The following is a 916235-nucleotide window of genomic DNA, read 5'->3' on the forward strand; positions in this document are numbered from 1 at the left end:
GTGGGCAGTTGGCTGACGCACCTGATCGGCCGGCGCTTGATTGGCCTGAGCAACCAGCAACAACGCTTTGAGGCGGACCTGCGTTTTTCCATGGTGCGGGTGCGTGAGAATGCCGAAAGTATCGCCCTGTACAACGGCGAGCCGAATGAAAGGCAGCGCCTGAGCACGCGCTTCGGCAAAGTCTGGCAGAACTTCTGGGACATCATGAAGGTGTCCAAGCGCCTGACCTTTTTCACCGCTGGTTACAGCCAGATCGCGATCATCTTCCCGTTTATCGTCGCCGCGCCGCGCTACTTCACCGGCAAGATCGAGCTGGGCGAGCTGATGCAAATCAACTCGGCGTTCGGCAATGTGCAAGAGAACTTCAGCTGGTTTATCAACGCCTATTCGGAGCTGGCGACCTGGCGCGCCACCAGCGACCGTCTGCTGAGTTTCCAGCAAGCCATGAGCGACAACGAGCAACGCACGCCGGCGATCGACGTGCGCCCTGAAGGCGAGCGCCTGGTGATCCAAGACCTGGGCATGGACCTGGCCGATGGCCGCCATTTGCTCACCGACGCCGACATGACCGTGGAGCCTGGCCAGCGCGTCATGCTCAGCGGGCGTTCCGGCAGCGGCAAGAGCACCTTGTTGAGGGCGATGGGGCATCTGTGGCCCGCCGGGCATGGCAGCATTCGGCTGCCGGCGACGCGCTACCTGTTCCTGCCGCAAAAGCCTTACTTGCCGATTGGTACGCTCAAGGCCGTGTTGAGTTATCCACAGGACGACAGCGTCTATGCGCCAGAACGTTATGCACAGGTGCTGGAAACCTGTCGCCTGCCCCATCTGGTCAGCCGTTTGGATGAAGCCAACCACTGGCAACGCATGCTCTCGCCCGGCGAGCAACAGCGCCTGGCCTTTGCCCGTGCGTTGTTGTTTGCACCGCGATGGCTGTACATGGATGAGGCGACCTCGGCGATGGATGAAGAAGACGAGGCAACCTTGTACCAGGCGTTGATCGATGAGTTGCCGGGATTGAGCATCGTCAGCGTCGGCCACCGCAGCAGCCTCAAGCGTTTCCATGGGCGGCATGTGCGCATCGACGGTGGGCGGTTGCAGGAGCAAAAACTCACTTGAGTGCCTGCTCGCTCAATGTGGGAGCCGGGCTTGCCCGCGATGGCGGAGTGTCTGAGGCAGGTGTGTCAACGGGCACACCGCTATCGCAGGCAAGCCAGCTCCCACAGGGGACGGTGTTGTCTGGTGGTTCAGGCACCCAATAAAAAGCCCGGCTGATCATCGATCAGCCGGGCTTTTTTATTGCTTGAAGATGACTTACTTCTTCAAGCCGTAATGCTCATCCAACATGCCTGGGGCGTTCGGCGTTTTTGGCGCGTAGTCCCGTGGTGGCTCCTGGTTTTCCCGAGGCGGGGTCAGGCGTTCCCGTGGGGGTTGCGGTGCATCGGAATGCAGCGCGGCCAGCAGGCGCTGGCGGGTAATGTCGTCGAGGGCCAGGCGGTTAGCGCCATCGGCGAGGTGATCCTGTACTTCCTGGTAGCTCTGGGTGAGCTTCTTGACCAGGGTCGCGGTGCTGTTGAAGTGGGTAACAACCTCGTTCTGATAACTGTCAAAACGTTCCTGAATGTCATCCAGCTGACGCTGCGTGCGGTTAGGCGCGGCATTCGGCAGCAGGCGGGCAACCAGGAAACCAATGGCGACACCGGCAACCAGGGCAAGAGTCGGCAACAACCAAACTAAGAGCGAGTGTTCCACGAGTCCTTCCTCTATAAACGGCTTTGCTTTACGTTAACGGCTCAAACCTGCGCTGTATACCGCGATTAAGCTCGCAATGATGCCATGCACAGACTTTTAGCTAGACGAGTCGACCCCTTGAGAGGTCACGGAGTTCATCCTTGCTCATGCGTGAAACCCCCGTTTTGATCGATGGCCCGGTGGGCCAATTGGAAGCCTTGTACCTGGATCACCCCGAACCACGTGGCCTGGCGCTGGTTTGCCACCCTAACCCGGTGCAGGGTGGGACCATGCTCAATAAAGTCGTATCGACCTTGCAACGCACCGCCCGCGACGCGGGTTTGATTACTTTGCGTTTCAATTACCGGGGCGTCGGTGCCAGTGCCGGTACTCACGATATGGCCGCCGGTGAAGTCGACGATGCTGAAGCGGCCGCCACCTGGTTGCGGGAAAAGCACCCGGACCTGCCGATCACCTTGCTGGGTTTTTCCTTCGGCGGTTACGTGGCTGCCAGTCTCGGCGGGCGTTTGGAAGCCAAGGGCGAGAAGCTCGCGCACTTGTTCATGGTGGCTGCGGCGGTGATGCGCCTGGGCGAGTCGGACGTGCTGCCCCAAGGCTGCCCGTTGACCCTGATCCAACCGGAAAGCGACGAAGTGGTCGACCCGCAAGTGGTCTACGCCTGGTCCGCCGCTCTGAAACGCCCCCATGAGTTGCTGAAAGTGGCAGAATGCGGACACTTTTTTCACGGCAAGCTGACCGATCTCAAGGATCTGGTGCTGCCACGCCTTTCGAATTGATGACAAGCGATCACCCATGACGACCCGTACCCGTATCCTCACCGGCATCACCACCACCGGCACGCCGCACCTGGGCAACTACGCCGGTGCGATTCGCCCGGCGATCCTCGCCAGCGAAGACGCGAATGCCGACTCCTTCTACTTCCTGGCCGACTACCACGCCCTGATCAAATGCGATGACCCGCAGCGCATCCAGCGCTCGCGTATGGAAATCGCCGCGACCTGGCTGGCCGGTGGCCTGGATGTGAACCGGGTGACGTTCTACCGCCAGTCGGACATCCCGGAAATCCCCGAGCTGACCTGGCTGCTCACCTGCGTTGCCGCCAAGGGCCTGCTCAACCGCGCCCATGCCTACAAGGCCTCGGTGGACAAGAACGTCGAAAACGGTGAAGACCCGGATGCGGGCATCAGCATGGGCCTGTACAGCTACCCGGTGCTGATGGCGGCGGACATCCTGATGTTCAATGCGCACAAGGTGCCGGTGGGCCGCGACCAGATCCAGCACGTGGAAATGGCTCGCGACATCGGCCAGCGTTTCAACCACCTGTTCGGCAACGGTAAAGAATTCTTCACCATGCCCGAGGCACTGATCGAAGAAAGCGTGGCCACCTTGCCGGGCCTGGATGGCCGCAAGATGTCCAAGAGCTACGACAACACCATCCCGTTGTTCACCAGCGCCAAGGACATGAAGGATGCGATCTCGCGGATCGTCACCGACTCCCGCGCCCCTGGCGAAGCCAAGGACCCGGACAATTCGCACCTGTTCACCCTGTACCAGGCGTTCGCGACCAAGGCCCAGGAAGCCGAATTCCGTGGCCAGTTGTTAGAAGGCCTGGGCTGGGGCGAGGCGAAGAACCGTCTGTTCCAACTGCTCGACGGCCAGCTCGGCGAAGCGCGCGAGCGTTACCACCAACTGATGTCGCGCCCATCGGACATGGAAGACCTGCTGCAGGTCGGCGCCAAGAAGGCCCGCGCTGTGGCGGCACCGTTCCTGGCCGAGTTGCGTGAGGCGGTGGGCCTGCGTTCGTTCGTCAACCAGGCGGCGGCGCCGGTCACCACCAAGAAAAAAGCGGCAAAGGCTGCGCGGTTTGTGAGCTTCCGCGAGGCTGACGGCAGCTTCCGCTTCCGCCTGCTGGCCGCTGATGGTGAGCAACTGCTGCTGTCGCGCAACTTTGCCGATGGCAAAGCGGCCGGCGCGGTGACCAAGCAACTGCAAAGTGGTGATGCGTTGGACGTACGCGTCGAGGCTTTGAGCTTCAGCGTATGGCTGGACGGCGCCGCAGTCGCTGACAGCGCCGAGTACGCCGACCAAGCTTCGCGTGACGCGGCCATCGAAGCCTTGCGCGCTGCGTTAGCCCCAATTGAGGATTAACCCGACCAAGGGTTGATTGCCATTATCCAGGGCCGTCGTTACAGTGTCGGCCCGTTTTTGTTGCCTTGCTAACGAAATTATGACGCCCCTAGAACGATATCAAGCTGATCTGAAACGCCCCGAGTTCTTCCACGACGCGGCCCAGGAAAACGCCGTGCGTCATTTGCAGCGCCTGTACGAGGACCTCGTGGCCGCGTCGCAAAGCAAGCCAGGGATGTTCAGCAAGCTGTTTGGCAAGAAAGACCACACGCCGGTCAAGGGCCTGTATTTCTGGGGCGGCGTGGGCCGGGGCAAGACTTACCTGGTAGACACCTTCTTTGAAGCGCTGCCGTTCAAGGAAAAGGTACGTACGCACTTCCACCGCTTCATGAAGCGCGTGCATGAAGAGATGAAGACCCTGCCGGGCGAGAAAAACCCGCTGACCATCATTGCCAAGCGTTTCTCCCAAGAGGCCCGGGTGATCTGCTTCGATGAATTCTTCGTTTCCGACATCACCGACGCCATGATCCTCGGCACGCTGATGGAAGAGCTGTTCAAGAACGGTGTGACCCTGGTGGCCACGTCGAACATCGTGCCCGATGGCCTGTACAAGGATGGCCTGCAACGTGCGCGCTTCCTGCCGGCCATTGCGCTGATCAAGCAGAACACCGATATCGTCAACGTCGACAGCGGCGTCGACTACCGCTTGCGTCACCTGGAGCAAGCCGAGCTGTTCCACTTCCCGCTCAACGAAGCCGCACACGAAAGCCTGAAGAAAAGCTTCCGTGCGCTGACACCGGAATGCACCCAGGCGGTGGAAAACGACAAGCTGATGATCGAGAACCGCGAGATCATCGCGCTGCGCACCTGCGATGACGTGGCCTGGTTCGATTTCCGCCAGCTGTGCGATGGGCCGCGTAGCCAGAACGATTACATCGAGCTGGGCAAGATCTTCCACGCCGTGATCTTGAGTGGTGTGGAGCAGATGGGCGTGACCACCGACGATATCGCGCGACGGTTTATCAATATGGTCGATGAGTTCTACGACCGTAACGTCAAGCTGATCATCTCGGCAGAAGTCGAACTCAAGGACCTCTATACCGGCGGCCGCTTGAACTTCGAATTCCAGCGCACCCTGAGCCGCCTTCTGGAAATGCAGTCCCACGAGTTCTTGTCGCGCGGGCACAAGCCTTAATCAATCTCCAGCCCAATGGAGATCCAATGTGGGAGCCGGGCTTGCCCGCGATGGCGGTGTATCAGTCAACTATAGGCTGGCTGATACACCGCCATCGCGGGCAAGCCCGGCTCCCACAATGGTTTGTGTTGGCCTGAGGTCAGGCGGCTTGCTGGAATTGCTGCCTGTACTGGTTGGGCGACAACTCCGTGTGCTGCCTGAACAACCGCGCAAAGAAACTCGCATCGTCGTAGCCCACCTCATAACTGATGGTCTTGATGCTCTTGCGGCTGCCCGAGAGCAGGCCTTTGGCGGTCTCGATACGCAGGCGTTGCAGGTAATGCAGCGGCTTGTCACCGGTCGCGGTCTGGAAGCGGCGCATGAAGTTGCGGATGCTCATGCCGTGTTCGCGGGCGACGTCTTCAAAGCGGAACTTGTCGGCAAAGTGCTCTTCAAGCCAATGCTGGATTTGCAGGATGATCACGTCCTGATGCAGCTTCTGCCCGCCAAACCCGATACGCCCCGGTGAATAGTTGCGCTGCACCTCATAGAGAATGTCGCGGGCCACGGCCTGGGCGATGTTGGCGCCGCAGAAGCGTTCGATCAGGTAGATATAAAGGTCGCAGGCCGAGGTGGTGCCGCCGGCGCAGTACAGGTTGTCGGCGTCTGTGAGGTGCTTGTCCTGATTGAGCTGCACCTTGGGGAAGCGCTCGCTGAAGGCATTGAAGAAGCGCCAGTAGGTGGTCGCCTCCTTGCCATCGAGCAGCCCGGCTTCGGCCAGCCAGAACACCCCGGTGGCCTCGCCGCAGAGTACGGCGCCGCGGGCGTGTTGTTCGCGCAGCCACGGCAGCACTTGCGGGTAGCGGGTACACAGGGCATCGAAATCGTCCCAGAAGGCCGGCAGCACAATGATGTCGGCGTCTTCAAGGCCGCCGTCCACCGGCATGATCACATCGCTGAAGCTGCGCACGGACTGGCCGTCGGGGCTGACCAGGCGCGTTTCGAACCCTGGCGTCAGGCCCAGGCCTTGCTGTTTGCCATGGCGCAGGCTGGCGAGATGGAAGAAATCCTTGGCTTGCATGAGGGTGGAAGCGAATACCCGATCAATGGCCAAAATGCTGACGCGCCGCAACGGCGTGGAGATTTGGTTAGACATAATTTCATTTATTCTTATAGGGGAAAGTGGTCACCAGACGGCTGGATCGTCTTATTTTTTGTCGCATGTGTCCAGTGTCCCGTGACGCCTTCGGGGCATAGGCTCTGTGGTCTCGTCCTTGTCCGACAATCCACCCAGGTGACCCATGATCCCCAGAACCTTGTTCAGCTCGGAGCACGAACTCTTCCGTGAGAGCGTGCGCACCTTCCTCGAAAAGCACGCCGTGCCCTTCCATGGGCAATGGGAAAAGCAGGGCTATATCGACCGTAACCTGTGGAACCAGGCGGGGGAGGCGGGCATGTTGTGTTCCCACCTGCCAGAGGAATATGGCGGGCTGGGCGCGGATTTTCTCTACAGCGCGGTGGTGATCGAAGAAGTCAGCCGCCTGGGTTTGACCGGCATCGGCTTTTCCCTGCACTCGGATATCGTCGCGCCTTACATCCTGCATTACGGCAGTGAAGCACTGAAGCACAAGTACCTGCCCAAGTTGATCTCCGGAGAGATGGTCACGGCCATTGCCATGACCGAGCCGGGCGCTGGTTCCGACCTGCAGGGCGTCAAGACCACAGCGGTTTTGGAGGGTGATGAGTACGTGATCAACGGCTCCAAGACCTTTATCACCAACGGCTACCTGGCCGATCTGGTGATTGTCGTCGCCAAGACCGACCCCAAGGCTGGCGCCAAGGGCACCAGTCTGTTCCTGGTGGAAGCCGACACGCCGGGCTTCGACAAGGGCAAGCGCCTGGAGAAAGTCGGCATGAAGGCGCAGGACACCTCGGAGCTGTTCTTCCAGGATGTGCGCGTGCCCAAGGAAAATCTGCTGGGCCAGGCGGGCATGGGCTTTGCCTACCTGATGCAGGAACTGCCACAAGAACGCCTGACCGTGGCGATTGGCGCGCTGTCTTCAGCCGAAGCGGCGTTGCGATGGACCCTCGAGTACACGCGAGAGCGCAAGGCGTTCGGCAAGGCGATTGCCGATTTCCAGAACACCCGGTTCAAGCTGGCGGAGATGGCTACCGAGATTCAGATTGGCCGTGTGTTTGTCGACCAGTGCATGGCTTTGCACCTGGAAGGCAAGCTGGACGTGCCTACCGCAGCGATGGCCAAGTACTGGGCCACAGACCTGCAATGCAAGGTGCTCGATGAGTGCGTGCAGTTGCATGGCGGCTACGGCTTCATGTGGGAATACCCGATTGCCCGGGCCTGGGCGGATGCGCGGGTGCAGCGCATTTATGCGGGAACCAATGAGATCATGAAGGAGATCATTGCGCGGGCGCTTTGATGTTTTGGTGTGCTTGATGGCCTCATCGCAGGCAAGCCAGCTCCCACATTTGAATGTATTTACAAATCAAAGTGTGGGAGCTGGCTTGCCTGCGATAGCGGTCTAGGGATCAATCAAGGTGCCGGATTCGGATGATCCTTCTGAATCGCCTCAATCCCTTCCAACACCTCTTTGGACAATTTCAGATCGGCACTGGCGATGTTGCTGTCCAGTTGTTCCAGTGAAGTGGCCCCAATAATATTGCTGGTCACAAACGGCTGCTGCGTCACAAACGCCAGCGCCATCTGCGCCGGGTCCAGGCCATGTTCCCGCGCAAGAGCCACATACCGGCTGCAAGCCGCTTCCGACTGCGGGTTGAAGTAACGGCTGAAGCGGCTGTATTCAGTCAGGCGCGCCTTGGCCGGGCGAGCGCCATTTTCGTACTTGCCACTGAGCATGCCGAACGCCAGGGGCGAATAGGCCAACAAGCCGCACTGTTCACGAATGGCAACCTCCGCCAGGCCCACTTCAAAGCTGCGGTTGAGCAGGTTGTAGGGGTTCTGGATCGACACTGCACGCGGCCAGCCGCGGGCTTCGGCCAGGGCCAGGAACTTCATGGTGCCCCACGGCGTTTCGTTGGACAGGCCAATGTGGCGGATCTTGCCGGCCTTCACCTGTTCATCCAGGGCTTCGAGCGTTTCCTCCAGTGGGGTGAGGTCGTCTTCGTCCTTGTGCTTGTAGCTCAACTGGCCGAAGAAGTTGGTGCTGCGCTCCGGCCAATGCAGTTGGTAGAGGTCGATCCAGTCGGTCTGCAGGCGCTGGAGGCTGGCGTCGAGGGCTGCGCCGATGTGCTTGCGGTTGTGGCGCAGGTGGCCATCACGGATGTAGTCGATGGTGTTGCCGGGGCCGGCGATCTTGCTGGCAAGCACCCAGTCGGCGCGGTCGCCACGGCTTTTGAAGTAGTTGCCGATGTAGCGTTCGGTGGTGGCGTAGGTGTCGGCCTTGGGCGGCACCGGGTACATTTCTGCGGTGTCGAGGAAGTTGATCCCTGCGGCCTTGGCCCGTTCGATCTGCGCGAAGGCCTCTGCCTCGCTGTTCTGCTCGCCCCAGGTCATGGTGCCCAACGCGATCGCGCTGACATTCAGATCGGTGCGGCCCAGCTGTCGGTAATCCATCGGGTACTCCTTCGGGGAAAACAATCATAAAAGCAGGTTGAATTTTTTTTCGCAATCTGCATAATTGCCCACCTCTTTCTGCAGTGGAAGTGATGCGCCGCCTGCCGAAGAATCTTGCCGTTGAACGGACGCGCCGACCCGAGCCCCCGATAGCGTCTGTATCCGGCTGCCTTTGACCTTGTCAAAGTACGCACTATTCAGTAAGATCCGCCGTCTAAATTTACAGGCGGCCCCTGAGGCTATTAAAGAATGACAACTTTTACTGCAAAACCGGAAACAGTTCAGCGCGACTGGTTTGTCGTCGACGCCGCTGGTCAGACCCTGGGTCGTCTGGCCACTGAAGTCGCCAGCCGTCTGCGTGGCAAGCACAAGCCTGAATACACCCCGCACGTTGATACCGGCGACTACATCGTCATCATCAACGCTGAGCAGGTTCGTGTAACCGGCAACAAAGCAAGCGACAAAATGTACTACCGTCACTCCGGTTTCCCAGGCGGTATCAAGTCTTCCAACTTCGAAGGCCTGATTGCCAAGAAGCCTGAAGCCCCGATCGAAATCGCGGTCAAAGGCATGCTGCCTAAGGGCCCACTGGGTCGCGATATGTTTCGCAAGCTGAAAGTCTATGCGGGCGCTGTACACCCTCATGCTGCTCAGCAGCCCCAAGAACTGAAGTTTTAACGGAATAGTTCATTATGTCGGCGACTCAAAATTACGGCACTGGCCGTCGCAAAACCGCAACCGCACGCGTTTTCCTGCGTCCGGGCACTGGTAACATCTCGATCAACAACCGCTCCCTGGACAACTTCTTCGGTCGCGAAACTGCCCGCATGGTAGTTCGTCAGCCGCTGGAATTGACCGAGACCGTTGAAAAGTTCGACATCTACGTCACCGTTATCGGTGGCGGTGTAAGTGGTCAAGCTGGCGCAATCCGCCACGGTATCACTCGCGCTCTGATGCAGTACGACGAAACCCTGCGTGGCGCTCTGCGCAAAGCTGGCTTCGTGACTCGCGATGCTCGTGAAGTTGAACGTAAGAAAGTCGGTCTGCGTAAAGCGCGTAAGCGTCCGCAGTACTCGAAGCGTTAATTCGCTTTACGTTCCACAAAAACGCCCAGCCTCCTCACGGAGCTGGGCGTTTTTTATTGCCTGTGATTTATGCACATTTTTCGCCGTGACAACTTGCCACATCCGTAGACCCCCTATACTACAAGGCCTGGAGGCGGAGCCCCGGGCAATTCCCTTGTCATACGTGGGGCTTTTCATTACCATCCGTCAAAATTTTTATAAGTAAAGATTCAACACTTAGTAGACGCCTGATTTAACAGGCCAAAAAGCTGATGGGAGAGGACTGAATGAGCAATGACGGCGTGAATGCAGGCCGGCGTCGCTTCTTGGTAGCAGCCACATCCGTGGTGGGTGCTGCAGGAGCGGTGGGGGCTGCGGTCCCGTTCGTGGGGTCATGGTTTCCCAGTGCCAAGGCGAAAGCCGCAGGTGCACCGGTGAAGGTGAATGTCAGCAAGATCGAGCCAGGCCAGCAGATGATTGCTGAATGGCGCGGCCAGCCGGTTTTCATTGTTCGTCGTACCGAGGAAATCCTGGGGAATCTGAAGAAGATCGAAGGCCAGTTATCTGACCCGACATCCGAAAAGTCCGACCAGCCCGCCTACGCCAAAAACGAAGCGCGTTCGATCAAACCAGAGATTCTGCTGCTGGTTGGTCTGTGTACCCACCTGGGTTGCTCACCTACCTTCCGCCCGGAAGTGGCGCCTGTCGACTTGGGCAAAGACTGGGTTGGCGGTTATTTCTGCCCGTGCCACGGTTCCCACTATGACCTCGCTGGCCGCGTCTACAAGTCCCAGCCCGCGCCCCTGAACCTGCCGGTTCCTCCTCACAATTACGAATCTGACGACATCATTGTCATTGGCCTCGACAAGGAGAACGCGTGATGAGCAAGTTCATGGATTGGGTGGATGCGCGCTTCCCCGCCACTAAAATGTGGGAAGACCATCTCAGCAAATATTACGCGCCGAAAAACTTCAACTTCTTCTACTTCTTCGGCTCCCTGGCCCTGTTGGTGCTGGTCAACCAGATCGTCACCGGGGTGTGGTTGACGATGAGCTACACGCCGTCGGCGGAAGAGGCCTTTGCCTCTGTCGAATACATCATGCGTGACGTCGAGTACGGCTCGATCCTGCGCCTGCTGCACTCCACCGGCGCGTCGGCGTTCTTTATCGTCGTCTACCTGCACATGTTCCGCGGCCTGCTCTACGGCTCGTACCAGAAGCCTCGTGAGCTGGTGTGGGTCTTCGGCATGTTGATCTACCTGGCGCTGATGGCCGAAGCCTTCATGGGCTACCTGCTGCCTTGGGGCCAGATGTCGTACTGGGGCGCCCAGGTGATCATCTCGCTGTTCGGCGCAATCCCGGTGATCGGCAACGACCTGACCCAGTGGATTCGTGGTGACTACCTGATCTCCGGCATCACTCTGAACCGCTTCTTCGCCTTGCACGTGGTGGCCTTGCCGATCGTGATCCTGGGCCTGGTGGTACTGCACATCCTGGCGCTGCACGAAGTGGGTTCCAACAACCCGGATGGCGTGGACATCAAGAAGCACAAGGACGAGAACGGCATCCCGCTGGATGGCATTCCGTTCCACCCGTACTACACCGTGAAAGACATTGTCGGCGTAGTGGTGTTCCTGTTTGTGTTCTGCTCGATCGTGTTCTTTTTCCCGGAGATGGGTGGTTATTTCCTGGAGAAGCCTAACTTCGAACAAGCTAACGCCTTCAAGACACCTGAGCACATTGCCCCGGTCTGGTACTTCACGCCGTTCTACGCGATCTTGCGCGCAATCCCCGACAAACTCATGGGCGTGATCGCCATGGGCGCGGCCATCGCGGTGCTGTTCGTGCTGCCGTGGCTCGACCGCAGCCCGGTCAAGTCGATGCGCTACAAAGGCTGGCTGAGCAAGATCTGGCTGTGGGTGTTCTGCATTTCGTTCGTGATCCTGGGTGTGTTGGGCGTATTGGCGCCTACCCCTGAGCGGACGTTGCTGTCGCAGGTCTGCACCTTCCTGTACTTCGCCTACTTTATTCTGATGCCGTTCTATACCCGGCTCGAGAAGACCAAACCGGTTCCGGAAAGGGTGACTGGCTGATGAAAAAATTACTCGTTGCATTCGTGCTTGCGGCGCTGCCGCTACTGTCCTTCGCTGCCGAGCATGGCACGGAGTTGGAAAAAGTCGATATCGATGTGTCTGACAAAGCCGCCATGCAGGATGGGCTGCGTACATTCACCAACTACTGCATGGGGTGCCACAGCGCCAAGTTCCAACGCTACGAGCGCGTTGCCGATGACCTGGGCATTCCCCATGAAGTGATGCTCAGCCACGCGGTGTTCACGGGCGCCAAGATCGGCGACCACATGAACATCGGCATGCAACCGGCCGACGCCAAAACCTGGTTTGGCGCTGCACCGCCCGACCTGACCCTGGTGGCTCGTGTACGCGGTACCGACTGGCTCTACGGTTACCTCAAATCCTTCTACGAAGACCCTGCGCGCCCCTATGGCGTGAACAACAAAGTCTTCCCGAACGTCGGCATGCCGAACGTTCTGGTCGGCCTGCAGGGGCGCCAGGTGGTAGGATGCAAGCAGGTTCAGGTCGTTGAAGACGGCAAGAAGCAATATGATCCGCTGACCGGCACGCCGCTGACTCATGAAGCGTGCGATCAACTGACCATCGTGCCCAAGACCGGTACGCTGAACGAAGAGCAGTTCGACGAGAAGGTCAAGAACCTGGTGACCTTCCTGGCCTACTCGGCCAACCCGGTCAAACTGCAGCATCAGCGCATCGGTACCTACGTCTTGCTGTACCTGGCTTTCTTCTTCGTATTCGCTTATTTGCTCAAGCGTGAATACTGGAAGGATGTGCATTGATCCAACCGTAAGCAATTGCTGTTAATCTTGCGCGCCCAGCGGCATCTCTGAACACGTAGCGCCGGTTTGAACCGGTCGTTACAGGGATGCTTTCTGGGCGCGCTCGTTTTTGAGCTTTCGATAATTTCAACAAGCGAGGAGGACCGCCATGGGCGTGACCAACCGGTTGGCCTGTTACTCCGACCCCGCCGACCACTATTCCCACCGAGTACGCATCGTGCTCGCAGAGAAGGGTGTCAGCGCCGAGATCATCAGTGTGGAGGCGGGCCGTCAGCCGCCGAAGCTGATCGAAGTGAACCCTTACGGCAGCTTGCCCACCCTGGTCGACCGTGACCTGGCGTTGTGGGAGTCGACCGTGGTGATGGAATACCTGGATGAGCGTTACCCTCATCCGCCTTTGCTGCCGGTGTACCCGGTGGCGCGTGCCAACAGCCGCCTGCTGATCCATCGGATCCAGCGTGACTGGTGCGGGTTGGTGGATGTGATCCTGGATTCGCGTTCCAAAGAAGCCGCTCGTGTACAGGCGCGCAAGGAATTGCGCGAGAGCCTGACCGGCGTTTCGCCGTTGTTCGCCGATAAACCTTTTTTCCTCAGTGAGGAACAAAGCTTGGTGGATTGCTGCCTATTACCCATACTCTGGCGCTTGCCGATTCTGGGCATTGAACTGCCACGGCCGGCCAAGCCGTTGCTTGATTACATGGAGCGCCAGTTTGCGCGTGAGGCTTTCCAGGCAAGTCTGTCTGGCGCCGAACGCGATATGCGCTAAGGCTTAAGGAGCCGTTGATGAACTCCAGTCGACCTTACCTGGTCCGCGCGCTCTATGAGTGGATTGTGGACAACGATTGCACCCCGCACATGCTGGTCAATTCCGAATTTCCTGCGGTTCAGGTACCCCAGGGTTTTGCCAGTGACGGGCAAATTGTGCTGAACGTATCGCCCAGTGCCGTGCGCCACCTGCACATGGACAACGAAGCGGTGAGCTTCGAAGGGCGTTTCGGCGGTGTGCCCCATACGCTGTTTGTGCCCATCGGTGCCATTCTCGGGATCTACGCCCGGGAAAATGGCCAGGGCATGGTGTTCGATCTGGAGTCGCCTTTAGAGGATGACGAAACGATCGAAGGCGAAGACGGTGATGATGTACCGCCACCGGATGCCGAGCCGCCGCGCCCTAGCGGTCGGCCAAGCTTGAAAGTGGTGAAGTAAGCGGATTTCGCTTACAGACCCATCTAGAAAATGCCTCGACAGCTGTCGGGGCATTTTTTTTGCGTGAAGGATATGGATGAAAGTCGTGCCAGAACGGTGATCGTACAACCACCATGGGCTATGATGCGGTCTTTAGTTCGTCGAGAAAGATGGTTCATCATGGAAAACGCCAGCGCCGCCCCACGTCTTCCCCGCAAGCGCCGCAGCCTTGCCCAGGAATTGGTCACGGTGTTGTCCGAGCAGATCCGCGATGGCCAGCTCAAACGCGGCGACAAGTTGCCCACCGAGTCGGCGATCATGGACGCCCATGGCGTCAGCCGTACGGTGGTGCGTGAAGCCATCTCGCGGTTGCAGGCGGCAGGGCAGGTGGAGACTCGTCACGGCATCGGCACCTTCGTGCTGGACACGCCAAGCCCCAGCGGTTTTCGTATAGACCCGGCCACCGTGGTGACCTTGCGTGATGTGCTGGCGATTCTGGAGCTGCGTATCAGCCTGGAAGTGGAGTCTGCGGGCCTTGCGGCCTTGCGTCGCAGCGATGAGCAGTTGGCGGCCATGCGTGCGGCCCTCGATGCCTTGAATGAAAGTGCGGCCCACGCTGGCGATGCGGTGGCGTCGGATTTTGCCTTTCATCTGGAAATTGCCCTGTCTACCGGTAACCGCTACTTCACCGACATCATGACCCACCTGGGCACCAGCATCATTCCGCGTACTCGCCTGAATTCGGCCCGTTTGGCCCATGATGATCAACAGCATTACATGAGCCGCTTGAGCCGCGAACACGAAGAGATCTATGAGGCGATTGCCCGCCAGGATTCGGATGCGGCACGTGCGGCCATGCGCCTGCATTTGACCAACAGCCGTGAGCGGCTGCGCCATGCTCATGAAGAGGCAGAGGCGCAGCGCGGCTGAGGTTTGCCCAATGTGGGGGCTGGCTTGCCTGCGATGGCGGCCCGCCAGCCGACACTTCTCTAGCTGACACCCTGCGATCCAACTGTGGAAGCGGGCTTGCTCGCGAAGGCGGCCGGGCAGGCGACACAGTTGGATTGTGTACATATCCATTGCTGCGGTAACGGCCACTTAGGGTTCCGCCCTGACGGCGGCTCACTTTTGAAAAGCGCAAAAGTAAGCAAAACGCTCTTGCCCCACCACTCGGCACCTCGCTTAGGCTCGGTGTGCCCGAACGCAGGCTTGAATCCGTGGGCCGCCGCCACGCGCCATCCATGGCGCGGGGCGGCTAACCCGGCGTCCTGCCGGGTTACCCACGAATTCAAGCCTGCGTTCGGCCAGCGTGGTTTAACGGGGCGCCTAAGATCAAGATCAAAAGCAGATCAAGATCAAGAGCGGCTCGCTTCGTATCGTGGAGTGTGTGGCCCGGCGCGGTCACTGTGGGAGCTGGCTTGCCTGCGAAGGTATCGACTCGGTGTGCCTGAATCACCGAGTTGACTGGATCGCAGACAAGCCAGCCCCCACAGTTGATCTCCATTATCTGGAGTACCGCGTCTATTTAGCTGGCGGGTTGATTAGGCTTGTAGTCCTTAAGCAGCAAGTACGTGCTCCACCCCCACCAATCATTGGTCCAGTGCTTGTCGTTCAAATCGTTGACGTCCTTGCGCCGCAGTACCTTGTCCCCCTCCATCTTGAACAGCGGCGAGAAGTTATTTGCCGGGTTTTGCGCGGCGTTCAGGTCGGGCACATACAGCGGTGCCTTGAACTCAGCCGGGGAGGGCGCGATGCCGCTGATGAAGGTGTCGAAGATTTCATCTGCCGAGGCCTGTACGGCCCGTTTGACCTGCACGCGATTGTCGGCGTCGATGCTGTCGAAGTAGCGCTTGTCGCCGTAGGCATGCCACTGAGCGCCCATGGCATTGCGCACCTTCAGCCCGAACTTGCTGTCTTCATCGTGCATGAAGCGGCTGATCAGCGAGCCGAGTTCTCCTGGCGTCACCACTGCCGCCAGTTGTTTGCGCGGTACCCGCAGGTGGCCGGCGGAAAACAGGTCGGTCAAAAAGTGATCGGCAAAGCTGTTCATGGCGTAGGCCAATTCCAGGGCCTGGTCGGTGCCGGTCTGATGGGCCACCACGGCCTGTTGCAGCGCCGCCGTGTGGCCGGCCAAGTAGGCCGACAAGGCCCACTCACCGAAGTGGTCGGCGTTGTCCGCTGCCAGTTTCAGGTAGCGGCCCAGCGGCACGAGGGCCGAAACAGCGCTGCCGCCGCCGGTGATGCGGTTCCACTCCTCGGACAACGTATCACCCAGGGCGTCGTAGGCTTCGTGCGGCTGTTTGCCGTCCTTGATCGCCTGGTTGACGGCGTTGATCTCCTTTTGCATCACCGCCAGGATCTTCTGCGCTTCTTCCCGTGAAGCGGGCAGCACGGCCAGGGAGTTGAAGGCCGCGGTGAAGCGTTGCACGCGCTCGGCCGGGGAGTTGCCATCGCTGATCGGTTGGCCGGGGATGCCATAGAAGTCGCCGCCCAGGGCGATCACTTGGCCGTAGGTCAGTGCGAGCCCGTTGGGCAGGTGCAGTTCGACTTGGCGCGCAGGGATAGCCGGGGCGTCCTTGCTGAAGCGAAGCAGGGTGTCATCGCCGATGGCGGTGTGTTCACCGCCTTCGAAGCGCAGGGTAGGCGGTGTTTTTTCGGGTGCTGCGAGTTCAAGACCTGACATGTTAGCTCCTTGCTATGTCGTAGGAATCTTCCGTGATAACTGTATATACATACAGTTATCTGAATCATAGGTGAGAAATTTCCTACGTCAAGAGCCGCGTCTTAAGCCTTCGCAGGATGACGCCGGATGAATTGCAGTTGACGAATTTATTTATAGTTGTACGATGACGTACGACATCACCAAAACCAACAACAACCTTTCGTAAGAAAGTCTTCGCCCAGGGTGTTCGAATAATGAATCCACAAGAACTGAAGTCCATCCTCTCCCACGGTCTGCTGTCCTTCCCGGTGACCGATTTCAACGCCCAGGGTGATTTTCACCAGGCGGGTTACATCAAGCGCCTGGAATGGCTGGCCCCTTATGGCGCCAGCGCCTTGTTCGCCGCGGGCGGCACGGGTGAGTTTTTCTCCCTGGCGGCCAGCGAATATTCCCAGGTGGTGAAAACCGCCGTGGATACCTGTGCGTCCAGCGTGCCGATCCTGGCCGGTGTAGGCGGTGCCACCCGCCAGGCCATCGAGTACGCTCAAGAGGCCGAACGCCTCGGCGCCAAAGGGTTGTTGCTGCTGCCGCACTACCTCACCGAAGCCAGCCAGGACGGGGTTGCCGCCCACGTTGAGGCCGTGTGCAAGTCAGTCAAGATCGGCGTGGTGGTGTACAACCGCAATGTCTGCCGCCTGACCGCACCGCTGCTGGAGCAACTGGCCGAGCGCTGCCCGAACCTGATCGGCTACAAGGATGGCCTGGGCGATATCGAGTTGATGGTGTCGATCCGCCGTCGCCTGGGCGACCGTTTCAGCTACCTGGGTGGCTTGCCGACCGCAGAGGTTTACGCCGCAGCCTACAAGGCCCTTGGCGTGCCGGTGTACTCCTCGGCGGTGTTCAACTTCATTCCCAAGACCGCGATGGATTTCTACCACGCCATTGCCCGCGAAGATCACGCCACCGTTGGCAAGATCATCGACGACTTCTTCCTGCCGTACCTGGATATCCGTAACCGCAAGGCTGGTTACGCGGTGAGCATCGTCAAGGCCGGTGCGAAAATCGTCGGTTATGACGCAGGCCCCGTGCGTACGCCACTGACCGATCTGCTGCCGGAAGAGTACGAAGCCCTTGCTGCGCTGATCGACAAGCAAGGCGCGCAATAAATTATCCACAAGGCCGCTGAGCAATCAGCGGCCTTTTGCGTCAGGAGAAGATTCGTGTCCCAAGCAAAGCGTTTTGAGAACTACATCAATGGCGAATGGGTAACCGGCGCCGACTACTGCACCAACATCAACCCGTCGGATGTGTCCGACGCCATTGGCGAATATGCCAAAGCCGACGTGGCCCAAGTCAACGCGGCCATTGACGCCGCCCGCGCCGCGTTCCCGGCGTGGTCCACCTCCGGTATCCAGGCGCGTCACGATGCGCTGGATAAAGTCGGCAGCGAGATTCTCGCCCGTCGTGAAGAACTCGGCACCTTGCTGGCCCGCGAAGAGGGCAAGACCCTGCCCGAAGCCATTGGCGAGGTGACCCGCGCCGGCAATATTTTCAAATTCTTCGCCGGTGAATGCTTGCGCCTGTCGGGGGACTACGTGCCCTCGGTGCGTCCGGGCGTCAACGTTGAAGTGACCCGCGAAGCCCTCGGTGTGGTGGGCCTGATCACCCCGTGGAACTTCCCGATTGCCATCCCCGCGTGGAAAATCGCCCCGGCCCTGGCCTATGGCAACTGCGTGGTGATCAAGCCTGCCGAACTGGTGCCGGGCTGTGCCTGGGCCTTGGCGGAGATCATCTCCCGCGCCGGCTTCCCCGCCGGTGTGTTCAACCTGGTGATGGGCAGTGGCCGTGTGGTCGGCGACGTGCTGGTCAACAGCCCGAAAGTCGATGGCATCAGTTTTACTGGGTCTGTGGGCGTTGGGCGTCAGATCGCCGTCAGCTGTGTCTCGCGCCAGGCCAAGGTGCAGTTGGAAATGGGCGGCAAGAACCCGCAGATCATTCTCGACGATGCCGACCTCAAGCAGGCTGTCGAGCTGTCGGTTCAGAGTGCGTTTTACTCCACGGGCCAGCGTTGCACCGCCTCGAGCCGCCTGATTGTTACTGCCGGGATTCACGACCAGTTTGTCGCGGCGATGGCCGAGCGCATGAAGTCGATCAAGGTCGGCCACGCGTTGAATAGCGGCACCGACATTGGCCCGGTGGTGTCCCAGGCCCAATTGGATCAGGACCTTAAATACATCGACATCGGCCAGAGCGAAGGTGCCCGGCTGGTGAGCGGCGGCGGCCTGGTCACCTGCGACACCGAAGGCTATTACCTGGCGCCCACACTGTTTGCCGACAGTGAAGCGGCGATGCGCATCAGCCGTGAAGAGATCTTCGGCCCGGTGGCCAACGTGGTGCGCGTGGCGGACTACGAGGCGGCGCTGGCCATGGCCAACGACACCGAGTTCGGCTTGTCGGCGGGCATCGCCACCACCTCGCTCAAACATGCCAACCACTTCAAGCGCCACTCCCAGGCCGGAATGGTGATGGTCAACCTGCCGACGGCGGGGGTGGACTACCACGTTCCATTTGGTGGCCGTAAGGGTTCATCCTACGGTTCGCGTGAGCAGGGTCGCTATGCGCAAGAGTTCTACACCGTGGTGAAAACCAGCTACATCGGTTCGTAACACGCAGCACCCTCCCTGTAGGAGCGAGCTTGCTCGCGAAAAACTCAAATTCACCGCGTGCATCCTGAATGCCCGCGTAATCGTTGAAGTCTTTCGCGAGCAAGCTCGCTCCTACAGGGGGGGCACAACCAGGCAATACAAAATCATTACCCGCAAAAAAAATAATTAGTGGGAGTACTTCTACATGCAAGCGACCAAGCCGACCCATGTCCGCTATTTGATCCTGCTCATGCTGTTCCTGGTGACCACGATCAACTACGCCGACCGGGCCACCATCGCTATCGCCGGCTCCAGCCTGCAAAAAGACCTCGGCATCGACGCGGTCACCCTCGGTTATATCTTCTCTGCATTCGGTTGGGCCTACGTGGCCGGGCAAATTCCCGGTGGCTGGCTGCTCGATCGTTTCGGCTCGAAAAAAGTCTATGCCTTGAGCATCTTCACCTGGTCGCTGTTCACCGTGCTGCAAGGCTATGTCGGTGAGTTTGGCGTCTCCACTGCAGTAGTCGCGCTGTTTATGCTGCGCTTCATGGTGGGCTTGGCCGAGGCGCCGTCGTTTCCGGGAAATGCCCGTATTGTTGCGGCGTGGTTTCCTACGGCTGAACGCGGCACTGCGTCGGCCATCTTCAACTCGGCCCAGTACTTCGCCACGGTGTTGTTCGCGCCGTTGATGGGCTGGATCGTCTATCGCTTTGGCTGGCAGCACGTGTTTATAGTAATGGGCGTGATCGGCATTGTTTTCTCGCTGATCTGGCTGAAAGTTATCCACAGCCCGCGCCAGCATCCGTTGATCAATGAGGCTGAGTTCAATCACATTGCCGCCAATGGCGCGATGGTCGATATGGATCAGGACAAGGGCAAGGGTAAGAAAACCGACGGGCCGAAGTGGGATTACATCCGTCAACTCCTGACCAACCGCATGATGCTCGGCGTCTACCTGGGCCAGTACTGCATCAATGGCATCACCTACTTCTTCCTGACCTGGTTTCCGGTGTACCTGGTGCAGGAGCGTGGCATGACCATCCTCAAGGCTGGTTTCATTGCTTCGTTACCGGCGATCTGCGGCTTTATCGGCGGGGTGCTGGGCGGGGTGATTTCCGACTACCTGCTGCGCAAAGGCCACTCGCTGACCTTCGCGCGCAAGGCGCCGATCATCGGTGGCCTGCTGATTTCCAGCAGCATCGTGGCGTGCAATTACGTAGACATCGAATGGATGGTGGTGGGCTTCATGGCCTTGGCCTTCTTCGGCAAAGGCGTTGGCGCACTGGGTTGGGCGGTGGTGTCTGACACCTCGCCGAAACAAATCGCCGGGCTCAGTGGCGGCTTGTTCAACACCTTCGGTAACCTGGCCTCGATCACCACGCCGATTGTGATTGGCTACATCATCAGCACCACCGGCTCGTTCAAATGGGCGCTGGTGTTCGTCGGCGCCAACGCGCTGGTGGCGGTGTTCAGTTACCTGGTGATTGTCGGTCCGATCAAGCGCGTGGTGCTCAAGGAGCCGCCTACCCAGGGCCCTGAGTTGACCAACCTTTCTCAAGCGCATTCCTGAGGTTCGTGTGATGCAGTTGATTGAACATGCCGACTCGCCGCGCTCGATCCGTTTGCACGAGCGCGACAATGTGGTGATCGTGGTGAACGATCAAGGGGTACCCGCCGGTACCGAGTTTCCCGACGGCCTGGTCACCGTGGATTTCATCCCGCAGAGCCACAAGGTCACCCTGGAAGACATCCCCGAGGGCGGCCAGATTATTCGCTACGGCCAGACCATCGGTTATGCCCTGGCGCCGATTCCGCGCGGCAGTTGGGTGCAGGAGGACCAGTTGCGCATGCCCACCGCACCGCCGCTGGACAGCTTGCCGCTGTCCACCGAGGTGCCTGAAACCCAGGCACCCCTGGAGGGGTTTACCTTCGAGGGCTATCGCAATGCGGACGGCACCGTGGGCACGCGCAATATTCTCGGCATTACCACCACCGTGCAATGCGTTACCGGCGTGCTGGACCATGCGGTCAAGCGCATCAAGGACGAGTTGCTGCCTCAATACCCGCATGTCGATGATGTGGTGGCGCTGACCCACAGCTACGGCTGCGGTGTGGCAATTACGGCGACGGATGCCTACATCCCCATCCGCACCGTGCGCAACCTGGCGCGTAACCCCAACCTGGGCGGCGAAGCCTTGGTGATCAGCCTGGGCTGCGAAAAGCTCCAGGCCGGCCAGGTGATGCACGACAACGACAGCTCCGTGGACCTGAGCGAGCCTTGGCTGTATCGCCTGCAGGACTCCAGCCACGGCTTTACCGAAATGATCGAACAGATCATGGCCCTGGCCGAGGTGCGCTTGAAGAAACTCGACCAGCGCCGCCGCGAAACCGTGCCGGCCTCCGAGCTGATCCTGGGCATGCAGTGCGGCGGCAGCGATGCGTTTTCCGGCATCACCGCCAACCCGGCGCTGGGCTATGCCTCGGATCTGTTACTGCGCGCCGGCGCGACGGTGATGTTTTCCGAAGTGACTGAAGTGCGTGATGCGATTTACCTGCTGACCTCACGCGCGCAGAACGAGGACGTCGCCCGCGAGCTGGTCAGGGAGATGGACTGGTACGACCGTTACCTGGCCAAGGGGGAAGCAGACCGTAGCGCCAATACCACGCCGGGTAACAAGAAGGGCGGGCTGTCGAACATTGTCGAAAAATCCTTGGGCTCCATCGTCAAATCCGGCAGCAGTGCGATCAATGGCGTACTTGGCCCTGGCGAGCGCTTCAAGGAAAAGGGCCTGATCTTCTGCGCCACACCGGCCAGTGATTTTGTCTGCGGCACCTTGCAACTGGCGGCGGGGATGAACCTGCACGTGTTTACCACCGGGCGCGGCACGCCTTACGGGCTGGCGATGGCGCCGGTGGTGAAGGTTTCGACCCGCACCGAGCTGGCCCAGCGTTGGCCGGACCTGATCGATATCGACGCCGGGCGCATTGCCACGGGGCGCGCGAGTATCGAGGAGCTGGGCTGGGAGCTGTTCCACTTCTATCTGGATGTGGCCAGCGGCAAGAAGCAGACCTGGGCGGAGCGGCACAAGCTGCATAACGACATCACGCTGTTCAACCCGGCGCCCATTACCTGAGACCCGGCGCTAACCCTGTAGGAGCGAGCTTGCTCGCGAAAAACGCCAACGATAACGCGTGTTAACTGAATGAACGCGGCGCCTGGGAGTTTCTCGCGAGCAAGCTCGCTCCTACATTTGAAGTGCGTTGCCCACACGAACCCGCTCGTACTGGCTTATCATTAGCCAACTAACGACGCCCACCAAGGTTCTCCCCGGCATGCTGGCAATCTTCCTCACCACCCTCACGATCACCGCGCCGGTGTTTGCCATGCTGTTCCTGGGCGTGTTCTTAAAGCGCATCAACTGGATCAATGACAACTTTATCCACACCGCATCGTCCCTGGTGTTCAACGTGGCCATGCCGGCGCTGCTGTTCCTGGGCATTTTGCATGCCGACCTGCACTCGGCGCTCAAGCCGGGGCTGCTGATCTATTTTTGCGTTGCCACCCTGGTGAGCTTTGCCATGGCCTGGGGCTGGGCGATCTTTCGTTGCAAACGCGAAGACCGAGGCATCTACGCCCAGGGCGCGTTTCGTGGCAACAACGGGGTCATCGGCCTGGCGCTGGCAGCCAGTATGTACGGCGACTACGGCATCTCCCTGGGCGCGATCCTCGCCGCGCTGGTGATCCTCTTTTACAACACGCTGTCGACCATTGTGCTGGCGGTGTATAGCCCGGTGATCAAGTCCGACCCGTGGAGTATCTTCAAAAGCGTAATGGCCAACCCGCTGATTATCAGCGTGATCGTCGCCACGCCGTTCGCGTACTTCCAGATCGGCGTGCCCGGTTGGCTCGAGAAATCCTTGCAGTATCTGTCTGATACCACGCTGCCGTTGGCATTGATTTGCATCGGCGGCACCTTGTCCATGGCCGCGCTGCGCAAGAGCGGCAACATGGCCTTGAGCGCGAGCCTGATGAAGATGATCTGGCTGCCGGTGATCGCCACCCTGGGCGCGTGGTTGCTGGGGTTCCGAGGGCCGGAGCTGGGGATTCTGTTCCTGTATTTCGGTGCGCCGACTGCGGCCGCGAGCTTTGTGATGGCTCGGGCGGCGGAAGGGAATCATGAGTTGGCGGCGGCGATTATCGTAATCACCACGCTGATGGCGGCGGTGACCACGAATATCGGGATTTTTGTGTTGCAGGCGGGTGGCTGGATCTGAAATAGGTGGGGCAGCTTGAGGCCGCATCGCAGGCAAGCCAGCTCCCACATGTGGAAGTGTGAATACCTTCAAGTGTGGGAGCTGGCTTGCCTGCGATAGCTACAGGGCAGTCACTGCTGATCGGCCTGATACGCCTCAATCACTTCCTGCGCCGCCCGAAACGCATCAATCGCCGCCGGCACCCCGGCATACACGGCGCAATGCAGCAGCGCTTCGCGAATCTCCTCGACCGTACAGCCATTATTCAGCGCACCGCGCACATGGCCCTTGAGTTCCTGCGGGCACTTGAGAGCGGTGAGGGCGGCGAGGGTGATCAGGCTGCGGGTCTTGAGTGGCAAACCTTCGCGGTTCCAGACGCTGCCCCATGCGTGCTCATTGACGAAGTCCTGCAGCGGCTGGGTGAACGCTGTGGCATTACCCAGGGCGCGGTCGACGAACGCATCGCCCATGACCTGGCGACGCACTTCAACCCCGGGCTTTTTCTGATCGGTCATTGCGATTCCCTCTTGTGTTGGCGGTGCCAGGCGCGCAGTGAGGTGAACAACAGCAGAGCGCCTAACGCCGGCAGGACGTAATACAGCATCAATTGTTCAAGCTTGTTGGCCAGCGGCATGCCAGTGGTGAAGGCCATGACATGCAGTCCGTAGGCCAGGTACAGCCCCAGCAACACCAGCCCTTCGATGCGCGTTACCCGGTAGCCGGTATAAAACACCGGCAGGCACAGGATGATGGCGCCGAGCATCACCGGTAAATCGAAGTCCAGGGCGTTGGGCGAGACCGACAGCGGCGTCGGCGCCACCAGTGCGGTAAAGCCCAGCACTCCGAGCAGGTTGAACAGGTTGCTGCCGATCACGTTGCCCACGGCGATCTCCCGTTCGCCACGCAACGCGGCGATCAGCGACGTGGCAAGGCACGGCAGCGAGGTGCCGACGCCGATCAACGTGAGGCCGATGACGCGCTCCGACAATCCGAGATCGCCCGCTACATCCACCGCTGCGCCGAGCAACAAATGCCCGGCCAGCACCAGCACCAGCAAGCCGCCGAGCATCAGCAGCACACTGCTCAGCCATGGCGCTTTGGCAACGGTGTCGAGGGTGCGCGGGCGGCGGGAGTGGCGTGTCTGGTAATGCAATACGCCCAGGTAGGCCACCAGTGCCACCAGCAGCACGGCGCCATCGAAGGGCGTCAGCATTTCATTAGCTGCGAGGATAAACACCAGCAGGCCGGCGACGATCATCACCGGGATATCCACGCGCACCAGCTGCCGCGAGACCCGCAGCGGAATGATCAGTGCGGACAAGCCCAGGGTCACGAGAATATTGAAGATGCTGCTGCCGATGACGCTGCCTACGGCAATGTCCGTGTTGCCGGCCAGCGTGGCCTGCAGGCTGACGGTCATCTGTGGCGCACTGCTGCCGAAGGCGACGATGCTCAAGCCGATGATCAGTGGCCGCACCTTGAGGCTCGCCGCCAGGCGCACCGCAGCGCGTACCAGGATTTCAGCGCCGATGATCAGCAAGATCAGGCCGCCCACCAGTTCGAGCAGGCTCCAGGGCGAGAGGGCGTTTAATCCGAAAATGCTCAAGGCTGCCTCGGTCAGTTGTTTAGGGCTTGCACGCGAACCCGTGCGGTACCGCTGCGCAGCATGCGCAGTTGCTCGGCAGCCTTGCGTGAAAGGTCGATCAGGCGGCCACGGGTATGCGGGCCGCGATCATTGATACGCACCACGACAGACCGATTGTTGTCGAGGTTGGTCACCTTGACCTGGGTGCCGAAGGGCAGGCGCCGATGGGCGGCGGTCAAGGCGTTCTGGTTGAAAGGTTCACCGCTGGCGGTTTTCTTGCCATGGTGCTTGGCGCCGTAATAGGAGGCAGTGCCGGTTTCGTCGTAGCCGTTGGGGTCGATGAGGCCGCTGGCGCAACCGGCCAGCAGGGAGGACAGGGCCAGGAGGCCGAGTAGACGCTTCATTGTCAGGAAGTCCCAGATGTAAATGTGGGAGCTGGCTTGCCTGCGATAGCATCGGCTCGGTGTAACTGAAACACCGAGGTGCCTGAATCGCAGGCAAGCCAGCTCCCACAAAAGGTCGGGGTGTAGGTGAAACTCCACTCCAACCATTTCACCGCAATCAGCCTTCGAGCTTGCTTTTGAGCAGTTCGTTCACCTGTTGCGGGTTGGCTTTGCCCTTGGAGGCTTTCATCGCCTGGCCGACAAAGAAGCCGAACATCTTGCCGCGCTTGGCTTCGTCTGCCGCACGGTATTGCTCGACCTGCTCGGCATTGGCCGCGAGCATTTCATCGAGTACGGCCGAGATGGCGCCGCTGTCGGTGACTTGCTTGAGGCCACGCTTTTCGATGATCTCGTCGGCATTGCCTTCACCAGCTGCCATCGCTTCGAACACGGTCTTGGCGATTTTGCCGGAGATGGTGTTGTCCTTGATGCGCAGCAGCATGCCACCCAGTTGCTCGGCGGTGACCGGTGCTTCGTCGATCTCCAGGCCCTGTTTGTTCAACAGGCTGCCCAGCTCGACCATTACCCAGTTAGCCGCCAGCTTGGCGTCGCCGGCAATGCTCACGACCTTCTCGAAGTAGTTGGCTTGCTCACGGCTGGAGGCCAGAACGCTGGCATCGTAGACGGAAAGGCCGAACTGCTCCTGGAAGCGCTCGCGTTTTTGCTGCGGCAGTTCGGGCAGGGTGGCGCGGATGTCATTGAGGAACGAATCCTCCAGCACCACCGGCAACAGGTCCGGGTCGGGGAAGTAACGGTAGTCGTTGGCTTCCTCTTTGCTGCGCATGGCGCGGGTTTCGTCTTTGTTCGGGTCGTACAGGCGCGTTTGCTGGATCACCTTGCCGCCGTCTTCGATCAGCTCTATCTGGCGACGCACTTCGCTGTTGATCGCCTTCTCGATGAAGCGGAACGAGTTGACGTTCTTGATCTCGCAGCGGGTGCCGAACTCGACCTGGCCCTTGGGGCGGATCGACACGTTGCAGTCGCAACGCAGCGAGCCTTCGGCCATGTTGCCGTCGCAGATGCCCAGGTAGCGCACCAGCGCGTGGATGGTCTTGACGTAGGCCACGGCCTCCTTGGCGCTGCGCATGTCCGGCTCGGACACGATCTCCAGCAGCGGCGTGCCGGCACGGTTCAGGTCGATGCCGGTGGCACCCGGGAATTCTTCGTGCAGGCTTTTGCCGGCGTCTTCTTCCAGGTGCGCACGGGTGACGCCGACGCGCTTGATGGTGCCGTCTTCCAGGGGAATGTCCAGGTGGCCCTTGCCGACAATCGGCAGTTCCATCTGGCTGATCTGGTAGCCCTTGGGCAGGTCCGGGTAGAAGTAGTTCTTGCGCGCAAACACGTTGTGCTGGCCGATCTCGGCGTCAATCGCCAGGCCGAACATCACTGCCATGCGCACCGCTTCCTGGTTCAGCACCGGCAGCACGCCGGGCATGCCCAGGTCTACCAGGCTGGCCTGGGTATTGGGCTCGGAGCCGAACGTGGTGGCGCTACCGGAGAAAATCTTCGATTGGGTGGCGAGCTGGGTATGAATCTCCAGCCCGATCACAACTTCCCATTGCATAGTGTTCTCCTCAGAAGCCGGTAGGGGTGCGGGTGTGCCAGTCGGTGTTCAACTGGTACTGGTGCGCCACATTGAGCAGGCGGCCTTCCTGGAAATACGGGGCGAGCAATTGCACGCCCACCGGCAGGCCATCAAGGAAACCTGCGGGCATGGACAAGCCCGGCAAGCCCGCGAGGTTGGCGGTGATGGTGTAGAGGTCTTCCAGGTACTCGGCGATCGGGTCGCCGGTCTTGGCGCCGATCTTCCACGCCAGGTTCGGCGCGGTCGGGCCGAGGATCACATCGACTTCTTCAAAGGCGGCCATGAAGTCGTTCTTGATCAGGCGACGGATTTTTTGCGCCTTGAGGTAGTACGCGTCGTAGTAGCCGGCCGACAGGGCGTAGGCCCCGACCATGATCCGGCGCTGCACTTCACTGCCGAAGCCTTCGCCACGGGAGCGCTTGTACAGGTCGGTGAGGTCTTTCGGGTTCTCGCAGCGATAGCCGAAGCGCACGCCGTCGAAACGCGACAGGTTGGAAGACGCCTCTGCTGGCGCGATCACGTAGTAGGCGGGAATCGCGTGCTGGTTGTTCGGCAGGCTGATTTGCTTGATCACGGCGCCAAGCTTTTCCAGCTCTGTGATGCTGTTTTGTACCAAATCGGCGATACGCGGGTCGAGGCCGGCGCTGAAGTATTCCTTCGGCACGCCGATGCGCAGGCCCTTGATCGAGGTGTTCAGGCTGGCGCTGTAGTCCGGCACTGGCTCGTCGATGCTGGTGGAGTCCTGTTTATCAAAGCCTGCCATGCCTTGTAACAATATTGCGCAGTCTTCAGCCGTGCGTGCCAGAGGGCCGCCCTGATCCAGGCTCGACGCATAGGCAATCATGCCCCAGCGCGACACGCGACCGTAGGTCGGCTTCAGGCCGGTGAGGTTGGTGAAGGCGGCTGGCTGGCGGATCGAACCGCCGGTGTCGGTGGCGGTAGCGGCGGGCAGGAAGCGCGCGGCCACGGCCGCAGCCGAACCACCGGAGGAACCACCCGGTACGTGTTCCAGGTTCCACGGGTTTTTCACCGCGCCGTAATAGCTCGACTCGTTGGCCGAACCCATGGCGAATTCGTCCATGTTGGTCTTGCCCAAGGTCACGGCCCCGGCAGCGGCCAGCTTGGCGACCACAGTGGCGTCGTAGGGCGCCTTGAAGTTGTCGAGCATCTTCGAGCCGCAGCTGGTGCGAATGCCCTGGGTGCAGAACAGGTCCTTGTGGGCGATCGGTGCGCCAAGCAGCGCGCCGTTCTCACCGTTGGCGCGACGGGCGTCGGCGGCCTTGGCCTGGCTCAGGGCCAGCTCTTCGGTGAGGCTGATGAAGCTGTTGACCTTGGGATCGAGCGCGGCAATACGCGCAAGCAAAGCCTGGGTCAGCTCTTCGGAAGAAAACGATTTGTCGGCGAGACCGCGGGCGATCTCGGCCAGAGTCATGTGATGCATGAAAGGCTCTTTCCCTTTAGTCGATGACTTTCGGAACCAGGTACAGGCCGTTTTCGACCGCTGGCGCGATGGACTGGTAGGCCTCGCGATTATTGCGTTCGGTCACGACGTCTGCGCGCAGGCGCTGGCTGGCTTCCAGTGGGTGAGCCAGGGGCTCGATGCCGTCGGTATTCACGGCCTGCATTTGGTCGACCAGCCCGAGAATGCTGTTCAGGGCTGCGGTGGTCTGTGGAAGATCGGCATCATTAAGGCCAAGCGAGGCCAAATGTGCGATTTTTTCCACGTCGGAGCGTTCAAGCGCCATGGGATTCTCCAGTGGAAAACAGAACGGAGGGCGTCCGTGTGTTAGATTGTCGGAACACTACCGCATTTCTACGGTCATAAGGCCGCGATTGTGGGGGTTGGTGCACAGAAAGTCGGCCAATTTAGCACATTGGCGCCTTGCCCAAAATCCCTGTCGTTGTTAGAGTTTGCCGCACTTTTTTACCCACGCGTTGCCTAGGGTCCTTTCCCCATGTTCAAGAAACTGCGTGGCATGTTTTCCAGCGATCTCTCCATTGACCTGGGCACTGCCAACACCCTTATTTACGTGCGCGAGCGCGGTATCGTTCTGAATGAGCCATCGGTTGTGGCCATTCGGACCCATGGTAATCAGAAAAGTGTCGTTGCCGTTGGCACCGAGGCCAAGCGCATGCTCGGCCGTACACCAGGCAATATTGCTGCCATTCGTCCGATGAAGGATGGCGTGATCGCCGATTTCAGCGTCTGCGAAAAGATGCTGCAGTACTTCATCAACAAAGTTCACGAAAACAGTTTCCTGCAGCCCAGCCCTCGCGTGCTGATCTGCGTTCCGTGCAAGTCCACCCAGGTTGAGCGTCGCGCCATCCGTGAATCGGCCCTTGGCGCCGGTGCCCGTGAAGTCTTCCTGATCGAAGAGCCGATGGCCGCTGCGATCGGTGCCGGCCTGCCGGTTGAAGAAGCACGCGGTTCGATGGTGGTGGATATCGGTGGTGGTACGACCGAAATCGCCCTGATTTCCCTGAACGGTGTGGTGTATGCCGAATCCGTACGCGTGGGCGGCGACCGTTTCGACGAAGCGATCATCACGTATGTGCGTCGTAACTACGGCAGCCTGATCGGCGAATCCACCGCCGAGCGCATCAAGCAGGAAATCGGCACCGCTTACCCAGGCGGCGAAGTGCGCGAAGTCGATGTGCGCGGTCGCAACCTGGCCGAAGGCGTTCCACGTGCCTTCACCCTGAACTCCAATGAAGTGCTGGAGGCTCTGCAAGAGTCTCTGGCCACCATCGTTCAGGCCGTGAAAAGTGCACTGGAGCAATCGCCGCCGGAGCTGGCTTCCGATATCGCCGAGCGTGGCCTGGTACTGACCGGTGGTGGCGCCTTGCTGCGCGACCTCGACAAGTTGCTGGCCCAGGAAACCGGCCTGCCGGTGATCGTCGCCGAAGACCCGCTGACCTGTGTTGCCCGTGGCGGTGGTCGTGCGCTGGAAATGATGGATAAACACACCATGGACCTGCTCTCCAGCGAATAAGATTGCCTGGATGGTTCATGCTTCGTCGGCAGGCAGCACTTTGCAGTGCTGCCTGTTGGCGTTTATCTTCTTCAATCTGCATCCAGGCCGGTTTGATGCCGTATGAATAAAGAGAACATTTGCCTGGGAGGAGCGGCTTATTAAACCGCTTTTCGCCAAAGGCCCCTCATTGGGTGTGCGCTTATTGGTGCTGACCGTGCTTTCGGTCGCGCTGATGGTGGTCGATGCCCGCTTTGCACTGCTCAAGCCGGTGCGTAGCCAGATGTCGCTGGTGTTGATGCAGACCTACTGGATCACCGACCTGCCGCAACGTCTCTTCCAGGGCGTGTCCAGCCAATTTGGCAGCCGCACCGAACTGGTCGCCGAGAACGAAAAACTCAAGACTGAAAACCTGCTGTTGCAGGGGCGCATGCAAAAGCTGGCGGCCCTCACCGAGCAGAACGTTCGGCTGCGCGAGTTGCTCAATTCTTCCGCACTGGTCAACGAAAAGGTCGAAGTGGCCGAGCTGATCGGCATGGACCCCAACCCCTTTACCCATCGCATCATCATCAACAAGGGTGAGCGCGACGGTGTGGTGCTTGGCCAGCCAGTGCTCGACGCCCGTGGCCTGATGGGCCAGGTGGTGGAGTTGATGCCCTACACCTCGCGGGTGCTGTTGCTGACGGACACGACCCACAGCATTCCGGTACAGGTCAACCGTAACGGCCTGCGCGCAATCGCCAGCGGCACCGGTAACCCGGAACGCCTGGAGCTGCGCCATGTGGCCGACACTGCGGACATCAAGGAAGGCGACCTGTTGGTCAGTTCTGGCCTGGGCCAGCGCTTCCCGGCGGGTTATCCGGTGGCGACGGTCAAGGAAGTGATCCACGATTCCGGCCAGCCGTTCGCTATCGTTCGGGCGGTACCGACTGCCGCGCTGAACCGCAGCCGTTACCTGCTGTTGGTGTTCAGCGACAACCGTACCCCGGAAGAGCGCGCCAACGACGCCGCCCAGGCCCAGGAAGCGGAAGACCAGCAGAATGGCACCGCGCCCATCGTGCCGGCCACGGTGCCAAAACCGGCTTTTGTTGGTCCGCCTGCACCCGCGGCGACACCTGCACCAGCACCGGTGGCAACGCCCGCTCAACCGGCAGCGCACAACGCGCGCCCGGCTAAGCCGGCTGTAGCCAAACCCCCGGCCACTGCGCCGAGCACCGCTCCGACCACCACACGGCAGAGGGAGCAATAATGGCCGGTACTCATTCACGCAATGGCTGGATCGTCTGGCTGACCTTCGCTATCGGCTTGCTGCTCAGCGTTTCGCCGCTGCCGCAGTTCATGGAAATCCTGCGCCCGCTCTGGCTGGCCTTGTTGCTGGCGTTCTGGTCATTGAACCTGCCGCACAAGGTGGGCATGGTCACAGCGATGTGCCTGGGGTTGGCCGAAGATGTGCTGTATGGCACCTTGCTGGGCCAGAACGCGTTGATCCTGACCCTGATTACTTTCCTGGTGCTGTCGCTGCAGCAGCGCTTGCGCATGTTCCCGATGTGGCAGCAGTGTTTGGTGATCCTGGTGATCTTCGGCCTGGCGCAGTTGGTGCAACTGTGGCTCAGCGCGTTGACTGGCAACCGCCAGCCGACCCTGGCGCTGGTCTTGCCGGCGCTGGTCAGCGCCTTGTTGTGGCCCTGGATCAGTTTTGGTCTGCGTGGGCTGCGTCGCCGCTATAAAATCAATTGAATGGATTGCGAGGCTCTGCCTGGTTATCGAACCTCACAGGGAGAGGCTGCAATGAATTCGCTTTATCTGGCCTCGGGCTCCCCGCGGCGACGTGAACTGCTGGCCCAGATCGGTGTGCCCTTCACCCTGGTCAGCGCCGCTATTGATGAAACGCCTCTTAACAACGAACCTGCCGTTGCCTATGTCGAGCGCCTTGCGCGAGGCAAGGCGACGGCGGGTTTTGTTGCGCTTGGCCACACCTCGGGCACCTGCGTACTAGGGGCCGACACGGCGGTGATCGTGGATGGGCGGATCCTCGGCAAACCGGTTGATCAGGCCGATGCGCTGGCCATGCTGATGGCCCTTTCCGGCCGTGAGCATGAAGTGCTTACCGCCATTGCCCTGACCGACGGCCAGCAATGTGAAACCCGATGTGTCAGCAGCCGTGTACGTTTCCGCGAGGTTTCTGTGCAGGAGGCTACCACCTACTGGCACAGTGGCGAACCGCAGGACAAGGCTGGCGGCTATGCTATCCAAGGGCTGGGTTCGGTATTTGTGGCCGGGCTTAATGGCAGTTATTCCGCCGTGGTGGGCCTGCCAGTCTGCGAAACCGCGCAACTGCTCGCCCAATTCGGCATACCCTGTTGGCAAAACCTTACCGTGTGCTGAACGCCGTATTCCAGCGCCAAGCCTTAAGCGACCGGTCACTATTGTGAAAACGCCTGAACGAGACCCAGCCATGAGTGAAGAGATTCTGATCAATATCACGCCGATGGAATCGCGCGTGGCGGTGGTAGAGAACGGTGTTCTGCAAGAAGTGCATGTCGAGCGCACCCAAAAACGCGGGATCGTCGGCAATATCTACAAAGGCAAAGTGGTGCGCGTATTGCCGGGCATGCAGGCGGCCTTCGTCGACATCGGCCTGGACCGTGCAGCGTTTATCCATGCCTCGGAAATTTCCCTGCGCGAAGGCCCTGCGGTGGAAAGCATCAGCGCTCTGGTGCACGAGGGCCAGAGCCTGGTGGTGCAAGTCACCAAGGATCCTATCGGTTCCAAGGGCGCCCGCTTGACCACCCAGCTGTCGATTCCCTCGCGCTACCTGGTGTACATGCCGCGAACTGCCCATGTGGGCATTTCCCTGAAGATCGAAGATGAAGCCGAGCGCGAGCGCCTGAAGAAGGTGGTCAGCGACTGCGTCGCCGCCGAGGGCATCAAGGAAGCGGGCGGGTTTATCCTGCGCACCGCCGCAGAGGGCGCTGGCGCGGATGAAATTCTCATGGATATTCGCTACCTGCGGCGCCTGTGGGACCAGATCGACGCGCAGATCAAGACCATCGGCGCGCCCAGCGTCATTTATGAAGACCTTGGCCTGGCGTTGCGCACGCTGCGCGATCTGGTCAGCCCGAAGATCGAGAAAATTCGCATCGACTCGCGGGAAACCTTCCAACGCACCACGCAATTTGTCGCCGAGTTGATGCCAGAAATCGCTGATCGCCTGGAACACTACCCCGGCGAGCGGCCGATCTTCGACCTGTATGGCGTCGAAGACGAAATCCAGAAAGCCCTGGAGCGCAAGGTGCCACTCAAGTCCGGCGGCTACCTGGTGGTAGACCCGGCAGAAGCGATGACCACCATCGACGTCAACACCGGTGCATTCGTGGGCCATCGCAACCTTGAAGAGACCATCTTCAAGACCAATCTCGAAGCGGCCACGGCTATCGCCCGTCAACTGCGCCTGCGCAACCTGGGCGGCATCATCATCATTGACTTCATCGACATGGAAGATGAAGAGCACCAGCGCCAGGTGCTGCGCACGCTTGAGAAGCAACTGGAACGCGATCACGCCAAGACCAACATCATCGGCATCACCGAGCTGGGCCTGGTGCAGATGACCCGCAAGCGCACGCGCGAAAGCCTTGAACAGGTACTGTGCGAACCGTGCAGCAGCTGCCAGGGCCGCGGCAAATTGAAGACCCCGGAAACGGTTTGCTACGAGATTTTCCGCGAGATTTTGCGCGAGGCGCGCGCCTACCAGGCCGAAGGTTATAGAGTACTTGCCAATCAGAAGGTGGTGGATCGCCTGCTGGACGAAGAGTCCGGTAACGTCGCCGAACTGGAAAGTTTTATCGGTCGCACCATTCGCTTCCAGGTCGAAACCATGTATTCCCAGGAACAATACGACGTGGTGTTGCTCTGATCCCCAACTGTGCACTTTCTTCGAGACCGGCAGACCTTTATCTGCCGTCCGCTAACTGTTTTTTGAGGGTCGCCTGACATGGAGCGTCTGATACGCTTTTTTGCCGCTTTGACCCGTTGGGGCCTGGGCCTGTGCGCGTTGTTGCTGGTATTGGCGGCGGTGTACGTGAGCCTGGGGCGCGAACTCACCCCGCTGGTGGCCGAATACCGCGCCGAAGTCGAAGCCAAGGCCCAGGCTGCGCTGGAGACGCCGCTGCATATCGGTAGTCTTGAGGGACGCTGGAGCGGGTTTGCCCCGGTATTGCTGGCCCACGACGTCATGGTCGGCGAGGGCAGCAGTGCCGTGCGCCTGGACCAGGTGGAAGTGGTGCCCGATATGTGGGCCAGCCTGTTGGCCCGCGAAGTGCGCATCGCTCACCTGCAAGTCAGTGGCCTGCAACTGAGCGTCAAGGAAGACCAGGAAGGCCGCTGGACCCTGCAAGGCTTGCCAGTGCAGGACGACCAGCCGTTGGACCCGCAACAACTGCTGACGCGCATGCAAATGGTCAAGCGCGTGTCGGTGCTGGACAGCCAGGTGACCCTGCAACCCTTCGACCAGGCGCCGGTGACCGTGACCTATGTGGGCCTGAGCCTGCATACCGGCATGAGCCAGCAGCGTCTGGACGCTCGCCTGACATTGCCCGATGGCCAACCGTTGGCGGTCAGCCTGCGTAGCCGCATTCGCGCCAGCCAGTGGCAAGACGCTGAGGTCGATGCCTACCTGAGCCTGCCGCAAAGCGACTGGGCCAAGTGGATTCCCGCCAGGCTGACCCAGCAATGGAAGCTGACGCAATTGAAGGCCGGCGGCGAGTTTTGGCTCAGTTGGGCCAAAGGTACGGTGCAAAGCGCGGCGGTACGCCTCAATTCGCCCCAAGTGAAGGGCAGTTACGCCGACCGTAAGCCGGTGCACCTTGAAAACCTGGCCCTGACCGCCTACCTGCAGCGCAGTGACACTGGCCTCAAGGTGCTGTTTGATTCCCTGGCGATGAACATTGGCGAAACCCGCTGGGAATCGCGCCTGCAATTGCAGCAGAGCCTGGCCACCGACAAGGAACAGGAAGTGTGGAAGTTGCAGGCCGACCGTCTCGACCTCACTCCCATCACACCGCTGCTCAACGCCTTGGCGCCGCTGCCGGACGGTTTCGCCAAGGCCGTCGAACACCTCAAAGCCACTGGCCTGTTACGCAATGTGCTGGTGGACTTTCGGCCGCAAGACACCACCGACCGCAAGCTCAGTTTTGCCGCCAACCTGGAGCGTGTCGGCTTCGATGCCTACTTTGGCGCGCCGGCCGCACGCAATGTGTCCGGCAGCATCAGTGGCGACCTGGGCCAGGGCGAATTGCGCATGGACAGCAAGGACTTTTCCTTGCATCTGTATCCGATCTTCGCCAAGCCGTGGCAGTACATCCAGGCCAATGCGCGCCTGACCTGGAAGCTGGACAAGCAAGGTTTCACCCTGATCGCCCCGTATATCAAGGTACTGGGCGAGGAGGGCAAGGTGGCGGCGGATTTCCTGATTCGCCTGCATTTCGACCACAGCCAGGAAGACTACATGGACCTGCGGGTCGGTATGGTCGATGGTGATGGGCGTTTTACCCCCAAGTATCTACCGGCGGTGTTGAGCCCGGCGCTGGATGAATGGCTGCGCACGGCGATCCTCAAGGGCGCGGTGGACGAAGGCTTCTTCCAGTACCAGGGATCGCTCAGCCACAACGCGCTGCCGGCGTCGCGCAATATCAGCCTGTTCTTCAAGGTGCATGATGCCGAACTGGCCTTCCAGCCGGGCTGGCCTCATGTGAACAAGGTCAATGGTGAAGTGTTCGTCGAGGAAAGCGGCGTACGCATCCTGGCGAGCAAGGGCCAGTTGCTCGACACCCAGGTCAAGGATGTCTACGTCAATATTCCCCACGCGCCAGCGGGCGGCGACAGCCATCTGCTGCTCACGGGCGGGTTCTCGGGCGGTTTGGGCGACGGCCTGAAGATCCTTCAAGAAGCGCCGATCGGCACGGCGTCCACGTTCGCTGGCTGGAAAGGCGAGGGCGGCCTGCAAGGTAGCCTGGATTTGGACATTCCACTGGTCAAGGGCGCTGAGCCCAAGATCGTGGTGGACTTCAAGACCGACAAGGCGCGCCTGCAATTGGCGGAGCCGCCTTTGGAACTGACCCAGCTCAAGGGTGATTTTCGCTTCGACAGCGCCAAGGGCCTGAGCGGGCAGAAGATCTCGGCCCAGGCGTTCGACCGTCCCATCACGGCGCAGATCTTTGCCGAAGGCAAGCCGGGCAATATCAGCACGCGGGTGACCGCCAATGGCCAGGTCACCGTCAAGCGCCTCACGGACTGGTTGAAAGTCAGCCAGCCGTTGCCGGTCTCCGGCGATATTCCGTACCAATTGCAAGTAATCCTCGACGGCGCAGACAGCCAGTTGATGGTCAATTCCAACCTCAAGGGTGTCGCGGTGGACCTGCCGGCGCCGTTTGGCATGCCGGCCAGCCAGGGCCGTGACAGCACCTTTCGCATGACTTTGCAGGGTGCTGAGCGCCGTTATTGGTTTGATTACGGCGAGTTGGCGAATTTCACTTTTGCCGCGCCGCCGAACAACTTCAATGATGGCCGCGGCGAACTGTTCCTTGGCGATGGTGATGCGGTGCTGCCCGGTGCCAAGGGCCTGCGCATTCGTGGCGTGCTGTCGGAGCTGGATATCGACCCCTGGAAGAAACTCGTGGATCGCTACACGGGAAATGATCCCGGTGGCAATGCCAAGCAACTGCTCAGTGGCGCTGATTTCAAAGTAGGCAAACTGACCGGGTTTGGTACCCAGTTTGACCAGGTCAGCTTGCAGCTTGATCGCAAGGCGGCAGCCTGGGGCCTGCAACTCGATAGCCAGCAAGCCAAGGGCGCGGTGAACCTGCCGGACGCCAAAGGCGCGCCGATTGCGGTCAACCTCAAGTATGTGAAATTGCCTGCGCCAGACCCAACTGCACAGGCGGACGAAAACGCGCCGGACCCGCTGGCCGATATCGACCCAAAAAGCATTCCGGCGCTGGATATTGCCGTCGACCAATTGTTCCAGGGTTCGGACCTGATCGGGGCCTGGTCGCTGAGGATCCGCCCGACCGCCAAGGGCCTGGCCTTCAATAACCTCGACCTTGGCCTCAAGGGCATGCTGCTCAAGGGCGCCGGGGGGTGGGAAGGTGCGCCAGGCGCCAGCAGCAGTTGGTACAAAGGCCGCCTCGATGGCCGCAACATTGCCGACGTGCTCAAGGGTTGGGGGTTTGCGCCTACGGTCACCAGTGAAGACTTTCATCTGGACGTGGATGGCCGCTGGCCGGGTTCGCCGGCCTGGGTGGGGCCTAAGCGGTTTTCCGGCAGCCTGGATGCCGCGTTCCGTAAAGGTCAGTTCGTCGAGGTGGAGGGCGGGGCCCAGGCATTGCGCGTGTTTGGCCTGCTTAACTTCAACTCCATTGGCCGGCGTTTGCGTTTGGACTTTTCCGACTTGTTCGGCAAGGGCTTGAGCTACGACCGGGTCAAAGGCTTGTTGGCCGCCAGTAATGGCGTGTTCGTGACCCGCGAGCCCATCACCATGACCGGGCCTTCCACCAATCTTGAGCTTAACGGCACCCTGGATCTGGTTGCCGATCGCGTCGACGCCAAGTTGCTGGTCACGTTGCCTGTAACCAACAACCTGCCGATTGCAGCGCTGATTGTCGGCGCGCCGGCCATTGGTGGTGCGCTGTTTTTGATAGACAAGCTGATCGGTGACCGGGTTTCGCGCTTTGCCAGTGTGCAATACAAGGTGCAGGGCCCTTGGAAGGATCCGAAAATCACCTTCGACAAGCCATTTGAAAAGCCAAACTGAGAGCCTGTGGAGTAGCATGGCCCCATGCTTTGTATGGAGTGTCGGCCCATGTCCTTTGCGGTAATTCAAATGGTCAGCCAGAGTGACGTGCTGGCCAACCTCGCCCAGGCGCGTCGCCTGCTGGAACAGGCGGCGGCCGGTGGCGCGAAACTCGCGGTGCTGCCAGAAAATTTTGCCGCCATGGGGCGCCGTGACGTGGCCGACATTGGCCGCGCCGAGGCGTTGGGCCAAGGGCCTGTGCTGCCCTGGTTGAAACAGGCCGCCCGCGACCTCACCTTATGGATAGTGGCCGGCACATTGCCGTTGCCGCCCAAGGACCAACCCCACGCCAAGCCCAATGCTTGCTCGCTGCTGATCAACGATCAGGGTGAAATCGTCGCTCGCTACGACAAACTCCATCTGTTTGATGTGGACGTAGCGGATGCTCGCGGTCGTTATCGCGAATCTGACGACTATGCTTTCGGTAACCAGGTGGTAGTGGCGGATACGCCCGTGGGCCGTGTGGGGTTGACGGTGTGTTACGACCTGCGTTTCCCCGAGCTGTACAGCGAGTTGCGCGCGGCGGGGGCTGAACTGATTACCGCGCCCTCGGCCTTCACGGCGGTGACCGGGGCTGCGCACTGGGATGTGCTGATTCGTGCGCGAGCCATCGAAACCCAGTGCTACCTGCTGGCGGCCGCCCAGGGTGGTGTGCATCCAGGCCCTCGGGAAACCTTTGGCCACGCAGCGATTGTCGACCCTTGGGGGCGGGTGCTGGCGCAACAGGATCAAGGCGAAGCGGTGTTACTGGCCGAACGCGATAGCAGTGAACAGGCGTCGATACGGGCGCGCATGCCGGTGACCAATCACCGGCGCTTTTTCTCGCAGGGCGCGCAGCGGCCTGCTTCAGAACGATGAATTTAAGGCCAAACCTATGAGCGAGTTGTTGTCCTCAGTCAGTGATCACCTTCTGGCAGCCGGTGGCGTGACCATCGAAAGCCTGCAAACCGTGCTGGGCGATCTGGCCGGGCCGGGTATCGATGCGGCTGACCTGTATTTCCAGGGGCAGATTTCCGAGTCCTGGGCGCTGGAAGATGGGATCGTCAAGGAAGGCAGTTTCAACCTTGACCAAGGCGTAGGCGTTCGCGCCCAATCGGGCGAGAAAACCGGCTTTGCCTACAGCAATGCGATCACCTTGGAGGCCCTGGGCCTGGCGGCGCGTGCGGCCCGTTCGATTTCCCGTGCCGGCCAAAATGGCACGGTGCAGGCGTTCAGTACCCAGGACGTGGCCCAGTTGTATGCGCCGGATAACCCCTTGGAAGTGATCAGCCGTGCGGAAAAGGTCGAGCTGCTCAAGCGTATCGACGCAGCTACCCGCGCCCTGGACCCGCGTATCCAGCAAGTGACCGTGAGCATGGCCGGCGTGTGGGAGCGCATCCTCGTGGCGTCCACCGACGGTGGGCTGGCGGCGGATGTGCGGCCGCTGGTGCGTTTCAATGTGAGCGTGATCGTCGAACAGAACGGGCGCCGCGAGCGCGGTGGCCATGGCGGCGGCGGGCGCACCGACTACCGTTATTTCCTCGCTGACGACCGTGCCATGGGCTATGCCCGTGAGGCGCTTCGCCAGGCATTGGTCAACCTGGAAGCGATTCCGGCACCGGCCGGCACCTTGCCGGTGGTGCTGGGCTCGGGTTGGTCTGGGGTGTTGCTCCACGAAGCCGTGGGCCATGGCCTGGAAGGCGATTTCAATCGCAAGGGCAGTTCTGCCTACAGCGGGCGCATGGGCGAAATGGTTGCGTCCAAGCTGTGCACCATTGTCGATGACGGCACCCTGGCCGGCCGCCGTGGTTCGCTGAGTGTCGATGACGAAGGGACGCCGACCGAATGCACCACCCTGATCGAGAACGGCGTGCTCAAGGGCTACATGCAAGACAAGCTCAACGCCCGCCTGATGGGCGTGGCGCGCACCGGTAATGGTCGTCGCGAGTCTTACGCGCACCTGCCGATGCCACGCATGACCAACACCTACATGCTCGGTGGCCAAAGCGATCCGGCAGAAATCATTGCCTCGGTAAAACGCGGTATCTACTGCGCCAACCTCGGTGGCGGCCAGGTGGATATCACCAGCGGCAAGTTCGTGTTCTCCACCAGCGAGGCGTACCTGATCGAAGACGGCAAGATTACCGCGCCGGTCAAAGGGGCGACGTTGATTGGTAACGGGCCGGAAGCCATGAGCAAGGTGTCGATGGTCGGTAACGACCTGTCGCTGGACAGCGGCGTGGGTACGTGCGGCAAGGATGGGCAGTCGGTGCCGGTAGGTGTCGGCCAGCCAACCTTGAAAATTGATGCGATCACCGTGGGTGGTACGGGATCGTAGGAACCGGAGCTTCGGGTGGCGAAGACCGCCACCCGGGGAAGAGGATCAGCGCAGGCCGCGTTGAGTCTCGTCCAGCTCACGGATGTACTTGAAGATTTTACGGCTGGTGGCCGGCGCCTTGTTATGCGCCAGCTCGTGCTGGGCCTGACGGATCAGGGAGCGCAATTGCTGGCGGTCCGCGTCCGGGTAGTCCAGTACGAATTTCTCCAGCACCGCGTCATCGCCCGAGATCAGGCGGTCACGCCAACGTTCCAGGTTGTGGAAGCGTTCGTTGTACTGGCGAGTGGAGGCATCGGTTTGATCGAGCAAAGTAAGAATGGCGTCAATGTCTTGGTCGCGCATCAGTTTGCCGATAAACGAGATATGCCGTTTACGCGCGATATTCGCGGTGTGCTTGGGCGCATCGGCCAGGGCCCGACGCATTTCGTCGGTCAGTGGCAGTTTGGCAACCAAATCCTTTTTGAGCGTTGTAAGGCGCTCGCCAAGGTCAACCAGAGCATGCAGCTCACGTTTGACCTGGGTTTTGCTTTTCTCCCCATCGAGGGAGTCGTCGTAAGAATCAACCATGGTGGCAGTCCGCAAAGAAACGCCGCCATGATAACCAGTCGGGGGCCGCTTGTCCGGCCCGGTCGCTCGATGGCCTTAACCGAAAGCAGAATTTGAGTGGAGAGAACCATGAGTGCAGCCCAAAGCGTCGGTCCACAAGCGTTACCGGCACTGCAGGAACAAGTCGAGCAGATCCTTGCCGAAGCCAAGCGCCAGGGGGCCAGCGCCTGTGAAGTGGCGGTGTCGCTGGAACAAGGGTTGTCGACTTCGGTGCGCCAGCGGGAAGTGGAAACGGTTGAATTCAATCGTGACCAAGGGTTTGGCATTACCTTGTATGCCGGCCAGCGCAAAGGCTCGGCCAGCACTTCCGCCAGTGGCCCTGAGGCGATTCGCGAGACCGTCGCCGCGGCACTGGCGATTGCCAAGCACACCTCCGAGGATGAAAGCTCGGGCCTGGCCGACAAGGCACTGATGGCCAAGGATGTGCAGGATTTCGACCTGTTCCATGCCTGGGACATCACCCCTGAGCAAGCCATCGAACTGGCGCTGACCTGCGAAGCGGCAGCCTTCGATGCCGATACCCGCATCAAGAATGCGGACGGCACCACCTTGAGCACCCATCAGGGCTGCCGCGTCTACGGCAACAGCCATGGCTTTATCGGTGGTTATGCCTCCACGCGTCACAGCCTCAGTTGCGTGATGATTGCCGAAGCCAACGGGCAGATGCAGCGTGATTACTGGTACGACGTAAACCGCCAAGGCGAGTTACTGGCAGACCCTGCAAGCATTGGCCTGCGTGCAGCGCAACGGGCTGCGAGCCGCCTGGGCGCGCGCCCGGTGCCGACCTGCGAAGTGCCTGTGCTGTTTTCCGCTGAGCTGGCCGGTGGTTTGTTCGGTAGCTTCCTGGGCGCGATTTCCGGTGGCAACCTGTATCGCAAATCTTCGTTCCTGGAAGGCGCCATCGGCCAGAAGCTGTTCCCCGAGTGGCTGACCATCGACGAGCGCCCGCATCTGATGCGCGCGATGGGCAGTTCGTCGTTCGACGGCGATGGCCTGGCCACCTATGCCAAGCCGTTTGTCGAAAAGGGTGAGCTGGTGTCCTATGTGCTGGGCACTTATGCCGGTCGCAAGCTGGGCCTGCCAAGCACCGCCAACGCGGGCGGCGTGCATAACCTGTTCGTGACCCATGGCGATGAAGACCAGGCCGCGTTGTTGCAACGTATGGGGCGCGGGCTGCTGGTGACTGAATTGATGGGCCATGGCCTGAACATGGTTACTGGTGACTACTCGCGTGGTGCGGCGGGTTTCTGGGTGGAGAACGGCGAGATTCAGTTCGCCGTCCAGGAAGTGACCATCGCCGGCAATATGCGCGATATGTTCAAGCAAATCGTTGCCGTGGGTAACGACCTGGAACTGCGCAGCAATATCCGCACAGGTTCGGTGCTGATCGAACGCATGACAGTCGCTGGCAGCTAATCCTTCCAGCACGTCCCGAAAGGCGCGCCATCGCAAGATGGCGCGCCTTTTTTATTGCAGCTCTTTTCGCAGGATCAACGGGTCACTCTTGTTTTGATTCTCAATATCATTTAATAATAAATATCATTACCGAATGAGTGTGGCTCATGAGTTCTGTCCTGCATGAGGATCCCTATCTGGAAAGCTGGCGTTGGATGAGCCGCCAGATTCGCTGTGGCCTGGATCCCAATGAACCCCGCCTGATCGAGCATTACCTCAACGAAGGTCGGTACCTGGCGTGTTGCACCGCAACCCATCCGTGGACGATCGCTGAAACCTCATTTCGCTTGTTGATCGACACTGCCAGCGATATCGCCTTGCCCTGGCATTGGCGCTCCCTGTGCCTGGACCAGGCCTGGCGGCCGCTGCGCGACCTGGAAAAACTCTCCCACTGTGCCTGCCGCCTCAAGCGCTGGCAGACCTTTGCCTGGCAATTGGCGAGCTGCGAATTACTGCCTTCGATTTCCGTTTCTGACTTGGTGCAAGGATCTAATGATGAGTAACACCCGTATCGAACGCGACAGCATGGGCGAACTGCAGGTCCCTGCCGAAGCCTTGTACGGTGCGCAAACCCAGCGTGCCGTGAATAATTTTCCGATCAGTCATCAACCCATGCCGGCGCAATTCATCCGCGCCCTGATCCTGGCCAAGACAGCCGCGGCCAAGGTCAATGTCGACCTCAAGCAAATCAGCGAAGGGCAGGGCAAGGCCATTGTCGATGCCGCCCAAGGCTTGTTGGAAGGCGACTACATGCAGCACTTCCCGGTGGATATCTTCCAGACCGGCTCCGGCACCAGCTCCAACATGAACGCCAACGAAGTGATCGCGACCCTTGCCAGCCGTTTGCTCGGCGAGACGGTCAACCCCAATGACCACGTCAATTGTGGCCAGAGCAGCAACGACATCATCCCCACCACCATCCACGTCAGTGCCGCGTTGGTGCTGCATGAGCAAACACTGCCGGCCCTGTTGCATCTGGTGCAGGTCATCGAGCAAAAAGCCGAGGCGGTTCATCCGTTCATCAAGACCGGCCGTACGCATTTGATGGATGCCATGCCGGTGCGCATGAGCCAGGTGCTCAACGGCTGGGCGCAGCAGCTCAAGGCCAATATCGGCCACTTGCAGGACCTGCTGCCGGCGCTGCAAGCACTGGCCCAGGGCGGCACGGCGGTCGGTACCGGGATCAACGCGCACCCCGAGTTTGCCGGGCGTTTCAGCCAGCAACTGAGCCTGTTGACCGGCGTGAAGTTCACCCCCGGCAAGAACCTGTTTGCGCTGATTGGCTCCCAGGACACCGCCGTTGCAGTCTCTGGCCAGTTGAAAGCCACGGCGGTGTCACTGATGAAGATCGCCAATGACCTGCGCTGGATGAACTCCGGCCCATTGGCCGGCCTCGGTGAAATCGAACTGGAGGCGCTGCAGCCGGGCTCGTCGATCATGCCGGGCAAGGTCAACCCGGTCATCCCTGAAGCGACCGCCATGGTGGCCGCCCAGGTCATCGGCAATGACACAGTGATCACCGTGGCCGGCCAATCGGGCAACTTCGAGCTGAATGTGATGTTGCCGATCATTGCCCAGAACCTGCTCAGCAGCCTGGAGTTGCTGGCCAACTCCAGCCGATTGCTGGCGGACAAGGCCATTGCCAGCTTCAAGGTCAACGAACCCAAGCTCAAGGAAGCGCTGTCGCGCAATCCGATCCTGGTCACCGCACTTAACCCGATCATCGGCTACCAGAAAGCCGCTGAAATCGCCAAGAAGGCGTATCAGCAAGGCCGCCCGGTGATCGATGTCGCCCTCGAACACACGGACCTGCCTCGCAGCCAACTGGAAGTCCTGCTGGACCCGGAAAAGCTCACCGCCGGCGGCGTGTAATCAACGACCCTGCTTTGGAGGCTCACCATGGAGCACTGGAAACGCACGATCGAACGGGCCAATCGCTGCTTTATGGCGGGTGAGCTGGTTGACGCTCGCGAGGCCTATCTGCAAGCCCTGGCCCTGGCCCAAGTGTTGTTCGAACGCTGGGCGGATGCCGACGAAGCAGTGGCGGCTTGCGTCATTTCCCATCACAACCTGGCAGATCTGCACTTGCGTCTGAACCAGCCTGAGGAAAGTGCCGAATACCTCTGCGCTATTCATCAGCGCCTTTTGCAGACCATGCAGGACCCGCGCCTGAGCCCGTCATTGCGCGAGGCCGCGCTGCGCCAGAGCAGCAAGACCTACGTCGAGCTGCTGAATTTCATCAGCGATCACGGCGAATACCCACGCACTCATCGGCTGCTGGGCAATGCTGCGACGCCAACGTCCACGTCCCACTATGGAGCACATTGATATGACCTATACCTTGCCGGCCTTGCCTTACGCCTACGACGCCCTAGAGCCGCATATCGACGCGCAAACCATGGAAATTCACTACACCAAACACCATCAGACCTACATCAATAACCTCAATGCCGCGGTCGAGGGCACTGAGTTCGCTGGCTGGCCGGTGGAGAAGCTGGTGTCCAGCGTCCAAACATTGCCGGAGAAATTACGCGCTGCCGTGGTCAACCAAGGAGGCGGGCATGCAAACCACTCGTTGTTCTGGGCGGTCATGTCACCGACAGGGGGTGGCAAACCCGAGGGCGCGCTGGGCAAGGCCATCGACGAACAACTTGGCGGCTTCGACAGCTTCAAGGAAGCGTTTACCAAGGCGGCGTTGACGCGTTTCGGCAGTGGCTGGGCCTGGCTGAGCGTTACGCCACAGAAAACGCTGGTGGTGGAAAGCAGCGGCAACCAGGACAGCCCGCTGATGAGCGGCAATACACCGGTCCTGGGCCTGGACGTCTGGGAGCACGCTTACTACCTGCAATATCAAAACCGACGACCGGAGTACATCAATGCCTTCTATAGCGTCATCAACTGGCCGGAGGTTGCCGCGCGCTATCAGGCCGCTTTGGCCTGACATTCACTCCATAACAAGATCTAAGGCCGACTATGGGCACTCAAACACTGGCGATCGGTAGCGTACGAATGTTTCGTTATGCGTTTGGCACGCTGCTGCTATTGGCAGGTACTGCGTTATTGGTGGCCCATGGGCTGGCCTGGCTGAACCTGGAACCGCGCATCCTGCGTGCTTTGCAGGGCGGGGCGATCTGCGCGCTCGGCACCGCGCTGGGGGCGGTGCCGGTGTTGGTGATTCGGCGCATGCCGATGGCGCTGAGCGATACCCTGCTGGGCTTTGGGGCCGGTGTGATGCTGGCGGCGACCGCGTTTTCCCTGGTCGTGCCGGGTATCGCGGCTGCTGAAAGCCTGGGGCTGTCACCCTGGGGCGCCGGTGGGCTGATCAGCTTCGGCATCATGCTCGGCGCATTCGTCCTGTACCTTGTGGACCGCAAGGTCTCCGGCGCCAGCCCGGAACTGCTGGTGGGTACACCGGATAAACCGGTTATCCCGCCGCGTATCTGGTTATTCGTGTTTGCCATCATTGCGCACAACATTCCGGAAGGCATGGCTGTAGGTGTGTCTGCAGGCGGAGGCATGGCGGATGCCGACAGCCTTGCCATGGGCATTGCCTTGCAGGATGTCCCCGAAGGGCTGGTGATTGCGTTGGTATTGGTGGGAGCGGGAATGTCGCGGGTCAAGGCCTTCCTGATTGGCGCTGCCTCAGGCTTGGTTGAACCGGTATTCGCGGTGCTCTGCGCATGGCTGGTGAGCCTTGCCGAAGTGTTGTTGCCGTTGGGTCTAGCGCTGGCCGCCGGGGCAATGTTGCTGGTGGTGACTCACGAAGTCATCCCCGAGTCGCGCCGCAATGGTCATGAAAAGCTCGCCAGCCTCGGGCTGTGCCTCGGGTTTTGCTTGATGATGGTGATGGATACGGCGTTGGGCTGAGGATGGCTTTATCTATGTAGGAGCGAGCTTGCTCGCGAAAAACCTGAGAGCACTGCGTTAAACCAGGATGCCCGCGTTATCGTTGACGTTTTTCGCGAGCAAGCTCGCTCCTACAGTAGGGGTTATTCGCCTTCGTCGAAGTAGTTGTTGATCAACTCGACCAGTGCGGCCATTGCTTCGTCTTCTTGCTCGCCTTCGGTGCTCAGGTGGATCTTGGTGCCTTTGCCGGCCGCCAACATCATCATCGCCATGATGCTTTTGCCATCGACCATGCTTTGCGGCGTGCGCCCAGCACGGATCTGGCAGGGGAACCGCCCGGCCACTCCAACGAATTTAGCCGACGCCCGGGCGTGCAGGCCCAGCTTGTTGATGATTTCAATTTCCAGAGCAGGCATCGCGCAGGTGTTCCTTTCAGCTAAGGTCGCGGTGGCGAACCTGGACGTTCTTGAGGGTTTGTTGCAGCACCTGGCCCAGCCGTTCAGTCAAATAGACCGAGCGGTGGTGGCCGCCGGTGCAGCCAATGGCAATGGTGACATAGGCCCGATTGCTGGCGGCAAAGCGCGGCAACCATTTGAGCAGGTAGCTGGAGATGTCCTGGAACATCTCTTCTACGTCTGGTTGCGCGGCCAGGTAGTCGACCACAGGCTGGTCCAACCCCGACTGATCGCGCAGTTCCGGCTTCCAGTAAGGGTTGGGCAGGCAGCGCACATCGAACACCAGGTCGGCGTCTACCGGCATGCCGCGCTTGAAGCCAAAAGACTCGACCAAAAACGCCGTCCCCGGCTCAGGCTGGTTCAGCAGGCGCAGCTTGATCGCATCGCGCAACTGATAAAGGTTCAGGTTGGTGGTGTTGATCTTCAGGTCGGCCAGGTCAATGATCGGCCCGAGCAGTTTGGTCTCATCCTCGATGGCTTCGGCCAGAGAGCGGTTGGCACTGCTGAGGGGGTGACGTCGACGAGTTTCGGAGAACCGCTTGAGCAGGGTTTCTTCGTCGGCATCCAGGTACAGCACGTCGCAATGAATGTGCTTGGCACGCACTTCTTCCAACAGTTCCGGGAACCGCGAGAGGTGGCTGGGCAGGTTGCGGGCGTCAATCGAGACCGCAACCAGGGGCTGCGCCAATTCGGTATGGATCAATGCACGTTCCGCCAGCTCTGGCAGCAGGCCGGCCGGCAGGTTATCGATGCAATAGAAGCCGTTGTCCTCAAGCACATTGAGGGCGGTGCTCTTACCCGAGCCGGAGCGACCGCTGACGATGATCAAACGCATGATTACTGCCCGTTTTGTTCATCCAGGACAACTTGGTACAACGCTTCATTGCTGGAGGCGCTGCGCAGTTTGTCGCGTACATCCTTGCGGTCAAGCATGCTGGCGATCTGCCGGAGCAGTTCCAGGTGCGCATCGGTGGCCGCTTCCGGGACCAGCAGAACGAACAGCAGGTCAACCGGGGCACCGTCGATGGCGTCGAAATCAATCGGAGCGTCCAGGTGCATCAGCGCGCTCACAGGTGTCTCGCAACCTTTGAGGCGGCAGTGGGGAATAGCGATGCCGTTACCAAAACCGGTTGAGCCGAGTTTTTCACGGGCAATCAGAGCCTCGAAGACATCTTGCATCTCTAGATCCGGCACTTCGCGTGCGATCAGGTTGGCAATTTGTTCGAGGGCTTTTTTCTTGCTGCCGCCCGGCACGTTCACGAGTGAACGGCCGGGGGTCAGGATGGTTTCAAGTCGGATCATGGGGGGAGAGTTAACGACCTGTACCTTGCATCAGGTGCAGATTCTTTTCCTTATGCTTTATGAGTTGGCGGTCGAGCTTGTCGTAGAGCGAGTCGATTGCCGCGTACATGTCTTCATGTTCCGCATTGGCGACGAGCTTGGCATTCGGTACGTGCAGGGTGGCCTCGATTTTCTGCTTGAGCTTATCGACCTCCATGATGACCTGCACGTTGGTGATCTTGTCAAAATGCCCCGCAAGCTTGTTCAGTTTGCTCTCGGTGTACTCACGCAGGGGCTTGGTGACTTCCAGCTGGTGTCCACTGATGTTGACTTGCATACAGCTTCTCCTTCGTTGCCAGTGCATAAAGCGGTGGGCAGGAATACCCACCACTGGAACGCTGTGGCCCGCCCGTCACATCAACCGCTTACGCTCGCTGGAAGGCGCGATCCCAAGGGACTCGCGGTACTTGGCGACGGTTCGACGGGCGACCTGAATGCCTTGTGCCTCCAGTAAACCAGCGATCTTGCTGTCACTCAACGGCTTTTTCTGATTTTCCGCGGCAACCAGTTTTTTGATGATCGCGCGGATCGCCGTGGACGAGCATTCGCCGCCTTCGGAGGTGCTGACGTGGCTGGAGAAAAAGTATTTCAGCTCATAAATACCCCGTGGGGTATGCATGAATTTCTGCGTGGTGACCCGGGAAATCGTCGATTCGTGCATACCGACGGCTTCGGCGATGTCGTGCAGCACCAGAGGCTTCATGGCCTCGTCGCCGTATTCCAGGAAACCGCGCTGGTGCTCGACGATCTGGGTCGCGACTTTCATCAGGGTTTCGTTGCGGCTTTGCAGGCTCTTGATGAACCACCGCGCCTCCTGCAACTGGTTGCGCATGAAGGTGTTGTCGGCGCTGGTGTCAGCGCGGCGCACAAAGCCTGCATATTGCGGGTTGACCCGCAGGCGCGGTACCGACTCCTGGTTCAGCTCCACCAGCCAGCGTTCGTTGTCCTTGCGCACGATGACGTCGGGCACCACATATTCGGCTTCGCTGGATTCGATTTGCGAACCTGGGCGGGGGTTGAGGCTTTGCACCAGCTCGATGACCTGGCGCAAGTCATCTTCCTTGAGCTTCATGCGGCGCATCAGTTGGCTGTAGTCGCGACTGCCCAACAGGTCGATGTAATCACTGACCAGGCGTTGCGCTTCGGTGAGCCATGGCGTCTTGGCCGGCAGTTGGCGCAGTTGCAGCAACAGGCACTCGCTGAGGGTGCGTGCACCGATGCCGGCGGGTTCGAATTGCTGGATGCGGTGCAGGACGGCTTCGATTTCGTCCAGTTCGATGTCCAGTTCCGGGTCGAAGGCCTCGAGGATCTCGTCGAGGGTTTCGTCCAGGTAGCCCTGGTTATTGATGCAATCGATCAGGGTGACCGCGATCAGGCGATCGGTATCGGACATCGGCGCCAGGTTCAGTTGCCACAACAAGTGGCTCTGCAGGCTCTCGCCCACCGACGTACGGGTGGTGAAGTCCCACTCGTCATCATCGTTGCTTGGCAGGCTGCTGGCACTGGTCTGGTAGACGTCTTCCCACGCGGTGTCCACGGGAAGCTCGTTGGGAATGCGTTCGTTCCAGTCGCCTTCCTCCAGGTTATCCACCGTCGGGGCGGTTTCCTGATAGGAGGGTTCCTGCACGTCGGGATTGGGTTTTTGCTCGATGTTGTCGGCCAGCGGATCTGCATTGTCGAAGTCGTCGCCTTCTTCCTGGCGTTCGAGCATCGGATTGGACTCCAGGGCCTCCTGGATTTCCTGTTGCAGGTCCAGGGTCGACAATTGGAGCAGGCGGATGGCCTGTTGCAGCTGCGGTGTCATCGTCAGCTGCTGGCCCATTCTCAGGACTAGCGATGGTTTCATGGCAGGGGCTTAACACCTTATTCGCCGGCGCAATGCGCCATCCACGACAGGGCGCGTGAGCGCCAAACATAAGCAAATTATATGCCTGATCTCGGGGCCTTTGCCTAGAGCGCGGTAACAATAAAAAAACCGAGGTTTCTATTGACTCCCGCGCGCTCCAGGGAAAAGCGCGATACCCCTGTGTTTACAGGCGGAACTCGTGACCCAGGTACACTTCCTTCACCAGCTCGTTAGCCAGGATAGTCTCGGCATCGCCTTCGGCAATCAGCTGGCCATCGTTGACGATATAAGCGGTTTCGCAGATATCGAGGGTCTCGCGAACGTTGTGGTCCGTGATCAGCACCCCAATGCCTTTGGCCTTGAGGTGATGGATGATCTGCTTGATGTCGCCTACCGAAATCGGGTCGACACCGGCGAACGGTTCATCCAGCAGGATGAATTTCGGCGCGGTCGCCAGGGCGCGGGCGATTTCCACGCGACGACGTTCACCACCGGACAAGCTCATGCCGAGGTTGTCGCGAATGTGGTTGATGTGGAATTCCTGCAGCAGGCTTTCCAGCTCCTGGCGGCGGCCGTCGCGATCGAGTTCCTTGCGGGTCTCGAGGATCGCCATGATGTTGTCAGCTACCGACAGTTTGCGGAAGATCGACGCCTCCTGGGGGAGATAGCCGATACCTGCCCGTGCACGACCGTGCATGGGTTGGTGGCTGACGTCCAGGTCGTCGATCAGTACGCGACCCTGGTCTGCCTGGACCAGCCCGACGATCATATAGAAGCAGGTGGTTTTGCCGGCACCGTTAGGGCCGAGCAGGCCGACGATCTGGCCGCTCTCGATCGACAGGCTGACGTCGCGTACCACCTGGCGGCTTTTATAGGCCTTGGCCAGATGCTGGGCTTTCAGGGTTGCCATTACTCGGCCTTCTTCTTCGGCTGGATAACCATGTCGATGCGCGGGCGCGGTGCAGTGACCTTGGAGCCGTTGGCGCGACCGGCGTTGGCGATCTGCTTGACGGTGTCATAGGTGATCTTTTCACCTTCGGTCGAGTTGCCGTCGGGGCTCAGTACCTTGGCCTGGTCGATCAGTACGATACGATTCTGCTGGGCGTGATACTGGATGGTCTTGCCGTAACCCTTCATCGGGCCGGTGTCGGTGGCGGACTGCTTCTGCTCGAAATAAGCCAGGTTGCCCACCGACGTCACTACGTCAATGTCGCCTGCGGGGGTACGCGTCAGGGTCACCGTGTTGCCGGTGATCTTCATCGAGCCCTGGGTGATGATTACGCCACCGGTGTAGGTAGCAACACCTTTCTTGTCATCGAGCTGTGCATCGTCAGCCGAAATATGGATCGGTTGCTGGCTATCGTTCGGCAGAGCCCAGGCGCTCACGCTTCCCAGTGCTGCGCCCAGACCGAGCAAAATAGGGAGGGTTTTAACGAGCCTCATACTGTCCTCTTACGTTCGATAGCAGGTGTATCCTGCTTTCTTTCAAATACGCTTTCATTCCCTTGCCAGTCGATACACCGCCAGCGCCGTCGATTCTAACGTCTTGCTCGGTCTGCGCATATTGCTTCTGTGGGAATACGGTCATACGACTGCTGGTAATGATGGTGTCGCGGTTCTGCGCGTCTGTACGTGCGACGCGCACCGAGTCGATCAGTTCAACTTCGGTGCCGTCCGGGTTCACCTCGCCACGCTTGCTGGTGACGTGCCAGGGAAATTCGGTGCCGCGATACAGGTTCAGGTCCGGATTGGTCAGCAGGCTGACTTCGGAAGCCTTCAAGTGCTCGACCTTGTCCGATGTCATCTCATACTGCACCTTGCCGTCGGGCAGGTACTGAATGCTGTAGGCATTGGTGGCGTAATAGTCGATAAGGCCTTCGTCAACCTGCGCAACAGGCTTGTCGAGAAAGCGCTCCGGGCTGATATTCCAGTAGCCCACCGCCAGTAACAGCGCGGCGATGACCCCGAATAACAGGAAGTTGCGAATCTTTTTGCTCAGCATATAACGCTCTATAGGTAGGCGGCGTGGGCCGCTTCAAGACTGCCCTGGGCACGCAGGATCAACTCGCAGAACTCGCGGGCGGCACCTTCGCCGCCACGGGCGGTGGTGATGCCATGGGCGTGTTCGCGCACAAACGCCGCGGCATTCGCGACGGCCATGCCCAGGCCTACCCGGCGAATCACCGGCAGGTCTGGCAGGTCGTCGCCCAGATAGGCGACTTGTTCATAGCTTAGGTTGAGTTGGCCAAGAAGCTCGTCCAGCACCACCAGTTTATCCTCGCGGCCCTGATACAGGTGAGGAATACCGAGGTTTTGTGCGCGGCGTTCCACAACCGGTGTTTTTCGACCGCTGATAATTGCGGTTTGCACGCCCGCTGCCATCAGCATCTTGATGCCTTGGCCGTCGAGGGTGTTGAAGGTCTTGAATTCGCTGCCGTCTTCGAGGAAGTACAGGCGGCCATCGGTCAGCACGCCGTCGACGTCGAAAATCGCCAGTTTGATGTTTTTACCGCGTTGCATCAGGTCGCTGGTCATTTACATCACTCCTGCGCGCAGCAAGTCGCCAAGGTTAAGGGCGCCGATCGGCCGGTCATCGTCGTCGACCACGATAAGAGCACCTATGCGGTGATCTTCCATGATTTTCAACGCTTCAGCCGCGAGCATTTCGGCGCGGGCAGTCTTGCCGTGAGGGGTCATCACAGCGTCGATGGTCGCGGTATGGATATCAATGGTGCGGTCCAGGGTGCGACGCAGGTCGCCGTCTGTGAATATCCCGGCCAGCCGGCCGTCGGTCTCGACGATGGCGGTCATGCCCAAGCCCTTGCGGGTCATTTCCATCAGCGCATCCCGAAGCAGGGTGCCGCGTGGAACGCTCGGCAGTTCGGCGCCGCGATGCATGACATTTTCCACTTTAAGCAGCAGGCGACGGCCCAGCGCACCACCTGGATGGGAAAATGCGAAGTCTTCAGCGGTAAACCCGCGAGCCTCAAGCAGTGCCACTGCCAGTGCATCGCCCATCACCAGCGCGGCGGTGGTGGAGGAGGTGGGTGCCAGGTTCAGCGGGCAGGCCTCGTGGGCCACATGCACGTTCAGGTTGACGTCGGCGGCCTTGGCCAGCGTTGACTCAGGGTTGCCTGTGAGGCTGATCATCTGGATGCCCAGGCGCTTGATCAGCGGCAACAGGGTCACGATTTCGTTGGTGGTGCCGGAGTTGGACAGCGCCAGAATCACGTCATCCTTGGTGATCATCCCCATGTCGCCGTGGCTGGCTTCGGCCGGGTGCACGAAAAACGCGGTGGTCCCGGTGCTCGCCAAGGTCGCGGCGATCTTGTTGCCAATGTGCCCGGACTTGCCCATGCCGACCACCACAACGCGGCCCTTGCTGGCCAGAATCATCTCGCAGGCGCGCACGAAATCCGCGTCGATATGCGCCAGCAAGCCTTCTACGGCTTCAAGCTCAAGGCGTATGGTGCGTTGTGCGGATTGAATAAGGTCGCTGGATTGGCTCATGTCTGAAATCGTATAGCCTGACGAAAAGTCGGCGATTATAGCGGTAATGATCAATTCCCTCACACAAGTTCGTCAGGCTTTGTGCGCCGGATAACTGAAAACCACCCTCGGCAACATAGCGAGCAACGTTTTTTCCCTGTCTCAAATCTGAACCAGCGCTGTTCCGGCCTTGGGCGCTCTGTACCAGCAGTGATATAGTTCGCCGCCAGTTCGGTCCGCCCAACCCATGTGCTCAACTATTGCGCATCTGTTGAAAACCAAAGTCGCACACATGGTGTCTGAGTGAAAGGCTGCATCCCAAGGAGATTAGATGAGTGCCGATAACGCCTACGCGGTCGAGCTGAAGGGCCTTACCTTCAAGCGCGGTACGCGCAGCATCTTCAATAACGTCGATATTCGCATTCCTCGCGGCAAGGTCACGGGCATCATGGGGCCTTCCGGTTGCGGCAAGACCACCCTGTTGCGCCTGATGGGCATGCAATTGCGCCCCAGTGCCGGGGAAGTGTGGGTCAACGGCCAGAACCTGCCGACGCTGTCGCGCAGCGATCTGTTCGATGCGCGCAAGCATATGGGGGTGCTGTTCCAGAGCGGCGCGCTGTTCACCGACCTCGATGTGTTCGAGAACGTAGCCTTCCCGCTGCGGGTGCACACCCAGCTGTCCGATGAAATGATTCGTGACATCGTGTTGCTGAAACTGCAGGCCGTGGGCCTTCGCGGCGCCATCGACCTGATGCCAGACGAGTTGTCCGGCGGCATGAAGCGCCGTGTTGCCCTGGCGCGGGCCATTGCCCTCGACCCACAGATCCTCATGTACGACGAGCCATTCGTGGGTCAGGACCCGATCGCCATGGGCGTGTTGGTGCGCCTGATCCGCCTGCTCAACGATGCACTCGGGATCACCAGTATCGTGGTGTCCCACGACCTGGCCGAAACCGCGAGCATTGCCGACTACCTCTATGTAGTGGGTGATGGTCAGGTGCTGGGGCAGGGTACGCCTGAAGAATTGATGAACGCCGATAACCCGCGCATTCGCCAATTCATGACCGGCAACCCCGATGGCCCGGTGCCTTTTCACTTTCCGGCAGCGGACTACCGCTCAGATCTTCTGGGGAAGCGCTGATGCGCAAGACATCTCTTATCGAGAAGGTTCGCCTTTTCGGTCGCTCGGGCATCGACATCGTCGAAGTGCTGGGGCGTTCGACCATTTTCCTGTTCCACGCCTTGCTGGGGCGCGGCGGCATCGGCGGCGGCTTTGGCCTGCTGGTCAAGCAGCTGCACTCGGTGGGGGTGATGTCCCTGGTGATCATCGTGGTCTCCGGCGTGTTCATCGGCATGGTGCTGGCGCTGCAGGGTTTCAATATCCTGTCCAGCTACGGCTCGGAGCAGGCGGTAGGGCAGATGGTGGCCCTGACCCTGTTGCGTGAGCTAGGCCCGGTGGTCACCGCCTTGTTGTTCGCGGGGCGTGCGGGTTCGGCGCTGACCGCTGAAATCGGCAATATGAAGTCCACCGAGCAGCTGTCCAGCCTGGAAATGATCGGCGTGGACCCGCTCAAGTACATTGTTGCCCCGCGCCTGTGGGCCGGCTTCATTTCCCTGCCATTGCTGGCGATGATCTTCAGCGTGGTGGGTATCTGGGGCGGTTCGTGGGTGGCGGTTGACTGGCTGGGGGTCTACGACGGCTCCTACTGGGCCAACATGCAAAACAGCGTGACCTTCACCGGTGACGTGCTCAACGGCATTATAAAGAGCATCGTCTTTGCCTTTGTGGTGACCTGGATTGCCGTATTCCAAGGCTATGACTGTGAGCCCACTTCAGAGGGGATCAGCCGTGCCACTACCAAGACCGTTGTGTACGCCTCGCTGGCGGTACTGGGCCTTGACTTTATTTTGACCGCCTTGATGTTTGGAGATTTCTGATGCAAAACCGCACTGTGGAAATCGGTGTCGGCCTTTTCTTGCTGGCTGGCATCCTGGCTTTACTGTTGTTGGCCCTGCGAGTCAGCGGCCTTTCGGCCAGCCCTACCGCCGATACCTATAAACTTTACGCGTACTTCGACAATATCGCCGGTTTGACGGTCAGATCCAAAGTGACCATGGCCGGTGTCACCATCGGCAAGGTCACGGCAATCGATCTGGACCGCGACAGCTTTACCGGTCGGGTGACGATGCAACTGGACAAGAAGGTAGATAATCTGCCGACTGACTCCACAGCATCTATCCTCACTGCGGGGTTGCTGGGCGAGAAGTACATCGGTGTCAGCGTGGGCGGGGAAACAGCCCTGCTCAAGGATGGTTCGACCATCCACGACACACAGTCGTCGCTGGTGCTTGAAGACCTGATCGGAAAATTTTTGCTCAATACGGTCAATAAAGACGCCAAATGAGGAATCTGTTCATGATCTCTACCTTGCGACGTGGCCTGCTGGTACTGCTTGCAGCATTGCCGATGATGGCTAACGCGGCAGGTTCTGCCCACGATTTGGTGCAGGACACCACCAGCAGAATGCTGGCTGACCTCAAGGCTAACAAAGAACAGTACAAGCAAGACCCTTCCCAGTTCTACAAGGCGCTTGACGCCATCGTTGGCCCTGTGGTCGATGCTGAAGGTATTTCCAAAAGCATCATGACGGTCAAGTATTCGCGCAAGGCTACGCCTGCGCAGATGCAGACGTTCCAGGAGAACTTCAAGAAGGGCCTGTTCCAGTTCTACGGTAACGCCCTGCTGGAGTACAACAACCAGGGCATTATCGTTGACCCGGCCAAGGACGAGTCGGGCGACCGTGCCGAAGTCGGGATGAAAGTCTCCGGCAGCAATGGCGCCGTGTACCCAGTGTCCTACACCCTGACGAAGATCAACGGCGAGTGGAAACTGCGCAACGTGATCATCAACGGTATCAACATCGGCAAGCTGTTCCGTGACCAGTTCGCTGACGCGATGCAGCGCAATGGCAACGACCTGGACAAGACCATCAATGGTTGGGCCGGTGAAGTGGCCAAGGCCAAGGAAGAAACCGACAAAGCTGCCGGGAAGCCTGCGCAATGACCGAGTCGGCTGTTCGTATCGGCGATGCCGGCGAGCTGTTCCTCAGCGGCGTGCTGGATTACCGCACCGGGCCTGACCTGCGCAAGCAGGGCCAGGCGCTGATCAAGGCCAGCAAGGCGCCAGAGCTGGTGCTTGATTGTTCGGCAGTGACCAAGTCCAGCAGTGTCGGCCTGTCGTTGTTGCTGTGCTTCATGCGTGATGCCGAAGCGGCAAAAAAGCCGGTCAGCATCCGTGCGCTGCCGGAAGACATGCGCGAAATTGCCGAAGTTTCCGGTTTGACCGAGCTGCTGGCGCATCCTTAATACACATTATTAGAAAAGCCCCCCGTCAGAGTCCTGCTATGCGGGGTTCGCAGGCGCGGGGCTTTTTTGTATGATGTGCGACCCGTGCGCACTGGGCGCCGATAGAGGTTGAGCATGCAGGCCCTAGAAGTTAAGAGCTTCCTTGAAGGAAAGCTGCCGGAAACGACTGTAGAAGTTGAAGGCGAAGGCTGCAATTTCCAGCTGAACGTGATTAGCGATGAACTGGCGGCATTGAGCCCGGTCAAGCGTCAGCAGCAGATCTATGCCCATTTGAACCCATGGATCACCGATGGCAGCATCCATGCGGTCACTATGAAATTTTTCAGCCGCGCGGCCTGGGCCGAGCGCACCTGAGCCCCCAAGGCGTCGAGATTCTTATGGATAAATTGATTATTACCGGCGGTGCCCGCCTTGATGGCGAGATCCGCATTTCCGGTGCGAAAAACTCCGCCTTGCCGATCCTGGCAGCGACCCTGCTGTGCGATGGCCCAGTGACTGTGGCCAACCTGCCGCACTTGCACGACATCACCACCATGATCGAGCTGTTTGGTCGCATGGGCATTGAGCCGGTGATCGACGAGAAACTGGCCGTCGAAATCGACCCGCGCACCATCAAGACCCTGATCGCACCGTACGAACTGGTGAAAACCATGCGTGCGTCGATCCTGGTGCTGGGCCCGATGGTTGCCCGTTTCGGCGAAGCCGAAGTGGCCCTGCCTGGCGGTTGCGCCATTGGTTCGCGCCCGGTCGACCTGCACATCCGTGGCCTTGAGGCCATGGGCGCAGTCATCGACGTCGAAGGCGGCTACATCAAGGCCAAGGCACCAGAAGGCGGCCTGCGTGGCGCGAACTTCTTCTTTGATACCGTCAGTGTGACCGGTACCGAGAACATCATGATGGCTGCAGCCCTGGCCAACGGTCGCAGCGTGCTGCAGAACGCCGCGCGCGAGCCGGAAGTGGTCGACCTGGCCAACTTCCTCAACGCCATGGGCGCGAAGGTTTCCGGCGCTGGCACCGACACCATCACGATTGATGGCGTAGAGCGTCTGCACACCGCCACCTACAAAGTCATGCCTGACCGCATCGAGACCGGCACCTACCTGGTTGCCGCTGCCGTGACCGGTGGCCGTGTGAAGGTCAAGGACACCGATCCGACCATCCTTGAAGCCGTCCTGGAAAAACTCAAGGAAGCCGGCGCAGAGATCACCACCGGCGAAGACTGGATCGAGCTGAACATGCACGGCAAGCGGCCAAAAGCTGTCAACGTGCGTACCGCTCCGTACCCGGCGTTCCCGACCGACATGCAAGCGCAGTTCATCTCCTTGAACGCCATTGCCGAAGGCACCGGTGCCGTGATCGAGACCATCTTCGAAAACCGCTTCATGCACGTGTATGAACTGCACCGCATGGGCGCCAAGATCCAGGTCGAAGGCAACACCGCCATCGTCACCGGCATCGACAAGCTCAAGGGCGCGCCAGTCATGGCCACCGACCTGCGTGCTTCCGCCAGCCTGGTAATCTCGGCACTGTGCGCCGAAGGCGACACCCTGATCGACCGCATCTACCACATAGACCGTGGTTACGAGTGCATCGAAGAGAAACTGCAGATGCTCGGCGCAAAAATCCGCCGCGTACCGGGCTAACCCCCGCTGCCCTGTAGGAGCGAGCTTGCTCGCGAAGGCCTCATGTGCACCGCGTTTACTCTGAATAAACGCGTTATCGTTGACGTTCTTCGCGAGCAAGCTCGCTCCTACAAACACCGGTTTGTTTCAAGTCGAGGCTGTCATGGCCTCGATCTGTGTCTGGCGCCGTTTGCGACCGGACAGCAATAGCCTGATGAAGGACTGACATTTCCCATGTTGACCATCGCACTGTCCAAGGGCCGCATCCTTGACGACACGTTGCCGCTTCTGGCTGAAGCGGGCATCGTGCCGACCGAGAATCCGGACAAGAGCCGCAAGCTGATCATCCCCACGACCCAGGACGACGTGCGCCTGCTGATCGTGCGGGCTACCGACGTGCCGACCTACGTTGAACATGGCGCCGCCGACCTGGGGGTTGCCGGCAAGGACGTGCTGATGGAATACGGCGGCCAGGGCCTGTACGAGCCCCTGGACCTGCGCATCGCCCTGTGCAAGCTGATGACCGCCGGCCGTGTCGGTGATGTCGAGCCCAAGGGCCGCCTGCGGGTCGCCACCAAGTTCGTCAACGTCGCCAAGCGCTACTACGCCGAACAAGGCCGTCAGGTCGATATCATCAAGCTCTACGGCTCCATGGAGCTGGCGCCACTGATTGGCCTGGCCGACAAGATCATCGACGTGGTCGACACCGGCAACACCCTGCGTGCCAACGGTCTGGAACCCCAGGATTTCATCGCTGACATCAGCTCCCGCCTGATCGTCAACAAAGCATCGATGAAGATGCAGCACGCCCGTATCCAGGCGTTGATCGACACCCTGCGCAAGGCAGTGGAGTCGCGACACCGCGGTTGACTCACCCGCGTAGCTGAAAAGCTGCGCCCGTCTATCCGCCTCATAGCCAGAATTCTCAGGTGCCCAAGCGGAAACGACTGCTAGTTTAGGGCGCCTGAGTTTTTGCCAATTCTATTGAGGCCCTCGCTATGACCACGTCCACCGCAATTGCCCGACTCAACGCTGCCGACCCGGATTTCGCCCATCATCTGGATCATCTGCTGAGCTGGGAAAGCGTGTCCGACGACTCGGTCAACCAGCGAGTGCTCGACATCATCAAGGCCGTGCGCGAGCGCGGTGATGCGGCGCTGGTGGACTTTACCCGCCAGTTCGACGGGCTGGACGTGCAGTCCATGGCCGATCTGATCCTGCCGCGTGAACGCCTGGAGCTGGCGCTGACGCGCATCACCGCGCCACAGCGTGAAGCCCTGGAAGTGGCTGCGGCGCGGGTACGCAGCTATCACGAAAAGCAGAAGCAGGACTCCTGGAGCTACACCGAGGCCGACGGCACGGTGCTGGGCCAGAAGGTCACGCCACTGGACCGCGCCGGTCTGTACGTGCCGGGCGGTAAGGCGTCGTATCCATCCTCGGTGTTGATGAATGCGATCCCGGCCAAAGTCGCAGGTGTGACCGAAGTGGTCATGGTGGTGCCGACCCCGCGAGGCGAAATCAACGAGCTGGTGCTGGCTGCCGCCTGCATCGCCGGTGTGGACCGTGTGTTCACCATCGGTGGCGCCCAGGCTGTCGCAGCGCTGGCTTATGGCACCGAAAGCGTGCCGAAGGTCGACAAGGTGGTTGGCCCCGGCAATATCTACGTGGCGACGGCCAAGCGCCATGTGTTTGGCCAGGTCGGTATCGACATGATCGCCGGCCCCTCGGAAATTCTCGTGGTGTGCGACGGCCAGACCGACCCGGACTGGATCGCCATGGACCTGTTCTCCCAGGCGGAGCACGATGAAGACGCCCAGGCGATCCTGGTCAGCCCCGATGCCGAGTTCCTCGACAAGGTCGCCGCCAGCATCAATAAACTGCTGCCGACCATGGAGCGTGCCGAGATCATCGAAAAATCGATCAACGGCCGTGGTGCGTTGATTCTGGTGCGTGACATGGAGCAGGCCATCGAAGTGGCCAACCGCATCGCACCGGAGCACCTGGAACTGTCCGTAGCGGACCCACAGGCCTGGTTGCCATCGATCCGTCACGCTGGGGCGATCTTCATGGGCCGCCACACCAGCGAAGCCCTGGGCGACTACTGCGCCGGCCCCAACCACGTGTTGCCAACCTCCGGCACTGCGCGTTTCTCGTCGCCGCTGGGGGTGTACGACTTCCAGAAGCGCTCGTCGATTATCTTCTGCTCGCCACAAGGCGCTTCCGAGCTGGGCAAGACCGCCTCGGTGCTGGCCCGTGGTGAATCCCTCAGCGCTCACGCCCGTAGCGCTGAATACCGCATCGTCAAGGGAGAGTAAGGCATGAGCAAATTCTGGAGCCCTTTCGTCAAGGACCTGGTGCCCTACGTACCCGGTGAGCAACCGAAGCTGACCAAGTTGGTCAAGCTCAACACCAACGAAAACCCCTACGGCCCATCGCCCAAGGCGCTGGCGGCAATGCAGGCCGAGTTGAACGACAACTTGCGCCTGTACCCAGACCCCAACAGCGACCTGCTCAAGCAGGCCGTGGCCAGGTATTACGGGATCGACGCCGGCAAGGTGTTCCTCGGCAACGGTTCCGATGAAGTCCTGGCGCACATCTTCCATGGCCTGTTCCAGCACGATCTGCCGCTGCTGTTCCCGGACATCAGCTACAGCTTCTACCCGGTGTACTGCGGCCTGTATGGCATCACGTTCGACGCGGTGCCATTGGACGAGCAGTTCCAGATTCGCGCCGCTGACTACGCCAGGCCCAACGGCGGAATCATCTTCCCCAACCCTAACGCGCCCACCGGCTGCGTACTGGCGCTGGACGCGGTGGAGCAGATCCTCAAGGCCAGCCCGGATTCGGTGGTGGTGGTCGATGAAGCCTATATCGACTTCGGCGGCGAAACCGCCATCAGCCTGGTCGACCGTTACCCGAACCTGCTGGTAACCCAGACCCTGTCCAAATCGCGCTCACTGGCCGGTTTGCGTGTGGGCCTGGCCGTGGGCCACCCAGACCTGATCGAGGCGCTGGAGCGGGTCAAGAACAGCTTCAACTCCTACCCGTTGGATCGGTTGGCGGTTGTTGGCGCGGCGGCCGCGTTTGACGACCGTGAATACTTCGAGAAGACCACTCAGTGGGTGATCGACAGCCGCAACCAGGTCGTCGCGCAATTGCAAGGCAAGGGGTTTGAGGTGTTGCCGTCGGCGGCGAACTTCATCTTCGCGCGTCACCCGCAGCATGACGCTGCAGGGCTGGCCGCCAAGTTGCGTGAGCAAGGGGTGATTGTGCGGCACTTCAAGCAGGAGCGGATTGCCCAGTTCCTGCGGATCAGCATCGGGACGCCGGAGCAGAACCAGGCGCTGATCGACGGGCTCGGCGAGCTCTAATTTTTACAGGCTGTAAGGGCCTCATCGCGGGCAAGCCCGGCTCCCACAGGATGCTGCATTTCCCTGTGGGAGCCGGGCTTGCCCGCGATGAGGCCATCAGCTACACCAGAAAACTTAGATCAGCGGCTCATCATCCGGCTTCTTGTTCTTCCAGCCATCATTGCCCGGCAGCAGCAAGTTCAAACCAATCGCCACCACCGCACACAGGGCAATGCCCTTGAGGCCGAAATCATCCGGGCCGGTGCCGGTACCCACCAGCACACCGCCAATCCCGAACACCAACGTAACCGACACAATCACCAGATTGCGCGCCTCACCCAGGTCGATCTTGTGGCGAATCAGCGTGTTCATCCCCACCGCGGCAATCGAGCCGAACAGCAGGCATAGAATCCCGCCCATCACCGGTACCGGGATGCTCTGCAGCAGTGCGCCGAACTTGCCGATGAACGCCAGGCTGATAGCAAACACTGCCGCCCAGGTCATGATCTTCGGGTTGTAGTTCTTGGTCAGCATCACGGCGCCGGTCACCTCGGCGTAGGTGGTGTTCGGCGGTCCGCCAAACATGCCGGCAGCCGTGGTGGCAATACCGTCACCCAGCAGCGTGCGATGCAGGCCAGGCTTTTTCAGGTAATCGCGGCCGGTCACGCTGCCTACCGCAATCACGCCACCGATATGCTCGATCGCCGGGGCCAGGGCCACCGGGACGATAAACAGGATCGCCTGCCAGTTGAACTCCGGCGCGGTGAAGTGGGGCAGGGCGAACCACGGTGCGGCGGCGATTTTCGCCGTGTCGACCACACCAAAGTAGAACGACATGGCAAAGCCCACCAGCACACCGGAAATGATCGGCACCAGGCGGAAAATGCCCTTGCCGAACACGGCCACGATCAAGGTGGTGAGCAGCGCTGGCATCGAGATCAGCATCGCGGTCTGGTAATGGATCAACTCGGCACCGTCGCCGGACTTGCCCATGGCCATATTGGCGGCAATCGGCGCCATGGCCAGGCCGATCGAGATGATCACCGGGCCGATCACCACGGGCGGCAGCAGCCGGTCGATAAAACCGGTGCCCTTGACCTTCACGGCCAGGCCCAGGAACGTATAGACGAAACCCGCCGCCATCACCCCGCCCATGGTCGCCGCCAGGCCGAACTGGCCCTTGGCGAGAATGATCGGGGTGATGAACGCGAAGCTCGATGCCAGAAATACCGGCACCTGCCGCCCTGTCACCACCTGGAACAGCAACGTGCCCAGGCCTGCGGTGAACAGCGCGACGTTTGGATCAAGACCTGTGATCAGCGGCATCAACACCAACGCGCCAAATGCTACAAAGAGCATTTGTGCGCCAGACAGGATCTGGCGCCAAAGCGGGTCGTTGAATTCATCCTGCATGCTCACGCGTCCTTCTGCTTGGTGCCGAAGATCTTGTCACCGGCATCGCCAAGGCCCGGGATGATGTAGCCGTGTTCGTTCAGGCGCTCATCGATGGACGCGGTGTAGATCTGCACGTCCGGGTGGGCCTTCTCGACGGCGGCGATGCCTTCGGGCGCAGCCACCAGCACCATGGCGCGGATGTCCCGGCAACCGGCTTTTTTCAGCAGGTCGATGGTGGCGACCATGGAGCTGCCGGTGGCGAGCATCGGGTCGATGATCATGGCCAGGCGTTCGTTGATTTCCGGGACGAGTTTTTCCAGGTAGGTGTGGGCCTGCAGCGTTTCTTCATTGCGGGCCACGCCCACGGCGCTGACCTTGGCGCCCGGAATCAGGCTGAGTACACCTTCAAGCATGCCGATACCGGCGCGCAGGATCGGTACCACGGTAATTTTCTTACCGGCGATTTTCTCCACCTGTACGGGACCGGCCCAACCGGGGATCTCGTAGGTTTCCAGGGGCAAATCCTTGGTGGCTTCGTAAGTGAGCAGCGCTCCCACTTCCTGAGCAAGCTCACGGAAGTTCTTCGTGCTAATGTCGGCACGGCGCATAAGGCCGAGTTTGTGTCGGATCAGCGGGTGGCGGATCTCGCGAGTGGGCATAGGAAAGGCTCCGGCGGCGGGCAAAAAAACCGGCCTAGATTAATCTATCCGAGGGTGTTGTCCTATAGACATCAAGTACGTTAGTCCATAAAGGCTTGATTGGAGCGCACGAGAAGCGTACCTTCGCCCGCTTTTCTTGCCACAGCACCCCCTTGGAGAGCGCCATGTCTGCTGATCTCGAGCATATCCGTCAAATCATGCACGAGGCTGACTGCCTGTACACCGAAGCGCAAGTCGAAGCAGCGATCGCCAAGGTTGGCGCGCACATCACCCGCGAAATGGCCGACACCAACCCGGTGGTTTTCTGCGTGATGAACGGTGGCCTGATCTTCGCTGGCAAATTGCTGACTCACCTGCAGTTCCCGTTGGAAGCCTCTTACCTGCACGCCACCCGCTATCGCAATGAAACCAGCGGCGGCGACTTGTTCTGGAAGGCCAAGCCGGAAGTGTCGTTCATTGACCGCGATGTGCTGATCATCGATGACATCCTCGATGAAGGTCACACCTTGGGTGCGATCATCGACTTCTGCAAACATGCCGGCGCACGCAAAGTGCACACCGCCGTGCTGATCGACAAAGACCACGACCGTAAGGCGCGCCCAGAGCTCAAAGCCGATTTTGTCGGGTTGCCGTGCGTTGACCGTTATATCTTCGGGTATGGCATGGACTACAAGGGCTACTGGCGTAACGCTAATGGCATCTACGCCGTTAAAGGAATGTAATCGATGGCCCGCTTTCTTGATCAGACGCTGTTTGCCGAGTTGGCCGAGAAAGCGGCCGCCAATCCCCGTGGTCGTCAGAACGTTAACTTCCATGAGATGCAAGAGCCTTGTCATCGCATGGCGGTTGGTTTGCAGCCCAGCACCTATGTGCAGCCTCACCGCCACCTGAGCGCCGATAAAGCTGAGACCTTGCTGGTGCTCAAAGGGCGCCTGGGTATCCTGATTTTCAGCGAGACAGGTGAGGTGTTGAGCACGCGTGTATTGGAAGCCGGCGGGGAATGCCAGGGCGTCGACCTGTCGCCCGGCGTGTTCCATGGCCTGGTGGTGCTTGAACCGGACAGCATCATGTTTGAGTGCAAGGCTGGCCCTTACCGCGCTGTCGGTGAAGGTGAGCTGGCCGACTGGGCGCCCCGCGAAGGCGAAGAAGGGATGGCGGAGTATCACCGCTGGATGCTGGCCCAGTTCGACTAAAATCCAAATGTGCCCGTCTGTAGGAGCGAGCTTGCTCGCGAAAAACGTCAACGCTAACGCGTGCTTTCTGAATAAACGCGGCGCTTTTGAGTTTTTCGCGAGCAAGCTCGCTCCTACCGGTATTAGGGCAAGCCCCCTCCCACATCCGGCGTCGCGCAGGTAGACTTCAAGTCCCGTGTAAATGTCTGCAGGCTGGAGTCGGTAATGCGTAAAGATAAGAAACAGGTGATTGGCGACGAAATCGGTGACGACCAGATCAAGTTGTTCCTGGACTTCGAGCCGGTTGATGCGACGTCGCCGTCCCTGCACAAACTGATCAAGGCTTACCGTGGCCTGCGTATCGACGACTTCGAGCGGTTCCTGGGCTTTTTCAAAGCAGCAGGCCTGGACCTGGACGGCCAGGACGAGCATGGCCAGACCTTCGTTGACCTGATCAAAGACCAGCGTAACGCCGCTGAGTACATCGAGCTGATCGACAACGCCCGCGGCTGATTATCAAAGCCACAAAAAAACGCCCCGGCCTCATGAGAGACCGGGGCGTTTTGCTTTTAACGGTAGGAGCGAGCTTGCTCGCGAAGAGCCCGAGAGCGCTGCGTTAATCCACTTGCGCTGCGTTATCGTTGACGTTTTTCGCGAGCGAGCTGGCTCCTACAGGGTCCACCAGCTCAAGGCTGATGTTGTTCTGCGTGTTGATCTTGCGATACAGCTCGGCGTCCGTCTCCAGCACTTTCTCGCGTGCCGGGAAGATCTCGTGCAGCTTGGTAGCCCATTCACCGGCAGCTTTCTCCGGGAAGCAACGCTCGATCAGCTCGAGCATGATCGAGACGGTCACCGAGGCGCCTGGGGAGGCACCTAACAGCGCCGCAAGCGAACCGTCCTTGGCTGCGACCAACTCGGTGCCGAATTGCAGCACGCCGCCTTTTTTTGGGTCTTTCTTGATGATCTGCACGCGCTGGCCGGCCACTTCCAGGCGCCAGTCTTCGGCTTTCGCCTCGGGGTAGAAGCGGCGCAGGGATTCCAGGCGCTGTTCCATGGACTGGCGCACTTCGCTGACCAGGTACTTGGTCAGGTCCATGTTGTCGCGGGCCACGGCCAGCATCGGGCCGATGTTACCGGCGCGAATCGACATCGGCAGGTCAAGGAACGAGCCGTGCTTGAGGAACTTGGTGGTGAAGCCGGCGTATGGCCCGAACAGCAGGGATTTCTTGCCATCCACCACGCGGGTGTCCAGGTGCGGCACGGACATCGGTGGCGAGCCCACGGCTGCCTGGCTGTAGACCTTGGCCTGGTGCTGCTTGACCACTTCCGGGTTGTCGCAACGCAGCCACTGGCCGCTCACCGGGAAGCCGCCGAAGCCTTTGCTTTCTTCGATGCCCGAGGCCTGCAGCAGCGGCAGCGCCGCACCGCCAGCGCCTAGGAACACAAACTTGGCATCCACGTCGCGGCTGTTGCCGCTGTTGACGTCCTTGATGCTCACGGTCCAGCCCGCGCCGTTGCGCTTGAGGCCAGTCACGCGCTTGCAGTACTTGACCTGGGCGTCCGGCGAACTGGTCAGGTGGCTGAGCAGTTGATTGGTCAGGGCGCCAAAGTTGACGTCGGTGCCGTTCATTACGCGGGTGGCGGCGATTTTTTCGTCGAGCGGGCGGCCGGGCATCATCAGCGGCATCCACTCGGCCATTTCACTGCGGTCTTCGGTGTAGTGCATGTCCGAAAACGCGTGGTGCTGGCTGAGGGTTTCAAAGCGCTTCTTGAGGAAAGACACGCCTTTGTCGCCCTGCACGAAGCTCAGGTGCGGCACCGGGCTGATGAACGACTTGGACGAGCCAAAGGTGCCCTTCTTGGTCAGGTAAGCCCAGAACTGCTTCGACACCTCGAACTGGGTGTTGATGTGCACGGCTTTCTTGATGTCGATGGAACCATCGGCGGCCTGCGGCGTGTAGTTCAGCTCACACAGCCCCGCGTGGCCGGTACCGGCGTTGTTCCACGGGTTGGAACTCTCCGCGGCACCCGAATCCATCAGCTCAACGACTTCCAGCGTGAGGCCGGGGTCGAGCTCTTTGAGCAGTACGGCCAGGGTGGCACTCATGATGCCGGCCCCTACCAGTACTACGTCGACTGCTTCGTTATGCGCCATTTAACGCGTCTCCAAAATCTGCAGCACCAAATTGTCGGCATGGCTGCCAGGAGTGACGGGGCGGTTCACGTGTTGCCCCAGGTTACCCATGGCCAGGATCGCCATGTCCGATTCGCAATTCTTTGCAACTTCAGCACACGCTTCCTGCCGGGCTAATCTGCCTATGAACGCATTCATGGGCGCCTGTGGCAATTCGACTTATGGTCAAAGCGTGCGATTCGTGCAACCAATCCGTAGCGGACAGGCTCAAGCTCCGGTTTTTGAGGCGTGCTCGGTCCTGTGTAATTGGGCTGTTCCAGACGCTGATGGTGCTTGTACAAACGCCAAACTATTCATTTGCTCGCCACACTCTTGTGAAGTTGTGAAAACCCGTTTTTTCACGCTCTTTTGAAGACGTGAACCTCAAAAAAGGGCTGCCCCAGCCTGGCACCTGGCCCGCAAACCTCTGCCGACACGCGGCAAAACGGGCAAACAACTCAAGTGGCCGAGCGCAATGGCAGCTCTGGCAGATTCGATAAAAGACGGGGTGGTTTGCAAAGGAAACAGCAAGCACGCCAGCTTCACTCGATCTGTGTGGGCGGCTCTCTGTGGGCGATTTTGGGGGCTAATGCCTGGGCATTAACGATGCTGCGAGGCCCGATCAGGAGACGTCCTTATAATCGGGGGGAGATTGTAGCGAAGAACGCCAGGGAAATGGGCGTGTTTTATGACTTTTATTAGGGCGCCGGTCAGGAGGCCAACGCTTGCCGGTGCCGTGGGCGAAAAACCTGTGGGCTGACCCGGGCGCTGGCCGGCAGTGGGCGGTGCATCCAGCCCAGGTGAGTCTCGGTCACTTCCACCCAGCCTTCACCGACGGGCGGCAGGCTGCATTGCTTGAAGGCCTGGCAATGGCCGTGGGCATCGAGCAGGGCGAAGTGGCGATGACGGGCGTGTGACATGAACAGGGTCTTGAGAAGGCGCATGGCTGTGTACCTGGTGTGTTACATGCTTGAAGGTTGCCAGTGTGGCATGACACTGGGGTGACGAATTTATGCGAATTTGTAATTTGCACAGGGGCTTCAGCCGCCGTTCAGGATCGCTGGTGAGTGGCGCGCGTGCACCGTTATACTGGCGACCTGTCTGCACCTAGTCCTGGAGAAATGCGATGTTGCAACGCCTGTTGTTCGGTTTGATCACTGTGACCAGTTTGACCCTTGTCGGCTGCGCCAACAGCCCGCAACAACTCAGCCCGCAACCTAAAGTCACTGCGCCGTTGGCTGCGGTAGGCCATGGCCAGCCGGTGTCGGTACGCGTGGTCGACGGTCGTCCGTCGCCAACCCTGGGCTCGCGTGGCGGCCTGTACCCTGAGACCGCACTGATTTCGGTGACCGGCCAGGATGTGCTGCCCAAGTTGCAGGCCCAGGCTGAAGCCGCCGTGCGCTTGTTGGGCTTTACGCCGACCAACTCGCCAGGCGTGCCGCAACTGACCGTGACCCTGGCCGAGCTGAAATACCAGTCGCCCAAAGACGGCTTGTACGTGACCGAGGCTTCCATCGGCGCCACTTTCAAGTCTGACGTCAGCGCCGGTACCCGCCGCTACAGCGGCCGCTACGCTGCCTCGCTCAACCAGCGTTTCGGCATGTCGCCCAACCAGGAAACCAACACCAAGCTGGTCAGCGACGTGCTCAGCGATGCCTTGACCCGCCTGTTCAAGGACCCAAGCATCGGTCAACTGCTCAGCGCGCAATAAGCCGCACACAAAAAAACCGGGCTCATCACTGAGCCCGGTTTTTTTGTGCCTGTAGTTTGGTCATGCGGCCGTATCGACATAAAAGTCCAGCATGCTCACGCCGGTGAGCAGATCCAGCTCCGGCAGATCGGCATGCTGGTGGCCGCCGAGGGCGCAATACACCAGCCAGTGGCGGTCCTGGACGTTGAACGCGAGGCTGCCGATCAGCGCCTCCTGTTCCTCGCTCTGGGCGATCAGGTACAGCCGATCCTGGTTTTGCGCATGCAACATGACAAGCTCCAAAAGCGTCGAAGGGCAACAGAGTGGCTTGTTAAGGTGACGTTCAGGTGACGGCGTAAATTACTGGATACATTAGCCGTCCATGGGGTAGGAGCATTAAAGGCGCAGGAGGCGACGATCGTTCAGGTGTGTATCTGGACTGATACCCGAATACTGATTCACCGAGGTTTGCGATGGCGCTGCCCGCACTGCTCATTAATATTGTTGCCCTGTTGGTTGCCTGCTCGGGTGCCTGGGTGCTGTTCATCACCCGCCTGCATGCCCAGCGTGCGATGGCCGACCTGGCCCTGCGCAGCGAAGAGCGCGCTATCGACCAGCCGATGCTGTTTCTGGATACGCGCACCGAGCGGGCGCATCGCCTGGCGTACCGCGTCGGGTTCGCCTGCCTTGGCCTGGCCCTGGCCATCTCCTGGCTCAGCACCCACCTCTAATGCCACTGCAAAACCCAATGTGGGAGCGGACTTGCCCTAATGCCAGTCAGTTAAGCGTCATCGCCTTGTGTAGGAGCGAGCTTGCTCGCGAAAAACGTTAACGATAACGCGTGCTTGTTGAATGAACGCGGCGCCTTTGAGTTTTTCGCGAGCAAGCTCGCTCCTACAAAAAAGCCTTAACTGACTGGCATTAGGGCTTGCCCGCTCCCACACAAGCCCGGTCGCGTAGTTTGACTGGGTGTTTACAGAGGTATCCCAGCCTTGACTCGGTATTGGTTGCGTACCGGCGTCGCATACTGCACCACCAGGTAAGGCCGGTGCTCCGCCGGGCACTCGTTCAAGCGCCGCTCCCATTCCGCCTTGGCCTTGGCCAGCTCATCGGCCGGGAACACGTCCGCGACCTTGGGCACCTGCAATTGCGGGTCGGCATCACTCCACTGCGCATACGCCAGGTAGTGCACCGGGAATAAACGATAGCCGCCCAGGATCTGCCGGTCCATTTCCGCGGCCAGCAGCTTGGTGTCTTCAAAGCGCTCGGTGATCGGCGGCGCAAAGTTCACGTGCACCCGGCCTTTGTAGCCGGTAATGCCCAGAGCAATGCTCACATCATCCTCACCCGGTGCCTTGGTGTAGGTCCCAGTGGTGGCGCGGATATACAGCTCGCGGGCCTTGGCGGCATCGCAAGGGTCGTATTCGTAGCTGATGGACACCGGCGTGAGGTTCAACGACTGGATGACCTCGGCAAACGGCTCGTCCTTGCGGCTGACGTGGAACATCTTGAGGATCGCCGATTCGGTCCGGTCATCGCCATCCTTGGCCCGGCCTTCAGCCTGGGCGATCCAGATCGACTGGCAGTCGTTGCGGATCGAATGGTTGATGTAGGCCGACAGCAGGTTATAAGCCGCCATCTTCTCCTTTCGCCCGGTGATCGAACGGTGCACGATGAAGCTCTTGTTCAGGCGCATCAGGTCGCTGACAAACGGCTTTTGCAGCAGGTTGTCGCCGATGGCGATGCGCGGCGTCGGCAGGCCGGCGTGGTACACGGCGTAGTTGACGAAGGCCGGGTCCATCACGATGTCGCGGTGGTTGGCCAGGAACAGGTAGGCGGTGCCGGATTTCAGTTGCTCGACGCCGGTATAGGTCACGCCGTCGGTCGCCCGGTCAATGGTGTGGTCGACGTAGTACTCGACCTTGTCCTGCAGCGTGGCCACGGTGGTGACGCCGGCGAACTCGCGGCGCAGTTTGCGCGCGATCATCGGCTTGAGCAGCCAGCCCAGGGCGCCGGCAAAGCGCGGGAAGCGGAAGTGGGTCAGGATGTCCAGAAAGGCCTTGTCACTGAACAGACGCGCCAGCACTGCCGGGACTTCGCTGTCGTTGTAAGGTCGGATGGTATCGAATTCGCCCATCATGCTCTCTTGTTAGAAACGGCTAGGGTAAGTAAAGGAAATAGCAGGGGCGGCGTGAGTAAACTGGCTCTGCCGGAAATAGCCCTGTAAATAGACCGGCGATTATACGCACAAGTCACCTTGGAGACTGCGATGCTGGAAACTGCGATGTACGATTGTCCTTATTGTGGCGAAGCGGTCGAGACAACGGTGGATTTGTCTGGCGGGGACCAGATCTATATAGAAGACTGCCAAGTGTGTTGCCGGCCGATCACGTTCGACCTGCAAGTTCATGGTGAAGAGTGGATGCTTGAAACCCGCAGCGAAAATCAATAACAGGTACGCCCATGCAGCGAATCTACGAACCGGAAAACCTCATGGAGGGCGAGTTGCTGCAGCAGATGCTTGCCAGTGAAGGCATCGAGGCGCATCTGGTGGGGCGCCACCTGCTCGGCGGCACGGGCGAGTTGCCGATATTCGGCTTGCTGGGGCTGGAGGTCGACAACGACCAGGCCGCCTGCGCCCGCGAGCTGATTACCGCCTATATCGGCGCGCAACCGTTGCCCGGCGACGAACCCGACAGCTTCCCCGACGTATTGGTCTGTTAGGCTGTCGGTCGGTTTACCCCAAGAGTCGTGTTGCCCCATGTGTGGACGTTATGCCCTGTTTCGCTGGAACCCTGCCTTTGCTGCCTTGCCGGGCTTCCCCGCCGACCAGCAGGCCCAGTGGAATATCTCTCCCAATGATTCGGTGCTCATCCAGCGCCTGAGCGAAGGCCAGCTCACCCTGGCGCGTGCCCGCTGGGGCCTTACGCCGCCCTGGCTCACCGACCTGTCGCGCACCCCGGCCCACGCCCGCGCCGAAACCCTGGCCGAACAACCGATGTTCCGAGAAGCCTTCCGCCAGCGCCGATGCCTGCTGCCCGCCAATGGCTTTTATGAATGGCGCGGCACTCAACGTAAGCGCCCGTACTGGCTCACACCGGGGGAGGGTTCCACGTTGTTCTTTGCCGCGGTGTGGGAAGCGTATCCGGTGCAGGAGCAGGTGTGGCTGAGCACGGCGGTGGTTACCCAAGCGGCGCAGAGTCAGCGCCGGCCATTGATTCTGGACGCGGCAGGGCAGGCCGCCTGGCTCGACCCCGAGACACCGCTGCCTGTGTTGCAGGGCCTGTTGGCGGCTGAGCCTGCCGTGTTGCGCGAGCGGGTGCTGGCCAATATGGTCAACGATCCGAAGCTCAACGGGCCGGAGTGCCTGACCCCTGCGTGAGCTTTGTTCAGTCGTTCCACGTTCGGATGTATCTGAAATTCAGCGGTTAAACGTCTGGTGTATCTGGCGCAGATACAAATGACCGCCTACGATACGCGCCATGTTTTCAGGGAGCGTGTTCATGAAGAAGTCATTGGTGGTAAGCGGTTTGGTTGCAGCGATGCTGCTGGCGGGTTGTCAGTCGGTCAATACCACCAGCGGCGGCGCCGTTGGGGTAGAGCGCAAGCAGTACATGTTCAGCATGCTGTCGAGCCAGGAAGTCGACCAGATGTATGCCCAGTCTTATCAGCAGACCCTGGGTGAAGCCAGCAGCAAAGGAGTGCTGGACAAGACCAGCGCCAACGCCAAGCGTGTGCAGGCCATTGCCAAGCGCCTGATCGCCCAGGCTCCGAACTTCCGCGCGGATGCCGCCCAGTGGAACTGGGACGTAAACCTGATCAAAAGCGATGAGATGAACGCCAACTGCGGGCCTGGCGGCAAGATCCTGGTGTACAGCGGCTTGATCGACAACCTCAAGCTCACCGATGACGAACTGGCTGCGGTCATGGGCCATGAAATCGCCCACGCCTTGCGTGAACACGGCCGCGAAGCTATGTCCAAGGCCTACGGTATCCAGATGGCCAAGCAGGGCGCCGGGGCGATATTCGGTCTCGGCCAGGACAGCCTGGCACTGGCCGATACCGTGGCCAACTACGGCATGACCTTGCCCAACAGCCGCAGCAATGAAAACGAAGCCGACCTGATCGGCCTGGAACTGGCCGCCCGCGCTGGCTACAACCCCAACGCGGCCATCACGTTGTGGAACAAGATGGCCAAGGCTTCGGAAGGCGCACCGCCGGAGTTCATGAGCACGCACCCGGCTTCCGACAGCCGCATCGCGTCGTTGCAGGCGGCGATTCCGAAGGTAATGCCGCTGTACCAGCAGGCCAAAAAATCCTGATCCTGTAGGAGCGAGCTTGCTCGCGAAAAACTCACCGGCGCCGCGTTTATTCAGGCAGCACGCGTTATCGTTGACGTTTTTCGCGAGCAAGCTCGCTCCTACAGGCGGTGTTCGGCTTAGATCCAGCCGCTGCTTTGCATGGCCTTGTACACCGCAATAATCGCCAGCACGAAGAACGCCGTAGCCGCCAAGCGACGAATCAAGGTCAGCGGCAGTTTCTCCGCGGCAAAATTCCCCGCCAGCACCACCGGTACGTTGGCAATCAACATGCCCAGGGTGGTACCGATAATCACCAGCCACAGTTCCGGGTATTGCGCCGCCAGCATCACCGTGGCGATCTGGGTCTTGTCGCCGATTTCGGCGAGGAAGAACGCAATCAAGGTGGTCAGGAAGGGCCCGAACTTACGGGTAGTACTGGCTTCGTCATCATCGAGCTTGTCTGGCACCAGGGTCCACAGCGCCGTGGCGCAGAAGCTTGCGGCGAGGATCCAGTGCAGCACCGCATCCGAGAAGAAACTCCCGAACCAGGCGCCCACGGCACCGGCCGCCGCATGGTTGGCCAGAGTCGCGGCGACAATGCCGGCGATGATCGGCCAGGGCTTGCGAAAGCGGGCGGCAAGGATGAGTGCGAGCAGTTGCGTCTTGTCGCCGATTTCGGCCAAGGCAACGATTGCGGTAGGAACGAGTAGTGAATCCAGCATCAGGTAGTTTCCAGGGGCGGGTCGACACGGCTATGACACGTACAGCCTTCCCGCCCCGGGTAAGGTGTGCGTGTCATAGGTCTTGTCAAACCCCGGTCCGTCTGTGCGGACTCCTGGGTCGCATACGCCATGGTCTGCTGACCAAGTATGTTGACGTATGCCGGACGAGCATGGCGCTCGTGGGAGACTACTCCCCTAGGACGCTGCGGATTCTGCCTAGGCAAAACCCATTCGGCAAGCGTTCTTTTTCAAACGCCCATCAGGGGCGCTTGGCACGGTAGATGCGAAAACCATTGCCTTCGGCCTTGATTGCGCAGATGCCCAAATGCTCTTCGATCAGTGGCTGGTACTTCAGGAAGCTATTGGCAACCAGGCGAAGTTCGCCACCTTTTGCCAGGTGTTTCGCCGCTTTTCGCAGCAGGTTCTCTGTAGCGAAATAATCGGTGTGCACACCGACGTGAAACGGCGGGTTGCTCAAAATCGCGTTCAAACCCATGGGCGCCGCGTCGATACCGTCACCGGTCAACACCTCGGCTTCCAGGCCGTTCGCTGCCAGCGTCAGGCGACTGCTGGCGGCGGCGAAGGCATCCACATCCAGCATCGTCACCGTGTTATGCGGGTAGCGGCGTTTGACCGCAGCCCCCAATACGCCGGCGCCGCAACCGAAGTCGAGCAGGTTGCCGCTGGGCAGTTTGTCCAAGTGCTCCAGCAACAACTCGGTGCCGCGGTCCAGGCGGCCATGGCTGAACACACCTGGCAAGCTCACCACTTTCAGCGGGCCTTCGGCCAGCGGTACGTCGAAAACTTGCGCCAGGCTCTCAAGCGCCACGGCTTGCGGTGCGTTGGCGACGGTGACCTGCCACAACTGGCAATGCCGTGCGCTATCGAGCTTGCGCGGTTTGCCGAACGGAACCATTTGCTTGGCGGCGCTTTCGATACCGCCCTTTTTCTCGCCCACCAGAAACAGCTCGGCGCCCGGCAGGCGCGCGGCCACGGCGTTGAGCAGGTAGTCGGTGAGGTCTTTGGACTTGGGCAGGAAAATCACCGCCGCATCAAAGGCGCGCTCGGGGACATTCACGCCAAACTGGCTGCGTTCGGCGAAGCGCGCATCGAGCGCCGCCTGGTCACCGGCATGCCAGCACCAGCCGTGGGCATTGGGCAGGCGCCCAAGCAAATCGTCGGCAGGCAAACCTACGAGCAGCAGGTTGCCTTGAAAAAGTTCGGCCTGGCGAAGCAGTACTTCACTGCGCGGATCCATGGTCTGCTCCTTGAAAAGGGGCGCAGTTTATCAACTGACGACGCGCAGCGGGGCGCCGCTGAAAAAGCCCTGGGCGTTTTCCGTGAGTTGGCCGACGATGCGCTGGCGTGCTTCGCGACTGCCCCAGGCGTTGTGGGGGGTGACGATCAAGCGTGGAATGTCTCCAGCCAGCAGCGGGTTGCCATTGACTGGCGGCTCGACACTCAGCACGTCAGTCGCCGCGCCGCCAAGGTGACCACTGCGCAGCGCGTCGGCCAGGGCCTGTTCATTGATCAAACCACCGCGCGCAGTGTTGACGATAAACGCGCCGGGTTTGAGCAACGCCAGTTCACGAGCGCCGATAAAGTCGCGGGTGTGCTCGTTGAGTGGGCAATGCAGGGTCAGCGCATCGACCTGGGTCAGCAATTGGTCCAGCGGCACACGGTCGGCGCGGGCAGGGCGCCCAGGGATCGCGCCGAGCACCACGCGCATGCCGAACGCTTCGGCCAGGCGCGCCACGGCACTGCCCAGTTCACCGTGGCCGAGCAGGCCGAGGGTTTTGCCTTCCAGTTCGACGATGGGATGGTCCAGCAGGCAAAACTGTTTGGCCTGCTGCCATTTGCCCGCGGTTACATCCTGTTGGTAGTCCTTCAAGCGCGTGGCGAGGTTGAGCAACAGCATGATCGTGTGCTGGGCCACCGACGGCGTGCCATAGCCCTGGCAATTGCTCACGGTAATACCCTGGGCACGGGCAGCTTCAAGGTCGATATTGTTGGTGCCGGTGGCCGATACCAGGATCAGCTTGAGCTCCGGGCAGGCGGCCAGGGTTTGGGCCGTAAGCGGAATTTTATTGCTGATGGCGACGTGGGCGCCCTGCAAGCGCTCCAGCACATTTTCTGGCGTGGTCTGTTCAAACAACTGCAACTGGCTGAAGCAGTCATGCAAACCGCTGAGGTCGAGGTCACCCAGGTCCAGGGAAGGGTGGTCGAGGAAGACGGCGCGGCGATTGTTCATTCTCAACTGTACCTTTTGCGAGGAGGTTCGAAGGCGTAATCTGCCGAGCCTATCAGATGAAATAATCAGTTACTTAATGGAGTGAGCATGTACGTCGCCGAGTTTTTGACCGTAGCCTTGATTCACTTGTTGGCGGTGGCCAGCCCCGGCCCGGATTTTGCCGTGGTGGTGCGTGAGAGTGTGACCCATGGCCGCCGCGCCGGCACATGGACGGCACTGGGCGTCGGTTCGGCGATTTTCCTGCATGTGGGGTACTCGTTGCTGGGTATCGGCTTGATCGTGTCCCAGTCCATTGTGCTGTTCAATGCGTTGAAATGGGCGGCAGCGGCATACCTTTTGTACATCGGCTTCAAGGCCCTGCGTGCCCAGCCGGCCAAGCCTGCGGCCGAGGGCGAGTTGCACCGTGAAGCGGGTGAGCGCACCCCGCGTGGCGCGTTTACTGCGGGCTTTGTGACCAATGGCTTGAACCCCAAGGCCACGCTGTTTTTCCTGTCGTTGTTTACCGTGGTGATCAACCCGCACACGCCGCTGGCGGTGCAGGCCGGTTATGGGGTGTACCTGGCGATGGCGACGGCGTTGTGGTTTTGCCTGGTGGCCATGCTGTTCAGCCAGCAACGCGTTCGGGCCGGGTTTGCAAAGATGGGGCATTGGTTTGATCGGACCATGGGCGCGGTGTTGATTGCCATTGGGGTGAAGTTGGCCTTTACCAGCATGAAATAAGCGCGTTCACTCAAGCGGGCAGGGACAAAATGTGGGCTTGCCTGCGATGTCGGCCTGACAGCCGACACCTACCTACCTGACGCCCCACGATCCAACTGTGGGAGCGGGCTTGCTCGCGAAGGCGGCCTGATAATCAACACAGTTGGACTGTGTACATATCCATTCCCACGGTAACGGCCACTTAGGGTTCCGCCCCAACGGCGGGTCACTTTGGAAAAGCCCCAAAGTAACCAAAGGGCTCTTGCCCCACCACTCGGCACCTCGCTTGGGCTCGGTGTGCCCGAAATCCGCCAGTGATTTGGGGGGCCGCCGCCACGCGCCATCCATGGCGCGGGGCGGCTAAACCGGCATCCCTGCCGGTTTACCCCCCAAATCCCTGTCGAATTCCGGCCAGCGTGGTTTGACGGGGCGCTTGAGATCAAGATCAAAAGCAGATCAAAAGCAGAGCAAGAGCTACTCGCTTCGCATCGTGGTTACCGTCGATCGCTGGAGCGCAATGACGTCCGGATAATGGCGCAACGCTAGCATTTGCTGGCCCCTGCAAATCATTCCTTTGGCTGATTTGGCTGAAACATAAGCGCTCTACAGTGCAGGTCTTCAAGCCAAGACCGTGCAGTCATTAAAGGGATTCTTATGTTGCAGACCCGTGTTATCCCGCCCGCCGAAGGTGCGTACCAGTATCCGCTGTTGATCAAGCGCCTGTTGATGTCCGGGACTCGCTACGAGAAGACCCGGGAAATTATCTACCGCGACAAGCTGCGCTACAGCTACCCCACGCTGATCGAGCGCGTCGCGCGCCTGGCCAATGTGCTGACCGAAGCCGGGGTCAAGGCCGGTGACACGGTGGCGGTGATGGACTGGGACAGCCACCGTTACCTGGAGTGCATGTTCGCCATCCCGATGATTGGCGCGGTGATTCACACCATTAACGTGCGGCTGTCGCCGGAACAGATTCTGTACACCATGAACCACGCCGAAGACCGCTTTGTGCTGGTCAACAGTGAGTTCGTGGGGCTCTACCAGGCGATTGCCGGGCAGCTCACTACTGTCGACAAGACCTTGTTGATTACCGATGGTGACACCCACACCGCCGAGCTACCCAATCTTGTCGGTGAGTACGAAACCCTCCTGGCCGCCGCCAGCCCCAGCTATGACTTCGAGGATTTTGACGAAAACTCGGTCGCCACCACCTTCTACACCACCGGCACCACCGGCAACCCCAAGGGTGTGTACTTCACCCACCGGCAACTGGTGCTGCACACCATTGGCGTGGCGACCATCATGGGCAGCGTCGACAGCGTGCGGCTGCTGGGCACCAACGACGTGTACATGCCGATCACGCCGATGTTCCACGTACACGCCTGGGGCTTGCCGTATGTGGCGACCATGCTCGGGCTCAAGCAGGTGTACCCCGGCCGCTACGACCCGGAATACCTGGTGGAGCTGTGGCGCAAGGAGAAGGTGACGTTCTCCCACTGTGTGCCGACCATCCTGCAAATGGTGCTTAACGCCAAGGCTGCGCAGAACGTGGATTTCGGCGGTTGGAAAATCGTCATCGGCGGCAGCGCCCTCAACCGCTCGCTGTACGAAGCCGCCAAAGCCCGGGGCATTCAACTGACCGCCGCGTATGGCATGTCCGAGACCGGGCCGCTGGTGTCTTGCGCTCACCTCAATGATGAGCTGATGGCTGGCAGCGAAGATGAGCGCACCACCTACCGCATCAAGGCCGGTGTGCCGGGGCCGTTGGTTGAGGCGGCAATCATGGACACAGACGGTCATTTCCTGCCCGCCGATGGCGAAACCCAGGGCGAACTGGTGCTGCGCGCGCCGTGGCTCACCGAGGGTTACTACAAAGAGCCGCAAAAGGGCGCCGAACTCTGGGCCGGTGGCTGGTTGCACACCGGTGATGTGGCCACGCTGGATGCCTTCGGCGTGATTGATATCCGCGACCGCATCAAGGATGTGATCAAGACCGGCGGCGAATGGATCTCTTCCCTGGCTCTGGAAGACCTGGTCAGCCGTCATCCGGCGGTACGGGAAGTGGCGGTGGTGGGCATTGCCGATCCGCAATGGGGCGAGCGTCCCTTCGCGTTGTTGGTGGTGCGTGAAGGGCATGTGATCGATGCGCGGGAGCTCAAGGAGCACCTCAAGCCTTTTGTCGAGCTGGGGCATTTGAGCAAGTGGGCGATCCCGAGCCAGATCGCCGTTGTTACTGAAATTCCCAAGACCAGTGTCGGCAAGCTCGACAAGAAACGTATCCGTGTCGACATCATCGAGTGGCAGGCCAACAACAGCACGTTCCTGTCCACGCTCTAAACCCTCTCGCCGCGCCCGTTCGGGCGCGGCAATGCTCTATATCAAGCCTTTACTTGTGATTTGCCGAATTTCAGCCATCCTTCCCGCGTCGACCTTCGTCGGCGTGGCGAAAGGGTCGTGGCAGACAGGTTGGTGATGCAAATCACACTTTAGAGGGATCAAGCACTACCCCCCTCTGGCTATAGTCCCTTTCAGAGTTTTTCGCGGATGTTGCGCTTCGAGCCATGGAGGCTCGGTGGCGATGCGGCATTGGAATCGTTGTATCCCGGCCGTTACATCTGAAGAAAGGGCTCACTGCCATAACAATAAAATATGCACATGGAGTAGCGTCGATGACCTCAGTAAACCAGTTCTGGCGCCGGGCAAGACTGCCCTTGGCCGTCAGCCTCGCTTCTACGCTCGCCGGGCCGGCATTCGGCGTCAGTTTCAACATTGGTGAAATCGAAGGGAGCTTTGACTCGTCGCTTTCCGTGGGGGCGAGCTGGTCCACAGCCAAACCCAATCGTGACCTGATCGGTGCCAACAACGGCGGCACGGGCCTGTCCCAGACCTCCGATGACGGCCACCTGAACTTCAAGCGCGGCGAGACGTTCTCGAAGATCTTCAAGGGCATCCACGACCTGGAACTGAAGTACGGCGACACCGGTGTGTTTGTGCGGGGCAAGTACTGGTACGACTTCGAACTCAAGGACGAAAGCCGTCCGTTCAAGGACATCAGCGACAACAACCGCAAGGAAGGCGCCAAGTCTTCGGGCGGGCAGATTCTCGACGCCTTCGTCTACCACAACTACTCGATTGCCGATGCGCCGGGTTCCGTGCGTTTTGGTAAGCAGGTGGTGAGCTGGGGCGAAAGTACCTTCATCGGTGGCGGCATCAACTCCATCAACCCGATCGACGTGTCGGCGTTTCGTCGTCCGGGGGCCGAGATCAAGGAAGGCTTGATCCCGGTGAACATGTTCTACGTGTCCCAGTCGCTCACCGACAACCTGTCGGCCGAGGCGTTTTACCAGCTGGAATGGGACCAGACCGTGACCGATAACTGCGGCACGTTCTTCTCGCAGCCGGACGTGATCTCCGATGGTTGCAGCAATAACCTGCGCGTACTGAACAAGCGTTCCACCATTCCTGCTGCCGCCCTGCCGACCCTGGGTGCCTTGGGTGTGGACGTCAACAGCGAAGGTGTTCTCGTGCGCCGTGGGCCGGACCGTGACGCACGCGACAGCGGCCAGTTCGGCGTGGCCATGCGCTACAACTTCGAACCGCTGGATACGGAGTTCGGCGCCTACTTCATGAACTACCACAGCCGTGCGCCGATCTTCAGTGCGCAGGGCGCGCCATCGGCGGCCTACACGCGTCCGCTGGGGCCACTGGGAGCCTTGCGGCCGTTGATCGTGGCGGGCAGCTCGAATTACTTCGTCGAGTACCCGGAAGATATCCGCCTCTACGGCCTGAGCTTCTCCACCACCTTGCCTACCGGCACCGCCTGGAGCGGTGAGTTGAGCTACCGTCCGAATGCGCCGGTGCAGTTGAGCACCACTGACATTCTGTTCGCCGGTGTCACGCCGATCCCGGGCTTTGGCAATGCGTCCGTGCTCAAGGGCTCGCCGGGCCAGGACCTGCACGGCTACAACCGCAAGGAAGTCACCCAGTTCCAGACCACTTTCACGCACTTCTTCGACCAGGTCATGGGCGCCAGCCGCCTCACCACCGTCGGTGAAATCGGCGTGACCCACGTGGGTGGCCTGGAAAGCAAATCCCAGGCTCGTTACGGCCGCGACCCGGTGTTCGGCCCAGGCACGCTGCCAGGTGGGTTCTGCAACGCCCTCAACAACTCCACCGCCAACGGCGCCGGCTTGCCCAACGCTGCCGGCCTGAACACCAACTGCAATAACGACGGCTACACCACCGCAACATCCTGGGGCTACCGCGCCCGTGCCATCTGGGAATACCCGGACGTGTTCGCTGGCGTGAACCTCAAGCCCAACGTGGCCTGGTCCCATGACGTCAAAGGTTACTCGCCAGGCCCTGGCGGCAACTTTGAAGAAGGTCGCAAGGCGGTCAGCCTGGGCCTGGACGCCGAATACCAGAACACCTACACCGCGAGCCTGGCGTACACCAACTTCTTTGGTGGCAAGTTCAGCACCGTGGATGACCGCGACTTTGTCGCCTTGAGCTTCGGCGCCAACTTCTAAGCACACTCTTTTCAAGTGGCATGTATTCAGGAAGACCAGAGCATGAAAATAACAAAAAGTCTGTTGCACGTGGGTGTGCTTGGGCTGTCGATCCTGGCGAGTAACGTCATGGCGGCAGTCTCGGCAGATGAAGCCGCCAAGCTCGGCACCACCCTGACCCCGATGGGCGCCGAGATGGCCGGTAACGCGGCCGGCACCATTCCAAAATGGTCGCCATTACCCACCAATGCCGGCGCCGTGGATGCCAAGGGGTTCCTGGCCAACCCGTACGCCAGTGAGCAACCGCAGTTCACCATCACCGCGCAAAACGTCGAGCAGTACAAAGACAAGCTGGCCCCCGGGCAATACGCGATGTTCAAGCGTTACCCGGACAGCTTCAAGATGCCGGTGTACCCGACCCATCGCGGCGCTACCGTGCCGGCTGAGGTGTTTGCCTCGATCAAGAAAAACGCCACCACCACCAACCTGGTGTCCGGTGGCAACGGCCTGGAAAACTTCGAAACCGCCGTCCCGTTCCCGATTCCCAAGAGCGGCGTTGAAGTGATCTGGAACCACATCACCCGTTATCGCGGCGGCAGCGTCACCCGCCTGGTCACCCAGGCCACCCCGCAAACCAACGGTTCCTACAGCCTGGTGTATTTCCGCGACCAGTTCGTGTTCCGCGACAAGATGAAGGACTTCGATCCGAAAAACCCAGGCAACGTGCTGTTCTACTTCAAGCAGCAAGTGACTGCGCCAGCGCGCCTGGCCGGTGGTGTACTGCTGGTGCACGAAACCCTGGACCAGGTCAAAGAGCCGCGTTCGGCCTGGGTCTACAACGCCGGGCAGCGCCGCGTGCGTCGGGCGCCGCAAGTGTCCTATGACGGCCCGGGTACTGCCGCCGATGGCCTGCGCACCTCCGACAACCTCGACATGTACAACGGTGCGCCAGACCGCTACGACTGGAAGCTGGAAGGCAAGAAAGAAATCTACATCGCCTCCAACAGCTACAAGGTCGACGATCCCAAGCTCAAGTACGCCGACATCATCAAGGCTGGCCACATCAACCAGGACCTGGCTCGCTACGAGCTGCGCCGGGTCTGGCATGTGGTCGCCACCTTGAAGGAAGGCCAGCGCCACATCTACGCCAAGCGTGACTTCTACATCGACGAAGACACTTGGCAAGCCGCGGTGATCGACCACTACGACGGTCGTGGCCAACTGTGGCGTGTCGCCGAAGCCCATGCCGAGAACTACTACGACAAGCAAGTGCCGTGGTACGCCCTGGAAACCCTCTACGACCTGCAGTCCGGCCGTTACCTGGCACTGGGCATGAAGAACGAAGAGAAGCAGGCCTATGACTTTGGCTTCACCGCCAGCACCAGCGACTTCACCCCAGCGGCCCTGCGCCAGGACGGTGTTCGCTAACCTCTGCTAATGATCACCAGTAGGAGCGAGCTTGCTCGCGAAGGCCGCCAACGATAACGCGCCCATCCTGGATGGGCGCATTTTTTTTGAGTGCTTCGCGAGCAAGCTCGCTCCTACTTCTTTCCAGGAGTCTGGAAGAGATATTTCTTGTCGCAGTTCTTTTTCAGCCATTTGTTGCAAAGGTCTACAATCGCGCCGCTTTTACCGCTAGTCTGCGGACATCTGCAATGCCGACAACAGCCTTCTACAAGAGCCCGGCGATGACTGATCTGTCCCGAACCCATGGGCCTGCCAGTGTGGTGATGCCGACCCTGGAAGGCCGTTTCTACAGGCCCCCGCTGCCTGACGGCTACGTGCTGCGCCCGCGCCTGTGCGAACGGCTGAATGCGGGCCTTGAGGGGCGACTGTTGCTGGTCAGCGCGCCCGCAGGGTTTGGCAAGAGTTCGTTGGCGGTGGAGTTCTGCCAGGGCTTGCCGGCCCAGTGGCAAAGCCTGTGGTTGGGCCTGAGCCCACGGGACAGCGACCCCGGCCGTTTCCTGGAGCGGCTGCTCGACGGCTTGCAACAGTATTTCCCGCAACTCGGCGCCCAATCCATGGGCTTGCTGAAAATGCGCCAGCGTCACCAACCCTTTGCCTTTGAAGAATGGCTCGATGGCCTGCTCGACGAGTTGGCCGTGCACCTGTCTGCGCGCTCGCCGTTATTGCTGGTGCTGGATGACTATCACCTGGCCCAGGGCCCGGTGCTGGATCGCTGCCTGCAATTTTTCCTCAATCATTTGCCCTATGGCCTGGTGGTGCTGGTCACCAGTCGGCAGCGCCCGGACTGGCACCTGGCACGCCTGCGCCTGTCGCGGCACCTGCTGGAGTTGCATGAGCAAGACCTGCGCTTGACCCACGACGAGGCCTTGGCGGTGCTGGATGGGCACAGCAATGCGTTGCGCGGTGAGGCGTTGGAAAACCTGATCCGCCGTAGCGAGGGCTGGGTCGCCGGCTTGCGCTTCTGGCTGTTGGCGGCCTCCGAAGCCGGCAGTGAGGGTGCCTTGCCCCAAAGCCTGCACGGTGGCGAAGGGCTGATTCGCGATTACCTGCTCGAAGAGGTCATCGACTGCCTTCCCGCAGAAGTGCAAGCGTTCCTGTACGACACCGCACCGCAGGAGCGCTTTTGCAGCGAGCTATGCGACGCCGTCCGCGAGGCCCATGACAGCGCAGAAATCCTGCGCTATTTGCAGGCTCATCAAGTGTTCCTGGTGCCGTTGGATGAGCAAGGGCACTGGTACCGCTATCACCATTTGTTCTCCGACCTGCTGCGCACTCGCCGCGAGAAAAGCGCCACCTTGCCGCCGGCCAGCTTGCACTTGCGCGCTTGTCGCTGGTTTAACGCCCAGGGCTTGATCGACGAGGCGGTGGAGCAGGCGCTGCGGGCCGGGCACCTGAATGTGGCGGCGAACCTGGTGCAGAACCTGTCCGAAGAGCAACTGCTGGCAGAGCAGAACATCGGCATGCTGCTGCGCTGGAAGATGGACCTGCCCGACAGCCTGCTGATCAGCACGCCGCGTTTGATCGTGCTGTACAGCTGGGCGCTGGGGCTCGCATGCCAACTGGATGCGGCGCAGGAACTGTCCAGTTACCTTAGCCGCTTCCTGCCGGCGCCATCGGCCACCGCGCAAAAATCCATGCTCGCTCAGTGGTTGGCGTTGAGCGGGATCATTGCCCGTGGGCGCGGAGACCGTGAGCTGACCCAGCGCTATTGCCAAGAGGCGTTGGAAAGCCTGCCGCAAAAACGTTACGGCCAGCGCCTGGTATGCCTCTCGACCCTGTCCAACCTGGCAATCGCCGATGCCGACCTGTGGCGCGCCCGTGGCCTGAACCGCGAATCTCTGGAACTGGCGCAGCGCGTCGGTAACCCCTTGTTTGAAGCCTTGGCCCATTACGACCGGGCCCGGGTGTTGCAGTCGCGGGGTGAGATCCTGCGGTCTTTGGATGAAGTTCGCCAAGGCCTGGAGCGCCTGCATGGGCTGGCCCCCCAGCGCCTGTATGCCGTGCGCGCACGGTTGTCGCTGTACGAAGGTTACCTGCTGTTGGTGCGTTACCAGCCCGAAGCCGGCCTTGCGCGTTTGCGCGCCGGCCTGGCCGAGGCTCGCGCCTGCCGCGATATCAGTGTGCTGATCGGGCACTGTGTCATCGCCAGCTTCGAAGGGCGGCGCGGGGAGTTTGCCAATGCCTTTGCCGAACTGGCCGAGGCCGAGCGCTTGATGCACATCTGGGATGTACCGCCGATCTATTACCTGGCGATGATCACCCTGATCAAATGCGAGCTGTGGCTGGCCCAAGGACGCACTGACCTGGCCGACGCCTGGCTGGCCCGCCTGGGGCAGACCTACAACGGCGAGCACGCCGCGGCCGCCCCCGAGTTTCACCCGCACCTGCCGCAACATATCGAGCTGCAACAAGCCGCGCTCGATGCCACTCGCCATCAACCCGACAGCGCGCTGCAACGCCTGGAAGCGTTGGCCCAACAGGCCCATGACAGTGGGCGCCAGATGATTGCCCTGATGGCGCTGGTCCAGCAGGTGCAGTTGCTTCTGGAGCATGGCCAGGAAGCCAAGGCCAGGCCGATATTGGCCCGTGCCCTGCAAGCCGGCTCGGGCGGCGCGTTGCAGCCGTTTCAACGCTTGTTGGAGGGTTACCCGCAGTGGATGCGCGAGCAGTTGGGCAAAGACTCCCATGGGCTGCTCAACCAGAGCTTGCTGGCGTTGCTGCCCCAAGCCAGCGCAGTGGAAGCCTCACCTCAACAGGAAACCCTCAGCACCCGAGAGTTGGCGGTGCTGCAGCTGATTGCCCAAGGCTGTTCAAACCAGGAAATCAGCAACCAGCTGTTCATCTCCCTGCACACGGTGAAGACCCACGCCAGCCATATCAACAGCAAGCTCGGCGTGGAGCGTCGTACCCAGGCAGTCGCGCGGGCCAAGGCCATGGGCTTGCTGGCCTGAGCCCAGGGTTTATGGCGTGGCCGGGCAGCCTTTGAGTGAGGTGTCGACGGTCTGATTGATCAGCGCCGCGAAACGCTTGAGGTTGTTCTGATGCGCCACCACCAACTCGTCGATGCTCGGCCCGGCGGGTGATTGCAAGGTGGTGCGGCAGGTCAACGCTGGGCGGTCGCCATTGACTTGCCTCAGGCGCCAGCGCACATCGAGCAGCGCGTACTGCCCGGGTACCGAGTCAAAACGCTGCACGTCTACGCGCAAAGCCACGGCTTGCCGGGCATTGCTGTTGGCCAATTGATCCACCAACGCGCTCCTCAGCTCATCGGCGAGGGTGGCGGCCCACCACTGGGTTTCAAGAATCGCCAGGCCGCTGTCGCCCTGGCGAATCACTATTTGCGCACGGTCGACCTGAGGCGGCACGCTGATGCTCTCAATGCGTACACCACCGGCCTCTGCTCGCGTACTCGGGCTCAAGTGCGCCGGGGTCAGGGTGTGAAAGGCGATGGGTTCACTGCGACAGGCACCGAGCAGCAGCAGGGCGCTCAGCAACGTGATCTTCAACGGCAATGTCATGGCGGCTCCAATGGTCATTTGCGGGGTGGCCCTTGCAGGTCCGTCGGTGCGGCGTTATCGGGGCGGCCGCGAATCAGCGACTCCGGATGCCGGCCCAGGTAATCCGAAAGCTCGCGCAGGGAGCGCGACATGCGCCCCAACTCGTCGAGGGTCTGGGTCAGTTGTTCACGCTGCGGCGAGTCTTCGGCCAGGGTTGAACTGGCCGATTGCAGGGTCTTGCTCACGTCGGCCAAGGTCGTCTGCACACCCGGCAGCGTCTTGGCGTTGAATTGCGCCAGGCCCTTGCGCAGTTCGACCAGGCTGGCGTCGAGGTTGCCGGCAATGCGCTCGACAGGCAGTTGGCTGATCTTGTTGACGATGCCTTCGAACTTCTCTTGCAGTTGTTCCAGGTTGCCCGGGATCGTGGGGATGCCCACCGGGCGCTGGTTCGGGTCGAACGCGACTTTCTCGGCCTTGGGGTAGAAGTCCAGGGCGATGTACAGCTGGCCGGTCAGCAAGTTGCCGCTGCGGGCCTGGGCGCGCAGGCCGTTTTCGATGAAGGTGCCGATCAGGCGTACGCCGGCTGCCTCATCGTCAGGGTTATTGTTCATGGCCTTGAGTAGCTTGGTGTGGGCCTCGCCTAGCAGTTGCGGGTAGATCACGATGCCGACATTGACCGGGAAGGTGCGCTTTTTCGCATCGAAATCCAGGTTGATCGATACAACCCTGCCGAACTCCACGCCAAGGAACTCCACCGGTGCGTCGACTTTCAGCCCGCGCAGGGCCTGATCGAAGCGCAGGACCATGTATTGCCCCCGGCCATTGGGTGGGGCGAGGGCGCTTTGCTGGTCTTCGAACAACTCAAAGCTGCGACTTTCTTCAGCCGGTTTGTCATTGGGGTTGTAGGGCGGCGCCTGGAAGGCGATCCCGCCCATCAACATGGACGACAAGGATTCGGTTTTCAGCGCGAAGCCATTGGCGCCAACGCTCAAGTCGACGCCGCTGGCGTTCCAGAACCGCGTGTTTTCAGTGATGTACACGTCATTGGGCGCATGCACGAAGATTTCGACATTCACGCCCTTGCCCTCGTTGTCCAGCTCATAGGCCACCACCTGGCCTACCGGGATCTTGCGGTAATAGACCGGGGAGCCGATGTCCAGGGAGCCCAGGGCCTGGGTGTGCAGCGTGAAGCGCTTGCCCGGCTCGCCGTAAGTGATGGGCGGTGGGTTTTCCAAGCCGGTGAAGTGTTTGGCGCGGGTCTCGGACTGGCCGATGTCGGCGCCGATGTAGTCGCCGGACAATAACGTGTCGATGCCCGACACGCCGCCCGCGCCAATGCGCGGGCGCACCACCCAGAATTTCGAGTCTTCGCGGGTGAAGCTTTCGGCCTGTTTGACCAGCTCGACGGTGGCGTTGACGCTTTTCTGGTCATCGCTCAGGGCCACGGCGGTTACCTGGCCGATCACCACGTTGCGGTATTTGACCTCGGTTTTGTTGGCAACCAGCCCGCTGCCGGTCTTGAAGTTGAGGACGATGGTCGGGCCTTGTTGCATGACGCTGTGAATCACCAGCGAGATCCCCACCAGCACGGCGACAATCGGCACGATCCAGACCAGCGAGACACTGAAGCGACGTGTCTTGATCACAGGTTGCCCCGCAGGGGTATCAGCCTTGGATGAGCTCATCCGAGGTCTCCTCGTTATGTGGATTTTCCCAGATTAGCCGGGGATCAAAACTCATGGCCGCGAGCATCGTAAAGACCACCACCAAGCCAAAAAACAGAATGCCCAGGCGCGGTTCTATCGTGCCCAGGGCTTGAAACTTCACCAGCGCGGCCACCAGGGCGACCACGATGACGTCGAGCATCGACCAATAGCCGATCAGTTCGATAAACCTAAACAGCTTTGAGCGTTCCTTGCGCGCCCATTGGCTATTGCGCTGCACGGTGACCAGCAGCAGCCCCAGCGACAAGAACTTGATGCCCGGCACGGCGATGCTGGCGATGAAAATGATCAGCGCAATGTCCCAGGCGCCATGCTGCCAGAACTCCAGCACGCCACTCATGATAGTGCTGTCTGCGCCCGAGCCGAGCATGGTGGTGTTCATCACCGGCAGTAAGTTGGCCGGGACATAAAAGGCGAGGGCGGTGAGCATGTAGGCCCAGGTTCGGGTCAGGGACTGCACCTTGCGCCGATGCAGCGCGGCGCCACAGCGCTCGCACTCGGTGGGTTCAAGGCGCATGTCGCAGGGCTGGCCGCAGGTGTGGCACAGGCACAGGTTCAGCTCGCGGGCGGTAGGCGGTGAGTTCATAGGGTATCCCACAGGTCGCGCACATCGCGCCCGGCAATGCGGATCAGCAACAGGCTCAGGGCGGCCAAGGCGAACAGGCCGGTGCCAGGAATAACGTCCAGCATGCCGGCCAGCTTGAACACCGCAACCATCGCGCCCAGCAGGCACACCTCCAGCATGCTCCACGGCCGGAGGGCTTCGAGCCAGCGCATGCACAGCTTGAACGCCGGCGAGCGCCTGCCGGCCAAGGCGAAACTCAGCACCCAGATCAGCAACAGCAGTTGAAACACCGGCGCGATAATGATGGAAATCGCCGCCACCAGTGCAATGAACGTGATCGGCCCCAGGCTCAGCGCAACCACCGAGTCCCAGAGGGTCGCGCTGTTTTTCAAGCCTTGCAGGCTGATGCTCATCACCGGGTAAAAGTTGGCAAAGGTCCACAGCACTGCGGCAGTCACCGTCAGGGCCAGACGTTGCTGCACCGACAGGCCGTTGTAGCGCTGCAGCACGCCCGAGCAACGTACGCACAGGGCTTTTTGATGTTTGGCGAGCGTGACTTTCTCGTACACGCAGTCGCAGTGTTCGCAGATGATCTGTTGATTCGCCATGGGTGTTGCTCCAAATGCGACTGACTGCAGCGGGGGATTTCAATGGCGCTTGTGTAGCTTAGCAGCGGATAGGCCGCGCAATCGACTCCTTCCAGAGCAGGGGCTCGCTACACCATACTGCACTTGGAACGCGCCAGAGAGCTTGCAGGACACCCATGACTATTGAAAAACAACCGTTGATTCGCGAAACCTTCCCCGTTGGGCCGTTGCAGTGCAACTGCACCATTATTGGCGACCCGATCACTAAAAAAGCCATCGTAGTCGACCCCGGCGGCAATCACGAGTTGATCCTGGCGCGCCTTGACGCACTGGGCCTGAAGGTGGTGAGCATTATCCACACCCATGCTCACCTCGATCATTTCCTGGCCTCCGGGCAATTGAAAGAAAAGACTGGCGCCACGCTGCACCTGCACAAAGAGGATCAATTTCTATGGGACAACCTGGAAATGCAATGCCAGATGTTTCGCGTGCCCTACGTCCCGGTGCCGTCTCCGGATCGCTGGCTGGAGCATGACGAGGAACTCGCCTGCGGCTGCGGCGTAGCCTTGCATACTCCTGGGCATACACCGGGCTCGATGAGTTTCTGGTTTGCCGACGCCAAGCTGTTGATCGCCGGCGATACCTTGTTTCGTCGTGGGGTAGGGCGTACGGATTTATGGGGCGGCGACCAGGCGACGATCGTGCGATCGATCAAGCAGCGTTTGTATACGCTGGATGAAGGCGCGACGGTGGTCACTGGGCATGGGCCGGATACGTTGCTGGGCGATGAGATGCGGGAGAATCCTTTCGTGCGTGCGTGATGGGTTGTCGGCTCTGATACAAGCCGGTACAGACACACAGACACAGGCCCGAGCCAAAGACAGCTATGCTTTACACACCCCTTCACGGAATTTTTGCCGTTTGTCGCGTTCCAAACTCGGCACAGGTCCATTGCCAATGTCCTCTGCATCACAGAATGCAAAAGTAGGAGCTTCCTTCATGTTCACTCCGCGTCGTCTGCTTGTTGTCGCTACCGCCGTAGCCCTGTTGTCTGGCTGCGCCTCACCTAACCCTTATGACGGCAGCCAGGGACAGGCCAGCAATGGTTCCGAAAGCGGCATGAGCAAAACCGCCAAGTACGGCGGCCTCGGTGCGCTGGCTGGCGCATTGGCCGGTGCGGCCATCAACCATGACAACCGTGGCAAGGGCGCGCTGATTGGCGCAGTCGTTGCGGGTGCCGGTGCTGCAGGTTATGGCTACTACGCCGACCAGCAAGAGAAAAAATTGCGCGAAAGCATGGCCAATACCGGGGTTGAGGTGCAGCGCCAGGGTGACCAGATCAAGCTGATCATGCCGGGTAACATTACCTTCGCCACCAACTCGGACGCGATCTCCAGCAGCTTCTACCAGCCGCTGAACAACCTGGCCAACTCCCTCAAGCAGTTCAACCAGAACACCATCCAGATCGTTGGCTACACCGACAGCACCGGTAGCCGCCAACTGAACATGGACCTGTCCCAGCGCCGTGCGCAGAGCGTGGCCAACTACCTGACCTCCCAAGGCGTCAACGGTGCCAACCTGAGCGCACGCGGTGCCGGCCCGGATAACCCGATTGCCAGCAACGGCGATGTGAACGGCCGCGCCCAGAACCGTCGTGTCGAAGTCAACCTCGGCCCGATCCCTGGCCAGCAATACGGCCAGCCTGGCCAGCAGCAGGCGCCACAGCAGAACAACCAGTTCCAGGGCAACCCGTACCAGCAATACCAGTAAACCCTGGGCACTAAAAAGGGCGCCGTGCAGTCAATGCACGGCGCCCTTTTTTGTGGCCTCGATCTACATCAGTCGATGTATTCGAACACCTTCACAATCTTCTGTACGCCCGACACGCCCTGCACCAAATTGGCTGCACGGGTGGCTTCGGCCTGGGTCAGCAGGCCCATCATGTAGACGATGCCGTTATCGGTGACGATCTTGATCCGCGAACCTGGCACAGCACTGTCGGTCAGCATCTGAGCCTTGATCTTGGTGGTCAGCAGGGCATCGTTGCTGATGGCCAGCAGGGTGATCGGGTCCATGACCTGCAGTTCGTTGTGGACCTTCTTGACGCGTTGCACGCCAGCGGCGGCTTGCTCGGCCTGGGCCTTGAGATCGGCGCGGGGCGTTTGGCCTGCCAGCAGGACCACACCGTTGAAGCTGGTCACCACGATGCGCGAGGCACCGTTGCCCAAGTCGGTAGCGGCCTTGGCGACGTTGACCTTGACCTTGGTTTCGATCAGCGAATCATCAATGGTGCTGCCGAAGGTGCGCGTGCCCCGGTCGTCCTGGATAGGGGTGTCCCGTGTAGCGGTGATAGCCGAGCTGCAGCCGCTGATGGCGACGCACAGCGTGATGGCCAAAAGACTGAGGCGATTAACGGTCATTCTTCACTCCCGAACAGTTGGCTGTCGATCAGATCGCACAGGCAGTGGATCGCCAGCAGATGAACTTCTTGGATACGTGCAGTGACATTGGCCGGGACGCGAATCTCCACGTCCTCTGGCAGCAGCAGCGACGCCATGCCGCCGCCGTCGCGACCGGTCAAGGCTACGACAATCATTTCGCGATCATGTGCGGCCTGGATCGCTTGAATAATATTGGCCGAATTGCCGCTGGTGGAAATCGCCAGCAACACATCGCCGGGTTGGCCGAGGGCGCGGATCTGCTTGGAGAAGATTTCGTTGTAGCTGTAGTCGTTGGCAATCGAGGTGATCGTCGACGAGTCGGTGGTCAAGGCAATGGCCGGCAGGCTCGGGCGCTCACGTTCGAAGCGGTTGAGCAGCTCGGAGGAAAAATGCTGGGCATCGCCAGCCGAACCGCCATTGCCGCACGAAAGCATTTTGCCTTCGTTGAGCAAGGCATTGACCATCACCTGGCTGGCTTGCTCGATGTGCGGTGCAAGTACGTCCATCGCCTGTTGCTTGGTGTCGATGCTGGCCTGGAAAAGCTGGCGAATTCGGGATTGCATGTCCATCTGTGTGACCTTAAGTAGCGCGGCTGTTTGGCACAGGTAATGTGCAGCCCGCAAAGCAAAGAGCAAAAGTGAGTGGTGAAGGTGCCCGGCGAATCAGCTGTCGAAGGCATTTTGGAGCCAGGTCAGATCAGCTGTGCCTGACGGGGTGCTTTCCATGGCAACCACATCGAAACGGCAGGGGCAGTCAGCCCAGCGATGCTCTTTTTGCAGAAAAAACTGCGCAGCGAGTATCAGCTTTTGACGCTTGCGCCCGTCGATACTGGCGAGCGCGCCACCCCATTGTGCGTGTTTTCTGTAGCGGACTTCGACGAATACTACTGTATCGCCGTCAAGCATGACCAGATCAAGCTCGCCGCGTTTACATAACCAGTTCTGCGCCAGAAGGCGCAGACCCTGTTGTTTCAAGTAGTTGAGAGCATGCAGTTCGGCATCCTTGCCGCTTTGTGCACTGGACCGCTCGGGCATCAGCGAGGGGTATCGGGCAGGCGCTGAATGTCGCCGCCGACGAACTTGGCCCACGGCATCTGGCGATCGACGCGCTGGTTGGCGCTGATGCCCAGGTTGCCCGAGAGGCCGTCGACACGAGTGTCCGGCAGTGCCTTGAGCTGGCCCAGGCGTGGCGCCAGGCGGTAGGCATCCACGCCCATCGCGTACAGACGGCCCAGGCTGCCATTGGCTTGCGGCCATTGCGCGGCGACCTGGTTACGCAGTGGGTCGGTGGTGTTAAGCAGCCAAGGGGTTTCGCAGAACATCACGTTGGTCATGTCCAGGTACTGGTTGCGGTCACCACTGGCACTGAACACGTGAGAGGTCGCGTACACCGGCACATCGCCAGCGTATTGGAAGTTCAGGGTCGGCTTGATCTGCTGGGCCAGTTGCGGCGTGACAGCCAGGAAGATGAACTCAATGTCCTGGCGACGCGAAGGCTGGGCGGCAACGTCGGTGCCGACTGTGCTTTGCAGGCTCTTGGCGCGGCCTTCGCTCTTGCGCAGTTGGAACAGATCGGCGATCTGCTGGGCCAGGGCCACGGGCTGATCGACATACTCTACGCCCATGACAGTGCCGCCATTGGCTTCCCAATCCTGGCGGAACGCCTTGTACACGCGCTCACCCCATTCGCCACGGGGCACCATGGCGGCGGCGCGGTGCAGGCCGTCGGCACGGGCACGGCGCGACACTTCGCGGGCTTCGTCTTCAGCGGCCAGGCCGAACTGGAACAACTGCGCCGGGCCTTGATCGGTCTCGCTGTAGTTCAGGGCCAGGGTGGTGATCGGCAATTGCGGGCGTGCGCTGAGTTGCTTGACCAGCGGTTTTTCCAGCGGGCCGACCACCAGTTGCACGCCGGCGGCCTGGGCCTTGGCGTAGAAGTCGTCGAGGGAGGTCAGGCGCGAGCTGTCATAGAACTCGATGACCGGTGGCTTCTGCCCGGCTTGTTCCGCCTGGTAGTGAGCCGCCATGAAGCCTTCGCGCAGCGCTTTGCCCACAGCGGCCAGCGGGCCTTCCTGCGGTAGCAGCAGGGCGATCTTGTTCAGGGGCTGGCTGGCCAGTTCCTTGAGTTTGGTCAGCGGCGCTGGCAGTTGCACCGCCGCCGGGTGGCCCGGGTTCTGTGCGCGCCAGGTGTCGATGGCGGCTTGTTGTTGCTCCAGCGTACCGGCGCCCTTGACCGCCTGGGCCAGGGTGATCCAGCCATCGAGTGTCGGGTTGCCGGTGGCTTGCAGCTGTTCGGCTGGCAGCGCGGCAATCAATACCCAAATGGCTTCGTGGTTGCTGCTGGCAGCCTCACCCGTCAGCAGCGGCGCCATGGCCACGCGCTCGCGAGCGGCGGCGAGGGTCTGGCCGTCGGCTTCATAGGCGCGCGCATGTACGGTACCGGTGCGGATCTGCTGGTCGGTCGGCAGTTCCTTCAGGCTTTGCAGGCTGGGGTGGTTCAGCGCTGCCAGGGCCGCCTTGGGCTGGTTGCGGCCCATTGCCAGTTCTGCGGCCAGGGTGCTGGCAAATACTTGCGCGGCTGGCTTCAAGGCATCCAGGGGCACTTGCGCAAGGATCTGCGAGGAGCGGCCGGGATTGTTCTGCTGGTAGGCCAGGTCTGCCGCGCTCAGGCGCAGCAACGCGGCTTTTTCTGGCGTCTTGGCGTTCGTCGCCTGTTCGAGCAGTTGCTCGATACTGGCATCGGGCGTGCGTGGCAGTTCGCCAAGACTGGAGGAGGGCGAACTGGCGCAAGCAGCCAGCAAGGCAGCGAGGCAGAGGGCGGAGAGCAGCCGCAGGCAAGCGATCATGTAAGTGTTCCTGATACCGATCAAATTAGCGTGGAAGTGTACCCAAGCACTGGCCCAGGCGCGATGTTCATGGCGTTAAACCGTGGATTTAGGTCGTGCAAATGTTGCTAATAGCTGACGGTGGCTGAAACGGCATCGGCCGTGATGGCATATTTTCAAGGCGTCTACGCGCTACAATGTGGCTTTTGCCAACCATCGAGGTGTGCGCTTTGACTGCTCCAGGTCCTTTGAATTCCACTGCTGGCTCGCTTTTTGTGGTGGCGACGCCCATTGGCAACCTGGACGACATCAGTGCCCGGGCGCTGAAAGTGTTGCGCGAGGTGAAATTGATCGCGGCAGAAGACACGCGGCACTCCCAGCGGTTGATGCAGCATTTTGGTATCAGCACGCCATTAGCGGCCTGCCACGAACACAACGAACGTGAAGAGGGTAGCCGCTTTATCACGCGTCTTTTGGCCGGTGATGACGTCGCACTGATTTCCGACGCGGGCACGCCGCTGATTTCTGATCCGGGTTACCACCTGGTCCGCCAGGCGCGGGCCGCTGGTATCAATGTAGTGCCTGTTCCAGGAGCCTGCGCGCTGATTGCTGCATTATCGGCCGCCGGGTTGCCCTCGGACCGCTTTATCTTCGAAGGCTTCCTGCCCGCCAAGGCTGTAGGGCGTCGGGCGCGCCTGCAGGCACTTAAAGAAGAGCCGCGCACCTTGATCTTCTATGAGGCCCCACATCGCATCCTTGAATGCTTGCAGGACATGGAGCTGGTATTTGGCGGCGAGCGCCTGGCCTTGCTGGCCCGGGAGTTGACCAAGACCTTCGAAACCCTCAAGGGGTTGCCGTTGGAGGCGCTGCGAGCGTTTGTCGAGGGCGACAGCAATCAACAGCGCGGCGAATGCGTGGTGCTGGTAGCCGGCTGGACCGCGCCGGAGAATGAGGACGCAGTGGGCAGCGAGGCCATGCGCGTCCTCGATTTGTTGCTCAAGGAAATGCCGCTCAAGCGCGCCGCCGCCCTGGCTGCCGAAATTACCGGGGTGCGCAAGAATGTGTTGTATCAGGTCGCGCTCGATAAACAGAAGGCCGAATAGTTCCAGGGCCAAAACTGTATTTCGTCTGAACGTGATGGCAATGCTGCACTTTTAATACTTGTCCTCAAGCCGCCGTGCCGTTAACCTTCGCGGCGGAGAGTCGATTGGACAGTCGCTGCCCTCTATGAAAATTAGGGGGGGGAGGAAAGTCCGGGCTCCATAGGGCGAAGTGCCAGGTAATGCCTGGGAGGCGTGAGCCTACGGAAAGTGCCACAGAAAATAACCGCCTAAGCACTTCGGTGCCGGTAAGGGTGAAAAGGTGCGGTAAGAGCGCACCGCACGACTGGCAACAGTTCGTGGCTAGGTAAACCCCACTTGGAGCAAGACCAAATAGGGTCCCAAGGCGTGGCCCGCGCTGGGACCGGGTAGGTTGCTAAAGATGTCCAGTGATGGCCATCGTAGACGAATGACTGTTCAAGACAGAACCCGGCTTACAGATCGACTCTCCACCTTTTTTCCTTGCGTTCGAATCTCGTGCGCAAACCCGGTAGTAACGCAAGAATCCCTCCCTGCCAAATCATTGGCAGATGCATCTTCGTAATACCAAAAAAATCTTACTCTTAATAAATTACTTTAACTTTGCGCCCTAGCTCTTTGAGCTATTTGCTGTTGTTGAGTCAAAAACATCGCAAAACTCTCGTTTCTCCTCCCTTTACCTTCCTAAATCTCCGTTCTGTAAGGCTTTTCCTTGTATACGCGCCTTGACGGTGTGGTGGGCGCATTCCTATAGTGTGCGCAAGTGGCGGAAAGTGGCACAAAGTGGGTTTTTTGAACGTAAAACGCTAAAATTTGGAGAAACGCATCTGTGTTTCGCGGAGCTAACGCTATCAGTCTCGATGCAAAAGGCCGTCTCGCCATGCCGAGCCGGTATCGTGACGAGCTCATTTCGCGAAGTTCAGGGCAGTTAATCATCACGATTGACGCCGTTGACCCTTGTTTGTGTGTTTACCCCCTCGACGAGTGGGAGTTGATTGAAACCAAGTTGCGCGCGCTGCCTTCATTGCGTGAAGAAAACCGCCGCCTTCAGCGTTTGCTGATCGGTAATGCCGTCGACCTTGAACTCGATGGCAGCGGTCGTTTCCTGGTGCCTCCGCGGCTGCGCGAGTACGCCAAGCTGGACAAGCGCGCAATGCTGGTAGGCCAACTGAACAAGTTCCAATTGTGGGACGAAGATGCCTGGGATGCTGTGTCTGCAGCGGACCTGGCTGCTATTCAACAACCGGGCGCCATGCCTGATGAACTGCGTGATTTGATCCTGTGACTATTGATAGCGGCTTTAACCACATCACCGTACTGCTTGACGAAGCCGTTGAGGCTCTCGCCGTACGTGCCGATGGCTGCTATGTCGATGGCACATTCGGCAGGGGCGGGCATAGCCGGTTGATACTCAGCCAGCTCGGGTCCGACGGCAAACTCCTCGGGTTCGACAAAGACCCTCAAGCGATTGCCACCGGGCAAGCGCTAGCGGCCGAAGACGGCCGCTTTGTCGTTGTGCAGCGCAGCTTTGCCGAGCTGGGTGCCGAAGTTGCCGAACGCGGCATGGCGGGCAAGGTGGCCGGGGTTCTGCTCGACCTGGGCGTGTCTTCGCCGCAGCTCGATGACCCGGAGCGCGGCTTCAGCTTCATGAACGACGGCCCCCTCGACATGCGCATGGACCCTACCCGTGGGGTCAGTGCGGCACAGTTCATCGCCACCGCGCCGGTAGAAGAAATCGCCCGTGTGTTCAAAGAGTACGGTGAGGAGCGCTTCGCCGGTCGCATGGCGCGTGCCGTGGTTGAGCGCCGCGAAATCCAGCCGTTCGAACGCACCGCAGACCTGGCCGAAGTGCTGAAGGTCGCCAACCCGGCCTGGGAAAAGGGCAAGAACCCGGCGACCCGTGCGTTCCAGGGCCTGCGCATTCACGTCAACAACGAATTGGGCGATCTGGAAGCCGGCCTCGAAGCCGCTCTGGATGCTTTGGAAGTGGGCGGTCGCCTGGTGGTGATCAGCTTCCACTCCCTGGAAGACCGCATCGTCAAACTGTTCATGCGTCGTCTGGTCAAGGGCGAATCCGACAACCTGCCGCGTAACCTGCCGGTGCGTTTCGAAGCCTTTGTGCCGAAAATCAAAATCCATGGCAAAGCGCAGTTCGCTTCCGAAGCCGAACTCAAGGCCAACCCACGTTCCCGTAGCGCCGTCATGCGTGTTGCGGAGAAGTTGCGGTGAGCAAGCTTTTCGCCAAACCCCTCCCGGGCGGCAGCTTCTTTATGTTGCTGCTGTTTGTCGGCGTGCTGGTGTCCGCGATTGCGGTGTCCTACAGCGCCCACTGGAACCGTCAGTTGCTCAATACCCTGTACGGGGAATTGAGCGTGCGTGACAAAGCCCAGGCAGAGTGGGGCCGATTGATCCTTGAGCAAAGCACCTGGACGGCCCACAGCCGAATCGAAGTGCTGGCTACCGAACAGTTGAAGATGCACATCCCTGGCGCGGCTGAAGTTCGCATGGTGGCGCCATGATGAAACTCGAAGGGGCACTCTACCCATGGCGCTTCCGCCTGATGCTCGGCTTGCTGGCATTGATGGTGGGCGCGATTGTCTGGCGTATCTTCGACCTGCAGGTCGTCGACCGTGACTTCCTGATCGGCCAGGGTGACGCCCGCAGCCTGCGGCATATTCCAATTCCTGCACACCGCGGCCTGATCACCGACCGTAACGGCGAGCCCCTGGCCGTCAGTACCCCCGTGACCACCCTGTGGGCCAACGCCAAGGAACTGCAAGTTGCCAAGGACAAGTGGCCTGAGCTGGCCGCTGCCCTGGGGCAAGACCGCAAGGCCCTGACCGAGCGCCTGGAAGCCCAGGCCAATAAAGAGTTCATCTATCTGGTGCGCGGGCTTACCCCTGAGCAAGGCCAGCAAGTGCTCGATCTCAAAATCCCCGGTGTCTATGGCATCGAGGAATTTCGGCGTTTCTACCCGGCCGGTGAAACCACCGCGCACATGGTGGGTTTCACCGACATCGATGACCACGGCCGCGAAGGGGTCGAACTGGCCTATGACGAATGGCTGGCTGGGGTTCCGGGCAAACGCCAGGTCATCAAGGATCGGCGCGGCAGGCTGATCAAGGACGTCCAAGTCACCAAGAACGCCAAGGCTGGCAAGCCCTTGGCGTTGTCGATTGACCTGCGCCTGCAATACCTGGCCAACCGCGAGCTGCGTAACGCGATCATCGAGAACGGCGCCAAAGCCGGCAGCCTGGTGATCATGGACGTGAAGACCGGCGAGATCCTCGCCATGGTCAACCAGCCCACCTACAACCCGAACAACCGTCGCAACCTGCAGCCGGCGATGATGCGCAACCGCGCGATGATCGACGTGTTCGAGCCTGGTTCGACCATGAAAGCCATCTCCATGAGTGCTGCCCTGGAAACCGGCCGCTGGAAACCCAGCGACAAGGTCGAGGTTTACCCAGGCACCTTGCAGTTGGGCAAGTACACCATTCGCGACGTGTCCCGCAGCGAAGGCCCGGTGCTGGACCTGACCGGTATCCTGATCAACTCCAGTAACGTCGGCATGAGCAAGGTCGCCTTCGATATCGGCGGCGAAACCATCTATCACCTGGCGCAAAAGATCGGCCTGGGGCAACCCACCGGCCTCGATTTCCCAGGCGAGCGAGTCGGTAACCTGCCGAACTACCGCGAGTGGAGAAAAGCCGAGACCGCCACGCTGTCCTACGGCTATGGCCTGTCGGTGACCGCCATCCAGTTGGCCCACGCTTTCTCGGTATTGGCCAATAACGGGCGCATGGTTCCACTGAGCCTGATCCATGTCGACGAAGCGCCCAAAGCCACCCAAGTGATCCCGGAAAACGTCGCCAAGACCATCCAGGGCATGCTGCAACAAGTGATCGAAGCACCGCGTGGCGTATTCCGCGCCCAGGTGCCGGCGTACCACGTGGCAGGCAAGTCCGGTACGGCGCGTAAGACCTCGGTGGGCACCAAGGGCTATGCCGAAAACTCCTACCGTTCGCTGTTCGCCGGCTTCGGCCCGATGAGCGACCCGCGCTACGCCATCGTCGTGGTCATCGACGAGCCTAGTAAAGCCGGCTACTTCGGTGGCCTGGTTTCGGCGCCGGTGTTCAGCAAAGTGATGTCCGGCACCCTGCGCTTGATGAACATCACGCCGGACAATCTGCCGCCGACTCAACAAGCCAACGCCGGCCCACCGGCCGCCGCTGTCAAAGCCAATGGAGGGCGCGGCTGATGTCTCTTAGCCTGAACAAGATTTTTGCCCATGCCGGCCACGATCTGCTGATTCGTGAGCTGACCCTGGACAGCCGTAATGTGCGCGCCGGTGACCTGTTCCTGGCGGTGCCTGGCGGCAAGCTCGATGGCCGTGCGCATATCGCCGATGCCCTGCAACGCGGTGCGGCTGCGGTCGCCTATGAAGTGGAAGGCGCCACCGTGCTGCCGATCACCGATGTGCCGTTGATTCCGGTCAAGGGCCTGGCTGCGCAGCTTTCTGACATCGCCGGGCGTTTCTACGGTGACCCGAGCCGCCAACTCAACCTGGTGGGCGTGACGGGCACCAACGGCAAGACCAGCGTGACCCAATTGGTCGCCCAGGCGTTGGACCTGCTGGGTCAGCACTGTGGCATCGTCGGCACCCTGGGCACCGGTTTCTATGGCGCGCTGCAAAGCGGCCTGCACACCACGCCGAACCCGATTGCCGTGCAAGCGACCCTGGCCGACCTGAAAAAGGCCGGCGCCAAGGCGGTTGCCATGGAAGTGTCTTCCCATGGCCTGGACCAAGGGCGTGTCACTGCCCTGGCCTTTGACGTGGCAGTGATGACCAACCTGTCCCGCGATCACCTGGACTACCACGGCACCATGGAGGCGTACGCCGCCGCCAAGGCCAAGCTGTTTGCCTGGAATGACCTGAAGTGCCGGGTGGTCAACCTCGACGACGCCTTCGGCCGCCAACTGGCGGAGCAAGACAGCGACGCGCGCCTGATCAGCTATAGCCTGCAAGATGCCAGCGCCTACCTGTATTGCCGCGAAGCCCAATTCAATGACGAAGGCGTGCGCGCCACGTTGGTGACGCCGCAGGGCGAGCACCACCTGCGCAGCACCTTGCTGGGGCGGTTCAACCTGAGCAACGTGCTCGCCGCTATCGGCGCACTGCTGGGCCTGGACTACGCCCTGGATGAAATTCTGCGCGTACTGCCAAAGCTGGAAGGCCCGGCCGGTCGCATGCAGCGCCTGGGTGGCGGCACGCAACCGTTGGTGGTGGTCGATTACGCCCACACCCCGGATGCCCTGGAGAAAGTCCTCGAAGCCCTGCGCCCACATGCCAAGGGCAAACTGCTGTGCCTGTTCGGGTGTGGCGGTGATCGCGATCGCGGCAAGCGCCCATTGATGGCCGAGATTGTCGAGCGCTTGGCCGATGGCGTACTCGTCACCGACGACAACCCGCGCAGCGAAGACCCGAGCCAGATTTTCGATGACATCCGTGTCGGCTTCAAAGACGCCGCCAAGGTCACCTTCGTCGCGGGCCGTGGCGCTGCCATCGCGCAGTTGATCGCCAGTGCCGGCGCGGACGACGTAGTGGTGCTCGCGGGCAAAGGCCACGAGGACTATCAGGAAATCAACGGTGAGCGCCATGCCTTCTCCGATCTGGTCGAGGCGGATCACGCCTTGACCGCCTGGGAGGTCGCCCATGCTTAAAGCGATGACGTTCAGCGAACTGGCCCAGGCCCTGTCGGCCCGTGTGCTGTCGAGCGACTGCACATTCAACGGCGTGAGTATCGACAGCCGTAACATCCAGCCGGGGCAGCTGTTTGTCGCCCTGGCCGGCCCGCGTTTCGATGGCCACGACTACCTCAACGACGTTGCCGCCAAAGGCGCTGTCGGTGCCTTGGTACAACGTGAAGTGGCCGATTCTGCCTTGCCGCAATTGCTGGTAGCCGACACCCGCCTGGCCCTGGGCCAACTGGGTGCGCTTAACCGTGCCGCTTTTGATAAGCCGGTGGCGGCCATTACCGGTTCCAGCGGCAAGACCACGGTCAAGGAACTGCTTGCCGGCATCTTGCGTACGCGCGGGCCGGTACTCGCGACCCGTGGCAACCTGAACAATGATTTCGGCGCACCGCTGACCCTGCTCGAACTGGCCCCGGAACACACGGCGGCAGTGATCGAACTGGGCGCTTCGCGCATCGGCGAAATCGCCTACACCGTGGCGCTGACCCAGCCTCACGTGGCGATCATCAACAACGCCGGTACCGCCCATGTCGGTGAGTTCGGTGGCCCGGAAAAAATCGTCGAAGCCAAGGGCGAAATCCTTGAGGGCCTCGACGCCTCGGGCACTGCGGTACTGAACCTGGATGACAAGGCCTTCGAGATCTGGCGTGTACGCGCCGCCGGTCGCAAGGTTCTGACGTTTGCAGTGCTGAATGCCGCAGCCGATTTCCACGCCTCCAACATCAATGTCGATGCCCGTGGCTGCCCGTCCTTCACCTTGCACACCCCGCAAGGTGATGAGCACGTGCAGTTGAACCTGCTGGGCAACCACAACGTCGCCAACGCCTTGGCCGCCGCCGCTGCCGCTCATGCCCTGGGTGTGTCGCTGTTCGGTATTGCCACCGGCCTGGGCGCGGTGCAGCCGGTCAAGGGCCGCACCGTGGCGCAACTGGCTGGCAACGGCATGCGTGTGATTGATGACACTTACAACGCCAACCCGTCCTCCATCAACGCCGCTGTGGACCTGCTCAAAGGCTTTGATGGGCGCAAGGTCCTGGTGCTGGGCGATATCGGCGAATTGGGCGATTGGGCTGAACAAGGCCACCGTGAAGTCGGCGCCTATGCCGCCGGCAAAGTGGACGCGCTCTACGCCGTTGGCACGAACATGGCCCATGCGGTCAACGCTTTCGGCCCTGGCGCGCGGCATTTCGCCAGCCAGGCCGAGCTGATCCAGGCGTTGACGGCGGCTGAACATGACAAACACACAACCATTTTGATCAAGGGATCGCGCAGCGCGGTGATGGAAAACGTCGTCGCAGCCTTGTGTGGCTCAAGTACGGAGAAACATTAATGCTGCTGCTGCTGGCTGAGTATCTGCAACAGTTCCACAAAGGCTTCGCGGTCTTCCAGTACCTGACCCTGCGCGGGATCCTGGGTGTGCTGACCGCGCTGTCTTTGTCGCTGTTTTTAGGGCCGTGGATGATCCGCACCCTGCAGAACCTGCAAATTGGTCAATCGGTTCGTAACGACGGCCCGCAGTCGCACTTGTCCAAGTCCGGCACGCCCACCATGGGCGGCGCGCTGATCCTGTCATCCATTGGCGTCAGCACCTTGCTCTGGGCCGATCTGCACAACCGCTACGTGTGGGTGGTGTTGCTGGTGACCCTGCTGTTCGGCGCCATCGGCTGGGTGGATGACTACCGCAAAGTGATCGAGAAAAACTCCAAGGGGCTGCCAAGCCGCTGGAAGTATTTCTGGCAGTCGGTGTTCGGCCTGGCCGCCGCGATCTTCCTGTACACCACCGCGCCAAGTGCCGTGGAAACCACCTTGATCATCCCGATGCTCAAGGACGTGAGCATCCCGCTGGGTGTCGGATTTGTGGTGCTGACCTACTTCGTGATCGTCGGCTCCAGCAACGCGGTGAACCTGACCGACGGCCTCGACGGCCTGGCGATCATGCCGACGGTGATGGTGGGCGGCGCGCTCGGCATCTTCTGCTACCTGTCGGGTAACGTGAAATTCGCTGAATACCTGCTGATTCCGTATGTACCGGGCGCCGGCGAGCTGATCGTGTTCTGCGGCGCGCTGATCGGTGCCGGCCTGGGGTTCCTGTGGTTCAACACCTACCCGGCACAAGTCTTCATGGGCGACGTCGGCGCACTGGCGCTGGGCGCGGCCTTGGGCACCATCGCGGTGATCGTTCGCCAGGAAATCGTGCTGTTCATCATGGGCGGCGTGTTCGTGATGGAAACCCTGTCGGTGGTCATCCAGGTGGCGTCCTTCAAGTTGACCGGGCGCCGCGTGTTCCGCATGGCGCCGATTCACCACCATTTTGAACTCAAGGGCTGGCCCGAGCCACGCGTGATTGTCCGCTTCTGGATCATCACCGTGATTCTGGTACTGGTCGGCCTTGCCACCCTGAAACTGAGGTAGAAACGAGTGTCCCTGATCGCTTCAGACCACTTCCGCATCGTTGTCGGCCTCGGCAAGAGCGGCATGTCCCTGGTTCGCTTCCTGGCGAACCGGGGCACGTCGTTTGCCGTGGCCGATACGCGGGAAAATCCACCGGAGCTGGTCACGCTGCGCCGTGACTACCCGCACGTGGAAGTGCGTTGTGGCGAGCTGGATGTCGAGTTTCTGTGCCGTGCCGATGAGCTCTACGTGAGCCCGGGCCTGGCCCTGGCGACACCGGCCCTGCAAGCGGCGGCGGCCCGTGGCGTGAAGCTGTCTGGCGATATCGACCTGTTCGCACGTAACGCCAAGGCGCCGATCGTGGCCATCAGCGGTTCCAACGCCAAAAGCACCGTCACCACCCTGGTCGGCGAGATGGCAGCGGCGGCGGGCAAGCGTGTGGCCGTCGGCGGCAATCTTGGCGTGCCGGCCCTGGACCTGCTCAGCGACGACGTCGAGTTGTACGTGATGGAATTGTCGAGCTTCCAGCTGGAAACCACCCACGACCTGGGCGCTGAAGTGGCGACGGTATTGAACGTCAGCGAAGACCATATGGACCGCTACAGCGGCCTGCCGGCTTATCACCTGGCCAAGCACCGGATCTTCCGTGGCGCCAGGCAATTTGTCGTCAACCGCCAGGATGCCCTGAGCCGTCCGCTGATGGGCGAGGGCATGCCCTGCTGGACCTTCGGCCTGGGCAAACCGGACTTCAAAGGCTTCGGCATTCGTGAAGAGAGCGGCGAGAAGTACCTGGCGTTCGAATTCCAGAACCTGATGCCGGTACGCGAACTGAAAATCCGTGGCGCACACAACCAGTCCAATGCCCTGGCGGCCTTGGCGCTCGGTCATGCGGTTGGCCTGCCATTTGACGCTATGCTCGCCAGCCTGCGCACCTTTGCCGGGCTTGAGCATCGCTGCCAGTGGGTGCGCGACCTCAATGGCGTCAGCTATTACAACGACTCCAAAGCCACCAACGTCGGTGCGGCCCTGGCGGCCATCGAAGGCCTGGGTGCCGATATCGACGGCAAGCTGGTGCTGATCGCCGGTGGCGATGGCAAGGGCGCCGACTTCAAGGACCTCAAAGCGCCAGTAGCCGCCCATTGCCGCGCCGTGGTGCTGATGGGCCGCGATTCGGACCTGATCGCCGCCGCCCTCGGTGACGCTGTACCGCAAGTACGCGCAGCTTCCCTGGACGATGCGATTGCCCAGTGCAAAGCCCTGGCCCAGCCCGGCGATGCAGTGTTGCTGTCGCCCGCGTGCGCCAGCTTCGACATGTTCAAGAACTATGAAGAGCGCGGCCACCTGTTCGCCCGCGCCGTGGAGGCTTTGGCATGAGCCTCAACCTGAGAAACATCATCAAGCCATACCCGTCGCCGATCATTACCGGGCGCGGCATTGACCTTGATTTCCCTATGCTCGCCGGTTGCCTGGCGCTGCTCGGCCTGGGGCTGGTGATGATCACTTCGGCGTCCTCCGAAGTGGCTGCCGTGCAGTCGGGCAACACGCTGTACATGATGATCCGCCACCTGGTGTACCTGGTGATCGGTCTGGGCGCCTGCATCGTCACCATGATGATCCCGATTGCTACCTGGCAGCGTTTGGGTTGGCTGATGCTGATCGGTGCGTTCGGCTTGCTGGTCATGGTGATCGTGCCGGGCATTGGCCGCGAGGTGAACGGTTCGATGCGCTGGATCGGTTTCGGCGCGTTCAACGTGCAGCCTTCGGAAATCGCCAAAGTGTTCGTGGTGATCTACCTTGCCGGTTATCTGGTGCGCCGTCAGAAAGAAGTACGCGAAAGCTGGATGGGCTTCTTCAAGCCGTTCATCGTGCTGCTGCCCATGGCTGGCCTGTTGCTGATGGAGCCCGACTTCGGGGCCACGGTGGTAATGATGGGCGCCGCCGCCGCGATGCTGTTCCTGGGGGGGGTGGGGCTGTTCCGCTTCACCTTGATGGTGGTGCTGGCCGTCGCGGCCGTGACCATCCTGGTGCAGGCGCAACCCTACCGGATGGCGCGTTTGATCACCTTTACCGACCCCTGGTCCGACCAGTTCGGCTCCGGCTACCAGTTGACCCAGGCGCTGATTGCCTTCGGTCGCGGCGAGTGGCTGGGCGTGGGCCTGGGCAACAGTGTGCAGAAGCAGTTCTACCTGCCGGAAGCCCACACCGACTTCGTGTTCTCGGTATTGGCCGAGGAGTTGGGTGTGGTGGGTTCGCTGTGCACCGTTGCACTGTTTGTATTCGTCTGCGTGCGCGCCATGTACATCGGCTTGTGGGCCGAGAAGGCCAAGCAGTACTTCGCTGCCTACGTGGCTTATGGGTTGGCCTTCTTGTGGATCGGCCAGTTCCTGATCAACATCGGCGTGAACGTCGGCCTGCTGCCGACCAAGGGCCTGACCTTGCCGTTCCTCAGTTACGGCGGCAGTTCGTTGGTGATTTGCTGCGCCTGTCTTGGCTTGTTGCTGCGTATCGAGTGGGAGAGCCGTACCCACCTGGGCAGCGAAGAGATGGAGTTCAGCGAGAGCGACTTCGCCGAGGAGCCGACCCATGGGCGCTAACGTGCTGATCATGGCAGGCGGCACCGGGGGCCATGTGTTCCCGGCCCTGGCCTGCGCCCGTGAATTCCAGAACCGTGGCTACACCGTGCACTGGCTGGGTACGCCCCGTGGCATCGAAAACGAATTGGTGCCCAATGCCGGCTTGCCGCTGCATTTGATCAACGTCACCGGTTTGCGCGGCAAGAGCAAGTTGTCATTGCTCAAGGCGCCGTTTGTGTTGCTCAAGGCGGTTATGCAGGCGCGCAAGATCATTCGCGAGCTCAAGCCGGTGTGCGTGCTCGGCTTTGGCGGTTATGTGACCGGCCCTGGTGGCGTTGCGGCGAAACTCGCGGGCGTGCCGGTGATCGTTCACGAACAGAACGCCGTCGCTGGTACCGCCAACCGCCTGCTGGTGCCGTTGGCCGCGCGGGTGTGTGAAGCCTTCCCGCAAACCTTCGCCGCCTCCGACAAGCTTCGCACCACCGGCAACCCGGTGCGTACCGAACTGTTCATGGCCATTGCGCGTGACGCGCTGGCGGGGCGCAAGGCTCACCTGCTGATCCTGGGGGGAAGCCTGGGCGCCGAGCCACTGAATAAATTGCTGCCTGAAGCCGTTGCGCAACTTCCTGAGGATGTGCGCCCGGAGATCTTCCACCAGGCTGGCAAGAACCACGATGAAGTCACCGCCGCGCGTTATCGCGAGGCCGGTGTAGAGGCCAATGTACAGCCCTTCATCAAAGACATGGCCCAAGCCTATGGCTGGGCCGACCTGGTGGTCTGCCGCGCTGGTGCGCTGACCGTCAGTGAACTGGCGGCCGCCGGTCTGCCGTCCTTGCTGGTGCCTTTGCCCCACGCTATCGACGATCACCAGACCCGCAACGCCGAATATTTGGCCGGGGAGGGCGCTGCCTTCCTGCTGCCGCAAAGAACGACTGGCGCCGCCGATTTGGCCGCACGCCTGACCGAGGTTTTGATGCAACCGGAACGACTCAACAGTATGGCGAGCACCGCAAGCCGCCTGGCCAAACCTGACGCAACCCGCACCGTGGTCGATATCTGCCTGGAGGTGGCCCATGGTTGAGAATCAGAAAGCCATGCCGCAACCCGAGATGCGCCGCATCCGTCGTATTCACTTCGTCGGTATCGGTGGCGTGGGCATGTGCGGGATTGCCGAAGTGTTGCTGAACCTGGGCTACCAGGTGTCCGGCTCGGACTTGAAAGAGTCGCCGGTCACCGAGCGCCTGAAGTCCTTCGGCGCACAGATCTTTATCGGCCACCGTGCCGAGAACGCCGCCGAAGCCGACGTGCTGGTGGTGTCCAGCGCCGTGAACACCTCCAATCCGGAAGTGGCCACCGCCCTTGAGCGCCGTATCCCTGTGGTGCCGCGTGCCGAGATGCTTGCCGAGCTGATGCGCTATCGCCACGGCATCGCCGTCGCCGGTACCCATGGCAAGACCACCACCACCAGCCTGATCGCCTCGGTGTTCGCTGCCGGTGGCCTGGACCCGACCTTCGTCATCGGTGGCCGCCTGAATGCAGCTGGCACCAATGCCCAGCTCGGCACCAGCCGCTACCTGATCGCCGAAGCCGATGAAAGTGACGCGAGCTTCCTGCACCTGCAACCGCTGGTCGCCGTCGTCACCAACATCGACGAAGACCACATGGCGACCTACGACGGCGACTTCAACAAGTTGAAGAAAACCTTCGTCGACTTCCTGCACAACCTGCCGTTCTACGGGTTGGCGGTGGTGTGCCTGGACGACCCGGTGGTGCGTGAAATCCTGCCTCAGGTCAAGCGCCCGACCGTGACCTACGGCTTCAGCGAAGACGCCGACGTGCGCGCAATCAATGTGCGCCAGGAAGGCATGCAAACCTTCTTCACCGTGCTGCGCCCTGACCGCGAGCCGCTGGACGTGTCGGTGAACATGCCGGGCAACCACAACGTGCTGAACTCTTTGGCGACCATCTGCATTGCCACCGATGAAGGCGTCAGCGATGAAGCCATCGTCGAGGGCCTGTCGCGCTTTGCCGGTGTGGGCCGTCGCTTCCAGGTCTACGGCCAACTGCCGGTTGAAGGCGGTGACGTGATGCTGGTGGACGACTACGGTCACCACCCGACCGAAGTCGCGGCCGTGATCAAGGCCGTGCGCGGTGGCTGGCCGGAGCGCCGGCTGGTGATGGTGTACCAGCCGCACCGCTACAGCCGCACCCGCGACCTGTACGACGATTTCGTCAATGTACTGGCCGATGCCAACGTGCTGCTGCTGATGGAAGTCTACCCGGCTGGTGAAGAACCGATCCCGGGCGCTGACAGCCGCAAGCTGTGCAACAGCATCCGCCAGCGTGGCCAGTTGGACCCGATCTACATCGAGCGTGGCGTGGACCTGGCGCCAATCGTCAAGCCGCTGCTACGTGCCGGCGACATCCTGCTGTGCCAGGGCGCCGGTGATATCGGCGGCCTCGCGCCCAAGTTGCTGGCGAGCCCGCTGTTTGCAGCTGCCGCCAAGGGGAAGTCGAAATGACCACTGACTACGGCTCCCTGTTTTCCACCCTTGCGCCTGCCGACTTCGGCCGCGTGGCCGTGCTGTTCGGCGGCAAGAGCGCCGAGCGCGAAGTGTCGCTCAAGTCCGGCAATGCGGTGCTTGAAGCGCTGCAAAGTGCTGGCGTGAACGCCTTCGGTATTGATGTGGGCGATGACTTCCTTGCCCGCCTGCAGGCCGAAAAGATCGACCGCGCCTTTCTCATTCTTCACGGCCGTGGCGGTGAAGACGGCAGCATGCAGGGCCTGCTCGAATGCGCCGGCATCCCTTACACCGGCAGCGGCATCCTCGCCTCGGCTCTGGCGATGGACAAATTGCGCACCAAGCAGGTGTGGCACAGCCTGGGCATTCCGACCCCGCGTCACGCCGTATTGTGCAGCGAAGACGATTGTATTTCTGCGGCCAAGGAACTGGGCCTGCCTTTGATCGTCAAACCAGCCCATGAAGGCTCCAGTATCGGCATGGCCAAAGTGAACTCGGCCGCCGAATTGATCGACGCATGGAAAGCGGCAAGTACCTACGATTCGCAAGTGTTGGTGGAACAGTGGATTTCCGGTCCCGAGTACACCATCGCCACCCTGCGTGGCCAGGTATTGCCGCCCATCGCTTTGGGCACGCCCCACACCTTTTATGACTACGACGCCAAGTACCTGGCTTCCGATACTCAGTACCGGATCCCATGCGGCCTCGAAGCAACCAAGGAACAAGAATTGATGGACCTCACGGCGAAAGCCTGTGAGGCGCTGGGTATCGCCGGTTGGGCGCGGGCAGACGTGATGCAGGATGACCAAGGGAATTTCTGGTTCCTTGAAGTCAACACCGCACCGGGCATGACCGACCACAGCCTGGTTCCCATGGCAGCCCGTGCCGCCGGTCTGGATTTCCAGCAGTTAGTGCTGGCGATCCTGGCCGACAGCATTGAGCCAAGAGGCTAAACACATGAACGGCGCATCGCTTCGTCATCAGCCCCCACAAGCACCGAGCCGCAAGCCGGTGCCACGGGGTGCAAGCCGAATGGTGGCTAAAGAGCCGATGTCTTCGCGCCTGCCGAAAGCCAACTTTGGTTTTATCAAGGCGCTGTTCTGGCCGGTGCTGCTGGTGGTGTTGGGCTTTGGTACGTACGAAGGCGCGCAGCGCCTGTTGCCGTATGCCGACCGGCCGATCACCAAGATCAGCGTGCAGGGCGACTTGAGCTACATCAGCCAGCAAGCGGTACAGCAGCGCATCGGCCCATACCTGGCGGCGAGCTTCTTTACCATCGACCTGGCGGGCATGCGCTCGGAGCTCGAACAGATGCCGTGGATCGCCCACGCCGAAGTTCGCCGCGTATGGCCGGACCAGGTGACGATCCGCCTGGAAGAACAACTGCCCGTGGCCCGTTGGGGCGATGAAGCGCTGTTGAACAACCAGGGCCAGGCGTTCACCCCGCGTGAGCTGGCCAACTATGAACACCTGCCGCAGCTGTTCGGGCCGCAGCGGGCGCAGCAGCAAGTGATGCAGCAGTACCAGGCCTTGAGCCAGATGCTGCGGCCACTGGGCTTCTCCATTGCACGCTTGGAATTGCGTGAGCGGGGCAGCTGGTTTTTGACGACCGGGGCAGGCAGTTCCGGCCCGGGCATCGAGTTGTTGCTGGGACGCGACCGCTTGGTGGAAAAGATGCGCCGCTTTATTGCCATCTATGAAAAAACCTTGAAAGAACAGATTACGAACATTGCGAGCGTCGACCTGCGTTACGCCAACGGCCTGGCCGTCGGCTGGCGTACACCGGCTGCGCCCACGGCAGCACAACCCGCTGTCGCGAAGAATTAAGAAGAGGCAGGACCCATGGCAAACGTGCAAAGCGGCAAAATGATCGTCGGTCTCGATATCGGCACCTCCAAGGTGGTGGCGCTGGTGGGCGAGGTCGGGGAAGACGGCGCGATCGAAATCGTCGGTATTGGCACGCATCCGTCCCGGGGCCTGAAGAAGGGCGTGGTGGTGAACATCGAGTCCACCGTGCAATCGATCCAGCGCGCTATCGAAGAAGCGCAGTTGATGGCCGGTTGCCGGATTCACTCGGCGTTCGTCGGCGTGGCCGGCAACCACATCCGCAGCCTGAACTCCCACGGCATCGTGGCGATCCGCGACCGCGAAGTCAGCTCGGCCGACCTTGAGCGCGTCCTCGACGCTGCCCAGGCCGTGGCGATCCCGGCGGACCAGCGCGTGCTGCACACCCTGCCGCAGGACTACGTGATCGACAACCAGGAAGGCGTGCGCGAGCCCCTGGGCATGTCGGGCGTGCGTCTGGAAGCCAAGGTCCACGTGGTGACCTGCGCCGTCAACGCCGCACAGAACATTGAAAAATGCGTGCGTCGCTGCGGCCTGGAAATCGACGACATCATTCTCGAGCAGTTGGCCTCGGCCTACTCGGTACTCACCGACGACGAAAAAGAGCTGGGCGTGTGCCTGGTGGACATCGGCGGCGGCACCACCGACATCGCGATCTTCACCGAGGGTGCGATCCGTCACACCGCGGTGATCCCGATTGCCGGCGACCAGGTCACCAACGACATCGCCATGGCGCTGCGCACACCGACCCAGTACGCCGAAGAAATCAAGATCCGCTACGCCTGCGCCCTGGCCAAGCTGGCCGGTGCCGGCGAGACCATCAAGGTGCCAAGCGTGGGTGATCGTCCACCCCGCGAGCTGTCGCGCCAGGCCCTGGCCGAAGTGGTCGAGCCACGCTACGACGAGCTGTTCACCCTGATCCAGGCTGAACTGCGCCGCAGCGGCTACGAAGATTTGATCCCGGCCGGCATCGTGCTGACCGGTGGCACCTCGAAGATGGAAGGCGCGGTCGAGTTGGCCGAAGAGATCTTCCACATGCCGGTGCGCCTGGGCGTGCCCCATGGCGTGAAGGGCCTGGGCGACGTGGTGCGCAACCCGATTTATTCCACCGGTGTGGGCTTGCTGTTGTACGGGCTGCAAAAGCAGACCGACGGCATTTCCCTGTCGGGCCCGAGCATCCGTGACAGCTACCGCAGCGATGACGAAGCCAAAGCGCCGTTGTTCGAGCGGCTGCAGGCTTGGGTAAAAGGCAATTTCTAAAGATTTACCGCGACACCGCAACACCCGCAACAAGCAGTAGGCGAAAAAACTAGAGAAAATGAAAGGAGAGGGAACATGTTCGAACTCGTAGACAATATCCCCGCTAGCCCGGTTATCAAAGTAATCGGTGTCGGCGGTGGCGGCGGCAACGCTGTCAACCACATGGTCAAGAGCAACATTGAAGGCGTTGAGTTCATCTGCGCCAACACTGATGCCCAGGCGCTCAAAAGCATCGGCGCACGGACCATCCTGCAATTGGGCACCGCGGTGACCAAAGGCCTCGGCGCTGGTGCCAATCCGGAAGTCGGCCGTCAAGCCGCCCTGGAAGACCGCGAGCGTATTGCCGAAGTGCTGCAAGGCACCAACATGGTGTTCATCACCACCGGCATGGGCGGCGGTACCGGTACCGGTGCAGCGCCGATCATTGCCGAAGTGGCCAAGGAAATGGGGATTCTGACCGTTGCTGTCGTGACGCGTCCGTTCCCGTTCGAAGGCCGCAAGCGCATGCAGATCGCCGACGAAGGTATCCGTCTGCTGTCTGAAAGCGTCGACTCGTTGATCACCATCCCCAACGAGAAGCTGCTGACCATCCTGGGCAAGGATGCCAGCCTGCTGTCCGCCTTCGCCAAGGCTGACGATGTACTGGCCGGTGCCGTTCGCGGTATCTCCGACATCATCAAGCGCCCAGGCATGATCAACGTCGACTTTGCCGACGTACGTACGGTCATGAGCGAAATGGGCATGGCGATGATGGGCACTGGCTGCGCCAGCGGTCCGAACCGTGCACGCGAAGCCACCGAAGCGGCTATCCGCAACCCGTTGCTCGAAGACGTGAACCTGCAAGGTGCACGCGGCATCCTGGTGAACATCACCGCCGGTCCCGACCTGTCTTTGGGTGAGTACTCCGACGTGGGTAGCATCATCGAAGCCTTCGCTTCCGAGCACGCCATGGTCAAAGTCGGTACCGTTATCGACCCGGACATGCGTGATGAACTGCATGTAACCGTGGTTGCTACCGGCCTGGGTGCCAAAATCGAGAAGCCTGTGAAGGTCATCGACAACACCCTGCACACCAGCCAGGCCAGCCAGGCAGCTGCCGCTCCAGCCCCTGCTCGCCAGGAACTGCCGTCGGTGAACTACCGTGACCTGGACCGTCCGACCGTGATGCGCAACCAGGCTCAGGCCGGTGCTGCGGCGTCCCGTAGCCCGAATCCGCAAGATGACCTGGACTACCTGGACATCCCGGCATTCCTGCGTCGTCAGGCCGATTAATGGAATGTATCAGGGCTATGAAGGTGATTGGTGTTCAGCAAAGGTCTGGTCTGCTATTATCGCCAGCCTTTGTTGATACCAGTTCGCAATTTGCGCTGAAGCGGTCCAAGCCATGATTAAACAACGCACCCTGAAGAATATTATTCGTGCCACAGGTGTAGGTCTGCACTCCGGGGAGAAGGTATACCTGACCCTCAAGCCTGCACCTGTCGACACCGGCATCGTGTTTGTGCGTGCCGACCTGGACCCTGTGGTGCAGATTCCTGCTCGCGCGGAAAACGTTGGCGAAACCACTATGTCGACCACATTGGTCAACGGTGACGTCAAAGTGGACACGGTGGAGCACTTGCTCTCGGCCATGGCTGGCCTGGGCATCGATAACGCCTACGTCGAGCTCTCCGCGTCCGAAGTCCCGATCATGGATGGCAGCGCTGGCCCCTTCGTATTCTTGATTCAATCTGCCGGCCTGGAAGAACAGGACGCAGCCAAGAAGTTCATTCGCATTCTGCGGGAAGTGACAGTAGAAGACGGCGACAAGCGCGCCACCTTCGTCCCGTTCGAAGGCTTTAAAGTGAGCTTTGAGATCGATTTCGATCACCCGGTATTCCGTGACCGCACCCAAAGTGCAAGCGTGGATTTTTCCAGCACTTCGTTCGTAAAAGAAGTCAGCCGCGCCCGTACCTTTGGTTTCATGAGTGACATCGAGTACCTGCGCAAGCACAACCTCGCACTCGGCGGCAGCGTGGAAAACGCCATCGTGGTCGACGCGGATGGTGTACTGAACGAAGACGGCCTTCGCTATGAAGACGAATTCGTGAAGCACAAGATCCTCGATGCAATCGGTGACCTCTACCTGCTGGGCAATAGCCTGATAGGCGAGTTCAAAGGCTTCAAGTCGGGCCACGCCCTTAACAACCAGCTGCTGCGCAAGTTGATTGAGCAGACAGACGCTTGGGAAGTCGTGACCTTCGAAGATGCCAGCACCGCACCGATCTCTTACATGCGTCCCGTTGCGGCGGTGTAAGTAACAACTCTCTTTCTTTAGTTTTGAAAGGCTGCCTTCGGGTGGCCTTTTTTTATGCCCGACACTTTCCTACTGTAGGAGCGAGCTTGCTCGCGAAAAAATCGAGCGCGCCGCGTGCATTCAGGATGCCCGCGTCATCGTTAACGTTTTTCGCGAGCAAGCTCGCTCCTACCTGTATTCAGAACACGTTGATCGGGTAGTCCACGATCACGCGGTACTCATCCACATCGCGGTCCACCGCCGAGTAGCCATTGCTGCCGCGGTTGGTCGCCCATTGCAGGCGCACGGCCAAGTCCTTGGCCTTGCCGCCCTGCACCACATATTTCACGTCGATATCCCGCTCCCAATGCTTGGCATCCTTGCCATCGGCGCTGTACCAGTTGCTGTAGCCGCGGCTGTTGGGGTCGACCTTGGTCAGGTCGGTCTTGCCGCTGATGTAGGACACGGCGGACGTCAAGCCGGGCACGCCGAGGCCGGCGAAGTCGTAGGCGTACTTGAGCTTCCAGGAGCGCTCGTTGGGCCCGTTGAAATCCGAGTACTGCTGGGAGTTGTCCAGGTACACGCTGTCGCCCTGGGTGATGTAGTCGAACGGCGTGTTGCCATTGACCCGCTGATACGTCGCCGTGACGCTGTGGTTGCCCACGCCCACGGTGAAATGCAGGCTGTAGGTGTTGTTGTCGATATCCCCCAGCAGCGATTGGCCGGTGTCCTGGGTATGGTAGTAGTGCAGGCCGGGAGTCAGGCTGACCAGGTCGTTCAGGGCGTAGGTGTATTCCAGGTCGTAGTAATACTGGTGCCAGACGTCCTTGAGTTCGGAGGCGTACAGGTTGCTGGTCAGCCCCTCAATCGCGCTGAACGACACGCCGGCCCAGTCCAGGTGCTGGCTGTCGCTGTTGGCGGGCAGCGTGCCGTAGCTGGTGCCGATGCGCCGGTGGCCGCTCTGGTTGTAGAGCTTGGTGAAACTGGCCCGGCCACCTTCGAACATCCAGCCGTCGAAGCTGTGGTTGGTCAGGCTCACGCCACGGAAAGTCTGCGGCAACATTCGCGTCATGCCGCCGGCGATCACCGGGTTGTTGAGGAACAGGTCACCGGCCTTCAGTTCGGTGTCGAAGGCGCGCAGCTTCAAGGTGCCGCCGGCCGTCGAGAACGACCCCGGCGCTTTGCCGTTGCCGCTGCCATACGGAAGGATGCTGGAGCCATCCGTACCGCCACCGCCGTCGAGCTTGAGGCCGAGCATGGCATTGACGTCCAGGCCGAAGCCGACAGTGCCCTGGGTGTAGCCGGATTCGAAGGTGCCGATAAAACCCTGGCCCCATTCCTTGCTGTCATCGGTATGAATATCGCGCCGGTCGCGGTTCATGTAGTAGTTGCGGGTGTTGATCGTGAGGTGGGAGCCTTCGACGAAACCGTCGTTGGGGGGAGTGTCTGCCGCGTGGGCCAGCGGGGCGATCGTTGCTGCAATCGCGAGGAATAACGGGGTGAACGTCAGCGAGTTCTTCACCGGTAAAGCTCCTTTGGTCAATCCATAACGGCCAGTGTCGTGAGGGTGTGCCCGGCCTTTTTTTACGGCAAAAAAAAGCCGCTGAAAGTCAGCGGCTTTAAGACAGATTCCCAGTGTAGAGCCCTGGAAAAAAGTCGAGGGAAATTCGGGTAAGCGGGTCAGCTGTCTTTGCCACCGCGCTCATCGGTGCGTCAAAGTAACGCAGGCGAGCGCTGCGATACAGAGTGTAACAAGATAATAACTATTGCCCAAACCGCAACAGTGTGGGAGCTGGCTTGCCTGCGATGCAGACACCTCGGTATGTCAGGCGCACCGAGGTGATGCTATCGCAGGCAAGCCAGCTCCCACATTTTTGAACGAGTTGTTCAGACCGGCAGGGTGATACCAAACGTATTGCCACCGCCCTCACTGCGCACAAACACATCCCCCCCATGCATCAACGCAATCGCCTTGACGATGGCCAGCCCCAGCCCGTGATTGGCCCCGCTGTTGCTGCGCGAGGCATCCACGCGGTAGAAGCGTTCGAACAGGCGTGGCAAGTGTTCGCTGGCAATGGCCTCGCCGGGGTTGGTCACGCCGATCGTCACCTGGTGTGCCTGCACTTCAATGCGCACGTCGATGACTTGCCCCGGCGCGGTGTGTTGCACGGCATTGCTCAGCAGGTTGATCAGTGCGCGACGCAGGTGGGCCTTTTCGATCTGTACCACGGCATCGCCGTGCACGCGCACTTCGACCTGGGCGTCTTCGAGGATGAAGTCCAGGTAGTCGAGGGTGGTGGCCACTTCATCGGCCAGGGCGCTTTCGATCAGTTTGGTGGCCTTGCTGCCTTGGTCGGCGCTGGCGAGGAACAGCATGTCATTGATGATCGAGCGCAGCCGTTCCAGTTCTTCCAGGTTCGATTGCAGCACCTCGAAATATTGCTCTGCCGACCGACCGCGAGTGAGCGCCACCTGGGTCTGGCCGATCAGGTTGGTGAGCGGCGAACGCAGTTCATGGGCGACGTCGGCGTTGAACGACTCCAGGCGCGAATACGCCAGTTCGACCCGGTCGAGGGTGGCGTTGAACGAATTGACGAATTGGCTCAGCTCCGGCGGCAAGGGGGACAATTGCAGGCGCCCGGAGAGTTTCGGCGGCGCAAGCTTTTGCGCCTCATCCGAGAGTTTGCCCAGGGGCTTGAGGCCGATACGGGCGACCCAGAACCCCAACAGTGCCGCCAGTATTACACCCACCAGCGCCAGGCTGACCAATGCCACCAGCAAGTGATGCTGGGTGGCGCGGAAGTTCTCCGTGTCGATGGCAATCATGAAGCGCAGCGCCGGGCGCTGGTCCTTGGCGGCAAACTGGCTGACCAGCACCTTGAAGGGATAGTCGTGACCGGGCAGGCGCAGGTCGCGCTTACCCGTGGCGCCCTCGGCAAAGGCGCGAACTTGTGCGTCCGGCTCACCGTATTCGTAGCTCGGGTCGCTGCTGACCACCCAGAAACGGATGCGCTTGTCTTCTTCGCCCAACAGCTTGAGCTTGGACCTGATCTTGGCCCAATGCTCCGGCGTGCCGAAGCGATTGATCGACGACTCCAGCACGCTGTAGCGCGCATCCAACTCGGCCCCAGGTAACAACCCCAGGCCACGGTCGACCTGCTGGTACAGCGCGCCGCCGATCAACAGGAAGATCAGCAGCGCCACCAGGGTGAACATGCCGCTCAGGCGCAGGGCGATGGAGTTAGCGACCACTGTGGTTTTCCTGCATGCGGTTCTCCAGCACATAACCCATGCCGCGAATGGTGTGCAGCAGCTTGTGTTCGAACGGCCCATCGAGCTTGGCGCGCAGGCGCTTGATCGCCACTTCCACCACGTTGGCATCGCTGTCGAAATTGATGTCCCAGACCATCTCGGCAATCGCGGTCTTGGACAGGATCTCACCCTGGCGCCGCGCCAATACGCTGAGCAGCGAGAACTCCTTGGCGGTCAGGTCCAGGCGCAGGCCGTTGCGGCTGGCCTTGCGGCTGATCAGGTCGATCCACAGGTCGGCGACGGTGACCTGCACCGGTTCATGGCCGCCGCTGCGACGGGTCAGGGCTTGCAGGCGCGCCACCAGTTCCAGGAACGAAAACGGCTTGCCCAGATAGTCATCGGCGCCTTCGCGCAGGCCACGAATGCGGTCTTCCACGCGCTCACGCGCGGTGAGCATGATCACCGGCGTCTGCTTGCGGGCGCGTAAGGCACGCAACACACCGAAGCCATCCAGGCCGGGCAGCATCACGTCGAGCACGATCACCGCGTAATCGTTCTCCAGCGCCAAGTGCAGGCCCTCAATGCCTTCTCGGGCCACATCGACGGTGTAGCCTTGCTCTGTCAGGCCGCGGTGCAGGTAGTCTGCGGTTTTTTCTTCATCTTCAATAATCAGGACGCGCATGACCGCCTCAGTGTGTGGTCGCCAGCGCCAGCGCTGGTTTGGGCCTGTGGAAAAAACGTTCAAGGTACAAGTATATGACCGGCGTGGTGAACAGCGTCAGCGCCTGGCTCACCAGCAAGCCACCGACCACCGCGATGCCCAGCGGCTGGCGCAGTTCCGCCCCAGGGCCTGCGCCGAGCATCAACGGCACGGCGCCGAGCAACGCGGCAAGGGTGGTCATGATGATCGGCCGGAACCGCGTGACGCAGGCTTCATAGATCGCATCCTCCGGCGGCAACCCCCGCACACGTTGGGCCTCCAGGGCGAAGTCGATCATCAAGATACCGTTTTTCTTCACGATGCCGATCAGCAGCACCAGGCCGATCAAGGCCATGATCGAAAAGTCCTGGCCCAGCAGCCACAGCATGATCAGCGCACCGAGGCCCGCCGAGGGCAGGGTGGAAATGATCGTCAACGGGTGCACAAAGCTCTCATACAGCACGCCCAGGATAATGTAGACCGCCACCAGCGCCGCGAGGATCAGCCAGGGCTGGCTGGCCAAGGAACTCTGGAACGCCTGGGCCGCGCCCTGGAAGTTGCCGATGATCGTGCTCGGCATACCAATTTCGTTCTTGGCCTGGTCGAGCATAATCACCGCATCGCCCAGGGCCACGCCGGGCGCCAGGTTGAACGACAGGTTGGCAGCAGGGAACATGCCGTCATGGCTGATGGACAACGGCCCGACCGTGGGCGGGTCGACCCTGGCCAGTGCCGACAGCGGCACCATTTCGTTGGTCAGTGGCGAGCGCAGGTAAAAATAGTCGAGGCTTTCGGCCTTGCCGCGCTGTTGGCTGTCCAGTTCGAGTATCACTTGGTACTGGTTGATCTCGGTCTGGAACTCGTTGATCTGGCGCTGGCCGAAGGCGTCGTACAGCGCCTGGTCGACATCGGTGGCGGTCAGCCCGAAGCGGGCGGCGGCCTGGCGGTCGATGCTGATGTGAGTGATGCTGCCGCCCAGTTGCAGGTCGTTGGACAGGTCGCGAAACGCCGGGTTGGCGCGCAGTTTTTCGGTGAGGCGCTGGGTCCAGGTGTTCAGCGTCGGGCCGTCGTTGCTCTTGAGCACATATTGGTATTGGGCGCGGCTGGGGCCGGAGCTCAGGTTGATGTCCTGGCCGGCGCGCAGGTACAGCACGATGCCCGGCACCTTCGCCAGTTGTGGGCGGATGCGGTCGATGAACTGGCTGGCGGACACATCGCGCTCACTGCGGTCTTTCAAGGCGATCCAGAAGCGGCCATTGGCGATGGTCTGGTTGCTGCCGGTGACGCCGACCGAATGAGAAAACGCCTGCACCGCCGGGTCGGCCTTGACGATCTCGGCCAGGGCCTTGTGCTTGGCGACCATGTCCTTGTACGACACATCGGCCGCCGCTTCGCTGGTGCCGAGCACGAAACCGGTGTCTTGCACCGGGAAGAACCCCTTGGGGATGAACACATAGCCGACCACCGCCAGCGCCAGGGTTACCACGAAGATCGCGGCCATGCTGCGTTGGTGCGCCAGGGCACGGCGTAGGTTGCGCGCATAGCCGGCCAGCAGGCGTTCGCTGAAACTGGGCTTGGCGTGGGCACGGTGGGTAGGGGCACGCATGAACAAGGCGGCCAGCGTCGGTGCCAATGTCAGTGACACCACCACTGAAATCAGAATGGTCGCGGTGGCCGTCAATGCAAATTCCTTGAACAACCGCCCGACCACGCCGCCCATGAACAGCAGCGGAATAAACGCTGCCACCAGCGAGAAGCTGATGGACACCACGGTAAAGCCAATTTCGCCGGAGCCCTTGATCGCTGCTTCGCGCTTGCCCAGGCCAGCCTCCAAGTGCCGATGGATGTTCTCCACCACCACAATCGCATCGTCCACCACAAAGCCCACGGCGATCACGATGGCCACCAGGGTCAGGTTGTTCAGGCTGAACCCCATCACATACATCAGGGCGAAACTGGCCACCAGCGAGACACCCAGCACCGCAGACACAATCAGCGTCGCCGACAGTTGGCGCAGGAACAACGCCATCACCGCCACCACCAGCAGGATGGCGATCAGCAGGGTCATTTCCACTTCATGCAGTGAAGCGCGGATGGTCTTGGTGCGGTCGGTCAACACGCTGACCTGCACCGAGGCCGGCAACATGCCTTGCAGGCGCGGCAGCTCGGCCTGGATGCGGTCCACGGTGTCGACGATGTTGGCGCCGGGCTGGCGCGAAATCACCAGGTTCACCCCGGGGGTATCGCCGGACCAGGCTTGCACGTAGGCGTTTTCCGAACCGTTGATGACGTTGGCGATATCGCGCAGTTGAACCGGCGCACCGTCCTTGTAGGAAACGATCAGTTGGCCGTATTCCTCCGGGTGAAACAGCTGATCGTTGGTCGACAGGGTGGACACGCTGTTCTCGCCATAGATCGCGCCTTTGGCCAGGTTGAGGCTCGACTGCTGGATGGCCAGGCGTATATCGGCGAGGGTCAGGCCGATGGCCGCGAGCTTGTCAGGGGACGCCTGCACGCGAATCGCCGGGCGTTGCTGGCCGGTGATGTTGATCTGGCCGACGCCGTCGATCTGGCTGATCTGGCGCGCCAGCAGGGTTTCCACGTAGTCGCTCAGCTCGGTGCTGGGCATGCTGCTGGAACTGACGCTGAGGATCAGCACCGGGCTGTCTGCCGGGTTGACCTTCCTCCAGGTGGGCAAGCTCGGCATGTCGCTGGGCAACTTCCCGGACGCGGTGTTGATCGCGGCCTGGACTTCCTGGGCGGCGGTATCGATGCTTTTTTCCAGGGTGAACTGCAGGGTCAAGAGGCTGGAGCCCAAGGCGCTGCTGGAGGTCATCTGGGTCATGCCGGGGATGGCACTGAACTGCACCTCCAGAGGCGTGGCCACCGAGGAGGCCATGGTGTCCGGGCTGGCGCCAGGCAGTTGCGCGGTAACCTGGATGGTCGGGAATTCCGCTTCCGGCAGTGGCGCGACGGCCAGGTTCGGGAAGGCAATTATCCCCAGGAGTACCAGAGCGAAGGTCAGCAGCAGGGTGGCGACCGGGTGATCAACGCACCAGGCCGAGGGCGACCGGCTGACGCTCATGGTTGCACCTGGGCGTTGGCGGTGTGTATCACTTGCGGCGGTTCCTTGAGCACCTCCACCTGCGCACCGGCCTTGAGCCGCGATTGCCCATCGCTGACCAGCACATCGCCTGCCTGCACGCCTTTGATGATGTTGATAGCGCTGTTCTGGTAGGCGACCTGCACCGGCACCACCTCGACTTTGTCAGCGCTTACGCGGTACACGAAATGTGAGTCCAGGCCGCGCTGCACCACGGTCGGCGGTACCACCAGGGCGTTCTTGTCGAGGGCCGTCTGGATCTTGAGGGTCACCAGTTGCCCGGGCCATAGCTTATGCGTTGGGTTGCTGAACTCGGCCTTGGCCCGCAGGGTGCCGGTGGTGGAGCTGATCTGGTTGTCGATCAGGCTCAAGTGGCCTTCGCCGAGCAGGTCGCCGGTCTGGCCGTCGGTGTCGGCGCCCAGGTACGCATCGACGGTGGCCCGGGTGGGGGCGGCGATCAGGCCTTGCAAGGTTGGCAGCATTTGCTGAGGCAGGGAGAACTCAACGGCAATCGGGTCGAGCTGGGTGACGGTAAACAGCCCCTGGGTGTCGCTCATGCGCAGAAAATTGCCTTCGTCCACATTGCGGATGCCCACGCGGCCGCTGACCGGGGAGCGGATCTGGGTATAGGAAAGTTGTACTTGAGCCGCATCAATGGCCGCCTGATTGCCCTGCACCGTGGCCTTGAGCTGGTTGACCAGTGCCTGTTGCTGGTCATAGGTCTGTTTGGACACGCCGTCGTCGATGCTCAGCGCCTTGTAGCGTTTGAGATTGACCAATGCCACTTGCAACTGCGCCTGGCTTTCACCCAATTGCGCCCTGGCCTGGTCGAGGCTGGCGCGGATCGAGCGGTCGTCGATGGTGGCCAGCAAGTCGCCGGCCTTCACCGATTGGCCTTCCTTGACCAACAGCTGAGTGAGGATGCCGTCGATCTGCGGGCGAATCACCACGCTGTGCAACGACAACACCGAGCCGATGCCGCTGACAAACCGAGGCACATCCTGTTGCGTCACGCTCACCACCCGCACCGGAATAGCGGTAGGCGCTGCCAGGCGGGCTTTGGCTGGCCGGGTTAACGCCCAGGCTGCAACGGCCAATATCAGGAGAGCACCCAGCATCAGGGCCACGTTTCGTTTGATCTGCATAGGAGGACGCCGGCGCAAACTGCAAGTTGGAGTTCGGAACGTCCTTTATAGCGCTGTTCCGCCGTCAGCACGGTGACGGCAAACTGACAGCCGTGACAGTTAGGCCATGTGAGCTTGTCGCTTGAAGTTACTGCTGGCAGCTCAGGCCCCGTATACTCGCGCTTTTACACCTATTAGCTGTGCCGGAGCCCTTATGACTTCCCCAACCCAACCCGCTGTCGACGCGGCCGACCTCGTCGATCCGGCCACCGCCGACGGCGTTGAAAAAGCCGAGATCCCGGCGTTCAAGTTCCCTTTCAAACCGGGTGAGCTGACCGGCGCCAAGCATGCCAGCCAACCCTGGTACAAAGGCGGCGCCAAGAACGGCCATACCAAGACGCCAGGCATGGCGCCTCCGGGCACTCGCCGCTCCATGGGTAAACGCTAAGGTTAAAGCGTTGCGTGCGTTATAGGCAGTTGCCTACATCGCCCGTGGACATTTCTGCTTGTAGGTCCGCGACCGATTCTTGAAAGCTTGCACAGCGTTTGCTTCGTCCCGATGACGCTCATCGGGGCGTGGTGAGTCAGCTTTCCGGAAAAGGACATTCCCGTGGCCCTGATACATCTCTGTGCGGTGCTTGCCTTCTTGCTCTCGTCGACTGCCGTCGCCGCCGACGTGCAACCGCGGCGTGAAATCCGTTTCGCCGTTGCGGCGCATTTCCCGCCCTTTCAAAGCCGCAATGCCCAAGGGCAGTTGGTGGGGTTGAATATCGAACTGGGCAATGCCCTGTGCGAGCAACTCAACGTGCGCTGTACTTGGGTTGACCAAATCGTCATGGAAAACTTTCCGGCCCTCGAGGCCAGGCAGTTCGACGCGATCATGGGCATGGCGACCACCTGCCGTCGGCGGCAACGGGTGAGCTTCACCGATGACCTTTACCCGATCACTACCCGGCTGGTGGCGCGTAAAACCTCGGGCCTGCGCCCTGATCGGCGCTTGCTCAAGGGCAAGCGGGTTGGTGTGCTGGTGCGCAGTAATCGTGAAGCCTTTGCGCTGTCGCAGTGGGCGCCAGCGGGTGTGATCATCAGGAGTTTCTGGCTCAACGACCAACTGGTGCAGAGCCTGGTTTCGGGCGATATCGATGCGACCCTGCAAGGCGCGGTGGAGATCCGTGAAGCTCTGCTAGACACGGCCGACGGCCTGGACTTCGATTTCATGGGGCCGCCTGTGTCGTCGGGCCTGCTGGGTAATAGCGTGGCGATTGCGGTGCGAAAAACCGATACCGCGTTGCGTAATGAGCTTAATCATGCGCTTGAGCAGCTGATGCACAATGGCGAATACCAGCGCATTCTCCAGCCCTATCGCCTCGATGTATTGCCGCCCCATTCATGATCGCGGATGTGTGAGTGCCGCTCTGCACCCGTGAGGCGCCTATCTACCTGACCCCCCGTGATCCAACTGTGGGGGCTGGCTTGCCTGCGATAGCGGCCTGACAGACTGCGACTATCTACCTGACACCCCAACGATCCTACTGTGGGAGCGGGCTTGCTCGCGAAGGCGGCCTGGCAGGCAACACAGTTGGATTGTGTACATATCCATTGCTGCGGTAACGGCCACTTAGGGTTCCGCTTTTACAGCGGGTCACTTTTGGAAAAGAGCCCCAAAAGTAACCAAAAGGGCTCTTGCCCCACCACTCGGCACCTCGCTTGGGCTCGGTGTGCCCGTAATCCGCCAGTGATTTGGGGGGCCGCCGCCACGCGCCATCCATGGCGCGGGGCGGCTAAACCGGCATCCCTGCCGGTTTACCCCCCAAATCACTGTCGAATTCCGGCCAGCGTGGTTTGACGGGGCGCCTGAGATCAAAAGCAGATCAAGGGCGGCTCGCTTCGCATCGTGGTTAGCGTTGGTTGCTGCGAACTACAGTTGTGTCGTTATCTATGCCGCTCTCAACGAGATAAACGCGTAATTGGCCGGCACTTCGGTGGCAATTTGTGCCCCGGCATCCAGCACCTGTTCGGCGATGTCCATCCCGGACACATGAAACACCCATTCTTTGGCCACCGCCGGCTGTTCAATCGCCAGTTCAATCGCCTGGGCAAACGCCTGCATGTCCGGCAAGTACGCGGTAAACCCGTCGCCCTTGAGGGCGGTCGTGCGGATGCCGAGCAATGCGCATACCGCTTCTTTGGTCTGCACATCATCACGGTCGGCCTGGCGTGAACGGCGAATCAGTTCGGCCAGTTGCGCGTCCATCAACTCGCCACCGACGATCAGCGCAGGGCCTTGCTCCCAGGATTCCGGCGGGCAGTCTTTGGCGCTCGGGTTCAGTGGGATATGCGGGTTGATCTCCATCGGGTAGATGCGGCACACCAGCGGGCGCCGTTCGTAGATGCGGCAGCGGTTGTCTTCGTCAAGATTCCGGCAGCGTCCGGCGTTGTAGGCGGCAAAGGTGATTGCCACAAACGCCTCGGTAGTGCCGCTGGGCACGACCACCGAGCGGCGCTCGGCGTGTTCTCGTTGTTGCAGGGGCAGGCCCAGGCCGTTGCCAAGAAAGCCCTCCACCAGAACGATGACGTTGCCGCCGTCCGCCGCCCAGCTGCGGGCTTCTTCGAGGGTCAGGGGCACGTGATGGTCACTGCAGCATTTGCCGCAACCGACGCAGGAAAAGTGTGTGTTCATGGCGGATCTGTCACCAGGCAAGGTCAGAGGGAACGCTTGAGAGGTGACGGGTTTTTGCCTCTATCTACCGCTCAGGGGCTCTCGAAGCAAGTTATGCGCCAGTGAGGGTCAGCCCTTGGAGACGATGTCGCGCAGCACAAACCCCATGCCCGCACTTTCATACAGGTGCCGGGCGCGCAGGTTGCTCTCCAGCACCTTGAGGTCCACATAGGGTTCGCCGCGCTGCTTGAACACCTGGAAGCTGTGCAGCAGCAAGGCGCGGCCCAGCCCTTGGCCTTGGGCACAGGGGTGTACGGCCAGGTTCTTGATAAAGGCGCTGGTCCAGCATTGCGCCACGCCGAGAATACCGTCGCGGTTACTGGCCACCAGGCACAGCGTCGGGTCGTACTCGGCATCGGTGACGAACTGCCGGCGCCACTCATCCAGGTGGCCGACACGGCCGCCGCCCTGGTCCTGGGTCATGCGCAGCACGGCATGGATCGCCGGGGCCAGTTCATCGCGATAATGATCCAGCCGGGTATCCGCTGGCCACTGCGGGGCGGGCAGGCTCCCGGTGAGGTCGCGACGCAGCAGCTGGTAATACTCGGCCAAGGCTTACAGGCCCTTTTGCGCCACGGTTTGCGCGGCGATGACCAGGCATTTGGTCAATTCGGGGGATGAGAATTTGGTGAGTACCGAGTCGGCACCGGCCAGGCGTGCTTTTTCGCTGTTCATCGCGCTGTCCAGGGAGGTGTGCAACAGCACGTAGAGGTCTTTGAAATCCGGGGTTTCGCGCAGGGTGCGGGTGAGGGCGTAGCCGTCCATTTCAGACATCTCGATGTCCGACACCACCACGTTGATCTGTTCAACCGTGCCTTGCAGCTCCAGCAACACGTCGATGGCTTCCTTGGCGCTGCGGGCGGTGTGGCAGGTCAGGCCGAGGTTGCGCAGGGTGTGTACCGATTGCTGCAAAGCCACCTGGCTGTCGTCCACCACCAGGATGCGGGCGTTGCCCAGCACTTCGGCTTCTTCCATGGTCAGGTCGGTCGGCGCCGCTTCAACCGGTGCCGGGGCGATGCCATGGATGACTTTCTCGATATCCAGCACCTGCACCAGGCCACCTTCCACCTGGGTAACCCCGGTGATAAACGCCCGGTTGCCGCCGGAGCCGTAGGGCGGCGGGCGGATATCGGTGGTCAGGCAATGCACGATCTTGCTCACCGCCTGCACATGCAGGCCCTGCTTGGAACGGCTGACATCGGTGACGATCAGGCAGCCGCCGTCCGGGTCTTGCAAGGGCATTTCACCCAGGGCGCGGCTCAAGTCGATCACCGACAGTGAAGCCCCGCGCAAGGTGGCGATGCCTTTGACGTGCGGGTGTGACTCCGGCAGCTTGGTCAGCGGCGGGCAGGGGATGATCTCGCTGACTTTCAACAGGTTGATGGCCATCAGCTTGCCGCTGCGCAAGGTAAAGAGCAGAAGCGAGAGTGAGTCTGCGCGGGCTTTGGTGGTGGACATAAAAACCTTCTGTGGATCAGGGATGACGATCTGTACACCGTTATCGGCCCTGGCCCCGAAAACTGTAGGAGCGAGCTTGCTGGCGAAGAACTTGAAAGCGCCGCGTTAAAACAGATTTTCGGCGTTATCGTTGACGTTTTTCGCGAGCAAGCTCGCTCCTACAGTGGGACGGGGTATCAGCCCTTCCAGACCTGTGGGTTCACCAGGTCTTGCGGGCGCTGGCCCAGCAGGGCGCTGCGCAGGTTGTCCAACGCGCGATTGGCCATGGCTTCACGGGTTTCATCGGTGGCTGAACCGATATGCGGCAGGGTCACGGCATTGCTCAGTTGGAACAGCGGCGATTCAGCCAACGGTTCCTTTTCATACACGTCCAGCCCGGCACCACGAATGCGTTGGGTTTGCAGGGCTTCGACCAGCGCCGGCTCATCCACCACTGGCCCACGGGAGATATTGATCAGGATCGCGCTGGGCTTCATCAACGCCAGCTCCCGGGTGCTGATCAGGTGACGGGTCTTGTCGCTCAACGGTACCACCAGGCAGACGAAATCCGCCTCGGCCAGCAGCTGATCCAGGCTGCGAAACTGCGCGCCCAGTTCTTGCTCCAGCGCGGTCTTGCGGCTGTTGCCGCTGTAAAGGATCGGCATATTGAAGCCCAGGCGCCCACGCCGGGCCACGGCTGCGCCGATATTGCCCATGCCGACAATGCCCAGGGTCTTGCCGTGCACATCGCAACCAAACAGCGGCGCGCCCACGCTGGCTTTCCATTGGCCGGCCTTGGTCCAGGCGTCCAATTCGGCCACGCGGCGTGCGCTGCTCATCAGCAACGCAAAGGCCAGGTCGGCAGTGCTTTCGGTGAGCACATCGGGGGTGTTGGTGAGCATGATCCCGCGCTCGTTGAAGTACGGCACGTCGTAGTTGTCGTAGCCCACCGATACGCTGGACACCACCTCCAGCTTGCTCGCGCTTTCCAGTTGCTCGCGGCCCAGCTTGCGGCCCACGCCGATCAAACCGTGGACATGGGGCAGGGCTTCGTTGAACTGTGCGTTGATGTCACCCAGCTTAGGGTTAGGCGCAATCACCTCGAAATCCTGTTGCAGGCGTTCGATCATCGGTGGGGTGATACGGCTGAAGGCCAGGACAGTCTTTTTCATGGCAGGCGGGCTCATCGACTACGGAAGAATGCTGAGCACGCTAACATTTATCCCCTCAGCACAAAACCTGTAGGAGCGAGCTTGCTCGCGAAAAACGTCAACGATAACGCGTTGATCCAGATTGAATGCGTTGCCCTCAGGTTTTTCGCGAGCAAGCTCGCTCCTACAGGGGTTGTTAGGTCGCCATCCGCACGCCACCCACAGCACCGCTCAACTCATACGCCACCAACTCCGCCTGGTGCGCCGCCAGAATCTCCGGCAACGAACCGCGCAGGTATTCCACCCAGGTCTTGATCTTTGCATCCAGGTATTGGCGCGAGGGGTAGATGGCGTACAGGTTCAGCTCCTGGGAGCGATAGGTGGGCATCACCCGTACCAGCGTGCCGTTGCGCAGCCCTTCGATGGCGGCGTACACCGGCAGCAGGCCGACGCCCATGCCGCTGGTGATCGCGGTTTTCATCGCGTCGGCCGAATTCACCAGGAACGGTGAGCTATTGATCGCCACGCTTTCCTGGCCCTCAGGGCCGTTGAAGGTCCATTTGTCCAGCTGGACCACCGGGCTGACCAGGCGCAGGCACGCGTGGTTGAGCAAGTCCTGGGGGCGTTGCGCGCAGCCCTTGGCCTTGACGTAGTCCGGCGAGGCGCAGGCGATGCTGTAGGTGATGCCCAGGCGCTGGGACACGAAACCTGAGTCTGGCAGTTCGCTGGCCAGCACGATGGACACGTCGTAGCCCTCGTCGAGCAGGTCGGGCACGCGGTTGGCCAGGGTCAGGTCGAAGGTCACGTCGGGGTGGGTGCGGCGGTAGCGGGCAATCGCGTCAATGACGAAATGCTGGCCGATGCCGGTCATGGTGTGCACTTTCAACTGCCCGGCGGGCCGCGCGTGGGCGTCGCTGGCTTCGGCCTCGGCTTCCTCGACATAGGCGAGGATCTGCTCGCAGCGCAGCAAGTAGCGTTTGCCGGCTTCGGTCAACGCGATGCGCCGGGTGGTGCGGTTGAGCAAGCGGGTTTGCAGGTGGGCCTCAAGGTTGGAGACCGCGCGCGAGACGTTGGCCGTGGTGGTGTCCAGTTGCACGGCGGCGGCGGTGAAGCTGCCGGCCTCGGCCACACAACTGAAGGCGCGCATGTTTTGCAAAGTGTCCATGGAGTGTTCTCAAGGGAGATAGCAAATTGTGACAGAAAGTTACGCTTTGAGTGATCCCTACCAACGGATTATCGCCTGAACGGTAACAAAGATTCACAGGAATGCCAGCTTATCGTCCTCCCTGCCGCCGCCTAGAATTGCGCCACCTCTTGCGCAACACCCTCTCAGGAATTCGCTTGCCGTGCCGCGTCGCATCAGCAGAGAGCTGAAGACTCTCAGTGTTTGGGCTTTAACGTCAGTCATCAGCGGTTGCATCGGAACCGGAGGAATCGCCCCCCAAGGCCAGGCGATCAACGCCAATACCCTGGCCACCGACGCCGCGATCCAGAGCGCCGCCCGCGACGCCCACTGGCCCACCGCCCAATGGTGGCAGGCCTACGGCGACCCGCAGCTCAACCGTTGGGTCGAACTCGCCACCCGCAACAGCCCCAGCCTGGCCGTGGCCGCCGCCCGCGTGCGCCAAGCCCGGGCGCTGGCCGGGGTGGCCGAGTCGGCCGAGTCGCTGCAGATCAACAGCGACACCACCCTCAAGCGCCACAACTGGCCCAAGGATCAGTTCTACGGCCCCGGCGAATTAAGCGGTGCCACCACCTGGGACAATAATTCGTCCCTGGGCCTGAGCTACGCCCTGGACCTGTGGGGCCGGGAAAGCAACAGCACCGAACGCGCCGTCGACCTGGCACACATGAGCGCCGCCGAAGCGCGCCTGGCCCAGCTCGAACTGCAAAACAATGTGGTGCGCGCTTACATTCAGCTGTCGTTGCACTACGCCAACCGCGACATCGCGGCCGCCACCCTGGCCCAGCAACAGCAGATACTGGACCTGGCCAACAAACGCCTGAGCGCCGGGATCGGCACTCACTTTGACGTCAGCCAGGCCGAAACCCCGCTGCCGGAAACCCATCGCCAACTGGATGCCCTGGACGAGGAAATCGCCCTGAGCCGTAACCAACTGGCGGCGTTGGCCGGCAAAGGGCCGGGGGAGGGCGCGCAATTGCAACGCCCGACCCTGGCCCTCGCCGCGCCCTTGAAACTGCCCTCCAGCCTGCCCGCGCAGTTGCTTGGCCAACGCCCGGACGTGGTCGCCAGCCGCTGGCAGGTAGCAGCCCAGGCACGGGGCATTGATGTGGTTCACGCAGGCTTCTACCCCAACGTCGACCTGGTCGGCAGCCTCGGCTACATGGCCACCGGCGGCGGCATGCTGGAATTCCTCGCCGGCAAGAAATTCAACTACAACGTCGGCCCGGCGATCACCTTGCCGATCTTCGACGGCGGCCGTCTACGTGCGCAATTGGGCGAAGCCAGTGCCGGTTACGACATCGCGGTGGCCCAGTACAACCAGACCCTGGTCAATGCGCTCAAGGGCATCAGCGACCAGTTGATCCGCCGTGAGTCCATGGACAAGCAATCGGCCTTCGCCGCGCAGTCGGTGGCCTCGGCGCAGAAAACCTACGACATCGCCATGATCGCCTATCAGCGTGGCCTCACGGACTATCTCAACGTGCTCAACGCCCAAACCTTGTTGTTTCGCCAGCAGCAAATCGAACAACAGGTGCAGGCGGCGCGCCTGAGTGCCCATGCCGAACTGGTGACCGCCCTGGGCGGCGGCCTTGGTGCCGGCGACGATGTGCCCACGGCTGCCAAGACACGCCCAAGCAAGACCCCGGCGGCGCTCGCCGTGTTTGATCACTGAGTAGGATTCGATGACTCCCTTGCCTGCACCGCTGCGCTGGCTGCATTCCCTTGAGTGGCGCCGTGGTTTCTTCGACTGGGCACGCAGCGATGGCGTGACCTGGGTGTATATCTTCAAAGTGCTGGTCGCTGCGTTCCTGACGCTGTGGCTGGCCATGCGTCTGGAACTGCCGCAACCGCGCACGGCGATGATCACCGTATTTATCGTGATGCAGCCCCAGAGCGGCCAGGTGTTCGCCAAGAGTTTTTATCGCTTCCTCGGGACCTTGGCGGGCTCGGCGGTGATGGTGCTGTTGATCGCCCTGTTTGCGCAGAACACCGAACTGTTCCTCGGTGCGCTGGCGATCTGGGTCGGCATTTGTACCGCCGGTGCCACGCGCAACCGCAACTTTCGCGCCTATGGGTTCGTGCTCGCCGGCTACACCGCGGCGATGGTCGGCCTGCCGGCCCTGGCACACCCGGACGGCGCTTTCATGGCGGCGGTGTGGCGGGTGCTGGAAATTTCCCTGGGGATACTGTGCTCGACACTGGTCAGCGCCGCCATCCTGCCGCAGACCTCCAGCGCCGCCATGCGCAACGCGCTGTACCAGCGCTTTGGTGTGTTCGCCTTGTTCGTGACCGACGGCCTGCGCGGGCGCAGCCAGCGCGAAGGGTTCGAGGCCAGCAACGTGCGCTTTATTGCCGAAGCCGTGGGCCTGGAAGGCTTGCGCAGCGTCACCGTGTTCGAAGACCCGCACATGCGTCGGCGCAACGGGCGGCTCAGTCGCCTCAACAGCGAATTCATGAGCATCACCACACGCTTCAACGCCTTGCACCAATTGCTGGAACGCTTGCGCGCCGACGAGGCCGACCATGTGGTGGCAGCGATCAAACCCGGCCTGCAAGACCTGGCCGAAGTGCTCGACAGCTTCTCTGGCCGCGCCCTCACCAGCCCCGATGCCGCGCGCCTGGTCAACCAGCTGAGTGCCTACAAGGACGGCCTGCCCGCCAAGGTGCGCAGCCTGCGGGCGAGCTTCCAGGAAGACAACCCGACGGACGCCGAACAGTTGGATTTCCACACCGCCTACGAGCTGCTGTACCGCTTCGTCGACGACCTGCACAACTACGCGCAAACCCACGCGTCCCTGGCCGAGCATCGCCATGCGCGGGAGGATTGGCACGAAGCCTACACGCCAAAGACCAACTGGTTGGCCTGTGCCGCGGCCGGTGTGCGCGCCTCGTTTATCCTGGTTGTGCTGGGCAGTTACTGGGTGGCCACGGCCTGGCCCAGCGGCGCCACCATGACCTTGATCGCGGCGGCCACGGTGGGCCTGTCTGCCGCCACGCCCAACCCCAAGCGCATGGCGTTCCAGATGGCCTGCGGCACCTTGATCGGCGCCTTGGTCGGCTTTGTCGAAATGTTCTTCGTGTTCCCCTGGATCGACGGTTTCCCGCTGCTGTGCGTGATGCTCGCACCGGTGATCATCTTCGGGGCCTTTCTGTCTTCACGCCCCCGATACGCCGGTGTGGGCGTGGGCCTGCTGATCTTCTTCAGCACCGGTTCGGTGCCGGATAACCTCACGGTCTACAACCCTTACATCTTTATCAACGACTACATTGCCATGGTCATCGGCATGCTGGTGTGCGCGGCGGCAGGGGCGATTATTCTGCCGCCCAACAGCCGCTGGTTGTGGCGCCGTATGGAGCAAGACCTGCGTGAGCAAGTGGTGTATGCCATCAGCGGCAAGCTCAAGGGCCTGGCGTCGAGCTTTGAAAGCCGCACCCGCGACCTGCTGCACCAGGCTTACGGCCTTGCGGTTGGCCAGCCGCAGGTGCAGCGCGATCTGCTGCGCTGGATGTTCGTGGTGCTGGAGGTCGGCCACGCGATCATCGAGTTGCGCAAAGAGCAGGCGATTTTGCCGGTGCACCCGGCGTATGCCGAGTCCCAGCCGTGGCGCCAGGCGATCCGTGTGATGGGGCGCTCGTTGGTGCGGCTGTTCCTGCAACCCAGCGCCAGCAACCTGGAGCGCGGGTTGATTGCCGTCGACCATGCGATCAGCCGCGTACAGGCCACCGACGAACCCTTCGCCCCGCACTTCGACACCTCGGCCCTGCGCCGGGTGAAGAGCTACCTGCACTTTATTCGCACCTCGTTGCTCGACCCGCAATCGCCTTTAGCCGCCCTCAAAGGAGCCCCGAATGCCGCGTGAAATTGCATTCCACGGCATCTATATGCCGACCATGACCCTGATGTTCCTGATCGCAGCGGGGCTGGCCTGGGCGGTTGACCGCTTCCTGGCCGGGTTCGACCTGTATCGGTTTTTCTGGCACCCGGCGCTGCTGCGCCTGAGCCTGTTCGCTTGCCTGTTCGGCGCCCTGGCGCTGAGCGTCTACCGTTGAGAATGCCCCGATGAAAAAGTTTTTCAGCCTGCTCGCCACCTTGCTGGTTCTGGCCTTGGCGATCTGGATTGGCCGCACGTTGTGGGTGCACTACATGCAAACGCCGTGGACCCGCGATGGCCGGGTGCGCGCCGACATTATCAATGTGGCGGCTGACGTCACCGGCGAAGTGGTGGACGTGCCGGTACGTGATAACCAGTTGGTGAAAAAAGGCGACCTGCTGATGCAGATCGACCCCGAGCACTACCGCATTGCCGTCAAGCAAGCGCAATCGCTGGTGGCTTCACGCAAGGCCACCTGGGAAATGCGCAAGGTCAACGCCCACCGCCGCGCCGACCTGGACGCCCTGGTGATCTCCAAGGAAAACCGCGACGACGCCAGCAACATTGCCGACTCGGCCCTGGCCGATTATCAGCACGCCCTGGCGCAACTGGAGGCCGCCGAACTCAACTTGAAACGCACGCGAGTGCTGGCGGCGGTGGACGGTTATGTCACCAACCTCAATGTGCATCGCGGCGACTATGCGCGCATCGGCGAAGCCAAAATGGCGGTGGTGGATATGAATTCGTTCTGGGTCTATGGCTTCTTCGAAGAAACCAAACTGCCCCATGTGAAGGTGGGTGACACAGCCGATATGCAATTGATGAGCGGCGAGACCTTGAAGGGCCATGTGGAAAGCATCTCGCGCGGTATCTACGACCGTGATAACCCCGAGAGCCGTGAGCTGATCGCCGATGTGAACCCGACTTTCAACTGGGTTCGGTTGGCCCAGCGTGTGCCGGTGCGGATTCATATTGATGAAGTGCCGGAAGGCGTGTTGTTGGCGGCAGGCATTACCTGCACCGTCATCGTGAACCCAACACAAAACTAAAATGCCAGTCAGTTAAGGCTTTTGTAGGAGCGAGCTTGCTCGCGAAAAACTCATAGGCGCCGCGTTCATTCAGGAAGCACGCGTTATCGTTGAGGTTTTTCGCGAGCAAGCTCGCTCCTACAGAGCGCGATGTAAGCCCCTCACACCTTTAGACCCGCTTTAAGCTTTGATAAAGGTCTCGTGCAAGTGCCGCCAAAGCAGCGCGCCACTGGCCTGTTTCTCGAACACCACCGTGGCGCGGCGGTCGGTCTGGGTGCCACTGTCGTCAATCTGATGCTCGCGATACGTCACCGTAGCGCCGCGTGCATGGCGGTCGATGCCGGTCATTTCACTCAAGGTGATTTTCAACCCCGGACGCATCCCACCCAGGCGCGTAAACAACGCATTGACCCCGGCCCTGTTGACCCGCGTTCCGGTGGCCGGCGCGATCATGCTGAACTCGGGTGAGAAGCGCGCGAGCAAACTCTCCAACGTCCCGGGAGGCGCAACCCCGGCAAACCATTGTTCGATCTCGACGTGGGTCTGGATCACTTCTTCAAAAAAATCGCTGTAGTCAATCATGCTTGGGCTCGCTGCAAGGGTGAAGCAGCGCGCGTACTCTGGAAGCATCCAGGCGCAACACTGCGAAAAGCGGCAACAGGGTCAGAGCTGCCGCCATCGTGAAGGTTATGGCGAAGGAATCCAAGGCTGACAGGATTGCACTGAGCACGGCGGCGCCGACGCAGAAGCTTACTTGACGGTTCATGTTCCACAACGCACTGGCGTGGCCCATGCGCTCGGCGGCAATATCCAGAAAGGCCAGGGTTTGCGCGGTGCTGCTGCACAGGCTGCCGCCCAGGCCCATCAACACGTAGGCCGCAATAATCAGCGCGGGCTCGTTGAGCAACAGGATCCCCGCGCATTGCAGCGCCATGCCCGCCAGTAGCAAGGGTTTGGGGCCGCAGCGGTTGAAGAGTTTCTTGCTCAGGTAGATTGCCACTGCCGAGGCCAGCGCCCAGGGCAGCATCAGCGCGCCGGTTTGGGTGGCGTCATAGCCCAGGCTGCGCACATAAAGGATGGCGATCAGGCTGGTGCCGATAAACACGCCGGGTATGCACAGGTAGACCAGCATCGCCACGCGCAGCATCGGACTGGCAACCTGTTTGAAAATACTGCTCAGGTCCAGAGGCGGGCGAATGCGGGTGGGCGCGTCGGGTTTTATCCACAGCAAGGCCAGCAGCAGGGTGATCAGGGCCAGGGGCAGGTTGGCGTAGAAAATCCAGCGCCAGGACACACTGTCGACGATCACCCCACCCAACGTTGGCGACAGCGCTGGCACCAGCAACGCCACCGACATTACCCGTGCCGTCAGCTGGCTGCGCTCGGCGGCGGGAAAGTGCCGGTACGCCATGGCTTGCCCCACGGGAATCAGCAAGCCGCCGCCGAGCCCTTGCACCGCGCGCCAGCCTATCAACGCCTCGATGGAACCGGCCTGGCCCACCATCACCGAGGCGCCGGCGAACAGCAGCAGGCTGGTGGCGATCAGCGTGCGTTCGCCCATGATCGCCGCCAGCCAGACACTCAGGGGAATGATCAGGGTCAGCCCGAGCATGTAGGCGTTGCTGATCCACGCCAGTTGCGTGACCGAGGCGTGCAGCTCGCGGGCAATGTCCGGGTAGGCGACGGTGGCGACAAACATGTTCACCAGGTCCAGGGCAAAACCCAATAAAAAGATCCAGGCGACTTTCGAGCGGTAGGTCATGAACGTGTTCCTGCGAGTGAAGCCGGCAGGGTAGGCGGCACGCAGGGTTTGGGATACGTCGGTTTGCCTGCTAGTTTGTCAAAAATATTTTGACAAAGGAGGGCGTCCACCATGGTCAGCCTGGACCGTTTTGACACCTTCAAGGCCGTGGTCGAGTCCGGCTCGCTCACCGCCGCCGCGGATCTGCTCGGCCAGACCCGCGCCGTGGTCAGCTTCAACCTCAAGCGCCTGGAAGCGGAACTCGGCGTCACCCTGCTCACGCGCAACACCCGCCATCTGGCACTCACCGATGCCGGCGAACGCTTTTACCTGCGCTGCACGCGCATGCTTGAAGAGGCGCGCCTGGCGGTAGAAGAAGCCCGCAGTGAACATGCCCAACTCAAGGGCACCCTGCGCATCACCACCACTGTCGAATATGCCCTGGCCGTGGTCGCCCCGGCGGTAGAAGCGTTTCGCCGTTTGCACCCGGACCTGAACATCCACTTATCCACATCCTCCACCCACGCGGATCTGATCTCCGAGCGTTTTGACGTGGCGATACGGCTGGGGCGCTTGCTGGACTCCAATCATCGGGCGGTGCAGTTATCGACGTTCGAGGTGTTTGCCGTTGCGGCGCCGCAGTTTGCCGGGTTGCAGACCCTGGATGAGTTGGAACAGGTGCCCAGGCTGGGCCATGGCCGCTTAAGCGAATTGAGCGTGACCGACCCGGCGGGTCTCGACCACACTTATCGAGCCGGCCCGTCAGCCTTGGTGGCCGACAGCGCGGCGGTCCTGCAGGCGTTTGCCGTGCGGGGCCATGGTGTGACGGTTTTGCCGCAGTGGCTGGTGCAGGAGGATCTGGAGGCAGGACGCTTGGTGCGCGTGCTGGCGGACCATCGCTTTGCCCCGCAAGGGGTCTACGCGATGTATCCGGACACGCGGCATCTACCGCTGAAGGTGCGGGCGTTTATTGATTTCATGAAGCCTTAGAGCGTACCGCCCAAGCCAAAACGCTTCCTCAACACCTTCTCCAACAACCCCTTGGGCAACAGCGCCGCCATCCACGGCAACGCCCGGCTGCCGTTGCCCGAGCGCAGCAGGCGCGGTGGTTGTCCTTGCTGCACCGCCTTGAGCACGTCTGCGGCAAATTCACTGGCTGGAGTGGGTTTGTCCTGGGACGCCTGGCTGCGTGCACGAATGCCCTCGCGCAATGGCCACCATGGCGACTGTTCGTGGATCAGCAGTTCGGCCTGGGCGCCGGCGTTCTTTGCAAAGCTGGTATTGATCGCACCCGGCTGGACTTCCATCACGCGCACGCCAAACGGTGCCAGCTCCATGCGCAGGGCGTCGCTCAAGGCATGCACAGCGGCTTTGGACGCGCAGTAGGCACCGGCGAACGGCGTCACCAACACCCCGGAAACGCTGCCGATATTCACCACCAGGCCCTTACTGCGACGCAGGGCGGGGAACAGCGCCTGGGTTACGCCGACGATGGAAAATACATTGGTCTCGAATTGGCGCTGCATCGCCTCGGTGCCGCCGTCGAGCAATGGGCCCATGGCGCCGTAGCCAGCGTTGTTGATCAGTACATCCAGCTCGCTCCATTGCTCCGACAAGCGTTGCAGGGCAGCGCTGTCGTTGACGTCCAGTTGTAGGGCATTAAAGCCTGCGGCAGTAAGCGCGGCGACGTCATCGGGTTTGCGGGCGCTGGCCCATACCTCGAAGCCCGCGGCTTTGAATGCATCGGCGAGGGCGCGGCCGATGCCGCTGGAGCAACCGGTGATCAGTACATTGGGCATGGGTCCATCCTTTGTCAGTCCGAGAAACTGCCTTGCAGGTGCTCGGCACGAAATTCCAGGGTTTGTGGGCGATAACCAGGGCGCAGCGGCGGGGTGGGCAGGCAGTCATCCCAGGTGGCACCTGCCTGCAACTCGCCGGGGCCACGATAGCGCGGGGCGGCGTAGACATTGTCAGCCAGGTTGACCGTATCGCCCGGTGCATAGGCAGCGACGCGCCAGCGCAGTTCGGTGAGCGGTACGTCGTTGCCGTTGTTGAGGGTCAGCTTGAGCGGTCGGTCGGCGGGGCAGTCTTGCGGGGCGTAGGTGATGCGCAGCTCAAGGCGCGCCAGTTGCGACGCTTCGCGGTTGTCCAGCCATACCACCCACACTGCGACAAACCCCAGGCCGACGGCAGCGGCCAACGATACCGGCAGCGCCTTGGCCGGGTAGCGCAGCAGCAGGACCAGCCAGGTGATGATCAGGAGAACGCCGAAGAACATGGAGACCACCTCGAATAGGGAACCAGCATCCTAACTTAAGCGTAGGTGGGATTGGTTATCTTGAGCATTGTGCTGGCCGGGCGGACGCCATCGCAGGCAAGCCAGCTCCCACAGGTTGAATGTATTCCAGGGATGAACCCGGTCAACTGTGGGAGCTGGCTTGCCTGCGATGAGGCCTGTACAGGCACCACAAATCCCAAATAAAAAGCCCCCACCCAACCCACTGCGGATAGGGGACGCAATGGGCTGGGCGAGGGCTTCTTGTACGACTGTTTTACTGCGCGATAGTTTTCACCGATACGCCACGTTCAACCGGTGTCGAGCGCCCGTAGATATCTTCGAAACGCTCGATATCGTCCTCGCCCAGGTAGCTGCCCGATTGCACTTCGATGATCTCCAGCGGGATCTTGCCCGGGTTGCGCAGGCGGTGCACCGAGGCGATCGGGATGTAGGTGGACTGGTTTTCGCAGAGCAGGAACACGTTCTCGTCACAGGTGACTTCGGCGGTGCCGCTGACCACGATCCAGTGTTCGGCGCGGTGGTGGTGCATCTGCAGCGACAGGCACGCGCCCGGCTTGACCGAGATGTGCTTGACCTGGAAACGCCCGCCCATGTCCACCGAGTCGTAGGACCCCCACGGGCGATAGACTTCGCAGTGGTTCTGGGTTTCGCTGCGGCCTTGCTCGTTGAGGGTGTTGACCATCTGCTTGACGCCCTGGACCTTGTCCTTGTGGGCAATCATCATCGCGTCCTTGGTTTCCACCACCACGATGTTATCCAGGCCGATCACCGACACCAGTTTGCCGTTGCCATGCACCATGCAGTTGCGGCTGTCCTGGATCACCACGTCGCCTTTGCTCACGTTGCCGTTGGCGTCTTTATCGTTGACCGCCCACAGCGAGGCCCAGCAACCTACGTCGCTCCAACCAGCCGCCAATGGCACCACGCAGGCGCGTTGGGTTTTTTCCATCACGGCGTAGTCGATGGAATTGTCCGGGCAGCAGGCGAAGGTGGCGTCGTCGAAGGTCACGGTGTCGGCGGTCTGCTCGCTGCGTTCCAGGGTCAGCACGCAGGTGTCGTAGATGTCCGGATCATGCTTTTTCAGCTCTTCGAGGAAGCGGCTGGCACGGAACAGGAACATGCCGCTGTTCCAGAAGTAGCCGCCGCTTTTGACGAACTCGACCGCACGTTTTTCATCGGGTTTTTCCACGAACTGCTGCACGCGGCTCACGCCTTCAGGCAGCAGCGAGTCGTTGGTGGACTTGATGTAGCCGTAGCCGGTTTCCGGGCGGGTGGCCGGCACGCCAAACAACACCATCTCGCCACGCTCGGCGGCCACGGTGGCCAGGGCCAGTGCGCGTTGCAGGGCTTTCTGGTCGTCGATCACGTGGTCGGCGGGCAGCACCAGCATCAAGTCGTCACGGCCTTCGTTGACCAGCATCATCGCGGTCAGGGCCACGGCCGGCGCAGTGTTGCGGCCAAAGGGTTCCATCAGGATGCGCTGGCAGTCGAGCTTACGCGCGCTCAGTTGCTCGTTGACGATGAAGCGGTGGTCTTTGTTGCAGACCACGATGGGGGCGTCCATGCCTTCGAACACCAGGCGCTCCAGGGTTTGCTGGAACAAGGTGTGCTCGCCGGTCAGGGCCAGGAACTGCTTGGGGAACTGTTTGCGGGAAAGCGGCCAAAGACGTGAGCCGCTACCACCGGAAAGGATTACTGGGATCATGGGTGTGTCTCCTTGAATCGATATGGGTCAGAGCTACGAAGGTTTGTCGTTTCACTCTTGTTTTTGTCTCGGTCCGAACTGACAGCCCTGCCTCCTGTAGGAGCGAGCTTGCTCGCGAAGCACTTCCAGGCAACGCGTTCATCCAGAATGCCCGCGTCATCGTTGGCGATTTTCGCGAGCAAGCTCGCTCCTACAGTGGGGGGCGTTCAGTCCGGGAAATCGTTAGCGGGTCGACACTGGGCGTTTCACCCACACTGGCGACAGGCTTGAACCTGAGCCGGTGACATACAGCACCGCCGCTTCACCGCGTTCCAACGCAACCGGCTTCACATCGCCGACTTTCTTGTCACCGTCATACAACGCCAGGCTCACTTTCACCGGGTTGATCTCACGCTCGCCACGGCCCTTGGCGGCCACCGACTTGACCACATCGGTCTTGCCGTCGGCGGTTTTCAGGGTCAGGGCCTTGTCGCTGAGGTTCTGCACGCGCACCAGGGATTTCTGCTTGTTCTTGAACGGTGGCTCTTCGATCAACTGCGGCTGGCCGCTGCCGCTGTTGACCAGGGTGTAGTAGTGGTCGGCGGCCAGCTTGACCGGCAGGGTCTGGCTGCCGACCTTGGCGCTGTAGTCACCGCCGGGCATGAAGCTGAAGTCGCTGCTGGCCAGTGGCGCAACGTCGCTGAGGTTGGTGCTGCCAACGGTGGCGCTGACTTCCTGGTTGCTGGCGTTGTAGATACGCACGAAGCTGGAGCCTTTTGGCGCGGTCGGGCCGTACAGGGCGGCGTCACCGGCCGCGAAGGCCGACAGGGATACGACGCTCAGGCCCGCAGCGATTGCCAGGGTTTTAGCGAGACGACGAGGAGTAGTAGTGAAAGTCATTGTGAGTTACCTCTCTTTCAGTTTTGCGCCCGGTCGGGCGTCTCGGATTTAGGTGTGTTGATTGCCATGTTCTGTTGGCGCGAACCGGCTTGTTTAAGTTGCGCAACCCAGGCCGGGTCGGCATCACCGATTTCGTTGTTGATAGGCAGATAACGTTCAGGAAACTCCCAGATCAGCACCTGCGGCGGGCTGTTCTTGAAGTCGTCACTTTTGAGGTAGCTGAGCATCGGCAGGATCGGGCCGTGGCCGTCTTCGGCATAGCTGACCACGTCGCTGTGCAAGGCTTGCTTGAGCGCACCGACGAAGTTCCAGTTGGGGTTGGCGCTGTAGCTGGTGCCCACCAGTGCCACCGGGGTTTCGCTGTCGCTGAACAGCGCGTCATCACCTTTCTCTTCGGCCAGGTGGGTGACGCGTTTTTCCAGCGGCTCTTTAGGTGGCATCAGGTTTTCGAACAGCGGGTCCAGGGGCAGGAACAAACGCAAGTCGCCTTTATGCGGCTCGGTTTTTTCGGCCTCGGTGACAAAGCGCTGCGGCTCGCCGCTCAGTGGGGTCTTGTCGGCAATCGCCTTGGCCAATTGCTTGGCGGCGACTTCGGCACCGTCTGGGGTCCAGTGGGTGTCGGTGCGCAGGAACACTTGCTTGCCGGCGAGCTTGGCCTGTTGCAGCGGGCCGAGCAGATCTGGCGCTGGAATGTTGTCCGCTGCCACTCGGGCATGGAAGTCCTGGTACAGGTTGGCGTGCACGCTGGCCGGTTTCACTTCACCCAGATGCTCTGGATACAGGCGCACCTTGGCCGGCACGATGGCCATCACCAGTTGGATACCCTGGGCCTTGAGCTTTTGGCGTACGCCTTCGACCAGCGCGTAATTGCCTTGCAGGTTCTGGTCTTCGTTGACGGCGGGGTTGAATTCCTCGTCGCTGTACAACCAGTGATCACGGCCCAGCACCACGCCAGGGCGGCCTTCATTGAACAGCTTGTAGTCCAGCGCCGCCCACAGGTTGGTGCCCAGGCGCTTGATCGGGAACTCGTCGTCGTAGTGAGTCTCGACGGCTTTGGTCCAGCGACCGTTAAGCACGGTGGCATCGGCATTGGTGCTGAAGCCAAAGAAGCTGCGCAGCGACCAGGCGCCGAGTGCCAGCAACAGCACCATGAACAGGCTTATATAGAGGACGCGTAATGAACGGGTCATGGTCGGCTCCCTCAGAATTGGAAGTAAAGGAACGGCGAGAAACTCTGCGCCGATAGTTTGAGAATCGACGCCACGAACAGCAGCAGTACCGCGCCGCGCATGGCGTAGCGTGGCCAGTCAGCGGTCCAGTAGGCCGGTTGCACGGCAGCGTCACGGCCCACGCTGAAACCAGGCTCGTGGATGCTGCCAGGGTTGTCGCCGGGTACGGCCTTGATCAGGCTCGGGTCGGCGGGCTTGGTCTTGTCGGCAGGGCGGTTGGTGTAGAAGTCGCGCAGGCCGAAGAACGCCAGCGTTGCATAGGCCACCACCAGGGTTGCCACTTGCAGGCCGGTAAGGTTGGCGCGGTTGAGTTCCGACAATGACCATTCGCCAAAGCTGAACATCGCACCGTACATACGCCCGGCAACGTGCAGGTTTTCGGCGCGGAAGATCACCCAGCCCATCACCACCAGCAGGAAGGTGAAGGCCCAGCGCAACACATTGAAGCTGCGCGGCGCGGTGTTCAGGCCGATGGCTTTTTCAATCGCCAGCCACATGCCGTGCCAGGCGCCCCACACGATGTAGGTGATGTTCGCGCCGTGCCACAGGCCACCGAGCAGCATGGTCAGGAACAGGTTGCGGTAGGTGGTCAGCGTGCCTTTGCGGTTGCCGCCCAGGGTGATGTACAGGTAGTCACGCAGCCAGGTGGACAGGCTGATGTGCCAGCGCCGCCAGAACTCGGTGATCGACTGGCTGATGTAGGGCTGCTTGAAGTTTTCCATGAAGCGGAAACCCATCATCAAGCCCAAGCCAATGGCCATGTCGCTGTAACCGGAGAAGTCGAAGTACAGTTGCGCGGTGTAGGCCAGCGCGCCGAGCCAGGCATCCCCCGTGGTGGGGTTTTGCAGGGCGAAGCAATGGTCGGCCACCACCGCGAGGGTGTCGGCAATAAAGACCTTCTTGATAAAGCCCTGCATGAACCGCGTGCAGCCCTCGGAGAATTTATCCAGGGTATGGGTGCGGTTGTTGAACTGGTCGGCCAGGTCGCGAAAGCGCAGCACGGGACCGGCGATCAGGTGCGGGAAGATCGCCACGAACGCCGCAAAGTCGATGAGGTTGCGGGTCGCCGGGGTGTCGCCACGGTACACGTCGATGATGTAGCTGATGGACTCGAAGATGTAGAACGAGATCCCGATCGGCAACAGCACGTGGGTGAGGATGAACGGCTCCAGGCCGGCCGACTTCATCATTACGTTGATGCTGTCGACACCGAAGTTGGCGTACTTGAAGTAGCCGAGGATGCACAGGTCGACCGCCACGCCGAGCAATAGCCAGCGCTGCGCCGGTTTGGTGCGAACGCCCGCGGCACCGACCTTGAGGCCGATCCAGTAGTTCCACAGCGTGACGGCCGCGAACAGCGCCAGGAAGTCCACTCGCCACCAGGCGTAGAACACGTAGCTGGCAATCAGCAGCAGCAGATTGCGATAGCGTTGCCCGCTCAAATAGTACAAGCCGAGGAAGATCGGCAAGAACAGAAACAGGAACACATTGGACGAGAAAACCATCCCGATCTCTCCATGTTTAACCAACAGTCAAGGGCCAGAGCCCCCCCAAACCCCCCCACGATTTCGGGGGAGGCTGTATTGCATTCACACGCGACCCCTGTAGGAGCGAGCTTGCTCGCGAAGGTCGTTAACGATGACGCTGGGCACCTGAAAAATCTCGGTGCCTGTGGGTTCTTCGCGAGCAAGCTCGCTCCTACAGTTCAGGTGGTGTTTTGTCAGGAGCCTTTGTTGCCTTTTTCATGCGCCGGGTCGTAGACCTTGGTCAGGTCACCCCCCAGGCGGAAGGTCTTGAACGGTTGCATGCCATGCTTGCGTTCGATCACTTCCGGGGCGCAGGTGTAGAGGGTGCAGAAGGGCTCAAGCCAGGCAAATTTCATGTCTTCCTTGAGGTCCTTCATGTCCTGCTCTTTGCCGTTCTTCTGTTCGAAGATGTCCGGGTCTTTCACCCCGGCCAGCACCTTGTCACCCAGGCGCTTGAGCGCGCTGTTGTTTTCCTGGCGCAGGTCCACGCCGTTGACCAGGGCAAAACTGGCGATCATCGACAGCGGCGGCAGCGCGTAGTTGTGGTACGACAAGGCGCGTTGTTGACGCTTCAATTCGTTCGGCAGGAAGCCCTGGTCATCGACCTGGTTCACGCCGACCTTGTATTCCTTCACCGCCCAATCAAACAGGTCGCGGCGGTTGGTAGCGATGGACGTTGCCATCACCGACCAGGCGGCCCAGTAGGAGTGGTTGTTGGTTTTTTCAAGGGGCAGGTTGTCCCAGTCGCTCACCACCTGGTCGGCCAGCTTGTTGAACCAGGCTTCGATCTGCTGGGCTTCCTGCGGGTGCTTGGCCAGTGGCTGCGACTCGGAGAACTTCAGGCGCACATAGGCCGACGCCATGCTGCCCAACGCCCATTTACGCATCGACTTGCCGGTGTGGTTGAAGTCCTTGGACATCAACGCATCGGCCTTGGCCCACGACACCAGCCAGTTGAGCGTGCATTCAAGCTGCTGCGGGCGACCGTCACGCATGAACTGCATCACGCGCTTGCTGGTGTCTTTTTCCAGCTTGGTGATATCGGCGGTGCTGTCGCGAAAGGCTTTTTCCGACTGCACGTTCAGGGTCGAACGGGCCTTGTCGGAGCCTTCGTATTTGCTGCGAAACTGCAACGGCCCGGTGTAGGGCGTTGGCATGCTGTCGCAATCATTCTTGAAGTCGCCGGTCTTGAACGCTTCGATCGGTGCGAAGTAACCCTGGGGCGGACGCAGCGGCGCGGCGGCGTTGGCTGCCCCGGCGAAGATCGCCAGGCCCAGCAACGATGGAATCCATAACTTCTGCATAAGTAACCTCATTGCCCCGTTGACGCGGTCTGTTGACCACCGGCGGGGAATACGTTGCGTGTGCAAATTTTCGCTTCAACCTTCTGCGCTGCAGCGCCCGCTTCGGGGCCCTGCACTTCCACGGCCAGCAAGTTCTGCGAGGCCCAGTCTTCATCGGTGCGCAGTTCAAAGGCGAAACGCCCGTCTGTATCGGATGTTTCGGGTTTCTCGATCTTGATGTCCTCGTGGCGCCCGTTCATATACCAGAGGGTGGCTTGCAAGGTTTTCACCGACGGATCGGCGAAGCGGATATCAACTTGGTGGTTGGCGTTGCGCAGGTCTTTGTTGGCGCTGTTGACCATCAGTTCGTTTTTGCCGGGTTTGAGCGTGGTGCTGGCCGACATCTGCGCGGTCTTGCCTTCGCAGCCGTTGTCCAGCAGCGCCATCATCTGGCGGTAGATGGTTTCCTGGTCGAGGCGGTACAGCGGCGAGAATTCCCAGATCAGGATCTTCGGCGGGCTCTTCTGGAATTCATCGCTGCCCAGGTACTGCAGCATCGAACCTTCCAGGCCACCGCCGGGGAAGGCGACGTTGAGGATGTCGGCGCCGATTTCTTCTTCCAGGAAGCCGGCGAAGTTGTAGTTTTTGCCACTGTGGCTGGTGCCCACCAGGGTGATCTGCGGGTTGCCCGAATCGCCGAACAGGTCGCCGTCACCGGCTTCGCCCTTGGGCTCGGTGGTGAACTGGTCCATGTACTGGATCGCGTAGCTGGTGCCACACAGTTGCCCGGCCATGTTGTGCAGGGTGCCGGTCTTGCCCATGCGGCCCGAGCGTTTGGTCTCGAATTCACGCTTGGGAATCTCAGCGTATTCGGGCATTTGCTTGACCTTGGCCGCGACAATTTTTGCGGTGCGCTGGGCGCCGTATGGGGTCCAGTGCTGGTCGCCACGGAAGTAGAAGTCGTGGGCTGGCAATTCATCCGGCAGTTGCTCGTTGGTCAGCGGCGACAGGTCTGGCACCACGTAGCCCATCTTGGCGAAGCGGCCGAGCATGCTCTTGTAGTTGCCCAAGGCCTTGTCGAAATCGAACGAGGCTTTCTCCGCGGGGTTGAGCTTGTTGCGGTTCACCAGGCCACGGGTTGGCTGGTAGACCACCACCAGTTCCACGCCCTTGCTCTTGAACGCATCGTGCAACTGCTGCATGCGCTTGTAGCCGGCCGGGGTGGTGTCGAACTCGGTGCGCAGGTCTTCCTGGGTACGGAACAGCCAGTCGCCCTGGGCTTGAACCAGGGTGGTGAAGTTCTGCTGGTAGCGCGTGGTGTAGTTCTTCGCGTCATGGGCGGCCGGGCACAGGCTGCAGCACGGCTCGGCGGTGAAAGTCGGGGCTTTCACTTCATCGGCGCGTACGCCCTGGCTGGCCGCCAGCAGGCCGAGGGTCAGACCCGAAAGGCTCAGCAGTTTGATCATGTGTGGGTGCATAAGGGTCATCCTCAGTCCTGCATTTCGGTCTGGCGTTCGACGGGGTCGATCAGCACGGCTTTCTGCTGGCGTACCAGCAGGTCGAGAATTTCTTCCTGGCGGTCACCCAGGATGCCGGAGAAGCTGATGCCGCTGGATTTGGTCGGCGCCAGCATCGACACGCGATACAGCTCGATACTCAACGGCGAGTCGATGGACAGCGGCCCGCTGCCGTTACCCGCCAGTTCACCGCCGACCACGATCAGCGACACCTTGGCGTCGAACGGGTCGAGGGCGATGTCGCGGTCGGTGTCGGTCAAGTCCTTGATGTGGCCGTACACGCCGGTCAATCCGTTGGCCATCGAGGTGTTTTCGTAGAGCTTGATGTTCACGCTGTTACGCACGCGGATCCCGTGGCGACGGTTGCTGATCACCTTGTTGCCCCACAGCAGGTTGTCACCGCTCTCATAGAGGGTGATGCCGTCGGTGTGGTTGCGGTAGATCTCGTTGTCGGCGATCAGGTTGTTGACGCTGTTACGGTCGATCACCAGGCCCGACAGCTTGTTGTCATAGCTGCGGTTGTTGAAGATGAAGCTGTCGTTCACTTCCCGGGAAATGATGATGCCGTGCTTCTTCTTGGTGCCGTAGACGGTGTTGTCCGCGATGATCAGGCCGTGGGAACGGTCATGGGGGTCAATGCCGTAGACGATGTTGTCTTTGTAGGTATTGCCCTTGATCACAAAGCCTGTGGTCTCGTAGCAGTAGAAGCCGTACCACATGTCCGAGAACTCGGAGTCGATGATCCAGCCGGTCGGCTCGGAACGCTTGAGCACCTTGGCCATGTTCGGCGTGTATTGGGAAATACTCACCCCGTACGACTTACTGTTGGCGTAGCCGAAGCTGGCCATTTTGGTTTTGGAGATATAGGTCTCGGTGCCGCCCCAGGCCAGCAGGAACGGGCGGAACTCCTTGGCCGACTTGAACAGCGCCGGGCCGTTGGCTTTTTCATCCCAGCCGGTGACCTTGGTATCGCGCACGAACAGCTGGCCGTCGTTGATCAAAAACGAACCGGCTTGCTGGGACAGGCGCAGTTCCTGGGTATTCTTGTCGATATCGAGGATGCCCTTACGGCCCACTACGATCGGCAATTTGGCCAGGAACACCCCCGGCGACGTTTCGCTGAAGTACTGCTTGGGCACCTTGCCCAGCAGGTCCTTGAGGTTCATGTAGCCGTCGTCGACGAAGATCGCCTGGGGAATGCCGTGCTGGCGCACCACCCATTCGGCCATCTTGTTATCGCCGCCGATAAAGTCCTTGAGCGCGTCTTCCTGCATCATGCGGCGGATGCTGATTTTGCCGGCCTTGGTCTTGACGATTTTCTTTTCCATCGCCTGCGCGGTGTAGCCCGACAGATCGGGCAGCGCCGGCTTGGCCATTTCCAGCGGCGCGGTGGGCGGGCTGGAAATGGTGTAGGTCTTGGCCTGTTGCAGTTCCTTGGCGATGGTCGGCGCCTTGGCCGCCGTATCGGCGAACGCTGTGGCGCTGGCCATCAGCATTGCCGCGACGAGTAGGCTTTGAGCATTCATGGCGCAGGCTCCCATCAGAATTTCCAGACCACGTCGACGAACGCGCGGTGCATGTAGGAGTCGACCTGGCTGCCATAGGCATCGCCGGGCTTGAACACGCCGGCACGCAAACGCACCAGGGCTGAAGGCTCGTCGATCGACTGGCTCAGCGCCGCAGGCAGCAAGCCTTTCTTGAAGTACTTGGTGACCACCAGGTCCATCTCTTGGCCGAGGTCTTTCTTGCCGTCTTCAAGGGGCAGGGAGGTGCTGGAGAGAATTGCACCGGTGACGTCATCGGTGTTGTTCTGCACCGCGTCGATACCGTTGCTGCCCACCGGTTTGTTGCCGTCCACGCGCCAGAACTTGTGGTACACCAGGCTGGCGTCATAGTCCTCGCGCAGCTGCCAGGAGCCGAACAGGCTCATGGACTGCATGTTGTTCATCTCGCCGCGAAAGGCTTCACCGAAGCGATGCACGCGGGACTGGGTACCGGTCCAGTTCGAACGGTTGCTTTGCAGGCCGTTCTGCTCGTACTCGGCACTGGCGCGCGAATAGGCCGCGCCGACTTGCCACTGCGGGTCCAGGCGCAGGCGCACGCCGATGTCGGTGGCCCAGCCGCTCAGGTCATCGCTGCGCTTGGCGCTGGTGGGGCGCGTGCCGTCGGCGTTCAAGGCGTTGACCTTGTCGCGGTCGCCGCGCATGCCGGTGATGCTCGCCCAGTAGTTGACGGTGTTGGTGTTGCGCCAGTTATAGGCGTCGCTGTTGGCTTCGATGCCCAGCCAGGTCAGGTCGCCGTTTTCGCGCTTGTCCAACGGGTCGCTGGCCACACCCGGCTCGGCGTAGTCGAGCTTGCCGTCGTCATGGGTGTGGTGGCCGCGTACGCCGATCCACTGGCCCGGCGTCCACTGGTAGGCGGCGTCGGCGTAGAAGTGCTGGCGGTCTTTGTCGACCGGCGACAGTTCCTTGAGGTCGGTGCGGTATTCGCTGAAGCGTTCGGCGGCGCCGACATTGGCCTTGAGCAGGGTGGTGTCAAAGGTCCAGTTCAGTGCTTCGATGTTGGTGTCGCGCCATTGGCCGTCGTCGTTGCGCAGGCGCTGGCGGCCGAACTTGAGGATCTCGCCGGGGTAGGGCGTGAAGCCGCTGTAGCCGACCCAGAACTCACGCAGGGCCAGGTAGTTTTTCTTGGCCTTGCGGTCGTCGTTGCTCGACTGCTGCTCGGTGGTGTCATCGGTCGACTGTTGCAGGGTGTCGGTCTCGATGATGTCGCTGGACACCACTGCCTGGCCCATGGCGTAGGCGCTCCACGCGCCGCTTTCGCCGTAGATCCAGGGGCGCAGGTCGAGGCCGATGCCGTTGACGTCGCCGCCTTTCTGGGTGCCGAGGTCGCGGTCATCTTCAGACTGCGCGGTGGCTTTGACTTCCAGGCCGAAGTTCTTGGCTTCGGTGAGCGCGGCCAGGGTCGGGCACGACCACAGCAGGGCGAAGGTCAGGCCGATGCCGGCCTTCACGAATGGGTTGAGCTTCATAGGGATTCCTCGCCGTCTTCTTCTTGCAGGGCGTGCAGTTGCAGCGTGCTTTGGGCCAGGGTGCCGCGGGCGGCCAGCTCCTGTTGCACCAGGCGTTGGCCTTCGGCGCGTTGCGCAGGGGTCAGCGGCGCTTCGAGCTGGGTGGCCAGGTCATTGGCTTCTGGCGTGGCCTGGGCCTTGGCCAACTGGCTGAAGACATAGGCGTTCAATGGGTCGGGCTTGGTGCCCTTGCCTTGGGAAAACAGTTGGGCAATGGCGAAGTCGGCGCTGTTCTGGCCGTTGCGCGCGGCGGTCAGCAGGTGGTCCAGGGCTTTTTGCGGGTAAACCTTGCCCAGGTAGCCACGGCGGTAGATCTGGCCGAGGTAGTAATCGGCGGCCACTTCACGGCCCACGGCTTTCTCGAAATGCGCCTCGGCGGCCTTGGCATCGGCGGGCACCCACTTGCCTTCGTAGTAGAGCTTGCCCAGCAACAATTCGGCGCGTGGCTGGTCGGCGGCGCGGCCGTTGTCGAGGTACTTCATCATCTGCTCGACGTCGCCCAGTTCGGGGAAGTCGTAGAGCAGTTGCGCCAGGCTGACCCAGGACGCCGGGTAGCCGGGGGCGATTTTTTCCAGCAACGCCTGGGCGGTTTTCTCGTCCGGGGTGCCGAGAGTGGCATCGCCGAGTACGCGGGCGACGCTGTCGACGCGCTGGGCGGTAACGGTGCCACGGCTTACGCCTGCTTCCATCTGCTTGAGCAGTTCGGCCTGTTGTTCCGGCTGCTGTTTTTTCTGATAGACCGTGGCCAGTTCGACGTAGCAGATATCGGTGGTGTTCAGCGCGGCTTTGCAGATGCGCTCCACGTCATCCAGATGCTGGTCGTAGGTACCCTGGGTGCGATACAGCAGCACCTGGGCCAGGCCGGCTTCCGGGTAACCCGCCGCCTGCCATTGGCTGATCTGTTGTTGGGCATTCACGTTGGGGAAACTGTGCGGGTATTGCAGGTACAGCATCGCCAGCGGGATCAAGGTATTACCTTCGCCATTGGCAAAGGCTTTTTTCAGCAGGCTTTCGGCTTCATGGTGCTCGGCCTCGGTAGCGCCGGGCTTGGCCACCAGCAGACGGCCAAGGCGCGCCTGGGCGCGGGGCGATATGTCTGCCGCCGCACGGTAAGTGGCTTCGGCCTGCTTGATTTGCGCCGGGTCGCGGGTGCCGACCTGGATATCGGCCAGGCCCACCTGGGCCTCGCTGTAGCCCAGTTCTGCCAGTTGCTGGTAATTCTGCTGGGCGGTGACGGTGTCGCCGCGTTTCAGCGCCTCATTGGCCAGGCGTTGGTCGGGCAGGCCGGCGCAACCGGCCAGGCTCACGGCCAGTGCCAGCGCGCAGTACGCAGAGGCCAAGTGAAATCTGCTCTGGGTGGGAGCTGGCTTGCCTGCGATGGCATCGCTGCGGTGCAACTGATGCACCGAGTCGCCTGCATCGCGGGCAAGCCCGGCTCCCACATGGGGCAACGGTGTATTTGGAAGAGTCACAGGCATGTCCTCGCTTACAGACCGTGAGCCATGGCTTTGTCGATCAGCCAGTTCAGCGATGGGCCACGGTCGCTGGTGACTTCCACCGGGCGGCCGGCGTAGGTGCTGTCCAGCGGTGCATCAGGCTTGATCTGCACGCGGATGTCAGAAGACAAGTCGGCGCTGTTCAGGCTGGTGCTGCTGACGATGGTGCCGGTGCGCACTTGTTCTTCGTCGGCGACCTGGAAGTTCACCTGCGTACCTGGGCGCACATCACCGAACTGGCGATAGCTGAAGCGCGCTTCCACATTGGCCTCGCTGCCGCGTGGTACCAGTTGGAAGATCACATCACCCTTGCTGGCGTACTGGCCGTCGGCGACCAGTTGCTGGGCCACCACGCAATCGCAAGGCGAGGTGAGGGTGCCGGTCATTTGCTTGCCGAACAGTTCCTCGACCTTGGCCGGTTGCAACTGGTCTTCGTCCAAGTGGCCCTTGAGCACATCGAGCATGCTGGTGCTGAAGGTCGCCAGTGGCGCGCCTTTGGCCGCTACCGAATCACCTTTGAGCAGGCTTTGCACGGTGCCGTCACGGGGCATGGTCACGTTCATGCCCGGTACGCTGACAAGGCCGGCCTGGGCGTGGCTGACGAAGTACATGCCGTAGAGCGACTTGACCACAAAACCGAAGGCCGCCAGGCCCACCAAAAAGATCGCCAGGCTGAAGGTCACGGCGCGCAGGCGACCGAACGCGGTCATGCCGCTGCCGCCGTCCTTGACCTTGCGTGCCTTGGTGAAGTTGTCGCGTTGCAGGGTCGCGAGCACGTCGCCCATGGTCACGATGTCGCCGGACAGGTGCGAGGTGATCAGGTGGCGCAGGGTGGAAATATCCTGGGCATCGAGGTTCTGGAACTGGCAACCGGTGCGGCCGGTCTGGCGGTCGTAGGAGCGAATCTGCAGCTCCACATCCATGGCCAGGCCGAGGTTATCGATCACGAACTGCAGGCGGCCTTTGTGCACTTGGCCGATGGTGAGCGGCTGGGTGGCGGTGAAGGCCAGGCCGCCGGCGGACAGGTCGATAACCTTCGCCTCAGTCGGCGTGCGGTCGCTGTTGAAGAAGCGCAGCTTGGCCGGGATTTTCACCCGGGCGTGTTGGCGCTGGGCTTCGGATTCGTGGACAACGTTGGCGTTTACTTGGCTATTCATCGGGTGTAATTCCTAGGTTAATTCAGGCTTGGCAGGGTCAGACCATCATCAGCAACACGGCAACGAAGATGCTGCCGGCGGAGAAGGTCATGGTCCGAGACGACCAGGTGTTGAACCAACGTTGAAAGCTGGCCAAATCGCGGGTCAGTTTGGTGTCCTGGCGGGTCCAGGACTGTTGATCAAGGCGGAAGAACACGTAGATCTTCACCAGCGCGCCCATGATCTGGTTGTAATAGAGAATCAGCGGGTAGGCCGGGCCGATCTTGTGGCCGGAGCACGACAACAGCAGGGTGAGAATCAGGCGGGTGATGCCGATCCACAGCAGGTAGGCGAGGATGAACGCGCCGCCGTACTTGAAGGTGGCGATCATGGCCACGGTCAGGCCGAGCAGGGAGGTCCACATCGACACGCGCTGGTCGAACAACACCACGCTGGTGAACAGGCCGAGGCGACGCATGCCCAGGCCGAGCGCGCGGGAGTTCTGGCGCAGGTTGTTGCCGTACCAGCGGAACATCAGCTTGCGGCTGGCCTTGATGAAGCTCTTTTCCGGCGGGTGTTCCACGGTGTTGATCGCGGCATCCGGCACGTAGAAGGTGTCGTAGCCCAAGCGCATCAGGCTGAACCAGCTGGACTTGTCATCCCCGGTGAGGAACTTGAACCGGCCCAGGCGCCAGTGTTGCAGCGAGTCGCTTTCCACGTCGGCGATAAAGCCCGGGTCGGTGACAACGCTGGCACGGAACACCGACATGCGCCCGGTCATGGTCAGTACGCGCTTGGACAGGGCCATGGAGCACATATTGATGTGGCGTTGGGCGAAGCGCAGTTTGTGCCATTCGCTCATGATGTAGCCGCCGCGCACTTCGCAGAATTCGTTGGTGGTCAGGCCACCGACATTGCCGAACAGCTGGAACCACGGCACGGTCTTGCGCACCACGCCTTCGGCCAGCACGGTGTCGCCATCGATCACGGCGACCACGGCGCGGTCGTCGGGCAAGTGGCGGGAGATGGCGCGGAAACCAAACGCCAGGCCGTCACGCTTGCCGGTACCGGCGATGCGCACGAAGTCGAGCTTGACGTGAGCCGGCGGGTTGAGTTTTTCCCAGAGGCTTTTGACCAGCAGCTCATCGGACATTTCTACCAGCGAGCACACCACGGTGGTGGGGAAGCCACAGTCGATGGCTTCACGAATCACCGAGCTGTAGACCTGGGCGGTGGTCAGCGCGTCGATACGGAAACTGGTGACCATCAGGAACACATGGGACGGGTCGGCGGCTTTGCCCAGCTTGCGCACTTTGCGGCGCAGGTGCGGGTACACCACGTACAGGAACAGCATGCCGCGAAAGAAATGCGTCGCGCCCATCGAGTAGCGCCAGATACCCACGGCACCAATCAGGAAAATAAAATTCTTCGATTGCGAATCGAAGGTGCTCGCCGGCAACAGCAGGGCGAGACCCATCAGCAGGCTGAGAAAGAACAGCCAGCCGGCCGATTGCAGAAATACATGTTTTAACTTGGACATAAGCGTCATCCGCAAGGTGAGGAGGCTTCAGGCTGCAAGCGCTGGGGATAAAGCCACTTGCAGCCTGAAACTTGCCGTTGCTGTTACCAGCAAATACCTTCGGTACGGCCGCTCACGCTGGTGGCCTTGGACATGAAGCCCACCAGGTCGACCACTTGTTTGCCTTCCGGAGCGTTATGCGCCAGGGCACGGAACTTCTCGTCACGGTTACCGAGGATGATCACGTCGGAGTTGTTGATCACATCATCGAAATCCGAGTTGAGCAGGGACGACACGTGCGGGATCTTGCCCTCGATGTAGTCCTTGTTCGCGCCGTGTACACGGGCGTACTCGACGTTGCTGTCGTAGATGCTCAGGTCGTAGCCCTTGCCGATCAGCATTTCTGCCAGCTCTACCAACGGGCTTTCGCGCAGGTCGTCGGTGCCGGCCTTGAAGCTCAGGCCCAGCAGCGCAACTTTGCGTTTGTCGTGGCTGGAGACGATGTCGAAGGCGTTCTGTACCTGGGACTCGTTGCTGCGCATCAGCGAGTTGAGCAGCGGTGCTTCCACGTCCAGGGAGCCGGCGCGGTAGGTGAGGGCGCGCACGTCTTTTGGCAGGCACGAGCCACCGAAGGCGAAGCCTGGGCGCATGTAGTACTGGGACAGGTTGAGGGTCTTATCCTGGCAGACCACTTCCATCACTTCGCGACCGTCGACGCCGACAGCCTTGGCGATGTTGCCGATCTCGTTGGCGAAGGTGACTTTGGTGGCGTGCCACACGTTGCAGGTGTACTTGATCATTTCGGCGACGGCGATGTCCTTGCGGATGATCGGCGCATCGAGTTCTTCGTACAGCGACTGCAGGACATCGCCGGAGGCGGTGTCGAACTCACCGATGACGGTCATCGGCGGCAGGTCGTAGTCGGCGATGGCGGTGGATTCACGCAGGAACTCCGGGTTGACCGCAACGCCGAAATCAACGCCGGCTTTCTTGCCGGAGCAGTCTTCGAGGATCGGGATCACCACGTTGGCCACGGTGCCTGGCAGTACGGTGCTGCGCACCACGATGGTGTGGCGAGTGGTCTTGTCACGCAGTACAAAACCGATTTCGCGGCATACCGACTCGATGTAGTTCAGTTCCAGGTCGCCGTTTTTCTTGCTCGGCGTACCCACGCAGATCATCGACAGGTCGGTGTCGCGGATGGCGTCGGCGAAGTTGGTGGTACCGCGCAGTCGACCGGTTGCGATGCCTTGGCTCAACAGTTCGCCCAGACCTGGTTCAACGATGGGGGATTTACCCGCATTGATCAGGTCGATCTTTTCCTTGGAGATGTCTACGCCGACCACTTCATGGCCACGGGCAGACAGGCAACCGGCACACACGGCGCCAACGTAACCCAAACCAAATATGCTGATGCGCATCGCAATTACCTCTATGTTTAAATCATGCCATTAGATGGCCGGAGTTCATGTTTGCAAGCGTCACTGATGCCGCGAAAGTTAGGCGAATAGACGCCGACTTACCGCGTGCAGGCATGTTAAATAGCGAGTGACTAACTATTGCACTCAAGTTGTGCGCAACGTGGCCTTGTTATTGGGGCTTGCCCTGAAATGCAGCCGGTCTTCCGTGGCGGAAGGGGCCGGCGCCAGTGCCGCAGGGCTTTGATACAGGCAAGAAGCCTTTTGATATCAATGCCTTGGGTGTTAACACTGGCTCATTTAGGTCAGCGCTGCCTTGGCCTTTAGGGGGTTGGCAATGAGTCCTTATCGCCGCCCTCAACTCAATCAGTTGATGATATGACCCTCGAGCCAAAGTGCTATATGACAACTTGGCTACTTCCATTGGTCGGTATGTAAGTCATCTCTTACGTAAACAGAGAATTTCGTTACCGGTGGTATGAGCGGTGCTTCAGGACGAAGTTCCGGGCCGCTCATCCCCTTTCCGGAAATTTTTTGAAATATTAGAAAAGATGGCACTAGTACTATATTGATAGCACTTGCTATTTAGGCCAGTAGTTATGGGGAGTTGGTGCGAGAGGATAGTTTTGTGCCACTACCGTTAAAAAAAAGTGGTGCCACTACGAAAAAAACCGACGAGTGTCGAGTGAAGAAATTGTTAGGGATGTGTCGTAATATTTTTTGGCGCCAAATAAATGACGATCCCAGGGCTGAAATGCAGACAAAAATGTGGGAGCTGGCTTGCCTGCGATAGCGGTGTATCAGCAACATGTGAGTCGGCTGACCCACCGCTATCGCAGGCAAGCCAGCTCCCACAGTTGATGTTGGTGGCTGTACAGGCCTTATTCCGGTGCGTGATCGCGCAAAAACACCAGGTTGTCTGGCTTGGACTGCTCCGCATTGAAGCGGTAACCCTGCACATCGAACTGCTTGAGCTGTGCCGGGTCGTTGATGCGTTCTTCAATCACAAACCGGCTCATCATGCCTCGGGCTTTTTTCGCGTAGAAGCTGATGATCTTGTACTGACCGTTCTTCAGGTCCTTGAACTCAGTATTGATGATCCGCGCCTTCAAGGCCGTGCGCTTGACCGCCGAAAAATACTCATTGGACGCCAGGTTGAGCAGCACATCGTCGCCTTGCTCGGCCAGTGCCTCATTCAACCACTCGCTGATGCGCGTACCCCAGAAAGCATAGAGGTCCTTGCCACGGGCATTGGCCAGTTTGGTGCCCATCTCCAGGCGGTACGGCATCATCAAATCCAACGGGCGCAGCAAGCCGTAGAGCCCCGAGAGCATGCGCAGGTGGTCCTGGGCGTAGCTGAAATCGGCCTCGCTGAACGTCTCGGCATTCAGGCCGGTATACACATCGCCCTTGAACGCCAGCAGCGCCTGCTTGGCGTTGGCCGGAGTGAAGGCCGGCGTCCAGCTGCCGAAGCGCGCGGCGTTGAGGCCACCGATCTTGTCGGAGACGTGCATCAACTCACTGATTTGCGCCGGGCTCAGTTCGCGCAGTTGCTCGAGCAGTTCCTGGGAGTGGTCCAGGTACTGCGGCTGGGTGAAGCGCGCAGTGACCGGCTTGGACTCGAAGTCGAGGGTTTTGGCGGGGGAAATCACCATCAGCATGAAGTTGGCTCCTGGAATCGTGGCGTGTAGCGTGGGCGCGATTCTAGGGGGTTGGGCGTTTTGACTCCACCTATGATGGTGATAGGCACATGTTGGCGCTGATACGACAATTGGACGAGTGCTCTGGAAAACGGCTAGAGGCTGAGGATCCGCTCCAGAGACGCCAATACTTGCTGGGTGATGGTGTTCAAGCGAATCGAGTAGACCGTGTAGGCGACCGTCAGTACTACGGCAGCCATGGCCCACGGCGTCCACAATGGCCAGGCGCGTTTGATCCGGTAGTTGCGCGGCGCGACGTTGGTCAGCGGGTCGGTCAGGCGCTTGGGTGTTTCGCCGCGAAGAGGGCGCAGCAGACCGTGCAACTGGTCGATGATTTTGTGTATTTCGTCATCGCCCTTGCTATGAGCGCCGTATTTGCCTTTGAGGCCGGAGATCAGGCATTGGTACATGAACTCCAGCACATGCTGGTACTTGGCGGCTTCGGGAATCATGTTGTTCATGATGGTGAAGAATTTTTCGCCGCCTTGGGTCTCGCTGTGGAATTGGCTGAGCAATGAGCGGGCGCTCCAGGTAGAGAGCCTGCCCCAGGTGGTGCGCATGACCACTTCGTCCACCAACAGGCACAGGCTGTAGGAGTAGGCCTTGAGCATGCTGGCGTCGTAGTCGAGCTGGCGGACTTCTTCCATGATCGCGATGATCTGGTTGCTGACGCTTTGGTACAGCGCCGGTACGTCATCGTGGTGGTCCAGACGGCGCAGGCGGATGACCAGGCCGATCAGCGGCGTGGCGGCGTCGCACAGCGGGTTCCAGGCCACGCCGCGTATATCGTATTCAGGGTCTGCTAGCAGTATGGGCGGCTTCGGCTTGGCTTGCTCCACGCTGAGGGCGGCCTCTTCGTTACTGGCGTCCTGTGGCAAGTAGTTGAAGAGCTGATTGTTATGTCCTGTTGTAGGCATGTTTTTGCTGGGTGTGGGCTCACTCATTTTTTTCTCCAGTCGTGCACAACTGCTCCAAATCCGGCAATGATTCACTGAGGTCGACGCCGACCCCGTTGCCGATGCTCAGGCCTTGCCAGTGAAGGCGACAGAGCCTGTATTAGCTGAAGCCAGAAGGGGTTGATTACAGTTTGAATTTACCGTCAGGGGCTTGGCTGAAAAGGTCACCAAGCATCTGCCTGCTAGCGTTCAACTGTTGTTGCTCCGCTGCTGATATACGGCGATAAAGCGGTGAAGGCGGGTGCTTCGGCGAGTCGCTGGGAAGGTCAAAACGGCGCATCCATTGGTTGCTGGTGCGCTCGTTGAGGCGCACTTCACCGGCAATCGAGCCGTAGTGCAGCGAGCCAATATTGCTGACTCGCAAGGGTTTGAGCACTTCATTGACCATCACATACAGCTCGGGGCGAGGGTCGATATCCGCTTTGCCCAAGGCAGGCCAGTCTCCAGCACGAAAAATGGTGCCCCATTCGTAAGGCAAAATGCCTATACGTATGTCGTTGAGTTGTTCGAGCAAATCCTCGGTTGTCCCTAATTTGCTTACCCAATGGTGGGCAAGGTAGGTATACCAGTTGAGGTTGCTGTAGCCGGTGCGCCATTTCTTATTGCCGCTGGGAATGCACAGGTCTGCACCTCGGTACTCTTGTACCAGTTCATATTCAACATGCTGATAATTTTCCCATTCATAACTGTGTTGAATACCTAATCCTGCGGCCCCGTGCAATGGGCGTAAAATGTTGCACATTTTGAATGTCAGTTCTTCAAAATTCTTTTTACCTGAACCTTTGAGTTCTTCAATAGGAAGGTACAGTCTTACGGTTGTTATTGAGCTATGCACTTTTTCGTACCATCCGGCAGGCGAGTACGCGTCAAACATGTAGGTGCCAACGTTTTGAAAGCTTTTGTTAGAGGACCACATAAGTGCAGCTGACTCTGCAAAGCCATCCGATTGTATATATGAAATACAGTCCTGCATGGTTTGAGGGGTGAAATTTTGCTCAATCATATTTTCGCCTCCTGTGTAGCCCCATACCAACTTTTCACCAAAGTGCTTACAGAAGAGTTCAAAGGCTTCAGCAATATGCTTTCTGCGAACGGGGAGGTAAGCATCTATCAGGTAAAAAGTCGCTACCAGCCCCACTTGCAGAACTGGCTGCTCTTCATCTGTTTCATCGACAATGGTGAAGTCCCAGCGATGGGCATCGAAGTCTTTGAAAAACTGATCTTCATTCATGGTTTGCCTCCGGTATATCTTCCAAAAAAATACATAGTTTTGGAGGTGGGCATTAAATTTATAGGCGTGGTTAGTTGTCTATGTGGACGAACTCGTCCCAGCGAACCCCATCAAAACGCAGTAATTTTTCAGATGAAAGTGCCCACATGACACCGTCTTTTGATTCGATGGAGCTGACCTCTTTAGCGGTAATGTCGACCTTTTTGATTGTATTGTCGATGACTTTGTAAATGCCGTTATTGGCTCCGATGTAGATATTGTTTTGGAATTCAGTTGCTGAATAAAAGTCAGCATCTATTTTCTTTCGGGCGAGCACTTTAAAACCCAATCGTGCGCTCCCATTGATTATTGTCCCCTGTGAACCAACGATCCAGACAATTCCAGAGGATGAAATATATATACAATGAAGGTCAGCGGCTGTGAGGCGAGGTAATTTGTGCCATTGAACCCCATCGTGATTTGCAAGAAAGCCATCAGTTCCGACAACGTAGATATCGCCCGTTGAACCGTCTATATCAAACAAGTCAAGGGTTTCGTCTATGGAAAGCTTTACGCTCTCCATAAAGCTCATGTCAGTGTTTGCTATGATTAACTTATTTTTTTTAAGTATGCCATCATCAAAATGCTCCCAGGTGGACTCGTTTCTTCTATAAATCTGTCCTCTGTGGCCGCAGCTATACAACTGACCATCTATATGCTTTATCTTGTTGACGTATCCATACATTTTACTGGATGGATCGAGGCCAGCATCTTGTATCTTCTCAACGCTAATTGCATCTCTGCTAAAGCACTCAACGTAGCCTTCTTCGCTGAGTGCGTAGATTTTACGTGTTGCTCCTGAGGTTGGCGGAGGGAAGCAGGTTGAGACCACATGTAAGTCTGGCAGGTCATGATAGAACCACTTGTCCTTATTTTTGTCTTGGTAGAAAAAAAGTCGAGAATAAGGTTCGTCAAAAGTGCGGTCTGTGAATGAGCATGACATGTAGTACATGTCCCTGTTGATTGCTGATCCAGTATTCATAATCAGCGAAATGGATTGTTTTGAGGGCATTTTTCAACTTCCTTTAGAAATCACCAGCGCCGAATGTGCCAAGGGATCCTGGTGGGGTAGATCTTATAAGTTTTCCTGATTTATCAGCCCTGACTCTAAATTGTGAAGGTAAACCTTTGGTTTCATGGTATGTACGTAATTGAGCGGCCAACACGCCAGAGTTGCATCCGGTGACGCGTGCCGTTGCAAGTGCACCCATTATTTCAAGTTTTAGCAGGGTAGTGGTTCCGGGTGGGGTCTCAGATAATCCAAGTGCTGTTTCAAGAGGGTCATAAAACTTGTGTATTTTTCCATGTTGGTCCGTAAGTCCTTTTCCTCTTACACAGATCACTAATCCCTCTGACTCGGAAAGACCTCCAGGGATTTGTTTTCTGTTGGGCCCTTGGCGTGGACCTTGTCTGAACGCACGATCTGGTACGACATGGTGGCCTGTCAAACCTTGTGCTTTGCATGTGTCTGGTTTGTAAGGGCGCAATAAACACTTTTCATTACCTAAAAATTTTCCGCCATTTTTTCCTTTAGGCAAAGCCGGATCTACTGCCTTTGTTTCAACGGCACGTGCAGCTCTTTCGGATACCTCCCTGCCACCCTGAACTCCGGCTTTGTTGATGCCTTTTCCAATCAGTACACCGCCTTTTAGTGCATCGCCTGCAAAGGGAATCGCGGCAACTGCTGAGAGGCTAGCATTCACCGCATCGCCTTCAGCAGCATGGATGCCATGCGTTGATCAAGTCTGGGATTGCACCCAGTCCAGGTACGAAGCCTAGGACATCTAGGCCGCCGTGAACCCACGGGCTTGCACTAGTCCACCACCCTTTTTCTGCCTCTGTTTGCGTTTCTATGATTGGGTTTGCCTGCGAAGCCGAAACTGCCGCAGGCACCGTTTCACCCACCACCCGCCCGATGGTATTGCCACTCTTGAACGAACTGAACGGCGGCATCGTCGCCAATTCGGCGCGCAAGTAGCGTTTGCGCATTTCCTCGTATTCATACTCCTGCATTTCCCGGCTTTCGTGCAGTTCATTACCTTGTGCATCCCGCCCAAACAGGTCGACTTGCACGCCGCCGTTCTCGCCGAGCTGTAGCATCATTTCGTCCGGGCCGGCGATGCTGTCGGCAGGACGTCGGACGGGTACACTGACCGTATGCACCCGCACCGGTGCCAGGTTGATTGGTTCGGCCATGCGCTAAGCCCCATTCATCCAGAACTTGTCGTCATGGCGCACCACCAACTTGCCTTCGGCGCGTACGCTGCTGCTCTTCTCCAACGGGTAGCATTTGCCGCCGACTGTGTTGCTCTTGATACCTTTGGCGGCGCCAGCTCCATCCCCCTTGGTGGTCGGTACCAGGCTCTTGTCGAACACCACCACTGGCCTGCCGTTGGCACGTACCGATTTGGCCACGCCGGTAGCGGTTTTCAGCTCGGCAGTGACCGGGTAAGGCACCGGCGGGATGGCACTGCCCATCGGGGTCTTGCACACGTCGGGGACGATGCTGACCACCTTCCATTTGCCTTGTTTGCGAGCGATGACGTTATCGGCCATGTCAGAGCGCCTCCTTTGCTGCGCGTTTGATCAGCGGTGCATTCGGATCCGTCTCGAAGCGCGCTTCCAATACGCGAATGCCCAAGTGATTGGGCAGGCTGATGCGGTGGGTCAGCGCCAAGGTCATGGCTTCGGTGTCGATGCGCAGGGTGTCGGTGAGCATGGGCAATGGCAGCATGGCGCCGTTGTGCAGGCGCATTAGGACAAACGGGCGATGGCCGGGCAGTTCGACGCACAATGTGCCGTCGGGCGTAAGGCCTGGGGCGGTCAGGTTGAACAGTTCAAGACGAAACGCGGGCGGCGGAAATTCGATCTGTTGATCAACCGGCGCACCGTTCCAGTAGGCAAAGTCGAAATCCCGTGGCAAGCCCGGCCAGCGTTCCCGCTGCCAGACCTCGTCATAGCTCCCGGCCAAGGGCAGGCGAGGCGCCCAGGCACGCCCAACCACGCCGAATCCAGCCGGGTGGTTTTTGTAGCTGGCCGCGAGCTGCGCCATGCCACGGGCGTCCGGTTCATCCTCGGGGTGTTTGACCCGATCCAGACGCCACACCGGTTTGTCGATGGGCTCGATCTGTGGCGCGGGCAGTTCGCGCAGCGGCTTGTCCAGTTGATAGCCAAGGTCTTCTTGACGCTTGTCGATCCAGCCGCAGCCCAGTGGGTTGCTGTAGCAAACTTCGTTGAGCAGATAGGGCGGGGTGTTTTCATCAATCGCGTGCTCGGGATTAGGCACTACGCTGCTGCCACCGAAGGCATATTCCCAGCGCAGCGGAACACACGTTGCGGGCTGAGGTTCGGACAATTGCCAGCCGCCGAACAAGCTGTGACGGAATTGGCGAGGGCCGGTGAATTTGAGTTGCTTGTCCAGCAAGTAATGGCGCCTCGGCGCATCGGCCCGACGCTTAAAAGCTTCTTGCCGGGCGGCTTGCCATTCCATTAGCTGGTACTCGGTCAGGCGTTCGCCGGGACTCAGCGGCGTCGGCAGGGGCACCTCGATGTTGGGCGGTGGCGCCAGCGGCGCACTGATGCGCAGCCCGGCGGTCCACTGCGTTGCTGGTTGGCCTTGTGGCGCATGAGCATGGCCCGCAACGATCACATCACAGCGTGGTTTGAATGGCGCCAGGTCGCTTTCCTCGCAGACGCTGCTTGCTCCTTCCTCGCCGTAGTAGCGATCAGCGGTGCATAGGGCCAACGGATCCTCATCCAGTATCTCGGCCCGAAACTGCCCCGGTTGCTCGTCAATGGGTAACAACCGATAGCCCACCTTCAAAACCAGCACCGGGTACTCTTGGTCGTCCATGCCCAGGGCACTGAAACACAGCGCATCAAAAGGCGTCAGATTGCGAAATCCCATGACGCCTCCTAGTTGATATCCACGTCTTGGCCGTTGATCTGCACCGCGCCGCTGGCGCTGAAATCGAAGGTGCGGCCATTGATCAGTACGGTGCCGTCGGACTTCATCACCAAGGTGGATTTGCCCACCGTGACCTTGAATTCATCCCCGGCGTCGATGGTGAATTTCTTGCCCACCGCCACCGATTTGTGGATGCCGACCTGCTCGCTTTGGCTCAGGCCCACGGTGGTGTTCATGGCCGCGCCAACGCTGGTTTGGTAGGCCGCGCCAATGGTCAGCGCCTTGGCCAAACCGATGGTTTCGGCTTTGGCCAGCTTGATGGTCTCTGCCTTGTTGCCACCGATGGTTACGCTGCGGTTGGCACCGATGCTGATGGTTTCGTTCTGGCCAACGTCCTCGGTGCGGTGGTCGCCGATGGAGATGGTTTCGTTGTGCTCGACTCGCTCCTTGCGGTTATTGCCGACGAAGACGCCGTTGTTGTTTTTGATGTGGACGTTCTTGTCCTTTTCGGCATGGATAAACACTTCCTGATGCCCGAGTTCATCCTCAAAACGCAGCTCATTGAAGCCTTCGCCTTTATGAGTTCGGCTTTTGATGGTCATCCGTGTCTTGTGCTTGGGCAGCTCATACGGTGGCAGGTTGGTTTGCCGGTATGCCCGACCGATAGCGATAGGCTGATCGGCATCGCCATCAAGGTAGCCGATGATCAGTTCCTGACCCACACGTGGGATGGCCATGGCGCCCCAAAGCTCTCCCGCCCAGCCTTGAGCCACACGAATCCAGCATGAGCTGTGATCGTTGTTTTTGTCAGCGCGATCCCACGGAAACTGCACTTTCACCCGGCCCCATTCATCGCAGTAGATCTCTTCCCCTGGCGGCCCAACCACCGTGGCGATCTGCGGGCCGTCGATGCAGGGTTTGGCACGCAGCGGCGCCTTCCAATCCGAGGTCCAGCGGATGGCGCTGGCAGTCATTTCATATGAGGTGCCGTGGTCGCTGCCGAACGCCTCTTCCTCCAAGCTGGTGTGCTGTTTGCCTTCGTGGGTGATGGCGGTGGTGCGCCAACGGTCGTTGAAGTCTTCGCGGGGATGCTCATTGAGGTCGAACGCCAGCCCCGGTTGCAGGCGAGCGTCGTCACCGGCCAGGTGCGCCAGTTTGGCGTCATTGCGCAGGGCGGTGAGCCGAGTCTTGGTGAAGGGTTTGCCGGCGATGTCGCGTTTGTAGCGGCCGGGGTAGTCGTAGCGTTCGTAGTCCTTGTGCTGGTTTTTCAGGTCCTGGTCGCCGGTGGCGGTGTGCTGTTGGTCGTAGCGCGGGTGGGTGAAGGTGTAGTCGCGTTGTACCTGGCGGGCGGTACGTACTTGTTCGGTGTAGTGAAAACGGGTCAAGGCCGGTTCCGTGGCATCGCCGCCGGCCATGGGTTGGTAGATCACGGGGCAATGTTTGTGCGTGCCGATGGTGCCCAGGCTGCCGACGCGGTCGGTGAGGACGAGGGTGTGGCCGTCGTCGCGGTGTTCGAAGGTGTAGAGCAGGCCTTCTTCGGCGGCGAGGCGGGCGATGAAATCGAGGTCGGTTTCGCCGGCCTGTACGCAGTATTCGCGGCGCTGATGATCGAAGCAGATTTCGCGGCGGATGTCGGTTAGCCGATGCTCGGCAAGCACGTTGGTGATGATGTCGGGCACGGTCTGGCCCTGGAAGATGCGCCAGTTGGAACGCAGGTCGAAACGCGCCAGGGTCGGTTCGATGACGGCGGTGTAGCGGGTGCGATGGAAGCCGGTGTCTCCCTGGGTGAACAGGCTGACCAGGCCGTGTACGTAGCGCACCGGCATTTCGCCGCGCCAGATCGTGAACAGCCCTGCCAGGTCGAGCACGTTATTGAAGTCGATGGCGGCGTTGTGGCTGGCCAGTTCCAAATGCAGTTTGAACGGCTGGGACAGGCCTTCTTCAAGCGTGAAGGACACCACATCGAAGGCATCGCCTTTCAAGGGCTCGAACGTGAATCGCAGGTCGCTTTGGCGGGGCATGGAGCTTCCTTTTTTCCTGTTGCCCCGCCAATTGCAATTGCCGTCAGCCGGGACACGATGGGGAACATGCTGCTCGCAGAGCCGCAGGTAGGGGCCGATCTTAGGAAGCCGTAAGCGAGCCCTTCAATAGGGTGGAGGGAATCAAGAGGTCTCTTACTTATTGGAGGGGCAATAGCTGTAGGACTTATCCGTCATGGCCAGCCAGAGGCCCGTCGAACCTGGCCAATGCCATCTGGGCGGACGTGATCAGCTATAGTGGCCGACGACTCTGCAGAGGGAGACCCCGCGTGCGATTAGCGCTTTTATTGTCCGCTTGCCTGCTGTGCCTGAATGCCCAGGCCGCGCCGGTGGATGTCGCCAGCCTGGACCGTGGTACCTGGCCGGAAAAACTCGTCAGCCCGGCGCTGTTCGATGTGGCTTCGCGTGCGGAGATTCTGATGTTCGCCCACGGCCTGCTCGCCAGCGAAGCCCTGGACGACGCCGCGCTCAAGCAGCGCTTGGGGTTGAAGATCATCAACCTGGCTGCCATCGACGACCTGCGTCGCCAGCTCTGGCAACGGCTGTTGGAGAACTACACATTCGCCCAGCAGAGCTGCGAAGAAGATGCTTCGTTCTGCTACCTGGTGGAAAACATGGACGACCTGCGTGAGCAGGCCGGCAAGTTCGAGGTCGGTGACAACTCTTTCTATATAGGCTGGGCCGCCCCCAGCCGGCACTTCCACGCACGCTATCTGGACGAGTTGTTGCGCAAGGCCGCGCTGTTTCCGCAGATCAGCAGTGAAGTGGCGCGCTTTGGCGATCATGAGCGCAACGGTGATGAACTCAATGACCGGATGTTTTTGCTGACCTTCGACGGTGGCCCTGCAGCTGTCAGCGGCAATACCGACTGGCTCACCGATTACCTGCGTAAGCAAAAGATGAACGCCACGTTCTTTGTCCTTGGCAGCAGCTTGCAAACCCGCGTGGAGCGCAGTTCCGCCGCCGATGTGCAGGCGCTGTACCAAGGGCAGTGTGTGGGTCTGCAGGGCTGGCAGTACCGCTCCCACAGCCATTGGGTCGACTGGCAAAGCTCCATCACCCGCAGTGCCGGGCTGGTACAGAACCTGATGCCGGAAAATTATGTGCCCTTGTTCCGCCCACCGTATGGGCAACGCCGCGCAGACAGCCAGGGCTTCTTCCAGCAACAGGGCCTGCAAGTGGCGTTATGGGACATCGATTCCCAGGACGAGCCGGGCAAGCTCAAGGCCGATGAGTCGGCGCAACGGGTGCTGACGTTGATGCTGCTGTGGCGCAAAGGCGTGATCGTGTTTCACGACACTCAGGACAAGGCGCGGATGGCATTGCCGATGGTGTTGCAGGCGACGGCGCAGAGTGGCTTGGGTTGGCAGGAGTGTCGCGAGGCATTTCGATGAAGTGCCAGAATTTGCTGGGGATGGGGTGTTTTCGGGGCGATTTGCTGCGACATTTCGATGCAGGCGGACTTCCGACTTTAACGGGGTACATGGCACTCGGCTAGTGCTATTCGTCATCCTGAAAAATAAACTTCAAAAAAGCGTCAAAGTGCTTTTTCCTGTCATGGGTTTTGCGGTATTACGAAGTCAGATCGCCGAAACCTGCAGCACAGGTGGCGTCTTCCAAGACTCCTCCTGTGGGCACTGCACTTGACCTTACTCAAGGTGCAATCGGTGGTCGAATCGAGGCGCAGCACCGCCCAGGTATTGCGTCGAATGGCTCCCACAAAGGTGACCGAGTATGGATGATCATGGACGTAACCCTTCTTCCGACCAGCCAATCCTTTATGTGCTTGATACCAACGTATTGATCCACGATCCAAACGCACTGCTGAACTTCGAAGAACACCACGTCGCCATCCCGATGATCGTGCTTGAGGAGCTCGACAAACTCAAAAGCGGCCACCACAGCGTTGCCGCCGAATGCCGCCAGGCCATCCGCCTGATCGACAAGACCCTGGGTGAAGCCTCGCCCGAGGACGTTGAAGTTGGCGTACCGATCCAGCGTGGCAAGGGCGGGCCCAAGGGCTTGCTGTCGATTCTGATGAGCAAGCGCAGCGAGCCCAACAGCCTGCTGCCGGAAAACCTGAACGACAACAAAATCATCAACCAATTGATCGACCTGCACGCCCGCGACAAGGACCTGCGCGTGGTGCTGGTGACCAAAGACATCAATATGCGCCTCAAGGCACGAGCGTGTGGGATCGCTGCCGAGGACTACAGCACCGACCAACTGGTCGACGACGTGTCGATGCTCTCGCGTGGTTATCACATGATGACCGGCTCGTTCTGGGACCGTGTGAGCAAAGTCGAAACCCGTCAGGACCACGGCCGTACCTGGCACCAGGTACAGCTGATCGACAACCTGCCGGCCGTGCATATCAATGAGTTCATTGTCGATGAACAGGGCTTTGTGGGCTGGATCAAAGAGATCCAGGTCGACAAGCTGCTGATCCTCGACCTGCATCAGGAGCCCCTGTTGCACCAGGAAGCCTGGGGCCTGAAACCGCGTGATATCTACCAGAGCCTGGCGCTCTACGCGCTGCTCGACCCGGACATCCACCTGGTCAACCTGACCGGCGCCGCAGGCTCGGGCAAAACCATCCTGGCCCTGGCCGCCGCCATCGAACAGACCATGGTCACCAAACGCTATCGCCGCATCATCGCCACCCGCAGCGTGCAGGGCCTGGACCAGGAAATCGGCTTTCTGCCCGGTACCGAGGCGGAAAAAATGGAGCCGTGGCTGGGAGCGATTACCGACAACCTCGAAGCCTTGCACATGGATGACGAAAACACCCATGGCAGCGTCGACTACATCCTCAGCAAAGTGCCGTTGCAGTTCAAATCCCTCAACTACATCCGAGGTCGCAGCTTCCAGCAAAGCCTGATTCTGATCGATGAATGCCAGAACCTTACGCCGCACCAGATGAAAACCATCATCACCCGTGCCGGCGCCGGTTCCAAAGTGGTGTGCCTGGGCAACCTGGCGCAGATCGACACCCCTTACCTGTCCGCGACCAGCTCCGGGCTGACTTACCTGACGGAACGCTTCAAAGACTTCCCGAACGGCGTGCACATTGCGCTGCAAGGGGTACCGCGTTCGATTCTGGCTGAATACGCCGAGTCTCATCTGTAACTGCATTGAACCTGCTACGAAAAACCCCGGATTTTTCACGAAGTCCGGGGTTTTTGTTCTGTGCGACATTTGCCTGCGTTAACGCGTCCTGGGTGTCAGCACCTGGCACCGCCTGGACACTTCGCGGCGGGCGGCCGCCAATCAATCGGACCACGCTAAGGCCGACTACAACGCACGCACCGACCAGGTGTTTGCCGAGATCGGTTACACCCAGTGGACCGTGCTGGAACCCTTCGCCAACCTCTTATCCAACCGCGGTAACAACAACGGCATTAATGCCGGGTTTACTTTCCGGTTCTAACCTTGAATGTAGGAGCGAGCAAGCTCGCTCCTACAGGATGGGATAAACAGCCCTGCGCAAATTTTGACCCACAGGTTTACAATCGCTGCTCCTGATCAGGAGTATCCCTGTGCTGACTCATCTCGATTCCCAAGGTCGCGCCCATATGGTCGACGTCACCGACAAAGCCGTGACGTTCCGTGAGGCGGTGGCCGAAGCGCGGGTGCGCATGTTGCCCGACACCCTGCAAATGATTGTCGACGGCGCCCACCCCAAGGGCGACGTGTTTGCCGTGGCCCGCATTGCCGGGATCCAGGCAGCGAAAAAAACCAGTGACTTGATCCCCCTGTGCCACCCGTTGATGCTCACCGGCGTCAAGGTGGAACTGCGTGCCGACGGCACGGACGCTGTGCATATCCTTGCGCGCTGCAAGCTTTCCGGCCAGACCGGCGTTGAGATGGAAGCCCTGACCGCCGCCAGCGTCGCAGCACTGACGATCTACGACATGTGCAAGGCGGTGGACCGTGGCATGACCATTGAGAGTATTCGCCTGCTGGAAAAGCTTGGCGGCAAGAGCGGGCATTTCAAGGCGGATGAACAATGAGTATCAACGTACTGTTTTTTGCGCGCTACGCCGAAGCGGTGGGCTTGGATTCGTTGGAGATGGAAGGTGAGTTTGCCAGCGTTGATGCCGTACGCCTCGCGCTGGCTGCTGACCCGGAATTCGCCGTACTCAACGAAGCGAGCCTGATGTGTGCGCGCAACGAGGAGCTGTGCAGCCTCGACCAACCGGTGCAAGCCGGTGATGAGGTCGCCTTCTTCCCACCTGTGACCGGAGGCTGAGCATGGCCATTCGTGTGCAGGTCGAAGCCTTTGATCCCGGTGCCGAAGTCAACGCCATGCACGCGGCCAACGTGGGCGTGGGCGCGGTGGTGAGCTTTGTCGGCTATGTGCGCGACTTCAATGACGGGCGCGACGTGTCGGGGATGTTCCTGGAACACTACCCCGGCATGACCGAAAAGGCCCTGGGCAAGATCGCCGTGGAAGCCGAACAGCGCTGGCCGTTGCTCAAGCTGGAAGTGCTGCATCGTGTTGGCGCGCTGGAACCCGGTGAGCCGATTGTGTTCGTCGGCGCGGCCAGTGCGCACCGGCAGGCAGCGTTTGATGCCTGTGCGTTTGTGATGGATTACTTGAAGACGCGGGCGCCGTTTTGGAAGAAGGAAAACACCCCGGAGGGGCCGCGGTGGGTGGAAGGGCGTGATAGTGATCATGCGGCGGCTGATCGCTGGAAGCCCTGAGCAGATGCCAGTGCCGGCTTTCAATAGTTTGTCTTTGATCCATTGTTTTTTGACTGGGTATTGTTAGGTTTATTCGGAATTAATATATAAGACTGTCAGATCTGACAGTTGTTGCTGGCTACCGTTATAGGCTTTGATGGTGTTAGGGCACCAATGTGGTTTTCACGTGAGATAAATTCGCTGAGACATTGGCCACATCACCAACAAGCAATAGCGGAAGGTAGGGTATGGTCGCGCACGAGCATGCAAGCAGATTGTTGAGTTTCAATATCAGGCGCCCAAATAGAACGAATAGGGCCAATGGCTTGTATGCCAATGGTAATCATCAATGTGAAGTTATCATTGATATTGTCAAGCAGCTCCGCGCCGCAGATGGTACGTGGGTCGTTGCCCTCTTGACTGATGAAGAGCGTAGCAGTGTGGCCGTCGTTGAATGGTCTGAGCAGCATAATGAAAAACTTCCGCGCGGGTGGAGTTGTGATACGCAGAAAAATCGATATGACATTGGGCTCTGGGCGAAAGAGTCGGTCAATGAAAATTCAAAAAATACCGTAACTGAATTCGCTAGCCACCCACAGGCCGAGTCTGTAGTCCGTTATTTGCGTTGTGATTTAGATGTCGCGGTGGGGCCGGTGCGCTTTATGGCGCGGATAGTTATTGATGGGAAAATTTATACAACGCATTTTTCCCAAGGCGCAGCGGCCTTTGAGTCATCGGTTACCCTCGTGCCTGAGCAACCGTTTTATTTGGATGTTCGAGATCTTGAAGTCTATGAAGATAATGGCGCGTATTTCGCTTCTAGTTCGAATGCGGTAGTGATGGCTGCGGTCTACTATTGGCAACCTCCAGCAGGGGTGTTTTTTGTAGAAAATAGAGGTATTGCGGAACCGATTAATTTACCGGGTGATGGAGCTGCTTTCGACTCTTCATTGTCGCGAACGGTAGAGGGTTGGATTGGGTTGTCTTATAAAGCAGGAACGCTTACCAATAAAAATGAAATTGGACAAACGCTGGAGATAGGAGAACTCCATCAGGGTTTGGGTGTGCCTGATGAACATGCGCTTGTAAGGTTTAATGAGCGACCTACCATCATGCGTGCGATCAAAGTTATTAGTAATCTATTTGTTTTTCCTGAACATTATGAGCGTAGGCCTTGGCGGCTGCTGGATAACTTTGGAACAGAGCATACGTTTACGTTAGAGGGTGACACTCAAGGCAATCTCTACTTGCGGAACGCATCAGAAGTTGGGTCGTATTATTTGGAGCATTTCGAGATTATGCTTCCCAATGGTCAGGCGTTGACCGACGCTCTTTATTCCAATGGCCGTCATCAGTGCCAGGTGGAAGTGGAGGTCATCATGATGCAGCGTCGCCCTGATGGCAGTACGGTGCAAGCTAAATTGACGGATGCACAGCGCAACAGCCTGACGTTAACACGCTTTTCACTGAATAATAACGAGCCGCTTCCTAACGGTTGGAGCTGCGATAAAGAAAAAAATATCTACGACCTTGGTTTGAGGAACTTGGGAGCTGAAACTGGTGTAGGCCAGGGTCAAAATGTCGAACGTGAAACGGCAAATTCAAAACGACAAAACGCCATAGGCTCGCCAAAGGAGGTGGTCAATCGATACCTGCGGGTTGATGCAGGAACCCGTCATGAAAGGGTCCGCTTCATGGCTGTTATTGATGTGGATGGGGTTCGGTATACGACTAACTATAGCCATGATGATATTAGCTTTATTTCCTATGTGACGATCGGCTTCGTTCCTCCGTATAGGTTGTGGGTAAGCGATCTCATACAATACGATGATCAGAGTGCATATGATGATTTTTTTTGCGATATTGACGTTTATTATTGGACTCCAAGGTCGGGGGAGCGGTTTCTCGTTAATCGAGGTCTTGATTCGCCATTGTTTCTCCCTTTAGAAGGACGTAGTGCGACCTCGTCATACTGTTTGGCAGTTGGCCCTATTCGTACTTATAAGGGTGGAATTGTGTATGGTAAGGATGTTGCTAATCCCAAGGTGTTGGTGTCAGATATATCTAAAAGCCATCCTTTGGGAGGACACGGGGTTGTTAGGTTTAATGAGCGATCTACCATTATGCGTGCGGTAAGGTATCGTGAAAATCAAGATTGGGGCGTGCAATTAGATCATCAAAGCAGATGGCGCTTGTGGGATAATTATGGATGTGAGCAGGTTTATATTATTGTAGGGTCTGATGTTGGGAATCTGCTTGGATTAAAGGATGGTTGAGTCATTCGGGGCGGTCTTCGATACGTAATGATATTGGTCGGCGAGTGGTGGTTGATATGGATGTCTATTCCCAAGCTTTCAATTTTAGTGCTTATTTAAGTGGTGCGGTCGACACGCGTACGGGGCACTACAGCGTTCGCATTAACCTGATCACGCTATATCCGGTGGGCCCGCAGGCAGTAAGTCGTGATATCGGATTGTCGTTCTCCATGCTCAATACCGCGTCAAGCGTGTACGGTACAGGATGGCGGATAAGTAATACTGAGTTCGACAGTACACGCTTGCGACTAACGCTGCTTACCGGGGAGCAGTTCAAAACCCAAAGCCTGCCCGCTGTTGGCGGCACGTTAATTATTAAGGATAACAAGCTCAAAAACCTGGTGGTTCGGCGGCCTGATACGAGTACGCTGCATGTGATTTACAAAGACGGCACTGTTGAGGTGTTGCAGCGTACCAGCAGTTCCATGCCTTATCGAATCGTGGCGATTGAGTTTGAGAACGGCGAGCGCATGAAGTGGGAGTATACGCTGGGCGGATCGCTCGAGCGGGTTCTGGGGCACAATCAGGAAGTGTTGTTGCAGCTGTCCTATTCCAGCGGGCGCCTGGCAGCGGTTGACTCACGGGTAGACGGCGGTCGATATGCACGTACTCGTTTCACGTATACCAGTGATAAGTTGACCGCTATCACGGCCCCTTATGATCGGGATGAGCCGTTTCAGAGTGCGGGGTTCGTTTTTGGCTATACGCCCGCGTTTCGCAATGGATTGATTGGCATCAACCGTGTGAAGTCGCCGATGGGAGGCGAGGAGATAATCAGGTACGTCGAGAACGGTCATCAGTATGGCAATGGTCAATATATTCCACGGGTTTACAGTTGGGTTCAGACACCCGCGAGCAGTCAGTTGCCCATTACCCGAACTTACACCTACAGCACGGGCAGTAATTTTACGGGTTACCCCTATTCTGGCGGCTTTCGTGAAGGCGAGGACAACCTGTACGTGATTGGTGGGGACTATAACTATTGGGTTGAAGAGAGATATATCGACCCGCAAGACAGTACCGTACTGAGCAGTACCCGCAGCACGTTCAACAAATTCCACCTGCTGATTGAAGAACAAACCTTGCGTGAAGGCGCACAAGCCACCACGACCATTGCTTACAACACCGCCTCAGGTCTCTTTCCGGCGCAGCCCGCCAATCTCCAACTGCCCAGGCTTATCACCACTCGTTATGAGTTAGTGGCTGGCGGTACGACGAGAGAAGTGCAGGTTGCGATCGAAACCGATGAATACGGCAACGAGTTGAGTCGCACCGAGGCTTCCGGCGTTCGCACCGAGTTCAGCTATTACCCGATCAATGGTGAAAGCGGAAAATGTCCAGCCGACCCTCATGGGCTTTTTCAGCGTTACTTAAAGCAAGAGCGCTTGATCCCCGTAGCAGGCAACCCCACAGACCGCCTTACCGAGTACACCCACACTCGAATACCTGCGACAGGCAGCAGTTACTGTGTTCTTCTGGCGAGCTCTCAGGACGCCAGGGTCAGTCAGCAGCAAAGCTATTACGATGCCCCCTTGGAACTGCTTGGGCGATTGAAAAGCAGCACTTCTGCCATCGACGGACAATCGTTAGTCAGCCATTTCAGTTACACCATGAGCGGCGATACGCTCAGTGAAACTCATCGGCTGTTGGGCCGTGAAGGCCACTGGCTGGAATCGGTACGCACGCTCTCTCTGGTCAACCGGCGCCTGATGTCGATGAGCCGCGACGGGGAGGCAACGCTGGTCATGACGTATGATGTTGCGGGGCGTTTGACGGCGGAAACGGCTTCGCCAGGTAAACCGCAGGAAGCTGGGCGTCATTTTTTCTATCACTATGCAACGCCCACGAAACGCGCCCATTTGGTGACTACGGATGCGCAAGGCCGCAGCACCGTCACTTACTACGATGGGATGGGACGGCAGGTTGCACAAGCGTTGCTGCTGGAGGGCGGAACAAACGAACAGCCCCTCGGCACCTGGCGTTATGACGCGCTTGGGCAGACGGTGGAAAAGACGCGTATTGATTATCTGCCGGATGGCGAGCGCGTCTTGACCACGCGCTACGCCTATAACCCTTGGGGTAACGCCAGTCGTGTGACACGCGTCGATGGCAGCGTGACGATCGATGACTATGACCCACGGCTGCATGTGCGTGTAACTGGAGTCGAGGGCGGCGAGCGTCTGGAAACTCATCTGAATGCTCATCATCAGCCGTTCCAGGTGAACCGGGTGGACGCCCTCGGGCAGCTCACTGAGGTGGAGTCGCGAACCTATGACGGCCTTGGGCGTTGCCTGTCACGTCTGGACGTGGATAAGCATCGCACCGATTACTCTTATGACCTGTTCGACCGCGTGGTGACGACCGTCCAAACGCCATCGGATGGCAGCCCATCGCGGCAGCGCACCGTGGCCTACGCGCCAGGCAGCAGTGAGCCGCACACAAGTTCAATCAGCATGGATGGCAGGCTGGTGGGATCGCGCACCTACGACAGCCTGGGCCGATTGACAGCGCAGTCCAGGGGGACGGCGCCCGCCACGACCTGGGATTATGAGACCGGTTGGACTGAACCTGTGGCCGTGGTGTCCGGAGCCGGGAAGCGCCAGCAATGGGCTTATGACAAGGAGTTGGGCGTGCTGAGCACGGTCAAGATGGCGGGGCATCCGGACAGGCTGTACCGGCATGACCCGGTCAGTGCTCAACCCACCTATTCAGAAAATGGCGCGCTCAAACATGAGTTATTCCACGATGTGAACGGTTACCCGGAAAAAGAAGTGCAAACGGTGCTCGGCATGCCATTGACCGCCCACTATGGCCACTCACTGGGCGGGCGCCTGCTGCACCACACGTCCCCTGAGGGGCTGCGCAGCGACTTTGAATATGACGCCAACGGCAGGTTCCGCAAGATGGTGGCCGGGGAGGTGGCGGTTGAACAGCACTATGATCGGTTTGCGCGGCCTGAGGTGCTGACCACCCGCTATGCCAGTACCGAGGTGGTCACCCGCGTTGGCTATGACGCCCTGGGGCGCGAGGCTGAGCGGCGCTTTGAGCAAAACGGTGCGCTGCTGCAAGTGATGAGCAGCACTTATCATCCCAATAGCTTGCTGGCCAGTCGTTTTGTGCGTGATGCAGCCGCGCAGTTGGTGATTGGCGAGACGTTCACCTATGACGCCTTCTTGCGACTGACCACTTATCGTTGCGAGGGGCGTGAGTACCCCCAGGATTCCCTGGGACGAAACATCGCAGGGCAACAATTCAGTTTCGACAGCCTGGATAACATCACCCGCGTCGTGACGTCTTTCGCTGACGGTACGCAGGACATCAGTGAACGGTTTTTCACCGATGCCGACCCTACCCGCCTGACCCGTGTAACCCACTCCAACCCGGCGCAGGATGATGCCTTGGCCTATGATGCGGCGGGTAATTTGACCGGTGGGCCGGCAGGGCGAATCTACACCTACAATGGCTTTGACCAGTTGACCCACGTGCAGGAGGGCTCGCTGCAGTGCAGCTACCAGTACGATGCTCAATCTCGCCAAGTCGTGGCGGCTCGGGGTAACGAAACACCGGTGGTCATGGCCTACGCGGGGGATCGCCTGGATACGTTGGTGGAGGGCAGCAGGGCACTGCGTTACTTCAATGCAGCTGGCCACGTGCAGGCGCGCACTGGCGGGGTAGAGGGGCCACAACTGCATCTGAATGACGGGGCGGGCAGCGTGCGCGGCGTCGTGGCGCCGGGGCAGGCTATGGTACAACGCCATTACGCTCCGTATGGCGAGGGCAATGTGGTTGCGCGGGACGGTAATGTGCGCTCGATGGCGGATCTGCAATTGCCGGCATTTACTGGCGAGCGTCTGGATGCAGCGGTCGGTCTGTACCATTTTAAGTTCCGTACATACGAGCCGTGCCTGAAGGTGTTTCTTTCGGCTGATCCCCTGGCGCCGTTTGATGAGGGTGGGATCAACAGCTACGCCTACTGTGCCGGTAATCCGAGCAATCTCATCGACCCTAGCGGGCTGTTGCCGAAGTGGTTGGCATGGGTGCTCACCGGCGTTGCCCTGGCCTTATCGGTGGTGGCGTTCAAGGTTGCGGTGGTCGGGTTCGCGGCGGCGCTCGCTAAAGGGGCGGTGAAGGCGGCAAATATTTTTGGCGTCATCGCTACGGGCTCAAGCTCTGTAAGCGGTGTATTGGGAGTCACAGGACTAAGTGTCGAAGCGGTCGATAAGCAGATGGGCTGGGACCGTTCGCAGCACATCAAGAATCTGGGGTGGGCGTCTTTCGCATTTTCCACCGTTGGCGTGGCTGCCAGTGTCAGCCTTTCTGCCACGTTGGGAATCAACGCCTTTAGAAGCGCAGCGCTCAAGGCGTCTGAAAAAACCACCGGGTTCTTATCAAGTCCTCTTGGCAGCGGGCTCGTTGCGGCAGGCAAGAACGCGACAGGGCTGTCTTACTCGCTCGCCGTCCCAGCCAAGATAACCACTGCCAGTCAAGTATTCGGCGGTGCCCGCTCGGTGCTCAGATGGACCAACTTCAGCCGTGGCCTGGATGCCCGACTCAAAAGCGCACAAGCGCAGCCAGTGGCCGATGACGAGCAGCCACAGTCGCAGCAGCAACCACAGCCGCAACCCATGAGTCTGGGACTGGTGGACATGTCAGGGAGTAGTTTTCAGTTCTACGGGGAGTTTCGACGGGAGGTAACGCGTATTCGTCAGTCTGTTCTGAGTGACCTGGATCGCGATGACTGATCGACAATATTGGCCGAGGCCGTAAACATGCCAGTCAGGTTCGCTGACTGGCATTGACTCGCGCTTAAGGTCGCTTGCGTTCCACGGCCCGCAACAAATGCGTCGGCGGCGTCTCACAGCTGATCTTGCGCCCCAGCAACGCCTCGATGGACGGCAACTGGTACGAGTCATCTTCGCCTGCAAAGCTGATCGACACGCCCGCCGCACCCGCACGCCCGGTACGGCCGATGCGGTGCACGTAGTCGTCCGGCACTTCCGGCAGGGTGAAGTTGATCACGTGGCTGATGCCGTCGATGTGAATACCACGACCGGCCACGTCGGTGGCTACCAGCACGCGGATCTTGCCTTCACGAAAGCCCTCCAGGGTCTTGATGCGCTTGTGTTGCGGCACATCGCCCGACAGTTGCGCGGCATTGACGCCGTCGCGCACCAGGCGCTCTTCGATGCGGCGCACTTCGTCCTTGCGGTTGGCGAACACCATCACGCGTTCCCAGCCGTTGTCGTTGACCAGGTTGTAGAGCAGTTTGTACTTGTCGGCACCGGCGACGGCGTAGATATGCTGCTCGACGTTTTCGCTGGCGACGTTGAGTGCTTCGATCTCGACGATGGACGGGTCAGTGGTCCACTGCTTGGCGAGGTTCATCACGTCTTCGGTGAAGGTCGCGGAGAACAGCAGGGTCTGACGCTCGGTTTTCGGCGGGGTCTGGCGAATGATCTGGCGTACTTGTGGGATAAAGCCCATGTCGAGCATGCGGTCGGCTTCGTCCAGCACCATCACTTCGACCATGTCCAGGTGCACATCGCCGCGCTGGTTGAAGTCGAGCAGGCGGCCCGGGGTGGCGACGAGGATGTCGCAGTGACGGGCTTCAAGGTGCTTGAGCTGTTTGTCGAAGTCCATGCCGCCCACGAACGTCATGACGTTGAGGCCGGTGTACTTGGTCAGGTCGGCGGCGTCCTTGGCGATCTGCACCACCAGCTCACGGGTCGGGGCGATGATCAGCGCACGCGGTTCACCCATGTAGCGTTCTTTGGGCGGCGGCGTTTGCAGCAGTTGGGTGATGATCGAGATCAGGAACGCGGCGGTCTTGCCGGTACCGGTCTGGGCGCGGCCGATGGCGTCTTTGCCCGCGAGGGTGAAGCCCAGCACTTGCGCCTGGATCGGCGTGCAGTATGGGAAACCCAGGTCCTGGATGGCGTGCATCAGTTCCGGGGCCAGTTTGAAATCGTGGAAGCGGGTCTTGCCTTCCTGGGGTTCGACGACGAAGTCTTCGAGTTTCCAGGGTGTCACGGGCGGCTTGGGCGCACGTTCGCGACGGGGCTTGGCCACCGGCGCCGGGGCAGGCTCGGCAGGCTTTACCTGTTCAGGCGGCGTCACCGTGGTTGTGTTCGGTGAGGCGGCGGGCGCGTTCCGGCCGGGCTGTTGACCGTCATTGCGGTTGCCGGGCTTGGGGGCAGGTGCACTGGGAACAGGCGTGAGCGGCTCAGCCTCGCTTTTGCCGAACATCTTCTTGAGTGCTTTGAGCACGGTCATCTCATTAATTGATTAAGGAATGTACGCCGGCCAGTGTAATGCAAGAATCGGGCGCGGCGTAGTGCGTCTGTCATACGGCTACATAAACACGGGTTCAGCGCAGGCGTTCAGTCAGCCAGGTGCCGATATCGTGTATCTCTTGGGGTAACACTTCGTGGCCCATTGGGTATTCCTGCCATGTCACGGTGACACCACGGCTCTTCAGATGCTCGTAGGCGCTGCGGCCCATGGCGCTCTGCACCACTTCGTCGTGCTGGCCGTGCAGGCACAGCGTGGGGATGCGTTGCTGGCTGGCGGATAATTGCAGGTCATTGTCGAAGGTGGGTGCATAGGTGGAGAGGGCGATCACGCCGCCCAAGGGCCCCTCCCATTTCTTGAACGCGGTGTGGAAAACCACCGCGCCGCCTTGAGAAAAACCGGCGAGAAAAATCCGCGAAGTGTCTATTCCGGTTCTCTGTTGCGCCTCGATCAGGTCTGTGACCATTTTGGCCGACGCTTGCAGCTCTTCATGACTGATCGAACGGGCCGGGCTCATGGCCTTGATGTCGTACCAGCTTGGCATCTCGTAACCGCCGTTAATCGTCACCGGACGGGTGGGCGCTTGCGGCAAAACAAAGCGGGTGCTCAGCAAGGTTTCCTGCAGGGCTTCAGCCACCGGCAGAAAGTCATAGCGATCGGCGCCCAGGCCATGCAGCCAGATAACGCAGGCGTCTGCGGGCTTGGCAGGCTGAAGAATCAAGGGTTCGGTCATGTTTGCTCCATAGATGTGCGGGCGCTCCGATTAGGTGCGTCGGAACGGTGCGCGACAGGTTGATCTGTTAAGAGAATGTCGCAAGGTTGAATCTTTTGCCATTGAACCGCAGTTGCAGCCACTCGGCCAAGACTCTGGTACGCGCCTTGCTATGTGTATCTCGATGTCAGAACTCTCCTAGGACGGTAACACTATCAGTGACTGCCGCTCGTAGGAAAGCAACTGGAATTACCGCAAAAACCTCATGCTGCTTGGCCCCAAAAAAAACCAACACGGGTCGATATCGCCTCATAAGGGTGCGCTGAGGTTGGAGCTCCGACACAACAAGAGCAATTGGAGGTTTGTAATGAAGGTATTGAAATCCACCCTGGCCATCGTCACTGCGGCGGCTGTACTGGGTGTCAGTGGTTTTGCCCAGGCGGGCGCCACCCTGGACGCCGTGCAGAAGAAAGGCTTTGTGCAGTGCGGTGTGAGTGACGGCCTGCCGGGTTTCTCGGTGCCGGATGCCAGCGGCAAGATCCTCGGGATCGACGCTGACTATTGCCGAGCTGTGGCGGCTGCCGTGTTTGGCGATGCCACCAAGGTCAAGTTCAGCCAGTTGAACGCCAAGGAGCGTTTCACCGCGCTTCAATCAGGCGAAGTCGACATCCTGTCGCGCAACACCACCATGACCAGCTCGCGCGATGCGGGCATGGGCCTGAAATTCCCGGGCTTCATTACCTACTATGACGGCATCGGCTTTCTGGTGAACAACAAGCTGGGCGTCAAGAGCGCCAAGGAACTGGACGGTGCAACCATCTGCATCCAGGCCGGTACCACCACCGAGCTGAACGTTTCCGACTACTTCCGCGCCAACAACCTCAAATACACCCCGATCACCTTCGACACCTCCGATGAAAGCGCCAAGTCGCTGGAATCCGGGCGTTGCGACGTGCTGACCTCCGACAAATCCCAGCTGTTCGCCCAGCGCAGCAAGCTGGCCTCGCCGAAAGACTACGTGGTGCTGCCGGAAACCATTTCCAAGGAGCCACTGGGCCCGGTCGTGCGTAATGGCGACGACGAGTGGCTGGCCATCGTGCGCTGGGTGGGCTACGCCATGCTCAACGCGGAAGAGGCCGGTGTGACCTCCAAAAACGTCGAAGCTGAAGCCAAGGCCACCAAGAACCCGGACGTTGCGCGTCTGCTCGGTGCCGACGGCGAATACGGCAAAGACCTGAAAGTGAAGAAGGACTGGGTGGTTCAGATCGTCAAGCAAGTGGGTAACTACGGCGAGATGTTCGAGCGCAACCTGGGCAAGAGCACGCCGCTGGAAATCGACCGTGGCCTGAACGCCCTGTGGAACAACGGCGGCATTCAATACGCACCCCCTGTGCGCTGATCGCTGATGGTTCTGTCACCCGGTAGGCCAACTGCCGGGTGATGTTCTGTTCCATTATTTTCGGGGCACTTCATGCAAAATCAAATCGGCGCACCCAAGCAGAAGCTCAGCTTCAGCGACCCCAAAGTGCGTGCGTGGCTGTTCCAGATCATCACGATCGTGGCGGTGGTCTCGCTGGGCTGGTACCTGTTCCATAACACCCAGACCAACCTGCAACACCGGGGCATCACCTCGGGTTTCGACTTTCTTGAGCGCAGTGCCGGCTTCGGCATCGCGCAGCACTTGATCGACTACACCGAATCGGACAGCTATGCCCGGGTGTTTGTCATCGGCCTGCTCAACACTTTGCTGGTGACCGTCATCGGTGTGGTGCTGGCAACCCTGCTCGGCTTCATCATCGGCGTGGCGCGCTTGTCGCCCAACTGGATGATCAACAAGCTGGCGACGGTGTACGTGGAGGTATTTCGCAACATTCCGCCGCTGCTGCAAATCCTGTTCTGGTACTTCGCGGTGTTCCTGACCATGCCAGGGCCGCGCAACAGCCATAACTTCGGTGACACCTTCTTTGTCAGCAGCCGTGGCCTGAACATGCCGGCAGCGCTGGCGTCCGATGGGTTCTGGCCGTTTGTCGCCAGCCTGGCGGTCGCCATCGTTGCCATCGTGCTGATGACCCGCTGGGCCAACAAGCGCTTTGAGGCGACGGGGATTCCTTTCCATAAATTCTGGGCGGGCCTGGCGCTGCTGGTGGTGATCCCGACGCTGTGCGTGTTGATCTTCGGCACGCCGCTGCATTGGGAAATGCCCAAGCTTGCTGGCTTCAACTTCGTCGGCGGCTGGGTGCTCATCCCGGAACTGCTGGCGTTGACCTTGGCGCTGACGGTGTACACGGCAGCGTTTATTGCCGAGATCGTGCGCTCGGGCATCAAGTCCGTCAGCCATGGCCAGACCGAAGCGGCACGCTCACTGGGCCTGCGCCCGGGGCCGACGCTGCGCAAGGTCATCATCCCGCAAGCGTTGCGCGTGATCATTCCGCCGCTGACCAGCCAATACCTGAACCTGGCGAAAAACTCATCGTTGGCCGCCGGTATCGGCTATCCGGAAATGGTTTCGCTGTTTGCCGGCACGGTGCTCAACCAGACCGGCCAGGCCATTGAAGTCATTGCCATCACCATGAGCGTGTACCTGGCGATCAGCATCAGCATTTCCCTGCTGATGAACTGGTACAACAAGCGCATTGCGCTGATCGAGCGGTGAGGACACCCCCATGACTACGCATACGTTCAAACCTGACATGCCACCGCCGAGCAAAGTCTTCGGGCCGGTGGCCTGGATGCGCGCCAACTTGTTCTCGAGCTGGCTCAATACGCTGCTGACCTTGCTGGCGATCTACCTGGTGTACCTGGTGGTGCCGCCGATCCTGCACTGGGCCATCCTCGATGCCAACTGGGTGGGCACCACCCGCGCCGACTGCACTAAGGAGGGCGCCTGCTGGGTGTTTATCCAACAACGCTTCGGGCAGTTCATGTATGGCTATTACCCCGTCGACCTGCGCTGGCGCGTGGACATGACGGTATGGCTGGCCATCGTCGGCGTAGCGCCGTTGTTTATCTCGCGTTTCCCACGCAAGGCAATCTACGGCCTGGGCTTTCTGGTGCTGTACCCGATCATCGCCTACTGCTTGCTGCACGGCGGCGTGTTCGGCCTGAGCAATGTGGCGACCAGCCAATGGGGCGGCCTGATGCTGACCCTGGTGATCGCCACTGTCGGCATCGCTGGCGCCTTGCCGCTGGGCATTGTGCTGGCGCTGGGACGGCGTTCGAACATGCCGGCCATTCGGGTGGTCTGCGTGACCTTCATCGAGTTCTGGCGCGGCGTGCCGTTGATCACCGTGCTGTTCATGTCGTCGGTGATGCTGCCGCTGTTCCTGCCCGAGGGCATGAACTTCGACAAGCTGCTGCGGGCGCTGATCGGTGTGATCCTGTTCCAGTCGGCCTATGTGGCCGAAGTGGTGCGCGGTGGTCTGCAGGCGATTCCCAAGGGGCAATACGAAGCTGCTGCGGCGATGGGCCTGGGCTACTGGCGCAGCATGGGCCTGGTGATCTTGCCGCAGGCCTTGAAGATGGTGATCCCTGGGATCGTCAACACCTTCATTGCGCTGTTCAAGGACACCAGCCTTGTGATCATCATCGGCCTGTTCGACCTGCTCAACAGCGTCAAGCAAGCCGCCGCCGACCCCAAATGGCTGGGCATGGCCACTGAAGGCTACGTGTTCGCCGCCCTGGTGTTCTGGATTTTCTGTTTTGGTATGTCGCGCTATTCCATGCATCTGGAACGCAAGCTCGACACTGGCCACAAGCGTTAGGAGTTTTTTGATGAGCGAAGCAATCAAACAGCCTGTGAGCCCTGAAGGCATTATCCAGATGCAGGGCGTCAACAAGTGGTACGGCCAGTTTCACGTGTTGAAAGACATCAACCTCAACGTCAAGCAGGGCGAGCGTATCGTGCTGTGCGGCCCGTCGGGTTCGGGCAAGTCCACCACCATCCGCTGCCTCAACCGCCTGGAAGAGCACCAGCAAGGCCGCATTGTGGTCGATGGCGTGGAACTGACCAACGACCTCAAGCAGATCGAAGCGATCCGCCGTGAAGTCGGCATGGTGTTCCAGCACTTCAACCTGTTCCCGCATTTGACCATTTTGCAAAACTGTACGCTGGCGCCGATGTGGGTGCGCAAGATGCCCAAGCGCAAGGCCGAGGAAATCGCCATGCATTATCTGGAGCGCGTGCGCATTCCGGAGCAGGCGCACAAGTTTCCAGGTCAGCTTTCAGGTGGCCAGCAACAGCGCGTGGCGATCGCTCGCGCGCTGTGCATGAAGCCAAAAATCATGCTGTTCGATGAGCCGACGTCGGCGCTGGACCCGGAAATGGTGAAAGAGGTACTGGACACCATGATCGGCCTGGCCGAAGACGGCATGACCATGTTGTGCGTGACCCACGAAATGGGCTTTGCCCGCACCGTGGCCAACCGCGTGATCTTCATGGACAAGGGCGAGATCGTCGAGCAGGCGGCGCCGAATGACTTCTTTGATAACCCGCAGAATGAGCGGACCCGGTTGTTCTTGAGCCAGATACTGCATTGATGGAAGGTTAAAAAAACAAACCCGGCCTGGTGCCGGGTTTGTTTTTTGCCCTCAGTCAGGGCGTTGTCACGATCTCGTGTTCTTTGTGGGTTGTATGCGTGGTGTTACGCATATCTGCACCCTCACTCAAGGTTTTTGCATCAACGAGCAGATGCGGATGGCGATCAAGCAGGCGCATAAGCACGACGAGGGATTTTGGCGCCAGCAGCTCACCGCGTTCGTAACGTGAAAGTGCGTTATGTCCGCCGCCGGACAACAGTTGCACAGTGTCCTTTTGGGAAAGATGCAATTTGCGACGAATGCGCTTTATCTCGTTACCGATCATTCGTCTGAAGCTGTAGACCATCTCATCACAGTGATCTGAATAGCGGTCCGCGTCTTCAGGGTCAAAGATCACCTCACCACAGCTTTGGCACTCCCAGCCTGAAAGGTTGTCGATTCGGCGGTGCAATCCTTTGACTTCCGATGTTTCACTGCGACCCGAAAAATGCCGCATTCCGTCATGCTGGCCGCAGCTGAAGCACTGTTCTGTTTTCATAGGTTACTCTCCTTGAAGGAGATCACCGGCGGTTTACCGTCCGTGCGGTACGTCACCTTAGATGTAGATCTCCAGGCCATGTGAGTGAATGTGATAAACGTCTTGCCAGACGCGGTGGTCGCCATAACTTGTCATGGATTTAAACAGCATCTTGACCGTTAGCTTGTAAACAACCTCCTGCATTTGCGTGATGCTTAGATCGAGCTTTTCCCCGCAGTTGCGTGCTGTTTTGGTAAAAGCTTGCTTTCCAAGCCGCCTGACATCCGCCTTGATCAGGGCCAAATCGTAATGAGGTGTGTACTTTTCCATAAGACACCCGAGTCCAATAATTACCCTCTGAGGGTAATTTTACCAATCGAAAATACTGCTCCTTTTCCTGCCTAAGAACCCTAGTGCGTTGCCTTTGTAGGCAACTCCGAATAGCCTGTAGGAAAATTCATCCTATGATTGGACGAAAGCGCAAATCCCATGACAGACATCGCCCCTCTGATCAAACGTTCTCTGGTCGACCAGGCCCTGGAGCAACTGCGCCTGCGCATCTCCCAGGGCGTGTGGGCCATCGGCGAGCGCCTGCCCACCGAGCCCGAGTTGTCCGCCGAGCTGGGTATCAGCCGTAACACCGTGCGTGAAGCCATGCGGGTATTGGCCTTTTCCGGCTTGATCGACATTCGCCAGGGCGATGGCAGTTACCTGCGCTCAATGACCGACCCGCTGGGCACGATGCGGGCGCTGTCTCATTGCACGCTGGAGCAGGCGCAGGAGACGCGCCAGATTCTGGAAGTGGAGGCCATCGGCCTGGCGGCATTGCGTCGTACCGAAGCGGACCTTACGGCACTGCGCAAGGCGCTCGCTCTCAGCGCCGAGCGCTATCACGGTGACCTGGAGGCCTATATCTGCGCCGATCTTGTATTCCACCAGCACTTGGTAGACGCGGCGCACAACCCGGCCTTGAGCGAGCTGTACCACTACTTCTCGGCCATTGTCGGCGCGCAACTGCGCCAGACCCTGAACCGCTCACCGCGACGCCAGGCGGTGTTCGACCTGCATGGAGCGCTGCTCGATGCGGTGGAACAACAAGACCCGGACCGCGCCAAATCTCTCTGCCGGCAGTTGATCAATGAACCCTGAAGCCCCACGCAAGACCGAACTCGAAGAACTGCTGATCGACGCCGAAGCCGACGACGACAGCGTGCAGCAGGCGCCGCCGAGCGTGGTTCGGCCATGGCTGCTGTTGCTGGGCCTGGTGTTGGTGGCTTTGAACCTTCGCCCGGCCTTGTCGAGCCTGTCGCCGTTACTGGCAGAGGTTTCGAGCAGTTTGGGCTTGTCCGCCGCCCAGGCCGGTTTGCTGACCACCTTGCCGGTGCTGTGCCTGGGCCTGTTTGCACCCACCGCGCCGATGCTGGCACGACGTTTCGGCGCTGAGCGCGTGGTGCTCGGTATTCTGCTGACCCTGGCCGCCGGGATCATCCTGCGCAGTTCGTTCGGTGAGGTGGGGCTGTTCCTCGGTAGCCTGGTTGCAGGGGCGAGCATTGGCATCATCGGCGTGTTGCTGCCGGGTATCGTCAAGCGCGATTTTGCCAGGCAAGCCGGCGCCATGACCGGTGTCTACACCATGGCGTTGTGCTTGGGCGCCGCCATGGCGGCCGGTGCCTCGGTGCCACTGAGCCACGCCTTTGGCGACAGTTGGAAAATCGGCCTGGGCTTCTGGATCCTGCCGGCCCTGGTGGCGGCCCTGGTCTGGCTGCCGCAGGTTGGGCACAGGCACGGTGCCCACCGTGTGGCCTATCGCGTGAAGGGTTTATTGCGCGATCCGCTGGCCTGGCAGGTCACCCTGTACATGGGCCTGCAATCGTCCCTGGCCTACATCGTGTTCGGCTGGTTGCCATCGATCCTGATCGGCCGTGGCCTGAGCGCGACCGAAGCCGGTTTGGCGTTGTCGGGCTCGATCATCGTGCAACTGCTCAGCTCTCTGGCCGCGCCGTGGCTGGCAACGCGCGGCAAGGACCAGCGCCTGGCGATTGTGGTGGTGATGCTGCTGACCCTCGGCGGGCTGTTCGGTTGCCTGTATGCACCGCTGGAAGGCCTGTGGGGCTGGGCGATTTTGCTCGGCCTGGGGCAGGGCGGCACCTTCAGCCTGGCGCTGACCTTGATCGTGTTGCGCTCGCGCGATTCCCATGTGGCCGCCAACCTGTCGAGCATGGCCCAGGGCATCGGGTACACCCTGGCGTCGATGGGCCCGTTCGCGGTCGGCCTGGTGCATGACTGGACCGGCGGCTGGACCGCCATTGGCTGGATCTTCGCGGTGATCGGCCTGGGTGCCATCGTTGCCGGCCTGGGCGCCGGGCGTGCGCGCTATGTGCAGGTCACCAGCGAGAAAGTCTAGAGATACACCACTTCCAACGTGGCCGAGCCATCGAGCGGGGTTTCCACGCTCAGGTCCAGATTCTGGCGGGCATTGATCACGGTTTGTACCGTGACATTGCCCCCCAGGGTACCGATGGCCGTGGGCCCACTGACGCTGCCCTCCACGTCGGTAAAGCCCAGGTAGCTTCGCGAGCCAATATCGATGGGGTTGAGATTGGAAGTGCGCCACGCCAGGCCACCGGTGGTGGACTCGGTGCCATAGACCTGCGCGGTGTTGCTGGCCTGGGTTTGGCGTGGGTCGAAGGTCATGGAGTAAACCCCCAGGCGGTTGCCGCTGGTATCGAACCCCAGCCCGTAGTAAATCTCGCTGTTGACCATGGCCGAACCGTCACGGTTGTCGCGCATGCGAAGGGCGTAGCGGACGGGGCCATTGCAGGCGATGCCGACATGCAGCGTCTTCAAGGGCAGGCGCGTGGCGGTCTCCAGGTTAAGGTCTTGTTGGGCAATCTTGCCGTAGTCGATCAGGCCACCGCTGGAAAGCTGCGGCATGCAGGCGGCGGGAACGATCAGGCCGTGGACGCTCAGGTCTACCGTCGAGGCGGCCAGCACCGAGGGCGCGCAGGCCAGCGACAACAGGCTGGAAAGGATGCGGGTTTTCATGGGAGGGACTCCTTACAGGGGCTCAGGGGTAGACGATTTCGAGCGTGCCGGAACCGTTGATGTGCACCACGTCACGCAAGTCCAAGGTTTGCATCGGCGCCAGGTAAGTCTTGATGCGCATCGTGCCGGTCAGGGTCTGCAGGGCGACCGGCCCGGTGGTGACGCCGGTTTTGTCGGTAAAGCCCATGATGCTGTTGGCAGCCATGGGGATTTGCCGCGCGGTGGAACTGCTCCACGCCACGCCATTGCTGGTGGAGTCGGTGCGGTACAAGCTCGGGAAGGCATCGGCGCTGAATTCCGCCGGGTCGATGGTCAGGTAGAAACGCCCGATCTTGTTGCGGCTGGCATCCAGGTCCAGCCCATAGGCCGTTTCATCGGTGCCGCCCGTGGCAGAACCGTCGCGGTTATCCTTCATGCGCAGGGCGAAGCGGATGGGCGCGTCGCAGGTCACGCTCAGGCGCACGGTGCGGGTGGGCAGCGGTGTTTCAGTGCTGGCGTTGAGGTCTTTGGCGTACAGGGTGCCGTAGTCCACCACGCCTTGGTCGGACAAGCTCGGCAGGCAGGCGATAGGCGCGAAGTGCGCGCGCAGTGTCAGTTCCCGGTAGCGCCCATGGCGCGCGCCATACAACATGCCGGCGACTTCCCAGGTGGTCGCATCGCGTACTCGGGTGGCGGCAGGGTCGGCCCAGGCGCGCAGGGTCAATTGCAGCGCCAGGGTTTTTCCGCTGAGCACCACGCCCCGTTCCACCGGTGCAATGCCGTGGTCGGGTCGCCATTGCATGACGCTGCCGGTGGCTACGGGCGCCTGCCCCACGGCGGGCAGCACACCCAGCTCCACCGCGCGGCCGTCGAGCAGGGCATTACCGACTTCAATGGCGTAGCTGCCGTGCTCGGTAAACTGCCAACGCTGTGGGTTGGCAGCTTGCGCCCGGTAGAACAGGCTGAGGTCTTCGGCCTGGGGGCAACTGACGGTCACACTCAGTCGACGCTCGCCGAGCAGGCGTTGTGGTGCGCTGTCGTTCTGGGCCAGGCGGCTCATCAGGCCCAAATCCAGCAAGGGTTCACTGACGTTCAGTTGGCATTCTTCAAAAGCCTGGGCTGTGCCGGCGACGCCGACCAACAGCCCCAGGCACAGTTGACGCAAACAGCTTGCAAGGGACATGGCGGGAATCCTCAAGGTGCGTGACAGCGTGCGGGGGCGGTTTCGAAGTACACCGAGGGGTCGGCTTTTTCCGGCAGCGAATAACGCAATTGGCAACGACTGCCCTGGGGCGTAGTTATCCACAGCGTCGATTGGCCCAGCACATTGGGTAGAAACACCTGGCTGCCTTCCTGCACCAGGGTGATGAACTCGCCGTCGGCACTGCTGACCGAGGCGCCCGCTGGCAGCGGTGCGCCCTGGTCGTTGCTGACGGTGAGCAGCAGGCGGCGGGTCAGGCCGACACCGAACTCGACGCGGTCCACGGCGCCACGGCCGGCCGAAATCATGGCCAGGCCATTGTTGATATCGGCATTGCGCGGCAATGAACGCGTTTGCACTTCCACCGGGCTGCGCCCGTAGGCGGCGACCTGCGGCACCACTGCCTGGCCTTGCCAGTCGGTCCACGCCGGGCCGCTGGGGGTGCTGAGCTTGATGCCGCTCATGTCGCCGACCGACACCAGCGCGAAGGTGTCGCGCACCGGGTAGGGGGAAAAGGTCACGCCGTCGCCATGCAGCACCACACCGCCGCGCGCACCGCCTTGATAGCTGGAACGCTCGGCGTCGGAGCGGCTGTAGCTGACATCCAGCTGGCTGTAGAGTGGCAGCGCGGAGATGCCCAGGGTGGTTTCCACTTGATGGTCGCTGCTGTCGTGTTCGGCGCTGACGCGGTAGCTGAGTTGGTCGTCGATCTGTTCGGTGAGGCCCAGGCCGGTGCGGTTTTCGCCGCCGGAATTGCGCACCCAGCTGCGCAGCCGGCGACTCTCGCCCAGCGGTACGCTGATATTCAGGTACACCGCGTTGTCCTGCTGCTGGCGGCCGCCCATTTGCCACTCGGCACTGGCCGACAACGACACCGCACCGATGCTGGTGCCCCAGGAGGCCAGCGCCCGGCTGCTGCTGTCGCCGGCAAAATTGGCCGAGCGCGAAACCCCGGCGCTGAACGCACCCAGACGTGGATGGGACCAGCCCAGGTTGAGGCTTTGCTGGTCGCGGTAGCGCGAATCCCGGTTGTCGTCGTCGCGCGCGTAAGTGCTTTCTTCAAGTTCGCGATAGCCGATGCTGCGCCAGGAATTGGCGGCGCTGATCGACCACTGCTCACCCAGGCGCTGGGACCACGACAGATCGGTCTGCACGCCGGAAACTTTTTCTTGCGCCTGGCTGTTGGACACTTGCGTGGACAGTTGGATCTGGCTGTCCAGCCACGGCAACCAGCCCAGGCTGGCGCCCACCGAACGGTATTCACTGGCCGCCAGCACGCCCGTGCCGAGGGTCAATTGCGGGTGCAGGGCGCCGGTCCAGCCGCCACTGACTACCCACGGATCCTCGCCTTTGGCATCGCCCACATTACGCACTCGGCCCGCTGCCACGGAGTAACCCGGGGCTGGCAACCCGAGCCCGAGCATGGCCGCTGGCACGGTGAAGCGTCGTTCACCGCCGACGCTCTCCTTGACCGTGACTTCAACGTCCGAGCGCGTGTTCAAGCGACGCACATCGGTGAGGGTAAAGGGCCCGGCGGGCACCACGGTGGAATGAATCAGCGCGCCGTTCTGGCGAACCTCTACCTGGGCCGGGCTGTTGGCGATGCCCTGGATCAGTGCGCCCTGGCCCTGTTCTTGAAGGGCGTGCTCGGTGAGCACTTGCACGCCGGTAATCTGCGCGCCGGACAGCACCGGGTTGTACAGGTTGATTTGCCCGGCTTGCAGCACCGCCTGGTGGCTGGCGAAGGTGCGTTGGGCATACGCTTCCAAATGGGTACTGCGTGACAGGCCATCCTGCCAGGTCTGCACCTGGCGGCTGCGCACGATCCAGTCGCCGGCATTGAACCCCACCTCGGTATTGGCCGAGCCAAAGCGGCTGGCGTCATCGCCGAAGCGGTTGTAGAAGCCGCTGAGGTCGTAGTTGAGCAGCCCGGCAAACCCGCCGGTCTGGTAGCCGGAGATGTCCTGCTGCACGGGGCGCAGGGCGTCGGTGGGCACCACCAGCGACACCGTCAGTGTCGCCGGGTCTGGTTCCACCAGGGTTTGCGGGTACTGTGCGAGGAAATCCTGGCAGCCCGTCGTGTCATTGGGCGGCAGCAGATTGGCGGCGTCCAGCAAGGCGCGGTCGAAGCACAGATTGCCCTGCTGATCGAAGTTCACCGCCAACCGACCACGGCGCTGACCGTTGACGCGCAGGTTGACGGTGTGTTGCCCGGCCGCGTAACGCGGTGCGGCCAGCAACAGGCTGGCCAGCTGTGGGTCGATACCACGTTGTTGCAAGGTCTGGGCATCGAAGCCGGACGGGCTGGAATCTTCGGCGCACACCTGGGTTGGTATGAGCGCACACAGCAGCAACACCAGCGCCAGCGCAGGGCTGGCAGAGGGAGCGGGCACGGCTTCGCCGTCACGGTAACTCAATACTGTTTTCACGCAAGGTACTCGAGTAGTGAACGCACAGGCCTTGTGGGCCAGGCGTTCTGGTGACGATCAATAAGCCGTCACTTCGTTACTCAGGCGGCGCAGGGGCCTACGCCGCCTGGGGTGTTCTGTCAGAAGCTGATCGGTGCGTCGTAAGCCTTGACCGCAAACCCGTACACCGTGGCCGGCTGCAGCCTGACCGTCTTGGCCTGGCTGCTGCTGGCCGGCACGCTCAAGGCTTCGCCGGGCAGCACATAGGTGCGCGGTAACAACGCCTTGCCGTCACCGGGCAGCAGTTGCAGCTCCTGCGCCAGGCGCACCACGTACGGCGTGTCGTTACGCACCTGCAACTGGCCTTCGCGCAGTGTCCAGGTCAGGTCGGTCCAGGGCGTGCGGTTGGGCGCCAGGCCCTTGGGGTGCACGATCACCGGCAGGTTCTGGCGCACGGTCACGCCTACACGGGCATGCCCGGCGGCGGTGGCGGCGCGGCCCTGGGGCATGCCTTCGAACACTGCGCGTTTAAGCCGCTGGGTCAGTAACGGTTGCTGGTTTTGCAGAATGAAACGCACCAGCTGGGATTTGGACGCTTCCACCCGTGACAGCGGCGGTGTCACCACCAGCAGCGGCTCGGTGTCTTCAGGAATGTCCTGCAAGGTCACATGCAACAGGGCGAGTTGGCTGTCGGTGTTGGTCACCGACACGGACGCTTCGCCTTCGGCCTCGTGCACGATCACCACGGAGGTGTCCGGGACCATGCCATCGGCTTTCGCCTGATCGCCGAGTATCAGGAGCAAGGCAATCAGGCCGACAGCGGTGTTTGAGAATGTCGTCGTCATGACGGGTTTCCATTAGCCAAAAAAGGGGGCGGTCAGAGGTAACGCAGGTCCAGGACGATGGCGCCGTCGAGCGGGACTTCCTGGTCCAGGGTCAGGTACTGGGAAAAGTTGATGGCGGTGCTCACTTGAACCTGGACGGTCAGTTGGCCGATGAAGTCCGGTTGGCGGTCCCCGACTGGTGCAAAGGCCATGTAGGTGCTGGGGTAGGCATTGGGCTCCTGTGACCAGGTTTCACCGTTGTCGCTGGAAGCCATCACCTGCATGGGCTGCGCATCGCCCACCGCGTTGCGATAGGCCAGCGCCACAGAACCCAGGCGCTCTTCGGGGGCGTGGACATTCCTGCCCAGCCCGTAGAAAAAATCGGGGGCCGAGGAAGAGTCGGCGCGATTATCCAGGCCCACCAACGCAAACAGCATGGGCCTGGCGCACTGCACACGCAGGTCGAGTGTCTGGGTCGGCAGCACAGTGAACTCATCGGCATTGAGGCTGTGGGAAGGGATCTTGCCGTGATCGACGGTGCCATCATTGGTCAGCTCGATATGGCAGGCGTCCGGGGTTACCCGGCCGGTGACCGTGAGGTCGACGGCTGACGCCCCGTGGGCATCGGTCATCACGGCCAGGCCAAGCACGATGGCCAGGTTTCGCCCCCATGCCATCAACCTGGGCAACGCCAGACGCTGCCCATGCCTGCCAGTACTCAACGGATGGGCGGCCATGGGTCAGAGGTACTTCACTTCAAGGGTGGCGGAGCCGTCGATGGTGACTTCGTTGCTCAGGTCCAGGCCATCGGCGCGGTTGATGATGGTGAGCACTTCCAGATCGACGCTCAAATCCTTGATCGGCAGCGGCTGGGTGTCGTCATCCATCGAAGCTGCCGCCATGTACATGCTCGGCTCCCAGAATTTCTCGGGGTACCAGGAGTTGCCCTGGTCCATCGATGCAATGGGTTGCACCTCGACGCCGCCGTCGGCCAATGCTTTGCGCCAGGTGAGGGAAAAGTGGCCGAGTTTCTGGGTCTCGTTAATGAAGCCCAGGCCGAAGTCGCTCGAAGGGCCTGAGCCTGCGCGGTTATCGATGGGGTGCAGGGCGAATTGGATCGGCGCATCACAGTTAACGGTCAGCGACAGGGTATGTATGCCGATTGCCGTGCCATAGGTGGGGTTCAGGTCCTTGGCGGAGACCTTGCCATGGTCGATCACGCCACCACCGGACAGGCTCGGTGTGCAGGCGCTGGGCACGATCAGGCCTTTGACGGTCAGGTCCACGCTGGAGGCGGCGAAGGTGGTGGCCGAGTGGAGCAGCAGTGCGCTGGCGGCCAGGGTGGTCAATCGGGTTTTCATCGGGAGGCTCCTTAGAGGTAATTGACTTGCACAGTGGCGTGGCCGTCGATGGGCACTTCGTCGGTCAGCGTCAGGTTGCTGGCGGGGGCGATGTGGGTGATCAAGCGTATTTCTGCGTCCAGTTCCTGGATCGCAATCGGCGCCAGGCCGTCGCTGTCGGCGACGGCCGTCAACAAGGTGTGGCTGAGCATCACCGAGGGGATCCAGGTCACGCCGCCATCCCGGGAGGTGATGGTGCGTACCGGGACGCCATCGGCCACTGGGCTATACAGGCCAAGCCCGGCATCGCCGACTTTTTCATCGCTGGGCGTCATGCCCAGGCCGTGCCAGCTGAAGTGGCTGGCGGCAGTGCCCGCACGGTTGTCGATGGTGTTCAGGGTAAAAATGGTCGGCCCTTCGCAACGCACACTCAGCAGCATGGTTTCCCTGGGCAGGTCGGTGTAGGTGTCGGTATTGAGGTCTTTGACCGACACCTTGCCGAAGTCGACGGTGCCGCCGCCGGAGACCACGGGCGCGCAGGCGCTGGGCGTGATGACCCCTTTGACCGTCAGGTCCTGGCTACTGGCAGCCCATGCCGGGCCGGCGCCGATCAGCAACAATGTCGCGGTGAGGGTAGTGAGGGGGCTAACCATGGGTCACGTCCTGTGGGTGGGTTGGCGGTTACAGGTATTTCACTTCAAGGGTGGCGGAGCCGTTGATCGGCACCTCTGTGCTCAGGTCCATGCCGGCTGTTGGGGCGATGAGGGTTTGCACCATCAAGTCGGCCGTCACCTGCTGGACCGGGGAGGGTGCCCAACTGCCGGAGGAACGATCGCCAAACGAGGCGTGGTAGGTAATGGGCCAGATGTCGCCCGGGAAGGTTTCCCGCCAGGTGAGGCCGTTATCAGACGACTCGATCAAGGCGATTGCCGTGCCGTCAGCCACCGGATTGCCGAGCATCAAGCTGTACCCGCCCAGCTTTTTGCCACTGACCAGGCCCAGGCCATAGAAATTCATTGGATCATGGGCGTCACCCTTGTTGTCTGTGCCCTTGAGGGCCAGCAGGGTGGGCGCATCGCAACTGATCGCCAACTGCAGGGTGTGATTGCCCAGCAATGTCCAGTTGTTCGGCTCCAAATCTTTGGCTGCGACTTTGCCGTGGTCGACGAGGCCACCACTGGAAAGGCTGGGGGCACAGGCGCTGGGCGTGATCAGGCCCTTGACGGTCAGGTCTACGCTGCTGGCGGCGAACACGGCGTTGGACAGGGCGAGCAGCAGGGCACCGCCCAGCAGGGGCATGCAGGTTTTCATGTGGGAGGCGTCCATTTACAGGTACTTGACTTCAAAGGTCGCGGAACCATCAATTGCCACTTCGTCGGTCAATGTCAGGCCTTTTGCCGGGGCAATCGCTGTGTAGAGCGTGACGTCCATGATCGCGTCCTTTATCGGGTGCGGCGCCCAACCGCTGTCACCACGACTACCCAGTGCCACCAACTCGTTGGGCGCGATGCCGTCGTCAGGCAGCAGCGTTACCCAGCGCCCATCCGCGTTGTACATGGCCAGCAGCGTGGAGGGGGTTTCGGCGACGGGGTTGCTGAAGCCCAACTGATACATGCCCAGCTTCTGGTTTTCGTTGATCATGCCCAGGCCAAAGGAGGCGCTATACATGGCCGAGCCGGCACGATTGTCGATGGGTTGAATGGCGAACAGTGTCGCGGCGTCGCAGTTGACGCTCAGTTGCACGGTCTTGCGCTCGAGATAGGTGCTTTTGTCGGGGTCCAGGTCTTTTGCCGCGATTTTCCCAAAGTCGACATCACCCGGAAGGCTCGGTGTACAAGCACTGGGCGTGATCAACCCTTTGACGGTCAGGTCGACGCTGCTGGCGGCGAACACTGAAGATGACAGGGCGAGCAGCAGGGCACCGCTCAACAGGGATACAGGGGTCTTCATTTCCAATTGTTCCATTGCAGTCTGGCAGATAGAGACGCGTACAGGTCAGCGCTCGGCCCTGCGTGGGCGAGTGGTTGGCTTGGCGGCGTGCTCAATTTTTTTGCGTTGCCGAGAAGTGGCAAGCCGTCCCTCTTTTGGGGTGGACACAATTTAGCGAGGGGGCTGTGAGGGGGAAATACAACTAATACGACATTGGCGGGTTGTGGTGTAAGCGCAGGGCGGGACGGTAGATTTTTGCGGCGTTTTTCGTAGTTGTTGTATCGGCGTAAAGCCATTCAAAAGGTTATAGGTTGAAGGTCGATAACAATCAAAAGGGTGTGCCTGGCAGTGCTGTATCAGTGCCCCCGGATGGCTGCCGAACTAATAACCACAACGAGGTACTGATGGGTTCGCCAGGAGGTTCAACCGCAGGAGCGAGCCGGACAGTCAAACCGCCTTTTTCTCCCCCGCCTCATTGGCAGTACTTGAATGTTCTGGTCGTGGAGGATCATTCAGCCTATCGCCTGTTGCTGGGTTGGCTGCTGCAAAAACTGGGGCTCGGTCACGCGTTGGTCACCGATGGCTTCATGGGGTTGGACGCCTTTACCAGCCGGCCCTTCGACCTGGTGATCAGTGATTGCCGGATGCCCTTCATGGACGGTTACAGCATGACTCGCGCGATTCGCCAGCATGAGCGTGAGCAGGGATTGAAGCGCGTGCCCATCATTGCCTTGACCGCCAACCTGCAAAACGACAGCCCCCAGCGTTGCCGCAAAGCCGGCATGGATGCCTGGCTGCTCAAACCCCTGACCCTTGAACAACTGCACGCCGTGCTGGTGCGCTGGTTGCCGGGCGGCGAGGGCCGTTATGTCGAGCCATACGCTGCGGCGGCGGGGGCGAGTTGGCCCACCCGTGCCACGCTTGTGACCACGTTTGGCAGCGACATGGTCGTCGACCAGTTGCTGGAAACCCTGTTGATGGAGGCCTGGGAAGACCAGCGGGTGTTGCGTCATGCCCGTGTGACGTTGAACGCGCCATTGACCGCCGAGCGTCTGCATCGGCTGGTGGGCAGCCTGGTATTTCTGGGCGGCACGGGGTTGGAATCCAGTGCCGTGAGCTTGATCGAGCAGGTTCAGGCCGAGGGTGTCGCTACGCACAAGGCGCAACTGGAAGTCTTTGAAGCACGGCTGTGCGCTTATCTGGAGTATCTGTCTGAGTTGTGAAGAATGCTGTCGCAGAGCGTTTTACCTGGTTGTTGGTCTAAGTTTGGCTGTAGGTATTTTCCTATTGTGTTGTAGTCCAAAAATCAGCCACTACTGAACATTGGGTTCGGCCGCAAGCGCCTCTTTGTTAGCAGTTGTTGATGATCGCAGGCAGAGGTATTTTGCGCGGATTCAAGTTGCCATCATTCGTGGGTGCCTATGCTTCGAGTAATTATTGCTGACGATCACCCTATTGTCCGGGTCGGGCAAAAAGTCGTGATCGAGGCGAATGGCAAGTGCAAAGTGGTCGGTGAAGCCGACGGTCCCGATCAGTTACTCGGCGTGCTCGGTAGCACGCCGTGCGACGTACTGGTTACGGATTTCGCCATGCCAGGCGGCCAGCAGGCCGATGGCTACTGCTTGTTGGGCCTGTTGCAGCGCCAGTATCCGCAGTTGCCGGTGATACTGGTCACCATGTTCGCCAACGTCGCCACCTTACGCGCAGCCTTTGCCCACGGTGCCAGGGCAGTGGTCGCCAAGAGTGCTTCGGCCAAGGAGTTGCCCCTGGCGATCAAGGCGGTACAGGCCGGGCAGACCTTCGCCAGTGAGTGCCTGCGGGTGCAACTAATAGAGGCCGGCACGGGTGATCAGTCCCAGGAGCCGCAGTTGTCCGGCAAGGAGCGCGAAGTGGTGCGCATGCTGGCCAGCGGCATGACCGTCAGCCAGATTGCCGCCCAGGTCAACCGCAGCATCTCTACCATCAGCAAGCAGAAAAGCACGGCGATGCAGCGCTTGAGTATTTCCACCGACGTTGACTTGTTCGCCTACGCCCGCAGTACTGGGATAGCGCCGTAGCGCGGTTATTTGCGTGGCGAATGACAGTAGCCATGACGGCTTGGGCGGCTTATCGTGCGCCTACTCTTTTGACGCCCGCGGAGCCTGCCCATGAGTGATGCCCATAACGCCCTGATCAGCCAATTCTATAGCGCCTTCCAGCGCCTGGATGCCGAGGCCATGGTCGCCTGCTACAGCGATGACGTGGTGTTCAGCGACCCGGCCTTTGGCGAACTGCGAGGCCGTGACGCAGGGGATATGTGGCGCATGCTCACCACCCGGGCCAAGGATTTTTCGTTGACCTTCGACCAGGTGCGCAGCGACGAGCGCACCGGCAGTGCACATTGGGTGGCCACCTACCTGTTCAGCGCAACCGGCAATACGGTGGTCAACGATATCCAGGCGCGCTTTGTATTGCGCGACGGCAAGATCTGCGAGCACCACGACCACTTCGACCTGTGGCGCTGGTCGCGCCAGGCGTTGGGCACCAAGGGCCTGCTGTTGGGCTGGACGCCGCTGGTACGCAACGCCGTGCGCGCCCAGGCGAACAAAGGCTTGAAGGCATTCCAGGCCAGTCGTTGATAAACTGCGCGCCCCTTTGCCTTGCCGAATCCATCCGTGAGTACGCCTGAACCCAAGCCTTGGTATGTCTACCTGGTGCGCGCCGCCAATGGCGCGCTGTATTGCGGCATCAGCAACGACCCGGTGCGCCGGTTTGCCTCGCACCAAAGCGGCAAGGGCGCGCGTTTTTTTCTGTCCAGCCCCGCAGTGGCGCTGGTGTACACCGAGCAATGTGCGAGCAAGGGTGAGGCGCTGCGCCAGGAGCGCCTGATCAAGAAACTGAAGAAGAGTGCCAAGGAATGCCTGGCCGCAAATGGCTCATCACTCTGACTGATAGGTTCCCATCACGCAGCCAGGACCGTTTGCGCGGTAATCTGCTCGCTCACTCGCCAAGCGGAACCCCGTATGTCTGAGCTTATCCTGCACCATTACCCGACCTCACCCTTTGCGGAAAAAGCGCGGCTGTTGCTGGGCTTCAAAGGCCTGTCCTGGCAATCGGTGAACATTTCGCCGGTGATGCCCAAGCCCGACCTGACGGCCTTGACCGGCGGCTACCGCAAAACTCCGGTGCTGCAGGTGGGAGCGGATATCTATTGCGACACCGCCCTGATCGCTCGCCGCCTGGAGCAGGAAAAATCCTCGCCGGCCCTGTTTCCGCTGGGCCAGGAAATGATCACCCAGACCTTCGCCACCTGGGCCGACAGCGTGGTGTTCGCCCATGCCGTCAGCCTGGTGTTCCAACCCGAGTCGGTGGCGGTGCGCTTTGGCAAGTTGCCGCCGGAGGCGATCAAAGCCTTCATTGCTGACCGCGCCGCGCTGTTCAGTGGCGGCACGGCGAGCAAGCTCCCGGCTGAACTGGCCAAGCATCAATGGCCGGCGATCATGGCGCGGTTGGAGCAACAGTTGCAGCGAGAGTCTGGCGACTTCCTGTTCGGCGCGCCGTCGATTGCCGACTTTGCCCTGGCCCACTCGCTGTGGTTCCTCAAGGCTACGCCGGTCACTGCGCCTTTGGTGGATGCTTACCCCGCCGTGCTGGCCTGGCTGGGACGCGTGCTGGGCTTTGGTCATGGCACCGCCAGCCAGATGACCGCGGAGCAGGCTTTGGATATCGCCCGCAATGCTACGCCGGCACCTTTGCCGGATGAGGTGTTCGAGGACTTGAACGGCTTTAAGGCGGGGCAGCAGGTGACCATCGCGGCTATCGACTATGGTGTTGATCCGGTGGCCGGCGAGTTGCTGTTTGCCGGGCGTGAAGAGCTGATCCTGCGTCGCACGGATGAGCGTGGTGGTACGGTGCATGTGCATTTCCCGCGCTGGGGGTTTCGTATCCAGGGCATCGCTGCCTGAAGGGTGAACGAATCACCCCTGTAGGCACTCCGTGGCCAGTGTGGGAGCTGGCTTGCCTGCGATGGCGGCCTGACAGTCGACACCTATCTACCTGATACCCCACGATCCAACTGTGGGAGCGGGCTTGCTCGCGAAGGCGGCCTGGGAGTCAACACAGCTGGATTGTGTACATATCCATTGCTGCGGTAACGGCCACTTAGGGTTCCGCCCTGACGGCGGGTCACTTTGGAAAAGAGCCCCAAAGTAACCAAAGGGCTCTTGCCCCACCACTCGGCACCTCGCTTAGGCTCGGTGTGCCCGTAATCCGCCAGTGATTTGGGGGGCCGCCGCCACGCGCCATCCATGGCGCGGGGCGGCTAAACCGGCATCCCTGCCGGTTTACCCCCCAAATCCCTGTCGAATTCCGGCCAGCGTGGTTTAACGGGGCGCCTAAGATCAAGATCAAGAGCGGCTCGCTTCGCATCGTGGTTACCGTCTGCTGCTGTAGCCCAGAAAGTTGTGTAGACACCTATGCTGCGATAGCGGTGGCACCCAGACGCAGTAAATAAAAAATAATTGCCAGCAGAGGTGAGGTAAATCGCTGGCCCATCCGTGTAGTGCATGAAACTGCGATCAATTCGCATTAACAGCGTTTTCTACACGGGTGCTCACAGCATGAAATCGACGGCGGGCGGTTGGGTCAAACAGTGGCTGGGAGCCTCGGTATTCACGGTGTCTGGGTTGGCCTTATTGCCCCTGGCCATGGCGCAGGCGCAAGAGCAGCACAGCGCCCAGTTCAATTTTGCCCTGGCGGCCAAGCCGTTGCCCCAGGCGTTGAGCGATTTCAGCCGGGTTACCGGGCTCAGTGTGATCTACACCGATGAAGCGCCCTACGGCATCAACGCCCCGGCGGTCAGCGGGCAGATGAGCGCGACCCAGGCCCTGCAACGTTTGCTGGGCCGTTCCGGCTTCACCTTCCGCCAGATCGACGCCCGTACCCTGGCGCTGGAGCCCGTGCCCACCGATGGCGCGGTCAACCTCGGTGCCACCACCATCAGCGGCCTCGACCAGACCCCAGCCAGCACCAGCTACCAGCCACCGCCCACCAGTTCGGTGATGCGCTCCCGTGGCCTGCTGCTGGAAACCCCGCAAACCGTGAACGTGGTGCCCGCTCAAGTACTGCGCGATCAACAGCCGCGTAACCTGGATGACGCCCTGGGTAATATCAGCGGTATCACCCAGTCCAACACCCTCGGCAGCACCCAGGACGCGGTGATGCTGCGTGGCTTTGGCGATAACCGTAATGGCTCGATCATGAAGGACGGCATGCCGGTGGTGCAGGGCCGTGCATTGAACGCCACTGCTGATCGCGTCGAAGTGCTCAAGGGGCCATCATCGTTGCTGTATGGCATCCAGGACCCGGGTGGCGTGGTCAATATCGTCAGCAAAAAGCCTGAGCTGGTGCAGTCCACCGCGCTGACCGCGCGCGGTTCAACCTTCGGCAGCGGCAAGAACGGCAGCGGCGGTAACCTCGACACCACCGGCCCCATCGGTGACAGCGGCCTGGCCTATCGCCTGATCGTGGATCATGAAGACGAAGACTACTGGCGCAACTACGGTACCCACCGCGAGACACTGGTGGCGCCGTCCCTGGCCTGGTACGGCGATACCACCCAGGTGGTTGTCGCCTATGAACACCGCGAGTTTCTCTCGCCCTTTGACCGTGGCACCGCCATCGACCCCAAGACCCGCCACCCGTTGAACATCCCCGCGACCCGCCGCCTGGATGAGCCGTTCAACAATATGCAAGGGCGCTCCGACCTGTATCGCCTGACCGTCGACCACGACCTGAACGACGACTGGAAAGCCCACTTCGGCTACAGCTGGAACCGCGAAACCTACGACGCCAGCCAGGTGCGCGTGGTCAAGGTCAACCCCAACGGCACCTTGACCCGCAGCATGGACGGCACCCAGGGCGCGCTGACCACCGACCGTTTCGCAACCGCAAGCCTGGAAGGCAAAGTCGCGGTGGCCGGTATGCAACACGACCTGGTATTCGGCCTGGACGACGAGTACCGCAAGATCTACCGTGCCGACTTGATCCGCCAGGCACCACGCGGTGTCTTCAATTACAACGATCCGGTGTACGGCAACGAAGTGGCGGGCTCCAACGTCAGCGCGCCGGACAGTAACCAGACGGACCTGCTGCGCAGCGACTCGCTGTTCTTCCAGGACGCGATTCATCTCAACGACCAGTGGATTCTGATCGGTGGGGCGCGCTATCAAATGTACGATCAATACGCCGGCAAAGGCGTACCGTTCACCGCCAACACCGATGGCAACGGCCAGAAATGGGTACCACGGGCCGGGCTGGTGTATCGCTATACCGATGAACTGTCGTTCTACGGCAGCTACACCGAGTCGTTCAAACCCAACTCCACCATCGCGCCACTGGCCAACAAAACCGTGCTGGATGGCAGCCTCGACCCTGAAGAATCCAAGGCCTGGGAGCTGGGCACCAAGTTCGACCTGCCTGGGCGCATCACCGCCAGCGCAGCGTTGTTCACGATCGATAAGCGCAACGTGTTGGTGCAGGTGGGCGAGGGCCTGACCTCGGTCTACAGCGTGGCGGGCAAGGTGCGTTCCCGTGGCCTGGAGCTGGATGCCAGCGGCCAGTTGACCGACAAGTGGAGCCTGATCGGCAGCTATGCCTACACCGATGCCGAGGTCACCGACGACCCGACGCTCAAAGGCAACCGCCTGCAGAATGTGGCGAAAAACACCGGTTCGCTGTCGGCGGTGTATGACTTCGGCACTATCCTGGGCGGCGATCAACTGCGGGTCGGCGCCGGTGCGCGCTATGTGGGCGAGCGCGCTGGGGATGCGGCCAACAGTTTTGAGCTGCCGAGCTATACCGTGGCGGATGTATTTGCCAGCTACGACACCCAGCTCGACGGGCAGAAGGTCAAGTTCCAGCTCAACGTGAAGAACCTGTTCGACCGCACCTATTACACCTCATCGGTGAACACGCAGTTCGTGTCTATTGGCGATGCGCGGCAGGTGTCGGTCTCAAGCACGTTGACCTTCTGATTCCGGGTTGCTGGCATTCTTCTGTGGGAGCTTGCTTGCCTGCGATGGCCATAGGGATCTAACAACTCTGAAGCTATCGACGGTAACCACGATGCGAAGCGAGTCGCTCTTGATCTTGATCTGCTTTTGATCTCAGGCGCCCCGTTAAACCACGCTGGCCGGAATTCGACAGGGATTTGGGGGGTAAACCGGCAGGGATGCCGGTTTAGCCGCCCCGCGCCATGGATGGCGCGTGGCGGCGGCCCCCTAAATCACTGGCGAATTACGGGCACACCGAGCCTAAGCGAGGTGCCGAGTGGTGGGGCAAGAGCCCTTTGGTTACTTTGGGGCTCTTTTCCAAAGTGACCCGCTGTCAGAGCGGAACCCTAGGTGGCCGTTACCGCAGCAATGGATATGTACACAATCCAACTGTGTTGACTGCCAGGCCGCCTTCGCGAGCAAGCCCGCTCCCACATTGGGACCGAGCGGCGTCAGGTAGATAGCCGTCTGCTGGCAGGCGCCATCGCAGGCAAGCCAGCTCCCACAGGAAAGCGGATAGCATTCAGTGCCCTCGCCACATTGATAGCGAGCTGTTAGCGTTGCCGCCATTGCAGGCTTATGGAAAACGCTACTGATGCACTTTGGAAAATGGTTCCACACCAGCACCCTGCTGGTCGGCTTGAGTTTTTTACTGGGCGGCTGCGCCAGCGTCTCCCAGAACTCCACTCCGGCAACCCTGGATAAGCTGTTGAGTGACCCGGCGCTGCAAGGCGCCACCGTCTCGCTGATGGTGCGTGACGCCAGCACGGGCACCACGCTGTATCAGCACAACCCACGCACTCGGCTGGTGCCCGCGTCCAACCTCAAGCTGTTGACCACGGCGGCGGCCATGGATGTGTTGGGGCCGCACTACCGCTTCGCCACCCAACTGCTGAGCAATGGCATGCGCCAGGGCGACCGGCTGACGGGCAACCTGTACCTGCGTGGCCTGGGCGACCCGAGCATTCAGTTTGCTGACTACCAGGCGCTGGCCGCGCAATTGGCCAGCCAGGGCGTGCGCCAGGTGCAGGGTGACCTGGTGTTCGACGACACCTGGTTCGATGCCGAGCGCTTGGGCGTGGACTGGTCCCATGATGATGAAACCACCTACTACGGCGCGCAGATTTCGGCGCTCACCGTGGCACCCAATACGGATTTTGACGCCGGCAGCGTGCTGGTCACCGCCAAGGCGCCGTTGCGCGTCGGCTCGCCGGTCGGCGTGGAGATCTACCCGCCCACCGATTACCTGCAACTGAATAACCGCGCCGTCAGCGGGCCGGGCAACAGCTATGGGATCAACCGTCGCCATGGCACCAACCTGCTGCAGCTCAGCGGCGCGATGGCGCCGGGCCGGCAGAGCCAGCAATTGGTCAGCGTGTGGGAACCGACGCAACTGGTGGCCAACCTGTTTGAGCAAGCCTTGGCGCAACAGGGCATCAAGGTGTTGGGGCGTCGGGTGATGGGCGGGGCGAGTCCCGCTGGGGTGACGGTGCTGGCCGAGCACCAATCGGCGCCGTTGCAGGAGCTGATCGTGCCGCTGCTAAAGCTCTCGAACAACGCCATGTCCGAAGCCTTGCTCAAGGCCATGGGCCGTCAGACGGCCAACAGCGGCACGGCATCAGCAGGCGCTGTGGCGGTGGCTGGGTTCCTCAAGCGCCAGGGATTGGACACCAGCGCTGTGAGCCAAGTGGACGGCTCCGGTCTGTCGCGGCGTAACCTGGTGTCGTCGCAAACCCTCACCGACCTGCTGCTGGCGGCCAGCAAACAGCCGTGGTTCGAGGCCTGGTACAACGCGCTGCCGGTTGCCGGCAATGCCGACCGCATGACCGGCGGCAGCCTGGGTTACCGCCTGCGCGGCACGGCTGCGGAAAATAACCTGCATGCCAAGACCGGCTCCATGGCCGGCGTGTCGTCATTGAGCGGTTACCTCACCGATGCTCACGGGCGCAAGCTGGTGTTCGCGATGCTGACCAACAACTACGTGGTCGCCGGCGCCCAGGTAAAAGCCGTGGAAAACCGCGTCGCCGTGGCCCTGTCCCGCAGCGAAGACTGATTCAGGGCTGATAGCCCATGCGCCAACTCACGGCCCGGGTCGCCGCCAGCAAGCGCTGCGCCGCCGGGCCATCTTCATCGGCGTGGAACAGTGAGGTGGGGCCGACCACGGTCATCACCGCTGCGACTTGCCCGACCGCATTGAACACCGGCGCTGATAATGCATCCACGCCAGGCATCAACAGCCCATGCACAAAGTGCAGGCCGCGGCTGCGGATTTGCTCGCACACGCTGGCATACGCCTGATCGTCCGCCAAGGTGTGGGCGGTGCCGGCTTGAACCTCGCGCTCACGCAGCTCCACGGTTTCCCGCGACGGCAGGTACGCGCTGAATACCAGCCCGGTGGACGAGCTGAGCAGTGGTAGTACCGAGCCTAACTGCGTCACCACGGTGACGGCACGCACCGCCGGCTCGATGTGCACCACCGTCGCGCCCTGGTTGCCCCATACCGCCAGAAAGCAGGTTTCATTCAATTCATCGCGCAGCTCGGCCAGGGGCAGGGCGCCGACCTTCAACACATCCAGGCTGCCCAGCGCCGCCAACCCTACACGCAACGCTTCGCGGCCCAGGCCGTAATGGTTGGTGGCGCTGTTCTGTTCGGCAAAACCCGAAGCGATCAGGGCCTGCAAATAGCGGTGGACCTTGCTCGCCGGCATCTGCACATGTTCGGCCAGGCGTGACAACGAGGTGGCCGGCGACAGTTCGGCCAGGGCCTTGAGGATATCGGTGCCGACTTCCGCCGAGCGGACTTTCTGTTTACCGGTGTCGCGGGGCTTTTCCATGGAAGGGCGAGAATCCGAGAGATGAATGGGCGTCTTTATAGCTTGACGGTCGAGAGTGATCAAATTACGTTATGCGTAACTGGATTACGATAAATACAACTGACCCTCAGAGGACGATCCATGAACCTCGAATACCTGTCGGGTTTCGGCAATGAATTCGCCAGCGAAGCCTTGCCCGGCGCGCTGCCGGTCGGCCAGAACTCGCCGCAAAAAGCCCCGTACGGGCTCTACACCGAGCTGTTTTCCGGCACCGCCTTCACCATGGCCCGCAGCGAAGCCCGTCGCACCTGGCTGTACCGCATCCAGCCGTCGGCCAACCACCCGGCATTCGCCAAGCTTGCGCGGCAATTGGCCGGTGGCCCGTTGGGCGCAGTGACGCCGAACCGCTTGCGTTGGAACCCGCTGGATATCCCGAGTGAGCCGACGGACTTTATCGACGGCCTGGTGGGCATGGTTGCCAATGCGGGGGCGGAAAAACCTTCGGGCATCAGCATCTATAACTACCGCGCCAACCGCTCCATGGAGCGCGTGTTCTTCAATGCCGACGGCGAGCTGCTGATCGTCCCCGAGCAGGGCCGCCTGCGCATCGCCACCGAGTTGGGTGTGCTGGACGTCGAGCCGCTGGAAATCGTGGTGCTGCCCCGTGGTCTCAAGTTCCGTGTCGAACTGCTGGACGCGCAAGCACGCGGTTACGTCGCTGAAAACCATGGCGCCCCGCTGCGCCTGCCCGACCTGGGCCCTATCGGCAGCAACGGCCTGGCCAACCCGCGCGACTTTCTTACGCCGGTTGCCCACTACGAAGACCTCAAGCAACCGACCACGCTGGTACAGAAATTCCTCGGTGAACTGTGGGGCTGCGAGCTGGACCACTCACCGCTCAACGTGGTCGCCTGGCACGGCAATAACGTGCCGTACAAATATGACCTACGCCGTTTCAACACCATCGGCACCGTGAGTTTCGATCACCCGGACCCGTCGATCTTCACGGTATTGACCTCGCCTACCAGCGTGCACGGCCTGGCCAACCTCGACTTCGTGATTTTCCCGCCACGCTGGATGGTGGCCGAGAACACCTTCCGTCCGCCTTGGTTTCACCGCAACCTGATGAACGAATACATGGGCCTGATCCAGGGCGCCTACGACGCCAAGGCCGAAGGCTTCCTGCCGGGCGGCGCATCGCTGCACAGTTGCATGAGCGCCCACGGCCCGGATGGCGAGACCTGCACCAAGGCCATCAACGCCGACCTGGCGCCGCACAAGATCGATAACACCATGGCGTTCATGTTCGAGACCAGCCAGGTGCTGCGCCCGACCCAGTTCGCCCTGGAATGCCCGCAACTGCAACCTGCTTATGACGCGTGCTGGGCTGCGCTGCCTGCCACCTTCAACCCGAACCGGAGATAACCCATGACTCAACCAACGCAGACCCGCAGCTGGGTATCCTCGGCCAATGGTCACGCGGATTTCCCCCTGCAGAACTTGCCCCTGGGCGTGTTCAGTATCAACGGCTCGGCACCGCGCAGTGGCGTGGCGATTGGCGATGCGATTCTCGACCTGCATGCCGCGCTGGACGAATTTGACGGCGAAGCCCGGCGCGCTGTCGAAGCCACGGCGGGGGGGCAACTGAACGCCTTTTTCGAACTCGGTCGCGGCCCTCGCGTTGCCCTGCGCGAGCGCCTGTTGGAACTGCTGGCCGAAGGCAGCAAGCTGCAAACCCGCGAGGCGCACGTGCTGCACCGTGCGGCCGATTGCCAGATGCACTTGCCGGCCAAGATCAATGATTACACCGACTTCTACGTCGGCATCGAGCATGCGCAAAACGTCGGCAAATTGTTCCGCCCCGATAACCCGCTGCTGCCGAACTACAAGTACGTGCCCATTGGTTACCACGGCCGTGCCTCGACCATTCGCCCCTCGGGTACCGAGGTGCGACGCCCTAAAGGCCAGACCCTGCCGGCCGGCCAGACCGAGCCGACCTTTGGGCCATGCGCACGCCTGGACTATGAGTTGGAACTGGGCATCTGGATCGGCCAGGGCAATGCCATGGGCGATGCGATTGCCATTGGCGATGCCGCCGAGCATATCGCCGGTTTCTGCCTGCTCAACGACTGGTCGGCGCGGGACATCCAGGCTTGGGAATACCAGCCGCTGGGGCCGTTCTTGTCGAAAAGCTTTATCACCAGCATCTCGCCGTGGGTGGTGACTGCCGAAGCCCTGGAACCTTTCCGCAAGGCCCAGCCGCCGCGCCCCGAGGGTGATCCGCAACCGCTGCCTTACCTGCTGGACAAGCGCGATCAGAACGCGGGCGCCTTTGATATCGAACTGGAAGTGCTGCTCACCACGGCCTCGATGCGTGAGCAAAACCTGCCCGCCCATCGCCTGACCTTGAGCAACACCGAACATATGTACTGGACCGTGGCGCAAATGGTGGCGCACCACAGCGTCAACGGCTGCCAGTTGCAGGCCGGTGACCTGTTTGGCTCGGGCACCTTGTCTGGCCCGCAGCCGGGGCAGTTCGGCAGCCTGCTGGAGATTACCGAAGGTGGTAAAAAACCGATTGAATTGGCTTGCGGCGAGGTGCGTAAATTCCTCGAGGATGGCGACGAAATCATCCTGCGTGCCCGTTGCAGCCGCGAGGGCTTTGCCTCCATCGGCTTCGGCGAATGCCGCGGTACTGTGGTCGCGGCGCGCTGAGAGGACAGGGCCATGGAACTCTATACCTACTACCGCTCTACTGCGTCGTATCGAGTACGTATTGCCCTGGCCCTCAAAGGCCTGGATTTCACTGCGCTGCCGGTCAACCTGCTGGTGCCGACAGGTGGCGCCAACCGCCAGCCTGAATACCTGGCGATCAACCCCCAAGGGCGCGTACCGGCGTTGCGTACCGATGAAGGGGCGTTGTTGATCCAGTCACAGGCGATCATCGAGTACCTGGAAGAGCGTTATCCACAGGCGCCGCTGCTCTCCAAGGATTTGGTCGCCAGGGCTCACGAGCGGGCGGTGGCATCGATCATCGCCTGTGATATCCACCCGTTGCATAACTCCAGCACCCAGAACTTGCTGCGCAAGTGGGGGCACGACGAGGCGCAATTGCTGGAATGGATCGGGCATTGGATCAGCCAGGGCCTGGGCGCGGTGGAGCAGTTGATTGGCGACACCGGGTTTTGCTTTGGCGAACAACCGGGCCTGGCCGATGCGTTTCTGATCCCGCAGTTGTACGCGGCCGAGCGGTTCAAGGTGCCCTTGGCGGGATACCCACGCATCGGGCGGGTGGCAGCGTGGGCGGCCCAACATCCGGCCTTCATGCAGGCACACCCCGCCAATCAACCTGACACCCCCTAGGCCCCTGTGGGAGGGGGAAAAGCCCCAATGCCGTTCAGTTAAGCGAACGCAATGTTCACAGCCATGAAGATCAAATGTGGGAGCTGGCTTGCCTGCGAAAGCGTTGGTGCAGTGGCAGATGCGGTGACTGACACACCGCCTTCGCGGGCAAGCCCGCTCCCACAGGGGGTTCGCGCTTAACTGACTGGCATTAAGGTAAGCCCCCTCCCACATTTGATCGCGCCAACCTAATAAAAAATAAAGGTACCTTGCGATGCACAATCAGATTGCCAGCTTTCGCGCGGCACTCGACGCCCGTCCGGTGTCGCGCTACCAATGGTTGATTCTCCTGCTGCTGGCACTGCTACTGGTCACCGATGGCTATGACGCCCAGGTGCTGGGCTATGTAGTGCCGGCGCTGGCCCAGGATTGGGGCCTGGAAAAATCCGCGTTCGGGCCTGTGTTCAGCGCAAACCTGCTGGGCCTCACCCTCGGCTCGCTGTTGGTGACGCCGCTGGCGGATCGGTTTGGTGTGCGACGCATTCTGCTGGCGTGCGTGCTGATCTACGCCAGCCTCACGGTATTGATGGTGTTCGCCAATTCCCTGACCACGCTGATGGCGGCGCGGTTTATCTGCGGGATCGGCATGGGCGGTGCGATGCCCAGTGCCATGGCGTTGATGTCGGAGTATTCGCCACCGCGCCTGCGCACCTTGATGGTGACGCTGGCCGCCTGTGGCTTTTCGTTCGGCGGCGCGGCGGGTGGCTTTGTGGCGGCCGGGTTTATCGACAGTTTTGGCTGGCAGGCGGTGTTCCTGGCGGGCGGTGTGACGCCGTTGCTGTTGTTCCCGTTTCTGGTATGGCTGTTGCCCGAATCCCTGCCGCGGTTGCTGCGCGATGCGCCGCCGTACCTGCGTCTGCGCAAGGTCACGGCGCGGATGCTGCCCGACTGGCAGCCACCGTCCGCCAGCGAAGCCGAGAACCGCCAGGAGCAGGGCAGCAAGCTGACCGTGGTGGAGCTGTTTCGCAACGGCTACGCGCGCCCGACGCTGCTGATCTGGGCGACTTTTTTTGTCAGCCTGATCCTGCTGTATTTCATGATCAGCTGGTTGCCGTCGCTATTGCTCGAAAGCGGCCTGGCGTTGAACGAAGCCAACCTGGTCACCTCCATGTTCCTGTTCGCCGGCACCTTGGGCGCCATTCTCATGGCCTGGTTTGCCGACCGCTTGAAGAGCAAAGTGCGGTTGCTGTCCGGCGTGCTGGCGGCGGCAGCGCTGTGCACCATCCTGCTGGGCTTGAACCACGACAACCCACGCTACCTGGTGGCCTGTGTGTTCGCTGCCGGGTTCTGCATCATCGGCGGGCAACTGACCCTCAATGCCTTTGCGAGCAACTTCTACCCGGCGCACGTGCGCGCCACCGGCACGGGCTGGGCGTTGGGTGTGGGGCGATTCGGGTCGATTCTGGGGCCGCTGTTTGGCAGCCTGTTGCTGGCGATGCATATCCCGGTCGAGCAGATTTTCTTCTTCTGCGCGATTCCGGCGGTGATTGCGGCGCTGTTGATTATTCAAGTGCGGGCGCCGGGAGCTAACGCGCTGCACAGCGACGTTCTCAAACCCTCACTGTAGGAGCGAGCTTGCTCGCGAAGCACGTCAACGATAACGCGGGCATCCTGGTTTAACGCGGTGTCCTTGCGTTCTTCGCGAGCAAGCTCGCTCCTACAGTTGGCGTTGAGTCAGTGCACCACTGAGTTGGGCGGCAGGTGCCCCAGCCGCTCGGTCAGGCGCAGGCGTTGGATCGGGTCATCGCTGAGCATCAACGCGTGCTCCAGATCAAAGCGTTCGGCGCTCGGGCAGTCCAGGCGTTGATACAGGCTGGCACGCGCCAGGTAGTCGGAGGCGCTGGCGTTGCCCAGTTCCAGTACGCGCTCGGCGTCCACCAGGGCGGCCAACGGTTCGTCGTTGGCAAGGTAGAGTTGGCGCAGGTTGCGCGACAGCCGTTGCAGGATCGCCCGTGGCTCGGCGGTCAGCAGGTGGTCGGCCTGCAATTTCAGCTTCTCCCCGTATTGGCGCGCCAGCAACTCGCGACAGTCATTAGGGTACAGGCGCCGGCCGCCGCAAGGGTCCAGCAGGTGATCGGCACCCGGCACCCGCAGCAGGAAGTGCCCGGGGAAGTTCACGCCGACCATGGGGATATCCAGGCGCCGCGCCATCTCCAGTGCGATCAGGCCCATGGCCAAGGGTTGCCCGCGTTTGCGTTGCAGCACCTTGTCCAACAGCGCGGCGGCGGGGCGCAATGGCGTATGGTCATCCTGGGCAAACCCAAGGTCATTCAGGCGTCGCAGCAGCGGCTGGCCGAGTTCATCCGCCGGTAGCAGGGGCATGCCCAGGCTGACCTGTTGTTGCAGCGCGCCAAGGTCGTGCAGGATCAGCGCCGGCTGCACGCTGGCGTCATGCTCGGCAGCAATCCACAACGCGGCTTCAAACAGTGCGGGGGGTGAACGGTCCAGGCAGGCGAAAAAAGCTGTGCGGGGGTTCATCGAGTTCTCCGGCGTATGCCCCCGTTTTAGCCTTGCTGAGAATTTTCGTCCAGCATCTTGAGAGATATCCGACGCGCTTATGTCGTAGATCCCACGAAAACGCGCGGCTTATTCCAGCGCAATCCAGCAGTTTTCTGCCGCAAGCCTATACTTGGCCCACTACCAGAAGTGATTCGGGAGCTCATTGATGTTTGCGCTCATGCACAGCACCCGCCTTGAATCGCTGCACCTGAGCGTTGATCCGGTGACCGGCTTGAAGGCGATCATCGCCATCCACAACAGTCGCCTGGGCCCAGCGTTGGGTGGCTGTCGTTACCTGGCCTACCCTAATGATGAAACCGCCGTGGCCGATGCTGCGCGCCTGGCGCAAGGCATGAGCTACAAAGCCGCACTGGCCGGGCTGCCGGTGGGCGGTGGCACGGCGGTGATCATCCGCCCCGTGCACGTGGAAAGCCGTGCGGCGCTGTTCGAGGCGTTTGGCCGTTGTGTGGAAAAACTCGACGGCCGCTTCATCACCTCGATCGACAGCGGCACCTCGGTCGCCGACATGGACTGCATCGCCCAGAACACCCGCTTTGTCACCAGCACCACCGCCGCCGGCGACCCCGCGCCCCATGCTGCCATGGGAGTGTTCGCCGGTATCCGCACCACCGCCATGGCGCGCCTGGGCAGCGACAACCTTGAGGGCCTGCGCGTCGCGGTACAGGGCCTGGGCAATGTCGGTTATGCCCTGGCCGAGCAACTGCATGCCGCCGGTGCCGAGCTGCTGGTCAGCGACATCGACCACGGCAAGGTGCAACTGGCCATGGAGCAGCTGGGCGCCCACCCGATTGCCAACGACGCCTTGCTCAGCACCCCGTGCGACATTCTTGCGCCCTGCGGCGTCGGCGCCGTGTTCAACCGTAACAGCGTCGGTCAGCTACGTTGCGCCGCCGTGGCGGGTTCGGCCAGCGCGCAACTGACCAACCTGGACATCGCCGACCAATTGGAAGGCCGCGGCATCCTCTACGCACCGGACTATGTGATCAACTCTGGCGGGCTGATCTACGTCGCCCTCAAACACGCCGGCACCGACCTGCCCGGCATCACCGCGCATCTGTCGAATATCGGCAGCCGCTTGACCGAAATCTTCGCCCACGCCCAAGCCGAAAAACGCTCGCCCGCACGGGTGGCCGATGAGCTGGCCGAACGCCTGCTGTACAAATAGGCCAGGCATTAAAAAGGCCCTGAATCCATGATTCAGGGCCTGTTCAATTCGGGCTTTACTCCGCCGCCGGGTTCAGCAACTCGGACAACGCGTCCGGTTGGCTCTTGAACGCCTTGGCAAACACATCGCGGTTCTTCGCCATGTAGATCCCGGCTTCTTCCACCTGCTGCTCGCTCAACGACGGCACGGCTTTTTGCAACACCTCTGCCAGCAACTCAGCGAGTTCAAGCATCTTGTCATGACGGTCAGCTTCGGCTTTATCCATGAACAAACGCTCCAGATCTCGGCTGCTGCGGTATACCACTTCGACGGCCATTCACCACCTCACATGCCTTCACGATAGTTGTCTTTTGCGACTACTGTATTTATATACAGCGAAAAGGATAAGCCAAACGTCGGGGTTTGGGTAGTAGGTTTTTAATGTAGTTGGGAAATAGGGGGCTGAACCGGAAATTTCGCACGGCACGCTGAGGTCGATGGTTCCCACGCTCGATCGTTCCCACGCGGAGCGTGGGAATGCATCCCGTGACGCTCCGCGTCACCCACGAGCAGGTCGGGGGGTAATTTAAGTGCCTCGTGTCACACGGCCACCATCTTATGCTCCAGCCCTGGCCTTTTTTCTGCATGCAGAACAACCGTCACGTCCACCCCGCATTATCCGGTCGAGCCGACCTAAGGAAGCATCATCGTGAAAATCAATTGGGCCGAAAGGCTGCGTCAGCAAGTACATGGGCTGGCCGAGTCGCTGGGTAATCTGTTTGTCGAGTCGTTCCATTACCTGGCGCTGTTCGCCATTGGTGCGGTGACCGCCTGGGCGGCGGTGATGGAATTCCTGGGGATGCTGGAGAACGGGCACATCAAGATCGATGACATCTTGCTGCTGTTCATCTACCTGGAATTGGGTGCGATGGTCGGGATTTACTTCAAGACCAACCACATGCCCGTACGCTTTTTGATCTACGTGGCGATCACCGCGCTCACGCGTTTGCTGATCTCCAACGTGTCCCATCACAACCCGCCAGACCTGGGCATCATCTACCTGTGCGGCGGCATTTTGCTGTTGGCGTTTGCGATCCTGGTGGTGCGCTACGCCTCGTCGGCCTTCCCTTCGGTGAAGGTCGAAAGCCCGCGTCGCAAGGGCGAGGCGAGCCTGGAGACCGAGAAGGGCGAGCTTTAAAGCCCGACGCTGAAGGGCAGGGTACGGGCGGGCGGTCGCTGCAGGAGTTTGTGGCTGTCGCCGTCCGTCATCAGTTCCAGGATTTGCACGGCGCTGTGGCCCTGTTCGATGGCAATGCCGAACTGGATGCTTTGCACCAGGCGCTTGAGGCGTTGCGGGTCGTTGCGTTGTTCGGCGCTGATCATGCGCTTGGCCACTACACCGGTCTCGTTCGAGAGGGTGAGCATGATGCTGCCGTCCAGCCGTTGGATACTCAGGTTGACGCGGTATTGGGGGCTGAACGTGTCGGTGATGATCTGAAAAGGATTGTCCATGGTGCGTTACCGCCTGATAAGAACATGCAGTCATTGACGGCCGGTGTCGGGATTAGTTCGCATTGCCTGACCACCGGCCAAATTCCGTTTTCCTCAAAAGCTCTACAGCAAAGGCCGTGCCGTACAGCGATTTACCCGGCACAGAAATCCAAATGTGGGAGCGGGCTTGCTCGCGAAGGCGGTGTATCAGCCAACAAATACTTGGCTGAAGTACTGCATTCGCGAGCAAGCCCGCTCCCACATTATTTTGGGCTGTTTTTGAGATCAGTGAGCTAATTCAGGGCATCACGGAAAAAACGATCGCAGACAGCGCAATCAGCCCGATGACCACTACAAATACATTCGACACCTGGCCTGAATACTGGCGCAAAGATTGCACTCGGCGGATCGCGTACATCGGCATCAGGAACAGCAGGCACGCGATGATCGGCCCGCCCATGGTTTCGATCATGCCCAGGATGCTCGGATTGAAGGTGGCCACGGCCCAGCAGGTCAGCACCATGAACAACGCGGTGCAGCGTTCCAGCCATTTCGCCGACATCGAGCGATTGCGTCCACGCAGGGATTTGACGATCAAACCTTGGAAGCCTTCGCTGGCGCCGATGTAGTGGCCCAGGAAGGATTTGGTGATCGCCACCAGCGCGATCAACGGCGCGGCGTAGGCAATCACCGGCGTCTGGAAGTGGTTGGCCAGGTACGACAGGATCGAGATGTTCTGCGCCTTGGCCGCGGCCAGGTCAGCCGGTGACAGCGCCAGCACGCAGCTGAAGCAGAAGAACATCACGGTCAGCACCATCATGCCGTGGGCGGTGGCCAGGATGCCGCTGCTTTTGCGCTCGGCCTGGGCGCCGTAGACGCGCTTTTGGTCCACGGCAAAGGCGGAGATGATCGGCGAATGGTTGAACGAGAACACCATTACCGGGATCGCCAGCCATAACGTCTTGAAGAACAGCGGCAGCGGCATGCCCTCGCTGGCCGAAGCGAAGAACGCGCCGTTCCAGTTGGGGATCAGGCTGAATGCAAGCAGCAGCAAGGCGGCAACGAACGGGTACACCAGCACGCTCATGGCCTTGACGATCACGCCCTGGCCACACCGCACGATGGCCATCAGGCCAAGGATCAGCACCAGCGACAGAATCGCACGGGGCGGCGGCGCCATGTGCAATTGGTGCTCCATGAAACTGCCCAGGGTGTTGGTCAGCGCCACGCTGTACACCAGCAGGATCGGGAAGATCGCAAAGAAGTACAGCAGGGTGATCAACTTGCCCGCGCCGACACCGAAATGTTCCTCGACCACTTCGGTGATGTCGCCGGATTTGCCCGACAGCACAAAGCGCGTCAGCCCACGGTGGGCGAAGAAGGTCATCGGGAAGGCCAGCAGTGCCAGCACGATCAGCGGCCAGAAACCGCCGACGCCGGCATTGATCGGCAGGAACAGGGTGCCCGCGCCGATGGCGGTGCCATAGAGGCCGAGCATCCAGGTGGTGTCGTGTTTGGTCCAGCCGGTGGTTACTGTGTTTTCTCTGACATCGGGATTTTCGGCAGCAGGTGTACGTACATCAGTCATCGGTATTGCCTCGTTATTATTTTTGCGCGGGCTCACGTTGGGGCGGGTAGCAGTGCTCCGATCAGCACTCCACCCAGCTGACCGCCAGGCCGCCCCGTGAAGTTTCTTTGTATTTGTCATGCATATCGGCGCCGGTATCGCGCATGGTGCGGATCACCCGGTCGAGGGAAATGAAGTGCTTGCCGTCGCCGCGCAGGGCCATCTGCGTGGCGTTGATCGCCTTGACCGCCGCAATGGCATTGCGCTCGATGCACGGCACCTGCACCAGGCCGCCGACCGGGTCGCAGGTCAGGCCGAGGTTGTGTTCCAGGCCAATTTCGGCGGCGTTTTCCAGTTGTTCCGGGGTGGCGCCGAGGATATCGGCCAGGCCGGCAGCGGCCATGGCGCAGGCCGAGCCCACTTCGCCCTGGCAGCCGACTTCGGCGCCGGAGATGGAGGCGTTTTTCTTGCAGAGGATGCCGACGGCGGCGGCGGCGAGGAAGAAATTGACCACGTCGTCGTCAGACGCGTCGGCGTTGAACTTCATGTAGTAGTGCAGCACGGCGGGAATGATCCCGGCCGCGCCATTGGTCGGCGCGGTGACCATGCGCCCACCGGCGGCGTTTTCTTCGTTGACGGCGAGGGCGAACAGGTTGACCCATTCCATCGCCGACAAGGTCGAGGTGATCACGTTGGGCTTGCCGATTTCCAGCAGGCTGCGGTGCAATTTCGCGGCGCGACGCGGCACATCCAGGCCACCTGGCAGGATGCCTTCATCGCGCAGGCCCTGTTCCACGCATTCGCGCATCACCGACCAGATATGCAGCAGGCCGCTGCGGATCTCTTCATCGCTGCGCCACGCCCGTTCATTGGCCATCATCAGCTCGGATACCCGCAGGCCGTGCTTGTTGCACAAGGCCAGCAGTTCTACGGCGCTGGAAAAATCATAGGGCAATTGCACATCGCTGGACGGCGCAACGCCCGATGCGGCTTCGGCGGCTTCGATGATGAAACCACCGCCCACCGAATAATAGGTTTGTTCGCTCAGCAGGCCGCTGTCGCCATAGGCATGCAGGGACATGGCATTGGGGTGGTAGGGCAGGCTTTCGTCCAGCAGCAACAGGTCGGTGTGCCAGTTGAAGGCAATTTCCTGTTGGCCGGCCAGCAACAGCCGACCGGACTCGCGCAATTGCTGGATACGCCCGTTGATCGAGGTGGGGTCGACGCGGTCTGGCCATTCGCCCATCAAGCCCATGACACAGGCCCGGTCGGTGGCATGGCCGACACCGGTAGCTGACAGCGAGCCATACAGGCGCACTTCGACGCGACGGGTTTGACTGAGCACATGCTGGTCGGTCAGGGCTTGGGCGAACGTCGCGGCAGCGCGCATCGGGCCGACGGTGTGGGAGCTGGAAGGGCCGATACCCACCTTGAATAGATCGAAAACACTGATAGCCATGCTAAAGCCTTACAAGCAATGGAGTAGAAATCGCTGCCATGTTTTGTAGAGCAGGCGGAATTGGCGCGATACTGAGCCTCTGGCTCGGCACTGACCAACGAATTATCCTAAGACACCCTTTAGCAGGACTAAACGCTATGACTCGCCCCCTCCACGGCCAGACCTATGTCTGGTTGCATGTGTTTTCCTGCGCCGCACGGCATCTGTCGTTCACCCGCTGCGCCGAAGAACTGCACATCACGCCCGGAGCGGTGAGCCAGCAAATTCGCCAGTTGGAGGAGCGCCTGGGCTTTCGGCTGTTTCATCGGCGCGCGCGGGGGGTGGAACTCAGCGCCGAGGGGCAGCGCCTGGCGGCCGTGGTGGGGGAGGCTTACGGCAGCATTGATGCCGAATTGCAGCGCCTGGACGCCGGGATGATCAGCGGCACCTTGCGCCTGCGTTCGATCCCCTCGTTTCTGGGCAAGTGGCTGACCCCGCGTCTGCCGCGTTTTCAGCAGCGTTTTCCGGACATTCAACTGCGCATGGTCGCCGAAGACAGCAGCATCGCCCTGCATGAAGGCGACTTCGACCTGGCCATCGACCTCAACGACGGCAGCTACCCGGGGTTGTTATCCACCGCCCTGTTGGATGAACAGATATTCCCGGTGTGCGCCCCCAGCCTGCTGCGTGGCCGCCCGCCCTTGCATGGCCCGGCGGACCTGGCGCATTTCCCGCTGCTGCACGACATCACGGCCTGGCGTGGGAGTTATGAATATGCCGAGTGGGAGTTTTACCTCAATGCCATCGGCTATCACGGTGCTGACGTACGGCGCGGGCACACCTTCAACCGTAACCACCTGACCATCGAAGCCGCCATCGCCGGCATGGGCGTAGCGATTGCGCGGCGCACCTTGCTGAACGATGAACTGGAGCGCGGCACCTTGATCGTGCCGTTCGGCCTGGCGGTGCCCAACCATAAACGCTACGTGCTGCTGTATGCGCCGGGGGCGTTGAACCATCCGGGCGTGCGTGCGGTGCATGATTGGCTGGTGGAGGAAGCGGGGACTTTTCGCGGATTGCACCCGTTGGGAGAGGGGCAATTGTGAGTTTCACAGAGGGTAAGAAGATGTAACTAACTCCCCACCCTAACAGCGTTTTTGCTCGTCGTCAGGGTTAATTTGTAATGTAGGATTTATCTTTGCAAAGGACTTGAATTGTTTCAGCAGGTGCTCAATTGTGTAATCAAGAGGTCATGGTTTCACCACCCCGGTGTTGCAGTTTGTGACCTCTGGCGAGCTAGCTGAAATAAGGGAAGAACTATGCAAATCCAAGTCAATAGCGATAACCATATTGAAAGCAGCATCCGACTGGAGGAGTGGGTACGTACTACCATTGAGAGCACGCTCGAACGCTACGAAGAAGACCTGACCCGTGTAGAGGTCTACCTGCGGGACGAGAACGGCGACAAGCCCGGCCCCCACGATTTGAGTTGCCGTCTGGAAGCACGGCCAAAGGGCCATCAACCAGTTTCCGTGTGCCATAAAGCCGATACGCTTGAACAGGCGATCGATGGCGCCGCAGTCAAGCTCGACCACGCACTGGAACATCTGTTTGGCAAACTGCAAGGCAAGCCGCGCGCTGCCGGTAAAAACCAGCCAATCAACAAAGTGAACGAAGACGCGTTGGAAGAGGAATTCCTGGAAAACGAGAACGCTGCCATTAACGGCTGATTTTTTTCCATTCCCCACTGAAAACGGGCCTGCATTTGCAGGCCCGTTTTTCGTTCAGCGCTCGCGCCGGAAGAAATACCGGCTCAACAGCGCCAGCCCGCTAGCGCCCAAGCCCGCAAACAGCATCGCCCAGCCGGCGCCGCTGCGCAGTGCTGTTTGCGCATCCTGAACGGTCAGCCCCGGTGCATTCAATTTGCCGGCGGCAATATGCTGACTGAGGCTTGCCCATTCCAGCGCCGTGCTGGCAGGTAGCACATTGGCCAGGTTGTGGCTGATCCCCAACAACAGCACCAGGCCCATCAGCGCGATATTGAGCGCCAGGGTGATCAGCCGTGCGCTGAAGTCGATGCCCGAGGCCATGCCGGCGCGGTCAGGCGAGACGGCGCCAGTGGTGGTATTGGTGGTGGGGGAGTTCGTCAGCCCCAGTCCTATGCCTGCGATCACGCAACTGAGCAGCACCAGCGCGATGCTTGGTTGTTCGGCAACATTGACGATGGCCATTGCCACGAATCCCGCGCCCATCGTGCCCAGACCCAGGGGAATGATGCCTTCGGCGCCAAAGCGCAGGGCCAGGCGTTCGGCCAGCGGCGGCACCAGCAAAGTGGGCAAGGTGTATGCGAGCAAGGCGGCGCCGGTGGTCAGCGTGTCGTAACCCAGGCCCGCCTGGAAATACAACGGCAGATAGATCATGAACGGCCAGAAGCTGAAGTTCATGCCGATCGAGCCCATCAACGCGCCGTTGAAACGTTGGATGCGCAACACCGAGAAGTCGAACATCGGGTGGGCACTGCGCCGCTCAATCCAGATAAACAGCAGCAGCCCAAAGACCGACAGGCCGGCCCAGCCGAGCATCGCCGGGGCGCCAAAGCCGATTTCGCTGCCCTGGGTGATGAAATAAACCAGCGCAAACACTGTGAGTGTCATGGTCAGCATGCCGGCGATGTCGAGGCGATGGCTGGCCGGGTCGCGGGATTCCTGCACGCTGACGTGCAACAACGCCAAGGTGAACAGGGTCAGCGGTACGTGCACCAGGAACACCCAGCGCCAGTCCGCCACGGCCAGGATCAAGGCCCCCACCATCGGCCCGAAACCCAGGCCCACGCCAGCGATCACGCCCCATATCGCAAAGGCCCGCGCACGCGCCGCCGGTTCGCGGAACTGATGGGACAAGATGGCGAACTGGCAAATCATCATCGCCCCGGCGCCAATGCCCTGGACGAAACGCGCCGCGATCAATGTCGGCGCATCGTTGGCCAAGCCACAGGCCAGTGAGGCCAAGGCGAACAGCCACAGGCACAGCACCAGCACACGCCGACGACCAAAGCGATCCGCCAAGGTGCCCGCCGCCATCAGCACGCTGGTACAGGCCAGGGTGTAGGCATTCATGATCCATTGGGCGTCTTGAAAGCCGGTGCCCAGTTCCTGTTCCAGCGTAGGCAGGATCACCGGCACGCTGGAGATTTCCAGGCCGAACATCAGGGCCACCAGGCAGACGGCGGTGAGGGCCAGGCCGTTCCTGGCGGTACGCGGGGGAATGAGGGCCGAGAGTGCGGCGGCGCGGGGCATACGACATTCCTTTCGAGAGCGGGAGGGGCTATTCTCTCGGGAATAAGGTTCTTTATTGGCGACAACTTTTCCACTGATAAGGGAACAAAGGGCGACAATTAAGCATGGCTACCCCACGTTTTGATGGCGTCGAACTCTTTCTGCAGATTGTCGAAAGCGGCAATCTCACCGAAGCCGCCGAACGCCTGAACCTCACGCGCTCGGCGGTGGGCAAGGGCCTGGCGCGGCTGGAAGCGCGCTTGGGCACTTGCCTGTTACAGCGCTCCACTCGGCGCCAGCGGTTGACCGAGGACGGGCAGGCGTACTACGAGCATTGCTTGCGTGCCTTGGCGGAGCTGGAGGCGGCCGAGTCCGTGCTGGAAAGCGGCCGTCAGCAACCCCGCGGGCGTTTGCGAGTGAGCGTACCCCTGGCGTTTGGTCATCACTATGCCGCGCCGGCATTGTGGGCCCTGATGGACAGCTATCCGGAACTGGAAATCGACCTTTGTTTTTCCGACCGCATGATCGACCTGGTGCAGGAAGGCTTCGATATCGCTGTGCGCATCGGCCCGTTGCCCGACACCGACCGCCTGAGTGCGCGGCGCCTGGGGCAGCAGGTCATGGGGCTGGCGGCGTCACCGGTGTATTTGCAGCGCAAGGGCGCCATTGAAAGTATCGAAGACCTGGCCGTTCATCGTGGCATTGCTTACCGCAGCAACACCACGCAGCGTTCGCGCCTGGCTTCGCCCTTGATCGTGGACGACCTCCAGGCCGTGGCCGATGCCGCCATCGCGGGCGTGGGCCTGGCCTGGTTGCCGAGTTGGTTGATTGCCCACTATGCGCTGCGCGGGCAGTTGCAGGCCGTGCTGCCCAGCTACCGTGAGCAACCTGCGCCGATCCATGTGATCTGGCCGACGGCTGCGCATATGCCGGCCAAGACGCGGTGTGCCATTGACGCGTTGGTGGCCGCTACCCCCAGTTGCCTGGCGGGCAGTTAGATCCTGAACACACTGAAAACCATCTGTAGGAGCGAGCTTGCTCGCGAAAAACGTCAACGATAACGCGTGCTTGCTGTATGAACGCGGCGCCTGTGAGTTTTTCGCGAGCAAGCTCGCTCCTACAAAATGCGGTCAGAACGCGATAGAGGTTTGCACATACACCGTGCGCGGCTCACCCACGTACTTGCCCTTGTTGTTGTCGTCAAACGAGCGGGTGTAGTACTGCTTGTTGAAGATGTTTTTCACCCCCACCGCCACATTCAAATCCGACAACTGCGGGCCGAAGTCATAGGCTGCGCGGCTGCTGAACAGCATGTAGCCGGGGATGCGTCCATTGGCACCGTCGGCGCTTTCAGCCTGGGTGTTAGCGTTGTCGGCGAACTGGCTGCTCTGGTAGCTGCTGTCCACATTCAGCTTCCATGGGCCTTCGGTGTAACCCACGCCGAGCGTGCCTTTGTGCTTGGAGGAGAAGGGCACGCGGTTGCCTTTGTTCGGGCCGTCTTCGCGGATGGTTGCGTCCACATAGGCGTAGGTGGCGTACACATCAAACCCAGCCAGCGCCGGGCTCAAGCCGTCGAGGGCGTAGTTGATGCTCGACTCGATGCCTTGGTGGCGCGTTTCACCCCGGGCAATCACGGTGTCGTTGGTCTGGTTGCTGTCGTACTGGTTGTCGAAGTTGATCAGGAACGCACCGATTTCCGCGCGCAGGTTGCCGTTGTCATAGCGCGTGCCGAGTTCCCAGGTGCGGGCTTTTTCCGGTTTCACTTCGCCGCTGTTCACGCGGTTGGGCATCTGGCTGTATTGCACGCTGCCGAACGAGCCTTCGGTGTTGGCGTACAGGTTCCAGTCGTCGGTGAGGTGGTAGAGCACGTTCAGCGCGGGCAGCGCGGTGTTGTAGTCACCTTTGTATTTGACGTTGCTCAGGTTGTTGGTTTGCTGGGACTCGATCATCTCGTAGCGAATGCCTGGGGTGATGGTCCACTTGCCGATGTCGATGCGGTCGTCGATGAAGAACGCATTGGCTTCGGTGCCGCCCCGCGTGTCGCGGTCGTTGCGGCTGTTGGTGGTGGGGATCTGCTGGTTGGCGGCAATCGGCGTGCGGTAGCGCAGCTCATGGCCGGCTTCATTGATGTAGCGGTAGCCCACGCCGACTTCATGGCTGGTAGGGCCTAGGTCAAAGCCTTGGGCGAAGCGGGTTTCCAGGCCGCGTACCCAATATTCCCGTGGCGACAGTGACAGGAAACTGCCCTGGTCCAGGTAACCGCTGCGCAGGGTCTTGGTGAAGAAACTGTTGACCGTGAATTCGCGGCGGTCCTGCTCGTAGCGATAGCCGACGTTGAACATCGTACGGCGGCCCCAGAACTTGTCGTAAGGGCGAGTGGACTGGTACGGATCGGCTTTGTAGTCCTTGACGTTCAAACCGCCCGGCATGTCTGCCTGGCCTTCGTAGTACTGCGCCATGGCGTTGAAGCTGTTGGCGTCGTCCAGCTGGTATTTGCCCTTGAGGATCAGGTCGTCGATGCGCGTGTTGCTGTTTTCGCGCCAGTCGCCGCCGCGGGTGCCGGAGTACAGCAGCGCGCCACCCAAACCATTGTCGGCGGTGCCGCCGGCCAGCAGGTTGCCGGTGGTCTTGAAACCGTCGTGGCTGGAGGAAGGGCTGGTCTCGGTCTGCACGCCGCCCTTGACCGTCGGCGCATCCGGGATGGCCCGGGTGACGAAGTTGACGATGCCACCCACGTTTTGCGGGCCATAGCGCACCGCACCGCCGCCGCGCACCACATCCACTGCGTCCATGTTGCCCATGCTGATCGGCGCAAAGGACAGTTGTGGCTGGCCGTAAGGCGCGAAGGGCACCGGGATGCCATCCATCAGCACGGTGGAGCGCGACGCCAGGCGTGGGTTGAGCCCGCGAATACCGAAGTTCAGCGCCATGTCGTGGCTACCGGTGCCGTTGTTGTCCGGGGCGTTGACGCCGGGGATGCGGTTGAGCACATCGCGGGCCTGGGTGGCGCCCTGGCGTTCGAATTCTTCGCGGCGGATCACATCACGGGCGCCGGGGTGCTCGAACACGTTGGTTTGCGCCGCATCACCGAGCCAGTCGCCGACCACGTTGGAGGTCTGCAGCTCCAGGGTCGCAGGGGCGCCCGCCGGTTGCAGGCTGTAGGCGTTATCACCCTCGGCGCGGGCTTGCAGGCCGGTGCCTTCCAGCAGTTTTTGCAAGCCCTCGGCTGCGCTGTAATTGCCAGAAAGCCCTGGGCTTTGCATACCGGCCGTCACTGCTGAACCGAAGGACACCAGCACGCCGGCTTCACGCCCGAATTGATTCAGGGCCGCTTCCAGGGTGGTCGGCGCGATGTGGTACGCCTTGGCGTCGGCCGCCATCACCGCCGGCAGTGCGGTCAGGCTGAGGCTGGCGCCGAGTAGGAGTTGGCGCAGGGTACGGGCGAGAAGGGTCGGTTGCTGGGGCATGAAGGGCGGTCCTGAGAAGGAAGGATCAAGGGTGCTTTCCTTCTCTGTCACGCCAGGTGCGGAAAACGGCTCACATTTAAAAAATACTCACTGTAGGAGCGAGCTTGCTCGCGAAAATCGTCAACGATAACGCCGGTTGCCTGGTTTAACGCGGTGTGCTGGCGTTTTTCGCGAGCAAGCTCGCTCCTACAAAAAGCGCTATGCGTCAGGCACGTGCCTGCACGGTCACCCAATAACGCGTAAAGCGCCGCACTTTCACCGGCAGGCTGATCTCCAGCAGGTCGAGGATGCGTTCGCTGTCATCCAGCGGGTAGCTGCCGGACAGCAGCAGGTTGGCCACTTGCGGGTCGCAATGGAGCTGGCCGCGACGATAGCGCCCCAGTTCACCCAAGAAGTCTTCCAGGCGCATATGTGCCGCCACCAGCATGCCGTCGGCCCAGGCGCCGCTGTTGGCGTCGGTGGGGCGCGGGGTGTCCCAGCCTTTGCGGGTAAAATTGACTTGGTGCGCGGCGTCGACGCTCAGCGCCAAGCCGTTGTAGCGGTTGGGCATCACCTCGACCTGGCCGGCCAGCACCGCCAGTTGGGTGTGGTCGTTGAACTGGCGCACATTCATGCGCGCCGCCTGGCTGCTGAGCAGGCCCTGGCCGGTCAGCACGTGCAACGGCGCCTGGCCTGCACGGGCGGTGAGCAGGATTTCACCTTCAAGCAGGCGCACCAGGCGCTGCTGGCCATCGTAATGCACATCCACCGCGCTGCCGGTGTTGAGCTGCAACTGGCTGCCGTCGGCCAATTGCACCGTGCGGCGCTGGCCCACCGGGCTGCGATAGTCAGCCGTGAGCGGCGGCAGGATATGTTGCTGGCGCAGGCTCCAGGCGGCGGCCGAACCGGCACCCAGAATCAACAGCAATTTAAGCGCCTGACGCCGGCTGCTGGAGGTGGGCGCGTTCAACGCCGCATGGGCCAGGGGCGAGGGCACGCCGCGCAGGCGTTGGTTGACGCGCTGGATCTGCTCCCACGCGCGTTGGTGTTCGCTGTGGGCATTCAACCATTGCTGCCAGGCCGCCTGCTGGCGTGGGTTGAGCGCGCCTTGCTGCATTTCCAGCAACCAGTGCACGGCTTGTTCGGCGACTTGGCTGGAGACGTTCATAGGGCGAAGTAGCAGCGCATGGCCGCTTTGGTCAGGTGGCGTTTGACGGTGGCGATGGAGATGCCCAGTTGCGCGCCGATTTGCGCGTAGGTCAGGCCATCGAGTTGGGCCAGCAGGAAGGCGCGTTTGACCTGCTTGGGCAAGCCGTCGAGCAGTTGGTCCAGTTCGAGCAGGGTTTGCAGGATGATTGCGCGGTCTTCTTCCGACGGCGCCACGTGTTCGGGCATCTGCGCCAAGGCCTCGAGGTAGGCGCGTTCCAGGTCCTGGCGACGGTAGAAGTTGAACAGTACGCGCTTGGCCACGGTGGTGAGGAAGGCGCGCGGCTCGATCAGCGTTGGCGCTTCCCTGGCACTGAGCACGCGGATAAAGGTGTCCTGCGCCAGGTCGGCCGCGTTGTCCGGGCAGCCGAGCTTGCGTCGCAACCAGCCGGTGAGCCAGTGGTGATGGTCGTTGTACAACACTTCGACGGGATTGGACGGCTGCAACGCGATCACTCCGCAAGCATTCGATATGCTTTAGAGAACAAGAATTGTTCGCATTGTAGGGCCCGTGACCAGGTTCGGCAATCGGCCAAGGCAGGTGATTCATCCGTTCTCTTTTGCTTATGAGAATATTTATCATTAATATTGCGCGCTGATGAACCAGGCGCCTGCCGCATGAAAAGTAAAACCTCATTGCCCGCTTCCTACCGCCTCGCTGTCACCTCGCGCGTGCTGGCGGCGGTGATTGGCGGTTACCTGATGGCCTCCCTGGCCGCCATCTGCCTGGCGCTCTGGCTGCCCACTAGCCGTGCCGATGCGGTGGTCACCGGCATGATGAGTTCCTTTGTGTTCTACCTGCTGGCGGTGCTCTGGTGTTTTGCCTGCCGCACGGCATGGCGCGCCTGGGCAGGGGTGATGGTGCCGAGTGCGCTGTTTGCCACCCTGGCCGGCATTGGTTTCTGGATGGCTCGCACATGAAAGAGGGCTTTCGCCAGGCCATGGCCTGGCTGCACACATGGGCGGGCTTGATTTTCGGTTGGCTGCTGTTCGCGATTTTCCTGACCGGCACCCTGGCCTATTTCAAAGATGAAATAACCCACTGGATGCAGCCCGAAGTGCAGGCCCATCCCCTGGACGATGGGCGCAGCCTCGCCGTGGCGCAAAATTACCTGCAACAGCAGGCGCCCACCGCCGCGCGCTGGTTCATTACTTTGCCAACCCGCCGCGACCCCGGCCTATCGGTGATGTGGCAAGACAAGCTCGAGCCCGGCAAGCGCGGCACCTTCATCCAGAAAGTCCTCGACCCCGTCACCGGCCAACCGGTGCAGGCGCGCGAAAGCAAGGGCGGCGAGTTCTTCTATCGTTTCCACTTCCAGCTGCAAATGCCTTACCCCTGGGGCCGCTGGCTGTCGACCATCGCCGCGATGGTGATGTTCGTCGCGCTGATCACCGGCATCATTACCCACAAGAAAATCTTCAAGGACTTCTTCACCTTCCGCCCCCGCAAAGGCCAGCGCTCCTGGCTGGACGGGCACAACGCGGTGGGTGTGCTGGTATTGCCGTTTCACCTGATGATCACCTACAGCAGCCTGGTGATTTTCATGAGCATGGTCATGCCTGCGCCCATCGTGGCGTCCTATGGCGACGACAGCCGGGCGTTCTTCAGCGAGTTGTTCCCCGCTACCGACAATCCGCCAGCCCTCGGCCAGCCGGGCAAACTGCTGCCGTTGATGCCGATGTACCAGCAGGCGCGGGAACAGTGGGCGGGCGGGCATGTGGGGCGTCTGGCGGTCAACAACCCCGCCGATACCAACGCCTCGGTCAACGTGTCACGCGCTGGCTCCGACAGCGTGGTGCATGCCTCCGGCAGTACGCTGTCGTTTAACGGCACCACCGGCGAGCTGTTGCGAGGCAGTGCCGAGCCGTCTTTGGCGACGGCCATCGGTGGCAGTTTCTACGGTTTGCACATGGGCCATTTCGCCGGCCCGGTGCTGCGCTGGCTGTACTTTATCTGCGGCCTGGCGGGCACGGCGATGATCGGCACGGGCTTGGTGATCTGGCTGGGCAAGCGCCAGCTCAAGCACGCCAAGGCCTCGGTCATGCCCTTTGAACTGCGCCTGGTGGAGGTGTTGAATATCGCCAGCATGTCCGGATTGATGATCGCCATTGCGGCGTTTTTCTGGGCCAACCGCCTGTTGCCGGTGAGCTTCGCCGCGCGCTCCGACTGGGAAGTGCAGGCGTTCTTTATCGCCTGGGGCCTGAGCCTGTTGCACGCCTTGCTGCGGCGCGGTCGCCAGGGTTGGGTTGAGCAACTGAGCTTCGGCGCGCTGTTGTTTGCCGCCATTCCACTGCTTAACGCCATCACCACCTCGCAGCACTTGGGCGTCTCCGTGCCAAGCGGCGACTGGGCCATGGCCGGCTTCGACCTCACCTGCCTGGCCAGCGGCATGTTCCTGGCCTGGGCGGCGTGGAAGATGCACCACCGCACCGCGCCACAACCCAAGGCTGAACGTGCCCGCGGGTTGACACTCAAGCAGCAGGCCCACTGATGCTCCTCGCGCTATTGATGTGCTACGCCGGGTTTACCGCGCTGTGTTTGTCCACCGACCGTCACCACGGCGAATTGCTGCACAGCAAACCCACACCCACGCGGCGCCTGGGGCTGCGGGTGGGCGGCTGGTTGCTGTTGGCCGTGTCGATCTGGCCGGCGGTGCTGGGCGCCGGTTGGAGCCAGGGCCTGGTGGAGTGGTGCGCGGTGTTGATGCTCAGCGCCTTGCTGCTGGTGTTGCTGCTGCCGTATCGGCCAAAGCTGGCCTTGATCCTGGCGGGCCTCGGCCTGTTGGCCAGCCCTGTTGCGGCGTTCGCCCTATCTTGAGCCGGCCATGATCAGGATCAACCCACCGCCCAATCCCCAGGATAATCCGCACGCGGAGGCGGCCGGTGGGCGCGCGCATTTTTTGCAGGTGTTTTTGTCCCAGCGCTCGCAAATGGAGGCGTTGGTCAGCCGTCGCGTCGGGTGCCGCGCCACGGCAGCCGACCTCGTGCAGGATTTGTTCCTGCGCTTCTGGCGTCGCCCGCTGGTGCAGGTCGAAGAGCTGAGCACCTACCTGCTGCGCTGCGCTGGCAACATCGCCATCGACCACCTGCGCAGCGAAGGCGCACGGGCGCGCAGCAGCGAAGGCTGGTTGCCCGAACAGTCAGACAATCAAGGCTGCGAACCCCAGGCGGCGCTGGAGGCGGGCAATGATCTGCGCCATGTGGAAGCTGCCTTGCGCAGCTTGCCCGAGCGTACCCGCCAGATTTTCCTGCTTAACCGCATCCACGGCCGCAAGTACGCCGAAATCGCCAAGGCCATGGGCCTGTCCCAAAGCGCCGTGGAAAAACATATGATGCGCGCCCTCGAAGCCTGCAAGGCCAGCCTTCGCGAACCCTCGCCGCCACGCACGCCAGGGAAAGCCCCGTGAACGTCACGCCCACGCCCGCCCAGGAACAGGCCGCGCTCGATTGGCTGTGCCTGCTGCATGACCAGCCCAGCAGCGGCGACCAGGCCACGTTCAGCCGCTGGTTACGCGCAGATCCCGCACACGTCGAGGCCTACTCCCAAGCCCAGGTGCTCTGGGAGTTGAGCGAAGTGCCAGCGCGCCAACTAGCCGATGAGGACGCGCTCGCCTTGCAGGGCTACCTCAATACGATCAACGCCTCCAAACGCTCCCGGGTAGCGCGTTGGTCTGGTGCCTTGGCCGTCGCTGCCTGCCTGCTGCTGATGGTGTCGATGGGCGCCGGTTGGCAGCCGTCACGCTGGGTCGATGAGTGGGGCGCCGATTATGTGACGGCGCCGGGGCAGGTGAAGACCTTCACCCTGGCCGATCAATCCAAGGTCACCCTCGACGCCGACAGCGCCATCGCCGTGGATTTCAGCCAGGGCGAACGGCACATCCAACTGCGCCGTGGTGCAGGATTTTTCAGCGTGACCCACACCGGCGACCCCTTCGTGGTGGAGGCGAGCGGCGGTGAAACTCGGGTACTGGGAACGCAGTTTGAAGTGCGCCTGCAACCTGACGGCGCCGAGGTCACTGTGCTGTCCGGCCGTGTCGGCGTGACGCCCTCAAAACAGGGCCAGCAACAGGTGCTGACCGCTGGCCAGCAAGTGGCCTACGCCCATGGCATTGGCGCTCCCTTGCATGGCGTCGACAGCGCCTCACGCCTGGCCTGGCGCGAGGGTTGGCTGAACTACTACAAGGCCCCCCTGGCCGAGGTGGTCGAGGACCTGAGGCGTTATTACCCCGGCCGCATTCTTTTGCTGAACGAGGACATGGCCGCCAAACGCGTCAGCGGTAGCTTTCCGAGCCAGGACCCAGTCGCGGTCCTGAACGCCTTACAAGCGGTGCTGGATTTTGAACAGCACACCTTGTTGGGTCGCGTGATTGTGCTGCGCTAGGCCCGCAGCGCTTCATCGAACCTTCATCGCAATCACCAAAACCTGTCACCAAACGGTTACACGTGCCGTGGATCATCCCTGGTTCCTGAACAAGTGGTCAGGAAGCTCGCATCTGCCCCATACAACACAACAATGTCAGTAAGGGATCTACACGTGAACGACAACACTCTTTATGCCCTGCTTCTGGCATCGGGCCTGGGCGGCTTTGCGCCGCTGGTTTTGGCCGATGAAGCCCAGGATGTCGGCTCGGTGAACATCGCCGGCAAGCAAACCCTTGGCAGCGGCCACATGATTCTCGAAGAAAGCGCCAAGGCGCGCTCGACGGTGACCAAGCAAGCCATGGACGAAATGTCGGCCACCGCCAACGCCATCGACAAGCTCAAGTACACGCCGGGCATCAACGTTTCCAGCGATGACGCCAGCGGCACCAGTGGCACCAGCTTCACCATGCGCGGCATGAGTTCCGACCAGGTCGGTGTCTCGGTGGACGGCGTGCCGATCAACGACTCGGGCAACTACAGTGTGTACTCCAACCAGTTGGGCGACCCTGAAAACCTGGCTGAAGTGTTCGCCACCCAGGGTTCCTCCGAGGCCGACGGCCCGCACATCGGCTCCAGCGGCGGCAACATCGGCATGATCACCATTCGCCCGACCAAGGACGCCGGGGTGTTCGCCAAACAGATCGTGGGTGCCAACGCCCTGCGCAAGACCTTCGTGCGAGCGAACACCGGTGATCTGGGTGGCCTGAAAACCTGGGTATCGGCGTCGCACCTGGAAGGTGACAAGTGGCGTGGCAAGGGCACTCTGCGCAGCGACAAAATCGAGTGGAGCAGCCTGTTTGAAGGGGATAACGGCAACTCCACGCTGGCTACGATCAAGTACAACAAGCAGGAAAACTACAACTACAACAGCCTGAGCAAAGCGCAGTTCGACACCGAAGGGCGGCGCAAGGATTACGCGCAAAGCCCGGTGTATAAGGCCGGTTTGCTATCGGCGTCCTACAAGCTCAACCGTAACCCGTTCGAAAGCGTCAACGCCACGCTGACCCAGCGCTGGCAACTGCAGGACAACTTGTCACTGACGCTCACGCCGTATTACTACTGGGCCAACGGTGGCAGCTTCAGCGGCCAGACCGCCTCCAACCTGGGACCAAAGTCCGACAAGGCCGGCAATTACGACCTGAGTAACCTGCAATCGGCCAACTATTACCGCCCTTCGTGGACCGAAACCTGGCGCCCCGGCTTCACGGCGAAAATGAAATGGGACATCAACGAAGAACACAGCCTGGACTATGGCTACTGGTACGAACGCGCACGCCAACGTCAGACCCAGCCCTTTATCGGCATTAACAACGAGGGCGCACCCGATGATGTGTGGGGCGACTACAACAGCGGTGGCCAGGTGGTCGACAAAAACGGCGCTACGGTCCAGGGCCGTCATTACTACACCGTCACTCCGGCCCAGAAACTCTGGGTACAGGACAACTGGCAAGCCACACCGGACCTGAGTTTTGTTGGCGGCGTGGCCTACCAATATGTCGAGCGTGACGGCAACAACCTCGGCAGCCTGTACGACACGCCGGAAAAACGTAACACCCGTTACCACCAGTTCCTGCCCAACTTCAGCGCCAAGTACCAGGTCGATGAAAGCAACCAGGCGTTCTACAACGTCACCCGCAATATGCGCACGCCGCCCAACTACGTGCTGTACAACAAGGGCGACTCCGTGAGCCTCAAGTCCGAGCTGAGCTGGAACCAGGAGCTGGGCTGGCGCTACACCGCAGACGATATGGCGCTGAGCGCGACCCTGTTCTACATCAGCTTCAAGGATCGTCAGGTCTCGACCACCGACGCCAGCGGCGACTACATGGTGCTCAACGTCGGTACTGTCGATAACAAAGGCCTGGAGTTGGAATGGAGCGGCCTGTTGCCGCACAACTTCAACTACTACGCGTCCTATACCTACACCCAGTCCGAGCAGAAGGACGACTTGGTCAGCAAGAACGTGCTGTTGCCCACTTCAGGCAAGCAATTGGCCAACGTGCCGGAAAACATGTTCAACCTGGTGTTCGGGTATGACGATTCGCGGTTCTACGGCAACATTGCAGGCAAGTATGTCGGCAGCTTCTACGGCGATTTGACCAACAAGGAGAAGATCGAAGGCCGCACGGTGTTCGACCTGAACGCGGGTATTTATTTGCCGGTGGATAAGAAGGTCATCAAGTCGGCCGCGCTGCGGTTTTCGATGCTCAACGTGTTCGACAAGGAGTACTTGAGCTCGGCGCGTACCGTGGCGTTCAACTCGGCCCCGGTGAACGGGTTGGGGGCGAGCACGGCGTATTACAACGTGGGTGAAGAGCGTACGGCGATGGTGTCGCTGGAGGCCAGCTTCTAAGCCCATCCCAAAGCCCAATGTGCAGAGCTGACGTGTTTGGGAGTTGGCTTGCCTGCAATAGCCATAGGCATCTACACAATTTTGTAGGTTGCAGCAGCCAACGGTAACCACGATGCGAAGCGAGTCGCTCTTGATCTGCTTTTGATCTTAGGCGCCCCGTTAAACCACGCTGGCCGGAATTCGACAGGGATTTGGGGGGTAAACCGGCAGGGATGCCGGTTTAGCCGCCCCGCGCCATGGATGGCGCGTGGCGGCGGCCCCCCAAATCACTGGCGGATTACGGGCACACCGAGCCTGGGCGAGGTGCCGAGTGGTGGGGCAAGAGCCCTTTTGGTTACTTTTGGGGCTCTTTTCCAAAAGTGACCCGCTGTCAGAGCGGAACCCTAAGTGGCCGTTACCGCAGCAATGGATATGTACGCAATCCAACTGTGTTGACTGTCAGGCCGCCTTCGCGAGCAAGCCCGCTCCCACATTTGGATCGCGTTGTGTCATTTAGAGAGTCGCTGGCAGTCAGGTCGCCACGGGAGCAAGCTCCCTCGCCACAGGTTCGGCGCAATACTCGAAGTTGTGTAGATACCTATGCTGCGATAGCGGTGTGTCAGTCACAGGTATTGAACCTGTTACACCGCCATCGCAGGCAAGCCAGCTTCCACATTTGATTGTGTGTTACTTCAATGCAGCCATGATCGCTTCAGGGTTGTAGTCGCGAATCAAGGTGCCGTTTACATCCACAAACGGAATCCCACCACCGCCCAGCGCCTCATACGCCTTGCGCGCCTGGGCATCCTTCTCGATATCGACGGCCTGGTACGGGATACCCTTCTGGTCCAGAAAGCGCCGGATCTGCTTGCAGTACCCACACCACTCGGTGGCATAGAGCACCACCCGCGCAGAGGCGCGCACCTGCTCCGGTGCCACCTGGGACGGGTTGAACAGCCGCTCCACCTTGCCCCAGTTCTGGATCGCAACCACCACCAGCAACACCAGCAGGACTTTCTTTAATACCCCGCCCAGCATCAGTTACGGCGCTTGAGCTGGTCGGTCAGTTGGGTCGGCAGGCCCTTGATGATCAAGGTGCCGGCGGCTTCGTCGTACTCGATCTTGTCGCCCAACAAGTGCGCTTCAAAGCTGATGGACAAACCCTCGGCACGCCCGGTGAAGCGGCGGAACTGGTTGAGGGTGCGTTTGTCGGCCGGAATTTCCGGCGACAGGCCGTAATCCTTGTTACGGATGTGGTCGTAGAAGGCTTTTGGCCGATCTTCATCGATCAACCCGGAGAGCTCTTCCAGGCCCATCGGTTCGCCGAGCTTGGCCTGGCTGCTGGCGTAGTCCACCAGGGTCTTGGTTTTCTCGCGGGCGGACTCGTCGGGCAGGTCTTCGCTTTCGACGAAGTCACTGAACGCCTTGAGCAGGGTGCGGGTTTCGCCCGGGCCGTCGACGCCTTCCTGGCAGCCGATAAAGTCGCGGAAGTACTCCGAGACCTTCTTGCCGTTCTTGCCCTTGATAAAGGAGATGTATTGTTTGGACTGCTTGTTGTTCTGCCACTCGGAGACGTTGATACGCGCCGCCAGGTGCAACTGGCCCAGGTCCAGGTGGCGCGAGGGCGTCACGTCCAGCTCATCGGTCACCGCCACGCCTTCGCTGTGGTGCAGCAGGGCGATGGCCAGGTAGTCGGTCATGCCTTGCTGGTAGTGGGCAAACAGCACATGGCCGCCGGTGGAGAGGTTGGATTCCTCCATCAGCTTTTGCAGGTGCTCAACCGCCGTGCGGCTGAAGCTGGTGAAGTCCTGGCCTCCGTCAAAGTATTCCTTCAACCAGCCGCTGAACGGGTGCGCGCCGGACTCGGCATGGAAGAAACCCCAGGCCTTGCCTTGTTTGGCGTTGTAGCTCTCGTTGAGGTCGGCAAGCATGTTCTCGATGGCGGCGGACTCGGCCAGTTCCGTGTCGCGGGCGTGAAGAACTGCGGGTGTGCCGTCGGGTTTTTTGTCGATCAGGTGGACGATGCAATGACGGATCGGCATAGGCTTCTCGGCTGGTTGAAGGGGGAGCGGTTGGCCTCCCCGAAAAGTCGCCCAGTGTACCGCACCCATTGGTCAAGACGTGCCCCGAACGGCATTTTGCACGCCCTCCGACTGGCCATATGCCTTTTTTTCACGGTTTAGAGCGATAAAGCTGACCAAATGGGTATGTTGAGGCGGATATTTCCCCGTCTCTGTGCTAGTTTTGCCCCGTCTTACGCCAAGTCTCGGCGTTAAGCGTGCATTCAGCATTTGTCAGGTCGAACCAATCCCCGTTTCAAGCATCTATAACCCCGATCTCCGTGGTTATGGCCGGGGATGCCAGGCCATGACGGTCGGGCTCGACGGCTGACACTGCACTCTGCAATCCATATGAATTTGATAGGGAAGGAACACCACAATGGCTATTACTAAAGACCAACTGATCGCTGACCTGGCTGAAGCAGTAGACGCACCGAAAACTACCGTGCGTGCTCTGCTGGACCAACTGAGCCAAGTTGTTGCTGATCAGCTGGAAAATGGCGGCGAAATCACTCTGCCAGGCGTTGGCAAACTGAAAGTGACCGAGCGTCCTGCCCGTACTGGCCGTAACCCTTCGACTGGCGCTGCCATCGAAATCGCTGCCAAGAAAGTTATCAAGCTGGTTGTGGCTAAAGGCCTGACCGACGCTGTTAACAAGTAAGACGCAGCAAAAAAACCGTGCTTCGGAGTGATCCGGGCACGGTTTTTTATTGCCTGCGATTTTTAACTGTAGGAGCGAGCTCGCTCGCGAAAAACGTTAACGATAACGCGCCCGTCCCGGTTGAACGCGGCGCCTTGGCGCTTTTCGCGAGCAAGCTCGCTCCTACAGGTTGGCGTCAGCGTACCCAGCGTTCGCGCCAGATCTGCTGCTCGTTCTTGGTCTGGAACGTCCAGGCCACAAAGCGGCTCTGCTTCTGCCCCTGGGACATCTCCACCACCTGGCTTTCCAGCACGCCGGCTTTTTTAAGCGCCGTTTCGATCGCCGGCAAGTTGGAGGCTTTGGACACCAGGGTGCTGAACCACAGCACTTTATGCGCAAAGTGCGCGCTTTCGGCGATCAACTGCGTCACAAACCGCGCCTCGCCGCCCTCACACCACAGTTCGGCCGATTGACCACCGAAGTTGAGCACCGGCAATTTGCGTTTCGGGTCGGCCTTGCCCAGGGCGCGCCATTTGCGCTCGCTGCCTTTGGTGGCTTCGTCCATGGACGCATGGAAGGGCGGGTTGCACATTGTAAGGTCAAAGCGCTCACTCGGCTCCAGCAGGCCCAACAGGATCTGTTTGGGGTTAGGTTGCTGGCGCAGTTGGATGACCTTGCTCAGGTCGTTGGATTGCACGATGGCCTTGGCAGCGGACACGGCGATCGGGTCGACCTCCGAGCCGAGGAAGTTCCAGCGGTACTCCATATAGCCAATCAGCGGATACACGCAGTTGGCGCCCATGCCGATGTCCAGCACCTTGACGATCGAGCCCCGCGGGATCTTGCCGTCGTTGACGCTGGCCAGCAGGTCGGCGAGGAAATGCACGTAGTCAGCACGCCCCGGCACCGGCGGGCACAGGTAATCGGCCGGGATATCCCAATGCTGGATGCCATAGAAGGATTTGAGCAACGCCCGGTTGAACACCCGCACCGCATCCGGGCTGGCGAAGTCGATGCTCTCTTTGCCGTAGGGATTGATGATCACGAATTTGGCCAGTTCAGGCGTGGTCTTGATCAGCGCCGGGAAGTCGTAACGGCCCGTGTGGCGGTTGCGCGGGTGCAGGGTGGCCTCTTTGCGCGGCGCGACGGGTTTGGCCGTGGCGGCGGTTTTAGGCTTCTTGCGCGGTGGTTTGGGCGTAGTGGGGGCGGTCATGATGATTCTGGTGTTGGCTCAATGTGGTGGGCATTGTCACACATTCCCGAGGACAACTCGGTCAAATGTGGGAGCTGGCTTGCCTGCGATGCAGGCGACTGGGTGTATCAGGCAGATCGAGGTGATGCTATCGCCGGCAAGCCAGCTCCCACAGGGATAGGGTTCAGAGTCGGAAATGGTGTCGTTTTGCTGGACAAAAAAAAGAGACCCGAAGGTCTCTTTTTTCACACGGCGCAAGCCTTACAGGCTGGAAATCCGCGCATGTTGCTCCGCCAGTTTGCCCAAGGCCTGTTCAGCCTCGGCCAACTTGACGCGTTCTTTCTCGATCACTTCAGCCGGCGCCTTGTCGACGAACGCCGCGTTGGACAGCTTGCCGCCCACTCGTTGCACTTCGCCTTGCAGGCGCGCGATTTCCTTGTCGAGACGAGCCAGTTCCGCACCCTTGTCGATCAGGCCGGCCATTGGCACCAGCACTTCCATGTCGCCCACCAGCGCAGTGGCGGACAGCGGTGCTTCGGCACCGGCGGCCAATACGGTGATCGACTCCAGCTTGGCCAGCTTCTTGAGCAGCGCATCGTTCTCGCTGAGGCGACGCTGATCTTCGGCACTGGCGTTCTTGACGAACACGGCCAACGGCTTGCCCGGCCCGATGTTCATCTCGGCGCGGATGTTGCGCGTGCCGAGCATCAGGGTCTTGAGCCATTCGATATCGCTTTCGGCGGCCTCGTCGATGCGCGCTTCGTTGGCCACCGGCCAAGGTTGCAGCATGATGGTCTTGCCTTCGATACCGGCCAGCGGCGCCAGGCGCTGCCAGATTTCTTCGGTGATGAACGGCATGAACGGGTGCGCCAGGCGCAACGCCACTTCCAGCACGCGCACCAGGGTACGACGGGTGCCGCGCTGGCGCTCGACCGGCGCGTTTTCGTCCCACAGTACCGGCTTGGACAGTTCCAGGTACCAGTCGCAATACTGGTTCCAGATGAACTCGTACAGGGCCTGGGCGGCCAGGTCGAAACGGAACTGGTCGAGCTGGCGGGTCACTTCGGCTTCGGTGCGCTGCAACTGCGAGATGATCCAGCGATCCGCCAGGCTCAGCTCATAGGCTTCGCCGTTCTGGCCGCAGTCTTCGCCTTTGTCCAGCACGTAGCGCGCCGCGTTCCAGATCTTGTTGCAGAAGTTGCGATAGCCTTCGACGCGGCCCATGTCGAACTTGATGTCGCGACCGGTGGACGCCAGCGAGCAGAAGGTGAAGCGCAGGGCGTCGGTGCCGTAGCTGGCGATGCCGTCGGCGAACTCGTCGCGGGTCTGCTTCTCGATCTTTTTCGCCAGTTTCGGCTGCATCAGGCCCGAGGTGCGTTTCTGCACCAGGGTTTCCAGGTCGATGCCGTCGATGATGTCCAGCGGGTCCAGGACGTTGCCCTTGGACTTGGACATCTTCTGGCCCTGGCCGTCGCGTACCAGGCCGTGTACGTACACGGTCTTGAACGGTACCTGCGGGGTGCCGTCTTCGTTCTTCACCAAGTGCATGGTGAGCATGATCATCCGGGCAACCCAGAAGAAAATGATGTCGAAGCCGGTGACCAGCACGTCGGTGGAGTGGAATTTCTTCAGGAACTCGGTCTGCTGCGGCCAGCCCAGGGTCGAGAAGGTCCACAGGCCCGAACTGAACCAGGTGTCCAGTACGTCGTTGTCCTGTTGCAGCGCGATGTCCGCGCCGAGGTTGTGCTTGGCGCGCACTTCGGCTTCGTCGCGGCCTACATAGACCTTGCCCGATTCGTCGTACCAGGCCGGAATACGGTGGCCCCACCACAGCTGACGGCTGATGCACCAGTCCTGGATGTCGCGCATCCACGAGAAGTACATGTTTTCGTACTGTTTAGGCACGAACTGGATGCGGCCATCTTCGACGGCGGCAATCGCAGGCTCGGCCAGCGGCTTGGTGGACACGTACCACTGGTCGGTCAGCCACGGCTCGATCACGGTGCCGGAGCGGTCGCCCTTGGGCACTTTCAGGCCATGGTCGTCAACGCTGACCAGCAAGCCGGCGGCGTCGAAGGCCGCTACGATCTGCTTGCGCGCTTCAAAACGGTCGAGGCCTGCGTATTCAGCCGGGATCTTGCCGTCGATGCTGTCGTTGAGCGAGCCGTCCAGGTTGAACACCTGGCAGGCCGGCAGTACGGCGGCATTTTTGTCGAAGATGTTCAGCAGCGGCAGGTTGTGGCGCTTGCCGACTTCATAGTCGTTGAAATCGTGGGCCGGGGTGATCTTCACGCAGCCGGTGCCAAATTCAGGGTCGCAATAGTCGTCCGCGATGATCGGGATGCGGCGGCCAACCAACGGCAGTTCGACGAACTTGCCGATCAGCGCCTGGTAGCGTTCATCGTTCGGGTTAACGGCGACGGCGGCATCGCCGAGCATGGTTTCCGGACGGGTGGTGGCGACGATCAGGTAATCGTTGCCTTCAGCGGTCTTGGCGCCGTCGGCCAGCGGGTACTTGAGGTTCCACAGGAAGCCTTTCTCGTCGTGGTTTTCCACTTCGAGGTCGGAAATTGCCGTGTGCAACTTGGTGTCCCAGTTGACCAGGCGCTTGCCGCGGTAGATCAGGCCGTCTTCGTGCAGGCGCACGAAGGCTTCTTTTACGGCTTCGGACAGGCCGTCGTCCATGGTGAAGCGCTCGCGGCTCCAGTCTACGGACGAACCCAGGCGACGGATCTGACGGCTGATATTGCCGCCGGACTGGTCCTTCCATTCCCAGACTTTCTCCAGGAATTTCTCGCGACCCAGGTCGTGACGGTTCTGGCCGGTGGCTTCCAGTTGGCGTTCCACCAGCATCTGGGTGGCGATACCGGCGTGGTCGGTGCCCGGTTGCCACAGGGTGTCGCGACCCTGCATGCGGCGGAAGCGGATCAACGCATCCATGATCGCATTGTTGAAGCCATGGCCCATGTGCAGGCTGCCAGTGACGTTCGGTGGCGGAATCATGATGGTGTACGAGTCGCCCGCACCTTGTGGGGCGAAATAGTTCTCGGACTCCCAGGTGTTGTACCAGGAAGTTTCGATAGCGTGGGGCTGGTAGGTCTTATCCATGCGCGGCGGGACCCTAGTTGGCATTTATTCAGGAAAGCCGGCAAGTATAACGGGGGATAGGGGCGAGGGGTAGGAGCGAGCTTGCTCGCGAAGAACGAGAGGGCACTGCGTTTACTCAGGATGCCCGCGTTATCGTTGAGGATTTTCGCGAGCAAGCTCGCTCCTACAGAAAGGCTAGTTCTGGTATTGGCTGAGCAACCGCTCCATCCGCGCATCCATCCGACGCTTGATCTCAGCCTCGATATGCGGCGCAAAGTCATCGATCACATCCTGCATGATCAATTGCGCGGCGGCGCGCAGTTCGTTGTCCAGGTGCAGCAGCAGCGCGTCGGGCGCTTTTTCAGCGGCGGGAGCGGGTTCTGCAACCACAGGTTCCGGGGCGGCAGGCTTGCCGCCGACCATGTCGAACAACAGCGGAATCTGTACCTCGCCCTCGACCGTGTCGGTCAGCAGCGGCGGTTGCAGGTTGTCATCACCCAGCAACTGACGGATCGACTCCAGGTCATCCAGCAGGTGGTCGTCTTTTTTCAGCGGGTTGGGAGTGTCCATCATGTACTCAAAGTCGTTGTAGCCGGTGATCTTGCAGAGGATAGCCCTGTTCACGGTAGAAACGGAAACTCTCCCGCGCAGCCTGACGAATAGCCGGGTCTTCCACCACCACTTCCGCCACACGGGCGAACGCTTTGGCAAAGGCCGGTACTTTCAGGTCGAGGTTGACCAGCAAGTCATGGTGATCGCCGCAATTATCCCCCAAGCCCAGCACCACCAGGCTTTCGGGTTCGGATTCGGCGGGGCCGTGGGGCACGAAGCTTTCGCCCTTGAAGCGCCACAGGCGGGCATCGAGTTCGTCACGTTGGGCGGCATCGCTGCAGTGCAGGTAGATGCGATGGCCCATGCGCCAGGCTTTTTCGGTGAGTTTGCAGGCAAAGTCCAGGCGGGCGAGGGGATCGGCGCTGGGCAATATATAGAAGTCGACTTGGGGCATTGGAAATCCTGGGGGGGCGCCAGTCCTGTAGGAGCGAGCTTGCTCGCGAAAAACCAGAGGACACCGCGTTCATCCAGGATGTACGCGTTGTCAAAGGCGATCTTCGCGAGCAAGCTCGCTCCTACAGAAGGGCCGGGGCCGCTTAAGCTTTGGCGCGATCCAGCAGGTATTGGGTCAGCAGGGGTACCGGACGGCCAGTGGCGCCCTTGTCCTTGCCGCCGCTGGTCCAGGCCGTGCCGGCGATGTCCAGGTGAGCCCAGTTGAAGTTCTTGGCAAAGCGCGACAGGAAGCAGGCCGCGGTGATGGTGCCGGCTTTCGGGCCACCGATGTTGGCGATGTCGGCAAACGGGCTGTCGAGCTGTTCCTGGTACTCATCGAACAGCGGCAGTTGCCAGGCGCGGTCGTCGGCAGCCTTGCCAGCGCTGAGCAGTTGCTCGATCAGTTCGTCGTTGTTGCCCAGCAGGCCCGAGGTGTGGGACCCCAGGGCCACGATGCAGGCACCGGTCAGGGTCGCGATGTCGATCACAGCCTGGGGCTTGAAGCGTTCGGCGTAGGTCAGGGCGTCGCACAGCACCAGACGGCCTTCGGCGTCGGTGTTGAGGATCTCGACGGTCTGGCCGCTCATGGTGGTGACGATATCGCCCGGGCGCGCAGCACCGCCGCTCGGCATATTCTCGGCACAGGCCAGGATGCACACCAGGTTGATCGGCAGCTTGAGCTCAAGCACCGCACGCAAGGTACCGAACACGCTGGCGGCGCCGCCCATGTCGTACTTCATTTCGTCCATGCCGGCGCCCGGCTTGAGGCTGATGCCGCCGGTGTCGAAAGTGATGCCTTTACCCACCAGGGCGTAAGGCTTCTCGGACTTCTTGCCGCCGTTGTATTGCATCACGATCAGGCGAGGCGGCTGGTCGCTGCCCTGGCCCACGGCATAGAACGAGCCCATGCCCAGGTCCTTGATCTTCTTCTCGTCCAGCACTTCAACCTTCAAGCCCTTGAACTCTTTGCCCAATGCCTTGGCCTGTTCGCCCAGGAATGTCGGGTGGCAGATGTTCGGCGGCAGGTTGCCCAGGTCGCGAGTGAACGACATGCCGTTGGCGATGGCCTGGGCGTGGGTGACGGCGCGTTGGACTTCAGCCTGGGCGGCCTTGATGGTCAGCAGGGTGATTTTCTTCAGGGCGCGGGGTTCGGCTTTCTGGCTCTTGAACTGGTCGAAAATATAGCCGCCGTCTACCAGCGACTCGGCCAGCAGGCGGGTCTTGCCGTAGCTGTCGCGGCCCTTGACCACGATTTCATCGAGTGCCAGTACCGCATCGCTGCCGCCCAGGCCCTTGAGGGTGGTGAGGATGCCGCTGACGATCTTGCGAAACGGACGGTCGCCCAGTTCGGCGTCCTTGCCCACGCCCACCAGCAAAACGCGCTCGGCTTTAAGGTTGGGCAGGCTCTGCAGCAGCAGGCTCTGGCCGACTTTGCCGGCCAGGTCGCCGCGCTTGAGCACGGCGCTGATAGCGCCGCCGCTCAGTTCATCCAGTTGCTTGGCGGCGACGCCGAGTGTGCGGCCTTCGCCGACAGCGACCACGAGGGTGGCGGTTTTCAACGTTTCGGGGCTAACGCTTTTTACAACCAATTCCATTTTCGGGTCCCTTATCAAGGTCTGTGAGCCGGGAGCTTGTACTCCGGCTTTAAAGCTCGGCAGCGTTGTAAACCGCCAGCGACAAAGGCCGCAGTTTGAACCGCGCCAGCGGAGCCTGACAACCCTTGGCGCACGCTTTGTGCGTGCGCATGAGTAAGCTCCGTGACAGGCGCGGTCAATCACAGGATAATGCGCCATCTTTTTAGCCGGCCCGTGGTAAACGGGTCGACTCGGTATGCTTGCTTGTTTGGCCGCCTTAGCCTGACAACCCTGGAGTGTCTGGTTTGATTGTCTTCCGTTATCTGTCCCGCGAAGTCCTGTTGACCCTGAGTGCCGTGAGTGCGGTGTTGCTGGTCATCATCATGAGTGGTCGTTTCGTCAAGTTCCTGGCCCAAGCCGCCGCTGGCGCCCTGGATCCGGGCTCACTGTTCCTGATCATGGGCTACCGGATGCCCGGCATGCTCCAGTTGATCCTGCCGCTGGGCCTGTTTCTCGGCATATTGCTGGCCTATGGCCGGCTGTACCTGGAAAGCGAGATGACCGTGCTGTCGGCCACCGGCATGAGCCAGCAGCGCCTGCTGGCCATGACCATGGTGCCTGCCGCCGGTGTCGCCCTGGTGGTGGCCTGGTTGAGCATGAGCCTGGCGCCCCAGGGGGCCATGCAATTCCAGTTGCTGCTGAACAAGCAGGATGCGATGACGGAGTTCGACACCCTCGAGCCCGGTCGCTTCCAGGCGCTCAGCGACGGTTCACGGGTGACCTACACCGAAACCATGACCGACGACCGCTCCAACCTGGGCGGTGTGTTCATTTCCCAGAAGAACCTCGGCCAAAACCAGAAAGACCGTGGCATTACCATCCTGGTGGCCGACAGCGGGCGCCAGGAAATCCGTCCCGATGGCAACCGCTACCTGATCCTGGAAAACGGCTACCGCTACGACGGCAGCCCCGGCCTGGCGGATTATCGGGCGATCAAGTACGACACCTATGGCGTCATGCTGCCCAAGGCCGAGATCAGTGACGAGGTCACCGACCGCGACGCACTGCCTACCTCATCGCTGTTCGGCAGCCCGGAATTGCGCTCCATCGCCGAGTTGCAATGGCGCCTGTCCCTGCCGCTGCTGGTGTTTATCGTGACTCTGATGGCCGTGCCGCTTTCGCGCGTCAACCCGCGCCAGGGGCGTTTCCTCAAGTTGCTGCCGGCGATCCTGCTGTACATGGCCTACCTGACCATCCTGATTTCTGCCCGTGGTTCCCTGGAGAAGGGCAAGCTGCCGCCGGCCCTGGGCCTGTGGTGGGTACACGGGGTTTTCCTGATGATCGGCCTGGGGCTGCTCTACTGGGAACCTATCCGTTTGAAAATGAAGAGCCGTCGTGGCCTGAAGGAGTTGGCTCGTGGCTAAGCTTGATCGCTACATCGGCATTAGCGTACTGATCGCCATCCTGGCGGTACTGGGCATCATCCTCGGCTTGGCCTTGTTGTTCGCCTTCATTGATGAAGTGGGCAACGTCACCGACACCTACACGGTCACGGACGTGCTGAGCTACGTGGCACTGACCGCGCCGCGTCGTCTTTACGACATGATGCCCATGGCCGCGCTGATCGGCTGCCTGATCGGCCTGGGCACCCTGGCCAGCAACAGCGAGCTGACCATCATGCGCGCCGCCGGGGTGTCCATCGGCCGTATCGTCTGGGCGGTCATGAAACCGATGCTGCTGCTGATGGCGTGCAGCGTGCTGATCGGTGAATACGTTGCGCCACCGGCCGAAGCCACCGCCCAGGCCAACCGCGCCCTGGCCCAGGGTTCGGGCGATGCGCAAAGTGCCAAGCACGGCCTGTGGCACCGCCAGGGTGACGAGTTTATCCACATCAACGCCGTGCAACCGGGTGGCCTGTTGATCGGGGTGACCCGCTACACCTTCGACAAAGAGCGGCACATGCTGTCGTCCAGCTTCGCCAAGCGCGCGCAGTACAGTGGCGAGCAATGGGAACTGAGCGACGTCACCACCACGCACTTTCGTAACGTGGGCCAGGGCACCCAGTCCAGCACCGAAGTGGTGAATGTGCCGACCGAACAGTGGGATATCGCCCTCAAGCCGGAATTGCTCAACACCGTGGTGATGGTGCCGGAAGCCCTGCCGATCTCCGGGTTGTGGAGCTATATCCATTACCTGAAGGAGCAGGGTTTGAACAATGGCCGTTACTGGCTGGCGTTCTGGGTGAAAGTCTTGCAACCAGTGGTTACCGCCGCCTTGGTGTTGATGGCGATCTCCTTCATTTTCGGGCCATTGCGTTCCGTGACCCTGGGCCAGCGGGTATTTACCGGTGTGCTGGTGGGCTTCACCTTCCGCATCGCCCAGGACTTGCTCGGGCCGTCGAGCCTGGTATTCGGGTTCTCGCCGCTGTTTGCGGTGCTGGTGCCCACGGCCATTTGCGCCGTGGCCGGGTTCTGGCTGCTGCGCCGGGCCGGTTGAAGCCGCCCGCATAATGCCCCTCCCTGTAGGAGCGAGCTTGCTCGCGAAAATCTACGAAACGCCGCGTTTATCCAGGATAGGCGCGTTATCGTTGGCGATTTTCGCGAGCAAGCTCGCTCCTACAGTAATAAGCCCCGTGGAAACGGGGCTTTTTTGTATTGGTCAGCAAAGATGACGTCTGGCCTGAGCATCAGGTACAATTCCCGGCTATTTTTCAGCGGGCAATCTGCCTGCAGCCTTTTTGAGTGTTGATCCGTGAGTGATTTGAGTCATATCCGCAATTTCTCCATCATCGCCCACATTGACCATGGCAAGTCGACGCTGGCCGATCGATTTATCCAGATGTGCGGTGGCCTTGCCGAGCGTGAAATGGAAGCCCAGGTACTGGATTCCATGGACCTCGAACGCGAGCGCGGGATCACCATCAAGGCCCACAGCGTTACTCTGTATTACACCGCCAAAGACGGTATCAAGTACCAGCTGAACTTCATTGACACCCCGGGCCACGTTGACTTCACCTACGAAGTCAGCCGTTCGCTGGCAGCCTGCGAAGGCGCGTTGCTGGTAGTGGACGCAGGCCAGGGCGTTGAAGCCCAGTCCGTGGCCAACTGCTACACCGCCATCGAGCAAGGCCTGGAAGTGATGCCGGTGCTGAACAAAATCGACTTGCCACAAGCCGATCCGGACCGGGTGAAGGAAGAAATCGAAAAAATCATCGGTATTGACGCCACCGACGCCGTCGAGTGCAGCGCCAAGACCGGCCTGGGCGTCGACGAAGTGCTCGAGCGCCTGGTCAAGACCATTCCGGCCCCCACCGGCAACATCGAAGATCCGCTGCAAGCGTTGATCATCGACTCCTGGTTCGACAACTACCTGGGCGTTGTCTCCCTGGTACGTGTGCGCCATGGCCGGGTGAAGAAGGGCGACAAGATTTTGGTCAAGTCCACCGGCAAGATCCACCTGGTGGACAGCGTCGGTGTATTCAACCCGAAACACACCGCCACCGTTGACCTGAAAGCCGGTGAAGTAGGCTTCATCATCGCCGGTATCAAGGACATCCATGGTGCGCCGGTCGGTGACACCCTGACCTTGAGCTCCACCCCTGACGTCGATGTGCTGCCGGGTTTCAAGCGCATCCAGCCTCAGGTCTATGCCGGTCTGTTCCCGGTGAGCTCCGATGACTTCGAAGATTTCCGCGAAGCCCTGCAAAAACTGACCCTCAACGACTCGTCGTTGCAGTACACCCCGGAAAGCTCCGACGCCCTGGGCTTCGGCTTCCGCTGCGGGTTCCTGGGCATGCTGCACATGGAAATCATCCAGGAGCGCCTTGAGCGCGAATACGACCTGGACCTGATCACCACTGCACCGACCGTTATTTTTGAGCTGGCGCTGAAAACCGGTGAAACGATTTACGTCGACAACCCGTCCAAGCTCCCAGACCTGTCTTCCATTGAAGACATGCGCGAGCCCATCGTGCGCGCCAATATCCTTGTGCCGCAGGAACACCTGGGCAACGTGATTACCTTGTGTATCGAAAAGCGTGGCGTACAGCACGACATGCTGTTCCTCGGTACCCAGGTGCAAGTGACCTACGATTTGCCGATGAACGAAGTGGTCCTGGACTTCTTCGACCGTCTCAAGTCCACCAGTCGCGGCTATGCTTCGCTGGACTACCATTTCGATCGTTACCAATCGGCTAATCTGGTGAAACTGGATGTGCTGATCAACGGCGACAAGGTAGATGCCTTGGCACTGATCGTGCACAAGGACAACGCGCACTACAAAGGTCGCCAACTGACCGAGAAGATGAAGGAACTGATTCCGCGCCAGATGTTCGACGTCGCGATCCAGGCCGCCATTGGCGGGCAGATCATTGCGCGGACTTCCGTCAAGGCTCTCAGAAAGAACGTACTGGCCAAATGCTACGGCGGTGACGTAAGCCGTAAGCGCAAGCTGCTTGAGAAGCAAAAGGCCGGTAAAAAACGCATGAAGCAAGTAGGCAACGTGGAAATTCCACAAGAAGCCTTCCTTGCGGTGCTCAGGTTGGATAGTTAGGTCCTATGTCACTAAATTTCCCGCTGTTGCTGGTCATTGCCGTTGCCGTCTGTGGTCTCCTGGCGTTGCTCGATCTGGTGTTCTTCGCCCCGCGTCGTCGGGCGGCCATCGCTTCCTATCAGGGCAGCGTCAGCCAGCCCGATGCGGTGGTGGTCGAGAAGCTGAACAAAGAGCCCTTGCTGGTTGAGTACGGCAAGTCGTTCTTTCCGGTGTTGTTCATCGTGCTGGTACTGCGCTCGTTTCTGGTAGAGCCGTTCCAGATCCCTTCGGGGTCGATGAAACCGACCCTGGACGTGGGTGACTTCATCCTGGTGAACAAGTTTTCCTACGGCATTCGCCTGCCGGTGATCGACAAGAAAGTCATCCCCGTGGGTGACCCGCAGCGCGGCGATGTGATGGTGTTCCGCTACCCAAGCGACCCGAACGTCAACTACATCAAGCGTGTGGTCGGCCTGCCGGGCGACGTGGTGCGCTACACCAGCGACAAGCGCCTGTTGATCAACGGTGAGTCGGTGGCCGAGAAACTGTTGGGCGCCGAGCCGAATACCTTGGGCAGCGCCGAGCTGTACCAGGAAAAACTCGGCGCGGTGGAGCACCAGATCCGCAAGGAAATGAGCCGCTACCGTGCGATGCCGGATGGCCAGTGGAAAGTGCCTGCCGGGCACTACTTCATGATGGGCGACAACCGCGACAACTCCAACGACAGCCGCTATTGGGATGACCCCAACATTCCCAAAGACCTGCTGGGCATGGTGCCCGACGAGAACATTGTCGGCAAAGCCTTCGCGGTCTGGATGAGTTGGCCGGAACCCAAGCTCAGCCACCTGCCGAACTTCTCGCGGGTCGGGCTGATCAAGTAATACAAGCGGCGCTGTGAACACAGCGCCGAATGCTTTTCTGGGGCTTGGACATTTTCCGATGCCCGGTACCCATCAGGATTTGAATTTGAACACTGCGTCAATCGTCGATGGCCGCCGGTGCCATCAACTAGATATGGATAAACCGTGACCGTTTCTCTAAGTCGTCTCGAGCGCCAGCTCGGCTACACCTTCAAGGACCAGGAATTGATGGTCCTTGCCCTCACACACCGCAGCTTTGCAGGGCGCAATAACGAGCGCCTGGAATTTCTCGGTGACGCTATCCTCAATTTCGCCGCCGGCGAGGCGCTGTTCGAGCGTTTCCCCCAAGCGCGAGAAGGCCAGCTTTCGCGCCTGCGCGCACGCCTTGTAAAAGGCGAGACCCTGGCCGTGCTGGCCCGAGGCTTCGGCCTGGGCGAGTACCTGCGGCTGGGTTCCGGCGAGTTGAAAAGCGGCGGTTTCCGTCGCGAGTCAATCCTGGCTGATGCCCTGGAAGCCTTGATCGGTGCGATCTACCTCGATGCAGGCATGGAGACGGCCAAGGAGCGCGTTGTCGCCTGGCTGGCCTCGGAAATCGAAAGCCTGACGCTGGTAGATACCAACAAGGATCCCAAGACCCGCCTGCAAGAATACCTGCAGTCGCGCGGTTGCGAACTGCCACGCTACGAAGTGGTGGATATCCAGGGAGAGCCCCATTGCCGGGTGTTCTTCGTGGAATGTGAAATCACCTTATTGAACGAAAAAAGCCGAGGTCAGGGTGTGAGCCGTCGTATTGCCGAACAGGTAGCGGCCGCTGCAGCACTGATTGCCCTGGGCGTGGAGAATGGCCATGACTGATTCAACCGCAACACGCTGTGGCTATGTTGCCATCGTCGGCCGCCCGAACGTGGGCAAGTCCACGCTGCTCAACCACATCCTCGGCCAGAAGCTCGCGATCACCTCGCGCAAGCCCCAGACCACCCGCCACAACATGCTGGGCATCAAGACCGAAGGCAACGTGCAAGCGGTGTATGTCGATACCCCTGGCATGCACAAAGGCGGCGAGAAAGCCCTGAACCGCTACATGAACAAGACCGCCTCGGCGGCGTTGAAAGACGTCGACGTGGTGATCTTCGTGGTCGACCGCACCAAGTGGACCGACGAAGACCAGATGGTCCTCGAGCGTGTGCAGTACGTGACCGGCCCGTTGATCGTCGCGCTGAACAAGACCGACCGTATCGAAGACAAAGCCGAGCTGATGCCGCACCTGAGCTGGCTGCAGGAACAACTGCCGAACGCCCAGATCATCCCGATCTCGGCCCAGCACGGCCATAACCTGGAAGCCCTGGAGCGCGTGATTGCCGAGCACCTGCCGGAGAACGAGCACTTCTTCCCGGAAGACCAGATCACCGACCGCAGCAGCCGCTTCCTTGCCGCCGAGCTGGTGCGTGAGAAAATCATGCGCCAGATGGGCGCCGAGCTGCCGTACCAGATCACCGTCGAAATCGAAGAGTTCAAGCAGCAAGGCAAGACCTTGCATATCCATGCGCTGATCCTCGTTGAACGTGACGGCCAGAAGAAAATCATCATTGGCGACAAGGGCGAGCGCATCAAGCGCATCGGCACCGAAGCGCGCAAGGACATGGAGCTGCTGTTCGACTCCAAGATCATGCTCAACCTGTGGGTGAAGGTGAAGGGTGGCTGGTCCGATGATGAGCGTGCGCTGCGCTCCCTGGGCTACGGCGACCTCTAAGCTGCGGCGCGCCCACTGTAGGAGCGAGCTTGCTCGCGAAAAACGTCAACGATGATGTGTTTATTCTGAGTAAACGCGTTGTCCTCAAGTTCTTCGCGAGCAAGCTCGCTCCTACAGTGATTATCATCGCTTTGAAGACGGTGTTCCCTTAGCGAGCCTGCCATGTCCCAATCCCCACCCCCCAGCCAACTCGCCTACGTCCTGCACAGCCGCGCCTACCGCGAAACCAGCGCGCTGGTGGACTTCCTCACGCCCCAAGGCCGCCTGCGCGCCGTCTTGCGCAGCGCGCGCGGTAAGGCTGGCACCTTGGCGCGGCCGTTCGTGGCGCTGGACGTGGAGTTTCGCGGCAAGGGCGAGCTGAAGAACGTCGGCCGCCTGGAAAGCGTCGGCACCTCGGCCTGGCTGAATGGCGATGCGCTGTTCAGCGGCCTTTACCTCAATGAACTGCTGATCCGCCTGTTGCCCGCCGAAGACCCGCACCCGGCAGTCTTCGATCACTACGCTGCCACTTTGCTTGCCCTCGCTGAAGGCCGTCCGTTGGAACCGTTGCTGCGCGCTTTCGAATGGCGTTTGCTCGACGACCTTGGCTACGGCTTCGAACTGGCCAACGACTTGCACGGCGAGCCCATCGCCGCCGATGGCATGTATCGCCTGCAAGTCGATGCGGGGCTTGAGCGTGTGTACCTGCTGCAGCCCGGCCTGTTCCAGGGCACCGAGCTGCTGGCCATGAGTGAAGCCGACTGGCACGCTCCCGGCGCGCTGTCCGCGGCCAAGCGCTTGATGCGCCAGGCCCTGGCCGTGCATCTGGGCGGGCGGCCGCTGGTCAGTCGCGAGTTGTTTCGAAAGCCCTGACATCCCCGTGTATGCTGTGCACCGATTCTTTCCCTTTTCAGGAGCGCTTCCGTGACCACCAGCAATCGCATTCTTCTTGGCGTCAACATCGACCACGTCGCCACCCTGCGCCAGGCCCGGGGCACCCGTTACCCCGACCCGGTCAAGGCCGCGCTGGACGCCGAAGAAGCGGGCGCCGACGGCATCACCGTGCACCTGCGCGAAGACCGCCGCCACATCCAGGAGCGTGACGTGCTGTTGCTCAAGGACGTGCTGCAAACCCGCATGAACTTCGAAATGGGCGTCACTGAAGAAATGATGGCGTTCGCCGAGCGCATCCGCCCGGCGCATATCTGCCTGGTACCGGAAACCCGCCAGGAACTGACCACCGAAGGCGGCCTCGACGTCGCCGGCCAGGAAGCGCGGATCAAGGCGGCGGTGGAACGCCTGTCGCGGATCGGCAGTGAAGTCTCGCTGTTTATCGACGCCGACGAACGCCAGATCGAAGCCTCCCGCCGTGTCGGCGCCCCGGCCATCGAACTGCACACTGGCCGTTATGCCGATGCGACCACGCCGACCGAAGTGGCCGATGAGTTGCAACGCATCCTCGACGGCGTGAACTGCGGGCTCAACGAAGGCTTGATCGTCAACGCCGGCCATGGCCTGCACTATCACAACGTCGAAGCCGTAGCCGCAATCAAAGGTATCAACGAGCTGAACATCGGCCATGCGCTGGTCGCGCACGCGCTGTTCGTCGGTTTCAAAGGTGCTGTGGCCGAGATGAAAGCCCTGATTTTGGCTGCTGCCAAGGCCTGATCGCACATTAACCTGTAGGAGCGAGCTTGCTCGCGAAGGTCGTTAACGATGACGCGGGGAGTCTGGCTCCCCGCGCTGTTCTCAGGTCTTTCGCGAGCAAGCTCGCTCCTACAGGTTGTTTGAGCCATGTTTCATCTGTGCGGCAATGCGAACCCTTACTGTTTAGGCCCCGCAGGTGTATCGTATCTGCCCTTTGCAGGCCCTTGGCCTGCGGCAGATACGCGAGGTTGTTGTGTCCCGATCCTTTTCCCGTCGACAAATCCTGGGTGGTCTTGCTGGCCTGGCCGTAGTAGGCGTCGGTGCCGGCGGTGGCTACCGCTACTGGCTGGGGAAAGTCGCTGAGTCCGAGGCCGGGCACGATTACGAGCTGATCGCCGCGCCCCTGGACGTAGAGTTGGTGCCGGGGCACAAGACCCAGGCCTGGGCGTTCGGCCCATCGGCGCCGGGCACCGAGTTGCGGGTGCGCCAAGGCGAATGGCTGCGGGTGCGCTTTATCAACCATCTGCCGGTCGCCACCACCATCCACTGGCACGGCATCCGCCTGCCGCTGGAAATGGACGGCGTGCCCTACGTCTCGCAATTGCCGGTGCTGCCTGGCGAATACTTCGACTACAAATTCCGCGTGCCCGATGCCGGCAGTTACTGGTACCACCCCCATGTCAGCAGCAGTGAAGAACTCGGCCGTGGCCTGGTCGGCCCGTTGATCGTGGAAGAGCGCGAACCCACCGGTTTCCAGTACGAACGCACCTTGAGCCTGAAGAACTGGCACATCGACGAACAGGGCGAGTTTGTCGAATTCAGCATCCCCCGTGAAGCCGCGCGTGGCGGCACGGCCGGGCGCCTCTCGACTATCAACGGCGTGCCCCAGGCGGTCATCGAGCTGCCTGCCGGGCAAATCACCCGCGTGCGCCTGCTCAACCTCGACAACACCCTGACCTATCGCCTCAATATTCCCGGCGTCGAAGCGCAGATCTACGCCCTGGACGGCAACCCCATCGAGCCGCGCCCGCTGGGCAAGGAATATTGGTTGGGCCCGGGCATGCGCATTTGCCTGGCGATCAAGGCACCGCCGGCGGGCGAAGAACTGTCGCTGCGCAACGGTCCGGTGCGCCTTGGCACCTTCCGCTCGGTCGCCAATACCGACGCGCCTACCGCCTGGCCACCGGCATTGCCGGCCAACCCCGTCGCCGAGCCAGACCTGGCCAATGCCGAGAAACTCAACTTCAATTTCGAGTGGGTCGGCTCGGTGTCGGTCAATGTCGAGAACGGCAAGCCGCCGAGCCTGTGGCAGATCAACGGCCAGGCCTGGGACATCACCGACAAGACCTGCGCCGACCGCCCGATTGCCAAGCTGGAAAAGGGCAAAAGCTATATTTTCGAATTGAAGAACATGACCCAGTACCAGCACCCGATCCACCTGCACGGCATGAGCTTCAAGGTGCTCGCATCCAACCGCCACAAGGTGATCCCGTATTTCACCGACACCTACCTGCTGGGCAAGAACGAACGCGCCCGTGTGGCCTTGGTGGCGGATAACCCTGGGGTGTGGATGTTCCATTGCCATGTGATCGACCACATGGAAACCGGCCTGATGGCCGCCATCGAGGTGGCGTGATGCGCCAGATTCGCCCCGCCGCGATTATCGACCGCAGCCGCGACCAGGACTTTATGCGCGAAGCCCTGGCGCTCGCCGCCCAAGGCGCCGCATTGGGCGAGGTGCCGGTGGGCGCCGTGCTGGTGCAGGACGGTGAAATCATCGGCCGCGGCTTCAACTGCCCCATCAGCGGCAACGACCCCAGCGCCCATGCCGAAATGGTCGCGATCCGCGCCGCTGCGCAAGCGATCAGCAACTATCGGCTGGTGGGCAGCACGCTGTACGTGACGCTGGAACCGTGCAGCATGTGTGCGGGGCTGATCGTGCATTCACGGGTGGCGCGGGTAGTGTATGGCGCCCTGGAACCCAAGGCCGGGATTGTGCAGAGCCAGGGGCAGTTTTTCACCCAGGGTTTTCTTAACCATCGGGTGTTGTTTGAAGGTGGGGTGTTGGCCGAGGAGTGTGGGGCTGTCCTCAGCGAGTTCTTCAAAGCCCGCCGAGCCAAGCCTCCACTCTGAAGAACACTGAAGTATCAATGTGGGAGCTGGCTTGCCTGCGATAGCTATCTGTCAGTCAGCCCAATATTGACTGACCCACCGCTATCGCAGGCAAGCCAGCTCCCACAGTTGATCTCCATTTTTTCAGGAAAAGGGTGGTGTCATTTGCGCGCGATGATCACCGCCCGCATCGGCGCCGGCAGCCCTTCAATGGTCTTGCTGTGATCTTCAGGATCCAGGAAGTCGCTCAGAGACTGATATTTCATCCACTGCGTCCCACGCTGTTCCTCAACCGTGGTCACGCTCACATCCACACAACGCACATCACTGAAACCGGCGCGGCGCAGCCATAGCATCAACGCCGGCACCGACGGCAGGAACCACACGTTGCGCATCTGGGCGTAACGGTCTTCCGGCACCAGCACTTGCTGCTGATCGCCTTCCACTACCAGTGTTTCCAACACCAACTCGCCGCCCTTGACCAAGGTGTCCTTCAACGCCAGCAAATGCTCGATGGGCGAGCGGCGGTGATAGAACACGCCCATGGAAAACACCGTGTCAAAGCCTTCCAGGTTCGCCGGCAAGTCTTCGAACGGGAACGGCAGGTGCCAGGCCTTGGGCTCGGACAGGTAACGCTGCACCGCCTGGAACTGGCAGAAGAACAGCCAGTTGGGGTCTACGCCAATCACGCTGTCGGCCCCGGCGCCGAGCATGCGCCACATGTAGTAGCCGTTGCCGCAGCCCACATCGAGGATGCGCTTGCCTTTGAGGTTTAGGTGCGGCGCGACCCGCGACCACTTCCAGTCCGAACGCCACTCGGTGTCCACATGCACGCCGAACAGATGGAACGGGCCTTTGCGCCAGGGGCTCAGGCCCATCAAGGCGGTGTGCATTTGCTCACGGGTGGCGGCGTCGCAATCAGTGTCCAGCACCAGGCCGTTCAACAGGTCGACTTCACTGGGCTGGATCTTCGGCAGTGCATCCAAGGCGCTCTGCCAGCGCTCCAGGTCGCCATGACCCTTTTCCATCTTGCTATCGAGCTGCGCTTGCAGGCCCTGGGCCCAGACGGCCAGGGGGGTGCCGACCAAGTGGCGGGCGAGGGGGGACAAATCAATCATGGCAAGGCAATCAACGAGGCAAAGTTAAGACACTGGAACCACGGCACGACTTTCGAGAACCCGGCCGCCAGCAGGCGTTCGCGGTGTTCTTCGAGGCTGTCGGGCTTCATGACGTTTTCGATGGCGCTGCGCTTCTGGGCGATTTCCAGTTCGCTGTAGCCGTTGGCGCGCTTGAAGGCGATATGCAGGTCGGTCAGCAGTGCGTGTTCTTCAACATCGTTAAAGCGCAGCTTTTCCGAGAGGATCAACGCCCCGCCCGGCAGCAGCGCCTGGCGAATGCGCCCCAGCAACGCCAGGCGCTCCTGGGGGGCGATAAATTGCAGGGTGAAGTTCAGCGCCACCACCGAGGCGGGCTTGAATGGCAGGGCGAGGATATCGCCCTCGATCACCTCCACGGGCAGCAACTCCTGAAACATCGAGTCCTGGCCATTGAGGTATTCGCGGCAGCGCTCGACCATCGCAGCCGAGTTATCCACAGCGATCACGCGGCAACCCTCGGTGCGTACATGGCGACGCAGGGCTTGGGTCACGGCGCCCAGGGACGAGCCCAAGTCATACAGCACGCTGTGGGGCTGGGCAAATTGCGCGGCCAGCACGCCGAGGTTTTCGACGATTGTGGGGTAACCCGGCACCGAGCGCTTGATCATGTCCGGGAACACCCGCACCACATCCTCGTTAAAGGCGAAGTCCGGCACCTGGGACAGGGGCTGGGCGAATAGGCGATCGGGTTCTTTGCTCACGGCTGTTCCGGCGACGATGGGGGAAAGGCCGGCATTTTAGCCAAGTTGGTCCTCGGATGCGCGGGTTGTCTGATGGAAAGCCGAGGCGGTGATGCCCCACTGCCCGAGCCAGTACGTGGCGATCAGTAAATACGGCGCCGCCTCGAACGCCAGCACAAACCGGTTGATGCCGATCAGCGTGTCGGAAACCACAAACGACACCGCACCCGCCGCCGCCAGCCACGCCGAACGTTTGGGCACCTCGCTGCCCAGTCGCGCCAACGCCCGCCAGAGCATGGCGCTGATCACCAGCGCGTAAACCACTACAGGTATCAGCAATTCACCGAGGCCGTGGGAGATCAGGATGCTCAGCAAGATTGCGCCAACGCCGAGGGCCAGCACCAGCGGCAGCAGCGCCAAGCGCCGACAGTCACTGAAATAGGCTTTGAGATAGGCCAGATGCGCGAACAGAAACGCGCCCAGGCCAAAGATAAACAGGTCGCCTGGCCAGGCGAGCAACACGTCGCCCACCAGGGAAAAAATCAACCCCAGGCTGATCCAGCGTCGATACTCGGTGGGCGGCGCGTCATGCAGCCAACCCAGCAGCGCCAGCACCGGCAGTGGCTTGACCAGCAGGCACAGCAGCGTTGCATGGGTCGCCAGGCCGTAGACAAAGGTGCCGGCGCCCATCAAGGCAAGGATCAGCCAGGGCATATCAGTTCACCGTAATGGCGCAGTCAAAGGTTTCGACAGGTTCAGCCTCTGGCTCCCAGGGTTGCTGGGATGTCAGGCGCAAACGCCCTTGCCCGTGGGCAAACGCCTGGAAGCGCCAGGTGGACTGGCCGCCACCGCCGATCACGCCGGATTCAGTGCTGCTGTAGACCTCGGGGCTCAAGGCGCGCAACACGCCGCCGGCGGAGTCCTGGATGGCCCAGCGGTAACCGGTGGTGGGGTTGCTGGGCAGGGTGAGGATCAGGTTTTGCCCGTTTTTAAGCTGGAGCGGGCAGGCGCTCTGGTTGTCCACGCTGACGTTTTGCTTGGGGGCACTGGCGCATCCGGCCAGCAGGGCAAGGCTCAAGGGGAGAAACAGGCGGGCAGCGGTCATGAAGGCTCCGTTAATACACGACGAAGGGGGAGCATAACCGAAGATGAGACAAGGTGTTACAAGAGGGCGTGCGGTGTGGCGGCTGGCGCCATCGCGGGCAAGCCCGCTCCCACATTTGATCGCGTTGTGATAAACAACACCGATCCCTGTGGGAGCCGGGCTTGCCCGCGATAGGGCCCGTACAGGCACTAGAGCTGTATCAGAAGAGCACCTTCGCCACATCCGCAAACCGCTTGGCAAAGTGCACCGTCCGCCCTTCCTTCAAATACTCCGGCAAGGCCCCAAAGCTCCCACGGTTGGGGCTCTGCCAGAGCAGTTATCATTTATCGCGCAGAGAATTCGAATTTGCCTGTTGCCTGCAACTTGTTCAGCGCCCCCAGCACCACGTCAAAGGAGAGGGTGTAATCACCACTTTTATTCGTGATGATTTCGTAGGTGCCTTCAGTGATTTCTGCTGAGAAAACGGGGAGGGGGGAAAGCTCTGCGTAATTTAAACGGCTCAAGCCATTGTTTTCAGGAAACGAATACTTTCCCGGCGGGGTTTGACTATTGATCACCACATGGAAGGAGCTGTATTTGGGGGCGTCTGGCGAGCCGTACTCTTGAAGAGCGCTAAGTTGAACGGTGTGCGCGTGGTATGCCATCGACGCGTTGGCGACTTTCATCTGCACATTACCGACCGTGGCTGTGAAGTTACCGATTACAACCTGATCGACACGTGAACTGTTAGTCATCATTTTCCCCTTTTGCCGGACAGTGATCTTTCAGACCTTGTCCAGTATTGGGAAATGTCGGGTATTAACAACTGTTAGAGTTAACAGTCGTTAATACTCGATTTTCATTAGTGCCAGCTTATTTAGAAGGTTTTATTTAGGGAAAGATCAGAACAACACCTTCGCCACATCCGCAAACCGCTTGGCAAAGTGCACCGTCATGCCTTCTTTCAGATAATCCGGCAATTCCTCAAAGCTGCCACGGTTGGGCTCCGGCAGGATCAACTCGTGAATCTTCTGGCGCCGCGCTGCAATCACCTTCTCGCGCACCCCGCCAATCGGCAGTACATGCCCGGTCAAGGTCAGCTCGCCGGTCATCGCCACGCCTTTTTTCGGCGGTTGGTTGCGGGCCAGGGACAGCAACGCACTGGCCATGGTCACGCCGGCACTCGGGCCGTCTTTGGGCGTGGCGCCTTCCGGTACGTGCAAGTGTACGAACGCTTCGTCGAAGAACTTCGCATCGCCGCCAAACGACTTCAGGTTGGAACTGATGTAGCTGTAGGCGATTTCGGCGGACTCTTTCATTACTTCACCCAACTGCCCGGTGAGCTTGAAGCCGCGGTTGAGCGTGTGGATGCGCGTCGCTTCAATCGGCAAGGTGGCGCCGCCCATGCTGGTCCAGGCCAGGCCGGTAATCACGCCGGTGCCGGACAGCACTTGTTCATTACGGAACACGGGCATGCCCAGGGAGCTTTCCAGGTCTTTGTTGCCGATCTTGATCACCGAGTCCGGCTCATCCAGCAGCTTGACCACCGCCTTGCGCACCAGCTTGCCCAGTTGCTTCTCCAACTGACGCACGCCGGCCTCTCGCGCATAACCGTCGATCAAGGCGCGCAAGGCGCCGTCGCTGATGGTCAGGCTGTTTTTGGCCACGCCGGCTTTTTCCAACTGCTTGGGCCACAGGTGGCGCTTGGCGATGGCGACTTTTTCTTCGGTGATATAGCCCGACAGGCGAATCACTTCCATGCGGTCCAGCAACGGGCCCGGGATCGAGTCCAGGGTGTTGGCGGTGCACACGAACAGCACTTTGGACAGGTCCAGGCGCAGGTCCAGGTAATGGTCGAGGAATTCGACGTTCTGCTCCGGGTCCAGGGTTTCCAGCAGCGCCGACGCCGGGTCGCCCTGGAAGCTCTGGCCCATCTTGTCGATCTCGTCGAGCATGATCACCGGGTTCATCACTTCCACGTCTTTCAGCGCCTGCACCAGCTTGCCGGGCAGGGCGCCGATGTAGGTGCGGCGGTGGCCCTTGATCTCGGCCTCGTCGCGCATGCCGCCGACACTGAAGCGATAGAACGGCCGCCCCAGGGATTCGGCGATGGACTTGCCCACACTGGTCTTGCCCACACCCGGCGGGCCTACCAGCAATACGATGGAACCGGCGACTTCGCCTTTGTAGGCGCCCACGGCGAGGAATTCGAGGATGCGGCTCTTGATGTCATCCAGGCCCGCATGGTGCTTGTCCAGCACCTTGCGCGCGTGCTTGAGGTCGAGTTTGTCTGCGCCATACACGCCCCACGGCACCGAGGTGGCCCAGTCCAGGTAGTTGCGCGTGACGGCGTACTCCGGCGAACCGGTTTCCAGGATCGACAGTTTGTTCAGTTCTTCATCAATGCGTTTTTTCGCCTGGGCCGGCAGCACCTTGCCTTGCAGGCGCTGTTCGAACTGTTCGACGTCGGCGCTGCGGTCGTCCTTGGTCAGGCCCAGCTCCTGCTGGATGACCTTGAGTTGTTCCTTGAGGAAGAACTCACGCTGGTGCTCGCCGATCTTGCGGTTTACCTCGGCGGAGAGTTCTTTTTGCAGTCGCGCCACTTCCACCTCTTTGCGCAGCATCGGCAGCACTTTTTCCATGCGCTTGAGCATGGGCACGCAGTCCAGCACTTCCTGCAGCTCATTACCGGTCGCCGAGGTGAGGGCGGCGGCGAAGTCGGTGAGCGGCGACGGGTCGTTGGGGCTGAAGCGGTTGAGGTAGTTCTTCAACTCTTCGCTGTACAGCGGGTTGAGGGGCAGCAGTTCCTTGATCGCATTGATCAGCGCCATGCCGTAGGCCTTGACCTCATCGGTCGGCTCGCTGGGCTGGTGCGGGTATTCGACCTCCACCAGGTACGGTGGGCGGTGGTGCTTGAGCCAGGTCTTGATGCGCACGCGGGTCAGGCCCTGGGCCACGAACTGCAGCTTGCCGTTCTCACGGCTGGCGTGGTGCACCTTCACCAGGGTGCCGTACAGCGGCAGGGCGGAGGTGTCGAAGTGCCGTGGGTCTTCGGGCGGCGTGTCCATGAAAAACAGCGCAAGGGAATGGTGGTCGGATTTGCTCACCAACTCCAGGGTTTCGGCCCAGGGCTCTTCATTGACGATCACCGGCAACACTTGGGCCGGGAAAAACGGCCGATTGTGAATCGGGATGATGTAGACCTTGTCTGGCAGGTTTTGCCCAGGCAGGGCCAGGCCAGTATTGGACGAGGGGGTTTCAGCGTTTTCGGGGTCAGCGTAATCGTTGAGGTCGTAATCTGGAAATTCTTGCTGGTCGCTCATGGGGCACCTGCATCAGTAAGTATGCAGGTTAGATGGGGCGGGGTTGCGGTGGTTTCAATGGGGCGGCGTCGTTAGCAACAATTTGCATGAAATAACGGGAGGGTTGCGGTCAACGTACTTTACCCCTCCGCTTTTCGAACTGATCGTCAATAATGTGACGGCTAGACCCAGCTTTTATTGGGTTTACTTATCCCCAGTCCCAGCTAACCTGCTTTAATAAAATTCCTCATAAAAAAGGATATTTTTTTGACGCCGGTTAGCAGTCGGCAGGGACGCGTATGACACCAGGAAAGCACGGCACAGAGCGACGAGCACGGCCCGAGGGCGCGGCCATGCACTGGCGCCATACGTTTCAGACCCGTATTGCCGGGGTGTTGGCGCTGTTGTTGCTGGTGGTCGTGGCCGCCACCTATTTTGCCGTCAAGGCCGCCACCACTCGCGCGGTGGAGAACCAGGCCGACGTGCAACTGAACACGGGGCGGCAGGTGTTCGAGCGCCTGCTGGACCTGCGCGGGCGGCGCTTGCAGTACGGGTTGGACTGGCTCACCGCCGATGGGCCGTTCAAGCAGGCGGTGGCCGGTGGCCGCACGGTGCCGATCCTGGAGGCCCTGGGCACCCATGGCACTGGGCTCAGTTCCAGCGAAGTGGTGGTGCTGGGCCTGGATGACAAAGTCATGGTCAGTACCCTGCTGGTGCAGACGCGCGGCCAGTTGTTCCCCTATGCCGATGCCTTGCGCAAGGCGCGGCGCAGCGGCCAGCAAATGCTGATCGTCGCCATGGCCGGGCGCCCCTATCTGCTGGTGCAAAAGGATGTGCTCGGGCCTGTGCCCATCGCCCGCGTGGTCATGGGTTTCCCCATGGACACGCAATTTGCCCACGAGCTACGTTCCATGAGCAACCTGGAGGTGTCGTTCCTCAGCGTGCAGGACGGCCATCTGGGGCAACTGTTCACCACCCACCCAGGCAATTGGCGCCCGAGCATCATCAGCCTCTTGCATGGCACGCAGGTCGATCCTGAGGCGAAGATCCAGCTGTTCCATGGTCAGCGTGTGCTCAGCCAGGTATTGCCCTTGGCCAACAGCGGCGAAGGCGATGAAGTGCGCGTGTTGCTGCAAAGCCCGCTGGACCATGCGCTGGAGTCCTTCGCGCCGCTGGACCGGCAGTTCATGGGGATTGCCCTGGCGGTGCTGCTGGTGTCCCTGGCGGTGGCGTTATTCCTGGCGCGGCGTGTGTCACGCCCGCTCAATGCGCTGGTGCAAGCCGCTGAACGGATCGGGGCCGGTGACTACCGCACCCCGGTGCGGGTGCGTAGCCACGACGAGTTCGGCCTGCTGGCGCGTGCGTTCAATGCCATGCAAAGCGGCATTGCCCTGCGTGAGCGGCAACTGGCCCACAATGCCTTGCATGACCCGCTCACCGGCCTGCCCAACCGCGCCCTGGCCATGGAGCGCCTGGGCAGTGCGATCAGCGCGAGGCGGCCGGTGGTATTGCTGTACGTAGGCATTGAAAACTACCGGGTCATCAACGAAGGGTTTGGCCCCGAAGGTGTCGAGCACATGTTGTGCGAGGCCAGCCGCTGCTTGTCCAGCAGCCTGTTGGCCAGCGACACCGCGGCACGCATCGCCGGCAGTGAGTTTCTGTTGTTGCTGGAAAACACCGAGATCGACTGCGCCGTGGCCCGCGCCGATCAATTGCATGGCGCGCTGACCGAGCCCCTGCGCATCGGCAATGACGAAGTGCATCATGAGGTGAGCATTGGCATTGCCGCCTACCCTGCTGATGGGCAACTGGTGGAGGAGTTGATCAACCGCGCAGCCATCGCCCGGCATGACGCGGCCAACCTGCCGGGACATTTGCAGATCTACCAACCGGACCGCGATCTCGCCCACCAACGCCAGATCACCCTGATTCGCGACCTGCGCCGCGCGGTGATCGAAGGCGAGTTGTTCCTGTGCTACCAGCCCAAGCTCGACCTTCAACACGGGCACGTGAGCCAGGCCGAAGCCTTGCTGCGCTGGCAACACCCGACGCTGGGGCAAGTGTCCCCCTGTGAGTTCATCCCCCTGGCCGAACGCACCGGCAGCATGGGCGCGCTGACGCTGTGGGTGATCGAGGAAGCCATCCGCCAGATTGCCGAATGGGCGCAGCGTGGCCTGGTGATCCAGCTGTCGGTGAATATCTCGGTGAACGACTTGGCGGATGACGACTTGGCCATTCGCGTTACCGCGCTATTGGCCCAATACCACGTGGGCGCCGAGCATTTGATTTTTGAAATCACCGAGAGCGCCATCATGCACAACCCGCAGCAGGCCCTCAGCGTGCTGGAGCAGCTGCGCAACTGCGGGATCAGCCTGTCGGTGGATGACTTCGGCACCGGTTATTCCTCCCTCGCACAGTTGCAGCGCCTGCCGGTGCAAGAGCTGAAGATCGACCAGTCCTTTGTGCGCAACCTCGACAGCACCAGCGGCGACGGCGTGATCGTGCGTTCCACCATCGAGATGAGCCATAGCCTGGGACTCAAGGTGGTGGCCGAGGGCGTGGAGTTCGAACACAGCCTCACCCTGCTCAAACGCTGGAACTGCGACACGGCCCAGGGCTACCTGATCAGCCGCCCGCTCAATGCCATGGCGTTCGAGCGGTGGATGCGGCGTGAACGGGTGCCTACTTAGACAGTTAACTGTGGCGAGGGAGGTGTTTCAGCGACCAGGGTTTGCAATCGCGCCCACAACCGTTCGACATGCTGGCGTTCGGTGCCCAGTGCACCGATAGACACCCGCACCATCCAGCGCTCATCGAGGATCGCGGGGGTGACGTAGGCATCGCCTGACTGGTTGAGTTTTTCTGCCCAGGCTCGGGTGTGAGTATCCAGCGCCTGGCCTTCCAACCCCGGCGGTTCATGGCGAATGCACAGGGTTTGCAAGGCGGGCGTGGCCACCAGTGCCCAGTGCTCAGTGGCGTCGATCTGCTCTGCCAGCCAGCGCGCATTGGCCAGGTCTCGCCGCAGCCGCGCTTGCAGGCCGCTGACGCCTTGCTCGCGTATCAAAAACCACAACTTCAAGGCACGAAAGCGGCTGCCCAGGGAGATCCGCCAGTCACGGTAGTTTCGCACTTGGCCGTCTGCGCTGGACTGCAGGTAGCTCGGGTTGGTGGTCATGATCCGAATCAAATGCTCGGGGTCGCGCACGAAGTACACCGAGCAATCGAAGGCCGCGCCCAGCCATTTGTGCGGGTTGAGCACCAGCGAGTCCGCCTTTTCGATGCCATGCCACAGGGCCCGGCATTCCGGCAGGATCATTGCCGCGCCAGCCATGGCCGAGTCCACGTGCAGCCACAGGCCGTGGCGTTGGGTGAGGTCGCCAATCGCGTCCAGAGGGTCGATCGCCATGGCGGCCGTGGTGCCGGTGGTGGCAATCACCACGCAGGGCGTGTTGCCGGCGGCCAGGTCCTGTTCGATGGCGTGCGCCAGTGCCTGGGGCGACATTGCATTGTGTGCGTCGGTAGCGATGGTGCGGATATGGTTCTGGCCGAACCCGGCCAGGATCGCCGCCTTGTTGACCGAACTGTGGGCGTGGGCTGAGGTGTAGACGATCAGGGGCGCGCCGTTGTTTTGCAGGCCGTTGTGCATCAGCGCGTAATCGGAGCTGCGTTCCCGGGCGCTGATAAGCGCCACCAGCGTGGAGGTGGACGCCGAGTCCTGGATCACACCGCTCCATGTGCTGCCCAGGCCGAGCATGTCGCGCAGCCAGTCGGTGGTGACTTCCTCGATTTCGGTGAGCGCCGGGCTGGATTGCCAAGACAACCCAATCACACCCAGGCCGGTGCTCAGGCAATCGCCCAGCACTGAGGACAGTTCCACATTGGAAGGGAAGAACCCGAAGAAACTGGGATGCTGCCAATGCAGCAAGCCGGGCATGATCAGTTTTTCGACGTCGCCCATGATCTGTTCGAAAGGTTCGGCGGTTTCAGGCGGGCTGGCCGGCAGCGCGGCTTTGATCTCGCCAGGTTGGGTGGTGGGCTGCACGCCGCGTTGTTCGATGTTTTGTCGGTAGTCTGCAATCAGGTCGATCATGGCATAGCCATGTTGGCGGAATTCTTCGGGGGTCATAGATAAACGTCCATGTGTACGAGCAATAAAAGTATTAGCACCAGAAGTAAAACGGCTCACCGGGGGTATAACCGATAAACGACTGCATGCTGACGCGTTTTCCCGAGTCGAACCCGCAGATGGCGTGGGGGCGGCGGGTATTGATGAGCACCAGTTCGTTCTGGCGTGGGCGGATGCGCAGCGGTTTTTGTAAACACTGTTCGGGCAGTTGGGCACCCTCGAAGCGCTGGACCTGGTCATAGGTGAAGGCTTGGGTATCCCAGATGATCAACTCGCCTCCCGAAGGCGGCGTTTGAAGATAGATATTGGCACTGAATTGATGCTGCAACTCCGCGATTGAGCGAGGCAGGCAATCCACATGGGGCACCGTTTCCGAGAGGTGCGCCGTCTCCGGGAACATGACGCGGATGATCCCGCAAAACATCGGTTGGCCCTGGAACGCAGCGGCTGCTGCACCTTGCGGCCAGAGCGCCTGGAACTGTTCCATCAGCTGTTGAATGGGCGGCTTTTGCGGCGCACAGAGGCTGTTGATAAGGCCGCGCATACGGGCCGCGTCTGCATAGTATTTCTCTTGGGCATCACTGCCGGCGGCTTTGCCGTACGTGGAATTGAACGGGGTGCCCCAGCGATGCACACCATAAAAGTGCTGAACCACGCGCCCCTCTTCGTAGGTTTCATGGCCGTAGTGTTCCAGGGTGGCGGTGTCGTCGATGGCCTGAATCAACCGTGCGCTGGTGTTCGCGTTGGCAAATTCAGGTACCCGAATGGCGAGCACTTCGCCACTGATGAGTTTTTTCAAACTGGCAGTAGTGAGGTGTTCAAGTTCCAGGATTTTTGTGGGGGTGGAAAGAATCGGTTTTGTAGCGACATGGTCCGTCATGCAGTGAAGCTCCCTTTAAAGTGTTATCCGTACGCCTTTTTGTATTACGCAGGGCGTGCGCACTAAATTAGTTTTAAAGGGCTGAGGGGAAACCGCCGGGGCATTTTTGGCAGGCAAAAAAAAGCGGCTGCCCATCCGGGCAGCCGCCTTTGTTTTACCGCCAGTGCTACTTAATCCGGCAGTTTGAACGCCATTACATAATCACCCTGCTTGGTGCCCAGGGAACCGTGACCGCCCGCCATGACCAGCACGTATTGCTTGCCGTCCTTGCCGGTGTAGGTCATCGGGGTGGTTTGCGCGCCTGCAGGCAGGCGGCCTTCCCACAGTTGCTTACCGTTTTTCACGTCATAGGCACGCAGGTACTGGTCCAGGGTGCCGCTGAGGAAGGCAACGCCACCGGCGGTGGTGAACGTACCGCCCAGGCTAGGCACGCCCATGGTCAGCGGGATTGGAACCGGCGAGCTGTCACGCACGGTGCCGTTCTTGTGCATCCAGATGGTCTGGTGGTTGGTCAGGTCGACCGCCGCCACGTAGCCCCAGGCCGGTGCCTGGCATGGCAGGCCCATCGGCGACAGCAGCGCTTCAAGGATCACACCGTACGGCGCGCCTTTGTTCGGCTGCACGCCTTCGGTTTCGCTGACGCGTGGGCCTTGCTTGGCGATGTCGGCAGCCGGGATCAGCTTGGATTTGAACGCCATGTAGCTTGGGTTCACGAAGGCGATCTGGCGCACTGGGTCAACCGAGATGCCGCCCCAGTCGAACACGCCGAAGTTGCCTGGGTACACGATCGAACCTTGCAGGGACGGCGGCGTGAACGGGCCGTCGTAGCGCATGGATTTGAAGTCGATCCGGCACAGCATCTGGTCGAACGGTGTCACGCCCCACATGTCGCGTTCTTTCAACGGCGGCGGCATGAAGTTCAGGTCGGACTTGGGTTGGGTAGGGGAGGTGCGGTCGCCCGCGACTGCGCCCTGTGGCACCGGGATTTCATTGACCGGCACCACTGGCTGGCCAGTGGCGCGGTCGAGCACGTAGATGCTGCCTTGCTTGGTCGACGCCATCACGGCCTGCTTCACGCCCGCAGCGGTCTTGATGTCGATCAGCGAAGGCTGGCCGCCCACGTCCATGTCCCACAGGTCATGGTGGGTGAACTGGAAGGTCCACTTCACGTGGCCGGTGTCGATGTCCAGAGCGGTCAGGCCAGCGGCGTATTTCTCGGAATCATCGGTACGGTCGCCGCCGTACTGGTCGGGCATCTGGTTGCCCATCGGCAGGTAGAGCATGCCGAGTTTTTCATCCACGGCGAACATGGACCACATGTTCGGCGAGTTGCGGGTGTAGGTCTTGCCCTCGGCCAACGGGGTGGTGTCGTCCGGGTTGCCGCTGTCCCAGTTCCACACCAGCTTGCCGGTGTGCACGTCGAACGCGCGGATCACGCCGCTTGGCTCATCGATGGAAACGTTGTCGGTCACGTGACCGCCGATCACGACCAGGTTCTTGGTCACGGCCGGTGGCGAGGTGGAGTAGTAACCGCCTGGGGCGAAGCTGCCGATGTTGGCCCGCAGGTCGACCTGGCCTTTGTCACCGAAGTCTTCGCACATCTTGCCGGTGTCGGCGTTCAGGGCGATCAGACGGGTGTCGGCGGTCGGCACGAAGATGCGTTTCGGGCAGGCATTCGGTGCGGCGGCCGGGCTGGCGCTGCCAGTCGGGCTTTGCTCGGAAGCGTAGGCGGCGTCATCGTGGTACGACACGCCACGGCAGGTCATGTGCGCCCAACCCTTGAAGCTTTCAGCACCCTGGGTGGTGATCTTCGGGTCGAAACGCCAGATTTCCTTGCCGGTGTCCGGGTCCAGGGCAATCACTTGGCTGTGCGGTGTGCACACGTAGAGCATGCCGTTGACTTTCAGCGGGGTGTTTTCCGCGGTGGTTTCACCGGGGTCGCCTGGGCCAGGGATGTCGCCAGTGCGATAGGTCCACGCCGGCACCAGCTTGTGGGCGTTTTCCGGGGTGATCTGTGCCAGTGGCGAGTAACGGTCACCGAAGGCCGAACGGCCATAGGAATTCCAGTCGCCATCGGCTTGAGTCGGCGCAGCACTGGCCATGCCCGGTACCGCATCGCGGTCCAGTTGGCCGGTCTTGACCATTTCACCTGGGTTGGTGAATTGGCTGGCCAGGGCGGTAGCGCCCGCCAGCACCACGGCCACGCTCAGGGCGCCAGTGCCCAGCGGTGCGGCTTGGCCACGCAGCAACGGACGGCGAAACCACGGCAGCAGCATGACGATGCCCAAGGCGAACAACAGGGCCAGGCGCGGCACCAACTGCCACCAGTCCAGGCCGACTTCCCACAGTGCCCACACGGTGCTGGCGAACAACACCAGGGCGTACAAGCCCAGCGCAGCGCGGCGCGTGGCCAGCAGCAACACGCCGGTCAGGGTGATGCCGATACCGGCGAGCAGGTAGTACAGCGACCCGCCGAGCATGCTCAGCTTGACGCCGCCAGCCAGCAAGGCCAGCCCCATGATCAGCAGCAAGACGCCTAGCAGCCTGGGCAACAGGCGGCTTGGGCTTGAAGCACCATCAGTGCTCATAGTGTGTTTCTCCGTGACGTTGGAATAATTATGTAACCCCGTGCTTCACTGTAGATGACGATTCAGCACGGGCTTGGTTCATCGTTATTTTCGGGTTTTCTGTGGATAACCGGGTTATCCACAGGCGGGCAACAACTTCCCCGGCGCAGGTCGGTTTAAGACAGCGCTGTCTTTGCGTGCAGGGAAATTCGGCAAATGGGATCGACCCGGAGGTGAAGCGTTTCAGATTGTTGCGAAGGATAATGCGGCGGGGCGTTTTGAGAAAGGGTGAATCGCAAGATGCATCATTTCAGTTTTGGTAACAGTGACAGATAGTCGCTGCAAAAATAGGGGTTGGGCACGCCCCCCTGTAGGAGCGAGCTTGCTCGCGAAAAACACCCAGGCGCCGCGTTTATCCAGGAAGTACGCGTTATCGTTGACGTTTTTCGCGAGCAAGCTCGCTCCTACAGGGGGTTGAGGTGACGGTTAGAAGGTAGTGCGAACGCCGAACTGCACACTGCGCCCCGGTGCCGGTGCGATGTCGCGCAGGATCGAGCTGGCATAGCGCACGGTCTGGTTGGTCAGGTTTTCACCGTTGACGAAGGCCAGCCACTGGCTGCCGCCTACATTGAAGCGATACCCCGCGCTGGCGCCAAGGGTGGTGTAGCCGTCGGTGCCGCTTTCGTTATCTGGCACACGGCCTTGGCCAGCGGCATGTTCCACGTCGATACGCGCCTGCCAGCGGTCCAGTTCCCACAGCAGGCCGCTGCTCATGCGCAGGGGCGCAATGCGTGGCAAGGCTTCGCCGGTGTCCAGGTTGGTGGCGCGGGTGTAATCGCCCGACAGTTCCAGTGCAAACTTGCCGTAGGCGCCTTCGCCGAGCTTCCAGTGATCCTGGGCTTCGAAGCCAGCGAAACGTGCGCGCACGCCAGAATATCCGTACTCGGGAATACCTCCCGCGTCCTCTTCGCCTTCATCGTTCAAGGTGCGACCCGTGCCCAACAAACCGATGTAATTGGAGAAGCGGCTGTAGAACACGCCAAAGCTGCCCTTGTGGGTGCCGTTGTCAAAGCGCAGGGCCAGGTCGCTGGACACGGCCTTTTCCTTCTTCAGGTTGGCATCGCCCAACTCGTAGGTACCGGTGGCGACGTGGGCGCCGTTGGCGTACAGCTCGTAGAAGGTCGGCGCACGTTCGGTGTAGCCCAGGGTGGCGGCCAGGGACCAGATCGGCGTGAGGGTGTACACCGCGCCCGATGAGAGGCTGCCGGCGGTGAAATTACTGCTCTTGTCGGCATTGGCAAAACGCTCGTTGCCTTTGGCGTTCGGGTCGACGCTGGTGTGTTCCAGGCGTGCGCCGAGGCTGAGTTTGAGGCGCTCGGTGGCTTGCATTTCTTCGAGAATAAACAGCGCGCCGGCGTTGGTGTCGCTCTGTGGCACGAAGGCTTCTTCGCCCATTGCCGAGAACTCGTTGCGCGTCACTTGGGCCCCGACCACCCCATCGAACGGGCCAATCGGCTGGTGACGAGCTTCCACCCGCGCTTCATAGCCTTTGTTCTTGAAGGTGGTGCCGGTTTCGCCGCCTTCGATTTCGCGGTGCTCGTAGTCGGTGTAACCGGCGTCGAGTTTCACCGAGGTAAACGGCCCTTGCAGGTTGCGGATCTCGGACGCAAAGGCGTAGTGGTCCTGTTTCATGCGGATGCGTACATCCTGCTCGGCGGGCGAGCCGTAGTTACTGTCGTAATTGCTATAGGACAGCCCGGCATAACCATCGTCCCAGGTGTAGGAACCGCCCACCGCACCGCCGTCCTGGCGCCCATTGCTGTTGCCCAGGCGCCCGTTTTTGCCGGGGCCGTTCTCGCTCTGCGGCGCATGCCGGCTGCGCGCATAGCCTGGAATTTTCAGGTCGTTGAACTCGCGAGCATTGGCGTCCAGGTGCAAGGCGAAGGTGCCGTTGCCGGCTTCCAGCTTGCCTGCGCTGCTACGGGTGGTGTCGGCGCCGCCGTAGCGCAACTCGCCCGCACCGTGGATGCCTTCAATGGCTTCGGTGGGGATGCGGTTGTCGAAGGTATTGACCACCCCACCGATGGCACTGCCGCCGTACAGCAGGGCGGCCGGGCCCCGTACGATTTCAATGCGGTCAACGTTGATCGGGTCCAGCGGCACCGCGTGGTCGTAGGACAGCGACGAGGCATCCAGCGCCCCCACGCCGTTGCGCAGGATGCGAATGCGGTCGCCATCCTGGCCACGAATGATCGGGCGGCTGGCCCCCGGGCCAAAGTACGAAGACGACACGCCCGGCTGCTTGTTCAGGGTTTCACCGAGGCTGCCTTTTTGTTGCAGGGTCAGGTCATCGCCTTCCAGCACGGTGGTGGGTGAAGCCAGCTGTTCGCTGCCCAGCGGGTTGCCGGTGACCACTTGGGGTGGCAGTTCCAGGGCATGGGCCTGGGAGCCGATCAACAGGGCGGCGGCGAGGGGCGACAAACGCCAGAGAGAAGGCAGCGACATCGGATATTCCTAGGCAAAATGACAGATAATTTAAGTTACAATATAACATCTCTTTTTTTTGAAAAAGGGGAACTTTTCTTCACGGGCTATATTCAATGCGATGCTTCCACCTGCACGCCTCGTCGGCTAAGGTGCGCGGCTGTGTTTCCTCTTTTTGCAAAAGGCCCGGCATGACCGCGACAAGCAACGACCCGCTCCACGGTGTGACCCTGCAACACGTGCTCACCACCCTGGTGGAACATTACGAGTGGAGCGGCTTGGCCGAGCGCATTGATATCCGCTGCTTCAAGAGCGACCCGAGTATCAAATCGAGTCTGACCTTCTTGCGCAAAACCCCCTGGGCGCGGGAAAAAGTCGAAGGTTTGTACGTCAAGCTGATGCGTACCAAGCGCCCCCTGGATTGAAAGCATGAAGCGCTTTGTCGCGGCGGCAGCCTTGGCCGGTTGGGTGGGGTTGGCGATCCAGCAATACCTGATTCTCTATTCACGCTGGGCCAGCGGCGCGAGCTTGTTGGGCGGCTTGATCAGTTTCTTCAGCTTCTTCACCGTGCTGACCAATACCCTGGTGGTCGTGGTGCTCAGCTACGCGCTGGTCAAGCGCGACTCAGCCGCCAAGCGGTTTTTCCTCGCGCCCCGTATCAGTAGCGCGATAGCGGCGAGCATCGTGGTGGTGAGCCTGGCCTACAACCTGCTGCTGCGGCATTTGTGGAGCCCGCAAGGCTTTCAATTTATCGCCGATGAGTTGCTGCACGACGTCATGCCGTTGCTGTTTGTGGTGTATTGGTGGCGGTGTGTGCCCAAGGGCAGCTTGCGGCTCAAGCACATTGCCGGCTGGGTGATTTACCCATTGGTGTACTTCGGTTATGTGCTGCTGCGGGGGCATATGCTCGGGCAGTATCAATACCCGTTCATGGATGTGGACAGTCTTGGTTATCCACAGGTGTTCGTGAATGCCGCAGGGATTTTGGCAGGGTTTATCGTCATCGCGCTGGTTATCATTGGCCTGGACAAGCGCCTCAAATCCCCCTCGATTTAAAGTGGTCACCCTGTGGGAGCTGGCTTGCCTGCGATAGCATCACCTCGGTGTAACTGATACACCGAGGTGCCTGTATCGCAGGCAAGCCAGCTCCCACCTTATTTATTCTTCGTCGCTGCCCTCTGCACGCCAGTAACCCACGGCCTTGAGGTACTCCTCATTGACCTTGTGCGTGTCCAGCAGCACCCGCCGTATCTGGCGCGACAGCTTGGTTTCGGTGGCGACGAAGCTGTACAGCGTACCGCTGGGCAGTGTCAGGTTGCGTACCACATCGAGCAGGTCGTCCTGGCCGCGCAGCACCCAGATCACTTCCACGTCGGCTGCGCTGCTGAGCACCTGTTGCTCCGCCGCATCGGCGATTTCAATCACCGCCAGCACCTTGCGCCCCGCGGGCAGCTCTTCCAGGCGCCGAGCGATGGCCGGGATCGCCGTCTCATCGCCAATCAGCAGGTAGCTGTCAAAGATATCCGGCACGATCATCGAGCCACGTGGCCCACCGATATACAGGTGTTGGCCGACCTGAACCTGCTCGGCCCAGGTGGAGGCAGGGCCATCGCCGTGCAGCACAAAGTCGATGTCCAACTCGCCAATGCTCAGGTCGTAACGCCGTGGCGTGTAATCGCGCATCGCCGGTTGCGGGCCGTCGCCCTTGATGTTGAAGGTCGGGCTTTCCAGCGCTGCTTGCTCTTGGGCGTTCTGCGGGAACAACAGCTTGATGTGGTCGTCGCTGCCCAGGCTGATAAAGCCCGCGAGCTCAGGGCCGCCCAGGGTGACGCGACGCATGCGTGGGGTGATATCGACCACCCGCAGCACTTGCAGGCGGCGGCGTTTGATTTCGTGGGTTACGCGATGAATGGTTTGAGTGTTCATTGGTCTGTCCCGTCGGCAATGGCTTGGGCGGTGCGATTGAGCAGCGCCGCGACACGAATGATTTCTTCCGGGCTCCAGTGCCCGTTGTGCGAATGCAAGGCGTGGCGCAGGTTGTGCACCGCCTCATGAATCTCTGGTGGGCGGTCGTGGCCACGCAACGAGCGTTTGCTCACCTCCAGGCGCATGCGCACACCGTCCAGGGCAACGGCTTGCTCGCTTAAGAAGAGACGACCGGGGTCGGTGATTGTGTAGCGTTTTTTTCCGCCATCGGCGTCGCCGCTGATCAGCTCGCTTTCTTCAAGAAAGGTCAGGGTAGGGTAGATCACCCCAGGGCTGGGGCTGTAGGCGCCGTCGAACAGGCTCTCGATGCGCCGGATCAGGTCGTAGCCATGGCAAGGTTGCTCGGCGATCAGCGACAACAGCAGCAGCTTCAGATCGCCAGGGGCGAACACCCGGGGGCCGCGACCGCCGCGTTTTTCAAACTCGCCGCGATGTTCGTGTTTCATGGGCAGGTCCTCTGTGCAGGTTGAGATATAACGTAAGATATATCTTAATGCGAATGATAGTGCCTGGCGACCAACGGTCGTTGGCGGCTGCACAGGCTTGGTCCGCGAAGCAACTAACAACTATTGGACCTGATTGAATTTTAGAGCTATAACTTTAATTAGAGTTGTCGCTCGACTTTATATCTGGTCTTGTTATTTGCCAGGCGCTGCTTGGTCTTGTGGTACGCTTCTTACAGCAACTTCTTTAGCGTATTTTTAGCGTGTAGCTTATTTCCTACGGATACTTTTAAAGTTTTGGCTAAATGCCATCTTTTTCTCTCAAGCCCTGTTTACAAGGGCTACGTGCGTTTTCGAATGTGCCTGCATACCTGCTTTTAGTTTCGGTTGATCATTGTCTGGCAGTGCGTAGTTCAACTAACCACGCCTGTTAATTCGTTGTCAGGGAGTTCCTTGGCAATGAACCACTCAATGTTGTCAACTACAGGTATTGACCATGTTCAAGAAGTTTGCTGTCGCTGTCCCCCTGGCCGTTCTGGCGCTGTCTTCCTCGGTAACGGCTATCGCTGCCGGTGAAGCCAGCCACACCGTCAACCTCAAGGCAAACATCCCCACCACCGTGTTCCACGCCCAGCCGCGTGACCCGAATTGGGGCCGTGACGAAACCATGTCCTACAACTTGGTCAGCGGTGAGTTGGCTCCTCTGAGCGCCATCTACGACATCAAGAACACCAACGGTTCGGTTCACGCCTACATCGAAGGCGGCCCGGCTGTGCTGTTCAACGGTGATGCTGCGCAGAACATCGCGCTGACCACCACCCTCAATGGCGTGACCCTGACCGGCTCGCCGCAGGAAGTGGTCAACGAAGCCGACTCCACCCCAGGCGTGGGCGCTGAAATGCGCATCGTCGCGGCCAAGCCTTCGGCGACTCAACGCGGTTCCTACACCGCAGTGATGCCGGTGGTATTCGACGCGGTATTGCCAACGCCTTGATGCCAATGAATGCCCGTTGAATACGGGCATTTGCTTGCAGGTCGGCTGACTTTCCCTCCTCGGTCCGCCGGCCTGATTTTCTCTTCAGTCTTTTGGCATACAGAGTGTTCCGTTCATGTTTCCGATGACGCCTATCGCGGCTGCGCTTGCGCTGTTGATGTGTACGAGTGCCCTGGCCGCACCTGCTGCCTCGGGCGCTTTGACGACGGGCAGCCTGCTGAGCCAGGCCCAAGGCCTGCCGGCTGGTTTTACCGATCACTTTTTCGACGTGCCGCTGGCCGTGCGCATAGACCTTGACCAGCAGTTGCTGGGCGAGGCACTGATTGTGTTGACCCGGGATGATCGCGTCACCTTGCTTGAATTCACCGATACCGCTGACAGCAAAGTGCCGGCCGCTACCCGCGACACCTGGCAAGCGCTGTTGGAGAAAGGCGTGGCGCTGGGCACCTGTACCCAGTCCTGCCCGGAAAAAATGCTCTCGGCGTTCTACAACCTGGAAAACTCCCAGTTGGCGATCATCACCCAGAATGTCGAGCTCAATGACGATGCGCCGCGCTTCTACGCGCAACCGGAAGGCGGCAGCCTCGGGCTGATCGTCAACAACCAGCTCAACCTCAACGGTGGCCAGGACAACAAACTGGGCGGGCGCTACGGGTTGCAGGCCAGTTCCAGCGTCGGCAACTGGAGCCAGGTGTTCAACCTGCAACTGGCGCGACAGAGTGGCGATGACGAACAGGTGCGCCACGCGATCCATGAGCTGTACACCCAACGAGAAATGGAAGGGCAATTTTTCCGCCTGGGCCATTTCACCCCCAATTCCGATGGCCTGACCCGTCAACTGCGCAGCTTTGGTGCCAGCCCCGATACGGCGCTGGGCCTGATGTATGGCAGTTCCGACAGCCTGGCCATCCACAATGCCAAGCCCAGCGTGTACCCGATCTACGTCACCGCCAACCGCCAGGCGGCGGTGGAGATCTACCGCAATGGCCTGTTGATCAATACCCAAGCCGTGGCGGCCGGCCTGCAAACCCTCGATACCCGGCCATTGCCTGGCGGCATCTATGAAGTGGAAGTGCGCCTGGTAGAAGACGGCCTGACCACCAGCACCACCCAGGAACTGGTGTACAAACCCAGCAACTGGCGCAACGCCGAAGACCCGTGGCGCTACAACCTGTTTGCCGGGCGCGAGACCAAGCTGTTCAGTAACTGGGACGAACAAGCCTCAGGCGCGATGACCGCCGGCGCCTCCATCAACTACCTGCTGCACCCACGGGTGATCCTCGGCCTGTCGGCGCGCCAAGTGCGAGAACAACTGCAATACGGCGGTTCGGTGGACTGGACGGTGGCCAACAACACCAGCCTCTACACCAACCTGTATCAAACCCAGGACCACGGCACCGGCATGGACCTGCAAGCGCTCTACACCTTGGGCGCCACCAACCTGGTGTTCAGCCACAACCGCAGTTGGCTCGACACCCGCGACACCTACGAAACCCTGCCCGACGGCACCCGCCTGCGCCGCAATACCTTTGTCGGCCAAGCCAGCAATACGGCGCTGTCGGTCAACCACCGGCTCGATGCGAAAAACACCCTGAACATGCGCCTGTCCCACAGCGAAGGCAATGTCGAGGGCGCCGGTATCGACCTGGGCTGGAGCCGCCACGACAACCTGTTCGGCAGCGATGCCAACTGGCGCTTCTCGGTGTTCGACCGGCCCGGCAGCGCGGGCACCAACGATCGACGCAACCGGGGCGTGGATGTGAGCGTCAGCGTCAACTTGGGCCGCGATGGCCGGCAGATCTCCGGCAGCATCGGCACCCGCACCGCCCGCGATGGCGGGCGCGACAACAACGCCTCGGTGACTCTGCGCCAAGACCTCACCGACCACTTCCTGCAAAGCGTCTCGGCCACGGCGATCACCGACACCTATGGCGTCGGCCTGTCGGGCATGGCCAGCTTCAGTACGGACGCGGTCAGCGGTGACGGTTTTGTGCAGCGCAGTTCCTTCAACGGCGACCTCAGCGGCGGCTTGAACCTCAACAGCACCCTGGTTGCCGGGGCCGGCAAGGTATTGCTGAGCAGCCAGTACCAAGGCAACGGCGCCGGCATGATCATCGACGTGGAAACCGACCTCGACGAGATCGCCCTGCGCGCCGACGACATGGGCGGCGGCAGCACCCTGCTGAGGCCTGGGCGCAACTATGTGCCGGTCTCGGCCTACAAGAGCAGCAGCGTGGCGTTCGACTTTGAAGGCAACCACCCACCGGCGGCCAATATCCAGCCGGCACGTTCCAGCTACCACCTGAACAAGGGCGGCGTGGACTATCGCAAGGTCAGCGTGATGAAAACCGTCACCGTGCTGGGCCGATTGCTGGATGAACGCGGCGCACCCTTGCGCGGCCATCACGTGATCAACCATGCCAGCCGCGGCGTCAGCGAAGTGGACGGCTTCTTCTCCATGGAAATGAGTGCCAGCTCGCCCACCCTGCAAGTGCGCTACCAGAACCAGTTGCTGTGCCAGTTCCGTCTGGACCCGAGCAACGCACCGAGTGAAAGCGATGTGTTGATGATCGGTGATCTGCGCTGTACGCCGGATACCTTGGCCGAAGTCGCCCACGCGTCAGAGGCGGCCGGATGAATTTTTCACCCAGAACACCCTGTGTTCGCAGCGACGAGTTGATCAGCATGAGCAAGCCTGGCAACACAATGTGGCGCGCTGTCGTATTGGCCGCTTTGTTGTGTTCGTTCACCCCTTTGGGCCTTGCAGCCACGCAAGACATCACCGCTGAATTCCGACCGGATCCCAGCAATCCCATGGTGAACAGGTTCACCAACACCACCCCACAGAGCGGGGTATGCCCTGGGCATATGCCGGCACGCTGTGAGGCGTTGGGGATTTTCAGTATCCGCACCTGGGATATCAACTTTGTCGCCACCGGCCCGATAGAGGCCAACCATGCGGATCCGCGCCAAGGCCTGATGTTCAAGGTTCCCTCCGAGTGGCGCAGTTTCGAGGTGGTCTCACCCAAGGGCGACCGCAAAACCGTAGAGATGCGCATCTCGGGTATCGGCAGCCGTTTCAATACAACCAACCCTCCGGGTGTGCAGGCCTGGAGCCCATTACCTGCCAACTGGACGCATCCACCTTCCCCCTGCCAATACACCGGCATGTGGGCGGCGGCCCCCACGTTGCGGCTGTGGTTCTGGCTGGTACCGGAGGGCGCCGGTGCGTGCAATCTAGTGACGCCGTTCAATGTTCCCTCCTCCAGCTTCAGCATGCTTGAGTACACCTATGAACTGAGGACACCTAACCCCCTGGACATGGACGCTGGGCAATACAGAGGGTCGATTACTTACGGGGTCGGGCCGCACCAGGATTTCGATTTTGGTGACATTTACCGGCCAAACGATGATGTGCTGACCTTCAACTTCGACCTTCGAGTGGAACACAACCTCAAGGTGGACCTGCCACCTGGGGGCAATCGCGTCGAGCTGTTGCCCGAGGGGGGCTGGCAGGCGTGGCTCAATCGCGGGCGGCAACCCTCGCGGCTGTTTCGCGACCAGACCGTCGTCATCTCCGCCAGCACCCGCTTCAAGATGCAACTCGAATGCAGCCTGGCCATCGGCAACACCTGCGGCCTGCGCAATGAGGCCGGGGATGAGGTGCCATTGCAGGTCGGCGTGACCCTGCCTTTTGGCCTGCGCGATCAGTACGGCCAGGCCGTCGACAAGCTGCCCTTGCGCCTGGACGGCACGGGCACCGAGCTGTTCCAGCCGGGCCACTACGTCAACAACCGCCCCGCCAGCCTGCACTTTTCCGTGGAGCGCGACGACGTCAAGGAGATGCTCAAACACCCGGGCAGCACCTACAACGGCGTGGTCACCGTGATCTGGGATTCGGAAGTCTAGGCGGGCATTTACCGCATATCAGCCGTTTGGCTGGGTTCAACCAATGAGGCGTAATCAAACATGAAACATGCAGTGTTATCGGTCGGGCTGTTGCTGTTGTCGCTGACCGCCCAAGCGGGGCCGGCAATCAATGTCGGGGTGGTGTATGACTATCTGGAAGGTGATCGCAGTTCCTACCTCAAGCGTGTCTACAACGGCGGTACCAGCACCGCGTTTATCAAGGTCAATGTGCTGGAGATCATCTACAACGCCGATGGCACGTCCAGGGAAGTGCCCGTCGCCTCAATGACTGACGCCAAGGGTGCCGCCACCAACCGCGACGGCCTGATGGCCAGCCCGGCGCGGCTGATCGTGCCCGCGGGCGGGCGCCAGGGCACGCGTTTGCTGTACATGGGCCTGCGCGACAAGGAGCGGTATTTCCGCGTGCGCTTCATCCCGGTGGTGCCGGAAAAAGAAGACGACTTTGCCGTGACCGACGAAGAGCGGGCCGATTACAAAGACGCCTTGGCGGCCGGGGTCAACGTCATGGCCGGTTACGGCACAGTGTTCTTTGTACGCCCGCAGAACACCCGTTTCGATACACAGATCAGCCAGACCGACAGCCAGTACACCTTGCGCAATGCCGGCAACAGTGTGGTGGTGCTCGATGAATTCAGGGACTGTTCGGTGGCGAAAAAGTCCGACTGTGAAGCCACCACCAAGCACCACATCCTGCCCGGCCGCCAGCTGGTGTTCGAGAAAAAGCCCGAGCGTCAGTTCAGTTTCCAACTGATCGAAGGCCGTGACAAAAAACCGATGACGGTCAACAGCAACGGGTGATGACAATGTTCAAGCAACTGACAGCACTGGCGGTACTGATCACCCCTGTGATCCTGGGCGAGCCGGCGCAGGCGTTCCAGGAACGCCACAGCTTCGATGTGTCGGTGACCATCCCGATCGAGGAGGCCTATGTGCTGCCCTCCGAGCCGGACTGGATGGGGCATGACCAAGTGCTGGCGTGGGACCTGGCAACGGCGCGGCTTGGCCGCCTGCGCAAGAACTTCGACGTCAAAAATATCAATGGCGGCGTGACTGCACGCTTGGGCGACACGCCTTATTTGCTGAGCGGGCGCAACCGTATCGACTTGCAGGTGCTGTTCAATCGGGTGCCGTTGACGTTGGACCCGACGCAGGTACTCAGCGCCGAGGAGGCCCGCCCGGGCCGGCGCGCCGAACTGGAGATCTCAGCCATCGAGCCGCAGGACGGTTACCGGGGGGGTGAGTATTACGGCACGGTGCACTTGGTGTTCGACTTTCCGGCGCCTTGAGCCTGGCGCGTGAAAACCAATGGGTCGCTGAATCGGAGTCTCTATGCAGTTAGTTACCGCAATCAAAAAGTGGCTGGGGCCTTGCGCACTGGCAATGGGCCTGGGCTGGGCGAGCCTGCCTGTGCAGGCGTGGGAGCAAAATATCACGGCGGTGTTTCGTCCTGACCCCACCAACCCGATGGTCAACAAATTCCAGAACACGACCCCGCACAGTGGCATCTGCGCCTGGCACGTGCCGGCGCTGTGTGAGTCGTTCAACACCTTTAGCATTCGTAACGACTCAATGCGCTTTAACTCGATAGCACCTATTGAGGCGTTTCATGAAGACCCACGCAAAGGCGCGTATTTCAAGGTGCCCTCATCGTGGCGCGATGTTCAGGTGACCCATGTCGCCACGGGAGCGGTTGAAACGGTACAGATGCGTATCGCCGGTATCGGCGGCAGATGGGACGTGGGCGGCGGCGTCGGCGTGTCTGCGTGGAACGCACCTGGAAGGCCGTGGGACCATCCCTGGCGGTACGGCGTGGATTCTTGTCGAGGCGTTAACTACATCGCGGCATCCACCACTTACTTGCTGTACTTCTGGATAGTCCCGGAAAACGGAGGAGCCTGCAGTGTGATCCCCAGTACGACTATTCCGCGGATGTCGTATCAACCCGTGGAGTATGGCTACGAGCTCAAGACCCCGAACCCGCTGGGCATGGCCAGTGGTGAATATCGCGGCTCGCTCACCTACAGCATCGGGCCGGGCGCGGATTTTGACTTCGGTGACGTGATGATACCGACTGACAATGTGTTGACCTTCAACTTCGACCTTCGCGTCGATCACATCCTCAAGGTTGAACTGCCTCCAGGAGGTAACCGCGTCGAGCTGTTGCCTGAAGGTGGCTGGCAAGCCTGGCTCAATCGTGGCCGCCAACCGTCGCGCCTGTTTCGTGACCAGACCTTCCGCATCTATTCCAGCGGGCACTTCAAGATGCAGCTTGAGTGCAGCCTGGTCATCGGTAACACCTGCGGCCTGCGTAATGGAGGCGGGGACGAGGTGCCACTGCAGGTCAGCGTGACTCTGCCCTTCGGTCTACAAGACCAATATGGCCAAGCCGTGAACAAGCTGCCCTTGCGCCTGGACGGCAGCGGCAGCGAGCTGTTCCAATCCGGCCATTACGTCAACAACCGCCCCGGCAGCCTGCACTTTGCCGTAGAGCGAGATGACGTGAAGGAAATGCTCAAACAACCCGGCAGTACCTACACGGGGGTGGTGACGGTGATCTGGGATTCGGAGGTTTAGGTTTCAAATATTGCGGTGGCTGATCCATCGCTTTCGCGGGCAAGCCCGCTCCCACATTGGCCCTCCTGTAGGAGCGAGCTTGCTCGCGAAAAACGTCAACGATAACGCGTGCTTGCTGAATGAACGCGGCGCCTTTGAGTTTTTCGCGAGCAAGCTCGCTCCTACAAAAAAGCCTTAACTGACTGGCATTAGGGCTTGCTCGCGAAAGCGGTCGTGCGGCCAATCACTTACCCGACTGACGCACAAGCCAATCACGAGCCTCGACACATCATCCCTCCCGACCCTTGCAAATAAGGCATCAACATCGGCGCCATGCCTTTGAGCACTTGCACCGGCAACGCCGAGGTGAACTTGAAACCTTGCGCCGAACTGCCAGGCACAAAAGCGGTGAGCGTGCCGAAGTGATGGTCACCCATAAAAAATACAAACGTGGCGGTGCGGTTGATCGACTTGGAACTGATCAAGCGCCCGCCCGCGCCCATTGCCTGGATGCGGTTATCGCCCGTGCCGGTCTTGCCGCCCATGGCCATTGGCGTGCCGTCGGCCTGGGTGAAACTGCCCGACACGCGTTTGGCCGTACCCGCGTCCACCACCTGCGACAACGCCCCGCGCAAGGCACTGGCGACTTCGGACGGCATCACCCGTTTGCCGGGGTCGGGCGTGTTGACCACACGGGTGTCATACGGGGTGCCGGCGGCAAAGTGCAGGCTGTCGATGCGCAGCACTTTGCCGCGCACCCCGTCGTTGAGGATGATGCCCATCAGTTCCGCGAGCGCGGCGGGGCGGTCTCCCGAACTGCCGATGGCGGTGGCCAGCGACGGCACCAGGTGATCGAACGGATACCCCACCGCTTGCCAGCGCTGATGGATATCCAGGAATGCTTCGACTTCGAGCATGGTGCGGATACGGCTGTCGCGCGCGCCTTGATGACGGCTCTTGAACAGCCAGCTGTACACCTCCTGGCGCTCGAACTGGCTGGCCTTGACCACTTCGCTGAAGGTGGCCTGCGGGTGGTTGAGCAGGTAACCGAGCAACCACAAGTCCAGGGGGTGGACCTTGGCGATATAGCCTTGGTCGGGCAGGTCGTAGGTGCCGGGGCCGTAGTCCTTGTACAGGCGTTGCAGGCGCTCGTCGCTGAGGGCTGCGGTGGTTTTCACGCCGGTCAAATGGGAGCGCACGAAGCGGTTGAAAGTGTCCTGGTTCGCTTCGGGAAACAGGTAGCGATGTACCGCCGCCAAGCGAATCGCGGTGGGATGAAGGCTGTCGAGGAAGGTTTTCAGGCGCGCCTGGGTGTCTTTTTTCTGGTACTTCTTCCAGAACTTGAGCAGGAAGGTGGTGCCTTCGCGGTCGGCGAATCGAGCCAGGTATTCCTGGCGGCGTGGGTCGCCGTCATCCTTGAGCAATTGCGCACTGTTGTTGGCGCCCGCGTAGGTGACGTACCGCGTCAGGTCACGCATGAGGCGAATGAACGGCAGGTTGATCGACTCGCGCAGCGCGTCCCGCAATGTGGGGCTGCGGCCGTTGTCTTCGTTGCGAAAGTTATGAAAGTAATGCATCCCGCCACCCGTGAAAAACCCTTCGTTGGGGCTGGCTGAATAGGTGCGGTCCAAGGCCGCCTCAAGCATGGCTGCCAGGGATTTATCCGGGGCCTGCAGCAAGTAATCGATGGCCCATCGACTGAGCCGGTCCTGCTCGGCGATGTCGGCTTTTTTCAACGCCGCCGGGGTTTGTGTGGCGTAGCGATCATGCAGCTCGCTGATGATTTGCAAGTAAGTGGTGAGCACCCGCAACTTGGCGGTGGAGCCCAGTTCCAGCTTGCTGCCTTCGTTGATATCGAAGGGCTGGTCGGTGTTGTCGGTTTGCACCCGCACCCGTGAGCCGTCGGCGGTGCGTTCGAACAAGGTAAAGCTGTAGCGCACTTGCGGCGTGCTGGCGGGCGTCAGCAGGCGTTCGCCGAGCAGGCCGATCTTGCCCGCGAATGCCGGGTCGGCCAGTTGCTTGAGGTAAGCGGTGACCTGGGTTTGCAGCTCGGCCTGCAAGGTGCTGGTGGCCGCGAGGTCAAGGCGGTCGAGGTCGTACAGCGGCCGGTTGAGCAGGGCCGCCAGGCGGCTGCGGGCCACGCTCACGCCCTTGTTGCTGTCGATCGGTTGCAGTGTGGGCTGTTGCAGCCAGTCGCGATAAGTAACCCGCGCGGCGAGTGCGGCCTTGAGCAGGGGCGGGTCGATCACCGCGTTCTGCGCCAGCAGCCGCAGGTGGCTGTCGGTGAGTTGCTTGAGTTCGTCGCGACCGTTGGCCAGGTAATGGGACGGGCGGCGCTGGGCGATCATCAACGACAACACCTCACGCAATGCCAAGCCCCGCGCCGCCAGGCTGGCCGGTGTGGTGGCGGTATCCTGCAGAGCACGGTTGACCTGGGCGAAATCGGCGCCGTACCACACCCGCAACCCTTCGGCCATGCCATGCACTTCGCCATGGCCCGGCACGGCCGACAGGGGCACGCTGTTGAGGTAGTCGCGCACTATGTTGCGCCGCGCCGCAAGCGTATCGGGGCCATGCTGGTAAGCGCGCACGCTGGCGGAGAGCATCTGGCGGATTTTCTCGCTGCCCGACAGGGTCAGGCCGTCGGGCGAGTGGCGGTACTTTTCCAGCTGGGTGGCCAGGGTGCTGCCGCCCGCCGACTGCCCCGGCAAGTGCAACTGGCGCGCCACTTGAGACCACGCCGCCTTGGCAAAGCGTGGCCAGTCCACGGCGGGGTTGGCTTGCGCAGGGTCGGGATCAAGCAGTGCCCGGTTTTCGATAAACAGCAGGCTGTGGATCATCAGCGGCGGAATGTCATCGAAACGCGCGTACAGCTGGGTCGGGTAGTTGAATTGATACAGCGGCGCCGCGCGGCAATCGGTGATAGTCAAGCCGGCCTGGATCTTCTCGGCGTAGGGTATAAACAAGCCGTGACGGCTGTAGTTCATCAGCGCCTCGGAAAAGCGCGCCTGGGACTCGATCATGTAATTGCGCTTGAGCAAGCGCGGCAGAAACTCGCCCAGTGCGCTGTAGCCCAGGCGCTGATCGAAGGGGCCCGCGCCTGGGTACACCATTGCATCGCTGGCGCCTGGGGCCACCCGGTAGGTCAGCTTCGCCGCCCATTCGCTGAATACGCGGGCCTGCCAGCGTGAGGTCTGCACCTCCCGGTGCACGGCGAAAGCCAGGGCGATCAAGGCCATCAACACAATCAGCCAACCCACGCGACGCCAGGGTCTGTTTTTTTTCGGCAAAGGCGCTGGTGACGGGCTGTCGGGGTCGAGGTCAGCCTGGGTGGCATCGGTGTGCTGCAGAGCGCCCATAGTCGATTGATCCATTCTTACAGATTGATCGGACTTGTCTGAAGCGTAGACGCAGATTGCCTGTGCCATGAGATTTGTCGGCCAAAGGCGCTTCTGTGGGGGCGGGCTCGTTGCTGCGGTTAATGACACCTGCGCTCGGTGAGCCCCATGTTTTGGAAGTTATGCAATACTCTGCGCCGTTTTGCCCTGGCAGGGCCGGTCTAGACAGCGGGAAGCCGATCCGTCGAAGCCGGTTTTTCCGGGGCTTATCGCCAAATTTTGCCGTTTATTGAGTGAAAAGCCCTATCGGTAGCTTTTTATACTGCACGCCCCGCTGTCCTGGCCGCGCACTTGCGCCAGGCGGGTTTGCCCACGAGGCAGGCCCGGTCCGGCCGGTGTATGAGCCCACCGGCTGATACGCCTGAGACTCGGTGGCTAAATCCAATAACAAAATGAGGTTGTATCCCTATGCCTGTTGGCAAACCACTGCCCCCTGGCGAGACCGCTCAAGGCGGCCCGCTCAAACGTGAACTGGGCGAGCGCCACATTCGCTTGATGGCCCTGGGCGCCTGTATCGGTGTCGGCCTGTTTCTCGGCTCGGCCAAGGCAATCGAAATGGCCGGCCCGGCCATCATGCTCTCGTACATCATTGGCGGCCTGGCGATCCTGGTGATCATGCGCGCCCTCGGCGAAATGGCGGTGCACAACCCCGTAGCCGGTTCGTTCAGTCGTTATGCCCAGGACTACCTTGGCCCCTTGGCTGGCTTTCTCACCGGTTGGAACTACTGGTTCCTGTGGCTGGTGACCTGCGTCGCGGAAATCACCGCCGTGGCGGTGTACATGGGCGTGTGGTTCCCCGACACGCCGCGCTGGATCTGGGCCCTGGCGGCGCTGATCAGCATGGGCACCATCAACCTTATCGCGGTCAAGGCGTTCGGTGAGTTCGAGTTCTGGTTCGCGTTGATCAAGATCGTCACCATCATTGCGATGGTGATCGGCGGCGTGGGCATCATCGCCTTCGGCTTTGGCAATGACGGCGTGGCACTGGGCATTTCAAACCTGTGGACCCACGGCGGCTTCATGCCCAACGGCGTGCAGGGCGTGTTGATGTCGTTGCAGATGGTGATGTTCGCCTACCTGGGCGTGGAGATGATCGGCCTCACTGCCGGTGAAGCGCGCAACCCGCAGAAGACCATTCCCAGCGCCATCGGCTCGGTGTTCTGGCGCATCCTGCTGTTCTATGTGGGGGCGTTGTTCGTGATCCTGTCGATCTACCCGTGGAATGAAATCGGCACCCAGGGCAGCCCGTTCGTGATGACCTTCGAGCGCTTGGGTATCAAGACCGCTGCGGGCATTATCAATTTCGTGGTGATCACCGCCGCGTTGTCGTCCTGCAACGGCGGCATCTTCAGCACCGGGCGCATGCTCTACAGCCTGGCGCAGAACGGCCAGGCACCGGCGACGTTCGGCACCACCTCCAGTAACGGCGTGCCACGCAAGGCGTTGCTGTTGTCGATCTTTGCCTTGTTGCTGGGCGTACTGCTCAACTACCTGGTGCCAGACCAGGTGTTCGTGTGGGTGACCTCCATCGCTACTTTCGGCGCGATCTGGACCTGGCTGATGATCCTGCTGGCCCAGCTCAAATTCCGCAAAAGCCTGAGCCCGGCCGAGCAAGCGGGCCTCAAGTACCGTATGTGGCTGTACCCGGTCAGCTCCTACCTGGCATTGGCGTTCCTGGTGCTGGTGGTGGGCCTGATGGCGTACTTCCCGGAGACCCGTGTGGCGCTGTATGTAGGGCCTGCGTTCCTGGTGCTGTTGACCGTGTTGTACTACGTATTCAAGTTGCAGCCCGCCGTTACCAACAGCAGCGCGACCCGCTCCGTCTAAATGTAGGAGCGAGCTTGCTCGCGAAGAACTCACAGGCGCCGCGTTTATTCTGGATGGGCGCGTTATCGTTGACGTTTTTCGCGAGCAAGCTCGCTCCTACAGGGGGGTTGGTGTTGGGTGCTGATTCCGTGGGCAATACCCAACTGCGATAGCGGTGGCTCAGTTAAAGCTTCAGTGACAGACACACCGCATTTTTTGTAGGAGCGAGCTTGCTCGCGAAGAACTCACAGGCACCGCGTTTATTCTGGATGGGCGCGTTATCGTTGACGTTTTTCGCGAGCAAGCTCGCTCCTACAGCGGGCGGTGTCTGGCCTTCAGGAGGTTGTTTTTGTGGCCTGCACCGCCAGGGTCAATTGGCGTACCAGCAGCGCCAACTCGTCTTTTTCTTCATCGATTATGGCCTGGCGGCGCTCCAGATAAAGGTCTGAGCGCCGGTCCGATTCTTCCCGGTTCAGCCGCTCGATCTTATGGCGAGTGGTGGCGCTGATCGCCGCAAAGGGCTCGGGTAAATGGCGGGCTATGAACTCGATCCAGAACGGTTCGGTCATCAACACGTTGATTGCCGCGTCGCTGGCCTTGAACCTTTGCAGCCTTTGACGGGCGCTGCGTACGTCCTGTGGTTTGATCCAGCGTTCTGCTGAATACAGCATTTCTTCATGCCCGATCGGCAGGTTGAACTCTTCAGCCAGGGCGATGCGAAGGTGCAGTTTGATTTCCACATCGTCCGGGTTTTTTCTAGCAGCCTGCAGCGCGAGGATGTGCTCATCAGCGAACTGATCCAGCTCACGCAGGAAAAACACACGGATGGACAAGTCCATCAGGTCTCTGCTGGCCTGCAGGGTGGCGGGCTGCACCTTGGCGATATGGCGCTGGTGGGTGATTTCCATGTCGATGAAAATCAGCAACGCACCATCGCCGCAGGTGCCGGCCAGGTAGGTGGTGAGAAAGATCTCATTGCGTAACTCGGTGGAATTGCCCATCGCCTCCAGCAGCTTCCAGACTCTTGCCGTCAGGGCACGGCGCGCGGTTGCCTGAGTGTAGGCATAGGCCTGGGTCAAATCCCGCAGCACGCGAAACGCATCATCCGGGCTGGGTTCTTCGATGGACAACAGTTGGTCCCACAGAAGGCGGCGTTGGGCGTGTTGTTCGGCGGGTACGCCGCTCAGCCAATTGGCAAAGTCGGCCTCGCGGGGCGGTTGGTGGGCGATGCCTGGCAGCGGGCCGCCGAGGGCGGTTGCTGTGCGGTTTGCATGTGCTCTGATCCGGGCCAGGGTGTCGGCGTCCAGTGGGTTGTCATGTAACTGCAGATCAAGGTGTACCTGAGCGATGCGTCCGGGCTGGAACAGCGTGTGCGGCAAGGTGGTCAGGCGGTTTTCCTGGAGCAGCAGGCGGCTCAGCACTGGCCTGTCGTCGGCGCCCAATGGCCACTGATCAATCTGGGTGTTGCGCAGGTTCAGTATTCGCAAGTTGTCCATCGCGCTGACATCCGGTGCCAGGCGCAGTGGGTTGTCGTTCAGGTTCAACTCACTCAGCGAGGTCATTTGCGCCAGGCGTTGGCGGGCATCTGCGTCCAGGGTGATGCGGTTGCCGCCCAGGTTCAGCACTTCCAGGTGCTGCATCTGGGTAATTTGCGTCGGTAGTTCGTCGAGCTGGCAGTCGATGTCCAGTTGTCGCAGGTTGGAGAAGCGGCTGAGGAATGCGTGACCGGTCGCCGGGAATGCGTTCCCTGAGAGGCTCAGATATTCGATATGTTCAAAGCCCCTGGTGCCGAGGATGAAGTCGGCATCGGGCAGGTTGTTGTTCTCGAGCTGCAAGTGCAAGAAATGACGCTCAAAGAAATCGTACCGATGCGCTCGCGAAGTTTCGCGGCGCCAGGCTTGGCGAATGTGCTGGGCCAGGTAGCGTCGCCGTCCCAGGTTGAGCCCCATGGGGTCGGTGGCCGGGTCGTCGATGGGTTGCGGGGTTTCGGCCCATTGGGTCAGGCCGTGATCCAGCGTGGCGTATTCGGCTTCGCGGCGCTCCAGTTCCAGCAGGGTGGCGGGTGCTGACAGGTCCAGTGAGTCGATCAGTTGCTCGGCCTGCTCCACGCTGAAGCTGGGGTAGAGTTTTTGTACCTTGCGCACCAGGTCTGCGGTCCTTGGGCCACGGAACGGCCAGAGGTTTTGCAGCGAAAGTGGATAGGCCACAAATGAGCTGTCTACCTTCATCGGCGGCTGCAACCATGGCGGTATCGCGGGCAGGTCGAGCAACCGTTTGACTGCCACGCGTTGGTTCAGCGCCAGGTCTGCAACCCGTGATTGCAGAGTGGCCAGGTCGAACCGGTCGGCCATGCCCAACGCGGTGCATTCGCTGGGCGACAGCAGCAGGGCAATGGCGCTCAGCAGATCGCAGGTGCTGTCGGCCGGGTCGTTGAGCGTGCGGCCTTGCCTATCCCATGCGCGGTAACGACCCGCGACCCGGATAAGCGTGCGGCGGTCGCTGCCATTGAGGTGCCCGCCGCTTTCCAGCAGGCGGCCAATGTCGGTGTCCTCGTGGATGTCCACGCGCAACTCGCCAGGCCAACCGCTGAGTGACTTGAGCATATGCAGGGTAATGGTGTCGCTGTCGGGGTTCATCAGCGTGGTCAGGTACAAGCCTTCATAGGCGCGGTTCAAACGCAGGTCGTGGGCGGTCAGGTGCGCCTGTTCGGCCAGGCGCAGGCCTACCTGGTTTTTATCCAGCAGTTGGCGTTGCTCCTTGGCCGTGGCCTGGCCCAGGATCGCCCGCACAGCGCTGACCGGCAGTTGTGGGTGATGCTGTTTCAGGCGGGTTTCCAGCAGCGTGCCGGGTTGCTCGCTTTGCGCGTAGAACTGCTCGAACAGTTGGGCTCTTTCGCGGTAGGCGTATTCGGCGATGCGTTTGGCCAGCTTGAACTGGCGCTCTTCGACGGTAGCAGGCAGCTCGCCCAACAGCGCTTGAACCAAGGTGTCGTTGAGCGCCGCATCGTAAAGCGGCGTGGCGCCACGCGCATTGCCCTGGGATACGCGAATGATCTGTACAGGTGCCTTGACCTTGGCGGGGTACTGGATCAGCACCTGATTGTGTTTATCCACCACTTGCAGTGCATGACTGTCGGGCCAGCCGGGCAGCAAGCTCAACAGCATCAACTGCAGGGTGGGCCGCGCGTTGTGGCGCGCCGATGCAGTGCTCATCGCCTGGATAAAATGCAGTATCTGCCGCTCGATACCTACGCGCTTGGTGGTGTCCTCCAGCAGCGGTGGCGGGGGCAGGCCGGCACTGTGTACCTCGCGCAGGGCCCGGGCCGGTGTGTCGGTAATGGCGAGGATGCGCGCCGAGGTGGGCTGGTCGACATGGGCGTTTTCCGGCCCCAGGCGGTACAGCAAGCGGTGGTCATCCCAGCTCATCGGGTCTTCACTCGCCAAGCGCCAGGCGCCGTGCCGGTTGTGTTCGAGCAATGGCGTATCGACCCCCACTTTCTGCGGGTGCTTGAGTCGCCATTTGAGCAACTGCTCGTCAAACGTAATCGGATACAGCGAGCCGTACAGGCTGATCAGTTGTTGGTCCTGCCACGTGTAGATGCCCTCGGCATTGGCCGGGTGTTCGGCGGGCAATACCAGAGGTTGTTCGTATTGGCCCAGGGAGCCATTGAGCAGGCTGACATAACCCTCGGGGCTGCGTTGCGCGCTCATCAGATCCCCCAGGGTTTTGCGCAGGCCCTTTGCGTCGGTGTCGGCGCTCATGCCCAGGCGGGTGCGTTCGTGAGGTTGCAGCACCGAACCGATCGCCAGGTAGAAACTGTCGATGGCCGGAACTACCGGAATGGGGCCGGCATTGCGCATGTCGTACGCCTCGTAGCGGCCTTCGCCGTAATGCAGCAGTTCCACGGTGGTGTCGTCCGGCCCGGTGGGCACATAGCGATTGGTCGGCGCGCCGTTGGCCATTTCGGTGACCACGAAGTGGCGGTTGAACAACTTGCGCAGCAGGCTTGAGGCAAATTCCCTGGCCCATTGATCGTTGTCGGGGTTGAACGGGCGTGGGTGATACAGGCCGTCGATGGCGGCGTCGATGCGCAAGGCGGTGCGGTGTTGTTCCAGCAGTTGCCGGGTCGCGGTGGGCAGGCTGGCGTCGTGCAGGAAACGTGTCTGTTGCGATGGGCTGAGCGGTTGTTGCTCGAGCAGTTGCGCAAGGTTGGCCGGGGTGAGTGGTGGGTACAGCTCATGGAGTTTGTGCAGCAGTGGCGTGATGGCCACCAACGGCTGCGCCACCTTGATGGGCACCAAGTCGCGGGCCGCATGGGCCTGCGGCACTTCATGCCTGGCGTAACCGGCGTAACGGGTGAGGGCCTGGAACAGGTCCAGGCGCCGGGTCTGGGCCAAGGCGCTGATTTGCACGCGCAGGCGCGCAATGCGCTGGGCCTCGGTCAAATGCGGGCTGCCGGCTTTGCCCAGTACGGAGCCTGGCGGTTGCTGGCGCAGTATCAGTGCGAAGAGTTGCTCATCGACGCCAGGGCGCTCGTCGAGCCCGGTGTAGGTTCCGTCGTCACGGCGCTTGAGGCTGATGAGCGTGCTGGCCGCAGCACTCTGTTCAAGGGCGCCATAGGTTTCGCTGACGGCGCCGTCGGCGGTGTGCACATTGATCAAGGCACTCGCCGGCCATTCCGGCAATTGGGTCAGCAGGCACAACACCGCACCGTCGGCGTGGGGCGGCATGTGGCCTCGGCGATGGAACTGCGTGATGAGCTGCTCGATCACCCGGTCGGCTTGCAACCGGCGTACCCCTTCGACGAGGTTGACCGGCGTGGGTTGGCCCTGCCAGATGGCGTCCAGGGTACTGCGGGTGGTGGCTGTGCTGCGCAGCAAAGTCTCCATGGCTTGAGCGGGCACGGCGGTCGAGCCGTTGGGCAACATGCGTTCGGCCAACTGCACGTTGCTCAGGGTGTGCGCGTTTTTAAGGTCCAGCGTCCAGGCTTGCACGTGCGGGTCGTACACAATGGGCGGCGCGAAGCCGCCGCGATGATCGTTCTTGAGTACGAAGCGCATCAGGCTGGTGTCATAGCCGACCTCTACCACATGCTTTTGCTCAACATGCTGCAGCCAGGCGTAATGTTTCTCCCGCAGCGAATAGATGCCCTGGGCGTTGGCGACCTGCCCGTCGAGCAGGTGTTGATCGAGGATTGCATAGGGGCTGATATCCGGTTTCCACAAGGTGTGGGTGCCATCGCTGTGTGTCACTTTGCGTGGGTTGCCCAGTTGCTCTAACAGCCTGTTCATGCGCCTGCGATGCACGCTGCCAGCGGTGGAAATCAGCAGGCCGCTGACCGCCAGGTCGGCCACATCCCCCATGGCCGCGGCAAAATTGGCGGCCTCGCCCTTGAGGGCTTCGTTCACGCCCTGGAGGACGCTGTGGCCCAGGCTGCCGAACACCGCGACCTGCATGATCCGGTTCAGGCCGGTCACCCCTCCTGGCACGGGGGTGAGCAGCAGCTCCAACACCTCGGCGGCAATGGCTGCGGCGCCGTCGACGACAGCTTGCACGTCACGGTCGGTACGGCGGTTGGCCAGCGTCGCCAGGTTGGCCTGGAATTGCTGAACCAGCGACCCGGTCAAGGTCTCGACCAGGGACGCGGGTCGTGAGGGCCTGGGCAATGCGCTAAAGCGCAGGTCGGCCACGGTGCTTTCGGGGAACAGGTAGTGAAGGCTGTCGTACAGGAAACTGGCGGCGGCAGACAAGCCAGGCGGGCGCTGTTCCTCGTGGAGCAGGCGCTTGAATTCGTTGAGTTCAACCAGCGGTAGCTGGCGGGCAAACCATCCCAGGTCGTGCTTGCGATGACTGTCTTTGAGTTGCGCCACAAATTGCGCGTTGGCACTGCTCGCATCCGGGTGATAACGCAGGGCGCCGCCGGGTCGGAAGGGGAAATAGGAAATGACTCCGCGGCTGGCCACCGGGATCAGCAACAGGGGCAGCGGTACGGCGGTGGCGGGCGGTGCCAGGGTCACCTCGGGAAATACGCCTGAGGGTTTACTCATCGCCAATCGGTCGATGGCAGGGAGCGGCTCATCGCTGTCTATAACTTGGGTCAGCGTCTGGTAAAGGGTGAGGGTCAGGCCGCTGGCACTGCGGTTTCGATACGCTTCAAGCGCTTCGAAACGCAGGCAGGCGCGTGCGCTGGTGCGCAGCAAGGTGTACAGGCTGCCACCGCTGCCCAGTTGCGCGGTAAGCACGCCTTGCAGTTCACCCCCCAGGTCCAGTTCACGGGTGATCTGGATGAAGGCTTCGACGGTCAGGCTTGGGTCTTCGTTGCCGGAAAGATAGGTGGCATCGACGAAGGTCTGGCCGGATGCCTGGGGCGTCTGGGTGGTGTGGCTGAAGTTCAGGCAGGCCGCTTCCCACAGGGACATCGTCGACAGGTGTGGGCGGTACTTCCATTCGTCGTAGGCGCGGCGAAAGCGCCCCTGGCGTTGGTCGTTGACGTCACTGCTGCGGGGCTCCCACGGCAGCGGCGGGGTGACCGGCTCCAGGTAGCGGGTGTGCAGCAAGACTTTTTCCGGGTCTTGGCCACCGATTTTTTCGCGCAGGCGCACCAGGCCCTGGGTCTTGAAGGTGCTGATCAACGCGGCGTTTGCGTGCTCCACCGCCGTCAAGGCGGCGTGTGCCTCGCGTTGCAGTTTTACGTAGGTTTGCTGTTGGTCGGGTGTGAGGCTGGCCAGGCTTTGGGTAACGGTCTGGCTGATCATCTCCAGGGCTTGTTGTCGGTTCCAGGACTCGCTGTCTTGCAGGTTGCCGGATAAGCCGTTGAGGCGTAACTGAGTGGGCATGGCGCCATTTCCTTTGACTGTAGGGTGCAAAGGCAAATGGAACCATCCCGGCGTCCAGCGGCGTCGCTAACTATGTAGTCGCGACGACGGCGCGGCTGATGTAGCGTTGGTCCAGGCGCTTGTTCAGGTCCAGCCATGCCGCCAATACGCCCATCAGCACAGCGCCGGCCAAGGCCGTGGATAACTTGATCGCCACGCTGTCGCCGGCCATGGCATTGAGCATGTCGGCCAATGGCGCCAGCACCACACCCAGGCAAAATACCTCCAGGGAGTAACGCCCCATCCGCGCCAGTTGCAGGGCCAGCCACTGCTGTGTCCAGCCGACGTCGGGCAGTAATTTGGCGGTGACGTAGGCCAGGGCCAGGAAGTGCAGCAGGCGCACCGGCGACAGGTCGGTCTTGCTGATGGGGTACAGCCATTCGCCAATCACGCGCGGCATCCAGGCGTCATGCACCTCGGGCCAGCGCCACGACAGGGTAATCACGCAAGTAACCAGCACGTAGAGCGCAGCGGCCAGGAACACGGGCTGGCGCAGCAACGGGCGCGCTTGGGCGGGGCCAGGTGAGCGCAACGCGGCTGCGCCGCCGAGGATGAACAGGCATTGCCAGGTGATGGGGTTGAAGTACCACACCCCGCCGTTGCTCGCTGGCAAGTTCCAGCCTTGCCAGGGCGCCAGCAGGTACACCGCCACCGAGATCGCCACCATTACGTTGGGCACATACACCAGCAGCGGCAGGGTGAGCGGCAGGCTCAGAATCAGCACGATGTACAAGGGCAACGGGTCGGTGAGGTTGGGCTTGAAGCGCAGCAGCAGTTCATCCTGCAAGGCCTGCTGGGTATTGGTGAGGAAATATTCCAGGCCCATTTCCTGCACCAGGTCGCGGGTCTCGATATGGCTGTTGGCGAAAATCACGATGCCCATCAACAGCGCCAACAGGAAAATATGCGCCACGTAGAGCGTCCACACCCGACGCAGGATTTTCAGGCAGGCAATGAAATAGCCATCGCGCTGCAGAATCTTGCCGTAGGCCAGCACGGCTGCGTAGCCGGCCAGGAACACGAAGATTTCCGCGGCGTCACTGAACCCGAAGTTCTGCACGGTGACATTGGCCAGGGGGTTGTGGGGCACGTGATCCCAGAAAATGAAGATCAACGCCAGGCCCCGAAAAAAATCGATGCGCGGGTCGCGTCCGTTCAGCATGGCAGCGGGCTCTTGAACAAGTAGTTGAATGACGATAGGTGAGCGCGGGCGTCGCCGCACGTCGGGCGGGCGCAGGTTGGCGGTATTTGTAAGCAATTGCAAAGGCTGGGTATTGCTGAATGTCTCAATTGCGCTTGGGGCGTACCTGTCAAGGTTGACAGTAGACGGCGTTGGGCGGTCGTGGCTTGCTTGGCGTAGCCGCACAGGACTGAAACATGACTCGACTCTGGAAAGGATTCTCCAGCTACACGCTGATCGGTATCGCCAATACGGTGATCCATTGGCAGCTGTTTTTCATGTTCCGGGCAGGGTTTGAGTTGAATCAGGCGCTGAGTAATTTGCTGGCGTTCTGTGTGGCAGCCTCCTTCTCGTTTTACATCAATGCCCTCTTTACGTTTGATAGCCCCGTTTCCTGGGGCCGCTACTTGATGTTCATGACCTGCATGGGTGGCTTGAGCCTGGCTGTGGGATGGTTGGGCGACCATCTGCGTATGCCAGGGGTTATCACTGTGCTGGTGTTTTCGCTGGTCAGCCTGGTGTGCGGTTTTTTGCTGTCGCGCTGGGTGGTGTTTCGCGAGCGTGGACAATGAAAATCTCGCTGGTGGTGCCGCTGTTCAACGAGGAACAAACGGTGCGCGCGTTTTACCGCGCGATTCGGCATGAGCCCTTGTTGCGCGAGCATGCGGTCGAAATTGTGTTTATCAACGACGGCAGTACCGACCGCACCGCCGAACATGCCCAGGCGCTTGCCATGGCCGACAGCGACGTGATGCTTATTAATTTCTCACGTAATTTCGGCAAGGAAGCTGCCTTGTTCGCGGGGCTGGAATATGCCACGGGCGACGCGGTGGTGCCCATGGATGTGGACTTGCAAGACCCGGTCGAGGTAGTGCCCCAGCTGGTCGCCGAATGGCAAAAAGGGGCCGATGTGGTGTTGGCCAAGCGCAGGGATCGAACCAGCGACGGCTACCTCAAGCGCCACAGCGCATCCCTGTTTTATCGCCTGCTCAATCGTATCGCCTACACCCATATCGAGGAAAACGTCGGTGACTTCCGGTTGATGGACCGCAAGGTGGTCGACGTGATCAAGACCCTGCCCGAGCAGCAGTTATTCATGAAAGGCGTGTTGTCCTGGGCAGGGTTCACGGTTGCCATCGTTGAATACGACCGCGCGCCCAGAGCGGCGGGGCAGAGCAAGTTCAATGGTTGGAAACTGTGGAACCTGGCGCTGGATGGCATCACGTCGTTCAGCACGTTGCCGCTGCGGTTATGGAGCTATATAGGGGGATTTATTTCGCTGGTGGCGTTGATGTATGCGGGTTTTTTGATTGTTGACAAAGTGTTGTTTGGAAATGATGTGCCGGGGTATCCGTCGTTGATGACGGCTATTTTGTTTTTGGGAGGGGTACAACTGATTGGGATCGGGATATTGGGGGAGTACGTAGGACGGATTTATATGGAGGCGAAGCATCGGCCGCGGTATGTGATTGAAAACATAGTGAAGGTAAGTGAGGTATTTGATGAGCTCATCTGAAAGCAGCGGACGTAATATTTATAATAGCCTGATGAAAGGTGCGTTGTGGAAGAGTTCATTGGTTTGGTTTGTCGTTTTTTTTGTTGCGGCGATTGCTCGGTTCTATAATCTGACGACAACAGGTATATGGCTGGATGAAGCCTTTAGTGTATTGCTGAGCGTGAAGTCGGTTTCTGAGATTTTATTCCATACTGCACGAGATGTTCATCCGCCACTTTATTATTTGATACTGCATGGGTGGATCAATATTTTTGGTGAAGGTGTGTTTTCAGTTCGTAGTTTAAGTTTGTTTTTTGGTATGGCTTCGGTTGTGTTGGGTATATGGTTAGCTCGATTGTTGATGTCGCAGCGAGCTGTAATAGTGGCTGGTGTGCTTCTGGCGATTTTTCCGGGTGCCGTTCGTTACAGTCAGGAAGTTCGTATGTATTCACTCTTGGGTGCGCTGATGTTGGGCGCTACAATTGCGTTTGTTTATTGGCTAAGGCAGCCAGAAAATAAACGTATATTGCTGGTGTATACTGGTTTGATGGTTGCTGGACTCTATACTCATTATTTTGCGGTTTTGTGTATATTTTCTCATTGGATTTATTTGGTTTTGCAGTCCACGTGGCGTTCAGTGCGGTATAAATATATAAAGAACAGCGGTTGGTGGCTGGCCAATATTATGATTGTATTATGTTTTTTACCTTGGGTGCCAAGTCTTCTGAATCAAATGAGATACTCTGCGGTCGATTGGGTGCCAGAAGTGAGTGTCGATAAGGTCGTCGATTTAGTTGGGGTCTTTCTCCATTATAGCGAGGGTGCTTCACTACCTGATTGGATGATTTACGGTCTGGCGTTAATGGTGTGGGCGGGGTCGATAGCCATTTGGGTAATGGACAAAAGTGTTGGTAGAAATAGCGTGTTATTAGTTGTCTATGTGTGGTGTCCAGTGGTAGTCATTGCATTGGTGTCATTGATTCATCCTATGTTTTATCCGCGGTATTTGTTTTTTGCCATGCTTGCGCTGCCTCTTGTGATAGCTGTAATGCTTGATCGTCTGTTGGGGCGAAGCAATATGGCTTTTGGTGTTGGTGTTCTACTATTCGTGGTCGTTGAGTTGCTGGGCCTGGGGCATGTGTATAACAAGCTTTGCGAAGAGTGTTGGGAGAACAACCAACTTGGGGAGTCGGCTGAGTATGTCAATAGCACTGCGCAGCCGGGTGACGGTGTGTTGGTGTTGCAGTCTTTTATGTATTTATCGATGGTCTATTACAATCGTTTACAGCGCCTGCCCATGGAGTACACGCCGCCCCATACAGATGGAAGCTCTGGGCGCCCTAACGGATATCAAATTTCCACGTTGCTTCAAGACAAAGCCGACGAGGTTTATGTGGAAAATCTCGAGTCTTTAAGGACCGAGTCAGGTCGACTCTGGTTGGTTGATGAGCAGGGTGGTGGTACCTTGACACTTAAAATTCCCAAGCATTGGAAACTGCTCAGTACCCAACGGATAGGTAAAGATAAAGTGCAGCTTGTCGCCATCTGTCCTGTGGCCGATAGTTGTCTGTAACGTCTTTAATCCTGAAGTTGAGTATTAAGGGGAGTGGGTTTGAATGGTGCCGTTTCCGGCGCCTGTTCATGTTGACTAAAATTATCCGCCCGCGCCATCTGCCACATGAACGAATAGAACTTGCTGTTCACTTCACCCCGTGAGTAAGTCGCCGAGCTTTAAGAGCACAGGCGACTACGTGAACAGCTTGGTCTCCATCACCCACATCGGCACTTGTAGGTATATTCAGTGGGGCAACGCCCTTGAGACAGACTGCCCCGCAATAGGCAACCCGCGCGTATCGCTCACCTCGAAATGCGCCTGGTTGGTAGTCGTCGAATCCGGCCCAACGAAGACGGTAAAACTGCCGGCCTCGACCTTCGGCGAAAACTGCTCGTCGAGCAAGGCAAAGTCCTGTTGGCCCAGGGTAAAGCTGACGCTGCGGCTTTCGCCCGGTGCTAAATGAATTTTGCGAAAACCCCGTAACCGGCGCACTGGTCGAGTGACGCTGGCAATATCATCGCGCAGGTACAACTGGACGATTTCATCACCGGCGCGTTTACCGGTATTGGTGACGGTGACTTCAACCTCCAGCGTCTGGGTGGAGGTCAGTCGAGGGCTACTCAGGCGAGGAGAGGAGTAGACGAACGAGGTGTAGCTCAGGCCGAAGCCAAACGGATACAGGGGTGTCCAGGGCACATCAATGTAGGCGGAAGCGTAACTGCCATCACCGCTGGGTGGGCGCCCGGTATTTTTATGAGCGTAGTAAATCGGTATCTGGCCCACATGACGTGGGAACGTCATTGGCAGCTTGCCGCTGGGGTTAACGTCACCAAAGAGCACATCGGCCACGGCATTCCCGGTCTCGCTGCCCAGGAACCAGGTTTCGAGCAAGGCAGGCGCTTGTTGGACTGACTCATCGAGCACCAGCGGGCGGCCGTTCATCAGGACGATGACCAGCGGCTTTCCTGTGTTTAGCAACGTGCTTAGCAGCGCATTCTGCCCACCCGGCAGGCCGAGTTCGGCGCGACTATGGGCTTCGCCGCTCTGTTCTGCGGTTTCTCCGAGCACGGCGATGAGCAGGTCGCTTTCACGCGCCGTGCGTTCGACCTGCTTGATATCCTGCAGATGCGGGTTGCTGGGCGAGGCGCCGGGCAGATAAACAATCTCGCTGCCGGGTGCGACTGCATTGCGCAGTCCTTGCAGCACTGTGACGGACTCTTCGGCGCGTCCGGCTCCGGCCCATGGGCCGATCGTGGCGCTGGCGTCCGAAGCGAGGCTGCCGACAACCAAGACCTTGCCCGGTTGTTTGGAAAGCGGCAGCAATGGGCCGCTGTTCTTCAGTAAGACGATGGATTTCTGCGCCGCTTCTCTAGCCAGGGCGCGGTATTGGGGCGTGAGCTGGCTGGCCCGCTCGCGGGCTTCGTCGCTGTACCGATAGGGGTCATCGAACAGCCCTAGGCGTTGCTTCGTCTTGAGTACGCGACGCACGGCGTCGTCCACGCTTTTGCGCGACACATGACCGTTGCGCACCAGCGTCGGCAGGTGTTGGCGATAGGATTGACTGGCCATCTCGATATCCACCCCAGCAGTGAACGCCAGCCGTGCGGTGTCGGCCGCCGTGGCGGCAATGCCTTGTGGGCCCAGTTCCCAGACAGCATTGAAATCACTGACCAGCAAGCCGGTAAACCCCCATTGTTTGCGCAACAGACCGGTCAGCAGGGCGGTATGGCTGTGCATGGGAATGCCGGCCAACTCGTTGAAGGACGGCATGATTGCATCGACACCGGCCGCGACGGCGGCCTGGAAAGGAGGTAAGTACACTTCTCTCAAGGTACGTTCCGACAGGTCGGCAACGTTATAGTCTCGACCGCCTTCGGCAGCGCCGTAGGCCACGAAATGTTTTGCCGTCGCAAGCATCGAAGAGACATCAGGGGCACCTGCGCCCTGAAAGCCATGCACGAAGGCAGCAGCCAGTGCAGAACCCAGAAACGGATCTTCACCTGCGCCTTCCACCACGCGCCCCCAGCGCGGGTCACGGGTAACATCGACCATGGGCGCAAAGGTCCAATGCACGCCACTGGCGGTGGCTTCTACGGCTGCTGCGCGTGCGGTTCGTTGTGTCAGGTCCGGGTCCCAGGCCGAGGCTTGCGCCAATGGCACTGGAAACACCGTCCGAAAACCGTGCAGTACGTCATAGGCGAATAACAAGGGGATATGCAGGCGAGAGCCGTTGACCACTTGTTCTTGCAACTGGCGGGTCTGTTGCGCGGTACTCGCCCCCAGTACCGACCCCACCAGGGTGACGGGCATCTGTGTTTGCGTGCCTTGATCAATGACGGGGCCGGTGGGCGTAGCCTGGATGCCAAGTTGGCTGAGCTGGCCAATTTTTTCTTCAAGGGTCATTTGCGCCAGCAAGCGTTCAACCGGATCGTCTTGGGCTAGCGCCAGTAGCGGGAGGCAGGCGAGCAGCAATGAAGCAATATGTATAGGCATGGTTCACCCGTCCATGGGTAGGGTTGATGCCTTGAAGTGTTTTGCATCAGAGCAAAATCATCTACTGTCAGAATTGACAGTGCGTACCCGTTTCAGACAAGCGGGGCATTCTCAGAAAGCGTCCATCAGCAAGACCCTGCACGGTTTGGCCTGATACGCATTGATCTGCGGTACCAAACGGGTGAAGTGCTCGGTCTGGCAATGCGCGTCCAGCGCCGCCTGATCGGGCCACTGTTCGATAAAGACGAAGTGCCCGGGGGCCTTTTGATCGACGAACAGATCGTAGGCGATGCACAGCGGTTCCTGGCGAGTTTTTTCCACCAGTTCGGCGTACCACGGGCGCACGGTTTCCAGATGTTCGGGCTTGATAAAGTCTTCAGCGATGACTTTCAACATGCTAGGTGTCCTTTAGGCCGCAGCGATTTCATGGGGCTCAAAGCTATCCGCCCGCGCCATCTGCCACATCCGCGAATAAAACTCGCCGTTCACCTCCCCAGTGAGCAACTCGCCGGGCTTCAAGAACACATGCAGCTGCGAAAACAACTTGATCTCCGTCGCCGACATGCGCCGTACCAAGTGCTTGGCCGACAATTGCGACGGATGCTCCAGACCTGCGGCAGCGAGCATTTCTGCCAGGGCGTGCAGGGTGTTGCGGTGGAAGTTGAATACGCGCTGGGCCTTGTCCGGCACCACCAGGGCGCGTTGACGCAGCGGGTCTTGAGTCGCCACGCCGGTCGGGCATTTGTTGGTGTGGCATGACTGAGACTGAATACAGCCGATGGCGAACATAAAGCCGCGTGCCGAGTTGGCCCAGTCGGCGCCGATGGCCAGGACGCTGGCGATGTCGAAGGCGCTGACGATCTTGCCGCTGGCGCCGAGCTTGATCTTGTCGCGCAGGTTCAGGCCCACCAGGGTGTTGTGCACGAACAGCAGGCCCTCACGCAGCGGCACGCCGATATGGTCGGTGAACTCCACCGGCGCGGCGCCGGTGCCGCCTTCCTTGCCGTCGACCACGATAAAGTCCGGGAGGATGCCAGTTTCGAGCATGGCCTTGGCGATGCCCATGAATTCCCATGGGTGGCCCAAGCAGAACTTGAAGCCCACTGGTTTGCCACCGGACAGTTCACGCAACTGGGCGATGAATTGCATCAGCTCGATTGGCGTGGAAAACGCGCTGTGGCGCGACGGCGAGATGCAGTCTTCACCCATCATGATGCCGCGGGTGTCGGCGATTTCCTGGGTGACCTTGTGCTTGGGCAGAATTCCGCCATGGCCGGGCTTGGCGCCTTGGCTCATCTTGATTTCGATCATGCGCACTTGCGGGTTCTGGGCCTGCACGGCGAAGCGTTCGGGGTCGAAACGGCCGTCACTGGTGCGGCAGCCGAAGTAACCACTGCCCAGTTCCCAGGTGAGGTCGCCGCCGTTTTCGCGATGGTAGGGGCTGATGCTGCCTTCGCCGGTGTCGTGGGCAAAGTTGCCGAGCTTGGCGCCGTGGTTGAGTGCGCGGATCGCATTGGCGCTCAACGAGCCGAAGCTCATCGCCGAGATATTGAACACCGACGCCGAGTACGGCTGCGTGCACTGCGGGCCGCCGACCATCACGCGAAAGCTGCTGGGGTCGCTCAGTGGCGCAGGGCGCATGGAGTGGCCGATAAATTCGAAGCCTGACTGGTACACGTCGATCAGGGTGCCGAAGGGTTTGTCTGCTGTTTCGTTTTTAGCCCGCGAATACACCAGCGAGCGCTGGGCGCGAGAGAAGGGCAGGGCGTCGCTGTCGGACTCCAGCAGGTACTGGCGGATCTCCGGGCGGATGGTTTCCACCAAGTAGCGGATATTGCCCAGGATCGGGTAGTTACGGCGCACTGCGTGAGGCGTTTGCAGCAGGTCGAAAATGCCGATCAGGCTGAGTACACCGGTGACTATCGTAATAGGCCACAGCCATTCATGTTCGATAAAGGGGAGGCTGGCGAGGGTGAAAATGACGCACACAGCAAAGAAGGCGTAGCGGCTTAACAAGGACAGGCTCATACGGTTTCCTTGGGTTCGGACTCTTCAGGTCGATTGCCCATTCTGCACCTGTCGTTAAAGCACGGACAAGGATTGATCGCCCAGTCGCCTTTTTATACCTCGGCTTATTTGTACAGACAAAAATATCTATCAGCTTGATAGAGGAACGTATTACGCCCCCGACACCATTCATTGGGCGTCTGGTTATTACCGGGCATTGAGAAAGTAAGGACACTTTTATCAAGAGGGAATTTATAACGATATAAGCGAGTGACGTGCATATGACAATAACAGCATCGGTATCGAATGGTTTTTATAGTGCCTCGGCCTCTATCCCTTCCTACCCCCACTGGAGCAAAAGCCAGTTAACCAGCTCGCAACGGGAGCAAATCGCTCAAGAGCATAAACGCATGCAAGGCATTGAGAGGCCTGAGCAGGATGTGAGCCGAAAGCCGGAATTCGCCACAGGCCGTCCACCGGGTGATACCCGCACCGCCGAGCAAATTATCGAAGACAATCCGATCCTCAAAAACCTCGGTCATCAGAAAGACATCAATCGTTCATTGGCTTATCAACAGCTGGGTGATTGGACGAGCAATAACAAAGACCCTGAAGCACGAGCGGATGCCGCCTTCAACGTTGCACGGGTGCTCAACTATATCGATACGTCCTTATCGGCTGACGGCGAACATCGAGGCAAAGCCCATGGCAATGGCGACCTTGAAGGAATCACCCGTAGCGGCGATGCCCGGCGCGGAACTCCGGCTGGTATGTGGAAAGATTTTACGGAGCAGGGTTATTCCGCCTTGCGCGACGATCACCGCCTGGACAGTACCAGCGATACCCATGTCAAGGCCGACGGCACCAACAAAGATAATCTGCAGTGGGCTGCTAGCGCAGCTGGAAAGAGAACCTGGTTTATCCCGGGGCTCAGCAATATTCTTCTGGGGATCGGCGATTCAGACCCGGGGGTGGAGGGGGCCATCAAGGGGGCCAAGGCTGGTTTTGACAAAACCCGAGCCGATGGGTTTGATCAAGCACTCGACAGTGCTGTGAAGGGGGATATCTTGGGCGCCCTACAAGGGTATGCCAGTGCTGTGAACAAAAATGAGGCCACGCCGGAATTGGTCAAGACTGTGTTGAATAAGGCGGGCAGCTAAGATCGGAGGGGAGACAGGTTTGGTTCTTGGAAAGGGATTTCCAGCAAGCCCCATAAGGCCATAAATATCTATAGAAGATCTCGGCCCGGCAGGTAGGCATGAGTAGGCTGTCCGGCCGCCTTCGCGAGCAAGCCCGCTCCCACAGTTTGATCGCGGGGCGTGACGCAATACCTATGAGCAAAGAATGGCGCAAACTATTCTTATTGCAATAGGTTCTCGTTTGGCTGCTTGATCTTGTGTTACTGTATAACAAATCAACCGCACCCAGACGCCCCGGAGGCCTCATGAAAGCTGGTATCCACCCCGACTACCGCACCGTGCTGTTCCACGACACTGCCGCCGACGTGTTCTTCCTCATCGGCTCCACCGCCGACAGTGATCGCACTCATAAACACAGCGACGGTAACACCTACCCCTACATCCCGCTGGACGTCTCCAGCGCCTCGCACCCGGTCTACACCGGCCAGCAGCGCAAGACCCAGGCCGAAGGCCGGATTGCTGGGTTCAACAAGCGCTTTGCCTCGTTCGGGTCGAGCCCGAAAAAAGCGGATGAATGAGCATGATTCGGCGGCGTGTCCTACGCCGCCGTCTGCCGAATCGGCAGTACCACCCGAAACCTCGTACCCTTGCCCAGCTCACTGCTGACGCTGATATCGCCACGGTGTTTCTTGACGATCCCGTAGGACAACGACAACCCCAACCCCGTACCTTCGCCCACCGGCTTGGTGGTGAAGAACGGGTCGAAAATCTTCTGCACGGTGTCTGGGGCAATCCCACAGCCGTTGTCTGCGACTTCCAGCCACACGTTTTCGCCTTCCACCCCGTTGCTGATGGTAATGGTGCCGCGCTCAGGGCCCATGGCTTGTGCCGCGTTGATCACCAGGTTCATCACCACCTGGTTGAGTTGGGAGGCCAGGCATTCGATTTCCGGCAGCGGCGCGTAGTGCTTGACCACATCGGCCTTGTACTTGAGTTCGCTGGCGACGATGTTCAGCGTCGAATCGATGCCTTGCTGCAGGTTGGCGAATTGCCAGGTCTGGTCGTTATCCACCCGTGAGAAGTTCTTCAGGTCTTTGACGATCTGCACCACACGGCCGATGCCGTCCTTGGACTCGCGGATCAGGATCGGAATGTCGTCCTTGAGAAAGTCCAGGTCCAACTCGCTGCGCAATGCCGCGAGTGGGTCGCGATGTTCTGGCTCAGCAATATGCGCTTCGCTGCGCTGGTAAGCATCGAGCATCTGTTGCAGCTGTTTGAAGTAGCCGTCGAGGGTGCTGAGGTTGGAGGAAATAAAGCCCACCGGGTTGTTGATCTCATGGGCGACGCCGGCCGCGAGTTGCCCCAGTGAGGCGAGTTTTTCCGACTGCACCAGTTGGCTTTCCAGATGCTTGCGCTCTTCAATTTCCAGTTGCAGCGCTTGGGTGCGCTCTTCCACCAACTGCTCCAACTGTGAGGTTTGCAGGCAGGCGCGGCGGGCCATGTCCCATTTATTGGCCAGGGTGTTGGCCATTTGCTGGACTTCGATGTTGTCGAACGGTTTTTTCAGGATCAGCAGGCGGTCGTGGGCGTGCAGGCGAAACAGCAGGTCATCCCAGGAATAGTCCGAGTAGGCGGTGCACACCACCACTTGCAAGTCGGGGGCCACTTTCCACAGTTCTTCAATGGTCTTGGCGCCGTCCCAGCCCTGGGGCATGCGCATGTCGACGAAGGCCAACGCATAGGGGCGCTGTTGCGCCATGGCGGTGGTCAGCAAGGCCAGGCCTTCCTCGCCGCCGTAAGCGCCGTGCAGCTCGAACGCCTGGGCTTGAGGTTTGGCGGCGTCGCCAAACAGTGCCGACTCCATCTCATCCAGCGCTTCGGTCGAGGCTTCGTCGGGCATCAGGATCTTGCGAAAATCCTCATGAATGGACGGTGTGTCATCGATCAGCAGGATGCGCCGGTTGGGAGGTTGGTTCATGAGGGGCTTCCGGCAAGGGTCATGGGGATGGTCAAGGTGAAGACGGCGCCAAGGCCCGGCCCGTCGCTGTGGGCACTGAGCTGGCCGTTCATTTCTACGGCGGCCAGGGCGCAGCTGTGCAGGCCGAAGCCGTGGCCTTCCTTGCGGGTGGTAAAACCGTGGGTGAAGATGCGTGCCATGTTCTCGGGCGGTATGCCTTCGCCATCGTCCTTCACGCTGATCTTCAGGGTCTGGTCGCCTACCGATTCCACCGCCAGGGTGATCTGCCGTGGCCGCTCAGACAGTTTGTCCATGGCGTATTTGGCGTTGCTGATCAGGTTGACCATGATCAGTAGCAACCGGTGCTTGTCCCCCAGAATCTCCGGCACCGGCTCGTACGCCTTGACCACCGTGACATGGTGACGGCTCAGCGCGCCGGCGTTCATGCGCAGGGCGTCGTCCATCAAGGCGCTGATATTGACCGGCTCCAGCAAGGTAGACGCACCCGCATAGGATTGCTGGGTCGAGACGATGTCCTTGATGTGGTCCACGCTTTTGCTCAACTGCGCCAGCTCATCGCTCATGCCTTGCTGTTCGATGGCAATCGCTTCGACCAACTGGTTGAGATAGCCCGGCAGCAATTTGCCTTTTTCATCCTCGGTGAGGAAGGTGCCCAGGTCGCCTGGGTGGGCGTTGATCAACTGCATGGCCTTGCCCAGGCCGAGCGCCTTGCTGGCGCGCAGCTTGCGGCTGACCAGGTCGGCGGAGATATTCACACTGTTGAGCACGTTACCGACGTTGTGCAGCACGTTGGTGGCGATTTCCGCCATGCCGGCCTGGCGGGCACTGTCCATCAGCTCGCTCTGGGCGTCCTTGAGCTGTTGCGTGCGCCGTTCCACCCGTTGCTCCAGGGTTTCGTTGGCGGCCTGCAACGCGCGGTTGACGCGGTTGATCTCGGCAAAACTGCGCAGCAGGCGCACCGCCAGGTACAGCAACAGCAGCATCAGCAGTGTCGAGAAAATCAGCATATAGCGATGATATTGATGATCAACGAGGTCCGCGGCCTGCTGGTCCCGGTTGAGGTGCGTGGTCAGATCATCCAGACGCTCTGCCACCGGCACGGCGGCAATCCGTTCGAGCAGCCCATTGACCACCGGCTGTTCGCGCAGGATCAGTGAAATGTGATTGCTCAGAACCTCCACCGCGGCCTGAAACTCACTGGGCAGGCTCTCTTTGTTCACCGCCAGTTTGCCCAGGCCCACCAGGATGTCGGCGGCACGCTCGTCGCTGGTGACCTGGGCGAACTCCAGGCTGCTGAGCAGCAGGTCGTAGGTGTCGGTGGCCACGCTTTGCAGTTGCAGCCGGCCTTCATCGCCCATCAGGTTGAACTGGGCCTGGATGTCATCCTCAGCGGTCGGCAAGAAGGCCAGTGAGTTGCGTAGCACTGCATTATGGGATTTGAACTGGTCTACCAACCGGGCTTTATCCTGAATCGCCGCCTGGTAGGCTGCTCGAGCCGTCTGCCATTGGCTCAGGTCTTCGGGGCCGTGGTACGTAGCGCTGTTGTCCAGGCTGGCCCATAGCTGGGTCATTTCCGCGAGTGGCGTGACCAGCGGGTCGTAATTGTGGGTAATCGCGATGCGCGCCTTGAGCACCTCGCTGTCCCATTGGGCATTGAGCTGCTTGAGATGACGAATCAGGTCTCGTGACTGGGTATAGCTGGCGATCTGGTCCCGAGAAGATTTGAGGTATAGAAACACCAGTGTCGAGGCCAGGAACAAGGTCATGAGGCCTAGCAGTATCTGGCTGGTGCGCCGGCGTGAAATTCGTCTCATAGCGGCTTGCCCGCCCATTCGCCGGTCAGGGTCTTGAGAAACTGGATAATCAGGTCCTTGTCTTCCTGGGACGGGTTGCGCCCCAACTGGTACTTGAACATCACGTCAACCGCCTCTTCAAGGGTCCTGGCCGAGGCGTCGTGGAAGTACGGCGCCGTGACGGCCACATTGCGCAGGCTGGGCACCTTGAACACATGGCGGTCCTCTTCATCCTGGGTCAGCAGGTAGCGCCCCAGATCCGATTCCAGCGGGTTGCCGCGGGCCTTGAAGTAATCGCCCATCACGCCGAACTTCTGGAACATGTTGCCGCCAATGTTCACGCCCTGGTGACAGGCGATGCAGCCGTAATCCTTGAAGCGTTGGTAACCGTATTTTTCCTGGCGGGTCAGGATATCGGTGTTGCCCAGCAAGTATTGGTCAAACCGCGAGTTGGGTGTCAGCAGCGTGCGCTCGTAGGTGGCCAGGGCGTTTTGCACATTGGAAGCGGTGACGCCATCGGGGTAGGCCTGTTTGAACGCGTTCTGGTAAGCGGGCAGGGCGGAGAGGTTGCGCACCACGGTATTCCAGTCGCTGCCCATTTCCACCGGGCTGATCACCACCTGCTCGACCTGGGCCTCCAACGTGTCCACCCGACCGTTCCAGAACTGTTTGAAATTAAGGCTGGCGTTGAACACAGAAGGGGTATTGATCTGCACCGGCTTGCCGTCAAAGCCAATGGAGAACGGCTTGTTGTCGGCGCCGCCGCTGGTCAGTGGGTGACAGCTGGCGCAGGACAAGGTGTTGTTGACCGACAAGCGCGGCTCATTGAACAGCTGGCGACCCAACTCAACCTTGGCCGGGTCTAGTACGGGAACCGCCGGCAAGGGCTTGAGCGCTTCGTTCAGCGGCGCGGCTGCGAGCGGTGCGGTGCCCAGGCATAACGCGAACATCAGGCCAGAACGGTGGTTTACGACGTTGCTCAAGCGAGCACTCCTTGCAGGCCTAGGGCTATTTATTTTCTTGATCGGGCATCAGTGTCGCGCAATCCGTTTGCAGCAACTGCACAAAATCTTTCGAAGGCAGCGCCTTGCTGAATAGAAAGCCCTGGCCCTCTTCACACTGCTGGGCTTTGAGGAAATTCAGTTGGTCGATGGTTTCCACGCCTTCGGCAATGATGTTCAGCTCCAGGCTCTTGCCCATGCCGATGATAGCGCTGATCAGCTGTTCGTCCTGGCTATTGATGCGCAGGCCGCGCACGAAAGATTGGTCGATCTTCAGCACGTCGATGGGAAAGCGTCGCAGGTAGCTGAGGCTGGAATAGCCGGTGCCAAAATCATCCAAGGCCAGGCGGATGCCCATGGCCTTGATTTTTTGCAGGGTTTCCACGGTTTCGTCGACGTTCTGCATCAGCACGCTTTCGGTGATTTCCAGTTCCAGTTGGGTGGGCGGCAGGCCGGTGTCCTTGAGGATGGCGGCCAGGTTGTCGACGAAGTCTCGTTGGCGAAAGTCGATCGCCGAAATGTTCACCGACATGCGCAAGGGCGCCAGGCCCATCTCGCGCCAGGCTTGGGCTTGTGCGCAGGCTTGGCGCAGTACCCACTGAGTCAGGCGCACGATCAGGCCGCTGTCTTCGGCCACCGGAATAAACTCCGCCGGGCTGACCCAACCCGACTGCGGTTGAAACCAGCGAGTCAGCGCTTCCGCGCCGACGATGCGCCCGGACTCCAACGCCAGCTTGGGTTGGTAATGCAGCACAAACTCATCGCGGTCCAGCGCCTGGCGTATCGCGCTTTCCAGGTTTTGCTGGTGCTGGGCGCGCAGGTTCATGTCTTCGGTGTAAAAGCTGAAATCCCCCGGGCCGCGTTCTTTGCTGGTGCGCATCGCGGTTTCAGCGTGCTTGAGCAAGCCCACGGCGTTGTCGCTGTCATTGGGGTAAATACTGATGCCCAGGCTGGCGCTCACACTCAGGTCATGCCCCGCGACATGGCGAGTCGCGCTGACGGCATTGAGTACCTTTTGCGCAATGTGCTGGGTTTGCTGGGGATGCTGGATATCGTTGAGCAGCACCACGAACTCGTCGGAGCCATAACGAAACACCGAGTCCGAGGCCCGTATCGCCGCCACCAGGCTCAGGCTCACCTGCGCAAGCACCTCATCGCCTGCCGGATAGCCCAGGGCGTTGTTGATGCGCTTGAAGCGGTCAAGCCCCAGAAACATCACCGCCAGTTGCGTGTCGTGCCGCCGGCTCAAGGCGATCGCCTGGGTCAGTCGGTCGCCGAGCAAGGTGCTGTTGGGCAACTCGGTCAGTGCGTCGTATTGCAATAAATGCGAGACCTTGAGCAGCTCCTGCACGCGTTCCTCGATGGTGCGCTCCAGGCTGATCACCTTGAGGGCCGCATCCTGGGCCAGCTGCCATTTCCAGGTCAGCGCGCTGGCCATCTGGCGGATTTCCAGGTGGTCGAAGGGCTTTTTCAGGATCAGCAGTTGGTCGTTGTATTTCAGGCGCGCTTCGATGGCCTCGAAGGAATAATCGGAATAGGCCGTGCAGAGGGCGATTTGCAGGTTGGGGTCCACCTCCCACAGCTGTTCGATGGTGTGCAGGCCGTCCCAGCCAGGGGGCATGCGCATGTCGATAAACACCATGGCGTAGGGTGAGTGGGCGTCCAGGGCTTTCTTGACCAGTGCCAAGGCTTCCTGGCCCTGGTAGGCGGAATCCAGGTCAAACGCCTGGCGCACCGGCGCCGTGGTGCCGAACAGGGCGGACTCCAGAGTATCGAGGGAGGGCTCGCCGTGCTCGTCGGCACAGAGGATCTTGCGAAAATCCTGGTGGATCGAAGCGGTGTCGTCGACGATCAGGATGCGCCGGTTGGCCCGGCCCGATTCCGTCTTCATGGCGCACTCGGCACATGCAAAAGGCTTGATGGCATGACAATTCCTTCCCTGGTTCTACAACTGAACGGGGCGCGAGTATGCAATGCAGCATAGTTGAGTTCCCTTGATATCGACGGCCAGTTGGCGTCAAATCAATCGCGCTTTGTATTGCGCGGATTCAATTTAGCTTAACTTCGTTTAATTTGAAGGCAGAGTCGCCATGGATGAACAACTCGCTACGAAGTCCGCTGTTTTGCTGGTCGACGATGAAGAGTCGATCCTAAACAGCCTGCGCCGCCTGTTGCGCGGCCAGCCCTATGACGTGGTATTGGCCACCAGCGGCGCCCAGGCGCTGGAGATCATGGCGACCCGGCCCGTCGATCTGGTGATGAGCGATGCGCGCATGCCCGGCATGGACGGCGCCACGCTGCTGGCCGAGGTTCACCGCTTGTATCCCGCCACCAGCCGTATCCTGCTCACCGGTTACGCCGACCTCACCACCATCATCAAGGCGATCAACGACGGGCAGATCCACCGCTACATCAGCAAACCCTGGAATGACGAGGAGTTGCAGCTGGTGTTGCAGCAAACCCTCGAGCACCAACGGCTTGAACGCCTGGCCCGAGACCAGACCGAACAGCTCAAGCTGCTCAACGCCACCCTGGAAAAGCGCGTGGCGGCGCGTACCGCCGAATTACAACAAACCGCCGACATGCTCGACCTGGCCTACGACGAGCTCAAGCGCAGCTACGTGACCGGCACCGAAGTGTTTTCGCTGCTGGCCAACCTGCGCTTGCCCAAAGACAAACAGACCAACCGCGCGTTGATCGAGTTGATCCGCGTGTACTGCGCCGCCCAGTCCATGGACGAAGCCAGCACCCGCGACCTGACCATGGCCGCCGCGTTGTACAACATCGGCAAGTTGAGCTGGACCGACAGCATGATGGTTGCACCGTCGGACAAACTGCATAGCACCGACCGTGGCTTGTACCGTGAGTATCCGGGGCAGAGCGAGTCGCTGCTGATGACCCTGGAGCCGATGAAGGACGCGGCGCGGATCATTCGTCATCACCAGGAACGCTGGGACGGCACGGGATTTCCCGACCACCTCAAGGGCGATACCATCCCGCCCGGTTCACGGCTGCTGAAGCTGGCGGTGGACTTTATCGAATTGCAAAAAGGCCTGATCCTGGAGCGGCACCTCAACAGCGACGAAGCGCTGTTGTATATCCGCAAGTACGCCGGGCGCCTGTATGACCCGGCGTTGGTGGAAGATTTTGTGCAAGCCTGCGCAACCTTCCTCAGCGACGTGACCCTGGGCGATCCTACGGTCAAAGTCCTCACCACCCGTGAGCTTGAGGCCGGTATGGTGCTGGCCCGCAACCTCAACGCCGATAACGGCATGCTGCTGCTCAATGCCGGCAAGGTGCTGAACTTGCCGCTGGTGGACAAGTTGATCGCGTTCGAAGCGATGGAAGGCGCCAAGTACAGCGTATTTATCAAACAACCCGAAGAGACCTCGATTCTTTCATGAATGATTCAACCATCCGCATCGCCGCCGCCATCCTCATTGATCCAGCCGGCCAGACCCTGCTGGTGCGCAAGCGCGGTACCCAGGCGTTCATGCAACCTGGCGGCAAGATCGACGCGGGCGAACAACCTGTCCAGGCGTTGGCCCGTGAGCTGTATGAAGAGCTGAACCTGCACATCAAGGTAGAGGACGCCAGATACCTCGGCCAATTCTCGGCGCCTGCCGCCAACGAGCCAGGCTTCACCGTGCAGGCCGAGCTGTTCCAGGTGCAGATCGACGTTGCGGTGACGCCAGCGGCGGAAATCGAAGAAATCCGCTGGATCGACCCCACCGGCGATGGCGGCCTGCCATTGGCGCCGCTGACCCGCGATACGATCCTGCCGCTCTACCGCGCTTCGCTGATCGACGCATGATCATTCGCCCCCTGGAGGCTCACGACGCGCCTGCTTACCGGGCGTTGATGCTGCAGGCCTATGGCGCTTACCCCCAGGCGTTCACCTCCAGCGTGGCCGAGCGTGCTTTGATGCCCTTGAGCTGGTGGGAAAAACGCCTCGGCAGCCCGCTGGACCGGCTGTTTGGCGCCTTCGACGGCGATCAGCTGGCGGGTATTGTCGGGCTTGCATTCGAGCCGCGGGAAAAGGCCCGGCATAAGGTCACCTTGTTCGGCATGTACGTGACCGAGGCTTATCAACAGCAGGGGCTTGGGCGGCAACTGGTGCAAGCCGCACTGGAAGAAGCCCGCCGCCACCCGCGCCTCAAACTGATCCAACTGACCGTCACCGCCGGCAATGACGCCGCCTTTGCGCTCTACCAGCGCTGCGGTTTCATTCAATACGGCCTCGAGCCACTGGCCGTGCGGGTTGGCGTCGACTACTTCGACAAGATCCACATGTGGCGTGAATTGCAGATTGACTAATTGTCCGATCGCTCCTACGCGCGGGAACGATCGGGCACTGTAGGAGCGAGCTTGCTCGCGAAAAACGTCAACGATAACGCGTGCTTCCTGAGTAAACGCGGCGTCTGTGAGTTTTTCGCGAGCAAGCTCGCTCCTACGGCAAGGCGATGGCGTTATTTCAATGAAGCTGTTCCCCGCTCAACGCACCGCGCTGACGCCATCCAGCGTGGAAAACGAGGTGTCCTTGGCCGTCAGCAGGAAGTCGCGCATATAAGGCGCATCGAGCATGTCGGCACGAATGCCCGCATACAACGTTGCAAACAAGCCTTTCTCGCCCAACCGCTTGGCCTTCACATACCCCCGCGAGCTGTATTCATGCAGCGCCCAGTGGGGCATGCCGCACACCCCACGGCCGCTGGCCACCAGTTGCATCATCATCACCGTCAGCTCCGAAGTCCGCACCTGGGCCGGTTCAACGTCGGCCGGTTCCAGGAAGCGGGTGAAGATGTCCAGGCGATCACGTTCCACCGGGTAGGTGATCAGGGTTTCTGTCAGCAGGTCTTCGGGCACGATGTAAGACTTGTTCGCCAGCGCGTGCTGGTTGGCCACCGCCAGCATGGCTTCGTAGGTGAACAGCGGCACGTAGGTGATGCCCGGCAATTCCAGCGGGTCGGAAGTCACCACCAGGTCCAGGTCGCCACGGGCCAGGGCCGGCAGCGGCGCGAAGGCAAAGCCGGACGCCAGGTCCAGCTCGACTTCCGGCCAGGCATCGCGGAACTGGTCGATGGTCGGCATCAGCCACTGGAAACAGCTGTGGCATTCGATCGCCATGTGCAATCGCCCGGCGGTGCCGCCAGCCAGGCGCGCAATATCGCGCTCGGCACCGCGCAGCAACGGCAGGGTGGCGTCGGCCAATTGCAGCAGGCGCAGGCCGGCGCTGGTGAAGCGCACCGGTTTGGTCTTGCGCACGAACAACGGCATGCCCAAGCGCTCTTCCAGCTCTTTGAACTGGTGGGAGAGGGCGGACTGGGTCAAGTGCAGGCGTTCGGCGGCTTCTACCAGGCTGTCGGCTTCGCGCAAGGCGTGCAGGGTTTTCAAGTGACGGATTTCGAGCACAGGCGCTCCATGAAGAAAATTTGCGGCGAAAACGGATTGCGTGATTTTGTCTCATGTTGTGGGGCGTGTCGACCATGACCACTGGGCACTCTTCATCAAACTGTCATCGAACTGTGGCAGCGCGCTTGAACAAACTTCATCAGACTCGCGCTCTACTGGGGTTCTGCGTTTCGGTGTTTTTCATGCGTGTGTTGTTTTTAGTGGCCGCTCTCCTGTTCGGCCTGCCGTCTTTTGCGGCTTCTCGATGCGATGTCAATGTCCCGACCCAAACGGTCGACCTGGCTCAGGTGAGCATCGCCTATCAAAGTATCGGCCGTGCGTCCGACCCTGCGTTATTGCTGGTGATGGGCCTGGGCGGACAGTTGATTCACTGGCCGGATGAAGTGGTGGTGGCCCTGTGCGAGCAAGGCTTTCGGGTGATCCGCTATGACAATCGCGATGTCGGCCTGTCCACCTGGCGGCAGGCGCCGGCGAGCGCCAACCTGACTTTCGAAGTGCTGCGCTACAAGCTCGGCCTGCCGGTGGCGGCCCCTTATACCTTGACCGATATGGCCGACGACGCTCTGGGGTTGATGGATGCGTTGCAGGTGCAGCAATTTCACGTACTCGGCGCGAGCATGGGCGGCATGATCGCCCAACACCTGGCGGCCATGGCGCCACAGCGCGTGGAAAGCCTGACCCTGATCATGACCAGCTCCGGCGCCGAGGGCCTGCCTGCGCCGAACGCGGCGCTGGTGCAATTGCTGTCGCGGCGCAGCGCGCCCAACCGTGAGGTGGCGCTGGAGCAACAGGCGGATTTGCTCGCGGCGTTGGGCAGCCCGGATATCAAGGACGATCGCCAGGCGTTGCTGCACCAGGCGGCGCTGTCCTATGACCGCGCCTTCAACCCCGAGGGTGTGAAGCGCCAGATCATGGCGATCCTGGCCGAGCCAAGCCGCGTGCCCTTGCTCAACCAACTTCGGGTGCCTGCCCTGGTGGTGCATGGCACCGCCGACCCCTTGCTGCCGGTGATGCACGGCGTGCACCTGGCCGCGCATATCCAGGGTAGCCAGTTGAAATTGATTCCCGGCCTGGCCCACCGTTTTCAGGAAGCGTTCAAGGCGCCCTTGCTGGCGGCGGTGTTGCCTTACCTGCAAGCCCATCGCCAGGATACCGCGCACTGGGCGCAGATCGATTTGAGCGAGCCTTCGAAGGTGCTGTGAAGGTGGTGTATCGTGCAACCTTTATGCGCATGACTGCCTGCGAGGTTGCCCACCATGAGTACTCCCCTGAAAATCGATTTCGTCAGCGACGTGTCCTGCCCTTGGTGCATCATCGGCCTGCGCGGCTTGACCGAAGCCCTCGACCAGCTCGGCAGCGAAGTGCAGGCCGAGATTCATTTCCAGCCGTTTGAACTGAACCCGAACATGCCCGCCGAAGGTCAGAACATCGTCGAGCACATCACCGAAAAGTACGGCTCCACGGCTGAAGAGTCCCAGGCTAATCGTGCGCGCATCCGTGACATGGGCGCCGCTTTGGGCTTTGCTTTTCGCACTGACGGCCAGAGCCGTATCTACAACACCTTCGATGCGCACCGCCTGTTGCATTGGGCCGGGTTGGAAGGTTTGCAGTACAACCTCAAGGAAGCGCTGTTCAAGGCGTACTTCAGCGATGGCCAGGATCCTTCCGACCACGCGACCCTGGCGATCATCGCCGAGAGCGTCGGGCTGGACATTGCGCGCGCCGCCCAGATTCTGGCCAGCGATGAATACGCCGCCGAGGTCCGCGAGCAGGAGCAGCTGTGGGTTTCCCGTGGGGTGAGTTCGGTGCCGACCATTGTCTTCAATGACCAATATGCGGTGAGCGGTGGGCAACCGGCTGAAGCCTTCGTGGGCGCGATTCGCCAGATCATCAACGAATCGAAATCCTGAGGCCTAGCACGGAGCAAAATGTGGGAGCTGGCTTGCCTGCGAGGGCCATAGGTATTTAACAACTTTGTGGGTTGTAACAGCAGACGGTAACCACGATGCGAAGCGAGTCGCTCTTGATCTTGCTCTTGCTCTGCTTTTGATCTTAAGCGCCCCGTTAAACCACGCTGGCCGAACGCAGGCTTGAATTCGTGGGTAACCCGGCAGGACGCCGGGTTAGCCGCCCCGCGCCATGGATGGCGCGTGGCGGCGGCCCACGGATTCAAGCCTGTGTTCGGGCACACCGAGCCTAAGCGAGGTGCCGAGTGGTGGGGCAAGAGCGTTTTGCTTACTTTTGCGCTTTTCAAAAGTGAGCCGCCGTCAGGGCGGAACCCTAAGTGGCCGTTACCTAAATAACGGATATGTACCCGGCCCAACTGTGTTGACTGTTAGGCCGTCTTCGCAGGCAAGCCAGCTCCCACATTTGATCTGTGTCGGCATTAAGAGAAGCGCTGGCCCATCCCTTGCATTACCCCCCTAAAGCCCAACCGGCCTGCGGTTGGGCGCTGCCATTAGGGGTGTAACTTACCTTGAATATTCTTGACCTTGACCACAGCCTCACCGGCCAGGCGCCGATTGCCCGGCGGTTGGCCAGCGGTCGGGCCACGCGCCTGGACCTGCTGGACCTGGGCCCGAAATTGCGTTTGTGGTCCACCGAAAAAACATGGAAGCGTTTCGTCGAGCGCCTGGCCCAACGGCCACGGCCCCGTGACGCGCGCCCGGAAATCCTGTTTGTCGGCTCCGGCGATTATCACCACCTCACGCCGGCATTTTTGGCCGACCTCAAAGAGCCTGTCAGCCTGATCCACTTTGACAACCACCCCGACTGGGTGCGCTTTGCGCCCAAGCGGCACTGCGGTTCGTGGGTCAATCGGGCACTGAAGATGCCGGCGATCCAACGCATCGTCACCCTCGGCCCGTGCAGCGATGACCTGCATAACCCGCAACTGCGCGGCGGCAACCTCGGCGCCCTCAAGCGCGGGCGTTTGCAGCTGTTTCCCTGGCAGCATCCGCCGTCCAAGGTCTGGGGCCGGGTCGGTGACGGCGCCGGCCACCAGCAACAGGAAAACCACCTGCACTGGCGCAACCTGGCGGACCTGGATTGGGCCGCCTTCCTCGACCAGATGATTGCCAGCCTGCCCACCGAGGCGATCTGGATCACCATCGACAAAGATGTGCTCGCCAGTGAAGACGCTGCCACCAACTGGGACCAGGGCGGCATGCGCCTGACCCATTTGCTCCAGGCCCTGCGGGCGTTGGCGGCGCATAAACGCATCATTGGCATCGACGTTTGCGGGGAGTTCGCTACGCCGGCATTCAGCAACGCGTTCAAGCGCTGGGAAGCCAAGTCCGACCAGCCGCCACCGGAGCGCTGGAGCCCGCAAGACTTGCAGCGCAATGCTGCAACCAACGAAGCCTTGATCGACCTGTTTGAGGAGCTGTTCCCGTGACCCTGACCGTGGTGTTGTTACTGGCGTTTTCCATCGTTCTTGATGTGATTGGCCAGCTGTGTTTCAAACTGGGCGTGGACCGTTTGCCGCAACTTGATGGCGGTTTTCGCCTGCGCGCGTTCTGGGGCCAGGTGTTCAATGCGCCGCTGTTGTGGGCCGGCGTCGGGGCCTATGTGATTGAGTTTTTTGTCTGGCTCGAAGCATTGTCCCGCGCGCCCTTGAGTCTGCTGTTTCCGCTGGCGGCGTTGGCCTATTGCCTGGTGGTGCTGGCGGGCAGGGTGGTGCTCAAGGAAACCGTCAGCCGACGCCGTTGGCTGGGCACGTTAGTGATCACTTTGGGTGTGATGTTGGTAGCAATCGCGGGGAATCAGGCATGACAACGCAAACAATCAATACTGGCTGGCTGCATGGGCGGCTTGGCACCCTGGTGCTGTGGGCACTGCTGATCGCCACCGAAAGCGCCGGGCAGTTGTTCACCAAGGTGGCCGGCGATCAATTGGGGCCGATGGACTTCAGTTGGCAATGGCTGGCCGACGTGGCGCGCAACCCGGGAATTCTGGCGGCGATTGCCAGCTATCTCGGGGCGTTTTTTGTGTGGATGCTGATTCTGCGACGTAGCAGTTTGTCCCTGGCGTTTCCGCTGAGTTCGCTGGTGTTTGTGGCCGTATTGCTGGGTTCTTGGCTGGGGCTGGGCGAGCACATCAGCGTGCTGCATTGGGTGGGCGTGGTGGTGATTATCGGTGGTATCGCGCTGTTGGCTGAAGGCGAAGAACACTGAACGTAGTGCTATGAAACACAGGCCCAATGTGGGAGCGGGCTTGCTCGCGAATGCGGTGGGTCAGTGAAGTATCGGGTGACTGACACACTGCTTTCGCGAGCAAGCCCGCTCCCACATTTTGCTCCCGTGTAATTCAGTCGAAGGTGTAGCTGATCGCCGTCTGCACCTGGCCCTGATTCACCTGGCCAGCCTCCTTGACGATGCTGCTCTTGGCCGCCGACCCCACCAGGTGTACCCAGCTGGCGCTGGTCAGCAGTGACCAATGGGGCGCCAGGGGAAATGCGAAGCTCTGGCTCAGCGTCACGTTCTGGAAGCCCCCGCTCGCGTTATACGGCCGCAAGCCCGAGGCGACAGCTTCGTTGTTGTCCACGCCGAAGAAGGTATTGGTCTGGCGCGCATCGGCAAAATGCGCAACCAGGCCACTGCTGCCGATAATCCCGCCACCCACGGGGTAACCCAGTTCACCGCCGATTTTACCCAGGGCGCCGCTCTGGGAATGCCCGCCGCCCACGGCCTGGCCCAATTGCGCATAGACCCGCCAGAAATTGGCCGGGGCGTATTGGACGAAACCGCCCACTTCCGCCATGTCCGACACGTTGCGCAGGCCTTGCAACTCGCCGTTGGAGGTACGCCCCGCGAGGTAGTTGATATAGGGGCCAGCGGTAAGGCCGTGGGTATCCAGGGCGCTCCAGGTCAGGCCGTCATCGGTGCTCAGGCTGACGTTACCCCAATCCAGGTCCAGGTACGGCACAGGCCGGGTTTCGTAGCGGCTGCCAGTGGGGTCGTGGGGCTGATAGCTGAGGCCCGCGCCCACATCGCCCGTGATGCCCTCTGCCCATGCGGCCCCGCAAAGGCCCCACCCTCCAAGTAAACCGGTGAATACAGCAGCAGCGAGCTTGGACATGGGGACGTTTCCTGAAGGTGGGCAGGCGCGCATGAACGCGCAAACCGACGCGCCCGCGCAAGCACTCATGTTGTTTGTAGCAAGCTACAAAAATTGTAGCTCCTGCGACACCCATCGCTGCGCATTTCACGCCAACCCCCAGCCCTGCGGGGGTTTGGCCAGTTGGCACAGTCCCTGCTCTATCCCTTGGCAAGCGCAGACAGCGCGCTCCTCCAAGGCCCTTTACCTAAAGGAAAGGCAGATGATCAACTGGCATATCGTGTGTGACTTCGACGGGACCATTACCCCCACCGATGTCATCGACAACGTCCTCCAACGCTTCGCCGGCCCCGAGTGGGAAACCATTGAGCAGGAATGGCTGGATGGGCATATCGGTTCACGCGAATGCCTGAGCCGCCAACTGGCGCTGATCAAGGCCACCCCGGCTGAACTGCTGGCGTACTTTGACAGCGTCGAGATCGACCCGGACTTCCCGGACTTCGTCGATCACGTCATGGGCCTGGGTGCCTCCATCGAAGTGGTCAGCGACGGCATCGAGCAGGGCATTGCCCGCATCCTTTCGCGCAACTACGTGACCTTGTTGCCGATCCTCGCCAACCGCCTGCGCCAGGTCGACCAGGACAGCTGGCGCATCGACTTCCCGTATGCCAGCGATGCCTGCCGCGCCGCTTCGGGCAACTGCAAGTGCAAATCCACGCCGCGCAACAAGCGCGTGCTGGTGATCGGCGACGGCAAGTCCGACATGTGCGTGGCCTCCACCGCCGACTTCGTGTTTGCCAAGGGCAGCCTCGCCGACTACTGCGTCGCCCACCAGATCCCTCATGCGCGCTTCGACACCTTTGCGCAAGTGCCGGCGTTGCTGGCCAAGCTGCCACAAGGCCTCGCTGCCAACGCCACCCCCTTCAACACCTCTTCTGACCATCAGGAACTCTTCCATCATGTCTGATATCCGTATCGCTACCGCCGAAGACCAGGTGCTTCTGGATAAAGAAGCCAAGTACTGCTCCTACGGCGACACCGTTCACTACATCGAGCCACCGCGTATCTTCAGCCGCTGCGAAGGCTCGTATGTATGGGACACCGAAGACCAGGCCTACCTCGACCTGCAGATGTGGTACTCGGCCGTCAACTTCGGCTATGCCAACCCGCGCCTGAACAACGCGCTGAAAAAACAGATCGACACCCTGCCGCAAATCGCCAGCCAGTACCTGCACAAAGGCAAGATCGAGCTGTCGGAAATGATCGCGGTCGATGCCAAGAACAAGTTCGGCCTCGACGGCCGTGTGCACTTCAACGTCGGCGGTTCGCAGTCCATCGAGGACTCCCTGAAAGTGGTGCGCAACGCCAGCAACGGCAAAAGCCTGATGTTCGCCTTCGAAGGCGGCTATCACGGCCGCACCCTCGGCGCCTCGTCGATCACCTCCAGCTTCCGCTATCGTCGTCGCTACGGCCACTTTGGCGAGCGCGCCAATTTCATCCCATTCCCTTACCACTTCCGTGGCCCGAAGGGCATGACCAAGGAAGAGTACGGCAGCCATTGCGTGCAGCAGTTCGCCCGCTTGTTCGAGACCGAATACAACGGTGTCTGGGACCCTAAAACCAACCAGTGCGAATACGCAGCTTTCTATGTCGAGCCGATCCAGGGCACCGGTGGCTACGTGATCCCGCCGATGAATTTCTACCGCGAGCTCAAGCACGTCCTGGACCAGCACGGCATCCTGATGGTGTCCGACGAAATCCAGATGGGCTTCTACCGCACCGGCAAGCTCTGGTCGATCGAGCACTTCGACGTGCAGCCAGACGTGATCGTGTTCGGCAAGGCGCTGACCAACGGCCTCAACCCACTGGGCGGTATCTGGGCCCGTGAAGAGTTGATCAACCCGAAGGTGTTCCCGCCAGGTTCTACCCACTCCACCTTCGCCTCCAACCCCTTGGGTACCGCGGTGGGCCTGGAAATGTTCAAGATGACCAGCGAAGTCGACTACGGCGCCATGGTCATGGCCAAGGGCAAATACTTCCTGGAAGGCCTGCAAGACTTGCAAAAACGCTTCCCGATCATCGGCGATGTGGACGGCCTGGGCCTGGCGCTGCGCTGCGAGATCTGCGGCCCGGATGGCTTCACCCCGGACAAGGCGACCCTGGACTACATGGTCGAAGAAGGCATGAAAGGCGACATGCTGGTAGACGGCCAGAAGCTTGGGTTGATCCTCGACGTGGGCGGTTACTACAAGAACGTGATCACCCTGGCGCCGTCTCTGGAGATCAGCTACCCGGAAATCGACCTGGGCCTCAAGTTGCTGGAGCAACTGCTGGTGCGAGCGACCACGCGGTGAATGCTCAAGGGATCGACCTCGGTGAAGGCACTGCCGGTTTCGTTCTCGGTGATGGTCCGGTCGGGATCCTGTTGATCCACGGCCTGACCGGCACACCGACCGAGTTGCGCCAGGTCGCCAAGGGCCTGGCCAAGGCGGGTAACTGCACGGTGTATGTGCCCACGCTGGCCGGGCACTGCGGCGACAACAGCGACTTGCAGGCCACCGGCTGGCAGGACTGGTACGAAGGCGTGCGCAACACCTTCGTGCAGGTCAAGCAACGCCATGCCCAGGTGTTTGTCGGCGGCTTGTCCATGGGCGCGGTGATGTCGATGTATGTGGCGTCCGAACACCCAGGGCAAGTCGCCGGGTTGCTGATGTATTCCACCACCTTGAAGTACGACGGCTGGAGCATCAACAAACTGGCGTTTCTCACGCCCTTGCTGATGAAGATTCCATTCGGCGTGCACATGTGCAGCTTCGAAGAGAAGCCGCCCTACGGCATCAAGAACGAGCGCCTGCGGGCCATCGTCGAGCGGCAGATGAAGGAAGGCGAGAGCAGCGAGGCGGGGTTGCTGACCATGGAAGGCATCACCGTGCGCGAGCTGCACCGCATGAACGCCGTGGTCAAGAAACGCATGCCGCAGATCAAGGTGCCAGCGCTGGTGCTGCATTCCATCGAGGACGACATCACCAGCCGATGGAACGCCGATTACGTAGAGCGCCACCTCGGCGGGCCGGTGACCAAGATCCTGTTGGACAACTGCTACCACATGATCACCGTCGATTTGCAGTACCGGCGAGTGATCGAGTTGAGTGCCGGGTTTGTCGAGCAGCACGCAGTGCAACTCAATCGTGTGGCGTGATTAGTTACTTGTAGGAGCGAGCTTGCTCGCGAAGGTCGTTAACGATAACGCGTACTGCCAGGTTGAACGCGGTGGCTGTTCGATTTTCGCGAGCAAGCTCGCTCCTACAGTAGAGCGGTGTTCCGGCGGGTGATCGAGTTGAGTGCCGGGTTTATCGAGCAGCACGCAGTGCAACTCAATCGTGTGGCGTGATTAGTTACTTGTAGGAGCGAGCTTGCTCGCGAAGGTCGTTAACGATAACGCGTACTGCCAGTTTGAACGCGGTGGTTGTTCGATTTTCGCGAGCAAGCTCGCTCCTACAGTAGAGCGGTGTTGATAAGGAAAAACTGTGATAACCACCCAAGCCTACCCGACCATCCGGGCTATCCAGCGCGATGCCTGGAACGACTGTTTTCCAGGTGCCCTGGAGGATTGGGACTATTACCTGGCCGTGGAAAACGCCGTGATCGATGATTTTCAGTGGCGTTACCTGGCGGTCTTTGAAAACCAAACGCTGGTGGCCGTGGCTGCCGCGTTCATCACCCATTATCGCCTCGACACCACGGTGTCGGGCGCCGGCAAGCGCTTGGCCGAGCGCCTGGAGCGGCTGTGGCCGGGCGTTTTGCAACTGGCGTTGTACGCCATTGGTTCGCCGGTGGCTGAACGCTGTGATGCCGGTGTCGCCAGCCATGTGCCCGAATCCCGGCGCCCGTTGCTGTTGCAGCAATTACTGGCGGCTGCGCGCAGCGATGCCGATGCGCTCGGTATCGGCTTGCTGGCGGTCAAGGATGCGCCCACCAACGACCCGCATTGGGCCCAGAGCTGCCTTGCAGCAGGTTTTCAAAGCATGCCCAGCTTGCCCACCGGGGTGTTGCCGCTGCCTTATGGCTCGGTGGATGCCTACCTAGGTTCGCTGGGCAAATCCACGCGCAAGGACCTGCGCCGCAAACTGCGCGCACCGGGGCCGCGGGTCGAGTGGCGGCGTAATATCGACGACGTGCTGCCCGAGGTCATGCGCCTGTATGAAGCCACGCTCGCGCGCGCAGACTTGCAGTTCGAACGCCTGCCCGCCGGTTACTTCACGGGCGTGCTCGAACACCTGCACGAGCGGGCGGTCTGTGTTCTGTACTGGGTGGACGAGCGCCTGGTGGCGTTCAACCTTATCCTGCTGGACGAGCATCGGCTGGTGGACAAGTTCTTTGGTCATGACCTTGAGTTCAGCCGCGAATACAACCTGTACTTCCGTAGCTGGCTGACCAATGTCGACTACTGTATTGAACACCGTATCCCGCTGTACGAGTGCGGCCAGGCCGGGTATGCCAGTAAACTGCGCCTGGGGTGTGAGTTTAAGGGCAACAGCCTGTTCTTCCGCCACCGCAACCGGCTGGTCAACGGCCTGCTCACGCTTGTAAAACTGTTTATTCGACCGGATCGTTCCGACCCTGCCATGGCTGCTGCGATAAGCGAAACCTGATGATTACCAAGACCCGCCAGAAAGCCCGCCCCTTTGCCATCTCGCGTTGGAGCGTCCAGCGCAAGCTGGTGCTGGCGTTCTGGCTGGTCAGCGTGATTCCCACCATGATCGCGGCTGAACTGGCCGCCACCACGCTGTCGCAGATTTTCGACAGCAACGTGCGGATCTGGCTGCAAGAGTCGACCAAGATCGTCAAGGACGAAATCGGCGACATCCTTCACGACAACGCGCGCATGGCCAAGCTGTTCCTGCGCTACACCAGCCCGCCGTCGTCCAAAAATGCCGAGAAGCATGACCGTCTCACCGCTGACATTGCCGATGCCACCGATATCGACGTGGTTGCGCTGATTCGCACCAGCGACCGTAAAGTGATGTTCAGCACGGCCGCCGATGACATCGTCAGGCAGATCAACCTCACCAGCAACGCGGTGCTGCAGACCGTGCAAGTCGCCGGCGTGAGCACGGGCCTGGTGGTGTCTACCTTCGAAACCAGCCGTGATGGCGTCGATTACCTGTTGCTGGTTGCCACTTACCTGGACAGCAGTTTCCTCACCAGCGTGGCCGATGTGCATTCCCTCGACCTGCGTTTGTACCTGGCCAACCCTGCCGGTTTCTCCGAGATATTTTCCACCCAGCGCTTCGCCAATCACCCCTCGCGCATCCCCAAGAATGTCGAGGCCTACCTGCGCAGCACCAAGCAGCCCAGCGAGCAGTTCACTAATCAGTACAGCGGGTTGTATTGGCCGATTTTCAATGACGCCGGCGAGTTGCAAGGCGTGATCTTCAGCGGCCTGCTACGCCATACCAGCCTGGTGGGGCTGGTGAACCAGAGCAACCTGTTCGTGCTGATCTTCCTGGTCAGCTCGGCGCTGTCACTGGCGGCCGGGTTGTTGGTGTCGCGGCGCCTGACCAAGCCCCTGCGCGATTTGTCCCAGGGCGTGGATGCAGTGATCTCGGGCAGTTATGCGCACCGAGTGGTGGTCAGTGGTGGTGACGAACTGGCGCAACTGAGCAGCACCTTTAACCACATGACCGAACGCCTGGGCGAGTTGCATCACCTGGAAGCCCAGCTGCGTCGGCGTGACCGCTTGCATGCCCTGGGTGAAGTCGCCATGGGCCTGGCCCATGAAATTCGCAACCCGCTGGGCATCATCAAGACCGCCACCCAACTGTTGCATCGGCGCGCTGACCTGGCGGAAACCGACAAGCGTCACCTGGAATATGTCATCAGCGAAGTCAGCCGCATCAACGACCTGATTACCGAGTTCCTCGATTTCGCCAAGCCCAACCCGCCGATACGCGTGCAGCAACCGGCACGCGCCCTGGTGGAAGAAATCCTCGGTTTCTGCGGCCCGGAGCTCAGTAGCCATCGCATTGACGCGCAGATCGACGACCAGGCGCCTGGCGCGACGATCTACGCCGATGCCAAGCAGCTCAAGCAGGCGTGTCTCAACCTGATTCTCAACGCCATCGACGCGATGCCCGACGGCGGGCGCCTGACCCTGGGCATTCGCAGCGTGGGCGACAACACCGTGATCAGCATCGCCGATACCGGCGAGGGCATCCCGGCGGACATGGTGGAGCGCATTTTCACGCCATTCGTGACCACCAAGGCCTCGGGCACGGGCCTGGGCCTGGCCAAAGTCTATTCGATCATGGAAAGTCACGACGGCAGCATCGAATGCGCCAGCGAGAAAGATGCCGGCGCGACCTTCAGCCTGTACATTCCGGCTGACGGTGAAGACGACGGTGAAGATGAGGACGGGCATGACGCATAACGTATTGGTGGTCGACGACGAGCCCAAGCTCTGTGATCTGCTGACCCAGGCCCTGAGCCAGAACGGCATCCAGGTGTTCAGCGCAGGCAATGGCCTGCATGCGCTCAAGGTGTTGGGGGAGGAAGACATCGACCTGGTCATCAGCGACTGGCGCATGCCGGGCATGGACGGGCCGGCGTTGCTGGCCGAGATCAAGGTGCGTTATCCGACCTTGCCGGTAATTGTGATGACGGCCTACAGCACGGTAAAAAATGCCGTGCAGTCGATGCGTAACGGTGCCTATGACTACATTGCCAAGCCGTTCGACATCGACGAGCTGGACATCACCGTGGCCAAGGCCCTGCAATTTCGCGACATCATGCGCGACAACGCGCGCATGCGCGCCGAGCTGGACGAACATGCACAGTTCGACAGCCTGGTGGGCGACAGCCCGGCGTTTCGCCAGGTGCTCCAGGCGGTGGACTCCGTGCGCGACAGCAACGCCACCATCTTGCTGACCGGTGAAAGCGGCACCGGCAAGGAGATGGTCGCCCGCGCCATCCACAAGCATGGCAGCCGTGCCGACCAACCCTTCGTGGCGGTCAATTGTGCGGCCATTCCTGAAGGCCTGCTGGAAAGCGAGATGTTTGGCCATCGCAAAGGCGCGTTCACTGGCGCCGTGGCTGATCGGGTAGGGCGCTTCATGCAGGCCGACAAGGGCACGCTGTTTCTGGATGAGGTGGGTGATATGCCCTTGGCGTTGCAGGCCAAGATTCTGCGCGCCTTGCAGGAACGGGTTATTGAACCGGTAGGCGACCCCCGCGAGCGCAAGGTGGATGTACGGGTGATTGCCGCCACCAACAAGAACCTGCTGGACGCGGTGGCGGCCAAGGAGTTTCGCGAAGACCTGTATTACCGCCTGAATGTCTTCCCGATTCCGTTGCCGTCGTTGCGCGAACGCGTGGAAGACATCGCGCCCCTGGCGCGCCACTTCGCCCACACCCTGAGCGCCACCACGGGCAAGCGCATCACCGGTTTCAGCCCCGAGGCCTTGCAGGCCATGGCGGCGTATCACTGGCCGGGCAACATCCGCGAGCTGCAGAACTGCGTGGAGCGCGCGACCATCGTGGCGGCTTCATCGGTGATCGAAGATATTGATTTGCCGGGGTATCTGTTTGCTTCCAAACCGAGCGAGGGCGATGTGACCGCGATCCTCAGCGACGGGCCGGGCGTGCCGCGGGACCTGGATGCGGCGCTGGCCGAGGTGGAGAAAGCCTACATTCTTGCGGCGTTGCAGGAGAGTAATGGGGTGCAGGCCGCGGCGGCGCAGCGGATCGGGATTTCCGAGCGCAGCTTCTGGTATCGCCTGAAGAAGCTGGGCATTCAGGTCGACAAAATAGTCCGCTGACACACTGTGATTAAACATGTTGTAGGAGCGAGCTTGCTCGCGAAAAACGTTAACGATGACGCGTACTTCCTGAATAAACGCGGCGCCTATGAGTTTCTCGCGAGCAAGCTCGCTCCTACAAAGGGCGATCTCACATGTTTAATTATGGTGTGTCAGGTGTGCAGGCGAACCCACACGCTGACCAACACCGTCGCAGCCATCAGCCAGGCCACGGCGGCGACGGCCAGCGATGCCTCCAACCGCAGCCGATCCACCATCACATACAACGTCACCAAATACACAAAATACGGAATGATCGACCACATCCCGAACAGGATCGTAGTCTTCAAGTCTGCAACTGTTCGGCCTTTGCCGACGATGTAATGGGCGATCAGCGCAAAAGTGGGAAACAGCGGCACCAAGCCTGCGATGTAATAATTTTTGGTCTTGGCCAGCGCCGCCAGGATCAGCACCACGGCGGCGCCAAGTGCAGCCTTCAAGAACAGATCCATCAGTGACTCAACCCGTATTTCTTGACCTTGTCGAACAGCGTGGTCTTGGCCATCCCCAGTTCCTGGCTGGCCTGGGTCAGGTTGCCGCCGCTGCGTTGCAGGGCATCGTTGAGCAGGTTGCGCTCAAAGGCTTCCACCGCCTCGGTAAAGGCAACCCCTTGGTTGCCGCTGCCGGCGCCGCTTTTCTTGAAGGCGGGCAGGCCGAGGGCGAAACGTTCGGCGACGTTGCGCAGCTCACGCACATTGCCTGGCCAGTCGTGGCTCATCAGGCTGGACAGGGTCTGGTTGTCCAGCTCCGGCACCGCTCGGTCGAAGCGTAGCGACGATTGCTGCAGGAAATGTTCGAACAGTTGCAGGATGTCTTCACGCCGCTCGCGCAGGGGCGGCAGTTCCAGGGTGACCACGTTGAGGCGGTAGTACAGGTCGCTGCGGAACTGGCTGGCGCGGCTCAATTCGTCGAGGTCGGACTTGGTGGCAGCGATTACCCGGCAATCCACCGCCACGCTCTGGTTCGAACCCAGGCGTTCCAGCGTACGTTCTTGCAGCACCCGCAGTAATTTGATCTGCAGGTTGATCGGCATGCTCTCTACTTCATCGAGAAATAGCGTGCCTTGATGGGCATGCTCGATCTTGCCGATACGACGTTTGCCGGCGCCGGTGAAGGCGTTGGCCTCGTGGCCGAAAATCTCGCTTTCAAACAGGTTCTCCGGCAGGCCACCGCAGTTGAGGGCGACGAACTGGTGGGTATGGCGCCGGCTGAAATCATGCAGGCAACGCGCGACCAGTTCCTTGCCGGTGCCGGTTTCGCCTTCGATCAACACGTTGGCCGAGGTGTCGGCGACATTGGCAATCAGTTCGCGCAGGTTCTGCATGGCCGGCGAGCGGCCGATGATGCGGCCTTCCAGCGAGTCGCGTTCGGCCAGTTGCCGGCGTAGCGACCAGACTTCCCGCGCCAGCCCGCGTTGTTCCAGGGCGCGACGTGCCACCTCTACCAGGCGTTCGGGCGAGAAGGGTTTCTCCATGAAGTCGTAGGCGCCGTTACGCATGGCGCCCACCGCCATGGAGATATCGCCATGCCCGGTGATCAACACCACCGGCAGGCTTTTATCCAGGGCCTTGAGGCGGGTCAGCAGTTCCAGGCCATCGATGCCCGGCAAGCGGATGTCGCTGATGACGATGCCGGCGAAGTTTTCGCCGATGCGCTTGAGCGCTTCTTCGGCGCTGCCCACGCCGACGCTGGTAATGTCTTCGAGCGCCAGTGCTTGCTGGCAACCGAGCAGTACATGGGGGTCGTCCTCGACGATCAGGACGGTGAGGTCTTGGGCTTGTGTATTCATGTCGACTCAGCTCGTTGAGCGCCCACCAATGGCAGGTTCAGGACAAAGGCGGTACCACCATTGGCCGGATGTTCCACGGCCAGGCTGCCGCCGGTGGCGGCCGCGAGGCTCGCGGAAAGCGTCAGGCCCAGGCCCAGGCCTTGTTCGCCGGGCTTGGTGGTAAAAAAGGGTTCGAACAAATGCTTGCGCGCCTCGGGGTCGATGCCGTGGCCATTATCACGCACCAGCAGGCGGTATTTGCCGTCGCCGCTCTGGCCTTCCAGCCACAGCTGCGGCGCCGCTTGGGCCTGCATCGCATCGAGGGCGTTGCCGATCAGGTTGACCAGGATCTGCTCCAGGCGGGTCTGGTCGATCTGCAATTGGGCATTGGCAAAGTCACGGTGCACGGTCAATGGCAGGCTGTCCAGGCGCGCGCCGAGCACTTGGAACGCGGCGTCCACGGCTTTGCCGAGGCTGGCTTCGCCCTGGTCGTCACCGCGCCGGGCAAAGGAGCGCAGGCTGGCGGTGATGCGGCCCATGCGGTCGATCAGTTCGTTAATAGTCTTGAGGTTGGTGCTGGCGGTGTCCAGGGCGCCTCGCTCAAGGAAGCGGACGGTGTTGCCCGACAGCGTACGCAACGCCGCCAGCGGCTGGTTCAGTTCGTGGGCGATGCTGGTGGACATCTGGCCAATGGCTGCGAGTTTGCCGGCCTGCACCAGTTCGTCCTGGGCGTGGCGCAGGGTTTCTTCGGCCTGGCGTCGTTCGCGAATCTGGCCCTTGAGCCGTTCGTTGCTGGCGCGCAGGTCGGCGGTGCGTTCGGCAATCCGTCGCTCAAGCTGGCTGTTGGCTTCCTGCAAGGCTTCCCGTGCGGCGAGGCGGGTGGCGATGACCTTGCGCCGTTCGTTCCAGGCGATCAGCAGGAAGGCGACCAGGCCAAAGGCGACGGCCACCAGGATGCCCTGGTTGATCGCGGCGCGGCGCAGGTCGTTGAGCGGGGTGAGCAGGGTGAAGTTCCACGGCGTGTCGTTGAGCGGGCGGGTCTGGGCCAGGTAGCTGACGGCGTGCTGGTCGTTGACCACTTCAGTGTTGGCCGGGAAGGTCAGTTTCTCGGTGCCTTCGTTCAGGCGCTCACGGGCCAGGGGTTGCAGTTCATTGAGCGTCGCCCAGTAATATTGAAGGCTGTGGGCCAGGCGGTCCTTGGTGTCATCGCTCAGCGGGCGTACAGCCTTGAGGCGACGCGCCGGGTCGCTGGAAAGAATAATGATGCCGTTCTCATCGCTCACGAAAGCTTCGAGGCGCGCACGTTGCCAGCGTTCTTCAAGGGCTTCGAGGCGTACCTTGACCACGGCGACGCCGATGATCTTGCCGTGCTCTTCCAGGCCATGGGCCAGGTAATAGCCTGGTTCGCCGTTGGTGCTGCCGATGCCGTAGAAACGACCGGGCTGGCCGCGTACGGCGTTCTGGAAATAAGCACGAAAGGATAGGTCTTCGCCTTGGTAACTGTCGGCATCGCGCCAGTTACTGGTGGCCAGCACGCGGCCGGTGGTGTCCATCACATAGATGGCGCGGCTGCGACTGCGGCGGTTCAGGCCTTCGAGGTAGTCGTTGACCGTCTTGCGGGTTTCCTGGCTCGGCTCGGCGAGCAATTGGGAAACACTGGACTCCAATTCCAGCAGGCTGGGCAGGTAGGTGTACTTGCTCAGTTCGCTTTCGACGGTGCGGGCGTGCAGCTCCAACTGGCGTTCGCCGTTGTCGCTGAGGGTGCGGATGCCGTAGTAGTCACTGACCCAGAAGCCGATATAACCCAGGCCGACCATCAGGGCGATGATCAACGGCGGCAGGAACAGTTGGCGTATCAGACGAGGCTTCACGGCAAGTGATGGCGGCGCGGCGCGATATTGATTGGGGTCGCATTTCATCACAGATGCCTTGGGTCAGCTACTTCTCGCCTGCCAACTGTAGGAGCGAGTTGCTGTTAGTGCTGCAGGATTTTCTCAAGGAAGTGCTGCGCACGCTCGGAGCGGGCGCTGATGTCGCCGAAGAACTCTTCTTTGGGGCAGTCTTCGATGATCTTGCCGGCGTCCATGAAGATCACGCGGTCGGCCACTTTGCGCGCAAAGCCCATTTCGTGGGTCACGCACATCATGGTCATGCCTTCGTGGGCCAGTTGCACCATCACGTCGAGCACTTCGTTGACCATTTCCGGGTCCAGCGCCGAGGTCGGTTCGTCGAACAGCATGACGATCGGGTCCATGGCCAGGGCGCGGGCAATCGCCACACGTTGTTGCTGGCCGCCGGAGAGTTGGCCAGGGTGCTTGTGGGCGTGCGCCGACAAGCCCACGCGGTCGAGCAGTTGCAGGCCTTTCTTGGTGGCCTCTTCCTTGCTGCGGCCCAGCACCTTGATCTGCGCGATGGTCAGGTTTTCGGTGATGGTCAGGTGCGGGAACAGTTCGAAGTGCTGGAACACCATGCCCACGCGCGAACGCAGTTTTGGCAAGTTGGTCTTCGGGTCGGCGATGGAGGTGCCGTCGACCACGATGTCGCCCTTCTGGAACGGTTCCAGTGCGTTGACGCACTTGATCAGGGTGGATTTGCCCGAGCCGGATGGCCCGCACACCACGATCACTTCGCCTTTTTTAACCTCGGTGCTGCAATCGGTCAGCACCTGGAAGTCGCCATACCACTTGTTGATGTTCTTGATAGAGATCATACGGCAAACCTTTTTTGCAGACGCTTGACCAGCAGCGAGGCGGAAAAGCTGATGATGAAGTAGACGACACCGGCAAAGATCAGGAACTCATTGGAGCGGCCGATGATGTCGCCGTTGGAGCGGGCGGAGTTGAGGAAGTCCACCAGGCCCACGGTGTAGACCAGGGAAGTGTCCTGGAACAGGATGATCGACTGTTGCAGCAGCAACGGCGTCATCTTGCGAAACGCCTGGGGCAGGATGATCAGGCGCATGGTCTGGCCGTAGGTCATGCCCATGGCTTGTGCCGCCGCCATCTGGCCCTTGGGAATCGACTGCACGCCGGCTCGGACGATTTCGCAGAAGTACGCAGCCTCGAACATCATGAACGCTACGACGCAGGAGGTGAACGCACCGATGGGGGTGTCTTCACCGGTGATCCAGCGCAACACGAACGGCACCGCCAGGTAGAACCAGGTGATCACCAGCAGCAACGGGATCGAGCGGAAGTAGTTCACGTAGGCGCCGGCCACGCGGGACAGCAGTTTGTTGGACGACAAGCGCATCAGGGCCAGGATAGTCCCGATGATGATGCCGCCGACCACGCCCATGACCATCAGCTTCAAGGTCATGACCATGCCGTTCCACAGGCCTGGAATGGCGGGGATGATGCCGCTGAAATCGAATTCCATTATTTGCCCCCCACGGAGATCAGGCCGGGCACTGCGACTTTCTTCTCGACCACGCGCATCAGCAGCATCAGGCTCATGTTCAGGGTGAAGTAGATCAGCGTGGCCAGGGTGAAGGCTTCAAACAGGTTGGCCGAGAACTCGGCGGTCTGTTTGGTTTGCGCCAGCAGTTCCATCAAGCCGATCAAGGACGCCACGGAGGAGTTCTTGAACACGTTGAGAAATTCCGAGGTAAGCGGCGGAATGATGATGCGGTAAGCCTGGGGCAGCAGCACGTTCCAGTAGATCTGCGGCAGCTTGAAGCCCATGGCGCGCGCCGCGGATTCCTGGCCGCGTGGCAGCGCCTGGATACCGGTACGCACTTGCTCGCACACACGGGCGGCGGTGAACAGGCCCAGGCACACCACGACACTCAGGTAGGCCGAGGTGGTCGGGTTCAGGTCTTGTTTGTACCAGTCCTGCAGGTTCTGCGGCAGCATGTCCGGTACCAGAAAGTACCAGATGAACAGCTGAACCAGCAGCGGCACGTTACGAAACAGTTCCACGTAGCAGGTCGCGATGCCCGATACGAGGCGGTTTGGCACAGTGCGCATGACCCCCAGAATGGAGCCCAGCAGCAAGGCGATAATCCATGCCACGATAGCGATGGCGATGGTCCAGCCCAGCCCGGAGAGGTACCAGTCGAGATAAGTCTCGCTGCCCACGCCGGTGGACTTGAAGAACACGCCCCAGTCCCAGTTGTAATTCATTAGGGTCTCCCCTCGAGATCGATCGATGTACAAGCACCCGCTTGGGGAAGATCCGTTCCCGCCTGACGTTGAACGCCAGGCACACACGATCGGCTCGAAAACCGCCAGGTCGAGTGTTCCAAGTTAAAGCCAGCAGGTAATTACAGACGCCTGAGGGAGGGTTGGCTCCCTCAGGACATAAGCTTAGTCAGGTATCAGATTTTTACTTCTGGCGCTGGTTTGTCGCTTGGGTTAGCGATCAGCTCCTTGACCTTGTCGCTCATCGGGAAGTTCAGGTTCAGGCCCTTTGGTGGGATCGGGCTTTCGAACCATTTGGCGTAGATCTTGTTGATCTCGCCGGACTTGTACAGGGCGACGATGGCGTCATCCACGGCTTTCTTGAAGTCCGGGTCGCCTTTGCGAACCATGCACGCGTAGGCTTCGAAGGACTGCGGAGTACCGGTAATGACCCAGTCGTTCGGCTTCTTGGCCTTGGCTTCTTCACCGGCCAGCAGGGCGTCGTCCATCATGAACGCAACGGCGCGGCCGCTTTCGAGCATCTGGAAGGATTCGCCGTGGTCTTTGGCGGAGATGACGTTCATGCCCATCTGCTTGTCGGCGTTCATCGCCTTGATGATGCGCTCGGACGTGGTGCCGGCGGTGGTCACGACGTTTTTGCCTTTCAGGTCGGCAAAGTCAGCGTAGGACGGCTTGCCTTCCTTGTCTTTCTTGACCAGCAGACGGGTGCCGATTTCGAAGATGTTGACGGTGAAATCAACTTGCTGGGCGCGTTCGGCGTTATTGGTGGTGGAGCCGCACTCCAGATCCGCGGTGCCGTTCTGGATCAGCGGGATACGGGTTTGCGAGGTCACCAGGTTGTACTTGGCTTTGAGGTCGGGTTTGTTCAGGTCTTTTTTCAGCTGCTCGACGACGGCCAACTGGATGTCGTGGGAATAGCCCACGGGTTTGCCCGAACCATCCGCGATGTAGGAAAACGGAATGGAGCTGTCGCGGTGAGCGAGAGTGATGGTGCCGGAGTCGTTGATTTTCTTCAGTGTGCCGGTGAGTTCGGCGGCAAAAACTGGAGTGCTGATCAGAGCAGCAGCGATAGCTGCGCCCAGGATATGGGGAACGATGCGCATCAATACTTCCTCGACATTTGTTTTTTTTATGAAGCCAGCTGAACGGCTCTCTTGTACAGCGACTGCCCGTGACGGCTCCTAAGGCGCCCCAGGCAATCGTTGAAGAGTGTAGAGCATGAGTCGTGCCATACCGAAAACAAAAGGATAACTACATGATTTATATCGAAATTAACTTTTTGTTTCGGCGATATTTTTGGTCGCTGGTCCGGCAAACCGAATAGTCCAGAGGGGCGCGTTCGGAAAACCGAATAGCCTGTAGGAGCGAGCTTGCTCGCGAAAAACGCAAAAACGCCGCGTTTATGCTGAATAAACGCGGCGTTCTCAGGTTTTTCGCGAGCAAGCTCGCTCCTACAGTGTAGGGAGCGCGGTCAGGCGGCTTCGATCTTGCTGCGGCTCTGCTCGACCTTGGACAGGTAACGCTGCAGGTTTTCCTGCTCCTGCTCGGTGGTGAACAGGCCAAGCTTGGTACGGCGCCACAGCACGTCCTGCGGTTGTGTCACCCACTCTTCGGCGCACAGGTAGTCGACTTCGCGGGTATAGAGGCCGCCACCCAGGTGGTCACCCAGGTCGGCGAGCGATTGCACGCCCTCCAGCAGGCGCCAGGTGCGGCTGCCGTAAGTGGTGGACCAGCGGCGGGCGATCTCGCTCGGTACCCAGTCGAACTTGGCGCGGATGGCATCGGCCAGGGCTTCAGGGGTGCTCATGTTTTCGCCGCCGGGCAGGCTGGCCGTGGCTGTCCAGCTTGGGCGCATTTGGGTGAAGTACGGCGCCAGTTGGGCCATGGCCGACTCAGCCAGTTTGCGATAGGTGGTCAGCTTGCCGCCGAACACCGACAGGATCGGCGCTTCGCCGGTACCGCCGGACAAGGCCAGGGTGTAATCGCGAGTGATGGCCGATGGGTTATCCGACTCGTCGTTGCACAGCGGGCGCACGCCGGAGTAGGTGTGGACAATATCGTCACGGCTCAGTTGTTTCTTGAAGTGCGCGTTGACCACCTTGAGCATGTAGTCGGTTTCACCTTCGGTGATCGCCACTGCAGCCGGGTCGCCGGTGTATTCGCGGTCGGTGGTGCCGATGATGGTCAAGTGGTTCAGGTACGGAATGGTGAAGACGATGCGCTGGTCTTCGTTCTGCAGGATATGCGCGTGGGCGCCTTCGTACAGGCGCGGCACGATCAGGTGGCTGCCCTGAATCAGGCGGATGCCGTAGGGCGAATCCAGCTTCAGGTCGTCCTTGATGAATTTGGCCACCCACGGGCCGGCAGCATTCACCAGCGCGCGGGCGCGGATCGAGAACAGGCTGCCGTCGGCACGCTCCATGTTCATTTCCCACAGGCCGTTGCTGCGGCGGGCGCTCACGCAACGGGTCTGCGTATGGATGTGCGCGCCTTTCTCGCGGGCAGCCATGGCGTTGAGCACGACCAGGCGGGCGTCATCGACCCAGCAGTCGGAGTATTCGAAGCCTTGGGTGATTTCACTTTTCAGCGGGCTGTCGGCACCGAACTTGAGGCTTTTGGAGCCTGCCAGTTTTTCGCGCTTGCCCAAGTGGTCATACAGGAACAGGCCGGCGCGAATCATCCATGCCGGACGCAGGTGCGGGCGGTGCGGCAGTACAAAGCGCATTTGCTTGACGATGTGCGGGGCTTTGCCCAGCAGCACTTCACGTTCTGCCAAGGCTTCGCGCACCAGGCGGAATTCGTAGTGTTCCAGGTAACGCAGGCCACCGTGGATCAGCTTGCTGCTGGCCGATGAGGTGTGGCTGGCCAAGTCATCCTTTTCGCAAAGGAATACCGACAAACCGCGACCGGCTGCGTCTGCCGCAATCCCGACGCCATTGATCCCGCCACCAATTACGGCAACGTCATAGACTTCGGCAAGCGGTGGAGCAGGCAAGGTGGAAGGGTTCATCGGCTGGCCTCGCGATCTTTTCGTCTTGGAATTCGAACATTAATGTTCATTTGCGAAAATGGTAGCTGATAATTGCGGGCACAGCCACCCGACTTCGATTGAAAAAACTCATCGAAGGGTGGGGAAAGGAAGAATTATGAAAAAAGGTGAATGTGTTGGTGCGGGTGAGGCCGTTATCGCGGGCAAGCCCGGCTCCCACATTTGATCGAATTTCAATCTGTGGGAGCCGGGCTTGCCTGCGATGGCGTCTGAACAGGCGCTACACGACTTCCAGCCGCACCTTATGCTCATTCAACACCTGCACCAACGCCGGCACCGGCTGTTGGTCAGTCACCAGGCAATCCACCAGGCTGATCGGCCCCAGGCGAATCATGGCATTGCGCCCGAACTTGCTGGAGTCTGCCGCCAGAATCACTTGCCGCGCATTGGCGATGATTGCCTGGGAAACCCGCACTTCCTGGTAATCGAAGTCCAGCAGGCTGCCGTCCTCGTCGATACCGCTGATGCCCACCAGGGCAAAGTCGACCTTGAACTGGTTGATGAAGTCGACACTGGCCTGGCCCACCACACCACCGTCACGGCGCACATTGCCGCCGGTGAGCAACACATCGAAGTCGTCCTTGGCACTGAGCATGGTGGCGACGTTGAGGTTGTTGGTGATGATTTTCAGGTGGTTGTGATTGAGCAGCGCACGGGCGATGGATTCGGTGGTGGTACCGATGTTGATGAACAGCGAGGCGTGATCGGGAATCTGTGCGGCAATGGCTTCGCCGATGCGTTGCTTCTCGTCGCGCATCTGGTCGGCACGCATGGCGTACGCGGTGTTCTCGACACTGGAGTCATAGGCTGCGCCGCCGTGGTAGCGGCGCAACAGGTTGGCGTCCGCCAGCTGGTTGATATCGCGGCGGATGGTTTGCGGGGTGACAACGAATAGCTGCGCCATTTCCTCGATACTGACGTAGCCGCGCTCGCGGACCAGTTCGAGGATTTGTTGTTGGCGGGGAGGCAGATTCATGGGGCGTCCTTTGGGCTGCCATACAAAAGTGGCCCATGATGACGCAGGAATCCGCTCCCTGCCAGTTACAACCTTATTCAGCGCCTTCGTGCGGCTCCCAGTCACGGGTGCGGCTCACGGCTTTTTGCCAGCCGGCATAGAGTTTCTCTTTGGCCGCCTCATCCAGCTGTGGCTCGAACTCGCGTTCGATTACCGCCTTGCCGCGCAGCTCGTCCAGGCTGCCCCAGAAGCCACACGCCAGGCCGGCCAGGTAGGCCGCGCCGAGGGCCGTAGTTTCACGCATTTGCGGGCGTTCTACCTGGGTGCCGAGAATGTCGGCCTGGAACTGCATCAGGAAGTTGTTGGCAACCGCGCCGCCGTCCACGCGCAGGGCCTTGAGGCGTTCGCCCGAGTCCTGTTGCATGGCGTCGAGGACGTCGCGGGTTTGGTAGGCAATCGACTCCAGGGCTGCGCGAATAATGTGGTCGACGCGTACGCCACGGGTCAGGCCGAACAGTGCGCCACGGGCATACGGGTCCCAGTAGGGCGCGCCGAGGCCGGTGAAGGCGGGTACCAGGTACACGCCGTTGCTGCCCTTGACCTTGCCGGCAAAGTATTCGGTGTCGTGGGCATCGTTGATGATTTTCAGCTCGTCACGCAGCCATTGCACGGTGGAGCCGCCGTTGAAGACTGCGCCTTCCAAGGCGTAGGCCACCTCGCCGCGTGGGCCGCAGGCGATGGTGGTGAGCATGCCGTGCTTGGATTTCACCGCCTTGTCGCCGGTGTTCATCAGCAGGAAGCAGCCGGTGCCGTAGGTGTTCTTGGCCTGGCCCGCTTCCACGCACATCTGGCCGAACAGGGCGGCTTGCTGGTCACCGGCAATGCCGCCGATGGCGATGCCGCTCTTGGTGCGGCCGTAGATTTCCGATGACGACTTCACTTCCGGCAGCATTTCCCGCGGAATGTCGAGAATCTCCAGCATCTTCGCATCCCACTCCAGGGTGTGGATGTTGAAGAGCATGGTGCGCGACGCGTTGGTGTAGTCAGTGACGTGGGTCTTGCCGCCGGTAAATTTCCAGATCAGCCAGCTGTCGACGGTGCCAAACAGCAGTTCGCCATTGCGCGCACGTTCGCGGCTGCCTTCGACGTTGTCGAGGATCCACTTGAGTTTGGTGCCGGAAAAGTACGGGTCGGTCACAAGGCCAGTGGTGTCGCTGATGTATTGCTCATGGCCGTCGCGCTTGAGCTGCTGGCAGATCTCGGTGCTGCGGCGGCACTGCCAGACAATGGCGTTGTAGATCGGGCGGCCGGTGATCTTGTCCCAGACCACGGTGGTTTCACGCTGGTTGGTGATGCCGATGGCGGCCACCTGGTCATGGTGCAGGCCGGCCTGGGCCAGCGCTTCGACCATCACCGCGCTCTGGGTGGCGAAGATTTCCATCGGGTCATGTTCGACCCAGCCAGCCTGCGGGTAATGCTGGACGAATTCACGCTGGGCGGTACACACCACGTTGGCGTCACGATCGAAGATGATCGCCCGGGAACTGGTGGTGCCCTGATCAAGGGCAATGATGTAGTTCTTATTCTGAAGGTCGGTCATGTCAATTGCCTTGGACGAAATAAGGAAGTCAGAAATCAGCCTGGGCCGCGAAGGGCAGGGGACCAGGCTGGCGCTTTCAGGAAATACGAGTCTTGCCGTTGACAGCCGTGTCAGGTGTTTCTTCAGCGATAGCCGGTGCGGCGCTCGGCAGGTGGCGAGCAATCAGCCCGCGATAGGCCGCAGCACCGAGGCATGCGCCGACAATCGGGGCGAAAATCGGCACCAGGAAATAAGGAATATCGCGACCGCCAGTAAAGGCCATTTCACCCCAACCGGCGAAAAAGGTCATCAGCTTGGGCCCGAAATCCCGTGCCGGGTTCATCGCAAAGCCGGTCAGCGGGCCCATGGCGCTACCAATCACCGCGATCAGCAAGCCGATCAGCAGGGGCGCCAGGGGGCCGCGTGGCAGGCCGTTGTTGTCATCGGTAAGGGCCATGATCACGCCCATCAGAATGGCGGTGATGACCATTTCCACCAGAAACGCCTGGGCGGTGCTCAGCAGTGCATGGGGGTAGGTTGAGAACACCGAGGCCAATTCCAGGCTGGCTTGAGAGCCGCGGACCATGTGGTGGGTTTGTTCGTAATCGAAAAACAGATTGCTGTAGAGCGTGTACACCAAGGCGGCGGAGCAGAAGGCGCCGGCGACCTGGGCGAGAATATAGAAGGGCAGTTTGCGCTTTTCAAAATCGGCAAAGATGCACAGGGCGATACTGACCGCCGGGTTGAGGTGAGCCCCGGAAATACCGGCACTCAGGTAGATCGCCATGCTCACGCCGACCCCCCAGATGATACTGATTTCCCACAAGCCAAAGCTCGCACCCGCGACCTTGAGCGCGGCGACGCATCCTGTACCGAAGAAGATCAGCAGCGCGGTGCCCAGGAATTCGGCCATGCATTGGCTCGAAAGTGAAGGCTGTTGAAGAGCAGTTGTCATGGAAAACCTCAATTGTTGTTCTTGTCTTGCGCACGGCCTCAATGGGCAGTTGCGCGATATTCACCGCGACAAGGATCCCCATCCTGGGTCGCGGCTTATTGCAGGAGTACCAGAGGATTATTCCTACGGTATTCGGAAACGAAAAAATATAGACAAGAATGACCGCTGTCAAAGGTCGAAAGTGAACCATTGGTCATTTCCGAACTATTGGTGTGGTGAATGATCATGGTCAAGGTGCGCCGCTTTAGCGGTGATAGGACTGTGCTAGAGCGTTTCAGGCGGTCTTGGCCTAGAATTGGCCATCAGTTTGCCCGCCCGGAGCCGCTATGACCCCCGCATTGGACCTGTTGAAAAAAGTTCGCGCCGAACATCGTATTCACAGTTATGAACATGAGCCCAAGGCAGCATCCTATGGGCTGGAGGCCGCAGAGAAATTGAGCCTGGACCCGGCCCAGGTGTTCAAGACGCTGTTGGCGAGCAGCGAAAAGGGAGAATTGTTGGTGGCGGTGGTGCCGGTCGTCGGAAGTCTGGACTTGAAAGCCCTGGCTCAGGCGGCGGGTGTGAAGAAAGTCGAAATGGCTGACCCGGCAGCGGCGCAGCGCTCCACGGGTTATCTGCTGGGCGGCATCAGTCCGTTGGGGCAGAAAAAGCGGCTGCGCACGTTTATCGATGAAACGGCGCAACTCTTTGCAACGATTTTTGTCAGCGCGGGTAGGAGGGGGTTGGAAGTCGAATTGCCGGCGGCGGTGTTGGCGGAACACACCCAGGCCAAATTCGCACCGATCGGCCGGGCCTGATAAGCATTTTTTGAAGTCTATGAGGATCAAATGTGGGAGCTGGCTTGCCTGCGATAGCATCAACGCGGTGTAACAGATAATCCGAGTTGCATCGCAGGCAAGCCAGCTCCCACAGTTTGATCCGGTTTCGTCAGTGAGCGACGCTGTGGCGGCGCACGCCTGACTCAACAGCGGGAATCTGCGCCGCTGTGCTGCCGGATGCCTGGAACAACACCAGGTGCTCAGCCGCCACACGAATCCCCACCTCTGCGCCCACCTGGTGATCGGCATGGCTGGGGAAAATCGATTCCAATTGCGCGCCGGTCGGCAGTTGCAATCGGTACAAGGTCGAGGCGCCGAGGAAAGTCTTGCCGACGATCCGGGCTTTCAACGCGCTGTCCGGCGCATACACGATGTCGTCCGGGCGCAGCAGCACATCCACCGCAGCACCGGCTGGCAAGGTATAGGCTCGGTTGCCGCGCAGGTCGCCCAGTTCAGTGCTGACCGATTCCGGCGAGTTCAGCCGACCACGGATGAAATACCCCTGGCCGATGAAACTGGCGACGTAGGGCGTTTGCGGTTCGTGATAGAGGTTGTAGGGCGTGTCCCACTGCTCTAGGCGGCCTTCCTTGAAGACCCCCACGTGATCGCTGACGGCGAAGGCTTCTTCCTGGTCATGGGTCACCAGAATCGCACTGGTGCCGCGTGCCTTGAGGATGTCACGCACTTCATGGCTGAGCTTGCGGCGCAGTTCGCCATCGAGGTTGGAAAAGGGTTCATCCAGCAACAGCAGTTGCGGCTCCGGCGCCAGGGCCCGGGCGAGAGCGACGCGTTGTTGCTGACCACCGGAAAGCTCATGGGGGAAGCGCTTGCCCAGGTTCTTCAAGTTGACCAGTTCCAGTAACTCGGCAACTACGCGCTCTTTTTGCGGGTGTTTGCGAATGCCAAAGGCGATGTTGTCAGCCACGCTCAGGTGCGGGAACAACGCGTAGTCCTGGAACACCATGCCGATGCGACGTTTCTCCGGTGCCAGAGTGAAACCGGCACGGGAGATGACGTCGCCCGCCAGGCTGATTTCGCCTTCATGCACCGGCTCAAAGCCTGCAATGGCGCGCAGGGTGGTGGTCTTGCCGCAGCCCGAAGAGCCGAGCAGGCAACCGATATCGCCGGCGTTGAGGTGCAGGTTGAGGTTCTGCACCACGCGTTGGTCTTGATAGCCGCATGCCAGATTGCGCAGGTTCAGCAGTAATGGCTGGCTCATGCGTGGTGGTACGACGGTGGTACGAGGAATTCGAGCAAGGCTTTTTGCGCATGCAGGCGGTTCTCGGCCTGATCCCACGCGACTGAGCGCGGATCGTCGAGCAGGTCCTGGCTGATTTCTTCGCCACGGTGGGCGGGTAGGCAGTGCATGAACAGCACGTCCGGCGCGGCCAGGTCGAGCAATGCGCGGCTCACCTGGAACGGCGCGAACTGGGCCAGGCGCTTGGCGGTTTCGTCTTCCTGGCCCATGGAGGTCCAGACGTCGGTGCTCACCAGGTGCGCGCCGATCACTGCGTCTTTTGGATCGCGTAGCAGTTGCACACGACCGTCGGCCTTGGCCATGAACTCGGCGCTGGGCTCGTAGCCTTCAGGGCAGGCGATACGCAGGTGGAAGTCGAACTGGATCGCCGCTTCTATATAACTGTTGCACATGTTGTTGCCATCGCCGATCCAGGCCACGGTCTTGCCTTGGATCGAGCCACGATGTTCGAGGAAGGTTTGCATGTCGGCCAGCAACTGGCAGGGGTGCAGGTCATCGGACAGGCCGTTGATCACGGGCACACGGGAGTTGGCGGCAAATTCGGTCAAGGTGCTGTGGGCGAAGGTACGGATCATCACGGCGTCGAGCATGCGCGACATCACGATGGCGCAATCGCTGATCGGCTCGCCACGGCCCAATTGGGTGTCTCGCGGTGACAGGAAGATCGCTTGGCCACCCAGCTGGATCATGCCGGCTTCGAACGACAGGCGTGTGCGTGTCGAGGACTTTTCGAAAATCATCCCCAGTACACGGTTTTTCAATGGCTCAAACAGTACGCCGCGGTTACGCAGGTCTTTAAGCTCAATGCCTCGACGGATCACGCTGACCAGCTCTTCGGGCGTGCAATCCATCAGGGAGAGAAAGTGCCTTGCGCTCATCATTAACTACCTTTTGCAACAGACCGCAGATACTCAAAGCCTTGTTTATTGCGACAACGGGCGAGACCTGCGGCGAAAGCCGCACGGGGCGACGAAATAGGGGAAGACGCGATATTGACATTAAATGTCGCGTTTTACCAATAGGGCTACGGCTTAAGGGGTGTTCAAGCAGGGCGCTGGCGCGCGTTTGAAGACGATTTCCTGACAGCAGCGAGCCATTTGTACACTGGCGTCCAGGCCTTTTGCAATGCGCGGGGGCGGGCTTGGGCCAGGCCGCGTCGGTTTCAGCGCCTGTGGGCCGGGTTTCTGAAACATTTGCTCATGCTTAGCCATGCCCTGGCCTATGCCCGTCGATTCACAACGCGAAGGTTGCTGGCGCCCCACGGGCGTGCGGCCCATAGTTGAGCCAAAGCCCCTATAAAGAGACTGGCCATGACCAAGACTCTCCACCACCGTGCCTGCCACCTGTGCGAAGCCATCTGCGGCCTCACCCTGGAAACCACCCACGCCGAAGACGGTAGCCTGTCGATCACCTCGATCAAGGGCGACCCCCTGGACAGTTTCAGTCGCGGCCACATATGCCCCAAGGCCGTGGCCCTGCAGGACATCCAGAACGACCCGGACCGTCTGCACCAACCCATGCGGCGGGTGGGCAGCCAATGGCAGCCGATCGCCTGGGATGACGCCTTTGCCCTGGTGGCCGAGCGGCTGGCGGGCATTCAGGCGCGGCACGGCCAGAACGCGGTGGCGGTGTATCAGGGCAACCCCAGCGTGCATAACTATGGGTTGATGACCCACAGCAACTACTTTCTAGGGCTGTTGAAGACGCGCAATCGTTTCTCCGCGACCTCGGTAGACCAACTGCCTCATCACCTCACCAGCCACCTGATGTACGGCCACGGCCTGTTGTTGCCCATCCCCGACATCGACCAGACCGATTTCATGTTGATCCTCGGCGGCAACCCGCTGGCCTCCAATGGCAGCATCATGACCGTGCCCGATGTTGAGAAACGCCTCAAGGCCATTCAGGCGCGGGGCGGCAAAGTGGTGGTGGTCGACCCTCGGCGCAGCGAGACGGCGGCCATCGCCGACCAGCACTTGTTCGTACGCCCCGGCGGCGATGCGGCGTTGTTGTTTGGGGTGCTCAACACTTTGTTCACCGAGGGGCTGACACGCGACAGCCATTTGCCGGTGGAAGGCCTGGGCGAGGTGCGCAGGGCCATTGCCGGCTTCGATGCCGAGGCCATGAGCCGCCAGTGTGCGGTGCCTGCCGAACAGATTCGCCAGTTGGCCAGGGACTTCGCGGGCGCTGACAGGGCTGTCTGTTATGGCCGCATGGGCGTCTCGACCCAGGCGTTCGGTACGCTGTGCCATTGGCTGGTGCAACTGATCAACTTGGTGACCGGCAACCTGGACCGTGTCGGCGGCGCGCTCTGCACCAGCCCGGCGGTAGACCTGGTGGCCTCCACCAGCGGCGGCCATTTCAACCGCTGGCAGAGCCGCGTGTCCGGGCGCCCTGAGTATGGCGGAGAACTGCCAGTGTCGGCCCTGGCAGAAGAAATGCTCACCGAGGGGGAAGGCCAGATCCGCGCCCTGGTGACGGTGGCCGGCAACCCGGTACTGTCCACGCCTAACGGTCGCCAATTGGAGCAAGCCCTGGACGGGTTGGAGTTCATGGTCAGCATCGACCTGTATATCAACGAGACCACGCGTTATGCCGACCTGATCCTGCCTTCCACCTCGGCGCTGGAAAACGATCACTACGACACCACCTTTAATCTGTTCGCGGTGCGCAATGTCACACGCTTCAATCACGCCGTCCTGCCCAAGCCGGAAGGTGCGCTGCATGACTGGGAAATCTTTGTCGGCTTGGCCCAGGCGTTTGCGGCGCACACTGGCGCGGTGCTCAAGCCCACCCTGCCACCGGCACAGATGATCGACTTTGGCCTGCGTGCGGGTGCCTATGGTGACGCATCCAGTCATAAACTCTCGGTGGCGATGCTGGCGGATCATCCCCATGGCGTGGACCTGGGGCCGCTCAAGCCCAACCTCGCGGCACGTTTGAAAACCGCAGATGCCAAGGTGCAAGCGGCACCGGCCGTGATCCTGGCAGACCTGACGCGTTTCGCCGCGCAGCCGGTGCCGGTGGCCGACGAACTGCTATTGATTGGCAGGCGGCATGTGCGCAGCAATAATTCCTGGATGCATAACTATCACCGGCTGGTGAAGGGTAAGCCACGCCATCAACTGCTGATGCACCCCGATGATCTGGCTAGCCGTCAGTTGAGCGATGGCCAGCGGGTGCGGGTGAGTTCGCGTATCGGTATGGTCGAAGTGGAAGTAGCGGCCAGCACGGACATGATGCCGGGTGTGGTCAGCCTGCCTCACGGTTGGGGACATGGTCGTCCGGGCGTGCAGATGAGCATCGCAAGCGGCCAGCCGGGGGCGAGTGCGAATGACTTGACCGACGAGCGGCAATTGGATGAGTTGTCGGGGAATGCGGCGCTCAACGGCGTACCGGTGAAGGTGGCGGCGGCCTGAGCATCCTGCTGGATTTTTGCGTTACAATGCGCCACCGTGCCGACCCGTGAGTCGCAAAGTTCCTGCAGAGGTGTTCCATGGATATCATCGAAACGATCAAAGAGCAGATTGCCAACAACACCATTCTGCTTTACATGAAAGGCGCTCCAAACGCGCCTCAGTGCGGTTTCTCCGCGAAAGCGTCCCAGGCCGTCATGCAATGCGGCGAGAAGTTCGCTTACGTGGATATCCTGCAAAACCCTGAAATCCGCGCCAACCTGCCAAAGTACGCCAACTGGCCGACTTTCCCGCAGCTGTGGGTAGCCGGTGAGCTGGTTGGCGGTAGCGACATCATCACTGAAATGGCAGCTGATGGTTCGCTTCAAGCGCTGATCAAAGACGCGGCGGCCAAGACTGGCGCCTGATGCGTCTGTAAAGGCCACGCAATAAAAAGCCCCGCTTCTCACAAGAGAGCGGGGCTTTTTTGCTTTTCTGTAGGAGCGAGCTTGCTCGCGAAGGTCCCCCAGGCAACGCGTTAAATCAGATGCGCTGCGTTATCGTTGACGTTCTTCGCGAGCAAGCTCGCTCCTACAGTGATAACAAGCGCAGTTATTCGCCCATCTGCGATTGCAGGTAATTCTCCAGGCTGACCTTGTCGATCAGGCCCAACTGGGTTTCCAGCCAGTCGATATGCTCTTCCTGGTCTTCCAGGATATCTTCCAGCAGTTCACGGCTGCCGAAATCGCCCTTGGTTTCGCAGTGAGCGATAGCGGCCTTCAGGTCACTGTGGCTCTTGCGCTCAAAGCCCAGGTCGCTGCTGATCATTTCCTGAGTGTGCTCGCCGATGTTCAGCTTGCCCAGGTCCTGCACGTTCGGCAGGCCTTCCAGGAACAGGATACGCTTGATCAGCGCGTCGGCGTCCTTCATGGCTTTGATCGATTCTTTGTATTCTCGCTTGCCGAGCTTTTCCAGGCCCCAATCGTCGTACATGCGTGCATGCAGGAAGTACTGATTGATCGCGACCAGTTCATTGGCAAGGATTTTGTTGAGTTGCTGGATGACTGAGATGTCGCCTTTCATGACTGGGGTCCTGCCCTGTAATAGCTGTGTATAGGGCGGAGTCTGAGCGGTGAAAATCCTAGTGTCAAACCTAAGTTATTGAATAATAAATGAAAATTAATCGGAATAAGAATGTTTGTGTTCCGCGTCTTGGCGCTAACTAATTGAATTACAGGCATAAAAAAACCGGACACTAGGTCCGGTTCTTCAAAACATGCCAGTTCAGGCGTGTTTAAATTCTGCTGGGTAGGGGAGCGCGGCCTGGGCAGTCTGCAGCTGCGTCAGGGTTTCCCGTACCACTTGCTTGGCCAGGCAAGCACATTTGCCACACTGGCTGGCAACGCCGGTGGTTTCACGTACTTCTTTATAGCTGCAGCAACCTTCGTAGATTGCTTCGCGGATTTGTCCGTCGGTGACGCCAGTGCAGAGGCAGACATACATAAGTGAGAACCGTCGCGGGTTTGAGGCTTAAGTGCGATGGATCTTAATGTTAACGAGAATGATTGTCAAAATAGTTTCATCCCCAATCCAGTGCACATTGCCCATGCGCTGACGAACGGTTTTTTCGGTGTATGATGGTCGGTCTTTACGAAGCGTGATTGCGTCATGTTTCTGTCGATTTTCACCGGCAGACTCGACCTGTCCTTTTACTTCAATCGTCACCCCCTACATCAGGAGATATCCAATGAGCGTACTCGTCGGTAAACAAGCCCCGGATTTCGACGTACCAGCCGTGCTCGGCAATGGCGAAATCGTTGACAGCTTCAAACTGTCTGAAGCCATCAAAGGCAAATACGGCCTGGTGTTCTTCTACCCGCTGGACTTCACCTTCGTCTGCCCTTCGGAGCTGATCGCCCTGGACCACCGCATGGACGATTTCAAGGCGCGCAACGTTGAAGTGGTCGCGGTTTCCATCGACTCCCATTTCACGCACAACGCCTGGCGCAACACCGCCATCAATGACGGCGGCATCGGCAAAGTCAAATACACCATGGCTGCCGACATGAAGCACGACATCGCCAAGGCCTACGACGTTGAGTCCGAAGGCGGCGTGGCGTTCCGTGGCGCGTTCCTGATTGATGACAAGGGCGTTGTGCGCTCGCAGATCATCAACGACCTGCCGCTGGGTCGCAACATGGAAGAGCTGATCCGCCTGGTCGACGCGCTGCAATTCCACGAAGAGCACGGCGAAGTCTGCCCTGCCAACTGGAAAAAAGGCGACAAAGGCATGAACGCTTCGCCAGAAGGCGTTGCGGCATACTTGACCGAGAACGCTGGCAAGCTGTAAGCCAACTTCACGGTATAAAAAAACCGGCCTGAAAAGGCCGGTTTTTTTGTGGGTGGGGACTTGCTCCCGTGACGGCCTGACAGCCGACGCCTATCGACCTGACACCCCACAGTCCAAATGTGGGAGCTGGCTTGCCTGCGATGGCGGCCTGCCAGCCGACACTTCTCACCTGACACCCCACAGTCCAACTGTGGGAGCGGGCTTGCTCGCGAAGGCGGCCTGGCAGTCAACACAGTTGGATTGTGTGCATATCCATTGCTGCGGTAACGGCTACTTAGGGTTCCGCTCTGACAGCGGGTCACTTTTGGAAAAGAGCCCGGAATGCCGGCCCAGCCAAAAGTAACCAAAAGGGCTCTTGCCCCACCACTCGGCACCTCGCTTAGGCTCGGTGTGCCCGAACACAGGCTTGAATCCGTGGGCCGCCGCCACGCGCCATCCATGGCGCGGGGCGGCTAACCCGGCGTCCTGCCGGGTTACCCACGAATTCAAGCCTGCGTTCGGCCAGCGTGGTTTGACGGGGCGCTTAAGATCAAAAGCAGATCAAGAGCAAGAGCGGCTCGCTTCGCATCGTGGTTACCGTCGGCTGCGACAACCTACAAAATTGCGTAGATACCTATGCTCATCGGGGGCAAGCCCACACCCACATTGGAGCCTCAATCGTTGAAGTCTTCCCAGCCACCCATCTGTTTCCAGCGATTGACGATGCCGCAGAACAGCTCGGCAGTCTTCTCGGTGTCGTAGCGGGCCGAGTGGGCTTCACGCCCGTCAAAGTCGATACCGGCGGCCTGGCAGGCTTTGGCCAGGACGGTCTGACCGTAGGCCAAGCCGGCAAGGGTGGCGGTGTCGAAGCTGGAGAACGGGTGAAACGGATTGCGCTTCATGTCCAATCGCGCCACGGCGGCGTTCAGGAAGCCCAGGTCGAAACTGCTGTTGTGGCCGACCAGAATTGCGCGTTTGCAGCCATTGGCCTTCAACGCCTTGCGCACGCCACGGAAGATATCGGTCAGCGCCGCTTCTTCACTCACCGCCATGCGCAGTGGGTGATCGAGCTTGATCCCGGTGAATTCCAGGGCAGCGGCTTCGATATTGGCGCCTTCGAACGGCTCGACGCGAAAGAAATGCGTGTGCTCCGGGTACACAAAACCCTGTTCGTCCATGCCGATGGTGGTTGCGGCAATTTCCAGCAAGGCATCGGTGGCGCAGTTGAAACCACCGGTTTCTACGTCGATGACGACCGGCAGATAGCCGCGAAAGCGCTCGGCCATCGGATGGCGCGAGCCGCCACCGCCGTGCTCTTGTTCGTCGTCGTAATGGTCTTCACTCACTTGCTTTCCTCCAGCAGGCGCCAGCGCAGTGTTTCACCGGCGCGCAGCGGGATAACGGTCAGCTCGCCAAAGGGCAGGCTGGCAGGGGCGGTCCAGTCTTCACGAACCAGGGTAATGCGGTCGGTATTCGCCGGCAGGCCGTAGAAACGCGGGCCGTTGAGGCTGGCAAAACCTTCGAGTTTGTCCAGCGCGTTACGCTGTTCGAATGCTTCGGCGTACAACTCGATGGCGGCAAATGCCGTGTAGCAGCCGGCGCAGCCGCATGCAGCTTCCTTGGCGTGCTGGGCGTGGGGCGCCGAGTCGGTACCGAGGAAGAATTTCGGGCTGCCGCTGGTGGCGGCATCCAGCAGGGCTACCTGATGGGTGTTGCGCTTGAGGATCGGCAGGCAGTAGAAGTGCGGCCGAATCCCGCCCACCAGCATGTGGTTGCGGTTGTAGAGCAGGTGATGGGCGGTGATGGTCGCGCCAACGTTGGCCGACGCCTCGCTGACGAACTGCACGGCATCGGCGGTGGTGATGTGTTCAAACACCACTTTGAGCGTGGGGAACAGCTCGACCACACGACGCATGTGTTCATCGATGAAGATTTTTTCGCGATCGAACACGTCCACATCGCCACGGGTGACTTCCCCGTGGATCAGCAACGGCATGCCGACTTCCGCCATGGCTTCGATCGCCGGCAGGATCTTGTCGATACTGGTTACACCGGAATCGGAGTTGGTGGTCGCGCCTGCCGGGTACAGCTTGGCGGCGTGCACATAACCGCTGGCCTTGGCTTCACGGATTTCTTCAGGCTGGGTGCGGTCGGTGAGGTAGAGCACCATCAACGGTTCGAAGCGGCTGCCGGCCGGTCGTGCAGCGAGGATGCGCTGGCGATAGGCGTCGGCCTCTGCGGCATTGCGCACCGGAGGTACCAGGTTAGGCATGATGATGGCACGGCCAAACGTGCGGGCCACGTCGGCCACGGTTTGGGGTAACGCAGCACCATCGCGAAGATGAATATGCCAGTCGTCGGGACGCAGCAGGGTCAGGCGGTCGGACATTGGGGATTCCAGGCGGGTCAATCTGGTGGGAATGCTACCGGAAAAGACTCTTGCAGGCACTCGCTATCAAGTTTTGCCGGATGCTACCGATATCTCCGGGTATGCCTTAACGATGTATGACGCTGTGAAGTGTTGTAGAAACCCATGGAGCCTCCCGTGCGCCAGTATTATCTAGCCCTGCTCAGTGTGTTCGCCAGCCTGCCTGCGGCGGCCCTCACGTTCCAGACACGTCTGGAGAATATTGAGTGGAAGGTAGAGGGCGATCAGTTCGAGTGCCGCTTGACCCAGCCGATCACCGATTTCGGTTCTGGTGAATTCGTACGCCGGGCGGGCGAGCAGGCCACGTTTCGTCTGAAAACCTATGGCAGCAGCCTCGGCGCCGGCTCAGCAACCCTGCTGGCTGCTGCCGCGCCGTGGCAACCGGGCCGAGGTGATATCAACCTGGGGGCCGTGCGTGTCGGCAGCGGCGACGTGCTGTTCAATAGCTCCCAGGCCCAGGCCGGTCGCCTGTTCACGGGCTTGCTCGAAGGGCGCAGCCCGACGGTGCGGCATTACGGGCGTGAAGGTGGTTACTCGGAAATTCGCCTGCTGCCGGTAAAATTCAACAAGGCGTACAACGATTATCAGCTGTGCACCACCAAGCTGTTGCCCATGAATTACGACCAGGTCAAACAGACCGAAGTGGGCTTTCCCGGTGGCGGCATTGAGCTGGACGCGGCGGCCAAGAAGAAGTTGTCCGTGATCCTGGCCTTCATGAAGGCCGATCCCACGGTCAATCATGTCGAGTTGAACGGCCATTCCGACAACAGCGGCAACCGCCTGACCAACCGCGACGTATCGCGCCGCCGTGCCCTGGCGGTGATGGACTACTTCAAGGCCAACGGCATCCAGGAATCGCAGATCACGATGCGCTTCCATGGCGAAAGCTACCCCTTGGCGCCCAACACCAATGCCGCCAACCGTGCGCGTAACCGCCGTGTGAATATTCAGCTTGAGCGGGTGGCTGCCCCTGAGAAGCCGGCGCCCCAGGCCGCTGCGCCGAGCAACCCGGCGGCTACCTCATAAGCATGGGTAGCTGCACAACTTCGGTATGACGCCGAAACTGTGGCGAGGGAGCTTGCTCCCGTGACGACCGAATAGCCGACGCCTATCTATCTGACACCCCACGATCCAAATGTGGGAGCTGGCTTGCCTGCGAAGGCGGCCTGACAGTCAACACAGTTGGACCGGGTACATATCCGTTATTTAGGTAACGGCCACTTAGGGTTCCGCCCTGACGGCGGCTCACTTTCGAAAAGCGCGAAAGTAAGCAAAGCGCTCTTGCCCCACCACTCGGCACCTCGCCTAGGCTCGGTGTGCCCGAACACAGTCTTGAATCCGTGGGCCGCCGCCACGCGCCATCCATGGCGCGGGGCGGCTAACCCGGCGTCCTGCCGGGTTACCCACGAATTCAAACCTGCGTTCGGCCAGCGTGGTTTAACGGGGCGCCTGAGATCAAGATCACAAGCAGATCAAGAGCAAGATCAAGAGCGACTCGCTTCGCATCGTGGTTACCGTTGAACGCTACAAGGTTGTGCAAATACCTCTGCTCCATAGAGGCGACCATCGGTCGCCCACTCGACATAATCTGTCGCTTTATCTTCATTTGCTGTCGCGCCCCTGTAATTTCGCGGTTTTGATCGGTAGAATCGTCGCCTTTCCGTACAACCCCGTGGAGTGATGGCATGGCCGACGTAAACAAGGTCGTTCTCGCGTATTCCGGCGGCCTGGACACTTCGGTGATCCTCAAGTGGCTGCAGGATACGTATAACTGTGAAGTGGTGACCTTCACCGCTGACCTGGGTCAGGGTGAAGAGGTCGAACCTGCACGTGCCAAGGCGCAAGCCATGGGCGTGAAAGAGATCTACATTGACGACCTGCGCGAAGAGTTCGTCCGCGATTTCGTTTTCCCGATGTTTCGCGCCAACACTGTCTACGAAGGTGAGTACCTGCTGGGTACCTCCATCGCACGTCCACTGATCGCCAAGCGCCTGATCGAGATCGCCAACGAAACTGGCGCCGACGCCATTTCCCACGGCGCCACCGGCAAGGGCAACGACCAGGTCCGTTTCGAACTGGGTGCCTACGCACTCAAGCCAGGCGTGAAAGTCATTGCGCCGTGGCGTGAATGGGACCTGTTGTCCCGTGAAAAGCTGATGGATTACGCTGAAAAGCACGCCATCCCGATCGAGCGTCATGGCAAGAAGAAGTCGCCGTACTCGATGGACGCCAACCTGCTGCACATTTCCTATGAAGGCGGCGTGCTGGAAGACACCTGGACCGAGCACGAAGAAGACATGTGGAAATGGACCGTCTCCCCGGAGAACGCTCCAGACAAGGCCCAGTACCTGGAACTGACTTACCGCAACGGCGATATCGTCGCGCTGGACGGCGTTGAAATGACCCCGGCCACCGTATTGGCGACCCTGAACCGTATCGGTGGCCAGCATGGTATTGGCCGTCTCGACATCGTCGAGAACCGTTACGTGGGCATGAAGTCCCGTGGCTGCTACGAAACCCCAGGCGGCACCATCATGTTGCGCGCCCACCGCGCCATCGAATCCATCACCCTGGACCGCGAAGTCGCTCACCTCAAAGACGAGTTGATGCCCAAGTACGCCAGCCTGATCTACACCGGTTACTGGTGGAGCCCAGAGCGTCTGATGCTGCAGCAGATGATCGACGCCTCCCAGGCTCACGTGAACGGTGTCGTACGCCTGAAACTGTACAAGGGCAACGTGATCGTCACCGGCCGCAAGTCCGATGAGTCGCTGTTCGACTCCAACATCGCCACCTTCGAAGAAGACGGCGGTGCCTACAATCAGGCGGACGCGGCAGGCTTCATCAAGTTGAACGCACTGCGCATGCGCATTGCTGCCAACAAAGGCCGCTCGTTGTTCTGATCGTGCGCCTGTTGTGAAAAATGGCCCCTTGTGCAAGGGGCCATTTTTTTTGGCGCGGATTTTAGAGGCTGTGCTGTTTATTAGTGTTTAGCTTGTGTTTAAGGTTTTTTCCGTAACTTGCGCAATTATTTTCCGGTTTTATCTTTTTGTTTTTAAGGTTGAATGAATTTTTACATCTGGGGAGGAACTATGTCTGACAGAAAATTCACTCATGTAGCTGCAATGGATATGTGAACTGTTGAATTTTCTGTAGGAATTGTGGAAGTGTTGAAATATGTTAAATGGAACTAATGGGGACGGTTTTTCCGGGGCGGTTTGCGGGCATCATTGCGACAAGCAAGGGGCATTTCCTGAAAGTCTTGTGCGGCACGTTTACCTTCAGGGGCTTATGCTCAAGACATTTCACTCAAAATATGTGCGCGCCGAGAAAGGTCTGAAAGCAACCATAAAGCTCCAAGCATCTAAGTTGGCGATTTTTTGTAGGTTAATTCCTATCTTCTTGTGGGTTGGGTCTCTGCCTGCTCTTGCTCGGGGTGGAATGCTATGCCAACTAGTAATCGACTAGGCTATTGTGTTTGCTCTAAATAATTCGAACAGCGAAATTGGACTTTCTCATGAATAAAGTGCTGATCGTGGATGATCATCCCGTCATTCGTCTTGCTGTGCGCATGCTAATGGAGCGTCATGGTTATGAGGTCGTTGCCGAGACTGATAACGGTGTCGATGCGTTGCAACTTGCACGGGAACATATGCCGGATATTGTGATACTGGATATCGGAATCCCCAAGCTTGACGGCCTGGAAGTTATTTGTCGGCTGGCTTCAACCAAGCAAGCCGTCTCGTTCAAGGTGCTGGTACTGACGTCCCAGGCGCCTGGCCATTTTTCCATGCGCTGCATGCAGGCGGGCGCCGCCGGCTATGTGTGCAAGCAGCAGGATCTGACGGAGTTGCTCAGTGCCATCAAGGCGGTGCTTTCCGGCTATAGCTATTTCCCGAACCAGGCGCTCAATTCGGTGCGCTCAACCATGGGCAATGCCAGTGAAGCTGACATGGTCGAACGCTTATCGGGGCGGGAGATGATGGTGCTGCAGCAACTGGCGCGTGGCAAAACCAACAAGGAGATTGCCGATGGCATGTTCCTCAGCAACAAAACCGTCAGTACCTACAAGACGCGCTTGCTGCTCAAGCTCAATGCCCGGTCCCTTGTGGACCTGATAGAACTGGCCCAGCGCAACGGCCTGGTCTAGGAGGATATTGCACCCCTTGAATACCCGTGTAACCGGCAGAAAAAAGCCTCCGTCAGGGAGGCTTCCGGCCGTCAACGGCTCGATCAGAAATCGAAGTCGTAATCGGCCAGCTGTTTTTGCAAGCGTCGCTCTTCCAGAAGATTGTCGATAGTGCGGCGTTTGCTCAAATTGGTCTTGGCCACCTCTGGCACAGGTGTTTCTACCACCTCATCGTCATCCGACGCAACGAGGTCGTCTTCCAGGTCTTCTTTGCTGCCAGCGCTCATAAGGTCAACTCCAGGCTAAGACTGCCGTTGGGGCTCCTTATAGCGATAATCCGCGAACGGGTAAAAAAGATTTTTTCAATCGCCTGATCACAAAAAGCAATGATCGCTCAATCGTCGGAGGTCTTGTCCTTGTATTCGCACAAATCTTCGATACGGCAACTGCCACAGCGCGGCTTGCGGGCCTGGCAAACGTAGCGTCCGTGCAGGATCAGCCAATGGTGGGAGTCGAGCAAATAGGGCTTGGGCACGAACTTCATCAATTGTTTTTCCACCTCAACCACATTCTTGCCCCGGGCAATGCCGGTTCGGTTGCTCACGCGGAAAATGTGCGTGTCCACCGCCATGGTCAACTGCCGGAATGCCGTATTGAGTACCACGTTCGCGGTTTTGCGGCCCACACCTGGCAAGGCTTCCAGAGCTTCGCGGGTTTGCGGCACCTCACCCCCATGCAGCTCCAGCAGCAGGCGGCACGTCTCGATCACGTTCTTGGCCTTGCTGTTATATAAGCCGATGGTCTTGATGTATTCGGATAGGCCTTCCACACCCAGGGCGTAAATCGCGGCGGGTGTATTGGCTACGGGATACAGCTTGGCCGTGGCCTTGTTGACGCCAACGTCCGTGGATTGAGCCGAGAGGATCACCGCAATCAGCAATTCAAACGGTGAGGAGTAGGCCAGTTCGGTTTTCGGTTCCGGATTGTCTTCGTGAAACCTGCGGAAAATTTCCAAGCGTTTTGCGGCGTTCATAGGGGCAGGCGTTTCCTTGCAGGCGGTCGGCGTGATGTTAGCAATACAGGGCGCAGTGGGTCAGCCGTTGGCCTCGGCATCCTGCAGCGTTTGCTCGGCGGCGTTCAAGGCGGCTTTCAAGGTTGCCAATTGATGCTCGTCGGCATTGTGATCCTGAGCCTTCTTCCACGCTGCACGGTGCATGGCCAGTTGGATCTTTGCGCGCTTGAGCTCGGCGCTTTTAGTGGCCGCCTTGGGCGGCTGCGGTGCGCTGTTGGCCTCCAGCGCAGCAAGCGCCTGCTCGGATGCCTCGAACTGTCGTTGCAGCATAATCAATTGCGACTGTTGCTCAAAGGTCGGCGGATGCCCAAACGCTTTCAAGGATTTGTGCAGTTGAGCGCGGCTCATGGCGACGTTGGTTTTGGCCTGCTTGATCGCGGCGTCCAGAGCGGCCTGAGGGTTATCGACCGGTGCCACCGCCATCGGCGCTGTGCGCTTGGCTCGTGCCAGGCGCTCGGCGAGCTTGCGGGCCTCTTCACGTTGCAAGCGGGCGTTACGTTGCTCGAAGCGCCGCCGCGCCCGGTCGCGTTTGAGGTCGCGTGCACGCCGTTCATCATCGTTGCTGGCCAAGTCACCGACGATAGGCAAAACGTCAGCCAGCGGACGCATCTCGATGCAGTCGACAGGGCAGGGCGCAACACACAGGTCGCAACCGGTGCACTCGTCGACAATCACCGTGTGCATCAGCTTGGCGGCGCCCACAATGGCGTCCACCGGGCAAGCCTGGATGCATTTGGTGCAACCAATGCATTCGGCCTCACGGATATAGGCGACCTGGGCGGGCGCTTCTCCACGGCGGGTGTCCAGGTCCAGTACTGGCAGGCGCAGCAGTTGCGCAAGCCCGGCAATGGTTTCCTGCCCACCGGGCGGGCACTTGTTGATGGCTTCGCCTTTAGCGATGCCTTCTGCGTAGGGTTTGCAACCCGGGTGCCCGCACTTGCCGCATTGAGTCTGCGGCAGCAGCGCGTCGATACGTTGAATGAGGTTCATGCTGTGATCATAGCGTTGACGCCCGGCCCAGGGAGAAGGGCAAGCTGAGAGGCCCCGCCGTAGCGACAGCGGGGCATTTTGCAGGGGTTACTTGATGCGCTGACCCGGCTTGGCGCCGCTGTCCGGGCTCAGCAGGTAGATTTCTTCGCCGCCAGGGCCAGCCGCCATCACCATGCCTTCGGAAATGCCGAACTTCATTTTCCGTGGCTTGAGGTTGGCGATCATCATGGTCAGGCGGCCATCGAGCTTGGACGGGTCCGGGTAAGCGCTCTTGATGCCGGAGAACACGTTGCGCTGTTCGTCGCCGATATCCAACGTCAGGCGCAGCAGCTTGTCGGCGCCTTCCACGGCTTCGGCCTTGATGATCAGAGCCACGCGCAGGTCCACGGCGGCAAAGGCGTCGAAATCGATTTCCGGAGAAATCGGGTCCTTGGCCAGCTCGCCATTGCCCGCCGGTGCGGATTGGCCGGTATCGGTCTGGCTGGCCACCAGGTCTTCTTTCGAAGCGTCGGTCATGGCCTGGACTTTCACCGGGTCGATCCGGGTCATCAAGGGCTTGAACGCGTTCAACTGATGATTACCGAGCAAGGTGGTGTGATCGTTCCAGCTCAACGGCGCCACATTGAGGAACGCCTCAGCATCGGCGGCCAGCAACGGCAGCACCGGCTTGAGGAAGATCACCAACTGACGGAACAGGTTGACCCCGGTGGCGCAGATAGCCTGGACTTCGGCCTCCTTGCCTTCCTGCTTGTTCAGCGACCACGGCGCCTTGTCGGCGATCCAGGCGTTGGCACGGTCGGCCAGGCCCATGATCTCGCGCATGGCACGGGCAAAGTCGCGGGCTTCATAAGCGTCGGCGATGCTCGGTGCAGCGGCCAGGAAGGCGTCGGTCAGTTCCGGTGCGGCATTCTCGGCCACCAATACGCCGGCGTTGCCCTTGTGGATAAACCCGGCACAACGGCTGGCGATGTTGACGACTTTGCCGACCAGGTCCGAGTTGACCTTCTGTACGAAGTCTTCCAGGTTCAGGTCCAGGTCGTCGACGCCACGGCCGAGTTTGGAGGCGTAGTAATAGCGCAGGTATTCGGGCGACAGGTGGTCCAGGTAGGTGCGCGCCTTGATAAAGGTGCCACGGGACTTGGACATTTTCTGGCCGTTGACCGTCAGGTAGCCGTGCACGGCGATACCGGTCGGCTTGCGGTAGCCTGAGCCTTCAAGCATCGCCGGCCAGAACAGCGCGTGGAAGTTGACGATGTCCTTGCCGATGAAGTGGTACAGCTCGGCGGTGGAGTCCTTGCCCCAGAACGCGTCGAAGTCCAACTGCGGGGTGCGATCGCAAAGGTTCTTGAAGCTGGCCATGTAGCCGATCGGCGCGTCCAGCCATACATAGAAATACTTGCCCGGCTCGCCCGGAATCTCGAAGCCGAAGTACGGCGCGTCGCGGGAGATGTCCCACTGCTGCAGGCCACTGTCGAGCCATTCGGAGAGTTTGTTGGCCACGGCGTCCTGCAAGGTGCCGCTGCGCGTCCAGGTTTGCAGCATTTGCTGGAAATCCGGGAGCTTGAAGAAGAAGTGCTGCGAGTCCTTGAGTACCGGAGTCGCGCCGGAGATCGCCGACTTGGGATCCTTCAAATCGGTGGGTGCGTAGGTCGCGCCGCATTTCTCGCAGTTGTCGCCGTACTGGTCTTCGGTGCCGCATTTCGGGCAGGTGCCCTTGATGAAACGGTCGGCCAGGAACATTTTCTTTTCCGGGTCGAAATACTGGGTCACCGAACGTTGGTCGATGTGCCCGGCTTCTTTCAACCGCAGGTAGATCTGGCTCGACAGCTCGCGGTTTTCGTCGGAGTGGGTCGAGTGGAAGTTGTCGAAGTCCACCAGGAACTCGGCAAAGTCGGCGCTGTGTTCAGCCTGCACATTGGCGATCAGTTGTTCCGGGGTGATGCCTTCCTTTTCGGCGCGCAGCATGATGGCCGAACCGTGGGCGTCGTCCGCGCAGACATAAATGCATTGATTGCCGCGATGCTTCTGGAAGCGCACCCACATATCGGTCTGGATGTACTCAAGCATATGGCCAAGATGGATGGAACCATTGGCATAGGGCAGGGCGCTGGTGACGAGGATCTTGCGTGGCTCGGACATGGGGCTCGGCTACTTGATGAAACGGAGGTCGGCCACTATAAAGCGCCGGGAAATTTATTTCACCCCGTGACGCTGTTTCAGTATCTTGCGCGCCTTCGAAAGCATGCCGTTCGGCGGCTGGAACGGTTAGGATAGCCGCCTGTTTCAGTCAGTCTTTTTTCGGGAGTAGCCCATGAGCGCCGTCAATCGCGCAGCGGTGGAAGCCGTTCTTCGCCAGTACACCGACCCTTATTTGAACCAGGACCCGGTCAGTGCCGGCTGTGTGCGTGCCATCGAGGTCCAGGGCGACCAGGTGTCGGTGCAGTTGCAACTGGGCTATGCCGCAGGTCTGTTCAAAAGCGGTTGGGCACAGATGCTACAAATGGCCATCGAGGGACTCGACGGTGTGGGTTCGGCCAAGGTCGACATCCAATGCGTGATCGCGCCGCACAAGGCCCAGGCGCAGATCCCGGGCCTGGCCAACGTCAAGAATGTGGTGGCGGTGGCGTCCGGCAAGGGCGGCGTGGGTAAATCCACCACCGCGGCCAACCTGGCCCTGGCCCTGGCCCGGGAAGGCGCGCGCGTGGGCATTCTCGATGCCGACATCTACGGGCCGAGCCAGGGCGTGATGTTCGGCATCGCCGAAGGCACACGGCCGAAGGTCAAGGATCAGAAATGGTTTGTGCCCATCGAGTCGCTGGGTGTGGAAGTGATGTCCATGGCGTTTCTCACCGATGACAACACGCCGATGGTCTGGCGCGGGCCGATGGTCTCGGGTGCGTTGCTGCAACTGGTCACACAAACGGCGTGGGGCGACCTTGACTACCTGGTGATCGACATGCCGCCAGGCACCGGCGATATCCAACTGACCCTGGCGCAGAAAGTGCCGGTGGCCGGTGCGGTGATTGTCACCACGCCCCAGGACCTGGCGCTGCTGGATGCCCGCAAAGGTGTGGAGATGTTCCGCAAGGTCAACATCCCGGTGCTGGGCGTGGTGGAAAACATGGCGGTGCATATCTGTTCCAACTGCGGGCACGCCGAGCATCTGTTTGGTGAGGGCGGGGGCGAGAAGCTCGCTACCCAGTATGGCGTTGAACTGCTGGCATCGTTGCCATTGGCGATGGAGATTCGTGAGCAGGCCGATGGTGGCAAACCTACCGTAGCGGCAGAGGCTGATGGGCAGATCGCGATGATCTATCAGGAGTTGGCCCGTCATGTGGGGGCGCGGATTGTATTGCAGGAAGCGGCGGCGCCGGCGATGCCGACCATTACCGTGAGCGACGATTGATTAGGCTTTAACGGATACGCGAAAAGCCTGACGACCAGTGGTGCTCTTGGGTTTTTCGCGAGCAAGCTCGCTCCTACAGGTGGGGCGCCAATAGGGCTTGTTGCTATTTTGCGTAATGGGCGTGTAAGCATTCGCTTACTTTTTCGTAAGTGTTTGGGTTTTTTAGCGGTTGCGTACGTCTTGAATTGACGAAGCTATTGTCTATCTTGTTGAAATATAACGATTATTTTCATGCTGGCGAGCGGCGGAGTTTGTCAGCCTGCCGAGGGCATCGCGTTGAACTTCCCTCGGAACGCTCTAACATCAGCCCTGTGTCCACGGATTGGCACAGCCATCAAGGAACGATGGTTTGAAGGAACGTCGCAGGATGCGATTCATCAGGATGATGAAAAGGAATACAGGGACTAGGGAAAAAATGTGGGCGGGTCATACCGCCCCTTTTTTTGCCTGTAGAAAAGTGAGCGCAGGCACCCGAGCGCAAAAAAGGCCCTCAAGGGGCCTTTTTTTGTTGGGCAGCGGCGCTTTAGCGCTCTAGTTGCTCAATTTTGTTGGGCTTGCCATCCCATTCAGCGGCATCCGGCATCGGATCTTTGCGCTCGGTGATGTTTGGCCACACTTCGGCCAGCTCGACGTTCAATTGAATGAATTGCTCCATGCCCGCAGGCACTTCGTCCTCGGAGAAAATCGCGACGGCCGGGCATTCTGGTTCACACAGGGCGCAGTCGATGCACTCGTCCGGGTGGATAACCAGGAAATTCGGGCCTTCGTAGAAGCAGTCCACCGGACAGACTTCTACGCAGTCGGTGTACTTGCACTTGATGCAGTTGTCGGTGACGACGAAGGTCATTTCTAATTTTCTCCTCAGGCGGCGGCAGCGAAACCCCTTATGGTGGGGTTCGCGAGGTTTGAGAGCGATAGTCTGCGGACCAGGCTAAAAGCCCGCAGCATCCCAAACCGCGCGAGATTCTATCAGCTTGCAAGCGTCTGCGTTATATCCGAGTCTTCAGTGCATATAACATTTCGAGCGCTTTACGCGGCGTCAAGTCATCCAGGTCAAGCTTTGCCAACTCATCCAGCACCGGATGGGGCAGGCTGGCGAACATATCGCTCTGGTGCGGCGCGGCAGGTTTCTTGCTGGCCTTGGCCGGGCTGGCGACTACCGTTTCGTGTGGCAGCGCCGTGGTTTCCAGGCGGCTTAAGTGTTCACGGGCACGGGTGATCACCTCGTTCGGCACACCCGCCAATTGCGCTACGGCCAAGCCATAGCTCTGGCTTGCCGGCCCTGGCAGCACATGGTGCAAGAACACGATGCGCTCATTGTGCTCGGTGGCATTGAGATGCACGTTGGCCACCAGCGGCTCGCTTTCCGGCAACACCGTCAGCTCGAAGTAGTGCGTGGCGAACAGCGTGTACGCACGCAGATGCGCCAAGCGTTCGGCCGCGGCCCAGGCCAGGGACAGGCCGTCGAAGGTGCTGGTGCCGCGGCCCACTTCGTCCATCAGCACCAGGCTGCGTTCGGTGGCGTTGTGCAGAATGTTGGCGGTTTCGCTCATTTCCACCATAAAGGTCGAACGGCCACCGGCCAGGTCATCGCTGGAGCCGATCCGCGTGAAAATGCGGTCTACCAGAGACAATTCGCAACTGGCTGCCGGTACGAAGCTGCCGATATGCGCCAACAACACGATCAACGCGGTCTGACGCATGTAGGTGGATTTACCACCCATGTTCGGACCGGTGATCACCAGCATGCGGGTATCGTCGTCCAGCGACAGGTCATTGGCGACGAACGGCGTGGTCAGCACTTGCTCCACCACCGGGTGACGACCTTGCACGATGCGCATGCACGGTTCGCTGACAAACCGTGGGCAATTGAGGTCCAGGTTCAGCGCACGTTCGGCGAGGTTGCTCAACACATCCAGCTCCGCCAGGGCGGCGGCGGTGTCTTGCAACGGCGCCAGGCGGCTGATCAAGTCCTCGAGCAAGGCTTCGTAGAGCATCTTTTCCCGCGCCAGGGCGCGGCTTTTGGCCGACAGTGCCTTGTCTTCGAACGCTTTGAGCTCGGGGGTGATAAAACGCTCGGCGCCTTTGAGGGTCTGGCGACGTTGATAGTCGATAGGCGCCGACTCGGCCTGCTTGCTTGGCAGCTCAATAAAGTAGCCATGCACACGGTTGTAGCCGACTTTCAGATTAGCCAGGCCCGTGCGGGCTTTTTCGCGGGCTTCCAGGTCGATCAGGAACTGGCCGGCGTTTTCGCTCAGGGACTGCAGCTCATCCAGCTCGCTGTCGTAGCCAGTTTTCAACACGCCGCCGTCACGGATAATCGCCGGTGGGTTGTCGATGATGGCCTTTTCCAGCAGCGCTGCGAGGTCCGGGTAAGTGCCGGCGGTGACTGCAAGCTGTTGCAGGTGCGGCGTGTCCAGTTCGGTCATCGCGACTTGCAGCTGTGGCAGGGTGCTCAGCGCATCACGCAGGCGCGCCAGGTCTCGGGGCCGCGCGTTACGCAGGCCGATCCGCGCCAGGATGCGCTCGATATCGCCGATTTCTTTCAGTTGCGGTTGCAGCTTTTCAAAGCGATAGCCGTCGAGCAGGCAGGTAATAGAAGACTGACGTGCTTGCAGCACCGTCAAATCCCGCAGCGGACGGTTCAACCAACGGGTTAGCAAACGGCTGCCCATGGCAGTCTGGCAACGGTCCACCACCGATTGCAGGGTGTTATCACGCCCACCGGCCAGGTTGGTGTCCAGTTCCAGGTTGCGACGGCTGGCGCCATCGAGCACTACGGTATCGTCCAGACGCTCATGGCGCAGGCTGCGCAAGTGCGGCAGGGCGGTGCGCTGGGTTTCCTTGGCGTAGCTGAGCAGGCAACCGGCGGCACCGATGGCCAGGGTCAGCGTCTCGCAACCAAAGCCTTTAAGGTCCTGTACCGAGAACTGCTGGCAAAGACTTTTCAGCGCCGAATCACGCTCAAAATCCCACGGCGCACGGCGCTTGGTCCCACGACGTTTCTCCGCCGGCAAGTCCTTGGGCCAATCATCCGGAATCAACAACTCCACCGGATTGATGCGCTCCAGCTCCGCCAGCAGGTTCTCCCAGCCTTTGATCTCCAGCACGCTGAAATTGCCACTGGTGATATCCAGCACCGACAGGCCGAACAAACGCTCATCGCCCAACACCGCCGCAATCAGGTTATCGCGACGCTCATCCAGCAATGCCTCATCACTCACCGTACCTGGCGTAATAATGCGCACCACCTGGCGTTCCACCGGCCCTTTACTCGTGGCCGGGTCGCCGATCTGCTCACAAATCACCACCGACTCGCCCAGCTTCACCAGCTTGACCAGGTAGCCTTCCAGCGAATGGTAAGGAATCCCACACATCGGAATCGACTGCCCCGCCGACTGCCCGCGCGCGGTCAGGGTGATATCCAGCAGCTTGGCGGCCTTCTTCGCGTCTTCATAGAAGATCTCGTAGAAGTCGCCCATGCGATAGAACATCAACTGATCAGGGTGCTGGTTTTTCAGGCGCCAGTACTGCTGCATCATCGGGGTGTGGGAGGACAGATCGGAGGTGTTTTTACTCATTGGGTAATAGGCAAATTCGTTGAAAGTGATGGGGCAAAGGGGGCGCTTGGCCCAGCATTTTTTGCGATGGCGGCAAGGTTAACACGCGAGGTGGCGGGTTCGCAGGTTGCAAACGGCTAGGTAAAACGCAAATTAACCCAATAAAAAGCCCGGCACAGGGCCGGGCTTCGAAAGGCGGTGTGCAATCAAGCTCTTTTCGCTTCTGCCTTCATCATCACGAGATTCTGCTGCTTGGTGGCTTCAGTCAGAACCTCACTGTAGACGCGCTTTTTCTGCTCGGATTTTGCGTCACGGATAAAGTCGGCAAAGGAGCTTTTTGCGCCTTTGGACAAGCCCAGCTTGATCGATATCATCAACGCGCTCCTGATGGTGGCCCCAGCTTAGCCGCTAGATCGGCCCGTGTATGTTGCTCGGGAATATGGTAGTCAATTTTGTCGACACCTGCTTTGTAAAGTCGTCCAGAGTTGTCGATATGCTTGATGAGCAAATCCAGGTGAACGTCGCCCCTGACTAAGCGGCAAACTCGTTGCGAAGCTCATCGGGGTCGATTCGGAGGAGGTAGAGACTTTCATGCGATTCCAGCTCCTTTATTGGCCGAAACTTCACTTAATACATCCGTCTTATGTATAGATATGCAAATTAGCATTTGCCAACCCCAAAAACTCCCGTCACTATCCGCGCTATGCAAAAACGCAACGTTTCTATCGTCTTAAGAGAACTGCTGGACCGCGACCGGATCTCCCCCACGGAGCTTCACCGACGCACTGGCGTGCCTCAATCCACACTGTCCCGGATCCTCAGCGGCAAGATCGTTGATCCGTCGGATAAACACATCTCCCGTATCGCCGAGTATTTCCGCGTGAGCACTGATTACCTGCGCGGGCGCGCAGCAGTGGGCGCTTTGCGCGATGACGGGCGCGACCCGATGCATTCGGAACTCAAGGACATAAGCCTGTGGGACGACGATACCCCCGTTAATGATGACGAGGTGTCGATCCCCTTTCTGCGCGAGGTTGAATTGGCTGCTGGATCAGGAAGATTCGTCATCGAGGAAAGCGAGAAGGCCAGCCTGCGGTTCGGCAAGCGCAGCCTGCGGCATAACGGTGTGCAGTTCGACCAGGCCAAGTGCGTGACGGTACGCGGCAACAGTATGTTGCCGGTGTTGCGCGACGGCGCCACGGTAGGGGTGAATGCCGGCAAGAGCGGCATTGGCGATATCGTCGATGGTGACTTGTATGCCATCAATCACAACGGCCAGTTGCGGGTTAAACAGCTCTACCGCCTGCCTTCCGGCATTCGCCTGCGCAGCTTCAATCGTGATGAGCACCCCGATGAGGACTACAGCTTCCAGGAGATCCAGGATGAGCAGATCAGTATCCTCGGTCATGTTTTCTGGTGGGGCATGTACGCCCGCTAACCTCCACGCGTAAGAAGAAACCCGCCCATGTGCGGGTTTTTTTTCGCCCTTAGAAAACCGGCCAAGCCCAAGCCCGTAAGGCTTCCAATGCATTAGTGCATTTCCATAGTAAAAATAAATGCATCTGTGCATTGACTGTATATGCATACATGCATATTCTTCACCTCAAGCCAGCCAACAAGGCCTGGTGGAGGCGGCAAGGATGCTGCCAAGGAAGACAAGGAAGGCACGCAACATCGGCAAGGACGCCATCGAAGCGATGGCAGGGATGCCAGGCAACACCGGCAAGGATGCCGACGCTCTTTAGTTTCAACGCTTCAACAACAGGCAGCGATGAACCGGCCTTAACGGTTCAGAGGGTTGGCAACTGACCCGGGTGTGCAGCGTAAAGCACCAGAAGCAGTTATCCGGCAGACAGGGATCGTGGTCGGAAAAACATTGAGGAAAGGACCGTACCGCGCCAGTAGCGCCGAAAGTCCGAGGACAGCATTACTGAAAAGCCCGGGCGACCGGGCTTTTTGGAATGCCTACCTACCCAAGCATTTGTAAATGAAATACGGACTATTTATTGCTCAGCCAGGAGGCGTGACATGACAAATGAACAGCAAGCGTTAGCGGAAATGCCTATCTGGCTGGTGATCGTGTTGGCGGTGATCGGCGGGGTCTCAGGTGAAATGTGGCGCGCCGATAAAGAAGGCGCACGTGGCTGGTCGCTGATCCGCCGATTGGCCCTGCGTTCCGGGGCGTGCATGGTTTGCGGGGTGTCGGCCCTGATGCTGTGCTACGCCGCCGGCATGTCGATCTGGACCGCCGGCGCCATTGGTTGCCTGACCGCCATGGCCGGTGCCGACGTGGCCATCGGCCTTTATGAGCGATGGGCGGCCAAGCGCATCGGGATCAACCAAGGCTCCGGCCAGGACCCGCACTAATCGTTGCAAGGACGCGACTTAAAATGACGTTTATCGAAAAGCCATCCCAACTGCCCCAAGCCATCGGCGCGGTGCTGCATGCGGCCTTCCCGGACATCAAGGTTGGCAGTCACCAGGACTTTCAAGGCGATGCTGAACAAACCGGCGTAATGGTCACGGTCGAAGGCAATGGCCCGGGCATTCGCTCCCGTGAAGGGCGCAAGGCTCACGTTCTGGCCATTTCACTCAGGGCCATGGTCGCCCCCGGTGCATTGCCGTTCGACGCCTGCGACCTGGCCAGCCAACTGATGGACCTGGTGCTGGATAACCGTTGGAACCTGCCCCAGGCACAGTGCGATTTGCCGGCGAGTATCGTCGCGGCTCCCGCTGTGCGCACTTCCGCGCAAACGGACTACGACACCTGGACAGTTTCCTTCACGCAAACCCTCTATCTGGGGCCGACGCTACTCGACGATCCCACAGGCCAACCGCTATTTGCCTGCACCTGGGACGTCTCCAACATCGACGACCCGGCCCAATACAAGCCACTGGCGGAGTAGCCCATGTTCGACGCGCTGTTACGCATGCAATTGGGACCGATCGTCGAACGCCTGGCCGAGATGGAGTCCCAGCTCGAGGACCTCTACCGCCGCGCCGAGAGCTTCTGCCGGATCGGTATTTGCCAGCAGGTCGATGCGGCCAGCAACACCTGCAAGGTCAGCCACGGTGACCTGCTCACCCCGGCGATCCGTTTTTTCAACCCCAGTGCCGGTGCACAAACCGAAACCCGCATTCCCACGGTGGGTGAGCAATGCCTGCTGCTCAACTACGGCGGGGGGGAGGGTGGTGTGCAATCCGTGGCCCTGTTCGGCCTTAACAGTGATCGCTTCCCGCCGGTCTCCAGCGTGGCAACGCTGACTCGGCGCCGGCATCAAGATGGCACCCAAAGCGACTACGACGACGCCAGCCATACCTTCAACTGGGTCAACGGCCCGACCACCTTCAGCGGTTCCCGCGAACAAGTTGACGTCAAAGTCGGCGCCGCCAGCCTGAGCCTCAACGCCCAAGGCATCACCCTGCAAGTCGGCGGCACCAGCCTGTTGCTGGATGCCGGCGGCGCGCACTTCAGCGGCCCGGTGGTGGACCATCAAGGACGCGTCATCAGCCCCCGATAAGGACACCCCATGCTCGGAATCGATAGGAACACCGGGGCGGCCGTCGACGACTGGCTGCAATTTGTGCAGCGCGCCACCCGAGCGCTGACCACCCCCGTGGGTACTCGGCAAAAACGCCCATTGTACGGCTCGCTGATCCCGCAGTTGCTCGGCCAGAACCTCGGTGACGACCTGTTGATCCTCGCCCAGAGCCACGCCGCGCAAGCCTTTTACAACACCCACAACGGTATCGGCGACTTCGACCCCCAGGTCATCGTCGCCACTCGCCAAGGCGCCGGCCTGCTGTTGCGGTTTGCCGGCACCTGGAAAAACCGCCAACAATCCTTCGAGGTCGTGACATGAGCATGCTGATCCCCGGCCAGAACCAACTGGCGGAACCGGCCATCATTAAGGTCGATGAGTTCGAGCCGTTGCTGGCCGAATTCAAAGCGTTTGTCATCGACTACGTCGCCACCCGCGCGCCGCAAAGCGCAGCCAAACTCCAGGTCAGCCTCGACAACGAAAGCGAACTGCTGACCTTGGCCCTGGAAGCTTTTTGCGTGCGTCTGCAAACCCACGAGCGCAAGTACAACGCTCGCATCAAGCAGATGCTGGCGTGGTGGGCCACCGGTAGCAACCTGGATGCGCGCCTGGCCGATATGGGCCTGGAACGCCAAATGCTCGACCCTGGCGACCCGGCCGCGTTCCCGCCGGTGCCGCCTACTTTGGAAAGCGATGACGACGCTCGCCTGCGTTACTACCTGGCACCCCACGCTCCAGCAGCAGGCTCGCGGATGCAGTATCGCCGTGAAGTGTTCACCTTGGGCGAGCGCCCAGCAGTGAAAGTGCAAAGTGCGACGCCCGGTGTGGTCACGGTGACCTACACCTTCGACCCGGACGGTTACGCGGCCCAGGTCAAGGACGGCAACGCCCGACGCACCGCACCGGGTGAAGTCATGGTCACCGTGCTTTCCAGGGAGGGTGACGGCACGCCATCTGCCGACTTGCTTGACGGTGTACGTCGACATTTCGCACGGCCGGATGTAAGGCCCGAAACCGATCTGGTCAGCGTCCAAGGCGCGCAGATTCAACCCTACAAAATTCGCGTGGTGGCTAAGATCAACGCCGGCCCGGACTCGGGGCTGACCCAAGTGGCGGCGCAGAAACTGCTGCAAGACTACGCAGAGTCCTGTCACCGCCTGGAAGGGCGGGTGGACCCCAGCTGGATCGACTACGCCATCCACAGTGCCGGCGCTGCGCAACTGCACATCCTCGAACCGCTGGCGCCGATTGTCAGCACCGCGTTCCAGGCCCCGTATTGCACGGGTGTCGAGGTGGAGGTGCGCACGCTATGAGTGAACCCAACGCAAGTTTGCTACCGGCCAATAGCTCACCGCTGGAAAAGGCCCTGGACCTGGGTTTCGGCAGATTGCTTGAGCGCGTCACCCCGCCGTTTCCGGCACTGATGAATCCGCTGTACACGCCCAGCGAATTCCTGCCTTACCTGGCCGCCGACCGTGGCGTCAGCGAATGGGATGCCGAGGCCAGCGAGGCGGAAAAACGCCTGACCGTGGCCTTGTCCTGGCAGATCCAGCGCCAGGCCGGCACACCCAAGGCACTGAGCCATGCGGTGGAGTCATTGGGCTTCACGCCCAATATCAGCGCCTGGTACCAGCAACGTCCGCTCGGCGTGCCTTACACCTTCGACGTGCAGGCGATCATCGGGCGCAGTTGGTCCAGCGGCGACCACAACCGGCTGATCCGGCGTATCAATGCGGCCAAGAGTGAGCGCGATCAGGCGACGATCACCATCGTGCATGAGACCGAAGGCCAGCTCGCGCTCACGCAAGTGCTCGACGCGCCTTTAAGCGACGGCGAGTTCTATCTGAACGGCGCGTTGCCGGAATTGGCGCTGGTGGCTCGGCTCAACAGTGCCGGGGTTGCCCAGCACTACACCATTAACGATTACGACCTCAGGGCGCAGCCATGACAGATGAAATCACGCGCCTGGTGCGCTTCACCTCCAAAGGTTTGGATGAAGTGCTGCAGGCAAAGAACCAGGGCCTCAAAGGCGAAATCACCCACATCGGCGCCGGCACCGGCCGCTACAACCCCGACGGCACCGAAGTGGCCTTGCGTGACGAGCGCCAACGGGTGGCCATCGTCGACTACGAAGACCTGGGCGAGCGCCAACTCAGGATGGCCGCGCTGTTTGATGGCGACGGCGAGTATGAGATTGGCGAGTTCGGGTTTTACCTCGCCAGCGGCACCTTGCTGGCGGTGTATTCCGTGGCGGGGAAGTTGCTGACCTATAAAGCAGCGGCGGCGCGGGTGCTGCAGAAGTTTACGCTGGATGTTTCGCCGTTGCCGGCGGATAGCGTGACGATTGTGGTGGGGAGTGAGAACTTGAACCTGTTGTTGGCGGAGGAGATCGCGATTATGGCGGCGGCTTCGGTTGGCAATATGTCCCGCCACGTTGATTTGATGTTTCGGGTTATGCATCTCGAAGCGAAGTAGTAGCACTGACAAAAGTGCTGGAAAGATTAACTGACAGGGAGTTGATGATGGGACTTGAAGCGACTATCACGAAAGTTGTGGAAGCATGTAATAAGCTTACGGAAACGGTTACCAACCAAATTGGGAAGATTGATGCGCGGGTAGAGGCCGCTTCGGATCAGTTTACTGCTTGGCGTAATAGTGTGCAGGCTAAGGATATTAATGGTCGTGCCTCTTATACGCAAACAATTGATCTTACGGGACTTTCTACCAATATTTTTTATCCGGTCTGGTGGCGTATGCCAGGTAACGAAAGAGGTATGTCGGAGATCATAATTTCCAGAAACTATGGCTTGGACGCAGGCCTTAATCCATTCAACAACAATTTTGAGCCACATGTCGCCGGTCTAAATCTGCAAATGGAGGGCTGTGGGATCCCATGGAATGGGGACGCTAATTTTTTGACTATCAAGCGCATCTCTCAAACTTACCGAGAGACCGTCCGTCGTGCTCAATTCGGGATGTGGTCGTACGTCCGTCCGGTCACTGGCTTGAAGCCCATCTGGCTTAACCAGATACCAGGCACATTGGTCTCGTCCCCGCAGGAATCTGGCTGCTATTTGCGTGGCGGGCTGACGTATATCGTCACCAAGAGCTTTGAGGAGCCTGTGAAGTACAGTCGCTCAGATGCTGAAGTGGAATTGAGCCAAGCAGTGACCCCTGAATATGAAATTTGCTGGAAGGTGAAACCGTTTGCGATAACCGCCACCGAACTTGGAGAAACTTATCCGGAAAGCCGCTTGGCTTATACGTTGGATAACGATCTGCGTTACACAGCAAAAGGGGTATGAAGATGGTTGGATATATCAAAACACTACTGCTTCCCTCCGGTGAGACGCTGATCAATGTCCCTGCGGACCGCCCAACGTTGATGGCATTGGGACTTGACGAGGTTCGCGCAGATGAACTCGTCATGCAGGCGGAAAGCAATGCCAAGTTGGAGAGCGTTATCTCTGCGCGTCGTACGTTGTACGTAACTGAAGCTGATCCATTATTTCTGGAGTGGCAATACGACGAAACTCCAGAAAAAGAAAAGGCCTGGCGTGACAAAGTCGCCGAAATCAAGGCGCTCTATCCCTTGCCTGATCGCAACTGATCCCCACCGCGAAAGCGGTTTTTTTTCGCCTCCCCAAAGCCCCTCCCCGCAGGGGCTTTTGCATTTCCCACCCGGAGATTTCCACCCATGCCCACCCGCCAAACCTACACCGTCCTCATCCCATTCCCCATCGGCAACGGCCATTGGTCCACCGCCGGCGAGGAGCTGGAACTGCTCGACGTCGAAGCATCCGCCCTGCGCACCGCTGGCCGTCTGGAACTGACCAGCGTCCTCAACTCCACCCCCAAGAAGGCTGAATAACCATGGCAGAAGTCCTGAACTTCGAGCACAACGGCATCACTGTGAATGCCACTGAATCCCCCGAGGCCATGGGTGGCCTTGGCGATAACGTCATTGGCCTGGTCGGCACTGCGCCGAACGCCCATGCGTCGATCCCGAAAAACGCGCCGTTTCGCATCAACAGCTTCACCACCCAGGCGCTGCTGGACCCCACCGGCACCGAGTCGGGCACCTTGTTCCAGGCGGTGTACCAGATCCTCAAAGTGGTGAAGGTGCCGGTCTATGTAGTCATCGTCGAAGAGGGCGCTACCCCGGCCGACACGATCAACAATGTGATCGGCGGCAACGACCCGGTCACCGGTCGCAAGCTGGGCCTGGCTGCCCTGAGCAGCGTGCCTGAAGACCTGACCATCATCGGTGCTCCAGGCTTCACGGGCACCAAAGCCGTAGCCGGTGAGTTCGCCTCGTTCGGCAAGCGCATCAAGGCCCGTGTGGTGCTCGATGGCAAGGACGCTTCGGTGGCCGACCAAGTGACCTACAGCGGCGAACTGGGCGGTGCCGACCTGGGCTTCGACCGTTGCCTGCTGGTGCACAACATGCCGTCGGTGTACTCCAAGGCCGCGAAGAAAAACGTGTTCCTGTCGCCATCCTCGCTGGCCATCGCCGCACTGGCCAAGGTCAAGCAGTGGGAAAGCCCGGGTAATCAGGTGACCTTCGCCGAGGACGTTTCCCGCGTGGTCGAGTACAACATCCTCGACACCTCCACCGAAGGCGACCTGCTCAACCGCTATGGCGTGAGCTATTACGCCCGCACCATCCTCGGCGGCTTCTCGCTGCTGGGTAACCGCTCCATCACCGGCAAGTTCATCAGCTACGTCGGCCTGGAAGATGCCATCAGCCGCAAGCTGGTCAAGGCCGGCCAGAAAGCCATGGCCAAGAACCTCACCAAGTCCTTCATGGACCAGGAGGTCAAGCGCATCAATGACTGGCTGCAAACCCTGGTGGCCGACGAAACCATTCCCGGCGGCAGCGTGTACCTGCACCCGGAGCTGAACAGCGTCGAGAAGTACAAGAACGGCACCTGGTTCATCGTTATCGACTACGGCCGCTACGCGCCGAACGAACACATGGTTTATCAACTCAACGCCCGCGATGAAATCATCGAGCAGTTCCTGGAGGACGTTCTCTAATGTTTACCAACCGAGTCAGACAGGCCATTGCGGCCACCCTTCAAGGCCTGCCGTTGTCGGCAACCGTTGATTCCTTTACGCCGCCGAAGATCGAGTTCGAGATGGACCCGATGACCGGTGGGCGCTTCATCGCCGAGGAGGTCGCCAAAAGCGCCAAGGTGCTGAATGCAACCCTGGTACTGCAAGGAGTTGGCGCCCAAGTCCTGCTGGCGCTTGGCGTCACCCAGGGTGACGACATCCTGTTGAACGTGCGTGAAGCCGGTCAGGATCAGGACGGCAAGACCTATTTCACCTACCACACCGTGGGCGGCAAGCTGAAGTCCCTGGCCGAGACGGCGCTGACCATGAACGCCAAGCCGGTCACCACTCTGGAATTGTCCTGCCGTACCTACAACCGTCTGGAAAATGGCATTTCGGTGATCGACATCGACGTGCGCACCCAGAAGTTTGTGCTCAACGGCGTCGACATTCTTGGCGATGCCCGCCGCGCCGTGCTGATGCCTTAAGGGCCGGCGCAATCTGAAGCGAGCACGGTCAAGGTGGGAGCTGGCTTGCCTGCGATACAGGCGACTCGGTCTCCCTGGAGCATCGAGTGGATGCCATCGCAGGCAAGCCAGCTCCCACAGGGGCCCTGCTCAGGTTTAGATTTTTCGCACTTTTCCATACCGCTCAACAAGGAATTGCCCCATGGCCTGGATGCCTCCGTTGCACATCCTGCTGTCCCCGATCACCGCCGACACCGGCGCGACGATCGAGCAGGTTCAACTCAAACCGTTGTTCTACGCCGCGCAAAAAGATGCGCTGGCCCGGGCCGGTGATGACGAGGACGATCAGTTTTTTGAACTGGCCAAACTCGCCACCGGCCTGTCGGAAAAAGAGCTCGATCAACTCAAGCGCCCGGACTACGTGAGCATTGCTCAGTACGTACACGAAATGTCGACCCGGCCTGCATCGTTTTTTCTCGCGCAAACCGATAGCCCGCGCGAGTCGTTGACGTGCGAACAGGTTGCCCTGCTGCTGCCGCTGGACGCGAGCGGTCGCACTCTCACCAGCGTCACCCTGGAAATGCCCGCCTTGCGCGCTACCAAGGTGATGAAAAAACTCGCCACTAACAAAGACCGGGCCGAGTTCATCACCGCTCACTGCACCGGCCTGATGATTCCCGATCTTGCCGGCCTGACCGTGCCCGACTGGACCGAGCTGCAGGAGCGCATCGACGATTTTTTAAACAAACCGGCGGACTTCTTTCGGAACGCGACATCGAAGTGATCCTCGATGTAGTACCGCTGGTTTACTCGGTAAGCGAAGCGGAAATCCTCGACTGGGAAGCCGGAAAAGCAATGCGCCGCTACGACATCGCAATCAGTCGTCTTGGTGTTAAACAGGAGTAGAGCGCAATGGCAGACGGTAATCATGGAGCGGGGTCAGCCATTGCCAAGGAAGGCGTGATGACTCAGGGCTCACTTGCAATGGCAGGGGCACAAGCCAGCCTCAAGCCTATGGCGCAAACTCTGGCGAGCCCGCTGGAGGCACCGGGGAGTACGGCGAATTTGGCATTGGCATTGGCCGATGCCAGCTTGCAGATCAAGCATCTGGCGGACGGGCAGGTACGGTTGGTCGATACGCTGGAGCTGTTCAACGTCTCGTTGCTCAAGGTGATGGACGCCCGGCAAGCTCAAACTGCCGTGAACGCAGAGGGTACGAGGACCGTCGCGGCTACAGACAAGCGCACACCCTCGCAGGCGCTGGACGCCGCGATGACCGATATTGATCAACTGTTGATGTTTGCCCGGCATGAGCGCAAGGCATTGCGTGAAGCTAACCTTGCCATGGCGTCCGAGCCGGTGGTGGCTGCCAGTGGTGCCAGTGCCGTCGACCTCGCGAAGGTCGAGTATGCCGCCGCCCGTTCCGGTATCGGCAGTGATCGTAAGGACGCTTCGGGCAATATCGACCCCGTTGGGCGCCGGGCAGACCTGCAGCAGTTCGCTCGCGACGCTGCGATCATGGCGACGGCGTTCAAGATCGACGTCAAAAATGCCGGCGAAATCATGGGCGGCTGGCGCGAGTCCATGCACCTTGATCGCGCACAAGCGTTGGACCTTGCCGACGCAACAAACGTGCTGGGCACCGAGGTTTCGCTCAAGGCCGAATCGGCGGATATCGGCGCTATTGTGCAACTCCAGGGCGCTGCCGCGAAGGCTGCGGGCATGAGCCCCGAACAGGCTGCAGCGCTTTCGGCGGCGTTGTTGAGCGCAGGTAACAGCAAGGCTGTTGCTGGTGCCGGGCTGGAAAAAATCAGCGCCGTCCTGGCTAAAGGCGACAACGCCTCTGCAGGGCAACGCAGTGCCTGGGCAGAGCTCAAGCTTGATCCAAAAGTACTCGCGGCCGGCATGAAACAGGACGCCCCACAAGCCGTGCTTACGGTGCTGGAGGCGCTCAAGTCGCAACCAGCTGAAAGGCAAGCGGTGCTGGCGACGCAGTTGTTCGACGGCAACCAGACGATTCTGAGCCTGGTACCGGTGATCGACAGCGTGAAACAGGCCTTTTCGCTGGTCGCAGAAAAATCCACCTACGCCACTTCGACGCTGGGCGACCAAGGTTCGGTGCTGCGTTCGGCCGCGGTTCGTGCGGACTCTACTTACGCACGTCGGCAAGCCTACGAGGCCAGTACCACACGCTTGAGCACCGCCTCTGATACAGCGCTGGCCCCCGTTGTGGATGCCTCGCTGACCGCAATGAATGGCCTGGTCAGTGGCGTGGCTTGGCTCGCGGAAGGCCTGCCCAAGGCTGCCGCTACAGTCACCCTGGCGGGGGCGGTGCTGATCCCGGTGGTTTCCGGTGTTTTCGGTGCCGTGAAGGACAAGATTTTCGAAAAGGTCGCCGGGAAAGTGCTCGGAGAGGGGCCGGCAGCAGGGAATAAAACCACACCGCCGGACAGCCAGCGCAAAGCCCCGAGCAATGACGAGCACAGCGGTAATCGCCCGTCTGCTTCCGGCCCTGGCATCTCTGGCAAAGCGGCGAAGGTGAGCAAGCTGGCCAAAGGGGTCCCCCTGGGTTTGGTGGTGGCCCAGGCCGGTGTCGAGATGACGCAAGGCGCGATGACCGGAAACCTGGGTCAAGCGGTTGGCACTAGCGTGGGCTCGATCGGCGGCGGTGTTGCCGGCGGTGTCGTCGGTGATGTGGCCGGGATGGCGATTGGCCGAGCGGTCGGCACGCTGGCGGGAGCTGTTATCGGTTCGGTCGTTCCGGGTGCCGGCACAGTGTTGGGCGGTGTGATGGGCGGCGTCGCCGGGGGCGCAATCGGTAAGGTAGTCGGTGGTGCCGTGGGCACTTTCGTGGGCAGTGACGTCGGTGCGTGGCTGGCTGAAAAAGTGATGGGGACGGGTGATCGCCTGCCATCCCCCACAGAGGTCAGCAAAAACCTCAACGCCCCTCAAGCCGACAACCGCCAAATCAACTTCGCCCCGCAAATCACCATCACCGCGCCTGAGCAAGCCAGCCATCAACAACTGGCGGCGCTCGTGGTGCAACAGATCGAAGCGCAATTTACTCCGCTGTCGATGGACAACCTGCTGGCGACCCGACGCGGCGCAGCACTCACCGATGGAGCTGTGTGATGCGACAACAGATGGTCTTGGGTACTTTTATTTTCGGGCTGTCCCGTGGGTTCGCCTACGACACGCTTGATCGTGGGAGCAGCGGGGGCTGGGTCAGTCTCGACATCATTGCCGGCAAACCTAAATCCAGCCAGGTCGGCCAGGGGCTAGAAACGCTGGCATTGGGCGGCAAGGCTGCGCGTGCCAAGGGCATGGCGCGCCTGGATGAGTTGCGCACCTTGCAGGCCCTGCGGGCGCCGTTGCCGTTGGTGGACGGGTTAGGGCGTAACTGGGGGCTATGGACCATCCAGTCGATCAGTGAAAAACAAGCCAGCGTGATCGACGACGGGACGGCCATGGTGATCAATTGGACGTTGTTACTGGAGGAGTTCGTCAATGCGTAGGGTTCGAAGTATTGCCGGTGACTCGGTGAACCTGTTGCTCTACCGCCAACTGGGGCGCAGTGATGATGCCGCAGAAGAGGCGTTGTGGCGCTTGAACCCGGAGTTGGCCGAACAGGGCGCGGTACTGCCTGCGGGCGTCAGTGTGCTGGTGCCCGAATTGGATGCGCAACCGGTCGCAAGCCGGCCGGTTTCCGCCTGGGATTAAGGAGCCATCATGGCACTCGGATTTACACCTGTAGTGGAGCTATACGGAGCCAATGCCGCGTTATTCAACGAGCGGCTATTGGAGTGGGAGCATACCGACGCAGCGGGGTTTGTGTCTGATCAACTGAAGCTGACCCTTGATATCGAGGGGCTTGAAGGGCTGCCCGATCTGGGCGGCAAAATTGGCCTACGTATCGGCTACCTGGAATCGGGCCTGGTGGATAAGGGGGTGTTCAAGATTACCCAGCGCACGCCGTCGATGTTCCCATTGCGACTGGTGCTGGTGGCCACGGCGGCACCGTTCGACGAGCACGAATTCAAGCAGCGTCGCACGGCCAGCCATGGGCCGATAACCCTGGGGGCGCTGTTTCGCCAACTGACCACCCGTTACGGTTTTTCCCCGCGCGTGGCGCCTGAACTCGACGGTGAGATGATCGCGCACATCGATCAGACCAATGAAAGCGACATGGCTTTTCTGACGCGCCTGGCCAAGCGCTTCGATGCGGTGGCCAAACCTGTCGATGAGCTGTATGTACTGGGGCGCAAAGGCCAGATCAAGACGCTGTCGGGCAAGGCATTGCCGGATGTACGGTTGTCGATTACCCACGACAATCGTCCAGGTGAGCGCGCGTTCATCAGCGCCAGCTTCACCGACGCCAGCCGTGCCAAATACAACGGCGCGCAAACCTCATGGTGGGACGCCGCAGGCGGCAAACAGCATGTCATCCAGGTGGGCGTCGCTCCCTTCAAAGTGGTGACACAGCGCTACCAGAGCGAGGACGAAGCGCGCTCGGCGGCGCAGGGAGAGATGCGGCGGGTGGGGCGCGAAGGGTTGCAGATCGATGTGGTCTGCCCTGGTAATCCTTCGTTGGCTGCTGAAGGCCTGTTGCTGTTGGATGAGTCGTGGCCGGGGTTCATGCAAGGGCGCTGGTCGATTAAAACGGTGAAATCCAGGGGCGAGCGAAAAGGTGGCTATCGGAGTACGGTCCAGGCCAGCGGTTTGTCGGTGTAGAGGCTTCCTTAGAGTAAAACCCATGGTAATCACACATGCTCAGCTTCTGGGTGTAATGCCTGGAGCCCGCCTTCGCGCGGGCATTTTTTTAACCTTTCTAAATGCGGCCTTTGCGGGGCGCCAGATCAATACGGCCCGTCGCGTCGCCGCCTTCCTCGCCCAGATCGGCCATGAGTCCGCTCAGTTGCAGTACGTGCGCGAACTGGGCAGCGATCAATACCTGAGCAAGTACGACACCGGCAGCTTGGCCGCGCGCCTGGGCAACACCCCAGAGGCGGACGGAGATGGCCAAAAGTATCGCGGCAGAGGGCTGATCCAGATAACCGGTCGCCGCAATTATCTTGCGTGCAGCCAAGCGCTGTTCGGTGATGATCGTCTGCTGCTCCAGCCGCAATTACTGGAACAACCACAGTGGGCCTGCGAATCCGCCGCCTGGTTCTGGCAAAGCAACGGCCTCAACGAGCTCGCCGACAAAGACCAGTTCACCACCATCACCCGGCGCATCAACGGCGGCCTCAATGGCCTGGACGACCGTTTGCAGTTATGGGCCCGGGCGAAGGCGGTGCTATGCGTTTCCTAGGTGCGTTTCGCTTGGTCGGTGTGTGCATGCTCATGGCGCTTGTTTGGCAGGTGCAAGCGTGGCGATACGGGGCGCAGTTGGAGATGCAATCGGTGGTCCACGCGCAAGCGCTCAGCCAGCAAAACCAGGCAATCCTCCACCAGCAACAGGCTGAACAGGCCAAACGCCTGGCCCTTGAACAACAGCTCAACACCAGCGACCAGCACCACACCCAGGAATTGAACGATGCCCAACGCAACCAAGCTGCTCTGCGCGACCGCCTGGCCACTGCTGATGTGCGGCTGTCAGTCCTTCTCGACACCGTCGCCAGTGGCTGCACAGTGCCTGCCACCCCCACCGCCAGCGGCGTGGTTCATGCAGCCCCGCGAGCCCGACTTGACCCGGCGCATGCTCAGCGAATTATCCGCATCACCGACGACGGCGATAACGCCCTGATCGCCTTGCGTGCTTGCCAGGCCTACGTGCAGGCCGTCGCGCATTAGTCTCTTGATGCACTCTGTGTCTTGCATGGTCGATGGGCTCCTGTAGGGTAGGCAAACCCCCGCCCATTCCTGGAGACGACCGTGAAGGAAATCACTCAACTGGCTGCCGAACTGGGGCGCCGTTTGCAGGTGCTCAGTGCCCACGTCACCACTGCCGAGTCCTGTACCGGCGGCGGCATCGCCGAAGCCATCACGCGGATCCCGGGCAGTTCGGCCTGGTTCGAGGCGGGCTATGTCACTTATTCCAACCGACAGAAGACTCGGCAGTTGAATGTACCGGAAAAACTGTTCGCCAAAGTCGGGGCCGTCAGCCAGGAAGTGGTGGAAGCGATGGCCCGGGGCGCGCAGGAAAAAAGCCTGGCCCGATTTGCCGTGGCGGTCAGCGGTGTGGCCGGCCCTGATGGTGGGTCGCCGGACAAGCCGGTGGGCACCGTTTGGCTGGCCTTTGCCGTGGGCGACGAGGTGACGGCCGAGCTTGCGCACTTTCCTGGCAACCGCGACGAGGTCCGCCGACAAACGGTAAAAGCCGCGCTGGAGGGCTTGTTGCGACGAGCTGCAGCAGAAATAGACAATCAGGGGTAGGCGATCACCGATCTTTGTGGAACAATACTGTCTACTTATACAGGTGTTGGCCGTCAGGCCTTATTGATTACGTGAGGACTTTAATGGACGACAACAAGAAGAAAGCCTTGGCTGCGGCCCTGGGTCAGATCGAACGTCAATTCGGCAAGGGTGCCGTAATGCGTATGGGCGATCACGACCGTCAGGCGATCCCGGCTATTTCCACTGGCTCTCTGGGTCTGGACATCGCGCTCGGCATTGGCGGCCTGCCAAAAGGCCGTATCGTTGAAATCTACGGTCCTGAATCTTCCGGTAAAACCACCCTGACTCTGTCGGTGATTGCCCAGGCGCAAAAGATGGGCGCCACCTGCGCGTTCGTCGACGCCGAGCACGCCCTGGATCCTGAGTACGCCGGCAAGCTGGGCGTCAACGTTGATGACCTGCTGGTTTCACAGCCAGACACCGGTGAGCAAGCCCTGGAAATCACCGACATGCTGGTGCGTTCCAACGCCATCGACGTGATCGTGGTCGACTCCGTGGCTGCTCTGGTGCCCAAGGCTGAAATCGAAGGCGAAATGGGCGACATGCACGTGGGCCTGCAAGCCCGCCTGATGTCCCAGGCGCTGCGTAAAATCACCGGTAACATCAAGAACGCCAACTGCCTGGTGATCTTCATCAACCAGATCCGTATGAAGATCGGCGTGATGTTCGGTAGCCCGGAAACCACCACCGGTGGTAACGCGCTGAAGTTCTACGCTTCGGTCCGTCTGGATATCCGCCGTACCGGCGCGGTGAAGGAAGGCGACGAGGTTGTGGGTAGCGAAACCCGCGTCAAGGTTGTGAAGAACAAAGTGGCGCCTCCATTCCGTCAGGCTGAGTTCCAGATTCTCTACGGTAAGGGTATTTACCTGAACGGCGAGATGATCGACCTGGGCGTACTGCACGGTTTCGTCGAGAAGTCTGGTGCCTGGTATGCCTACAACGGCAGCAAGATCGGTCAGGGTAAGGCCAACTCGGCCAAGTTCCTGGCGGATAACCCGGATATCGCTGCCACGCTTGAGAAGCAGATCCGCGACAAGCTGCTGACCGCCGCGCCAGATGTAAAAGCGGCTGCCAACCGTGAGCCGGTTGAAGAAGTGGAAGAAGCCGACACTGACATCTGAAGCAAGCGATGACTGTTGTATTGGATACACTCGTCGCCGTTCGGCGCACTGCGATGGACCTGCTCGCTCGCCGCGAGCATGGTCGAGTCGAGCTGACGCGTAAGTTGCGCCAGCGTGGTGCAGAGCCTGAGATGATCGAAACAGCCCTCGACCGGTTGACGGAAGAAGGGCTGTTGTCGGAAGCCCGTTACCTTGAAAGTTTTGTGTCTTACCGCGCACGTTCCGGTTATGGCCCTGCGCGGATTCGCGAAGAGTTGAGCCAGCGTGGACTGCAACGTGCCGATATTGACCTCGCGCTACGTGAGTGCGGTATCAGTTGGCAGTCGCAGTTGGAGGAAACCTGGCGTCGCAAGTTTGCGGGGCACCTTCCAATTGATGCCAGGGAACGTGCGAAGCAAGGTCGCTTCTTGAGTTATCGCGGGTTTTCGATGGACATGATCAGCCGCTTGTTAAGCGGTCGGGATATGGACGACTGAACGCCAAAAAACAAAAGGCCCACTATGAAAATAGTGGGCCTTTTTTTTCGCCTGTAAAAAGTCACGCTGTCTCTGGCGTCATCCGTTGCTGCGCCTTGCCCTGAGCCTGCGCCCAGTTCTCCGGCAGGTTGATGTAATCCACCAACTCCCGCAATCGCCCTTGATCGCGACCGTTGAAATTGAACACAAGGCGCGTCAAATGGCTGAACCGCGGTTCGTCATGGTCTTCGCCCGTGTAGGCGAGTTGCTGAAACTCGCCACTGAGCCGCAGGCTGGCAAACGCTTGCTGCATATGGGCCAGGGCGCGATCACTCAGCGGATGATTCATGCGCACCACAAACTCACGTTTCAACCAACGGGTGGAGTGGAAGTTGGCGTAGAACTGGTTGATTTCGTCTACCGCCTCTTCAGCGCTGTAGACCAGGCGGACCAGTTTGAGGTCGGTGGGCAGGATATAGCGATTGGCTTCCAACTGACTGCGGATGAAGTCCAGGGCGCCTTGCCAGAACCCACCGCCCGGCGCATCCAGTAGCACTACCGGCACCAGCGGGCTTTTGCCGGTCTGGATCAGGGTCAGCACTTCCAATGCCTCGTCGAGGGTGCCGAAACCACCGGGGCACAACACCAGCGCGTCGGCTTCTTTGACGAAGAACAGCTTACGGGTGAAGAAAAAGTGGAATGACAGCAGGTTGTCGGTGCCATCAATGGTTGGGTTGGCGTGCTGTTCAAAGGGCAGGGTGATATTGAACCCCAGGCTGTGCTCCAGGCCCGCGCCTTCGTGGGCAGCAGCCATGATGCCGCCACCGCCACCGGTGATGACCATCAGGTCGGAACGTGCCAACGCCGCACCCACTTCTCGGGCCAGCGCATACAGGGGGCTTTCCACTGGCGTGCGCGCCGAGCCGAATACCGTGACTTTGCGCCGGCCCTTGAATTGTTCGAGCACCCGAAAGGCATGGTCCAGTTCACGGATGGCGCGCAGGGTGATCTTGGCGTTCCAGCGATCACGGTCGTCCTGGGCCATGCGCAGGACGGTGAGGATCATGTCTCGATAAAGAGGGATATTCGGGCTGTTGGGGGCGATCAACTGAATTTGTGCGTCGACCTGCTGGGTGAGTTCGGTCCCGTTTTCTTCAAAATGACGAAGCAGCAAATCATTCGATTCATAAGGCATTCAATTTCTCCTTCTTTACAGGGCCTGGGCAGTCGACGGGAACGTCGCCTGGGCCACGACACTGCTTGTGTCGCGGCATGCCGCAGGAGGGCAGGCCTTTTTTGCCCTGAAAATGTGACAGAACAGCATTAAAAACTGTGGTGGGCGGGCATCTGGGATGAACTGATCATGGGCCGAAAAACCCTTGGCTGGCAACCGCTTATTGGTGGCTTATTACGCAGTTTAGTCGTTGGCGGCAAACGCAGAGCAAGCGTGCGCGCCGCTGGGAAGCAGCGCGGGAGGATCAAGCAGGAGTTACTTTTTCTTCTTCGTCGGCGCCGGGCAATCGGCCTCTGCAAACTTGACCGAAGCCACCGGGCGATTGGTTTTGTTCTCGGTGATTTCATAGCGCATCACTGCGCCCTTGGCCATCAGCTCGCGATAGCCTGGGTTGGTGCACACACTGCGCCCCAGCTGGAAATACACAGCCTTGGGGTTGGCGCGCATCTGTTCGGCACGGTCAGGCAGCACGCTGAGGTGATCAATCAGCTGCATGCCTTCAACGGTGTAGGCGACTTCCAGGGTTTTTTCATCGATTTCCCGGGGCAGGTCTTTGTTGCTTTCAGCCGCGACGCTTTGCAGCTTCTTGTTCATTTGAGCCTCCAGCAGCGAGGCCGCATGGGCGCCCATAGGCAAGACCAGCGCAAGGGCGACGGATGGGGCAACAAGGCGCAGCATGGAACGCAGCATGAAACTCTCCTGATTCGGTTACTGGTGCATAGACCAGCCACTGGGCTGTGCGTTCAGTGGCGCGCAATTATAGGTGAGCCCTTGCCACTACAGCCAGGCGTATCGCTGGTAAACTGCGGGACTTCTGTTTTTCACGAGTTTGTTCCGTGTCGATTTCCTTTTCTTCGCCGCGTGCCCGATGAGCCACGCCGTCTCCCGTTTGCGTACCCAGCGTCTGGCGCGTGCCGTCAGGCCGTTTCTCAATCGGGGTTCGCGTGCTGAGCGCTGTCCCGGCTGTCGGGTCATTCCTGAATACTGCCTATGTGCCTGGCGGCCGCAGGTAGAAGCCAAGTCCGCCATGTGCCTGTTGATGCATGACGTAGAGCCGATGAAACCCAGCAACACGGGCTGGCTGATCGCCGATGTCATACACGACACCACCGCGTTCGCCTGGTCGCGCACCGAAGTCGACCCCGAACTGCTCAGGTTGCTGGCCGACCCGCAGTGGCAACCATACATCGTGTTCCCCGGTGAATTCGTGGTACCGCAGCGGGTGGTCAGTGAAGTGTGCGTGGAGGAGGGCAAGCGCCCGCTGTTCATTCTGCTGGACGGTACTTGGAGCGAAGCGCGCAAGATGTTTCGCAAAAGCCCCTATCTGGAACATTTACCCGTGCTGAGCCTGGCGCCCGAGCAGTTGTCGCGCTACAAGCTACGGCGCTCCAAGCGAGATGACCATTTCTGCACCGCCGAGGTGGCGGCACTGTGCCTGGAGCTGGCCGATGACCTGGCCGCCAGCGAAGTGCTGGATGCCTACCTTGATGTGTTCAGTACCCATTACCTGGCTGCCAAGTTTCAAATGCCACTGGATGCAGCGGATACCGTGCATACGCGCCTTGCACCCTACATCCCGGCGGTATAACCAGACGACGTTTGCATGATGGCACTGTAAGCCCGCAACCCGCTAAAATCCCCACGGGCGTAGTGCTTGACCCTCCAGGCTACGCTGGGCATGCTGTGCGCCGATTGGGCGCAACCGTGAATTATTGACGTCGTTTCAGGTGTTTTTGACGTTGAACGGGCCCTGTGGCGATCGCTGCCTGGCCGTCGCCTCGTGTATTGGTGAATCCTGAACCCATCAGGGCTCCCATAAAAAACAGGATCATTTAACCAATGGCCACATACGAAATCCTGATTGCCGATGACCACCCGCTGTTTCGCAGCGCACTGCATCAGGCCGTAACCCTGGGCCTTGGCCCCGATGTACGTCTGGTCGAAGTGGCCAGCATTGCCGAACTGGAAGCCCGCCTCACTGAAAAATCCGACTGGGACCTGGTGTTGCTCGATCTGAACATGCCGGGCGCCTACGGTTTCTCCGGGCTGGTGCTGCTGCGTGGCCAATACCCGCAGATCCCCGTGGTGATGGTGTCAGCCCAGGAAGAAGCCGACGTGGTGGTGCGCTCCAAGGAGTTTGGCGCCAGCGGTTTCATTCCCAAGTCCAGCGCGATGGAAGATATCCAGAAAGCCGTGCGTACGGTGTTGGACGGCGATGTGTCCTGGCCACCTCAGGCGTTTGAAGAAATCAATGTGTCCGATGAAGCCAAGGCCGCCCGCGATGGCCTGGCCAGCTTGACGCCCCAGCAGTTCCGGGTATTGACCATGGTCTGCGAAGGGTTGTTGAACAAGCAGATTGCCTACGAGTTGAGTGTGTCCGAAGCGACCATCAAGGCCCACGTTACGGCGATTTTCCGCAAGTTAGGCGTGCGTACGCGCACCCAGGCGGCGTTGCTATTGCAGCAACTTGAGTCTATTTCGCAACATTAAGTTACAGCCGCTTCACGCTTTTTTGACTTTGCGTGATCTAGCTTCCCCACTTCTTTGGTTCAGTTGCCTACATCTATGTCGCCTTTCAAGGGTCAAACCGGTATCAAACGTATCTTCAATGCAGGGGGCTATTCCCTGGATGGCCTGCGTGCGGCTTTCACTGGCGAGGCGGCGTTCCGTCAACTGGTGTTGCTGAACGTCATCCTGATCCCCCTGAGCTTTTTCCTGCAGGTCAGCCGGGTTGAACGGGCGCTGCTGATTGCAGTGTGCCTGTTGGCGCTGATCGTCGAGTTGCTCAACTCAGCGGTAGAAGCGGCCATTGACCGTATTTCCTTGGATCGCCACCCGCTGTCCAAGAACGCCAAGGACATGGGCAGCGCCGCCCAATTCGTGGCGCTGACCATGATCACCCTGGTATGGGCCGTGATCCTGATCTGAGGATCACGCGATACTCGGCAGCACGATCTCGTCGCTGCGCTGCACCCCAGCGGTGAAGGCGCGGCACAGTTCGAGAAACTCGCGCATCGCCGAGGTCTGGTACTTCTGTTTGTGCCAGATGAAGTAGAACTGCCGCGCCAGGTCCAGGTCCGGGGTTTCCACCGGCACCAGGCTGCCACGGCGGAAGGCATCGCGCAGCGCCAGCCGCGAAATGCAGCCAATGCCCAAACCCGACTCCACTGCCCGCTTGATCGCCTCGGTGTGTTCCAGCTCCAGGCGGATATTCAGTGCGCTACGGTGATGACGCATGGCCTGGTCGAAGGTCAGACGCGTGCCCGAGCCCTGTTCCCGCAGAATCCACGCTTCGTGGGTCAATTCGTCCATGGTGGCCACGCCACGCTTGGCCAAATGATGCTGGGGCGCACAGAACACCACCAGCTCATCTTCTACCCAGGTTTGCACCTCGATATCCGGATGGCTGCAGTCGCCTTCGATTAGACCCAGGTCAATTTCGTAATGAGCAACCTGGTGCACGATATGCGCAGTGTTCTGCACGTGCAGCTTTACCTGGCTCTCGGGGTGTTGCTGCATGAAGCTGCCAATCAACAGCGTCGCCAGGTAATTGCCAATGGTCAGCGTCGCGCCGACCGCCAGCGAGCCGAAGCCAGACTTGCCGTTGAGCAGGTCTTCGATCTCCTTGGCCTGGTCCAGCAATGCCACAGCCTGGGGCAATAGCTGATGACCAAGGGCGTTGAGGCTCAGGCGTTTACCGGCGCGGTCGAATAATTGGCAGCTGGATTGACGCTCCAGCTCGGTAATTGAGGTGCTGGCGGCGGATTGAGATAAGGCCAGAAGGCCAGCAGCGCGCGAGACGCTTTCTTGCTGGGCGACGGCGACGAAAACTTGCAGTTGACGGAGAGTAAATCGCATATCGATATAACCGATAACCCTTATCTTAATAATCCAGTTAACAGATATTGTCGCCGCCATTAGAATGCTGTGCAATTGCGCATCCTTACCTTTGGCGCAGACCCATTTCCAGGAGTCCCCCGTACATGAGCAACATGAACCACGAGCGTGTCCTCAGTGTTCATCACTGGAACGACACTCTGTTCAGCTTCAAGTGCACCCGCGATCCGGGCCTGCGCTTCGAGAACGGTCAGTTCGTGATGATCGGCCTGCAACAGCCCAACGGCCGCCCGCTCATGCGCGCTTACTCCATTGCCAGCCCGAACTGGGAAGAGCATCTGGAGTTCTTCAGCATCAAGGTGCCCGATGGCCCGCTGACTTCCCAGTTGCAGCATCTGAAGGAAGGCGACGAGATCATCATCAGCAAAAAACCGACAGGCACCCTGGTGCTTGACGATTTGAAGCCGGGCAAGCATCTGTATCTGCTCAGCACCGGTACTGGCCTCGCCCCATTCATGAGCGTGATCCAGGACCCTGAAACCTACGAGCGTTTCGAAAAAGTCATCCTGTGCCACGGCGTGCGCTACGTCAACGAAGTCGCCTACCGCGAGTTCATCACCGAGCACCTGCCGCAGAACGAGTTCTTCGGCGAGGCCCTGCGTGACAAGTTGATCTACTACCCAACCGTGACCCGCGAGCCGTTCGAAAACGAAGGCCGCCTGACCGACCTGATGCGCAGCGGCAAGCTGTTCAGCGACATCGGCCTGCCGCCAATCAACCCCGAGGATGACCGCGCCATGTTGTGCGGCAGCCCAAGCATGTTGGACGAGACCAGCGAAGTGTTGAACAGCTTCGGCTTGAAGGTTTCGCCACGGATGCGTGAGCCGGGTGACTACCTGATCGAACGTGCGTTTGTCGAAAAGTGACTTCGGGTCACTTGTAGGAGCGAGGGGGACGCCTAGTTCTTGCTCGCGAAGACCGTCAACGATAACGCTGGCATCTTGACTGAACGCGGTGCCTGCTCGTTTTTCGCGAGCAAGCTCGCTCCTACAGTTGAATGTGTTTGCAAAGAAAAGCCCGCGTTGCCTGTAAAGGCAGCGCGGGCTTTTGCGTTTGTGCGATTTACTGCGCCGGAACCACTTCCAGCACACAAATCATACCCGGCTCCGGGTAGTGCCAGCGCACATCCACATCCCAGAACCGCACACCGTACTCCCGTTCGGACGTAGGAACCTGGTACGCCGGCCGCGGATCTTGCGCCAAACACTGTTCAATCAGCTCCACCAACGGTTCACCCAGGCGCTGGGCATGGCCTTGCGCCTGTTGCAGTGCAGCCTTGAGCCATTGCACGCCGATCAGTTCGGGCGCATCGCTGGCGATGTGGTTGGTGGCCGCATCAACGCTATCGGCATACGGCACATACGGTTTGATATCCAGCACCGGCGTGCCATCGAGCAAATCTATACCGGATATCCACAGCCGCCCCGGCTCCACCTTGTCCAGCTTCACCACCGACTGGCCGATGCCATTGGGGCGATGGGTTGCACGGGTAGCAAACACGCCCATGGAGGTATTGCCCCCCAGGCGTGGCGGGCGCACTTTCAGGCGTGGCTTGTCTTCCAGGGCCTGATGGAACAGGAACAGCAGCCACACATGGCTGACCTGCTCCAGCCCCTGCACAGCCTCACCCTGGTCGAACGGCGCCACCAACTCCAGCACGCCGCGGGCAGCCGGTGCCAGTTGCGGTTGGCGCGGGATGGCGAACTTCTCCTTGAAGCAGGAACGCACGAAGCCGACCGGTGAGACTTGATAGCTCATGGCTTAAGCACGAACCCGCAGGGTCAAGCCCTTGAGGAAGTTGCGCAGCAACTGGTCGCCACAGGTGCGGTAGTTGGTGTGGCCGAACTTGCGGAACAGCGCGCTCAGCTCTGGCTTGGACACCGGGAACTCCGCCGCCTTGAGGATGGCATGCATGTCGTCTTCCTTCAGTTCGAAGGCCACGCGCAGTTTTTTAAGGATGATGTTGTTGGTTACCGGGGTTTCGATCGGTTGCGGCGGGCGGCTCTCGTCCTTGCCGCGTTTGAAAATCACCAGGCCATCGAGGAAGTGAGCCATGACGTCATCCGGGCAGAACACGAAGCCTTCTTCCTCGTCTTTCTTGAGGTAGGTCAGCAGGTCTTCCTTGGTCACGTCCATGCCGCCGAGCTTGATGATCTCGACCATCTTGTTGTCGCTGATGTCGAGCATGTAGCGCACGCTGCGCAGTACGTCGTTGTGAATCATGGTGGGCAATCCTGGTATTCAACGGATGACACCGCCGGAATCAGGCGGTGTCGGGAAAAGGGGAACGGCTTAAAACTTCTCTTTGCCGGACAGGTAACGCCATTGGCCCACTGGCACCTTGCCGATGGACACGCCGCCGATGCGGATGCGGCGGATGGCGATGACTTTCAGGCCAACGGCTTCGCAGAACAGCGCGATCACGCCGGGTTGCGGGTTTTTCATCGCAAAGCGCAGGCGGTTCTCGTTCTGCCAGCTGGCTTTGACGGCCGGCAGCTCTTTGCCTTTGTAGGTCAGGCCGTGGTTCAGGCGGTTGAGGCCGTGGGCAACCATGTCGCCTTCGACTTCCACCACGTATTCCTGCTCGATCTTGGCGGCATCGGCGGTCAACTTGCGCAGAATCTTCCAGTCCTGGGTGAACACCAGCAGGCCACTGGCCTTGGCTTGCAGGTCGGCGCTGGCGCTCAGGCGCAGAAAGTGCCCCTTGAGCGGGCGTTTGCCGAAGCGGTGTTCTTCAGAAAGGGTTTCGGCGCTGATCGAGGCCATGGCGGTTTCAGCGTCCAAGCCTGCGGGGGCGTGCAGCAGGATGGTCACCGGCTCTGGCGCGGTGGCTTTGGCTTCTGGGTCCAGCTCGACTTTTTCGTTAGTGACCTTGAACTGCGGCTCGTCGATCACTTCGCCGTCCACCGAGACCCAGCCGCCTTCGATAAACAGCTCAGCCTCCCGACGGGAGCAACCGACCAGTTCGATAAGGCGTTTGGAGAGGCGTATGGGGTCAGTCATGACAAGGGCCGTAACAAAAGGGGGCCACTATTGTACCTGCCTGGCGCCGGTTAATCCCGGCTCCATTTCAGCGCATGTGCCTTAACAATTATTAACTGACATGCCACGGGCCAAATGTGGGAGCTGGCTTGCCTGCGAAGGCGGCCTGGCAGTCAACACAGTTGGACCGGGTACATATCCGTTATTTAGGTAACGGCCACCTAGGGTTCCGCCCTGACGGCGGCTCACTTTTGAAAAGCGCAAAAGTAAGCAAATGTATGGTCAGCCCACCTCCTGCAACCACAGGCGATGAGCGGTAAAGCATGCTTGCGCTAATGTATCCGGGCTCATAGTTGGCAGTTTCACCGCTCGGCCCTTGATGAATAGTCGCTCCCGCCTGTCCTTGAAAAACGCTTCAGCTTCGAAAGCTGTTTTGCTTACCAGGTTTTCAAGCAGGATCTGAGCTGTTTATCGTCATCATCGTTGTCGTCGCAAAAGCCGGTAGTGTTTCGCTCAAGTCACCAACTGCGCGTTGTAGCTGCCTCCACGAGCTAAAACGGCCCATACGATTCTTGCCAATTTATTGGCTAAGGCGCAGGCAACCTTGTTTGGGTGCTTTCGTGCAAGGAGGTCTCTGCACCACCTTCCAAGAGCATCGTTGCGTTTGTCGATCCGCACCAACACTGCCCGCGAACCTTGGACCAGAAGCTTTCGAAGATACTTATCACCACGTTTGCTGATGTTCAAAAGGACGGTTTGGTCGCCTGTTGAGTATTGCCTCGGCACCAGTCCTAGCGAAGCGGCAAAGTCTCGAGCCGAATGAAAATTGGAAGCGTCCCCGATGTCGGCCAGCAGCGCGCTAGCGATGATCGGGCCGATGCCGGGGATGCTCATTAAGCGTGTTCCCGCATCATCAGCTGCCACTTGCTCTTTGATACTTCGGTCAATTGCCTTTATTTCCCCGGTGAGCCGTTTGATCTCTTCCAGCAGATATTCAATATCGCACTTCAGCTGTTGAGGCAGCTCTGCGGCAGGATCGTCCAGAATTTGGTGAATCTGATTCATCGCCGCTTTTGTCGCAGGCAACGCAATTCCAAACTCAAGCAAGAACCCATGAATGCGATTTATGGTTTGAGTTCGATGACCTACCAGCGCCTCTCGAAGGCGGTGCTGGGTCGAAAGCACTTGCTGCTCCACTGTCTTGATCGCGACGTAGCGCGTTCTGGGGCGGGACGCGGCTTCACAGATGGCAGCAGCATCGATGTAGTCGTTTTTATTGCCGGTAACGTAAGGTTTTACATGTTGCGGCGCGATCAACTTCACTTGATGCCCGAAAGATATAAGTTTTCTGGCAAGCCAGTGCGAACCGCCGCAAGACTCCATCACGATGGTGCAAGGCTTTAGTTTTGCAGCGAACTCAAGCAAGCGATTGCGATTGAATTTCTTGCGTAGTACTTCATGGCCTTTGCCGTTGTGCCCGATGAGATGAAAAGTGCTTTTTCCAATATCCAGGCCAAGCAGTTCCAAGGTGTCCATGAGAGGTCTCCTCAAGTAAGTGAGAACCCCGGTAAGTCTAGATTTACCGGGGTTCCCGTGCCGGGCTGACCATCTCATTAACGCTCTTGCCCCACCACTCGGCACCTCGCTTAGGCTCGGTGTGCCCGTAATCCGCCAGTGATTTGGGGGGCCGCCGCCACGCGCCATCCATGGCGCGGGGCGGCTAAACCGGCATCCCTGCCGGTTTACCCCCCAAATCCCTGTCGAATTCCGGCCAGCGTGGTTTAACGGGGCGCCTGAGATCAAAAGCAGATCAAGATCAAGATCAAGAGCGGCTCGCTTCGCATCGTGGTTACCGTCTGCTGCTACAGCCTACAAAGTTGTGTGGATACCTATGGCTATCACAGGCACGCCAGCTCCCACCGTTGCACGGGGTGACTTCAGGCATTACGGGCTTGTTGCTGTTGCTGCAAACGCAGGTGCAGCAACGGATAAGGCTGCCCAAGCCCATCATGTTCCGTGCGCCCGATCACCTCGAAGCCTTGCTTGAGGTAAAAACCCAGGGCCTGGGGGTTCTGTTCGTTGACGTCCAGTTCATCGGCATTCATGTGTTCGATCGCGTAACCCAGCAATTGCCGGCCCAGTCCCTGGCCACGGTAGTGCGGGTCGATAAACAGCATCTCCACCTTGCCCGCCGACACCCCGGCGAATCCGGTGATGCGTTGGCGCGAGTCCTTGGTGCAGATCAGCATCACCGCATCGAGGTAGCGGGTCAGCACCAGGTTTTTCAGCAACTCGATATAGCTGTCCGGGAGGAAGTCGTGGGTGGCGCGTACCGAGTCCTCCCAGATCTGCACCAGGCGCGCGTAGTCGCTGGTTTTAGGTGTGTGAATCACCGAATGCTGATGCATACCCGCTGTCCCTTGCTGTATTCGGGGTTGATGGGCAATACGATAGACCTAAAAAAGCCCCGCATCTTCTCAGAGGCGGGGCTTTTTTATCATCGGGCGATCAGTCGCGCTTTTCAGCCCACAAGTCGTACTCGTCGGCATCGGTCACGGTGCACCACACTTTGTCACCCGGCTTCAGGCCGCTGGCATCGTCGATGAATACGTTACCGTCGATTTCAGGGGCGTCGAAGAAGCAACGGCCTACCGCGCCTTGCTCGTCGACTTCATCGATGAGCACTTCGATTTCCTTGCCGATGCGCAGTTGCAGGCGCGCCGAGCTGATGGCCTGCTGGTGCGCCATGAAGCGCTCCCAACGGTCTTGCTTGACGTCGTCCGGCACCACGGCCAGGTCCAGCAGGTTGGCCGGCGCACCTTCCACCGGCGAGTACTGGAAGCACCCGACGCGGTCCAGCTGCGCTTCGGTCAGCCAGTCCAGCAGGTACTGGAAGTCTTCTTCGGTCTCGCCGGGGAAACCGACGATGAAGGTGGAACGGATGATCAGCTCCGGGCAGATCTCGCGCCAGTTCTTGATGCGTGCCAGGGTCTTGTCTTCGAACGCCGGGCGTTTCATCGCCTTGAGCACTTTCGGGCTGGCGTGCTGGAACGGGATGTCCAGGTACGGCAGGATCTTGCCGGCGGCCATCAACGGGATCAGCTCGTCCACGTGCGGGTACGGGTAAACATAATGCAGACGCACCCACACGCCCAGGCTGCTGAGGGCTTCGCACAGTTCGGTCATGCGGGTTTTCACCGGCGCGCCGTTCCAGAAACCGGTGCGGTATTTCACATCGACGCCGTAGGCGCTGGTGTCCTGGGAGATTACCAGCAGCTCCTTGACGCCAGACTTGACCAGGCGCTGGGCCTCGTCGAGCACGTCACCCACCGGGCGGCTCACCAGTTTGCCACGCATCGACGGGATGATGCAGAAGCTGCAACTATGGTTGCAGCCTTCGGAAATCTTCAGATACGCGTAGTGGCGTGGGGTCAGCTTGATGCCTTGAGGCGGCACCAGGTCGATCAGCGGGTTGTGATCCTGGCGTGGCGGCACCACCTCGTGCACAGCGTTGACCACCTGCTCGTACTGCTGCGGGCCGGTCACGGCCAGCACACTCGGGTGCACGTTGCGGATATTGCCTTCTTCCACCCCCATGCAGCCGGTCACGATGACCTTGCCGTTTTCCTTGATGGCTTCGCCGATCACTTCCAGGGATTCAGCTTTGGCCGAGTCGATGAAGCCGCAGGTGTTGACCACCACCACATCGGCGTCCTGGTACGTGGACACGACGTCATAGCCTTCCATACGCAATTGCGTGAGGATGCGCTCGGAGTCGACCAGCGCCTTCGGGCAACCCAGGGAAACAAAGCCAACCTTGGGGTTGGCTTTTGCGATGGTGGTGGACATGTCTAACCTCGGTATTGAATGACGCTGCCGGTCGTGCACGACAAGGCAACGGATGGGCGCTTGGTGCGCCTCTGATCAAAAAGTGCGCAATTCTATCGGTGGGCAACGCACTTGACCAGCTTTATGCAGGGAAATGCGACGAGTGCTGCGCTATGCTTCGCGCCGTTGCGCACGGGTAAAGCCCTTGGGTCAATAAAACGTCTGTTACGAGAAGTAAAACAGCGCATGCTAGGGTCAGCTTAGAAGCGCTGTTTATAAAAGACCTCAGGTCAAAGGGCAGGAGTGGTTGATGGGTCAGGCAAGTAGTCAGGCAGCAGGTGCCGAGCATTCAAAAGCCAAGCCGATTGGCATGCTGGTGGCGGCGGTCGGGGTGGTTTATGGCGATATCGGGACCAGCCCGCTCTACACCCTTAAAGAGGTGTTCAACGGCGGGTATGGCGTGCAGGTCAACCATGACGGTGTTCTGGGGATTCTGGCGCTGATTTTCTGGTCGCTGATCTGGGTGGTGTCGATCAAGTACGTGCTGTTCGTGCTGCGTGCCGATAACCAGGGCGAGGGCGGGATCATGGCGCTCACCGCGTTGGCGCGGCGAGCTGCCGGCACGCGGGCCAAATTGCGCGGTTTCCTGGTGGTGTGTGGCCTGTGTGGCGCGGCGCTGTTCTACGGCGACAGTATGATCACCCCGGCGATTTCAGTGTTGTCGGCCATCGAAGGCTTGGAACTGGCGTTCGACGGCCTGGAAAAATGGGTGGTGCCTATTGCCTTGGTGGTGCTGGTGGCGCTGTTCCTGATCCAGAAGCACGGCACCGACCGCATCGGCAAGCTGTTCGGCCCGGTGATGGTCACCTGGTTCTTGGTGTTGGGCGGCCTGGGGGTGTACGGCATTTTGCAGCAACCCGAAGTGCTCAATGCGCTGAACCCGGCGTGGGGCGTGCGCTTCTTTATGGTTCACCCCGGTATTGGCGTGGCGATCCTCGGCGCGGTGGTGCTGGCCTTGACCGGTGCCGAAGCGTTGTACGCCGACATGGGCCACTTTGGTCGCAAACCCATCGCCCGCGCCTGGTTCCTGCTGGTGCTGCCGGCGCTGGTGCTCAACTATTTCGGCCAGGGCGCGATGCTGCTGGGCGATCCGGAGGCGGCGCGCAACCCGTTCTACCTGCTGGCGCCGAGCTGGGCGCTGGTCCCGTTGGTGGGCTTGTCCACTATGGCCACGGTAATCGCTTCCCAGGCGGTGATTTCCGGCGCGTTCTCGTTGACCCGCCAGGCGATCCAGTTGGGTTACATCCCGCGCATGCATATCCAGCACACCTCCAGTGCCGAGCAGGGCCAGATCTACATCGGTGCGGTGAACTGGTCGCTGATGGTCGGCGTGATCCTGCTGGTGCTGGGCTTCGAATCTTCCGGTGCCCTGGCCTCGGCCTACGGTGTAGCGGTGACCGGCACCATGCTGATGACCACTATTCTGGTGTCGGCGGTCATGCTGCTGCTGTGGAAATGGCCACCGGTGCTGGCCGTGCCGCTGTTGCTCTGCTGCCTGTTGGTGGATGGCCTGTTCTTCGCGGCCAACGCGCCGAAGATCATCCAGGGCGGCGCCTTCCCGGTATTGGCGGGGATCGTGCTGTTTGTGCTGATGACCACCTGGAAGCGCGGCAAGCAGTTGCTGGTCGAACGCCTCGACGAGGGTGGCCTGCCTTTGCCGATCTTTATCAGCAGTATCCGCGTACAGCCGCCCCATCGCGTGCAGGGCACGGCGGTGTTCCTCACCGCGCGGCCCGACGCCGTGCCCCATGCGCTGTTGCACAACCTGCTGCATAACCAGGTGTTGCATGAGCAGGTGGTGCTGTTGACGGTGGTTTACGAAGACATTCCGCGGGTGCCAGCGGCGCGGCGCTTCGAGGTGGATGCCTACGGCGAAGGCTTCTTCCGGGTGATCCTGCACTTCGGGTTTACCGATGAACCGGACGTGCCCGAAGCGCTGAAACTGTGCCATCTGGATGATCTGGACTTCAGCCCGATGCGCACCACCTACTTCCTCAGCCGTGAAACGGTGATTGCCTCGCGCATCAAAGGCATGGCCCGTTGGCGCGAAGTGTTGTTTGCCTTCATGTTGAAAAATGCCAACGGCAACCTGCGGTTCTTCAAACTGCCGGTCAACCGTGTGATCGAGCTGGGCACCCAGGTCGAGATGTAAGGCGCTGCCTACCGGGAGCCGGCAATCGGCTCCCGCTTTCCTTTCTGAACCCTGTGCAAACGATGGTTGTCGACTAGGCTGGTAGGAGCGAGCTTGCTCGCGAAAAACGTCAACGATCACGCGTTAATCCTGGATAAACGCGACCCCTGTGAGGCCTTCGCGAGCGAGCTCGCTCCTACAAAAATGCCTATGAAGCCCAGAAGAGGTGCGCCATGAGTCAGCTGCTCGAACCTTACACCCTGCGCCAATTGACCCTGCTCAACCGCATCGCGGTTTCACCCATGTGCCAATACTCCAGCGACGATGGCCTGGCCAATGACTGGCACCTGGTGCACCTCGGCAGCCGGGCCGTGGGCGGCGCCGGGCTGATCTTTACCGAAGCCACGGCTGTTACCGCCGATGGCCGCATCACCGCCCAGGACCTGGGCCTGTGGAACGACGCCCAGATCGAACCATTGCGCCGCATCACTCGGTTTATCGCGGCCCAGGGCGCAGTGGCCGGAATTCAGCTGGCCCATGCCGGGCGCAAGGCCAGCACCCATCGGCCATGGATCGGCAAACACGGCAGCGTCAAGCCGGAGGAGGGCGGCTGGGTGCCGGTGGGGCCCTCACCGATCGCCTTCGACCCCAATCACACCCAACCCAAGCCACTGGACGAAGCACAGATCCAGCAAGTGATCGCCGATTTTGTCGCCGCCGCCAAGCGCGCCCTGACCGCAGGCTTTGAAGTGGTGGAAATCCATGCCGCCCACGGGTACCTGCTGCACCAGTTCCTCTCGCCGATCAGCAACCAGCGTCAGGACCACTACGGCGGCTCTTTTGAAAACCGCATCCGCCTGGTGCTGGAAGTGACCAAGGCCGTGCGCGCCGTGTGGCCTGAGGAGTTGCCGCTGTTTGTGCGCGTGTCGGCCACTGACTGGGTGGAAGACGGCTGGAACCCGGATGAAACCGTGGAATTGGCGCGCCGCCTGAAAGACCTGGGGGTGGATCTGATCGACGTGTCGTCCGGGGGCACTGCCGCCAATGCCGAGATTCCCACCGGCCCCGGTTACCAAACGCGCTTCGCCGAGCGCGTGCGCAAGGAATCGGGCATGGCCACCGGCACCGTTGGCATGATTACCGAGCCCGCCCAAGCCGAGCACATCCTGCGCACCTGCCAGGCCGACATTATCTTCCTCGCCCGTGAACTGCTGCGCGACCCCTACTGGCCACTGCACGCCGACGATGACCTGGGCGGGCGCAAGGCAATCTGGCCGGCGCAATACCAACGGGCGACCCACCGGGATCAGCCGATCCATGAGTCAGACCTGCGGGATTGACCCTGTTCACCTCTGTGCCAAACCCACCCTGATACGGTGGGTTTTTTCTTGCGCGCGTTGTAGGCGTTGCGCAGCCGATATCGGCCACCCTGTGAGCAATCGCTGTAGGTTTTTATTACCGACGTTATTTTTTAAGTTAATACTCTAAAAAAATCCCACGAATGATGAGATAGTTTCTACGCTAAGGGTAAGCCCGACTTCTGGCCCAGGGAGACAGGCGGTTGGTCCGCGAAGCCGTTGCGCTTCTCGGGAGTTGGGAAATGGGCACCAGGAGTGTTTGACTGATATCAGGAGTAGCGGTCCATGGCCAAGTCCTATGGCGTAGCGGGTGCGGTGGCGTCTTTTCTGAGCCGCCGGATGTCCTTGCGGGGTCGAAGGTTGAGTTCAGATGAAATGGAGTTGCTGGCGCAATACCGGGCGCTGACCGAGAGCGATCAGGTGGCGATGCGCTATCTGATTGGCGCGATGAAAAGCGTGTCGCGGTTCTGAGCCAAATCCGATCATTCCCACGTTATTGCGTGGGAATGATCGTGCAGTGTGGCATCAGGTGTACTTGCGTTGCTCTGGCGCAGGCGGGAAGTACTGATACAGCCAGGTTTCACTTAGGGTGCGGTCCTGGGTGCGAATAAACAGGCGTAGCTCGACCGGCTCCACGCTGTCGCTGGTGGGGTACCAGTCGAACAGGATGCGGTAACCCTTGATGTTGTCCAGCACCAGCACGCTGAAGTCCTTTACCTCACCGTGGGAGCAGGTCACCACAGGCTCGATGCCGGTGCCCGCCGGCAGGCGATCCAGGCCGCCGCCCTTGAAGTCCACGGCAAAGCGCCGCGCCCATACCTTCGGATAATGCTCGCCGGGTGCCCAGCCTTCGGTGAAGCCGCCCATGCCCGAGCGGGTCGCGTCGACCTGTGCCAGCGGCGTGCTCACCGGCGGCAATGCACTCCAGTACAGCTTGTAGCCATAGTTGAGCGAATCACCGGCGGCCACGGGCTTTTTCGGGGTCCAGAAGGCCACGATATTGTCCAGGGTTTCGCCAGTGGTGGGGATTTCCAGCAGGTCGATCGAGCCTTCGCCCCAGGCCGTGGTCGGTTCAACCCACAGGCTTGGGCGTTTGCTGTACCAGTCGACGGTGTCCTGGTAGCTGGCGAACTCATGGTCGGTCTGCACCAGGCCGAAGCCTTTGGGGTCGGTGTCGGCGAACGCATTGAATTGCAGCTTGGCCGGGTTGTTCAGGGGCCGGCAGACCCATTCGCCGTTGCCGCGCCACATGGCCAAGCGGTCGGAGTCGTGGATTTGCGGGTGGATGGTGTCGCACATGCGGCGCTCATGGGTGCCGCAGCTGAACATACTGGTCATAGGCGCGATGCCCAATTGTTCGATGGCGGTGCGCGCATTGATGTGCGCGTCGATCGCCATCACCACTTGGTCCGCCTGGCAGTCGATGTCGAATCGATAGGCGCCGGTGGCGCTTGGCGAGTCGAGCAGGGCGTAGACCACAAAACGCGTGGCGTTCTTGTCCGGGGTTTCGAACCAGAACTGCGTGAAATCGGGAAATTCCTCGCGTTTTTTCGCGTAGGTATCAATCGCCAGGCCACGCGCCGAGAGGCCGTACTGGCCGGTGGAATCCACCGCACGGAAGTAGCTGGCGCCGAGAAACGACAGCACATCATGGCGGTCCAGCTCCGGCGCCTTGAACAGCTTGAAACCGGAGAAACCCAGGTCGCCGGTCAGTTGCTGGGTGTCCACCGTGGTTTTTTCATAGTTGAACAGCGAAGGGCGAAAGTGCACTTCGCGGGCTTCACGGGTCTTGGGGTCGACGCTGTGCATGCGCACCGGCGTTTTGAAACCCATGCCGACGTGGAAGAACTGCACGTCCAGTTGGCCGTTCAACTCCCTCCACAGCGAATGGTTACGGTCATAGCCAATGGCGTTGAAATTCTGCGGGGTCATGGTGGCCAGGGTCGGCGGCAGCACCTGCTTAGTGTCCTGGTAGCCACGGGTGGCCAATTGCTTGGCCTGGGCCTTGAGCGATTCGAAATCGAACGCCACGGCCTTGCCATCGGCAGCCCGATTCCCGGCCCAGGCCTGCGCGGCCAGCAGGCCACTGGCCGACAAACCGGTGTAAGCCGCAATGGCCATGGATGCTTTGAGCAAATTCCTGCGGTGCATAGAGACAACCTGTCGTGAGCAAATCCCGCGCCGTTCCTGGCACGTAGCGGATCAGAAATAACGGTTCGGACATGCCTTCGGCCAAACGCAACGGACAATAAACAGACGCCGGATAGCTTAAGCGGTTCGATGAACAAGGCAAATTGATTGATGGCGGGATGATGGCGTTGCATGTGCAACAAGACATTTCCAGCATCGCAGTAGAACGTTACATCTGGAAGCACTCTAGATCGCGGCTTTTTGGCACTTAGCCTTACGCTGGAGGCCTATTGGTCCTACGAACCCAAGTGTCTGGAGGCTACGAATGAATACCCGTGGATTGCTCGATCAGTTGCTCAAGTCTGGCCAGGACATGTTGCAAAACAAGGCCGGCGGCCAACGCAAGTCCAATGACAAGGGCGCCCTCGGCGGCTTGCTCAGCGGTGGCGGGCTCGGCAGCATGCTCGGCGGTGCCGGCGGCGGCGCCCTGGCAGCGGGAGCCATGGGCTTGCTGCTGGGTAACAAGAAAGCACGCAAATTCGGCGGCAAGGCGCTCACCTACGGCGGCCTGGCCGCACTCGGTGTGATTGCCTACAAGGCTTACGGCAACTGGCAAGCCCAACAGGCCAGCGCCCCCCAAGGCGAGCCGCAAACCATCGACCGTCTGCCACCGGCCCAGGTGGAGCAACACAGCCAGGGCATTCTCAAGGCACTGGTAGCCGCGGCCAAGGCTGACGGGCATGTGGATGAGCGCGAGCGCGCCTTGATCGAAGGCGAATTTACCAAGCTGGATAACGACCAGGAACTGCAACACTGGCTACACGCCGAACTCAACAAACCCCTGGACCCCACCGACGTCGCCCGCGCCGCCAGCACCCCGGAAATGGCCGCCGAAATGTACATCGCCAGCGTGATGCTGGTGGACGAAGAAAACTTCATGGAAAAAGCCTACCTGGACGAACTGGCCCGCCAGCTGAAACTTGAACCAGGCTTGAAGCTGGAGTTGGAAAAACAAGTACGGCTTAACGCGTAAATAGGGCCACACGCCAGTCAAACCTGTGGGAGCGGGCATTGCTCGCGAATGCGCTAGACCAGTCACTCTATTTCCGACTGACTCACCCCATCGCGGCATAGGTACCCACACCGTAACCACGATGCGAAGCGAACCGCTCTTGCTCTTGCTCTTGATCTGCTTTTGATCTTGATCTTAGGCGCCCCGTCAAACCACGCTGGCCGGAATTCGACAGGGATTTGGGGGGTAAACCGGCAGGGATGCCGGTTTAGCCGCCCCGCGCCATGGATGGCGCGTGGCGGCGGCCCCCCAAATCACTGGCGGATTACGGGCACACCGAGCCTAGGCGAGGTGCCGAGTGGTGGGGCAAGAGCGTTTTGCTTACTTTGCCGCTTTTGCAAAGTGAGCCGCCGTCAGGGCGGAACCCTAAGTGGCCGTTACCGCAGGAATGGATATGTACTCGGTATAGCTGTGTCGGCTGGAAGGCCGTCATCGCAGGCAAGCCAGCTCCCACATTTGGATCCTGGGGTGTCAGGTAGAGATGCGTCGGCAGTCAGGCCGCCACGGGAGCAAGCTCCCTCGCCACAGGTCCAGCGCCGTACCAAAATTGTGTAGATACCTATGGCCAACGCAAGCACATCTGCATTCTGTGCACTGCACATCAAAAGCCTTGATAAAAGCGCGCAGCCGCTCAGCTATACTCCCCTCCATTTGAATGGCCCTGCGAGGAATTACTGTGAAGAACTGGACCCTGCGCCAAAGGATTTTGGCGAGCTTTGCGGTAATTATCGCGATCATGCTGCTGATGGTCGTGGTCTCGTATTCGCGCCTGCTGAAAATCGAAATCAGCGAAAACTCAGTCCGAGACGATGCGGTGCCCGGGGTGTTTTTCAGCTCGATGATTCGCAGCGCCTGGGTCGACAGCTACCTGCAAACCCAGGAGTTGGTCGGCATCCACGAGAATCAGGGTATTTCCGAAACCGACAAACAGGATTACAAGTCTTTCGAAGCGCGGCTTGAGCAACATATGGCCAGCTACGCAGGGACGATCAATATCACCCAGGATCGCACCGAATTCGATGCCTTCGAAAAACTGCACCAGAACTACAACCAGATTCTCGCCCAGGTCCTGGCGGCCCATCAGAGCAATAACGCAGCCGAAGCGCTGCGGTTGTTCAACGAGCAACTGACCCCCGCCTGGACCGCAGGCCGCATGAAGCTCAACGACATTATCAATGAGAACAAACAGGTCGCCGACAACGCCACCGCCGCCATTGATGATGCGGTAGCGGCCGCGAAGATCAGCATGGGCGTCTCGCTGTTGCTGGCGATTCTCGCCGCCGCGCTGTGCGGCCTGTTGCTGATGCGCGCGATCATGGCGCCGATGCAGCGCATCGTTCAAATCCTCGAAGTCATGCGCACCGGCGACCTGAGCAAGCGCCTTAACCTGGAGCGCAAGGACGAATTCAACGCGGTTGAAACCGGCTTCAACGACATGATGACCGAGCTGACAGCCCTGGTGTCCCAAGCGCAGCGTTCATCGGTGCAGGTCACTACCTCGGTCACCGAGATTGCCGCGACTTCCAAGCAGCAGCAGGCGACTGCTACCGAAACGGCAGCGACGACCACCGAAATCGGCGCCACTTCCCGCGAAATCGCCGCCACGTCCAAAGACTTGGTCCGCACCATGACCGAAGTGTCCACCGCCGCCGATCAGGCCTCGGTAGCAGCAGGTTCCGGCCAGCAGGGCCTGGCCCGCATGGAAGAGACCATGCACTCGGTGATGGGGGCTGCCGACCTGGTCAACGCCAAGCTGGCGATCCTCAATGAGAAGGCCGGCAACATCAACCAAGTGGTAGTGACTATCGTCAAGGTGGCCGACCAGACCAACCTGTTGTCCCTGAATGCGGCCATCGAGGCAGAGAAAGCCGGTGAATACGGGCGCGGCTTTGCCGTGGTTGCCACCGAAGTGCGCCGCCTGGCCGATCAGACCGCCGTGGCGACTTACGACATCGAACAGATGGTGCGCGAGATCCAGTCGGCGGTGTCGGCGGGGGTGATGGGCATGGACAAGTTCTCCGAGGAGGTGCGCCGGGGCATGTCTGAGGTGCAACAAGTGGGCGAGCAACTGTCGCAGATCATCCATCAGGTACAAGCTTTGGCGCCGCGGGTGTTGATGGTCAACGAAGGCATGCAGGCCCAGGCCACCGGCGCCGAGCAGATCAACCACGCGCTGGTGCAATTGGGCGATGCCAGCAGCCAGACCGTCGAATCCCTGCGTCAGGCCAGCTTTGCCATTGATGAACTGAGCCAGGTTGCGGTCGGTCTGCGCAGCGGCGTCTCGCGTTTCAAAGTCTGATGAGCGAGCTCGCGGCTAAACGCGGTGCCGTCCCGGCAGCGAAAAAGGCGTTGTTCCTGGTGTTTCGCATCGGCAACGAACGCTTTGCCCTCAAGGCCACCGAAGTGGCCGAGGTGCTGCCGCGCCTGGCGCTCAAACCTATCGCCCAAGCGCCCTTATGGGTGGCGGGTATCTTCGCCCATCGTGGGGTGCTGGTGCCGGTCATCGACTTGAGCGCGCTGACCTTCGGCACTTCGGCCCAGGCGCGCACCAGTACGCGCCTGGTGTTGGTCAATTATCAACCGCAGCCCTGGAGTGAAGCGCGTTGGCTGGGGCTGATCCTGGAACAGGCCACCGACACCCTGCGTTGCGACCCCGCCGAGTTCCAGCCCTATGGCCTGGACAACCGGCAGGCGCCGTACCTGGGGCCGGTGCGTGAAGATGCCCAGGGCTTGATGCAGTGGATTGGCGTTGCGGATCTGTTGACCGCGCCAGTGCGCGCCTTGCTGTTTTCCGCCGAGTTGAGCCTATGAGCAATGACCCGCGGTTTTTCGCGTTTTTGAAAGAACGCATCGGCCTGGACGTCGCTTCGGTGGGCGAGGCGATTATCGAACGCGCGGTGCGCCAGCGCTGCCAGTCGTCCCAGTCGCCGTCGGCGCAGGCTTACTGGCAACACCTGCAAACCTCCCATGACGAGCAGCAGGCGCTGATCGAAGCGGTGATCGTCCCCGAGACCTGGTTTTTCCGCTATCCCGAATCCTTTGCCACCCTGGCCCGCCTGGCCCAGGTGCGTCTGGCCGAGATCAATCAGCTGCGCGCCCTGCGTATTCTCAGCCTGCCGTGTTCGACCGGCGAAGAGCCCTATTCGATTGCCATGGCTTTGCTCGATGCGGGTTTGGCGCCCCACCAGTTCAAAGTGCAGGGCATGGACGTCAGCCCGCTCTCGGTGGAGCGCGCGCGTCGGGGTGTGTACGGCAAGAACTCGTTTCGCGGCGCCGACCTTGAGTTTCGTGACCGCCACTTCACTGAAGACGCAGGTAATTACCGCATCGCCGACCGGGTACGCGAACAAGTGCGCCTGCAAGTCGGCAACTTGCTGGACCCGGCACTGCTGGCGAACGAGCCAACCTACGATTTTGTGTTCTGCCGCAACCTGCTGATCTACTTCGACCAGCCGACCCAGAAACAAGTTTTTGATGTGCTCAAGGCGTTGACTCACGTAGACGGCGTGCTGTTTATCGGCCCGGCCGAGGGCAGCCTGCTGGGGCGCCACGGCATGCGCTCCATCGGTGTGCCGCAGTCCTTTGCTTTCAGTCGGCATGTTGAACCGACCCCGCCGCCAGCACCTGTGGTCAAACCGACGCCCGCGCCGCTACCGCAGCGCAGGGCGGCGCCGATACCGCTCAAGCCGCGGCCGTTCAGCACGGTCAGCCCCCACGTGCCACCGGTCAAAGTAGTGCCTACCGATGCCGGGGATCTGCTCAGCCAGATCGCAACCCTGGCCAACGAGGGCAAAAGTGCCGAGGCCCGTGCGGCCTGCGAGCGGTATTTGAGCAGCCACCCACCGGCCGCCCAGGTGTTTTACTGGTTGGGGCTGCTCAGCGATGTGGCTGGCAGTGCCCTGGAGGCCCAGGGGTACTATCGAAAAGCCCTGTATCTGGAACCGCAGCATCCCCAGGCCCTGATGCACCTGGCCGCGTTGCTCGAGTCCCAGGGCGACAGTGCCGGCGCGCGTCGTCTTCAGGCACGCGCCGCCCGTAGCGAGCGAGCTGACAGTGAGTCCAAACGATGAGTAGCCCTGACGTGCTCGACACCGCAGGCCTGGACCTGACGCTGACCGATAGCCAAGCCATTGACGACTGTTGGAACCGCATCGGTATTCATGGCGACAAGTCCTGCCCGTTGTTGGCCGAGCACATCCACTGCCGCAATTGCTCGGTGTATTCCGCCGCCGCCACGCGCCTGCTTGACCGCTACGCCCTGCAACAGGACGACCATCACGCGCAGGCAACTGCCGAAGCGGATAACGAGGTGGTCACCCGTTCGCTGTTGATGTTCCGCCTCGGCGAAGAATGGCTCGGTATCGCCACCCGCTGCCTGGTGGAAGTGGCGCCGTTGCAGCCAATTCACTCGCTGCCGCACCAGCGCTCCCGGGCGCTGCTGGGCGTGGCCAACGTACGCGGGGCGCTGGTGGCATGCCTGTCACTGGTGGAACTGTTGGGCCTGGACAGCACCAGTACCGGCGCCAGCGGCGGGCGGATCATGCCGCGCATGCTGATCATCGCTGCCCAGGACGGCCCGGTCGTGGTACCGGTGGATGAGGTAGACGGCATCCACGCCATTGATGAGCGTACCTTGAAGGCCGCGTCGGTTTCCGGTACCCAGGCCAGCGCCCGCTACACCCAAGGCGTGTTGCAGTGGAAAGGCCGCAGCCTGCGCTGGCTGGACGAAGCGCAATTGTTGTCCGCCGTGACCCGGAGCCTCGCATGACCCCCGACCAGATGCGCGATGCCTCGCTGTTGGAACTGTTCAGCCTGGAAGCCGATGCGCAGACCCAGGTGCTGAGCGCGGGCCTGCTGGCGCTGGAGCGCAACCCGACCCAGGCCGACCAGCTCGAAGCCTGCATGCGCGCCGCGCATTCACTCAAAGGGGCGGCGCGGATTGTCGGCGTGGATGCCGGGGTCAGCGTGGCCCATGTCATGGAAGACTGCCTGGTCAGCGCCCAGGAAGGCCGCCTGTACCTGCAACCTGAACATATCGACGCGTTGCTGCAAGGCACCGACCTACTGATGCGTATCGCCACCCCGGGCAACGATGTGGGGCCGGCGGATATCGAGGCGTACGTTGCGCTGATGGAGCGCTTGCTCGACCCCTCGCAGCCGATTGCCACGCCGGTGCCAAAAACCGAGCCCATCTCCGCGCCGCGGATTGACGCCTTGCTGCTGGAGCCTGAGCTGGAGCCCGCGCCACCGCTCGGCAGTGAAGCGCCGCGCCAGAACAAGCGCATGACCGAAGGCGGCGAGCGTGTGCTGCGGGTCACAGCCGAGCGCTTGAACAGCCTGTTGGACTTGTCCAGCAAATCCCTGGTGGAAACCCAGCGGCTCAAGCCATACCTGGCCAGTCTGCAGCGGCTCAAGCGCATTCAGAGCAACAGCTTGCGTGCCCTCGACGCCCTGGATGGCCAGCTCAAATCCCTGGATTTGAACCTGGAAGCCCAGGAAGCCCTGGCCGATACCCGTCGCCTGCTGAGTGAAGCCCAGGCCCTGCTGGCGGAAAAAAACGCCGAGCTGGATGAGTTCGGCTGGCAGGCCGGCCAGCGCGCCCAGGTGCTCTACGACACCGCATTGGCCTGCCGCATGCGGCCGTTTGCCGATGTGCTGGCCGGCCAGGTGCGCATGGTGCGTGATCTCGGTCGCAGCCTGGGCAAGCAAGTGCGCCTGGAGATCGAGGGCGAAAAGACCCAGGTCGACCGTGACGTGCTGGAAAAACTCGAGGCCCCGCTCACCCATTTATTGCGCAATGCGGTCGACCACGGTATCGAAACCCCTGAGCAGCGCGTGCTGGCGGGCAAACCGGCCGAAGGCTTGATTCGCCTGCGCGCGTCCCATCAGGCCGGGCTGCTGGTGCTGGAGTTGAGCGATGACGGCAACGGTGTCGACCTCGAGCGCCTGCGCGGCACCATTGTCGACCGGAATTTGTCGCCGGTGGAAACGGCCCTGCGCCTGAGCGAAGAAGAACTGCTCACGTTCCTGTTCCTGCCGGGGTTCAGCCTGCGTGACAAGGTCACCGAAGTGTCCGGGCGCGGTGTGGGCCTGGACGCGGTGCAGCACATGGTTCGCCAGTTGCGCGGCGCGGTGGTGCTGGAACAGACAGCAGGGCAGGGCAGTCGCTTCCATCTGGAGGTGCCGTTGACCTTGTCCGTGGTGCGCAGCCTGGTGGTGGAGGTCGGCGAAGAAGCCTATGCCTTTCCCCTGGCGCATATCGAACGCATGTGCGACCTGGCCCCCGACGATATCGTGCAGTTGGAAGGCCGCCAGCACTTCTGGCATGAGGGCCGTCATGTCGGCCTGGTTGCCGCCAGCCAGTTGCTGCAGCGCCCGCCGGGGCAGACCCCGTCAGATACCTTGAAAGTGGTGGTGATCCGCGAGCGCGATGCCGTGTACGGGATTGCCGTGGAGCGCTTTATCGGCGAGCGCACCCTGGTGGTGTTGCCACTGGATGATCGCCTGGGCAAGGTCCAGGACATTTCCGCCGGAGCCCTGCTCGATGACGGCTCCGTGGTGTTGATCGTCGACGTCGAAGACATGCTGCGCTCGGTGGACAAATTGCTCAACACCGGCCGCCTGGAGCGCATCGCCCGGCGCAGCCAGCAGGCCACCGAAGCGCCGCGCAAGCGTGTGCTGGTGGTGGACGACTCACTGACGGTGCGCGAGCTGCAACGCAAATTGTTACTCAACCGTGGTTATGAAGTTGCCGTGGCGGTCGATGGCATGGATGGCTGGAACGCATTGCGCTCCGAGGACTTCGACCTGCTTATCACGGATATTGATATGCCTCGCATGGACGGTATTGAATTGGTCACACTTTTGCGCCGTGACAGTCGCCTGCAATCGTTGCCGGTGATGGTGGTTTCCTACAAGGATCGTGAAGAAGACCGCCGCCGTGGCCTCGACGCCGGGGCCGACTATTATCTAGCCAAAGCCAGTTTCCATGACGACGCCTTGCTCGACGCCGTGGTTGAACTGATTGGAGGCGCCCGGGCATGAGGATTGCGATCGTCAATGACATGCCCCTGGCGGTGGAGGCCTTGCGCCGCGCCCTGAGTTACGAGCCCGCCCACGAGGTGGTGTGGGTGGCCAGCAATGGCCTGGAAGCGGTGCAGCGTTGCGCCGAGCTGACCCCGGACCTGATCCTGATGGACTTGATCATGCCGGTGATGGACGGTGTGGAGGCCACCCGCCAGATCATGGCCGACACGCCTTGCCCGATTGTGATTGTCACTGTCGACCGCCAGGCCAACGTCAGCCGCGTATTTGAAGCCATGGGCCATGGCGCCCTGGATGTGGTGGACACCCCGGCACTGGGCGTGGGCAACCCCAAGGATGCGGCGGCGCCCCTGCTGCGCAAGATCCTCAATATTGGCTGGCTGATCGGCCAGCGCGGCACGCGGGTGCGTGCCGAAACCCCGCCGCAGAGGGTCACTGGCAAGCGTCAACGGCTGGTGGCGATTGGATCTTCCGCCGGTGGGCCGGCGGCTCTGGAAGTGCTGCTCAAGGGGTTGCCCCGGGATTTTCCCGCCGCCATCGTGCTGGTGCAGCATGTGGACCAGGTGTTTGCCGCCGGCATGGCCGAATGGCTGAGCAGCGCTTCCGGCCTGCCGGTGCGCCTGGCCTGTGAAGGCGAGCCGCCTCAACCCGGCGTGGTATTGCTGGCCGGCACCAACCACCATATTCGCTTGTTGAAAAATGGCACGCTAGCCTATACCGCAGAGCCGGTGAACGAGATTTACCGGCCGTCGATCGACGTATTTTTCGAAAGCGTCGCCAGCCACTGGAACGGTGACGCCGTCGGCGTGTTGCTCACCGGCATGGGGCGCGACGGCGCCCAGGGCCTCAAGCTGATGCGCGAACAAGGATATTTGACCATCGCCCAGGACCAACAGAGCTCGGCGGTGTATGGCATGCCCAAAGCGGCGGCGGCGATTGATGCTGCTGTTGAAATTCGCCCACTGGATAGAATTGCGCCCCGATTGCTGGAGGTCTTTGCAAAATGAACAAGAATCTCCCGCCGTGCTGGCTTGCAGGTAGTAATTCAGGTGACTGCACATGAATGATTTACAGCTCGACGACTTCAAGACCGACGAAAACGCCGCCATGGTGTTGCTGGTCGACGACCAGGCCATGATCGGTGAAGCCGTGCGGCGTGGCCTGGCCCATGAAGAAAACATCGACTTCCACTTTTGCGCCGACCCGCACCAGGCCATTGCCCAGGCGATCCGCATCAAGCCTACGGTGATCCTGCAAGACCTGGTGATGCCGGGCCTGGACGGCCTGACCCTGGTGCGCGAGTACCGCAATCACCCGGCCACCGCGAATATCCCGATCATTGTGCTGTCCACCAAAGAGGACCCGCTGATCAAGAGCGCGGCCTTTGCGGCCGGGGCCAACGATTACCTGGTCAAGCTGCCGGACAACATCGAACTGGTGGCGCGCATCCGCTATCACTCGCGCTCCTACATGACCCTGTTGCAGCGCGACGCAGCCTACCGCGCGTTGCGCGTCAGCCAGCAACAGTTGCTGGACACCAACCTGGTGCTGCAACGCCTGATGAACTCCGACGGCCTGACCGGGCTGTCCAACCGCCGCCACTTCGACGAATACCTGGAGCTGGAATGGCGCCGCGCCATGCGCGACCAGACCCAGCTGTCGTTGCTGATGATCGACGTGGACTTCTTCAAGACCTTCAACGACAGCTTCGGCCACGTCGAGGGCGACGAAGCCTTGCGCAAAGTCGCCAACACCATCCGTGAAGCCAGCAGCCGACCTTCGGATTTGCCGGCGCGCTACGGCGGCGAAGAGTTCGCGCTGGTCCTGCCCAGCACCTCGCCGGGCGGCGCACGCCTGGTCGCGGAAAAACTGCGCATGGCGGTGGCGGCATTGAAAATCCCGCACATCGCCCCGGCTGAAGGTGCCAGCCTGACCATCAGTATTGGGCTGTCGACGTTGACGCCGGCTCAGGGCACGGACTGTCGGCAGTTGATCATGGCGGCGGACAAGGGGTTGTACACGGCCAAGAACAATGGGCGTAATCAGGTGGGTATCGAGTAATTAGAGGCCAACTTCAATGTGAGAGGGGGACTTCCCCCTTGCACTCCTGAGTTTCGTACTCATCCGAATTGATTACATATGAAACGTTTTTGAGCTAAGACATCTGCCATCGTTGTAGAGCCGATGGCAGGGGGCAGGACGGCGTTATTCTATTCTGAATCCAGGCTTGCCATTATTCGCCCGCCACTCTTTGACCTCTTTTACAATGCCTTCTGGGCTGTCCTCTCTACCATCTCTTGGGTAGTAGATTAGATCTGCTCCGTCCGGGTGCTCCGTCAGGCGTTCAAACTCGAAAACCATTTCAATGTCTTCTTCTTCGGTGCGAACGCTGCTGTCACAAAGAGAGATTACAAAGCTTAAAAACTCGCTTTCTGTGTACTCGGAAATTGATGTTTTCATCTTAATTACCTTCGCCGTGAATACGCTTGTGAAGTTTTGGAACATCAGCCCCGGTTGAAGGTGCCAGCCTGACCATCAGTATTGGGCTGTCGACGGTGACGCTGGTCCAGGGTACGGACTGCCGGCAGTTGATCATGGCGGCGGACAAGGGACTGTACACGGCCAAGCATAATGGGCGTAATCAGGTTGGTATCGAATGACCCGAGGGCTGTACACCAATTCAAATGTGGGAAGGTTGCCCCTCACACATTTAAACTTCAGAGTTTTTCCTGGTTTAGAAAAAAACGTAGGGGCGTTGAGTAGAAACGCCGCTCTAAATATCAGTAGTTTAATGGCCGTATTTATTATGGCTCAACCTTAAATCCAGGCTTGTTATTGGTGGCTCGCCAGTTTTCAACTCTTTCAGTTATGGCTTCAATTGTACTTTCTGCATCCGATGCGGCGTAATAAATAAGGTCTGTTCCTGCCGGGTGTTCAGTAATTAACTCAAAGTGTTGCAAAAGCTTATCTAGTCGCTCATCGGTTGGAGCGGTGTTTTCCTTGAATATTTCTTGCATGAGTAGTAGAAACTCATCTTTTGTATACTCGGAAAAGCTTTGTTTGAGTTTCATTGTTTGGCTCCTTTCTTATGAAGTTCCATGTGACGTTTAGGGGTTAATATGCGTAAATTTTCAGCATTATAGACATCACCACCCTTCGAAACTTCTGTCAGATGATGAATTTCAAAGGAAGTGCGGCTTCCTAACGCGCCTGATTTCTTTGTCTTAGCTGCTTTTCCTGTCGCCATACGCTCTCGATTCAGAATGATGAACTGTTCGGATAGCTCAGAGTCTGCTGCCACAGCACGCCAAAGGGCTTCTCTATATGTCTTAAAGTTTTTGAATTCCCTTCCACGTAGTAGATCGGCAATTTGGGAGGGGATAGGAGCACCCTCTGCCTCAGTTGGCGCTCCGAGCCAAATGCCTGTGACTGTTTGTCCGGTCCCCGTAGCAACTCCTGGTTCCTCCCGCCTATCCCTAAACATCACATAGATGGGAGGCAGTCCCGAATCTATTGGGAACACGGTTATGAAATCATCAAAACTGGCCTCCCTAATTCCCGGAAACGAATCAATCCTGACTTCAACTGGAGTAACCGTAGCGCCAGCGTAAATGGGGGGATCAGACTCGCCAATGGGCAGCGTTGTTGAGCTATCCCCAGGGGCAACGATAGGTGTCCAAATCAACGTTCTTGGTGGAATGTCACTTGTCGTGACGGTGTATACCTTCTGCCCAGGATCATAGGTCGCAGCAACCACATTGACCTTGGAAGGCACGCTTGCACCATCGGCGTTGACCACAAAAACTTCTGACCGCCCATCCGCAGCCGTCTTCGAACTCATTCGAACCGGCAGGTCGATTGTGCCGTTGACTGCCGAACTTATCGTCGACTCGTCGAGGTCTGGTACCAAGGTTGAGATCGGTGTGCCAAGCGCATAACGCTCTGGAAGTTCTCCGTTCGCGAGTTTGGGAGAATAGATCAGCGCTGAAACACCGACCATTAAGCCACTGGCTGTACTGGCGGCCAACTCCGTCAATGCGGCCACTGCTGACCCAATAGCGGCTCGCAGCGTGACGGTAACCCCCTCTGCTGTAGCGATAGTCCCGACTGAGGTCATGACTATCGCTTGAGTCGCAGCAGCAGTGCCCGACAGTCGATAGGTATTGGCTACTCGTACCGCTTCAATACGCGCCTGGGCCGTTGCTATCTGCTGCGCACGTTCCGCGAGGTCGCTGATTGCATTGGAGGCGTTGGCAAGAAACCGCGCGGACTCTGACTTCAGCACAAAGTCATGATGGCTGAGCCATCTCACCCCAAGAGCGGTATTCTGCTGCAGATAAATAAGCTGTTTGAGTCCCTCAAGCTCGGGTTTGCTCAGTGGCGGTGTAACCCGTGGGTTGGCTGCGGGATAGTAAATCATCAACCCGTTCCGGTTTATGGCTAACGGTGGGTCAATCGGTTTGATCGCAGCCATCGTTTCTACGATCATTTTGTCCAGTGTGTTTTTGTAAAGCATGAGGGTCTGGTTGGGTGTCAATCCAACGACCGAACCGGCAAGAGAGGCGAGTTCCACCTGCAGGTATTCCGGCAGCAACTGCACCTGAATTTCCAACTCATCTGCAATGGCCTTCAGATACTCATTGTGTAAATTTGCCCAGCCAGGATCATGTTCGGCTAAATTGGCCTCCAGCGTTTGCCGGGCCTTTGCCAACCCTGAAAGTTTTTTAGTCAGAATGTCTATGGAGAGCGAGAGAGCCTTGAGTTCTTGTGCGGCCCTCCAGACGTTGTCGTAAAGTGTGTAGGCATCGCCCAGATTTTTTATTGGGTCAGAAGAGGCAAGCGTTTCACGTAGCTTTGTATACGTTAAGTTTTCCATCAGGTAAAAAGGGCTTTGATCATAGAGCCCATAGATGAGTGGCGCAGTACTGGCGTATTTGGATTTTTTCGCGTCGATGATTTCAAATGCGATTTTTTGATCGAGAATGGCTGAGGCTGTCTCTGTGAGTGCCTGTGAAGCTTTCGCGGCGTGCTGTTTCTCTGCGAGTTCGCGTTCAGTGTCAGTAGTGAGCGTTGCGAACCGTGCGCTGTACTCCGCGTCAATCAAGGATTGATTGTACTTTTGCTCTCCAATGAAATCGGCGGTGGTGCTAGGGAAGTCAAACTGCTTGAAGCGGCTGCGGTCTCCTTCACCTCGACGTGGTCCTTCTTGAAGGCCCCAGCCATCTCCACTTCCTACGTAGCCTCCGCCTTCACCACCCCAATAAGTGTTTCGTCTCCCTGCGGTAATTATCGTCGGTTTGAGTTCTAAAGGTTGTCCTGGCTGCCACCCTTGTTGTGCCATAGGGCCTCTCCATTTTTATGAGAGTGATCGTTAGAGTTTGTGCGTCCTGAAGAAAAAAACTCAGGCGCTTTGATCAAACTTATTTGAGAGGGAAGAAAGAAAAAACTGATGGCGTTTTGATTTGATTTTATGCGTGTAGGAGTCTTTGTAAGACGGTTCTGAAACTGATGTATTTATATTCTTGTATGTTTGTGACTTGAGTCTTAGGATGATTTGGCTAGAAACCTAATTGTTTGTTTTTATTGGAGTGGGTTGGTTTGTGGTCTTTTAGGCAGGCTCTGATTTGATTTTTCAAATTATTTGTATAAACAGATGAGCGGTCTGGTTTTAGCGAGTAGTAGGTCGGGTTTTCTAACGCGCGGCATCGTCAACCTATAGGAAATGCTGTGATGGTCGCGTGTCTGTCACCGAAGCAAGCGTGACGAGAGGGAAGCGCTGTCTTGGCAGAATCGACCAAGCGGGCTGCCGTTTCCAGCCGTTTGCCGTTATACTCGCCGGCTTTCAAAAGTTCGCCAACGAGTGCTGCCCGCCATGGAAATCAACCCGATCCTTAACACCATCAAGGACCTGTCCGAGCGCTCCGAAACTATTCGGGGGTATCTTTGACTACGATCAAAAGCATGAGCGTCTGACCGAGGTCAATCGCGAGCTTGAAGATCCGAGTGTCTGGAACAAACCTGAATACGCCCAGGAACTGGGGCGCGAGCGCGCTGCGCTGGCACAGATCGTCGATACCCTCGACGAACTGAACACCGGCCTGGGTGATTGCCGCGACCTGCTGGACATGGCCGTCGAAGAAAACGACGAAGGCGCAGTGGGCGATGTTGTCGCCGAGCTGGCCCGTCTCGAGGAAAACCTCGCCAAGCTTGAATTCCGCCGCATGTTCAGCCATGAAATGGACCCGAACAACGCCTACCTGGATATCCAGGCCGGTTCCGGCGGCACCGAGGCCCAGGACTGGGCCAACATCCTGCTGCGCATGTACCTGCGCTGGGCCGACAAACGCGGTTTCGACGCGACCATCATGGAACTGTCCGCCGGTGAAGTGGCCGGTATCAAGGGCGCGACCGTGCACATCAAGGGCGAATACGCCTTTGGCTGGCTGCGCACAGAGATTGGCGTGCACCGCCTGGTGCGCAAGAGCCCGTTCGACTCCGGCAACCGTCGCCACACCTCATTCTCTGCGGTGTTCGTCTCGCCAGAGATCGACGACAAGGTGGAAATCGAGATCAACCCGGCCGACCTGCGGATCGACACCTACCGTTCCTCCGGTGCCGGTGGCCAGCACGTAAACACCACTGACTCGGCCGTACGTATTACCCACGTACCGACCAACACCGTGGTCAGTTGCCAGAACGAACGTTCCCAGCACGCCAACAAGGACACCGCCATGAAAATGCTGCGGGCCAAGTTGTACGAGCAGGAAATGCAGAAGCGCAACGCCGCTTCCCAGGCGCTGGAAGACACCAAGTCGGATATCGGCTGGGGCCACCAGATCCGTTCGTACGTGCTCGATGCCTCGCGGATCAAGGATCTGCGCACTAACATCGAACGCAGCGACTGCGACAAGGTACTCGACGGCGATATCGACGAATACCTGGAAGCCAGCCTGAAATCCGGCCTCTAAATTATTCTGTAGGAGCGGGCTTGCCCGCGATCCCCAGCCGAAGGTTGGGGAAAACGTACCTGTGATGGAATTTCAAAAGACATGAGCGACCAACAACTCGACCCGCAAGCCCTGCAACAGGAAGAAAACTCCCTGATCGCCCTGCGCAAGGAAAAGCTTGCTGCCGAGCGCGCCAAGGGTAACGCCTTCCCCAACGACTTCCGCCGCGACAACTACTGCGATGCCTTGCAGAAGCAATACGCGGACAAGACCAAGGAAGAACTGGCAGAGGCTGCGATCCCGGTCAAGGTGGCAGGTCGCATCATGCTTAACCGTGGCTCGTTCATGGTGATCCAGGACATGACCGGTCGCATCCAGGTCTACGTCAACCGCAAGACCCTGTCCGAAGAAACTCTGGCCTCGGTGAAAACCTGGGACATGGGCGACATCATCGCAGCCGAAGGCACCCTGGCCCGTTCCGGCAAGGGCGACCTGTACGTCGAGATGACCAACGTGCGCCTGCTGACCAAGTCCCTGCGCCCGCTGCCAGACAAGCACCACGGCCTGACCGACACCGAACAGCGCTATCGCCAGCGCTACGTTGACCTGATCGTCAACGAAGACGTGCGCCAGACCTTCCGCGTGCGTTCGCAAGTCATTGCCCACATCCGCAGCTTCCTGATGCAGCGTGACTTCCTGGAAGTGGAAACCCCGATGCTGCAGACCATCCCCGGTGGTGCCGCAGCCAAGCCGTTCGAAACCCACCACAACGCGCTGGACATGGAAATGTTCCTGCGTATCGCGCCGGAGCTGTACCTCAAGCGTCTTGTTGTTGGCGGCTTTGAAAAGGTGTTTGAGATCAACCGCAACTTCCGTAACGAAGGCGTCTCGACCCGTCACAACCCAGAATTCACCATGTTGGAGTTCTACCAGGCCTACGCCGACTACGAAGACAACATGGACCTGACCGAAGAACTGTTCCGCGAGCTGGCACAGCTGGTGCTGGGCAGCACCGACGTGCCGTACGGCGACAAGGTGTTCCACTTCGGTGAGCCGTTCGTGCGCCTGTCGGTGTTCGACTCGATCCTCAAGTACAACCCCGAGCTGACCGCTGACGACCTCAACGACATCGACAAGGCTCGTGCCATTGCCAAGAAAGCTGGCGCCAAGGTGCTGGGCTTCGAAGGCCTGGGCAAGCTGCAGGTGATGATTTTCGAAGAGCTGGTGGAGCACAAGCTGGAGCAGCCGCACTTCATTACCCAGTACCCGTTCGAAGTGTCGCCGCTGGCCCGTCGCAACGACGACAACCCGAACGTCACCGACCGTTTCGAGCTGTTCATCGGTGGCCGCGAAATCGCCAACGCCTATTCCGAGCTTAATGACGCGGAAGACCAGGCCGAGCGTTTCATGGCCCAGGTGGCCGACAAGGACGCCGGTGACGACGAAGCCATGCACTACGATGCAGACTTCGTGCGGGCCTTGGAATACGGCATGCCGCCCACCGCCGGTGAAGGCATCGGCATCGACCGTCTGGTGATGTTGTTGACCAACTCGCCGTCGATCCGCGACGTGATCCTGTTCCCGCACATGCGGCCACAAGCGTAACCGTAGCGAAATCCGAAGCCGCCTTTTATAAGGCGGCTTTTTTATGTGGCCTGTTCAAGTGGTGTTCGTCAGTGATCATTCCCACGCTCTGCGTGGGAATGCACCCTGTGACGCTCCGCGTCACCTCTAAAGGAAGAAGTGTGGTGAACCGCGTAATAGCTCAAGAAGGTGCCGCCGGCATTGCTGCTGCCGTGGCTGAAAGCGTTCAGTACCAGGGCCGCAAGGCCAGTCGGCGGGGCAGCGAGCAACGCCGGCAAGACATTCTCGATGCGGCCATGCGTATCGTCGTGCGCGATGGCGTGCGCGCCGTACGTCACCGGGCAGTGGCGGCAGAGGCGGGAGTGCCGCTGTCGGCCACCACCTATTACTTCAAAGACATCGACGACCTGCTCACCGATACCTTCGCCCAGTACGTGGAACGCAGCGCCGCGTTCATGGGCAAGCTGTGGGTGCGCAACGAAGGCCTGTTGCGCGAGATGGTCGCCTATGGCGACGGCAGCGCGCAGTCGCGCTCGCAACTGGCCGATGACATCGCGCGCCTGACCGCCGACTATGTGCTGCGCCAACTGACCAACCGCCGCGAATACCTGATGGCCGAGCAGGCCTTTCGCCAGGAAGCCCTGCTGAACCCGCGCCTGGCCGAACTGGTACGTTCCCATCAACAGATCCTGTTGCAGGGCACCGGGCAGTTTTTCCAGGTATTGGGTTCCCGTGAGCCGCAGCAGGATGCCAAGGTGTTGACGGCTATCATCAGTCGGATGGAATATCAGGGCCTGTTGGGCGGCGCAGAGCCTCTGACCGGTGAAGAGATGCTTGAAATTCTCAAGCGTTACATGCACCTGGTATTGGCCTCGGTCTAGCCCAGTGCGCTACCTGCGCGTGGGCCAATAACGTTTAAAGAGGAAGCACCGGGTGGACGATTACCAGCAGACGATACGCACCTTGTCCGATCGCATTGTGCTGGCGCAAACACCGATCCGCGTCCTCGATGCGGTGAAATGGGACGATAACATTCGCCAGGGATTCCTCAAGGCCAAGGGCAAGGCGATGCCTGCCGTAGACCGTGATTACTACCTGAACCGGCCGCTATCGTTCGATTCCAGTGCGGTGAAGCTGGAATTCCAGAACATCGAGCGTGACATTACCCGTCGCCTTGGGCAATTCAGTCCGGTGGGGCAGATCATGCGGCGCATGTGCCGCGAATACCGCATGGTGGTGCGCATGCTTGAAGCGCGCGGCACCGAGGACTTCGGCCTGATTTCCCAGGAGCTGTACGGCGCTGCCTCCGATGCGTTTCACGCCGGTGACCCGACCCTGGCCGACCTTGGCCTGATGCTCTCCGACTACCTGAACAACATCGACGGCCGGGGCGACCTCAAGGACGAAGCCAAGACCCTCACCGCCAAGGATGCGGTCAGCCTGCTGCAAACCCGTCTGAACAAGGTGTTTGGCGAAGCGGAGGAGACCATTCGGGTATTCGAGTCCGATGGCATCGTCGCCGATGCCGCGGCGGGTGCCGACTACATCAAGATCCGCGCCGACGCGATGTTCAACGACCGCGACGTGCGCGCCCTCGAAGTGCATGAAGGCCTGGTGCATGTGGGCACCACCCTTAACGGCCAGAACCAGCCGATCTGCACGTTCCTGTCCAAGGGCCCGCCGTCGTCCACCGTCACCCAGGAAGGCCTGGCGATCCTGATGGAAATCATCACGTTTGCCTCCTACCCCAGCCGCCTGCGCAAGCTCACCAACCGTACCCGCGCCATCCATATGGTGGAGGAGGGGGCCGACTTTCTGCAGGTGTTCGAATTCTTCCGCGAGCAAGGCTTTGAAATGGCCGAAAGCTATGGCAATGCCAGCCGGGTATTCCGGGGTTCGGTGCCCACCGGGCTGCCATTTACCAAGGATTTGTCCTACCTCAAGGGCTTTATCATGGTCTACAACTACATCCAGCTCGCCGTACGCAAAGGCAAGCTGGAACAGGTGCCGCTGCTGTTCTGCGGCAAGACCACCCTTGAAGACATGCGTACCCTGCGCCAGTTGGTCGACGAAGGCCTGGTGGTGCCGCCCAAGTACCTGCCAGAGCAGTTTCGAGACATGAACGCGCTGGCGGCCTGGATGTGCTTCTCCAACTTCCTCAACCACTTGAGCCTGGATCGGATCGAGGCGGATTACTCCAATATCCTCTGACCCGCAATCCAATTTGTAGGAGCGAGCTTGCTCGCGAAGAACGCTCAGGCACCGAGTTTCTTCAGTATTAGTGCGTTATCGTTGACGATCTTCGCGAGCAAGCTCGCTCCTACAGTGGGGCGTCAATCACCATGAGGCTTCAACGGATGAGAATCCTCGGCATTTTATGCCTGCTACTCACATTGAACGGCTGCAGCGCCTTGCTGTTCTACCCCGAGCCCGGCCTGCCCTTCACCCCGGAAAAAGCCCACCTGCAATACCGCGACGTCACGCTCACCACCGCGGACGGGGTGAAGCTGCACGCCTGGTGGCTGCCGGCCAAACCCGGTGTACCGCTCAAGGGCACCGTCCTGCATTTGCACGGCAACGGCGGTAACCTCGCCTGGCACTTGGGGGGCAGTTGGTGGTTGCCGGAGCAGGGCTATCAAGTGCTGTTGCTGGACTATCGCGGTTATGGGCTGTCGCAAGGCAAGCCATCGTTGCCGGCGGTCTACCAAGATATCGACGCCGTATTCAGCTGGATCGACAAGGCGCCTGAAACCCAAGGTCAGCCGCTCATTATCCTCGGCCAAAGCCTGGGCGGTGCACTGGCCGTGCATTACCTGGCAGCCCACCCGGAGCGTCAAGCTCAACTGAAAGCCTTGGTACTGGACGGCGTGCCAGCCAGTTATCGTGACGTAGGACAATTCGCCCTGAGCACTTCGTGGTTAACCTGGCCGTTGCAGGTGCCGCTGTCGTGGCTGGTGCCTGACGGTGACAGTGCGATCAATGCCATGCCTCGGTTGGCGGGCGTGCCCAAGTTGCTGTTCCACAGCCTGGATGATCCGATTGTGCCGGTGGCCAATGGCATCCGCCTGTATCAAGCGGCACCACCGCCCAGGGTGCTGCAGCTTACCCGCGGCGGCCATGTACAGACCTTTGCCGACAAAACCTGGCAGACCGTCATGCTGCGTTATCTGGACGATCCGCAGCACTTCAACGGCCTGCGTCGCCTGGGCGAGATTCCGAATTACCCTATTCCTAAAATTGATTCATCAGAGAGCCCGCAATGAGCGAAGAACGCAACATGATCCCGCTGATCCTCACTGGCATCGGTACCATCATTGGTACCGTCGGCTGCCTGTGGTACTACGGCTACCTGCACTTCGCCAAGCCGGAAGATGCGTTGCTGCTCAGCGACTTCACCATGCTCAAGACCGTGCCGGGTGAGGATTACAAAATCTCCCTGACTCCGGCCGCGCAAGTGGCGCAGTGCGTTGACGGTGTGTTGGTGATGTTTGACACCGAGCAGAAAGGCTTGAGCGGCGTGCTGGTGAACAATAAGAAGCAGGCCGTGCGTTGCATGGGCCAGGAAACCCCGCAGCTACAACAGTGAGCCCGGGTCTTCGCGTGGTATGAAAAACACCGTTGAGTGTGCAGGTTAGCCGCTCAGGGATCGCCCGAACCTTTTTTATAGGCTGGAACCATCTTCACCCGTGCGCCACAGATGATGGACTGATTGGTCTGGCTGATCAGTCCACTTTCATTTATCACTCTGGAGTACGCGTTTTATGAATGGTATTGGCGCAGCATCTTCAGCTGGCGTGGGCAATTCGGGAGGCGCCCAGGGCCCTTCGCAAAGTCTTGATCAGCAAATTCAACAGCTCAAACAGCTAATTGAAGCTAAACGCGGCGAAGGTTCGCAAGATTCTGGTTCTGGTTCTGGTTCTGGTTCTGGTGGCTCCGGTGGCTCCAAGGGCGCTGGAGGCGCTCAAGGTTCCGGTGGCTCCCAAGGCGCTGGCGGGCATGACAGTCTCGAAGAGTTGCTTGAAAAACTGCAGAAGCTGCTGGCAGAAAAACAGGCGGCCCAAGGTGCACAAGGCGGTGAAGGTGGCGCATCGGGCCAAGGCCAAATTCAGATCGACGGTGCAGAGAGTCAAGGCTCGATCAACTACTGATCGGGATCCCTCCCAGAGCCCGCCTTTTAGCGGTGGTTTTTCATATCAGCGGCCTTACAGACATCATCGACGTGCCAGGATCTCGTAACGAAATTGTTTGGAACCCAATTGCGTCTGATGCCACAAAGGGCAATGTAATTACGCGAAGTGGGGGCGGGAAGGCAGTGATAAGAATTGATGCGATATGCAATATGCTGGCCATGGCCAGGGCGCATCAGGCGTTGGAGCGGGCGGATGCGCAAGAACAGGCGCGTAATCAGTTGGCAGGTTGCTCAACTGATACTTCCCGTCATAACAACAAGATAACGCCGCCAGATGAAGATACTGATCGCAAGATCAAGTTTCCCTAGTCAAAAAAACCACCGTTTCTGGTGGTTTTTTTTCGTTTCAATTTTATCCATCAACAATGGGCGACAGCGCTCGTGAATACCATGGGGGCATGTCCAACGCAGCAGCGTCGGATACTTCAATTACTAAAGCTTGAATTCGCTTTCATGAGCGGCAACGAAAAAGCCCCGCCTAAAGGCGGGGCTTTTTACCAGGCTATTGATCAGTTAGCGACGGAAGACCGTGGCTTGACCGGCTGGTTGTCGTTGGAGATGGTCACTTCAACGCGACGGTTCATGGCACGGCCGGAAACGCTGCCGTTATCGGCAACCGGGTATTCCTTGCCATAACCCTGGGTCACGATGCGCGAGATATCCACGCCTTGTTGAGCCAGTGCACGTTGAACGGAAGCAGCACGACGCTCAGACAGGCTCTGGTTGTACGAGTCAGAACCGGTGCTGTCGGTGTAGCCTTCAACGATCACTTTACGGTCTGGGTTATCGCGCAGGAACTGAGCCAGTTTGGTGATGTTCACCAGGCCGCTGGACTTCAGGTCGGACTTGTTGGTAGCGAACAGCACGTCACCGAACGTCACCAGGGTGCCGCGATCGGTTTGCTTGGCGTTCAAGCTGTTTTGCAGTTGCTTGATTTGCGCATCACGAGCGTCCAGCAGGGCGCGGGCACGTTCGTCACCGGCGTTTTTCAGCTTGGCTTCGGATTCGCGCAGGACGATGGTGTCCTTGGCCACTTCAACGCGCTGGTTGGTCAGGTAGGCCAGTTGGTCGACTTTCTTCTCGTCTTCCTTGTCGCGGTAGGCCTTGTCAGCCTTGTCCAGCCAGTCGCTGGCGTCTTTGGTTTCCAGCGCGGCCAGCTTGGTGGCTTGCGGGTTGGTTTGCAGGGACGAGAAATTGGTCCGCGCATTTTCCAGGTTCGCGTTCGGCGGGGTGGAGCAGGCCGCCAAGGCAACGCTCATCGCCAGCAGGGCAGGGATCATCAATTGTTTACGCATAGTCGTGTCGTCCTTTCAATTCGATATCAGGTGCGATGCAGTCAAGAGGCTGCGGCTTACTTCTGCATGATTGCAGCTGGGCGCATGCCTTCTTTACGCAGCTCGTCAACAGCCTTCTGGGAATCCTTCACAGCCTGTTGAGCCTTGGCAGCCTGGGCTTTACGCTCAGCGACGCGGGCATCCCACTCGGCTTGTTCAGCCAGTTGGCGAGCCTTGTCGTAGTTCTTGTCGTGCATGGCAATCTCAGCTTCTTTGAGCTTGTCCTGGGCCGACTTCATTTCCACCGCCGCGTACTCGGTGCCGCCGGCGCTGACTGCGCTGTTGACGGCCGATTGGGTCACGGCGTACTGCTCGGTTGGAGGGTTGCCGGCGCAGCCCGCCAGAACGAAGCTGGTGCCGATTGCCAGCGCGGCCAATTTGAGCCCGCGCAGGTGGTTAAACGAGGATTTGGCAGTGCTGGTGTTCATCGTCTTCAACTCCATTGGATAACTCCTGAAAAACATTAAAATCCATCGGGGCGTATCGATTTCGGGCCCGTCGGTAAAGCACATGGCGTCCGTTCAAACGACCGTTCCACACGTGATGGCTACTGGCTGTGACCGGAGGCTTTTTTCAAAAGTTCAGCGGATATGGCGATTTGCCTAAAAAAATATCTGACTGACTGGTCAATGTTTAAAAAATGGAACTTTCGCGGCGTGTGGCGGTACCTCCGGGCCTGTAAAAGGCCCGGAATACGTGGGTTTAATTGACGTCAATAAATGTTTATCAGTGCTTTTGTTCGTCAGCAACGGCTGACAAATCATGCAAGTGGCGACGGGATAAAGTGAGAAAACGTGGGGTGGGGCCGACGTCTTCATACAGCGGGTCACCCTCTTCATCGGTGGCGATCACCTGCTGGCCCTGGATGTAGGGAAAGCTGGCTTCCAGCTCTTCAAGGGCGGCGCCGATCAGCTCGCCGAGCAGTTCTTCGACGTGGCGCTTGGGGTACATCTCGGCAATGGCGGCCAGCCGGGCGGCGGCTTCCACATCCAGATGAATCGCGTATTCAGTTTTCGTCAGGCGGCCCTTGGCGGTTTCTTCCCAATGCTGGGCCAGTTCTCGAATTTTCATGGCTACCTCAATAAAGCCCGCAATCGCAGGCGGTGATGAGTGACCAGCCGCCTGCGTGAATAACGCGGCGACTCATCGTTGAGACTAGCTGCAAGCGCCAAGGTTTAAAGTCGTTTGCGTTCGGCCTTGTCAGAAACCGACGTCGGCGGCACTCTGAACCCCCTGCGCGTCCCGGATTTCTGGCTGGAGATTGGCTGATGAGTGATATCGATGCACGCTTGCGTGAGGATGTTCACCTGCTGGGTGAGCTGTTGGGCAACACCATTCGAGAGCAGTATGGCGAGGCTTTCCTCGATAAGATCGAGCAGATCCGCAAAGGCGCCAAGGCCGACCGCCGTGGAGCCGTTTCGCAGAATGCCGCGGGTGATGAACTGAGCGCCAGCCTCAACCAGTTGCAGGAGCAGGAGTTGCTGCCCGTGGCGCGGGCCTTCAACCAGTTCCTCAACCTGGCCAACATTGCCGAGCAATATCAATTGATTCATCGGCGCGATGAATCGCAACCCGCGCCGTTCGAATCCCGGGTCTTACCGGAGTTGCTGGCCCGCCTGCAACGCGAGGGGCACAGCAATGAATCCCTGGCCCGGCAATTGGCGCGGCTGGACATCGAGCTGGTGCTCACCGCCCACCCCACCGAAGTGGCCCGCCGTACCCTGATCCAAAAGTACGATGCCATCGCCGCGCAACTGGCCTTGCAGGATCACCGTGACCTCACCACCGCCGAGCGCGAACAGATCCGTGAGCGCTTGCAACGCCTGATCGCCGAAGCCTGGCACACCGAAGAAATCCGGCGCGTGCGCCCCACCCCGGTGGATGAGGCCAAGTGGGGCTTTGCGGTGATCGAGCATTCGCTGTGGCACGCCATTCCCAATTACCTGCGCAAGGCCGACCAGGCCCTGCACGCCGCCACCGGCCTGCGCCTGCCTTTGGAGGCTGCGCCGATTCGCTTTGCTTCGTGGATGGGCGGCGACCGTGACGGCAACCCGAATGTCACCGCACCGGTCACCCGCGAAGTGTTGTTGCTGGCGCGTTGGATGGCGGCGGATTTGTATCTGCGTGACATTGATCAACTGGCTTCCGAGCTGTCCATGCAGCAGGCCAGCCCGGCGCTGCAAGCCAAAGTCGGCGACAGCGTCGAACCCTATCGTGCCTTGCTCAAGCAGCTGCGTGAGCGCCTGCGCGCCACACGCCAGTGGGCCCACGCCTCGTTGACCAGCACCATCCCGGCGCCGACCGAGGTGTTGCAAAACAACCGCGACCTGCTCGACCCACTGCAGTTGTGCTACCAGTCTTTGCACGAATGCGGCATGGGCGTGATCGCCGATGGCCCACTGCTCGACTGCCTGCGCCGTGCCGTGACGTTCGGCCTGTTCCTGGTGCGCCTGGATGTGCGCCAGGACTCCAGCCGTCACTCGGCGGCCATGACCGAAATCACCGATTACCTGGGCCTGGGGCGTTACGAGGACTGGGACGAAGACGCGCGTATCAAGTTCCTGTCCCAGGAGCTGGCCAATCGTCGGCCGTTGCTGCCGGGTTACTTCAAACCCTCTGCGGATACCGCCGAGGTATTGAATACCTGCAAGGAAATCGCCGCCGCACCGGCCGCCTCATTAGGTTCGTATGTCATCTCCATGGCCGGCGCCGCCTCGGATGTGCTGGCGGTGCAACTGCTGTTGAAAGAGTCGGGCGTACAACGGCCGATGCGCGTCGTGCCGTTGTTCGAGACCCTGGCCGACCTGGATAACGCCGGGCCGGTGATGGAGCGCCTGCTGCAACTGCCGGGTTACCGCGCGCGCTTGCAGGGCCCGCAGGAAGTGATGATTGGCTACTCGGATTCGGCCAAGGACGCCGGCACCACGGCCGCCGCCTGGGCGCAGTACCGCGCCCAGGAGCGCCTGGTGGATATCTGCCGCGAGCAACAGGTGGAGCTGTTGCTGTTTCACGGTCGCGGCGGCACCGTTGGCCGTGGCGGTGGCCCGGCGCACGCGGCCATCCTGTCGCAGCCGCCGGGCTCGGTGGCGGGGCGGTTCCGTACTACGGAGCAGGGCGAGATGATTCGCTTCAAATTCGGCCTGCCGGATATCGCCGAGCAGAACCTCAATCTCTACCTGGCCGCGGTACTGGAAGCGACCTTGTTGCCGCCGCCGCCTCCCGAGCCTGCCTGGCGGCATCTGATGGACGAACTGGCGGCAGACGGTGTCAGCGCTTACCGCGCCGTGGTGCGGGAAAATCCGCAGTTCGTCGAGTACTTCCGCCAGTCCACGCCGGAGCAGGAGTTGGGCCGTTTGCCGTTGGGCAGCCGCCCGGCCAAGCGTCGTGCGGGCGGGATTGAGAGCTTGCGCGCCATCCCGTGGATTTTTGGTTGGACCCAGACGCGCCTGATGCTGCCCGCCTGGCTCGGCTGGGAAGCGGCACTGAGCAAGGCGCTGGAGCGCGGTGAAGGTCAATTGCTGGGGCAGATGCGCGAGCAGTGGCCGTTCTTTCGCACGCGCATCGACATGCTGGAAATGGTGCTGGCCAAGGCCGATGCCGATATCGCCCGTCTTTATGATGAGCGCCTGGTGCAGCCGGACCTGCTGGCATTGGGTGCGCACTTACGCGACCTATTGTCGCAGGCGTGTGACGTGGTGCTTGGCCTGACCGGTCAGTCGCAGCTGCTGGCCCATAGCCCCGACACCCTGGAGTTCATCCGTCTGCGCAACACCTACCTCGACCCCTTACACCTGTTGCAGGCCGAGTTGCTGGCACGTTCGCGTCAGCAGGAGGCTGCCCAAGACAGCCCTCTGGAACAGGCGCTGCTGGTGTCCGTGGCCGGTATTGCGGCCGGTTTGCGCAACACCGGTTGAGGTTTTTTGCGTGTACTCAATGGCTTGCGGATAAACCGCAACGACCGCCCGGAAACGGGCGGTCGTCGTTTGAGCAGGTGGGTTGCGCTCAGGCACACCCTGGCGCTGACGCATGTGCGGCGCGGGTTTCTCCTACTTTTGGCGGCTTGTATGGTGAGGGCCCGCTGTGTATCTTGATCAGCCTTTGGCCGTTTGATCGGCCTAGAACCATATTTTTACGAGATTGGCCCCACGCGGCGAATCCGAGCGTCATCTCTATAAAAAATTGAGGAGCACATCGATGCGCGTCATTCTGCTGGGAGCTCCCGGGGCCGGTAAAGGTACTCAGGCAAAGTTCATCACTGAAAAATTCGGCATTCCACAAATCTCCACCGGCGACATGCTGCGTGCGGCCGTCAAGGCTGGCACCGAGCTGGGCCTGATCGCCAAGAGCGTGATGGACAGCGGCGGCCTGGTCTCCGATGACCTGATCATCAACCTGGTCAAGGAACGCATCAGCCAGGACGACTGCAAGAACGGTTTCCTGTTCGACGGTTTCCCACGCACCATTCCCCAGGCTGAAGCCTTGGTGAAGGCGGGCGTGGAGTTGGACGCCGTGGTCGAGATCGCAGTTGAAGACGAAGAGATCGTTCAGCGTATCGCTGGCCGTCGCGTTCACGAAGGCTCGGGCCGCGTGTACCACATCGTCTACAACCCGCCGAAAGTCGAAGGCAAGGACGATGTCACCGGTGAAGACCTGGTGCAGCGTAAAGACGACACCGAAGAAACTGTGCGTCATCGCCTGTCGGTCTACCATTCCCAGACCAAGCCCCTGGTGGACTTCTACCAGAAGCTGTCCGCAGCTCAAGGCAAGCCGAAATACAGCCACATCCCAGGTGTGGGCTCGGTAGAGGCCATCACCGCCAAGGTGCTGCAAGCACTGAGCTGATCCTGTGATCGGCGGCACAGACAACGGCCCGCTTGCGGGCCGTTGTTGTTTATACTGGCGCACTTTTTTCCGACTTGGACACCCACACCGATGAGCACCCTGCTGGCCCTGGACACCGCGACTGAAGCTTGCTCCGTTGCCTTGCTGCACGATGGCAAGGTTACGAGCCACTACGAGGTGATCCCGCGCCTGCACGCGCAGAAATTGTTGCCGATGATCAAGCAACTGCTTGAAGACGCAGGTACCACCCTGGCGGCCGTAGACGCCATCGCGTTCGGCCGTGGCCCCGGTGCATTCACCGGCGTGCGCATCGCCATTGGCGTGGTGCAGGGCCTGGCCTTTGCCCTGGAGCGCCCGGTATTGCCGGTGTCCAACCTGGCGGTGCTGGCCCAGCGTGCGTTGCGTGAGCACGGTGCGTCGCAAGTGGCCGCGGCGATTGATGCGCGCATGGATGAGGTCTACTGGGGTTGCTACCGTGAGACCGCAGGCGAAATGCGCCTGGTCGGTACGGAAGCGGTGCTGGCCCCCGAAGCGGCGCAATTGCCCGCTGACGCCAGCGGCGATTGGTTCGGTGCCGGCACGGGCTGGGGTTATGGCGAACGCATCAAGGTGACGTGTGCGCAGCAGGACGCGGCGATGTTGCCCCACGCCGAAGACTTGCTGGCGTTGGCACGTTTCGCATTTGAGCGCGGCGAGGCGATTGCGGCGGACCAGGCAGCACCGGTGTACCTGCGCGATAAAGTCGCGCAAACCAAGGCCGAGCGCGGGATTATTTGACGCCAGAAATGTGAGCATTCGGCGGCAAATTTCGCCAATCGTCAGAATTTGCCTGGGTTTTTAAACCTTTTACAAATTATGTGTTCTAGTTATCACCAGAGCATTTGCGCGCCATGGAAAGTGCCGCTAAATTGCCATCATTGATACCGAGTCTGCATGTATGCGTATAGACGGTTTTTCCTCACAGTCGTACCCCCTCAAGCGTAAGCCGCGCAAGGCGAGCGTGACGGTAGACGAATCCGTCGAGGATTCACCGGACTTCATCGAAGTACACACCGATACGCCTTCCAAAGCGCAAGGCGCCTCGAGCGCACGCATCAGCGGCGTTCCTGCCCGTCAGCAAGACATGGTCTTTCCCCGTTCCATGAGCAAAAGCGTTGCCACCGCCCTGGCCAGCTACCTGACCACTGCCGGCTTTGTCGAATGGGATATGGAAGTGCTGGGTCTCGATATCCATATCTGATGCGTTTGCCTTATTACATCGGCTGCCCGTCCTGGAGTGAAAACGCCTGGCGCGAGTACCTGTATCCGGTTGAGGCACGTTCCAGCGATTACCTCGGGCTCTATTCCCAGGTCTTCAACGCCGTTGAGGGCAATACCACTTTTTACGCTCGTCCCTCGGCCGCCACTGTGCAGCGCTGGGCCGAAATCATGCCCGATGACTTTCGCTTCACCGCCAAATTCCCCGGCGATATCAGCCATGCGGGCGATTTGCGGGAACAGTTGCCGGCGGCAGAAAGCTTTATTGGCTTGATGAGCCCTTTGGGTGAGCGCGTTTCACCGCTTTGGCTGCAGCTCTCAAAGAGCTTTACGCCGCCACGCCTGGCGGAGCTGGCTGGATTTCTCGATGGCATCGATCGGCCGCTGGCTGTGGAAGTGCGTCATGAACAGTTCTTCGCCAAGGGCGACGCTGAGCGCAGGCTCAACCGCCTGTTGCGTGATCGCGGTGTCGAACGCATCTGCCTCGATCCCCGTGCCCTGTTCAGTTGTACCTCCACCTCGGAAGCGGTGCTGCATGCCCAGTCCAAAAAGCCCCGGGTGCCACCGCGTCCAGCGGCACTGACGCAGTTTCCCCAGGTGCGCTTCATTGGGCATCCGGACCTTGAGGCTAATGATCCGTTTCTGATTCCCTGGGTGGAAAAGATCGCCAGTTGGATCGAAGAGGGCCGCACGCCCTATATGTTCCTGCACACGTCGGACAACCGTCTCGCGGCGCAGCTGGCGCTGCGCTTCCACGCCAAGCTGATGGTGCGCCTGCCAGGGCTGCCGCCGCTGCCCACCTTGCATCGAGAGCCCGTGGCCGAGCAGCTCGGGCTACTTTGAGGATTGAGCCGTGGGTGTGGTCAAGACATTGAGTGTGTTGCTGGTGCTGGTGGGCGCATTTGCGTTGGCTGTGTGGCGCGGTTGGGTGCCGATGCCGGCTGAGTGGAACCCCTGGGCGCCCTTGGATGTGCGGGCCAGCCCCAACCTGTTGACGCGCTACAAGCTCAGTCGCTTGCAGGACGATCCGGCGTTGTGTGACCAGGTATTGAACACCTCCGGTCTGCGCGTGAGCCGCCAGGCCGATACATCGGCGGATGCGGCGTGTCCCTTGCGCAATGTCCTGCGTGTGCAGGGCGCTGACGTGGCGTTGAGCAGCAGCTTTCTCGCCAGTTGCCCGCTGGCTGTGGCGTTCGCGTTGTTTGAGCGCCACAGCCTGCAACCGGCGGCCCAGGCCGTATTTGGCCAGGCGGTGAGCCGCGTCGAGCATTTGGGCAGTTTTGCCTGCCGTAATATCTACAATCGCGCCGACGCAAGGCTCAGCCAGCACGCCTCGGCCAATGCCCTGGATATCGCCGGTTTTCGCCTGGCGGATGGGCGCAGCATCAGCGTGCTCAAGGATTGGTCAGGGCAGGGCGACAGCGCGCGTTTCCTGCGTTTGGTACGCGATGGCGCTTGTGATGATTTCAACGTGGTGTTGAGCCCGGACTACAACGCCGCCCATCGCAACCATTTCCATCTGGACATGGGGCGTTGGTGGGGGTGTCGCTAAGGCTCAGGCGGCCAGGCGCAGGTTGTGGGTCACCAGCGGGCGCACCCAGTAGTAATCGAAATCCAAGGCCTTTTGCTGCGCCAGCAATTCTTCTTCGGGGTACGGCGTGGCGGCCGGCGGCAGCAGGTCCAGCTCGAATTCGGCAATCGGCAGGTGCAGGGGGCGTGGCTGTGGCGCCGGGCCTGGCTCGGGTAGCGGTTGGCCGGCGTTCATCACGATGGGGCGCACCCACTCGCTCTCAAACGCTTGCTGGCGTTGCTGGGCGACTATTTCTTCTTCCGGGAACGGCGTGGCGGCCGGTGGCAGCAGCTCGGTTTCGAACTCGGCAATCGGCAGGAACAAAGGCTCCGGCGGCACGATCTCGGTGTCTTTCACATCACACTCACGCTGGGTGAGAATCTGCGCCAGCAGGTCGGCGCCTTCGCTGGGTTCAACCGCCGGGTCTGCCGGGGCAGGCGCCTTGGCGGCGAGCGCGTCTGGCGTTTCACCCAGCTGTTCGGCCAATGCACGGGCGAAGAAGTCCTGCCACACATGACTCACCCCGGCCAGCGCTTGGGTATTGCGCAGGCCGTAGTGGTTGTGGGTCGGCAGTACACCGATGGAAAGGGGAAGAATGTCTGACATTTTTCTCGGTCGACGCTCAGCTCTGGCAAAATACCTGACTGTGATTTTTATCGGCCGTTGTTTGCCGATCCTTAATATTTTTGAGCGTGGCGATTGATGAACGAACAACCAGCGGCCAGCCGCATCCAGGTCCAAGCCTTGGCTGACAGCTTCCAGGCCCGCGCTGAGCAGTGGGCTTCGCTGCTGGGGTTGCCTCTGCAGGTGGCCGATGCGGATTTTTCCCTGCAAGTGGGGGAGCACGGCTTGCAGTTGCAACAGCTCGGGCCTGATGCGCCAGGGCCTGTGCGGGTCGACTTTGTCGAAGGCGGCGCGGCGCACCGGCGGTTGTATGGCGGCGGCAGCGGACAGATGATCGCCAAGGCGGTGGGCATCGCCCAGGGCGTGCGCCCACGGGTGCTGGACGCCACGGCCGGGTTGGGCAAGGACGCGTTCGTGCTGGCCAGTCTCGGGTGTGAGATGAGCCTGATCGAGCGCCAGCCGTTGATCGGCGCCTTGCTCGAAGATGGCCTGGCCCGCGCTGCCGAGGATTTTGAAGTGGCGCCGATTGTGGCGCGCATGAAGTTGCTCAAGGGTAACTCCATCGACGTGATGCTCAATTGGCAGGGGGAGCCGCCTCAGGTGATCTACCTGGACCCGATGTTTCCGCATCGTGAGAAAACTGCGCTGGTGAAGAAGGAAATGCGCCTGTTTCGGCCGTTGGTGGGTGATGATCCGGATGCACCGGCGTTGCTCGCGGCGGCTCTGGCGCTGGCCAGCCATCGTGTGGTGGTCAAGCGGCCGCGCAAGGCGCCCTGTATTGAGGGGCCGAAGCCGAGTCATGCGTTGGATGGCAAGTCCAGCCGCTACGATATTTATCCCAAGAAGGCGCTTAAGGCGTAAGCGGTAGCATTCATCTTGCGGGTGTGGCGAGATCCAATTGTGGGAGGGGGCTTGCCTGCTATGGCAGCCTCCCAGCCGACACCTATCCACCTGACACCCCGCGATCAACCTGTGGGAGCTGGCTTGCCTGCGATGGCGGCCTCCCAGCCGACACCTGCCCACCTGACACCCCACAATCCAACTGTGGGAGCGGGCTTGCTCGCGAAGGCGGCTTGGCAGTCAACACCGTTGGATTGTGTACATATCCATTCCTGCGGTAACGGCCCCTTAGGGTTCCGCTCTGACAGCGGGTCACTTTTGGAAAAGAGCCCCAAAAGTAACCAAAAGGGCTCTTGCCCCACCACTCGGCACCTCGCTTAGGCTCGGTGTGCCCGTAATCCGCCAGTGATTTGGGGGGCCGCCGCCACGCGCCATCCATGGCGCGGGGCGGCTAAACCGGCATCCCTGCCGGTTTACCCCCCAAATCACTGTCGAATTCCGGCCAGCGTGGTTTGACGGGGCGCTTAAGATCAAGATCACAAGCAGATCAAGATCAAGAGCGGCTCGCTTCGCATCGTGGTTACCGTTGTTTGGTGCAACTTACGTAGATGTCTCTGGACCAGAGCTGCGATAGGCCCGCATAAACAGCCTCACCACGTCCTGCACATGCTCCTCGGCCTCTTGCGCACTCAATTGCCCGCCACACCCGTACAACAAGCGAAAGTTCGCCGTGCCTTTGAGCAGGCAAAAGAAGTGTTCGGCGGCCTTTAGCGGTGTGTCGATACTCAAGGCGCCGCTCTGGTCAAGCTTGCCGAGCAGGCGCTCCATGCCTTGCAGCATGCGCATGGGGCCGGCGTTGAAGAAGATCTGGGAGAGTTTCACGTCCTGATTGCCGGTGGTCATCATCAGGCGATGCAGGTTTACCGACTCTTCGCTATTGATCAGCCGATGAAAGCCTCGGGCGATGTTGAGCAGCACCGTCTCGACGGGCATGCCTTCGGGGAGTTCGAAGTACATCACCGGCAATTGCTCTTCGCATTTGGCCACCACCGCCGCGGTGAACAGCGTCTCCTTGTCGGTGAAGTGGCTGTAGACCGTGAGTTTCGATACGCCGGCCGCCAGGGCAACGGCGTCCATGCTGGTGTTTGCATAGCCCTTGTCCAGGAACAGCGACTTTGCCGATTCGAGGATTGCCTGGCGTTTTGCCATGTCCTTGGGACGCCCGGGGCTTGCGGTGTTCAGAGGATTGTCGGACATTTTCACCTTTAATACTGGACTGGTGAGTTTGGTATTAATAACATACCGGCCAGTATAATTATTCCAAGCTCTATTTGCGAAAGGTCCTTCAGCATGCGCAGCGCTTTCCTGCCCCTTGCTTTGCCTGTCAGCCTGGTCTTCCTGTTGGTCGCTTGCGGCCATGAAGAAGCGGCCCAGACCACTGTGCGCCCGGCCATGGTGGTGCAACCGCAGCCTTCGGCCCAGGCGATGGACAGCTACCCCGGTGAGGTGCGCGCCCGTTATGAGCCGGACCTGGCCTTTCGCATCGGCGGCAAAGTCAGCAAGCGCCTGGTGGAGGAGGGCGAGCGGGTCAAGGCCAACCAGCCCCTGGCCGAACTCGACCCCCAGGACGTGCGCCTGCAACTGGAAGCCACCCGCGCCCAAGTGGCCGCCGCAGAGGCCAATCTGAGCCTGGTACGTGCAGAGCGGGATCGCTACAAGACCTTGATGGACCGTCAGATGGTCAGTCGATCCCAGTACGACAATTCCGAAAACCTCTACCGAGCCGGTGAAGCACGCCTGAAGCAGATCAAGGCCGAGTTCGATGTGTCGAGCAACCAGGCCGGCTATGCCGTGCTGCGCGCGCCTCAGGACGGTGTGGTCGCCAAGCGTGTCGTCGAGGTGGGGCAAGTGGTCTCCGCTGGCCAGACCGTGTTTGCCCTGGCCACCGATGGCGAGCGTGAAGTGTTGATCAGCCTGCCTGAACAGGGCTTTGGCCGCTTCAAGGTCGGCCAGCCGGTGTCGGTGGAGTTGTGGAGCCAGCCGGAGCAACGCTTCGCCGGGCGCATTCGTGAGCTGTCGCCTGCCGCCGACCCCAAGTCTCGCACCTTCGCCGCGCGCGTCGCCTTCACCGCCGGCAAAGTGCCCGCCGAACTGGGCCAAAGCGCGCGGGTTTTCATCCAGGCCGAGGGTGTCATTCCCCTGTCGGTACCTTTGTCTGCCCTGAGTGCCGAGAACGGTGCGTCCTACGTTTGGCGCGTACAACCGGACAACACCCTTAAACGCACCCCTGTACGCATTGGTGCGTTTGGCGAAAACACCGTGCCGGTGCTCGAAGGCTTGGCCGCCACCGATTGGGTGGTGGCCGCAGGTGTGCATGTGCTCCATGAGGGCCAGCCGGTGCGACCGGTGGATCGCTCCAACCGTGTAGTGAATCTGGCGGCCAAGGAGTAGTCCCCATGGGTTTCAATCTTTCCGAATGGGCGTTGCGTAATCGCCAGATCGTACTGTTCCTGATGATCCTGCTGGCCGTGGTTGGCACCTTGTCCTACACCAAGCTGGGGCAAAGCGAAGACCCGCCCTTTACCTTCAAGGCCATGGTGATCAAGACCAATTGGCCCGGGGCTACGGCGCAGGAGGTTTCGCGCCAGGTCACCGAGCGCATCGAGAAAAAACTGATGGAGACCGGTGAGTACGAGCGCATCGTGTCGTTCTCGCGGCCGGGTGAATCCCAGGTCACCTTTATTGCCCGTGATTCGATGCGTTCGGCGCAGATTCCCGAGCTGTGGTACCAGGTGCGCAAGAAAATCAGCGACATCCGCCACACCTTGCCGCCGGATATCCAGGGGCCGTTTTTCAACGACGAGTTCGGCACCACCTTCGGCAATATCTACGCCCTGACCGGCGACGGCTTTGACTATGCGGTGCTCAAGGACTACGCCGACCGCATCCAGATCCAGCTGCAACGCGTACCGGATGTGGGCAAGGTCGAGCTGCTCGGCTTGCAGGACGAGAAGATCTGGATCGAGCTGTCCAACCTCAAGCTCGCCACCCTCGGCTTGCCTTTGGCCGCGGTACAGCAGGCGTTGCAGGAACAAAATGCGGTATCCACCGCCGGCTTCTTTGAAACCCCCACCGAGCGCGTGCAGCTGCGCGTTTCAGGCAACTTCAAGACCGTGGAGGAGATCCGCACCTTTCCGATCCGCGTGGGGGACCGCACCTTGCGCATCGGTGACGTGGCTGACATCCATCGAGGCTTCAACGACCCACCGGCACCGCGCATGCGCTACATGGGCGCAGATGCCATCGGCCTGGCCGTGGCCATGCGCGACGGTGGCGACATCCTCGTATTGGGCAAGGCCCTTGAAGCGCAATTCGCACGCCTGCAAAAGAACCTTCCGGCAGGGATGGAGCTGCGCAAAGTGTCGGACCAACCGGCAGCGGTAAAGACCAGCGTCGGCGAATTCGTCCAGGTGCTGGCTGAGGCGTTGGCGATTGTTTTGCTGGTGAGCTTTTTCTCCCTCGGCGTGCGCACCGGCATGGTCGTCGCCCTGGCGATTCCGCTGGTGCTGGCGATGACCTTTGCCAGCATGTATTACCTGGGCATCGGCCTGCACAAGATTTCCCTTGGCGCCTTGGTCCTGGCCCTGGGCTTGCTGGTGGATGACGCGATCATCGCCGTGGAAATGATGGCGATCAAAATGGAGCAGGGCTACGACCGGCTCAAGGCCGCGAGTTTCGCCTGGACCAGCACCGCATTCCCCATGCTCACCGGCACCCTGATCACGGCGGCGGGCTTCTTGCCGATTGCTACCGCACAATCGAGCACCGGCGAATACACCCGCTCGATCTTCCAGGTGGTGACCATCGCACTGCTGGCCTCCTGGGTGGCGGCCGTGGTGTTTGTGCCGTACCTGGGGGAAAAACTCCTGCCCGACCTGGCGAAGATTCACGCCGCCAAGCACGGCACCGACGGTCCAGACCCTTACGGCACACCCTTCTACCAGCGGGTAAGACGGTTGGTGGAGTGGTGCGTGCGACGACGTAAAACCGTGATCGTGCTGACCTTGCTGCTATTTATCGGCTCGGTTGCGCTGTTCCGTTTTGTGCCGCAACAGTTCTTCCCGGCTTCCGGCCGCCTGGAGTTGATGGTCGACCTGAAACTGGCCGAAGGCGCTTCCCTGAGCAACACTGCCGAACAGGTCAAGCGCCTGGAAGCGTTGCTCAAGGAGCATGCTGGCATCAATAACTATGTCGCCTACGCGGGCACCGGTTCGCCGCGGTTCTACCTGCCCCTGGACCAGCAATTGCCCGCTGCCAGCTTCGCCCAGTTTGTGGTGCTGGCTAACACCATCGAAGAGCGTGAAAGCCTGCGCACCTGGCTGATCGAAACCCTCAATGAGCAGTTCCCCGAACTGCGTTCGCGGGTCACGCGCTTGGAGAACGGCCCGCCCGTAGGCTACCCGGTGCAGTTTCGCGTGACGGGCGAGCACATCGAAGAGGTGCGCGCCCTGGCGCGCAAAGTGGCAGCCAAGGTTCGCGAAAATACCCATGTGGTCAACGTGCATTTGGACTGGGAAGAACCGAGCAAAATCGTCTACCTGAATATCGATCAGGACCGCGCGCGCGCCCTTGGCGTGAGCACTGCCAACCTGTCGAAATTCCTGCAGAGTTCCCTGACCGGCTCCAGCGTCAGCCAGTACCGTGAGGACAACGAATTGATCGAGATCCTCCTGCGCGGCACCGTGCATGAGCGTAGCGAACTGTCGCGCCTGCCGAGCCTTGCCGTGCCCACCGACAATGGTAAAAGCGTGGCGCTGTCGCAAATTGCCACCCTCGAATATGGATTCGAAGAAGGCATCATCTGGCATCGCAACCGCTTGCCCACGGTGACGGTACGGGCCGATATCTATGGCAAGGAACAGCCTGCGACCCTCGTGCAGCAGATCCTGCCGACGCTTGCCGATGTACGTGCCGAACTGCCGGACGGCTACCTGTTGGAAGTGGGCGGTACGGTGGAAGACTCTGCCCGCGGGCAAAACTCGGTGAAGGCCGGCGTGCCGCTGTTTATCGTGGTGGTGTTGACCTTGCTGATGCTGCAACTGCGCAGCTTCTCGCGCACGGCGATGGTCTTTCTCACCGCGCCTTTGGGGCTGATCGGCGTGACCTTGTTCCTGCTGGTGTTCCGCCAACCCTTCGGTTTCGTCGCCATGCTCGGCACCATCGCGCTGTCAGGGATGATCATGCGTAACTCGGTGATTCTGGTGGACCAGATCGAACAAGACATCAAGGCTGGCCTGGCACCTTGGCAGGCAATTATCGAAGCCACGGTGCGACGCTTTCGCCCCATTGTGCTGACGGCGCTGGCAGCGGTGCTGGCGATGATTCCGTTGTCACGCAGTGTGTTCTTCGGGCCTATGGCCGTGGCGATCATGGGCGGGTTGATTGTGGCAACGGCGTTGACGCTGCTGTTCCTGCCGGCGTTGTACGCAGCGTGGTTCAGGATCAGGAAGGAGGAGTAGATCAGTGAGCGTTTTTGGCAGGCCCGGTGGGAACCATTTCTCAAGGCTTGCCACACAGGGTTACCTGTTCGCAGGTACGTTGTTCGGTGGTTTTTATCACTTGGATAACGTTTCCAGAACGTTCATAAAGGCGAAATAGATATGCTCCTACAAGCATTGGGTAACTTTTACTCGGGGATCGGCATGATGCTGGGCGGCGGTCAGATGGGCGGCGCTTGCGCCAAACATTCCCATAATGACTCCGTCGGTCGGCGTGAGCTTTCCGACGCGCTCAAATCGTTCAAATACGATTTTCCCCAGCCGACTAGTAACATCACGATTAACAACAGTGTTGCCAACGCGAACAACAACGCGAATAGCAATGCGAACACCCATACTCAAATCGGCCGTTGAATGCGCTGATTGCCGCTATTGAGCCATTGCAAACACTCTGCATCCGCGGAGTGTTTGCTGCGTAAGGCTCAGTGACTGCCGAGGGCTTACAGCGCCCCAAACACCTTCTTGGCCAAGCTGGTGGCCGCCGCCGCCGGGTTCTTGCGGATGGTTTCTTCCTGCTGCGCGATCATCTTGAACAGGCCATCCAGCGCCTGCTCGGTCACGTAATTCTCGACGTTGGCGCTCTTGGCATCCACCGCGCCAAAAGCCGCGGCCTTGCCGGCCAGGGCGTTGTACTGCTGGGCCACGCCGACTTTGTCGGTGGCAGCCTTGACGATAGGCAGGAACTTGGCGCGAATTTCTTCACGGCTGCTTTTGTTCAGGTACTGGGTGGCGGAGTCCTGGCCACCGCTGAGAATGCCTTTGGCGTCGGTCACGCTCATGTTCTTCACGGCGTTGACCAGGATCGGCTGGGCCTGGGTCACGGCGGTTTCTGCCGCCTTGTTCATGCTGGTTTCCAACTGCGTGACCTGGTCACCCATGCCGAACATTTTCAACTTGTCAGCGACTTTGCCGAGTTTGCCCGGCAGGCCGATCTTCACGTCCGGGTTGTTGCTGAAACCACCGGGCGTTCCGAGTTGTTTCACAGCAATCTGTGCACCTTGGGTCAAAGCATCCTTGAGGCCGCCGCTGGCGTCGCCCTGGGACAGGCTACCAAGGTCCAGGGCCATGGCGTTGGCGCCGAATAACAAGCCAGCACACAGGGCGGTGAGGCGAAGAGATTTGCGGAGCATGGGCGCTTCCTTATGACGTGGGAATGATCAGTGTGCAGCCGCATCTACGCGCAGGCGCAGCGGTTGTGGGTCCTGGCCATTGAGCTGCACGGTGTGCCGCTCGGTGGTGATAAACAGTAGCTTGCCGTCCAGCTCGATGCGAGCGCTGACCGAATAGGTGTGGCCCGGTTTGACCTGGGCCGGGTCATAGCTCAGGTGAAACGGCAGCGGCACCTGGCCTTTGACCGGGCCTTTCTGTTCGGCGAGGGTCACGGCCGGGGCGTCCATCAGGGACACGTCCTGCAGGCTGACACTCAAGGTGGCGGCTGGCGGCAGGGCGATGCGTTGCAGGTAGAACACTTCGCCGTCCAGGCTGGCCTTCGGGGTTGGGGTCATCGAGTGGCAGGCTCCGAGCAGGGCGGTGAGGCCCAGGAGGATGAGTTTTTTCACGGTGCGGCTCCTTTTCAACGGCGCCGGAATCCGCCCGGCGCCTCATTCAATCTAGCGGTTTTCTTCAGCGTTGCTGGCAACCGATTCGGCCACAGCCTCGGCTGCGCCATCCACGCGGTGCAAGGCAACCTGGCGGATCGACAGGCGAATGTCCGCCGGCAATACACGTTTGGCCGCGCCTTCGGCCAGTTCGCCGAGCAGGTCGTGATAGCCCAGCTTGCCGGCTTCATCGCGGCGCAGCACATCTTGCTCCAGCAACGTCTGGATGAAATGTCGGAAAAGACTCTTGTCGAAGAATTCCGGAGCGTTGAGGCCGTGCAGGATCGATAGGCGCTGGGCCATGATCGTGCACAGGTCTTCCAGCTCTTCGGCGCTGATGCTGTTCTGGCCGCTGTTGAGCAGCAACGAGATCGCCATGTAGAAGCGTTGCAGGGTCTGGGCGATGCTCTTGGACAGCAGCGTCAGCAGCACAAAGTGCCGCGAACTCGGCGCCGGGCGCAGGTACACGGCATTTTCGAAGCGCAGCAGGCCTTGTTCGACAAACGCGTCCAGCCACTGGTCGACCACGTTGTCCAAGTCTTCCAGCGACCAACGGATAAACAGCTCCGATTGCAGGTACGGGTAGAGCGCGTGGGTGTAGCGCAGGATCTGTTCGCGGCTCATGCGCGAGCTGCTCTGGAAGAAACTCGCCAGCAAGGCCGGCAGGGCGAAGATGTGCAGCACATTGTTGCGGTAGTAGGTCATCAGAACGGCATTCTGCTCATCCAGATAAACGATTTTGCCCAGGGCATCGCTCTGTTCAGACAGCAGGTTCATGTCCTTGACGTGCTTGATCAGCGCCAGGCCATCGCCTTCCGGCAGGGTGGTGTGGGGCGAGTAGGGCACGCGGCGCAACAGCGCCAGGTACAGGTCCAACTGGCGGGCCATGGCCTGTTCATCCAGGGCCAGGCGGGTGGTGGACAGCAGCGCCAGCGCCACCAGGTTCACCGGGTTCACCGCAGCGGCTTCGTTCAAGTGGCGCGCCACCTGTTCGCCGAGGCGATTGGTGGTCTCATTGAGCCAGGCCGGTTTGTAGTTCGGCCCCAGCTCCTGGGCGCGCCAGTCCGGTTGCTCGGCGTCGAGGAATTCTGCCAGCTTGATCGGCTCGCCGAAGTTGACCGCCACTTGGCCGAAGCGCTGCTTGAGCGCGCCGACCACTTTGAAAATGTCGAAGATCGACTCTTTCTTCTTGCTCGCGCCACGCAGTTCGCCCAGGTAGGTACGGCCTTCGAGCACGCGCTCATAGCCGATGTACACCGGCACGAACACGATGGGCATGCGCGAGGAGCGCAGGAAGCTGCGCAGGGTGATCGCCAGCATGCCGGTTTTCGGTTGCAGCATGCGCCCGGTGCGCGAGCGGCCGCCTTCGACGAAGTACTCCACCGGGAACCCCTTGGTAAACAGGGTGTGCAGGTATTCGTTGAACACCGAGGTGTACAACGGGTTGCCCTTGAAGGTGCGGCGCATGAAAAACGCACCGCCACGGCGCAGCAGGCTGCCGATCACCGGCATGTTGAGGTTGATGCCGGCGGCGATGTGCGGCGGGGTCAGGCCGTTCTTGAACAGCAGGTAGGACAGCAGCAGGTAGTCGATATGGCTGCGGTGACAAGGCACGTAGATCACCTCGTAGCCCTGGGCCACCTTTTGCACGCCTTCGATGTTATTGACCTTGATGCCGTCGTAGATCTTGTTCCAGAACCAGCTCAATACCACTTCCAGGAAGCGGATCGCGGTGTAGGTGTAGTCCGAGGCAATCTCGTTGCCATAGCGCAGGGCCAGGGCCTTGGCTTTTTCCGGGGCGATCTTTTCGCGTTCGGCTTCATCCGCAATGGCTTGGCGCACCAGCGGCATATTCACCAGGCCTTTGACTAGATTACGCCGGTGGGACAGGTCGGGGCCGATCACCGCCGTCTTCAGGTTACGAAAGTGCACACGCAGGATGCGCTGGGCCATGCGTACGGTGCGTTCGTGGCCTTTATTGTGCTCGATCAATTCACGCAGGTTGATGGGCGCGGAGAATTGCACGCGGGTCTTGCGCCCCAGGATCAGGATGCTCAACAACCGGCGTAGACGCCCGGTGACCGCCCAGCTGTCGGCGAATAACAGCTTCCACGGGCTGGACTCACTTTCGGGGGATTGGCCCCAGAACACGCTGACCGGAATGATTTGTGCATTCTCTTCGGCGTGTTCGGTGAGGGTGTTGACCAGGCGCGTCAGGGTGGGCGGCGCACCGCGTTTGTCCTGGCGGCCGAGCCAATCCGGATCCGGCGTGAGGTAGAAGAACGCCGCAGGCTCCATCAACGGCCCTACCGACACCGGCAGCACCGGGCGCGGCAGGCCGGCCTTGGTGCACTCGGCATCGACCACCGCCAACTCGGTGAGGGAAGGTGATTGCAGGACGTAGAAAACCGGCCGGCTGCGGTCCAGGTTAAGGGTGAGGGACGACTGGTTGATCGTCTCCGAGCGAACCCAGAGGTACAACAGTCGGCGCAAGGTGCCAAACACCAGACGGCGGAACGGGGAGCGGGTCATAGGCGAACTGCTTCAAATGGAAAAAACCGAGCAGGCGCTCGGGCGGGTAGTGTGCCGTATTCGCCGAAAATCGGCAAAAAAGCAGCGATGTAAAGTTGAGTTGATGGTTTTTGAGCCTGTCTTATACTCGGCAGTTCAATGCGAGCGACTCAACAATAAAAAAACCAGTGGGAGTGAACAGATGACAACGCGTGAAACCGGCAATGTGAAGTGGTTCAACGATGCAAAGGGCTACGGCTTTATCCAGCGTGAAGATGGCAAGGATGTGTTTGTGCACTACCGCGCCATTCGCGGTGAAGGCCACCGCTCGTTAGCCGAAGGCCAGCAGGTGGAGTACGCCGTGGTGACCGGCGAGAAGGGCTTGCAGGCGGAGGATGTGGTGGGCCTGTAACCCCTTTGTTTTGCTAACCCAATCAACTGTGGGAGCTGGCTTGCCTGCGATGCAGACACCTTGGTCTATCAGTCAGACCACAGTGATGCTATCGCAGGCAAGCCAGCTCCCACATTGATTGGGTTAGCGATCCGCTGTCAGGCAGTTTTCCAGGTGATCTCTTCTTCACCATCTGCGCTGATGCGAATCCAGCGATCAGCGCTTTCTTCACCCTCTTCTTCAACCCAGGTGCCCGGTGCGCAGCGCACTTCGACATTCAGCGCGGCAAACGCGGCGCGGGCGCAGGCGATATCGTCGTCCCACGGGGTCTGGTCGCTTTCCAGGAACAGGCTGTTCCATTTTCCCACCGCCTTGGGCAGCCAGGTAACCGGCACGCTGCCGGCCTTGCACTTGTAGGTCTGGCCTTTCTGGACCCAGTCGGTGCACGGGCCCAGGGCGGCGCCCAGCCAGGCGGCGATGGCCTTGTGGTCGACGTCGGCGTCCTTCAGGTAAATCTCAATATCGGGTTGGCGCATGGATGTTCCTCGTTGCGGGATTCGAAAATCCATTCGCGGATGGGTGAAAGTCGGTCATTGAAGCACGAAATAATCGTAGCGCATCGACACCGTGACCTGCAGCGGCTCAGCCGCCTCGATCACCTCGTGGCGGCGCTCGGCACTGGCCCGCCAGCCGTGCGGCGTCATCGCCAGCAGGTTGGCGCGGTCCTTGGCTTCGGCCAGGCTCAGGGTGAATGCCAGGGTTTCACTGTGCGCCAGGCTCATGCCGTCCGGCACCAGGGCCAGGTGTTTGTCGTCGGTGTATTCGCGCACTTCGTCGTACAGGCGCTCGCGCAGTTCCATCAAGTGGCCGCTGGTGGGGCCGACTTTCATCAAGCCGCCGCCGGGGCTGAGCAGGCGCTTGGCTTCCTGCCAGTCCAGCGGGCTGAACACACTGGCGAGGAACTGGCAGCTGGCGTCGGCCAATGGCACGCGGGCCATGCTGGCGATCAACCAGGTCAGCGCCGGGTTGCGTTTGCATGCGCGCTTGACCGCTTCCTTGGAGATATCTAGCGCGTAGCCATCGGCATCGGGCAGAGCCTGGGCGATTTGCGCAGTGTAGTACCCCTCGCCACAGCCAATGTCCACCCAGCGCTGCGGTGCGCGCTCGGCGGCCAGTTCGGCCAGGCGCTTGGCCACTGGCGCGTAGTGCCCGGCGTTGAGGAAGTCGCGGCGCGCCTCGACCATGGCCAGGTTGTCGCCCGGGTCGCGGCTGTTCTTGTGCTGCACCGGCAGCAGGTTCAGGTAACCCTGGCGTGCGCGGTCGAAGCGGTGCCCGGCCGGGCACGCCACGCCGTTGTCCACGGTATTGAGCGGTGCGCTGCAAATGGGGCAGGCAAGCATCAGGCGAGCAACTTGATCAGGGTCTGGTAGTAGATTTCGGTCAGCACATCGAGGTCGCTGGCCAGGATGCGTTCGTTGACCTGGTGGATCGTCGCGTTGACCGGGCCCAGTTCGACCACCTGGGTGCCCAACGTCGCAATGAAGCGGCCATCGGAGGTACCGCCGCTGGTGGACGCCTTGGTCTCGCGCCCGGTGATCGCCAGGATGCTGGCCGATACCGCATCCAGCAGAGCGCCTGGCTCGGTGAGGAACGGCAGGCCCGACAGCGCCCACTCCACGTGCCAGTCCAAGCCATGTTTGTCGAGAATGGCCGCGACCCGTTGTTGCAGGCCCTCGACGGTGGATTCGGTGGAAAAACGGAAGTTGAACACCGCCGTCAGGTCACCTGGGATCACGTTGGTGGCACCGGTACCGGAGTTGAGGTTGGAAATCTGAAAGCTGGTCGGCGGGAAGAACGTGTTGCCGTCATCCCAATGTTCGGCGGCGAGTTCGGCCAGGGCCGGTGCGGCCAAGTGGATCGGGTTCTTCGCCAGGTGCGGGTAAGCCACGTGGCCCTGTACACCGCGCACGGTCAAGGTGGCGCCAAGGGAGCCACGGCGACCGTTCTTGACCACGTCGCCCACCAGGCTGGTGCTCGACGGTTCGCCGACGATGCACCAGTCCAGGCGTTCCTTGCGTGCGGCCAGGCGTTCGATCACGGCCTTGGTGCCATGGTGCGCCGGGCCTTCTTCGTCGCTGGTGATCAGGAAGGCGACCGAACCCTTATGGTCCGGGTAGTCGGTGACGAAACGTTCCGCCGCCACCAGCATCGCCGCCAGGCTGCCTTTCATGTCCGCCGCGCCACGGCCACAGAGCATGCCGTTGTCATCGATCAACGCATCGAACGGGTCGTTCTGCCAGGCCTGTACCGGGCCAGTCGGCACCACATCGGTGTGACCGGCAAAGCACAGCACTGGGCCTTCGTGCTTGCCGTGGGTGGCCCAGAAGTTGTCCACGTCTTCAATGCGCATCGGTTCAAGCGCAAAACCGGCGTCGCCCAGGCGCTGCATCATCAGCTTCTGGCAATCGGCATCGATGGGCGTGACCGATGGGCGACGGATCAGGTCGATGGCCAGTAGAAGGGTCGGCGAAAGGTCGGCATGGGCCGTCATGGGGGGACTCCGGAAATCGAGGCGGCGACGTTCTAACTGTAGGAGCGAGCTCGCTCGCGAAAAACTCAAGGGCACCGCGTGCATTCAGGATGCCCGCGTTATCGTTAACGATTTTCGCGAGCAAGCTCGCTCCTACAGTGATGGGTGTAAGGCACGCAAAAGGGCCGTTATCTTATAGCAAAACGGCGGCCAAGGGCCGCCGTTTAGTGCATTGCGTGACTTTTTACGCCGCCGGTGCGGCCTCGGGCGCCGCCGAAGGTTTGGGCAGCGACGACAAGAACGCCATGATCAGCGCCGCCACATACGGCAGCGACTGCACCAGCAACATCACCACCCAGAAGCGAATGTCATTGCTCGGCAGGCCTTGCACCAGGTAGATCCCCAGCGCCGCGCCCCACAGCAGCAGCATGATGAACATTTCTTCGCGGGCTTCGGAAATCGCCACCCAGAAGCCGTGATTATCCGCGTTTTTCGGTGTGCGAAAGAACGGAATACTGCTGGTGAAGAAGCCGTACAACACCGCCTTGGCGATGGTGTGGGACAACGCCAACCCGGCCAGCGCCGCGCAGAACGCATCTTTCAAGTTCACACCTACCGCACGGCGGTAGAGGAAAATGATCTTGCCGACTTTGAACACAAACAACGCCAACGGCGGGATCGCGAAAATCAGCAACGGCGGGTCGACCCGGGTTGGCACGATGATCATCGCCGCGGACCACAACAGGGCGCCAACGGTAAAGAAGATGTTCATGCCATCGGCCACCCACGGCAACCAGCCCGCGAGGAAGTGATAGCGCTGGCCGCGGGTCAGCTCGGTGTCTTTGCCACGAATCAGGCTGGCGGTGTGGCGCTTGATGATCTGGATCGCGCCATAGGCCCAGCGGAAACGCTGTTTCTTGAAGTCGATAAAGGTATCCGGCATCAAACCCTTGCCGTAGCTGTCGTGGTAGTACGCCGCCGACAAGCCTTTTTCGAACACGCGCAGGCCCAGCTCGGCGTCTTCACAGATGCACCAGTCGGCCCAGCCCAGCTCTTCGAGCACCGAGCGACGAGTCATGGTCATGGTGCCGTGCTGGATAATCGCGTCACGGTCATTACGGGTGACCATGCCGATATGGAAGAAGCCTTTGTATTCGGCGTAGCAGAGCTTCTTGAAGGTGCTTTCGTTCTGGTCGCGGTAATCCTGGGGCGACTGCACCACGGCGATTTTCGGGTCGGCGAAGTGCGGCACCATGTGCTTGAGCCAGTTGGGCGACACGCAGTAGTCCGAGTCGATCACCGCGATCACTTCGGCATCCTTGGCGGTGTGCGGGATCAGGTAGTTCAGTGCGCCGCCCTTGAAACCGGCCAGGGGCGCAACGTGGAAGAACTTGAAGCGCGGGCCCAGGGTTTCGCAGTAGTCGCGCACCGGCTCCCACACCGCCGGGTCCTTGGTGTTGTTGTCGATGATCAGGACTTCGTAGTCCGGATAATCGAGGGCGGCCAGGGCGTCGAGGGTCTGTTTGACCATTTCCGGCGGCTCGTTGTAGCACGGCACATGGATCGACACTTTTGGACGGTAGTCCGAGTCGCCTTCCACGGGCAGGAATTCACGCCGGCGCTTGTGGGTCCACACCGCTTCCGCCAGTTCGTGGGCTTCGGTCAGCAACACGATAAACACGCCCAGGGCGCCGAGTGCCAGCAACACGCCCACTGTCACGCTGAACCACGTGCTGTATTGCTGGCTGTAGTCGTAGCCGATCCAGACCAGCACCGACCCGCACAGAAACGCAATAAAGGTCAGGAAGGTACGGCCACGCTGGCGCAGGGCCGAGCCATCGATCATCAACAGGGTCAGGGACAGCAGTGCAAGCACCACCGAACCGATGGCCAGCACCCGCCATTGCGGAATCGCCACCACCGGGCCGTCAAAATTGAATTTCTGCTGGCGCGCGGCGTTGAACACGCCCCAATACGCACCCGCCGACCCTTCGTCGCTGACCTTCCACGGCTGGTCGAAGGCCTCGATCACGAAGTAGTTGTAACCCTGACGGTTGAGCTTGTTTACCAGCGTACGCAGGTAAATCGCCTGGTCGGCCGGCGACGACTCATTGCCACCGCGCATACGACCGTTGCTCGGCCAGCCCACTTCCGACAGCAGCAGGGGCTTTTTCGGGAAGGCTTTCTTCAAATCCTTGGCGCGGTCGAGGACGTACTGGCCGGCCTTGTCCATCGGGATGTATTCCCAGAACGGCAGGATGTGCGCGGCGATCAGGTCGACGTGCTTGGCCAGTTGCGGGTTCTTTTCCCAGATGTGCCATTGCTCGGAGGTGGTCACCGGCACTTTCACGGCGGCGCGCACGCGGTCGAGCAGTACGATCAGGGCTTCGGGGGTGATTTCTTCACGAAACAACGCTTCGTTGCCCACCACCACACGTACGACACTGCGCGATGTGTTGGCGATCTCGATAGCGCGCTGGATCTCCCGCTCGTTACGTTCCAGGTCCGGGCTGATCCAGATCCCCAGGGTCACGCGCAGGCCGAACTCTTCGGCCAGCTTGGGGATATCCCCCAGGGGGCCGTCCACCGAGTAGGTACGGATGTTGTCCGTCAGCTTGCTCATGATCGCAAGGTCCTGACGCATCTGTTCGTCGGTAGGGTACTGGTCTTTCTGCGGATACTGGCCTTGCTGGAACGGCGAGTAGGAAAAACCGGAGATCTGATCGGGCCAGTTGGGAGCGGTGACCGGGCGGTTGATCAGCGCCCAGAAACCGGTGAACAGCGCGGCAATTGCCAGCACCACCACCAGGTTGAGTCCAAATTTACGCGATGCCATGGTTATGTCGGGTTCCAAAGGGTGCGGAACGAAAGAGGTGTCGGCCTACGCCGAACGGCGCGCATCCTACACCGGCCCTTCCCTGAGCGTACAGCAGACAGAGAAAAGCCGGACGTTAGTCTGCGAAAGTCCGCTTAAGTTCTTTACTTGTAGCTGCAAGCGTCGAACTTGTCGCGGCGTAGCCCTATAATGCGCGCCGGTTTTTGGGGTAATGATGATGAGTACAGAAGATCCGCGGTTTGCAGGCGTCGCCCGCTTGTACGGCCTTGAGGGCCTGGAACGCTTGAAAGCCGCCCATGTGGCGATTGTCGGCGTCGGCGGCGTAGGTTCCTGGGCGGCGGAAGCGATTGCCCGTTGTGGGGTGGGCGAGATTTCGCTGTTCGACCTGGACGATGTCTGCGTCAGCAACAGCAACCGCCAGTTGCATGCCCTGGACAGCACCGTGGGCAAGCCCAAGGTCGAAGTGATGGCCGAGCGCCTGCGCGGTATCAATCCTGAGTGCACCGTGCACGCGGTGGCAGATTTCGTCACCCGCGACACCATGGCCGAGTACATCACCCCGACTATCGACTGCGTGATCGACTGCATCGACGCGGTCAACGCCAAGGCGGCGCTGATTGCCTGGTGCAAGCGCCGCAAGATCCAGATCATTACCACTGGCGGTGCCGGCGGGCAGATTGACCCCACGCTGATCCAGGTGTGCGACCTGAACCGCACCTTCAATGACCCGCTGGCCTCGAAAGTGCGCTCCACCTTGCGCCGCGATTATGGCTTCTCGCGTACCGTGACCCGCCACTACAGCGTGCCGTGCGTGTTTTCCACCGAGCAGCTGCGCTATCCCAAGCCTGATGGCAGCATCTGTTTGCAGAAGAGTTTTGTCGGCGATGGCGTGAAGCTGGACTGCGCGGGAGGGTTTGGCGCGGTGATGATGGTCACGGCCACGTTCGGCATGGTGGCGGCGACCAAGGCGGTGGATAAGATTGTGGCGGGAGTGCGTCGTCCCTCTGAGCGCATCAAGCCCACCTAGATCTCACCACCCGATAGAGATCCAAACTGTGGGAGCTGGCTTGCCTGCGATGGCGGCCCGCCAGCCAACGCATCTCTATCTGACACCCCGCGATCCAAATGTGGGAGCTGGCTTGCCTGCGATGACGGCCTCCCAGCCGACATCTATCCACCTGATACCCCCAATCCAACTGTGGGAGCGGGCTTGCTCGCGAAGGCGGCTTGGCAGTCAACACAGTTGGATTGTGTACATATCCATTGCTGCGGTAACGGCCACTTAGGGTTCCGCCCTGACGGCGGCTCACTTTTGAAAAGCGCAAAAGTAAGCAACGCTCTTGCCCCACCACTCGGCACCTCGCTTGGGCTCGGTGTGCCCGTAATCCGCCAGTGATTTGGGGGGCCGCCGCCACGCGCCATCCATGGCGCGGGGCGGCTAAACCGGCATCCCTGCCGGTTTACCCCCCAAATCCCTGTCGAATTCCGGCCAGCGTGGTTTGACGGGGCGCCTGAGATCAAAAGCAGATCAAGATCAAGAGCGGCTCGCTTCGCATCGTGGTTACCCGGTTACCTATGGCCATCGCAGGTAAGCCAGCTTCCACATTATTTCTATGTACGCGTCAGGTCTCGCATGCGTTGCAATACGGCATTCAAACCATTGCTGCGCGACGGCGATAACTGGCGCGACAAGCCCAATTGATTAAACCAGTCAGGCAGGTCAACCGCGTGCAACTCATCAGCCGACAACCCATTGACCCGCGCCAGCAATAACGCCACCAACCCACGAATCATCCGCGCCTCGCTGCTCGCAGCAAACTGCCAATGGCCGTCCTGCAAACGCCCCACCAGCCACACCAGGCTCTCGCAACCTTGCACCAGGTTAGCGTCGACCTTTTCGTCATCAGCCAGGGCGGGCAAGCGTCCACCCCATTGCATCAGCATCCGTGCGCGCTGCTCCCAGCTGCCCACGGCCTGGAAGGCTTCTAGCGCGGCGTGTGCCTCCAGCGGCAAGCTCATCGCAGCATGTCCAGTGCCTGGTCCAGCGCTTCAAAAAAGCGCTCCAGATCGTCCGAATCATTGTAGAGCGCCAGGGAAACGCGGATTGCACCTGACAGATTCATCGCCTTCAATAGCGGCATCGCGCAGTGATGACCGGCACGCACGGCAATGCCTTGCTCGGTCAGCAAGTGGGCGAGGTCGGCGTTGTGCACGCCCTCCACCACAAAACTCACTAGCGCCACCTGCGGGGAGCCCAGCACGCGCACGCCATTGCGTGCCTTAAGCCCACGCAGCAGGTAGTCATGCAGGGCGGCTTCGTGGGCGATTACTGCCGAAGCATCCAGCGAGCTCAGGTAATCCAGGCTCGCGCCCAGGCCGATCACGCTGGCGATCGGTGGGGTGCCGGCTTCAAAGCCCAGCGGCGCGGGGCGAAAGCTGGCGCTGTGGTAGTCGGCCTGTTGCACCATCTCGCCGCCGAACTGCCAGTGGCGCAGGTGATGCAGCGCTTCATTACGGCCATACAGCACGCCCACGCCGTCCGGGCCGTAGAGTTTGTGGCTTGAAAACACGTAAAAGTCGCAGCCCAGGGCCTGCACGTCGTGGCGACCATGGACGATGCCTTGGGCGCCGTCCACCACCGTGAGGGCGCCGTGTGCCTGGGCCATCGTCAGTAAGGCTGCCAGCGGCTGCCAGGCACCGAGCACGTTGGACAACTGGCTCACCGCCAGCAGGCGTGTGCGTGGGCCAATCAAGCTGGCGGCGGCGTCCAGGTCGATCACGCCGTCATCGTCCAGAGGCAAGACCACCAGCGTGAGCGCGCGGCGTTTGGCCAATTGCTGCCAGGGCAGCAGGTTGGCGTGGTGTTCCAGGGCGCTGAGGGCAATCTCATCGCCCGCATTGAATAAGTGCTCCAGGCCATAGGCCAGGAGGTTCAGCGCAGAGGTTGCGCCGTGGGTGAACACAACCTGCCCGCTGTCACCTGCGTTCAACCACTGCGCGACCTTGCTGCGGCTGTCTTCAAAGGCCTGGGTCGCATGGGCCCCGGGCAAATGCTGGGCACGGTGCACATTCGCTGCGCCATTGGTGTAGTAATGACTGATGGCATCCAGCAGGGCTTGGGGTTTTTGCGTGGTGGCGGCGCTGTCCAGATAGGTCTGGTCTTGCCGTTGCAGGGTGGCGATGGCCGGGAAGTCGGCGCGCCAGGGGGAGGGCACAAGCATGGTGATCAAGACTCGTATAAGCGCGCCGCCCCCGAAGGTGCGGCCCGCTAGTGGCATCGAGTGGCTGCTTAGTTGTGAGCGTGCAGCGCTTCGTTCAGTTCGATGGCCGATTTGTGGGTTTTGCACTCCACGGCACCGGTTACGGAGTTACGACGGAACAGCAGGTCTGGCTGGCCAGCCAACTCGCGTGCCTTGACCACCTTGACCAGTTGGTTCTGCTCATCGAGCAGGGCAACCTTGGTGCCGGCGGTGATGTACAGGCCCGACTCCACGGTGTTGCGGTCGCCCAATGGGATACCGGTACCGGCGTTGGCGCCGATCAGGCAGCCTTCGCCCACCTTGATCACGATATTGCCGCCGCCCGACAGGGTGCCCATGGTGGAGCAACCGCCGCCCAGGTCCGAGCCCTTGCCGACGAATACGCCCGCCGATACGCGGCCTTCGATCATGCCCGGGCCTTCGGTGCCGGCGTTGAAGTTGACGAAACCTTCGTGCATCACGGTGGTGCCTTCGCCCACGTACGCGCCCAGGCGGATACGTGCCGCGTCAGCGATACGCACGCCAGCCGGTACGACGTAGTCGGTCATTTTCGGGAACTTGTCCACCGAGAACACTTCCAGCAGGTCGCCACGCAGGCGCGCTTCCAGTTGGCGCTCGGCCAGCTCGTTGATGTCGATGGCGCCCTGGCTGGTCCAGGCCACGTTCGGCAACTGCGGGAACACACCGGCCAGGCTCAGGCCGTGGGGCTTGACCAGGCGATGGGACAGCAGGTGCAGCTTGAGGTAGGCCTCAGGCGTGGACGTCAGTGCGGCGTCTTCGGCCAGCAGGGTCGCGACCAGCGGCGTGTGGCTTTCAGCCAGACGGCTGAGCAGGGCGGCCTGGGCAGAATCGACGCCTTTGAGCGCGTCGGCCAGTTGCAGGGCCTGGCTCACGGTGAAGGTGATCGCCTGGTTGCCTTCGGTGTAACCGAGGATCGGTGCGATGGCGGCAACGATTTCAGCCGGCGGGTTGAGCAAGGGTTGTGCGTAAAACACTTCCAGCCAAGCACCTTGGCGGTTCTGAGTGCCGACGCCGAAGCCCAGGCTGAACAGGGAATTGGACATGCTGTTACCTCTACAAAAATGGAAGGCTGGCCTACTTGAGGGCCGCCGAATAACTATCTGGCTTGAAGCCAATCAGGGTTCTGTCACCGAGATCGAGCACCGGGCGCTTGATCATCGAGGGTTGTGCGAGCATCAATTCAATGGCTTTCGACTGATCGAGATCGGCTTTGCGTTCGTCTTCGAGTTTGCGAAAGGTGGTGCCCGCACGGTTCAAAACCACCTGCCAACCGTGCTCGTTGCACCATTGGGTCAAGTGTTCGCGGTCAATACCGGCCGTTTTGTAGTCATGGAACTCATAGCCCACCCCGTGCTCATCGAGCCAGGTGCGCGCCTTTTTCATGGTGTCGCAGGCTTTAATGCCGAAAAGGTGCAAGGTTTTGCTTGAAGCAGTCAAGGAATTGCCCCCCTTTGGACGCATGAAAAATGAAAGATCGCGGATTATGCCACGACCGGCGGGTTTCGGCGCCGCTCGTCAACAGCGTGCGACTTTTGTGCAAAAGCCGGTGCGCAGCCTAGGCGAGTAACATAGCCAGGTAATATGGCACTTCAACGGCCAGTTGTTGCCTGATGTGTCGTTGCGAGTCGATTGTCCGGGAAACCCACGTTATGCAAACCGCCTACACCGTTCTTATCCTGCTGATGCTGGTCAGCTTTTCGCGCCTGGTCGGGCGCATCATCCCACTGCCGTTGCCGCTGGTGCAGATCGCCGCCGGCGCCTTGCTGGCCTGGCCCACGTTGGGGTTGCATGTGGCGCTGGACCCGGAGCTGTTCCTGTTTCTGTTCCTGCCACCGCTGCTGTTTTCCGATGGTTGGCGCATGCCCAAGCGCGAGTTGTGGCGCCTGCGTGGCCCGATCCTGACGTTGGCGGTGGGGCTGGTACTGTTTACCGTGGTGGGCGCCGGCTATTTCATTCATTGGTTATTGCCAACCATCCCGTTGCCGGTGGCCTTCGCCCTGGCGGCGGTTTTATCCCCGACGGACGCCGTGGCGGTGTCGGCCATTTCCCAGAACCGCTTGCCCAAGCCGCTGATGCACATGCTCCAAGGCGAAGCCTTGATGAATGACGCGTCGGGCCTGGTGACGTTCAAATTTGCCCTGGCCGCGGCGTTGACCGGGGTGTTTTCCCTGGCAGATGCCAGCCTGACATTTGTACTGGTGGCGGTGGGCGGGCTAGCGATCGGCGTGGCGTTGAGCTGGCTGGTCGGCCGCCTGCGCGCCTGGATGATCGCGCGCGGCTGGGATGACCCGGCGACCCATGTGGTGTTCATGTTGTTGCTGCCTTTTGCTGCGTACGTACTGGCTGAGCGCCTGGGCGCGTCCGGCATCCTCTCGGCGGTGGCGGCGGGCATGATGCAAAGCTGGCTCGACTTGCTGCCGCGCCAGACCAGCACGCGCTTGCTCAACCGCAGCGTATGGTCGTTACTGGAGTTTGCCTTCAACGGCTTGATCTTCCTGCTGCTCGGCCTGCAACTGCCAGACATCATCAAGGCCGTGGTCAGCCATGAAGCCACGTTGTGGCCCACCTTGATGTATCGCTGCCTGGATGTGGTGGCGATCTTCCTGGTGCTGGTGGTATTGCGCTTTATCTGGGTGCAAAGCATCTGGCGGCTGTCGGGGTTGCTGCGCCGTCTGCGAGGCAAAAGCGCATTGACCCTGGTGCCGACGGCCCGCTCCTGCTGGTTGTTGACCGTCGGCGGTGTGCGCGGTGCGGTGACGTTGGCGGGCGTCATGTCGGTGCCCTTGCTGCTGGCGCCGGGCCAGGATTTTCCCGAGCGTGACCTGCTGATCTTTATCGCTGCCGGGGTGATCCTGCTGTCGCTGGTCGCGGCCTGCATCGCGCTGCCGTTACTGCTGCGTGGCGTCGAAAAAGGCCCGGATGAAAAACGCCACAACGAAGTGCGCGAGGCCTGGAAAAAGACCGCCGTAGCGGCGATCCATGCGTTGGAGGCCCAGGAGCCCGCCGAAGCCGAAACCCCGGATGCCGCTCAAGCGGCACTGGCCACCGAGCTCAAGGCGCGGCTGATGGCGGAATATCGTCACCAGTTGGACGTGTTCAATGACTCGGCCGAAGCCCAGGCGCTGGCGCTGCAGATGGACCAGTTGGAGCGCAAGTTGCGACTCAAGGCCCTGCGTGCGCAGCGGTTGGAGTTGTACAGCTTGAGCCGTCATCACCAGATCGGTGACGACGTGTTGAGGGAGGTGTTGGCGGAGTTGGATATGAGCGAGGCGAATTTGGGTCACATGAAGTGACCCATAAGCCCTTAACGGCGACGCTGAATAAAGTCGCGAATCCGCTCAGCCGCTTCCACGCACTCTGCCAGCGGTGCCACCAACGCCAGGCGCACACGCCCCGCGCCAGGGTTGAAACCGTCCACTTCCCGCGACAGGTAAGAGCCCGGCACCACCGTCACATGTTCTTCCACGAACAAATCCCGGCAAAAAGCAGCGTCGTCACCTTGTACATTCGGCCACAGGTAAAAGCCGCCGTCCGGGCTTTGCACGTCCAGCACCGGCTTGAGGATCGCCAGTACGGCGTCGAACTTTTCGCGGTACAGGTCGCGGTTGGCCAGTACGTGGGCCTCGTCCTGCCAGGCGGCGATGCTGGCCAGCTGGGTTTGCCCGGGCATCGCGCAGCCGTGGTAGGTGCGGTACAGCAAAAAGGCCTTGAGGATCTCGGCGTCGCCGGCCACAAAGCCTGAGCGCAGGCCTGGCAGGTTGGAGCGCTTGGACAGGCTGTGGAACACCACGCAACGCTTGAAGTCCTGGCGGCCCAGCTCGACGCAGGCGCTGAGCAGGCCTGGTGGCGGGGTTTGCTCGTCGAAGTACAGCTCGCTGTAGCACTCGTCGGCGGCGATGACGAAGTCGTATTCATCGGCCAGGGCGATGAGTTTTTTCAGGGTGTCCACCGGGATCAGTGCGCCGGTCGGGTTGCCGGGGGAGCACAGGAACAGGATCTGGCAACGTTTCCAGATATCCGGGGAGACAGCATCGAAGTCCGGGTTGAAGCCATTGCTATCCAGGCATGGCAGGTAGTGCGGCTTGGCACCCGCCAGGAACGCGGCGCCTTCGTAGATCTGGTAGAACGGGTTGGGGCTCACCACCAGCGCGTCATCGCCACGGTTGACCACGGTCTGGGTGAAGGCAAACAGCGCCTCGCGCGTACCGTTGACCGGCAGGATGTTGCGCGCCGGGTCCAGCCAGCCCTTGGGCACATTGAAGCGGCGTTCGCACCAGGCGCCGATGGCTTCGCGCAGTGCTGGAATGCCCAAGGTAGTGGGGTACACCGCCATTTGGTCGAGGTTATTGCTCAAGGCCTCGGCAACAAAGGCCGGTGATTTGTGCTTGGGCTCGCCGATGGACAGGGCGATCGGGCGTTTGTCCGGGTTCGGCGTCACGCTGCCGAGCAGGGCGCGCAGTTTCTCGAAGGGGTAGGGCTGCAACTGGTTAAGGGCGTTGTTCATATAAGCCTCTATCACGGTGAGCACGGCCTCTGTGGGAGCTGGCTTGCCTGCGATGGCATCACTGCGGTTAACCTGACGGACCGAGGTGTCTGCATCGCAGGCAAGCCAGCTCCCACAGGGCGCGTGTTCACAAAGTTAAACATTCAAATGGTCAGTCGGGTCAGCTCTACGCCGGGTTCCTGGGTCACGCTCAACTGCTCCACGATTGCCGCCTGTAAACGCAGGCACAGCTCCGGGTCGGACAGCGGCTGGTTGTCGGCGTCGGTGATAAAGAACACGTCTTCCACGCGCTCGCCCAGGGTCGCAATCTTGGCGTTCTGCAACGACAGGTCGAACTCCAGGAAAATCCCGCCGATGCGTGCCAGCAGGCCCGGGCGATCCGGTGCGCTGAGCTCCAGCACCGTTACCGGTCGCTGTGCGTCGTTGGAAATGGTCACCTGGGGCGCAAAGGCAAAATGCTTGAGCTGGCGCGGCACCCGGCGCTGGATGATGGTGGGGTAGTCGTCTGGGTTGCGCAGGGCTTCGGTGAGGCCCTCGCGGATCTTTTTCACGCGCGCCGGGTTATCGCCAATCGAGTCGCCGTCGGCGTCGAGCACAATGTAGGTGTCGAGGGTGAACTGGCTGCTGGAGGTGATGACCCGGGCGTCATGGATGTTCAGGTTGAGCTGGTCCATGGCCGCCACGGTCACGGCGAAGAAGTCGTGCTGGTCGGGCGCGTAGATGAAGATCTGCGTGCCGCCTTCGAATTCGCGCTGGGTGGTTTCCTTGATCAAGACCAGTGGGCCGCCATCGGCGGGCTGCTGCAGGATCGCGTCACTGTGCCAGGCTACGTCGCCGGCGGTGTGGCGCAGGAAGTAATCGTCACCCAGTTGCGACCAAAGTTGCTCGACGTCGTCCGGGTCGTTACCGCCGCGCACCAGGATATCCAGGGCTGCGCTTTGGGTGCGGCGGATCTGCTCTTCGCGGTCCACCGGGTTCTCCAGGCCACGGCGCAGGGCGCGCTTGGTCTCGGTGTACAGCTGGCGCAACAGGCTGGCGCGCCAGGAATTCCACAGCGTCGGGTTGGTGGCGTTGATGTCGGAAACGGTCAGCACGTACAGGTAATCCAGACGGGTCTCATCGCCGACGATGCCGGCAAAGTCGTGAATCACCTGCGGGTCGGACAAGTCTTTGCGCTGGGCTGTGGTCGACATCACCAGGTGGTTCTGCACCAGCCAGACAATCAGGCGGCTGTCCCACAACGGCAACTGGTGGCGCTGGCAGAAGGCTTCGGCATCCACCGCGCCGATCTCCGAGTGGTCGCCATGCCGGCCCTTGCCGATGTCGTGGTACAGGCCGGCCAGGTAAATCAGCTCGGGCTTGGGCAGCTTGGCCATCAGCTTACTGGCCAGCGGGAATTTCTCTGACACCTGGGTGTACTGCAACTTACGCAGGTGCTTGATCAGGTTCAGGGTGTGGGCATCGACGGTGTAGATGTGGAACAGGTCGTGCTGCATCTGCCCGACGATAAAACCGAACTCCGGCAGGTAGCGCCCGAGAATGCCGTAACGGTTCATGCGCCGCAGGTTGCGGTGGATGCCGATGCGGCACTTGAACAGCTCGATAAACAGGCTGGTATTGCGAATGTCGTTGCGAAAGTCATCGTCGATCAGGTGACGGTTTTCCCGCAACAGGCGGATAGTATCGGCGCGCACGCCTTTGATCTCCGGCTGCTGGGCCATCAGCACGAAGATTTCCAGCATGGCGAACGGCGTGCGGCGGAACACGTTGTCGTTGCGCGCTTCGATATAGCCGTCGTGCAACTGGAAACGCGCATTGATCGGCTGCGGTGGCGCTTCGTCTTCGGGGGCCAGGATCACTTCTTCGAAGTGCTGGATGATCAAATCGCTGAGCTGGGCAATGCTCATGACTACCCGGTAGTACTGCTGCATGAAGCTTTCGATGCTGGTCTTCGCGTCTTCGCCTTCAAAGCCCAGAAGGGTAGCGATAGAGCGCTGGTGATCGAAGAGCAGGCGGTCTTCGGAACGACCGGCCAGCATGTGCAGGGCGTAGCGCACCTTCCACAGGAATTCCTGGGACGAGGCCAGCAGGGAATTTTCGCTCTCCACCAGAAAGCCTTCGCCGGCCAGGGCGCGCAGGTTCAGCGTGCCGTATTGACGGCGCGCCACCCACAAGATTGTCTGGATATCCCGCAGCCCACCGGGTGAGCCTTTGACGTTGGGTTCCAGGTTGTATTCGGTGTCGTTGTACTTGTGGTGCCGGGCTTTTTGCTCGGCGCGCTTGGCCAGGAAAAAGTCTTTGCTTGGCCACATGTGTGCGGTACTGGTGACTTCGAGCATGCGCTGGCGCAGGCGCTCGGGGCCGCAGATGGTGCGGCTTTCCATCAGGTTGGTGACCACCGTCAGGTCGGCACGGGCTTCTTCGGCGCATTCGTCCACCGAGCGTACGCTCTGGCCGACTTCCAGGCCGATGTCCCACAGCAACGTCAGAAAGCGCTCGATGGAATCGCGAAAGGTCTCGTGATCGGCCTGGTCCAGCAGGATCAGCAGATCAATGTCGGAGTAGGGGTGCAGTTCGCCGCGACCGTAGCCGCCGACCGCCACCAGGGCGATATCGGCGTCGAAACTCCAATTGAACTGCTCCCAGGCCTTTTGCAGGATGTTATCGACGAACCAGGCGCGGTCTTCGATCAGGCGGCGAATATCCCGGCCGCTGCGAAAGCGCGCATCGAGCACCTCGCGGGCTTGGCGGATAGCCTTCTTGAAGGCGGCGATGGGGCTTGCCTTCAGTGCCAGCTCGGCCTGGAATTGGCCACGGTCGAAGAGTTCGGGATCCACCTGGGGCATCGTTCGGCTTTCCTTTATATCTATCAGTCAGTCACAACACGTTGCGGGAAAACCTGGGCGACCTTCAGGCAGAAACGCGTGGGATGGTGTCGTCAGCGCGCAGGGTGAAGATCTCGTAGCCGGTGTCGGTGACCAGCAGGGTGTGCTCCCACTGGGCCGAGAGCTTGCGGTCCTTGGTGATGGCGGTCCAGCCGTCGCCCAGCACCTTGGTGTCGGCCTTGCCCTGGTTGATCATCGGTTCGATGGTGAAGGTCATGCCGGCCTTGAGTTCCATGCCGGTGCCGGCGCGGCCGTAGTGCAGAATCTGCGGCTCTTCGTGGAACACCTTGCCTATACCGTGGCCGCAGAACTCGCGCACCACCGAGAAGCCGTTCTTTTCCGCGTGCTTCTGGATCACTTCACCGATGTCACCCAGGCGGCAGCCGGGCTTGACGATCTCGATGGCCTTGTACATGCATTCCTGGGTGACCTGGGACAGACGCTCGGCCCATACCGGCACATTACCGACGTGGAACATGCGGCTGGTGTCGCCGTGGTAACCATCCTTGATCACCGTGACGTCGATGTTCAGGGTGTCGCCGTCTTTCAGTGGCTTGTCACCGGGAATGCCGTGGCAGACCACGTGGTTGATCGAGGTGCAGATCGACTTGGGGAAGCCTTTGTAATTCAGCGGGGCAGGGATGGCTTTTTGCACGTCGACTATATAGTCGTGGCAAATGCGGTCCAGCGCTTCGGTGGTGACGCCGGGCTTGACGTGTTCGGCGATCATTTCCAGCACGTCGGCAGCCAGTTTGCCGGCAACGCGCATGCCTGCGATGTCTTCGGCGGTTTTCAAGGTAACGGTCATACAGGCTCTCTCTAGCGCGACGCGCTGAAATCAATACGGTTCACGGGGAGCGCGACAAAGGGGTACAGCATTCGCGCAAGTCCCAAAAAACGCGATTCTAACAGACGATGCTGGCAAATCATGCGCGTCTGGTGATCGCTTCTCTCTATGAGGTAGAGGCATGTTGGCTGTATTCAAGGGCTTACGCAAAGACGACGACCGGCAAGTGTGATTGCGGGTTTCGTTTTTGCCGATGCTGTGGTATAAAATGCGCCGCTTTCCGGGGATACCCCGCAAAGCTTAAATCCACACACGTGTCGACACGATGACCTGGGTGCCGGAGGCCTTGATGCCGCTGGTTGGTCATTGGGATACGTGGAGGCCAAACCCGACTTATTAAGGAACTATCATGTCCCAAGTCAACATGCGCGATATGCTGAAGGCCGGTGTGCACTTCGGTCACCAGACCCGTTACTGGAACCCGAAAATGGGTAAGTACATTTTCGGCGCGCGTAACAAGATTCACATTATCAACCTTGAAAAAACCCTGCCAATGTTCAACGAAGCGCTGACTTTCGTAGAGCGTCTGGCCCAGGGCAAAAACAAGATCCTGTTCGTCGGCACCAAGCGTTCCGCTGGCAAGATCGTTGCTGAAGAAGCAGCACGTTGCGGTTCGCCGTACGTGGATCACCGCTGGTTGGGCGGCATGCTGACCAACTTCAAAACCATCCGTGCTTCCATCAAGCGTCTGCGTGACCTTGAAGTACAAGCCGAAGACGGTACTTTCGCCAAGCTGACCAAGAAAGAAGCGCTGATGCGCTCCCGTGACCTGGAAAAGCTCGATCGTTCCCTGGGTGGTATCAAGGACATGGGCGGTCTGCCTGACGCACTGTTCGTTATCGACGTTGATCACGAGCGCATCGCGATCACCGAAGCCAACAAGCTGGGCATCCCGGTTATCGGCGTAGTCGATACCAACAGCAGCCCGGAAGGCGTTGACTACATCATCCCAGGCAACGATGACGCAATCCGCGCTATCCAGCTGTACATGGGTTCGATGGCTGACGCTGTAATCCGTGGTCGCAACCACGTTGCTGGTGGTACCGAGCAGTTCGTTGAAGAAGCTCCGGTAGCTGCCGCTGAGTAATTGACGCCCTGGCGTTGACTCAGTAAGCAAAAAGGGGGCTTGGCCCCCTTTTTGCCACCTCGAAAACCATTTGTCGGCAGCGCAGCTACATCATTTGTAACGTGCAGCGGCCTACAACGGAGATTCGGGAAGAATTGATCGCCCGTTTGATCGGGTGGAATGGTTGAAAACCTATCCAAGAGGATTTTGAAATGGCAGAGATTACTGCAGCGTTGGTTAAAGAACTGCGTGAGCGTACCGGCGAAGGCATGATGGATTGCAAAAAGGCCTTGACCAAGGCCGGCGGCGACATCGAAAAAGCCATTGATGACATGCGTGCTTCCGGCGCCATCAAGGCTGCCAAGAAAGCAGGCAACGTGGCTGCTGAAGGCGCTATCGCACTGAAAGAAGACGGCAAATCCGCCGTTCTGCTGGAAGTGAACTCCCAGACCGACTTTCTGGCTCTGCAGGACGACTTCAAGGCATTCGTTGCTGCCAGCGTTGAAAAAGCGTTCGCCGAGAAAATGACTGACGCCGCTCCGCTGATCGAAGCTCAAGAAGCTGATCGCCTGGTACTGGTCGGCAAGGTTGGCGAAAACGTCAACATCCGTCGCCTGGTTCGCGTTGAAGGTGATGTGGTTGGTGGTTACCTGCACGGCAACAAGATCGGTGTTGCAGTTGTTCTCAAAGGCGGCGACGTTGAGCTGGCCAAAGACATCGCAATGCACGTTGCTGCAAGCAACCCTGAGTTCCTGCTGCCTTCGGAAGTGTCTGCCGACGCAATCGAACGTGAAAAAGCGGTGTTCCTGAGCCTCAACGCCGACAAGATCGCCGGCAAGCCAGAGAACATCGTTGAAAACATGATCAAGGGCCGCATCAGCAAGTTCCTGGCTGAAGCAAGCCTGGTTGAGCAGGCGTTCGTCAAGAACCCTGAAATCAAGGTTGGCGAACTGGCCAAGAAAGCCGGTGCTGAAATCGTTTCCTTCACTTACTTCAAAGTAGGCGAAGGCATCGAGAAGCCGGTCGACAACTTCGCTGAAGAAGTTGCTGCCCAGCTGGCTGCCGCCAAGCAATAAGACAGTTCCAAACTGTCGCCGAAAGAGGCTGCCCGCTCACGCGCGCAGCCTCTTTTCAAATGGGAAGGCCAATTTTATTTGGTTTCCTCTCGGAACTGGCTTACAAAGCCGTGTTCCGATGGCGCTGTGACAGCGTCCAGCTAGAGTGAACGCAAGCCGTAAACGGCTCGCCAAGAATTTTTTAAAAAATACGCCGCAGGAGAGATTCGCAATGGCTCAGCAGGGCAGTGGTTATCAGGCTCGCTATAAACGCATTCTACTCAAGCTCAGCGGCGAGGCCCTGATGGGCTCGGAAGAGTTCGGGATCGACCCCAAGGTGCTTGACCGCATGGCGCTGGAAGTCGGCCAATTGGTCGGTATCGGCGTGCAGGTCGGCCTGGTAATTGGTGGTGGCAACCTGTTCCGCGGTGCGGCACTGAGTGCTGCCGGTATGGACCGGGTTACCGGCGACCACATGGGCATGCTGGCCACTGTGATGAACGCCCTGGCCATGCGCGACGCCCTGGAGCGCGCCAACATCTCGGCCATCGTGATGTCGGCTATTTCCATGGTTGGCGTGACCGATCACTATGATCGCCGCAAAGCCATGCGCCACCTGAACGCCAAGGAAGTGGTGATCTTTGCCGCCGGCACCGGTAACCCGTTCTTCACCACCGACTCGGCCGCATGCCTGCGTGCCATCGAAATCGATGCCGACGTGGTGTTGAAGGCGACCAAGGTGGATGGCGTATACACTGCAGACCCATTCAAAGACCCGCATGCCGAGAAGTTCGATCATCTGACCTACGATGAAGTACTGGATCGCAAGCTGGGTGTCATGGACCTGACCGCTATCTGCCTGTGCCGCGACCACAAGATGCCGCTGCGCGTATTTAACATGAACAAGCCCGGCGCCCTGCTGAATATCGTACACGGCGGCGCAGAAGGGACTCTGATCGAGGAAGGCCAACAATGATCAACGAAATCAAGAAAGACGCCCAGGCGCGTATGCAGAAATCCCTGGAATCCTTGAGCCACGCCTTTGGCCAGATCCGTACTGGCAAGGCGCACCCAAGCATCCTGGGCAGCGTGATGGTGCCTTACTACGGTTCCGACACCCCGCTGAGCGGTGTGGCCAACGTGACCGTGAAGGATTCGCGTACCCTGCAAGTTGTGGCTTTTGAGCGCAACATGCTCGCTGCCGTCGACAAAGCTATCCAGAGCGCCGGCCTGAACCTCAACCCGACCAACCTGGGTGAGTTGCTGCTGATCTCCATGCCAGCCCTGACCGAAGAAACCCGTAAGGGCTTCACCAAGCAGGCGCGCAGTGCCGCTGAAGATGCGCGCGTTGCCGTGCGTAACATCCGCCGCGATGCGCTGGGCGACCTGAAGAAACTGGTCAAGGACAAGGAAATCAGCGAAGACGAAGAGCGCCGTGCCGTCGCGGATATCGACAAGCTGACCAAGGACGCCGAAGCCCAGATCACCAAGGCGACCGAAGAAAAAGAAAAGGACCTGATGGCCGTATAAGGGGTCAGGACGCCTTCATGGAAAAGACCAAGCAGACTGTGCCCTCCGTGGTGCCGCGCCATGTCGCGATCATCATGGACGGGAATAATCGCTGGGCGAAAAAACGCTTTATGCCGGGTGTTGCCGGGCATAAAGCGGGTGTTGACGCGGTAAGGGCGGTGATTGAGGTGTGCGCCGAGGCCAAGGTCGAAGTGCTGACCTTGTTCGCGTTCTCCAGTGAGAACTGGCAGCGGCCCGCCGATGAAGTCAGTGCCTTGATGGACCTGTTCTTCAAGGCATTGCGTCGTGAGGCCAAGCGCCTCAACGACAATAACATCAGTCTGCGCATCATTGGTGATCGCTCGCGGTTCCATCCGGAGCTGCAAACGGCCATGCGCGAAGCCGAGGCCATCACTGCCGGCAGTAACCGTTTTGTGTTGCAGATCGCAGCCAACTACGGTGGCCAGTGGGATATCGCCCAGGCTGCGCAGCGGCTGGCCCGCGAAGTGCAGGCCGGCCACTTGCGCCCGGATGACATCACGCCCGAACTGTTGCAAACCTGCCTGGTGACCGGCGACCTGCCGTTGCCCGACTTGTGCATTCGTACCGGTGGCGAGCATCGCATCAGCAACTTCTTGCTGTGGCAGTTGGCCTACACCGAGCTGTATTTCTCCGACCTGTTCTGGCCGGACTTCAAACACGATGCCATGCGTAATGCGCTGGCCGATTTCGCTTCCCGTCAGCGTCGCTTCGGTAAAACGAGCGAGCAGATCGAAGCTGGAGCCCGGGTTTAAATGCTTAAACAACGAATCATCACGGCGCTGATCCTGCTGCCGATTGCCTTGTGCGGTTTTTTCCTGCTCGACGGTTCCGGCTTTGCGCTGTTCATCGGCCTGGTCGTGACTCTTGGTGCGTGGGAATGGGCGCGCCTGGCAGGCTTCGTCAACCAGGTGCCGCGCGTGGCCTACGCCGCCGTGGTCGCGCTGTTGTTGTTCTTCATGTACATCCTGCCGGATATCGCGCCTTGGGTACTGGGTGCGGCAGTGTTGTGGTGGGCGTTGGCGACATTCCTGGTGCTCACCTATCCGCGCACCAGTGGCCAATGGTCCAGCGTGGCCTGCAAGCTGGTGATTGGCCTGGCGATCCTGTTGCCGGCCTGGCAAGGGCTGGTGGAGATCAAGCGTTACCCGCTGGGCAACGAATTGATCCTGGCGGTGATGGTGTTGGTGTGGGGGGCTGATATTGGCGCCTACTTCTCGGGTCGAGCCTTTGGCAAGCGCAAGCTGGCCCCGGCCGTAAGCCCCGGCAAGAGCTGGGAAGGCGTATACGGCGGCCTGGCCTTGACGCTGCTGATCACGTTGGTGGTCGGTGTGGTGCGCGACTGGTCGGTAAAGGAAGTGCTCCTGGCCTTGCTGGGTACGGCTATCGTCGTGTTCATCTCGGTGGTGGGCGACCTGACCGAAAGCATGTTCAAGCGCCAGGCGGGCATCAAGGACAGCAGTAACCTGCTGCCAGGCCATGGCGGTGTGCTTGACCGTATCGACAGCCTCACCGCTGCGTTGCCGATCTTTGCTGTGCTGTTGTGGATGATCGCTTCGTGAGCCGCCTGCAGCAGGTTACGGTGCTGGGCGCGACCGGCTCGGTCGGGCTCAGTACCTTGGACGTCATTGCGCGTCACCCCGATCGCTATCAGGTTTTCGCCCTGACCGGCTTCACGCGTTTGCGCGAGTTGCTGGCCTTGTGTGTGCGTCACTCGCCGCGCTTTGCCGTGGTGCCTGAGGCGGCTGCGGCTCGCAGTCTGCAGGATGATCTGCGGGCTGCCGGGTTGGCCACTCAGGTGTTGGTGGGCGAGGCGGGGTTGTGCCAGGTCTCGGCCGATGCGGATGTGGATACCGTAGTGGCGGCGATTGTCGGTGCGGCGGGTTTGCGCCCGACCCTGGCGGCGGTCGATGCTGGCAAGAAAATCCTGCTGGCCAATAAAGAAGCCTTGGTCATGTCCGGCGCACTCTTTATGCAAGCGGTGCGCAAGAGCGGCGCGGTGTTGCTGCCTCTGGACAGCGAGCACAACGCCATCTTCCAGTGCATGCCCGGTGATTTTGCCCGCGGCTTGAGCCAGGTCGGCGTGCGCCGGATTCTGCTGACGGCCTCCGGCGGCCCATTCCGCCAGACTCCGTCGGCCGAGCTGGACAATGTGTCCCCCGATCAGGCATGCGCCCACCCGAACTGGTCCATGGGGCGCAAAATCTCGGTTGATTCGGCGAGCATGATGAACAAGGGCCTGGAGTTGATCGAGGCATGCTGGTTGTTCGATGCGCGGCCTGACCAGGTTGAGGTGGTCATTCACCCGCAAAGTGTGATCCATTCCCTGGTCGATTACGTGGATGGCTCGGTGTTGGCGCAGTTGGGTAACCCGGACATGCGCACACCGATCGCCAACGCCTTGGCGTGGCCGGAGCGCATTGATTCCGGCGTAGCACCGTTGGACCTGTTTGCAATCGCGCGCCTGGACTTCGAAGCCCCGGACGAGCAGCGGTTCCCGTGTTTGCGCCTGGCGCGACAAGCGGCCGAGGCGGGCAACAGTGCCCCGGCGATGCTTAACGCGGCCAATGAGGTGGCCGTGGCGGCGTTTCTTGAACGGCGCATCCGCTTTCCGCAGATCGCGAGTATCATCGAGGACGTCCTGGCGCTTGAGCCTGTGGTGGCGGTGAATGACCTGGAGGCGGTGTTCGAGGCCGACACCAAGGCCCGAGCCCTGGCCGGGCAATGGTTGGATCGCAATGCGGGTTAGGCCGCGGGCAGGTTTGAGTCTTCAGGCATTGGATTGAAATGCGGAGAAATTAGATGAGTGCGCTCTACATGATTGTCGGCACCCTGGTTGCTCTGGGTGTGTTGGTGACCTTCCACGAATTCGGCCACTTCTGGGTGGCGCGTCGTTGCGGCGTCAAGGTATTGCGCTTTTCCGTCGGTTTCGGCATGCCGTTGCTGCGCTGGCATGACCGCCGCGGCACTGAGTTTGTCATTGCGGCTATCCCGTTGGGCGGCTACGTCAAAATGCTCGATGAGCGCGAAGGCGAAGTGCCGGCAGACCAACTGGACCAATCCTTCAATCGCAAGACCGTTCGTCAGCGTATCGCGATTGTCGCGGCGGGACCGATCGCCAACTTCCTGTTGGCGATGGTGTTCTTCTGGGTCTTGGCCATGCTGGGCAGCCAGCAGGTGCGCCCGGTCATTGGCGCGGTCGAAGCCGACAGCATTGCAGCCAAGGCCGGCCTGACGGCTGGGCAGGAAATTGTATCCATTGATGGCGAACCTACCACCGGGTGGGGCGCGGTCAACTTGCAGTTGGTGCGTCGCCTGGGCGAGAGCGGCACCGTCAATGTGGTGGTGCGCGACCAGGATTCCAGCGCCGAAACCCCGCGGGCATTGGCGCTGGACCATTGGCTCAAGGGCGCTGATGAGCCCGATCCGATCAAATCCCTGGGGATCCGCCCTTGGCGTCCGGCCTTGCCGCCGGTGCTGGCCGAGCTCGACCCGAAAGGCCCGGCCCAGGCTGCTGGCCTGAAAACCGGTGATCGCTTGCTGGCCCTGGATGGTCAGGCGCTGGGTGACTGGCAGCAGGTGGTCGACCTGGTGCGTGTGCGCCCTGATACCAAAATTGTGCTGAAAGTTGAGCGCGAGGGTGCTCAAATCGACGTCCCTGTGACCTTGTCGGTTCGAGGGGAAGCCAGGGCGGCCGGGGGGTACCTGGGTGCCGGGGTCAAAGGTGTCGAATGGCCGCCATCGATGGTGCGAGAGGTCAGCTATGGGCCTTTGGCGGCGATTGGGGAGGGTGCGAAACGCACCTGGACCATGAGCGTGCTGACCCTCGAATCCCTCAAGAAAATGTTGTTCGGTGAGCTCTCGGTAAAAAACTTGAGTGGACCGATAACCATTGCTAAAGTGGCGGGCGCTTCTGCCCAGTCGGGTGTCGCGGATTTCCTGAATTTCCTGGCTTATCTGAGTATTAGCCTTGGGGTTCTGAATTTGCTGCCCATTCCAGTATTGGATGGGGGGCATCTGCTGTTTTATCTGGTCGAGTGGGTGCGTGGTCGCCCCTTGTCGGATCGGGTGCAGGGTTGGGGGATACAGATTGGTATCAGTTTGGTGGTCGGGGTGATGTTGTTAGCCCTGGTCAACGATCTGGGACGTCTGTAACGCTTCGCTGAATTGCGAATCTGCCGCATTTTGCGGCAGTTTGTTTATTGCCAGTTGGAATAAGAAAGGACTTCATGAAACGTCTGCTGCTAACTGCGGTTCTCACCGTATTGATGATCGCCGAAGTTCACGCCGAGTCCTTCACCATCTCCGATATTCGCGTCAACGGCCTCCAGCGGGTTTCCGCGGGTAGTGTCTTTGGTGCCTTGCCGTTGAACGTCGGGGAACAGGCGGATGATCGTCGCCTGGTGGAATCCACTCGTGCGCTGTTCAAAACCGGGTTCTTTCAAGATATCCAACTGGGTCGTGAAGGCAACGTCCTGGTCATCACGGTCGTCGAGCGACCTTCCGTCGCGAGTATCGCGATCGAAGGTAACAAGGCCATCTCCACTGAAGACCTGATGAAGGGCCTGAAGCAATCGGGCCTTGCCGAGGGCGAGATCTTCCAGCGCGCGACCCTTGAGGGTGTGCGTAACGAGCTGCAACGCCAGTACGTTGCCCAAGGTCGCTACTCCGCGACCGTGGAAACCGAAGTGATCCCCCAGCCTCGTAACCGTGTGGGCCTGAAGGTCAACATCAACGAAGGCACTGTGGCCGCCATCCAGCACATCAACGTCGTGGGCAACACCAAGTTCCCTGATGAAGACCTGGTCGACCTGTTCGAGCTCAAGACCACCAACTGGTTGTCGTTCTTCAAGAACGATGACAAGTACGCCCGTGAAAAACTCTCCGGTGACCTGGAGCGCCTGCGCTCCTACTATCTGGACCGTGGCTACATCAACATGGACATCGCTTCGACCCAGGTGTCCATCACCCCGGACAAGAAGCACGTCTACATCACCGTCAACGTCAACGAAGGCGAGAAGTACAAGGTTCGTGACGTCAAGCTCAGCGGCGACCTGAAAGTGCCTGAAGACCAGGTCAAGTCCCTGCTGCTGGTGCAGAAGGACCAGGTGTTCTCGCGCAAGCTGATGACCACCACTTCCGAACTGATCACCCGCCGCCTGGGTAACGAAGGCTATACCTTCGCCAACGTCAACGGCGTGCCGACCCCGAATGATGAAGACCACACCGTGGACATCACCTTCGTCGTCGATCCAGGCAAGCGTGCCTACGTCAACCGCATCAACTTCCGTGGCAACACCAAGTCTGCGGACGAAGTGCTGCGTCGTGAAATGCGTCAGATGGAAGGTGGCTGGGCGTCGACCTACCTGATCGACCAGTCCAAGACCCGTCTTGAACGCCTGGGCTTCTTCAAAGAAGTCAACGTCGAAACCCCGGCCGTACCGGGTGTGGATGACCAGGTTGACGTGAACTACGCCGTGGAAGAACAAGCCTCGGGTTCGATCACTGCCAGCGTCGGTTTCGCTCAGAGCGCCGGTTTGATCCTGGGTGGTTCCATCACGCAGAACAACTTCCTGGGTACCGGTAACCGTGTGTCCATCGGTCTGACCCGCAGCGAATACCAGAGCCGATACAACTTCGGCTACACCGACCCCTACTGGACTGCAGACGGTGTGAGCCTGGGCTACAACGCCTTCTACCGCACCACCGACTACAAAGACCTCGATGTTGACGTTGCAAGCTATGCGATCGACAGCCTGGGTGCCGGTGTCAACGTGGGTTACCCGATCAGCGAAACCTCGCGCCTGACCTTCGGCCTCACTGCGCAACAGGATGAGATCAAGACCGGTGTGTACACCGTGGACGAAATCTTCGACTTCACCCGTCGTGAAGGCGACAAGTTCCTGAACTTCAAGGCGTCTGCCGGCTGGTCCGAGTCGACCCTGAACAAAGGCGTACTGGCCACCCGTGGTCACTCCCAGAGCCTGACTGCGGAAGTCACCACGCCGGGCAGCGACCTGTCGTTCTTCAAGCTCGACTACCGCGGCCAGTTGTTCCAGCCGTTGAGCGATAACTACACCCTGCGCCTGCACACAGAGCTGGGCTATGGCGACGGTTATGGTTCGACCGATGGCTTGCCGTTCTATGAAAACTACTATGCTGGTGGCTTCAACTCGGTACGTGGCTTCAAGGACAGTACCCTGGGCCCGCGTGGTACCCCAAGCCGTGGTGTTGGCGTGACGGGTAACCGAGGCACCACTGCTGATTCGGACAATGACCCGTTGCCATTCGGTGGTAACGTGCTGATTCAGGGTGGTGCAGAGGTCCTGTTCCCGCTGCCATTCGTGAAAGACCAGCGGTCGCTGCGTACTTCGGTCTTCTGGGACGTGGGTAACGTGTTCGACTCCAAGTGCGATCAGATCACCAACCCAAGTGGCGTGAAGTCCAACACCCAGTGCAACGACGTGAGCCTCAGCAACCTTGCGAGCTCCGTGGGCGTGGGTGTGACCTGGGTGACTGCGCTGGGCCCGTTGAGCTTTGCTCTGGCCATGCCGATCAAGAAACCGGATAACGCTGAAACCCAGATTTTCCAATTCTCCCTCGGCCAGACGTTCTAAGCGTCTGACCTAAGATAACGACAACGGATTCTGTAGGAGTACATCGTGCGTAAGTTGACTCAATTGGTCTTGCTGGCCACTGTGCTGGTCACCACCCCGGCCTTCGCCGAAATGAAAATCGCCGTTCTGAACTATCAGATGGCTCTGCTGGAATCCGATGCGGCCAAGCGATACGCCGTGGATGCCGAGAAAAAGTTCGGTCCGCAACTGACCAAGCTCAAGACCCTGGAAAGCAGCGCCAAGGGGATCCAGGACCGCCTGGTAGCTGGTGGCGACAAGATGCAGCAAGGCGAGCGCGAGCGTCTGGAGCTTGAATTCAAGCAAAAGGCCCGTGACTACCAGTTCCAATCCAAGGAGCTGAACGAAGCCAAGGCTGTGGCCGACCGCGAAATGCTCAAGCAGCTCAAGCCGAAATTGGACAGCGCTGTGGAAGAAGTCATCAAGAAAGGTGCCTTTGACCTGGTGTTCGAGCGTGGCGCCGTGATCGACGTCAAGCCTCAATACGACATCACCCGCCAGGTGATCGAGCGCATGAACCAGCTGAAGTAAACCATGACAGCGACTATCAAACTCGGCGAGTTGGCCGAGTTCCTGGGGGCCACTTTGCGTGGCTCCAAGGAGAAAGAAATCACTGGGCTAGCCACCTTGCAGGAGGCTGGCCCAGCTCAGTTGAGCTTCCTCGCAAATCCTCAATACCGTAAATACCTTGTCGACTGCCAGGCCGCAGCCGTGTTGCTGAAGGCCGCTGACGCCGAAGGGTTTATTGGGGATGCGCTGGTGGTGGCCGACCCGTACCTGTCGTACGCCAAGGCGTCGCACCTGTTCGATCCCAAGCCGAAGGCGGCTGGCGGTATTCACCCGTCTGCCGTGATCGCCGAGGATGCCCAGGTTGACCCGGCGGCCAGCATCGGCGCGTTTGCCGTGATCGAGAGTGGGGCGCGTATTGGTGCAGGCGTCACCGTAGGTGCCCACTGTTTCATCGGCGCGCGCTGCGAAATTGGTGCCGATGGCTGGCTGGCTCCTCGCGTAACCCTTTACCACGATGTGCGTATCGGTCAGCGTGTGGTCATCCAGTCGGGCGCCGTGATCGGCGGTGAGGGCTTCGGCTTTGCCAATGCCAAGGGCATCTGGCACAAGATCGCCCAGGTCGGTGGCGTATTGATCGGCGATGATGTGGAGATCGGTGTCAACACCGCTGTGGATCGCGGGGCCCTGGCCGATACCGTGATCGGTAACGGTGTGAAGCTCGATAACCAGATCCAGATCGCCCACAACGTACAGATTGGCGATCACACCGCCATGGCCGCCTGCGTGGGTATTTCCGGCAGCACCAAGATCGGCAAGCATTGCATGCTCGCCGGTGGCGTAGGGCTGGTGGGGCATATCGACATTTGCGACAACGTCTTCATCACCGGCATGACCATGGTGACCCACTCGATCACAGAGCCAGGGGCCTATTCATCCGGTACCGCGATGCAACCTGCGGCCGAATGGCGCAAGAGTGCCGCGCGTTTGAGGAAGATCGACGACATGGCACGACGTATCAAACAGCTTGAAAAGCGTGTCGGGGACGTGACCCCTGGCGGTAATGCTTCATCAGAAGGCTGATACCATTTCCATATCAAGTGTGCGCAGCCGCTAGACGGCCTCCTTGATTTGCTAGCGGGGCGTGCGCCTGGTGCGCCCGCCCCCAATCTTTATTACAGGCTTCCCCCCGAAATGATGGACATCAACGAGATTCGCGAATACCTGCCTCACCGTTACCCGTTCCTGCTGGTGGACCGCGTAGTGGACCTCAACGTCGAGGAAAAGCGCATTCGTGCCTACAAGAATGTCAGCATCAACGAACCATTCTTCAATGGTCACTTTCCTGCGCATCCAATCATGCCAGGTGTGTTGATCATCGAAGCCATGGCCCAGGCTGCCGGTATCCTTGGTTTCAAAATGCTCGACCTCAAGCCTGCCGACGGCACGCTTTACTATTTCGTGGGTTCGGACAAGCTGCGTTTTCGCAACCCGGTCACCCCGGGTGACCAGTTGATCCTGGAAGCCAAGTTCATCAGTTGCAAACGCCAGATCTGGAAGTTCGAATGCCAGGCCTCGGTAGATGGCAAGCCGGTGTGCTCTGCCGAGATCATCTGTGCGGAACGCAAACTATGAGTTTGATTGACCCTCGCGCAATCATCGATCCGTCGGCCGTACTGGCCGCCGACGTTGAGGTCGGCCCTTGGTCGATCGTCGGCGCAGGTGTGGAAATCGGCGAGGGGACTGTCATCGGGCCGCACGTGATCCTTAAAGGGCCGACCCGCATTGGCAAACATAATCGTATCTACCAGTTCTCCTCGGTAGGCGAAGACACCCCGGACATGAAGTACAAGGGTGAAGAAACGCGCCTGGTCATTGGTGACCACAACATCATTCGTGAAGGCGTCACCATTCACCGCGGCACCATGCAGGATCGCGCTGAAACCACCTTGGGCGATCACAACCTGGTGATGGCCTATGCGCATATCGGCCATGACAGCGTGATCGGCAACCATTGCATCCTGGTCAACAACACCGCGTTGGCAGGCCATGTGCACGTTGACGATTGGGCGATCCTCTCCGGTTTTACCCTGGTGCATCAGTACTGCCATATCGGCGCCCACAGCTTTTCCGGCATGGGCACCGCCATCGGCAAGGATGTCCCGGCGTTCGTGACGGTATTCGGCAACCCTGCCGAAGCCCGTAGCATGAATTTTGAAGGCATGCGTCGTCGCGGTTTCAGCGAAGAGGCCATCCACGCCCTGCGCCGTGCCTACAAGACGGTTTACCGCCAAGGGTTGACCGTGGAACAGGCCCTGGCCGAGCTGGCCGAGCCTGCCACGCAGTTCCCGGAAGTCGCGGTGTTCCGTGACTCTATCCAGACCTCGACTCGCGGCATCACCCGCTGATCATGGCCACTCTGCGTATTGCGCTCGTGGCCGGTGAAGCTTCCGGCGATATCCTGGGTGCCGGCTTGATGCGGGCGCTCAAGGCCCAGCATCCGGCGGTGGAATTTATCGGGGTCGGTGGCCCGTTGATGCAGGCCGAAGGCCTGACCTCCTACTTCCCCATGGAGCGCCTGTCGGTCATGGGGTTGGTGGAAGTCTTGGGGCGCCTGCGTGAGCTGCTGGCTCGCCGCAAGCTCCTGATCAAGACGCTGATTGAAGAAAAGCCTGACGTCTTTATCGGCATCGATGCGCCGGATTTCACGCTCAATATCGAACTCAAGTTGCGTCAGGCCGGGATCAAGACCGTGCACTACGTCAGCCCATCCGTGTGGGCGTGGCGCCAGAAGCGCGTGTTGAAAATCCGCGAAGGCTGCGACCTGATGTTGACCCTGCTGCCATTCGAAGCCCGGTTCTACGAAGAGAAGGGCGTGCCGGTGCGGTTTGTCGGCCACACCTTGGCTGACGCCATTCCCTTGCAGGCTGACCGTGCTGCCGCGCGCGCCGAGCTGGGTTTGCCCGATGGCCCCTTGGTTGCGTTGATGCCAGGCAGTCGTGGCGGCGAGGTGGGGCGCTTGGGCGCGTTGTTTTTTGATGCCGCCCAGCTTCTGCAAGCGCAAAAGCCGGGGATCCGCTTTGTGCTGCCCTGTGCCAGCCCGCAACGCCGTGCCCAGATCGAAACCTTACTGGAAGGTCGCAATCTGCCGTTGACCCTGCTTGATGGCCAGTCCCACCTGGCCCTGGCAGCCTGCGATGCGGTGTTGATCGCCTCGGGCACTGCCACGCTTGAGGCCCTGCTGTACAAGCGGCCGATGGTCGTGGCCTATCGCCTGGCGCCACTGACCTTCTGGATTCTCAAGCGCATGGTCAAGAGCCCTTACATTTCCTTGCCCAACCTGCTGGCCCAGCGATTGCTGGTGCCGGAGTTGCTGCAGGACGATGCAACGCCCGAAGCGCTTGCAAAAACCCTACTACCCTTGATCGATGGCGGCGAAGAGCAGACCCGTGGTTTCGACGACATTCACCGCACGTTGCGTCGTGATGCCTCGAACCAGGCGGCCGACGCCGTGTTGACCTTGATCGGCCATAAACAGGACGCCTTATGACCCTGCAAATGGGCCTGGATTTCAGCCTCGTTGCCCAAGCCCACGAACTGGTGGCGGGTGTTGACGAAGTCGGGCGCGGCCCGCTGTGTGGCGCTGTGGTCACGGCGGCGGTGATCCTCGATCCGAACCGCCCGATCCTGGGGCTCAACGATTCGAAGAAACTCACCGAAGCGCGCCGCGAAAAGCTCTATGACGAGATCTGTGAAAAGGCCCTGAGCTGGCATATCGCCCGGGCTGAAGTCGAAGAAATCGACGAGCTGAATATCCTGCACGCCACCATGCTGGCGATGCAGCGCGCTGTGGAAGGGCTGCACATCACCCCGAAAATGGCGATGATCGACGGTAACCGCTGCCCCAAGCTGACGATGCCGTCCGAAGCGGTGGTCAAGGGCGATAGCAAGGTTCCGGCCATTGCCGCCGCCTCGATCCTGGCCAAAGTCAGTCGCGACCGTGAAATGGCTGCATTCGAATTGATTTACCCCGGCTACGGCATTGGTGGCCATAAAGGCTACCCGACGCCCGTTCATCTGGAAGCCCTGGCTCGGCTTGGCCCCACCCCGATCCATCGCCGCTCGTTTGCCCCGGTACGCCAGGCTTATGAGGCCCGTGAAAGTCTGATCGAGGTTTAGCAGCAAGGCTGATGTTTTTACCCAGGCCCGGTACAATCCGGGCCTTGTTGTTTTCATGTATCAAGACAGGATCACTATGCCGGCTTCATTCGTTCATCTACGCCTGCACACTGAGTACTCCCTGGTCGACGGCCTGGTACGGATCAAACCGCTGGTCAAAACCCTGGTGGGCATGAACATGCCTGCGGTCGCGGTTACCGACCAGAACAACATGTGTTCCCTGGTCAAGTTCTACAAGAACGCCATGGGCGCCGGCATCAAGCCGATCTGCGGCGCCGACCTGTGGCTGTCCAACAAAGACCCGGATAACCCCCTGAGCCGCATCAGCCTGCTGGCGATGAACGGCGTGGGTTATCGCAACCTCACCGAACTGATCTCCCGTGGCTTTATCGACGGCCAGCGCAACGGCTCGATCATCATTGAACGCGAGTGGGTGGCCGAAGCCAGCGAGGGCGTGATCATGCTCTCGGCGGCCAAAGAGGGTGAAATCGGTATCGCGCTGCTGGGCGGCAACCCCCAGGAAGCCGAGGTGCTGGCGCGCGAGTGGATGCAGGTATTCCCGGGCCGTTTCTACCTGGAAGTCCAGCGTACCAATCGCCCCAACGATGAAGAACATCTGCACGCTGCTGTAGCCCTGGCCGACAAGCTGGGTGCGCCGCTGGTGGCGACCAATGATGTGCGCTTTATCAAGAAAGAAGATTTCGAAGCCCACGAAACCCGCGTGTGCATCGGCGAAGGCCGGGCCCTGGATGACCCGCGCCGCTCCAAGAACTACAGCGAAGAGCAGTACCTCAAAAGCGCCGACGAAATGGCGGAGTTGTTCAGCGATTTGCCCGAGGCCCTGGAAAACTCCGTCGAGATCGCCAAGCGCTGCAACATTGAAGTAAAGCTGGGCAAGCACTTTTTGCCCAACTTCCCGATTCCCGATGGCATGACCATCGATGAGTATTTCCGCAAAGTGTCGTTCGATGGTCTGGAAGAACGCCTCAGCGTCCTCTTGCCCAAGGACACCACCGAAGATTACGAAGCCAAGCGCCAGGTCTACGTCGACCGGCTGAATTTCGAGCTGGATATCATCATCCAGATGGGGTTCCCCGGTTACTTCCTGATCGTAATGGACTTTATCCAGTGGGCCAAAAGCAACGGCGTACCGGTAGGTCCGGGCCGGGGGTCAGGTGCTGGCTCGCTGGTGGCTTACGTACAGAAGATTACCGACCTTGACCCGCTGGAATATGACCTGCTGTTCGAACGGTTCCTGAACCCGGAACGGGTTTCCATGCCCGACTTCGACGTCGACTTCTGCATGGATGGCCGTGACCGCGTGATTGAATACGTGGCCGAGAAATATGGCCGCAACGCAGTAAGCCAGATCATCACCTTCGGTTCCATGGCCGCCAAAGCGGTAATCCGCGACGTGGCGCGGGTGCAGGGCAAGTCCTACGGTTTGGCGGACCGCCTGTCGAAGATGATCCCGTTCGAAGTCGGCATGACCCTGGAAAAAGCCTACGAGCAGGAAGAAATCCTGCGCGACTTTATCAAGGTCGATGAAGAAGCCGCCGAAATCTGGGACATGGCGCGCAAGCTCGAAGGCGTGGTGCGTAACGTCGGTAAACACGCCGGCGGTGTGGTTATCGCGCCGACCAAGCTCACCGACTTTTCGCCGATCTATTGCGATGAAGAAGGCGACGGCCTGGTCACCCAATTCGACAAGGACGACGTGGAGGCGGCCGGCCTGGTGAAGTTCGACTTCCTCGGCCTGCGTACCCTGACGATCATCGACTGGGCGCTCAAGACCATCAACCGCGACCGTGCCAAGGTCGGCGAAGAACCGCTGGATATCGCGTTTATCCCGCTGGACGATAAACCGACCTACAGCCTGCTGCAAAAAGCCGAAACCACCGCGGTGTTCCAGCTTGAATCCCGGGGCATGAAGGAGCTGATCAAAAAGCTCAAGCCCGACTGCCTGGAAGACTTGATCGCACTGGTGGCCCTGTTCCGTCCGGGCCCGCTGCAATCGGGCATGGTGGATGACTTCATCAACCGTAAACACGGGCGCGCCGAACTGGCTTACCCGCACTCCGACTACCAGTATGAGGGCCTCAAGCCCGTACTGGCGCCGACCTACGGCATCATCCTGTACCAGGAACAGGTGATGCAGATCGCCCAGGTGATGGCCGGCTACACCCTCGGCGGTGCGGACATGCTGCGTCGCGCCATGGGTAAGAAAAAGCCCGAGGAAATGGCCAAGCAGCGCGGTGGTTTCATTGAAGGTTGCGCGACTAATAACATCGATGCCGACCTGGCCGGTAACATCTTCGACCTGGTAGAAAAATTCGCCGGTTATGGCTTCAACAAATCCCACTCCGCCGCCTACGGCCTGGTGTCGTACCAGACCGCCTGGCTGAAAGCCCACTACCCGGCGCCGTTCATGGCGGCGGTACTCTCGGCGGATATGCACAACACCGACAAGGTCGTGACCTTGATCGAGGAAGTGCGCACCATGAAGCTGCGCCTCGATGCGCCGGACGTGAACGCTTCGGAGTTCAAGTTCACGGTGAACGACGAAGGCCGCATCATCTATGGCCTCGGCGCGATCAAGGGCGTGGGCGAAGGCCCGGTGGAGGCCATTACCGAGGCGCGTCAGGACGGGCCGTTCAAGGACCTGTTCGATTTCTGCGCGCGGGTAGACCTCAAGCGCATCAACAAGCGCACCCTCGATGGCCTGATCCGCAGCGGCGCACTCGACCGCCTTGGCCCGTATTTCCATGATGAGCCGAAGGCTTACCAGGCCAATATCGACCGCAATCGCGCGGTGCTGCTGACTGCCATGGAAGAGGCGATCAAAGCCGCCGAACAGACTGCCCGTACCCATGACAGTGGCCACGCCGACCTGTTTGGCGGGCTGTTCGTCGAAGAAGATGCCGATGTCTACGCCAACCACCGCAAGGCCAAGGAGCTGACGCTCAAGGAGCGCCTGAAAGGTGAGAAAGACACCTTGGGCCTCTACCTCACCGGCCACCCGATTGACGAGTACGAAGGCGAAATCCGCCGTTTCGCCCGTCAGCGCATCATCGACCTGAAACCGGCGCGGGATACCCAGACCGTCGCCGGCATGATCATCGCCCTGCGGGTGATGAAAAATAAGAAGGGCGACAAGATGTGCTTCATCACCCTCGATGACCGCTCGGGCCGCATCGAGGCGTCATTGTTTGCCGACGCGTTCCACTCCGCCCAGTCGCTGCTGCAAACCGACGCCATGGTGGTGGTGGAAGGGGAGGTCAGCAATGATGACTTCTCTGGTGGCCTGCGCCTGCGCATCAAGCGCGTGATGAGCATGGAAGACGCCCGCACCAACCTGGCCGAGAGCCTGCGCCTGAAGGTCAAGACCGAAGCGCTTAAAGGCGATCAGCTACGCTGGTTGGGTGACCTGCTCAAACGCCACCGTGGCGCGTGCCCGGTGACCATGGAGTACACGGGCAGCGATGCCAAGGCCATGTTGCAGTTTGGTGAGACGTGGCGAATTGATCCCGCTGATGGCTTGATTCAAGCTTTGCGTGACCAGTTCGGGCGAGACAACGTCTTCCTCCAATACCGTTGACGGTCAGATGAGTCTGATCTCGACTAAACATTTAATCTCGACCTAAACGCGCCTCTCCCTTAAGGTAGGGCGCGAATAGACAACCGGCTGGCCAGGCACCCCTTGGCCGTCGACCCAAGACGGACGCTTATGAACCCGAATTTTCTTGATTTCGAACAGCCGATCGCTGACCTGCAAGCCAAGATCGAAGAGCTGCGCCTGGTCGGCAATGACAATTCGCTGAATATCGGCGATGAGATCGCTCGCCTGCAAGACAAGAGCAGCACGCTCACCGAAGACATCTTCGGCAAGCTGACCAGCTGGCAGATCGCGCGCCTGGCTCGCCACCCGCGCCGTCCCTACACCCTGGACTACATCGAGCACATCTTCACTGAGTTCGACGAGTTGCACGGCGACCGTCACTTCTCCGACGACGCGGCCATCGTGGGCGGCATCGCTCGCCTGGACGACCAGCCGGTGATGGTGATCGGTCACCAGAAAGGCCGTGAAGTGCGCGAGAAAGTACGCCGCAACTTCGGCATGCCGCGCCCGGAAGGCTACCGTAAGGCGTGCCGCCTGATGGAAATGGCCGAGCGTTTCAAGATGCCGATCCTGACCTTCATCGACACGCCAGGTGCCTACCCGGGTATCGACGCCGAAGAGCGCAACCAGAGCGAAGCGATTGCCTGGAACCTGCGCGTCATGGCGCGCCTGAAAACCCCGATCATCGCCACCGTGATCGGTGAAGGTGGTTCCGGCGGTGCGCTGGCCATTGGTGTCTGCGACCAGTTGAACATGTTGCAGTACTCGACCTACGCGGTGATCTCGCCGGAAGGTTGCGCATCGATCCTGTGGAAAACCGCCGAAAAGGCGCCGGACGCTGCCGAAGCCATGGGCATCACCGCCGATCGCCTCAAAGGCCTGGGTATCGTGGACAAGGTCATCGCCGAGCCACTGGGCGGCGCCCACCGTGACCCGGCTGCCGCTGCTGCGACTATCCGTGCCGAGTTGGGTTCGCAACTGGCGATGCTCAAGAAGCTGGATAACGAAGCGCTGCTGGCTCGTCGTTACGAGCGCCTGATGAGCTACGGCCTCTAAGCCGACGCGGTACCCAATGTGGGAGCTGGCTTCTGTAGGAGCGAGCTTGCTCGCGAAAAACGTCAACGATTACGCGTGTTTTCTGAATGAACGCGGCGCCTTTGAGTTTTTCGCGAGCAAGCTCGCTCCTACAGGCATTAGGGCAAGCCCGGCTCTCACATTTGCTTTGTGTATGCTGACGAACGTATTCCAGCTTTGCGGCGGTGACGTGTGATGAAGCCAACCCTGCCGGCCGCACTCCTGCACACCCTGGCCCCCTGGCGCAACGCGCCGGCCTGGCATATTGCATTCTCCGGCGGTCTCGACTCCACCGTCCTGCTGCACCTTTTGGCCTCGCTGGCCAAAATCGAAAATCTGCCTCCTGTCCGCGCCGTCCATGTCCACCATGGCCTGCAAGCTGCTGCTGATGCGTGGCCTGCTCATTGCCAATCGGTCTGCGACAGCCTGGGCGTACCCTTGTGCGTCATGCGCGTGCAAGTGAAGCCAGGCGCGAGTCTTGAGCGTGCGGCACGTGATGCGCGTTACCAGGCGTTCATGCAGGTCATGGGGGTAGGGGAGGTGCTTCTCACCGGCCAGCATCGCGATGATCAAGCCGAAACCCTGCTGTTTCGTTTGTTACGTGGTGCAGGGGTGCGAGGGTTGGCGGCAATGCCTGGAGATCGCCCTTTGGCGGCTGGGCATTTGGTACGGCCATTGCTGAGCGCTTCCCGTAGCGAACTGGAAGCCTACGCCCATCAGCATCAGTTGCAGTGGATCGAAGATCCCTCCAATGCTGATCCACGGTTTTCCCGCAATTACCTGCGTCACCGCGTATTCCCGACCCTGACGGAACGCTGGCCCCAGGCGATCACCCACCTGGCCCGCACTGCTGAACACATGGCTGAGGCTCAAGAGCTGCTCGACGAATTGGCGCTGATGGACCTGCAGCGCGCCGATCAGCCTTCTGCGTTTCCCTGGTTGCCTCTGCCGTCTCTGGCGCTTGAACCATTGCGTGAATTGTCCGATGCCCGCCAGCGTAACGCCCTGCGGCATTGGCTCACGCCACTGACCCGTTTACCCGACAGCGACCACTGGGCCGGTTGGCATGCCCTGCGCGATGCCAAGCCTGACGCACAGCCTCTGTGGCGCCTGGCCGACGGCCAGATGCAGCGTAGCGGTGAACGCATCTGGTGGTTGCCCTCAACATGGTCGGAGTTTTCCGACGTATCGGTGAGCTGGCCCGATCCGCAAAATCCACTAGAGTTAACGGGCAATGGCCAACTTAAGTTTATGGGCAAGGCTCCCGAAGGCCCGCTGCTGGTCCGTTATCGCCAGGGTGGCGAAATCATCGACGTACCGGGCCGAGGCCGGCGGGATCTCAAGCGTCTGCTGAATGAAAGCGGCATGCCGGGCTTCGTCCGTGGCAGATTGCCGCTGGTCTATCGGGGCGAGCAATTGCTGGCTGTGCCAAGCGTTGCGGGGGCATGGGCCCGGTCGATGGGTGAGGTGCAATTGGATTGGTTGCCACAGACCTGCGATCAAGGTTTGAGCTGATAGCGCCTTTCCGGTAGACTACGCTCCCTTCTTGATACAACTTCTGTGGATTCGCCTGAATCGCAGTCGTTGCCGATTACCAAGCAGTCTTTGCTGGGCGATTCCAAAAAATGTGTAGCGATCAACGTACCGGTGTTTCATTGCTGGTCTGTCACAACGCGGCGGTTTTTTTGAAAGGTGCACTGTGATTAATGCAGGTGATCGGGGGCTTCGGCCTTCCTTCGCTTTCCCCGGCGGCTCGGACCGCTTTAACGCAGACTTCTAGGGTTTTTCATGACGCGCTACATATTCGTCACGGGCGGTGTTGTTTCTTCATTGGGGAAAGGCATTGCCTCCGCTTCATTGGCGGCCATCCTGGAGGCGCGGGGACTTAAGGTCACCATGCTCAAGCTGGACCCGTACATTAACGTTGACCCGGGCACCATGAGCCCGTTCCAGCACGGTGAAGTGTTCGTCACCCACGACGGCGCCGAGACCGACCTGGACCTGGGCCACTACGAGCGGTTCATCCGCACGACCATGACCCAGAACAACAACTTCACCACCGGCCGTGTCTACGAGCACGTGTTGCGCAAAGAGCGCCGTGGTGACTACCTGGGTGCAACCATCCAGGTGATCCCGCACATCACCGACGAAATCAAGCGCCGCATCATCAAGGGTGCAGGCGATGCCGACGTGGCGATGGTCGAGATCGGTGGCACCGTGGGTGACATCGAGTCCCAACCGTTCCTGGAGGCCATCCGCCAGTTGCGTTTCGAAGTCGGCGCCAAGCGCGCGATGCTGATGCACCTGACATTGGTGCCGTACATCGCCACTGCCGGCGAAACCAAAACCAAGCCTACCCAGCACTCGGTCAAGGAACTGCGTTCCATCGGCCTGCAGCCGGATGTGCTGGTATGCCGCTCCGATCACCCGATCGACATTTCCTCGCGCCGCAAGATCGCGCAATTCACCAACGTTGAAGAGCGTGCGGTGATTGCCCTGGAAGACGCCGACACCATCTACAAGATCCCGGGCATCCTGCACTCGCAGGGGCTGGATGATTTTGTGGTCGAGCGTTTCGGCCTGCAGTGCGGCGGCGCCGACCTGTCCGAGTGGGAAGCGGTTGTCGACGCTAAGCTCAACCCTGAGCACGAAGTCACCATCGCCATGGTCGGTAAGTACATGGAGCTGCTGGACGCGTACAAGTCGCTGATCGAAGCCATGAGCCACGCCGGTATCAGCAACCGTACCAAGGTCAACCTGCGCTACATCGATTCCGAAGACATCGAGAACCAGGGCACCGCGCTGCTCGAAGGTGTTGACGCGATCCTCGTTCCCGGCGGTTTCGGCCTGCGTGGCGTGGAAGGCAAGATCACTGCCGTGCAGTACGCTCGTGAAAACAAGGTGCCGTACCTGGGTATCTGCCTGGGCATGCAAGTGGCCGTTATCGAGTTCGCCCGTAACGTGCTGGGCTGGAAAGACGCCAACTCCACCGAGTTCGATCACAGCAGCGGCCACCCGGTCGTGGGCCTGATCACCGAGTGGGAAGACGCCACCGGCGCCGTTGAAACCCGTACCGAAACGTCCGACCTGGGCGGCACCATGCGCCTGGGTGCACAGGATTGCCTGCTGGAAGCCGGCTCGCTGGTACACGACTGCTACGGCAAGGACGTGATCGTCGAGCGTCACCGTCACCGCTACGAAGTGAACAACAACCTGCTGCCGCAGATCAAAGAAGCTGGCCTGAAAATCTCCGGTCGCTCCGGTGATGGCAAGCTGGTTGAAGTGGTCGAGGCACCGGATCATCCGTGGTTCGTGGCCTGCCAGTTCCACCCGGAGTTCACCTCGACGCCGCGCGACGGTCACCCGTTGTTCAGTGGTTTCGTCAAAGCAGCACTGACGCAACACCAGAAGAAGGCGTAAACCTGATGGCTCAGAAGATCATTCGCGTAGGCGACATCGAGATTGCCAACGACAAGCCCATGGTGCTGTTCGGCGGCATGAACGTGCTGGAAAGCCGCGACATGGCGATGCAGGTGTGTGAGGAGTACGTGCGGGTCACTCAGAAACTGGGTATCCCTTACGTCTTCAAGGCCAGCTTCGACAAGGCCAACCGCTCGTCCGTGACCTCCTATCGCGGCCCGGGCCTTGAAGAAGGCATGCGGATCTTCCAGGACATCAAGCAAGCCTTCGGCGTGCCGATCATCACCGACGTCCACGAGCCTGAGCAGGCTGCCGTGGTCGCCGAGGTGTGCGACATCATCCAGTTGCCGGCCTTCCTGTCGCGCCAGACCGACCTCGTGGTCGCCATGGCCAAGACCGGCGCTGTGATCAATATCAAGAAAGCCCAGTTCCTCGCACCCCAGGAGATGAAACACATCCTGAGCAAGTGCGTGGAAGCGGGTAACGACCAGTTGATCCTCTGCGAGCGGGGTTCGAGCTTCGGCTACAACAACCTCGTGGTGGACATGCTCGGTTTCGGCATCATGAAACAGTTCGAATACCCTGTGTTCTTCGACGTCACCCACGCGCTGCAAATGCCCGGCGGTCGTTCGGACTCCGCTGGCGGGCGACGTGCCCAGGTGACGGACCTGGCCAAGGCGGGCATGAGCCAGTCGCTGGCGGGCCTGTTCCTTGAAGCTCACCCAGACCCGGACAACGCCAAATGTGATGGCCCATGCGCCCTGCGCCTGGACAAGCTGGAGCCATTCCTGGCCCAACTCAAGCAGTTGGACGAACTGGTCAAGAGTTTTCCGACGGTAGAGACCGCGTAACTGGCATTTCTCCGGTAGAATTTCCCACGCTTTACGCTCAGGCCCCCGGGTCTGAGCCTTGTCGTCTGCAAGCCTGCCCCGTTGTTCCACCCTTGCGGTCGGTCAAAAGATTTCCTTCAGCTGCGTCGTTTTCGTCAACTTTGGAGTGTTTACAACAATGGCAAAAATCGTCGACATCAAAGGTCGTGAAGTTCTCGACTCCCGTGGCAACCCCACCGTCGAAGCCGACGTGCTTCTCGATAACGGCATCATCGGCAGCGCCTGCGCGCCGTCCGGTGCTTCCACCGGTTCGCGCGAAGCGCTGGAACTGCGTGATGGCGACAAGAGCCGTTACCTGGGCAAGGGTGTACTCAAGGCTGTAGCCAACATCAACGGTCCGATTCGTGACCTGTTGCTGGGCAAGGACCCGCTGGACCAGAAAGCCCTGGACCACGCGATGATCAAGCTCGACGGCACTGAAAACAAAGGCAGCCTCGGCGCCAACGCCATCCTCGCGGTGTCCCTGGCAGCTGCCAAGGCGGCTGCGCAGGACCAGGACCTGCCGTTGTACGCACACATTGCCAACCTGAACGGCACCCCGGGCGTCTACTCGATGCCGGTGCCGATGATGAACATCATCAACGGTGGCGAGCACGCGGATAACAACGTCGACATCCAGGAATTCATGGTGCAGCCGGTTGGCGCCAAGTCCTTCTCCGAAGGCCTGCGCGTGGGCACCGAGATTTTCCATCACCTCAAGGCTGTACTGAAGGCCCGTGGCCTGAGCACTGCAGTCGGTGACGAAGGTGGTTTCGCGCCGAACCTGGCTTCCAACGAAGATGCACTCAAAGTCATCTCCGAAGCCGTGGCCAACGCTGGTTACAAGCTGGGCACCGACGTGACCCTGGCCCTGGACTGCGCCGCCAGCGAATTCTATGAAGACGGCAAATACAACCTGTCCGGCGAAGGCCAGGTGTTCAACTCCGAAGGTTTTGCTGAATACCTCAAGGGCCTGACCCAGCGCTACCCGATCATCTCGATCGAAGACGGCCTGGACGAGTCCGACTGGGATGGCTGGAAAATCCTCACCGACAAGATCGGCGAGAAAATCCAGCTGGTGGGCGACGACCTGTTCGTGACCAACACCAAGATCCTGAAAGAAGGCATCGACAAGAAGATCGCCAACTCGATCCTGATCAAGTTCAACCAGATTGGCACCCTGACCGAAACCCTGGAAGCCATCCAGATGGCCAAGGCTGCGGGCTACACCGCCGTGATCTCCCATCGCTCCGGCGAAACCGAAGATTCCACCATTGCCGACCTGGCCGTGGGTACTTCGGCGGGCCAGATCAAGACCGGTTCCCTGTGCCGTTCCGATCGCGTCTCCAAGTACAACCAATTGCTGCGCATCGAAGAGCAATTGGCAGGTAAAGCCAAGTACAACGGTCGTGGCGAGTTTCGCGGCTAAGCAGTAAATGGTAAAAAGTCGGCGGATTACGTCAGAAATCTCACGAGAGTGTGAATTTCGGCGCTAATCTGCTGACTGACAAGTGCAAGCCTGGTTTTTCCAGGCTTTGTGCTATCAGTTGCTGCAAAAGGTTTGCATGACTGTCTTTTTTCACTGGATACCCGGATTTCGATGCGCAGTCCCAATTGGTTGTTCCTCGTCTTGCTCTTGTTGCTGGCTGGCCTGCAGTACCGCCTATGGGTCGGTAATGGCAGCTTTGCGCAGGTGGAAGAGTTGACCCAGCAAATTGCCGACCAGCGTGCCGAAAACGAACGCCTGCTGGAGCGCAACCGCGTCCTCGACGCTGAAGTGCTTGAGCTGAAAAAAGGCACGGAGACCGTTGAAGAGCGGGCTCGTCATGAGTTGGGCATGGTCAAGGAGGGCGAAACCCTCTACCAGTTGGCCCAATGAGCCACGATTTACCGGCCTTCTGGGCCGTGATTCCTGCCGCGGGCGTCGGTGCCCGTATGGCCGCGGACCGCCCCAAGCAGTACCTGCAACTGGGCGGGCGCACTATTCTCGAACACAGCCTCGGCTGTTTTCTCGACCATCCCTCCCTCAAGGGCCTGGTGGTCAGTCTTGCAGTTGATGATCCTTATTGGCCCAGCTTGGCATGCGCCAACGACCCGCGTATCCAGCGTGCCGATGGCGGCTCGGAACGTTCCGGCTCGGTTCTCAATGCGCTGCTGCAACTCAATGCCTTGGGTGCCAGCGATGAAGACTGGGTGTTGGTGCACGACGCTGCGCGACCTAACCTGAGCCGTGATGACCTCGACAAACTCCTGGCGGAACTGGCCGATGACCCGGTAGGTGGCCTGCTGGCAGTGCCGGCGCGCGACACCCTCAAGCGTGTCGACAAGCATGGCCGTGTGGTGGGCACCATCGATCGCAGCCTGATCTGGCAGGCCTACACGCCGCAGATGTTCCGACTGGGCGCCTTGCATCGCGCCTTGGCGGACAGCCTGGTGGCCGATGCGCTGATCACCGATGAGGCCTCGGCCATGGAGTGGTCCGGCCAGGCACCGCGCCTGGTGGAAGGGCGGTCGGACAATATCAAGGTGACTCGGCCGGAAGATCTAGAGTGGTTGAAGTTGCGCTGGGCTAACCGGCGGTAACTTGTCAGACCGAGTTGGCCTCATCGCAGCATAGGTATCGACACAACTTAGAGCCGACGCTGGACCTGTGGCGAGGGAGCTTGCTCCGGTGACGACCTGACAGCCGACGCCTATCTACCTGACACCCCAACGATCCAACTGTGGGAGCTGGCTTGCCTGCGATGACGGCCTGCCAGTCGACACCTATCTACCTGACACCCTGCGGTTAAACTTGTGGGATCATTGGGGTGTCAGGTAGATAGGTATCGGCTGTCAGACCGCTATCGCAGGCAAGCCCGCTCCCACATTTAGGTCGCGGTGCCTCAGCCAGATCAGCGTCGGCTGTCAGTCCGTCACGGGAGCAAGCTCCCTCGCCACAGATTTAGCGTTGTGCCGAAGTTATGTTGATACCTATGCCGCGATGAGGCCGGTGCAGACCCCCTAAATTCAATGCTTGTACTCCGGCCTCTCAGCCAACCCCACCTTCAAAAAGTCCACCAGCTTCCTCACCTTCGGCGACAAATGCCGCTGCTGCGGATACAGCGCCCACACCGCAGTATTCGGCGGTTGATGAGCCTCCAGCAATGACACCAACGCCCCGCTGTGCAGATGCTCCAGCACGTAGTAATCCGGTAACTGGCACAAGCCCATGCCTTGCAACGCCGCATCCAGCACTGCTTGCCCACTGTTGCAGCGCCAATTGCCTTGCACGCGCTGGGAAAATTCCCGCCCGTCCTGGGCCATTTGCCAGATATCCGAGCTGCCAATCAGGCAGTTGTGCCGGCTCAACTCCGACAAGCTGTGTGGCCGACCGTACCGTTCGAGGTAGGAGGGCGACGCACACAGGTACATGCGCCGAGGCGCCAGGCGGCTGGCAACCATGCGCGAGTCTTGCAGGCGTCCCAGGCGGATGGCCAGGTCGAGGCCTTCGTGGACCAGGTCCAGCGAGCGATTGGTCAACTCGATGTCCACGCGCAGTTGCGGATAGTGCGCCATGAACCGCGTCACCAACGGCACGATAAAACGTTCGCCGTAAGCCACGGCGCAGGTCATGCGCAACATGCCCTTGGGTTCGCTCGTCAGGTCGCCCACCGCGCGCAAGGCTTCCTCGCGACCGTCCTGCAGGCGTTGGCAGTGTTGCAGGAAGGTCTGGCCGGCTTCGGTCAACGTCACCTTGCGCGTACTGCGGTACAGCAATCGGGTTTGCAGGCGTTCTTCCAGGCGTGCCACTTGCCGGCTGACGTGGGAGGACGACACTCCCAGTCGCTCGGCCGCCGCTGTGAACTGGCTGCATTCGGCCACCGCAACGAACTCGTCAATGCCTTCCCAGCGGTTCTCCAGCATGTTGATTGTCCCTGTACGGCAATAATGTTTTGCTTTTGCCTGGATTATTCATCAATGGGCGATGTTTTACACTCACGGCCTTAGTTTTTAACCCGATGGAGAAACCCGGATGATCAAGTCCCGTGCCGCCGTAGCCTTCGAAGCCAAGAAGCCCCTTGAGATTGTTGAAGTGGATGTCGCCATGCCCAAGGCTGGCGAGGTGTTGCTGCGGGTGGTCGCGTCCGGCGTGTGCCACACCGACGCCTACACCTTGTCGGGCGCTGACCCGGAAGGCATTTTCCCGTCGATCCTGGGCCATGAAGGTGGCGCAGTGGTGGAAGCCATCGGCGAGGGCGTAACGTCGGTCGCTGTGGGCGATCACGTGATTCCGCTGTATACCCCGGAATGCGGCAAGTGCAAGTTCTGCCTGAGTGGCAAGACCAACCTGTGCCAGGCCATTCGCGCCACCCAGGGCAAGGGCTTGATGCCGGATGGCACCACGCGTTTCTCCTACAAGGGCCAGCCGATTTTCCACTACATGGGCACCTCGACGTTCTCCGAGTACACCGTGCTGCCGGAAATCTCCGTGGCCAAGATTCCTAAAGAAGCGCCGCTGGAAAAGGTCTGCCTGCTCGGTTGCGGTGTCACCACCGGCATCGGTGCGGTGATCAACACCGCCAAGGTCAAACCGGGCGACACCGTGGCCGTCTTCGGCCTGGGCGGCATTGGTCTGTCGGCGATTATCGGTGCGGTCAAGGCCAAGGCCGGTCGCATCATCGCCATTGATATCAACCCGGCCAAGTTTGAAATCGCCAAGCAACTGGGCGCCACCGATTGCGTCAACCCGAAAGACTACGACCGCCCAATCCAGGACGTGATTGTCGATATGACTGATGGCGGCGTGGACTTTTCCTTCGAATGCATCGGCAATGTGCAACTGATGCGTGCGGCCCTTGAGTGCTGCCACAAAGGCTGGGGCGAATCAGTGATCATCGGTGTGGCCGGTGCTGGCCAGGAAATTGCCACTCGCCCATTCCAACTGGTCACCGGGCGCGTCTGGCGTGGTTCGGCGTTTGGTGGCGTGCGCGGTCGTACCGAACTGCCAAGCTACGTGGAAATGGCCCAGACCGGCGAAATCCCGCTGGACACCTTCATCACCCACACCATGGGCCTGGAAGATATCAACAAAGCGTTTGACCTGATGCATGAAGGCAAGAGCATTCGTACCGTCATTCACTTCTGAGGTCGGCCATGAGTCTGGAAAACCTGTCATGCCAGAAGAGCTTCGGCGGCTGGCATAAACGTTACAAGCATCATTCCGATGTGCTGGGTTGCGACATGACCTTTGCCGTCTACCTGCCGCCGCAAGCGGAGCAGGGCGGCAAGCTGCCGGTGTTGTATTGGCTGTCCGGGTTGACCTGTACCGACGAAAACTTCATGCACAAGGCCGGCGCCCAGCGCATGGCTGCCGAACTGGGCTTGATTATCGTCGCGCCGGACACCAGCCCCCGTGGCCCCGGCGTGCCGGGTGACCCGGACAATGCCTGGGACTTTGGCCTCGGCGCTGGCTTCTACCTCAATGCCACCCAGGAGCCCTGGGCCAAGCACTATCGGATGCATGACTACGTGGTGCAGGAATTGCCGGCATTGGTAGAGGCGCATTTCCCTGCCTCCGATAAGCGCGGTATCAGCGGCCACTCCATGGGGGGCCACGGTGCGCTGGTCTGCGCATTGCGCAACCCTGGACGTTACCTGTCGGTGTCGGCGTTTTCGCCGATCAACAACCCGATGGACTGCCCGTGGGGCCAGAAAGCCTTTTCCCGTTATTTGGGGGAAGAGCGTTCGAAATGGCGCGAATGGGATGCCTGTGTGCTGATCAGCGAGGCCTCGGAAAAGTTGCCGCTGCTGGTGGACCAGGGTGATCGCGACGATTTCCTCGCGGTTCAGCTCAAGCCTGAAGCCTTGCTGCAAGCGGCCAAGGCGGCCAACCATCCGCTGGAACTGCGCCTGCAGCCTGGCTACGACCACAGCTACTTCTTCATCGCCAGCTTCATCGAAGACCATTTGCGGCATCATGCTCGTGCTTTGCTCGGTTAATCCGAGGCAAAAGTAGGTAGAATCACGCCCTGAATTAAATCGGGGCGTTTTTTTATGCGTATTGGCCACGGCTACGATGTGCACCGTTTCGCTGAAGGCGATTTCATCACCCTGGGCGGCGTGCGTATTGCGCACCACCATGGGTTGCTGGCTCATTCCGACGGCGACGTTGTGTTGCACGCCTTGAGCGATGCCTTGCTCGGCGCGGCGGCATTGGGCGATATCGGCAAGCACTTTCCGGACACCGACCCCACCTTCAAGGGCGCGGACAGCCGTGTGTTGCTGCGCCATGTGGTCGGCCTGATCCACGCCAAGGGCTGGAAGGTCGGCAACGTCGACAACACCATCGTCGCCCAGGCGCCAAAAATGGCCCCCCATATCGAAGCGATGCGCGCTGCTATCGCCGCAGACCTGCAAATTGAATTGGACCAAGTCAACGTGAAAGCCACCACCACCGAAAAGCTCGGGTTTACCGGTCGTGAAGAGGGCATCGCGGTGCACTCCGTCGCCTTGTTGCTGCGCGCATGAACGACCTGCAACTGCTGGGCCCGCGGGCCTATGGCGAGGCCCTGGGCAGCGCGGTACTGAAGGCCACGGCCGAAGACTTCCAGGTTGATGAGGTGCTGGACATCCCGCTGACCGGCGATGGCGAGCACCTGTGGCTGTGGGTGGAAAAGCGCGGCTTGAACACTGAGGAAGCGGCACGGCGTATCGCCAAAGCCGCTGGCGTGCCGTTGCGCACCGTCAGCTATGCCGGGCTCAAGGACCGTCAGGCCCTGACCCGTCAGTGGTTCAGCGTGCAATTGCCCGGCAAGGCCGACCCGGACATGAGCGGCGCAGAAAACGACACCCTCAAAATCCTGAAAACCGCCCGTCACAAACGCAAGTTGCAACGTGGTGCCCATTCGGCCAACGGCTTCACCCTGCGCCTGACCCAACTGGCCGGCGACACCGCTGCCATCGACGCACGTTTGCAGTTGATTGCCCGGCACGGCATCCCCAATTACTTCGGCACCCAGCGTTTTGGCCACAACGGCGGCAACGTGGTGGATGCTCGCGAGTGGGCTGCCCGCAAGGCCCTGCCCGAGCAGCGCAACGTGCGCTCGCGCTTGCTGTCCACGGCTCGCAGCTACCTCTTCAACAAAGTATTGGCGGCCCGCGTCGCCGACGGTTCATGGCAGCGAGCCCAAGTCGGCGATCTGCTGGCCTTTACCGACAGTCGCAGTTTTTTTCCGGCCGGGGAAGCGGAATGCAGTGACCCGCGCCTGGCGATCCTGGACCTGCATCCCACCGGCCCGCAGTGGGGCGAAGGCGATTCGCCGGCGAAAGGTCTTACATATGAACTGGAACAATCTGTCGCCGCTGGCGAAGCTGACCTACGTGATTGGCTGGTGAAGGCGGGAATGAGCCAGGAACGTCGCATTCTGCGACTGCCCATTGGCGGGTTGACGTGGCATTATCCCGGGCCTGACATTCTGCAATTGGAATTCGTCCTGCCGGCCGGATGCTTCGCCACTGTCTTGGTGCGCGAGCTTGTTGATCTGGTGCCGGTGGGGCAGACGGACAGCCCATGCGTATTCTGATATCAAACGATGACGGTGCCACCGCACCCGGTCTTGCCGCGCTCCATGCTGCGCTGCAGGATTACGCCGAGTGCGTGGTGGTTGCCCCCGACCAGGACAAGAGCGGCGCCAGCAGTTCGCTGACGCTCGACCGTCCGCTGCACCCGCGGGTCCTGGCCAATGGCTTTATCAGCGTTAACGGAACCCCCACCGACTGCGTGCACCTGGCAATCAACAGTTTGCTGGAGCACCAGCCAGACCTGGTGGTTTCGGGAATCAACCTGGGCGCCAACCTGGGTGACGACGTGCTGTATTCCGGCACCGTGGCGGCGGCCCTTGAAGGGCGCTTCCTGGGCCGCACCGGCTTTGCCTTTTCCTTTGCTTCACGGCAACTGGATAACCTGGCGACGGCGGCCTACTACGCGCGCAAGTTGGTGGAGGCCCATGCTTCCCTGGACCTGCCGCCGCGTACAGTGCTCAACGTCAATATCCCCAACTTGCCCCTCGACCATATTCGCGGTATCCAGCTCACGCGCCTGGGCCATCGCGCCCGTGCGGCGGCGCCCTTGAAGGTGGTCGACCCACGCGGCAAGGAAGGCTATTGGATCGCCGCGGCCGGCGACGCCGAAGATGGCGGTGAGGGCACGGACTTTCATGCGGTGATGCAAGGCTATGTCTCCGTTACCCCGTTGCTGTTTGATCGTACCTTCAGTGATGCCTTCAGTGGCCTTGATGGCTGGCTGGAGGGACTGCGTTGATGGCTCGTGAACAAGACGACTTGCTGCGCCGTGGCATCGGGATGACCTCCCAGCGTACCCGGGAACGATTGATCCAGCGTCTGTATGAAGAAGGCTTGTCCAACGCGCAGGTGCTGGAAGTGATTCGGCGCACGCCGCGGCACCTGTTTGTCGATGAGGCCCTGGCGCATCGCGCCTATGAAGACACGGCGTTGCCCATCGGCCACAACCAGACGATCTCCCAGCCTTACATGGTCGCGCGCATGAGCGAGCTGCTGCTGGCGGCGGGGCCATTGGACAAGGTGCTGGAGATTGGCACCGGCTCCGGCTACCAGACGGCCGTGCTGTCGCAATTGGTAGAGCGGGTGTTTTCGGTCGAGCGCATCAAGGTGCTGCAGGACCGGGCCAAGGAGCGTCTGGTGGAGCTGAACCTGCGCAACGTGGTATTTCGCTGGGGCGATGGCTGGGAGGGCTGGCCGGCGCTGGCGCCCTACAACGGTATTATCGTCACCGCCGTGGCCACCGATGTGCCGCAAGCCTTGCTGGATCAATTGGCACCTGGCGGGCGGCTGGTCATCCCGGTGGGCTCCGGCGAAGTGCAACAGTTGATGCTTATTATCCGTGAGGACGAAGGCTTTTCCCGGCATGTACTCGGTGCCGTGCGTTTCGTACCCTTGCTCAATGGCCCGCTGGCCTGATCATTTATTCGCGTGCAGTGAATTCTGTAAGCGGGGATGTGTCTTACGGCGGGGTCTATTGAATCAACATGCCTGGCAGCACGATTAAACATGATGAATTTTTCCTTTCAGTCATGTGCCAGTAAAAAGCCAATGCCCAGTTATACTTGCGTCATATTTCAAGCCTGATCCAGGCGTTAACGTTCAGCCACCACAAAGGGAGCGGCGGGTGAGTCTCACAGGTCCTGCGCAGCGAATGAGTAAAAAAAGCTTTCAGCGACTGGTGCTTGGCCTTGTCTTGAGTTCCTTATTGGCAGCCTGCTCGAGCACGCCATCCGGCGGTGCGCGGGTCGTTGACCGTACCAACGCAACCCCCCAGAGACCCACGGTGACCACCGGCCAATACGTGGTGCGCAAAGGCGACACCCTGTTCTCGATTGCCTTCCGTTATGGCTGGGATTACAAAGCGCTGGCCGCCCGTAACAACATTCCTGTGCCGTATACGATCCATCCAGGGCAGACCATTCGTTTCGATGGTCGCTCAGGTTCTGCACCTACGGCAGTTGTGACAAAGTCGGGATCTTCGCCATCGTCGTCGAGCAAGACCACCATCATTACCCGGCCTGCAGGCAGCGCCGCGCCTACGGTTGCGAGCAAGCCGGCACCCGCGCCGTTGCCACCCGCCGGGCCTGCGCCGACCGGTTGGGGATGGCCTTCAAACGGAGTGTTGATTGGAAAATTCTCTTCAAACGGTAGTTTGAATAAAGGCATTGATATCGCCGGGGATTTGGGACAGCCTGTTTTAGCTGCGTCTGATGGGACAGTGGTGTACGCCGGGAGTGGTTTGCGGGGCTACGGCGAGCTGGTCATCATCAAACACAGCGATACCTACGTCAGTGCCTACGGTCATAACCGCAGGTTGTTGGTTCGGGAGGGGCAGCAGGTCAAGGTCGGACAGACGATTGCCGAAATGGGGTCAACGGGCACAGACCGGGTGAAACTGCACTTTGAGATTCGCCGCCAAGGGAAGCCTGTAGATCCGCTGCAATTCCTGCCCCGTCGTTGATGTGTTGCACAGCCTGTTCCCTCACGTAGAAGGAACAGGCTCCAGCGTTGCCAAGGATAGAGGCGTCGCTTGAGCTTGAGGTCGAACTCACCAAAGGACTATAACAATGGCTCTCAGTAAAGAAGTGCCGGAGTTTGACATCGACGATGAGGTTCTCCTTATGGAGGCCAGCATCGATTTGGAAACGATGTCAGATAATGAAGGGGTATCACCACCTTCAGTTCGCACCAAATCCAAAAATGCTGCTGCGTTGAAGCAGCACAAGTACGTTGACTACACGCGGGCGCTCGACGCGACCCAGCTGTACCTCAATGAAATCGGCTTTTCCCCTCTGTTGACCCCCGAAGAAGAAGTCCATTTTGCGCGTTTGTCGCAGAAGGGTGATCCGGCTGGGCGTAAGCGCATGATTGAAAGCAACCTGCGCCTGGTGGTGAAAATCGCCCGACGCTACGTCAATCGTGGGCTGTCCCTTCTGGACCTGATCGAGGAGGGCAACCTGGGCTTGATCCGGGCTGTGGAGAAATTCGACCCTGAGCGGGGCTTCCGTTTCTCCACCTACGCCACCTGGTGGATTCGCCAGACCATCGAACGGGCGATCATGAATCAGACCCGCACGATCCGGTTGCCGATCCATGTGGTCAAGGAGCTCAACGTCTACCTGCGGGCAGCGCGTGAACTGACGCAAAAACTTGATCATGAGCCTTCGCCTGAAGAAATCGCCAACCTGCTGGAAAAACCGGTAGGGGAGGTCAAGCGCATGCTCGGCCTTAACGAGCGTGTGTCTTCGGTGGATGTCTCGCTGGGGCCGGACTCGGATAAAACCCTGCTGGACACCCTGACCGATGATCGTCCAACAGACCCTTGCGAGCTGTTGCAGGACGATGATCTTTCCCAAAGTATTGACCAGTGGCTGTCAGAGCTCACAGACAAGCAGCGTGAGGTGGTGATTCGCCGCTTCGGCCTGCGCGGTCATGAGAGCAGCACCTTGGAGGATGTAGGTCTGGAGATTGGCCTGACCCGTGAGCGGGTGCGGCAGATCCAGGTAGAGGGCCTCAAGCGCTTGCGTGAGATCCTGGAGAAGAATGGCTTGTCGAGTGAGTCGTTGTTCCAATAAACGACGCAGGACAAAATGTGGGGGCGGGCTTGTGTGGGAGCTGGCTTGCCTGCGATGGCATCAACTCGGTATAGCGAGTGCACCGAGTCGATAGCATCGCAGGCAAGCCAGCTCCCACATACAGCTGCGCTCCCACATTTTTTTGTGTCCGACATTCATCGGTGTAGCGCACCAAATTCCAGGCATAAAAAAACCCCGCTTTTAAGGGCGGGGTTTTTTCGACTGAGTCAGTACAAGTTAGATAACTTGAACTTCTTCAGCTTGCATGCCTTTCTGACCGCGGGTAGCGATGAAAGAAACCTGTTGGCCTTCTTTCAGGCTTTTGAAGCCGTCGGATTGGATAGCTTTGAAGTGAACGAACAGGTCGTCACCGGATTGTGGAGTGATGAAGCCGAAGCCTTTTTCATCGTTGAACCACTTAACGGTACCAGTTTGGCGATTAGACATGGTGTATCTCCTTGGACAAAGTTAACTGCGACTCAGGAAAAGCCCTGGCCGAGACTGAGTGCAAAGAGCAGGAAAAATTCTTGGAGATGGTTGGATCGAAATTCAACATATCGTGTAGAGATTCTCAGTGACACAAGCAGCACAGTGGCGCCACCTTAACCCTTTTTCCGGAACGTGCCAATGGTATTTCCGAAGGTTTCTCTATTTTCGTGACTGGCGGTGGTATTTACAGTCACTGGCGCCGACCCTCCGGGCCCCGGCCACGCTGGCTGCGGCTTATAGCTGGCGGTGCATTCATCAAGAAAACCCGTGCGGCCTTTGAACCCCAACGCCGGCCCCGGTAAGATGGCCCACAGATTTTTTTCGCCTCGCTATTCAGGACACCGCCATGAGCATCAAATCGGACAAGTGGATTCGCCGCATGGCGCAGGAACACGGCATGATCGAGCCGTTCGTCGAACGCCAGATTCGTGGTGAAGGCGACGAGCGCGTGATTTCGTACGGCGTTTCCAGCTATGGCTACGACGTGCGTTGCGCCGATGAATTCAAGGTGTTCACCAACATCAATTCGGCGATCGTCGATCCGAAAAACTTCGACGAAAAGAGCTTCGTCGACGTCAAGAGCGACGTGTGCATCATCCCGCCCAACTCTTTCGCCCTGGCGCGCACCGTGGAGTTCTTCCGCATTCCTCGCGACGTGCTGACCATCTGCCTGGGTAAAAGCACCTATGCCCGCTGCGGCATTATCGTCAACGTCACGCCGCTTGAGCCTGAGTGGGAAGGCCACGTGACCCTGGAATTCTCCAACACCACCACTTTGCCGGCGAAAATCTACGCCAACGAAGGCGTGGCACAAATGCTGTTCTTGCAGTCAGACGAGGCCTGTGAAGTGTCCTACAAAGACCGTGCGGGCAAGTATCAGGGCCAGCGTGGCGTCACTCTCCCACGCGCTTGATCTAAAGCTCCTACGGGCAAAGGGAATTTGTCTGCAGAAAGTGACTCTATCTAGGTGTACTGCTTCGGCGCGTGTGAAACGCGCCGGGCCATACTTGAGGAGTACCCTATGAAGATCGACCCGCGAATCAGCGCAGAACTCGCCCGGCTTGAACCCAACCAGATTGGTGTTCTGGCCTGGTCCCTGATGGCCAACCCCGCGCACGCGGGCGGCATCCCCGGTCAACCCGAACCTGATTACCCGCAGCCTACCGAGCCGGGTGAGCCGACCTTACCGGACGAGCCACCACCCGCGCCTGTTGCCTGATACCTGAGCGGGCCTTTATCGATTCATTGAATCGGCCAGACTTGGTGATCGCCGATCACAAAGATTCGGTGGTCCTGGGCGTGCTCCACGGCATAACCCCCTGTAAACGCGCCAAAGGCTGGCAGCAGGCTAACCTGAGCGCCGATCTGGAAGCACGGCAAGCGCAGCCGTTGGCGCCCTTTGCCTCGCAGGTGGTACACCGGATGCACATGCCCCGCCAGTACATGGTGGCTGGCGTGTGCGTCTGGCTCGTGTTGCAAGGCGAAAGGGCCCATCAGCAGAGGCTCCGCGACCACATCGATGCCCAGATCCAGCGGTGGGTCGCCGGCGCGTTTGTCGTGATTGCCGCGAATCAAGGTCAGGGCCAGTGGGCGATTGCGCTCACGCCAGGCCCGAATTGCGTTCAGAGTGCCGCTGGCGTGAGAGCCAGGGCCGTGCAGGAAATCGCCGAGAAAGATCAACTGCGCGCAGGGCAGGGCCGTTAACAGCCTGTCCAGGCGTTCCAGGTTGGCCGTGGTCGTGCCCTGTGGCACCGGTTGCCCCAGGCTGCGATAGGCCGACGCCTTGCCAAAATGCGCATCGGCAATCAGCAGGCATCGCCGTGCGGGCCAATACACGGCCTTGTCCGGCAATAGCCAGAGTTCTTCACCTTCCAGCGTCAGTGGGTAATGCATCAGCCTTGCCCTTTGTCGGCGACTTTTTCCAGGTCCTTGACCATCCGCGCGATGCGCTCCGAGAGTTTTTCCGAGCTCATGCTTTCGCGCATCCGTTCTACCAGCAGCGGAAAGGCCAGCGGTGTGGGCCGCTGGATCGTGTGCAAGTCCAGCTTCAGCGTCGACAGATGATTCAGCGTCTGTTCCAGCCGGCGAATATCCAATTCATCACGCAGAACTTCTTCCCCGGCCTGGGCCAGCAGCAGGTTCTGCGGGTCATATTGCTTGAACACCTCAAAGAACAAGCCGCTGGAAGCCTGCACTTGTCGCGTGCTTTTCGGCGCGCCGGGATACCCGGCAAAGACCAGCCCGGCGATTCGCGCAATCTCGCGAAAGCGGCGCAGGGCCAGTTCGCCGGCATTGAGGCTGGCGACTACATCAGCCAGCAGGTCTTGCGGGCTCAACAACTGGGTATTCAACAGTCGTGGCCACTGCACCTCGGTGGCGCTCAACAGTTCCAGGCCATAATCATTCACCGCAATCGAGAAGGTCAGCGGCTGCTGTTGGCTGACCCGCCAGGCCAGCAAACTGGCCAAGCCCAGGTGTACCTGGCGGCCAGCGAAGGGGTACAGAAACAGGTGCCAGCCTTCCCGCGACCGCAGGGTTTCAGCCAGCAAATGCTCACGGGTCGGCAGGCCGGACCAGCGCAGTTGGGTATGCAGCAACGGTTGCACCGCCTGCATCTCCGGGCCGTCGAAGTGCCCATGGGCGGCGGCATCAAAACGCTCGACCACCGCTTGGGCCAGTTCGTTGGAAAGGGGCATGCGCCCGCCATTCCAGCGTAGCACGGCGGCTTTTTTCGCGGTGCTGCGGCGTACATAGGCGGTCATGTTTTCCACGCGCACCAGTTCCAGCAAGCGCCCGGCGAACAGAAACCCATCCCCCGGCTTGAGCCTTGCAATAAACCCTTCCTCGACACTGCCCAGGTTCTTGCCGCCACCGCCCTTGCTCCAGAATTTGAGCTGGATACTGGCATCACTGACGATGGTGCCGACGCTCATGCGATGGCGGCGTGCAAGGCGTGCATCCGGGACACGCCAGATGCCCTGTTCATCGGGCTCCACGCGGCGGTAATCCGGATAAGCGGTGAGTGACAGGCCACCATGGCGCACGAACCCCAGGGCCCAGGCCCAATCCGCTTCGGTGAGGTCGCGATAGGCCCAGGCGCCGCGCACTTCGTCCAACAGTGCTGCCGGGGTAAAGCCGCCGCCAAGGGCCATGCTGACCAGGTGTTGTACCAGCACGTCCAGCGGCTTGTAAGGTGATTCCCGCGCTTCGATGCGCCGTTGGGCGATTGCATCCTGGGCGGCCGCCGCCTCCACCAACTCGAGGCTGTGGGTTGGCACCAGGGTTACCCGTGAGGGCCGCCCTGGCGCGTGGCCGGAGCGCCCGGCGCGTTGCATCAGCCGCGCCACACCCTTGGCGGAGCCGATTTGCAGCACCCGTTCCACCGGCAGGAAGTCCACACCCAGGTCGAGGCTGGAGGTGCACACCACCGCCTTGAGCTGCCCGTCTTTCAAAGCCCGCTCCACCCAGTCGCGGGTTTCGCGCGATAGCGAGCCGTGGTGCAGGGCAATCAAGCCGGCCCAGTCTGGGCGCGCGTCCAGAATCGCCTGGTACCAGATCTCCGACTGTGCTCGGGTATTGGTAAACACCAGGCAACTGCTGCTGGCCTCCACCTCATTGACCACCTGCGGCAACATCTTCAAACCGATGTGCCCGGCCCAAGGGAAACGCTCGGTGACTGCCGGCAACAAGGTGTCGACCTTCAGCGCCTTCGCCGTTTGCCCCTGCACATTGACCCCGCCACCCTGTGGGACCAGAACCTCCAACGCGTGGGCCTGATTGCCCAAGGTCGCTGAAATGCCCCACACCATCAACTGCGGATGCCAGCGCCGCAAGCGTGCCAGCGCCAGTTGCAACTGCACGCCGCGCTTATTGCCGATCAGTTCATGCCATTCATCCACGATGACCATGCGCAGGTGTGCCAGGCTGGTCTCACTGTCGGCGCGGGCCAGCATCAACGTCAGGCTTTCCGGGGTGGTGACCAGGGCGGTGGGTTGGCGACGGGTCTGGCGCGCGCGTTCACTGCTGCTGGTGTCACCGGTGCGCAGGCCCACGCTCCAGGGAATCTGCAACGCCTCCAGCGGGGCTTGCAGGGCACGTGCGGAGTCGGCGGCCAAGGCGCGCATGGGTGTGATCCACAACACGGTCAGCGGCTCGGCAGGCGGTTTGCGTTTGCCTGTGGCGAGCGGGCGGGTGATGGCGAAGCGGTTGAGGGCGGCAAACCACAGGGCATAGGTTTTACCCGCCCCGGTGCTGGCATGCAGCAACCCCGACTGGCCGGCCTTCACCGCGGCCCATACCTCTTTCTGAAAGGCGAATGGCTTCCAGCCTTGGGTGGCAAACCATTGCTTGGCGAAGTCGGGGGTTTTTGCCATGCGGCAGCGCACGCTCTGGAGGGGTTAGTTCAAAGACCCCTCAGGCAGCGCCGACGTTCAACTGTAGGAGCAGGCTTGCCCGCGAAAAACGCCCTGGCACCGCGTTTAATCTGGATGCCCGCGTTATCGTTGGCGATTTTCGCGAGCAAGCTCGCTCCTACTTCAAGTTGCCGCTCAAAAATTGCTGCAGGCGTAGGCTTTGCGGATTGCCCAGCACATCCTCCGGCGAGCCTTGCTCCTCCACCAGGCCCTGGTGCAGGAACAGCACCTGGCTGGAAACCTTGCGCGCAAAGCTCATCTCGTGGGTCACCATGATCATGGTGCGGCCTTCTTCGGCCAGGCCCTGGATCACCTTCAACACTTCGCCCACCAGCTCCGGGTCCAGGGCTGATGTAGGTTCATCGAACAGCATCACCTCCGGCTCCATGGCCAGGGCGCGGGCGATGGCGACACGCTGCTGCTGGCCGCCGGAGAGGAACGCCGGGTATTGATCAGCCACGCGCGCCGGCAGCCCGACTTTGTCCAGGTAGCGGCGGGCGCGGTCTTCGGCGTCCTTTTTGCTGCAACCCAGCACGCGGCGCGGGGCGATGGTGATGTTTTCCAGCACGCTCATGTGGCTCCACAAGTTGAAGTGCTGGAACACCATCGCCAGCCGCGTGCGCAGGCGTTGCAGCTCGGCGTCGTCGGCCACGCGCATGCCCTGGCGGTCGCTGACCATGCGGATAGCCTGGCCGTCCAGGGTCATGGCGCCATCGTTGGGCGTTTCCAAAAAGTTGATACAGCGCAGGAAGGTACTCTTGCCTGAGCCACTGGCGCCGATCAGGCTGATCACATCACCGGTCTTGGCCTTGAGCGACACACCTTTGAGCACTTGATTGTCGCCATAGCTTTTGTGCAGGCCTTCAACGGTCAGTTTGTACATGGGGCGTGCATCCTCAAGGCGAAAGTAGATAACCGCTGCGGTAGGCCTGTGTGCCGGCGACATGGCAGATCACCATGCCGGCCGTGGCCATGCGGCGTAGCGAACGGGCGTAAAGCAGCCCGGCGTGCTGGCAGTGCACAGGCGTCACGCGGTCTGTAATGGGGTCGATGATGTCGGCGACCCATTGCCCGGCTTCCAGGTATTCGCCTGGCAGGGCGTTGAATACCAGCAAGCCACCCACCGGGGTGGTCACCGGCTCCACCGCCGCCAGCGGCGTAGCCGGGTAGGCCAGGGCAGGCAAGGGGGCTGCATCGCCGTGAATGGCGCCGAAGTGGATCAAATAATCAATGATGGCCTGGCAGTCCAGCGCGGCGAGGCCGTGGTTGACATCGCCCTGGCCACGCAGCTCGACGGTGACCGACAAGCTGCCCATGGGGATCGGGTAGCGTTCGCCGAAGCGTTGCTGCAACTGCCACCACAGCAGGGTGAAACATTCATCAAAAGACTGCCCGCCGGAATCGGTGGCCAACAGGTTGGCCTCCGAACCCAGGTAGCGCGCCAACGGTTCCACCTGTGGCCAGGCTTCGGGCGTGGTGTACAGGTGCGCCACGGCTTCGAAGTCGCAATGCAAGTCCAGCACCACGTCGGCATCACAGGCCAGGCGTTGCAGCACCAGGCGTTGGGAGTGCAACTGGGTCTGGGCGGTGTGCGCGGCCAGGGCGTGGGACAGTGCGCTGCGGATCAAATGGGCATTGCGCTGGGGATCATCGCCCAGCAGGTTTTCGACCTGGTTGCCGACGTCTTCGCTGAGATCGACGAACAGGCGATTGAAGTTCTGCCCGCTTTCCAGTTCATAGCGGCCCAAGGGGATGTCCATCAACACCTGTTCGAGGCCCACCGGGTTGGCGACCGGCACCAGCACGATTTCGCTGCGCAAGCGCCCGGTTGCTTCAAGCTCTGCCAGGCGCGCCTTCAAATGCCAGGCCACCAGCATGCCCGGCAACTCATCGGCATGCAGGGAGGACTGGATGTACACCTTGCCTTCGGGCTGCTGCGGGCCGAAGTGAAAACTGTGGATCTGCCGCGCCGTGCCGGGCACCGGCGCGATCAGGTCATGTAGCTGGTGGCGCATGCAAACTCCTTAGTGGCTCGGCCCGAGGAAGGCCAGCCAACGCCGCTCCGCCAGGCGAAACAGGCCGACCAGGGCGAAGGTCACCGTCAGATAGATCAGTGCGGCAATACCGAACGACTGGAAGGTCATGAAGGTGGCGGAGTTGGCATCCCGCGCAACCTTGAGGATGTCCGGGATCGTCGCGGTAAAGGCCACCGTTGTCGAGTGCAGCATCAGGATCACTTCGTTGCTGTAGTAGGGCAACGAGCGTCGCAACGCTGAAGGCATGATCACGTAGGCGTACAGCTTCCAGCCGCTGAGGCCGTAAGCCTTGGCCGCCTCGACTTCGCCGTGGGCCATGCTGCGGATCGCCCCGGCGAAAATCTCCGTGGTGTAGGCGCAGGTGTTGAGGGCGAAGGCCAGCAGGGTGCAGTTCATCGCATCGCGAAAGAACGCATCCAGCACCGGTTGCGCCCGCACGGCGGCAAGGCTGTAGATGCCGGTGTAGCAGATCAGCAACTGGATATAGAGCGGCGTACCGCGAAACAGGTAGGTGTAGAACTGCACGGGCCAACGCACCAGGCGCTTGCGCGAAACGCGGGCGATGGACAGCGGGATCGACACCAGAAAGCCCATCACCAGTGAGGCACTGAGCAACCACAAGGTCATGGCCAGGCCGGTGATGTGCTGGCCGTCGCTATAAAGAAACGGGCGCCAGTATTCCTGCAATAGCTCGATCATCGCACGGCCTCCCGGGCGCCTGCGGAGTAGCGACGTTCAAGTCGGCGCAAGACAAAGTTGGAGGCGCTGGTGATCAACAGGTAGATCAGCGCCGCCAGCACCAGGAAATAAAACAGTTGATAGGTGCTCTTGCCGGCGTCCTGGGCGGCTTTCACCAGGTCTGCCAGGCCGATGATCGACACCAGCGCGGTGGCCTTGAGCATCACCATCCAGTTATTGCCGATGCCCGGCAGCGCAAAGCGCATCATCTGCGGGAAGGTCACGTAGCGAAACCGCTGGCCGCGCTTGAGCCCGTAGGCAGTGGCGGCTTCGAGTTGGCCACGGGGCACGGCGAGGATCGCGCCGCGAAAGGTTTCGGTGAAATACGCCCCGTAGATAAAGCCCAGGGTGATCACCCCGGCGCTGAACGGGTCGATTTCGATGTATTCCCATTCCATAAAGTCGGTAAAGCCGCTGAGCCAGGTTTGCAGGCTGTAGAAAATCAACAGCATCAGCACCAGGTCCGGCACCCCGCGAATCAGGGTGGTGTAGAGCTGGGCGGGGATACGCACAATGGCCAGGCTGGACAGTTTGGCGCTGGCGCCGAGCAGGCCCAGCACTACGCTGACGGCCAGGGACAGCACCGACAATTTGATGGTCATCCAGGTGCCTTGCAGCAACAGCGGGCCGAAACCCTTCAGGCTGAATGCACTCAGCCCGAGGGTTTGCAACAGATCTTCGAACATAAATCAGGACCTATGGCGATAAAAAAGCGCCCCACCCGAAGCAGGGCGCCCCAGGCATTATTTGCCGCTGTACAGGTTCAGATCGCCAAAGTGTTTCTTCTGGATAGTGGCGTAGGTGCCATCATCGTGTAACGCTTTGATACCTTTATCCAAAAGCGCCTTGAGTTCAGTGTTACCTTTTTTGATACCGATGGCGGTTTTCGACGGCAGCAGCGGGTCGTCGATCGCGGCGCTCACTTCATAGCCGGCACCGGCTGGCGACTTGAGAAAGCCCAGTTCGGCTTGCAGCATGTCCTGCACGGAAGCGTCGAGGCGGCCGGAGGTGAGGTCGGCGTACACCTGGTCCTGGTTGGCGTAAGCCTTGGTGGTCACCCCGGCTTTATCCAGCACGGCCTTGGCGTAGGCTTCCTGGATGGTGCCTTGCTCGTAACCTACGGATTTGCCCTTGAGGGATTCTGGCGTCGAATAGCCAGCGCCTTTCTTGAACACCAGGGATGTCGGGCCGGAGAACAGCTCGGTGGAGAAGTCGATGGCCTTCTCGCGCACTGGGGTCACGGTCATCGACGAAATCACGCCATCGAATTTATTGGCTTTCAGGCCCGGGATCATGCCGTCAAAGTCACTTTCGACCCACTTGCACTTGACCTTCAGCTCCGCGCAGATCGCATTGCCCAGGTCGATATCGAAGCCCACCAGGCTGCCGTCGGCGGCCTTGGATTCGAACGGTGCGTAGGAAGGGTCGACACCAAAACGCAATTCCTTGTATTCCTTGGCCGTAGCAACACCAGCAGCCATGCACAGAGCCAGTGCAGAAAGGGTCAGCAATGCTTTTTTCATTAGGTAATCCCTGGAAACCAAGATAAGCGCTTGTGGCGCGATTAGGACTGTTACTGAACGGTGTCAGACCCATCACAAGTAGCAATTTCTGCACCATAGTTCCGGATGGGCTTTTTAAAAGGTGGGATACGGCCGTTTCAAGTGTAGGCGGCGCCCGAAAGTGGGCATGGAATTTCCAGTGCACCATTCTGGATCGGTTGCTGATCAAAAGGTGGGAGCTGGCTTGCCTGCGATAGCGGTGGGTCAGTTGTTACATGGGGTGCTGACTCACCGTCATCGCAGGCAAGCCAGCTCCCACAAGGGCTATATCAGGTCAGCAGGTCTTGTAGCGTGGCCAGGTTGTCCGCTTCCTCCACCGCCTTATCCTGGCGCCAGCGCAGCATCCGCGGAAACCGCACCGCAATTCCGCTCTTGTGCCGCTTGGACAGGGCAATCCCTTCGAAACCCAGCTCAAACACCATGCTCGGCGTCACGCTGCTGACCGGGCCGAACTTCTCCACGGTGGTTTTGCGCACAATGGCGTCGACCTTGCGCATTTCCTCGTCGGTCAGCCCGGAATACGCCTTGGCGAACGGCACCAGGGTGCGCTCGCTGCCCTGCGGGCCGTCCCATACGGCGAAGGTGTAGTCACTGTAGAGGCTGGCGCGTCGACCATGGCCGCGCTGGGCATAGATCAACACCGCGTCGACGCTGAAGGGGTCGACCTTCCACTTCCACCACAGGCCCATGTCCTTGGTGCGGCCCACGCCGTAGAGGCCCTTGCGGTCCTTGAGCATCATGCCTTCCACCCCCAGGCTGCGAGAGGCTTCGCGCTGTTCGGCCAAGGCTGCCCAGGTCTTGCCTTCCAGCAATGGCGAAGGCAATAACACCGGTTGGTTGCACGCCGCGATCACCTGTTCCAATTGGGTGCGACGTTCAGCCTGGGTGTGGTTGCGCCAGTCGTCGCCCTGATATTCCAGCAGGTCGTAGGCGAGCACCGCCACTGGCGCATCCTCTAGTACTTTTTTACTCAAGGTCTTGCGGCCAATGCGCTGTTGCAGCAGCGCAAAAGGTTGTACCGAATCTTTCCACACCACGATTTCGCCATCGATCACCGTACCGTCGGGCAGGCCACTGACCAGGCTATGGAGTTCGGGGAAGCGTTCAGTCAGCAACTCTTCACCGCGAGACCAGACCCACAGGCGTCCCTCGCGCTTGACCAGTTGTGCGCGAATGCCATCAAACTTCCATTCCACCTGCCAATCGGCGGGTGAACCGAGCAGCGTGTCGAATTGCTCCACCGGTTGCGCCAGCCCGTGAGCCAGAAAAAACGGATAGGGTTGCCCGCCACGTTGTGCGTGCTCGTCAGACGATTCGGCGGCGATCAGCTTGAGATAGCCCTCGGCTGTCGGGCGGTTCGACAGGTCGGTGTAGCCCACCAGCCGCTGTGCTACGCGTTTGCTGTCGAGGTCGGCCATGGCGGCGAGGGCGCGGGTCACCAGCAGTTTGGACACCCCGACGCGGAAGCTGCCGGTGATCAATTTGATGCACACCATCAGGCTTGGTTGGTCCAGTTGCGCCCACAGCGCTGGCAGCCGGTCTGCCAGGTCCATGGGCGGCAAACCGCGCAGGGGCAGGAGTTTTTCTTCCAGCCATACAGCCAGGCCGTCTTCGGAGGTGTAGGTGGATTCTGGCAGGAGCAGAGAGATGGTCTCGGCTAGGTCACCCACGGACTGGTAGCTCTCTTCGAACAGCCAGGGTTCGATACCGGCCGCTTCGGTGGCCATGTCCCGTAGCAGGCGCGTCGGCACCAGCTGTCGTGGCCTCCCGCCGCTAAGAAAGTAAACGGCCCAAGCGGCATCTGCTGGCGGCGCCTGCAGAAAGTAGGCCTGCAGGGCGGCGAGCTTGGCATTGCTGGAAGTGGTGGCGTCGAGGTTGGCGTACAGCTCAGCGAAGGCTTTCATGCCGTGGCCTCTTCTTCGTCATCGCCGTATTCGGTGCTGAAGCCTTGGGCATCCAAGCCCTTTTCCCGCAGGTGGCGTACCAACACACCGACCGAACCATGGGTGACCATCACCCGTTGCGCGCCGGTTTGTTCGATGGCCCATAACAGGCCCGGCCAGTCGGCGTGGTCCGAGAGCACGAAGCCACGGTCCACGCCGCGCCGCCGTCTGGTACCGCGCAGGCGCATCCAGCCGCTGGCGAAGGCGTCGCTGTAGTCGCCAAAACGGCGCATCCAGGTACTGCCTCCAGCGGAGGGCGGGGCGATGATCAGGGCTTGGCGCAGCAGCGGGTCGGTCTTTTTGAAGTCGCCGGCATACAGGGTCTCGGGAATGTAGATACCCGCTTCGCGGTACACCCGGTTCAACGGCTCGACCGCGCCGTGGCTGAGGATCGGGCCGATGCTGGCGTCCAGCCCATGGAGGATGCGTTGGGCCTTGCCGAAGGAGTAGCAGAACAACACGCTGGCTTTGCCGCTGGCGATATTGGCCTGCCACCAGTCATTGATCCCGGCAAAAATCTGCGCCTGGGGCTGCCAGCGGTAAATCGGCAGGCCGAAGGTGGATTCGGTGATAAAGGTGTGGCAGCGCACCGGTTCGAAGGGCGCGCAGGTGCCATCGGGTTCGACCTTGTAGTCGCCAGACGCCACCCAGACTTCGCCCTGGTATTCCAGGCGTACCTGGGCCGAACCCAGTACATGCCCGGCCGGATGAAAACTCAGGGTCACGCCGTGATGCACCAACCGTTCGCCGTAGGCCAGGGTTTGCAGGTTGATGTCCTGGCCCAGGCGCCAGCGCAGGATGCCTTCGCCGGGGGCGGCGGCCAGGTAGTGTTGATTGCCGGTGCGGGCGTGGTCGCCGTGGGCATGGGTGATGACTGCGCGTTCCACTGGGCGCCAGGGGTCGATGTAAAAATCACCGGCAGGGCAGTAGAGGCCTTCGGGGCGGGCGATGACGAGGTCCATGGGGTGGCCGGGGCGGTGGGCTTGTTAGTTATGAGGCGGGGCTGGGTCTAGAAGTTCTATTTGAATGTAGGTAGTGCAAAGGTGGCTTGCTCGCGAAGGCGGCCTAACAGTCAACACAGTTGGACCGGGTACATATCCGTTATTTAGGTAACGGCCACTTAGGGTTCCGCCCTGACGGCGGCTCACTTTTGAAAAGCGCAAAAGTAAGCAAAACGCTCTTGCCCCACCACTCGGCACCTCGCCTGGGCTCGGTGTGCCCGAACGCAGGCTTGAATCCGTGGGCCGCCGTCATGGGCCATCCTTGGCCCAGGACGGCTAACCCGGCGTCCTGCCGGGTTACCCACGAATTCAAGCCTGCGTTCGGCCAGCGTGGTTTAACGGGGCGCTTAAGATCACAAGCAGATCAAGATCAAGATCAAGAGCGGCTCGCTTCGCATCGTGGTTACTCGGCTGCTATCGCAGGCAAGCCACACCAGGCAGTTAAGCGGTCATCGCCTACTGTAGGAGCGAGCTTGCTCGCGAAAAACGTCAACGATAACGCGTGCTTGCTGAATGAACGCGGCGCCTGTGAGTTTTTCGCGAGCAAGCTCGCTCCTACAAAAAGCCCTTAACTGACTGGCATTGAGGCAGCTTCCACAGCGTTATCCGGTTTCGTCAGGGAAGCCCGGTTACTTACCGGGCGTCAGGGTCAACCTTGTCTTGCCGTACACCTTCTCAAAATTCTGCGGCTGCATCGGAAAGCTCAGGTATTGCGCCTTCAGCGACGGGTCGATGCCGTTGGCATAGTTCGGGCTGGCCGGGTTGCCGGATTGGCCGATGCCGCCCTGGCCCATCATGGGTTCCGCCTGGCCGAAGTCGATGATCATGCGCAGCGCCGACACCTGTGTCGCGTTGAAATCCTGGCCCCAGGTGTACGGTGCCGGGTTCAGGGTGTTGTGATCGCCACCGCTGGCGAAGGGGCCGCGGATCACCTGGCCATGGGTATCTTTCCACGTAGTGCTATGCAGCTTGCCCCACTGCCAGGCCTTGTGATCGGCGCCCAATTGGCTGTCGCCAGTAGTGATGGCGGCGGCCAGGGTGCGGGCCAGGAGCGCGGGTTTGTCTTCTTTTTGCGCGGTACGCGTGTCATCCCAGAATGGGCTGTCTTCACGGCCCAGCAGGTGGTCGGCGATGGCCGAGTAGGACAGGCTGGCGTTGCTGACGAAGGCTTTCCAACTGGCGCTGTTTTCCGGGCCGAGTTTGTCCAGGAAGATTTGCCGGGCGCTTTCCTGCAGGAACAGTTCGTAGATTGCCGCGTCAGCCGAGGTGGTTGCCAGCCGACCATCGAAGGCCATCAGGCGCTCCAGTGCTTCGCGGGCCTTGGCACGTTCCGCTGTCGGCAGGGCCTCGATGGCCTGCTTGAGCGGCTGGGCCATGCCCGGAGCCTGGAACATGTTCTTGAGCTTGGCGGCGAAGAGGGTGGTCTGGTCGTATTGCATGGCAATCAGGCTGCGGCTGTCATGCTTGCCGGCGTTGGCCAGTTGCGCCAGGCGTTCGCTGCGTTCCGGTGCATCCCAGGCGTTGGACAGTTGCATGCCGTAGCCACGCGGCGCGGTGCGCTGGTTGGCGGTGCCGATCCAGCCCTGGGCAGGGTCTTGGTCGTACGGGTGCAACATTGCGTCGGCGTAGCCGTCCCAGTCAAAGCGCGTGTCCCAGCCCGGCGATGGCAACAGGCCTTCGCCTTCGCGGCGGTTGGGGAAACGGCCGGTGACCTGCCAGCCGATGTTGCTGGCGTCGGCGAAGATCATGTTCAGGGCGATGGCGCGAATCTCGCGGGTAGCATCCGAGGCCTTGCCGGCGTTTTGGGCGCGGGACAGGTCGAAGAACGCATCCAGGCTCTTGTCGTCCTTGAAGTCGGCAGTTTGCAAGGCCAGGCCAAGGCCGCTGGTAAGTGCTTGGCTGCTGTTGAGCAGGGCGCCGTGGCGGGTTTCGTACACCACTTCGCGAATCGAGCGCTGGCCCTTGATGAAGAAGGTTTCGTTGCGCACGCCGGCCGGCAGCCATTTGCCGTTGTTCTCGTAGTACAGCGCGTTGCCCTGGCGTTTGACCTTCTCCAGGAACAGGTCCTGGGTGTCGCCCTTGACCGCGCTCATGCTCCACGCCACTTTGCCGTTGAAACCGGAGAGCAGGGTCGGCAGGCCGGCAATCGAAGCACCGACGGCCTGGTATTTGGGCGCACGAATCTGCACGTAGCTCCACGGTGACGGTGCTTGTGGCTGCGCGGCGATGTCGTTGGCCAACAGGCTCTTGCCGCTGCGGCTGCGTTGCGGGCCAATGGCCCAGTTGCTTGAGGTGGTGACGCCCAGGGCATTAAGGCTGCGCAATTGCTGGCCTACCGTTTCCAGCCCGGCGAGGCCGGTGATCTGGCTCAGGTTGACGCCCTTGAGCTTGTCGGCTTCGGCCAGCGGGACGGGTTCGTCCGGTGCGCTTGGGGTGAGCCAGGCGAGTTTGTCGACCCCGACCTTTTGCGCCAGCACCAGGGACGAAAGCTCCTCCTGCAGGTTGCTCGACTGGCTGAAATTGAGCAGGCAGAACAGCAGCGCCGAATCTTCCGGTTTCCAGTACTCGGGCTTGTAGCCGCTTTGGGCCAGGTCCGCCGGCAGCTTGTCGCGGTAGCGGAACAGGTAGGCGTTGACGCCTCGGGCATACACTTCAAAGAAGCGTTTGAGGCGTGGCGATGAGGCGTTGTACAACTCGCCAGCGCTTTTCTTGAGGTTGACCGCCCGCATGAAGCGGTCGACATCCAGCACTTGCGGCCCCGACATTTCCGCCAGACGGCCCTGGGCCAGCAGGCGCAGGGTGACCATCTGCGTGATGCGGTCGCTGGCGTGCACGTAACCGAGGCTGAACAGTGCGTCGTGGAAGGTGTTGCTTTCGATCAGCGGCATGCCTTGGGCATTGCGGCGCACCGACACATTCTGTGCCAGCCCCTTGATCGGCTGCACGCCAGCAACGGGCGGCAGGGTGTCCTGGGTGTTCTGGAGCTGGCAACCGGCCAGGCTCAAAGCACTGACCACTGCCGCGGCAACGCCGAACCGGGGAAGAAAATGTAAGAGGGCTGGCGAGGCCATGGCAAAGCTCCTGCGGGGGGTAGCGTCAGTAAAGGCGCTACGTTAGTGAGCGCGGCGAAACGACGCAAGCGGGAGTTTTGGCAATTGCGTGAGAACTTGAAACAGCCGCCCATCGAGATGGGAGCTGGTTTAAGGCTTTGTAGGAGCGAGCTTGCTCGCGAGAAACCGATAGGCGCTGTGTTTATTCAGGAAACACGCGTAATCGTTGACGTTTTTCGCGAGCAAGCTCGCTCCTACACGTGCGGTTTAAGCGCCGTGGCACTTCTTGAATTTCTTCTCGCTGCCGCACGGGCAGGGATCGTTGCGACCGACGTCCTTCAACGCATTGCGCACCGGCTCTTGATGAGCGTGGCCGCAGTTCGGGCCGTGGACATGGCCGTGGTCGTGATCATGATGATCATGATGATCATGATCGTGGTTGCAGTCAGGACCATGGACATGGGGTTGCTGTGTCATCGATGTTGCTCCGGAATAAAATCGCCGGGGATTATCTCGCCATTGTGTGCCACCTGCACGTCATTACCGATGAATAATCCGGTTTTCAGCTCGCCTTCCAAACGATAGGGCACGGGCTGGTCGGGGTTTTTCAGCATCTGCACCACCTCACGCACTTGCGGCCAGAGGTTGGTGCGCACCGAGACCTTGAAGAATTTATGCCCCCGTGGCGGTACGGTCAGCCACTCGTTGGACTCGCCTTCGGTCAACACCAAGTTGCCCAGGCTGACCTTGTAGACCAGGCCACGCACGGTCAGGTCGGCGTCGTCGCGGTTGTCCACGCGAAAGTACAGCTTGAATTTCTGCTCCAACAGCTTGGCCCGCACCACTTCGACCTTGACCAGGGAAACGTGGGGCGGCGGCGCGTCGTCTTCAAACCAGGACGCGCAGCCGGTCAGGCCCAGGGTCAACGCCAGCATCAAGCTATACATCCGAAGCATGGCGTTTTCCCCGTCAAGTGATTAGAAGTAGTTGGAACAGCACTTCTTGAATTTCTGCCCACTGCCACATAAACAGGCGTCGTTACGTCCGGCCTTCACTTCTACTGTAGGGTCGATGAAGTACCAGCGCCCCTCATTCTGTACGAAAGAAGACCGCTCGCGGTGACTATGTTCACCGGTAGCGTCATGCCAGCGCGCGGTAAAGGTGACAAAGGCGTGTTCCGGCTGCCCGCCGAACACCTCGGAGCTTTCCACCTCAAGGCCCAGCCAGGTGCTCTGGGCACTCCAGGCGTCAATGGCGTTGCGGTCCAGGCCGGCCTGTTGCGCAGGCAAGGTTGTAGCGACCAGGTAATCGACCAGGCCCAGCACATAGGCGCTGTAGCGCGAGCGCATCAACGCGCTGGCGCAGGGGGCCGGGTGGCCGGCGTGATAATGGCCGCAGCAGGCATCCAGCAGATTGCCGCTGCCGCACGGGCAAATGGATGTACTCATCGGGTTACCACCAATACTTTCCGAAATTTTCCGGGTTGGCCCAGAAGCGGGCGTTGAGCCAGTCCGGCACTTGTTTATAGTCAAGCAGATCATAGGTAAACAGCGTCAGTACCTGATCATCGCGTTGGAAGCATTCGCCGGCTTGCAGGGCCAGGGAGTAAAAGTCGGTGTCCTTCCAGTCGCAGGCGCCCAGGTCGGCCAGCACGGCAATGCGGCTGGCGTTGAGGTTACGAATGCCACCGAGCAGGGTCAGGCCCTGGGGTTTGGGCATGTGCTCCAGGCAGTCGACCACCAGCGCGAGGTCAAAGCGCTGCACCGCGAGGCGTTCCGGCAACGGCCCTGGCGCTGCACAGAGAATCTCGGTATCCGGGTGCGCCTCTTTGAAGGCATCCAGCGCCGGAAATTGGCTGGCGCCGACTAATAACAGGCGTTTTGGCCTGTGAAGGTCCAGCAGGGCCGCCAAGGCTTGTTGGGGCGTACGGGCAGAAATTCCAGCGGTCATTGCAGATCCTCGCATCAAGACCGTAGAGACTAGCGCGGCTGGGCGCGCGGGCCTAGAGCGCGACGGTCGATAGCCACTGGGGGAGAACTGAAGTTTTTTGATCCTTCACTGGCAAATCGCCTGTAGAAGTCGTTACTGTGCGCTCAAAGAAAAATTTGAAAACACTCAGGAGCCCCATGATGCGTAAGGTTTTTCTGTTGGCCCTGTTGGTCAGCCCCGTTGCCCTGGCCCAGAGCGTCAGTGTCGAAACCCATTCGTTGATGCGCCTGCCCAGTAGCACCAGCGTGTTGCAACTCGAGCGCCTGGACGTGGCGGACTACGGCACCTTGCTGATTCCGGCCACCATCAGCCAAGTCACGGTGGATGAGCTGCACTTGGGGCGCGACGCACGCATCACCATTGTTCCCGGCAATACCGCACTGCAAATGCAAGTGCGCGAGGCGCAGTTGGAGCACGGTAGCCAGATCACCTCTCGGGGCGCCCCCGGCACCCACGAAAAACCCGCCAAGGCTGGGCGTGACCTGACCTTGCGCATTAACTCGCTGACCGCCGAAGCGCTGTCGGTGGATGCCCGTGGCGGCGCCGGAGCCCAAGGGTATGCGGGCCTGGATGGTGCCAACGGCGTGGACCCAGGTTGCACCTGGGGTTCAGCCGGGCGTGGTTTCAATGGCGATAACGGCGGCGATGGCCGGCCGGGGGCGGCGGGTGCGCAGGTACGCCTGGAGTTGCCGCAGGAATTCCCGGCTGAACAGATCAAGGTCTGGGTCGATGGCGGGGCTGGTGGCCTGGCAGGTGTTGCGGGTAAACCCGGCAAGGGCGGGCAGTCCAAGGGCTGCCTGGTGTACCGCGCGGACGGCGGCGAAAAGGGCCGTCCAGGGTTGGAAGGGCAACCGGGGCCGGCTGGGCCTGCGGGGTCTGTGACTATCCAGCGGCTCTGATTCGCCTGGTCTTACGCCATCGCGGGCAAGCCATAGGTATCTACACATTTTCGGTGCGATGCTGGACCTGTGGCGAGGGAGCTTGCTCCCGCGACGGCCTGACAGCCTACACCTATCTAACTGACACCCCCGCGATCCAACTGTGGGAGCTGGCTTGCCTGCGATGACGGCCTCACAGTCGACACTGTTATACCGAGTACATATCCATTGCTGCGGTAACGGCCACTTAGGGTTCCGCCCAACGGCGGCTCACTTTTGAAAAGAGCCCAAAAGTAAGCAAAAGGCTCTTGCCCCACCACTCGGCACCTCGCCTGGGCTCGGTGTGCCCGTAATCCGCCAGTGATTTGGGGGGCCGCCGCCACGCGCCATCCATGGCGCGGGGCGGCTAAACCGGCATCCCTGCCGGTTTACCCCCCAAATCCCTGTCGAATTCCGGCCAGCGTGGTTTAACGGGGCGCCTGAGATCAAGATCACAAGCAGATCAAGATCAAGAGCGGCTCGCTTCGCATCGTGGTTACCGTTGAGCGCTACAAAGTTGTGTAGATACCGCCACGATAGCGTCAGAAAGAACAGCTCAGAACATCGGCCGAGCCGAAGCCACCGCCACCACCACCAACCCTACGATCAAGTTAATCCCCACCAACCTGCGAATCTGCCCCAGCGCAGCCGCGCCCGCCGGCCAATCTTCAGCCGCCACCGCTGCCTTCAGCTCCGGGAATTTCAACGCCTGGATGCGGATAAACAGCGCCGTCATCACGAGGTACAAGCCCATCATCACCTGCACATAGCGCGGTGCGGTTTCAAAACCACTGAAGCGCACGTGCAGCAAACCCATGCCGCTGATCGGCAAAAGCACCACCGCCACCCATACCCATACAAAAAAACGTTGAAACACATTTGCCCATAGCTTGAGCCGGGCAGGGCCCTCAAGTGCCGCCATGGCGGCGGGGCGCAGGATCATCCAGGCGAAAAACATGCCGCCGACCCAGATCAATGCGGCCAGTACATGCAGGGTATAAGCGAGGCTAAACGCGGTCATTGTGGTACTCCGTTCTGCGCGGGATTAATTAGCGGGGTATGATAGCGGCCGATCCGAACCACTGAAAATTTATCCAGCGTTTTTTGCGCCCGACTATCCATGATCAGCACTGAACTCAAAACCACGATCCAGGGCGCCTATTCGCGTTTTCTCGAAGCCAAAAGCTTGAAACCGCGCTACGGCCAGCGCCTGATGATCGCCGAAGTGGCAAAAGTCCTCGGGGATATCGACACCGACGACGAAGGCCGCCGCGAGGGTGAGCCTGCGGTAGTGGCCGTTGAAGCCGGTACCGGTACCGGCAAGACCGTGGCCTACAGCCTGGCCGCGATTCCCACGGCCAAGGCCGCTGGCAAGCGCCTGGTGATCGCCACCGCTACCGTCGCGCTGCAAGAGCAGATTGTCTACAAAGACCTGCCCGACCTGATGCGCAACAGTGGCTTGAACTTTACCTTCGCCCTGGCCAAGGGCCGTGGCCGTTACATGTGCCTGTCCAAGCTCGACGTATTGCTACAGGAAGGCCACGCCCAAACCGCCACCGCCTCCTTGTTCGAAGAAGAAGGCTTCAAGATCGAGGTGGATGAGGTCAGTCAGAAGCTGTTTACCAGCATGATCGAGAAACTGGCCGGCAACAAATGGGACGGCGACCGCGACAGTTGGCCCACTGCCCTGGAAGACTCCGACTGGGCGCGCCTGACCACCGACCACAGCCAGTGCACCAACCGCCATTGCCCCAACTTCGGCCAGTGCGCCTTCTACAAGGCGCGCGAAGGCATGGGCAAGGTGGACGTCATCGTCACCAACCACGACATGGTGCTGGCTGACCTGGCCCTGGGTGGCGGCGCGGTACTGCCCGACCCACGCGACACGCTCTATGTGTTCGACGAAGGCCATCACCTGCCAGATAAGGCCATTGGCCATTTCGCCCATTACACGCGCCTGCGTTCCACGGCCGACTGGCTGGAAACCACCGCCAAAAACCTCACCAAACTGCTCGCCCAGCACCCGTTGCCCGGCGACCTGGGCAAGCTGATCGAGCAAGTGCCGGAGCTGGCGCGCGAGATCAAGACCCAGCAGCAGTTCATGTTCAGCGCCTGCGAGCAGGTTGCGGACTTCAAGCCCGGTGAAGACGTCGAAGGCCGTGAGCGCCCGCGCCATCGTTTTGTCGGCGGGATGATCCCCGAGCACATGCGCGAAATGGGCATCGAGCTGAAGAAAGGCTTTTCACGCCTCACCGACCTGTTCACGCGCCTGACGGACTTGCTCAAGGAAGGCATGGATGGCGAGGTCAATATCGGCATCGCCAGCAACCAGGCCGAAGAGTGGTACCCCTTGTTCGGCAGCCTGCTGTCTCGTTCCCAAGGCAATTGGGAGCTGTGGACCGCCTTCACCGTCGAAGACCCGGAAGACAACCCACCCATGGCCCGCTGGCTGACGTTGTCGGAAAGCGGTGCGTTGTTCGATATTGAGGTCAACGCCAGTCCGATCCTCGCCGCCGAAATGCTACGCCGCAACCTGTGGAACGTGGCCTACGGCTGCCTGGTAACCTCGGCTACGCTGACGGCCCTGGGCACTTTTGACCGCTTCCGCATGCGCGCCGGCCTGCCGAAAAAGGCCGTCACCGCCGTGGTGCCCAGCCCGTTTCATCACGCTGACGCCGGCGTGCTGCGGGTGCCAGACCTCAAGGCCGACCCACGGGACGCGGCCGCGCACACGGCGGCGATCATTCGCGATCTGCCGTCGCTGGTGGAAGGCTCCCGCGGCACCCTGGTACTGTTTTCGTCGCGCAAACAGATGCAGGACGTGTTCGACGGCCTCGACCGCGACTGGCGCAAGCAGGTGTTTATCCAGGGCAACCTGTCCAAGCAGGAAACCCTGAACAAGCACAAGGCGCGGGTCGACGGTGGGGATTCCAGCGTGTTGTTCGGCCTGGCCAGTTTTGCCGAAGGCGTGGACTTGCCGGGCGCTTACTGCGAACACGTGGTGATCGCCAAGATCCCGTTCTCGGTGCCGGATGACCCGGTCGAGGCGGCACTGGCCGAATGGATCGAAGCCCGGGGCGGCAACCCGTTCATGGAAATTTCGGTGCCAGATGCTTCACTGAAACTGGTGCAGGCCTGCGGGCGTCTGCTGCGTACCGAAGAAGACCGCGGCACCATCACCTTGCTCGACCGGCGCCTGGTCACCCAGCGCTATGGCAAGGCGATCCTCAATGCCTTGCCGCCGTTCAGGCGCGAAATTTCTTAAGCCACTGTGGGCGAAATCGCCCACTGCGTGGTCTATCTCATCACTATCGTCAGGCCAGTCATCGGCCGTTTGGGAGAACCTTGTTCGTATGATTCGCACGCTGCCCGCTCTTTTTGCCCTGCTGTTCGCTGCGCCGCTGATGGCTGCGCCCGAGGGGCAACAAACGCTGTTCAATTTCGTCAGGCCTGCCGATGTGGTCAAGGTGGCGACCCAGGACGCCAGCCTGCCGCAATACAACGCCGAACAAACGCCCGAAGGCGAGGTGCTGCGCCGTATCACCTTCAACCCGGCTGCCGAGCCGAGCCTGGTGCTCAGCCCGCAGACGGGTACCTGGGATTGGTCGCAATCGAGCGCCATGAGCCTGCGTATCCAGAGCGCGATGAACTGGGCGCTGACCCTCTACGTCAAGGTGCAAAGCGCCGACGGCAAGACGCTCGTCAGCCGCATCGACCTGCCGGCCGGCCCGGCCCAGACGTTACTCGTCCCGCTGCAAGCCAACTCACCCCTGAGCCAGGGCATGAAGGCCGGCCCGCCGATGCCGATGACCGTGGATGGCCAGCGGGTATTGCTGGCCGCCAGCACCGGGGAAATCGACCGCAGCCAGGTGGTCTCGGTGACCCTGTCGATGCTCAAGCCCAATGCCGCCCAAAGTATCCTGCTGGAGCGCTTCGGCGTGCAGGACAGCGAGCCGGTATTGAAGGCTGCCTACACTGAACTGGTGGACGCCTATGGCCAGTCCACCCGTGCACGCTGGCCGGAAAAGGTCAGCAGCGACGAGCAACTCAAGGCATCGGCCGCCAAGGAACAACAGCAGCTCAAGGCCTGGCTGGCCGAGCGGGACAAGTCCTCCCTGGATCAATACGGCGGCTGGAAAAAGGGCCCGGCCTTCGACGCCAGCGGTTTTTTCCGCACTCAGAAGCGCGACGGCCGCTGGTACCTGGTGACGCCGGACGGGCATCCGTTCTACTCCCTGGGGGTGAACACCGTGGCGCCGGACAACAGCCAGACCTACGTGGCGGGGCGCGAGTGGATGTTTGCGGCGCTGCCCAAGGCCGGCGAACCCTTTGATAAGTACTACGGCAGCGACGACAGCCGCACCGGCAACGGCGCCGGCGAAGGTCGCGGCTTTGGTTCGGGGCGTTGGTACGATTTTTATGGCGCCAACCTGCAACGCACTTACGGCGGTGACGCGTTGGACCAGCCACGCTGGGTGACCCATACCCTTGATCGCCTGCAAGCCTGGGGCTTCAACACCGTTGGCAACTGGAGCGATCCGGACCTTGCCACTGCCGACCGCGTGCCGTACACCTTGCCGCTGTCGATTGTCGGTGACTATGCCAGCATCAGCACCGGTACCGACTGGTGGGGCGGCATGCCCGATCCGTTCGACCCGCGCTTTGCCATGGCCACCGAACGCGCCGTGGCCATCGCGGCCCGTGACCACCGCGACGACCCGTGGTTGATCGGCTTCTTTGCCGACAACGAATTGGCCTGGGCCGGCCCCGGCGACGAGGCAAAATCGCGTTACGCCCTGGCCTACGGCACCCTGCGCATGACCACCGATGTGCCGGCCAAGCGCGCCTTCCTCAAGCAACTGCGCGATAAATACCGCAATGAAGAGGGCCTTTCCAAAGCGTGGGGCATTCACCTGGCCGGTTGGGAGCTGATGGAAGACCCAGGCTTTGAGCCGCCGATGCCCAGCCCTGAACACCCGGAGATCGAAGCCGACTTCAAGTATTTCCAGAAGACCTTCGCCGATGCTTACTTCAAGACCATCTCCGACTCGCTGAAGTGGCACGCGCCCAACCAGCTGTTGCTGGGCGGCCGTTTTGCGGTGAGCACGCCGGAAGCCGTCGCATCGTGCGCGCAGTATTGCGACGTGCTGAGCTTCAATATGTACACCTTGAAGCCTCAGGATGGTTATGACTTCGCCGCGCTGCGTGCGCTGGACAAACCCGTACTGATCACCGAATTCAACTTTGGCTCCGCCGACCGTGGCCCATTCTGGGGCGGCGTGACGCAACTGGCCCGCGAAGAAGACCGTGGCGCGGCTTACACCGCTTTCCTCAAGCAGGCCGTGACCGAACCGTCGATTGTCGGCGTGCACTGGTTCCAGTACCTGGACCAGCCCGTCACCGGGCGTCTGCTGGATGGTGAAAACGGCCATTTCGGCCTGGTCGGCATTACCGATGTTCCCTTCCAGGGCTTTGTCGAGACGGTGCGCAAGAGCAACCTGGCCGCACTCGACCAGTTGGGCCGTGAGGCGCAAAAAGCCAAGGCCACCCAAGCGACGCGTGAAAGTGAAGCCGGCAAGCCGGGGCGCGACGGCAAAGGCGCGGGGCAGGGCGCCGGGCACCCTGGTGGGCATGCTGGGAATGGGCATTGATTCATCGTTGACGGGTTCACAAAACCCACAATGGCTGAAAGAATGGCGACCACTTTTCATGGTGTTTTCCGAGGGGACTTAGGTGCAGATTCAGGGTCATTACGAGCTGCAGTTCGAAGCGGTGCGCGAAGCCTTCGCCGCCCTGTTCGATGATCCTCAGGAGCGTGGTGCCGGGCTGTGCATCCAGATCGGCGGGCAAACCGTCGTCGACCTGTGGGCCGGTACTGCCGACAAGGACGGTGCCGAGGCCTGGCACAGCGATACCATCGTCAACCTGTTCTCCTGCACCAAGACCTTCACGGCAGTGACTGCCCTGCAACTGGTGGCCGAAGGCAAGCTCAAGCTCGATGCGCCGGTGGCCGATTACTGGCCGGAGTTTGCCGCTGCTGGCAAGGAAGCGATCACGCTGCGCCAGTTGCTCTGCCACCAGGCCGGGCTGCCGGCCATCCGTGAAATGCTGCCCACCGAAGCCCTGTATGACTGGCAATTGATGGTCGATACCCTGGCGGCCGAGGCCCCGTGGTGGACCCCGGGCCAGGGCCATGGCTATGAGGCGATCACCTATGGCTGGCTGGTCGGCGAACTGTTGCGCCGCGCCGACGGGCGCGGGCCGGGGGAGTCGATCGTGGCGCGGGTGGCACGCCCCTTGGGGCTGGACTTCCATGTAGGCCTGGCGGATGAAGAGTTTTATCGCGTCGCCCATATAGCGCGCAGCAAAGGCACTATGGGGGATGAAGCCGCGCAACGGTTACTTAAAGTAATGATGCGCGAGCCAGCGGCGATGACTACCCGTGCATTTGCCAACCCACCGTCTATTCTGACCAGCACTAATAAGCCCGAATGGCGACGCATGCAGCAGCCTGCGGCGAATGGCCACGGTAATGCGCGCAGCCTGGCCGGGTTTTATAGTGGTTTGTTGGACGGTAGTTTGCTGGAAAGCGACATGCTCGAACAATTGACCCGCGAGCACAGTATCGGGCCGGATAAAACCTTATTGACCCAAACCCGCTTCGGCCTGGGCTGCATGTTGGATCAACCGCAGTTGCCCAATGCCACGTTCGGCCTTGGGCCCCGTGCATTCGGGCATCCTGGGGCAGGGGGCTCAGTCGGCTTTGCCGACCCTGAACATGATGTAGCCTTCGGTTTTGTGACTAATACCCTGGGGCCTTACGTACTTATGGACCCGCGTGCCCAGAAGTTGGTCGGAATATTGGCCGGTTGTCTATAAACCCCTTGCTGTTTCACAATTTTTTGTTACAAAGGCAAGTATAAAAAAGATGCTGAACGACATGTTGTAACTTGAATGTTCTTTTAGCGTCTGTTTAACGGGTCCCGCGACCCCCTGGTTTTTTCTCATTTTGTGGATATCTCATGTTATCGAACAAGTCTTTGGCACTGGCGCTGTGCCTCACTATTACGGGTTGTGCACAAACTCCACAAAATGATGCCGAAGGTGGGCATTGGTGGTCATTTGGATCTGACAAAGCGGCAACCAAGGATCCAGTGGCCCAGACCGACGCCAAGCCGGATACCAAGCCCGACGCCAAGCCGGCTGCCGGTGCCAAGCCTGTTGAACCTGTCGCCGCTGCTGCCGCGCCTGCCCCGGCCGCCAAGGCTGACACCGGTTACAGCTGGTGGCCGTTTTCCACCAAGAGTGCCGAAGAAAAAGCTGCCGACGCCAAGGCTGACCTGAAAGCCGACCTCAAGGCCGCAACCCCGGCCTCTGACGCAGCACCTGTCGTCGCCAAAACCGACAGCGAGCCGCGCTGGTGGTGGCCGTTCGAAAGCAAGCCAAAGCCGTTGGCCAAGGTCGACGTGACCAACGTACAAATGCCTGACCCGAAGATCACCCAAGCCTGGCTGGACGAATACGAACCACGCCTGCGTGCGGCCATCAAGGACAGCAACCTGCAACTGGAGCGTCGTGAAAGCACCCTGGTGGTGATTGCCCCGGTAGACGGCTCCTACAACCCCAAGCGCCCGGCCATGTTGCTGCCGGTGACCCTGGGCCCGTTCACGCGGGTGGCCAAGGCCGTTGAAGCTGACCCGAAAACCGCCGTACTGGTGCTGGGCCACGTCGATGCCACGGGCAGCGCTCCCGCCAGCCAGGCGTTGAGCAAGGAACGTGCGCAGTCCATTGCCTCGATTTTCAGCCTGAGTGGTCTGAAACAGGATCGCTTGATGCTGCGTGGCATGGGCGACCTTATGCCGCGTGCCGCCAACGACAGCAATCAGGGGCGTGCGCTGAACCGTCGCATGGAAATCATGTTCACTCAGCGTACAACGATGTTGGCACTGCTGAGCAAATACAACTCGGGCAAGACTCCGCCGGTAGCTGAAATGGTCGCGGTGCAGAATGTGCCTGCGCCAGCACCGGCGGCAAAAGCGCCTGCCAAAAAGGCCACGGCCAAGAAAGCAGCGGCCAAGCCAGCGGCTAAAAAGGCTGCGGCCAAGCCGGCTGCCAAGAAGCCAGCGACTGCCAAAGCCAAGGCGGCACCTGCTTCGAACGACCAGGCAAAAAACTGAGCTGTTGAACCACAAGGATAAAGCCGCATGACCCAGGCACTGGCCGATATGCGCCGTGACTACACACGGGACGGTTTGAGCGAGGCCCAGGCCCCGGACGAGCCGTTTGCGTTGTTCCACCAATGGTTTGGCGATGCGGTAAAAACCGAACAGCCGCCAGTGGAGGCCAATGCCATGACGCTGGCGACGGTCGACCAGGACGGTCGCCCGCACTGCCGCATCCTGCTGCTCAAGGGCCTGGATGCACAGGGCTTTACCTTCTTCACCAACTATCAGAGCGCCAAGGGTGAACAACTCGCGGCGCGGCCGTTTGCGGCCATGACCTTCTTCTGGCCAACCCTGGAGCGCCAGGTACGCATTGAAGGGCGCGTGGTCAAGGTCACGCCTGAAGAGTCGGATGCTTATTACCAGGTGCGCCCGTTGGGCAGTCGCCTGGGCGCTTGGGCTTCTCCGCAGAGCAAGGTGATTCGTGATCGCGAAGAGCTGCAGGCGCTGCTCAAGGCCACTGAAGAGCGTTTCAGCGATACCCAGCCCGATTGCCCAGAGCATTGGGGAGGGTACCGTTTACTGCCCGAGCGCATCGAGTTCTGGCAAGGCCGCGCCAGCCGCCTGCATGATCGCCTCAACTACCGTTTGCAAGACGGCCAATGGTCCCGCGAGCGTCTGGCGCCCTGAGCGTCACCTTTCGTCATCCCACCTGAATCTACAGCGTTGCGTCGAAGTCTCTGTTCAAGAGGCTTCGGGCGCTTTCGGCTGTGCGGCTACACTGATCAAGCCGGTTATGGCATCGTTCTGTACACTGGCTTGGTTACCGTTCGTCGAGTTCTCTGGTGCTGGCAGTCTGTACTCAGGCTGAATGAAAGCAAGTTTCTGCCTGGCGCGCCGTGACACGCGCCAAGCCACAGCGTTTAATGAATACCTGTCCTTTGGAGTTGATGCTATGCGTAAGTCCGTTTTACTAGTTGCCTGCTTTACCACCCTGTCGTTGCTGTTGGGTGGCTGCGCCTCGAGTCTGACCGGCGACTCGTACTCTCGTGATGAGGCGCGTCGCGTACAGACCGTTCGCATGGGCACCATCGAATCCCTGCGCCCAGTGAAAATTGAAGGCACCAAAACCCCAATCGGCGGCGCCGCAGGCGCAGTCATCGGCGGCGTTGGCGGCAGCGCCATCGGTGGCGGCCGTGGCAGCATCGTTACTGCTGTGATCGGCGCAGTTGCGGGCGGCCTGCTGGGCTCGGCCACCGAAGAAGGCCTGACCCGTACCCAGGGCGTGGAAATCACCGTGCGCGAAGACGACGGCAGCATGCGTGCCTACGTACAAGCCGTACAGGAAAATGAAATCTTCCGCATTGGTGACCGCGTACGCATCATGACCGTCGACGGTACCAGCCGCGTGACTCGCTAAGCCTTAAGCTACAGGCGAAGAAAAACCCCCAACCGGGTGACCGGTTGGGGGTTTTGTTTGTAGGAGCCAGCTTGCTCGCGAAAAACGTTAACGATAACGCGTGCTCAATGAATGAACGCGGCGCCTGTCAGTTTTTCGCGAGCAAGAACTAGGCGTCCCCCTCGCTCCTACTTCAATCATGCAACGATCGCTTTCTTGCGACTCGCCATCGCCGTCACCGCATATCCGATAAAGGCCGCCAGGATCGACCCGGTCAGAATCCCCATGCGATCTTCCCCGGCAAACTCACTGGCGCCTGGCACAAACGCCAGGGAGCCGACGAACAGGCTCATGGTGAAGCCGATTCCGCACAGGATCGCCACGCCCAGTACCTGGCCCCAGTTGGCGCCGCTGGGCAGTGAGGCGATGCCGGTCTTGATTGCCAGCCAGGTGAGGCCAAACACGCCGACGGTCTTGCCGATCAACAGGCCGGCGGCGATGCCCATGGGCACGGAGTGGGTGAAGCTCTCCAGGCTGACGCCCGTCAGAGAGACCCCGGCGTTGGCGAACGCGAACAGCGGCAGGATAGCGTAGGCCACCCACGGGTGAAGGGCGTGTTCCAGGCTCAGCAGCGGCGAGGTTTCGGCATTCTTGGTGCGCAGTGGAATGCAGAACGCCAGGGTTACGCCGGCCAAGGTCGCATGCACACCGCTCTTGAGCACGCACACCCACAGGATCAGGCCGATGATCATATACGGCCCCAGCTTGATCACGCCCAGGCGGTTCATCGCAATCAGTGCAATCAAGCACGCCCCCGCGCCCGCCAGGGATGCGGTGGACAAGTCAGCGGAATAGAACAGCGCAATGACGATGATGGCCCCAAGGTCATCAATAATCGCCAGGGTCATCAGGAACAGCTTCAGCGACACCGGTACACGCTTGCCCAGCAGGGCCAGCACACCCAGCGCGAAGGCAATGTCGGTGGCCATAGGGATTGCCCAGCCAGCCAGGGCGGCCGGGTTGTCCTTGTTCAGGGCCCAGTAGATCAGCGCCGGCACCACCATGCCGCCGATGGCCGCTGCGCCAGGCAGCACCACTTGGGAAGGCCTGGACAGGTGACCATCCAGGAGCTCGCGCTTGACCTCCAGGCCGATCAACAGGAAGAACAGGGCCATCAGGCCATCGTTGATCCATAGAAGCGCCGGCTTGGCGATTTTCAACGCGCCAACCTGTGCAACCACTGGCGTGTCGAGAAAGGCGTTGTACAGGTGCGACAACGGTGAGTTGTTGATAATCAGCGCCAAGGCGGCAGCGGCGATCAACAACAGGCCACTGGCGGCTTCCAGCTGGAAGAAACGGGTGAAAGTGCTACGCAGAGGCAAGGGATGCTCTCCAATCCAGGTTCAATAGGTGGGTACCCTAACCCGTACCGTTAGTTGTTAAAACAAAAGTTATATTCTTATTTGTTATAAGAGATGGCCCGGGGCATCGGTGAGCCAAAGACTAGCAATTGTGTGTCCGATTGCGTCATCACTGTATCTGTGTGGAGTGTAGGAAACATCTTAAGATCACCGCTGAAAACCTTTAGAGAAGCCACCATGAGCGACCACCGTACCTGGGCCCGCGAAGCCATTCGCATCATTGAAGCGGACTTCCAGCGCAGCGCCGATACCCACCTGATCCCGCTGCCATTACCGGGTTTGCCAGGCATCGAGTTGTACTTCAAGGATGAGTCCAGCCACCCCACCGGCAGCCTGAAACACCGGCTGGCGCGCTCGCTGTTTCTGTATGCGTTGTGCAATGGCTGGCTCAAGCCGGGCGCACCCGTGATTGAGGCCTCCAGTGGCTCCACCGCGATCTCGGAGGCGTACTTTGCGCGCTTGCTCGGCTTGCCGTTTATTGCCGTCATGCCCGCTACAACCTCTCAAGAGAAGATTGCCCAAATCGCCTTCTACGGTGGCAAAAGCCACCTGGTCCAGGACCCGACGCAGATCTATGCCGAATCCGAACGCCTGGCCCAGGAAAGCGGTGGCCACTTCATGGACCAGTTCACTTACGCCGAACGTGCCACCGACTGGCGAGCGAACAACAACATTGCCGAATCGATCTTCCAGCAGATGCGCTTTGAGCAGCACCCGGAGCCGAGTTGGTTGATTTCCAGCCCTGGCACCGGCGGCACCACCGCGACCCTGGGCCGCTACGTGCGTTATCGCCAGCATTGCACGCGAGTGTTGTGTGCCGATGCCGAACGCTCGGTGTTCTTCGACTTCTACCAGAGTGGTGATGCCAGCCTGCGCCTGGACTGTGGCTCGCGGATTGAAGGGATTGGTCGACCACGGGTGGAGGCATCGTTTCTGCCGGCGGTGATTGACGCCATGGTCAAGGTGCCAGATGCATTGTCCCTGGCGGCCATGCATTACCTGGCGCAGCGTTTGGGGCGACGGGTTGGTGGTTCCAGCGGGACCAACCTGATCGGTGCCCTGATGGCGGCGCAACAGATGAAAGCGGAAGGGGCATCGGGCTCGATCGTTGCGATCTTGTGCGATGGTGGTGAGCGGTATGCCACGACCTATTACGATCAGGCGTGGCTGGCGGGGCAGGGCTATGAGCTGGAAGGGTTGATCGCGGCGGTAGCGGCAAGTGTCGAACGCGGTGAGGCGCTACCCGATAACATCCTGCGCGCCAATATCTGACACCCCCCGATCCAACTGTGGGAGCGGGCTTGCTCGCGAAAGCGGAGTGTCAATCACTGAGTTTTTAACTGCACCACCGCTTTCGCAGGCAAGCCACACACATTGGATTTAGGTTTGCCGCCAGGGTGCTTTAGGCCTCAATGCCGAGCATATCCCGCGCCAACGCCTCGGCGATCCGGATCCCGTCGACACCCGCCGACAGAATCCCACCGGCATAGCCTGCGCCTTCACCGGCCGGGAACAAGCCTTTGACGTTCAGGCTCTGCATCGACTCGTTGCGGGTAATGCGCAAGGGGGACGAGGTGCGGGTTTCGATGCCGGTCAGCACCGCATCGTGCAGCGAGTAGCCTTTGATCTGCTTCTCGAACGCCGGCAAGGCTTCGCGGATGGCTTCGATGGCGAAGTCCGGCAAGGCCAGGGCCAGGTCGCCCAATGACACGCCAGGTTTGTAGGACGGCTCCACACTGCCCAGCGCGGTGGAGGGTTTGCCGGCGATGAAGTCACCTACCAGTTGCGCCGGGGCCTCGTAGTTACTGCCGCCGAGGATGTAGGCGTGGGATTCCAGGCGTTCCTGCAACTCGATACCGGCCAGCGGGCCGCCCGGGTAATCCACCTCCGGGGTGATGCCTACCACGATGCCCGAGTTGGCATTGCGCTCGTTACGCGAGTATTGGCTCATGCCATTGGTCACGACGCGATGGGGTTCCGAGGTCGCAGCCACGACGGTGCCGCCCGGGCACATGCAGAAGCTGTAGACCGAACGGCCATTCTTGGCGTGGTGCACCAACTTGTAGTCCGCTGCGCCCAGCTTGGGGTGGCCAGCGTATTTGCCCAGGCGTGCGGCGTCGATTAGCGACTGCGGGTGCTCGATACGGAAACCCACCGAGAATGGCTTGGCTTCCATGTACACGCCACGGTCGTGGAGCATGCGGAAGGTGTCACGGGCGCTGTGGCCCAAGGCAAGAATCACGTGCTTGGAGAGGATCTGCTCGCCGCCGTCGATGACCACGCCGTTCAACTGGCCGTCTTCGACCAGCACGTCGGTGACCCGCTGCTCGAAGCGCACTTCACCGCCCAGGGCGATGATCTGCTCGCGCATGTTTTCCACCACGCCGGTCAGGCGGAAGGTACCGATGTGCGGCTTGCTGACGTAGAGGATTTCTTCCGGCGCACCAGCCTTGACGAACTCGTGCAGCACTTTGCGACCGTGGAATTTCGGGTCCTTGATCTGGCTGTACAGCTTGCCGTCGGAGAAGGTACCGGCGCCGCCTTCACCGAATTGCACGTTGGACTCGGGGTTGAGCACGCTTTTACGCCACAGGCCCCAGGTGTCCTTGGTGCGTTGGCGCACTTCCTTGCCGCGTTCAAGGATGATCGGCTTGAAGCCCATCTGTGCCAGCAGCAGCCCGGCGAAAATCCCGCAGGGGCCAAAGCCCACTACGATTGGCCGCTCAGCCAGACCTTCCGGCGCCTGGCCCACCACCTTGTAGCTGACATCCGGTGCCGGGTTGACGTTGCGGTCGTCGGCAAACTTGAGCAGCAGGGCGGCTTCATCCTTTACGTTCAGGTCGACGGTGTAGATGAAGCACAGCTCCGACGTCTTTTTACGCGCATCGTAGCTGCGCTTGAACAGGGTGAAATCGAGCAGGTCATCACTGGCGATGCCCAGGCGCTGCACGATGGCAGCGCGCAGGTCTTCTTCGGGATGGTCGATGGGCAGCTTGAGTTCAGTGATTCGTAACATGACAGGATCCGGTAGGCGGCGGGCAAGGAGGCCGGCTGTTTTGCAAACCGGCGATTATAAGCCCCAATGGCGACTTTCCGTCAGGTTAATCGTCCCGCGAGCCGCCGAACGCCGCGCAACCACGCTGCACCTGGCCGTTCACGCGCAACTCGGCGCTCATGTGTTGCAGGCTGCCGCTCACACTGTCGACGCAGCGCTGGGGCGCCACCCACAGTTCGATGTGCTGGTTATTGGCTTCGGTCATCAGGTTGAAGCGGCCGTCGCCCAGTTGCTCCTCGACGTACGGCACTGCCAACGGTGGCTGGCCCTCGCGTTCCAGCACCATGCCCTTGGCCGTGACATTCATCGCCCAGGCAGGTTTATGGCCGTTGGCCCGCAGGATCATGCGCTTGAAGTCCGGGTCGGAGCAGGCTGAGGTCGAGCGTTCGACGCGATACAGCTGTTGCAGGTCTACTGAACCCTGGGTGCCGCTGGCGACCCCGGAAAACTTGCCACGCAGGTCGGCAAACAGCGTGCCCTGCTGGCCGGCCAGCGAGGCGGCTTCCTGCAGGACGCTGGTGCCGCCGGTGTCGTTGACCACGTAGCTACGCTGGTCGCCGCACGGCTGGAACAGCAGTTTGCCGTCTACCGCGGTCAACTCACCCTGCATACGGGTCAGCCCGACGGTCGATGGCTTGGCCGGCTCGCTTTCGAACAATTGGCAGGCGGCGAACAGAGGAAGCAAGGCAAACAGGGCGAGGGTACGGGCGGCGCGCATTATCGGGTCTCCAGGCAAGTGCCGCCACGTTACGCAGGCTGGCCGTGCATCACAAGCCCGCTTGCCAGCTTCAGGCGTTTCTTACGGATATCACCTTCAACCTACGATAAAGGTCTGACCGGTTTGCAGGCCCTCGACGCTTTTTGCGTAAGCCAGCGCCACATCGGCGGCCGGGGCGGGTTTGTAGCCACGGAAATAAGGGGCATAGCTACCCATGGCTTCCAGCAACACCGTCGGGCTGACCGAGTTGATGCGCAGGCCGCGTGGCAACTCAATGGCCGCCGCTTTGACGAAGGCGTCCAATGCACCGTTGACCAAGGCCGCCGAAGCGCCGGTGCGGATCGGATCACGGTTCAGAATGCCTGTAGTGAACGTGAACGAAGCACCGTCGTTGGCGTATTCACGGCCGATCAACAGCAGGTTGACCTGGCCCATCAGTTTGTCACGCAGGCCCAGTTCGAAATCGCTGTCGTTCATGTCTGCCAGGGGCACGAAGTTGACGCTGCCTGCCGCGCAGACCAAGGCGTCGAACGTGCCGGTCTGCTCGAACAACTTGCGGATCGAGGCGCTATCGCTGATATCCACCTGAAAGTCGCCGCTGGTGCGGCCGATGCTGATCACTTCGTGGCGCTGGGCCAGTTCCGCCTTGACCGCTGAACCGATGGTGCCGCTGGCACCGATCAATAGGATTTTCATCGTGCTGTTCCTCTGGGCTGATTACCTGTAGGAGCGAGCTTGCTCGCGAAAAACGTCAACGATCACGCGGTAAAACTGACTACACGCCGGCGGTCTAGAGTTCTTCGCGAGCAAGCTCGCTCCTACAGAGGTTGGGATTTGCGTTCAGTCTAGTGTGGCTTTTTAGCTGGATAAACGTGCTAATAGGCAACCTTTGGTTTTCAAATGGAAACAGTCCATGAGCGAAATGGATGACCTGGCGGCGTTCGCCGTGCTGATCGAAGCCGGCAGTTTCACCGTGGCGGCCGCACAATTGGGCTGCAGCAAAGGGCAGTTGTCCAAGCGCATCAGCCAGCTGGAAGCGCAGTTCGCCGTGGTACTGCTGCACCGCACCACACGCAAGCTGAGCCTTACTGCTGCCGGCGCGGCGTTGCTGCCCCAGGCACAAGCGTTGGTGGTGCAGGTGGAACGCGCCCGTCAGGCCTTGGCGCGACTCAAAGATGATTTGGCCGGCCCTGTGCGTATGACCGTTCCGGTGTCGTTGGGCGAAACCTTTTTCGATGGCTTGTTGCTGGAGTTTTCCAAGCAATACCCGCAGGTGCAGATCGAGCTGGAGCTCAATAACAGCTACCGAGACTTGGCACGCGATGGCTTTGACTTGGGCGTACGCTCCGGCGCCATCGAACATGAACGCCTGGTAGCCAAGCCTTTGCTGGCCTGGCATGAGATGACCTGCGCCAGCCCGGCTTATCTGGAACAGCATGGCGAGCCGCAGACCCCGGCAGACCTGGCGGCGCACAGCTGTTTGCTCAACAGCCATTACAGTGGCCGCGAGGAATGGTTGTACCACCAGCAACACGAATTGCTGCGGGTAAAGGTGAGCGGCACCTTCGCCTCCAACCACTACAACCTGCTGAAAAAAGCCGCGATGGTCGGCGCCGGTATTGCTCGCCTGCCGTCCTACGTTTTACCCACGGAGCTGGCTGATGGCCGATTGCGCTGGCTGCTGCGCGACTATCAGACGCGCAGCATGCCGATGTACCTGGTGCATCCCTATCAGGGCGGCCTGCCACGGCGTACCCAAGTGTTGGCCGACTACCTGGTGGACTGGTTCAAGCGCAGCGGCGAGGCACTGGATCGACTTCAGCGATAACGACGGGCAATCAGGTGGTCGATGGACAGCCAACCCGGCCCTTTGGCAAGCAACAGCAATAACAGCGCAAGCCAGGTGCCGTGAGTGGGATAGGCGTCGGGGTAGACGAACAGCTGGATGGTCAGGGTCATGCCGATCAAGGCCAGGGCCGAAAACCGCGTCGCGAACCCCAGCAGGATCAGCACCGGAAAAAAGTGCTCGGCAAAGGTTGCCAGGTGCGCGGCCACCTCGGGCGACAGCAGAGGCAACGGGTATTCGCTGCGAAACAAAAACAGGGTCGAGGCGGCAAGTTTGGGCTCGCCCCATTGGAAGGTGCCGCTGATCAGGTCAATGGCAAAGCCTTCGACCTTGGTCTGGCCAGACTTCCAGAACACCGCCGCAATGGAGAAGCGTGCGATAAAGGCGATCAGGCTGTAGGGGATTTTTTCAAACAGTGCGACGGTTCGCTTTATCAGGCAGGGAGCGGGAATGTTCATGGCAATACCTCGGGTTGCAGGCGCAAATGGGTGATGGCGTCGTGGCTGATCAACAGCGTGAGACATTGGTGCAGATCGAATTCGGTGGAGGCTTGCAGGGCGTCAGCGATGGCCATCTCCAGCCCGTCGCCTTGGTTGAGGCGGTTGATAAAGGTCACAGACCCGCAGTCGATGGCGAATACCTTGACCGCCAACCCTTGGCGCAAGACCAGCGCGCCTTGGGCATGCCAGGGGTTCAAGCTGGCGACGGCCCCGTCGGTCTGGTGCGCCGCCCAAACCGATACCACCGCGTAGGAAGATTCCAGCGTGGCGAGTGACGGATGCAGTCGTACACGCAGTTGCCCCAGTTGCGCGCAACCTTGCAGTTGCTCAAGTACGCAGTGCTGATCCAGGACCTGGCAATCCGCCGCGTGATAAGCGCAAACCCGTAAGCGCTCCAGTCGGGCGACATCGGCCAGGTAGGGCACGCTCGAGGCCGGTTCGAAAGCCTGGATAAAGTCAGCGAACGTGCTGCCGTATTCACTGATCAACGGGCTGGTGGGCGGGTGGGCCTGGATATACAGGCCAGCCATGGCGCGGAAAAACTCATCGCCGACCAGTTGCCGCGCCACCGGGTAGGCGGCTGTCAAAGCATTGATCAACGCGCTATGGACATTGTTTCGATACACCGCAAAGCGGCTCGCCGGCTCAGCACCGTTGCTGCTGAACACGCCCTCGGGGCAGGTTGCTTGCGGGGCCAGTAACGCCTCGGCGAATGTTCGCTGAATACTCATCGGGCCACCTGCGACAAATACCACTCGGCCTGCCGGGCCTCTGCTTGCAACACGCTGAACGCGGGCACCTGGTTATCCCGCTCGATCAGCGTCGCTACCGCTCCGGTCCGCGCCAGTACCTGTGCGTACAGCTGCCACACGGCGTTATCGATCGGCGCGCCGTGGTCGTCGATCAGCAGGCGGTCGCCCAGGCTGTCGGTGTCTTCGGCAAAACCGGCCAGATGAATCTCACCCACTGCGTGCAATGGCAAGGCATCGATGTAGGCCAGCGGGTCGCGCTGATGATTGATGCAGGACACGTAGACGTTGTTGACGTCGAGCAGCAGGCCGCAACCGGTACGGCGGACGATCTCGCTGATGAAGTCGGTTTCGTCCAGGGTGGAGCGCTGGAACTGCAGATAAGTGGAGGGGTTTTCCAGCAGCATCGGCCGCTTGAGCCTGCTTTGTACCTGGTCGACGTGTTCGCACACCCGGTTCAGGGTGCTGGCGTCGTAGGCCAGGGGCAGCAGGTCGTTGAGAAACACCGGGCCGTGGCTGGACCACGCCAGGTGTTCGGAAAAAGACTGGGGTTGATAGCGTTCGATCAGCGCGGCCAGGCGTGCCAGGTGCTCGCGGTCCAGGGGGCCTTCGCCGCCGATGGACAGGCCGACGCCGTGCAGTGACAGGGGGTACTGCGCACGAATCAACCCCAGGTAGTGATGAAACGGGCCGCCGGCCACCATGTAGTTTTCGGCGTGTATTTCGAAAAAACCGATGTCGGGGCGGGTCTCGAGCACCTCGGTGAAGTGCTCGGTCTTGAGCCCCAACCCGGCCCGAGAGGGGAGGCCGGGCACCTGAGCCGGTGAGACCGCGTGTTGGGCTGTAAGCGTCATCATCAGTACTCAGGCTGCGCGGGGTTCAGGATTTGGCGGTGAAGGCCGCTTCCTGGCCAAAACCGGTCGGCGAGGTGGTGCTTGGGGTCTGGGTGCACGTGCCGGCAGGGACCAGTTTCCAGGCATTGGCCTGGTCTTTGGTTTTGGAGGTGCCAGCGCAGGAAGTACCGGCGCCCGCGGCGCAGTCATTCTTGCCGGTTTCAGCCACGCCGAAGCATTTCTGCATGTCGTCGGCTGCGTGGGCGGTGGTGGTCAGGGCGGACAGGCTCAGGGCAGAACCAAGGGCCAGAACGAGGGTGGCGGCTGACAGTTTGGTGGTCATGGTGTGTCTCCAGCAGTGGTTGAATGCGCAGGCTTGATTGCCTGCATGCACCACTAGAGAAAGGGGGAGGGAATTCGTTACAAGGCCATCGAAAAAAACTGCAAACAACATGTATTTTTACCAGAAAAATGAGAACTGGCTTGTGTGGGAGTTGGGCTTGCCCGCGATGCAGGCACCTCGGTGCTTCAGATACACCGAGGTGATGCTATCGCAGGCAAGCCAGCTCCCACACAAGCCAGCTCCCATTTTAGAACTCACTCTTTCTAGCCGCCGAGGTACGCCTCCCGCACTTTCGGATCGGTCAGCAATTGCTCGCCGGTGCCCTGCATCACCACCCGGCCATTCTCCAGCACATAGGCGCGGTCAGCGATTTTCAGCGCCTGGTTGGCGTTCTGCTCCACCAAAAACACCGTCACACCGTCCTTGCGCAGCTGTTCGATGATGTCGAAGATCTGCTGGATGATGATCGGTGCCAGGCCCAGGGACGGCTCGTCCAGCAGCAATAGCTTGGGCTTGCTCATCAGCGCCCGGCCGATGGCGAGCATTTGCTGTTCGCCGCCGGACATGGTGCCGCCGCGCTGGCTGAAGCGTTCCTTGAGACGGGGGAACAGGTGCAGCACCTTGTCCATCTGCTCCTGGTAATCGCCCTTGTCGGTAAAGAACCCACCCATGGCCAGGTTCTCTTCGACGGTCAGGCGCGAGAACACCCGACGGCCTTCCGGCACCACCGCAATGCTCTTGCGCATGATCTCGGCGGAGTGCTTGCCCACCAGTTCTTCACCCATGTAGCGGATGCTGCCACTGTAGGCTTGCGGCGAACCGCACAAGGTCATCAGCAAGGTCGATTTGCCGGCGCCGTTGGCGCCGATCAGGGTGACGATCTCTCCCTGGCGCACTTCCACATTGACGCTGTGCAGGGCCTGGATCTTGCCGTAGAAAGTGGAAACGTTTTCAAATTGCAGCATCTTACGCTTCCCCCAAATAGGCTTTGATCACTTCAGGATTGTCGCGGATCTGCTCCGGCGTCCCGTTGGCCAGCGGCGTGCCCTGGTTGATCACCACGATGTGGTCGGAGATGCTCATGACCAGTTTCATGTCGTGTTCGATCAACAGCACCGTGGCGTTGTTTTCCTCACGCAGCACACTGATCAGCGCCTTGAGGTCTTCGGTTTCCTTGGGGTTCAGGCCGGCAGCGGGTTCGTCGAGCATCAGGATGCGCGGGCGAGTCATCATGCAACGGGCGATTTCCAGGCGACGTTGCTGGCCGTAGGCGAGGGTACCGGCCGGGCGGTTGGCGAACTCGGTCAGGTTGACCTTGTCCAGCCAATACGCCGCGTATTCCATGGCCTCGCGTTCGCTCTTGCGGAACGCCGGAGTCTTGAACAGGCCGGCGAAGAAGTTGGTGTTCAAGTGACGGTGCTGGGCGATCAACAGGTTCTCGACCGCCGTCATGTCCTTGAACAACCGCACGTTCTGGAAGGTCCGCACCACGCCTTTGCGGGCGATTTCGTGGCCGGCCAGGCCCTGGATCGGCTGGCCGTCCAGCAGGATGCTGCCACCGCTCGGCTTGTAGAAACCGGTGAGGCAGTTGAACACGGTGGTCTTGCCGGCGCCGTTGGGGCCGATCAGCGCTACCACTTGTTTCTCTTTGACAGTCAGGGCCACGCCATTGACCGCCAGCAAACCGCCGAAGCGCATGCTCAGGTTTTCGACTTTCAGGATCTCGCGGCTCATTTGCGCAGCTCCATGTGTGGACGTTGCATGGGCAGCAGGCCTTGAGGGCGCCAGATCATCATCAGCACCATCATGGCGCCGAACATCAACATGCGGTATTCGCTGAACTCACGCATCATTTCCGGCAGAAGGATCATCACGATGGCCGCCAGGATCACGCCCAGTTGCGAGCCCATGCCACCCAGTACGACGATGGCGAGAATGATCGCCGACTCGATAAAGGTGAACGATTCCGGCGTCACCAGGCCTTGGCGAGCGGCGAAGAAGCTGCCGGCAAAACCGGCGAATGCAGCGCCCAGGGTGAATGCGGAAAGCTTGATGATGGTCGGGTTCAGGCCCAGGGCACGGCAGGCGATTTCATCTTCGCGCAGCGCTTCCCACGCACGGCCGATGGGCATGCGCAGCAGGCGGTTGATCACGAACAGTGCCGCCAACGCCAAAAGCAGCGCCACAAGGTACAGGAACACCACTTTGCTCACCGGGTTGTAGGCAATCCCGAAGTACTCGTGGAAGGTCTGCATGCCTTCGGCGGCGGTGCGGTCGAACGACAGCCCGAAGAACGTCGGCTTGGGAATGCTGCTGATACCATTGGGGCCACCGGTGATATCGGTGAGGTTACGCAGGAACAGGCGAATGATTTCGCCGAAGCCCAGGGTCACGATGGCCAGGTAGTCACCGCGCAGGCGCAGCACCGGGAAGCCCAGCAGGAAGCCGAACGTGGCCGCTGCCATACCGGCCAGTGGCAGGCAGATCCAGAAGCTCCAGCCCAGGTAATGCGAGAGCAGCGCGTAGGTGTAGGCACCCACGGCGTAGAAGCCCACATAACCCAGGTCGAGCAGGCCGGCCAGGCCCACCACGATGTTCAGGCCCAGGCCCAGCAACACGTAGATCAGGATCAGGGTGGCAATGTCGACCGCGCCGCGCGAGCCAAAGAACGGCCAGATCAGCGCTGCGATGATCAGCCCGATGATGATGTAGCGCTGGGTGCGCGGCAGGGTCAGAAATTGGCTGACCTTGGGCGACACCAACGGGCCACGGTTGCCCTTGAACAAGGCTCCGACCTGCTGGGTGAACAGTACACGCAGGAACATCAGCACCGAACACAGCGCGATGACGGTCAGCGTGACGGGCCCGGTGCCATGCACTTCCAGGTTGATGCCGACAATGCTCAGCTTGAGACCGAGTACCGGAAAGGCCACGGCCCAGACCAGCAAGGCGCTGAAAAACGCCGATTTAAGATATCTGCTCATACTTTCTCAACCTCCGGACGGCCCAGGATGCCGGTCGGACGGAACAACAACACCAGAACCAACAGGCCGAACGCGACGACGTCCTTGTACTGGTCACCGAAGATATCGGCGCCAAAGGCTTCGGCCACACCCAGCACCAGCCCGCCGAGCATGGCGCCCGGAATGCTGCCGATGCCGCCCAATACCGCCGCGGTAAAGGCCTTGAGGCCCACCAGGAAACCGGCGTTGGGGTTGATCACGCCGTATTGCATGCTCAGCAACACGGCCGCCACGGCCGCCAGCGCAGCACCAATGACGAAGGTCAGGGCGATGATGTTGTTGGTGTTGATGCCCAGCAGGTTGGCCATCTTGATGTCTTCGGCGCAGGCCCGGCAGGCGCGCCCCAGACGGGAGCGGGAGATGAACAGCGTCAGGCCCAGCATGGCCACCAGCGTGACCACGAAAACCAGAATCTGCATGTACGAAATCAGCACTTCTTGTGCGCCACCCGGGCCGAAGGAGATGCTCCCCGGAATCAGGTTGGGAATGGACTTGTCCTTGGAGTCCTGGGACAGCAATACGGTGTTCTGCAGGAAAATCGACATGCCGATGGCGGAAATCAGCGGGATCAAACGGTTGCTGCCCCGCAGGGGACGGTAGGCAACCCGCTCGATGCTGTAGCCATAGGCACTGGTTACGATGATCGATGCCAAAAACGCAGCGGTCATCAACAGCGGCAGGGAGTGGATCCCCATCATGGCCAGCCCGGCAAGGGCGATGAAGGCCACGTAGGAACCAATCATGTACACCTCGCCATGGGCGAAGTTGATCATTCCAATGATGCCGTAAACCATTGTGTAGCCAATGGCTATCAAGGCATAGGTGCTGCCAATGGTCAGGCCATTAACCAGCTGTTGGAAAAAATGATAGATCTCAGGCATTACAGCGCTCCTAAAAACCCGATACGCATTTCACTGGTGGAGTCATTTCCGGCTCGGTGCCCTGTTCTGTGACCAGGTTGCACAAAGCGTTTGCCAGCGAACCGCTGGTGACGGTTTTAAGATTTTCAGGTGAGCCAGCGCCCGGATCGCGGGTGACATGGCCCATAAACCTCGTAAAACAAAGCCCACTGCTTGCACAGTGGGCTTGTTGACCAGTAACGCCTGGCTTACTGAGGGGAAACTTCGGTTTTTGGTTTACCGAAGTGCCATTCGTAGACCACGAACTTGAAGTCCTTCAGGTCGCCCTTGGCGTCGAAGCTCAGCTCGCCCGTAGGGGTCTTGAAGGTACCGGCGTGGATGGCCTCGGCCACTTTGGCGGTGTCTTCGCTTTTGGCGGCTTTGATACCGCCGGCAATGACTTCAACCGCCGAGTAGGCCGGGAACACGAACGGACCGGTTGGGTCCTGCTTGTTCTTGGCGAACTCTTCGACGATGGCTTTGTTGGCAGGGTCTGTGTCGAAGGATTTCGGCAGGGTCACCAGCAGGCCTTCGGAAGCGCCCTGGGCGATTTGCGAGATCGAGTCGTTACCCACGCCCTCTGGGCCCATGAACTTGGCGTTCAGGCCTTTTTCCTTGGCTTGGCGCAGGATCAGGCCCAGCTCAGGGTGGTAGCCGCCGTAGTAGACGAAGTCGACGTTGGCTTGCTTGAGTTTCTGGATGATCGAGGAGAAGTCTTTGTCGCCGGCGTTCAGGCCTTCGAAGACGGCAACCTTGGTGCCTTTTTCTTCAAGGGTCTTCTTCACGGCGCTGGCGATGCCTTCACCGTATTGCTGCTTGTCGTGCAGTACGGCAACGATTTTCGGCTTCACGTGGTCGGCGATGTAGTTGCCGGCCGCTGGGCCTTGTGCGCTGTCCAGACCAATGGTGCGGAAGATCAGCTTGTAGCCACGGGACGTGATTTCAGGGCTGGTGGCAGCCGGGGTAATCATGATGACGCCTTCGTCTTCATAGATATCGGACGCTGGCTGAGTGGAGCTGGAGCAGAGGTGACCGACGACGAACTTGACGCCGTCATTGACCACTTTGTTGGCAACGGCCACGGCTTGTTTAGGGTCGCAAGCGTCGTCGTATTCCTTGGCTTCAAGCATCTTGCCGTCTACGCCGCCCTTGGCGTTGATGTCTTTGATGGCTTGCTTGGCACCCATGAATTGCATGTCGCCGTATTGCGTCACCGGACCAGTCTTGGGACCGGCGATGCCGATCTTGATGGTGTCGGCTGCGAACGAATGGCCGGCAACCCCAGCCAGGACCATAGCGGCAAACAGTTTGGAAATCTGCTTAGTAGCCTTATTCATAGTGCTCCACTCTTACTGTTGTATTTTTTATAGTTCTAGCGGCCTTGTGAGCTGCAGAACCGGATCAGATATCGCGGATATCCCCCCGGCATTGCCCTGGCAACTGTACCGGTACAGTGTAGAGCGCTGGCTGATCGCTTGAAAAGCTGGCAGCTGGGGGCAAAACCTGGGTATGTCGCTTAAATGAAAGAAAAAGACAGAATCGCGGCGGGTTGCTAACAGCTTTCAAGGCATTCCTTGGCTTTCCTGGCGCTTTCAATCGCTACTTCATTTGCTACTGGGTTTTTCTGCCTGAGCGACGGGGCTATGATTGCGCCGATTTTTTACTCAGGTGAATTCCCATGACGCAAGAACCAAGCACCCTCTATGCCAAGCTGCTCGGTGAAACCGCCGAAATTTCCTGGAAGGAGCTTGAACCGTTCTTTGCCAAGGGTGCCCTATTGTGGGTCGATGCCAGCCTGGATTTGATCGAGGCAGCCGAGGCAATGGCCGAAGACAAGCGTGACAAAGTCGCCGCCTGGCTGGCCGCGGGCACCCTTGGCGAGGTGTCTGCGACGCGGGCATTGGACCTGATAGAACGGGATCCGAGCTTGTGGGCGGTGGTGGTCTCGCCCTGGATCCTGATCCAGGAAAGGGCAGGGTAAGAATGACGCGCACGAAAAAGGTGCGCATTTTTCCCGCAGTGAAGTGTGTAGCCGAGTAACCGCTGAACGCGTGATGGCACCTTGCCGTAGAGAAAGGTCACAGCCGGGGGTGACGTTAACGTCACGGGAACAGTTGAGGTGCGAGGGAAATGCTGGCGCAATTGTTTCCATGTATGACTCGACCCGAATGAAGTCACGATCACATCGCCAACATCCCAGATGTGGGGTTAGCGAATCGGCCTGACAATAGAAGGCGAGCCGACACGTTCGGGCGCGGAGTCGTTTGGTTGTGGAGCGTCTTTACCCTCCATGCTGAACGCGCTCAGCGGGTTGCGCATGGCAATGCCCTGCATCACACCGATGATGTCGTCGAAGGGCACCGCCGGGCTGAGCAAGTAGCCTTGGATGTAGTCACAGCCATGTTTGAGCAGCATCTCAAACTGCGCCTGGGTTTCCACGCCTTCGGTGACCACCTGCAAGTGCAGGGTGTGGGCCATGCCAATAATCGCCTGGACAATTTCACTGTCTGCGGTGGATTTGGGGATGTCCTGGATAAACGAGCGGTCGATCTTCAAGGTGTTGAGCGGCAAGCGTTTGAGGTAAGCCAGCGACGAATAGCCGGTGCCAAAGTCATCGATGGCCAGTGACACACCCAGGGCGCGAATCTGCCGCAACAGTGCCAGGGTGCTGCTGATATTGCCCATCAACGCATTTTCAGTGACTTCCAGTTCCAGGCGGTCGGTGCCGATGCCGGCGAAGCGCAGGGCATCTTCGATTTCATCGGCCAGTTCGTCACGCGCCAGGTTCAACGCCGAGCAGTTCACCGCCATGATCAGCTCGGTGTAGCCCCGGTCAGACAACAGGCTCAGGTCGTGACAGGCCTGGCGCAATACCCAGTGGTCCAGCTCGGCGATCAGCCCGTTATTCTCGGCAATGCCGATAAAACGGTCTGGGGCCAGCAGCCCATGTTGGGGATGTTGCCAGCGCACCAGGGCTTCCAGGCGCGTGACCTTGCCCAGTTTCATGTCGAAGATCGGTTGATAAAACAGCACCAGTTGGCTGCGCGTACGCAAGGCGGCGCGCAGCTCTTCTTCCAGTTGCAGCTCAAGGAAGGCACGGGTTTTAAGGTTGGAACTGAAGAAATTCAGACAATTGCGCCCGGCATCCTTGGACTGGTACAGCGCCAGGTCGGCGGTTTTAAGCAGTTCTTCGCAGGTGTGGCCGTCTTCGGGAAACAGGCTGATGCCGATGCTGGTGGTCATCACCATGCGTCGGCCGGCCAGTTCGATGGGCTCTTTCATCTTCTGCATGATGCGCTGGGCCATGTTTCGGGCTTCGTCGCGGTGATGAATATTGACCAGGATGCAGAACTCATCGCCGCCAAAGCGTGCCACCACATCTTCATGGCTGCGTATCGAGCCCTTGATATGCCCGGCCAGCACGGTGAGCAACTGGTCGCCCGCATCGTGGCCAAGGCTGTCATTGATGCGCTTGAAGTGGTCGATATCGAGGAAGATCACCGCGAGCATGCCTTGGCTGCGGGTTTTCTCCGCGACTTTTTCCGCGAAGATCTGATTGAAACCACGGCGGTTGAGCAGGCTGGTCAACGCGTCGAAGTGGGCCACTTGTTGCAGCGAGGCGCGGGCCTGGTCGAGTTCGCTGAGCAGCGCGTTGACCCGGCGCAGGTCGCGCTCCTTGTGTTGCAGCTTCTTGTCGGCCAGGGCTGCGCTGATGCTGCTGCCGATCACCAGCAAGGTGATCATCGCGACCGAAAGGCCCAGTTGAATCGGGTTGTTATCGGCCGGCAACGACAGGTCCGTGCCGCTGGGCACCAGCATTTGCATGGCCGCCATGCCGGTGAAGTGCATGCTCAGGATCCCGGCGCCCAGCACCAGGCTGGCGGCGTATTTGAGCAGTTGGTGAAACACGCCGGCCCCATTGCGCAGGTAACTGGACAGCAACAACGCCGCCAGGCTGGCGCCCATGGCAATCGCCACCGAGGCCAAAAACAGCCGTGTTTCGAAGTACACCTGGGCCTGGGAACGCATGGCCGACATGCCCACGTAGTGCATCAGCGCGATACCCAGCCCCATCCACACCGATGCCACCAGGTACTGATGAAAACGCAGGTGGGTATGACTGAGGGTCTGCATGGCGAGCAGCGAAGCGATCAGGGCGATCAGCAGCGAGGCGAAGGTCAAGATCAATTCGTAGTGAATGGCAATGGGCGCTTGGAAGGCCAGCATGCTGATGAAGTGGGTCGACCAGATGCCGCCTGCCAGGCAACCCGCGCCCAGCCAGCGCCAATGGCGGCGGGCGGTGGGGTTTTCGACATGGCCGACACGTTCGGCCATGTCCAGCGTACCGAAACCCGCCGCGCAGGCGACCAAATACGCCAGCAGCACCAGAAACGGGTTATGACTGCAATTGAGCAATAAATGCCCGCTGTCTGGAAGGTCGGTAAAAAAATGCTGCCCCAGCCATTCCATAGCTTATCCCGTCACAGAGCCCTGTCACTGCCAGCGGCGATGACCTATGAGGTCGAGTATAGGAGTCTCTCGAGTTTTGCCATCAGTAATGGCGTTTTGATCTCAAATTATTTTGACATGGCTTCCATAGCGTTTGGTGCTAAGCGCTGATGGGCAGGTCGAGTTCGAAGTGCGGGGCCTCCAGCGGGGCCAAGCCAAATGCGGCACGGGCGGCGTCGCAATCGACATTTTGCACGCCCTGGCTCCAGGATGCCTCGAACTCACGGCATACACTGGAGCGTTGCTCATAAATTGAGCAACTGGTGGCCTGTCCGACTTCACCTTCAAGGCTGGCGCACCGTGCCGGTTTGCGGTCGGTGCCGATCATCGCCACGCGGCTGGGGTTGATCTGCACCACCAGCTCATCGGGCACCGTGCCCCCGGACGAGGCGCACTCACCCCAAAAGAAAGACACGCGAAAGTGTGAACAGCAGGCACCGCAATTCAGACACGGACTGGCTTCGGACATGGGCGTCATCAATAAGAAAAGTAGGAGGAGGGTGCTGCGAAAGGCTCGCCATTCTATCCGTGCCATGGCCGTTGGGAAGAGGGGCACGCACTTATATTTTCGTCGGCAAAATCCCCTGTTGCCTGGGTGAAATCATGCCCTATCAGCTTTACGAATCATTACAGACAATCACCGCCAGCCTGACTATGTTGCAGTGACCTGAGCAGGATGCACCGGGCATCGCAGCTCTCATAACAATAAAAGAGACGGACCCATGCAGAACTCGACCCAAGCGGCGAATGCCTGGCGCATTCTGTTCCTGCTGTTCCTCGCCAACCTGTTCAATTTCTTTGACCGTACCATTCCCGCGATCATCATCGAGCCCATCCGCATGGAATGGCACTTGAGCGATTTTCAGCTCGGTATCATCGGCACCGCCTTCACCATCGTCTACGCCATTGCCGGGCTACCGCTCGGGCGCCTGGCCGACACCGGCTCACGCAGCAAGTTGATGGGCTGGGGCCTGTTCGCCTGGAGCGGGTTGACGGCGGTCAATGGCATGGTCGGCAGTTTCTGGACCTTCCTGCTGGTGCGCATGGGCATTGGCATCGGCGAAGCCAGCTATGCACCGGCGGCCAATTCGCTGATTGGCGATCTGTTTCCCGCCCACCGCCGCGCCCGGGCCATGGGGATTTTCATGCTTGGCCTGCCGTTGGGCCTGTTGCTGGCGTTCTTTACCATCGGCGCGATGGTCAAGGCGTTCGACAGCTGGCGTGCGCCCTTCTTTATCGCGGCGGTGCCGGGGCTCATCCTGGCGGTGTTCATGTTCTACATAAAAGAGCCCAAGCGTGGCGCAGCGGAAACCGTGCAAGTCTCCCAGGAGCGCGTCGACCGCCCGATCCGCCGCGTGTTGGCCGTGCCGACCTTTCTGTGGCTGGTGCTGGCCGGGTTGTGCTTTAACTTCGCTACCTATGCGTGCAACTCATTCCTGGTGCCGATGCTGCAACGCTATTTCCTCATGCCGTTGCAGGACGCGGCCGTCGCGACGGGCGTCATCGTCGGCCTGACCGGTTTGGTGGGATTGACGCTGGGTGGCTGGATCGCTGACAAGATTCATCAGCGGGTCGCCAATGGCCGATTGTTGTTTGCCGCATTCAGCTTGATCATCTCCACGGTCACTACCGCCTGGGCATTGCATGCCGGGCGTGTCGAGATCGGGGTGTTTGTCGCGCTGTTCAGTGTGGGCTGGTTGTTTGCCTACAACTTCTATACCTGCGTGTATACCGCGATTCAGGACGTGGTCGAACCGCGTTTGCGCGCGACGGCGATGGCGTTGTTTTTTGCCGGGCTGTATTTGCTCGGCGGTGGCATGGGGCCGGTGGTGGTCGGGGCATTGTCCGATCACTTTGCTCATTCGGCGATGTATGCGGACGGGGCGCAGCAGATGACCGAGGCTTATAAAGCGGTGGGTTTGCATGACGCCATGTATCTGATTCCGGTGGCGCTGTTCTTGACCATGCTGTTTCTGTTCCAGGCTTCGCGCAGTTTTGTGCGCGATGCCAAGCGGATGAAGGAAGGGTTGAGTGCGGTTGAGGTGCCGGCGGTTGCCGCTACAGCTTGAGACCGAGGTGACGCTTTCGCAGGCAAGCCAGCTCCCACCTTTGACCGAGTTGACTGAACCTTGTGTGGTCAACTGTGGGAGCTGGGCTTGCCCGTGACGGCCGGATAGCCGACGCTGTTCTAACTGACGCGCCGCGATCTAAAAATGTGGGAGCTGGCTTGCCTGCGAAGACGACCTGATAGCCGACACCCATCTACCTGGCACCCCGCGATCAACCTGTGAGCGGGCTTGCTCGCGAAGGCGGCCTGACAGTCAACACAGTTGGATCGGGTACATATCCGTTATTTAGGTAACGGCCACTTAGGGTTCCGCCCTGACGGCGGGTCACTTTGGAAAAGAGCCCCAAAGTAACCAAAGGGCTCTTGCCCCACCACTCGGCACCTCGCTTAGGCTCGGTGTGCCCGAACGCAGGCTTGAATCCGTGGGCCGCCGCCACGCGCCATCCATGGCGCGGGGCGGCTAACCCGGCGTCCTGCCGGGTTACCCACGAATTCAAGCCTGCGTTCGGCCAGCGTGGTTTAACGGGGCGCTTAAGATCAAGATCAAAAGCAGATCAAGAGCAAGAGCGGCTCGCTTCGCATCGTGGTTACCGTCGATCGCTTCAGTTACCTATGCTGCGATGAGGCCCGCAGGGCCAATAAAAAAGGCCCGCATTGCGCGGGCCTTTTACGTTCAGCGGACTATCAACCCGCTACCAACACTCGAATCGCTTCCAGTCGCAACGCGGCTTTATCGAGCATGGCCAGGCCTTGCTCGCGTTGGTTGCGCAGGGCAACCAGCTCGCTGTCGCGCACGGTCGGGTTGACCGCTTGCAACGCGGTAAGGCGTGCCAGCTCTTCGTCGGTGTCTGCCGCCAGGCGACGCTTGGCTTCGGCCACGCGCTCGGCGTGACGCGGGGCGATCTTCTCTTCACCGGCGTTGATGCGTGGTGTGAGTTGGTCGCGCTGGGCCTGCACGAATTTGTTCGCGCTGGCCCGTGGCACGCTTTCGAGCTGGTCATTCAAGGTCACGAACGACACGCGGCCCGACAGGTCATTGCCGTTGGCATCCAGCAGGCAGCGCAAGGCGGCCGGTGGCAGGTAGCGGCCCAGTTGCAGGGAGCGCGGGGCGACCACTTCGCTGACATACAGCAGTTCAAGCAATACGGTGCCGGGCTTGAGCGCCTTGTTCTTGATCAGCGCCACGGCGGTGTTGCCCATGGAACCGGACAGCACCAGGTCCATGCCGCCTTGCACCATCGGGTGCTCCCAGGTGATGAACTGCATGTCTTCGCGCGACAGCGCCTGGTTACGGTCGTAGGTGATAGTCACACCTTCGTCGTCGCCCAGAGGGAAGCTGGCGTCGAGCATTTTTTCGCTGGGCTTGAGGATCAGCGCGTTTTCCGAATGGTCTTCGCTGTCGATGCCGAACGCGTCGAACAGGGTTTCCATATAGATCGGCAGGGCGAACTGGTCGTCTTGTTCGAGGATGTCCTCCACCAGCGCATCGCCTTCGCCGGCGCCGCCGGAATTGAGTTCGAGCAAGCGGTCGCGACCGGTGTGCAGCTCCTGCTCCAGGCGCTCGCGCTCGGCACGGGCTTCGTCGATCAGCGCTTGCCACTCGCCGTCGTCGGCGGCTTCCAGCAAGGGCAGCAGGCGTGGGCCGAACTGATGCTGCAAGGCGTTGCCGGTCGGGCAGGTGTTGAGGAAGGCATTGAGCGCTTCGTGGTACCACTGGAACAGGCGCTCTTGCGGGCTGGTTTCCAGGTACGGCACATGCAGTTCGATCACGTGTTTCTGGCCGATCCGGTCCAGGCGCCCGATACGCTGTTCCAACAGGTCGGGGTGGGACGGCAGGTCGAACAGCACCAGGTGATGGGAAAACTGGAAGTTGCGGCCTTCACTGCCGATTTCCGAGCAGATCAGTACCTGGGCGCCGAACTCTTCATCGGCAAAATAAGCCGCCGCGCGGTCACGCTCCAGGATGTTCATGCCCTCGTGGAACACCGTGGCCGGAATGCCGGAGCGCACGCGCAGGGCGTCTTCCAGGTCCATGGCGGTTTCGGCGTGGGCGCAGATCACCAGGACCTTGGTGCGCTTGAGCATTTTCAACTGGTCGATCAGCCACTCGACCCGTGGGTCGAAGCGCCACCAGCGGTTCTCTTCCTCGATGTCCGGTTGCGCCTGGAAGCTGACTTCCGGGTACAGCTCGGCGTGTTCGCCCAGGGGCAGTTCGAGGTATTCGTCCGGGTTCGGCAACGGGTAGGCGTGCAGCTTGCGCTCGGGGAAGCCTTGCACCGCGGCACGGGTGTTACGGAACAGCACGCGGCCGGTGCCGTGGCGGTCCAGCAGCTCACGCACCAGGCGGGCACTGGCTTCGGTGTCGCCATCGTTGACGGCGGTGAGCAGGGCTTCACCTTCGTCACCGAGGAAGCCTTGAATGGTCTTGTGCGCGGTCGGCGACAGGCGGCCCTTGTCCAGCAGTTCCTGCACGGCTTCGGCCACTGGGCGATAGTTTTCGCTCTCGGCGCGGAAGGCTTGCAGGTCGTGGAAGCGGTTCGGGTCCAGCAGGCGCAGGCGCGCAAAGTGGCTGTCCTGGCCCAGTTGTTCCGGGGTGGCGGTCAGCAGCAGCACGCCGGGGATCACCTCGGCCAGCTGTTCGACCAGCGAGTATTCGGCGCTGGCCTTGTCTTCGTGCCACACCAGGTGGTGGGCTTCGTCGACCACCAGCAAGTCCCAGCCGGCGGCGAACAGCGCGTCCTGGGCCTTCTCGTCGTCCACCAGCCATTCCAGCGCAACGAGTGCAAGCTGGGTGTCTTCGAACGGGTTGGTGGCATCGCTTTCGATAAAGCGCTCTTCATCGAACAGCGCAACCTGCAGGTTGAAGCGGCGGCGCATTTCCACCAGCCACTGGTGCTGCAGGTTTTCCGGAACCAGGATCAGTACGCGGCTGGCACGGCCCGAGAGCAGTTGGCGATGGATCACCAGGCCCGCTTCGATGGTCTTGCCCAGGCCCACTTCGTCCGCCAGCAACACGCGTGGCGCGATACGGTCAGCGACTTCGCGGGCGATGTGCAGTTGGTGGGCAATCGGTTGGGCGCGCACGCCACCCAGGCCCCACAGCGAGGACTGCAACTGGCGGCTGGTGTGTTCCAGGGTGTGGTAGCGCAGCGAGAACCACGCCAGCGGGTCAATCTGCCCGGCGAACAGACGGTCACTGGCCAGGCGGAACTGGATGAAGTTGGACAGTTGGGTTTCGGGCAGGGTGACCTGCTCGTTCTGCCCATTGAGGCCGTGGTAGACCAGCAGGCCATCGACGTCGTCGACTTCCTGTACGGTCATTTTCCAGCCTTCGAAATGGGTGATGGTGTCACCCGGCGAAAACCTCACGCGAGTGAGGGGCGCATTCCGTAGCGCATACTGGCGCGTGTCGCCAGTGGCCGGATAGAGCACGGTCAACAAGCGGCCGTCCTGTGCCAGAACGGTGCCTAACCCCAGCTCTGCTTCGCTGTCACTAATCCAGCGTTGCCCCGGTTGATACTGCTGCGCCATGCTGCCTGACTCCCGCCGTGAAAAAGCCGACTATGTTAACGGAACACGGCCCGGCGCCCAAGAACTCTGACAAAAACTACGCTGTTTGTACGGGCCGGCGGAAATTGAATCGACGGGTGGCGGGCACTTGAGAGTGTCGACTGAGTCACAGCTTGGCACGCGGGTGCTCAAGTCGCCCTGCCACCCGCCGACAGCCTGTTGATCAGGAGAATAATTATCATGCTGCCACCCATGCTGCCCGTCAGTGTTGTGCCGGTCACGTCGCAACTCGACCCGGCACGCCAGAAACCGGATATTCCGCCGGTGGTGCCCGTTCAACCGGGCTCCAACGAGAGCACGATCGACCTGAAAAAAGGCGATGCCGAGCAATCGACCTTTCTGTTGCGCGAAGAGCAGCGTCGCCAGCAGGAGCAGCAGAAACGCCGGCGCGAAGCCGACGACGACGACGCGCAGCAGCATTTGCCGATTCCCGGCGACGTGCTCAACGCTGACAACACCGTGCCCGTGGCGCCGCTGATCGAAGACGCGCCGCGCCAGGGCCTGTGGGTGGATATCGAGGTTTAACCGTTCAGTTCGCGCAAGGCCCTCACCAGCAACTCAATCTCGTCATCGGTGTTAAGCGGGCTGACGGAGAGGCGTGCAACGCTGCTCAACCCACGCGCTTGCATGTCCAGCGGGGTGTAGGCCACGCCATTGGCGCCGATGTTGATGCGCTTTAACCCCAGGCGTTGCTTGAGTTCAAAACTATCCCAGCCGACCAGGTTGAACGCGATCAAGCCTGAATGCGTGTTGCCCAAGTCGTGCAAGCTGATCCCCGGTATCTGACGCAGTGCTTCGCGGATTCGCGCGCTGGTCTGCGAGACCCTTTGCCATACCCGCTCAATCCCCAGTTGATTGATCTCGTGCAACGCATTGCCCAGGCCGGCCAGCAGGGCGAAGGACACTTCGCTGGTTTCAAAGCGTCGGGCGTCGTTGCGCAGGTCGAAGCCTTCGGCGGTCCAGGGCGCTGAAAATACGTCGCGTTGGGCCGGGTTCAGGTGCTGGAGAAACTCCGGCCGGATGTACAGCAGTGCGGTACCGCGAGGCCCGCGCAGGTGTTTGCGGCCGGCGGACTTGAGCACATCGCACTGCAACGCTTGCACATCCACCGGCAGCTGGCCGACGGCTTGGCCCGCGTCGATGAAGTAGGGGATGGCATGCCGCCTGGCCACATCGCCGATGGCCTGGGCCGGGTTGATCAAACCACCGTTGGCCGGCAGCCAGGTGAGGTCGATCAGCTTTACATTGGCATCCAGCATCGCCTCCAGCGCCACCGGGCAGGTCGCGCCGCTGGCATCGCACGGGATGACCTCCACCCGCGCGCCGGCTTGAACGGCCAGTTCCATGCTCGCCAGGTTACCGCCCCATTCATGGCGCCCCACAAGAATGCGATCGCCTGGCTGCCACGGGCCCAGCGCCTGGAAGGCCATGCTCCAGGCCGTGGAGCCACTGGTGGTGAAGGCAATCGACGAGGCGGGCGCATTGAGCAGTTGCCCGGCGGCGCGGCGGGCCTTTTCCACTAAGACGGCACCCTGTTCGCCGGCCTCCATCGGGCCGTCGCGCGCCTCGCGTTGCAACTGTTCGATGATGGCGTCGAGCGTCGCCTGGCTGGGCAAGGACGCCCCGGCGTGGTTGAAGTGCACGATGCCGGATTGGCAACCGGGCGTGGCTTCTCGCAAGTGCTGCACTTGCAGCGGGCTCATGGTCGCAGCTCGAAAATGGCGTCCACCTCCACCGCGACGCCAGCCGGCAAGCTGCTGACGCCGACGGCGGTGCGCACGTGTTGGCCCTTGTCGCCGAGGGCGTTAACCAGCAGGTTCGAGGCGCCGTTGGCGACTAGGCTTTGGCGCTGGAAGTCGGCGCTGCTGGCAATGAACACGCCCAGGCGCAGGATGCGCACCACCCGCGACAGGTCATCGCCCAGCGCATCGCTTAGTTGCCCCAGCAGGCCCAGTGCCGCCAGTTCTGCCGCTTGGGCGCCATCTTCATCGCTGAGGGAGTCACCCAGGCGGCCAAGGTAGGCGGGTTTGCCATCGCGCATGGGAATTTGCCCGGAGATGAACAGCTGGTGCTGGCTGATCACATGGTTGATGTAGTTGGCCGCGGGTTGGCTGGGCGTCGGCAGTGTCAGGCCGAGGGCGTTTACGCGCTGGCGGATGGAGTCGGTCATGGTGAAACCCTCTGGTGTCAGAAGGCTCCAGCATGTTGGCGGTGGCGAGGGGCGACAAACGGATAGATCTCAACCGACGTATCGAAAAAACTCACGCGTCGGCGCACGCCTGCTTCAACCACTGGCTGAAGCATTGCGCCGCCTCATTGAGCGGGCCCTGGGGGGCGATCAGCCAATAGCCGATGTCGCTGTGATAGGGCGGCCAGTCAAAAGCCTCCACCAGGCTGCCGTCCTGGAGCCTGCGTTCGATCAGGCGATGGCGGCCCATGGCGATCCCCTGGCCGGCCACGGTCGCTTCGACCACGATGTTGTAGTCATGCAGCATCACGCGGGGGTGGCGCTCGAGGTTGACTTGGTAATGGGCCGACCAATCGGTCCACTCGAAAGGGCGGTGCGAAGTTGCCATCAACAGCGGGCCACTGGCGACCTGCCGGGCTTTGAATGCAGGGCTGCACACCGGTGACAGGGTTTCGGCCATCAGGCGCGTAGCGTGCACGTCGGGCCAGTCGCCCTTGCCGTAGCGGATGGCCAGGTCAACCTCGGCCGTGGCGACATTGGCCAATTGAATCGCGGGCAGTAACTCCACCTGAATATGCGGGTAGCGCTGTAGAAACTCGGCCAGGCGCGGCGCCAGCCACAACGTGGCAAAGGACGCCAGCAAACCGATGCGCAACACACTGGCGCTGGGCGCATCCCGTTGGTTGCGCGTTGCAGCGGCGATGGCGTCCAGGGCAGGGCGGATTTGCGCGTAGTACGCTTGCCCGGCCAACGTCAGGTCAATCGCACGGGTTCGCCGGATAAACAGCGGTTTGCCCAAGTGGTGTTCGAGCTTATGCACCTGGTGGCTCAGCGCGCTTTGGGTCACCGACAACTCGTGCGCCGCCTTGATAAAACTCAAATGCCGCGCCACGGCCTCGAAGGCGCGCAGGGCCAGCAATGGCGGAAGGTCGTTGTGCAAGGCCACCTGGATGCGCCTCCTGGGCGGGTAGAAAGTGCCGATTTTGGTCGATGGCCTGCATTTTGTCGCCCGCTTAATTGCCGTCGGGCGGGGCAGGCCGCATTATTGAGGCATTCCCGCCACGACGTAAGCCAAGCCATGAGTGATGACGACAAGCTGATCGACCTGAACGCCGAACGCGCCAAGCGCGTGCACGACCTCAATGACAAACGCTTGAATGAAGTGCGCCAAGCCTTTGAACAAGCCATGCCCCTGGGCAAACCCAAGAAAAAGCCCAAGAACAAGCCGAAAAAGCGTTGAAACACCCTGCATCCGTTGATGCAGGTCAGTTATTCCCCTTCTTTACGCCCCGTTATGGGCGACATTGATCCTGGTCAATTTCCCACTGCGCCTTCTCCATTAACTTAGCCCTATCGCAACAGGGCAAGTGCAGGAGGCCGGTCATGTTTTTCGATAATGTGGTTTTTGCCGGAGTGCTGACTGTTAGCCTCATGGTGCTGTTTTTTGTTGGGTTTGGATTTTTTATCTGGAAAGACGCGAACAAGCGTAAAAAACCTTAAGTTTTTCCGGGTTACATGAGCACGCAAGGCATTTTGGGCGACTTCGGTCGCCCTTTTTTTTGGCTCGTTCCCACGCTCCGCGTGGGAATGCATCCTGTGACGCTACGCGTCACCCGTGCGCGAGTGGGACGCGGAGCGTCCGTGGCGGCATTCCCACGCAGAGCGTGGGAACGAGCATAAAAAAAGGTGCGACCCTCGCGGATCGCACCTTTTTTATTGCCGGCTGGCTATCAGTTGCCCAATGCCTTGGACGCCAACCAGAACAACCCGGCCGAAAGGCCTACGGTCGCTGGCAAGGTCAATACCCAGGCCATCAGGATGGTCTTGACTGTGCCACCTTGCAGGCCGCTCTTGTTGGCAACCATGGTGCCCGCCACGCCAGAAGACAGGACGTGGGTGGTGGACACTGGCAGGGCAAAGATGTTGGCGAAGCCGATCATGGTGGCCGTGGTGATTTGCGCCGACATGCCCTGGGCATAGGTCATGCCTTGCTTGCCGATCTTCTCACCGATGGTCAGCACTACGCGCTTCCAGCCCACCATGGTGCCCAGGCCCAGGGCCAGTGCGACCGCGAGGATCACCCAGAACGGGGCGTACTCGGTGGTGGCGGTCAGGTCTTTGCGCAGCTTGTCCAGGTCGGACTTCTCACGGGAGTCCAGGCCTGGCAGCTTGCCGACCTTTTTCGCGGTGTCATCCAGGCAGAGCAGGTAGCGACGCACTTCGATGCGATGGTCGGCGGTCAACGAGTGGTAGTCCGAGACGCCCTTGAGGGTGCCCAGCAGCGCGTTGATCGTCGGTTCGGTCTGCTGCGGATTGCAGCGGAACTTGCCCGGCAGGTCATCCTTCACGCTTTTGCCCAGGGCCAGGAACTCACCGAGGGTCTCGTGGTTGCGCTGGTAGAACTGGTTCAGGTGCAGGGTGGCGTCGCGGGTACGTTCGATCTGGTAGGTGGTGCTGCCCAGGTCCAATACGAACTGAGCCGGCACGATGCCGATCAGCACCAGCATGATCAGGCCGATGCCTTTCTGGCCATCGTTGGAGCCGTGCACGAAGCTCACGGCCATGGCCGAAATCACCAGCACCAGGCGGTTCCAGAATGGCGGGTGCTTTTTGTCGTCAAGCTTGCGGCGCTGGTCCGGGGTCTTGTGCATCTTCGACAGCGGGCGCCACCATTTCAGGCCGATCAGCACCAGGGCGGCGACCAGAAAGCCGGCCATTGGCGAGAACACCAGGGACGCGCCGATATCCACGGCCTTCTGCCAGTTCACACCGTCAGCCAGGGGGATGTCGTTGATCAACGCATTGGCCAGGCCGACACCCAGGATCGAGCCGATCAGGGTATGGGAGCTGGAGGCGGGGATACCGAAGTACCAGGTGCCCAGGTTCCAGGTGATCGCCGCTGCCAACAACGAGAAGACCATTGCCAAGCCATGGCCGGTATTCACATTGATCAGCAACTCCACCGGCAGCAAGTGCACGATGGCGTAGGCGACACCGACACCACCGAGCAATACACCGAGGAAATTGAACACCCCGGAGAAGAACACGGCCAGGTGTGGCGGCATGGCTTTGGTATAGATGACTGTGGCCACCGCGTTAGCGGTGTCATGAAAGCCATTGATGAACTCGAAGGCGAGGACAAAGGCCAGGGCGAGCAACAGGCTCACGAGAACCCAAGCATCCAGTCCGCTGAATAAATCGATCATGAAGGTTTTCTGACCCGGTCGTAAGGGGGCGCGATTATGCCAGAAAACATCAGTAATCGATGCATTAGCTGCTCATCGGTAACAATCTTCCTGGAAAAAATCCCGGCAAGACGCACGCATCCCAGGGTTTTCGGGGCTTTGGCAAGTCTTTGATTTATAAAGCGCAGGCCGCAAAAGACCGGCGTTTGTCATGAAAATGCCATGCCTGAAACATTTGTATGAAATTTCGTAGGGGGCTGTAGGTTGCTGACCAGCGGACGACAAAGCAGGTGCCCTCTGCCAGCACTTCACCGGCAGAGACAGCACGACCCTTGAGGCTCGAACCGAAGCGCTTATGGCTCCTCGGTCTTGAGTTCCTGCTCGATCTTTTGGATTTCCTGGGCAAATGCCTGGTCCAGCAGGCTGGCGCGTTTACGCCATGGCTTGCGTTCCGGCTCGGGTTGCGCGGCGTAGGTGGTGACTTCCCCGCCGTAGACATCCTTGTAACGTTGCTCCTGGCGCTCAAGTTCCGCGCGCAGTTCATCTTTCGTCACAGTATTACCTAATTGAGTTGAGTTTATTGATTGCGCAGCGTCATGCCTGAAAGTCGTGCTCGGGCGATTCCAAATAGAACAGTCGAACCGTTCAAGTTGGTATGCGGGCCTGAGGGCCGTTCTTTTAAGCGAGTACTTGTGACCGGCGCTGCCTGAAGCCTGCAATGCCTGGTGAGCTCCACTCCCGATAGTGTTACCGGGCTGACCTCTGCACAGGTTGCATTATAGCGGCGCATTTGAATAACACTATCATCATGAAGTTAAAAAGCGTCAACGAGGTGTCTGGAGTTTGTTACATACCGCTGCATTATTTGTGAACACCGTCATCTTCATGTCTGCATTTGAGTTACACGCACATCTCCTGTGGGAGCGGGCTTGCTCGCGAAGGCGGTGCGTCAGTCAACATGTATGTTGCTGGGCGGACCTCTTCGCGAGCAAGCCCGCTCCCACATGAGTTCTGCGTTGATTTCGCTTAATTGAGCGGCATTAGGGTAGATGTCTACGCTTTACAGAGGCATCAGGCAAATCTGAAACGTTAGCGTGTGGGGCTGCGCCAAATTGCGATAATCGCATGATCGTCCGATAATCGCCCAATGTCGCGGCCGCTGGCTTGTGCGGTACGGCCGGCACGGCTTGTAATAGCCGCCAACCCTCCCGTGGTGATAACAAGAGAAGGCCCTTTGAAATGAACGATCAATTGCGCAACTCCTTTGCATCAGTGGCGCCGCCGATCGTGGCTTCACCGGCCAAGCGCATCCAGGCATTCACCGGTGATCCGGATTTCATGACGTCCCTGGCCCGTGGCCTGGCCGTGGTGCAGGCATTTCAGGAGCGCAAGCGTCACCTGACCATTGCCCAGATCAGCCACCGCACCGAAATTCCCCGCGCCGCCGTGCGCCGTTGCCTGCACACCTTGATCAAGCTCGGCTACGCCACCACGGACGGGCGCACCTACTCGCTGCTGCCCAAAGTGCTGACCCTCGGTCACGCCTATCTGTCGTCTACACCGCTGGCTGTTTCGGCCCAGCCTTACCTGGACCGCATGAGTGAGCAGCTCCATGAAGCCTGCAACATGGCGACCCTGGAAGGCGATGACATCCTTTATATCGCCCGTTCTGCCACCACCCAGCGTCTGATCTCGGTCGACCTGTCGGTGGGCGGGCGCTTGCCGGCGTATTGCACGTCTATGGGCCGCATTCTGCTGGCCGCCCTCGACGACGCTTCGTTGCAGGATTATCTCGACCATGCCGATCTGCAAACCAAGACCAGCCGCACCCTGACCACGCCGCAAGCGTTATTTGAATGCCTGCAACAGGTGCGTCAGCAGGGCTGGTGCATTGTCGACCAGGAGCTGGAGCAGGGCCTGCGTTCCATCGCGGTGCCGGTGTATGACGCGTCCGGCCAGGTGTTGGCCGCGCTGAATGTCAGCACCCATGCCGGGCGGGTCAGCCGCGGCGAGTTGGAGCAGCGCTTTTTGCCGAGCATGCTCAGCGCCAGCCGTGAGCTGAGTGCGCAGCTTTTTGCCTAAGCTGTTCGGTGACCGCACAGATCCCGGCTGGCTCGATTGACGGTGTTTCCCTTGGCTTATTAATGTGCGGCAGCGCTCTGAGGAGCTGCCCAATAAGAATGATGACCCCAGGTCGTCAGCCCGCCATCGGTGTGGAATAAAAATAATGAATCAGCCTTCTGTCGGTACCACCCTGGACGTACAGTCCTTTATCAACACCCAACCACTCTCGCGCTATCAGTGGCGCGTGGTGATCCTGTGTTTCCTGATTGTCTTTCTCGACGGCCTCGATACAGCCGCCATGGGCTTTATCGCGCCGGCACTGTCCCAGGACTGGGGCATCGACCGCGCCAGCCTCGGCCCGGTGATGAGTGCCGCGTTGATCGGCATGGTGTTTGGCGCACTCGGTTCCGGCCCGCTGGCCGACCGCTTTGGTCGCAAAGTCGTGCTGGTCGGCGCGGTGTTGGTGTTTGGTGCGTTCAGCCTGGCGTCGGCCTACAGCACCAATGTCGACCAGCTACTGGTGCTGCGCTTTCTCACCGGCCTGGGCCTGGGCGCCGGCATGCCGAACGCCACCACCTTGCTCTCTGAATACACCCCCGAGCGGCATAAATCCTTGTTGGTGACCAGCATGTTCTGTGGCTTCAACCTGGGCATGGCCGGCGGTGGGTTTATATCGGCCAAGCTGATCCCCGCGTTCGGCTGGCACAGCCTGTTGCTGATCGGCGGCATCCTGCCGTTGATCCTGGCGGTGGTGCTGTTGGTTTGGCTGCCGGAATCGGCGCGCTACCTGGTGGTACGCAATCGCGGCACCGACAAGGTACGCAAGACCCTGGCCCCCATCGAGCCAAGCATTGTCGCCCAGGCCACTCACTTCAGCGTGCCGGAGCAAAAAACCGTCAAGGCCCGCAATGTGTTCGCGGTGATCTTCTCGGGCACCTACAGCGCTGGCACCTTGCTGTTGTGGCTCACGTACTTCATGGGCCTGGTGATCGTTTACCTGCTGACCAGTTGGCTTCCCACCTTGATGCGTGACAGTGGCGCGAGCATGGAGCAAGCCGCGTTCATCGGCGCATTGTTCCAGTTTGGTGGGGTGCTGAGCGCGGTGGGCGTGGGCTGGGCAATGGACCGGTTCAACCCGCACAAAGTGATCGGCACTTTCTACCTGCTGGCCGGGGTGTTTGCCTACGCGGTGGGGCAGAGCCTGGGCAACATCACGCTGTTGGCCACCCTGGTGCTGGTTGCCGGGATGTGCGTCAACGGTGCGCAATCGGCGATGCCGTCCCTGGCGGCACGTTTCTACCCTACTCAGGGCCGTGCCACCGGGGTGTCGTGGATGCTCGGCATCGGCCGCTTCGGCGCGATCCTGGGGGCGTGGATGGGCGCTACCTTGCTGGGCCTGGGCTGGAACTTCGAGCAAGTGCTCACGGCGTTGGTGATTCCGGCGGCATTGGCCACGGCAGCGGTGGTGATCAAGGGCATGGTCAGCCATGCCGATGCGACCTGAGCCCCGGTACAGTTTGAACATGTAGGAGCGAGCTTGCTCGCGAAAAACGTCAACGATAACGCGTGTTTCCTGATGGAGCGCGGCGCCTTTGAGTTTTTCGCGAGCAAGCTCGCTCCTACAAAGGGCTTGGCGCCAGCCACCTTTGAATGGCGTGCGATCAGAAGATTAGCTAGGCAACAATCGGTTCGATAATCGAACACTCAGTCGATTATCGGATTGTTTGACCCATTTCCCCGGCTTAATCTTCAAGCACTTCGGCGCCACCTCAGCGCCTTTTTCGATCAACACCGGGAGCCCAACCCCATGGCTGAAATCCTCACCCTGCGTGATGCGGTCAAGCGCTTCGTGAACGACGGCGATACCGTCGCCCTCGAAGGCTTCACCCACCTGATCCCTACGGCCGCAGGCCATGAAATCATTCGTCAGGGCAAGAAAGACCTGACACTGGTGCGCATGACGCCTGACCTGATCTACGACCAGTTGATCGGTGCCGGCTGTGCGCGCAAGTTGATTTTCTCCTGGGGCGGCAACCCGGGTGTGGGTTCCCTGCATCGCCTGCGTGACGCGGTAGAGAAACAATGGCCGCAAGCGCTGGAGATCGAAGAGCACAGCCACGCCGACCTGGCCAATGCCTACGTCGCCGGCGCCTCCGGCCTGCCGTTCGCCGTGTTGCGTGCCTACGCAGGGTCCGACTTGCCCAAGGTCAACCCGCTGATCAAGACCGTCACCTGCCCCTTCACCGGCGAAGTGCTGGCGGCGGTGCCATCGGTGCGTCCGGACATCACCGTGATTCACGCGCAGAAAGCCGACCGCAAAGGCAACGTGCTGCTCTGGGGCATTCTCGGGGTGCAAAAGGAAGCGGCGCTGGCGGCCAAGCGCTGCATCGTCACCGTCGAGGAAATCGTCGACGACCTGAATGCGCCGATGAATAGCTGCGTGCTGCCGACCTGGGCGCTGACAGCGGTGTGCCACGTACCCGGTGGTGCGCATCCGTCCTACGCGCACGGCTACAACGAGCGGGATAACCGCTTCTACCAGGCGTGGGACCCGATTGCCCGTGACCGTGGCACCTTTACCGCCTGGATCGACGAATACATCCACGGCACTGCCGACTTCAGTGAATTCCAGGCCAAGCTGGCCGCCGCGCAGGAGGCTAAGTAATGGCTTACTCCACCAATGAAATGATGACCGTCGCCGCCGCACGCCGCCTCAAGAACGGCTCGGTGTGCTTCGTCGGCATCGGCCTGCCGTCCAAGGCGGCGAACCTGGCGCGCCTGACATCCTCGCCGGATGTGGTGCTGATCTACGAGTCGGGCCCGATTGGGGCCAAGCCCAGCGTGCTGCCGCTGTCCATCGGGGATGGCGAGCTGGCGGAGACTGCCGACACCGTGGTGCCCACCGGTGAGATCTTTCGCTACTGGCTGCAGGGCGGGCGCATTGATGTCGGCTTTCTCGGCGCGGCCCAGGTCGACCGTTTCGGCAATATCAACACCACCGTGGTCGGTGATTATCACCAGCCCAAAGTGCGTTTGCCGGGTGCTGGTGGCGCGCCGGAAATCGCAGGTTCGGCCAAGAGCGTGTTGATCATCCTTAAGCAGTCGTCGCGTTCATTTGTCGACAAACTCGATTTCATCACCTCTGTGGGGCACGGCGAAGGTGGCGATTCACGCAAGCGTCTGGGCCTGCCCGGCGCCGGCCCGGTGGGCATCATTACCGACCTGTGCATCATGGAGCCGGAGGAGGGCAGCCATGAGTTCGTGGTCACTGCGCTGCACCCCGGCGTGACCCGTGAGCAAGTGGTCGCCGCCACCGGCTGGGCGATTCGCTTTGCCGACCAGGTGAGCACCACCGCTGAACCCACCGAGACCGAACTGACCGCCCTGCGTGACCTCGAAGCACGCACCGCCGCCGCCCATGGCCAAGCACCGGGAGAAGCCTGATGCGCGAGGTTTATATCTGTGATGCCATTCGCACGCCTATCGGCCGTTTCGGTGGTGGCCTGTCCACGGTGCGAGCCGACGACCTGGCGGCGCTGCCGATCAAGGCGCTGATCGAGCGCAACCCGTCGGTGAACTGGAGCGCCGTAGACGAAGTCTTCCTCGGCTGCGCCAACCAGGCCGGTGAAGACAACCGCAACGTGGCACGCATGGCGTTGCTACTGGCGGGGCTACCGGAGAGCATTCCCGGCGTGACCCTTAACCGCCTGTGCGCCTCGGGCATGGACGCCATCGGCACCGCCTTTCGTGCGATTGCCAGCGGTGAAATGGAGCTGGCGATTGCCGGTGGCGTCGAGTCGATGTCCCGCGCTCCGTTTGTGATGGGCAAGGCCGACGCGGCGTTCTCGCGCAATATGAAGTTGGAAGACACCACCATTGGCTGGCGCTTTATCAACCCGCTGATGAAGGCCCAGTACGGCGTGGATGCCATGCCGCAGACCGCCGATAACGTGGCCGATGACTACCAGGTTTCCCGCGCCGACCAGGACGCTTTCGCCCTGCGCAGCCAGCAACGCACCGCCGCCGCCCAGGCTGCCGGGTTCTTTGCCGAGGAAATCGTACCGGTGCGGGTCGCCCATAAAAAAGGCGAAACCCTGGTGGAACACGATGAACACCCACGGGACACCACCCTGGAAGCCTTGGCCAGGCTCAAGCCGGTCAACGGCGCAGACAAGACCGTCACCGCCGGCAATGCCTCGGGCGTCAACGATGGCGCCGCCGCGCTGATCCTCGCCAGCGCCGAGGCCGTCAAGCAACACGGCCTCACCGCCCGCGCCCGTGTGCTGGGCATGGCCAGTGCCGGTGTCGCCCCGCGGGTGATGGGCATCGGCCCGGTGCCGGCGGTACGCAAGCTGGTGGAGCGCCTGGGGTTGGCGGTCACTGACTTTGACGTGATCGAACTCAACGAAGCCTTCGCCAGCCAAGGCCTGGCGGTGCTGCGCGAACTGGGTATTGCCGACGATGCGCCTCAGGTCAACCCCAACGGCGGCGCCATTGCCCTCGGCCATCCCTTGGGGATGAGTGGGGCGCGGTTGGTACTGACGGCCCTGCACCAATTGGAAAAAACCGGCGGCCGCAAAGGCCTGGCGACCATGTGCGTGGGCGTCGGCCAAGGCCTGGCCCTGGCGATTGAACGCGTCTGATAACTAAAAGAGGATTGCTCCATGAGTGACAAGCCCGGTTACCGGCGCCCGCAAGCGGGCACTCAACCTGATTACCTGCACCCGGCCTACCAGTCGACGAACCTGCGTTCGCCGTCCCAGCCTTTGGTGTTCCTGCCCCATTCCTTGTCGGAAATCACCGGCCCGACCATTGGCGCCGAACGTATCAATGAGAAGGACAACGACCTGACAGCCCAGCATGAGGGCGAGCCGCAAGGCGAGCGCATCATCATTCATGGCCGTGTGCTGGACGAAAACGGCCTGCCAGTACCGGGCATTCTCGTGGAGATCTGGCAGGCCAACGCCGCCGGCCGCTACAACCACAAGCGCGACCTGCACGATGCGCCGCTGGACCCGAATTTCACCGGCACCGGGCGCACCGTCACCGACGCCGACGGCTGGTACCAGTTCCAGACCATCAAGCCTGGCGCCTACCCGTGGGGCAACCACCACAACGCCTGGCGCCCGGCGCATATCCACTTTTCACTGTTCGGCCCCAGCGTGCTGACGCGCTTGGTGACGCAAATGTATTTCCCGGGCGACCCGTTGCTGGAGTACGACCCGATCTACAACTGCGTGCCGGATACCAGCGCCAAGCAACGCTTGATCGCTAGTTTCGACCTGGAAAAAACCATTCCTTCCTATGCCCTCGGCTACCGCTGGGACATCGTCCTGCGCGGCCGCGACGCCACGCCGATGGAGAAATGAGATGACACTCAACGCGACCACGTCCCACACCGTCGGGCCGTATTACCACATTGGCCTGACCTGGCTGAACCGTGAAGACCTGACCGTCACCGCCACCCTCGGCGAACGCGTGGCGATCAGTGGGCAAGTGGTGGACGGCAACGGTGATGTCGTCAACGACGCCATGCTGGAAGTCTGGCAGGCCAATGCCGCCGGCAAATATGCCCACCCCGAAGACGAGCAGGACAAAGCGCTCGACCCGAACTTCGAAGGCTTCGGCCGTGTGCCGGTGGATGCCCAAGGGCGTTTTCGCTTTACCACCATCAAGCCGGGCAGTGTGCCGGGGCTCAAGGGCACCACCCAGGCGCCGCATTTGGTGGTGCTGGTGTTTGCCCGGGGGTTGGTGAAGCACTTGCTGACGCGGATTTATTTTGATGGTGAGGCCTTGAACGGGGATGACCCGTTGCTGGCATGTGTGCCGGCAGAACGTCGTGGCACCATGATTGCCAAGGCGGATGCGGCAGGGGTTTATCAGTGGAATGTGATTTTGCAGGGCACAGATAGGGAAACGGTGTTCTTCGACTATTGACCGGTCCCTGTAGGAGCGAGCTTGCTCGCGAAAATCGCCAACGATAACGCGGTCAGCTTGAATGAACGCGGCGCTCTCAGGTTTTTCGCGAGCAAGCTCGCTCCTACAGGGCCACCTATCCAAAAGTCTGCTTGCGGAACAGGGTTGTTGCAAAGTATGTCTAGGCTATAACCGTTCCCACTGAGTAAAAAACATGACAACAAAAACCAGCCACTACACCGGAGAAGAACGCAGCAAACGGATCTTTGCGATTGTCGGTGCCTCCTCCGGCAACCTGGTCGAATGGTTCGACTTCTACGTCTATGCCTTCTGCGCGATTTATTTTGCCCCGGCGTTTTTCCCCTCGGACGACCCCACGGTGCAGTTGCTCAACACCGCCGGTGTGTTTGCCGCCGGGTTCCTGATGCGCCCGATCGGTGGCTGGTTGTTTGGCCGGGTGGCCGACAAGCACGGGCGCAAGAACTCGATGATGATCTCGGTGCTGATGATGTGCGGCGGCTCCCTGGTCATCGCCTTTCTGCCCACTTACAACGACATCGGTGCCTGGGCCCCGGCGCTGCTGCTGGTGGCACGGCTGTTCCAAGGCTTGTCGGTGGGTGGCGAATACGGCACCACGGCCACCTACATGAGTGAAGTCGCGCTCAAGGGCCAGCGTGGCTTCTTCGCCTCGTTCCAGTATGTGACCCTGATCGGCGGCCAGTTGCTGGCGGTGCTGGTGGTGGTGATCCTGCAACAGATCCTCACCGAAGAAGAACTGCGCGCCTGGGGCTGGCGCATTCCGTTTGTGATCGGCGCCATTGCCGCGGTGATCTCCCTGCTGCTGCGTCGCACCCTCAAAGAAACCACCAGCAAGGAAATGCGCGAAGACAAGGACGCCGGCAGTATCGTTGCGCTGTTTCGCGACCACGGCAAAGCCTTCATTACGGTGCTGGGCTACACCGCTGGCGGCTCGCTGATTTTCTACACCTTCACCACCTACATGCAGAAGTACCTGGTGAACACCGTGGGCATGCACGCCAAGACCTCGAGCTACATCATGACCGGCGCGCTGTTTCTGTACATGTGCATGCAGCCGCTGTTCGGCATGTTGGCCGACAAGATTGGCCGGCGTAATTCCATGCTCTGGTTTGCTGGCCTTGGCACGCTGTTCACGGTGCCGATCCTGCTGACCTTGAAAACCGTGACCAGCCCGTTTCTGGCCTTTGTGCTGATCACCCTGGCCCTGGCGATTGTCAGCTTCTACACCTCCATCAGCGGCCTGGTCAAAGCGGAGATGTTCCCGCCGCAGGTGCGTGCCTTGGGCGTGGGCCTGGCGTACGCGGTAGCTAACGCGGTGTTTGGCGGTTCGGCAGAAGTGGTTGCGCTGAGCCTCAAATCCATCGGCATGGAAAACACCTTTTATTGGTACGTCACCGCGATGATGGCGGTGGCCTTCCTGTTCAGCTTGCGCCTGCCGAAACAGGCGGCGTACCTGCATCACGATCTGTAAGGGATGAGTTATGACGCTGCGCACGAGCAACCAACTGTTCGACGCTTATTTCACGGCTGACAGCATGGCCGAGGTGTTCTGTGACCAGGGGCGCTTGCAGGGCATGCTGGATTTCGAAGCGGCACTGGCCCGGGCGCAGGCGCGGGTCGGGTTGATTCCCCAGGCCGCCGTCGCACCGATTGCCCAGGCGTGCCTGGCGTCGCTGTATGACGTGGATGCCCTCGGCAACGCGATTGCCACGGCGGGCAACTCAGCGATCCCACTGGTGAAGGCGTTGGGCAAGTTGATCGCTAGTGAGGACGCCGACGCCGAGCGTTATGTGCACCTGGGCGCCACCAGCCAGGACGTGATGGATACGGGCCTGGTGCTGCAACTGCGCCGTGGGGTGGAACTGATCGAGGCCGACCTGGCTCGCCTGGGGGAGGTGTTGGCCGCTCAGGCCCAGCGTTACGCCAGCGTGCCGTTGGCCGGGCGTACCTGGTTGCAGCACGCGACGCCGGTCACCCTGGGGATGAAAGTCGCCGGTTGGCTGGGCGCGGTGACGCGCAATCGCCAGCGTCTGGCCGAATTGAAACCACGCTTGTTGGTGCTGCAATTTGGCGGCGCGTCGGGCACTTTGGCAGCGCTGGGCGAACACGCCATGCCCGTGGCCGAAGCCTTGGCCGCCGAGTTGCAACTGGGTTTGCCGGAACAACCCTGGCACACCCAGCGTGACCGCTTGGTGGAGTTTGCCAGCCTGCTCGGCCTGATCGCCGGCAGCCTCGGCAAATTGGGCCGCGATATCAGCCTGTTGATGCAGACCGAAGCGGCGGAGGTGTTCGAGCCTTCGGCGCCGGGCAAGGGTGGCTCGTCCACCATGCCGCACAAGCGCAACCCGGTGGGCGCCGCGGTGCTGATCAGCGCAGCCACCCGCGTACCGGGCCTGGTGGCGACGATGTTCAGCGCCATGCCTCAAGAGCACGAACGCAGCCTGGGCCTGTGGCACGCCGAATGGGAAACCTTGCCAGAGATTTGCCGCTTGGTGTCCGGTGCCTTGCACCAGGCACTGCTGGTCAGTGAAGGGCTGGAGGTGAATGCCGAACGCATGGCACACAACCTCGACCTGACCCAGGGCCTGGTGCTGGCCGAAGCGGTGAGTATCGTGCTCGCCCAACGCTTGGGCCGTGACACCGCGCACCATCTGCTGGAGCAGTGCTGCAAACGTGCGGTCGCCGAACAGCGCCATTTGCGCGCGGTGCTGGCGGATGAACCGCAGGTCACCGCCGAGTTGTCGACGGCTGAACTGGACCGCCTGCTCGACCCGGCCCACTACCTGGGCCAGGCGTCTACCTGGGTCACGCGTGCGGTGACCGAACATTTTGCTTTGACTGCCTGAGGAGACCGCTGTGGCTTTTGTACAACTCGCCGAGGGCGAACTGCATTACCAACTCGAGGGGCCCGCCGACGCACCGGTATTGGTGCTGTCCAATTCACTGGGTACCGACCTGCATATGTGGGATATCCAGATTCCGGCCTTTACCGAGCATTTTCGTGTGCTGCGCTTTGACACCCGTGGCCATGGTCAATCCTTGGTGACCGAGGGCCCCTACAGTATCGAGCAACTGGGCCAAGACGTGATCGCACTGCTGGATGCGCTGGATATCCAGAAGGCGCATTTTTGCGGGCTGTCCATGGGCGGCTTGATCGGCCAATGGTTGGGCATTCATGCCGGCGAGCGCCTGCACCGCCTGGTGGTGTGTAACACCGCAGCCAAGATCGGTACGCCCGAGGTGTGGAACCCGCGTATCGAAATGGTCCTGCGCGATGGTGCAGCCGCGATGGTGGCGCTGCGCGATGCGTCGATTGCGCGCTGGTTCACCGCAGATTTCGCCGCCGCCCACCCGCATCAGGCCAAGCAGATCACCGACATGCTCGCGGCCACGTCGCCCGAGGGCTATGCCGCCAACTGCGGCGCCGTGCGCGATGCGGATTTGCGTGAGCAGTTGTCCTCGATCAAGGTGCCGACCCTGGTGATTGCCGGCACCGAAGACGCGGTAACGCCGCCGGCCGGCGGCCACTTTATCCAGAGCCATGTGCAGGGCGCCGAGTATGCCGAGTTCCATGCGGCGCACCTGTCCAACGTTCAGGCCGGTGCTGCGTTCAGCGACCGGGTAATTAAATTCCTGCTGGCCCGCTGAGGAGCTGTTTGTGGACGAGAAACAACGTTACGCCGAGGGCCTGAACGTGCGCCGCGAAGTACTGGGCGATGCCCATGTCGACCGCAGCCTCAATGCCCTGACCGAGTTCAATAGCGAGTTCCAGGAAATGATCACCCGCCACGCCTGGGGTGACATCTGGACCCGCCCCGGCCTGCCTCGGCATACCCGTAGCCTGATCACCATCGCGATGCTGATCGGCATGAACCGCAGTGAAGAACTGAAACTGCACCTGCGTGCTGCCGCGAGCAACGGCGTAACCCGCGCCGAAATCAAGGAAGTGTTGATGCAGAGTGCGATCTACTGCGGGATCCCGGCAGCGAATGCGACGTTTCACCTGGCTGAGTCAGTGTGGGATGAGTTGGGCGTGGAGTCTCGCCAGCAAGACTGAATATGAAATGCAATCAAATGTGGGAGCTGGCTTGCCTGCGATTGCGGTGGGCCAGTCAATATTGGGCTGACTGACAGATTGCTATCGCAGGCAAGCCAGCTCCCACAGGGGATCGTCACACGTTTAGGGTATCAGTGGGAATCAGCATCCCACAGCCAATTCCACACCCCCGGCAGATGCACCGGCTCGTTCACGTCCTTGACCGTACGAGCCAGCGCTGCACGTTCCAGCTCAGCGTGGTCGGTATAGAACGGCTGAGCCGCGGTCTTCAAACCGTTGACGCGCGCGCTGTCCATCAGAATCTGCAAGTACTCCTGCATATGCCGTGCGGTGTAGCGGTTGATGTCATGGAAGGTCACCACCACCGGGATCACCCCCTCCACCGTCGGCAGCTCACCCAGGGCAATACGCTCGCGCACCACCGACAATTGTCGATACAGGTTGGCCCGCCGACGCGGGCTGGCGTTGAAGCCCCAGATCTTGCCGTCATTGGCACTCAAATCCGTCAATAGTACCTGCATGCCGTGGCGTTGGTAGGCGGCGAAGGTGCGCTTGTCGTAGTTCCAGAAGGGTGGGCGTACCAGCACCGGGGGCGCGCCCGTGATGGCGGCAATGTCCGCGGCCCCTTCGGTAAGGGTGTGTTCCAGCGTGGCGTCGTTCAGCCAGCGATGATTGGTGTGAAACGCCGTGGCGGTGTGGAAGGCCAGTACATGGCCAGCGGCGAATTCACGTTCCATGGTCTTGCGCCCCCGAGAACTGCCGCCTGCGCGGGCCGCTTCGGTCTGCAAGAAGAACACCGCCTTGATCCCCGGCAACACCGGGTTATTGGCCAGGTCGGCCACTACCGAACGGCTCGGGTTGTTGTAGCCCGAGGCACTTGGGCCATCGTCGAAGGTCAGCAAAAAGCGGATCGGCGCCTGGGTTTGCAGGCGTTGTTCGGTTTGAGGCGTCAGGGCGATGGGCGCGCTGATGCAGCCCCCCAGGCTCAAGGCCAGGGCAAACAGTGCGATTGCTGTAGCGAAGGATTTCATGCCGTGCAGGGCCCGAGTAAAGGCCGCTGCTTGGGGGGATCAGCAGCGGCAGGCGCGCACCATACAGTAAGTGCTGTGCCGGTTCACAGCAGGCTGATCGGATAGCTGACGATCAACCGGTTCTCATCGAACTCGTTGTTGCTGTAATCCCTGCGCATGCTCGAATTGCGCCAGCGCACGTTGAAGTTTTTCAGGGTGCCGCTCTGCACCGTATAGCCCACTTCGGTCTCGCGGCCCCATTCCTTGCCGTCGGTGACCGTGCCGGTGTGTACGTTGCTGCCGCTGATATAGCGGTTCATCAGGGTCAGGCCCGGTACGCCGAGGGCGGCGAAGTTGTAGTCGTGGCGAACCTGCCAGGATTTTTCCTGCGCGTTGTCGTAGCTGGAGTTGTAGCTGTCGTTGGCCAGGGTGCCACCGCTGGTGCCGTTGACGCGCATCCAGGCGCTGTCGCCGGTGAGTTTTTGCAGGCCGACGTAGAAGGTGTTGCCGCCGTACCTGGCTGAGAACAAACCGGACCAGGTTTTGTTGTCCAGGTCCCCGGCGCGAGCGCTGCCGTCGTCCTTGCCGTAAAAAAAGCCCAGGTTGGCGCCCAGGGTCCAGTCGCCCACGGGCTGGCTGTGGATGAGGTTGACGAACTGCTGGCTGTAGATGTCCTTGAGTTGGGCATTCCACACGCCGATTTGGGTGCGTTTGTCGTTGAATGCGTATTCGGCGCCCTGGAAGTTGAAGCGGTCGGAGGTGAAGGCGGTTTTGCCGACCATCGACATGTCGCTCATGCTGCCGTCGTCCCGCGGGCTGTTGGCGCGGAACTGGCCGCCATAGAGGGTCAGGCCGTCGATTTCCTTGGAGGTGATCTGCCCGCCACGCAGGGTCTGTGGCAGGGAGCGACCATCGTCGGAGCGCAGGATCGGCAGCACCGGCATCCATTCGCCCACCTTCAGCTCGGTCTTGGAAAAGCGCGCCTTGAATGCCACGCCCAGCCGGCCAAACTCATCGGCTGGCCGGCCGTCATGGTCCAGCGGCAGCAACTGCGTGCCGCCCGTGCCACGCCCGCCGTCGAGCTTGAGTGAGTACAAGCCCAGCACATCCACGCCAAAACCTATCGTGCCTTGGGTGAACCCGGACTTGGCGTCGAGGATGAAACTTTGCGTCCACTCCTGCGCGCCGCCCTGGGCCTTGGTCGGGTTGGTGTAGTTGCGGTTGAAGAAGAAGTTACGCAGGTTGAGGTTGGCGCTGGCGTCTTCGAGAAAGCCGTGCTCCTGGGCGAAAACGGGCAGGGCAGAACTGGCGACAGCAGCCGCCAGCAACAGCTGGCGTGGTTGGAAAGTGCTCATGGTGTGGACCTGTTGTTATTGGGTTTATGCAGGTGGCGGCCATGGTGCGCGGCGGTGCGGGGGCGATGAAAGTGGGGGAGGGCGGGTTGTGGGCGATGATCGAACGCAACTTGTGAGGGCAAAAACGCAGGCATAAAAAAAACCGCTTCCGGTAAGGGAAGCGGTTTTTTTACACCTGCGGTATCAGAACAACTTCAACGGCGGTGCTTGTTCTTTCAACGGCTCGTTCTTCGCAGTCTGCTCGTTCCAGCCACCGCCGAGGGCCTTGTACAGGTTAACCTCGCTGGTGAGCTGCGCCAGGCGGTCGGTGATCAGCGATTGCTGGGCACTGAACAGTTGGCGCTGGGCGTCGAGGAAGGTCAGGTTGCTGTCGACACCAATGCGGTAGCGACGCTCGGCCAGGCGGTAGTAATCTTGGTTAGCCTCGACGAAGCCGCGCTGGGCATCCAGTTGCTGCTTGTAGGTCGCTCGCGCGGCGAGGCCGTCGGAGACTTCCTGGAAGCCGGTCTGGATGGCCTTCTCGTAGTTGGCCACGTTGATCTCTTTCTGGATCTTCGAGTAGTCCAGGCTTGCGCGCAGGCTACCGGCGTTGAAGATCGGGATGTTGATCTGCGGGGCAAACGCCCAGGTCCCCGAACCGCCTTTGAACAGGCCACCCAGGGTAGGGCTGGCAGTGCCGGCGCTGGCGGTCAGGCTGATGCTCGGGAAGAACGCCGCGCGGGCCGCGCCGATATTGGCGTTGGCCGCCTTGAGGTTGTACTCGGCCTGCACAATGTCGGGACGACGTTGCAACAGGTCCGATGGCAACCCGGCCGGCACTTCGCTGAGCAGGTCATCGGACAGCGGCTTGCTGGCGATATTCGCCGGCAGGCCGGTGCCCAGCAGCAGGGTCAGGCTGTTTTCGTCCTGGGCCACCTGGCGGGTGTAACGGGCCAGTTGCACACGGGCGTTTTCCACCGAGGTGCGTGCCTGGCTGAGGTCGAGGGCCGAGGCCACGCCGACTTCATTGCTGCGCGAGGTGAGCTTGTAGCTTTGCTCGAATGCGGCCAGGGTGTCCTGGGTCAGCTTGAGCAGCTCCTTGTCGGCCTGCCAGGTCAGGTAGGCATTCGCCACGCTGGCCACCAGGCTGATTTGGGTGCTGCGGCGCGCTTCTTCAGTGGCGAAGTACTTTTGCAGCGCTTCTTCACTGAGGCTGCGCACGCGGCCGAACAGGTCCAGCTCATACGAACTGATGCCAAGGCCCGCCGAGTACTGGCTGGCAATGGTCGATTCGCCGGTCTGCGACAGCTTGGCCGGGGTACGCGAACGGCTGCCGTTACCGGTGGCCGATACCGCCGGGAACAGGTCGGCACGCTGGATCTGGTACTGCGCCGCATAGGCGTCGATGTTCAGCGCCGCGACACGCAGGTCACGGTTGTTCACCAACGCGGTCTGGATCAGCTGTTGCAGGGCAGGGTCATGGAAAAACTGCTTCCAGCCTTGCTCGGCAGCGGCCTGGCTCGGCGCCTGGGCCGACGAATACGCCGGCCCCTGCGGGAACTGCGCGGCCACCGGCGCTTCGGGACGCTGATAGTCAGGTATCAGCGAGCAGCCACTGAGCACGAATGCGGTGACGGCTAGGGAAAGTAGCGACTTGCTCATTGGCCAGCCTCTTTAGGAGTTTCAGTAGTGTCTTTCTTTTTGCGCTCGCCAGCGGCGGACACGGTGGCGTAGAACAGCGGCACCCAGAAGATCGCCAGCACAGTGGCCGTGATCATACCGCCGATAACGCCGGTACCGATTGCGTGCTGGCTGCCTGAACCGGCGCCGGTGGAAATTGCCAGTGGCAGTACGCCGAGCATGAACGCCAACGAGGTCATGATGATCGGGCGCAGACGCATGCGGGACGCTTCGATAGCCGCCTCGACGATGCCTTTGCCTTGCTCATGCAGTTCCTTGGCGAATTCCACGATGAGGATGGCGTTTTTCGCCGCCAGGCCCACCGTCACCAACAGGCCCACCTGGAAGAACACGTCGTTGGACAAACCGCGCATGCTGGTGGCGATCAGTGCACCTATCACACCCAGAGGTACAACCAGAATCACCGCGATCGGGATCGACCAGCTTTCGTACAGTGCTGCCAGGCACAGGAACACGACCAGCAGCGACAGTGCGTACAGCGCTGGCGCCTGGGAACCGGAAAGGCGTTCTTCGTACGACAGGCCTGTCCAGGCATAACCGACACCGGCCGGCAGTTCTTTGGCAATGCGTTCAACTTCGGCCATCGCATCACCGGTACTGTAGCCAGGTGCCGGGGTACCGAGGATTTCCATCGCCGCTACACCGTTGTATCGCGAAAGCTTGGGCGAACCGTAGATCCACTGGCCCGACGAGATAGCCGACAGCGGCACCATTTTCCCGTCGTTGCTGCGCACGTACCATTTGTCCAGGTCTTCGGGCGACATGCGGCTGGCGGCGTCACCTTGTACATACACCTTCTTCACGCGACCACGGTCGATGAAGTCGTTGATGTAGCTACCACCCAACGCAATGGCCAGGGTCTGCTGGATATCCGCGAGGCTGATGCCTTGGGCACTGGCCTTCTCGTCGTCAACGGTCAGCTCGTACTGCGGCTCGTCGTTCACGCCGTTAGGACGTACGCCGGCCAGCACCTTGCTCTGTGCCGCCGCACCCAGGAACTGGTTACGTGCAGCCATCAGCTTGTCGTGGCCGACGCCACCCTGGTCTTGCAGGAACACGTCGAAACCGGTGGCGTTACCCAGCTCCAGTACCGAAGGCGGCACGATGGCGAAAACCATGGCGTCCTTGAAGGCCCCGAAGAAGTAACCCTGGGCACGCTTGGCCACTTCGAACACCGACTGGCTCGAATCACGCTCATCCCACGGCTTGAGCATCACGAACGCAAGCCCGGAGCTCTGGCCACGACCGGCGAAGTTGAAGCCGTTCACGGTAAACACCGACTTCACCGCCTTGCCTTCGCCTGGCTCGCCTTCCTTGTCGTTCAGCAGGAAGGCGCGCATGTCGTCGACGACTTTTTGCGTGCGCTCAGCCGAAGCACCGACCGGTGTCTGCACCTGGGCGAAGATCACACCCTGGTCTTCCTCAGGCAGGAACGCGCTTGGAATACGGGTGAACATCCAGATCATGCCGACCAGGATCAGCGCATACACCAGAAACGCAGGGATCTTGTGCTTGATCATGCCGCCCACACCGCGCTCGTACTTGAGTACGCCACGGTCGAAGGTGCGGTTGAACCAGCCGAAGAAGCCGCGCTTGGGTTGGCCGTGTTTTTCCGGATCAATCGGCTTGAGCATGGTGGCGCACAACGCCGGGGTGAAGATCAGGGCAACCAGTACCGACAACGCCATCGCCGAAACAATGGTGATGGAGAACTGCCGGTAGATCACACCGGTGGAACCACCGAAGAACGCCATCGGCAGCAGTACCGCCGAGAGCACCAGGGCAATACCCACCAGGGCGCCCTGGATCTGGCCCATGGACTTGATCGTTGCTTCCTTGGGCGACAGGTGCTCCTCGGCCATCACCCGCTCGACGTTTTCCACCACCACGATGGCATCGTCCACGAGCAAGCCGATGGCCAGGATCATGCCGAACATGGTCAGGGTGTTAATGGTGAAGCCGCACGCCGCCAGGATCCCGAAGGTACCCAGCAATACCACCGGTACGGTCATGGTGGTGATGATGGTGGCACGGAAGTTCTGCAAGAACAGGAACATCACCAGGAACACCAGCACGATCGCTTCGACCAGGGTGTGAACTACACCGGAGATCGATTCGGTCACGACCGGCGTGGTGTCATACGGCACCACCGCCTTCATGCCAGGCGGGAAGAACGGCTCCAGGGACTTGACTGTTTCGCGGATGGCCTTGCCAGTGTCCAGTGCGTTGGCACCGGCCGCCAGCTTGATCGCCATACCCGAAGCCGGCTTGCCGTTGAACTGTGCACTGATGCTGTAGTTCTGGCCGCCCAGTTCGATACGCGCGACGTCACCCAGGCGAACCTGCGAGCCGTCGGTGTTCACCTTCATCAGGATCTTGGCGAATTCCTCGGTGCTTTGCAGGCGCGTCTTGCCGATGATCGTGGCGTTCAGCTGGGTGCCGGGCAGGGCAGGCAGGCCGCCCAGTTGGCCGGTGGCCACCTGCACGTTCTGGGCCTTGATGGCATTGCTGACGTCCACTGGCGTGAGCTGGTAGTTGTTGAGCTTGGCTGGGTCGAGCCAGATACGCATGGCGTACTGCGAACCGAACACCTGGAAGTCACCCACCCCCGCGGTACGGGAGATCGGGTCCTGGATGTTGGACACGATGTAGTTGGAGAGGTCGTCCTTGGTCATGCTGCCGTCTTCCGACACCAGACCGATCACCATCAGGAAGTTCTTCACCGACTTGGTCACGCGGATACCCTGTTGCTGCACTTCTTGTGGCAGCAGTGGGGTGGCCAGGTTCAGCTTGTTCTGTACCTGAACCTGGGCGATATCCGGGTTGGTACCCTGGTTGAACGTTACGGTGATGGTCATGCTGCCGTCGGAGTTACTGTCCGAGGAGACATAACGCAGGTTGTCGATACCGTTGAGCTGTTGCTCGATGACCTGCACCACGGTGTCCTGCACGGTTTGTGCGGACGCGCCTGGGTAGGTCACCTGGATATCAATGGCCGTTGGCGCAATGGCCGGGTATTGGTTGATGGGCAACTTCAGGATCGAGAGTGCCCCGACCAGCATGATCACCAGGGCAATTACCCAGGCGAAAATGGGACGGTCGATAAAAAATTTCGACATGGATTACTCCCCTTGACCAGCAGCGGCAGCAGGCGCTGCAGCGGTACCGGCGGGTTTAGCGTTGGCAGCTTCCGTGACCTTCACCTCGGCGCCCGGCTTGACGTACTGCAAGCCTTCGGTGATGACGCGGTCACCGGCATTGAGGCCTTTTTCCACCAGCCAGTAGGCACCGGCGGTACGGTTGGCAACCAGTTCGCGTTGCTCGACCTTGTTGTCCTTGTTCACGATCAGCGCCGTTGGAATGCCGCGCAGGTCGCGGGTCACGCCTTGCTGCGGAGCCAGGATGGCCTTGCTGTTCACACCGGCCAGCAACTGGGCGTGCACGAACATGCCCGGCAGCAGCACATGGTCAGGGTTGGGGAACACGGCGCGCAGGGTCACGGAACCGGTGGTCTGGTCGACCGACACTTCGGAGAACTCGAGCTTACCGTCCTGGGCGTAGGCCGTGCCGTCTTCCAGGGTCAGCTTGACCTTGGCAGCGTTGTCGCCGGCTTTTTCCAGTTGGCCACTGGCCAGGTCGCGGCGCAGCTTGAGCATTTCAGCCGAAGACTGCGTGACGTCGACGTAGATCGGGTCCAGTTGCTGAATGACCGCCATGGCGTCGGCCTGGCCATTGCTGACCAGTGCGCCTTCGGTCACCGCAGAACGGCCAATACGCCCGGAGATCGGCGCGTACACCTTGGTGTAGCGCACATTGATCTGGGCGGTTTGAACGTTTGCCTCGGCCGTCATGCGGTTGGCAACGGCGGTGTCGTATTCCTGGCGGCTGACGGCTTGCTCATCGACCAATTGCTTGTAGCGATCGGTGATGGACTTGGTCTGGGTCAGGCTGGCTTGCGCGCTTTTGAGCGTGGCCTCATACACCGACGGGTCGATCTGGTAGAGCTGTTGCCCTTCCTTCACGTCGGCGCCTTCCTTGAACAGGCGCTTGAGAATGATGCCGTTGACCTGCGGCCGAACTTCCGCAATGCGAAAGGCCGTGGTGCGGCCTGGCAGCTCGGTGGTCAGGGTATAGGCTTGCGGTTGAATGGTGACCACGCCGACCTGAGGGGTTTGAGCGGGCGGTGCCGCTTCTTCCTTTTTACATCCGCTGAGCAGCGATGCCAGGGCGACGGCAGTGACCAGAGCGGTAACAGCTGGCTTAAGTTGCATGAAGATCCTCGGGTCAGGCGCGCAGAGTGCGCACAAGAAGTGTGGAAGGGTAAAAAACAAGCCGTGAGTGGATAAGTAGCTTGCTACGCAATATACTTACGTTCATGGTTGTTTGTAAACTCTTGACAGGCTTCGCGCAATGCTGACAAAGCACCGCCGCAAGCCTCGATTCTAGTACGTTCGGCGCCCATGACGGCGTCGTCCCACAATTATTCAGATGGTGGTCAAGTACCATCCACAGTGTCCTGATTGAGGTTTTACTGCCATGGTTCGTCGCACCAAAGAGGAAGCTCAGGAAACGCGCAGCCAGATTCTCCAAGCCGCCGAGCAAGCCTTTTATGAGCGTGGCGTGGCGCGTACCACCCTGGCGGACATCGCCGCGCTGGCGGGCGTCACGCGTGGGGCTATCTATTGGCATTTCAGCAATAAGTCCGATTTGCTCCAGGCCTTGCTCGACACGCTGCACGAACCCTTGGACGAATTGGCCCGGGCGAGTGAAAGCGAGGATGAAGTCGACCCGCTGGGCTGCATGCGCAAGCTGCTGATTCATCTTTACCATGAAGTGGCCCTGGACCCGAAAACCCGGCGCATCAACGAGATTCTGTTTCATAAGTGCGAGTTCACCGATGAAATGTGCGACATGCGCCGCCAACGCCAGACCCATAGCCTGGAATGCAACCTGCGTATCAGCCTGACGTTGCGTAACGCGGTCAATCGCGGGCAACTGCCTGAAAATCTCGACACCACCCGTGGGGCTGTCTGCTTGCATGCCTTTATCCACGGTTTGATCGGCCAGTGGCTGCTGGTCCCCGATAGCTTTGAACTGCATCAGGATGCCGAGCGCTGGGCTGATATAGGGCTGGACATGCTGCGCCTGAGCCCCAGCCTGCGCAATTGAAACAAAATGCGTAATTGCAACCCGTTGTGTCAACAGTAAAGCCTAAAGACGGTCAATCGTCCTTCTGCCTGATTTGTGGGGTGACTTTATATACGGCATGGCGGGCGGTTGATAGGTAGCCGGCTAAGTATTTTGTAGCGATATTGTTGCGGTTCTGTGAAGCGATGTTTCCAAGAGGCTACCCCTGACACTGTAGGAGCGAGCTTGCTCGCGAAAAAACTGACAGACGCCGCGTTCATTCAGGAAGCGCGCGTTATCGTTGACGTTTTTCGCGAGCAAGCTCGCTCCTACCCAGTATTGGGTTTGCGGGTTACGTTAGATCGGCAGCGTCGGGTAGTCGATATAACCCACCGGGCCTTTACCGTAGAAGGTCTCCGGGTGCGGCTCGTTCAACGGCGCATCGGCCTTCAGTCGCGCCGGCAGGTCCGGGTTGGCGATGAAGGGAATACCAAAGGCCACCGCATCCGCCTTGCCCGCCGCCAGCCAGGCATTGGCGCTGTCTTTGGTGAAGCGCTCGTTGGCGATGTACGCACCGCCGAAGGCTTTTTTCAGCTGTGGGCCCAGGCTGTCCGCGCCTTCTTTTTCGCGGGAGCAGATAAAGGCGATGCCGCGCTTACCCAGTTCGCTGGCGACGTAGGTAAAGGTCTCGGCAAGGTTGTCGTCGCCCATATCATGAGCGTCAGCACGCGGTGCCAGGTGCACGCCCACGCGGCCGGCGCCCCAGACTTCGATGGCGGCGTCGGTGACTTCCAGCAACAGGCGCGCACGGTTTTCCAAAGAGCCACCGTACTGGTCGGTGCGTTGGTTGGTGCTGCTTTGCAGGAACTGGTCGAGCAGGTAGCCGTTGGCGCCGTGGATTTCCACGCCGTCGAAACCGGCGGCCTTGGCGTTCTCGGCGCCGGTGCGATAAGCGTCGACGATGTCGGCGATTTCAGCGGTTTCCAGGGCGCGTGGGGTCGGGTAGTCGGCCAGTGGGCGAACCAGGCTGACGTGGCCTTTAGCCTGGACTGCACTCGGGGCCACCGGGGTTTCGCCGTTCAGGTAGGACTCGTGGGAAATCCGGCCGACGTGCCACAGTTGCAGGAAGATCTTGCCGCCCGCGCCATGCACGGCCTTGGTGATGTTGGCCCAGCCGCGCACCTGGTCGTTGGACCAGATGCCGGGGGTGTCCGGGTAGCCCACGCCCATCGGCGTCACGGAAGTGGCTTCGCTGAGGATCAGCCCGGCGGAGGCGCGCTGCACGTAGTACTCGGCCATCAATGCGTTGGGCACGCGCCCGGCATCCGCGCGGCAGCGGGTCAGCGGCGCCATGATGATGCGGTTCGACAGCTGCACGTCGCCCAGTGTGATCGGATCGAAAATAGTCGTCATGGAAAAAACACCTTCTCTTTAAGTTGATCAGTGGGTCGCGGGGGCCAGGTCGGCATTGCCGCCCTGACGGAAAGTGATCAGGGTCACCAGCAGCGCGAGAATCGCCAGTGCGGCGGCCGCCAGCGGCACGCTGGTCAGGCCGAAACCGTGGGCAATCACGCTGCCGCCGACCCAGGCGCCGAGGGCGTTGCCAATGTTGAAGGCGCCGATGTTCAGGGTGGACACCAGGTTTGGCGCGGCCTTGCCGAAGGTCACCACGTTGATTTGCAGCGCCGGCACGGCGGCGAACGAGGCGGTGGCCCACAGGAACAGGGTGATCTCGGTTGGGATCACCGCGATACTGGTCCAGCTCAGCAGCGTGGACACCACCGCCATGCTGATGAACACGCCGATCAAGGTGGCCGCCAGGCGTTTGTCGGCCAGCTTGCCGCCGATGATGTTGCCCACGGTGAGGCCCAGGCCGATCAGCAGCAGGGTCCAGGTCACGCCTTTGGGCGACACGCCGGTGACATCGCCGAGCAGCGGTGCAACATAGGTAAAGAGGGTGAACATTGACGCGGCAAACAGCGCGGTCATGCTCAGCGACAACCAGATACCGGCGCCCTTGAGGGCGGCCAGTTCGGCGCGCATGTCGAGTTTTTCTTCGTCACGCTTGGCCGGCAAGAAGCGAATAAGGCCGATCAAGGCAATCACGCCAATCACGGTTACGGCCCAGAAGGTCGAGCGCCAGCCGGCTTCCTGGCCCAGCGCCGTACCCAGGGGCACGCCCAGCACGTTGGCCAGGGTCAACCCGGTGAACATCAACGCCACCGCCGACGCGCGTTTGTTGGCCGGCACCAGGTTGGCCGCCACCACCGAGCCAATCCCGAAGAAGGCACCGTGACACAACGCCGTGACCACACGGGCAAACATCAGCACGTTGTAGTCGCTTGCCAGGGCACAGAGCAGGTTGCCGATAATGAAAATACCCATCAACGCTACCAGCGCCGCCTTGCGTGGCAGCTTGGCGGTGGCCAGTGCCATGAACGGCGCGCCGATGGCCACGCCCAGGGCATAGCCGGTGACCAGCCAGCCGGCGCCGGGAATCGACACACCCAGGTCCGTCGCCACATCGGGCAGCAAGCCCATGATGACGAACTCGGTGGTGCCGATGGCGAAGGCGCTCAGGGCCAGTATGAGTAGCGAGAGGGGCATGGGGCGTGTCCTTGGTGATTACGGTGCGCTGAGTTCGGTGATGAGCGCGCTGAGAAAGGCTTGGATCACTTCCTCATTGCGCTTGAAAAAGTGCCACTGCCCGGCCTTCTGGCTGCTGATCAACCCCGCCCGTTGTAAGGTGGCCAGGTGGGCCGACACGGTCGACTGGGACAAGCCGCAGCGCTGGTCGATCTGCCCGGCGCAAATGCCGTATTCGTGGTTGTGCAGTTGCTCGGGGAACTGCACTTTCGGGTCTTTGAGCCAGGTGAGGATGTCTCGTCGTACTGGGTGCGCCAGGGCTTTTATTATTTCGTCGAGGTCGATGGACATGGCAGGGTGCTCGGTGTCGTAAAGCGTTATATCGCGATGAGGCGAACTTTAAATCGTCATATCCCGATATACCAATATGATTTTGATCTGAGGCCAAAGCGAATCGGTATATCGGGTTATAACGATATGTGGGTGGCAGTGGTAGACTGCGCGGCATGAATTATCTCGCACATCTGCACCTGGGCGGCCAACTTCCTGCACAACTGCTCGGCAGCCTCTATGGCGACTTCGTCAAAGGCCGCCTGCAGGGCCAGTTCAGCCCGCAAATCGAAGCGGCGATCCAGCTGCATCGCTCCATCGACCGGTTCACCGATAGCCACCCCTTGGTGGGGGAGGCGTTGTCGCGTTTCAGCCAGACCCGCAGGCGCTATGCCGGCATCGTCCTCGATGTGTTTTTTGACCATTGCCTGGCGCGCGATTGGGCGCTGTATGCCGACCAGCCCCTGGAGCGTTTTACGTCCCAGGTGTATCGGGTGTTGGCGGCCGAACCCGCGTTGCCGGGGCGGTTGGCGCAGATTGCGCCGTATATGGCAGCGGATGATTGGTTAGGCTCGTACCGCGAGTTTGCGGTGATGGACCAGGTGCTGCGCGGGATTTCGCGGCGGCTGACACAGCCTGAAGAGTTAGGGTATGCGATGCAGGAGTTGCGGGTTTTGTATGAGCCGCTGAGCCGGGACTTCAGTGAGTTCTACCCCATCTTGCAGGCCTTCTGTAGGAGCGAGCTTGCTCGCGAAAATCGCCAACGATAACGCGGGCTTCCTGAATGAACGCGGCGCTTGTGCGTTTTTCGCGAGCAAGCTCGCTCCTACAGACGAATCGTGTTCAGGCGGCAATCAAGGTGCCGCGTGGTTCGACCGGTCGCACCGCTTCACCAAACAACGCCTTCTGTACCGCCTGCTGCGCCTGATACGCCAATGCCGCACGTTCCTGCCCAGCGCAGGCAATCGGCTTGAGCACATGAATCTCTACATCGCCGCGGTCATTGGAAAACAAGCGCATCAGGTGCGAGAGCAAATCATCATCGCCAATAAAGGGCGCCAGCGGGTCGACTTGGCCGTCGCGCAGATACCGAATCGCTACCGGCTGCAGTGACACATCCGCATCGATTGCGCTGGCCAGCAAGCGCCCGTGGAACGTGCGCAGGCCGCGACCGTCGGTGGTGGTGCCTTCGGGGAACATCAGCAAGGGGTGCTGTTGCTCCAGATGACGGGTCATCTGCTTGCGGATCAGTTGGCTGTCACCTGAACCGCGACGAATAAACAGGCTGCCCGCCTTGGCCGCCAGCCAGCCCGCCACCGGCCAGGTACGCACCTCGGCCTTGGACAAAAACGACATCGGCGCCACCATGCCCAGCAACGGGATATCCGTCCAGGACACATGATTGCTCACCCACAGCATCGGCGTTTGCGGCAACTCGCCGTGCACCGTCACACGAAAGGGCAGGGCGTTGGTCAGTCGCGCCATAAAGAAGCGTGACCAACGCTGGCGCCGCACCATCGAGTTAGCCACCCCCAGGCGCTCGAACAGGCCAAACACACTGGCCATGCTCAACCCCAGCCCCACCACCAACAGCACGCGGGCGATGCGCCCGTAAATGCGCAGGCGGTTCATCACATGGCCGCCTTGAAGTGGCGCGCGTAGCGCGGGCACAACTCGTCGCGCTTGAGCAGGATAAACACGTCGGCCACCTGGAAGTCTTCATCCCAGCATGGCTCGCCGCAGATCTTCGCGCCCAGGCGCATGTAGGCCTTGAGCAGCGGCGGCATTTCGGCGATGACGTTGGACGGCAGGTCCAGGGCCGGCAGTGGTTTTTTCGGTTCGGCGCGCAGGTGTTCGTTGCACAGGTAGCGCTCGCGCAAGCGCTGCATGATCGCGTGGGCCTGGATGCCGCCATCGTGCATCGGGATGCTCGCGCAACCCATCAGGTAACTGTAGCCGCCCTGGTTGAGCACCTCGGCCAACTCGCCCCAGAGCACCGCGATGGTGCCACCATTGCGGTAGGCCGGGTCGACGCAGGTACGGCCGATTTCCAGGATTGGGCCCTGCAAGTGCAGCAGGCCATGCAGGCTGAATTCTTCTTCACTGTAGAACCGGCCCAGGGTGCTGGCGGCCTGGTGGTCGAGCAGACGGGTGGTGGCGACGAGTCGACCGCTGTTCAAATCCCGCACGCCGATATGGCTGCAGTGAACATCATAGTCATCCATGTCCAGACCCAGTTCCGCGCCTTTCAGCTTGGCGTTGAATTCGCCGCTGAACACGTTGAACCGCAGGGCCTGGGCTTCCTGCAATGCCTGTGCGCCTACCAGGCGTTCGGCTTGCAGACGGCGTTCATTGCCTTTGTCGCTGATGCGGGCGATCTGAGTCATAGCGAGTCTCCGGGTGCCGGCCAGGTTGCGGCCAGTCGACTTTGTTGTCCAAAGTCAGGCTATGTAGCCTCGGTGTCAGCTCCATGAAGTTACGGTGACGGTTGGATGACAGGCCCCTTGTCGCAAATCTGTCACTGGCGTGAGCTAGGCTCGCGGGCTTGAATGCCCCCCTTGAGTTCGCGTCCATGGTCCGAGGCCTGTTGTGCGTTGCCCTGCTGTTTGTCACCGTGAATGCCCGCGCTGAAATCTGGCCTGAAAAGGAGTGGGCCGTGGGCACAGCCCTCGCCGGTCCCGCTGTCGATGCCTTGGACGCCTACGCTTTCCCACCCCGCGACGATGCCACCCGCAACGGTATTCGCACCGATGCGTTGCTGGTCATTCGTGACGGCGAAATCATTTATGAACGCTACGCCGCGCCCACCACTGCCAGCACGCCGCACCTGACTTGGTCCGTCAGCAAAAGCCTGATGGCTACCGTGCTGGGCGTGGCCTATGGGCAAGGCCGCTTCAAACTCAGCGACCCCGCTGCACGTTTCTACCCGCCGATGAAGCAGCATCCCAAGGTGAGCATGGCCGACCTGCTGCACTGGGCCTCGGGGTTGGATTGGCAGGAAGACTACGAGTACGCCCCATTGAAATCTTCGGTGGTGGCGATGCTCTACACCCGTGGCCACACCGACATGGCGCAATTCGCGGCGGATACCGAGGCCGCTGCCCCCCCTGGCCAGGCTTTCCGTTATTCCAGTGGCGACAGCAATATCCTGTCCGCCGCGCTCAAGGGCATGCTCGGCCACAAGGCCTACATGAACTACCCGTGGGACGCGCTGTTCCAGCCCCTGGGCATTCGCGACGCAACCTGGGAAACCGATGCCGATGAGACGTTTGTCGCCTCGTCTTATGCCTACCTCACGGCCCGCGATCTGGCACGAGTAGGGCTGCTGATGGCGCGGGATGGGCGCTGGGGCGAGCGGCAACTGCTGCCCCAGGACTGGGTCGCCTTCAACCGCAGGCCCTTCGACCGCTACGAAGCCGGCCAGGATGAAGCTGTGCCGGGCGGCCATTGGTGGCTCAACACCGGCGCCCCCCGACCCTGGCCCGACGCACCGGCCACCACCTTCGCCGCGCTGGGGCACTGGGGCCAGGCGCTGTTTGTGCTGCCTGATGAACACCTGGTGATCGTGCGTTACGGCGATGATCGCGATGGCAGTTACCGGCATAACGAACTGCTCCAGCGCGTGCTGGCGGCGGTGCGCTCATGATTCGTCGTCATCCGTTCATCAGCGTTTTACTGGTGTTGTTTATCGCACTCTTGGGCTGGGTTTGGCATGAGCGCGTCAACCTGCAAGCCTTCCCCGACATCATCGCGGCGTACACGGCCAAGGAGTATTGTTCGTGCCGGTATGTGGCCAACAACCCGGCGCAGTATTGCCTGGGGTATGTGAAGCAGTACGTGCCGATCAGTGCGTTCACTGACTCGCCGGAACGCAGTGAAGTCACGGCGAGTGGGTTGGGGCGTACGCATACGGCAAGGTGGATGGGGAACCGCCAAGGCTGCCGCCTGACTCCCTGACACCCCGATCACCCCCGCTCCCACAGGGGATATGCGCTGGCGGACGCAATGGCGCTGGTTTTTTGCTGATGTCGGACCTCGGTTGAGGCCCGTTTGAGCTACCTGAACTTCACAAGCATGGCGGCAACTACCCCCCATGTGAATGACGTGAACATCAGCGTCATATTGACGATCAGACGCCGTTTCAGACGAGCTGGAAATGTTTCGATATCAGCAGGATTTACATCACCGGTAAGAACATAAGCCCTCGGCCACACGACCATCCCCGCGATTTTTGATATTTCCAAGAGTGACCAAATCAAGCCCCGTTTTCCCAGGCTATCTCCCCAGAGGTAGATATACCGACTGTTTTTCAAAGCCTCCTTTAATGCGTCCAGATGACGGTGGCTCAGGTGCAAACTATGAGCGATCCCGGCAACTGCGAGCAGACCTGGGGCTCCCAAAACAAAGATTGCAACCCAGGGAGGCCAAGTGTCGATGCTCATCATGGTTGAGTAGCCTCTGATATTTAGCTGGCGTTAACCATACTACTACCGTCATGCCCCAGCGCTGCGCGAGGTTGAGACCGGACGCTGAGAGTCGCATTAGCTACCTTTTATCACCGCACATACGACTGCTAGCCAGACGCCGCTACCCCACATCGACATCGTCATTATTTTCAGTCGAAGTTTGAGATAGAGCGGGAAGCTTTCAAGGTCGCTGGGGTCTAGTTCTCCGGCGCGAAGCGATGCCCTCGGCATCAGGATCATTCCGGATATTTTTGACATTTCCAATAGAGACCAAATCAAGCCCCTCCTACCCAGACTAGGCCCCCAGATATACATATAACGGCTGTTCTTCAAGGCCTCCTTTATGGCGTCCAAGTAGTGGTGGCTTAGGTACAGACTGTATGCCATACCTGCAATCGCAAGCAGAGCCCAGCCACCGATGACTATGATTGCTAACCATGTGGGCCAGGTGTCGAGAATGGTCATGGATGGGCAACCTCGTAAATGATCATCTCTCCGATAGTTTCTTCAGCTATCCCGCCACCTGTCGTACCCATCCACGCCCCAGCACCTACAACAGCTGCGACACAGACAACCCCTCCAATGCTTGAGGAGACGCCCAGCGCAAAGCAAATCGGGCCACTGGCAACTCGGGCTGCGCTCCCTCCCCACGCGCTAACACCAGTAGAAACACCAAATTTTCCTACCTCCGTGAACTTGACCCTCTCGCAAGCCGCCCCAGAGCCCCCATTACAGACCTGCTGAATAGCCAGCAACGAAGACACGCCGCCAAGGCCAATACCAATATAACTACCCGCCTTCATATACTTCGTGGCACGGCTGACCGCCTCCACATGCGCGGCATACCCCGGAATCTGCCTCGGCCTCAGCCTTACCCTAGTGATATACCCCATGGCGGCTGGGCATACTGAATGCTGGCCTCCAGCACTCAGTAGCCATCCACCAAGTTACTTAAGCGCCTGTAACATAGATATAACTGCTAGCCAAACGACACCGCTTACCAACATTGCAAAATCAATTTTTAATAGAAACTTCAGATAAGGAGGAAAGTTTTTTATATCACCAGAGTCTAGATCTCCTAGCTGAATATACGCCCTCGGCATCATTATCATCCCTGTGATTTTTGCTATTTCTAATAGAGACCAAACCAAACCTCGTTTTCCTAGGCTCGGCCCCCAAAGATAAACATAGCGACTATTCTTCAAAGCATCCTTTATGGCGTTCAAGTGGCGATGGCTGAGATAAAGACTGTATACAACACTGGCAACTCCCAGCAGGAATGGGCCAGCCACAAGCCAGATACCTACCCAAGAATTCCAAAACTCCTCCGATATCATGGCAAGGTTTTCTCATACAACTTCTCTCCTAGCTCTTCGCCTTTCATACCTCCGACAGTCGTTCCCAGCCAGGCGCCAGCTCCCACAACAGCCGCAACGCAGACAAAACCACCGATACCAGTAGAGACGCCAAGCGCCAAGCAGATGGGGCCACTCGCTGATTGGGCGATTTTTCCAGTCATATAACCACCAATAGTAGACCCACCAAATTTTCCACCTTCAGAAAACTTAACCTTCTCACACGTTGCAATCGAATCGCCGGTACATATCTGTTGAATGGCCAAAACCGACGAAACACCGCCAATACCAATCCCGATGTACCCGCCCGTCTTCATGTATTTGGCAGCCCGACTCGTCGCCTCCACATGAGCGGCATACCCCGGAATCTGCCCCGGCCCACCCGCCTTGTCCCAGTGATGCACCAAGCTGCGACTGGATATACCCAGGGCCGTTTTCAACTTGGGATGATCGCCTAGGGTGGTCTGCCCGCGCAGGCGGGTGGAGTTGAGCAGATGAGCATCCAACTGGTTCATCAACCGTTGGCGATCAGCAAAGAACTGCGGTGATCTAAGGTGCCCGTGCTGCCGATAGTTGTCCTGATGCAGGCGCTCCATGGCCTGGAGCGTGTCGCGCAAGTTGCTCAGGTGCTTTTCCATCACCACCGCACTGACGCCGAGCCAGGTTGAGGTATGGCCGATGAAACCGGCGATTTCAGCACCGTGACGATACAGAAAGTCAGCCTCGTCCGGCGTCAGATCCTCCAGAGATGCGCTGACGTGTTGTGCAGCCTGCATCAACTGAGCTTCTTCATACGTGCAGAAGGTGTTTTTCGGGTCGCTGAGCACGATCATCGAGCCGGCTTTGACGTGCCCTGTGTTGGGATTCAGCGATTGAAAGTTGCGCATTACAGCCGGGTCGAGCGTCGGAAAAAGTGTGGCCTCTAGCGCCTCGCGGCTCATGCTTTTGGGCACGATATAAAAACCTGGTTCCTCGCCTATGAGCGCTTTAAATGCGGCAAATGCGGATTGGGGCGACTCACTTGGCTGGTTGGACGTGCGTTGAGAGGGGGCTGTCCAGTGGGTTGCTGGCTGGACCGGCTCAACGGCCAGTCTGTTGGCGCTCACAACTGAGCCACCTCTGCTGTGGTACTTGCCGAGTAACACCGATGGAATCAGCTCGGCTTTACAGGGACAGCCGCTGTAGCTGTCCAACGTACCGGCAATAAGCCGGCCATTGCTTTGCATGAAAGAGATGCCGCCGATGATCTTGTACGTTTGCCCATCCTTGCCACAGGTGACTGGGTCACCTTCGCACGCACGAAGACTGCCATGCATATGGGTCCTTTGATCTCCGTCCAGTACTTCCCCGCCGCAACTGGTTTTATCACCTTGGCGGACGAAATAACCTACGCTCATTTTTTTGCCTCTTATCCATGTTTTTTGGCCGTACTTCCCTGCTCGTCCCGATAAGAAAACTGACGCGTAACGCATTTCAATCGAGGCAAATGAGTAAGGAAAATTCAGTAGCAAGCCAAACTCTGGAGAGGGATTTACTTAGGGTAAAGTCAGACGATTCCGTGAGTTTCGTCGTATAAGTCCGATGAAACTGCGGCGCCCGATGCCGTGCACCGGGCGCGTATTACTTACTGCACAGGTGGAGTGCCAGGCTGCATCGCCAGCAGCAGGTCATCGATGATGGCCTTGCCCATTTCGCCCAGGTAATGCGAGGCGAATGCGAACTTCTCGGCCCTTGGGTCCATGGCGGCTTCAAGGGAGAGCATTTTTGCGTAATAGAGCACGTGAGAGGCGTGCTCGAGGGCCTCCACAAGCGGAACCCCGGCGTTGACGCGGAGCAGTCGCTCAGGTCATGGACTTTGTAACCAGCGCTGGTGTTGGAACGTGCCTAACGCAATCGCTCACGATGTAGCGCGTATTGAGCTTGGATATGGCTGTTAGCTGCGAAGCGACGGTTCACCAAGCGCTGCGGCTCGTGGGAGCTGGCCGGGTCGAGCAGTGCCCTTATTCACAAAGAGAGCGGGTTTAATTAGAGAGTCTAGTAATAAGCCGTTGGCAGCTGCCGGTAAAAAACATTCGTTTGGGATTGATATGTGTTTTTGTAATTGATGTGGGTTGGGTTTATTCGAAATTGATATGCGTAACTGTTAGATGTGACAGTGGTGCCGATTTAATGTGGGGTTGATACTCTTGCTTGTCATTCATTTTCGTAATTGGAGGAAGTTATGAAAACGTGGGCTTATTTGTATGAAAAAGAGGTGCTTCATGGTTTGTCTGTGTGTGAAAGTGTGGAGATTAGAAATGATGAAAGTATGCCGGATGAAAATACTTTGGAGGTGCAAACGTTTCTGGAGTCCGTTCGGCTCGGGACGCCCCTTGCTGAACTAATAATAAAAGACAATGTTTTTTACCCAAAAAATAATCCTGATGCCTTTATAAAAGGATGGGTAGAGTGTCGAGCGGATGTTGACAAAACGTGGCGCCAGGTCGACGGGGTTTTTATGAGCGCAGCAGCGTTTGAGAAATTCAAGGAGCAAGGCCCCTCAGCCATACCAAGAAATCCAAGAGTTCAAGAGTTTTGCGTGTTTAACTTTACGGGTATGGATAACTTTTTTCGGTGTAAGATTAAGGTTGATATAGATAACTATACGCCGGCTGATGTGAGGCGTTTGATTGTTGCGTACTATGATGGAAAGATTGATATCGGGATTACTTCTAATGCGGGTGCTCCAGATGGAGTGAAGCGTTACTATCGTTCGATAGAACGGATGGTCTATACTAATATTTTATCGTTGGCTGATATTGATAAGGATATAGGTGGCGTAGGTAGGTACAAGTATGCAAGGTCATTGTATCCGGTTGTCTCGCTCGTCGACTATATTGCGAAGAAGATACCTGAAACTAACAAGGTTCCGCTACAGGATGACAGTAAGCTGTTTTCTGAGTATGGTCTTGATCCAGGGTTCCCGATTATAGCGGACTGGTCGCTTGATCCTGCGCCACAATGGAATTTGGATTTGAGTAGTATTAGAGATGATTTTTTATGGGATTTTCTCACTAAGATTGTGGATGAAGCAGTCTGAATCGTTAGTTATAGATCCATAAGAAGGGTTAAATCTCTACAGTACAAGTATCTAGACACCCGATGCAGTGTGCCGGGCGTGTACTACTTGTTGTGGAGTTTGACTGCCAGACTGCATCGCCAGCAGCAAGTCATCGATGATCGCCTTACCCATCTCACCCAGATAATGCGAGGCAAACACGACTTCTCCGCCTTGGGGTCCATGGCCGCTTCAAGCGCGAGCATTTTTGCGTAATAGAGCACGTGATAGGCGTGCTCGAGGGCCTTCACAAGCGGAACCGCTGCGTTGACGCGGAGCAGTTGCTCAGGTCATGGACTTTGTAACCAGCGCTGGTGTTGGAACGTGCCTAACGCAATCGCTCACGATGTAGCGCGTATTGAGCTTGGATATGGCTGTTAGCTGCGAAGCGACGGTTCACCAAGCGCTGGGGCTCGTGGGAACTCGCCGGGTCGAGCAGTGCCCTTATCCACAAGGAGAGCGGGTTTAGTTAGAGAGTCTAGTAATAAGCCGTTGGCAGCTGTCGGTAAAAATCATTCGTTTTGGGACTGATAGGTGTTTTTGTAATTGATGTGGGCTGGGTTTATTTGGAATTGATATGAGTAACTGTTAGATGTGACAGTGGTGCCGATTTAATGTGGGGTTGATACTCTTTTTTGTCATTTATTTTTGTAATTGGAGGAAGTTATGAAAAGGTGGGCTTATTTGTATGAAAAAAAAGAGGTGTTTCATGGTTTGTCTGTGTGTGAAAGTGTGGAGATTAGAAATAATGAAAGTATGCCGAATGAAAATACTTTGGCGGTGCAAATGTTTCTGGAAGCCGCTCGGCTCGAGGCGCCCCCTCTTGAACTAGAAGATAATAGTTTTCAGCCAAAAAATAATCCTTATGACTATATAAAAAGATGGGTAGAGTGTCGAGCGGATGTTGACAAAACGTGGCGCCAGGTCGATGGGGTTTTTATGAGCGCAGCAGCGTTTGAGAAATTCAAGGAGCAAGGCCCCTCAGCCATACCGAGAAATCCAAGAGTTCAAGAGTTTTGCGTGTTTAACTTTACGGGTATGGATAACTTCTTTGTGTGTAAAATTAAGGTTGATATAGATAACTATACGCCGGCTAATGTGAGGCGTTTGATTGTTGCGTGTTATGATGGAAAGATTGATATCGGGATTACTTCTAATGCGGGTGATCCAGATGGAGTGAAGCGTTACTATCGGTCGATAGGTCGGATGGTCTATACTAATATCTTATCGTTGGCTGATATTAAAGAGGGTATAAAAAACGGAGGTAGGCACAAGTATGCAAAGTTGTTGCATCCAGCTGTCTCGCTCGCCGACTATATTGCGAAGAGGATGCCTGAAACTAACAAGGTTCCGCTGCAGGATGACAGTAAGCTGTTTTCTGAATATGCTCTTGATCCAGCATTCCCGATTATAGCGGACTGGTCGCTTGATCCTGCGCCACGGTGGAATGTGGATTGGGGTGATATTGGAAGTGAGTTTTTAGAGGACTTTCTCACTGAGATCGTGGATGCGCTAGTCTAAATCCTTCATCGTATATCCATGAAAAGGATTAAGTACTCTACAGTATAAGAATTTAGACGCCCGATGCAGCACACCGGGCGTGTACTACTTGTTGTGGAGTTTGATTGCCAGACTGCATCGCCAGCAACAAGTCATCAGTAATGGCTTTTCCCATTTCGCCCAAATAATGCGAGGAGCAGCGACGCCGCAAAAATTAATCTTATGAATGCGCCCTCGCAACCGGTGGCAAATGGCTGTTGCGGCGTGGGATGAGCCGACCCGTTTTCTACGCCATGCTGTCGCACAGCATCGGTATATCGAGTCATCGCAAAGTGGGCGTAGGCGCTCAGGTCATGGGCTCTGTAACCAGCGCTGGTGTTGGAGCGTGCCTGACGCAATCGCGCACGATGGAGCGCGTATTGGCAGCGAAGCGACGGTTCACGAAGCGCGGCGGCTCTTGGAAGCTGGCCGGGTCGAGCAGTGCGTTTATCTACAAGAAGACCGGGTTTAGTTAAATAGTCGACTAATAATCCGTTGGCAGCTGCCGCTAAAAACGTTCGTTTCGGGACTGATATGTCTTTTTGTAATTAATGTAGGTTAGTTGTATTAGGAATTGATATGCGTAACTGTTAGATATGACAGTGGCGCCGGTTTCGGGTGGGGTTGATACTCCTGTCTGTAGTTAATTTCAGTAATTGGAGAAGGTTATGAAAACTTGGGCTTATTTGTATGAGGTAGCGGCGGTTCATGGTTTGGTTGTATGTGAAATTGTGGAGGTTAAAAATGCTGAACGTATGCCGGATGAAAATTCTTTGGAGGTGTCCTTGTTTCTGGACGCCGTTCAGCGCGGGCTTTCCCTTCCTAAGCCAGGAGAGGATCCTTATGCCTTTATAAAAAGATGGGTGGAGTGTCCAGCTAATGTTGACAAAACCTGGCGCTGTGTTGATGGGGTTTTTATGAGTGCCGCAGACTTTGAGAAATTCAAGGTGCAAGGTCCTTCAGCTGTGCGAAGGAATCCAATAGTTTAGAGTTTGTAAGTTTTTGGATATAGATAGCTTTTTTGACCTCATGCCCGGTAGCGGTAGGTTAGTTACCAGTTTATTTGCTGACCCCTTATCGGGCGAAAATTGAATGGTCGAACTGCTCAATAGCCGGCCCTGAGGTTCCACAGGGTGGAACCACCTTTGATTGTCCTCACGCGCACATCGCGCTTAGCTGTCGATGTGTTGCCAACAAGAACGGGACCACCCGCCTGTGAGGAGAATCACCATGCGCCCGCACCAGCACATCCTGGATTGGCTCAGTGACGTTGCCAGCGACTTGCACGCTGTGCGTCACGATATCCACGCCCACCCCGAACTCGGCTTTGAGGAGAACCGCACCTCAGCGCTGGTCGCACAGTCACTCAAGGAGTGGGGTTACGAGGTGCACACCGGCATCGGCAAGACCGGTGTGGTCGGTGTGTTGCACAACGGCAGCAGCCCACGCACCCTGGGCATTCGTGCCGACATGGACGCCTTGCCCATCATCGAGAACACCGGCGCGGCCTATACCAGCCAGCACGCCGGCTGCATGCACGCTTGCGGCCATGACGGCCACACCACCATGTTGCTCGGCGCCGCGCGTTACTTGGCGGCGACGCGGCAATTCGACGGTACCTTGAACCTGATTTTCCAACCCGCCGAAGAAGGCCAGGGCGGCGCCGAGGCGATGCTGGCGGACGGTTTGCTGGAGCGCTTCCCGTGTGACGGGCTGTTCGGCATGCACAATATGCCGGGCCTGCCGGCGGGGCATTTGGGCTTGCGTGTCGGGCCGATGATGGCCTCTCAGGATTTGCTCACCGTGACGCTCGAAGGCGTAGGTGGCCACGGCTCGATGCCGCATTTGACCGTGGACCCGCTGGTGGCGGCCGCCAGCATGGTCATGGCTTTGCAAACGGTGGTGGCGCGCAATATCGACACCCAGGAAGCCGCCGTGGTCACGGTAGGCGCCCTGCAAGCGGGGCAAGCCGCCAACGTGATTCCCCAACAAGCCCTGCTGCGCCTGAGCCTGCGAGCGCTCAACCCCAAGGTGCGTGAACAGATGCTGGAACGGGTCAACGCGATCATCCAGACCCAGGCCGCGAGCTTCTGCTGCACGGTGCAGATCGAACACCGCCCGGCCTACCCGGTGCTGGTCAACCACGCCGAGGAAACCGAATTCGCCCGCCAGGTCGGCGTGGCCTTGCTCGGTGCCGACGCCGTGGATGGCAACACCCGCACGCTGATGGGCAGCGAAGACTTCGCCTGGATGCTGCAACGCTGCCCCGGCAGTTACCTGTTTATCGGCAACGGCGTGTCGCGGCCGATGGTGCACAACCCCGCCTATGACTTTAACGACGACATCCTACTGACCGGCGCCGCCTATTGGGGCGCGCTGGCCGAGAGCTGGCTCAAGCCAGCCGGCTAACCCGAACCCTTGTAGGAGCGAGCTTGCTCGCGAAAACCGTTAACGCTGACGCAGCGCTTTCAGGTAGCCCGTGTCGCCTGCGCGTTTTTCGCGAGCAAGCTCGCTCCTACAGCAACGTCTTTTTCTGCCGCTGGACCCTTTCCCTGATCGGTTGAATGGAGTGTTCCTCATGCAGACTGCAAAACCTGGTGTCTCGCGCACCCGCCAAGTGGTGGCGGCGGTGATCGGCAACGCGTTGGAATGGTATGACTTCATCGTCTACGGCTTTCTGGCCAGCATCATCGCCCGGCAGTTCTTTCCCTCGGAGGACGAGTACGCCTCGCTGCTGATGGCGCTGGCGACCTTCGGCGTGGGCTTTTTCATGCGTCCGGTGGGCGGCATCCTGTTGGGTATCTATTCTGATCGCAAAGGCCGCAAGGCGGCGATGCAGTTGATTATCCGGCTGATGACCGTGTCCATCGCGCTGATCGCCTTCGCGCCGAACTATGCCGCCATCGGCATGGGCGCGCCGTTGCTGATCGTGGTGGCGCGCATGCTCCAGGGCTTTGCCACTGGCGGTGAGTACGCGAGCGCCACGGCATTTCTGGTAGAGAGCGCGCCAGCCCATCGCAAGGGCTTGTATGGCTCCTGGCAATTGGTGGGGCAGTGCCTGGCGGTGTTCGGTGGGGCGGCGATGGTGGCGTTGGTCACGCATTTCTTTTCGCCCGAGACCCTCGACCTGTGGGGCTGGCGCCTACCGTTTGTGCTGGGTTTGTTGATCGGCCCGGTGGGGTTGTGGATTCGTCGGCACATGGAAGACCCGGAAGAATTCATCGAGGCGCGCAAGCAAGCCACCGGCCCGGCGCCGAGCCTGATGCAAGTGCTGCGTGAGCATCGGCGCAGTATTTTGGTGTCGATGGGGCTGGCATGCGGCGCGACGGTGTCGTTCTACGTGGTGCTGGTGAACATGCCGACCTTCGCCCACAAGAACCTCGGCCTGCCGCTGGACCAGGTGCTGATGGTGCAGATGTTTGCGGTGGCGCTGATGACCGTGGTGATCCCCTTGTCCGGCCTGCTCTCGGATCGGTTGGGGCGGCGGCCAGTGCTGATGGCCTTCACCCTGGCGTTTTTCGTGATGGTTTACCCGTTGTATGCGTGGGTGGCCGCCGCGCCGTCCATCGAGCGCTTGCTGGTGATGCAGGTGATGTTGTGCACGGCGATTGGCGGGTTCTTCGGGCCAGCGCCGACGGCATTGGCCGAGCAGTTCCCCATTGAGGTGCGCTCCACCGGCGTGTCGGTGGCCTATAACGTGGCGGTGATGGTGTTCGGTGGTTTCGCGCCGTTGATCGTGACCTGGCTGAGCAAAGTGCTGGGCACGCCGGTGGCGCCCTCGTTTTATGTATTGTTCGCATGCGTGCTGACGCTGCTGGGCACTTACTGCATGCGCGAGGCCCCCAGGGCGAGCAAGCCGTTGCCGTTTTCCAGAGAGGTGAAGCCTTGAGTATTGTTGATTGGGATGCCACTGAACTGTCGCGGGCCATTCATGGGCGGCAGGTGTCGTGCGAGGAAGTGATGCAGGCGTACCTGGCGCAGATCCAGCGCTTTAACTCCGGCGTGAATGCGCTGGTGTCGTTGCGCGACAGCGAGGCCGTGCTGGCCGAGGCGCGGGCCTGCGATCGTGAGTTGGGCCAGGGCCACTCCCGTGGCTGGATGCACGGCATGCCCCAGGCCATCAAGGACCTGGCGGCCACCCAGGGCTTGCGCACCACCTTGGGCTCACCGCTGTTCGCCGAGCATGTGCCGGGCGAAGACGCCATCAGCGTGGCGCGGGTACGGGCCAGTGGTGCGATCATCATCGGCAAGACCAACGTGCCGGAGTTCGGCCTGGGCTCCCATACCTACAACACGCTGTTCGGCACCACCACCAATGCCTATGACCCGCGCCTGGCGGCCGGCGGCAGCAGCGGCGGGGCGGCGGTGGCCCTGGCGCTGCGCATGCTGCCGGTGGCCGACGGCAGCGACATGATGGGCTCGTTGCGCAACCCGGCGGCGTTCAACAACGTGTTCGGCTTGCGCCCCTCCCAAGGGCGGGTGCCCCACGGGCCGATGCCGGAGCTGTTCGTGCAGCAATTGGGCACCGAAGGCCCGATGGGTCGCAGCGTGACGGATGTAGCGCGGTTGCTGAGCATCCAGGCCGGTTACGACCCCCGCACGCCGCTGTCCTCCCAGGCTGATTCGGCGCTGCTGGGCCAGCCGTTGCAGCGTGACTTCACGGGCGCGCGCCTGGGTTGGCTGGGGGACTACAACGGTTATCTGCCGATGGATGATGGCGTGATGAGCCTGTGCGAAGCGGCGCTGGAAGATTTCGCCAGCCTGGGCTGTGAAGTGCACAGCTGCCAACCGGACTTTTCCATGGCGCGCCTGTGGCGCTGCTGGCTGGTACACCGCCATTGGCTGGTGCACGGCAACCTCGGCGCGGCCTACGCCAACCCGCAAAAACGCGCACTGCTCAAACCCGAGGCCCAATGGGAAGTGGAGGGCGGCCAGGGTTTGAGTGCCCAACAGGTGTACCAGGCGTCGGTAGACCGCAGTGAGTGGTACCGCGCCTTGGCCAAGTTGTTTGAACGTTACGATTTTCTGCTGTTGCCCACCGCCCAGGTGTTCCCTTTCGATGCACAACAGCCGTGGCCACGCCTCGTCGGCGGGCGTGAAATGGACACTTATCACCGTTGGATGGAAGTGGTGATTGGCCCGACCCTCGCCGGTTTGCCAAGCATGAGCATTCCCGTGGGCTTCAACCAAGGCTTGCCCATGGGCCTGCAAATCATTGGCCCGGCCCAGGCCGACAGGGCCGTGCTGCAATTGGCCTACGCCCATGAACAACTGACCCGATGGGTACAACGTCGCCCGCCGGCGAGCCTTGCAACGACCCGCTGAGCGCTGACCGGGCCTGTATCTTGCTGTGAAAAAAGATCATCCACCGGCAACAGGGAGATCGAACATGGAGACAGGCACCGTACGCTCGGTTGAGCGCGCACTGGCAATCGTCGAGTTGCTGGGCGAGCACCAGGCCCTGGGGCTGGAAGAGCTGCACTACCTCACGTGCCTGCCCAAGGCCACGGTGTCGCGCATGTTGCTGACCTTGCAGGAGCAGGGGTGGGTCTACCGCGGCCTGAGCGATCGACGTTACCGCCTGCGTGCCCGGCGCTTGTTCGGCGATACCCAGCAACGCCTCAAGCGCCAGGTGGTGGAGAGCGCCGCGCCCTGGTTGCTGGAACTGAGCGAGCGCACCGGGCTGGTGGTGGATTTGTCGTGCTTCGATGGCGAGCGCCTGGAGGTCATGGAAAGTGCGATCCCCAGCGTGTTGCGCAAGCTGTACCCGAACAACTGTCAGATCGTCGGCCAGTACGCCAGCCTGTTTCACTCGGCGATGGGCAAGGCGTGCCTGACGCAATTGCCCGTTGAAGAGGTGCAGCGTCTGGCGGGCCGCGATCATGTCGCTGCGGACGAGCAGGTGTATACCTGCGAGCAAACCCAGCACCAAGGGTTTGGCCAGCGCACTGAAGGCTATTGGGAATACCCGGTGCGCCTGCCGTTTCTGATTCGCGCGGTGGCCTTGCCGGTGCAGGCCAACGGGCGGCTGGTGGGCAGCATGGCGCTGCACTGGCCGATGCATCAGGCGCCAGTGGAGCGCGTATTGAACCTGCACATGGCCAGCCTCGAAGCGACGGTGCGCGATGTGCAGCGGGCGTTGATCTGAAGTCAACCACCGAACCCTGTGGGAGCTGGCTTGCCTGCGATAGCGGCAGGTCAGTCACCATTGTTGCTGGCTGTGCCGCCGTCATCGCAGGCAAGCCAGCTCCCACATTGGATTTGCGCCGCTTGTGAGATTGCGCTTAAGGTTCGTGCAGGTTTTTTGCCCCATGAGTTTCTATGTTCAATCTCAAACCCCTGGCCTTCACGCTGCTGACGTGTGCCGCCTTGCCGGCCCACGCTGACTGGTACCTGGATAACGAATCCTCACGCCTGTCCTTCGTCACCACCAAAAACACCGAGATAGCTGAAGTGCAGCGCTTCCTGGTGCTGCATGGCAAGGTCGACGCCAAAGGTGCGGCGCAGTTGGAAGTGGAACTGGAGTCAATCAACAGCGGCATCCCGCTGCGCGACGAGCGCATGCGTAAAGAGCTGTTCGAGATCAAGACCTTCCCCGAAGCGCAGATCAGCGCGCAGATCAATCTGCAGCCCATCAATGACCTGGCGTCCGGCGCGCAGCTGGAATTGCGCCTGCCCCTGAGCGTCACGCTGCGGGGTAAAACCCAGACCTACAGCGCCGAGCTGTTGGCCACGCGCCTGGATGATCGACGCTTCCAAGTGGTGACCCTGGAACCCGTGATATTGCACGCCGAAGATTTCGACCTGGCGCCGGGTGTAGCCGCCTTGCGCAAGGCGGCAGGGCTCAAGTCGATCAGTTTGTCGGTGCCGGTGGGTGCGGTGCTGATCTTCACGGCGCGCTGACATGAGCGGCGCGGTGTTCCCATGGCGCAGCGCCAATCAGTTCGAATTGCTGATCGACGGGCCGAATTTCTTCCCGCAGATGCTGGTGGGCATCGCCCGGGCCGAGCAGCAGGTTGACCTTGAGTTGTACCTGGTCGAAGCCGGGGCGTGTGCCGAGGCCATGGTGCAGGCACTGGTGCTGGCCGCCGAACGCGGCGTGCAGGTACGTTGCCTGTTCGACGATTACGGCAGCCTGGCGTTTACCCTGGGGCTGCGCAAGCGCTTGACCGATGCCGGCGTGGCGTTGCGCTTTTACAACCGCCTGAATTGGCGGCGCTGGATGCGCAATCTGTATCGCGACCATCGCAAGTTGCTGCTGATCGACCAGCGCATTGCGGTGGTCGGCGGCACCGGCGTTACCGATGAGTTCTGGACGCCGGGGCAAGACACCGCCGACTGGCATGAAGTGATGGTGCAAATCAGCGGCCCGCTGGTGCTGGACTGGCAGGCCCTGTTCGACCGGCAATGGCACGCTAACGCCGCGCGCCGTGAATGGAAACCGGCGACCCATTTCGGTTTGGCCCGCTTGCCAAAGGTGCCCGCCACCGGGCCGGGGCTGGGCCGCGTTGCGTATGCCGACGCCCGTCAGCACCGTGACATCCTGCAATCGTTGATTCGCGCCTTGAACAGCAGCAAATCGCGTATCTGGCTGGCGACCCCGTACTTCCTGCCCACCTGGAGTGTACGCCGTGCCTTGCGCCGGGCGGCTGGGCGCGGTGTGGATGTGCGTTTGTTGCTCACCGGCCCGCGCACCGATCACCCGTCGGTGCGTTACGCCGGGCACCGCTATTACCCGCGCCTGTTGCGCTCGGGCGTGCAGATCTTCGAATACCAGCCGTGCTTCCTGCACCTGAAGATGGTGCTGGTGGACGATTGGGTGAGCATTGGCTCATGCAATTTCGACCATTGGAATCTGCGCTTCAACCTGGAAGCCAACCTGGAGGCGCTGGACCCGCAGTTGACGGCTGCGGTGGTGGGCAGTTTCGAAGCGGACTTTGCCCAGAGCCAGGCAGTGAGCCTGGCAGCTTGGAAGGCGCGACCGTTGTGGCGTCGGGTGAAGCAGCGGGTGTGGGGCTGGATTGATCGGTTGGTGGTCAACCTTTTGGATCGGCGGGGGTAAGACCTGCGCCTGAAACCGCTCAAAACTGCAGCGAATATTGCGCGATGACGCTTTGATCCAGGGAGCGTTCACCGCGCTGTTGCTTGAAGCTCAGGTCGATGGCACTGGCACGGCTCAGACGTGCGGTAGCACCCAGCTCCAGGCGTGTGCTGAGGCGATCCAGCGGTGCGCCGTTGACGCGCATCACGCGCCCGCCATCCCAGGCCGCCTGGGTGCTGGGTTGCAGGTCGCCGCTGGCGTGGGTGTAGGCCAGGTCAGCGCGCACTCTCAACCACGACGGGCCGAGTTGCGTCTTGCCCAAATCGAGGTTGACCCGCACACCGCCGGTGGCCAGGTTCACGCTTTCCTCAGAGCCTTTGCCACGCAATGCCAGCGTACCGCCTTGTTCGTTGTAGCCGTCGCTGCGCTGTTGAACATTGGCCAGTTGCAGGTACGGTTGCCACTCCCAGAAGTCATGGCTGAACGTGTAGTTAGCTTCGGTAAAGGTCTGCACGGTACGGCTGGCGTACTTGGCGGACAGGCGGTTTTCTACGCCGGGAAAGCTCACGCTGCGTTTGGTGTGGACCGCGTGTTGCGCGTAGGCAATGCCGCCATACAGGCCGAAAGCGCCCCAGGTGTGGCCAACATGCAGGCCTAGCTGATAGGTGTCGATGCTCGCCTTGCCGCGACGCCCGGCCTTCACCTTACTGCTGTTACTGCCGGCCACTATGCCCAGGTGTGTGCCTTGTTCCAGGTGGTGATCGAAGCCGACCAGCACGCCGGTGCCGCTATGGGATGTGCGGGCGGTGCCGTCACCGCCCGAAAGTTGCCCGGACTGACGGGGCAGTTGTACCCACACACCCTGATTTAGCTCCGCGGGGCGGGCCGAGCGGCTTTCCTGTGCCGTGCGCTGGCGGTCGAGCACCGACTGGCGCAACACCCGGCTGTTTTCGATCAGCGTCGCCTGGGTGCTGGCATGCAGTTCGCCGCTCAACTGGTCCAGGGCCGCAGGGATTTGTTCGGGAAACAGCGCCGTCAGGCGTTTGAGCAGCGGCGTGGGCTGGGTTTGCGCGTCGGCGGCGCCAGCGACGGTGTGCTGGTTGGCGGTGCTCGCCGCCGATACCAATGACCGGCCACGGCCGAATTCCACCAGCAAGTCATTGCCCTGTATGACCTGGGAAACGCTGAGAAAGGGCGAGAACTCCCGGTGGTCGATTGAGGCAAACTCGCCGTTCACCGCCTCTTTGGCCTGCAGAATGCGGTAACGCTCGCCCAGGGGGTAGCTATTGGGTTGTGCGCTCAGGTACAGCGTGCCTCCCCTGATCAGCGCCTGGTGACTGACTTGCAGGTTTGCCGGGCCTGCCTGGGCCACCAGGCCAGTCATCAGGGTTGAATCGGCGGCTTGCTGATAATCCCCCTCCACAGCCAAGGTCCCGTTCAGGCGCAGGACGCCACCGTCGACCCTTACGTCGCCCTGGAGGTGGTTGGTGCCGTCCAGTTCCAGAACGCCTTGCTTGAGGGTGGCCCCGGCGAAGCTGTTATCGCCGCTCAGGCGTAGCCAGCCGGTGCCGATTTTTTCCAGGCGACCGGGGCCGCTGATATCGTTGCGCCAATCATCCCAGGCGCCACCTTGCCAGCTGATCGCGCCACCGGCGTGGTGCTCCATGTTCACCCGCGTATCAACCCGAAGCTGGCCAGGGCCGTCGATGGCTTTTTTCAGGTTCATCAGGCCCCAGCCGTAGACCTCGTCTACACCTGGCTCGCCGAGGTCGGTGGCGGTGGTCAGCAGCACGTCGCGGATTTGCGGGTTGTCGAGGTAGGGGAAGCGTTCCATCAGCAAGGCGAGGCCACCGGTAACGTGGGGGGCTGCGGCGGAAGTACCTGAGGCCGTCATGTAACCGAACTCCGGTTCACTGCCGGTGACGGTGAAACCGTCGACCTCTTCATCAGGTTTGTAGTGATTGACGGTGTGCGCTGAACCGCTGACCCGGGGAGAGGTGATATCGACTCCAGGCGCCGCCAGGCACCAGTTTTTACTGAAGCCGCAACGGGAAGAATCATCGCTCAACGTCAGCGCCTGGTTCACGTTGACGACGGTCAACCAATAGGGTTCCAGTTGCGTAATTGCACGCGGCAAGTTGGGATGAAGCCCGGGCTGCGGCGGTGCTTGAGCCGCGTCGATTTCGGCGTTGCCCGCTGACCACACTTGCAGGATGCCGTATTTGATCGTGGCATCAGCAATGGCATTGAGCTCTTGATAAGCGCGCGATTGGGTATGACTCAATAAAAGGTCCAGCTCTGCTCCATCCGCAGGTGATACGTCTGCGCCCCAACTATTATTGACGACGCGCACACGTTGCGCGTGCAACTGCGCGTAAGCGGTCTCGACCGCCTCCGGGCTCGGAAAGGGGACGCCCAAGGGGAGCACCAACGAAGGGGGCCCACCCAGGTAGGTATTACTGAATCTGCGCACTGCACTGACGTTGGCCGCGTAGGCGACGCCATGTACACCGGTTCCATCACGATTGGCGAGTGCCGATCCAGCGACATAAGAGCCATGCGTGTCGTATTGAGCACCCACGCTTTGCAGATAGTCATCCATTTCCTCTCGGGTAAAGATCTGGTCACCTTCGGCAATCAACTCCTCCAGCGCAACCAATGCTTGCTCCGGCAGTGAGTCGATAACATCCACGGCGGCACGATCGCCCTCGGTGAAGAAGCAGCCATCGTCCAGCACGGTTTCACTCACGCACCCGGGATCAGCCAGGCGCACCCCAACATTGGGCTTTGCCGCAAACTCGTCGTGGCGCAAGTCGGTTCCGGAATCGTAAACGCCAACTTGAACGCCCTTGCCACTCAGTCCTCGCGCATAAGCGTAATCAGCGCCGACTGCACCCAGCCCCCAGTTATTCTTGAACTCTTCACTGCGCCAACTGGCCGCGTCGTGCAGCCTGCCTTGTTCGATATAGCTCGCAGCATCAACCTGCGTACCCGCCAGGCAGGCAAGCACACAAAGCGCGGTAGCATTTAGCGTGAACGATGATTGAATCAGCTTTTTTTTAGCGCCCACTCGGGCGTTTGTCGTGGGTGACATAGTCCACACACCTGTACATTAAATTGAGCTGACAGGGTGGACGAGTAGAGCGGGGGAGTACTGTAGGGTCAGGCTTGGAGTGAAGAGTGAAAGCTGACTTATTGCCGCTTGAAGCGGAGCAGGGCGCAAGCCGCCTCTTCAAGCAAGAGGCGGCTGCTGGTCTTACAACAACTCGAACGTCTGCTGCTGTACAGCCTGGGAGTCCAGACCGATCTGTACATTGAACTCACCCGGTTCGGCCACATACTTGAGCTGGGTGTTATAGAACTTCAGGTCGTCCTCGGTGATAGTGAAGTGCAGCGTGCGCGCTTCGCCGGCCTTGAGCATGACCTTCTGGAAGTTCTTGAGCTCCTTGATCGGGCGGATCATCGAACCGGCCACGTCCTGGATATACAACTGCACAACCGTTTCGCCATCTACCTTGCCGGTGTTCTTCAACGTGACGCTGGCGTCGAGCGTGCCGGTCTTGTTCAGGGTGGTGGACGACAGCGCCATGTCCGACAGGCTGAACGTGGTGTAGCTCAGGCCATAGCCAAACGGAAACAGGGGGCCTGTGGTGTCATCGAAGTACTGCGAGGTGTAGTTGCCCGGCTTGCCTGGGGTGAATGGCCGGCCGATGGTCAGGTGGTTGTAGTAGGTCGGAATCTGCCCCACGGAGCGAGGGAAGGTGATCGGCAGCTTGCCCGATGGGTTGTAGTCGCCAAACAGCACGTCGGCAATAGCGTTGCCGCCTTCGGTACCGGAAAACCAGGTCTCCAGGATCGCATCGGCCTGTTGGTTCTCTTCCAGAATCGACAGCGGACGGCCGTTCATCAGCACCAGCACCAGCGGCTTGCCGGTGGCTTTGAGGGCCTTGATCAAGTCGCGCTGGCTTTGCGGGATGTTCAGGTCGGTGCGGCTCGATGACTCGTGGGACATGCCACGAGACTCGCCCACTGCCGCGACGATAACGTCGGCGTTGTTCGCCGCCTTCACCGCTTCATCAATCAGCACCTGGGCAGGGCGCGGGTCGTCCACCACTTCCGGGGCGTCGAAGTTGAGGAAGTTGAGGTAGTCGAGCACCGCCTTGTCGCCGGTGATGTTGGCGCCACGGGCGTAGATCACCTTGCCTTTTTCGCCGATCACGGCGTTCATGCCGTCGAGCAGGGTCACCGATTGCGCAGGCCGGCCGGCAGCAGCCCAACTGCCCATCATGTCGATGGGGGCCTTGGCCAGCGGGCCGACCAGGGCAATGGTCGCGGATTTTTTCAGCGGCAGGGTGTCGTTGTGGTTTTTGAGCAACACCAGGCTGCGGCGCGCAATGTCGCGGGCCTCGGCGCGGTGCAGGCGGCTGTCGGCGTAGGTGTCGACCGGGTCATCCTCGGCCTTGCCGATGCGCAGGTACGGGTCCTTGAACAGGCCCATGTCGTACTTGGCGCCGAGCACTTCGCGCACGGCGTTGTCGATGTCGCTCTGCTGGATCTCGCCGGATTTGAGCAGCCCAGGCAGCTCCTTGCCATATAGCGAGTCGTTCATGCTCATGTCGATGCCGGCCTTGATCGCGAGCTTGGCGGCTTCACGCCCGTCCTTGGCCACGCCGTGCTTGATCAGCTCGAAGATCGCGCCGTGGTCGCTGACGGTCAGGCCCTTGAAGCCCCAGTCTTTGCGCAGCAGGTCGTTCATCAGCCAGGTGTTGGCAGTGGCGGGCACGCCGTTGATCGAGTTGAGCGCCACCATCACGCCGCCGGAGCCGGCCTTGATCGCCGCGTGGTAGGGCGGCAGGTAGTCCTGGTACATCTTGACCGGGCTCATGTCGACCACGTTGTAGTCGCGCCCGCCTTCCACCGCGCCATAGAGGGCAAAGTGCTTGACGCTGGCCATGAGGCTGTCGGCATTCGCGGGGCTGGTGCCCTGGAACGCCTTGACCATCACTTCGCCAATGCGTGACACCAGGTAGGTGTCTTCACCGAAACCTTCGGAGGTGCGGCCCCAGCGTGGGTCGCGGGAGATATCGACCATCGGCGCAAAGGTGATGTCGAGGCTGTCGGCGGCGGCTTCCTGGGCGGCGATGCGCCCGGAGCGGCCAATGGCGTCCATGTCCCAGCTGGAGGCCAGGGCCAGGCTGATCGGGAAAATGGTGCGGTGGCCGTGGATCACGTCGTAGGCGAAGAACATCGGGATCTTCAAGCGGCTGCGCATGGCCGCGTCCTGCATCGGACGGTTTTCCGGGCGGGTGATGGAGTTGAACGTGCCACCGATGCGGCCGGCGGCGATTTCCTTGCGGATCAGCTCGCGGGGCATTTCCGGGCCGATGCTGATCAGGCGCAATTGGCCGATCTTCTCATCCAGGGTCATTTGCTTGAGCAGGTCGCTGACAAAGGCGTCCTTGTCGTTAAGCGCAGCAGGCTTTGTTTCTGCCCAGACGGGGTGGGTGGCCAGCGTTGCAACAAGGCCGAGCAAACACAGCTTTTTCATGAATATCCTTTTTCGGCTACTGCGCAGCATTCAAAGCGATGCTGTCGGCCAAAATGTGGGGAACGTCTATTGTTGTTCGGGTGTTGTTCAGATAAATGCAGCACACTCTGAACTCTTTTTCGCGCTGGGCATCTTTGTAGCTGATTGGCTCGAAGCATTCCAGTGGTGGCGGATTATGCCCCAAGCGCGTGGTTTATAGGGTTAGTCGTCACATTCCATCCAGATTGGGCAGGAGAAACACCATGCAAGCAGCACACACTTATCGCTGGGGCTTCAAGGCTGCGGCGCTGTTACTGATCAGCAGCGTGCTGAGCGGTTGCGGCATCAACAACATCCCGACCCTGGACGAACAGGCCAAGGCCGCCTGGGGCCAGGTGCAAAACCAGTACCAGCGCCGTGCCGACCTGATCCCCAACCTGGTGGAAACGGTGAAGGCGTATGCCGCCCACGAACAGGAAACCCTCACCGCGGTGATTGAAGCGCGGGCCAAGGCCACCTCGATCCAGGTGGATGCCAGCACCCTGGACAACCCCGAGAAACTCAAGCAGTTCCAGCAAGCCCAGGATGGCCTGAGCGGCGCACTCAGCCGCTTGATGGTGGTGTCCGAGCGTTACCCGGACCTGAAGGCCAACCAGAACTTCCTGGCCTTGCAATCGCAACTTGAAGGCACCGAGAACCGTATCGCTGTGTCTCGCCGTGACTTTATCCAGGCCGTACAGGCTTACAACACCGAGATCCGCACCTTTCCGGGCCGCCTGTGGCACAGCGTGATGTACAGCGACTTGCCGATCCGCGCCACGTTTGAAGCCACCAGCGCCGATGCCGATAAAGCGCCGCAAGTGAAGTTCAAATAAGGCTGCACTGAGGTGTCGATGCGTTTATTACGGATAGGCCTGGCGCTGTGGCTGTTGGCCTGCGTGGGCGTGGCCCAGGCGGCGCTGACCTTCCCGACGCTGACCGGGCGGGTGGTGGACAGCGCGCAGATGATCGACCCGACGGTGCGCGAGCAACTGACCCAGCAATTGCAGGCGCTGGAGCAGACCTCGGGCGACCAGCTGGTGGTGGTCACCGTGCCCGACCTGCAAGGCGTGCCCATTGAGGACTACGGTTATCAATTGGGCCGCCAGTGGGGCATTGGCCAGAAGGGCAAGGACAACGGCGCGCTGTTGATCGTCTCCCGTGATGACCGCCAAGTGCGCATCGAAGTCGGGTATGGCCTGGAAGGCGTGCTGACGGATGCGCAATCCTGGGTGATCATCAACCAGGTGATCCTGCCCAAGTTCAAGGCCGGCAATTTCAGCCAGGGCATCAGCGACGGCGTGGCCGCGATGATCCAGGTGGTGGGCGGTGAGCCCTTGGCGGTGCCGGCCCATGTGGCGGATGCGAACTTCGCCATGGATAATCCCGGCTTTTCCATCGGCCTGTTTATTCTGCTGATCGGCGTGTTGTGGTTGTGCAACCGCATGGGCTTGCCGGTGGGCGCCATCCTGCTGGCGATTCTCAACAGCAGCGGACGCGGCGGCGGTGGGGGCGGCGGTGGCGGTGGTTTCCGCGGCGGCGGTGGTGGTTTTGGCGGTGGCGGGGCTTCGGGCGGCTGGTAATGACAATAACGAAAATAGAGCATCTACAACCATGGCATTACTGACTGAACACGAGCAGCGCCAAGTCGCCGAAGCGATCGCCCGGGTCGAGAAAACCACCGACGCGGAGTTGGTCACCGTGCTGGCGGCGCGCGCCGACGACTACGCTTACATTCCGTTGTTGTGGGCGAGCTTGATCGCGTTGGTGGTGCCGGGCGTGGTGCATTACCTGTCGGGCTACTTGACCATGTACACCTTGCTGGTGGCGCAGTGGGCGACGTTCATTGTGCTGTGCCTGGTGTTCCGTTTGCCCAAGGTCACCACCCGGCTGATCCCGCGTTCGGTACGCCACTGGCGTGCGTCCAACCTGGCGCGGCGGCAGTTTATGGAGCAGAACCTGCACCACACGGTGGGTAGCACCGGGGTGCTGATTTTTGTCAGCGAGGCCGAGCGTTATGTGGAGATCCTGGTGGATGAGGGGATTTCCAAGCGCCTGGATGACAGCAATTGGGACGCCATTGTCCAGGCGTTTACCCAGCAAGTGAAACAGGGGCAGACGCTGGCCGGGTTCATCGCTTGCGTTGAAGCCTGTGGCGAGTTGCTCAAGGTGCATGTGCCCGTTACCCAAACCCGTAACGAGCTGCCCAATCGCCTGGTCGTACTCGAATAACTGCTTTTTTGTAGGAGCGAGCTTGCTCGCGAAAAACTCATCGACGCCGCGTTCATTCAGGACACCCGCGTTATCGTTGACGTTTTTCGCGAGCAAGCTCGCTCCTACACAGGGCAGCTGACTGACCGTTGATCAAATAACCCCGTGCCCTGAGCCCCCATCGCGCCTAAAATGCCCGGCATTCTTTACCCGAGGCGTTTTTGTTCATGTCCGTCACCGCTCAACCTGCCCGCCCTGCGCCGGATCATCATGCCCAGTTCATCGAACTGTTGAGCGCAAGCTTGGCGCAGAACGCGTTTATCAAGCTGGTGCTGGCCAAGTACGTCGGTGAGGAAGCCGAGCTGCAGCGGCTGATCATCAAGCCGGTGGTGGTCAAGGAGCAGCCTTGCCTGTCGTTCGTCTATCGCTACAAGACCCGCGACATCACCAAGAACTTCCCCGCGGCCGACGGCGTGGCGGCGATTGCCGAGCTGTTGCCCAGCTCGTTCAAGAACGCGCACTTGCTGGCGCTGACCGACGAAGCCCAGTTGGAATACAGCAAGAAGAACAAAAGCTCGCTGTTCAAAAGCAAACCGCAGCAACTGCGCGAAGCGCCGTCGGCCGAGCATAACCGTGAAAAAAATCGCTTCCTCGACCTGAGCCGGCCGTTCCTCGCCGACCTGGGCGTGACCGACGCCAAGCAGGCGCTGATCCCCTCGATGTCGCGCAAGTGGAAGCAGATCAACAAGTTCATCGAAGTGTTCAGCCATGCGCTGACGTCGTCGCCATTGCAGCTCGACCGCCCGGTGCGTGTCGCCGATTTCGGCTCGGGCAAGGGCTACCTGACCTTCGCCATTCACGATTACCTGCGCAATACCCTCAAGGCCGAGGGCGAGGTCACCGGTGTCGAGTTGCGTGAAGAAATGGTCACCCTGTGCAACAGCGCCGCCGCACGCCTGGAGCACCCGGGGCTGGTGTTCAAATGCGGCGATGTGCGCAGCGTGGCGCCCAGTGAGCTGGACGTGATGATTGCCTTGCATGCCTGCGATATCGCTACCGACTATGCGATCCACACCGGCATCCGTTCCGGCGCGTCGATCATCATGTGCTCGCCGTGCTGCCACAAACAGATCCGCCTGCAGATCCAGAGCCCGGCGCTGCTCAAACCGATGCTGCAATACGGCCTGCACCTGGGCCAGCAGGCGGAAATGGTCACCGACAGCCTGCGTGCGTTGTTCCTTGAAGCCTGTGGCTATGAGACCAAGGTGTTTGAGTTCATCTCGTTGGAACACACTAACAAGAACAAGATGATCCTGGCGGTCAAACGTGCCGAGCCTGTGGACAGCGCGCAGCTATTGGCGAAAATCCAGGAGCTCAAGGCGTTCTACCACATCACTGAGCACTGCCTGGAAACCCTGTTGCGCGGGGATGGCTACCTGGCCTGAAATGGGCGCGGTTCCCTGTGGGAGATTGCTCCCGTGACGGCCCTGCGGCCAGTGCATATCTACCTGACGTTCCGTGATCCAAATGTGGGAGCTGGCTTGCCTGCGATGGCGGCCTGCCAGCCGACACCTATCCACCTGACACCCCACAATCCAACTGTGGGAGCGGGCTTGCTCGCGAAGGCGGCCTGGCAGTCGACACAGTTGGATTGTGTACATATCCATTGCTGCGGTAACGGCCACTTAGGGTTCCGCCCTGACGGCGGCTCACTTTTGAAAAGCGCAAAAGTAAGCAAAACGCTCTTGCCCCACCACTCGGCACCTCGCCTAGGCTCGGTGTGCCCGTAATCCGCCAGTGATTTGGGGGGCCGCCGCCACGCGCCATCCATGGCGCGGGGCGGCTAAACCGGCATCCCTGCCGGTTTACCCCCCCAAATCCCTGTCGAATTCCGGCCAGCGTGGTTTAACGGGGCGCCTGGGATCAAGATCACAAGCAGATCAAGAGCAAGATCAAGAGCGACTCGCTTCGCATCGTGGTTACCGTCTGCTGCTACAGCCCAAAAGTTGTGTAGATACCTATGGCTATCGCAGGCAAGCCAGCTCCATATTTGGAATACGTGCGTGCTTAGAAGAACCGCGTCACGCTGATCTTCGCATCACGCCCTTTGGTGTACGCCCGGTCGCCGCTCAAGGCCGGGCGGAAGTTTTTGTTGAACAGGTTGTCCACCGTGAAGTTCACCTCGGTGCCTTTGAGGTACGCCTGCTGCGGTGTCCATTTGGCGAACAGGCCCTGGGTGTTGTAGCGCTTGTTGCCGTACTGGTCGTAGAACAAATCGCCAATGCTGGAGCCCGGGCCGCCCGAGTATTTGTCGCTGGGCAGGCGGTCGGTGGCGCCGATGAATTGGCCCATCCAGCCCACCTGGGCATCCCAGGCCGGGATGTGGGTACCCAGTACCAGCACCCATTTGGTCGGCGGGATGTCTCGTGCGGCTACGTCCGGGCCCCAAGGGTTGGTGTAGGCGCCTTGGTGCTGGCCCTTGGCATAGGCGAACGACACCGAGCCAAACAGGTAGGTGGAGTTGTAGATCGACTCGAGCTCAACGCCCTTGATGGTCAGGCTGCCGATATTGCGGTAGTTGGACATCGGCCCTGGCGGGCACGCTGAAGCGATGCTGCCGCCGTTGATGGCCTGGTTCTGGCAGCCTACGCCGGTGGCCTTGAAGATCTCGTCCTCGACCTTGTTGTGGAACAGGGTGGTGCGCAGTTGCAGGTTATCGTCCTGGGCGATCAGGTTGTCGAAGCTGGTGATGTTGCCCAGGGTGATCGAGGTGATGCGCTCCGGGTCCAGGTCGACGCTGGTGGCGGTGCGGCTGCCCACGCCCTGCACTTCGTATTGTTCGTCGATCACCGGGGCGCGCCAGGTCTGGCTCCAGTTGGCGAACAGCCCCACATTCGGTGTCACGGTCCAGAACAGCGCCAGGCGTGGCGACCAGCCGGTGTAGGTGCGGTCGCTGTAGTCGTGACCCACTGCCGGGTTGGGGTTGTTGTAGTAGGGCGCATCGTTGCCTTCGCCGCGGTTGCGCACATGGTCATAGCGCAGGGACGGTGTGATCGTCACATCGCCCAACGTCACCGCGTCCTGGATAAAGAAACTGTTGGTATCGACTTTGCCGTGGGGCATGAAGCCCGGCTGGAAGTGCCCGTAGTTGTAGCGCGGCGTGTTGTAGAGGGCGCCGGGCATCCACATCTCGGTTTCGCGGGTGTGCTTGCGGATTTGCCCGCCGACCGTCACGGCATGCTGCAAGGGGCCGGTGTCGAACAGGCTGACGTTGCGGATATCCAGGAGCTTGTCGGTGTAGGCGGTGTCCATCTTGCGCCCGCCGGTGGCCAACTGGAAAAACGCCGTGGCGTCACGCTCATCGGTCTGCTCGGTGTTGGACTGGGAGTACTTGATGGTCAGGTCCACCAGCGGGTTGTCCAGCGGCTGGTATTCATACTTGCCCGACCAGGTGGTGTCGACCGTGTCGCGGTGGGCGAGAAAACGCTTCAACGCGCCTTCGTAGCCGTAGCGGTCGATGTTGAACTGGGTGGGCGGCGTGGGGTAGCTGGCGGCGGAAAACGGGGTCCAGCGGTTGCTGTGGGAGCGCGAGTACGACAGTCCGACACTGTGCTCATCGGTAAAATGCGCGTTGACCTTGAACAGTTTGCCGTCCACATCCTGGGCGCTGTTGGGCAGGCGCTGGGGGTTGATCGGGTACTCATTGTTGTCGTTGGGCAACTTGGCGGCCACTTTCATATCGCCGCCGTCGCGTTGGGTCAGGTAGGCCAGCGCATCGAAACGGCCATCGTCGGTACGGCCATACACGGCACCGCTGTAGACCTGTTCATGGTCGTTGCTGGAGTAACCATATTTGAGCATCGCACCGCTGTTGCGGCCGTCCTGGAGCAGGTCGGGGGCGTCCTTGGTGACCATGTTGACCGTGCCGCCGAAGCCGCCATTGCCGGTGAACGGCGAGTTGGGGCCTTTTTCCACTTCGATGCGCTTGATCAGCTCGGGCTCGATAAACACCGTGCCTTGCTGGTAACGCTCAAAGCCCGTCTTGGTGGCACCGTCGACGGTCAGCGGTACGTCTTCGGCATCGCCGAAACCACGGATGTTGATGGTCTGGCCACCGGGCTTCAGCGAGCCGCCCTGGCTGACACCGGGCAAGGTCTGCAACAGGCTGGGGATGTTATTGGACTGGTAGCGGTCGATGTCGGCCTGGGTCAGGGTGGAGCGGTTGACGGTGCTGGCGTTCACCTCGTTGCCGGTGCCGATCACGCTCAGGGTGTCTAACTGGATCGCGCCACCTGTGGTGGTTTTACCCGCATCGGGGCGCACCACGTAGGTACTGCCGACCTTGAGCAGGATGAGTTCGCCGTTTTTGAGCAGGGAGCGAATGGCTACTTCCGGGGTGTAGTCACCGTTAAGCGCCGGCGCCTGCACGTTCTTGAGCAGGGTTTCATCGAACAGCAGCTGGATTTTCGCCTGCTGGGCCACCTGGCTCAAGGATGTGGCCAGCGACTGGGCCGGCAGGTGCAGCTTGAACGACTCGGCTTCGGCGCTGAGGCTCAAGGCCAGGCACGTAGCCATGAGTGTCGGTCGAAGAAACAGGTGCGAAGCGTGGCAAGGCGCGCGAAACATGAAATCCCCCGGAGCGGCTAAGTAGCCAAAAAGGTGTGCGTATCAAACACAGACAGGAGGAAGACGGGGCAGGCAAAAAAAACCACACATGCGAATGCAAAATATTCTCATGTGTGATGTTGCGGCTTATTTGCTCGGCTCGATTCTGATAGTGCCGTCAGCCGAGAGCACGGTTTTCACCGGCAACAACGCGGGCAATGCCTTGAGCAGGGCGTCTGGGTCATTCACGTCAAGGTTGCCCGATACCTTGAGTTGCGCGACGGCCTTGCTCACCTGCAACGACGCCTGCGGGCGGTACAGGCTCAGCTCGTCGATCAGGCTGGCCAGTTCGCGATTGCGAAATGACAAGTGCCCGCTGCGCCAATCGGCGACCTCTTCGGCGCTGAGGGTTTGTTGTTGCACGGTGCCTTTGGCGTAGGTGTAGGAGGCCCGCTGCTGGGCGCCGAGCAGGGTGACGGGGCTTTTGCCATTTGGCTCGAAAGCGACCTGGCCATGGGCAACGCTGACCACCAATTGTTGCTGCCCGCGGCGCACATCCAAAGCAGTGCCCACCACCCGTACGCTCGACTCGCCGGCTTGCACGTAAAGGGGGCGCTCCTTGTCGGCGGCCACTTCGATATACAGCTGGCCCGTGTCCAGGTGCAGCACCCGATGATGGGCGCTGAAGTCCACGCGGATATGGGTGTTGGCATTCACATACAAGGTACTGCCATCGGGCAGAGTCAACGTGCGCATGCCCTTGGCTTGGGTGACCACCTGGCTGTGAAACAGCTCGCGCGGCGCGCCGATGGAGGTCGCTAATACGGCGCAGAGCACGGCGGCGGCCACCGCCAGGGCAGGGCGCCAGAGGCTGGGCTTGCGCTTGGGCAGTGCCAACGGTTTGTTCAGTTGTTGCAATTGGGCGAGGTCGGCCCACAGCTGTTCGAATTCGGCATAGGCGCGCGCATGGGCGGGCACTGCCTGCCAGGCGGCAAAGGCTTTACGGTCGGCGCGGCTGACTTCGTTGCGGTTGCGTGCAAACCAACTGGCGGCTTGGGCGTCGATGCAATCGCTCGCTTGGCTGTCCAGCGCGTCTGTGTCGCTCGGGCGGTTCATTTTGGCTGCTCCGTGCCGGTGTCGGGTTGAAGGCGTCGCTTGCAGTGCAGCAAGGCAAAGGCGATGTGCTTTTCCACCATGCTGGTGGAGATGCCCATGCGCGTTGCGATCTGCGCCTGGCTCAAGCCTTCGAAGCGGTGCAGCATAAGGGCTTCTCGGCGGCGGGGCGAGAGTTCGGCGAGGACTTCTTTCAACTGCTCCAGGCGTTGCAGGCGCAGGGCGGCGGCCATGGGGTCGTTGTGCTCGTCAGTGACCGGCTCGGCATCCATTTCGGCCAGATCAGGGTGAACGGTTTGCCGTACCTTCTGTTTGCGCCAGTGATCGCGCAGCAGATTGCGCGCCATCTGGAACAGAAACGCCCGTGGCTGCTCAACTTTGGCCCGGTCGCGGTAGCCCAGCCACTGGGTAAACACATCCTGGGCCATGTCCGCCGCGTCGCTGGCGTTGTCCGTGCGTTTACGCAGGAAATACAGAATGTCTGCATAAAACCCGCGACAGGCATCGGCCGACGACGGGTCGGGCTGGGGACGAGACATGGATATCCTTCTTGACGAAGCACGGCTTGGAAAAGTCGTGAATGATATCGAGAACTATTGTCATTTGTCTCTATGCAAGTGCCATCTTCTGGTAGGAGCGAGCTCGCTCGCGAAAAACCAACAGGCGACACGAACACCCGATGGGCTGCGTTATCGTTGGCGTTCTTCGCGAGCAAGCTCGCTCCTACAGGGGGCGGGTGTTTACGTCAGAAGTGTTTTCAGTTGCTCGATCCCTGCTTCGCCCAGAGGGAATACCGGGAGGCGTGGGTTACCCACTTCCAAGCCGGTCAAGCGCAACCCGGCCTTGATCGTCGCCGGCAGCCCGCCTTTGAGGATGAATTGCAGCAAGGGCAATTGTCGGTAGAACAGCTCGCGTGCCTTGTTCAAATCATCGGCCAGTACGGCCTGATACAGGCTCAGGTTCAGTTGCGGGATCAGGTTTGGCGCGGCGGTGCACCAGCCTTTGGCGCCAGCCGCGAAGGCTTCCAGTGCCAGCGGGTTGCAGCCGTTGTAGAACGGCACGTCACTTTGCAGTTTCAACTGGTGCATGCGCTGGATGTCGCCAGTGCTCTCCTTGACCATGGTCACATTCTCGACCTGCTTGAGAATCCTCAGGATCAGCTCCACCGACATGTCGGTGCCGCTGGTGGCCGGGTTGTTGTAGAGCATGATCGGCACGCCGATGCTGTCGCCGATCGCGGCATAGTGGGCGAGGATTTCCGCTTCACTGAGTTTCCAGTACGAGGCCGGCAGCACCATGACCACATCGGCGCCGTGCTCTTCGGCGTAGCGGGCGCGGCGCACGGCTTTGGCGGTGGTCAGGTCGGACACGCTGACGATGGTCGGCACGCGCTTGGCGACTTTCTTGATGCTGTAGGCGCTGACTTCATCCCACTCGGCATCGCTCAGGTAAGCGCCTTCGCCCGTGCTGCCCAAGGGCGCGATGGCGTGGACGCCGCTGTTGATCAAGCGGTCGATGGAGTGCCCGAGGGCGTCGAGGTCCACGCGTTGGCCGTCGGCGCTGAAGGGGGTGATGGTGTAGCCGATGATGCCGTGAATGGTTGGGTTGGACATGGGGAAACTCCGGTCGAAAAAGGGGCAATCAGTTCAGGCAATCGGCGTGCTTGCGCAGGTTTTGCCGGGCGTAATAGTTGAACGCGGCGCCGTGGCGCTTGGGCTTGGAGATCCAGTCATGGGCCTCGCGCCCCAGCTGCGGCAGGATCGGTTTGACGCTGCCCGCAGACATCGCCAGCAACTGCAACTTGGCAGCCCGCTCGATCAACTGCGCAATCACGCAGGCTTCTTCGATGTTGGCCCCGGTGGACAACTGCCCGTGGTGCGAGAGCAGGATGGCGCGCTTGTCGCCCAGGGCCGTGGTGATGATTTCCCCTTCTTCATTGCCCACCGGCACGCCGGGCCAGGCCTCCAGGAACGCGCAGTCTTCGTACAGCGGGCAAAGGTCCATGTGCGACACCTGCAGCGGCACTTCCAGCATCGACAGCGCGGCAATGTGCGTGGGGTGCGTGTGGATGATGCAGTTTACATCCGGTCGGCCGCGGTACACCCAGGTGTGAAAACGGTTGGCGGGGTTGGGAATGCCGTGGCCTTCCAGTACTTCGAGGTCTTCGTTGACCAACAGCAGGTTGCTGGCGGTGATTTCATCAAAACCCAGACCCAGTTGCTGGGTGTAGTAGGTGCCGGGCGTCGGCCCGCGTGCGGTGATCTGCCCGGCCAGGCCGGAGTCGTGGCCGTACTCGAACAGAATTCGGCAGGTCAGCGCCAGCTTTTGCCGGTCGGTCCACGTATTATCTGCCAGGCTGTTTTGCATCTGGCTCAGTGCTTGCTTGACCAGTTGGTCTTTTGGGAGTGCTAATGTCTTGGCCATATCGGTGTCCTTTGGGTGGTTCAATGGACGTCGGATTTGCTGGTCGCCCGCTGCTCGCAAGGTCGTTGGGTGAATGCAAATGACACTAAAGATGCTATATGACACTTTGTGTCATTGGCAAGCCTGTCTCATCGCTTTCTGCAGGGATTAACCGCAGCACATGTCTATCCGCTTGAAAATATTAAGAAAAAAACTTGGCGTGACCCTGGAGGCCCTGGCCGAAAAATCCGGGATGACCAAGAGTTACCTGTCGAAAGTCGAACGCGGGCTTAATACGCCATCCATCGCTGCGGCGTTGAAACTGGCCAAGGCGTTGAACGTGAAGGTCGAAGAGCTGTTCAGCGAAGACAACGTCAGCCTCGACAGCTACAGCCTGGTGCGCAGCCACGAGCGGCCCGACACCTCGCCGGGTTATGCGGTGCTGGCCCACCAAGTCAGCGAGCGCAGCCTGTTACCGTTCATCATCTATCCGCCGGCGGAGTTCACCGACAAAACCTTCAAGGAGCACCTGGGGGAGGAGTTTTTATTCGTGCATGAAGGCCAGGTGGAAGTGGATTTCATGAACGAGCGCGTGCTGCTGGAGCGCGGCGATGCGCTGCATTTCAACGCGCAGAAACCCCACCGGATTCGCTCGGTGGGAGAGGTGCAGGCACAGCTGCTGGTTGTGGTGCACAGCGCTGAGGAATGACCACTCTCATTATTCGAAATGCAGTCAATGTGGGAGCTGGCTTGCCTGCGATAGCGGTTTATCTGTGCCCAATCTGTTGCTGACCCACCGCCATCGCAGGCAAGCCAGCTCCCACATTTTGATCAGCGTTCCACAGGGACTGACAGTGCCGGATTGCCCAGCGGATGCGTGCGCGCCGCAAAGAATTTCAGCGTTACGCCACTGCCCTCGAACAGCTCCGAATACCGCCGCTTCTGCTGACGAATAAACCCATCACTGCGCCCCGACACCGAGATGGCCAGGGTGCTGATGCTGGCCTGGCCAATAGCATCCACCAGGTGTTTATCCTGCGGCCCCAAGTCATGGCCGAAGATGCACAGCGCGCCTTCATGGCTCAACAGCTGCTCATAACAGAACGACAGATAATCCGAACTGCGGATACTTTTGAGCTTCTCCTGCACCTTGCCTTCACTGACAAACAGCGGCACATCGTCGAGGGTCTTGATCGTGTTATTGATGGCAAAACTGCTGAGCAAAGTGCTGTCGGTGGACGGCAATTTACGCGCCGTGCCGTCAAGGTTGCGCACCAGGTGCAAGCCGCCGTGCAGGTACAGGATGCGGGTGGCGTCGGTGCGCGTATTGCGCAGGTCGAAGCTTGAGTCGGCGCTGCGAAACAGGTCGTCGATGCCCGGTGCGTAGAGGGTTGCCCAGTAGTTGAGTAAGTCGTAGTTACTGGTGAAAACGGTGGCGTAGGTGGCCAGTTCCGCGTGGATCGTCGCCAGCGTCGACGGCTGCACCAGGCGCCAGGGAATGTGCACGGTATGGATGGTGTTGATCAGCGCTTCCTTGATCGCGTAGTAGCGGTTACGCGGCGCCGCCGAGCTGACCGCCAGGGCCTTGTTGACCCGGCTGGTGGTTTTCAAGGCGCCCAGGGCTTGCTCGAAACTGCGGGTTTGCAAGGCGTCGAACACGCTGAGCTCGGATGGGCTCAGGGGTTTTTCTTCGACGGTACGGGCGTTTTCGAACAGCGAGTCGTAGGCGAAGTCTTCCCAAATTGTGCGGCTGGCGCCGTTACCGATCAGAATCCCGCTGAAGTCCACGGCAGCGCGCAGGGCACTCCAGTCTTCAAGGTGGGCGTCAATATCCTGGAAATCCTTCATTGCGGCGGGTCTACTCGAATTCGGCTGGGGGCTGACTTTATCACGAGCCGGCATTGATCCTGATCAAGATGCGCCACGCGGTACAGGTTGATTCTGTCGGCATAAAGCCTTTGAGGATCGATCATGAGCAGCACGTTTTTCATCCCCGCCGTCAACATCATGGGCATCGATTGCCTCGACGAAGCGATGACCGCCATTCGCAACTACGGCTTTGGCAAGGCGTTGATTGTCACCGACGCCGGCCTGGCCAAAGCCGGTGTGGCTGGCATGGTCGCCGAGAAGCTGGCGATGCAGGATATCGACTCGGTGATCTACGACGGCGCCAAGCCCAACCCCAGCGTGGAAAACGTCGAAAAAGGCCTGGCGTTGTTGCAACAGAGCGCCTGCGATTTCGTCGTGTCCCTGGGCGGCGGTTCGCCCCATGACTGCGCCAAGGGCATCGCCCTGTGCGCCACCAACGGCGGGCGTATCGGCGACTATGAAGGCGTCGACCGATCGAGCAAGCCACAACTGCCGCTGGTGGCCATCAATACCACCGCTGGCACGGCCAGCGAGATGACGCGTTTTTGCATCATCACCGACGAAAGCCGCCACGTAAAAATGGCCATCGTCGACCGCAATGTCACGCCGTTGCTGTCGGTCAACGACCCGGCCCTGATGGTCGGCATGCCCAAGGGCCTCACCGCCGCCACGGGCATGGACGCACTGACCCACGCCATCGAAGCCTACGTGTCCACCGCCGCAACACCGATCACCGACGCCTGCGCGATCAAGGCCATCGAGTTGATCAGCGCCAACTTGCGCCTGGCGGTCCGCGATGGCACTGACAAGGCCGCACGGGAAAACATGGCCTATGCGCAGTTCCTCGCCGGCATGGCCTTCAACAACGCGTCCCTGGGTTTCGTGCATGCCATGGCCCACCAATTGGGCGGCTTGTACGACCTGCCCCACGGCGTATGCAACGCGGTGTTGTTGCCCCATGTACAAAGCTTCAACGCCAGTGTCTGCGCCAAACGCTTGAGCGACGTGGGCCGGGCCCTTGGCGCAGATATCAAGGGCATCACCGTAGAGGAGGGCGCCCAGGCCGCGATTGCGGCGATTCGTCGGTTGTCTCAGGACGTGGAAATTCCTGCGGGTTTGCGTGAGCTTGGCGCTAAGTTGCAGGACATTCCGTTGCTGGCCAGCAATGCGCTGAAGGATGCCTGCGGGCTGACCAACCCTCGGCGGGCGGATCAGCGTCAGATTGAGGAGATCTTTCGGAGCGCTTTTTGATAGGCATAGGTACCTACACAATGTTGGCGCGACGCTGGACTTGCTCCCGTGACGCCCTGACAGCCGACGCTTATCTACCTGCCGCCCCGCGATCAAACTGTGGGAGCGGGCTTGCTCGCGAAGGCGGCCTGGCAAGCGACACTGTTATAGCGAGTACATATCCATTCCTGCGGTAACGGCCACTTAGGGTTCCGCCCGGCGGGTCACTTTGGAAAAGAGCCCCAAAGTAACCAAAGGGCTCTTGCCCCACCACTCGGCACCTCGCTTAGGCTCGGTGTGCCCGAACACAGGCTTGAATCCGTGGGCCGCCGCCACGCGCCATCCATGGCGCGGGGCGGCTAACCCGGCGTCCTGCCGGGTTACCCACGAATTCAAGCCTGCGTTCGGCCAGCGTGGTTTAACGGGGCGCCTGAGATCAAGATCACAGGCAGATCAAGAGCAAGATCAAGAGCGGCTCGCTTCGCATCGTGGTTACCGTCGGCTGCGACAACTTACAAAGTTGTGTAGATACCTATGTTTTGATAAGGGCAGCCTTCAACGACACGCGTTAAGCTACACGCCCAATGCATTCAAGCATCAAGCGTGCGGCGTGCCGCTGAGGTCCTTTCATGAGAGTTCTGTTATTCGGCGCCACCGGCATGGTCGGCCAGGGTGTGCTGCGCGAGTGCCTGCTGGCGCCTGATGTGCAGGAAGTGGTGGCCGTGGGCCGCACGCCCTTGACCCAGGAACACGGCAAGCTGCATCAGGTGTTGCACAGCGACATGCTGGATTTCCAACCCCTGGAAAACCTGCTGCAAGGTTTTGATGCGTGCTTCTTCTGCCTCGGTGTTTCGTCGGCGGGCATGAAAGAAGCGCGCTATACCCACCTCACCTATGACCTGACCCTGGTGGCGGCCAGTACCCTGGCGCGGCTCAATCGGCAGATGACGTTTATCTATGTGTCCGGCGCCGGCACGGACAGTTCCGAAGCCGGCAAGTCGATGTGGGCGCGGGTCAAGGGCAAGACTGAAAATGCATTGCTGCGCTTGCCGTTCAAGGCGGTGTATCTGTTCCGTCCGGGGATCATCCAGCCGTTGCACGGTGTGCGTTCGAAGACGCCGTTGTATCAATCTTTCTATAGCGTGCTCGGGCCTTTGCTCTCGTTTGTACGGAGGTTGAAACCGGATTGGGTGGTGAGCACCGAGACGGTTGGCCGTGCGATGTTGCAGGCGGCCAGCCAGGGCGCGCCGCAGCCGGTGGTGGAGCAGGCGCAGATCAATCGCCTGGCGGCTGAGCGCCGCTGAACTGAATCAATACCACGCCGCCGATCAGCAGTAACGCGCCCAGTACCCGCGAGGTTGTCAGTTGGCGTTCCACCAGGCCGAACAGGCCAAAGTGGTCCAGCAGCAACGAGGCAAGAATCTGCCCGGCCATGGCCAACGCGATGAAGCCTGATGCGCCAAGCTTGGGCAGCAGTATTAGCGCCAATGAAATAAAACACACGCCAAAGGCACCGCCGGCCCACATCCACAACGGTGCCTTGCTGATAAAAGCCAGGCTTGGCAGAGGCAAACGCAGTGCCACAATCACCGGCAGCAGCACGATGATGCTCACCAGCAACGATGCCAGGGTGGCCCACAACGGATGGCCGAGCCCGCGCCCGAGGTTGGCGTTGATCGCACTTTGAAACGGCACCACCGCGCCGGCGAACACCGCCAGCGCCAACAAACCTACCCAATGCAACACAGTCATTTCGACGCTCCCAGAAGTTTTGCTGGACTCTAGGTTATTCGTCGCGCAAATTTAAATTCCAAATTCTTATGCTGGGCATGCAGCTGATGAATGATCTGCGCCGCATCGACCTTAACCTGCTGGTGATCCTCGACGCCTTGCTTAGCGAGCAACACGTCACCCGCGCCGCCGAGCGCCTGCACCTGAGCCAGCCGGCGGTCAGCCATGCGTTGGCGCGGCTGCGCGATATGCTGGGCGACCTGCTGCTGATGCGTCAGGGCGGCACACTGGTGCCTACCGCGCGCGCCCTGGAGTTGGCGGCACCCTTGGCCGAAGCCCTGGGTCAGGTGCAGGCATTATTGGCGCCGAATCGTTTTGATCCGGCCTCGGCCAAGCGCCGCTTTCGCGTGGCGATGTCGGACTACAGCGCGGCGATATTCCTACCCGGCCTGGTCCGCGTCCTACGCCAGGAAGCGCCCGGTATCGACTTGCAGATCATCCAGGCCAGCCGCGAAGGCATGGTCGACGGTGTGCTCAATGGCGACCTCGACCTGGCGGCAGGTGTATTTCCCGACATGCCCGCCGAACTGCGCACTACGCCGCTGTTCGAAGAGCATTACACCTGCCTGGTCGACCGCGGCAGCTTGGCGCCCAGTGGGGTGCTGGACCTGCCGGCCTACCTGTCGCGCCCCCATGTACTGCTGGAGATGCGCGGCAGCGGCACGCCGGAAATCGAACGGGCACTGACGGCCATTCGTGAGCGCCGCCATGTGGCGATCAGCCTGCCGCATTGGGGTGTGGCGCCGCAGTTGATCCAGGGCACGGATTTGATTCTGACGGTGTCGTCCCGGGGTTTATTGAATATCGACGCTCGGCAATTGCTGGCCGTGCCACCGCCCTTTCATATCCCGTCGTTTGCCTTTGAGCTGGCCTGGCATACGCGGCGGGGTGGGGATGCAGGGTTGCAGTGGTTGATTGAGCGGGTGGTGGGGCTGGTTGATTAGGCTCTTGTTACCAGACTTTCGGAGGTTGACGACGTGTATGAAAAATCCGCATTACTTGTAGTCGCCCCTCTCGAATTCGGTAAGGAACAATGTAGGGCCATCGGGATACAACCCACTCGCGAGTCCCCGGCACTCGTCCCTCTTTCCCCATCGCGGGAAACGCGGCGACCTGTTCCAGACCACTTAGAATTGCCTGGACAAATTCATGGGCTGCTTTGGGGTTTTCTTCGGCAATATAAGCCGCTTCATCGTCAAGGTTTCTGAGGGCTGCCCTCAGCCACTCAACCTGCATTGGCGCGCCATTTATCAGCGACAGCCTTTACCTCGTCAGCCGTGGCGAAATCCCCCGCATCCGCTTCTTTCACGGCTTTTTGGATTTCTTCGATTTGCCAGGCTTCGCGGGCCAGGTATTCGCGTAATGCGTCAACGGCCAGAAAGGATTTGCTGCGACCGGTAGCCTTGGCGAGACTGGCGAGGGTATCGGCGACGTCTTCCGGTATACGTAGGGACATAACAGACATATGAACCTCGATGTAGTGATGTGTAGTGCAACATACTACATCGTCATTACCGCCACGGTTTGCCCCGCTCGTCAGGCGTATGACGATCAAGGAGAACAGTCATGCTTTCTGGATTCAACCACCTGACCCTGGCCGTCACCGATGTGCCGCGCAGCGTCAGTTTCTATCACGACCTGCTCTGCCTGCAGCTCGACGCAACCTGGGACAACGGTGCCTACCTCTCACTGCCTGGGCTTTGGCTGTGCCTGTCGCTGGACCCGTTGCGTTCGACTACTGCGGCGGTGGATTACACCCACTATGCCTTCACTGTCGATGCTGCTGATTTCACTGCCATGGTCGAACGCCTGCGTGCTGCCGGCGTACGGGAATGGCGAGACAACCGCAGCGAAGGCGCATCGTTTTATTTCCTCGATCCCGACGGCCACAAGCTGGAGGCCCATGTCGGCGATTTGGCCTCGCGCCTGCAAGCCTGTCGTGCCAAGCCCTATGCTGGAATGAAGTTTTACCCGTCGCGGTGAAGCATGCAGAATCAATCACCTTTTAGCGTCTGTCGGAGCGTCTATCCATGACTCCATCCTTGCTGTTCGCCGTGCTGGCTTCGGGTTTTATCTACGGCATTACCCCAGGCCCCGGTGTGCTGGCCGTATTCGGCATTGGTGCGGCCCGTGGTCGGCGTGCCGGGGCGGGGTTTTTGTGCGGGCATTTGCTCGGCGATGTGGTGTGGTGCAGCACGGCGCTGATTGCCATCGTCGGTGCGCGGGAAGTCGGCAGCAGTGCCTTTGATGTGCTTGGCGTAATCAGCGGGGTGTATCTGTTCTGGCTGGGCTGGCGTGCGATCCGTACCCAACGCCGCAACAGCGACGCCCCTCAGGGCGCCGCGCGCCATCCGTTCTGGCACGGTATTCTGTTTGGCTTGACCAACCCCAAGGCGTATCCGGTGGCCGTGGCGACCTTCACTGCGTTGCTGTCCAGCCGGGCCGAGCTGTTGACTTGGTCGATGCTGCCGACCTTGATTCTGCTGAGCTTTATCGGTGGCTTGCTGGCCTACGCGATTCTGATTGGCGTGGTGGGCGCCCAACGGGTGCGGACGCTGTATCAACGCCACGAAATTCTCATCACCAGGCTCTGCGGCGTGATGTTTATCGGCTTCGCCCTCAATGCCCTGGCGCACGCATTGCCGGGCCTGTTTGACAGCAAACCGGCCTGAGGCGACGACTGCCGTTCGTCGCACAGGGAAGTTTTTTCTAAACCTTTGCCGCCCTGAAAATTCGAATTCAGGGCGGGGTGTATGCCCCCGCACCTATTTTTGCCCTGGAGGAACCCATCATGAGCCGCATGGCTATCCGGTTACGCACCGCCAGTTTCGCGATGCTGCTGGGCCTCGGCGCCAGCAATGCTTTCGCCCAGTCGCCTGCAGAATTCATCGAGCAGGCTTCGGCCAAAGGCATGGCCGATATCGAAACCAGCCGCATGGCCCACGCCAAGACCTCGTCCCAAGAGATCAAGGACTACACCATTGAGGTCATCAACGAGCGCACCCTGGCCAACCAGCACTTGGCGGCGATTGCCAAGAAGCTTGATTTGCCTGTGGCCCCACGGGAAAAGATCGTTGATAAAGCCGAAACCCTGATGCCTGAACTCAAGGACGGTGACTCGTTTGACGCCGCCTATACCGCCCAACAGGTCAAGGAAAACGAAGACGCCATTGCCCTGTTCCAGAAAGAAGGTGCGGCGTCGGATGTGCCAGAGATAAAAGCGTTGGTGGATGAGACGCTGCCCAAGCTTGAAGAGCGCCTGCAAAAAGCCCGGGCCCTGGCCTCGACCTACGGCAAGGGCCATCAAGGCGACGGTTGAGGCCGCTGCCTGATAGTAAAAGCGGCGGTTGGAGAGGATCCAATCGCCGTTTTTTATGCCGCGTTCAGGCCCGTCCTGAACGCGGCCTATAACGCCAGTTCACCTTGGCCGGTGCCTTCCAGCGCCAGTAAATACTGCTTGGCCGCCAACCCGCCCGCGAAGCCAGTCAAGCCGCCAGAAGCACCAATCACTCGGTGGCACGGCGCAATGATTGAGATGGGGTTACGCCCATTCGCCGCGCCGACGGCACGCACCGCCTTGGGGTTGCCGATCTGCTCGGCGATCTGGCTGTAGCTGCGGGTTTCGCCGAAGGGGATGGTCAGCAGTGCCTGCCAGACCTGTTTCTGAAAGTCGGTGCCGGTAAAGTCCAGTGCCAGTTCAAACTGGTTACGCGTTCCGGCAAAGTATTCCTTCAGTTGTCGTTCGGTTTCCAAAAGCACCTGGCTGTCGTGGGCCTCGATCAATTCGCCCAGGCGTACGCGGTTGGCGCGTTCTACTTCCCAGAGAATTGCGCTGAGTTTGCCATCGCGCGCCACCAGGGTGAGTTCACCGACAGGGGAAGGCATGAGCTTGTAGTGGTAAGTCATCGGCAGGCTCCTTGGAGGGGCGTGAAGGGGTACGACGTCACTGTAGTTCCATCAGGGCGTCTGGAAACTACGTTTCTTGCGGTCAAACTAGAAGTTCCAGTAAACCCAGCTTGAATAATAGGGGTACCCGTAGAGCCAGGCGATGATGCAAAGGGCCTTCAGGACTGACGCCGTACTTAACATCACCATAGAGATGACGTTGAGCAGGGTCACAATCAAAGCGAACATCGCTACGCGTGGGGTTGCGTGACGCCACGCAAACCTTACGCCATACCCAGACGCGACAATCAATCCTAACTCCAGCAATAATCTAAAAGGGAAGGGGAAGGGCAGATGCACAAACGAGATCAGCAGTGGTAGAACCAGCACCCAGCCGGCTACTTGGCGTAGGATGATTTTGGGTGTGGGTGGCTTGGTTCTCAGCATTACCTGCTTCCGGTCTCTTGGGCGACGAGCCTGTATCATCGCGACGTTTAGCCCTCATCGCAGTAAGATTTTACTTAGGCGCAACTACCGCTCCTGCTGTAATACCTTGAGCGCTGCCGACGCCAGAAACCCCGAACGGCTCTTTTCCTGCGGATGATTCAGCACGTATTCATCGATGCGATTCAACAGATAGCCGGGCAGGGTGATGTTGAGCTTTTGGGCTTTGCCCAGGTATTTGGTGACGTCGATGTCCACCACAGCCCATGTGCAACCGGCGTACTGAGGGTTGGCAGCGTGTACGGTAACTTTCTGCGCGGTGGGGATCGGCGCGCCATCTTCTGCCAGGATCTCGAAGTGCCCTTCGATGGCTTCGCGGGCCATGGCCATGGCGTCATCCAGGTCCTCGCCGGCCGAATAACAGCCAGGAATATCCGGGACTTCCACGCCCCAGGCGTGGTCCGCGTCGCCCGTTGAAATTGCGATGGGGTAAAGCATGTTCTTGCCCTCCAGGGACGGTCAGCTCAGCAGAGCCTGTTTCAAAATGCTCTTGGCGGTTTTATCCAGCAGGTCCTTTTTGGGGTGTGGGATCGTCACGAGCCCCGGCTTTGTCGGGTGCTTGAAGTGATGATGACTGCCCCTGATGCGCACCAGATACCAACCGTCTGCAACGATGTGTCCTATCAAATACCGGCTATCCACATCACCTCCTTGTGGTGTGTGTTGGTGGTGACTATAACCACTGCTAAAAAATTATCAACACTCTACCTACCAGCGGTCGATGTCCGAGATTTCGATAGGTGTTGAATGAAGTGTATGAGCGCGCAGAAATGGCGCCGCTTAGAGGTGTTGCGAGGTGCTTCACGCCCTCAGCCTCGACTGCCGAGCAGCAGATGAGCGCTGGAGACTCAATTTTTGGCATAAAAAAACCGGTCACCAAGGACCGGTTTTTTGTGCATCCTGCGTCAGAACCCTCCTGACGCAAGTGCAAATCTGAGTGGAGCGGGTAGAGGGAATCGAACCCTCAACTAAAGCTTGGGAAGCTTTCGTTTTGCCACTAAACTATACCCGCTCAGAGCGGCTGACTTTGTACCAGATGTTCGGCTGGATTTGAAGTTTTTCTTTGAAAAATGTGAGAGTTGCGTGTGGCGAGCAAGCTTGCTCGCCACAGTGTCGGCCTGATTTCAAAGCGCCCATGCATGCTGCGCCTGGCCCTGGTTATACCGCAACGGGCTGGCGGGCCGCTGCCCCTTCAAGAAGCCCACCACGGCCTCACGGCTGTCGCGGCACGCGGCTTTATGTTCCATGTCCAGGAAGTGTCCCGTCGCCTGAATGGTGCTGAAGCTGCTCTTGGCCACATGCTGGCCAAACAGCTTGGCGTCGTCTGCACTGGTGTATTCGTCCCATTCACCGTTCAAGAACAGCACCGGAATGTCGATCTGCCTGGCGGCCTTGAGGTAGCACTGCCGGTCGCTGTTGAGCACGTGGCTGATGTGAAAATGCATCTGCCCGTATTCGTGTGCGGCCAGGCTGCTGACATGGCGGTAGTTGAAGCGTTTGAACAGCGACGGCAGGTGCTTGCCGATGGTGCTGTTGACCAAGTGGCCGACACGGTCGCGGTCGAGGTTGCCCAGGTAGTCGACGCCACGTTCGAGGTAGTCACGCATCGGCGCATTGATCACTGGCGAGAATGAGCTGATCACGGCTTTTTCCACCCGACGGGGTCGGTGTGCAAGGGCGACCAACGTGGCGGCGCCGCCCCAGGAGAAGGACAGCACGTGTTCGGCGGCGAAGTGGTCGAGCAGTTCCAGGAGGATCTGGCCCTCGACTTCCTTGGTCAGCATTTGCTCATGACGGTTGTGGATTTTGGAACGGCCAGCGTAGGGCTGGTCGTACAACACCACATTGAATTGTGGGTACAGGCTTTTCACGGTTTGAGCGAAGGACGCCGTGGTCGCCATGGAGCCGTTGACCAAGACGATGGTCTTGGCCGCTGCGTCCGCGCGATAGAACTCCGTGTACACCCGAAACTGACCCTGTATATCCAGCACAGCGATTTCTGGCCTCATGTCGTAAGACTCCTGGCAAGCGGGTAGTGCGCGCAGATCACTCTGCACGAGCTTTATGACAGGTAGGCATACGCCTGGAAAATGAGGGCCCATGTCGGTCCGATGACGGCTGGCCGGCGGGTGTTGTTATGGCGGGCGGTTTGCCGGGAAGGCCCGGGTATCAAGCGCGGGCGAGGCAAGGTGTTTCTTGGAGGTTATAGGGCGACTCGTCAGTCATCATCTGGCTGAAGCCTTGATTCAAGCAGCACCGAAAGCAGGTCGCAAGGCAAGCGGCTGGTTTTTTGCCATCACCGGCTGAACGGTCGTCAGACTTGTCGGATTTCGTCGTCAGTCAGTGGCCGATACTGACCCGGCGCAAGCGACGTATCCAGCACCAAGGGCCCCATTCGCTCGCGGTGCAGGCCGACCACCTTATTATCAAAGTGCCCGAACATGCGCTTCACCTGATGATAGCGGCCTTCGATGATACTCAACCGGGCCGCTCTTGGGCTCAGCAGTTCAAGTTCGGCAGGTTGGGTAGTGAGATCTTCAAAGGCGAAATATATGCCTGCCGCGAACGTCTGCGCGTACTGCGGGCCGATGTCCTGTTCGGTTTGCACATGGTAAACCTTGGGCAACTTGGTCTGCGGTTGGGTGAGGCGCCGTGACCATTGGCCGTCGTTGGTGATCAGCATCAGGCCGGTGGTGTTGAAATCCAGGCGCCCGGCGATATGCAGGTCGGCTTTGTCCGGTTCGTCCAGCAGGTCCAGGACCGTGGGGTGTAGCGGGTCCGACGTAGCGCTGACGCAACCCTGGGGCTTGTGCAGCATGAAATAGCGCGCCGGCTTGCCCGCTTGCAGGATTTCACCGTCCACGCAGACCTGGCTGAATTCCCGTACGTCATGGTGCGGATCGCTGACCGCAACACCCTCGACGGTCACCCGGCGCTCCACCAGCAACAGGCGTACTTGCTTGCGATTGAACTGTGGCAGGTTGCTGAGGAAGCGATCAACGCGCATCGCGGCTACGCACCTGTTCGTCCACTTGGGCGCAGCGCGGGCACAGGCAGGCTTTATTGCGCATCTCATCCGGCAGGGCTTCAAGCACCGCCGGGTCGATGGTGACGCTGTAGCACCAGCAGGCCTGGTCGGCCGTGCGCGGGTCGGCCAGGGAGCAGTCGTTGCGGGCACCGCAGGCGGGGCAGAGGGTCGGTGTGGTCATGGGTCGGTTCAGAAGGAAATCGGGTAGGGCGCGTTAGTTGTTGCACGATACAGCGCGGCTGAGCGGCATTCCATCACCATGGCTCTTTGGCGGGGCTTCACTTCGTCTGAAACAGATGTTTCCACTTGTGTCGCGAACGCACCAGATTCTGTTTTTGATGTCAGATGTTTCGTCATTCAGTGAAGGCTGAATGCCGCTCGCCAGCGTCGCTGGAGGAGCTCTTCCGCGGTCCAGGAGGCCGCCATGTATCGACGACTGCTGCTTATCGCTTTGCTCGGCCTGACCCTTTCAGCCTGCGTGCCCTACTACGATGGAGGCGCTACCTACTATCGCTCCGAGGTCTACACCGCACCGGCGCCAGCCTACTACTACGGCGGCCCCCGTTATTACCCTTCCGGGCGCAGCTATTACGCGCCAGCGCCCCGTTACTATGCGCCACAGCCGCGCTATTACTCGGCGCCGCGCTACTACCAACCAGCCCCGCGTTATTACCCCCGCGCCGGCTACCGGCCCTCCCAAAACCATGGATGGGGCGACCGCTGGGGCAATGGCGGGCGTGGCCGTGGGTCCGACCACGGAGGTGGCCGCGGCGGCCACCGTTAAATATCTTGAAAAACAAGCGGCGCATCATGCGCCGTTTTTTATGGGTACCGTACGTCCGTACTGTCAGATTTAACAGCTATCTTTGAGGTGCTAGCTGTACTTCACTAGCGCAAGGCCCCGTGCTTTTGCGTGGTGAGACTGAGCAGATGGAAACCCCTATGTTCAAACAATCAATAGGCCTGCTTCTGCTGATGAGCGGCTTCATTGCATCGGCAAGAGCGGAGCAAGGCTGTCCTTATCCGTCGCAGATCGCGTATTCCGACGGCCATTATCGCGCCCAGGACAATGGCCTTCGCTGGCAAAGCCCGAAGGTTGCGTCTCGTGGCGTTATCGACGGTTTCATTGGCGCGGTTTTTATGCCCGGCGAGGGCGAGGAGAGAGGAAACGGCTACATGGACAAGTGCATCTACCGCACCAGTTGGAACGGGGTGGTAGCGTTGAGGCCAAGCAGGGGCAATGAGGTTATCAACATGTCGTTGACCAGCACCTTGTATTGGAAGCTGCAGCCCGATGCGTTCGAGTTGCCGGTGTACACCTGCGTGGACAGCCAGCCGGACAATTGCGCTTTCAAGGTCAACGACAAGCATACAGACCTGTCAGTAGTCAGATAAATCCGCCAGAGGATTCCTACCTTCCCAGGCCTTGTCAAAGTGCGCCTGTACCACAGCTTCCGGAAGTGTATTGATATCCGGCCAATGCCAATGAGGCGTCTGGTCTTTGTCGATCAGGCGCGCCCGAACGCCTTCGGCGAACTCCGGATGGCGGCAGCAGTTAAGGCTCAGGGTGTATTCCATCTCGAACACCTGGGCCAGGGATAGATGGCGCGCGCGCTGGAGCTGTTCCCACACCAAGTGCGCCGTCAGTGGGCAGCCCTCACTGAGGGTTTTGCCGGCGCGGTTCAATAACGGGTCGCTGTGGTCGCGCAGCAGGCTCAAGGCACGCCAGGCACACCGTACATCCCCGACATCCAGCCATTCGTCGATTTGTGCGCGGCGCGGTAGCCATTGCGCTTCGGGTTGATCGCTGACCGCCTCCTGGCCCAGGGCCTTGAGCAGGCTGTTGAGTTGCATCGCGCTCTGTTCCTGCCAGTTCAGTTGCAACAGGCCATCGAGCAATTCGTCTTGCTGGTCATCGTGCAGGAAGCGATCGGCCAGGCCCAGGTCCAGCGCGTCACGACCGTTGATATGGGCGCCGGTGAGGCCCAGGAACAGGCCGAGTTTGCCTGGCAGGCGGGACAGGAACCAACTGGCCCCCACATCCGGGTACAAGCCAATGCTGATCTCGGGCATAGCCAAACGACTGCTCGGTGTAACGATACGCACGGCGGCGCTTTGCAACAGGCCCATGCCACCGCCCAATACATAACCGTGGCCCCAGCAGATCAACGGTTTGGGGTAGGTGTGCAGGCGGTAGTCAAGACGATATTCAGCGGCAAAAAACTGCGCGGCCAGAGCCGGAACTTCGCCGGGCTGTTCACGGCATGCCTGGGCCAGGCTGCGCACTTCGCCACCGGCGCAAAAGGCTTTGGGGCCGTTGCCGCGCAGCAGCACGCAGACGATCTGCGGGTCTTTGGCCCAAGCCTCCATGCGCTCATCCAAAGCCAGGATCATCGGCAGGGAAAGGGCATTGAGGGATTTTGGCGCGTCCAGGCTGGCGATGCCGATGCGGGCGCCGCCACTGCCGGTCAGTTCTTCGAAATGCAGGTTCATCGTGACCTCAATCGAGAAGGTGAAGGATGAGTATGATCCCTTCGTGGGAAAGTGCCGGTGCTGTGTCAGATCAATTGACAAGCGGGGTCGGCTTTCCTAGGGTTCGCCTCATTCTTTTTTACAAGACAATTGAACTATGACCGATGGCGACCGTATCAAACTCGAACCCAGCTGGAAACACGCCCTGCGCGATGAGTTCGAGAAGCCCTACATGGCGCAATTGCGCGAGTTTCTGCGCCAGGAACATGCCGCTGGCAAAGAGATCTACCCGCCCGGCCCACTGATTTTCAATGCCCTCAATTCGACGCCGCTGGACAAGGTCAAGGTGGTGATCCTCGGCCAAGACCCGTACCACGGCCCTGGCCAGGCCCATGGCCTGTGCTTCTCGGTACAACCGGGCGTGCCGGCGCCGCCGTCGCTGGTCAATATCTATAAAGAACTCAAGCGCGACCTGAACATCGACATCCCCAACCACGGCTACCTGCAAAGCTGGGCCGACCAGGGCGTACTGATGCTCAACACCACCATGACCGTGGAGCGCGCCAACGCCAACGCCCATGCGGGTAAAGGCTGGCAGTTCTTCACCGATAGGATTATCGAAGTGGTCAGCGAGCATCAGCCGCACCTGGTGTTCCTGCTATGGGGCGCTCATGCTCAAAGCAAGCAGAAGCTCATCGACGCCACCAAGCATCTGGTGCTGACGTCGGTGCATCCCTCGCCGTTGTCGGCGTATCGCGGGTTTCTGGGCTGCGGGCATTTCAGCCGGGCCAACAAGTTTCTTGAGCAGAATGGCGAGGCCCCCATCGAGTGGCGTTTGCCACCGGTCTGAGGCCTGGCACATTCACCGTGTGGGAGGGATTAGAGCGGTTCTGGCTGACGGTTCCAGTGCCGAAACAAAGGCTCGGCCAAAAACAGCACGAACAATAAACGCATCACCTGCATCGCCGTCACCAAAGGTACCGACAGTTGCAGGGTTTCAGCTGTCAGGCTCATCTCAGCGATACCGCCTGGCATCATGCCCAGGGTCAGTGATCGCAGGTCGAGGTGAGTGAGGGCGCTCAAGCCCACCGCCGCCAATGTCGCCAGCAGCATGGTCAATGCCGTGCCAATCAAGGTGCGGCCCATAAACGACGGTGCACGACGAAAGAACTGCCGATTGAAGTGGCAACCCAAACCGCTGCCGATCAGCCACTGGCCAATCTGGCTGCCGCCATCGGGCAAGCCGATGTGCAAATCCCAGGTCACGCTGGCCACCGCACTCACCAGCAATGGCCCGAACAGCCAAGGGTTGGGTTGGCGCAAGCGTTGCCAGCCCCAGGCAACCAGCGCCCCCACCGGAAACAGCAGGGCCAGCCACGCCCAGTTTACGGGCGCGGGGTGAAACTGCGGCGCGCCGCCCCCGAGCAAATACTTGAAGATCGCCGGCACACACAACACCACCACCAGCACCCGCAGGCTTTGCCCGGCCGCCACCCGGCTGAGCACCGCGCCATTGCGCGCGCCGAGGTTGACCATCTCGCCGGAGCCGCCCGGCATGCTGGAGAAAAACGCTGTGGCACGGTCTTCACCGCTGCGGCGCATCAACCACACGCCCACCACGCTCGACAAACTGGTGACCAGTGCACCGAAGAAGATCAAGCCGAAGTGGCTCATCACCTGCTCGATCACCACCGGGGTGAAATGCAGGCCGATGCCGATGCCCACCACCCATTGGCCGCATTTGCGCCCGCCGGGAATCTCTGCCAATTGCCAGGGCGTGAGGCAACGCACCAGGATGATCGCCAGCAACGAGCCGACCATGTACGGCAACGGCCAGCCCACCAGGCTGGCCAGGTAACCGCCGGCCAGGCCGACCAGCGGTGTTCCCCACCAATGTTTAAAGGTGACCTCAGACATCGGCCAGGGCACGACGCTGTTGCACGCGTTTACGCCAGATACGCAGCAGCGGTACAAACAGCATGATTGCGGTGAGTACCCAGACGCCAAAGGTGATCGGGCTCGACCACAGGATTTCCAGCGCGCCGTTGGAGATCGACAACGCACGGCGCAGGTTCTGCTCCATCAGGCCACCGAGGATAAAGCCCAGCAGCAGCGGCGACAGCGGGAAGTCCAGCTTGCGCAGGATGTAACCGAAGATGCCGATGGCGATCATCAGGAACAGATCGAAGGTGGTGGCATGCACCGCGTACACGCCAATCGCGGTGATGATGGCGATCACCGGCACCAGCGCCCAGTTCGGCACGGCGAGGATACGGGTGAAGATGCGGATCATCGGGATGTTGAGCACCACCAGCATGATGTTGGCAATGAACAACGACGCGATCAGGCCCCAGACAATGTCCGGTTGCTGTTGGAACAGCAGCGGGCCAGGGGTGATGTTGTACAGCGACAGGGCGCCGATCATCACCGCCGTGGTGCCCGAGCCAGGAACGCCGAGGGTCAGCATCGGTACCATGGCGCCGCAGACCGATGCGCCAATCGCGGTTTCAGGGGCGGCCAGGCCGCGCATGTCGCCTTGGCCGAATTTGCCGCTGGCACCTGCGATGCGTTTCTCGGTCATGTAGGCAACGGCCGAGGCCATGGTCGCACCGGCACCCGGCAACACGCCGATGATAAAGCCCGACACGCCGCAACGCAGGTTCACGGTGAGTACCGACAAGGCTTCCTTGGCGTTGAACATCATGCGCCCGGTGGCTTTCACCGCTTCCTGGCCACGGTGGGTTTTTTCCAGCAGCAGCAGAATCTCGCTGATGGAGAACAGCCCGAGTACCAGGACCACGAACTGGATGCCGTCGGTCAGGTGAATATTGTCGCCGGTAAAGCGGTACACACCGCTGTTGGCGTCGATGCCCACGCAAGAGAGGAATAAGCCGATCAGCGCCGCAACAAAAGTCTTCAGCGGTTTGTCACCGGCCATACCGCCCAGGCAGACAATCGCAAACACCATCAATACGAAATATTCCGCCGGGCCGAACGCAATCGCCCACTTGGCCAGCAGCGGGGCGAACAGCACCATGCCGCAAGTGGCGATAAACGCGCCGATGAACGAACTCCAGGCCGACAACGACAGTGCCACGCCAGCCAGGCCTTTGCGGGCCATCGGGTAGCCGTCGAGGGTGGTCATCACGGTGGACGCTTCGCCCGGGATGTTCAGCAAAATCGAACTGATGCGGCCACCGTATTCGCAGCCCAGGTACACGGCTGCCAGCAGGATCAGCGCCGACTCTGGCGGCAAGCCCAGGGCAAAGGCGATGGGGATCAACAGTGCCACGCCGTTGATCGGGCCCAGGCCCGGCAGCAGGCCGACCACGGTGCCGATCAGGGTGCCGCACAGTGCGGTCACCAGGTTATAGGGGCTCAGCGCAATGCCGAAACCCTGGCCCAAATAGCCAAAAGTATCCATATCAGTTCTCCAGAACGTCGAGCAGGCCGAGGGGCAACGGTACGTCCATGGTTTTATCGAACAGCAGATAAAGACCGACGCTCATCAAGGTGATGATCACCACACTGGGCCACCAGCGGCCGCCATACAGCCGTGCCATCGGAATACCGATCAGCATGCTGCTGAGAATGAAACCCAAGGATTCGAACGTGCCGGCAAACACCAGCAGCAGGGCCACACAGATGCCGATCTTGATCAGCGTGGGTCGATCCAGCGCCGGTTCGTCGTCGGTATGCTTGGTCGCCTGCGGGCGAATCATCATGTAGACAAGCGCCAGGCCCATCAGCCCGAGCAGCAGCAGGGGGAAGGCTCTTGGACCTACAGGTTCGTAGGAAAAGGCCGCCTGATACGGCCAGGCCATCAGTGCCAGGCCGATACAGGCCAGTAACAGCACCGCGGCAAAAATGCGTTGTAAGAGCATAGAAAACTCCAAGGCCCCTCGTGTAGGAGCGAGCTTGCTCGCGAAAAACGTCAACGATGACGCCGGCCATCCTGGATGCACACGGTGTACTTGCGTTCTTCGCGAGCTAGCTCGCTCCTACAGGGGCATTACACAAAAGAGGGGCGATTACTGGATCAGGCCGAACTCTTTGGCCAGCACTTTGTAGTCAGCTACCTGCTTCTTCACGTAGGTGTCCAGCTCCTGGCCGGTCATGGCGAACGGGAACAGCTCGCGCTGGTCACGCAGCTTGGCGAACTCCTCGGAGGCCAGCAGTTTGTCGAAGGCGTCTTTCCACCAGGCGTAGTCGGCATCGCTGACCTTTGGCCCCAGGTAGAAGCCACGCACCACCGGCCAGACGATGTCGTAGCCTTGCTCTTTGGCGGTCGGAATGTCCTTCATCTCTGGCTCATCCAGGCGCTTCTCGGAGAACACTGCCAGCAGGCGCATGTCGCCGCTCTGGATATGCGGCATGGAGTCGGAGATGTCGGTACTGCCCACTTGGATGTGACCACCCAGCAAGGCCGTAGCGATTTCACCGCCACCCTCAAGGGCGACGTAACGCAGCTCGCGCGGGTTGATCCCGGCGGCCTTGGCGATCAGCGCGGTTTGCATCCAGTCCTGGCTGCCGACGGTGCCGCCCGAGCCGATCACTACGCTGCCTGGGTCTTTCTTCAAGGCTTTGACCAAGTCATCGAGGGTCTTGTAGGGCGAGTCGCTTTTCACCGCGATGGCGCCATAGCTGGTGCCCACTGCCGCCAACCAGCGCACGGCGCTTTCGTCAAAACGGCCGAACTTGCCCTGGGCCAGGTTCAACAGCGAACCGCTCGACCAGGCAACCAGGGTGCCGGCGTCCGCAGGGCGCTGGGCGACGACTGCGTTGTAGGCCACCGCGCCCACGCCGCCTGGCATGTAGGTCACGCGCATCGGTTTGGTCAGCAGCTTTTGGTTCACCAGCGCGCTTTGCGCCAGTTTGCAGGTCAGGTCAAAACCGCCGCCAGGGGAGGCCGGGGCGATGCATTCCGGACGCTTGGGTTCGTCGGCGGCCAGCAGTTGGCCGGCGAACAGCATGCAGCCGGCGGCAAGGGCAAATTTACGCAGTGAAAGGGTCATGGTGATCTCCATCGTTTTTGTTATGAGGGGGTACTACCAAAGTGCGACGCTGTAGCTGACCAGCAAGCGCATTTCATCTGCGTCACGGGCCGAATAGTTGGAACGATAGGTGGCGTTACGCAGGCGCACGGCTACATCTTTGAACGTGCCGCTTTGCACCACGTACTTGATCTCGCTGTTGCGTTCCCACTCCTTGCCGGTCTCGCCGTTCTTGAGCTTGATGTTGTCACCCGAGAGGTAACGGCTCATGAAACTCAGGCCAGGAATGCCCAGCTTGGCGAAGTCGTAGTCGTAACGTGCTTGCCAGGAGCGTTCTTCGGCGCCGGCAAAATCGTTGATCTGCACGAAGTTGACCAGGTACGGGTCACTGCCATCCACATACGGGAAGGCGCTGTCGCCGGACATGTGCTGGTAGCCGGCGCTGAGCTTATGACCATTGAGAGCGTAGCTGAACAGGCCGTTGAGGGACGTGTTGTCGATGTTGCCGCCGCGGGCCGAGCCGGTGTCATCACTGATCGCCAGGCGCAGGTCGGCGGCGAAGGTGCCAGGGCCCATCGGGCGGGATGCGACCATGCCGAGGAAGTGCTGGCGGTAGACGTCGTCGAGTTGGGCGAAGTGGTAGCTGCCGGTGATCTTGTCGGCAAACTTGTAGTCGACGCCACCGAAGTTGAAGTGCTTGCCAGTGGCACCGCTGAGGAAGCGGCTGTTCTTGTTATTGAGCGCAATGTCTTCGTAGTTGGTGTCGTCGCGGTCCTTGGCTTTGTCCAGGCGGCCACCGGTGAACACCAGATTCTTGAACTCCTTGGAGGTGATCAAGCCACCGTTGAAGGTCTGCGGCAGGATGCGTCCGTCGTTGGGCTTGAGGATCGGCAGTTCGGGGATCAGCGAGCCGATCTTAAGCTCAGTGGCGGAGATTTTCACTTTGCCGGTCAGGCCCAGCTTGGCGTACTCGTTGGCGGCGCGGCCGTCATCGTGGGTCGGCAGCAGGCCGGTGCCGGTGCGGTCGGGGCTGGAGTCGAGCTTGACCCCCAGCATGCCCAGCGCATCCACGCCAAAGCCGACGGTGCCGTCGGTGTAGCCCGATTGCACATTGAGCATGAAGCCTTGTGCCCATTCGTCGCGCTTGGATTGCTGCGCACTGGTACCGTCGCGAAAGTCGCGGTTGAAGTACATGTTGCGGGTTTCCAGGGTCGCGCTACTGTCTTCGAAGAAGGCAGCCTGGCTGAGCGGCGCAAAGCCGGCAAGGGCAGCGGCACTGGCGAGGGCGGTGTGGGTCAGGCGGGAAGAACGAACAGGCAGGCAAGCCTGTGGCTGGGTCGACAGCATCGTGGTGTACTCCGTTATTGTTCTTATTTTGGCGAAAACGCTTCGAGGCGTTTTTCGGGCGCTACGGGTCAGGCAGCTCGGCGGACATAGACCACCGTGGTTAGATCCTAAAGGGCGAAGCTTTCACTAACCTTTCAATCGCCTTTCAATGTTTTCGGGCTTCACAGGCCAGGTTGCGGCTGTAAACTGCCGGGCAAAGCGTGGCGCCGACCACCCCTGAATGAGGTAGAAATCCATGCGTGTCCTCCTGGTTGAAGACCATCTGCAGCTCGCCGAAAGTGTCGCCCAAGCGCTCAAGAGCATGGGTTTGACCGTTGATGTGTTGCATGACGGCGTAGCGGCGGACCTGGCCTTGAGCAGCGAGGAATACGCCGCGGTGATCCTGGACGTAGGGTTGCCGCGCCTGGATGGCTTCGAGGTGCTCGCGCGTTTGCGGGCACGTGGAAAGAACCTGCCGGTGCTGATGCTGACCGCTCGCAGTGATGTAAAAGACCGCGTGCACGGCCTGAACCTGGGGGCCGATGACTACCTGGCCAAGCCGTTTGAACTCACAGAGCTTGAAGCACGGGTCAAGGCACTGTTGCGGCGCAGCGTGCTGGGCGGCGAGCGCCAGCAGACCTGCGGCGTGCTGGTGTACGACCTCGACACCCGGCGCTTCACGGTCGCAGGCGAACTGATGACCTTGACCTCCCGAGAGCAAGCGGTACTCGAAGCCTTGATTGCCCGGCCGGGGCGCGTGATGAGCAAGGAGCAATTGGCTTCCCAAGTATTTGGCCTGGACGAGGAGGCCAGCCCCGACGCCATCGAGATCTACGTGCATCGCCTGCGCAAGAAGCTCGATGGCCAGCCCATCGCCATCGTCACCTTCCGCGGCCTTGGCTATTTGCTGGAAGCACGTGATGCATAAGCCCAGCAGCCTGCGCTGGCGCTTGCTGTGCAACCTGGCGCTGTTGCTGGTGCTGTTGATGCTCGCCAGCGGCATGAGCGCTTATTGGAACGGCCGCGAAGCCGCCGACACCGCCTATGACCGCACGCTGCTGGCCTCGGCGCGCACCATTGCCGCAGGCTTGACCCAGGTGGACGGCACCCTCAGCGCCAATGTGCCTTATGTAGCCCTGGACACCTTTGCCTACGACAGTGCCGGGCGTATTTATTACCAGGTCAATGACATTGACCAGAAACTGATTTCCGGTTACGAAAACCTGCCCGGCCCGCCGCCCGGCACGCCCCGCACTGACGATTACCCAGCCTTGGCGCGGTTCTACAACGCCATGTACCTGGGCCAGCATGTACGCGTGGTGAGCCTGCTCAAGGCCGTCTCGGAACCGAACATGAATGGCATGGCCGAAATTCGTGTGGCGGAGACCGACGAGGCGCGGGTGGCCATGGCCCGCAGCCTGATGGCCGACACCCTGCTGCGCCTGGGCATGCTTGCCATCGGCGCATTGTTGCTGGTGTGGTTCGCGGTGAGCGCCGCACTGCGCCCGTTGGAACGGCTGCGTACGGCGGTGGAAGAGCGCCAGCCTGATGACCTGCGGCCCCTGCCATTGGTGGAAGTTCAGGATGAGTTCGGCCCCTTGGTGCGCTCGCTCAACCATTTCACCGAACGTCTGCGCGGGCAGTTCGAGCGCCAGGCGCAGTTTATTGCCGACGCTGCCCACGAACTGCGCACACCCCTGGCGGCGCTCAAGGCCAGGCTGGAACTGGGCCTGCGTGCCGAAGAGCCGACCACCTGGCGCAGCACCCTGGAAACGGCTGCCCAGGGCACCGACCGCCTGACGCACCTGGCCAATCAGTTGTTGTCCCTGGCTCGTATCGAAAACGGTGCCCGCGCCATTGCCGAAGGCGGTGCGCAGTTGCTCGATTTAAGCCAGTTGGCCCGTGAGCTCGGTATGGCCATGGCGCCGCTGGCCCATGCGCGGGGCGTGGCCCTGGCGTTGGAGGCCGACGAGCCGGTATGGCTACGCGGCGAGCCGACGCTGTTAAATGAGCTGCTGAGCAACCTGGTGGATAACGCCTTGGCCCATACCCCGCCCGGCGGCAATGTGATTCTGCGGGTGACGGCCCCGGCGGTGCTGGAAGTCGAGGATGACGGCCCTGGCATCCCACTGGATGAGCGGGACCGTGTGTTCGAGCGCTTTTATCGACGCAGCCAGCAGGGCATGGGGTCGGGCTTGGGGCTGGCGATTGTCGGGGAGATTTGCCGTGCGCACCTGGCGCAGATCAGCCTGCATGATGGCGAGCTGGCGGGGCTTAAGGTACGCGTGAGTTTTATCGCGGGTTGATCAGTAAAACATCGAGCGCGCTTCGTCCAGTTCGCTGCGCAGGGCGTCGCTGTGCAGGTCTATGCGTAACTTGATGAGGGCCGGCAATGTGGCAATCGGCGCGGTCCCCAGGGGATGGTCGGTGCCGCGGTGGCAGTACAGCGCGGCGACTTGCACCAGGTCGACGTAGTCCAGGCTGGCAGAGTCGCGTGTCAGGTCCAGGTATTGGCCCGGCACGTTCACCAGCATCTCGGGAAAGTCCCACACCCGTAGCAGCTTGTCCCCCAGCACCGGGTGGATGCTGTCGATGACGTGGTTGAGGCTGACGGGGTCGGACAGCAGCTCATAGTGGTCCTCGGCATACGTCAGGATCGGCAGCACGCCGATCTGATGCACCAGGCCGCCCAGCGCCGCCTGGTCTGGCTTGAGCTGGCTGTGGCGACGGCACAAGGCGTAGCTCACACCCGCCACTTCCAGGCTGCGGCGCCACACGTCGCGCATTTTCTGTTCGACCACCTCGGAGCGGGCGTGAAAGATCTGCTCCATCACCAGGCCGATAGCCAGGTTGCTGCTGTAGTTGGTGCCAAGCCGGGTGATGGCGGTGTGCAGGTCGGTGACTTCCTGGCTGGCCCGCAGCAACGGGCTGTTGACCACTTTGATCAGGCGCGCCGACAGGGCCGTGTCACGACTGATCACCTTGCTCAGGTGGCTGATGCTGATCTCCGGGTCTTCGGCGGCCTGGCGAATTTTCAGGGCCACCTCCGGCAATGTCGGCAGAACCAGGTCATCGTTATCGATGGCCGTTACCAACGCTTGTTGGACTTTTTCCGCCAGCTTGTTCATTCATGCTCTCTAGGGTGCTGCAAAAAAGTACGGCGATTAACGCTGGATCTCGCGATCTCGGTCCAGTGAGTAGGGCAGGTCAAGCAAGTGCAAGCCTGGGCCTTCCAGGGTGCCCAAGCGCACGTCGCCACTGTCGGCAGCTTCGGCTTGCAGCACAGCGAGAAGTTCAATCGACGGGTCAGCTTTTGCGGCGATGACCACTTCGCCGATTGCGCTGTTATGGCTGGGGGAAAACAGTGGAGTGCCTGGCTCGGGGAGTTCGGCGGCCTCCAGGCTCAGGCGATACAGGCGCCGCTTGAGTTTGCCCAGGTACTGCATGCGAGCGACGATTTCCTGGCCGGTGTAGCAGCCTTTCTTGAAGCTGACGCCGCCCACGGCTTGCAGGTTGAGCATCTGCGGAATGAACAGCTCGCGCGTCTGGGGCATCACCTGGCCGATACCCGCACGGATCTGGCCAAGCAGCCACGCATTCAAGTCAGCCTGCTGCAACTGTGCGGCCAATTGGCTGCGCACGGCGTCGGCGTGTTCGGCGGGCACCCAGAGTTCGGCACGGCCCGGGGAAACGCGGACGGCGATCAATGCCTCGTTGCGTGCCACGCTGTCGGTCTCGACCGGCAGCGCGAGGCCCAGTGCGTTCAGGGCTGCGTCTGCGTTCGCCAGGCCAAAACGCGCCCAGGCAGCGCTTTCGTCGGTGAGCTTGGATTTGGAGAACACCGCGTACTTCTTCAAATCCGCCAACTGCGGTTCTAGCAACTCGGTGGCCATGGCCAAGAGTACGCCATCACCCTGTAGCAGGATGCGGAAGCTCGACTGCATCCGGCCTTTTTGCGTGCAGCGCGCGCCCAGGCTGGCCTGGGTATCACTCAGGTAATTGAGGTTGCAGGTCAGTTGGCCCTGCAGGAACTTGGCAGCATCAGAGCCGCGGACGGCGAGAACGCCTTCGTGGGACAGGGAGCAGAAAAAAGCGGAGTCAGCCATGGGTCATCGCAGGTCAAAAAGTCATGGGTGCATCATAGAGGGGCGTCCGGCAAATGCATAGTTTCGTCGCGGTCGACCAAAGCCGACTGTTCCGGTGTCGCCTGGGCTGTATACTTGCGCTCTATTTTAGGAGGGCTCCATGGTCGAAGATGTAGAAATCAATCGCCTCTACTGGCACAGCCGTCGCGGCATGCTGGAGCTGGATGTGTTGCTGGTGCCTTTCACCAAAGAGGTGTACGCGACGCTCAATCAGGTGGACCGCGACCTCTACGTCAGGTTGCTTACGTGCGAAGACCAGGACATGTTTGGCTGGTTCATGGAGCGCGCCGAATCCGAAGACCCGGAGCTGCAGCGCATGGTTCGGATGATCCTGGACCGTGTCCAGCCCAAGTAATCGTTTCGAATGCCGCTGGCAGGCCTCGCGGCTGTTGCTGGCGGCCTATGTGCTTGCCCAACTGATCGCGCTGGGCAGCCTGCTGGTTCTAAACCTGCCTTACTCAAGCCTGGGCATCCTGTTATGCCTGGCTCATTGTGCCTGGGTGTTACCGCGGCAAATCCTGCTCACTCACCGTTCGTCGATTCGCGGCCTGCGCCGTGACGACGATGGCTGGCAATTATGGAGCGCCGCACGCGGCTGGCACCCTGTGCAACTGCGGCCCGACAGCCTGGCGTTGCCGCTGATCGTGGTATTGCGTTACCGGGTGCAGGGTGAGTGGCGCGTGCGCTCAATCTGCGTGCCCAAGGATGCGCAGGCCGCCGATGTGCACCGGCGCCTGCGGGTACGCCTGAAGTTCAGCCGCCGTAGGTGGTTGGCACCAGGATAGTGTCGCGCGCTTCGGGCAGCATCTGGGGGTAGTCGAGGGTGTAATGCAGGCCGCGGCTTTCCTTGCGTTCCATGGCTGAACGAATCATCAGCTCGGCCACCTGGGCCAGGTTGCGCAATTCGATCAGGTCGCGGCTGACCTTATAGTTGCTGTAGAACTCATCGATCTCATCCAGCAGCAAGCGCACCCGGTGCTGCGCTCGTTGCAGACGTTTGTTGGTGCGCACGATGCCCACATAGTCCCACATGAAGCGCCGCAGCTCGTCCCAGTTGTGGGCGATGATCACGTCCTCGTCCGAATCGGTGACCTGGCTCGCGTCCCAGCGGGGCAGGGCGGCCGGTACCGGGATGCGCGGCAGTTGCTCCAGAATGTCCGCTGCCGCCGAGCGCGCATACACGAAGCATTCGAGCAGTGAATTGCTGGCCATGCGGTTGGCGCCGTGCAGGCCGGTGAAGCTGGTTTCGCCGATGGCGTACAGGCCTGGCACGTCGGTGCGGCCATGCTGGTCGACCATTACGCCCCCGCAGGTGTAGTGCGCGGCCGGCACCACGGGGATCGGGCCCTTGGTGATGTCGATATTGAAGGTCAGGCAGCGTTCGTAGACGGTCGGGAAGTGGGTCTTGATGAAGGCTTCGGGCTTGTGGCTGATGTCCAGGTACACGCAGTCGATACCCAGGCGCTTCATTTCGTGGTCGATGGCGCGAGCGACGATATCGCGCGGCGCCAGTTCGGCACGTGGGTCGAAGCGCTGCATGAAGCGCTCGCCATTAGGCAGCTTCAAATGTGCGCCTTCGCCGCGCAGTGCTTCGGTGATCAGGAAGCTCTTGGCCTGCGGGTGATACAGACACGTGGGGTGGAACTGGTTGAATTCCAGGTTGGCGACCCGGCAGCCCGAGCGCCAGGCCATCGCAATGCCGTCGCCGCAGGCACCGTCGGGGTTGCTGGTATAGAGGTAGACCTTGGCGGCGCCGCCCGAGGCGAGAATGGTGAAACGTGCGCCATAGGTATCGACTTCACCGCTGGTGCGGTTGAGTACGTAGGCGCCCAGACAGCGCTCGCCCGGCAAGCCCAGGCGTTTTTCGGTGATCAGGTCGACGGCGACGCGCTGCTCCAGCAATTGGATATTGGGGCGTTGGCGCGCCTGCTCGAGCAGGGTCTTGAAAATCGCGGCCCCGGTGGCATCGGCGGCGTGAATGATTCGGCGATGGCTGTGGCCGCCTTCGCGGGTCAGGTGGAACTCAAAGCCGCCGTCGTCGCTGCCGGCATGTTCATCACGGGTGAAGGGCACACCTTGGTCGATCAACCATTGGATGGCCTCCCGGCTGTGCTCGACGGTGAAGCGCACGGCGTCTTCATTGCACAGGCCGCCGCCGGCGTTGAGGGTGTCTTCGACGTGGGATTGCACGGTGTCGGTGTCATCCAGCACTGCAGCAACGCCGCCCTGGGCCCAGAAGGTCGAGCCGTTGGCCAAGTCGCCTTTGCTCAAAACCGCTATACGCAAATGGCTGGGCAGGGTCAGGGCCAGGCTCAAGCCGGCGGCGCCGCTGCCGATTACGAGGACATCGTGTTGAAACTGTTGGCTCATTTGACGGATTCCGCAAAAAGCGATCCAAAGGGGGCGCAAACAGGACGCCTGGATCGGCGAATCAAAGGGTCACACGGGCCACTAGTATATAGAGGGGTGGAGCGGCACAATAGCCACGCCTTCGTGGCATTGTGAGATTATGCTGCGCAGCTTTGGGAAACGGCCGGTTGGCGGGACGGGAACTTTTTGCATAAGCCCCGACTCAATAGCAGGTTGCCCGAAAGCTGGGAAAACGTTGAGTTTATTGGCCCGTCGGGTGCATTGGACGCGTCACGAAACCGGCGACAAGATTATTCGCGCAGCCGGCACCGACCGTGCTGCGTTTTTCGTGTGTGCCAAATCAGTGCGTGCCGGAAACTTGCTTGAAGGGGGAGAACTTTTGCGAAAAGCCCGAGTCTATGTTTGCAAGCCTGATCGTTTAGTTATGCAAGCCTCCTTCAAGTACAACGAGGAGTGTTCATGCTAACCCAGGAAGAGGATCAGCAGCTGGTCGAGCGCGTACAGCGCGGTGATAAGCGAGCATTTGATCTGCTAGTGCTGAAATACCAGCACAAAATTCTCGGGTTGATCGTGCGGTTTGTGCACGACACCCATGAAGCGCAGGACGTTGCACAGGAAGCCTTTATCAAGGCTTACCGTGCACTTGGAAATTTCCGCGGTGACAGTGCGTTTTACACGTGGCTATACCGCATCGCCATTAACACGGCGAAAAACTATCTGGTGTCACGCGGTCGCCGCCCACCAGACAGTGATGTCAGTTCAGAAGATGCTGAATTCTACGATGGTGATCACGGCCTCAAAGATCTCGAGTCGCCGGAGCGTGCATTGCTGCGCGACGAGATCGAAGGCACCGTCCATCGCACTATTCAGCAACTGCCAGAAGATTTGCGTACGGCGTTAACTTTACGTGAATTCGATGGTCTGAGTTACGAAGACATTGCGAGCGTCATGCAATGTCCGGTGGGGACTGTGAGGTCACGGATTTTCCGGGCCCGGGAAGCCATCGACAAAGCCTTGCAACCGTTGTTGCAGGAAAACTAAAGACAGCGGCGACAGCCAAGAGAGGAACCGCCATGAGTCGTGATGCCCTGCAGGAATCGCTGTCCGCAGTGATGGATAACGAAGCGGATGAACTGGAACTTCGTCGAGTGCTCAATGCATTTGATGACGCCCAAACCCGTGATACCTGGTCTCGTTACCAAGTCGCTCGGGCGGTGATGCACAAGGATCTCCTAATCCCTCGTCTGGATATTGCTGCGGCCGTTTCTGCTGCACTGGCTGATGAAGCCGTTCCGGCAAAAGCCTCGCGTGGTCCATGGCGCAGCCTGGGTCGTCTGGCAGTGGCCGCTTCGGTGACCGTTGCTGTGTTGGCAGGTGTTCGCCTGTACAACCAGGACGAGATCGCAGGCAACGAGCTGGCCCAACAGACTCAGCAGCCGGTCATGGCCGGTCCGCAAGTCAAAGGCCCTGCCGTGCTGGCTGGCTACAAGGAAAGCACCGATACCACCGGCCCTATGGCCAATGGTGTACTTCAGGGGCAATCCGGCTGGCAAGATCAGCGCCTTCCAGGCTACCTGCGTCAACATGCGCAGGAATCGGCCGCCAAAGGCACTGAAAGCGCTCTGCCATACGCTCGTGCAGCAAGCCAGGAAAACCGCTGATTCGCTAAGGAGCCCTATGCGCGCCATACCGCTCCTTGCGCTTTTGCTCAGTAGTTGGTTTGCACTATCCGCCCATGCCGATGAAGCCCAAGACTGGCTGACTCGACTTGGGCGTGCAGAGCAGCAGCAAAGCTTTGAAGGTACGTTTGTCTACGAACGTAACGGCAGTTTTTCCACACATGACATCTGGCACCGTGTCCAGGAGGGTCATGTCCGTGAACGCTTGTTGCAACTGGACGGGTCCGCCCAGGAAGCGTTTCGGGTAGATGGCCGGGCGCAATGCGTCAGTGGCAGGTTGGTTGCCAACCTCGGTCATTCTTCTGATGCACCCTCGCGTATTCTTGATCCCAAAAAACTTACCCCATTCTATGAACTGGCCGTCATTGGCAAATCCCGCGTGGCTGGTCGTAATGCGGTGATTGTGTCGATCAGCCCGCGTGACCCCTACCGTTATGGGTTTGAATTACACTTGGATCGTGAGACTGCGCTGCCGCTCAAGTCCTTGCTGCTCAACGATCAGGGGCAGTTGTTGGAGCGTTTTCAGTTTACGCGCCTGGATCCCTCGGCCATTCCTTCTGACCATGACTTGCAGCCCAGCAGCGACTGTTCACCGGTAACAATGTCCGCCGCTAAAGCACCTGACCTATCTGCCACGCAAAGGTGGCACCTGGACTGGCTACCGCCTGGTTTCCAACAGATCAGCAGCGCTACGCGCAAAGATCCCCAAACGAAATCTACCGTCGACAGCCTGATGTATGACGATGGGCTCGCGCGTTTTTCGGTGTTTCTCGAGTCGGCCAGTGGCGCTGACGTGAATGAAACCCGCGCTCAGCTTGGGCCAACCGTGGCGGTCTCGCGGCGCTTGAATACGGTGGATGGCGAAATGATGGTCACGGTGGTCGGCGAAATTCCCATCGGCACTGCTGAGCGCATCGCGTTGTCGGTGCGTGGTGAAAAGGCCGCTGCCAAGCCCTGAGATTGTTAATCTTATGTTCATCCTGTTCTTTCAATCTGAGCCCGAATGTCGTTGGGCGCTGGGTGTATGAAATCTCTGGATCAGCATTTTCACTTGCAAAAACTTCCCATGTTTTTTATAGGTCAGGGTTTGATGGCTCTGGCCTTGTTTGTTCGCGGAACAAAAATGCCGGTCGCAGTACCCGGCGTTTATTGAACCCTGTCGCTTAACCCTGCTCGTCGTAACGGGAGCTGTATGTCGATACCACGTTTGAAGTCTTACTTATCCATAGTCGCCACAGTGCTGGTGCTGGGTCAGGCCTTACCTGCGCAAGCGGTCGAGTTGCCTGACTTCACCCAGCTGGTGGAGCAGGCCTCGCCTGCCGTGGTGAACATCAGTACCACGCAGAAGCTGCCGGATCGCAAGGTCTCGAACCAGCAGATGCCCGACCTGGAAGGCTTGCCGCCCATGCTGCGCGAGTTCTTCGAGCGAGGGATGCCGCAACCGCGCTCCCCCCGTGGCGGTGGCGGCCAGCGCGAAGCCCAATCCCTGGGCTCCGGCTTCATCATTTCGCCTGATGGCTATATCCTCACCAACAACCACGTGATTGCCGATGCCGACGAGATTCTCGTGCGCCTGGCCGATCGCAGTGAACTCAAGGCCAAGCTGATTGGCACCGATCCACGTTCCGACGTGGCGTTGCTTAAAATCGATGGCAAGGATTTACCGGTGCTTAAACTGGGCAAGTCCCAGGATCTGAAGGCCGGTCAGTGGGTGGTCGCGATCGGTTCGCCGTTCGGCTTTGACCACACCGTTACCCAAGGCATCGTCAGCGCCATCGGTCGCAGCCTGCCAAACGAAAACTACGTGCCGTTCATCCAGACCGACGTGCCGATCAACCCGGGTAACTCCGGTGGCCCGCTGTTCAACCTGGCCGGCGAAGTGGTGGGGATCAACTCGCAGATCTACACCCGCTCCGGTGGCTTCATGGGCGTGTCCTTCGCGATCCCGATCGATGTGGCCATGGACGTCTCCAATCAGCTTAAAAGCGGCGGCAAGGTCAGCCGCGGCTGGTTGGGCGTGGTTATCCAGGAAGTGAACAAGGACCTGGCTGAGTCCTTCGGTCTCGACAAGCCGGCCGGTGCCCTGGTTGCGCAGATTCAGGACAATGGCCCTGCGGCCAAAGGCGGCCTGAAAGTGGGTGACGTCATCCTGAGCATGAACGGCCAGCCGATCATCATGTCGGCGGACTTGCCTCATTTGGTCGGCGCGCTCAAGGCCGGCGGCAAAGCCAAGCTGGAAGTGATTCGTGATGGCAAGCGCCAGAACGTCGAACTGACCGTTGGGGCAATTCCGGAAGAAGGCGCGACCCTGGATGCCTTGGGCAACGCCAAGCCAGGTGCCGAGCGCAGCAGTAACCGCCTGGGTATCGCCGTGGTTGAACTGACCGCCGAGCAGAAGAAAACCTTCGACCTGCAAAGCGGTGTAGTGATCAAGGAAGTTCAGGACGGCCCAGCCGCCTTGATCGGCCTGCAACCGGGTGATGTGATCACTCACTTGAACAACCAGGCAATTGACACCACCAAGGAATTCGCCGACATCGCCAAGGCGTTGCCGAAGAATCGCTCGGTGTCGATGCGCGTCCTGCGTCAAGGCCGTGCCAGCTTCATCACCTTCAAGCTAGCCGAGTAATCCGCTAGCCCCATAAAAAAGCCCCGCTGCCGGTTAACGGCAGCGGGGCTTTTTTGTGGGCGGCGGGTTCAGCTCATCATGCCTTTTACCAGGCGCTCTTGTTCGATCAGTTCACGCTGACGGGCGTCGATGCGTGAGGACAGCGGGAAGTTACTGCCCGCGCGCCGCTTGGCAAAGTCCAACTGCTGGATGGCTTGCTGGAAATCCCCCACCAGTGCGAAATATTCGGCGCGGGCCTGATGCAGGCCAATGATGTTGCCGGACAAGCCGCGAGTTTCGGCGACCTGATACCACACGTCTGGATCGTCCGGGCGCGACTTGAGCAGCCCGTCCAGCGCCTTTTCTGCATCGGCGGTACGGTTCTGTTTAAGCAGCAGGTCGACTCGTACCTGGTTCAGCGGATAGTTGCTGGGGTACTGGGTGAGCATGCGGTCGGTGCGTTGCTGTGCATCCGGCATGCGGTTGCTGATGATGTCCAGTTCGATTTGGGCCAGGTTGTAGGTGATGTCGTTGGGCGCCTTGGCCAGCAGCGGCGCCAGGCTTTCCCGTGCTTCCTTGAGTTGGGTGCCCTTGATCTGGGCGATGGCCAGGCCATAGCGCGCCACGTCGTTTTTAGGGTTCTCATCCAACTGCGCCTGGAAGCGCTTGGCGGCCAGGCCAGGTGTGTCTTCGTACTTGAGCTGTACCCGTGCGCGAATCAGTTGATAGCGCAGGCTGTCTTCCTTGCCGCCGGGTTTGGCTTGTTCGGCGCGGTTGCGGGTGTCGGCGATACGCGATTCGGTGACCGGGTGAGTCAGCAGGAACTCCGGCGGCTTGGCGTCGAAACGGTATTGGCGCATCAACCGTTCGAACATGGTGGGCATGGAGCGCGGGTCGTAGCCGGCTTTTTCCAGGTTGAGGATGCCGATGCGGTCGGCCTCTTGCTCGTTCTGGCGGGAGAAGCGGCGCTGTTCCTGGATCGCGGCGGCTTGTGAGCCGGCAATCGCGGCGATACCGGCATCGCCGGCACCCGCAGCGGCAGCGATAATGCCGCCAAGCAGGGCAGCCATCATCGGCAGTTGCATGCGTGATTGCGCTTCCACGCCTCGGGCGAAGTGGCGTTGAGACAAGTGCGCCAGTTCGTGGGCCAGTACCGACGCGTATTCGCCTTCGGTCTGTGCATTGAGGAACAAACCGCCGTTGACCCCGACGATCCCACCCGGAGCCGCAAAGGCGTTGAGCTGTGGGCTGTTGATCAGGATAAATTCCAGGCGCCGGTCATTGACCTGGCTGGTCTCCACCAGCTTGTACACGCTGGTTTCGACGTAATCCTTGAGTTGCGGGTCATTGAGTTGCGAGACCTGGCCGCGCAGGTAAGCCAGCCAAGCGCGGCCCAGTTGGTATTCCTGTTGCGGCGAGACAATGGCAGAACTGGCATCACCAAGTGACGGCAGGTCGTCAGCGAAGGCCGGGGAGGCCAGCAGGCAGGCCAGCGTCAGCAGGGTAGGGCGCAAAAAAGTCATGCACAAAGCCTTTCGACAAAGAGCTTACTGTAGCCGGACACTGAGCTTGGGACCAGATATTCTAAGCAGCCCAAATGTTTGCCTGGAGTAACACCATGATCGACGTTGTAGCCTGTGACGCCGAACTCGACGCCAGCGGTCTGAACTGCCCGTTGCCCTTGCTCAAGGCCAAGCTGGAGCTCAATCGATTGGCCAGCGGCGCGGTGCTTAAAGTGACCGCCACCGATGCAGGCTCCCAGCGTGACTTCCGCACTTTTGCCAGGTTGGCGGGCCATACGCTGGTTCGGGAAGAAGAGGCTGCTGGCGTGTACTGCTATTGGTTGCGAAAGGCCTGAAGGCTTTACGAGGCAAGGTATCTACACAACTTCGGTACCAAGCTGACCCCTGTGGCGAGGGAGCTTGCTCCCGTGACGACCTGACAGCCGATGCTTGTCTATCTGACCCACCACGATCCAAATGTGGGAGCTGGCTTGCCTGCGAAGACGGCCTGACAGCCGACATCTATCTACCTGACACCCTGCGATCAAACTGTGGGAGCTGGCTTGCCTGCGATGACAGCCTGCCAGCCGCCCCCTATCTACCTGACACCCCACGATCAAACTGTGGGAGCGGGCTTGCTCGCGAAGGCGGCCTGACAGTCAACACTGTTGGATTGTGTATATATCCATTGCTGCGGTAACGGCCACTTAGGGTTCCGCTCTGACAGCGGGTCACTTTTGGAAAAGAGCCCCAAAAGTAACCAAAAGGGCTCTTGCCCCACCACTCGGCACCTCGCTTAGGCTCGGTGTGCCCGTAATCCGCCAGTGATTTGGGGGGCCGCCGCCACGCGCCATCCATGGCGCGGGGCGGCTAAACCGGCATCCCTGCCGGTTTACCCCCCAAATCACTGTCGAATTCCGGCCAGCGTGGTTTGACGGGGCGCTTAAGATCAAAAGCAGATCAAGAGCGACTCGCTTCGCATCGTGGTTGCCGTGTGCTGCTACAGCCCACAAAGTCTATGCTTATCGAGGCAAGATCAAGCCTTATTGAGCGCCTGCGCTGCCGCCAAAACCGCATCAACATGCCCCGGCACTTTCACGCCACGCCATTCCTGACGCAGCACACCTTGGCTGTCGATCAGGAAGGTGCTGCGATCCACGCCCAGGTATTCCTTGCCGTACAGCTTCTTCAACTTGATCACATCAAACAGTTGGCAGACCGCTTCGTCCTTATCGCTGATCAGCTCGAAGGGGAACGCTTGCTTGCCCTTGAAGTTCTCGTGGGACTTCACGCTGTCACGCGACACGCCGAACACTTCGGTATTGGCGGCCTTGAACGCGGCGTACTGGTCACGAAACCCCTGGCCTTCGGTGGTGCAGCCTGGGGTGCTGTCCTTGGGGTAAAAGTAGATCACCACTTGCTTGCCCTTAAGGGCTGCGAGGCTGAAGGTCTGGCCGCTGGTGGCCTGGGCTTCGAAATCGGCCACGGGTGTGTCGATGGCTACCGGCATAGAGAGGTCTTTCCTTACATGGGGTTCTGTGGGCGCCATGGCTCGATCAATGCGTCGAGGTTCAAGGCATCGGCGAAATCCAGGAACTGGTCGCGCAGCCAGCTGATCTGTACGCCGGCCGGCAAAGTCACGGTAAAGGTGGCATTGAGCATGGTGCCGCCGGTTTGTGGCGCCTGGTAGGTGTCACAGGTGAGGTTTTCCAGCTCGACGTTATGGTCGATAAAGAACTGGCACAGCTCGTTGACGATGTCCGAGCGGTAGGCCGAGCTGACATACGCTACGTAAGGCAGGGCCTGAGGGCGGTTTTCCAGGGCGGCGCTGCGTACCACATTGACAGTGAAGTCATGCTTCTTGGCCAGGCCCGGCAGGCCCGTTTCCAGGCGCGCCAAGGCATCCCAGGAGCCAGAAATCTGCAGGACCAGCGCACTGCACTCGCCATGGCGGGTGAGGCGGGAGGTCACGACGGCGCAGCGGTTCTCATGGCTGGCGCGGCACAGCACGTTGGTCAGCTCCATGGGGTTGGCGCCGAGGGCACTGATAACAAGGAATTGTTCGCGAACTGTGGGGGTGGACATGCAGCCTTCCTAAAGCGATGAGCGGTCGATACCGTGTGGGCGGTATCGATCAAAGGATCAAGGGTAGCGAAAAGCGTCGCCAAGGGCTAGGAGGTGGCGTTTTCATTGCGTGATCAACCGGCTTCGGGCGGTGCTTTGGCCCAATGATGGCATTGCCCGACGTTTAGTTGCGCCAGAACGCATCCTCACGCGGTACTTCGCTTGTACAAGCATCTTGGCGCCAGTACCATTACGGCTCTCTTTTTCCGGCAGGAGCGGTTGCATGATTGCGGGCAGTATGGTGGCACTGGTCACACCCATGGATGCACAAGGTCGTCTCGACTGGGACAGCCTGGGCAAACTGGTGGACTTCCACCTGCAAGAGGGCACCAACGCCATTGTGGCGGTCGGCACCACAGGTGAATCGGCCACCCTCGATGTGGAAGAACACATCCAGGTGATCGAGTTCGTGGTCAAGCGCGTGGCGGGCCGCATTGCCGTGATCGCCGGTACGGGCGCCAACTCGACGCGTGAAGCGATCGAGCTGACCAAGAACGCCAAGAAGGCCGGCGCCGACGCTTGCCTGCTGGTAACCCCGTACTACAACAAGCCGACCCAGGAAGGCTTGTACCAGCACTTCAAAGCCATCGCCGAAGCCGTGCAGATCCCGCAGATCCTCTATAACGTACCGGGTCGCACCGCGTGCGACATGAAGGCCGAGACCGTGATCCGCCTGTCCACCGTGCCGAACATCATCGGCATCAAGGAAGCCACCGGCGACCTGCAGCGCGCCAAGGACATCCTGGCCGGCGTGAGCAGCGACTTCCTGGTGTATTCCGGTGACGACGCCACCGCTGTCGAGCTGATCCTGCTGGGTGGCAAGGGCAACATCTCCGTGACTGCCAACGTGGCCCCGCGCGCCATGAGCGATATGTGTGCCGCCGCCATCGCCGGCGATGCAGCCACTGCTCGTGCAATCCACGAGAAGCTGATGCCGCTCAACAAGACACTCTTTATCGAATCCAATCCTATTCCCGTGAAGTGGGCGCTGTTTGAGATGGGCCTGATGCCGGACGGTATCCGTCTGCCGCTCACCCGCCTCAGCGAAGCCTGTCACGAACCGCTGCGACAGGCCCTGCGCCAGTCCGGCGTCCTGGTTTAATTGAGGAAGCACTACGCATGAAGCGATTGGCCGGACTTTCCGCACTTGCCTTGATTATCTCCAGCACCAGTGGCTGCGGTTGGGTATGGGGCCCGGAAGGCTACTTCCGTGACCGCGGCAGCGATTACCTGGAAGCGCAAGCAACCAAACCGATGCAACTGCCGCCTGATGTCAATGTCGCCAAGCGCCTTGACCCGTTGCTGCCGATCCCACGCAACGTTGCCGACGACACGGTCAAGGGTGAGTACGTAGTGCCACGCCCACAGCCGATCATGGCCGTGGCCGATGCCAGCGACTACAGCCTGCAAAAAAGCGGCGACAACCGCTGGATCGTGGCTCAGCGCCCACCTGCCGAAGTCTGGCCGGTGGCGGTGCAGTTCTTCCAAGACAACGGTTTCCGCCTTGACCAGCAACGCCCACAGACCGGCGAGTTCACCACCGCGTGGCAGCAAGGTCGTGAGCTGTCCGCCAACATGGCCCAGCGCCTGCTGGCGGGCGGTGTAGCCGCCGACAGCGAAGCCCGTGTGCGTGTGCGCATCGAGCCTGGCTCGCAGCGCAACACCAGCGAAGTCTATGTAGTGAGCGCCGAGCGGCCTGCCGGCAGCACGGCTGACGTCGACTTCACCCCGCGTTCGGTCAACACCGGCGTGGACGCCGCGCTGGTCGACGAGATGCTGGCCAGCATGAGCCGTATCTCCGAGAAGGGCGGTTCGGTCTCCCTGCTCGCCGCCCGTGATTACGACACCCCTAGCCGCGTCAGCCTCACCGAAGACGGCAGCGGCAACGTCGTGCTGAACCTGGGTGAAGACCTTGACCGCGCCTGGGCCAGTGTTGGCCGCGCGTTGGAGCAGGGCCCTTGGCGCGTTGAAGACATCAACCGCAGCCTGGGCCTGTACTACATCAACGTGGCTGAAAAGGCCGAGAAGAAAGACGACGAGCCAGGTTTCTTCGGCAAATTGTTCGGCAGCGCGCCGACCAAGGAAGAGATCGAAACCCGTGCCGAGCGTTACCAGGTTCGTTTGAGCAAGGTGGGCGAAAGCGTGCAAGTTACCGTCGAGAAGAACATCAACACCGTCGCGCCAGCTGAAACAGCGCGCAAAGTGTTGGGCGTGATTCAAGACAACCTGGGCTGATCCGATGCGTTTTGCCGTTCTCGGCAGCGGTAGCCAAGGGAACGGTACGCTGGTCGCCCATGATGACACGTACGTGCTGGTCGATTGTGGTTTCTCCCTGCGGGAAACCGAGCGGCGCCTGTTGCGCCTGGGGGTTCACCCCACGCAACTGAGCGCGATTCTGGTAACCCACGAACATGCCGACCATGTTCATGGCGTGGGTTTGCTGTCTCGGCGCTACAATTTACCGGTGTACTTGAGTCGCGGCACGTTGCGCGGGATGCGCAAACCCATTGAACCTGCTGGCTTCCTGGCCGGTGGTGAGCAACTGCACATTGGCGCCTTGAGCATCAATGTTGTTGCGGTCGCTCATGATGCCCAGGAGCCGACGCAATATGTATTCAGTGACGGTGAGCGGCGCTTCGGTGTGCTCACCGATCTGGGTTCTTATTGCGCCAAGGTGCTGGAGGGTTACCGGGACCTCGATGCCTTGATGATCGAGTCCAACCACTGCCGAGACCTGCTGGCACGCGGTCATTACCCTTATTTTCTCAAGCAGCGGGTGGGCGGCGAGCTGGGACATTTGAACAACCACCAGGCCGCATACCTGGTGTATGAGTTGGGCTGGCAAGACCTGCAACACCTGGTCCTGGCTCACCTCAGCAGCAAGAACAACCTGCCGACGCTTGCCCGGCAATGTTTTGTCGACACCCTAGGGTGCGACCCGGACTGGCTGCAACTGGCCGATCAAGATTCAGGGCTCGACTGGCGACACATCGCCTAGCCCACCTTACTCAAAGCGGAGCCCATCATGGAAAAACGTGAAGAACTCTACCGCGGCAAAGCCAAGTCGGTGTACAAGACCGACGACGCCAACCGCCTGATCCTGCTGTTTCGCAACGACACCTCGGCGTTCGACGGCAAGCGCATCGAACAGCTTGACCGCAAAGGCATGGTGAACAACAAGTTCAACGCCTTCATCATGCAGAAACTCGAAGCGGCCGGTATCCCGACCCAATTCGACAAACTGCTGGGCGACAACGAATGCCTGGTCAAGAAGCTCGACATGATCCCGGTCGAGTGCGTCGTGCGTAACTACGCCGCCGGCAGCCTGGTCAAGCGTTTGGGCGTGGAAGAGGGCCTCAAGCTCAATCCTTACACCTTCGAACTGTTCCTGAAGGACGACGCCAAGGGCGACCCGTTCATCAACGAATCCCACGTCGTGGCGTTCGGTTGGGGCACCGCTGAGCAACTGGCGCGCATGAAGGAGTTGTCCCTCAAGGTCAACGACGTGCTGAGCAAGCTGTTCGACGACGCCGGCCTGTTGCTGGTGGACTTCAAGCTCGAATTCGGCGTATTCCACGACGGCTCCATCGTCCTGGGCGACGAATTCAGCCCGGACGGCTGCCGCCTGTGGGACAAGGACACCAAGAAGAAGATGGACAAAGACCGCTTCCGCCAAGGCCTCGGTGACGTGATCGAAGCCTACGAAGAAGTCGCCAAGCGCCTCGGCGTACCGCTGTAATCGACGCAAGCATCTGATAGCACGGAAAAAAATCGCTTCGGCGCTTTGCATCCATCAATCATGCTGTTATGATGCGCGCCGTTGGAGAGATGCCAGAGTGGCCGAATGGGACGGATTCGAAATCCGTTGTACCTTCACCGGTACCTAGGGTTCGAATCCCTATCTCTCCGCCATTACATAGAAAAAGCCCCGCAGCTGAATAAGCTGTGGGGCTTTTTCGTTTCCGGCCGTTATTAATGGCTGCTTCAGGGTTTTGTTGTAGTCCTGCCTAGCGCTGTTCAAGGCGCTCAGACGCTTTGCGATAAGCCTGATCACGCTCACGTTTATCGACGGCGACCACGAACACCGTAATTTCCTGCTCGATCACTTGATACACCAGCCTGTACCCGCTGCTACGCAGTTTGATCTTGTAGCAGTCAGGCAGGCGATGTAGGCGATTAGCTTCAATACGTGGGTTGTTCAGGATTTCGACCAGCTTCTTTTTGAGTTGCTGACGGAGGGTGTCACCGAGCTTTTGCCATTCCTTCAATGCACGCGCATCAAAATCAAGGCTATAGGTCATCCAAAGAAACCCTCACGCGTTGAGGCGACGCAAGGCGCTCACGTACCGTCGCCATCAAGGCTTCATCCTCTTCAGTCATCAGCACAGGCTTAAATGGCAGCTGGCCGCGCTCGGCAACATATTGCAACGCCTGGCGTATCAATTCGGAAGGGGTGACACCGAGTTTCTCCAGCTCCAGGTAGGCGCGAGTTTTCAGGTCGTCATCGATACGGATGTTGATAGATGCCAAGGGATAGCTCCTTATGTAATGACGTTGGTCATTACATTGGGGCAATCGGGTTTCATTGGCAAGTCTGTCTAGACATACGGCAATCGCTCTCATCTGTTGATCCTACTTTTTGGCCGTCGGCTTCGCCGGGCGCTTTTTATCGGTTTCTTTCACCGTTTCCCTTGGTCTTTTCTTTGCCTCTTGCTCTGTTACGTATTCACCTGTGACCGCATCGCGATATCTCGTTGGCATATAAGCATCCTTGACAGTATGCCGCCCCGGCGGCGACCTTTTTCAGGCTAGCTCAGAGGCTTATGCGCACAAGGTTTCCTGTGGGCATTCTGGTTACCAAGCTTTTCCGAAACAGGTGCTTACGTTATGCGGGTTCGGCGGTTTTCGAGCAGGGTTGCGTTGGCTGGGGTAGGGCGCTAACCTTCCGCCGTCGCCCTCATGGCGACCGGTTTTGACAGACTGATTTACAGGTGTACGACCTCCATGCGATTACAGCGTTTCTGCTGTGACGTTGTTTTATGGCGGCTGTGCGTGGGGCATCTTCGGGTGCGCCGGGTCCTGTATACCGGTCTGTCAACCCGCGCACAGCTGCCACCTGATCCTGTTTGACAGCGGGATGTGGCAGGTCCCATTGCATACAGGAGCTACACAATGAGCAATCTCGATTCTGATTCCGAATTTTTCCCGCGTAAAATATTCCATGTAGGCGCTGATGTCGGCACCGAAGAAGCCCTCACAAACGCCACCGAAATCCTGTCATCCGCCCTGCAAACCGCCTACCAATGCGCCGAAGATCCAGTCAGCACGCAGTCGCCCGTGATCATGGCCCTGGCTCAATTGATTGAGAACGCGCAAGCCCTGGTGGACGCTGTCCTCGAGCGTGATTTCCCCACGGCCAAATAAATACCTGCTCCTGAAACGAAAAAAGCCTGCTGAACTCAACGCTCAGCAGGCTTTTTTGCGACTACGACCCGGTCAGGCAGGCTGCGCCACTAAGCTATTGCTTACCTTACGGCCCAACACCAGCACGGTCGCAAACCCCAACCCCACCAACACAGTGGCCAGGCTCAACAACACCGCGCTGCCCATTTGGTCGACGATCCGTCCACCAAAGAATGAGCCCAGGGCAATGATCACTTGAAACAGCGCCACGAACAGCGGCATGCCTCGTTCTACATCCTTGGGCGCCACCACGAACATCCAGATACTGGCGCAGGCCGGGAAGGCGCCAAAGGCAAAGCCCCAGAGTGCGATCAGCACCACGGCGCCTGTCATACCGGTGGCGAAGTAGGGGAACAGGGCGGTGCTGGTCCCGATCATCAGTGCGACCAGTAGCAAGGTGTTGCGTACGCTGCGGTTGGCGGCGAAGCCGGCGAACACATTGCCCAGTACGCCTGCCACGCCATACAGCAGCAACAATGAGCCAATCGTCGGCCCGTCGAAGCCGGAGCTGTGCTTGAAGAACGGCGCGACATAGGTGTACGCAGCAAAGTGCGCCAAGCCGATCAACAGTACGGCGATCAACCCGACGCGCGCTTGTGGGTTGATAAACAGGGCCGGCAGGTCGCGTACCTCAATGGCCTTTTCCGGTTTGAGGCGCGGCAGCAGCAAGACTTGCGCCAGCAGCACCGGCACACCCACCAGCGCGGTGACCAGAAAGGTCATGCGCCAGCCCATCAGGCCGCTGAGCCAGGTGCCTACGGGCACGCCGAGTACGGTGGCCAGGGTCACGCCCATCATGATGATCGACGTGGCTTTTGCGACGCCGACGCCCTTGGGCGCCAGCCTGCCGCTGAGGGCGATGGCCGTGGCCCAGAAGCCGCCGATGCTGATGCCGAGCAATACCCGCCCGAACAGCAGCAGGCTGAAATCGGTGGCAAAGGCCACCACCCCGTTGGCGAGGATCATGACCAGCGTCAGGCCGATCAGCAGATAGCGGCGGTCCATGGCGCCAATGCCGACCGACAGCAACGGCGCGGCGAGGGCTGCCATGATGCCGGGCAGGGTCACCATCAGGCCGGCGTGGCCAGCACTGATGCCCAGGTCGCTGGCGACGTCGTTGAGTACGCCCACCGGCAGAAACTCGCTGGTCACCAGGGCAAAGGCACCCACGGCGACCGAAAGGATCGCCAGCCACTGCTGTTTGACGCTTTGTTGATTATGTTCGGGAAGGCCGTTAGAGGCCTGGCTCGCGCTTGGCATGGTGTGGGGTTCCAAGGTGAAAGTCGCCTGAAGTCAGACGCAGGAGAGGGAAGCTGGGGGCGATTATAGGAATCAGTGCTGGCAATCGAGCAGGCGCTCGTTTCGATAGTAATCATCAGTGCTATCGATGTGAGCAATCATTCGTCGGCCAACCGACTTAGAAGACACTCAATAAACACCCCCTCCGCCCGACTCATCTTCTGCTCCCGATTCCACAGCACGTGAATATCCACATCCGCAATGCCCTCATCCGGAGGCAGCCGCCAGAGCAGCCCGTTTTCCACATCCTCGGCCACCACATGCACCGGCAGGCATCCCAGGCCATACCCGGCAATCACCAAACGCCGCACTTCTTCCAGGCTGGATGACGACGCCACGATCCGCCCGCCGAACCCTTGCTGATCGCGAAAAATCGTCAGCGGCGAGAGCATTCCGCCGATCTGGTCGCTGGTAAAACTCACGAAGTTTTCCGACTGCAAGTCCCCTTCGACCAAGCCTGTGCGTCCGAACAAGGGGTGGTGTTTCCCACAAAAAAACGCATAGCGCTGACGCAGGAACAGGTGCTGTTCCAGGCGCGGCTGTGGCCGACGGTTGAGGCTCAGCCCCAGGGTTGCGGTTTTTTCCAGCAGGGCGGCGACGATGTCGGAGCTGCGCATCACTTCGACCTCCAGGTCTACCCGTGGGTGCTCGCGATGAAAGCCTGCGAGAAAGTCATCGAAAGTGTCTGAATTAATCCGGCTGATCATCAGCAAGCGCACCTTGCCGATCACTTCATCACCCGGCTTTTGCAGGGCGTTGCTCATCTGCGAGACCTGGCCGTACATCTCGCCGGCAATGGCGAAGATCTGTTCACCGGCCTCGGTAAGCACGAAGCGCGGGCCACGGCGCAGGATGAGCTGGCAATCGAGCTGTTCTTCCAGGCGCTTGAGCGCCTGGCTGATCGCCGGTTGTGTGAGGTGCAGGCGCGCGGCGGCGCGGCTGATGCTCAGTTCCTGGCCGATCACGCGGAAGGTGCGCAGCAGGTTCCAGTCCAGGCGGTCATTGAGCAGGGGGTGAATATTGCGACGGGATTCGGGCATGGGGTCGCTCGATAATAAGCAGTATTTATAATCAAGATAATAAATAGAAAATTGACTAATCATAGCCCCGGCCGAAAAATCGGGCTTAACAAGCGCCAACAGAGCGCCTCGGTTTGTCCTTCTCCTGCCAAAAAAATAACCAAAGGAGCCAGCCCCATGAAGCCTTCCGCTTCGCCGCAGCCTCGCCGTGCCGCGGCCGCCGCCTTTATCGGCACCATGATCGAGTGGTACGACTTTTACATCTATGCCACCGCTGCGGCGCTGGTGTTCGGTCAGCTGTTCTTCCCCTCAGACGATAAATTGTTCAGCACCATGGCCGCCTTCGGCACCTTCGCCGTGGGCTTTTTCGCGCGACCTTTGGGTGGCGTGGTGTTCGGTCATATCGGCGACCGCATCGGGCGCAAGAAGTCCCTGGTGATCACCCTCGTGATGATGGGCGTGGTGACGGTGTGCATCGGCCTGTTGCCGACCTATGCGCAGATCGGCGCTGCGGCCCCGGTGTTGCTGATTTTGCTGCGCGTGGTGCAGGGCATCGCGGTTGGTGGTGAGTGGGGTGGGGCGGTGTTGATGGCCGGGGAACATGCGCCAAAGGGGCGCCGTAACTTCTTTGCATCCTTTGCGCAGTTGGGCAGCCCGGCCGGGTTGATTCTTTCCTTGCTGGCGTTCAGCGCCGTCACCCGTCTGCCGGAAGAAGACCTGCTCAGCTGGGGCTGGCGCCTGCCGTTCCTGGCCAGTGCCTTGCTGCTGGTGGTCGGCCTGGCGATTCGCCTGGGTGTGAACGAGTCGCCGGAGTTCCTCGAAGACAAAGCCCTGGCGGAAAAAGCCCGCGCCATCAAGAAAGACCAAGCCCCTGTGCTGGAAGTGTTGAAGACGGCTTGGCGCCCACTGTTGTTGTGCATTGGCGCCAACACGTTGGGGATTGCCGGCGTGTATTTCACCAACACCTTCATGATTGCCTACAGCACTCAGCAATTGGACCTGCCGCGATCGCTGATCCTGGAATGCCTGTTCTTCGTGGCCATTATCCAGTTTTGCGTTCAGCCATTGGCCGCCTGGGTGGCGGAGAAGGTCGGTGCTACGCGGTTCCTGTGCGCCATGTGCGTACTGGCAATGGCTTCACCGTATCCGATGTTCGTCTTGGTCAGCAGCGGCCAGGCACCCTTGATCATCCTCGGCATTGCCTTGGCGGTGGTGTGCATGGCGTCGTTCTACGCCGTGATCGCAGGTTATGTCAGCGGCCTGTTTGAAACCCGTGTGCGCTACACCGCGATCTCCCTGGCTTACCAGGTATGCGGCGCGTTGGCCGGGGGCTTGACGCCGCTGATCGGTACCTGGCTGGCCCATCAATACCTAGGCCAATGGTGGCCGATGGCAGTGTTTTACAGCGTGATCGCGGCGGTTTCTTTGGTATGCGTGCTGGCCTTGTCCCGCCGCCACGCCACGGCCCACCGCCTGGAAATGGCACACAGTTAAGGGAGTCAGCAATGTTGAAGATTAATGGCGAGCGCCTGTGGCATAGCCTGATGGCCATGGCCGAGATCGGCGCGACGGCACGCGGTGGCAGCTGCCGTCTGGCATTGAGCGCTGAAGACAAGGCCGGTCGGGAGTTGTTCAGTCACTGGTGTAAAGCTGCTGGCCTGACGTTGAGCGTGGACGCTATCGGCAACCTGTTCGCTCGCCGCGCGGGTACTGACAATGACGCCGCCCCGGTGATGATGGGCAGCCACCTGGATACCCAGCCCGAAGGCGGGCGCTTTGATGGCGTGTACGGCGTGTTGGCTGGCCTGGAGGTGATCCGCAGCCTCGACGACCACCGCATCCAGACGCGCAAGCCGTTGGAAATTGCCGTGTGGACCAACGAGGAGGGCGCCCGTTTCACCCCAGCCATGCTGGGCTCGGCGGTATTCACCGGCACGCTCGCCCTGGACAAGGCACTGGCCACCGCCGATGTCGACGGTATCAGCGTGGCCGAGGCGTTGCGCACCACCGGCTACAACGGTGAGCGCCCGTTGGGTGGCGCAGTGGATGCGTATTTTGAGGCGCATATCGAGCAAGGCCCGATCCTGGAAGACAACGCCAACAGCATCGGCGTAGTCACCGGTGGTCAAGCGATTCGCTGGCTTGATGTAAGGGTTGAAGGTATGGCCGCGCACGCCGGCACCACGCCGATGCCGCTGCGTAAAGATGCGCTGTACGGCGCGGCGAAAATGATCCAGGCCCTGGAAAACCTCGCCGCCGATTTTGCCCCGCAGGGGCTCACCACGGTGGGTGAACTGAGCATCGCCAAGTCGTCGCGCAACACCATTCCCGGCTTGCTCAATTTTACCGTCGACCTGCGCCATCACCACGACTCCGATATCGACGCCATGGAGCAGCAAGTGCGTGCACGCCTGCAGGCAATCGCGGACCACCGTGGCCTGAGCGTCACCATCACGCCGCACTGGATCAGCCCGGCCACGCCGTTTGACGCCGAGTGCGTGGCCTGCGTGCAGGCTGCGGTCGACGGCTTGGGCTACAGCCAGCAGACCATCGTCAGCGGCGCCGGCCATGATGCGATTCACCTGGCGCGCTATTGCCCCACCGCGATGATCTTCATCCCCTGCGTCGGCGGCCTCAGCCACAACGAAGCCGAAGATGTCTTGCCCGACGATGTGCGCCAGGGCACCGATGTCTTGCTCAACGCCGTGTTGAAACGCGCCGGGCGCGTTCATTTCTAAAGGCCGACGCCGTACCCCTGTGGGAGCAGGCAAGCCAGCTCCCACAGGTGCCGTGTTTACTCAGGAGCATCTCATGAAGACGTTTTTCCACCCCGAACAACTCCTGCATCATCCACGCAACTACTACTCTCGCGGCCAGATGCGCACGCCCCAGGAGGTTCCCGAGCGTGCGCGCAACCTGCTGCAGGCTGCGCAAACCCTGGGCTTCGATATCCAGCAACCCACCGATTACGGCATGGACCCGTTGCTCGCTGTACACGGCGGCGCCTACCTGGCTTTTCTTCAAGAAGCTCACCAGCGCTGGAAAGAGATCCCCGAAGACTGGGGCGACGAAGTCATGTCCAACATCTTCGTGCGTGAACCCAATGCCCTGCGCGGCATCCTGGCCCAGGCTGCGCGCTACCTGGCCGATGGCAGTTGCCCGATCGGTGAGTTGACCTGGCGTTCGGCCTATTGGTCAGCCCAAAGCGCCGTTGCCACTGCCCAGGTCATCCTCGATGGCGCACCTGCCGCCTACGCCTTGTGCCGGCCCCCGGGCCATCACGCCCGCTTCGACGCGGCCGGTGGCTTCTGTTACATCAACAACGCGGCCGTGGCTGCGCAAGCGCTGCGCCAAGGTTTCCAGCGTGTCGCCGTGCTCGATACCGATATGCATCACGGGCAGGGCATCCAGGAAATTTTCTACGACCGCGATGACGTGCTGTATGTGTCGATCCACGGCGACCCGACCAACTTCTATCCTGGCGTGGCAGGCTTTGCCGAGGAAAAAGGCAACGGCGCCGGCGAAGGGTACAACCTCAACCTGCCGATGGCCCATGGTGCCAGCGAAGCGGTGTTCTTCGAAAAGCTGGAGCAGGCCCTGGCAGCGGTGAAGCTCTTCTCGGCGGATGTGCTGGTGTTGTCACTGGGCTTTGATATCTACGAGCTGGACCCCCAAAGCAAAGTCGCGGTGACGCGGGAAGGCTTTGCGCGGTTGGGGCAGTACATTCGAGGGCTGGGGTTGCCGTGCCTGATCGTGCAGGAGGGTGGTTATCACTTGGAGACGCTGGACAGTAACGCTCAGGCGTTTTTCAGTACGCCAACGGCCTGGAAGACGCTAAAAGCCTGCTGATCAGTGTTCAGCAGGCTTTTCAGTCCTTGTTGGGTGCTCGTTCTCATCTGCATGCAACGACGCCTACTCGACCATTGGCGTGATGCAAGAAGCAACTGATCGATGCCAATGCCCGGCGCCTCGTCGTCCATCCAGAAGGGGTAGGTTTCCATGAGTTGCTACGTCTCCAGTTGTGTAGGTCTGGCCCCAAGTATTGACCCGTTTTGGCGACCGCGTGGCCGCAGGCAGCCGATAACCTGCTGATATGTATGACTTCATATGTGTAACAGGATTATCTCGGCAGACCCTCTCGGCACACATGGCATCCCACCGGCTCCCAGACGATAATACTCGCCACCTCGACCACCTTTGGCCTGCCTCCCGTGATCATCAACTTCGACCTCAACGACCTCCAAGCCTTCCGCGCCGTGGTGGACAAGGGCAGTTTTCGTGGCGCTGCCGAGGCCATCCGTATCTCGCAACCGGCCCTCAGCCGGCGTATTGAAAAGCTCGAGTCCGCCCTGGATGTAAAGCTGTTCGAACGCACCACGCGGCGGGTCAGCCTGACCATGGTGGGCCGTGCATTTTTGCCCCAGGTCGAGCGCATGCTCGATGACCTCGACATCGCGCTGATGGGCATCAGTAACGTCGCCTCGACGCGCATGGGGAATGTCACCATCGCCTGCGTGCCGTCTACCGCGTACTACTTCATGCCCCACGTGATCTCCGAATTCCACAAGCTGTACCCGAAGATTCGCCTGCGGGTGTTGGATGCCAGTGCCGGCGAGGTGAGCAATGCGGTGGCCAGCGGCGAGGCGGACTTTGGTGTGAGTTTCAGCGGCAGCCTGGCCGATGAGGTGGAGTTCGAGTTGCTGTTGCAGGAGCGCTACGTGCTGGCCTGTCGGCGTGACCACCCGTTGGCTGGGCGTGACAGCGTGAGCTGGACCGAGGCCTATGAGCATGACTACATCGAGGTGGACAAGACGTCGGGCAACCGCTTCCTGCTCGACCAGGCCCTGCGAGGAGTGCGGGTGAAAAAGCCGAGTATCTGCGAGACGCACCACGTGACCACGATGATCGGGCTGGTGGAGGCGGGGTTGGGCGTAGCGATGGTGCCGTCGATTGCGATGCCGGCGCACACTCACCCGATTCTGGTCAGTGTGCCGCTGGTGGAGCCTCATGTGCTGCGCAATGTGGGCTTGATCAAGCGCCGCGGGCGGACGTTGCCACCGGCGGCGCTGGAGTTGGAGCGTTTGGTGCGGGAGATGCCGTTCCGGTCAGCGTGACACCGAGTCTAGGCCGGTGGATTGCACCTCCGGTTGGGCCTCGGGCGATGCCATGAACTGCAACAGCGCCTTGGCCCGCTCTGGGTGTTCGGCGTTCACCGGAATACCGGCGGCAAAACGGGTAACGGACTGCACGTCTTCCGGGATCTTGCCTACAAATGTCACGCCCTTGACCGGCAATAACTCCGCCACTTGCTGCAAGCCGACTTCGTAATCGCCCTTGGCTACCTGCTCGCCCACCGGCACGCGTTCGATCATGGTGCCTTTGGCCGGCATACCGAGTTTCTTGAACAACTCCTTCTCGACATACACGCCGCTGGCGCTATCGGAATAGGCCACCGACTTGGCTTTGCTCAGCACAGTCTTGAGCTCGGCATCGGTATTGATCGCAGGTTTGGCCGCACCTTCCTTCACCACCAGGCCGATCCGCGAGTCCGCCAATTCCACGCGGGAGGCGGGGTCGACTTTGCCTTGTTTGATCAGTTCATCCAGGGCATAGCCGACCATGATCACCACATCGGCGTGTTCACCACGGGCCAGGCGGTTGGGAATCGCTTCCGGCGCTTTGCCCATGGACGGGCCAAGGATGGTGTCGAGGGTATCCCCGCTTTGCTCGGCGTATTGCGGGCCGAGCAATTTATACGCGGCGGTGAAGCCGCCCGAGGTCATGACTTTGAGTTGTTCGGCCTGGGCTGATAGCGCCAGGGTGCCGAGGACGACAGCAGCGAGGGTCTTGAACAACGGCTTCATTGCGCGGCCTCCTGCATGACTTGGCCACGGGTGTTGGCGCGGCGATACAACGCCAGGGTCGAACATAAGGCACACAGCGCGGCGAAGATCATCCAGTACGCAGGTGAAGCCTTGTCTTCGGTGATGTGAATGAACCAGGTCGAAATTGCCGGGGTAAAGCCACCGAACACTGCCGTCGCCAGGCTGTAGGCCAGGGAGAAACCTGCCACGCGCACTTCCACCGGCATGATTTCGGTGAGCGCCGGGATCATCGCGCCGTTGTACATGCCATACAGGAACGAGAACCACAGCAGGGTTTCCAGCATGTGCGCAAAGCTGGGGGCGTTGACCACGTAGGACAGCGCTGGATAAGCCGTAAGGACAGTCAGCACCGTCATGGCGATCAGCACCGGTTTACGGCCGAAGCGGTCGCTTAACGTGCCGCCGATCGGCAGCCAGAAGAAGTTCGAAATCGCGACCAGCAAGGTCACCAGCAAGGCGTCCGAGGTGCTCAGGTGCAACACGGTTTTGCCGAAGGTCGGTGCGTACACAGTGATCAGGTAGAACGCGGTGGTGGTCATGGCCACCATCAGCATGCCGCCGATGACCACGGTCCAGTTCTCCACCAGGGTCGCCATCACTTCACGCATGGTCGGGCGATGTTTGCGGTTGGCGAACTCTTCGGTTTCCTGCAGGTTGCGACGCAGCACGAAGATAAACGGAATGATCACGCAACCGACGGCAAACGGAATACGCCAGCCCCAATCGGCCACCACCGCAGGTTCCATCCACACGTTCAGGCCATAACCCAGTGCCGCGGCGACGACGATGGAGACCTGCTGGCTGCCCGACTGCCAGCTGGTGTAGAAGCCTTTACGGCCCGGCGTGGCCATTTCGGACAGGTACACCGACACGCCACCCAGCTCCGCGCCCGCCGAGAAACCTTGCAGCAGGCGCCCCAATAGCACCAGAAACGGCGCCCATAGGCCAATGGTCTGATAACTCGGCACCAGCACGATCAGCAGCGTACCGCTGGCCATGATCGACAAGGTCACGATCAAGCCTTTGCGACGGCCCACGTCATCGATGTACGCACCCAGAATAATCGCGCCCAATGGCCGCATGAGGAAGCCCGCACCGAACACGGCGAAGGTCATCATTAATGACGCAAACTCATTAGCGGCCGGGAAGAACGCGGCGGCGATATAGGTGGCGTAGAAACCGAACAGGAAGAAGTCGAACTGCTCGAGGAAATTGCCCGAAGTAACGCGTAATACCGCGCCTACTTTCGAGGGGGCAGCCGCAGGCCGGGAAGGGGTCGTCATGGTTTTGTGTCTCCAGCGTTCTTTTTAAAGTGCTTGTTTCGCTTAAGACTTGGGATAGTGGCTGACACATTTAGAAATGATAAGTGACAAATTTGGATTGATTGATGTGTGTTGGCTATCAATCTGAGCCAGCTTCAAAACAGCCTGCGGTGTTCTATGCTTGAGGCTGGGTCCAATTTTCATGAGCGGAGGTCGCAATGGGGAACCAACAGAAGCCGCACAACGAGCCGGAGCGTGAAGAACCCCGGCGGCGGTGCGAAGACGAAAAACCGCAAACCTGGAAGCATCCGGACGACGGCACCGAGCTTTCCGAGCGTGACCAGGAGCGTCCGCTACAACCCTGATTTCAGGGGGGGTGCAATCCAATTGTGGGAGCGGGCTTGCTCCCACATGTTTTTACCGTCCCCAACCCATGTGCACATAGACGCAGCCCCACAGCCTTCCTAAACTGCCGCTTGTCTTGGGGAAAGGGGCAGGCGCCGATGAATCGCAATGAATTACGCAAGGCCGATATCAACCTGATGGTGGTCTTCGAAGCACTGATGCTCGAGCGCAATGTGACGCGGGTGGCGGAGAAGCTGTTTCTCGGCCAACCGACCATCAGCTCGGCCCTCAACCGCCTGCGTACCCTGTTCAACGACCCCCTGTTTATTCGTGTCGGCCATCGCATGGAGCCTACGGCTCGCGCCGAGGAGATTATCCAGCACCTGTCGCCGGCCTTGGATTCCCTGTCTTCGGCCCTGAGCCTGACCCATGATTTCGACCCGTCCATCAGCACCATGACTTTCCGCATCGGCCTGTCCGATGACGTGGAGTTCGGCCTGCTGCCACCCTTGCTGCGCGCCTTACGCCAGGAAGCGCCACAGGTGGTGTTTGTGGTGCAGCATGTGGACTACTGGCGCATTCCCGACCTGCTGGCTTCTGGCGACATTACCGTCGGCATCACCCAAACCCGCGGGCTGCCGGCGAATGCCAAGCGCAAGCTGTTGCGGCACATCCGCCCGTGCCTGCTGCGTGCCGATGCCTCGGACACACCGCTGACCCTCGACGAATATTGCGCACGGCCCCACGTGCTGGTGTCCCACACCGCCAACGTCGCCGGGTTTGCCGATGAGTGGCTGGCAGAGGTGGGCCGCAAACGCCATGTGGTGCTCTCGGTGCCGCAATACAGCTCATTGCCGGCCTTGCTTGCCGGCACCGACATGATCGCCAGCCTGCCGGATTACACCGCCCAGGCCATGGCCGCCAGCGGAAACCTGTTCTGCGAGCCGTTCCCGTTCGAAACCCCGACCCTGGATTTGTCCATGGTGTGGCTCAGCCACGTTGACACCGACCCGGCGGAACGCTGGATGCGCTCGCGGTTGGAGGCATTCATGAGTGATAGAGGGCTGGTGGCCAAGGCTTGAGGTGTTTTTCCGTGGTATATAGCTAGGCATCTTCCTACAAAAAACTCGGAGAAAAGCATGCCGCACCTGCACTTGGAACACACCGCCAACCTGACGCAACTGGACACCGACAAGGCCCTGTTGCGCCTTAATCATGCGTTGGTGGCCTCCGGTCAGTTTGGCGCCGAGTTTGACATCAAGAGCCGTGCGGTGGCGGTCGAGCGTTTTCGGGTCGGCACTGGCCTGGGGGAGCGCGGTTTTGTCGCGGTGCGTTTGGCGTTATTGAGCGGGCGTTCGCCGCAGGTCAAGAAACAACTATCAGAAAGCCTGCTGGCGGTGCTCCAGGACCTGGGCCCATGGCCCGAAGGTGTGCAGGTACAACTGAGTGTCGAGCTGCTGGATATTGATCGCGATTCCTACAGCAAAATCGCCATCGGCTGACTCACACCACCCCTGTAGGAGCGAGCTTGCTCGCGAAGATCGCTAACGATAACGCGATGTGCCTGATTCACAGCGGCGCATTCTGGTTCTTCGCGAGCAAGCTCGCTCCTACAAGAGGCCTTGGTCCGCGCACACCTTCACCACTTGCTCCCGAAACCAGGTATTGGCGCTGTCCTGCCCACTGGTTTCGTTCCACTGCATATCCAGGGTGAAACCCGGCAAACCATTGGGGGCTTCGCAAACGCCGAATGCCGGTGCTGGCGCCAGCAACTTTTGCACACGGCGGGGCAGGGTGACGATAAAGTCGGTGCCGGCAATCATCTTCAACGCCGCGCTGTAGCTGTTGGCCCGTGCAATCACTTGGCGTTTGCGGGCCTGGCGCGCGAGCCAGCCGTCGATCATGTTGGTGTCGGAGGTCCAAGGCGTTGGGAATACGTGGCGCCGCTCCACGAAGGATTGCAGGCTGAACGCCGACTCCCTGGGTGCAGAGCGTTGGTCGCACACGCAGACCAGATCGTCCTCCAACAGCATCTGGGTCTTGAAGTCTTTGTGGGCGCGGTGAAAGTGCGGGCCGAAGCAGATCACCAGGTCCAGCCGACCTTCACGCAGGTCGTCGGCGGGGATCTCGGTTTCCAGCTTCTGCACGTTGACGATCACCGGCAGGTCGGCATGGTCGAAGCGCTTGAGCAGGCGCGGCAGGATCAACTGTTCGAAATATTCCGGCGCGCACACATTGAAGGTCACCGCCTGTTGGGTTGGGTCGAACGCCTGGCCACCGGCATGGCACAGGTTGATGCTTTGCAGAATCTTCTGCACATGCTCGTACATGGTGGTGGCCTTGTACGTAGGGCGCATGCCCGCGCGGGTGTTGATAAACAGCTCATCTTCAAAGCTGGTGCGCAGCTTCTTCAGGCTGTAGCTCACGGTGGACTGGCTGACGAACAGCGTTTCGGACACCTCGGTAACGCTGCTCTGGTCGTAGACGGCGATAAACACCATCAAATCCTGCATATCGAGCTTTCTGAGCAAGTTACTGTTTAGCATCGGTTTCGTCCGTAAACCCTTTGTACCGAACTCAGTACAAGACTGAGCAAAATGTTAACGGAACGCTCGTACCAATAGAAAGCTCTGTAGGACCTTTCAATGTTTTGTGTGGGACAAAAAGTGTTTGCAATACGACGTCAGCGGATATGCCGTGCGTAATGCGCCGGGTTGAAACGCATGACGATCAGCAGCATCAGCCCGCTCACGGCCATCAATGACCACCAGGCCCATTCGAAGCTGCCCAGCTGGTCGCGGATCATGCCGGCGATCAGCGGCGACAGGCCGGCGATCAGATAACCGATGCCCTGCACGAACGCGGTAAGGCCACCGGCGCGGCGGGGGTTGTCGAGGTGGTCCAGGGACAGGATCAGGCTCATCGGGAACAGGCCGCCAATGCCCAGGCCGAGCAGGCAGGGCCATAACAGGCTCCAGTGTTGCGGGCTGAGAATGAGGCCGCAGAAACCCAGGATGATCAGCACCAGCAACACCGCCACCACGCCGCGTTTGTCCTGGCGGCGGTTGGCGATGGCGGGGGTGACCAGGCCGGAGACCACTTCCATGGCGGTCAAGAAGCCCAGCAGCAAGCCGGCATTCTGTTCACTCCAGCCCTGCTCGACGTAGTACGGCGCCAGCCACGCCAGCACACAGGTGTAGGACGCGGTGCCCAGACCAAAAAAGATCGCCAGCAACCAGGCGCGGCGGTTGCTGAAAAATGCTTCCTGGGGCCCCGAACCGGCTTGAGGCAAGGGCGGCAGGGCCGAACGCTGGGCATACCAGAACACCAGGGCCAGCAACGCCAGCACTGCCCAGATTGCCAGGCCGATACGCCAACTGCCGGTGTGGGCTTGCACCCACGGCGAGAACGAAGCAGCCAAGGCCGCGCCGCCCATGATCGCGGTGACATACAGGCCCATGAACAACGAGACATTGGCGCTGAACCGCGACTTGATCAGCGCCGGCATCAACGCCTGGATCAGCGCAATGCCGACACCCGCGGCAATGGCACTCACGATCAGCTCCAGTGCCGAATCCAGGAACAGCCGCGACACAGTCGCCAGCCCAATCACCAGCAGCGACAGCACAATGCTGCGATGCTCGCCCACGCGCTTGGCCAGGCCCATGCCGAAGAACATCGCCAAGCCCATGGCCATGACCGGCAACATGGTCAGTAAGGCGGCGCTGCTGAAACTTAACGGCACATCCGCACGAATCGACGCCAGCAAGGGCCCTACGGCCGCCATCGAGGGGCGCAAGTTGAGGGCGACGAGTACCACGCTGACCATCAGCCAGATCGCAGTGGTGGATTTAGCCTGAACGTTTTCCATGGGCCTGCCTTGAATGAACAAGGGCGAATCAGGCCATGCAGCGTGTAGCGGGGCAAATCAGAAAGTCGCAGGGGCTATTGAAAAAATGCGGATGTCGAGTGGTGAGGTAAGCGCGCAGTGGGCGTTGCCGATCAGGCCGGGATTACAGACTCGGCAACTCCCACCGCCCCTGGTCGATTTCAAGCAGCGTCGGTCCCTGGCGATCGGCGGCGGCACGTAAAGCAGTGCGCAACGCTTCAATGCCATGGACGCTTTGCGCCGCGCAGCCCAGAGCCTTGGCCACACCGATAAAGTCCGGTGTGTAGATGTCCACACCCACCGGCTCGATGTCACGGTTGATCATGTACTTCTTGATCTCTTCATAACCCTGGTTATTCCACAACAGCACAATCACCGGTATACGCGCCTCCACCGCGCTGGCCAGTTCCGGCAGGGTGAATTGCAGCCCGCCGTCGCCGATCAGGCACACCACCGGTTGGCCATCGCCGCGCCCGAGCCAGGCGCCAATGGCGGCGGGCAGGGCATAACCCAGGGTGCCGTAACCGGTAGAGGCGTTGAACCAGCGGCGTGGGTGGTCGAGGTTCAGAGTCAGGTTGCCGCTGTACACCGGTTGAGTGGAGTCGCCCACGAACACCACGCCCGGCAGTTCCTCCAGAACGACGTTGAGAAACCGGGTTTGCGCGCGCGTCGCAGCGTCCCACGTAGGTTCCAGCTCGGCCCACAAGCGGGCGACGCGTGCGGTGCCCCAGTCGGGCGTGCGAGGCGCCAATGGCTGGCGGTTCACTTCGGTGAGCAGGGCCTGGGCGGCGATGCGTGCGTCGGCCACTAGCGCAACTTGAGGCGGGTAGTTGCGCACGGTCTGGTCCGGGTCGATATCGATGCGCAGCAGCGCGCCCGGAATGTTGAAACCGCCGGCGAAGGTGACGTCGTAGTCGGTTTCGGCCAATTCCGTGCCGATGGCCAGCACCACGTCGGCTTCAGCCACCAAGGCACGGGTGGCGAGCAGTGTTTGCGTGGAGCCGATCAGCAGCGGGTGCGCGGCGGGCAGCATGCCCTTGGCGTTAATCGTCAAGGCCACGGGCGCGCCGAGGGCTTCTGCGAGACGGGTCAGTTCGGCGGCTGCGTCAATGGCGCCGCCACCGGCCAGGATCAGCGGACGCTTGGCCGCAGCCAGCCTCTGGCTCATCTGCTGCACGGCCGCCGGTGCTGCGCCAGCGCGGGCGACGCTGACAGGCGTGCTGCCCAGCAACGCGTCGGCATTTTCCACCAGTACATCCAGGGGAATCTCGATATGCACCGGGCGCGGCCGACCGGCCTGGAACACCGCGAACGCCCGCGCCAGCACGCCCGGCAGTTCCGCCGCCGACATCAAGGTGTGGGAGAACGCCGCCACCCCGGCCACCAGCGCGCTCTGGTTCGGCAGCTCATGCAACTTGCCGCGCCCGCCGCCCAGTTGGCTGCGCGACTGCACGCTGGAAATCACCAGCATCGGGATTGAGTCGGCATAGGCCTGACCCATGGCTGTGGTGATATTGGTCATGCCGGGGCCGGTGATGATAAAGCACACGCCGGGCTTGCCACGGGTGCGCGCATAACCGTCGGCCATGAAGCCGGCGCCCTGTTCGTGGCGGGGGGTGACATGCCGGATGCTGGAGCGCGCCAAGCCCCGGTACAGCTCCACGGTGTGCACGCCGGGGATGCCGAATACGTGGTCCACACCGTAGCTTTCCAAAAGGTGCACCAATACTTCGCCGCAGGTCGCCATACAGGTCGCTCTTGTGATGGATTCAAAGCGCTATTGGAGCGGTTGGCCGGTGGCGGCAACAATCGATAAAAAGTCATACTCGCCATGTCCTCCCGTCATGGCTGTGCCCGATGAAACGCCTTCCACCGTTACCTGCGTTGCACACCTTCTGGGTCACGGCCCAGTGCTGCAACTTCACCCGGGCCGCCGAACACCTGCACATCACCCAGGGCGCGGTGAGCCGGCAGGTGGCCGGGCTGGAAAGCCAGTTGGGCTACGCGTTGTTCCAGCGCCAGGCGCGTGGCTTGAGCCTGACGCAGGAGGGACGAGAATGGCTGGCGTGCGCGCAACAGGTGTTCGGCTTGCTCGCTGATGCGGTGGAACACATCGGTGACCGGCGCCGAACCTTGCAGCTCAAAGCGTCCACCTGCGTGATGCGCTGGCTGTTGCCGCGCTTGCTGCAATGGCAAAAAGAACGCCCGGATGTGCCGGTGGAGCTCACCACGACGGTGGCCTATAACGTCGACTTTCGTCGTGAGCCGTTTGACGCGGCGGTGATCTACGGGCCCATCGCCGAGCAGCCGGCCGAGGCGCGGCATCTGTTCGACGAGCGCCTTACGCCGGTCTGCGTGCCTGGGTTGCTGGGCAGTTTGCGTACGCCGCAGGATTTGCAGCATCACGTCCTGTTGCACCCGACCCGAGACGAGCGCGATTGGACGCTGTGGCTCAAGGCTGCCAATACCTGCTTGAGCGATCCCATTCAACGGCATCACTTTGAAACCCTGGACTTGGCAATGACCGTGGCGTCTCAGGGCACCGGGGTGGCGATGGGCGACAGTGCGCTGATTGGCGAGGATCTGAAGGCGGGGCGGTTGGCGATGCCGTTTGAACTGCGGGTGCCCACCGGGATGGGGTATTACTTGGTGTATCCGCCGGGGAAGGAACCGTCGGTTGGGTTGGTCGAGCTGATGGATTGGTTGGTCGGTGAGGCCAGTGTGGGATGATAGCCAACGCCTATCCACCTGACTCGCCGCAGTCCAAATGTGGGAGCTGGCTTGCCTGCGATGGCGGCCTGACAGCCGACACCTATCTACCTGGCACCCCACGATCCAACTGTGGGAGCGGGCTTGCTCGCGAAGGCGGCCTAGCAGTCAACACAGTTGGATTGTGTACATATCCATTGCTGCGGTAACGGCCGCTTAGGGTTCCGCCCTGACGGCGGGTCACTTTGGAAAAGCCGGAATGCCGGCCCAGCCCAAAGTAACCAAAGGGCTCTTGCCCCACCACTCGGCACCTCGCCTAGGCTCGGTGTGCCCGTAATCCGCCAGTGATTTGGGGGGCCGCCGCCACGCGCCATCCATGGCGCGGGGCGGCTAAACCGGCATCCCTGCCGGTTTACCCCCCAAATCCCTGTCGAATTCCGGCCAGCGTGGTTTGACGGGGCGCTTAAGATCAAGATCAAAAGCAGATCAAAAGCAGATCAAGAGCTACTCGCTTCGCATCGTGGTTAGCGTTGACGGCGTTGGGTCAGTAGCCGACGGTGAAGCGCTGGCGCGAGTGCTTCGGGTTTTCTACTTCATCCAGCATGGCGATGGCGAAGTCGGCAAAACTGATGGAGCTAGTGCCGTCACTGCTCACCAGCAGATCATCCTTGCCGAGGCGGAATTTGCCGGTGCGCTGGGTGCCGTCGAACAGGGCCGATGGCGACAGGAAGGTCCAGTCCAGTTCTTTTTCCTGGCGCAGCGTTTCCAGGAATTGCGCCCCGGCACTGGCTTCAGCTTTATATTCAGCCGGGAAGCCTTCGCTGTCGATCACGCGCCCGCCACCGGGTAACAGCAGCGAACCTGCGCCGCCGACCACCAACAAACGTTTCACGCCGGCCTTTTTCACCGGGCCGATCACGGCGCTGGCGGGCAGGGTGGAGAAGTGCGCGGCGCTGATCACCACGTCGCTGCCGCTGATGGCCTGTTGCAAGGCCTCGGCATCCAGGGCATCGGCCTGTTTGACCGTAACGCCTGGGCGAACAGCCAGCTTGTCGGTATTGCGGGCGATGGCGGTCACGGTATGCCCGCGACGCAGGGCTTCTTCCAGCAGTTGGCTACCGGCGCGGCCGGTGGCACCAATGATTGCGATCTTGCTCATGATGTTCTCCAACAGGGTTAGGGTTTAAAACCAATCACCACTTCATTTCGCCCTTGGCGACTTTGGCGCTCAGTTCCAGCGAGCTTTCGTCGGCGAGGGTGGGGTAACGTTTTTTCATGGCCGCAATCAGTGCGGCGGAATCCTTGGCCTTGGCGGTTTCGAGGTCGAAGGCCTTGATGTAATCGGCGGTGAAGGTGACCGAGGCCAGCGACGGCTTGCCCAGGTAATGCCCCGGCACCACGGTGTTCGGCTTCAGCTCTTCAATGCGCTTGAGGGTGGCCAACCAATCTTTGTGGGACTGCGCGCTCTGGGTATCGGCCATCCAGACGTGGATATTTTCAGCGACCACCACGCCACCGACCACGGCCTTGATCGACGGGATCCACACAAAGCTGCGATCCGGCTGCGGGCCGTCAAGGCCCACCACTTCAAGCTGTTGCCCCTCCAGGGTCAGGCTGTGGCCTTTAAGCACTTGCGGCACAAGGGTCTTGGCCGGCTTGTCGGCGCCCATTTTCGGGCCCCAGAAGGCCAGCTTGTCGGCGACGGTGGCGTTGATATGGTCCACCACTGGCTGTGGCGCCAGCACCTTGGCGTCGGGGAAGGCGGTGGTCAGGGTGTCGAGGCCGAAGTAGTAGTCCGGGTCGCCATGGCTGATGTAGATGGTGGTCAGGTGCTTGCCGCTGGCGCGGATCTTCTGCACCAGTTGCTCGGCTTGGCCTTTGCCGAATTGCGCATCCACCAGGATCGCGTCTTTCTCGCCGCTCACCAGCACCGAGCTGACCGGGAAGATCGCGGCTTCGCCTGGGTTGTACACGTCGAGTGTCAGCTCTGCCGCCGCTGCGTGAGCAGCGAAGGCCAGTGCGGCGGTGGCCAGGGTCAAACGTTTGAAGGTCGAGAACATCGGGGCAGCTCCTGCCATCGGTAAGGGATGCACAGAGCTTAGTTGCATAAAACACGACAAAAAATGCGATGCTGGAACATAGTTTGTTTCTAAAAGCGGGCAAATCATGGATCGTCTTCAAGCAATGCGCGTGTTTGTCACCGTGGTGGACCTGGGCAGCCAATCCGCCGCGGCCGACCACCTGGACCTGTCACGCCCGGTGGTCTCGCGCTACCTGGCCGAGCTGGAAGACTGGGTGGGCGCACGCTTGCTGCACCGCACCACGCGCAAGCTCAGCCTCACCGCCGCCGGGGGGGAAACGCTACCGCGTTGCCGGCAGTTGTTGGATTTGTGTGGGGATATGCAGGCCGCCGTCAGCGAGCCCGATGACGCGCCCCGAGGCTTGTTGCGCCTGAGCGTGAGCACCTCGTTTGGCCAGGCGCAGCTGGGCGCGGCGATTGCCGAGTACGTCAAACGCTACCCGTTGGTGACGGTCGATTTGCAGATGCTCGACCGCACGGTGAACCTGGTGGACGAGCGCATTGACCTGGCGATCCGCACCAGCAACGACCTGGACCCCAACCTGATCGCCCGGCGCCTGACCGTATGCCGCTCGGTGGTGTGCGCCACACCGGCCTATCTGCGCGAGCATCCGGCGCCGCAGAAAGTCGAAGACCTGGCCCGGCACAACTGCCTGACCCACTCTTACTTCGGCAAAAGCCTGTGGCATTTCGAAGAAAATGGCGAACACGTGTCGGTGCCGGTCCACGGCAATATCACGGCCAACGAGGCCAGCACGTTAATGCGCGTGACGCTGGCCGGGGCAGGGGTGGCGATGCTGCCCAGTTACCAGGCCGGTGAGCTGATCCGCAGTGGAGAATTGGTGCGCTTGCTGCCGCACGCCGAACCACGCCAGATGAATATCTATGCGGTGTACGCTTCGCGCAAACACATGCCCTCGGCGCTGCGCAGCCTCCTGGATTTCCTGGTGCTGCGCTTCCCCGAGGAGCCTGTTTGGGACGTCGGACTTTGAGCTGAAATAAGCGCGCTGAATGGCATCGCATCAGGGCAAGTTGACCTATGCTTTAAACAGCACCCTGTAGATCCGTTCAGAGGTCTGTGCCATGAGCATCAAAGCCAGAAAGTACCTGACCATTTTCACCCTCTGCGCATTGGCGACAGCGCTGTATGGGACTGCCGCCTATCGCGTCGAACAAACGCGCATGCAGCCGGCGGCGTTCGCCATCAGTTGCCATCAGGACCAATGCGTTCCGCGCACCGGCAGTTTCAGTGCACTCAGGTAGGCTGCTCGGCCTTCAGTTGTTCGCGAAACGCCTTGGGTGAAAACCCGACCCGGCGGCGAAACAGCCGTGAGAAGTTGGTCGGGTCGGAAAAGCCCAACACCTCGGACATCTCGTTGATGGTCATGCTGGTGTAGGTCAGCAGGCGCTTGGCTTCCAGCAACTGGCGGTCATGCATGATCTGCAACGCCGGCTGCCCACCCAACTCCCGACACGTCCCGTTCAAGTGTGAGACCGAGATGCCCAGTTTGTGGGCCAGGTCTTCAATCTTGGGGTGTTCGCGGTAATGCTGTTCGACCAGTTGCGTAAACCGCCGAAAGTACTCACGCCCACGAGGCGCCCGTGGATGGCGGCGCTGGATCGCCTGGCGGCTGACCCACACCAACAACACACTGACCAGGGCGTGCAGCATCATGTCCCGTGCCGGTTGGTCATCGGCGTATTCGTCCTGCAAACGCATGAACAGGCTATTCAAGTAGTCGCTGTCCTTGCCCGCTGGGTAACTGCCCAGGGTGTGCAGGCCATCGACGGTAGAGCCCAGTTGCGCCTGCAAGTGGCTGACCAGCGGCGCCGAAAGCGTCACCACGAACCCTTCCACATCCTCGGAAAAACGAAAGCCATGCACGCACAGCGGTGGCAGCACTTGCAGGCTCGATTCGTTGAGGGTGGTGCGCTGGCCTTCGATTTCCAGTTGTGCCTGGCCTTTGTGCACATACAGCAACTGGCACAGGTCCGCGTGCCGGTGGGGCTGGATTTCCCACTGGTATTCCCGACTGCGCCGGGAAATGGTTTCGCAGTGCAACAAATCGGGAGTCGGCCACTGCTGGCTTTCCCCGTAAAGCTTGAAGACCGGAATCGCGGTTTTGGTCATGGTTTCAATCCGATACTCAGGATAAGGGTTCGGTAATCGCCCCGATTGGCGAAAAGCACAGGTTTTGACGCAGTTTTCACCTTCTTATGCGGCTCGCTCAAGTGAAAAATGTCAGCCATAAGAGCAATGACAACTCTTTCACTCCATACGTTCGCATGAAGCTTGAAGGCCATAAAAATAATGAAAACCCTCAAAACCCAAGTCGCCATTATTGGCGCCGGTCCTTCCGGATTGCTGCTCGGCCAGTTGTTGCACAATGCTGGCATCCAAACCCTTGTTCTAGAGCGGCAGAGCGCCGAGTACGTACAAGGCCGTATCCGCGCCGGCGTGTTGGAACAGGGCATGGTCGACCTGCTGCGCGAAGCCGGGGTCAGCCAACGCATGGACGCCGAAGGTCTGGTGCACGACGGGTTTGACATTGCCCTCAACGGCCAACTCACCTCCATCGACCTCAAGGCCTTGACCGGCGGCCAGTCGATGATGATCTACGGCCAAACCGAGGTCACCCGCGACCTGATGGCCGCCCGCGCAGCCGCCGGTGCTATCACCCTGTACGAAGCCTCCAATGTTCAGCCCCATGACCTGAAGAGTGAACAGCCGTGGCTGACGTTCGAGCATGAAGGCCAAGCCTGTCGCCTGGAGTGCGACTATATCGCCGGCTGCGATGGCTTCCATGGTGTGGCCCGCCAGTCGATACCGGCGCAAGCGCTGAAGGTGTTCGAGCGGGTCTATCCCTTCGGCTGGCTGGGCGTGTTGGCTGACACGCCGCCGGTACATGCCGAATTGGTGTACGCCAAACATACGCGGGGTTTTGCGCTGTGCAGCATGCGGTCGCCGACCCGCAGCCGTTACTACCTGCAAGTGCCGGTCGAAGAGAAGCTGGAAGACTGGGCGGATGAACGTTTCTGGGATGAACTCAAAAGCCGCCTGCCCGGCTCATTGGCCGAACAATTGGTGACCGGCCCCTCGATCGAAAAAAGCATCGCGCCGCTGCGCAGCTTTGTCGTGGAACCTATGCAGTACGGGCGCCTGTTCCTGCTCGGCGATGCCGCGCACATTGTGCCGCCCACCGGCGCCAAGGGCTTGAACCTGGCGGCCAGTGATGTGAGCACCTTGTTCCGCATCTTGCTCAAGGTGTACCGCGAAGGGCGCCTGGACTTGCTGGAAAAATACTCGGCAATCTGCCTGCGCCGGGTGTGGAAAGCCGAGCGGTTTTCCTGGTGGATGACCTCGATGCTGCATCAATTCCCACAGGCGGACGCCTTCAGCCAGCGCATTGCTGAAAGCGAGCTGGACTATTTCATTCACTCCCAGGCCGGGCGCAAAACCATCGCAGAAAATTACGTCGGCCTTCCTTACGAGCCTATCGAATAGCCTGCTATCGTATCGAGCATTCCCACCGGTGACCGTTGCCTGTGGGCCCTGCTCGAAGGTTCTGCCGTGACACACCTCAATCAGCCCGCTCCAACCGTTCCCGCCGTGCGCAGTATTCTGGTCGCGCTGATGATGGCGATCTTCCTGGGTGCCCTGGACCAGACCATCGTCGCCGTGTCCATGCCGGCCATTTCTGCGCAGTTCCATGACGTCAACCTGCTGGCCTGGGTGATCTCCGGCTACATGGTGGCGATGACCGTGGCGGTGCCGATCTACGGCAAGCTGGGTGATTTGTATGGGCGTCGGCCCATGATGCTGATCGGCATGGGCGTGTTCACCCTGGCGTCGCTGTTCTGCGGCCTGGCCCAAAGCATGGAGCAACTGGTGCTGGCGCGGGTGCTGCAGGGTATCGGCGCGGGTGGGATGGTCTCGGTGAGCCAGGCGATCATTGGCGACATCATTGCTCCCCGCGAGCGTGGGCGTTATCAGGGCTATTTCAGCAGCATGTACGCGGTAGCCAGCGTGGCCGGGCCGGTGTTGGGCGGCTATATGACCGAGTACCTGTCGTGGCGCTGGGTGTTTTTGATCAACCTGCCACTGGGCGCCGGCGCCTGGTACGTGGCCCATCGCACCCTGGTGGGGCTGCCGGTGCCGCAGCGCAAGCCCATCATCGATTACCTCGGCACGGTGCTGATGATCATCGGCCTGACTGCCTTGTTGCTGGGCATCACCGAAATCGGCCAGGGCCATTCGTGGCATGACGATCACGTGCTGGGGTTGCTGGCCTGCGCCCTGTTGGCCTTGAGCGCGTTTGTGTGGCACGAACGCCGGGCGCGGGAGCCGCTGCTGCCTATGCACTTGTTTGCCAACCGCAGCGCGGTGTTGTGCTGGTGCACGATTTTCGTCACCAGCTTCCAGGCGATTTCCCTGACCGTGCTGATGCCCCTGCGTTACCAGAGTGTGACCGGCGCCGGTGCCGACAGCGCGGCCTTACACTTGCTGCCCTTGGCGATGGGCTTGCCGATGGGCGCGTATTTCGCCGGGCGCATGACCTCGGTGACCGGCCGCTACAAACCGATGATCCTCTGCGGCGCGGTGTTGAGCCCACTGGCGATTCTCGGCATGGCCTACAGCGCGCCCCAGGCGGTGGTGCTCACCAGCGTATTCATGTTGTTGTGCGGTATCGCCGCCGGCATGCAGTTCCCGACCTCGTTGGTGGGTACACAGAACTCGGTGGAGCAGCGGGATATCGGCGTGGCTACCAGCACCACCAACCTGTTTCGCTCCCTGGGCGGGGCAGTGGGGGTGGCCTGCATGTCTGCGTTGCTGCTGGCGCTGTTGCACGACTCCAGTTTCGCCCATCTGGCAAGCGGCGCACTGATGGCCGAAGGCAGTTCCGGCAACGTACTGCTCGACGGCCTCAACGCCGCACCTGGCCCGGCGCAGGATGCGTTGCGCGGCGAGTTGGCGGTGACGTTCCGGCATTTGCTGATGGTGAGTGCGGCGGTGTCGCTGCTGGGCTTGGCCGCTGCGATTGCGATGCCCAACCGAGTACTGCGCGGCCGTGAAGACAAGGCCCAATAACGATCGCCCTCTGTAGGAGCGAGCTTGCTCGCGAAAAACGTCAACGCTAACGCGGGATTTCTGAGTGAACGCGGCGCCTTTGAGTTTTTCGCGAGCAAGCTCGCTCCTACAAAAAAGCGCTGCCCCCGCCCACCGTTTTATTGCCGTTCAAATCTTGGGTCAGGGGCTGTAGTAACCCACCGCAACCATGAAATGCCCGCTCTTGCGCACATACGCATGCTTGTTCTCGACCTTGCCCGTCACCGGGTTTTTCCAGCGGTATTTGTATTCGCCCTGGTCCTGCTCGGCCATCATCTTGAGGATTGGCTCACCCACCGGTTTGCCATCCGGGTCCTTGATCTTGGCGAAATCGGTGTTGATCAGGCGCAGGTTGGTGCCGTGGGCGACGTAGCGCCGGGTGTTCAGGTCCACCACGAACACGTACAGGTCATCTTGCAGGAAGCCGCCCTGCAAAGAGTTGATCGCCTTGAGCGTGCCGGTTTCATCCGTGACCAATGCGTCCACCGCCTTGTTGCGCAGCGCCCGTGCCTGTTCCGGCGTGGCGCGCGGCAAGTAATAACCGACCGCCAGGATGCGTTCGCCCACCCGCTGATAAAACACATGCTTGTGTTCGACCTTGCCGTCATTCCAGTTCTGCCAGCGATAGTCAGCCTGCTGGATACCCTGGCCTTCGGGCACGCTAAGGGCTTGTTTGAACGAGGCTTGCAGGTCGGGCCCGAGCACCTCGGACACATCGCGACCGATCAGCGCGGAGGAGGGCCCGCCACTGGCCAGCAGCACGCCTTTTGTATCGACCACAAACACATAGCGGTCCTGGTCGATGAACTCGCCCTGACGGCTGAAGGCGGCGAAGGCCTTGTCACCTTGCTTGTGGTAGTACGCCAAGGCTTTTTCCAGCAGGGCCTTGGCGGCTTGGGCATCCGCTTCCTGTGCCGTGGCGGCATGCACCTGGCTGCAACACAACAGCAGCAGCCAGGTGAATCGGAGCAGTCTCTTCATTGACCCGTCCCTCGTTCTTGTTGGTGTGCCAAGAGCGTAGACGGTTGGCGGCAAATCAGAAGGGTTTGGTCGGCAGGTATTTACCGTCCAGGGTGATGACCGCACGGGAGCCGCCGTCCGGGTCTTCGACTTTCTTGATGTCCAGTTTGAAGTTGATGGCGCTGATGATGCCGTCGCCAAACTGCTCATGCACCAGGGCCTTGAGGGTGGAGCCGTAGACCTGCAGCATCTCGTAGAAACGGTACATAGTCGGGTCGGTCGGCACACCGCTTGGGAAACTGCCGCGCAGGGGCACGCTTTGCAACAGGCGGCTGGCGTCCTCGTCGAGGCCGAGTTTGCCGCACACGATGTCGGCCGCCTCCTTGGGCAGCGGGTGCTGGCCGAGCAGGGCTGCGGTGACGAACGCCAGGCTCAGCCCGGTGCCGTCGGTGAGGTCCTGCCACGACAGGTTTTTGCGTGCCTTGAGGTCGATAACGGTGTCGGCCAGGGCCAGGCGTGGGGTTTGGGCGAACTGGGATTGCAACATGGTGAGGTCCTCTTGGGTTGATTAGGGTTCAGGCGGCGTGGGCGCGGGTGCTCGGGTGGTCGAGCAGGGAGACGAAGCGCCCGGTGTGCCCGTCCAAAGCGTCGATGCCGCCGGTTTCGATGTCGTACACCCAGCCATGCAGGTTCATCCGGCCTTGTTCCATGGCCAGGGCGACCGAAGGGTGGGTTTTGAGATTAGCCAGTTGGGCGACCACGTTCTCGCGCACCAAGGCATCCAGGCGGGCAGCGTCTGAGGCATGCGTGCGGGCTGCATTGATCACTTTGGCCGACTCGGCATGGCGCAACCAGTTGGCTACGGCGGGCAGGTGGTCCAGGCATTTGCAGGTGGAAATCGCAGTCATCGCGCCGCAGTCCGAATGCCCGCAAATAACAATGTCGCTGACGCCCAGCACCGCTACGGCATATTCGACTGTGGCCGACACACCGCCAGGCTCCGGGCCGTAGGACGGCACTATGTTGCCGGCATTGCGGATGACGAACAGGTCACCGGGCTCCTGCTGGGTCAACAGCTCAGGGACTACGCGGCTGTCAGAGCAGGACACGAACAAGGTGCCGGGGTTTTGCGTGGTCGCCAGGTGTTTGAACAAGTCACTGCGAGGGGTAAAGGCTTCACGTTGGAATTTGCGAAAGCCGTCGATGAGATGTTGCATGGTGGTTCTCCTTGCGTCGCTGATGGGGCAAGGATGGAAGTTTTCGGCTATAGCGTCCAAGACCTGTTTATGATGCTTTCTATAAGTCATGCCTATAGTTGGAGCGCTACCCATGCTGTTGCGTCATATCCGTTACTTGCTGGCGGTTGCCGAGCACCGCAACTTCACGCGGGCTGCCGAGGCGCTGCATGTATCGCAACCGACCTTGTCGCAACAGATCAAGCAACTGGAAGAAAGCCTGGGCGCGCCACTGCTGGACCGCACCGGGCGCCGCATCAGCCTGACCGACGCGGGGCAGGCCTATGTGCGTTATGCGCGGCTGGCTTTGCAGGACCTGCAGGCCGGCACCCGTGCGATACACGACGTGCAGGACCTGCGCCGAGGGCATTTGCGCCTGGCGATGACGCCGACCTTTACCGCCTACCTGATCGGCCCGCTGCTGGCACGGTTCAATGCGTTGTACCCCGGCATCACCCTGAGCGTCGAGGAATTGACCCAGGACCGTATCGAAGCCGCGCTGGGTGAGGACTTGCTGGATATCGGTATCGGCTTTACCGGCGAGCATGGGCTGGAGATCGACTGTGAGGCGCTGTTTGTCGAAGAGCTGAGCCTGGTTGTCAGTGCCAGTCATCCCGAACGCACGCAACCGACCTGGCTCGAACAGCCTCTGGTGCTGCTGAACACTGGCTTTGCCACCCGCCGCTATATCGACGATTACTGCCACCGGCAAGGGGTTAAACCGCAGATTGCCATGGAGGCCAATTCCATCAGTGCGATTATCGAGATCGTACGCAGCACGCCCCTGGCAACTATCCTGCCCCGGGCACTGGCCGAGGCTCAGGCGGGCCTGCGTGCCGTGGCGATCGAGCCTGCGTTGCCGCAGCGCACTGCGGCCTTGTTGAGCCGCAAGGGGGGGTATCGCAGTGCTGCGTGTGCGGCGTTTGTAGCGTTGATCAAGGCGTAGGGCCGACAGCCTGCGCTTATCAACCTGACACCCCGCGATCCAACTGTGGGAGCTGGCTTGCCTGCGATAGCGGCCTGACAGCCGACGCCAATCTAGCTGACACCCCCGCAATCAAACTGTGGGAGCGGGCTTGCTCGCGAAGACGGCCTAACGGTCAACACAGTTGGACCGGGTACATATCCGTTATTTAGGCAACGGCCACCTAGGGTTCCGCCAACGGCGGCTCACTTTTGAAAAGCGCAAAAGTAAGCAAAACGCTCTTGCCCCACCACTCGGCACCTCGCTTAGGCTCGGTGTGCCCGTAATCCGCCAGTGATTTGGGGGGCCGCCGCCACGCGCCATCCATGGCGCGGGGCGGCTAAACCGGCATCCCTGCCGGTTTACCCCCCCAAATCCCTGGCGAATTCCGGCCAGCGTGGTTTAACGGGGCGCCTGAGATCAAGATCAAGAGCGGCTCGCTTCGCATCGTGGTTACCGTCGGTTACCTATGACCATCGCAGGCAAGCCAGCTCCCACATTTAGATCGCGGGGGGCTACATTCATGGCGCAGCCAACCACTGCCCCACAATCCCCGCATACGCCCCGGTCGCCACACTCAAATGCAACCACTGATCCACATAACTCTTCCAGGCCACATCATCGCGCGGCAGCAAAAAGGCTTTTTCACTGTACTGCATCGGTTGCTCCGGGTTGACCGCACACAAACCCGGTTTGAGCTTCTGTTGATACCGCGCCTCGCTGGCGTCGGTGATCATCACATCGGCCTTGCCCGTCAGCAGTTCATCAAAAATCGTTACGTTGTCATGCAGGCGAATCTGCGTCTGGCCCAGGTGTGCACGGGCAAACACTTCGTTGGTGCCGCCCGCCGGTTCGATTACCCGCACTTGGGGCTGGTTGATCTGTTCCACTGTCTGGTAGCGCTGCACGTCGGCGCAGCGTACCAGTGGGATCTTGCCATCGACCCCAAGCGACTGGCTGAAGAAGGCTTTTTTCTGACGTTCCAACGACACGGAAATACCGCCCACGGCGATGTCGCAGCGTTGGGCCAGAAAGTCCGGCATCAGGGTTTTCCAGGTGGTGGGCACCCAGTTGATTTTGGCGTTGAGGCTCTTGGCCAGGGACTCGGCCATGGCAATGTCGATGCCTTCATAGCCGCCGTCGCTGCGCAGCGAGGTGTAAGGCTTGTAGTCGCCGGTGGTACACACGGTGAGCGTGCCGCGTGCAATCACTTCGTCAAGGCGTGATGCTGCGGTGTCGGCCTGGGCGACATTGGCCAGGCTTGCCAGTACACAGAGGGCCAGAGGCGCTTTCATGGGGTCGAATCCTTAGGGCACAGTCGAGGCAACCATAATGCCCGTTTTTTGTAGGAGCGAGCTGGCTCGCGAAAAACCTGAGTGCGCCGCTGTGAATCAGGCGCCCCGCGTTATCGTTGACGATCTTCGCGAGCAAGCTCGCTCCTACAGGCTGAATGTTTAGCCAAACCGCAACCAAACTCCGTCAAGCCTGAATTGACCCGCGTATCCCGGCATGTGACGCTCAGCTATCCCTATCACTGTGACTTGCGCATGCACGCTTGCCCCGACACTCACACCGCGACATTGCCGTCTGCGCTTGCGTTCTGGGCCTTGTTCCATTGCCGACACGCGCGCCCGCCAGATACCTCTCTCCTACGTTGATCTACCCCCATGGATGACGCGCACCTGTGCGCATCTGCCCGGCGGCGCCTGCGCGCTTGCCTGACGCAAACGTATGAGGATTCCTATGAGTGTTTTTGCCAGCCTTTACGAAGCCCGGACGTTCCTTGAACAGAACCCCGACATTGAGATGTTCGAGCTGTTTATCCTCGACAACAACGGCGTACCGCGCGGCAAGCTGCTGCACCGCGACGAACTGCTGGCCGTGTACGAAAGTGGCCGGCCCCTGCCCAGCACCATCCTCGGCCTGACCATCAATGGCGATGACGTCGAAAACTCCGGGCTGGTTTGGGAGGTGGGCGATATCGACTGCCGCGCCTACCCGATCAGCGGCAGCTTGCAGCGCATGCCATGGCGCTTGATCCCCACCGCAGCGGTGCAGGTCAGCATGCACCCCACCGAAGGCCTGCCCGCCACCGTGGCCGACCCCAGGCACCTGCTGGCCAATGTTATCGAGGCGCTCAAGGCTGACGGCTATTACCCGGTGATGGCGGCGGAGCTGGAGTTCTACCTGCTCGACCAGAAGCCCGACAGCAACGGCCGCCCGCAACCGGCGCGGGATGTGGACGGCAATCGCCCGCGCTCGACCCAGGTGTACGGCCTGCGCGAACTGGAGCAAATCGAGCCGTTTCTTGCCGACCTCTACAGCGCCTGCAAACTGCAAGGGATTCCGGCGCGCACGGCCATCTCCGAGTACGCGCCGGGCCAAGTGGAAATCACCCTCGAACACCGCGCCGACGCGCTGCAGGCGATGGACGAAGCCGTGCGCTACAAACGCCTGGTCAAGGGCGTGGCGCACAAGCATGGAATGACCGCTTGCTTCATGGCCAAGCCCTTCGACGACCTGGCCGGCACCGGCATGCACATGCACGTCAGCCTGGCCGATGCCCAGGGCAATAACCTGTTTGCCAGTGAGGCGGCCGACGGCACGCCGCTGCTGCGCCAGGCGGTGGGCGGCATGCTCAGTACCTTGCTCGATTCACTGTTGATGTTCTGCCCCAACGCCAACTCTTATCGGCGCTTCCAAACCAACAGCTATGCGCCGCTCGCCGCCACCTGGGGTGTGGACAACCGCACCGTCAGCCTGCGTGTGCCCGGTGGCCCGGCACAATCGCGGCATATCGAACACCGTATCTGCGGCGCCGACGCCAACCCCTACCTGGCCGCAGCCGCCATTCTGGCCGGCATTCATCGAGGCATCCGCGAACAGCTCGACCCTGGCGCCCCGGTGGAAGGCAACGGCTACGCCCAAGCCAAGGAACTGCTGCCCACCGACTGGCTGACCACGTTGCGCGCGCTTGAAGCTTCCCATTGGGCTCAGGACGCGTTCGGGCGTGAATTCCTCGGCGTTTACCTGGCGGTCAAACGTGCCGAATACCGCCAGTTCATGGGCGAGGTAGGGGAGCAGGATTGGCGCTGGTACCTGCACCAGGCATGACCGATTGAGCGGGGCGGGGCTTTCGACCTTTTTTTCACGTTGCGGCGGTTAAGCTGCGGATCAAGGTCGTTTACTACCGTTTCATTCACATGAGCCCGCGATGTCGCCACAACCTCCATCCTCCATCGAGACCGAATTCACCGAGCGCTATGACCGTGAGCATGCCAGGGGCTGTGGCGACCCACGTCCGCCCAGGCTGTTGCAGCGCCTGTCGGCGTGGCGCGATGCGCGGCTGGTACGCCAAGCCCTGAAAGTGGCGGGCGAGCCTGGGCTCATCCTCGACCTGGCGTGCGGTTCCGGGCGCTTCTGGCCGGTGCTGGGCGAACACGTCAACCGTGTGATCCTGGCCTCGGACAATTCCCAGGCGATGCTCGATCACGCGCGCACCCATCACCCGGGCGCGTTGCTCAAGCGTGTCAAAACGTTCCAGGGCTCGGCGTTTTCCATTGGTCTTTCGGCGAATGCGGTGGACTGTATTTTCTGCCTGGATTTGTTTCGCCATGTGCCCGACAGCGATGTACGACTCATGTTGTTGCATGAGTTTCACCGCGTCAGCCGCGACACGGTGATTGTGGCCGTGAACGTGGGCACGCCGGTAGAGAGCGAGTTTCGCCAAGCTGGCTTCAACATCCTCAATTACCAAGAGTTCCTGCCGGGCTCGCGGCTCTGGTGCGTCTACGTTTTGCGTAAGAGAGGATAACGCCCCTTTGTCGGACTATTCTTCATCTCCTGTCGGAGTTTTCATGATGGCGTGTGCACTGCGGATGCTCGCAAGCCCCTTTCGCGATATATACTGCGCGCCATTCTTCAAGGGAGAGCCGTGTGGCCATCGATATTCACTGGATCTGCGACAACGATAGCCTCGGCCAGCATTGCGCCCAATGGCAGCAGTTGCCATTCGTCGCCCTCGACACCGAATTCATGCGGGTCGACACCTTTTACCCTATTGCCGGGCTGATCCAGATCGGTGATGGCGTACGCGCTTACCTGATCGACCCCCTGACCATCGACAATTGGCAACCCTTGGCCGCCTTGCTGGAGAACCCAGCGGTGATCAAGGTGGTGCACGCCTGCAGCGAAGACCTGGAAGTGCTGTTGCGCCTGACCGGCAGCTTGCCGGTGCCGTTGTTCGACACCCAATTGGCGGCGGCGTACCTCAACCTCGGTTTCTCCATGGGCTACTCGCGCCTGGTGCAAGCGGTGTTGGATATCGAGCTGCCCAAGGGTGAAACCCGCTCCGACTGGCTGCAGCGGCCATTGTCGGAGACGCAGATCAGCTACGCCGCCGAAGACGCGGTGCACCTGGCCGAGGTTTACACCCGCCTGCGCCCGCAACTGTCGGACGACAAATACGCCTGGGTATTGGAAGACGGCGCCGAACTGGTGGCCAACCTGCGCCGCGAGATCGACCCCTACGAGCTGTACCGCGACGCCAAGCTGGCGTGGAAATTGTCCCGTGCCCAACTGGCGGTGCTGCGTGAACTGTGCGCCTGGCGCGAGCAGCAGGCCCGTGCCCGCGACCTGCCGCGCAACCGCATCGTTCGCGAACACTCGTTGTGGCCCTTGGCCAAATCCCAGCCGGATAACCTCGCCGCCCTGGGCAAGATCGAAGACATGCACCCGCGCACCGTGCGTCAGGACGGCCAGTTTTTGCTGGACCTGATCAAGCGCGCCGGTAGCGTGCCCATGGACCAATGGCCGCCTGCCGTGGCTGAGCCTTTGCCCGTGGACGCCGCCGCGCTGATCAAGCAACTGCGGGCCCTGGGCCAAACCTTCGCCGAGCGCCTGGACATGGCGCCGGAACTGATGCTGCGCAAGAAAACCCTCGAAGCCCTGGTTAAAAGCGGCTACCCCGATGGGCCTTACCAATTGCCAGACTCGCTGCGTGGCTGGCGCCGTGAGTTGATGGGCCAGGCGCTGCTCGACAGCCTGGCCAATGCCGGAGAACAGCCTTGAAACGTATTTGCTCCATCTACCGCAGCAAGAAAAAAGACGGCATGTACCTCTATGTGCTCAAAAGCGATGCCCTGGAGCGCGTACCCGAGCCGTTGATGGAAGCCTTCGGCAAGGCGCATCACGCCTTTGACATGGTGCTGACGCCGGAGCGCAAGCTGTCGCGCGAAGACATCACCGTGGTGCTGGAAAACCTCGACAAGCAGGGTTACCACCTGCAAATGCCGCCGGCCGAGGACGAGTACATCGAGCACTTGCCTGAAGAGCTGCTGCGCCGCAACGACCCGATGTGATCGACCAGTGCCCGCTTCAGGGCACAGCTTCAATGGAATCGTATTAGAGGACGGTGGCCGTAAGGATGCGGGCGGCCGTCTGCACTGTTTTTTCGAAGGTTTGAACCATGCGTGTTCTGATTGCTGAACAGGATCATCCGCTCTACGCCCAATTGCTCAGGGACGCCGCCCCAGACCTTGAAGTGCTGACCAGCGGCGACTCGGCCGAACTCTCGCGCCTGGCCGCCGACTGCCCGGTGTGGCTGGGCCAGCCCGACTTGCTGGCGACCCTGCTGCGCCAGGGCCATCACCCGCAATGGCTGCAATCGACTTGGGCGGGCATCACGCCGCTGCTGGCCGACGGCTTGCCCCGCGACTATCGGCTCACCCGCGCGGTGGGCATTTATGGCCAGGTCATGGCCGAGTTTGTCCTCACCTACATGCTGGGCCACGAGCGCGAAGTGCTGGCGCGGTTGGTCAGCCAGGTGGAGCGCAAGTGGGATAACCGCATGGGCCAGAGCCTGGCGGGGCGCAAGGCGCTGATCGTCGGCACCGGAGACATCGGCCAGAGCGTGGCCGAGTTTCTGCTGCCGTTTGGCGTGCAACTGTATGGCATCGCCAGCCAGGCCCGCGAGCAGGCACCGTTTATCGAAGTGGCCGGGCTGGACCAGTTGGGCCGGCTGGTGGGGGAGGTGGATTACGTGATCAACCTGCTGCCCAACACGCCTGATACCCATGATTTGTACGACGCGGCGCTGTTCAAGCAATTCAAGCCCACTGGGTTGTTTATCAACGTCGGACGCGGCGTGGCGGTGGTGGACGCCGACCTGGTCGAGGCGCTCAAAGAAGGGCACCTGGCCGGTGCGGTGATCGACGTGTGCCGCCAGGAGCCCTTGCCGCAACGCCACCCATTCTGGACGGCGTGGGGGTTACTGTTGACCGGGCACAGCTCGGCGCCGACTTCGCCGCCGATGATGGTGGAGTTGTTTGTGCAGAACCTGCGGGCGTATCAGGCCAAGCAAGCGCTGCGCGGGGAAGTGGATTTCGAGCGCGGTTACTGAGGCGCTCGCCCAATGGACTCCTGTAGGAGCGAGCTTGCTCGCGAAGAACCTCAACGATGACGCGTACTTTCTGAATAAACGCGGCGCCTGTGAGTTTTTCGCGAGCAAGCTCGCTCCTACATAGGGTCAGAGGGTCAGAGGGCGATGCTTAGAGGCTGAAGTCCCCCTCGGACACCAGCTCACTCAATGGCTTGCGCGGGCTCGGCACTTCGCGCCCTTGCAGGTACTCCGGCAAGCTCGACTTGTCCCCCAGCTTGCCCACGGCCACGGCCGCATGCAGCGCATAACCCTGGGGAATCTTCAGCTCTTTGCGGGTCAGTTCCTGGTCGAAACCGGCCATGCCGTGGGTGTGCCAGCCACTGAGGCTGGCTTGCAGCGCCAGGTGGCCCCAGGCCGAGCCGGTGTCGAAGGTGTGCCACAGCGCCGGGGTTTCTTCGGTGGCGCCGGGGGCGATGAAGTCGGTTTTCGACGCGATGATCACCAGGGCCGACGCATGCTGTGCCCAATTGCGGTTGAATTCATTCAGCAGGCCCAGGAAACGCTCCCAGTTCGGCGTGTCACGGCGCGCGTACAGAAACCGCCACGGCTGCGAGTTGTAGGCCGAAGGCGCCCAGCGTGCCGCTTCGAAGAAACTCAGCAGCGTCTCCTGCGGGATGCTCTCGCCGGTAAAGGCGCGGGGCGACCAGCGCTCGGTGAATTGGGTGTGGATCGGATAATCGGCAACGCGGGGGTTATTGCTCATGGACAGACCCTGATGGAAAAACCGGGATTCAAAACTACTGCGCCCACCCAGGCCTGACAAGCCTTGCAACACCGTCAGTCGTAAGCGCTTGGCCCCAACGGGCTTGGGCACTAGACTGGCGGCCTTTTCACCTTCCGATACTGATGCAGAGCCATGGCCGCCAAAGTCGAACCTTTCTGGATACGCAAAACCCTTGAGCACCTCGACCAAGAGGAGTGGGAGTCATTGTGCGACGGCTGTGGCCTGTGCTGCCTGCAAAAGCTTGAGGATGAAGACGACAACAGCGTCTATTACACGCGTATCGCCTGCAAACTGCTCGACCTCAAAACCTGCCAGTGCACCGATTACCCCAACCGCCGCGCCTCGGTGCCTGATTGCATCCAGCTCACGCCGGGCCAGGCCGATCAGTTCAAGTGGCTGCCGCCGACGTGCGGTTACCGCCTGGTCAGCGAGCGCAAGGACTTGCCGCTGTGGCATCACCTGGTCTGCGGCGACCGTGACGCGGTGCACCACGAACGCATTTCCCAGTCCGGGCGCATGCTCAGCGAAGGCAGCGTGCCCGAGGATGACTGGGAGGATTACCTGATCTTCCGCGCAGGCTGAACGAGGAGTGTGTATGAAGGTGGCCGCCAAGTGGGCAGCGGGCCTGGTCGTGCTGGCGCTGAGCGGGCCGGGCTGGTGCGCGAAGAAAGTCGACCTGGATTACCACATCAAGCTGTTGCCCCAAAGCCAGCAGGCCGAGGTGCGCGTCAGCCTGTCCCAGGGCGCGGCGGTGCGCAGCCTGAACTTCGACCTGGGCCGCGACGGTGACTACAGCGACTTCAAGGCCGATGGCCAGTGGCAAGTCACCGGTAACCGTGGCTTGTGGCAACCCAGCGCCGACAAGGCCAGCCTGACCTACCGGGTGCGCCTGGCCCATGCGCGCAAGCCTGGCGTCTATGACACGCGGATCACGCCCGGCTGGGCGCTACTGCGCGGCGAAGACCTGGTGCCGGCCGCACGTCTCGACCAGCAGGACGGCATCGAGCTGGTCTCACGCCTGCTGTTCGAACTGCCCACGGGGTGGAAGAGCGTCGAAACCGCCTGGCCGCGCATCGGCCAGAACAAATTTCGCATCGACAACGTGTCCCGCCTGTTCGACCGCCCCACCGGCTGGATGCTGGCGGGCAACCTCGGCAGCCGCCGCCTGCGCCTGGGTGAAACCGACGTCACCGTGGCTTCGCCCAAGGGCCAGGGCATGCGCCGTATGGACGTGCTGACGCTGCTGACGTTTGTCTGGCCCCAGGTGGAAGCCGCCTTCCCGCGCCATCCCGGCAAACTGCTGATCGTTGGCGCCAGTGATCCGATGCGGCGAGGGGCTTATTCGTTACGCGATTCGATCTACCTCAACAGCCGCACGCCGCTTGTTGGCGAAAATGGCAGCAGCCCGTTGCTGCGCGAAGTGGTGCAGGCCATCGGGCGCTTTAATGACCACGACAGCAGTGACTGGATCAGCGAGGGTTTGGGCGAGTACTACGCGATTGAACTGATGCGACGTGCCGGCGGCATCACCGATGAACGCTATGCGGCGATCCAGGCGCGGCTGACCAAGGAAGGCAAAGACGTCACCACGCTCAAAGGCGAGCACGTCAACGGCGCGACGCTGGCGCGTTCAGTGGTGGTGTTGCAGGAGCTGGACCGAGAGATCCGCGTGAAGACCCACAACAAACGCTCACTGGACGATCTGGCACAGGCGGTGATGCGGGTGAACAGCATCAACACCCAAGCGTTCGTGCAGTTGGCCGAGAGCGTGATCGGTGAGTCGTCGGTGGTGCTGGACAGCAAACTACTGCGCTGATCCCAAGCCCTGTGCAATTCAACATGTGGGAGGGGGCTTGCCCCCGATGGCGGTGGGTCAGCAAAAAGTAGGCTGCTGACACTCTGCTATCGGGGGCAAGCCCCCTCCCACATTTGAATCTCCAGCATGTCCAAGTCTTAGGTCAGGCCTTAGGTTTCACCGCCTTTTCAGCCGCCACTTCGGCCTTGGTCTTCAGATTCTTCAACTCTTCCCCAGCGCGCTCGATTTTCGTGCGCACGCTGTTCATTTCCTGGCGGCCCTGTTCCAGTTTGTCCTTGAGCGAACTGTGCCCGGTAAAGCCACGGGCCAGTGCCACGCCACCAATCGCCACCTGGATCAAGCCGAAAATCCCGCCGCGGCGCAGGCCTTTACCCACCATCATCACCCCGCCGGCCACCGAGCCGATGCGCTCCCAGCCATGCACGTTTTGGGTAGGTTGAGGCTTCAACGGTGTGGCTTCGATGACAGGTCGCAAGGTTTTGCTGTCGCTCATGATCAGTCTCCAACAAGGGCAAGTGTTACTAGCTGACTGCGCGCACGTGCCGGATGTTCCCGCAATATCAGTACTTGGGGCCCGAACGGGTGTTGTTGCCCTTGGCCAGGCGGTCATAGAGCACCACGTTGACCGTGGCCGCCAGGTTCATGCAGCCGGTGGTGGGGATGTACACCACGTCCTCGCACCAGTCGCGGATCTCTTTGTCCAGGGAGCCGTCTTCGGGGCCGAAGATATACAGCGCGCGGTCGGGGTGGGTGTATTCAGGCAGCGGGCGGGCGCCTTCGACCAGTTCCACGGCCACCGGGATGCAGCCAAGGGGCAGGATCTTTTTCAGGTCGTCGATGCCGATCAGCGGGATGTCGTGGTGCACCTTCTTGGTGTCGGTGATGAAATCCCGGGCGCGCTCGTAACGCACGCCGGTGTAGAACACCGAGGCCACGCCGTAGCAGCCGGCGGCACGCATCACCGAGCCGACGTTTTCGGGGGATTTGGGGTTATACAGACCGATGCAGCTGTAGCGTTTATTGCCCACGGGGAAGGGTGCCTTGAGAAAAACGGCGATTATACGGCCTGGGGGAATGCAGTGCTTGGGCGATCGTCATCGCGGGCAAGCCCGGCTCCCACAGGGACATGTATTCTTCCTGTGGGAGCTGGCTTGCCTGCGATGAGGCCGGAACAGGCAAAGAAAAGCCTCAGTCGTCCTTCTTCATCAACCCCGCCAACGCCGCAAACGGGTTGTGCGTCGCCTTGGCAATGCTCGGGCTGCTGGTGGAGCCTTCGCCGAAGTACTGCTGGTCGGTGTAGCGCGAGTGTTCGTTATCGTGGCAGTACAGGCACAGCAACTCCCAGTTGGAACCGTCCTGGGGGTTGTCATCATGGTTGTGGTTACGGTGGTGAACGGTCAGTTCACTCAAGCGCTTGCCGGAAAATTCACGGGCGCAGCGGCCACACACGTGGGGGTACATCTTCAAGGCTTTATCGCGGTAGCCCATTTCGCGGTCGCGCTGGGCATCGGCGAGGATGCGGTCCAGCTTGGCGGTGTGGGAGGGCGGGTTGTTCGAGCTCATCATGGCTCCTGGCTATTGTTGGGTGGTTCACGGACAAGGTTGATTCTAGCCGCTCCCACCGGGGATTGGCGTTATTGAATCAACCGTGATCAGCCCTTGAGCTTCTCTGCAATCCAGATGGTATGCCGCGTGCCCTTGTTGCCATGGGCAAATACTTGCACTTCTTCGGCCTTGAAACCGGCCTTGCGCAGTTTGTCACTGAACAGCTTGTCGGCACTGGCCGACCACACCGCCAGCACACCCTTTGGCCGCAGGGCCTTGGCACAAGCGGCCAGGCCACTGGCCGAGTACAGCCAACTGTTGGCCTTTTGCGTGAGCCCCTCGGGGCCGTTGTCGACGTCGAGCATGATCGCGTCAAAGCCTTGGGGCTCGGCCTGCAGTACCTTGGCCACGTCTTCCTGGCGGACCACGGTGCGCGGGTCCAGCAGCGGGCGGCCGGATTTTTCTCCCAGCGGCCCACGGTTCCATTCCACGACGCCGGGCACCAGTTCGGCCACCACCACTTCGGCGCTCTTGCCCAAGTGCTTGAGCGCCGCGGCCAAGGTAAAGCCCATGCCCAGGCCGCCGATCAGCACCCGCGAACCCGGGCGACCGGCCACCTTGCGGCAAGGAATCTGCGCCAGGGCATCTTCGGAGCCGTGCATACGCGTGTTCATCAACTGGCCACCGTCACCGCCCTGGATCTTGATGACAAAGTCTTCGCCGTATTCGAACAGGCACAAGGCACCGCCGTTATCGGGGATTGGGGTGGTGTCCAGCAGAACGAAACGTTTCATGGAAATCTCATTGGGAAGGGCATTCTTGCGCGGTTGGGAGTAGCCTTAGGGCATTCCGGTCAGGCCATGGAGCCATCGATGAAGTGCAGCATTCTAACGGTCATTGTGTTGAGCGCGCTCGCATTGGGTACCGCGCAGGCTCAGGAGTTACAAACCGTACCGGTCGCGCCCACGCCAACCCCAGGCGCGCCGGGCACGCCAACGCCCACGTTGTACCCGCAAGTCACGCCGCCCGTTGCGCCCAAGACCCATAATGGCGCGCCACCGCTGGCGCCCATCGTGCTGCCGGCACCGCCCAAGGACCAGACGGTCCCTGGCCTGCAGCAGAACGACAGCAAGCCAAAGACGCCAGGCGGTTAGACCAGGCCCAGGGCCTTGAACACAAAGGTATATTCGAGGGCAACGTCACGCAGGCCCTGATAGCGCCCGCTCATGCCGCCATGGCCGGCACCCAGCTCGGTCTTGAGCAGCAGCAGGTTGTCGTCCGTCTTGGTATCGCGCAGCTTGGCCACCCACTTGGCGGCTTCCCAGTACTGTACGCGGCTGTCGTTATAGCCGGCGATCACCAGCGTGGCCGGGTAAGCCTGGGCGCTGACGTTCTCGTACGGCGCGTAAGCCTTGATGCGCGCGTACACGTCGGGGTCTTCGGGGTTGCCCCATTCGTCGTACTCGGTGATGGTCAGCGGCAGTTCCGGGTCGAGCATGGTATTGAGCACATCGACGAACGGCACTTCGGCAATCGCCGCCTGGAACAGATCCGGGCGCTGGTTGAGCACCGCGCCGATCAACAGGCCGCCGGCACTGCCGCCGCTGATCGCCAGTTGCCGGGAGGTGGTCAGGCCCTCGGCGATCAAATGTTCGGCGCAGGCGATAAAGTCGCTGAAGGTGTTCTGCTTGTGTTCCTGCTTGCCGTTGCGATACCAGGCCTCGCCCAGCTCACCGCCGCCGCGCACATGGGCGATGGCAAACGCCACGCCACGGTCGAGCAAGCTCAGGCGCGCATGGGAGAACCACGGGTCCAGGCTTGAGCCGTAGGCACCGTAGCCATACAGGTACAGCGGCGTCGGCTTGCCGAGCTGGTCACGCTTGACCACCAGGCTGATCGGCACCTGGGTACCGTCGGCAGAAGTGGCCCACAGGCGTTGGCTGACGTAATCATCGGCGTTGAAGACGCCCAGCACCGGGGTTTCCTTGAGCACGACCTGCGCGCCTGTCGCCAGCTCAAGCTGGCGCACTTGGGCCGGACGGTTCAAGGCCTCATAGCGCAGGCGGATCTTGTCGCTGGGAAACTCCAGGCTGTTCTGTACGTAGAGGCTGTAGGCGGCGTCAGGCAATTGCACCCGATAGGCCGGTACGTTCTCGGGGTGTACTTCGATAACCGGCAGGCCACCAATGCGCAGGCTCAAGGTCATGGCGTTGGCGTTCAGGCTCACGCCGTCGAGCATGACCTCATCGCTGTGGGGGATCAGGTTCTGCCAGTCGGCTTCGGTGGGCGGCGTGCCGGTGTCGGCGGCCACGTACAGCGCATGGTTGATGCCGTCGCGGTTGCTGCGGATAAACCAGGTCCACTGGCCATTGCGTTTGCCGTGGTCAACATCGTATTCGTGGTCTTCGACCCGCGGCGCTAGGCAGGTGAAGGCCAGGTGCGGCTGCTCGGCGTCCAGCGCCCAGACTTCGCTGGTGGTCTTGCTGCCCAGGGCCAGCAACAATTGGCGCTCGGAACTTGAGCGGTAGCAATGCAGGAAGAAACGGCCGTCGGGCTCGTGGAACACTTCCTGCGCGGCGGTGCCGTCCAGGCGATAGCGATACAGTTTGTGCGGGCGATGGGTGTCGTCCAATTCGCCGAAAAACAGGGTCAGGCTGTCATTGGCCCAGGTCATGCTGCCGTCGCAGTTGTCGAACGCCAGTTCGCTGACCTTGTCGGTCGCCAATTCCTTCACGAACAGGGTGTAGATCTCTTCGCCGCTGGTGTCGAGGCTGTAGGCCAGGCGTTGGTGGTCGGGGCTGATGCTGAACGCGCCCAGGGAGAAAAAGCCACCATTGGCCAGCACGTTCGGGTCCAGCAACAGTTCCTCGCTGCTGGCGTCCACCTGGTTGCTGTCATCGGCCGGGCGGCGGCAGCGGTAGTGGCGGGCGTATTCATCGCCGGCGGTGGTGCGGGTGTAATACAGATACGGGCCCCAAGGGGAGGGCAGGGACAGGTCGGTTTCCAGAATGCGGCCCTTGATCTCGTCGAACAGGGTCTCGCGCAACGCCTGCTGATCGGCCAGTTGGGCTTCCTGCCAAGCGTTTTCGGCCTTGAGGTAGTCGAGCACCTCAGGGTTGTCGCGTTCTTGCAGCCAGGCGTACGGGTCTGGGCCTGGGGCCTTGCGGGCAATCGGTGCGGTGGAAATAGGCATGGATAATTCCCTATCTGGCAGACGGTGGCAGGCATTGCAGCCGCGACACGCAAAAGCCGTTATCATAGCCGCCTGTTTGCCAACCTTGCCATGGACACCATGACCGAGAACGACTATCTGACCGCTTGGGGCCTTTACGCCTTCGCCGCTTTGGGCTGCCTGTTGGTGTGGTGGCGCATGACCCGCTGGATCTGGCGCTGGCTGCGCGAGCCCCTGCAATTGCTGATGGCGGTGCTGCTGCTCAGCCCGACCATTGTCGACCCGGTCAAGACCCAGTTTGCGCCGGCCGTGGCCATTACCGCCCTGGACCTGGTGCTCAAGGTCGGCAACAACGCCTGGCGCGCCATTTCCGACCTGTTCATGTACACGATGATCGCGTTTGCCCTGTACATCGTGTTTGTGCTGATCCGCTGGCCCATCGAACGCGCCGCCAATGCTCGCCGTGAGCGCAAGGCGGCTGCGGATGCCGCCTTGGCCGCCGAGCCGGAAGACGACGAACCGTTCCGTCGCTCGGCGCCTGCCGGTGGTATGCGGGTCGAGCCGCGCCTTTAACGTTGTTTGCCCTGCAGCGAGAGCCCTGGCATGTGTGAATTATTGGGCATGAGTGCCAACGTCCCCACCGATATCGTGTTCAGCTTTACCGGGCTGATGCAGCGCGGTGGGCGTACTGGCCCGCACCGCGACGGTTGGGGCATTGCCTTCTATGAGGGCCGTGGCCTGCGCCTGTTCCAGGACCCGGCCGCCAGCAGCGAGTCGGAAGTCGCGTTGCTGGTACAGCGTTACCCCATCAAGAGCGAAGTGGTGATCGGCCATATCCGCCAGGCCAACGTGGGCAAGGTCAGCCTGGCCAATACCCATCCGTTCGTGCGCGAGTTGTGGGGGCGTAACTGGTGTTTTGCCCACAACGGCCAACTGGCGGACTTCAACCCCCGCGCCACCTTCTACCGCCCGGTGGGCGATACCGACAGCGAAGCGGCGTTCTGCGATTTGCTCAACCGCGTGCGCGAAGCCTTCCCCGAGCCGGTGGACATCGAACAGGTGCTGCCCGACCTGATCGCCGCCTGCGCCGAATACCGCAGCAAGGGCGTGTTCAACTGCCTGCTCAGCGACGGCGACTGGCTGTTCTGCTATTGCTCGACCAAGCTGGCGCAGATCACCCGGCGGGCGCCTTTTGGCCCGGCGCGCTTGAAAGATGTCGACGTGATCGTCGATTTTCAGGCCGAAACTACCCCCAATGATGTGGTAACGGTGATCGCCACCGAACCCTTGACCGACAACGAAAACTGGACCCGCTACGAACCGGGCCAATGGAGCCTGTGGCGACGCGGTGAATGTGTCAGCCAGGGCGTTACCCAGTAAGGAATCGAGCATGTTGCTGAGCTATCTGCGGTTGGTATTGTTTGCCGTTGGCTTGTTGGTCGGCGTGCAGGTGCCGGGGTTTATCAATGACTACGCCAAGCGCGTCGAGGCCCACCTGATTGAGGCCCAGACCGGCTTGCGCGGTTTCGAGTCCACGGCGCAGCAGTTCTTCAACGGCGATATGCAAGCCTTGGTGGCCCATTACCGCGCCAGCGATGACCCGGTGTTCCAGAGCGACGCCAGCAGCCTGGGCGCCATGCTCGATCGCCAACTCGAGTTGGACAAGCAGTTCCAGGCCATGCAAGGCCCGTGGTACATCCGCGCCCTGCAAGTGGCGGTGGCCGCCGACCCGGATATCCGTCTGGAGACCTGGAATGGCTACAGCTACCAGATTCTGCTGACCCCCGAAGCCATGGGCTGGGGCCTGGGCGGGGCTATGTTGTTGTCGTTCGGCATTGAATGCCTGTATCGCTTGATTGATTGGGTGGTATTGGGCGGCCGGCGCTTGCGCCAGAGCCGGCCCATCGAAGAGCGGGACCTCAAGGGCCTCTAACCCTGTAGGAGCGAGCTTGCTCGCGAAAAACGTCAACGATAACGCGTGCTTCCTGAGTAAACGCGGCGTCTGTGGGTTTCTCGCGAGCAAGCTCGCTCCTACAGAAGCCTTAGGGCAAGCCACAGTGTTAATCGGGTTTATTCAGTTGCATGCGTTCTGTACCCACTTCCTCGGCATAGCGCGCCACGACCTTCTGGCACAACCCCACAATCTCCTCCACCAATTCCACCCCCACGCGCCACGACACCACCACCTGCAAGTTCGGCAGGCGCTGGGCCATGGGCAGCATCACCAATTCCCCTCGCTCCAGTTCTTCGCTGACCAGCACCGGTGGCAGCGCGCCAATGCCGAAGCCATCGCGCAGCAATCGGGTGATCGCCGACACAGAGTTCACACAGTTCATGCGCGGTGCGGCCACGCCATTGGCCTGCATCAAACTCAACACGTCCTGATGCGGGTGTGAGTTTTTCGAGTAGGTGATGATGCGTTCCTGGGCGAGTTCGGCGAGGGACGCGTAGTCGCGGTTGTAGATCGACTGGCTGGCCACTATCCAGGCCATGGGGTGGCTGGCCAGCTCCAGGCTGCGCACGGTTTCCAGGCGCAGCAGGTCGGTTTGCAGGATCAGGTCGAGGAAGCCTTTTTGCAGCTGATCGCTGAGGTTCAGCGCGGTATCGGCGATCAACTCGATCTCTACCAGCGGGTACAGCTTCATCAGTTCAGCAACCAGCGGGCTCAACCAGGTGTGGATCACCGTGTCCATCGCGCCGATCCGAATGCGCCCGACCTTGCTGCTGGTGGTCTCCAGGGACTGCTTCAAGCCCTGCATGGTCACCATCATCTGCTCGGCATAGTCGAGCACTTTCAAGCCTTCCGGGGTCAGGCTCACGCCACGCGAATCACGCAGGAACAGCTTCACCCCCAACTCGCTTTCCAGCACCGCGATGCGGCTGGAGATCGAGGCTTGGGTGGTGAACAGCTTCTCGGCCGTGAGCCGGAAGCTCTTGAGCTTGGCCACCCAGACGAAGGTTTCGAGGAACTTCAAATTCATGGGATCAACTTTTTCTTATGCATGGATCGGTTTTTATTAGTTGGACGTCGCACCGGGCAAGCGCCAAAAATCGAGCTATTCCACGATAAGCGTCGTTGGGGTGTCAGGACAAGTTGCGAGTTCTGCGTAAAAAATCCCACACTACAAGAAAACAAAGCCTACAGGAGCGACCCCCGTGAGCCGCCTGCTATTGAACTGCGACATCGGCGAAAGCTTTGGCAACTGGACCATGGGTCTGGACGCCGAGGTCATGCCGTTCATTGATTGCGCCAACGTGGCGTGCGGTTTCCATGCCGGCGACCCGAGCATCATGCGCAAGACCGTCAGCCTGGCGTTCAAGCACGGCGTGCAAGTGGGCGCCCACCCGGCCTACCAGGACCTGCAAGGCTTCGGCCGGCGCTCCATGAACTACACGCCGCAGGAAATCCAGGACCTGTTGCACTATCAGATCGGCGCGCTGGACGGCATCTGCCGGGCCCAGGGCGGGCGCGTCAGCTATGTGAAACCCCATGGCGCGATGTACAACGACATGATGGCCAACCCCGCGCAGTTGCGTGCGGTGATCCAGGCCGTGGCCGCCTACGGTGACCTGCCGCTGATGCTGCTAGCCACCCGTGACAACCGCGCAGCCCAGGCCTTGGGCGACGAATACGGCGTGACCCTGTGGTTCGAAGCCTTTGCCGACCGTGCCTATGACAGCAAGGGCCATTTGGTTTCCCGGCAGTTACCGGGCGCGGTGCATCACGATGCCGAGACCATCGTGCAGCAGGCCCTGACCCTTTCCCGTGGCGAAGCGCTGATTGCCAGCGACGGCAGCCCATTGGTACTCCAGGCCAATACCCTGTGTGTGCATGGCGACAACGCCAGTTCGGTCGCCGCCGTGCAGCGTATCCGCGAAGCGTTGAAAACAGCATGAACCCACGCATTGAAGTGGTGGCGATCGACTGCTTGATGGTGCGCCTGTTTGACCTGATCGCCGAAGCCAACATGCCGTGGATGCTCGCGGCTACCGAGCGCCTGCGCAATGGCTTTGGCCCGGCCTTGGTGGACCTGGTGCCGTCCTACACCACCTTGATGGTGCATTACGATCTCACGGCGCTCACCCCGGCCCAGGCCCGTGCGCTGATCGACCAGGCCCTCACCGATCTGCAACCCCAGGCCCAGGGCAGTGGCCAGTGCCATGTGCTGCCGGTGTGGTACGACCTGAGTGTCGGCCCGGAACTGGCCCTGTTGTCCCAGCGCAGCGGGCTGGCCGTGGAGGAGGTGATCCGCCGCCACAGCGCCCACCAGTACCAGGTGTTCGCTCTCGGCTTTGCCCCTGGGTTTGCCTTTATGGGGCTGGTGGACGAAATACTTGCCACGCCGCGCCTCAACACGCCGCGCAAACGCGTGGCCGCTGGCAGCGTCGGCATCGCCGAACGGCAAACCGCCGCTTACCCGGTGGTGTCCCCAGGCGGCTGGAACCTGATCGGCCGCACCCCGGCCAAACTGTTCGACCGTGAGCGCGACGGCTACAGCCTGATGCAGCCCGGCGACACGGTGCGCTTCGCCCCGGTCAGCCACGCCGAATTCGTCAACCTGGGTGGCGACGACACCCCGCTGGAGGCGCAGGCATGAGCCGCTTGATCATCGAGGCCAGCACGCCGCTGTGCCTGTTGCAGGACGCCGGGCGGTTTGGCGTGCGTCATCTGGGCGTGACCCAGGGCGGCGCGCTGGATTGGGTGTCAATGTCCTGGGCCAACTGGCTGCTGGACAATGCCCTGGATGCGCCCGTGGTGGAAATTACCCTGGGCGGCTTTACCCTGCAGGCTGAGGACTATTGCCTGCTGGCCTTGGCGGGCGCGGACTTGGGTGCCTATGTCGATGAGCGCGCGATCAGCCCCGGTCGCAGTTTTATCCTGCAAAAGGGCCAACGCCTGCGCTTCACTCAGCCGTTCAATGGGGCACGCGCTTATCTGGCCGCGCCCGGCGGCTTTGATGCGCCGGCGGTACTGGGCAGTGGTGCCACGGTGGTGCGCGAAGCGTTGGGCGGGGTGGACGGTTTCGGCAAGGCCTTGGCTGAAGGCGGGCAGTTGGCTTACTCCGGTACGGGCGGCGCAATGAAGGTGCTGGCTAGCCCGGATTTGCAATCCGGTGCATCACTGGACCTGATCATCGGCGCGCAGATAGGCCAGTTCAGCGGGCAGAGTCTGTTTGATGCCTTCAACAGCGAATGGGCCCTGGACAGCCGCGCCGACCGCATGGGCATGCGCTTGCTGGGCACGCCGTTGCAGTACCAGGGGCCGTCGTTGATTTCCGAAGGGATTCCGTTGGGCGCGATCCAGGTGCCACCGGATGGGCAGCCGATTGTGTTGCTCAATGACCGGCAGACCATCGGCGGTTATCCGCGCCTGGGAGCGCTGACGCCCTTGTCGCTGGCGCGGCTGGCGCAGTGCTTGCCGGGGGAGAAGGTGCGGTTGGCCCCGGTGGTGCAGGAGGCCGCGCATCGGCAGCACATCAAGTTTTTGCAGCGCTTTAGCCAACCCTTGTAGGAGCGAGCTTGCTCGCGAAAAACGTCAACGATAACGCGGGCATCCAGATGTACGCGGCGGTCTCAGGTTTTTCGCGAGCAAGCTCGCTCCTACAGTAAGGCGGTGGTGTTATTTGGAGAGAAAACGCATACCTTCTTCCAATCCACGCAGCGTCAGCGGATACATCTGATCCTCCACCAACTCCCGCACAATCCCCGTCGACGCCGTATAGCCCCAGGTATCTTTCGGATAGGGGTTAATCCAGATCAGCTTCTTGTACTTGGCCATGAAGCGCTGCATCCACACATACCCCGGCTCCTCGTTCCAATGCTCGACGCTGCCGCCGGCTTGGGTGATTTCATAAGGTGCCATGGCCGCATCACCGATAAAGATCACTTTGTAATCGGCGCCGTATTTGTGCAGCAGGTCCTGGGTGGAGGTGCGTTCGGACGTACGGCGCTGGTTGTTCTTCCACACCGATTCGTACACGAAGTTATGGAAGTAAAAATACTCCAGGTGCTTGAACTCGGTCTTGCACGCGGAGAACAGCTCTTCGCAGATCTTCACGTGGGCATCCATCGAGCCGCCGATATCGAACAGCAGCAACAGCTTGATGGTGTTACGCCGCTCGGGGCGCATCTGGATATTCAGCAAGCCGGCATCGCGGGCGGTGTGGTCAATGGTGCCGTCGATATCCAGCTCTTCGGCCGCGCCCTGGCGCGCAAATTTGCGCAGGCGGCGCAGGGCGATCTTGATGTTGCGGGTGCCCAGTTCCACCTGGTCGTCGAGGTTCTTGTACTCGCGCTGGTCCCAGACTTTCACCGCCTTGCCCTGGCGCTTGCCGGCGTCACCGACGCGAATGCCTTCGGGGTTGTAGCCGCCGGAACCAAACGGGCTGGTGCCGCCGGTGCCGATCCACTTGTTGCCACCGGCGTGGCGTTCTTTCTGTTCTTCCAGGCGTTTCTTGAATTCCTCGATCAGCTTGTCGAGGCCACCCAGGGACTGGATCTGCGCGCGTTCCTCATCGCTCAAGGAACGTTCGAACTCCTTGCGCAGCCATTCTTCGGGGATCAGCGCCTGCAGGTGATCGTCAAGCTTTTCCAGGCCGTTGAAATAGGCGCCGAAGGCCCGGTCGAACTTGTCGAAATGCCGCTCGTCCTTGACCAGGATCGCCCGGGCCAAGTAGTAGAACTCGTCCATGTCGGCGAAGGTCACGCGCTGTTTGAGCGCGTTGATCAGGTCGAGCAGTTCGCGCACCGACACCGGTACCTTGGCGGCACGCATCTCATTGAACAGGTTGAGCAGCATCAGCGATTACCGCGACGGCTCATGAACGCCAGACGCTCCAGCAGTTGCACGTCTTGCTCGTTCTTTACCAGGGCGCCAGCCAGGGGCGGGATGGCCTTGGTCGGGTCGCGCTCGCGTAGCACCGCTTCGCCAATATTGTCGGCCATCAGCAGCTTGAGCCAGTCGACCAGTTCGGAGGTGGAAGGTTTTTTCTTCAGGCCCGGCACCTTGCGCACATCGAAGAACACGTCCAGCGCTTCGCTGACCAGGTCTTTCTTGATGTCTGGGTAGTGCACATCCACGATCTTTTGCAGGGTGGTGCGGTCGGGGAAGGCGATGTAGTGGAAGAAGCAGCGGCGCAGGAACGCGTCCGGCAGCTCTTTTTCGTTGTTGGAGGTAATGATGATGATCGGGCGTTTCTTGGCCTTGATGGTCTCGTCGATTTCGTAGACGTAGAACTCCATCTTGTCGAGTTCTTGCAGCAGGTCGTTGGGGAACTCGATGTCGGCTTTGTCGATTTCATCGATCAGCAGGATCACCCGCTCTTCGGACTCGAAGGCTTCCCACAGCTTGCCTTTCTTCAGGTAGTTGCGCACGTCGTGCACTTTGTCCACGCCCAGTTGCGAGTCACGTAGGCGGCTGACCGCGTCGTACTCGTACAGGCCTTGATGGGCCTTGGTGGTGGACTTGATGTGCCAGGTGATCAACTTGGCGCCGAAGGACTCGGCCAGTTGCTCGGCAAGCATGGTCTTGCCGGTGCCCGGTTCGCCCTTGACCAGCAGCGGCCGCTCCAGGGTGATGGCGGCGTTGACGGCCAGTTTAAGGTCATCGGTAGCCACATAGGCCTGGGTGCCTTCGAACTTCATCGGTCATTCCTCGAATTCATCAATGGCCTGACTATACCGCGCAGCCCCGGCGACTGTGAACGCAGACGCGGCATTCAGTCTCTGAATGGCGGGTCACATAGGCTCTAATGCCGGTCTGTAGGAGCGAGCTTGCTCGCGAAAAACTCCCAGGCGCCGCGTTTCTTCAACATGCACGCGTTATCGTTGACGTTTTTCGCGAGCAAGCTCGCTCCTACAGAAGGCAATGACGGTTAATCAGCGCTGGGCTTGGGTTGTTCATACCGGGCATTGAACGCCTGAATAAACCCATTGCGCAGAATCGCGATCACCGCAGAAAACGCACTGACATTTTGCTGATGCACGCTACCGCTCAGCTCCACACGGGTGGCGAACTGGTTTTTACGCTGGTTTTTCAGCACGGTTTCGCTGGCGCCCACCACGGCTTCCCAGATCGAGCGGAAGATATTCTTGTCCTGGTTTTCAACGTCTTGTTGCCAGTCAAACACCTCCACATCGCGCAGCAGCGGCTTGATATAGCCGGTGAGCCGGCCATTTTCAGCCTGGGCTTCGATCACCACGTCACCCGTGCCGGCCTTGAAGTCGAACTTGCCATAGGCCGAGGCGAAGTCATTCATGCGCTTGAGTTGCAGGTCGCGGGCGCGGAAGCGGAATTCGAACTCTTCAAAATCGCTCAGTGGATCAAAGGTGGCGTTGGCCTCCAGAGGCGCCTGGCCTTGCAGCAGTGCCTTGCCTTCAAAACGCGCGTCGCGCTTGCCTTTGACATCCACCACATTGGTCAGGTTATAGAAGCTGGCGTTGACCCCGGTGGCGTTGATATTCACCTGGGGCTTGGAGCTGAAGTTATGGAAGGCGATCTCGCCGTCTTCGATGCGCACTTCGTTGAGGGTGATCGGCAACAGTTTGCGCAGTTGTTCCTGCCAGTCGGTGCCTTTACCGGTCTGGGACGCCTGCTTGTTGGCACCGCCATCGACGAAGTTGATCTGCGGGCGCACAAAATGCCCCTCGGCCACGACGGCATGGTCGTACCACAGCGAATGCCAGCTCACCGCGAACTCGATCAGCGGTGCCTTGACGAACGGCACCGGGACCTTGCCGTCCACCTTGACGATTTGCAGGCCGTTGATCCGGTAGGCGCCGCGCCATAGCGCCAGGTCCACATCGGCAATCTCGCCACGGTAATCGCCCATGTTGGCGAGTTTGTCGTTCAGGTAGTTGCGCACCAGGTAGGGCAGCGCAAGGTGGATGGCAATCAAGACCAGCACCAGAGCGGCGATGGTCCCTAACGGCCAACTGTAGCGACGTTTCATAGGGCAGTTCTCCTTGCTTGTAGGAGATTGACTGTTCTGATTGGCGCAACGTTCCTCCGTCTGGACGCTTGGGAGCACGAGGCATACCCTTGGGGCCTTTCCCAACGCCTCGATAATAGGAACCGCCATGAGCCGCATCTTCGCAGACAACGCGCACTCCATCGGTAACACGCCCCTGATTCAGATCAACCGCATCGCACCGCGGGGCGTGACGATCCTGGCCAAGATCGAAGGGCGTAACCCCGGCTATTCGGTGAAGTGCCGCATTGGCGCCAGCATGGTCTGGGATGCGGAAAGCAGCGGCAAGCTCAAGCCGGGCATGACCATTGTCGAGCCCACTTCGGGCAACACCGGCATCGGCCTGGCCTTTGTCGCCGCTGCCCGTGGCTACAAACTGCTGCTGACCATGCCGTCGTCCATGAGCCTTGAGCGCCGTAAAGTGCTCAAGGCTCTGGGCGCCGAACTGGTGCTGACCGAGCCGGCCAAGGGCATGAAGGGCGCCATCGACAAGGCCGCCCAGATCGTCGCCAGCGACCCGGCCACCTACTTTATGCCGGCCCAGTTCGACAACCCGGCCAACCCTGCGATCCACGAGAAAACCACCGGCCCGGAAATCTGGAACGACACCGATGGCGCCGTGGATGTGCTGGTGGCGGGCGTAGGAACCGGCGGCACCATCACCGGGGTATCGCGCTATATCAAGAACACGGCGGGCAAGCCGATCTTGTCGGTGGCCGTGGAACCCATGGTTTCCCCGGTGATCACCCAGGCCCTGGCGGGTGAAGAGATCAAGCCCAGCCCACACAAAATCCAAGGGATCGGCGCCGGTTTTGTGCCGAAAAACCTCGACCTGTCGATGGTCGACCGCGTGGAGCTGGCGACCGACGAGGAGTCCAAGGCCATGGCCCGGCGCTTGATGCTGGAAGAGGGCATTCTGTGCGGGATCTCCTGTGGCGCCGCCATGGCCGTGGCGGTGCGCCTGGCCGAGAAGCCGGAAATGCAGGGCAAGACTATCGTGGTGATCTTGCCGGACTCCGGTGAGCGCTACCTGTCGAGCATGTTGTTCAGCGATTTGTTTACCGAACAAGAAAACCAGGCCTGAATACTGTAGGAGCGAGCTTGCTCGCGAAAAACCTGAGAGCGCCACGTTGAACCAGTAAGCCCGCGTTATCGTTGACGTTCTTCGCGAGCAAGCTCGCTCCTACAGGGGTTGATACAGGTCAGTCTGTTTTCCTGGGCCTTCTGCATAATGGCTCAAGTGTTTATCATGGCCGGCTGTTACGTCTGGTTTCCGATTGATGGAAATTTGCTGGCCAGGCGCTTATTTCCAGGAGTTGCTGCATGACCTTTTCTTTGGCCGCCAAATTGTCGGTGTTGCTGCTGTTCATTGGCAGCACGCTGTATGTGCACCTGCGTGGCAAGGCCCGTTTGCCGATGTTGCGTCAGTTCGTCAACCATTCGGCGCTGTTCGCCCCGTATAACGCCCTGATGTACCTGTTTTCCGCGGTGCCGTCCAAGCCTTACCTGGACCGTAGCAAGTTCCCGGAACTGGATGTGCTCAAGGACAACTGGGAAGTGATCCGCGAAGAGGCCATGCACCTGTTCGACGAGGGCTACATCCGCGCCGCCGAAAAGAACAACGACGCCGGCTTCGGTTCGTTCTTCAAGAAGGGCTGGAAGCGTTTCTACCTCAAGTGGTACGACAAACCGCTGCCATCGGCCGAGGCACTGTGCCCCAAGACTGTGGCCCTGGTGAGCAGCATCCCTAACGTCAAGGGCGCGATGTTTGCGCTGTTGCCGGGCGGCAGTCACCTCAACCCGCACCGCGACCCGTTCGCCGGTTCCCTGCGTTATCACCTGGGGCTTGCCACGCCGAACTCCGACGACTGCCGTATCTTCGTCGACGGCCAGGTCTACGCCTGGCGCGATGGTGAAGACGTGATGTTCGACGAAACCTACGTGCACTGGGTGAAAAACGAAACCGAACAGACCCGTGTGATCCTGTTCTGCGACATTGAGCGCCCCTTGAGCAACCGCGTGATGACCCGCATCAACCGCTGGGTCAGCAAGCAACTGGGCCGCGCGACCGCGCCGCAGAACCTCGATGACGAGCGCGTGGGCGGCATCAACCAGGCGTACGCCTGGAGCAAGACCTTCAGCGACAAGTTCAGCGGCCAGGTCAAACAGTGGAAGCGCAAGCATCCCAAGGCCTATCGCATTGCGCGGCCGGTGCTGGCGGTAGTGGTGCTGGTGCTGTTGTGGAAGTGGCTGTTCGGCTAAACCGCACACCGTAAAAAGGCGCTGTATCGAAAGATGCAGCGCCTTTTTCATGCCTGGAATGTGATCAAAACTGTGGGAGCTGGCTTGCCTGCGATGGCGGAGTATCAGCTAGAAAAATGTTGGCTGACCCACCGCCATCGCAGGCAAGCCAGCTCCCACAGTTGATCTGCGTTGCTCTTAAGAGGCGATCAACTGGCGCAGCACGTAGTGCAGAATCCCACCGGCCTTGAAGTACTCCACCTCATTCAAGGTATCAATCCGGCACAGCACCTCAACTTTCTCGCTGCTGCCATCCTCGCGAGTGATCACCAACGTCAGGTTCATCCGCGGCCCGATCTCGGCATCGGTCAGCCCGAGGATATCGATCTTCTCCTTGCCGGTGAGCTTGAGTGTCTTGCGGTTCTGGTCCAGCTTGAACTGCAACGGCAACACGCCCATGCCCACCAAGTTGGAGCGGTGGATACGCTCGAAACTCTCGGCGATCACCGCCTTGACGCCCAGCAGGTTAGTGCCCTTGGCCGCCCAGTCGCGGCTGGAGCCGGTGCCGTATTCCTGGCCTGCGATCACCACCAGCGGCGTGCCTGAGGCCTGGTACTGCATGGCTGCATCGTAGATCGCCATTTTCTCGCCAGTGGGGATGTACAGCGTGTTACCGCCTTCTTCGCCGCCGAGCATTTCATTGCGGATACGGATATTGGCGAAGGTGCCGCGCATCATCACTTCATGGTTGCCCCGGCGTGAGCCGTAGGAGTTGAAGTCACGCGGCTCCACGCCCTGTTCGCGCAGGTAGCGCCCGGCCGGGCTGTCGGCCTTGATATTGCCGGCAGGGGAGATGTGGTCGGTGGTCACCGAGTCGCCCAGCAGGGCCAGCACGTTGGCGCCCTTGACGTCTTCGATCACCGGCAGCGGGCCGGCGATGTCGTCGAAGAACGGCGGGTGCTGGATGTAGGTGGAATCCGGCTGCCACACGTAGGTGGCTGCCTGCGGCACTTCAATGGCTTGCCACTGCTCGTCGCCGGCAAACACTTCGGCATATTCCTTGTGGAACATGCTGGTGCTGACCTGGGCCACCGCCTCGGCGATTTCCTGGCTGCTGGGCCAGATGTCCTTCAGGTACACCGGGTTGCCCTGTTGGTCATTGCCCAGCGGCTCGCTGCTGATGTCGATGCGCACGGTGCCGGCCAACGCGTAGGCGACGACCAGGGGCGGCGAGGCCAGCCAGTTGGTTTTCACCAGCGGGTGCACGCGACCTTCGAAGTTACGGTTACCGGACAGCACCGAGGCCACGGTGAGGTCGGCCTTCTGGATGGCTTTTTCGATCGGCTCGGGCAGGGGCCCGGAGTTGCCGATACAGGTGGTGCAGCCGTAGCCCACCAGGTCGAAGCCAAGCTTGTCCAGGTACTGGGTGAGGCCCGCAGCCTTGTAGTAGTCGGTGACCACTTTGGAGCCCGGCGCCAGGGAGCTTTTCACCCAGGGCTTGCGGGTCAGGCCTTTTTCCACGGCTTTTTTCGCCACCAGCCCGGCCGCCATCATCACGCTGGGGTTGGAGGTGTTGGTGCAGGAGGTAATCGCGGCGATCACCACCGCGCCGTTTTTCAGGCGATAGGTGTTGCCTTCGTATTCATAATCCGCTTCGCCGACCAGGTCGGCATTGCCCACGGCAACGCCGCCACCGCCTTCGCTTTCCAGGCGGCCTTCTTCTTTGCTGGTGGGCTTGAATTGCAGGTCGAGAAAATCGCTGAACGCTTGGCCTACATTCGGCAGGGCGACCCGGTCCTGTGGGCGTTTGGGCCCGGCAAGGCTGGCCTCGACACTGCCCATGTCCAGGGCCAGGGTGTCGGTGAAGACCGGCTCTTGGCCGGCGTTGCGCCACAGGCCCTGGGCCTTGGTATAGGCTTCCACCAGCTTGACCGTCTCCGCCGGGCGGCCGGACAGGCGCAGGTAATCCAGCGTCACCTCATCCACCGGGAAAAAGCCACAGGTCGCGCCGTATTCCGGGGCCATGTTGGCGATGGTGGCGCGGTCGGCCAGGGGCAAATCGGCCAGACCGTCGCCGTAGAACTCGACGAACTTGCCCACCACGCCTTTCTTGCGCAGCATTTGCGTGACGGTCAGCACCAGGTCGGTGGCGGTGATGCCTTCCTTGAGCTTGCCGGTGAGCTTGAAGCCGATCACTTCCGGGATCAGCATCGACACCGGCTGGCCGAGCATCGCCGCTTCGGCTTCGATCCCGCCCACGCCCCAGCCGAGTACGCCGAGGCCGTTGATCATGGTGGTGTGGGAGTCGGTGCCGACCAGGGTGTCGGGGAAGGCGTAGGTGCGGCCGTCTTCCTCTTTGGTCCACACGGTGCGGCCCAGGTATTCGAGGTTGACCTGGTGGCAGATGCCGGTGCCCGGCGGTACCACGCTGAAGTTGTCGAAGGCGCTCTGGCCCCAGCGCAGGAAGGCGTAGCGTTCGCCGTTGCGCTGCATTTCGATATCGACGTTCTGTTCAAAGGCGCTGGTGCTGCCGAACTTGTCGACCATCACCGAGTGGTCAATCACCAGGTCCACCGGTGACAGCGGGTTGATGCGCTGCGGGTCACCGCCGGCCTTGGCCACGGCGGCGCGCATGGCGGCCAGGTCGACCACGGCGGGTACGCCGGTAAAGTCCTGCATCAGCACGCGGGCGGGGCGATACTGGATCTCGCGGTCAGACTGGCGCGCCTTGAGCCAGGCGGCGATGGCCTTGAGGTCGGTGCCGGTGACGGTCTTGGCGTCTTCCCAGCGCAGCAGGTTTTCCAGCAGCACCTTGAGGGACATCGGCAGCTTGTCCAGGTCACCCAGGCTCTTGGCGGCTTCGGGCAGGCTGAAGTAGTGGTAGGTTTTGCTGTCTATTTGCAGTGTCTTAAGGGTTCTCAGGCTATCAAGGGATGACATTACATGACTCCTTATGGTCCGCACGGCTACGGACCTGACGGGACGAACAGAGCTATCACGTTAGCGCTGTTTTCATTAGCAGGCTAATAACTGGACTCTATCGCTGAGTCCAAGGTTCCGAACTCGGCTATCATGCGCGCGTTTTCATGACAGGTATTGCGATAGCGCAAGGCCAGTTGATTCACCAGGAGATTCAATGAACACCCTTTTTATGCACTGCCGCCCGGGTTTTGAAGGCGAAGTCTGTTCCGAGATCGCGGAGCACGCCGCGCGCCTGAACGTTTCCGGCTACGCCAAGGCCAAGACCGGCAGCGCCTGCGCCGAATTTGTCTGCACCGAAGAAGACGGCGCCCAGCGCCTGATGCACGGCCAGCGCTTTGCCGAGCTGATCTTCCCCCGGCAGTGGGCGCGCGGGGTGTTCATCGACCTGCCGGAAACCGACCGTATCAGCGTGATCCTCGCCCACCTGCGCGAATTCCCCGTGTGCGGCAGCCTGTGGCTGGAGATGGTCGACACCAACGACGGCAAGGAACTGTCCAACTTCTGCAAGAAGTTCGAAGTGCACCTGCGCAAAGCCCTGCTTAACGCCGGCAAGCTGGTGGACGACCCGAGCAAGCCGCGCCTGCTGCTGACCTTCAAGAGCGGCCGCGAAGTGTTCATGGGCCTGGCCGAGTCGAACAACTCGGCGATGTGGCCGATGGGCATCCCGCGCCTCAAGTTCCCGCGTGACGCGCCCAGCCGTTCGACCCTCAAGCTGGAGGAAGCCTGGCACCACTTTATCCCCCGTGACCAGTGGGACGAGCGCCTGCACGGCGACATGACCGGCGTCGACCTTGGCGCAGCGCCAGGCGGCTGGACCTGGCAACTGGTCAACCGTGGCATGCTGGTGACCGCCATCGACAACGGCCCCATGGCCGAAAGCCTGATGGACACCGGCCTGGTGCAACACCTGATGGCCGACGGCTTCACCTTCGTGCCCAAGCAGCCGGTGGACTGGATGGTCTGCGACATCGTCGAGAAACCTGCGCGCAACGCGGCACTGTTGGAAACCTGGATTGGCGAAGGGCATTGCCGCGAGGCGGTGGTAAACCTGAAGTTGCCGATGAAGCAGCGTTACGCCGAAGTGAAGCGCCTGCTGGAGCGCATCGAAGAGGGGTTCAAGGCGCGTGGCATTCGTGTGGAGATCGGCTGCAAGCAGCTGTACCACGACCGCGAAGAAGTGACCTGTCACCTGCGCCGCCTGGTAGACGTAAAGAAATCCAAAGGCCGCTGATATTAAATGTGGGAGCTGGCTTGCCTGCGAAAGCGGTATAACAGTCGAAGTTTATGTTGAATGTGCCCCGTCATCGCGGGCAAGCCCGCTCCCACAGTGTTGAGCGGTGCCAGTTTTAGGAGTGAAGTATGAGTCTTGAACAGCCTGTCGACGGCACCCTTGACGCCACCGGCCTCAACTGCCCGGAGCCGGTGATGATGCTGCACCAGCACATCCGAGACCTGCCGGCGGGCGGCCTGCTCAAGGTCATCGCGACCGACCCGTCGACCCGTCGCGATATCCCCAAGTTCTGCGTGTTTCTCGACCACGAGCTGGTGGATCAACGGGAAGATGCTGGCACCTACCTGTACTGGATCCGCAAGAAAGCCGATTGACCCCCGACCCACTGTAGGAGCGAGCTTGCTCGCGAAAAACCTGAGAGCGCCGCGTTAAATCAGAAACGCTGCGTTATCGTTAACGTTTTTCGCGAGCAAGCTCGCTCCTACAGGGCCCGAATGCGTCGGCGTGCACTGCGCGCCAGGCGCACCACCAACATCCCCGCCGCACAGCTCAAGCCCACGATCAGCCCTTGCCATAAACCGCTCGGGCCGCTGGGCTCACCGAGCCAGTTGGTCAGGCCCAGGGCGTAACCCACCGGCAAGCCCACGCCCCAATAGGCGAACAGGGTCAGCACCATGGTCACCCGGGTGTCCTGGTAGCCGCGCAGTGCGCCCGCGGCGGTGACCTGGATCGAGTCAGAGAACTGGAACAGCGCCGAGAACACGATCAGCATCGACGCCAGGTGGATCACCACCGGGTCGGGGGTGTAGATCGCTGCAATCTGCTCGCGAAACAGCAGCATCAAACTGCAGGAAAAGCACGCGTACGCCAGGGCGGTGCCCATGCCGACGCCGGCGGCGAAGCGTGCTTCCCGAGGTTCGCCACGCCCCAACGCCTGGCCGACCCGCACGGTGACGGCCATGCTCAGGGAATAGGGAATCATGAACACCAGGGAGCTGACGTTCAGGGCGATCTGATGGCCGGACACCACGGTAGCGCCCAGGCTGCCAAGCAACAGGGCAATCACCGCGAAAATGCTCGACTCGGCGAAGATCGCCACACCAATCGGCAGGCCTATGCCCAATATGCGCTTGATCACCGTCCATTGCGGCCAGTCGAAGCGCTTGAACAATTCGCTGCTTTGATAGGCCGCGCCCCAGCGCGTCCAGATGGCCAGGCCGATCATCATCACCCACATCGCGATGGCGGTAGCCCAGCCACAGCCCACGCCGCCCATGGCCGGTACGCCAAAGTGGCCGTAGATGAAGATGTAGTTCAGCGGAATATTCAGCGCCAACCCGCACAAGCCCATGACCATGCTCGGCCGTGTACGGCCCAGGCCGTCACTGAAACAGCGAAACACGTAGTACAACGCCACCGCCGGCATACCGGCGGCGATGCCGTGCAGGTAGCCCATGGACGGCTCGATCAGGTCGGGCTCGACCTTCATCGCATGCAGGATCGGCTCGGCGCACAGCAACAGCAGCGCGCCTGCGATGCCGACCACCACGGCCAACCACAACGATTGGCGCACCAGAGGGCCGATCTCGGTGAGTTTGCCCGCGCCATAACGCTCGGCAACTTTCGGCGTGGTGGCCAGCAGAGTACCGGTCATCAACAGGTACACCGGGATCCAGATCGAATTACCCAGGCCCACCGCCGCCAGGTCCTGCGGGCTTACGCGCCCGGCCATCACCGCATCGACGAAGCTCATCGCGGTGGTTGCCAGTTGGCCAATCATGATCGGCAAGGCCAGCGTCAGCAGGCCGCGCACTTCCCGGCTGATGCGGGCGGGGCGGGAGAGGGTAGCGGTGGCAGTGTTCACGTACAGGTGTCCAATAAAAAGGCAGTCGCAAGGACGGCGGATTCTACGCGTTGACGCAGTGGTCAGGAAAAAACCTGTGTTAGGGATTTGTAAGCAATGCTCCCAGGCCTGCGCTGATCCTGTGTGGGAGCTGGCTTGCCTGCGATGCAGGCACCTCGGTACATCAGGCAAACCGGGCCGATGCAATCGCAGGCAAGCCTGCTCCTACACAGGATCTTCTGTACACTGCAAATCCGCCAAAGGAGCCTGCCATGCTGATTGTTGCCGACGAAAATATCCCGCTGCTCGATGCATTCTTCGAAGGGTTTGGCGAGATTCGCCGTGTGCCTGGCCGTTCCATCGACCGCGCCACGGTCGAGCAGGCCGATGTACTGCTGGTGCGCTCGGTGACCAACGTCAACCGCGCCCTGCTCGAGGGCAGTAACGTGCGTTTTGTCGGCACTTGCACCATCGGCACCGACCACCTGGACCTCGACTACTTCAAGCAAGCGGGTATCCAGTGGTCCAGCGCGCCCGGCTGCAATGCGCGCGGGGTGGTGGACTACGTGCTCGGCAGTTTGCAGACCCTGGCTGAAATCGAAGGCGCCGACCTCAAGCAACGCACCTACGGCATCGTCGGCGCCGGTGAAGTCGGCGGGCGGTTGGTCAAGGTGCTCAAGGGCCTGGGCTGGAATGTGTTGGTGTGCGACCCGCCGCGCCAGGTCACCGAAGATGGTGACTACGTCAGCCTGCAGCAGATCATCGAGCACTGTGACGTGATCAGCTTACATACGCCGCTGATCAAGTCCGGCAATGGTTCAACCTGGCACCTGTTTGATCGCCAGCGGCTGGAGCAGCTCAAGCCGGGCACCTGGCTGATCAATGCCAGCCGTGGCGCCGTGGTAGATAACGCCGCCCTGCGCGAGGTGTTGCTGGCGCGCGAAGACCTGCAAGCGGTGCTGGACGTGTGGGAAGGCGAGCCCGAGGTGGACGTCGACCTGGCTGACCTGTGCGTGCTGGCAACGCCCCATATCGCCGGCTACAGCCTCGATGGCAAGCAGCGCGGCACCGCACAGATTTACCAGGCGCTGTGCGCGCACCTGGGCCAGGAGCCGAGTATCCAGCTGAGTGATTTGCTGCCGGCCCCCTGGCTGGCCGAGATGCACTTGAATGCTACGACTGACCCGGCCTGGGCGCTGGCGACCTTGTGCCGCAGTGTGTACGACCCACGCCGTGACGATGCGGATTTCCGTCGCAGCCTGGTAGGTACCGTGCAGGAACAGCGCCAGGCCTTTGACCTGCTGCGCAAGCACTATCCGGAGCGTCGCGAGATCGATGGCTTGAAGGTGCGCATCATGGGGGAGTCGGCGGTGCTGTCGCAGATCGTCACTGCTCTGGGCGCCGAACACCTATAACCTATAACTGTAGGAGCGAGCTTGCTCGCGAAAAACCTGAGGGCGCCGCGTTAAATCAGAAACGCTGCGTTATCGTTGACGTTTTTCGCGAGCAAGCTCGCTCCTACAAGGATGCATAAAAAACCCGGCCACCGGGGCCGGGTTTGAAAGAGCGTGGGCGCTTCAGCCTTGCTGGGCAGGCTTGACCAGTCGCTGTTCCAGCTCGCTGCAGGCTTGCTGGATCATTTCTTCGGTAATCTGCACTTCCTGGCCTTTGGCATCGATATACGAGCAAGGCAGCTGCTGCGGCTGGCGGATCACTTCAATCTTGGCATCGCTGCTATTTTGCAAGGTCATGGCCTGTCTCCTCATCAGGTTGTGTACCTACTCTAATTCCCCTGCATGAACGCGCTGTTACAACTCCTTACACGCTCATCGGTTCGAACACCCAGTCCACCAGAAACCGTTACATATTTCCAGATCAGGCTTAGACCGATAGCCTCTAGCGGCCTGTATCGGTGGGCATAATTAACCTGACTCATTGTTATTCGCGCAAGTTCCCCCAATGTTGGAGGGTACAGATTCCTCATTGGTGATACCTCCCATGTTCTCCATCCGTCAACGCCGTGCGATTCGCCTGGCCAGCCGCTTTATCGCACCCTACCGCTGGCAGGCGCTTGGCGCACTGCTGGCGCTGATCGTCACCGCTGGCATCACCTTGTCCATGGGCCAGGGCATACGCCTGCTGGTGGACCAGGGCTTCATGACCCAGTCGCCGCACCTGCTCAACCAGTCCATCGGCCTGTTCATGCTGTTGGTGCTCGGCCTGGCCGTGGGCACCTTCACGCGGTTTTACCTGGTGTCGTGGATTGGCGAGCGGGTAGTGGCCGATATTCGCCGGCAAGTGTTCAACCACCTGATCTACCTGCACCCAGGCTTCTACGAGAACAACCGCAGCTCGGAAATCCAGTCGCGGCTGACCACCGACACCACCTTGCTGCAATCGGTGATCGGCTCATCGCTGTCGCTGTTTTTGCGCAATGCGCTGATGGTGATCGGCGGCATCGTGTTGCTGTTTATCACGAACCCCAAGCTCACCAGCATCGTGGTGGTGGCGTTGCCGCTGGTGCTGGCGCCGATCCTGATCTTCGGGCGCCGAGTGCGCAGCCTGTCGCGTTTGAGCCAGGACCGTATCGCGGACGTTGGCAGCTATGTCGCCGAGACCTTGGGCCAGATCAAGACCGTGCAGGCCTATAACCATCAGGTGCAGGACGAACAGCGCTTTGCCGTCACCGTCGAGGACGCCTTCATCACCGCACGTAAGCGCATCTTGCAGCGCTCCTGGCTGATTACCCTGGTGATCATGCTGGTGCTCGGCGCGGTGGGCGTGATGCTGTGGGTGGGCGGCATGGACGTGATCAGCGGGCGCATTTCCGGCGGTGAGCTGGCGGCGTTCGTGTTCTACAGCCTGATTGTCGGCAGCGCTGTCGGCACCCTGAGCGAAGTGCTCGGCGAGTTGCAGCGTGCCGCCGGGGCGGCCGAGCGGATCGGTGAGCTGTTGCAGTCAGGCAATGACATCCAGGCGCCGGCCACAGGCGGGGTACGTTTGCCGGAACGGGTCAGCGGCCGCATGGAACTGCAAGACCTGCGTTTTTCCTACCCCTCGCGACCGGACAGCTACGCCATCGACGGTTTGAACCTGACCATCAACCCCGGCGAAACCCTGGCGTTGGTAGGGCCGTCCGGTGCGGGCAAGTCGACGATTTTCGACCTGCTGCTGCGCTTCTACGACCCCCAGCAAGGCCGCATCCTGCTTGAAGGCCAGCCGCTGACCGAGCTTGACCCGTTAGACCTGCGGCGCCATTTCGCCCTGGTGTCCCAGAGCCCGGCGTTGTTCTTTGGCAGCGTCGAGGACAACATCCGCTACGGCAACCCTTCCGCTACCACCGCACAGGTGGAAGCCGCCGCGCGTATTGCCCACGCCCACGACTTCATCCTGCAAATGCCCGACGGCTACCAAACCCACCTCGGCGAAAGTGGCCTGGGCCTCTCTGGCGGCCAGCGCCAACGCCTGGCCATCGCCCGCGCCTTGTTGGTCGACGCACCGATCCTGCTGCTGGACGAAGCCACCAGCGCCCTCGACGCTCAGAGCGAACACCTGATCCAGCAAGCGCTGCCGCAACTCATGCAAGGGCGCACCACGCTGGTGATCGCACACCGTTTGGCCACGGTGAAGAATGCCGACCGCATTGCGGTGATGGACCAGGGCAAGCTGGTGGCGGTGGGCACGCATCAGCAGTTGATTGCGAGCAATCCGCTGTATGCGCGGTTGGCGGCGTTGCAGTTCAATGATCGAGATGAACAGGTGAAATAAAAAATGCCCGCATCTCTCGATGCGGGCACTGGAACCCCTGTAGGAGCGAGCTTGCTCGCGAAAACCTCACAGGCGCCGCGTTCATCCATGAAGTACGCGTTAGCGTTGACGGTCTTCGCGAGCAAGCTCGCTCCTACAACCTGTTACTGGTCGTCGAAGTAGCGTTCATGCCAATCCACCAACGGCTGCGGTGAATTGAGCTTCTGCCCGTAGATCACCGAATAAGACAGCACGTTCTGCACATACTGGCGGGTTTCGTCGAAGGGGATGCTTTCCACCCATACGTCGAAACTCAAGTGGTCTGCGCCGCGCAGCCATTGGCGCACGCGGCCTGGGCCGGCGTTGTAGGCAGCGGAGGCGAGCACGCGGTTGCCGTTGAACTGGCTGTGCACCTGGCTCAGGTAAGCAGCGCCGAGCTGGATGTTTTTATCCGGGTCCAGCACCTGGGCCGGGGAGGCCAGGGGGATACTGAACTTGCGCGCGGTTTCCTTGGCAGTGCCGGGCATCAGTTGCATCAGGCCGCTGGCGCCAACGCCGGAGCGGGCGTCATCCATAAACGCGCTTTCCTGGCGCGTGATGGCAAAGATCCAGCTGGAGTGCAGGCCACGTACCTTGGCTTCGCGCACCAGGGTGTCGCGGTGGGCCATCGGGAAGCGGATGTCCAGGTCGTCCCAGTACTGGGCCTGGCTGATGGTGCGGATCGCCGGGAAGTACCACTTCATGTCGTAGGCCAGTTTGGCCTGGGCGACCATCTCGTCACGGTTGAAATGACGGCTGACGTGGTACCACTCACGGCGACCGTCGACGATCTGGCCACGGGCGTAGAACTCCAGGGCCCGGCGCACGCCTGGGGTGTTGCGGACCTTGTTGACGAGGGCCTGGCTCATCACCAGCGGCTTGTTGTTCAACTGATAGGGCGATTTGGAGCGGTCAGCGGCGAGGAATCCATAGAAGTCCCGTTCCTTGGCCACATTTTTGTACAGCACCAAAGCCTGCGGGTTTTTCGGCTCGGCCAGCTCCAGGCTGCGCGCCTGCCAGTAGCGCCAGCGGTTGGTGGTGGCCAGGTCTTGTGGGAGCTTGCGGGTCAATTGGTAGGCGTCTTCCCAGCGCGCCAGGCGCAGCAGCAGGCGCAGGCGCCACTCGGAGACCGTATTGTCGCGCAGTTCGGGGTCGTACTTGGTCATGACCTCCAGCGCGCGCGGGTCGAAGCGCTTGGCCAGGGTCAAGCCGATCTCACGGGCAATCGACACTTTTTCGTCACGGGAGAAGTGCATGCTGCTGGCATAACCATCGAGCAGGGCCATGGCCTTGTCCGGATCCTGGCGCGCCAGGCGGCGCAGGCCCAGGCCCACGGCGTCAGCCATGGCCTCGGTGGCCGGCTGGAAGCGTGACGGGTCGCTGAGCATGTCGGGCTTTTGCGCCACATCCACCATCAAGCGGCCTTGGGCGCCGAGGGTAGGCAGGGTTTTCACCAGGCTATTGGCCAGCGCGTAGTTACGCGCTTCGGCGGCGAGCTTGGCGCGCTCCCAGATCTTCTGCTCGGTGAGTTGGCCGGCAGCGGCCCATTGGCCAAACGTGGCGTCACAGGCGGCGGGCTGGGATTTGCCGGTCATCCACAGTTTTTCGGCAGTCTTGTAGCCTTCGGCTTTCAGATTGTGGCTGAGCTGATATTGGCCATGCAGGCAGTCCAGCTCGACGAAATTGAGTTTGGTGTCGTAGTACTTTTCAAAGGTCTGCCAATCGCCACGTTCGGCCAGCCAGCGCAGCCAACGCAGTTTCATCCAGTTGGCCTGGGGCAGATCGCCGTGTTTGGCGAGGAATTGTTCGATTTCCTCGTTGCTCGCGGTTTTCAGGCGCGCGGTCAACTCGTCATAGGCCAGGTAGGGCGTGAGCGGGTAATCGGCCAGGGCCTGGCTGTATTGCATGTAGGGGCCGGTGTCGCCCTTGGCCAGGGCGCGTTTGGCTTGATCGTAATACTGGCGTTGAGTGGTGAGGTCCACCGCCTGGGCGGATTGAACGGCAGTGGCGGAAAGAAGCAGACAAGATAAAAAGTTGAAAAGGCGACTGCGCATGAGACGTCCGTGCAGAGAAATCACGACTAGCACCGGCACTGCCGACACTGATTGCCCCTAGCTTAGCCTTTTGCCAGCGGCCCGCGAAAGCTTTGCCGGCTGGTTCGTTCAAGTTCGCCGGAAATGTCCTACAGAACGTGTCAATAGAGAAAATGCCGACCGCATCCCACCCTCACATCAGGTAGAATGCGCGCCCAGTTTTTGGAGAAGCGTATGACCCTGCTCAAATTCAGCGATGTGTCCCTTGCTTTCGGCGCCATGCCGTTGTTGGACAAGGTGTCCTGGCAGATCGCCCGTGGTGAGCGGGTGTGCATCATCGGCCGCAACGGCACCGGCAAGTCCAGCATGATGAAGCTGGTAAAAGGCGACCAGAAGCCCGATGACGGCTCTGTCTGGCGTGCCCCGGGCCTCAAGATCGGCGAATTGCCGCAAGAATTGCCGGTGGCCGACGGACGGACAGTGTTCGACGTGGTTGCCGAAGGCCTGGACGGCGTTGGCGAGTTGCTCGCGCAGTACCATCACCTGGCGCAGAACTGCGTCACCGAGGAAGACCTCGACAAGCTGATGCACGTCCAGCAAGACCTCGAAGCCCGTGACGGCTGGCGCTTGCAGCAACTGGTAGACAGCACCCTGAGCCGCCTGCAACTGCCGGCCGACAAGACCCTCGCCGAATTGTCCGGCGGCTGGCGTCGTCGCGTGCTGCTGGCCCAGGCCCTGGTGTCCGAGCCAGACCTGCTGCTGCTCGACGAACCGACCAACCACCTGGACATTGGCGCCATTGCCTGGCTTGAAGAAGCCATCAAGGACTTCCAGGGCGCCGTGCTGTTTATCACGCACGACCGTGCATTCCTGCAGAGCCTGGCCACGCGCATCCTCGAACTGGACCGTGGCGGCCTGATCGACTGGAACGGCGACTACGCCAGCTTCCTGGTGCACAAGGAAGCCGCCCTGGCGGCCGAAGAAACCGCCAACGCGCTGTTCGACAAGAAGCTGGCCCAGGAAGAAGTCTGGATCCGCCAGGGTATCAAGGCCCGTCGCACCCGTAACGAAGGCCGCGTGCGTGCCTTGAAAGCCTTGCGCGTCGAGCGCAGTGAGCGCCGCGAGCGTACCGGTAAAGCCAATATCCAGCTCGATACTGCCGACAAGTCGGGCAAGCAAGTGATGGTGCTGGAGAACGTCAGCTTCCATCACCCGGACGGCCCGTTCCTGATCAAGGACTTCTCCATGGTCCTGCAGCGTGGCGACCGTATCGGCCTGCTGGGCGCCAACGGCACCGGCAAGACCACCTTGCTCAAGCTGATGCTCAGCGGTCTGCAACCGACCAGCGGCAAGGTAGAAGAGGGCACTCGCATCGACGTGGCCTACTTTGACCAGTTGCGCCACCAGTTGGACCTGGAAAAGACCGTGATCGACAACGTTGCCGAAGGCCGCGACTTTATCGATATCGACGGCCAGAGCCGCCACGTACTCAGCTACCTGGGTGACTTCCTGTTCAGCCCGCAACGTGCGCGCACGCCGGTCAAGGCGCTGTCGGGTGGTGAGCGTGCGCGCCTGCTGCTGGCCAAGCTGTTCAGCAAGCCGGCCAACCTGCTGGTACTCGACGAACCGACCAACGACCTCGACGTGGAAACCCTGGAGCTGCTGGAAGAGGTCTTGCTGACCTTCAACGGCACCGTGCTGATGGTCAGCCACGACCGGGAATTTCTCGACAACGTGGTCACCAGCACCCTGGTTTTCGAAGGCGAAGGCAAGGTGCGTGAATACGTGGGCGGTTATCAGGACTGGCTGCGTCAGGGCGGCTCGCCGCGCCTGCTGGGCGTGACCGAGAGCAAGTCGGGCAAGGCCGACCTGAACACCGCGGTGGTGGCTCCCGTTGCTGCCGAGGCGGCTGCACCGGCTGCTGACGCTGCGCCGGCCAAGAAAAAGCTGAGCTATAAGTTGCAGCGCGAGCTGGAAGCTTTGCCGGGTGATATCGACGCCAAGGAACAGCAGATTGCTGCGGTGGAAGCGGAAATGGCTGATGCCGGTTTCTACCTGCGCCCTGCGGCAGAAACAGCCAAGGTTATCGCCTCCCTGGAGACGCTGAACCAGGAGCTGGAAGCGTTGGTTGAGCGTTGGGCCGAGCTGGATGCCTGAGTGATCCTGCAGCACTAAAAAGCCTGGCGTTCATTCCTATGAGCGCCAGGCTTTTTAATATGAAATGCGATTCAACTGTGGGAGCTGGCTTGCCTGCGATAGCGGTGTATCAGCCACCTGATGCATCAACTGACAGGCTGCTATCGCAGGCAAGCCAGCTCCCACATTAGACCTTCATTGGTCTTACGAACTCTTTACCAGTTTGACGGCCAGTACATCGCACGGCGCGCCGTGCAATACATCATTGGCAGTAGAACCCAGCAACAACGCCAAACCGTGACGACCATGGCTACCCACTACGATCAGGTCACAACCCTGTTCCTTGGCCAAGTGGTGAATTTCCTGGCGCGGTTGGCCGTATGTCAGGCGGCAGTCTTCCTTTTTCAGGTGCGGGTATTTGAGAATCAAACGGTCCAGACGCTCCTTGGCCTGGTCAAATTGTTGTTGCTGCAACTGGGAAAGGTCCATCGGCACGTCACCACCAAAGGCCATGGCCATGGGCTCGACGATGTGCACCAACGACAGTTTGGCGCCATTGGCAATCGCGGATTCCTGTGCGCGCTTGATCACTGGGTCGCACTCTTCGGTCAGGTCGACAGCGACCAGAATATGTTCGTAGGGCATGAGGCGTTCCTCCAGGGGACTGCAATAAGTTCAGTATGGCTGCTTTCAAGCGGATGGGGTTGCCGCAGATCAAATCCGCTCATCTAGAAATTCGGGAGTACACATATGACGGTCTGGATAGTGGTGTCAATCCTTGCGGTGGTTTTAAGCCCCCTGGTATGGCTGCGTCCTTCGCGCCAGCAGAGCGGGCGCATGGCCCTGCGCATGGAGGCGCGCCGCATCGGCTTGGCCATGCAGTTGGCGCCTCAGGAGTGGCCACATTGGCTCAAGCAGGAGCCGCCGAGCCCTTGCGCGCAGTACTGCCGACCACGGCGTGGCAGCATGCCCGCGACCTGGAGTTACTGGCAGCTGGAGCCGGGGCTGTGGGTCAATCAGTGGCGTGAGCCCTGTGTGGATGAGAAGTTGTTGCCGCATTTTGCAACGCTGCCGGCGAACGTCTACAAGGTCGAGGCCGACAAGCAGATGATCGCCCTGTATTGGGGTGAGAAGGGCGACGCAAGCGTACTCAAAGACATTGATACGCTGCTCAAGGCCCTGGCCTGACCTAAACCTTGTAGGAGCGAGCTTGCTCGCTAAAATCGTCAACGATGACGCGGCTAATCAGGCGATACGCGGCGCTCTCCAGGTTTTCGCGAGCAAGCTCGCTCCTACAGGAAAGTCGAGCGATAAAAAGCCAGGAAAGCGGGGCAATAAAAAGCCCGACATCATCATCGGGCTGGAGGTGGCCAGGCAGGCCGGTAAATCTGTCGGTTGCCGCTAGCCTAGCCGTGTATTGCTTTCTGTACAGCCTTTTCCCACATCTTTTCTATTATTGATCCTGTGAATATTTGAATATTGACGGGTGGCCAGCCCGCGGGCCGGGTTCTGAAATGACTGGAAAGTCGCGTTTTTCCTAGCCTTTGGAGCGATTGACAATTGCTCGGAATTGGATGAAGGTGGCGTACCCAAATCAAACGGGCGTATGAATTGAGCGTTTGCCTGTCAGACGACTCATACAAAACCCGACTATCGCACTGGCGGGTGTGCCTGGCGGATTGGCGTGAGCATTGATTCAACTGTCAATGTCAAACCAGAGACCAGCGTCCAGTGTGTACTGTTCAGCTTCCATATCGTGGAGATCAGTTGATGATTTACGAAGGTAAAGCCATCACGGTTAAGGCTCTTGAAAGTGGCATCGTCGAACTCAAGTTCGACCTCAAGGGTGAGTCCGTCAACAAGTTCAACCGTCTAACCCTGAACGAACTGCGTCAGGCCGTAGACACCATCAAAGCAGATGCTTCGGTCAAGGGCGTGATCGTCTCCAGCGGCAAGGACGTGTTTATCGTCGGCGCTGACATCACCGAATTCGTCGACAACTTCAAGCTGCCCGATGCCGAGCTGGTGGCTGGCAACCTCGAAGCCAACAAGATCTTCAGCGATTTCGAAGACCTCAACGTGCCGACCGTTGCTGCCATCAATGGCATCGCGTTGGGCGGCGGCCTGGAAATGTGCCTGGCGGCAGACTTTCGCGTCATGTCCGCGACGGCCAAGATCGGCCTGCCGGAAGTCAAGCTGGGCATCTACCCAGGCTTTGGCGGTACCGTGCGCCTGCCGCGCCTGATCGGTGCCGACAACGCGATCGAATGGATCGCCGCGGGTAAGGAAAACAAGGCTGAAGACGCACTGAAAGTCGGTGCCGTCGACGCGGTAGTAGCTCCGGACAAACTGGCCGAAGCCGCGCTGAACCTGATCAAGGGCGCCATCAGCGGCGAATTTGACTACAAGGCCAAGCGTCAGCCGAAGCTGGAAAAACTCAAGCTCAACGCCATCGAACAGATGATGTCGTTCGAAACCGCCAAAGGTTTCGTGGCAGGCCAGGCCGGCCCGAACTACCCGGCGCCGGTTGAAGCGATCAAGACCATCCAGAAGGCCGCGAACTTCGGTCGCGACAAAGCCCTGGAAGTGGAAGCGGCAGGCTTCGTCAAACTGGCGAAAACCTCCGCGGCCCAGAGCCTGATCGGCCTGTTCCTGAACGATCAGGAGCTGAAGAAAAAGGCCAAGGCCTACGACGAAATTGCCAAGGACGTGAAACAGGCTGCCGTACTCGGCGCCGGTATCATGGGTGGCGGTATCGCCTATCAGTCGGCGTCCAAAGGCACGCCGATCCTGATGAAAGACATCAACGAACACGGGATCGAGCAGGGCCTGGCCGAAGCGGCCAAGCTGCTGGTGGGCCGCGTTGATAAAGGTCGCATGACCGCTGCAAAAATGGCTGAAGTGCTTAACGGCATTCGTCCTACGCTGTCCTACGGCGATTTCGGCCACGTCGACCTGGTGGTCGAAGCGGTTGTCGAAAACCCGAAGGTCAAGCAAGCCGTACTGGCTGAAGTAGAAGCCCAGGTCAAAGATGACACCATCTTGGCCTCCAACACCTCGACCATTTCCATCTCGCTGCTGGCCAAGGCCCTCAAGCGTCCGGAAAACTTCGTCGGCATGCACTTCTTCAACCCGGTGCACATGATGCCGCTGGTAGAAGTGATCCGTGGCGAGAAGTCCAGCGAACTGGCCGTGGCCACTACCGTTGCCTACGCCAAGAAAATGGGCAAGAACCCGATCGTGGTCAATGACTGCCCGGGCTTCTTGGTCAACCGCGTGCTGTTCCCGTACTTCGGCGGTTTCGCCAAGTTGGTCAGCGCCGGCGTGGATTTTGTACGCATCGACAAGGTCATGGAAAAATTCGGCTGGCCAATGGGCCCGGCGTACCTGATGGACGTGGTCGGCATCGACACCGGCCACCACGGTCGCGACGTCATGGCTGAAGGTTTCCCGGACCGCATGAAAGACGACCGTCGTTCGGCTGTCGACGCACTCTACGAAGCCAAGCGCCTGGGCCAGAAGAACGGCAAGGGCTTCTACGCCTACGAGACCGACAAGAAGGGCAAGCAGAAGAAAGTGGCCGATCCGTCGGTGCACGAAGTACTCGCTCCGGTCATCTACGAACAGCGTGAGGTGTCTGACGAGGACATCATCAACTGGATGATGATCGCCCTGTGCCTGGAAACCGTGCGTTGCCTGGAAGACGGCATCGTTGAAACCGCCGCCGAAGCCGATATGGGCCTGGTATACGGTATTGGTTTCCCTCCATTCCGTGGTGGTGCGCTGCGTTACATCGACTCCATCGGTGTGGCCCAGTTCGTTGCCCTGGCTGATCAGTACGCTGATCTGGGCCCGCTGTACCACCCGACCGCGAAGCTGCGTGAAATGGCCAAGAACGGCCAGAGCTTCTTCGGTTAAGTGCCCAGACGACTAGAGCGAGAATATTTATGAGCTTGAATCCAAGAGACGTCGTGATCGTCGACTTCGGTCGTACGCCGATGGGCCGCTCCAAGGGCGGCATGCACCGCAACACCCGCGCCGAAGACATGTCGGCGCACCTGATCAGCAAAGTGCTGGAGCGCAACACCAAGGTCGACCCGAACGAAGTCGAGGACGTGATCTGGGGCTGCGTCAACCAGACCCTGGAGCAGGGCTGGAACATCGCGCGCATGGCGTCGTTGATGACCCAGATCCCGCACACTGCCGCTGGCCAGACCGTCAGCCGCCTGTGTGGCTCGTCGATGAGCGCGCTGCACACCGCTGCCCAAGCGATCATGACCGGCAACGGCGATGTGTTCGTGGTCGGCGGCGTGGAGCACATGGGCCACGTCAGCATGATGCACGGCGTCGATCCTAACCCGCACATGTCCCTCTACGCGGCGAAAGCCTCGGGCATGATGGGCCTTACCGCGGAAATGCTTGGCAAAATGCACGGCATCACCCGTGAAGCCCAAGACGCGTTCGGCCTGCGCTCCCACCAGCTCGCCCACAAGGCGACTGTGGAAGGCAAGTTCAAGGATGAAATCATCCCGATGAACGGCTACGACGAGAATGGTTTCCTGAAACTGTTCGACTACGACGAAACCATTCGTCCGGACACCACCCTGGAAAGCCTGGCGGCTCTCAAGCCAGCCTTCAATCCAAAGGGCGGCACCGTGACAGCCGGTACTTCCTCGCAAATCACCGACGGTGCTTCGTGCATGATCGTGATGTCGGCGCAGCGTGCCCAGGACCTGGGTATCCAGCCGCTGGCGGTGATTCGTTCGATGGCAGTGGCGGGTGTGGATCCGGCGATCATGGGCTATGGTCCAGTACCGGCCACACAAAAAGCCTTGAAGCGCGCAGGCCTTTCCATCTCCGATATCGACTTCTTCGAGCTCAACGAAGCTTTCGCCGCACAGGCCCTGCCAGTGCTGAAAGATTTGAAAGTACTCGACAAGATGAACGAGAAGGTTAACCTGCACGGCGGTGCGATTGCCCTGGGCCACCCATTCGGTTGCTCCGGTGCACGTATCTCCGGCACTTTGCTTAACGTGATGAAGCAAAATGGCGGCAACCTTGGGGTTGCTACCATGTGCATTGGTCTCGGCCAAGGCATCTCTACCGTCTTCGAACGCGTCTAAACGTTCGGTTGACGGAAGCCGGGGCCCAGTGCCCCGGTTTTTGTTTTTTGGAACTTTTAAATATTTTTTTTCAACAAATTTTGCATGAGGGCCAGAGCATGAAAGTCGAACCCGGGCTCTACCAGCATTACAAGGGGCCGCAGTACCGTGTTTTCAGCGTGGCGCGCCACTCTGAAACCGAAGAAGAAGTGGTGTTTTACCAAGCGCTGTATGGCGAATACGGTTTTTGGGTGCGCCCTTTGAGCATGTTCCTGGAGACCGTCGAAGTTGACGGCGAGCAGGTCCCGCGCTTTGCTTTGGTCCAGGCCGAAGCCAGTCTTTTTAAAGGGCAATAACGGCAGGTCGCGCAGAATGCTGCGCTTGACCTCATCCGGTTGCCACTATATATAGCGTTGCCGCGTCAGGCGCCAACTGCCTTTCACTTCTCGAATTCAGGAATTTTCCGATCCATGGGCAAATCGCTGGTCATTGTGGAATCCCCGGCTAAGGCCAAGACCATCAACAAGTACTTGGGCAACGAGTACGTGGTGAAGTCGAGTATCGGCCATATCCGAGACCTGCCCACCAGCGGTTCGGCTAGCGCCAGCAAGGAGCCTGCCGCCAAGCGCGGCAAGGCCGCCGCGGGCGAAGGTCCGGTACTCACGCCTAAAGAAAAAGCGCGCAAGCAACTGGTTTCGCGCATGGGTGTGGACCCGGACCATGGCTGGAAGGCCAAGTACGAAATCCTTCCGGGCAAGGAAAAGGTCATCGAAGAGCTGCGCCGGCTCGCCAAAGATGCTGACACCATCTATCTCGCGACGGACTTGGACCGCGAAGGGGAAGCCATTGCCTGGCACCTGCGCGAAGCCATCGGTGGTGATGACAGCCGCTACAAGCGCGTGGTGTTCAACGAAATCACCAAGAAAGCCATTCAGGAAGCGTTCTCCAAGCCGGGCGAGCTGGACATTGACCGTGTCAACGCCCAGCAGGCCCGTCGTTTCCTCGACCGCGTCGTGGGCTACATGGTCTCGCCACTGCTGTGGGCGAAGATCGCCCGTGGCCTGTCCGCCGGCCGTGTGCAATCGGTAGCGGTCAAGCTGGTGGTGGAGCGTGAGCGCGAGATCCGTGCGTTCATCCCTGAAGAATACTGGGAAGTCCACGCCGACCTGGGCACTGCCAAGGGCGCCAACGTGCGCTTTGAAGTGGCCCGTGAGAAAGGCGAGGCCTTCAAGCCGCTGAACGAAGCCCAGGCCATGGCCGCGCTGGAGAAGCTCAAGGCCTCCAGCTACAGCATCGTCAAGCGTGAAGACAAACCGACCAGCAGCAAGCCGTCGGCGCCGTTCATCACCTCCACCCTGCAACAGGCCGCGAGCAACCGCCTGGGCTTCGGGGTGAAGAAGACCATGATGATGGCCCAGCGTCTGTATGAGGCTGGCTACATCACGTATATGCGTACCGACTCCACCAACCTGTCGCAAGACGCGGTGGCGATGGCGCGTACTTATATTGAAAGCGAATTCGGCAAGACCTACCTGCCGGAGAAGCCGAACGTCTACAGCAGCAAGGAAGGCGCACAAGAGGCTCACGAAGCGATTCGTCCTTCTGACGCCAACACCACGCCTGCCAAGCTGAGCGGCATGGAGCGCGACGCTGAGCGCCTCTACGAGCTGATCTGGCGCCAGTTCCTGGCTTGCCAGATGCTGCCGGCGCAATACCTGTCTACTACCGTGAGCGTGGGCGCGGGCGATTTCGAGCTGCGTGCCAAGGGCCGTATTCTCAAGTTCGACGGCTATACCCGTGTGATGCCGCAGATCGCCAAGCCTGGCGATGATGATGTGCTGCCGGACATGGCCCAGGGCGACACGTTGAAGCTGATCAAGCTCGACCCGTCCCAGCACTTCACCAAGCCACCGGCGCGTTATTCCGAAGCCAGCCTGGTCAAAGAGATGGAAAAGCGCGGTATCGGTCGTCCTTCGACCTACGCCGCGATCATCTCCACCATCCAGGACCGTGGCTACGTTGCGCTGCACAACCGTCGTTTCTATTCGGAAAAGATGGGCGACATCGTGACCGAGCGTCTGTCGGAGAGCTTCTCCAACCTGATGGACTACGGCTTCACCGCCGGCATGGAAGAGAACCTCGATGACGTGGCTCAGGGCGAGCGCGACTGGAAAAACGTGCTCGACGAGTTCTACGGCGACTTCAAGAAAAAGCTCGAAGTGGCCGAGAACCCTGAGAACGGGATGCGCGCCAACCAGCCGGTGATGACGGACATTCCGTGCACCACCTGCGGTCGACCGATGCAGATTCGTACCGCCTCCACCGGCGTGTTCCTCGGTTGCTCGGGCTACAGCCTGCCGCCCAAAGAGCGCTGCAAGGCGACGGTCAACCTGGTGCCGGGCGACGAAATTGCGGCTGACGATGAGGGTGAATCCGAGTCGCTGGTGCTGCGCGGCAAGCACCGCTGCCCGATCTGCAGCACGGCGATGGACGCCTACCTGTTGGACGAGAAGCATAAGCTGCACATCTGCGGTAACAACCCCGATTGCAACGGCTACGAGATCGAAGAGGGCACCTACCGCATCAAAGGCTATGAAGGCCCGAGCCTGGAATGCGATAAGTGCGGCAGCGAGATGCAGCTCAAGACCGGCCGTTTCGGCAAGTTCTTCGGTTGCACCAACCCGACCTGCAAGAACACCCGCAAACTGCTGAAAAGCGGTGACGCGGCGCCGCCGAAGATGGACCCGGTGAAGATGCCTGAACTCAAGTGCGAGAAGGTCAACGACACCTACATCCTGCGTGACGGCGCTTCGGGGCTGTTCCTGGCCGCCAGCCAGTTCCCGAAAAACCGCGAGACCCGTGCGCCGTTGGTGATGGAGATTGTGCCGCACAAGGACGAGATCGATCCGAAGTACCACTTCCTGTGTGAAGCGCCGAAGAAGGACCCGGATGGTCGCCCAGCCGTGATCCGCTACAGCCGCAAGACCAAGGAGCAGTACGTGCAGACCGAAGTGGACGGCAAGCCGACTGGCTGGAAAGCGTTCTACGACGGCGGCAAGTGGAAGGTCGAGGACAAGCGCCAAGGCGCTTGATCCGCTAGTCTGTTAACGCCAAAAGCCGTCTGTATAGACGGCTTTTGCTTACTGTAGGAGCGAGCTTGCTCGCGAAGATCGTTAACGAAAATGCGGGAAACCTGGCACCCTGCGGTGCCTGGAAGTTTTTCGCGAGCAAGCTCGCTCCTACACAGCCAGCATCACGCCTATTCGTTGTGGAGATTGCCGTCATGGCCAACGAACTCTATACCCGTACCAATCAGAAAATTTACTTCGCGGGTTTGTCCCTGGAGGCCCTTGGCCGTGCCGAGGAAGGGAAAGAGATGAACGCCATCGCGCTGGTACAGGCGGGGCGCGAAGCGGCGTTGTTCCACCTGTACGGTGCCTTGCTGGGGCTGTGCCATGAAATCGCCGGGTTCTACCGCTTGCCCCAGGCGGGCGCCCCGCGGGCGGAAATGATCATGAACCGTGAAGTGCTGGATTCCATGGCGATTCCTGAGTTGGCCGAGCTGGTGGAAATGGCCCAGAGCCCCGACAGTTGGGTGGCGCGGCTGCTCAAAGCACATGCGGATATGTTTCAGCCGCCGCGTATTCCCCATGTGCCCAAGGGGGATGTCACCCAGCCGCTGATCGTCGCCGTGGCCTTGGAGCAGGATGAGCCCAAGCCGTTGAGCCGTGAGGAGTTGGAAGGCTGGCGCCAGGAGCTGAAAAAGATGGCACTGCGTTTTCGTGAAGGGCTGAACGAGTGCTGAAGGGGTTGCATTAAGCAAATGTGGGGGCTGGCTTGCCTGCGATGACGGCCTGACAGCCGACACCTATCTAGCTGAGGCCCCACGATCAAACTGTGGGAGCTGGCTTGTCGGGTCGCCGCATCGCTGCGATGACGGCCTGCCAGCCGACACCTATCTACCTGAGGCCCCGCAATCAAACTGTGGGAGCGGGCTTGCCTGCGATGACGGCCTGCCAGCCGACACCTATCTACCTGACGCCCCACAATCCAACTGTGGGAGCGGGCTTGCTCGCGAAGACGGCCTGGCAGGCGACACAGTTGGATTGTGTACATATCCATTTCTGCGGTAACGGCCGCTTAGGGTTCCGCCCTGACGGGGGCTCACTTTGCAAAAGCGGCAAAGTAAGCAAAACGCTCTTGCCCCACCACTCGGCACCTCGCTTGGGCTCGGTGTGCCCGAACGCAGGCTTGAATCCGTGGGCCGCCGCCACGCGCCATCCATGGCGCGGGGCGGCTAACCCGGCGTCCTGCCGGGTTACCCACGAATTCAAGCCTGCGTTCGGCCAGCGTGGTTTAACGGGGCGCCTAAGATCAAAAGCCAGATCAAGATCACAAGCAGAGCAAGATCAAGAGCGACTCGCTTCGCATCGTGGTTACCGTTGGCTGCTTCAGCTTGCAAAGTTCTGTGAATGCCCATGCTGCGATAGAGGTGAGTCAGAAAAGCCCAGTAATAACTGACCCACCGCCATCGCAGGCAAGCCAGCTCCCACAGAGAGAAGCGTGTTGCCCAGGCCACCATTCATCAAGCCGTCAACAAACCTGTCCATATCCCCTGCGAGGCGGGGTGGATGACTGATATAATCCCAGGCCTTTCGTGGAGAACAGACTTTTATGCCAACGTCCTTTCTGGAAATTGTTGAACTGCCTGACGGCCGAATTGAACTGCGCCGGGCGGAGGACGAGGGTTCTCTGGTTATTCTGGATTTCTCCGAAGACGCCAAGGTCTTCCTGCAAGGCCAGCACGTCGAAGTGGCTAAAGCCATGTTGAGCGTGGGCGTGCAGATGGCTGGTCGCCTTGCCGAAGGCGAGCCGGAGAAAGAAGAAGGGCCGCGCGTTCTTCACTGAGTCCTTGGTGAAGGCCGCTCCTGTGGCATGCCCATCATTACCCCAATCGTATATTCAAACTTTGTGCATCACCCATGCGCGCAGCGCTGATCAGTTGCTGCCTGGCGCTGGCATTCAGCGGGTTCAGCCAGCTCACCACCGTATGGCTGCGGCCCAGGCGCAAGGCTTCGCAGGTTAGCTGCTGGGCACTTTGCGCGCCGCGTGGTTGCAGCAACAGGATGCGCTCGCGGTTGAGCCCGGCGTCCCGCAGCCAGGCCTGGGTAAGGCTGGCGGGCGGGGCGATCAGTGTCAGCCAGCGGGCGTCCTGATCTTCGCTTAATTCGCGCAGGATAGGTGCCAGCAGGTTCAGGCAGCTCTCAGCCGCACCGCGCAACGACAATTCACTGAACGCCTCAGGTTCGCCGCCCCAGGGGGCTTCGACCGTTTCCTTGAGGATTGGCGCAAGGGGCTGGGCCATGAAGGCCTCGAACAGCGACAGTTGTGTGTGTTGTGGGGTGTGCACGAGCTGCATGATGCCTCCTTTAGCGGCGAATGACGCCGACACTCAAGCCTTCGATCACCAGGTCCTGGTCTTTCAGGTTGACTTCGATCGGGGCAAACTCAGGGTTTTCGGCCAGGAGCCAGACCTTGCTGCCTTCGCGCTTGAAGCGTTTGACCGTGACCTCGTCGCCGATACGGGCCACGACGATCTGGCCATTGCGGGCTTCGCGGGTGGTATGGACGGCCAGCAGGTCGCCGTCAAAGATACCCACGTCCTTCATGCTCATGCCGTGCACACGCAACAGGTAGTCGGCGCGAGGATGGAAGAAGGTCGGGTTGATGTTGCAGGATTCCTCGACGTGCTGCTGCGCCAGGATCGGCGCACCTGCGGCGACGCGACCGATGATCGGCAATGTCGACTCGTCGGCCTTGGCTTCGAAGCCAGGGATACGAATACCCCGCGAAGCACCCGGGGTCATCTCGATCGCGCCTTTGCGAGCGAGGGCCTTGAGGTGTTCCTCGGCAGCATTGGGGGACTTGAACCCCAGTTCCAGGGCAATCTCCGCACGGGTAGGCGGGTACCCGTTGTCATCAAGGCAGCGCTTGATAAAAGCCAGAATCTCAGCTTGGCGTGGCGTCAGTTTTAGCATGTTGATCGCTCTGTCTTTTTATACAGTGACTGGGATTATATACAGTGAACTGCGCTTAGCAATCATCCTTTTTAGCGGCTCCGCTGGACGGTCATCCGTCAGCCGTCCTACAGAGCAGAAGCGGCGCTGCCTACAGAGCTGCGAGGATATGATTAAATAGCGATGAATCAGATGACCGACCAGCCGCAAAGCGGACCCCCAGGCTTGACAAGACACACTCTGAAACGTATGTTTCAAACAAGTGTTTGTCAGGCGGAGTAGCCATGGCCCAGTCGGAAACCGTTGAACGCATTCTCGATGCTGCCGAGCAATTGTTCGCGGAAAAAGGATTTGCTGAAACTTCATTGCGGCTGATCACCAGCAAGGCAGGGGTCAACCTCGCCGCGGTGAACTATCATTTCGGCTCGAAAAAGGCCCTGATCCAGGCAGTGTTCTCACGCTTTCTGGGCCCGTTCTGCGCAAGCCTCGACCGTGAGCTGGAACGCCGCCAGGCCAAGGCCGATCACAAGCCTAGCCTGGAAGAGCTGCTGGAAATCCTCGTGGAGCAAGCGTTGGTCGTGCAGCCTCGTAGCGGCAACGACCTGTCGATCTTCATGCGCCTGCTGGGCCTGGCGTTCAGCCAGAGCCAGGGCCACTTGCGCCGTTACCTGGAAGACATGTACGGCAAGGTGTTCCGCCGCTATATGCTGCTGGTCAACGAAGCGGCCCCGCGTATTCCGCCTATCGAACTGTTCTGGCGTGTGCATTTCATGCTCGGTGCCGCCGCTTTCAGCATGTCCGGTATCAAGGCGTTGCGGGCAATTGCCGAGACCGATTTCGGCGTGAACACTTCCATCGAGCAAGTCATGCGCCTGATGGTGCCGTTCCTCGCCGCTGGCATGCGCGCCGAAACCGGCGTCAGCGATCCGGCCATGGCCGCCGCCCAGTTACGCCCACGCAGCAAAACCGTACCGGTCGCCGCCAAGGTTTGATCGCTGCGGGTGGGCGCGGCCGCTTGCATCCGCTAAGCTAGCCGCCATGCCGATTTCAGCTATTTATTCACAACCCGTCGTCCTTGCCGTGCCTGGCAAGGACGACGGGTTGTGTGCGTTATTTAAGGAAGGTTTATGACTGCTGCCCTGCAAGGTTCTTTGATGGTCGACGTCGCCGGTACCTGGCTCACGGCCGAGGATCGTCATCTGTTGCGCCAACCGGAAGTGGGCGGCCTGATCATTTTTGCGCGCAATATCGAGCACCCGCGCCAGGTTCGCGAGTTGAGCGCAGCCATTCGCGCAGTGCGCCCGGACTTGCTGCTGGCCGTGGACCAGGAAGGCGGCCGCGTGCAGCGTCTGCGCCAAGGCTTTGTACGCCTGCCGGCCATGCGTGCGCTGGCGGATAACCCCAACGCCCAATACCTGGCCGAACAATGCGGTTGGATCATGGCCACCGAAGTGCTGGCGGTGGGCCTGGACCTGAGTTTTGCCCCAGTGCTGGACCTGGATTACCAACGCAGCGCCGTGGTCGGCACCCGCTCCTTTGAAGGCGACCCCGAGCGCGCTGCCGTGCTCGCCGGAGCCTTTATCCGCGGCATGAACAGCGCCGGCATGGCTGCCACCGGCAAGCACTTCCCGGGCCACGGTTGGGCCGAGGCCGATTCCCACGTCGCTATTCCCACGGACGAGCGCAGCCTGGAACAGATTCGCGCCAATGACCTGGTGCCTTTCGCACGCCTGAGCAAGCAACTGGCCGCCGTGATGCCGGCGCACGTCATCTACCCGCAGGTCGATGCCCAGCCCGCCGGCTTCTCACGCCGCTGGTTGCAGGACATCCTGCGCGGTGAGTTGCAGTTTGACGGGGTGATCTTCAGCGATGACCTGTCCATGGCCGGCGCCCATGTGGTCGGCGATGCGGCCAGTCGTATCGAAGCGGCGCTGACCGCCGGTTGTGACATGGGCTTGGTGTGCAATGACCGTGCGGCAGCCGAGCTGGCGCTCAGTGCAGCGCAGCGGATGAAGGTCACGCCGTCGGCGCGGATTGCACGTATGCGTGGGCAGGCGGTTGCGTCGACGGATTACAAACAGGATCCACGCTGGTTGGCGGCTCTCACAGCGTTGCGAGACGCTCAACTGATTGAATAACCGTCGCCTGCGCTGTTAAAGAAAGAGGCTTGGTGTAGGAAGCGTCTGGGTGTTGCTGTAGCGATCTCTTACCGCTTTGTGGGAGTCGGCCTGCTTTAAATCGCGTTGCCGACCGTTGTAGAGTGCTGCCCCATGAATGACCTGATCGCACGTATCGTAGAATTGGATTGGCAAGAGCGCTTTGACCCTCGTTCACTGGAGCGTGGTTTCGAGTACGCTGGTGAAAGTCGTCTCGAAATAGTCGAAGTGGGAAAACATCGGTTGATCGCGCGTTGCAAGGGCTCCGGTCGTAACGTCTACAACCAGGTGATCACACATGTTGTCACATCAAATTGGGCGACTGTCGAGTGTGTGTGTTCTTGCCCGGTAGCGATCAATTGCAAGCACGCGGCTGCGGCGCTGTTTATGTTGACTGTCCTGCACGAAGACCTGAACCGGCCTGTAAAGCAGCAAAAGACACCGGTTGAGCGCCTCAGCCCCCAGCTCGAAAAGTGGCTTGAAAGCATCCCTGAACCCACGCCTGTGGATGAGGAACAACCCAGGAATACGGGCACCTCTTTGCTGTACCAGCTCTCCCCCGATCCCTATTCGATGAGGTGGTCATTAGAGCTATATCGAGCGCGCGTGACGAAAAAAGGTGAGTACAGCGATATCAAGCCGCTGTACTCGATCGACGAGACATTGCGACGTGCTCCCGCCTATATGCATGAGCTGGATACACGCATTTGTCGATTGCTGTTGTTGAGCCGGTCTTATAGTTCCTATAACACCCGTTATCAGCTGGCCGGCGAACCAGGGGCCGAAATTCTCCAATTGGCGCTCAAAACCCAACGTCTGTTTATTGAGCAGGGCACTGGCCTGGCGCTTAAGCCCGGCCCGGCCCGGCCCGCGCGTTTTGATTGGGCCATGTTGTCCGATGGCAATCACATTCCCAAGTGGATCAGCAACGGGCGCGAGTTGGACGAGGTATTGCCCCTCAAACCGCTTCATTATCTTGACCGCGATAACCTGGCTATCGGGGTGGTCGAGCACGGGCTGGACGATAATCTGGCCATTCATCTTTGCGCCTTGCCGACGATTCCAGCTGATCAGGTCGCGTTATTCAGCCATCGCATCAGTTCGATATCCAAGGTGATTCCTCCGCCGCGGGAGCTGACCGAGCGTGTGGTGGATGCGTTAGAGCCTCAAGGATGCCTCACCTTGGGAAGCGACGAGTCCTACGTCTACAGCCAGGCACACCATCGGCAAATGCTCACGTTTGAACACCGCGTCGCCTTGGCTTACCGATACGACGCCTGCCTGGTCAGCGGCAAAGGCACTGAGGACATCCTGTTTCTCAACGGCACTGAAACCCAACGTATCCAACGCAAGCCGGTGGCTGAAAAAGCCCTGCGCAAGACCCTCACGAAGATCGGCCTTAAAGCGGTCACTCGCAAAACCCGTGCGCTGCCTGCCAGTGCAGGAGAGATGTTCGGTCTACCCACTGATGAAGCCTGGCTGCGCTTTGTTGAGCGCGATCTGGCGGTTTTGCGCGAGGCCGGGTGGGAGGTCGTCATCCAACCGGGCTTTTATTACGACGTGGAGGCTGTGGACCACTGGTACGCGGATATCGAAGAGACGCCGGGTCATGAATGGTTCAACCTTGAACTGGGCGTCGAGGTCAATGGCGAGCGGCACAGCCTGTTGCCAATCATGCTCGATTTGATGCGTCGTCAGCCCAAACTGCTCGATGCCACTTATATGGCTGAACGTGACGACGATGAGCGAGTATTGGTCAGTTTAGGCGCCGGCACTCATACCAAAGTCGCGCTGCCTTACGGCCGTATCAAACCCCTGATGGCGACCCTCGGCGAACTCTACCTGCGCGCACCTGAAGGCGATGCACTGCGGTTGAGCGCGCCCGACGCGGCACGGCTCAGCACCCTGGATGCAATACCCTTGGTCTGGCAGGGCGGCGAGCGGCTGCGTGATTTCGCCAAGCGTCTCAAGGAGGCCACGCACGTCAATGTACCGGCTCCTCAGGGCCTGAACGCCGAACTACGTGGCTACCAGCTCGAAGGCCTTAACTGGATGCAAGCCCTGCGCGAGCTGGACGTCGGCGGGATTCTTGGGGATGACATGGGCCTGGGGAAAACCCTGCAGGCCCTTGCCCATTTGCTCTGTGAGAAACAGGCCGGCCGCTTGCAGGCTCCTGCTCTGGCGGTGATGCCCACCAGCCTGGTCCCCAACTGGATGGATGAAGCCGCACGCTTTACCCCTCAACTCAAGGTCCTGGCGCTGCACGGCTCGCAGCGCCAGGCTGACTTCGCGCGCCTGGCCGATTACGACCTGGTACTCACCACTTACGCGCTGCTGTCGCGAGACCTTGAAGTGCTGCAGCCTCAATGTTGGAGTGTGCTGATCCTCGACGAAGCGCAAAACATCAAGAATCCTAATAGCAAGGCAGCCCAGGCGGCTCGTGAGTTGGAGGCCGGTCAGCGTTTATGCTTGAGCGGTACGCCGTTGGAAAACCACTTGGGCGAGCTGTGGTCACTGTTCCATTTCTTGATGCCGGGCTGGTTGGGCGATAGCAAGAGCTTTAATCGCGATTACCGCACGCCCATCGAAAAGCACGGTAATGCGCAGCGTATGCAGCACCTCACAGCACGTATCAAGCCGTTCCTGTTGCGGCGCAAAAAGGAACAGGTTGCTACGGAGTTACCGCCCAAGTCGGAAATCGTGCACTGGGTAGAGCTCAGCGATGCACAGCGGGATGTCTACGAAACGGTGCGTGTGGCCATGGATAAAAAGGTGCGCGACGAGATCAGTCGTCATGGCGTGGCCCGCAGCCAGATCATCATCCTCGAAGCCCTGCTCAAACTGCGCCAGGTGTGCTGTGACTTGCGCCTGGTCAAGTCTGTGCCGATGACTAAAGCTGCCAAGGCCGGCACTGGCAAGCTCGGCAGCTTGATGGACATGTTGGAAGAGTTGCTCAGCGAGGGGCGGCGGATTTTGCTGTTCTCGCAATTCACTTCGATGCTGGCGTTGATTGAAGAAGAGCTCAAGCAGCGTGAGCTTGAGTATTCGATCCTGACGGGGGACACCCTTGACCGACGTACGCCCGTTGAAAACTTCCAGGGCGGCAAGACACCGCTATTCCTGATCAGCCTCAAGGCGGGCGGGACGGGCTTGAACCTGACAGCGGCGGATACGGTGATTCATTACGACCCGTGGTGGAACCCTGCGGTGGAAAACCAGGCGACCGACCGTGCGTATCGCATCGGGCAGGACAAACCGGTGTTTGTGTACAAGATGATTGCCCGGGGCACGGTGGAGGAAAAGATCCAGGCGTTGCAACTGGAGAAGGCTGCGTTGGCTGATGGGGTGCTGGAAGGCGGAGCCAGTGCGGGTTGGAAGCTGGAGCAGCGGGATATTGAGGCGCTGTTTGCGCCTTTGCCAGGTTGAAGATCGCGAAGGCGGCCTAACAGTCAGCGCTTCTCTTGCTTGTTGGGCAACGGCGCAAACAACGCCTCAATCTCTTCATTACCCAACTGCCAATCCCCCGTGGTCCGCCCATCCAGCACGCCCGCCGCCAAGTCGGACTTCTCCTTCTGCAAGTGCTGAATTTTCTCCTCCACCGTGCCTCGGGCAATCATCTTGTACACAAACACCGGCTTTTCCTGCCCGATGCGGTACGCACGGTCGGTAGCCTGGTTTTCCGTGGCCGGGTTCCACCAGGGGTCATAGTGGATAACCGTGTCGGCTTCGGTCAGGTTCAGGCCCACCCCGCCGGCTTTCAGGCTGATCAAAAAGATCTGCAACTTGCCGCTCTGGAAGTCCTTCACCGGGGTGCGTCGATCCCGCGTCTGGCCGGTCAACAAGGCGTAGGCAATGCCGCGTTTTTTCAGTTCAACCTCGATCAGGCTCAGCATCGAGGTGAACTGCGAGAACAGCAGGATCCGGCGGCCTTCGGCAAACAGCTCATCGAGCATGTCCATCAGGCTGTCGAGCTTGCCTGAGCTGCTGCCACGGGCGGGCAGGGTAGCGTCGTTGACCAGGCGCAGGTCGCAGCACACCTGGCGCAGTTTCAGCAGCGCTTCGAGGATGATGATCTGGCTGCGGGCCACGCCCTTGCGCGTGATCTCGTCGCGGACCTTTTTATCCATGGCCAGGCGCATGGTTTCGTACACGTCGCGCTGGGCCTCGTTGAGGTCGACCCAGTGGATAATCTCGGTCTTGGGTGGCAGTTCGGTTGCCACCTGCTCCTTGGTACGACGCAGCAGGAAGGGTTTGATCCGGCCGTTGAGGTGCTGCAATCGCACCTCGCTGGCACGTTTTTCAATCGGCACGCGGTAATCACGGTTGAAGCTCTTCACGTCGCCCAGCCAACCCGGCAACAGGAAGTGGAACAGCGACCACAGTTCGCCCAAGTGGTTTTCCAAAGGCGTACCGCTCAGGCACAGGCGCTGGCGGGCATTCAGCTCGCGCGCGGCCTGGGCCGCCTTGCTGGATGGGTTCTTGATGTACTGCGCTTCATCCATGATCAAGACGTGCAAGGGCAGGGCGGCGAGCTGTTCGATGTCCTTGGGCAGCAGGGCGTAGGTGGTCAGCAGCAGGTCGTAGTCCTGCAGGTTGGCGAAATGTTTCTTACGCCCGGCGCCATAAAGTGCCTGCACTCTCAGCTGCGGGGTGAAGTGCGCCGCCTCATCGAGCCAGTTCGGAATCAGGCTGGTAGGCATCACAACCATGCATGGCCGATCAAGGCGACCGGCGATTTTCTCGGTAAGAATATGCGCCAGGGTTTGCAGGGTTTTACCCAGGCCCATGTCATCCGCGAGTATCCCACCCACCTCCAGTTGGCGCAGTGACTGCATCCAGCTCAAGCCTTCCAATTGATAGGGGCGCAAGGTCGCGTTCAGGCCTTCGGGCGCCACGCAGGTGAAATCCTTGATGTCGCGCAGGCGCTGGGCAAAGTTGCGGATCTTCTCGCCGCCTTCCCATTGCAGTGGCAAGTCTTCCAGCGGGTTGAGGCGAATGGCGTCGGCCTTGGCCAGGCGCAGCGCGGTGGTACCGGCTTCCTGCAGGTAAAACTCGCCGAGGGTCGCCAGCACCGGCTTTAAGCGGCCGTAGGGCAGCGCCACTTGCAGCGGGCCGTGGCCGTTGGGCAGGCCGGGGATATTCACCAGGATCAGCTCTTCATCGCGGCGTCGCGCGAGTTTCTCCGGGTTGAGAATCTCGGTGTGGGAGCGCATCAGGTTCAGCAGAATCGGCAGCAGGCTCAAGCGTTCGCCGTTGACGATAATGCCCAGCTCCAGATCGAACCAGTCGCGTTCCGGCCCTTCATCGACGGTGGCATACCAGTCATCGACGGGGCTGAGGTCAAAGCCGAAGTCTTCATCGATCTGCAGTTCCCAGCCCTCGGCACGCAAGGTGGGCGACACATTGAGGGTGAAGTTCAGCCAGGCACTGTCATTGACCATCTCGAACAGCTCGCCGGCACTTTCCGGCAGGGCCTTGCTCTGGCGCGTGGCGATCTTGAAGCCAAGCAGGCGCAGGTGTTCGCGATAGGCTTGTTCTTGCTCGGGTTGGCGCTTGATCCGCAGGCTCTGGGTCTCCTGGCGCACAATGATGTCGGCATTTTTTTGCCCGCTGACATAGTTGCCCAGGTAGTTGAACGACAGCGCCGCACGGTGCTGGATATAGCGCTGCATCTTGCCGTTGCGCGGCTCGAACGCGCTGAACTCGACGCTGGCCAGCCACAGGCGTGGCACCGGTTGCACGTCGTCCATCACCACCTGCGGCAGGACCACGCGGTTATCCAGCACCGCCTGGAGTTTTTCCAGCAGCTGCGCATCCTGGGCTGCTGCCGGGTAGGCCAGGGTTTCCTGAACCTTGAGCAGCACCGCCGCGATGTGTTTGCAGTTGGTGTGTACCGGGCACGTGCAGCGGCTGTCTACCAGGATCAGCAAACCCTTGGCCGATTCACGCAATGAGATGGTCTGGCGGTAAACGTTGCCGCCCGAGCCTTCGCAACTGGCGGTGATGGTGCTGTCGCCGCACTCGACGATGCGCACGCGGTTTTCCAGGGCGTAGCGCCGCCCGCGCTCAAGGCTTTGCTCTTTGAAGCGGTTGGCCCACGAAGGGGCCAGGGGTTTGGTCAACGGCGACGTCAGGGGCATGGCGCGCAATCAGTCCTGAAGGTCGGGCGGTGGTGCGCTGGGTGGCTTGGCGGTCAGCGAAGTGATCTTGATCAGCAGCGCCAGGTGGCCGCCGTCCAGGTAGTTGAGCTGGTTGTTCTTGGTGCGCACGTCTTTCTGGCTCAAGTGTTCGCTGGCAATCACGCTGCCGTTGCCGTCGAACTGGTTGATCCAGAAATCCGCGTCGATATCGGTAAAGCGCCCCAGTTGCAGGCTCAACACCCCTTCGATAGGGAACTGGCCGAATTGCTCCTGGCCATCGGTGATCGCCACCTTCACCGCTTGCTCGCCCAGGTTCTGTTCCCAGGCCTTGTGCGCGAGCACCGTGTAGTTGGCGTCGGCGCGCAGCTTGTCGACGATATTACCCAGGCGCGGCGGGCTCATCCGCTCGCCCAGGCGCGGCGCGCCTGCATCCCAGTTTTCCGGGGCGGCGCGGCTGTTGATCACCGGTTCCGCATTCTGGCGCACCAGGATCATTTCCACCTGATACAGGCTGTCGGCAAAGGCCGAAGGTGCGAGTACCACCAACAACAGGCTCAAAATGCGGAACACGCGCATGGGGGCGTCCTTAAACGGATTTCGGAATGAGGCGTTCAAACAGCGCCTCCAAGGTGTTGAAGCGTTCTTCGGCGCGTTCCATCGGCACCATGAACTTGAACAGCGTAGCCCCTTCGAACTTGTAGCGGTTGGGCTGGCCCTGGATCAGCTTGATCAGCACCAACGGGTCGACCGGCGTCTGCGCTTCGAATTCGATACGCCCGCCTTGCGGCCCGGCGTCGACTTTCTTGATGCCCAACTGCTCGGCCTGCAACTTGAGCAGAGTCAGGCGCACCAGGTTCTTGGTCGGCTCCGGCAGCAGGCCGAAGCGGTCGATCATCTCTACCTGCAAGTCCTTGAGGCCTTCTTCGTCGGCCGCCGAGGCAATGCGCTTGTACAGGATCAACCGTGCATGCACATCCGGCAGGTAGTCTTCGGGAATCAACGCCGGCAAGCGCAGGTTGATCTCCGGGCCGCCGCCCAAGGGTTGGTCGAGGTTCGGTTGCTCGCCCTTGCGGATGGCTTTCACCGCACGTTCGAGCATCTCCATATACAGCGTGAAACCCACCGCCTGGATCTGCCCGCTCTGGCCGTCGCCGAGCAACTCGCCGGCACCCCGGATTTCCAGGTCGTTGGTGGCCAGTACAAAACCGGCGCCGAGGTCCTGGGTATTGGCGATCGCTTCCAGGCGTTTTTCCGCATCGGAGGTGATCTGCTGGCGCGGCGGTGTGAGCAGGTAGGCATAGGCCTGGTGGTGACTGCGCCCGACGCGGCCGCGCAATTGGTGCAGCTGCGCCAGGCCGAACTTGTCGGCGCGTTCGATGATGATGGTGTTGGCGCTCGGCACGTCGATGCCGGTCTCGATGATGGTCGAGGCGATCAGCACGTTGAAGCGCTTGTGGTAGAAGTCGCTCATCACCTGTTCGAGTTCGCGTTCGCGCATCTGCCCGTGGCCGATGGCGATGCGGGCCTCCGGTACCAGTTCGGCGAGGTCGGCGGCGCATTTCTCGATGGTTTTCACATCGTTGTGCAGGTAGTACACCTGGCCGCCGCGCAGCAGTTCGCGCAGCAGGGCTTCCTTGACCGTGCTCTTGTTCTGCTCCATCACGAAGGTGCGCACCGACAAACGGCGCGCCGGTGGCGTGGCGATGATCGACAGGTCGCGCATGCCCGACACCGCCATGTTCAGCGTGCGCGGAATCGGCGTGGCGGTGAGGGTGAGGATGTCGACTTCACTGCGCAGGGCCTTGAGCTGTTCTTTCTGGCGCACACCGAAGCGGTGCTCTTCGTCGATGATCACCAGGCCCAGGTTCTTGATCTTCACATCGTCCGACAGCAACTTGTGGGTGCCGATCACGATGTCGATCTTGCCTTCGGCCAGATCGGCGACGGCGGCATTCACTTCCTTGGCGGACTTGAAGCGGCTCATCACCTCCACGGTCACCGGCCAGTCGGCAAAGCGGTCGCGAAAACTGTTGTAGTGCTGCTGGGCGAGCAGGGTGGTGGGCACCAGGATCGCAACTTGGCGACCGCCGTGTACCGCAATAAAGGCTGCACGCATGGCCACTTCGGTCTTGCCAAAGCCCACGTCGCCACACACCAGGCGGTCCATCGGCTTGGGCGCGAGCATGTCGGCGCGCACCGCTTCGATGGTGGTTTGCTGGTCGGGGGTTTCTTCGAAGGCAAAACCGGCGCTGAAAGTGGCGTAGTCGGCTTTCGGGTCGGCGAACGCGTAACCTTCGCGGGCGGCGCGGCGCGCATAGATGTCGAGCAGTTCGGCGGCCACGTCGCGTACCTGTTCGGCGGCCTTGCGCTTGGCTTTCTGCCAGGTCTCGGAGCCCAGGCGGTGCAACGGCGCCAAGGCGTCATCGCTGCCGGTGTAGCGGGCGATCAGGTGCAGGTTGGCCACCGGCACGTAGAGCTTGGCGCCCTCGGCGTATTCCATGGTGAGGAATTCGGCGGCCTGGTTGTCGATCTCCAGGGTCTGCAGGCCCAGGTAGCGCCCCACGCCATGGTCGATATGCACCACCGGCGCGCCTTCGCGCAGCTCGGTGAGGTTCTTGATCACCGCGTCGTTGTTGGCGTCGGCGCGTTTTTCCCGGCGTCGGCGTTGCATCACGCGTTGGCCGAACAGCGGGCTTTCGGCGATCAAGGCCAGCGCCGGGTCATCCAGCCGCAGCCCTTCGTCCAGCGGCGCGATGGTGATCGCCAGGCGCTCTTTGCTGGCGACAAAATCCGGCCAGCTGTCGACGGTTTTCGGCCGCAGCTTCAGGCGTTCCAGCAGCTCCAGCAGCACTTCGCGGCGCCCGGCGGATTCGGCGGTGAACAGCACGCGGCCGGGGAAGTCACCGAGGAAGTTGGACAGCGCCTCCAGCGGTTGTGTGGCTTTGGCCTGGATCGCCAAATCGGGCAATGCGCTCGCCGGGAAGCGCTCACGGCCACTGCCAGCGTCCACGTCCTGCTGGCTGGCGACCACACGCGGCCAGTTTTTCAGGCGCGCGAAGCAGTCTTCCACCGGCAGGAACAGCTCAGCGGGCGGCAATAAAGGCCGGGACGGATCCACGCGGCGCTCTTCATAGCGGTTGCGCACGTCGTTCCAGAAGTTTTCCGCCGCCTGTTCGATACCCGGCAGCGAGAACACCTGGGTGTCCTGGGGCAGGTAGTCGAAGAGGGTGGAAGTTTCGTCGAAGAACAACGGCAGGTAGTACTCGATACCGGCGGGCGTGATGCCGCTGCTCAAATCCTGGAAGATCGGGCAACGACGGAAATCCACGTCAAAGCGTTCACGAAAGCGCGCCTTGAAGCGCGTGACCGCGTCTTTTTGCAGCGGGAATTCCCGCGCCGGCAGCAGCTTGATCGAATCGACCTTGTCGATGGAACGCTGGTTCTCCGGATCGAAGGTGCGCAGCGTCTCGATCTCGTCATCGAACAGGTCGATGCGGTACGGCAACTTGCTGCCCATCGGGAACAGGTCGATCAAGGCGCCGCGCACCGCGAACTCACCGTGTTCGTACACCGTGTCGACGCAGCGGTAGCCGCTGGCTTCCAGGCGCGTGCGCATCTGCTCCACATCGAGCTTCTGGCCGACGTCCAGCACCAGGCTGCTGCCCAGCAGGAACTTGGTCGGTGCCAGGCGGTGCAGGGCGGTGGTGATCGGCACCACCAGCACGCCGTGGGCCAGTTCCGGCAAGCGGTACAGGCTGGCGATACGCTGGGAGATGATGTCCTGGTGCGGCGAGAACAGATCGTAAGGCAGGGTTTCCCAGTCGGGAAAATGCAGCACCGGCAAATCCGGGGCGAAGAAGCTCAGCTCCTGCTCCAACCGTTCGGCACTTTGGCTGTCGGCGGTGAGCAGCAGGGTAAAGCGCTTGGCTGCGCTGGCAGCCTCGGCAATGGCCAGGCTCAGGGCGGCACCGGGCAGGTTGCCCCAGTGCTGTTTACCTGCCGCGGCAGGGAGTAGCGGTAGACGCAGAACGGGCACGGAAGGTTGAGCTCCAAGCGTTGCGACAAAGTCGGTAATTGTAACGGCCCCAGGTGCCGCCTGTCAGTTGCTGACTGTGCCTATTACGGTTTGTAGGAAATGTAGTGGCTAAGACAAACAATGGCGGGCTTTGACTCAATATGTAGTGCCAAAATGCGCGAATGTTTAGGAGAGTTACGGACAAGTCGGCCTGCTCACCAAACTAGTGGCCTTCTGGAACCCGCGTGTTTCCTGGGCTGTAGCGCGGTGGTATTTTTTTGCAAGGGCTTTTTGTTGCCCTTCGCGCATTGCTCAACGCTCAGTCGGGCGACATAATGTAGCCCCTTTTTTCTGCCCCTACATGTGGAAGGTTCCCGTGACTCAGAAGCCCGACCAGTGTCTTGGTGAATGGATCGACCGTGAAGCACTCGCTGAAGCGATGATTCCGCTTATCGGTCAGCTGTACCGCAATAACAATGTGGTGAGCTCGATCTATGGCCGCAGCCTGATCAACCAGTCTGTCATCGCGATTCTCAAAGCCCACCGCTTTGCGCGCCATCGTTCCGCCGACGACAGCGAACTCTCCGTCCACGAAACATTCCCACTGCTCAAAGCCATGAGCGAGCTCAAGCTCGGCGCGGCTTCGGTAGACCTGGGCAAGTTGGCGTACAAATTCCGCAAAGAAGGCGCTGGCCGCACCGCCGAGCAGTTCGTGCGTGAAGAAATGGCCGATGTGGTTGGCCAGCAAAACGCTGCCGCCCGTAAAGGCACCGACGTGGTGCTGTACGGCTTTGGCCGTATCGGCCGCCTGCTGGCGCGCATCCTGATCGAAAAAACCGGTGGTGGCGACGGCCTGCGCCTGCGTGCCATCGTGGTGCGCAAAGGCGCCGAGAACGACCTGACCAAGCGCGCCAGCCTGCTGCGTCGCGACTCGGTACATGGCTCGTTCAATGGCACCATCACCATTGACGAAGAAAACAACACCATCACCGCCAACGGTAACCTGATCCAGGTGATCTACGCGAAGAACCCGACTGAGGTGGATTACACCCAGTACGGCATCCAGAACGCCTTGCTGGTGGACAACACCGGCGTATGGCGCGATGCCGAGGGCCTGGGCCAGCACCTGGCATGCCCGGGTGTCGACCGCGTTGTGTTGACCGCGCCTGGCAAGGGCAAGCTCAAGAACATCGTGCACGGCATCAACCACGCTGAAATCACCGCTGACGACAAAATCGTGTCCGCCGCTTCCTGCACCACCAACGCCATCGTGCCGGTGCTTAAAGCTGTGAATGACAAGTTCGGCATCGTTAACGGTCACGTTGAAACCGTTCACTCGTACACCAACGACCAGAACCTGATCGACAACTTCCACAAGGGTGATCGCCGTGGCCGTAGCGCCGCGTTGAACATGGTGATCACCGAGACCGGTGCTGCTACCGCTGCTGCCAAGGCCCTGCCTGAGCTGGCTGGCAAGCTGACCGGTAACGCCATCCGTGTACCGACGCCGAACGTGTCGATGGCCATTCTCAACCTCAACCTTGAGAAAGCCGCCACCCGTGAAGAGATGAACGAGTACCTGCGCTACATGGCGCTGCACTCCGACCTGCACAAGCAGATCGACTTCGTCAATTCCCAGGAAGTGGTCTCCACCGACTTCGTTGGCTCGCGCCATGCCGGTGTGGTGGACGCCGAAGCGACCATCACCCAGGACAACCGTGTTGTGCTGTACGTGTGGTACGACAACGAGTTCGGCTACAGCTGCCAGGTGGTTCGCGTGATGGAAGACATGGCTGGGGTCAACCCGCCTGCGTTTCCGCGCTAAGCCTTTGCGTTGAATGAAGAAGCCCCGACTGGTTCGGGGCTTTTTTATGGCTGAAGTGTTGTGTTCGCTTACTGTAGGAGCGAGCTTGCTCGCGAAGAACGTCAACGATAACGCCGGCTACCTGAAGAAACGCGGCGTCTGTGAGTTTTTCGCGAGCAAGCTCGCTCCTACAATGGGGAACGGTCGACACTTTCATCACTTGAGTAGCGTGTTGTGCAAACTGGTTCGGGGCTTTTTTATGGCTGAAGTGTTGTATTCGCTTTCTGTAGGAGCGAGCTTGCTCGCGAAGAACGTCAACGATAACGCCGGCTACCTGAAGAAACGCGGCGTCTGTGAGTTTTTCGCGAGCAAGCTCGCTCCTACAATGGGGAACGGTCGACACTTGCATCACTTGAGTAGCGTGTTGCGCAAACTGTCGGACAGCCCTTTGGGCCCCAGCCAGATGCCCAGGTAGGCCTTCGCTAATTCAGCGTCCGGGCTGCTGAACACCACCTGGCCATTAATCTCCAGATTCAACCCGCGCCCCGGACGAAAATCCAGGGCATAGCGATCGCCGCTGCGAATATCCCGAAAGCGCGCGTGCAGCTTGGCTACCTCCGGGTTCAACCCGGCATTGGCCTGCTGGCGTTCCAGGGTGACGATGGCCGCCTTGATCACATCATTGCGGTCGATGTCGCGAAAGTAATACAGCGCCAGGCGCACAGCCTTCTGCTGGTCCCAGGCCTGCTTTGCCGGCAGTTCAGCCGGTGCATACAGCGCCGCCGCATACACATCCGCCCAGAGATAGTTGAACACCGCCTGGTTTTTCAAGGCCAGCCCCTCGACCTGTGCCGGGAAGCTCGCCTGCCTGAGCCGCTGCGCATCGTTGGCGTGCGCCGTGAGCGACACCATCAGCATTAAACAAAAAAATAGTTGTCGCATAATGGCTCATCCTGAATTCGGCGCTGATTTGCGTCCTGTAGTATGGCAACACTGGCCTACGACGCGACCAAGGGTTAATGTTCGCGGCGCTCGGCCTTCTATAGACTGTGCCCCGGTTCACACACTTGAGCCAAATTGTCCTTCATGCTCGCTGGCCGCGGCATGATTTAGCCCGGCGTCCAACCGTACGCCTGGCCTGTTCTGAGGAGTACGCATGGCTGTCTACAACTACGACGTGGTGGTACTGGGTTCCGGCCCAGCTGGAGAAGGTGCGGCGATGAACGCTGCCAAAGCAGGGCGCAAGGTGGCGATGGTCGATAGCCGTCGCCAGGTCGGCGGTAACTGCACCCACCTGGGTACCATCCCGTCCAAGGCGTTGCGTCACTCGGTACGGCAGATCATGCAGTTCAATACCAACCCGATGTTCCGGGCCATTGGTGAGCCGCGCTGGTTCTCGTTCCCGGACGTATTGAAAAGCGCTGAAAAAGTCATCTCCAAGCAAGTCGCCTCGCGTACCGGCTACTACGCCCGTAACCGCGTCGACCTGTTCTTTGGCACCGGCAGTTTCGCCGACGAGCAAACCGTCGAAGTGGTCTGCGCCAATGGTGTGGTCGAGAAGCTGGTGGCCAAGCACATAATCATCGCCACCGGTTCGCGCCCGTATCGCCCGGCGGACATCGATTTCCACCACCCGCGTATCTACGATAGCGACACCATCCTGAGCCTGGGCCATACCCCGCGCAAACTGATCATCTACGGCGCCGGCGTGATCGGCTGTGAATACGCCTCGATCTTCAGCGGCCTGGGTGTATTGGTGGAACTGGTGGACAACCGTGACCAGTTGCTCAGCTTCCTCGACTCGGAAATCTCCCAGGCGTTGAGCTACCACTTCAGCAACAACAACATCACCGTGCGCCACAACGAAGAATACGAGCGGGTCGAAGGCCTGGACAACGGGGTGATCCTGCACCTCAAGTCCGGCAAGAAGATCAAGGCCGACGCCTTGCTGTGGTGCAATGGCCGTACCGGCAACACCGACAAGCTGGGCATGGAAAACATCGGGGTCAAGGTCAACAGCCGTGGCCAGATCGAAGTGGATGAGAACTACCGCACCTGCGTGCCGAACATCTACGGTGCCGGTGACGTGATCGGCTGGCCAAGCCTGGCCAGTGCCGCCCATGACCAGGGCCGTTCGGCCGCTGGCAGCATCGTCGACAATGGCAGCTGGCGCTATGTGAACGACGTGCCGACCGGGATTTACACGATTCCCGAGATCAGCTCGATCGGCAAGAACGAGCACGAACTGACCAAGGCCAAGGTGCCTTACGAAGTGGGCAAGGCGTTCTTCAAGAGCATGGCGCGTGCGCAGATCGCCGGTGAGCCGCAAGGCATGCTGAAAATCCTGTTCCACCGCGAAACCCTGGAAGTGCTCGGCGTGCATTGCTTCGGCTACCAGGCCTCGGAGATCGTGCACATTGGCCAGGCGATCATGAACCAGCCGGGTGAGCAAAATACCCTCAAGTATTTCGTCAACACCACCTTCAACTACCCGACCATGGCCGAAGCCTATCGGGTAGCGGCCTACGACGGCCTCAACCGGCTTTTTTGAGCGGCTCCGGCCGGTGGCCTGAGCCGGCCGGGGAGACCGATTTCAGTAATTCTCGAGGGTGGCAGTGGCCAAACCGGGAAAGTCTGTAATCAGGCTATCTACGCCGAAGTCGGCGAGCCTGCGCATCAGCGCAGGTTCGTTGACTGTCCACACGGACACATGCAAACCCTGGCGCTGGGCTTTTTCCAGCCGCTCGGGGGTGCACAGCGTCCAGTTCAATGCCAAGTACTCACAGCCGTAGTTCTGCGCGACCTTCAGCGGGTCGAGCCAGGCGTATTCGGCGACCAGGCCGCGTGACAGGTCTGGGGTGAGTTCCACGGCGGCCTTGAGCACTTCCCGCGAGCTTGACGTCACCGTGACCTTGTCCATCAAGCCAAAGCGCACGGCCATTTCGCGAATCGCCAGCACGGTGGTCGCGGCACGGGTACGCGAGGCGCTTTTGACTTCCAGTTGCCAGTGATCGAAGTCGCACTGTTCGAACAATTCCTCCAGGCGCGGGATCGGGCAGGGGCTGACCCAGCCTGGGCCGCCTTTGCGGGCGTCCATCTTCACCAGGTCAGCCGCCGAATACTCGACGACTTTGCCGCGCCGGTCGGTGGTGCGCTTGAGCGTCGGGTCGTGGATGACCATCAACTCGCCGTCCATGGACAGGTGCAAGTCCAGCTCGCAGCGGCGTACGCCGTGCTTGAGGCACTCCTGAAAGCTGGTCAGGGTGTTTTCCGGTGCTTCGCCTTTGGCACCGCGGTGGCCGTAAATCAGGGTCACAGTTGCTCCTTTGCGCCAGGATGGCTGGCGTCGTGAATACGCATTCAGAGGTCTTCGCTTTGTTCTCGCGCCAGGCGGCGTTCCTGGGCCTGTTTCTGCAGGATATAGCGCGCCAGCAGTTGGCGTTGGGCATCGGTCATGGACTCGAATTCCGTGCCCACATCAAAGCCGTCGCCCTTGGGGTCGCAATGGGTCACCCGCGCGCGCAGCAACAGGCCGAGCGCCTGGGGCATCAGCACCAGCTTGACCGCCAGGTGAGTGTCGGCGGCCAGCGGCGTGGGGTGCTGGAAGTCGATGCCGCCTTCGGAGAGGATCACCGGTTGCGGCGCGCCCACCTCGTTCAGCAAACCGCGAGCCATGACCTGGCTGAGCAGGTCCAGGCGCTTGTTCTGCACTTTGAGGAACGCCGCCAGGCTGCGGTCTTTCTCGTTGATCTGGCGCAGCAGGTGCTGGGCTTCGAATTCGCTCAGGTGCAGTTCGCTGAGCAGATTGAACAGCGGCGAATCATCCAGCAACACTTCCTTGCTCGCCGCGTCGGGGCCAGACAGGGGTTTGATTTGAAGTGCGATCATGTCATCGATACGGTAGTATTCGCGGCGCTCTTCTTCATCTAATGTCGACATGGCGAACCCCAGGTAACGGTAATGGTCTGAGTGTAAAGCTGCTGACCAGACCCCGCCACCGGGACGTCTTCTTTTCCTCCGAACAAGCCCCGACATGTTCAGACCTCTCTTCGTATTTATCGGCACGCGTTATACCCGTGCAAAGCGTCGCAATCATTTTGTGTCGTTCATTTCCTTGACCTCGATGATCGGTCTCGCCCTGGGCGTGGTCGTGATGATCGTGGTGCTGTCGGTGATGAATGGCTTCGATCATGAGATGCGCACCCGCGTGCTGGGCATGGTGCCCCACGCGACCATTGAAGGCGATGCGCCGATCAATGATTGGCAAAGCCTGGCCGCCAAGGTCCAGCAGAACCCCAAGGTGGTGGCGGTGGCGCCGTTTACCCAGATGCAGGGGTTGCTGACCAACGACGGCAAGGTGCAGAAGATCCTGCTCAATGGCATCGACCCGGCCCAGGAACATAACGTCTCGATCATCGACAAGTTCATGCTGCAAGGTAAGCTCGACGCGCTGGCGCCCGGCAGCTTTGGTATCGTCATCGGTGACAAGGCCGCAGCCAAGCTGGGCGTGGGGGTTGGCGACAAGCTGACCTTCGTCGCCCCGGAGGTCACCGTGACCCCGGCCGGCATGTTCCCGCGCATGAAGCGCTTTACCGTGGTGGGCACCTTCCACGTCGGCGCTGGCGAGATCGACGGCTACATCGGCCTGACCAACCTCACCGACCTGGCCCGCCTGCATCGCTGGCAGCCCGACCAGGTGCAGGGCCTGCGCCTGAAGTTCAACGACCTGTTCGACGCCCCGCGCGGCGCCTGGGAAATTGCCCAGCACCTGGGCGAGACCGAGTACTACGCCCGCGACTGGACCCGCACCCACGGCAACCTCTACCAGGCCATCCGCATGGAAAAAGCCATGATCGGCCTGTTGTTGCTGCTGATCGTCGCCGTGGCGGCCTTCAACATCATCTCCACCCTGGTGATGGTGGTGAACGACAAGAAGGGCGACATCGCCATCCTGCGTACCCTGGGCGCTACGCCGGGGCAGATCATGGCGATCTTTATGGTGCAGGGCACCGTGATCGGCGTGGTCGGCACCTTGATCGGCACGGCGGTGGGTATTCTGGCCGCGCTGAACGTCAGCGCCGCCATTGCCCTGCTTGAAAAAGTGATCGGCCACAAGTTTCTCAACGCCGACGTCTACTTCATCGATTACTTGCCGTCCCAGGTGCAAACCCAGGACGTGCTGATGGTGGGCGGCGCCGCGTTGGTCCTGAGCTTCCTTGCCACCCTGTATCCAGCCTGGCGCGCGGCACGTACCCAGCCAGCACAGGCATTACGTTATGAGTGAATCGGGCATGAGTGAAAAAGCAATCCTGAGCTGCCGCAACCTGGGCAAATCCTACGAGGAAGGCCCGGAGTCGGTGGTGGTGCTGTCCAACCTGCAGCTTGAACTGCACCCTGGCGAGCGCGTGGCGATCGTCGGCAGTTCCGGTTCTGGCAAAAGTACTTTGCTCAACCTGTTGGGCGGCCTCGATACGCCGTCCCAGGGCAGCGTATGGCTGGCCGGTGAAGAACTGTCGGCCTTGAATGAAAAGGCCCGTGGCCAGCTGCGCAACCGCTCGTTGGGCTTTGTGTACCAGTTCCACCACTTGCTGCCGGAATTCACTGCCCTGGAAAACGTTTGCATGCCGCTGTTGATCGGCAAAACCGCGATTCCCGAAGCGCGCCAGCGTGCCACGGCTTTGCTCGAACGCGTCGGCCTGGGCCACCGCCTGGAGCACAAGCCTGCGGAGTTGTCCGGTGGTGAGCGCCAGCGTGTGGCGATTGCCCGTGCCCTGGTGAACAACCCCGGCCTGGTGATGCTCGACGAGCCGACCGGCAACCTCGACTCCCACACCGCCCAGGGCATCAAGGACTTGATGCTGGAGTTGAGCACCCAGATGCGCACCGCGTTCCTGGTGGTGACCCATGACATGAGCATGGCCCGGCAGATGGACCGCGTGCTGCATTTGCAGGAAGGTCATCTGGTCGCTATCTGACCTGTTGCAAGCCCGGTTTTTTGAGGCCGGGCTTTTTCATTTTTCCAACGGTGCCCGCGAATGTTCAGACCGTTATCGATTTTTATCGGCACGCGCTATACCCGCGCCAAGCGCCGCAACCGTTTTGTCTCGTTTATCTCGATGACCTCGATGATCGGCCTCGCCTTGGGCGTACTGGCGATGATCGTGGTGCTCTCGGTGATGAACGGCTTTCAGCGCGAAATGAGCTCGCGCATCCTCGGCATGGTGCCCCACGCCACCATCGTCGGCGTAAAGCCGATTGATGATTGGCAGCCGGTGGCCGCCGCTGCGATGAAGAATCCGCAAGTCACCGCCGCCGTGCCCTTCACCCAGATGGATGGCATGTTTTCCTATAAGGGCGCGATGCAGCCCATCGAGATCAGCGGCGTCGACCCGGCCCAGGAAGGCAAGGTGTCGATCGTGGCCCAGCACATCGTGCGCGGCAAACTCGATGACCTCAAACCTGGCGAATTCGGCGTGGTGGTCGGTGATATCACCGCACGCCGCTTTCGCCTGAGCGTGGGCGACAAGCTGACCCTGATCGTGCCGGAACTCAGCAGCGCCCCGGGCGGCATTACCCCGCGCATGCAGCGCCTGAATGTGGTGGGCATCTTCAAGGTCGGCGCCGAGCTGGATGGCTCCATGGCCCTGATCCACATGGCCGACGCCGCTGAAATCCAGCATTGGCAGCCCAACCAGGTGCAAAGCGTGCGCCTGGCGGTGAAGGACCTGTATGCAGCGCCGAAAGTCTCGGCGGACATCGCCGCCAGCCTGGGCGCGGCTTACAAGCCGGACGACTGGACCCACACCCAGGGCAGTCTGTTCAGCGCGATGAAAATGGAAAAGACCATGATCGGCCTGCTGTTGCTGATGATCGTCGCCGTGGCCGCGTTCAACATCATCGCCACCTTGATCATGGTGGTGAACGACAAGGGCGCGGACATCGCCATCCTACGTACCATCGGCGCCACGCCTCGGCAGATCATGGCGATCTTCATGGTGCAGGGCACCGTGATTGGCGTGGTCGGCACCCTGATCGGCGGCGTGCTGGGGGTGATTGCGGCGCTGAACGTAAGCGAGCTAGTGGGCTGGCTGGAGCGGGTGAGCGGGCAGCATATCTTCAGTTCGGATGTGTACTTTGTCAGCAACCTGCCTTCGGAGCTGCAAGGTGGGGATGTGTTGCTGATTTGCTCGGCGGGGTTTGTGTTGAGCTTTTTGGCGACGATCTACCCGGCGTATCGGGCGGCGAAGATTGAGCCGGCGCATGCGCTCAGGTATTCGTAACCTTTAAGACCGCTTTCGCGAGCAAGCCCGCTCCCACATTTGTCCGCGTACATCCTTTGGAATGCGGTTAAATGTGGGAGCGGGCTTGCTCGCGAAGAGGCCGGCCCAGCTTGCATCAATCCCCCTTGGGCAACTCAATCACAAACCTGGTCCAGCCCGCCTGCGACTCACAATAAATCCTGCCCCCATGCGCCCGCACAATCGACTGGGTAATCGCCAACCCCAGCCCCGCATGTTCACTGCTGCCGGCACGCCTGGACGGATCGGCTCGGTAGAAACGGTCAAACAGCCGCGGCAATAACGGCGCAGGAATGCCTTCCCCGCTGTTCTCCACCGTCAGTGTCACGCCACTCTCAATCCGCACCCGCACTTCACCGCCCGGTGGGGTAAACCGCAGCGCGTTATCCAACAAGTTCGACAAGGCCCGGCGCAACATGCCGCGATCGCCCATCGTCTGGGCGCTGCCTTCGCGCACCAGCGTCACCTGCGCGTCCTCCGCCAGCAGGGTAAAAAACTCCAACAATGCGTCGACCTCATCGCCCAGGTCCAGGGCTTCACGGTTGGGCATCAGCAAGCCGTGGTCAGCTTTGGCCAGGTACAGCATGTCGTTGACCAGTTGCGCCATCCATTGCAGCTCTTCCAGGTTGCTGTGCAGCGCCTCGCGGTAATCCTCCAGCGGGCGTGGCTGGGTGAGGATGACTTGGGTCTGGGTCAGCAGGTTGGACAGTGGTGTGCGCAGTTCGTGGGCGATATCCGCGCTGAAGGCAGACAGGCGCTGGAACGCGTCGTCCAGGCGCGCCAGCATGGCGTTGACGGCCTGGGCCAGTTCCGCCAGTTCCACCGGCATTTGCGCTTGGGGTAAGCGTTGCGTCAGGGAGTGGGCGGAGACGCTGGCGGCCACTTCGCCCATGCGCCGCAGTGGCCGCAACCCGCTGCGGGCAGCCCAGGCGCCGAGCAGGGCGGTGGCCAGGGCCGAAAGGCTGACGGTCAGCCAGATCAAGCGTTGCATGCGTTGCAGGAAGTGCTGGTGGTGGGTGATGTCGAGGATCAGGGTCAACTGGGGCGAATCCAGTTGGCTGGGCGTCAAGGGCGCGATGAACACGCGGTAGTCGGTGCCTGCCTGTTGCAGGCTGTGCAGGCCGGGCGCCTGGGGCAAGCTAAGGTTGGGCGCGCCGTCCAGCCAACGTTGACCCGCCCCGGTGATGCGCAAGGTGAGGTCGGGCTGGTGATCGAGTTCGGCACGCAGTTGAGGGGTGCGCTGGGCGAGGTCTTCCGGTGAGGCGACACCCTGCAAGGTGCTGCGCAGGGCCACCAGTTTGCTTTCGAGCTGTTGCTGGTCCAGCTCCATGAAGTGCGCCTCGCTGGCCCGGTTGAACAACACCCCGGCGATCAACGAGACCACCGCCGTGCAGGCGGCAAACAGCAGCGCCAGGCGGCTGGTCAGGGACAGGCGCTTGATCACGTGAACCGTTCCTCCAGCACGTAACCCATGCCGCGCACGGTGTGGATCAGTTTGTTGGGGAAATGGTCATCAACCTTCAGGCGCAGGCGGCGAATGGCGACTTCGATGATATTGGTGTCGCTGTCGAAATTCATGTCCCACACCTGGGAGGCGATCAGCGTCTTGGGCAGTACTTCGCCCTGGCGACGCAGCAGCAGCTCCAGCAGGGCGAACTCCTTGGCGGTGAGGTCAATGCGCTGGCCGCTGCGCTCGACGCGGCGGCGGATCAAGTCCAGGCTCAGGTCGGCCAGTTGCAACAGGGTGTCCTGCGGCGTGCTGCTGCCCCGGCGCAACAAGGTGCGCACCCGCGCCAACAGCTCGGAAAAGGCGAAGGGTTTGACCAGGTAATCGTCGGCGCCCAGCTCCAGGCCATGTACTCGGTCTTCGACGGCATCGCGGGCGGTGAGGAACAGCACCGGGATGTCCAGGCCGGCACTGCGCACCGCCTGCAGGATTTGCCAACCATCGCGGCCGGGCAGCATCACATCGAGGATCAACAAGTCATAGTCGCCCGTGAGCGCCAAGTGCTGGCCACTGGTGCCGTCGGCCACCAGCTCGGTGGTAAAACCCGCCTCGGCCAGGCCTTGGCGCAGGTAATGACCGGTTTTGGGTTGGTCTTCGACGATCAGCAGTTTCATATCGGGCTCTTGATAGGTGCTATGTAGGAGCGAGCTTGCTCGCGAAAAACGCCAACGGTAACGCGGGCTGTCAGGCTTGACGCGTTGTGCTTAAGTCCTTCGCGAGCAAGCTCGCTCCTACAAAAAAACATTGGGCTTTATACCGTGCTCGTCAGGGTATGGGCACAAGCTGACAAAGTTGTAATCTAGCAGTCAGCTGGCTGGCAGCGAGGCCATCTTAAAGTGTTGCCCAAGCTGGATACCTATTGTGGAGAGTGAAAGATGGCGTTGCGTACACCCCTGTTATTGGCGGGCTGCCTGCTGGCGTTGAGTTTCAATGCACTGGCGGATGCGACTCACACCTACGCGTTCGGCCAGCCGGCCCCGGCGGATAAAGCTACGCGTACTGTCGAGGTCACGCTGCAGGACATCGCCTTTGAACCCAAGTCGCTGGACGTCAAAGCCGGTGAAACCGTGCGCTTTGTACTGGTCAACAAAGGCCAGTTGTTGCATGAGTTCAACCTGGGCGACGCGGCCATGCATGCCGCCCACCAGAAAGAGATGCTGAAGATGCAAGCCAGCGGCATGCTGACTGCCACTGGCATGGGCAAGATGGACCACAGCGCCATGGGCCATGGCGACATGGGCGGTATGAAGCACGACGATCCCAACAGCGTGCTGGTGGAGCCGGGCAAGACGGCCGAACTGACCTGGACGTTCAAGCAGGCCACCGGCCTTGAGTTCGCCTGCAACCTGCCAGGGCATTACCAGGCAGGCATGGTCGGCAAACTGACCATTGAGTGAGGCGTTTGTTAAGGGCGGGGGCAAAGGCTGGTAGACTGGCGCGGTTTATTTAGCCAGGTTTCCGCCATGCATCCCGCAGCCGAACATTCGCCGCTGGGCAAGTCCAGTGAATACATCTCCACCTACACGCCTTCGTTGCTGTTTCCGATTCCACGCGCCGCCAAGTGGGCCGAGCTGGGCCTGAGCGCCGAGACCCTGCCGTACAAAGGCGTGGATTTCTGGAACTGCTTCGAGCTGTCCTGGTTGTTGCCGTCGGGCAAGCCGGTGGTGGCCATCGGTGAGTTCAGCATTCCGGCCGACTCGCCGAACATCATCGAGTCCAAGTCGTTCAAGTTGTACCTCAACTCGCTGAACCAGACCGCGTTTGCCGACACGCAAAGCCTTGAAGCCACCCTGTGCACCGACCTCAGCTTAGCGGCCGGCAAGCCCGTGAATGTGCGCATTCGCAGCCTGGCCGATATCGAAGCCGAAGGCGTGATGGCGTTGCCGGGCGTGTGCATTGATGGCCTGGATATCAACGTCAGCAGCTACGAACACCCGCGCCCAGAGCTGTTGCGTTGCGATGATTCGCGCGTGGTGGAGGAGAGCGTGCACAGCCACCTGCTCAAATCCAACTGCCCGGTGACCAGCCAGCCTGACTGGGGCAGTGTGGTGGTGGAATATCGCGGTGCGGCGCTGGATCACGCCAGCCTGCTGGAATATATCGTCAGCTTTCGCCAGCACTCGGACTTTCATGAGCAGTGTGTGGAGCGGATCTTCCTGGACTTGCAGCGCTTGCTCAAGCCGGAGAAGTTGACCGTGTATGCGCGGTATGTGCGCCGGGGTGGGTTGGATATCAATCCGTACCGCAGCACTGAGAACACCCAGTTCCTGAACGTGCGGCTGGCGCGTCAGTAAACCTTCATACAAAAAACTGTGGGAGCTGGCTTGCCTGCGATAGCGATCTTTCAGTCATTCATCAAGTGACTGATACACCGCTATCGCAGGCAAGCCAGCTCCCACATTTGGTTTTGTGTTTGGTTTGGGCTCGGGTTAAATGCCGATATTGCCCAGGGTGATCACGATATTGCGCAATGTCCCGGCAATGCCTGGATGGTCCAATTCAAAACCTTCCACTGCCCGGTTCACATCGTCAGCAATGCTGGGCGTCTGGGTGGCCGGTTCCATTTCCAGTTGGACTTCGAACTTGGCGATCAACTCTTCCAATGCTTGACGCTTCTCGGCGGGCAACTCGGGATGATTCTCCAGTTGCTCACGCACAATATCGGCCTGCTGTTGTAACTTCTCGCGATCAGGCATGACGTTCTTTCCTTTTATCGATAGGCACTGGCATAGACCGCGGCACGCCGTGAAAGGTCTACGGGCTGACCTGTAGATTAATCCACTGGGGCCAACTGTGCATGATCTCGATCAGGGCTTCTCGCCCTTGAGCTGGCGCAGGCGGATGTCGGCCAGGCAGGTGCCGAGTTCGCCGAGGTGGTCGATCACCGAGTGCACGCCCAGGCCATAGAGTGCCACCGTGGCCTTGCCGCGCTTGTGTTCGCGTTGCTGCTCGGTCAGCGCCTGCCATTGCTGGGGCGACAGGCCGCAGAGAGAACCGCAGGAGGCCAGGCCGATGGTCCACAAACCGGCATTCAGGCCCGATTGCAGCAGGCGCGGCTCGCCGCTGACCAGTACGCAGCCTTCCAGGCGCTCGATGTTCAACTCCATCAAGGCTTGCCAGCAGGCGTGGGGCGCGGGCCAGCGAATGGAGGAGGGCGAGGCGGCCTTGAGCCAGCCAGGCAGGCCAGCGCACAGTGGCGTGGTCACCGAGGGCGGCAGTTCATCCAGCCAGGCGCAGGGCACGCCTTGTTCTTTGAGGCTGCGCAGGCTTTTCAACGCGCCCGGTGTGGCTTCGGCGTCGGCGCAAGGTGAGTCGGTACGGGCCAGGGAACCAAAATCCACCAGGCAGCCACTCAGGCCAAATAACACGGCGGTCAACGAGGGGGCGGCGGCGACGGCAATCTCGGCGTGTGGCATCTGAACGTCCCTGAAATAGCTGCCACGCTATCGGGGCGGCATGACAAGGGGATGACACTGTCGATATTTGTAGGAATTTTGTGCATTTTCCGTAAGACGATTCTAGGTAGCTGCCTAAATCGCCACTTCCGTCATATACTGACAGCCTATTCAGGGCATAGCGCCCATGACAGACCATTCAAGGAGCAAAAGCTATGCGCTGGAGCCAGTACTTCGCTCAGCTATCGGTGTGTGCCACCATCCTGTTGGCACCGTTCGCTGCCCAAGCGGCCTCGGAAGATGACCCATGGGAAAGCGTTAACCGCCCCATCTTCACCTTCAACGACACCGTTGACACCTACGCCCTCAAGCCTCTTGCCCAGGGCTATCAGTTCGTCACCCCGCAATTTGTGCAGGACGGCGTTCACAACTTCTTCCGCAACATCGGTGATGTCGGCAACCTGGCCAACAACGTGCTGCAACTCAAGCCGCACAATGCAGGCGTCGACACCGCCCGCCTGTTGGTCAACACCACGTTTGGCGTACTCGGCTTTATCGATGTCGGCACCAAAATGGGGCTGCAGCGCAGCGATGAAGACTTCGGCCAAACCCTGGGTTACTGGGGCGTGGGCAGCGGCCCGTACGTGATGATCCCGTTGCTGGGCCCAAGCACCTTGCGTGATGCGCCGTCCAAATACGTCGACAGCTATACCCAACCGTACCGCTACATGAACGACATCGGCTGGCGTAACAGCACCTTCGGCCTCAACGTCGTCGACGTGCGCGCCAGCCTGCTCGACAGCGAGAAGCTGATCAGTGGCGACAAGTACACCTTCATTCGTAACGCTTACCTGCAGAACCGCGAGTTCAAGGTCAAAGACGGCAAGGTCGTCGACGACTTTTAAGCTGTGACGTTTTGAAATGAAAAAGGCGACCTTTGTAAGGTCGCCTTTTTTTGTACACGCTGATCGTTCCCACGCTCCGCGTGGGAATGCATCCCGTGACGCTCCGCGTCACCCTTGCGCAGGCGCTGGATGTTGCGCTAGCGCATTTTCAGAATCTTGAGGCCCAGATGCTGGTCATCGCCTACCGCCTTGGTCCACACCACCTCGGTATCCGCCTCAAGACCCCTGAGCGCGGCGTGCTCTGAATCAATGCGCACGGTCAGCAGGTCGCCCACCGTGAACTGGCGAGGTGCCTGCACCTGCATGCCGGAACTGGAGAGGTCCACGCAGGTACCGGCAATCTCCTGCCCGGCATGGATCAAAGACACATCGGCATCTATTCGCATGCGGATGAAATCGCGTTTTTCGGCGTAGTCGCGCTCGTGTTCGCTCACAGCATCCATCCTTACTTTGCGTTGTGGTTGTGAGGGTTCTTATAACTCCCGGTGATTTGCGGTGTAAAGACGCCCGGCGACCATCGGCATGAGCTTGAAACCCCTCACGGATGGGAGTACCGTCTGCGCCTTAGAAGGGCACCTCTGCTTTACCGTTGTGCATGGGCCAAATCCCAATGCTTTGTAGGACAGAGAGGCTAGAAAGCGAATCCAGTACGTGAGCCCGGCCATTGCCGAGCCGCCTACGCCAACCTAATTCTGGCGCCGTTTGCCCACATGCAAAAAACCAGTGCCACGCTGCTGATAATCGATGACGACGAAGTAGTGCGCGCGAGCCTCGCGGCCTACTTGGAAGACAGTGGCTTCAGCGTCCTGCAGGCCAGTAATGGCCAACAGGGTCTCCAGGTATTCGAGCGCGACAAGCCCGACCTTGTGATCTGCGACCTGCGCATGCCCCAGATGGGCGGCCTGGAGCTGATTCGCCAGGTGACCGACCTTGCCCCGCAAACGCCGGTGATTGTCGTGTCCGGTGCAGGTGTCATGAACGATGCCGTTGAAGCCTTGCGCCTGGGCGCCGCCGATTACCTGATCAAGCCCCTGGAAGACCTGGCCGTGCTGGAGCACTCGGTGCGCCGCGCCCTGGACCGTGCACGCCTGCTCCTGGAAAACCAGCGCTACCGCGAAAAGCTCGAGACCGCCAACCGCGAACTCGAAGCCAGCCTGAACCTGCTACAGGAAGACCAGAACGCCGGTCGCCAGGTGCAGATGAACATGCTGCCGGTGAGCCCCTGGACGATTGACGAATTCAAGTTTGCCCACCAGATCATCCCGTCGTTGTACCTCTCGGGGGATTTTGTCGACTACTTCCGCGTCGATGAGCGCCGCGTGGCGTTCTATCTGGCCGACGTATCCGGCCACGGCGCGTCTTCGGCGTTTGTCACCGTGTTGTTGAAGTTCATGACCACACGGCTGTTGTTTGAGTCCAAGCGCAATGGCACCCTGCCGGAGTTCACCCCCTCCGAGGTGCTGGGCCACATCAACCGAGGCCTGATCAGCTGCAAGCTGGGCAAGCACGTGACGATGGTCGGCGGCGTGATCGACGAAGAAACCGGTCTTTTGACCTACAGTATTGGCGGTCACCTGCCGATGCCTGTTTTGTACACTCCTGACAGTGTGCGCTACCTGGAAGGGCGTGGCCTGCCCGTAGGCTTGTTTAACGAAGCCACCTACGAAGACCACATCCTGGAACTGCCGCCGACCTTCAGCCTGACGCTGATGTCCGACGGTATTCTGGACCTTCTTCCAGAGCCTACACTCAAAGAGAAAGAAGCCGCCTTGCCCCAAAAGGTCAAGTCGGCGGGCGGCAGCCTGGATGGCCTGCGGCAGGTTTTTGGATTGGCCACGCTAGGGGAGATGCCGGATGATATCGCCCTATTGGTGTTGAGCAGGAATCTTTGATGAGTACCGGAAGAATCCAATTCGCCGAGCAAGACGGGACCTTCGTCCTGAAATTTGTCGGTGAAGTGCGCCTGACCTTGTGTTCGGCCCTGGATGCGACGATCGAGCGGATCTTCACAGCGCTGAACTTCTCGGCGATCGTGATCGACCTGACCGAAACGCGCAGCATCGATAGCACCACCCTGGGCCTGTTGGCCAAGTTGTCCATTCTGTCGCGGCAGAAGGTCGGCCTGTTGCCGACCGTGGTCACCACCCACGAAGACATCACCCGTCTGTTGCAGTCCATGGGCTTTGATCAGGTGTTCAACATCGTTGATCGCCCGATCCCCTGCCCGGAATGCCTCACCGACCTGCCGTCCCAGGACCAGTCCGAGGAAGTCGTACGGGTCAAGGTGCTGGAAGCGCATAAAATCCTGATGGGCTTGAATGAGTCCAACCGCGAAGCCTTCCACGACCTCGTCAACGCCCTCGAGCGGCACTGACAGCTCCCCTGTTGAAACACATTCCCCTGTGGGAGCTGGCTTGCCTGCGATTGCGCCGTGTCAGTCGATGAAGTGTTGGCTGGCCCACCGCTATCGCAGGCAAGCCAGCTCCCACATCGGACGGCAGTGACACCGAGGCAAAAAAAGGGCGGCACCCTCACAGGTGCCGCCCTTTTTGCCGCTATCTGCCTTTACAGCTTGGCCGACAACAACGCCTCCAGCTTCTCCTGGTCCCGCGCAAACTGACGAATCCCCTCGGCCAGCTTCTCAGTCGCCATCGCGTCCTCGTTGGACTCCCAACGGAACTGCGCTTCAGTCATATGCACCCGCGCCTCACCGGCATGGCCTGGCGCCAATTTGCGCTCCAGCTTGCCTTCATCGGCTGCCAGCTTCTCCAGCAGGTCCGGGCTGATGGTCAGGCGGTCACACCCGGCCAACTCCTCGATCTGGCTGAGGTTACGGAAGCTCGCACCCATCACCACGGTCTTGTAGCCATTGGCCTTGTAGTAGTTATAGATGCGCGTCACCGACTGCACGCCCGGGTCTTCGGAGCCGGTGTAGTCGGTGCCGTTGGCCTTCTTGTACCAATCGTAGATACGGCCCACGAACGGCGAAATCAAAAACACACCCGCTTCAGCACAAGCCACAGCCTGGGCAAACGAGAACAGCAAGGTCAGGTTGGTCTGGATGCCTTCTTTTTCCAGCTTCTCGGCGGCGCGGATGCCTTCCCAGGTGGAGGCGATCTTGATCAGCACGCGGTCACGGCCAACGCCGGCTTTGTCGTACAGGTCGATCAGACGGTGCGCACGCTTGAGAATCGCGGCCTCGTCGAATGACAGGCGCGCATCCACCTCAGTGGAAATACGGCCCGGCACTACTTTGAGAATCTCTTGACCCACCGCCACAGCAAAGCGGTCACTGGCCAGGCCCACATCGCCGTTGCAATCCTGCACACACTCATCCAGCAGCTTGGCGTAGCCAGGAATCGACGCAGCCTTGAGCAGCAGGGAAGGGTTGGTGGTGGCGTCTTGCGGCTTGAGCTTGGCGAGAGTGGAAAAGTCGCCGGTATCGGCTACGACGGTGGTGAATTGCTTGAGTTGTTCCAGCTTGGAAGTCATGGGCGTGCTCTGTCCTGTGGGGCTAGTGACATTACCCGAGCGCTGGCAGGCGCTCAAGGGCGCAAATGCGTTAGGTCGTTTGCGAGGGCAATAACCTGGAAACAGCCGTTTGAATTACCGGCCGTGGTGCTCAGTTGGAGGGCAAAATCGATGGCAGGTTCAACCCAACTGCCCGATTCTTGAGCCTGCTCCCAATACTGTAGGAGCGAGCTTGCTCGCGAAAAACCTCAACGATAACGCGCGCTTCCTGAATAAACGCGGCGCCTAGGGGTTTCTCGCGAGCAAGCTCGCTCCTACAAAAAACCTACCTCAATCAACGCCCTTCCAACAATTCCCCAGCCTGATCCAACAACGCCAACGGATCACTCGCCTTATGAATATCCACCGACAACAACTGCCGAAACTTACGCGCCCCCGGGAAACCGGTCCCCAGCCCCAGCACATGGCGCGTAATTTGATGCATCGCGCCACCTGTCGCCAAGTGCTCGGCTATATACGGACGCAACTGCGCCAGCGCCTCGGCGCGGGTGATGACAGGCGCAGTGCTGCCAAACAGCTGTTGATCCACCTCCGCCAACAAATACGGATTGTGATAAGCCTCCCGCCCCAACATCACCCCATCAAACGTCTGCAAATGCTCATGGCACTGCTCCAACGTCTTGATCCCACCGTTCAGATTAATCTCCAACCCCGGAAAATCCCGCTTCAACTGCGCCGCCACGTCATAGCGCAACGGCGGAATGTCCCGGTTCTCCTTGGGCGACAACCCCTCCAGAATCGCAATCCGCGCATGCACGGTAAAACTGGTGCAACCGGCGTCCTTCACCGTGCCGACGAAATCACACAACTGGGCATAACTGTCCCGCCCATTGATGCCGATACGGTGCTTCACCGTCACCGGAATCGACACCGCATCACCCATCGCCTTCACACAGTCCGCCACCAGGGCAGGGTGCGCCATCAGGATCGCACCGATCATATTGTTCTGCACCCGGTCGCTGGGGCAGCCGACATTCAGGTTCACTTCGTCATAACCGGCGGCCTCGGCCATGCGGGCGCAGGCGGCCAGATCGGCTGGAACACTGCCGCCCAACTGGAGGGCCAGCGGGTGCTCGGCTTCGTTGTGGCGCAGGAAGCGCTCGTGGTCGCCGTGGAGGATAGCGCCCGTTGTGACCATCTCGGTGTAGAGCAGGGCGTGCTTGGAGAGCAGGCGCAGGAAGAACCGGCAGTGGCGGTCGGTCCAGTCCATCATGGGGGCAACACTAAAGCGCCGAGACAGCGTGGGCCTTGTGTTTACGGGGCTAAAGGTCTGTTTATCTAGCATTTTACTCAACGTGTTCTTGGCGTGTTTTCGGGCGTTTTCAGGCGTTTTTAAAGGCTCGGTGGTACGATGTACCACTTCAAAACTGACGCGTACCACTTTCAATATGGCGACTATCAGGGCAAGAAAACTGGCGGATGGGACTGTGAGCTACACGGCACAGATCCGCATCAAGCGCGACGGAGTGCAAGTCTACCAAGAGAGCCAGACCTTCGCCCGAAAACAGGCCGCCCAGGCGTGGGCACGCAAGCGCGGCTCGGAGCTGGATGAACCTGGTGCGATCGAGCGCGCAAACCGAAAGGGCGCCACGCTCAAAGAAATGACTGATCGCTACCTGGTCGAAGTGGAGAAAGCCAAGCCGCTGGGCAAGACCAAGCGCGCCACACTCAATGCGATTGGCGAAACTTACCTGGGCAAGTTGACCGATACGGATATCAACACCCAGTGCCTGGTCGATTACGCACTTTGGCGGATGAGCGGAGAGGGCGGTGGTGTTCAGCCACAAACCGCTGGCAATGACCTGGCGCACCTGGGCGCAGTGCTGGCAATTGCCAAGGACGCATGGGGCTACCAGGTCGATCCGCTCGCCATGGGCGGTGCGCGGCGTGTGTTACGCAAGCTGGGCTACAACCTGAAAAGCCGTGAGCGTGACCGCCGGCCGACATTGGATGAGCTGGGACGGGTGCTGACGCACTACCAGGCCATGCAGGTGAGGCGCCCGACCGTCATAAATATGCTGAAGGTCGTGGGCTTCGCCCTGTTCTCCACGCGTCGGCTCGATGAAATAACCCGAATTCGCTGGGCAGACGTAGACGAGGCTGGCCAGCGGGTGCTGGTGCGCGACATGAAAAACCCAGGGCAGAAGATCGGCAACGATGTTTGGTGTTACCTGCCGGACGAGGCGTGGCATATCCTCCAGACGATGCCGAAGGCCGGCGACAATATATTCCCCTACAGTCCTGAATCTATCTCCACGTCCTGGACGAAAGCCTGCAAGTTTTTGACCATCGCGGATCTGCACTTCCACGACCTCCGGCATGAAGGTGTCAGCCGCCTGTTCGAAATGGACTGGGATATTCCGCGTGTGGCGAGCGTTTCCGGCCACAGGGATTGGAATTCAATGAGGCGTTACACCCACCTTCGCGGTCGGGGCGACCGCTATGTGGGCTGGGAGTGGCACGAAAAGATTCTGAGGGCGCCCGTCCAACTGGGCGCCGCATCGCAGAAGTGGCTCAAAAGGCGTGTTTTATCCCGTTGAGCTGGCTGTGCTCTTTAACTGCTGCCGCGCGTTGCAGGTCCAGGTACGCGGCCAGGTCGGTGAGGTGGATGCCCTTGGCCGACTTCTGGCTCGGCTCCAGTCGGGTGATGGGCAACTTGATCTGACCACTCATCACCTTGCGCTGGAACATGTCCGGCGTCAGGTGCGTGAAGTAGTCACGGCACACCACCTCCAGCGAGATAATCGCTTGGCCATCGTACTGAGCCATCAGGATAAATGCTGTGTTCATGATTATCCTCATAGAAGCGCGTATCGACACCGTTTTTTCTGCTTGGCTGCTTCACGCTCTGCCATAAATGCAGCCCATTCCGCCATCTTGCTCTGTTGGCGTATTCGACTACACGCCTCGTGCTTTCCCTTTGAGCGGGCTTTGCCGCAGATGTCGCAGCGGCTGGGCAAGTCCAGCCGGTAACCGGCTAACGGCGGGCGGGTGCGAGGACTTGAACTCATGGCTGGCCCCTCATAACCATTTTTGTCAGTGCATTGGGCTGGCCGTCGGGTGTCAGCTTGTCCAGGGGTTGAGTAACACTCCGGCCGTTGGCAGTGCGTAGTGTGGCGAAGTTGCCATAAATTCCTTCAATCACACCTGTACGAGCGCTGAGGCGATATTCCCGACCACCGCCACTCATTGCGACGTAGCTGACCGTGTCGCCGACAGCAAGCGGGGTTGTGGTAGCCTCTGCGATGCCGCCTTGGGGTTGATTCACTTGCATGGTGCTTCTCCTTTGGGTGGTCGGTGTCGAGGGGTTGCAGCCCCTCGGCACCACCTTCTTACTGGTTTTCGCCAGTTGTTTTTTGCTTGCGCACCAAGTACACAAGCACATTTTCAAGTTCGGCAACCTCTTCGGTTTCTGTCTGCCACAGCATGACGGCGACGATTTGTTCGAGGCTGCACTCCAGCACCAGAATTTCAAAATCGGTTGCCGCACTAACTTCCAGAATTTTGACCAGGTCGTCAGGCGCATAGGCCTCGGCGTGAATGATCTTTGAGCTTTCCCCAAGCCACTCCCTCAGCTCTTCCAAATGTCTGTGACGGTTCGTTGCGCCGTTTTGGCCGCCGCTTGCGATGACTTGTACGTGCATAGTGCTTCTCCTTTGGGTGGTGTCAGACGTTGCAGCGCCTGGCAGGTATTGCCGTTCACGAATTAGGCCTGGAAGTGCCAGCACTTCACGATGGGTTGCTTGGTGACGACGGCGTTGGTCTTACTGGCCTGGTGAGCTCGTACCGCGCTGTCGGTCGCCTTGTTGACGTCGAGCAGCTTCCGCGATCGGGAGTCCTTCAGGCGTTCGCGCAGCTCGCTGACGTCGGCGATTTTTTGTCGGTTTTCTGCCGCGCATTTCACGAAGTCGTTGAGGTTTATGGCGATGACGTGGTCTTTCTTGCTGTGGTTGACCACCGGGCCATCGGCGTCCAGGCCTTCCAGGTATTCGTAAACTTCCCAGAATTCAGCCACCACCGGATGGTCGGAGCTGATCGAGGCCTGGCGCTCAATTGCCATGCGGATGATCTGCGAGCGGGTGTGCTCGACCTGTGCGCTGGTGAGCGGCACCACCATGCACAGGCAGTCCAACAGGGTGAGCATTTGGGCGTGGTTCTTGTTGATCCGCTCCACGCGGATGTAGCCCCGCAGCTTGTTGCCACAATGGCTACATTCGCCATGCTCGTCTTTGAATGGGGTGTCGCAGGCAAAGCAATGGGAGTGCAAGTTGCGCAACTTCGCCTCGTAGCCCGCAACCCGCTGGCCGAACAGTTCCATCACCTCCAGTTCTTTACGCACGGCCTGCAGCACAAAGTTGCTGAGTGTCGAACCTTCTAGCGCGTTGAGCCGATCTGCCGCCGCGCGGCTTTCAGCGGTGACGTTGGGTCGCACAAAGTGCAGTTTGACGATGCGGGTCATGATCGCCTCTGAAGCCACTACGGGGGCGTTCTGGCTGATGGCGATGGTGCCTCGAAACGGCGGTTCGTAGGTTTCGTTACCTGCGGTTTTCACACCCTTAGTCGCCAGGGTGCCGCCGCCGTAGTAATCCTTGAGTTCGTCCCATTCGAAGGTTTTGGCGTGGGCCTTGTCGTCGCCGCTACGGTCTGACTCCAACAGCACGATGGGCATGCCGGAGACCTGGCCCATCAAGCGGCTGCGGCCGGCCTTGGTGGATTTGGACGGGTCAAACCCTTCGTATCCGTCGCGGCCCGCGAGTTTCCATAGCAGCGTGAGCAACGTGGTCTTGCCGGCGCCGGCCTCGCCAGTGGCCTCAAGGAAAGGAAACGACTGGTACCGGCCGCGGATCTGTTCGGCGAACAGCGAGCCAAACCAGAAGGTCAACGCCACGATGCCCTGGGCACCAAAGCACTGCCACAGAAGCCCTAGCCATTGGTCATCGTATTTTTTGCCATCCTTTTCAAGATCGATCTTCACACCCTTTTGCAGAGTCTTGAGTTTCAACTTGCCCATCTCAAAAAACTCTTCCTCGTTGATGTGGATCAGCTGGCCTTCACGGATGGCGACGTCGTTGAACACGTAGCAGTGGTATTCCTTGCTGTAGCCCACGTAGTCGATGGTCTGAACCGTCTTGATGCCGAAAAGCTGGTCTTTCATGAGCTTGTCCAATTGCTGTCCACTGCCGGTGAACACGGCTCCGGCACCCATGCCGAGAAGTCTTTTTTTGAATTCGCTGGCAGCGGCGACCTGTCCGCCCGTGAAGGTGTTTTTCACTGAGCCGCCGTCGTGCGGGAAGTCGACGCGGAAGAAGTACCAGGACTCGTCGGTAATCTCGTTGCGCTGGAAATAGAGGGCTTTGGGGTAGCAGTTGGCGATCTCGACGACGCAGCCGGCGACGTTCAGTGCCTTCTCCCGCAGCTGCTTTTCATTGAGTGTTTGGGCTTCGTGACCATCGCTCTTTTCGAGGGCCTGCTTGGCGTTGTTGTATTTCGCCAGGTCCAACTTCCACCAGTACAGGCGGGAGTCGAAACAGAAGTGGAATTCCTCCCGTTCACGCCACTGGTACATGAGCAATGCCTTGTCGCTGGCACTTTCTGCGATCAGCAGGGCGCCCTGGTGGCGGGCTTCTTTCAAGTCACTTTCGATGCGATCAGCGCGGGCTTTTTCGTCGTCGATAAACGCCCAGCGTTGATGCAGATCGTTCCAGTCAACCTTGCGGGCGTCAGGCTGTGACAGCTGAGCAGCCTCGCAGGTAAAACCGAGTTCGCGGGCACGGTTGACCCACATACGGGTGTACTTGTGAGCGCCTGGCTCGTTATCCAGAGCCCAAACCAGCTTCGGGGTTTTACCGCCGCGAGCGGTGATCAGGGCCTTGAGCGATTCCTCTGGAAAGGCGTTTGAGGACAGCGCCGCAACCGCAGAGATATCGTTTTGAATGAGCGCTATGGCGTCGAAGATGCCTTCAACGATCCACACCTCATTTACTTCCAGCAGATCCACGCACGGCGGGCACCACCAGTGCCCCCTGTAGCTCTTGAGGGGTTGGAAGCGGGCCTTCTTCTTACCGAACCGTGATGGTTGGTCAATCAAACGCTCCCAGTACCCGCCGTGTTCCAGGGGGAAGCGCACGGTGGCAGAGCCAATATTCAGGTCGCGATCAAAGTAGCTTTCCTGGGTGTACCAGCCTTCTATCAACTCAACGCGGAAGCCCCGGGCAAACGTCAGGTACGCTTTTGCACTGGCGGCAGGCTCGTCACGGGTGGCCGGTGCACGCTTGCTCCAGTCGTCGAACAGATCCGGGTACAGCTCTTTGGTGGGAGCCATGTACCGGCAGTTCTTCTCGCGGCCACAGCGGATGAACCAGGGCTCATCGTGGCGCGAAAACAAACGTTTCTGATTGCACTGCGGGCAGGTGCCCTTACGCATGTAATGCGTGCCTTTCATGTGCTGAAGGCCGTAATCAGACTCCAGGCGCTGAAGAACATCAGCGCGGATCTTGTCTTCCATGGGCTTGCGAATCACTGCACATGCTCCGCGACCGTGACAACGAGCTGTTTTTTCAGCTCGCTGCGCGTCTTGCAGATGCCTGCCAGGTAGGGCAAGTCCTCAAGCACCTTCGGCGCCCGCTGACCACTTGGCACATTCCGGTAGCGGTCGGAGTACCAAATATCAGCCATGGTGACTTCGTACTGACTGGTCAACCACAACAGGTAGTGCTGCGCCTGTTGTTCGTCCAGCTCCAGTTTTATGGTGATTTTGCTCATTTCGGCCACCAGTAAGTTGCAAATTACCCCTACCCACGCGGTGCGGGCATCAAACAGGGAGGGTTTTGGATTAGTGCGGGAGGTTGCGAGTCAGCAGCAGGCGTGTGGGGAGCAAGCGTGCTGAAATGGGATGTCGCTGTTGGGTCCAGTTGTCGAGCAGCAAGATCACCGGGCGGAAAGGGCCGCTGGTGGGATGGATACCCAACCAGGCCACACGCTTGCAGGTCATGCTTTCGAATTCGGCCACGGCCAGTTCAGCGATGCGTTGCACCAGGTGCGTGGGCACCTCAAGCGACTGGGTCAAGTACCGTGTGCAGTTCTCTAAAAGCTGGCTGTCGCCGGCAAGATGCTCGCAGCGGTGACGGTACAGATAGGCCACGGCCGCTTGTTGCATCGCGGCACGGTAGTCACTGGCGGGGTTGGTAGTGAGGGTGATGGTGTTCATACAGGCGCGGCCTCCGTTTCCAGTTGATCAAGCAGATCAGGTTGCTCATTGGCGGTTTTCATTGCCTGGCGACGAATGACCACATCTGCAACTGGCAGCTTTACAGCGGGGTTGGGCATGCCGCTGGGGCTCAGTTCGTGGGTCATCTGAAATTCAGCACGCACTGCCCAGCCGCAGGCTTCGTTGGTGCATTGCATGTAGGTGATGCGCAAAAAAATATGCTGGCCTTCGCTGGTGCGGATGCGCATGCGTCCGTGGCAGTGAGGGCAGACGAGCTTGTAGGTGCTCAATGTTTTGGCCCCCGGCTGTGCAGCAGAATCGTTGCCAGGACTTCGGAATGGCGAGCCGCCATGTAATGACTGTGAGCGCGCAAAATCGCCTCAGCTTCGTCCCGCTCGATGACACCGTCGTCCAGTGCCTTGGCAATGATCTGGTCGACCACACCGCGCTTGGCTGCAGCACGTACTGAGCGGTTGTAGAGGTCTACGTTGTCCAGTGTTTCAGGCTTGGCGAGGGGGACGAACATGCCGCCGTACATCGCTGCGATGTATTCCGGCAGGTAGGTGGTGCCCATGTCCTGCTCTAACAGGTGGATCTGTTCATCGCTCAGGGGCCGACTGCCGGCGTTTTCGTAGATGTGGTTATCGAACTTCTTGAGTTCGTATCCAAGGCGGGCTGCAGCGCATTCACGGCCACCTTCGTAGTCGTTGATCACTGCGCTCATTACCTGTCGCTTGGTCGCTAGAACTGGGCGTTTCATCTTCTGGTTTCTCCCTGGAGTCATCGCCCCTACAGTCGTTTCATACAGCCGGTGCTGAGTTCGGCTCGGCGCTTTCCGCGAGGATTCCCGGCAATATTTCTTTGCCGATCATCCGAGACAGGTCTCGTAGGATTTGGAACGTCAACCTGCCACGGGGCAGCTTGTTGTTTCCCGCCCAACGCTGAACCACTTGCGTCACAGTGCGCACTTCATAGCCATGGCTTAAGGCGAACTGACGAAAGTTACTGCCACGCTCGATCAGTCGTGCTTGGATCTGGCGTTTTTCCATGGCTTGGCTCATGGTTCGAGTGTTCCTAGTTGGTTAAGATGTACCTGTTTGTTCGCAGTATACGCACCAAAACGGGTGCGTCAATTGGAATTCATGAAAAAATGAGTATAGCCGTCCGCCTGCGCAGCGTCATCGACGACAGAGGCATGTCTATTAAGGAGGCCTCAGAGGTAGTGGGGATCCCTTACAGGACGCTCCAAAACTATCTTCTGGGTGAGCGGGAGCCTAACGCGAAGGCCATGGCTGCCATTCGCACTCATTTGGGTATAAGCCTGGATTGGTTGCTGACAGGCGAAGGCTCTATGTGTCTAGGTGTTTCGGCTGAATCATCGGCTGCGCGAACCGTTAATCAGCAGGAGGAGGCCATCCTTGAGCTGTTCCGCTCGCTTGGAGAGGCAGGTAAGCGGGAGATACAGAGCGCTGCTGAGGAAAAGAAACGCTTAATGGATGTCGAGCAGCGCCTCAAGGATTTGACTGAAGCCCTTGCCGATACCAAACGGCCAGCATAATCTGTACCCATTAAGAACGGATCAACCAGGTAGGACGCCGGTTATCTATCCCGCCCGGCTTTGGTTGCATAGCTCGCTGGGCACCTAGGTGCTGGCACCACGGATATAGGGATGTGATTGATGGTCAGCACGACGCTAAATACTGCCTCCTCAGATACAGCTGGCTTGTTTTCGCTAGCTCTTACTTTCGAAATTTCCCAACAGATACACTCTAAGCAACGACAATGTTGACATCGATTAGATCCTATGTTGAGGAGCTGCGTTTACTGCCTGGGTTGTTTTTGGGTAGGGTGTTTTGCTTCATTCGAGTGCGTTTGAATTGTTGGTTGTAGTCGTGCCGTAATTTAATAACTTTAAGAAGGGATTTTTATGCATTCGTTTCGCCCATACTCGATTAAGATTTTTGATAAATATCTTCCTGGAGAGCTTTTAGAGAGGTATCATGTTTTAGATAGAGTTCGCTCTAAAGATCTTCTCGACTTTATTGAGGCCTTTCTTAAAGCGTTGTCTCATAACGTTCACGACGACACTGAATTAAAAAAGACATTTCGGGTCATTGAGTTGACTCGGAAGGGGCGAAATGTCTTTGGATGGGTGGAGTATGGTGAGTATGGGATTCCGGGGGCAATCTACAGTGTAAAGGCTAAAGCCAAGACCTACGATAAGAGTCACGAAGATTCCGACGTTAGATTCTTTTATTTTAATTTCTGCGTGCCTTCAAATAGTAAAACCGCAGTGGCGCTTTTACATAGTGCAGGGAATAGGGGTATAAAATCATTTTTTGATGAAAAATTTAATGAGTATTTTAAGCGCCAAATAGATCTAAAGGTCAGAATATCTCCTCTCTCTCATGAGAAAACAGTCAAGGAATGGCTAGAAAACTCCAGCGTAAAAGAAATAAGGCTTGCGAATTACGACATAGATAACGCTGGTGATTTGGCGGATCAACTCGAAGTTCATCGCACCGAGTTCGTGATAAAACCTAAGCGTGGTAGCGGTTTCGGTTCCTACACATTTCTCCAATCCAAACCTGCGGATGGTGGAGATAGCCCCGTTGAAATACTGAGCAAAATTTCGACAGATGTGCGAGCAGTTATTGAGTCAAACGGTCGTAAAAAAATTGTCTCATTGAAAATGAGCGATCCTATTGCGGCAATTGAGATAACTGAAGATAATGTGATTATTACAGATGGTGCTCCAGAGAAGAAAAGTTTGCATGATTATGCTAGTGTGTTGATGAAGGAATTCGTTGAAAAGGTTTCAAAATGAGTAAAAAAATCAAAGTCGGTTTTATTGTGCGCAAGCATTTGCGTGCCGCTATTTATGATGCGGATGATAAGATAGACTGGTCTGATTTTTTTATATTTATAATAACTCCGTTTTTGCTTGCTGGGCTTTTCTATTGGTTTGGGATTTCTGATAAGTCAGGCTTGATTAACTTATTAATGTCAGTTTCATCAATTTTTGCAGGTCTACTTTTGAATCTGTTGGTTCTGGTCTATGACCAGAATAAACGCGTGAAAGAAAAAATTGCGGCTATTGATACAAATAGAACAAAGGCGCCAAATTTTGAAGCGACCTCATTATCAGATCTAATGAATGACGCGCCAGTGGTAAGTCAAGATTGCGCTTTATATAGTCATTATTCTCTTCATGCACAGCTTTTGAGTCAGTTGCTATCCAGTATTTCTTACGCAATTTTGATTTCGTTGTTTTCAATTGTTACAGGGATATTGTCGTATTTGTTGAAGGATAGTTATAGTCCTATCTATGCTTTTGGTAAGAGCTTTGATTTTGACTACAAGGTCGCCCTGATTTCTCTATCTATTTTCTTTTCAGTAAATCTCCTATTGACGGTTCTTATGATTGTTAAGCGTGTTTACAAATTAATATCGAGCTCTGATTGACTTAAGCTTCTTTAGGTAGGGTCTGACTGTTTCTTCCATTCTCGATCCACAGCACGTTTGGCCGTCTTCTCGCTGGCATACAACCACCTCAACCGCCTCGGTTTTGTCTGATCTCCTGCCGTAATCGTCTTTTCCTTCCCGGTCTTCTTGTCGCGATAGTACGCGATGATCCCCGTGTAATCGCCCTTGTTCTCTTCCGCCAGGTCTTCTACGTTGTCTTCGGGCAGTTTGCTCTCCAGCTCCAGGCTGACGGTATAGCCTCCGTCCGCACTCAGGTTGTGCTGCACATTCCCACCATACCAAATGATCTCGTCGATCTCAGCCTTAACGCCCTGGAGCGTGTAGGTCAGTTCTGGAATCAGATCCGGCCGGCCCATCGCAAGCGTGTAGCTGAGCGTGGCACTGCCGCGCTGCAGGCGTCGAAATTCGGCTCTTGCAGCCCTGAGTGCTGACTGCTGATCGCTGTACGTGTGGCGTAGATCCTTCAGGTTCTCGCCACCGCCGGCAATGGCTTCCTGTTTCCTGGCGCTGTGCACATCGTAGAAATAGGCGCGCACACCGTCGTAGCTGTCGCGATCCGCCTGCAGGTAGCGGTGCTGATCGCCGTCGGCGCGTGTGAGGGTAATGTGGGGCAGGGGAAGCCCACTGGCGGTCTTGCCGCCGCCTGCAGGGATGCACAGCAAACACCCAGCCTTCACGCTGGCCACCGCATCGAATTCTTCGCCCAGGCGCGTGATCAGGTTGGCGTCCGATTCGTTGGCTTGGTCAAGCTGCAGGATCGGCAACGCACCGAGCGCGCCAGCCACGGTCGAGGTGAGGCTGTTTCCCATGGCGATATCGCCGATGACTTTGCCCAGAGTAGTGTTGCTCCAGCTGCGCTCGCGCTTGGTCTTCAGCCCTTTGCGCAGGTCTGCTGATCGAGCGCGGATGCTGAGTACATCCGGCGCGCCGCTGTGCTCTGTCTCGTCGACGGTGTAGGTGCCCTTGTCCACCAGTCCGGTGTCGCTCCAGCCCAACCACAAGCGAAGTACTGCGCCCTTTGGCGGAATCGACAGCAGGCCGTCATGGTCACTCAATGTGATCGTGAGCTGGTCGGCCTCGACGCCACGGTTGTCGGTTAGATCCAAGCTCATCAGCCGCGGACTGACTTTCATGGCGATATCGTTGCCGTCCACCGTGAGACGGAAGGCCGGAACAGGATAGGCGGCATCCCGGACGAAGCGTTCCGCCGTATCCACGAGGTAACCGGTGACTTTGGACAGCGCGGCCTCTATCACAGCAGCCCCCGCAGAATGTTGAGCCCGGTGCTGGTAGGGGCGCCGAGCAGGTCGATGCGGTCGTCATCGGTACGTTTGAGCGTAAGGGTGAACTCAATGCGCCGTGGCGTACCGTCGCTGAAAAAGATGGTCTTGTTCTCACTCAAACTTTCGATCACCCACAGGCCGTAGATCCTGCCGCTGCCTTCAACCATCGGCCAAGCCTTGCCGGTGTTTGCCATTAAGCGCAGGGCGTCGAGACTGAGGGCGCTGCCGGCCAGCTCGGGGAGGATGATGCCGGGGAGGGTGATGGAGTCCTCGCCACGCCCGACGAACTGCCGTGCGGGAGCGGCGCCGATGCGGTTGTTGCTGGCGTGGCGCCAATCGGTTTGGCGTTGCAGTTCCTGATAAGCGGCGGTTCTGAGGCTGAACACGAACATGCCGAGGGCCATCATCATAGTGGTTATTCCAGATCAGAAAGTTTGCTGCGCTGACGCGCCTTTTTTTCGTTTTCGATGCGGGCCATCAGGGCGAGCACGGTCTTTTCCAGGCTTTGCAGATCGGTGCCAGGCCCGGCTGTGATGGTGAATTCGTATGTGTCGTGGCTGTCCTGGAGCATGGAAGGAGGCGCGCTGCTGATGGGGGGTGTAGTGTCCACGGCAAACGCAGGCATGGCAGTGGCGCCCAGGGCCAGAGTACTGGCGGCGGTGAGTTGTTTAGTCATGCTGGTCAGTGCGGTCAGTGGGCCTTTCTGTCCGCCTTCCAGGCCCTGTGTGAGTCCTGCCATGGTGAAGCCGCCCAGCTCGGCGAACACACGCGATGGGCTATGGATGCCGAGCTTTTCCTTGAACCACCCGATGCTGGCATCGCCGATTGAGCTGATGGCGGTCTTGACGCTGCCAAGCCCCGCCAAGAGCCCGCTGACCAGGCCGTTGACGATCATGTTGCCGAACTCAGTAAAGCGGTTGGGTAGGTCTATGCCCAGGTAGCTCAACACGCCAGCGAAGGCCTGGTAAATCAGGCCGATGGGGCTGAAGTTGGCGAGGGTATTAATGATGCTGACGATCCCGCCATCGAAGCCTGCTTTGATTTCGGTCCAGGCGTTGGCGAAGTAGTTCTTCACCGCGTCCCAGTTTTTGTAGATCAGGTAGGCGCCACCCGCCAATGCCGCAACAACGGCGGCAATGACCAGCACAATCGGGTTGGCCGAGAGCCCCCACAGCGCAATGCTGACGGTGCGAAGCGCGGTCACAAGCGGGCCGATGAGAATGCCCCCGAGTGTTCGCAGCACCGTGCCGAACACCTTGAAGATGCCGATGATGCCAGGCAGGCGCAGGCCGAACATGGCCAGGCTGAACCTCAAGAACAGGAACGGCCCGAGGATGCCGGCAAGTGTGAGGGCGAGCCCGCCGAAAACGGCTGACAACACCACCACACTGGCTACGATTTTCAACAGGGTCGCAGTCAGCGTGGGGTTGGCTTTGACCCATCCATTGATCTTGTCCAGCACACCGCCGACGGCGTCCATGACTTCGACCATCGTGGCCCGCACGGACTCACCTGCGCCGCTTTTGGTGTTGAACAGTTTGTTTTGCAGCACCTGCCAGCGACCTTCGATCGCGTCGGCGCGGATATCCATCTCGCGTTGCATTGAACCATTGGCTGCTGCGTCGTTCACCAGGTCGAGTTGACGCTTCAGCTCGTCGAGGTTGTTGACCAGCTTGCCCGCGTCTTTGCCGAACTCTTTGCCGAAAATTCGCGTCGACACCTCTGTCTGTTGTTCAGGCGACAATTTTTTGATGCGGTTGAGGACACCCATCAACGTGCCCATGGCGTCCTTGCTCATGCCGCTTTGAACGGATTTTGAGTCAAGGCCGACCATCGCCATGCCCTCCTGAAACTTCTTGCTCTGCATGGTGGCAATGGATAGTTCGCGAACCATTGCCCTGGAAGCGCTCGCGGCAACTTCTGGTGCGGAGCCGAGGGACAGAAAGGTGCTGCCCAACGCCGCCGCTTTGCGGTAGTCGAGCTTGTCGGCTACGTCGCTCATGCGGGTCAGCGTTTCGATGATGTCGCCGCCCTTGGAACGGGTGTTGTCGTCCAGGTAGTTGAGCGCGTCACCCAGTGCGGAGATGTTCTTGATCGGCACCTTGTAAAGGCCGGCGATTCGGCCCATGTCTTCGCCGACTTGTTCCGCCGGCAGGTCGAAGGCCACGGCGGCGGTAGCCGACACCTTCGCCATTGTCAGCAGGTTTTCCTTGCCCTGGATACCGGCCCGGGCTTGGGCTTCAACTAGTGCAGCGAACTCGGTGGTGGCAATGGGCATTTGGTTACTGGCCGCTTTGATCGCATCCGCAAACTCGTAGTAGGTGGCGGTCAGCTTGCCGTTGTTGTCCCGCGCGCCGTCGACCTGCTTGGCGACGCCCATCATGGCGGTTTCGAAGTCGACGTATTCCTTGACTACGCCGATTACAGGGCGGCTGGCGGCGTAGGCCACGCCCAGGCTGGAACCGCCGGCTACTGCCGCGTTGCCAGCAAACTGTTTGCCCTTATCGTAAGCACCACGGGTTTCCGCCATGCGTTTCTGTCGGGCGCTGAGGGCCGTGAGGCGTTTGGTTTGTTCGGTGATACTGGCGTTGGCGGCGCTCATCTGCTCGCGCAGCTGGCGCTCGTGGGTGCCCAGATTTTTGGTGCTTATCCCGGCGTCGTAGAGTTTTGAACGTAGGCCCTGCAACTGCACGCTCTGTTGCTGGTGCTGCTGCTTGAGCTTTGTGGCCTCGCGCACCGCCGCTTGAAACTCCCGCGTCATCGCCTTGGTCGGCGCGCCGGTTGCGGCGAACTGCTGGCTAAGGGCTTTGACTTTTTCGCGGGCAGCAGTAAGGGCAGTGCTCGTCAGTTCAGACGCGGCGCGTTGAGCCCTCCAGGCGCTGACGTCTTTTTGCTGGGTGTTGAGTTCCTTCAGGCGGTCGCGGGCAGCCTTGAGTGCGCGGGCGGTCTCCAAGCTGCCGTTGTTGATTTGCTTCAGCGGGCGGGTGGCTTTGTCGATGGCGTTCAGGACCACCTGTAACCGTAGATCATTCGCCATCGGTGGAACTCCGTACCCTGGCACGTTCGCGCCAGTCCATCAGTTCTTGCAGGCCCAACTGATCCATGTCAGCCGGTGCCCAGTGAAATACCACGGCCAGATCGGCCATGGCTTCCTCTACGCAACGAGGGATGCATCCGTCTTCGCCGATTTCTGTAGCAAAAAACCGGTGATCTTCAGGCTCAGGGCAACCAGGTCGGCCGGGTCCATGGAGGTGACCTCAATGCTGGTAAGGCTCGGCGTGCTGAGGCGCGGTAACACCTTGATCAAACTGTTGACGTCCAATTGCAGCAGCTCGGATAGGCTCACGCCGCGCAGTTCACCCGAGTTGGGTTTGCGCAAAGTGATGCTGTCGATGGTAGTGGTGCCACGGCGGATCGGCGTGTCGAGGACGACAGTATTGTCGTCGGCCAGCGGTTGCACGTCGGGTTGTTCGGTAGCTGCGGTTTTCATGGGTAAAGCTCCTGTTGAGGTGGCGTGTTAAGTGACGGATGAGGGCTCAGATGCCCAAGGCGTTGCGCTGTTTCTCCAGCAGGTCGACGCCGCCTACTTTCTCGATGAAATTGAGCAGATCGATTTCGATGATTTCTTCGTTGTCGACGGTCAACTTGTAATAGGTGCAGGTGGTAGTCATCGAATGCTCGGTGTCTTCGCCTGGCTGTGCGTCACCCATTTCAATGGTTTCGTGACGACCACGCACAACGATTTCCACGGCGCTGATTTCTTCCGTGTCGTCCTGTTGATAGGCACCAGTGAAACGCAGGGCAACGCCCGAGGCGTTGACCATGCCGAATTGCTTGAGACTGATCAGGTCCAGGCCACCGGTCTTCCATTCGAACTGGATACCGTCATCGGAAAAGCCCAGGTCGGCTTTGACCGGGCCGTTCATGCCCCCGCCGCGATAGGCTTCCATCTTGCGGCCCAGGGCGGGCAGGGTGACGGACTTGACCACGCCCCTGTAGATGTTGGCGTCGTTGAATAGCATCAGGTTCTTGAGTTTGCGTGGCATAGCCATGGCGGGGTTCTCCGGGTATTTGGCAGCGGGTGAACGCCCCTCGCGGGGCGCCCCGGTTTAGCCGTTGATCTGGCTGGCGAAGGTCATCAGGTAGCGGTCGGTGAAGCGCTGTCGCAGGGTGAGGTCTTCCATCGGCGGCACAGGCGTGTAGTCGTAATCGATCGTCAGCTTGTCGGCCTTGAGGGTGTCTTTGTCGTTGATGTCTTCAGGAAACCAGCAACTGCCGCCGATCAGATAGCCCTGGGCGATCAGCTCGCGAAACTTAGCGTTGATGCCTTCGATGATGTCCCGCACCAGGGAGGCATGCATGGGTTTGTCCACGGCCCACATATGCGCCTCGGCCATGGTGTCGGCGAGGATCTGCGCGGTACGGGTGTAGTTTTCGAAGGCAAACAACGGATCGTCGCTGCAGGTGCGGCTGCCCCAGAAGCGGAAACCGCCCTCATTGATCAGGGTGGTGACCTCGTTGCTATTGAGGTAGTTGGCGTCGGTGGCCGGGTTCTGCAAATCCCAGAACACGTCGGCGCTGATACCGGTGACGCCGTTGACGGCGACGTTGGAGATGGTCTTATGCCAGCCGATTTCCTGATCGATCTTCGCTCGTAAGCCCAGGGCGCGCGCCACGGCCGAGGAGGTGACCGTCTTGCTGGTGACGGTGTCCCAGTTTTGGAAGTCAGGCCAGATCGCCATCACTTCGCGGGCACCGAAGTTCTCGCGGTAGGCGACTACCTCTTCCTTGGTTTTGCAGTCCCATGCGTTGACGTAGGCGAAGGCGCGCAAGTCCTGGGCAATCGATACCAGGGCGGTGGCCACCGGCAAACTGTCGAGACCTGGCACACCGAGAATACGCGGCGTCATGCCCACGCGGGCCTTGGCGGCGAGCAGCGCTTTCATGCCGGTGTATTTGCCCTCGGCGGTGGTGGTGCCGATCAAGGCGCTGGTGGTGGTGGCTTCGTCGGCACCTTCCTTAACCCGTACTACGATGACGTAGGGCTTGGTCTGGTCGCCGATGGCTTTCAGGCTGGTCGCCAGGGTGCCCTTGACACCGGCTTTGCCGATGGCCGCTTGAACGCCGGTAAGCAGGACGGGCGTGTCCTGGGGGAACATGAGTGGGTCTGCGTCTTCAGCCGTGCAAACCAGGCCGATGACTGCGGTGGGGATGGTGCGAATGGGGCGGGTGCCGTCGTTGAGTTCGATGACCCGCACGCCGTGGAGATAGTCTGAACCGGCCATGGGTGGTTGCCTGCGCTGTGATGGAATGACAGTGCACAGGCTGCCGCGCGCGCGCCGAATGGGCGAGCGGCGGCGCTTGTAGGTCAGGGCGTTACAGGTGCGGATTCGGTCCAGGGGAATTGTTGCTGGATCTCTTCAAAGCGCTTCACGCCGTCCGCGCGGATAGCCTCCCAGCCAGGCTCGTTCATGACTTGCATGCGTTGGGCTTCGGCGAAATAGCGGTCGGAGCCGACCAGTGGGTCGGCGTAGGCGCGTAGGCGCAGGGCTTCGACTTCCTCGCGGGTTGGGGGCGGTGGCTCGACGATGGGCAACGGCTCTTTGACAATGGTGCCGTCTACCCGTCGCCAAATGCAGTCGGTTTCATTGATCAGTCGTAGCCAGAGTTCGTCCTCTACTGGCACAGCATCTTTGGGGATTTTATAAAGCCCTTTGATCAACCGAAGATGCAATGTTCCATCGGGCTTGAACGTCGCGTATTTGTCTGCCATTAGAATGCACCTCCAATTGCGAACCATGTGCCGTTGCGTGGGGCTGTATCAGACGAGCCCTTGCTTACTGTCATGCCAAGGGTGGTCCGGTCTTGCGTGCCGATTTGGTCATTGGCTGCACCATCCACCCCCGTCCACGCATGAAGCACCGTACCAAAAGGAATCGGGTAGGTAACGGCGGTTTGAGCGGCTGTATTTGCGGCCAGCGAGAATCGCCCCCACTGGAACATAAAACTGCCCATCCACGTGGGGAAAACGATATAGCCGTTCGCGCTGAGGCTCATAAAAAAGCCCATTCGTAAATTCTTTGGAGTAACCGCAGCCAGAGTGCTGGAACCTTGCTGAACTTCGGCGATGGTAGCGAGCTGGATGATGCCTGGCTCAGCTTCCTGGGCTTTTTGCTTATCAAAAATGACATTGCCCAGGTCCGTGTTATCGACCGTTACCTTCAGACGGCTGTTGGTGCCGAACCCTAGAAAGATTTTGTTCTTATCGCCATCGGTCTGCCCGATGCCGCCGCCTTGCTGAACGGGGGCAAACCCCAGCTTTGCCTGGAAGCCAGTCAGCACTTTGGCGACGTATTGCGCGACTCGGAGCATGGTCGCCGGCTTGCTGTTTTCTACTCCTGCCTCAGCCTCCAGTTGGGTCGCTATTGCAATACCGTATCCATCAAGGGAGGTTGCGCTGTCAGCCTTTTTTGCCAGCACCTTGTTGACGTTCTGCGCATATTCCGGATCGTTGCCGACGGCCAGCGCAAGCTTTCTCAAGGTGTTGAGGTTAGCCGGGGTGTTGTCCAGGATCTGGTCAAGCAGCGCCTGCAAGTTGGAGGTGAATGCAAATGCTCCCAGGTCGGTGTTATCAACAGTGGCGCGCAAACGCCCATCGCCGTCTCCCGAATAACCGATGAACACCTTGTTTGCAGTCGTGGCGGTTTGTTTGATGCCTCCGCCTTGCTGCACCGGGTTAAAGCCCAGTTTCGCCTGCAAGCCTGCCAGCGCTTTGTTGACGTTCTGCGCATACTCCGGATCGTTGCCCACAGCCAGGGCAAGCTTTTTCAGGGTGTTCAGGTTCGCTGGAACCTTGTCCAAAATCTGATCAAGCAGCGCCTGTAAATGTGGTGTGAAGGCGATATCACCCAAGTCGGTACCATCGACAGTGGCGCGCAAACGCCCGTCTCCCGACGCTGAATAGCCAATGAAAATTTTATTGGCGACTGATGGTGTTTGCCTGATACCGCCACCTTGCTGCACGGGCACGTAGGTGTAGGTTCTTTCATCTACATACTGCCGCGTTGCCAATACCACCGATGGGTCAATCTTCAACACGATGTTTGCCAGGCTGGAGACGATCAAGTTCATCCGAATGATCTGCGTCCGACCGGAGCCTTGGGACATGAGAGGCTTATACGTTGGCGCACAGTTGGCGACTGCTACCAGGTCACCGTCTTGATCGTACAGACCAATTTCCCGAATCCAGAAGCCGCCAACGCTCTCCGGGATAACTTGTTCGGCAATAATAACGCCAGGGTTTTTCGGGTCCGGTTTGAGCTGGTTAAGCGGGGCGCGGCGGCGCTCGTTAATCAGCTTGGTTTGCAGGCGGTCAGGAAAAGGGTTTGTATCGTTGGCATCTCCCACAGCCATCTGCGAGAAGGTCCATGGAATGCCCAGGGCGTCCGCGTTCGCCTGCTTGGCTTCGCCGACAGCGGTGAGGATGGCTTGAAACTGGCTGTTCTGGTCGATCATGGGAGGATGTCCATCGTGTCAATGTGGTGTTCGCGGCCACCCAGGCGCAGATAGCCGCTGACCTCGATATCGCGTTGGGTCGGTGGGTAAACGCTGAGTTCATCGCCTTCGTTGACGCAGGCGCCGATGTAAAAGATGCCGGTGGTTGCCAGGCTGATTGCCAGGCCGGTGAGGTGACGGCTGCGGGGCTTGGCGTCGTCGATCAGGAAGGTGAGTTCCTGGTACATCTCTTCGGTGATGCCGGTGTCCAGCACGCCGACCTTGAGCTTGAACGTACCCGGTACGCCCTCCGGCACTTCCTGCCACCACTCGATAATCTCGATGAGGTAGCCCAGTGGCTCTACCACCCGCCGCAGTGCGCCGACCGTGCCTTTGCGCGAGTGGATGTAGTACGCGGCACGGACTGCCGCACGCTTGGTGGGTTCTGACCAGGCACTGTCCCAGCGATCGACTGAAAACGACCAGGCCAGGTAGGGAAGGAGAGGCAAAGGGCACAGGTCAGGGTTCCACAGCAGGCGCAGCGGGATAGGTACCCGTTGGATCTGTGCCAACGCCACAGCGGCTTGGCGCTCCAGTGGCGTCGAGTTGCCCGGAAGTAGGTGTTGGGCGCCCATCACTGAGCCACAACCGCTATTTGGATATCAGAGCAGTACGGCGCCTGGTAGGGCGTGGCGGCGATATCGGACCAGTTCACCAGCTCTACCTTGCGTACACCTTCGACATGAAGCGCGGCATGGATTGCGGATTCTGAAACTTCCATGCCCAGTCGTCGGCGTTGATGCACGTAGGCGTGCAAGCGCTGCTCGGCAGCGATCCGGGCAGGCTCGGTTTCCGGGCCGCTGGTAAGCAAATGGAGCTTGGCGTTGACCTGGTAACGCAGAATTTGCGCGGCCTGAACCGTGAGTCGATCCGCCACGGGGCGGCGGTCTTCGCCGCTGAGGTACCGGTTGACCACTGCCAACAAATCCGGCTCAGCCGTGCCGTCGGCTTGCATGCCTTGCACTGTCACCACGATGACCGCTGGTGAAGGGCTCTCTGCCGTGGCGTCGGCAACGCGGCCATCCGCTGCACGGGCATGAAAGATGTAGCTGTTTTGCGGGCCGGCGGTGCTGAGACCCTCCCAGGCCATCTGCGCGCGTTCGCGTAGGCTATCGTCAGTTTCCATCAGTTCAGGGATGGGCGGCATCGCCGTGGGGTTACCGACTTGAGTCACCAGGCGCTTGACGTTGTAGTTCGCCGCCAAGTTGTCCAGGTCGCTGCCCTTGGCAAGGGCGAGCAGGTTAGCGGTAGCCGCTTCGTTGACCCGCTGCCGCCAGATGGTTTCGCGGTAGGTATTCTCCTCAATCAGCTTGGTCAGCGGTTCTGACTCCATTTCAAGGCGGGCGGCAATTTCGGCTTGCTCTTCTACCGGCCAAAGGCTGATGGCGTAAGCCTTGCGCTCGGCAAGGATCTGCTCGTAATCGATCTGCTCAACGATCTGTGGAGCGGGTAACAAGCTGAGGTCGATGGCGGCAAACGTGTTCATACACTGCCCCCCAATTGCAAAGGCAGACTCATGCTGAACGGCTCATTCGTATCGACAACGCTGCCCTCCAGCTCCAACACCGACCGGCCTTGCAGGGTGGCACCGAGGAACTGAACGCGGCTTAGGCTTACACGGGTCTCCCAGCGCATAAGTGCCATGACCACCCCTGAGTAAACCCGCAGGCGGGTAACGTCGTTGAACGGATGGTCCACCAGTTCGGGCAGCAGGCTCCCGTATTCGCGGCGCATGACGCGGGTGCCGATGCGGGTGGTGAGGATGTCGGTCATCCCTTGGGCTATGTGGTCCAGAGTGCCGATGGCAGCGCCGGTTTGTCGGTTCATTCTGGTTTCCCCGTCTTGCCGCTGCCTGGCATCACGCCGCCGTGCGGGTGGTTGACCAAGCTGATGCCGGCAGCGACCACGTCGGTGGTGACGGTCACGGTGCCGGTGACGTTCTGGTTGCCGGTCTGGGTGTAGTCGCCCTGGTGGATGATTGGGCCAACGATTTTGATGCCGCCCGTGCTGACCAGATTGGTGGTGCCGCCTTCGGCAAGTGTGGCGGTGAGGTGATGGGCGACGCTGTCGTATTCGATCACCGTGCCGTCGGAGTAGGTACGACGGTGCAGGCCGGCGCGGTTGCCGTTGGCGGGGATGTGGTCGCTGGGTAGGCCGGTGATGACGACGCCATTGGCGAGCTGGCCGGATGGGCTGAATAGGATCACCTGCTCCTCAACGGTAGGTGGGTCCCACTCGCGGTCAGATCCGGCGCGTAGGGTCAGCCATGGCAGCCAGGCGGTGGTCAGTGTTCCGGTTTTTACCTGCACGCGCGGGGGCTCCATCTGCACGGCGGCGATGACGCCGAAGCGGATGAGGTTTTCGAGCATGCGGGAGAGGGCGGCGAAGTCGTTCATGGCGCCGATGGTGGCGTTGCGCGTGCGAAGCCGCATGCTTTTAGTCTTGTAAGGTTCGCCACTACAATCTAGATTCAGAGATGAACGGTTCACAGATGAAAAACTAGTTTTCGCGCCTAATTATTTTCGGAATGTACATATGATAGATAGAAATAAAAGGTTGATTGGCAAGGTCAAAAAGAAAGCGGAAGACTTTGATCTAGCTGAGTATGTTGAGGCTATGGTGGATGCTACTTCTGATAGCGAGGTATTCAAGGCAATACCTTTTGTCTCAACAGTGACTGGTGTGGTGAAAACCTATCTCCAGTATAAAGAAGGTAAGTTCAAGAAAAAAGTTGAGATTTTTACCGAGGCGGCAGGAAGTTTTACGGATGATGAGTGGGATAAGTTTTATACAGATTTAAACGATGAGGGAAAAGAAGATGACTTTGTAAGCGAGCTCTTAGAGATAATTGAAAGAGTAGACGAGGAGCAAAAAGCTAAAATAATTGGTGGGATATTTCGCCGACTTGTAAAGCGAGAAGTCACTTATTCTCAGTTTGAAGATCAAGTGCAAGCCACAATAGCGCTGCAAGTTATGAATATACATTTTTTCATGCATGGCTATCATAATGAATACATTTTGGAAGAATCGTTAGGGGATGTTATGACGGCGCAGCGAGTGCTAAAACGTAAAATTGAATTGGCTTTTCGAACTGTCAATATAGGCGCGCAAAAACAAGAGCAATATATTAAAGTTGGTTATACTTTGACTGCTTTTGGTGGGGCTTATTTGACTACGTTGCACCAAGTATACAAAGATAAAATTCAACCTGATCATTTGTATGCTGGATGAAGTTTCGTCATCAGGTCAAGCGACTGAGCAGATTGTCGCGTATTAATGCAATATCTGCTTCGGAAAAGCCTAAAATTTCACGCTGTTCGTAACTTGTCTCGGGAGCGCCTCGCTCAGCACGATCCTTCAACCCGTACTGGTGAACCCTAGCGATTCTGGCGATACGCCCAGTGAAGCCTACGGTTACGGCATTGCTGTCACCTCGGACCTTCAGATAGCTCGCTGTCCGCAGCTTTTTGAACATCGCAAGCTTCCTTCGAATACGCCCCTGTTTTCCGCGCAGATTCCGTTTTTTTCGTGGGGCGAATTTGGTGCCATCAGGATTTTCCTGGGCGATTACCCGTTTTTGCTGACTCCCACGAAGTTCCTGCCCAATGTTCCGGGCAAGTTGATTGCGTGCACCAGGCTCCAGCCGTTCTAGCAGCACCGCCGCCCAAGTTTCCAGCGCCTCCAGATTACTTGCCATCCGGCACTAGCCATTCACTGGTGTTGCCCTGGGCCCCAGGCTTCCAGTTCGGATCGAGGTAGCCCGCCACATACTGTGGTTCGTTCGGGTGCTTCACTGTGGTGTTGCCCTGGTCATTCTTGCCGACGACCACTTTCTCTGTAAGCGCCAGTGTAATGCTGAGGTCTACTTTGTCCTTATCGAGGATGTCTGCTTCGAACTGGATGCCGTCGTTGACCTTGTTGAGACTCTCCAGCAACTCGGACTGGTTGACGCTGAGCCAGCCCAGGATGGGCAGGAACACGCTGTCTGGGTGGCCGGCGAATTCGGTGAGGATGATCTGCAGGTCGAAGCTGTATTCAAACGATAGGGTGTGGGCAGCGGTGCAGCGGACCTTGCCGTTGTCGATGAAGATCAGCAGTCGGTCAGGGTCGTGCTTGAATTCGGCTACGGTGGCCAACAAGTGGGCGCGCAGGCTTTCGGCTTTGTTCATGGGTTGGCCTGCTGGTGTTTGTAAACCATATCGACTTGCGCCGCACAGTCAGCCCAGGCTGCTTCGGTTCGGTCTTCGTCGGTCAGTAGGTCACCGTTGTTGAGCGGGCTGGTCGCCGGCAGCTGGCACGGCACCACGGCCGGACAGCCAGTCACGGTAAGCTGCGGCGCCGGTGAGGGCGGGGCGCTCGCGCAGCCGGCGAGCAGCGTCAGGCAGAGGCTGAGCAGCCCAGTCGCGTAGTTCGTCGTTTTCAAGTTTTAGTTCCTTTATGGTTCGTGCGCGCTTTGCCAGGGCCTGGCGCAGTTGATCCTGCTGGGCGCGCAGAGTTGACTGGTTTTCGCGCTCTTGCTTCAGGGTGGCGGTGAGCGTGGTGGCGGTCGCCAGATTGCGGTCGGCATCTTCGCGGGCCGTCTTGGCCGCACTCTTTGCCAGGTCTGTTTGGCTTTCGGCGGTATTGATGCGCTGTTGCTGGCCCCAGATCAGCAGCGCCAGGGCACCGAGCAGGGCAATGCCGTACAGGGCCTGGCGCAGGGGACTCACGCGCGGTACCAGCCGAGTTTGTTCATGGCTGCGGCGTCGAGCTGCTTGATCGGGCCGCGTACGATCACGGCCCTGGCGTTGTTCATCAGCTGGATGCACTCGGCCAGCCGAAGCATGTCGTCTTGTTCGGTCGATTCCGGGACCACCAGCAGATCCCCGTCCCGCACGCGGAGTTTCTTCACTGCTTCGAAGTCAATCATGCCGCCACCCCTTGTCCGCACTCACAGCCAGCGTGCCGCTCGTAGGCGCGCTGCAGCTTGGTGTCGTAAAGATTCCGCAGGTAATCCGGCCCGTTGTAGAGCCGAGCAAACTCGGCCCATTTGCGGGCTTTCAGCGCCTTGTGCAGCGCCGGGTCGGTTTCAATGAAGCGCGTGAAAGCGTCGAACTGTTGCGATTCGCCGGCACTCATCGCCGCCACGAAGGCCTGCACGCTCGCGTAGCCAAGGCGCTCCCAGTGATATCCCATGATTTGGAAAGCGCCCCAGGATGCGGATTCAAGTGCGGCCGTGTCGTCGATCTGACGGGCCATGGCCAGGCGTTGATGCTCGGCGGTACCGCCGATATAGCCACCGGCCTTCGGGTTGACCAAGGCGGGGTTGGTCGCGGCGAGTTCGTCGGCATGGCGCTTGATATCTGCGGGGTCATCACCCGTGTGTCGAACCTTGCCGAGCTGGCGGTACATAACGTGCCGTTCGAACAGGATCACCGGCTTGCCGTTGTCGAGGAAGCCTTTGCCCTTGGACTCCACTTCGTTGACCGCGTAGATGCTTGCCAGCGGCACGTCCAGGCGTTCGGCTGCGGCTAACAGGTCGTTGTTACGCAGCAACAGGGCGCAGTCACCACCGGCCAGGCTGGTTTGGGTCTTGTTACCGGCGATGCCATCGGCGACCAGGCCAGCTTTGACCTGGTATGCACGGACGGCGGCTTCGGTGGCGTCACCGTAGTCACCGTCCGGCGTCAGGTTGGCACCGTGTTTGTTGAGGTTCTTTTGCAGGATCAGCACCGCTTGCGAGCGGCAGCCGTGGCGAAGGGTAGTCATAGCTGTTCTACCTTGCGGTTGAAAAACTTCTTGGCCGCCGCGCGGGTGCCTTCGACACCGAGCAGCCCAATCACCCCGCCGAAAAACGGCGCGGTAGATGTCGGAATGCCCAGCAGTGCTAGGCCATGGCTTACAGACAAGGCCAACGTGCCGCACAGCGGGGCCTCAATCAGCATACGGCGCAGGGTTCCTCCGCCGTACATGACCCGAAGGGCCGCGATGACCAAAGCAAGGAGTCCGGCATAAAGAGTCGGCCAGTTATTTTCGAGCCAGGCGGCGAGCCAGGCCCAGGTGTCGGGACGGTCAGGCATGCGTTTCATTCCGTTGTCCAGGGTTGGTGGGTACAAGGGCTGGGTGCCGCAGTGTTAGTCCCATAGCTGCACCATCTGGCGCTGTGGCGCGCTGGTTTTGGCTTCGGGCATGTTGACGGGGAGGCCGTGCGGCAAGATGGGGCCGTGATCAGCCAGGCCGGGGTTCGCCTGTAGCACCGCTTCGGTGACGCCCGCTGTTCGGCCGTAATACCGCCAGCACAGAGCGTCGACGGTCTCGTTTTGATTGGCGCGGATGGTGACTGGCATCAGATCAGCTCCACGGTGGTGCGGTTTTTCCCGAGAAAATCACGGACTGCCCAGCGCAGGTCGCGGCGGTAGTCGTCGATGGTGGGTGCATTCTCTTCGGCCTTGGCATTACCAGAGTTGGTCGCGCTGTAGTCTCGGTAACGCTCGCACACCTCGGCACCGGTACCGGCTTCGATGGCACGACGGTAGAGGTGGGCCTTTACAGATACGTCCTTGATCCGATCATCTGGGACATCTGCCAGCGTGGCGTAGCCAGCCGCCTGTTGAGCATTGCGCCAGTCACTCAGTTCGCGGTTGAGGTTGATGGCAGCGGCGATCACGGCGGTTTCCAGGCGGGCCGGGGTGACACTGGAGTCGATGCGCAGGGTGGCCCGCAGGTTGTCCAGATCAATCGACGGCCAGAACGGGTCGGTGTTTATGTGGCCGCTGGCGACGGTGCCGCTGGCAACAAATGCGCTCATGAGACTGCACTCGAAAATAGGTCGCCGGTGGTCGGGGCTTCACGTTCAGGAGGAGCGGCCTGGCCGATCCGCCCCGAGCCGGCGGGGTGCGTGGGGACGCTCGGTTAGCTGCCAGTGGCAGCGTGTTTTTTCAGGAGGCGTTCGGCGCCGTCCAAATCTTTCTTGCCGCCGCAGCCGTCGTGTAGCTTGATGGCGCGCTTGAGCAGGTCGATACCGGCCTGAATCTGTCCAGGATGACCAGGCTCTTCGGCGCTGATGCCGTGCAAGGTGGCGCGGCCAGTTGCCAGGAACAGCTTGGCGCGGGCTTGGTCGGGCATGTCCTCGGCCTCGGTCAGTTCAACCGTGCGGTGCAGGATCGCTAAGTCGAAACTGCCGTTGGCCTTCTGCGCTTTCAGCGCGGCGGTGGCGATTTCCTCCGCCACCAGGCAACCGGTAGTGCGTTCGAAGCGGTCCGGCATGATCAGCTTGTGCTTGAGGACGTAGTCGGCGATGTCCAGAGCGCCGCTGTAGTCCTCAACATCGACGCGCCAGACCATGACAGTGGTCATAACGTCGTCCTGAGCGCCATTGCCAGCTTGGAGCACGCCCTCGACATAAGGGATGTACTCAGGCAGCAGCTGCAGCTTGAGCGCAGCCTTGCCTTCGTTGGACTGGATGGCCTTCAAGCGCAAGCGGTCTTGCAGCAGCTGATTCAACTGATGCTCGTAGGCTGTGGCACCGGCCATGGATTGCTGCGGTGCTGTTTTTGCCGCCTCCATGGACGCGCGTGCGCGGCGCTGGTGGGCTTGGGCGATGCTGAGTGCCATGGGGTTAACCCTCGCTGCCGGCTTCTTCGACTGGGGTGATGTTTTCCAGCAGGCAGCCCAGGCCATATTCCTCAACCACGTAAGCTTCGTTCGACGATTCGAAGTTGCTGACACGGTTCCACTCCGGCTCTTCCTTGAGGTAGCGGCGACGTCCGCCGATCTGCCAGTACACCGACAGGTTGGCGAACGTGGTGATGAGGATGGTGCCCTCAGGGATATACGGCACTTCGTACAGCGGTAGGCCACCGACGCGGCGCTGCGAGATGATCAGGTCGCTCGCCAGGGTATTGGTAGCGTCTTGGTCCTTGTTGACCAGGGCCAGGAACTTGTCGTGCACCAACTCTCGGCCTGTCAGTACCACCAAACCAGGGTTACGGCGGTACCAGGGGTCGAGCAACTGAATGGCGTCATAGACCAGGGCGTCGATGTTTTTGAAATCGCCGGTTTTACCGATGGTGATCTTGCCGGCGACGGCGCCTTCTTTCAGCACGCGGTCAGGCGCGTGAGTGCGGTATTGCTGGAGCCAACCGATGTTGACGTCTTCCAGCAACGGGTGCGCGGTGCGGTCGGTTTGTTCGGCGGCCGAAGTACCGTAGAAACCGATTTGGATACGGTCGAGCGCCTGACGTTGGGCAATTGCGCCGGCCAGGCGAGTCTGGAAGTCCGGGAACTTCGCCCAAGCGTCGAGCTGCTTGTAACTGACGTAGGTGTCAAAGTCGGTCTGCTCAGCTCGGTACTTGTCGCTGGACAGGGTGCCAATGCTGCTTGGCTCACGCTTCTTGACCTTGGTGTTGGTGCGACTGGCAACGGTGCCGCCGACGCCTAAGCCGACCTTTTCGCCTTCCTGTTCATCGACGCCGATGACGTTGACTTTAGTCAGGAACTCGCTCGATTCCTGAATCTTGGTTTCCAGGCGCTGCTGGATAGTCGGGTCCACGCTGAACGTGGCGGTGGCCGATTCCACGCCGTTGATCTGTGCCACCTGGGCGAGATAGCCAGTGAAGAGTTTTCGAGTGTCGTTACGCATGGGTGTCTCCGATAGTGGGCTGGGCGGTTGAGGCCGCAGGTCAGAATTCAGCCAGGGCTTGTTTGCCGCCGCCGGTTACCGGTGGGCGCTGGGTTTGAGAGTGGTCTTGTGTGTTGCCGAGGGTCGTTTTCAGCTCGCCCAGGTCTTTGCTGAGCTGCTCGACCTTGGTGTTCAGTTCGCCGGAAAATTTCTTCTCGGCGGCGAGCTGATCCGGAAGGTCTTTGACGTGGTCGGCAATCGCTTCAACGGCCTGGCCGATCTGGGCGAACTCTGCATCGTCCTTTGCCTGTTTGCCGCCCAGCAACGCCTGGACCTTGCTGAAAAGCTGGGCGCCGAGGCCGGGCTTGTCTTCGACTTCTTCAAACTGCAGCTCGGTCTCCACTGCCTCGGTGAACATCGACGTCGCCGAGTAATGGCGGTCTTTGAAAGGGCTGGATTCGGGCTTCTGCGCAGAAAAAGACAGTACGTCGGTGCCCAGGCTGGCTGGGGAGTCGGTCACCGCCAGGCCGACGATGTACGCCTCGCCGGTATCCGAGAAGCTGTCGTCGATTTCAATCGAGGTGTAGATCTTCTGCTTGGCCTTGTTCATGGCGATCAGGTCGGGCGTTGGCTCGACCTGGGCAAACAGGGCCAGCTTCTTCTGACCGTTGATTTCTACTTCTTCGGTCTTGACCGCGAGCACGTCGCCGTAGGCTTTGAAAGGGCTGTCTGGCAGCAAGCTGCGGAAGTGCTCCAGCCAGATTCGGGCGCCGTACGTGGAGGGATTGAAGTTTTTCGCCGCCTGTTCCAGCCAACTGCGTTTGATGGTGCGCTTGTCCGAGGTAGCGCCCTCGACGGCGACACGGAACCAATTACTGCGAAATTTCTTCATGCCTGGAATCCTCAATGCGTTGGGCGCTAAGTGCGTTGCAATGAGGGGCATGGTCGTGACGCGCGCGAGTTGCGGCAACGGGACGAGATTGTAGAGGGAGGATCTACAAGGGGCGGCGCTACTGAGTCGCAGGCCAGAGCGGCAGCATCGTGGCCATGACTACGACTGAACTGCTCCCCATCGATCCCAGACGCCAATCCAAGTTCCTCTATTGGATGGGTTGGCGTATCTGCGAGATTGCCGAGGCTACGGGCGAAAAGGAAAAAGCGCTACACAGCTGGAAGGCTCGTGACGAGTGGGACCGGGCCGACAACGTTGAGCGGATTGGGGGCGCACTGGAAGCGCGCCTGGTGCAATTGATCCTCAAGGAAGGCAAGAGCGGCGGTGACTTCAAGGAAATTGACCTGTTGCACCGGCAGTTGGAGCGCCAGGCGCGCATTCAGCGTTTTCAGGGCGGCGGTACCGAAACCGAACTCAACCCCAACCTTGCCAAGCGCAACGAAGGGCCGAAGAAAAAGACGCCGAAAAACGACATCAGCGAAGACCAGATCGAGCTGCTGCGTGAAGCGTTTATCGATGGGTGTTTCGACTATCAGAAGGATTGGTACCGGGCGGGAAACCAGCGCACTCGCGTCATCCTCAAAAGCCGGCAGATCGGCGCCACTTACTACTTTGCCCGCGAGGCGTTCATTGATGCGCTGGAGACGGGTCGCAATCAGATCTTCTTATCGGCTTCGAAGAACCAGGCTTACCTGTTTCGGGGATACATTCAGGCGTTTGCCCGCGAGGTCATTGGTGTTGAGCTGACCGGCGACCCTATCGTCTTGCCCAATGGCGCCGAGCTGTTTTTTCTCGGTACGAATGCGCGCACCGCCCAGGGCTACCACGGTAATTTCTACTTCGATGAGTTCTTCTGGACGTTCAAATTTGAGGAGCTGAACAAGGTCGCCTCCGGCATGGCGATGCACAAAAAGTGGCGCAAAACCTACTTCTCGACGCCCTCGACCATGGCCCACGAAGCCTATACGTTCTGGACTGGCGAACGCTTCAACAAAGGCAAGCCAGCGGCGCAACACACCAAGGTCGATGTTTCCCACGGCGCGCTCCAGCAAGGTCGGTTCTGCGAAGACCGGCTGTGGCGCCAGATCGTCACCATCCTCGACGCCGAGCAAGGCGGTTGCGACCTGTTCGACATTGAGGAGCTGCGCCGCGAGTACAGTCCCGAGGCGTTTGCCAACCTACTGATGTGCGAGTTCGTTGACGACGGCGCGAGCATCTTTCCCCTGACGGTGCTGCAGGCGTGCATGGTCGACAGTTGGGTCGAGTGGGCCGAGGACTACAAGCCGTTTGCGATGCGCCCATTCGGTGATCGCCAAGTGTGGGTGGGCTATGACCCTGCGGAAACTGGCGACTGCTCCGGCCTGGTGGTGGTCGCGCCGCCGCTGGTACCGGGCGGCAAGTTCCGGGTGCTGGAACGTCACCAGTTCCGCGGGATGGACTTCGCTGCGCAGGCCAGCCTGATTAAAGCCGTCTGCGACCGTTACTGGGTGACGTACATCGGGATCGACGTCACTGGCCTGGGCAGCGGCGTGGCGCAGCTGGTGCGCCAATTCTTCCCCAACGTCACCACCTTCAGTTATTCGCCAGAGGTCAAGACCCGCCTGGTGCTGAAGGCTTACGACGTGATCCACCGGGGCCGTCTGGAGTTCGACGCCGGCTGGACCGACATGGCGCAATCGTTGATGGCGATCCGCAAGACCATCACCGCAGGCGGTCGCCAATTCACGTACACCGCCGGCCGCAACGACAACACCGGCCACGCCGACCTGGCGTGGGCGCTCTTTCACGCATTGCACAACGAACCGCTGGAGGGGCAGACCTCTGCCAACACCGGGCGGATGGAGATTTTTTGATGTCGAACCGCCGCAGAAACAACAAGCACCTCGCCCAGGCTCCCACAGTGGTAACGCAGGAATTTATCCCGCGCAGTGACAGCAAGATGGAGGCGTTCAGCTTCGGCGATCCATCCCCCGTTCTGAGCGGTCGTGAGGTGTTCGATTATCTGGAATGCTGGTTTAACGGGCGTTGGTACGAGCCGCCGCTGTCGTTGGATGGCCTGGCACGGTCGGTGGGTTCCAGCGTGCATCTGCATTCGGGCTTGATGTTCAAGCTCAACCTGTTGAGCAAGACCTTTATCCCGCACCGATTGCTGTCGCGCGCGGCGTTTGAACAGTTCGCGCTGGATTTTCTTTGCCTGGGCAATGGTTATCTGGAAGGACGACGTTCGATGCTAGGGCCGGTGCGCGAGCTGGTGCCGCCGCTGGCAAAGTACATGCGCCAGGGCAAGGACGGCCGGCAGTTCATGGTTCAGGGTTGGAAGGAAGAGCACGAATTTGAACCGGGCACCGTCTTTCATCTGCGAGAGGCGGATCTGCATCAGGAAGTGTACGGCCTGCCCGAGTGGATCAGCGCTTTGCAGTCGGCACTGCTGAATGAGTCGGCCACGCTTTTTCGTCGCAAGTACTACGAAAACGGCAGTCATGCCGGTTTCATTCTCTACATGACCGATGCGGCGCAGAACGAAGCGGACGTCGACTCCCTGCGCAAAGCGCTGAAAGACTCCAAGGGGCCTGGCAACTTTCGCAACCTGTTCGTGTACTCGCCGAACGGCAAAAAGGATGGGCTGCAGATCATCCCGGTCAGCGAAGTAACGGCTAAGGACGAATTCAACTCGATCAAAAATCAGACCCGCGACGATGTGCTGGCGAGCTTGCGCATTCCGCCGCAGCTGATGGGCATCGTGCCGCAAAACGCGGGTGGGTTTGGGTCGATCAGGGAAGCGGCGCAGATTTATGCGGCCAATGAACTGGAGCCGATTCAGGCACGTATGGCGCAGGTGAATGAGTGGCTTGGGGAGGAAGTCGTGCGTTTCAAACCTTATGAAATTCCCGTGGGGGCCTAAAATTCACTGCGCAGGAAACGAGGAGACGAACCGGTGCGTCTACACCGGTTCGATACTAAACAGTCGACCACGTCGAATGCTCCATCTCGCCCCACAGCGCAGTGAGGCAAGCCTTAGACGTTAGGTTATGTTGGAAACAATATCATCAATAACAGAAACGTTCGGGGATGCGTCCAAGTACTCTTGATAGGCTTTTCTAGCATTTACAATCATTCCTTTATAGGTGAACGATTGCATCTGGTTGCCTCTAAGGATTTCCAATGCATCCCCGTCGGTAGTCCTGGGAAGTTCTGCAGTAACGAAAACTACATCTATCGCTGGTCTGCGGCCGTTCAAACCACCGATGTCGGTTTGTTTTCGCAGATATTCGGTAATTGCGCCTCTGTACTTCCGTCCTTGCTTCGTTAGGTCGTCTACATCCACCGATGTCTTATCGGGTTTTTTTAGTTCAACAATGATATGACGTCCTGTTGAGGTTCTATATGCAATATCAATTCGCGCTCCTGTAGGGGCGTCGGGTGCTATTGCTTTAAGCTCCTTAGTGAGGGTTTGTTCCATTACCTTACTTTCACCAACCGGCCCCCACGTAGGGTCAAGCAGCCATAGGTGATCGAACAGGTAATTTTGAGCGACTTTCTCAAGCGCGTCCGTGTTCGCAATTTCCTTTTCAAATTTTTCAATTACTTGCAATCTGGAGCGTGTTATCTCGTGGTAGTGAGTTGCTTCGACACTGTCGAGGTTTAGGAATAGCTTCTGGAATTCGACGGATAAGACATCAGTTATTTTTTCTAGTTTATCTAATTGCTTTCTAATTCTCAGTTTCTCAAAGCCTACGATTGCGCTTCGAACCAAGTCTCGTTTGATGTCTTTGTTTTTTGTCTCGTCATTAGAATGTTCGGCTGACAAAATCGGAGTGATTAGTTTCTGTGCTAGCTTTCTATCCCTCGCATCGGTCAAGGAGGCATACCATTTTTCTAAAGCCAACTTAGTACGATCATCATCACTGTCAACATTTTGCTGACGCCGCCAATCGTCCCACTGGTCAGCTATGTCATCAAGCGTATTCTTCAGCCACGCACGGACCGCACTTACAAGTGGGTCTCCGGTTTTTACGGACTCTCGGTTTGCAGTAGCCCGGTCTATCGAATCTGCATCAAGGAAATCAGCGTGTATTTCTCCAACAATATAGCTATTAAATACCTTGGCATTTCCAATGTCTTTTAGCATATCTTCTTGGAATACGCGGCCGTTAGCAAATAACGAAATTTGGTTTATGTTGTCATCAGTCTTTTTTAAACTTTTTGGTTTTGCGACGGTTGCGATAAATCCGCGAAGATTGTAGGCGCGGTTTTCCACAACTACAACGTTATTTATTCGCTTTATACATTCATGGCCGTCTTCGTCGGTGGCGAGATTTTTGAGCAATGGCTTTTGAGCTGCTCTGGTAGCATCTTCTAGATCCCACCAAAACTGTACATCTGCGTGGTATCCGCGATCCTGAGTAGTGATTTCGTCTTTGCCGATAATTACTTTAAAATTATGGGCGTCTCCTAAAACACTGAAACGTCGGGCTATGCGTGGACGAAGAAAACTTTCTGTCTTATCAGTACCAGCTGTGAGTTTAGACAAGACAATTCGCGTCCCCGTCTTTTCTCCCCACTGATAATCCACATCTTGCTTTTCCAGGTTATATTTCTTGGCCGACTGGATATCTTTTCGAAGCTGCTCGACATTTATTCTCGCCGATACTGGTGGCAAACCTTCCTTTTTTGACCAGATATCAATTTGGTCTGCCAAGGAAAACATCGCTAGTTTTCCTATCCCCTTACGACCCATCACCGGCCGGCTTAGAGTATCGCTTTTGTTTCCTTTGGGCTGATCCCTACGCGCGTATCCGACACGAAGAAAGCGCGCTTGCAGCTCGCCTTGCCCCATACCATGGCCATCGTCTTGGACGATGATTTTGTCATCCTGAATGTCCACAGTCACCAAATTAGCGTCCGCGTCCCACGCGTTTGCAACAATTTCGGTGACGACTGCGGGAGTACTGCTGTAGAGACCTATGCCGAGGTGGTTAAGCACGTTCAAATCAATTTCTAGAAAATACCCCTGTTCCTCAACCGCTTCTACTGCTGCGTCCATTGCTTGTTGTCCTGTTGTTTGCGAGTGGTTTTGGCAGCATATTTACACAAATAGATCCGCAAATCAGCAGCAAAAAGCCACTATTAGACCTATGACGCTACCGGCAGAGTTCAGCTTGGCTTGCGGAGGGGCATGACAACTGAATCGCTGGGGGAGGGGCCGAGAATGCGTATTCGCCGCAGGAGTGATTGCGCTGTAGCTGCAGAGGGAAACTGTGCGCAGGGTTAATATGTCGTATCACCGACGTGTGGCGGCTTTGCTCATTTTTGCGTTTTTATCGGCGCTTGGACCGTCGGTACGCCTCGTCTCCTCAAAGCCGTAATGAGTACCGACAGCCAAGATTTTCTGTCGAAGATTAGGGGCCTTATAAGAGCCCTTCACATAGCGGGATGAGGATTTGAGGCGTTGATGGTCAGAGATGCGCAACCGAAAAGCTTCGTCACTAGTCGCGGCTCATGTTTGACCTGAGTCTACCCGCTGGCCCTGAGTTGTCTCTTCAAGGTGTCGCTGAATACTCAACCCGATAATTTCCCCCAGGCGCACCGGAACGGCGTTCCCGATCATTCTCCCTACGGTTTTAAATGTTATTTGATCCGGGGGCATGAATTTGTAATCGGGTGGAAATGCTTGCAAAGTCGCGGCTTCTCGCAACGAGATTGCCCTATTCTGGGCCATGTCATAGTGCCCAAAACGCCCGTTACCAAACCCATAGCAAAGCGTTGTCATTGTTGGCCCTGGCTGATCGCCTCGCATGCGGCCGTATACGCTTGCATAGGTTTGCCCGCTAGCTTTGCGATGGCAGTCGGCTCTGAGCGACTCAGGCCAGTCTCTCCAAGTGCCGCCCGGCTTTGACAACATAATGCGTTTAAGATTGGTACTGCTCAGGGTTGCCGCACGATGAAGTGTGTCATTGGGATCACATTCTCCGGCTGCAAGCTTCGGAAGATGGCCGATCGCCTCCTCAACCGACACCGCTTTATCGTGGGTTTTTGGGATCATTGTGATTGGCCCAAGCAATGAAGCTAGTAAAACGTGGCGCCGGCGCAGTTGAGGAAGGCCGTAATCTACACAATGAATTGTGCCTTCCCATATGTGGTAATTGGCAACCTTCAAGCTTTTTACGAAATCGTGGTAGACCAGATGTTTAGTGACATCTGGAACATTTTCCATCGTTACCAGCTCAGGTTTTACACCTTTAATCAGCTTTTCAAATGAGTAGAGCAGTGGCCATTTCCGGTCAGTGCTGGTGTCGCGCCCTTGATTATAAGTCGAGAACGGTTGGCAAGGTGCGCAACCGGCTAGGAGCTTGATCCGGTTTGGTCGATACCATGCAGCCACGTCTTCTATTGTGGTGACTTCGACGCTTTCTGCGATGAATTCGGCGCCGTTGTTTTCCCGGTACGCGAATTCGCAATTGCGATCAATGTCATACCCTGCACGGACGGCGATGCCGGTTTTCAATAAGCCTGCGGTAAGCCCGCCAGCTCCGCAGAACAAGTCAACGGCGTCAATCTGATGCATGGTCAATGTTTTCTCCTCATGAGCCATTCTAACGGCTTTTGTTGAAAGGATCGAGGTTCACTACTGAAAAATGCAACCGCGCATGATATCGATGCTCGCGCTCGGGATTCTTGAGTCTCAAGAGGCAGAGGAGGGAGCCTAGATCACTGGTGGCTGTACTATCGGGCGCCTAGATCAGGGGCTCCGGCGATAGGAAGAGGGGGGAGATGCTATGGGACTTTTTTGCACTTTTTTGGTGCGATATTGACTCTGCTGAATTTGCGTCGACCGGCGCGCGCCGTCGTCCCCCCACCTCGCCTGCGGGCTAAATGGGTCACATTTTCTGCGCTTCTGCACCCACCCCCAAATTAGGCAGGCTGGGGCCTGTCGGACGGTTCCCAGGCTATCGAAAACCTGCGGAACCCTGCGAGGAAGGTGTTTTTCCGCTGTGCTTACAAGAGCGGCTGGTCAGTCAAATTAAGTAGGTGCCTCGGAAAGGGGTTAGGTTTTTTTCGAGGGGGGGGTAGAGAGTTGGGAGGCCCGTATTTGTTGGGCTAGAGACCTAACTTTGAGGGGTTAGGTTGGGTTAGGTTCGAAGTTAGGAATCTGTAAGTGACTGTTTTTAAACAAATAATAGTATTGATTATTTAACATCACTCAAGGTTAGGATTTTACCAATCCTAACCTGAAGCTAACCTTGGCAACTCGTCGCAAAGCCGCATCCGACAAGGCATTCATGGCAATCAGAGAATAACTTACCCTCCTAACCTCTTTCCCATGGGTCAACATGAAAACTCCGAATGCCATAGGCCGGGTGATGTACTGAAGCTGCTTGCTCAGTCCTCGCTCTCTTAATCTTCTCGCGCACGCACTCTTACCTGCACGGCGTCAGATATTGCCGATGGCATCGGTCGTTGGAATTGGAGATAAACGCCTCCGAGTCAGTTGAGATACATCGACCCAGTTAGGTGGGTGTTGGGACCACTCCTGCAAGAGTGGTCTCCATGCCCACAAAAAGAGTTCCCCGTACCTAGTCTAGGCGTGAGGACATTTTAAACGTAAGCAGCGTTATTGGTAACGGCTCGACCTACTGGCCCTTGAGCTCGTTCCGACTAAAGTTCTGCGTCTGATTAAGGCGGAACTCTAGTCAAAGCGCAAAATCCCGAGCGGCGTTGTTGTACTCCGCTGCCTCCTTTTCTAGGTATTTGATCGCGCTTTCACATTTCCCCAGACTTCTTCCAGCATTACTCTAAAGATATGGTCTTTTTCAGGGATTGGGTGAATCAGGAGGTCATCTAGAGTTTCCGCGTACAGTTGCGGGCCATCCAAGATAAGTCCTTGGGTAAGTTTGTCGATTATAAACTTTTTATCTTCTCCTAATAGGTGGGCGCAATAAGCTTGGTTGCCATAAACCACTGCGATATGTGGGATGACAATTATAGCTTCATTAAGGAGAGCTGCTGCTTGATATAGAGTTTTAATCCGGAATTTACTGTCAGTCCATTTCTCTTTCGCTTGGCATATGAAAACATATGCCATAGTAGTTTTTATTTTTCCGATTTCCTCAATTATTTCAGGGTCATTTGATTCTCCGAACTGTGCGATCGTTCGGTTATATATGTTATTTATCTCATCTTCCCGGTTTGAAACTTTCAAGGCTCCAATTTTTTGGCTTCTTACAGTAATTAGATGTTTTACGATTTCCTGGCTTTCAGCTTTGTCGAAACGCTCAAGAAAATGCTCGCATAGTTTAAGTACTTGGGCGTAAAGTTTTTTGATTGAAAGGCCAATAATTTTATTAATAAGTGCGTGAGCCATGTATTCACTATGTGAAAATTTTTCATCTTTCTCTAGTCGGGCAATAATTGCATCGAGTAGTAAGTCTGCTTCTTCATGGCGTCCTAGTAGTCCTAAACAGCTAGCTTTTCCGTTTAGTGCTTCAGCGATTGTGGATTCCATGTTTTTGATTTGCTTGCCGTCGAATCGTTTAATAATGTCATCATGAATTTCAATGGCTTGCTCATACCGCTTTAACTCACTCATTGCTACGCCTGCATTGTATAGAGCCAACGATACTTGCTGTGGTGTGGCAGAGTTGACCTCGGCTGCATCTCGCCAGAAGCGAGCGGCACGTTCTATATCGCCTTTTGAGTAAGCATCGAATGCGCGATTATTCCAATCAGTGAATGTATATTTTGATTCTGGCTTATTTTTGGCAGCCGTTGCCGCCTCAGCGAGCGCATTAGCGGAAGTTTCGGAGATATTAGTTTTGAATGTGTCGTGGCCACTGACTGATAGTTGAATTTCTTTAATTGCCAAGTCTGCACCATCTTGTACGCGCTGAATGTGTAAGTTGAACCCGGCTTCAGCTCGGATTTCTAGTGTTTGCAAATTTTCTTGAAGACCATCCAATCTACTTTGCAGCTCGCTAGCGTGAACACCAAACCATTCGTTGGAGCTGACTTTAGCCTCTTTTCGAGCCTCTAGCTGTGCCTCGACTCGTGCTTTACGTGAGACTGAGACATAACCAACTAGACCAGCTAGTGGAAGTAAAATCGCAAGCACAGAAAGCAGAATTCCTAACAGACTCAGGTTTTGGTCTATATGTGAGTTCTGAGTATCTAAGCGTTTATCTTGAGTGTCCAAGCGAGAGGACAAAGCTTGGATGTCTTTTTGTATAATGTCACGAGTGCTTTCTAAGCGAATTTGAGCTATCTCTTTGTAGGTGCTAAGATCTTGCTCTCTATGATTTGTATTGGCACTATAGCTAGTTGAGGGGAAGTATCCTAAAAATATAAAAAATATAGTTAGCGTTAATGTTCTTAATGCACACTTGTTGTATACCATCACGGCCTGTGACTCCCTTCGTTTTGATGAATCATATCAGCGCGGCGTAGCCAAATCTCATGCTGCTTAGGAAAAATTCGCAGTGATGGTACAAAAATTGGTACGGAGAAAATCGGATGACAGGCAAGGCCCCTATTTAAAAGGCGCTAAAAAAATACGTCCAATTCATCATCAGAAAGCGAGCGGGCCTCAAGGAGTGCCGATGGGGTTGCGCATCGGCACTGATTTAGAGACATTCTTAAGCCTCAGATGGCAGCTTGACCTGGCGATAGTCAAGGGGGAGATTCAATTTTCCCGTAAGGTATCTGAGATATTTTTCATCCTCGGGACTCAGTGCAGTCCGACCAACCGCAACCAACCTAACCGCTTTTTCTGGCAACTCATTCCAGTAGTACGCGTACTCGAGCAGTTGCCCAATTGCCAAGCGCAAAACTCTACGGGTGCAGAAATCTGATTTAACCTCAAAGAGGATTTTCTCCATTTTCGTTGTTACGGTGACATCTACGAAATTTTCTTCAAAGACGATGTTCGCGTCAGGGTATTCAATCTTCAGTTCTTCATGCAGGACGGTCTGCATTATTCCATGCTCTGGCGAGCAGTCTCGTCCCGAACCGCCGCTCCTGAAATAGCTGTCTTGAATGGGAGGGAAATTCTGTCCTTTCCGAGCCGGACGGCGTGTATTCACCGTTTTTGGAAGGGAGTCCTCGTGATTGAGCTCAATGAGCTGATACCGATTGTAGTGCTGCACGGGATCCCCTGCCTTGGCATATGTGTTTGGCGGATACCAATCAACATCTTCTGGGCGAAAACGAACATTCAATACGTAAGGGGCCCACTCACCGTTCCCTAAGCCACTCCTGTCACCATCTACGACGTCTATTTCCTCCAGCATGCGGTCATACCATCCTACACGCTTGTAGTGATCTAACGCCGCAATGCCCTGAGCTTCATCTAGGAACTCTATGTGGCGAATGCGGGCCACATAGCGGCGCCCATCAGGAGTCAGGGTGTATAGCACAACATCACCTGCACGCTCACCACGGGCTAGCCGTGACTCCCAGCCCTTGTTTACTCCTTGAAGAAAACCATATTGCCAGCCACCAATTTGCCATTCGAATCGAAAAAGCCATTCCTCATGGCCATAGCCGTACCTTGAGGAAAAAGTATTAGACGCTTCGGCTGCGCTCCTGGTGGGGTACTGCCAATTGGAGCTATTTTGACAGAGGCGGGTGATATAACTCGTTGCTGTCGTTGTCGCCGAATTGTGGTTAATTGAGTTGAGATGGCCAGCTTCCACTTCAGCTCGGATAGTCGCGGCTTCTGACGCCAATCTATCGGGGAAACCGAAAAACTCTCTCCAAACGAGTTCGCACCCTTTGCCCCCATTGGGAAGCCCTTGAAGACCCGCATCTATGTGAGAGGGATCGAGATGGCTGTAGTTTGCAAGCCTCATCACAACTGAATTTGGACTACGGAAATTTTGGGGCATAAGCCACCCCATTAGCTCCCCCATCCGTCTCAGGAAATCGGACAGTTCCACAACATCGGAGTGATCTTCTGAAAGGTTTTCTCCAGGGTGATGCATGAAAAGATCAAGAGCTAGTATCAACTCGTTCCGCGACCACGTCGGGTTACGGCGATTTTTGGTTTGTTTCGTGGGAATACCTTCCATGATAGAGGCTCATTTGTTATCGGTGAGTAGATTAGGCTGTGAATCGCCCCTGATTTTGTAGAGTCATTGAATGACTGCGTTTGGCCGATAACTGACATTTAGGTGAGGTCTTCCCTTCCCAAATCGAGCCAGGCCTTGTTTGATATGGCCCGCGTTTTCACCAATCGTATGAAGTGCCCCCCGAACATTCTCACCCACTTCTAAAGCGTTTTGCTGCTCAGCCCAAAGAGTCAGCTCCATCACAGCCGCTTCCAAGGCCAGTTGATTTTGATAAAGCCGTTCCAGCACGTCCGTCAGTGAGTACTCGCTTGCCATTGGTTTACGGCTCGTTTTGAAATAAATCAAGCATAGCAGCGGCAACTCTCGGATTGCGAAAGCCAGCGAAAAAGGAGCAGGGGGTAAGCGCGCGGGAGTAGTGCTGGTACGAAAGTGGTACGGGTGTGTGGCGAAGGTGTTGTAGTGCCCTTTCTGTAAGGCCTGGAGGATTAGTTGTTCCAATCCATCATGGGGGCGACGCTGAAGCGACGGGAGAGTGGGGCGGTTTGTAGGGGCATGGGGGGTCTGAGTCAGCGAGGCGAATAGGGCGTAGTTTATCAGGGATGTTTGTCGGGTACTTGGCGGGTTCTCAGGCCTAGCCAGCCAACCATCGGTGGTAACCCGAGTACACGCTCGGTAGGCTTTCGACGCGCACCTTGTGTTGATGATTTATTGTGGCTACGATAATCACATGCAGATTACCTATGACCCAGCCAAAGACGCTCGTAACGTTGAAGAACGCGGACTCCCATTTGCGTTAGTACGGGACTTTGAATGGTCTACGGCCTTGATCGTGGAAGATGATCGATTCGACTACGGTGAGTGTCGTTATCGAGCGATGGGATACATAGGGGATCGGCTGCATGTCGTAGTGTTCACCCCACGAGGTGACGCGGTTCACGTCATCAGCTTTCGTAAAGCCAACAAACGGGAGGTCAAAAATTATGACCAAGAAACCCAGTCCTGAGAAGGTCGATACAGCGAACCCTGAATGGTCGGCTGAAGACTTTGCTAAGGCCAAGCCAGCCAGCGAGGTGCTTGTGGGATTGTTTGGCAAAGCTCAGGCGAAGGAAATGCTCAAACCGAAGCGTGGTCGGCCAAAGTCGGTAGCCACTAAAGAGCACGTTAATGTTCGTTTTGACGCTGACGTGCTGGAGCGATTCAGAGCTTCTGGGCCGGGCTGGCAAACGCGAATGAACGCCGCCTTGGCTGATTGGCTCAAGACGCATACACCGGATGAACTGAAGGCTTAGTCGCTAAAAATCATTCTTAAGGCAATAAGCCGCCGATGAGGCGGCTTTTTACTGCTTGGTGATTAGCTCTGTCTCGGCAATGGTATAAATAAATTCGTCCCCTTTTTTCGCCGCGTGGCAGAGCCTCTCCGGGACCTATGTTGAGAACCTGGGCTGGCTGGAGTGCGCGGAGCAGTACGACCGGCCGCATACCTTTCACTACATGGATCCGCCTTACTGGCAGACCGCTGGTTATGGGGTGGACTTTCCATTTGAGAACTATGAGCGGATGGCCGAATTCATGCGGCGGTGCAAGGGCAAGGTGATGGTGATGGTGAGTATCAACGACCACCCTGATATTCGAAAGGTGTTTGAGGGGTTTCACTTTGAGACAGTAGATATTCGATACAGCACTACCAATCAGTGGCAGTGGAGGGCCGAGGTCAGAGCTGGTGATTATGAATTGGGAGCCAGCAGCGTTGGGAGGGTTGTTTTAAGTACAGAGCTAAATAATCACGATACATATTTTAATTGCCGCCCTAAGGGCGGCATTTTGAAGCGAAAATTTCAGACGGCTTTTTTTGACGGTAAGTTGATCAGTCGTGCGAGCTCTTTTCCGACATCTGGGTCAGAAAGCATTATGGATAATACTTTTTCAAGGGCCACTTTGTCCTCGCATAGAAATTTATCGCTCCCGAATCGTATTTCACAGGGGTATCCTTTCTTGTTGGTTTCAATTTCACCAATGTCAGCTTTTGTCGAACTTTCGGAAAGCGGATTTTTAGCAACGATATAGGTGGTTAGTTCGGGTTTCTCAGACTTTTTGTTGTTTGAAAAAATACCGGCTCCGAGCAAAGCATTAATGGAGTTGCTATAACGTGATTCTCGACTTATCGCTATTTTCCCTTCACTTGCTTCCGAGATTTGGCGGTTCATCTCTTCGAAGACGGAGTCAATTTCTGCTAGTTTAGCCGCCGCTGCCTCTGCGGCCTTTAGTCCTAAGTCGAATGAGTTTTTAAAGTCTGCCATTTCAACCTACCTTCTCGATTGTTCCATATACTGGTATGTGATCAAACTTTGATTTTCTGCTTATCACAAGATCCATAAGCCCTGGGACGTCACTGATGTGATCGTTACACTCAGCCAGCCTCCATATCTTCGCGGACACAAAGGCGTGTGAGTAAATTATTTGGTCAAAGGTGTGCCAGCGTGTAGTTTCACCACTTTGATAATAATAGCTGCCACCCATTAAAGACTGCCCGTTTTTACCTTTTCCCATTTGACTCCAGTATGGGTTGTAAAACAAGTGTTCTCGTTTTTTTACCAAGTCTATGTCTCTTGTCGCCATAACTTGAGAGCTTAGTGATTTGTCGAAAGGCTCATCGTTATAGTCGCCTAGAAGTATTATATGTGGAGGTGTGGTGTTAGAGTTGAGTAACTTGTCGACTTCGTCTCGTAGCCTGATGCCTAATACGTGTCGGTCGGCATGATTTTCTTCACACCATAGACGGCTGGGCCAGTGTGAAACGAAAATATGAAAGGGAGTTCCGGTTTTATTGTCTGAAAAATCTATCCTCTGGGCAATTTTCATGATGCTATTTCCACGGGCGGATGTGATGTTTTCAAGTCCGTTTATAGTTATTTTTTCTGGGTTGGAAATATAACAGGTATCAAATTTTGATCTGCCTGCTTTTGATACGCCTGTATGAAAATCAAACTCGCTGAATACCTCTAGTGATCTTAGATTTTCAAAATCTTCATCTGAAATCTCTCCAAGCGCCATAAAGTCAACATTGGAGTTGATAATGAGGTATGCAATTACTTCCGCCGCGCTCCTAGTTAGATCTTCACAGCCTCTGCTGTTCCCGGATGGCGAGAGGCTGGTATTCCACCACGCTATAGTGATTTTTTTATAGGCTTCAAGATCGTTATCTACTGTGATCATAAATTAACCATGGTTTTGATCATTCCCTTTGACCTAGCATTGCACTCTTCTGGGCATCATAGCGGCTAGTAGAAGCGTACGCGAATGCTCTCATCAACCCTGATTTCATTTTTACCTACTAGCGGGTAGTAGCTGAGTGGTTGTACCTCACTCCTTTTTCATCCAACTGCCTCATTGCGGGCCAGACGTCGACAAGAACGTCTCCGACAGTCACGGCGGTCACTGAACATTCACAACACCGGCCCGAGGGGCCCTGTCTGCCTACCCATTTAACTGCCTTTCGTAGCTACGGCGTATGCCTACCATACCTACGAGCCACACGGAGCTACTATAGCTTGGTGGTTTGCGTCATTTTGGTGCGCCACGATTCCTGCCAGGTTAGTTCAGTTCCGGCGCACGCTGTCGTCCCCCCACCTCGCCTGCGGGCTGAATGGGTCGTTTTTTCCGCACACTTGCAAGTAGGTCAAACCCGCCAGGGCAACTGGACGTGTGCTTGATGGTGGGCTCCCAAAAGCCTGCAATTCCCTGCAGCATGAGCATGTTTTGAGGGGAGGCGAATCGCGGACGCCGCTCGCTTGACTGTTCATGCTTAGCTGACTTGTTAAGCTCGCGTTCTTAACAGGTAGAGCGCTTCTTCCGGCGATTTGATGAGTAGGTCGAGTTCCACAAATGCTCTTTCGCGGGAGCTGGCATCGAAGCACGGTACATTCGTATCCAGTGTTACAAAAATCCCATAACCCGCAATGTAGTGTCCTTTCAATGAATCGTAGTCGCCGATCCAGTTGGGGAGTTTGCGACCAGTGTTACTGGCCGGTCGGCCGATGGGATCTTCACCAAATACGGAAATGAAAGCTTGTGTTATCGGGCAGGCAGATGGGTGATCCACAAGCATATCTATGCCACCAAAAATTGTGCCTCGTGGACCGATTAATTATGACTTTCCTGTCTGCGCATCAGGGAGATCTCCCAGCCTAAACCCTGCCGAGGTTTCCTTGATCTTGTACTTCGTTACAAGCGCTGCAAGCCGGTCATGATCGGCTTGATCGGTCATTGTCGCCGCGTCCCAATTTTCGACACGGCTCGACATAAAAATTTGTATTTCATTAGCAAGACAATAATCCAGCAACTCCGCTGATGCCTGTGCCATCAGCCGCTGACGTTCGCTTTTGTCTTTATCTATCAGTTTGACCAGTACGCAATGATCGACAGTGATTGTTTCCATCTTCACTTCCAAGGCTGTGGTGACATAGCAAGACGATGTCACCCATGTGAGACCTGTGCAAGCGTTGAAAAGCTGCGGTTTTTGGAAGTGGCGCGGGAAAAAGGTTAGTTTTTTTGAGCGTAGTTCTGTGTGCTGGAAGGCCCGTGTTTGTTGGCCTTCAGACCTAACTTTGATGGGTTAGGTTGGGTTAGGTTAAAGGTTAGTGATTCCTAAATGACTGTTTTTAAAGGAGTTAATATATTGAATATTTAACGCTAATAAAGGTTAGGAAATAACCAGACCTAACCCAAAAGCTAACCTTGAAGGTGTGTTGCCCGGACGGTTACGTTTTTGGCGTGCTGCTGAATGTGCAGCTGTTGATGCCTGACGATTTGACGTCTACGATTCACGCGGGCTGTCTTTGTTCGAGTGGTGTGTGTTCGCAACTATCACCGTAGACCAAGGGCGGCCGTTTTTCATTTTTTTGTAATCAGATCAGCTGATTAGTCGTTAAGTAAGTGTCATTCAAATCTGTCCCCTTTTGTGTCGTCAGTGGGTCGTTTTTTATCGATAAGTTAAAGCTTGTCGAAGATGGATAGCTCAAGTTGAAAGGAGTGATTGGCTGGTGCCGCTTGAAAAATTTCTGCGTGGGGGTAGCAACGCTTCACAGTTTTCGATAGGGCATCCCGCTGATCCGGTGGCATGCGGCAGCCAAACACCACTCCAGTAAGCTCTTTGGATCCGAACTTCCTATCTTCATAAGGTGCGTTTTTGTTATGTCCATCCCCTGCAAAAATTCGCCACTCGCTTTCATGTTTCCATGCATCAGATTTCGTATAAATTAGAGTGTTAATTCGTTTTGTCTGATCGAATTTTACTATGCCGGCTAAAAAGTCGGAAAGCTCTTCCTCTTCGAACAGCAATGGGATGTCTCGTACATAAGTCATCTCTTTGGCAGTGCAGTAAGGGCTGTCTGCTCCAGGCTCATCTTGGAAGCGAAGTACTACACCTTTGTTACTGTCAGCATAATAAGCCCACATGAGCTGATTTATAGGCGAGTCCGTTAAGCATAGAATTTTTGTTGTAGAAAGATGTTCCCTGGTTTCGCGATAGGTTTTATGGATATTTTGATCCATTACTGAAAAAGATTTCTTTATACCTTCTTCCATTTGACGCATAAAATGCTTTTTCGGTATGTCTTTGAGTATTGGTCGCATAAGATTGACCGTAGTTGACATTCTGTTCTCTGGATGGCCAATTAGCTCTCCAATAAAAACTTTCCAGAGTTTGTCAAGTGTGTTGTGAAGTACTTTTTCTCGATTAAAATTAATCTGAAGGTCAAACTGAATGTCGTAAGGGTCATTTAAGGTGGCTGGCGTGCTCCAGCGAAGCGTCTGATTTTCTAGAACAATATTGGCAGTGTTAAATGTCATGTACTTATAGAAAGCTTTAGCCATGGTTACGGTCTCTGACGGGGCAACTGAATTTATCACACTATTGTGCCTTGTCCTGTAAGTCTAATGATGCTGCCGGACGTGATGAGATTAGGGCGCTTACGTTTGCTCTAGTGGTGGGTCCAGATTGATACAGAATAGATGGGATAAAAACCTCATTACGCTATGAGCAAAACTTGCCTGGTAGAGAAGTATACCATCCAGCGTCGGCTCAATCTCAAGGGCAAGCATAGGGCAAAATGGGGCAAACCATACGCCAATCTATGCCATACAATGCCCATTATGCATTTATGCAACCTGCCTTGAGCGGGCGTCACAGCCAGTAACCACGGGCTTATCCCCCTAAATCCCCCACATACTCCTCCACAGTTGGGGTGTGCGACGCGAGTTCTTGATTGAGATCCATGCGATCAAACGTGATTAGCTGTGGGTAGATACATTTCAATGCCAGATATATCTCTGCCACCTTCATAGATACGGATTAAGGTGTCAGTCTTCGTACATATTTGCGAGAAATCCAACCTTCAACTCCCCCCTGCCCCACAACAGATACGTGCAACCAAACACGATTTTCGTCTCCGATTACTTCTAGTATTGCTCCGTCGGATAAAAAAATAGGTATGGTTTCGGCGTTAATTCGAGGCTCTGTTCGTAAGTTTACGGAATCTCCCCTTACAAACCTATGATTTTTCAGCACGTCTAACGGAATTTCGCATGCAGCGCTCCGTATTGCCTTACCTAATTGTCCCGAGGTCATTCCTGGTATGATTTTTGGTTGTAGAAAACATAATTCCTCACGAACGCCGTTTTGTAATGCTAGGTAGCTTAATACCAGCCAAATAAACCAAGGTATGAACCATTTTGCGGGTGTGGTGAAATTTAACGTCCCACCTGATGAACTTGCTTTTGATAATTCGGATTCGATAGCCACTTGAAGTGCAGCTACTTTACTTTTTGTGACTCCATCTTCCGCCGCGTCAGTGAGCTTTGAGAGGATTGAGGTAATGGAGTCGGCTAAGTTTTCGTCAAGAGTGAAAGGTCTGGCAGCCGAAGTGACCGTTCTGAGGAAGCTTTCGTCCGAAAGATTATTCCACTTGAAATTTTGTGATTCAGGCAATGAACTAATAGCTGCTAAGGACGCGCCCAGCGATACCATTGCAGGGAAGGACTTCATTAACATCTGGATATTGCTGAAGTCTATCGTAGGTGACATGACAGCAGCTCGCATAGCTTTGAAGTCGAGTGCCGGTTTCATGGCTGCTCGTATAACTTCATAGTCTAAAGCAGGAGTCATAACAGCAGCTCGCATAGCTTTGAAGTCGAGTGCGGGCTTCATTGCTGATCGCATGGCATCAGAGTCCCAAGCGGGTGTCAGGACAGCTGCTTGCATGGCTTTGAAATCGAGCGCAGGCTTCATTGCTGCTCGTATGGTATCAGGATCCCAAGCGGGCGTTATGAGCGCTTGTACGGCCTTGAAGTCGAGTGCAGGTTTCATGGCTGCTCGTATGACATCAGAATCCCAAGCGGGCGTCATGACAGCTGCTTTCATGGCTTTGAAGTCAAGTGCAGGCTTCATTGCTGCTCGTATGACTTCAGAATTCCAAGCGGGATTTATGACCGCTTGTATGGCCTTGAAATTGAGTGCAGGTTTCAAGGCTGCCCGTATCGTATCAAAATCGGGATTTATGACCGAGGCTCGAATTGCATCAAAGTGCAATGTCGGCTGGTGGGGTTCTTCTGAAGCATCAGAGTCCAAAATTGGATTGATAGTGGCTGCTTGAATGCTATCCAAGTCGAGCTTTAGCTCGTCAGCTGGTTCTAGCTCATCCGACCCCGGTTTGCGCTCAACAGTGTCTTGTATGCTTTTGCGTCTTTCGTCCTTGGGCGGCTGGGAGTTGTCGTCCATTCGCTTGAATTTCCACTGATTGGATTGATGTCATCAAATATTAGCGTCTGGAGGACTGAAGGTAATCGACTTTTTACAACCCTCCAATGCTTTTGACTGCTCGTCGCTTAGAAATTGCTACAAAAGTCAGGGTTGGCTTGGAATTAACCAAGAGGGAAAGGGGGCGCGGTAATTAATGCATCCAATCCATCATCGGGACGACTTACCGAATGTGGAGTGATTTCCGGAACAGGTTAAATCGTCTAGGAAATTTCCCACGCTTTTCTCGGCTTGCCCCTAAGACCACCCCTAGCTAACCTCCTCAAGCCGCTGCCAACCCAGCGGTCGGATGTGGAAGTCCGTACCAAGCTAAGACGCAATCGTCACAAACACCTACCGGCGTTTTTTTACGTCTGTATCATGTGTTTCGGCGGCTGTGCGCGGGGCACTTCGGTGCGCCGGGTCCTTAGCCCTGGTCTTCCACACCTGCGTACAGCTGCCACCTCTCATGTGGAAGTGAGACTGGTAGTTCCTGAATAGTTAAGGAGCTTCGCCATGTACAAGGTCACACCTAATCCGCCTTATGCTTCAAATGCTGCATCTTCTGATCCCAAGCTTCAAGCCGCAGCCCAGCGCGCAATCAATCATCACTTGCCCCCATCCGACGATGCTGCCCCCACCGAGCGCCCAAGCGACAGCCTATTCCTCGTCAACCCAACCATCGACCCCGAAACCCTCCTGGCCAACGCCGCCGAAAACCTCGCATCCGCCAACGAAATGGCCGCCACCTTGGCGTTCGATCTCGACGACTCCCAGCGCGCTATCGCCCTGGGCATTCAGCAGTTAATCGAGTTGAGCTCGCTGCTTGTTGATCGAGCCCAGGAGCAGGTTGCGCCTGTAGCCGCCTCAGTCAAAGCCTGACAACCAACCCTGCCGCCTTACCCAAGGCGGCAACCTGAACTCATGCTGTCCCCCAGCAAAGTTTCATAATTCCCTGCGTCGTTGAGGTCTAGGATTCCCTGCAAGAGAGGACCCCAGCGCCTCCAGCCCACAGGGAACTGAAACCATGATCTCGAACCTCGTCAAAGTCGTGATGATCACCGGCACGTTGTTGTTAAGCGCTTGTTCATCTTCATCGAGCGTGACCAACAGCGACCCGTGCTTTTCAGGCGTGTGCCAGGCATTTGGCGACCATAGCCCCCCCAACAATGCTGCGAAGATGAGTTTTGGTGGCAGTGGGCTGGGGAGTAGTTATGGGGAGTATGGTTCGGGGCTGTTGCATGATGATTGATGGGGTGGGGGGCAGGCACTAATACCTGTCAGTTAAGCATCATCGCGTTCTGTAGGAGCGAGCTTGCTCGCGAAAAACGTCAACGATAACGCGGGTTTCCTGAAGAAATGCGGCGTCTGTGAGTTTTTCGCGAGCAAGCTCGCTCCTACAGCTGGAAGCCCCACCTACAGTTTGATCCAGTAGGGCGTTAGTGGCCGCCTTTCATCCGCCGGGCGATCAGGTAGAGGCCCAGGCCGACCAGGGCTGTTGCGGCGCCGATGTAGCCGGTGCTGGTCCAGCCCAGGCCGGCAGTGATGGCCATGCCGCCGAACCACGGGCCCAGCGCATTCGCCAGGTTAAACGCCGCATGGTTTGACGCTGCCGCCAAGCTTGGCGCTTCGTGGGCAATGTCCATCAAGCGAATCTGCAACGGCGCTGCCAACGCGACCATGGTGCCCACCAACCCCATGCTCAGCAGCACGCCCCACAGCGAAGACGCAGCGAAAGGGAAGAACAACAACACCGCCATCGACCACACCAATATCAAGCCCACTGCCCGAAACTGCATGCGGTCAAACAACTTGCCACCGGCAATGTTGCCGATGATGCCGCCCACGCCAAAGGCGGCGAGGCCGAAGGGAATCCACTGGGGCGAGACTTTGGTCACTTCCAGCATGGTCGGCGCCAGGTAGCTGAATACGCAGAACATCCCGGCAAAGCCAATCGCGCCGATGGACAGGGCCATCCATACCTGGGGTTTGGTGAAGGCACGCAGTTCTTTGCGCGGGTCGCTGCGTTGTTCGTCGTGGCGGTGGGGCACGAATTGCCAGACCAGGGCGATGGTGAGCAGGGCGATCACGCTGACCAGGGCAAACGCCGAGCGCCAGCCCAGGTGTTGGCCGAGGAAGGTGGCGATGGGGTTGCCCAGCAGCATGGCCAGGGTGAGGCCCATCATCACGCGGGCCACGGCACCGGCGCGTTTGTCGGTGGGTACCATGCTGGAGGCGACCACGGCGGCGATGCCGAAGTACGCGCCGTGGGGCAGGCCGCTGATAAAGCGGAAGGCCACCAGCGAGCCGAAGGTGGGGGTGAAGGCGGTGGCGAAGTTGCCCAGGGCGTACAGGCCCATCAGCAACAGCAGCATGTGCTTGCGCAGCAGCTTGGCGCCGAGGATGGCCAGCAGCGGGGCGCCGACCATCACGCCCAGGGCGTAGGCGCTGATGGCGTGGCCCACCTGGGGTTCGCTCAGGCCCAGGTTCTGGGCGATGTCGGGCATCAGGCCCATGATGGCGAATTCGCCGGTGCCGATCGCGAAGGCGCCCACGGCCATGGCCGCTTCCATTTTGGCGGCGCTGCGCGCGGGCAGTACGTGCCCGGGTGTTTGCTGGATAGTCATGGGTAACTCTGTGTGGAGGGTGTGCACGAAGGACAGTCGCCGATGCTACGCAAGCCGCGACGAAGGTGTCTAGAACCGCCATTTTCGGCAGAGTTCCACGCCTGTGACCGCAGGTCGCGGCTGCCAGGCTTGACAGGGGCGCATTAAAACCCGCGATTTAGGCCTGTCAATTGGCCAAACGGCGCATAAACGCTGTTTAGCGTGATATTCTGCGCGCCGTCTTGGGCTAGTCTTTCCCTGGTGCGTACACCCGTATACGTCCCAGCGGTTGGCTGTCGCCCAGGTAGCTGAAGCCAATAATGATAAGAAGTCAGCGCAGAAGGGACATAACAGTGAGGTCGATCCATCGGCCTTGTGTGCCCACCCTGCAGCCTTTATGTGACTGTGCAGACCCCGCGGTACGTTGCCTGACGTAGCGTGAACGAGGGTTACTCATGATCGGGGGCGGTAGGGCGGATGGCGTTTTATCATAGGTGCTACTGATGTTTAAAAAAGTAAACACTGCCCTGCTGGGGCTGGCTTTGTCGATGGGGATCACGTCCGTTCACGCGGAAGAGGCAAAGAAAGTCGATGTGCTGCTGATCGGCGGCGGCATCATGAGTGCAACCCTGGGTGTCTGGCTTAATGAGCTGGAACCGGACTGGTCGATGGAGATGGTCGAGCGCCTCGATGGCGTGGCCGAAGAAAGCTCCAATGGCTGGAACAACGCCGGTACCGGTCACTCGGCCCTGGCTGAGCTGAACTACACCCCGGAAGACAAGAACGGCAACGTTGAGATCCCTAAAGCGGTCGAGATCAACGAAGCGTTCCAGATCTCCCGTCAGTTCTGGTCCTGGCAGGTTCAGCAGGGCGTGTTGAAGAACCCGCGTTCGTTCATCAACTCCACTCCGCACATGAGCTTTGTGTGGGGCGATGACAACATCAAGTTCCTGAAAAAACGCTACGAAGCCCTGAAGGCCAGCCCGCTGTTCGCTGGCATGCAGTACTCCGAAGACCCGGCGCAAATCGCCAAGTGGGTTCCGCTGATGATGGAAGGGCGTGATCCCAACCAGAAAATCGCGGCCACCTGGAGCCCGATCGGTACCGACGTGAACTTCGGCGAGATCACCCGCCAGTTCGTCGCTCACCTGCAAACCACGCCGAAGTTTGACCTGAAGCTGTCGAGCGAAGTGCAGGACATCACCAAGAACGCCGACGGTTCGTGGCGCGTGAGCTACAAAAACCTCAAAGACGGCACCAAGACTGAAACCGACGCCAAGTTCGTGTTCATCGGCGCCGGCGGCGGTGCCCTGCACCTGCTGCAGAAGTCGGGCATTCCTGAAGGCAAGGAATACGCAGGCTTCCCAGTCGGTGGTTCGTTCCTAGTGACCGAGAACCCGACCATCGCCGAGCAGCACCTGGCCAAGGCCTACGGTAAGGCTTCGGTAGGTTCGCCACCGATGTCGGTTCCGCACCTGGACACCCGTGTGCTGGATGGCAAGCGCGTGATTCTGTTTGGCCCATTCGCGACCTTCTCGACCAAGTTCCTGAAGGAAGGCTCGTACCTGGACCTGCTGACCAGCACCACCACCCACAACATCTGGCCCATGACTAAAGTCGGTATTCGTGAATACCCGCTGGTCGAGTACCTCGCCGGCCAACTGATGCTGTCCGATGACGACCGCTTCAAGGCGCTGCAAGAGTACTTCCCGAACGCCAAGCAATCGGACTGGCGCCTGTGGCAAGCCGGCCAGCGTGTGCAGATCATCAAGCGTGACGAAGAGCAAGGCGGCGTGCTGAAGCTGGGTACCGAAGTGGTCAGCTCTGCCGACAACACCATCGCCGGCCTGCTGGGTGCATCGCCAGGCGCGTCCACCGCGGCTCCGATCATGCTGACCGTGCTGCAAAAGGTGTTCAAGGACAAGGTAGCCAGCCCGGCCTGGCAGGAAAAACTGCACCAGATCGTGCCAAGCTACGGCACCAAGCTGAACGACAGCCCTGAAGCAGTTGCCAAGGAATGGGCCTACACCGCCGGTATCCTGCAACTGACCCCGCCACCTGCGATCCCGCAGCTGGCTGCTCCACAGGCCACCGAGGCTGCCAAGCCTGCGGCTGAGCCAAGCAAGCCGGTTTCTGACCTGGCGCTGTAAGCCACACCCACAAAAAAGCCCGCTGAACCGGTGACGGTCAGCGGGCTTTTTTGTGTGCGGTGTTCAGACCTTGAACTGCCGGATTTGCTCATGCAGATGCAACGCCAGTGCATTGGCGGTATCGCACATCAGGTACAGATGCTGGGCTGGCAGGGGTGGCAGCGCTGTCATGTGTATCAGCCCTTCGTCCATGCGGCTTTCCTCCATCAGGCCCACGGCCACGCCGCTGCGCACGCATGCCTCTACCGCCGATGAGTTGGGGCTTTCCAGCAGTACGCGATGGTAAACCCCGTGATCTTTCAGCGCCTGTAACGCTGCCGCTCGATAAGGGCAACCCGCGATGGGCACGGTAACGGGCAATGGCATATTCGGAGGCGAGCTGAAACCCTCGGCCGCCACCCACAGCGGTTGCACGGGCCCCAGGCGTTCACCTTGGGCGAGGGGCAGTGGGCTGACGGTGAGCGTGAGGTCCAACTGGTTGGCGATGAACAAACCCAGCAATTGCCCGCTGGTGCGCGCTTCGATTTCCAGCTCCAGCAGGGGGTTCTCAGCGATCAGTCGCGGCACACACTCCTGTATGAAGGCGGGCGCATAGGTGTCTGGCACACCCAGGCGGATTTTGCCTTGCATGCGCTGGGGCATCAGTGAGATCAGCAAGCGGTCATGGCTTTTAAGAAACTCGGTGGTTTCACCCAGCAGTTTCTGGCCATACAGGGTCAATTCCACGCCCTGGTTGCTGCGGCTGAACAGGCGCTGGCCGACCTGATCCTCCAGCTTCTGGATCTGCGTGGTCACGGTGGAGGCGCTGCGGTGCACATGCTCGGCCGCCTCGTTGAAGCGCCGAAAGCGTGCTACCGCATGGAAGGTGCGCAACAGTTCGATGTTCAGTTGTTTAGCCATGATTCTATTTTTTCGGATTGGTTGTTTCAGTTATTCAAATATACAGAATCACGCACGGCCCTTAGCCTTTAAGTCGATGGCAGCGACGGGAGGTTATATGAAGCGATCTACCTTGGGGTTGGGGCTGTTGCAGGCGCTGTTCGTGCTGTCTTGGAGTTCAGGCTTTATCGGCGCCAAGCTGGGGACTCAGGGTGGTGATGCGTTCAACCTGTTGTTCTGGCGTTTTCTGTTGGTGTCGCTGTGCCTGGCGCTGTTTTTGAATCGGCGGTTGCTGGCGGTTTCCTGGCAGCAGGTCCGGCATCACGCGGTCGTTGGTTTCCTGTCGCAATTTCTCTATTTGAGCTGCGTTTACGTGGCGATCCAGAACGGCCTGCCGCCCGGCATCGCGGCGATCATTGCGGCGTTGCAGCCGTTGATGACGGCGGCGCTGTCGACGGGCATGGCTTCTGAACGCAGCGGGGGCTGGCAGTGGTTGGGGTTGATGATTGGCTTTGTGGGGGTGTCGATCGTTATCGCCGGGCAATACGGTGCTGGCGCAGGCGGTGTTAGCTTGGTCATGTACCTGCTGCCACTGGTGTCGGCGTTGGGGCTGACCCTTGCGACTTTGTATGAGCGCCGCTCGGTACCTACCCAGGACAGTGGCTTGGTGTTGCCGCTGTTTATCCAGTCGCTGTTGACCTTGATAGGTTTTACCGCGGCCGTGATCTACACCGATACCCTGAGTATTCCCCATGACACCAACGTACTGATCTCGATTGTGTGGCTGACGGTGTTCTCCACCTTCCTCGCCTATTTGAGCCTGTGGATGCTGCTGCGGGTGATGACCGCGACCCATGTGGCTGCATTGGTGTATCTGGAGCCGCCGGTCACCCTGGTGTGGGCCGCGTTGATGTTTGGCGATGTGATCCATGCGTCCACCTATGCCGGCATTGCCGTGGTGGTGGCGGGGCTGGTGCTGGTGCGCTTGAAGCGACCGACTGTCGCCTGTACTTCCTGAGGCTTGCAGGTTCAGCAACCCGACAGACACCGCCTGTTAAAAAGTACCCAGGGCCAAGCAGGAGCGCGGCTGAAACAACGGGGGATTTTTACCAGTGCAAGTGTTGGGCGTTCGCGCCCGAGGGTTTTGTATGTTGCTACGTTATGCAGCATTGGCCGCCATGGTGGTGGCGGCGTCCGGGTGTGTACAAGAGCGTGTGGTGCATGAGCGCAGGCCGGTGCAACGTGAGTATGTTGAGGTGGTGGCGCCGCAGCCGCCACCGGTGCAAGTGATCGAAGTCGAACCGGCGGTACGCGAGGGTTATATCTGGTCACGCGGTTACTGGCGTTGGGAAGGCGGGCGTTACGTAGCGGTGCACGGCCATTGGGAGCCGGTGCGCCAGGGTTATCGTTATGTACACCCGCACTGGGTGCAGCGTAACGATGGCTACCATTGGCAGGTCGGTGGCTGGATACGCTGACCAAACCTCCTCACCCTTTCCTCTGTAGGAGCGAGCTTGCTCGCGAAAAACGTCAACGGTTACGCGGGCGCTCAGGTTGCACGCGGTGCCTGTGAGTTTTTCGCGAGCAAGCTCGCTCCTACGCAAACAAAGCGGGCTAGCCGAGCCGTTTCATCCCCGCCGCCTTGGCCGCGTTCAGATCAAAGGTGGCGGTGTACTCGCACCCCGCCGCATGGCCGCAGCGTTCAACCAGGCAGTCGGCAAAGTCGGCTTTGCCTGCGGTGAACTTGCGCAGTGCCTGCCAGATGATATCGGCGTGCTCGACGGTCAGCTCCCGCGTGTGCAACAAGGTTTCCAGCACCATTACCACGTCGCTTTTGGCCGACTGGTAGCAGGACTGCAACACCCACACTAACTCCGTAAGGGTCACCAGGCTGACAAAGCCTGGCGAGGCGGCGGTGAGCGATTCGATCAGTTGCGACGCCTTGGCGGATTGAACCGGGTCGTCCTGGGTCACGTAACGCACCAGCACGTTGGTATCCAGGCCGATCATCCAGCTGTTGCTCCCTGGGCCGCGATGGCGCGGTTCATGTCTTCGATAGACACGGCATGGGCGGGCTTGCGGATCAAACCCTTGAGGTCCCTGACGGTTTTGCTCGCGGCAATCATGGAAAACTTGCCGTCTTCCATTTCGACGAATTCCACCCGGTCGCCTGTTTCCAGGCCCAGGGCCGTCCTGACCTGGACAGGGATGGTGATTTGCCCTTTTGAAGTGAGTGTGGCAGTGGCCATAGTGAAGATCTCCATCGTGATACTCCTTACCTTAGGGTAAGGAATGACAGAGGACAATATCCGTTGGTCCATAGGTCGCTCGCTGAGGTGGGTGAGTCGGAGTAGTGAAACCCTAGTCCGAACACTCGCACCTCACACGCCGGGACATGCCCCAAACAGATACAAACTATGACCGACCGCCGCTAGCTCATTGCACCACGCGGTAGCACGGTACATACGCCGCGCCGCCTGGCAACTTCATGCGGTGCTGGGCCACGAAGGCCTTCAGCAGCTCATCCAGCGGTTTCATGATGGCCGGGTCACCGTGAATCTCATACGGGCCGTTTTCTTCGATCAGGCGAATACCTTTGTCCTTGACGTTACCCGCCACGATCCCGGAGAACGCCCGGCGCAGGTTGGCCGCCAGTTCATGGGCGGGCAGCGCGTGGTTGAGTTGCAGGCTGGCCATGTTTTCGTGGGTGGGGTCGAACGGGCGCTGGAAGCCTTCGTCGATCTTCAGCAGCCAGTTGAAATGGAATGCGTCGTTACGCTCGCGGCGGAACTGCTTCACCGCCTTGAGGCCGGTGGTCATCTGGCGGGCCACTTCAGCCGGGTCGTCGATGATGATCTGGTAATGCTTCTGCGCCGCTTCGCCCAGGGTGGCGCCGACGAACGCGTGCAATTGTTCCAGGTAAGGCGCGGCATGTTTGGGCCCGGTGAGCACCACCGGGAACGGCAGGTCGCGGTTGTCCGGGTGCATGAGGATGCCCAGCAGGTACAGGAACTCCTCGGCCGTGCCAGCGCCGCCGGGGAAGATGATGATGCCGTGGCCGACACGCACGAAGGCTTCCAGGCGTTTTTCGATGTCCGGCAAAATCACCAGCTCGTTGACGATGGGGTTCGGCGCTTCGGCGGCGATGATGCCTGGCTCGGTCAAGCCCAGGTAACGGCCATTGGTGATGCGTTGCTTGGCGTGGGAAATGGTCGCGCCCTTCATCGGGCCTTTCATCACGCCGGGGCCGCAACCGGTGCACACGTCGAGGCTGCGCAGGCCCAGTTCGTGCCCGACTTTTTTGGTGTATTTGTATTCTTCGGTGTTGATCGAATGGCCGCCCCAGCACACCACGATCTTCGGCTCCACACCTGGGCGCAGCGTACGGGCGTTGCGCAGCAGGTGGAACACGTAGTCGGTGATGCCTTGGGAGTTGCTCAGGTCGATACGCTGGCTGTCCAGCTCGTTCTCGGTGTAGACGATGTCGCGCAGGGCGCTGAACAGCATTTCGCGGGTGCTGGCGATCATTTCGCCATCGACGAACGCATCGGCCGGGGCGTTGAGCAGTTCCAGGCGTACGCCACGGTCCTGCTGGTGAATACGCACTTCAAAGTCTTTGTAGGCGTCGAGGATGGTCTTGGCGTTGTCGATATGCGCGCCGGTGTTGAGAATCGCCAGGGCGCATTGGCGGAACAGGGTGTAGATGCTGCCGGTACCGGCTTCGCTCAGTTGCTGCACTTCACGTTGGGACAGGGTTTCGAGGCTGCCCTTGGGGCTGACGGAGGCGTTGATGACTTGACGTTGGGGCATTCTGATTCCTTGAAAGCACAGCCACCGCGCCCGCTTGAGGGCGATGGCTTGAGAAAGGTGAGCGCCAATTAAGGTCGCACGAGACGGTTATTTACCTCAGGCGCAAGGCCCAGCGCAAATGCCGTCCAACACCATCATGCCGCAGAACTTACTGAATCAGCTTCCAGTTTTTGTAGAAAACCCGACGCAGGGTAAAGACCAGGCCGGCAAACCCTGCGATCACGGCGTTGAGCACCGAGGGCAGCAAGGTCGGGCGCACAATATCAATGAACAGGCAGTAGCGTTTGGCGTCGTTTTTGTTGAAGGACGCGTGCATCAGCGTGTCATCGAAGATAAACAGCGGGTCGTCGTGCCAGTAGTGCTTGTGCTTGCCCACCTGGATATACACGCCCTCATGGTGCGGCGCCGGTGCCATGTTGTAGAGCACACGGAACATCATGCGCAGGGGGCCGAAGTGGAAAGATGTCGAGCGGTTTTCGTTGAACACCGAGACGCCGATGGTTTTCACGAACGGCAGTTTCTTGCGCAGTTGCGGGATATCCAGGGTGGTTTCGATCGGGCGACCGTACCACTGGAAAAACAACATGCCGCGTTTCTTCTCGGCCATGCGCTCGTCCAGGTAGCTGATGATTTCATCCTTGCGGGCCATGGCGTCGTCGATCACCTGTTGCAGGTCTTCGCGCCAGGCCGGTGGCAGGTCGCTTATGGTGTAGACATGCCGGTTGCGGCTGCTGAGCAGGTCGAGCAGGGTATTGAACGGTGCCAGCACCCAGGTATTACGGCCGTTGCCGATAAAATACTTCTTGAGGGTGTCGCGGTCGTACAGGCCGTTACGCAGGAAGTCGTAAATACCGCAGCCCACCACCAACAACAGAAACACCAGGCAGGTGTGTGGAAAACACTCCATCAATACCAGCACGGCAAGTACCCAGGCCAGGGAAACCAGCTTTTTTCCAACAGCACTTTTGCTCATGAAATGCGGCTCCGAAACAGAAACATATTGAAACAATATCGTCATCATAGGGGTTTCTGGAGCCCGCAGGCGTTTTTAAATAGGGTGAAATTGTGAAGCCGCTGCACAATTTGTAACCGTTGCCGTGCAGGCTCCGACGTTTTGTGGATTGAATTTTGAGAACAGAAGATTTGCGACTATCGTGACGCTTCGGTTTTTCAGGCGTCATAGACCGGTACGATTGAAGTTGAATGGCCACTATTGGCCTTCGGCACCTTGGAAGAGGCAGAAATTTTTATGATCATCAAACCGCGGGTTCGTGGCTTTATCTGTGTGACCGCTCACCCTGTTGGCTGTGAAGCGAACGTCAAAGAGCAGATCGACTACGTAACCAAAAACGGCGTCATCGAAGGCGGCCCTAAAAAGGTACTGGTCCTCGGTGCCTCCACCGGCTACGGCCTGGCCGCGCGCATCAGTGCTGCGTTTGGCTGCGGCGCCGACACCCTGGGCGTGTTTTTTGAGAAAGAAGGCGAAGAAGGCAAACTGAGCTCCGCCGGCTGGTACAACAGCGCGGCGTTCGAGAAGTTTGCCGTGGAAAAAGGCCTGTACGCCAAGAGCATCAACGGCGACGCGTTCTCCGACGAGATCAAGCGCCTGACCATCGAGACCATCAAGAAAGACCTGGGCAAGATCGACCTGGTGGTCTACAGCCTGGCCGCGCCACGCCGTACCGACCCGCAAGGCGTGGTGCATAACTCCACCCTCAAGCCAATCGGCAAGGCCGTGACCCTGCGCGGGATCAACACCGACAAGGGCATAGTGGTCGACACCACGCTTGAGCCTGCGACCCAGGAAGAAATCGACGGTACCGTGAAGGTCATGGGCGGCGAAGACTGGCAGCTGTGGATCGACGCCCTGCGTGACGCCGATGTATTGGCCGAAGGCGCCAAGACCACCGCGTTCACCTACCTGGGTGAGAAGCTGACCCAGGACATCTACTGGAACGGCTCCATCGGCGAAGCCAAGAAAGACCTGGACAAGAAAGTTTTGACCCTGCGCGAAAACCTCGCTGCGCTCAAGGGCGACGCCCGCGTGTCGGTGCTCAAGGCCGTGGTCACCCAGGCCAGTTCGGCGATCCCGATCATGCCGCTGTACCTGTCGCTGTTGTTCAAGGTGATGAAAGAGCAGGGCACCCACGAAGGCTGCATCGAGCAGGTCTACGGCCTGTTCAAGGACAGCCTGTACGGCAGCGAGCCGAAGCTCGACGCCGATGGTCGCCTGCGTGCCGACCTGGCCGAGCTGGAGCCGAAGGTCCAGGACGCGGTGGCCGCGCTGTGGAACCAGGTGACCGACGACAACGTCAACGAGATCAGCGATTTTGCCGGTTACAAGGCTGAATTCCTGCGCTTGTTTGGCTTTGAAGTCGACGGCGTGGATTACGACGCGGATGTGAACCCGACCGTCAAAATCAACGGCCTGATCCAGGCTTAAAACCATCGCCTTCTTGTAGGAGCGAGCTTGCTCGCGAAAAACGTCAACGATACCGCGTGCTTGCTGAATGAACGCGGCGCCTTTGAGTTTTTCGCGAGCAAGCTCGCTCCTACACTGACTTGCGCCGCGTTTTTTTCAGACACTTCTTACGCCCCGGCGCGCGCCTCCCTCTTGTAGATCTGTCAGACTCCAGCTGCTATCAAGCCACGCTAACGGAGGATCTGATGACGATTCGTGCAGTAGTTTTTGATTTCGGCGGTGTCCTGTTCGACTGGAGCCCGCAGCACCTGTACCGCAAGCTGATTGCCGACGACGTCGAGCGCCAGTGGTTCCTCGACACCATCTGCACGCAAGACTGGAACACCGAGCAAGATGCCGGTCGCTCCCTGGCCGAAGCCACCCGCACCCTGGTTGCCCAATACCCCGAGCACAAGGCCCTGATCCAGGCTTATTACGAGTGCTGGCCCGAAATGCTGCGGGCTGAGTTACCCGAGGGCGTGGCGATTCTCGAAGCGTTGCACCAGGTTGAGATGCCGCTGTTCGGGCTCACCAACTGGTCGGCTGAAACCTTCCCTTACGCCCTGGCCAACTACCCGTTCCTGACGCGCTTTCGCGACATCTTGGTGTCTGGCGAGGTGAAGCTGATCAAGCCTGACCCGGCGATTTACCACGCCAGCCTCGGTCAGGTGCGGGCGCACCTGCCGGATATCCAGGCCAGTGAAGTGGTGTTTATCGACGACGTCGCCGGCAACATCGAGGCCGCCATCGCGTTGGGTTGGCAGGGTATTCACCACGTATCGGCCGAGCGCACCGCCACGCGTTTGCGTGAGTTGGGCGTGGCGTTCTAGCGCGCCCATTTCTCCATCACAAAGTCGACGAACGCCCGCAGCTTGGGCAGGCGGTAGCGGTCCTGGCGATACATCAGGTGCATGGGGCGGCTGGGCAGTTTATAGGCGGTCAGCAAGGCCACCAGCTTGCCGCTCGCAAGGTCCGGTTGCACCAGGGCATCGGCCAACATGCTGATGCCCATGCCGTTGATGGCGGCCTGGCGCAAGCCCTGGGAGCTGTTGATGGTCAATGAGCCAGACACCGGCACCTGCACCTCACCTTCATCGCCAGTCATGCGCCAGAGTTTATCGGTGTCGCGCCAGTTGTCGTTTGCGGGGTAGGCAAATGCCAGGCAGTCATGCTGCTGCAGGTCGGCCGGGGTTTGCGGTGTGCCGCGTCGCGCCAGGTAGGCAGGGGAGGCGCAAAGGGTGAGGGTGTAGGCTTGCAGGGGCCGGGCGATCAGGCTGGAGCTTTCCAGTTCGCCGAGACGGATCGCCACGTCAAAACCGCTGTCGACCAGGTCCATGCGCTCATTGCTCATCACCACGTACAGGTCGATAAGGGGGTAGCGCTGGGCGAACTCACTCAAGGCCGGCACCAGGCGTTCGGTGCCGAACACCGGCGGCGCGGTAATGCGCAGGCTGCCTTTGGGGGTTTCGCTGTGGGCCTGCTCGGCCAGTAGCTCGGAGTCGGCCACCAGTCCCAACACTTCCAGGCAGCGCTGATAATACTGCCCGCCAAATTCGGTGAGGTTCTGTTTGCGCGTAGTGCGTTTGAGCAAGCTGACGCCAAGCCGTTGTTCCAGCGCCCGCAGGTGGTTGCCGACCATGGTGGTCGAGATCCCGCATTCTTGCGCGGCGGCGGTCATGCTGCCGGTTTCGACGACTTTCACGTACACCGACATTGCCTGGAACAAATCCATTATCAAGCCCTGGTTTAAAGTTATTGCAGCAATTCTGCGTTTATCCAGTGAGGGTGGTTAACCATACTTGATCCACCTCAACGATGCACTGGAGCCGCCACCATGACCGCCGCCTGCCTGATGAGCACTTATCAACCCCTAGCCCTGAGCTTCACCCGCGGCCTGGGTACGCGCCTGTGGGACCAGCAGGGCCGCGAATACCTGGACGCTGTGGCCGGCGTGGCGGTGACCAATGTCGGCCATTCCCACCCCAGGTTAGTGGCCGCCATCAGCGAACAGGCCGGCTTGCTGCTGCACACCTCCAACCTCTACAGCATCGACTGGCAGCAACAATTGGCCCGGCGCCTGGCCCAACTGTCCGGGCTGGACCGCGCGTTCTTCAACAATTCCGGCGCCGAAGCCAACGAGACGGCGCTGAAGCTGGCGCGGTTGCACGGCTGGAAAAAAGGCATCGAACAGCCGTTGGTGATCGTGATGGAGAACGCCTTCCACGGCCGCACACTGGGCACCATGGCCGCCAGCGACGGGCCCTCGGTGCGCCTGGGGTTCCAGCGCCTGCCTGGCGATTTCATCAAGGTTGGCTTTGGCGACATGGCGGCTCTGGAGGCGCTCACCGCACAGTTCGGCACGCGCATTGCGGCGGTGTTGCTTGAACCGATCCAGGGTGAGAGTGGTGTGTTGGTGGCGCCGTCGGGTTACCTCAAAGCCCTGCGCGAGCACTGCACGCGCCACGGCTGGCTGATGATGCTTGACGAAATCCAGACCGGCATCGGGCGCACCGGCACCTGGTTTGCCTTCCAGCACGAATGCATCGTGCCGGACGTGATGACCCTGGCCAAAGGCCTAGGCAATGGCGTGCCCATCGGCGCCTGCCTGGCCCGCGCCGCCGTCGCGCAGCTGTTCACCCCAGGCAGCCATGGCAGCACCTTTGGCGGCAATCCGCTGGCGTGTCGCGTCGGGTGTACGGTGCTGGAGATTATTCAGGAGCAAGGCTTGCTGGAAAACGCCGCGCGCCAGGGCGAACACTTGCTGGCGCGGTTGCGCATGGAGTTGGCGGAGCATCCGCAAGTGCGGGCGATTCGTGGCAAGGGCTTGATGATCGGCATTGAGCTGACCAGCCCTTACCGCGACCTGGCCCAACGGGCGGCGCAAGAGCATGGGCTGTTGATCAACGTCACGCGGGGCAAGATCATTCGCCTGTTGCCGCCGCTGACGTTGCAAGGCAAGGAAGTAGAAATGATCGTGCGAGCCATCACCCGCCTCCTGGATTGAAAAAGTGTGGGAGGGGGCCAGCCCTACCTGTAGGAGCGAGCTTGCTCGCGAAAGACCCACAGCCGCCGCGCTTATTCAGGAAACGCGCGTTATCGTTGGCGTTTTTCGCGAGCAAGCTCGCTCCTACAATGACGGGCCATTCAGCCATTCCTGGTTCATGGTCTCCGTATCGCCCAAGTACTCCAACAACCACGCCATGGCAGGCGACAGCTTGTTCTGCGCCCACGCCACACACGACGGGCTGGCTGGAAATGGCCGGCTCAACTGCAGCGCCACCAACTCCCCGCGCTCCACCCACGGCAACACCTGATGGGCCGGCGCCATGCCCACACACAGCCCATCGCGCAGGCAATCCAGGGCCGACGCCCAGTTGGGCACCACCAGGCGGCGCTGGTTATCCAGGGTCCAGGTGTCGCGCTTGGGCAGGTTGCGTGAGGTGTCGGTCATGCACAGCGAGGCAAAGGGGCGCAGTTGGTCATCACTGAGCAAACCTTGCACCGCCGCCAGTGGGTGCCGGGCGCTGACCACGCACAGCCAGTTCAACAGGCCCATGTCGCGGAAGCTGAAGTGGCTGGCCACCGGTACCGCGCTGGTGGCGCCGATCACGATGTCGGTGCGTTCATCCGCCAGCGCATCCCAAACGCCGTTGTACACCTCGTATTCGAGCAGCAATTCCACTTCGGGAAACTGCCGATAAAAGTCGAGTACCAACTGTCGGCAGCGCTGGGGTTTGACGATGGAGTCCACGGCCACCTTCAACTGGCCACTCCAGCCATTGGCCACCTGTTGGCACAGGCGCCGGGTGCCGAGCATTTTTTTCATCACACCGCGGGCTTCGTCGATGAATAAACGCCCGGCGGGGGTCAGTTCCACGTCGCGATGCCGGCGCACAAACAACGGCACGGCCAACCATTCTTCAAGCTGACGCACGGTGTAGCTGATGGCCGAGGGGACGCGGTGCAGTTCCTGGGCAGCGGCGCTGAAGCTGCCGTGACGGGCGACGGCGTCGACCACATCCAGGGAATATTCTGACCACATGTGATCTGCCTTCAAAATTATTGATAAGAGTGTCCAATTATTATCGCTTCACACAGATATTGTCAGCTTCATAATGGGCGCCAGTCAGCAAATAGTTTGATGGCAGTATTTACAAGGCTTCGATGAAAAATTCTTTTGGTTTTACCTGGTATCTGGCGGGGCTGAGCATGCTCGGTTATCTGGCCATGGACATGTACTTGCCCGCGTTTGGCGCCATGGGCGAGCAGTTGAACATTGGTGCTGGCGCGGTGGGCGCCAGCTTGAGTATTTTCCTCGCAGGCTTTGCAGTGGGGCAGTTGCTGTGGGGGCCGCTCTCGGACCGCCTGGGGCGTAAGCCCATCCTGCTCGCAGGCCTGAGCCTGTTTGTGCTCGGTTGCCTGGGCATGTTCTGGGTCGAGACCGCGCCGCAGCTGCTGGCCCTGCGCTTTATGCAGGCGATTGGCGTATGTGCCGCCGCCGTAAGCTGGCAGGCCTTGGTGATTGACCGCTACCCGGCCGACAAGGCCCACCGCGTCTTCGCCAGCATCATGCCGTTGATGTCGCTGTCGCCGGCCCTGGCACCGCTGTTGGGCGCCATGGTGCTGAATCACTTTGGCTGGCAGGCGATCTTCGGCGTGTTGCTGGTGGTGTCGTTGTTGCTGCTGGTGCCGACCTTGTTCCTGCGCAACATGCCCAAGCGTCTGGAGCACAAGGGCAGCCCGGTGCGCCTGGGCTATGGGCAATTGCTTACCTCGCGGGTGTTTACCGGCAATGTAATGATCTTCGCCGCCTGTTCGGCCAGCTTCTTCGCATGGCTGACGGCCTCGCCGTTCATCCTCGGTGGCATGGGCTACAGCCCGAACGACATCGGCCTCAGCTACGTACTGCCGACCCTGGCGTTTCTCGTCGGCGGCTACAGTTGCCGCAGCGCCTTGCAGCGCCTGCCGGGTAAAACCCTGCTGCCGTGGTTGCTGGTCGCCTACTGCTTGAGCATGGTGGCGTTGTACCTGGTGGCCACCTTGAGCGTGCCGACCCTGACCACCTTGTTGATCCCGTTCTGCCTGATGGCGCTGTGCAACGGCGCCAGCTACCCGATTGTGGTGGCGAATGCGCTGATGCCCTTTGCGGAAAACTCCGGCAAGGCGGCGGCCCTGCAAAACACCCTGCAGTTGGGCCTGTGCTTCCTGGCCAGTCTGTTGGTGTCGTCGATGATCGAGCAGCCGCTGTTGATCACGGTGATTGTGATGCTGGCGACGGCGCCGCTGGCGGTGTTGGGGTATTGGCTGGCACGGCCGAAGGGCAATGCTTCCGAACTGGCCAACGCTTGAGCTGACAAGACGATCAAACTGTAGGAGCGAGCTTGCTCGCGAAAAACGTCAACGATAACGCGGGCTTCCTGAATGAACGTGGCGTCTGTGAGTTTTTCGCGAGCAAGCTCGCTCCTACAAAAGTTAGAACGTGACTTCCATGTTCAGCGTAGGCGTTGAGGTGCGACTGCCACGCCCACCGTCCACGCCGAACTTGTTATGCCAGTACTCATAGCCCACTCCTAAATACAGGTTCGGCTTGACGCTTTTACCCGGCCGTACCGCCACCATCAGCGCCGTACGCATCAGCGCTTCCGGTGCGGTATCGCGGCCATGGTAGTCCTCGCCTTTCTCCCCGACGTAGTTAATGAACCCCTGAAATTTCGCCGCATGGTTGCCCACCTCGAACGGTCGCATCCACGTCAGGTTGAGCATGTAGGTAGCGTCGAACGTATGGTTCGACTCCTGCGCGCCGGGGATGCCGGTGTGGTTCTTCTCTTTGTAGTACATCAGGCTCAGGTCCAGCACGCCGACGGTGCCCCACTTCAACGTGGGCCCAATCACCAGGGCGCGCTTCTTGGCGGAGGCGAAGTTGTTGTTGCGGTTGGCGTCGAAGCCCAGGGTCAGCGCGTAATCCTTGATCAGCCCGGTGCCTTGCGGCACGTCGAACACGCGTGAGGCATACAACTGATGCCGGTACACGGCGTACACCTCGCTGCCACCGTGGTCGGTGCCCTTGCGCGGGTCGCTGCTGTCGGACAGGAACACATCGAGGTTGAGGAAATTGCTGCCGTAACGGTAGCCGCTGGCGTGGGTAAAGCTGTAGATGCGCTTGCTGAAGTCGTCGGGGTTGTTCGGGTTGGTGAAGTGCTGCCCATAGCGAAACCCGACGCTGTTGTTCATCCATTCCACCGCGACAGCCTCCCCGCCGCCCAGAAGGGTTAATGCGACGGTGGCGCCCTGTAGTGCCTTTTTCATTCTTTTTGTCCTTTGGCGTTCTGGCTCGTGACGGCCGGATTGTTTTTGTAACGCCGTTGGAGGGTATCTTGTTCGATTGATTGTATACAACTCTATGGACATACAGTCTTAATATTGCATACAGTGAGCGCACAACAAAAACAGAGAACCTCTCACCATGACTATCCCGAAGGCGTCACCGCAGCGGCCCGAAGATGAAAATCTGGGCGTCGCCGCCAACATGGCTTACGGCCTGCAGCATGTGCTCACCATGTATGGCGGCATCGTCGCCGTGCCGTTGATCGTCGGCCAGGCAGCCGGGTTGTCGCCGGCGGATATCGGCCTGCTGATCGCTGCATCGCTGTTTGCCGGTGGCCTGGCCACGCTGTTGCAAACCCTGGGCCTGCCGTTCTTCGGCTGTCAGTTGCCGCTGGTGCAGGGCGTGTCGTTCGCGGGTGTGGCGACCATGGTGGCGATTGTCGGCAGCGACGGTGCCGGTGGCGTGCCAGCGATTCTCGGCGCGGTGATGGCCGCGTCCTTTATCGGCTTGCTGATCACCCCGGTGTTCTCACGGATCACCAAGTTTTTCCCGCCGCTGGTGACGGGCATTGTGATTACCACCATTGGCCTGACCCTGATGCCCGTGGCGGCACGCTGGGCCATGGGCGGCAACAGCCGGGCGGCGGATTTTGGCAGCATGTCCAATGTCGGCCTGGCCGCGCTGACCCTGGTGCTGGTGCTGCTGCTGAGCAAGATCGGCAGCGCAACCATCTCTCGCCTGTCGATCCTGCTGGCCATGGTGATCGGCACGGTGATCGCGGTGCTGCTCGGCATGGCGGACTTCTCCGGTGTGATGCAAGGCCCGATGTTCGGTTTCCCCACGCCCTTTCACTTCGGTATGCCCACCTTCCATGTGGCGGCGATTATTTCCATGTGCATCGTGGTGATGGTGACGCTGGTGGAAACCTCGGCGGACATCCTGGCGGTGGGCGAGATCATCGACACCAAGGTCGACTCCAAGCGCCTGGGCAACGGCCTGCGTGCCGACATGCTGTCGAGCATGTTCGCGCCGATCTTCGGTTCGTTTACCCAGAGCGCGTTCGCCCAGAACGTCGGCCTGGTGGCGGTGACCGGGGTCAAGAGCCGGTTTGTGGTGGCCACCGGCGGGGTGTTCCTGGTGGTGCTTGGCCTGTTGCCATTTATGGGCCGGGTGATCGCGGCGGTGCCCACCTCTGTGTTGGGCGGCGCCGGGATTGTGTTGTTCGGCACGGTGGCGGCCAGTGGTATTCGCACGCTGTCCAAAGTGGATTATCGCAACAACATGAACCTGATCATCGTTGCCACGTCCATCGGCTTCGGCATGATCCCTATCGCCGCGCCAAGCTTCTACGATCAGTTTCCAAGCTGGTTCGCGACCATCTTCCACTCGGGCATCAGCTCGTCGGCGATCATGGCGATTCTGCTGAACCTGGCGTTCAACCACTTCACCGCCGGCAACTCGGACCAGCAGTCAGTGTTCGTGGCAGGGACTGAGCGCAGCTTGTGCTTTCGCGACGTGGCCGCGTTGCGCGACGGCGATTACTACCGGGGAGGGAAGTTGTTTGATGCAGAGGGCAAGGAAATTCCTCTGGTAGCGGATACCTCAAAGAAAGCCGCAAAACCCGAAACCACTGAGGTTTAAACAGGTAGGAGCGAGCTTGCTCGCGAAAAACGTCAACGATGACGCGTGCTTCCTGAATAAACACGGCGTCGATGAGTTTTTCGCGAGCAAGCTCGCTCCTACAGAGGGCGGATTTCAGCCGGCCTTGAGGGCTTTGTGCGGCAACGAACACGCCTCATCCAGAAACTTCACCACCGTCCCCATGCACGCCTGGCGTTCTTCCACATGGGGCATGTGGCTGGAGTCTTCAAACAGTGCCCAGCGCACGTTCTCTATCTCATCCAGGAACGGCTTGACCACCAACGGTGTGGCTTCGTCGTGCCGGCCGGAAATCACCAGGGTTGGCACCTTGATCGCTGACAGGCGGCCAATCACGTTCCAGTCCTTCAAGCTGCCGATCACGTGGAATTCGGTCGGGCCGCTCATGGCGTGGTACACCGTCGGGTCGGCATCCACCTGGGCGAAGGTGCGTGCCACTTCTTCGGGCCATGGGTTGACCCGGCACACGTGCTGGTCATAGAAAACCCGCGAGGCCGCCAGGTATTGTGGGTCTTGGTAGGTGCCGGCCTGCTCGTGCTTGAGCAGGGTTTCGTGCACGCCTTCAGGCAACAGCTTGCGCAGGCGGTTGGCTTCGCTGACCCAGGTGCGCATGCAGGTGGGCGAGTTGGCAGGGATAAACGCGCGCAAGCCCTTAGGTTGCAAGATCGCGTGTTCGCTGCCGAGCATGCCGCCCCAGGATTGCCCGAGGATCGCGTAGTTCTCGCTGATTTGCAGGTGGTCCAGCAGGTTGTTCAACTCGTCGAGGAACAGGCCGATGGTCCAGAACGACGGGTCTTTTTCCGGCAAGTGCGTGGAGCGGCCGTTGCCCAACTGGTCGTAGTGGATGACCGCGTGGCCGCTGGCGGCGACGTCCTTGAAGGCGTCGACGTAATCGTGGGTGCAGCCCGGGCCGCCATGGATGATCACCAAGGGCGTCCGGCCTGTGGTCAGGTCGCCCGTGACGCGATACCAGGTCTGATAGGCGCCAAAGGGCGCGTAGCCTTCGCGAACTTTTTCGATGAATTCCATTTCGTACCCTGCTCTGAAAAAAAGGATCAGGGTTACGATAGTCTGAACAAAAAGTTTAGGTAACTAGCAAAACAGATAGGTTTTTGCCCAAAGCTCAACCTTCCAACAAGCGGTAATGGGTGGCGCGAACCACCGCCTGAACACGGTTTTTAGCCCCCAGCTTGTGCATCGCCGAGGCCAGGTGCAGGGTGACCACCGCCAGGGAGCGGCTCAATTGCGTGGCGATTTCGGCGGCGGTCAGGCCTTCAGCCGCCCATTTCAGGCATTCGCGCTCGCGCTTGGTCAGGCGGATATGCGGATAAGCCCGCACCTCCTTGCTGAACAGCGGGTACGCCGCTTCTTGGAGGGCATGGGTAATCAGGCTGAAATCGGCCAGCGTATGTTGGGCGTCCTTCAATACCGTGCGCGCCTTGCCGGTGCGAAGCCCTGTCAGCGAGGCGAAGCCGCCCCGGGGCAGATGAATCGGCACGCTGACGCCGCAGGTCAGCTGGCGTTCATGCAGGTAAGAAGAAACGGGGGCGTGGCACGGGTCGATGATCTTTTGCAGGGCCGTCTCGGTCTTGGCCTCATAGGACCAGACAAACGGTGATACCGAGCTCAATGCCAGGTGTTGCACCGGGTCGATCTGGTAAAACCCTTCGCTGCACCATAAGGCGTGCCAGTCGGCCGGCGTGTTGCGCAGTTGCAACAGCGAGGGGGTGATCAGTGCGCCATCGAGGTCGATGGGCACCGGGCTGTAGTCATACACCAGGGCATCAAAGCCCAGTTGTTGGGCAAGGATAAACGTATTGTCCATCTGTTCATCCAGGCTCCTGCCCGGTATGAGGCGATTATTGAAGGCGGTCAGCTTGGCCAGCATCCGTTCTGCTCCCGAATTCATTTGAATCTCGACTTGCTGCAAGTAGAATGCCACGCCTCGGCGAAGGACTGCCAGGCCAAACCTATAAGAAATACTAGGTTATGGACGCACGGCATCCTCGGTAGTGTTGACCTGATAAACGGCCGCTACCCGCCAGGCCGATACAACACAAGGAATGTATGCATGTGGCGTGAAATTGCCCCCGACCAGCAGTACAACGTGCAAGTCGACGGCCATAACCTCGTGGTCTACAGCTTTGGCGAAGGCGACGAGGTGTTGCTGTGTCTCAACGGCGGGCCGGGCCTGCCGTGTGACTATCTGCGCGACGCCCATGGCTGGCTCAAAGCACATAACCTGCGAGTGGTTGCATTCGACCAGCTTGGCACGGGCGCATCAGCCAGACCGACCGATGCCGCACTGTGGGAAATCCGCCGTTATGTCGAAGAAGTCGAGACCGTGCGCCAGGCGCTGGGCCTGGGCCGCGTGCATTTGCTCGGGCACTCCTGGGGCGGTTGGCTGGGGATCGAATATGCCGTGCATTATCCCGGTGCGCTCAAAAGCCTGATCCTGGAAAACACCGTCGGCGACATTCCCCACCTGTCCCAGGAACTGGAGCGCCTGCGCGGCGCCCTGGGCAGCGAAACCGTGGCGATGATGCAACGCCACGAAGCCATGGGCACCCTCGACCACCCGCAGTATCAGGCCGCCATCACCTTGCTCAACTACCGCCACGTGTGCCGGCTCGACGAATGGCCGGAGCCGGTCAAGCGGTCCCTGGGCGACTGGAACATGGGGCCTTACGAAACCATGCAAGGCCCCAACGAGTTTCTCTATATCGGCAACCTCAAGGACTGGAACCGCCTCAAGGAAATGGCCGAGTTCAACATGCCGATCCTGATCACCACCGGCCAGCACGACGAACTCACCCCCGCTTGCGCAATGCGCATGAAACTCGCGGCGCCCCATGCCGAGTTGCATGTGTTCCCCAACAGCAGTCATATGCCGTTTTACGAGGAACCCCAGGCGTACTTCCCGGTGCTGCTGGACTTCCTCGCTCGCCACCGAGGCTGACGCATGAACCTGGCGCGCTACCGTTTTGTGTTGTCCCGGCCCCTGCAATTGCTGCCGGTGCTGCTGGGCATCAGCCTGATCACCTTCGTGCTGGTGCGCTCGATTCCCGGCGACCCGGCGCGCGCCTTGCTGGGGTCGCGCAGCACGCCAGATGCGCTGTTGAAGATCCGCGCCCAGTTCGGCCTCGACCAGCCCTTGTGGCTGCAATACTTTTACTTCCTGAAAAACCTGCTCAAGGGCGACCTCGGCCAATCGCTGCTGTACAAGGTCGACGCCCTCAAACTGATCGTCACCCGCATCGAGCCGACCCTGGTGCTGGTGCTGGGCAGCGTGGTGCTGGCTTTGTTGATAGCGGTGCCACTGGCGACGATTGCGGCGCGCCAGCAGGGCCGTTGGGCGGACAAGCTGATCCGCGTGTTCACCACGGTCGGCCTGGGCATGCCGGCGTTCTGGCTGGGGTTGATGCTGATCCTGCTGCTGAGCGTGAAGTGGGGCTTGTTCCCGGTGTCTGGTTACGGGCGCACCTGGCTGGACAAGGCGCACCATATGCTCTTGCCGTGCCTGACCATCGCCCTGGCGCTGTCGGCGGTGCTGGTGCGTAACCTGCGGGCGAGCATGTTGATGGAGTTGCAGGCAGACCATGTCACCGCTGCCCGTGCGCGTGGGCTGCCTGAAGGCGCGGTGTTTCGTCGGCATGTGCTGCCCAATGCCCTGGTGCCGGCGGTCAACCTGCTGGCGGTCAACATCGGTTGGCTGATCAGCGGCACGGTGGTCATCGAAAGCCTGTTCGCGATTCCAGGCATCGGCCAGTTGCTGGTGCGCGGCATTTTCACCCGTGACTACATGGTGGTGCAGGGCGTGGCGATGGTGCTGGCCTGTGCCACGGTGTTGGTCAACTTCCTGGCCGACCTGGTAACCGTGGCCCTCGACCCACGGGTGAAGATGCAATGAGCAGTCGCCCCCTGATCGCCCCGTGGCGCTTGCGCCTGCGCTTTGGTTTTCGCAATGGCCGGCTGACCGCCGCGTGGGGTTTGTTGATCCTGTTCGCGTGGTTGGCCCTGGCGCTGTTTGCGCCGTGGGTCGCGCCCTACGACCCCATCGCGCAGGACACCAGCATCAGTTTGCTGGCCCCCAGCCTTGCCCATCCGTTGGGTACGGACAATTACGGCCGGGATATCCTCTCGAGGGTGATCTGGGGGGCGCGCATCGACCTGCAACTGGCGGTGATCGGGGTGATCTTCCCGTTCATCATCGGCACCTTTATCGGTGCGGTCTCGGGTTATATCGGCGGGCGTTTCGACAGTGTCTGCATGCGTGTGATCGACGTAGTGCTGGCGTTCCCGTTCCTGGTGCTGATGCTGGCGATCATGGCCATCCTCGGGCCGGGCTTGCAGAGTTTTTACATCGCCATGGCACTGGTGGGCTGGGTGTCGTACGCGCGGCTGATTCGCTCGCAGATCCTGGTGCTCAAGGAAAGCGAATTCGCCCTGGCCGCCAAGAGCCTGGGCTTTGGTCATGGGCGCATTCTGTTCCGGCATTTGCTGCCCAATGCGCTGTTTGGCTCCATTGTGTTTTCCATGTCTGACGCGGTGCTGGTGCTGCTCAACGGCGCCGCCGTCAGTTACCTGGGCCTGGGGGTGCAACCGCCGACCGCCGAATGGGGGACGATGGTGGCCGAGGGGCAAGCCTTTATCACCACCGCCTGGTGGATCTGCACCTTCCCGGGCCTGGCCATCGTGACCTTGGCCATGGGCTTCAGCCTGTTGGCCGATGGTGTTGCGCAGGTATTGGGGGAGCGTTCATGAGCCTGCTGCAGGTGCGCGACCTCAGTGTGATCGCCAACAACGCTGGGCGTGATATCACCTTGGTGGATCGGGTGTCGTTCGACCTGGCCGAAGGTGAAATCCTCGGCCTGGTGGGCGAGAGCGGTTCGGGCAAGACCATGGCTTGTCGTGGCCTGATGCGCCTGTTGCCATCGCCCAATCTGCGCGTGCAGGGCGGCGCCGTACGGTTGGCCGGCCAGGACCTGCTGGCCCTGGATGATGCCGGTATGCGCGCCGTGCGCGGCGGGCAGTTGGGCATGGTGTTCCAGAACCCCAGCAGCCACCTCGACCCGTTGATGCGCATTGGTGAGCAGATCGCCGAGGGCATTCGCCTGCACCAAGGCGCGTCGAAAAAAGACGCGCGCTTGCAGGCGATCGAGGTATTGCGTCAGGTCGGGATCCCCGACCCCCAGGCGCGGGTCGACAACTACCCCCATGAGTTTTCCGGTGGCATGCGCCAGCGCGCCATGATCGCCGTGGCCCTGGGCTGCAACCCGAAGGTGCTGATCGCCGACGAGCCGACCACCGCCCTGGATGTGACCGTGCAGGCGCAAATCCTGCGGTTGTTGCTTGACCTGCGCGACCAGCGTGGCCTGTCGATCATCATGATCACCCATGACTTGGGCGTGGTGGCGCAAACCTGCGATGCCATCGCCGTGATGTATGCCGGGCGCCTGTGCGAGCACGGCAGCAAATACGAACTGCTGGCCCAACCGCAACATCCGTACACCGCAGGCCTGATCGACTGCCAGCCGGCCCACAGCAGCGGCCATGCGTTGTTGCGCACCATTGCTGGCCAGCCGCCGTTGCTCGATGCATTGCCCGACGGCTGCCGCTTTCACCCGCGCTGCCCACAGGCCGGCGCCTTGTGTACCGAGTTGCTGCCACAAGGCGCACGCGTGGCTTGTCACTATCCGTTGGGAGGGCGCCCATGAGCCTGTTGCAGATCAAGAATCTGGAGGTGCGCTTTGCCGCGTCCGGCAGCGGCCTGCTGGGCCTCAACCGCCAGTGGGTGAGGGCGGTGAACGGCGTGTCGCTGAACCTCGCCGCCGGTGAAACCCTGGGGTTGGTGGGCGAGTCCGGCAGTGGCAAGAGCACCCTGGGGCGGGCAATTTTGCACCTCAACCCGATCAGCGCCGGGCAGGTGCTGTTCGACGGTATCGACATGGCCCATGGCAGCGCTATCGACATTGCCCGGCTGCGGCATGAAACCGCGATGATTTTCCAGGACCCCTATGCCGCGCTCAATCCACGACACAGCATTGGCGAAACCCTCGCCGAAGTGCTGCGGGTACAGCGCAAAGTGGCGGTGGCGCAGATTCCCGCGCGCGTCAACGAACTGCTGGAACTGGTGGGCCTGCGTCCCGAACTGGCGACGCGTAAGCCGGGCTCCCTCAGTGGCGGCCAGTGCCAGCGCGTGGGGATCGCCCGGGCGCTGGCGGTGGAGCCACGCCTGATCATTGCCGATGAATGTGTGGCGGCGCTGGATGTGTCGATCCAGGGCCAGATCATCAACCTGCTGCTCGAACTGCAACAACGTATGAACCTGGCGATCCTGTTTATCGCCCATGACCTGGCCATTGTAAGGCGCCTATGCGACCGCGTGGCCGTGATGTACTTGGGCAAGATCGTCGAGGAAGGGCCGGTGGAAGCGGTGTTCACCGCGCCGCGTCACCCGTATACGGCGGCGCTGATCCAGGCCATCCCGGAGATCGATCCGCACCGGCCATTGCCAGCGCAGCCATTGCCCGGTGAGCCGCCCAGCCCGCTGAATCTGCCGACAGGCTGTGCCTTCCACCCGCGTTGCCGGTATGCGCAAGCCATGTGTTCCACGGTATTGCCTCCCACCCATTTCCTGCACGAGCATCGGTACAGTTGCGTGCTTGAAGACCCTTTGCTTTGACCCTCTGCCATTCATTAACAAGGAGTTGTGATATGCACTCGCGCCACTTGAAATTGCTCGCCGCCGCTACCCTCACGGCCTGGTCGCTGACCGCCGGCCTGGCCCAGGCCGCTGGTGTGCTCACCATCGGCTGCCGTGAAGACAGCACCACCTTCGACCCGATCAAAAGCGCGCAGAACCGCGACACCTGGGTGTTTGCCAACGTCTACGACACCCTGGTGCGCGTGGATAACCTGGGCACCAAGATGGAGCCGGGCCTGGCCGAAAGCTGGGACATTTCCAAGGATGGCCTGACCTACACCTTCACGCTGCGCGAGGCGAAGTTCTCTGACGGCTCGCCGATCACCGCCGCCGATGCTGCGTTCAGCCTGCTGCGCATCCGTGACAACAAGGCCTCGCTGTGGAGCGACCCGTTCAGCCTGATCAACACCGCCACGGCCAGCGATGCCAAGACTCTGGTGGTCACCCTGAAAACCCCGGCGGTGGCCTTCCTCTCGCAACTGGCGTCGCCAACGGTGTCGATCCTGTCGGAAAAAGCCATGACCACGATGGGCGAAGACGCCTACTCGGAAAACCCGGTGACCTCCGGCGCGTTTACCGTGGACGAGTGGCGCAAGGGCGACCGCGTGATCCTGAAGAAAAACCCGAATTTCTGGCAGGCCAGCAGGGTGAGCCTGGACGGCGTGGAATGGGTGTCGGTCACCGATGACAACACGCGCATGCGCATGGTGCAGAACAACGAGCTCGACACGGCGATCTTCGTGCCGTTCTCCCGGGTGCAAGAGCTGAAAAAAGACCCGAACGTGGTGATCCACGCCGACCCGTCCACCCGCGAAGATCACCTGTTGATCAACCACGAGCACGGCCTGTTGGCCAAGCCGCAAGTGCGCCAGGCCCTGGACATGGCCATCGACAAGCAATCGCTGGTCAAAGCCGTCACTTACGGTCAAGGCACCGTGGCTTATTCCTACATTCCAAAGGGCTCGCTGTACCACTACGCCAACAACCTGCAACGCCCGTACGACCCGGCCGAAGCCAAGAAGCTGCTGGCCGCTGCGGGTGCCCAGGATTTGAAGCTCAACTACGTGGTCAACGCCGGCAACGAGGCCGACGAGCAGATCGCGGTGATCATCAAGGACCAGCTAGCCAAGGTCGGCGTGACCGCCAACCTGCAGAAAGTCGACCCGACCCAAAGCTGGCAGATGCTGGTAGACGGTGAGTACGATATTTCGGTGATGTACTGGACCAACGACATCCTCGACCCCGACCAGAAAACCACCTTCGTGCTGGGCCATGACACCAACCAGAACTACATGACCCGCTACAAGAACGACCAGGTCAAGGCCTTGGTGGCGGCTGCGCGGATCGAGGCAGACCCGGCCAAGCGTGAGCAGATGTATGTCGAGTTGCAGAAGCTGGCCAAGCAGGATGTGAACTGGATTGACCTGTACTACAGCCCGTACATCAACATCTCACGCAAGAACGTAAGCAACTTCCTGCAGAACCCGTTGGGGCGCTTCACCCTGGAGGAAGTGGTCAAAAACTGAGATTTTAACTACACCACAAAACAATGTGGGAGCTGGCTTGCCTGCGATGCAGACACCTCGGTGCTTCAGTTACACCGCGGTGATGCTATCGCAGGCAAGCCAGCTCCCACCTTTGTTTTGCGGGGTGTCAGGGCTTATTGCGCATCGAAGGCCTGGCCATTGATGCCCGCACTGTCCGGCCCCATCAGGTACAGGTACACCGGCATGATCTCTTCCGGTGCTGGCCTTTCCATGGGGTTTTCCCCTGGGTACGCCTGGGCGCGCATGCTGGTGCGGGTACCGCCCGGGTTGATGCTGTTGGCGCGCACTGCGGCCACATCTTCCAGCTCATCGGCCAGGGTTTGCATCAAGCCTTCGGTAGCGAACTTGGACACGCCATAGGCACCCCAATAAGCACGGCCCTTGCGCCCGACGCTGCTGGAGGTGAACACCACCGACGCATCCTGGGACAGCTTGAGCAACGGCAGCAACGTGCTGGTCAGCATGAACATCGCGTTGACGTTCACATGCATCACCCGCATGAAGTTCTCGCCGGACAACTGCTCGATGGGCGTGCGCGGGCCGATGATCGAGGCGTTGTGCAGCAGGCCGTCGAGGTGCCCGAATGCTTTTTCGATCATCGCGGCCAGCTCATCGTATTGATGGGGCAGGGCGGTCTCCAGGTTGAACGGGATCACCACCGGCTGCGGGTGGCCGGCGGCTTCGATCTCGTCATACACCTGGGCCAGGTTGGCTTCGGTCTTGCCCAGCAACAGCACGGTGGCGCCATGGGCGGCATAAGTTTTTGCCGCTGCCGCACCAATCCCGCGACCGGCACCGGTTACCAGGATGGTCCGGCCTTTGAGCAGTTCTGGCGGTGCAGAGTAATCAAACATAAATAGCCTCGACAAAATTCACAGAAAATCCATGTGCCTTCTGTAGGAGCGAGCTTGCTCGCGAAAAACGTTAACGATAATGCGGGGCATCAGGATGAGCGCGCCGCCCTCGGGTTCTTCGCGAGCAAGCTCGCTCCTACAGAGGGGGGCAGCCCATCAGCAACTGCACAGCGCGTTATCCAGCACCTTGCGCAATTCCAATGGGTGATCCACCACCACGTCCGCGCCCCAGTGGCGTGGGTTGTCGTCCGGATGGATATAGCCGTAGGTGACCGCCGCCGTGCGCGTACCGGCGTCGCGGCCGGATTCGATGTCGCGCAGGTCATCGCCCACGAACAGCACGCTGGCCGGGTCCAGGCCGAGCATCTTGCACGCCAGGATCATCGGCTCCGGGTCCGGCTTGCTGTTTTTTACGTGGTCTGGGCAGATCAGCACGGCCGAGCGCTCAGCCAGGCCCAGGCGCTGCATGATCGGTTCGGCAAAGCGCACCGGCTTGTTGGTGACCACGCCCCAGATCAGCTTGGCTTTCTCGATGTCTTCCAACAGCTCGGCCATGCCGTCGAACAGTTTGCTGTGCACTGCGCAATCCTTGAGGTAACGCTCCAGGAATTCCTGGCGCAGTTCCTCAAAGCCCGGCGACTCCGGGTCCATCGAGAACGTCACGGCGACCATCGCCCGCGCACCACCGGAAATTTCATCGCGGATGTGTTCGGGGTTGATCGGCGCCAGGCCGCGGTCGGCGCGCATGGCCTGGCAGATGGCGATAAAGTCCGGCGCGGTGTCCAGCAGGGTACCGTCCATGTCGAAGAGAACCGCTCGCAACTTCACAGGCTTACTCCTCGCGCAGGGTCTGGATCATGTAGTTGACGTCAACGTCGTTGGCCAGCTTGTAGTGCTTGGTCAGCGGGTTGTAGGTCAGGCCGATGATGTCCTTGACGGTCAGCCCGGCCTGGCGGCTCCACGCACCCAGCTCGGAAGGGCGGATGAATTTCTTGAAATCATGGGTGCCGCGCGGCAGCAGCTTCATGATGTATTCGGCGCCGATGATCGCGAACAGGTAAGCCTTGGGGTTGCGGTTGATGGTGGAGAAGAACACCTGGCCGCCGGGCTTGACCATACGGAAACAGGCGCGGATCACCGAGGACGGGTCTGGTACGTGTTCGAGCATTTCCAGGCAGGTGACCACGTCGAACTGCTCAGGCATTTCTTCGGCCAGGGCTTCGGCGGTGATCTGGCGGTACTCCACGCTCACGCCGGATTCGAGCTGGTGCAACTGGGCCACGGCCAGCGGCGCTTCGCCCATGTCGATGCCCATGACGGTGGCGCCACGCTGGGCCATGGCTTCGCTGAGGATGCCGCCGCCGCAACCGACGTCCAGCACCTTCTTGCCGGCCAGGTTGACGCGCTCGTCAATCCAGTTGACCCGCAGCGGGTTGATGTCGTGCAGGGGTTTGAATTCGCTCTCGCGGTCCCACCAGCGGTGGGCCAGGGCTTCAAACTTGGCGATTTCGGCGTGGTCGACGTTGCTCATGGTGAATCCTCTGAATCTGATAAGTCGGTGTGTCGCGGCTGAACCCAAGGTTTCAGCCGCGTCGTTATTCGCTGTGCCCGCTGATGCGTTGGCCCCAGGCAATGGCCGTGGCGGTCAACTGTTGTTCATCCATGCGGGTCAATTGCCGGTCGTCGAGCAATGGCTTGCCGGCGACCCAAAGGTGTTTCACGCAATCGCGCCCGGTGGCATATATAAGCTGTGAGACCGGATCGTAGATCGGTTGTTGCGCCAGCCCGGAAAGATCAAAGGCGACGATGTCTGCCGCCTTGCCGACTTCCAATGAGCCAATCTGGCTGTCCAGGCCCATCGCCCTGGCACCGTTGAGCGTGGCCATGCGCAAGGCGCGGTGGGCATCCAGTGCTGTAGCGGAACCGGCCACGGCCTTGGCCAGCATGGCCGCCGTGCGGGTTTCTCCGAGCAAATCCAGGTCATTGTTGCTGGCGGCGCCGTCGGTGCCGATGGCCACGTTGACGCCAGCCTGCCACAAGCGCTCCACCGGGCAAAAGCCGCTGGCCAGTTTCAGGTTCGATTCCGGGCAATGGATCACGCTGGTGTTGCTTTCTACCAGTAAAGCCAGGTCGTCTTCGCTGATTTGGGTCATGTGCACGGCCTGAAAGCGCGGGCCCAGCAGGCCGAGGCGAGCCAGGCGCGCCAATGGCCGCTCGCCGGTCTGCTCGACGGCTTGCTGCACTTCAAAGGCGGTTTCGTGAACGTGCATATGGATCACGGCGTCCAGCTCTTCGGCGATCACCCGGATCTTTTCCAGGTTGGCATCGCACACGGTGTAGGGCGCGTGGGGGCCGAAGGTGATCTTGATGCGCGGGTGGTGCTTGAGGTCGCCGAACAGCTCGATACCCTGGCGAATCGCCTCGTCGGCACTGCTGGCGCCGGGGATCGGGAAGTCGAGGATCGGCAGCGCGATCTGCGCACGCATACCGCTGTTGTGCACGCAGTCACTGGCGACCTTGGGGTAGAAATACATGTCCGAGAAGCAGGTGATGCCGCCCTTGATCTGCTCGGCGATGGCCAGGTTGGTGCCGTCGCGCACGAACGCTTCATCGACCCACTTGGCTTCGGCGGGCCAGATGTGTTTTTCCAGCCAGGTCATCAGCGGCAAATCGTCGGCCAGGCCGCGGAACAGGGTCATGGCCGCGTGGCCGTGGGCGTTGACCAGCCCGGGGCTGAGCAGCATGCCGGGCAGTTCGCGCACCTCTCGCGCCGCCAGCTTCAACGCCGCGTCCCGTGGCCCGATAAAGGCAATGCAGCCATCGCGAATGCCCAGGCCATGCTCCTTGAGCACCACGCCAGCGGGCTCGACGGGTACCAGCCAGGTCGGCAGCAGCAACAAGTCGAGCGGGGCGGCAGTGGCGGTCATCGCAGGCTTCTTCCCAGGCAGCTATAAAAGAAGGGCGAAGTATACCCGAGCGTCCTGGCTGGCGGATCGCTATAATCGGCGGCTTTTGTTCATGAGTGCGGGGTAAGGGATGCGCGACCGACTGTTGGCTGCAGAGAAAGTGAAGGCCATCCAATGGCGTGATGGCGCGCTGCACCTGCTCGATCAGCGCGTTTTGCCGTCCCGTGAGCGCTGGGTAGCCTGCGTTACCGTTGAAGCGGTGGCTGACGCCATTCGCACCATGGTGGTGCGGGGCGCACCGGCCATCGGTATCTGCGCCGCCTATGGCTTGGTGCTGGCCGCCCGCGAGCGCATCGCCGAGGGTGGCGACTGGCAGGCCGCGTGGGAAGAAGACTACGCCTTGCTGGCCCATACCCGCCCGACCGCATCGAACCTGTTCTGGGCCTTGCAGCGCATGCGCGACCGCCTGGACCGCCTCAAGCAGCACGCCGACCCGCTGGTGGTGCTGGAAGCCGAAGCCGTGGCGATCCATGAAAGCGACCGGGAGGCCAATGTGGTCATGGCCCAGTTGGGTATGGAGCGGATTCGCAAGCACCAGGGCAATGCCCAGGCGATCCTCACCCATGGCAACGCCGGCGCGCTGGCTTCCGGCGGCGTTGGCACAGCCCTCGGGGTGATTCACGCGGCGTATCTGGAGGGCTTGGTCGAGCAGGTCTATGTCAATGAAACCCGCCCGTGGCTGCAAGGCTCGCGCCTGACGGCGTGGGAGTTGGCGGGCCAAGGCATCCCGGTGGCGGTGAATGCCGACTCCGCCGGGGCGCATATTCTAAAAACCAAAGGCGTGACCTGGGTGGTGGTCGGTGCGGACTGTATCGCGGCCAATGGCGATGTGATCAGCAAGATCGGCACCTATCAGCTGGCCGTGTGTGCCATGCACCATGGCGTGCGCTTTATGGTGGTGGCGTCGAGTTCGACCCTGGATTTGATGATGGCGACTGGCGATGATGTTGCCCTGGAGCAGCGCGATAGTGGTGAGTTGCTTGAGGTGGATGGGCAGCGGTTGGATGTCGCGGCGTTTAACCCTGTGTTTGATGTGACGCCTGCGGATCTGATCGACGTGATCGTCACCGAAAAAGGCGTGGTGGAGCGACCGGATGTGGCCAAGTTGGCCAAGTTGATGTGCCGTAAGCGCCTGCATTGAGTGTGTCGGTGCCTGTGGGGGCGCTATCGCAGGCAAGCCAGCTCCCACATTTACCGGTGTTCACAAATCAAAGGTGGGAGCTGGCTTGCCTGCGATTGGCCCTTGAAGTCAACAAAACTTCCGCATTCCACCCTCAAAAAAAACCACCACCGCGCCTCTGAGCCCCTCTCGTCCCCTTCAAGCCTGTCATCCGTCAAATTACTAGCCTCCATGCGCATCAGGGGGATAGGTGCGTGGCGGCGATTGTGATAACATCCGGCGGTTTCCAGGGCTGCCCCGAGGGGTGGCCTATAACGTGCAGATCCGTGTCATAACTCGTTGATTTGTCGTAAGTCGTTGTCAGGCACCGTGCCGGCAGCGGCGAGCTTCGTTCGTCCCGAATGGATGTGACGAGGTTTCACCCGAAAAAGGAATCAGGCTTCTCATGGGCGAACTGGCCAAAGAAATCCTCCCGGTCAATATCGAAGACGAGCTGAAACAGTCCTACCTCGACTACGCGATGAGCGTAATTGTCGGTCGGGCACTGCCTGATGCGCGCGATGGCTTGAAGCCCGTGCACCGGCGTGTGCTGTTCGCGATGAGCGAGCTGGGTAACGACTGGAACAAGCCGTACAAGAAATCTGCCCGTGTTGTCGGTGACGTGATCGGTAAGTATCACCCTCACGGCGACACTGCGGTGTACGACACCATCGTTCGGATGGCGCAGCCGTTTTCCCTGCGCTACCTGCTGGTAGACGGCCAGGGCAACTTCGGTTCGGTGGACGGCGACAACGCCGCGGCCATGCGATACACCGAAGTGCGCATGACCAAGCTGGCGCATGAGCTGCTGGCCGACCTGCACAAAGAAACCGTGGACTGGGTGCCGAACTACGACGGCACTGAAATGATCCCGGCTGTCATGCCCACCAAGATCCCCAACCTGCTGGTCAACGGTTCCAGCGGTATTGCCGTGGGCATGGCCACCAACATCCCGCCGCACAACCTCGGTGAAGTCATCGACGGTTGCCTGGCCCTTATCGACAACCCTGAGCTGACCGTCGATGAGCTGATGCAATACATCCCCGGCCCGGACTTCCCGACCGCCGCGATCATCAACGGTCGCGCCGGCATCATCGAAGCCTACCGCACCGGTCGTGGGCGCATTTACATGCGTGCCCGCTCGATGATCGAAGACATCGACAAGGTCGGTGGCCGCCAGCAGATCGTCATCACCGAACTCCCTTACCAGCTGAACAAGGCACGCCTGATCGAGAAGATCGCCGAGCTGGTTAAAGAGAAGAAGCTGGAAGGCATCACCGAGCTGCGTGACGAGTCCGACAAAGACGGTATGCGCGTGGTGATCGAGCTGCGCCGTGGCGAAGTGCCTGAGGTGATCCTCAACAACCTCTACGCCCAGACCCAGCTGCAAAGCGTGTTTGGTATCAACGTGGTTGCCCTGATCGATGGCCGCCCGCGCATCCTGAACCTCAAGGACCTGCTGGAAGCCTTCGTGCGTCACCGTCGCGAAGTGGTGACCCGCCGCACCGTGTTCGAACTGCGCAAGGCCCGCGAGCGCGGCCATATCCTGGAAGGCCAGGCGGTTGCGTTGTCGAACATCGACCCGGTGATCGCCCTGATCAAGGCCTCGCCAACCCCTTCCGAAGCCAAGGAAGCGCTGATCAGCACGCCTTGGGAATCCAGCGCCGTAGTGGCCATGGTTGAGCGCGCTGGCGCCGACTCGTGCCGCCCCGAGACCCTGGACCCGCAATACGGTCTGCGTGAAGGCAAGTACTTCCTGTCGCCAGAACAGGCCCAGGCCATCCTGGAACTGCGCCTGCACCGCCTCACCGGCCTTGAGCACGAGAAGCTGCTGGCCGAGTACCAGGAGATCCTCAACCAGATCGGCGAGTTGATCCGCATCCTCAGCAGCGCCGTGCGCCTGATGGAAGTGATCCGCGAAGAACTGGAAGTGATCCGCGCCGAATACGGCGACGTGCGCCGCACCGAAATCCTCGATGCGCGCCTGGACCTGACCCTGGGTGACATGATCCCGGAAGAAGAGCGCGTGGTGACCATCTCTCACGGTGGCTATGCCAAGACCCAGCCGCTGGCGGCTTACCAGGCCCAGCGTCGTGGTGGTAAAGGTAAATCGGCTACCGGCGTGAAGGATGAGGACTACATCGCTCACCTGCTCGTTGCCAACAGCCACACCACGCTGCTGCTGTTCTCCAGCAAAGGCAAGGTGTACTGGCTCAAGACCTACGAAATCCCGGAAGCCTCCCGCGCTGCCCGTGGTCGTCCGTTGGTCAACCTGCTGCCGCTGGACAGTGATGAATACATCACCACCATGCTGCCGGTCGAGGAATACACCGAAGGTCACTTCATCTTCATGGCCACCGCCAAAGGCACCGTGAAGAAGACCCCGCTGGAATCCTTCAGCCGTCAACGCAGCGTGGGCCTGATCGCCCTGGAGCTGGATGAAGGCGACGTGCTGATTTCCGCAGCCATCACCGACGGCGAACGCGAAGTCATGCTGTTCTCCGATGGCGGCAAGGTCACACGCTTCAAGGAATCCGACGTGCGTGCCATGGGCCGTACCGCCCGCGGTGTACGCGGCATGCGCCTGCCAGAAGGGCAGAAGCTGATTTCGATGTTGATCCCGGAAGAAGGCAGCCAGATCCTCACCGCTTCCGAGCGTGGTTATGGCAAGCGCACCGCCATCAGTGAGTTCCCAGAGTACAAACGTGGCGGCCAGGGCGTGATCGCCATGGTCAGCAACGACCGCAACGGCCGTCTGGTCGGCGCGGTGCAGGTGCTCGACGGCGAGGAAATCATGCTGATTTCCGACCAGGGCACCCTGGTGCGTACCCGTGTGGCGGAAGTGTCGAGCCTGGGCCGTAACACCCAGGGCGTGACCCTGATCAAGCTGGCCAAGGACGAAAAACTGGTCGGCCTGGAGCGTGTGCAGGAGCCTTCGGAAGTCGAAGGCGAAGAGCTCGAAGGTGAGGAGTTTGAGGGCGAGGTGATCGCAGCAGGCGATGACAACGTTGACGAGCCAACCCTCGACGCTGCCGCAGACGAAGAAGAACCGCAGGAATAAGCGGACACACAGGGGGCGGATGAAGATTCGCCCCCTTGTTGTTTGTCCCCTTGGAAATAATAACGCCGCCCCCTGTAGGAGCGAGCTTGCTCGCGAAAAACGCAACGATAACGCGGGCTGCCTGATACGCCCTTGTGCTCTCGGGTTTTTCGCGAGCAAGCTCGCTCCTACAGTGTTTGATTTCAGTCCCACCAGATCAGAGAGATTGGATGTGAGCAAGAGAGCCTATAACTTCTGTGCCGGTCCCGCGGCGCTTCCTGAAGCAGTCCTGCAGCGTGCGCAGGGTGAACTCCTCGACTGGCATGGAAAAGGCCTCTCCGTGATGGAAATGAGCCATCGCAGCGATGAGTTCGTGTCCATCGCCAACAAGGCCGAGCAGGACCTGCGCGAGTTGCTGGACATCCCATCCAATTACAAAGTGCTGTTCCTGCAAGGTGGTGCGAGCCAACAGTTCGCGCAGTTGCCGCTGAACCTGCTACCGGAAGGTGGCACTGCCGATTATATCGACACCGGTATCTGGGGGCAGAAGGCCATTGAAGAAGCCTCGCGCTACGGCCATGTCAACGTGGCAGGCACCGCCAAGCCCTACGACTACTTTGCCATTCCCGGTCAGAACGAGTGGAAGCTGTCCAAGGACGCGGCCTACGTTCACTACGTCGCGAACGAAACCATCGGTGGCCTGGAATTTGATTGGGTGCCTGAAGTCGGTGACGTGCCACTGGTGTGCGACATGTCCTCGGACATCCTCTCGCGCCCGATCGACGTGTCCAAATACGGCATGATCTACGCCGGCGCGCAGAAGAACATCGGCCCGAGCGGCATCCTGGTCAATATCATCCGCGAAGACCTGCTGGGCCGCGCCCGTTCGCTGTGCCCGACCATGCTCAACTACAAGGTCGCGGCCGATAACGGCTCGATGTACAACACCCCGCCGGCGTTTGCCTGGTACCTGTCGGGCCTGGTGTTCGAATGGCTCAAGGAGCAGGGCGGCGTGGCGGCCATGGGCAAGCTCAATGAAGAGAAAAAGCGCGTCCTGTACGACTTCATCGACGCCAGCGGCCTGTACAGCAACCCGATCAACCTCAGCGACCGCTCGTGGATGAACGTGCCGTTCCGCCTGGCTGACGACCGCCTGGACAAGCCGTTCCTGGCTGGCGCCGAGGCGCGCGGCCTGCTGAACCTCAAGGGCCACCGCTCGGTGGGCGGCATGCGCGCCTCCATTTATAACGCCGTCGACATCCACGCCATCAATGCGCTGGTTGCCTACATGGCAGAGTTCGAGAAGGAACACGGCTAATGTCTGAGCAAGAACTCAAGGCCCTGCGCGTACGCATTGACAGCCTGGACGAGAAGGTCCTGGAGCTGATCAGTGAACGTGCGCGCTGCGCCCAGGAAGTGGCACGGGTAAAGATGGCCTCCCTCGCGGAAGGCGAAGTGCCGGTGTTCTACCGTCCCGAGCGTGAAGCCCAGGTGCTCAAGCGCGTGATGGAGCGCAACAAAGGGCCGTTGGGCAACGAAGAGATGGCGCGGTTGTTCCGTGAAATCATGTCCTCGTGCCTGGCGCTGGAGCAGCCGCTGAAAGTGGCTTACCTTGGCCCTGAAGGCACCTTCACCCAGGCGGCAGCCATGAAGCACTTCGGCCACGCGGTAATCAGCAAGCCGATGGCGGCCATCGACGAAGTCTTCCGTGAAGTCGCCGCCGGTGCGGTGAATTTTGGCGTGGTGCCGGTGGAAAACTCCACCGAAGGCGCGGTTAACCACACTCTGGACAGCTTCCTCGAGCACGACATGGTGATCTGCGGTGAGGTGGAGCTGCGTATCCACCACCATCTGCTGGTGGGTGAAAACACCAAGACCGACAGCATCAGCCGTATCTACTCCCACGCCCAGTCCCTGGCCCAGTGCCGCAAGTGGCTGGACGCCCATTACCCGAATGTCGAGCGCGTGGCGGTGTCCAGCAACGCCGAAGCGGCCAAGCGGGTCAAGGGTGAGTGGAATTCGGCGGCAATTGCCGGCGATATGGCCGCGGGCCTGTACGGCCTGACGCGCCTGGCCGAGAAAATCGAAGACCGCCCGGACAACTCCACGCGCTTTTTGATGATCGGCAGCCAGGAAGTGCCGCCCACTGGCGACGACAAGACCTCGATCATCGTCTCCATGAGCAATAAGCCCGGCGCGTTGCATGAACTGCTGGTGCCGTTCCACGACAACGGGATTGACCTGACGCGCATCGAGACTCGTCCTTCGCGCAGCGGTAAGTGGACATACGTGTTCTTTATCGACTTCATCGGCCATCACCGCGACCCGCTGGTCAAGGGCGTGCTGGAGAAAATCAGTCAGGAAGCCGTGGCACTCAAGGTGCTGGGCTCTTACCCGAAAGCGGTTTTGTGAGGCTTTGACATGAGTGGCAACTTCCTCGCCCTGGCACAGCCGGGCGTGCAACAACTCTCGCCTTACGTTCCAGGCAAGCCTGTGGACGAGTTGGCCCGCGAGTTGAATCTGGACCCGTCCAAGATCGTCAAGCTGGCGAGTAACGAAAACCCGCTGGGCCCGAGCCCCAAAGTGCTGGCGGCGATTCGTGAAGAGCTGGCCGAGCTGACCCGTTATCCCGACGGCAACGGTTTTGCCCTCAAGTCGCTGCTGGCGGACAAGTGCCGGGTCGAGTTGAATCAAGTGACCTTGGGCAACGGCTCCAACGATATCCTTGAACTGGTCGGCCGTGCCTACCTGGCGCCAGGTTTGAACGCGGTGTTCAGCGAGCACGCGTTTGCGGTCTACCCGATCGTGACCCAGGCGGTGGGGGCGGATGCTCGCGTGATTCCTGCCAAGGACTGGGGCCATGACCTGCCGGCGATGCTGGCGGCCATTGATGAGCACACCCGCGTGGTGTTTGTCGCCAACCCGAACAACCCGACCGGCACCTGGTTTGACGAGCAGGCACTGAACGAATTCCTGCAGGACGTGCCGGAGCACGTGTTGGTCGTGCTGGACGAAGCCTACATCGAGTACGCCGAAGGCAGCGACCTGCCCGACGGCCTGGATTTCCTCGCGGCCTTCCCGAACCTGCTGGTGTCGCGTACGTTCTCCAAGGCTTACGGCCTGGCGTCGTTGCGGGTCGGTTATGGCTTGTCCACGCCCGTGGTCGCCGATGTGCTGAACCGCGTGCGCCAGCCGTTCAACGTCAACAGCCTGGCCCTGGCGGCCGCCTGTGCGGCGGTGAAGGATGCCGAATACCTGGAAGAAGGCCGTCGCCTCAATGAAAGCGGCATGCTGCAATTGCAGGAAGGCTTTCGTGAGCTGGGCCTGGGCTGGATTCCGTCCAAGGGCAACTTCATCTGCGTCGACCTCGGCCAAGTGGCCGCGCCGGTGTTCCAGGGCTTGCTGCGCGAGGGCGTGATTGTGCGCCCGGTGGCCAACTACGGCATGCCGAACCACCTGCGTATCACCATCGGTTTGCCGGCTGAGAACAGCCGCTTCCTTGAGGCGCTGGCCAAGGTTCTGGCCCGTGGTTGATGTCACTGCATTGCAACCTGCTGTGCCTATGATCGGTCGCCTGGTGGTGGTCGGCCTGGGGTTGATCGGTGGCTCCTTCGCCAAAGGCCTGCGTGAAAGCGGCCTGTGTGGCGAAGTGGTGGGTGTGGACCTCGACCCGCAATCGCGTGCGTTGGCGGTGGAGTTGGGGGTGGTGGACCGCTGTGAGGCGGACTTGGCCGTTGCGTGCCAGGGCGCGGATGTGATCCAGCTCGCCGTGCCGATCCTGGCCATGGAGAAATTGCTGGCGGTGCTGGCAGGTATGGACCTCGGGCAAGCGATTCTTACCGATGTGGGCAGCGCCAAAGGCAACGTGGTGCGTGCGGCACAACGGGCGTTTGGTGGCATGCCGCCGCGTTTTGTGCCGGGCCACCCCATTGCGGGTTCCGAGCAGAGCGGGGTGGAGGCCTCCAATGCGCAGCTGTTCCGTCGGCATAAGGTGATCCTGACGCCGCTTGCGCAAACCGATCCAACAGCGTTGGCAGTGGTGGATCGTCTCTGGCGCGAGCTGGGCGCGGATGTGGAGCATATGCAGGTCGAGCGTCACGACGAAGTGTTGGCAGCCACCAGCCACTTGCCGCATCTGCTGGCATTTGGCTTGGTGGATTCGTTGGCCAAGCGCAACGAGAACCTCGAGATTTTCCGCTATGCCGCCGGCGGCTTCCGCGATTTCACGCGGATTGCCGGCAGCGATCCGGTGATGTGGCATGACATCTTCCTCGCCAATCGCGAAGCGGTGTTGCGCACCCTGGACACCTTCCGCAGTGACCTCGATGCCTTGCGCGACGCGGTGGATGCGGGAGACGGCCATCAACTGCTGGGCGTGTTCACCCGTGCGCGGGTGGCGCGTGAACATTTCAGCAAGATCCTCGCGCGCCGGGCCTACATGGAAACCGCAGTGAACACCGATGACCTGACCTTCATCGCCAGCCCGGGTGGCCGCTTGAGCGGGCGCATCCGCGTGCCGGGTGACAAGTCGATCTCTCATCGCTCGATCATGCTGGGGTCGTTGGCCGAAGGTGTGACCGAGGTGGAGGGCTTCCTTGAGGGTGAAGATGCCCTGGCGACCTTGCAGGCCTTTCGCGACATGGGCGTGGTGATCGAGGGCCCGCACCATGGGCGCGTGACCATTCACGGTGTCGGCCTGCATGGCCTGAAGGCTGCGCCGGGGCCGATCTATGTGGGTAATTCCGGCACATCGATGCGCCTGTTGGCCGGTGTATTGGCTGCGCAGAGCTTTGACAGCGTGCTGACCGGCGATGCCTCACTGTCCAAGCGCCCGATGAACCGCGTAGCCAAGCCGCTGCGGGAAATGGGCGCGATCATCGAAACCGGGCCGGACGGCCGTCCGCCACTGAGCATTCGTGGCGGGCAATCGCTCAAAGGCTTGAACTATGTACTGCCCATGGCCAGTGCCCAGGTGAAATCCTGCCTGTTGTTGGCGGGGTTATACGCTGAGGGTAAAACCTCGGTGACCGAGCCTGCACCGACCCGCGACCACACCGAGCGCATGCTGCGCGGCTTTGGTTATCCGGTGGCGGTGCAGGGCGCGACGGCGTCGCTGGCGTCAGGGCATGGGTTGATCGCTACGCGTATTGAAGTGCCGGGGGATATTTCGTCTTCGGCGTTTTTCCTGGTGGCGGCCTCGATTGCCGAAGGCTCCGAGCTGTTGCTGGAGCATGTCGGTATCAACCCGACCCGCACCGGTGTGATCGACATTCTGCGGCTGATGGGGGCTGATATCACCCTCGAAAATCAGCGTGAGGTGGGCGGCGAGCCGGTTGCGGATTTACGTGTGCGTGCTGCCGCGCTCAAGGGCATCGAAATTCCAGAGGTCCTGGTGCCGTTGGCGATTGATGAGTTTCCCGTACTGTTCATTGCCGCAGCCTGCGCTCAAGGCCGCACTGTTTTGCGCGGGGCCGAGGAGCTGCGGCTCAAGGAGTCCGATCGTATCCAGGTGATGGCCGACGGTCTGTTGGCCTTGGGCGTGAAGTGTGAACCCACGCCTGATGGGATTATCATTGACGGTGGCCCGATGGGCGGCGGTGAAGTGCACGCCCATGGCGATCATCGGATTGCCATGGCGTTCAGTGTGGCTTCCCTGCGGGCGACGGCGCCTATTCGTATCCTTGACTGCGCCAATGTTGCTACGTCTTTTCCGAACTTTCTGACATTGTGTGCCCAAGTCGGCATCCGTGTTGCCCAAGAGGCTCAATTGTGAATATCAAAGCACCGGTGATTACCATCGACGGGCCTAGCGGCTCGGGCAAAGGCACAATCGCTGGCATTCTGGCCAAGCGCCTGGGTTGGTGCCTGCTGGATTCTGGCGCGCTGTACCGCCTGCTGGCGTTTGCTGCGCACAACCATGGTGTGGACCTGACCAACGAAGAATTGCTGACCAAACTTGCCGCCCATCTGGATGTGCAGTTCATTGCGGCGACCGAGGGTCAGTTGCAGCGCATCATTCTGGAAGGTGATGAAGTCAGCGATGTGATTCGCACCGAGAGTATCGGCGCGGGGGCCTCCCAAGTGGCCGCGTTGCCCGCCGTGCGCGAGGCGCTGCTGCAGCGCCAGCGCGCATTCCAGGAGGCGCCGGGCCTGGTGGCCGATGGCCGCGACATGGGCACGGTGGTGTTTCCCGAGGCGCCGCTGAAGATTTTCCTGACCGCCAGTGCCGAGGAGCGGGCACGCCGTCGTTACTTGCAGTTGAAGGGCAAAGTCGATGGTGTTAGTCTGTCGAGTCTGCTAGATGAGATCCGTGCACGCGATGAGCGTGATACCCAGCGTGCGGTAGCCCCGCTCAAGCCGGCGGCTGACGCCATACAGCTGGATTCCACGGAGCTGTCCATCGAGCAGGTGCTGGAACGCATCATGAGTGAAATCGCCATTCGCGATATCGCCGGGTGATCAAGAAGGCCGCAGGGGACCAGTCATAGTCCTGCGGTGGCTTCTTTTAACTGAAACTGACCCACACCGTCTGGGGTGTGGAGATGGGCGTATTCTTCGCCCTTATCAACAGGAATTAAAATGAGCGAAAGCTTTGCGGAACTCTTTGAAGAAAGCCTAAAAACCCTGAACCTTCAGGCAGGCTCCATCATCACCGGTGTTATCGTTGATATCGATTACCAAGCTCGCTGGGTAACCGTTCACGCTGGTCTGAAGTCTGAAGCTCTGATCCCGCTGGAACAGTTCTACAACGATGCTGGTGACCTGACTATCAATGTCGGTGACGAAGTTCACGTTGCTCTGGACTCGGTTGAAGACGGTTTCGGTGAAACCAAGCTGTCCCGTGAAAAAGCCAAGCGCGCTGAATGCTGGATTGTTCTCGAAGCAGCCTTCGCAGCTGAAGAAGTGGTCAAGGGCGTTATCAACGGTAAGGTTAAAGGCGGCTTCACTGTCGACGTTAACGGCATCCGTGCGTTCCTGCCAGGTTCTTTGGTCGACGTTCGTCCAGTGCGCGACACCACGCACTTGGAAGGCAAAGAACTGGAATTCAAAGTCATCAAGCTCGACCAGAAGCGCAACAACGTTGTCGTTTCCCGTCGCAGCGTGCTGGAAGCAGAGAACTCCGCCGAGCGTGAAGCTCTGCTGGAATCCCTGCAGGAAGGCCAACAAGTCAAAGGTATCGTCAAGAACCTCACCGATTACGGCGCATTCGTCGATCTGGGTGGCGTCGATGGCCTGCTGCACATTACCGACATGGCTTGGAAGCGTATCAAGCATCCTTCCGAAATCGTCAACGTTGGCGACGAGATCGATGTCAAGGTTCTGAAGTACGATCGTGAGCGTAACCGCGTTTCCCTGGGCTTGAAGCAGCTGGGCGAAGATCCATGGGTTGCTATCAAAGCTCGTTACCCAGAAAGCACTCGCGTCACCGCGCGTGTTACCAACCTGACCGACTACGGCTGCTTCGCAGAGCTGGAAGAAGGCGTGGAAGGCCTGGTACACGTTTCCGAAATGGACTGGACCAACAAGAACATCCACCCTTCGAAAGTCGTACAAGTCGGCGACGAAGTGGAAGTTATGGTTCTGGACATCGACGAAGAGCGTCGTCGTATCTCCCTGGGCATCAAGCAGTGCAAATCTAACCCATGGGAAGATTTCTCTGGCCAGTTCAACAAGGGCGATAAAATCTCCGGCACCATCAAGTCGATCACCGATTTCGGTATCTTCATTGGTCTGGACGGCGGCATCGACGGCCTGGTTCACCTGTCCGACATCTCCTGGAACGAAGTTGGCGAAGAAGCTGTTCGTCGTTTCAAGAAGGGCGACGAGCTGGACACCGTTATCCTGTCGGTTGACCCAGAGCGCGAGCGCATCTCCCTGGGTATCAAGCAACTGGAAAGCGATCCGTTCTCCGAGTACGTTCAAGAGAACGACAAAGGCGCCATCGTTAAAGGCACTGTGAAAGAAGTTGACGCCAAAGGCGCCATCATCGTTCTGGCCGACGATATCGAAGCGACTCTGAAAGCCTCCGAAATCAGCCGTGACCGCGTTGAAGACGCGCGCAACGTTCTGAAAGAAGGCCAGGAAGTAGAAGCCAAGATCATCAGCGTTGACCGCAAGAGCCGCGTGATTCAGCTCTCCATCAAGTCGAAAGACGAAGTGGAAGAGAAAGAAGCTATCCAGAGCCTGAAAGAAGCTGCTCCGGAAGCTGCTGCTGAAACCACCATGGCGGCACTGCTGCGCCAGGCAATGGCTAAGCAGAACTAAGTTCTGTAAAGCTGTAGAAAAAGGGCGACTTCGGTCGCCCTTTTTTGTGCCTGAAATTTGATGACGCAACTGCACCGAACCAAGGCATTCAGCCCAATGTCAGAACTGACTATAGTCTTGAAAACGGCTATTTCGCGTTGCCGACTCAATAAGGGTTTGAATGAACAGAATTATCGTAATACTCGCTTTGCTGGTGCTTGCCGGCTGCTCCTCCACTAGTGCCAAGACCCACGCCAAGCGCGGCGTCAGCGGCATCGAGATCGACTGCTCTGGCCTGGGCAACAAGTGGGAAAAGTGCGAGAAGCGCGCCGCCCGTGAATGCAAGATGCAGGGCTACAAGGTCATTACCCGTTCCAGTGATGCCGAGGACGAAGAGGGCGACTACCTGTTCGGCTGGAACCCTGCTGGCGCGGTGACACGGACCATGTTGGTGATCTGTAAGTAAGGGGTTGACCGCTCGCTGAGCATGTTTATTCAACCCCAGATAAGTTGACACATGGGCTGTTCAAATTCATCAACTCATGCTAAAACCTTCGGAGCGCTTTTCCTAGCTGCTTGAAAAAGAAGGGAAAAATATGACGAAGTCGGAGTTGATCGAACGAATTGTCACCCATCAAGGGCTGCTCTCATCCAAGGATGTGGAGCTGGCTATCAAGACCATGCTTGAGCAAATGTCCCAGTGCCTCGCCACCGGAGACCGCATCGAAATCCGCGGCTTCGGCAGCTTCTCCCTGCACTACCGCGCACCACGCGTAGGCCGCAACCCAAAAACCGGCCAGTCCGTCAGCCTCGACGGCAAATTCGTTCCCCACTTCAAACCGGGCAAGGAATTGCGCGATCGGGTGAACGAAGAAGAGGAAGAAGGCGTCTGAGTGTTTTTGGCGAAGGAGAAGGGTATGCGTGGGGTTAAGCGCGTTGTTGCAGTATTGATTGTAGTGCTTGCAGCGTTGGTGGTTCTGGCGTTTGTGCTGGAGAACCAGCAGGGCGTGGCGTTGTCGTTCCTGGGGTGGAGTACTACGCAGATGCCCGTGGCGGTGTTTGTGGTGGTGGCTTTGATTGTGGGGATGGTGATTGGGCCGGTGTTGGGGGTGGCTGTGCGTAGGCGTCGGGGTAAGGCGGTGGTTTAGGGTCTCAGCTGGCATGGTGATGGAGATGGCGGCGTTGGCGACCGTTTGTCAGAAACATAATCATGCTGAACGCTTTGAGCCGCCTAGCTACCTATTCCCGCTGGTTGCGACAGTTCTACTGGGAAATTCAGAATCGTCCGACAGACATGTCAAGACTTGTAATATGCCAAAGAGATGGCAGAATGGAATCTGTTCTCGATAACAGGCATTTTGTGCGCTCAAAATTTGGCAGAGACGTTGGGTTTTGGCGGTCAACCAATTAGAATAAAAAAATACGCAATTTTGTCTGCATAACGAGCCCGCAGTTTCTCTTTGAAGGCAGGTTTTTGTTGTGAGTAGTAGCTTCCGCGTTCCTTCTGTACCTCCCTCTGGCGAAGTTGATATTGCCGCAGTTTTTCAAGCTGTTTGGCAGCAGAAATTCCTTGTTTTATTTGTGTCCGTGGGGGTAACACTGGCTGCGGCAGCCTATGCCTTCACTGCGAAACCTGAATACCAAGTAAGTAGTGTGTTGCGTCCTGCGGCCATTAACGAACTGGATGCCTTGAATCGGTCGGAAGTCTACCAATTGCCGCCAGGTGATGCGCTCATCAAAGTAGGTGCGTCGTTAGAGTCCTATGAGACCCGACTCAATTTCTTCAGGGCTAACCAGGCGTTGTTCAAGCCTTTCGAGCGACCAGGGCGCACGCTTGAACAAAGCTTTGATGCCTTTAATCGCGACTCCCTCAAGTTGGTTCTGCCTGACCCGAAAAAATCTGATTCATTAAGTGCGTACATTGGGCTTGGACTCAACTACCCGAAAGGTATTGATGGCGTCAGCGTGCTTAACAAATTCGTTGATTATGCTATCGATGCCGAGCGTGAACAGATCGCCGCTGATTTGCGGGTAATTGTGAAAAATCGCCTGACCGAGCTGGAAGGGAAGATCGAAGCTGCCCGGTCCAGCTACAAGACAGACAAGGATGCGCGAATTGCGACGCTCCAAGAGGCTGATAATCTTAAGCGAGCACAGTTGCAGGACGAGTTGAAAGCCTTGCGCCAGCAGATCAAGACTGCGCGGCAAGACCGAATTGCGCAATTGGGCGAGGCAATCACGATCGCCAAATCTCTTGGCATCGAGAAACCGACGACACCGTCCGCGCTGGGTGAAAAAACGGGTGGTTCCAGCGAGAGCAGCAGCGTGATGCGAACAGAGATTAATAACCAGCAGATACCGCTGTATTTCATGGGTGTCGAAGCACTGTCGGCTGAGCGCACGGCGTTATTGCAACGCAAGTCTGATGATTTTACTGAGGGCCGAATTGCCCAGATTGCTCGTGAGTTGCAATTGCTGCAGAGCAATCGGGAAATTGAGGTGTTGAAGCAGCGTCAGAACGAAGACCTGTTTCTTTCGGGGGTCGAGCCCCTGAGGGCCGAAGTCGTACGCCTGAAAAATTTGGGCAATCTCGATATCAGCAATATGAAGCTGGTCACAATAGATCGTAAAGCGCTTGAGCCCCTCAGGCCTGTGAGCCCCAATAAAATATTGATACTGGCCATTGGAGTATTGGTGGGGGGAATCCTGGGTGTTCTAGCCGCACTGATCAGGCATTTTATCATCAGTGGTCGTCGCGCTAAACAACAAGAGGTCACGCCTGTGCTTGCTGGCGCTGCAGGTAAGTCATTGCACGAGAGGGTGATATCGTAATTGCGCCCCTCGCGCACCTAGCAAGCCATGATCGTAGAGGTCATGGCTCACTATTGACCCCGGTCTAGCTTTTACTGGGTACCTTCATTTGCGATTCAATAACAACTCATCTCCCTGTGTTTAGCCCTTGCTGTCCTCCAAGGCGTTTTTGGTCCGGCATGCGTGACCTGTATCACGTCAGAGGATGGCATATTGCCATTGATTCGATCGGCCTCTACCCCCCCCCTACAAGACTTTTCACTGTTCGTTTTGTTGATGGGGGGGAGCGCTGTATCATCACGTTCTTTGTGGCGCTCGTGAATGCTGTGTCGGGATAGGAAGGATTTGCTCTGACATGGTGTCAGATGTGGCTTGGGATGAGTCGTATTTTGTCGGTAATAATCGAGTAAACCTCTGCCCGAATGGGGGGGATCTGAACGTTAAGGATGTGTTTTAGATATGACAATGTTGAAGCGTAAGGGGATCATTCTTGCCGGAGGTGCGGGTACCCGTCTCTACCCACTGACGCTGGGAGTGTCTAAGCAAATGCTCCCCATTTATGACAAGCCGATGATTTTTTATCCGCTGTCGGTGTTGATGCTGGCAGGCATCCGTGAAATTTTGATTATCTCGACTCCCGATGACCTGCCAGGATTCAGGAAACTGCTGGGTGATGGCAGCCAGTACGGTGTGCAACTAAGTTATGCAGAGCAACCCAATCCCGATGGCTTGGCACAGGCGTTCATCATCGGCGAGGAGTTTATCGGCACAGATCCCGTATGCCTGATCCTTGGCGACAATATTTTCTACGGCCAGCATTTTTCCGACAATCTACGATCTGCCATGTCGCAGGCATCCGGCGCCACGGTCTTTGGCTATCACGTATCAGATCCAGAACGCTTTGGCGTGGTTGAGTTTGACCACACCGGGCGTGTACTCAGTATCGAAGAGAAGCCCGCCAAACCCAAGTCGAACTATGCGGTCACGGGGCTGTATTTTTACGATAACCAAGTGGTGGAGGTCGCTAAAAGTATTCGCCCCTCTTCCCGTGGTGAGCTTGAAATTACCGATGTGAACCGTGTTTATCTTGAGCAAAAAAGTTTGACTGTTGAAATGTTAGGCCGAGGCTTTGCTTGGCTGGACACTGGGACACATGAGTCACTGCTGGAAGCGAGTCAGTTTGTGCACACAATTGAGCACCGGCAGGGCTTGAAGGTGGCTTGCCTTGAAGAAATCGCTTTCAATGCCGGCTGGATCTCGCCAGAACAATTGGCGACCCAGGTGCAGCACTTGAGCAAGACGGGATACGGCCAATACCTGCAGAACCTTCTGACTGAGCATAAGAGCTGATGAAGTTTATAGAAACCAAGCTGGCCGGTGTGGTCATCATTGAGCCAAAAGTATTCGCGGATGACCGTGGATGGTTTATGGAAAGTTTCAATGAGCCGTTGTTTCATGAACAACTCGCCGAGTTTGGTCACCCCATTCCGCGCCCATTCGTGCAAGACAATCACTCCTGCTCAAAAAAGCACGTCTTAAGAGGGCTTCATTTTCAGCGTGATCCTCATGCCCAGGGCAAGTTGGTACGAGTTACCGCAGGTAGCGCCTATGACGTGGCGGTGGATATCAGAAAGGGCTCGGAAACATTTGGTCAGTGGCTAGGGGTTGAACTCTCCGCAAAAAATGGCCGGATGCTTTGGATTCCAGAAGGGTTTGCACACGGCTTTTTGGCGTTGGAGGACAATACTGAGTTTCTCTACAAGACCACAGATACCTATTCCAAGGCTTGTGAGCAATCGATCAACTGGAATGACCCCGCCATTGGCATCCAATGGCCAGTGACTGAAGGGTTGATCATCAGTCAGAAGGATGAAGAGGCACCGTTGCTCTCGGAAGTAGTGGCCTCTGTTTCGGCACTGACGGGCAATGTGACGTCGAGTGAGTTGCAAGTAATTGGAGATGATCGTGGCAGCCTGATTGCCCTGGAGCAAGGGCGCGATATTCCGTTCGACGTCAGGCGAGCCTATTATATTTTCAATACCAAGGCGGGTATCAGCAGAGGCTCGCATGCGCATTTCAGGTTGGAGCAGTACATTATCTGCTTGTCGGGCAAATGCAGAATTCTGATCGATGACGGCGTGACGCAGGAATCGATATGGCTGGATGCCCCGAATAAGGCCATTCACATCAAGAAACTGATTTGGCGCGAGATGCACGACTTCAGTGAAGATTGCGTTTTGCTGGTATTCGCAAGCAATCATTACGATGAAGGCGACTATTTGCGAAATTACGATGATTTCATGCGTGCGGTGAAACGATACGCTTGATTGAGCAAGACGCTTGATGCGATCCGGGGTTGGAAAGCCAGCCTTAAATAAGGCGGGCCCATCAAGCGGCTACAGATTGCGGGGCACAGCAACTGCTGCGCCTTCATGCACCTAATAACGAAGCACCGACGTCAGGTATTTTTGATGATTCCATTTCTCGATTTAAAATCATTGAACGCGGCTCATCGTGAAGAGCTCATTGAAGCGGCGACACGTGTCATTGATTCGGGTTGGTATATTCAAGGCGAATGCCTCAAGCGCTTCGAGGAAGAGTTCACGGCGTACACCGGTGCCCGTCACACGGTGGGGGTTGCGAACGGCCTGGATGCATTGATTTTGACCATCCGTGCGTGGAAAGAGCTGGGGAAGCTCAAAGATCACGATGAAGTGATAGTACCAGCCAATACTTACATTGCCACATTGCTGGCCATCACCGAGAACGAGCTGACGCCGGTTTTGGTTGAGCCTGACGCAGACACCTATAACGTGTGCCCCAAGAATATAGAACGAGCGTTGACTGACAAAACTCGATTGATCATGCCTGTCCACCTCTATGGGCAGTTGGCTGACATGCCCGCAATAGATGCAATTGCCAAGCGTGAGAACCTGCTGGTACTGGAAGACTCTGCTCAAGCTCACGGAGCGCAAGTGGCAGGCAAGAGTGCGGGCAATTGGGGTGATGCGTCCGGATTCAGTTTTTACCCGGGCAAGAACCTAGGGGCGTTGGGAGATGCAGGGGCCATTACCTCCAGTGATGCCGAACTGGTCAATATGATTCAGGCACTTCGAAACTATGGTTCTCATGAGAAATACAAGAATCTGGTGCAGGGCGTAAACAGCCGGCTGGACGAGATTCAGGCTGCCATGTTGAGCGTGAAGCTCAAATATTTGCAGGGTCAGATCGAGGCGCGTCGACGCGTTGCCGCTATCTACATGGCGGGAATAAAGAATCCGTTGATCAAACTGCCATTGGATTCCAGTGTTGATGTGATGAATCATATCTCGCACGTGTGGCATCTTTTTGTAGTGCGATCCGAGGTGCGAGAGGCGCTGCAGCGTCATTTGACTGAGTCAGGTGTTCAAACATTAATTCATTACCCGATACCACCTCATCAGCAACAGGCTTATGCGAAGTCGGACTTTTTCAATAAATCATTTCCTATCACAGAACGTATCCACCGGGAAGTATTAAGCTTGCCGATCAGTCCGGTGATGACCGACGCTGACGCTCAGCGTGTCGTTGAGGCCTGCAATAGCTTTTCTGTAGACGCCTGATATGACGCTGCTTCGAACTAGCTTCCTCAACGGTATTGCCGTCGTTATCAAGATGCTCACGTTGCTGGGCATTAACAAAATGCTCGCCATTTATGTAGGGCCTTCCGGGTATGCTGCGTTAGGCCAGTTTCAAAATGCTGTGCAAATGGTAACGACGTTTTCGACGGGCGCTATCAGCAATGGGGTGACTAAATACACTGCTGAATATAAAGACGATGAAGACGCACAGCGTCGGGTGTGGCGTACTGCGGGAACGATTGCATTAATCGGCTCGGTTGTAACTTCCATACTGATTGTCTGTTTCAGCAAGCCGCTGGCGGTGTGGTGTTTTAATGATGAATCTTTGTACAGCGTCTTTATCTGGTGCGCTGCGACAGTGGTATTTTTCTCGTTCAACACCTTGCTGCTCGCCATTCTCAATGGCAAAAAGGAAATCAGCCGATATATCCTGGCCAATATCGGGGGGAGTCTCCTCTCCTTACTGGTCACTATCATCATGGTCGTACAATACGGTCTCTATGGTGCATTGATCTCCCTAGTGCTCTACCAATCCATCGCCTTTTTTGTGACGTGTTTACTGTGCTATAGAACACCGTGGTTTCGGTTTTCAAATCTGCTCGGTCGGTTGGACAAGCAAATTGCCATAAATTTGACCAAGTTTACCGCCATGGCACTCACTACGGCGGCATGTGTCCCAGTCAGCCATATTTTGGTGCGGAACTATCTCGGATCAGAGTTTGGTTGGGAGACCGCTGGATATTGGGAGGCCATGTGGCGTCTCAGTACCGCCTATCTGCTGTTGGTGACAACGACGTTGGGCTTGTATTTTCTGCCTAAGTTATCAGAGCTGGTCAATCCGGAGGATATCAGGAAGGAGATCGTACAAGGCTATAAGCTGATTCTGCCTGTTGCAATGATCTGTGGCTTGGTGATTTATCTCATGAGAGACTTCATCATCGGGTTACTGTTTACCAGTGCATTCAGCCCCATGAGAGACTTCTTCGCCTGGCAGATGCTGGGCGACACGCTGAAGATCGCTAGTTGGATACTCGCCTACCTGATGCTGGGTAAGGCGATGGTTAAGATGTACATCGTTACTGAAGTGATTTTTGCGTTCGGGTTTTATCTGCTGACAATCGTGCTGACAAAGGTAGGTGGGCCGATTGGCGTAACGTGGGCTCATGCAGTTAACTACGGTTTTTACTTGGTAGTCATGTACTTTCTTATTTATAGAAAGCTAAATCAAAATAACGCTGTATGAGGTCTTTTTGCCCATGAGTCGCTTGCTATCCTCACTTCGCGATTTAATTTTAACGCAAAAAGATATCAATAAGAGTATCGAGTTGGCCGAGGCCTATGGCGCCATACTTTGGGCGGTTGATAAAGGAATCTACGATGATCCAGAACTGGAGATTTTGTTAGCCGGCCGGTGCATGAGCTTCGCTCATGAAGATGACGTTGTCGCACCTTCGAAAGATTGTATTCATATGATATCCGAGCCTTATTTGATCGGAGGGCATACCCGGCTGATGGAACAGCTTGCTACGATGCACTCGGAAAAGCCTGACCTGTTGATAACCCGCCAAAGTGATGAAGCTGCGATTGAGCGTACTCGTGTCTTTTTTAATGAGTGCAGTGTCTTAGAGTCCCGTACGCCGTTGCAAAAAATCACTGAAATTATAGAGTGCCTGAAGGCCTATAAGCGGGTGGTTTTGCATATCCATCCGGACGACATGACTACGGTCATTGCTTGCAATATTCTAAAAGGCATGACGAATGCAAAAGTCTTTTTTGTAAATCATGCCGATCATGTCTTCACTTACGGCAGTTCGGTTGCTGACGTCTATTTCGAAATCAGCACGTTTGGCCAGCAGCGGGATAAAAAGAAAAGTATTTCAGGGGCAAAGTCCTTTTTGGGCATCCCGTTGAATACTCGCTTAGTCAAAAAAGCACATCGGTTGCCTGCAAAAGGTGATGCCTTGAAATTTTTTAGCGCGGCGTCCCCCTTTAAATTCAAGCCGGTCAAACACTATGATTCAAGGCCCACGATTCATCGGGTTTTATCAGAGTTTAAAAACGCCACTTTCTGGATAGTTGGAGCTAATCCCTATACCAATATTTGGTGGTGGCCGTTAAAGCTTAAATATTGGCGGCGCTTTAGAATTTTATCGTCAGTGCCGTATGAAAGTTATCTGAAACTTCTGGAAGGCGCTGACTTTTACGTTGATAGCTATCCTACACCCGGCGGCACCGCATTTGCGGAGCAGCTCGTGAGCGGTCGTCGCTGCGTGGGTCTTCGCGCGCCGATACAAGGTTATTCGCCTGCGGACAATCTTAAAAGTAAGAACGTAGACGATTTAATGACGAGTATTCTCCAGTGTGACAATGACCCTGCGGTAATTGAGTTAGTTTACGCCGTGAATGGCTATGACGCCGTTAAGACCCGCTACCTAGCGTGTCTCTATGACGATGCGTTATGCGCTAACGAGATGGAGCACTATGTTGCATGGTCGGGGGATGTTGCTGCGTATGAGCAGGCAGAGAAAATCACCTCAGCTATTCCCCCTGTGGTAATTGCAAAGTTGATAAGTTTCGATAAGGGTTTTTTGTTGGCTGTGTTGCGTGAGTTGAGTGCAGTGCAGAAAGTTAAGATGGTGTTTAAGTTGTTAATTTTGAAGATTAAAAGTTTGGCCGGGAAGGGCGTAGGATCGGTTAAGGTATGAGGGCATTAGCGCTGTGTTTTTTTATAATATTGCTCTTGTTTTCGGATTACCTTATCTTGACCTTCCATGCGCCTGCTGTTTTTGCGGCCTGGCGCGAGGGCGCGGTACTGGTCTATATTCTGCTGACAGTGCTGATCGTGTTTTTTCAGGCCGGTACTCAGCATTCGATACCACGCAAGTATAAAGAACAGTTGCTGATATTTGCTTTTTTCCTCATGTTTTATTTGCTGTGCGGTGAGCTTACCGATGGATCATTTCGCATGTTTCGCTCCTTTGCCATGCCTATTATTTTTGCGCTGATGGTGAATGCGATATGTCGGGATTTAGAGCTTGAAGTAAAGCTGAGGTTGATGTTTTCCACGCTGGTGGCCGTGACTTTTATTTGTGGTGGTTATGCCGTTTATCAATATCTCACTATCACTGATGCTGAGCAGTTCTGGTATTGGCCGCTGCTAACGGAAAAAGGATTTGAATTGGAAGCGTACAACTCCATGAGGGAGGGGAGTGCCAGGATGTCCGGGTTCTTTACCGGTACCCTTGAATTCAATGCCTTTGTTTTGAATACTGCACTATTTGCCAGTTGTTTGCTCGTGCAGGCAATCAGGAAACGAAAGTACACCTTAAGTTTCATCGGGTATGTGCTGGTCGCTGCTTTTTCGACGCTGGTAATTTGTTACGGCTCAGTCAGAACTGCCGTTATCGGAATGGTATCTGCGATATTCTTTTTGATCGTATTACAGTTGTTCAAGCGGAAACGGCTTATTAGCGCGTTGGGCTACAGCTATTTCGTGATGTTTACAAGTTCCATATTTCTGTACCTGGCCTTGGGGTACACCGATGATTTATCCGCCTTGGACCGCGTAAGGCAGTGGTACGTGGTTCTCGAATCATTGGGCTCCATGCCGTTGGGCCTGGGCTTCGGTGCCATAGGACCTGGTCAGGCACACTGGTATGATTCGTTGTGGTTGAATCTTCTGGCTTCCGCCGGCTATCTTGGGTTAGCCATTATGATCGGCCTGATCCTTTTTTACGCCAAGATCGTCGCGGTGACGCAGCAGTTACGTGCAGGAGGAAGTGCGTTTATGACTGGCGTCGCTGACTATTTAGTGATCAGCTACCCATTTTTCCTTAGCAGTTTCTTCTTCCAGTCCTACACCAATAGTGTCGTATTGTATCTATTTGTGCTGGTTATAGTGGTGGTAATGTATGACTCAAAATATCGTAAAATCTAAGCTTTCGATATTGATTGTTCTTTATAAGCGGCATTATAAGGATTCGTCTGCTATAACAACATTGCTGGAGAGCGCCAGCTATTTTTTTGAAAAAGGCATTGAAGTCGATTTTTTTGTGTGGAATAACACGCCACAGTGTTCGCCCCGTTTGGTCAGGGAAGGGTTGACTTGGCTGGAAGGTAATAATGAAGGGTTGTCTCATATCTATAATCGTGTTGCCGCTCAGGCGTTTGCAGCCGGTGCGACACATTTCATGATTTCAGATGATGATACTGATTATTCTGCGGAGAATTATGTTAACGAGATTGCCAGTGCAATTGAATTTGAAGCGGAGTCGTCACCTGATGCTTTTGGTGTAATTCTGCCAAAGATTTACTCAGGGGCAAAACTGGTGAGCCCAGGGGAGCGTTTCTGGTTTTTCGGTCGCTTGTTACCAGGCGTAGAGAGTGGCATAAACGCTTCTGCTAATAAGCTTGCGATCAACAGTGGAGTAATATTCACTAAAGCGTGTTATGTGCGAATGACGCCACTCTTTGATGAGCGCCTTAAGTTTTATGCTACGGATACCGAGTTCTTCGTGAGGTATGAGACGTATTACCCGCAATTTTACGTATTGGGTACATCGCTACAACATGATCTTTCTGAGCACACGTCCGATAACGCCGAGCGTGCTGTTTTTCGGTTCCAGGAAATGATTCGTGGTTTTCGGGTGATCTTTGAGCGTAAAAATTACTTGTTTCGTCTAATCATGGAGGCTTATTTGTTAATTTCTTCCTTGAGGAAAAGTGTTTCGTATAAAGAGGCTGAATTTCTTTGTTCATATATTTCATCTTTTAGAGAGAGAAAATAATGTTGATAGAGTTGGTTGAGTTTCTTTCTTTGAAAATCAGGAAGCGAGGCATCAAGCTCGATAGGCGAATTCCCGATAGTTATCTCTTTGATTTCGTTCTGTCTAAAGCGTTTATGGTCATAAATGGCTTCATGAAATTCAGGCGTCTTTCGGTCATCCTAGTAGGCAAGCGCGTTACCGTAAAGGCACGCTCATTGATCTTCGGAGGCAAAGGCCTCGTGATTGATGAGGGATGCTTTATCGACGCTTTGGCAGTCAAGGGCATTACCTTGGGGCGCGGGGTTTCCTTGAAGAAAAATGTTATTATCGAATGCACGGGGAGTCTGACCAAATTAGGTGAGGGGCTTTCGATCGGTAACAATGTTGGCATCGGCAGCGGCAGCTTCTTGGGCTGCGCAGGTGGTATAACTATAGGCGATGACACGATCATAGGTAACTATGTGTCGTTCCATTCGGAGAATCATAATTTTGCTGATCCTGCAATCCCTATCCGTCTTCAAGGGGTAAACAACACAGGCATCCATATTGGTAGTAATTGCTGGATTGGTGCCAAAGTGACCGTGCTGGATGGTGTCTTCCTCGAGGATGGTTGTGTGGTCGCGGCTGGAGCAGTTTTGAAGGCTGGACGATACGCCTCAAACTCAATTTATGCGGGCGTCCCTGCGAAGCGAATAAAAGAACGTAGCTAAAAGGATGTGTAGTGAAAAAAATTATATTTTTTCATTTGCTGAATGATTATAGCGGGAGTCCAAAAGTTCTCTCTCAGGTGATTGAAGCTGTATCGAAGAAAGGTGTTCAGGCCGAGTTGTTTTTGGGCGGGAGAGGGAGCGCCGGCTTTCTTTCTTCGGCACCTTGCGTCCAGCGGCGCTACTTTTACAAGCGATTTGATAATAAGTTTTTAACACTGATAAGTTATAGCTTTTCGCAATTGGTGCTGTTTTTTAAATTGTTGAAGTACAGGCGGTCCACGGCAGTTTTCTATGTTAATACGTTACTGCCTTTTGGTGCGGCGTTGGCAGGAAAGCTGCTGGGGATCAAGGTTGTTTATCATATTCACGAAACATCGATACGGCCATTGCCTTTAAAGGTATTTTTGCGTTTGATAGTTGAGAAGTGCTCAAGCGTTAATATATTTGTTTCGCACTTTCTTGCGCGCACGGAAGGCTTTGCCACGATTGCAAGCAGTGTTGTTTATAATGCGATTCCCCCGGAAATGAACCGTATCGCCGAGCGTCATGTTTATCAACCCACGCCAGATGGAAGGTTTGGTGTGCTGATGATTTGTTCTTTGAAAGCTTACAAGGGTGTTAATGAATTTGTAAAGATTGCTCGTTTGTTAAGCGCGCATCCGGTCTTTAAATTTACTCTGATTCTCGGGGCCACTGAAAATGAGGTGACCGAATTTTTTTCGAGTACAGTCATTCCCGACAATCTAACTATTGTCCCCGGTTGCGCAGACGTGGTGCCTTATTACCAAAAGGCAAGTGTTTTACTCAGCCTTTCGAAGCCGACTGAATGGGTTGAAACCTTTGGCTTGACGATTCTTGAGGGACTTTCATTTGGCATTCCATGCATCGTTCCCCCTGTAGGAGGACCCGTTGAACTAGTGTCCTCAGACTCTGAGGGGTACTTAATGGCTTCTGATCGAGTCGAAGATATTGCTGCCAAACTGGTATTTCTCCAAGAAAACCCGGATGTTTGTTACCGCCTATCTGAAGCGGCGAGGGTGAAGTCACTTAGTTTCTCAAGTGAACAATTTGAAAGTGGTGTGCTCGGGGTGTTTGATGGGATTTAAATTTGCAGTCATTGGCACGGTTGGCCTTCCCGCACAATACGGTGGGTGGGAAACGCTGTCAGAGCAACTGGTGACCTACCTGGATCGTGAGTACGAGATTTCGGTGTATTGCAGCTCGAAATCCTATGTGTCTCAACCGAAGAAGTACGGAAATGCTGATTTGATTTATATACCGTTGAAGGCCAATGGTGTGCAAAGCATTCCCTATGACATAGTCAGCATGTTGCATGCTTATCGAAAAAATGATGTGCTGGTAATTCTGGGGGTTTCCGGTTGTATTGCTCTTCCATTCATCAAAATGCTGACGAAGAAAAAGATCGTCGTCAATATTGATGGCTATGAATGGAAGCGGGCAAAGTGGTCTCCTCTGGCCAAGAAATTCTTGAAATTTTCTGAGGCTGTGGCAGTCAAGTATTCTGACGCCGTGGTCACTGATAATCAGGTTCTTCAAGACTATGTGCGTAGTGAGTACGGTCGAGAAAGTACCCTTATTGCCTATGGTGGTGATCAGGCCAAAACTCGTGCATTGACTGACGAAGATCGGGCACGCTATCCGTTTCTACAAAATCCCTATGCGTTTTCTGTCTGCAGGATTGAACCTGAAAATAATATCCATATTGTTGTCGAAGCCTTCCACACCAGCGGACTTCCCCTGGTCATCGTCGGCAATTGGAAGCAGAGTGAATATGGCAAGGCGCTCCAGGATAAATACTCAGGCGCAGAGAACCTCCACCTGCTGGACCCCATCTACAACGGTGATGAACTGAGCCCGTTGCGCAGCAATGCCACTATTTATATTCACGGTCACAGTGCAGGTGGAACCAACCCGTCCCTGGTGGAGGCAATGTGGTTGAGCCTGCCGATCATCGCATTCGATGTGTCGTTCAACCGTGCATCTACCGAGGACGGTGCCAAGTTCTTCGCTTCCAGTGAGTCGCTTATAGATCATGCGTCCATGCTATTCGCTGACGAAGCGGCGCGGGCAGAGCTGAGTAAAAAAATGCATGAGATTGCAGTTCGTCGTTATCGTTGGGAAGGGGTATCTTCTCAATACGATAAATTATTCAAACAACTGCTGTCATCCGATAGGGCTTGATCATGTCCGATGGTTTGAGTGGCACCCCAATTTCTCAAATGCCGAAGATTCTTCTAACCGGCGGTACAGGTTTTGTAGGGCGCCCCCTGCTTGAGGCCTTGGTCAATGCCAACTACCCAGTTATCAACGTGACGCGAAAACATGCGGCCACTGTGCTCCCAGGTGTTCAGCATTGCATTATCTCATCGCTGTCAGAGGACAACGACTGGCGTGTCGCATTGCAGGGAGTGGAAGTTGTAATCCACTCCGCGGGTCGTGCTCACATCATGAACGAAACGCATAGCAATCCGTTGCAGGCCTTTCGACAGGTGAACGTTGATGCCACGCTCAATCTTGCCCGGCAGGCCGCGCAAGCTGGTATTAAGCGGTTCATCTATATCAGCTCTGTCAAAGTCAACGGTGAGGAGACCGACGGCCGCCGTGCTTTCAAGTCTTCGGATGCCCCCGCACCGCTTGACGATTATGGCGTGTCCAAGCTCGAGGCCGAGCAGGCATTGATGGCGCTGGCGGAGAAAACCTCAATGGACGTGGTAATCATCAGGCCTGTGTTGGTGTACGGCCCGGGTGTAAAGGCAAACTTTGAAAAGATGTTAGCTACCGTTAGCAAAGGCCTTCCTTTGCCACTGCGTACAATTAATAATCGTCGGAGTCTGGTGTTTATCGATAATTTGATCGATTTGATTTGCGTGTGCATTCATCACCCCAAGGCAGCTAATCGCGTCTTTCTGGTCAGTGATGGTGAAGACTTATCGATAGGCCAGATCCTGGAAAAGCTTGCTGTGGCGATGAACAAAAAGTCCCGCATATTTGCGTTCCCGCAGTCTCTCTTGGGGCTGGCCGCATCGGTGGTGGGTAAGAAAGAATTTTTTCAACGCCTGTGTGGGTCGCTTCAAGTAGATATTACGGATACGCAAGAACTTCTGGGCTGGGTGCCGCCTGTCAGCGTTGATGACGCTTTTGCTATTACAGCTCGTTATTATCAAGATGAGCAAAATGGAATTTCCCATGGCTAATCTAGAAGAGAGTCTCAACGACAGGCAGAATAACTTCAATTTTATCCGCATGGTTGCGGCTTTTTTTGTTTTGGTTTCTCATGCTTATCCGCTTTCACGTGGGGGCGGTGAGGTCGAGCCGCTGGTAGCTCAACTTGGTATCTCGCTTGGAGGGCTAGGCGTATTTACCTTTTTTTGTATTTCTGGATTTTTTATATCGCTGAGTTATCAGCGATCAAAAAATGCGGTTCATTTTGTCGTTGCGAGATTTTTACGGCTGTATCCAGCGCTGCTGGTGGTGCTGGTTTTAAGCGCCTGTGTCATAGGCCCGATTTTTTCAACTCTGAACGCCCATGATTATTTCTCCTCACCGGAGGTCTATAGTTATGTGACGGCCAACTTGAAATTGAAGAGTATTCAGTTCCAGTTGCCTGGCTTGTTCCAGGACAATCCATACCCGGGGATCAATGGGTCGTTGTGGACGCTGTATTATGAAGTCTTGCTGTACGCCTTGGTTTTGGTGCTGGGGATCTTGGGTCTTTTGAAAAGGCTACGCCGTATTTCAGCGTTTTTTGTGGTGTACTTCTTATTTTATTTTGCATTTAAATTTTTGCTACAGGCGGAACTTATCAGTCCAGGTTTCCAGACGCGTACATGGGTGCAGTGGAGTTTCGCATTCGTGGTAGGTATGCTGCTTTATGCATACAGGTTCAATATTCGCCTAGATTATCGTATAGTCGGCACCTGTTGGTTAGTGACGCTTTTCTTATACGCGTCGCCTGTTTTTGTTGAGGCTTTTGTGGCGGCCTGGAGTTACTCAGTATTTTGGGTTGCCTTCAACACGCAATGGTTTGCTCGTCAGTTTAATCGGTTGGGAGACTATTCTTATGGCCTTTATATCTACGCCTTTCCAACACAAGAGATTTTAGCGCACGTCTGGAAGGGTATATCGCCAGTGACGATGATCCTGGTGGCTTTGCCACTAGCGCTTATTCCCGCCGTACTTTCCTGGCACTTTATTGAGCATCCTTGTATTTTGCGTAAAAAGGTAATCGCCGAGCGATTGTCTCAATCACTCGCCAACGTGGCGAGAATGGTTACTCAATACTCAACTCGATAGCTCTGAATTTAAAGGTTGGTGTTCAACATGAAGCGTTTTTTTGATCTTTTGCTGAGCTTTTTTGCATTGCTCATACTCCTCATCCCGATTGTACTTGTTACCGTCGCGGTAAAATTGACGTCAAAAGGACCTGCTCTGTATTGGTCCGATCGGGTAGGGAGGAATAATGCTGTCTTCAAGATGCCAAAGTTTCGCTCAATGCGCACAGGAACCCCAGCGGTCGCCACGCATTTGCTGCAGGACCCGGCTCAGTACCTTACGCCGATTGGAAATTTCCTAAGAAAGTCCAGCCTGGATGAGTTGCCTCAGTTGTGGAGCATCATTGCGGGTGACATGAGTTTTGTCGGGCCTAGGCCGGCGCTTTTCAACCAGGCAGATCTTATTGCCTTGCGTACCGAACAAGGCGTACATCTCATCCGACCGGGTCTCACGGGCTGGGCGCAGGTGAACGGACGGGACGAGTTGCCGATACCGGTTAAGGTTGGCTATGATGCCTATTACGCGAAAAATATGGGCTTGTTTTTCGATCTGAAAATCCTGTTTTTGACAGCTTTAAAGGTCCTCAAGCGCGATGGCGTTTCCCATTGAAGCTGTAGGACGTATATGGCTGGCTTGTTCAGGCAGGCACCGTACAGTGTGTTTTTTGTTCTGCGTTTATTGCGCGGTCGACAAGAATTTTGATCTAACGCAAGGACCGTAGGTGAATCATGATTAACCGGTTGCGCACTTGGCTATTGAAACTGCCTCGTCACAAGAAACGACTGATACAGGTAGTTGCGGACGTTGTCCTGGTTTTTCTGGCGTTGTGGATGGCGTTTGTTGTTCGCCTCGGCATTGATGAGATGATCAACCCGGTCAAAATGCATCTTTGGCTCTTCTTGGCTGCACCGGTGGTGGCTATTCCGCTTTTCATTCGATTTGGTATGTATCGTGCTGTCATGCGCTATTTTGGCAATGATGCACTGGTAGCGATTATCAAAGCTGTCAGTCTTTCATCACTGATTCTAGGTGTCGTGGTCTATTGGTATAGCAACCATCAAAATGTCGTGCCCCGCTCAATCATCTTCAACTATTGGTGGTTAAGCTTGATCATGGTCGGCGGTTTGCGCTTGATCATGCGCCAGTACTTTTTGGGCGATTGGTTTGCGGCGGCACAGCATGTGCCTTTTACCAGCCGTGAAGACGGCCTTCCACGTGTCGCGATCTATGGTGCCGGTGCGGCGGGCAATCAACTGGTCGCGGCACTGCGCATGGGGCGCGTTATGCGGCCAGTGGCATTCATCGATGACGATACCACTATCTCCGATCGTGTCATTTCCGGGCTTCAAGTCTATAAGTCCAAGCATATCCAGCGCATGATCGATGTCACGGGAGCGCAGGAAGTTCTCTTGGCCATTCCATCGTCAAGCCGTGGGCGGCGCCGTGAGATTCTTGGTTTTCTGGAGGGCTTCCCACTCCACGTTCGCAGCGTTCCCGGTTTCATGGACCTCGCCAGCGGTCGAGTCAAAGTTGACGATATTCAAGAAGTCGATATCGCTGACTTGCTCGGCCGTGATTCGGTGCCTGCCCAAGATGAGCTGCTCGAGCACTGTATCAAAGGGCTGAATGTGCTTGTAACCGGTGCGGGCGGGTCAATTGGTTCTGAGCTGTGCCGGCAAATTCTCGAGCTCAAGCCTATGACCCTGCTGTTGTTCGAGCACAGTGAGTTCAATCTCTACAGCATTCTTTCTGAGCTTGAACAGCGTATTACCCGGAATTCATTGCCGGTCAAGTTACTCCCGATATTGGGGTCCGTGCGTGATCAGGCAAAGTTGCTTGATGTGATGAAGACCTGGCGTGTCGACACGGTTTACCACGCGGCGGCATATAAGCATGTACCCATTGTCGAGCACAACATTGCAGAAGGTGTGTTGAATAATGTTATTGGCACACTGAACACCGCCCAAGCGGCACTTCAGGCTGGCGCATCGAATTTTGTCCTGATCTCGACGGATAAGGCTGTTCGACCAACCAATGTCATGGGTAGCACCAAGCGTCTGGCTGAACTCACCCTTCAAGCTTTGAGTCGTGAGCTTGCCCCCGTGCTGTTCGGTGACAAGTCCAATGTCTCCCGGGTGAATAAAACCCGCTTCACGATGGTGAGATTCGGCAATGTCCTGGGCTCTTCCGGCTCAGTAATCCCGTTGTTCCACAAGCAGATCAAATCTGGCGGTCCGTTAACGGTTACCCACCCGAAAATAACCCGCTACTTCATGACCATTCCCGAAGCGGCGCAACTGGTCATACAAGCTGGGTCCATGGGCCTTGGAGGGGATGTGTTCGTCCTCGACATGGGCGAACCCGTGAAGATTGTCGAGCTGGCCGAAAAGATGATTCATCTGTCCGGGTTGAGTGTGCGTTCTGACAAGAACCCTCACGGTGACATCGCTATCGAGTTCTCGGGCTTGCGTCCTGGTGAAAAACTGTACGAGGAGTTATTGATCGGTGACAACGTGGTGGCAACGCAGCATCCAATGATCATGAGCGCCAACGAGGATCATTTGCCTTGGGAGACGCTAAAGGACAAGTTGACGGAATTGCTCACAGCAGTTGAGCAGGATGACTATAGCCGTGTTCGCCAACTGTTACGTGACACTGTCAGTGGCTATACTCCGGATGGTGAGATTGTTGATTGGATCTACCAACAACGGCGCCTTGAACCGTGAATTAAATATTCATGTTGGGGCTGGCATGGTAGTTAGTATGTCGAGCCTTCGATTACTTGTTTGCTAGTAATAAGCCGGTCGTTGACCGGCTTATGAGTCACAAGAGTGAAGCGCTAAACTTTTTTTTTGGCGTGGGCGCTTATTATTTTTGCCGGGTTACCTACAACGGTTGCATTGGCAGGCACCGACCGGGTCACTACAGCCCCAGCGCCCACCATTGCATTTTCACCGATCTCTAAACCAGGCAAAATGGTGCAATTGGCACCCAAGGACGCACCTTTACCTACTACAGTGCGATCGAAGCGTTCAGGATAGACCTTGCTTCTCGGGTATATATCATTGGTGAACGTGACATTCGGGCCAATAAATACGTCATCGGAAATTGTTATACCGTCCCAGATTTGTACACCGCACTTGATCGTAACGCGATCTCCAATAGTAACGTCGTTTTCAATGAAGACGTGGTCGCAGACATTACAATCTGTTCCTATTTTTGCGTTGGGCAAGATATGCGTAAACGCCCAAATTCTCGAGCCTTTGCCAATGTGTGCCGATTCACACAATGCATGAGAGTGTACGAAGTAGTCTTTGGAGTCGCTCATTTTTGCTCTATCTGCCTTGGGCTTAAAGTTTAATAGTTTCTCGGAAAGGCAAACGATTTTCCATTTTTTTCGGTGTGTTTTTTATTTGACGGACGGTTGGCGTGGTACACCGCACATCGAAAGCCATGCGACGCGCTTCATTCGTGAATTTTTCGGCTCATTTACTGGTTTGATCAGCGGCTTTGGAGACGGCTTTTTCTGCCGAAAGCGTCGCGCCATCCAATTGGAAATGGCTTCTTTGTGTTTGAGGGAGTGGTTAAACACACTCTGTAACCGACTCGCTTTTGACTCTCTCCCAGCATCATCTAATTTTGAAAAGCAGCTTCGGAAAAGCTGCTTTTTCTCTTACCGATGTCATGGAGCGTCACCAATGCAAAACCTCTACCTCTCATCCCTCATCTTCGCCTTCCTCACCAGCCTCTCCGTCGCCACCACCGCTGCGCCGTCCATCAAGCCGGAACCCCCAACCCCCATCTCCACCCAGATGACCAAGGCCGAGCAATCCACCAAGGTCAACCTCAACGCCGCCGACGCCGAAACCCTGCGTCGCGATCTGTTTGGCATTGGTGCTTCCAAGGCGAAGGCAATCATCGCCTATCGCGAGAGCAACGGCCCTTTCACGGCGGTGGATGAGTTACTGGAAGTGAAAGGTATCGGCAAGGCATTGCTGGAAAAGAATCGCGACAGGCTGGTTATTAATTAAGGGTGTGAAAACAGCGCGGAGGGCCGGTCGTACACCGGCCTTTCCTTTAACTAACGGACCTTGCGATTCCACTCTCAGGCAGCGTTGGCACGAAACGTGGTTACCTCTTCCTCAGTGATTGTTCAACAATCTCGAGGTAACGATGCCACTCACCCTATCCTTAGCCGACCAGATCGCCCTGGAGCTGCGCGCCGATATCATCGGCGGCCGGCTGTTACCAGGTATGCCGCTGATCGAGGCCGACCTGGTCAAAGCCTACAACGCATCCCGCAATACGATTCGCGAGGCGCTGCATCGTCTGGGCCAGGAGGGCCTTACTCGCTATGTCCGCAACAAGGGCGTCATGGTTCGGCGCTTGGAGCGAGCAGAAGTACGCGACCTCTTCGTCGTCCGTCGCACCCTGGAGTTGCAGGCGATTGCGCAAAGCGGGCCGCTGACGGACGCTCAATCGACGCTTATGCGAAACGCCATCGACGCCACCACTCTGGCCCGGGAGCGCGAAGATTGGCGAGCCGTAGCCACTCACAGTCTTATGTTTCACCAGCAGATCGTCGCGTTGATGGGCAGCCCGTTGTTCGACGAGTTCTTCGCCCAGGTAATAGCCCAGCTGCGTCTGGCGTTCTGCGCCGCGCCGGATGAGCAGCGGTTCCAGTCACCCTGGCTGGAGCGTGACCATGAGATATACACATTGCTAACCCGCAACCAAACCCAGGCCGCCAGCGAGGCGATGAGTCTGTACCTGGATGACTCGGAACGCCTTTCTCTCGCCTTGTTTGATCAACCTTGATGGAGGAGTGCCCCATGTACAAAGACTATCCCGCCGCGTATCAGGTCAGCAAAGGTTCGGCGTTGCAGGTGGATACGGCGTTTTATGAGCGTATTCGTGATCAGAAAGGCCAGCGTACGTTGATCGAACAGTTTGAGGTGCCGATTCGGACGGGGAGGGCGTGGAAGGTGCCGGCTGGGCATGTGTTCCGTGTGACCACACCTGTGGGGCCGCAGGTGGGGGACTTTAATGTCTGGAACGCCAACGACCCACGCGAACGCTTGTGGGCCGCGCGCACTCGGCAGCTGCAAGGTGCCCATGTCAGCACCCATGATCGGTTGTGGTCGAACCTGCCTTTTCTAAGACCCTTGGTCACGATCACCGATGACAGCCTGGCCAGCTACGGCATTGATGAACACGGTGGGCGTTTGCACGATTTGTTGGGCACGCGGTGCGACCCCTATGTGAACCGTATGCTGACCGGGGAGGACTTTCATCACCATTGCCACTCGAACCTGACCCGTGCGGTATTGCCCCACGGGCTGACGGAATTCGATGTGCATGACGTGTTGAATATTTTCCAGTGCACGGGTCTCAATCACGATGACATGTATTTTATGAAGGCCTGTCCGGCGCAGAAGGGTGATTACCTGGAGTTCTTTGCCGAGATTGATTTGCTGTGTGCGTTGTCGACGTGCCCGGGTGGGGATTTGTCGTTGCCGATGTGGGGGCCGGAGGCGCAGGACCCGTTGACGGTGTGTCGTCCGTTGGGCGTCGAGATCTACAAGCTGGAGGATGACTTGCTCAATGGCTGGAGCCAACCGGAACGTGCTGCCTATAAAGGGCAGCACGGCTTGCATATTGCCAAGGCGGATTGGGAATAACCCAATATTCAGCGATCCTGCGCATCCTTGGCATCTGCCTGGGCATTGCGCTCGGCTACGCGTTTACGTTGTTCGTCGGTGAGTTCCACCTTGTTGGCGCTGTCACGCAGCATCATCAGGCCACCGACGATCGATCCGATCGCTACTACCATAATCAACCATGCATACCACGGCATAAGACGCTCCTTGAAGCAGAGGGTCGTGGGAGAATTTTCCCACGGTAATCACTGCTTTGAGTGACGGGCTTTCTGAGTAGTTCAGTGTAGGCCCGTTCTGCCTCATAGGCGCTATTGTCCGGTCAACATCGCATCTGCCGGTGCATCGACGCGGTCTTGTGCGGTCATCTGGAAGTAGATGAAACCCACCGCCATAAAACCCAGGAAGATCAGCCCGATCAAGGCATTGAACCAGGCCATCGCCACCAGGCACACCAGCGCCAGTACCAGCGCGATACCCGGCACGATGGGGTAGCCTGGTGCGCGGAAGGTGCGTTCCAGCAGTGGTTCGGTCTTACGCAGTTTGAACAGGCTGAGCATGCTCATGATGTACATGACGATGGCACCGAACACCGCCATGGTGATCATCGCGGCGGTCAGGGTCATGCCGCCCAGGTTGATCAGGCCGTCGCTGTAGATGGCGGCGATACCCACCACGCCGCCGGCGAGGATGGCTCGGTGCGGCGTCTGGAAGCGTGAGAGTTTGGCCAGGAAGGACGGCAGGTAACCGGCACGGGCCAGGGCGAAGAACTGGCGCGAGTAGCCGAGGATGATGCCGTGGAAGCTCGCCACCAGGCCGAACAGGCCAATCCATACCAGCATGTGCAACCAGCCGGAGCTGTCGCCCACCACGGTCTTCATCGCCTGGGGCAGTGGGTCGTTGATGTTCGACAGGGTGCGCCAGTCGCCTACGCCACCGGCGAAGAACATCACGCCCATGGCCAGGATCACCAGGGTGAGGATGCCGCTGATGTAGGCTTTTGGAATCGTGCGTTTGGGGTCCTTGGCTTCTTCGGCAGCCATGGCGGCGCCTTCGATGGCGAGGAAGAACCAGATGGCGAAGGGGATGGCGGCAAACATCCCGGCAATCGCCGGGGCACCGAAGGTGTCGGAACCGGCCCAGCCGTTCAGGGCGAAGTGGCTGAAGCTGAAGGCCGGGGCGACCACGCCCATGAACACCAGCAGTTCGGCGACGGCGAGCACGCAGACCACCAACTCGAAGGTGGCGGCGAGTTTCACCCCGAGGATGTTCAGGCCCATGAACACGATGTAGGCGCCGACGGCGGCGTGCTTGGGGTCGAGTGCCGGGAACTGCACGTTCAGGTACGCGCCAATGGCCAAGGCAATCGCGGGCGGGGCGAAGACGAACTCGATCAAGGTGGCCAGGCCGGCAATCAAGCCGCCTTTTTCGCCAAAAGCGCGTCGGCTGTAGGCAAACGGCCCACCAGCGTGGGGAATCGCGGTGGTCAGTTCGGTGAAGCTGAAGATAAAGCAGGTGTACATCGCAGCGACCATCAACGAGGTCACCAGAAAGCCCAGGGTACCGGCGACGCCCCAGCCGTAGCTCCAGCCGAAATACTCACCGGAGATCACCAGCCCCACGGCAATGCCCCAGAGATGCAAGGTACCCAAGGTGGGTTTGAGTTGTGTGTTCATTGTGCTGCGCTCCCTGAACCGTTGGAAATGATTCAGCGTGTTGCAGCAGGCGTGCCATGCCAGGGGGCTAGGTCGTAAAGCCGTGCCCGTGTCGCTTGGAGGATGCTTTAGTGTTTGAAATTTTTCGATGCGCACCAGTCAGGTGCGCCCGCCCCGTGGATTCACCTGCCAGCACCTGACGGTGGTGCATGGGTTGGTCCTCGACCTGGTCGTAGTCAAGGCGGTGTGAGGCGGCCCATTTACGCTTGCTTACGAATGCTGGTCAGCCTTGCCGGAACCATTCAATGCTCGGTTTTCACTATGCGATGCCCATTCAGGAAGAGTGTTACACGAAGAATCGCCAAGGACACATGGGTTAATACCTCTGAGATAGCCAAAATGACTTCAGCTATGACCGCCCTTCATGCGCGCCGGGATTTGCCCCTCTCGCATAACGACTTATTGCCCGGGGCCAATGCCCGATCGCCAGTAAATGAGCCATCAGCGATTCCTCACGTAGAGGGCATTGCCCCCATCAACGTGACCCCGGCTGACTTGAAAAGTGACCGGCAAGCAAGTGAGCAACACCTTCAGTTGATTCATCAGTTTCGAGCACTGAATCAGCAGGTCCAGGCACTGATGGATCAGCAGCCGACACTTGCGAGCGTCATTGAGCAACAACTCGCCGCGGCGCTCTACAAACAGACGCCGCTGGACGTCACTAAACTGTATTTTCATCGCTATCACACTGATGAGCAGGGGCGACGGACATTGCTCTCTGTAGAGCCTGCCACTGAGGCGCTCTTTAACGCGCTCAAGACGTCCAAGGGGCTCGGTGGCTCAGACGCCTCTACAAGCCCCGCCTCCACAGACTCCGGTTTTTATCTGGGGCGCGCGCCGGCCGAACGCGATAAAGAGCTGGACGCTGCCGGCAGCCTGCTGTCGATTGCCCAAGCCATCGAAAAAGAGCTGCCCTCCAGCCTAGCCCGATTCTGGACGGAAACACGCCCTGGCGAAGCGATCCCTGAGGCACGGCAAAGCGAGTTACTGCGTATTCAACGGCAGATGTTATCTACCCTTGCAGCGCTTCAGGTAGAAGAAGGCACAATGCTCCCGGCCGCCAAAGCGCTGATCGACCAAGCGATTGAGTACCCGACTCTGGCGGCGCGGGAAAGCGCTATGCCGGATGGGGAGCGGCCCGGGGTGTATCCGCTCAAGCTTGATACGCCAAAGCCCGACGGTACGTTGATGGCAGGTGCCTTTTTGATCACCCGTAGTGATGGTTCGTCGACACAGCGCCCGTTCAATAACGCGGACACCAACAGGGCGCTATCGCCCAGCGAGCAACACGGCCTCACGGTGCTTTATACCCCCCGCGATGGCTATGAGGTATTCGACAGCCCGGCCAAAGCCCTGCAAGCCTGGCGCCAGCGCCTCAGCGACAACACCTATGCCGCGCAACAGGCCAAGCAGAGTTTGCCCATTTCGGTTGAGCAAAACCTCATGCCTGGTTGGGAAAACGCACTGAGTCAAACCCTTGTTCCACTCACCACAGACGTCATTGCCGCCGGCGTGCCGCAACTGCTCGAACGTCAGCAGGAGCAGGTAAATGCCGAACTGCAAGGGCTATTCGGCGGCGGTGGCCGTGAAGCCGAAACGGACCCCTGGCAACGACCGCAAACGCTCAAGAACTTGGAGCAGGCGTCTACCCTGGCGCCCCATTTTGGCGCCGACAACGTTCTGCGGGCACGCAATGAGAAGCTGCAGGAGCGTTTGAGCGAGCAGGACAATCGTCAGGTGATGCAGCAACGCAAGGCGAACCGCAGCAACTGGCAGTACTTGGCACAACAGCTTAACCAGGCCGGCCAGGCGCTACCGGAAAATGCCACGCCGCAGGACATATCGGCCCTCTTGAACAGTACGCCGATGAGGATTGCCCCGGACTCTGCTCATTACCAGTCATCTGTCCGCGAACCGGGCAAGTCGATCAGCCTGGAGGCATTCATCAACGAAAATGACTTGCCTCTGCCCAAGACCCTGGACGAGCTGTTTTCCCTGGCGCAAACGGCAACGGCAAGGGCCCAGCAGCACCCGTTAGGCAATTTCGGCGGCGGCCTGTCCTGGCCGATTCCTATGAGTGCCCTTGAGCAGCAGACGGTGCGGGCCGTCGCCAGCGACTATAACGCCAGCACGCAGATGGGGCTGCTGGACTACCTGAACAAGCGCCAACCGCTCTCTCAGGAAGTATTGCAGGATCCGGTGAAGACCCTGGAAGCCCTCGTTGGCTCCCCGCAAGGGCATGCGCTGGGACGAGCGATGCAAGCCAACGTGGGTGGCATCTCCACCGACATCAGTGTCAATGACTATACGCTGGCACTCATGACTCTGGCGCTGGACCCGGAGTCTCTCACCAGGCCGCATCGAAATTGGGTAGCCGGTTTCAATCTGACCGACAAAAAGTACTGGGGTCGACCCTTCTCGGTCATAGTCGAGGGTCTGAGCCAGCACCTGATTGAAACCGGGCGCGTATCACCGACGATGGCCAAAGCGGGTGCGCACCTGTTGCTGATGCGGGCAGCGCCGCAATTACTGGTCAAAGATATTCCTGACGGCGTGGTATACGGCAGCCTGGCGTGGGCAAACCTTTGCATTGCAGTGGCCGCAATCGAAGCCCAGTCCCCCGGCAGCGTTGCCCATATGACCTTTGCCGAGGTGATGATCGCAGCCGACGCTCGAGGCCCTGCTCCCGAGTCTGCGCAAACAGGGGTATTGCTCAACTGGGCCGTGTCTCACAACATTCTCGACCTGAAGCAAGACCTGCTTTACACCCAGGATGACATCAACAAAGCGCAAACGGCCTTCAACCATCAGCAAATAGAACTGCAAAAAGCCTCCACGTTATTGGACACGCCCTTGCCAAACCGTCGAGAGATGGCGTTGGCGTTGCTCCGAAAAACGTTCGGCGACAACGTATCATTCGAGGAACCAAAGTTCGTCAAACCCGAGTCCCTCGCGTCCTATGTTGGCGATGCGTCCTATATTCCTCAAACGCGTTATTCAATGCTCGATCTCGTCATGGAAGGCGTGAGTCTGGATAACAGCTGGGAAAACATTATAGAGGGCGACGGTATTGATCTGGACACGTTCATCGCGTTCACTAAACGCCCGGAATACGCTATAAAGAAAGCGTTTGATGAGGCATTTTCAACGGTAACGGCCAACCATAAGACTGTCAAAAAGCTATCGATTATTAATGCCTTGAGCAATCTTCCGCCTGAGGATAAGAAAGTTCTCAGTTTTGGAGAGATTCAATATTACCAAGAGAAAAGCTATAAAATTGGGACGGTTAGCGATACGCTGTTTCATACGAGCAAAAAGATAATAGTGACCGCAAAATACAACGGCACTACCAGTAAGTATGAATTCGATACGGAAAAAGGCCTGATTAAAAAACTGGGTGATATTCCGGTTCCGCGCAAGCCTGAGTACATTCAGAATGAGGTTTCTAAAGTCGAAGAGTTTTTCCCTGATAAAAAATTAACCAAGGCGGTTGATCTCGGCAATACGGTTTTAAAGTTTGTCCCGTTTGGTCAATTTGCGGAACAAGGGGATGACTCTAAACGAGCGCCTCTTGATGAAGCCAGGCCGCCCACTCCCTCTGCACCTTATCTGTTTCGCGACGAACGAGCGCATCATATTGCCGATTCGATTGTTAAAGCGCTGAACCTCGATGATCCGGCCATTCTGAAAAATGCCATGGGAATGACCTCCCTCGAGAAAGATAAGGAGCAGGCAGGCGCTGTTGTTGACTTTCTTCTCGACCTTATTCCCTTCCGATCGGCAATCGTCAACTTTATAGACGGAAACTATAGTGAGGGAATCACGGATGTTGCATTTGACGTGCTCGGTTTTATCACCGCGGGAGTCGGCGCCGCCGCCAAAGCCGGGAAAGTGCTGGCCAAAGGGGGCAAGGCGCTGAAAAAAGGCTTAAAGGTCACTAAAATAATGGGCACTACCCTGTTAAGTGAGCTCAACCCGTTTAGCGGTGTCGGCGACTTGATCAGGGGGGGCGGGAAAGTGGTCGCAGAGGGCTTCGGCCATCTAAGAAACAATCTGCGCTCCTTCAAGACGACTTTAAGCTCACCGGAGTTGATCAACCTCAGTAAGCGTTATGATGCGGTAGCCAACGGTACCTTCAAGGTGGGCGAGCAGACCCTAAACGGACCAGCGGTGTTCCAGAATGGTAAATGGAGCCTCTATGACCCCCTCAGCGGTCGCCCCTATGGTACGGCAACAGATTTCAAGCCCGAGCTCGCTGCAATCAAAGGGGAAATCAAAGGATTCTCTGATTATCTATCGTGGCAAAGTATAGCAAACACGTTGGCGCCGCCTGTGCCGCCCAACATGAACTTTCGCGCTGACTACACTACGGCGATAGCCGAGGCAAAAAGTAAAGACCCCACCACGTATTCCAGGGGGTGGAGAGAGTTAAACCCGCAAGCCGTCTATGGCTACTCTCCAGCGATGACGATCGAGCAGTTAAAACGTCTAGCCGTCGCCCAGCCTCGTACGCCGGCTCAACTCGGCAGCCTGACAAAACGAATAGAAGATCTGAAAGACCTGCCTGATAAGTTTAAAATGGCCCATCTCAATGCGGCCATCATTGATAAAGAAGGCTATGCGAAAGGGTATCGCTCAGCGCGGCCGGACGGGTTGGACGAGTTGACGGAAAAGTTGACTCTCGATCAGGTCGCAGAGCTGGCTATCGTACCCGGACGCACATCCGAACAAATGGGTTACCTGGTCAGGCATATGGAAAAAATTAGAGAACAGGCGAGCAAGCGAAACTTTAAACGTTTCAGCGAAGACATTGGCTTTAAAGACGCCCGCCCGCCTATTGTGATCAAAGGTATTCCGCAAGGGTTGTACCTCAGTCGAGCTGACTTGTTGTCGGAGGGTGAGTGTGCGGCGCTGTCTACGTTGATGGCAGAAGCCCTCAAACAGGGCAAACACGAGATCTTTCTTGAGAATCTAAGCCAAGCGATGCGCCCCGTGCCTACGCGCGATGAGATTGCAGAGTTGCGAAAACTGGACCCGGCGAAAGCCGATGCCGAACAACTGCGCGCCACTCAAGTCGACAACTTCCGTAGTAAGCTGAGCCGGCTTCAAGAGAAAATCGAAACTAAATATCACCAATCTAGTGAACTTAAACAGGTTCCCTACACCGCTATCATTTCCGATTTGGCCAATAGCAGCGAAACCAAAACCTTGTTAATCAGCAGCCCTGACCATGGTTTCATGGCCCGTGTGGTGGTTGATCCGAATGGCAACAAGACATGGTTCTATTTTGACCCTAACTACGGTCTTGCGATATTCACCGACGAGGCGCAGATGAAAGCTGCCCTGGAAATGACCTTGAGAAAAGGCCAGAGCAAGGCAACGCTGTCGCACTTCGAGGGTAGGTCTGGCTTGCCTGAGTACCAAGTGTCGGTGCTTAAAGATTCGCAGGTAAATCCCAACATCGCCTCGGTGCCTGGGGGGATTTCCGACGTGTTCACACCTCTGTAAATCACACAGTGGGTCAAAAGGTGGCAGTGCAATGGTCGATGTGCTCTCGATCATTAATCTGGCACCTTGTGTGATTACCCGATAAGGCCCCTGTAAAACCCGCATAAACCCACTCTTTACGCCGTCTTTACGCCCCACACAGCCCCTCGCTCTCGTTCCTTTACACCGCTCCTGCGGACAATGCCCCCACACGCGGCAATCGCCGCACGAAGGGGGAGACTTCCATGAGCGTTCTGGACGGGGTGTCACTGCTATTGGCCGTGGCGCTGTTCATTTATCTGCTGGTTGCGCTGTTACGCGCGGATCGGAACTAGGAGCGGGCTATGCACAGTTATGACTATTGGCTGATCATCGCCTTCTTCGCCGTGGTACTGGTGCCGGCACCGTTTCTGGGGCGGTTCTACTACAAGGTGATGGAAGGCCAGCGCACCTGGCTCACGCCCGTATTGGGGCCTGTTGAAAAGGCCTGTTACCGCCTCTCGGGCGTGGATGCGCAGCAGGAACAGAGCTGGCAGAAATATATGCTGGCCTTGCTCGCGTTCAATCTGGCGGGCTTCTTGTTGCTGTTCTCGATCCTGTTGTTCCAAGGCTCCTTGCCACTGAACCCACAGAAATTGCCGGGCCAGGAATGGACCCTGGCGTTCAACACTGCCGTCAGTTTCATGACCAATACCAACTGGCAGAACTACAGCGGCGAGGCGTCCTTGAGTTACCTGAGCCAGATGGCCGGCCTCACGGTGCAGAACTTCGTCAGTGCGGCGACCGGCCTCGCGGTCCTGGTTGCTTTATGCCGTGGGATAGGGCGCAAATCTGCCCAGACCCTGGGCAACTTCTGGGTCGACATGACCCGCGCCACCCTCTACGGCCTGCTGCCGTTGTGCCTGGTGCTCGCACTGTTTCTGGTGTGGCAGGGCGTGCCGCAAACCTTCGCCCACTATGTGGATGCCGTCACGCTGCAGGGCGTGGACCAGGTGATTCCCTTGGGGCCGGCCGCCAGCCAGATTGCGATCAAGCAACTGGGCACCAACGGCGGCGGCTTCTTCGGGGTGAACTCGGCGCATCCGTTTGAAGACCCGACCGCCTGGGCCAATCTGTTTGAAGTGGCCTCGATCATTCTGATCCCGGTGGCGTTGGTGTTTACCTTCGGCCACTACGTCAAGGACCTGCGCCAGAGCCGTGCGATTCTCGCGTGCATGTTGGCGCTGTTCCTGATCGGCGGCGCGACGTCGCTGTGGTCTGAGTACCAGCCCAACCCAACCTTGAACAACCCGGCGGTGGAGCAAACCGCACCGTTGGAAGGCAAAGAAACACGCTTCGGCACCACCGGCACCGTGCTGTGGTCGGTGACCACCACCGCGGCCTCCAACGGTTCGGTCAACGGCATGCAGGACAGCCTTAGCCCCCTGAGCGGGATGGTGGCACTGGTGAACATGATGGTCGGCGAAGTGATCTTCGGCGGTGTCGGTGCGGGCATGTACGGCATGTTGCTCAACGTGTTGATTGCAGTGTTTCTCTCCGGCCTGATGATCGGCCGCACCCCGGAATACCTGGGCAAGAAACTCCAGGCCAAGGAAGTGCAATTGCTGGTGGTGACCCTGCTGGTGATGCCGGTCGGCGTATTGGTGTTGAGTGCCATCGCTGCCAGCTTGCCCGGCCCGGCGGGCGCCATCAGTAACCCTGGCCCCCATGGGTTCAGCCAGTTGCTCTATGCCTACACCTCGGCCAGCGCCAACAACGGTTCGGCGTTTGCGGGCTTGGGTGGCAACACTGCGTTCCACAACTTGATGCTCGGCCTGGGCATGCTGATCGGCCGTTTCGGCTACATCCTCCCGGTACTGGCGCTGGCCGGTAGCCTGGCGATGAAGAAGGCCGCACCGATTGGCCAGAACAGCTTCCCCACCCACGGTGCGCTGTTCGTCACCCTATTGACCGTGACCATTTTGCTGGTGGGCGGCCTGACTTTCCTGCCGACACTGGCGTTGGGCCCCATCGCTGAACACCTGAGCATGGGCTTCTAGTTAAGGGATATGAACATGAATATGCCTGCAAAAAACGCGGCCCCGGTCAAAACCCAGGAGCCTGCCAAAACCGCAATCTCTGCGCTGTGGCGCCCGGCGCTGGTCCAGGCCTTCGTTAAGCTGGACCCACGCCAACTGCAACGCTCGCCGGTGATGCTGGTGGTCGAACTGACCGCCATCCTCACCACCGTGCTGTGCTTTGTGCCCGATACCACCGTTCCAACGTTTGTCGCCGTGCAAATCGCCGTATGGCTGTGGTTCACCGTGCTGTTCGCCAACTTCGCCGAAGCCTTGGCCGAGGGACGTGGCAAGGCCCGTGCCGACAGCCTCAAGGCTGGCAGCGAAGGCTTGAGCGCGCGTCGCCAGGAGGCCGATGGCAGCTTCAAAATGATACCGGCCACCAGCCTGCGCAAGGGCGATGTGGTACGCGTGGCGGCGGGGGAAATGATCCCCGGTGATGGCGAGGTCGTCGAAGGTATTGCCGCTGTGAACGAAGCGGCAATCACCGGCGAATCCGCCCCGGTCATCCGCGAGTCTGGCGGCGACCGTTCGGCCGTTACTGGCAACACGCGGTTGGTGTCGGACTGGCTGCTGATCCGCATCACCGCCAACCCGGGCGAGTCCACCCTGGACCGCATGATCGCCCTGGTGGAAGGCGCCAAACGCCAGAAGACCCCCAACGAAGTCGCGCTGGATATCCTGCTGATCGGCCTGACCATGATCTTCCTGCTGGTGGTGGTGACCCTGCAGCCGTTCGCCCACTTCGCCAATGGCAGCTTGCCTTTGGTGTTTCTGGTCGCACTGCTGGTGACGCTGATTCCTACCACCATTGGTGGCTTGTTGTCGGCCATCGGCATTGCCGGCATGGACCGCCTGGTGCGTCTCAACGTGATCGCCAAGTCTGGCCGTGCCGTGGAAGCGGCGGGGGACGTGCATGTGTTGTTGCTGGACAAGACCGGCACCATCACCTTCGGCAACCGTCGTTGCTCGGCCGTGGTCGCGGCGCCTGGCGTCAGTGGCCGCGAATTGGCCGAAGGCGCGCTGCTGGCGTCGCTGGCCGATGACACGGCGGAAGGCAAGTCCATCGTTGAATACCTGCGCGCCTTGCACCCGCAGGCCGAGCCGAGCCTGGATGCGTTGACTGCCGTACCTTTCAGCGCCGAGACCCGTTTGTCCGGTGTCGACTACCAGGGCCGCGTGTTCCGTAAAGGCGCGGTGGATTCGCTGCTGGCGTTTATCGGCCAGCAACGCAGCGATCTGTTGCCTGCGCTGTCGCGGGAAATCGACAAGATCGCCCAAAGCGGCGGCACGCCCTTGCTGGTGTGTGCCGATGGCAAATTGTTGGGAGCGATCCATCTCAAAGACGTGGTCAAGCCCGGTATCCGCGAGCGTTTTGCCGAGTTGCGCAAGCTGGGGATTCGCACCGTGATGGTCACCGGCGACAACCCGCTGACCGCCGCCGCGATTGCCGCTGAAGCGGGGGTGGACGACGTGCTGGCCGAAGCCACGCCAGAGAAGAAACTCGCGCGTATTCGCCATGAGCAGAACGATGGTCGCCTGGTCGCCATGTGTGGCGACGGCGCCAACGACGCCCCGGCGCTGGCCCAGGCTGACGTCGGCATGGCGATGAACGACGGCACCCAGGCCGCACGCGAAGCCGCCAACATGGTCGACCTCGACAGCGACCCGACCAAGCTGCTGGACGTGGTGCAGATCGGCAAGGAGTTGCTGGTGACTCGCGGCGCGCTGACGACCTTCTCCATCGCCAATGACGTGGCCAAGTACTTCGCGATCCTGCCGGCGCTGTTCGCCTCGATCTACCCGCAACTGGGCGTGCTCAACATCATGCACTTGCAGAGCCCGCAGAGCGCGATCCTTTCGGCCATCGTGTTCAACGCGCTGATTATTGTGGTGCTGATCCCCCTGGCCCTGCGCGGCGTGCGCGTACAGGCCGCGAGTGCGGCGGCGTTGTTGCGGCGCAATCTGCTGATTTACGGGCTGGGCGGGCTGTTGGTGCCGTTCGTGGGGATCAAGGCCATCGACATGCTGCTGACCGCGCTGCACCTGGTCTGACCTGTCCGCTGATCGTTCCCACGCTCCGCGTGGGAACGCCGCCCCGGACGCTCCGCGTCCCACCGCACCACTGAATTGAGGAGTCTGAAATGTCCAACATCATCCGCCCAGCCCTGAGCCTACTGGTACTCATGACCCTGATCACCGGCGTGGCCTACCCGTTGGTAGTCACTGGCGTGGCGCAAGTGGCCTTCCCCGACCAAGCCAACGGCAGCCTGGTGCGCGACGCCAGCGGCAAGGTGCGCGGCTCCAGCCTGATCGCCCAGGACTTTACCGGCGACAGCTGGTTTCACCCACGCCCTTCAGCTGGCGCTTTTGCCACAGTGTCCAGCAGTGCCAGTAACCTGGGCCCGAGCAATCCGGCCTTGGCGACTCGCATAGCCGAGGAGGCCAGCAAGCAGTCAGTGCCGGGCCAGGGCCCGGTGCCACTGGCCTCGCTGACCACCTCCGGCAGTGGCCTTGATCCCCACTTGCCACCGCAGGCGATTGCCTATCAACTGGCGCGAGTAGCGGCGGCGCGAAATGTGCCGGTGTCGACCTTGCAGCGGTTGCTGGATGAGCACATCGAAAGCCCGTTGGTTGGCCCGCCCGTAGTAAACGTCCTGGCCCTCAACATGGCCCTGGAACAACTCTAACCCCCTGTAGGAGCGAGCTTGCTCGCGAAGGTCGTCAACGATGACGCGTGCGTCCAGAATAAACGCGGCGCTCTGGAGTTTTTCGCGAGCAAGCTCGCTCCTACATTAATTATCGAAGGACCACAGCATGAGCGACGCCGGCCGCGCCGATGCCCTGTTAGCCGATTTGCCCCGGGACGGCCGTGGCCGGCTCAAAGTCTTCCTCGGCGCCGCGCCCGGAGTGGGCAAGACCTACGCCATGCTCCAGGCCGCCCACACCCAACTGCGCCAGGGCGTACACCTGATCGCCGGGGTGGTCGAAACCCACGGCCGCGCCGAGACCGAAGCCTTGCTCAGCGGCCTGCCGCAACAACCGCTGTTGCGCAGCGAATACCGTGGCGTGATGCTTGAAGAAATGGACCTCGACGGCCTGATCGCGGCCAAGCCAAAGCTAGTGCTGGTGGACGAACTGGCCCACAGCAATGCCCCCGGCAGCCGCCATGAAAAACGCTGGCAAGACATCCAGGAATTGCTCGCTGCCGGCATCAACGTGTTCACCACGGTCAACGTCCAGCATCTGGAAAGCCTCAACGATCAGGTGCGCGGCATCACCGGCGTACACGTGCGCGAAACCTTGCCGGACTGGGTGCTGCAAGAGGCCGACGAACTGCTGCTGATCGACCTGCCGTCTCGCGAGTTACTTGAGCGCCTGCGTGACGGCAAGGTGTATGTGCCCGAACAGGCGCGTGCGGCCATCGATGCGTTTTTCACCCAGACCAACCTCATGGCCCTGCGCGAGCTGGCCATGCAAACCGCCGCCGCCCACGTCGACGATGACCTGGCCCAGGGCTACCGCCAACTCGGCCAGGCCGCGCCAGCGGTGCGCGGGCGTTTGCTGGTTGGCGTGGATGGCGATGCCCAAGCCGAACGCCTGGTGCGCCATGCCAGCCGGGTGGCCCAGCGTCGGCATTTACCCTGGAGCCTGGTGCACATCGACAACGGCCGTGCGCGGGATGAGCAATCGCGCCTGCGCCTGCAAAACGCCCAGCAACTGGCAGAGCGGTTGGGCGGGGAAGTGGTGTTGCTGCGCGCCGGGGAGGTGGCCAAGACCCTGATCCAGCATGCCGCCGAACGCCGTGCCAGTTTAGTGCTGGTGGGGCAGTCGCGGATGCGCTGGCGGCGGCGTTTGTTCGGTGGCGGCTTGGCCGCACGCCTGTTGCGCAATGCCCGAGGTTTGGAAATCAACGTCCTCGACAGCGATGACATGCCTGCACCGCCACGTCTGCCCGATGTGCGCGGTTTGGTGTGGTTCGATTACGCCTTGGCGGTGGTGGCGACCCTCGCCGCTACGGCGGTGGCCTGGGCCGTTTCCAGTGCGTTGGCGCTGCCGAACATCTCGTTGGTGTTTCTCGCCGCCGTGCTGTTGGTGGCGGTGCGCAGTAGCCTGGGGCCGTCCCTGGTGTGTGCGGCACTGTCGTTTTTGACTTACGATTTTCTGTTTATCCCGCCGAATTTTTCCTTCGCTATTCAGCGTGAAGAGGACGTGCTGACCCTGCTGTTCTTTCTGTTGATGGCGGCGTTGACCGGCAACCTCGCCGCACGCCAGCGTCGCCAGTTGCAGGCGTTGCGCGATACCCAGGAAGAAACCAGCGAACTGCTCGACCTGTCGCGCAAGCTCACCGCTGCCACCGACCGCCAAGCCGTCATCAGCGCCGCCGCCCACCATCTGCAAGGTTGGAACGACCTCGACTTGTGCCTGGTCAATCGCGACGGCCAAGGCGGCTGGAAGGTCGAGACCGGTGGCCCGTTGACCCTCACCGAAGCCGAACGCGCCGCCGCCGATTGGGCCTGGCAGCATGATCAGCCAGCCGGCATGGGCACCGGTACCTTGCCGTTGGGGCGTTGGTGGTGGTGGCCGCTGTCGGGTGAAGAGGGGCCCTTGGGGTTGCTCGGTGTCAGTGCCAAGCCTGGCCTGGAATTGAGCGGGCAACGTCGGCGCTTGCTCACCGCGTTGAGCCAACCGCTGGCCCAGGCGCTGGCGCGGGCACAGCTGGGGCAGGAGTTGGAATCGGCGCGTCTGCACGGCGAAACCGAACAACTGCGCAGCGCTTTGCTCGCCTCGGTGTCCCACGATTTGCGCACGCCGTTGACGTCCATGCGCGGCAGCATCGACAGCCTGCTGGCCCTTGGTGAAGCCATCCCCCTGGAGGATCGCCGCGAGTTGCTTGAAGGCACCCGCGATGAAGCCGAGCGCCTCGACCGCTATATCCAGAACCTGCTGGACATGACCCGCCTGGGTCACGGTGCGCTGAAACTGGCACGCGACTGGGTGTCGCCCGGCGATATTGTCGGCAGTGCCGTTGGGCGATTGCGCGCCGTGCTGGCGCCGTTGCAGGTGAGCACCGATGTGCCCCCGGAACTGCCTTTGTTGTATGTGCATGCGGCGTTGATCGAGCAGGCCCTGGTCAACGTGCTGGAAAACGCCGCACGGTTTTCGCCGCCCCAGGGCCGCTTGCAATTGCGCGCGGGCGTGCAGGATGAGCAGTTGTTTTTTGCCGTGGCGGATGAAGGGCCAGGGATTCCCGAAGAGGAGCGTGCGAAGATCTTCGACATGTTCTACACCGCCGCCCGCGGTGATCGCGGCGGGCAGGGCACCGGCCTTGGCTTGGCGATCTGCCAGGGTATGGTGGGCGCGCACGGTGGGCATATCAGCGTGGCCGATGGCATTGACGGGCGGGGCACCTGCATCACTTTGTTTTTACCACTGCCCACACAACCCGCCTTGGAACACAACCTGTAGGAGCGAGCTTGCTCGCGAAGGTCGTTAACGATAAAGATGGCTTCCTGAATGCACGCGGTGCCTAGAGGTTTTTCGCGAGCAAGCTCGCTCCTACAGGAGGGGGGATTTTTTAATGGGTTTTAATGAGACACCATGAGCCAGACCGCGACGATTCTTGTCATTGATGACGAACCGCAGATCCGCAAATTCCTGCGCATCAGCCTGGCTTCCCAAGGCTATAAGGTAATCGAAGCCGGTACCGGCAACGAAGGCCTGGCCCAGGCGGCCTTGAGCAAACCGGATTTGCTGGTGCTCGACCTGGGCCTGCCCGACATGGACGGCCAACAGGTGCTGCGCGAGTTTCGCGAATGGTCCACGGTGCCGGTGCTGGTGCTGTCGGTGCGGGCCAGCGAAGGTCAGAAGGTCGAGGCCCTCGACGGTGGCGCCAATGACTATGTAACCAAACCGTTCGGCATCCAGGAATTTCTCGCCCGTGTGCGTGCGCTGTTGCGTCAGGCACCGGCCGGAGAGGCCCAGGAAGCCGCCTTGAGTTTTGGCCCGCTGACCGTAGACCTGGCCTACCGCCGTGTCCTGCTGGACGGCGCGGAAGTGGCGCTGACCCGCAAGGAATACGCAGTGCTGGCGCAACTGGCCCGGCATCCGGGGCGGGTGATTACCCAGCAGCAGTTGCTCAAGGACATCTGGGGGCCAACCCATACCGAGGACAGCCACTACCTGCGTATCGTGGTGGGGCACCTGCGCCAGAAGCTGGCAGATGACCCGACTCAGCCGCGGTTTATCGTGACTGAGGCGGGGGTGGGGTATCGGTTGCTAGGTGTCTGAATCTGTGGTGCCTGCGCTGGCGCCATCGCAGGCAAGCCAGCTCCCACAGTTGAAATGCATTCCCCTGTGGGAGCCGGGCTTGCCCGCGATGAGGCCATCCGCAACACCCACACGCTCAACTCTGTTCGCTTTCATACCGATCCAACGTATCACTGGCAATCTCCCGCCCCAACGCAATCAACTCCGGCGCTTTATAGAACTCGAAAAACCGACACACCCGCTTCGGCACGTTGATCAGCACATCCGGCGGGTACCCAGCGATCTTGTATTGCGCCAATGAGGTTTGCATCACCTCGAAACTCTGGTTGATCAGGTCCAGCAGCGAGGCCGGCCCGACGTTGTCGATGATGAATGAGCCGGTCGCCGACTTCGGCGCGCCGGCTTTCTCCGGCGCCGCGGCAGGTTGTTGGGCTTCGGGTTCGGCAGACTCCAGCCACGGGTTGATCTCGGCGGCCTGGGCCTGCAAGGCCTCCTGCTCCAGCTTCATCAACTGCTCGGCCTGCTTGCGGCGAAATGGCAGATGCGAGCCCAGGGACTTGGCCAGGCTGTTGAAGCGGCTCTTGAACGCGGGCGGGCGCTGGATCACCGGTAATTGATAGTGCTTCTGGTTGGTGGCATTGAGGTTGACCGCAATGATCAAATCGCAATGGCTCGACACCACCGGCACGATGGGCAGCGGGTTGAGCAGGCCGCCGTCCACCAACATGCGGTTGCCCTGCATCACCGGTGTGAACAGGCTGGGGATCGCCGCCGAGGCGCGCATGGCCTGGTGCAGGCAGCCTTCCTGGAACCAGATCTCCTGTTGGTTGGTGAGGTCGGTGGCGACGGCGGTGTAGGGGATGCGCAGCTCCTCGATATTGATATCGCCGACAATCTTGCGGATTTGCCCGAACACCTTCTCACCGCGAATCGCTCCCAGGCGAAAGCTCACATCCACCAGGCGCAATACGTCGAGGTAGTCCAGGCTTTCGATCCAGTTGCGGTACTCGTCGAGCTTGCCGGCGGCGTAGATCCCACCCACCACGGCGCCCATGGAACAGCCGGCGATACAGGCGATGTCATAGCCGCGTCGTTCGATTTCCTCGATCACCCCGATATGGGCGTAGCCCCTGGCCCCACCGGAGCCCAGCACTAAGGCAACACGTTTCTTCATGGCCAGATCCTTCGCAAAACAGGGGCCCACAATGCACCCATCAAGGGGCCTGCTTCAATCCTTGCTGACAGTGCGTAATATTTTTCCAGGCTGGCGATCAGGCTCGGGTATGCTCTGGCAATAGGTACTACTGATTTCAGGCTAAGGACAAGGCACTTTTCCCTGTAGGCAACGTCTACAGGCTACGACTGAATTTGTATATTTGAGGTGTCATCAATGAAAGCCTGGATCTGTGTGCCTGTGATCGTGTTGGCCTTGGCTGGCTGTGCCGGGAAAACCGCGTATCGCGACAGCTGCGGCTCGCAACTGGATGCCGCCTGGAAAGAACTGGACCTGGCCAAGGCCGAAGGCTTTGCCGGCACTGTCAGCTACTCCAAGGCGTTGTCGCTGTTGACCGGCGCCAAGACTCAGCAGCAATTCGAGGCGTTCGAGGGTTGCTCCAACAAGGCCCAGAAGGCGCGGTTCTACATTCGTGAGTCTCGCGCCGGGCGATGACCCCGCGGCGGGCAGGATTTTTCATCGGAAAGTGAGGGCAGGATGTCAGCGTTGGTCAATCAGTTAGTCGCTCAGGTCATTGGCCTGGAAGTAGGGTTACTGAGCTGCCAGGCTCGCCTCGCCGCCGTCACTGACGATGAAGCCCTGCATGATTTGCGCACCACGGTACGCCGCCTGCGCAGCCTGTTGCGCCCATTGCGTGGGCTGCCTGGTGTCGAACAGCTTGAATTGGCCGCCAGCACGGTTGGCCAACTGACTACGCCGCTACGCGACCGAGAGGTGCTGGCGGCGTATTTGCATCAGCACGGGCATCACGAGGCAGCTGATCGGCGCCTGCGTCTGCAGCCCGAGGCTTACCGCCAAGTGGCGCAAAGCCCGGAGCTGGCGCACTTGCTGCTCATCCTGGATGCATTCCCGCGGTTTATCCGCGCATCCCAGCACCAGAAACTGCTCAAGGGCTTGCGCCCACGCATCCAGAAACGCCTGGCCAAGCAATGGCAGAGACTCGATGAGGCCCTGAAGAATCCCGATCATGATCGCCACCGGCTACGGTTGCTGATCAAGCGTGTGCGCTATGCCGCCGAGGCGTATCCGGAGTTGGACAAGTTACCCGCCAACGCCCTGTCGCATTTGAAAAAAGCCCAGGGTGCGCTGGGTGACTGGCATGACTGTTGGCAATGGCTGGCCCAGGCCGGCCACGAGCCAGACCTGCAACCCTGCGTAGCGGTGTGGCAGCGCACCATGCTCAAGGCGCAAGGCAAGGCCGATCGCGTGCTGGATAAACTTAGCGCCGAGTGTTTTTAAACCGGTCCGGTTTTTGGCCGGAATAGGCGCTGTGCCTGTGCAATTCGATGGTTAAGATTCCTCCACGATTTACTTGATGTGAGGTCGCCATGCGCTTTAGTGATTTGCTCGATGCTGCCCGTAGCAATCCTCTGGATGTCACCATCCCTGCCGAATGGGCCCAAGGCCGGGCCACGTTTGGCGGCCTGGTCGCCGCCTTGCAATACGAGGCGCTGCGCGCTCAGGTGCCGGCGGATCGACCGCTGCGCTCCCTGGCCATCACCTTTGTCGGCCCGGTAGCGCCGGATGTACCCGCCAGCTATCAAGTCGAAGTGCTGCGCGAAGGCAAGGCGGTCAGCCAGTTGCTTGGGCGCGTGGTGCAGAACGGTGAAGTGGCGACCCTGGTCCAGGCCAGTTTTGGCGCCTCTCGCCCCTCGGAAATTGACGTGGCGAGTGAGCCACCACCAGTATTCAAACATTGGGATGAGTGCCAGGAACTACCTTATATCAAGGGCGTTACCCCCGAGTTCATGCGCCACCTGGCGATGCGCTGGAGTGTCGGCGGCCTGCCATTTACCGGCAATAAATCCCGCGACATGGGCGGTTGGGTACGGTTGCGCGGGGATGTAAAAGAAGAGCCACTGACCGAGGCGCATATCCTCGCCCTGGTCGACGCCTGGCCACCGGCGCTACTGCCACACCTGAAAAAGCCCGCGCCGGGCAGCACCCTGACCTGGACCATCGAGTTCATCCAGCCGCTGCAAGACCTGACCACCCTCGACTGGTGCCAGTACCACGTCAACATCGAGCACGCCCGCGACGGCTACGGCCACGCTGCCGCTGCCTTGTGGAGCCCGACCGGCGAGTTGATCGCCCTCAGCCGCCAGACCGTGGTGGTGTTCGCCTGAACCTGCCGGTCAGTGGTGGTGCCGCTGCCGCCAGGCGCGCCACCAGCCACCGCTGAGCACAAAGCGCGGAAAGGTCACGAACTGCTCGACCACCAGGCGCTGCACCGCATCTTTGCGATCACTGAACGGCTCGCTGGCCTGGGCCTCCAGGCTATGGCCATGACGCTGCAACGCCAGGCCCGCGACAATGCCAATCACACCGACTGCGAAGCTGGCCAGGCTGAGACTGAACACGCCCGACACGATCAACAGGAAACCAACGATAAACAGCGGCACGGCAATCAGGTGCAACGCCAGGTTGGTCGGGTGCTGATGGTTCTGTGGGTACTGACGCCATTGCCAGGCGGGGAGATTGGGGTGACGTTTGCCCATGGTGGTGAATCCTCTGTCCGTTGAAACAACTTGAACAGAGTCTAGGTTGAGGTGGGCGAGGTGGCGAATTGGAGCTGGCTATGGGCCTCATAGTCTGCAATTTAGGCGGAGTGGCGCTCATGCCCAAATGACACAGTCATGATCGTCCATGTGTACTAAGAACGTCAGCTCGTTATCGGTTATCCAAAACGGATATCCGGTGGTTTCGCCTAACACAGAGGCGAGCACTCGAGCGTTTTCCATTCTCCAGGCGCTGTACGCTGAATCTAATACCAGCAGAACCAGGCCATTCCCGCTAATGCGATGCGGCACCTCCTTCCAAAAGTCAGGGTTGTGTTCGGTGCTTTTCTCGTTCAGTTCGACGGGATCAAGCACATTGCTTTGCGCTTTGAAGAATTTTCTCGTCAGAGAGCTTATCAACAAGTTGAGTTCGCTCGAATCAAGCTTTCCAGCGTCGAGGTTCAGCGCATTAAAGGCTTCGTCTATTTCGTCTTCCAGATAACTCATCAGGGCACACCTATTCTGGACCGGCTAACAGGAACCAGTTGGAGCAGTATATGGCCTCTTTTGGCTCCTCCGTCGCCTCTTTTTCCAGGTGTTTGATAGCCAATATGAGGTGATTTCGGGCCTTCTTTACTTGGCACAAGCATAGGATCGTCAATATTCACTTCCGCTCCTCTATTGGGACCGGTTTGTACTCGCCATTCTGTTGGAAATGATTTGCCATATTGGTCTTTGCCCCATTTCGATACGCTGTATTCGGACCTGGGTATACCCGTTCTGCGAAAAGCCTCATCCAAACCATTATGCATTTGCGTGTAGCTGTCGCCGGTTTGTTTTCTCCAGTCCAGATCGACATCGGGATTAAGTTTCCAGCTGTTGCTCGTACTTGGAGGAGGGCAGTCTGAAGGTGCACAAGCTAAACCTAGTGGATCAATCCACCCTATAGGATTGGGCACATACCGATACCCATTGATCCCCCCCGCCAACTTCACCGGGTCCGGTGTCAGGTAACGACCAATATCCGGATTGTAGTAGCGATGGCGGTTGTAGTGCAGTCCGCTTTCCGCATCGAAATACTGCCCTTGAAAGCGCAGCGGGTTGTCGATTTTGCCCACGTCGAGCCGGGCGATCTGGCCGTAGGCGCGGTAGTGGGCGGACCAGACGATTTCGCCCTCGTGGCTGGTCAGTTCCTGCGGGGTGCCGAGGTGGTCGAGTTGGTAGTGGTAGGGCGTTGTGGCCTGTGGGCCGAAGCCTTCCAGCAGGGCCAGTGGGCGAAAGCTATCCGGTTCGTAGAGGTAACTGCGATGACGCTCTGCATGGTGCTCGGCAGTCAGCTTGTCGCCTTGCCAGAAAAATTCCGTGGTCTTGCCGTCGACGGTTTTGCTGATACGCCGCCCAAACGGGTCATAGCGATAATTGGCGGTTTCGCCGTTCGGCTTTGTGATGCTGATTAACCGATGCTGGCAGTCGTAGCGGTATTCGGTGATGAGTTGCTGGCCTTTGCCGCGCCGCTCACGAATCAAGTTGCCGAAGGCGTCGTAGTCGTAGTGGCGGTCGCCTTGGATCATCAGGCGGTTGGCCGCGACGATGTCGGGGCCGGGGCGGTCTTGCATCAGCAGGTTGCCCGCTGGGTTGTGGCCGAAGCGTTCCTGTACGTCCTGCGAGTGGTCGGCGCGGGTCAGGCGGGCGAGGGGGTCGTAGTGGTAGCGGTGTTCGCCTTTGCGGGTGTCGAGCAGGCGGGTGAGGTTGCCGGCTTTGTCGTAGTCGTATTGGCGTTGGTAGCGGTGGTTCTGTTGCTGGGTCACCGCGTGGGCGTGCAGGCGGTGTTGGTCGTCGTAGTGGTAATGGCTGAGCAGTTGGCCTTGCTGGCGCTGATGCTCTCGGCCGCTGTTGAATAGATGTGAGGTGAGCACGTCACCATTGAGTTCGACGGTGGCGAGGTGGCCGCCTTTGTCGTGGTTGAAGGTGACGCGGTTGTTGTCTGGCAGGCACAGGTTTTTCAGCTGGCCGCAGGCGTCGTAGCCGTAGCGCAGGGTGCCCCAGCCTTGGTGTTCGGCGGTGAGGCGGTTTTGGCGGTCGTACTCGTAGGCCAGCGCCCAGTGGCCGTCTTCGACGCTGAGGAGGTTGCCTTGGCGGTCGTAGGCATAGTCGACAACGCTGTCATCGGGGAGGGTTTTTCTTACGAGGCGCCCGGCGTGGTCGCGCTCGTAGCGGGTGATGAGCTGACTGTCATCGTCGCCGTATTCGGTTTTTTCCAGCAGGTTGCCGTTGAGGTCGTAGGTGTAGGCGGTGCGCTGGCCGTCGAAGCCGGTTTCCTGGCGGATCAGGCCGTTGGGGTGGTAGTCGAGTTGGTAGGTTTCGCCGGTTTCGTTTTCGATCTCGGTGAGCAGCAGCCGCACGTTGTCGTAGCGGTACTTGACCTGGGTGCCGTCGGCGTTGAGACGGCGGCTGATCAGGTGCAGGCCGTCTGCGTATTCGTAGCGGGTGACGTGGCCGAGTTCGTCGCGTTCGGCGATGATTTTGCCGTAGGGGTTGTAGCTGAATTTTCGTGTGGCGCCGCCTGGCAATACAAGGCGAATCAGCCTACCGACGCTGTCCCATTCATAAACGGTCTGTGCGCCGTGTTCACCCTCACAGGCAACTTGCCGCCCCAAGTCGTCATAGCGATAACGCCTGATCCCACCATTGGGCAATTGCTCTTCAAGCAACTGCCCACGCTCGTTCCACACCAGCCGATGACAACTGCTGTCCGGGTACCAAATCCCCGTCAGTTGCCCATGTTTGTTGTAGCTGTAGTCAGTCGAATGGCCATCGGGGTCAGTCTTGCGAATGACATCGCCCTGGTCATTACGCTCATATTTCCAGACTGCTTCACCACGCCGTACAACCCGTACGAACCCATTGTCATGCTCGTAGGAAGTCGGCTCATCATCCCCCGGAAACAGCGCCACCAAGCGTCCGGCATCGTCGTACTGATAAGCCGTCACCGCGCCCATCGGGTCTTGCTCGACGGTCAGCCGGCCTTGGTCGTCGTAGGATTTAAAGTGAGTGGCGCCGTCCGGATCGATGCGCTGTACCAGCCGCGCACGGTCGTCATGGACATAGACTTCCTGGCTACCATCAGCGTTGTGCACGGTGACGCGCCCGTCATCGCCCCAGGCATAACGCGTGTCCATCTGCGAAAAGCTCGCCCAATGCCGCACACAGCGTGACGCCTTGCCAGCGCGTTCCCATTCCCAAAAGAAACTCGCCCCACCGGCCAGTTGGCGCTCCAGAATGACGTGCTGATCGTCGTACCGATAACGCTCGCTTTCCCCGACAGCATTGGTCGCGCAAACCAGTCGTCCGTGTTCGTCATAGGCGTAGGAAACAACGTTCTGCTCGGTCTCCCACACGTAGGGCTCACGCCCTTTGGCGCGATGCACTTGATAGTCCACCGCAACGATGCGATCCAACTCATAACGCAACAGCAGCGAGCGACCCGCGCCGTTATCCAGCCGCTCAATCCTCCCTGAGTGATCACGGCAAAGGCGCAGGCGGTTGTCATACGCATCGCTGATCGAGACCAGCACACCATCGCGAAAGTGATAGAAGCGCGAGGTCTGGGCCAGCACCAGTTCATCAGGAGCCGAACCCAAGTAGATCGCCGCTTCCGCCAGGCTATTGGTGATCGCAGGTCGAGCGGCAGTCGGCAAGGGAAACTGAGTACGGCGGTTCTCATGGTCAGTCCACACCACCAAATCGCCCGAGACACAAAGCCTGTGAGCTAGCGCATGGCTCCAACCAAACCCCAACCCACAATCGACCTCCACCGCGCTAGTGCGATACAGCCGCGTCCACTCAAACGGCAAAACCCCATCCAGCACGCCATCGGTGAGGGTCAGCAATTCCTCACCAGTGACCATCGACACCGGGCAACCGTGAGTGACGGTTTTATCCGCAGGCGCCGCCGCATCGCCTTTAGGATTTGAAGCCACCGCCGGCACATCATCGACAGGCTCCTGGCGGACCAACGTCGTGCGCTGGGTCTTGCCACGCGCCATCGGCACCGGGTTCGAAACCAGCGTGTCGCCAGCCTTCAACGGCACCACCGGCACTGCCTTGACCGGCGTCGCCGCACTGCTCAGCAACACCGGTTTGGCGGCCTCCACATGGGTTTCCAGCCGAGGCCCTGCCACTTGCTTGGCCAGCAACTCCAACAACACCCGCGCCCGCCCGGACTTGACGTGACTGAGCGTCTGCGCACCCAGGCGCAGCTGGACCCCAATGCCTCGCGTGGCCCAAATCAGCAACAGATTGATCAAGACTTCGCCGGTGATTTCACCCAGCACTTCATACAGGTCCGGTGGCGGCAGCATGCGTACCCAGGCCACCAGCGCCGAGAGGTAGATAAACAACAGCGGCTCATCACTGAGTACCAGCAAACCCTTGGCCAGCGTGTCTTTGCCCAGCATGAGCAGCGCGTTCAGCTCGGCTTCGGACAGGTATTTCAGCAATTTTTCGCTGTTGGACTTGAGGTTCGCGAGCAGGTCGTACAGCTCGGTGATGTTGTCCCACAGGTTATAAAGCGCGCTGCCAAGCCCGGCAGCAAAGGCCATGCCCTGTAACGCACTGCGTTTGTAAGCAGGCGCTTTGGCAAAGTCTGCCCACCGAGGCTTGAAGTGCTCGGCCCAGGCCTTGCGCAAATCGGCTTCCAACCTGGCGATCACAGACTCATAGGACGCGTACAGCGCCTGGACGTGAGCCTTGGAAACGTTGGGGTAAAAGGTGATTTCGTACGTCTGGTCGCGGGTACAGTCGTTGACTTCAAGAATGCCGCTGGGGCCAATGGTCCGATGCAGTGGCGCACCTACCGGGCTTCTGTCTCGTGCAACGGCTTGCAGCATCACGGGCGTGTTGCCGATGGGCACGAACTGCGTGCTTTCGAACAGATGTACCAGGGTCAGCCCGCCCTGGGCTTTGCAGAGGGCGGTGGTGCGGTTTGGGTCTTTGGAAGACGCCGGCGCGACGAGCGCGACGTCTTCTCCCACCTTGAACACCTGTTCCACGCTAAGTGCCGAGCGACCCAAATAACGGTTGGCCCACTCTTCGGTGGAGTTCAAGGAAGTACGGAAATCCGCGAATACGCGCTCAACCTTCGGCGCTTCGGGATCCATCGGCACCAGCACCAGGTTGGCCAGCACCGAGATCAAGAGACAGCCCCATCCACCAGGGCTTTAACGAACACCACCATCTGCAATCCCTCGCACTGTTTGATCAGGCGAGGGACTTTGCAGCGGTTGTCAGGTAAAAGAAGTCGGCGTTATTCGCGAGAGGGGCGAGGAAGTTTCGTCTTAACTTCAGGTAAACCGAGGCTTGGTCGTAGGAGTCGGATTACAGCTGGAACAGTCTTACAACTTCAACTGCCCAATCGCCTTGCTCAACTCACCGGCCAGCGTCGCCAGTTCATTGCTGGTAGTCGCGGATGCCACGGTTTGATGTACGGTGTTTTCGGTCACATCGCGAATGCTCACCACGGCGCGGTTCATTTCTTCAGCGACATGGCTTTGTTGCTCGGCGGCCACGGCGATCTGGGTGTTGCTTTCGCGCATCTGTGCCACGGCGCCGGTAATTTCAGCCAGCGCGAGGCCGGCGTCCTGGGCCTGCTGTACGCAGTCGTCGGCCTTGAACGAGCTTTCCTGCATGAAGTCCACGGCGTCGCGGGTGCCGGCTTGCAGCGCCGAGACCATGCGGGTGATTTCGTCAGTGGAGCTTTGCACGCGCTTGGCCAGGTTGCGCACTTCGTCGGCGACTACCGCGAAACCGCGGCCCATTTCCCCGGCGCGGGCGGCTTCGATGGCGGCGTTGAGGGCGAGCAGGTTGGTCTGTTCGGCGATGCTGTGGATCACCCCGACCACGCCGTTGATTTTCTGGCTGTCTTCGGCCAGTTTCTGGATCATTTCGGCGGTCTGCTGCACGCCACTGGACAGCCCGGCGATCGAGCGCTGCACCCGGGTGACCACTGCCTGGCCGCTGCCGGCGAGGGTGTCGGCGGACTGGGACAAGTCCCGGGTGGCGCCCGCATGCTGGGCGATGTGGTAGACGGTGGCGGTCATTTCGTTGATGGCGGTGGCGGCCTGGTCGGTTTCGCTCTGCTGGCCAAGCATGCCGTGCTGTACCTCGTTCATGCTGCTGGCCAGGCGTGCGGCGCCGTCGTCCAGTTGCCGGGCGGTGCGGGCCACGGTATTGACCACCCGCTGGTAGCCGGCTTGCATGGCGTTGAAGGCGCTGGCCATCTGGCCAACTTCATCCTTGCAGGCCAACGGAACCCGTGCCGACAGGTCGCCGGTTTTTTCAACGTGCAGCATCACATCCTTGAGGGTGTTGAGTTGGCTGAGCAGAAAACGGATCAACAACTGCGAGGCGCCGAGCATGGCCAGCATCAGCACTGCCACGGCGACGGCGTAATGGGTGAAGCGTTCACGGAACACTTGGCTCAGGCTCGGCGCGTAGGCGAGGACTGCGACTTGCCGGCCGTCGGCCCGGCTGATCACCTCGGCGCCGATCAGCGGGTTTTCACCGAACAACGGCATGGGGCTGAGTTCAGTCCAGCCGTTGGCAGTGCTCAGGGCGGGCAGGTCCTGGGGAATCTGGCCTTTGGCAAAGGCGAGCCAGTGCTCACCAGTGGGCAAGGTTTTGTCAGCTGGCCAGGCGCTGAGCAAGCGCCCCTGGGCCTGGGCCGATGCCTGCGACGCCTGGCTGCGCGCCTGTTGTTCAAGCTGTACGGCGTACAGCACCAGCAGCAGGGTGGTGATAAAGGCGACCGCATTGACGGCCCAGAATTTGTATTTGAGCGAGATATTGCTAAGCCAGGCACCCATGGAAGGTTTTCTCTGATAGCGGAAACAGTATTGGCAAGGTGCCATTATTGTGCCGCTATTCAGAAAAGCGCTTTTGACATGGGTCAATGCGCCGCATTAATCCATGGCAGGCAAGCCGAAAAAGCGCCGGGCGCACGCGGTGCTGTGCAGCGCCAGGTCTTCCATTGTTTCGTTACGGTGCAAGGCCACTTCGCGCAGTACTTCGGGCAGGTACGCCGGCTCATTGCGGCCATTTTTTGGTTTGGGGCGCAAGGTGCGTGGCAGCAGGTAGGGCGCATCGCTTTCCAGCATCAGACGGCCTCGGGGAATTTCCCGGACCAGCGGATGCAGGTGGGTGCCACGGCGTTCGTCGCAGATCCAACCCGTGATGCCAATGTGCAAGTCCAGGTCCAGGTAGCTGAACAGCGCCGCCTGTTCACCAGTGAAGCAATGCACCACGGCGGCTGGCAGGTGGTCGCGGTAGTCCTTGAGGATCTCCAGCAGGCGCTGGTTGGCATCGCGTTCATGGAGAAACACCGGCAGTTGCAGCTCGACTGCCAGGGCCAGGTGTTCTTCGAGGACTTTTTCCTGCTGGGGGCGAGGGGAGAAATCCCGATTGAAATCCAGGCCGCATTCACCCACGGCGCGCACTCGGCTGTCGCCCAGAAAGCCACGCAGACGTTGGGTGCTGTCGCTGTTCCAGTCGCTGGCAGAGTGAGGGTGAATGCCGGCGGTGCTGAACAGGCGCTGGCCGCTTTCGTCGAGTTTTACACACAATTGCAGTGCCTGTTCGCTGCCTTCGACACTGGTGCCGGTGAGTACCAATTGCTGCACGCCAGCGGCGTAGGCGCGTTCGAGAATGGCCGTGTGCCTCTCGTCGAAACTGGGGTTGGTCAGGTTGACGCCAATATCAATGAGTTGCATGGTGCTATCTCCGCCTGCGGCCGGAAAGCATATCAGAGCTGTAGATTGATAAGAAAAACCAAGAACTACAATGCGTTAACGCTGTCTTTGAACGTCGCAAGCGACATTGTGGTGGGCCGGTTGCCTGCCACCGTGGCGCCGTTGCACGCCTTGCCAGCGCATAAAGCGCTCTGTTTCTGACCACCAGCACTGCGTTATTCGCGCAGGAGCTGGCCAGTTTTCTTTCCGGAGAGCGGATGATCCGACCCTCGGCGTTGCTTATGTTGTGCCTGACGTTATGGCTGCCCATGGCGGCGGTCGCACGTCTGGATGGGCCGCTGCAAGTGGCCAAGCCCGGCAAGGTCCGCGACCTGGCGCAAATCCGCTCCAGTCGCACCCTGCGCGTCTTGGTCAACCAGAGCCGCAACAGTTCCGGTGAAGTGCAGGGCCAGGCCATCGGTGTCGAATACCATCGGTTGCGCGCCTTCGAGCAGTACCTCAACGGCCATGCCCGTGATGGGCAGGCCATCAACCTCAAGATCATCCCCAAGGCCAAGGACCAGTTACTCGGCGCGCTGGCCCGTGGTGAAGGCGACCTGGTAGCGCCCGGTGAGTTGCTGGACGTGAAGGGCGTGCACAAGGTCAGCGCCAGCGCCCCGATTGTCAGCGATGTGCCGTTGTGGCTGGTGGGCGTCAAGGGCGAACGGCGGTTTACCAAGCTGGAGCAACTGTCTGGTCGCACGGTGACGCTGACCACGGGCAGTGCGGCGGCGGACGCCATCAGTCAGGTCAATCAAAAACTGGCCCTGCACAAACGCCCACCGGTGAAAGTGGAATGGGTTGACCCCAGCCTGGCGGTGGAAGACGTTCTGGAGATGGTGCAGGCCGGGATTTTTCACCTGACGATCGTGGAAAAACCGATTGCCCAACGCTGGGCGAAAATCCTGCCCAAGTTGCGCTTTGACAAGCAGGTGGTGATCAGCGAACCGGGCGACGAGTTCTGGTTTGTGCGCCAGGACGCGTCGATGCTGCGCGCCAGCATTGATCGGTTTCTCAAGACCTATCACACGCCTTCCGACCAGGATGTGGCTTTCCAGCGTATCTATCGACGCCTCTATCAGGTACGTAACCCATTGGCGCGGGCTGACCGCCAGCGCCTGGAAAAACTGCGCCCGGTTTTGCAAAAACATGCGCGTGAGCAAGGTATGGACTGGCTAAACCTGGCGGCGTTGGCGTTCAAGGAGTCTTCCCTGGACCCAGGTGCGCGCAACAGCGGCGGCCCCACCGGCCTGATGCAGATCACGCCGTCGGCGGCCCAGCGGGTGGGGGTCAAGAATATCGAGACGCTCGACAATAATGTGCAAGCGGGGGCGCGTTACCTGGCGATGATACGGCGCAAGTTTTTCGCCAGCCCCAAGCTCAATGAGCGCGAGCGCATGGCCTTTATGCTGGCGGCGTACAACATGGGGCCGGAGCGAGTGCAAGGCATGCGCACCGAGGCCAAGCGCCGTGGACTTAACCCCAATCAGTGGTTCTTCCAGGTTGAACGCATTGCCATGGAGCAGGTAGGGATGGGCGGCGTCAGCTATGTTAATAGCGTCAACAAGTATTATTTGGCGTTCGATCGGGAGCGGGAGTCCCTGGAGCCAACAGCGGCTAAAATCGCCTCGCGTAAATAATCGAATTGTTAGATATTAATTAAGCAATATTTCGGCTTTTATCATTGTTTAAACTGATTAATATAGCGGCCAACCAACCCCTACCTGGAAAAGGATTTACCCCATGAGCCCAATGATTACCCGTGTTCTGTCCACTCGCGCCGGTTATGGCCTGACTATCCTGCGCGTCTTCGTGGGCATCATCTTCGCTGCCCACGGCTCGCAAAAACTCTTCGGCTGGTTTGGCGGTGGTGGCCTGGCGGGCACCGCACAATGGATGGAAAGCATCGGCCTGGCGCCGGGTACGCTGATGGCGCTGCTGTCGGGCGGTACCGAGTTTTTCGCCGGCCTGGCCCTGATCATCGGTTTGCTGGTTCGCCCTGCTGCATTGGGCCTGACCTTCCTGACGCTGGTGGCGATTTTCTCTGTACACATCCACAACGGGCTGTTCATGGCCAACAACGGTTATGAGTTCGCACTGGCGTTGCTCGGCGGCGCGCTGGCGGTGTTGCTGGAAGGTGCTGGCAAGTTGTCTGTCGACCGCGCGATCACTCACTGATCGTTTAGCAAGCTGCGCAAAAGGCCCGCTGAAGCGGGCCTTTTCGTTGCCCGGGATTCTTGACACTGCCCCACCGGCTTCTCTAGGATGCTGCTCATGCGCCGATTTAAACAGCTAATTGCGGGGCGCCACTGGGTCTCAATGCAGCCCGACAGAAGCACGCTTGCTCACGCAGGGCGTTCCTCGAAATACCGCTAAAGCGCTGGTTCGGTGTTGCCTCTCACCTGCCCGCAGACTTTTGAGGCAGAGACACGACACGATGAATGCACTACGCCCCCTCATACGCCTGGCCCCGATCACCGCGGACCTGACTCAACGCAATCCGAAAATCCTGCTTGGCGGTAAGCACCAGCCGACGTTGCTGCGCTATCTGGACGGCTGGCCACGCCGAACCGGTCGACCTTCGGCATTCCTGATCCAGTTTGTTGAAGACGGCGACTCCCTGGCCCGTTTTGCCAGCGACAGTTTCGACTTGGCAGTGATTCAGGCCCCGAGTGCCAGCGATGCTGTTGAAGTGATCCGGCAACTGACGCGCATTGCCCGGCAAGGGCTGATTGCCCGTCGGTGAGCGATTAGTGAAAGATCGCGGGTGTACGACGTCGGCGCTGGTGTAGGAAAAGTAACCAGGCAATCAGGCACAACAGCAGCGGAAGGGGCACGATTATCAGCCCTTTCAGTTGTCGCTCGAAACGCTGCACCGGCGCATAGGCCTGCGCCTTGAGTGCGTGCAACTCGATGGGCAACTGCAGGCGCTCCTTGTTCAGTACCTGCAACTGGGTACTGGTATCCACCGCTTGGGTGATAAGCCGTGCGTGCAGTGGGTTCAACCTTCGCCACGCTTGCTCCGTCTGCTCGAGTCGTCGCTCCAGCTCAAGGGAGTTTTCCCGATAAGCCTGTGCGGCTTGGTCCCGCATCTGATCCAGCCTGTGCAACGGTTGGTGCATGACACGGGGTCGAATGCGTTTGAGTGCGTCGGGCGCCGCCAGGTTATCCAATGTGTTCAATACAAACTGCGCGTTGCCGTTGGGTCGTGCCTGGCTGAGGGTGTCCGCTAGCAGGTCAGTGTCGGCCACGACCACCATCTGGATCAGTTCTGCTTTTTGCAGCCCGGGGGGCTGGCCTTTGAGGCCGTCGGGAAACGCTGAGTAAGCGGGCCCCTCAACGCGCGCCGCGATCACATGGCGCTGCCCTGAAGTTGCCGTTTCATCGATGAGCGAGTCGAATGTCGTCGCCGAGGCGAAGCGTTTTGCGTCCAACAGGGCCGATTGCCCTGAGCTCAGTAGAAGCGGGGTCAGCAGTGAGCGGCTCTTGGGTGTTAGCGAAAGTGCGCCGCTGCTTGAGACGATTATGCTGTCCAGTCCCCAGGTGCTGATATCCGTCGTGGCCATGGCCTGTCGTGGAAGGTGTAGCCGGGCGGGGTGCAGTACCCTGGGCCTTCCCGGACCGGGCGTGGCTGATGAGGCATAAAGATTGTCGATCAACAGCTTGTCTGCCGGCATCTGCATGCCCCACGCGTTCAGCAGCCCCTCCATTCTCGCGTTCGCTGACACGGCGTCAGCGCCTATCTCGCTCACGGGGTCGATGAACATCATCAACGGGGTGCCTTTTAATACTGATTGCTCAATGGCATATAAGGCCCGCTCAGGTAAAGCGTGTGGCTGTATGACCATCAATGTCGCGATGGAGGGCGGTACTTGGGCGATGTTTGCTGCCAGTTCCACCACATTGAATTGCTCGCGCATCAACGCCAGCAGCTCGCTGGCCGGCTTATCCAGCGACAGCCCCGACAGCAGGCCGACAGTGGCACGCTCAGGGGGCCCCAACTTATAGATCAGGTGGCTGATCTCATATTCAAGTAATGACTCGTGCTCAGGGCGGAACGCTTCGATGCGTTGGGCGCCCTGGCCAGCGCGGGTGCCGATAAGGCCAAGAAATCCTTGTGTGTCATCAAGCCCGAACAGGCTGGCTTTGTAGGCGTCTTCAGAAAAGGGAGCGGGGTTTATGATATGTAAGTTGATCAGGCCGTTTGCCGCTTTTTCGAACGCCTTGAGCACGTCTTCCACGCGCCGGCCATAACGTTCTAATGCCTGGCTTTTTTGCGGCGCATTGAGGGTATTGAAGTAATACAGATCCAGTGGGCTTTCAAGTGAGGCAAGTAGTTGCCGCGTCGCTGGCGATAACGTATGGATTTTTTCTTGGGAAAAGTCCCATTGGACAGTAGGTAGTTTGGGTACCCAGACTAGATTGAAGGCCAGAAACAGCAGTGATATGACGAGAAGTGTCATACCCGCACGAAAAGCGGATCCCATCAGTGGTCTTCCTTTTTTCAGCTGTTTTTGTAGTTGAGTGTGAGGGTGGTTGCAAACAGAAAAGCAACGATCATGCTGATAAAGTACAGGCTGTCATGCAGTGTGAGCTTGCCGTTATCCATCGCGCTGAAACGGGCAATGGGATCCAAGGACATCAAACTGTCGATAATCCATATTGGTGCCTGTTGTTCAAGTGCATCGAGTACTGACGAAAGCCCACTGGCAGTCAGCAACAAGCCGAGGGTGAAAAAGAAAATCAGCAGGCGTTGGTTCGCAAGTACACAGATAAAGCAACCCACGGAAAGATAACTTCCCGCCAGCAACCAACTGGCCAGGAACTGCGAAGCGATAACGCTATTGTCAGGCGTACCCAGATAATTCACGGCAATTACCAGGGGGAAGTTAAGCATCAGCGCAATACCACAGACAGTCCATGCCGCGATAAATTTTCCGATCACTCGTTCCACTGAGGTGACAGGCAAGGCATTCAGGGTGTCGTAAAAGCTGGCGTTGGATTCATCCGACCACAACTGCGTCGATAACAGGGGGACCAGCAGGAGATAGAGCCAGGGGTGCAGTTCGAAAAAGGCCTGCAGATCGCTGCTGTTTCGTTCCATCCATTGGTTGGAATGCAGTCCCAGCACTGCGCATAGCGCCAGAAAAATCGCCACACTCAGATAGGTGTTGGGCGCGCAGGCATAGCTGGCGAGTTGCCGTTTGAAAATGACAGGTAGCAGTCTCAAGGTGTTACCTCTTGGCTCAGATGGTGAACGACATCGTTCAGGCGACCCGGCTCCAGATTCATTGACGTGATGTTCCAGCCGCGATGGGTGATAAGCGCGTTGATCGAGGGAAAGATGGAATGCCCGGGCATGGCCAGGACAGTCACCTTGCCGGGTGCATGCCGGTCTTCTTCGATGCCGGCGACGCCGGGCAATACGGCCAGCGCGAGCAAGTCCAGCGGGGCGTCTGCTGCGAGGGTGACGGCCTGGAAATGCCGGGAGCTGCGCTGTAAGTCGGGCAGGGAGGCGTCGGCCACCAAGCGGCCACCGGCAATAACCAAGGCACGGGTGCAGATATCCGCCAGCTCCTGGTAATGGCGGGAGGCGATGATGATGGTCATTTCCTCGCTCAGGGACTGGATGAGTGCCCGGAACGTGAGGCGTTGATCGGGACAGAGCCCTTCTGTGGGTTCATCCAGCAGCAGCAGGCTTGGTGAGTGCAGGAGCGCCTGGGCTATTGCCACTCTGCGCTTCAAGCCAAGGGAAAGTACGCTGATGGGGCAGTCGAGCACGGGCAGCAGTTCCAGGCGTGCGGCGACCTGCGCCACCTGGCTGCGTTTTTCCAGGCCGCTCAAACCGCGAATGGCAGCAATGAAATTGAGCATGTGTTTGACGGACATCGTGTGATGGTCAAGGCCGCCCTGGAGTTGATAACCAACGACTTTTTTGGCTTGAGTTGAATGGGTATGGGTATTGAAACCTTGAATAGTGATGTGCCCGGCCGTCGGCTTGATCGCCCCGGCGATCAAGCTCAACAGTGTGGTTTTCCCTGCACCGCTCTCTCCCAGCAGGCCCACACACTCCTGGTGCTGGGCACAGAACGACAAGTTGCTGATTACGCGTGTTTTGCCCAGCTGTTTTGTCAGGTTGCTTATCTCGATCATGGTTTTACCGAATAAGTTTTGCAGGGCGTGTGAGAGGGTGCCGCCTGTAGAGTGAAGTGCTTTAAAAAGGGTACGTTCAATATGAAGGCTTGGGAACGCGAAGTATGCTTAATAAGAAGAATCCTACGTTCGGCCCGATAATTCGCTGAAACAATTGTTTTGTTTTGAATACTTATTAATGCCCAGATGTTTATCTGATGTTTATATAAGGTTTTCTTTTTGTAATGAGGCCTGACTACCATGATGCTTCTACGTACTCTTGTTCTTGAGCGCAACGCTGAAGGCACGCCCGTTAACGGCGCCTTATTGTGCGGGTTTGCTGTTACGCAAACGGCGTCCAACTTTCTGGTATATAGCCTGGATGAGGAGGCAGAGCCCGGCCATTCCAGGGTCTATATCGCGGCATTACGTAAAAAGATGGAACGGTATTTCCTGGGGGGCGTTGACTCCAAAGAGGACCTGCAATTAGCCATGCAAGTCTTCAAACAGATCCTGACGATGGCAGCGGCAGCCGGCTCGAAGACAACGCCCATTGCCGAACCCCAGGTACCCTTTCATTTCATCGATTTGAAAGGCTGCCGGTTGCCACCTGCCAGGCCAGAGGATCATCACTCGGTGATCATCAAGAAGGCTCTGGTCATGAAGGTCATCACCCTGGGCATGTCGGCCCCGGCGTTGCCTGCGATCGAAAGCAGCGCAGTGATCGTGCCGTCTATTCGCTTCTCGTCGCAAATGGTTGCGCCGCCACGAAATCCGCGCTCGGCCACGACTGCACCGCAGCCTATGGATGAAGACGCCATTGAAGAACCGGCGCGGTCGCTGGTCGCGATACCGCAGGAGCAGGTCGAGGCCAGTGCGACGCCTGTTCCGATTGAGCATGATGACAGTCAGTTTGAGCCAAACAACCTGCGGTTGGAGCCACCCGAGCCTGAGCCCGAACCCGAACCCGAACCCTTGGCCCCGCCTGCCCAGCTGGACCCTACCTCTTTGCTCGAAATGGACAGCGCACTGAGCAATCTGGCCAAAGTCGCCCAGGAACTGACGCAAAAAAAATGCGCGGTCCTTGAGAAGGAACAGATGCTTGAACAGTGGCAGGCGCGATTGCAACAGCAGCAGAGCCAGCTGGAAGAAAAGGGCCGTGAACTTGAGCAGCGCCATACCTATTTGCAGGAGCAGGGGCTGGAGGTCAGCCAGAAGGCCGAAAAGCTGGCGATGATGATGTTGCAGCTATCGGGTATGCGCCAGCGCATGCAGGGGACGCTGCTTGAGTTGGATCAAGTGCTGGAGGGGCATGGTTGAGGTAACGGGCGCGCCGGCCTGGATACTTTCCAGGGTTCATTTATCATCAGTCCCAGCCAGCCGCTGCCTGGGCATGATGCCCTGGCGTGTCGGCACCACTGGACATTGCCTGGGGATGCAAGCGTTTGAGTACCAAGCTGATTACCAAAGAAGGTCATGAAGCGCTGAAAAAAGAGCTGGATTACCTGTGGCGAGAGAAACGCCCGGATACCACGCGCAAAGTGACCTGGGCGGCCTCCCTGGGAGATCGCAGTGAAAACGCCGATTACCAGTACAACAAGAAGCTGTTGCGCGAGATTGACCGGCGGGTGCGTTACCTGCGTAAACGCCTGGAAGACATGCGGGTGGTGGAGTACATGCCCGAGCAGGAGGGAAAGGTATTTTTCGGCGCATGGGTCGAAATCGAAAACGAACAGGGTGAGACCAAGCGCTTTCGCATCGTCGGTTATGACGAGATCTACGACCGAATGGATTACATTTCCATCGACTCCCCCATGGCTCGGGCCCTGCTGCGCAAGGAGGTGGACGACGAGGCAATCGTACAGACCCCCGGCGGGGAGGTGTGCTGGTGGATCACCAAGATCGAATATGTGAAGCCTGCCTGATGGCACTTACCCTGGGCAGAGTACGCGCCATCAGGGGGTCAGCCTTCGCGCAGGACGGTCAGTGGGCTGGCATTCAGGGCGCGGCGTGTGCCGAATACCCCGGCAGCGCCAATCAGCACAGCACCGATCACCGGCAGCAGTAACAACCACGGGTGGGGATGCCACGCCAGGTCAAAGGCGTAGCGGTACAGCACCCAGGTCACCAGTTCGGTGCCCAGTGCCGCCAGCAAGCCGCTGACCGCCCCCAACAGGCCGAATTCGATGCGGCGCGCCTTGACCAGCAACTTACGCTCGGCACCCAAGGCGCGCAGCAATGCACCCTGGCGGATTCGTTCATCCAGGGTGGCCTGCAGGCCAGAGAACAACACCGCCATGCCCGCCGCGAGTACAAACAACAGCACGTATTCGACGGCCAAGGTCACTTGGGCAAGGATGCTGCGCAACTGCTCCAGCAGGGCCTCGACCTGCAGGATAGTGACCGCCGGGAACGCCCGTGACAGGTCGACGATCTGTTGGTCATGGCCGGGAGCCAGATAGAAGCTGGTGAGGTAAGTCGCGGGCAGATCCTTCAAGGTGCCCGGTTGGAAAATCATGAAGAAGTTGGGCTGGAAGTTATCCCAGTTGATGGTGCGCAGGCTGGTAACCCGCGCCTCACGGTTTTCACCGCCGATGGTGAACACCAGATGGTCGTTGAGCTTGAGCTTCAGGCTCTCGGCCACTTTGGCTTCCACCGACACGCCAGGTATCTCATCAGTGGGTTGCGCTGACCACCAGGTACCTGCCGTCAGGACGTTACCCGCTGGCAAGTCGGCTGCCCAGGTCAGGCTCAGGTCGCGTTGAATGGCGCGGTCGCCGCTGGAGTCCTTGCTGACAATCTCCTGCACGGGCTCGCCATTGATGCTGATCAAGCGCCCTGGTACCACCGGGTAGAGCGGCGCTGCTTGCGCCTGGACGTCCAGCAGGCGGGCGCCAAAGGCGTCCTTGTCGGCCGGTAGGATATTCAGGGCGAAGTAGTTGGGCGCATCCTTGGGCAACTGGTTTTGCCAGGTGTCGAGCAATTCGCCCCGCAACAGCGCGATCAACCCCATGGACAGCAGGATCAAGCCAAACGCCAGGGATTGGCCTGCCGCCGCCAGCGGGTGACGCAACAACTGGCCCAGGCCCAGGCGCCAGGGCAGGGAGGCGCGAGCCAATAACCGCCGCAGGCTTTGCAACAACAGCAACAGCAAGCCACCCAGCAGCAACGCAGCCACCACACCGCCCCCGAGTAACGCGAAGGTCAATACCAGGTCCAGGCTCAGGCGCCACATGATCAGGCCCAGGGCAAACAGCGCCGCGCCGTAGACCATCCAGGTGCTTGAGGGGATAGGCAGCAAATCGCGGCGCAACACCCGCAGCGGCGGTACCCTGCCCAGTGCGGCCAGCGGCGGCAGGGCGAAGCCGGCGAGAGCCACAAGCCCGGTGCCGATCCCGGCGACGGCCGGCAGCAGCCCGCCTGGCGGTACGTCGGCGGGGAGCAGGTCGTGCAGGAAGTAGAACAGGCCAAATTGCGCCAGCCAGCCGAGCAGGGCGCCGGCCAGGCTCGCCAGCAAGCCCAGCACACTCAGTTGCAGGCTGAACAGCAACATGGCTTCACGGCGCGACAGGCCCAGGCAGCGAAACAATGCGCTGGCATCGAAACGTCGGCTGGCGAAGCGGTTAGCCGACAGCGCCACGGCCACGCCAGCCAGCAGCACGGCCACCAGGCTGGCCATGTTCAGGTAGCGTTCGGCTTTGCCCAGCGCGCCGCCGATCTGCTGGTTGCCATCGCGCGAGTCCTGCAGGCGCTGGTTGGCGGCCAGGCCCGGTTTGACCAGGTCGCGATAGGTTTGCAGCGCTGTGCTGCCTTGTGGCGCACGCCATAGTTCGCGGTAACTCACCCGGCTGCCTGGCTGCACGACACCGGTGGCGTCCAGGTCCGCCAGGTTGATCATGACCCTGGGCGTGAGGCTGTAGAAGTTGCCGGCGCGGTCGGGCTCATAGGTCAGGATGCGCGCCAAACGCAGGGTCTTCATGCCGACATCGATGCTGTCGCCGACTTTCAGGTCCAGCGCCGTCAGCAACCGTGCTTCCACCCAGGCTTCGCCGGGTTTTGGGCCACCGCCCGGAACTTCAGCGCCGAAGGGCTCGGCGCTGCTTTTAAGCTCGCCGCGCAAGGGGTACTGCTCGTTGACCGCCTTGATGCTGGAAAGCTGGATGCCATTATCGGTGGCGATAACGCTGGAGAATTCCACGATGCGGGCGTGATCCAGGCCCAGTTCGGTTCCTGATTTGATTTGCTCGGGGCGGGCCGGCGAGCTGCCTTCGAGCACCAGGTCGGCGCCGAGGAACTCGGTGGCGCGCAGCAGCATGGCGCCGTTGAGGCGTGCACCAAAGTAGCCGATGGCGGTGCTGGCGGCCACGGCCACCAGCAGGGCAAAGAACAGCACGCGCAATTCGCCGGCGCGGGCATCGCGCAGTAACTGACGCATGGCAAGGCTGAACAGACGCAACAGCGGCAAACGTGCCATCAAGGCTCCAGGGGCGCGACCATCAGGCCGGCTTCAAGGCGGATCAGGCGTCGGCAACGATGGGCCAGGCGCTCGTCATGGGTGACCAGTACCAGGGTCGTGCCGCTCTCTTTATTCAACTCGAACAGCAGGTCGCTGATGCGCTCGCCAGTATGGCTGTCGAGGTTGCCGGTGGGCTCGTCGGCGAACAGCACGTCCGGTTCGGCGGCAAACGCGCGGGCGATCGCCACCCGTTGTTGTTCGCCACCGGACAGCTGGCGAGGCGAGTGGGTCAGGCGCTGGCCCAGGCCTACGCGCTCCAGCAGGTGTTTGGCACGCTCGCGGGCGTCCTGGCGACCGTCCAGCTCCAGCGGCAGCATTACGTTTTCCAGCGCGTTCAAGCTGTCGAGCAACTGGAAGGATTGGAATACGAAGCCCACATGCTCGGCACGGATGCGTGCGCGCTGGTCTTCGTCGAGGGTGCTCAGGGCTTGCCCGGCCAGGGTCACTTCGCCGCTGCTGGGCAGGTCGAGGCCGGCCAGCAGGCCCAGTAGGGTGGATTTGCCGGAACCGGAGCTGCCGACGATAGCCAGGCTATCGCCCTTGTTCAGTTCCAGGCTCAGTTCGTGCAGGATAGTCAGTTCACCTTCCGCGCTGGGAACCACTTTGCTAAGGTTTCGCGCGGTGAGAATGCTTGCGCCCATGGAGAATCCGATGCGAGTGTGGTTTTTGAGTGCTGGCCTGGCCTTGATGTGCATGGCCCAGAACGCAGCGGCGGGTACAGTCCTGATCGTTGGCGATAGTATCAGTGCCGGTTTCGGCCTGGATACCCGCAAGGGGTGGGTCGCGTTGCTGGAGCAACGGCTCAAACAGGAGGGTTTTGACGATAAAGTGGTCAATGCTTCCATCAGTGGCGACACCAGTGCAGGGGGCCTCGCGCGGCTGCCGGCGGCACTTGCAGCGCACAAACCGGATGTGGTGGTGATCGAGTTGGGTGGCAACGATGGCTTGCGCGGCCAGCCGCCTGCGCAATTGCAACAAAATCTTGCTTCGATGATTGACCAATCCAAGGCCGGTGGTGCCAAGGTGCTGCTGCTGGGGATGCAGATTCCGCCCAATTACGGCAAGCGCTATGTCGAAGCCTTTGCCAAGGTGTTCGGTGATGTCGCAGAGGAAAAAAAGGTGCCGTTGGTGCCGTTTTTCCTCGAAGGCGTTGGCGGCCATCCGGAGTTGATGCAGGCTGACGGGCTGCACCCGGCAGTCGCCGCTCAGGACAAGTTGCTGGAAAATGTCTGGCCAACGCTAAAACCGCTGTTATGACGCTTTTCTACCGGCAGGCTTTCGGCTAAGGTGGCGCCCCCCCGATTTGGAGCCCTCGATGTCGCGCCCTGCCTGGTCCCTGTTTAACTACCAACTGATCGAGCCGGACGAGCAGCTGGACCTGTTCGCCTGCCAGGAAGTGCGGGTGCATTTGGTGGCGCGTCAATTGGAACTGGGCGGCTCCATTGATCGCACGCTCTGCGGCACTTTATTGCCCGCACAGCCACGTTGGTCATCGGTCAACCGCTCGATTTTCCAAGACCAGCGACTTTGCCCTTTGTGCCGGGCGATTCTCGAATCGCAAAAGCGCGGCACGCCGCCGATCTGGCCGGAGCTGCGCTTCGAGCTGTAAAACAGCTTGAAGCTTGGCGCTGCGAAGCCGTATACAATCAATTTTTCCCTACCCGTCGTCTTGCGAAGGATTTTCCGGATGTTGTCGCGCCTTTCCGTCGTCACCTGCTGCCTGTCTCTTGCTGCGCTTTGTGCGGCGGGTTCGGCGGCGGCCTTGCAGTTGCCCTTGCCACCGCCCGGTGAGGACATTGTCGGCCAGGTCCAAGTGATCAAGGCCAAGTACGAAGACACTTTTGCTGACCTTGGCACCACCTACGACCTGGGCTATTCGGAAATGGTCGCCGCCAACCCGGGTGTCGATGCCTGGTTGCCGGGTGCGGGCACCGAGATTGTGCTGCCGACACGCTTTATCCTGCCGCCCGGGCCGCGGGAAGGCATTGTGATCAACCTGGCGGAATACCGGCTCTACTACTATCCAAAAGGCCAAAACGTCGTCTACACCTTCCCTCTGGGCATTGGCCGGGAAGGCTGGGGTTCGCCGATCGCCCATACCAGTATCATCGCCAAGACGCCGAATCCGACCTGGACGCCACCGGCTTCGATCAAGGCCGAGCACGCCGCCAACGGTGACCCGCTGCCCAACGTGGTACCTGCCGGCCCCGACAACCCACTGGGGCCGTTCAAGTTCACCCTGGGCACGCCGGGTTACCTGATCCACGGCTCCAACATGAAGTTTGGTATTGGCACGCGTACCAGCCACGGTTGCTTCCGCATGTTCAATAACAACGTGTTGGAAATGGCGGGCATGGTGCCGGTGGGCACGTCAGTGCGCATCATCAATGACGCTTACAAGTTTGGCAGTAGTGGCGGCAAGGTCTACCTTGAAGCCCACACGCCGTTGAACGATGACGGTACGCCATCGGTGGTCGACAAGCACACCGCGGTTATCAATGCGTTGCTCAAGCGCGAAGACCTGTCCAATAACCTGCGGGTCAACTGGGACCAGGTGCGCGATGTGGTCGCCGCCGAAGATGGCTTGCCGACCGAAATTGGCGTGCCAGGCGCGGCGCCTGTGGCCTCAAGTACGCCGGCCGACCTGCTGTAGGAGCGAGCTTGCTCGCGAAAAACCTGAGGGCGCCGCTGTAAATCAGCCGCCCGCGCCATCGTTGACCACCTTCGCGAGCAAGCTCGCTCCTACAGGTGGCGCGTGCCAAATCAAAGGCAAAAAAAAGCCGACCCATAAATGGATCGGCTTGATAACAACCCCGAAGGATTATTACTTGCGGCTTGCTTTTTCAAGCATGCGCAGAGCGCGCTCGTTAGCTTCGTCAGCAGTCTGTTGTGCTTTTTGAGCAGCAGCCAGAGCTTCATCAGCTTTACGGTAGGCTTCGTCTGCACGGGCCTGGGAGCGAGCTGCTGCGTCTTCAGTTGCAGTCAGACGAGCTTCGGTTTCTTTGGAGACGCTGCTGCAACCGGTAGCCAGAACTGCGGCCAGAGCCAGAGCAGAGAATTTCAGAACGTTGTTCATCGTGTTCCCCTTCAAGGACTTTCAATTTAATGGCTACTTTCTCAGAGTGAGCTAATAGCCGGCGTACATACTACCCATTACTTGTAGTAAGTAAACTGACGTTGCGCAAGAAGCAAAAAAATTTCTTGTGCCGAATCTATTTTGGCTAATCTTTTGACGGTTTGTATGAAAACTGTCCAATTTTTTGCGCCTCGACGAACATTGGATCCAGGCTGAAAGGGCCGGCCCGCATGTGTTTAACCGTGTAAACAGACGAAATTTTATATAACGAAGCGGGGCACTTTGGTTGCGCTTGGCCTTACTGCGCCAGGCATCTTTTGCGCATCTAGAGGTGACTTTAAGAGCGCCAGTTCGTCTCAAGGTTCAACTGCCGGCAATGTTCAGGCTATCGGTCACCGGTTGATCGAGGCCCTTTCTATATCCACCAGCGGCGGGGAATGACGAGTGCGTCTTGAGCAATTTCAGGATTGGTGCCTACTATTCCCTATGTGCTGGTTGTGAGCGCTCACGGTTTTCTCGTTGTCGAAACCGGCACGGGGTGGCGTAGATGTTCCTTCGCCGGAAAAACATCGGTAAGGTAGGGTCGTTAATTCAGACCCGCGAGGAGTAGTGATGAGCGAGGCGTTGTCCATCCACCATGACCAGGCTGGTCATCAGTTCGAGACCAATGTGGACGGTCATCGTGCCTACCTGACCTACATGGACCTCGGGAAGCAGACCCTGGATATCTATCGCACCTTCGTGCCTAACGCGCTGCGGGGGCGAGGCATTGCGGCTGCGTTGACCGAGGAAGCCTTGAAGTTTGCTGAAGAGGCTGGCTACACGGTGATCCCGTCGTGCTCTTATGTCGAACGCTACATGGAGCGCCACCAGCGCCATGCCGCAAAGCTGTAACTGACCAGTTGCCAATAAAAAACGCCGGGCTTAGCCCGGCGTTTTTGTATGCGCGAAACGGGTACAGGCTCAGGTGCGTTTGCGCTGGGGCAATACGTCCTTGAGCTTGGCGTGCATGCTGCGCAGGGTGGTTTCGGTGGCGGACCAGTCGATACAGGCATCGGTAATCGACACGCCGTACTGCAAGTCGGCCAAGTCTTTTGGAATCGCCTGGCAACCCCAGTTCAGATGGCTCTCGACCATCAAGCCGATGATCGACTGGTTACCTTCCAGGATCTGGTTGGCAACGTTCTCCATCACCAACGGCTGCAAGGCCGGGTCTTTGTTGGAGTTGGCGTGGCTGCAGTCGACCATGATGTTTGGCTTGATCTTGGCCTTGTTCAGCGCCTGTTCGCACAGGGCGACGCTGACCGAATCATAGTTGGGCTTGCCATTGCCGCCACGCAGCACCACGTGACCGTAGGCGTTGCCCTTGGTGGTCACGATGGACACGCCGCCTTCCTGGTTGATGCCCAGGAAACGGTGAGGGCTGGAGACCGATTGCAGCGCATTGATCGCCACGGTCAGGCCGCCGTCGGTGCCGTTCTTGAAGCCTACGGCGGAAGACAGGCCGGACGCCATTTCGCGGTGGGTCTGGGATTCGGTGGTGCGTGCGCCGATGGCCGACCAGCTGATCAGGTCCTGCAGATATTGCGGGGAGATCGGGTCGAGGGCTTCGGTGGCGGTGGGCAGGCCCATTTCAGCCAGGTCCAGCAGCAGCTTGCGACCGATGTGCAAGCCGTCCTGGATCTTGAAGGAGTCGTCCAGGTACGGGTCGTTGATCAAGCCTTTCCAGCCGACGGTGGTACGCGGCTTCTCGAAATACACGCGCATCACCAGGTACAGGGTGTCGGACACCTCTGCCGCCAGCACCTTGAGGCGCTCGGCATATTCGTGGGCGGCCTTGAGGTCGTGGATAGAGCAGGGCCCGATCACCACGAAGAGGCGGTGGTCGGTGCCGTCGAGAATGTCACGGATGACTTCGCGGCCCTTGGTGACGGTCTGCAAGGCAGCGTCGCTCAGGGGGATTTCGCGCTTGAGCTGATCGGGGGTGATCAGGGTCTCGTTGGATTCAACGTTAAGGTCATTGATCGGTAAATCAGCCATCGTGTTACTCGCCAGGGTCACGGGTGCCGGCCGCCAGCTATCCCCGTGCGGCGGGCACAGCATGATTTGAATGCAGGGGGGAGGAACCTTAGCGCGTAACACGGGCCCGCGACAATGGGCAAAGCCCGGTTTAATCCAGCGCTGGCTGCACAACCGCCTCATGGGAGAACTCACCGGCATGGCGCGACACCCAATCACGGGCCATGGCTTCCAGTTGCGCAGGCGTTGGCTCGGCATCTTCGTGCAGGCGGCAGTAACGCTCGATCTGGCACACTTGCTCGCCCATCCGCGCACCGAACAAGGCGTGTTCATCGGTGAAGCAAATACCGATGCGATAGCCCTGTTCGGCTTTGCGGCACCAGGCGACATAGCCCGGATAACGGGCGCTGGGCCCCAGGGAAGGGATATGCAGGTCAACCGCCGTGCCGGCGCGCCAGGCACGCGGCCAATTGCAGGCGATGCCGCCACGGCCGATAGTGTGCAGGCGTTGGCGGGGAAGGGCGGGAGAGGGACGTTGGATCAACTCGACAGCGACATCATCAGGGTGAGGTAAAAAACGACCCATGTACACGGACTCCGAGCGCCGTCCAGTTGACGGCAATGGCAGCAGTATAGTGAAGGAACTGGAATTGACCGACCTGGATATTGACCAGCAATTGCTGGGATTGCCAGGTATTTCGCTGGTAGTGTTCACCAGTGTCGGTTGTGCCAGTTGCCGCTGGGCACGCCAGCAGTTACCGGGCTGGCAGTTGCCGGTGGACCGCGTGTGCTGGGTGGATGCCGGGCACAACGGCGGTGCGGTGCAACGCTACCAGATCTTTCATTTGCCGGCGTTGTTCCTGGTGTGCGAGGGTCAATTCCTTGGGCAATTACAGACACGTCTTACAGCGTCCGACCTCGCCGAATGCGTAAACCAGGCGCTCACCCAAACACCAGAGGATTTGCCATGACAGCAGTTGCAGCCCCGTCGCCACGCATTGGCATTATCGGCACCGGTGCCATTGGTGGTTACTATGGACTGATGCTGGCGCGTGCCGGCTTCGACGTGCATTTCCTGTTGCGCAGCGAATACGCCGCGGTGAGCAAGCATGGCCTGCACGTCAACAGTACGGTACATGGGCAACTGCACCTGCATCCGGTGCAGGCCTATGCCAGCGCCGCCGACATGCCGCCGTGCGACTGGCTATTGGTGGGCACCAAGTCCACCGGCAATGTGGACCTGGCGCCGACCATCGCCCAGGTGGCGGCGCCGGACGCCAAAGTGGTGCTCCTGCAAAACGGCCTCGATGTGGAAGACAGCCTGCGTGAACACCTGCCGCCGTCGCTGCATCTGTTGGGCGGCCTGTGCTACATCGGTGTGCACCGCTCGGCCCCCGGTGTGGTCGAGCATCAGGCGTTGGGCCGGGTCAACCTGGGCTATCACAGTGGCACGGCGGCCAACGATGAGGTGCAGCAACAGGCGATTGTCGAAGCCGGCGCCGGGCTGTTTCATCAAGCCGGCATCGAGTCCCAGGCCATGGCCAATGTGCATCTGGCGCGTTGGCACAAGCTGGTCTGGAACGTGCCGTTCAACGGCCTCTCGGTGTTGCTGGGCACGGGCACCACGGCCATGATGGCCGATGAGTCCAGCCGCGAGTTGATCCAGGCGCTGATGGCCGAGGTGGTGCAGGGCGCTCATGCGTGCGGGCATGAAATTGCTGCCAGCTACGCCGGGCAGATGTTCGCCATGACCGAAACCATGGACGACTACCTGCCCAGCATGTACCACGACCACCTGCACAAGCGGCCGCTGGAGCTGGCGGCCATCTACGCCCGTCCCTTGGCCGCTGCCAAAGCGGCCGGTTGCGAGCTGCCACGCATGCAGGCGCTGTACCAGGCCTTGAGTTTTATTGATCGGCACAACCGCTGATTGGGGTGAGCCATTATGGCGAAGGGGTAGGGTGACAAGCTGGTGCTGGCGATGTCCTTTCTACCAGGCCGTCGGGCTGGAAGCCCTAATGAGTTGAGAATCCAGACCGAGCGCTAGCTGCTAAGCTCATTCAATCCCCGCCATCCTGGCAGTCCAGGAGGTTCTATGATTCGTTCGATGCTGTTTGCCACGGACCTCGGTCTGTATGCGCCCTACGTGATGCAACATGCACTGGCGCTGGCGCGAACGTTCAAGGCTGACCTGTATGTGATCCACGTGGTCGAGCCCATCGGCTTGTTCGCCGAATCGGTACTGCAGAGCTACCTTGATGAGGCCGCCTTGAGCGAATGGCAGAGCAAGGGGCTGAGCACGGTGATGGCGACGATTGAACAGCGCGTGCTCGACAGCTTTCGCGAGGAGTGGGGGGAAGGGGAGCAGGACCTGCAATGGATTCGCTCGGTCAAGGTGATCCAGGGGGACCCTTGCGAGGTGATTCTCGACCAATTGCGAAAACTGTCCGTCGACTTGCTGGTCGTAGGCAGTCATAGCCAGGCAACCGGCGTGGCCGTCCCCCTTGGACGTACCGCCGCACGGGTGTTGCAGTTGTCCCCGGTGCCGGTTTACCTGGTGCCGTCGTTGCAGCGTCGGCGCAGTGACGACAGTTGATCGGTAAAAACGATAAAAAAGTTCTAGATTTATCCGCAAAACCTTTAATATAGTTATATACCGTCGCTGATACCCGTGGCGTCTATCTGCTTTGAGGGATTGATATGAAGCTTCAACAACTGCGCTACATCTGGGAAGTGGCGCACCACGACCTCAACGTTTCCGCTACCGCTCAAAGCCTCTACACCTCGCAGCCTGGTATCAGCAAGCAGATCCGCCTGCTCGAAGACGAGTTGGGCGTCGAAGTCTTCGCACGCAGCGGCAAACACCTGACCCGCGTCACTCCGGCTGGCGAGCGCATCATCACCACCGCCGGCGAGATCCTGCGTAAAGTCGAAAGTATCAAGCAGATCGCCCAGGAATTCTCCAACGAGAAGAAAGGCACCTTGTCCATCGCCACCACTCACACCCAGGCGCGCTATGCATTGCCGCCGGTGATCCGTGATTTCATCAAGCAATACCCGGACGTAGCCCTGCACATGCACCAGGGTTCGCCGATGCAGATTGCCGAGATGGCCGCTGACGGCACCGTCGATTTTGCCATCGCCACCGAGGCCCTGGAATTGTTCGGCGACCTGGTGATGATGCCGTGCTACCGCTGGAACCGTTGCGTGGTTGTGCCTCAGGGGCACCCGTTGGCCAAGCTGCCGAAGCTGACCCTGGAAGCCTTGGCTGAATACCCGATCGTGACCTATGTGTTCGGCTTTACCGGCCGTTCCAAGCTCGACGAAGCGTTCAGCCATCGTGGCCTCACGCCCAAGGTGGTGTTCACCGCTGCCGATGCCGACGTGATCAAGACCTATGTGCGCCTCGGCCTGGGCGTCGGGATCGTTGCCAAGATGGCGGTCGACACCAACCTGGACAAAGACCTGGTGGTGCTGGATGCCAGCGAATTGTTCGAGTCCAGCGTGACCAAGATCGGTTTCCGCCGCGGTACTTTCCTGCGCGGCTTCATGTGCGACTTCATCGAGAAGTTCGCGCCGCACCTGACCCGCGAAGTGATGGCCAAGGCGATCCAGTGCCACAACAAGCAAGAGCTGGAAGAGTTGTTCGACGGCGTCGAATTGCCCGTCCACTGACACGATTACCCTGTAGGAGCGAGCTTGCTCGCGAAGAGCGCCAACGTTAACGCGGGGTGCCAGGTTGTATGCGGCGCCCTCGCGTTTCTTCGCGAGCGAGCTCGCTCCTACAGGGGGTGTAGGTTATCTGGCCTCGGTCACCGTAAAGTTCTGCCGAGCGCCGGCCACCAGAATCTCCACTTCTTCATCGATGCGTTTGCCCAACAGGCCTTTGCCCAACGGCGAGCGCGGCGTGATGACCGTCACCGGTTGCCCGACCACGTCCACTTTCAAACCCGCCGCATCCGGCGCCAGGAACAGCCACTGCTGGCGACCGTCCTCGTCTTCCAGGCCTACCAGCGTGCCGATCTCTATCCCGCGTTGATCATCGTACGCACGTAGTTGCAGTTGCTGGCACAGCACCAGCGATTGCTTGATCTCCTCCACTCGCCGGGCCTGCCCGGTGGCCAGGTAAGAAGCCTCCAGGCCGAGGGTGTCGTATTTGTTTTCGGCAATGTTTTCTTCGTGGGTCGCGGTTTCGTAGGCGGTCTGCGCGGCGCGTTGGACGATGTCGAGGTCGACGGTGAGTTTTTCCAGGATCAACTGGAGCACGGCGTGTTTATTCATGGCGGTATTTGGCATCAATCGCAGAATTGCAGGACATTGGCCCGCGTCTTTTCATTGGGGGCGTTCTGGTCTTGTTGCAGCCAGAACTGGCATTTGGGGTTGGACAGGTTACGCGCGTTGCTTCGGGCCTGGTCCAGTGCCTGTTGTTGTGCCTGCTTTTGCAGGTTCTGTTGGTACTGTTCAAACAGGCGGTTCGGTGGTTGTGACTCATCGACCGTGGCCGGTTTGCCCAATTGCTGAACCGCCTGGGCCACCGGTGCCAGGCTTTGGGGGAACAGGTACCGAGACGCCAGCCAGGTGGTCAGCGCAATGGCGATAAACCCCAGCCATACGCCTGCGGCAATCGCGATGCAGAGCTTGAACAACGACAACGGACGGTCAGACATAAGGGCCTCCTGGCAGGCATTGACGGCATGGCGGTGATTGTCGCACAGCCTCCGTGCAGAATAATCGCGATCAAGCCTTCTGCATCCGTGCATTTATGCGGACAATCTCACCTTTGATCGATGGAGCCCGGAATGAAAGCCCGCTGGGATATTTTTTGCAGTGTCGTCGACAACTACGGCGACATCGGCGTGACCTGGCGCCTGGCCCGGCAGTTGGTGGTGGAGCATGGCTGTGACGTGCGCTTGTGGGTCGACGACCTGCGCGCCTTCGAACGCATGTGCCCGGACATTGATGTGCAGGTGGGCCAGCAATGGCAAGAGGGCGTGCAAGTGCGTCACTGGCCGGCCGAATGGCCAGGCGCACACCCTGCCGATGTGGTGATTGCCGCGTTCGCCTGCCAGCTACCGCCTGAATACATGGACCGCATGGCCGAGCGTGAGCGTGCGCCATTGTGGATGAACCTGGATTACCTCAGCGCCGAAGACTGGGTGGTGGGCTGCCATCGCTTGCCTTCGGTCAAGTACAAGGGCGTGCAAAAATACTTTTTCTTCCCCGGTTTTCGCCCTGGCACCGGCGGCCTGCTGCGTGAAGCTGGTTTGTTGGAGCGCCGCCAGGCATTTCAGCAGGATGACGTCGCGCAGCGACGGTTCCTGCAAAGCCTGGGCGTTGCTCCGACGGCCGGTGCGCGTTTGATGTCGCTGTTTGCCTATGAGAATCACGGCTTGGCCGGCTGGCTCGACGTGCTGGCAGCCGATGGGCGTGGGACGCACTTGCTGGTGCCGGAAGGGCGCATTCTGGGGGATGTGCAACGCTGGCTGGGGGTGAACAGCTTGTCCGCAGGCGACATCCAGGTGCGTGGCGCGCTGACCGTGCAGGTCATTGCGTTCGTGCGCCAGGAGCAATATGACCAGTTGCTGTGGTGTTGTGAATTCAATGCCGTGCGTGGCGAAGACTCATTCGTGCGTGCCCAGTGGGCGGGCAGGCCATTGCTGTGGCACATCTACCGCCAGGACGAAGACATCCACCTGGACAAGCTCGATGCCTTCCTGGAACTGTACACCGCCGCACTTTCGCCAGCCGCCAAGGCTGCCGTCGTCACGCTCTGGCAAGCCTGGAACGCTGATGGCGATATGGCACAGTCCTGGAAAATGCTGCTGGAACATTGGCCCGAGGTCAGCCAGCACGCGCAGAACTGGTGTCTGGAACAAGGCTTGCAGGCCGATCTTGCGACGGCGCTGGTACAGTTTTATGAAAGTTGGATATGATACGCCACCTTGATTTTTGTCAATCCCATCCAAATTTCGGATATACGCAATGAAAACTGGTAAAGAACTGAAACCCGGTACAGTGATCCGTCTCGAAAACGACCCTTGGCTGGTTCAGAAAGCTGAGTTCACCAAGTCTGGTCGTAACAGCGCAATCATGAAGACCAAGCTGAAGAACCTGCTGACCGGTTACAAGACCGAGATCGTCTACAGCGCCGATGACAAACTGGACGATGTGATCCTCGACCGCAAAGAAGCGACCCTGTCCTTCATCAGCGGCGACACCTACACGTTCATGGACACCACTGACTACACCATGTACGAGCTGAACGCTGAAGATATCGAAGCCGTTCTGCCGTTCATCGAAGAAGGCATGGAAGACGTCTGCGAAGCGATCTTCTTCGAAGAGCGCCTGGTTTCCGTAGAACTGCCGACCACCATCGTGCGTAAGGTTGCTTACACCGAAGGCTCCGCTCGCGGCGACACTTCCGGCAAGGTGATGAAGCCTGCCAAGCTGAGCAACGGTACCGAACTGCAAGTGGCCGATTTCATCGAAATCGACGACCTGATCGAGATCGACACCCGCGAAGGTGGTTCGTACAAAGGTCGCGCCAAGAAGTAATTCTGGCCCCGGCGATACGAAAAAAAGCCCGACCTTGAGTCGGGCTTTTTCATGGGCGTCTGTTTATCAGACCGTTACATGCAAGCGCACATCAACGTTGCCACGGGTGGCGTTGGAGTACGGGCAGACTTGGTGCGCAGCGTCGACCAGGCTTTGCGCGTCATCCTGGGCCAGGCCTGGCAGGCTGATGTGCAGGTCGATATCCAGGCCGAAGCCGCCAGGGATCTGGCCGATGCCAACGTGGGCAGTGATCGAGGCGTCATCCGGGATTTTGCGTTTGGTCTGGCTGGCCACGAATTTCAGTGCGCCGATAAAGCAAGCAGAGTAGCCGGCAGCAAACAATTGCTCGGGGTTAGTGGCCTGGCCACCGGCACCGCCCAACTCCTTTGGAGTCGACAGTTTTACGTCGAGGATATTGTCGCTGGAAACAGCGCGACCATCACGGCCGCCAGTGGCGGTGGCTACTGCGGTGTAGAGCGTTTGCATGGGGCGTTCCTCTGGTGTTTTAGCGCTAAACATTTGCGCGCTAAGTAGTTGGTGGAGTGAATGTATAGCGCTAATGTTTAGTGCGCAAGTTAAATTTTCAGATTTTTGGATGATTGAAAAATTTGAGGGCGCCGCAGAGCAAAAAAGTGGGAGCTGGCTTGCCTGCGATTGCGGTGTGTCAGCCTGAAAATACTGACTGATTCGCCGCCATCGCAGCCTAGGTATCTACACAACTTTGTAGCTGTAGCAGCAGACGCTAACCACGATGCGAAGCGAGCCGCTCTTGATCTTGATCTTGATCTGCTTTTGATCTTGATCTTAGGCGCCCCGTCAAACCACGCTGGCGGATTACGGGTACACCGAGCCTAGGCGAGGTGCCGAGTGGTGGGGCAAGAGCGCTTTGCTTACTTTCGCGCTTTTCGAAAGTGAGCCGCCGTCAGGGCGGAACCCTAAGTGGCCGTTACCGCAGCAATGGATATGTACACAATCCAACTGTGTTGACTGTCAGGCCGCCTTCGCGAGCAAGCCCGCTCCCACAATTGGATTGCGGGGTGTCAGGTAGAGAGGTGTCGGCTGGCAGGCCGTCATCGCAGGCAAGCCAGCTCCCACTTTTGAGTGTGTGTAATGCAGGGGCTAGGGTTTCAGAGGCTGGTTTGCAGATTAGTGCGCAGCGCGATCAGGTCGCCTTGCAGCTTGCGCAATTGCTCCAGCGCCATCCCGCTGGCGCCCAGGATGCATTGCGGAACATCCTTGGCCTTCTCCTGCAAGGCTCGCCCGGCATCGGTCAGTTCCACCACCACCACCCGCTCATCTTCACGGCTGCGGGTGCGGCTGAGCAGACCCTCGGCTTCCAGGCGCTTGAGCAGTGGTGTCATGGAGCCCGGGTCCGTCAGCAGGCGGCTGCTGATTTCGCTGACGGTCAACTCATCCTCTTCCCACAGCACCATCATGGCCAGGTATTGCGGGTAGGTCAGGCCGATGGCTTGGAGCAGCGGCTTGTAGACCTTGGTCATCAGCAATGAAGTGGAGTGCAGGGCGAAGCACAGCTGGTTGTCCAGCAGCAGCGATTCGCAAGGATCAGGGTTTTTGCTCATGGGGGCGCCTCGAAAAAGCATGTATGGGCTGGAATCTAGCGGGCAAATCTTTAATGCGCCAGATAATTATTGCCCTCGGCGTCAGACCAGGCCACTTTGCAATGCCAGATCCCAAGGCGGTACCGGGCTGAAACGGGATTTGAGGTATTCGAGCAGCAACCGGCTGCGGGCATTGGGCTGCTGTTCCAGGCGCAGCGCATAAATGCCGGCGGTTTCCGGGCTGGGCAAACCGTCTTCACAAAACAGCGGCAACAATTCGCCGCGCACCAGGTATTCACTGGCCAACCAGGTCGGCAGGTGCGCGATGCCCAGCCCGGCGAGCGCGCCCGAGAGCAGGGCTTCGGCGTTGTTGGCGCTCATGCGGATGCGCCGCGGGCGATAGGTGGTGCGGCGCCCATCCAGTTCGAAGCGCCAGGCGAACATCGGCGCGAGCCCGTCCCAGTCCAGGCCGTCATGTTCGCTCAGCTCCCGAGGATGGGCCGGCGTGCCGCGGCTTTTCAGGTACGCGGGGCTGGCACAGGCGATACGCACGATACTTGCCAACGGCGTAGCGATCAGCCGGGTGTCGACAATATGCCCGGCGCGCAGAACCAGATCGACCTTGCCCAGATGCGCGCCCTGCATATCGACAAAGCTGTCGATCAAATGCAGGTGCACGTCCAGGCCTGGATACAGGCTCAAAAAGTCCGCAATGACCGGCGCCAGGTGCCGTCGGCCGAACGCTGCGGGCGCATCGACCCGGATCAACCCCTCCGGCGCATGGCTCAGCGAGACGGCTTCGGCTCGCGCCAACTGCAACTCACTGACAATCCGTCGCGCCCGTTCGGCAAAGGCCAGGCCCGCCGAGGTGGGCACTACCGCATGGGTGCTGCGTTGGAACAAGCGGCTGCCCACTGAGCTTTCCAGGCTGTCGATACGCCGCGCCACGGCGGAAGGCGTCAGCGGATGGCGACGCGCGGCGGCGGAAAAGCTGCCGGCTTCCAGTACATCCAGAAACAGGCTCAGTTGGTCGGTCAAGGTGTTGGGGTTCATGGCTCAACGCTTATGCGAGATTGGCACAGCCATTGTGCGTTGCTGTGCGTTTCCGCGCCAGGGCCGACTGCGTAGCATGCCAAGCATGAAATGGCGGAGTAGCGAGCGGTGTGGGATTTAGTGATGTACCTGGCATTGGGTGCGGCGTTGGGCACCGTGGGTGGGCTGTTTGGCATTGGCGGCGGGCTGATTGCTATCCCGGTACTCGGCGTGTTGTTCGGCCTGGATCAGCAGATCGCCCAAGGCACCGCCTTGGTCATGGTGGTGCCCAATGTGATGCTCGCCCTGTGGCGCTATCATCAGCGTAACCGCATCGAGTTGCGTCACGCCTTGCCCCTGGGTGTAACGGGCTTTTGCTTCGCCTGGCTGGGGTCGATCTGGGCGGTGGGGCTGGATGCGGGCGCCATGCGCATTGGTTTTATCGCTTTCTTGGTGGCGTTGTCTGCCTACAACCTGCTGCGCATGTTCACTCGCAATGCGCCGCCCACCGCACAAATGCGTTATTCCTGGCCCTGGCTTGGCGTCCTGGGCGCGGCATCCGGCTCCATGGGCGGGCTGTTCGGGGTCGGCGGCGCGGTGGTCGCCACGCCGGTACTCACCAGTGTCTTCGGCACTACGCAAGTAGTGGCCCAAGGTCTGTCGTTGGCCCTGGCGTTGCCCAGCACCGGTGTGACCCTGGTTACCTATGCCTGGCACCACGAGGTGGACTGGATGATCGGCCTGCCGCTGGCGGTGGGTGGCCTGCTGAGTATCAGTTGGGGCGTGAAAGTGGCCCATGCCTTGCCGGAGCGTCTGTTGCGCGGCCTGTTCTGTGGCTTTTTGGTGGTGTGCGCGGTGATGCTGACCTTCAAAGTTTGAAGCCTTCGACGATGTAGTCTG

General features: G+C 59.8%; 850 protein-coding genes, 2 tRNA genes, 1 other RNA gene, 10 pseudogenes and 1 riboswitch (2 of these 864 cut by a window edge). Of the genes and pseudogenes, 463 read left to right on the forward strand and 400 right to left on the reverse strand.

Annotated elements, in window-relative coordinates:
* A protein-coding gene (locus HU731_RS20275) for an ABC transporter ATP-binding protein/permease (protein ID WP_186608176.1) crosses the window boundary here: on the forward strand, nt 1-1116 show its 3' portion. It extends 609 nt beyond the left edge of the window; only the last 1116 of its 1725 coding nucleotides appear in the window; its start codon lies beyond the left edge, outside the window; the stop codon is at nt 1114-1116.
* Nucleotides 1117-1311: 195 nt separating this feature from the next.
* Here HU731_RS20275 and HU731_RS20280 read toward each other — a convergent pair whose 3' ends face one another.
* Nucleotides 1312-1749 (reverse strand): Z-ring associated ZapG family protein, encoded by a 438-nt coding sequence (locus HU731_RS20280; RefSeq protein ID WP_032893585.1) that lies wholly within the window; start codon nt 1747-1749, stop codon nt 1312-1314.
* Nucleotides 1750-1895: 146 nt separating this feature from the next.
* Here HU731_RS20280 and HU731_RS20285 point away from each other — a divergent pair, with 146 nt between their 5' ends.
* The 3 genes from HU731_RS20285 (at nt 1896) to zapE (ending at nt 5071) form a co-directional block, all read left to right on the forward strand.
* Nucleotides 1896-2525, forward strand: coding sequence for an alpha/beta hydrolase (locus HU731_RS20285; RefSeq protein WP_046070895.1), 630 nt, complete (start codon nt 1896-1898; stop codon nt 2523-2525).
* 16 nt (nt 2526-2541) lie between these two features.
* Nucleotides 2542-3897: a tryptophan--tRNA ligase gene (locus HU731_RS20290; RefSeq protein WP_186608175.1), complete on the forward strand. Its 1356-nt coding sequence runs from the start codon at nt 2542-2544 to the stop codon at nt 3895-3897.
* Nucleotides 3898-3976: 79 nt separating this feature from the next.
* Nucleotides 3977-5071, forward strand: a complete 1095-nt coding sequence (gene zapE / locus HU731_RS20295) for a cell division protein ZapE (protein ID WP_032893582.1) — start codon at nt 3977-3979, stop codon at nt 5069-5071.
* Between the two features lie 139 nt (nt 5072-5210).
* Here zapE and HU731_RS20300 read toward each other — a convergent pair whose 3' ends face one another.
* The gene (locus tag HU731_RS20300) at nt 5211-6131 is read right to left on the reverse strand and encodes a GlxA family transcriptional regulator (protein WP_186607426.1); all 921 of its coding nucleotides are present in this window, start codon (nt 6129-6131) and stop codon (nt 5211-5213) included.
* Nucleotides 6132-6351: 220 nt separating this feature from the next.
* Here HU731_RS20300 and HU731_RS20305 point away from each other — a divergent pair, with 220 nt between their 5' ends.
* Nucleotides 6352-7488, forward strand: coding sequence for an acyl-CoA dehydrogenase family protein (locus HU731_RS20305; RefSeq protein ID WP_186607330.1), 1137 nt, complete (start codon nt 6352-6354; stop codon nt 7486-7488).
* Between the two features lie 113 nt (nt 7489-7601).
* Here HU731_RS20305 and HU731_RS20310 read toward each other — a convergent pair whose 3' ends face one another.
* Nucleotides 7602-8642: an NADP(H)-dependent aldo-keto reductase gene (locus HU731_RS20310; RefSeq protein ID WP_186607331.1), complete on the reverse strand. Its 1041-nt coding sequence runs from the start codon at nt 8640-8642 to the stop codon at nt 7602-7604.
* A 249-nt stretch (nt 8643-8891) separates the two neighbouring features.
* Here HU731_RS20310 and rplM point away from each other — a divergent pair, with 249 nt between their 5' ends.
* From rplM to HU731_RS20350, 8 genes are all read left to right on the forward strand, one after another.
* The gene (rplM, locus tag HU731_RS20315) at nt 8892-9320 is read left to right on the forward strand and encodes a 50S ribosomal protein L13 (protein WP_003188508.1); all 429 of its coding nucleotides are present in this window, start codon (nt 8892-8894) and stop codon (nt 9318-9320) included.
* A gap of 14 nt (nt 9321-9334) precedes the next feature.
* On the forward strand, nt 9335-9727 hold the full coding sequence (gene rpsI, locus HU731_RS20320) for a 30S ribosomal protein S9 (RefSeq protein WP_002555064.1): 393 nt from the start codon (nt 9335-9337) through the stop codon (nt 9725-9727).
* A 266-nt stretch (nt 9728-9993) separates the two neighbouring features.
* Nucleotides 9994-10587: a ubiquinol-cytochrome c reductase iron-sulfur subunit gene (gene petA, locus HU731_RS20325; RefSeq protein ID WP_003188524.1), complete on the forward strand. Its 594-nt coding sequence runs from the start codon at nt 9994-9996 to the stop codon at nt 10585-10587.
* Nucleotides 10587-11798, forward strand: a complete 1212-nt coding sequence (locus HU731_RS20330; RefSeq protein ID WP_003188526.1) for a cytochrome b — start codon at nt 10587-10589, stop codon at nt 11796-11798. Before petA ends, HU731_RS20330 begins: the two co-directional genes overlap by 1 nt.
* Nucleotides 11798-12577: a cytochrome c1 gene (locus HU731_RS20335; protein WP_186607332.1), complete on the forward strand. Its 780-nt coding sequence runs from the start codon at nt 11798-11800 to the stop codon at nt 12575-12577. Before HU731_RS20330 ends, HU731_RS20335 begins: the two co-directional genes overlap by 1 nt.
* A gap of 148 nt (nt 12578-12725) precedes the next feature.
* Nucleotides 12726-13343 carry a glutathione S-transferase N-terminal domain-containing protein gene (locus HU731_RS20340; RefSeq protein ID WP_003188529.1) on the forward strand — a complete coding sequence of 206 codons (618 nt, stop codon included), beginning with the start codon at nt 12726-12728 and terminating at the stop codon, nt 13341-13343.
* 17 nt (nt 13344-13360) lie between these two features.
* On the forward strand, nt 13361-13780 hold the full coding sequence (locus HU731_RS20345) for a ClpXP protease specificity-enhancing factor (RefSeq protein WP_003188531.1): 420 nt from the start codon (nt 13361-13363) through the stop codon (nt 13778-13780).
* A 159-nt stretch (nt 13781-13939) separates the two neighbouring features.
* Entirely contained in the window at nt 13940-14689 is a 750-nt protein-coding gene (locus HU731_RS20350; protein ID WP_003188534.1) for a FadR/GntR family transcriptional regulator, read from the forward strand.
* A gap of 595 nt (nt 14690-15284) precedes the next feature.
* Here HU731_RS20350 and HU731_RS20355 read toward each other — a convergent pair.
* Nucleotides 15285-16442 (reverse strand): phospholipase, encoded by a 1158-nt coding sequence (locus HU731_RS20355; protein ID WP_186607333.1) that lies wholly within the window; start codon nt 16440-16442, stop codon nt 15285-15287.
* Nucleotides 16443-16675: 233 nt separating this feature from the next.
* Between HU731_RS20355 and kdgD the strand changes: the two genes are divergently transcribed.
* The 5 genes from kdgD to HU731_RS20380 all read left to right on the forward strand — a co-directional run bounded on the left by kdgD (nt 16676) and on the right by HU731_RS20380 (nt 23341).
* On the forward strand, nt 16676-17587 hold the full coding sequence (gene kdgD / locus HU731_RS20360) for a 5-dehydro-4-deoxyglucarate dehydratase (protein ID WP_032893575.1): 912 nt from the start codon (nt 16676-16678) through the stop codon (nt 17585-17587).
* A 54-nt stretch (nt 17588-17641) separates the two neighbouring features.
* Nucleotides 17642-19087, forward strand: coding sequence for an aldehyde dehydrogenase family protein (locus HU731_RS20365; protein WP_186607334.1), 1446 nt, complete (start codon nt 17642-17644; stop codon nt 19085-19087).
* Nucleotides 19088-19271: 184 nt separating this feature from the next.
* A complete protein-coding gene (locus HU731_RS20370; protein WP_186607335.1) occupies nt 19272-20636 on the forward strand; it encodes an MFS transporter in 1365 nt (454 codons plus the stop codon).
* Between the two features lie 10 nt (nt 20637-20646).
* Entirely contained in the window at nt 20647-22200 is a 1554-nt protein-coding gene (garD, locus tag HU731_RS20375) for a galactarate dehydratase (protein ID WP_186607336.1), read from the forward strand.
* A gap of 199 nt (nt 22201-22399) precedes the next feature.
* Nucleotides 22400-23341 (forward strand): AEC family transporter, encoded by a 942-nt coding sequence (locus tag HU731_RS20380; RefSeq protein ID WP_032893571.1) that lies wholly within the window; start codon nt 22400-22402, stop codon nt 23339-23341.
* A gap of 110 nt (nt 23342-23451) precedes the next feature.
* Here the strand turns inward: HU731_RS20380 and HU731_RS20385 are convergent, their stop codons facing one another.
* The 6 genes from HU731_RS20385 to gatC all read right to left on the reverse strand — a co-directional run bounded on the left by HU731_RS20385 (nt 23452) and on the right by gatC (nt 28678).
* A complete protein-coding gene (locus HU731_RS20385) occupies nt 23452-23835 on the reverse strand; it encodes a carboxymuconolactone decarboxylase family protein (protein ID WP_014716917.1) in 384 nt (127 codons plus the stop codon).
* Nucleotides 23832-24878, reverse strand: a complete 1047-nt coding sequence (locus tag HU731_RS20390) for a calcium/sodium antiporter (protein WP_186607427.1) — start codon at nt 24876-24878, stop codon at nt 23832-23834. Before HU731_RS20390 ends, HU731_RS20385 begins: the two co-directional genes overlap by 4 nt.
* 59 nt (nt 24879-24937) lie before the next feature.
* Complete coding sequence (locus HU731_RS20395; protein WP_054897024.1) at nt 24938-25309, reverse strand: septal ring lytic transglycosylase RlpA family protein; 372 nt, start codon at nt 25307-25309, stop codon at nt 24938-24940.
* 157 nt (nt 25310-25466) lie between these two features.
* Nucleotides 25467-26912, reverse strand: coding sequence for an Asp-tRNA(Asn)/Glu-tRNA(Gln) amidotransferase subunit GatB (gatB, locus tag HU731_RS20400; protein WP_005784800.1), 1446 nt, complete (start codon nt 26910-26912; stop codon nt 25467-25469).
* A gap of 10 nt (nt 26913-26922) precedes the next feature.
* Nucleotides 26923-28374: an Asp-tRNA(Asn)/Glu-tRNA(Gln) amidotransferase subunit GatA gene (gene gatA, locus HU731_RS20405; RefSeq protein ID WP_186607337.1), complete on the reverse strand. Its 1452-nt coding sequence runs from the start codon at nt 28372-28374 to the stop codon at nt 26923-26925.
* A gap of 16 nt (nt 28375-28390) precedes the next feature.
* Entirely contained in the window at nt 28391-28678 is a 288-nt protein-coding gene (gatC, locus tag HU731_RS20410; protein WP_003188556.1) for an Asp-tRNA(Asn)/Glu-tRNA(Gln) amidotransferase subunit GatC, read from the reverse strand.
* Between the two features lie 210 nt (nt 28679-28888).
* On the opposite strand from gatC, the gene mreB reads away from it, so the two are divergent.
* The 8 genes from mreB to tldD all read left to right on the forward strand — a co-directional run bounded on the left by mreB (nt 28889) and on the right by tldD (nt 40068).
* Nucleotides 28889-29926, forward strand: coding sequence for a rod shape-determining protein MreB (mreB, locus tag HU731_RS20415; protein ID WP_002555108.1), 1038 nt, complete (start codon nt 28889-28891; stop codon nt 29924-29926).
* Nucleotides 29927-30095: 169 nt separating this feature from the next.
* Complete coding sequence (gene mreC / locus HU731_RS20420) at nt 30096-31154, forward strand: rod shape-determining protein MreC (protein ID WP_189661161.1); 1059 nt, start codon at nt 30096-30098, stop codon at nt 31152-31154.
* The gene (gene mreD, locus HU731_RS20425) at nt 31154-31642 is read left to right on the forward strand and encodes a rod shape-determining protein MreD (protein WP_003188558.1); all 489 of its coding nucleotides are present in this window, start codon (nt 31154-31156) and stop codon (nt 31640-31642) included. Before mreC ends, mreD begins: the two co-directional genes overlap by 1 nt.
* Nucleotides 31643-31693: 51 nt before the next feature.
* On the forward strand, nt 31694-32290 hold the full coding sequence (locus tag HU731_RS20430) for a Maf family protein (RefSeq protein ID WP_186607338.1): 597 nt from the start codon (nt 31694-31696) through the stop codon (nt 32288-32290).
* A gap of 70 nt (nt 32291-32360) precedes the next feature.
* Nucleotides 32361-33818, forward strand: coding sequence for a ribonuclease G (gene rng / locus HU731_RS20435; protein WP_003188562.1), 1458 nt, complete (start codon nt 32361-32363; stop codon nt 33816-33818).
* A 78-nt stretch (nt 33819-33896) separates the two neighbouring features.
* Nucleotides 33897-37712: a YhdP family protein gene (locus HU731_RS20440; RefSeq protein ID WP_186607339.1), complete on the forward strand. Its 3816-nt coding sequence runs from the start codon at nt 33897-33899 to the stop codon at nt 37710-37712.
* A 48-nt stretch (nt 37713-37760) separates the two neighbouring features.
* Nucleotides 37761-38609, forward strand: a complete 849-nt coding sequence (locus HU731_RS20445; RefSeq protein WP_044271623.1) for a carbon-nitrogen hydrolase family protein — start codon at nt 37761-37763, stop codon at nt 38607-38609.
* A gap of 16 nt (nt 38610-38625) precedes the next feature.
* Nucleotides 38626-40068, forward strand: coding sequence for a metalloprotease TldD (tldD, locus tag HU731_RS20450; protein ID WP_186607340.1), 1443 nt, complete (start codon nt 38626-38628; stop codon nt 40066-40068).
* Nucleotides 40069-40113: 45 nt separating this feature from the next.
* Here tldD and yjgA read toward each other — a convergent pair whose 3' ends face one another.
* Nucleotides 40114-40635 carry a ribosome biogenesis factor YjgA gene (gene yjgA / locus HU731_RS20455; protein WP_003188568.1) on the reverse strand — a complete coding sequence of 174 codons (522 nt, stop codon included), beginning with the start codon at nt 40633-40635 and terminating at the stop codon, nt 40114-40116.
* 108 nt (nt 40636-40743) lie between these two features.
* Between yjgA and pmbA the strand changes: the two genes are divergently transcribed.
* From pmbA to HU731_RS20485, 6 genes are all read left to right on the forward strand, one after another.
* Nucleotides 40744-42090 carry a metalloprotease PmbA gene (gene pmbA / locus HU731_RS20460; RefSeq protein WP_186607341.1) on the forward strand — a complete coding sequence of 449 codons (1347 nt, stop codon included), beginning with the start codon at nt 40744-40746 and terminating at the stop codon, nt 42088-42090.
* 146 nt (nt 42091-42236) lie between these two features.
* Nucleotides 42237-42632 carry a hypothetical protein gene (locus tag HU731_RS20465; protein ID WP_032893559.1) on the forward strand — a complete coding sequence of 132 codons (396 nt, stop codon included), beginning with the start codon at nt 42237-42239 and terminating at the stop codon, nt 42630-42632.
* The gene (locus HU731_RS20470; RefSeq protein ID WP_186607342.1) at nt 42625-44001 is read left to right on the forward strand and encodes a class II fumarate hydratase; all 1377 of its coding nucleotides are present in this window, start codon (nt 42625-42627) and stop codon (nt 43999-44001) included. The genes HU731_RS20465 and HU731_RS20470 overlap by 8 nt, the downstream gene beginning before the upstream one ends.
* Nucleotides 44002-44028: 27 nt before the next feature.
* Nucleotides 44029-44457 (forward strand): DUF2753 family protein, encoded by a 429-nt coding sequence (locus HU731_RS20475; protein ID WP_161906417.1) that lies wholly within the window; start codon nt 44029-44031, stop codon nt 44455-44457.
* 1 nt (nt 44458) lies between these two features.
* Complete coding sequence (locus HU731_RS20480) at nt 44459-45070, forward strand: superoxide dismutase (RefSeq protein WP_014716929.1); 612 nt, start codon at nt 44459-44461, stop codon at nt 45068-45070.
* A gap of 32 nt (nt 45071-45102) precedes the next feature.
* Nucleotides 45103-45996: a ZIP family metal transporter gene (locus tag HU731_RS20485; RefSeq protein WP_186607343.1), complete on the forward strand. Its 894-nt coding sequence runs from the start codon at nt 45103-45105 to the stop codon at nt 45994-45996.
* A gap of 122 nt (nt 45997-46118) precedes the next feature.
* Here HU731_RS20485 and HU731_RS20490 read toward each other — a convergent pair whose 3' ends face one another.
* From HU731_RS20490 to HU731_RS20535, 10 genes are all read right to left on the reverse strand, one after another.
* The gene (locus HU731_RS20490) at nt 46119-46391 is read right to left on the reverse strand and encodes an HPr family phosphocarrier protein (RefSeq protein ID WP_186607344.1); all 273 of its coding nucleotides are present in this window, start codon (nt 46389-46391) and stop codon (nt 46119-46121) included.
* A 16-nt stretch (nt 46392-46407) separates the two neighbouring features.
* Nucleotides 46408-47265, reverse strand: a complete 858-nt coding sequence (rapZ, locus tag HU731_RS20495; RefSeq protein WP_003188578.1) for an RNase adapter RapZ — start codon at nt 47263-47265, stop codon at nt 46408-46410.
* A gap of 2 nt (nt 47266-47267) precedes the next feature.
* Entirely contained in the window at nt 47268-47732 is a 465-nt protein-coding gene (ptsN, locus tag HU731_RS20500) for a PTS IIA-like nitrogen regulatory protein PtsN (protein WP_186607345.1), read from the reverse strand.
* A gap of 10 nt (nt 47733-47742) precedes the next feature.
* Nucleotides 47743-48048 carry a ribosome hibernation-promoting factor, HPF/YfiA family gene (hpf, locus tag HU731_RS20505; RefSeq protein WP_003171804.1) on the reverse strand — a complete coding sequence of 102 codons (306 nt, stop codon included), beginning with the start codon at nt 48046-48048 and terminating at the stop codon, nt 47743-47745.
* Nucleotides 48049-48123: 75 nt separating this feature from the next.
* Entirely contained in the window at nt 48124-49617 is a 1494-nt protein-coding gene (locus HU731_RS20510) for an RNA polymerase factor sigma-54 (protein ID WP_003188580.1), read from the reverse strand.
* 184 nt (nt 49618-49801) lie between these two features.
* Nucleotides 49802-50527 (reverse strand): LPS export ABC transporter ATP-binding protein, encoded by a 726-nt coding sequence (gene lptB / locus HU731_RS20515; RefSeq protein ID WP_044271639.1) that lies wholly within the window; start codon nt 50525-50527, stop codon nt 49802-49804.
* Nucleotides 50527-51060, reverse strand: coding sequence for a lipopolysaccharide transport periplasmic protein LptA (lptA, locus tag HU731_RS20520; RefSeq protein ID WP_186607346.1), 534 nt, complete (start codon nt 51058-51060; stop codon nt 50527-50529). Before lptA ends, lptB begins: the two co-directional genes overlap by 1 nt.
* Nucleotides 51047-51619, reverse strand: coding sequence for an LPS export ABC transporter periplasmic protein LptC (gene lptC, locus HU731_RS20525; RefSeq protein ID WP_014716937.1), 573 nt, complete (start codon nt 51617-51619; stop codon nt 51047-51049). The genes lptA and lptC overlap by 14 nt, the downstream gene beginning before the upstream one ends.
* Nucleotides 51620-51627: 8 nt before the next feature.
* Nucleotides 51628-52152 carry a KdsC family phosphatase gene (locus tag HU731_RS20530; RefSeq protein ID WP_003188588.1) on the reverse strand — a complete coding sequence of 175 codons (525 nt, stop codon included), beginning with the start codon at nt 52150-52152 and terminating at the stop codon, nt 51628-51630.
* The gene (locus HU731_RS20535; protein ID WP_034126314.1) at nt 52153-53127 is read right to left on the reverse strand and encodes a KpsF/GutQ family sugar-phosphate isomerase; all 975 of its coding nucleotides are present in this window, start codon (nt 53125-53127) and stop codon (nt 52153-52155) included.
* A 310-nt stretch (nt 53128-53437) separates the two neighbouring features.
* Between HU731_RS20535 and HU731_RS20540 the strand changes: the two genes are divergently transcribed.
* From HU731_RS20540 to hisC (HU731_RS20585), 10 genes are all read left to right on the forward strand, one after another.
* On the forward strand, nt 53438-54247 hold the full coding sequence (locus HU731_RS20540) for an ATP-binding cassette domain-containing protein (RefSeq protein ID WP_003188590.1): 810 nt from the start codon (nt 53438-53440) through the stop codon (nt 54245-54247).
* The gene (gene mlaE / locus HU731_RS20545) at nt 54247-55044 is read left to right on the forward strand and encodes a lipid asymmetry maintenance ABC transporter permease subunit MlaE (protein ID WP_003188592.1); all 798 of its coding nucleotides are present in this window, start codon (nt 54247-54249) and stop codon (nt 55042-55044) included. Before HU731_RS20540 ends, mlaE begins: the two co-directional genes overlap by 1 nt.
* Nucleotides 55044-55511: an outer membrane lipid asymmetry maintenance protein MlaD gene (gene mlaD / locus HU731_RS20550; RefSeq protein ID WP_003188593.1), complete on the forward strand. Its 468-nt coding sequence runs from the start codon at nt 55044-55046 to the stop codon at nt 55509-55511. The genes mlaE and mlaD overlap by 1 nt, the downstream gene beginning before the upstream one ends.
* Before the next feature lie 11 nt (nt 55512-55522).
* Nucleotides 55523-56170 (forward strand): MlaC/ttg2D family ABC transporter substrate-binding protein, encoded by a 648-nt coding sequence (locus HU731_RS20555; RefSeq protein WP_186607347.1) that lies wholly within the window; start codon nt 55523-55525, stop codon nt 56168-56170.
* On the forward strand, nt 56167-56472 hold the full coding sequence (locus HU731_RS20560; RefSeq protein WP_003188596.1) for an STAS domain-containing protein: 306 nt from the start codon (nt 56167-56169) through the stop codon (nt 56470-56472). The genes HU731_RS20555 and HU731_RS20560 overlap by 4 nt, the downstream gene beginning before the upstream one ends.
* 114 nt (nt 56473-56586) lie before the next feature.
* Nucleotides 56587-56826, forward strand: coding sequence for a BolA family protein (locus HU731_RS20565; protein WP_003188597.1), 240 nt, complete (start codon nt 56587-56589; stop codon nt 56824-56826).
* 23 nt (nt 56827-56849) lie between these two features.
* Nucleotides 56850-58115, forward strand: coding sequence for a UDP-N-acetylglucosamine 1-carboxyvinyltransferase (gene murA / locus HU731_RS20570; protein ID WP_003188598.1), 1266 nt, complete (start codon nt 56850-56852; stop codon nt 58113-58115).
* 213 nt (nt 58116-58328) lie between these two features.
* A complete protein-coding gene (gene hisG, locus HU731_RS20575; RefSeq protein ID WP_003188599.1) occupies nt 58329-58964 on the forward strand; it encodes an ATP phosphoribosyltransferase in 636 nt (211 codons plus the stop codon).
* Between the two features lie 128 nt (nt 58965-59092).
* The gene (gene hisD / locus HU731_RS20580) at nt 59093-60409 is read left to right on the forward strand and encodes a histidinol dehydrogenase (RefSeq protein ID WP_054919317.1); all 1317 of its coding nucleotides are present in this window, start codon (nt 59093-59095) and stop codon (nt 60407-60409) included.
* 3 nt (nt 60410-60412) lie between these two features.
* A complete protein-coding gene (gene hisC / locus HU731_RS20585; protein WP_186607348.1) occupies nt 60413-61465 on the forward strand; it encodes a histidinol-phosphate transaminase in 1053 nt (350 codons plus the stop codon).
* A 114-nt stretch (nt 61466-61579) separates the two neighbouring features.
* On the opposite strand, the gene HU731_RS20590 is transcribed toward hisC (HU731_RS20585), so the two are convergent.
* Together HU731_RS20590 and upp are read right to left on the reverse strand one after the other, a co-directional pair.
* Nucleotides 61580-62857 carry a uracil-xanthine permease family protein gene (locus HU731_RS20590; protein WP_032893544.1) on the reverse strand — a complete coding sequence of 426 codons (1278 nt, stop codon included), beginning with the start codon at nt 62855-62857 and terminating at the stop codon, nt 61580-61582.
* 2 nt (nt 62858-62859) lie between these two features.
* Entirely contained in the window at nt 62860-63498 is a 639-nt protein-coding gene (upp, locus tag HU731_RS20595; RefSeq protein WP_003188608.1) for a uracil phosphoribosyltransferase, read from the reverse strand.
* 164 nt (nt 63499-63662) lie between these two features.
* Here upp and HU731_RS20600 point away from each other — a divergent pair, with 164 nt between their 5' ends.
* From HU731_RS20600 to HU731_RS20610, 3 genes are all read left to right on the forward strand, one after another.
* Complete coding sequence (locus HU731_RS20600; RefSeq protein ID WP_003188610.1) at nt 63663-64220, forward strand: hypoxanthine-guanine phosphoribosyltransferase; 558 nt, start codon at nt 63663-63665, stop codon at nt 64218-64220.
* 3 nt (nt 64221-64223) lie between these two features.
* The gene (locus HU731_RS20605; protein ID WP_186607349.1) at nt 64224-64691 is read left to right on the forward strand and encodes a WbuC family cupin fold metalloprotein; all 468 of its coding nucleotides are present in this window, start codon (nt 64224-64226) and stop codon (nt 64689-64691) included.
* A 204-nt stretch (nt 64692-64895) separates the two neighbouring features.
* Nucleotides 64896-65183 (forward strand): PA4642 family protein, encoded by a 288-nt coding sequence (locus HU731_RS20610; protein WP_186607350.1) that lies wholly within the window; start codon nt 64896-64898, stop codon nt 65181-65183.
* A gap of 103 nt (nt 65184-65286) precedes the next feature.
* Here HU731_RS20610 and mqo (HU731_RS20615) read toward each other — a convergent pair whose 3' ends face one another.
* Together mqo (HU731_RS20615) and HU731_RS20620 are read right to left on the reverse strand one after the other, a co-directional pair.
* Nucleotides 65287-66825 carry a malate dehydrogenase (quinone) gene (gene mqo, locus HU731_RS20615; RefSeq protein ID WP_098949558.1) on the reverse strand — a complete coding sequence of 513 codons (1539 nt, stop codon included), beginning with the start codon at nt 66823-66825 and terminating at the stop codon, nt 65287-65289.
* A gap of 728 nt (nt 66826-67553) precedes the next feature.
* Nucleotides 67554-67787 (reverse strand): hypothetical protein, encoded by a 234-nt coding sequence (locus HU731_RS20620; protein WP_186607351.1) that lies wholly within the window; start codon nt 67785-67787, stop codon nt 67554-67556.
* A gap of 182 nt (nt 67788-67969) precedes the next feature.
* Here HU731_RS20620 and HU731_RS20625 point away from each other — a divergent pair, with 182 nt between their 5' ends.
* Nucleotides 67970-68554: a YajG family lipoprotein gene (locus tag HU731_RS20625; RefSeq protein ID WP_014716946.1), complete on the forward strand. Its 585-nt coding sequence runs from the start codon at nt 67970-67972 to the stop codon at nt 68552-68554.
* A gap of 60 nt (nt 68555-68614) precedes the next feature.
* Here the strand turns inward: HU731_RS20625 and HU731_RS20630 are convergent, their stop codons facing one another.
* Nucleotides 68615-68824, reverse strand: a complete 210-nt coding sequence (locus HU731_RS20630) for a hypothetical protein (RefSeq protein ID WP_003188620.1) — start codon at nt 68822-68824, stop codon at nt 68615-68617.
* Between the two features lie 182 nt (nt 68825-69006).
* Between HU731_RS20630 and HU731_RS20635 the strand changes: the two genes are divergently transcribed.
* A complete protein-coding gene (locus HU731_RS20635; protein ID WP_044271660.1) occupies nt 69007-69264 on the forward strand; it encodes a GNAT family N-acetyltransferase in 258 nt (85 codons plus the stop codon).
* A 242-nt stretch (nt 69265-69506) separates the two neighbouring features.
* Here the strand turns inward: HU731_RS20635 and HU731_RS20640 are convergent, their stop codons facing one another.
* Nucleotides 69507-70670 (reverse strand): 1-acyl-sn-glycerol-3-phosphate acyltransferase, encoded by a 1164-nt coding sequence (locus HU731_RS20640; RefSeq protein WP_186607352.1) that lies wholly within the window; start codon nt 70668-70670, stop codon nt 69507-69509.
* Between the two features lie 132 nt (nt 70671-70802).
* On the opposite strand from HU731_RS20640, the gene HU731_RS20645 reads away from it, so the two are divergent.
* From HU731_RS20645 to HU731_RS20660, 4 genes are all read left to right on the forward strand, one after another.
* Nucleotides 70803-70985 carry a CPXCG motif-containing cysteine-rich protein gene (locus HU731_RS20645; RefSeq protein ID WP_186607353.1) on the forward strand — a complete coding sequence of 61 codons (183 nt, stop codon included), beginning with the start codon at nt 70803-70805 and terminating at the stop codon, nt 70983-70985.
* Between the two features lie 11 nt (nt 70986-70996).
* Nucleotides 70997-71257, forward strand: coding sequence for a putative signal transducing protein (locus HU731_RS20650; protein ID WP_032893538.1), 261 nt, complete (start codon nt 70997-70999; stop codon nt 71255-71257).
* Nucleotides 71258-71294: 37 nt separating this feature from the next.
* Nucleotides 71295-71915 carry an SOS response-associated peptidase gene (locus HU731_RS20655; protein WP_186607354.1) on the forward strand — a complete coding sequence of 207 codons (621 nt, stop codon included), beginning with the start codon at nt 71295-71297 and terminating at the stop codon, nt 71913-71915.
* Nucleotides 71916-72036: 121 nt separating this feature from the next.
* Nucleotides 72037-72855, forward strand: coding sequence for a M48 family metallopeptidase (locus HU731_RS20660; RefSeq protein ID WP_186607355.1), 819 nt, complete (start codon nt 72037-72039; stop codon nt 72853-72855).
* Nucleotides 72856-72971: 116 nt separating this feature from the next.
* On the opposite strand, the gene HU731_RS20665 is transcribed toward HU731_RS20660, so the two are convergent.
* From HU731_RS20665 to HU731_RS20675, 3 genes are all read right to left on the reverse strand, one after another.
* A complete protein-coding gene (locus HU731_RS20665; protein ID WP_054897011.1) occupies nt 72972-73556 on the reverse strand; it encodes a TMEM165/GDT1 family protein in 585 nt (194 codons plus the stop codon).
* A gap of 87 nt (nt 73557-73643) precedes the next feature.
* Nucleotides 73644-73765: riboswitch (yybP-ykoY riboswitch) on the reverse strand.
* Nucleotides 73766-73815: 50 nt separating this feature from the next.
* Nucleotides 73816-74814, reverse strand: coding sequence for a methyltransferase (locus tag HU731_RS20670; protein ID WP_186607356.1), 999 nt, complete (start codon nt 74812-74814; stop codon nt 73816-73818).
* A gap of 30 nt (nt 74815-74844) precedes the next feature.
* Nucleotides 74845-75807 carry a 2-hydroxyacid dehydrogenase gene (locus tag HU731_RS20675; protein WP_186607357.1) on the reverse strand — a complete coding sequence of 321 codons (963 nt, stop codon included), beginning with the start codon at nt 75805-75807 and terminating at the stop codon, nt 74845-74847.
* A gap of 87 nt (nt 75808-75894) precedes the next feature.
* On the opposite strand from HU731_RS20675, the gene HU731_RS20680 reads away from it, so the two are divergent.
* The 5 genes from HU731_RS20680 to HU731_RS20700 all read left to right on the forward strand — a co-directional run bounded on the left by HU731_RS20680 (nt 75895) and on the right by HU731_RS20700 (nt 85432).
* Complete coding sequence (locus HU731_RS20680) at nt 75895-76527, forward strand: LysE family translocator (protein ID WP_186607358.1); 633 nt, start codon at nt 75895-75897, stop codon at nt 76525-76527.
* 633 nt (nt 76528-77160) lie between these two features.
* Nucleotides 77161-78843 carry a fatty acid--CoA ligase gene (locus HU731_RS20685; protein ID WP_186607359.1) on the forward strand — a complete coding sequence of 561 codons (1683 nt, stop codon included), beginning with the start codon at nt 77161-77163 and terminating at the stop codon, nt 78841-78843.
* Between the two features lie 332 nt (nt 78844-79175).
* Nucleotides 79176-81035 carry a DUF1302 domain-containing protein gene (locus tag HU731_RS20690; RefSeq protein ID WP_186607360.1) on the forward strand — a complete coding sequence of 620 codons (1860 nt, stop codon included), beginning with the start codon at nt 79176-79178 and terminating at the stop codon, nt 81033-81035.
* A gap of 42 nt (nt 81036-81077) precedes the next feature.
* Entirely contained in the window at nt 81078-82442 is a 1365-nt protein-coding gene (locus HU731_RS20695; protein ID WP_186607361.1) for a DUF1329 domain-containing protein, read from the forward strand.
* 260 nt (nt 82443-82702) lie between these two features.
* The gene (locus HU731_RS20700) at nt 82703-85432 is read left to right on the forward strand and encodes a winged helix-turn-helix domain-containing protein (RefSeq protein WP_186607362.1); all 2730 of its coding nucleotides are present in this window, start codon (nt 82703-82705) and stop codon (nt 85430-85432) included.
* A 9-nt stretch (nt 85433-85441) separates the two neighbouring features.
* Here HU731_RS20700 and HU731_RS20705 read toward each other — a convergent pair whose 3' ends face one another.
* From HU731_RS20705 to HU731_RS20720, 4 genes are read right to left on the reverse strand one after another with little or no spacing between them, the layout of a single operon-like run.
* A complete protein-coding gene (locus HU731_RS20705) occupies nt 85442-85999 on the reverse strand; it encodes a PqiC family protein (RefSeq protein WP_186607363.1) in 558 nt (185 codons plus the stop codon).
* Nucleotides 86000-86013: 14 nt separating this feature from the next.
* A complete protein-coding gene (locus HU731_RS20710; protein WP_073524099.1) occupies nt 86014-87663 on the reverse strand; it encodes a PqiB family protein in 1650 nt (549 codons plus the stop codon).
* Nucleotides 87644-88288: a paraquat-inducible protein A gene (locus HU731_RS20715; RefSeq protein ID WP_032893526.1), complete on the reverse strand. Its 645-nt coding sequence runs from the start codon at nt 88286-88288 to the stop codon at nt 87644-87646. The genes HU731_RS20710 and HU731_RS20715 overlap by 20 nt, the downstream gene beginning before the upstream one ends.
* Nucleotides 88285-88875 (reverse strand): paraquat-inducible protein A, encoded by a 591-nt coding sequence (locus tag HU731_RS20720; RefSeq protein ID WP_186607364.1) that lies wholly within the window; start codon nt 88873-88875, stop codon nt 88285-88287. The genes HU731_RS20715 and HU731_RS20720 overlap by 4 nt, the downstream gene beginning before the upstream one ends.
* A 155-nt stretch (nt 88876-89030) precedes the next feature.
* Here HU731_RS20720 and HU731_RS20725 point away from each other — a divergent pair, with 155 nt between their 5' ends.
* Nucleotides 89031-89675, forward strand: a complete 645-nt coding sequence (locus HU731_RS20725; RefSeq protein ID WP_003188651.1) for an MBL fold metallo-hydrolase — start codon at nt 89031-89033, stop codon at nt 89673-89675.
* Nucleotides 89676-89853: 178 nt separating this feature from the next.
* Nucleotides 89854-90624, forward strand: a complete 771-nt coding sequence (locus tag HU731_RS20730; protein ID WP_186607365.1) for a YiaD family glycine zipper/OmpA-like lipoprotein — start codon at nt 89854-89856, stop codon at nt 90622-90624.
* Nucleotides 90625-90692: 68 nt separating this feature from the next.
* Here HU731_RS20730 and HU731_RS20735 read toward each other — a convergent pair whose 3' ends face one another.
* From HU731_RS20735 to HU731_RS20750, 4 genes are all read right to left on the reverse strand, one after another.
* Nucleotides 90693-91274, reverse strand: a complete 582-nt coding sequence (locus tag HU731_RS20735; RefSeq protein ID WP_003188655.1) for a BON domain-containing protein — start codon at nt 91272-91274, stop codon at nt 90693-90695.
* Nucleotides 91271-91864: a phosphoheptose isomerase gene (locus tag HU731_RS20740; protein WP_007904374.1), complete on the reverse strand. Its 594-nt coding sequence runs from the start codon at nt 91862-91864 to the stop codon at nt 91271-91273. The genes HU731_RS20735 and HU731_RS20740 overlap by 4 nt, the downstream gene beginning before the upstream one ends.
* Before the next feature lie 93 nt (nt 91865-91957).
* Nucleotides 91958-92329, reverse strand: a complete 372-nt coding sequence (locus HU731_RS20745; RefSeq protein ID WP_186607366.1) for a YraN family protein — start codon at nt 92327-92329, stop codon at nt 91958-91960.
* Nucleotides 92329-94140 carry a penicillin-binding protein activator gene (locus tag HU731_RS20750; RefSeq protein WP_003188658.1) on the reverse strand — a complete coding sequence of 604 codons (1812 nt, stop codon included), beginning with the start codon at nt 94138-94140 and terminating at the stop codon, nt 92329-92331. The genes HU731_RS20745 and HU731_RS20750 overlap by 1 nt, the downstream gene beginning before the upstream one ends.
* Nucleotides 94141-94316: 176 nt before the next feature.
* Here HU731_RS20750 and rsmI point away from each other — a divergent pair, with 176 nt between their 5' ends.
* From rsmI to lpxC, 18 genes are all read left to right on the forward strand, one after another.
* Nucleotides 94317-95222, forward strand: a complete 906-nt coding sequence (gene rsmI / locus HU731_RS20755; protein ID WP_125969538.1) for a 16S rRNA (cytidine(1402)-2'-O)-methyltransferase — start codon at nt 94317-94319, stop codon at nt 95220-95222.
* A gap of 96 nt (nt 95223-95318) precedes the next feature.
* Nucleotides 95319-95672, forward strand: an RNA gene (rnpB, locus tag HU731_RS20760) — RNase P RNA component class A.
* A gap of 355 nt (nt 95673-96027) precedes the next feature.
* A complete protein-coding gene (gene mraZ / locus HU731_RS20765; protein ID WP_003171868.1) occupies nt 96028-96483 on the forward strand; it encodes a division/cell wall cluster transcriptional repressor MraZ in 456 nt (151 codons plus the stop codon).
* The gene (gene rsmH, locus HU731_RS20770) at nt 96480-97427 is read left to right on the forward strand and encodes a 16S rRNA (cytosine(1402)-N(4))-methyltransferase RsmH (RefSeq protein WP_003188661.1); all 948 of its coding nucleotides are present in this window, start codon (nt 96480-96482) and stop codon (nt 97425-97427) included. Before mraZ ends, rsmH begins: the two co-directional genes overlap by 4 nt.
* Nucleotides 97424-97717: a cell division protein FtsL gene (gene ftsL, locus HU731_RS20775; RefSeq protein WP_003188663.1), complete on the forward strand. Its 294-nt coding sequence runs from the start codon at nt 97424-97426 to the stop codon at nt 97715-97717. The genes rsmH and ftsL overlap by 4 nt, the downstream gene beginning before the upstream one ends.
* Complete coding sequence (locus HU731_RS20780; protein WP_186607429.1) at nt 97717-99459, forward strand: peptidoglycan D,D-transpeptidase FtsI family protein; 1743 nt, start codon at nt 97717-97719, stop codon at nt 99457-99459. The genes ftsL and HU731_RS20780 overlap by 1 nt, the downstream gene beginning before the upstream one ends.
* Complete coding sequence (locus HU731_RS20785) at nt 99459-100922, forward strand: UDP-N-acetylmuramoyl-L-alanyl-D-glutamate--2,6-diaminopimelate ligase (protein WP_186607367.1); 1464 nt, start codon at nt 99459-99461, stop codon at nt 100920-100922. Before HU731_RS20780 ends, HU731_RS20785 begins: the two co-directional genes overlap by 1 nt.
* Nucleotides 100915-102285, forward strand: coding sequence for a UDP-N-acetylmuramoyl-tripeptide--D-alanyl-D-alanine ligase (locus HU731_RS20790; protein ID WP_186607368.1), 1371 nt, complete (start codon nt 100915-100917; stop codon nt 102283-102285). Before HU731_RS20785 ends, HU731_RS20790 begins: the two co-directional genes overlap by 8 nt.
* Nucleotides 102285-103367, forward strand: a complete 1083-nt coding sequence (mraY, locus tag HU731_RS20795) for a phospho-N-acetylmuramoyl-pentapeptide-transferase (protein WP_003188670.1) — start codon at nt 102285-102287, stop codon at nt 103365-103367. The genes HU731_RS20790 and mraY overlap by 1 nt, the downstream gene beginning before the upstream one ends.
* 6 nt (nt 103368-103373) lie before the next feature.
* Complete coding sequence (gene murD, locus HU731_RS20800) at nt 103374-104720, forward strand: UDP-N-acetylmuramoyl-L-alanine--D-glutamate ligase (RefSeq protein WP_186607369.1); 1347 nt, start codon at nt 103374-103376, stop codon at nt 104718-104720.
* On the forward strand, nt 104717-105940 hold the full coding sequence (gene ftsW / locus HU731_RS20805) for a putative lipid II flippase FtsW (protein ID WP_407728198.1): 1224 nt from the start codon (nt 104717-104719) through the stop codon (nt 105938-105940). Before murD ends, ftsW begins: the two co-directional genes overlap by 4 nt.
* Nucleotides 105930-107000, forward strand: a complete 1071-nt coding sequence (gene murG, locus HU731_RS20810) for an undecaprenyldiphospho-muramoylpentapeptide beta-N-acetylglucosaminyltransferase (RefSeq protein ID WP_186607370.1) — start codon at nt 105930-105932, stop codon at nt 106998-107000. The genes ftsW and murG overlap by 11 nt, the downstream gene beginning before the upstream one ends.
* Complete coding sequence (murC, locus tag HU731_RS20815) at nt 106993-108441, forward strand: UDP-N-acetylmuramate--L-alanine ligase (protein ID WP_003188677.1); 1449 nt, start codon at nt 106993-106995, stop codon at nt 108439-108441. Before murG ends, murC begins: the two co-directional genes overlap by 8 nt.
* Entirely contained in the window at nt 108438-109394 is a 957-nt protein-coding gene (locus HU731_RS20820) for a D-alanine--D-alanine ligase (protein WP_014716974.1), read from the forward strand. Before murC ends, HU731_RS20820 begins: the two co-directional genes overlap by 4 nt.
* A 4-nt stretch (nt 109395-109398) precedes the next feature.
* Entirely contained in the window at nt 109399-110268 is an 870-nt protein-coding gene (locus HU731_RS20825) for a cell division protein FtsQ/DivIB (RefSeq protein ID WP_032893516.1), read from the forward strand.
* A gap of 15 nt (nt 110269-110283) precedes the next feature.
* Nucleotides 110284-111546 (forward strand): cell division protein FtsA, encoded by a 1263-nt coding sequence (gene ftsA, locus HU731_RS20830; RefSeq protein ID WP_003188682.1) that lies wholly within the window; start codon nt 110284-110286, stop codon nt 111544-111546.
* A gap of 75 nt (nt 111547-111621) precedes the next feature.
* On the forward strand, nt 111622-112818 hold the full coding sequence (gene ftsZ, locus HU731_RS20835) for a cell division protein FtsZ (RefSeq protein ID WP_003188685.1): 1197 nt from the start codon (nt 111622-111624) through the stop codon (nt 112816-112818).
* 112 nt (nt 112819-112930) lie between these two features.
* Nucleotides 112931-113842, forward strand: coding sequence for a UDP-3-O-acyl-N-acetylglucosamine deacetylase (gene lpxC / locus HU731_RS20840; RefSeq protein ID WP_003171886.1), 912 nt, complete (start codon nt 112931-112933; stop codon nt 113840-113842).
* 70 nt (nt 113843-113912) lie between these two features.
* On the opposite strand, the pseudogene HU731_RS28575 reads toward lpxC, so the two are convergent.
* From HU731_RS28575 to HU731_RS20865, 6 genes and pseudogenes are all read right to left on the reverse strand, one after another.
* Nucleotides 113913-114020, reverse strand: a pseudogene (locus tag HU731_RS28575) (outer membrane lipoprotein carrier protein LolA); the annotation flags it as partial.
* Nucleotides 114021-115343: an OprD family porin gene (locus HU731_RS20845; protein ID WP_186607371.1), complete on the reverse strand. Its 1323-nt coding sequence runs from the start codon at nt 115341-115343 to the stop codon at nt 114021-114023.
* Nucleotides 115344-115708: 365 nt separating this feature from the next.
* The gene (locus HU731_RS20850; protein WP_186607372.1) at nt 115709-117073 is read right to left on the reverse strand and encodes a heavy metal sensor histidine kinase; all 1365 of its coding nucleotides are present in this window, start codon (nt 117071-117073) and stop codon (nt 115709-115711) included.
* A complete protein-coding gene (locus tag HU731_RS20855; RefSeq protein ID WP_003188690.1) occupies nt 117063-117755 on the reverse strand; it encodes a heavy metal response regulator transcription factor in 693 nt (230 codons plus the stop codon). The genes HU731_RS20850 and HU731_RS20855 overlap by 11 nt, the downstream gene beginning before the upstream one ends.
* Nucleotides 117756-117762: 7 nt before the next feature.
* Nucleotides 117763-120858, reverse strand: a complete 3096-nt coding sequence (locus tag HU731_RS20860; RefSeq protein WP_186607373.1) for a multidrug efflux RND transporter permease subunit — start codon at nt 120856-120858, stop codon at nt 117763-117765.
* The gene (locus HU731_RS20865) at nt 120855-122021 is read right to left on the reverse strand and encodes an efflux RND transporter periplasmic adaptor subunit (protein ID WP_186607374.1); all 1167 of its coding nucleotides are present in this window, start codon (nt 122019-122021) and stop codon (nt 120855-120857) included. The genes HU731_RS20860 and HU731_RS20865 overlap by 4 nt, the downstream gene beginning before the upstream one ends.
* Before the next feature lie 193 nt (nt 122022-122214).
* On the opposite strand from HU731_RS20865, the gene HU731_RS20870 reads away from it, so the two are divergent.
* Both HU731_RS20870 and HU731_RS20875 read left to right on the forward strand, forming a co-directional pair.
* Complete coding sequence (locus tag HU731_RS20870; RefSeq protein WP_186607375.1) at nt 122215-122448, forward strand: hypothetical protein; 234 nt, start codon at nt 122215-122217, stop codon at nt 122446-122448.
* 162 nt (nt 122449-122610) lie between these two features.
* Nucleotides 122611-123393 (forward strand): transporter substrate-binding domain-containing protein, encoded by a 783-nt coding sequence (locus HU731_RS20875; protein WP_186607376.1) that lies wholly within the window; start codon nt 122611-122613, stop codon nt 123391-123393.
* A gap of 543 nt (nt 123394-123936) precedes the next feature.
* Here HU731_RS20875 and HU731_RS20880 read toward each other — a convergent pair.
* The 5 genes from HU731_RS20880 to HU731_RS20900 form a co-directional block, all read right to left on the reverse strand.
* On the reverse strand, nt 123937-124680 hold the full coding sequence (locus HU731_RS20880) for a YkgJ family cysteine cluster protein (protein WP_186607377.1): 744 nt from the start codon (nt 124678-124680) through the stop codon (nt 123937-123939).
* Nucleotides 124681-124788: 108 nt separating this feature from the next.
* Nucleotides 124789-125271 (reverse strand): GNAT family N-acetyltransferase, encoded by a 483-nt coding sequence (locus HU731_RS20885; RefSeq protein WP_186607378.1) that lies wholly within the window; start codon nt 125269-125271, stop codon nt 124789-124791.
* Nucleotides 125272-125274: 3 nt separating this feature from the next.
* Nucleotides 125275-126177: a chemotaxis protein CheV gene (locus HU731_RS20890; protein ID WP_044271959.1), complete on the reverse strand. Its 903-nt coding sequence runs from the start codon at nt 126175-126177 to the stop codon at nt 125275-125277.
* Nucleotides 126178-126353: 176 nt separating this feature from the next.
* Nucleotides 126354-127328 (reverse strand): 2-hydroxyacid dehydrogenase, encoded by a 975-nt coding sequence (locus tag HU731_RS20895; protein WP_032893504.1) that lies wholly within the window; start codon nt 127326-127328, stop codon nt 126354-126356.
* Nucleotides 127329-127503: 175 nt separating this feature from the next.
* Nucleotides 127504-128472: a LysR family transcriptional regulator gene (locus tag HU731_RS20900; protein ID WP_047712624.1), complete on the reverse strand. Its 969-nt coding sequence runs from the start codon at nt 128470-128472 to the stop codon at nt 127504-127506.
* Between the two features lie 181 nt (nt 128473-128653).
* Between HU731_RS20900 and HU731_RS20905 the strand changes: the two genes are divergently transcribed.
* Genes HU731_RS20905 through HU731_RS20920 form a run of 4 tightly spaced genes read left to right on the forward strand, consistent with a single transcriptional unit; the run spans nt 128654 to nt 133414 of the window.
* Nucleotides 128654-130165 (forward strand): efflux transporter outer membrane subunit, encoded by a 1512-nt coding sequence (locus tag HU731_RS20905; RefSeq protein WP_186607379.1) that lies wholly within the window; start codon nt 128654-128656, stop codon nt 130163-130165.
* Nucleotides 130166-130175: 10 nt separating this feature from the next.
* Nucleotides 130176-132353, forward strand: coding sequence for an FUSC family protein (locus HU731_RS20910; protein ID WP_186607380.1), 2178 nt, complete (start codon nt 130176-130178; stop codon nt 132351-132353).
* Nucleotides 132343-132543 (forward strand): DUF1656 domain-containing protein, encoded by a 201-nt coding sequence (locus HU731_RS20915; protein ID WP_003188711.1) that lies wholly within the window; start codon nt 132343-132345, stop codon nt 132541-132543. The genes HU731_RS20910 and HU731_RS20915 overlap by 11 nt, the downstream gene beginning before the upstream one ends.
* A 10-nt stretch (nt 132544-132553) precedes the next feature.
* Complete coding sequence (locus HU731_RS20920; protein WP_186607381.1) at nt 132554-133414, forward strand: efflux RND transporter periplasmic adaptor subunit; 861 nt, start codon at nt 132554-132556, stop codon at nt 133412-133414.
* 159 nt (nt 133415-133573) lie between these two features.
* Here the strand turns inward: HU731_RS20920 and HU731_RS20925 are convergent, their stop codons facing one another.
* Both HU731_RS20925 and HU731_RS20930 read right to left on the reverse strand, forming a co-directional pair.
* Nucleotides 133574-133975, reverse strand: a complete 402-nt coding sequence (locus HU731_RS20925) for a DUF4440 domain-containing protein (RefSeq protein ID WP_186607382.1) — start codon at nt 133973-133975, stop codon at nt 133574-133576.
* Nucleotides 133968-135155 (reverse strand): MFS transporter, encoded by a 1188-nt coding sequence (locus HU731_RS20930; RefSeq protein ID WP_186607383.1) that lies wholly within the window; start codon nt 135153-135155, stop codon nt 133968-133970. Before HU731_RS20930 ends, HU731_RS20925 begins: the two co-directional genes overlap by 8 nt.
* 111 nt (nt 135156-135266) lie before the next feature.
* On the opposite strand from HU731_RS20930, the gene HU731_RS20935 reads away from it, so the two are divergent.
* Entirely contained in the window at nt 135267-136124 is an 858-nt protein-coding gene (locus HU731_RS20935) for a LysR family transcriptional regulator (protein WP_186607384.1), read from the forward strand.
* Here the strand turns inward: HU731_RS20935 and HU731_RS20940 are convergent.
* The 23 genes from HU731_RS20940 to HU731_RS21050 all read right to left on the reverse strand — a co-directional run bounded on the left by HU731_RS20940 (nt 136121) and on the right by HU731_RS21050 (nt 164065).
* On the reverse strand, nt 136121-136933 hold the full coding sequence (locus HU731_RS20940) for an SDR family oxidoreductase (protein ID WP_186607385.1): 813 nt from the start codon (nt 136931-136933) through the stop codon (nt 136121-136123). The two genes, HU731_RS20935 and HU731_RS20940, sit on opposite strands and share 4 nt — an antisense overlap.
* Before the next feature lie 14 nt (nt 136934-136947).
* On the reverse strand, nt 136948-137412 hold the full coding sequence (locus tag HU731_RS20945) for a hypothetical protein (RefSeq protein WP_032893495.1): 465 nt from the start codon (nt 137410-137412) through the stop codon (nt 136948-136950).
* Between the two features lie 274 nt (nt 137413-137686).
* Nucleotides 137687-139138 (reverse strand): mannose-1-phosphate guanylyltransferase/mannose-6-phosphate isomerase, encoded by a 1452-nt coding sequence (locus HU731_RS20950; RefSeq protein WP_032893494.1) that lies wholly within the window; start codon nt 139136-139138, stop codon nt 137687-137689.
* 222 nt (nt 139139-139360) lie between these two features.
* A complete protein-coding gene (locus tag HU731_RS20955) occupies nt 139361-140017 on the reverse strand; it encodes an alginate O-acetyltransferase AlgF (protein ID WP_014717000.1) in 657 nt (218 codons plus the stop codon).
* Between the two features lie 17 nt (nt 140018-140034).
* A complete protein-coding gene (locus tag HU731_RS20960) occupies nt 140035-141207 on the reverse strand; it encodes an alginate O-acetyltransferase (protein WP_186607386.1) in 1173 nt (390 codons plus the stop codon).
* 11 nt (nt 141208-141218) lie between these two features.
* Nucleotides 141219-142751 (reverse strand): MBOAT family O-acyltransferase, encoded by a 1533-nt coding sequence (locus tag HU731_RS20965; RefSeq protein ID WP_032893491.1) that lies wholly within the window; start codon nt 142749-142751, stop codon nt 141219-141221.
* Nucleotides 142752-142966: 215 nt separating this feature from the next.
* Nucleotides 142967-144076: a mannuronate-specific alginate lyase gene (locus tag HU731_RS20970; protein WP_186607387.1), complete on the reverse strand. Its 1110-nt coding sequence runs from the start codon at nt 144074-144076 to the stop codon at nt 142967-142969.
* A gap of 8 nt (nt 144077-144084) precedes the next feature.
* Nucleotides 144085-145533 carry an alginate O-acetyltransferase gene (locus HU731_RS20975; protein ID WP_186607388.1) on the reverse strand — a complete coding sequence of 483 codons (1449 nt, stop codon included), beginning with the start codon at nt 145531-145533 and terminating at the stop codon, nt 144085-144087.
* 11 nt (nt 145534-145544) lie between these two features.
* Nucleotides 145545-147113 carry a mannuronan 5-epimerase AlgG gene (algG, locus tag HU731_RS20980; protein WP_186607389.1) on the reverse strand — a complete coding sequence of 523 codons (1569 nt, stop codon included), beginning with the start codon at nt 147111-147113 and terminating at the stop codon, nt 145545-145547.
* Nucleotides 147113-148603, reverse strand: a complete 1491-nt coding sequence (locus tag HU731_RS20985; protein WP_186607390.1) for an alginate export family protein — start codon at nt 148601-148603, stop codon at nt 147113-147115. Before HU731_RS20985 ends, algG begins: the two co-directional genes overlap by 1 nt.
* On the reverse strand, nt 148600-150120 hold the full coding sequence (algK, locus tag HU731_RS20990; RefSeq protein WP_437180721.1) for an alginate biosynthesis TPR repeat lipoprotein AlgK: 1521 nt from the start codon (nt 150118-150120) through the stop codon (nt 148600-148602). Before algK ends, HU731_RS20985 begins: the two co-directional genes overlap by 4 nt.
* A gap of 8 nt (nt 150121-150128) precedes the next feature.
* Nucleotides 150129-151295 carry an alginate biosynthesis protein Alg44 gene (locus tag HU731_RS20995; protein WP_057710958.1) on the reverse strand — a complete coding sequence of 389 codons (1167 nt, stop codon included), beginning with the start codon at nt 151293-151295 and terminating at the stop codon, nt 150129-150131.
* A gap of 37 nt (nt 151296-151332) precedes the next feature.
* Nucleotides 151333-152814 (reverse strand): mannuronan synthase, encoded by a 1482-nt coding sequence (gene alg8, locus HU731_RS21000; RefSeq protein ID WP_186607391.1) that lies wholly within the window; start codon nt 152812-152814, stop codon nt 151333-151335.
* Between the two features lie 83 nt (nt 152815-152897).
* The gene (locus tag HU731_RS21005) at nt 152898-154214 is read right to left on the reverse strand and encodes a nucleotide sugar dehydrogenase (RefSeq protein WP_186607392.1); all 1317 of its coding nucleotides are present in this window, start codon (nt 154212-154214) and stop codon (nt 152898-152900) included.
* Nucleotides 154215-155092: 878 nt separating this feature from the next.
* Complete coding sequence (gene yaaA / locus HU731_RS21010; RefSeq protein WP_186607393.1) at nt 155093-155872, reverse strand: peroxide stress protein YaaA; 780 nt, start codon at nt 155870-155872, stop codon at nt 155093-155095.
* Nucleotides 155873-156006: 134 nt separating this feature from the next.
* Nucleotides 156007-156855, reverse strand: a complete 849-nt coding sequence (gene icmH, locus HU731_RS21015) for a type IVB secretion system protein IcmH/DotU (protein ID WP_186607394.1) — start codon at nt 156853-156855, stop codon at nt 156007-156009.
* 136 nt (nt 156856-156991) lie between these two features.
* Entirely contained in the window at nt 156992-158098 is a 1107-nt protein-coding gene (locus HU731_RS21020) for a type VI immunity family protein (RefSeq protein ID WP_186607395.1), read from the reverse strand.
* 70 nt (nt 158099-158168) lie between these two features.
* Nucleotides 158169-159149: a beta propeller repeat protein gene (locus HU731_RS21025; RefSeq protein WP_186607396.1), complete on the reverse strand. Its 981-nt coding sequence runs from the start codon at nt 159147-159149 to the stop codon at nt 158169-158171.
* A 13-nt stretch (nt 159150-159162) separates the two neighbouring features.
* Nucleotides 159163-159840 carry a hypothetical protein gene (locus HU731_RS21030; protein WP_186607397.1) on the reverse strand — a complete coding sequence of 226 codons (678 nt, stop codon included), beginning with the start codon at nt 159838-159840 and terminating at the stop codon, nt 159163-159165.
* A 10-nt stretch (nt 159841-159850) separates the two neighbouring features.
* On the reverse strand, nt 159851-160333 hold the full coding sequence (locus tag HU731_RS21035; protein WP_186607398.1) for a hypothetical protein: 483 nt from the start codon (nt 160331-160333) through the stop codon (nt 159851-159853).
* A gap of 3 nt (nt 160334-160336) precedes the next feature.
* A complete protein-coding gene (locus HU731_RS21040; RefSeq protein ID WP_032893479.1) occupies nt 160337-160693 on the reverse strand; it encodes a DUF4150 domain-containing protein in 357 nt (118 codons plus the stop codon).
* 1 nt (nt 160694) lies between these two features.
* Nucleotides 160695-162044: a DUF2169 family type VI secretion system accessory protein gene (locus HU731_RS21045; protein WP_186607399.1), complete on the reverse strand. Its 1350-nt coding sequence runs from the start codon at nt 162042-162044 to the stop codon at nt 160695-160697.
* 8 nt (nt 162045-162052) lie between these two features.
* Nucleotides 162053-164065 (reverse strand): type VI secretion system Vgr family protein, encoded by a 2013-nt coding sequence (locus HU731_RS21050; RefSeq protein ID WP_186607400.1) that lies wholly within the window; start codon nt 164063-164065, stop codon nt 162053-162055.
* Between the two features lie 287 nt (nt 164066-164352).
* Here HU731_RS21050 and HU731_RS21055 point away from each other — a divergent pair, with 287 nt between their 5' ends.
* The 8 genes and pseudogenes from HU731_RS21055 (at nt 164353) to HU731_RS21090 (ending at nt 175826) form a co-directional block, all read left to right on the forward strand.
* Nucleotides 164353-165477, forward strand: a complete 1125-nt coding sequence (locus tag HU731_RS21055) for a polysaccharide deacetylase family protein (protein WP_186607401.1) — start codon at nt 164353-164355, stop codon at nt 165475-165477.
* A gap of 340 nt (nt 165478-165817) precedes the next feature.
* Entirely contained in the window at nt 165818-167212 is a 1395-nt protein-coding gene (locus tag HU731_RS21060) for a PhoH family protein (protein ID WP_003188745.1), read from the forward strand.
* Between the two features lie 82 nt (nt 167213-167294).
* Nucleotides 167295-167456, forward strand: a pseudogene (locus HU731_RS28995) (autotransporter domain-containing protein); the annotation flags it as partial.
* Nucleotides 167457-167622: 166 nt separating this feature from the next.
* The gene (moaC, locus tag HU731_RS21070; RefSeq protein WP_186607402.1) at nt 167623-168096 is read left to right on the forward strand and encodes a cyclic pyranopterin monophosphate synthase MoaC; all 474 of its coding nucleotides are present in this window, start codon (nt 167623-167625) and stop codon (nt 168094-168096) included.
* Complete coding sequence (gene moaD / locus HU731_RS21075) at nt 168093-168335, forward strand: molybdopterin converting factor subunit 1 (RefSeq protein WP_186607403.1); 243 nt, start codon at nt 168093-168095, stop codon at nt 168333-168335. Before moaC ends, moaD begins: the two co-directional genes overlap by 4 nt.
* 2 nt (nt 168336-168337) lie before the next feature.
* The gene (gene moaE / locus HU731_RS21080) at nt 168338-168790 is read left to right on the forward strand and encodes a molybdopterin synthase catalytic subunit MoaE (RefSeq protein ID WP_186607404.1); all 453 of its coding nucleotides are present in this window, start codon (nt 168338-168340) and stop codon (nt 168788-168790) included.
* 227 nt (nt 168791-169017) lie between these two features.
* Nucleotides 169018-171045, forward strand: coding sequence for a hypothetical protein (locus tag HU731_RS21085; RefSeq protein ID WP_186607405.1), 2028 nt, complete (start codon nt 169018-169020; stop codon nt 171043-171045).
* A 56-nt stretch (nt 171046-171101) separates the two neighbouring features.
* Nucleotides 171102-175826 (forward strand): RHS repeat domain-containing protein, encoded by a 4725-nt coding sequence (locus HU731_RS21090; protein WP_186607406.1) that lies wholly within the window; start codon nt 171102-171104, stop codon nt 175824-175826.
* A gap of 64 nt (nt 175827-175890) precedes the next feature.
* On the opposite strand, the gene rhlB is transcribed toward HU731_RS21090, so the two are convergent.
* Nucleotides 175891-177357 carry an ATP-dependent RNA helicase RhlB gene (gene rhlB / locus HU731_RS21095; protein WP_186607407.1) on the reverse strand — a complete coding sequence of 489 codons (1467 nt, stop codon included), beginning with the start codon at nt 177355-177357 and terminating at the stop codon, nt 175891-175893.
* A gap of 94 nt (nt 177358-177451) precedes the next feature.
* A complete protein-coding gene (locus HU731_RS21100; protein ID WP_186607408.1) occupies nt 177452-178108 on the reverse strand; it encodes an alpha/beta hydrolase in 657 nt (218 codons plus the stop codon).
* A 346-nt stretch (nt 178109-178454) separates the two neighbouring features.
* Here HU731_RS21100 and HU731_RS21105 point away from each other — a divergent pair, with 346 nt between their 5' ends.
* The 4 genes from HU731_RS21105 to HU731_RS21120 all read left to right on the forward strand — a co-directional run bounded on the left by HU731_RS21105 (nt 178455) and on the right by HU731_RS21120 (nt 182623).
* Complete coding sequence (locus HU731_RS21105) at nt 178455-179486, forward strand: amino acid ABC transporter substrate-binding protein (protein ID WP_057701502.1); 1032 nt, start codon at nt 178455-178457, stop codon at nt 179484-179486.
* Nucleotides 179487-179558: 72 nt separating this feature from the next.
* Entirely contained in the window at nt 179559-180740 is a 1182-nt protein-coding gene (locus HU731_RS21110) for an amino acid ABC transporter permease (RefSeq protein ID WP_186607409.1), read from the forward strand.
* Between the two features lie 10 nt (nt 180741-180750).
* Nucleotides 180751-181848 carry an amino acid ABC transporter permease gene (locus tag HU731_RS21115; RefSeq protein WP_014717022.1) on the forward strand — a complete coding sequence of 366 codons (1098 nt, stop codon included), beginning with the start codon at nt 180751-180753 and terminating at the stop codon, nt 181846-181848.
* 10 nt (nt 181849-181858) lie between these two features.
* Entirely contained in the window at nt 181859-182623 is a 765-nt protein-coding gene (locus HU731_RS21120) for an amino acid ABC transporter ATP-binding protein (protein WP_003188759.1), read from the forward strand.
* Between the two features lie 55 nt (nt 182624-182678).
* On the opposite strand, the gene HU731_RS21125 is transcribed toward HU731_RS21120, so the two are convergent.
* Nucleotides 182679-183161: a type II toxin-antitoxin system MqsA family antitoxin gene (locus HU731_RS21125; RefSeq protein WP_186607410.1), complete on the reverse strand. Its 483-nt coding sequence runs from the start codon at nt 183159-183161 to the stop codon at nt 182679-182681.
* Nucleotides 183158-183470 (reverse strand): annotated as a pseudogene (locus tag HU731_RS21130) (type II toxin-antitoxin system MqsR family toxin). Before HU731_RS21130 ends, HU731_RS21125 begins: the two are co-directional and overlap by 4 nt.
* Before the next feature lie 159 nt (nt 183471-183629).
* Between HU731_RS21130 and HU731_RS21135 the strand changes: the two are divergent.
* Nucleotides 183630-184289: a FadR/GntR family transcriptional regulator gene (locus HU731_RS21135; protein ID WP_186607411.1), complete on the forward strand. Its 660-nt coding sequence runs from the start codon at nt 183630-183632 to the stop codon at nt 184287-184289.
* A complete protein-coding gene (locus HU731_RS21140) occupies nt 184279-185544 on the forward strand; it encodes a CynX/NimT family MFS transporter (protein WP_186607412.1) in 1266 nt (421 codons plus the stop codon). The genes HU731_RS21135 and HU731_RS21140 overlap by 11 nt, the downstream gene beginning before the upstream one ends.
* Here the strand turns inward: HU731_RS21140 and HU731_RS21145 are convergent.
* The 9 genes from HU731_RS21145 to HU731_RS21185 all read right to left on the reverse strand — a co-directional run bounded on the left by HU731_RS21145 (nt 185541) and on the right by HU731_RS21185 (nt 193887).
* On the reverse strand, nt 185541-186185 hold the full coding sequence (locus tag HU731_RS21145; protein WP_186607413.1) for a DUF1120 domain-containing protein: 645 nt from the start codon (nt 186183-186185) through the stop codon (nt 185541-185543). The genes HU731_RS21140 and HU731_RS21145 overlap by 4 nt on opposite strands.
* Nucleotides 186186-186207: 22 nt before the next feature.
* Nucleotides 186208-187347 (reverse strand): DUF1120 domain-containing protein, encoded by a 1140-nt coding sequence (locus HU731_RS21150; protein WP_186607414.1) that lies wholly within the window; start codon nt 187345-187347, stop codon nt 186208-186210.
* An 11-nt stretch (nt 187348-187358) separates the two neighbouring features.
* Nucleotides 187359-189794: a fimbria/pilus outer membrane usher protein gene (locus HU731_RS21155; RefSeq protein WP_186607415.1), complete on the reverse strand. Its 2436-nt coding sequence runs from the start codon at nt 189792-189794 to the stop codon at nt 187359-187361.
* A gap of 119 nt (nt 189795-189913) precedes the next feature.
* Nucleotides 189914-190618: a fimbria/pilus chaperone family protein gene (locus HU731_RS21160; RefSeq protein WP_186607416.1), complete on the reverse strand. Its 705-nt coding sequence runs from the start codon at nt 190616-190618 to the stop codon at nt 189914-189916.
* A 32-nt stretch (nt 190619-190650) separates the two neighbouring features.
* On the reverse strand, nt 190651-191334 hold the full coding sequence (locus HU731_RS21165) for a DUF1120 domain-containing protein (protein WP_186607417.1): 684 nt from the start codon (nt 191332-191334) through the stop codon (nt 190651-190653).
* 3 nt (nt 191335-191337) lie between these two features.
* A complete protein-coding gene (locus HU731_RS21170; RefSeq protein ID WP_186607418.1) occupies nt 191338-191958 on the reverse strand; it encodes a DUF1120 domain-containing protein in 621 nt (206 codons plus the stop codon).
* Between the two features lie 11 nt (nt 191959-191969).
* The gene (locus HU731_RS21175) at nt 191970-192590 is read right to left on the reverse strand and encodes a DUF1120 domain-containing protein (RefSeq protein WP_186607419.1); all 621 of its coding nucleotides are present in this window, start codon (nt 192588-192590) and stop codon (nt 191970-191972) included.
* 28 nt (nt 192591-192618) lie between these two features.
* Nucleotides 192619-193248, reverse strand: a complete 630-nt coding sequence (locus HU731_RS21180; RefSeq protein ID WP_186607420.1) for a DUF1120 domain-containing protein — start codon at nt 193246-193248, stop codon at nt 192619-192621.
* A 15-nt stretch (nt 193249-193263) separates the two neighbouring features.
* Nucleotides 193264-193887, reverse strand: coding sequence for a DUF1120 domain-containing protein (locus HU731_RS21185; protein WP_186607421.1), 624 nt, complete (start codon nt 193885-193887; stop codon nt 193264-193266).
* A 383-nt stretch (nt 193888-194270) separates the two neighbouring features.
* Here HU731_RS21185 and HU731_RS21190 point away from each other — a divergent pair, with 383 nt between their 5' ends.
* From HU731_RS21190 to dacB, 7 genes are all read left to right on the forward strand, one after another.
* Entirely contained in the window at nt 194271-195089 is an 819-nt protein-coding gene (locus tag HU731_RS21190) for a response regulator (RefSeq protein ID WP_186607422.1), read from the forward strand.
* Nucleotides 195090-195287: 198 nt separating this feature from the next.
* Entirely contained in the window at nt 195288-195923 is a 636-nt protein-coding gene (locus HU731_RS21195; protein ID WP_186607423.1) for a response regulator, read from the forward strand.
* A 90-nt stretch (nt 195924-196013) separates the two neighbouring features.
* On the forward strand, nt 196014-196484 hold the full coding sequence (locus HU731_RS21200; protein ID WP_003188784.1) for a nuclear transport factor 2 family protein: 471 nt from the start codon (nt 196014-196016) through the stop codon (nt 196482-196484).
* Nucleotides 196485-196520: 36 nt separating this feature from the next.
* On the forward strand, nt 196521-196793 hold the full coding sequence (locus tag HU731_RS21205) for a GIY-YIG nuclease family protein (protein ID WP_032897605.1): 273 nt from the start codon (nt 196521-196523) through the stop codon (nt 196791-196793).
* A 75-nt stretch (nt 196794-196868) separates the two neighbouring features.
* Nucleotides 196869-197810, forward strand: coding sequence for a glutathione S-transferase family protein (locus tag HU731_RS21210; protein ID WP_186607424.1), 942 nt, complete (start codon nt 196869-196871; stop codon nt 197808-197810).
* Between the two features lie 654 nt (nt 197811-198464).
* A complete protein-coding gene (locus HU731_RS21215) occupies nt 198465-200879 on the forward strand; it encodes a TonB-dependent siderophore receptor (protein ID WP_186607425.1) in 2415 nt (804 codons plus the stop codon).
* Between the two features lie 613 nt (nt 200880-201492).
* Complete coding sequence (dacB, locus tag HU731_RS21220) at nt 201493-202950, forward strand: D-alanyl-D-alanine carboxypeptidase/D-alanyl-D-alanine endopeptidase (protein ID WP_186608534.1); 1458 nt, start codon at nt 201493-201495, stop codon at nt 202948-202950.
* A gap of 1 nt (nt 202951) precedes the next feature.
* On the opposite strand, the gene HU731_RS21225 is transcribed toward dacB, so the two are convergent.
* Complete coding sequence (locus HU731_RS21225; RefSeq protein WP_186608535.1) at nt 202952-203731, reverse strand: IclR family transcriptional regulator; 780 nt, start codon at nt 203729-203731, stop codon at nt 202952-202954.
* Between the two features lie 120 nt (nt 203732-203851).
* Between HU731_RS21225 and hmgA the strand changes: the two genes are divergently transcribed.
* The 4 genes from hmgA to HU731_RS21245 all read left to right on the forward strand — a co-directional run bounded on the left by hmgA (nt 203852) and on the right by HU731_RS21245 (nt 208679).
* Entirely contained in the window at nt 203852-205135 is a 1284-nt protein-coding gene (gene hmgA / locus HU731_RS21230) for a homogentisate 1,2-dioxygenase (RefSeq protein WP_186608536.1), read from the forward strand.
* Nucleotides 205136-205138: 3 nt separating this feature from the next.
* Nucleotides 205139-206425, forward strand: coding sequence for a fumarylacetoacetase (fahA, locus tag HU731_RS21235; protein ID WP_186608537.1), 1287 nt, complete (start codon nt 205139-205141; stop codon nt 206423-206425).
* Between the two features lie 12 nt (nt 206426-206437).
* Nucleotides 206438-207073 (forward strand): maleylacetoacetate isomerase, encoded by a 636-nt coding sequence (gene maiA / locus HU731_RS21240; RefSeq protein ID WP_186608538.1) that lies wholly within the window; start codon nt 206438-206440, stop codon nt 207071-207073.
* Nucleotides 207074-207326: 253 nt separating this feature from the next.
* Nucleotides 207327-208679 carry an MFS transporter gene (locus HU731_RS21245; protein ID WP_186608539.1) on the forward strand — a complete coding sequence of 451 codons (1353 nt, stop codon included), beginning with the start codon at nt 207327-207329 and terminating at the stop codon, nt 208677-208679.
* A 107-nt stretch (nt 208680-208786) separates the two neighbouring features.
* Here HU731_RS21245 and HU731_RS21250 read toward each other — a convergent pair whose 3' ends face one another.
* Complete coding sequence (locus tag HU731_RS21250; RefSeq protein ID WP_186608540.1) at nt 208787-209590, reverse strand: SirB1 family protein; 804 nt, start codon at nt 209588-209590, stop codon at nt 208787-208789.
* A gap of 187 nt (nt 209591-209777) precedes the next feature.
* Here HU731_RS21250 and HU731_RS21255 point away from each other — a divergent pair, with 187 nt between their 5' ends.
* Nucleotides 209778-210797, forward strand: a complete 1020-nt coding sequence (locus HU731_RS21255; RefSeq protein WP_034128675.1) for a Glu/Leu/Phe/Val dehydrogenase family protein — start codon at nt 209778-209780, stop codon at nt 210795-210797.
* A gap of 55 nt (nt 210798-210852) precedes the next feature.
* Here HU731_RS21255 and HU731_RS21260 read toward each other — a convergent pair whose 3' ends face one another.
* Complete coding sequence (locus tag HU731_RS21260; protein WP_003188807.1) at nt 210853-211113, reverse strand: YebG family protein; 261 nt, start codon at nt 211111-211113, stop codon at nt 210853-210855.
* Nucleotides 211114-211485: 372 nt separating this feature from the next.
* Between HU731_RS21260 and HU731_RS21265 the strand changes: the two genes are divergently transcribed.
* Nucleotides 211486-211974: a phosphate-starvation-inducible protein PsiE gene (locus tag HU731_RS21265; protein ID WP_014717052.1), complete on the forward strand. Its 489-nt coding sequence runs from the start codon at nt 211486-211488 to the stop codon at nt 211972-211974.
* On the opposite strand, the gene HU731_RS21270 is transcribed toward HU731_RS21265, so the two are convergent.
* From HU731_RS21270 to HU731_RS21280, 3 genes are all read right to left on the reverse strand, one after another.
* The gene (locus tag HU731_RS21270; RefSeq protein ID WP_032893434.1) at nt 211971-212288 is read right to left on the reverse strand and encodes a DUF3509 domain-containing protein; all 318 of its coding nucleotides are present in this window, start codon (nt 212286-212288) and stop codon (nt 211971-211973) included. The genes HU731_RS21265 and HU731_RS21270 overlap by 4 nt on opposite strands.
* Nucleotides 212289-212565: 277 nt before the next feature.
* The gene (locus tag HU731_RS21275) at nt 212566-213855 is read right to left on the reverse strand and encodes a serine/threonine transporter (protein WP_186608541.1); all 1290 of its coding nucleotides are present in this window, start codon (nt 213853-213855) and stop codon (nt 212566-212568) included.
* Nucleotides 213856-213916: 61 nt separating this feature from the next.
* Nucleotides 213917-215293 carry an L-serine ammonia-lyase gene (locus HU731_RS21280; protein WP_186608542.1) on the reverse strand — a complete coding sequence of 459 codons (1377 nt, stop codon included), beginning with the start codon at nt 215291-215293 and terminating at the stop codon, nt 213917-213919.
* A gap of 137 nt (nt 215294-215430) precedes the next feature.
* On the opposite strand from HU731_RS21280, the gene HU731_RS21285 reads away from it, so the two are divergent.
* Nucleotides 215431-216378, forward strand: a complete 948-nt coding sequence (locus HU731_RS21285) for a LysR substrate-binding domain-containing protein (RefSeq protein WP_186608543.1) — start codon at nt 215431-215433, stop codon at nt 216376-216378.
* Nucleotides 216379-216591: 213 nt separating this feature from the next.
* Nucleotides 216592-217002: an HPF/RaiA family ribosome-associated protein gene (locus HU731_RS21290; protein WP_003188815.1), complete on the forward strand. Its 411-nt coding sequence runs from the start codon at nt 216592-216594 to the stop codon at nt 217000-217002.
* 54 nt (nt 217003-217056) lie between these two features.
* Here the strand turns inward: HU731_RS21290 and HU731_RS21295 are convergent, their stop codons facing one another.
* Nucleotides 217057-218568: an MFS transporter gene (locus tag HU731_RS21295; protein WP_186608544.1), complete on the reverse strand. Its 1512-nt coding sequence runs from the start codon at nt 218566-218568 to the stop codon at nt 217057-217059.
* A gap of 104 nt (nt 218569-218672) precedes the next feature.
* Here HU731_RS21295 and HU731_RS21300 point away from each other — a divergent pair, with 104 nt between their 5' ends.
* Nucleotides 218673-219545, forward strand: coding sequence for a LysR family transcriptional regulator (locus tag HU731_RS21300; RefSeq protein ID WP_186608545.1), 873 nt, complete (start codon nt 218673-218675; stop codon nt 219543-219545).
* Nucleotides 219546-219677: 132 nt separating this feature from the next.
* Here HU731_RS21300 and fecA read toward each other — a convergent pair whose 3' ends face one another.
* The 3 genes from fecA to HU731_RS21315 all read right to left on the reverse strand — a co-directional run bounded on the left by fecA (nt 219678) and on the right by HU731_RS21315 (nt 223646).
* On the reverse strand, nt 219678-222014 hold the full coding sequence (gene fecA, locus HU731_RS21305; protein ID WP_186608546.1) for a TonB-dependent Fe(3+) dicitrate receptor FecA: 2337 nt from the start codon (nt 222012-222014) through the stop codon (nt 219678-219680).
* A gap of 205 nt (nt 222015-222219) precedes the next feature.
* Nucleotides 222220-223161 (reverse strand): FecR domain-containing protein, encoded by a 942-nt coding sequence (locus HU731_RS21310; RefSeq protein ID WP_186608547.1) that lies wholly within the window; start codon nt 223159-223161, stop codon nt 222220-222222.
* On the reverse strand, nt 223158-223646 hold the full coding sequence (locus HU731_RS21315) for a sigma-70 family RNA polymerase sigma factor (protein ID WP_003188822.1): 489 nt from the start codon (nt 223644-223646) through the stop codon (nt 223158-223160). Before HU731_RS21315 ends, HU731_RS21310 begins: the two co-directional genes overlap by 4 nt.
* 171 nt (nt 223647-223817) lie before the next feature.
* Here HU731_RS21315 and HU731_RS21320 point away from each other — a divergent pair, with 171 nt between their 5' ends.
* The 6 genes from HU731_RS21320 to HU731_RS21345 all read left to right on the forward strand — a co-directional run bounded on the left by HU731_RS21320 (nt 223818) and on the right by HU731_RS21345 (nt 229974).
* Nucleotides 223818-224120, forward strand: coding sequence for a DUF3649 domain-containing protein (locus HU731_RS21320; RefSeq protein WP_047712658.1), 303 nt, complete (start codon nt 223818-223820; stop codon nt 224118-224120).
* Entirely contained in the window at nt 224117-225691 is a 1575-nt protein-coding gene (locus tag HU731_RS21325; protein WP_186608548.1) for a PepSY-associated TM helix domain-containing protein, read from the forward strand. Before HU731_RS21320 ends, HU731_RS21325 begins: the two co-directional genes overlap by 4 nt.
* Nucleotides 225691-226017 carry a DUF3325 domain-containing protein gene (locus tag HU731_RS21330; RefSeq protein WP_186608549.1) on the forward strand — a complete coding sequence of 109 codons (327 nt, stop codon included), beginning with the start codon at nt 225691-225693 and terminating at the stop codon, nt 226015-226017. Before HU731_RS21325 ends, HU731_RS21330 begins: the two co-directional genes overlap by 1 nt.
* Nucleotides 226018-226027: 10 nt before the next feature.
* Complete coding sequence (locus HU731_RS21335) at nt 226028-226606, forward strand: RNA polymerase sigma factor (RefSeq protein ID WP_032897601.1); 579 nt, start codon at nt 226028-226030, stop codon at nt 226604-226606.
* Nucleotides 226603-227580, forward strand: coding sequence for a FecR family protein (locus HU731_RS21340; RefSeq protein ID WP_186608550.1), 978 nt, complete (start codon nt 226603-226605; stop codon nt 227578-227580). The genes HU731_RS21335 and HU731_RS21340 overlap by 4 nt, the downstream gene beginning before the upstream one ends.
* Before the next feature lie 153 nt (nt 227581-227733).
* On the forward strand, nt 227734-229974 hold the full coding sequence (locus tag HU731_RS21345; protein ID WP_186608551.1) for a TonB-dependent receptor domain-containing protein: 2241 nt from the start codon (nt 227734-227736) through the stop codon (nt 229972-229974).
* A gap of 666 nt (nt 229975-230640) precedes the next feature.
* On the opposite strand, the gene HU731_RS21350 is transcribed toward HU731_RS21345, so the two are convergent.
* Entirely contained in the window at nt 230641-230991 is a 351-nt protein-coding gene (locus HU731_RS21350) for a glutaredoxin family protein (RefSeq protein ID WP_069558070.1), read from the reverse strand.
* Nucleotides 230991-231995, reverse strand: a complete 1005-nt coding sequence (yejK, locus tag HU731_RS21355) for a nucleoid-associated protein YejK (protein WP_014717069.1) — start codon at nt 231993-231995, stop codon at nt 230991-230993. The genes HU731_RS21350 and yejK overlap by 1 nt, the downstream gene beginning before the upstream one ends.
* A gap of 397 nt (nt 231996-232392) precedes the next feature.
* Here yejK and HU731_RS21360 point away from each other — a divergent pair, with 397 nt between their 5' ends.
* A complete protein-coding gene (locus HU731_RS21360) occupies nt 232393-232674 on the forward strand; it encodes an HU family DNA-binding protein (RefSeq protein WP_003188840.1) in 282 nt (93 codons plus the stop codon).
* Nucleotides 232675-232849: 175 nt separating this feature from the next.
* Here the strand turns inward: HU731_RS21360 and rlmF are convergent, their stop codons facing one another.
* From rlmF to HU731_RS21385, 5 genes are all read right to left on the reverse strand, one after another.
* Entirely contained in the window at nt 232850-233866 is a 1017-nt protein-coding gene (rlmF, locus tag HU731_RS21365) for a 23S rRNA (adenine(1618)-N(6))-methyltransferase RlmF (RefSeq protein ID WP_186608552.1), read from the reverse strand.
* 240 nt (nt 233867-234106) lie between these two features.
* Nucleotides 234107-236953 (reverse strand): valine--tRNA ligase, encoded by a 2847-nt coding sequence (locus HU731_RS21370; protein WP_186608553.1) that lies wholly within the window; start codon nt 236951-236953, stop codon nt 234107-234109.
* Between the two features lie 174 nt (nt 236954-237127).
* A complete protein-coding gene (locus HU731_RS21375; RefSeq protein ID WP_032893407.1) occupies nt 237128-237502 on the reverse strand; it encodes a hypothetical protein in 375 nt (124 codons plus the stop codon).
* 7 nt (nt 237503-237509) lie between these two features.
* On the reverse strand, nt 237510-237938 hold the full coding sequence (locus HU731_RS21380) for a DNA polymerase III subunit chi (protein ID WP_044272057.1): 429 nt from the start codon (nt 237936-237938) through the stop codon (nt 237510-237512).
* A gap of 142 nt (nt 237939-238080) precedes the next feature.
* On the reverse strand, nt 238081-239571 hold the full coding sequence (locus tag HU731_RS21385) for a leucyl aminopeptidase (RefSeq protein ID WP_034128658.1): 1491 nt from the start codon (nt 239569-239571) through the stop codon (nt 238081-238083).
* Nucleotides 239572-239855: 284 nt separating this feature from the next.
* Here HU731_RS21385 and lptF (HU731_RS21390) point away from each other — a divergent pair, with 284 nt between their 5' ends.
* The 10 genes from lptF (HU731_RS21390) (at nt 239856) to tadA (ending at nt 250449) form a co-directional block, all read left to right on the forward strand.
* Entirely contained in the window at nt 239856-240974 is a 1119-nt protein-coding gene (lptF, locus tag HU731_RS21390; protein ID WP_003188848.1) for an LPS export ABC transporter permease LptF, read from the forward strand.
* Entirely contained in the window at nt 240967-242046 is a 1080-nt protein-coding gene (lptG, locus tag HU731_RS21395) for an LPS export ABC transporter permease LptG (protein WP_186608554.1), read from the forward strand. Before lptF (HU731_RS21390) ends, lptG begins: the two co-directional genes overlap by 8 nt.
* Nucleotides 242047-242301: 255 nt before the next feature.
* Nucleotides 242302-244101, forward strand: a complete 1800-nt coding sequence (lepA, locus tag HU731_RS21400; RefSeq protein ID WP_029297480.1) for a translation elongation factor 4 — start codon at nt 242302-242304, stop codon at nt 244099-244101.
* Between the two features lie 5 nt (nt 244102-244106).
* Entirely contained in the window at nt 244107-244961 is an 855-nt protein-coding gene (gene lepB, locus HU731_RS21405; protein ID WP_186608555.1) for a signal peptidase I, read from the forward strand.
* Nucleotides 244962-245105: 144 nt separating this feature from the next.
* Nucleotides 245106-245795, forward strand: coding sequence for a ribonuclease III (gene rnc, locus HU731_RS21410; protein WP_003188856.1), 690 nt, complete (start codon nt 245106-245108; stop codon nt 245793-245795).
* A complete protein-coding gene (era, locus tag HU731_RS21415) occupies nt 245788-246690 on the forward strand; it encodes a GTPase Era (protein ID WP_028618988.1) in 903 nt (300 codons plus the stop codon). The genes rnc and era overlap by 8 nt, the downstream gene beginning before the upstream one ends.
* Nucleotides 246691-246852: 162 nt before the next feature.
* Nucleotides 246853-247542, forward strand: a complete 690-nt coding sequence (recO, locus tag HU731_RS21420; protein WP_116667267.1) for a DNA repair protein RecO — start codon at nt 246853-246855, stop codon at nt 247540-247542.
* A gap of 51 nt (nt 247543-247593) precedes the next feature.
* Complete coding sequence (pdxJ, locus tag HU731_RS21425) at nt 247594-248337, forward strand: pyridoxine 5'-phosphate synthase (RefSeq protein ID WP_186608556.1); 744 nt, start codon at nt 247594-247596, stop codon at nt 248335-248337.
* Nucleotides 248338-248569: 232 nt separating this feature from the next.
* Complete coding sequence (locus HU731_RS21430; RefSeq protein ID WP_186608557.1) at nt 248570-249952, forward strand: multicopper oxidase family protein; 1383 nt, start codon at nt 248570-248572, stop codon at nt 249950-249952.
* Entirely contained in the window at nt 249952-250449 is a 498-nt protein-coding gene (tadA, locus tag HU731_RS21435) for a tRNA adenosine(34) deaminase TadA (RefSeq protein ID WP_069558076.1), read from the forward strand. The genes HU731_RS21430 and tadA overlap by 1 nt, the downstream gene beginning before the upstream one ends.
* 140 nt (nt 250450-250589) lie before the next feature.
* Here the strand turns inward: tadA and cmoB are convergent, their stop codons facing one another.
* From cmoB to lon, 7 genes and pseudogenes are all read right to left on the reverse strand, one after another.
* A complete protein-coding gene (cmoB, locus tag HU731_RS21440; RefSeq protein WP_153474979.1) occupies nt 250590-251546 on the reverse strand; it encodes a tRNA 5-methoxyuridine(34)/uridine 5-oxyacetic acid(34) synthase CmoB in 957 nt (318 codons plus the stop codon).
* The gene (gene cmoA / locus HU731_RS21445; RefSeq protein ID WP_186608558.1) at nt 251543-252286 is read right to left on the reverse strand and encodes a carboxy-S-adenosyl-L-methionine synthase CmoA; all 744 of its coding nucleotides are present in this window, start codon (nt 252284-252286) and stop codon (nt 251543-251545) included. The genes cmoB and cmoA overlap by 4 nt, the downstream gene beginning before the upstream one ends.
* A gap of 36 nt (nt 252287-252322) precedes the next feature.
* Nucleotides 252323-252979 carry a lysoplasmalogenase gene (locus HU731_RS21450; RefSeq protein ID WP_186608559.1) on the reverse strand — a complete coding sequence of 219 codons (657 nt, stop codon included), beginning with the start codon at nt 252977-252979 and terminating at the stop codon, nt 252323-252325.
* Between the two features lies 1 nt (nt 252980).
* Nucleotides 252981-253370: a protease inhibitor I42 family protein gene (locus tag HU731_RS21455; protein WP_186608560.1), complete on the reverse strand. Its 390-nt coding sequence runs from the start codon at nt 253368-253370 to the stop codon at nt 252981-252983.
* A gap of 199 nt (nt 253371-253569) precedes the next feature.
* Nucleotides 253570-253686 (reverse strand): annotated as a pseudogene (locus HU731_RS29000) (hypothetical protein); the annotation flags it as partial.
* Between the two features lie 7 nt (nt 253687-253693).
* Entirely contained in the window at nt 253694-254104 is a 411-nt protein-coding gene (locus tag HU731_RS21460; protein WP_186608561.1) for a hypothetical protein, read from the reverse strand.
* A 147-nt stretch (nt 254105-254251) separates the two neighbouring features.
* The gene (gene lon, locus HU731_RS21465; protein WP_186608562.1) at nt 254252-256672 is read right to left on the reverse strand and encodes an endopeptidase La; all 2421 of its coding nucleotides are present in this window, start codon (nt 256670-256672) and stop codon (nt 254252-254254) included.
* A 332-nt stretch (nt 256673-257004) separates the two neighbouring features.
* On the opposite strand from lon, the gene HU731_RS21470 reads away from it, so the two are divergent.
* Entirely contained in the window at nt 257005-259341 is a 2337-nt protein-coding gene (locus HU731_RS21470) for a putative bifunctional diguanylate cyclase/phosphodiesterase (protein WP_186608563.1), read from the forward strand.
* Here the strand turns inward: HU731_RS21470 and HU731_RS21475 are convergent.
* From HU731_RS21475 to HU731_RS21490, 4 genes are all read right to left on the reverse strand, one after another.
* Entirely contained in the window at nt 259338-260777 is a 1440-nt protein-coding gene (locus HU731_RS21475) for a pyridoxal phosphate-dependent decarboxylase family protein (RefSeq protein WP_186608564.1), read from the reverse strand. The genes HU731_RS21470 and HU731_RS21475 overlap by 4 nt on opposite strands.
* 34 nt (nt 260778-260811) lie before the next feature.
* Nucleotides 260812-261657 (reverse strand): 2OG-Fe(II) oxygenase, encoded by an 846-nt coding sequence (locus HU731_RS21480; protein ID WP_186608565.1) that lies wholly within the window; start codon nt 261655-261657, stop codon nt 260812-260814.
* Between the two features lie 170 nt (nt 261658-261827).
* Nucleotides 261828-264245, reverse strand: a complete 2418-nt coding sequence (locus HU731_RS21485; protein WP_186608566.1) for a glucose/quinate/shikimate family membrane-bound PQQ-dependent dehydrogenase — start codon at nt 264243-264245, stop codon at nt 261828-261830.
* Between the two features lie 465 nt (nt 264246-264710).
* The gene (locus tag HU731_RS21490; protein ID WP_186608567.1) at nt 264711-266729 is read right to left on the reverse strand and encodes a TonB-dependent receptor; all 2019 of its coding nucleotides are present in this window, start codon (nt 266727-266729) and stop codon (nt 264711-264713) included.
* 170 nt (nt 266730-266899) lie between these two features.
* Between HU731_RS21490 and HU731_RS21495 the strand changes: the two genes are divergently transcribed.
* Nucleotides 266900-267133, forward strand: coding sequence for a VF530 family protein (locus HU731_RS21495; protein WP_003188882.1), 234 nt, complete (start codon nt 266900-266902; stop codon nt 267131-267133).
* A gap of 4 nt (nt 267134-267137) precedes the next feature.
* A complete protein-coding gene (locus tag HU731_RS21500) occupies nt 267138-267764 on the forward strand; it encodes a Pr6Pr family membrane protein (RefSeq protein ID WP_186608568.1) in 627 nt (208 codons plus the stop codon).
* A gap of 102 nt (nt 267765-267866) precedes the next feature.
* Here the strand turns inward: HU731_RS21500 and HU731_RS21505 are convergent, their stop codons facing one another.
* Both HU731_RS21505 and HU731_RS21510 read right to left on the reverse strand, forming a co-directional pair.
* The gene (locus HU731_RS21505) at nt 267867-268634 is read right to left on the reverse strand and encodes a siderophore-interacting protein (protein WP_186608569.1); all 768 of its coding nucleotides are present in this window, start codon (nt 268632-268634) and stop codon (nt 267867-267869) included.
* Nucleotides 268631-269140 carry a PadR family transcriptional regulator gene (locus HU731_RS21510; protein ID WP_186608570.1) on the reverse strand — a complete coding sequence of 170 codons (510 nt, stop codon included), beginning with the start codon at nt 269138-269140 and terminating at the stop codon, nt 268631-268633. The genes HU731_RS21505 and HU731_RS21510 overlap by 4 nt, the downstream gene beginning before the upstream one ends.
* A 493-nt stretch (nt 269141-269633) precedes the next feature.
* Here HU731_RS21510 and HU731_RS21515 point away from each other — a divergent pair, with 493 nt between their 5' ends.
* The 6 genes from HU731_RS21515 to HU731_RS21540 all read left to right on the forward strand — a co-directional run bounded on the left by HU731_RS21515 (nt 269634) and on the right by HU731_RS21540 (nt 276635).
* Nucleotides 269634-270131 (forward strand): CS1 type fimbrial major subunit, encoded by a 498-nt coding sequence (locus HU731_RS21515; RefSeq protein ID WP_186608571.1) that lies wholly within the window; start codon nt 269634-269636, stop codon nt 270129-270131.
* 115 nt (nt 270132-270246) lie between these two features.
* Nucleotides 270247-272769 (forward strand): CS1-pili formation C-terminal domain-containing protein, encoded by a 2523-nt coding sequence (locus tag HU731_RS21520; protein ID WP_186608572.1) that lies wholly within the window; start codon nt 270247-270249, stop codon nt 272767-272769.
* Between the two features lie 176 nt (nt 272770-272945).
* Entirely contained in the window at nt 272946-274040 is a 1095-nt protein-coding gene (locus HU731_RS21525) for a hypothetical protein (RefSeq protein ID WP_186608573.1), read from the forward strand.
* A 60-nt stretch (nt 274041-274100) separates the two neighbouring features.
* Complete coding sequence (locus tag HU731_RS21530; RefSeq protein ID WP_186608574.1) at nt 274101-274859, forward strand: molecular chaperone; 759 nt, start codon at nt 274101-274103, stop codon at nt 274857-274859.
* A gap of 5 nt (nt 274860-274864) precedes the next feature.
* Nucleotides 274865-275347 (forward strand): CS1 type fimbrial major subunit, encoded by a 483-nt coding sequence (locus tag HU731_RS21535; RefSeq protein WP_186608575.1) that lies wholly within the window; start codon nt 274865-274867, stop codon nt 275345-275347.
* Nucleotides 275348-275390: 43 nt separating this feature from the next.
* Nucleotides 275391-276635, forward strand: a complete 1245-nt coding sequence (locus HU731_RS21540) for a hypothetical protein (RefSeq protein WP_186608576.1) — start codon at nt 275391-275393, stop codon at nt 276633-276635.
* Nucleotides 276636-276886: 251 nt separating this feature from the next.
* On the opposite strand, the gene HU731_RS21545 is transcribed toward HU731_RS21540, so the two are convergent.
* Complete coding sequence (locus HU731_RS21545; protein ID WP_186608577.1) at nt 276887-279973, reverse strand: transglycosylase domain-containing protein; 3087 nt, start codon at nt 279971-279973, stop codon at nt 276887-276889.
* Nucleotides 279974-280420: 447 nt separating this feature from the next.
* Between HU731_RS21545 and HU731_RS21550 the strand changes: the two genes are divergently transcribed.
* Nucleotides 280421-281839: an amino acid permease gene (locus HU731_RS21550; protein WP_186608578.1), complete on the forward strand. Its 1419-nt coding sequence runs from the start codon at nt 280421-280423 to the stop codon at nt 281837-281839.
* 314 nt (nt 281840-282153) lie between these two features.
* Here HU731_RS21550 and HU731_RS21555 read toward each other — a convergent pair whose 3' ends face one another.
* Both HU731_RS21555 and HU731_RS21560 read right to left on the reverse strand, forming a co-directional pair.
* Nucleotides 282154-288654: an NEL-type E3 ubiquitin ligase domain-containing protein gene (locus HU731_RS21555; RefSeq protein WP_186609249.1), complete on the reverse strand. Its 6501-nt coding sequence runs from the start codon at nt 288652-288654 to the stop codon at nt 282154-282156.
* 70 nt (nt 288655-288724) lie between these two features.
* The gene (locus HU731_RS21560) at nt 288725-289855 is read right to left on the reverse strand and encodes an OpgC family protein (RefSeq protein ID WP_186609251.1); all 1131 of its coding nucleotides are present in this window, start codon (nt 289853-289855) and stop codon (nt 288725-288727) included.
* Between the two features lie 215 nt (nt 289856-290070).
* On the opposite strand from HU731_RS21560, the gene HU731_RS21565 reads away from it, so the two are divergent.
* The 3 genes from HU731_RS21565 to HU731_RS21575 are packed head-to-tail and all read left to right on the forward strand — an operon-like array spanning nt 290071 to nt 292941.
* On the forward strand, nt 290071-290445 hold the full coding sequence (locus HU731_RS21565; RefSeq protein ID WP_186609253.1) for a GtrA family protein: 375 nt from the start codon (nt 290071-290073) through the stop codon (nt 290443-290445).
* Entirely contained in the window at nt 290442-291389 is a 948-nt protein-coding gene (locus HU731_RS21570; protein ID WP_186609255.1) for a glycosyltransferase family 2 protein, read from the forward strand. Before HU731_RS21565 ends, HU731_RS21570 begins: the two co-directional genes overlap by 4 nt.
* Nucleotides 291376-292941 (forward strand): glycosyltransferase family 39 protein, encoded by a 1566-nt coding sequence (locus HU731_RS21575; protein WP_186609257.1) that lies wholly within the window; start codon nt 291376-291378, stop codon nt 292939-292941. Before HU731_RS21570 ends, HU731_RS21575 begins: the two co-directional genes overlap by 14 nt.
* Before the next feature lie 225 nt (nt 292942-293166).
* On the opposite strand, the gene HU731_RS21580 is transcribed toward HU731_RS21575, so the two are convergent.
* The 3 genes from HU731_RS21580 to HU731_RS21590 all read right to left on the reverse strand — a co-directional run bounded on the left by HU731_RS21580 (nt 293167) and on the right by HU731_RS21590 (nt 297444).
* On the reverse strand, nt 293167-295416 hold the full coding sequence (locus tag HU731_RS21580; RefSeq protein WP_186609262.1) for a glycoside hydrolase family 3 N-terminal domain-containing protein: 2250 nt from the start codon (nt 295414-295416) through the stop codon (nt 293167-293169).
* Between the two features lie 111 nt (nt 295417-295527).
* A complete protein-coding gene (locus tag HU731_RS21585; RefSeq protein ID WP_186609263.1) occupies nt 295528-295812 on the reverse strand; it encodes a putative quinol monooxygenase in 285 nt (94 codons plus the stop codon).
* A 12-nt stretch (nt 295813-295824) separates the two neighbouring features.
* Nucleotides 295825-297444: an FMN-binding glutamate synthase family protein gene (locus tag HU731_RS21590; RefSeq protein ID WP_044274709.1), complete on the reverse strand. Its 1620-nt coding sequence runs from the start codon at nt 297442-297444 to the stop codon at nt 295825-295827.
* Nucleotides 297445-297833: 389 nt separating this feature from the next.
* Between HU731_RS21590 and HU731_RS21595 the strand changes: the two genes are divergently transcribed.
* Complete coding sequence (locus HU731_RS21595) at nt 297834-298583, forward strand: hypothetical protein (protein ID WP_225931501.1); 750 nt, start codon at nt 297834-297836, stop codon at nt 298581-298583.
* 284 nt (nt 298584-298867) lie between these two features.
* Entirely contained in the window at nt 298868-299140 is a 273-nt protein-coding gene (locus HU731_RS21600; RefSeq protein WP_003188912.1) for a type B 50S ribosomal protein L31, read from the forward strand.
* Between the two features lie 20 nt (nt 299141-299160).
* On the opposite strand, the gene HU731_RS21605 is transcribed toward HU731_RS21600, so the two are convergent.
* The 4 genes from HU731_RS21605 to HU731_RS21620 are packed head-to-tail and all read right to left on the reverse strand — an operon-like array spanning nt 299161 to nt 305225.
* Nucleotides 299161-300540 (reverse strand): ATP-binding protein, encoded by a 1380-nt coding sequence (locus tag HU731_RS21605; RefSeq protein ID WP_186609264.1) that lies wholly within the window; start codon nt 300538-300540, stop codon nt 299161-299163.
* The gene (locus tag HU731_RS21610; protein ID WP_186609266.1) at nt 300537-302354 is read right to left on the reverse strand and encodes a DAHL domain-containing sensor histidine kinase; all 1818 of its coding nucleotides are present in this window, start codon (nt 302352-302354) and stop codon (nt 300537-300539) included. The genes HU731_RS21605 and HU731_RS21610 overlap by 4 nt, the downstream gene beginning before the upstream one ends.
* Nucleotides 302351-303316 carry a cytochrome-c peroxidase gene (locus tag HU731_RS21615; protein WP_186609268.1) on the reverse strand — a complete coding sequence of 322 codons (966 nt, stop codon included), beginning with the start codon at nt 303314-303316 and terminating at the stop codon, nt 302351-302353. The genes HU731_RS21610 and HU731_RS21615 overlap by 4 nt, the downstream gene beginning before the upstream one ends.
* A 25-nt stretch (nt 303317-303341) precedes the next feature.
* Complete coding sequence (locus tag HU731_RS21620) at nt 303342-305225, reverse strand: putative bifunctional diguanylate cyclase/phosphodiesterase (protein ID WP_186609270.1); 1884 nt, start codon at nt 305223-305225, stop codon at nt 303342-303344.
* 199 nt (nt 305226-305424) lie between these two features.
* On the opposite strand from HU731_RS21620, the gene nosR reads away from it, so the two are divergent.
* From nosR to HU731_RS21635, 3 genes are read left to right on the forward strand one after another with little or no spacing between them, the layout of a single operon-like run.
* Nucleotides 305425-306738: a response regulator c-di-GMP phosphodiesterase, NosR family gene (gene nosR / locus HU731_RS21625; protein WP_186609272.1), complete on the forward strand. Its 1314-nt coding sequence runs from the start codon at nt 305425-305427 to the stop codon at nt 306736-306738.
* On the forward strand, nt 306735-307148 hold the full coding sequence (locus HU731_RS21630) for an NUDIX hydrolase (protein ID WP_186609274.1): 414 nt from the start codon (nt 306735-306737) through the stop codon (nt 307146-307148). Before nosR ends, HU731_RS21630 begins: the two co-directional genes overlap by 4 nt.
* Nucleotides 307145-307651 (forward strand): GNAT family N-acetyltransferase, encoded by a 507-nt coding sequence (locus HU731_RS21635; protein WP_186609276.1) that lies wholly within the window; start codon nt 307145-307147, stop codon nt 307649-307651. Before HU731_RS21630 ends, HU731_RS21635 begins: the two co-directional genes overlap by 4 nt.
* Nucleotides 307652-307828: 177 nt before the next feature.
* Here the strand turns inward: HU731_RS21635 and metR are convergent, their stop codons facing one another.
* Nucleotides 307829-308746, reverse strand: coding sequence for a transcriptional regulator MetR (metR, locus tag HU731_RS21640; RefSeq protein ID WP_003188924.1), 918 nt, complete (start codon nt 308744-308746; stop codon nt 307829-307831).
* Nucleotides 308747-308928: 182 nt separating this feature from the next.
* On the opposite strand from metR, the gene HU731_RS21645 reads away from it, so the two are divergent.
* The 5 genes from HU731_RS21645 (at nt 308929) to HU731_RS21665 (ending at nt 312921) form a co-directional block, all read left to right on the forward strand.
* A complete protein-coding gene (locus tag HU731_RS21645) occupies nt 308929-309948 on the forward strand; it encodes an alpha/beta fold hydrolase (protein WP_186609278.1) in 1020 nt (339 codons plus the stop codon).
* Nucleotides 309949-310002: 54 nt separating this feature from the next.
* The gene (locus HU731_RS21650; RefSeq protein ID WP_186609280.1) at nt 310003-310656 is read left to right on the forward strand and encodes a DsbA family oxidoreductase; all 654 of its coding nucleotides are present in this window, start codon (nt 310003-310005) and stop codon (nt 310654-310656) included.
* Between the two features lie 566 nt (nt 310657-311222).
* Nucleotides 311223-312143 carry an arginase family protein gene (locus HU731_RS21655; protein ID WP_186609281.1) on the forward strand — a complete coding sequence of 307 codons (921 nt, stop codon included), beginning with the start codon at nt 311223-311225 and terminating at the stop codon, nt 312141-312143.
* On the forward strand, nt 312140-312520 hold the full coding sequence (locus HU731_RS21660; RefSeq protein ID WP_003188930.1) for a DMT family transporter: 381 nt from the start codon (nt 312140-312142) through the stop codon (nt 312518-312520). Before HU731_RS21655 ends, HU731_RS21660 begins: the two co-directional genes overlap by 4 nt.
* The gene (locus HU731_RS21665) at nt 312517-312921 is read left to right on the forward strand and encodes an EamA family transporter (protein ID WP_014717122.1); all 405 of its coding nucleotides are present in this window, start codon (nt 312517-312519) and stop codon (nt 312919-312921) included. Before HU731_RS21660 ends, HU731_RS21665 begins: the two co-directional genes overlap by 4 nt.
* A gap of 133 nt (nt 312922-313054) precedes the next feature.
* On the opposite strand, the gene HU731_RS21670 is transcribed toward HU731_RS21665, so the two are convergent.
* Nucleotides 313055-313825: a MipA/OmpV family protein gene (locus HU731_RS21670; protein ID WP_138761393.1), complete on the reverse strand. Its 771-nt coding sequence runs from the start codon at nt 313823-313825 to the stop codon at nt 313055-313057.
* Nucleotides 313826-314066: 241 nt separating this feature from the next.
* On the opposite strand from HU731_RS21670, the gene HU731_RS21675 reads away from it, so the two are divergent.
* The 6 genes from HU731_RS21675 (at nt 314067) to HU731_RS21700 (ending at nt 321621) form a co-directional block, all read left to right on the forward strand.
* Complete coding sequence (locus HU731_RS21675) at nt 314067-314771, forward strand: MtnX-like HAD-IB family phosphatase (RefSeq protein WP_186609285.1); 705 nt, start codon at nt 314067-314069, stop codon at nt 314769-314771.
* The gene (locus HU731_RS21680; RefSeq protein WP_003188936.1) at nt 314764-316158 is read left to right on the forward strand and encodes an aspartate aminotransferase family protein; all 1395 of its coding nucleotides are present in this window, start codon (nt 314764-314766) and stop codon (nt 316156-316158) included. The genes HU731_RS21675 and HU731_RS21680 overlap by 8 nt, the downstream gene beginning before the upstream one ends.
* Nucleotides 316155-317003, forward strand: coding sequence for an alpha/beta hydrolase (locus HU731_RS21685; RefSeq protein WP_186609287.1), 849 nt, complete (start codon nt 316155-316157; stop codon nt 317001-317003). Before HU731_RS21680 ends, HU731_RS21685 begins: the two co-directional genes overlap by 4 nt.
* Nucleotides 317004-317331: 328 nt before the next feature.
* On the forward strand, nt 317332-318456 hold the full coding sequence (locus HU731_RS21690; protein ID WP_186608797.1) for a GNAT family N-acetyltransferase: 1125 nt from the start codon (nt 317332-317334) through the stop codon (nt 318454-318456).
* A complete protein-coding gene (locus HU731_RS21695) occupies nt 318456-320234 on the forward strand; it encodes a sensor histidine kinase (protein ID WP_186608798.1) in 1779 nt (592 codons plus the stop codon). The genes HU731_RS21690 and HU731_RS21695 overlap by 1 nt, the downstream gene beginning before the upstream one ends.
* A complete protein-coding gene (locus HU731_RS21700) occupies nt 320224-321621 on the forward strand; it encodes a sigma-54-dependent transcriptional regulator (protein ID WP_014717128.1) in 1398 nt (465 codons plus the stop codon). The genes HU731_RS21695 and HU731_RS21700 overlap by 11 nt, the downstream gene beginning before the upstream one ends.
* Before the next feature lie 152 nt (nt 321622-321773).
* Here the strand turns inward: HU731_RS21700 and HU731_RS21705 are convergent, their stop codons facing one another.
* The 11 genes from HU731_RS21705 to HU731_RS21755 all read right to left on the reverse strand — a co-directional run bounded on the left by HU731_RS21705 (nt 321774) and on the right by HU731_RS21755 (nt 334108).
* Complete coding sequence (locus tag HU731_RS21705; RefSeq protein ID WP_186608799.1) at nt 321774-322112, reverse strand: GlpM family protein; 339 nt, start codon at nt 322110-322112, stop codon at nt 321774-321776.
* Nucleotides 322112-323449: a two-component response regulator AauR gene (gene aauR / locus HU731_RS21710; RefSeq protein ID WP_186608800.1), complete on the reverse strand. Its 1338-nt coding sequence runs from the start codon at nt 323447-323449 to the stop codon at nt 322112-322114. The genes HU731_RS21705 and aauR overlap by 1 nt, the downstream gene beginning before the upstream one ends.
* Complete coding sequence (aauS, locus tag HU731_RS21715; RefSeq protein WP_186608801.1) at nt 323446-325347, reverse strand: two-component sensor histidine kinase AauS; 1902 nt, start codon at nt 325345-325347, stop codon at nt 323446-323448. Before aauS ends, aauR begins: the two co-directional genes overlap by 4 nt.
* Nucleotides 325348-325403: 56 nt before the next feature.
* Nucleotides 325404-326138 (reverse strand): amino acid ABC transporter ATP-binding protein, encoded by a 735-nt coding sequence (locus HU731_RS21720; RefSeq protein ID WP_003188952.1) that lies wholly within the window; start codon nt 326136-326138, stop codon nt 325404-325406.
* On the reverse strand, nt 326135-326806 hold the full coding sequence (locus HU731_RS21725) for an amino acid ABC transporter permease (protein WP_032893330.1): 672 nt from the start codon (nt 326804-326806) through the stop codon (nt 326135-326137). The genes HU731_RS21720 and HU731_RS21725 overlap by 4 nt, the downstream gene beginning before the upstream one ends.
* On the reverse strand, nt 326806-327552 hold the full coding sequence (locus tag HU731_RS21730; protein WP_003188956.1) for an amino acid ABC transporter permease: 747 nt from the start codon (nt 327550-327552) through the stop codon (nt 326806-326808). Before HU731_RS21730 ends, HU731_RS21725 begins: the two co-directional genes overlap by 1 nt.
* A gap of 194 nt (nt 327553-327746) precedes the next feature.
* Complete coding sequence (locus tag HU731_RS21735; protein ID WP_186608802.1) at nt 327747-328673, reverse strand: glutamate/aspartate ABC transporter substrate-binding protein; 927 nt, start codon at nt 328671-328673, stop codon at nt 327747-327749.
* Nucleotides 328674-329041: 368 nt separating this feature from the next.
* The gene (gene glpD / locus HU731_RS21740) at nt 329042-330580 is read right to left on the reverse strand and encodes a glycerol-3-phosphate dehydrogenase (RefSeq protein WP_186608803.1); all 1539 of its coding nucleotides are present in this window, start codon (nt 330578-330580) and stop codon (nt 329042-329044) included.
* Nucleotides 330581-330839: 259 nt separating this feature from the next.
* Nucleotides 330840-331595 carry a DeoR/GlpR family transcriptional regulator gene (locus tag HU731_RS21745; RefSeq protein ID WP_014717134.1) on the reverse strand — a complete coding sequence of 252 codons (756 nt, stop codon included), beginning with the start codon at nt 331593-331595 and terminating at the stop codon, nt 330840-330842.
* 73 nt (nt 331596-331668) lie between these two features.
* Entirely contained in the window at nt 331669-333174 is a 1506-nt protein-coding gene (gene glpK, locus HU731_RS21750; protein ID WP_186608804.1) for a glycerol kinase GlpK, read from the reverse strand.
* Nucleotides 333175-333250: 76 nt separating this feature from the next.
* The gene (locus tag HU731_RS21755; protein ID WP_014717136.1) at nt 333251-334108 is read right to left on the reverse strand and encodes an MIP/aquaporin family protein; all 858 of its coding nucleotides are present in this window, start codon (nt 334106-334108) and stop codon (nt 333251-333253) included.
* 326 nt (nt 334109-334434) lie between these two features.
* On the opposite strand from HU731_RS21755, the gene ybaK reads away from it, so the two are divergent.
* Nucleotides 334435-334905 (forward strand): Cys-tRNA(Pro) deacylase, encoded by a 471-nt coding sequence (gene ybaK, locus HU731_RS21760; protein WP_186608805.1) that lies wholly within the window; start codon nt 334435-334437, stop codon nt 334903-334905.
* Nucleotides 334906-335035: 130 nt separating this feature from the next.
* Here the strand turns inward: ybaK and HU731_RS21765 are convergent, their stop codons facing one another.
* Both HU731_RS21765 and argF read right to left on the reverse strand, forming a co-directional pair.
* On the reverse strand, nt 335036-336145 hold the full coding sequence (locus HU731_RS21765) for an ABC transporter ATP-binding protein (protein WP_186608806.1): 1110 nt from the start codon (nt 336143-336145) through the stop codon (nt 335036-335038).
* Nucleotides 336142-337062, reverse strand: a complete 921-nt coding sequence (argF, locus tag HU731_RS21770) for an ornithine carbamoyltransferase (RefSeq protein WP_186608807.1) — start codon at nt 337060-337062, stop codon at nt 336142-336144. The genes HU731_RS21765 and argF overlap by 4 nt, the downstream gene beginning before the upstream one ends.
* Nucleotides 337063-337494: 432 nt before the next feature.
* On the opposite strand from argF, the gene HU731_RS21775 reads away from it, so the two are divergent.
* Nucleotides 337495-339603, forward strand: coding sequence for a molybdopterin oxidoreductase family protein (locus tag HU731_RS21775; RefSeq protein ID WP_186608808.1), 2109 nt, complete (start codon nt 337495-337497; stop codon nt 339601-339603).
* 77 nt (nt 339604-339680) lie between these two features.
* Nucleotides 339681-340007 carry a Grx4 family monothiol glutaredoxin gene (gene grxD, locus HU731_RS21780; RefSeq protein WP_186608809.1) on the forward strand — a complete coding sequence of 109 codons (327 nt, stop codon included), beginning with the start codon at nt 339681-339683 and terminating at the stop codon, nt 340005-340007.
* A gap of 184 nt (nt 340008-340191) precedes the next feature.
* Here the strand turns inward: grxD and bfr are convergent, their stop codons facing one another.
* Nucleotides 340192-340662 (reverse strand): bacterioferritin, encoded by a 471-nt coding sequence (gene bfr, locus HU731_RS21785; RefSeq protein ID WP_012722487.1) that lies wholly within the window; start codon nt 340660-340662, stop codon nt 340192-340194.
* Nucleotides 340663-340863: 201 nt separating this feature from the next.
* Entirely contained in the window at nt 340864-341082 is a 219-nt protein-coding gene (locus HU731_RS21790) for a bacterioferritin-associated ferredoxin (RefSeq protein ID WP_003188977.1), read from the reverse strand.
* Between the two features lie 244 nt (nt 341083-341326).
* On the opposite strand from HU731_RS21790, the gene HU731_RS21795 reads away from it, so the two are divergent.
* Complete coding sequence (locus HU731_RS21795) at nt 341327-341929, forward strand: peroxiredoxin (protein WP_003172097.1); 603 nt, start codon at nt 341327-341329, stop codon at nt 341927-341929.
* Between the two features lie 653 nt (nt 341930-342582).
* Here HU731_RS21795 and rnt read toward each other — a convergent pair.
* Together rnt and pyrC are read right to left on the reverse strand one after the other, a co-directional pair.
* Nucleotides 342583-343254, reverse strand: coding sequence for a ribonuclease T (gene rnt / locus HU731_RS21800; RefSeq protein WP_003188980.1), 672 nt, complete (start codon nt 343252-343254; stop codon nt 342583-342585).
* A complete protein-coding gene (gene pyrC / locus HU731_RS21805; protein ID WP_032893318.1) occupies nt 343251-344297 on the reverse strand; it encodes a dihydroorotase in 1047 nt (348 codons plus the stop codon). The genes rnt and pyrC overlap by 4 nt, the downstream gene beginning before the upstream one ends.
* A 156-nt stretch (nt 344298-344453) precedes the next feature.
* Between pyrC and HU731_RS21810 the strand changes: the two genes are divergently transcribed.
* From HU731_RS21810 to HU731_RS21820, 3 genes are all read left to right on the forward strand, one after another.
* Nucleotides 344454-345362 (forward strand): flagellar protein MotY, encoded by a 909-nt coding sequence (locus tag HU731_RS21810; protein ID WP_186608810.1) that lies wholly within the window; start codon nt 344454-344456, stop codon nt 345360-345362.
* A 659-nt stretch (nt 345363-346021) separates the two neighbouring features.
* Complete coding sequence (locus HU731_RS21815; protein ID WP_003188984.1) at nt 346022-347239, forward strand: argininosuccinate synthase; 1218 nt, start codon at nt 346022-346024, stop codon at nt 347237-347239.
* A 614-nt stretch (nt 347240-347853) separates the two neighbouring features.
* Entirely contained in the window at nt 347854-348486 is a 633-nt protein-coding gene (locus HU731_RS21820; RefSeq protein WP_003188986.1) for a response regulator transcription factor, read from the forward strand.
* 83 nt (nt 348487-348569) lie between these two features.
* On the opposite strand, the gene HU731_RS21825 is transcribed toward HU731_RS21820, so the two are convergent.
* From HU731_RS21825 to metG, 4 genes are all read right to left on the reverse strand, one after another.
* On the reverse strand, nt 348570-348752 hold the full coding sequence (locus HU731_RS21825) for a PA3496 family putative envelope integrity protein (RefSeq protein WP_186608811.1): 183 nt from the start codon (nt 348750-348752) through the stop codon (nt 348570-348572).
* A gap of 107 nt (nt 348753-348859) precedes the next feature.
* Nucleotides 348860-349498 (reverse strand): endonuclease III, encoded by a 639-nt coding sequence (gene nth / locus HU731_RS21830; protein ID WP_003188989.1) that lies wholly within the window; start codon nt 349496-349498, stop codon nt 348860-348862.
* Nucleotides 349499-349558: 60 nt separating this feature from the next.
* The gene (gene rsxB, locus HU731_RS21835) at nt 349559-350527 is read right to left on the reverse strand and encodes an electron transport complex subunit RsxB (protein WP_186608812.1); all 969 of its coding nucleotides are present in this window, start codon (nt 350525-350527) and stop codon (nt 349559-349561) included.
* Nucleotides 350528-350614: 87 nt separating this feature from the next.
* The gene (gene metG / locus HU731_RS21840; protein ID WP_014717146.1) at nt 350615-352666 is read right to left on the reverse strand and encodes a methionine--tRNA ligase; all 2052 of its coding nucleotides are present in this window, start codon (nt 352664-352666) and stop codon (nt 350615-350617) included.
* A 172-nt stretch (nt 352667-352838) separates the two neighbouring features.
* Between metG and apbC the strand changes: the two genes are divergently transcribed.
* Entirely contained in the window at nt 352839-353933 is a 1095-nt protein-coding gene (apbC, locus tag HU731_RS21845) for an iron-sulfur cluster carrier protein ApbC (RefSeq protein WP_161906783.1), read from the forward strand.
* Between the two features lie 523 nt (nt 353934-354456).
* Here the strand turns inward: apbC and fdxA are convergent.
* From fdxA to HU731_RS21860, 3 genes are all read right to left on the reverse strand, one after another.
* Nucleotides 354457-354780 carry a ferredoxin FdxA gene (fdxA, locus tag HU731_RS21850; RefSeq protein ID WP_003172109.1) on the reverse strand — a complete coding sequence of 108 codons (324 nt, stop codon included), beginning with the start codon at nt 354778-354780 and terminating at the stop codon, nt 354457-354459.
* A 142-nt stretch (nt 354781-354922) separates the two neighbouring features.
* Nucleotides 354923-357514 (reverse strand): DNA mismatch repair protein MutS, encoded by a 2592-nt coding sequence (gene mutS / locus HU731_RS21855; RefSeq protein WP_186608813.1) that lies wholly within the window; start codon nt 357512-357514, stop codon nt 354923-354925.
* Between the two features lie 185 nt (nt 357515-357699).
* Nucleotides 357700-357867, reverse strand: a complete 168-nt coding sequence (locus HU731_RS21860) for a hypothetical protein (RefSeq protein WP_005785379.1) — start codon at nt 357865-357867, stop codon at nt 357700-357702.
* 320 nt (nt 357868-358187) lie between these two features.
* Here HU731_RS21860 and HU731_RS21865 point away from each other — a divergent pair, with 320 nt between their 5' ends.
* From HU731_RS21865 to recX, 23 genes are all read left to right on the forward strand, one after another.
* Nucleotides 358188-358931: a LexA family transcriptional regulator gene (locus HU731_RS21865; RefSeq protein WP_169855582.1), complete on the forward strand. Its 744-nt coding sequence runs from the start codon at nt 358188-358190 to the stop codon at nt 358929-358931.
* A gap of 590 nt (nt 358932-359521) precedes the next feature.
* Nucleotides 359522-359860 (forward strand): phage holin family protein, encoded by a 339-nt coding sequence (locus tag HU731_RS21870; protein ID WP_003189007.1) that lies wholly within the window; start codon nt 359522-359524, stop codon nt 359858-359860.
* A gap of 23 nt (nt 359861-359883) precedes the next feature.
* On the forward strand, nt 359884-360399 hold the full coding sequence (locus tag HU731_RS21875; RefSeq protein ID WP_186608814.1) for a hypothetical protein: 516 nt from the start codon (nt 359884-359886) through the stop codon (nt 360397-360399).
* Between the two features lie 3 nt (nt 360400-360402).
* Nucleotides 360403-361014 (forward strand): phage baseplate assembly protein V, encoded by a 612-nt coding sequence (locus tag HU731_RS21880; RefSeq protein ID WP_186608815.1) that lies wholly within the window; start codon nt 360403-360405, stop codon nt 361012-361014.
* Nucleotides 361015-361023: 9 nt separating this feature from the next.
* Nucleotides 361024-361356 (forward strand): phage baseplate protein, encoded by a 333-nt coding sequence (locus HU731_RS21885; protein ID WP_032893295.1) that lies wholly within the window; start codon nt 361024-361026, stop codon nt 361354-361356.
* On the forward strand, nt 361353-362348 hold the full coding sequence (locus HU731_RS21890; protein ID WP_186608816.1) for a baseplate J/gp47 family protein: 996 nt from the start codon (nt 361353-361355) through the stop codon (nt 362346-362348). The genes HU731_RS21885 and HU731_RS21890 overlap by 4 nt, the downstream gene beginning before the upstream one ends.
* Nucleotides 362345-362983, forward strand: coding sequence for a phage tail protein I (locus HU731_RS21895; protein WP_056790108.1), 639 nt, complete (start codon nt 362345-362347; stop codon nt 362981-362983). Before HU731_RS21890 ends, HU731_RS21895 begins: the two co-directional genes overlap by 4 nt.
* Nucleotides 362980-363510: a tail fiber protein gene (locus tag HU731_RS21900; protein ID WP_044272189.1), complete on the forward strand. Its 531-nt coding sequence runs from the start codon at nt 362980-362982 to the stop codon at nt 363508-363510. The genes HU731_RS21895 and HU731_RS21900 overlap by 4 nt, the downstream gene beginning before the upstream one ends.
* A 44-nt stretch (nt 363511-363554) precedes the next feature.
* The gene (locus tag HU731_RS21905) at nt 363555-364340 is read left to right on the forward strand and encodes a phage tail protein (protein ID WP_225931504.1); all 786 of its coding nucleotides are present in this window, start codon (nt 363555-363557) and stop codon (nt 364338-364340) included.
* Between the two features lie 2 nt (nt 364341-364342).
* Nucleotides 364343-364645 carry a hypothetical protein gene (locus HU731_RS21910; RefSeq protein ID WP_186608822.1) on the forward strand — a complete coding sequence of 101 codons (303 nt, stop codon included), beginning with the start codon at nt 364343-364345 and terminating at the stop codon, nt 364643-364645.
* An 87-nt stretch (nt 364646-364732) separates the two neighbouring features.
* Entirely contained in the window at nt 364733-364906 is a 174-nt protein-coding gene (locus HU731_RS21915) for a hypothetical protein (protein WP_003189022.1), read from the forward strand.
* A gap of 2 nt (nt 364907-364908) precedes the next feature.
* Entirely contained in the window at nt 364909-366075 is a 1167-nt protein-coding gene (locus tag HU731_RS21920; RefSeq protein ID WP_032877508.1) for a phage tail sheath protein, read from the forward strand.
* Nucleotides 366075-366581 carry a phage major tail tube protein gene (locus tag HU731_RS21925; protein ID WP_186608830.1) on the forward strand — a complete coding sequence of 169 codons (507 nt, stop codon included), beginning with the start codon at nt 366075-366077 and terminating at the stop codon, nt 366579-366581. The genes HU731_RS21920 and HU731_RS21925 overlap by 1 nt, the downstream gene beginning before the upstream one ends.
* Nucleotides 366582-366762: 181 nt before the next feature.
* Entirely contained in the window at nt 366763-367344 is a 582-nt protein-coding gene (locus HU731_RS21930; protein WP_186608832.1) for a phage tail assembly protein, read from the forward strand.
* A 128-nt stretch (nt 367345-367472) separates the two neighbouring features.
* Nucleotides 367473-369692, forward strand: coding sequence for a phage tail tape measure protein (locus HU731_RS21935; RefSeq protein WP_186608835.1), 2220 nt, complete (start codon nt 367473-367475; stop codon nt 369690-369692).
* Nucleotides 369692-370075, forward strand: a complete 384-nt coding sequence (locus HU731_RS21940; RefSeq protein WP_186608837.1) for a phage tail protein — start codon at nt 369692-369694, stop codon at nt 370073-370075. The genes HU731_RS21935 and HU731_RS21940 overlap by 1 nt, the downstream gene beginning before the upstream one ends.
* Nucleotides 370068-370280 carry a tail protein X gene (locus tag HU731_RS21945; protein ID WP_044272200.1) on the forward strand — a complete coding sequence of 71 codons (213 nt, stop codon included), beginning with the start codon at nt 370068-370070 and terminating at the stop codon, nt 370278-370280. The genes HU731_RS21940 and HU731_RS21945 overlap by 8 nt, the downstream gene beginning before the upstream one ends.
* Nucleotides 370281-370289: 9 nt before the next feature.
* Nucleotides 370290-371291, forward strand: coding sequence for a phage late control D family tail protein (locus HU731_RS21950; protein ID WP_186608840.1), 1002 nt, complete (start codon nt 370290-370292; stop codon nt 371289-371291).
* Between the two features lie 22 nt (nt 371292-371313).
* Nucleotides 371314-371871, forward strand: a complete 558-nt coding sequence (locus HU731_RS21955) for a glycoside hydrolase family 19 protein (RefSeq protein ID WP_186608841.1) — start codon at nt 371314-371316, stop codon at nt 371869-371871.
* A complete protein-coding gene (locus HU731_RS21960; RefSeq protein ID WP_186608842.1) occupies nt 371859-372353 on the forward strand; it encodes a lysis system i-spanin subunit Rz in 495 nt (164 codons plus the stop codon). The genes HU731_RS21955 and HU731_RS21960 overlap by 13 nt, the downstream gene beginning before the upstream one ends.
* 81 nt (nt 372354-372434) lie before the next feature.
* Nucleotides 372435-372935 carry a CinA family protein gene (locus tag HU731_RS21965; RefSeq protein ID WP_020301157.1) on the forward strand — a complete coding sequence of 167 codons (501 nt, stop codon included), beginning with the start codon at nt 372435-372437 and terminating at the stop codon, nt 372933-372935.
* 83 nt (nt 372936-373018) lie between these two features.
* The gene (recA, locus tag HU731_RS21970) at nt 373019-374077 is read left to right on the forward strand and encodes a recombinase RecA (RefSeq protein ID WP_003189042.1); all 1059 of its coding nucleotides are present in this window, start codon (nt 373019-373021) and stop codon (nt 374075-374077) included.
* A gap of 8 nt (nt 374078-374085) precedes the next feature.
* Nucleotides 374086-374553, forward strand: a complete 468-nt coding sequence (gene recX / locus HU731_RS21975) for a recombination regulator RecX (protein WP_003189043.1) — start codon at nt 374086-374088, stop codon at nt 374551-374553.
* A gap of 61 nt (nt 374554-374614) precedes the next feature.
* Here the strand turns inward: recX and HU731_RS21980 are convergent, their stop codons facing one another.
* Entirely contained in the window at nt 374615-375727 is a 1113-nt protein-coding gene (locus HU731_RS21980; RefSeq protein ID WP_186608844.1) for an LOG family protein, read from the reverse strand.
* A gap of 294 nt (nt 375728-376021) precedes the next feature.
* Nucleotides 376022-376456, reverse strand: a complete 435-nt coding sequence (locus HU731_RS21985) for a PA3611 family quorum-sensing-regulated virulence factor (protein WP_014717179.1) — start codon at nt 376454-376456, stop codon at nt 376022-376024.
* Between the two features lie 178 nt (nt 376457-376634).
* On the opposite strand from HU731_RS21985, the gene HU731_RS21990 reads away from it, so the two are divergent.
* The 3 genes from HU731_RS21990 (at nt 376635) to HU731_RS22000 (ending at nt 378694) form a co-directional block, all read left to right on the forward strand.
* Nucleotides 376635-377354: a tRNA-uridine aminocarboxypropyltransferase gene (locus HU731_RS21990; protein WP_186608846.1), complete on the forward strand. Its 720-nt coding sequence runs from the start codon at nt 376635-376637 to the stop codon at nt 377352-377354.
* A 251-nt stretch (nt 377355-377605) separates the two neighbouring features.
* The gene (gene erdR / locus HU731_RS21995; protein ID WP_003189050.1) at nt 377606-378256 is read left to right on the forward strand and encodes a response regulator transcription factor ErdR; all 651 of its coding nucleotides are present in this window, start codon (nt 377606-377608) and stop codon (nt 378254-378256) included.
* A gap of 75 nt (nt 378257-378331) precedes the next feature.
* Nucleotides 378332-378694 carry a diacylglycerol kinase gene (locus tag HU731_RS22000; RefSeq protein ID WP_003189051.1) on the forward strand — a complete coding sequence of 121 codons (363 nt, stop codon included), beginning with the start codon at nt 378332-378334 and terminating at the stop codon, nt 378692-378694.
* 3 nt (nt 378695-378697) lie between these two features.
* On the opposite strand, the gene HU731_RS22005 is transcribed toward HU731_RS22000, so the two are convergent.
* The gene (locus HU731_RS22005; RefSeq protein WP_003189054.1) at nt 378698-379624 is read right to left on the reverse strand and encodes a LysR family transcriptional regulator; all 927 of its coding nucleotides are present in this window, start codon (nt 379622-379624) and stop codon (nt 378698-378700) included.
* Nucleotides 379625-379749: 125 nt separating this feature from the next.
* On the opposite strand from HU731_RS22005, the gene fpr reads away from it, so the two are divergent.
* Entirely contained in the window at nt 379750-380529 is a 780-nt protein-coding gene (gene fpr, locus HU731_RS22010; RefSeq protein WP_003189055.1) for a ferredoxin-NADP reductase, read from the forward strand.
* Between the two features lie 196 nt (nt 380530-380725).
* On the opposite strand, the gene tsaA is transcribed toward fpr, so the two are convergent.
* The 6 genes from tsaA to rimO form a co-directional block, all read right to left on the reverse strand.
* Nucleotides 380726-381421 (reverse strand): tRNA (N6-threonylcarbamoyladenosine(37)-N6)-methyltransferase TrmO, encoded by a 696-nt coding sequence (tsaA, locus tag HU731_RS22015; protein WP_186608849.1) that lies wholly within the window; start codon nt 381419-381421, stop codon nt 380726-380728.
* Between the two features lie 3 nt (nt 381422-381424).
* Nucleotides 381425-381886, reverse strand: coding sequence for a YehS family protein (locus tag HU731_RS22020; RefSeq protein WP_003189058.1), 462 nt, complete (start codon nt 381884-381886; stop codon nt 381425-381427).
* A gap of 69 nt (nt 381887-381955) precedes the next feature.
* Entirely contained in the window at nt 381956-382666 is a 711-nt protein-coding gene (locus HU731_RS22025) for an rRNA pseudouridine synthase (RefSeq protein WP_186608850.1), read from the reverse strand.
* A gap of 492 nt (nt 382667-383158) precedes the next feature.
* Nucleotides 383159-384181: an IS110 family RNA-guided transposase gene (locus tag HU731_RS22030; protein ID WP_186609620.1), complete on the reverse strand. Its 1023-nt coding sequence runs from the start codon at nt 384179-384181 to the stop codon at nt 383159-383161.
* A 401-nt stretch (nt 384182-384582) separates the two neighbouring features.
* On the reverse strand, nt 384583-385053 hold the full coding sequence (locus HU731_RS22035) for a GNAT family N-acetyltransferase (protein ID WP_186605463.1): 471 nt from the start codon (nt 385051-385053) through the stop codon (nt 384583-384585).
* Between the two features lie 100 nt (nt 385054-385153).
* Nucleotides 385154-386494 (reverse strand): 30S ribosomal protein S12 methylthiotransferase RimO, encoded by a 1341-nt coding sequence (rimO, locus tag HU731_RS22040; RefSeq protein WP_003231334.1) that lies wholly within the window; start codon nt 386492-386494, stop codon nt 385154-385156.
* Between the two features lie 289 nt (nt 386495-386783).
* On the opposite strand from rimO, the gene HU731_RS22045 reads away from it, so the two are divergent.
* The 3 genes from HU731_RS22045 (at nt 386784) to HU731_RS22055 (ending at nt 390493) form a co-directional block, all read left to right on the forward strand.
* On the forward strand, nt 386784-388685 hold the full coding sequence (locus HU731_RS22045) for a potassium transporter Kup (RefSeq protein WP_186605465.1): 1902 nt from the start codon (nt 386784-386786) through the stop codon (nt 388683-388685).
* A gap of 212 nt (nt 388686-388897) precedes the next feature.
* Nucleotides 388898-390004: an NADH:flavin oxidoreductase/NADH oxidase gene (locus HU731_RS22050; protein ID WP_161907414.1), complete on the forward strand. Its 1107-nt coding sequence runs from the start codon at nt 388898-388900 to the stop codon at nt 390002-390004.
* A gap of 303 nt (nt 390005-390307) precedes the next feature.
* The gene (locus tag HU731_RS22055; protein WP_003189066.1) at nt 390308-390493 is read left to right on the forward strand and encodes a hypothetical protein; all 186 of its coding nucleotides are present in this window, start codon (nt 390308-390310) and stop codon (nt 390491-390493) included.
* Nucleotides 390494-390547: 54 nt separating this feature from the next.
* On the opposite strand, the gene HU731_RS22060 is transcribed toward HU731_RS22055, so the two are convergent.
* Nucleotides 390548-392173 (reverse strand): glucan biosynthesis protein D, encoded by a 1626-nt coding sequence (locus HU731_RS22060; protein WP_186605467.1) that lies wholly within the window; start codon nt 392171-392173, stop codon nt 390548-390550.
* A gap of 304 nt (nt 392174-392477) precedes the next feature.
* Between HU731_RS22060 and HU731_RS22065 the strand changes: the two genes are divergently transcribed.
* The 8 genes from HU731_RS22065 (at nt 392478) to HU731_RS22100 (ending at nt 402329) form a co-directional block, all read left to right on the forward strand.
* Nucleotides 392478-393185 (forward strand): tellurite resistance TerB family protein, encoded by a 708-nt coding sequence (locus HU731_RS22065; RefSeq protein ID WP_186605469.1) that lies wholly within the window; start codon nt 392478-392480, stop codon nt 393183-393185.
* Between the two features lie 715 nt (nt 393186-393900).
* Nucleotides 393901-395523 (forward strand): methyl-accepting chemotaxis protein, encoded by a 1623-nt coding sequence (locus HU731_RS22070; RefSeq protein ID WP_003189070.1) that lies wholly within the window; start codon nt 393901-393903, stop codon nt 395521-395523.
* Nucleotides 395523-396035 carry a chemotaxis protein CheW gene (locus tag HU731_RS22075; protein WP_034126504.1) on the forward strand — a complete coding sequence of 171 codons (513 nt, stop codon included), beginning with the start codon at nt 395523-395525 and terminating at the stop codon, nt 396033-396035. Before HU731_RS22070 ends, HU731_RS22075 begins: the two co-directional genes overlap by 1 nt.
* The gene (locus HU731_RS22080) at nt 396032-397294 is read left to right on the forward strand and encodes a CheR family methyltransferase (protein WP_186605471.1); all 1263 of its coding nucleotides are present in this window, start codon (nt 396032-396034) and stop codon (nt 397292-397294) included. The genes HU731_RS22075 and HU731_RS22080 overlap by 4 nt, the downstream gene beginning before the upstream one ends.
* The gene (locus tag HU731_RS22085; protein WP_186605473.1) at nt 397291-397992 is read left to right on the forward strand and encodes a chemotaxis protein CheW; all 702 of its coding nucleotides are present in this window, start codon (nt 397291-397293) and stop codon (nt 397990-397992) included. Before HU731_RS22080 ends, HU731_RS22085 begins: the two co-directional genes overlap by 4 nt.
* Entirely contained in the window at nt 397989-400268 is a 2280-nt protein-coding gene (locus HU731_RS22090) for a hybrid sensor histidine kinase/response regulator (RefSeq protein ID WP_186605475.1), read from the forward strand. Before HU731_RS22085 ends, HU731_RS22090 begins: the two co-directional genes overlap by 4 nt.
* Complete coding sequence (locus HU731_RS22095; protein WP_003189079.1) at nt 400265-401275, forward strand: chemotaxis response regulator protein-glutamate methylesterase; 1011 nt, start codon at nt 400265-400267, stop codon at nt 401273-401275. The genes HU731_RS22090 and HU731_RS22095 overlap by 4 nt, the downstream gene beginning before the upstream one ends.
* Before the next feature lie 52 nt (nt 401276-401327).
* A complete protein-coding gene (locus HU731_RS22100; protein ID WP_044272245.1) occupies nt 401328-402329 on the forward strand; it encodes a response regulator in 1002 nt (333 codons plus the stop codon).
* 144 nt (nt 402330-402473) lie between these two features.
* On the opposite strand, the gene HU731_RS22105 is transcribed toward HU731_RS22100, so the two are convergent.
* On the reverse strand, nt 402474-402728 hold the full coding sequence (locus HU731_RS22105) for a bacteriocin immunity protein (RefSeq protein ID WP_103733596.1): 255 nt from the start codon (nt 402726-402728) through the stop codon (nt 402474-402476).
* Between the two features lie 44 nt (nt 402729-402772).
* Here HU731_RS22105 and HU731_RS22110 point away from each other — a divergent pair.
* A pseudogene (locus HU731_RS22110) lies at nt 402773-402928 on the forward strand (diguanylate cyclase domain-containing protein); the annotation flags it as partial.
* 144 nt (nt 402929-403072) lie between these two features.
* On the opposite strand, the gene HU731_RS22115 reads toward HU731_RS22110, so the two are convergent.
* Nucleotides 403073-403339 (reverse strand): bacteriocin immunity protein, encoded by a 267-nt coding sequence (locus HU731_RS22115; protein ID WP_186605477.1) that lies wholly within the window; start codon nt 403337-403339, stop codon nt 403073-403075.
* Nucleotides 403336-405609: a pyocin-S2/colicin E7-DNase domain-containing protein gene (locus tag HU731_RS22120; protein ID WP_186605479.1), complete on the reverse strand. Its 2274-nt coding sequence runs from the start codon at nt 405607-405609 to the stop codon at nt 403336-403338. The genes HU731_RS22115 and HU731_RS22120 overlap by 4 nt, the downstream gene beginning before the upstream one ends.
* Before the next feature lie 531 nt (nt 405610-406140).
* On the opposite strand from HU731_RS22120, the gene prfB reads away from it, so the two are divergent.
* The 7 genes from prfB (at nt 406141) to HU731_RS22155 (ending at nt 412947) form a co-directional block, all read left to right on the forward strand.
* Nucleotides 406141-407236, forward strand: a protein-coding gene (gene prfB / locus HU731_RS22125; RefSeq protein ID WP_096001736.1) for a peptide chain release factor 2 whose coding sequence is annotated in 2 segments (ribosomal slippage) — nt 406141-406212 and nt 406214-407236 — 1095 coding nt in all. Because the reading frame shifts where the segments join, the coding sequence is not laid out codon by codon here.
* A gap of 81 nt (nt 407237-407317) precedes the next feature.
* On the forward strand, nt 407318-408820 hold the full coding sequence (gene lysS, locus HU731_RS22130) for a lysine--tRNA ligase (protein ID WP_003189082.1): 1503 nt from the start codon (nt 407318-407320) through the stop codon (nt 408818-408820).
* Between the two features lie 143 nt (nt 408821-408963).
* Entirely contained in the window at nt 408964-409680 is a 717-nt protein-coding gene (locus HU731_RS22135) for a TetR/AcrR family transcriptional regulator (RefSeq protein ID WP_186605481.1), read from the forward strand.
* A gap of 52 nt (nt 409681-409732) precedes the next feature.
* The gene (locus HU731_RS22140) at nt 409733-411010 is read left to right on the forward strand and encodes a flavohemoglobin expression-modulating QEGLA motif protein (RefSeq protein WP_161906682.1); all 1278 of its coding nucleotides are present in this window, start codon (nt 409733-409735) and stop codon (nt 411008-411010) included.
* A 146-nt stretch (nt 411011-411156) separates the two neighbouring features.
* Nucleotides 411157-412062, forward strand: a complete 906-nt coding sequence (locus HU731_RS22145) for an alpha/beta hydrolase (RefSeq protein WP_186605483.1) — start codon at nt 411157-411159, stop codon at nt 412060-412062.
* A complete protein-coding gene (locus HU731_RS22150) occupies nt 412059-412385 on the forward strand; it encodes a PA3694 family proteiin (protein ID WP_003172217.1) in 327 nt (108 codons plus the stop codon). The genes HU731_RS22145 and HU731_RS22150 overlap by 4 nt, the downstream gene beginning before the upstream one ends.
* Before the next feature lie 175 nt (nt 412386-412560).
* Nucleotides 412561-412947, forward strand: coding sequence for a hypothetical protein (locus HU731_RS22155; RefSeq protein ID WP_186605485.1), 387 nt, complete (start codon nt 412561-412563; stop codon nt 412945-412947).
* A gap of 550 nt (nt 412948-413497) precedes the next feature.
* On the opposite strand, the gene lptF (HU731_RS22160) is transcribed toward HU731_RS22155, so the two are convergent.
* The 3 genes from lptF (HU731_RS22160) to HU731_RS22170 all read right to left on the reverse strand — a co-directional run bounded on the left by lptF (HU731_RS22160) (nt 413498) and on the right by HU731_RS22170 (nt 415393).
* Nucleotides 413498-414283 carry a lipotoxin F family OmpA-related lipoprotein LptF gene (gene lptF, locus HU731_RS22160; RefSeq protein WP_003189093.1) on the reverse strand — a complete coding sequence of 262 codons (786 nt, stop codon included), beginning with the start codon at nt 414281-414283 and terminating at the stop codon, nt 413498-413500.
* Between the two features lie 56 nt (nt 414284-414339).
* The gene (locus HU731_RS22165) at nt 414340-414765 is read right to left on the reverse strand and encodes a DUF4398 domain-containing protein (RefSeq protein ID WP_003189094.1); all 426 of its coding nucleotides are present in this window, start codon (nt 414763-414765) and stop codon (nt 414340-414342) included.
* A 283-nt stretch (nt 414766-415048) separates the two neighbouring features.
* On the reverse strand, nt 415049-415393 hold the full coding sequence (locus HU731_RS22170; protein ID WP_014717206.1) for a hypothetical protein: 345 nt from the start codon (nt 415391-415393) through the stop codon (nt 415049-415051).
* Between the two features lie 197 nt (nt 415394-415590).
* Here HU731_RS22170 and ppc point away from each other — a divergent pair, with 197 nt between their 5' ends.
* The 6 genes from ppc to HU731_RS22200 all read left to right on the forward strand — a co-directional run bounded on the left by ppc (nt 415591) and on the right by HU731_RS22200 (nt 421973).
* Nucleotides 415591-418236, forward strand: coding sequence for a phosphoenolpyruvate carboxylase (gene ppc, locus HU731_RS22175; RefSeq protein ID WP_186605493.1), 2646 nt, complete (start codon nt 415591-415593; stop codon nt 418234-418236).
* 280 nt (nt 418237-418516) lie between these two features.
* Nucleotides 418517-419164, forward strand: coding sequence for an adenylate kinase (gene adk / locus HU731_RS22180; RefSeq protein ID WP_032893225.1), 648 nt, complete (start codon nt 418517-418519; stop codon nt 419162-419164).
* A 90-nt stretch (nt 419165-419254) separates the two neighbouring features.
* Nucleotides 419255-419941 carry a tRNA (adenosine(37)-N6)-threonylcarbamoyltransferase complex dimerization subunit type 1 TsaB gene (gene tsaB / locus HU731_RS22185; RefSeq protein WP_186605495.1) on the forward strand — a complete coding sequence of 229 codons (687 nt, stop codon included), beginning with the start codon at nt 419255-419257 and terminating at the stop codon, nt 419939-419941.
* A 160-nt stretch (nt 419942-420101) separates the two neighbouring features.
* Nucleotides 420102-420404: a hypothetical protein gene (locus HU731_RS22190; protein ID WP_034126521.1), complete on the forward strand. Its 303-nt coding sequence runs from the start codon at nt 420102-420104 to the stop codon at nt 420402-420404.
* Entirely contained in the window at nt 420404-421264 is an 861-nt protein-coding gene (locus HU731_RS22195) for a DUF72 domain-containing protein (protein WP_186605497.1), read from the forward strand. Before HU731_RS22190 ends, HU731_RS22195 begins: the two co-directional genes overlap by 1 nt.
* A gap of 10 nt (nt 421265-421274) precedes the next feature.
* Nucleotides 421275-421973 carry an extensin-like domain-containing protein gene (locus HU731_RS22200; RefSeq protein WP_186605499.1) on the forward strand — a complete coding sequence of 233 codons (699 nt, stop codon included), beginning with the start codon at nt 421275-421277 and terminating at the stop codon, nt 421971-421973.
* A 3-nt stretch (nt 421974-421976) separates the two neighbouring features.
* On the opposite strand, the gene HU731_RS22205 is transcribed toward HU731_RS22200, so the two are convergent.
* On the reverse strand, nt 421977-422597 hold the full coding sequence (locus HU731_RS22205) for an energy transducer TonB (protein ID WP_186605501.1): 621 nt from the start codon (nt 422595-422597) through the stop codon (nt 421977-421979).
* Nucleotides 422598-422693: 96 nt separating this feature from the next.
* On the opposite strand from HU731_RS22205, the gene HU731_RS22210 reads away from it, so the two are divergent.
* The gene (locus tag HU731_RS22210) at nt 422694-423476 is read left to right on the forward strand and encodes a class I SAM-dependent methyltransferase (protein ID WP_056790197.1); all 783 of its coding nucleotides are present in this window, start codon (nt 422694-422696) and stop codon (nt 423474-423476) included.
* Between the two features lie 579 nt (nt 423477-424055).
* Here HU731_RS22210 and HU731_RS22215 read toward each other — a convergent pair.
* Nucleotides 424056-424712: a TetR/AcrR family transcriptional regulator gene (locus HU731_RS22215; RefSeq protein ID WP_186605503.1), complete on the reverse strand. Its 657-nt coding sequence runs from the start codon at nt 424710-424712 to the stop codon at nt 424056-424058.
* A gap of 93 nt (nt 424713-424805) precedes the next feature.
* Here HU731_RS22215 and HU731_RS22220 point away from each other — a divergent pair, with 93 nt between their 5' ends.
* The 3 genes from HU731_RS22220 (at nt 424806) to HU731_RS22230 (ending at nt 429367) form a co-directional block, all read left to right on the forward strand.
* Nucleotides 424806-425906 (forward strand): efflux RND transporter periplasmic adaptor subunit, encoded by a 1101-nt coding sequence (locus HU731_RS22220; protein WP_186605506.1) that lies wholly within the window; start codon nt 424806-424808, stop codon nt 425904-425906.
* Nucleotides 425907-425911: 5 nt separating this feature from the next.
* Nucleotides 425912-428974: an efflux RND transporter permease subunit gene (locus HU731_RS22225; protein ID WP_186605507.1), complete on the forward strand. Its 3063-nt coding sequence runs from the start codon at nt 425912-425914 to the stop codon at nt 428972-428974.
* Between the two features lie 141 nt (nt 428975-429115).
* Nucleotides 429116-429367: a type III secretion protein gene (locus HU731_RS22230; RefSeq protein WP_186605509.1), complete on the forward strand. Its 252-nt coding sequence runs from the start codon at nt 429116-429118 to the stop codon at nt 429365-429367.
* Nucleotides 429368-429453: 86 nt separating this feature from the next.
* On the opposite strand, the gene HU731_RS22235 is transcribed toward HU731_RS22230, so the two are convergent.
* The 3 genes from HU731_RS22235 to plsB are packed head-to-tail and all read right to left on the reverse strand — an operon-like array spanning nt 429454 to nt 433143.
* Complete coding sequence (locus HU731_RS22235) at nt 429454-430143, reverse strand: DUF4197 domain-containing protein (RefSeq protein WP_003189124.1); 690 nt, start codon at nt 430141-430143, stop codon at nt 429454-429456.
* Between the two features lie 27 nt (nt 430144-430170).
* Nucleotides 430171-430572, reverse strand: coding sequence for a YbaY family lipoprotein (locus HU731_RS22240; RefSeq protein WP_014717218.1), 402 nt, complete (start codon nt 430570-430572; stop codon nt 430171-430173).
* Nucleotides 430573-430623: 51 nt separating this feature from the next.
* A complete protein-coding gene (plsB, locus tag HU731_RS22245; RefSeq protein WP_186605511.1) occupies nt 430624-433143 on the reverse strand; it encodes a glycerol-3-phosphate 1-O-acyltransferase PlsB in 2520 nt (839 codons plus the stop codon).
* A 181-nt stretch (nt 433144-433324) separates the two neighbouring features.
* Between plsB and HU731_RS22250 the strand changes: the two genes are divergently transcribed.
* Complete coding sequence (locus HU731_RS22250) at nt 433325-433534, forward strand: cold-shock protein (protein WP_003189131.1); 210 nt, start codon at nt 433325-433327, stop codon at nt 433532-433534.
* Nucleotides 433535-433671: 137 nt separating this feature from the next.
* Here HU731_RS22250 and HU731_RS22255 read toward each other — a convergent pair whose 3' ends face one another.
* From HU731_RS22255 to HU731_RS22270, 4 genes are all read right to left on the reverse strand, one after another.
* A complete protein-coding gene (locus HU731_RS22255; protein ID WP_186605513.1) occupies nt 433672-434049 on the reverse strand; it encodes a hypothetical protein in 378 nt (125 codons plus the stop codon).
* Nucleotides 434050-434103: 54 nt separating this feature from the next.
* Nucleotides 434104-434913, reverse strand: a complete 810-nt coding sequence (locus HU731_RS22260; protein WP_186605515.1) for a putative RNA methyltransferase — start codon at nt 434911-434913, stop codon at nt 434104-434106.
* Nucleotides 434913-436064, reverse strand: coding sequence for a succinyl-diaminopimelate desuccinylase (gene dapE / locus HU731_RS22265; protein ID WP_186605517.1), 1152 nt, complete (start codon nt 436062-436064; stop codon nt 434913-434915). The genes HU731_RS22260 and dapE overlap by 1 nt, the downstream gene beginning before the upstream one ends.
* Before the next feature lie 223 nt (nt 436065-436287).
* Nucleotides 436288-438879, reverse strand: coding sequence for a glycosyltransferase (locus tag HU731_RS22270; RefSeq protein ID WP_003189139.1), 2592 nt, complete (start codon nt 438877-438879; stop codon nt 436288-436290).
* 217 nt (nt 438880-439096) lie between these two features.
* On the opposite strand from HU731_RS22270, the gene tcdA reads away from it, so the two are divergent.
* Nucleotides 439097-439906 (forward strand): tRNA cyclic N6-threonylcarbamoyladenosine(37) synthase TcdA, encoded by an 810-nt coding sequence (tcdA, locus tag HU731_RS22275; protein ID WP_370874601.1) that lies wholly within the window; start codon nt 439097-439099, stop codon nt 439904-439906.
* Nucleotides 439907-440490: 584 nt separating this feature from the next.
* Here the strand turns inward: tcdA and HU731_RS22280 are convergent.
* From HU731_RS22280 to HU731_RS22295, 4 genes are all read right to left on the reverse strand, one after another.
* Nucleotides 440491-440898 (reverse strand): SufE family protein, encoded by a 408-nt coding sequence (locus HU731_RS22280; protein WP_186605519.1) that lies wholly within the window; start codon nt 440896-440898, stop codon nt 440491-440493.
* Complete coding sequence (locus tag HU731_RS22285; protein ID WP_186605521.1) at nt 440895-442100, reverse strand: aminotransferase class V-fold PLP-dependent enzyme; 1206 nt, start codon at nt 442098-442100, stop codon at nt 440895-440897. Before HU731_RS22285 ends, HU731_RS22280 begins: the two co-directional genes overlap by 4 nt.
* A 68-nt stretch (nt 442101-442168) precedes the next feature.
* Nucleotides 442169-443203, reverse strand: coding sequence for a 2,3,4,5-tetrahydropyridine-2,6-dicarboxylate N-succinyltransferase (dapD, locus tag HU731_RS22290; RefSeq protein WP_186605523.1), 1035 nt, complete (start codon nt 443201-443203; stop codon nt 442169-442171).
* A gap of 31 nt (nt 443204-443234) precedes the next feature.
* On the reverse strand, nt 443235-443621 hold the full coding sequence (locus tag HU731_RS22295) for an ArsC family reductase (protein ID WP_186605525.1): 387 nt from the start codon (nt 443619-443621) through the stop codon (nt 443235-443237).
* A gap of 188 nt (nt 443622-443809) precedes the next feature.
* On the opposite strand from HU731_RS22295, the gene HU731_RS22300 reads away from it, so the two are divergent.
* The gene (locus HU731_RS22300; RefSeq protein ID WP_078467930.1) at nt 443810-445453 is read left to right on the forward strand and encodes a Na+/H+ antiporter; all 1644 of its coding nucleotides are present in this window, start codon (nt 443810-443812) and stop codon (nt 445451-445453) included.
* Nucleotides 445454-445464: 11 nt separating this feature from the next.
* Here HU731_RS22300 and dapC read toward each other — a convergent pair whose 3' ends face one another.
* The 3 genes from dapC to map all read right to left on the reverse strand — a co-directional run bounded on the left by dapC (nt 445465) and on the right by map (nt 450357).
* Entirely contained in the window at nt 445465-446664 is a 1200-nt protein-coding gene (gene dapC, locus HU731_RS22305; RefSeq protein WP_186605527.1) for a succinyldiaminopimelate transaminase, read from the reverse strand.
* Between the two features lie 143 nt (nt 446665-446807).
* Nucleotides 446808-449510, reverse strand: coding sequence for a [protein-PII] uridylyltransferase (locus HU731_RS22310; RefSeq protein ID WP_054917855.1), 2703 nt, complete (start codon nt 449508-449510; stop codon nt 446808-446810).
* 64 nt (nt 449511-449574) lie between these two features.
* The gene (gene map, locus HU731_RS22315; protein ID WP_003189156.1) at nt 449575-450357 is read right to left on the reverse strand and encodes a type I methionyl aminopeptidase; all 783 of its coding nucleotides are present in this window, start codon (nt 450355-450357) and stop codon (nt 449575-449577) included.
* Between the two features lie 388 nt (nt 450358-450745).
* On the opposite strand from map, the gene rpsB reads away from it, so the two are divergent.
* The 23 genes from rpsB (at nt 450746) to ispD (ending at nt 476951) form a co-directional block, all read left to right on the forward strand.
* Complete coding sequence (gene rpsB / locus HU731_RS22320; RefSeq protein WP_003189158.1) at nt 450746-451483, forward strand: 30S ribosomal protein S2; 738 nt, start codon at nt 450746-450748, stop codon at nt 451481-451483.
* 191 nt (nt 451484-451674) lie between these two features.
* Nucleotides 451675-452538 (forward strand): translation elongation factor Ts, encoded by an 864-nt coding sequence (gene tsf, locus HU731_RS22325; protein WP_003189160.1) that lies wholly within the window; start codon nt 451675-451677, stop codon nt 452536-452538.
* A gap of 211 nt (nt 452539-452749) precedes the next feature.
* Entirely contained in the window at nt 452750-453493 is a 744-nt protein-coding gene (gene pyrH, locus HU731_RS22330; protein WP_003172271.1) for a UMP kinase, read from the forward strand.
* Nucleotides 453490-454047, forward strand: coding sequence for a ribosome recycling factor (frr, locus tag HU731_RS22335; protein WP_003189163.1), 558 nt, complete (start codon nt 453490-453492; stop codon nt 454045-454047). Before pyrH ends, frr begins: the two co-directional genes overlap by 4 nt.
* Nucleotides 454048-454064: 17 nt before the next feature.
* The gene (gene uppS / locus HU731_RS22340) at nt 454065-454820 is read left to right on the forward strand and encodes a polyprenyl diphosphate synthase (protein WP_003189167.1); all 756 of its coding nucleotides are present in this window, start codon (nt 454065-454067) and stop codon (nt 454818-454820) included.
* Entirely contained in the window at nt 454821-455627 is an 807-nt protein-coding gene (locus tag HU731_RS22345; protein ID WP_078467933.1) for a phosphatidate cytidylyltransferase, read from the forward strand.
* The gene (ispC, locus tag HU731_RS22350) at nt 455624-456814 is read left to right on the forward strand and encodes a 1-deoxy-D-xylulose-5-phosphate reductoisomerase (protein ID WP_186605528.1); all 1191 of its coding nucleotides are present in this window, start codon (nt 455624-455626) and stop codon (nt 456812-456814) included. The genes HU731_RS22345 and ispC overlap by 4 nt, the downstream gene beginning before the upstream one ends.
* Before the next feature lie 53 nt (nt 456815-456867).
* Entirely contained in the window at nt 456868-458220 is a 1353-nt protein-coding gene (rseP, locus tag HU731_RS22355; RefSeq protein ID WP_186605530.1) for a sigma E protease regulator RseP, read from the forward strand.
* Between the two features lie 74 nt (nt 458221-458294).
* Nucleotides 458295-460682, forward strand: a complete 2388-nt coding sequence (bamA, locus tag HU731_RS22360) for an outer membrane protein assembly factor BamA (protein WP_186605532.1) — start codon at nt 458295-458297, stop codon at nt 460680-460682.
* 45 nt (nt 460683-460727) lie between these two features.
* Complete coding sequence (locus tag HU731_RS22365; protein WP_003189173.1) at nt 460728-461231, forward strand: OmpH/Skp family outer membrane protein; 504 nt, start codon at nt 460728-460730, stop codon at nt 461229-461231.
* Nucleotides 461232-461234: 3 nt separating this feature from the next.
* Complete coding sequence (gene lpxD, locus HU731_RS22370) at nt 461235-462290, forward strand: UDP-3-O-(3-hydroxymyristoyl)glucosamine N-acyltransferase (RefSeq protein WP_186605534.1); 1056 nt, start codon at nt 461235-461237, stop codon at nt 462288-462290.
* Between the two features lie 111 nt (nt 462291-462401).
* Nucleotides 462402-462842: a 3-hydroxyacyl-ACP dehydratase FabZ gene (fabZ, locus tag HU731_RS22375; RefSeq protein ID WP_003172281.1), complete on the forward strand. Its 441-nt coding sequence runs from the start codon at nt 462402-462404 to the stop codon at nt 462840-462842.
* Nucleotides 462839-463615, forward strand: coding sequence for an acyl-ACP--UDP-N-acetylglucosamine O-acyltransferase (lpxA, locus tag HU731_RS22380; RefSeq protein ID WP_186605536.1), 777 nt, complete (start codon nt 462839-462841; stop codon nt 463613-463615). Before fabZ ends, lpxA begins: the two co-directional genes overlap by 4 nt.
* Nucleotides 463616-463617: 2 nt before the next feature.
* Nucleotides 463618-464757 carry a lipid-A-disaccharide synthase gene (gene lpxB / locus HU731_RS22385; RefSeq protein ID WP_186605539.1) on the forward strand — a complete coding sequence of 380 codons (1140 nt, stop codon included), beginning with the start codon at nt 463618-463620 and terminating at the stop codon, nt 464755-464757.
* Nucleotides 464758-464759: 2 nt separating this feature from the next.
* On the forward strand, nt 464760-465386 hold the full coding sequence (gene rnhB, locus HU731_RS22390) for a ribonuclease HII (RefSeq protein ID WP_161793220.1): 627 nt from the start codon (nt 464760-464762) through the stop codon (nt 465384-465386).
* Nucleotides 465387-465462: 76 nt separating this feature from the next.
* Nucleotides 465463-468984, forward strand: coding sequence for a DNA polymerase III subunit alpha (dnaE, locus tag HU731_RS22395; protein ID WP_186605541.1), 3522 nt, complete (start codon nt 465463-465465; stop codon nt 468982-468984).
* Between the two features lie 129 nt (nt 468985-469113).
* The gene (locus tag HU731_RS22400) at nt 469114-470061 is read left to right on the forward strand and encodes an acetyl-CoA carboxylase carboxyltransferase subunit alpha (RefSeq protein WP_003189182.1); all 948 of its coding nucleotides are present in this window, start codon (nt 469114-469116) and stop codon (nt 470059-470061) included.
* Between the two features lie 213 nt (nt 470062-470274).
* Complete coding sequence (gene tilS / locus HU731_RS22405; RefSeq protein WP_186605550.1) at nt 470275-471594, forward strand: tRNA lysidine(34) synthetase TilS; 1320 nt, start codon at nt 470275-470277, stop codon at nt 471592-471594.
* A gap of 273 nt (nt 471595-471867) precedes the next feature.
* Nucleotides 471868-473499 (forward strand): CTP synthase, encoded by a 1632-nt coding sequence (pyrG, locus tag HU731_RS22410; RefSeq protein ID WP_003189189.1) that lies wholly within the window; start codon nt 471868-471870, stop codon nt 473497-473499.
* Nucleotides 473500-473504: 5 nt separating this feature from the next.
* Nucleotides 473505-474350: a 3-deoxy-8-phosphooctulonate synthase gene (gene kdsA, locus HU731_RS22415; protein ID WP_003189190.1), complete on the forward strand. Its 846-nt coding sequence runs from the start codon at nt 473505-473507 to the stop codon at nt 474348-474350.
* A gap of 157 nt (nt 474351-474507) precedes the next feature.
* Nucleotides 474508-475797 (forward strand): phosphopyruvate hydratase, encoded by a 1290-nt coding sequence (gene eno, locus HU731_RS22420; protein ID WP_186605553.1) that lies wholly within the window; start codon nt 474508-474510, stop codon nt 475795-475797.
* 171 nt (nt 475798-475968) lie between these two features.
* Complete coding sequence (gene ftsB / locus HU731_RS22425; RefSeq protein WP_003189195.1) at nt 475969-476247, forward strand: cell division protein FtsB; 279 nt, start codon at nt 475969-475971, stop codon at nt 476245-476247.
* Nucleotides 476244-476951, forward strand: coding sequence for a 2-C-methyl-D-erythritol 4-phosphate cytidylyltransferase (gene ispD / locus HU731_RS22430; protein WP_186605555.1), 708 nt, complete (start codon nt 476244-476246; stop codon nt 476949-476951). The genes ftsB and ispD overlap by 4 nt, the downstream gene beginning before the upstream one ends.
* Nucleotides 476952-477377: 426 nt before the next feature.
* On the opposite strand, the gene HU731_RS22435 is transcribed toward ispD, so the two are convergent.
* Nucleotides 477378-478274 (reverse strand): LysR substrate-binding domain-containing protein, encoded by an 897-nt coding sequence (locus HU731_RS22435; protein ID WP_044272593.1) that lies wholly within the window; start codon nt 478272-478274, stop codon nt 477378-477380.
* A 109-nt stretch (nt 478275-478383) separates the two neighbouring features.
* Between HU731_RS22435 and HU731_RS22440 the strand changes: the two genes are divergently transcribed.
* The 8 genes from HU731_RS22440 (at nt 478384) to rpoS (ending at nt 485506) form a co-directional block, all read left to right on the forward strand.
* Entirely contained in the window at nt 478384-479496 is a 1113-nt protein-coding gene (locus HU731_RS22440) for an S-(hydroxymethyl)glutathione dehydrogenase/class III alcohol dehydrogenase (protein WP_186605557.1), read from the forward strand.
* Nucleotides 479497-479504: 8 nt separating this feature from the next.
* Nucleotides 479505-480350 carry an S-formylglutathione hydrolase gene (gene fghA / locus HU731_RS22445; RefSeq protein WP_186605559.1) on the forward strand — a complete coding sequence of 282 codons (846 nt, stop codon included), beginning with the start codon at nt 479505-479507 and terminating at the stop codon, nt 480348-480350.
* 54 nt (nt 480351-480404) lie between these two features.
* Nucleotides 480405-480878, forward strand: coding sequence for a 2-C-methyl-D-erythritol 2,4-cyclodiphosphate synthase (gene ispF, locus HU731_RS22450; protein WP_032893173.1), 474 nt, complete (start codon nt 480405-480407; stop codon nt 480876-480878).
* Entirely contained in the window at nt 480875-481933 is a 1059-nt protein-coding gene (gene truD / locus HU731_RS22455; protein WP_032893171.1) for a tRNA pseudouridine(13) synthase TruD, read from the forward strand. The genes ispF and truD overlap by 4 nt, the downstream gene beginning before the upstream one ends.
* Nucleotides 481921-482670: a 5'/3'-nucleotidase SurE gene (surE, locus tag HU731_RS22460; protein ID WP_003189210.1), complete on the forward strand. Its 750-nt coding sequence runs from the start codon at nt 481921-481923 to the stop codon at nt 482668-482670. The genes truD and surE overlap by 13 nt, the downstream gene beginning before the upstream one ends.
* 41 nt (nt 482671-482711) lie before the next feature.
* Nucleotides 482712-483347 carry a protein-L-isoaspartate(D-aspartate) O-methyltransferase gene (locus HU731_RS22465; RefSeq protein ID WP_169850588.1) on the forward strand — a complete coding sequence of 212 codons (636 nt, stop codon included), beginning with the start codon at nt 482712-482714 and terminating at the stop codon, nt 483345-483347.
* Nucleotides 483348-483555: 208 nt separating this feature from the next.
* Nucleotides 483556-484392 carry a peptidoglycan DD-metalloendopeptidase family protein gene (locus HU731_RS22470; protein WP_186605561.1) on the forward strand — a complete coding sequence of 279 codons (837 nt, stop codon included), beginning with the start codon at nt 483556-483558 and terminating at the stop codon, nt 484390-484392.
* 106 nt (nt 484393-484498) lie between these two features.
* Nucleotides 484499-485506 (forward strand): RNA polymerase sigma factor RpoS, encoded by a 1008-nt coding sequence (gene rpoS, locus HU731_RS22475; RefSeq protein WP_032893168.1) that lies wholly within the window; start codon nt 484499-484501, stop codon nt 485504-485506.
* A 237-nt stretch (nt 485507-485743) separates the two neighbouring features.
* On the opposite strand, the gene HU731_RS22480 is transcribed toward rpoS, so the two are convergent.
* Nucleotides 485744-485953 carry a cold-shock protein gene (locus tag HU731_RS22480; RefSeq protein ID WP_002554837.1) on the reverse strand — a complete coding sequence of 70 codons (210 nt, stop codon included), beginning with the start codon at nt 485951-485953 and terminating at the stop codon, nt 485744-485746.
* 388 nt (nt 485954-486341) lie between these two features.
* Between HU731_RS22480 and dcd the strand changes: the two genes are divergently transcribed.
* Entirely contained in the window at nt 486342-486908 is a 567-nt protein-coding gene (gene dcd, locus HU731_RS22485) for a dCTP deaminase (protein WP_003189215.1), read from the forward strand.
* 108 nt (nt 486909-487016) lie between these two features.
* Nucleotides 487017-487214: a hypothetical protein gene (locus HU731_RS22490; RefSeq protein ID WP_005785769.1), complete on the forward strand. Its 198-nt coding sequence runs from the start codon at nt 487017-487019 to the stop codon at nt 487212-487214.
* A 23-nt stretch (nt 487215-487237) separates the two neighbouring features.
* Here the strand turns inward: HU731_RS22490 and pdeM are convergent, their stop codons facing one another.
* The 14 genes from pdeM to HU731_RS22560 all read right to left on the reverse strand — a co-directional run bounded on the left by pdeM (nt 487238) and on the right by HU731_RS22560 (nt 502687).
* Nucleotides 487238-487888 carry a ligase-associated DNA damage response endonuclease PdeM gene (gene pdeM, locus HU731_RS22495; protein WP_186605563.1) on the reverse strand — a complete coding sequence of 217 codons (651 nt, stop codon included), beginning with the start codon at nt 487886-487888 and terminating at the stop codon, nt 487238-487240.
* Nucleotides 487888-490368 (reverse strand): ligase-associated DNA damage response DEXH box helicase, encoded by a 2481-nt coding sequence (locus tag HU731_RS22500; RefSeq protein WP_186605565.1) that lies wholly within the window; start codon nt 490366-490368, stop codon nt 487888-487890. Before HU731_RS22500 ends, pdeM begins: the two co-directional genes overlap by 1 nt.
* Nucleotides 490369-490525: 157 nt before the next feature.
* A complete protein-coding gene (locus tag HU731_RS22505; protein ID WP_186605573.1) occupies nt 490526-491290 on the reverse strand; it encodes an ABC transporter ATP-binding protein in 765 nt (254 codons plus the stop codon).
* Between the two features lie 13 nt (nt 491291-491303).
* A complete protein-coding gene (locus tag HU731_RS22510; protein ID WP_186605575.1) occupies nt 491304-492422 on the reverse strand; it encodes a succinylglutamate desuccinylase/aspartoacylase family protein in 1119 nt (372 codons plus the stop codon).
* A gap of 9 nt (nt 492423-492431) precedes the next feature.
* The gene (locus HU731_RS22515; RefSeq protein WP_186605577.1) at nt 492432-493142 is read right to left on the reverse strand and encodes an ABC transporter permease; all 711 of its coding nucleotides are present in this window, start codon (nt 493140-493142) and stop codon (nt 492432-492434) included.
* Entirely contained in the window at nt 493139-493867 is a 729-nt protein-coding gene (locus HU731_RS22520; RefSeq protein WP_014717254.1) for an ABC transporter permease, read from the reverse strand. Before HU731_RS22520 ends, HU731_RS22515 begins: the two co-directional genes overlap by 4 nt.
* A gap of 57 nt (nt 493868-493924) precedes the next feature.
* Nucleotides 493925-494704, reverse strand: a complete 780-nt coding sequence (locus HU731_RS22525) for a transporter substrate-binding domain-containing protein (RefSeq protein ID WP_032893160.1) — start codon at nt 494702-494704, stop codon at nt 493925-493927.
* Nucleotides 494705-495012: 308 nt separating this feature from the next.
* A complete protein-coding gene (locus HU731_RS22530) occupies nt 495013-496647 on the reverse strand; it encodes an ATP-dependent DNA ligase (protein ID WP_186605579.1) in 1635 nt (544 codons plus the stop codon).
* Nucleotides 496644-497648 (reverse strand): ligase-associated DNA damage response exonuclease, encoded by a 1005-nt coding sequence (locus HU731_RS22535; RefSeq protein WP_054897985.1) that lies wholly within the window; start codon nt 497646-497648, stop codon nt 496644-496646. The genes HU731_RS22530 and HU731_RS22535 overlap by 4 nt, the downstream gene beginning before the upstream one ends.
* A gap of 668 nt (nt 497649-498316) precedes the next feature.
* Nucleotides 498317-500758: a penicillin acylase family protein gene (locus tag HU731_RS22540; protein WP_186605581.1), complete on the reverse strand. Its 2442-nt coding sequence runs from the start codon at nt 500756-500758 to the stop codon at nt 498317-498319.
* A gap of 246 nt (nt 500759-501004) precedes the next feature.
* Entirely contained in the window at nt 501005-501214 is a 210-nt protein-coding gene (locus HU731_RS22545) for an SEC-C metal-binding domain-containing protein (RefSeq protein WP_065890089.1), read from the reverse strand.
* Entirely contained in the window at nt 501211-501693 is a 483-nt protein-coding gene (locus HU731_RS22550) for an LEA/WHy family protein (protein WP_186605583.1), read from the reverse strand. The genes HU731_RS22545 and HU731_RS22550 overlap by 4 nt, the downstream gene beginning before the upstream one ends.
* A 21-nt stretch (nt 501694-501714) precedes the next feature.
* Nucleotides 501715-502185 (reverse strand): YchJ family protein, encoded by a 471-nt coding sequence (locus HU731_RS22555; protein WP_186605585.1) that lies wholly within the window; start codon nt 502183-502185, stop codon nt 501715-501717.
* 4 nt (nt 502186-502189) lie between these two features.
* Nucleotides 502190-502687, reverse strand: coding sequence for a DUF6231 family protein (locus tag HU731_RS22560; RefSeq protein WP_186605587.1), 498 nt, complete (start codon nt 502685-502687; stop codon nt 502190-502192).
* Nucleotides 502688-502866: 179 nt separating this feature from the next.
* Between HU731_RS22560 and HU731_RS22565 the strand changes: the two genes are divergently transcribed.
* Nucleotides 502867-503625 (forward strand): collagen-like protein, encoded by a 759-nt coding sequence (locus tag HU731_RS22565; protein ID WP_186605589.1) that lies wholly within the window; start codon nt 502867-502869, stop codon nt 503623-503625.
* A gap of 574 nt (nt 503626-504199) precedes the next feature.
* Here the strand turns inward: HU731_RS22565 and HU731_RS22570 are convergent.
* Nucleotides 504200-504664 (reverse strand): CopD family protein, encoded by a 465-nt coding sequence (locus HU731_RS22570; protein WP_186605591.1) that lies wholly within the window; start codon nt 504662-504664, stop codon nt 504200-504202.
* A 99-nt stretch (nt 504665-504763) separates the two neighbouring features.
* Between HU731_RS22570 and dinG the strand changes: the two genes are divergently transcribed.
* From dinG to HU731_RS22600, 6 genes are all read left to right on the forward strand, one after another.
* Entirely contained in the window at nt 504764-506908 is a 2145-nt protein-coding gene (gene dinG, locus HU731_RS22575; RefSeq protein WP_032893148.1) for an ATP-dependent DNA helicase DinG, read from the forward strand.
* Nucleotides 506909-506996: 88 nt separating this feature from the next.
* Nucleotides 506997-509294: a beta-galactosidase gene (locus HU731_RS22580; protein WP_186605593.1), complete on the forward strand. Its 2298-nt coding sequence runs from the start codon at nt 506997-506999 to the stop codon at nt 509292-509294.
* Nucleotides 509295-509376: 82 nt separating this feature from the next.
* On the forward strand, nt 509377-510522 hold the full coding sequence (locus HU731_RS22585; protein WP_186605595.1) for a serine hydrolase domain-containing protein: 1146 nt from the start codon (nt 509377-509379) through the stop codon (nt 510520-510522).
* Nucleotides 510523-510665: 143 nt separating this feature from the next.
* Nucleotides 510666-511820 (forward strand): OmpA family protein, encoded by a 1155-nt coding sequence (locus tag HU731_RS22590; protein ID WP_186605597.1) that lies wholly within the window; start codon nt 510666-510668, stop codon nt 511818-511820.
* A gap of 27 nt (nt 511821-511847) precedes the next feature.
* Entirely contained in the window at nt 511848-512495 is a 648-nt protein-coding gene (pdxH, locus tag HU731_RS22595) for a pyridoxamine 5'-phosphate oxidase (RefSeq protein ID WP_032893144.1), read from the forward strand.
* A 265-nt stretch (nt 512496-512760) separates the two neighbouring features.
* Nucleotides 512761-513225 (forward strand): outer membrane lipoprotein, encoded by a 465-nt coding sequence (locus HU731_RS22600; RefSeq protein ID WP_003189251.1) that lies wholly within the window; start codon nt 512761-512763, stop codon nt 513223-513225.
* A 176-nt stretch (nt 513226-513401) separates the two neighbouring features.
* Here the strand turns inward: HU731_RS22600 and nhaA are convergent, their stop codons facing one another.
* Nucleotides 513402-514586, reverse strand: coding sequence for a Na+/H+ antiporter NhaA (gene nhaA, locus HU731_RS22605; RefSeq protein WP_186605599.1), 1185 nt, complete (start codon nt 514584-514586; stop codon nt 513402-513404).
* Nucleotides 514587-514802: 216 nt separating this feature from the next.
* Here nhaA and HU731_RS22610 point away from each other — a divergent pair, with 216 nt between their 5' ends.
* Entirely contained in the window at nt 514803-515897 is a 1095-nt protein-coding gene (locus tag HU731_RS22610; protein WP_186605601.1) for a PLP-dependent cysteine synthase family protein, read from the forward strand.
* 130 nt (nt 515898-516027) lie between these two features.
* Here the strand turns inward: HU731_RS22610 and HU731_RS22615 are convergent, their stop codons facing one another.
* The 3 genes from HU731_RS22615 to HU731_RS22625 form a co-directional block, all read right to left on the reverse strand.
* On the reverse strand, nt 516028-517641 hold the full coding sequence (locus tag HU731_RS22615) for an NAD(P)/FAD-dependent oxidoreductase (RefSeq protein ID WP_186605603.1): 1614 nt from the start codon (nt 517639-517641) through the stop codon (nt 516028-516030).
* Between the two features lie 85 nt (nt 517642-517726).
* Nucleotides 517727-518398 carry a COG3650 family protein gene (locus HU731_RS22620; RefSeq protein ID WP_186605605.1) on the reverse strand — a complete coding sequence of 224 codons (672 nt, stop codon included), beginning with the start codon at nt 518396-518398 and terminating at the stop codon, nt 517727-517729.
* Between the two features lie 96 nt (nt 518399-518494).
* Nucleotides 518495-519094, reverse strand: coding sequence for a short chain dehydrogenase (locus HU731_RS22625; protein WP_186605607.1), 600 nt, complete (start codon nt 519092-519094; stop codon nt 518495-518497).
* Nucleotides 519095-519311: 217 nt separating this feature from the next.
* Here HU731_RS22625 and HU731_RS22630 point away from each other — a divergent pair, with 217 nt between their 5' ends.
* Complete coding sequence (locus HU731_RS22630) at nt 519312-520226, forward strand: LysR family transcriptional regulator (protein WP_186605609.1); 915 nt, start codon at nt 519312-519314, stop codon at nt 520224-520226.
* Here the strand turns inward: HU731_RS22630 and HU731_RS22635 are convergent.
* The 9 genes from HU731_RS22635 to HU731_RS22675 all read right to left on the reverse strand — a co-directional run bounded on the left by HU731_RS22635 (nt 520217) and on the right by HU731_RS22675 (nt 527928).
* A complete protein-coding gene (locus HU731_RS22635; protein WP_186605611.1) occupies nt 520217-520702 on the reverse strand; it encodes a DoxX family protein in 486 nt (161 codons plus the stop codon). The two genes, HU731_RS22630 and HU731_RS22635, sit on opposite strands and share 10 nt — an antisense overlap.
* A complete protein-coding gene (locus tag HU731_RS22640) occupies nt 520699-521475 on the reverse strand; it encodes an HvfC/BufC N-terminal domain-containing protein (protein ID WP_186605613.1) in 777 nt (258 codons plus the stop codon). The genes HU731_RS22635 and HU731_RS22640 overlap by 4 nt, the downstream gene beginning before the upstream one ends.
* Nucleotides 521472-522350, reverse strand: a complete 879-nt coding sequence (gene bufB / locus HU731_RS22645; protein WP_186605615.1) for an MNIO family bufferin maturase — start codon at nt 522348-522350, stop codon at nt 521472-521474. The genes HU731_RS22640 and bufB overlap by 4 nt, the downstream gene beginning before the upstream one ends.
* A 22-nt stretch (nt 522351-522372) precedes the next feature.
* Nucleotides 522373-522669: a BufA1 family periplasmic bufferin-type metallophore gene (locus tag HU731_RS22650; RefSeq protein ID WP_186605617.1), complete on the reverse strand. Its 297-nt coding sequence runs from the start codon at nt 522667-522669 to the stop codon at nt 522373-522375.
* 263 nt (nt 522670-522932) lie between these two features.
* Complete coding sequence (locus tag HU731_RS22655) at nt 522933-523634, reverse strand: ABC transporter ATP-binding protein (RefSeq protein ID WP_003193540.1); 702 nt, start codon at nt 523632-523634, stop codon at nt 522933-522935.
* A 1-nt stretch (nt 523635) separates the two neighbouring features.
* The gene (livG, locus tag HU731_RS22660) at nt 523636-524403 is read right to left on the reverse strand and encodes a high-affinity branched-chain amino acid ABC transporter ATP-binding protein LivG (RefSeq protein WP_003193538.1); all 768 of its coding nucleotides are present in this window, start codon (nt 524401-524403) and stop codon (nt 523636-523638) included.
* Nucleotides 524400-525653, reverse strand: coding sequence for a high-affinity branched-chain amino acid ABC transporter permease LivM (locus tag HU731_RS22665; protein ID WP_034125955.1), 1254 nt, complete (start codon nt 525651-525653; stop codon nt 524400-524402). Before HU731_RS22665 ends, livG begins: the two co-directional genes overlap by 4 nt.
* The gene (gene livH, locus HU731_RS22670; protein WP_003193535.1) at nt 525650-526573 is read right to left on the reverse strand and encodes a high-affinity branched-chain amino acid ABC transporter permease LivH; all 924 of its coding nucleotides are present in this window, start codon (nt 526571-526573) and stop codon (nt 525650-525652) included. The genes HU731_RS22665 and livH overlap by 4 nt, the downstream gene beginning before the upstream one ends.
* 227 nt (nt 526574-526800) lie before the next feature.
* Entirely contained in the window at nt 526801-527928 is a 1128-nt protein-coding gene (locus tag HU731_RS22675) for a branched-chain amino acid ABC transporter substrate-binding protein (protein WP_186605619.1), read from the reverse strand.
* A gap of 341 nt (nt 527929-528269) precedes the next feature.
* Between HU731_RS22675 and HU731_RS22680 the strand changes: the two genes are divergently transcribed.
* Nucleotides 528270-528572: a DUF2288 domain-containing protein gene (locus HU731_RS22680; RefSeq protein ID WP_186605621.1), complete on the forward strand. Its 303-nt coding sequence runs from the start codon at nt 528270-528272 to the stop codon at nt 528570-528572.
* A 227-nt stretch (nt 528573-528799) separates the two neighbouring features.
* On the opposite strand, the gene HU731_RS22685 is transcribed toward HU731_RS22680, so the two are convergent.
* Nucleotides 528800-531061, reverse strand: coding sequence for a putative bifunctional diguanylate cyclase/phosphodiesterase (locus tag HU731_RS22685; protein WP_186605623.1), 2262 nt, complete (start codon nt 531059-531061; stop codon nt 528800-528802).
* Between the two features lie 139 nt (nt 531062-531200).
* A complete protein-coding gene (locus HU731_RS22690) occupies nt 531201-531569 on the reverse strand; it encodes a YkgJ family cysteine cluster protein (RefSeq protein ID WP_032895678.1) in 369 nt (122 codons plus the stop codon).
* A 253-nt stretch (nt 531570-531822) separates the two neighbouring features.
* Here HU731_RS22690 and HU731_RS22695 point away from each other — a divergent pair, with 253 nt between their 5' ends.
* Nucleotides 531823-533169 (forward strand): spinster family MFS transporter, encoded by a 1347-nt coding sequence (locus HU731_RS22695; protein ID WP_138762400.1) that lies wholly within the window; start codon nt 531823-531825, stop codon nt 533167-533169.
* A 683-nt stretch (nt 533170-533852) separates the two neighbouring features.
* Here the strand turns inward: HU731_RS22695 and rapA are convergent.
* Nucleotides 533853-536699 (reverse strand): RNA polymerase-associated protein RapA, encoded by a 2847-nt coding sequence (gene rapA, locus HU731_RS22700; RefSeq protein WP_032895680.1) that lies wholly within the window; start codon nt 536697-536699, stop codon nt 533853-533855.
* 219 nt (nt 536700-536918) lie between these two features.
* Here rapA and HU731_RS22705 point away from each other — a divergent pair, with 219 nt between their 5' ends.
* Entirely contained in the window at nt 536919-537263 is a 345-nt protein-coding gene (locus HU731_RS22705; protein ID WP_186605625.1) for an aspartate-semialdehyde dehydrogenase, read from the forward strand.
* Here HU731_RS22705 and HU731_RS22710 read toward each other — a convergent pair.
* From HU731_RS22710 to HU731_RS22720, 3 genes are all read right to left on the reverse strand, one after another.
* Complete coding sequence (locus HU731_RS22710; RefSeq protein WP_186605627.1) at nt 537260-538441, reverse strand: aminotransferase class V-fold PLP-dependent enzyme; 1182 nt, start codon at nt 538439-538441, stop codon at nt 537260-537262. The two genes, HU731_RS22705 and HU731_RS22710, sit on opposite strands and share 4 nt — an antisense overlap.
* Complete coding sequence (locus tag HU731_RS22715) at nt 538438-538908, reverse strand: RidA family protein (RefSeq protein WP_186605629.1); 471 nt, start codon at nt 538906-538908, stop codon at nt 538438-538440. The genes HU731_RS22710 and HU731_RS22715 overlap by 4 nt, the downstream gene beginning before the upstream one ends.
* A gap of 91 nt (nt 538909-538999) precedes the next feature.
* On the reverse strand, nt 539000-539872 hold the full coding sequence (locus HU731_RS22720; RefSeq protein WP_186605631.1) for a LysR substrate-binding domain-containing protein: 873 nt from the start codon (nt 539870-539872) through the stop codon (nt 539000-539002).
* 132 nt (nt 539873-540004) lie between these two features.
* Between HU731_RS22720 and HU731_RS22725 the strand changes: the two genes are divergently transcribed.
* Together HU731_RS22725 and ccoM are read left to right on the forward strand one after the other, a co-directional pair.
* Nucleotides 540005-540166, forward strand: a complete 162-nt coding sequence (locus HU731_RS22725) for a hypothetical protein (protein WP_003193515.1) — start codon at nt 540005-540007, stop codon at nt 540164-540166.
* 143 nt (nt 540167-540309) lie between these two features.
* Nucleotides 540310-540426 (forward strand): cytochrome c oxidase subunit CcoM, encoded by a 117-nt coding sequence (gene ccoM / locus HU731_RS28795; protein ID WP_019817835.1) that lies wholly within the window; start codon nt 540310-540312, stop codon nt 540424-540426.
* A 230-nt stretch (nt 540427-540656) separates the two neighbouring features.
* Here ccoM and HU731_RS22730 read toward each other — a convergent pair whose 3' ends face one another.
* Both HU731_RS22730 and HU731_RS22735 read right to left on the reverse strand, forming a co-directional pair.
* Nucleotides 540657-542132, reverse strand: coding sequence for an inorganic phosphate transporter (locus tag HU731_RS22730; protein WP_003189291.1), 1476 nt, complete (start codon nt 542130-542132; stop codon nt 540657-540659).
* A 332-nt stretch (nt 542133-542464) separates the two neighbouring features.
* Complete coding sequence (locus tag HU731_RS22735) at nt 542465-542665, reverse strand: hypothetical protein (RefSeq protein ID WP_003189295.1); 201 nt, start codon at nt 542663-542665, stop codon at nt 542465-542467.
* Between the two features lie 685 nt (nt 542666-543350).
* Here HU731_RS22735 and pcaR point away from each other — a divergent pair.
* From pcaR to pcaC, 11 genes are all read left to right on the forward strand, one after another.
* Nucleotides 543351-544193 carry a pca regulon transcriptional regulator PcaR gene (gene pcaR, locus HU731_RS22740; RefSeq protein WP_054917926.1) on the forward strand — a complete coding sequence of 281 codons (843 nt, stop codon included), beginning with the start codon at nt 543351-543353 and terminating at the stop codon, nt 544191-544193.
* 145 nt (nt 544194-544338) lie between these two features.
* The gene (pcaK, locus tag HU731_RS22745; protein ID WP_032893120.1) at nt 544339-545679 is read left to right on the forward strand and encodes a 4-hydroxybenzoate transporter PcaK; all 1341 of its coding nucleotides are present in this window, start codon (nt 544339-544341) and stop codon (nt 545677-545679) included.
* Nucleotides 545680-545982: 303 nt separating this feature from the next.
* Complete coding sequence (locus tag HU731_RS22750; protein ID WP_014717292.1) at nt 545983-546840, forward strand: CoA transferase subunit A; 858 nt, start codon at nt 545983-545985, stop codon at nt 546838-546840.
* Nucleotides 546840-547619 (forward strand): CoA-transferase subunit beta, encoded by a 780-nt coding sequence (locus tag HU731_RS22755; protein ID WP_003189301.1) that lies wholly within the window; start codon nt 546840-546842, stop codon nt 547617-547619. Before HU731_RS22750 ends, HU731_RS22755 begins: the two co-directional genes overlap by 1 nt.
* Nucleotides 547616-548818, forward strand: a complete 1203-nt coding sequence (pcaF, locus tag HU731_RS22760) for a 3-oxoadipyl-CoA thiolase (RefSeq protein ID WP_186606179.1) — start codon at nt 547616-547618, stop codon at nt 548816-548818. Before HU731_RS22755 ends, pcaF begins: the two co-directional genes overlap by 4 nt.
* Before the next feature lie 21 nt (nt 548819-548839).
* Nucleotides 548840-549544 carry a protocatechuate 3,4-dioxygenase subunit beta gene (pcaH, locus tag HU731_RS22765; RefSeq protein ID WP_019817832.1) on the forward strand — a complete coding sequence of 235 codons (705 nt, stop codon included), beginning with the start codon at nt 548840-548842 and terminating at the stop codon, nt 549542-549544.
* A gap of 1 nt (nt 549545) precedes the next feature.
* Nucleotides 549546-550112 carry a protocatechuate 3,4-dioxygenase subunit alpha gene (pcaG, locus tag HU731_RS22770; protein WP_186605633.1) on the forward strand — a complete coding sequence of 189 codons (567 nt, stop codon included), beginning with the start codon at nt 549546-549548 and terminating at the stop codon, nt 550110-550112.
* A 193-nt stretch (nt 550113-550305) separates the two neighbouring features.
* Nucleotides 550306-551601, forward strand: coding sequence for an MFS family transporter (locus tag HU731_RS22775; protein ID WP_032893116.1), 1296 nt, complete (start codon nt 550306-550308; stop codon nt 551599-551601).
* Between the two features lie 10 nt (nt 551602-551611).
* A complete protein-coding gene (locus HU731_RS22780; RefSeq protein ID WP_186605635.1) occupies nt 551612-552976 on the forward strand; it encodes a 3-carboxy-cis,cis-muconate cycloisomerase in 1365 nt (454 codons plus the stop codon).
* Between the two features lie 10 nt (nt 552977-552986).
* On the forward strand, nt 552987-553778 hold the full coding sequence (gene pcaD, locus HU731_RS22785) for a 3-oxoadipate enol-lactonase (RefSeq protein WP_186605637.1): 792 nt from the start codon (nt 552987-552989) through the stop codon (nt 553776-553778).
* Nucleotides 553779-553788: 10 nt separating this feature from the next.
* Nucleotides 553789-554187: a 4-carboxymuconolactone decarboxylase gene (gene pcaC / locus HU731_RS22790; RefSeq protein ID WP_186605639.1), complete on the forward strand. Its 399-nt coding sequence runs from the start codon at nt 553789-553791 to the stop codon at nt 554185-554187.
* A 131-nt stretch (nt 554188-554318) separates the two neighbouring features.
* On the opposite strand, the gene HU731_RS22795 is transcribed toward pcaC, so the two are convergent.
* The 5 genes from HU731_RS22795 to HU731_RS22815 all read right to left on the reverse strand — a co-directional run bounded on the left by HU731_RS22795 (nt 554319) and on the right by HU731_RS22815 (nt 562503).
* Nucleotides 554319-555218: a polysaccharide deacetylase family protein gene (locus HU731_RS22795; RefSeq protein ID WP_186605641.1), complete on the reverse strand. Its 900-nt coding sequence runs from the start codon at nt 555216-555218 to the stop codon at nt 554319-554321.
* An 83-nt stretch (nt 555219-555301) separates the two neighbouring features.
* Nucleotides 555302-556552 carry an OprD family porin gene (locus HU731_RS22800; RefSeq protein ID WP_186605643.1) on the reverse strand — a complete coding sequence of 417 codons (1251 nt, stop codon included), beginning with the start codon at nt 556550-556552 and terminating at the stop codon, nt 555302-555304.
* 183 nt (nt 556553-556735) lie between these two features.
* Nucleotides 556736-558193: an AdeC/AdeK/OprM family multidrug efflux complex outer membrane factor gene (gene adeC, locus HU731_RS22805; protein WP_003189337.1), complete on the reverse strand. Its 1458-nt coding sequence runs from the start codon at nt 558191-558193 to the stop codon at nt 556736-556738.
* Entirely contained in the window at nt 558190-561351 is a 3162-nt protein-coding gene (locus tag HU731_RS22810) for an efflux RND transporter permease subunit (RefSeq protein WP_186605645.1), read from the reverse strand. Before HU731_RS22810 ends, adeC begins: the two co-directional genes overlap by 4 nt.
* A gap of 3 nt (nt 561352-561354) precedes the next feature.
* Complete coding sequence (locus HU731_RS22815; protein WP_186605647.1) at nt 561355-562503, reverse strand: efflux RND transporter periplasmic adaptor subunit; 1149 nt, start codon at nt 562501-562503, stop codon at nt 561355-561357.
* A gap of 265 nt (nt 562504-562768) precedes the next feature.
* Here HU731_RS22815 and HU731_RS22820 point away from each other — a divergent pair, with 265 nt between their 5' ends.
* Nucleotides 562769-563401: a TetR family transcriptional regulator gene (locus HU731_RS22820; RefSeq protein ID WP_138763616.1), complete on the forward strand. Its 633-nt coding sequence runs from the start codon at nt 562769-562771 to the stop codon at nt 563399-563401.
* A 315-nt stretch (nt 563402-563716) separates the two neighbouring features.
* Here HU731_RS22820 and HU731_RS22825 read toward each other — a convergent pair whose 3' ends face one another.
* From HU731_RS22825 to HU731_RS22835, 3 genes are read right to left on the reverse strand one after another with little or no spacing between them, the layout of a single operon-like run.
* Nucleotides 563717-564772, reverse strand: a complete 1056-nt coding sequence (locus HU731_RS22825; protein WP_034134945.1) for an alkene reductase — start codon at nt 564770-564772, stop codon at nt 563717-563719.
* Nucleotides 564773-564799: 27 nt separating this feature from the next.
* On the reverse strand, nt 564800-565966 hold the full coding sequence (locus HU731_RS22830) for an MFS transporter (RefSeq protein WP_186605649.1): 1167 nt from the start codon (nt 565964-565966) through the stop codon (nt 564800-564802).
* A gap of 18 nt (nt 565967-565984) precedes the next feature.
* Nucleotides 565985-566296, reverse strand: coding sequence for an ArsR/SmtB family transcription factor (locus tag HU731_RS22835; RefSeq protein ID WP_186605651.1), 312 nt, complete (start codon nt 566294-566296; stop codon nt 565985-565987).
* A 155-nt stretch (nt 566297-566451) separates the two neighbouring features.
* Here HU731_RS22835 and HU731_RS22840 point away from each other — a divergent pair, with 155 nt between their 5' ends.
* Nucleotides 566452-567045 (forward strand): acyl carrier protein phosphodiesterase, encoded by a 594-nt coding sequence (locus HU731_RS22840; RefSeq protein ID WP_186605653.1) that lies wholly within the window; start codon nt 566452-566454, stop codon nt 567043-567045.
* Between the two features lie 73 nt (nt 567046-567118).
* On the opposite strand, the gene HU731_RS22845 is transcribed toward HU731_RS22840, so the two are convergent.
* Together HU731_RS22845 and olsB are read right to left on the reverse strand one after the other, a co-directional pair.
* Nucleotides 567119-567907, reverse strand: coding sequence for a lysophospholipid acyltransferase family protein (locus HU731_RS22845; protein WP_186605655.1), 789 nt, complete (start codon nt 567905-567907; stop codon nt 567119-567121).
* Complete coding sequence (gene olsB / locus HU731_RS22850) at nt 567907-568662, reverse strand: L-ornithine N(alpha)-acyltransferase (protein WP_003189352.1); 756 nt, start codon at nt 568660-568662, stop codon at nt 567907-567909. The genes HU731_RS22845 and olsB overlap by 1 nt, the downstream gene beginning before the upstream one ends.
* Nucleotides 568663-568847: 185 nt before the next feature.
* Between olsB and HU731_RS22855 the strand changes: the two genes are divergently transcribed.
* Complete coding sequence (locus HU731_RS22855; protein WP_186606180.1) at nt 568848-569921, forward strand: serine hydrolase domain-containing protein; 1074 nt, start codon at nt 568848-568850, stop codon at nt 569919-569921.
* Nucleotides 569918-570232, forward strand: a complete 315-nt coding sequence (locus HU731_RS22860; RefSeq protein ID WP_186605657.1) for an amidase — start codon at nt 569918-569920, stop codon at nt 570230-570232. Before HU731_RS22855 ends, HU731_RS22860 begins: the two co-directional genes overlap by 4 nt.
* A 98-nt stretch (nt 570233-570330) precedes the next feature.
* Here HU731_RS22860 and HU731_RS22865 read toward each other — a convergent pair whose 3' ends face one another.
* From HU731_RS22865 to HU731_RS22885, 5 genes and pseudogenes are all read right to left on the reverse strand, one after another.
* The gene (locus HU731_RS22865) at nt 570331-570720 is read right to left on the reverse strand and encodes a hypothetical protein (RefSeq protein ID WP_186605659.1); all 390 of its coding nucleotides are present in this window, start codon (nt 570718-570720) and stop codon (nt 570331-570333) included.
* 96 nt (nt 570721-570816) lie between these two features.
* On the reverse strand, nt 570817-571206 hold the full coding sequence (locus tag HU731_RS22870) for a hypothetical protein (RefSeq protein ID WP_186605661.1): 390 nt from the start codon (nt 571204-571206) through the stop codon (nt 570817-570819).
* A gap of 482 nt (nt 571207-571688) precedes the next feature.
* Complete coding sequence (locus HU731_RS22875) at nt 571689-572033, reverse strand: hypothetical protein (protein WP_225931508.1); 345 nt, start codon at nt 572031-572033, stop codon at nt 571689-571691.
* Between the two features lie 41 nt (nt 572034-572074).
* Complete coding sequence (locus HU731_RS22880) at nt 572075-573493, reverse strand: PAAR domain-containing protein (protein ID WP_186605665.1); 1419 nt, start codon at nt 573491-573493, stop codon at nt 572075-572077.
* Nucleotides 573494-573720: 227 nt separating this feature from the next.
* Nucleotides 573721-573936: pseudogene (locus tag HU731_RS22885) on the reverse strand (DUF3077 domain-containing protein); the annotation flags it as partial.
* Between the two features lie 381 nt (nt 573937-574317).
* On the opposite strand from HU731_RS22885, the gene HU731_RS22890 reads away from it, so the two are divergent.
* Nucleotides 574318-575175: a hypothetical protein gene (locus tag HU731_RS22890; protein ID WP_186605667.1), complete on the forward strand. Its 858-nt coding sequence runs from the start codon at nt 574318-574320 to the stop codon at nt 575173-575175.
* A 51-nt stretch (nt 575176-575226) separates the two neighbouring features.
* On the opposite strand, the gene HU731_RS29005 is transcribed toward HU731_RS22890, so the two are convergent.
* A complete protein-coding gene (locus HU731_RS29005; protein WP_437180722.1) occupies nt 575227-575328 on the reverse strand; it encodes a hypothetical protein in 102 nt (33 codons plus the stop codon).
* 531 nt (nt 575329-575859) lie between these two features.
* Between HU731_RS29005 and HU731_RS22900 the strand changes: the two genes are divergently transcribed.
* The 8 genes from HU731_RS22900 (at nt 575860) to HU731_RS22935 (ending at nt 584794) form a co-directional block, all read left to right on the forward strand.
* Nucleotides 575860-576714 carry a hypothetical protein gene (locus HU731_RS22900; RefSeq protein WP_186605675.1) on the forward strand — a complete coding sequence of 285 codons (855 nt, stop codon included), beginning with the start codon at nt 575860-575862 and terminating at the stop codon, nt 576712-576714.
* 686 nt (nt 576715-577400) lie between these two features.
* Entirely contained in the window at nt 577401-577721 is a 321-nt protein-coding gene (locus HU731_RS22905) for a hypothetical protein (protein ID WP_186605677.1), read from the forward strand.
* A gap of 241 nt (nt 577722-577962) precedes the next feature.
* Nucleotides 577963-579141 (forward strand): M20 aminoacylase family protein, encoded by a 1179-nt coding sequence (locus HU731_RS22910; protein ID WP_186605679.1) that lies wholly within the window; start codon nt 577963-577965, stop codon nt 579139-579141.
* 169 nt (nt 579142-579310) lie between these two features.
* The gene (locus HU731_RS22915) at nt 579311-580621 is read left to right on the forward strand and encodes a citrate-proton symporter (protein ID WP_186605681.1); all 1311 of its coding nucleotides are present in this window, start codon (nt 579311-579313) and stop codon (nt 580619-580621) included.
* Entirely contained in the window at nt 580618-582057 is a 1440-nt protein-coding gene (locus HU731_RS22920; protein WP_186605683.1) for an amidase, read from the forward strand. Before HU731_RS22915 ends, HU731_RS22920 begins: the two co-directional genes overlap by 4 nt.
* A gap of 64 nt (nt 582058-582121) precedes the next feature.
* Nucleotides 582122-582880, forward strand: a complete 759-nt coding sequence (locus HU731_RS22925) for a helix-turn-helix domain-containing protein (RefSeq protein ID WP_186605685.1) — start codon at nt 582122-582124, stop codon at nt 582878-582880.
* 173 nt (nt 582881-583053) lie between these two features.
* On the forward strand, nt 583054-583635 hold the full coding sequence (locus HU731_RS22930; protein WP_186605686.1) for a YceI family protein: 582 nt from the start codon (nt 583054-583056) through the stop codon (nt 583633-583635).
* Nucleotide 583636: 1 nt separating this feature from the next.
* Entirely contained in the window at nt 583637-584794 is a 1158-nt protein-coding gene (locus HU731_RS22935; protein ID WP_186605688.1) for a phospholipase D-like domain-containing protein, read from the forward strand.
* Nucleotides 584795-584813: 19 nt separating this feature from the next.
* On the opposite strand, the gene HU731_RS22940 is transcribed toward HU731_RS22935, so the two are convergent.
* Together HU731_RS22940 and bglX are read right to left on the reverse strand one after the other, a co-directional pair.
* The gene (locus HU731_RS22940; protein ID WP_186605690.1) at nt 584814-587783 is read right to left on the reverse strand and encodes an autotransporter domain-containing protein; all 2970 of its coding nucleotides are present in this window, start codon (nt 587781-587783) and stop codon (nt 584814-584816) included.
* A 246-nt stretch (nt 587784-588029) separates the two neighbouring features.
* On the reverse strand, nt 588030-590321 hold the full coding sequence (bglX, locus tag HU731_RS22945) for a beta-glucosidase BglX (protein ID WP_186605692.1): 2292 nt from the start codon (nt 590319-590321) through the stop codon (nt 588030-588032).
* 242 nt (nt 590322-590563) lie between these two features.
* Between bglX and HU731_RS22950 the strand changes: the two genes are divergently transcribed.
* From HU731_RS22950 to HU731_RS22965, 4 genes are all read left to right on the forward strand, one after another.
* A complete protein-coding gene (locus HU731_RS22950) occupies nt 590564-591175 on the forward strand; it encodes a LemA family protein (RefSeq protein ID WP_014717327.1) in 612 nt (203 codons plus the stop codon).
* 18 nt (nt 591176-591193) lie between these two features.
* A complete protein-coding gene (locus HU731_RS28745; RefSeq protein WP_186605702.1) occupies nt 591194-591922 on the forward strand; it encodes a TPM domain-containing protein in 729 nt (242 codons plus the stop codon).
* Between the two features lie 31 nt (nt 591923-591953).
* A complete protein-coding gene (locus tag HU731_RS22960; RefSeq protein WP_032893090.1) occupies nt 591954-592571 on the forward strand; it encodes a TPM domain-containing protein in 618 nt (205 codons plus the stop codon).
* 206 nt (nt 592572-592777) lie between these two features.
* Nucleotides 592778-593995, forward strand: coding sequence for a class I SAM-dependent methyltransferase (locus HU731_RS22965; RefSeq protein ID WP_186605704.1), 1218 nt, complete (start codon nt 592778-592780; stop codon nt 593993-593995).
* A 622-nt stretch (nt 593996-594617) separates the two neighbouring features.
* Here the strand turns inward: HU731_RS22965 and HU731_RS22970 are convergent.
* From HU731_RS22970 to HU731_RS22990, 5 genes are all read right to left on the reverse strand, one after another.
* A complete protein-coding gene (locus HU731_RS22970) occupies nt 594618-597176 on the reverse strand; it encodes a TonB-dependent receptor (protein ID WP_186605706.1) in 2559 nt (852 codons plus the stop codon).
* Between the two features lie 126 nt (nt 597177-597302).
* Nucleotides 597303-598271, reverse strand: coding sequence for a FecR family protein (locus tag HU731_RS22975; protein ID WP_186605708.1), 969 nt, complete (start codon nt 598269-598271; stop codon nt 597303-597305).
* On the reverse strand, nt 598268-598807 hold the full coding sequence (locus tag HU731_RS22980) for an RNA polymerase sigma factor (RefSeq protein WP_186605710.1): 540 nt from the start codon (nt 598805-598807) through the stop codon (nt 598268-598270). The genes HU731_RS22975 and HU731_RS22980 overlap by 4 nt, the downstream gene beginning before the upstream one ends.
* Nucleotides 598808-599008: 201 nt before the next feature.
* Nucleotides 599009-599881 carry a dihydrodipicolinate synthase family protein gene (locus tag HU731_RS22985; RefSeq protein WP_186605712.1) on the reverse strand — a complete coding sequence of 291 codons (873 nt, stop codon included), beginning with the start codon at nt 599879-599881 and terminating at the stop codon, nt 599009-599011.
* A 28-nt stretch (nt 599882-599909) separates the two neighbouring features.
* Nucleotides 599910-600692 (reverse strand): aldolase, encoded by a 783-nt coding sequence (locus tag HU731_RS22990; protein ID WP_098952481.1) that lies wholly within the window; start codon nt 600690-600692, stop codon nt 599910-599912.
* A gap of 160 nt (nt 600693-600852) precedes the next feature.
* Between HU731_RS22990 and HU731_RS22995 the strand changes: the two genes are divergently transcribed.
* Nucleotides 600853-601380, forward strand: a complete 528-nt coding sequence (locus tag HU731_RS22995; RefSeq protein ID WP_032893083.1) for a helix-turn-helix domain-containing protein — start codon at nt 600853-600855, stop codon at nt 601378-601380.
* Between the two features lie 122 nt (nt 601381-601502).
* Here the strand turns inward: HU731_RS22995 and HU731_RS23000 are convergent, their stop codons facing one another.
* Entirely contained in the window at nt 601503-602519 is a 1017-nt protein-coding gene (locus HU731_RS23000) for a DUF4917 family protein (RefSeq protein WP_186605714.1), read from the reverse strand.
* A 123-nt stretch (nt 602520-602642) separates the two neighbouring features.
* Between HU731_RS23000 and yiaY the strand changes: the two genes are divergently transcribed.
* Both yiaY and HU731_RS23010 read left to right on the forward strand, forming a co-directional pair.
* Nucleotides 602643-603791 carry an L-threonine dehydrogenase gene (gene yiaY / locus HU731_RS23005; RefSeq protein ID WP_186605716.1) on the forward strand — a complete coding sequence of 383 codons (1149 nt, stop codon included), beginning with the start codon at nt 602643-602645 and terminating at the stop codon, nt 603789-603791.
* A gap of 608 nt (nt 603792-604399) precedes the next feature.
* The gene (locus tag HU731_RS23010) at nt 604400-605074 is read left to right on the forward strand and encodes an NAD(P)H-binding protein (RefSeq protein ID WP_186605718.1); all 675 of its coding nucleotides are present in this window, start codon (nt 604400-604402) and stop codon (nt 605072-605074) included.
* Here HU731_RS23010 and HU731_RS23015 read toward each other — a convergent pair.
* The gene (locus HU731_RS23015; RefSeq protein WP_186605720.1) at nt 605046-605522 is read right to left on the reverse strand and encodes a DMT family transporter; all 477 of its coding nucleotides are present in this window, start codon (nt 605520-605522) and stop codon (nt 605046-605048) included. The genes HU731_RS23010 and HU731_RS23015 overlap by 29 nt on opposite strands.
* A gap of 77 nt (nt 605523-605599) precedes the next feature.
* On the opposite strand from HU731_RS23015, the gene HU731_RS23020 reads away from it, so the two are divergent.
* Nucleotides 605600-606505 carry a LysR family transcriptional regulator gene (locus HU731_RS23020; RefSeq protein ID WP_437180723.1) on the forward strand — a complete coding sequence of 302 codons (906 nt, stop codon included), beginning with the start codon at nt 605600-605602 and terminating at the stop codon, nt 606503-606505.
* A 7-nt stretch (nt 606506-606512) separates the two neighbouring features.
* On the opposite strand, the gene HU731_RS23025 is transcribed toward HU731_RS23020, so the two are convergent.
* Nucleotides 606513-606797 (reverse strand): type II toxin-antitoxin system RelE/ParE family toxin, encoded by a 285-nt coding sequence (locus tag HU731_RS23025; RefSeq protein WP_186605724.1) that lies wholly within the window; start codon nt 606795-606797, stop codon nt 606513-606515.
* Nucleotides 606787-607026: a CopG family ribbon-helix-helix protein gene (locus tag HU731_RS23030; protein ID WP_186605726.1), complete on the reverse strand. Its 240-nt coding sequence runs from the start codon at nt 607024-607026 to the stop codon at nt 606787-606789. The genes HU731_RS23025 and HU731_RS23030 overlap by 11 nt, the downstream gene beginning before the upstream one ends.
* A gap of 101 nt (nt 607027-607127) precedes the next feature.
* Between HU731_RS23030 and fos the strand changes: the two genes are divergently transcribed.
* The 3 genes from fos to HU731_RS23045 all read left to right on the forward strand — a co-directional run bounded on the left by fos (nt 607128) and on the right by HU731_RS23045 (nt 608880).
* A complete protein-coding gene (gene fos, locus HU731_RS23035) occupies nt 607128-607544 on the forward strand; it encodes a fosfomycin resistance glutathione transferase (RefSeq protein WP_186605728.1) in 417 nt (138 codons plus the stop codon).
* A gap of 47 nt (nt 607545-607591) precedes the next feature.
* Nucleotides 607592-608233, forward strand: a complete 642-nt coding sequence (locus tag HU731_RS23040; protein WP_186605731.1) for a LysE family translocator — start codon at nt 607592-607594, stop codon at nt 608231-608233.
* A gap of 119 nt (nt 608234-608352) precedes the next feature.
* Complete coding sequence (locus tag HU731_RS23045) at nt 608353-608880, forward strand: DUF4142 domain-containing protein (RefSeq protein ID WP_003189402.1); 528 nt, start codon at nt 608353-608355, stop codon at nt 608878-608880.
* 86 nt (nt 608881-608966) lie between these two features.
* On the opposite strand, the gene HU731_RS23050 is transcribed toward HU731_RS23045, so the two are convergent.
* From HU731_RS23050 to HU731_RS23080, 8 genes are all read right to left on the reverse strand, one after another.
* Nucleotides 608967-609467, reverse strand: coding sequence for a methylated-DNA--[protein]-cysteine S-methyltransferase (locus HU731_RS23050; protein ID WP_186605733.1), 501 nt, complete (start codon nt 609465-609467; stop codon nt 608967-608969).
* An 87-nt stretch (nt 609468-609554) separates the two neighbouring features.
* A complete protein-coding gene (locus HU731_RS28610) occupies nt 609555-609893 on the reverse strand; it encodes a hypothetical protein (RefSeq protein WP_225931512.1) in 339 nt (112 codons plus the stop codon).
* Between the two features lie 84 nt (nt 609894-609977).
* Nucleotides 609978-610388: a type II toxin-antitoxin system HicB family antitoxin gene (locus HU731_RS23055; RefSeq protein WP_032893068.1), complete on the reverse strand. Its 411-nt coding sequence runs from the start codon at nt 610386-610388 to the stop codon at nt 609978-609980.
* Nucleotides 610389-610409: 21 nt separating this feature from the next.
* Nucleotides 610410-610592, reverse strand: coding sequence for a type II toxin-antitoxin system HicA family toxin (locus tag HU731_RS23060; RefSeq protein ID WP_003189411.1), 183 nt, complete (start codon nt 610590-610592; stop codon nt 610410-610412).
* Nucleotides 610593-610888: 296 nt separating this feature from the next.
* Nucleotides 610889-610962 (reverse strand) — tRNA-Gly (locus HU731_RS23065).
* Between the two features lie 112 nt (nt 610963-611074).
* A complete protein-coding gene (locus HU731_RS23070) occupies nt 611075-611959 on the reverse strand; it encodes an alpha/beta fold hydrolase (protein ID WP_186605735.1) in 885 nt (294 codons plus the stop codon).
* A 305-nt stretch (nt 611960-612264) separates the two neighbouring features.
* Nucleotides 612265-612957 carry a pseudouridine synthase gene (locus tag HU731_RS23075; RefSeq protein WP_186605737.1) on the reverse strand — a complete coding sequence of 231 codons (693 nt, stop codon included), beginning with the start codon at nt 612955-612957 and terminating at the stop codon, nt 612265-612267.
* A complete protein-coding gene (locus tag HU731_RS23080; RefSeq protein WP_186605739.1) occupies nt 612947-613159 on the reverse strand; it encodes a cysteine-rich CWC family protein in 213 nt (70 codons plus the stop codon). The genes HU731_RS23075 and HU731_RS23080 overlap by 11 nt, the downstream gene beginning before the upstream one ends.
* Nucleotides 613160-613402: 243 nt before the next feature.
* Here HU731_RS23080 and HU731_RS23085 point away from each other — a divergent pair, with 243 nt between their 5' ends.
* Entirely contained in the window at nt 613403-613762 is a 360-nt protein-coding gene (locus HU731_RS23085) for a hypothetical protein (protein ID WP_032892999.1), read from the forward strand.
* 158 nt (nt 613763-613920) lie between these two features.
* Entirely contained in the window at nt 613921-614373 is a 453-nt protein-coding gene (locus HU731_RS23090) for a DUF3757 domain-containing protein (RefSeq protein ID WP_186605741.1), read from the forward strand.
* On the opposite strand, the gene dspII is transcribed toward HU731_RS23090, so the two are convergent.
* Nucleotides 614359-615471, reverse strand: coding sequence for an enoyl-CoA hydratase/isomerase DspII (gene dspII, locus HU731_RS23095; RefSeq protein WP_186605743.1), 1113 nt, complete (start codon nt 615469-615471; stop codon nt 614359-614361). The two genes, HU731_RS23090 and dspII, sit on opposite strands and share 15 nt — an antisense overlap.
* A gap of 136 nt (nt 615472-615607) precedes the next feature.
* Between dspII and ung the strand changes: the two genes are divergently transcribed.
* The gene (gene ung, locus HU731_RS23100) at nt 615608-616300 is read left to right on the forward strand and encodes a uracil-DNA glycosylase (protein WP_032903198.1); all 693 of its coding nucleotides are present in this window, start codon (nt 615608-615610) and stop codon (nt 616298-616300) included.
* A gap of 29 nt (nt 616301-616329) precedes the next feature.
* Here ung and HU731_RS23105 read toward each other — a convergent pair whose 3' ends face one another.
* The 5 genes from HU731_RS23105 to HU731_RS23125 all read right to left on the reverse strand — a co-directional run bounded on the left by HU731_RS23105 (nt 616330) and on the right by HU731_RS23125 (nt 621791).
* Nucleotides 616330-617367 carry an AbrB family protein gene (locus HU731_RS23105; protein WP_186605745.1) on the reverse strand — a complete coding sequence of 346 codons (1038 nt, stop codon included), beginning with the start codon at nt 617365-617367 and terminating at the stop codon, nt 616330-616332.
* Nucleotides 617360-618874, reverse strand: coding sequence for a tripartite tricarboxylate transporter permease (locus HU731_RS23110; protein ID WP_186605747.1), 1515 nt, complete (start codon nt 618872-618874; stop codon nt 617360-617362). Before HU731_RS23110 ends, HU731_RS23105 begins: the two co-directional genes overlap by 8 nt.
* A gap of 1 nt (nt 618875) precedes the next feature.
* Entirely contained in the window at nt 618876-619334 is a 459-nt protein-coding gene (locus HU731_RS23115) for a tripartite tricarboxylate transporter TctB family protein (RefSeq protein ID WP_044272791.1), read from the reverse strand.
* 147 nt (nt 619335-619481) lie between these two features.
* Entirely contained in the window at nt 619482-620471 is a 990-nt protein-coding gene (locus HU731_RS23120; protein ID WP_169918518.1) for a Bug family tripartite tricarboxylate transporter substrate binding protein, read from the reverse strand.
* Nucleotides 620472-620498: 27 nt separating this feature from the next.
* Complete coding sequence (locus tag HU731_RS23125; RefSeq protein ID WP_186605749.1) at nt 620499-621791, reverse strand: OprD family porin; 1293 nt, start codon at nt 621789-621791, stop codon at nt 620499-620501.
* Between the two features lie 235 nt (nt 621792-622026).
* On the opposite strand from HU731_RS23125, the gene HU731_RS23130 reads away from it, so the two are divergent.
* Both HU731_RS23130 and HU731_RS23135 read left to right on the forward strand, forming a co-directional pair.
* Nucleotides 622027-622698, forward strand: coding sequence for a two-component system response regulator TctD (locus HU731_RS23130; protein WP_014717358.1), 672 nt, complete (start codon nt 622027-622029; stop codon nt 622696-622698).
* Nucleotides 622691-624076 (forward strand): two-component system sensor histidine kinase TctE, encoded by a 1386-nt coding sequence (locus HU731_RS23135; protein WP_186605758.1) that lies wholly within the window; start codon nt 622691-622693, stop codon nt 624074-624076. The genes HU731_RS23130 and HU731_RS23135 overlap by 8 nt, the downstream gene beginning before the upstream one ends.
* On the opposite strand, the gene HU731_RS23140 is transcribed toward HU731_RS23135, so the two are convergent.
* Entirely contained in the window at nt 624077-624898 is an 822-nt protein-coding gene (locus HU731_RS23140) for an HDOD domain-containing protein (protein ID WP_186605759.1), read from the reverse strand.
* 36 nt (nt 624899-624934) lie between these two features.
* Nucleotides 624935-625876, reverse strand: coding sequence for a CAF17-like 4Fe-4S cluster assembly/insertion protein YgfZ (ygfZ, locus tag HU731_RS23145; protein ID WP_186605761.1), 942 nt, complete (start codon nt 625874-625876; stop codon nt 624935-624937).
* Between the two features lie 139 nt (nt 625877-626015).
* On the opposite strand from ygfZ, the gene HU731_RS23150 reads away from it, so the two are divergent.
* Both HU731_RS23150 and HU731_RS23155 read left to right on the forward strand, forming a co-directional pair.
* A complete protein-coding gene (locus HU731_RS23150) occupies nt 626016-626270 on the forward strand; it encodes an FAD assembly factor SdhE (RefSeq protein ID WP_014717362.1) in 255 nt (84 codons plus the stop codon).
* On the forward strand, nt 626254-626700 hold the full coding sequence (locus HU731_RS23155; RefSeq protein ID WP_186605763.1) for a protein YgfX: 447 nt from the start codon (nt 626254-626256) through the stop codon (nt 626698-626700). Before HU731_RS23150 ends, HU731_RS23155 begins: the two co-directional genes overlap by 17 nt.
* On the opposite strand, the gene nadB is transcribed toward HU731_RS23155, so the two are convergent.
* Nucleotides 626669-628285: an L-aspartate oxidase gene (gene nadB / locus HU731_RS23160; RefSeq protein ID WP_032892985.1), complete on the reverse strand. Its 1617-nt coding sequence runs from the start codon at nt 628283-628285 to the stop codon at nt 626669-626671. The genes HU731_RS23155 and nadB overlap by 32 nt on opposite strands.
* Before the next feature lie 459 nt (nt 628286-628744).
* Between nadB and rpoE the strand changes: the two genes are divergently transcribed.
* The 4 genes from rpoE (at nt 628745) to HU731_RS23180 (ending at nt 632593) form a co-directional block, all read left to right on the forward strand.
* Nucleotides 628745-629326, forward strand: coding sequence for an RNA polymerase sigma factor RpoE/AlgU (gene rpoE, locus HU731_RS23165; protein ID WP_003172477.1), 582 nt, complete (start codon nt 628745-628747; stop codon nt 629324-629326).
* A 32-nt stretch (nt 629327-629358) separates the two neighbouring features.
* A complete protein-coding gene (locus tag HU731_RS23170) occupies nt 629359-629946 on the forward strand; it encodes a sigma-E factor negative regulatory protein (protein ID WP_032892984.1) in 588 nt (195 codons plus the stop codon).
* A gap of 16 nt (nt 629947-629962) precedes the next feature.
* On the forward strand, nt 629963-630922 hold the full coding sequence (locus tag HU731_RS23175; RefSeq protein WP_186605771.1) for a MucB/RseB family sigma factor regulatory protein: 960 nt from the start codon (nt 629963-629965) through the stop codon (nt 630920-630922).
* Between the two features lie 234 nt (nt 630923-631156).
* On the forward strand, nt 631157-632593 hold the full coding sequence (locus HU731_RS23180; RefSeq protein ID WP_014717365.1) for a DegQ family serine endoprotease: 1437 nt from the start codon (nt 631157-631159) through the stop codon (nt 632591-632593).
* Between the two features lie 68 nt (nt 632594-632661).
* Here HU731_RS23180 and HU731_RS23185 read toward each other — a convergent pair whose 3' ends face one another.
* Nucleotides 632662-634095: a M48 family metalloprotease gene (locus HU731_RS23185; protein ID WP_186605773.1), complete on the reverse strand. Its 1434-nt coding sequence runs from the start codon at nt 634093-634095 to the stop codon at nt 632662-632664.
* 95 nt (nt 634096-634190) lie between these two features.
* On the opposite strand from HU731_RS23185, the gene HU731_RS23190 reads away from it, so the two are divergent.
* Nucleotides 634191-634430: a sulfurtransferase TusA family protein gene (locus HU731_RS23190; protein WP_186605775.1), complete on the forward strand. Its 240-nt coding sequence runs from the start codon at nt 634191-634193 to the stop codon at nt 634428-634430.
* 680 nt (nt 634431-635110) lie between these two features.
* Here the strand turns inward: HU731_RS23190 and HU731_RS23195 are convergent.
* Together HU731_RS23195 and HU731_RS23200 are read right to left on the reverse strand one after the other, a co-directional pair.
* On the reverse strand, nt 635111-635584 hold the full coding sequence (locus HU731_RS23195; RefSeq protein ID WP_057701165.1) for a peroxiredoxin: 474 nt from the start codon (nt 635582-635584) through the stop codon (nt 635111-635113).
* 14 nt (nt 635585-635598) lie between these two features.
* A complete protein-coding gene (locus tag HU731_RS23200) occupies nt 635599-636159 on the reverse strand; it encodes a glycine cleavage system transcriptional repressor (protein WP_003189463.1) in 561 nt (186 codons plus the stop codon).
* Between the two features lie 262 nt (nt 636160-636421).
* Between HU731_RS23200 and dapA the strand changes: the two genes are divergently transcribed.
* The 5 genes from dapA (at nt 636422) to HU731_RS23225 (ending at nt 640110) form a co-directional block, all read left to right on the forward strand.
* Nucleotides 636422-637300 carry a 4-hydroxy-tetrahydrodipicolinate synthase gene (gene dapA, locus HU731_RS23205; protein ID WP_014717368.1) on the forward strand — a complete coding sequence of 293 codons (879 nt, stop codon included), beginning with the start codon at nt 636422-636424 and terminating at the stop codon, nt 637298-637300.
* A gap of 17 nt (nt 637301-637317) precedes the next feature.
* Nucleotides 637318-638433, forward strand: a complete 1116-nt coding sequence (gene bamC, locus HU731_RS23210; RefSeq protein WP_186605777.1) for an NlpB/DapX family lipoprotein — start codon at nt 637318-637320, stop codon at nt 638431-638433.
* 4 nt (nt 638434-638437) lie between these two features.
* On the forward strand, nt 638438-639196 hold the full coding sequence (locus HU731_RS23215) for an MBL fold metallo-hydrolase (RefSeq protein ID WP_186605779.1): 759 nt from the start codon (nt 638438-638440) through the stop codon (nt 639194-639196).
* 27 nt (nt 639197-639223) lie between these two features.
* Nucleotides 639224-639937: a phosphoribosylaminoimidazolesuccinocarboxamide synthase gene (gene purC, locus HU731_RS23220; RefSeq protein WP_027604309.1), complete on the forward strand. Its 714-nt coding sequence runs from the start codon at nt 639224-639226 to the stop codon at nt 639935-639937.
* A gap of 83 nt (nt 639938-640020) precedes the next feature.
* A tRNA-Ser gene (locus HU731_RS23225) sits at nt 640021-640110 on the forward strand.
* Between the two features lie 95 nt (nt 640111-640205).
* Here HU731_RS23225 and HU731_RS23230 read toward each other — a convergent pair.
* Nucleotides 640206-640499, reverse strand: coding sequence for a type II toxin-antitoxin system RelE family toxin (locus tag HU731_RS23230; RefSeq protein ID WP_186605787.1), 294 nt, complete (start codon nt 640497-640499; stop codon nt 640206-640208).
* Nucleotides 640489-640728 carry a type II toxin-antitoxin system RelB/DinJ family antitoxin gene (locus HU731_RS23235; RefSeq protein ID WP_020301039.1) on the reverse strand — a complete coding sequence of 80 codons (240 nt, stop codon included), beginning with the start codon at nt 640726-640728 and terminating at the stop codon, nt 640489-640491. The genes HU731_RS23230 and HU731_RS23235 overlap by 11 nt, the downstream gene beginning before the upstream one ends.
* A gap of 642 nt (nt 640729-641370) precedes the next feature.
* Between HU731_RS23235 and HU731_RS23240 the strand changes: the two genes are divergently transcribed.
* Nucleotides 641371-641622, forward strand: a complete 252-nt coding sequence (locus HU731_RS23240; RefSeq protein ID WP_057701154.1) for a DUF6124 family protein — start codon at nt 641371-641373, stop codon at nt 641620-641622.
* A gap of 72 nt (nt 641623-641694) precedes the next feature.
* Here HU731_RS23240 and HU731_RS23245 read toward each other — a convergent pair whose 3' ends face one another.
* A complete protein-coding gene (locus HU731_RS23245; protein WP_056791672.1) occupies nt 641695-642921 on the reverse strand; it encodes an MFS transporter in 1227 nt (408 codons plus the stop codon).
* Between the two features lie 137 nt (nt 642922-643058).
* A complete protein-coding gene (locus HU731_RS23250) occupies nt 643059-644000 on the reverse strand; it encodes a LysR family transcriptional regulator (protein WP_186605789.1) in 942 nt (313 codons plus the stop codon).
* Nucleotides 644001-644156: 156 nt separating this feature from the next.
* On the opposite strand from HU731_RS23250, the gene HU731_RS23255 reads away from it, so the two are divergent.
* The 4 genes from HU731_RS23255 to HU731_RS23270 all read left to right on the forward strand — a co-directional run bounded on the left by HU731_RS23255 (nt 644157) and on the right by HU731_RS23270 (nt 649093).
* Nucleotides 644157-645473, forward strand: a complete 1317-nt coding sequence (locus HU731_RS23255; RefSeq protein WP_186605791.1) for an MFS transporter — start codon at nt 644157-644159, stop codon at nt 645471-645473.
* An 11-nt stretch (nt 645474-645484) separates the two neighbouring features.
* Nucleotides 645485-646717, forward strand: a complete 1233-nt coding sequence (locus HU731_RS23260; RefSeq protein WP_186605793.1) for a Zn-dependent hydrolase — start codon at nt 645485-645487, stop codon at nt 646715-646717.
* A gap of 73 nt (nt 646718-646790) precedes the next feature.
* Entirely contained in the window at nt 646791-647828 is a 1038-nt protein-coding gene (locus HU731_RS23265; RefSeq protein WP_186605802.1) for a histone deacetylase family protein, read from the forward strand.
* A 362-nt stretch (nt 647829-648190) separates the two neighbouring features.
* Entirely contained in the window at nt 648191-649093 is a 903-nt protein-coding gene (locus tag HU731_RS23270; RefSeq protein ID WP_032897556.1) for a LysR family transcriptional regulator, read from the forward strand.
* Here HU731_RS23270 and HU731_RS23275 read toward each other — a convergent pair.
* Nucleotides 649085-649843 carry a substrate-binding domain-containing protein gene (locus HU731_RS23275; RefSeq protein ID WP_186605804.1) on the reverse strand — a complete coding sequence of 253 codons (759 nt, stop codon included), beginning with the start codon at nt 649841-649843 and terminating at the stop codon, nt 649085-649087. The genes HU731_RS23270 and HU731_RS23275 overlap by 9 nt on opposite strands.
* Nucleotides 649840-651147: an MFS transporter gene (locus HU731_RS23280; RefSeq protein WP_186605806.1), complete on the reverse strand. Its 1308-nt coding sequence runs from the start codon at nt 651145-651147 to the stop codon at nt 649840-649842. Before HU731_RS23280 ends, HU731_RS23275 begins: the two co-directional genes overlap by 4 nt.
* Nucleotides 651148-651344: 197 nt before the next feature.
* On the opposite strand from HU731_RS23280, the gene HU731_RS23285 reads away from it, so the two are divergent.
* From HU731_RS23285 to HU731_RS23295, 3 genes are all read left to right on the forward strand, one after another.
* Nucleotides 651345-651491: a hypothetical protein gene (locus HU731_RS23285; RefSeq protein ID WP_186605808.1), complete on the forward strand. Its 147-nt coding sequence runs from the start codon at nt 651345-651347 to the stop codon at nt 651489-651491.
* 138 nt (nt 651492-651629) lie between these two features.
* Nucleotides 651630-652553 (forward strand): LysR substrate-binding domain-containing protein, encoded by a 924-nt coding sequence (locus HU731_RS23290; protein WP_014717462.1) that lies wholly within the window; start codon nt 651630-651632, stop codon nt 652551-652553.
* Between the two features lie 57 nt (nt 652554-652610).
* Nucleotides 652611-652973 (forward strand): 5-carboxymethyl-2-hydroxymuconate Delta-isomerase, encoded by a 363-nt coding sequence (locus HU731_RS23295; RefSeq protein ID WP_186605810.1) that lies wholly within the window; start codon nt 652611-652613, stop codon nt 652971-652973.
* Nucleotides 652974-653081: 108 nt separating this feature from the next.
* Here HU731_RS23295 and HU731_RS23300 read toward each other — a convergent pair whose 3' ends face one another.
* The 3 genes from HU731_RS23300 to HU731_RS23310 all read right to left on the reverse strand — a co-directional run bounded on the left by HU731_RS23300 (nt 653082) and on the right by HU731_RS23310 (nt 657107).
* Nucleotides 653082-654017, reverse strand: a complete 936-nt coding sequence (locus HU731_RS23300; RefSeq protein WP_186605812.1) for a LysR family transcriptional regulator — start codon at nt 654015-654017, stop codon at nt 653082-653084.
* A 137-nt stretch (nt 654018-654154) separates the two neighbouring features.
* Nucleotides 654155-655342 carry a cyanate transporter gene (locus tag HU731_RS23305; RefSeq protein ID WP_186605814.1) on the reverse strand — a complete coding sequence of 396 codons (1188 nt, stop codon included), beginning with the start codon at nt 655340-655342 and terminating at the stop codon, nt 654155-654157.
* A 142-nt stretch (nt 655343-655484) separates the two neighbouring features.
* Nucleotides 655485-657107: a 5-guanidino-2-oxopentanoate decarboxylase gene (locus HU731_RS23310; RefSeq protein WP_186605816.1), complete on the reverse strand. Its 1623-nt coding sequence runs from the start codon at nt 657105-657107 to the stop codon at nt 655485-655487.
* Between the two features lie 110 nt (nt 657108-657217).
* Between HU731_RS23310 and HU731_RS23315 the strand changes: the two genes are divergently transcribed.
* Nucleotides 657218-658090: a LysR substrate-binding domain-containing protein gene (locus HU731_RS23315; RefSeq protein WP_186605818.1), complete on the forward strand. Its 873-nt coding sequence runs from the start codon at nt 657218-657220 to the stop codon at nt 658088-658090.
* A gap of 523 nt (nt 658091-658613) precedes the next feature.
* Here the strand turns inward: HU731_RS23315 and HU731_RS23320 are convergent.
* Nucleotides 658614-659228 (reverse strand): NAD(P)-dependent oxidoreductase, encoded by a 615-nt coding sequence (locus tag HU731_RS23320; RefSeq protein WP_186605820.1) that lies wholly within the window; start codon nt 659226-659228, stop codon nt 658614-658616.
* 34 nt (nt 659229-659262) lie between these two features.
* Nucleotides 659263-660129 (reverse strand): MBL fold metallo-hydrolase, encoded by an 867-nt coding sequence (locus HU731_RS23325; protein WP_186605822.1) that lies wholly within the window; start codon nt 660127-660129, stop codon nt 659263-659265.
* 106 nt (nt 660130-660235) lie between these two features.
* Here HU731_RS23325 and HU731_RS23330 point away from each other — a divergent pair, with 106 nt between their 5' ends.
* Together HU731_RS23330 and HU731_RS23335 are read left to right on the forward strand one after the other, a co-directional pair.
* Entirely contained in the window at nt 660236-661141 is a 906-nt protein-coding gene (locus tag HU731_RS23330) for a LysR family transcriptional regulator (protein WP_044273488.1), read from the forward strand.
* Nucleotides 661142-661232: 91 nt separating this feature from the next.
* Nucleotides 661233-661412 (forward strand): hypothetical protein, encoded by a 180-nt coding sequence (locus HU731_RS23335; RefSeq protein ID WP_186605824.1) that lies wholly within the window; start codon nt 661233-661235, stop codon nt 661410-661412.
* Here HU731_RS23335 and HU731_RS23340 read toward each other — a convergent pair.
* Nucleotides 661405-662280 carry a helix-turn-helix domain-containing protein gene (locus HU731_RS23340; protein WP_003189581.1) on the reverse strand — a complete coding sequence of 292 codons (876 nt, stop codon included), beginning with the start codon at nt 662278-662280 and terminating at the stop codon, nt 661405-661407. The two genes, HU731_RS23335 and HU731_RS23340, sit on opposite strands and share 8 nt — an antisense overlap.
* 180 nt (nt 662281-662460) lie before the next feature.
* On the opposite strand from HU731_RS23340, the gene pobA reads away from it, so the two are divergent.
* Nucleotides 662461-663654 (forward strand): 4-hydroxybenzoate 3-monooxygenase, encoded by a 1194-nt coding sequence (pobA, locus tag HU731_RS23345; RefSeq protein WP_186605826.1) that lies wholly within the window; start codon nt 662461-662463, stop codon nt 663652-663654.
* A gap of 66 nt (nt 663655-663720) precedes the next feature.
* Nucleotides 663721-665238 (forward strand): MDR family MFS transporter, encoded by a 1518-nt coding sequence (locus tag HU731_RS23350; protein WP_186605828.1) that lies wholly within the window; start codon nt 663721-663723, stop codon nt 665236-665238.
* A 159-nt stretch (nt 665239-665397) separates the two neighbouring features.
* Here HU731_RS23350 and HU731_RS23355 read toward each other — a convergent pair whose 3' ends face one another.
* From HU731_RS23355 to HU731_RS23365, 3 genes are read right to left on the reverse strand one after another with little or no spacing between them, the layout of a single operon-like run.
* Entirely contained in the window at nt 665398-666237 is an 840-nt protein-coding gene (locus HU731_RS23355) for a cache domain-containing protein (RefSeq protein ID WP_186605830.1), read from the reverse strand.
* 55 nt (nt 666238-666292) lie between these two features.
* Nucleotides 666293-666763 (reverse strand): cyanase, encoded by a 471-nt coding sequence (gene cynS / locus HU731_RS23360; protein WP_014717475.1) that lies wholly within the window; start codon nt 666761-666763, stop codon nt 666293-666295.
* 28 nt (nt 666764-666791) lie between these two features.
* Nucleotides 666792-667433 carry a carbonic anhydrase gene (locus tag HU731_RS23365; RefSeq protein WP_186605832.1) on the reverse strand — a complete coding sequence of 214 codons (642 nt, stop codon included), beginning with the start codon at nt 667431-667433 and terminating at the stop codon, nt 666792-666794.
* Between the two features lie 112 nt (nt 667434-667545).
* On the opposite strand from HU731_RS23365, the gene cynR reads away from it, so the two are divergent.
* A complete protein-coding gene (cynR, locus tag HU731_RS23370; RefSeq protein ID WP_186605834.1) occupies nt 667546-668397 on the forward strand; it encodes a transcriptional regulator CynR in 852 nt (283 codons plus the stop codon).
* Between the two features lie 539 nt (nt 668398-668936).
* On the opposite strand, the gene HU731_RS23375 is transcribed toward cynR, so the two are convergent.
* On the reverse strand, nt 668937-669710 hold the full coding sequence (locus HU731_RS23375; protein ID WP_057710839.1) for a transporter substrate-binding domain-containing protein: 774 nt from the start codon (nt 669708-669710) through the stop codon (nt 668937-668939).
* A 448-nt stretch (nt 669711-670158) separates the two neighbouring features.
* On the opposite strand from HU731_RS23375, the gene HU731_RS23380 reads away from it, so the two are divergent.
* The 5 genes from HU731_RS23380 (at nt 670159) to HU731_RS23400 (ending at nt 674815) form a co-directional block, all read left to right on the forward strand.
* The gene (locus HU731_RS23380) at nt 670159-671529 is read left to right on the forward strand and encodes a glutamine synthetase family protein (RefSeq protein ID WP_186605836.1); all 1371 of its coding nucleotides are present in this window, start codon (nt 670159-670161) and stop codon (nt 671527-671529) included.
* A 100-nt stretch (nt 671530-671629) separates the two neighbouring features.
* On the forward strand, nt 671630-672229 hold the full coding sequence (locus tag HU731_RS23385) for a class I SAM-dependent methyltransferase (RefSeq protein WP_186605845.1): 600 nt from the start codon (nt 671630-671632) through the stop codon (nt 672227-672229).
* Between the two features lie 122 nt (nt 672230-672351).
* Nucleotides 672352-673485, forward strand: coding sequence for a ribonuclease D (gene rnd, locus HU731_RS23390; protein WP_069558950.1), 1134 nt, complete (start codon nt 672352-672354; stop codon nt 673483-673485).
* Nucleotides 673482-673775, forward strand: coding sequence for a YcgL domain-containing protein (locus tag HU731_RS23395; RefSeq protein ID WP_014717482.1), 294 nt, complete (start codon nt 673482-673484; stop codon nt 673773-673775). The genes rnd and HU731_RS23395 overlap by 4 nt, the downstream gene beginning before the upstream one ends.
* A gap of 107 nt (nt 673776-673882) precedes the next feature.
* A complete protein-coding gene (locus HU731_RS23400; protein WP_116665135.1) occupies nt 673883-674815 on the forward strand; it encodes a D-2-hydroxyacid dehydrogenase in 933 nt (310 codons plus the stop codon).
* Nucleotides 674816-674963: 148 nt separating this feature from the next.
* Here the strand turns inward: HU731_RS23400 and HU731_RS23405 are convergent, their stop codons facing one another.
* Nucleotides 674964-675557, reverse strand: a complete 594-nt coding sequence (locus HU731_RS23405; protein WP_186605847.1) for a nitroreductase family protein — start codon at nt 675555-675557, stop codon at nt 674964-674966.
* A gap of 153 nt (nt 675558-675710) precedes the next feature.
* On the opposite strand from HU731_RS23405, the gene HU731_RS23410 reads away from it, so the two are divergent.
* Complete coding sequence (locus HU731_RS23410) at nt 675711-676160, forward strand: YcgN family cysteine cluster protein (protein ID WP_003172524.1); 450 nt, start codon at nt 675711-675713, stop codon at nt 676158-676160.
* A gap of 13 nt (nt 676161-676173) precedes the next feature.
* A complete protein-coding gene (locus HU731_RS23415; protein WP_186605849.1) occupies nt 676174-677394 on the forward strand; it encodes a hypothetical protein in 1221 nt (406 codons plus the stop codon).
* Nucleotides 677395-677536: 142 nt separating this feature from the next.
* Here the strand turns inward: HU731_RS23415 and HU731_RS23420 are convergent, their stop codons facing one another.
* The 4 genes from HU731_RS23420 to HU731_RS23435 form a co-directional block, all read right to left on the reverse strand.
* On the reverse strand, nt 677537-677887 hold the full coding sequence (locus HU731_RS23420; protein WP_003189606.1) for a YgaP family membrane protein: 351 nt from the start codon (nt 677885-677887) through the stop codon (nt 677537-677539).
* 67 nt (nt 677888-677954) lie between these two features.
* Nucleotides 677955-678422 (reverse strand): RNA methyltransferase, encoded by a 468-nt coding sequence (locus HU731_RS23425; protein WP_003189607.1) that lies wholly within the window; start codon nt 678420-678422, stop codon nt 677955-677957.
* A gap of 160 nt (nt 678423-678582) precedes the next feature.
* Nucleotides 678583-678957, reverse strand: a complete 375-nt coding sequence (locus HU731_RS23430; RefSeq protein WP_003189609.1) for a YajD family HNH nuclease — start codon at nt 678955-678957, stop codon at nt 678583-678585.
* 89 nt (nt 678958-679046) lie between these two features.
* On the reverse strand, nt 679047-679733 hold the full coding sequence (locus HU731_RS23435; RefSeq protein WP_186605851.1) for a spermidine synthase: 687 nt from the start codon (nt 679731-679733) through the stop codon (nt 679047-679049).
* Between the two features lie 78 nt (nt 679734-679811).
* Here HU731_RS23435 and HU731_RS23440 point away from each other — a divergent pair, with 78 nt between their 5' ends.
* On the forward strand, nt 679812-680093 hold the full coding sequence (locus HU731_RS23440; RefSeq protein WP_057710843.1) for a hypothetical protein: 282 nt from the start codon (nt 679812-679814) through the stop codon (nt 680091-680093).
* On the opposite strand, the gene HU731_RS23445 is transcribed toward HU731_RS23440, so the two are convergent.
* A complete protein-coding gene (locus HU731_RS23445; protein ID WP_186605853.1) occupies nt 680090-682132 on the reverse strand; it encodes a S9 family peptidase in 2043 nt (680 codons plus the stop codon). The two genes, HU731_RS23440 and HU731_RS23445, sit on opposite strands and share 4 nt — an antisense overlap.
* A gap of 24 nt (nt 682133-682156) precedes the next feature.
* On the opposite strand from HU731_RS23445, the gene HU731_RS23450 reads away from it, so the two are divergent.
* From HU731_RS23450 to HU731_RS23460, 3 genes are read left to right on the forward strand one after another with little or no spacing between them, the layout of a single operon-like run.
* Nucleotides 682157-682684: an MFS transporter gene (locus HU731_RS23450; protein ID WP_186605855.1), complete on the forward strand. Its 528-nt coding sequence runs from the start codon at nt 682157-682159 to the stop codon at nt 682682-682684.
* A gap of 30 nt (nt 682685-682714) precedes the next feature.
* The gene (locus HU731_RS23455) at nt 682715-683491 is read left to right on the forward strand and encodes a class II glutamine amidotransferase (protein ID WP_186605857.1); all 777 of its coding nucleotides are present in this window, start codon (nt 682715-682717) and stop codon (nt 683489-683491) included.
* Nucleotides 683492-683501: 10 nt separating this feature from the next.
* Nucleotides 683502-684044, forward strand: a complete 543-nt coding sequence (locus tag HU731_RS23460; protein ID WP_003189617.1) for a DUF2937 family protein — start codon at nt 683502-683504, stop codon at nt 684042-684044.
* A gap of 127 nt (nt 684045-684171) precedes the next feature.
* Here the strand turns inward: HU731_RS23460 and HU731_RS23465 are convergent, their stop codons facing one another.
* Complete coding sequence (locus HU731_RS23465) at nt 684172-685092, reverse strand: LysR family transcriptional regulator (RefSeq protein ID WP_032892868.1); 921 nt, start codon at nt 685090-685092, stop codon at nt 684172-684174.
* A gap of 175 nt (nt 685093-685267) precedes the next feature.
* Here HU731_RS23465 and HU731_RS23470 point away from each other — a divergent pair, with 175 nt between their 5' ends.
* Genes HU731_RS23470 through HU731_RS23480 form a run of 3 tightly spaced genes read left to right on the forward strand, consistent with a single transcriptional unit; the run spans nt 685268 to nt 687623 of the window.
* Nucleotides 685268-686008: a 5-oxoprolinase subunit PxpA gene (locus HU731_RS23470; RefSeq protein WP_098952423.1), complete on the forward strand. Its 741-nt coding sequence runs from the start codon at nt 685268-685270 to the stop codon at nt 686006-686008.
* Nucleotides 686005-686709 carry a 5-oxoprolinase subunit B family protein gene (locus HU731_RS23475; protein ID WP_186605859.1) on the forward strand — a complete coding sequence of 235 codons (705 nt, stop codon included), beginning with the start codon at nt 686005-686007 and terminating at the stop codon, nt 686707-686709. Before HU731_RS23470 ends, HU731_RS23475 begins: the two co-directional genes overlap by 4 nt.
* The gene (locus HU731_RS23480) at nt 686706-687623 is read left to right on the forward strand and encodes a 5-oxoprolinase subunit C family protein (RefSeq protein ID WP_186605861.1); all 918 of its coding nucleotides are present in this window, start codon (nt 686706-686708) and stop codon (nt 687621-687623) included. Before HU731_RS23475 ends, HU731_RS23480 begins: the two co-directional genes overlap by 4 nt.
* Nucleotides 687624-687731: 108 nt before the next feature.
* Here HU731_RS23480 and HU731_RS23485 read toward each other — a convergent pair whose 3' ends face one another.
* The 3 genes from HU731_RS23485 to HU731_RS23495 form a co-directional block, all read right to left on the reverse strand.
* Nucleotides 687732-688910 (reverse strand): vWA domain-containing protein, encoded by a 1179-nt coding sequence (locus HU731_RS23485; protein ID WP_003189625.1) that lies wholly within the window; start codon nt 688908-688910, stop codon nt 687732-687734.
* Nucleotides 688910-689755, reverse strand: coding sequence for an AAA family ATPase (locus tag HU731_RS23490; protein ID WP_003210690.1), 846 nt, complete (start codon nt 689753-689755; stop codon nt 688910-688912). Before HU731_RS23490 ends, HU731_RS23485 begins: the two co-directional genes overlap by 1 nt.
* Nucleotides 689756-689985: 230 nt before the next feature.
* A complete protein-coding gene (locus HU731_RS23495) occupies nt 689986-691062 on the reverse strand; it encodes a DUF748 domain-containing protein (protein ID WP_003189629.1) in 1077 nt (358 codons plus the stop codon).
* 127 nt (nt 691063-691189) lie between these two features.
* Here HU731_RS23495 and cysK point away from each other — a divergent pair, with 127 nt between their 5' ends.
* A complete protein-coding gene (gene cysK, locus HU731_RS23500) occupies nt 691190-692164 on the forward strand; it encodes a cysteine synthase A (protein ID WP_186605863.1) in 975 nt (324 codons plus the stop codon).
* Here the strand turns inward: cysK and HU731_RS28620 are convergent.
* A pseudogene (locus tag HU731_RS28620) lies at nt 692163-692255 on the reverse strand (outer membrane lipoprotein carrier protein LolA); the annotation flags it as partial. The gene cysK and the pseudogene HU731_RS28620 overlap by 2 nt on opposite strands.
* A 148-nt stretch (nt 692256-692403) precedes the next feature.
* Here HU731_RS28620 and HU731_RS23505 point away from each other — a divergent pair.
* Nucleotides 692404-693342 (forward strand): aspartyl/asparaginyl beta-hydroxylase domain-containing protein, encoded by a 939-nt coding sequence (locus HU731_RS23505; RefSeq protein ID WP_003189633.1) that lies wholly within the window; start codon nt 692404-692406, stop codon nt 693340-693342.
* A gap of 177 nt (nt 693343-693519) precedes the next feature.
* Here the strand turns inward: HU731_RS23505 and acnA are convergent, their stop codons facing one another.
* Nucleotides 693520-696261, reverse strand: a complete 2742-nt coding sequence (acnA, locus tag HU731_RS23510; protein ID WP_186605865.1) for an aconitate hydratase AcnA — start codon at nt 696259-696261, stop codon at nt 693520-693522.
* A gap of 196 nt (nt 696262-696457) precedes the next feature.
* Between acnA and rlmM the strand changes: the two genes are divergently transcribed.
* Nucleotides 696458-697534 (forward strand): 23S rRNA (cytidine(2498)-2'-O)-methyltransferase RlmM, encoded by a 1077-nt coding sequence (gene rlmM / locus HU731_RS23515; RefSeq protein WP_014717500.1) that lies wholly within the window; start codon nt 696458-696460, stop codon nt 697532-697534.
* A 128-nt stretch (nt 697535-697662) separates the two neighbouring features.
* The gene (gene tusA, locus HU731_RS23520) at nt 697663-697908 is read left to right on the forward strand and encodes a sulfurtransferase TusA (RefSeq protein WP_054898798.1); all 246 of its coding nucleotides are present in this window, start codon (nt 697663-697665) and stop codon (nt 697906-697908) included.
* Between the two features lie 107 nt (nt 697909-698015).
* Here the strand turns inward: tusA and HU731_RS23525 are convergent, their stop codons facing one another.
* Nucleotides 698016-699398: an MATE family efflux transporter gene (locus HU731_RS23525; protein ID WP_186605867.1), complete on the reverse strand. Its 1383-nt coding sequence runs from the start codon at nt 699396-699398 to the stop codon at nt 698016-698018.
* 251 nt (nt 699399-699649) lie between these two features.
* Here HU731_RS23525 and pdxB point away from each other — a divergent pair, with 251 nt between their 5' ends.
* On the forward strand, nt 699650-700792 hold the full coding sequence (gene pdxB / locus HU731_RS23530) for a 4-phosphoerythronate dehydrogenase PdxB (RefSeq protein WP_186605869.1): 1143 nt from the start codon (nt 699650-699652) through the stop codon (nt 700790-700792).
* 162 nt (nt 700793-700954) lie between these two features.
* Here pdxB and HU731_RS23535 read toward each other — a convergent pair whose 3' ends face one another.
* The gene (locus HU731_RS23535) at nt 700955-701128 is read right to left on the reverse strand and encodes a PA1571 family protein (protein ID WP_003189642.1); all 174 of its coding nucleotides are present in this window, start codon (nt 701126-701128) and stop codon (nt 700955-700957) included.
* 247 nt (nt 701129-701375) lie between these two features.
* Between HU731_RS23535 and HU731_RS23540 the strand changes: the two genes are divergently transcribed.
* Entirely contained in the window at nt 701376-703145 is a 1770-nt protein-coding gene (locus HU731_RS23540) for an ABC transporter transmembrane domain-containing protein (protein ID WP_437180724.1), read from the forward strand.
* Between the two features lie 143 nt (nt 703146-703288).
* Here the strand turns inward: HU731_RS23540 and HU731_RS23545 are convergent, their stop codons facing one another.
* A complete protein-coding gene (locus tag HU731_RS23545) occupies nt 703289-705217 on the reverse strand; it encodes a transglycosylase SLT domain-containing protein (RefSeq protein ID WP_186605876.1) in 1929 nt (642 codons plus the stop codon).
* A gap of 213 nt (nt 705218-705430) precedes the next feature.
* On the opposite strand from HU731_RS23545, the gene HU731_RS23550 reads away from it, so the two are divergent.
* On the forward strand, nt 705431-707353 hold the full coding sequence (locus tag HU731_RS23550) for an ATP-binding cassette domain-containing protein (protein WP_186605884.1): 1923 nt from the start codon (nt 705431-705433) through the stop codon (nt 707351-707353).
* A gap of 183 nt (nt 707354-707536) precedes the next feature.
* On the opposite strand, the gene HU731_RS23555 is transcribed toward HU731_RS23550, so the two are convergent.
* Entirely contained in the window at nt 707537-707977 is a 441-nt protein-coding gene (locus HU731_RS23555) for a universal stress protein (RefSeq protein ID WP_186605886.1), read from the reverse strand.
* 105 nt (nt 707978-708082) lie between these two features.
* Here HU731_RS23555 and HU731_RS23560 point away from each other — a divergent pair, with 105 nt between their 5' ends.
* The 8 genes from HU731_RS23560 (at nt 708083) to HU731_RS23595 (ending at nt 717342) form a co-directional block, all read left to right on the forward strand.
* On the forward strand, nt 708083-708520 hold the full coding sequence (locus HU731_RS23560) for a hypothetical protein (protein ID WP_032900468.1): 438 nt from the start codon (nt 708083-708085) through the stop codon (nt 708518-708520).
* 22 nt (nt 708521-708542) lie between these two features.
* Nucleotides 708543-708737, forward strand: coding sequence for a hypothetical protein (locus tag HU731_RS23565; protein WP_186606188.1), 195 nt, complete (start codon nt 708543-708545; stop codon nt 708735-708737).
* A 365-nt stretch (nt 708738-709102) separates the two neighbouring features.
* Entirely contained in the window at nt 709103-711250 is a 2148-nt protein-coding gene (fadB, locus tag HU731_RS23570; protein WP_003189649.1) for a fatty acid oxidation complex subunit alpha FadB, read from the forward strand.
* 29 nt (nt 711251-711279) lie between these two features.
* Complete coding sequence (fadA, locus tag HU731_RS23575; protein WP_003189650.1) at nt 711280-712455, forward strand: acetyl-CoA C-acyltransferase FadA; 1176 nt, start codon at nt 711280-711282, stop codon at nt 712453-712455.
* A 98-nt stretch (nt 712456-712553) separates the two neighbouring features.
* Nucleotides 712554-712790 carry a DUF1653 domain-containing protein gene (locus HU731_RS23580; RefSeq protein WP_159933492.1) on the forward strand — a complete coding sequence of 79 codons (237 nt, stop codon included), beginning with the start codon at nt 712554-712556 and terminating at the stop codon, nt 712788-712790.
* A gap of 114 nt (nt 712791-712904) precedes the next feature.
* On the forward strand, nt 712905-715526 hold the full coding sequence (gene topA / locus HU731_RS23585) for a type I DNA topoisomerase (RefSeq protein ID WP_003189652.1): 2622 nt from the start codon (nt 712905-712907) through the stop codon (nt 715524-715526).
* Between the two features lie 191 nt (nt 715527-715717).
* Nucleotides 715718-716239, forward strand: a complete 522-nt coding sequence (locus HU731_RS23590) for a DUF6586 family protein (RefSeq protein ID WP_003189653.1) — start codon at nt 715718-715720, stop codon at nt 716237-716239.
* An 869-nt stretch (nt 716240-717108) separates the two neighbouring features.
* A complete protein-coding gene (locus HU731_RS23595; RefSeq protein ID WP_003189656.1) occupies nt 717109-717342 on the forward strand; it encodes a hypothetical protein in 234 nt (77 codons plus the stop codon).
* A gap of 37 nt (nt 717343-717379) precedes the next feature.
* On the opposite strand, the gene sulA is transcribed toward HU731_RS23595, so the two are convergent.
* Both sulA and lexA read right to left on the reverse strand, forming a co-directional pair.
* Complete coding sequence (gene sulA / locus HU731_RS23600; RefSeq protein WP_186605888.1) at nt 717380-717853, reverse strand: SOS-induced cell division inhibitor SulA; 474 nt, start codon at nt 717851-717853, stop codon at nt 717380-717382.
* Between the two features lie 10 nt (nt 717854-717863).
* Complete coding sequence (lexA, locus tag HU731_RS23605) at nt 717864-718472, reverse strand: transcriptional repressor LexA (protein WP_003172575.1); 609 nt, start codon at nt 718470-718472, stop codon at nt 717864-717866.
* Between the two features lie 263 nt (nt 718473-718735).
* Here lexA and HU731_RS23610 point away from each other — a divergent pair, with 263 nt between their 5' ends.
* The 3 genes from HU731_RS23610 (at nt 718736) to HU731_RS23620 (ending at nt 724033) form a co-directional block, all read left to right on the forward strand.
* A complete protein-coding gene (locus HU731_RS23610) occupies nt 718736-719443 on the forward strand; it encodes a TetR/AcrR family transcriptional regulator (RefSeq protein ID WP_003189661.1) in 708 nt (235 codons plus the stop codon).
* A gap of 135 nt (nt 719444-719578) precedes the next feature.
* Complete coding sequence (gene nagZ, locus HU731_RS23615; protein ID WP_186605890.1) at nt 719579-720589, forward strand: beta-N-acetylhexosaminidase; 1011 nt, start codon at nt 719579-719581, stop codon at nt 720587-720589.
* A gap of 132 nt (nt 720590-720721) precedes the next feature.
* The gene (locus HU731_RS23620; RefSeq protein WP_186605892.1) at nt 720722-724033 is read left to right on the forward strand and encodes a DEAD/DEAH box helicase; all 3312 of its coding nucleotides are present in this window, start codon (nt 720722-720724) and stop codon (nt 724031-724033) included.
* 23 nt (nt 724034-724056) lie between these two features.
* On the opposite strand, the gene HU731_RS23625 is transcribed toward HU731_RS23620, so the two are convergent.
* From HU731_RS23625 to mfd, 3 genes are read right to left on the reverse strand one after another with little or no spacing between them, the layout of a single operon-like run.
* Nucleotides 724057-726747: a DEAD/DEAH box helicase gene (locus tag HU731_RS23625; RefSeq protein ID WP_186605894.1), complete on the reverse strand. Its 2691-nt coding sequence runs from the start codon at nt 726745-726747 to the stop codon at nt 724057-724059.
* A 9-nt stretch (nt 726748-726756) separates the two neighbouring features.
* Nucleotides 726757-727323: a CsiV family protein gene (locus HU731_RS23630; RefSeq protein WP_014717515.1), complete on the reverse strand. Its 567-nt coding sequence runs from the start codon at nt 727321-727323 to the stop codon at nt 726757-726759.
* Nucleotides 727324-727333: 10 nt separating this feature from the next.
* Nucleotides 727334-730783 carry a transcription-repair coupling factor gene (mfd, locus tag HU731_RS23635; RefSeq protein ID WP_032892840.1) on the reverse strand — a complete coding sequence of 1150 codons (3450 nt, stop codon included), beginning with the start codon at nt 730781-730783 and terminating at the stop codon, nt 727334-727336.
* Between the two features lie 340 nt (nt 730784-731123).
* Between mfd and HU731_RS23640 the strand changes: the two genes are divergently transcribed.
* Entirely contained in the window at nt 731124-732587 is a 1464-nt protein-coding gene (locus HU731_RS23640; RefSeq protein WP_032873405.1) for a glyceraldehyde-3-phosphate dehydrogenase, read from the forward strand.
* Between the two features lie 387 nt (nt 732588-732974).
* On the opposite strand, the gene HU731_RS23645 is transcribed toward HU731_RS23640, so the two are convergent.
* Nucleotides 732975-733508 (reverse strand): chalcone isomerase family protein, encoded by a 534-nt coding sequence (locus HU731_RS23645; protein WP_186605896.1) that lies wholly within the window; start codon nt 733506-733508, stop codon nt 732975-732977.
* 214 nt (nt 733509-733722) lie between these two features.
* Between HU731_RS23645 and sthA the strand changes: the two genes are divergently transcribed.
* The gene (sthA, locus tag HU731_RS23650; RefSeq protein WP_003189670.1) at nt 733723-735117 is read left to right on the forward strand and encodes a Si-specific NAD(P)(+) transhydrogenase; all 1395 of its coding nucleotides are present in this window, start codon (nt 733723-733725) and stop codon (nt 735115-735117) included.
* Nucleotides 735118-735159: 42 nt separating this feature from the next.
* Here the strand turns inward: sthA and HU731_RS23655 are convergent, their stop codons facing one another.
* Both HU731_RS23655 and HU731_RS23660 read right to left on the reverse strand, forming a co-directional pair.
* Complete coding sequence (locus HU731_RS23655; protein WP_014717518.1) at nt 735160-735882, reverse strand: glycerophosphodiester phosphodiesterase; 723 nt, start codon at nt 735880-735882, stop codon at nt 735160-735162.
* Between the two features lie 44 nt (nt 735883-735926).
* Nucleotides 735927-736505 (reverse strand): PilZ domain-containing protein, encoded by a 579-nt coding sequence (locus HU731_RS23660; protein WP_003189673.1) that lies wholly within the window; start codon nt 736503-736505, stop codon nt 735927-735929.
* A 94-nt stretch (nt 736506-736599) separates the two neighbouring features.
* Here HU731_RS23660 and HU731_RS23665 point away from each other — a divergent pair, with 94 nt between their 5' ends.
* The 3 genes from HU731_RS23665 to HU731_RS23675 are packed head-to-tail and all read left to right on the forward strand — an operon-like array spanning nt 736600 to nt 739846.
* Nucleotides 736600-737850, forward strand: coding sequence for a lipoprotein-releasing ABC transporter permease subunit (locus HU731_RS23665; protein ID WP_003189676.1), 1251 nt, complete (start codon nt 736600-736602; stop codon nt 737848-737850).
* 7 nt (nt 737851-737857) lie between these two features.
* Complete coding sequence (gene lolD / locus HU731_RS23670; protein WP_019818240.1) at nt 737858-738541, forward strand: lipoprotein-releasing ABC transporter ATP-binding protein LolD; 684 nt, start codon at nt 737858-737860, stop codon at nt 738539-738541.
* Nucleotides 738542-738601: 60 nt separating this feature from the next.
* Complete coding sequence (locus tag HU731_RS23675) at nt 738602-739846, forward strand: lipoprotein-releasing ABC transporter permease subunit (RefSeq protein WP_032892838.1); 1245 nt, start codon at nt 738602-738604, stop codon at nt 739844-739846.
* Between the two features lie 115 nt (nt 739847-739961).
* Here the strand turns inward: HU731_RS23675 and HU731_RS23680 are convergent, their stop codons facing one another.
* Entirely contained in the window at nt 739962-741308 is a 1347-nt protein-coding gene (locus tag HU731_RS23680) for a heavy metal sensor histidine kinase (RefSeq protein WP_186605898.1), read from the reverse strand.
* Nucleotides 741305-741985: a heavy metal response regulator transcription factor gene (locus HU731_RS23685; protein WP_056791797.1), complete on the reverse strand. Its 681-nt coding sequence runs from the start codon at nt 741983-741985 to the stop codon at nt 741305-741307. The genes HU731_RS23680 and HU731_RS23685 overlap by 4 nt, the downstream gene beginning before the upstream one ends.
* Before the next feature lie 261 nt (nt 741986-742246).
* On the opposite strand from HU731_RS23685, the gene copI reads away from it, so the two are divergent.
* Both copI and queF read left to right on the forward strand, forming a co-directional pair.
* Nucleotides 742247-742768, forward strand: a complete 522-nt coding sequence (copI, locus tag HU731_RS23690) for a copper-resistant cuproprotein CopI (RefSeq protein ID WP_186605900.1) — start codon at nt 742247-742249, stop codon at nt 742766-742768.
* 66 nt (nt 742769-742834) lie between these two features.
* Nucleotides 742835-743665, forward strand: a complete 831-nt coding sequence (gene queF, locus HU731_RS23695; RefSeq protein ID WP_186605908.1) for an NADPH-dependent 7-cyano-7-deazaguanine reductase QueF — start codon at nt 742835-742837, stop codon at nt 743663-743665.
* Between the two features lie 135 nt (nt 743666-743800).
* Here the strand turns inward: queF and HU731_RS23700 are convergent, their stop codons facing one another.
* Together HU731_RS23700 and pcrP are read right to left on the reverse strand one after the other, a co-directional pair.
* Nucleotides 743801-744067: a DUF4404 family protein gene (locus tag HU731_RS23700; RefSeq protein WP_186605910.1), complete on the reverse strand. Its 267-nt coding sequence runs from the start codon at nt 744065-744067 to the stop codon at nt 743801-743803.
* 111 nt (nt 744068-744178) lie between these two features.
* Nucleotides 744179-744787 (reverse strand): HAD superfamily inactivated hydrolase PcrP, encoded by a 609-nt coding sequence (pcrP, locus tag HU731_RS23705; RefSeq protein ID WP_078802730.1) that lies wholly within the window; start codon nt 744785-744787, stop codon nt 744179-744181.
* 194 nt (nt 744788-744981) lie between these two features.
* Between pcrP and HU731_RS23710 the strand changes: the two genes are divergently transcribed.
* A complete protein-coding gene (locus HU731_RS23710; protein WP_032892828.1) occupies nt 744982-745671 on the forward strand; it encodes an MlaA family lipoprotein in 690 nt (229 codons plus the stop codon).
* 137 nt (nt 745672-745808) lie between these two features.
* Here HU731_RS23710 and HU731_RS23715 read toward each other — a convergent pair whose 3' ends face one another.
* Nucleotides 745809-746105, reverse strand: coding sequence for a PilZ domain-containing protein (locus HU731_RS23715; protein WP_003189689.1), 297 nt, complete (start codon nt 746103-746105; stop codon nt 745809-745811).
* Between the two features lie 276 nt (nt 746106-746381).
* On the opposite strand from HU731_RS23715, the gene rssB reads away from it, so the two are divergent.
* Together rssB and rssC are read left to right on the forward strand one after the other, a co-directional pair.
* Nucleotides 746382-747563, forward strand: coding sequence for a two-component system response regulator RssB (gene rssB / locus HU731_RS23720; RefSeq protein ID WP_014717527.1), 1182 nt, complete (start codon nt 746382-746384; stop codon nt 747561-747563).
* Nucleotides 747563-748045, forward strand: a complete 483-nt coding sequence (rssC, locus tag HU731_RS23725) for an anti-sigma factor antagonist RssC (protein WP_003172602.1) — start codon at nt 747563-747565, stop codon at nt 748043-748045. Before rssB ends, rssC begins: the two co-directional genes overlap by 1 nt.
* 191 nt (nt 748046-748236) lie before the next feature.
* On the opposite strand, the gene tal is transcribed toward rssC, so the two are convergent.
* Nucleotides 748237-749163 (reverse strand): transaldolase, encoded by a 927-nt coding sequence (tal, locus tag HU731_RS23730; protein WP_044272927.1) that lies wholly within the window; start codon nt 749161-749163, stop codon nt 748237-748239.
* A 313-nt stretch (nt 749164-749476) separates the two neighbouring features.
* Nucleotides 749477-750487 carry a tRNA dihydrouridine(20/20a) synthase DusA gene (gene dusA / locus HU731_RS23735; protein ID WP_186605912.1) on the reverse strand — a complete coding sequence of 337 codons (1011 nt, stop codon included), beginning with the start codon at nt 750485-750487 and terminating at the stop codon, nt 749477-749479.
* Between the two features lie 103 nt (nt 750488-750590).
* Between dusA and HU731_RS23740 the strand changes: the two genes are divergently transcribed.
* Nucleotides 750591-751742: a site-specific integrase gene (locus HU731_RS23740; RefSeq protein WP_186606182.1), complete on the forward strand. Its 1152-nt coding sequence runs from the start codon at nt 750591-750593 to the stop codon at nt 751740-751742.
* On the opposite strand, the gene HU731_RS23745 is transcribed toward HU731_RS23740, so the two are convergent.
* The 9 genes from HU731_RS23745 to HU731_RS23785 all read right to left on the reverse strand — a co-directional run bounded on the left by HU731_RS23745 (nt 751717) and on the right by HU731_RS23785 (nt 757458).
* Nucleotides 751717-751992 (reverse strand): pyocin activator PrtN family protein, encoded by a 276-nt coding sequence (locus HU731_RS23745; RefSeq protein ID WP_186605914.1) that lies wholly within the window; start codon nt 751990-751992, stop codon nt 751717-751719. The genes HU731_RS23740 and HU731_RS23745 overlap by 26 nt on opposite strands.
* A 217-nt stretch (nt 751993-752209) precedes the next feature.
* Complete coding sequence (locus HU731_RS23750; protein WP_020302907.1) at nt 752210-752476, reverse strand: hypothetical protein; 267 nt, start codon at nt 752474-752476, stop codon at nt 752210-752212.
* Between the two features lie 58 nt (nt 752477-752534).
* A complete protein-coding gene (locus HU731_RS23755) occupies nt 752535-752846 on the reverse strand; it encodes a hypothetical protein (RefSeq protein ID WP_186605916.1) in 312 nt (103 codons plus the stop codon).
* A gap of 62 nt (nt 752847-752908) precedes the next feature.
* Nucleotides 752909-755707, reverse strand: coding sequence for a toprim domain-containing protein (locus HU731_RS23760; protein ID WP_186606183.1), 2799 nt, complete (start codon nt 755705-755707; stop codon nt 752909-752911).
* A gap of 11 nt (nt 755708-755718) precedes the next feature.
* Nucleotides 755719-755964, reverse strand: coding sequence for a hypothetical protein (locus tag HU731_RS23765; RefSeq protein ID WP_014717540.1), 246 nt, complete (start codon nt 755962-755964; stop codon nt 755719-755721).
* Between the two features lie 70 nt (nt 755965-756034).
* The gene (locus HU731_RS23770; RefSeq protein ID WP_186605917.1) at nt 756035-756409 is read right to left on the reverse strand and encodes a hypothetical protein; all 375 of its coding nucleotides are present in this window, start codon (nt 756407-756409) and stop codon (nt 756035-756037) included.
* Complete coding sequence (locus HU731_RS23775; protein ID WP_103451514.1) at nt 756406-756699, reverse strand: Ogr/Delta-like zinc finger protein; 294 nt, start codon at nt 756697-756699, stop codon at nt 756406-756408. The genes HU731_RS23770 and HU731_RS23775 overlap by 4 nt, the downstream gene beginning before the upstream one ends.
* A complete protein-coding gene (locus HU731_RS23780; protein ID WP_014717543.1) occupies nt 756696-757169 on the reverse strand; it encodes a YmfL family putative regulatory protein in 474 nt (157 codons plus the stop codon). The genes HU731_RS23775 and HU731_RS23780 overlap by 4 nt, the downstream gene beginning before the upstream one ends.
* A gap of 40 nt (nt 757170-757209) precedes the next feature.
* Nucleotides 757210-757458, reverse strand: coding sequence for a helix-turn-helix domain-containing protein (locus HU731_RS23785; protein ID WP_186606184.1), 249 nt, complete (start codon nt 757456-757458; stop codon nt 757210-757212).
* A 38-nt stretch (nt 757459-757496) separates the two neighbouring features.
* Here HU731_RS23785 and HU731_RS23790 point away from each other — a divergent pair, with 38 nt between their 5' ends.
* The 3 genes from HU731_RS23790 (at nt 757497) to HU731_RS23800 (ending at nt 759874) form a co-directional block, all read left to right on the forward strand.
* Nucleotides 757497-757967, forward strand: a complete 471-nt coding sequence (locus tag HU731_RS23790; protein WP_225931517.1) for a helix-turn-helix domain-containing protein — start codon at nt 757497-757499, stop codon at nt 757965-757967.
* Between the two features lie 369 nt (nt 757968-758336).
* A complete protein-coding gene (locus tag HU731_RS23795) occupies nt 758337-759236 on the forward strand; it encodes a hypothetical protein (RefSeq protein WP_186605919.1) in 900 nt (299 codons plus the stop codon).
* The gene (locus tag HU731_RS23800; RefSeq protein WP_186605921.1) at nt 759233-759874 is read left to right on the forward strand and encodes a hypothetical protein; all 642 of its coding nucleotides are present in this window, start codon (nt 759233-759235) and stop codon (nt 759872-759874) included. The genes HU731_RS23795 and HU731_RS23800 overlap by 4 nt, the downstream gene beginning before the upstream one ends.
* Before the next feature lie 11 nt (nt 759875-759885).
* On the opposite strand, the gene HU731_RS23805 is transcribed toward HU731_RS23800, so the two are convergent.
* The 13 genes from HU731_RS23805 to HU731_RS23865 form a co-directional block, all read right to left on the reverse strand.
* The gene (locus HU731_RS23805; protein ID WP_186605923.1) at nt 759886-761151 is read right to left on the reverse strand and encodes a phage late control D family tail protein; all 1266 of its coding nucleotides are present in this window, start codon (nt 761149-761151) and stop codon (nt 759886-759888) included.
* Entirely contained in the window at nt 761148-761588 is a 441-nt protein-coding gene (locus HU731_RS23810) for a phage tail protein (RefSeq protein ID WP_186605925.1), read from the reverse strand. Before HU731_RS23810 ends, HU731_RS23805 begins: the two co-directional genes overlap by 4 nt.
* A gap of 5 nt (nt 761589-761593) precedes the next feature.
* Nucleotides 761594-764215: a phage tail tape measure protein gene (locus HU731_RS23815; protein ID WP_186605927.1), complete on the reverse strand. Its 2622-nt coding sequence runs from the start codon at nt 764213-764215 to the stop codon at nt 761594-761596.
* Nucleotides 764205-764324 (reverse strand): GpE family phage tail protein, encoded by a 120-nt coding sequence (locus HU731_RS23820; protein ID WP_041752072.1) that lies wholly within the window; start codon nt 764322-764324, stop codon nt 764205-764207. The genes HU731_RS23815 and HU731_RS23820 overlap by 11 nt, the downstream gene beginning before the upstream one ends.
* An 8-nt stretch (nt 764325-764332) precedes the next feature.
* Entirely contained in the window at nt 764333-764668 is a 336-nt protein-coding gene (locus HU731_RS23825; protein ID WP_186605929.1) for a phage tail assembly protein, read from the reverse strand.
* 46 nt (nt 764669-764714) lie between these two features.
* Nucleotides 764715-765230, reverse strand: coding sequence for a phage major tail tube protein (locus HU731_RS23830; RefSeq protein ID WP_186605931.1), 516 nt, complete (start codon nt 765228-765230; stop codon nt 764715-764717).
* Nucleotides 765231-765287: 57 nt separating this feature from the next.
* Entirely contained in the window at nt 765288-766463 is a 1176-nt protein-coding gene (locus HU731_RS23835) for a phage tail sheath protein (protein WP_186605933.1), read from the reverse strand.
* 83 nt (nt 766464-766546) lie between these two features.
* A complete protein-coding gene (locus tag HU731_RS23840; protein ID WP_186605935.1) occupies nt 766547-766951 on the reverse strand; it encodes a hypothetical protein in 405 nt (134 codons plus the stop codon).
* A complete protein-coding gene (locus tag HU731_RS28630; protein WP_225931518.1) occupies nt 766951-768693 on the reverse strand; it encodes a phage tail protein in 1743 nt (580 codons plus the stop codon). Before HU731_RS28630 ends, HU731_RS23840 begins: the two co-directional genes overlap by 1 nt.
* Nucleotides 768690-769307, reverse strand: a complete 618-nt coding sequence (locus HU731_RS23850; protein WP_186605937.1) for a phage tail protein I — start codon at nt 769305-769307, stop codon at nt 768690-768692. Before HU731_RS23850 ends, HU731_RS28630 begins: the two co-directional genes overlap by 4 nt.
* Entirely contained in the window at nt 769307-770218 is a 912-nt protein-coding gene (locus HU731_RS23855) for a baseplate J/gp47 family protein (RefSeq protein ID WP_186605939.1), read from the reverse strand. Before HU731_RS23855 ends, HU731_RS23850 begins: the two co-directional genes overlap by 1 nt.
* Nucleotides 770215-770559: a GPW/gp25 family protein gene (locus HU731_RS23860; protein ID WP_186605941.1), complete on the reverse strand. Its 345-nt coding sequence runs from the start codon at nt 770557-770559 to the stop codon at nt 770215-770217. The genes HU731_RS23855 and HU731_RS23860 overlap by 4 nt, the downstream gene beginning before the upstream one ends.
* A complete protein-coding gene (locus HU731_RS23865) occupies nt 770556-771128 on the reverse strand; it encodes a phage baseplate assembly protein V (RefSeq protein ID WP_186606186.1) in 573 nt (190 codons plus the stop codon). The genes HU731_RS23860 and HU731_RS23865 overlap by 4 nt, the downstream gene beginning before the upstream one ends.
* A 139-nt stretch (nt 771129-771267) precedes the next feature.
* Between HU731_RS23865 and HU731_RS23870 the strand changes: the two genes are divergently transcribed.
* Nucleotides 771268-771963: a hypothetical protein gene (locus HU731_RS23870; protein WP_186605950.1), complete on the forward strand. Its 696-nt coding sequence runs from the start codon at nt 771268-771270 to the stop codon at nt 771961-771963.
* Nucleotides 771964-771973: 10 nt separating this feature from the next.
* On the opposite strand, the gene HU731_RS23875 is transcribed toward HU731_RS23870, so the two are convergent.
* The 12 genes and pseudogenes from HU731_RS23875 to HU731_RS23925 all read right to left on the reverse strand — a co-directional run bounded on the left by HU731_RS23875 (nt 771974) and on the right by HU731_RS23925 (nt 778223).
* Nucleotides 771974-772429 (reverse strand): phage virion morphogenesis protein, encoded by a 456-nt coding sequence (locus HU731_RS23875; RefSeq protein WP_186605952.1) that lies wholly within the window; start codon nt 772427-772429, stop codon nt 771974-771976.
* Nucleotides 772419-772901 carry a phage tail protein gene (locus HU731_RS23880; RefSeq protein ID WP_186605954.1) on the reverse strand — a complete coding sequence of 161 codons (483 nt, stop codon included), beginning with the start codon at nt 772899-772901 and terminating at the stop codon, nt 772419-772421. The genes HU731_RS23875 and HU731_RS23880 overlap by 11 nt, the downstream gene beginning before the upstream one ends.
* Entirely contained in the window at nt 772898-773155 is a 258-nt protein-coding gene (gene lysC / locus HU731_RS23885) for an Rz1-like lysis system protein LysC (RefSeq protein ID WP_217894822.1), read from the reverse strand. The genes HU731_RS23880 and lysC overlap by 4 nt, the downstream gene beginning before the upstream one ends.
* A pseudogene (locus HU731_RS28635) lies at nt 773076-773441 on the reverse strand (Rz-like lysis system protein LysB); the annotation flags it as partial. The gene lysC and the pseudogene HU731_RS28635, both read right to left, overlap by 80 nt.
* Nucleotides 773438-773641: a hypothetical protein gene (locus tag HU731_RS23890; protein WP_060549137.1), complete on the reverse strand. Its 204-nt coding sequence runs from the start codon at nt 773639-773641 to the stop codon at nt 773438-773440. The pseudogene HU731_RS28635 and the gene HU731_RS23890, both read right to left, overlap by 4 nt.
* Complete coding sequence (locus tag HU731_RS23895; RefSeq protein WP_186605966.1) at nt 773638-774480, reverse strand: N-acetylmuramidase domain-containing protein; 843 nt, start codon at nt 774478-774480, stop codon at nt 773638-773640. The genes HU731_RS23890 and HU731_RS23895 overlap by 4 nt, the downstream gene beginning before the upstream one ends.
* Complete coding sequence (locus HU731_RS23900) at nt 774477-774800, reverse strand: phage holin, lambda family (RefSeq protein ID WP_186605968.1); 324 nt, start codon at nt 774798-774800, stop codon at nt 774477-774479. The genes HU731_RS23895 and HU731_RS23900 overlap by 4 nt, the downstream gene beginning before the upstream one ends.
* A 45-nt stretch (nt 774801-774845) precedes the next feature.
* Nucleotides 774846-775058, reverse strand: a complete 213-nt coding sequence (locus HU731_RS23905; RefSeq protein ID WP_186605970.1) for a tail protein X — start codon at nt 775056-775058, stop codon at nt 774846-774848.
* Complete coding sequence (locus HU731_RS23910) at nt 775058-775519, reverse strand: head completion/stabilization protein (protein ID WP_186605972.1); 462 nt, start codon at nt 775517-775519, stop codon at nt 775058-775060. Before HU731_RS23910 ends, HU731_RS23905 begins: the two co-directional genes overlap by 1 nt.
* A gap of 104 nt (nt 775520-775623) precedes the next feature.
* Entirely contained in the window at nt 775624-776325 is a 702-nt protein-coding gene (locus HU731_RS23915; protein ID WP_186605974.1) for a phage terminase small subunit, read from the reverse strand.
* Nucleotides 776326-776329: 4 nt separating this feature from the next.
* A complete protein-coding gene (locus HU731_RS23920; protein ID WP_186605976.1) occupies nt 776330-777352 on the reverse strand; it encodes a phage major capsid protein, P2 family in 1023 nt (340 codons plus the stop codon).
* Nucleotides 777353-777392: 40 nt separating this feature from the next.
* Nucleotides 777393-778223 (reverse strand): GPO family capsid scaffolding protein, encoded by an 831-nt coding sequence (locus tag HU731_RS23925; RefSeq protein ID WP_186605978.1) that lies wholly within the window; start codon nt 778221-778223, stop codon nt 777393-777395.
* Between the two features lie 155 nt (nt 778224-778378).
* On the opposite strand from HU731_RS23925, the gene HU731_RS23930 reads away from it, so the two are divergent.
* Both HU731_RS23930 and HU731_RS23935 read left to right on the forward strand, forming a co-directional pair.
* The gene (locus tag HU731_RS23930) at nt 778379-780136 is read left to right on the forward strand and encodes a terminase ATPase subunit family protein (RefSeq protein WP_186605980.1); all 1758 of its coding nucleotides are present in this window, start codon (nt 778379-778381) and stop codon (nt 780134-780136) included.
* Nucleotides 780136-781185: a phage portal protein gene (locus HU731_RS23935; RefSeq protein ID WP_186605982.1), complete on the forward strand. Its 1050-nt coding sequence runs from the start codon at nt 780136-780138 to the stop codon at nt 781183-781185. The genes HU731_RS23930 and HU731_RS23935 overlap by 1 nt, the downstream gene beginning before the upstream one ends.
* A 120-nt stretch (nt 781186-781305) precedes the next feature.
* Here HU731_RS23935 and HU731_RS23940 read toward each other — a convergent pair whose 3' ends face one another.
* The 5 genes from HU731_RS23940 to HU731_RS23960 form a co-directional block, all read right to left on the reverse strand.
* The gene (locus HU731_RS23940; RefSeq protein WP_186605992.1) at nt 781306-783327 is read right to left on the reverse strand and encodes a BbrUII/HgiDII family restriction enzyme; all 2022 of its coding nucleotides are present in this window, start codon (nt 783325-783327) and stop codon (nt 781306-781308) included.
* 453 nt (nt 783328-783780) lie between these two features.
* Nucleotides 783781-784848, reverse strand: coding sequence for a DNA cytosine methyltransferase (locus HU731_RS23945; protein ID WP_186605994.1), 1068 nt, complete (start codon nt 784846-784848; stop codon nt 783781-783783).
* Between the two features lie 1176 nt (nt 784849-786024).
* Nucleotides 786025-787677: a tetratricopeptide repeat protein gene (locus HU731_RS23950; protein ID WP_186605996.1), complete on the reverse strand. Its 1653-nt coding sequence runs from the start codon at nt 787675-787677 to the stop codon at nt 786025-786027.
* Between the two features lie 235 nt (nt 787678-787912).
* A complete protein-coding gene (locus HU731_RS23955) occupies nt 787913-789346 on the reverse strand; it encodes a hypothetical protein (RefSeq protein ID WP_186605998.1) in 1434 nt (477 codons plus the stop codon).
* Nucleotides 789347-789409: 63 nt separating this feature from the next.
* Nucleotides 789410-789661 carry a hypothetical protein gene (locus tag HU731_RS23960; protein ID WP_186606000.1) on the reverse strand — a complete coding sequence of 84 codons (252 nt, stop codon included), beginning with the start codon at nt 789659-789661 and terminating at the stop codon, nt 789410-789412.
* 412 nt (nt 789662-790073) lie between these two features.
* Between HU731_RS23960 and HU731_RS23965 the strand changes: the two genes are divergently transcribed.
* From HU731_RS23965 to HU731_RS23975, 3 genes and pseudogenes are all read left to right on the forward strand, one after another.
* Nucleotides 790074-790349, forward strand: coding sequence for a BrnT family toxin (locus HU731_RS23965; RefSeq protein ID WP_186606002.1), 276 nt, complete (start codon nt 790074-790076; stop codon nt 790347-790349).
* Nucleotides 790327-790635, forward strand: coding sequence for a BrnA antitoxin family protein (locus tag HU731_RS23970; protein WP_054919831.1), 309 nt, complete (start codon nt 790327-790329; stop codon nt 790633-790635). The genes HU731_RS23965 and HU731_RS23970 overlap by 23 nt, the downstream gene beginning before the upstream one ends.
* Nucleotides 790636-790744: 109 nt before the next feature.
* Nucleotides 790745-791111 (forward strand): annotated as a pseudogene (locus HU731_RS23975) (DNA adenine methylase); the annotation flags it as partial.
* 70 nt (nt 791112-791181) lie between these two features.
* Here the strand turns inward: HU731_RS23975 and HU731_RS23980 are convergent.
* The 6 genes from HU731_RS23980 to HU731_RS24005 all read right to left on the reverse strand — a co-directional run bounded on the left by HU731_RS23980 (nt 791182) and on the right by HU731_RS24005 (nt 797120).
* Nucleotides 791182-791643: a hypothetical protein gene (locus tag HU731_RS23980; protein WP_186606004.1), complete on the reverse strand. Its 462-nt coding sequence runs from the start codon at nt 791641-791643 to the stop codon at nt 791182-791184.
* A 1-nt stretch (nt 791644) separates the two neighbouring features.
* Nucleotides 791645-792559 carry an endonuclease/exonuclease/phosphatase family protein gene (locus HU731_RS23985; RefSeq protein WP_186606006.1) on the reverse strand — a complete coding sequence of 305 codons (915 nt, stop codon included), beginning with the start codon at nt 792557-792559 and terminating at the stop codon, nt 791645-791647.
* A gap of 601 nt (nt 792560-793160) precedes the next feature.
* On the reverse strand, nt 793161-793451 hold the full coding sequence (locus HU731_RS23990) for a hypothetical protein (RefSeq protein WP_186606008.1): 291 nt from the start codon (nt 793449-793451) through the stop codon (nt 793161-793163).
* Nucleotides 793452-793490: 39 nt separating this feature from the next.
* Nucleotides 793491-793781: a hypothetical protein gene (locus tag HU731_RS23995; RefSeq protein WP_186606010.1), complete on the reverse strand. Its 291-nt coding sequence runs from the start codon at nt 793779-793781 to the stop codon at nt 793491-793493.
* A gap of 554 nt (nt 793782-794335) precedes the next feature.
* Complete coding sequence (locus HU731_RS24000; protein WP_186606012.1) at nt 794336-795217, reverse strand: DUF2971 domain-containing protein; 882 nt, start codon at nt 795215-795217, stop codon at nt 794336-794338.
* 478 nt (nt 795218-795695) lie between these two features.
* Entirely contained in the window at nt 795696-797120 is a 1425-nt protein-coding gene (locus tag HU731_RS24005) for an SH3 domain-containing protein (protein ID WP_186606014.1), read from the reverse strand.
* A gap of 534 nt (nt 797121-797654) precedes the next feature.
* On the opposite strand from HU731_RS24005, the gene HU731_RS24010 reads away from it, so the two are divergent.
* Both HU731_RS24010 and HU731_RS24015 read left to right on the forward strand, forming a co-directional pair.
* Nucleotides 797655-798020, forward strand: a complete 366-nt coding sequence (locus tag HU731_RS24010; protein WP_186606016.1) for a DUF6124 family protein — start codon at nt 797655-797657, stop codon at nt 798018-798020.
* Between the two features lie 145 nt (nt 798021-798165).
* Nucleotides 798166-798390 (forward strand): hypothetical protein, encoded by a 225-nt coding sequence (locus HU731_RS24015; protein ID WP_186606018.1) that lies wholly within the window; start codon nt 798166-798168, stop codon nt 798388-798390.
* Nucleotides 798391-798577: 187 nt separating this feature from the next.
* On the opposite strand, the gene HU731_RS24020 is transcribed toward HU731_RS24015, so the two are convergent.
* Entirely contained in the window at nt 798578-799765 is a 1188-nt protein-coding gene (locus HU731_RS24020) for an MFS transporter (protein ID WP_014717589.1), read from the reverse strand.
* Nucleotides 799766-800247: 482 nt separating this feature from the next.
* Here HU731_RS24020 and mqo (HU731_RS24025) point away from each other — a divergent pair, with 482 nt between their 5' ends.
* A complete protein-coding gene (gene mqo, locus HU731_RS24025) occupies nt 800248-801894 on the forward strand; it encodes a malate dehydrogenase (quinone) (RefSeq protein ID WP_034135222.1) in 1647 nt (548 codons plus the stop codon).
* A gap of 63 nt (nt 801895-801957) precedes the next feature.
* On the opposite strand, the gene HU731_RS24030 is transcribed toward mqo (HU731_RS24025), so the two are convergent.
* Entirely contained in the window at nt 801958-802794 is an 837-nt protein-coding gene (locus HU731_RS24030) for a LysR family transcriptional regulator (protein ID WP_186606027.1), read from the reverse strand.
* 97 nt (nt 802795-802891) lie between these two features.
* Here HU731_RS24030 and HU731_RS24035 point away from each other — a divergent pair, with 97 nt between their 5' ends.
* Complete coding sequence (locus HU731_RS24035) at nt 802892-803791, forward strand: DMT family transporter (protein ID WP_186606029.1); 900 nt, start codon at nt 802892-802894, stop codon at nt 803789-803791.
* 130 nt (nt 803792-803921) lie between these two features.
* Complete coding sequence (locus HU731_RS24040; RefSeq protein ID WP_047710347.1) at nt 803922-804251, forward strand: YXWGXW repeat-containing protein; 330 nt, start codon at nt 803922-803924, stop codon at nt 804249-804251.
* 136 nt (nt 804252-804387) lie between these two features.
* On the opposite strand, the gene HU731_RS24045 is transcribed toward HU731_RS24040, so the two are convergent.
* The 4 genes from HU731_RS24045 to HU731_RS24060 all read right to left on the reverse strand — a co-directional run bounded on the left by HU731_RS24045 (nt 804388) and on the right by HU731_RS24060 (nt 807556).
* Nucleotides 804388-804783: a type II toxin-antitoxin system VapC family toxin gene (locus HU731_RS24045; RefSeq protein ID WP_032892813.1), complete on the reverse strand. Its 396-nt coding sequence runs from the start codon at nt 804781-804783 to the stop codon at nt 804388-804390.
* The gene (locus tag HU731_RS24050) at nt 804780-805037 is read right to left on the reverse strand and encodes an AbrB/MazE/SpoVT family DNA-binding domain-containing protein (RefSeq protein ID WP_186606031.1); all 258 of its coding nucleotides are present in this window, start codon (nt 805035-805037) and stop codon (nt 804780-804782) included. Before HU731_RS24050 ends, HU731_RS24045 begins: the two co-directional genes overlap by 4 nt.
* A 172-nt stretch (nt 805038-805209) precedes the next feature.
* Nucleotides 805210-806583: a nucleotide 5'-monophosphate nucleosidase PpnN gene (gene ppnN / locus HU731_RS24055; RefSeq protein ID WP_032892811.1), complete on the reverse strand. Its 1374-nt coding sequence runs from the start codon at nt 806581-806583 to the stop codon at nt 805210-805212.
* Nucleotides 806584-806731: 148 nt separating this feature from the next.
* Nucleotides 806732-807556 carry an aspartyl/asparaginyl beta-hydroxylase domain-containing protein gene (locus tag HU731_RS24060; protein WP_186606033.1) on the reverse strand — a complete coding sequence of 275 codons (825 nt, stop codon included), beginning with the start codon at nt 807554-807556 and terminating at the stop codon, nt 806732-806734.
* Nucleotides 807557-807832: 276 nt separating this feature from the next.
* Between HU731_RS24060 and fabV the strand changes: the two genes are divergently transcribed.
* Both fabV and HU731_RS24070 read left to right on the forward strand, forming a co-directional pair.
* On the forward strand, nt 807833-809026 hold the full coding sequence (fabV, locus tag HU731_RS24065) for an enoyl-ACP reductase FabV (protein WP_186606035.1): 1194 nt from the start codon (nt 807833-807835) through the stop codon (nt 809024-809026).
* A gap of 224 nt (nt 809027-809250) precedes the next feature.
* Nucleotides 809251-809874 carry an HAD family hydrolase gene (locus tag HU731_RS24070; protein WP_186606037.1) on the forward strand — a complete coding sequence of 208 codons (624 nt, stop codon included), beginning with the start codon at nt 809251-809253 and terminating at the stop codon, nt 809872-809874.
* Here HU731_RS24070 and HU731_RS24075 read toward each other — a convergent pair.
* Nucleotides 809871-810776 carry a LysR family transcriptional regulator gene (locus HU731_RS24075; protein WP_186606039.1) on the reverse strand — a complete coding sequence of 302 codons (906 nt, stop codon included), beginning with the start codon at nt 810774-810776 and terminating at the stop codon, nt 809871-809873. The genes HU731_RS24070 and HU731_RS24075 overlap by 4 nt on opposite strands.
* A 102-nt stretch (nt 810777-810878) precedes the next feature.
* On the opposite strand from HU731_RS24075, the gene HU731_RS24080 reads away from it, so the two are divergent.
* The gene (locus HU731_RS24080) at nt 810879-812048 is read left to right on the forward strand and encodes an aspartate aminotransferase family protein (protein ID WP_186606041.1); all 1170 of its coding nucleotides are present in this window, start codon (nt 810879-810881) and stop codon (nt 812046-812048) included.
* Nucleotides 812049-812171: 123 nt separating this feature from the next.
* Here the strand turns inward: HU731_RS24080 and punR are convergent, their stop codons facing one another.
* On the reverse strand, nt 812172-813086 hold the full coding sequence (gene punR, locus HU731_RS24085; protein ID WP_153475133.1) for a DNA-binding transcriptional activator PunR: 915 nt from the start codon (nt 813084-813086) through the stop codon (nt 812172-812174).
* A gap of 122 nt (nt 813087-813208) precedes the next feature.
* On the opposite strand from punR, the gene punC reads away from it, so the two are divergent.
* Entirely contained in the window at nt 813209-814393 is a 1185-nt protein-coding gene (gene punC, locus HU731_RS24090; RefSeq protein WP_186606043.1) for a purine nucleoside transporter PunC, read from the forward strand.
* A gap of 123 nt (nt 814394-814516) precedes the next feature.
* Here the strand turns inward: punC and HU731_RS24095 are convergent, their stop codons facing one another.
* Nucleotides 814517-815350, reverse strand: coding sequence for a nucleoside-binding protein (locus tag HU731_RS24095; protein WP_186606045.1), 834 nt, complete (start codon nt 815348-815350; stop codon nt 814517-814519).
* A gap of 157 nt (nt 815351-815507) precedes the next feature.
* On the opposite strand from HU731_RS24095, the gene HU731_RS24100 reads away from it, so the two are divergent.
* Nucleotides 815508-817010 (forward strand): nucleobase:cation symporter-2 family protein, encoded by a 1503-nt coding sequence (locus tag HU731_RS24100; protein WP_186606046.1) that lies wholly within the window; start codon nt 815508-815510, stop codon nt 817008-817010.
* 114 nt (nt 817011-817124) lie between these two features.
* On the opposite strand, the gene HU731_RS24105 is transcribed toward HU731_RS24100, so the two are convergent.
* A complete protein-coding gene (locus HU731_RS24105; protein WP_186606048.1) occupies nt 817125-818057 on the reverse strand; it encodes a proline iminopeptidase-family hydrolase in 933 nt (310 codons plus the stop codon).
* Nucleotides 818058-818151: 94 nt separating this feature from the next.
* On the reverse strand, nt 818152-818916 hold the full coding sequence (locus HU731_RS24110) for a LuxR family transcriptional regulator (RefSeq protein WP_186606050.1): 765 nt from the start codon (nt 818914-818916) through the stop codon (nt 818152-818154).
* 183 nt (nt 818917-819099) lie between these two features.
* Between HU731_RS24110 and HU731_RS24115 the strand changes: the two genes are divergently transcribed.
* Genes HU731_RS24115 through HU731_RS24140 form a run of 6 tightly spaced genes read left to right on the forward strand, consistent with a single transcriptional unit; the run spans nt 819100 to nt 825260 of the window.
* Nucleotides 819100-819987, forward strand: coding sequence for a proline iminopeptidase-family hydrolase (locus HU731_RS24115; RefSeq protein WP_014717608.1), 888 nt, complete (start codon nt 819100-819102; stop codon nt 819985-819987).
* Nucleotides 819988-819990: 3 nt separating this feature from the next.
* The gene (locus HU731_RS24120; RefSeq protein ID WP_186606052.1) at nt 819991-820938 is read left to right on the forward strand and encodes an ABC transporter permease; all 948 of its coding nucleotides are present in this window, start codon (nt 819991-819993) and stop codon (nt 820936-820938) included.
* Complete coding sequence (locus HU731_RS24125; RefSeq protein ID WP_003189754.1) at nt 820935-821792, forward strand: ABC transporter permease; 858 nt, start codon at nt 820935-820937, stop codon at nt 821790-821792. Before HU731_RS24120 ends, HU731_RS24125 begins: the two co-directional genes overlap by 4 nt.
* Entirely contained in the window at nt 821789-822745 is a 957-nt protein-coding gene (locus HU731_RS24130; RefSeq protein ID WP_078802743.1) for an ABC transporter ATP-binding protein, read from the forward strand. The genes HU731_RS24125 and HU731_RS24130 overlap by 4 nt, the downstream gene beginning before the upstream one ends.
* Nucleotides 822742-823713: an ABC transporter ATP-binding protein gene (locus tag HU731_RS24135; protein ID WP_186606054.1), complete on the forward strand. Its 972-nt coding sequence runs from the start codon at nt 822742-822744 to the stop codon at nt 823711-823713. The genes HU731_RS24130 and HU731_RS24135 overlap by 4 nt, the downstream gene beginning before the upstream one ends.
* 32 nt (nt 823714-823745) lie before the next feature.
* Nucleotides 823746-825260, forward strand: coding sequence for an ABC transporter substrate-binding protein (locus tag HU731_RS24140; RefSeq protein ID WP_186606056.1), 1515 nt, complete (start codon nt 823746-823748; stop codon nt 825258-825260).
* A gap of 134 nt (nt 825261-825394) precedes the next feature.
* Here the strand turns inward: HU731_RS24140 and HU731_RS24145 are convergent, their stop codons facing one another.
* The 4 genes from HU731_RS24145 to HU731_RS24160 all read right to left on the reverse strand — a co-directional run bounded on the left by HU731_RS24145 (nt 825395) and on the right by HU731_RS24160 (nt 829062).
* A complete protein-coding gene (locus tag HU731_RS24145; protein ID WP_003189758.1) occupies nt 825395-826135 on the reverse strand; it encodes a YciK family oxidoreductase in 741 nt (246 codons plus the stop codon).
* A 156-nt stretch (nt 826136-826291) separates the two neighbouring features.
* Nucleotides 826292-826963, reverse strand: a complete 672-nt coding sequence (mupP, locus tag HU731_RS24150; RefSeq protein ID WP_044272956.1) for an N-acetylmuramic acid 6-phosphate phosphatase MupP — start codon at nt 826961-826963, stop codon at nt 826292-826294.
* A gap of 4 nt (nt 826964-826967) precedes the next feature.
* Nucleotides 826968-827666 (reverse strand): bifunctional 2-polyprenyl-6-hydroxyphenol methylase/3-demethylubiquinol 3-O-methyltransferase UbiG, encoded by a 699-nt coding sequence (gene ubiG, locus HU731_RS24155; protein ID WP_003189760.1) that lies wholly within the window; start codon nt 827664-827666, stop codon nt 826968-826970.
* A gap of 64 nt (nt 827667-827730) precedes the next feature.
* Nucleotides 827731-829062, reverse strand: coding sequence for a TRZ/ATZ family hydrolase (locus HU731_RS24160; RefSeq protein ID WP_186606058.1), 1332 nt, complete (start codon nt 829060-829062; stop codon nt 827731-827733).
* Nucleotides 829063-829171: 109 nt separating this feature from the next.
* Between HU731_RS24160 and mtnA the strand changes: the two genes are divergently transcribed.
* From mtnA to HU731_RS24290, 27 genes and pseudogenes are all read left to right on the forward strand, one after another.
* On the forward strand, nt 829172-830242 hold the full coding sequence (mtnA, locus tag HU731_RS24165; protein ID WP_069557163.1) for an S-methyl-5-thioribose-1-phosphate isomerase: 1071 nt from the start codon (nt 829172-829174) through the stop codon (nt 830240-830242).
* A gap of 424 nt (nt 830243-830666) precedes the next feature.
* Nucleotides 830667-833321, forward strand: coding sequence for a DNA gyrase subunit A (gene gyrA, locus HU731_RS24170; RefSeq protein ID WP_032892792.1), 2655 nt, complete (start codon nt 830667-830669; stop codon nt 833319-833321).
* A 211-nt stretch (nt 833322-833532) separates the two neighbouring features.
* Nucleotides 833533-834618 (forward strand): 3-phosphoserine/phosphohydroxythreonine transaminase, encoded by a 1086-nt coding sequence (gene serC, locus HU731_RS24175; protein ID WP_186606060.1) that lies wholly within the window; start codon nt 833533-833535, stop codon nt 834616-834618.
* Entirely contained in the window at nt 834618-835712 is a 1095-nt protein-coding gene (gene pheA / locus HU731_RS24180) for a prephenate dehydratase (RefSeq protein WP_003172650.1), read from the forward strand. The genes serC and pheA overlap by 1 nt, the downstream gene beginning before the upstream one ends.
* A gap of 9 nt (nt 835713-835721) precedes the next feature.
* Nucleotides 835722-836834 (forward strand): histidinol-phosphate transaminase, encoded by a 1113-nt coding sequence (gene hisC / locus HU731_RS24185; RefSeq protein ID WP_186606062.1) that lies wholly within the window; start codon nt 835722-835724, stop codon nt 836832-836834.
* A gap of 28 nt (nt 836835-836862) precedes the next feature.
* Nucleotides 836863-839073 carry a bifunctional prephenate dehydrogenase/3-phosphoshikimate 1-carboxyvinyltransferase gene (locus tag HU731_RS24190; protein ID WP_264083103.1) on the forward strand — a complete coding sequence of 737 codons (2211 nt, stop codon included), beginning with the start codon at nt 836863-836865 and terminating at the stop codon, nt 839071-839073.
* Nucleotides 839070-839759 carry a (d)CMP kinase gene (cmk, locus tag HU731_RS24195; RefSeq protein WP_003189772.1) on the forward strand — a complete coding sequence of 230 codons (690 nt, stop codon included), beginning with the start codon at nt 839070-839072 and terminating at the stop codon, nt 839757-839759. Before HU731_RS24190 ends, cmk begins: the two co-directional genes overlap by 4 nt.
* Before the next feature lie 120 nt (nt 839760-839879).
* On the forward strand, nt 839880-841565 hold the full coding sequence (rpsA, locus tag HU731_RS24200) for a 30S ribosomal protein S1 (RefSeq protein ID WP_186606066.1): 1686 nt from the start codon (nt 839880-839882) through the stop codon (nt 841563-841565).
* Between the two features lie 160 nt (nt 841566-841725).
* On the forward strand, nt 841726-842010 hold the full coding sequence (locus tag HU731_RS24205; RefSeq protein ID WP_003189775.1) for a hypothetical protein: 285 nt from the start codon (nt 841726-841728) through the stop codon (nt 842008-842010).
* Nucleotides 842011-842140: 130 nt separating this feature from the next.
* Nucleotides 842141-842437 (forward strand): integration host factor subunit beta, encoded by a 297-nt coding sequence (ihfB, locus tag HU731_RS24210; protein WP_003189779.1) that lies wholly within the window; start codon nt 842141-842143, stop codon nt 842435-842437.
* 24 nt (nt 842438-842461) lie between these two features.
* Nucleotides 842462-842692, forward strand: a complete 231-nt coding sequence (locus tag HU731_RS24215) for a LapA family protein (protein WP_186606068.1) — start codon at nt 842462-842464, stop codon at nt 842690-842692.
* A 331-nt stretch (nt 842693-843023) separates the two neighbouring features.
* On the forward strand, nt 843024-844376 hold the full coding sequence (locus tag HU731_RS24220) for a Wzz/FepE/Etk N-terminal domain-containing protein (protein WP_186606070.1): 1353 nt from the start codon (nt 843024-843026) through the stop codon (nt 844374-844376).
* A 438-nt stretch (nt 844377-844814) separates the two neighbouring features.
* A complete protein-coding gene (rfbA, locus tag HU731_RS24225) occupies nt 844815-845705 on the forward strand; it encodes a glucose-1-phosphate thymidylyltransferase RfbA (protein WP_186606072.1) in 891 nt (296 codons plus the stop codon).
* Nucleotides 845705-846250 (forward strand): annotated as a pseudogene (gene rfbC / locus HU731_RS28640) (dTDP-4-dehydrorhamnose 3,5-epimerase); the annotation flags it as partial. The gene rfbA and the pseudogene rfbC, both read left to right, overlap by 1 nt.
* Before the next feature lie 33 nt (nt 846251-846283).
* Nucleotides 846284-846682 (forward strand): sugar 3,4-ketoisomerase, encoded by a 399-nt coding sequence (locus HU731_RS28645; protein WP_169718276.1) that lies wholly within the window; start codon nt 846284-846286, stop codon nt 846680-846682.
* A 144-nt stretch (nt 846683-846826) separates the two neighbouring features.
* Nucleotides 846827-847957, forward strand: coding sequence for a DegT/DnrJ/EryC1/StrS family aminotransferase (locus tag HU731_RS24235; RefSeq protein WP_186606076.1), 1131 nt, complete (start codon nt 846827-846829; stop codon nt 847955-847957).
* 1 nt (nt 847958) lies between these two features.
* Nucleotides 847959-849218 (forward strand): O-antigen translocase, encoded by a 1260-nt coding sequence (locus tag HU731_RS24240; RefSeq protein ID WP_186606078.1) that lies wholly within the window; start codon nt 847959-847961, stop codon nt 849216-849218.
* 13 nt (nt 849219-849231) lie between these two features.
* Nucleotides 849232-850680: a group 1 glycosyl transferase gene (locus tag HU731_RS24245; protein WP_186606080.1), complete on the forward strand. Its 1449-nt coding sequence runs from the start codon at nt 849232-849234 to the stop codon at nt 850678-850680.
* 56 nt (nt 850681-850736) lie between these two features.
* Nucleotides 850737-851912 carry a hypothetical protein gene (locus HU731_RS24250; protein WP_186606083.1) on the forward strand — a complete coding sequence of 392 codons (1176 nt, stop codon included), beginning with the start codon at nt 850737-850739 and terminating at the stop codon, nt 851910-851912.
* Entirely contained in the window at nt 851887-852762 is an 876-nt protein-coding gene (locus HU731_RS24255; RefSeq protein WP_186606085.1) for a glycosyltransferase family protein, read from the forward strand. Before HU731_RS24250 ends, HU731_RS24255 begins: the two co-directional genes overlap by 26 nt.
* Nucleotides 852762-853451 carry an acyltransferase gene (locus HU731_RS24260; RefSeq protein ID WP_186606087.1) on the forward strand — a complete coding sequence of 230 codons (690 nt, stop codon included), beginning with the start codon at nt 852762-852764 and terminating at the stop codon, nt 853449-853451. Before HU731_RS24255 ends, HU731_RS24260 begins: the two co-directional genes overlap by 1 nt.
* Before the next feature lie 11 nt (nt 853452-853462).
* On the forward strand, nt 853463-854557 hold the full coding sequence (locus HU731_RS24265; RefSeq protein WP_186606089.1) for a glycosyltransferase family 4 protein: 1095 nt from the start codon (nt 853463-853465) through the stop codon (nt 854555-854557).
* The gene (locus HU731_RS24270) at nt 854547-855653 is read left to right on the forward strand and encodes a DUF1972 domain-containing protein (RefSeq protein ID WP_186606091.1); all 1107 of its coding nucleotides are present in this window, start codon (nt 854547-854549) and stop codon (nt 855651-855653) included. The genes HU731_RS24265 and HU731_RS24270 overlap by 11 nt, the downstream gene beginning before the upstream one ends.
* A gap of 2 nt (nt 855654-855655) precedes the next feature.
* Nucleotides 855656-856666 carry a UDP-glucose 4-epimerase family protein gene (locus HU731_RS24275; RefSeq protein ID WP_225931521.1) on the forward strand — a complete coding sequence of 337 codons (1011 nt, stop codon included), beginning with the start codon at nt 855656-855658 and terminating at the stop codon, nt 856664-856666.
* Complete coding sequence (locus HU731_RS24280; RefSeq protein WP_186606093.1) at nt 856659-857765, forward strand: acyltransferase family protein; 1107 nt, start codon at nt 856659-856661, stop codon at nt 857763-857765. Before HU731_RS24275 ends, HU731_RS24280 begins: the two co-directional genes overlap by 8 nt.
* 27 nt (nt 857766-857792) lie before the next feature.
* Nucleotides 857793-858353 carry a sugar transferase gene (locus tag HU731_RS24285; protein WP_186606095.1) on the forward strand — a complete coding sequence of 187 codons (561 nt, stop codon included), beginning with the start codon at nt 857793-857795 and terminating at the stop codon, nt 858351-858353.
* 119 nt (nt 858354-858472) lie between these two features.
* Nucleotides 858473-860470 carry a polysaccharide biosynthesis protein gene (locus HU731_RS24290; protein ID WP_186606097.1) on the forward strand — a complete coding sequence of 666 codons (1998 nt, stop codon included), beginning with the start codon at nt 858473-858475 and terminating at the stop codon, nt 860468-860470.
* Nucleotides 860471-860583: 113 nt separating this feature from the next.
* Here HU731_RS24290 and HU731_RS24295 read toward each other — a convergent pair whose 3' ends face one another.
* Complete coding sequence (locus HU731_RS24295; RefSeq protein WP_186606099.1) at nt 860584-861072, reverse strand: acyltransferase; 489 nt, start codon at nt 861070-861072, stop codon at nt 860584-860586.
* A gap of 370 nt (nt 861073-861442) precedes the next feature.
* Between HU731_RS24295 and HU731_RS24300 the strand changes: the two genes are divergently transcribed.
* From HU731_RS24300 to HU731_RS24310, 3 genes are all read left to right on the forward strand, one after another.
* Nucleotides 861443-861775: a ComEA family DNA-binding protein gene (locus tag HU731_RS24300; RefSeq protein ID WP_124377029.1), complete on the forward strand. Its 333-nt coding sequence runs from the start codon at nt 861443-861445 to the stop codon at nt 861773-861775.
* A 142-nt stretch (nt 861776-861917) separates the two neighbouring features.
* Nucleotides 861918-862562 carry a GntR family transcriptional regulator gene (locus HU731_RS24305; RefSeq protein WP_186606100.1) on the forward strand — a complete coding sequence of 215 codons (645 nt, stop codon included), beginning with the start codon at nt 861918-861920 and terminating at the stop codon, nt 862560-862562.
* A 14-nt stretch (nt 862563-862576) separates the two neighbouring features.
* Nucleotides 862577-863425, forward strand: a complete 849-nt coding sequence (locus tag HU731_RS24310; RefSeq protein ID WP_186606101.1) for an urea carboxylase-associated family protein — start codon at nt 862577-862579, stop codon at nt 863423-863425.
* Between the two features lie 8 nt (nt 863426-863433).
* On the opposite strand, the gene HU731_RS24315 is transcribed toward HU731_RS24310, so the two are convergent.
* Both HU731_RS24315 and eat read right to left on the reverse strand, forming a co-directional pair.
* On the reverse strand, nt 863434-863601 hold the full coding sequence (locus HU731_RS24315) for a DUF2897 family protein (RefSeq protein ID WP_003172675.1): 168 nt from the start codon (nt 863599-863601) through the stop codon (nt 863434-863436).
* A 111-nt stretch (nt 863602-863712) separates the two neighbouring features.
* Nucleotides 863713-865077 carry an ethanolamine permease gene (eat, locus tag HU731_RS24320; RefSeq protein WP_047710375.1) on the reverse strand — a complete coding sequence of 455 codons (1365 nt, stop codon included), beginning with the start codon at nt 865075-865077 and terminating at the stop codon, nt 863713-863715.
* 390 nt (nt 865078-865467) lie between these two features.
* Here eat and HU731_RS24325 point away from each other — a divergent pair, with 390 nt between their 5' ends.
* The 7 genes from HU731_RS24325 to HU731_RS24355 all read left to right on the forward strand — a co-directional run bounded on the left by HU731_RS24325 (nt 865468) and on the right by HU731_RS24355 (nt 878951).
* Complete coding sequence (locus tag HU731_RS24325; protein ID WP_186606102.1) at nt 865468-870624, forward strand: Mcf1 protease effector domain-containing protein; 5157 nt, start codon at nt 865468-865470, stop codon at nt 870622-870624.
* Between the two features lie 224 nt (nt 870625-870848).
* Nucleotides 870849-870938 (forward strand): K(+)-transporting ATPase subunit F, encoded by a 90-nt coding sequence (kdpF, locus tag HU731_RS24330; RefSeq protein WP_003218754.1) that lies wholly within the window; start codon nt 870849-870851, stop codon nt 870936-870938.
* A gap of 9 nt (nt 870939-870947) precedes the next feature.
* Nucleotides 870948-872642, forward strand: coding sequence for a potassium-transporting ATPase subunit KdpA (kdpA, locus tag HU731_RS24335; protein WP_186606103.1), 1695 nt, complete (start codon nt 870948-870950; stop codon nt 872640-872642).
* Between the two features lie 9 nt (nt 872643-872651).
* Complete coding sequence (kdpB, locus tag HU731_RS24340) at nt 872652-874715, forward strand: potassium-transporting ATPase subunit KdpB (protein ID WP_437180725.1); 2064 nt, start codon at nt 872652-872654, stop codon at nt 874713-874715.
* An 89-nt stretch (nt 874716-874804) separates the two neighbouring features.
* Entirely contained in the window at nt 874805-875350 is a 546-nt protein-coding gene (gene kdpC, locus HU731_RS24345) for a potassium-transporting ATPase subunit KdpC (RefSeq protein WP_186606111.1), read from the forward strand.
* Between the two features lie 127 nt (nt 875351-875477).
* Nucleotides 875478-878129, forward strand: a complete 2652-nt coding sequence (locus tag HU731_RS24350; RefSeq protein ID WP_186606112.1) for a DUF4118 domain-containing protein — start codon at nt 875478-875480, stop codon at nt 878127-878129.
* Between the two features lie 132 nt (nt 878130-878261).
* Nucleotides 878262-878951, forward strand: coding sequence for a response regulator (locus HU731_RS24355; RefSeq protein ID WP_186606115.1), 690 nt, complete (start codon nt 878262-878264; stop codon nt 878949-878951).
* 115 nt (nt 878952-879066) lie between these two features.
* On the opposite strand, the gene HU731_RS24360 is transcribed toward HU731_RS24355, so the two are convergent.
* Nucleotides 879067-880104, reverse strand: coding sequence for a patatin-like phospholipase family protein (locus tag HU731_RS24360; RefSeq protein ID WP_003189836.1), 1038 nt, complete (start codon nt 880102-880104; stop codon nt 879067-879069).
* A 216-nt stretch (nt 880105-880320) separates the two neighbouring features.
* Here HU731_RS24360 and HU731_RS24365 point away from each other — a divergent pair, with 216 nt between their 5' ends.
* From HU731_RS24365 to HU731_RS24375, 3 genes are all read left to right on the forward strand, one after another.
* Nucleotides 880321-880599: a hypothetical protein gene (locus HU731_RS24365; protein WP_186606117.1), complete on the forward strand. Its 279-nt coding sequence runs from the start codon at nt 880321-880323 to the stop codon at nt 880597-880599.
* Nucleotides 880600-880641: 42 nt separating this feature from the next.
* Entirely contained in the window at nt 880642-881403 is a 762-nt protein-coding gene (locus tag HU731_RS24370; RefSeq protein WP_186606119.1) for a CHAD domain-containing protein, read from the forward strand.
* Between the two features lie 89 nt (nt 881404-881492).
* On the forward strand, nt 881493-882290 hold the full coding sequence (locus HU731_RS24375; protein WP_003189843.1) for an acyl-CoA thioesterase: 798 nt from the start codon (nt 881493-881495) through the stop codon (nt 882288-882290).
* 9 nt (nt 882291-882299) lie between these two features.
* Here the strand turns inward: HU731_RS24375 and HU731_RS24380 are convergent, their stop codons facing one another.
* The 5 genes from HU731_RS24380 to HU731_RS24400 all read right to left on the reverse strand — a co-directional run bounded on the left by HU731_RS24380 (nt 882300) and on the right by HU731_RS24400 (nt 890428).
* Nucleotides 882300-882662 carry an Mpo1-like protein gene (locus HU731_RS24380; protein WP_003189844.1) on the reverse strand — a complete coding sequence of 121 codons (363 nt, stop codon included), beginning with the start codon at nt 882660-882662 and terminating at the stop codon, nt 882300-882302.
* A 117-nt stretch (nt 882663-882779) separates the two neighbouring features.
* Nucleotides 882780-883169, reverse strand: coding sequence for a hypothetical protein (locus HU731_RS24385; protein WP_057710894.1), 390 nt, complete (start codon nt 883167-883169; stop codon nt 882780-882782).
* Complete coding sequence (locus tag HU731_RS24390; protein WP_217894823.1) at nt 883169-887857, reverse strand: RHS repeat-associated core domain-containing protein; 4689 nt, start codon at nt 887855-887857, stop codon at nt 883169-883171. Before HU731_RS24390 ends, HU731_RS24385 begins: the two co-directional genes overlap by 1 nt.
* A gap of 198 nt (nt 887858-888055) precedes the next feature.
* Nucleotides 888056-889525, reverse strand: coding sequence for a methyl-accepting chemotaxis protein (locus HU731_RS24395; RefSeq protein ID WP_186606123.1), 1470 nt, complete (start codon nt 889523-889525; stop codon nt 888056-888058).
* Between the two features lie 96 nt (nt 889526-889621).
* Nucleotides 889622-890428 carry a TatD family hydrolase gene (locus HU731_RS24400; RefSeq protein WP_186606134.1) on the reverse strand — a complete coding sequence of 269 codons (807 nt, stop codon included), beginning with the start codon at nt 890426-890428 and terminating at the stop codon, nt 889622-889624.
* 236 nt (nt 890429-890664) lie between these two features.
* Here HU731_RS24400 and HU731_RS24405 point away from each other — a divergent pair, with 236 nt between their 5' ends.
* The 3 genes from HU731_RS24405 to HU731_RS24415 all read left to right on the forward strand — a co-directional run bounded on the left by HU731_RS24405 (nt 890665) and on the right by HU731_RS24415 (nt 893192).
* The gene (locus tag HU731_RS24405; protein ID WP_186606141.1) at nt 890665-892086 is read left to right on the forward strand and encodes an MltF family protein; all 1422 of its coding nucleotides are present in this window, start codon (nt 890665-890667) and stop codon (nt 892084-892086) included.
* 103 nt (nt 892087-892189) lie between these two features.
* Complete coding sequence (locus HU731_RS24410; RefSeq protein WP_044274573.1) at nt 892190-892624, forward strand: DoxX family protein; 435 nt, start codon at nt 892190-892192, stop codon at nt 892622-892624.
* A gap of 259 nt (nt 892625-892883) precedes the next feature.
* A complete protein-coding gene (locus HU731_RS24415; protein ID WP_186606143.1) occupies nt 892884-893192 on the forward strand; it encodes a class I SAM-dependent methyltransferase in 309 nt (102 codons plus the stop codon).
* Nucleotides 893193-893196: 4 nt separating this feature from the next.
* On the opposite strand, the gene HU731_RS24420 is transcribed toward HU731_RS24415, so the two are convergent.
* From HU731_RS24420 to HU731_RS24430, 3 genes are read right to left on the reverse strand one after another with little or no spacing between them, the layout of a single operon-like run.
* Nucleotides 893197-894933, reverse strand: a complete 1737-nt coding sequence (locus HU731_RS24420) for a Gldg family protein (RefSeq protein ID WP_186606145.1) — start codon at nt 894931-894933, stop codon at nt 893197-893199.
* Nucleotides 894934-894950: 17 nt separating this feature from the next.
* Entirely contained in the window at nt 894951-895676 is a 726-nt protein-coding gene (locus tag HU731_RS24425) for an ABC transporter permease (RefSeq protein ID WP_186606147.1), read from the reverse strand.
* Nucleotides 895673-896599, reverse strand: coding sequence for an ABC transporter ATP-binding protein (locus tag HU731_RS24430; protein WP_186606149.1), 927 nt, complete (start codon nt 896597-896599; stop codon nt 895673-895675). The genes HU731_RS24425 and HU731_RS24430 overlap by 4 nt, the downstream gene beginning before the upstream one ends.
* A gap of 240 nt (nt 896600-896839) precedes the next feature.
* Here HU731_RS24430 and HU731_RS24435 point away from each other — a divergent pair, with 240 nt between their 5' ends.
* Both HU731_RS24435 and greB read left to right on the forward strand, forming a co-directional pair.
* Entirely contained in the window at nt 896840-897898 is a 1059-nt protein-coding gene (locus tag HU731_RS24435; RefSeq protein ID WP_186606151.1) for a hypothetical protein, read from the forward strand.
* A 125-nt stretch (nt 897899-898023) separates the two neighbouring features.
* Entirely contained in the window at nt 898024-898503 is a 480-nt protein-coding gene (greB, locus tag HU731_RS24440; RefSeq protein WP_032897540.1) for a transcription elongation factor GreB, read from the forward strand.
* Between the two features lie 38 nt (nt 898504-898541).
* On the opposite strand, the gene HU731_RS24445 is transcribed toward greB, so the two are convergent.
* Nucleotides 898542-901052, reverse strand: coding sequence for an ABC transporter permease (locus HU731_RS24445; RefSeq protein ID WP_186606153.1), 2511 nt, complete (start codon nt 901050-901052; stop codon nt 898542-898544).
* Entirely contained in the window at nt 901052-901735 is a 684-nt protein-coding gene (locus tag HU731_RS24450) for an ABC transporter ATP-binding protein (RefSeq protein ID WP_003189864.1), read from the reverse strand. Before HU731_RS24450 ends, HU731_RS24445 begins: the two co-directional genes overlap by 1 nt.
* Before the next feature lie 10 nt (nt 901736-901745).
* Between HU731_RS24450 and HU731_RS24455 the strand changes: the two genes are divergently transcribed.
* The 3 genes from HU731_RS24455 (at nt 901746) to HU731_RS24465 (ending at nt 903747) form a co-directional block, all read left to right on the forward strand.
* Nucleotides 901746-902351, forward strand: coding sequence for an arylesterase (locus HU731_RS24455; protein ID WP_186606155.1), 606 nt, complete (start codon nt 901746-901748; stop codon nt 902349-902351).
* 58 nt (nt 902352-902409) lie between these two features.
* Nucleotides 902410-902703 (forward strand): hypothetical protein, encoded by a 294-nt coding sequence (locus HU731_RS24460; protein WP_003189866.1) that lies wholly within the window; start codon nt 902410-902412, stop codon nt 902701-902703.
* A 78-nt stretch (nt 902704-902781) separates the two neighbouring features.
* A complete protein-coding gene (locus HU731_RS24465; RefSeq protein ID WP_003189867.1) occupies nt 902782-903747 on the forward strand; it encodes a L,D-transpeptidase family protein in 966 nt (321 codons plus the stop codon).
* 171 nt (nt 903748-903918) lie between these two features.
* Here the strand turns inward: HU731_RS24465 and oprI are convergent, their stop codons facing one another.
* Nucleotides 903919-904170 carry an outer membrane lipoprotein OprI gene (gene oprI / locus HU731_RS24470; protein WP_003172710.1) on the reverse strand — a complete coding sequence of 84 codons (252 nt, stop codon included), beginning with the start codon at nt 904168-904170 and terminating at the stop codon, nt 903919-903921.
* Nucleotides 904171-904782: 612 nt separating this feature from the next.
* Here oprI and HU731_RS24475 point away from each other — a divergent pair.
* The gene (locus HU731_RS24475) at nt 904783-905064 is read left to right on the forward strand and encodes a GNAT family N-acetyltransferase (RefSeq protein ID WP_003189869.1); all 282 of its coding nucleotides are present in this window, start codon (nt 904783-904785) and stop codon (nt 905062-905064) included.
* A gap of 69 nt (nt 905065-905133) precedes the next feature.
* Here HU731_RS24475 and HU731_RS24480 read toward each other — a convergent pair whose 3' ends face one another.
* Nucleotides 905134-906210 carry a 3-deoxy-7-phosphoheptulonate synthase gene (locus HU731_RS24480; RefSeq protein ID WP_003189871.1) on the reverse strand — a complete coding sequence of 359 codons (1077 nt, stop codon included), beginning with the start codon at nt 906208-906210 and terminating at the stop codon, nt 905134-905136.
* 130 nt (nt 906211-906340) lie between these two features.
* The gene (locus HU731_RS24485) at nt 906341-906775 is read right to left on the reverse strand and encodes a PilZ domain-containing protein (RefSeq protein ID WP_186606157.1); all 435 of its coding nucleotides are present in this window, start codon (nt 906773-906775) and stop codon (nt 906341-906343) included.
* On the opposite strand from HU731_RS24485, the gene HU731_RS24490 reads away from it, so the two are divergent.
* From HU731_RS24490 to cysB, 4 genes are all read left to right on the forward strand, one after another.
* Nucleotides 906774-907160: a YbbN family protein gene (locus tag HU731_RS24490; RefSeq protein ID WP_186606159.1), complete on the forward strand. Its 387-nt coding sequence runs from the start codon at nt 906774-906776 to the stop codon at nt 907158-907160. The genes HU731_RS24485 and HU731_RS24490 overlap by 2 nt on opposite strands.
* On the forward strand, nt 907157-908119 hold the full coding sequence (locus tag HU731_RS24495; RefSeq protein ID WP_056789318.1) for a putative 2-dehydropantoate 2-reductase: 963 nt from the start codon (nt 907157-907159) through the stop codon (nt 908117-908119). The genes HU731_RS24490 and HU731_RS24495 overlap by 4 nt, the downstream gene beginning before the upstream one ends.
* Nucleotides 908120-908284: 165 nt before the next feature.
* Complete coding sequence (locus tag HU731_RS24500; RefSeq protein ID WP_003189875.1) at nt 908285-908785, forward strand: universal stress protein; 501 nt, start codon at nt 908285-908287, stop codon at nt 908783-908785.
* A gap of 104 nt (nt 908786-908889) precedes the next feature.
* Entirely contained in the window at nt 908890-909864 is a 975-nt protein-coding gene (cysB, locus tag HU731_RS24505; RefSeq protein WP_003189876.1) for an HTH-type transcriptional regulator CysB, read from the forward strand.
* A 123-nt stretch (nt 909865-909987) separates the two neighbouring features.
* On the opposite strand, the gene HU731_RS24510 is transcribed toward cysB, so the two are convergent.
* Together HU731_RS24510 and HU731_RS24515 are read right to left on the reverse strand one after the other, a co-directional pair.
* Nucleotides 909988-910470: a GreA/GreB family elongation factor gene (locus HU731_RS24510; RefSeq protein ID WP_186606168.1), complete on the reverse strand. Its 483-nt coding sequence runs from the start codon at nt 910468-910470 to the stop codon at nt 909988-909990.
* A gap of 14 nt (nt 910471-910484) precedes the next feature.
* Nucleotides 910485-910856 (reverse strand): hypothetical protein, encoded by a 372-nt coding sequence (locus HU731_RS24515; protein WP_032892740.1) that lies wholly within the window; start codon nt 910854-910856, stop codon nt 910485-910487.
* A 132-nt stretch (nt 910857-910988) separates the two neighbouring features.
* Between HU731_RS24515 and earP the strand changes: the two genes are divergently transcribed.
* Both earP and HU731_RS24525 read left to right on the forward strand, forming a co-directional pair.
* Entirely contained in the window at nt 910989-912122 is a 1134-nt protein-coding gene (gene earP, locus HU731_RS24520; protein ID WP_186606171.1) for an elongation factor P maturation arginine rhamnosyltransferase EarP, read from the forward strand.
* A 49-nt stretch (nt 912123-912171) separates the two neighbouring features.
* Nucleotides 912172-912744, forward strand: coding sequence for an elongation factor P (locus HU731_RS24525; RefSeq protein ID WP_003172723.1), 573 nt, complete (start codon nt 912172-912174; stop codon nt 912742-912744).
* A gap of 66 nt (nt 912745-912810) precedes the next feature.
* Here HU731_RS24525 and HU731_RS24530 read toward each other — a convergent pair whose 3' ends face one another.
* The 3 genes from HU731_RS24530 to HU731_RS24540 all read right to left on the reverse strand — a co-directional run bounded on the left by HU731_RS24530 (nt 912811) and on the right by HU731_RS24540 (nt 915356).
* Nucleotides 912811-913230 carry an organic hydroperoxide resistance protein gene (locus HU731_RS24530; protein ID WP_010176159.1) on the reverse strand — a complete coding sequence of 140 codons (420 nt, stop codon included), beginning with the start codon at nt 913228-913230 and terminating at the stop codon, nt 912811-912813.
* Nucleotides 913231-913871: 641 nt separating this feature from the next.
* Nucleotides 913872-914324, reverse strand: coding sequence for a MarR family winged helix-turn-helix transcriptional regulator (locus tag HU731_RS24535; RefSeq protein WP_186606172.1), 453 nt, complete (start codon nt 914322-914324; stop codon nt 913872-913874).
* Nucleotides 914325-914405: 81 nt separating this feature from the next.
* On the reverse strand, nt 914406-915356 hold the full coding sequence (locus HU731_RS24540; protein ID WP_186606173.1) for a LysR family transcriptional regulator: 951 nt from the start codon (nt 915354-915356) through the stop codon (nt 914406-914408).
* A 108-nt stretch (nt 915357-915464) separates the two neighbouring features.
* Between HU731_RS24540 and HU731_RS24545 the strand changes: the two genes are divergently transcribed.
* Nucleotides 915465-916214, forward strand: a complete 750-nt coding sequence (locus HU731_RS24545) for a sulfite exporter TauE/SafE family protein (RefSeq protein WP_014717671.1) — start codon at nt 915465-915467, stop codon at nt 916212-916214.
* Here the strand turns inward: HU731_RS24545 and HU731_RS24550 are convergent.
* A protein-coding gene (locus tag HU731_RS24550) for a LysR family transcriptional regulator (RefSeq protein WP_186606174.1) crosses the window boundary here: on the reverse strand, nt 916204-916235 show its 3' end. The gene runs 850 nt beyond the window's last position; the window shows 32 of its 882 coding nt (coding positions 851-882); the start codon falls outside the window, past its right edge; it ends in the stop codon at nt 916204-916206. The two genes, HU731_RS24545 and HU731_RS24550, sit on opposite strands and share 11 nt — an antisense overlap.

Origin of the sequence: Pseudomonas salmasensis (genome assembly GCF_014268375.2) — a bacterium.
Classification (GTDB): Bacteria; Pseudomonadota; Gammaproteobacteria; order Pseudomonadales; family Pseudomonadaceae; genus Aquipseudomonas; species Aquipseudomonas salmasensis.

Bases quoted from the DNA above. Each gene is read 5' to 3' on its own strand.
- HU731_RS20285 (WP_046070895.1), top strand. From the start codon at position 1,896: ATGCGTGAAACCCCCGTTTTGATCGATGGCCCGGTGGGCCAATTGGAA.
- HU731_RS20290 (WP_186608175.1), top strand. From the start codon at position 2,542: ATGACGACCCGTACCCGTATCCTCACCGGCATCACCACCACCGGCACG.
- zapE (WP_032893582.1), top strand. From the start codon at position 3,977: ATGACGCCCCTAGAACGATATCAAGCTGATCTGAAACGCCCCGAGTTC.
- HU731_RS20300 (WP_186607426.1), bottom strand. From the start codon at position 6,131: ATGCAAGCCAAGGATTTCTTCCATCTCGCCAGCCTGCGCCATGGCAAA.
- HU731_RS20305 (WP_186607330.1), top strand. From the start codon at position 6,352: ATGATCCCCAGAACCTTGTTCAGCTCGGAGCACGAACTCTTCCGTGAG.
- HU731_RS20310 (WP_186607331.1), bottom strand. From the start codon at position 8,642: ATGGATTACCGACAGCTGGGCCGCACCGATCTGAATGTCAGCGCGATC.
- rplM (WP_003188508.1), top strand. From the start codon at position 8,892: ATGACAACTTTTACTGCAAAACCGGAAACAGTTCAGCGCGACTGGTTT.
- rpsI (WP_002555064.1), top strand. From the start codon at position 9,335: ATGTCGGCGACTCAAAATTACGGCACTGGCCGTCGCAAAACCGCAACC.
- petA (WP_003188524.1), top strand. From the start codon at position 9,994: ATGAGCAATGACGGCGTGAATGCAGGCCGGCGTCGCTTCTTGGTAGCA.
- HU731_RS20330 (WP_003188526.1), top strand. From the start codon at position 10,587: ATGAGCAAGTTCATGGATTGGGTGGATGCGCGCTTCCCCGCCACTAAA.
- HU731_RS20335 (WP_186607332.1), top strand. From the start codon at position 11,798: ATGAAAAAATTACTCGTTGCATTCGTGCTTGCGGCGCTGCCGCTACTG.
- HU731_RS20340 (WP_003188529.1), top strand. From the start codon at position 12,726: ATGGGCGTGACCAACCGGTTGGCCTGTTACTCCGACCCCGCCGACCAC.
- HU731_RS20345 (WP_003188531.1), top strand. From the start codon at position 13,361: ATGAACTCCAGTCGACCTTACCTGGTCCGCGCGCTCTATGAGTGGATT.
- HU731_RS20350 (WP_003188534.1), top strand. From the start codon at position 13,940: ATGGAAAACGCCAGCGCCGCCCCACGTCTTCCCCGCAAGCGCCGCAGC.
- HU731_RS20355 (WP_186607333.1), bottom strand. From the start codon at position 16,442: ATGTCAGGTCTTGAACTCGCAGCACCCGAAAAAACACCGCCTACCCTG.
- kdgD (WP_032893575.1), top strand. From the start codon at position 16,676: ATGAATCCACAAGAACTGAAGTCCATCCTCTCCCACGGTCTGCTGTCC.
- HU731_RS20370 (WP_186607335.1), top strand. From the start codon at position 19,272: ATGCAAGCGACCAAGCCGACCCATGTCCGCTATTTGATCCTGCTCATG.
- garD (WP_186607336.1), top strand. From the start codon at position 20,647: ATGCAGTTGATTGAACATGCCGACTCGCCGCGCTCGATCCGTTTGCAC.
- HU731_RS20380 (WP_032893571.1), top strand. From the start codon at position 22,400: ATGCTGGCAATCTTCCTCACCACCCTCACGATCACCGCGCCGGTGTTT.
- HU731_RS20385 (WP_014716917.1), bottom strand. From the start codon at position 23,835: ATGACCGATCAGAAAAAGCCCGGGGTTGAAGTGCGTCGCCAGGTCATG.
- HU731_RS20395 (WP_054897024.1), bottom strand. From the start codon at position 25,309: ATGAAGCGTCTACTCGGCCTCCTGGCCCTGTCCTCCCTGCTGGCCGGT.
- gatB (WP_005784800.1), bottom strand. From the start codon at position 26,912: ATGCAATGGGAAGTTGTGATCGGGCTGGAGATTCATACCCAGCTCGCC.
- gatA (WP_186607337.1), bottom strand. From the start codon at position 28,374: ATGCATCACATGACTCTGGCCGAGATCGCCCGCGGTCTCGCCGACAAA.
- gatC (WP_003188556.1), bottom strand. From the start codon at position 28,678: ATGGCGCTTGAACGCTCCGACGTGGAAAAAATCGCACATTTGGCCTCG.
- mreB (WP_002555108.1), top strand. From the start codon at position 28,889: ATGTTCAAGAAACTGCGTGGCATGTTTTCCAGCGATCTCTCCATTGAC.
- mreD (WP_003188558.1), top strand. From the start codon at position 31,154: ATGGCCGGTACTCATTCACGCAATGGCTGGATCGTCTGGCTGACCTTC.
- HU731_RS20430 (WP_186607338.1), top strand. From the start codon at position 31,694: ATGAATTCGCTTTATCTGGCCTCGGGCTCCCCGCGGCGACGTGAACTG.
- rng (WP_003188562.1), top strand. From the start codon at position 32,361: ATGAGTGAAGAGATTCTGATCAATATCACGCCGATGGAATCGCGCGTG.
- HU731_RS20440 (WP_186607339.1), top strand. From the start codon at position 33,897: ATGGAGCGTCTGATACGCTTTTTTGCCGCTTTGACCCGTTGGGGCCTG.
- HU731_RS20445 (WP_044271623.1), top strand. From the start codon at position 37,761: ATGTCCTTTGCGGTAATTCAAATGGTCAGCCAGAGTGACGTGCTGGCC.
- tldD (WP_186607340.1), top strand. From the start codon at position 38,626: ATGAGCGAGTTGTTGTCCTCAGTCAGTGATCACCTTCTGGCAGCCGGT.
- yjgA (WP_003188568.1), bottom strand. From the start codon at position 40,635: ATGGTTGATTCTTACGACGACTCCCTCGATGGGGAGAAAAGCAAAACC.
- pmbA (WP_186607341.1), top strand. From the start codon at position 40,744: ATGAGTGCAGCCCAAAGCGTCGGTCCACAAGCGTTACCGGCACTGCAG.
- HU731_RS20465 (WP_032893559.1), top strand. From the start codon at position 42,237: ATGAGTTCTGTCCTGCATGAGGATCCCTATCTGGAAAGCTGGCGTTGG.
- HU731_RS20470 (WP_186607342.1), top strand. From the start codon at position 42,625: ATGAGTAACACCCGTATCGAACGCGACAGCATGGGCGAACTGCAGGTC.
- HU731_RS20475 (WP_161906417.1), top strand. From the start codon at position 44,029: ATGGAGCACTGGAAACGCACGATCGAACGGGCCAATCGCTGCTTTATG.
- HU731_RS20480 (WP_014716929.1), top strand. From the start codon at position 44,459: ATGACCTATACCTTGCCGGCCTTGCCTTACGCCTACGACGCCCTAGAG.
- HU731_RS20485 (WP_186607343.1), top strand. From the start codon at position 45,103: ATGGGCACTCAAACACTGGCGATCGGTAGCGTACGAATGTTTCGTTAT.
- HU731_RS20490 (WP_186607344.1), bottom strand. From the start codon at position 46,391: ATGCCTGCTCTGGAAATTGAAATCATCAACAAGCTGGGCCTGCACGCC.
- rapZ (WP_003188578.1), bottom strand. From the start codon at position 47,265: ATGCGTTTGATCATCGTCAGCGGTCGCTCCGGCTCGGGTAAGAGCACC.
- ptsN (WP_186607345.1), bottom strand. From the start codon at position 47,732: ATGATCCGACTTGAAACCATCCTGACCCCCGGCCGTTCACTCGTGAAC.
- hpf (WP_003171804.1), bottom strand. From the start codon at position 48,048: ATGCAAGTCAACATCAGTGGACACCAGCTGGAAGTCACCAAGCCCCTG.
- HU731_RS20510 (WP_003188580.1), bottom strand. From the start codon at position 49,617: ATGAAACCATCGCTAGTCCTGAGAATGGGCCAGCAGCTGACGATGACA.
- lptB (WP_044271639.1), bottom strand. From the start codon at position 50,527: ATGGCAACCCTGAAAGCCCAGCATCTGGCCAAGGCCTATAAAAGCCGC.
- lptA (WP_186607346.1), bottom strand. From the start codon at position 51,060: ATGAGGCTCGTTAAAACCCTCCCTATTTTGCTCGGTCTGGGCGCAGCA.
- lptC (WP_014716937.1), bottom strand. From the start codon at position 51,619: ATGCTGAGCAAAAAGATTCGCAACTTCCTGTTATTCGGGGTCATCGCC.
- HU731_RS20530 (WP_003188588.1), bottom strand. From the start codon at position 52,152: ATGACCAGCGACCTGATGCAACGCGGTAAAAACATCAAACTGGCGATT.
- HU731_RS20535 (WP_034126314.1), bottom strand. From the start codon at position 53,127: ATGAGCCAATCCAGCGACCTTATTCAATCCGCACAACGCACCATACGC.
- HU731_RS20540 (WP_003188590.1), top strand. From the start codon at position 53,438: ATGAGTGCCGATAACGCCTACGCGGTCGAGCTGAAGGGCCTTACCTTC.
- mlaE (WP_003188592.1), top strand. From the start codon at position 54,247: ATGCGCAAGACATCTCTTATCGAGAAGGTTCGCCTTTTCGGTCGCTCG.
- mlaD (WP_003188593.1), top strand. From the start codon at position 55,044: ATGCAAAACCGCACTGTGGAAATCGGTGTCGGCCTTTTCTTGCTGGCT.
- HU731_RS20555 (WP_186607347.1), top strand. From the start codon at position 55,523: ATGATCTCTACCTTGCGACGTGGCCTGCTGGTACTGCTTGCAGCATTG.
- HU731_RS20560 (WP_003188596.1), top strand. From the start codon at position 56,167: ATGACCGAGTCGGCTGTTCGTATCGGCGATGCCGGCGAGCTGTTCCTC.
- HU731_RS20565 (WP_003188597.1), top strand. From the start codon at position 56,587: ATGCAGGCCCTAGAAGTTAAGAGCTTCCTTGAAGGAAAGCTGCCGGAA.
- murA (WP_003188598.1), top strand. From the start codon at position 56,850: ATGGATAAATTGATTATTACCGGCGGTGCCCGCCTTGATGGCGAGATC.
- hisG (WP_003188599.1), top strand. From the start codon at position 58,329: ATGTTGACCATCGCACTGTCCAAGGGCCGCATCCTTGACGACACGTTG.
- hisD (WP_054919317.1), top strand. From the start codon at position 59,093: ATGACCACGTCCACCGCAATTGCCCGACTCAACGCTGCCGACCCGGAT.
- hisC (WP_186607348.1), top strand. From the start codon at position 60,413: ATGAGCAAATTCTGGAGCCCTTTCGTCAAGGACCTGGTGCCCTACGTA.
- HU731_RS20590 (WP_032893544.1), bottom strand. From the start codon at position 62,857: ATGCAGGATGAATTCAACGACCCGCTTTGGCGCCAGATCCTGTCTGGC.
- upp (WP_003188608.1), bottom strand. From the start codon at position 63,498: ATGCCCACTCGCGAGATCCGCCACCCGCTGATCCGACACAAACTCGGC.
- HU731_RS20600 (WP_003188610.1), top strand. From the start codon at position 63,663: ATGTCTGCTGATCTCGAGCATATCCGTCAAATCATGCACGAGGCTGAC.
- HU731_RS20605 (WP_186607349.1), top strand. From the start codon at position 64,224: ATGGCCCGCTTTCTTGATCAGACGCTGTTTGCCGAGTTGGCCGAGAAA.
- HU731_RS20610 (WP_186607350.1), top strand. From the start codon at position 64,896: ATGCGTAAAGATAAGAAACAGGTGATTGGCGACGAAATCGGTGACGAC.
- mqo (WP_098949558.1), bottom strand. From the start codon at position 66,825: ATGGCGCATAACGAAGCAGTCGACGTAGTACTGGTAGGGGCCGGCATC.
- HU731_RS20620 (WP_186607351.1), bottom strand. From the start codon at position 67,787: ATGCGCCTTCTCAAGACCCTGTTCATGTCACACGCCCGTCATCGCCAC.
- HU731_RS20625 (WP_014716946.1), top strand. From the start codon at position 67,970: ATGTTGCAACGCCTGTTGTTCGGTTTGATCACTGTGACCAGTTTGACC.
- HU731_RS20630 (WP_003188620.1), bottom strand. From the start codon at position 68,824: ATGTTGCATGCGCAAAACCAGGATCGGCTGTACCTGATCGCCCAGAGC.
- HU731_RS20635 (WP_044271660.1), top strand. From the start codon at position 69,007: ATGGCGCTGCCCGCACTGCTCATTAATATTGTTGCCCTGTTGGTTGCC.
- HU731_RS20640 (WP_186607352.1), bottom strand. From the start codon at position 70,670: ATGGGCGAATTCGATACCATCCGACCTTACAACGACAGCGAAGTCCCG.
- HU731_RS20645 (WP_186607353.1), top strand. From the start codon at position 70,803: ATGCTGGAAACTGCGATGTACGATTGTCCTTATTGTGGCGAAGCGGTC.
- HU731_RS20650 (WP_032893538.1), top strand. From the start codon at position 70,997: ATGCAGCGAATCTACGAACCGGAAAACCTCATGGAGGGCGAGTTGCTG.
- HU731_RS20655 (WP_186607354.1), top strand. From the start codon at position 71,295: ATGTGTGGACGTTATGCCCTGTTTCGCTGGAACCCTGCCTTTGCTGCC.
- HU731_RS20660 (WP_186607355.1), top strand. From the start codon at position 72,037: ATGAAGAAGTCATTGGTGGTAAGCGGTTTGGTTGCAGCGATGCTGCTG.
- HU731_RS20665 (WP_054897011.1), bottom strand. From the start codon at position 73,556: ATGCTGGATTCACTACTCGTTCCTACCGCAATCGTTGCCTTGGCCGAA.
- HU731_RS20670 (WP_186607356.1), bottom strand. From the start codon at position 74,814: ATGGATCCGCGCAGTGAAGTACTGCTTCGCCAGGCCGAACTTTTTCAA.
- HU731_RS20675 (WP_186607357.1), bottom strand. From the start codon at position 75,807: ATGAACAATCGCCGCGCCGTCTTCCTCGACCACCCTTCCCTGGACCTG.
- HU731_RS20680 (WP_186607358.1), top strand. From the start codon at position 75,895: ATGTACGTCGCCGAGTTTTTGACCGTAGCCTTGATTCACTTGTTGGCG.
- HU731_RS20685 (WP_186607359.1), top strand. From the start codon at position 77,161: ATGTTGCAGACCCGTGTTATCCCGCCCGCCGAAGGTGCGTACCAGTAT.
- HU731_RS20690 (WP_186607360.1), top strand. From the start codon at position 79,176: ATGACCTCAGTAAACCAGTTCTGGCGCCGGGCAAGACTGCCCTTGGCC.
- HU731_RS20695 (WP_186607361.1), top strand. From the start codon at position 81,078: ATGAAAATAACAAAAAGTCTGTTGCACGTGGGTGTGCTTGGGCTGTCG.
- HU731_RS20700 (WP_186607362.1), top strand. From the start codon at position 82,703: ATGACTGATCTGTCCCGAACCCATGGGCCTGCCAGTGTGGTGATGCCG.
- HU731_RS20705 (WP_186607363.1), bottom strand. From the start codon at position 85,999: ATGACATTGCCGTTGAAGATCACGTTGCTGAGCGCCCTGCTGCTGCTC.
- HU731_RS20710 (WP_073524099.1), bottom strand. From the start codon at position 87,663: ATGAGCTCATCCAAGGCTGATACCCCTGCGGGGCAACCTGTGATCAAG.
- HU731_RS20715 (WP_032893526.1), bottom strand. From the start codon at position 88,288: ATGAACTCACCGCCTACCGCCCGCGAGCTGAACCTGTGCCTGTGCCAC.
- HU731_RS20720 (WP_186607364.1), bottom strand. From the start codon at position 88,875: ATGGCGAATCAACAGATCATCTGCGAACACTGCGACTGCGTGTACGAG.
- HU731_RS20725 (WP_003188651.1), top strand. From the start codon at position 89,031: ATGACTATTGAAAAACAACCGTTGATTCGCGAAACCTTCCCCGTTGGG.
- HU731_RS20730 (WP_186607365.1), top strand. From the start codon at position 89,854: ATGTTCACTCCGCGTCGTCTGCTTGTTGTCGCTACCGCCGTAGCCCTG.
- HU731_RS20735 (WP_003188655.1), bottom strand. From the start codon at position 91,274: ATGACCGTTAATCGCCTCAGTCTTTTGGCCATCACGCTGTGCGTCGCC.
- HU731_RS20740 (WP_007904374.1), bottom strand. From the start codon at position 91,864: ATGGACATGCAATCCCGAATTCGCCAGCTTTTCCAGGCCAGCATCGAC.
- HU731_RS20745 (WP_186607366.1), bottom strand. From the start codon at position 92,329: ATGCCCGAGCGGTCCAGTGCACAAAGCGGCAAGGATGCCGAACTGCAT.
- HU731_RS20750 (WP_003188658.1), bottom strand. From the start codon at position 94,140: ATGATCGCTTGCCTGCGGCTGCTCTCCGCCCTCTGCCTCGCTGCCTTG.
- rsmI (WP_125969538.1), top strand. From the start codon at position 94,317: ATGTGGCTTTTGCCAACCATCGAGGTGTGCGCTTTGACTGCTCCAGGT.
- HU731_RS20780 (WP_186607429.1), top strand. From the start codon at position 97,717: ATGAAACTCGAAGGGGCACTCTACCCATGGCGCTTCCGCCTGATGCTC.
- HU731_RS20785 (WP_186607367.1), top strand. From the start codon at position 99,459: ATGTCTCTTAGCCTGAACAAGATTTTTGCCCATGCCGGCCACGATCTG.
- HU731_RS20790 (WP_186607368.1), top strand. From the start codon at position 100,915: ATGCTTAAAGCGATGACGTTCAGCGAACTGGCCCAGGCCCTGTCGGCC.
- mraY (WP_003188670.1), top strand. From the start codon at position 102,285: ATGCTGCTGCTGCTGGCTGAGTATCTGCAACAGTTCCACAAAGGCTTC.
- ftsW (WP_407728198.1), top strand. From the start codon at position 104,717: ATGAGCCTCAACCTGAGAAACATCATCAAGCCATACCCGTCGCCGATC.
- murG (WP_186607370.1), top strand. From the start codon at position 105,930: ATGGGCGCTAACGTGCTGATCATGGCAGGCGGCACCGGGGGCCATGTG.
- murC (WP_003188677.1), top strand. From the start codon at position 106,993: ATGGTTGAGAATCAGAAAGCCATGCCGCAACCCGAGATGCGCCGCATC.
- HU731_RS20820 (WP_014716974.1), top strand. From the start codon at position 108,438: ATGACCACTGACTACGGCTCCCTGTTTTCCACCCTTGCGCCTGCCGAC.
- HU731_RS20825 (WP_032893516.1), top strand. From the start codon at position 109,399: ATGAACGGCGCATCGCTTCGTCATCAGCCCCCACAAGCACCGAGCCGC.
- ftsA (WP_003188682.1), top strand. From the start codon at position 110,284: ATGGCAAACGTGCAAAGCGGCAAAATGATCGTCGGTCTCGATATCGGC.
- ftsZ (WP_003188685.1), top strand. From the start codon at position 111,622: ATGTTCGAACTCGTAGACAATATCCCCGCTAGCCCGGTTATCAAAGTA.
- lpxC (WP_003171886.1), top strand. From the start codon at position 112,931: ATGATTAAACAACGCACCCTGAAGAATATTATTCGTGCCACAGGTGTA.
- HU731_RS20855 (WP_003188690.1), bottom strand. From the start codon at position 117,755: ATGCGCGTCCTGATTATTGAAGATGAAGAAAAAACCGCAGACTACCTG.
- HU731_RS20860 (WP_186607373.1), bottom strand. From the start codon at position 120,858: ATGAGCGTCAGCCGGTCGCCCTCGGCCTGGTGCGTTGATCACCCGGTC.
- HU731_RS20865 (WP_186607374.1), bottom strand. From the start codon at position 122,021: ATGCAGATCAAACGAAACGTGGCCCTGATGCTGGGTGCTCTCCTGATA.
- HU731_RS20870 (WP_186607375.1), top strand. From the start codon at position 122,215: ATGACTTCCCCAACCCAACCCGCTGTCGACGCGGCCGACCTCGTCGAT.
- HU731_RS20880 (WP_186607377.1), bottom strand. From the start codon at position 124,680: ATGAACACACACTTTTCCTGCGTCGGTTGCGGCAAATGCTGCAGTGAC.
- HU731_RS20890 (WP_044271959.1), bottom strand. From the start codon at position 126,177: ATGTCCACCACCAAAGCCCGCGCAGACTCACTCTCGCTTCTGCTCTTT.
- HU731_RS20895 (WP_032893504.1), bottom strand. From the start codon at position 127,328: ATGAAAAAGACTGTCCTGGCCTTCAGCCGTATCACCCCACCGATGATC.
- HU731_RS20900 (WP_047712624.1), bottom strand. From the start codon at position 128,472: ATGGACACTTTGCAAAACATGCGCGCCTTCAGTTGTGTGGCCGAGGCC.
- HU731_RS20910 (WP_186607380.1), top strand. From the start codon at position 130,176: ATGACTCCCTTGCCTGCACCGCTGCGCTGGCTGCATTCCCTTGAGTGG.
- HU731_RS20915 (WP_003188711.1), top strand. From the start codon at position 132,343: ATGCCGCGTGAAATTGCATTCCACGGCATCTATATGCCGACCATGACC.
- HU731_RS20920 (WP_186607381.1), top strand. From the start codon at position 132,554: ATGAAAAAGTTTTTCAGCCTGCTCGCCACCTTGCTGGTTCTGGCCTTG.
- HU731_RS20925 (WP_186607382.1), bottom strand. From the start codon at position 133,975: ATGATTGACTACAGCGATTTTTTTGAAGAAGTGATCCAGACCCACGTC.
- HU731_RS20930 (WP_186607383.1), bottom strand. From the start codon at position 135,155: ATGACCTACCGCTCGAAAGTCGCCTGGATCTTTTTATTGGGTTTTGCC.
- HU731_RS20935 (WP_186607384.1), top strand. From the start codon at position 135,267: ATGGTCAGCCTGGACCGTTTTGACACCTTCAAGGCCGTGGTCGAGTCC.
- HU731_RS20940 (WP_186607385.1), bottom strand. From the start codon at position 136,933: ATGCCCAATGTACTGATCACCGGTTGCTCCAGCGGCATCGGCCGCGCC.
- HU731_RS20945 (WP_032893495.1), bottom strand. From the start codon at position 137,412: ATGTTCTTCGGCGTTCTCCTGATCATCACCTGGCTGGTCCTGCTGCTG.
- HU731_RS20950 (WP_032893494.1), bottom strand. From the start codon at position 139,138: ATGATCCCAGTAATCCTTTCCGGTGGTAGCGGCTCACGTCTTTGGCCG.
- HU731_RS20955 (WP_014717000.1), bottom strand. From the start codon at position 140,017: ATGACTTTCACTACTACTCCTCGTCGTCTCGCTAAAACCCTGGCAATC.
- HU731_RS20960 (WP_186607386.1), bottom strand. From the start codon at position 141,207: ATGACCCGTTCATTACGCGTCCTCTATATAAGCCTGTTCATGGTGCTG.
- HU731_RS20965 (WP_032893491.1), bottom strand. From the start codon at position 142,751: ATGGTTTTCTCGTCCAATGTGTTCCTGTTTCTGTTCTTGCCGATCTTC.
- HU731_RS20970 (WP_186607387.1), bottom strand. From the start codon at position 144,076: ATGCAGAAGTTATGGATTCCATCGTTGCTGGGCCTGGCGATCTTCGCC.
- HU731_RS20975 (WP_186607388.1), bottom strand. From the start codon at position 145,533: ATGCACCCACACATGATCAAACTGCTGAGCCTTTCGGGTCTGACCCTC.
- algG (WP_186607389.1), bottom strand. From the start codon at position 147,113: ATGGGAGCCTGCGCCATGAATGCTCAAAGCCTACTCGTCGCGGCAATG.
- HU731_RS20985 (WP_186607390.1), bottom strand. From the start codon at position 148,603: ATGAAGCTCAACCCATTCGTGAAGGCCGGCATCGGCCTGACCTTCGCC.
- algK (WP_437180721.1), bottom strand. From the start codon at position 150,120: ATGCCTGTGACTCTTCCAAATACACCGTTGCCCCATGTGGGAGCCGGG.
- HU731_RS20995 (WP_057710958.1), bottom strand. From the start codon at position 151,295: ATGAATAGCCAAGTAAACGCCAACGTTGTCCACGAATCCGAAGCCCAG.
- alg8 (WP_186607391.1), bottom strand. From the start codon at position 152,814: ATGTCCAAGTTAAAACATGTATTTCTGCAATCGGCCGGCTGGCTGTTC.
- HU731_RS21005 (WP_186607392.1), bottom strand. From the start codon at position 154,214: ATGCGCATCAGCATATTTGGTTTGGGTTACGTTGGCGCCGTGTGTGCC.
- yaaA (WP_186607393.1), bottom strand. From the start codon at position 155,872: ATGCTGATGGTGATTTCCCCCGCCAAAACCCTCGACTTCGAGTCCAAG.
- icmH (WP_186607394.1), bottom strand. From the start codon at position 156,855: ATGAGTGAGCCCACACCCAGCAAAAACATGCCTACAACAGGACATAAC.
- HU731_RS21020 (WP_186607395.1), bottom strand. From the start codon at position 158,098: ATGAATGAAGATCAGTTTTTCAAAGACTTCGATGCCCATCGCTGGGAC.
- HU731_RS21025 (WP_186607396.1), bottom strand. From the start codon at position 159,149: ATGCCCTCAAAACAATCCATTTCGCTGATTATGAATACTGGATCAGCA.
- HU731_RS21035 (WP_186607398.1), bottom strand. From the start codon at position 160,333: ATGGCCGAACCAATCAACCTGGCACCGGTGCGGGTGCATACGGTCAGT.
- HU731_RS21040 (WP_032893479.1), bottom strand. From the start codon at position 160,693: ATGGCCGATAACGTCATCGCTCGCAAACAAGGCAAATGGAAGGTGGTC.
- HU731_RS21045 (WP_186607399.1), bottom strand. From the start codon at position 162,044: ATGGGATTTCGCAATCTGACGCCTTTTGATGCGCTGTGTTTCAGTGCC.
- HU731_RS21050 (WP_186607400.1), bottom strand. From the start codon at position 164,065: ATGCCCCGCCAAAGCGACCTGCGATTCACGTTCGAGCCCTTGAAAGGC.
- HU731_RS21060 (WP_003188745.1), top strand. From the start codon at position 165,818: ATGGATGATCATGGACGTAACCCTTCTTCCGACCAGCCAATCCTTTAT.
- moaD (WP_186607403.1), top strand. From the start codon at position 168,093: ATGAGTATCAACGTACTGTTTTTTGCGCGCTACGCCGAAGCGGTGGGC.
- moaE (WP_186607404.1), top strand. From the start codon at position 168,338: ATGGCCATTCGTGTGCAGGTCGAAGCCTTTGATCCCGGTGCCGAAGTC.
- HU731_RS21085 (WP_186607405.1), top strand. From the start codon at position 169,018: ATGGTCGCGCACGAGCATGCAAGCAGATTGTTGAGTTTCAATATCAGG.
- HU731_RS21090 (WP_186607406.1), top strand. From the start codon at position 171,102: ATGGATGTCTATTCCCAAGCTTTCAATTTTAGTGCTTATTTAAGTGGT.
- rhlB (WP_186607407.1), bottom strand. From the start codon at position 177,357: ATGACCGTGCTCAAAGCACTCAAGAAGATGTTCGGCAAAAGCGAGGCT.
- HU731_RS21100 (WP_186607408.1), bottom strand. From the start codon at position 178,108: ATGACCGAACCCTTGATTCTTCAGCCTGCCAAGCCCGCAGACGCCTGC.
- HU731_RS21105 (WP_057701502.1), top strand. From the start codon at position 178,455: ATGAAGGTATTGAAATCCACCCTGGCCATCGTCACTGCGGCGGCTGTA.
- HU731_RS21110 (WP_186607409.1), top strand. From the start codon at position 179,559: ATGCAAAATCAAATCGGCGCACCCAAGCAGAAGCTCAGCTTCAGCGAC.
- HU731_RS21115 (WP_014717022.1), top strand. From the start codon at position 180,751: ATGACTACGCATACGTTCAAACCTGACATGCCACCGCCGAGCAAAGTC.
- HU731_RS21120 (WP_003188759.1), top strand. From the start codon at position 181,859: ATGAGCGAAGCAATCAAACAGCCTGTGAGCCCTGAAGGCATTATCCAG.
- HU731_RS21125 (WP_186607410.1), bottom strand. From the start codon at position 183,161: ATGAAAACAGAACAGTGCTTCAGCTGCGGCCAGCATGACGGAATGCGG.
- HU731_RS21135 (WP_186607411.1), top strand. From the start codon at position 183,630: ATGACAGACATCGCCCCTCTGATCAAACGTTCTCTGGTCGACCAGGCC.
- HU731_RS21140 (WP_186607412.1), top strand. From the start codon at position 184,279: ATGAACCCTGAAGCCCCACGCAAGACCGAACTCGAAGAACTGCTGATC.
- HU731_RS21145 (WP_186607413.1), bottom strand. From the start codon at position 186,185: ATGAAAACCCGCATCCTTTCCAGCCTGTTGTCGCTGGCCTGCGCGCCC.
- HU731_RS21150 (WP_186607414.1), bottom strand. From the start codon at position 187,347: ATGTCCCTTGCAAGCTGTTTGCGTCAACTGTGCCTGGGGCTGTTGGTC.
- HU731_RS21160 (WP_186607416.1), bottom strand. From the start codon at position 190,618: ATGACGACGACATTCTCAAACACCGCTGTCGGCCTGATTGCCTTGCTC.
- HU731_RS21165 (WP_186607417.1), bottom strand. From the start codon at position 191,334: ATGGCCGCCCATCCGTTGAGTACTGGCAGGCATGGGCAGCGTCTGGCG.
- HU731_RS21170 (WP_186607418.1), bottom strand. From the start codon at position 191,958: ATGAAAACCCGATTGACCACCCTGGCCGCCAGCGCACTGCTGCTCCAC.
- HU731_RS21175 (WP_186607419.1), bottom strand. From the start codon at position 192,590: ATGGTTAGCCCCCTCACTACCCTCACCGCGACATTGTTGCTGATCGGC.
- HU731_RS21180 (WP_186607420.1), bottom strand. From the start codon at position 193,248: ATGAAAACCTGCATGCCCCTGCTGGGCGGTGCCCTGCTGCTCGCCCTG.
- HU731_RS21185 (WP_186607421.1), bottom strand. From the start codon at position 193,887: ATGAAGACCCCTGTATCCCTGTTGAGCGGTGCCCTGCTGCTCGCCCTG.
- HU731_RS21190 (WP_186607422.1), top strand. From the start codon at position 194,271: ATGGGTTCGCCAGGAGGTTCAACCGCAGGAGCGAGCCGGACAGTCAAA.
- HU731_RS21195 (WP_186607423.1), top strand. From the start codon at position 195,288: ATGCTTCGAGTAATTATTGCTGACGATCACCCTATTGTCCGGGTCGGG.
- HU731_RS21200 (WP_003188784.1), top strand. From the start codon at position 196,014: ATGAGTGATGCCCATAACGCCCTGATCAGCCAATTCTATAGCGCCTTC.
- HU731_RS21210 (WP_186607424.1), top strand. From the start codon at position 196,869: ATGTCTGAGCTTATCCTGCACCATTACCCGACCTCACCCTTTGCGGAA.
- HU731_RS21215 (WP_186607425.1), top strand. From the start codon at position 198,465: ATGAAATCGACGGCGGGCGGTTGGGTCAAACAGTGGCTGGGAGCCTCG.
- dacB (WP_186608534.1), top strand. From the start codon at position 201,493: ATGCACTTTGGAAAATGGTTCCACACCAGCACCCTGCTGGTCGGCTTG.
- HU731_RS21225 (WP_186608535.1), bottom strand. From the start codon at position 203,731: ATGGAAAAGCCCCGCGACACCGGTAAACAGAAAGTCCGCTCGGCGGAA.
- hmgA (WP_186608536.1), top strand. From the start codon at position 203,852: ATGAACCTCGAATACCTGTCGGGTTTCGGCAATGAATTCGCCAGCGAA.
- fahA (WP_186608537.1), top strand. From the start codon at position 205,139: ATGACTCAACCAACGCAGACCCGCAGCTGGGTATCCTCGGCCAATGGT.
- maiA (WP_186608538.1), top strand. From the start codon at position 206,438: ATGGAACTCTATACCTACTACCGCTCTACTGCGTCGTATCGAGTACGT.
- HU731_RS21245 (WP_186608539.1), top strand. From the start codon at position 207,327: ATGCACAATCAGATTGCCAGCTTTCGCGCGGCACTCGACGCCCGTCCG.
- HU731_RS21250 (WP_186608540.1), bottom strand. From the start codon at position 209,590: ATGAACCCCCGCACAGCTTTTTTCGCCTGCCTGGACCGTTCACCCCCC.
- HU731_RS21255 (WP_034128675.1), top strand. From the start codon at position 209,778: ATGTTTGCGCTCATGCACAGCACCCGCCTTGAATCGCTGCACCTGAGC.
- HU731_RS21260 (WP_003188807.1), bottom strand. From the start codon at position 211,113: ATGGCCGTCGAAGTGGTATACCGCAGCAGCCGAGATCTGGAGCGTTTG.
- HU731_RS21270 (WP_032893434.1), bottom strand. From the start codon at position 212,288: ATGGACAATCCTTTTCAGATCATCACCGACACGTTCAGCCCCCAATAC.
- HU731_RS21275 (WP_186608541.1), bottom strand. From the start codon at position 213,855: ATGACTGATGTACGTACACCTGCTGCCGAAAATCCCGATGTCAGAGAA.
- HU731_RS21280 (WP_186608542.1), bottom strand. From the start codon at position 215,293: ATGGCTATCAGTGTTTTCGATCTATTCAAGGTGGGTATCGGCCCTTCC.
- HU731_RS21285 (WP_186608543.1), top strand. From the start codon at position 215,431: ATGACTCGCCCCCTCCACGGCCAGACCTATGTCTGGTTGCATGTGTTT.
- HU731_RS21290 (WP_003188815.1), top strand. From the start codon at position 216,592: ATGCAAATCCAAGTCAATAGCGATAACCATATTGAAAGCAGCATCCGA.
- HU731_RS21295 (WP_186608544.1), bottom strand. From the start codon at position 218,568: ATGCCCCGCGCCGCCGCACTCTCGGCCCTCATTCCCCCGCGTACCGCC.
- HU731_RS21300 (WP_186608545.1), top strand. From the start codon at position 218,673: ATGGCTACCCCACGTTTTGATGGCGTCGAACTCTTTCTGCAGATTGTC.
- fecA (WP_186608546.1), bottom strand. From the start codon at position 222,014: ATGCCCCAGCAACCGACCCTTCTCGCCCGTACCCTGCGCCAACTCCTA.
- HU731_RS21310 (WP_186608547.1), bottom strand. From the start codon at position 223,161: ATGAACGTCTCCAGCCAAGTCGCCGAACAAGCCGTGCACTGGTTGCTG.
- HU731_RS21320 (WP_047712658.1), top strand. From the start codon at position 223,818: ATGAAAAGTAAAACCTCATTGCCCGCTTCCTACCGCCTCGCTGTCACC.
- HU731_RS21325 (WP_186608548.1), top strand. From the start codon at position 224,117: ATGAAAGAGGGCTTTCGCCAGGCCATGGCCTGGCTGCACACATGGGCG.
- HU731_RS21330 (WP_186608549.1), top strand. From the start codon at position 225,691: ATGCTCCTCGCGCTATTGATGTGCTACGCCGGGTTTACCGCGCTGTGT.
- HU731_RS21350 (WP_069558070.1), bottom strand. From the start codon at position 230,991: ATGCTGGGCGGGGTATTAAAGAAAGTCCTGCTGGTGTTGCTGGTGGTG.
- yejK (WP_014717069.1), bottom strand. From the start codon at position 231,995: ATGCCGATCCGTCATTGCATCGTCCACCTGATCGACAAAAAACCCGAC.
- HU731_RS21360 (WP_003188840.1), top strand. From the start codon at position 232,393: ATGGCTATTACTAAAGACCAACTGATCGCTGACCTGGCTGAAGCAGTA.
- rlmF (WP_186608552.1), bottom strand. From the start codon at position 233,866: ATGACCGCCCCCACTACGCCCAAACCACCGCGCAAGAAGCCTAAAACC.
- HU731_RS21370 (WP_186608553.1), bottom strand. From the start codon at position 236,953: ATGGATAAGACCTACCAGCCCCACGCTATCGAAACTTCCTGGTACAAC.
- HU731_RS21375 (WP_032893407.1), bottom strand. From the start codon at position 237,502: ATGGACACTCCCAACCCGCTGAAAAAAGACGACCACCTGCTGGATGAC.
- HU731_RS21380 (WP_044272057.1), bottom strand. From the start codon at position 237,938: ATGCCCCAAGTCGACTTCTATATATTGCCCAGCGCCGATCCCCTCGCC.
- HU731_RS21385 (WP_034128658.1), bottom strand. From the start codon at position 239,571: ATGGAATTGGTTGTAAAAAGCGTTAGCCCCGAAACGTTGAAAACCGCC.
- lepB (WP_186608555.1), top strand. From the start codon at position 244,107: ATGTCACTAAATTTCCCGCTGTTGCTGGTCATTGCCGTTGCCGTCTGT.
- era (WP_028618988.1), top strand. From the start codon at position 245,788: ATGACTGATTCAACCGCAACACGCTGTGGCTATGTTGCCATCGTCGGC.
- recO (WP_116667267.1), top strand. From the start codon at position 246,853: ATGTCCCAATCCCCACCCCCCAGCCAACTCGCCTACGTCCTGCACAGC.
- tadA (WP_069558076.1), top strand. From the start codon at position 249,952: ATGCGCCAGATTCGCCCCGCCGCGATTATCGACCGCAGCCGCGACCAG.
- cmoB (WP_153474979.1), bottom strand. From the start codon at position 251,546: ATGATTGATTTGTCCCCCCTCGCCCGCCACTTGGTCGGCACCCCCCTG.
- HU731_RS21450 (WP_186608559.1), bottom strand. From the start codon at position 252,979: ATGCCCTGGCTGATCCTTGCCTTGATGGGCGCCGGCACCTTTGTCTAC.
- HU731_RS21455 (WP_186608560.1), bottom strand. From the start codon at position 253,370: ATGACCGCTGCCCGCCTGTTTCTCCCCTTGAGCCTTGCCCTGCTGGCC.
- HU731_RS21460 (WP_186608561.1), bottom strand. From the start codon at position 254,104: ATGACTAACAGTTCACGTGTCGATCAGGTTGTAATCGGTAACTTCACA.
- lon (WP_186608562.1), bottom strand. From the start codon at position 256,672: ATGAGCGACCAGCAAGAATTTCCAGATTACGACCTCAACGATTACGCT.
- HU731_RS21470 (WP_186608563.1), top strand. From the start codon at position 257,005: ATGCACTGGCGCCATACGTTTCAGACCCGTATTGCCGGGGTGTTGGCG.
- HU731_RS21475 (WP_186608564.1), bottom strand. From the start codon at position 260,777: ATGACCCCCGAAGAATTCCGCCAACATGGCTATGCCATGATCGACCTG.
- HU731_RS21480 (WP_186608565.1), bottom strand. From the start codon at position 261,657: ATGACGGACCATGTCGCTACAAAACCGATTCTTTCCACCCCCACAAAA.
- HU731_RS21485 (WP_186608566.1), bottom strand. From the start codon at position 264,245: ATGAGCACTGATGGTGCTTCAAGCCCAAGCCGCCTGTTGCCCAGGCTG.
- HU731_RS21490 (WP_186608567.1), bottom strand. From the start codon at position 266,729: ATGTCGCTGCCTTCTCTCTGGCGTTTGTCGCCCCTCGCCGCCGCCCTG.
- HU731_RS21495 (WP_003188882.1), top strand. From the start codon at position 266,900: ATGACCGCGACAAGCAACGACCCGCTCCACGGTGTGACCCTGCAACAC.
- HU731_RS21500 (WP_186608568.1), top strand. From the start codon at position 267,138: ATGAAGCGCTTTGTCGCGGCGGCAGCCTTGGCCGGTTGGGTGGGGTTG.
- HU731_RS21505 (WP_186608569.1), bottom strand. From the start codon at position 268,634: ATGAACACTCAAACCATTCATCGCGTAACCCACGAAATCAAACGCCGC.
- HU731_RS21510 (WP_186608570.1), bottom strand. From the start codon at position 269,140: ATGAAACACGAACATCGCGGCGAGTTTGAAAAACGCGGCGGTCGCGGC.
- HU731_RS21515 (WP_186608571.1), top strand. From the start codon at position 269,634: ATGTTCAAGAAGTTTGCTGTCGCTGTCCCCCTGGCCGTTCTGGCGCTG.
- HU731_RS21520 (WP_186608572.1), top strand. From the start codon at position 270,247: ATGTTTCCGATGACGCCTATCGCGGCTGCGCTTGCGCTGTTGATGTGT.
- HU731_RS21525 (WP_186608573.1), top strand. From the start codon at position 272,946: ATGGTGAACAGGTTCACCAACACCACCCCACAGAGCGGGGTATGCCCT.
- HU731_RS21530 (WP_186608574.1), top strand. From the start codon at position 274,101: ATGAAACATGCAGTGTTATCGGTCGGGCTGTTGCTGTTGTCGCTGACC.
- HU731_RS21535 (WP_186608575.1), top strand. From the start codon at position 274,865: ATGTTCAAGCAACTGACAGCACTGGCGGTACTGATCACCCCTGTGATC.
- HU731_RS21540 (WP_186608576.1), top strand. From the start codon at position 275,391: ATGCAGTTAGTTACCGCAATCAAAAAGTGGCTGGGGCCTTGCGCACTG.
- HU731_RS21545 (WP_186608577.1), bottom strand. From the start codon at position 279,973: ATGGGCGCTCTGCAGCACACCGATGCCACCCAGGCTGACCTCGACCCC.
- HU731_RS21550 (WP_186608578.1), top strand. From the start codon at position 280,421: ATGCCTGTTGGCAAACCACTGCCCCCTGGCGAGACCGCTCAAGGCGGC.
- HU731_RS21555 (WP_186609249.1), bottom strand. From the start codon at position 288,654: ATGCCCACTCAGTTACGCCTCAACGGCTTATCCGGCAACCTGCAAGAC.
- HU731_RS21560 (WP_186609251.1), bottom strand. From the start codon at position 289,855: ATGCTGAACGGACGCGACCCGCGCATCGATTTTTTTCGGGGCCTGGCG.
- HU731_RS21565 (WP_186609253.1), top strand. From the start codon at position 290,071: ATGACTCGACTCTGGAAAGGATTCTCCAGCTACACGCTGATCGGTATC.
- HU731_RS21570 (WP_186609255.1), top strand. From the start codon at position 290,442: ATGAAAATCTCGCTGGTGGTGCCGCTGTTCAACGAGGAACAAACGGTG.
- HU731_RS21575 (WP_186609257.1), top strand. From the start codon at position 291,376: ATGAGCTCATCTGAAAGCAGCGGACGTAATATTTATAATAGCCTGATG.
- HU731_RS21580 (WP_186609262.1), bottom strand. From the start codon at position 295,416: ATGCCTATACATATTGCTTCATTGCTGCTCGCCTGCCTCCCGCTACTG.
- HU731_RS21585 (WP_186609263.1), bottom strand. From the start codon at position 295,812: ATGTTGAAAGTCATCGCTGAAGACTTTATCAAGCCCGAACATCTGGAA.
- HU731_RS21590 (WP_044274709.1), bottom strand. From the start codon at position 297,444: ATGAGCCTGTCCTTGTTAAGCCGCTACGCCTTCTTTGCTGTGTGCGTC.
- HU731_RS21595 (WP_225931501.1), top strand. From the start codon at position 297,834: ATGCAAGGCATTGAGAGGCCTGAGCAGGATGTGAGCCGAAAGCCGGAA.
- HU731_RS21600 (WP_003188912.1), top strand. From the start codon at position 298,868: ATGAAAGCTGGTATCCACCCCGACTACCGCACCGTGCTGTTCCACGAC.
- HU731_RS21605 (WP_186609264.1), bottom strand. From the start codon at position 300,540: ATGAACCAACCTCCCAACCGGCGCATCCTGCTGATCGATGACACACCG.
- HU731_RS21610 (WP_186609266.1), bottom strand. From the start codon at position 302,354: ATGAGACGAATTTCACGCCGGCGCACCAGCCAGATACTGCTAGGCCTC.
- HU731_RS21620 (WP_186609270.1), bottom strand. From the start codon at position 305,225: ATGAAGACGGAATCGGGCCGGGCCAACCGGCGCATCCTGATCGTCGAC.
- nosR (WP_186609272.1), top strand. From the start codon at position 305,425: ATGGATGAACAACTCGCTACGAAGTCCGCTGTTTTGCTGGTCGACGAT.
- HU731_RS21630 (WP_186609274.1), top strand. From the start codon at position 306,735: ATGAATGATTCAACCATCCGCATCGCCGCCGCCATCCTCATTGATCCA.
- HU731_RS21635 (WP_186609276.1), top strand. From the start codon at position 307,145: ATGATCATTCGCCCCCTGGAGGCTCACGACGCGCCTGCTTACCGGGCG.
- HU731_RS21645 (WP_186609278.1), top strand. From the start codon at position 308,929: ATGCGTGTGTTGTTTTTAGTGGCCGCTCTCCTGTTCGGCCTGCCGTCT.
- HU731_RS21650 (WP_186609280.1), top strand. From the start codon at position 310,003: ATGAGTACTCCCCTGAAAATCGATTTCGTCAGCGACGTGTCCTGCCCT.
- HU731_RS21665 (WP_014717122.1), top strand. From the start codon at position 312,517: ATGACAACGCAAACAATCAATACTGGCTGGCTGCATGGGCGGCTTGGC.
- HU731_RS21670 (WP_138761393.1), bottom strand. From the start codon at position 313,825: ATGTCCAAGCTCGCTGCTGCTGTATTCACCGGTTTACTTGGAGGGTGG.
- HU731_RS21675 (WP_186609285.1), top strand. From the start codon at position 314,067: ATGATCAACTGGCATATCGTGTGTGACTTCGACGGGACCATTACCCCC.
- HU731_RS21680 (WP_003188936.1), top strand. From the start codon at position 314,764: ATGTCTGATATCCGTATCGCTACCGCCGAAGACCAGGTGCTTCTGGAT.
- HU731_RS21695 (WP_186608798.1), top strand. From the start codon at position 318,456: ATGATTACCAAGACCCGCCAGAAAGCCCGCCCCTTTGCCATCTCGCGT.
- HU731_RS21700 (WP_014717128.1), top strand. From the start codon at position 320,224: ATGACGCATAACGTATTGGTGGTCGACGACGAGCCCAAGCTCTGTGAT.
- HU731_RS21705 (WP_186608799.1), bottom strand. From the start codon at position 322,112: ATGGATCTGTTCTTGAAGGCTGCACTTGGCGCCGCCGTGGTGCTGATC.
- aauR (WP_186608800.1), bottom strand. From the start codon at position 323,449: ATGAATACACAAGCCCAAGACCTCACCGTCCTGATCGTCGAGGACGAC.
- aauS (WP_186608801.1), bottom strand. From the start codon at position 325,347: ATGAAATGCGACCCCAATCAATATCGCGCCGCGCCGCCATCACTTGCC.
- HU731_RS21720 (WP_003188952.1), bottom strand. From the start codon at position 326,138: ATGATCTCTATCAAGAACATCAACAAGTGGTATGGCGACTTCCAGGTG.
- HU731_RS21725 (WP_032893330.1), bottom strand. From the start codon at position 326,806: ATGGAATTCGATTTCAGCGGCATCATCCCCGCCATTCCAGGCCTGTGG.
- HU731_RS21730 (WP_003188956.1), bottom strand. From the start codon at position 327,552: ATGAATTACAACTGGGACTGGGGCGTGTTCTTCAAGTCCACCGGCGTG.
- HU731_RS21735 (WP_186608802.1), bottom strand. From the start codon at position 328,673: ATGCGCATCGTTCCCCATATCCTGGGCGCAGCTATCGCTGCTGCTCTG.
- glpD (WP_186608803.1), bottom strand. From the start codon at position 330,580: ATGAACCCTTCCACCTTGCCTGCTCCACCGCTTGCCGAAGTCTATGAC.
- HU731_RS21745 (WP_014717134.1), bottom strand. From the start codon at position 331,595: ATGAATCTGCCTCCCCGCCAACAACAAATCCTCGAACTGGTCCGCGAG.
- glpK (WP_186608804.1), bottom strand. From the start codon at position 333,174: ATGACCGACCTTCAGAATAAGAACTACATCATTGCCCTTGATCAGGGC.
- HU731_RS21755 (WP_014717136.1), bottom strand. From the start codon at position 334,108: ATGACAACTGCTCTTCAACAGCCTTCACTTTCGAGCCAATGCATGGCC.
- ybaK (WP_186608805.1), top strand. From the start codon at position 334,435: ATGACCCCCGCATTGGACCTGTTGAAAAAAGTTCGCGCCGAACATCGT.
- HU731_RS21765 (WP_186608806.1), bottom strand. From the start codon at position 336,145: ATGAGCCAGCCATTACTGCTGAACCTGCGCAATCTGGCATGCGGCTAT.
- argF (WP_186608807.1), bottom strand. From the start codon at position 337,062: ATGAGCGCAAGGCACTTTCTCTCCCTGATGGATTGCACGCCCGAAGAG.
- HU731_RS21775 (WP_186608808.1), top strand. From the start codon at position 337,495: ATGACCAAGACTCTCCACCACCGTGCCTGCCACCTGTGCGAAGCCATC.
- grxD (WP_186608809.1), top strand. From the start codon at position 339,681: ATGGATATCATCGAAACGATCAAAGAGCAGATTGCCAACAACACCATT.
- bfr (WP_012722487.1), bottom strand. From the start codon at position 340,662: ATGAAAGGCGACATCTCAGTCATCCAGCAACTCAACAAAATCCTTGCC.
- HU731_RS21790 (WP_003188977.1), bottom strand. From the start codon at position 341,082: ATGTATGTCTGCCTCTGCACTGGCGTCACCGACGGACAAATCCGCGAA.
- HU731_RS21795 (WP_003172097.1), top strand. From the start codon at position 341,327: ATGAGCGTACTCGTCGGTAAACAAGCCCCGGATTTCGACGTACCAGCC.
- pyrC (WP_032893318.1), bottom strand. From the start codon at position 344,297: ATGTCCGACCGCCTGACCCTGCTGCGTCCCGACGACTGGCATATTCAT.
- HU731_RS21815 (WP_003188984.1), top strand. From the start codon at position 346,022: ATGGCCGACGTAAACAAGGTCGTTCTCGCGTATTCCGGCGGCCTGGAC.
- HU731_RS21820 (WP_003188986.1), top strand. From the start codon at position 347,854: ATGAATAAAGTGCTGATCGTGGATGATCATCCCGTCATTCGTCTTGCT.
- HU731_RS21825 (WP_186608811.1), bottom strand. From the start codon at position 348,752: ATGAGCGCTGGCAGCAAAGAAGACCTGGAAGACGACCTCGTTGCGTCG.
- nth (WP_003188989.1), bottom strand. From the start codon at position 349,498: ATGAACGCCGCAAAACGCTTGGAAATTTTCCGCAGGTTTCACGAAGAC.
- rsxB (WP_186608812.1), bottom strand. From the start codon at position 350,527: ATGAACCTCATTCAACGTATCGACGCGCTGCTGCCGCAGACTCAATGC.
- metG (WP_014717146.1), bottom strand. From the start codon at position 352,666: ATGTCCGAGCCACGCAAGATCCTCGTCACCAGCGCCCTGCCCTATGCC.
- apbC (WP_161906783.1), top strand. From the start codon at position 352,839: ATGAGCGCCGTCAATCGCGCAGCGGTGGAAGCCGTTCTTCGCCAGTAC.
- fdxA (WP_003172109.1), bottom strand. From the start codon at position 354,780: ATGACCTTCGTCGTCACCGACAACTGCATCAAGTGCAAGTACACCGAC.
- mutS (WP_186608813.1), bottom strand. From the start codon at position 357,514: ATGAGTAAAAACACCTCCGATCTGTCCTCCCACACCCCGATGATGCAG.
- HU731_RS21860 (WP_005785379.1), bottom strand. From the start codon at position 357,867: ATGATATCGATCAAGCTGGGCTTGTCCAAAGGCGCAAAAAGCTCCTTT.
- HU731_RS21870 (WP_003189007.1), top strand. From the start codon at position 359,522: ATGACAAATGAACAGCAAGCGTTAGCGGAAATGCCTATCTGGCTGGTG.
- HU731_RS21875 (WP_186608814.1), top strand. From the start codon at position 359,884: ATGACGTTTATCGAAAAGCCATCCCAACTGCCCCAAGCCATCGGCGCG.
- HU731_RS21880 (WP_186608815.1), top strand. From the start codon at position 360,403: ATGTTCGACGCGCTGTTACGCATGCAATTGGGACCGATCGTCGAACGC.
- HU731_RS21885 (WP_032893295.1), top strand. From the start codon at position 361,024: ATGCTCGGAATCGATAGGAACACCGGGGCGGCCGTCGACGACTGGCTG.
- HU731_RS21890 (WP_186608816.1), top strand. From the start codon at position 361,353: ATGAGCATGCTGATCCCCGGCCAGAACCAACTGGCGGAACCGGCCATC.
- HU731_RS21895 (WP_056790108.1), top strand. From the start codon at position 362,345: ATGAGTGAACCCAACGCAAGTTTGCTACCGGCCAATAGCTCACCGCTG.
- HU731_RS21900 (WP_044272189.1), top strand. From the start codon at position 362,980: ATGACAGATGAAATCACGCGCCTGGTGCGCTTCACCTCCAAAGGTTTG.
- HU731_RS21905 (WP_225931504.1), top strand. From the start codon at position 363,555: ATGATGGGACTTGAAGCGACTATCACGAAAGTTGTGGAAGCATGTAAT.
- HU731_RS21910 (WP_186608822.1), top strand. From the start codon at position 364,343: ATGGTTGGATATATCAAAACACTACTGCTTCCCTCCGGTGAGACGCTG.
- HU731_RS21915 (WP_003189022.1), top strand. From the start codon at position 364,733: ATGCCCACCCGCCAAACCTACACCGTCCTCATCCCATTCCCCATCGGC.
- HU731_RS21920 (WP_032877508.1), top strand. From the start codon at position 364,909: ATGGCAGAAGTCCTGAACTTCGAGCACAACGGCATCACTGTGAATGCC.
- HU731_RS21925 (WP_186608830.1), top strand. From the start codon at position 366,075: ATGTTTACCAACCGAGTCAGACAGGCCATTGCGGCCACCCTTCAAGGC.
- HU731_RS21930 (WP_186608832.1), top strand. From the start codon at position 366,763: ATGGCCTGGATGCCTCCGTTGCACATCCTGCTGTCCCCGATCACCGCC.
- HU731_RS21935 (WP_186608835.1), top strand. From the start codon at position 367,473: ATGGCAGACGGTAATCATGGAGCGGGGTCAGCCATTGCCAAGGAAGGC.
- HU731_RS21940 (WP_186608837.1), top strand. From the start codon at position 369,692: ATGCGACAACAGATGGTCTTGGGTACTTTTATTTTCGGGCTGTCCCGT.
- HU731_RS21945 (WP_044272200.1), top strand. From the start codon at position 370,068: ATGCGTAGGGTTCGAAGTATTGCCGGTGACTCGGTGAACCTGTTGCTC.
- HU731_RS21950 (WP_186608840.1), top strand. From the start codon at position 370,290: ATGGCACTCGGATTTACACCTGTAGTGGAGCTATACGGAGCCAATGCC.
- HU731_RS21955 (WP_186608841.1), top strand. From the start codon at position 371,314: ATGGTAATCACACATGCTCAGCTTCTGGGTGTAATGCCTGGAGCCCGC.
- HU731_RS21960 (WP_186608842.1), top strand. From the start codon at position 371,859: ATGCGTTTCCTAGGTGCGTTTCGCTTGGTCGGTGTGTGCATGCTCATG.
- recA (WP_003189042.1), top strand. From the start codon at position 373,019: ATGGACGACAACAAGAAGAAAGCCTTGGCTGCGGCCCTGGGTCAGATC.
- recX (WP_003189043.1), top strand. From the start codon at position 374,086: ATGACTGTTGTATTGGATACACTCGTCGCCGTTCGGCGCACTGCGATG.
- HU731_RS21980 (WP_186608844.1), bottom strand. From the start codon at position 375,727: ATGCCTTATGAATCGAATGATTTGCTGCTTCGTCATTTTGAAGAAAAC.
- HU731_RS21985 (WP_014717179.1), bottom strand. From the start codon at position 376,456: ATGCTGCGTTCCATGCTGCGCCTTGTTGCCCCATCCGTCGCCCTTGCG.
- HU731_RS21990 (WP_186608846.1), top strand. From the start codon at position 376,635: ATGAGCCACGCCGTCTCCCGTTTGCGTACCCAGCGTCTGGCGCGTGCC.
- erdR (WP_003189050.1), top strand. From the start codon at position 377,606: ATGGCCACATACGAAATCCTGATTGCCGATGACCACCCGCTGTTTCGC.
- HU731_RS22000 (WP_003189051.1), top strand. From the start codon at position 378,332: ATGTCGCCTTTCAAGGGTCAAACCGGTATCAAACGTATCTTCAATGCA.
- HU731_RS22005 (WP_003189054.1), bottom strand. From the start codon at position 379,624: ATGCGATTTACTCTCCGTCAACTGCAAGTTTTCGTCGCCGTCGCCCAG.
- fpr (WP_003189055.1), top strand. From the start codon at position 379,750: ATGAGCAACATGAACCACGAGCGTGTCCTCAGTGTTCATCACTGGAAC.
- tsaA (WP_186608849.1), bottom strand. From the start codon at position 381,421: ATGAGCTATCAAGTCTCACCGGTCGGCTTCGTGCGTTCCTGCTTCAAG.
- HU731_RS22020 (WP_003189058.1), bottom strand. From the start codon at position 381,886: ATGATTCACAACGACGTACTGCGCAGCGTGCGCTACATGCTCGACATC.
- HU731_RS22025 (WP_186608850.1), bottom strand. From the start codon at position 382,666: ATGACTGACCCCATACGCCTCTCCAAACGCCTTATCGAACTGGTCGGT.
- HU731_RS22030 (WP_186609620.1), bottom strand. From the start codon at position 384,181: ATGGACACCTTGGAACTGCTTGGCCTGGATATTGGAAAAAGCACTTTT.
- HU731_RS22035 (WP_186605463.1), bottom strand. From the start codon at position 385,053: ATGCATCAGCATTCGGTGATTCACACACCTAAAACCAGCGACTACGCG.
- rimO (WP_003231334.1), bottom strand. From the start codon at position 386,494: ATGTCCACCACCATCGCAAAAGCCAACCCCAAGGTTGGCTTTGTTTCC.
- HU731_RS22045 (WP_186605465.1), top strand. From the start codon at position 386,784: ATGGGTCAGGCAAGTAGTCAGGCAGCAGGTGCCGAGCATTCAAAAGCC.
- HU731_RS22050 (WP_161907414.1), top strand. From the start codon at position 388,898: ATGAGTCAGCTGCTCGAACCTTACACCCTGCGCCAATTGACCCTGCTC.
- HU731_RS22055 (WP_003189066.1), top strand. From the start codon at position 390,308: ATGGCCAAGTCCTATGGCGTAGCGGGTGCGGTGGCGTCTTTTCTGAGC.
- HU731_RS22060 (WP_186605467.1), bottom strand. From the start codon at position 392,173: ATGCACCGCAGGAATTTGCTCAAAGCATCCATGGCCATTGCGGCTTAC.
- HU731_RS22065 (WP_186605469.1), top strand. From the start codon at position 392,478: ATGAATACCCGTGGATTGCTCGATCAGTTGCTCAAGTCTGGCCAGGAC.
- HU731_RS22075 (WP_034126504.1), top strand. From the start codon at position 395,523: ATGAGCGAGCTCGCGGCTAAACGCGGTGCCGTCCCGGCAGCGAAAAAG.
- HU731_RS22080 (WP_186605471.1), top strand. From the start codon at position 396,032: ATGAGCAATGACCCGCGGTTTTTCGCGTTTTTGAAAGAACGCATCGGC.
- HU731_RS22085 (WP_186605473.1), top strand. From the start codon at position 397,291: ATGAGTAGCCCTGACGTGCTCGACACCGCAGGCCTGGACCTGACGCTG.
- HU731_RS22090 (WP_186605475.1), top strand. From the start codon at position 397,989: ATGACCCCCGACCAGATGCGCGATGCCTCGCTGTTGGAACTGTTCAGC.
- HU731_RS22095 (WP_003189079.1), top strand. From the start codon at position 400,265: ATGAGGATTGCGATCGTCAATGACATGCCCCTGGCGGTGGAGGCCTTG.
- HU731_RS22100 (WP_044272245.1), top strand. From the start codon at position 401,328: ATGAATGATTTACAGCTCGACGACTTCAAGACCGACGAAAACGCCGCC.
- HU731_RS22105 (WP_103733596.1), bottom strand. From the start codon at position 402,728: ATGAAAACATCAATTTCCGAGTACACAGAAAGCGAGTTTTTAAGCTTT.
- HU731_RS22115 (WP_186605477.1), bottom strand. From the start codon at position 403,339: ATGAAACTCAAACAAAGCTTTTCCGAGTATACAAAAGATGAGTTTCTA.
- HU731_RS22120 (WP_186605479.1), bottom strand. From the start codon at position 405,609: ATGGCACAACAAGGGTGGCAGCCAGGACAACCTTTAGAACTCAAACCG.
- lysS (WP_003189082.1), top strand. From the start codon at position 407,318: ATGAGCGACCAACAACTCGACCCGCAAGCCCTGCAACAGGAAGAAAAC.
- HU731_RS22145 (WP_186605483.1), top strand. From the start codon at position 411,157: ATGAGAATCCTCGGCATTTTATGCCTGCTACTCACATTGAACGGCTGC.
- HU731_RS22150 (WP_003172217.1), top strand. From the start codon at position 412,059: ATGAGCGAAGAACGCAACATGATCCCGCTGATCCTCACTGGCATCGGT.
- HU731_RS22155 (WP_186605485.1), top strand. From the start codon at position 412,561: ATGAATGGTATTGGCGCAGCATCTTCAGCTGGCGTGGGCAATTCGGGA.
- lptF (WP_003189093.1), bottom strand. From the start codon at position 414,283: ATGCGTAAACAATTGATGATCCCTGCCCTGCTGGCGATGAGCGTTGCC.
- HU731_RS22165 (WP_003189094.1), bottom strand. From the start codon at position 414,765: ATGGAGTTGAAGACGATGAACACCAGCACTGCCAAATCCTCGTTTAAC.
- HU731_RS22170 (WP_014717206.1), bottom strand. From the start codon at position 415,393: ATGAAAATTCGAGAACTGGCCCAGCATTGGGAAGAAACCGCCAAGGGC.
- ppc (WP_186605493.1), top strand. From the start codon at position 415,591: ATGAGTGATATCGATGCACGCTTGCGTGAGGATGTTCACCTGCTGGGT.
- adk (WP_032893225.1), top strand. From the start codon at position 418,517: ATGCGCGTCATTCTGCTGGGAGCTCCCGGGGCCGGTAAAGGTACTCAG.
- tsaB (WP_186605495.1), top strand. From the start codon at position 419,255: ATGAGCACCCTGCTGGCCCTGGACACCGCGACTGAAGCTTGCTCCGTT.
- HU731_RS22190 (WP_034126521.1), top strand. From the start codon at position 420,102: ATGCGTATAGACGGTTTTTCCTCACAGTCGTACCCCCTCAAGCGTAAG.
- HU731_RS22195 (WP_186605497.1), top strand. From the start codon at position 420,404: ATGCGTTTGCCTTATTACATCGGCTGCCCGTCCTGGAGTGAAAACGCC.
- HU731_RS22205 (WP_186605501.1), bottom strand. From the start codon at position 422,597: ATGTCAGACATTCTTCCCCTTTCCATCGGTGTACTGCCGACCCACAAC.
- HU731_RS22210 (WP_056790197.1), top strand. From the start codon at position 422,694: ATGAACGAACAACCAGCGGCCAGCCGCATCCAGGTCCAAGCCTTGGCT.
- HU731_RS22215 (WP_186605503.1), bottom strand. From the start codon at position 424,712: ATGTCCGACAATCCTCTGAACACCGCAAGCCCCGGGCGTCCCAAGGAC.
- HU731_RS22220 (WP_186605506.1), top strand. From the start codon at position 424,806: ATGCGCAGCGCTTTCCTGCCCCTTGCTTTGCCTGTCAGCCTGGTCTTC.
- HU731_RS22225 (WP_186605507.1), top strand. From the start codon at position 425,912: ATGGGTTTCAATCTTTCCGAATGGGCGTTGCGTAATCGCCAGATCGTA.
- HU731_RS22230 (WP_186605509.1), top strand. From the start codon at position 429,116: ATGCTCCTACAAGCATTGGGTAACTTTTACTCGGGGATCGGCATGATG.
- HU731_RS22235 (WP_003189124.1), bottom strand. From the start codon at position 430,143: ATGCTCCGCAAATCTCTTCGCCTCACCGCCCTGTGTGCTGGCTTGTTA.
- plsB (WP_186605511.1), bottom strand. From the start codon at position 433,143: ATGACCCGCTCCCCGTTCCGCCGTCTGGTGTTTGGCACCTTGCGCCGA.
- HU731_RS22250 (WP_003189131.1), top strand. From the start codon at position 433,325: ATGACAACGCGTGAAACCGGCAATGTGAAGTGGTTCAACGATGCAAAG.
- HU731_RS22255 (WP_186605513.1), bottom strand. From the start codon at position 434,049: ATGCGCCAACCCGATATTGAGATTTACCTGAAGGACGCCGACGTCGAC.
- HU731_RS22260 (WP_186605515.1), bottom strand. From the start codon at position 434,913: ATGCTTGCCTGCCCCATTTGCAGCGCACCGCTCAATACCGTGGACAAC.
- dapE (WP_186605517.1), bottom strand. From the start codon at position 436,064: ATGACGGCCCATGCCGACCTTTCGCCGACCCTTCTACTGGCCATCGAC.
- HU731_RS22270 (WP_003189139.1), bottom strand. From the start codon at position 438,879: ATGGCATCGCGTAAATTTGGACTCAACCTGGTGGTGGTGCTGGCAATT.
- tcdA (WP_370874601.1), top strand. From the start codon at position 439,097: ATGAGTACAGAAGATCCGCGGTTTGCAGGCGTCGCCCGCTTGTACGGC.
- HU731_RS22280 (WP_186605519.1), bottom strand. From the start codon at position 440,898: ATGAGCTTGCCGCTGGAGGCACACGCCGCGCTAGAAGCCTTCCAGGCC.
- HU731_RS22285 (WP_186605521.1), bottom strand. From the start codon at position 442,100: ATGCTTGTGCCCTCCCCCTGGCGCGCCGACTTCCCGGCCATCGCCACC.
- dapD (WP_186605523.1), bottom strand. From the start codon at position 443,203: ATGTCCAATTCCCTGTTCAGCCTGGGCTTCGGCGTCGGCACTCAGAAC.
- HU731_RS22295 (WP_186605525.1), bottom strand. From the start codon at position 443,621: ATGCGTCCAAAGGGGGGCAATTCCTTGACTGCTTCAAGCAAAACCTTG.
- HU731_RS22300 (WP_078467930.1), top strand. From the start codon at position 443,810: ATGCAAACCGCCTACACCGTTCTTATCCTGCTGATGCTGGTCAGCTTT.
- dapC (WP_186605527.1), bottom strand. From the start codon at position 446,664: ATGAACAACGCCCTTAACCAGTTGCAGCCCTACCCCTTCGAGAAACTG.
- HU731_RS22310 (WP_054917855.1), bottom strand. From the start codon at position 449,510: ATGCCCCAGGTGGATCCCGAACTCTTCGACCGTGGCCAATTCCAGGCC.
- map (WP_003189156.1), bottom strand. From the start codon at position 450,357: ATGACCGTTACCTTGAAAACCGCCGAAGACATCGCAGGCATGCGCGTT.
- rpsB (WP_003189158.1), top strand. From the start codon at position 450,746: ATGTCCCAAGTCAACATGCGCGATATGCTGAAGGCCGGTGTGCACTTC.
- tsf (WP_003189160.1), top strand. From the start codon at position 451,675: ATGGCAGAGATTACTGCAGCGTTGGTTAAAGAACTGCGTGAGCGTACC.
- pyrH (WP_003172271.1), top strand. From the start codon at position 452,750: ATGGCTCAGCAGGGCAGTGGTTATCAGGCTCGCTATAAACGCATTCTA.
- frr (WP_003189163.1), top strand. From the start codon at position 453,490: ATGATCAACGAAATCAAGAAAGACGCCCAGGCGCGTATGCAGAAATCC.
- uppS (WP_003189167.1), top strand. From the start codon at position 454,065: ATGGAAAAGACCAAGCAGACTGTGCCCTCCGTGGTGCCGCGCCATGTC.
- HU731_RS22345 (WP_078467933.1), top strand. From the start codon at position 454,821: ATGCTTAAACAACGAATCATCACGGCGCTGATCCTGCTGCCGATTGCC.
- rseP (WP_186605530.1), top strand. From the start codon at position 456,868: ATGAGTGCGCTCTACATGATTGTCGGCACCCTGGTTGCTCTGGGTGTG.
- bamA (WP_186605532.1), top strand. From the start codon at position 458,295: ATGAAACGTCTGCTGCTAACTGCGGTTCTCACCGTATTGATGATCGCC.
- lpxD (WP_186605534.1), top strand. From the start codon at position 461,235: ATGACAGCGACTATCAAACTCGGCGAGTTGGCCGAGTTCCTGGGGGCC.
- fabZ (WP_003172281.1), top strand. From the start codon at position 462,402: ATGATGGACATCAACGAGATTCGCGAATACCTGCCTCACCGTTACCCG.
- lpxA (WP_186605536.1), top strand. From the start codon at position 462,839: ATGAGTTTGATTGACCCTCGCGCAATCATCGATCCGTCGGCCGTACTG.
- lpxB (WP_186605539.1), top strand. From the start codon at position 463,618: ATGGCCACTCTGCGTATTGCGCTCGTGGCCGGTGAAGCTTCCGGCGAT.
- dnaE (WP_186605541.1), top strand. From the start codon at position 465,463: ATGCCGGCTTCATTCGTTCATCTACGCCTGCACACTGAGTACTCCCTG.
- HU731_RS22400 (WP_003189182.1), top strand. From the start codon at position 469,114: ATGAACCCGAATTTTCTTGATTTCGAACAGCCGATCGCTGACCTGCAA.
- tilS (WP_186605550.1), top strand. From the start codon at position 470,275: ATGAAGCCAACCCTGCCGGCCGCACTCCTGCACACCCTGGCCCCCTGG.
- pyrG (WP_003189189.1), top strand. From the start codon at position 471,868: ATGACGCGCTACATATTCGTCACGGGCGGTGTTGTTTCTTCATTGGGG.
- kdsA (WP_003189190.1), top strand. From the start codon at position 473,505: ATGGCTCAGAAGATCATTCGCGTAGGCGACATCGAGATTGCCAACGAC.
- eno (WP_186605553.1), top strand. From the start codon at position 474,508: ATGGCAAAAATCGTCGACATCAAAGGTCGTGAAGTTCTCGACTCCCGT.
- ftsB (WP_003189195.1), top strand. From the start codon at position 475,969: ATGCGCAGTCCCAATTGGTTGTTCCTCGTCTTGCTCTTGTTGCTGGCT.
- ispD (WP_186605555.1), top strand. From the start codon at position 476,244: ATGAGCCACGATTTACCGGCCTTCTGGGCCGTGATTCCTGCCGCGGGC.
- HU731_RS22435 (WP_044272593.1), bottom strand. From the start codon at position 478,274: ATGCTGGAGAACCGCTGGGAAGGCATTGACGAGTTCGTTGCGGTGGCC.
- HU731_RS22440 (WP_186605557.1), top strand. From the start codon at position 478,384: ATGATCAAGTCCCGTGCCGCCGTAGCCTTCGAAGCCAAGAAGCCCCTT.
- fghA (WP_186605559.1), top strand. From the start codon at position 479,505: ATGAGTCTGGAAAACCTGTCATGCCAGAAGAGCTTCGGCGGCTGGCAT.
- ispF (WP_032893173.1), top strand. From the start codon at position 480,405: ATGCGTATTGGCCACGGCTACGATGTGCACCGTTTCGCTGAAGGCGAT.
- truD (WP_032893171.1), top strand. From the start codon at position 480,875: ATGAACGACCTGCAACTGCTGGGCCCGCGGGCCTATGGCGAGGCCCTG.
- surE (WP_003189210.1), top strand. From the start codon at position 481,921: ATGCGTATTCTGATATCAAACGATGACGGTGCCACCGCACCCGGTCTT.
- HU731_RS22465 (WP_169850588.1), top strand. From the start codon at position 482,712: ATGACCTCCCAGCGTACCCGGGAACGATTGATCCAGCGTCTGTATGAA.
- rpoS (WP_032893168.1), top strand. From the start codon at position 484,499: ATGGCTCTCAGTAAAGAAGTGCCGGAGTTTGACATCGACGATGAGGTT.
- HU731_RS22480 (WP_002554837.1), bottom strand. From the start codon at position 485,953: ATGTCTAATCGCCAAACTGGTACCGTTAAGTGGTTCAACGATGAAAAA.
- dcd (WP_003189215.1), top strand. From the start codon at position 486,342: ATGAGCATCAAATCGGACAAGTGGATTCGCCGCATGGCGCAGGAACAC.
- HU731_RS22490 (WP_005785769.1), top strand. From the start codon at position 487,017: ATGAAGATCGACCCGCGAATCAGCGCAGAACTCGCCCGGCTTGAACCC.
- pdeM (WP_186605563.1), bottom strand. From the start codon at position 487,888: ATGCATTACCCACTGACGCTGGAAGGTGAAGAACTCTGGCTATTGCCG.
- HU731_RS22500 (WP_186605565.1), bottom strand. From the start codon at position 490,368: ATGGCAAAAACCCCCGACTTCGCCAAGCAATGGTTTGCCACCCAAGGC.
- HU731_RS22505 (WP_186605573.1), bottom strand. From the start codon at position 491,290: ATGTACAAACTGACCGTTGAAGGCCTGCACAAAAGCTATGGCGACAAT.
- HU731_RS22510 (WP_186605575.1), bottom strand. From the start codon at position 492,422: ATGCGCCACCAGCTACATGACCTGATCGCGCCGGTGCCCGGCACGGCG.
- HU731_RS22515 (WP_186605577.1), bottom strand. From the start codon at position 493,142: ATGATCGAGCTATTGCAGGAATACTGGCGCCCGTTTCTTTATAGCGAC.
- HU731_RS22520 (WP_014717254.1), bottom strand. From the start codon at position 493,867: ATGTTCGAAGATCTGTTGCAAACCCTCGGGCTGAGTGCATTCAGCCTG.
- HU731_RS22525 (WP_032893160.1), bottom strand. From the start codon at position 494,704: ATGAAAAAAGCATTGCTGACCCTTTCTGCACTGGCTCTGTGCATGGCT.
- HU731_RS22530 (WP_186605579.1), bottom strand. From the start codon at position 496,647: ATGAAAGCCTTCGCTGAGCTGTACGCCAACCTCGACGCCACCACTTCC.
- HU731_RS22535 (WP_054897985.1), bottom strand. From the start codon at position 497,648: ATGGACCTCGTCATCGCCCGCCCCGAAGGCCTCTACTGCCCTGCCGGT.
- HU731_RS22540 (WP_186605581.1), bottom strand. From the start codon at position 500,758: ATGGCCTCGCCAGCCCTCTTACATTTTCTTCCCCGGTTCGGCGTTGCC.
- HU731_RS22545 (WP_065890089.1), bottom strand. From the start codon at position 501,214: ATGACACAGCAACCCCATGTCCATGGTCCTGACTGCAACCACGATCAT.
- HU731_RS22550 (WP_186605583.1), bottom strand. From the start codon at position 501,693: ATGCTTCGGATGTATAGCTTGATGCTGGCGTTGACCCTGGGCCTGACC.
- HU731_RS22555 (WP_186605585.1), bottom strand. From the start codon at position 502,185: ATGAGTACATCCATTTGCCCGTGCGGCAGCGGCAATCTGCTGGATGCC.
- HU731_RS22560 (WP_186605587.1), bottom strand. From the start codon at position 502,687: ATGACCGCTGGAATTTCTGCCCGTACGCCCCAACAAGCCTTGGCGGCC.
- HU731_RS22565 (WP_186605589.1), top strand. From the start codon at position 502,867: ATGCGTAAGGTTTTTCTGTTGGCCCTGTTGGTCAGCCCCGTTGCCCTG.
- HU731_RS22570 (WP_186605591.1), bottom strand. From the start codon at position 504,664: ATGACCGCGTTTAGCCTCGCTTATACCCTGCATGTACTGGCCGCATTG.
- dinG (WP_032893148.1), top strand. From the start codon at position 504,764: ATGATCAGCACTGAACTCAAAACCACGATCCAGGGCGCCTATTCGCGT.
- HU731_RS22580 (WP_186605593.1), top strand. From the start codon at position 506,997: ATGATTCGCACGCTGCCCGCTCTTTTTGCCCTGCTGTTCGCTGCGCCG.
- HU731_RS22590 (WP_186605597.1), top strand. From the start codon at position 510,666: ATGTTATCGAACAAGTCTTTGGCACTGGCGCTGTGCCTCACTATTACG.
- pdxH (WP_032893144.1), top strand. From the start codon at position 511,848: ATGACCCAGGCACTGGCCGATATGCGCCGTGACTACACACGGGACGGT.
- HU731_RS22600 (WP_003189251.1), top strand. From the start codon at position 512,761: ATGCGTAAGTCCGTTTTACTAGTTGCCTGCTTTACCACCCTGTCGTTG.
- HU731_RS22610 (WP_186605601.1), top strand. From the start codon at position 514,803: ATGAGCGACCACCGTACCTGGGCCCGCGAAGCCATTCGCATCATTGAA.
- HU731_RS22615 (WP_186605603.1), bottom strand. From the start codon at position 517,641: ATGTTACGAATCACTGAACTCAAGCTGCCCATCGACCATCCCGAAGAA.
- HU731_RS22620 (WP_186605605.1), bottom strand. From the start codon at position 518,398: ATGCGCGCCGCCCGTACCCTCGCCCTGTTTGCCTTGCTTCCTCTGTTC.
- HU731_RS22625 (WP_186605607.1), bottom strand. From the start codon at position 519,094: ATGAAAATCCTATTGATCGGTGCCAGCGGCACCATCGGTTCAGCGGTC.
- HU731_RS22630 (WP_186605609.1), top strand. From the start codon at position 519,312: ATGAGCGAAATGGATGACCTGGCGGCGTTCGCCGTGCTGATCGAAGCC.
- HU731_RS22635 (WP_186605611.1), bottom strand. From the start codon at position 520,702: ATGAACATTCCCGCTCCCTGCCTGATAAAGCGAACCGTCGCACTGTTT.
- HU731_RS22640 (WP_186605613.1), bottom strand. From the start codon at position 521,475: ATGAGTATTCAGCGAACATTCGCCGAGGCGTTACTGGCCCCGCAAGCA.
- bufB (WP_186605615.1), bottom strand. From the start codon at position 522,350: ATGATGACGCTTACAGCCCAACACGCGGTCTCACCGGCTCAGGTGCCC.
- HU731_RS22650 (WP_186605617.1), bottom strand. From the start codon at position 522,669: ATGACCACCAAACTGTCAGCCGCCACCCTCGTTCTGGCCCTTGGTTCT.
- HU731_RS22655 (WP_003193540.1), bottom strand. From the start codon at position 523,634: ATGCTGCAATTTGAAAACGTTTCCACTTTCTACGGCAAGATCCAGGCC.
- livG (WP_003193538.1), bottom strand. From the start codon at position 524,403: ATGAGCCGCGAGATCCTGAAAGTCGAAAACCTGAGCATGCGCTTCGGC.
- HU731_RS22665 (WP_034125955.1), bottom strand. From the start codon at position 525,653: ATGAGCAGATATCTTAAATCGGCGTTTTTCAGCGCCTTGCTGGTCTGG.
- livH (WP_003193535.1), bottom strand. From the start codon at position 526,573: ATGCCTGAGATCTATCATTTTTTCCAACAGCTGGTTAATGGCCTGACC.
- HU731_RS22675 (WP_186605619.1), bottom strand. From the start codon at position 527,928: ATGAATAAGGCTACTAAGCAGATTTCCAAACTGTTTGCCGCTATGGTC.
- HU731_RS22680 (WP_186605621.1), top strand. From the start codon at position 528,270: ATGACGCAAGAACCAAGCACCCTCTATGCCAAGCTGCTCGGTGAAACC.
- HU731_RS22685 (WP_186605623.1), bottom strand. From the start codon at position 531,061: ATGGAATGGCTGGGGCAGCATTTTTTTACCGACCTTCCAGACAGCGGG.
- HU731_RS22690 (WP_032895678.1), bottom strand. From the start codon at position 531,569: ATGTCCGAAGCCAGTCCGTGTCTGAATTGCGGTGCCTGCTGTTCACAC.
- HU731_RS22695 (WP_138762400.1), top strand. From the start codon at position 531,823: ATGCAGAACTCGACCCAAGCGGCGAATGCCTGGCGCATTCTGTTCCTG.
- rapA (WP_032895680.1), bottom strand. From the start codon at position 536,699: ATGGCGCAGCAGTATCAACCGGGGCAACGCTGGATTAGTGACAGCGAA.
- HU731_RS22705 (WP_186605625.1), top strand. From the start codon at position 536,919: ATGCTGCCACCCATGCTGCCCGTCAGTGTTGTGCCGGTCACGTCGCAA.
- HU731_RS22710 (WP_186605627.1), bottom strand. From the start codon at position 538,441: ATGAGCCCGCTGCAAGTGCAGCACTTGCGAGAAGCCACGCCCGGTTGC.
- HU731_RS22715 (WP_186605629.1), bottom strand. From the start codon at position 538,908: ATGACCGACTCCATCCGCCAGCGCGTAAACGCCCTCGGCCTGACACTG.
- HU731_RS22725 (WP_003193515.1), top strand. From the start codon at position 540,005: ATGAGTGATGACGACAAGCTGATCGACCTGAACGCCGAACGCGCCAAG.
- ccoM (WP_019817835.1), top strand. From the start codon at position 540,310: ATGTTTTTCGATAATGTGGTTTTTGCCGGAGTGCTGACTGTTAGCCTC.
- HU731_RS22730 (WP_003189291.1), bottom strand. From the start codon at position 542,132: ATGATCGATTTATTCAGCGGACTGGATGCTTGGGTTCTCGTGAGCCTG.
- pcaR (WP_054917926.1), top strand. From the start codon at position 543,351: ATGAACGATCAATTGCGCAACTCCTTTGCATCAGTGGCGCCGCCGATC.
- pcaK (WP_032893120.1), top strand. From the start codon at position 544,339: ATGAATCAGCCTTCTGTCGGTACCACCCTGGACGTACAGTCCTTTATC.
- HU731_RS22750 (WP_014717292.1), top strand. From the start codon at position 545,983: ATGGCTGAAATCCTCACCCTGCGTGATGCGGTCAAGCGCTTCGTGAAC.
- HU731_RS22755 (WP_003189301.1), top strand. From the start codon at position 546,840: ATGGCTTACTCCACCAATGAAATGATGACCGTCGCCGCCGCACGCCGC.
- pcaH (WP_019817832.1), top strand. From the start codon at position 548,840: ATGAGTGACAAGCCCGGTTACCGGCGCCCGCAAGCGGGCACTCAACCT.
- pcaG (WP_186605633.1), top strand. From the start codon at position 549,546: ATGACACTCAACGCGACCACGTCCCACACCGTCGGGCCGTATTACCAC.
- HU731_RS22775 (WP_032893116.1), top strand. From the start codon at position 550,306: ATGACAACAAAAACCAGCCACTACACCGGAGAAGAACGCAGCAAACGG.
- HU731_RS22780 (WP_186605635.1), top strand. From the start codon at position 551,612: ATGACGCTGCGCACGAGCAACCAACTGTTCGACGCTTATTTCACGGCT.
- HU731_RS22795 (WP_186605641.1), bottom strand. From the start codon at position 555,218: ATGAAATCCTTCGCTACAGCAATCGCACTGTTTGCCCTGGCCTTGAGC.
- HU731_RS22800 (WP_186605643.1), bottom strand. From the start codon at position 556,552: ATGAGCACTTTCCAACCACGCCAGCTGTTGCTGGCGGCTGCTGTCGCC.
- adeC (WP_003189337.1), bottom strand. From the start codon at position 558,193: ATGAGCAAGTCGCTACTTTCCCTAGCCGTCACCGCATTCGTGCTCAGT.
- HU731_RS22810 (WP_186605645.1), bottom strand. From the start codon at position 561,351: ATGTCGAAATTTTTTATCGACCGTCCCATTTTCGCCTGGGTAATTGCC.
- HU731_RS22815 (WP_186605647.1), bottom strand. From the start codon at position 562,503: ATGCAACTTAAGCCAGCTGTTACCGCTCTGGTCACTGCCGTCGCCCTG.
- HU731_RS22820 (WP_138763616.1), top strand. From the start codon at position 562,769: ATGGTTCGTCGCACCAAAGAGGAAGCTCAGGAAACGCGCAGCCAGATT.
- HU731_RS22825 (WP_034134945.1), bottom strand. From the start codon at position 564,772: ATGACGACTATTTTCGATCCGATCACACTGGGCGACGTGCAGCTGTCG.
- HU731_RS22830 (WP_186605649.1), bottom strand. From the start codon at position 565,966: ATGCCCCTCTCGCTACTCATACTGGCCCTGAGCGCCTTCGCCATCGGC.
- HU731_RS22835 (WP_186605651.1), bottom strand. From the start codon at position 566,296: ATGTCCATCGACCTCGACGAAATAATAAAAGCCCTGGCGCACCCAGTA.
- HU731_RS22840 (WP_186605653.1), top strand. From the start codon at position 566,452: ATGAATTATCTCGCACATCTGCACCTGGGCGGCCAACTTCCTGCACAA.
- HU731_RS22845 (WP_186605655.1), bottom strand. From the start codon at position 567,907: ATGAACCGCCTGCGCATTTACGGGCGCATCGCCCGCGTGCTGTTGGTG.
- olsB (WP_003189352.1), bottom strand. From the start codon at position 568,662: ATGACTCAGATCGCCCGCATCAGCGACAAAGGCAATGAACGCCGTCTG.
- HU731_RS22855 (WP_186606180.1), top strand. From the start codon at position 568,848: ATGGTCCGAGGCCTGTTGTGCGTTGCCCTGCTGTTTGTCACCGTGAAT.
- HU731_RS22860 (WP_186605657.1), top strand. From the start codon at position 569,918: ATGATTCGTCGTCATCCGTTCATCAGCGTTTTACTGGTGTTGTTTATC.
- HU731_RS22865 (WP_186605659.1), bottom strand. From the start codon at position 570,720: ATGATGAGCATCGACACTTGGCCTCCCTGGGTTGCAATCTTTGTTTTG.
- HU731_RS22870 (WP_186605661.1), bottom strand. From the start codon at position 571,206: ATGACCATTCTCGACACCTGGCCCACATGGTTAGCAATCATAGTCATC.
- HU731_RS22880 (WP_186605665.1), bottom strand. From the start codon at position 573,493: ATGAGCGTAGGTTATTTCGTCCGCCAAGGTGATAAAACCAGTTGCGGC.
- HU731_RS22890 (WP_186605667.1), top strand. From the start codon at position 574,318: ATGAAAACGTGGGCTTATTTGTATGAAAAAGAGGTGCTTCATGGTTTG.
- HU731_RS29005 (WP_437180722.1), bottom strand. From the start codon at position 575,328: ATGGGTAAGGCGATCATCGATGACTTGCTGCTGGCGATGCAGTCTGGC.
- HU731_RS22900 (WP_186605675.1), top strand. From the start codon at position 575,860: ATGAAAAGGTGGGCTTATTTGTATGAAAAAAAAGAGGTGTTTCATGGT.
- HU731_RS22905 (WP_186605677.1), top strand. From the start codon at position 577,401: ATGAAAACTTGGGCTTATTTGTATGAGGTAGCGGCGGTTCATGGTTTG.
- HU731_RS22910 (WP_186605679.1), top strand. From the start codon at position 577,963: ATGCGCCCGCACCAGCACATCCTGGATTGGCTCAGTGACGTTGCCAGC.
- HU731_RS22915 (WP_186605681.1), top strand. From the start codon at position 579,311: ATGCAGACTGCAAAACCTGGTGTCTCGCGCACCCGCCAAGTGGTGGCG.
- HU731_RS22925 (WP_186605685.1), top strand. From the start codon at position 582,122: ATGGAGACAGGCACCGTACGCTCGGTTGAGCGCGCACTGGCAATCGTC.
- HU731_RS22930 (WP_186605686.1), top strand. From the start codon at position 583,054: ATGTTCAATCTCAAACCCCTGGCCTTCACGCTGCTGACGTGTGCCGCC.
- HU731_RS22935 (WP_186605688.1), top strand. From the start codon at position 583,637: ATGAGCGGCGCGGTGTTCCCATGGCGCAGCGCCAATCAGTTCGAATTG.
- bglX (WP_186605692.1), bottom strand. From the start codon at position 590,321: ATGAAAAAGCTGTGTTTGCTCGGCCTTGTTGCAACGCTGGCCACCCAC.
- HU731_RS22950 (WP_014717327.1), top strand. From the start codon at position 590,564: ATGCAAGCAGCACACACTTATCGCTGGGGCTTCAAGGCTGCGGCGCTG.
- HU731_RS28745 (WP_186605702.1), top strand. From the start codon at position 591,194: ATGCGTTTATTACGGATAGGCCTGGCGCTGTGGCTGTTGGCCTGCGTG.
- HU731_RS22960 (WP_032893090.1), top strand. From the start codon at position 591,954: ATGGCATTACTGACTGAACACGAGCAGCGCCAAGTCGCCGAAGCGATC.
- HU731_RS22965 (WP_186605704.1), top strand. From the start codon at position 592,778: ATGTCCGTCACCGCTCAACCTGCCCGCCCTGCGCCGGATCATCATGCC.
- HU731_RS22970 (WP_186605706.1), bottom strand. From the start codon at position 597,176: ATGTTTCGCGCGCCTTGCCACGCTTCGCACCTGTTTCTTCGACCGACA.
- HU731_RS22975 (WP_186605708.1), bottom strand. From the start codon at position 598,271: ATGAACCGCCCGAGCGACACAGACGCGCTGGACAGCCAAGCGAGCGAT.
- HU731_RS22980 (WP_186605710.1), bottom strand. From the start codon at position 598,807: ATGTCTCGTCCCCAGCCCGACCCGTCGTCGGCCGATGCCTGTCGCGGG.
- HU731_RS22985 (WP_186605712.1), bottom strand. From the start codon at position 599,881: ATGTCCAACCCAACCATTCACGGCATCATCGGCTACACCATCACCCCC.
- HU731_RS22990 (WP_098952481.1), bottom strand. From the start codon at position 600,692: ATGGCCAAGACATTAGCACTCCCAAAAGACCAACTGGTCAAGCAAGCA.
- HU731_RS22995 (WP_032893083.1), top strand. From the start codon at position 600,853: ATGTCTATCCGCTTGAAAATATTAAGAAAAAAACTTGGCGTGACCCTG.
- HU731_RS23000 (WP_186605714.1), bottom strand. From the start codon at position 602,519: ATGAAGGATTTCCAGGATATTGACGCCCACCTTGAAGACTGGAGTGCC.
- yiaY (WP_186605716.1), top strand. From the start codon at position 602,643: ATGAGCAGCACGTTTTTCATCCCCGCCGTCAACATCATGGGCATCGAT.
- HU731_RS23010 (WP_186605718.1), top strand. From the start codon at position 604,400: ATGAGAGTTCTGTTATTCGGCGCCACCGGCATGGTCGGCCAGGGTGTG.
- HU731_RS23015 (WP_186605720.1), bottom strand. From the start codon at position 605,522: ATGACTGTGTTGCATTGGGTAGGTTTGTTGGCGCTGGCGGTGTTCGCC.
- HU731_RS23020 (WP_437180723.1), top strand. From the start codon at position 605,600: ATGCAGCTGATGAATGATCTGCGCCGCATCGACCTTAACCTGCTGGTG.
- HU731_RS23025 (WP_186605724.1), bottom strand. From the start codon at position 606,797: ATGCAGGTTGAGTGGCTGAGGGCAGCCCTCAGAAACCTTGACGATGAA.
- HU731_RS23030 (WP_186605726.1), bottom strand. From the start codon at position 607,026: ATGTCTGTTATGTCCCTACGTATACCGGAAGACGTCGCCGATACCCTC.
- fos (WP_186605728.1), top strand. From the start codon at position 607,128: ATGCTTTCTGGATTCAACCACCTGACCCTGGCCGTCACCGATGTGCCG.
- HU731_RS23040 (WP_186605731.1), top strand. From the start codon at position 607,592: ATGACTCCATCCTTGCTGTTCGCCGTGCTGGCTTCGGGTTTTATCTAC.
- HU731_RS23045 (WP_003189402.1), top strand. From the start codon at position 608,353: ATGAGCCGCATGGCTATCCGGTTACGCACCGCCAGTTTCGCGATGCTG.
- HU731_RS23050 (WP_186605733.1), bottom strand. From the start codon at position 609,467: ATGACTTACCACTACAAGCTCATGCCTTCCCCTGTCGGTGAACTCACC.
- HU731_RS28610 (WP_225931512.1), bottom strand. From the start codon at position 609,893: ATGCTGAGAACCAAGCCACCCACACCCAAAATCATCCTACGCCAAGTA.
- HU731_RS23055 (WP_032893068.1), bottom strand. From the start codon at position 610,388: ATGCTTTACCCCATCGCAATTTCAACGGGCGACGCGGACCACGCCTGG.
- HU731_RS23070 (WP_186605735.1), bottom strand. From the start codon at position 611,959: ATGAGGCCAGAAATCGCTGTGCTGGATATACAGGGTCAGTTTCGGGTG.
- HU731_RS23075 (WP_186605737.1), bottom strand. From the start codon at position 612,957: ATGCGCGTTGATCGCTTCCTCAGCAACCTGCCACAGTTCAATCGCAAG.
- HU731_RS23080 (WP_186605739.1), bottom strand. From the start codon at position 613,159: ATGACCACACCGACCCTCTGCCCCGCCTGCGGTGCCCGCAACGACTGC.
- HU731_RS23085 (WP_032892999.1), top strand. From the start codon at position 613,403: ATGTATCGACGACTGCTGCTTATCGCTTTGCTCGGCCTGACCCTTTCA.
- HU731_RS23090 (WP_186605741.1), top strand. From the start codon at position 613,921: ATGTTCAAACAATCAATAGGCCTGCTTCTGCTGATGAGCGGCTTCATT.
- dspII (WP_186605743.1), bottom strand. From the start codon at position 615,471: ATGAACCTGCATTTCGAAGAACTGACCGGCAGTGGCGGCGCCCGCATC.
- ung (WP_032903198.1), top strand. From the start codon at position 615,608: ATGACCGATGGCGACCGTATCAAACTCGAACCCAGCTGGAAACACGCC.
- HU731_RS23105 (WP_186605745.1), bottom strand. From the start codon at position 617,367: ATGTCTGAGGTCACCTTTAAACATTGGTGGGGAACACCGCTGGTCGGC.
- HU731_RS23110 (WP_186605747.1), bottom strand. From the start codon at position 618,874: ATGGATACTTTTGGCTATTTGGGCCAGGGTTTCGGCATTGCGCTGAGC.
- HU731_RS23115 (WP_044272791.1), bottom strand. From the start codon at position 619,334: ATGCTCTTACAACGCATTTTTGCCGCGGTGCTGTTACTGGCCTGTATC.
- HU731_RS23125 (WP_186605749.1), bottom strand. From the start codon at position 621,791: ATGCTGTCGACCCAGCCACAGGCTTGCCTGCCTGTTCGTTCTTCCCGC.
- HU731_RS23130 (WP_014717358.1), top strand. From the start codon at position 622,027: ATGCGTGTCCTCCTGGTTGAAGACCATCTGCAGCTCGCCGAAAGTGTC.
- HU731_RS23135 (WP_186605758.1), top strand. From the start codon at position 622,691: ATGCATAAGCCCAGCAGCCTGCGCTGGCGCTTGCTGTGCAACCTGGCG.
- HU731_RS23140 (WP_186605759.1), bottom strand. From the start codon at position 624,898: ATGAACAAGCTGGCGGAAAAAGTCCAACAAGCGTTGGTAACGGCCATC.
- ygfZ (WP_186605761.1), bottom strand. From the start codon at position 625,876: ATGGCTGACTCCGCTTTTTTCTGCTCCCTGTCCCACGAAGGCGTTCTC.
- HU731_RS23150 (WP_014717362.1), top strand. From the start codon at position 626,016: ATGGTCGAAGATGTAGAAATCAATCGCCTCTACTGGCACAGCCGTCGC.
- nadB (WP_032892985.1), bottom strand. From the start codon at position 628,285: ATGAGCCAACAGTTTCAACACGATGTCCTCGTAATCGGCAGCGGCGCC.
- rpoE (WP_003172477.1), top strand. From the start codon at position 628,745: ATGCTAACCCAGGAAGAGGATCAGCAGCTGGTCGAGCGCGTACAGCGC.
- HU731_RS23170 (WP_032892984.1), top strand. From the start codon at position 629,359: ATGAGTCGTGATGCCCTGCAGGAATCGCTGTCCGCAGTGATGGATAAC.
- HU731_RS23175 (WP_186605771.1), top strand. From the start codon at position 629,963: ATGCGCGCCATACCGCTCCTTGCGCTTTTGCTCAGTAGTTGGTTTGCA.
- HU731_RS23180 (WP_014717365.1), top strand. From the start codon at position 631,157: ATGTCGATACCACGTTTGAAGTCTTACTTATCCATAGTCGCCACAGTG.
- HU731_RS23185 (WP_186605773.1), bottom strand. From the start codon at position 634,095: ATGACTTTTTTGCGCCCTACCCTGCTGACGCTGGCCTGCCTGCTGGCC.
- HU731_RS23190 (WP_186605775.1), top strand. From the start codon at position 634,191: ATGATCGACGTTGTAGCCTGTGACGCCGAACTCGACGCCAGCGGTCTG.
- HU731_RS23195 (WP_057701165.1), bottom strand. From the start codon at position 635,584: ATGCCGGTAGCCATCGACACACCCGTGGCCGATTTCGAAGCCCAGGCC.
- HU731_RS23200 (WP_003189463.1), bottom strand. From the start codon at position 636,159: ATGTCCACCCCCACAGTTCGCGAACAATTCCTTGTTATCAGTGCCCTC.
- dapA (WP_014717368.1), top strand. From the start codon at position 636,422: ATGATTGCGGGCAGTATGGTGGCACTGGTCACACCCATGGATGCACAA.
- bamC (WP_186605777.1), top strand. From the start codon at position 637,318: ATGAAGCGATTGGCCGGACTTTCCGCACTTGCCTTGATTATCTCCAGC.
- HU731_RS23215 (WP_186605779.1), top strand. From the start codon at position 638,438: ATGCGTTTTGCCGTTCTCGGCAGCGGTAGCCAAGGGAACGGTACGCTG.
- purC (WP_027604309.1), top strand. From the start codon at position 639,224: ATGGAAAAACGTGAAGAACTCTACCGCGGCAAAGCCAAGTCGGTGTAC.
- HU731_RS23230 (WP_186605787.1), bottom strand. From the start codon at position 640,499: ATGACCTATAGCCTTGATTTTGATGCGCGTGCATTGAAGGAATGGCAA.
- HU731_RS23240 (WP_057701154.1), top strand. From the start codon at position 641,371: ATGAGCAATCTCGATTCTGATTCCGAATTTTTCCCGCGTAAAATATTC.
- HU731_RS23245 (WP_056791672.1), bottom strand. From the start codon at position 642,921: ATGCCAAGCGCGAGCCAGGCCTCTAACGGCCTTCCCGAACATAATCAA.
- HU731_RS23250 (WP_186605789.1), bottom strand. From the start codon at position 644,000: ATGCCCGAATCCCGTCGCAATATTCACCCCCTGCTCAATGACCGCCTG.
- HU731_RS23255 (WP_186605791.1), top strand. From the start codon at position 644,157: ATGAAGCCTTCCGCTTCGCCGCAGCCTCGCCGTGCCGCGGCCGCCGCC.
- HU731_RS23260 (WP_186605793.1), top strand. From the start codon at position 645,485: ATGTTGAAGATTAATGGCGAGCGCCTGTGGCATAGCCTGATGGCCATG.
- HU731_RS23265 (WP_186605802.1), top strand. From the start codon at position 646,791: ATGAAGACGTTTTTCCACCCCGAACAACTCCTGCATCATCCACGCAAC.
- HU731_RS23275 (WP_186605804.1), bottom strand. From the start codon at position 649,843: ATGAAGCCGTTGTTCAAGACCCTCGCTGCTGTCGTCCTCGGCACCCTG.
- HU731_RS23280 (WP_186605806.1), bottom strand. From the start codon at position 651,147: ATGACGACCCCTTCCCGGCCTGCGGCTGCCCCCTCGAAAGTAGGCGCG.
- HU731_RS23285 (WP_186605808.1), top strand. From the start codon at position 651,345: ATGGGGAACCAACAGAAGCCGCACAACGAGCCGGAGCGTGAAGAACCC.
- HU731_RS23290 (WP_014717462.1), top strand. From the start codon at position 651,630: ATGAATCGCAATGAATTACGCAAGGCCGATATCAACCTGATGGTGGTC.
- HU731_RS23295 (WP_186605810.1), top strand. From the start codon at position 652,611: ATGCCGCACCTGCACTTGGAACACACCGCCAACCTGACGCAACTGGAC.
- HU731_RS23300 (WP_186605812.1), bottom strand. From the start codon at position 654,017: ATGCTAAACAGTAACTTGCTCAGAAAGCTCGATATGCAGGATTTGATG.
- HU731_RS23305 (WP_186605814.1), bottom strand. From the start codon at position 655,342: ATGGAAAACGTTCAGGCTAAATCCACCACTGCGATCTGGCTGATGGTC.
- HU731_RS23310 (WP_186605816.1), bottom strand. From the start codon at position 657,107: ATGGCGACCTGCGGCGAAGTATTGGTGCACCTTTTGGAAAGCTACGGT.
- HU731_RS23315 (WP_186605818.1), top strand. From the start codon at position 657,218: ATGAAACGCCTTCCACCGTTACCTGCGTTGCACACCTTCTGGGTCACG.
- HU731_RS23320 (WP_186605820.1), bottom strand. From the start codon at position 659,228: ATGAGCAAGATCGCAATCATTGGTGCCACCGGCCGCGCCGGTAGCCAA.
- HU731_RS23325 (WP_186605822.1), bottom strand. From the start codon at position 660,129: ATGTTCTCGACCTTCAAACGTTTGACCCTGGCCACCGCCGCACTGGCC.
- HU731_RS23330 (WP_044273488.1), top strand. From the start codon at position 660,236: ATGGATCGTCTTCAAGCAATGCGCGTGTTTGTCACCGTGGTGGACCTG.
- HU731_RS23335 (WP_186605824.1), top strand. From the start codon at position 661,233: ATGAGCATCAAAGCCAGAAAGTACCTGACCATTTTCACCCTCTGCGCA.
- HU731_RS23340 (WP_003189581.1), bottom strand. From the start codon at position 662,280: ATGACCAAAACCGCGATTCCGGTCTTCAAGCTTTACGGGGAAAGCCAG.
- pobA (WP_186605826.1), top strand. From the start codon at position 662,461: ATGAAAACCCTCAAAACCCAAGTCGCCATTATTGGCGCCGGTCCTTCC.
- HU731_RS23355 (WP_186605830.1), bottom strand. From the start codon at position 666,237: ATGAAGAGACTGCTCCGATTCACCTGGCTGCTGCTGTTGTGTTGCAGC.
- cynS (WP_014717475.1), bottom strand. From the start codon at position 666,763: ATGTTGCAATCCCAGTTCGCCCAAACCCCACGCCTGGCCCTGGCCGAC.
- HU731_RS23365 (WP_186605832.1), bottom strand. From the start codon at position 667,433: ATGCAACATCTCATCGACGGCTTTCGCAAATTCCAACGTGAAGCCTTT.
- cynR (WP_186605834.1), top strand. From the start codon at position 667,546: ATGCTGTTGCGTCATATCCGTTACTTGCTGGCGGTTGCCGAGCACCGC.
- HU731_RS23375 (WP_057710839.1), bottom strand. From the start codon at position 669,710: ATGAAAGCGCCTCTGGCCCTCTGTGTACTGGCAAGCCTGGCCAATGTC.
- HU731_RS23380 (WP_186605836.1), top strand. From the start codon at position 670,159: ATGAGTGTTTTTGCCAGCCTTTACGAAGCCCGGACGTTCCTTGAACAG.
- HU731_RS23385 (WP_186605845.1), top strand. From the start codon at position 671,630: ATGTCGCCACAACCTCCATCCTCCATCGAGACCGAATTCACCGAGCGC.
- HU731_RS23400 (WP_116665135.1), top strand. From the start codon at position 673,883: ATGCGTGTTCTGATTGCTGAACAGGATCATCCGCTCTACGCCCAATTG.
- HU731_RS23405 (WP_186605847.1), bottom strand. From the start codon at position 675,557: ATGAGCAATAACCCCCGCGTTGCCGATTATCCGATCCACACCCAATTC.
- HU731_RS23410 (WP_003172524.1), top strand. From the start codon at position 675,711: ATGGCCGCCAAAGTCGAACCTTTCTGGATACGCAAAACCCTTGAGCAC.
- HU731_RS23415 (WP_186605849.1), top strand. From the start codon at position 676,174: ATGAAGGTGGCCGCCAAGTGGGCAGCGGGCCTGGTCGTGCTGGCGCTG.
- HU731_RS23420 (WP_003189606.1), bottom strand. From the start codon at position 677,887: ATGAGCGACAGCAAAACCTTGCGACCTGTCATCGAAGCCACACCGTTG.
- HU731_RS23430 (WP_003189609.1), bottom strand. From the start codon at position 678,957: ATGAGCTCGAACAACCCGCCCTCCCACACCGCCAAGCTGGACCGCATC.
- HU731_RS23435 (WP_186605851.1), bottom strand. From the start codon at position 679,733: ATGAAACGTTTCGTTCTGCTGGACACCACCCCAATCCCCGATAACGGC.
- HU731_RS23440 (WP_057710843.1), top strand. From the start codon at position 679,812: ATGAAGTGCAGCATTCTAACGGTCATTGTGTTGAGCGCGCTCGCATTG.
- HU731_RS23445 (WP_186605853.1), bottom strand. From the start codon at position 682,132: ATGCCTATTTCCACCGCACCGATTGCCCGCAAGGCCCCAGGCCCAGAC.
- HU731_RS23455 (WP_186605857.1), top strand. From the start codon at position 682,715: ATGTGTGAATTATTGGGCATGAGTGCCAACGTCCCCACCGATATCGTG.
- HU731_RS23460 (WP_003189617.1), top strand. From the start codon at position 683,502: ATGTTGCTGAGCTATCTGCGGTTGGTATTGTTTGCCGTTGGCTTGTTG.
- HU731_RS23465 (WP_032892868.1), bottom strand. From the start codon at position 685,092: ATGAATTTGAAGTTCCTCGAAACCTTCGTCTGGGTGGCCAAGCTCAAG.
- HU731_RS23475 (WP_186605859.1), top strand. From the start codon at position 686,005: ATGAACCCACGCATTGAAGTGGTGGCGATCGACTGCTTGATGGTGCGC.
- HU731_RS23480 (WP_186605861.1), top strand. From the start codon at position 686,706: ATGAGCCGCTTGATCATCGAGGCCAGCACGCCGCTGTGCCTGTTGCAG.
- HU731_RS23485 (WP_003189625.1), bottom strand. From the start codon at position 688,910: ATGCTGCTCAACCTGTTCAATGAGATGCGTGCCGCCAAGGTACCGGTG.
- HU731_RS23490 (WP_003210690.1), bottom strand. From the start codon at position 689,755: ATGAAGTTCGAAGGCACCCAGGCCTATGTGGCTACCGATGACCTTAAA.
- HU731_RS23495 (WP_003189629.1), bottom strand. From the start codon at position 691,062: ATGAAACGTCGCTACAGTTGGCCGTTAGGGACCATCGCCGCTCTGGTG.
- cysK (WP_186605863.1), top strand. From the start codon at position 691,190: ATGAGCCGCATCTTCGCAGACAACGCGCACTCCATCGGTAACACGCCC.
- HU731_RS23505 (WP_003189633.1), top strand. From the start codon at position 692,404: ATGACCTTTTCTTTGGCCGCCAAATTGTCGGTGTTGCTGCTGTTCATT.
- acnA (WP_186605865.1), bottom strand. From the start codon at position 696,261: ATGTCATCCCTTGATAGCCTGAGAACCCTTAAGACACTGCAAATAGAC.
- rlmM (WP_014717500.1), top strand. From the start codon at position 696,458: ATGAACACCCTTTTTATGCACTGCCGCCCGGGTTTTGAAGGCGAAGTC.
- tusA (WP_054898798.1), top strand. From the start codon at position 697,663: ATGAGTCTTGAACAGCCTGTCGACGGCACCCTTGACGCCACCGGCCTC.
- pdxB (WP_186605869.1), top strand. From the start codon at position 699,650: ATGCTGATTGTTGCCGACGAAAATATCCCGCTGCTCGATGCATTCTTC.
- HU731_RS23535 (WP_003189642.1), bottom strand. From the start codon at position 701,128: ATGACCTTGCAAAATAGCAGCGATGCCAAGATTGAAGTGATCCGCCAG.
- HU731_RS23540 (WP_437180724.1), top strand. From the start codon at position 701,376: ATGTTCTCCATCCGTCAACGCCGTGCGATTCGCCTGGCCAGCCGCTTT.
- HU731_RS23545 (WP_186605876.1), bottom strand. From the start codon at position 705,217: ATGCGCAGTCGCCTTTTCAACTTTTTATCTTGTCTGCTTCTTTCCGCC.
- HU731_RS23550 (WP_186605884.1), top strand. From the start codon at position 705,431: ATGACCCTGCTCAAATTCAGCGATGTGTCCCTTGCTTTCGGCGCCATG.
- HU731_RS23555 (WP_186605886.1), bottom strand. From the start codon at position 707,977: ATGCCCTACGAACATATTCTGGTCGCTGTCGACCTGACCGAAGAGTGC.
- HU731_RS23560 (WP_032900468.1), top strand. From the start codon at position 708,083: ATGACGGTCTGGATAGTGGTGTCAATCCTTGCGGTGGTTTTAAGCCCC.
- fadB (WP_003189649.1), top strand. From the start codon at position 709,103: ATGATTTACGAAGGTAAAGCCATCACGGTTAAGGCTCTTGAAAGTGGC.
- fadA (WP_003189650.1), top strand. From the start codon at position 711,280: ATGAGCTTGAATCCAAGAGACGTCGTGATCGTCGACTTCGGTCGTACG.
- HU731_RS23580 (WP_159933492.1), top strand. From the start codon at position 712,554: ATGAAAGTCGAACCCGGGCTCTACCAGCATTACAAGGGGCCGCAGTAC.
- topA (WP_003189652.1), top strand. From the start codon at position 712,905: ATGGGCAAATCGCTGGTCATTGTGGAATCCCCGGCTAAGGCCAAGACC.
- HU731_RS23590 (WP_003189653.1), top strand. From the start codon at position 715,718: ATGGCCAACGAACTCTATACCCGTACCAATCAGAAAATTTACTTCGCG.
- HU731_RS23595 (WP_003189656.1), top strand. From the start codon at position 717,109: ATGCCAACGTCCTTTCTGGAAATTGTTGAACTGCCTGACGGCCGAATT.
- sulA (WP_186605888.1), bottom strand. From the start codon at position 717,853: ATGCAGCTCGTGCACACCCCACAACACACACAACTGTCGCTGTTCGAG.
- lexA (WP_003172575.1), bottom strand. From the start codon at position 718,472: ATGCTAAAACTGACGCCACGCCAAGCTGAGATTCTGGCTTTTATCAAG.
- HU731_RS23610 (WP_003189661.1), top strand. From the start codon at position 718,736: ATGGCCCAGTCGGAAACCGTTGAACGCATTCTCGATGCTGCCGAGCAA.
- nagZ (WP_186605890.1), top strand. From the start codon at position 719,579: ATGACTGCTGCCCTGCAAGGTTCTTTGATGGTCGACGTCGCCGGTACC.
- HU731_RS23620 (WP_186605892.1), top strand. From the start codon at position 720,722: ATGAATGACCTGATCGCACGTATCGTAGAATTGGATTGGCAAGAGCGC.
- HU731_RS23625 (WP_186605894.1), bottom strand. From the start codon at position 726,747: ATGCCCCTGACGTCGCCGTTGACCAAACCCCTGGCCCCTTCGTGGGCC.
- HU731_RS23630 (WP_014717515.1), bottom strand. From the start codon at position 727,323: ATGCGCGTGTTCCGCATTTTGAGCCTGTTGTTGGTGGTACTCGCACCT.
- HU731_RS23640 (WP_032873405.1), top strand. From the start codon at position 731,124: ATGTGGAAGGTTCCCGTGACTCAGAAGCCCGACCAGTGTCTTGGTGAA.
- HU731_RS23645 (WP_186605896.1), bottom strand. From the start codon at position 733,508: ATGCGACAACTATTTTTTTGTTTAATGCTGATGGTGTCGCTCACGGCG.
- sthA (WP_003189670.1), top strand. From the start codon at position 733,723: ATGGCTGTCTACAACTACGACGTGGTGGTACTGGGTTCCGGCCCAGCT.
- HU731_RS23660 (WP_003189673.1), bottom strand. From the start codon at position 736,505: ATGTCGACATTAGATGAAGAAGAGCGCCGCGAATACTACCGTATCGAT.
- HU731_RS23665 (WP_003189676.1), top strand. From the start codon at position 736,600: ATGTTCAGACCTCTCTTCGTATTTATCGGCACGCGTTATACCCGTGCA.
- lolD (WP_019818240.1), top strand. From the start codon at position 737,858: ATGAGTGAAAAAGCAATCCTGAGCTGCCGCAACCTGGGCAAATCCTAC.
- HU731_RS23675 (WP_032892838.1), top strand. From the start codon at position 738,602: ATGTTCAGACCGTTATCGATTTTTATCGGCACGCGCTATACCCGCGCC.
- HU731_RS23685 (WP_056791797.1), bottom strand. From the start codon at position 741,985: ATGAAACTGCTGATCGTCGAAGACCAACCCAAAACCGGTCATTACCTG.
- copI (WP_186605900.1), top strand. From the start codon at position 742,247: ATGGCGTTGCGTACACCCCTGTTATTGGCGGGCTGCCTGCTGGCGTTG.
- queF (WP_186605908.1), top strand. From the start codon at position 742,835: ATGCATCCCGCAGCCGAACATTCGCCGCTGGGCAAGTCCAGTGAATAC.
- HU731_RS23700 (WP_186605910.1), bottom strand. From the start codon at position 744,067: ATGCCTGATCGCGAGAAGTTACAACAGCAGGCCGATATTGTGCGTGAG.
- pcrP (WP_078802730.1), bottom strand. From the start codon at position 744,787: ATGCCACACGCCGAGATTGCCGTCGCCGCCGCCCCCTCGTTGACCGCC.
- HU731_RS23710 (WP_032892828.1), top strand. From the start codon at position 744,982: ATGCGCTGGAGCCAGTACTTCGCTCAGCTATCGGTGTGTGCCACCATC.
- rssB (WP_014717527.1), top strand. From the start codon at position 746,382: ATGCAAAAAACCAGTGCCACGCTGCTGATAATCGATGACGACGAAGTA.
- rssC (WP_003172602.1), top strand. From the start codon at position 747,563: ATGAGTACCGGAAGAATCCAATTCGCCGAGCAAGACGGGACCTTCGTC.
- tal (WP_044272927.1), bottom strand. From the start codon at position 749,163: ATGACTTCCAAGCTGGAACAACTCAAGCAATTCACCACCGTCGTAGCC.
- dusA (WP_186605912.1), bottom strand. From the start codon at position 750,487: ATGCTAGATAAACAGACCTTTAGCCCCGTAAACACAAGGCCCACGCTG.
- HU731_RS23740 (WP_186606182.1), top strand. From the start codon at position 750,591: ATGGCGACTATCAGGGCAAGAAAACTGGCGGATGGGACTGTGAGCTAC.
- HU731_RS23745 (WP_186605914.1), bottom strand. From the start codon at position 751,992: ATGAACACAGCATTTATCCTGATGGCTCAGTACGATGGCCAAGCGATT.
- HU731_RS23750 (WP_020302907.1), bottom strand. From the start codon at position 752,476: ATGCAAGTGAATCAACCCCAAGGCGGCATCGCAGAGGCTACCACAACC.
- HU731_RS23755 (WP_186605916.1), bottom strand. From the start codon at position 752,846: ATGCACGTACAAGTCATCGCAAGCGGCGGCCAAAACGGCGCAACGAAC.
- HU731_RS23760 (WP_186606183.1), bottom strand. From the start codon at position 755,707: ATGGAAGACAAGATCCGCGCTGATGTTCTTCAGCGCCTGGAGTCTGAT.
- HU731_RS23765 (WP_014717540.1), bottom strand. From the start codon at position 755,964: ATGAGCAAAATCACCATAAAACTGGAGCTGGACGAACAACAGGCGCAG.
- HU731_RS23770 (WP_186605917.1), bottom strand. From the start codon at position 756,409: ATGAACACCATCACCCTCACTACCAACCCCGCCAGTGACTACCGTGCC.
- HU731_RS23780 (WP_014717543.1), bottom strand. From the start codon at position 757,169: ATGAAACGCCCAGTTCTAGCGACCAAGCGACAGGTAATGAGCGCAGTG.
- HU731_RS23785 (WP_186606184.1), bottom strand. From the start codon at position 757,458: ATGGAAAAACGCCAGATCCAAGCACGACTGATCGAGCGTGGCAGTAAC.
- HU731_RS23790 (WP_225931517.1), top strand. From the start codon at position 757,497: ATGTACCTGTTTGTTCGCAGTATACGCACCAAAACGGGTGCGTCAATT.
- HU731_RS23795 (WP_186605919.1), top strand. From the start codon at position 758,337: ATGCATTCGTTTCGCCCATACTCGATTAAGATTTTTGATAAATATCTT.
- HU731_RS23800 (WP_186605921.1), top strand. From the start codon at position 759,233: ATGAGTAAAAAAATCAAAGTCGGTTTTATTGTGCGCAAGCATTTGCGT.
- HU731_RS23810 (WP_186605925.1), bottom strand. From the start codon at position 761,588: ATGATGATGGCCCTCGGCATGTTCGTGTTCAGCCTCAGAACCGCCGCT.
- HU731_RS23815 (WP_186605927.1), bottom strand. From the start codon at position 764,215: ATGGCGAATGATCTACGGTTACAGGTGGTCCTGAACGCCATCGACAAA.
- HU731_RS23820 (WP_041752072.1), bottom strand. From the start codon at position 764,324: ATGGCCGATCTGGCCGTGGTATTTCACTGGGCACCGGCTGACATGGAT.
- HU731_RS23825 (WP_186605929.1), bottom strand. From the start codon at position 764,668: ATGAAAACCGCAGCTACCGAACAACCCGACGTGCAACCGCTGGCCGAC.
- HU731_RS23830 (WP_186605931.1), bottom strand. From the start codon at position 765,230: ATGGCTATGCCACGCAAACTCAAGAACCTGATGCTATTCAACGACGCC.
- HU731_RS23835 (WP_186605933.1), bottom strand. From the start codon at position 766,463: ATGGCCGGTTCAGACTATCTCCACGGCGTGCGGGTCATCGAACTCAAC.
- HU731_RS23840 (WP_186605935.1), bottom strand. From the start codon at position 766,951: ATGGCAGACAAATACGCGACGTTCAAGCCCGATGGAACATTGCATCTT.
- HU731_RS28630 (WP_225931518.1), bottom strand. From the start codon at position 768,693: ATGATCGACCAGAACAGCCAGTTTCAAGCCATCCTCACCGCTGTCGGC.
- HU731_RS23850 (WP_186605937.1), bottom strand. From the start codon at position 769,307: ATGGGCGCCCAACACCTACTTCCGGGCAACTCGACGCCACTGGAGCGC.
- HU731_RS23855 (WP_186605939.1), bottom strand. From the start codon at position 770,218: ATGAACACGTTTGCCGCCATCGACCTCAGCTTGTTACCCGCTCCACAG.
- HU731_RS23860 (WP_186605941.1), bottom strand. From the start codon at position 770,559: ATGAACCGACAAACCGGCGCTGCCATCGGCACTCTGGACCACATAGCC.
- HU731_RS23865 (WP_186606186.1), bottom strand. From the start codon at position 771,128: ATGAACGACTTCGCCGCCCTCTCCCGCATGCTCGAAAACCTCATCCGC.
- HU731_RS23870 (WP_186605950.1), top strand. From the start codon at position 771,268: ATGATAGATAGAAATAAAAGGTTGATTGGCAAGGTCAAAAAGAAAGCG.
- HU731_RS23875 (WP_186605952.1), bottom strand. From the start codon at position 772,429: ATGGCAAGTAATCTGGAGGCGCTGGAAACTTGGGCGGCGGTGCTGCTA.
- HU731_RS23880 (WP_186605954.1), bottom strand. From the start codon at position 772,901: ATGAACAAAGCCGAAAGCCTGCGCGCCCACTTGTTGGCCACCGTAGCC.
- HU731_RS23890 (WP_060549137.1), bottom strand. From the start codon at position 773,641: ATGATTGACTTCGAAGCAGTGAAGAAACTCCGCGTGCGGGACGGGGAT.
- HU731_RS23895 (WP_186605966.1), bottom strand. From the start codon at position 774,480: ATGACTACCCTTCGCCACGGCTGCCGCTCGCAAGCGGTGCTGATCCTG.
- HU731_RS23900 (WP_186605968.1), bottom strand. From the start codon at position 774,800: ATGAAACGCATGCCTGACCGTCCCGACACCTGGGCCTGGCTCGCCGCC.
- HU731_RS23905 (WP_186605970.1), bottom strand. From the start codon at position 775,058: ATGCCAGTCACCATCCGCGCCAATCAAAACGAGACCGTCGACGCTCTG.
- HU731_RS23910 (WP_186605972.1), bottom strand. From the start codon at position 775,519: ATGAGCGCATTTGTTGCCAGCGGCACCGTCGCCAGCGGCCACATAAAC.
- HU731_RS23915 (WP_186605974.1), bottom strand. From the start codon at position 776,325: ATGGCACTCAGCATCGCCCAAGCCCACCAGCGCCGCGCACGCGCGTCC.
- HU731_RS23920 (WP_186605976.1), bottom strand. From the start codon at position 777,352: ATGCGTAACGACACTCGAAAACTCTTCACTGGCTATCTCGCCCAGGTG.
- HU731_RS23925 (WP_186605978.1), bottom strand. From the start codon at position 778,223: ATGAAGAAATTTCGCAGTAATTGGTTCCGTGTCGCCGTCGAGGGCGCT.
- HU731_RS23930 (WP_186605980.1), top strand. From the start codon at position 778,379: ATGACTACGACTGAACTGCTCCCCATCGATCCCAGACGCCAATCCAAG.
- HU731_RS23935 (WP_186605982.1), top strand. From the start codon at position 780,136: ATGTCGAACCGCCGCAGAAACAACAAGCACCTCGCCCAGGCTCCCACA.
- HU731_RS23940 (WP_186605992.1), bottom strand. From the start codon at position 783,327: ATGGACGCAGCAGTAGAAGCGGTTGAGGAACAGGGGTATTTTCTAGAA.
- HU731_RS23945 (WP_186605994.1), bottom strand. From the start codon at position 784,848: ATGCATCAGATTGACGCCGTTGACTTGTTCTGCGGAGCTGGCGGGCTT.
- HU731_RS23955 (WP_186605998.1), bottom strand. From the start codon at position 789,346: ATGGAAGGTATTCCCACGAAACAAACCAAAAATCGCCGTAACCCGACG.
- HU731_RS23960 (WP_186606000.1), bottom strand. From the start codon at position 789,661: ATGGCAAGCGAGTACTCACTGACGGACGTGCTGGAACGGCTTTATCAA.
- HU731_RS23965 (WP_186606002.1), top strand. From the start codon at position 790,074: ATGCAGATTACCTATGACCCAGCCAAAGACGCTCGTAACGTTGAAGAA.
- HU731_RS23970 (WP_054919831.1), top strand. From the start codon at position 790,327: ATGACCAAGAAACCCAGTCCTGAGAAGGTCGATACAGCGAACCCTGAA.
- HU731_RS23980 (WP_186606004.1), bottom strand. From the start codon at position 791,643: ATGGCAGACTTTAAAAACTCATTCGACTTAGGACTAAAGGCCGCAGAG.
- HU731_RS23985 (WP_186606006.1), bottom strand. From the start codon at position 792,559: ATGATCACAGTAGATAACGATCTTGAAGCCTATAAAAAAATCACTATA.
- HU731_RS23990 (WP_186606008.1), bottom strand. From the start codon at position 793,451: ATGCTTGTGGATCACCCATCTGCCTGCCCGATAACACAAGCTTTCATT.
- HU731_RS23995 (WP_186606010.1), bottom strand. From the start codon at position 793,781: ATGGAAACAATCACTGTCGATCATTGCGTACTGGTCAAACTGATAGAT.
- HU731_RS24000 (WP_186606012.1), bottom strand. From the start codon at position 795,217: ATGGCTAAAGCTTTCTATAAGTACATGACATTTAACACTGCCAATATT.
- HU731_RS24005 (WP_186606014.1), bottom strand. From the start codon at position 797,120: ATGGACGACAACTCCCAGCCGCCCAAGGACGAAAGACGCAAAAGCATA.
- HU731_RS24010 (WP_186606016.1), top strand. From the start codon at position 797,655: ATGTACAAGGTCACACCTAATCCGCCTTATGCTTCAAATGCTGCATCT.
- HU731_RS24015 (WP_186606018.1), top strand. From the start codon at position 798,166: ATGATCTCGAACCTCGTCAAAGTCGTGATGATCACCGGCACGTTGTTG.
- HU731_RS24020 (WP_014717589.1), bottom strand. From the start codon at position 799,765: ATGACTATCCAGCAAACACCCGGGCACGTACTGCCCGCGCGCAGCGCC.
- mqo (WP_034135222.1), top strand. From the start codon at position 800,248: ATGTTTAAAAAAGTAAACACTGCCCTGCTGGGGCTGGCTTTGTCGATG.
- HU731_RS24030 (WP_186606027.1), bottom strand. From the start codon at position 802,794: ATGGCTAAACAACTGAACATCGAACTGTTGCGCACCTTCCATGCGGTA.
- HU731_RS24035 (WP_186606029.1), top strand. From the start codon at position 802,892: ATGAAGCGATCTACCTTGGGGTTGGGGCTGTTGCAGGCGCTGTTCGTG.
- HU731_RS24040 (WP_047710347.1), top strand. From the start codon at position 803,922: ATGTTGCTACGTTATGCAGCATTGGCCGCCATGGTGGTGGCGGCGTCC.
- HU731_RS24045 (WP_032892813.1), bottom strand. From the start codon at position 804,783: ATGATCGGCCTGGATACCAACGTGCTGGTGCGTTACGTGACCCAGGAC.
- HU731_RS24050 (WP_186606031.1), bottom strand. From the start codon at position 805,037: ATGGAGATCTTCACTATGGCCACTGCCACACTCACTTCAAAAGGGCAA.
- ppnN (WP_032892811.1), bottom strand. From the start codon at position 806,583: ATGCCCCAACGTCAAGTCATCAACGCCTCCGTCAGCCCCAAGGGCAGC.
- HU731_RS24060 (WP_186606033.1), bottom strand. From the start codon at position 807,556: ATGAGCAAAAGTGCTGTTGGAAAAAAGCTGGTTTCCCTGGCCTGGGTA.
- fabV (WP_186606035.1), top strand. From the start codon at position 807,833: ATGATCATCAAACCGCGGGTTCGTGGCTTTATCTGTGTGACCGCTCAC.
- HU731_RS24070 (WP_186606037.1), top strand. From the start codon at position 809,251: ATGACGATTCGTGCAGTAGTTTTTGATTTCGGCGGTGTCCTGTTCGAC.
- HU731_RS24075 (WP_186606039.1), bottom strand. From the start codon at position 810,776: ATGGATTTGTTCCAGGCAATGTCGGTGTACGTGAAAGTCGTCGAAACC.
- HU731_RS24080 (WP_186606041.1), top strand. From the start codon at position 810,879: ATGACCGCCGCCTGCCTGATGAGCACTTATCAACCCCTAGCCCTGAGC.
- punR (WP_153475133.1), bottom strand. From the start codon at position 813,086: ATGTGGTCAGAATATTCCCTGGATGTGGTCGACGCCGTCGCCCGTCAC.
- punC (WP_186606043.1), top strand. From the start codon at position 813,209: ATGAAAAATTCTTTTGGTTTTACCTGGTATCTGGCGGGGCTGAGCATG.
- HU731_RS24095 (WP_186606045.1), bottom strand. From the start codon at position 815,350: ATGAAAAAGGCACTACAGGGCGCCACCGTCGCATTAACCCTTCTGGGC.
- HU731_RS24100 (WP_186606046.1), top strand. From the start codon at position 815,508: ATGACTATCCCGAAGGCGTCACCGCAGCGGCCCGAAGATGAAAATCTG.
- HU731_RS24105 (WP_186606048.1), bottom strand. From the start codon at position 818,057: ATGGAATTCATCGAAAAAGTTCGCGAAGGCTACGCGCCCTTTGGCGCC.
- HU731_RS24110 (WP_186606050.1), bottom strand. From the start codon at position 818,916: ATGCTGGCCAAGCTGACCGCCTTCAATAATCGCCTCATACCGGGCAGG.
- HU731_RS24115 (WP_014717608.1), top strand. From the start codon at position 819,100: ATGTGGCGTGAAATTGCCCCCGACCAGCAGTACAACGTGCAAGTCGAC.
- HU731_RS24120 (WP_186606052.1), top strand. From the start codon at position 819,991: ATGAACCTGGCGCGCTACCGTTTTGTGTTGTCCCGGCCCCTGCAATTG.
- HU731_RS24125 (WP_003189754.1), top strand. From the start codon at position 820,935: ATGAGCAGTCGCCCCCTGATCGCCCCGTGGCGCTTGCGCCTGCGCTTT.
- HU731_RS24130 (WP_078802743.1), top strand. From the start codon at position 821,789: ATGAGCCTGCTGCAGGTGCGCGACCTCAGTGTGATCGCCAACAACGCT.
- HU731_RS24135 (WP_186606054.1), top strand. From the start codon at position 822,742: ATGAGCCTGTTGCAGATCAAGAATCTGGAGGTGCGCTTTGCCGCGTCC.
- HU731_RS24140 (WP_186606056.1), top strand. From the start codon at position 823,746: ATGCACTCGCGCCACTTGAAATTGCTCGCCGCCGCTACCCTCACGGCC.
- HU731_RS24145 (WP_003189758.1), bottom strand. From the start codon at position 826,135: ATGTTTGATTACTCTGCACCGCCAGAACTGCTCAAAGGCCGGACCATC.
- ubiG (WP_003189760.1), bottom strand. From the start codon at position 827,666: ATGAGCAACGTCGACCACGCCGAAATCGCCAAGTTTGAAGCCCTGGCC.
- HU731_RS24160 (WP_186606058.1), bottom strand. From the start codon at position 829,062: ATGACCGCCACTGCCGCCCCGCTCGACTTGTTGCTGCTGCCGACCTGG.
- mtnA (WP_069557163.1), top strand. From the start codon at position 829,172: ATGCGCGACCGACTGTTGGCTGCAGAGAAAGTGAAGGCCATCCAATGG.
- gyrA (WP_032892792.1), top strand. From the start codon at position 830,667: ATGGGCGAACTGGCCAAAGAAATCCTCCCGGTCAATATCGAAGACGAG.
- pheA (WP_003172650.1), top strand. From the start codon at position 834,618: ATGTCTGAGCAAGAACTCAAGGCCCTGCGCGTACGCATTGACAGCCTG.
- hisC (WP_186606062.1), top strand. From the start codon at position 835,722: ATGAGTGGCAACTTCCTCGCCCTGGCACAGCCGGGCGTGCAACAACTC.
- HU731_RS24190 (WP_264083103.1), top strand. From the start codon at position 836,863: ATGATCGGTCGCCTGGTGGTGGTCGGCCTGGGGTTGATCGGTGGCTCC.
- rpsA (WP_186606066.1), top strand. From the start codon at position 839,880: ATGAGCGAAAGCTTTGCGGAACTCTTTGAAGAAAGCCTAAAAACCCTG.
- HU731_RS24205 (WP_003189775.1), top strand. From the start codon at position 841,726: ATGAACAGAATTATCGTAATACTCGCTTTGCTGGTGCTTGCCGGCTGC.
- ihfB (WP_003189779.1), top strand. From the start codon at position 842,141: ATGACGAAGTCGGAGTTGATCGAACGAATTGTCACCCATCAAGGGCTG.
- HU731_RS24215 (WP_186606068.1), top strand. From the start codon at position 842,462: ATGCGTGGGGTTAAGCGCGTTGTTGCAGTATTGATTGTAGTGCTTGCA.
- rfbA (WP_186606072.1), top strand. From the start codon at position 844,815: ATGACAATGTTGAAGCGTAAGGGGATCATTCTTGCCGGAGGTGCGGGT.
- HU731_RS24235 (WP_186606076.1), top strand. From the start codon at position 846,827: ATGATTCCATTTCTCGATTTAAAATCATTGAACGCGGCTCATCGTGAA.
- HU731_RS24240 (WP_186606078.1), top strand. From the start codon at position 847,959: ATGACGCTGCTTCGAACTAGCTTCCTCAACGGTATTGCCGTCGTTATC.
- HU731_RS24245 (WP_186606080.1), top strand. From the start codon at position 849,232: ATGAGTCGCTTGCTATCCTCACTTCGCGATTTAATTTTAACGCAAAAA.
- HU731_RS24255 (WP_186606085.1), top strand. From the start codon at position 851,887: ATGACTCAAAATATCGTAAAATCTAAGCTTTCGATATTGATTGTTCTT.
- HU731_RS24260 (WP_186606087.1), top strand. From the start codon at position 852,762: ATGTTGATAGAGTTGGTTGAGTTTCTTTCTTTGAAAATCAGGAAGCGA.
- HU731_RS24270 (WP_186606091.1), top strand. From the start codon at position 854,547: ATGGGATTTAAATTTGCAGTCATTGGCACGGTTGGCCTTCCCGCACAA.
- HU731_RS24275 (WP_225931521.1), top strand. From the start codon at position 855,656: ATGTCCGATGGTTTGAGTGGCACCCCAATTTCTCAAATGCCGAAGATT.
- HU731_RS24280 (WP_186606093.1), top strand. From the start codon at position 856,659: ATGGCTAATCTAGAAGAGAGTCTCAACGACAGGCAGAATAACTTCAAT.
- HU731_RS24285 (WP_186606095.1), top strand. From the start codon at position 857,793: ATGAAGCGTTTTTTTGATCTTTTGCTGAGCTTTTTTGCATTGCTCATA.
- HU731_RS24290 (WP_186606097.1), top strand. From the start codon at position 858,473: ATGATTAACCGGTTGCGCACTTGGCTATTGAAACTGCCTCGTCACAAG.
- HU731_RS24295 (WP_186606099.1), bottom strand. From the start codon at position 861,072: ATGAGCGACTCCAAAGACTACTTCGTACACTCTCATGCATTGTGTGAA.
- HU731_RS24300 (WP_124377029.1), top strand. From the start codon at position 861,443: ATGCAAAACCTCTACCTCTCATCCCTCATCTTCGCCTTCCTCACCAGC.
- HU731_RS24305 (WP_186606100.1), top strand. From the start codon at position 861,918: ATGCCACTCACCCTATCCTTAGCCGACCAGATCGCCCTGGAGCTGCGC.
- HU731_RS24310 (WP_186606101.1), top strand. From the start codon at position 862,577: ATGTACAAAGACTATCCCGCCGCGTATCAGGTCAGCAAAGGTTCGGCG.
- HU731_RS24315 (WP_003172675.1), bottom strand. From the start codon at position 863,601: ATGCCGTGGTATGCATGGTTGATTATGGTAGTAGCGATCGGATCGATC.
- eat (WP_047710375.1), bottom strand. From the start codon at position 865,077: ATGAACACACAACTCAAACCCACCTTGGGTACCTTGCATCTCTGGGGC.
- HU731_RS24325 (WP_186606102.1), top strand. From the start codon at position 865,468: ATGACCGCCCTTCATGCGCGCCGGGATTTGCCCCTCTCGCATAACGAC.
- kdpF (WP_003218754.1), top strand. From the start codon at position 870,849: ATGAGCGTTCTGGACGGGGTGTCACTGCTATTGGCCGTGGCGCTGTTC.
- kdpA (WP_186606103.1), top strand. From the start codon at position 870,948: ATGCACAGTTATGACTATTGGCTGATCATCGCCTTCTTCGCCGTGGTA.
- kdpB (WP_437180725.1), top strand. From the start codon at position 872,652: ATGAACATGAATATGCCTGCAAAAAACGCGGCCCCGGTCAAAACCCAG.
- kdpC (WP_186606111.1), top strand. From the start codon at position 874,805: ATGTCCAACATCATCCGCCCAGCCCTGAGCCTACTGGTACTCATGACC.
- HU731_RS24350 (WP_186606112.1), top strand. From the start codon at position 875,478: ATGAGCGACGCCGGCCGCGCCGATGCCCTGTTAGCCGATTTGCCCCGG.
- HU731_RS24355 (WP_186606115.1), top strand. From the start codon at position 878,262: ATGAGCCAGACCGCGACGATTCTTGTCATTGATGACGAACCGCAGATC.
- HU731_RS24360 (WP_003189836.1), bottom strand. From the start codon at position 880,104: ATGAAGAAACGTGTTGCCTTAGTGCTGGGCTCCGGTGGGGCCAGGGGC.
- HU731_RS24365 (WP_186606117.1), top strand. From the start codon at position 880,321: ATGAAAGCCTGGATCTGTGTGCCTGTGATCGTGTTGGCCTTGGCTGGC.
- HU731_RS24370 (WP_186606119.1), top strand. From the start codon at position 880,642: ATGTCAGCGTTGGTCAATCAGTTAGTCGCTCAGGTCATTGGCCTGGAA.
- HU731_RS24375 (WP_003189843.1), top strand. From the start codon at position 881,493: ATGCGCTTTAGTGATTTGCTCGATGCTGCCCGTAGCAATCCTCTGGAT.
- HU731_RS24380 (WP_003189844.1), bottom strand. From the start codon at position 882,662: ATGGGCAAACGTCACCCCAATCTCCCCGCCTGGCAATGGCGTCAGTAC.
- HU731_RS24385 (WP_057710894.1), bottom strand. From the start codon at position 883,169: ATGAGTTATCTGGAAGACGAAATAGACGAAGCCTTTAATGCGCTGAAC.
- HU731_RS24395 (WP_186606123.1), bottom strand. From the start codon at position 889,525: ATGGGTGCCTGGCTTAGCAATATCTCGCTCAAATACAAATTCTGGGCC.
- HU731_RS24400 (WP_186606134.1), bottom strand. From the start codon at position 890,428: ATGCAACTCATTGATATTGGCGTCAACCTGACCAACCCCAGTTTCGAC.
- HU731_RS24405 (WP_186606141.1), top strand. From the start codon at position 890,665: ATGATCCGACCCTCGGCGTTGCTTATGTTGTGCCTGACGTTATGGCTG.
- HU731_RS24410 (WP_044274573.1), top strand. From the start codon at position 892,190: ATGAGCCCAATGATTACCCGTGTTCTGTCCACTCGCGCCGGTTATGGC.
- HU731_RS24415 (WP_186606143.1), top strand. From the start codon at position 892,884: ATGAATGCACTACGCCCCCTCATACGCCTGGCCCCGATCACCGCGGAC.
- HU731_RS24420 (WP_186606145.1), bottom strand. From the start codon at position 894,933: ATGGGATCCGCTTTTCGTGCGGGTATGACACTTCTCGTCATATCACTG.
- HU731_RS24430 (WP_186606149.1), bottom strand. From the start codon at position 896,599: ATGATCGAGATAAGCAACCTGACAAAACAGCTGGGCAAAACACGCGTA.
- HU731_RS24435 (WP_186606151.1), top strand. From the start codon at position 896,840: ATGATGCTTCTACGTACTCTTGTTCTTGAGCGCAACGCTGAAGGCACG.
- HU731_RS24445 (WP_186606153.1), bottom strand. From the start codon at position 901,052: ATGGCACGTTTGCCGCTGTTGCGTCTGTTCAGCCTTGCCATGCGTCAG.
- HU731_RS24450 (WP_003189864.1), bottom strand. From the start codon at position 901,735: ATGGGCGCAAGCATTCTCACCGCGCGAAACCTTAGCAAAGTGGTTCCC.
- HU731_RS24455 (WP_186606155.1), top strand. From the start codon at position 901,746: ATGCGAGTGTGGTTTTTGAGTGCTGGCCTGGCCTTGATGTGCATGGCC.
- HU731_RS24460 (WP_003189866.1), top strand. From the start codon at position 902,410: ATGTCGCGCCCTGCCTGGTCCCTGTTTAACTACCAACTGATCGAGCCG.
- HU731_RS24465 (WP_003189867.1), top strand. From the start codon at position 902,782: ATGTTGTCGCGCCTTTCCGTCGTCACCTGCTGCCTGTCTCTTGCTGCG.
- oprI (WP_003172710.1), bottom strand. From the start codon at position 904,170: ATGAACAACGTTCTGAAATTCTCTGCTCTGGCTCTGGCCGCAGTTCTG.
- HU731_RS24475 (WP_003189869.1), top strand. From the start codon at position 904,783: ATGAGCGAGGCGTTGTCCATCCACCATGACCAGGCTGGTCATCAGTTC.
- HU731_RS24480 (WP_003189871.1), bottom strand. From the start codon at position 906,210: ATGGCTGATTTACCGATCAATGACCTTAACGTTGAATCCAACGAGACC.
- HU731_RS24490 (WP_186606159.1), top strand. From the start codon at position 906,774: ATGTACACGGACTCCGAGCGCCGTCCAGTTGACGGCAATGGCAGCAGT.
- HU731_RS24485 (WP_186606157.1), bottom strand. From the start codon at position 906,775: ATGGGTCGTTTTTTACCTCACCCTGATGATGTCGCTGTCGAGTTGATC.
- HU731_RS24495 (WP_056789318.1), top strand. From the start codon at position 907,157: ATGACAGCAGTTGCAGCCCCGTCGCCACGCATTGGCATTATCGGCACC.
- HU731_RS24500 (WP_003189875.1), top strand. From the start codon at position 908,285: ATGATTCGTTCGATGCTGTTTGCCACGGACCTCGGTCTGTATGCGCCC.
- cysB (WP_003189876.1), top strand. From the start codon at position 908,890: ATGAAGCTTCAACAACTGCGCTACATCTGGGAAGTGGCGCACCACGAC.
- HU731_RS24510 (WP_186606168.1), bottom strand. From the start codon at position 910,470: ATGAATAAACACGCCGTGCTCCAGTTGATCCTGGAAAAACTCACCGTC.
- HU731_RS24515 (WP_032892740.1), bottom strand. From the start codon at position 910,856: ATGTCTGACCGTCCGTTGTCGTTGTTCAAGCTCTGCATCGCGATTGCC.
- earP (WP_186606171.1), top strand. From the start codon at position 910,989: ATGAAAGCCCGCTGGGATATTTTTTGCAGTGTCGTCGACAACTACGGC.
- HU731_RS24525 (WP_003172723.1), top strand. From the start codon at position 912,172: ATGAAAACTGGTAAAGAACTGAAACCCGGTACAGTGATCCGTCTCGAA.
- HU731_RS24530 (WP_010176159.1), bottom strand. From the start codon at position 913,230: ATGCAAACGCTCTACACCGCAGTAGCCACCGCCACTGGCGGCCGTGAT.
- HU731_RS24535 (WP_186606172.1), bottom strand. From the start codon at position 914,324: ATGAGCAAAAACCCTGATCCTTGCGAATCGCTGCTGCTGGACAACCAG.
- HU731_RS24540 (WP_186606173.1), bottom strand. From the start codon at position 915,356: ATGAACCCCAACACCTTGACCGACCAACTGAGCCTGTTTCTGGATGTA.